Source organism: Salmonella sp. SJTUF14076 (assembly GCF_015534835.1).
Lineage (GTDB): Bacteria > Pseudomonadota > Gammaproteobacteria > Enterobacterales > Enterobacteriaceae > Salmonella > Salmonella enterica.
The window spans coordinates 2,241,505-3,164,250 of sequence record NZ_CP064674.1; the positions used below are offsets into that span (position 1 = coordinate 2,241,505).

The 922,746-nt window shown below is 51.1% G+C and carries 878 protein-coding genes, 12 tRNA genes, 3 other RNA genes, 27 pseudogenes, 1 riboswitch and 1 other annotated feature (1 of these 922 only partly in view); of the genes and pseudogenes, 427 read left to right on the top strand and 493 right to left on the bottom strand.

Annotation, left to right across the window (positions count from 1 at the left end):
• Both cobO and HU143_RS10920 read right to left on the bottom strand, forming a co-directional pair.
• Positions 1–363, bottom strand: the 5' portion of a protein-coding gene (gene cobO, locus HU143_RS10915; protein ID WP_001278856.1) for a cob(I)yrinic acid a,c-diamide adenosyltransferase. 228 nt of this gene lie to the left of the window's left edge; only the first 363 of its 591 coding nucleotides appear in the window; the start codon lies at positions 361–363; its stop codon lies off the left edge, out of view.
• Positions 360–1,121 (bottom strand): YciK family oxidoreductase, encoded by a 762-nt coding sequence (locus HU143_RS10920; RefSeq protein ID WP_023227061.1) that lies wholly within the window; start codon positions 1,119–1,121, stop codon positions 360–362. Before HU143_RS10920 ends, cobO begins: the two co-directional genes overlap by 4 nt.
• A 237-nt stretch (positions 1,122–1,358) precedes the next feature.
• Here HU143_RS10920 and sohB point away from each other — a divergent pair, with 237 nt between their 5' ends.
• Positions 1,359–2,405, top strand: coding sequence for a protease SohB (sohB, locus tag HU143_RS10925; protein WP_000422082.1), 1,047 nt, complete (start codon positions 1,359–1,361; stop codon positions 2,403–2,405).
• 41 nt (positions 2,406–2,446) lie between these two features.
• On the opposite strand, the gene HU143_RS10930 is transcribed toward sohB, so the two are convergent.
• Positions 2,447–2,698 (bottom strand): YciN family protein, encoded by a 252-nt coding sequence (locus tag HU143_RS10930; protein WP_000548616.1) that lies wholly within the window; start codon positions 2,696–2,698, stop codon positions 2,447–2,449.
• A 402-nt stretch (positions 2,699–3,100) separates the two neighbouring features.
• Between HU143_RS10930 and topA the strand changes: the two genes are divergently transcribed.
• From topA to acnA, 6 genes are all read left to right on the top strand, one after another.
• Positions 3,101–5,698, top strand: a complete 2,598-nt coding sequence (gene topA, locus HU143_RS10935; protein ID WP_000513593.1) for a type I DNA topoisomerase — start codon at positions 3,101–3,103, stop codon at positions 5,696–5,698.
• Between the two features lie 404 nt (positions 5,699–6,102).
• Entirely contained in the window at positions 6,103–7,077 is a 975-nt protein-coding gene (gene cysB, locus HU143_RS10940; RefSeq protein ID WP_023227062.1) for an HTH-type transcriptional regulator CysB, read from the top strand.
• A gap of 280 nt (positions 7,078–7,357) precedes the next feature.
• Entirely contained in the window at positions 7,358–7,498 is a 141-nt protein-coding gene (locus HU143_RS10945) for a YmiA family putative membrane protein (protein ID WP_213083417.1), read from the top strand.
• On the top strand, positions 7,499–7,669 hold the full coding sequence (locus HU143_RS10950) for a hypothetical protein (RefSeq protein ID WP_072162125.1): 171 nt from the start codon (positions 7,499–7,501) through the stop codon (positions 7,667–7,669).
• Between the two features lie 109 nt (positions 7,670–7,778).
• Positions 7,779–7,871, top strand: a complete 93-nt coding sequence (ymiC, locus tag HU143_RS24540) for a small membrane protein YmiC (RefSeq protein ID WP_223148964.1) — start codon at positions 7,779–7,781, stop codon at positions 7,869–7,871.
• Between the two features lie 182 nt (positions 7,872–8,053).
• Positions 8,054–10,729, top strand: coding sequence for an aconitate hydratase AcnA (gene acnA, locus HU143_RS10955; RefSeq protein WP_023227063.1), 2,676 nt, complete (start codon positions 8,054–8,056; stop codon positions 10,727–10,729).
• A gap of 55 nt (positions 10,730–10,784) precedes the next feature.
• On the opposite strand, the gene ribA is transcribed toward acnA, so the two are convergent.
• Positions 10,785–11,375, bottom strand: coding sequence for a GTP cyclohydrolase II (ribA, locus tag HU143_RS10960; RefSeq protein ID WP_001176284.1), 591 nt, complete (start codon positions 11,373–11,375; stop codon positions 10,785–10,787).
• Positions 11,376–11,570: 195 nt separating this feature from the next.
• Between ribA and pgpB the strand changes: the two genes are divergently transcribed.
• The 5 genes from pgpB to yciH all read left to right on the top strand — a co-directional run bounded on the left by pgpB (position 11,571) and on the right by yciH (position 15,223).
• Positions 11,571–12,335 (top strand): phosphatidylglycerophosphatase B, encoded by a 765-nt coding sequence (pgpB, locus tag HU143_RS10965; protein ID WP_023227064.1) that lies wholly within the window; start codon positions 11,571–11,573, stop codon positions 12,333–12,335.
• A 149-nt stretch (positions 12,336–12,484) separates the two neighbouring features.
• Positions 12,485–12,793, top strand: a complete 309-nt coding sequence (locus HU143_RS10970) for a LapA family protein (RefSeq protein WP_023227065.1) — start codon at positions 12,485–12,487, stop codon at positions 12,791–12,793.
• Between the two features lie 6 nt (positions 12,794–12,799).
• A complete protein-coding gene (lapB, locus tag HU143_RS10975; protein WP_000891378.1) occupies positions 12,800–13,969 on the top strand; it encodes a lipopolysaccharide assembly protein LapB in 1,170 nt (389 codons plus the stop codon).
• Positions 13,970–14,159: 190 nt separating this feature from the next.
• On the top strand, positions 14,160–14,897 hold the full coding sequence (gene pyrF / locus HU143_RS10980) for an orotidine-5'-phosphate decarboxylase (protein WP_001529407.1): 738 nt from the start codon (positions 14,160–14,162) through the stop codon (positions 14,895–14,897).
• A complete protein-coding gene (yciH, locus tag HU143_RS10985; protein ID WP_001285199.1) occupies positions 14,897–15,223 on the top strand; it encodes a stress response translation initiation inhibitor YciH in 327 nt (108 codons plus the stop codon). The genes pyrF and yciH overlap by 1 nt, the downstream gene beginning before the upstream one ends.
• Positions 15,224–15,342: 119 nt before the next feature.
• Here yciH and osmB read toward each other — a convergent pair whose 3' ends face one another.
• The 9 genes and pseudogenes from osmB to HU143_RS11030 all read right to left on the bottom strand — a co-directional run bounded on the left by osmB (position 15,343) and on the right by HU143_RS11030 (position 23,918).
• Positions 15,343–15,561, bottom strand: coding sequence for an osmotically-inducible lipoprotein OsmB (osmB, locus tag HU143_RS10990; protein ID WP_000481166.1), 219 nt, complete (start codon positions 15,559–15,561; stop codon positions 15,343–15,345).
• A gap of 258 nt (positions 15,562–15,819) precedes the next feature.
• Positions 15,820–16,572, bottom strand: coding sequence for a DNA-binding transcriptional regulator YciT (locus tag HU143_RS10995; RefSeq protein ID WP_001088593.1), 753 nt, complete (start codon positions 16,570–16,572; stop codon positions 15,820–15,822).
• Positions 16,573–16,658: 86 nt separating this feature from the next.
• The gene (locus HU143_RS11000; protein ID WP_001279854.1) at positions 16,659–16,838 is read right to left on the bottom strand and encodes a hypothetical protein; all 180 of its coding nucleotides are present in this window, start codon (positions 16,836–16,838) and stop codon (positions 16,659–16,661) included.
• Between the two features lie 121 nt (positions 16,839–16,959).
• Positions 16,960–18,942: a cyclic di-GMP phosphodiesterase gene (gene pdeR / locus HU143_RS11005; RefSeq protein WP_023193234.1), complete on the bottom strand. Its 1,983-nt coding sequence runs from the start codon at positions 18,940–18,942 to the stop codon at positions 16,960–16,962.
• Positions 18,943–19,203: 261 nt separating this feature from the next.
• Positions 19,204–21,138: an exoribonuclease II gene (locus HU143_RS11010; RefSeq protein WP_000485041.1), complete on the bottom strand. Its 1,935-nt coding sequence runs from the start codon at positions 21,136–21,138 to the stop codon at positions 19,204–19,206.
• 244 nt (positions 21,139–21,382) lie between these two features.
• A pseudogene (locus HU143_RS11015) lies at positions 21,383–22,360 on the bottom strand (CMD domain-containing protein); the annotation flags it as partial.
• A gap of 198 nt (positions 22,361–22,558) precedes the next feature.
• Positions 22,559–23,347: an enoyl-ACP reductase FabI gene (fabI, locus tag HU143_RS11020; RefSeq protein ID WP_000506501.1), complete on the bottom strand. Its 789-nt coding sequence runs from the start codon at positions 23,345–23,347 to the stop codon at positions 22,559–22,561.
• A 117-nt stretch (positions 23,348–23,464) separates the two neighbouring features.
• Positions 23,465–23,764 (bottom strand): hypothetical protein, encoded by a 300-nt coding sequence (locus tag HU143_RS11025; RefSeq protein WP_031618249.1) that lies wholly within the window; start codon positions 23,762–23,764, stop codon positions 23,465–23,467.
• On the bottom strand, positions 23,739–23,918 hold the full coding sequence (locus tag HU143_RS11030; RefSeq protein WP_001532376.1) for a hypothetical protein: 180 nt from the start codon (positions 23,916–23,918) through the stop codon (positions 23,739–23,741). The genes HU143_RS11025 and HU143_RS11030 overlap by 26 nt, the downstream gene beginning before the upstream one ends.
• A gap of 34 nt (positions 23,919–23,952) precedes the next feature.
• Here HU143_RS11030 and steC point away from each other — a divergent pair, with 34 nt between their 5' ends.
• Both steC and HU143_RS11040 read left to right on the top strand, forming a co-directional pair.
• Positions 23,953–25,335, top strand: coding sequence for an SPI-2 type III secretion system effector kinase SteC (steC, locus tag HU143_RS11035; RefSeq protein ID WP_024148190.1), 1,383 nt, complete (start codon positions 23,953–23,955; stop codon positions 25,333–25,335).
• Between the two features lie 466 nt (positions 25,336–25,801).
• Complete coding sequence (locus tag HU143_RS11040; protein WP_023227164.1) at positions 25,802–26,509, top strand: EAL domain-containing protein; 708 nt, start codon at positions 25,802–25,804, stop codon at positions 26,507–26,509.
• A gap of 15 nt (positions 26,510–26,524) precedes the next feature.
• Here the strand turns inward: HU143_RS11040 and sapF are convergent, their stop codons facing one another.
• Genes sapF through sapC form a run of 3 tightly spaced genes read right to left on the bottom strand, consistent with a single transcriptional unit; the run spans position 26,525 to position 29,215 of the window.
• Entirely contained in the window at positions 26,525–27,331 is an 807-nt protein-coding gene (sapF, locus tag HU143_RS11045) for a peptide ABC transporter ATP-binding protein SapF (protein ID WP_000230462.1), read from the bottom strand.
• Between the two features lies 1 nt (position 27,332).
• Positions 27,333–28,325, bottom strand: coding sequence for a peptide ABC transporter ATP-binding protein SapD (gene sapD, locus HU143_RS11050; protein WP_001128869.1), 993 nt, complete (start codon positions 28,323–28,325; stop codon positions 27,333–27,335).
• Complete coding sequence (gene sapC, locus HU143_RS11055) at positions 28,325–29,215, bottom strand: peptide ABC transporter permease SapC (RefSeq protein ID WP_001146150.1); 891 nt, start codon at positions 29,213–29,215, stop codon at positions 28,325–28,327. Before sapC ends, sapD begins: the two co-directional genes overlap by 1 nt.
• A 135-nt stretch (positions 29,216–29,350) precedes the next feature.
• On the opposite strand from sapC, the pseudogene HU143_RS11060 reads away from it, so the two are divergent.
• Positions 29,351–29,706: pseudogene (locus HU143_RS11060) on the top strand (Arm DNA-binding domain-containing protein); the annotation flags it as partial.
• 333 nt (positions 29,707–30,039) lie between these two features.
• Here the strand turns inward: HU143_RS11060 and HU143_RS11065 are convergent.
• Positions 30,040–30,927 (bottom strand): hypothetical protein, encoded by an 888-nt coding sequence (locus tag HU143_RS11065; RefSeq protein ID WP_051129228.1) that lies wholly within the window; start codon positions 30,925–30,927, stop codon positions 30,040–30,042.
• A gap of 306 nt (positions 30,928–31,233) precedes the next feature.
• Between HU143_RS11065 and HU143_RS24545 the strand changes: the two are divergent.
• Positions 31,234–31,389: pseudogene (locus HU143_RS24545) on the top strand (recombination protein NinG); the annotation flags it as partial.
• A 33-nt stretch (positions 31,390–31,422) separates the two neighbouring features.
• On the opposite strand, the pseudogene HU143_RS24550 reads toward HU143_RS24545, so the two are convergent.
• Positions 31,423–31,560, bottom strand: a pseudogene (locus HU143_RS24550) (IS4 family transposase); the annotation flags it as partial.
• Positions 31,561–31,739: 179 nt separating this feature from the next.
• Here HU143_RS24550 and HU143_RS24555 point away from each other — a divergent pair.
• The 4 genes and pseudogenes from HU143_RS24555 to HU143_RS11095 form a co-directional block, all read left to right on the top strand.
• Positions 31,740–32,243 (top strand): annotated as a pseudogene (locus HU143_RS24555) (pertussis toxin-like subunit ArtA); the annotation flags it as partial.
• 19 nt (positions 32,244–32,262) lie between these two features.
• Positions 32,263–32,688, top strand: coding sequence for a subtilase family AB5 toxin binding subunit (locus HU143_RS11085; RefSeq protein WP_000727930.1), 426 nt, complete (start codon positions 32,263–32,265; stop codon positions 32,686–32,688).
• 58 nt (positions 32,689–32,746) lie between these two features.
• Positions 32,747–32,917, top strand: a pseudogene (locus HU143_RS24835) (putative holin); the annotation flags it as partial.
• 179 nt (positions 32,918–33,096) lie between these two features.
• Positions 33,097–33,503: pseudogene (locus tag HU143_RS11095) on the top strand (recombinase family protein); the annotation flags it as partial.
• Positions 33,504–33,658: 155 nt separating this feature from the next.
• On the opposite strand, the gene sapB reads toward HU143_RS11095, so the two are convergent.
• The 3 genes from sapB to pspF all read right to left on the bottom strand — a co-directional run bounded on the left by sapB (position 33,659) and on the right by pspF (position 37,362).
• Positions 33,659–34,624, bottom strand: coding sequence for a peptide ABC transporter permease SapB (gene sapB / locus HU143_RS11100; protein ID WP_000583298.1), 966 nt, complete (start codon positions 34,622–34,624; stop codon positions 33,659–33,661).
• Positions 34,621–36,270: a peptide ABC transporter substrate-binding protein SapA gene (sapA, locus tag HU143_RS11105; RefSeq protein WP_023227159.1), complete on the bottom strand. Its 1,650-nt coding sequence runs from the start codon at positions 36,268–36,270 to the stop codon at positions 34,621–34,623. The genes sapB and sapA overlap by 4 nt, the downstream gene beginning before the upstream one ends.
• A gap of 111 nt (positions 36,271–36,381) precedes the next feature.
• A complete protein-coding gene (pspF, locus tag HU143_RS11110; RefSeq protein ID WP_001747565.1) occupies positions 36,382–37,362 on the bottom strand; it encodes a phage shock protein operon transcriptional activator in 981 nt (326 codons plus the stop codon).
• Between the two features lie 170 nt (positions 37,363–37,532).
• Between pspF and pspA the strand changes: the two genes are divergently transcribed.
• The 8 genes from pspA to tyrR all read left to right on the top strand — a co-directional run bounded on the left by pspA (position 37,533) and on the right by tyrR (position 43,768).
• Positions 37,533–38,201, top strand: a complete 669-nt coding sequence (gene pspA / locus HU143_RS11115) for a phage shock protein PspA (protein WP_000510996.1) — start codon at positions 37,533–37,535, stop codon at positions 38,199–38,201.
• Positions 38,202–38,260: 59 nt separating this feature from the next.
• Positions 38,261–38,485, top strand: a complete 225-nt coding sequence (gene pspB / locus HU143_RS11120) for an envelope stress response membrane protein PspB (protein WP_001274953.1) — start codon at positions 38,261–38,263, stop codon at positions 38,483–38,485.
• Positions 38,485–38,844, top strand: a complete 360-nt coding sequence (gene pspC, locus HU143_RS11125) for an envelope stress response membrane protein PspC (RefSeq protein ID WP_023227158.1) — start codon at positions 38,485–38,487, stop codon at positions 38,842–38,844. The genes pspB and pspC overlap by 1 nt, the downstream gene beginning before the upstream one ends.
• 22 nt (positions 38,845–38,866) lie before the next feature.
• Entirely contained in the window at positions 38,867–39,085 is a 219-nt protein-coding gene (gene pspD / locus HU143_RS11130; protein ID WP_001097607.1) for a phage shock protein PspD, read from the top strand.
• Positions 39,086–39,160: 75 nt separating this feature from the next.
• The gene (gene pspE / locus HU143_RS11135; protein WP_000913430.1) at positions 39,161–39,475 is read left to right on the top strand and encodes a thiosulfate sulfurtransferase PspE; all 315 of its coding nucleotides are present in this window, start codon (positions 39,161–39,163) and stop codon (positions 39,473–39,475) included.
• Between the two features lie 148 nt (positions 39,476–39,623).
• Positions 39,624–41,021, top strand: a complete 1,398-nt coding sequence (locus HU143_RS11140) for a YcjX family protein (RefSeq protein WP_000825858.1) — start codon at positions 39,624–39,626, stop codon at positions 41,019–41,021.
• Positions 41,018–42,079 carry a YcjF family protein gene (locus HU143_RS11145; protein WP_000003989.1) on the top strand — a complete coding sequence of 354 codons (1,062 nt, stop codon included), beginning with the start codon at positions 41,018–41,020 and terminating at the stop codon, positions 42,077–42,079. Before HU143_RS11140 ends, HU143_RS11145 begins: the two co-directional genes overlap by 4 nt.
• A 147-nt stretch (positions 42,080–42,226) precedes the next feature.
• Positions 42,227–43,768: a transcriptional regulator TyrR gene (gene tyrR, locus HU143_RS11150; protein ID WP_001235484.1), complete on the top strand. Its 1,542-nt coding sequence runs from the start codon at positions 42,227–42,229 to the stop codon at positions 43,766–43,768.
• Between the two features lie 89 nt (positions 43,769–43,857).
• On the opposite strand, the gene tpx is transcribed toward tyrR, so the two are convergent.
• Positions 43,858–44,364 carry a thiol peroxidase gene (gene tpx / locus HU143_RS11155; RefSeq protein WP_000084401.1) on the bottom strand — a complete coding sequence of 169 codons (507 nt, stop codon included), beginning with the start codon at positions 44,362–44,364 and terminating at the stop codon, positions 43,858–43,860.
• Between the two features lie 115 nt (positions 44,365–44,479).
• On the opposite strand from tpx, the gene ycjG reads away from it, so the two are divergent.
• Positions 44,480–45,445: an L-Ala-D/L-Glu epimerase gene (gene ycjG, locus HU143_RS11160; RefSeq protein WP_023227157.1), complete on the top strand. Its 966-nt coding sequence runs from the start codon at positions 44,480–44,482 to the stop codon at positions 45,443–45,445.
• Here the strand turns inward: ycjG and mpaA are convergent.
• Complete coding sequence (mpaA, locus tag HU143_RS11165; RefSeq protein WP_000219108.1) at positions 45,420–46,148, bottom strand: murein tripeptide amidase MpaA; 729 nt, start codon at positions 46,146–46,148, stop codon at positions 45,420–45,422. The two genes, ycjG and mpaA, sit on opposite strands and share 26 nt — an antisense overlap.
• A gap of 189 nt (positions 46,149–46,337) precedes the next feature.
• On the opposite strand from mpaA, the gene HU143_RS11170 reads away from it, so the two are divergent.
• Complete coding sequence (locus HU143_RS11170) at positions 46,338–47,951, top strand: peptide ABC transporter substrate-binding protein (protein WP_001216561.1); 1,614 nt, start codon at positions 46,338–46,340, stop codon at positions 47,949–47,951.
• 96 nt (positions 47,952–48,047) lie between these two features.
• On the opposite strand, the gene HU143_RS11175 is transcribed toward HU143_RS11170, so the two are convergent.
• Positions 48,048–48,977, bottom strand: a complete 930-nt coding sequence (locus HU143_RS11175) for an aromatic alcohol reductase (protein WP_023227156.1) — start codon at positions 48,975–48,977, stop codon at positions 48,048–48,050.
• 118 nt (positions 48,978–49,095) lie between these two features.
• Here HU143_RS11175 and HU143_RS11180 point away from each other — a divergent pair, with 118 nt between their 5' ends.
• Positions 49,096–50,001 (top strand): LysR family transcriptional regulator, encoded by a 906-nt coding sequence (locus HU143_RS11180; RefSeq protein ID WP_023227155.1) that lies wholly within the window; start codon positions 49,096–49,098, stop codon positions 49,999–50,001.
• A 275-nt stretch (positions 50,002–50,276) separates the two neighbouring features.
• Entirely contained in the window at positions 50,277–51,146 is an 870-nt protein-coding gene (locus tag HU143_RS11185; protein WP_000456775.1) for an aldo/keto reductase, read from the top strand.
• A gap of 90 nt (positions 51,147–51,236) precedes the next feature.
• Here the strand turns inward: HU143_RS11185 and bdcA are convergent, their stop codons facing one another.
• A complete protein-coding gene (bdcA, locus tag HU143_RS11190; RefSeq protein WP_000979084.1) occupies positions 51,237–51,950 on the bottom strand; it encodes an SDR family oxidoreductase in 714 nt (237 codons plus the stop codon).
• Between the two features lie 77 nt (positions 51,951–52,027).
• On the opposite strand from bdcA, the gene HU143_RS11195 reads away from it, so the two are divergent.
• Positions 52,028–52,618: a TetR/AcrR family transcriptional regulator gene (locus HU143_RS11195; protein WP_000208474.1), complete on the top strand. Its 591-nt coding sequence runs from the start codon at positions 52,028–52,030 to the stop codon at positions 52,616–52,618.
• A 128-nt stretch (positions 52,619–52,746) separates the two neighbouring features.
• Positions 52,747–52,983: a YgdI/YgdR family lipoprotein gene (locus HU143_RS11200; protein ID WP_001168017.1), complete on the top strand. Its 237-nt coding sequence runs from the start codon at positions 52,747–52,749 to the stop codon at positions 52,981–52,983.
• A 213-nt stretch (positions 52,984–53,196) separates the two neighbouring features.
• Here the strand turns inward: HU143_RS11200 and HU143_RS11205 are convergent, their stop codons facing one another.
• Both HU143_RS11205 and HU143_RS11210 read right to left on the bottom strand, forming a co-directional pair.
• Entirely contained in the window at positions 53,197–54,306 is a 1,110-nt protein-coding gene (locus tag HU143_RS11205) for a hypothetical protein (RefSeq protein WP_023227154.1), read from the bottom strand.
• A 390-nt stretch (positions 54,307–54,696) separates the two neighbouring features.
• Positions 54,697–55,554, bottom strand: a complete 858-nt coding sequence (locus HU143_RS11210) for a GyrI-like domain-containing protein (RefSeq protein WP_010989022.1) — start codon at positions 55,552–55,554, stop codon at positions 54,697–54,699.
• Positions 55,555–55,845: 291 nt separating this feature from the next.
• Here HU143_RS11210 and zirU point away from each other — a divergent pair, with 291 nt between their 5' ends.
• The 4 genes from zirU (at position 55,846) to HU143_RS11230 (ending at position 60,252) form a co-directional block, all read left to right on the top strand.
• Positions 55,846–56,691: a two-partner-like secretion system exoprotein ZirU gene (zirU, locus tag HU143_RS11215; RefSeq protein WP_023227593.1), complete on the top strand. Its 846-nt coding sequence runs from the start codon at positions 55,846–55,848 to the stop codon at positions 56,689–56,691.
• A gap of 74 nt (positions 56,692–56,765) precedes the next feature.
• Entirely contained in the window at positions 56,766–58,748 is a 1,983-nt protein-coding gene (gene zirT / locus HU143_RS11220; protein ID WP_023227594.1) for a two-partner secretion translocator ZirT, read from the top strand.
• Positions 58,749–58,774: 26 nt separating this feature from the next.
• On the top strand, positions 58,775–59,599 hold the full coding sequence (locus tag HU143_RS11225; protein ID WP_023218218.1) for a ZirS family two-partner secretion-like system exoprotein: 825 nt from the start codon (positions 58,775–58,777) through the stop codon (positions 59,597–59,599).
• A 95-nt stretch (positions 59,600–59,694) separates the two neighbouring features.
• Complete coding sequence (locus tag HU143_RS11230; RefSeq protein ID WP_023218219.1) at positions 59,695–60,252, top strand: redoxin family protein; 558 nt, start codon at positions 59,695–59,697, stop codon at positions 60,250–60,252.
• 106 nt (positions 60,253–60,358) lie between these two features.
• Here HU143_RS11230 and HU143_RS11235 read toward each other — a convergent pair whose 3' ends face one another.
• Positions 60,359–60,697 carry an antibiotic biosynthesis monooxygenase family protein gene (locus tag HU143_RS11235; RefSeq protein ID WP_000051816.1) on the bottom strand — a complete coding sequence of 113 codons (339 nt, stop codon included), beginning with the start codon at positions 60,695–60,697 and terminating at the stop codon, positions 60,359–60,361.
• A 27-nt stretch (positions 60,698–60,724) separates the two neighbouring features.
• The gene (locus HU143_RS11240; RefSeq protein WP_023227595.1) at positions 60,725–61,411 is read right to left on the bottom strand and encodes a B3/4 domain-containing protein; all 687 of its coding nucleotides are present in this window, start codon (positions 61,409–61,411) and stop codon (positions 60,725–60,727) included.
• A 43-nt stretch (positions 61,412–61,454) separates the two neighbouring features.
• On the opposite strand from HU143_RS11240, the gene HU143_RS11245 reads away from it, so the two are divergent.
• Positions 61,455–62,057, top strand: a complete 603-nt coding sequence (locus HU143_RS11245; RefSeq protein ID WP_000163369.1) for a helix-turn-helix domain-containing protein — start codon at positions 61,455–61,457, stop codon at positions 62,055–62,057.
• Positions 62,058–62,142: 85 nt separating this feature from the next.
• On the opposite strand, the gene HU143_RS11250 is transcribed toward HU143_RS11245, so the two are convergent.
• Positions 62,143–63,174 carry a mechanosensitive ion channel family protein gene (locus tag HU143_RS11250; protein ID WP_000493665.1) on the bottom strand — a complete coding sequence of 344 codons (1,032 nt, stop codon included), beginning with the start codon at positions 63,172–63,174 and terminating at the stop codon, positions 62,143–62,145.
• Positions 63,175–63,412: 238 nt separating this feature from the next.
• Here HU143_RS11250 and HU143_RS11255 point away from each other — a divergent pair, with 238 nt between their 5' ends.
• Positions 63,413–63,667 (top strand): DUF2534 family protein, encoded by a 255-nt coding sequence (locus HU143_RS11255; protein WP_000605645.1) that lies wholly within the window; start codon positions 63,413–63,415, stop codon positions 63,665–63,667.
• Positions 63,668–63,721: 54 nt separating this feature from the next.
• Here HU143_RS11255 and uspE read toward each other — a convergent pair whose 3' ends face one another.
• The 3 genes from uspE to ogt all read right to left on the bottom strand — a co-directional run bounded on the left by uspE (position 63,722) and on the right by ogt (position 66,283).
• Positions 63,722–64,669 (bottom strand): universal stress protein UspE, encoded by a 948-nt coding sequence (gene uspE / locus HU143_RS11260; protein ID WP_001262138.1) that lies wholly within the window; start codon positions 64,667–64,669, stop codon positions 63,722–63,724.
• A 150-nt stretch (positions 64,670–64,819) separates the two neighbouring features.
• Positions 64,820–65,572, bottom strand: a complete 753-nt coding sequence (gene fnr, locus HU143_RS11265) for a fumarate/nitrate reduction transcriptional regulator Fnr (protein ID WP_000611914.1) — start codon at positions 65,570–65,572, stop codon at positions 64,820–64,822.
• Positions 65,573–65,767: 195 nt separating this feature from the next.
• Positions 65,768–66,283, bottom strand: a complete 516-nt coding sequence (gene ogt / locus HU143_RS11270) for a methylated-DNA--[protein]-cysteine S-methyltransferase (protein ID WP_000945036.1) — start codon at positions 66,281–66,283, stop codon at positions 65,768–65,770.
• Positions 66,284–66,540: 257 nt separating this feature from the next.
• Here ogt and smrA point away from each other — a divergent pair, with 257 nt between their 5' ends.
• The 4 genes from smrA (at position 66,541) to dbpA (ending at position 71,657) form a co-directional block, all read left to right on the top strand.
• Entirely contained in the window at positions 66,541–67,104 is a 564-nt protein-coding gene (smrA, locus tag HU143_RS11275; protein ID WP_001046799.1) for a DNA endonuclease SmrA, read from the top strand.
• 409 nt (positions 67,105–67,513) lie between these two features.
• Positions 67,514–68,668: a methyl-accepting chemotaxis protein gene (locus HU143_RS11280; protein ID WP_023227597.1), complete on the top strand. Its 1,155-nt coding sequence runs from the start codon at positions 67,514–67,516 to the stop codon at positions 68,666–68,668.
• Between the two features lie 145 nt (positions 68,669–68,813).
• A complete protein-coding gene (gene zntB, locus HU143_RS11285; protein WP_000387373.1) occupies positions 68,814–69,797 on the top strand; it encodes a zinc transporter ZntB in 984 nt (327 codons plus the stop codon).
• A gap of 486 nt (positions 69,798–70,283) precedes the next feature.
• Complete coding sequence (gene dbpA / locus HU143_RS11290) at positions 70,284–71,657, top strand: ATP-dependent RNA helicase DbpA (RefSeq protein ID WP_000123688.1); 1,374 nt, start codon at positions 70,284–70,286, stop codon at positions 71,655–71,657.
• 43 nt (positions 71,658–71,700) lie between these two features.
• Here dbpA and ttcA read toward each other — a convergent pair whose 3' ends face one another.
• The gene (gene ttcA, locus HU143_RS11295; RefSeq protein ID WP_001156208.1) at positions 71,701–72,636 is read right to left on the bottom strand and encodes a tRNA 2-thiocytidine(32) synthetase TtcA; all 936 of its coding nucleotides are present in this window, start codon (positions 72,634–72,636) and stop codon (positions 71,701–71,703) included.
• Between the two features lie 94 nt (positions 72,637–72,730).
• A pseudogene (locus HU143_RS11300) lies at positions 72,731–72,883 on the bottom strand (tyrosine-type recombinase/integrase); the annotation flags it as partial.
• Between the two features lie 428 nt (positions 72,884–73,311).
• Here HU143_RS11300 and HU143_RS11305 point away from each other — a divergent pair.
• The gene (locus tag HU143_RS11305) at positions 73,312–76,734 is read left to right on the top strand and encodes a DUF4765 family protein (protein WP_023227598.1); all 3,423 of its coding nucleotides are present in this window, start codon (positions 73,312–73,314) and stop codon (positions 76,732–76,734) included.
• 273 nt (positions 76,735–77,007) lie between these two features.
• Positions 77,008–77,346, top strand: coding sequence for an SMR family transporter (locus HU143_RS11310; RefSeq protein WP_000159242.1), 339 nt, complete (start codon positions 77,008–77,010; stop codon positions 77,344–77,346).
• Between the two features lie 52 nt (positions 77,347–77,398).
• On the opposite strand, the gene uspF is transcribed toward HU143_RS11310, so the two are convergent.
• Positions 77,399–77,833, bottom strand: a complete 435-nt coding sequence (gene uspF, locus HU143_RS11315; protein WP_001082296.1) for a universal stress protein UspF — start codon at positions 77,831–77,833, stop codon at positions 77,399–77,401.
• 595 nt (positions 77,834–78,428) lie between these two features.
• Between uspF and tnpA (HU143_RS11320) the strand changes: the two genes are divergently transcribed.
• The gene (tnpA, locus tag HU143_RS11320) at positions 78,429–78,887 is read left to right on the top strand and encodes an IS200/IS605-like element IS200F family transposase (RefSeq protein ID WP_000502119.1); all 459 of its coding nucleotides are present in this window, start codon (positions 78,429–78,431) and stop codon (positions 78,885–78,887) included.
• Between the two features lie 138 nt (positions 78,888–79,025).
• On the opposite strand, the gene nifJ is transcribed toward tnpA (HU143_RS11320), so the two are convergent.
• Both nifJ and HU143_RS11330 read right to left on the bottom strand, forming a co-directional pair.
• Complete coding sequence (nifJ, locus tag HU143_RS11325; protein WP_023227544.1) at positions 79,026–82,550, bottom strand: pyruvate:ferredoxin (flavodoxin) oxidoreductase; 3,525 nt, start codon at positions 82,548–82,550, stop codon at positions 79,026–79,028.
• Positions 82,551–82,610: 60 nt separating this feature from the next.
• The gene (locus tag HU143_RS11330) at positions 82,611–82,922 is read right to left on the bottom strand and encodes a hypothetical protein (RefSeq protein WP_031606699.1); all 312 of its coding nucleotides are present in this window, start codon (positions 82,920–82,922) and stop codon (positions 82,611–82,613) included.
• On the opposite strand from HU143_RS11330, the gene HU143_RS11335 reads away from it, so the two are divergent.
• The gene (locus HU143_RS11335; protein ID WP_001200679.1) at positions 82,826–83,092 is read left to right on the top strand and encodes a DUF333 domain-containing protein; all 267 of its coding nucleotides are present in this window, start codon (positions 82,826–82,828) and stop codon (positions 83,090–83,092) included. The two genes, HU143_RS11330 and HU143_RS11335, sit on opposite strands and share 97 nt — an antisense overlap.
• A gap of 43 nt (positions 83,093–83,135) precedes the next feature.
• Here the strand turns inward: HU143_RS11335 and hslJ are convergent, their stop codons facing one another.
• Together hslJ and ldhA are read right to left on the bottom strand one after the other, a co-directional pair.
• On the bottom strand, positions 83,136–83,546 hold the full coding sequence (gene hslJ, locus HU143_RS11340; RefSeq protein WP_000725242.1) for a heat shock protein HslJ: 411 nt from the start codon (positions 83,544–83,546) through the stop codon (positions 83,136–83,138).
• 110 nt (positions 83,547–83,656) lie between these two features.
• Positions 83,657–84,646: a D-lactate dehydrogenase gene (ldhA, locus tag HU143_RS11345; RefSeq protein ID WP_000762206.1), complete on the bottom strand. Its 990-nt coding sequence runs from the start codon at positions 84,644–84,646 to the stop codon at positions 83,657–83,659.
• 239 nt (positions 84,647–84,885) lie between these two features.
• On the opposite strand from ldhA, the gene HU143_RS11350 reads away from it, so the two are divergent.
• The 4 genes from HU143_RS11350 to HU143_RS11365 all read left to right on the top strand — a co-directional run bounded on the left by HU143_RS11350 (position 84,886) and on the right by HU143_RS11365 (position 88,634).
• Positions 84,886–87,522 (top strand): YdbH family protein, encoded by a 2,637-nt coding sequence (locus tag HU143_RS11350; protein WP_023227543.1) that lies wholly within the window; start codon positions 84,886–84,888, stop codon positions 87,520–87,522.
• Positions 87,522–87,713, top strand: a complete 192-nt coding sequence (locus tag HU143_RS11355) for a YnbE family lipoprotein (protein WP_000784063.1) — start codon at positions 87,522–87,524, stop codon at positions 87,711–87,713. Before HU143_RS11350 ends, HU143_RS11355 begins: the two co-directional genes overlap by 1 nt.
• Before the next feature lie 7 nt (positions 87,714–87,720).
• Positions 87,721–88,044, top strand: coding sequence for a YdbL family protein (locus HU143_RS11360; protein ID WP_000760345.1), 324 nt, complete (start codon positions 87,721–87,723; stop codon positions 88,042–88,044).
• A 140-nt stretch (positions 88,045–88,184) separates the two neighbouring features.
• A complete protein-coding gene (locus HU143_RS11365) occupies positions 88,185–88,634 on the top strand; it encodes a GFA family protein (RefSeq protein ID WP_001518898.1) in 450 nt (149 codons plus the stop codon).
• On the opposite strand, the gene azoR is transcribed toward HU143_RS11365, so the two are convergent.
• Positions 88,631–89,236, bottom strand: a complete 606-nt coding sequence (gene azoR / locus HU143_RS11370) for an FMN-dependent NADH-azoreductase (protein WP_000048924.1) — start codon at positions 89,234–89,236, stop codon at positions 88,631–88,633. The two genes, HU143_RS11365 and azoR, sit on opposite strands and share 4 nt — an antisense overlap.
• A 200-nt stretch (positions 89,237–89,436) precedes the next feature.
• Here azoR and hrpA point away from each other — a divergent pair, with 200 nt between their 5' ends.
• The 3 genes from hrpA to cybB all read left to right on the top strand — a co-directional run bounded on the left by hrpA (position 89,437) and on the right by cybB (position 94,850).
• Positions 89,437–93,339 (top strand): ATP-dependent RNA helicase HrpA, encoded by a 3,903-nt coding sequence (gene hrpA / locus HU143_RS11375; protein ID WP_024148217.1) that lies wholly within the window; start codon positions 89,437–89,439, stop codon positions 93,337–93,339.
• Between the two features lie 63 nt (positions 93,340–93,402).
• Entirely contained in the window at positions 93,403–94,203 is an 801-nt protein-coding gene (locus tag HU143_RS11380; RefSeq protein WP_001098505.1) for a YdcF family protein, read from the top strand.
• A 116-nt stretch (positions 94,204–94,319) separates the two neighbouring features.
• Complete coding sequence (gene cybB, locus HU143_RS11385; protein ID WP_023227541.1) at positions 94,320–94,850, top strand: cytochrome b561; 531 nt, start codon at positions 94,320–94,322, stop codon at positions 94,848–94,850.
• Positions 94,851–95,120: 270 nt separating this feature from the next.
• Here cybB and HU143_RS11390 read toward each other — a convergent pair whose 3' ends face one another.
• From HU143_RS11390 to HU143_RS11415, 6 genes are all read right to left on the bottom strand, one after another.
• The gene (locus HU143_RS11390; protein ID WP_000683309.1) at positions 95,121–95,783 is read right to left on the bottom strand and encodes a class I SAM-dependent methyltransferase; all 663 of its coding nucleotides are present in this window, start codon (positions 95,781–95,783) and stop codon (positions 95,121–95,123) included.
• Between the two features lie 463 nt (positions 95,784–96,246).
• Positions 96,247–97,797, bottom strand: a complete 1,551-nt coding sequence (locus tag HU143_RS11395; protein WP_023227540.1) for a glycosyltransferase family 39 protein — start codon at positions 97,795–97,797, stop codon at positions 96,247–96,249.
• Positions 97,798–97,933: 136 nt separating this feature from the next.
• Positions 97,934–98,614, bottom strand: coding sequence for an amino acid ABC transporter permease (locus HU143_RS11400; RefSeq protein WP_023227539.1), 681 nt, complete (start codon positions 98,612–98,614; stop codon positions 97,934–97,936).
• Positions 98,611–99,342, bottom strand: a complete 732-nt coding sequence (locus tag HU143_RS11405) for an amino acid ABC transporter ATP-binding protein (RefSeq protein WP_001196336.1) — start codon at positions 99,340–99,342, stop codon at positions 98,611–98,613. The genes HU143_RS11400 and HU143_RS11405 overlap by 4 nt, the downstream gene beginning before the upstream one ends.
• Positions 99,343–99,366: 24 nt before the next feature.
• On the bottom strand, positions 99,367–100,014 hold the full coding sequence (locus HU143_RS11410) for an amino acid ABC transporter permease (protein WP_000094446.1): 648 nt from the start codon (positions 100,012–100,014) through the stop codon (positions 99,367–99,369).
• A 6-nt stretch (positions 100,015–100,020) separates the two neighbouring features.
• A complete protein-coding gene (locus tag HU143_RS11415; RefSeq protein WP_000949380.1) occupies positions 100,021–100,782 on the bottom strand; it encodes a transporter substrate-binding domain-containing protein in 762 nt (253 codons plus the stop codon).
• A 909-nt stretch (positions 100,783–101,691) separates the two neighbouring features.
• On the opposite strand from HU143_RS11415, the gene HU143_RS11420 reads away from it, so the two are divergent.
• Complete coding sequence (locus HU143_RS11420) at positions 101,692–102,036, top strand: DUF1294 domain-containing protein (protein ID WP_023227538.1); 345 nt, start codon at positions 101,692–101,694, stop codon at positions 102,034–102,036.
• Between the two features lie 120 nt (positions 102,037–102,156).
• On the opposite strand, the gene sseJ is transcribed toward HU143_RS11420, so the two are convergent.
• Positions 102,157–103,383 carry an SPI-2 type III secretion system effector SseJ gene (gene sseJ / locus HU143_RS11425; protein ID WP_001131430.1) on the bottom strand — a complete coding sequence of 409 codons (1,227 nt, stop codon included), beginning with the start codon at positions 103,381–103,383 and terminating at the stop codon, positions 102,157–102,159.
• Between the two features lie 425 nt (positions 103,384–103,808).
• On the opposite strand from sseJ, the gene HU143_RS11430 reads away from it, so the two are divergent.
• Positions 103,809–104,525 carry a hypothetical protein gene (locus HU143_RS11430; RefSeq protein ID WP_001579849.1) on the top strand — a complete coding sequence of 239 codons (717 nt, stop codon included), beginning with the start codon at positions 103,809–103,811 and terminating at the stop codon, positions 104,523–104,525.
• Positions 104,526–104,653: 128 nt separating this feature from the next.
• Here HU143_RS11430 and steB read toward each other — a convergent pair whose 3' ends face one another.
• A complete protein-coding gene (gene steB, locus HU143_RS11435; RefSeq protein ID WP_077464089.1) occupies positions 104,654–105,055 on the bottom strand; it encodes a type III secretion system effector SteB in 402 nt (133 codons plus the stop codon).
• Positions 105,056–105,570: 515 nt separating this feature from the next.
• Here steB and HU143_RS11440 point away from each other — a divergent pair.
• From HU143_RS11440 to HU143_RS11450, 3 genes are all read left to right on the top strand, one after another.
• Positions 105,571–105,846 (top strand): metal/formaldehyde-sensitive transcriptional repressor, encoded by a 276-nt coding sequence (locus tag HU143_RS11440; protein ID WP_001120770.1) that lies wholly within the window; start codon positions 105,571–105,573, stop codon positions 105,844–105,846.
• A gap of 31 nt (positions 105,847–105,877) precedes the next feature.
• The gene (locus HU143_RS11445) at positions 105,878–106,996 is read left to right on the top strand and encodes an S-(hydroxymethyl)glutathione dehydrogenase/class III alcohol dehydrogenase (RefSeq protein ID WP_023227537.1); all 1,119 of its coding nucleotides are present in this window, start codon (positions 105,878–105,880) and stop codon (positions 106,994–106,996) included.
• Positions 106,997–107,164: 168 nt separating this feature from the next.
• On the top strand, positions 107,165–108,790 hold the full coding sequence (locus tag HU143_RS11450; protein WP_023227536.1) for a methyl-accepting chemotaxis protein: 1,626 nt from the start codon (positions 107,165–107,167) through the stop codon (positions 108,788–108,790).
• A gap of 60 nt (positions 108,791–108,850) precedes the next feature.
• Here HU143_RS11450 and HU143_RS11455 read toward each other — a convergent pair whose 3' ends face one another.
• Complete coding sequence (locus HU143_RS11455; RefSeq protein WP_000414259.1) at positions 108,851–109,774, bottom strand: LysR substrate-binding domain-containing protein; 924 nt, start codon at positions 109,772–109,774, stop codon at positions 108,851–108,853.
• A gap of 292 nt (positions 109,775–110,066) precedes the next feature.
• Here HU143_RS11455 and HU143_RS11460 point away from each other — a divergent pair, with 292 nt between their 5' ends.
• The 5 genes from HU143_RS11460 to HU143_RS11480 all read left to right on the top strand — a co-directional run bounded on the left by HU143_RS11460 (position 110,067) and on the right by HU143_RS11480 (position 116,827).
• Positions 110,067–111,410, top strand: a complete 1,344-nt coding sequence (locus HU143_RS11460; protein ID WP_000024092.1) for a VOC family protein — start codon at positions 110,067–110,069, stop codon at positions 111,408–111,410.
• Positions 111,411–111,458: 48 nt separating this feature from the next.
• On the top strand, positions 111,459–112,967 hold the full coding sequence (locus tag HU143_RS11465) for a carboxylesterase/lipase family protein (RefSeq protein ID WP_023227535.1): 1,509 nt from the start codon (positions 111,459–111,461) through the stop codon (positions 112,965–112,967).
• A gap of 219 nt (positions 112,968–113,186) precedes the next feature.
• Positions 113,187–114,842 (top strand): glucan biosynthesis protein D, encoded by a 1,656-nt coding sequence (locus tag HU143_RS11470; RefSeq protein WP_001081954.1) that lies wholly within the window; start codon positions 113,187–113,189, stop codon positions 114,840–114,842.
• Positions 114,843–115,037: 195 nt separating this feature from the next.
• Positions 115,038–115,613, top strand: a complete 576-nt coding sequence (locus tag HU143_RS11475; protein ID WP_001024319.1) for a YceI family protein — start codon at positions 115,038–115,040, stop codon at positions 115,611–115,613.
• Between the two features lie 11 nt (positions 115,614–115,624).
• On the top strand, positions 115,625–116,827 hold the full coding sequence (locus tag HU143_RS11480; protein WP_000848084.1) for a lactate oxidase: 1,203 nt from the start codon (positions 115,625–115,627) through the stop codon (positions 116,825–116,827).
• A gap of 46 nt (positions 116,828–116,873) precedes the next feature.
• Here the strand turns inward: HU143_RS11480 and aac(6') are convergent, their stop codons facing one another.
• From aac(6') to HU143_RS11520, 8 genes are all read right to left on the bottom strand, one after another.
• The gene (gene aac(6') / locus HU143_RS11485; RefSeq protein ID WP_023227534.1) at positions 116,874–117,311 is read right to left on the bottom strand and encodes a cryptic aminoglycoside N-acetyltransferase AAC(6')-Iy/Iaa; all 438 of its coding nucleotides are present in this window, start codon (positions 117,309–117,311) and stop codon (positions 116,874–116,876) included.
• The gene (locus tag HU143_RS11490) at positions 117,311–118,102 is read right to left on the bottom strand and encodes a DeoR/GlpR family DNA-binding transcription regulator (protein ID WP_001676823.1); all 792 of its coding nucleotides are present in this window, start codon (positions 118,100–118,102) and stop codon (positions 117,311–117,313) included. The genes aac(6') and HU143_RS11490 overlap by 1 nt, the downstream gene beginning before the upstream one ends.
• A gap of 15 nt (positions 118,103–118,117) precedes the next feature.
• Entirely contained in the window at positions 118,118–118,750 is a 633-nt protein-coding gene (locus HU143_RS11495) for a ribulose-phosphate 3 epimerase family protein (RefSeq protein ID WP_000600613.1), read from the bottom strand.
• Between the two features lie 11 nt (positions 118,751–118,761).
• A complete protein-coding gene (gene sgcA / locus HU143_RS11500; protein ID WP_000606458.1) occupies positions 118,762–119,199 on the bottom strand; it encodes an SgcA family PTS sugar transporter subunit IIA in 438 nt (145 codons plus the stop codon).
• A 131-nt stretch (positions 119,200–119,330) separates the two neighbouring features.
• Positions 119,331–120,137, bottom strand: coding sequence for a BtpA family protein SgcQ (gene sgcQ / locus HU143_RS11505; RefSeq protein ID WP_000118615.1), 807 nt, complete (start codon positions 120,135–120,137; stop codon positions 119,331–119,333).
• Between the two features lie 13 nt (positions 120,138–120,150).
• Positions 120,151–121,464: a PTS sugar transporter subunit IIC SgcC gene (sgcC, locus tag HU143_RS11510; protein ID WP_000460835.1), complete on the bottom strand. Its 1,314-nt coding sequence runs from the start codon at positions 121,462–121,464 to the stop codon at positions 120,151–120,153.
• 10 nt (positions 121,465–121,474) lie between these two features.
• Positions 121,475–121,756, bottom strand: coding sequence for a PTS sugar transporter subunit IIB SgcB (sgcB, locus tag HU143_RS11515; protein ID WP_000976132.1), 282 nt, complete (start codon positions 121,754–121,756; stop codon positions 121,475–121,477).
• Positions 121,753–122,871 (bottom strand): M42 family metallopeptidase, encoded by a 1,119-nt coding sequence (locus tag HU143_RS11520; RefSeq protein ID WP_051129346.1) that lies wholly within the window; start codon positions 122,869–122,871, stop codon positions 121,753–121,755. Before HU143_RS11520 ends, sgcB begins: the two co-directional genes overlap by 4 nt.
• 216 nt (positions 122,872–123,087) lie before the next feature.
• On the opposite strand from HU143_RS11520, the gene rimL reads away from it, so the two are divergent.
• Positions 123,088–123,627 (top strand): 50S ribosomal protein L7/L12-serine acetyltransferase, encoded by a 540-nt coding sequence (gene rimL, locus HU143_RS11525; RefSeq protein WP_000229308.1) that lies wholly within the window; start codon positions 123,088–123,090, stop codon positions 123,625–123,627.
• Here rimL and ydcK read toward each other — a convergent pair.
• Complete coding sequence (ydcK, locus tag HU143_RS11530) at positions 123,624–124,604, bottom strand: YdcK family protein (RefSeq protein ID WP_023227533.1); 981 nt, start codon at positions 124,602–124,604, stop codon at positions 123,624–123,626. The two genes, rimL and ydcK, sit on opposite strands and share 4 nt — an antisense overlap.
• Before the next feature lie 106 nt (positions 124,605–124,710).
• Here ydcK and tehA point away from each other — a divergent pair, with 106 nt between their 5' ends.
• The 3 genes from tehA (at position 124,711) to HU143_RS11545 (ending at position 127,131) form a co-directional block, all read left to right on the top strand.
• Positions 124,711–125,724 carry a dicarboxylate transporter/tellurite-resistance protein TehA gene (tehA, locus tag HU143_RS11535; protein ID WP_023227532.1) on the top strand — a complete coding sequence of 338 codons (1,014 nt, stop codon included), beginning with the start codon at positions 124,711–124,713 and terminating at the stop codon, positions 125,722–125,724.
• Positions 125,711–126,307, top strand: coding sequence for a tellurite resistance methyltransferase TehB (tehB, locus tag HU143_RS11540; protein ID WP_000218280.1), 597 nt, complete (start codon positions 125,711–125,713; stop codon positions 126,305–126,307). Before tehA ends, tehB begins: the two co-directional genes overlap by 14 nt.
• Positions 126,308–126,462: 155 nt before the next feature.
• Complete coding sequence (locus tag HU143_RS11545) at positions 126,463–127,131, top strand: DUF3313 domain-containing protein (RefSeq protein ID WP_023227531.1); 669 nt, start codon at positions 126,463–126,465, stop codon at positions 127,129–127,131.
• 53 nt (positions 127,132–127,184) lie between these two features.
• Here the strand turns inward: HU143_RS11545 and HU143_RS11550 are convergent, their stop codons facing one another.
• Complete coding sequence (locus HU143_RS11550) at positions 127,185–128,363, bottom strand: benzoate/H(+) symporter BenE family transporter (protein ID WP_023227530.1); 1,179 nt, start codon at positions 128,361–128,363, stop codon at positions 127,185–127,187.
• Positions 128,364–128,454: 91 nt separating this feature from the next.
• On the opposite strand from HU143_RS11550, the gene HU143_RS11555 reads away from it, so the two are divergent.
• Together HU143_RS11555 and HU143_RS11560 are read left to right on the top strand one after the other, a co-directional pair.
• Entirely contained in the window at positions 128,455–128,991 is a 537-nt protein-coding gene (locus HU143_RS11555; RefSeq protein WP_000369536.1) for a helix-turn-helix domain-containing protein, read from the top strand.
• A 78-nt stretch (positions 128,992–129,069) separates the two neighbouring features.
• Positions 129,070–131,034 (top strand): peptidase U32 family protein, encoded by a 1,965-nt coding sequence (locus HU143_RS11560; protein WP_023227529.1) that lies wholly within the window; start codon positions 129,070–129,072, stop codon positions 131,032–131,034.
• Here the strand turns inward: HU143_RS11560 and HU143_RS11565 are convergent, their stop codons facing one another.
• Both HU143_RS11565 and sifB read right to left on the bottom strand, forming a co-directional pair.
• Positions 131,035–131,265: a YncJ family protein gene (locus HU143_RS11565; RefSeq protein WP_001537894.1), complete on the bottom strand. Its 231-nt coding sequence runs from the start codon at positions 131,263–131,265 to the stop codon at positions 131,035–131,037.
• A gap of 272 nt (positions 131,266–131,537) precedes the next feature.
• Complete coding sequence (sifB, locus tag HU143_RS11570) at positions 131,538–132,488, bottom strand: SPI-2 type III secretion system effector SifB (RefSeq protein WP_023227528.1); 951 nt, start codon at positions 132,486–132,488, stop codon at positions 131,538–131,540.
• Positions 132,489–133,032: 544 nt separating this feature from the next.
• Here sifB and HU143_RS11575 point away from each other — a divergent pair.
• The 5 genes and pseudogenes from HU143_RS11575 to patD all read left to right on the top strand — a co-directional run bounded on the left by HU143_RS11575 (position 133,033) and on the right by patD (position 137,840).
• Positions 133,033–133,431: a hypothetical protein gene (locus tag HU143_RS11575; RefSeq protein WP_023227527.1), complete on the top strand. Its 399-nt coding sequence runs from the start codon at positions 133,033–133,035 to the stop codon at positions 133,429–133,431.
• 32 nt (positions 133,432–133,463) lie between these two features.
• Positions 133,464–133,691: pseudogene (locus HU143_RS11580) on the top strand (hypothetical protein).
• A 258-nt stretch (positions 133,692–133,949) separates the two neighbouring features.
• The gene (locus HU143_RS11585; RefSeq protein ID WP_023227526.1) at positions 133,950–134,720 is read left to right on the top strand and encodes a M15 family metallopeptidase; all 771 of its coding nucleotides are present in this window, start codon (positions 133,950–133,952) and stop codon (positions 134,718–134,720) included.
• 135 nt (positions 134,721–134,855) lie between these two features.
• Positions 134,856–136,280, top strand: coding sequence for a GntR family transcriptional regulator YdcR (gene ycdR, locus HU143_RS11590; protein ID WP_000760698.1), 1,425 nt, complete (start codon positions 134,856–134,858; stop codon positions 136,278–136,280).
• Between the two features lie 114 nt (positions 136,281–136,394).
• Positions 136,395–137,840, top strand: coding sequence for an aminobutyraldehyde dehydrogenase (gene patD, locus HU143_RS11595; RefSeq protein WP_024148215.1), 1,446 nt, complete (start codon positions 136,395–136,397; stop codon positions 137,838–137,840).
• Between the two features lie 104 nt (positions 137,841–137,944).
• Here the strand turns inward: patD and yncL are convergent, their stop codons facing one another.
• Entirely contained in the window at positions 137,945–138,040 is a 96-nt protein-coding gene (yncL, locus tag HU143_RS11600) for a stress response membrane protein YncL (RefSeq protein WP_001103198.1), read from the bottom strand.
• A 198-nt stretch (positions 138,041–138,238) separates the two neighbouring features.
• On the opposite strand from yncL, the gene HU143_RS11605 reads away from it, so the two are divergent.
• Positions 138,239–138,412, top strand: coding sequence for a GhoT/OrtT family toxin (locus HU143_RS11605; RefSeq protein WP_000171943.1), 174 nt, complete (start codon positions 138,239–138,241; stop codon positions 138,410–138,412).
• A gap of 47 nt (positions 138,413–138,459) precedes the next feature.
• On the opposite strand, the gene srfC is transcribed toward HU143_RS11605, so the two are convergent.
• The 3 genes from srfC to srfA are packed head-to-tail and all read right to left on the bottom strand — an operon-like array spanning position 138,460 to position 144,912.
• Positions 138,460–140,604 (bottom strand): virulence-associated effector SrfC, encoded by a 2,145-nt coding sequence (srfC, locus tag HU143_RS11610; RefSeq protein WP_023227522.1) that lies wholly within the window; start codon positions 140,602–140,604, stop codon positions 138,460–138,462.
• Positions 140,601–143,582 carry a virulence factor SrfB gene (locus HU143_RS11615; RefSeq protein WP_023227521.1) on the bottom strand — a complete coding sequence of 994 codons (2,982 nt, stop codon included), beginning with the start codon at positions 143,580–143,582 and terminating at the stop codon, positions 140,601–140,603. The genes srfC and HU143_RS11615 overlap by 4 nt, the downstream gene beginning before the upstream one ends.
• A 4-nt stretch (positions 143,583–143,586) precedes the next feature.
• Positions 143,587–144,912: a virulence-associated effector SrfA gene (gene srfA / locus HU143_RS11620; RefSeq protein WP_023227520.1), complete on the bottom strand. Its 1,326-nt coding sequence runs from the start codon at positions 144,910–144,912 to the stop codon at positions 143,587–143,589.
• A gap of 223 nt (positions 144,913–145,135) precedes the next feature.
• Here srfA and HU143_RS11625 point away from each other — a divergent pair, with 223 nt between their 5' ends.
• Positions 145,136–145,369: a YdcY family protein gene (locus tag HU143_RS11625; RefSeq protein WP_000018720.1), complete on the top strand. Its 234-nt coding sequence runs from the start codon at positions 145,136–145,138 to the stop codon at positions 145,367–145,369.
• 4 nt (positions 145,370–145,373) lie between these two features.
• Here HU143_RS11625 and HU143_RS11630 read toward each other — a convergent pair whose 3' ends face one another.
• Both HU143_RS11630 and mddA read right to left on the bottom strand, forming a co-directional pair.
• Entirely contained in the window at positions 145,374–145,823 is a 450-nt protein-coding gene (locus tag HU143_RS11630) for a DMT family transporter (RefSeq protein ID WP_001076571.1), read from the bottom strand.
• Entirely contained in the window at positions 145,823–146,338 is a 516-nt protein-coding gene (mddA, locus tag HU143_RS11635; RefSeq protein ID WP_000155373.1) for an L-methionine sulfoximine/L-methionine sulfone acetyltransferase, read from the bottom strand. Before mddA ends, HU143_RS11630 begins: the two co-directional genes overlap by 1 nt.
• Before the next feature lie 224 nt (positions 146,339–146,562).
• Between mddA and HU143_RS11640 the strand changes: the two genes are divergently transcribed.
• A complete protein-coding gene (locus HU143_RS11640; protein ID WP_023227519.1) occupies positions 146,563–147,600 on the top strand; it encodes an NADP-dependent oxidoreductase in 1,038 nt (345 codons plus the stop codon).
• Positions 147,601–147,933: 333 nt separating this feature from the next.
• Positions 147,934–148,599: a colanic acid/biofilm transcriptional regulator McbR gene (gene mcbR, locus HU143_RS11645; RefSeq protein ID WP_001119592.1), complete on the top strand. Its 666-nt coding sequence runs from the start codon at positions 147,934–147,936 to the stop codon at positions 148,597–148,599.
• 66 nt (positions 148,600–148,665) lie between these two features.
• Here mcbR and pqqU read toward each other — a convergent pair whose 3' ends face one another.
• On the bottom strand, positions 148,666–150,786 hold the full coding sequence (pqqU, locus tag HU143_RS11650) for a TonB-dependent receptor PqqU (protein WP_023227518.1): 2,121 nt from the start codon (positions 150,784–150,786) through the stop codon (positions 148,666–148,668).
• A 263-nt stretch (positions 150,787–151,049) separates the two neighbouring features.
• Here pqqU and HU143_RS11655 point away from each other — a divergent pair, with 263 nt between their 5' ends.
• Together HU143_RS11655 and HU143_RS11660 are read left to right on the top strand one after the other, a co-directional pair.
• Complete coding sequence (locus tag HU143_RS11655) at positions 151,050–152,111, top strand: YncE family protein (protein ID WP_000550638.1); 1,062 nt, start codon at positions 151,050–151,052, stop codon at positions 152,109–152,111.
• A gap of 144 nt (positions 152,112–152,255) precedes the next feature.
• Positions 152,256–152,477 (top strand): YgdI/YgdR family lipoprotein, encoded by a 222-nt coding sequence (locus HU143_RS11660; protein ID WP_000732362.1) that lies wholly within the window; start codon positions 152,256–152,258, stop codon positions 152,475–152,477.
• A gap of 76 nt (positions 152,478–152,553) precedes the next feature.
• Here the strand turns inward: HU143_RS11660 and ansP are convergent, their stop codons facing one another.
• Positions 152,554–154,047 carry an L-asparagine permease gene (ansP, locus tag HU143_RS11665; RefSeq protein ID WP_000857112.1) on the bottom strand — a complete coding sequence of 498 codons (1,494 nt, stop codon included), beginning with the start codon at positions 154,045–154,047 and terminating at the stop codon, positions 152,554–152,556.
• A 512-nt stretch (positions 154,048–154,559) separates the two neighbouring features.
• Between ansP and steA the strand changes: the two genes are divergently transcribed.
• Positions 154,560–155,192: a type III secretion system effector SteA gene (steA, locus tag HU143_RS11670; protein ID WP_023227517.1), complete on the top strand. Its 633-nt coding sequence runs from the start codon at positions 154,560–154,562 to the stop codon at positions 155,190–155,192.
• 283 nt (positions 155,193–155,475) lie between these two features.
• Complete coding sequence (gene nhoA / locus HU143_RS11675; RefSeq protein WP_023227516.1) at positions 155,476–156,321, top strand: N-hydroxyarylamine O-acetyltransferase; 846 nt, start codon at positions 155,476–155,478, stop codon at positions 156,319–156,321.
• Positions 156,322–156,356: 35 nt separating this feature from the next.
• On the opposite strand, the gene HU143_RS11680 is transcribed toward nhoA, so the two are convergent.
• The 7 genes from HU143_RS11680 to HU143_RS11710 all read right to left on the bottom strand — a co-directional run bounded on the left by HU143_RS11680 (position 156,357) and on the right by HU143_RS11710 (position 166,281).
• Positions 156,357–157,250, bottom strand: coding sequence for a PhzF family isomerase (locus HU143_RS11680; RefSeq protein ID WP_023227515.1), 894 nt, complete (start codon positions 157,248–157,250; stop codon positions 156,357–156,359).
• A 105-nt stretch (positions 157,251–157,355) separates the two neighbouring features.
• Positions 157,356–158,036, bottom strand: a complete 681-nt coding sequence (gene narI / locus HU143_RS11685; protein WP_000617106.1) for a respiratory nitrate reductase subunit gamma — start codon at positions 158,034–158,036, stop codon at positions 157,356–157,358.
• On the bottom strand, positions 158,033–158,728 hold the full coding sequence (gene narW / locus HU143_RS11690) for a nitrate reductase molybdenum cofactor assembly chaperone (protein WP_001166289.1): 696 nt from the start codon (positions 158,726–158,728) through the stop codon (positions 158,033–158,035). Before narW ends, narI begins: the two co-directional genes overlap by 4 nt.
• Positions 158,728–160,272, bottom strand: a complete 1,545-nt coding sequence (narH, locus tag HU143_RS11695; RefSeq protein WP_000702595.1) for a nitrate reductase subunit beta — start codon at positions 160,270–160,272, stop codon at positions 158,728–158,730. The genes narW and narH overlap by 1 nt, the downstream gene beginning before the upstream one ends.
• Positions 160,269–164,009, bottom strand: coding sequence for a nitrate reductase subunit alpha (locus HU143_RS11700; RefSeq protein WP_023227513.1), 3,741 nt, complete (start codon positions 164,007–164,009; stop codon positions 160,269–160,271). The genes narH and HU143_RS11700 overlap by 4 nt, the downstream gene beginning before the upstream one ends.
• 91 nt (positions 164,010–164,100) lie before the next feature.
• Positions 164,101–165,489, bottom strand: coding sequence for a NarK family nitrate/nitrite MFS transporter (locus HU143_RS11705; protein ID WP_000198258.1), 1,389 nt, complete (start codon positions 165,487–165,489; stop codon positions 164,101–164,103).
• A gap of 213 nt (positions 165,490–165,702) precedes the next feature.
• Positions 165,703–166,281, bottom strand: coding sequence for a TetR family transcriptional regulator (locus HU143_RS11710; RefSeq protein ID WP_017466200.1), 579 nt, complete (start codon positions 166,279–166,281; stop codon positions 165,703–165,705).
• A 117-nt stretch (positions 166,282–166,398) separates the two neighbouring features.
• Between HU143_RS11710 and smvA the strand changes: the two genes are divergently transcribed.
• Positions 166,399–167,886 carry a methyl viologen efflux MFS transporter SmvA gene (gene smvA, locus HU143_RS11715; protein ID WP_023227512.1) on the top strand — a complete coding sequence of 496 codons (1,488 nt, stop codon included), beginning with the start codon at positions 166,399–166,401 and terminating at the stop codon, positions 167,884–167,886.
• Positions 167,887–167,910: 24 nt separating this feature from the next.
• On the opposite strand, the gene HU143_RS11720 is transcribed toward smvA, so the two are convergent.
• From HU143_RS11720 to yddG, 3 genes are all read right to left on the bottom strand, one after another.
• Complete coding sequence (locus HU143_RS11720; RefSeq protein ID WP_014343841.1) at positions 167,911–168,291, bottom strand: GFA family protein; 381 nt, start codon at positions 168,289–168,291, stop codon at positions 167,911–167,913.
• A gap of 143 nt (positions 168,292–168,434) precedes the next feature.
• The gene (gene ompD, locus HU143_RS11725; protein ID WP_000769037.1) at positions 168,435–169,523 is read right to left on the bottom strand and encodes a porin OmpD; all 1,089 of its coding nucleotides are present in this window, start codon (positions 169,521–169,523) and stop codon (positions 168,435–168,437) included.
• Positions 169,524–170,045: 522 nt separating this feature from the next.
• Complete coding sequence (gene yddG, locus HU143_RS11730; protein ID WP_000203795.1) at positions 170,046–170,927, bottom strand: aromatic amino acid efflux DMT transporter YddG; 882 nt, start codon at positions 170,925–170,927, stop codon at positions 170,046–170,048.
• A gap of 277 nt (positions 170,928–171,204) precedes the next feature.
• On the opposite strand from yddG, the gene fdnG reads away from it, so the two are divergent.
• Genes fdnG through fdnI form a run of 3 tightly spaced genes read left to right on the top strand, consistent with a single transcriptional unit; the run spans position 171,205 to position 175,799 of the window.
• Positions 171,205–174,252 (top strand): formate dehydrogenase-N subunit alpha, encoded by a 3,048-nt coding sequence (gene fdnG / locus HU143_RS11735; RefSeq protein ID WP_077909999.1) that lies wholly within the window; start codon positions 171,205–171,207, stop codon positions 174,250–174,252.
• A 13-nt stretch (positions 174,253–174,265) separates the two neighbouring features.
• Complete coding sequence (gene fdxH, locus HU143_RS11740) at positions 174,266–175,150, top strand: formate dehydrogenase subunit beta (RefSeq protein WP_000061599.1); 885 nt, start codon at positions 174,266–174,268, stop codon at positions 175,148–175,150.
• A complete protein-coding gene (fdnI, locus tag HU143_RS11745) occupies positions 175,143–175,799 on the top strand; it encodes a formate dehydrogenase-N subunit gamma (protein ID WP_000045658.1) in 657 nt (218 codons plus the stop codon). The genes fdxH and fdnI overlap by 8 nt, the downstream gene beginning before the upstream one ends.
• A gap of 90 nt (positions 175,800–175,889) precedes the next feature.
• On the opposite strand, the gene adhP is transcribed toward fdnI, so the two are convergent.
• The 4 genes from adhP to bdm form a co-directional block, all read right to left on the bottom strand.
• Positions 175,890–176,900 carry an alcohol dehydrogenase AdhP gene (gene adhP / locus HU143_RS11750; protein WP_000642447.1) on the bottom strand — a complete coding sequence of 337 codons (1,011 nt, stop codon included), beginning with the start codon at positions 176,898–176,900 and terminating at the stop codon, positions 175,890–175,892.
• A 285-nt stretch (positions 176,901–177,185) separates the two neighbouring features.
• Entirely contained in the window at positions 177,186–178,883 is a 1,698-nt protein-coding gene (locus HU143_RS11755) for an NAD-dependent malic enzyme (RefSeq protein WP_000450511.1), read from the bottom strand.
• Between the two features lie 176 nt (positions 178,884–179,059).
• Positions 179,060–179,203 carry a stationary-phase-induced ribosome-associated protein gene (sra, locus tag HU143_RS11760; protein WP_000841559.1) on the bottom strand — a complete coding sequence of 48 codons (144 nt, stop codon included), beginning with the start codon at positions 179,201–179,203 and terminating at the stop codon, positions 179,060–179,062.
• A 94-nt stretch (positions 179,204–179,297) separates the two neighbouring features.
• Positions 179,298–179,513: a biofilm-dependent modulation protein gene (gene bdm / locus HU143_RS11765; RefSeq protein WP_000495700.1), complete on the bottom strand. Its 216-nt coding sequence runs from the start codon at positions 179,511–179,513 to the stop codon at positions 179,298–179,300.
• A 510-nt stretch (positions 179,514–180,023) separates the two neighbouring features.
• Here bdm and HU143_RS11770 point away from each other — a divergent pair.
• Entirely contained in the window at positions 180,024–180,455 is a 432-nt protein-coding gene (locus tag HU143_RS11770) for an OsmC family protein (RefSeq protein WP_000152297.1), read from the top strand.
• 120 nt (positions 180,456–180,575) lie between these two features.
• Here the strand turns inward: HU143_RS11770 and hlyE are convergent, their stop codons facing one another.
• On the bottom strand, positions 180,576–181,487 hold the full coding sequence (gene hlyE, locus HU143_RS11775; protein WP_023227511.1) for a hemolysin HlyE: 912 nt from the start codon (positions 181,485–181,487) through the stop codon (positions 180,576–180,578).
• Between the two features lie 130 nt (positions 181,488–181,617).
• Positions 181,618–182,253, bottom strand: coding sequence for a hypothetical protein (locus tag HU143_RS11780; RefSeq protein WP_000778348.1), 636 nt, complete (start codon positions 182,251–182,253; stop codon positions 181,618–181,620).
• Positions 182,254–183,023: 770 nt separating this feature from the next.
• Here HU143_RS11780 and hdeB point away from each other — a divergent pair.
• The 5 genes from hdeB to glgX all read left to right on the top strand — a co-directional run bounded on the left by hdeB (position 183,024) and on the right by glgX (position 190,851).
• The gene (gene hdeB, locus HU143_RS11785) at positions 183,024–183,353 is read left to right on the top strand and encodes an acid-activated periplasmic chaperone HdeB (RefSeq protein WP_001032161.1); all 330 of its coding nucleotides are present in this window, start codon (positions 183,024–183,026) and stop codon (positions 183,351–183,353) included.
• Between the two features lie 142 nt (positions 183,354–183,495).
• Positions 183,496–184,281 (top strand): OBAP family protein, encoded by a 786-nt coding sequence (locus tag HU143_RS11790; protein ID WP_001579987.1) that lies wholly within the window; start codon positions 183,496–183,498, stop codon positions 184,279–184,281.
• 128 nt (positions 184,282–184,409) lie between these two features.
• Positions 184,410–186,194: a malto-oligosyltrehalose trehalohydrolase gene (treZ, locus tag HU143_RS11795; RefSeq protein WP_023227510.1), complete on the top strand. Its 1,785-nt coding sequence runs from the start codon at positions 184,410–184,412 to the stop codon at positions 186,192–186,194.
• Complete coding sequence (gene treY / locus HU143_RS11800; RefSeq protein ID WP_023227509.1) at positions 186,191–188,719, top strand: malto-oligosyltrehalose synthase; 2,529 nt, start codon at positions 186,191–186,193, stop codon at positions 188,717–188,719. The genes treZ and treY overlap by 4 nt, the downstream gene beginning before the upstream one ends.
• Positions 188,720–188,775: 56 nt before the next feature.
• Positions 188,776–190,851, top strand: a complete 2,076-nt coding sequence (gene glgX / locus HU143_RS11805) for a glycogen debranching protein GlgX (RefSeq protein ID WP_051129371.1) — start codon at positions 188,776–188,778, stop codon at positions 190,849–190,851.
• Between the two features lie 112 nt (positions 190,852–190,963).
• On the opposite strand, the gene HU143_RS11810 is transcribed toward glgX, so the two are convergent.
• From HU143_RS11810 to HU143_RS11820, 3 genes are all read right to left on the bottom strand, one after another.
• Entirely contained in the window at positions 190,964–192,166 is a 1,203-nt protein-coding gene (locus HU143_RS11810) for a MalY/PatB family protein (protein ID WP_001579996.1), read from the bottom strand.
• A gap of 12 nt (positions 192,167–192,178) precedes the next feature.
• Positions 192,179–193,630 (bottom strand): Na+/H+ antiporter NhaC, encoded by a 1,452-nt coding sequence (nhaC, locus tag HU143_RS11815; protein ID WP_001276631.1) that lies wholly within the window; start codon positions 193,628–193,630, stop codon positions 192,179–192,181.
• A gap of 143 nt (positions 193,631–193,773) precedes the next feature.
• Positions 193,774–194,781: a LacI family DNA-binding transcriptional regulator gene (locus tag HU143_RS11820; protein ID WP_000201072.1), complete on the bottom strand. Its 1,008-nt coding sequence runs from the start codon at positions 194,779–194,781 to the stop codon at positions 193,774–193,776.
• A gap of 257 nt (positions 194,782–195,038) precedes the next feature.
• Here HU143_RS11820 and HU143_RS11825 point away from each other — a divergent pair, with 257 nt between their 5' ends.
• The gene (locus tag HU143_RS11825) at positions 195,039–196,505 is read left to right on the top strand and encodes a hypothetical protein (protein ID WP_023893409.1); all 1,467 of its coding nucleotides are present in this window, start codon (positions 195,039–195,041) and stop codon (positions 196,503–196,505) included.
• 30 nt (positions 196,506–196,535) lie between these two features.
• Here HU143_RS11825 and HU143_RS24725 read toward each other — a convergent pair whose 3' ends face one another.
• On the bottom strand, positions 196,536–196,658 hold the full coding sequence (locus tag HU143_RS24725) for a hypothetical protein (RefSeq protein ID WP_254891910.1): 123 nt from the start codon (positions 196,656–196,658) through the stop codon (positions 196,536–196,538).
• 484 nt (positions 196,659–197,142) lie between these two features.
• On the opposite strand from HU143_RS24725, the gene HU143_RS11830 reads away from it, so the two are divergent.
• A complete protein-coding gene (locus HU143_RS11830; protein ID WP_229037435.1) occupies positions 197,143–197,409 on the top strand; it encodes a helix-turn-helix domain-containing protein in 267 nt (88 codons plus the stop codon).
• Positions 197,410–197,480: 71 nt separating this feature from the next.
• On the opposite strand, the gene HU143_RS11835 is transcribed toward HU143_RS11830, so the two are convergent.
• The 3 genes and pseudogenes from HU143_RS11835 to HU143_RS24760 form a co-directional block, all read right to left on the bottom strand.
• The gene (locus tag HU143_RS11835; RefSeq protein ID WP_077910000.1) at positions 197,481–198,389 is read right to left on the bottom strand and encodes a hypothetical protein; all 909 of its coding nucleotides are present in this window, start codon (positions 198,387–198,389) and stop codon (positions 197,481–197,483) included.
• Between the two features lie 150 nt (positions 198,390–198,539).
• The gene (locus HU143_RS11840; protein WP_023227504.1) at positions 198,540–198,872 is read right to left on the bottom strand and encodes a DUF1493 family protein; all 333 of its coding nucleotides are present in this window, start codon (positions 198,870–198,872) and stop codon (positions 198,540–198,542) included.
• Positions 198,866–199,074: pseudogene (locus HU143_RS24760) on the bottom strand (STM2901 family protein); the annotation flags it as partial. The gene HU143_RS11840 and the pseudogene HU143_RS24760, both read right to left, overlap by 7 nt.
• A 322-nt stretch (positions 199,075–199,396) precedes the next feature.
• Here HU143_RS24760 and HU143_RS11845 point away from each other — a divergent pair.
• From HU143_RS11845 to HU143_RS11855, 3 genes and pseudogenes are all read left to right on the top strand, one after another.
• Entirely contained in the window at positions 199,397–199,645 is a 249-nt protein-coding gene (locus HU143_RS11845; RefSeq protein WP_000885424.1) for a type II toxin-antitoxin system Phd/YefM family antitoxin, read from the top strand.
• On the top strand, positions 199,635–199,919 hold the full coding sequence (locus HU143_RS11850) for a type II toxin-antitoxin system RelE family toxin (RefSeq protein ID WP_000221343.1): 285 nt from the start codon (positions 199,635–199,637) through the stop codon (positions 199,917–199,919). The genes HU143_RS11845 and HU143_RS11850 overlap by 11 nt, the downstream gene beginning before the upstream one ends.
• A 56-nt stretch (positions 199,920–199,975) precedes the next feature.
• Positions 199,976–200,167 (top strand): annotated as a pseudogene (locus HU143_RS11855) (Rid family hydrolase); the annotation flags it as partial.
• 51 nt (positions 200,168–200,218) lie between these two features.
• On the opposite strand, the gene HU143_RS11860 reads toward HU143_RS11855, so the two are convergent.
• Both HU143_RS11860 and HU143_RS11865 read right to left on the bottom strand, forming a co-directional pair.
• The gene (locus HU143_RS11860; protein WP_023227502.1) at positions 200,219–201,298 is read right to left on the bottom strand and encodes an S-adenosylmethionine:tRNA ribosyltransferase-isomerase; all 1,080 of its coding nucleotides are present in this window, start codon (positions 201,296–201,298) and stop codon (positions 200,219–200,221) included.
• 192 nt (positions 201,299–201,490) lie between these two features.
• Positions 201,491–201,979: a MarR family winged helix-turn-helix transcriptional regulator gene (locus HU143_RS11865; protein WP_023227501.1), complete on the bottom strand. Its 489-nt coding sequence runs from the start codon at positions 201,977–201,979 to the stop codon at positions 201,491–201,493.
• 44 nt (positions 201,980–202,023) lie between these two features.
• Here HU143_RS11865 and HU143_RS11870 point away from each other — a divergent pair, with 44 nt between their 5' ends.
• The 5 genes from HU143_RS11870 to HU143_RS11890 all read left to right on the top strand — a co-directional run bounded on the left by HU143_RS11870 (position 202,024) and on the right by HU143_RS11890 (position 208,852).
• On the top strand, positions 202,024–203,532 hold the full coding sequence (locus tag HU143_RS11870; RefSeq protein WP_023227500.1) for an FAD-dependent oxidoreductase: 1,509 nt from the start codon (positions 202,024–202,026) through the stop codon (positions 203,530–203,532).
• A complete protein-coding gene (locus HU143_RS11875) occupies positions 203,522–204,763 on the top strand; it encodes an MFS transporter (protein ID WP_023227499.1) in 1,242 nt (413 codons plus the stop codon). The genes HU143_RS11870 and HU143_RS11875 overlap by 11 nt, the downstream gene beginning before the upstream one ends.
• A 69-nt stretch (positions 204,764–204,832) precedes the next feature.
• The gene (locus HU143_RS11880; RefSeq protein ID WP_072162120.1) at positions 204,833–206,389 is read left to right on the top strand and encodes a PhoPQ-activated pathogenicity-related family protein; all 1,557 of its coding nucleotides are present in this window, start codon (positions 204,833–204,835) and stop codon (positions 206,387–206,389) included.
• Positions 206,390–206,565: 176 nt separating this feature from the next.
• Positions 206,566–207,852 (top strand): MFS transporter, encoded by a 1,287-nt coding sequence (locus HU143_RS11885; RefSeq protein ID WP_000824240.1) that lies wholly within the window; start codon positions 206,566–206,568, stop codon positions 207,850–207,852.
• Positions 207,827–208,852, top strand: coding sequence for a zinc-binding alcohol dehydrogenase family protein (locus HU143_RS11890; protein ID WP_023227497.1), 1,026 nt, complete (start codon positions 207,827–207,829; stop codon positions 208,850–208,852). The genes HU143_RS11885 and HU143_RS11890 overlap by 26 nt, the downstream gene beginning before the upstream one ends.
• A 58-nt stretch (positions 208,853–208,910) precedes the next feature.
• Here the strand turns inward: HU143_RS11890 and HU143_RS11895 are convergent, their stop codons facing one another.
• A complete protein-coding gene (locus HU143_RS11895; protein ID WP_001518759.1) occupies positions 208,911–209,702 on the bottom strand; it encodes a FadR/GntR family transcriptional regulator in 792 nt (263 codons plus the stop codon).
• Between the two features lie 45 nt (positions 209,703–209,747).
• The gene (locus tag HU143_RS11900; RefSeq protein WP_001618077.1) at positions 209,748–210,839 is read right to left on the bottom strand and encodes a choloylglycine hydrolase family protein; all 1,092 of its coding nucleotides are present in this window, start codon (positions 210,837–210,839) and stop codon (positions 209,748–209,750) included.
• A 428-nt stretch (positions 210,840–211,267) separates the two neighbouring features.
• On the opposite strand from HU143_RS11900, the gene HU143_RS11905 reads away from it, so the two are divergent.
• Genes HU143_RS11905 through hypA form a run of 9 tightly spaced genes read left to right on the top strand, consistent with a single transcriptional unit; the run spans position 211,268 to position 218,498 of the window.
• Positions 211,268–212,371, top strand: a complete 1,104-nt coding sequence (locus tag HU143_RS11905; RefSeq protein ID WP_001194448.1) for a hydrogenase small subunit — start codon at positions 211,268–211,270, stop codon at positions 212,369–212,371.
• Positions 212,372–212,373: 2 nt separating this feature from the next.
• Complete coding sequence (locus HU143_RS11910; protein ID WP_000331200.1) at positions 212,374–214,176, top strand: nickel-dependent hydrogenase large subunit; 1,803 nt, start codon at positions 212,374–212,376, stop codon at positions 214,174–214,176.
• Positions 214,127–214,870 carry a Ni/Fe-hydrogenase, b-type cytochrome subunit gene (gene cybH / locus HU143_RS11915; protein ID WP_023227496.1) on the top strand — a complete coding sequence of 248 codons (744 nt, stop codon included), beginning with the start codon at positions 214,127–214,129 and terminating at the stop codon, positions 214,868–214,870. Before HU143_RS11910 ends, cybH begins: the two co-directional genes overlap by 50 nt.
• Before the next feature lie 5 nt (positions 214,871–214,875).
• Positions 214,876–215,484, top strand: coding sequence for a HyaD/HybD family hydrogenase maturation endopeptidase (gene hybD / locus HU143_RS11920; RefSeq protein ID WP_001580038.1), 609 nt, complete (start codon positions 214,876–214,878; stop codon positions 215,482–215,484).
• Entirely contained in the window at positions 215,484–215,783 is a 300-nt protein-coding gene (gene hypC / locus HU143_RS11925) for a HypC/HybG/HupF family hydrogenase formation chaperone (protein ID WP_000334907.1), read from the top strand. The genes hybD and hypC overlap by 1 nt, the downstream gene beginning before the upstream one ends.
• Positions 215,780–216,190 (top strand): hydrogenase-1 operon protein HyaE2, encoded by a 411-nt coding sequence (locus tag HU143_RS11930; RefSeq protein ID WP_023227495.1) that lies wholly within the window; start codon positions 215,780–215,782, stop codon positions 216,188–216,190. The genes hypC and HU143_RS11930 overlap by 4 nt, the downstream gene beginning before the upstream one ends.
• A gap of 17 nt (positions 216,191–216,207) precedes the next feature.
• Positions 216,208–217,269: a hydrogenase expression/formation C-terminal domain-containing protein gene (locus tag HU143_RS11935; RefSeq protein ID WP_023227494.1), complete on the top strand. Its 1,062-nt coding sequence runs from the start codon at positions 216,208–216,210 to the stop codon at positions 217,267–217,269.
• A complete protein-coding gene (locus HU143_RS11940) occupies positions 217,257–218,144 on the top strand; it encodes a dehydrogenase (RefSeq protein ID WP_023227493.1) in 888 nt (295 codons plus the stop codon). The genes HU143_RS11935 and HU143_RS11940 overlap by 13 nt, the downstream gene beginning before the upstream one ends.
• 12 nt (positions 218,145–218,156) lie before the next feature.
• Entirely contained in the window at positions 218,157–218,498 is a 342-nt protein-coding gene (gene hypA, locus HU143_RS11945) for a hydrogenase maturation nickel metallochaperone HypA (protein WP_000544772.1), read from the top strand.
• Positions 218,499–218,638: 140 nt separating this feature from the next.
• Here the strand turns inward: hypA and ompC are convergent, their stop codons facing one another.
• Entirely contained in the window at positions 218,639–219,757 is a 1,119-nt protein-coding gene (gene ompC, locus HU143_RS11950) for a porin OmpC (protein ID WP_023227492.1), read from the bottom strand.
• Positions 219,758–220,473: 716 nt separating this feature from the next.
• Between ompC and HU143_RS11955 the strand changes: the two genes are divergently transcribed.
• Positions 220,474–221,016, top strand: coding sequence for a YybH family protein (locus HU143_RS11955; protein WP_023227491.1), 543 nt, complete (start codon positions 220,474–220,476; stop codon positions 221,014–221,016).
• Between the two features lie 55 nt (positions 221,017–221,071).
• Here HU143_RS11955 and HU143_RS11960 read toward each other — a convergent pair whose 3' ends face one another.
• From HU143_RS11960 to sad, 4 genes are all read right to left on the bottom strand, one after another.
• Positions 221,072–221,986 carry a bestrophin family protein gene (locus HU143_RS11960; RefSeq protein WP_001670736.1) on the bottom strand — a complete coding sequence of 305 codons (915 nt, stop codon included), beginning with the start codon at positions 221,984–221,986 and terminating at the stop codon, positions 221,072–221,074.
• A gap of 255 nt (positions 221,987–222,241) precedes the next feature.
• A complete protein-coding gene (locus HU143_RS11965; protein ID WP_000992448.1) occupies positions 222,242–222,601 on the bottom strand; it encodes a DUF4186 domain-containing protein in 360 nt (119 codons plus the stop codon).
• Positions 222,601–223,527 (bottom strand): glutaminase B, encoded by a 927-nt coding sequence (glsB, locus tag HU143_RS11970; RefSeq protein ID WP_000090081.1) that lies wholly within the window; start codon positions 223,525–223,527, stop codon positions 222,601–222,603. Before glsB ends, HU143_RS11965 begins: the two co-directional genes overlap by 1 nt.
• 72 nt (positions 223,528–223,599) lie before the next feature.
• On the bottom strand, positions 223,600–224,988 hold the full coding sequence (gene sad, locus HU143_RS11975; RefSeq protein WP_023227490.1) for a succinate-semialdehyde dehydrogenase: 1,389 nt from the start codon (positions 224,986–224,988) through the stop codon (positions 223,600–223,602).
• Positions 224,989–225,090: 102 nt separating this feature from the next.
• Between sad and ptrR the strand changes: the two genes are divergently transcribed.
• Together ptrR and HU143_RS11985 are read left to right on the top strand one after the other, a co-directional pair.
• Positions 225,091–225,963: a putrescine utilization regulator PtrR gene (gene ptrR, locus HU143_RS11980; RefSeq protein ID WP_000366541.1), complete on the top strand. Its 873-nt coding sequence runs from the start codon at positions 225,091–225,093 to the stop codon at positions 225,961–225,963.
• Between the two features lie 115 nt (positions 225,964–226,078).
• Positions 226,079–227,269, top strand: coding sequence for a sugar transporter (locus HU143_RS11985; protein WP_021294140.1), 1,191 nt, complete (start codon positions 226,079–226,081; stop codon positions 227,267–227,269).
• Between the two features lie 46 nt (positions 227,270–227,315).
• Here HU143_RS11985 and HU143_RS11990 read toward each other — a convergent pair whose 3' ends face one another.
• Positions 227,316–227,981, bottom strand: coding sequence for a MarC family NAAT transporter (locus tag HU143_RS11990; protein WP_000968968.1), 666 nt, complete (start codon positions 227,979–227,981; stop codon positions 227,316–227,318).
• A 258-nt stretch (positions 227,982–228,239) separates the two neighbouring features.
• Between HU143_RS11990 and marR the strand changes: the two genes are divergently transcribed.
• The 3 genes from marR to marB are packed head-to-tail and all read left to right on the top strand — an operon-like array spanning position 228,240 to position 229,321.
• Positions 228,240–228,674, top strand: a complete 435-nt coding sequence (gene marR / locus HU143_RS11995) for a multiple antibiotic resistance transcriptional regulator MarR (RefSeq protein WP_000843434.1) — start codon at positions 228,240–228,242, stop codon at positions 228,672–228,674.
• 19 nt (positions 228,675–228,693) lie between these two features.
• Entirely contained in the window at positions 228,694–229,077 is a 384-nt protein-coding gene (gene marA, locus HU143_RS12000) for an MDR efflux pump AcrAB transcriptional activator MarA (RefSeq protein ID WP_000091194.1), read from the top strand.
• 28 nt (positions 229,078–229,105) lie between these two features.
• Positions 229,106–229,321: a multiple antibiotic resistance protein MarB gene (gene marB, locus HU143_RS12005; RefSeq protein ID WP_000783049.1), complete on the top strand. Its 216-nt coding sequence runs from the start codon at positions 229,106–229,108 to the stop codon at positions 229,319–229,321.
• A gap of 118 nt (positions 229,322–229,439) precedes the next feature.
• Here marB and eamA read toward each other — a convergent pair whose 3' ends face one another.
• On the bottom strand, positions 229,440–230,342 hold the full coding sequence (eamA, locus tag HU143_RS12010; protein WP_000987750.1) for an O-acetylserine/cysteine exporter: 903 nt from the start codon (positions 230,340–230,342) through the stop codon (positions 229,440–229,442).
• A 227-nt stretch (positions 230,343–230,569) separates the two neighbouring features.
• On the opposite strand from eamA, the gene ydeE reads away from it, so the two are divergent.
• Together ydeE and mgtS are read left to right on the top strand one after the other, a co-directional pair.
• Positions 230,570–231,757 carry an efflux MFS transporter YdeE gene (gene ydeE, locus HU143_RS12015; RefSeq protein ID WP_001068056.1) on the top strand — a complete coding sequence of 396 codons (1,188 nt, stop codon included), beginning with the start codon at positions 230,570–230,572 and terminating at the stop codon, positions 231,755–231,757.
• Positions 231,758–232,003: 246 nt separating this feature from the next.
• Positions 232,004–232,099: a protein MgtS gene (gene mgtS, locus HU143_RS12020; protein ID WP_000901531.1), complete on the top strand. Its 96-nt coding sequence runs from the start codon at positions 232,004–232,006 to the stop codon at positions 232,097–232,099.
• Between the two features lie 346 nt (positions 232,100–232,445).
• Here the strand turns inward: mgtS and HU143_RS12025 are convergent, their stop codons facing one another.
• Positions 232,446–232,838: a YdeI family stress tolerance OB fold protein gene (locus tag HU143_RS12025; protein WP_000776348.1), complete on the bottom strand. Its 393-nt coding sequence runs from the start codon at positions 232,836–232,838 to the stop codon at positions 232,446–232,448.
• A gap of 426 nt (positions 232,839–233,264) precedes the next feature.
• Between HU143_RS12025 and HU143_RS12030 the strand changes: the two genes are divergently transcribed.
• The gene (locus HU143_RS12030; RefSeq protein ID WP_001235357.1) at positions 233,265–233,792 is read left to right on the top strand and encodes a 2-oxo-tetronate isomerase; all 528 of its coding nucleotides are present in this window, start codon (positions 233,265–233,267) and stop codon (positions 233,790–233,792) included.
• 119 nt (positions 233,793–233,911) lie between these two features.
• On the opposite strand, the gene HU143_RS12035 is transcribed toward HU143_RS12030, so the two are convergent.
• Entirely contained in the window at positions 233,912–234,094 is a 183-nt protein-coding gene (locus HU143_RS12035; protein WP_000807642.1) for a general stress protein, read from the bottom strand.
• Positions 234,095–234,438: 344 nt separating this feature from the next.
• Positions 234,439–236,481 (bottom strand): peptidyl-dipeptidase Dcp, encoded by a 2,043-nt coding sequence (gene dcp / locus HU143_RS12040; protein ID WP_023227489.1) that lies wholly within the window; start codon positions 236,479–236,481, stop codon positions 234,439–234,441.
• A gap of 138 nt (positions 236,482–236,619) precedes the next feature.
• Here dcp and ydfG point away from each other — a divergent pair, with 138 nt between their 5' ends.
• From ydfG to ydfZ, 3 genes are all read left to right on the top strand, one after another.
• The gene (gene ydfG, locus HU143_RS12045; RefSeq protein ID WP_020839359.1) at positions 236,620–237,366 is read left to right on the top strand and encodes a bifunctional NADP-dependent 3-hydroxy acid dehydrogenase/3-hydroxypropionate dehydrogenase YdfG; all 747 of its coding nucleotides are present in this window, start codon (positions 236,620–236,622) and stop codon (positions 237,364–237,366) included.
• Between the two features lie 129 nt (positions 237,367–237,495).
• Complete coding sequence (locus HU143_RS12050; protein WP_000215562.1) at positions 237,496–238,182, top strand: GntR family transcriptional regulator; 687 nt, start codon at positions 237,496–237,498, stop codon at positions 238,180–238,182.
• A 181-nt stretch (positions 238,183–238,363) separates the two neighbouring features.
• Complete coding sequence (gene ydfZ, locus HU143_RS12055) at positions 238,364–238,567, top strand: putative selenium delivery protein YdfZ (protein WP_000989267.1); 204 nt, start codon at positions 238,364–238,366, stop codon at positions 238,565–238,567.
• Between the two features lie 66 nt (positions 238,568–238,633).
• Here the strand turns inward: ydfZ and HU143_RS12060 are convergent, their stop codons facing one another.
• From HU143_RS12060 to HU143_RS12080, 5 genes are all read right to left on the bottom strand, one after another.
• Positions 238,634–240,100, bottom strand: coding sequence for a mannitol dehydrogenase family protein (locus HU143_RS12060; protein ID WP_023227488.1), 1,467 nt, complete (start codon positions 240,098–240,100; stop codon positions 238,634–238,636).
• A gap of 143 nt (positions 240,101–240,243) precedes the next feature.
• Positions 240,244–241,623 carry an MFS transporter gene (locus tag HU143_RS12065; protein WP_000192118.1) on the bottom strand — a complete coding sequence of 460 codons (1,380 nt, stop codon included), beginning with the start codon at positions 241,621–241,623 and terminating at the stop codon, positions 240,244–240,246.
• Positions 241,624–241,676: 53 nt separating this feature from the next.
• Positions 241,677–242,696 carry a Zn-dependent oxidoreductase gene (locus HU143_RS12070; RefSeq protein ID WP_023227487.1) on the bottom strand — a complete coding sequence of 340 codons (1,020 nt, stop codon included), beginning with the start codon at positions 242,694–242,696 and terminating at the stop codon, positions 241,677–241,679.
• A 10-nt stretch (positions 242,697–242,706) separates the two neighbouring features.
• A complete protein-coding gene (gene rspA / locus HU143_RS12075; RefSeq protein WP_023227486.1) occupies positions 242,707–243,921 on the bottom strand; it encodes a starvation-sensing protein RspA in 1,215 nt (404 codons plus the stop codon).
• Between the two features lie 121 nt (positions 243,922–244,042).
• On the bottom strand, positions 244,043–244,369 hold the full coding sequence (locus HU143_RS12080; protein WP_000921382.1) for a YnfA family protein: 327 nt from the start codon (positions 244,367–244,369) through the stop codon (positions 244,043–244,045).
• 152 nt (positions 244,370–244,521) lie between these two features.
• Between HU143_RS12080 and HU143_RS12085 the strand changes: the two genes are divergently transcribed.
• Positions 244,522–244,863 carry a DUF1283 family protein gene (locus HU143_RS12085; RefSeq protein WP_001066440.1) on the top strand — a complete coding sequence of 114 codons (342 nt, stop codon included), beginning with the start codon at positions 244,522–244,524 and terminating at the stop codon, positions 244,861–244,863.
• Between the two features lie 35 nt (positions 244,864–244,898).
• Positions 244,899–245,459 (top strand): spermidine N1-acetyltransferase, encoded by a 561-nt coding sequence (speG, locus tag HU143_RS12090; RefSeq protein ID WP_000199997.1) that lies wholly within the window; start codon positions 244,899–244,901, stop codon positions 245,457–245,459.
• Between the two features lie 40 nt (positions 245,460–245,499).
• Here speG and HU143_RS12095 read toward each other — a convergent pair whose 3' ends face one another.
• On the bottom strand, positions 245,500–246,210 hold the full coding sequence (locus tag HU143_RS12095) for a YnfC family lipoprotein (protein ID WP_064441688.1): 711 nt from the start codon (positions 246,208–246,210) through the stop codon (positions 245,500–245,502).
• A gap of 103 nt (positions 246,211–246,313) precedes the next feature.
• Between HU143_RS12095 and HU143_RS12100 the strand changes: the two genes are divergently transcribed.
• The 11 genes from HU143_RS12100 to clcB all read left to right on the top strand — a co-directional run bounded on the left by HU143_RS12100 (position 246,314) and on the right by clcB (position 259,071).
• Positions 246,314–246,622, top strand: coding sequence for a DUF1161 domain-containing protein (locus tag HU143_RS12100; protein ID WP_077909998.1), 309 nt, complete (start codon positions 246,314–246,316; stop codon positions 246,620–246,622).
• A 156-nt stretch (positions 246,623–246,778) separates the two neighbouring features.
• Positions 246,779–249,217: a selenate/tellurate reductase subunit YnfE gene (gene ynfE, locus HU143_RS12105; RefSeq protein WP_023227484.1), complete on the top strand. Its 2,439-nt coding sequence runs from the start codon at positions 246,779–246,781 to the stop codon at positions 249,215–249,217.
• Positions 249,218–249,315: 98 nt separating this feature from the next.
• Positions 249,316–251,751: a selenate/tellurate reductase subunit YnfF gene (gene ynfF / locus HU143_RS12110; RefSeq protein WP_023227483.1), complete on the top strand. Its 2,436-nt coding sequence runs from the start codon at positions 249,316–249,318 to the stop codon at positions 251,749–251,751.
• 10 nt (positions 251,752–251,761) lie between these two features.
• Entirely contained in the window at positions 251,762–252,379 is a 618-nt protein-coding gene (gene dmsB / locus HU143_RS12115; protein WP_023227482.1) for a dimethylsulfoxide reductase iron-sulfur subunit DmsB, read from the top strand.
• Between the two features lies 1 nt (position 252,380).
• On the top strand, positions 252,381–253,238 hold the full coding sequence (locus tag HU143_RS12120; protein WP_000534695.1) for a dimethyl sulfoxide reductase anchor subunit family protein: 858 nt from the start codon (positions 252,381–252,383) through the stop codon (positions 253,236–253,238).
• A 42-nt stretch (positions 253,239–253,280) separates the two neighbouring features.
• Positions 253,281–253,895 carry a Tat proofreading chaperone DmsD gene (gene dmsD, locus HU143_RS12125; RefSeq protein WP_023227481.1) on the top strand — a complete coding sequence of 205 codons (615 nt, stop codon included), beginning with the start codon at positions 253,281–253,283 and terminating at the stop codon, positions 253,893–253,895.
• 304 nt (positions 253,896–254,199) lie between these two features.
• Positions 254,200–254,910 (top strand): osmoprotectant ABC transporter permease OsmY, encoded by a 711-nt coding sequence (gene osmY, locus HU143_RS12130; RefSeq protein ID WP_000557304.1) that lies wholly within the window; start codon positions 254,200–254,202, stop codon positions 254,908–254,910.
• A 28-nt stretch (positions 254,911–254,938) separates the two neighbouring features.
• Positions 254,939–255,841 carry an osmoprotectant ABC transporter substrate-binding protein OsmX gene (osmX, locus tag HU143_RS12135; protein WP_001211193.1) on the top strand — a complete coding sequence of 301 codons (903 nt, stop codon included), beginning with the start codon at positions 254,939–254,941 and terminating at the stop codon, positions 255,839–255,841.
• Between the two features lie 9 nt (positions 255,842–255,850).
• Positions 255,851–256,498 carry an osmoprotectant ABC transporter permease OsmW gene (osmW, locus tag HU143_RS12140; protein ID WP_000379677.1) on the top strand — a complete coding sequence of 216 codons (648 nt, stop codon included), beginning with the start codon at positions 255,851–255,853 and terminating at the stop codon, positions 256,496–256,498.
• Positions 256,498–257,646 carry an osmoprotectant ABC transporter ATP-binding protein OsmV gene (osmV, locus tag HU143_RS12145; RefSeq protein ID WP_000593088.1) on the top strand — a complete coding sequence of 383 codons (1,149 nt, stop codon included), beginning with the start codon at positions 256,498–256,500 and terminating at the stop codon, positions 257,644–257,646. The genes osmW and osmV overlap by 1 nt, the downstream gene beginning before the upstream one ends.
• Before the next feature lie 135 nt (positions 257,647–257,781).
• Complete coding sequence (clcB, locus tag HU143_RS12150) at positions 257,782–259,071, top strand: voltage-gated ClC-type chloride channel ClcB (RefSeq protein WP_031617085.1); 1,290 nt, start codon at positions 257,782–257,784, stop codon at positions 259,069–259,071.
• Here clcB and bioD (HU143_RS12155) read toward each other — a convergent pair.
• The 3 genes from bioD (HU143_RS12155) to HU143_RS12165 form a co-directional block, all read right to left on the bottom strand.
• On the bottom strand, positions 259,027–259,722 hold the full coding sequence (gene bioD, locus HU143_RS12155; RefSeq protein ID WP_000919233.1) for a dethiobiotin synthase: 696 nt from the start codon (positions 259,720–259,722) through the stop codon (positions 259,027–259,029). The genes clcB and bioD (HU143_RS12155) overlap by 45 nt on opposite strands.
• Before the next feature lie 125 nt (positions 259,723–259,847).
• Positions 259,848–261,068, bottom strand: coding sequence for a sugar metabolism global transcriptional regulator Mlc (mlc, locus tag HU143_RS12160; protein ID WP_000225094.1), 1,221 nt, complete (start codon positions 261,066–261,068; stop codon positions 259,848–259,850).
• 127 nt (positions 261,069–261,195) lie between these two features.
• The gene (locus tag HU143_RS12165; RefSeq protein ID WP_001019577.1) at positions 261,196–262,095 is read right to left on the bottom strand and encodes a LysR family transcriptional regulator; all 900 of its coding nucleotides are present in this window, start codon (positions 262,093–262,095) and stop codon (positions 261,196–261,198) included.
• Positions 262,096–262,214: 119 nt separating this feature from the next.
• On the opposite strand from HU143_RS12165, the gene HU143_RS12170 reads away from it, so the two are divergent.
• Positions 262,215–263,468, top strand: a complete 1,254-nt coding sequence (locus HU143_RS12170) for an MFS transporter (protein ID WP_000091792.1) — start codon at positions 262,215–262,217, stop codon at positions 263,466–263,468.
• Between the two features lie 66 nt (positions 263,469–263,534).
• Here the strand turns inward: HU143_RS12170 and HU143_RS24560 are convergent, their stop codons facing one another.
• Positions 263,535–263,627 (bottom strand): KPN_01571 family protein, encoded by a 93-nt coding sequence (locus tag HU143_RS24560; RefSeq protein WP_023227479.1) that lies wholly within the window; start codon positions 263,625–263,627, stop codon positions 263,535–263,537.
• A 235-nt stretch (positions 263,628–263,862) separates the two neighbouring features.
• Between HU143_RS24560 and asr the strand changes: the two genes are divergently transcribed.
• Both asr and HU143_RS12180 read left to right on the top strand, forming a co-directional pair.
• Positions 263,863–264,114, top strand: a complete 252-nt coding sequence (gene asr / locus HU143_RS12175; protein ID WP_023193189.1) for an acid resistance repetitive basic protein Asr — start codon at positions 263,863–263,865, stop codon at positions 264,112–264,114.
• Positions 264,115–264,382: 268 nt separating this feature from the next.
• Positions 264,383–265,204, top strand: coding sequence for a trypsin-like serine peptidase (locus HU143_RS12180; RefSeq protein WP_000549649.1), 822 nt, complete (start codon positions 264,383–264,385; stop codon positions 265,202–265,204).
• 34 nt (positions 265,205–265,238) lie between these two features.
• Here HU143_RS12180 and mdtI read toward each other — a convergent pair whose 3' ends face one another.
• Positions 265,239–265,568, bottom strand: coding sequence for a multidrug/spermidine efflux SMR transporter subunit MdtI (gene mdtI, locus HU143_RS12185; protein WP_023227478.1), 330 nt, complete (start codon positions 265,566–265,568; stop codon positions 265,239–265,241).
• Positions 265,555–265,917, bottom strand: coding sequence for a multidrug/spermidine efflux SMR transporter subunit MdtJ (gene mdtJ, locus HU143_RS12190; protein WP_000500278.1), 363 nt, complete (start codon positions 265,915–265,917; stop codon positions 265,555–265,557). Before mdtJ ends, mdtI begins: the two co-directional genes overlap by 14 nt.
• 417 nt (positions 265,918–266,334) lie before the next feature.
• Between mdtJ and HU143_RS12195 the strand changes: the two genes are divergently transcribed.
• Positions 266,335–267,369: an AI-2E family transporter gene (locus HU143_RS12195; protein ID WP_001118268.1), complete on the top strand. Its 1,035-nt coding sequence runs from the start codon at positions 266,335–266,337 to the stop codon at positions 267,367–267,369.
• 174 nt (positions 267,370–267,543) lie between these two features.
• Here HU143_RS12195 and pntB read toward each other — a convergent pair whose 3' ends face one another.
• Both pntB and pntA read right to left on the bottom strand, forming a co-directional pair.
• Entirely contained in the window at positions 267,544–268,932 is a 1,389-nt protein-coding gene (gene pntB / locus HU143_RS12200; RefSeq protein WP_000014056.1) for a Re/Si-specific NAD(P)(+) transhydrogenase subunit beta, read from the bottom strand.
• A 10-nt stretch (positions 268,933–268,942) separates the two neighbouring features.
• The gene (pntA, locus tag HU143_RS12205) at positions 268,943–270,472 is read right to left on the bottom strand and encodes a Re/Si-specific NAD(P)(+) transhydrogenase subunit alpha (RefSeq protein WP_001219355.1); all 1,530 of its coding nucleotides are present in this window, start codon (positions 270,470–270,472) and stop codon (positions 268,943–268,945) included.
• A gap of 526 nt (positions 270,473–270,998) precedes the next feature.
• On the opposite strand from pntA, the gene ydgH reads away from it, so the two are divergent.
• Positions 270,999–271,943, top strand: coding sequence for a DUF1471 family protein YdgH (gene ydgH / locus HU143_RS12210; RefSeq protein WP_000769297.1), 945 nt, complete (start codon positions 270,999–271,001; stop codon positions 271,941–271,943).
• 298 nt (positions 271,944–272,241) lie between these two features.
• Entirely contained in the window at positions 272,242–273,624 is a 1,383-nt protein-coding gene (locus tag HU143_RS12215) for an amino acid permease (protein ID WP_000412353.1), read from the top strand.
• A 61-nt stretch (positions 273,625–273,685) separates the two neighbouring features.
• Here the strand turns inward: HU143_RS12215 and HU143_RS12220 are convergent, their stop codons facing one another.
• Positions 273,686–274,021: a GlpM family protein gene (locus HU143_RS12220; RefSeq protein ID WP_000524877.1), complete on the bottom strand. Its 336-nt coding sequence runs from the start codon at positions 274,019–274,021 to the stop codon at positions 273,686–273,688.
• Between the two features lie 126 nt (positions 274,022–274,147).
• Here HU143_RS12220 and rstA point away from each other — a divergent pair, with 126 nt between their 5' ends.
• From rstA to tus, 5 genes are all read left to right on the top strand, one after another.
• Positions 274,148–274,879 (top strand): two-component system response regulator RstA, encoded by a 732-nt coding sequence (rstA, locus tag HU143_RS12225; RefSeq protein ID WP_001080048.1) that lies wholly within the window; start codon positions 274,148–274,150, stop codon positions 274,877–274,879.
• A gap of 479 nt (positions 274,880–275,358) precedes the next feature.
• Positions 275,359–276,510 (top strand): porin OmpS2, encoded by a 1,152-nt coding sequence (gene ompS2 / locus HU143_RS12230; protein WP_023138129.1) that lies wholly within the window; start codon positions 275,359–275,361, stop codon positions 276,508–276,510.
• Between the two features lie 152 nt (positions 276,511–276,662).
• Positions 276,663–278,369: an amidohydrolase gene (locus tag HU143_RS12235; RefSeq protein WP_072162118.1), complete on the top strand. Its 1,707-nt coding sequence runs from the start codon at positions 276,663–276,665 to the stop codon at positions 278,367–278,369.
• 111 nt (positions 278,370–278,480) lie between these two features.
• The gene (rstB, locus tag HU143_RS12240; protein ID WP_023227474.1) at positions 278,481–279,782 is read left to right on the top strand and encodes a two-component system sensor histidine kinase RstB; all 1,302 of its coding nucleotides are present in this window, start codon (positions 278,481–278,483) and stop codon (positions 279,780–279,782) included.
• Between the two features lie 75 nt (positions 279,783–279,857).
• A complete protein-coding gene (tus, locus tag HU143_RS12245) occupies positions 279,858–280,787 on the top strand; it encodes a DNA replication terminus site-binding protein (protein WP_053505551.1) in 930 nt (309 codons plus the stop codon).
• On the opposite strand, the gene fumC is transcribed toward tus, so the two are convergent.
• Both fumC and fumB read right to left on the bottom strand, forming a co-directional pair.
• Positions 280,784–282,187, bottom strand: a complete 1,404-nt coding sequence (gene fumC, locus HU143_RS12250; protein WP_020839369.1) for a class II fumarate hydratase — start codon at positions 282,185–282,187, stop codon at positions 280,784–280,786. The two genes, tus and fumC, sit on opposite strands and share 4 nt — an antisense overlap.
• Before the next feature lie 167 nt (positions 282,188–282,354).
• A complete protein-coding gene (gene fumB, locus HU143_RS12255; RefSeq protein WP_000066601.1) occupies positions 282,355–284,001 on the bottom strand; it encodes a class I fumarate hydratase in 1,647 nt (548 codons plus the stop codon).
• Positions 284,002–284,200: 199 nt separating this feature from the next.
• Here fumB and manA point away from each other — a divergent pair, with 199 nt between their 5' ends.
• From manA to add, 5 genes and pseudogenes are all read left to right on the top strand, one after another.
• On the top strand, positions 284,201–285,376 hold the full coding sequence (gene manA, locus HU143_RS12260; protein WP_023227763.1) for a mannose-6-phosphate isomerase: 1,176 nt from the start codon (positions 284,201–284,203) through the stop codon (positions 285,374–285,376).
• Positions 285,377–285,478: 102 nt separating this feature from the next.
• Positions 285,479–286,987, top strand: coding sequence for a YdgA family protein (locus HU143_RS12265; RefSeq protein WP_000753341.1), 1,509 nt, complete (start codon positions 285,479–285,481; stop codon positions 286,985–286,987).
• Positions 286,988–287,105: 118 nt separating this feature from the next.
• Positions 287,106–287,324, top strand: a pseudogene (locus HU143_RS12270) (PTS sugar transporter subunit IIBC); the annotation flags it as partial.
• A gap of 9 nt (positions 287,325–287,333) precedes the next feature.
• Positions 287,334–287,465 (top strand): annotated as a pseudogene (locus HU143_RS12275) (transcriptional regulator); the annotation flags it as partial.
• 225 nt (positions 287,466–287,690) lie between these two features.
• Positions 287,691–288,692 carry an adenosine deaminase gene (gene add / locus HU143_RS12280; RefSeq protein WP_023227764.1) on the top strand — a complete coding sequence of 334 codons (1,002 nt, stop codon included), beginning with the start codon at positions 287,691–287,693 and terminating at the stop codon, positions 288,690–288,692.
• A gap of 73 nt (positions 288,693–288,765) precedes the next feature.
• Here the strand turns inward: add and HU143_RS12285 are convergent, their stop codons facing one another.
• Positions 288,766–289,806 (bottom strand): oxidoreductase, encoded by a 1,041-nt coding sequence (locus HU143_RS12285; RefSeq protein WP_000998242.1) that lies wholly within the window; start codon positions 289,804–289,806, stop codon positions 288,766–288,768.
• 207 nt (positions 289,807–290,013) lie between these two features.
• On the opposite strand from HU143_RS12285, the gene blr reads away from it, so the two are divergent.
• From blr to gstA, 12 genes are all read left to right on the top strand, one after another.
• Complete coding sequence (gene blr / locus HU143_RS12290; protein WP_001708800.1) at positions 290,014–290,139, top strand: division septum protein Blr; 126 nt, start codon at positions 290,014–290,016, stop codon at positions 290,137–290,139.
• Between the two features lie 296 nt (positions 290,140–290,435).
• Entirely contained in the window at positions 290,436–290,651 is a 216-nt protein-coding gene (ydgT, locus tag HU143_RS12295) for a transcription modulator YdgT (protein ID WP_000217946.1), read from the top strand.
• Between the two features lie 88 nt (positions 290,652–290,739).
• Entirely contained in the window at positions 290,740–291,180 is a 441-nt protein-coding gene (locus HU143_RS12300; RefSeq protein ID WP_000214061.1) for a DUF2569 domain-containing protein, read from the top strand.
• A gap of 76 nt (positions 291,181–291,256) precedes the next feature.
• Positions 291,257–291,838, top strand: a complete 582-nt coding sequence (gene rsxA / locus HU143_RS12305) for an electron transport complex subunit RsxA (RefSeq protein ID WP_000133179.1) — start codon at positions 291,257–291,259, stop codon at positions 291,836–291,838.
• The gene (gene rsxB / locus HU143_RS12310) at positions 291,838–292,416 is read left to right on the top strand and encodes an electron transport complex subunit RsxB (RefSeq protein ID WP_001092600.1); all 579 of its coding nucleotides are present in this window, start codon (positions 291,838–291,840) and stop codon (positions 292,414–292,416) included. The genes rsxA and rsxB overlap by 1 nt, the downstream gene beginning before the upstream one ends.
• Entirely contained in the window at positions 292,409–294,616 is a 2,208-nt protein-coding gene (rsxC, locus tag HU143_RS12315; RefSeq protein WP_051129193.1) for an electron transport complex subunit RsxC, read from the top strand. Before rsxB ends, rsxC begins: the two co-directional genes overlap by 8 nt.
• Positions 294,617–295,675 (top strand): electron transport complex subunit RsxD, encoded by a 1,059-nt coding sequence (gene rsxD, locus HU143_RS12320; protein ID WP_000231891.1) that lies wholly within the window; start codon positions 294,617–294,619, stop codon positions 295,673–295,675. It abuts the gene before it with no gap.
• A 3-nt stretch (positions 295,676–295,678) separates the two neighbouring features.
• On the top strand, positions 295,679–296,299 hold the full coding sequence (gene rsxG, locus HU143_RS12325) for an electron transport complex subunit RsxG (RefSeq protein WP_000920822.1): 621 nt from the start codon (positions 295,679–295,681) through the stop codon (positions 296,297–296,299).
• A 2-nt stretch (positions 296,300–296,301) separates the two neighbouring features.
• Positions 296,302–296,994: an electron transport complex subunit E gene (locus HU143_RS12330; RefSeq protein WP_001289628.1), complete on the top strand. Its 693-nt coding sequence runs from the start codon at positions 296,302–296,304 to the stop codon at positions 296,992–296,994.
• On the top strand, positions 296,994–297,629 hold the full coding sequence (gene nth / locus HU143_RS12335) for an endonuclease III (RefSeq protein WP_023226962.1): 636 nt from the start codon (positions 296,994–296,996) through the stop codon (positions 297,627–297,629). The genes HU143_RS12330 and nth overlap by 1 nt, the downstream gene beginning before the upstream one ends.
• Before the next feature lie 601 nt (positions 297,630–298,230).
• On the top strand, positions 298,231–299,736 hold the full coding sequence (dtpA, locus tag HU143_RS12340) for a dipeptide/tripeptide permease DtpA (protein ID WP_023226961.1): 1,506 nt from the start codon (positions 298,231–298,233) through the stop codon (positions 299,734–299,736).
• Positions 299,737–299,840: 104 nt separating this feature from the next.
• On the top strand, positions 299,841–300,446 hold the full coding sequence (gene gstA / locus HU143_RS12345; RefSeq protein WP_023226960.1) for a glutathione transferase GstA: 606 nt from the start codon (positions 299,841–299,843) through the stop codon (positions 300,444–300,446).
• A 58-nt stretch (positions 300,447–300,504) separates the two neighbouring features.
• On the opposite strand, the gene pdxY is transcribed toward gstA, so the two are convergent.
• The 5 genes from pdxY to anmK all read right to left on the bottom strand — a co-directional run bounded on the left by pdxY (position 300,505) and on the right by anmK (position 305,079).
• Positions 300,505–301,365, bottom strand: coding sequence for a pyridoxal kinase PdxY (gene pdxY / locus HU143_RS12350; RefSeq protein ID WP_000789736.1), 861 nt, complete (start codon positions 301,363–301,365; stop codon positions 300,505–300,507).
• Positions 301,366–301,424: 59 nt separating this feature from the next.
• Entirely contained in the window at positions 301,425–302,699 is a 1,275-nt protein-coding gene (gene tyrS / locus HU143_RS12355) for a tyrosine--tRNA ligase (RefSeq protein WP_000168626.1), read from the bottom strand.
• A 126-nt stretch (positions 302,700–302,825) separates the two neighbouring features.
• Complete coding sequence (gene pdxH, locus HU143_RS12360) at positions 302,826–303,482, bottom strand: pyridoxamine 5'-phosphate oxidase (RefSeq protein ID WP_001282334.1); 657 nt, start codon at positions 303,480–303,482, stop codon at positions 302,826–302,828.
• A 58-nt stretch (positions 303,483–303,540) separates the two neighbouring features.
• Positions 303,541–303,870, bottom strand: a complete 330-nt coding sequence (mliC, locus tag HU143_RS12365; protein ID WP_001132086.1) for a C-type lysozyme inhibitor — start codon at positions 303,868–303,870, stop codon at positions 303,541–303,543.
• 87 nt (positions 303,871–303,957) lie between these two features.
• Positions 303,958–305,079, bottom strand: coding sequence for an anhydro-N-acetylmuramic acid kinase (gene anmK / locus HU143_RS12370; RefSeq protein WP_000835021.1), 1,122 nt, complete (start codon positions 305,077–305,079; stop codon positions 303,958–303,960).
• A gap of 271 nt (positions 305,080–305,350) precedes the next feature.
• Between anmK and slyB the strand changes: the two genes are divergently transcribed.
• Positions 305,351–305,818 carry an outer membrane lipoprotein SlyB gene (slyB, locus tag HU143_RS12375; RefSeq protein WP_000597179.1) on the top strand — a complete coding sequence of 156 codons (468 nt, stop codon included), beginning with the start codon at positions 305,351–305,353 and terminating at the stop codon, positions 305,816–305,818.
• Positions 305,819–305,865: 47 nt separating this feature from the next.
• On the opposite strand, the gene slyA is transcribed toward slyB, so the two are convergent.
• Positions 305,866–306,306, bottom strand: a complete 441-nt coding sequence (gene slyA, locus HU143_RS12380; protein ID WP_000764556.1) for a transcriptional regulator SlyA — start codon at positions 306,304–306,306, stop codon at positions 305,866–305,868.
• A gap of 194 nt (positions 306,307–306,500) precedes the next feature.
• Between slyA and HU143_RS12385 the strand changes: the two genes are divergently transcribed.
• Genes HU143_RS12385 through HU143_RS12395 form a run of 3 tightly spaced genes read left to right on the top strand, consistent with a single transcriptional unit; the run spans position 306,501 to position 309,639 of the window.
• A complete protein-coding gene (locus HU143_RS12385; RefSeq protein ID WP_000649755.1) occupies positions 306,501–306,737 on the top strand; it encodes a DUF1656 domain-containing protein in 237 nt (78 codons plus the stop codon).
• A gap of 2 nt (positions 306,738–306,739) precedes the next feature.
• Complete coding sequence (locus tag HU143_RS12390) at positions 306,740–307,600, top strand: HlyD family secretion protein (RefSeq protein WP_001536120.1); 861 nt, start codon at positions 306,740–306,742, stop codon at positions 307,598–307,600.
• A complete protein-coding gene (locus HU143_RS12395) occupies positions 307,600–309,639 on the top strand; it encodes an FUSC family protein (protein WP_000777626.1) in 2,040 nt (679 codons plus the stop codon). Before HU143_RS12390 ends, HU143_RS12395 begins: the two co-directional genes overlap by 1 nt.
• On the opposite strand, the gene sodC2 is transcribed toward HU143_RS12395, so the two are convergent.
• The 3 genes from sodC2 to HU143_RS12410 form a co-directional block, all read right to left on the bottom strand.
• Positions 309,615–310,136: a superoxide dismutase [Cu-Zn] SodC2 gene (gene sodC2 / locus HU143_RS12400; protein WP_000826822.1), complete on the bottom strand. Its 522-nt coding sequence runs from the start codon at positions 310,134–310,136 to the stop codon at positions 309,615–309,617. The genes HU143_RS12395 and sodC2 overlap by 25 nt on opposite strands.
• Before the next feature lie 79 nt (positions 310,137–310,215).
• Positions 310,216–311,112: an aldo/keto reductase gene (locus HU143_RS12405; protein WP_000250721.1), complete on the bottom strand. Its 897-nt coding sequence runs from the start codon at positions 311,110–311,112 to the stop codon at positions 310,216–310,218.
• A 50-nt stretch (positions 311,113–311,162) separates the two neighbouring features.
• Positions 311,163–311,402 (bottom strand): DUF1289 domain-containing protein, encoded by a 240-nt coding sequence (locus tag HU143_RS12410; RefSeq protein ID WP_001538148.1) that lies wholly within the window; start codon positions 311,400–311,402, stop codon positions 311,163–311,165.
• Between the two features lie 102 nt (positions 311,403–311,504).
• Here HU143_RS12410 and HU143_RS12415 point away from each other — a divergent pair, with 102 nt between their 5' ends.
• From HU143_RS12415 to rnt, 4 genes are all read left to right on the top strand, one after another.
• On the top strand, positions 311,505–312,104 hold the full coding sequence (locus HU143_RS12415; protein ID WP_001041823.1) for a TetR/AcrR family transcriptional regulator: 600 nt from the start codon (positions 311,505–311,507) through the stop codon (positions 312,102–312,104).
• A 58-nt stretch (positions 312,105–312,162) separates the two neighbouring features.
• Positions 312,163–313,260: an alkene reductase gene (locus HU143_RS12420; protein ID WP_000092935.1), complete on the top strand. Its 1,098-nt coding sequence runs from the start codon at positions 312,163–312,165 to the stop codon at positions 313,258–313,260.
• A 68-nt stretch (positions 313,261–313,328) separates the two neighbouring features.
• Positions 313,329–313,736, top strand: coding sequence for a lactoylglutathione lyase (gloA, locus tag HU143_RS12425; RefSeq protein WP_001237787.1), 408 nt, complete (start codon positions 313,329–313,331; stop codon positions 313,734–313,736).
• Between the two features lie 100 nt (positions 313,737–313,836).
• The gene (gene rnt, locus HU143_RS12430) at positions 313,837–314,484 is read left to right on the top strand and encodes a ribonuclease T (RefSeq protein ID WP_001282267.1); all 648 of its coding nucleotides are present in this window, start codon (positions 313,837–313,839) and stop codon (positions 314,482–314,484) included.
• A 77-nt stretch (positions 314,485–314,561) separates the two neighbouring features.
• On the opposite strand, the gene grxD is transcribed toward rnt, so the two are convergent.
• A complete protein-coding gene (gene grxD, locus HU143_RS12435) occupies positions 314,562–314,909 on the bottom strand; it encodes a monothiol glutaredoxin 4 (RefSeq protein ID WP_000108176.1) in 348 nt (115 codons plus the stop codon).
• A 334-nt stretch (positions 314,910–315,243) separates the two neighbouring features.
• On the opposite strand from grxD, the gene HU143_RS12440 reads away from it, so the two are divergent.
• On the top strand, positions 315,244–316,065 hold the full coding sequence (locus HU143_RS12440; protein WP_001779739.1) for a C40 family peptidase: 822 nt from the start codon (positions 315,244–315,246) through the stop codon (positions 316,063–316,065).
• Between the two features lie 126 nt (positions 316,066–316,191).
• Positions 316,192–316,773 (top strand): superoxide dismutase [Fe], encoded by a 582-nt coding sequence (sodB, locus tag HU143_RS12445; RefSeq protein ID WP_000007294.1) that lies wholly within the window; start codon positions 316,192–316,194, stop codon positions 316,771–316,773.
• A gap of 82 nt (positions 316,774–316,855) precedes the next feature.
• On the opposite strand, the gene HU143_RS12450 is transcribed toward sodB, so the two are convergent.
• A complete protein-coding gene (locus HU143_RS12450) occupies positions 316,856–316,945 on the bottom strand; it encodes a YnhF family membrane protein (protein ID WP_000102277.1) in 90 nt (29 codons plus the stop codon).
• A gap of 295 nt (positions 316,946–317,240) precedes the next feature.
• On the opposite strand from HU143_RS12450, the gene purR reads away from it, so the two are divergent.
• Complete coding sequence (purR, locus tag HU143_RS12455; RefSeq protein ID WP_000190992.1) at positions 317,241–318,266, top strand: HTH-type transcriptional repressor PurR; 1,026 nt, start codon at positions 317,241–317,243, stop codon at positions 318,264–318,266.
• On the opposite strand, the gene punR is transcribed toward purR, so the two are convergent.
• The gene (gene punR, locus HU143_RS12460; protein ID WP_064441689.1) at positions 318,263–319,195 is read right to left on the bottom strand and encodes a DNA-binding transcriptional activator PunR; all 933 of its coding nucleotides are present in this window, start codon (positions 319,193–319,195) and stop codon (positions 318,263–318,265) included. The two genes, purR and punR, sit on opposite strands and share 4 nt — an antisense overlap.
• A 112-nt stretch (positions 319,196–319,307) precedes the next feature.
• On the opposite strand from punR, the gene punC reads away from it, so the two are divergent.
• Both punC and cfa read left to right on the top strand, forming a co-directional pair.
• A complete protein-coding gene (punC, locus tag HU143_RS12465; RefSeq protein WP_001182315.1) occupies positions 319,308–320,513 on the top strand; it encodes a purine nucleoside transporter PunC in 1,206 nt (401 codons plus the stop codon).
• 289 nt (positions 320,514–320,802) lie between these two features.
• The gene (gene cfa / locus HU143_RS12470) at positions 320,803–321,951 is read left to right on the top strand and encodes a cyclopropane fatty acyl phospholipid synthase (RefSeq protein WP_000098879.1); all 1,149 of its coding nucleotides are present in this window, start codon (positions 320,803–320,805) and stop codon (positions 321,949–321,951) included.
• A 41-nt stretch (positions 321,952–321,992) separates the two neighbouring features.
• On the opposite strand, the gene HU143_RS12475 is transcribed toward cfa, so the two are convergent.
• Positions 321,993–322,634, bottom strand: coding sequence for a riboflavin synthase (locus HU143_RS12475; protein WP_000493971.1), 642 nt, complete (start codon positions 322,632–322,634; stop codon positions 321,993–321,995).
• A gap of 216 nt (positions 322,635–322,850) precedes the next feature.
• Here HU143_RS12475 and mdtK point away from each other — a divergent pair, with 216 nt between their 5' ends.
• The 3 genes from mdtK to HU143_RS12490 all read left to right on the top strand — a co-directional run bounded on the left by mdtK (position 322,851) and on the right by HU143_RS12490 (position 324,539).
• Complete coding sequence (gene mdtK / locus HU143_RS12480) at positions 322,851–324,224, top strand: multidrug efflux MATE transporter MdtK (protein WP_001175077.1); 1,374 nt, start codon at positions 322,851–322,853, stop codon at positions 324,222–324,224.
• Positions 324,225–324,375: 151 nt separating this feature from the next.
• A tRNA-Val gene (locus tag HU143_RS12485) sits at positions 324,376–324,452 on the top strand.
• Positions 324,453–324,462: 10 nt separating this feature from the next.
• Positions 324,463–324,539, top strand: a tRNA-Val gene (locus tag HU143_RS12490).
• 158 nt (positions 324,540–324,697) lie between these two features.
• Here HU143_RS12490 and ssaU read toward each other — a convergent pair.
• From ssaU to spiC, 30 genes are all read right to left on the bottom strand, one after another.
• On the bottom strand, positions 324,698–325,756 hold the full coding sequence (gene ssaU / locus HU143_RS12495; protein WP_001291715.1) for an SPI-2 type III secretion system apparatus protein SsaU: 1,059 nt from the start codon (positions 325,754–325,756) through the stop codon (positions 324,698–324,700).
• On the bottom strand, positions 325,753–326,532 hold the full coding sequence (ssaT, locus tag HU143_RS12500; RefSeq protein WP_000068762.1) for an SPI-2 type III secretion system apparatus protein SsaT: 780 nt from the start codon (positions 326,530–326,532) through the stop codon (positions 325,753–325,755). Before ssaT ends, ssaU begins: the two co-directional genes overlap by 4 nt.
• Positions 326,533–326,799 carry an SPI-2 type III secretion system apparatus protein SsaS gene (gene ssas, locus HU143_RS12505; RefSeq protein ID WP_000999982.1) on the bottom strand — a complete coding sequence of 89 codons (267 nt, stop codon included), beginning with the start codon at positions 326,797–326,799 and terminating at the stop codon, positions 326,533–326,535.
• Positions 326,796–327,443: an SPI-2 type III secretion system export apparatus protein SsaR gene (ssaR, locus tag HU143_RS12510; protein WP_000056367.1), complete on the bottom strand. Its 648-nt coding sequence runs from the start codon at positions 327,441–327,443 to the stop codon at positions 326,796–326,798. Before ssaR ends, ssas begins: the two co-directional genes overlap by 4 nt.
• Positions 327,444–327,510: 67 nt before the next feature.
• The gene (ssaQ, locus tag HU143_RS12515) at positions 327,511–328,479 is read right to left on the bottom strand and encodes an SPI-2 type III secretion system cytoplasmic ring protein SsaQ (RefSeq protein WP_023226959.1); all 969 of its coding nucleotides are present in this window, start codon (positions 328,477–328,479) and stop codon (positions 327,511–327,513) included.
• The gene (gene ssaP / locus HU143_RS12520; protein WP_001223304.1) at positions 328,460–328,834 is read right to left on the bottom strand and encodes an SPI-2 type III secretion system apparatus protein SsaP; all 375 of its coding nucleotides are present in this window, start codon (positions 328,832–328,834) and stop codon (positions 328,460–328,462) included. Before ssaP ends, ssaQ begins: the two co-directional genes overlap by 20 nt.
• Positions 328,815–329,192, bottom strand: coding sequence for an SPI-2 type III secretion system apparatus protein SsaO (gene ssaO / locus HU143_RS12525; protein ID WP_023226958.1), 378 nt, complete (start codon positions 329,190–329,192; stop codon positions 328,815–328,817). The genes ssaP and ssaO overlap by 20 nt, the downstream gene beginning before the upstream one ends.
• 2 nt (positions 329,193–329,194) lie before the next feature.
• The gene (gene ssaN, locus HU143_RS12530; RefSeq protein ID WP_000787207.1) at positions 329,195–330,496 is read right to left on the bottom strand and encodes a SctN family type III secretion system ATPase SsaN; all 1,302 of its coding nucleotides are present in this window, start codon (positions 330,494–330,496) and stop codon (positions 329,195–329,197) included.
• Positions 330,486–332,531, bottom strand: a complete 2,046-nt coding sequence (gene ssaV / locus HU143_RS12535; protein WP_023219132.1) for an SPI-2 type III secretion system apparatus protein SsaV — start codon at positions 332,529–332,531, stop codon at positions 330,486–330,488. The genes ssaN and ssaV overlap by 11 nt, the downstream gene beginning before the upstream one ends.
• Positions 332,516–332,884 carry an SPI-2 type III secretion system apparatus protein SsaM gene (gene ssaM, locus HU143_RS12540; RefSeq protein ID WP_023219133.1) on the bottom strand — a complete coding sequence of 123 codons (369 nt, stop codon included), beginning with the start codon at positions 332,882–332,884 and terminating at the stop codon, positions 332,516–332,518. The genes ssaV and ssaM overlap by 16 nt, the downstream gene beginning before the upstream one ends.
• Before the next feature lie 57 nt (positions 332,885–332,941).
• Positions 332,942–333,958, bottom strand: a complete 1,017-nt coding sequence (gene ssaL / locus HU143_RS12545; protein WP_000238879.1) for an SPI-2 type III secretion system apparatus protein SsaL — start codon at positions 333,956–333,958, stop codon at positions 332,942–332,944.
• Entirely contained in the window at positions 333,924–334,598 is a 675-nt protein-coding gene (gene ssaK, locus HU143_RS12550; RefSeq protein WP_023226957.1) for an SPI-2 type III secretion system apparatus protein SsaK, read from the bottom strand. The genes ssaL and ssaK overlap by 35 nt, the downstream gene beginning before the upstream one ends.
• On the bottom strand, positions 334,595–335,143 hold the full coding sequence (locus tag HU143_RS12555) for a type III secretion system domain-containing protein (RefSeq protein WP_001526945.1): 549 nt from the start codon (positions 335,141–335,143) through the stop codon (positions 334,595–334,597). The genes ssaK and HU143_RS12555 overlap by 4 nt, the downstream gene beginning before the upstream one ends.
• Before the next feature lie 17 nt (positions 335,144–335,160).
• Positions 335,161–335,910, bottom strand: coding sequence for an SPI-2 type III secretion system apparatus lipoprotein SsaJ (gene ssaJ / locus HU143_RS12560; protein ID WP_000862878.1), 750 nt, complete (start codon positions 335,908–335,910; stop codon positions 335,161–335,163).
• Entirely contained in the window at positions 335,907–336,155 is a 249-nt protein-coding gene (gene ssaI / locus HU143_RS12565; protein WP_023226956.1) for a SctI family type III secretion system inner rod subunit SsaI, read from the bottom strand. Before ssaI ends, ssaJ begins: the two co-directional genes overlap by 4 nt.
• A gap of 11 nt (positions 336,156–336,166) precedes the next feature.
• Positions 336,167–336,457, bottom strand: coding sequence for an EscG/YscG/SsaH family type III secretion system needle protein co-chaperone (locus HU143_RS12570; protein WP_000444714.1), 291 nt, complete (start codon positions 336,455–336,457; stop codon positions 336,167–336,169).
• Entirely contained in the window at positions 336,435–336,650 is a 216-nt protein-coding gene (gene ssaG / locus HU143_RS12575; RefSeq protein ID WP_000350226.1) for a type III secretion system needle filament protein SsaG, read from the bottom strand. The genes HU143_RS12570 and ssaG overlap by 23 nt, the downstream gene beginning before the upstream one ends.
• Before the next feature lie 93 nt (positions 336,651–336,743).
• Positions 336,744–337,433, bottom strand: a complete 690-nt coding sequence (gene sseG / locus HU143_RS12580) for a pathogenicity island 2 effector protein SseG (RefSeq protein WP_023226955.1) — start codon at positions 337,431–337,433, stop codon at positions 336,744–336,746.
• On the bottom strand, positions 337,430–338,212 hold the full coding sequence (gene sseF, locus HU143_RS12585; protein ID WP_023226954.1) for a type III secretion systems effector SseF: 783 nt from the start codon (positions 338,210–338,212) through the stop codon (positions 337,430–337,432). The genes sseG and sseF overlap by 4 nt, the downstream gene beginning before the upstream one ends.
• A 15-nt stretch (positions 338,213–338,227) precedes the next feature.
• On the bottom strand, positions 338,228–338,662 hold the full coding sequence (gene sscB / locus HU143_RS12590) for a SycD/LcrH family type III secretion system chaperone SscB (RefSeq protein ID WP_000979963.1): 435 nt from the start codon (positions 338,660–338,662) through the stop codon (positions 338,228–338,230).
• Positions 338,663–338,713: 51 nt separating this feature from the next.
• Positions 338,714–339,130, bottom strand: a complete 417-nt coding sequence (sseE, locus tag HU143_RS12595) for an LcrR family type III secretion system chaperone SseE (RefSeq protein WP_000249606.1) — start codon at positions 339,128–339,130, stop codon at positions 338,714–338,716.
• 2 nt (positions 339,131–339,132) lie between these two features.
• Entirely contained in the window at positions 339,133–339,720 is a 588-nt protein-coding gene (sseD, locus tag HU143_RS12600) for an SPI-2 type III secretion system translocon protein SseD (RefSeq protein ID WP_023226953.1), read from the bottom strand.
• 15 nt (positions 339,721–339,735) lie between these two features.
• On the bottom strand, positions 339,736–341,190 hold the full coding sequence (locus HU143_RS12605) for a type III secretion system translocon protein (protein WP_023226952.1): 1,455 nt from the start codon (positions 341,188–341,190) through the stop codon (positions 339,736–339,738).
• 2 nt (positions 341,191–341,192) lie between these two features.
• The gene (gene sscA, locus HU143_RS12610; protein ID WP_000711030.1) at positions 341,193–341,666 is read right to left on the bottom strand and encodes a SycD/LcrH family type III secretion system chaperone SscA; all 474 of its coding nucleotides are present in this window, start codon (positions 341,664–341,666) and stop codon (positions 341,193–341,195) included.
• On the bottom strand, positions 341,663–342,253 hold the full coding sequence (sseB, locus tag HU143_RS12615; RefSeq protein WP_023226951.1) for an SPI-2 type III secretion system translocon protein SseB: 591 nt from the start codon (positions 342,251–342,253) through the stop codon (positions 341,663–341,665). Before sseB ends, sscA begins: the two co-directional genes overlap by 4 nt.
• Before the next feature lie 6 nt (positions 342,254–342,259).
• Complete coding sequence (gene sseA, locus HU143_RS12620; protein ID WP_000972855.1) at positions 342,260–342,586, bottom strand: SPI-2 type III secretion system chaperone SseA; 327 nt, start codon at positions 342,584–342,586, stop codon at positions 342,260–342,262.
• 262 nt (positions 342,587–342,848) lie between these two features.
• Positions 342,849–343,091: a YscE family type III secretion system co-chaperone SsaE gene (gene ssaE, locus HU143_RS12625; RefSeq protein ID WP_000210204.1), complete on the bottom strand. Its 243-nt coding sequence runs from the start codon at positions 343,089–343,091 to the stop codon at positions 342,849–342,851.
• A 7-nt stretch (positions 343,092–343,098) separates the two neighbouring features.
• The gene (ssaD, locus tag HU143_RS12630; RefSeq protein WP_000323799.1) at positions 343,099–344,310 is read right to left on the bottom strand and encodes a SctD family type III secretion system inner membrane ring subunit SsaD; all 1,212 of its coding nucleotides are present in this window, start codon (positions 344,308–344,310) and stop codon (positions 343,099–343,101) included.
• The gene (gene spiA, locus HU143_RS12635) at positions 344,291–345,784 is read right to left on the bottom strand and encodes an SPI-2 type III secretion system protein SpiA (protein WP_023226950.1); all 1,494 of its coding nucleotides are present in this window, start codon (positions 345,782–345,784) and stop codon (positions 344,291–344,293) included. Before spiA ends, ssaD begins: the two co-directional genes overlap by 20 nt.
• 1 nt (position 345,785) lies before the next feature.
• Positions 345,786–346,187 (bottom strand): SPI-2 type III secretion system protein SpiC, encoded by a 402-nt coding sequence (gene spiC / locus HU143_RS12640; RefSeq protein ID WP_023226949.1) that lies wholly within the window; start codon positions 346,185–346,187, stop codon positions 345,786–345,788.
• A 400-nt stretch (positions 346,188–346,587) separates the two neighbouring features.
• On the opposite strand from spiC, the gene HU143_RS12645 reads away from it, so the two are divergent.
• The 4 genes from HU143_RS12645 (at position 346,588) to mlrB (ending at position 352,057) form a co-directional block, all read left to right on the top strand.
• Positions 346,588–349,350, top strand: coding sequence for a two component system sensor kinase (locus HU143_RS12645; RefSeq protein WP_023226948.1), 2,763 nt, complete (start codon positions 346,588–346,590; stop codon positions 349,348–349,350).
• A 30-nt stretch (positions 349,351–349,380) separates the two neighbouring features.
• On the top strand, positions 349,381–350,019 hold the full coding sequence (locus HU143_RS12650) for a two component system response regulator (protein ID WP_000666334.1): 639 nt from the start codon (positions 349,381–349,383) through the stop codon (positions 350,017–350,019).
• Positions 350,020–350,197: 178 nt separating this feature from the next.
• Positions 350,198–350,926: a MerR family transcriptional regulator gene (locus HU143_RS12655; RefSeq protein ID WP_000122320.1), complete on the top strand. Its 729-nt coding sequence runs from the start codon at positions 350,198–350,200 to the stop codon at positions 350,924–350,926.
• A 171-nt stretch (positions 350,927–351,097) separates the two neighbouring features.
• Positions 351,098–352,057: a transcriptional regulator MlrB gene (mlrB, locus tag HU143_RS12660; protein ID WP_001060717.1), complete on the top strand. Its 960-nt coding sequence runs from the start codon at positions 351,098–351,100 to the stop codon at positions 352,055–352,057.
• A gap of 95 nt (positions 352,058–352,152) precedes the next feature.
• Here mlrB and fumD read toward each other — a convergent pair whose 3' ends face one another.
• The 3 genes from fumD to ttrS form a co-directional block, all read right to left on the bottom strand.
• A complete protein-coding gene (gene fumD, locus HU143_RS12665) occupies positions 352,153–352,365 on the bottom strand; it encodes a fumarate hydratase FumD (RefSeq protein ID WP_000165779.1) in 213 nt (70 codons plus the stop codon).
• Between the two features lie 97 nt (positions 352,366–352,462).
• Entirely contained in the window at positions 352,463–353,083 is a 621-nt protein-coding gene (gene ttrR, locus HU143_RS12670) for a tetrathionate respiration response regulator TtrR (RefSeq protein ID WP_000190927.1), read from the bottom strand.
• Complete coding sequence (gene ttrS, locus HU143_RS12675; RefSeq protein WP_077909977.1) at positions 353,058–354,836, bottom strand: tetrathionate respiration histidine kinase TtrS; 1,779 nt, start codon at positions 354,834–354,836, stop codon at positions 353,058–353,060. The genes ttrR and ttrS overlap by 26 nt, the downstream gene beginning before the upstream one ends.
• Before the next feature lie 181 nt (positions 354,837–355,017).
• Here ttrS and ttrB point away from each other — a divergent pair, with 181 nt between their 5' ends.
• From ttrB to HU143_RS12730, 11 genes are all read left to right on the top strand, one after another.
• Entirely contained in the window at positions 355,018–355,752 is a 735-nt protein-coding gene (ttrB, locus tag HU143_RS12680; RefSeq protein WP_001523928.1) for a tetrathionate reductase subunit TtrB, read from the top strand.
• The gene (gene ttrC, locus HU143_RS12685; protein WP_000149775.1) at positions 355,753–356,775 is read left to right on the top strand and encodes a tetrathionate reductase subunit TtrC; all 1,023 of its coding nucleotides are present in this window, start codon (positions 355,753–355,755) and stop codon (positions 356,773–356,775) included.
• The gene (ttrA, locus tag HU143_RS12690) at positions 356,768–359,830 is read left to right on the top strand and encodes a tetrathionate reductase subunit TtrA (RefSeq protein ID WP_023226946.1); all 3,063 of its coding nucleotides are present in this window, start codon (positions 356,768–356,770) and stop codon (positions 359,828–359,830) included. The genes ttrC and ttrA overlap by 8 nt, the downstream gene beginning before the upstream one ends.
• Positions 359,831–360,152: 322 nt before the next feature.
• Entirely contained in the window at positions 360,153–361,379 is a 1,227-nt protein-coding gene (locus HU143_RS12695; protein WP_000471822.1) for a PfkB family carbohydrate kinase, read from the top strand.
• An 11-nt stretch (positions 361,380–361,390) separates the two neighbouring features.
• Positions 361,391–362,128 (top strand): glutamine amidotransferase, encoded by a 738-nt coding sequence (locus HU143_RS12700; protein WP_000697187.1) that lies wholly within the window; start codon positions 361,391–361,393, stop codon positions 362,126–362,128.
• 58 nt (positions 362,129–362,186) lie between these two features.
• On the top strand, positions 362,187–363,080 hold the full coding sequence (locus HU143_RS12705; RefSeq protein WP_001000508.1) for a proline iminopeptidase-family hydrolase: 894 nt from the start codon (positions 362,187–362,189) through the stop codon (positions 363,078–363,080).
• Between the two features lie 21 nt (positions 363,081–363,101).
• Positions 363,102–364,445, top strand: coding sequence for an APC family permease (locus HU143_RS12710; RefSeq protein ID WP_051129131.1), 1,344 nt, complete (start codon positions 363,102–363,104; stop codon positions 364,443–364,445).
• Positions 364,446–364,846: 401 nt separating this feature from the next.
• Complete coding sequence (pykF, locus tag HU143_RS12715; RefSeq protein WP_000751447.1) at positions 364,847–366,259, top strand: pyruvate kinase PykF; 1,413 nt, start codon at positions 364,847–364,849, stop codon at positions 366,257–366,259.
• Positions 366,260–366,569: 310 nt separating this feature from the next.
• Positions 366,570–366,806: a murein lipoprotein Lpp gene (lpp, locus tag HU143_RS12720; protein ID WP_001082307.1), complete on the top strand. Its 237-nt coding sequence runs from the start codon at positions 366,570–366,572 to the stop codon at positions 366,804–366,806.
• 82 nt (positions 366,807–366,888) lie between these two features.
• Positions 366,889–367,131, top strand: coding sequence for a major outer membrane lipoprotein (locus HU143_RS12725; RefSeq protein ID WP_023226944.1), 243 nt, complete (start codon positions 366,889–366,891; stop codon positions 367,129–367,131).
• Between the two features lie 80 nt (positions 367,132–367,211).
• Positions 367,212–367,451 carry a major outer membrane lipoprotein gene (locus HU143_RS12730; protein ID WP_017465453.1) on the top strand — a complete coding sequence of 80 codons (240 nt, stop codon included), beginning with the start codon at positions 367,212–367,214 and terminating at the stop codon, positions 367,449–367,451.
• Positions 367,452–367,517: 66 nt separating this feature from the next.
• On the opposite strand, the gene ldtE is transcribed toward HU143_RS12730, so the two are convergent.
• The 7 genes from ldtE to sufA all read right to left on the bottom strand — a co-directional run bounded on the left by ldtE (position 367,518) and on the right by sufA (position 374,193).
• Entirely contained in the window at positions 367,518–368,519 is a 1,002-nt protein-coding gene (gene ldtE, locus HU143_RS12735; protein WP_023226943.1) for a L,D-transpeptidase LdtE, read from the bottom strand.
• A 154-nt stretch (positions 368,520–368,673) separates the two neighbouring features.
• On the bottom strand, positions 368,674–369,090 hold the full coding sequence (gene sufE, locus HU143_RS12740) for a cysteine desulfuration protein SufE (RefSeq protein ID WP_000729468.1): 417 nt from the start codon (positions 369,088–369,090) through the stop codon (positions 368,674–368,676).
• Positions 369,091–369,102: 12 nt separating this feature from the next.
• Positions 369,103–370,323: a cysteine desulfurase SufS gene (sufS, locus tag HU143_RS12745; RefSeq protein WP_000143859.1), complete on the bottom strand. Its 1,221-nt coding sequence runs from the start codon at positions 370,321–370,323 to the stop codon at positions 369,103–369,105.
• Positions 370,320–371,591: a Fe-S cluster assembly protein SufD gene (gene sufD, locus HU143_RS12750; RefSeq protein ID WP_001580258.1), complete on the bottom strand. Its 1,272-nt coding sequence runs from the start codon at positions 371,589–371,591 to the stop codon at positions 370,320–370,322. The genes sufS and sufD overlap by 4 nt, the downstream gene beginning before the upstream one ends.
• Entirely contained in the window at positions 371,566–372,312 is a 747-nt protein-coding gene (gene sufC / locus HU143_RS12755) for a Fe-S cluster assembly ATPase SufC (protein ID WP_001580259.1), read from the bottom strand. Before sufC ends, sufD begins: the two co-directional genes overlap by 26 nt.
• A gap of 16 nt (positions 372,313–372,328) precedes the next feature.
• Positions 372,329–373,816: a Fe-S cluster assembly protein SufB gene (gene sufB, locus HU143_RS12760; protein WP_000089383.1), complete on the bottom strand. Its 1,488-nt coding sequence runs from the start codon at positions 373,814–373,816 to the stop codon at positions 372,329–372,331.
• A gap of 8 nt (positions 373,817–373,824) precedes the next feature.
• The gene (gene sufA / locus HU143_RS12765; protein ID WP_000418968.1) at positions 373,825–374,193 is read right to left on the bottom strand and encodes a Fe-S cluster assembly scaffold SufA; all 369 of its coding nucleotides are present in this window, start codon (positions 374,191–374,193) and stop codon (positions 373,825–373,827) included.
• 426 nt (positions 374,194–374,619) lie between these two features.
• On the opposite strand from sufA, the gene HU143_RS12770 reads away from it, so the two are divergent.
• Positions 374,620–375,966, top strand: a complete 1,347-nt coding sequence (locus HU143_RS12770; protein WP_001618221.1) for an L-cystine transporter — start codon at positions 374,620–374,622, stop codon at positions 375,964–375,966.
• A 287-nt stretch (positions 375,967–376,253) separates the two neighbouring features.
• Here the strand turns inward: HU143_RS12770 and HU143_RS12775 are convergent, their stop codons facing one another.
• The 3 genes from HU143_RS12775 to HU143_RS12785 form a co-directional block, all read right to left on the bottom strand.
• Complete coding sequence (locus HU143_RS12775) at positions 376,254–376,442, bottom strand: YdiH family protein (protein WP_001537749.1); 189 nt, start codon at positions 376,440–376,442, stop codon at positions 376,254–376,256.
• A gap of 98 nt (positions 376,443–376,540) precedes the next feature.
• Complete coding sequence (gene menI / locus HU143_RS12780; protein ID WP_000637930.1) at positions 376,541–376,951, bottom strand: 1,4-dihydroxy-2-naphthoyl-CoA hydrolase; 411 nt, start codon at positions 376,949–376,951, stop codon at positions 376,541–376,543.
• Positions 376,948–380,004, bottom strand: coding sequence for an FAD-binding and (Fe-S)-binding domain-containing protein (locus HU143_RS12785; RefSeq protein ID WP_023226942.1), 3,057 nt, complete (start codon positions 380,002–380,004; stop codon positions 376,948–376,950). The genes menI and HU143_RS12785 overlap by 4 nt, the downstream gene beginning before the upstream one ends.
• A 264-nt stretch (positions 380,005–380,268) precedes the next feature.
• Between HU143_RS12785 and ydiK the strand changes: the two genes are divergently transcribed.
• The 9 genes from ydiK (at position 380,269) to HU143_RS12830 (ending at position 389,804) form a co-directional block, all read left to right on the top strand.
• Complete coding sequence (gene ydiK, locus HU143_RS12790; protein WP_000248615.1) at positions 380,269–381,387, top strand: AI-2E family transporter YdiK; 1,119 nt, start codon at positions 380,269–380,271, stop codon at positions 381,385–381,387.
• A gap of 182 nt (positions 381,388–381,569) precedes the next feature.
• Positions 381,570–381,677: antisense sRNA RprA (gene rprA / locus HU143_RS12795), an RNA gene on the top strand.
• A 166-nt stretch (positions 381,678–381,843) separates the two neighbouring features.
• The gene (locus HU143_RS12800; RefSeq protein ID WP_023893958.1) at positions 381,844–382,203 is read left to right on the top strand and encodes a YdiL family protein; all 360 of its coding nucleotides are present in this window, start codon (positions 381,844–381,846) and stop codon (positions 382,201–382,203) included.
• Between the two features lie 140 nt (positions 382,204–382,343).
• Complete coding sequence (locus HU143_RS12805; protein WP_000797669.1) at positions 382,344–383,555, top strand: MFS transporter; 1,212 nt, start codon at positions 382,344–382,346, stop codon at positions 383,553–383,555.
• Positions 383,556–383,918: 363 nt separating this feature from the next.
• Positions 383,919–385,154 (top strand): MFS transporter, encoded by a 1,236-nt coding sequence (locus HU143_RS12810; protein WP_000081211.1) that lies wholly within the window; start codon positions 383,919–383,921, stop codon positions 385,152–385,154.
• Positions 385,155–385,220: 66 nt separating this feature from the next.
• A complete protein-coding gene (gene ydiB / locus HU143_RS12815; RefSeq protein WP_000383488.1) occupies positions 385,221–386,087 on the top strand; it encodes a quinate/shikimate dehydrogenase in 867 nt (288 codons plus the stop codon).
• Positions 386,088–386,131: 44 nt separating this feature from the next.
• A complete protein-coding gene (gene aroD, locus HU143_RS12820) occupies positions 386,132–386,890 on the top strand; it encodes a type I 3-dehydroquinate dehydratase (protein WP_000860222.1) in 759 nt (252 codons plus the stop codon).
• A 153-nt stretch (positions 386,891–387,043) separates the two neighbouring features.
• Positions 387,044–388,639, top strand: a complete 1,596-nt coding sequence (locus HU143_RS12825; protein WP_000700599.1) for an acyl CoA:acetate/3-ketoacid CoA transferase — start codon at positions 387,044–387,046, stop codon at positions 388,637–388,639.
• 13 nt (positions 388,640–388,652) lie between these two features.
• Positions 388,653–389,804, top strand: a complete 1,152-nt coding sequence (locus tag HU143_RS12830; protein ID WP_023226940.1) for an acyl-CoA dehydrogenase — start codon at positions 388,653–388,655, stop codon at positions 389,802–389,804.
• Between the two features lie 75 nt (positions 389,805–389,879).
• On the opposite strand, the gene HU143_RS12835 is transcribed toward HU143_RS12830, so the two are convergent.
• Entirely contained in the window at positions 389,880–390,770 is an 891-nt protein-coding gene (locus HU143_RS12835) for an AraC family transcriptional regulator (RefSeq protein WP_000284832.1), read from the bottom strand.
• A gap of 462 nt (positions 390,771–391,232) precedes the next feature.
• Between HU143_RS12835 and HU143_RS12840 the strand changes: the two genes are divergently transcribed.
• From HU143_RS12840 to fadK, 5 genes are all read left to right on the top strand, one after another.
• On the top strand, positions 391,233–391,997 hold the full coding sequence (locus HU143_RS12840) for an electron transfer flavoprotein (RefSeq protein WP_000692101.1): 765 nt from the start codon (positions 391,233–391,235) through the stop codon (positions 391,995–391,997).
• A gap of 21 nt (positions 391,998–392,018) precedes the next feature.
• Positions 392,019–392,954, top strand: a complete 936-nt coding sequence (locus HU143_RS12845) for an electron transfer flavoprotein subunit alpha (protein WP_023226939.1) — start codon at positions 392,019–392,021, stop codon at positions 392,952–392,954.
• Positions 392,955–393,010: 56 nt separating this feature from the next.
• Positions 393,011–394,297: an FAD-dependent oxidoreductase gene (locus HU143_RS12850; protein ID WP_001278555.1), complete on the top strand. Its 1,287-nt coding sequence runs from the start codon at positions 393,011–393,013 to the stop codon at positions 394,295–394,297.
• Positions 394,294–394,587, top strand: coding sequence for a ferredoxin family protein (locus HU143_RS12855; RefSeq protein WP_000093362.1), 294 nt, complete (start codon positions 394,294–394,296; stop codon positions 394,585–394,587). The genes HU143_RS12850 and HU143_RS12855 overlap by 4 nt, the downstream gene beginning before the upstream one ends.
• 89 nt (positions 394,588–394,676) lie before the next feature.
• Positions 394,677–396,317, top strand: a complete 1,641-nt coding sequence (fadK, locus tag HU143_RS12860) for a medium-chain fatty-acid--CoA ligase (protein ID WP_001579592.1) — start codon at positions 394,677–394,679, stop codon at positions 396,315–396,317.
• 41 nt (positions 396,318–396,358) lie between these two features.
• Here the strand turns inward: fadK and ppsA are convergent, their stop codons facing one another.
• Positions 396,359–398,737 (bottom strand): phosphoenolpyruvate synthase, encoded by a 2,379-nt coding sequence (gene ppsA / locus HU143_RS12865; protein WP_023226938.1) that lies wholly within the window; start codon positions 398,735–398,737, stop codon positions 396,359–396,361.
• Between the two features lie 336 nt (positions 398,738–399,073).
• On the opposite strand from ppsA, the gene ppsR reads away from it, so the two are divergent.
• The 3 genes from ppsR (at position 399,074) to hemP (ending at position 401,457) form a co-directional block, all read left to right on the top strand.
• On the top strand, positions 399,074–399,907 hold the full coding sequence (ppsR, locus tag HU143_RS12870) for a posphoenolpyruvate synthetase regulatory kinase/phosphorylase PpsR (protein ID WP_000370992.1): 834 nt from the start codon (positions 399,074–399,076) through the stop codon (positions 399,905–399,907).
• A 155-nt stretch (positions 399,908–400,062) separates the two neighbouring features.
• Complete coding sequence (gene aroH / locus HU143_RS12875) at positions 400,063–401,109, top strand: 3-deoxy-7-phosphoheptulonate synthase AroH (protein WP_001082194.1); 1,047 nt, start codon at positions 400,063–400,065, stop codon at positions 401,107–401,109.
• Positions 401,110–401,265: 156 nt separating this feature from the next.
• Complete coding sequence (gene hemP / locus HU143_RS12880) at positions 401,266–401,457, top strand: hemin uptake protein HemP (protein WP_000089115.1); 192 nt, start codon at positions 401,266–401,268, stop codon at positions 401,455–401,457.
• A gap of 34 nt (positions 401,458–401,491) precedes the next feature.
• On the opposite strand, the gene selO is transcribed toward hemP, so the two are convergent.
• From selO to thrS, 15 genes and pseudogenes are all read right to left on the bottom strand, one after another.
• On the bottom strand, positions 401,492–402,934 hold the full coding sequence (selO, locus tag HU143_RS12885; RefSeq protein WP_023226937.1) for a protein adenylyltransferase SelO: 1,443 nt from the start codon (positions 402,932–402,934) through the stop codon (positions 401,492–401,494).
• 61 nt (positions 402,935–402,995) lie between these two features.
• A pseudogene (ydiV, locus tag HU143_RS12890) lies at positions 402,996–403,460 on the bottom strand (anti-FlhDC factor YdiV); the annotation flags it as partial.
• Positions 403,461–403,475: 15 nt separating this feature from the next.
• Positions 403,476–404,173, bottom strand: a protein-coding gene (locus HU143_RS12895; protein WP_095033700.1) for an IS1-like element IS1B family transposase whose coding sequence is annotated in 2 segments (ribosomal slippage) — positions 403,476–403,924 and positions 403,924–404,173 — 699 coding nt in all. Because the reading frame shifts where the segments join, the coding sequence is not laid out codon by codon here.
• Positions 404,174–404,412: 239 nt separating this feature from the next.
• On the bottom strand, positions 404,413–404,877 hold the full coding sequence (locus HU143_RS12900; protein ID WP_001213256.1) for a C40 family peptidase: 465 nt from the start codon (positions 404,875–404,877) through the stop codon (positions 404,413–404,415).
• Between the two features lie 76 nt (positions 404,878–404,953).
• Positions 404,954–405,703, bottom strand: coding sequence for a vitamin B12 ABC transporter ATP-binding protein BtuD (btuD, locus tag HU143_RS12905; RefSeq protein ID WP_000080607.1), 750 nt, complete (start codon positions 405,701–405,703; stop codon positions 404,954–404,956).
• Positions 405,703–406,254 (bottom strand): glutathione peroxidase, encoded by a 552-nt coding sequence (locus HU143_RS12910; protein WP_001181565.1) that lies wholly within the window; start codon positions 406,252–406,254, stop codon positions 405,703–405,705. The genes btuD and HU143_RS12910 overlap by 1 nt, the downstream gene beginning before the upstream one ends.
• A gap of 91 nt (positions 406,255–406,345) precedes the next feature.
• Positions 406,346–407,326, bottom strand: coding sequence for a vitamin B12 ABC transporter permease BtuC (gene btuC, locus HU143_RS12915; protein ID WP_000954984.1), 981 nt, complete (start codon positions 407,324–407,326; stop codon positions 406,346–406,348).
• 202 nt (positions 407,327–407,528) lie between these two features.
• Positions 407,529–407,828: an integration host factor subunit alpha gene (gene ihfA, locus HU143_RS12920; protein WP_001229266.1), complete on the bottom strand. Its 300-nt coding sequence runs from the start codon at positions 407,826–407,828 to the stop codon at positions 407,529–407,531.
• 4 nt (positions 407,829–407,832) lie between these two features.
• On the bottom strand, positions 407,833–410,220 hold the full coding sequence (gene pheT / locus HU143_RS12925; RefSeq protein WP_000672402.1) for a phenylalanine--tRNA ligase subunit beta: 2,388 nt from the start codon (positions 410,218–410,220) through the stop codon (positions 407,833–407,835).
• Between the two features lie 15 nt (positions 410,221–410,235).
• Positions 410,236–411,219 (bottom strand): phenylalanine--tRNA ligase subunit alpha, encoded by a 984-nt coding sequence (gene pheS, locus HU143_RS12930; protein WP_000018570.1) that lies wholly within the window; start codon positions 411,217–411,219, stop codon positions 410,236–410,238.
• 62 nt (positions 411,220–411,281) lie between these two features.
• Positions 411,282–411,405 (bottom strand) — a sequence feature (Phe leader region).
• Entirely contained in the window at positions 411,356–411,400 is a 45-nt protein-coding gene (gene pheM, locus HU143_RS12935) for a pheST operon leader peptide PheM (RefSeq protein WP_001386830.1), read from the bottom strand. It overlaps the preceding feature by 45 nt.
• A 115-nt stretch (positions 411,406–411,520) precedes the next feature.
• Positions 411,521–411,877, bottom strand: a complete 357-nt coding sequence (gene rplT / locus HU143_RS12940; protein WP_000124850.1) for a 50S ribosomal protein L20 — start codon at positions 411,875–411,877, stop codon at positions 411,521–411,523.
• A 50-nt stretch (positions 411,878–411,927) separates the two neighbouring features.
• Entirely contained in the window at positions 411,928–412,125 is a 198-nt protein-coding gene (gene rpmI, locus HU143_RS12945; protein ID WP_001124225.1) for a 50S ribosomal protein L35, read from the bottom strand.
• A 95-nt stretch (positions 412,126–412,220) separates the two neighbouring features.
• Positions 412,221–412,763, bottom strand: coding sequence for a translation initiation factor IF-3 (infC, locus tag HU143_RS12950; RefSeq protein ID WP_001574431.1), 543 nt, complete (start codon positions 412,761–412,763; stop codon positions 412,221–412,223).
• Positions 412,764–412,766: 3 nt separating this feature from the next.
• Positions 412,767–414,695, bottom strand: a complete 1,929-nt coding sequence (thrS, locus tag HU143_RS12955; protein ID WP_023226935.1) for a threonine--tRNA ligase — start codon at positions 414,693–414,695, stop codon at positions 412,767–412,769.
• An 890-nt stretch (positions 414,696–415,585) separates the two neighbouring features.
• Here thrS and rfc point away from each other — a divergent pair.
• Entirely contained in the window at positions 415,586–416,809 is a 1,224-nt protein-coding gene (gene rfc, locus HU143_RS12960) for an O-antigen polymerase Rfc (protein ID WP_023226934.1), read from the top strand.
• 306 nt (positions 416,810–417,115) lie between these two features.
• Here rfc and HU143_RS12965 read toward each other — a convergent pair.
• From HU143_RS12965 to HU143_RS12975, 3 genes and pseudogenes are all read right to left on the bottom strand, one after another.
• Positions 417,116–417,321 (bottom strand): annotated as a pseudogene (locus HU143_RS12965) (hypothetical protein).
• Positions 417,322–417,493: 172 nt separating this feature from the next.
• Complete coding sequence (locus HU143_RS12970) at positions 417,494–418,348, bottom strand: DNA/RNA non-specific endonuclease (RefSeq protein ID WP_001044093.1); 855 nt, start codon at positions 418,346–418,348, stop codon at positions 417,494–417,496.
• Positions 418,345–418,659, bottom strand: coding sequence for a hypothetical protein (locus HU143_RS12975; protein ID WP_023226933.1), 315 nt, complete (start codon positions 418,657–418,659; stop codon positions 418,345–418,347). The genes HU143_RS12970 and HU143_RS12975 overlap by 4 nt, the downstream gene beginning before the upstream one ends.
• 141 nt (positions 418,660–418,800) lie before the next feature.
• On the opposite strand from HU143_RS12975, the gene HU143_RS12980 reads away from it, so the two are divergent.
• Entirely contained in the window at positions 418,801–419,760 is a 960-nt protein-coding gene (locus HU143_RS12980; protein ID WP_001046433.1) for a lipid A deacylase LpxR family protein, read from the top strand.
• A 48-nt stretch (positions 419,761–419,808) separates the two neighbouring features.
• Here the strand turns inward: HU143_RS12980 and HU143_RS12985 are convergent, their stop codons facing one another.
• Positions 419,809–420,567 carry a DUF481 domain-containing protein gene (locus tag HU143_RS12985; protein WP_023226932.1) on the bottom strand — a complete coding sequence of 253 codons (759 nt, stop codon included), beginning with the start codon at positions 420,565–420,567 and terminating at the stop codon, positions 419,809–419,811.
• Between the two features lie 288 nt (positions 420,568–420,855).
• On the opposite strand from HU143_RS12985, the gene pfkB reads away from it, so the two are divergent.
• The 3 genes from pfkB to HU143_RS13000 all read left to right on the top strand — a co-directional run bounded on the left by pfkB (position 420,856) and on the right by HU143_RS13000 (position 423,142).
• Positions 420,856–421,788: a 6-phosphofructokinase II gene (pfkB, locus tag HU143_RS12990; protein ID WP_000251700.1), complete on the top strand. Its 933-nt coding sequence runs from the start codon at positions 420,856–420,858 to the stop codon at positions 421,786–421,788.
• A gap of 96 nt (positions 421,789–421,884) precedes the next feature.
• Positions 421,885–422,175, top strand: a complete 291-nt coding sequence (gene ghoS / locus HU143_RS12995) for a type V toxin-antitoxin system endoribonuclease antitoxin GhoS (protein WP_000146133.1) — start codon at positions 421,885–421,887, stop codon at positions 422,173–422,175.
• Positions 422,176–422,281: 106 nt separating this feature from the next.
• Positions 422,282–423,142 carry a fructosamine kinase family protein gene (locus HU143_RS13000; protein WP_000267686.1) on the top strand — a complete coding sequence of 287 codons (861 nt, stop codon included), beginning with the start codon at positions 422,282–422,284 and terminating at the stop codon, positions 423,140–423,142.
• A 42-nt stretch (positions 423,143–423,184) separates the two neighbouring features.
• On the opposite strand, the gene HU143_RS13005 is transcribed toward HU143_RS13000, so the two are convergent.
• A complete protein-coding gene (locus tag HU143_RS13005; RefSeq protein ID WP_000222158.1) occupies positions 423,185–423,721 on the bottom strand; it encodes a YniB family protein in 537 nt (178 codons plus the stop codon).
• Positions 423,722–423,869: 148 nt separating this feature from the next.
• Between HU143_RS13005 and hxpB the strand changes: the two genes are divergently transcribed.
• The 3 genes from hxpB to tcyP all read left to right on the top strand — a co-directional run bounded on the left by hxpB (position 423,870) and on the right by tcyP (position 426,803).
• Positions 423,870–424,538, top strand: a complete 669-nt coding sequence (hxpB, locus tag HU143_RS13010) for a hexitol phosphatase HxpB (protein ID WP_023226931.1) — start codon at positions 423,870–423,872, stop codon at positions 424,536–424,538.
• A gap of 137 nt (positions 424,539–424,675) precedes the next feature.
• Positions 424,676–425,275 (top strand): metal-dependent hydrolase, encoded by a 600-nt coding sequence (locus tag HU143_RS13015; RefSeq protein WP_000505804.1) that lies wholly within the window; start codon positions 424,676–424,678, stop codon positions 425,273–425,275.
• A gap of 136 nt (positions 425,276–425,411) precedes the next feature.
• Positions 425,412–426,803, top strand: a complete 1,392-nt coding sequence (gene tcyP, locus HU143_RS13020; protein ID WP_001010654.1) for a cystine/sulfocysteine:cation symporter — start codon at positions 425,412–425,414, stop codon at positions 426,801–426,803.
• A gap of 102 nt (positions 426,804–426,905) precedes the next feature.
• Here tcyP and cedA read toward each other — a convergent pair whose 3' ends face one another.
• The gene (cedA, locus tag HU143_RS13025; RefSeq protein ID WP_000977510.1) at positions 426,906–427,148 is read right to left on the bottom strand and encodes a cell division activator CedA; all 243 of its coding nucleotides are present in this window, start codon (positions 427,146–427,148) and stop codon (positions 426,906–426,908) included.
• A gap of 364 nt (positions 427,149–427,512) precedes the next feature.
• Between cedA and katE the strand changes: the two genes are divergently transcribed.
• A complete protein-coding gene (katE, locus tag HU143_RS13030) occupies positions 427,513–429,765 on the top strand; it encodes a catalase HPII (protein WP_023226930.1) in 2,253 nt (750 codons plus the stop codon).
• Positions 429,766–429,808: 43 nt separating this feature from the next.
• Here the strand turns inward: katE and chbG are convergent, their stop codons facing one another.
• From chbG to chbR, 3 genes and pseudogenes are all read right to left on the bottom strand, one after another.
• Complete coding sequence (chbG, locus tag HU143_RS13035) at positions 429,809–430,567, bottom strand: chitin disaccharide deacetylase (protein ID WP_000442735.1); 759 nt, start codon at positions 430,565–430,567, stop codon at positions 429,809–429,811.
• Positions 430,568–430,579: 12 nt separating this feature from the next.
• Positions 430,580–431,935 (bottom strand): 6-phospho-beta-glucosidase, encoded by a 1,356-nt coding sequence (locus HU143_RS13040; protein WP_000078778.1) that lies wholly within the window; start codon positions 431,933–431,935, stop codon positions 430,580–430,582.
• A 124-nt stretch (positions 431,936–432,059) separates the two neighbouring features.
• A pseudogene (gene chbR / locus HU143_RS13045) lies at positions 432,060–432,593 on the bottom strand (transcriptional regulator ChbR); the annotation flags it as partial.
• A gap of 45 nt (positions 432,594–432,638) precedes the next feature.
• Between chbR and HU143_RS13050 the strand changes: the two are divergent.
• Positions 432,639–433,336 (top strand): IS1-like element IS1B family transposase gene (locus tag HU143_RS13050; protein WP_095033700.1). Its coding sequence is split into 2 segments (ribosomal slippage): positions 432,639–432,888 and positions 432,888–433,336, totalling 699 coding nucleotides; the frame shifts between segments, so codons are not numbered across the junction.
• A gap of 16 nt (positions 433,337–433,352) precedes the next feature.
• On the opposite strand, the pseudogene HU143_RS13055 reads toward HU143_RS13050, so the two are convergent.
• From HU143_RS13055 to osmE, 5 genes and pseudogenes are all read right to left on the bottom strand, one after another.
• Positions 433,353–433,679, bottom strand: a pseudogene (locus HU143_RS13055) (cupin domain-containing protein); the annotation flags it as partial.
• A gap of 10 nt (positions 433,680–433,689) precedes the next feature.
• The gene (gene chbA / locus HU143_RS13060; protein WP_000459883.1) at positions 433,690–434,037 is read right to left on the bottom strand and encodes a PTS N,N'-diacetylchitobiose transporter subunit IIA; all 348 of its coding nucleotides are present in this window, start codon (positions 434,035–434,037) and stop codon (positions 433,690–433,692) included.
• A gap of 50 nt (positions 434,038–434,087) precedes the next feature.
• The gene (chbC, locus tag HU143_RS13065) at positions 434,088–435,446 is read right to left on the bottom strand and encodes a PTS N,N'-diacetylchitobiose transporter subunit IIC (protein WP_064441690.1); all 1,359 of its coding nucleotides are present in this window, start codon (positions 435,444–435,446) and stop codon (positions 434,088–434,090) included.
• Positions 435,447–435,528: 82 nt separating this feature from the next.
• The gene (chbB, locus tag HU143_RS13070; RefSeq protein WP_000412161.1) at positions 435,529–435,849 is read right to left on the bottom strand and encodes a PTS N,N'-diacetylchitobiose transporter subunit IIB; all 321 of its coding nucleotides are present in this window, start codon (positions 435,847–435,849) and stop codon (positions 435,529–435,531) included.
• 300 nt (positions 435,850–436,149) lie between these two features.
• Entirely contained in the window at positions 436,150–436,491 is a 342-nt protein-coding gene (osmE, locus tag HU143_RS13075) for an osmotically-inducible lipoprotein OsmE (RefSeq protein ID WP_001039301.1), read from the bottom strand.
• Positions 436,492–436,709: 218 nt separating this feature from the next.
• On the opposite strand from osmE, the gene nadE reads away from it, so the two are divergent.
• Positions 436,710–437,537: an ammonia-dependent NAD(+) synthetase gene (gene nadE / locus HU143_RS13080; RefSeq protein WP_023226929.1), complete on the top strand. Its 828-nt coding sequence runs from the start codon at positions 436,710–436,712 to the stop codon at positions 437,535–437,537.
• Positions 437,538–437,657: 120 nt separating this feature from the next.
• Complete coding sequence (cho, locus tag HU143_RS13085) at positions 437,658–438,539, top strand: excinuclease Cho (protein ID WP_001526281.1); 882 nt, start codon at positions 437,658–437,660, stop codon at positions 438,537–438,539.
• A gap of 74 nt (positions 438,540–438,613) precedes the next feature.
• On the opposite strand, the gene spy is transcribed toward cho, so the two are convergent.
• The 6 genes from spy to HU143_RS13115 form a co-directional block, all read right to left on the bottom strand.
• The gene (spy, locus tag HU143_RS13090) at positions 438,614–439,099 is read right to left on the bottom strand and encodes an ATP-independent periplasmic protein-refolding chaperone Spy (RefSeq protein WP_001229001.1); all 486 of its coding nucleotides are present in this window, start codon (positions 439,097–439,099) and stop codon (positions 438,614–438,616) included.
• A gap of 335 nt (positions 439,100–439,434) precedes the next feature.
• Entirely contained in the window at positions 439,435–440,403 is a 969-nt protein-coding gene (gene astE / locus HU143_RS13095; protein ID WP_023226928.1) for a succinylglutamate desuccinylase, read from the bottom strand.
• Positions 440,396–441,739 (bottom strand): N-succinylarginine dihydrolase, encoded by a 1,344-nt coding sequence (astB, locus tag HU143_RS13100; RefSeq protein WP_023226927.1) that lies wholly within the window; start codon positions 441,737–441,739, stop codon positions 440,396–440,398. The genes astE and astB overlap by 8 nt, the downstream gene beginning before the upstream one ends.
• On the bottom strand, positions 441,736–443,214 hold the full coding sequence (astD, locus tag HU143_RS13105) for a succinylglutamate-semialdehyde dehydrogenase (RefSeq protein ID WP_023226926.1): 1,479 nt from the start codon (positions 443,212–443,214) through the stop codon (positions 441,736–441,738). Before astD ends, astB begins: the two co-directional genes overlap by 4 nt.
• The gene (gene astA, locus HU143_RS13110) at positions 443,211–444,245 is read right to left on the bottom strand and encodes an arginine N-succinyltransferase (RefSeq protein WP_023233852.1); all 1,035 of its coding nucleotides are present in this window, start codon (positions 444,243–444,245) and stop codon (positions 443,211–443,213) included. The genes astD and astA overlap by 4 nt, the downstream gene beginning before the upstream one ends.
• Entirely contained in the window at positions 444,236–445,462 is a 1,227-nt protein-coding gene (locus tag HU143_RS13115) for an aspartate aminotransferase family protein (RefSeq protein ID WP_023226924.1), read from the bottom strand. The genes astA and HU143_RS13115 overlap by 10 nt, the downstream gene beginning before the upstream one ends.
• A 445-nt stretch (positions 445,463–445,907) precedes the next feature.
• On the opposite strand from HU143_RS13115, the gene xthA reads away from it, so the two are divergent.
• A complete protein-coding gene (gene xthA, locus HU143_RS13120) occupies positions 445,908–446,714 on the top strand; it encodes an exodeoxyribonuclease III (RefSeq protein ID WP_000673954.1) in 807 nt (268 codons plus the stop codon).
• A 72-nt stretch (positions 446,715–446,786) separates the two neighbouring features.
• A complete protein-coding gene (locus HU143_RS13125; protein WP_023226923.1) occupies positions 446,787–447,203 on the top strand; it encodes a pyrimidine (deoxy)nucleoside triphosphate diphosphatase in 417 nt (138 codons plus the stop codon).
• Here HU143_RS13125 and HU143_RS13130 read toward each other — a convergent pair.
• Positions 447,163–447,438, bottom strand: coding sequence for a YnjH family protein (locus HU143_RS13130; RefSeq protein ID WP_001254683.1), 276 nt, complete (start codon positions 447,436–447,438; stop codon positions 447,163–447,165). The genes HU143_RS13125 and HU143_RS13130 overlap by 41 nt on opposite strands.
• Positions 447,439–447,676: 238 nt before the next feature.
• Here HU143_RS13130 and gdhA point away from each other — a divergent pair, with 238 nt between their 5' ends.
• The gene (gdhA, locus tag HU143_RS13135) at positions 447,677–449,020 is read left to right on the top strand and encodes an NADP-specific glutamate dehydrogenase (RefSeq protein WP_000372865.1); all 1,344 of its coding nucleotides are present in this window, start codon (positions 447,677–447,679) and stop codon (positions 449,018–449,020) included.
• A 29-nt stretch (positions 449,021–449,049) separates the two neighbouring features.
• Here gdhA and topB read toward each other — a convergent pair whose 3' ends face one another.
• The 3 genes from topB to HU143_RS13150 all read right to left on the bottom strand — a co-directional run bounded on the left by topB (position 449,050) and on the right by HU143_RS13150 (position 452,716).
• Entirely contained in the window at positions 449,050–450,999 is a 1,950-nt protein-coding gene (gene topB / locus HU143_RS13140; RefSeq protein WP_001235863.1) for a DNA topoisomerase III, read from the bottom strand.
• A 4-nt stretch (positions 451,000–451,003) separates the two neighbouring features.
• Positions 451,004–452,047 carry a selenide, water dikinase SelD gene (gene selD, locus HU143_RS13145; RefSeq protein ID WP_001294900.1) on the bottom strand — a complete coding sequence of 348 codons (1,044 nt, stop codon included), beginning with the start codon at positions 452,045–452,047 and terminating at the stop codon, positions 451,004–451,006.
• A gap of 117 nt (positions 452,048–452,164) precedes the next feature.
• Entirely contained in the window at positions 452,165–452,716 is a 552-nt protein-coding gene (locus HU143_RS13150) for an NAD(P)H nitroreductase (protein ID WP_000339313.1), read from the bottom strand.
• Positions 452,717–452,889: 173 nt separating this feature from the next.
• On the opposite strand from HU143_RS13150, the gene sppA reads away from it, so the two are divergent.
• From sppA to pncA, 3 genes are all read left to right on the top strand, one after another.
• On the top strand, positions 452,890–454,746 hold the full coding sequence (gene sppA, locus HU143_RS13155) for a signal peptide peptidase SppA (protein WP_001259874.1): 1,857 nt from the start codon (positions 452,890–452,892) through the stop codon (positions 454,744–454,746).
• A 95-nt stretch (positions 454,747–454,841) separates the two neighbouring features.
• A complete protein-coding gene (ansA, locus tag HU143_RS13160) occupies positions 454,842–455,858 on the top strand; it encodes an asparaginase (RefSeq protein ID WP_001170138.1) in 1,017 nt (338 codons plus the stop codon).
• A gap of 26 nt (positions 455,859–455,884) precedes the next feature.
• Entirely contained in the window at positions 455,885–456,541 is a 657-nt protein-coding gene (gene pncA, locus HU143_RS13165) for a bifunctional nicotinamidase/pyrazinamidase (RefSeq protein WP_000184707.1), read from the top strand.
• A 351-nt stretch (positions 456,542–456,892) separates the two neighbouring features.
• Here the strand turns inward: pncA and HU143_RS13170 are convergent, their stop codons facing one another.
• Together HU143_RS13170 and msrB are read right to left on the bottom strand one after the other, a co-directional pair.
• Positions 456,893–457,171, bottom strand: a complete 279-nt coding sequence (locus HU143_RS13170) for a YeaC family protein (RefSeq protein WP_001046864.1) — start codon at positions 457,169–457,171, stop codon at positions 456,893–456,895.
• Between the two features lie 41 nt (positions 457,172–457,212).
• Positions 457,213–457,626 carry a peptide-methionine (R)-S-oxide reductase MsrB gene (gene msrB / locus HU143_RS13175; RefSeq protein WP_001519539.1) on the bottom strand — a complete coding sequence of 138 codons (414 nt, stop codon included), beginning with the start codon at positions 457,624–457,626 and terminating at the stop codon, positions 457,213–457,215.
• Between the two features lie 341 nt (positions 457,627–457,967).
• Between msrB and gapA the strand changes: the two genes are divergently transcribed.
• On the top strand, positions 457,968–458,963 hold the full coding sequence (gene gapA, locus HU143_RS13180) for a glyceraldehyde-3-phosphate dehydrogenase (protein WP_000153505.1): 996 nt from the start codon (positions 457,968–457,970) through the stop codon (positions 458,961–458,963).
• 334 nt (positions 458,964–459,297) lie between these two features.
• Positions 459,298–460,182 (top strand): D-hexose-6-phosphate mutarotase, encoded by an 885-nt coding sequence (locus tag HU143_RS13185; protein WP_000608662.1) that lies wholly within the window; start codon positions 459,298–459,300, stop codon positions 460,180–460,182.
• A gap of 98 nt (positions 460,183–460,280) precedes the next feature.
• On the opposite strand, the gene HU143_RS13190 is transcribed toward HU143_RS13185, so the two are convergent.
• From HU143_RS13190 to HU143_RS13200, 3 genes are all read right to left on the bottom strand, one after another.
• Positions 460,281–461,138, bottom strand: a complete 858-nt coding sequence (locus HU143_RS13190; protein ID WP_023226922.1) for an aldo/keto reductase — start codon at positions 461,136–461,138, stop codon at positions 460,281–460,283.
• A gap of 96 nt (positions 461,139–461,234) precedes the next feature.
• Positions 461,235–462,431 (bottom strand): anaerobic sulfatase maturase, encoded by a 1,197-nt coding sequence (locus HU143_RS13195; protein ID WP_000029247.1) that lies wholly within the window; start codon positions 462,429–462,431, stop codon positions 461,235–461,237.
• A 289-nt stretch (positions 462,432–462,720) separates the two neighbouring features.
• Positions 462,721–463,467, bottom strand: coding sequence for a MipA/OmpV family protein (locus HU143_RS13200; RefSeq protein WP_000163762.1), 747 nt, complete (start codon positions 463,465–463,467; stop codon positions 462,721–462,723).
• Positions 463,468–463,893: 426 nt separating this feature from the next.
• On the opposite strand from HU143_RS13200, the gene yeaG reads away from it, so the two are divergent.
• Positions 463,894–465,828, top strand: a complete 1,935-nt coding sequence (yeaG, locus tag HU143_RS13205) for a protein kinase YeaG (protein ID WP_001518010.1) — start codon at positions 463,894–463,896, stop codon at positions 465,826–465,828.
• Between the two features lie 122 nt (positions 465,829–465,950).
• Positions 465,951–467,237 carry a YeaH/YhbH family protein gene (locus HU143_RS13210; RefSeq protein ID WP_000219714.1) on the top strand — a complete coding sequence of 429 codons (1,287 nt, stop codon included), beginning with the start codon at positions 465,951–465,953 and terminating at the stop codon, positions 467,235–467,237.
• A gap of 153 nt (positions 467,238–467,390) precedes the next feature.
• Here the strand turns inward: HU143_RS13210 and HU143_RS13215 are convergent, their stop codons facing one another.
• Entirely contained in the window at positions 467,391–467,600 is a 210-nt protein-coding gene (locus tag HU143_RS13215; protein ID WP_024148168.1) for a hypothetical protein, read from the bottom strand.
• Positions 467,601–467,899: 299 nt separating this feature from the next.
• On the opposite strand from HU143_RS13215, the gene dgcJ reads away from it, so the two are divergent.
• Both dgcJ and HU143_RS13225 read left to right on the top strand, forming a co-directional pair.
• Complete coding sequence (gene dgcJ, locus HU143_RS13220; RefSeq protein WP_023226921.1) at positions 467,900–469,393, top strand: diguanylate cyclase DgcJ; 1,494 nt, start codon at positions 467,900–467,902, stop codon at positions 469,391–469,393.
• A 49-nt stretch (positions 469,394–469,442) separates the two neighbouring features.
• Complete coding sequence (locus HU143_RS13225) at positions 469,443–469,961, top strand: YbaK/prolyl-tRNA synthetase associated domain-containing protein (RefSeq protein WP_165488522.1); 519 nt, start codon at positions 469,443–469,445, stop codon at positions 469,959–469,961.
• Here the strand turns inward: HU143_RS13225 and yoaI are convergent.
• Positions 469,958–470,059, bottom strand: coding sequence for a small membrane protein YoaI (yoaI, locus tag HU143_RS13230; protein ID WP_023226919.1), 102 nt, complete (start codon positions 470,057–470,059; stop codon positions 469,958–469,960). The genes HU143_RS13225 and yoaI overlap by 4 nt on opposite strands.
• Positions 470,060–470,264: 205 nt before the next feature.
• Between yoaI and HU143_RS13235 the strand changes: the two genes are divergently transcribed.
• On the top strand, positions 470,265–470,711 hold the full coding sequence (locus HU143_RS13235) for a DUF441 domain-containing protein (protein WP_000460698.1): 447 nt from the start codon (positions 470,265–470,267) through the stop codon (positions 470,709–470,711).
• Here HU143_RS13235 and HU143_RS13240 read toward each other — a convergent pair.
• On the bottom strand, positions 470,691–471,485 hold the full coding sequence (locus HU143_RS13240) for an AraC family transcriptional regulator (RefSeq protein ID WP_000579793.1): 795 nt from the start codon (positions 471,483–471,485) through the stop codon (positions 470,691–470,693). The genes HU143_RS13235 and HU143_RS13240 overlap by 21 nt on opposite strands.
• 100 nt (positions 471,486–471,585) lie before the next feature.
• On the opposite strand from HU143_RS13240, the gene HU143_RS13245 reads away from it, so the two are divergent.
• Together HU143_RS13245 and HU143_RS13250 are read left to right on the top strand one after the other, a co-directional pair.
• Positions 471,586–472,770, top strand: coding sequence for a CynX/NimT family MFS transporter (locus HU143_RS13245; RefSeq protein WP_000205341.1), 1,185 nt, complete (start codon positions 471,586–471,588; stop codon positions 472,768–472,770).
• Between the two features lie 120 nt (positions 472,771–472,890).
• Positions 472,891–473,238: a DUF488 domain-containing protein gene (locus HU143_RS13250; protein WP_001222527.1), complete on the top strand. Its 348-nt coding sequence runs from the start codon at positions 472,891–472,893 to the stop codon at positions 473,236–473,238.
• On the opposite strand, the gene HU143_RS13255 is transcribed toward HU143_RS13250, so the two are convergent.
• Positions 473,224–473,535: a hypothetical protein gene (locus tag HU143_RS13255; RefSeq protein WP_000487126.1), complete on the bottom strand. Its 312-nt coding sequence runs from the start codon at positions 473,533–473,535 to the stop codon at positions 473,224–473,226. The genes HU143_RS13250 and HU143_RS13255 overlap by 15 nt on opposite strands.
• A gap of 68 nt (positions 473,536–473,603) precedes the next feature.
• A complete protein-coding gene (locus HU143_RS13260; RefSeq protein ID WP_023226918.1) occupies positions 473,604–473,855 on the bottom strand; it encodes a DUF333 domain-containing protein in 252 nt (83 codons plus the stop codon).
• A 195-nt stretch (positions 473,856–474,050) separates the two neighbouring features.
• On the opposite strand from HU143_RS13260, the gene HU143_RS13265 reads away from it, so the two are divergent.
• Positions 474,051–474,149: a YoaK family small membrane protein gene (locus tag HU143_RS13265; protein WP_001589065.1), complete on the top strand. Its 99-nt coding sequence runs from the start codon at positions 474,051–474,053 to the stop codon at positions 474,147–474,149.
• Positions 474,150–474,287: 138 nt separating this feature from the next.
• Here the strand turns inward: HU143_RS13265 and HU143_RS13270 are convergent, their stop codons facing one another.
• The 6 genes from HU143_RS13270 to HU143_RS13295 form a co-directional block, all read right to left on the bottom strand.
• Complete coding sequence (locus HU143_RS13270) at positions 474,288–474,536, bottom strand: GlsB/YeaQ/YmgE family stress response membrane protein (protein WP_000512149.1); 249 nt, start codon at positions 474,534–474,536, stop codon at positions 474,288–474,290.
• A gap of 313 nt (positions 474,537–474,849) precedes the next feature.
• A complete protein-coding gene (locus HU143_RS13275; RefSeq protein ID WP_001669273.1) occupies positions 474,850–475,491 on the bottom strand; it encodes a hypothetical protein in 642 nt (213 codons plus the stop codon).
• 229 nt (positions 475,492–475,720) lie between these two features.
• On the bottom strand, positions 475,721–475,903 hold the full coding sequence (locus tag HU143_RS13280) for a DUF1869 domain-containing protein (RefSeq protein ID WP_000513733.1): 183 nt from the start codon (positions 475,901–475,903) through the stop codon (positions 475,721–475,723).
• Between the two features lie 2 nt (positions 475,904–475,905).
• Positions 475,906–476,268 (bottom strand): DUF1971 domain-containing protein YeaR, encoded by a 363-nt coding sequence (gene yeaR, locus HU143_RS13285; RefSeq protein ID WP_023226917.1) that lies wholly within the window; start codon positions 476,266–476,268, stop codon positions 475,906–475,908.
• Positions 476,269–476,440: 172 nt separating this feature from the next.
• Entirely contained in the window at positions 476,441–477,079 is a 639-nt protein-coding gene (leuE, locus tag HU143_RS13290; protein WP_000457190.1) for a leucine efflux protein LeuE, read from the bottom strand.
• Positions 477,080–477,276: 197 nt separating this feature from the next.
• Positions 477,277–477,822 (bottom strand): chorismate mutase, encoded by a 546-nt coding sequence (locus tag HU143_RS13295; protein ID WP_000617985.1) that lies wholly within the window; start codon positions 477,820–477,822, stop codon positions 477,277–477,279.
• 111 nt (positions 477,823–477,933) lie between these two features.
• On the opposite strand from HU143_RS13295, the pseudogene HU143_RS13300 reads away from it, so the two are divergent.
• Positions 477,934–478,058 (top strand): annotated as a pseudogene (locus HU143_RS13300) (hypothetical protein); the annotation flags it as partial.
• 78 nt (positions 478,059–478,136) lie between these two features.
• On the top strand, positions 478,137–478,385 hold the full coding sequence (locus HU143_RS13305; RefSeq protein ID WP_000208086.1) for a biofilm/acid-resistance regulator YmgB/AriR: 249 nt from the start codon (positions 478,137–478,139) through the stop codon (positions 478,383–478,385).
• 253 nt (positions 478,386–478,638) lie between these two features.
• On the opposite strand, the gene HU143_RS13310 is transcribed toward HU143_RS13305, so the two are convergent.
• From HU143_RS13310 to HU143_RS13335, 6 genes are all read right to left on the bottom strand, one after another.
• Positions 478,639–479,487 (bottom strand): MerR family transcriptional regulator, encoded by an 849-nt coding sequence (locus tag HU143_RS13310; protein ID WP_000190263.1) that lies wholly within the window; start codon positions 479,485–479,487, stop codon positions 478,639–478,641.
• Positions 479,488–479,555: 68 nt separating this feature from the next.
• Complete coding sequence (locus tag HU143_RS13315) at positions 479,556–480,149, bottom strand: helix-turn-helix domain-containing protein (protein ID WP_001682351.1); 594 nt, start codon at positions 480,147–480,149, stop codon at positions 479,556–479,558.
• Positions 480,150–480,293: 144 nt separating this feature from the next.
• Positions 480,294–481,082 (bottom strand): cryptic aminoglycoside nucleotidyltransferase ANT(3'')/ANT(9), encoded by a 789-nt coding sequence (gene aadA, locus HU143_RS13320; protein WP_023226916.1) that lies wholly within the window; start codon positions 481,080–481,082, stop codon positions 480,294–480,296.
• Between the two features lie 108 nt (positions 481,083–481,190).
• The gene (zinT, locus tag HU143_RS13325) at positions 481,191–481,838 is read right to left on the bottom strand and encodes a metal-binding protein ZinT (RefSeq protein ID WP_162493628.1); all 648 of its coding nucleotides are present in this window, start codon (positions 481,836–481,838) and stop codon (positions 481,191–481,193) included.
• A 111-nt stretch (positions 481,839–481,949) separates the two neighbouring features.
• Positions 481,950–482,026, bottom strand: a tRNA-Arg gene (locus HU143_RS13330).
• Positions 482,027–482,034: 8 nt separating this feature from the next.
• Positions 482,035–482,361 carry a four-helix bundle copper-binding protein gene (locus tag HU143_RS13335; RefSeq protein WP_001183699.1) on the bottom strand — a complete coding sequence of 109 codons (327 nt, stop codon included), beginning with the start codon at positions 482,359–482,361 and terminating at the stop codon, positions 482,035–482,037.
• A 193-nt stretch (positions 482,362–482,554) separates the two neighbouring features.
• Between HU143_RS13335 and HU143_RS13340 the strand changes: the two genes are divergently transcribed.
• Positions 482,555–483,688, top strand: a complete 1,134-nt coding sequence (locus HU143_RS13340) for a mechanosensitive ion channel family protein (protein ID WP_001618317.1) — start codon at positions 482,555–482,557, stop codon at positions 483,686–483,688.
• Positions 483,689–483,769: 81 nt separating this feature from the next.
• Here HU143_RS13340 and HU143_RS13345 read toward each other — a convergent pair whose 3' ends face one another.
• From HU143_RS13345 to HU143_RS13365, 5 genes are read right to left on the bottom strand one after another with little or no spacing between them, the layout of a single operon-like run.
• The gene (locus tag HU143_RS13345; RefSeq protein ID WP_023226915.1) at positions 483,770–484,360 is read right to left on the bottom strand and encodes an ATP-binding cassette domain-containing protein; all 591 of its coding nucleotides are present in this window, start codon (positions 484,358–484,360) and stop codon (positions 483,770–483,772) included.
• Positions 484,354–485,151, bottom strand: a complete 798-nt coding sequence (locus HU143_RS13350; RefSeq protein WP_000950207.1) for an ATP-binding cassette domain-containing protein — start codon at positions 485,149–485,151, stop codon at positions 484,354–484,356. The genes HU143_RS13345 and HU143_RS13350 overlap by 7 nt, the downstream gene beginning before the upstream one ends.
• Positions 485,145–485,957: an ABC transporter permease gene (locus tag HU143_RS13355; RefSeq protein WP_000966637.1), complete on the bottom strand. Its 813-nt coding sequence runs from the start codon at positions 485,955–485,957 to the stop codon at positions 485,145–485,147. The genes HU143_RS13350 and HU143_RS13355 overlap by 7 nt, the downstream gene beginning before the upstream one ends.
• A complete protein-coding gene (locus HU143_RS13360) occupies positions 485,947–486,921 on the bottom strand; it encodes an ABC transporter permease (protein WP_001726984.1) in 975 nt (324 codons plus the stop codon). Before HU143_RS13360 ends, HU143_RS13355 begins: the two co-directional genes overlap by 11 nt.
• Positions 486,921–488,555 (bottom strand): ABC transporter substrate-binding protein, encoded by a 1,635-nt coding sequence (locus tag HU143_RS13365; protein ID WP_000946099.1) that lies wholly within the window; start codon positions 488,553–488,555, stop codon positions 486,921–486,923. Before HU143_RS13365 ends, HU143_RS13360 begins: the two co-directional genes overlap by 1 nt.
• A 681-nt stretch (positions 488,556–489,236) precedes the next feature.
• On the opposite strand from HU143_RS13365, the gene HU143_RS13370 reads away from it, so the two are divergent.
• Both HU143_RS13370 and HU143_RS13375 read left to right on the top strand, forming a co-directional pair.
• A complete protein-coding gene (locus tag HU143_RS13370) occupies positions 489,237–489,551 on the top strand; it encodes a TRL-like family protein (protein WP_023226914.1) in 315 nt (104 codons plus the stop codon).
• 148 nt (positions 489,552–489,699) lie between these two features.
• Entirely contained in the window at positions 489,700–490,230 is a 531-nt protein-coding gene (locus tag HU143_RS13375) for a cytochrome b (protein WP_023226913.1), read from the top strand.
• 82 nt (positions 490,231–490,312) lie between these two features.
• On the opposite strand, the gene HU143_RS13380 is transcribed toward HU143_RS13375, so the two are convergent.
• From HU143_RS13380 to HU143_RS13395, 4 genes are all read right to left on the bottom strand, one after another.
• Entirely contained in the window at positions 490,313–491,356 is a 1,044-nt protein-coding gene (locus HU143_RS13380; RefSeq protein WP_023226912.1) for a sialidase family protein, read from the bottom strand.
• A 338-nt stretch (positions 491,357–491,694) separates the two neighbouring features.
• Entirely contained in the window at positions 491,695–492,162 is a 468-nt protein-coding gene (locus HU143_RS13385) for an Hsp20 family protein (protein WP_001218118.1), read from the bottom strand.
• Positions 492,163–492,359: 197 nt separating this feature from the next.
• Positions 492,360–492,587, bottom strand: a complete 228-nt coding sequence (locus tag HU143_RS13390; RefSeq protein WP_077909976.1) for a hypothetical protein — start codon at positions 492,585–492,587, stop codon at positions 492,360–492,362.
• Positions 492,588–492,786: 199 nt separating this feature from the next.
• A complete protein-coding gene (locus tag HU143_RS13395; protein ID WP_000758947.1) occupies positions 492,787–492,912 on the bottom strand; it encodes a lipoprotein in 126 nt (41 codons plus the stop codon).
• 377 nt (positions 492,913–493,289) lie between these two features.
• On the opposite strand from HU143_RS13395, the gene HU143_RS13400 reads away from it, so the two are divergent.
• Positions 493,290–493,634, top strand: coding sequence for a c-type lysozyme inhibitor (locus HU143_RS13400; RefSeq protein ID WP_023226911.1), 345 nt, complete (start codon positions 493,290–493,292; stop codon positions 493,632–493,634).
• Positions 493,635–494,388: 754 nt separating this feature from the next.
• On the opposite strand, the gene HU143_RS13405 is transcribed toward HU143_RS13400, so the two are convergent.
• A tRNA-Arg gene (locus HU143_RS13405) sits at positions 494,389–494,465 on the bottom strand.
• A 405-nt stretch (positions 494,466–494,870) separates the two neighbouring features.
• On the bottom strand, positions 494,871–495,428 hold the full coding sequence (gene pagC / locus HU143_RS13410; protein WP_023226910.1) for a virulence membrane protein PagC: 558 nt from the start codon (positions 495,426–495,428) through the stop codon (positions 494,871–494,873).
• Between the two features lie 806 nt (positions 495,429–496,234).
• On the opposite strand from pagC, the gene pagD reads away from it, so the two are divergent.
• From pagD to HU143_RS13440, 6 genes are all read left to right on the top strand, one after another.
• Entirely contained in the window at positions 496,235–496,498 is a 264-nt protein-coding gene (gene pagD, locus HU143_RS13415; RefSeq protein WP_024148167.1) for a virulence protein PagD, read from the top strand.
• Positions 496,499–496,629: 131 nt separating this feature from the next.
• Positions 496,630–496,842, top strand: coding sequence for a cold shock-like protein CspF (gene cspF / locus HU143_RS13420; RefSeq protein WP_001537306.1), 213 nt, complete (start codon positions 496,630–496,632; stop codon positions 496,840–496,842).
• 416 nt (positions 496,843–497,258) lie between these two features.
• Positions 497,259–497,780 (top strand): RICIN domain-containing protein, encoded by a 522-nt coding sequence (locus HU143_RS13425; protein WP_023226908.1) that lies wholly within the window; start codon positions 497,259–497,261, stop codon positions 497,778–497,780.
• A gap of 190 nt (positions 497,781–497,970) precedes the next feature.
• On the top strand, positions 497,971–498,210 hold the full coding sequence (gene msgA / locus HU143_RS13430) for a virulence protein MsgA (protein WP_000497451.1): 240 nt from the start codon (positions 497,971–497,973) through the stop codon (positions 498,208–498,210).
• Positions 498,211–499,083: 873 nt separating this feature from the next.
• Entirely contained in the window at positions 499,084–499,893 is an 810-nt protein-coding gene (gene cdtB, locus HU143_RS13435; RefSeq protein ID WP_023226907.1) for a cytolethal distending toxin S-CDT, read from the top strand.
• 72 nt (positions 499,894–499,965) lie between these two features.
• Entirely contained in the window at positions 499,966–500,343 is a 378-nt protein-coding gene (locus HU143_RS13440) for a DUF1353 domain-containing protein (RefSeq protein WP_001277616.1), read from the top strand.
• A 147-nt stretch (positions 500,344–500,490) separates the two neighbouring features.
• Here HU143_RS13440 and HU143_RS13445 read toward each other — a convergent pair whose 3' ends face one another.
• The 3 genes from HU143_RS13445 to pltB all read right to left on the bottom strand — a co-directional run bounded on the left by HU143_RS13445 (position 500,491) and on the right by pltB (position 502,383).
• Positions 500,491–501,033, bottom strand: coding sequence for a glycoside hydrolase family 108 protein (locus HU143_RS13445; protein ID WP_023226906.1), 543 nt, complete (start codon positions 501,031–501,033; stop codon positions 500,491–500,493).
• A gap of 191 nt (positions 501,034–501,224) precedes the next feature.
• Positions 501,225–501,953, bottom strand: a complete 729-nt coding sequence (pltA, locus tag HU143_RS13450) for a typhoid-like toxin S-CDT ADP-ribosylating subunit PltA (protein WP_023218771.1) — start codon at positions 501,951–501,953, stop codon at positions 501,225–501,227.
• Between the two features lie 16 nt (positions 501,954–501,969).
• Complete coding sequence (gene pltB / locus HU143_RS13455; RefSeq protein ID WP_023226904.1) at positions 501,970–502,383, bottom strand: typhoid-like toxin S-CDT binding subunit PltB; 414 nt, start codon at positions 502,381–502,383, stop codon at positions 501,970–501,972.
• A 612-nt stretch (positions 502,384–502,995) separates the two neighbouring features.
• Here pltB and HU143_RS24570 point away from each other — a divergent pair.
• A pseudogene (locus HU143_RS24570) lies at positions 502,996–503,142 on the top strand (hypothetical protein); the annotation flags it as partial.
• 191 nt (positions 503,143–503,333) lie between these two features.
• Here the strand turns inward: HU143_RS24570 and sopF are convergent.
• From sopF to icd, 3 genes are all read right to left on the bottom strand, one after another.
• On the bottom strand, positions 503,334–504,458 hold the full coding sequence (gene sopF / locus HU143_RS13460) for a type III secretion system effector SopF (RefSeq protein WP_023226903.1): 1,125 nt from the start codon (positions 504,456–504,458) through the stop codon (positions 503,334–503,336).
• 516 nt (positions 504,459–504,974) lie between these two features.
• Complete coding sequence (gene tnpA, locus HU143_RS13465; RefSeq protein WP_000502119.1) at positions 504,975–505,433, bottom strand: IS200/IS605-like element IS200F family transposase; 459 nt, start codon at positions 505,431–505,433, stop codon at positions 504,975–504,977.
• Between the two features lie 195 nt (positions 505,434–505,628).
• A complete protein-coding gene (gene icd, locus HU143_RS13470; RefSeq protein WP_000444508.1) occupies positions 505,629–506,879 on the bottom strand; it encodes an NADP-dependent isocitrate dehydrogenase in 1,251 nt (416 codons plus the stop codon).
• A 171-nt stretch (positions 506,880–507,050) separates the two neighbouring features.
• On the opposite strand from icd, the gene rluE reads away from it, so the two are divergent.
• From rluE to HU143_RS13515, 9 genes are all read left to right on the top strand, one after another.
• A complete protein-coding gene (rluE, locus tag HU143_RS13475) occupies positions 507,051–507,716 on the top strand; it encodes a 23S rRNA pseudouridine(2457) synthase RluE (protein ID WP_023227247.1) in 666 nt (221 codons plus the stop codon).
• Complete coding sequence (locus HU143_RS13480; RefSeq protein WP_000825956.1) at positions 507,713–508,042, top strand: lysozyme inhibitor LprI family protein; 330 nt, start codon at positions 507,713–507,715, stop codon at positions 508,040–508,042. The genes rluE and HU143_RS13480 overlap by 4 nt, the downstream gene beginning before the upstream one ends.
• Before the next feature lie 11 nt (positions 508,043–508,053).
• Entirely contained in the window at positions 508,054–508,515 is a 462-nt protein-coding gene (locus HU143_RS13485; protein ID WP_023227248.1) for an NUDIX hydrolase, read from the top strand.
• A 53-nt stretch (positions 508,516–508,568) separates the two neighbouring features.
• Positions 508,569–509,675, top strand: a complete 1,107-nt coding sequence (gene mnmA, locus HU143_RS13490) for a tRNA 2-thiouridine(34) synthase MnmA (RefSeq protein WP_000004540.1) — start codon at positions 508,569–508,571, stop codon at positions 509,673–509,675.
• Between the two features lie 86 nt (positions 509,676–509,761).
• Positions 509,762–510,403: a high frequency lysogenization protein HflD gene (hflD, locus tag HU143_RS13495; protein WP_001519653.1), complete on the top strand. Its 642-nt coding sequence runs from the start codon at positions 509,762–509,764 to the stop codon at positions 510,401–510,403.
• Positions 510,404–510,406: 3 nt separating this feature from the next.
• Entirely contained in the window at positions 510,407–511,777 is a 1,371-nt protein-coding gene (gene purB / locus HU143_RS13500) for an adenylosuccinate lyase (protein ID WP_023227249.1), read from the top strand.
• A 126-nt stretch (positions 511,778–511,903) separates the two neighbouring features.
• Positions 511,904–512,575, top strand: a complete 672-nt coding sequence (phoP, locus tag HU143_RS13505; RefSeq protein WP_001537766.1) for a two-component system response regulator PhoP — start codon at positions 511,904–511,906, stop codon at positions 512,573–512,575.
• A complete protein-coding gene (gene phoQ, locus HU143_RS13510) occupies positions 512,575–514,038 on the top strand; it encodes a two-component system sensor histidine kinase PhoQ (RefSeq protein WP_023227250.1) in 1,464 nt (487 codons plus the stop codon). Before phoP ends, phoQ begins: the two co-directional genes overlap by 1 nt.
• 80 nt (positions 514,039–514,118) lie before the next feature.
• Positions 514,119–515,240, top strand: a complete 1,122-nt coding sequence (locus tag HU143_RS13515) for a cupin domain-containing protein (protein WP_000456524.1) — start codon at positions 514,119–514,121, stop codon at positions 515,238–515,240.
• A 39-nt stretch (positions 515,241–515,279) separates the two neighbouring features.
• Here HU143_RS13515 and HU143_RS13520 read toward each other — a convergent pair whose 3' ends face one another.
• On the bottom strand, positions 515,280–516,614 hold the full coding sequence (locus HU143_RS13520; RefSeq protein WP_023227251.1) for a hypothetical protein: 1,335 nt from the start codon (positions 516,612–516,614) through the stop codon (positions 515,280–515,282).
• A gap of 3 nt (positions 516,615–516,617) precedes the next feature.
• Entirely contained in the window at positions 516,618–517,847 is a 1,230-nt protein-coding gene (gene pepT / locus HU143_RS13525; protein WP_000359418.1) for a peptidase T, read from the bottom strand.
• Positions 517,848–518,097: 250 nt separating this feature from the next.
• Here pepT and potA point away from each other — a divergent pair, with 250 nt between their 5' ends.
• The 5 genes from potA to potD all read left to right on the top strand — a co-directional run bounded on the left by potA (position 518,098) and on the right by potD (position 523,586).
• Positions 518,098–519,234 (top strand): spermidine/putrescine ABC transporter ATP-binding protein PotA, encoded by a 1,137-nt coding sequence (gene potA / locus HU143_RS13530; RefSeq protein WP_000531608.1) that lies wholly within the window; start codon positions 518,098–518,100, stop codon positions 519,232–519,234.
• Entirely contained in the window at positions 519,218–520,081 is an 864-nt protein-coding gene (gene potB / locus HU143_RS13535) for a spermidine/putrescine ABC transporter permease PotB (RefSeq protein ID WP_000799391.1), read from the top strand. The genes potA and potB overlap by 17 nt, the downstream gene beginning before the upstream one ends.
• Positions 520,082–520,409: 328 nt before the next feature.
• Positions 520,410–521,420, top strand: coding sequence for an SPI-2 type III secretion system effector SifA (gene sifA / locus HU143_RS13540; RefSeq protein WP_023227252.1), 1,011 nt, complete (start codon positions 520,410–520,412; stop codon positions 521,418–521,420).
• Positions 521,421–521,735: 315 nt separating this feature from the next.
• Complete coding sequence (gene potC, locus HU143_RS13545) at positions 521,736–522,515, top strand: spermidine/putrescine ABC transporter permease PotC (protein WP_000580299.1); 780 nt, start codon at positions 521,736–521,738, stop codon at positions 522,513–522,515.
• 24 nt (positions 522,516–522,539) lie between these two features.
• Entirely contained in the window at positions 522,540–523,586 is a 1,047-nt protein-coding gene (potD, locus tag HU143_RS13550) for a spermidine/putrescine ABC transporter substrate-binding protein PotD (RefSeq protein ID WP_000759329.1), read from the top strand.
• Between the two features lie 81 nt (positions 523,587–523,667).
• On the opposite strand, the gene cobB is transcribed toward potD, so the two are convergent.
• Genes cobB through lolC form a run of 5 tightly spaced genes read right to left on the bottom strand, consistent with a single transcriptional unit; the run spans position 523,668 to position 528,583 of the window.
• Positions 523,668–524,489 carry a Sir2 family NAD+-dependent deacetylase gene (cobB, locus tag HU143_RS13555; RefSeq protein WP_001191856.1) on the bottom strand — a complete coding sequence of 274 codons (822 nt, stop codon included), beginning with the start codon at positions 524,487–524,489 and terminating at the stop codon, positions 523,668–523,670.
• A 16-nt stretch (positions 524,490–524,505) separates the two neighbouring features.
• Positions 524,506–525,417 carry an N-acetylglucosamine kinase gene (nagK, locus tag HU143_RS13560; RefSeq protein WP_000291319.1) on the bottom strand — a complete coding sequence of 304 codons (912 nt, stop codon included), beginning with the start codon at positions 525,415–525,417 and terminating at the stop codon, positions 524,506–524,508.
• Positions 525,418–525,445: 28 nt separating this feature from the next.
• Positions 525,446–526,690 carry a lipoprotein-releasing ABC transporter permease subunit LolE gene (lolE, locus tag HU143_RS13565; RefSeq protein ID WP_023227253.1) on the bottom strand — a complete coding sequence of 415 codons (1,245 nt, stop codon included), beginning with the start codon at positions 526,688–526,690 and terminating at the stop codon, positions 525,446–525,448.
• Positions 526,690–527,391: a lipoprotein-releasing ABC transporter ATP-binding protein LolD gene (gene lolD, locus HU143_RS13570; protein ID WP_001033714.1), complete on the bottom strand. Its 702-nt coding sequence runs from the start codon at positions 527,389–527,391 to the stop codon at positions 526,690–526,692. The genes lolE and lolD overlap by 1 nt, the downstream gene beginning before the upstream one ends.
• Positions 527,384–528,583: a lipoprotein-releasing ABC transporter permease subunit LolC gene (gene lolC, locus HU143_RS13575; protein ID WP_001518787.1), complete on the bottom strand. Its 1,200-nt coding sequence runs from the start codon at positions 528,581–528,583 to the stop codon at positions 527,384–527,386. The genes lolD and lolC overlap by 8 nt, the downstream gene beginning before the upstream one ends.
• Positions 528,584–528,920: 337 nt before the next feature.
• On the opposite strand from lolC, the gene mfd reads away from it, so the two are divergent.
• Both mfd and ldtC read left to right on the top strand, forming a co-directional pair.
• A complete protein-coding gene (gene mfd / locus HU143_RS13580) occupies positions 528,921–532,367 on the top strand; it encodes a transcription-repair coupling factor (protein WP_001114323.1) in 3,447 nt (1,148 codons plus the stop codon).
• Between the two features lie 147 nt (positions 532,368–532,514).
• A complete protein-coding gene (gene ldtC, locus HU143_RS13585) occupies positions 532,515–533,480 on the top strand; it encodes a L,D-transpeptidase LdtC (RefSeq protein WP_000482971.1) in 966 nt (321 codons plus the stop codon).
• Between the two features lie 96 nt (positions 533,481–533,576).
• Here the strand turns inward: ldtC and bhsA are convergent, their stop codons facing one another.
• Positions 533,577–533,834: a multiple stress resistance protein BhsA gene (bhsA, locus tag HU143_RS13590; protein WP_000800158.1), complete on the bottom strand. Its 258-nt coding sequence runs from the start codon at positions 533,832–533,834 to the stop codon at positions 533,577–533,579.
• Positions 533,835–534,075: 241 nt separating this feature from the next.
• On the opposite strand from bhsA, the gene comR reads away from it, so the two are divergent.
• On the top strand, positions 534,076–534,711 hold the full coding sequence (gene comR / locus HU143_RS13595) for a TetR family copper-responsive transcriptional repressor ComR (RefSeq protein WP_000205986.1): 636 nt from the start codon (positions 534,076–534,078) through the stop codon (positions 534,709–534,711).
• A gap of 73 nt (positions 534,712–534,784) precedes the next feature.
• Here the strand turns inward: comR and HU143_RS13600 are convergent, their stop codons facing one another.
• The 8 genes from HU143_RS13600 to hinT form a co-directional block, all read right to left on the bottom strand.
• A complete protein-coding gene (locus tag HU143_RS13600; protein WP_001043449.1) occupies positions 534,785–535,324 on the bottom strand; it encodes a glycine zipper 2TM domain-containing protein in 540 nt (179 codons plus the stop codon).
• 176 nt (positions 535,325–535,500) lie between these two features.
• Complete coding sequence (ndh, locus tag HU143_RS13605; protein WP_000211053.1) at positions 535,501–536,805, bottom strand: NADH-quinone dehydrogenase; 1,305 nt, start codon at positions 536,803–536,805, stop codon at positions 535,501–535,503.
• Positions 536,806–537,058: 253 nt separating this feature from the next.
• Positions 537,059–537,601: an alpha/beta hydrolase YcfP gene (gene ycfP, locus HU143_RS13610; RefSeq protein ID WP_000587943.1), complete on the bottom strand. Its 543-nt coding sequence runs from the start codon at positions 537,599–537,601 to the stop codon at positions 537,059–537,061.
• A 24-nt stretch (positions 537,602–537,625) separates the two neighbouring features.
• Positions 537,626–538,651 carry a beta-N-acetylhexosaminidase gene (gene nagZ, locus HU143_RS13615; RefSeq protein WP_000529340.1) on the bottom strand — a complete coding sequence of 342 codons (1,026 nt, stop codon included), beginning with the start codon at positions 538,649–538,651 and terminating at the stop codon, positions 537,626–537,628.
• A 10-nt stretch (positions 538,652–538,661) separates the two neighbouring features.
• Positions 538,662–539,486: a thiamine kinase gene (gene thiK / locus HU143_RS13620; protein ID WP_001257333.1), complete on the bottom strand. Its 825-nt coding sequence runs from the start codon at positions 539,484–539,486 to the stop codon at positions 538,662–538,664.
• A complete protein-coding gene (gene lpoB / locus HU143_RS13625) occupies positions 539,467–540,105 on the bottom strand; it encodes a penicillin-binding protein activator LpoB (protein WP_000164359.1) in 639 nt (212 codons plus the stop codon). Before lpoB ends, thiK begins: the two co-directional genes overlap by 20 nt.
• A gap of 13 nt (positions 540,106–540,118) precedes the next feature.
• Positions 540,119–540,493: a YcfL family protein gene (locus HU143_RS13630; protein ID WP_000589563.1), complete on the bottom strand. Its 375-nt coding sequence runs from the start codon at positions 540,491–540,493 to the stop codon at positions 540,119–540,121.
• Between the two features lie 2 nt (positions 540,494–540,495).
• Complete coding sequence (gene hinT / locus HU143_RS13635) at positions 540,496–540,855, bottom strand: purine nucleoside phosphoramidase (RefSeq protein WP_001532068.1); 360 nt, start codon at positions 540,853–540,855, stop codon at positions 540,496–540,498.
• A 341-nt stretch (positions 540,856–541,196) separates the two neighbouring features.
• Here hinT and fhuE point away from each other — a divergent pair, with 341 nt between their 5' ends.
• Positions 541,197–543,371 carry a ferric-rhodotorulic acid/ferric-coprogen receptor FhuE gene (gene fhuE, locus HU143_RS13640; RefSeq protein WP_023227254.1) on the top strand — a complete coding sequence of 725 codons (2,175 nt, stop codon included), beginning with the start codon at positions 541,197–541,199 and terminating at the stop codon, positions 543,369–543,371.
• A gap of 85 nt (positions 543,372–543,456) precedes the next feature.
• Here fhuE and ptsG read toward each other — a convergent pair whose 3' ends face one another.
• From ptsG to yceD, 14 genes are all read right to left on the bottom strand, one after another.
• Positions 543,457–544,890, bottom strand: coding sequence for a PTS glucose transporter subunit IIBC (gene ptsG / locus HU143_RS13645; RefSeq protein WP_000475708.1), 1,434 nt, complete (start codon positions 544,888–544,890; stop codon positions 543,457–543,459).
• A 294-nt stretch (positions 544,891–545,184) separates the two neighbouring features.
• Positions 545,185–545,982: a metal-dependent hydrolase gene (locus HU143_RS13650; protein WP_023227255.1), complete on the bottom strand. Its 798-nt coding sequence runs from the start codon at positions 545,980–545,982 to the stop codon at positions 545,185–545,187.
• Between the two features lie 10 nt (positions 545,983–545,992).
• Positions 545,993–546,997, bottom strand: a complete 1,005-nt coding sequence (holB, locus tag HU143_RS13655) for a DNA polymerase III subunit delta' (RefSeq protein ID WP_023227256.1) — start codon at positions 546,995–546,997, stop codon at positions 545,993–545,995.
• Complete coding sequence (gene tmk, locus HU143_RS13660; RefSeq protein ID WP_064441692.1) at positions 546,994–547,635, bottom strand: dTMP kinase; 642 nt, start codon at positions 547,633–547,635, stop codon at positions 546,994–546,996. The genes holB and tmk overlap by 4 nt, the downstream gene beginning before the upstream one ends.
• A complete protein-coding gene (yceG, locus tag HU143_RS13665; protein WP_023227257.1) occupies positions 547,625–548,647 on the bottom strand; it encodes a cell division protein YceG in 1,023 nt (340 codons plus the stop codon). Before yceG ends, tmk begins: the two co-directional genes overlap by 11 nt.
• Before the next feature lie 2 nt (positions 548,648–548,649).
• Positions 548,650–549,459: an aminodeoxychorismate lyase gene (gene pabC / locus HU143_RS13670; RefSeq protein WP_000478656.1), complete on the bottom strand. Its 810-nt coding sequence runs from the start codon at positions 549,457–549,459 to the stop codon at positions 548,650–548,652.
• Positions 549,460–549,582: 123 nt separating this feature from the next.
• Positions 549,583–550,824: a beta-ketoacyl-ACP synthase II gene (gene fabF / locus HU143_RS13675; RefSeq protein ID WP_000044664.1), complete on the bottom strand. Its 1,242-nt coding sequence runs from the start codon at positions 550,822–550,824 to the stop codon at positions 549,583–549,585.
• Positions 550,825–550,909: 85 nt separating this feature from the next.
• Positions 550,910–551,146 (bottom strand): acyl carrier protein, encoded by a 237-nt coding sequence (gene acpP, locus HU143_RS13680; protein ID WP_000103754.1) that lies wholly within the window; start codon positions 551,144–551,146, stop codon positions 550,910–550,912.
• A gap of 155 nt (positions 551,147–551,301) precedes the next feature.
• Positions 551,302–552,036, bottom strand: a complete 735-nt coding sequence (gene fabG, locus HU143_RS13685; protein ID WP_000007236.1) for a 3-oxoacyl-ACP reductase FabG — start codon at positions 552,034–552,036, stop codon at positions 551,302–551,304.
• 12 nt (positions 552,037–552,048) lie between these two features.
• Entirely contained in the window at positions 552,049–552,978 is a 930-nt protein-coding gene (gene fabD / locus HU143_RS13690; RefSeq protein WP_000191343.1) for an ACP S-malonyltransferase, read from the bottom strand.
• A 15-nt stretch (positions 552,979–552,993) separates the two neighbouring features.
• Complete coding sequence (gene fabH / locus HU143_RS13695; RefSeq protein ID WP_000288151.1) at positions 552,994–553,947, bottom strand: beta-ketoacyl-ACP synthase III; 954 nt, start codon at positions 553,945–553,947, stop codon at positions 552,994–552,996.
• Between the two features lie 79 nt (positions 553,948–554,026).
• A complete protein-coding gene (plsX, locus tag HU143_RS13700) occupies positions 554,027–555,106 on the bottom strand; it encodes a phosphate acyltransferase PlsX (RefSeq protein WP_080229794.1) in 1,080 nt (359 codons plus the stop codon).
• A 133-nt stretch (positions 555,107–555,239) separates the two neighbouring features.
• Entirely contained in the window at positions 555,240–555,413 is a 174-nt protein-coding gene (gene rpmF, locus HU143_RS13705; RefSeq protein ID WP_000290727.1) for a 50S ribosomal protein L32, read from the bottom strand.
• A 51-nt stretch (positions 555,414–555,464) separates the two neighbouring features.
• A complete protein-coding gene (yceD, locus tag HU143_RS13710) occupies positions 555,465–555,986 on the bottom strand; it encodes a 23S rRNA accumulation protein YceD (RefSeq protein ID WP_001174492.1) in 522 nt (173 codons plus the stop codon).
• Positions 555,987–556,183: 197 nt separating this feature from the next.
• On the opposite strand from yceD, the gene HU143_RS13715 reads away from it, so the two are divergent.
• A complete protein-coding gene (locus HU143_RS13715) occupies positions 556,184–556,768 on the top strand; it encodes a Maf family protein (protein ID WP_001137603.1) in 585 nt (194 codons plus the stop codon).
• Between the two features lie 82 nt (positions 556,769–556,850).
• Here the strand turns inward: HU143_RS13715 and rluC are convergent, their stop codons facing one another.
• The gene (rluC, locus tag HU143_RS13720) at positions 556,851–557,810 is read right to left on the bottom strand and encodes a 23S rRNA pseudouridine(955/2504/2580) synthase RluC (protein WP_000846318.1); all 960 of its coding nucleotides are present in this window, start codon (positions 557,808–557,810) and stop codon (positions 556,851–556,853) included.
• Between the two features lie 573 nt (positions 557,811–558,383).
• On the opposite strand from rluC, the gene rne reads away from it, so the two are divergent.
• The gene (gene rne, locus HU143_RS13725; RefSeq protein WP_023227258.1) at positions 558,384–561,587 is read left to right on the top strand and encodes a ribonuclease E; all 3,204 of its coding nucleotides are present in this window, start codon (positions 558,384–558,386) and stop codon (positions 561,585–561,587) included.
• Between the two features lie 254 nt (positions 561,588–561,841).
• Here rne and flgL read toward each other — a convergent pair whose 3' ends face one another.
• The 11 genes from flgL to flgB form a co-directional block, all read right to left on the bottom strand.
• A complete protein-coding gene (flgL, locus tag HU143_RS13730; RefSeq protein ID WP_001223032.1) occupies positions 561,842–562,795 on the bottom strand; it encodes a flagellar hook-associated protein FlgL in 954 nt (317 codons plus the stop codon).
• Between the two features lie 14 nt (positions 562,796–562,809).
• The gene (gene flgK, locus HU143_RS13735; RefSeq protein ID WP_000096425.1) at positions 562,810–564,471 is read right to left on the bottom strand and encodes a flagellar hook-associated protein FlgK; all 1,662 of its coding nucleotides are present in this window, start codon (positions 564,469–564,471) and stop codon (positions 562,810–562,812) included.
• A gap of 64 nt (positions 564,472–564,535) precedes the next feature.
• Positions 564,536–565,486, bottom strand: coding sequence for a flagellar assembly peptidoglycan hydrolase FlgJ (gene flgJ / locus HU143_RS13740; RefSeq protein WP_023227259.1), 951 nt, complete (start codon positions 565,484–565,486; stop codon positions 564,536–564,538).
• On the bottom strand, positions 565,486–566,583 hold the full coding sequence (locus HU143_RS13745; protein ID WP_001518955.1) for a flagellar basal body P-ring protein FlgI: 1,098 nt from the start codon (positions 566,581–566,583) through the stop codon (positions 565,486–565,488). Before HU143_RS13745 ends, flgJ begins: the two co-directional genes overlap by 1 nt.
• Positions 566,584–566,594: 11 nt before the next feature.
• Positions 566,595–567,293 (bottom strand): flagellar basal body L-ring protein FlgH, encoded by a 699-nt coding sequence (flgH, locus tag HU143_RS13750; protein WP_001174897.1) that lies wholly within the window; start codon positions 567,291–567,293, stop codon positions 566,595–566,597.
• 54 nt (positions 567,294–567,347) lie between these two features.
• Positions 567,348–568,130 carry a flagellar basal-body rod protein FlgG gene (flgG, locus tag HU143_RS13755; RefSeq protein WP_000625851.1) on the bottom strand — a complete coding sequence of 261 codons (783 nt, stop codon included), beginning with the start codon at positions 568,128–568,130 and terminating at the stop codon, positions 567,348–567,350.
• A 13-nt stretch (positions 568,131–568,143) separates the two neighbouring features.
• Positions 568,144–568,899 carry a flagellar basal body rod protein FlgF gene (locus tag HU143_RS13760; RefSeq protein WP_023227260.1) on the bottom strand — a complete coding sequence of 252 codons (756 nt, stop codon included), beginning with the start codon at positions 568,897–568,899 and terminating at the stop codon, positions 568,144–568,146.
• A 20-nt stretch (positions 568,900–568,919) separates the two neighbouring features.
• Positions 568,920–570,131, bottom strand: coding sequence for a flagellar hook protein FlgE (gene flgE, locus HU143_RS13765; RefSeq protein ID WP_000010567.1), 1,212 nt, complete (start codon positions 570,129–570,131; stop codon positions 568,920–568,922).
• Between the two features lie 26 nt (positions 570,132–570,157).
• A complete protein-coding gene (gene flgD, locus HU143_RS13770; RefSeq protein ID WP_000020450.1) occupies positions 570,158–570,856 on the bottom strand; it encodes a flagellar hook assembly protein FlgD in 699 nt (232 codons plus the stop codon).
• An 11-nt stretch (positions 570,857–570,867) separates the two neighbouring features.
• The gene (gene flgC / locus HU143_RS13775; RefSeq protein WP_001196448.1) at positions 570,868–571,272 is read right to left on the bottom strand and encodes a flagellar basal body rod protein FlgC; all 405 of its coding nucleotides are present in this window, start codon (positions 571,270–571,272) and stop codon (positions 570,868–570,870) included.
• Between the two features lie 3 nt (positions 571,273–571,275).
• Entirely contained in the window at positions 571,276–571,692 is a 417-nt protein-coding gene (gene flgB, locus HU143_RS13780; protein WP_000887043.1) for a flagellar basal body rod protein FlgB, read from the bottom strand.
• A gap of 156 nt (positions 571,693–571,848) precedes the next feature.
• On the opposite strand from flgB, the gene flgA reads away from it, so the two are divergent.
• The 3 genes from flgA to flgN all read left to right on the top strand — a co-directional run bounded on the left by flgA (position 571,849) and on the right by flgN (position 573,320).
• Complete coding sequence (flgA, locus tag HU143_RS13785; protein WP_001194087.1) at positions 571,849–572,508, top strand: flagellar basal body P-ring formation chaperone FlgA; 660 nt, start codon at positions 571,849–571,851, stop codon at positions 572,506–572,508.
• Positions 572,509–572,599: 91 nt separating this feature from the next.
• The gene (gene flgM / locus HU143_RS13790; RefSeq protein WP_000020893.1) at positions 572,600–572,893 is read left to right on the top strand and encodes a flagellar biosynthesis anti-sigma factor FlgM; all 294 of its coding nucleotides are present in this window, start codon (positions 572,600–572,602) and stop codon (positions 572,891–572,893) included.
• A 4-nt stretch (positions 572,894–572,897) separates the two neighbouring features.
• On the top strand, positions 572,898–573,320 hold the full coding sequence (flgN, locus tag HU143_RS13795; protein WP_000197547.1) for a flagella biosynthesis chaperone FlgN: 423 nt from the start codon (positions 572,898–572,900) through the stop codon (positions 573,318–573,320).
• Positions 573,321–573,401: 81 nt separating this feature from the next.
• On the opposite strand, the gene murJ is transcribed toward flgN, so the two are convergent.
• The 4 genes from murJ to rimJ form a co-directional block, all read right to left on the bottom strand.
• On the bottom strand, positions 573,402–574,937 hold the full coding sequence (gene murJ / locus HU143_RS13800; RefSeq protein WP_023227261.1) for a murein biosynthesis integral membrane protein MurJ: 1,536 nt from the start codon (positions 574,935–574,937) through the stop codon (positions 573,402–573,404).
• 303 nt (positions 574,938–575,240) lie between these two features.
• Positions 575,241–576,164 (bottom strand): Gfo/Idh/MocA family protein, encoded by a 924-nt coding sequence (locus HU143_RS13805; RefSeq protein WP_023227262.1) that lies wholly within the window; start codon positions 576,162–576,164, stop codon positions 575,241–575,243.
• A 1-nt stretch (position 576,165) separates the two neighbouring features.
• A complete protein-coding gene (locus HU143_RS13810; protein WP_000873047.1) occupies positions 576,166–576,813 on the bottom strand; it encodes a YceH family protein in 648 nt (215 codons plus the stop codon).
• 35 nt (positions 576,814–576,848) lie between these two features.
• On the bottom strand, positions 576,849–577,433 hold the full coding sequence (gene rimJ, locus HU143_RS13815; protein ID WP_000468204.1) for a ribosomal protein S5-alanine N-acetyltransferase: 585 nt from the start codon (positions 577,431–577,433) through the stop codon (positions 576,849–576,851).
• 236 nt (positions 577,434–577,669) lie between these two features.
• Between rimJ and mdtH the strand changes: the two genes are divergently transcribed.
• The 10 genes from mdtH to HU143_RS13865 all read left to right on the top strand — a co-directional run bounded on the left by mdtH (position 577,670) and on the right by HU143_RS13865 (position 585,079).
• Positions 577,670–578,878: a multidrug efflux MFS transporter MdtH gene (gene mdtH / locus HU143_RS13820; RefSeq protein WP_023227263.1), complete on the top strand. Its 1,209-nt coding sequence runs from the start codon at positions 577,670–577,672 to the stop codon at positions 578,876–578,878.
• 63 nt (positions 578,879–578,941) lie between these two features.
• A complete protein-coding gene (gene grxB, locus HU143_RS13825; RefSeq protein WP_000780893.1) occupies positions 578,942–579,589 on the top strand; it encodes a glutaredoxin 2 in 648 nt (215 codons plus the stop codon).
• 124 nt (positions 579,590–579,713) lie between these two features.
• Positions 579,714–580,274 (top strand): lipoprotein, encoded by a 561-nt coding sequence (locus tag HU143_RS13830; RefSeq protein ID WP_000713057.1) that lies wholly within the window; start codon positions 579,714–579,716, stop codon positions 580,272–580,274.
• A 103-nt stretch (positions 580,275–580,377) separates the two neighbouring features.
• The gene (pyrC, locus tag HU143_RS13835) at positions 580,378–581,424 is read left to right on the top strand and encodes a dihydroorotase (RefSeq protein WP_000126587.1); all 1,047 of its coding nucleotides are present in this window, start codon (positions 580,378–580,380) and stop codon (positions 581,422–581,424) included.
• A gap of 73 nt (positions 581,425–581,497) precedes the next feature.
• Positions 581,498–581,743, top strand: a complete 246-nt coding sequence (dinI, locus tag HU143_RS13840) for a DNA damage-inducible protein I (protein WP_001217763.1) — start codon at positions 581,498–581,500, stop codon at positions 581,741–581,743.
• A 289-nt stretch (positions 581,744–582,032) separates the two neighbouring features.
• Positions 582,033–582,287 (top strand): biofilm formation regulator BssS, encoded by a 255-nt coding sequence (bssS, locus tag HU143_RS13845; protein WP_000414441.1) that lies wholly within the window; start codon positions 582,033–582,035, stop codon positions 582,285–582,287.
• Positions 582,288–582,399: 112 nt separating this feature from the next.
• Complete coding sequence (solA, locus tag HU143_RS13850) at positions 582,400–583,518, top strand: N-methyl-L-tryptophan oxidase (RefSeq protein ID WP_023227756.1); 1,119 nt, start codon at positions 582,400–582,402, stop codon at positions 583,516–583,518.
• Between the two features lie 40 nt (positions 583,519–583,558).
• On the top strand, positions 583,559–583,672 hold the full coding sequence (locus tag HU143_RS13855; protein WP_001253282.1) for a YceO family protein: 114 nt from the start codon (positions 583,559–583,561) through the stop codon (positions 583,670–583,672).
• A gap of 262 nt (positions 583,673–583,934) precedes the next feature.
• Positions 583,935–584,507 (top strand): cytochrome b, encoded by a 573-nt coding sequence (locus tag HU143_RS13860; RefSeq protein ID WP_001159780.1) that lies wholly within the window; start codon positions 583,935–583,937, stop codon positions 584,505–584,507.
• A complete protein-coding gene (locus HU143_RS13865; protein WP_000739886.1) occupies positions 584,504–585,079 on the top strand; it encodes a YceI family protein in 576 nt (191 codons plus the stop codon). Before HU143_RS13860 ends, HU143_RS13865 begins: the two co-directional genes overlap by 4 nt.
• Before the next feature lie 51 nt (positions 585,080–585,130).
• Here HU143_RS13865 and HU143_RS13870 read toward each other — a convergent pair whose 3' ends face one another.
• Positions 585,131–586,183 (bottom strand): rhodanese-related sulfurtransferase, encoded by a 1,053-nt coding sequence (locus HU143_RS13870; RefSeq protein ID WP_023227755.1) that lies wholly within the window; start codon positions 586,181–586,183, stop codon positions 585,131–585,133.
• 219 nt (positions 586,184–586,402) lie between these two features.
• Between HU143_RS13870 and HU143_RS13875 the strand changes: the two genes are divergently transcribed.
• The 3 genes from HU143_RS13875 to HU143_RS13885 all read left to right on the top strand — a co-directional run bounded on the left by HU143_RS13875 (position 586,403) and on the right by HU143_RS13885 (position 589,148).
• Entirely contained in the window at positions 586,403–587,323 is a 921-nt protein-coding gene (locus HU143_RS13875; RefSeq protein WP_000163973.1) for a Kdo(2)-lipid IV(A) acyltransferase, read from the top strand.
• Between the two features lie 154 nt (positions 587,324–587,477).
• Entirely contained in the window at positions 587,478–588,692 is a 1,215-nt protein-coding gene (gene mdtG, locus HU143_RS13880) for a multidrug efflux MFS transporter MdtG (RefSeq protein WP_000075053.1), read from the top strand.
• 81 nt (positions 588,693–588,773) lie between these two features.
• On the top strand, positions 588,774–589,148 hold the full coding sequence (locus HU143_RS13885) for a MysB family protein (RefSeq protein ID WP_000180050.1): 375 nt from the start codon (positions 588,774–588,776) through the stop codon (positions 589,146–589,148).
• Here the strand turns inward: HU143_RS13885 and HU143_RS13890 are convergent, their stop codons facing one another.
• From HU143_RS13890 to mdoG, 3 genes are all read right to left on the bottom strand, one after another.
• Positions 589,149–589,376 (bottom strand): YceK/YidQ family lipoprotein, encoded by a 228-nt coding sequence (locus HU143_RS13890; RefSeq protein WP_001217832.1) that lies wholly within the window; start codon positions 589,374–589,376, stop codon positions 589,149–589,151. It abuts the gene before it with no gap.
• 73 nt (positions 589,377–589,449) lie between these two features.
• Positions 589,450–591,993, bottom strand: a complete 2,544-nt coding sequence (gene mdoH, locus HU143_RS13895) for a glucans biosynthesis glucosyltransferase MdoH (protein WP_001044607.1) — start codon at positions 591,991–591,993, stop codon at positions 589,450–589,452.
• Entirely contained in the window at positions 591,986–593,521 is a 1,536-nt protein-coding gene (mdoG, locus tag HU143_RS13900) for a glucans biosynthesis protein MdoG (protein WP_001562609.1), read from the bottom strand. The genes mdoH and mdoG overlap by 8 nt, the downstream gene beginning before the upstream one ends.
• Positions 593,522–593,792: 271 nt before the next feature.
• Between mdoG and mdoC the strand changes: the two genes are divergently transcribed.
• Complete coding sequence (gene mdoC / locus HU143_RS13905; RefSeq protein ID WP_000100055.1) at positions 593,793–594,947, top strand: glucans biosynthesis protein MdoC; 1,155 nt, start codon at positions 593,793–593,795, stop codon at positions 594,945–594,947.
• A 16-nt stretch (positions 594,948–594,963) separates the two neighbouring features.
• On the opposite strand, the gene HU143_RS13910 is transcribed toward mdoC, so the two are convergent.
• From HU143_RS13910 to csgB, 6 genes are all read right to left on the bottom strand, one after another.
• The gene (locus HU143_RS13910) at positions 594,964–596,451 is read right to left on the bottom strand and encodes a phospholipase D family protein (RefSeq protein WP_000976323.1); all 1,488 of its coding nucleotides are present in this window, start codon (positions 596,449–596,451) and stop codon (positions 594,964–594,966) included.
• Positions 596,387–596,926 (bottom strand): O-acetyl-ADP-ribose deacetylase, encoded by a 540-nt coding sequence (ymdB, locus tag HU143_RS13915; RefSeq protein ID WP_000203944.1) that lies wholly within the window; start codon positions 596,924–596,926, stop codon positions 596,387–596,389. The genes HU143_RS13910 and ymdB overlap by 65 nt, the downstream gene beginning before the upstream one ends.
• A gap of 87 nt (positions 596,927–597,013) precedes the next feature.
• Positions 597,014–597,334, bottom strand: coding sequence for a type 1 fimbrial protein (locus HU143_RS13920; protein ID WP_000111254.1), 321 nt, complete (start codon positions 597,332–597,334; stop codon positions 597,014–597,016).
• A gap of 130 nt (positions 597,335–597,464) precedes the next feature.
• Entirely contained in the window at positions 597,465–597,791 is a 327-nt protein-coding gene (gene csgC / locus HU143_RS13925) for a curli assembly chaperone CsgC (protein ID WP_000557256.1), read from the bottom strand.
• Between the two features lie 61 nt (positions 597,792–597,852).
• Positions 597,853–598,308 carry a curli major subunit CsgA gene (csgA, locus tag HU143_RS13930; protein WP_000771416.1) on the bottom strand — a complete coding sequence of 152 codons (456 nt, stop codon included), beginning with the start codon at positions 598,306–598,308 and terminating at the stop codon, positions 597,853–597,855.
• A 41-nt stretch (positions 598,309–598,349) separates the two neighbouring features.
• Positions 598,350–598,805, bottom strand: coding sequence for a curli minor subunit CsgB (csgB, locus tag HU143_RS13935; protein ID WP_000791655.1), 456 nt, complete (start codon positions 598,803–598,805; stop codon positions 598,350–598,352).
• 754 nt (positions 598,806–599,559) lie between these two features.
• Between csgB and csgD the strand changes: the two genes are divergently transcribed.
• The 5 genes from csgD (at position 599,560) to tnpA (HU143_RS13960) (ending at position 602,555) form a co-directional block, all read left to right on the top strand.
• A complete protein-coding gene (gene csgD / locus HU143_RS13940; protein ID WP_000481519.1) occupies positions 599,560–600,210 on the top strand; it encodes a biofilm master transcriptional regulator CsgD in 651 nt (216 codons plus the stop codon).
• 4 nt (positions 600,211–600,214) lie between these two features.
• Positions 600,215–600,610 (top strand): curli production assembly/transport protein CsgE, encoded by a 396-nt coding sequence (gene csgE / locus HU143_RS13945; protein ID WP_023227719.1) that lies wholly within the window; start codon positions 600,215–600,217, stop codon positions 600,608–600,610.
• 26 nt (positions 600,611–600,636) lie between these two features.
• A complete protein-coding gene (csgF, locus tag HU143_RS13950) occupies positions 600,637–601,053 on the top strand; it encodes a curli production assembly/transport protein CsgF (RefSeq protein ID WP_001264073.1) in 417 nt (138 codons plus the stop codon).
• Between the two features lie 26 nt (positions 601,054–601,079).
• Positions 601,080–601,913 carry a curli production assembly/transport protein CsgG gene (gene csgG / locus HU143_RS13955; RefSeq protein WP_001137620.1) on the top strand — a complete coding sequence of 278 codons (834 nt, stop codon included), beginning with the start codon at positions 601,080–601,082 and terminating at the stop codon, positions 601,911–601,913.
• A 183-nt stretch (positions 601,914–602,096) separates the two neighbouring features.
• Positions 602,097–602,555, top strand: coding sequence for an IS200/IS605-like element IS200F family transposase (gene tnpA, locus HU143_RS13960; RefSeq protein ID WP_000502119.1), 459 nt, complete (start codon positions 602,097–602,099; stop codon positions 602,553–602,555).
• Positions 602,556–602,662: 107 nt separating this feature from the next.
• Here the strand turns inward: tnpA (HU143_RS13960) and HU143_RS13965 are convergent, their stop codons facing one another.
• The 4 genes from HU143_RS13965 to ghrA form a co-directional block, all read right to left on the bottom strand.
• Positions 602,663–603,145: a DUF1097 domain-containing protein gene (locus tag HU143_RS13965; RefSeq protein WP_001546652.1), complete on the bottom strand. Its 483-nt coding sequence runs from the start codon at positions 603,143–603,145 to the stop codon at positions 602,663–602,665.
• 100 nt (positions 603,146–603,245) lie between these two features.
• A complete protein-coding gene (locus HU143_RS13970) occupies positions 603,246–603,800 on the bottom strand; it encodes a TorD/DmsD family molecular chaperone (protein ID WP_001001883.1) in 555 nt (184 codons plus the stop codon).
• Between the two features lie 23 nt (positions 603,801–603,823).
• Positions 603,824–604,561 (bottom strand): phosphatase, encoded by a 738-nt coding sequence (locus tag HU143_RS13975; protein ID WP_000283643.1) that lies wholly within the window; start codon positions 604,559–604,561, stop codon positions 603,824–603,826.
• Between the two features lie 84 nt (positions 604,562–604,645).
• Positions 604,646–605,584: a glyoxylate/hydroxypyruvate reductase GhrA gene (ghrA, locus tag HU143_RS13980; protein ID WP_000402552.1), complete on the bottom strand. Its 939-nt coding sequence runs from the start codon at positions 605,582–605,584 to the stop codon at positions 604,646–604,648.
• 235 nt (positions 605,585–605,819) lie between these two features.
• Between ghrA and HU143_RS13985 the strand changes: the two genes are divergently transcribed.
• The 3 genes from HU143_RS13985 (at position 605,820) to HU143_RS13995 (ending at position 607,500) form a co-directional block, all read left to right on the top strand.
• Positions 605,820–605,907: transfer RNA gene (locus HU143_RS13985), tRNA-Ser, on the top strand.
• 48 nt (positions 605,908–605,955) lie between these two features.
• Positions 605,956–606,091: non-coding RNA, RtT sRNA (locus HU143_RS13990), on the top strand.
• 153 nt (positions 606,092–606,244) lie between these two features.
• A protein-coding gene (locus tag HU143_RS13995; protein ID WP_085983316.1) for an IS3-like element ISSen1 family transposase occupies positions 606,245–607,500 on the top strand; the annotation gives its coding sequence in 2 pieces (ribosomal slippage) (positions 606,245–606,596 and positions 606,596–607,500; 1,257 coding nt in all).
• 519 nt (positions 607,501–608,019) lie between these two features.
• On the opposite strand, the pseudogene HU143_RS24840 reads toward HU143_RS13995, so the two are convergent.
• Positions 608,020–608,150, bottom strand: a pseudogene (locus HU143_RS24840) (IS3 family transposase); the annotation flags it as partial.
• Positions 608,151–608,562: 412 nt separating this feature from the next.
• Between HU143_RS24840 and HU143_RS24730 the strand changes: the two are divergent.
• The 6 genes from HU143_RS24730 to HU143_RS14020 all read left to right on the top strand — a co-directional run bounded on the left by HU143_RS24730 (position 608,563) and on the right by HU143_RS14020 (position 613,173).
• Positions 608,563–608,688, top strand: coding sequence for a hypothetical protein (locus HU143_RS24730; protein WP_023226747.1), 126 nt, complete (start codon positions 608,563–608,565; stop codon positions 608,686–608,688).
• Positions 608,689–608,811: 123 nt separating this feature from the next.
• Positions 608,812–609,447: a GAD-like domain-containing protein gene (locus HU143_RS14000; RefSeq protein ID WP_023226748.1), complete on the top strand. Its 636-nt coding sequence runs from the start codon at positions 608,812–608,814 to the stop codon at positions 609,445–609,447.
• A gap of 537 nt (positions 609,448–609,984) precedes the next feature.
• The gene (locus HU143_RS14005; RefSeq protein ID WP_051129339.1) at positions 609,985–610,467 is read left to right on the top strand and encodes a hypothetical protein; all 483 of its coding nucleotides are present in this window, start codon (positions 609,985–609,987) and stop codon (positions 610,465–610,467) included.
• 1,144 nt (positions 610,468–611,611) lie between these two features.
• A complete protein-coding gene (locus HU143_RS14010; protein ID WP_023226751.1) occupies positions 611,612–612,073 on the top strand; it encodes a hypothetical protein in 462 nt (153 codons plus the stop codon).
• The gene (locus tag HU143_RS14015) at positions 612,074–612,463 is read left to right on the top strand and encodes a lysozyme inhibitor LprI family protein (protein ID WP_023226752.1); all 390 of its coding nucleotides are present in this window, start codon (positions 612,074–612,076) and stop codon (positions 612,461–612,463) included.
• Positions 612,464–612,906: 443 nt separating this feature from the next.
• A complete protein-coding gene (locus tag HU143_RS14020) occupies positions 612,907–613,173 on the top strand; it encodes a hypothetical protein (protein ID WP_023226753.1) in 267 nt (88 codons plus the stop codon).
• A gap of 350 nt (positions 613,174–613,523) precedes the next feature.
• Here HU143_RS14020 and HU143_RS14025 read toward each other — a convergent pair whose 3' ends face one another.
• Together HU143_RS14025 and HU143_RS14030 are read right to left on the bottom strand one after the other, a co-directional pair.
• On the bottom strand, positions 613,524–613,907 hold the full coding sequence (locus HU143_RS14025) for a hypothetical protein (protein WP_165488521.1): 384 nt from the start codon (positions 613,905–613,907) through the stop codon (positions 613,524–613,526).
• Between the two features lie 84 nt (positions 613,908–613,991).
• Entirely contained in the window at positions 613,992–614,210 is a 219-nt protein-coding gene (locus tag HU143_RS14030; RefSeq protein WP_023226754.1) for a hypothetical protein, read from the bottom strand.
• 30 nt (positions 614,211–614,240) lie between these two features.
• On the opposite strand from HU143_RS14030, the gene HU143_RS14035 reads away from it, so the two are divergent.
• Positions 614,241–614,534, top strand: a complete 294-nt coding sequence (locus HU143_RS14035) for a YciI family protein (RefSeq protein ID WP_000114401.1) — start codon at positions 614,241–614,243, stop codon at positions 614,532–614,534.
• A 166-nt stretch (positions 614,535–614,700) separates the two neighbouring features.
• On the opposite strand, the gene HU143_RS14040 is transcribed toward HU143_RS14035, so the two are convergent.
• The 4 genes from HU143_RS14040 to HU143_RS14055 all read right to left on the bottom strand — a co-directional run bounded on the left by HU143_RS14040 (position 614,701) and on the right by HU143_RS14055 (position 619,279).
• A complete protein-coding gene (locus HU143_RS14040; RefSeq protein WP_000988585.1) occupies positions 614,701–615,807 on the bottom strand; it encodes a Gfo/Idh/MocA family protein in 1,107 nt (368 codons plus the stop codon).
• Between the two features lie 10 nt (positions 615,808–615,817).
• Entirely contained in the window at positions 615,818–617,098 is a 1,281-nt protein-coding gene (locus HU143_RS14045) for an MFS transporter (RefSeq protein WP_000560758.1), read from the bottom strand.
• A gap of 282 nt (positions 617,099–617,380) precedes the next feature.
• Positions 617,381–618,073 carry an oligogalacturonate-specific porin KdgM family protein gene (locus HU143_RS14050; protein WP_000700610.1) on the bottom strand — a complete coding sequence of 231 codons (693 nt, stop codon included), beginning with the start codon at positions 618,071–618,073 and terminating at the stop codon, positions 617,381–617,383.
• 45 nt (positions 618,074–618,118) lie between these two features.
• Positions 618,119–619,279, bottom strand: a complete 1,161-nt coding sequence (locus HU143_RS14055; protein WP_000525756.1) for an N-acetylneuraminate epimerase — start codon at positions 619,277–619,279, stop codon at positions 618,119–618,121.
• Between the two features lie 505 nt (positions 619,280–619,784).
• Between HU143_RS14055 and HU143_RS14060 the strand changes: the two genes are divergently transcribed.
• The 3 genes from HU143_RS14060 to HU143_RS14070 all read left to right on the top strand — a co-directional run bounded on the left by HU143_RS14060 (position 619,785) and on the right by HU143_RS14070 (position 623,465).
• Entirely contained in the window at positions 619,785–620,465 is a 681-nt protein-coding gene (locus tag HU143_RS14060; RefSeq protein WP_000054241.1) for an N-acetylmannosamine-6-phosphate 2-epimerase, read from the top strand.
• A gap of 336 nt (positions 620,466–620,801) precedes the next feature.
• Complete coding sequence (locus tag HU143_RS14065) at positions 620,802–622,298, top strand: sodium:solute symporter (RefSeq protein WP_000628085.1); 1,497 nt, start codon at positions 620,802–620,804, stop codon at positions 622,296–622,298.
• Between the two features lie 285 nt (positions 622,299–622,583).
• Positions 622,584–623,465: a MurR/RpiR family transcriptional regulator gene (locus tag HU143_RS14070; protein WP_000433673.1), complete on the top strand. Its 882-nt coding sequence runs from the start codon at positions 622,584–622,586 to the stop codon at positions 623,463–623,465.
• Between the two features lie 105 nt (positions 623,466–623,570).
• On the opposite strand, the gene phoH is transcribed toward HU143_RS14070, so the two are convergent.
• Both phoH and putP read right to left on the bottom strand, forming a co-directional pair.
• Complete coding sequence (gene phoH, locus HU143_RS14075; protein WP_000533527.1) at positions 623,571–624,359, bottom strand: phosphate starvation-inducible protein PhoH; 789 nt, start codon at positions 624,357–624,359, stop codon at positions 623,571–623,573.
• An 892-nt stretch (positions 624,360–625,251) separates the two neighbouring features.
• Positions 625,252–626,760 (bottom strand): sodium/proline symporter PutP, encoded by a 1,509-nt coding sequence (gene putP, locus HU143_RS14080; RefSeq protein WP_001018467.1) that lies wholly within the window; start codon positions 626,758–626,760, stop codon positions 625,252–625,254.
• A gap of 421 nt (positions 626,761–627,181) precedes the next feature.
• Between putP and putA the strand changes: the two genes are divergently transcribed.
• Positions 627,182–631,144, top strand: coding sequence for a trifunctional transcriptional regulator/proline dehydrogenase/L-glutamate gamma-semialdehyde dehydrogenase (gene putA, locus HU143_RS14085; protein ID WP_031605218.1), 3,963 nt, complete (start codon positions 627,182–627,184; stop codon positions 631,142–631,144).
• Positions 631,145–631,202: 58 nt separating this feature from the next.
• Positions 631,203–631,598 (top strand): annotated as a pseudogene (locus tag HU143_RS14090) (lysozyme inhibitor LprI family protein).
• On the opposite strand, the gene rutR reads toward HU143_RS14090, so the two are convergent.
• Positions 631,595–632,233 (bottom strand): HTH-type transcriptional regulator RutR, encoded by a 639-nt coding sequence (gene rutR / locus HU143_RS14095; protein WP_000083126.1) that lies wholly within the window; start codon positions 632,231–632,233, stop codon positions 631,595–631,597. The pseudogene HU143_RS14090 and the gene rutR overlap by 4 nt on opposite strands.
• Positions 632,234–632,369: 136 nt before the next feature.
• Positions 632,370–632,537 (bottom strand): general stress protein, encoded by a 168-nt coding sequence (locus HU143_RS14100; protein ID WP_001273663.1) that lies wholly within the window; start codon positions 632,535–632,537, stop codon positions 632,370–632,372.
• A gap of 384 nt (positions 632,538–632,921) precedes the next feature.
• On the opposite strand from HU143_RS14100, the gene wrbA reads away from it, so the two are divergent.
• Together wrbA and HU143_RS14110 are read left to right on the top strand one after the other, a co-directional pair.
• Positions 632,922–633,518, top strand: coding sequence for an NAD(P)H:quinone oxidoreductase (wrbA, locus tag HU143_RS14105; protein WP_001062898.1), 597 nt, complete (start codon positions 632,922–632,924; stop codon positions 633,516–633,518).
• Between the two features lie 20 nt (positions 633,519–633,538).
• A complete protein-coding gene (locus HU143_RS14110) occupies positions 633,539–633,766 on the top strand; it encodes a YccJ family protein (protein WP_001143125.1) in 228 nt (75 codons plus the stop codon).
• 33 nt (positions 633,767–633,799) lie between these two features.
• Here HU143_RS14110 and agp read toward each other — a convergent pair whose 3' ends face one another.
• The 5 genes from agp to HU143_RS14135 all read right to left on the bottom strand — a co-directional run bounded on the left by agp (position 633,800) and on the right by HU143_RS14135 (position 638,587).
• A complete protein-coding gene (gene agp / locus HU143_RS14115; protein ID WP_023227203.1) occupies positions 633,800–635,041 on the bottom strand; it encodes a bifunctional glucose-1-phosphatase/inositol phosphatase in 1,242 nt (413 codons plus the stop codon).
• A gap of 132 nt (positions 635,042–635,173) precedes the next feature.
• Positions 635,174–635,680, bottom strand: a complete 507-nt coding sequence (locus tag HU143_RS14120; RefSeq protein WP_000907530.1) for a protein disulfide oxidoreductase — start codon at positions 635,678–635,680, stop codon at positions 635,174–635,176.
• Positions 635,670–636,293, bottom strand: a complete 624-nt coding sequence (locus tag HU143_RS14125) for a DsbA family protein (RefSeq protein ID WP_051129230.1) — start codon at positions 636,291–636,293, stop codon at positions 635,670–635,672. Before HU143_RS14125 ends, HU143_RS14120 begins: the two co-directional genes overlap by 11 nt.
• Positions 636,290–638,176 carry a protein-disulfide reductase DsbD family protein gene (locus tag HU143_RS14130; protein ID WP_023227205.1) on the bottom strand — a complete coding sequence of 629 codons (1,887 nt, stop codon included), beginning with the start codon at positions 638,174–638,176 and terminating at the stop codon, positions 636,290–636,292. Before HU143_RS14130 ends, HU143_RS14125 begins: the two co-directional genes overlap by 4 nt.
• A gap of 48 nt (positions 638,177–638,224) precedes the next feature.
• Positions 638,225–638,587 carry a copper resistance protein gene (locus HU143_RS14135; protein ID WP_001118902.1) on the bottom strand — a complete coding sequence of 121 codons (363 nt, stop codon included), beginning with the start codon at positions 638,585–638,587 and terminating at the stop codon, positions 638,225–638,227.
• Positions 638,588–638,822: 235 nt separating this feature from the next.
• Here HU143_RS14135 and cbpA point away from each other — a divergent pair, with 235 nt between their 5' ends.
• The 3 genes from cbpA (at position 638,823) to HU143_RS14150 (ending at position 641,064) form a co-directional block, all read left to right on the top strand.
• A complete protein-coding gene (cbpA, locus tag HU143_RS14140) occupies positions 638,823–639,743 on the top strand; it encodes a curved DNA-binding protein (protein ID WP_000420603.1) in 921 nt (306 codons plus the stop codon).
• Positions 639,743–640,048, top strand: coding sequence for a chaperone modulator CbpM (gene cbpM, locus HU143_RS14145; RefSeq protein WP_023227206.1), 306 nt, complete (start codon positions 639,743–639,745; stop codon positions 640,046–640,048). Before cbpA ends, cbpM begins: the two co-directional genes overlap by 1 nt.
• A 653-nt stretch (positions 640,049–640,701) precedes the next feature.
• Positions 640,702–641,064 (top strand): anti-adapter protein IraM, encoded by a 363-nt coding sequence (locus HU143_RS14150; protein ID WP_001537781.1) that lies wholly within the window; start codon positions 640,702–640,704, stop codon positions 641,062–641,064.
• Between the two features lie 407 nt (positions 641,065–641,471).
• Here HU143_RS14150 and HU143_RS14155 read toward each other — a convergent pair whose 3' ends face one another.
• The 9 genes from HU143_RS14155 to hpaG form a co-directional block, all read right to left on the bottom strand.
• Positions 641,472–642,410, bottom strand: a complete 939-nt coding sequence (locus HU143_RS14155; RefSeq protein ID WP_023227207.1) for an MBL fold metallo-hydrolase — start codon at positions 642,408–642,410, stop codon at positions 641,472–641,474.
• 13 nt (positions 642,411–642,423) lie between these two features.
• Positions 642,424–643,320, bottom strand: coding sequence for a 4-hydroxyphenylacetate catabolism regulatory protein HpaA (hpaA, locus tag HU143_RS14160; protein ID WP_000336602.1), 897 nt, complete (start codon positions 643,318–643,320; stop codon positions 642,424–642,426).
• A gap of 9 nt (positions 643,321–643,329) precedes the next feature.
• Positions 643,330–644,706: a 4-hydroxyphenylacetate permease gene (hpaX, locus tag HU143_RS14165; RefSeq protein WP_001285795.1), complete on the bottom strand. Its 1,377-nt coding sequence runs from the start codon at positions 644,704–644,706 to the stop codon at positions 643,330–643,332.
• A 71-nt stretch (positions 644,707–644,777) separates the two neighbouring features.
• Positions 644,778–645,569 carry a 4-hydroxy-2-oxoheptanedioate aldolase gene (hpaI, locus tag HU143_RS14170; protein ID WP_000785061.1) on the bottom strand — a complete coding sequence of 264 codons (792 nt, stop codon included), beginning with the start codon at positions 645,567–645,569 and terminating at the stop codon, positions 644,778–644,780.
• A gap of 10 nt (positions 645,570–645,579) precedes the next feature.
• The gene (hpaH, locus tag HU143_RS14175) at positions 645,580–646,383 is read right to left on the bottom strand and encodes a 2-oxo-hept-4-ene-1,7-dioate hydratase (protein WP_000884795.1); all 804 of its coding nucleotides are present in this window, start codon (positions 646,381–646,383) and stop codon (positions 645,580–645,582) included.
• A 143-nt stretch (positions 646,384–646,526) separates the two neighbouring features.
• Positions 646,527–646,907: a 5-carboxymethyl-2-hydroxymuconate Delta-isomerase gene (locus HU143_RS14180; protein ID WP_001119849.1), complete on the bottom strand. Its 381-nt coding sequence runs from the start codon at positions 646,905–646,907 to the stop codon at positions 646,527–646,529.
• A 9-nt stretch (positions 646,908–646,916) separates the two neighbouring features.
• Positions 646,917–647,768 carry a 3,4-dihydroxyphenylacetate 2,3-dioxygenase gene (hpaD, locus tag HU143_RS14185; RefSeq protein ID WP_000516978.1) on the bottom strand — a complete coding sequence of 284 codons (852 nt, stop codon included), beginning with the start codon at positions 647,766–647,768 and terminating at the stop codon, positions 646,917–646,919.
• A 1-nt stretch (position 647,769) separates the two neighbouring features.
• Positions 647,770–649,236, bottom strand: coding sequence for a 5-carboxymethyl-2-hydroxymuconate semialdehyde dehydrogenase (gene hpaE / locus HU143_RS14190; protein WP_000723524.1), 1,467 nt, complete (start codon positions 649,234–649,236; stop codon positions 647,770–647,772).
• Positions 649,233–650,522, bottom strand: a complete 1,290-nt coding sequence (gene hpaG, locus HU143_RS14195) for a 4-hydroxyphenylacetate degradation bifunctional isomerase/decarboxylase (protein ID WP_023227208.1) — start codon at positions 650,520–650,522, stop codon at positions 649,233–649,235. The genes hpaE and hpaG overlap by 4 nt, the downstream gene beginning before the upstream one ends.
• A 274-nt stretch (positions 650,523–650,796) precedes the next feature.
• Here hpaG and hpaR point away from each other — a divergent pair, with 274 nt between their 5' ends.
• The 3 genes from hpaR (at position 650,797) to HU143_RS14210 (ending at position 653,547) form a co-directional block, all read left to right on the top strand.
• The gene (gene hpaR, locus HU143_RS14200; RefSeq protein ID WP_000543921.1) at positions 650,797–651,237 is read left to right on the top strand and encodes a homoprotocatechuate degradation operon regulator HpaR; all 441 of its coding nucleotides are present in this window, start codon (positions 650,797–650,799) and stop codon (positions 651,235–651,237) included.
• 217 nt (positions 651,238–651,454) lie between these two features.
• Positions 651,455–653,017: a 4-hydroxyphenylacetate 3-monooxygenase, oxygenase component gene (gene hpaB, locus HU143_RS14205; RefSeq protein WP_000801496.1), complete on the top strand. Its 1,563-nt coding sequence runs from the start codon at positions 651,455–651,457 to the stop codon at positions 653,015–653,017.
• Positions 653,018–653,034: 17 nt separating this feature from the next.
• Complete coding sequence (locus HU143_RS14210; protein ID WP_001195556.1) at positions 653,035–653,547, top strand: 4-hydroxyphenylacetate 3-monooxygenase reductase subunit; 513 nt, start codon at positions 653,035–653,037, stop codon at positions 653,545–653,547.
• A gap of 332 nt (positions 653,548–653,879) precedes the next feature.
• Here HU143_RS14210 and hiuH read toward each other — a convergent pair whose 3' ends face one another.
• A complete protein-coding gene (gene hiuH / locus HU143_RS14215) occupies positions 653,880–654,290 on the bottom strand; it encodes a hydroxyisourate hydrolase (protein WP_000833188.1) in 411 nt (136 codons plus the stop codon).
• Between the two features lie 135 nt (positions 654,291–654,425).
• On the opposite strand from hiuH, the gene hprR reads away from it, so the two are divergent.
• The 4 genes from hprR (at position 654,426) to HU143_RS14235 (ending at position 658,324) form a co-directional block, all read left to right on the top strand.
• The gene (gene hprR / locus HU143_RS14220) at positions 654,426–655,106 is read left to right on the top strand and encodes a response regulator transcription factor HprR (RefSeq protein ID WP_001579225.1); all 681 of its coding nucleotides are present in this window, start codon (positions 654,426–654,428) and stop codon (positions 655,104–655,106) included.
• Complete coding sequence (locus HU143_RS14225) at positions 655,099–656,463, top strand: heavy metal sensor histidine kinase (RefSeq protein ID WP_023216403.1); 1,365 nt, start codon at positions 655,099–655,101, stop codon at positions 656,461–656,463. The genes hprR and HU143_RS14225 overlap by 8 nt, the downstream gene beginning before the upstream one ends.
• A 172-nt stretch (positions 656,464–656,635) precedes the next feature.
• Positions 656,636–658,105 (top strand): C69 family dipeptidase, encoded by a 1,470-nt coding sequence (locus tag HU143_RS14230; RefSeq protein WP_000760228.1) that lies wholly within the window; start codon positions 656,636–656,638, stop codon positions 658,103–658,105.
• A gap of 108 nt (positions 658,106–658,213) precedes the next feature.
• Entirely contained in the window at positions 658,214–658,324 is a 111-nt protein-coding gene (locus HU143_RS14235) for a hypothetical protein (protein WP_000174813.1), read from the top strand.
• Here HU143_RS14235 and HU143_RS14240 read toward each other — a convergent pair whose 3' ends face one another.
• Entirely contained in the window at positions 658,325–658,495 is a 171-nt protein-coding gene (locus HU143_RS14240; protein ID WP_001111006.1) for a YlcI/YnfO family protein, read from the bottom strand.
• A 331-nt stretch (positions 658,496–658,826) separates the two neighbouring features.
• Here HU143_RS14240 and sopB point away from each other — a divergent pair, with 331 nt between their 5' ends.
• On the top strand, positions 658,827–660,512 hold the full coding sequence (gene sopB, locus HU143_RS14245) for an SPI-1 type III secretion system effector inositol phosphate phosphatase SopB (RefSeq protein ID WP_023227210.1): 1,686 nt from the start codon (positions 658,827–658,829) through the stop codon (positions 660,510–660,512).
• Between the two features lie 16 nt (positions 660,513–660,528).
• Positions 660,529–660,870, top strand: coding sequence for a type III secretion system chaperone SigE (gene sigE / locus HU143_RS14250; RefSeq protein ID WP_000444726.1), 342 nt, complete (start codon positions 660,529–660,531; stop codon positions 660,868–660,870).
• A gap of 9 nt (positions 660,871–660,879) precedes the next feature.
• Here the strand turns inward: sigE and HU143_RS14255 are convergent, their stop codons facing one another.
• Positions 660,880–661,200, bottom strand: a complete 321-nt coding sequence (locus HU143_RS14255; RefSeq protein ID WP_077909985.1) for a hypothetical protein — start codon at positions 661,198–661,200, stop codon at positions 660,880–660,882.
• Positions 661,201–661,417: 217 nt separating this feature from the next.
• Here HU143_RS14255 and pipB point away from each other — a divergent pair, with 217 nt between their 5' ends.
• Together pipB and pipA are read left to right on the top strand one after the other, a co-directional pair.
• A complete protein-coding gene (gene pipB / locus HU143_RS14260; protein ID WP_023227211.1) occupies positions 661,418–662,293 on the top strand; it encodes an SPI-2 type III secretion system effector PipB in 876 nt (291 codons plus the stop codon).
• A gap of 222 nt (positions 662,294–662,515) precedes the next feature.
• The gene (gene pipA, locus HU143_RS14265) at positions 662,516–663,196 is read left to right on the top strand and encodes a type III secretion system effector protease PipA (protein WP_000938182.1); all 681 of its coding nucleotides are present in this window, start codon (positions 662,516–662,518) and stop codon (positions 663,194–663,196) included.
• 136 nt (positions 663,197–663,332) lie between these two features.
• Here pipA and HU143_RS14270 read toward each other — a convergent pair.
• Positions 663,333–663,420, bottom strand: a tRNA-Ser gene (locus tag HU143_RS14270).
• A gap of 395 nt (positions 663,421–663,815) precedes the next feature.
• Here HU143_RS14270 and yccA point away from each other — a divergent pair.
• The gene (gene yccA, locus HU143_RS14275; protein WP_000374046.1) at positions 663,816–664,475 is read left to right on the top strand and encodes an FtsH protease modulator YccA; all 660 of its coding nucleotides are present in this window, start codon (positions 663,816–663,818) and stop codon (positions 664,473–664,475) included.
• Between the two features lie 86 nt (positions 664,476–664,561).
• Positions 664,562–664,891, top strand: a complete 330-nt coding sequence (tusE, locus tag HU143_RS14280) for a sulfurtransferase TusE (protein ID WP_000904446.1) — start codon at positions 664,562–664,564, stop codon at positions 664,889–664,891.
• Here tusE and yccX read toward each other — a convergent pair.
• From yccX to HU143_RS14295, 3 genes are read right to left on the bottom strand one after another with little or no spacing between them, the layout of a single operon-like run.
• Positions 664,888–665,169, bottom strand: coding sequence for an acylphosphatase (yccX, locus tag HU143_RS14285; RefSeq protein ID WP_000072884.1), 282 nt, complete (start codon positions 665,167–665,169; stop codon positions 664,888–664,890). The genes tusE and yccX overlap by 4 nt on opposite strands.
• Before the next feature lie 48 nt (positions 665,170–665,217).
• A complete protein-coding gene (locus tag HU143_RS14290) occupies positions 665,218–665,997 on the bottom strand; it encodes a helix-turn-helix transcriptional regulator (protein ID WP_000548082.1) in 780 nt (259 codons plus the stop codon).
• A 25-nt stretch (positions 665,998–666,022) separates the two neighbouring features.
• A complete protein-coding gene (locus HU143_RS14295; RefSeq protein ID WP_023227212.1) occupies positions 666,023–666,571 on the bottom strand; it encodes a YbhB/YbcL family Raf kinase inhibitor-like protein in 549 nt (182 codons plus the stop codon).
• Positions 666,572–666,785: 214 nt separating this feature from the next.
• On the opposite strand from HU143_RS14295, the pseudogene rlmI reads away from it, so the two are divergent.
• Positions 666,786–667,997 (top strand): annotated as a pseudogene (rlmI, locus tag HU143_RS14300) (23S rRNA (cytosine(1962)-C(5))-methyltransferase RlmI).
• A gap of 57 nt (positions 667,998–668,054) precedes the next feature.
• Entirely contained in the window at positions 668,055–668,372 is a 318-nt protein-coding gene (hspQ, locus tag HU143_RS14305) for a heat shock protein HspQ (RefSeq protein WP_000561983.1), read from the top strand.
• A gap of 44 nt (positions 668,373–668,416) precedes the next feature.
• Here hspQ and HU143_RS14310 read toward each other — a convergent pair whose 3' ends face one another.
• Positions 668,417–668,830 (bottom strand): CoA-binding protein, encoded by a 414-nt coding sequence (locus tag HU143_RS14310; RefSeq protein ID WP_001537782.1) that lies wholly within the window; start codon positions 668,828–668,830, stop codon positions 668,417–668,419.
• A gap of 173 nt (positions 668,831–669,003) precedes the next feature.
• Between HU143_RS14310 and HU143_RS14315 the strand changes: the two genes are divergently transcribed.
• Together HU143_RS14315 and mgsA are read left to right on the top strand one after the other, a co-directional pair.
• Positions 669,004–669,666, top strand: a complete 663-nt coding sequence (locus HU143_RS14315) for a DUF2057 family protein (RefSeq protein ID WP_000847723.1) — start codon at positions 669,004–669,006, stop codon at positions 669,664–669,666.
• Positions 669,667–669,760: 94 nt separating this feature from the next.
• On the top strand, positions 669,761–670,219 hold the full coding sequence (gene mgsA / locus HU143_RS14320; RefSeq protein ID WP_000424187.1) for a methylglyoxal synthase: 459 nt from the start codon (positions 669,761–669,763) through the stop codon (positions 670,217–670,219).
• A 35-nt stretch (positions 670,220–670,254) separates the two neighbouring features.
• Here the strand turns inward: mgsA and helD are convergent, their stop codons facing one another.
• Positions 670,255–672,309 (bottom strand): DNA helicase IV, encoded by a 2,055-nt coding sequence (helD, locus tag HU143_RS14325; RefSeq protein ID WP_023227213.1) that lies wholly within the window; start codon positions 672,307–672,309, stop codon positions 670,255–670,257.
• Positions 672,310–672,432: 123 nt separating this feature from the next.
• Here helD and HU143_RS14330 point away from each other — a divergent pair, with 123 nt between their 5' ends.
• Both HU143_RS14330 and yccS read left to right on the top strand, forming a co-directional pair.
• On the top strand, positions 672,433–672,879 hold the full coding sequence (locus HU143_RS14330; RefSeq protein WP_001261222.1) for a YccF domain-containing protein: 447 nt from the start codon (positions 672,433–672,435) through the stop codon (positions 672,877–672,879).
• Between the two features lie 18 nt (positions 672,880–672,897).
• Positions 672,898–675,051, top strand: a complete 2,154-nt coding sequence (gene yccS, locus HU143_RS14335; RefSeq protein WP_000950876.1) for a YccS family putative transporter — start codon at positions 672,898–672,900, stop codon at positions 675,049–675,051.
• On the opposite strand, the gene HU143_RS14340 is transcribed toward yccS, so the two are convergent.
• Positions 675,038–675,643, bottom strand: coding sequence for a TfoX/Sxy family DNA transformation protein (locus HU143_RS14340; protein ID WP_001202375.1), 606 nt, complete (start codon positions 675,641–675,643; stop codon positions 675,038–675,040). The genes yccS and HU143_RS14340 overlap by 14 nt on opposite strands.
• Before the next feature lie 216 nt (positions 675,644–675,859).
• Here HU143_RS14340 and sulA point away from each other — a divergent pair, with 216 nt between their 5' ends.
• Entirely contained in the window at positions 675,860–676,369 is a 510-nt protein-coding gene (gene sulA, locus HU143_RS14345) for an SOS-induced cell division inhibitor SulA (RefSeq protein WP_000288732.1), read from the top strand.
• A 356-nt stretch (positions 676,370–676,725) separates the two neighbouring features.
• On the top strand, positions 676,726–677,778 hold the full coding sequence (gene ompA, locus HU143_RS14350) for a porin OmpA (RefSeq protein WP_001670727.1): 1,053 nt from the start codon (positions 676,726–676,728) through the stop codon (positions 677,776–677,778).
• A gap of 71 nt (positions 677,779–677,849) precedes the next feature.
• Here ompA and matP read toward each other — a convergent pair whose 3' ends face one another.
• Positions 677,850–678,302 carry a macrodomain Ter protein MatP gene (gene matP / locus HU143_RS14355; RefSeq protein WP_000877172.1) on the bottom strand — a complete coding sequence of 151 codons (453 nt, stop codon included), beginning with the start codon at positions 678,300–678,302 and terminating at the stop codon, positions 677,850–677,852.
• Positions 678,303–678,487: 185 nt separating this feature from the next.
• Between matP and HU143_RS14360 the strand changes: the two genes are divergently transcribed.
• Entirely contained in the window at positions 678,488–680,248 is a 1,761-nt protein-coding gene (locus HU143_RS14360) for an AAA family ATPase (protein ID WP_023227214.1), read from the top strand.
• A gap of 68 nt (positions 680,249–680,316) precedes the next feature.
• Positions 680,317–680,835, top strand: a complete 519-nt coding sequence (fabA, locus tag HU143_RS14365; protein WP_000227928.1) for a bifunctional 3-hydroxydecanoyl-ACP dehydratase/trans-2-decenoyl-ACP isomerase — start codon at positions 680,317–680,319, stop codon at positions 680,833–680,835.
• Between the two features lie 100 nt (positions 680,836–680,935).
• Here fabA and rmf read toward each other — a convergent pair whose 3' ends face one another.
• From rmf to rlmKL, 6 genes are all read right to left on the bottom strand, one after another.
• A complete protein-coding gene (gene rmf / locus HU143_RS14370; protein WP_001537784.1) occupies positions 680,936–681,103 on the bottom strand; it encodes a ribosome modulation factor in 168 nt (55 codons plus the stop codon).
• Between the two features lie 255 nt (positions 681,104–681,358).
• Positions 681,359–681,922 carry a membrane integrity-associated transporter subunit PqiC gene (gene pqiC / locus HU143_RS14375; RefSeq protein WP_000759136.1) on the bottom strand — a complete coding sequence of 188 codons (564 nt, stop codon included), beginning with the start codon at positions 681,920–681,922 and terminating at the stop codon, positions 681,359–681,361.
• The gene (pqiB, locus tag HU143_RS14380; protein WP_000433416.1) at positions 681,919–683,559 is read right to left on the bottom strand and encodes an intermembrane transport protein PqiB; all 1,641 of its coding nucleotides are present in this window, start codon (positions 683,557–683,559) and stop codon (positions 681,919–681,921) included. The genes pqiC and pqiB overlap by 4 nt, the downstream gene beginning before the upstream one ends.
• Before the next feature lie 4 nt (positions 683,560–683,563).
• Positions 683,564–684,817, bottom strand: coding sequence for a membrane integrity-associated transporter subunit PqiA (gene pqiA / locus HU143_RS14385; protein ID WP_023227215.1), 1,254 nt, complete (start codon positions 684,815–684,817; stop codon positions 683,564–683,566).
• A 14-nt stretch (positions 684,818–684,831) separates the two neighbouring features.
• A complete protein-coding gene (locus tag HU143_RS14390; RefSeq protein WP_023227216.1) occupies positions 684,832–686,739 on the bottom strand; it encodes an ABC transporter ATP-binding protein in 1,908 nt (635 codons plus the stop codon).
• A 12-nt stretch (positions 686,740–686,751) separates the two neighbouring features.
• A complete protein-coding gene (rlmKL, locus tag HU143_RS14395) occupies positions 686,752–688,860 on the bottom strand; it encodes a bifunctional 23S rRNA (guanine(2069)-N(7))-methyltransferase RlmK/23S rRNA (guanine(2445)-N(2))-methyltransferase RlmL (protein WP_001086485.1) in 2,109 nt (702 codons plus the stop codon).
• A gap of 98 nt (positions 688,861–688,958) precedes the next feature.
• Here rlmKL and HU143_RS14400 point away from each other — a divergent pair, with 98 nt between their 5' ends.
• A complete protein-coding gene (locus HU143_RS14400; protein WP_023227217.1) occupies positions 688,959–690,068 on the top strand; it encodes a YcbX family protein in 1,110 nt (369 codons plus the stop codon).
• Here the strand turns inward: HU143_RS14400 and zapC are convergent.
• From zapC to pepN, 3 genes are all read right to left on the bottom strand, one after another.
• Positions 690,065–690,607, bottom strand: a complete 543-nt coding sequence (gene zapC / locus HU143_RS14405; protein WP_001220671.1) for a cell division protein ZapC — start codon at positions 690,605–690,607, stop codon at positions 690,065–690,067. The genes HU143_RS14400 and zapC overlap by 4 nt on opposite strands.
• Before the next feature lie 165 nt (positions 690,608–690,772).
• Positions 690,773–691,783, bottom strand: a complete 1,011-nt coding sequence (gene pyrD, locus HU143_RS14410) for a quinone-dependent dihydroorotate dehydrogenase (RefSeq protein WP_000291723.1) — start codon at positions 691,781–691,783, stop codon at positions 690,773–690,775.
• Positions 691,784–691,990: 207 nt separating this feature from the next.
• Positions 691,991–694,603 (bottom strand): aminopeptidase N, encoded by a 2,613-nt coding sequence (gene pepN / locus HU143_RS14415; RefSeq protein WP_023227218.1) that lies wholly within the window; start codon positions 694,601–694,603, stop codon positions 691,991–691,993.
• A gap of 266 nt (positions 694,604–694,869) precedes the next feature.
• Between pepN and pncB the strand changes: the two genes are divergently transcribed.
• The 4 genes from pncB (at position 694,870) to aspC (ending at position 700,715) form a co-directional block, all read left to right on the top strand.
• Positions 694,870–696,072 carry a nicotinate phosphoribosyltransferase gene (pncB, locus tag HU143_RS14420; RefSeq protein WP_000191405.1) on the top strand — a complete coding sequence of 401 codons (1,203 nt, stop codon included), beginning with the start codon at positions 694,870–694,872 and terminating at the stop codon, positions 696,070–696,072.
• 169 nt (positions 696,073–696,241) lie between these two features.
• Positions 696,242–697,642: an asparagine--tRNA ligase gene (asnS, locus tag HU143_RS14425; protein ID WP_000117868.1), complete on the top strand. Its 1,401-nt coding sequence runs from the start codon at positions 696,242–696,244 to the stop codon at positions 697,640–697,642.
• A 606-nt stretch (positions 697,643–698,248) separates the two neighbouring features.
• Positions 698,249–699,340 carry a porin OmpF gene (gene ompF / locus HU143_RS14430; protein WP_000977709.1) on the top strand — a complete coding sequence of 364 codons (1,092 nt, stop codon included), beginning with the start codon at positions 698,249–698,251 and terminating at the stop codon, positions 699,338–699,340.
• Positions 699,341–699,524: 184 nt separating this feature from the next.
• Positions 699,525–700,715, top strand: a complete 1,191-nt coding sequence (gene aspC / locus HU143_RS14435) for an aspartate transaminase (protein ID WP_000462648.1) — start codon at positions 699,525–699,527, stop codon at positions 700,713–700,715.
• 61 nt (positions 700,716–700,776) lie between these two features.
• On the opposite strand, the gene HU143_RS14440 is transcribed toward aspC, so the two are convergent.
• The 7 genes from HU143_RS14440 to cmoM form a co-directional block, all read right to left on the bottom strand.
• Positions 700,777–701,424 carry an MBL fold metallo-hydrolase gene (locus HU143_RS14440; protein WP_001109471.1) on the bottom strand — a complete coding sequence of 216 codons (648 nt, stop codon included), beginning with the start codon at positions 701,422–701,424 and terminating at the stop codon, positions 700,777–700,779.
• 27 nt (positions 701,425–701,451) lie between these two features.
• The gene (locus HU143_RS14445) at positions 701,452–702,000 is read right to left on the bottom strand and encodes a YcbK family protein (RefSeq protein WP_000357052.1); all 549 of its coding nucleotides are present in this window, start codon (positions 701,998–702,000) and stop codon (positions 701,452–701,454) included.
• Between the two features lie 259 nt (positions 702,001–702,259).
• Entirely contained in the window at positions 702,260–704,107 is a 1,848-nt protein-coding gene (ldtD, locus tag HU143_RS14450) for a L,D-transpeptidase (RefSeq protein ID WP_023227171.1), read from the bottom strand.
• A 344-nt stretch (positions 704,108–704,451) separates the two neighbouring features.
• Positions 704,452–708,918 (bottom strand): chromosome partition protein MukB, encoded by a 4,467-nt coding sequence (gene mukB / locus HU143_RS14455; RefSeq protein ID WP_023227170.1) that lies wholly within the window; start codon positions 708,916–708,918, stop codon positions 704,452–704,454.
• A complete protein-coding gene (gene mukE, locus HU143_RS14460) occupies positions 708,918–709,622 on the bottom strand; it encodes a chromosome partition protein MukE (RefSeq protein WP_000060025.1) in 705 nt (234 codons plus the stop codon). Before mukE ends, mukB begins: the two co-directional genes overlap by 1 nt.
• Positions 709,603–710,925, bottom strand: a complete 1,323-nt coding sequence (gene mukF / locus HU143_RS14465) for a chromosome partition protein MukF (protein ID WP_001288828.1) — start codon at positions 710,923–710,925, stop codon at positions 709,603–709,605. Before mukF ends, mukE begins: the two co-directional genes overlap by 20 nt.
• Positions 710,918–711,721, bottom strand: a complete 804-nt coding sequence (gene cmoM, locus HU143_RS14470) for a tRNA uridine 5-oxyacetic acid(34) methyltransferase CmoM (RefSeq protein ID WP_001154025.1) — start codon at positions 711,719–711,721, stop codon at positions 710,918–710,920. Before cmoM ends, mukF begins: the two co-directional genes overlap by 8 nt.
• A 135-nt stretch (positions 711,722–711,856) precedes the next feature.
• Between cmoM and elyC the strand changes: the two genes are divergently transcribed.
• A complete protein-coding gene (elyC, locus tag HU143_RS14475; RefSeq protein WP_001579089.1) occupies positions 711,857–712,633 on the top strand; it encodes an envelope biogenesis factor ElyC in 777 nt (258 codons plus the stop codon).
• Here the strand turns inward: elyC and HU143_RS14480 are convergent.
• The 14 genes from HU143_RS14480 to HU143_RS14545 form a co-directional block, all read right to left on the bottom strand.
• Positions 712,613–713,506: a YcbJ family phosphotransferase gene (locus HU143_RS14480; protein ID WP_000436889.1), complete on the bottom strand. Its 894-nt coding sequence runs from the start codon at positions 713,504–713,506 to the stop codon at positions 712,613–712,615. The two genes, elyC and HU143_RS14480, sit on opposite strands and share 21 nt — an antisense overlap.
• A gap of 210 nt (positions 713,507–713,716) precedes the next feature.
• The gene (gene kdsB, locus HU143_RS14485; RefSeq protein WP_000011576.1) at positions 713,717–714,463 is read right to left on the bottom strand and encodes a 3-deoxy-manno-octulosonate cytidylyltransferase; all 747 of its coding nucleotides are present in this window, start codon (positions 714,461–714,463) and stop codon (positions 713,717–713,719) included.
• A complete protein-coding gene (gene ycaR / locus HU143_RS14490; RefSeq protein WP_000350061.1) occupies positions 714,460–714,642 on the bottom strand; it encodes a protein YcaR in 183 nt (60 codons plus the stop codon). Before ycaR ends, kdsB begins: the two co-directional genes overlap by 4 nt.
• Positions 714,643–714,693: 51 nt before the next feature.
• A complete protein-coding gene (locus tag HU143_RS14495) occupies positions 714,694–715,926 on the bottom strand; it encodes a winged helix-turn-helix domain-containing protein (protein WP_023227169.1) in 1,233 nt (410 codons plus the stop codon).
• 44 nt (positions 715,927–715,970) lie between these two features.
• Positions 715,971–716,948, bottom strand: a complete 978-nt coding sequence (lpxK, locus tag HU143_RS14500; RefSeq protein WP_000561679.1) for a tetraacyldisaccharide 4'-kinase — start codon at positions 716,946–716,948, stop codon at positions 715,971–715,973.
• Positions 716,945–718,693, bottom strand: a complete 1,749-nt coding sequence (msbA, locus tag HU143_RS14505) for a lipid A ABC transporter ATP-binding protein/permease MsbA (RefSeq protein ID WP_000551246.1) — start codon at positions 718,691–718,693, stop codon at positions 716,945–716,947. Before msbA ends, lpxK begins: the two co-directional genes overlap by 4 nt.
• Before the next feature lie 36 nt (positions 718,694–718,729).
• Positions 718,730–720,994, bottom strand: a complete 2,265-nt coding sequence (locus HU143_RS14510) for a ComEC family protein (RefSeq protein ID WP_023227168.1) — start codon at positions 720,992–720,994, stop codon at positions 718,730–718,732.
• A gap of 229 nt (positions 720,995–721,223) precedes the next feature.
• A complete protein-coding gene (ihfB, locus tag HU143_RS14515) occupies positions 721,224–721,508 on the bottom strand; it encodes an integration host factor subunit beta (protein ID WP_000167332.1) in 285 nt (94 codons plus the stop codon).
• 155 nt (positions 721,509–721,663) lie between these two features.
• On the bottom strand, positions 721,664–723,337 hold the full coding sequence (rpsA, locus tag HU143_RS14520; protein ID WP_000140324.1) for a 30S ribosomal protein S1: 1,674 nt from the start codon (positions 723,335–723,337) through the stop codon (positions 721,664–721,666).
• A 113-nt stretch (positions 723,338–723,450) separates the two neighbouring features.
• Positions 723,451–724,134 (bottom strand): (d)CMP kinase, encoded by a 684-nt coding sequence (gene cmk, locus HU143_RS14525; RefSeq protein WP_000125007.1) that lies wholly within the window; start codon positions 724,132–724,134, stop codon positions 723,451–723,453.
• A gap of 172 nt (positions 724,135–724,306) precedes the next feature.
• Positions 724,307–725,068, bottom strand: coding sequence for a M48 family metallopeptidase (locus HU143_RS14530; RefSeq protein ID WP_000792301.1), 762 nt, complete (start codon positions 725,066–725,068; stop codon positions 724,307–724,309).
• A 142-nt stretch (positions 725,069–725,210) separates the two neighbouring features.
• A complete protein-coding gene (gene aroA, locus HU143_RS14535; protein ID WP_001727827.1) occupies positions 725,211–726,494 on the bottom strand; it encodes a 3-phosphoshikimate 1-carboxyvinyltransferase in 1,284 nt (427 codons plus the stop codon).
• Positions 726,495–726,564: 70 nt separating this feature from the next.
• Positions 726,565–727,653 (bottom strand): 3-phosphoserine/phosphohydroxythreonine transaminase, encoded by a 1,089-nt coding sequence (serC, locus tag HU143_RS14540; protein WP_000079590.1) that lies wholly within the window; start codon positions 727,651–727,653, stop codon positions 726,565–726,567.
• A gap of 185 nt (positions 727,654–727,838) precedes the next feature.
• Positions 727,839–728,531 carry a DUF421 domain-containing protein gene (locus HU143_RS14545; RefSeq protein WP_000642868.1) on the bottom strand — a complete coding sequence of 231 codons (693 nt, stop codon included), beginning with the start codon at positions 728,529–728,531 and terminating at the stop codon, positions 727,839–727,841.
• A 136-nt stretch (positions 728,532–728,667) separates the two neighbouring features.
• Here HU143_RS14545 and ycaO point away from each other — a divergent pair, with 136 nt between their 5' ends.
• The 3 genes from ycaO to pflB all read left to right on the top strand — a co-directional run bounded on the left by ycaO (position 728,668) and on the right by pflB (position 734,032).
• Positions 728,668–730,428, top strand: a complete 1,761-nt coding sequence (ycaO, locus tag HU143_RS14550; protein ID WP_023227167.1) for a 30S ribosomal protein S12 methylthiotransferase accessory factor YcaO — start codon at positions 728,668–728,670, stop codon at positions 730,426–730,428.
• Between the two features lie 404 nt (positions 730,429–730,832).
• Positions 730,833–731,690, top strand: a complete 858-nt coding sequence (gene focA / locus HU143_RS14555; protein ID WP_000642539.1) for a formate transporter FocA — start codon at positions 730,833–730,835, stop codon at positions 731,688–731,690.
• 59 nt (positions 731,691–731,749) lie between these two features.
• A complete protein-coding gene (gene pflB / locus HU143_RS14560) occupies positions 731,750–734,032 on the top strand; it encodes a formate C-acetyltransferase (RefSeq protein WP_001292799.1) in 2,283 nt (760 codons plus the stop codon).
• Positions 734,033–734,176: 144 nt separating this feature from the next.
• Here the strand turns inward: pflB and tnpA (HU143_RS14565) are convergent, their stop codons facing one another.
• Both tnpA (HU143_RS14565) and sopD2 read right to left on the bottom strand, forming a co-directional pair.
• Positions 734,177–734,635 (bottom strand): IS200/IS605-like element IS200F family transposase, encoded by a 459-nt coding sequence (gene tnpA / locus HU143_RS14565; RefSeq protein WP_053505608.1) that lies wholly within the window; start codon positions 734,633–734,635, stop codon positions 734,177–734,179.
• Between the two features lie 185 nt (positions 734,636–734,820).
• Complete coding sequence (gene sopD2, locus HU143_RS14570) at positions 734,821–735,780, bottom strand: type III secretion system effector SopD2 (protein ID WP_023227588.1); 960 nt, start codon at positions 735,778–735,780, stop codon at positions 734,821–734,823.
• Positions 735,781–735,910: 130 nt separating this feature from the next.
• Between sopD2 and HU143_RS24575 the strand changes: the two are divergent.
• Together HU143_RS24575 and pflA are read left to right on the top strand one after the other, a co-directional pair.
• Positions 735,911–736,234 (top strand): annotated as a pseudogene (locus HU143_RS24575) (cytoplasmic protein).
• 118 nt (positions 736,235–736,352) lie between these two features.
• Positions 736,353–737,150, top strand: a complete 798-nt coding sequence (pflA, locus tag HU143_RS14575) for a pyruvate formate lyase 1-activating protein (RefSeq protein ID WP_000067928.1) — start codon at positions 736,353–736,355, stop codon at positions 737,148–737,150.
• A gap of 292 nt (positions 737,151–737,442) precedes the next feature.
• On the opposite strand, the gene HU143_RS14580 is transcribed toward pflA, so the two are convergent.
• The 10 genes from HU143_RS14580 to lrp form a co-directional block, all read right to left on the bottom strand.
• A complete protein-coding gene (locus HU143_RS14580) occupies positions 737,443–738,864 on the bottom strand; it encodes an APC family permease (RefSeq protein ID WP_001134264.1) in 1,422 nt (473 codons plus the stop codon).
• Between the two features lie 217 nt (positions 738,865–739,081).
• Positions 739,082–740,230, bottom strand: coding sequence for an MFS transporter (locus HU143_RS14585; RefSeq protein ID WP_023227590.1), 1,149 nt, complete (start codon positions 740,228–740,230; stop codon positions 739,082–739,084).
• A 349-nt stretch (positions 740,231–740,579) separates the two neighbouring features.
• Positions 740,580–741,443 carry a dimethyl sulfoxide reductase anchor subunit family protein gene (locus tag HU143_RS14590; protein WP_000534681.1) on the bottom strand — a complete coding sequence of 288 codons (864 nt, stop codon included), beginning with the start codon at positions 741,441–741,443 and terminating at the stop codon, positions 740,580–740,582.
• Between the two features lies 1 nt (position 741,444).
• Positions 741,445–742,062: a dimethylsulfoxide reductase iron-sulfur subunit DmsB gene (gene dmsB, locus HU143_RS14595; protein ID WP_000213069.1), complete on the bottom strand. Its 618-nt coding sequence runs from the start codon at positions 742,060–742,062 to the stop codon at positions 741,445–741,447.
• 10 nt (positions 742,063–742,072) lie between these two features.
• A complete protein-coding gene (gene dmsA, locus HU143_RS14600; protein WP_000850262.1) occupies positions 742,073–744,517 on the bottom strand; it encodes a dimethylsulfoxide reductase subunit A in 2,445 nt (814 codons plus the stop codon).
• 237 nt (positions 744,518–744,754) lie between these two features.
• Entirely contained in the window at positions 744,755–746,047 is a 1,293-nt protein-coding gene (serS, locus tag HU143_RS14605; RefSeq protein ID WP_000886697.1) for a serine--tRNA ligase, read from the bottom strand.
• 258 nt (positions 746,048–746,305) lie between these two features.
• Complete coding sequence (rarA, locus tag HU143_RS14610; RefSeq protein ID WP_023227591.1) at positions 746,306–747,649, bottom strand: replication-associated recombination protein RarA; 1,344 nt, start codon at positions 747,647–747,649, stop codon at positions 746,306–746,308.
• Between the two features lie 9 nt (positions 747,650–747,658).
• On the bottom strand, positions 747,659–748,270 hold the full coding sequence (gene lolA / locus HU143_RS14615; protein ID WP_001519746.1) for an outer membrane lipoprotein chaperone LolA: 612 nt from the start codon (positions 748,268–748,270) through the stop codon (positions 747,659–747,661).
• Positions 748,271–748,412: 142 nt separating this feature from the next.
• A complete protein-coding gene (gene ftsK / locus HU143_RS14620; protein WP_053505571.1) occupies positions 748,413–752,483 on the bottom strand; it encodes a DNA translocase FtsK in 4,071 nt (1,356 codons plus the stop codon).
• 134 nt (positions 752,484–752,617) lie between these two features.
• Positions 752,618–753,112, bottom strand: coding sequence for a leucine-responsive transcriptional regulator Lrp (gene lrp / locus HU143_RS14625; protein ID WP_000228469.1), 495 nt, complete (start codon positions 753,110–753,112; stop codon positions 752,618–752,620).
• 546 nt (positions 753,113–753,658) lie between these two features.
• On the opposite strand from lrp, the gene trxB reads away from it, so the two are divergent.
• The 5 genes from trxB to infA all read left to right on the top strand — a co-directional run bounded on the left by trxB (position 753,659) and on the right by infA (position 759,508).
• A complete protein-coding gene (trxB, locus tag HU143_RS14630; RefSeq protein ID WP_000537407.1) occupies positions 753,659–754,627 on the top strand; it encodes a thioredoxin-disulfide reductase in 969 nt (322 codons plus the stop codon).
• 113 nt (positions 754,628–754,740) lie between these two features.
• Positions 754,741–756,507, top strand: a complete 1,767-nt coding sequence (cydD, locus tag HU143_RS14635; RefSeq protein ID WP_023227173.1) for a heme ABC transporter permease/ATP-binding protein CydD — start codon at positions 754,741–754,743, stop codon at positions 756,505–756,507.
• Positions 756,508–758,229 (top strand): heme ABC transporter ATP-binding protein/permease CydC, encoded by a 1,722-nt coding sequence (cydC, locus tag HU143_RS14640; RefSeq protein ID WP_023227174.1) that lies wholly within the window; start codon positions 756,508–756,510, stop codon positions 758,227–758,229.
• Between the two features lie 44 nt (positions 758,230–758,273).
• Positions 758,274–758,978 carry a leucyl/phenylalanyl-tRNA--protein transferase gene (gene aat, locus HU143_RS14645; RefSeq protein ID WP_001241641.1) on the top strand — a complete coding sequence of 235 codons (705 nt, stop codon included), beginning with the start codon at positions 758,274–758,276 and terminating at the stop codon, positions 758,976–758,978.
• 311 nt (positions 758,979–759,289) lie between these two features.
• Positions 759,290–759,508, top strand: coding sequence for a translation initiation factor IF-1 (infA, locus tag HU143_RS14655; RefSeq protein WP_001040187.1), 219 nt, complete (start codon positions 759,290–759,292; stop codon positions 759,506–759,508).
• A gap of 90 nt (positions 759,509–759,598) precedes the next feature.
• On the opposite strand, the gene HU143_RS14660 is transcribed toward infA, so the two are convergent.
• Positions 759,599–760,510: a LysR family transcriptional regulator gene (locus tag HU143_RS14660; RefSeq protein ID WP_000597928.1), complete on the bottom strand. Its 912-nt coding sequence runs from the start codon at positions 760,508–760,510 to the stop codon at positions 759,599–759,601.
• 108 nt (positions 760,511–760,618) lie between these two features.
• Between HU143_RS14660 and HU143_RS14665 the strand changes: the two genes are divergently transcribed.
• The 5 genes and pseudogenes from HU143_RS14665 to HU143_RS14685 all read left to right on the top strand — a co-directional run bounded on the left by HU143_RS14665 (position 760,619) and on the right by HU143_RS14685 (position 763,762).
• A complete protein-coding gene (locus HU143_RS14665) occupies positions 760,619–761,479 on the top strand; it encodes a pirin family protein (RefSeq protein WP_000809967.1) in 861 nt (286 codons plus the stop codon).
• Positions 761,480–761,498: 19 nt separating this feature from the next.
• A complete protein-coding gene (locus HU143_RS14670; protein ID WP_000097893.1) occupies positions 761,499–762,176 on the top strand; it encodes a hydrolase in 678 nt (225 codons plus the stop codon).
• Between the two features lie 148 nt (positions 762,177–762,324).
• A tRNA-Ser gene (locus HU143_RS14675) sits at positions 762,325–762,412 on the top strand.
• A gap of 637 nt (positions 762,413–763,049) precedes the next feature.
• A pseudogene (locus tag HU143_RS14680) lies at positions 763,050–763,403 on the top strand (tyrosine-type recombinase/integrase); the annotation flags it as partial.
• Positions 763,404–763,564: 161 nt separating this feature from the next.
• On the top strand, positions 763,565–763,762 hold the full coding sequence (locus HU143_RS14685) for a hypothetical protein (protein WP_001117984.1): 198 nt from the start codon (positions 763,565–763,567) through the stop codon (positions 763,760–763,762).
• Positions 763,763–763,973: 211 nt separating this feature from the next.
• Here HU143_RS14685 and clpA read toward each other — a convergent pair whose 3' ends face one another.
• The 3 genes from clpA to HU143_RS24580 all read right to left on the bottom strand — a co-directional run bounded on the left by clpA (position 763,974) and on the right by HU143_RS24580 (position 766,774).
• A complete protein-coding gene (clpA, locus tag HU143_RS14690; RefSeq protein WP_000934064.1) occupies positions 763,974–766,250 on the bottom strand; it encodes an ATP-dependent Clp protease ATP-binding subunit ClpA in 2,277 nt (758 codons plus the stop codon).
• Positions 766,251–766,280: 30 nt separating this feature from the next.
• A complete protein-coding gene (gene clpS / locus HU143_RS14695) occupies positions 766,281–766,601 on the bottom strand; it encodes an ATP-dependent Clp protease adapter ClpS (RefSeq protein WP_000520789.1) in 321 nt (106 codons plus the stop codon).
• 95 nt (positions 766,602–766,696) lie between these two features.
• Positions 766,697–766,774, bottom strand: a complete 78-nt coding sequence (locus tag HU143_RS24580; protein WP_212742690.1) for a hypothetical protein — start codon at positions 766,772–766,774, stop codon at positions 766,697–766,699.
• A 150-nt stretch (positions 766,775–766,924) separates the two neighbouring features.
• Between HU143_RS24580 and cspD the strand changes: the two genes are divergently transcribed.
• On the top strand, positions 766,925–767,146 hold the full coding sequence (gene cspD, locus HU143_RS14700; protein WP_000447499.1) for a cold shock-like protein CspD: 222 nt from the start codon (positions 766,925–766,927) through the stop codon (positions 767,144–767,146).
• 129 nt (positions 767,147–767,275) lie between these two features.
• Here cspD and macB read toward each other — a convergent pair whose 3' ends face one another.
• Both macB and macA read right to left on the bottom strand, forming a co-directional pair.
• Positions 767,276–769,222, bottom strand: coding sequence for a macrolide ABC transporter ATP-binding protein/permease MacB (gene macB / locus HU143_RS14705; RefSeq protein WP_000125881.1), 1,947 nt, complete (start codon positions 769,220–769,222; stop codon positions 767,276–767,278).
• Entirely contained in the window at positions 769,219–770,337 is a 1,119-nt protein-coding gene (gene macA, locus HU143_RS14710; RefSeq protein WP_023227176.1) for a macrolide transporter subunit MacA, read from the bottom strand. Before macA ends, macB begins: the two co-directional genes overlap by 4 nt.
• 145 nt (positions 770,338–770,482) lie before the next feature.
• Between macA and HU143_RS14715 the strand changes: the two genes are divergently transcribed.
• On the top strand, positions 770,483–771,433 hold the full coding sequence (locus tag HU143_RS14715) for a VirK/YbjX family protein (RefSeq protein WP_001537300.1): 951 nt from the start codon (positions 770,483–770,485) through the stop codon (positions 771,431–771,433).
• On the opposite strand, the gene HU143_RS14720 is transcribed toward HU143_RS14715, so the two are convergent.
• Positions 771,430–773,088, bottom strand: coding sequence for an ATP-dependent endonuclease (locus tag HU143_RS14720; RefSeq protein ID WP_000599770.1), 1,659 nt, complete (start codon positions 773,086–773,088; stop codon positions 771,430–771,432). The two genes, HU143_RS14715 and HU143_RS14720, sit on opposite strands and share 4 nt — an antisense overlap.
• 200 nt (positions 773,089–773,288) lie before the next feature.
• Here HU143_RS14720 and HU143_RS14725 point away from each other — a divergent pair, with 200 nt between their 5' ends.
• From HU143_RS14725 to HU143_RS14755, 7 genes are all read left to right on the top strand, one after another.
• Positions 773,289–774,188, top strand: a complete 900-nt coding sequence (locus tag HU143_RS14725) for a lysine exporter LysO family protein (protein WP_001648559.1) — start codon at positions 773,289–773,291, stop codon at positions 774,186–774,188.
• Positions 774,189–774,331: 143 nt separating this feature from the next.
• Positions 774,332–775,984, top strand: coding sequence for a hydroxylamine reductase (gene hcp, locus HU143_RS14730; RefSeq protein ID WP_000458785.1), 1,653 nt, complete (start codon positions 774,332–774,334; stop codon positions 775,982–775,984).
• A gap of 11 nt (positions 775,985–775,995) precedes the next feature.
• On the top strand, positions 775,996–776,964 hold the full coding sequence (gene hcr / locus HU143_RS14735; RefSeq protein ID WP_001667939.1) for an NADH oxidoreductase: 969 nt from the start codon (positions 775,996–775,998) through the stop codon (positions 776,962–776,964).
• Between the two features lie 157 nt (positions 776,965–777,121).
• On the top strand, positions 777,122–778,840 hold the full coding sequence (gene poxB / locus HU143_RS14740) for a ubiquinone-dependent pyruvate dehydrogenase (RefSeq protein WP_000815309.1): 1,719 nt from the start codon (positions 777,122–777,124) through the stop codon (positions 778,838–778,840).
• A gap of 38 nt (positions 778,841–778,878) precedes the next feature.
• A complete protein-coding gene (gene ltaE / locus HU143_RS14745) occupies positions 778,879–779,880 on the top strand; it encodes a low-specificity L-threonine aldolase (protein ID WP_000566422.1) in 1,002 nt (333 codons plus the stop codon).
• Between the two features lie 10 nt (positions 779,881–779,890).
• Positions 779,891–781,324: an SDR family oxidoreductase gene (locus HU143_RS14750; RefSeq protein WP_000079017.1), complete on the top strand. Its 1,434-nt coding sequence runs from the start codon at positions 779,891–779,893 to the stop codon at positions 781,322–781,324.
• Positions 781,325–781,419: 95 nt separating this feature from the next.
• Entirely contained in the window at positions 781,420–782,433 is a 1,014-nt protein-coding gene (locus HU143_RS14755) for an NAD-dependent epimerase/dehydratase family protein (protein WP_023227177.1), read from the top strand.
• Here HU143_RS14755 and HU143_RS14760 read toward each other — a convergent pair.
• Both HU143_RS14760 and HU143_RS14765 read right to left on the bottom strand, forming a co-directional pair.
• Positions 782,430–783,260, bottom strand: a complete 831-nt coding sequence (locus tag HU143_RS14760) for an N-acetylmuramoyl-L-alanine amidase (RefSeq protein WP_000645850.1) — start codon at positions 783,258–783,260, stop codon at positions 782,430–782,432. The genes HU143_RS14755 and HU143_RS14760 overlap by 4 nt on opposite strands.
• Positions 783,257–783,580: a heavy metal-binding domain-containing protein gene (locus HU143_RS14765; RefSeq protein WP_001160725.1), complete on the bottom strand. Its 324-nt coding sequence runs from the start codon at positions 783,578–783,580 to the stop codon at positions 783,257–783,259. The genes HU143_RS14760 and HU143_RS14765 overlap by 4 nt, the downstream gene beginning before the upstream one ends.
• 127 nt (positions 783,581–783,707) lie before the next feature.
• Between HU143_RS14765 and HU143_RS14770 the strand changes: the two genes are divergently transcribed.
• The 6 genes from HU143_RS14770 (at position 783,708) to artJ (ending at position 788,289) form a co-directional block, all read left to right on the top strand.
• Positions 783,708–784,223, top strand: coding sequence for a lipoprotein (locus HU143_RS14770; protein ID WP_001270724.1), 516 nt, complete (start codon positions 783,708–783,710; stop codon positions 784,221–784,223).
• A 229-nt stretch (positions 784,224–784,452) separates the two neighbouring features.
• Positions 784,453–785,181: an arginine ABC transporter ATP-binding protein ArtP gene (artP, locus tag HU143_RS14775; protein WP_023227178.1), complete on the top strand. Its 729-nt coding sequence runs from the start codon at positions 784,453–784,455 to the stop codon at positions 785,179–785,181.
• A gap of 17 nt (positions 785,182–785,198) precedes the next feature.
• Positions 785,199–785,930, top strand: coding sequence for an arginine ABC transporter substrate-binding protein ArtI (gene artI / locus HU143_RS14780; protein WP_000756587.1), 732 nt, complete (start codon positions 785,199–785,201; stop codon positions 785,928–785,930).
• 6 nt (positions 785,931–785,936) lie between these two features.
• Entirely contained in the window at positions 785,937–786,653 is a 717-nt protein-coding gene (gene artQ, locus HU143_RS14785) for an arginine ABC transporter permease ArtQ (protein ID WP_001001677.1), read from the top strand.
• Complete coding sequence (gene artM, locus HU143_RS14790) at positions 786,653–787,321, top strand: arginine ABC transporter permease ArtM (RefSeq protein WP_000895396.1); 669 nt, start codon at positions 786,653–786,655, stop codon at positions 787,319–787,321. Before artQ ends, artM begins: the two co-directional genes overlap by 1 nt.
• Positions 787,322–787,557: 236 nt before the next feature.
• On the top strand, positions 787,558–788,289 hold the full coding sequence (artJ, locus tag HU143_RS14795) for an arginine ABC transporter substrate-binding protein ArtJ (protein WP_023227179.1): 732 nt from the start codon (positions 787,558–787,560) through the stop codon (positions 788,287–788,289).
• 218 nt (positions 788,290–788,507) lie between these two features.
• On the opposite strand, the gene HU143_RS14800 is transcribed toward artJ, so the two are convergent.
• The 13 genes from HU143_RS14800 to HU143_RS14860 all read right to left on the bottom strand — a co-directional run bounded on the left by HU143_RS14800 (position 788,508) and on the right by HU143_RS14860 (position 800,732).
• A complete protein-coding gene (locus HU143_RS14800) occupies positions 788,508–789,995 on the bottom strand; it encodes a sulfatase (protein WP_020839452.1) in 1,488 nt (495 codons plus the stop codon).
• Between the two features lie 9 nt (positions 789,996–790,004).
• Complete coding sequence (locus HU143_RS14805; protein WP_000655399.1) at positions 790,005–790,325, bottom strand: PTS sugar transporter subunit IIB; 321 nt, start codon at positions 790,323–790,325, stop codon at positions 790,005–790,007.
• 29 nt (positions 790,326–790,354) lie between these two features.
• Positions 790,355–791,698 carry a PTS sugar transporter subunit IIC gene (locus HU143_RS14810; RefSeq protein ID WP_001813014.1) on the bottom strand — a complete coding sequence of 448 codons (1,344 nt, stop codon included), beginning with the start codon at positions 791,696–791,698 and terminating at the stop codon, positions 790,355–790,357.
• Positions 791,699–791,992: 294 nt separating this feature from the next.
• Entirely contained in the window at positions 791,993–793,120 is a 1,128-nt protein-coding gene (rlmC, locus tag HU143_RS14815; protein ID WP_023227180.1) for a 23S rRNA (uracil(747)-C(5))-methyltransferase RlmC, read from the bottom strand.
• Positions 793,121–793,162: 42 nt separating this feature from the next.
• The gene (locus HU143_RS14820) at positions 793,163–793,636 is read right to left on the bottom strand and encodes a YbjO family protein (protein WP_000505788.1); all 474 of its coding nucleotides are present in this window, start codon (positions 793,634–793,636) and stop codon (positions 793,163–793,165) included.
• A 73-nt stretch (positions 793,637–793,709) separates the two neighbouring features.
• Positions 793,710–794,555, bottom strand: coding sequence for a putrescine ABC transporter permease PotI (potI, locus tag HU143_RS14825; RefSeq protein ID WP_001061629.1), 846 nt, complete (start codon positions 794,553–794,555; stop codon positions 793,710–793,712).
• Complete coding sequence (potH, locus tag HU143_RS14830; protein WP_017465749.1) at positions 794,552–795,505, bottom strand: putrescine ABC transporter permease PotH; 954 nt, start codon at positions 795,503–795,505, stop codon at positions 794,552–794,554. The genes potI and potH overlap by 4 nt, the downstream gene beginning before the upstream one ends.
• A 9-nt stretch (positions 795,506–795,514) precedes the next feature.
• On the bottom strand, positions 795,515–796,648 hold the full coding sequence (gene potG, locus HU143_RS14835; protein WP_023217991.1) for a putrescine ABC transporter ATP-binding subunit PotG: 1,134 nt from the start codon (positions 796,646–796,648) through the stop codon (positions 795,515–795,517).
• Positions 796,649–796,735: 87 nt separating this feature from the next.
• On the bottom strand, positions 796,736–797,848 hold the full coding sequence (gene potF / locus HU143_RS14840; protein WP_000125769.1) for a spermidine/putrescine ABC transporter substrate-binding protein PotF: 1,113 nt from the start codon (positions 797,846–797,848) through the stop codon (positions 796,736–796,738).
• Between the two features lie 348 nt (positions 797,849–798,196).
• Positions 798,197–798,673, bottom strand: a complete 477-nt coding sequence (locus HU143_RS14845; RefSeq protein WP_001578844.1) for a YbjN domain-containing protein — start codon at positions 798,671–798,673, stop codon at positions 798,197–798,199.
• A gap of 96 nt (positions 798,674–798,769) precedes the next feature.
• Positions 798,770–799,672 (bottom strand): 30S ribosomal protein S6--L-glutamate ligase, encoded by a 903-nt coding sequence (gene rimK / locus HU143_RS14850; RefSeq protein ID WP_000684361.1) that lies wholly within the window; start codon positions 799,670–799,672, stop codon positions 798,770–798,772.
• 57 nt (positions 799,673–799,729) lie between these two features.
• Positions 799,730–800,452, bottom strand: a complete 723-nt coding sequence (gene nfsA, locus HU143_RS14855) for a nitroreductase NfsA (RefSeq protein ID WP_000075300.1) — start codon at positions 800,450–800,452, stop codon at positions 799,730–799,732.
• Positions 800,436–800,732 (bottom strand): YbjC family protein, encoded by a 297-nt coding sequence (locus HU143_RS14860; protein ID WP_001259127.1) that lies wholly within the window; start codon positions 800,730–800,732, stop codon positions 800,436–800,438. The genes nfsA and HU143_RS14860 overlap by 17 nt, the downstream gene beginning before the upstream one ends.
• Before the next feature lie 169 nt (positions 800,733–800,901).
• Between HU143_RS14860 and HU143_RS14865 the strand changes: the two genes are divergently transcribed.
• Positions 800,902–801,165, top strand: a complete 264-nt coding sequence (locus tag HU143_RS14865) for a GrxA family glutaredoxin (RefSeq protein ID WP_000495513.1) — start codon at positions 800,902–800,904, stop codon at positions 801,163–801,165.
• A 31-nt stretch (positions 801,166–801,196) separates the two neighbouring features.
• Here the strand turns inward: HU143_RS14865 and HU143_RS14870 are convergent, their stop codons facing one another.
• Positions 801,197–801,574: an inner membrane protein YbjM gene (locus HU143_RS14870; RefSeq protein WP_000680849.1), complete on the bottom strand. Its 378-nt coding sequence runs from the start codon at positions 801,572–801,574 to the stop codon at positions 801,197–801,199.
• A 270-nt stretch (positions 801,575–801,844) separates the two neighbouring features.
• On the opposite strand from HU143_RS14870, the gene HU143_RS14875 reads away from it, so the two are divergent.
• Positions 801,845–803,530 (top strand): aspartate:alanine antiporter, encoded by a 1,686-nt coding sequence (locus tag HU143_RS14875; RefSeq protein WP_001024853.1) that lies wholly within the window; start codon positions 801,845–801,847, stop codon positions 803,528–803,530.
• A gap of 116 nt (positions 803,531–803,646) precedes the next feature.
• Here the strand turns inward: HU143_RS14875 and HU143_RS14880 are convergent, their stop codons facing one another.
• Positions 803,647–804,267 (bottom strand): TetR/AcrR family transcriptional regulator, encoded by a 621-nt coding sequence (locus tag HU143_RS14880; protein ID WP_023227181.1) that lies wholly within the window; start codon positions 804,265–804,267, stop codon positions 803,647–803,649.
• A 167-nt stretch (positions 804,268–804,434) separates the two neighbouring features.
• Between HU143_RS14880 and HU143_RS14885 the strand changes: the two genes are divergently transcribed.
• Positions 804,435–805,646 carry an MFS transporter gene (locus tag HU143_RS14885; protein WP_000217418.1) on the top strand — a complete coding sequence of 404 codons (1,212 nt, stop codon included), beginning with the start codon at positions 804,435–804,437 and terminating at the stop codon, positions 805,644–805,646.
• Positions 805,643–806,458, top strand: a complete 816-nt coding sequence (locus tag HU143_RS14890) for a Cof-type HAD-IIB family hydrolase (protein WP_023227182.1) — start codon at positions 805,643–805,645, stop codon at positions 806,456–806,458. Before HU143_RS14885 ends, HU143_RS14890 begins: the two co-directional genes overlap by 4 nt.
• 53 nt (positions 806,459–806,511) lie before the next feature.
• Here the strand turns inward: HU143_RS14890 and HU143_RS14895 are convergent, their stop codons facing one another.
• Positions 806,512–807,744 carry an MFS transporter gene (locus HU143_RS14895; RefSeq protein WP_001181284.1) on the bottom strand — a complete coding sequence of 411 codons (1,233 nt, stop codon included), beginning with the start codon at positions 807,742–807,744 and terminating at the stop codon, positions 806,512–806,514.
• A gap of 312 nt (positions 807,745–808,056) precedes the next feature.
• On the opposite strand from HU143_RS14895, the gene ybjG reads away from it, so the two are divergent.
• On the top strand, positions 808,057–808,665 hold the full coding sequence (ybjG, locus tag HU143_RS14900) for an undecaprenyl-diphosphate phosphatase (RefSeq protein WP_001531378.1): 609 nt from the start codon (positions 808,057–808,059) through the stop codon (positions 808,663–808,665).
• A 71-nt stretch (positions 808,666–808,736) separates the two neighbouring features.
• A complete protein-coding gene (gene deoR, locus HU143_RS14905) occupies positions 808,737–809,495 on the top strand; it encodes a DNA-binding transcriptional repressor DeoR (protein ID WP_000450106.1) in 759 nt (252 codons plus the stop codon).
• A 45-nt stretch (positions 809,496–809,540) separates the two neighbouring features.
• On the opposite strand, the gene dacC is transcribed toward deoR, so the two are convergent.
• Complete coding sequence (gene dacC, locus HU143_RS14910) at positions 809,541–810,743, bottom strand: serine-type D-Ala-D-Ala carboxypeptidase (protein ID WP_000195712.1); 1,203 nt, start codon at positions 810,741–810,743, stop codon at positions 809,541–809,543.
• A gap of 243 nt (positions 810,744–810,986) precedes the next feature.
• Here dacC and HU143_RS14915 point away from each other — a divergent pair, with 243 nt between their 5' ends.
• Complete coding sequence (locus HU143_RS14915) at positions 810,987–811,613, top strand: glutathione S-transferase family protein (protein WP_000631908.1); 627 nt, start codon at positions 810,987–810,989, stop codon at positions 811,611–811,613.
• Here HU143_RS14915 and HU143_RS14920 read toward each other — a convergent pair.
• Positions 811,610–812,731, bottom strand: a complete 1,122-nt coding sequence (locus tag HU143_RS14920) for a PQQ-dependent sugar dehydrogenase (RefSeq protein ID WP_023227183.1) — start codon at positions 812,729–812,731, stop codon at positions 811,610–811,612. The two genes, HU143_RS14915 and HU143_RS14920, sit on opposite strands and share 4 nt — an antisense overlap.
• Positions 812,732–812,848: 117 nt before the next feature.
• Positions 812,849–813,232 carry a biofilm formation regulator BssR gene (gene bssR / locus HU143_RS14925; RefSeq protein ID WP_000259651.1) on the bottom strand — a complete coding sequence of 128 codons (384 nt, stop codon included), beginning with the start codon at positions 813,230–813,232 and terminating at the stop codon, positions 812,849–812,851.
• A 230-nt stretch (positions 813,233–813,462) separates the two neighbouring features.
• On the opposite strand from bssR, the gene rimO reads away from it, so the two are divergent.
• On the top strand, positions 813,463–814,788 hold the full coding sequence (gene rimO / locus HU143_RS14930) for a 30S ribosomal protein S12 methylthiotransferase RimO (RefSeq protein WP_000073317.1): 1,326 nt from the start codon (positions 813,463–813,465) through the stop codon (positions 814,786–814,788).
• 90 nt (positions 814,789–814,878) lie between these two features.
• On the opposite strand, the gene gsiD is transcribed toward rimO, so the two are convergent.
• Genes gsiD through iaaA form a run of 5 tightly spaced genes read right to left on the bottom strand, consistent with a single transcriptional unit; the run spans position 814,879 to position 821,168 of the window.
• Complete coding sequence (gene gsiD / locus HU143_RS14935; RefSeq protein ID WP_001236024.1) at positions 814,879–815,790, bottom strand: glutathione ABC transporter permease GsiD; 912 nt, start codon at positions 815,788–815,790, stop codon at positions 814,879–814,881.
• A gap of 2 nt (positions 815,791–815,792) precedes the next feature.
• The gene (gene gsiC / locus HU143_RS14940) at positions 815,793–816,713 is read right to left on the bottom strand and encodes a glutathione ABC transporter permease GsiC (protein ID WP_023227184.1); all 921 of its coding nucleotides are present in this window, start codon (positions 816,711–816,713) and stop codon (positions 815,793–815,795) included.
• Positions 816,714–816,773: 60 nt separating this feature from the next.
• Complete coding sequence (gsiB, locus tag HU143_RS14945) at positions 816,774–818,312, bottom strand: glutathione ABC transporter substrate-binding protein GsiB (RefSeq protein ID WP_023227185.1); 1,539 nt, start codon at positions 818,310–818,312, stop codon at positions 816,774–816,776.
• Positions 818,313–818,344: 32 nt separating this feature from the next.
• Positions 818,345–820,216, bottom strand: coding sequence for a glutathione ABC transporter ATP-binding protein GsiA (gene gsiA / locus HU143_RS14950; protein ID WP_051129097.1), 1,872 nt, complete (start codon positions 820,214–820,216; stop codon positions 818,345–818,347).
• 10 nt (positions 820,217–820,226) lie between these two features.
• Entirely contained in the window at positions 820,227–821,168 is a 942-nt protein-coding gene (iaaA, locus tag HU143_RS14955; RefSeq protein ID WP_001030503.1) for a beta-aspartyl-peptidase, read from the bottom strand.
• A gap of 203 nt (positions 821,169–821,371) precedes the next feature.
• On the opposite strand from iaaA, the gene moeA reads away from it, so the two are divergent.
• The 4 genes from moeA (at position 821,372) to HU143_RS14975 (ending at position 826,971) form a co-directional block, all read left to right on the top strand.
• Positions 821,372–822,607 (top strand): molybdopterin molybdotransferase MoeA, encoded by a 1,236-nt coding sequence (gene moeA, locus HU143_RS14960; RefSeq protein ID WP_000395794.1) that lies wholly within the window; start codon positions 821,372–821,374, stop codon positions 822,605–822,607.
• Positions 822,607–823,356, top strand: a complete 750-nt coding sequence (gene moeB, locus HU143_RS14965; RefSeq protein ID WP_000829280.1) for a molybdopterin-synthase adenylyltransferase MoeB — start codon at positions 822,607–822,609, stop codon at positions 823,354–823,356. Before moeA ends, moeB begins: the two co-directional genes overlap by 1 nt.
• A gap of 277 nt (positions 823,357–823,633) precedes the next feature.
• Positions 823,634–824,533: a glycyl-radical enzyme activating protein gene (locus HU143_RS14970; RefSeq protein ID WP_023227187.1), complete on the top strand. Its 900-nt coding sequence runs from the start codon at positions 823,634–823,636 to the stop codon at positions 824,531–824,533.
• 5 nt (positions 824,534–824,538) lie between these two features.
• A complete protein-coding gene (locus HU143_RS14975) occupies positions 824,539–826,971 on the top strand; it encodes a glycyl radical protein (protein WP_000192662.1) in 2,433 nt (810 codons plus the stop codon).
• A 77-nt stretch (positions 826,972–827,048) separates the two neighbouring features.
• On the opposite strand, the gene HU143_RS14980 is transcribed toward HU143_RS14975, so the two are convergent.
• Entirely contained in the window at positions 827,049–827,858 is an 810-nt protein-coding gene (locus HU143_RS14980; protein ID WP_000217909.1) for a Cof-type HAD-IIB family hydrolase, read from the bottom strand.
• A 261-nt stretch (positions 827,859–828,119) separates the two neighbouring features.
• Between HU143_RS14980 and HU143_RS14985 the strand changes: the two genes are divergently transcribed.
• The gene (locus tag HU143_RS14985; protein WP_023227188.1) at positions 828,120–829,385 is read left to right on the top strand and encodes a DUF1479 domain-containing protein; all 1,266 of its coding nucleotides are present in this window, start codon (positions 828,120–828,122) and stop codon (positions 829,383–829,385) included.
• A 121-nt stretch (positions 829,386–829,506) separates the two neighbouring features.
• Here the strand turns inward: HU143_RS14985 and HU143_RS14990 are convergent, their stop codons facing one another.
• A complete protein-coding gene (locus HU143_RS14990; protein ID WP_000961480.1) occupies positions 829,507–831,102 on the bottom strand; it encodes an ABC-F family ATPase in 1,596 nt (531 codons plus the stop codon).
• A 219-nt stretch (positions 831,103–831,321) separates the two neighbouring features.
• On the opposite strand from HU143_RS14990, the gene ldtB reads away from it, so the two are divergent.
• On the top strand, positions 831,322–832,242 hold the full coding sequence (gene ldtB, locus HU143_RS14995; RefSeq protein ID WP_001056404.1) for a L,D-transpeptidase: 921 nt from the start codon (positions 831,322–831,324) through the stop codon (positions 832,240–832,242).
• 43 nt (positions 832,243–832,285) lie between these two features.
• On the opposite strand, the gene HU143_RS15000 is transcribed toward ldtB, so the two are convergent.
• Together HU143_RS15000 and mntR are read right to left on the bottom strand one after the other, a co-directional pair.
• Positions 832,286–833,398 carry an anion transporter gene (locus tag HU143_RS15000; protein ID WP_000050089.1) on the bottom strand — a complete coding sequence of 371 codons (1,113 nt, stop codon included), beginning with the start codon at positions 833,396–833,398 and terminating at the stop codon, positions 832,286–832,288.
• On the bottom strand, positions 833,395–833,868 hold the full coding sequence (mntR, locus tag HU143_RS15005) for a manganese-binding transcriptional regulator MntR (protein WP_000533542.1): 474 nt from the start codon (positions 833,866–833,868) through the stop codon (positions 833,395–833,397). The genes HU143_RS15000 and mntR overlap by 4 nt, the downstream gene beginning before the upstream one ends.
• Positions 833,869–834,053: 185 nt before the next feature.
• On the opposite strand from mntR, the gene mntS reads away from it, so the two are divergent.
• Positions 834,054–834,182 (top strand): manganase accumulation protein MntS, encoded by a 129-nt coding sequence (mntS, locus tag HU143_RS15010; protein WP_001001755.1) that lies wholly within the window; start codon positions 834,054–834,056, stop codon positions 834,180–834,182.
• A gap of 264 nt (positions 834,183–834,446) precedes the next feature.
• Positions 834,447–836,027, top strand: coding sequence for a phosphoethanolamine transferase (locus HU143_RS15015; protein WP_001089315.1), 1,581 nt, complete (start codon positions 834,447–834,449; stop codon positions 836,025–836,027).
• Positions 836,028–836,089: 62 nt separating this feature from the next.
• Here the strand turns inward: HU143_RS15015 and ompX are convergent, their stop codons facing one another.
• Positions 836,090–836,605, bottom strand: coding sequence for an outer membrane protein OmpX (gene ompX, locus HU143_RS15020; RefSeq protein ID WP_000716763.1), 516 nt, complete (start codon positions 836,603–836,605; stop codon positions 836,090–836,092).
• Positions 836,606–836,958: 353 nt separating this feature from the next.
• On the opposite strand from ompX, the gene rhtA reads away from it, so the two are divergent.
• The 6 genes from rhtA to ybiO all read left to right on the top strand — a co-directional run bounded on the left by rhtA (position 836,959) and on the right by ybiO (position 843,740).
• Entirely contained in the window at positions 836,959–837,846 is an 888-nt protein-coding gene (rhtA, locus tag HU143_RS15025; protein ID WP_195184456.1) for a threonine/homoserine exporter RhtA, read from the top strand.
• 302 nt (positions 837,847–838,148) lie between these two features.
• Positions 838,149–838,652, top strand: a complete 504-nt coding sequence (gene dps / locus HU143_RS15030; protein WP_000100805.1) for a DNA starvation/stationary phase protection protein Dps — start codon at positions 838,149–838,151, stop codon at positions 838,650–838,652.
• Positions 838,653–839,128: 476 nt separating this feature from the next.
• Positions 839,129–839,875 carry a glutamine ABC transporter substrate-binding protein GlnH gene (gene glnH / locus HU143_RS15035; protein WP_000838671.1) on the top strand — a complete coding sequence of 249 codons (747 nt, stop codon included), beginning with the start codon at positions 839,129–839,131 and terminating at the stop codon, positions 839,873–839,875.
• A gap of 145 nt (positions 839,876–840,020) precedes the next feature.
• A complete protein-coding gene (gene glnP, locus HU143_RS15040; RefSeq protein WP_001159076.1) occupies positions 840,021–840,680 on the top strand; it encodes a glutamine ABC transporter permease GlnP in 660 nt (219 codons plus the stop codon).
• On the top strand, positions 840,677–841,399 hold the full coding sequence (gene glnQ, locus HU143_RS15045) for a glutamine ABC transporter ATP-binding protein GlnQ (protein ID WP_000569093.1): 723 nt from the start codon (positions 840,677–840,679) through the stop codon (positions 841,397–841,399). The genes glnP and glnQ overlap by 4 nt, the downstream gene beginning before the upstream one ends.
• 118 nt (positions 841,400–841,517) lie before the next feature.
• The gene (ybiO, locus tag HU143_RS15050) at positions 841,518–843,740 is read left to right on the top strand and encodes a mechanosensitive channel protein (protein ID WP_023227189.1); all 2,223 of its coding nucleotides are present in this window, start codon (positions 841,518–841,520) and stop codon (positions 843,738–843,740) included.
• On the opposite strand, the gene rlmF is transcribed toward ybiO, so the two are convergent.
• Entirely contained in the window at positions 843,737–844,663 is a 927-nt protein-coding gene (gene rlmF / locus HU143_RS15055) for a 23S rRNA (adenine(1618)-N(6))-methyltransferase RlmF (RefSeq protein WP_001275964.1), read from the bottom strand. The genes ybiO and rlmF overlap by 4 nt on opposite strands.
• A 204-nt stretch (positions 844,664–844,867) precedes the next feature.
• Here rlmF and HU143_RS15060 point away from each other — a divergent pair, with 204 nt between their 5' ends.
• Positions 844,868–845,134, top strand: coding sequence for a DksA/TraR family C4-type zinc finger protein (locus HU143_RS15060; protein WP_000146332.1), 267 nt, complete (start codon positions 844,868–844,870; stop codon positions 845,132–845,134).
• A gap of 284 nt (positions 845,135–845,418) precedes the next feature.
• Positions 845,419–845,679, top strand: a complete 261-nt coding sequence (gene ybiJ / locus HU143_RS15065) for a DUF1471 family protein YbiJ (protein WP_000849089.1) — start codon at positions 845,419–845,421, stop codon at positions 845,677–845,679.
• Between the two features lie 155 nt (positions 845,680–845,834).
• On the opposite strand, the gene ybiB is transcribed toward ybiJ, so the two are convergent.
• The 3 genes from ybiB to rhlE all read right to left on the bottom strand — a co-directional run bounded on the left by ybiB (position 845,835) and on the right by rhlE (position 850,551).
• Positions 845,835–846,809 carry a DNA-binding protein YbiB gene (gene ybiB, locus HU143_RS15070; RefSeq protein ID WP_023227190.1) on the bottom strand — a complete coding sequence of 325 codons (975 nt, stop codon included), beginning with the start codon at positions 846,807–846,809 and terminating at the stop codon, positions 845,835–845,837.
• 29 nt (positions 846,810–846,838) lie between these two features.
• The gene (dinG, locus tag HU143_RS15075; protein ID WP_001218637.1) at positions 846,839–848,983 is read right to left on the bottom strand and encodes an ATP-dependent DNA helicase DinG; all 2,145 of its coding nucleotides are present in this window, start codon (positions 848,981–848,983) and stop codon (positions 846,839–846,841) included.
• 206 nt (positions 848,984–849,189) lie between these two features.
• Positions 849,190–850,551: an ATP-dependent RNA helicase RhlE gene (gene rhlE, locus HU143_RS15080; protein ID WP_000007065.1), complete on the bottom strand. Its 1,362-nt coding sequence runs from the start codon at positions 850,549–850,551 to the stop codon at positions 849,190–849,192.
• 229 nt (positions 850,552–850,780) lie between these two features.
• Between rhlE and cecR the strand changes: the two genes are divergently transcribed.
• The 5 genes from cecR (at position 850,781) to HU143_RS15105 (ending at position 856,524) form a co-directional block, all read left to right on the top strand.
• Positions 850,781–851,455, top strand: coding sequence for a transcriptional regulator CecR (gene cecR, locus HU143_RS15085; protein WP_023227191.1), 675 nt, complete (start codon positions 850,781–850,783; stop codon positions 851,453–851,455).
• On the top strand, positions 851,455–852,450 hold the full coding sequence (gene hlyD, locus HU143_RS15090; protein WP_023227192.1) for a secretion protein HlyD: 996 nt from the start codon (positions 851,455–851,457) through the stop codon (positions 852,448–852,450). The genes cecR and hlyD overlap by 1 nt, the downstream gene beginning before the upstream one ends.
• The gene (locus HU143_RS15095) at positions 852,443–854,179 is read left to right on the top strand and encodes an ATP-binding cassette domain-containing protein (RefSeq protein WP_001287616.1); all 1,737 of its coding nucleotides are present in this window, start codon (positions 852,443–852,445) and stop codon (positions 854,177–854,179) included. The genes hlyD and HU143_RS15095 overlap by 8 nt, the downstream gene beginning before the upstream one ends.
• On the top strand, positions 854,172–855,302 hold the full coding sequence (locus HU143_RS15100; RefSeq protein ID WP_000045765.1) for an ABC transporter permease: 1,131 nt from the start codon (positions 854,172–854,174) through the stop codon (positions 855,300–855,302). The genes HU143_RS15095 and HU143_RS15100 overlap by 8 nt, the downstream gene beginning before the upstream one ends.
• 115 nt (positions 855,303–855,417) lie before the next feature.
• Positions 855,418–856,524, top strand: coding sequence for an ABC transporter permease (locus tag HU143_RS15105; RefSeq protein WP_000469048.1), 1,107 nt, complete (start codon positions 855,418–855,420; stop codon positions 856,522–856,524).
• On the opposite strand, the gene HU143_RS15110 is transcribed toward HU143_RS15105, so the two are convergent.
• The gene (locus tag HU143_RS15110) at positions 856,486–856,896 is read right to left on the bottom strand and encodes a YbhQ family protein (RefSeq protein WP_000871970.1); all 411 of its coding nucleotides are present in this window, start codon (positions 856,894–856,896) and stop codon (positions 856,486–856,488) included. The genes HU143_RS15105 and HU143_RS15110 overlap by 39 nt on opposite strands.
• 132 nt (positions 856,897–857,028) lie before the next feature.
• On the opposite strand from HU143_RS15110, the gene HU143_RS15115 reads away from it, so the two are divergent.
• The 3 genes from HU143_RS15115 to HU143_RS15125 are packed head-to-tail and all read left to right on the top strand — an operon-like array spanning position 857,029 to position 859,987.
• The gene (locus HU143_RS15115) at positions 857,029–857,787 is read left to right on the top strand and encodes an endonuclease/exonuclease/phosphatase family protein (RefSeq protein ID WP_000192039.1); all 759 of its coding nucleotides are present in this window, start codon (positions 857,029–857,031) and stop codon (positions 857,785–857,787) included.
• Positions 857,784–859,025, top strand: coding sequence for a cardiolipin synthase ClsB (gene clsB, locus HU143_RS15120; RefSeq protein ID WP_000649639.1), 1,242 nt, complete (start codon positions 857,784–857,786; stop codon positions 859,023–859,025). Before HU143_RS15115 ends, clsB begins: the two co-directional genes overlap by 4 nt.
• Positions 859,025–859,987: a lysylphosphatidylglycerol synthase transmembrane domain-containing protein gene (locus HU143_RS15125; RefSeq protein ID WP_001129817.1), complete on the top strand. Its 963-nt coding sequence runs from the start codon at positions 859,025–859,027 to the stop codon at positions 859,985–859,987. The genes clsB and HU143_RS15125 overlap by 1 nt, the downstream gene beginning before the upstream one ends.
• A gap of 2 nt (positions 859,988–859,989) precedes the next feature.
• Here HU143_RS15125 and HU143_RS15130 read toward each other — a convergent pair.
• The 9 genes and pseudogenes from HU143_RS15130 to moaA form a co-directional block, all read right to left on the bottom strand.
• Positions 859,990–860,238: pseudogene (locus tag HU143_RS15130) on the bottom strand (hypothetical protein); the annotation flags it as partial.
• A pseudogene (locus tag HU143_RS24585) lies at positions 860,165–860,398 on the bottom strand (hypothetical protein); the annotation flags it as partial. The pseudogenes HU143_RS15130 and HU143_RS24585, both read right to left, overlap by 74 nt.
• 23 nt (positions 860,399–860,421) lie before the next feature.
• Positions 860,422–861,129: a Bax inhibitor-1 family protein gene (locus HU143_RS15135; RefSeq protein WP_023227193.1), complete on the bottom strand. Its 708-nt coding sequence runs from the start codon at positions 861,127–861,129 to the stop codon at positions 860,422–860,424.
• A gap of 146 nt (positions 861,130–861,275) precedes the next feature.
• Positions 861,276–861,980 (bottom strand): Bax inhibitor-1 family protein, encoded by a 705-nt coding sequence (locus HU143_RS15140; protein WP_000373611.1) that lies wholly within the window; start codon positions 861,978–861,980, stop codon positions 861,276–861,278.
• A gap of 47 nt (positions 861,981–862,027) precedes the next feature.
• The gene (moaE, locus tag HU143_RS15145) at positions 862,028–862,480 is read right to left on the bottom strand and encodes a molybdopterin synthase catalytic subunit MoaE (protein WP_023195573.1); all 453 of its coding nucleotides are present in this window, start codon (positions 862,478–862,480) and stop codon (positions 862,028–862,030) included.
• 1 nt (position 862,481) lies between these two features.
• Positions 862,482–862,727 carry a molybdopterin synthase sulfur carrier subunit gene (gene moaD / locus HU143_RS15150; RefSeq protein WP_000598596.1) on the bottom strand — a complete coding sequence of 82 codons (246 nt, stop codon included), beginning with the start codon at positions 862,725–862,727 and terminating at the stop codon, positions 862,482–862,484.
• Positions 862,720–863,205: a cyclic pyranopterin monophosphate synthase MoaC gene (gene moaC / locus HU143_RS15155; RefSeq protein ID WP_000080894.1), complete on the bottom strand. Its 486-nt coding sequence runs from the start codon at positions 863,203–863,205 to the stop codon at positions 862,720–862,722. The genes moaD and moaC overlap by 8 nt, the downstream gene beginning before the upstream one ends.
• Positions 863,206–863,207: 2 nt before the next feature.
• Positions 863,208–863,720: a molybdenum cofactor biosynthesis protein B gene (moaB, locus tag HU143_RS15160; RefSeq protein ID WP_000084604.1), complete on the bottom strand. Its 513-nt coding sequence runs from the start codon at positions 863,718–863,720 to the stop codon at positions 863,208–863,210.
• 21 nt (positions 863,721–863,741) lie between these two features.
• Positions 863,742–864,731 carry a GTP 3',8-cyclase MoaA gene (gene moaA, locus HU143_RS15165; RefSeq protein WP_000168180.1) on the bottom strand — a complete coding sequence of 330 codons (990 nt, stop codon included), beginning with the start codon at positions 864,729–864,731 and terminating at the stop codon, positions 863,742–863,744.
• A riboswitch (molybdenum cofactor riboswitch) is annotated at positions 864,719–864,863 on the bottom strand. It overlaps the preceding gene by 13 nt.
• A 264-nt stretch (positions 864,864–865,127) precedes the next feature.
• Here moaA and yvcK point away from each other — a divergent pair.
• On the top strand, positions 865,128–866,036 hold the full coding sequence (gene yvcK / locus HU143_RS15170; RefSeq protein ID WP_001246033.1) for a uridine diphosphate-N-acetylglucosamine-binding protein YvcK: 909 nt from the start codon (positions 865,128–865,130) through the stop codon (positions 866,034–866,036).
• 91 nt (positions 866,037–866,127) lie between these two features.
• Here yvcK and slrP read toward each other — a convergent pair whose 3' ends face one another.
• The 7 genes and pseudogenes from slrP to bioB all read right to left on the bottom strand — a co-directional run bounded on the left by slrP (position 866,128) and on the right by bioB (position 875,199).
• Positions 866,128–868,425 carry an SPI-1 type III secretion system effector E3 ubiquitin transferase SlrP gene (gene slrP, locus HU143_RS15175; RefSeq protein WP_023227194.1) on the bottom strand — a complete coding sequence of 766 codons (2,298 nt, stop codon included), beginning with the start codon at positions 868,423–868,425 and terminating at the stop codon, positions 866,128–866,130.
• Between the two features lie 7 nt (positions 868,426–868,432).
• Positions 868,433–868,607 (bottom strand): annotated as a pseudogene (locus HU143_RS24590) (hypothetical protein).
• 307 nt (positions 868,608–868,914) lie between these two features.
• A complete protein-coding gene (uvrB, locus tag HU143_RS15180; RefSeq protein WP_000042502.1) occupies positions 868,915–870,936 on the bottom strand; it encodes an excinuclease ABC subunit UvrB in 2,022 nt (673 codons plus the stop codon).
• A 650-nt stretch (positions 870,937–871,586) separates the two neighbouring features.
• Positions 871,587–872,273: a dethiobiotin synthase gene (gene bioD / locus HU143_RS15185; RefSeq protein WP_000167219.1), complete on the bottom strand. Its 687-nt coding sequence runs from the start codon at positions 872,271–872,273 to the stop codon at positions 871,587–871,589.
• Entirely contained in the window at positions 872,266–873,021 is a 756-nt protein-coding gene (gene bioC / locus HU143_RS15190) for a malonyl-ACP O-methyltransferase BioC (protein ID WP_000079911.1), read from the bottom strand. The genes bioD (HU143_RS15185) and bioC overlap by 8 nt, the downstream gene beginning before the upstream one ends.
• Positions 873,005–874,162, bottom strand: a complete 1,158-nt coding sequence (gene bioF / locus HU143_RS15195) for an 8-amino-7-oxononanoate synthase (protein ID WP_000118941.1) — start codon at positions 874,160–874,162, stop codon at positions 873,005–873,007. Before bioF ends, bioC begins: the two co-directional genes overlap by 17 nt.
• A complete protein-coding gene (bioB, locus tag HU143_RS15200; protein WP_000090724.1) occupies positions 874,159–875,199 on the bottom strand; it encodes a biotin synthase BioB in 1,041 nt (346 codons plus the stop codon). The genes bioF and bioB overlap by 4 nt, the downstream gene beginning before the upstream one ends.
• An 86-nt stretch (positions 875,200–875,285) precedes the next feature.
• Between bioB and bioA the strand changes: the two genes are divergently transcribed.
• Together bioA and HU143_RS15210 are read left to right on the top strand one after the other, a co-directional pair.
• A complete protein-coding gene (bioA, locus tag HU143_RS15205; RefSeq protein ID WP_000205515.1) occupies positions 875,286–876,575 on the top strand; it encodes an adenosylmethionine--8-amino-7-oxononanoate transaminase in 1,290 nt (429 codons plus the stop codon).
• A gap of 57 nt (positions 876,576–876,632) precedes the next feature.
• Positions 876,633–877,109 carry a kinase inhibitor gene (locus HU143_RS15210; RefSeq protein WP_000767403.1) on the top strand — a complete coding sequence of 159 codons (477 nt, stop codon included), beginning with the start codon at positions 876,633–876,635 and terminating at the stop codon, positions 877,107–877,109.
• Between the two features lie 84 nt (positions 877,110–877,193).
• Here the strand turns inward: HU143_RS15210 and hutH are convergent, their stop codons facing one another.
• The 5 genes from hutH to hutI form a co-directional block, all read right to left on the bottom strand.
• Positions 877,194–878,714 (bottom strand): histidine ammonia-lyase, encoded by a 1,521-nt coding sequence (hutH, locus tag HU143_RS15215; RefSeq protein ID WP_001095242.1) that lies wholly within the window; start codon positions 878,712–878,714, stop codon positions 877,194–877,196.
• Position 878,715: 1 nt separating this feature from the next.
• The gene (hutU, locus tag HU143_RS15220; protein WP_001115209.1) at positions 878,716–880,401 is read right to left on the bottom strand and encodes a urocanate hydratase; all 1,686 of its coding nucleotides are present in this window, start codon (positions 880,399–880,401) and stop codon (positions 878,716–878,718) included.
• Positions 880,402–880,597: 196 nt separating this feature from the next.
• A complete protein-coding gene (locus HU143_RS15225; protein WP_000287416.1) occupies positions 880,598–881,323 on the bottom strand; it encodes a histidine utilization repressor in 726 nt (241 codons plus the stop codon).
• Positions 881,324–881,367: 44 nt separating this feature from the next.
• Complete coding sequence (gene hutG, locus HU143_RS15230; RefSeq protein ID WP_023227195.1) at positions 881,368–882,309, bottom strand: formimidoylglutamase; 942 nt, start codon at positions 882,307–882,309, stop codon at positions 881,368–881,370.
• Complete coding sequence (gene hutI, locus HU143_RS15235) at positions 882,306–883,529, bottom strand: imidazolonepropionase (RefSeq protein WP_023227196.1); 1,224 nt, start codon at positions 883,527–883,529, stop codon at positions 882,306–882,308. Before hutI ends, hutG begins: the two co-directional genes overlap by 4 nt.
• A gap of 237 nt (positions 883,530–883,766) precedes the next feature.
• Between hutI and HU143_RS15240 the strand changes: the two genes are divergently transcribed.
• Entirely contained in the window at positions 883,767–885,050 is a 1,284-nt protein-coding gene (locus HU143_RS15240) for a putative acyl-CoA thioester hydrolase (RefSeq protein WP_023227197.1), read from the top strand.
• Positions 885,051–885,193: 143 nt separating this feature from the next.
• Here the strand turns inward: HU143_RS15240 and pgl are convergent, their stop codons facing one another.
• Complete coding sequence (gene pgl, locus HU143_RS15245) at positions 885,194–886,189, bottom strand: 6-phosphogluconolactonase (protein ID WP_000815468.1); 996 nt, start codon at positions 886,187–886,189, stop codon at positions 885,194–885,196.
• Positions 886,190–886,352: 163 nt separating this feature from the next.
• On the opposite strand from pgl, the gene HU143_RS15250 reads away from it, so the two are divergent.
• Positions 886,353–887,171: a pyridoxal phosphatase gene (locus tag HU143_RS15250; protein WP_001748281.1), complete on the top strand. Its 819-nt coding sequence runs from the start codon at positions 886,353–886,355 to the stop codon at positions 887,169–887,171.
• On the opposite strand, the gene modC is transcribed toward HU143_RS15250, so the two are convergent.
• The 4 genes from modC to HU143_RS15270 form a co-directional block, all read right to left on the bottom strand.
• Positions 887,172–888,230, bottom strand: coding sequence for a molybdenum ABC transporter ATP-binding protein ModC (modC, locus tag HU143_RS15255; RefSeq protein WP_000891711.1), 1,059 nt, complete (start codon positions 888,228–888,230; stop codon positions 887,172–887,174).
• A 2-nt stretch (positions 888,231–888,232) separates the two neighbouring features.
• Entirely contained in the window at positions 888,233–888,922 is a 690-nt protein-coding gene (gene modB, locus HU143_RS15260) for a molybdate ABC transporter permease subunit (RefSeq protein ID WP_000604026.1), read from the bottom strand.
• On the bottom strand, positions 888,922–889,695 hold the full coding sequence (gene modA / locus HU143_RS15265; RefSeq protein ID WP_023227198.1) for a molybdate ABC transporter substrate-binding protein: 774 nt from the start codon (positions 889,693–889,695) through the stop codon (positions 888,922–888,924). Before modA ends, modB begins: the two co-directional genes overlap by 1 nt.
• Before the next feature lie 166 nt (positions 889,696–889,861).
• Positions 889,862–890,011: an AcrZ family multidrug efflux pump-associated protein gene (locus HU143_RS15270; RefSeq protein WP_000891513.1), complete on the bottom strand. Its 150-nt coding sequence runs from the start codon at positions 890,009–890,011 to the stop codon at positions 889,862–889,864.
• A gap of 128 nt (positions 890,012–890,139) precedes the next feature.
• Between HU143_RS15270 and modE the strand changes: the two genes are divergently transcribed.
• From modE to gpmA, 8 genes are all read left to right on the top strand, one after another.
• Positions 890,140–890,928, top strand: a complete 789-nt coding sequence (modE, locus tag HU143_RS15275) for a molybdenum-dependent transcriptional regulator (protein ID WP_001147416.1) — start codon at positions 890,140–890,142, stop codon at positions 890,926–890,928.
• Between the two features lie 67 nt (positions 890,929–890,995).
• Positions 890,996–892,471 carry a molybdate ABC transporter ATP-binding protein ModF gene (gene modF / locus HU143_RS15280; RefSeq protein WP_023227199.1) on the top strand — a complete coding sequence of 492 codons (1,476 nt, stop codon included), beginning with the start codon at positions 890,996–890,998 and terminating at the stop codon, positions 892,469–892,471.
• 170 nt (positions 892,472–892,641) lie between these two features.
• Positions 892,642–893,550 carry a DUF2167 domain-containing protein gene (locus HU143_RS15285; protein ID WP_000885515.1) on the top strand — a complete coding sequence of 303 codons (909 nt, stop codon included), beginning with the start codon at positions 892,642–892,644 and terminating at the stop codon, positions 893,548–893,550.
• 222 nt (positions 893,551–893,772) lie between these two features.
• Positions 893,773–894,789 (top strand): UDP-glucose 4-epimerase GalE, encoded by a 1,017-nt coding sequence (gene galE, locus HU143_RS15290; RefSeq protein WP_001265457.1) that lies wholly within the window; start codon positions 893,773–893,775, stop codon positions 894,787–894,789.
• Positions 894,790–894,799: 10 nt separating this feature from the next.
• Complete coding sequence (gene galT, locus HU143_RS15295; protein ID WP_000187473.1) at positions 894,800–895,846, top strand: galactose-1-phosphate uridylyltransferase; 1,047 nt, start codon at positions 894,800–894,802, stop codon at positions 895,844–895,846.
• A gap of 2 nt (positions 895,847–895,848) precedes the next feature.
• Positions 895,849–896,997, top strand: coding sequence for a galactokinase (gene galK, locus HU143_RS15300; protein WP_001049364.1), 1,149 nt, complete (start codon positions 895,849–895,851; stop codon positions 896,995–896,997).
• Positions 896,991–898,031 carry a galactose-1-epimerase gene (gene galM, locus HU143_RS15305; RefSeq protein ID WP_023227200.1) on the top strand — a complete coding sequence of 347 codons (1,041 nt, stop codon included), beginning with the start codon at positions 896,991–896,993 and terminating at the stop codon, positions 898,029–898,031. Before galK ends, galM begins: the two co-directional genes overlap by 7 nt.
• 223 nt (positions 898,032–898,254) lie before the next feature.
• A complete protein-coding gene (gene gpmA, locus HU143_RS15310; RefSeq protein ID WP_000301554.1) occupies positions 898,255–899,007 on the top strand; it encodes a 2,3-diphosphoglycerate-dependent phosphoglycerate mutase in 753 nt (250 codons plus the stop codon).
• A 90-nt stretch (positions 899,008–899,097) separates the two neighbouring features.
• Here the strand turns inward: gpmA and HU143_RS15315 are convergent, their stop codons facing one another.
• The 7 genes from HU143_RS15315 to HU143_RS15345 all read right to left on the bottom strand — a co-directional run bounded on the left by HU143_RS15315 (position 899,098) and on the right by HU143_RS15345 (position 906,821).
• Positions 899,098–899,874 (bottom strand): ABC transporter ATP-binding protein, encoded by a 777-nt coding sequence (locus tag HU143_RS15315; protein WP_001214710.1) that lies wholly within the window; start codon positions 899,872–899,874, stop codon positions 899,098–899,100.
• The gene (locus HU143_RS15320; protein WP_001643138.1) at positions 899,874–900,953 is read right to left on the bottom strand and encodes a FecCD family ABC transporter permease; all 1,080 of its coding nucleotides are present in this window, start codon (positions 900,951–900,953) and stop codon (positions 899,874–899,876) included. Before HU143_RS15320 ends, HU143_RS15315 begins: the two co-directional genes overlap by 1 nt.
• 379 nt (positions 900,954–901,332) lie before the next feature.
• Positions 901,333–902,031: a triphosphoribosyl-dephospho-CoA synthase gene (locus HU143_RS15325; RefSeq protein WP_023227201.1), complete on the bottom strand. Its 699-nt coding sequence runs from the start codon at positions 902,029–902,031 to the stop codon at positions 901,333–901,335.
• Between the two features lie 118 nt (positions 902,032–902,149).
• The gene (locus tag HU143_RS15330; RefSeq protein WP_053505569.1) at positions 902,150–903,451 is read right to left on the bottom strand and encodes an oxalacetate decarboxylase subunit beta; all 1,302 of its coding nucleotides are present in this window, start codon (positions 903,449–903,451) and stop codon (positions 902,150–902,152) included.
• 15 nt (positions 903,452–903,466) lie between these two features.
• The gene (gene oadA / locus HU143_RS15335) at positions 903,467–905,242 is read right to left on the bottom strand and encodes a sodium-extruding oxaloacetate decarboxylase subunit alpha (protein ID WP_051129333.1); all 1,776 of its coding nucleotides are present in this window, start codon (positions 905,240–905,242) and stop codon (positions 903,467–903,469) included.
• A 15-nt stretch (positions 905,243–905,257) separates the two neighbouring features.
• Complete coding sequence (locus tag HU143_RS15340; protein ID WP_001089088.1) at positions 905,258–905,503, bottom strand: oxaloacetate decarboxylase subunit gamma; 246 nt, start codon at positions 905,501–905,503, stop codon at positions 905,258–905,260.
• 49 nt (positions 905,504–905,552) lie between these two features.
• Entirely contained in the window at positions 905,553–906,821 is a 1,269-nt protein-coding gene (locus tag HU143_RS15345; protein WP_023227625.1) for an SLC13 family permease, read from the bottom strand.
• A gap of 222 nt (positions 906,822–907,043) precedes the next feature.
• On the opposite strand from HU143_RS15345, the gene HU143_RS15350 reads away from it, so the two are divergent.
• On the top strand, positions 907,044–908,027 hold the full coding sequence (locus HU143_RS15350; RefSeq protein WP_000282119.1) for a LysR family transcriptional regulator: 984 nt from the start codon (positions 907,044–907,046) through the stop codon (positions 908,025–908,027).
• Here HU143_RS15350 and HU143_RS15355 read toward each other — a convergent pair whose 3' ends face one another.
• Positions 908,028–908,918, bottom strand: coding sequence for a LysR family transcriptional regulator (locus tag HU143_RS15355; protein ID WP_000405927.1), 891 nt, complete (start codon positions 908,916–908,918; stop codon positions 908,028–908,030).
• Positions 908,919–909,047: 129 nt separating this feature from the next.
• On the opposite strand from HU143_RS15355, the gene HU143_RS15360 reads away from it, so the two are divergent.
• Entirely contained in the window at positions 909,048–909,893 is an 846-nt protein-coding gene (locus HU143_RS15360; RefSeq protein WP_000086831.1) for a fumarate hydratase, read from the top strand.
• Between the two features lie 14 nt (positions 909,894–909,907).
• Positions 909,908–910,453, top strand: a complete 546-nt coding sequence (locus HU143_RS15365) for a FumA C-terminus/TtdB family hydratase beta subunit (RefSeq protein WP_000970374.1) — start codon at positions 909,908–909,910, stop codon at positions 910,451–910,453.
• Between the two features lie 93 nt (positions 910,454–910,546).
• Here HU143_RS15365 and aroG read toward each other — a convergent pair whose 3' ends face one another.
• Positions 910,547–911,599: a 3-deoxy-7-phosphoheptulonate synthase AroG gene (gene aroG / locus HU143_RS15370; RefSeq protein WP_001109234.1), complete on the bottom strand. Its 1,053-nt coding sequence runs from the start codon at positions 911,597–911,599 to the stop codon at positions 910,547–910,549.
• Between the two features lie 319 nt (positions 911,600–911,918).
• On the opposite strand from aroG, the gene HU143_RS15375 reads away from it, so the two are divergent.
• Both HU143_RS15375 and zitB read left to right on the top strand, forming a co-directional pair.
• Entirely contained in the window at positions 911,919–912,305 is a 387-nt protein-coding gene (locus tag HU143_RS15375; RefSeq protein WP_000784380.1) for a YbgS-like family protein, read from the top strand.
• A gap of 110 nt (positions 912,306–912,415) precedes the next feature.
• The gene (gene zitB, locus HU143_RS15380) at positions 912,416–913,354 is read left to right on the top strand and encodes a CDF family zinc transporter ZitB (protein WP_023227626.1); all 939 of its coding nucleotides are present in this window, start codon (positions 912,416–912,418) and stop codon (positions 913,352–913,354) included.
• Here the strand turns inward: zitB and pnuC are convergent.
• From pnuC to ybgE, 16 genes are all read right to left on the bottom strand, one after another.
• Positions 913,351–914,070, bottom strand: coding sequence for a nicotinamide riboside transporter PnuC (gene pnuC, locus HU143_RS15385; protein ID WP_000345367.1), 720 nt, complete (start codon positions 914,068–914,070; stop codon positions 913,351–913,353). The two genes, zitB and pnuC, sit on opposite strands and share 4 nt — an antisense overlap.
• Positions 914,071–914,094: 24 nt before the next feature.
• On the bottom strand, positions 914,095–915,138 hold the full coding sequence (gene nadA, locus HU143_RS15390) for a quinolinate synthase NadA (protein ID WP_000115343.1): 1,044 nt from the start codon (positions 915,136–915,138) through the stop codon (positions 914,095–914,097).
• Between the two features lie 294 nt (positions 915,139–915,432).
• Positions 915,433–915,558: non-coding RNA, RtT sRNA (locus tag HU143_RS15395), on the bottom strand.
• 29 nt (positions 915,559–915,587) lie between these two features.
• Positions 915,588–915,663, bottom strand: a tRNA-Lys gene (locus HU143_RS15400).
• A gap of 134 nt (positions 915,664–915,797) precedes the next feature.
• Positions 915,798–915,873, bottom strand: a tRNA-Lys gene (locus tag HU143_RS15405).
• Positions 915,874–916,012: 139 nt separating this feature from the next.
• Positions 916,013–916,088: transfer RNA gene (locus HU143_RS15410), tRNA-Lys, on the bottom strand.
• Positions 916,089–916,091: 3 nt separating this feature from the next.
• A tRNA-Val gene (locus tag HU143_RS15415) sits at positions 916,092–916,167 on the bottom strand.
• 136 nt (positions 916,168–916,303) lie between these two features.
• Positions 916,304–916,379: transfer RNA gene (locus HU143_RS15420), tRNA-Lys, on the bottom strand.
• A gap of 164 nt (positions 916,380–916,543) precedes the next feature.
• Positions 916,544–917,332 carry a cell division protein CpoB gene (gene cpoB / locus HU143_RS15425; RefSeq protein ID WP_000097552.1) on the bottom strand — a complete coding sequence of 263 codons (789 nt, stop codon included), beginning with the start codon at positions 917,330–917,332 and terminating at the stop codon, positions 916,544–916,546.
• Between the two features lie 9 nt (positions 917,333–917,341).
• Positions 917,342–917,866 (bottom strand): peptidoglycan-associated lipoprotein Pal, encoded by a 525-nt coding sequence (pal, locus tag HU143_RS15430; RefSeq protein ID WP_001176621.1) that lies wholly within the window; start codon positions 917,864–917,866, stop codon positions 917,342–917,344.
• A 34-nt stretch (positions 917,867–917,900) separates the two neighbouring features.
• Positions 917,901–919,193: a Tol-Pal system beta propeller repeat protein TolB gene (tolB, locus tag HU143_RS15435; protein ID WP_001562341.1), complete on the bottom strand. Its 1,293-nt coding sequence runs from the start codon at positions 919,191–919,193 to the stop codon at positions 917,901–917,903.
• A gap of 123 nt (positions 919,194–919,316) precedes the next feature.
• The gene (gene tolA / locus HU143_RS15440) at positions 919,317–920,495 is read right to left on the bottom strand and encodes a cell envelope integrity protein TolA (protein ID WP_000030589.1); all 1,179 of its coding nucleotides are present in this window, start codon (positions 920,493–920,495) and stop codon (positions 919,317–919,319) included.
• A 64-nt stretch (positions 920,496–920,559) separates the two neighbouring features.
• Complete coding sequence (tolR, locus tag HU143_RS15445; protein WP_000124676.1) at positions 920,560–920,988, bottom strand: colicin uptake protein TolR; 429 nt, start codon at positions 920,986–920,988, stop codon at positions 920,560–920,562.
• 3 nt (positions 920,989–920,991) lie between these two features.
• A complete protein-coding gene (gene tolQ / locus HU143_RS15450) occupies positions 920,992–921,684 on the bottom strand; it encodes a Tol-Pal system protein TolQ (RefSeq protein WP_000131318.1) in 693 nt (230 codons plus the stop codon).
• Positions 921,681–922,085, bottom strand: coding sequence for a tol-pal system-associated acyl-CoA thioesterase (gene ybgC / locus HU143_RS15455; RefSeq protein WP_001046240.1), 405 nt, complete (start codon positions 922,083–922,085; stop codon positions 921,681–921,683). The genes tolQ and ybgC overlap by 4 nt, the downstream gene beginning before the upstream one ends.
• 228 nt (positions 922,086–922,313) lie before the next feature.
• Positions 922,314–922,595: a cyd operon protein YbgE gene (gene ybgE, locus HU143_RS15460; RefSeq protein ID WP_000875305.1), complete on the bottom strand. Its 282-nt coding sequence runs from the start codon at positions 922,593–922,595 to the stop codon at positions 922,314–922,316.
• Positions 922,596–922,746: the final 151 nt, after the last annotated feature.

Sequence of the window (922,746 nt, forward strand, 5' to 3'; positions counted from 1 at the left end):
AAGCAGCGGATCGGCCAGCATCCGTTTCCCATGCTGCCAAACGGCCATACATGCTGCGGTGTCTGCCTCGCGATTTTGCGTCTCCCAGGTAAATCCCGTTGCCATCACCTGAAATTCGACGCCATGCGGTTCCAGCAGATTACGCTCGCCGTTGGGCCAGGTGCCCTTAATAAATTGCACCACGCCTACGTTTTTACCGTGTCCTACGGCGCGGGCGGCAGTCCCGAAAGCCGCCGTGGTTTTGCCCTTACCATTGCCAGTAAACACGATAATAATACCGCGCTCTTCCTGTGCCTGGGCGACACGGGCGTCAACCCGATCTTTTACCTTCTGCTGGCGCTGCTGATAACGTTCATCACTCATTGGGCGATTCCTGGTTTACGGCCCGGTTGGGCGTCAAAGGTCATACCGGTTTTACGGCGACTGTCGTCGCCCATAAGCCACAGGTAAAGCGGCATAATATCGGCAGGCGTTTTTAATTTCTGTGGATCTTCCGTCGGAAAGGCGCTGGCGCGCATACTGGTGCGCGTGCCGCCCGGGTTAATGCAGTTAACACGCAGAGAACGGTTCTGGTATTCGTCCGCCAGCACCTGCATCATTCCTTCAGTAGCAAACTTCGAGGTGGCATAGGCGCCCCAGTTGGCGCGTCCCTGACGGCCAACGCTTGATGACGTAAAGACCAGCGAGCCAGCATCGGACTTCAGCAATAACGGTAACAGCGCCTGGGTGAGCATAAAGGTGGCATTAACGTTTACCTGCATGACATCCTGCCAGATCTGCGGATCTTGTTCGCTCATTGGACCGATTTCCCCCAGTAACCCGGCATTGTGCAGGACGCCATCCAGGCGGGGATAGTGCGCGGCGATGCGGTCGGCCATTTGCCGGCACTCTTCAGCGGTGCAGGTCAGCAGATCGAGCGTAAACCACTGTGGTTGAACATGTTGCTCGTCAGCAATGTGCTGCGCGACCCGACGCAGTTTCTCTTCGTTACGTCCCAGCAGAATCACCGTTGCGCCGTAACGCGCATACGTGAGCGCGGCTTCCCGCCCAATGCCATCGCTGGCGCCAGTGACCAGAATAATGCGGTTTTGCAATAGATCTTGTTTCGGTTGGTAATGCATGGCTACTCCTCAACGGTGTGGTGCACCGTCCTGCCAGGTTGTCTTATCTTCGCGTTAACTTTTCGGGTTTATGCCTGAAAGCGCCTTTTTTTTCAATCAGACAGGGGCGATAACGCCGTAAAATGAACGTCTTGTCATACTTTTTCTTCCTCAACAGGCATACGGATGAAGAGAGACTGACTTCGATGCCTGTTGTACACTGAGCGCAAGTCGCGTTATTTAATCAAGGTGGGAGTCGTGGAATTGTTGTCTGAATATGGCTTATTTTTGGCAAAAATCGTCACCGTTGTGGTGGCCATTGCCGTCATTGTGCTGCTGATCGTGAATGCTACGCAACGCAAACGTCAGCGCGGCGAGCTGCGCGTGACCAATTTGAGCGAGCAGTATCAGGAGATGAAGGATGACCTTGCTGCGGCGTTGATGGATGGCCATCAGCAAAAACTGTGGCATAAAGCGCAGAAAAAAAAGCATAAGCAGGAGGCGAAAGCCGCCAAAGCAAAAGCGAAGCTGGGGGACATTGCGACATCGGACAAACCGCGCGTATGGGTGATAGATTTCAAAGGCAGTATGGACGCTCACGAAGTTAATGCGTTACGCGAAGAGGTCACGGCGGTGCTGGCAGTGGCGAAACCCGGCGATCGGGCGGTTGTGCGTCTGGAAAGCCCCGGTGGCGTTGTGCACGGCTATGGCCTGGCGGCATCGCAATTGCAGCGCCTGCGCGATAAAAATATTCCGCTGACCGTGACGGTGGATAAAGTCGCGGCAAGCGGAGGCTACATGATGGCCTGCGTGGCGGAAAAAATTATCGCGGCGCCGTTCGCTATTGTGGGGTCAATTGGTGTTGTCGCGCAAATTCCGAACTTTAACCGCTTTCTCAAAAGTAAAGACATTGATATTGAACTGCATACCGCAGGGCAGTACAAACGTACCCTGACCTTGTTAGGCGAGAATACGGAAGAAGGGCGGCAGAAGTTTCGTGAAGATCTCAACGAAACGCACCATCTGTTCAAAGAGTTTGTGCAGCGGATGCGCCCGGCTCTGGACATTGAACAGGTCGCCACGGGCGAGCACTGGTACGGTCAGCAGGCGCTGGAGAAGGGGCTGGTTGATGAGATTAACACCAGCGATGAGGTTATCCTCGGCCTGATGGAAGGGCGTGAGGTGCTGAATGTACGCTATATGCAGCGTAAAAAACTGATCGATCGTGTTACCGGCAGCGCGGCGGAAAGCGCGGATCGGCTGCTGCTGCGCTGGTGGCAGCGTGGACAAAAGCCGTTGATGTAAACCGCTATTGCCGGATGGCATTCAGCGCCATCCGGCATGGATTAATCCACCAGGTGATACTTCTCAGACAGCACATGCGCCAGGTGTTTAAACATGTTAAACACCGCGGTGCTTTTAGGGGTCGGTAACCCTTGCTCGTCTAAAAAGTAATCGCCGCTGAAAACCAGCACGCCATTTCTCTGCGTTACGCCGGTGGCGACAATACCTGCCATCGTGTCTTCATGTTCCCGAATAATTTTGTTGGCTTCAAGCAACAGTGTTTCGCGATCGATAGGTTGCGTCTCTTTATGCATTTTTTACTCCTTAAACAAGGAGATTAGTCTACGCTGAGCACTTCTGATGGGCAAATATTCTCACAGGAAATTGATGGATTTGTCATGTTGCGTTCACTGGCAAGATTTGTTTTTGCATGCTAATAAAGTTGCGTATCGAATTTTATCAGGTACAGTGTGACGCTTTCGTCAATCTGGCAACAGAATTGCTTGACATTCGACCAAAATTCCGTCGTGCTATAGCGCGTGTGTGCAAAAAAGCCTGTTAACTCAGTCACCTGAGGGTTACATTTCGTACACAAAGCCAGTACAAGGGGTTGATATCCGCAGACGCAGAGACCATATATCGTTGTCTCGTCGCCAGTGGAAGGTGAATCAACGTGCGACGCATTCCTGGAAGAATCAACTTAGGTAAAGGTGAATATGGGTAAAGCTCTTGTCATCGTTGAGTCCCCGGCAAAAGCCAAAACGATCAACAAGTATCTGGGTAATGACTACGTGGTGAAATCCAGCGTGGGTCATATCCGTGATTTGCCGACCAGTGGCTCAGCAGCTAAAAAGAGCGCCGACTCTACCTCCACCAAAACGGCTAAAAAGCCCAAAAAGGATGAACGTGGCGCTCTCGTCAACCGTATGGGGGTTGACCCGTGGCACAACTGGGATGCGCACTATGAAGTGCTGCCCGGTAAAGAGAAGGTCGTCTCTGAACTGAAACAGTTGGCGGAAAAAGCCGACCACATCTATCTCGCAACCGACCTTGACCGCGAAGGGGAAGCCATTGCATGGCACCTGCGGGAAGTGATCGGCGGCGATGACGCGCGCTACAGTCGCGTAGTCTTTAACGAAATAACCAAAAATGCCATTCGCCAGGCGTTTGAACAGCCGGGCGAGCTGAACATTAACAGGGTCAACGCCCAGCAAGCGCGCCGCTTTATGGATCGCGTGGTAGGCTATATGGTCTCGCCGCTGCTGTGGAAAAAGATCGCCCGTGGTTTGTCGGCAGGTCGCGTTCAGTCTGTCGCGGTCCGTCTGGTCGTTGAACGCGAGCGCGAGATTAAAGCGTTTGTTCCGGAAGAGTTCTGGGAAATTGACGCTAATACGACGACGCCGTCTGGCGAGGCGCTACCGCTACAGGTCACGCATCAGAACGACAAGCCATTCCGGCCGGTAAATCGCGAGCAGACGCTTGCCGCCGTCAGCTTGCTGGAAAAAGCGCGCTATAGCGTACTGGAGCGTGAAGACAAACCGACCAGCAGCAAACCTGGCGCGCCGTTTATCACCTCCACGCTACAACAGGCGGCCAGCACCCGGCTGGGCTTTGGCGTGAAGAAAACCATGATGATGGCGCAGCGTCTGTATGAGGCGGGCTACATCACCTATATGCGTACAGACTCCACCAACCTGAGTCAGGATGCGGTCAACATGGTGCGTGGTTATATTGGCGATAATTTCGGCAAGAAATACCTGCCGGATAACCCGAACCAGTACGCCAGCAAAGAAAACTCTCAGGAAGCGCACGAAGCGATCCGTCCTTCCGACGTTGCTGTCATGGCGGAGTCGCTGAAAGACATGGAGGCTGACGCGCAGAAGTTGTATCAGCTAATTTGGCGTCAGTTTGTCGCCTGTCAGATGACGCCAGCACAATATGACTCCACTACGCTTACCGTTGGCGCAGGCGAATTCCGTCTGAAAGCGCGTGGGCGTATTTTGCGTTTTGACGGCTGGACAAAAGTGATGCCGGCGCTGCGTAAAGGCGATGAAGATCGCACATTGCCTGCCGTGAATAAGGGCGATGCGCTGACGCTACTTGAATTGACGCCTGCTCAGCACTTTACTAAACCGCCAGCCCGTTTTAGCGAGGCTTCTCTGGTTAAAGAGCTTGAGAAGCGCGGTATTGGTCGTCCGTCTACCTATGCGTCGATTATCTCGACCATTCAGGATCGCGGCTATGTTCGCGTTGAAAACCGTCGTTTCTATGCGGAAAAAATGGGTGAAATCGTCACCGATCGGCTGGAAGAAAACTTCCGCGAATTGATGAACTACGATTTTACCGCGCAGATGGAAGATAGTCTGGATCAGGTTGCAAATCACCAGGCCGAGTGGAAAGCGGTACTGGATAACTTCTTCAGCGATTTTACTCAGCAGCTCGATAAAGCCGAGAAAGATCCGGAAGAAGGGGGGATGCGTCCTAACCAGATGGTGCTGACCAGCATCGACTGTCCAACCTGTGGCCGTAAAATGGGAATTCGTACTGCCAGTACGGGCGTTTTCCTTGGTTGTTCAGGTTATGCGCTTTCGCCGAAAGAGCGTTGTAAAACGACCATTAACCTGGTGCCGGAAAATGAAGTTCTGAACGTGCTGGAAGGCGACGACGCCGAAACCAACGCCCTGCGCGCCAAGCGTCGCTGTCAGAAGTGCGGTACGGCGATGGACAGCTATCTGATCGATCCGAAGCGTAAATTGCATGTGTGTGGTAATAACCCGACCTGTGACGGCTACGAGATTGAAGAAGGCGAGTTCCGCATCAAAGGGTATGACGGCCCGATCGTTGAGTGTGAGAAATGTGGTTCCGAAATGCACCTTAAAATGGGGCGTTTTGGTAAGTACATGGCCTGTACTAACGACGAATGTAAAAATACCCGTAAGATCTTGCGTAACGGCGAAGTTGCGCCGCCGAAGGAAGATCCTGTTCCATTACCGGAACTGCCGTGTGAAAAATCGGACGCGTACTTTGTGCTGCGCGATGGCGCCGCAGGGATATTCCTGGCGGCCAATACGTTCCCGAAATCACGTGAAACGCGCGCGCCATTAGTCGAGGAGCTTTACCGGTTCCGCGATCGCCTGCCGGAAAAACTGCGTTATCTGGCGGATGCGCCGCAGCAGGATCCAGAAGGCAATAAAACCGTTGTTCGCTTTAGCCGCAAAACAAAACAGCAGTACGTTGCGGCGGAAAAAGACGGGAAGGCGACGGGATGGTCAGCGTTCTTCGTCGACGGCAAGTGGGTTGAAGGCAAGAAATAACCCCTGCCTGTCGTCACTATAGTCAAGCGGGCCGCGTAAGCGGCCCTTTTTTATATCCCCTTCATACTTCAAGTGGCTGATGTGTTGGCTACGGATTACTCGGCCCATCCATGGGCCTCGCCCTGACGGGCCGTCGCACGCAAATCTGCTCCCGGCATATTTGTCGCTCACCCCTGTCACATCGTTAGCTATGCTCCTGGGAACTCACTCCCTTGTCGCCTTTAAGCAACTCGAATTATTTTGGGTAGAGCGGTCTTATTATTTTATCGCGCTGGCTATACAGTTCAGATATAAATGATATAGTGGTTATAGTTAACACCTTTTTTATTATTAAATCGTATTAGCAGCCCGATTAAGTCTGCAGATAAACGATGGCCTGATGGCGCTAATCTGGATGATGTATTATGAAATTGCAGCAGCTTCGTTACATTGTTGAAGTGGTTAATCATAACCTTAACGTCTCCTCTACCGCTGAGGGGTTGTATACTTCCCAGCCGGGGATCAGCAAGCAGGTTCGGATGCTGGAAGATGAGCTTGGCATCCAGATTTTCGCCCGCAGCGGTAAGCATCTGACTCAGGTGACGCCCGCAGGTCAGGAGATTATTCGTATTGCGCGTGAGGTGCTTTCCAAAGTCGATGCCATTAAGTCGGTCGCCGGCGAGCACACCTGGCCGGATAAAGGCTCGCTCTATATTGCCACTACCCATACTCAGGCGCGTTACGCATTACCAGGCGTGATTAAAGGCTTCATCGAGCGTTACCCGCGCGTTTCGCTGCATATGCACCAGGGATCGCCAACGCAGATTGCGGAAGCGGTATCGAAAGGGAACGCCGATTTCGCGATTGCCACGGAAGCGCTGCATTTATATGACGATCTGGTGATGTTGCCATGCTATCACTGGAACCGTTCGATAGTGGTGACGCCGGATCATCCATTGGCGGCAATGTCTTCCATAACGATTGAAGCGCTGGCGCAGTATCCGCTGGTGACGTATACCTTCGGCTTTACCGGCCGTTCCGAACTGGATACCGCTTTTAATCGCGCAGGGTTAACGCCGCGGATCGTCTTTACTGCAACCGATGCGGATGTGATTAAAACGTATGTCAGGTTGGGGCTGGGCGTTGGCGTCATTGCCAGCATGGCGGTCGATCCGCTTGCCGATCCTGATTTAGTGCGGATTGACGCGCACGATATTTTTAGCCACAGCACCACAAAAATTGGTTTTCGCCGTAGTACTTTTTTACGCAGCTATATGTATGATTTTATCCAGCGTTTTGCGCCACATCTGACGCGTGATGTGGTGGATACGGCGGTGGCGTTGCGTTCTAATGAAGAAATTGAAGCGATGTTTCAGGATATAAAGCTGCCTGAAAAGTAATATCACCGTCGGTTTGCGCCGTAGTGGCATGGCAGACAAAGCCGCCTTTTGCAATATCCCTCGAAGTATTACGGGTAATGATCAGCAAAATAGTGTTGAATTACCCGTCCCGCCAGTTTCTTTTTCCAAATAGTTATCTTGAGTCAAAAGATTGATTTATTCACTGGCAACGATTCGTAAATTGACTGGATTTTTGACTAAAGTTTATTTAGGATTTGTCTCATCTGATGATTAATTGTACCGATTGTTTGGTGCTGAAATGATAAGTGATACCGATAGCATGAGGTTAGTAATGCCTTCTGAAAACCAGGAACCGCGCCGCGACCCTGAGCTCAAACGTAAAGCATGGCTGGCGGTTTTTGTGGGTTCTGCGTTGTTCTGGGTAGTGGTAGCGCTTGTTATCTGGCATTGGTGGGGCTAAGTGAGCATTACGTCGGAATGCGAGCGCGTGGTCGCGCCCCCGATTCAATCTTGTGACGATGATAACACCCCGGATACGACCGTTTTCCGGTCTGTTCCGCAGCACTGGACGCTCACACCGCAGCAGCGGGCATTTATTGATGCTTTTGCTGATGAGGTCTCACAAAAATAATATCCGTCTTTTTATTGGCGTTATTGTTTTATTAACGCTGTCTTATTACACCGCAGCAACCGTGTGCTGAGCGCCTCTCAGTATTGATTAAACACAGTTGGTGTCGCCTATGTTAACGTCAAATATAAAGTATTGGTCATGGACTGGCGCGTTTATATTATCGCTACTGTTCTGGGCCGAGTTAATCTGGATTGCCGTCTAATCTCGTCAAAGCCCGATAATGCGTTATTTATCGGGCTTTTTCATCTTCGCTCCTCGCCTGTTAGGTTTCTCCTCTTTTAGCAATTTGGGTTGTTATCAAAACGTTACATTTTGTTTGTGTTATCTTTAATACAACCCTGTGGAGAATCAGGGTAACGCAACCCTGTCATTTAAGGAGGAGCTATGTCGTCAACCCTACGAGAAGCCAGTAAGGATACATTGCAGGCCAAAGATAAAACGTATCATTACTACAGTCTGCCGCTGGCTGCCAAATCCCTGGGCGATATCGCCCGTTTGCCCAAATCACTTAAAGTGTTACTGGAAAACCTGTTGCGCTGGCAGGACGGCGAATCTGTGACTGATGAAGATATTCAGGCGCTGGCCGGTTGGCTTAAAAATGCCCATGCCGATCGTGAAATTGCCTGGCGGCCCGCCCGTGTCCTGATGCAGGACTTTACCGGTGTGCCTGCCGTTGTCGACCTGGCGGCGATGCGTGAAGCCGTTAAACGCCTCGGCGGCGATACGACGAAAGTGAACCCGTTATCGCCGGTTGATCTGGTTATTGACCATTCTGTGACGGTCGATCATTTCGGCGATGACGATGCGTTTGAAGAAAACGTGCGGCTGGAAATGGAACGTAACCATGAGCGTTATATGTTCCTGAAATGGGGAAAGCAGGCATTCAGCCGTTTCAGCGTGGTGCCGCCCGGAACCGGCATTTGCCATCAGGTTAACCTGGAATACTTGGGTAAAGCCGTCTGGAGCGAATTACAGGACGGGGAGTGGATTGCTTACCCGGACTCGCTGGTGGGGACTGACTCCCATACGACCATGATTAATGGTCTGGGCGTATTGGGGTGGGGCGTGGGTGGTATTGAAGCGGAAGCGGCGATGCTTGGTCAGCCCGTGTCGATGCTTATCCCGGATGTCGTCGGCTTTAAGTTAACCGGTAAGCTTCGGGAGGGGATCACCGCCACTGACCTGGTGCTCACCGTCACGCAAATGCTGCGTAAGCATGGCGTCGTGGGTAAATTTGTTGAATTTTATGGTGACGGTCTGGATTCGCTGCCGTTGGCGGATCGCGCGACTATTGCTAATATGTCGCCGGAATATGGCGCCACCTGTGGTTTCTTCCCCATTGACGCCATCACTCTGGAATATATGCGATTAAGCGGACGTAGCGACGATCTGGTCGAGCTGGTTGAAACCTATGCGAAGGCGCAGGGAATGTGGCGTAATCCCGGTGACGAACCGGTATTTACCAGTACGCTGGAACTGGATATGGGCGATGTCGAGGCCAGCCTGGCCGGGCCGAAACGCCCGCAGGATCGCGTGGCGTTAGGCGATGTGCCGAAAGCCTTTGCCGCCAGCGCCGAGCTGGAGCTGAATACCGCGCAAAGAGATCGCCAGCCGGTTGACTATACGATGAACGGACAGCCATATCAGCTTCCGGATGGCGCTGTCGTCATTGCCGCCATCACCTCCTGCACGAATACCTCGAATCCCAGCGTGCTGATGGCGGCGGGATTACTGGCGAAAAAAGCAGTAACGCTGGGGTTGAAGCGTCAACCGTGGGTCAAGGCTTCTCTGGCGCCGGGGTCAAAAGTGGTATCTGACTATCTGGCGCAGGCCAAACTTACGCCTTATCTGGATGAGCTCGGTTTTAACCTGGTCGGCTATGGCTGTACGACCTGTATCGGGAACTCCGGTCCGTTGCCGGAGCCTATTGAGACCGCGATTAAAAAAGGCGATCTGACGGTAGGGGCCGTGCTTTCCGGTAACCGAAATTTTGAAGGGCGTATCCATCCGCTGGTGAAAACGAACTGGCTGGCGTCGCCGCCGCTGGTGGTCGCGTATGCGCTGGCCGGAAACATGAATATTAACCTCGCGACAGACCCGCTGGGGTACGATCGTAAAGGCGATCCGGTATACCTGAAGGATATCTGGCCTTCGGCGCAGGAAATTGCCCGCGCCGTTGAACTGGTATCATCGGATATGTTCCGTAAAGAGTATGCGGAAGTGTTTGAGGGCACGGAAGAATGGAAATCGATTCAGGTTGAATCGTCCGATACCTACGGCTGGCAGTCGGATTCAACCTATATCCGCCTGTCGCCTTTCTTTGATGAAATGCAGGCCCAGCCTGCACCCGTCAAAGATATCCACGGCGCGCGTATCCTGGCGATGCTGGGCGATTCGGTGACGACCGACCATATTTCCCCGGCCGGCAGTATCAAGCCGGACAGTCCCGCCGGACGCTATCTGCAAAACCACGGCGTTGAGCGGAAGGATTTTAACTCCTATGGATCACGGCGCGGCAACCATGAAGTGATGATGCGCGGTACGTTCGCCAATATTCGTATTCGCAACGAAATGCTGCCCGGCGTCGAAGGAGGGATGACGCGGCATTTGCCTGGAACGGAAGCGATGTCGATTTATGATGCTGCGATGCTCTACCAGCAGGAAAAAACGCCGCTGGCGGTAATTGCCGGGAAAGAGTATGGGTCGGGATCGAGCCGTGACTGGGCGGCAAAAGGTCCGCGGCTGTTAGGTATTCGCGTGGTGATCGCCGAGTCGTTCGAACGTATCCACCGCTCAAACCTGATTGGGATGGGGATCCTGCCGCTGGAGTTTCCACAGGGCGTAACGCGTAAAACGCTGGGACTGACCGGGGAAGAGGTGATTGATGTCGCGGATCTGCAAAACCTGCGCCCTGGCGCGACCATTCCGGTGACGTTAACGAGATCGGACGGTAGCAAAGAAACGGTGCCTTGTCGCTGTCGCATTGATACCGCCACCGAGCTGACTTACTACCAGAATGACGGCATATTGCACTATGTCATTAGAAATATGCTGAACTAAAGCCGTTTATCGGGCCTGCCGTAAACAGGCAGGCCCGCGCTTTAATACCGGTGGCTTACTTGCTTAGCAGGTGGCCCATTTTGGCCGCTTTAGTATCGAGATAATGCTCATTATTTGGATTACGACCCACAATGAGCGGAACGCGTTCCACGATATTAATTCCCGCCTCGGTCAGTATTTCGACTTTCTTCGGATTATTGGTCAGCAGGCGAACTTCATCCACGCCGAGTAATTTGAACATATCCGCGCACAGGGTGAAATCACGCTCATCGGCGGCAAAGCCGAGTTGATGATTGGCCTCCACCGTGTCATAGCCTTGATCCTGTAACGCATAAGCGCGAATTTTATTAAGCAGGCCGATATTGCGGCCTTCCTGACGGTGGTAAATCAGAATACCGCGTCCTTCTTCCGCAATATGCGTCAGCGCGGCTTCCAGTTGAAAACCACAATCACAGCGCAGACTAAAAAGCGCGTCCCCGGTAAGACATTCGGAATGAACGCGAGCCAAGACCGGCGTTTTACCTGAAATATCGCCAAAAACCAGCGCGGCATGGTCGTGTCCGGTTGCCAGTTCTTCAAATCCCACCATCAGAAAGTCACCCAATGGGGTTGGCAGTTTGGCTTCTGCCACACGTTTAAGCTGCATGTATTTCTCCAGATTATGCTGACGCCTGCGGTGTCGTCGCCTGTTGGATTGTATCCCGCTATTTTGCCATAAGGCGGCGGTCATCACCTAATCACTACCACGTAATTGCTCAGGAATGGCACAAATTTGTCAATTTTCCAGTCCGGCGAGAATTTTCAGTTATGATTGTGATACTTACTTATAAAAGGAGCATCCATGCTTTCAATTGCGAAGCGCACCGCGGCAGGAGCCGCCCTGTTGCTTATCATGCCGCTTGCCGTATGGGTATCAGGCTGGCAGTGGCAGCCAGGACATCAGGTCTGGTGGCTAAAAACGCTATTCTGGATAACGGAAACCGTGACCAAACCCTGGGGCATTATCACGCATGTGATTCTTTGTGGATGGTTCTTATGGTGCCTGCGATTTCGCCTGCGCGCCGCCATTATGCTGTTTGCGATTCTCGGTGGGGCGATTATCGTCGGGCAGGGCGTGAAGTCATGGGTAAAGGAGCGCGTACAGGAGCCGCGGCCATTTGTGGTCTGGCTTGAAAAAACGCACCATATTCCCGTCGATGAGTTCTACACTTTAAAGCGTACAGAACGCGGACATTTAGTGAAAGAGCAGTTGGCCGGGCAACAGAACATCCCCGTTTTCCTGCGTCAGCACTGGCAAAAAGAGACGGGCTTTGCGTTTCCCTCCGGACACACCATGTTTGCAGCGAGCTGGGCGCTTTTGGCCGTGGGTCTGTTATGGCCGCGCAGACGGACTTTCACCATCGCGTTTTTGTTAGTCTGGGCGACCGGCGTAATGGGCAGCCGTTTGCTTCTGGGAATGCACTGGCCGCGAGATTTAGTGGTCGCCACGCTCATCTCCTGGCTATTAGTTACCCTGGCGACCTGGCTGGCGCAGCGAATTTGCGGGCCGCTTATGCCGCCTCGTGAAGAAGCGCAAGAAATTGCTGAACGCGAGCAGGAAAGCTGACAACGGTTGATTTTCTGACTATTGCCCTTAAATCATCTGATGGCGGGCGCATTTCCATTTCGCGCGAGGCGGGAAAATGGTAATTTAGAAGGCTGGATGCGGTAAGTTGGACACGATTTATTCGCGCAAACCACATAACGGGAAGTAATGTGAAATATTTACTCATTTTCTTACTGGTATTGGCGATTTTTGTTATTTCGGTGACGCTGGGCGCGCAGAATGATCAACAGGTGACGTTTAACTACCTGCTGGCGCAAGGGGAGTATCGTATCTCCACGTTGCTTGCTGTGCTGTTCGCCGTCGGTTTTGCGATTGGCTGGCTGATTTGCGGCCTGTTCTGGCTGCGGGTCCGCGTTTCCCTTGCCCGCGCTGAACGTAAAATTAAACGACTGGAAAACAAGCTCTCGCCAGCAACCGACGTTGCGGTCACTGCCGATTCGTCGGTTGTAAAGGAATAATCATTTATGTTGGAGTTGTTATTTCTGCTGTTGCCTGTAGCCGCTGCCTATGGGTGGTATATGGGTCGCAGAAGTGCGCAACAAACAAAACAGGATGAAGCTAACCGCCTGTCGCGCGATTATGTCGCAGGGGTTAACTTCCTGCTGAGTAACCAACAAGATAAAGCGGTGGATCTGTTCCTTGATATGCTTAAAGAGGATACCGGCACCGTTGAGGCTCATCTCACTCTCGGTAATTTGTTTCGCTCTCGCGGCGAAGTCGATCGCGCCATTCGTATTCATCAAACGCTCATGGAAAGCGCTTCATTGACCTATGAACAGCGTTTACTGGCTGTTCAGCAACTGGGGCGCGACTATATGGCCGCCGGTTTATATGACCGCGCGGAAGATATGTTTAACCAACTTACCGACGAAACGGAATTTCGCGTAGGCGCGTTACAGCAGCTCTTGCAAATCTATCAGCTAACCAGCGACTGGCAAAAGGCGATCGAAGTAGCAGAACGGCTGGTGAAACTGGGCAAAGATAAACAACGTATCGAAATCGCCCATTTTTACTGTGAGTTAGCGTTACAGCAGATGGGCAACGACGACATGGATCGCGCGATGGCGTTGCTGAAAAAAGGTGCCGCCGCAGATAAAAATAGCGCCCGGGTGTCTATCATGATGGGGCGCGTTTATATGGCGAGAGGGGATTACGCCAAAGCGGTCGAAAGCCTGCAACGTGTAATCGTTCAGGATAAAGAGCTGGTCAGCGAAACGCTGGAGATGCTGCAAACCTGTTATCAACAGCTCGGTAAAAATGCCGAGTGGGCGGAGTTTTTACGCCGCGCCGTTGAGGAGAATACCGGTGCTGGCGCTGAGTTAATGCTTGCCGATATTCTGGAAGCGCGTGAAGGTAGTGACGCAGCTCAAGTCTATATCACGCGTCAGCTACAGCGACATCCTACCATGCGGGTGTTCCATAAGCTGATGGATTACCATCTCAACGAGGCGGAAGAAGGGCGAGCGAAAGAAAGCCTGATGGTACTGCGTGATATGGTTGGCGAGCAGGTGCGCAGTAAACCGCGGTATCGTTGTCAGAAATGCGGTTTTACCGCCTATACCTTGTACTGGCACTGTCCGTCCTGCCGGGCATGGTCGACCATTAAACCTATTCGCGGACTTGATGGGCAGTAGTATATAAAAAAAGCTTCACTTTAGTTACAACATACTTAATGACATAAAACAAGAAACGACGCTAGCATCGGCGACCAGGGCTTATCAGGTTGTCAATCGAACCTGTTAATTTCCCTGCGCCGCAGGTAGAATGCACGCCGTTTATCCAATTTGCGCCACTTCCGGTGCCCATCATCAAGAAGGTCTGGTCATGACGTTTACTGCTTCATCTTCTTCCTGCGCTATTACTGAATCGCCTGTCGTTGTGGCGTTGGATTACCATGAACGCGATAAAGCCCTGGCGTTTGTCGATAAAATCGATCCTCGCGATTGTCGCTTAAAAGTGGGCAAAGAGATGTTCACGCTGTTTGGTCCACAGCTCGTTCGGGATCTCCAGCAACGTGGGTTTGATGTCTTTCTTGATCTAAAATTTCATGATATTCCCAACACCACGGCCCGGGCAGTCGCCGCAGCGGCAGACCTGGGCGTCTGGATGGTAAACGTTCATGCGTCTGGCGGGGCGAGAATGATGGCCGCAGCGCGCGACGCGCTGGCGCCATTCGGTAAAGATGCGCCGTTGCTCATTGCCGTGACCGTGTTGACCAGTATGGAAACCAGCGATCTGCGCGATCTGGGCGTGACGTTGTCACCGGCGGAACATGCGGAGCGGTTGGCGCGCCTGACGCAGCAATGCGGGCTGGATGGCGTGGTCTGTTCCGCTCAGGAAGCGGTCAGATTTAAACAGGTCTTTGGCGCTGCATTTAAGCTGGTGACGCCGGGCATTCGGCCCGCAGGCAGCGAGGCAGGCGACCAGCGACGCATTATGACGCCCGAACAGGCATTATCCGCTGGCGTCGACTATATGGTGATTGGCCGCCCGGTTACGCAATCGGTAGATCCGGCGCAAACGCTGAAGGATATTAACGCGTCACTGAAACGGGAGGCATAATGAGCGATTCCAATAGTCGTCTGGTTTATTCAACACAGACGGGGCGCATTGAAGAACCTAAAACGGCGCCGGTTCGTCCCAAAGGGGATGGTATCGTTCGCATTCAGCGTCAAACCAGTGGCCGTAAGGGTAAAGGCGTATGTTTGATTACCGGTATCGAGATGAATGATGCGGAATTAACCAAACTGGCGGCTGAACTGAAGAAAAAATGCGGCTGTGGCGGGGCAGTAAAAGAAGGGATTATTGAAATTCAGGGTGATAAACGCGACTTGATAAAATCATTGCTGGAAGCTAAAGGAATGAAAGTAAAATTAGCTGGCGGCTAATGAAAACGCCACGGTTGTAAATTACCGTGGCGTAAAAGTCAACTTTGTCTATTTTTGTAATCCGGACCTGAAAAGAATAAACGTATTATTTTGAGCCGTTCAATATTTAAACGTCTGGATTATTTTCCGACCTGGTGACCAATCACGCCGCCGACCGCCGCGCCGCCCAGGGTGCCTAATGTACTGCCGTCCGTTAACACTGCGCCGCCTAACGCCCCCGCACCTGCGCCAATAGCCGTGTTGCGATCGCGCTTGGACCAGTTTGAGCAGGCGCTCAGAGACATTGCTACGGTGATTGCCAGCACAGCAGCGGCCATTTTTTTGCTCGTCATAAACATAATACTCTCTCCTGAATTAACGATTCACGGAATTAAGCTCACTATAACTATAGTTAAAATAAAACCTGTTAAGAGATTTTCCGTAAAACCTGATTGCGCAGGGGTATATCACGCAGGTGATAGTCACTTCCTGTTATTTCGCTAATATTAATTTTACGACGTTACGCTCGTTACAACAGGTAAATAGTCTTAATTGGGATGTCAGAAAAGTCTTAGAGAGAGGATGATTTGCCATAGGGCAAACCATCGGGAAATATTTTAAACGGATGAGCCAATAACATTGACTAGCAGCCCCGCATGTTCTAACTGCATTTGATCGCTGGCGGAAATTTTGGAATCCGTAATGACACGATGGAAGCGAGAGAGCGGGCCCAGGGGATAGGGATGCACACAGCCAAATTTGGAGCTGTCGGTGAGGACAATCGCTTCTGAGCCTTTTTCCAGAACAGCGTTAACCACATCCGATCGCATCATATCGCGTCCGGTAAAGCCGGTATCAGCCTGCCAGCCATCAATACCGATAAATGCTTTGCTGAAATGCACTTGATGGATAAACTGTCGCGTCAACGGCCCTACCATGCTTTCACTTTTTTTCTGATAGATTCCACCGAGGAGAATGACTTCGCAAGGGGTCTCTTTGAGCAGGTGCGCGATATAACTGCTCACGGTGATGATCGTGACATCTTTTTGTTCCGCCAGCGTCCGGGCCAATAGCGCATTGCTGCTGCCATTTTCAATAAAAACGGATTCCCCTGGACTGACCAGCGAGGCGGCGAACTCCGCCAGTCGGCGTTTTAGCGTGTAGTTCGTCATCATGCGAGTCTCTACGTCATCGCTCTCAAGCGAAACGGCGAAACCGTGCGCACGGCGTAAATAGCTCTGCTTTTCCAGGGTATTCAGATCCTGACGAATCGTGACTTCAGATACGCCGGTAATTTTCGCCAGTTCAGCAACGCTCATCTGGCCTTTATCAACCACCATTTGCAAAATTGATTGTTGTCGGGAGTTCATAGTATTAATTTTATTCGTTAAGAGGAGTCAACAGACAGTCAGAGAGCCGGGAAGGGCTAACGGCCATCCCGGACAAATAATCGCTATCAGATTTCCCAGGGCGACCCGGGAGCCTGGGATGGCGAGATACCGTCTTTAACCTGATCTAACAGCTCTGCTCTCAATATTTCAAGGTTATTGATGGCCGAGTGGTAATCGCCAGCAACAAGGATATCCAGCACGGTATCAATGCGTGCGGCAATTCGTTGTGCTTCGATATCAGACATGTTTGTCATCCTTAATGTCAGAAAAGGTTTCAATTCATGATGCAGAAATTAATCTGAAAAGAGAAGGGAAAAATAGGGCTATGCCTGTCTGCACAGGCTGTTCTCCCTATTATCGCCGCCATTAACGCATTTTTTTCGTCTGATAACGTTTGTACCAGCGTTCAAAAGAAACGGCGGGCATAGGTTTGGCGAATAAAAAGCCCTGTCGTTCATTGACGCCGTTTTTTGTCAGGAAGGCATCTTCTTTAGCATTTTCCACGCCTTCGGCAATCACTTGTAAATTTAGCGCCTGAGCCACCGCGACAATAGCCCGAACCAGAGATTGCGACAGCGGTTGCTTATGGATATCTCTGACGAAAGCCTGATCCAGTTTAACGGCATCAATAGGGAACCGGGCGAGTTGAGAAAGCGAAGAATACCCGGTGCCAAAATCATCCAGATGAATCTGAGCGCCGAGCTGACTAAATTGCTGGATAACCGATAGCGCCAGCGTGTCGTTTTCGATCAGGCAGCTTTCCGTTAGCTCGACATCGATCGGGCAATACTCAAAATTCAGATCGTACAAAGCCTGTTTAAGCGCAGTAAAAAGCGTCTGGTCGGCCAGTTGTCGCGCCGAAAAGTTAACGGCTACGCGCAAGTTAATCCCCTTATCGCGCCATTTCGCAATCTGGCGAACCACATCCAGAATCACCCAGCGGCCCAGCGGGACGATGAGTCCTGACTCTTCGGCGTATGAGATGAACTCCAGCGGCGGAATTAATCCGCGTTCCGGCGATTGCCAGCGTACCAGCGCTTCCAGGCTACGTACTTCACCGCGCCAGGTAATTTTGGGCTGATAGTGAATAAGTAACTGGTCGTTTTCCAGCGCTTTTCGCAGGTTTGTATCCAGCCAGTGATAGTCAAATACGCGCTGATTCATTTCCGGTGAAAAAACGCAGAACTGACCGCGGCCGCCTTCTTTGGCGTTATACATTGCGGTGTCGGCAGTGCGAATGAGACTTTCGCTGTCCTGTCCGTGCCGGGGGGCCAACGAAATGCCAATGGCGCATCCCGTGTAAACTTCAATGAGTCCAATACGAAAAGGTTGTCGCAGACGGGTAAGGATTCGTGAGGCTACTGCTTCCAGCGCGGCCTGAGACGTATGGGCAGCGAGGACAATGAATTCATCTCCCCCCAGTCTGGCCAGCAATTGATCTTCCTCCAGACAACTCAACAGCGCCAGCGAAACGGCCTGTAAGAGCTGATCGCCAAACATATGCCCATAGGCGTCATTAATTTTCTTGAAGTTATCCAGATCGAGATAAACGATACCCACCTGCGACTCGCCAGCCGAGGCAATAGCATGATTAATAAATTCATGAATAGCATTGCGATTGGGCAGGCCGGTGACGGTGTCTGTATTCGCCAGTATGCGTAAACGCTCCTGAGCCCGCCTTTCTTCGGTGATATCCGTGCCTGCGCAGATCAGGAAAATTTCGTTTTTTCCGCTACCGTTATGGACAAATTTATTACGAAATAAGAACAGGCGTTGGCCTTTACGAGTCTTTATCCAGCGTTCGATTTCATAGGCATTGCCATTGCGAAAAAAATTCTCAATGTAGTGCCGGGAGGCAACCGCCTCCCGGCGACTCATAAATAATTTAAAGACGCTTTGACCAATTACATCTCGCTCTTTTAAGCCCGTGTACTCTTCGCATAACCGATTAAATCGACAGATTTTTCCCCGACTATCCAGTATCGCAATGACTGAGTTGGCTTCTGATACGATTTGCTCGGCAAAAGAGAGTTCCTGCGCCTGCGTTGGCGCGACGGCAGGCGTATCAGGCCAGGTTGCCAGGCTGCCAGCCCATTCACGGTTATTAATCTTACGGCCTACCAGGTGCACAGCGGTAACCTGTTTTTCTATCAACAACGTTATCAGCAGACTGGACGTAATCGCCGTTATTTCCCGGATACGCCCGGCTTGCTCCGGCGATAGCTCAACCGTTTTTTCTGCATCCGTTTCACCTGTCGGGGAGAGATACAGCACGTTGCGGTCATCAGCCAGACGCCAGTGAGAGTGAAGGGGATTTAGCGCCGTTTGTTCCTGAATCTGTTTCATCATGCGTACCATCCCATTTAAGCGCCAGGTGCCCGAAAAGAAAGGTTAGCCATGTTATAAATAAGGGTAATTATGGCTGAACGTATTGTTTTATCTATGTATTCATATGTAATCCAGATTCTGGAAAAAGCATAGTCGCCAGCTAAAAATAACAAGAAATGGGGCGCTTGAATAAGATTAAACTTAGAGCATGACGGAAGGGAGAAGAAGAAAAGAAACGGCCTTTGCCTTCTCAGCAAAGGCCGTTGAGCGAGCTAAGCGTGGTTACGCTGCCGGTCGGGCAATAATGCTGCGGGTTTCCATGCGAACTTCCGCAATAGTGACATCAATGACATCCGTCACTTTATAAACCGTCTCACCTTTAATCTGTACCGTACCGTTTTCCTGGCTGCATACCAGTTCATCGCGAACGGCGTGCAGGAACGGGGCAGGGATAAAGGCGATAGCGCCGTTATCGACCAGTCGCACACGCATACCACCGCGGCTGACGTCAATAATTTCTGCCGCGAAACGGGTATTTGTCCCCGCCTTATCGTTAAGGAAGCGTGCATATAACCAGTCGCCGACATCGCGCTCCGCCATGCGGTTCAGGCGACGGCGTTCCGCCATTTGCTGGGTGATATCTTCCTGCGGACGCGCAATAGCCTCCCCCTTGATGACCGCTTTCAGCAGGCGATGGTTAATCATATCGCCATACTTACGGATGGGAGAGGTCCAGGTGGCATAAGCCTCAAGACCAAGACCGAAATGCGGCCCCGGCTCGGTGCTGATTTCCGCAAAAGACTGGAAGCGACGAATGCGGCTGTCAAGGAAACCGGAGGGCTGCGCATCCAGTTCGCGACGCAGTTTACAGAAGCCTTCCAGCGTCAGCACCTCTTCGGCATCGACATGCAGACCATGCGTTTTCAGCAGCGCGGCCAGCGCGTCGGCATTCGCGGGATCGAAGCCCGTATGTACGTTGTAAATACCGAAACCGAGCTTATCGCGCAGTACGCGCGCGGCGCAAAGGTTAGCGGCGATCATCGACTCTTCTACGATACGGTTAGCGATACGGCGCGGTTCCGCCACAATATCCAGTACTTCGCCTTTTTCGCCAAGCACAAAGCGGTAATCCGGGCGGTCTTTAAAAACTAACGCATGATGATGACGCCACTCACTGCGGCTTAGACAAATACGGTGCAACAGACGAATCTGCTGGGCAATGCCTTCGTTATCCGGCTGCCAGGTGCCGTTATTTTCCAGCCAGTCGGAGACATTGTCGTACGCCAGCTTGGCCTTCGATTCGATCGTGGCCGCAAAAAAGGCGATATCATCGTCAATGGTGCCGTCCGCGGCGATTATCATGCGACAGGCGAGCGCCGGACGCACTTCGTTGGCGCGCAGTGAGCACAGATCGTCAGACAGCTCACGTGGCAGCATAGGAATATTGAAGCCCGGCAGGTAGTTGGTGAAGGCGCGAATTTTCGCGGCGTTATCCAGCTTACTGCCTTCGGCAATCCAGGCGGTAGGATCGGCGATAGCCACCGTAAGCTGGAGTCTGCCGTCCGCTAATTCCTCAGCATATAGCGCGTCATCCATATCTTCAGTGCTGGCGCTATCGATAGTGACGAAATTCAGCGCGGTCAGATCCTGACGCTCCAGCCCTTCGTCAAGCATCTCCGTCGCTACGCCGTTCGGCGCTTCTTTTTCCAGGTTGTGGCGGGCAAGCGTAACCCACCAGGGAACAAAGTGATCGTCGGCAAAGGTGATGTACTGCGTTAAATCGGCGTAAAACGAACGGTCGCCTTTAAGCGGATGGCGGCGCATTTCGGCAACCGCCCAGTCACCTTCTTTGAACTCATGCTGAACGCCGCGCGCGGCGCGGCAGGGAATCGCGTCTTTCAGCAACGGATGATCCGGCACGATGGACAGGCGGTCATTTTTACCCTGAACTTTTCCCACAAAACGCGTCAGGAATGGTTCGATCAGTTCTTCCGGCTCGGCAGACTCCCGTTCTTTTTCCGTGTGGATGACCGCGACGATACGATCGCCATGCATCACTTTTTTCATCTGCGGCGGAGGAATGAAGTAGCTTTTTTGCGCGTCAACCTCAAGGAAGCCAAAGCCTTTTTCCGTGGCTTTTACGACCCCTTCAGCGCGCGGCGTCTGGGAATGCAGTTGCTGTTTAAGCTGCGCTAGCAGCGGGTTGTCCTGAAACATATTCGTCTATTTTCGTAGCCAAAAGAGCGGCTGACAGTTTTACGCGATTCTGCCTGGCGCAGCAAGCGCTCTTTCAGTAATGGATGAGTTAATAGGTTTCGCCCAACGCGATTTTTAAACGATTTAACCATCCGCACACGCCGCACCAGCCTAACATATTAATGGCCTGCTCCGATGAAACTCCCCTGGTGAGTAGCGGGAAAAAATGCGCGGCGCTAAAGCGATCGGGCGCTCTGGTGAGCCATTGTATCGCCTGTGTCAGCGCGGGCTCAAGTTCACAACGAGCGATGTCGTCGTCTTCCTGGCGTAACGTGATGACAGCACGGCGCCACGCGCCAGGTTGGGTTGCCTGTTCGTTAAAGCAGGCGGCGCTGCCGTTGATACGTGATGTGAGGAGCGTGATAAGTGGAAGTAAAGAAGGGGGCGACGCAGTGTGTAATGTGCTGGTCAGTATGCGTCCGAGTAACGCGAATGAAGACGGATCGCGCATGAGTACCGGCGCCATTATTTGGCATTGTGAAGACGAATATTGCCGCCGAACTTTGGTATGGGCGGGAGAATATTCTACCAGACTGGCGGCGGGCCGCCATGTCGTCTGGGGGGTTTGAAACCGCGCGGCCCTGGCAAAGCGCTGCATCTCCTGGCCGGGCAGCTCGCGCACGGGCAGACGGCAAAACGCCTGAAATATCGCCGCTACCCGCGCCTGAAAACCGATAAACCCAATGATCTGATTGATGAGTACGGTATCCCGGGCGGTTAATCCCACCTCTGCAAGCTGTTCGCGGGCTCGCGTATTGATAACGGAGGGGGAGCCGGCAAGCTGACGAGCGTATTGCGTAATTTGCGCCAGCCGTTGATTGCTTTCTCTTGAGGCGTCAGGGCCAGGTAGCGGCGCCAGACGCGCGGCATAATGGCGGCACAAACGCTGAACTCCAAATACCTGAGCGGCGGTCAGCGCGGTGCTCATACGTTCATAGGCGCTAAACGTATGAAGTCGGTCGTTGAGAACCGTGCGGGGAAATAAGACATCCGCCAACTGGCGAGCGGGCTTTAACCATGACTCAAAAGGCGTCAACGCGGTTTCTGCTACCGTTAAATCCAGTAAAAAACGATCGTTAACATACGCGGCTTCCGGCATCAGCGAAAGCGGGGTTTGTGACGACATAGTGGATTGTGTTTCATGATACCAGTGGCTTTTACCCGCTTTTCGGCATTGTTCCATAGGGTTTCCCGAGGATGAAATGGCGATCGATAATGATTCGGCGTCGGATCGTTTATGCTGGATTATCCTGGCGTATGCGGGAAAGGGATGAAAGATTGTTAGGTGATAACAAATATCAGAACGCTATATAACGAGATGAGCGGTGAGTTAGGGAATGGGGCAGCACAGCCGTGCCGCCCGTTAATAAACTTAATGCGCTTACTTCAGTTCCAGTTCATTCATTGCCGCAATGCTGAACCCGCCGTCAACATGGACGACTTCGCCAGAAATGCCTGCCGAGAGATCGGAACACAGAAACGCCGCTGAGTTACCCACATCTTCAATGGTCACGGTGCGACGAATTGGCGTAACGGCTTCACAATGCGCCAGCATTTTACGGAAGTCTTTAATACCGGACGCCGCCAGCGTGCGGATTGGGCCCGCAGAGATGGCGTTGACGCGAACCCCTTCCGGTCCCATAGCGTTTGCCATATAACGCACGTTGGCTTCCAGAGAGGCTTTCGCCAGACCCATGACATTGTAGTTCGGGATGGCGCGCTCCGCTCCCAGATAAGACAAGGTCAACAGCGCAGAACCCGGATTCAGCATGGTGCGGCAGGCTTTCGCCATGGCAACAAAGCTGTAAGAGCTAATATCGTGAGCGATTTTAAAGCCTTCGCGGGTAACCGCATTAACATAATCGCCGTCCAGCTGATCGCCAGGCGCGAAACCGATCGAGTGTACGAAACCGTCAAATTTCGGCCAAACGTTACCCAGCTCCGCAAACATAGCGTCAATGCTGGCATCTTCAGCGACATCACACGGTAAAACGATGCTGGAACCCAGCTGGGCAGCAAATTCTTCTACGCGGCCTTTCAGTTTGTCGTTCTGGTAGGTGAACGCCAGTTCAGCTCCTTCGCGGTGCATCGCCTGTGCGATACCGTAGGCGATGGACAGTTTACTGGCCACGCCAGTGACCAGAATGCGCTTACCGGAAAGAAAACCCATAGCTTTAATCCTTATAGTCATTGCTTATTTTTTGCTTTTACGAACAATGGTTAACAGCAACTTTTCAACATTATTCGAAATTAGTCTGAAATTATATCCCACTCCTGGCCCCGTGTGTCACGCTATTTTTCCGCCGCTATCTCCGGCAGGTGACGTTCTAAAACCACACGGTAACGAAGTCCCTGAGGATTTTGAGCACTCCCCAGGGCCAAACTGGCAAATCAAAGAGTCTAATGGGACAGGCCCTACGGTGCAGTATACCAGCTGGTGTAAGGTTCGCCTCATCCAACCAGAGACACCGGGACGGATAGCAAGTACGATAGCGATGCGCTTTCCACCAGACAAATAAAGGTTCTGTAGGAAGCCTGAATATTCATCCGAATGGTTTACCTCACCTATTAGCGATGTTATGGACATGTAATTTTAACCAGCAAATGCTTAACAAAAATAATTTCTTTTTTAAGCGCTGAAGGTTTTCTCTATTTATTGATGCAGAGTAATACTGAATATGAAAAATTTTGGAAATCAGGTGATTACAGTAGTTACAAATCAGGTTTTTATATGTTTGCATGTGTATTATAATAAATTTTCAGAGGATGAGACATATGCCGTTTACATTTCATATCGGAAATCATAGTTGCCAGATATCAGAAAGGTATTTAAGAGATATCATCGATAATAAAAGAGAACATGTTTTTTCAACGTGTGAGAAATTTATAGATTTTTTCAGGAATATATTTACCAGTCGAAGTTTAATTTCTGATTATAGAGAAATCTATAATCTACTGTGCCAAAAAAAAGAGCATCCCGATATTAAAGGGCCTTTCTCTCCAGGACCATTTTCGAAGCGAGATGAAGACTGTACACGATGGCGCCCCCTTCTTGGATATATTAAACTTATTGATGCCTCCAGACCTGAAACAATAGATAAATACACTGTAGAGGTATTAGCACATCAAGAAAATATGTTACTACTACAGATGTTTTACGATGGAGTATTAGTGACCGAGACGGAGTGTTCTGAACGTTGCGTCGATTTTTTAAAAGAAACGATGTTTAATTATAATTCCGGGGAAATTACGCTTGCCGCTTTAGATAATGATCACCTGACGCCGAGCGAAGCAGGTAGTAATGGGATCTATGAGGCTTTTGAGCATCGTTTGATAGACTTCCTGACCACGCCCGCCACGCCCGCCACGGCGTCTGGTGATGAGAGCGGCGCTATTGATCAGACAGATACATCACAACCAGCGGCAATAGAGGCGTTTATTAACTCGCCGGAGTTTCAGAAAAATATTCGCATGCGTGATATTGAAAAAAATAAAATAGGTAGCGGAAGTTATGGGACAGTCTATCGGTTACATGATGACTTTGTTGTTAAGATTCCAATTAATGAGCGGGGAATAAAAGTGGATGTTAACTCTCCGGAGCATCGTAATTGTCATCCTGATCGTGTCAGTAAGTATTTGAATATGGCCAATGACGACAAGAATTTTTCTCGTTCGGCCTCCATGAATATTAATGGTAAAGACGTTACAGTTTTAGTTTCAAAATATATTCAAGGTCAGGAGTTCGATATTGAAGATGAAGATAACTATCGAATGGCGGAGGCGCTTCTTGAATCCCGGGGGGTTTATATGCATGATATAGATAACGTAGGTAATATTCTGATTAAAGAGGGGGTACTTTTCTTTGTCGATGGCGATCAAATCGTGCTGTCACAAGAATCCCGGCAACAGCGAAGCGTTTCTCTTGCAACAAGGCAACTGGAAGAGCAAATTAAGGCCCGTTACCTGGTAAAATTAAAGCAGTCCGAGACCGAAGGAAATACTGAAGATATTGAATATTATAAGTCACTTATTACAGAACTTGATGAGTTAATCGGAGAGGAAGAACAGGCACCTGCGCCAGGAAGACGTTTTAAACTAGCCGCGCCGGAGGAAGGGACTCTTGTGGCTAAGGTATTAAAGGATGAATTAAAAAAATAGCATTTAGTTCCGTTCTTTTCTGCGAATCGCCGGGGGCACATTCGCTACAGATTTACCGATCAATTATTGAGAGTTGCTATTCGCTTAAAGGTCGTTTGGGGGATCTGGACAGCCTGTAGCGGAGATGCAACTCGCCACTAGGGTTGGCGATGCCGCGCTGCCATAGTGGGTGAAATGCCACGCGATGGTGCAACACTATTAACTCGCCTTGATTTTTTCCCTCTTCCTGACAAGAAAAACCTGGCTTTACGGATGGTCTCATGCCGTCGTATTAGCGTTGTTCGGCGTAGTATGTAAATTTACTTATAGCAATAGAAGAACATTCTCAAAACATAAAATTAGCAAGTTATCATGAAGTTAACATATATTGTTTTTTTCGATCATTTTTTAGATATTGATCGTTTTTATTGATTGATTTGCGTTAAAAGCGCATTATCAGGGAGTTAAGATCAAGTGGAGTGGTCACATGCGCTATTTTTTTATGGCAGAGCCGATAAGGGCAATGGAGGGGGATTTACTGGGTGTCGAAATCACTACCCATTTTGCATCGTCGCCCGCTCGTCCGCTACACCCTGAGTTTGTTATCTCGTCATGGGACAATTCGCAGAAGCGCCGTTTTCTGCTTGATCTGTTGCGGACAATCGCGGCCAAACATGGCTGGTTTCTACGCCACGGCCTGTTCTGTATCGTAAATATCGATCGGGGTATGGCGCAGCTTGTCCTTCAGGACAAAGATATTCGCGCGTTACTACACGCCATGCTATTTGTGGAGCTGCAGGTCGCTGAACATTTTTCATGTCAAGATAACGCCTTAATCGATCCTTTAATACACGCGCTTCATAAGCAACCTAATTCATTATGGCTGGGCGACCTGGGCGTAGGGAACGCAACCGCTGCGCCATTAGTTTGCGGGTGTTTTAGTGGCGTAAAACTTGATCGCAGCTTTTTTATCTCACAAATTGAAAAAATGACGTTTCCGCTGCTTGTCAAACATATCCGGCGTTATTGTGACAAGATCGTGGTGGGTGGCCAGGAAAACACACGCTATTTGCCGGTGTTAAAAACGGCTGGCATTTGGGCAACCCAGGGCACGTTATTTCCTTCCGTTGCGTTAGAAGAGGTTGAAACATTGCTGTTGGGCAGCCGCGTGAACACCCTCAGAGAATCGAACTGAGGGTATTTGTGTCGCTTAGCGATCCTTTCGCCATGCGTCAGCGGTCAGCGCCTCGCCAAAATGGCCTGCGATTAAACGGCGGGTAAGCTCATGTAGCGGAGAGGCGAGCACATCGGCGGTGCTGCCGCGTTCAACCACTTCCCCCTGATGCATCACTAATACCTGATCGCTAATATGTTTCATCATGCCGATATGCTGCGTGACGTAGATATAGGAGATGCCTTGTTTTTCCTGCAATTCAAGCATCAGATTGATGAGCTGCGAGCGCATGGACATATCAAGCGAAGCCAGCGCTTCGTCCGCGATAATGACTTTTGGGCGTAAAATCAACGCGCGGGCCAGACCCAGACGTTGTTTCTGTCCCGGCGCCAGCATATGCGGGTAGTAGCTCACGTGATCGGGCAATAGCCCCACCATACGCATCGTCTCGACAATCTGTTTGCGCCGCTGTTCCGGCTCCAGATCGGTATTAAGGCGCAGGGGGAAGTCAAGGATCTGTGAAATACGTTGACGTGGATTCAGTGACGTTGAAGGGTCCTGAAAAATCATTCGAATACGTTGGCTTCGAAACGAATAGTCGCCGTAATGCAGGGGATGATCGTCAATAAGAAGCTCGCCGCTGGTGGGTTCAATCATGCCGGCCAGCATCTTCGCCAGCGTGGATTTGCCGGAACCGTTTTCGCCGATAATGGCCAGGGTCTGACGCTCACGAAGCGTAAAGCTTAATGGTTTCACGGCGTCGACGGTCTGGCGGCGAAACCATCCTGTCCGGTAGCGAAAGGTTTTACTCAGGTTGCGCACTTCAAGCAGAGTTTCCACCATATCACTCTCTCTCCATATTCAGCGGAAAATGACAGGCATAGAGATGATTTTTCGCGCCGGTTAAGCGTGGCGTGATAATGCATTCTCGTTGTGCGTAAGGGCAGCGCGGCCCCAGACGACAACCTATCGGTAACTGCTCCAGTAGCGGGATCGCGCCCGGCAGCGTATTCAGACGGCTTTTATGCGGCATCGCGCTGCCAAAATCCGGAATCGCACGGATAAGCGCCTGCGTATAAGGATGATGTGGCGTCGTCACCAGATCTTTACTTGGCGCGGTTTCTACCGTCTGGCCGCAGTATAAGACGTTGATTTTGTCAGCCCACTGACTCAGCATTTGCAGGTCGTGGCTAATCAACAGAATGGTGGTATTACTGTTTTGATTCAGTCGGGTCAACAGGCGAAAAATTTGCGCCTGCGTCGTCGGTTCCATTGAGTTGGTGGGTTCATCAGCGATCAGGAGTCGCGGTTGATTCGCCAGTGCGATAGCGATCATAACTTTCTGACACTCGCCATCGGTCAGTTCATAGGGAAAACTGCGCATCGCGTCTTTATGATCTTTAATTCCTACCCGGTGCAGTAATTCAATTGCACGCCGTTTACGCCAGCCTAAACGCTGCCACCAGCGGCCTTTATAAGTCCAGGCGGGAATATTTTGCATTAACTGGCGGCCGACGCGTTCGGAAGGATCAAGGCACGACTGCGGCTCCTGGAAGATCATCGACACATTATGTCCGACCAGCTTACGCCGTTCACGAGAGGAGAGGCGCAGCAGATCGATATCATCAAAACGCATACGGTCGGCAGTGACTCGCCAGTTGTCTTTCGCGACTCCGCAAATAGCTTTAGCAATCAAGCTCTTTCCGGAACCCGATTCACCTACCAGGCCGCGAATTTCGCCTTCGCTTAATGTCATACTGACGCGATCGACCGCTTTTACCCAACCTTCGCTGGTTTTAAATTCAATGGTGAGATTGCGGATATCCAGTAACGGCATTATTCCACCCCCGCAATAATCGCACGACGAATCCCATCTCCGAGCAGGTTTACCAGTAAAACACTGAGCGTTATCGCCGCGCCGGGTAGCATAACGGTCCACGGCGCGACATAGATTAGCTCCAGCGCATCCCCCAACATGGCGCCCCATTCGGGAGAGGGAAGCTGCGCGCCGAGATCTAAAAATCCCAGCGCGGCGATGTCCAGAATCGCCATCGACAGCGCCCGGGTAATTTCGGTGACCAGACCGGCGGTAATATTCGGTAAAATGGCGAACCACAGAATATTCAGCGTTGTCGCGCCATCCAGACGGGCGGCAATGACGTACTCTTTTTCCAGTTCATCATGCACCATGCTATAGACGGAACGTACCATTCGCGGCAACAGGGCCAGCCAGACGGCAAACATCGCGTGTGACAGATGTGGGCCGGCAAATGCCACGACGATAATCGCCAGCAAGAGCGAAGGGATGGAAAGCAGCGTGTCCAGAATATGGTTCAGTACGGCAGAGCGTAAACCGTGCGTCGCGCCTGCCACTACGCCGAGGACTAATCCACATAGCGTAGCCGCCAGCGTTACGATAAACGCGCCGCCGACCGTGGGCGCCGCGCCGCTTAACAGGCGGCTCAGCACATCGCGCCCCAGATCGTCAGTCCCCAGAAAAAAGGAGACTTCGCCATAGCGTGACCAGGAGGGCGGCAGTAGCTGATAGCCCAGAAATTGCTGATCGATACCATAGGGCGCGATCCAGCCGCCAAAAATACACAGCAACGCCAGACCGGCGCATCCATACAGGCCCACCATCGCAGGCGCGTCGCTATAAAATTTACGCCAGGCAGTGCGCAGGGTGCCTGGCGGGCGCTTTTCGCTGTAGACGCTATCGTAAGGCATATTTACTCATTTTATTTTTGTTTACCATGCTTTATGTCTTTTGAAATTTTCAAACATTATCAATTCGTTATCGAGCGTTGGTGTTTTAATTTTGTGCACTTTGAGGTTATCAATTTATGCAAAATGTGTACACAGATGTGTATATCCTCTCATGGAGTGTACACATTGCTTGCCGATACAAAATTAAGAAAGGCTCCTGGCAAAAAAAGAGACCAAATCAAGGTCATCTCAGACGCTCATGGTCTCAATGTCAGGCTCTCTACATCCGGCAGTATAACATTCTTTTACCGATACAGATGGAACGGGAACGCTGCTCAACTGACGATTGGCGATTATCCAACCATATCACTATCTCATGCCAGGGAACGCCGTCAGTACTTTAGATCATGGTTAACTGAGGGACTCGATCCTCGTCGCCAGATGGTACTGGAGAAGAAGAAAAAAACAGAAGCGTTAACCGTAAAAGAACATACGACTACTGGGAGAAGTTTTAGCACTGTACGGAATTTGGGCCAGGGTCATTAAGACCGACAGTGGCGGCTGGCGCCAGTTTGGAGTATGGCGCGATCAGGATGTTGCGGCATTAGTCTCTGGGAGGTTCACAATAAGACAGATCGGAATACTCCGGCATGAGGTGTTGCGTCTTAAACCGCTGCAGCGGGTCAGCAGGGGGAATGATATTTATTAGCTCAGATGTGAGCTGACAGTTACCGATTATTTATACAGTAACTGTCAGTTTACAATATCGTAAAAACCTTAACAAAAATATAATTTTGATGATAATCCCTTTATCTACCCAAAAGTAATAGAGCTGAGTTTATGATTTAATCTATAGGACTTTCCAGCGTTACTCTTACGGACTTTCTTTTTACAGTGATAGTTGGCGGGATCGTCGTGCTTCTAAGATGTGTAAATGGGATTTCACCAGCATAAAATACACCAGCACCATGATAACCAGAAACTTTGACATCTGTGTAGCCTCGACTCCAGATCTCATTAGCAACCCTCTCTATAAAAGAATCACGTTCTCCAAACACCATTCGTTCAAAGAAACCAGCATTTCTATTCGCTTTATCTATGTCCTCATTTTTAAAACTATTAGGCTTTCTTTTATCTGCGGAATAACAACTACTAATCCTTATATCCTTTATAACCTCTAAAACTTTATTAGCAACCAGAATATCAACCAGTTGTTTTGCAGTAAAAACAGAGTCGCCACTGGCTAGAACATTAGTGCCTGCTACACCATGACCGGTAATATAGACCTTTTTAAACGCACTTAATGTGATCTCATCTAGTATGAGGTTTTCTTGCTGCCGTGCAACAATACCTACAGCTGCTCCGCAATTTACATCATTAGTGTATTGTTGCAGATCAATGTGACCCGAAAGAGTTTTATAATGAGTGCTGATTGTTTTTTCAAATTCGGACGCTGCGTCTTTACTTATAAAAACACCAGGATATAAGTGCTTCCCAGAAAAAACTCTGGATATTTGTTGTCCCAGCATATGCAGGCAAGCAGATTTGTTGAAGCCTTTCTCTCCCGTTACTAACAAGAAACCACTTTTTTGCTCAACCTGTGAAATATTATAAGCAATATTAGCTACCCTAATAATATCTTTGGCTAGGTTAGTTGCGCCATTTCCGATAGTGGCAGTGCCGGGGGCTGCCCCTCTAATATTGAGGATCGCGGCAGAAATAGGTTTCATCATATTCACCTCTCATGTAGTGATAATGGTTATTATGTGATATTTACTTTTTAATATTTATTTGTTATCACTTACCTGCTGTTCAGTCAATATTAATACATGATTACGCCTGTTTTTACATTAATTTTACTGGTGCGGGATTGTATGATCTTGTTATTACTCAACGTAAGCCTCTGTTTATATATAATAAAATTGGAGAAATCTGTTGACTGTATTTTATTTGCATTAATATAGATATGCTATGAATTATTACGCATGCATAATCTAACGTTATTAGATGCTATATCCGTAACCGGGTCTGAGGTGAGCATGGCTAAATTACCGCGCCGTAAATGCAAAGTTTGTCGGGAATGGTTTCCTCCTGCTTACAGCAACGTTGTCTGGTGCTGTCCTGAACATGGTGCTATCTACGCGCTGGAACTGCGTGCCAAAGAAAAGAGTAAAGCCGCAGCCAGGTGTATCAGAGGTAAACACCTGGCGGATAAAGCCGAACGCCAGGCGAACGGTTGCATGCTTAGAGAGCATCAGGCAGTGTTGTATACACTCAGCAGGAAGATGTTCCGCAAACATCTGCGCTGAAGGCGGTGGCATAAGGGGATGGTCGCTGAAATCGAGCAGGTCATTGAGAAGTGACATAACAAAACGGCTCCCTGTAGGGGAAGCCGTTATAGTGCCGCAGTTTAAGGATCGGCATTGCGCAATTACCGGGATTTTCGTGCCCGTAAACCGGGGAGGTTTGTTTTTCTAATTTTATCCAGCGAGACGTAAAGTATGACTGAGCTATGGTTAGCACTCGGTTTAACACATTAGGTGGTTTGCCTGATAGTTTCTGTAGGAGAGAGTATGATAAAAAAGTAATATTATTTTTAGTGTTTTTTTGGTCATTCAGGTGCCGTTGATTTTGTATATCGTGTTGACTCGAGACCTTCAGAAGTGATTTTTCGGGATGGTTTTGCTTCTCACGGCAATAACAGGAATCTTCAGCAACATATAAGAGATGACTCCTGTGTATCCGGTAGTCGAGACAGTACTATATTGCGACTATCTCAGATATTAATGAGGCTTATAATATAGCACGATTATATTACTCCAGAGCAACATTTAGCGGCAGGTTGTACAGATACAGAATCCGTGCAGACAATAGTTTCTACAGCCTTCCGCCGTCTGTTACTTATATTGAGTTATGTGGTATCCAGTTTGGTCATTTTGAGCGAGTGATGATGCGGTTACAAAGTGAGTATGTATCTGTAAATTCTATCCCAATTGAAAATATCCATGAAGCAGTTGAGCTTGTTTACGATAGAAATACAAGTATGGTAAATATTGTTGGAGTGGATTATGAAAAAGAAATTAAAGGTTCTGACTCTTGCTCTTGCGTCATTATCCAGTGTTTGTTATGCAGCTATGGCTGATTATGATACGTATGTGAGTAATGTTCAGATTAACAACCTGTCTTATGGTGTGTATACGTCAGGGGGTAAGGAAACTCAGTTTTTTTGTATCGGACTGAAGCACGGGAGTGAAGCTATTAGTATCAATGCCATGTGTAAAGTGGATGTGTACGGGAATCATAAACAGGGGTTTGATAACATGCTAAATACAGCAAAGTATTATTATACAACAGGGGGGGATGTAAGGATATATTATAAAGAGAATGTTTGGCGCGACCCCGATTTCAAAAGTGCATTCTCTTCCAGGGAATTAATTGCGATAACTACTTGTAGCTCATCAAGTTATTGTATGGGGCCTACGGTGACAAATTAAATGTTGCTAGGTATTAAACGCTCTAAAGAACAGGCTTAATCTTGTTGGTGAGACGATTATGTCTGAACCTTTATCAGGTTCCTGTATGGCTGTAGCGATCTGTGGGGCAACGATATTCAGACTGTTTACTGGAGCGGATTTTGGGATTGTATTTTGAGCATTTGCGGGAACGTTGTTCGTGGCAACAATGCCGCAGATACTGTCACCCCAAAGCACTCCTTCAAGCTTCTGACAACTGTGGGTGGTTTGTTTGATGGAGTGCCTCTTAAGATTAGAACTCTCACCATAAAGGCTGCGCATTTACGTGGCCTTTTTCGTATTCAGGCTAACGGGAAGCACTCACTACGCGCTTTGTTGGATAAATCCAGCCCGTGAAGCCTGTTCCTTTTAGTCAGGACGTTATCATAAGGGGACACACTGGTTGTATGGAAGCGTGATCGCCTGGGTCGCAGTATGCGTCATCTGGTCGTTCTGGTAGAAGAATTGCGCGAACGCGGCGTTAATGTCCGCAGCCTGACCGACAGCATAGACACGTCGACGCCAATGGGGCGATTCTTCTTTCATGTCATGGGCGCACTCGCTGAAATGGAACGTGAATTGATTGTGGAAAGAACCCGCGCTGGACTGGAAGCGGCAAGGGCGAGGGGGCGTAATGGTGGCCGACGACCGAAACTAACATTGGAACAATAGGCGCAGGCCCGGCGTCTGATTGGGTCAGAAGTACCGCGACAGCAGGTAACGATTATTTATGGGGGCTGTCGACGCTGTACAGAAAACTTCCTGCAGCATCACGCAGTGAAACCCGGAGGCGCTGATAGAGAAGATAAATCTCCGGCAATCATCATCGAAGCATGGACTTGGACTGCCGGAGAAAATAGAAAACAATATGTATATATTTACGTACTAAAAAACGAACTTATCACAAAAATAAAAGCATAACTTTTTGATTTAATGATATTTTTATTGCTTCTTATCGTAAGGCATACCATTCCTTATGTTTCAGAGGGTTAGCCATAGCACCCAAAATATCGGAAATCACATTGACCACAATAACCAGCGACCCAATGACCATCACGCCAGCGGAAATAGCGGCATAGTCCTGCTGACGAATGGCGTGAATTAACCATCGTCCCAGCCCTGGCCAGCTGAAAACCATTTCGGTAATCATCGCCAGCGTTAACATGGTTGAAAACTGCAGACCAAGACGGGGAATGACCGGCGGCAGCGCATTATGCAACACGTGACGACGTAAAATCGTAAAGCGCGACAAGCCGCGCGTGGCCGCCGCTTTAACGTAGTTCTGATCGTAGACCTCAATAGTGCTGATTCGCATCAGGCGGATCACTTCTGTGGTCGGCGCGACGGAAAGCGTGAGCACCGGTAAAACCATATGCCGTATGGCGCTCATCACCATTTCATCACGCCACGGCGAATCTGAAATCCAGGCGTCAATGATGGCGAAACCGGTAACCGGTTTAACTTCATAAAGCAGGTCAAATCGCCCGGATACCGGCAGCCACCCCAGCGTGAGCGAAAAGAACAGTGTGAGCAGAAGGGCCAGCCAGAAAACCGGAATTGAGAAACCTAATAGCGCCAGCGCGCTGATAAAACGATCCGGCCATTTGCTACGCGTCACGCCAGCCAGCATCCCGACCGGGATGCCGACCATCAGCGCAAAACCAAAGGCGAGAATGCACAGCTCCATCGTGGCGGGAAACACCTCTTTAAGCTGTTCGGAGATCAGCTGGCCGTTAATGCTGGACACGCCAAAGTCCCAGTGCAGCAGACCGTTGAACCAGAAAACCCAGGCATTCCATAATGATGCGCCTTGTAGCGGCGCGTGCGGCGTAAAATAGCTCAGGCTAAAGCCGATAAAGGTCAGGAAGAATAGCGTCACCAGCAACAGCAATAACCGACGCAGGGTGAAGATAATCATGGTTTTTTCACCTCTTCGTGTTTTTCGCGGGAGACGCCGGCAAAAGACGCATTGCCGAACGGGCTTAACACCAGTCCTTTAATATCGTAGCGGTAAGCCTGTAAGCGTAGTGATGATGCCAGCGGCAGTATCGGCAGCTCTTTCTCCAGGATATTCTGCGCTTCGTCATACGCTTCTATACGCGAAGCCAACTGCTGCGACGACAGTGCTTTACGCAGCACGCTGTCAAATTCAGGGTTACACCAGTGGGCGAAATTGGTTTGCGAATTGATGGCCGCACAGCTTAACAGCGGTCTGAAAAAGCTATCCGGATCGTTGCTGTCCGTGGCCCAGCCGGATAAGGTCAGATCGTGATTCATATCCATCAGGCGCGCCTCCTGAAAACGACCTTCAACCGGCACAATGACCACTTTTACGCCAACCTGCGCCATATCCGCCTGAATAAGCTCCGCCGTTTTTAGCGGACTTGGGTTCCAGGCCTGAGAACTGGTCGGCACCCAGAGATGCAGCGTAAGATTCTCAATGCCCAGCGCTTTTAGTTGTTCGCGCGATTTTTGCGGATTGTACTCCGTAATTTTGGCATCGTTATCGTAAGCCCATGAGGCTCTCGGTAAAATGGAGGCTGCGGTTTCCGCCGTGCCGTAATAAATCGACTGCATCAGGCGCTGGTTGTTGATCGATAAGGCCAGCGCATGGCGCACTGCGGGATTATTCAACGGCGGCTTGTCGGTGTTAAAGGCCAGATAGGCGATATTCATCCCCGGGCGCAACGTCAGACGTAAACGCGGATCGTCGCGTAAAATAGTTAGCTGGCTGGCGGCGGGCCAGGCCAGAACATCGCATTCACCGGTCAGTAATTTCGATAAACGCCCGGTACCGCCGGAGCCTAAATCCACCACCACTTGCGGCATCAGCGGTTTGCCGCGCCAAAACCCATCGTGGCGCTGGAGACGAATAAACTGCCCGGCACGGTACTCCGAAAGCTGGAAAGGCCCGGTGCCGACCGGTTGGCGGTCTAGCAGTTCCTGACGATCTTTTCGGCTAAGCTGCGCGGCGTACTCAGCGGACATGACGGAAGCGTAGTGTGTAGCCAGATGCCATAAAAAGGAGGCGTCTGGCTGCGTCAGGCGAAACTCAACGGTGTTATTGTCCAGCTTACGCACGCTTTTTACATTGTCGGCGAACTGTAGGCTATCAAAGTAGGGGAAGCTACTGCCGTTGATGTTATGCCACGGATGTCGACGATCGAAAATCCGCTGAAAGGTAAAGACGACATCATCAGCATTGAGTTTTCGGGTCGGCGTAAACCAGGCTGTTTTTTGAAAGGAAACGTCGCGGCGCAGGTGAAAACGGTACGTTGCCCCGTTATCCAGCACTTCCCAGCTTTCTGCCAGCTCTGGGACTAAACGATAAGTATAGGGATCGACATCCAACAGGCGGTCATATAACTGGGCGGCCAGGGTATCGACGATGAGGCCGCTGCTCGCTTTTTGTGGATTAAAGGTGTTGACCTGCCCGCTGACACAATACACAAAGCCGCTATCGCGAATATCTGCACTCGCAGTTTGTTCGGGCGCAGTCGCAGCCGTAGCCTGACTACTCAGTAGACCCGCTATCACGATCAGAGACGATAAAACCAGGCGCATAATAGTTAAGTTTTTGAAGTTCAATTTGCAAAGTGTATCGCACTTCGGCCCGCCACGTAAAAATGTCGGTGGATAACTGGCGTAAATGTCGTCAATTAGCCGGAGAAATCGCTAAAGCTGATGCTTTTTAAGCAAGGCGCGAAACTGGTGGTAGGTGAGTGCCAGTAAATCGGCGGCTCGTTTCTGGTTAAATTTCGCCTGCTGTAAGCTACGTTGCAGCAGCGCTTTTTCCTGTTGCAGTTGAAACTCCCGCAAGTTGAGCGGCAGGTCAGGCGTGGCGGATGCCGATGGCAGGGCGGGCGTGGGCGGTTCGGCGGGATGGCGTTGAAAAGGATCGATAACAATTTCATCCAAAGGATGTTCACTGCTGCCGTGGCGATACACTGAACGTTCGACTACGTTTTTCAGCTCGCGGACATTACCCGGCCAGGCGTAATGCAACAACGTTTCTTTTGCCCGATCGGTAAAACCGGGAAATAAGGGCAGACGTAGCTCACGACACATCTGAATAGCAAAATGCTCGGCCATTAGCATGATATCGCTCTGGCGTTCGCGCAGCGGCGGCAGTTGTACAACATCAAAAGCCAGCCTGTCGAGCAGATCGGCACGAAATGTCCCTTCCTTCACCATGGCGGGTAAATCGGCATTAGTGGCGCATACTAATCGCACATTAACCTGTAACGGTTGGCTGCCGCCGACGCGCTCTAGCTCGCCATATTCAATCACCCGCAGTAGCTTTTCCTGTACCAGCATCGGCGCTGTCGCCAGTTCATCCAAAAACAGCGTGCCGCCATCGGCGCGTTCAAAACGACCGGGATGGCGTTTTTGCGCCCCGGTAAAAGCGCCCGCTTCATGACCAAACAATTCGGAGTCCAGCAGGTTTTCGTTAAGCGCCGCGCAGTTAAGCGAGATAAGCGGCCCCTGCCAGCGTGAAGAGAGATAGTGCAGGCGATTGGCGATAAGTTCTTTACCCGTACCGCGTTCGCCAATAATCAGCACTGGCTTATCCAGCGGCGCGAGCCGGGAGACCTGTTCCAGTACTTCAAGAAAACGGTTTGCCTCGCCGAGCAGGTTATCTTTAAATTCAGCCATGATGAAAATCGCCACTTGTTAGTGTTTTTCACCACTTTAGCCTTTTTTGCTGGCGAGGTAAAACGAAATAATTCCTTTACTATCAGTGGCATGAAAAGTTGGCACGCAAATTGTATTAATCATGTAGCAGGGCATCGCCCGTTATCAGAACATTATGTGAGGATTGAATTATGGGTATTTTTTCTCGTTTTGCCGACATCGTGAACGCCAATATCAATGCGTTGTTGGAAAAAGCGGAAGATCCGCAGAAGCTGGTGCGCCTGATGATTCAGGAGATGGAAGATACGCTGGTGGAGGTTCGCTCGAACTCCGCGCGTGCTTTAGCGGAAAAGAAACAGTTATCCCGTCGTATTGAACAGGCTACGGCTCAGCAGATTGAGTGGCAGGAAAAAGCGGAACTGGCTCTGCGTAAAGATAAAGACGATCTGGCGCGCGCCGCATTGATTGAAAAACAAAAGCTGACCGATTTAATTGCTACGCTTGAACAGGAAGTCACGCTGGTGGATGACACGCTGGCGCGCATGAAGAAAGAGATTGGCGAGCTGGAAAACAAACTCAGCGAAACACGCGCTCGCCAGCAGGCGCTGATGCTGCGTCATCAGGCGGCGAGTTCTTCCCGTGATGTCCGTCGTCAGCTTGACAGCGGCAAACTGGATGAAGCCATGGCACGGTTTGAATCCTTTGAACGTCGTATCGATCAAATGGAAGCGGAAGCGGAAAGCCATCGTTTTGGTAAGCAGCAATCGCTGGACCAACAGTTTGCCAACCTGAAAGCCGATGATGAAATCAGTGAGCAGCTGGCGCAGTTGAAAGCCAAAATGAAGCAAGATAATCAATAATGACAATGGCGGCGCCGGTACGCGCCGTCGCTCATCAGCTTTAGGTGTAAGGAGAACGCATGAGCGCGCTATTTCTGGCCATCCCGTTAACCATTTTTGTGTTGTTTGTGTTACCGATTTGGCTGTGGCTGCATTACAGCAACCGCGCCGGTCGGGGAGAACTGTCGCAAAGCGAGCAGCAACGCTTACTGCAACTCACAGACGATGCGCAACGTATGCGCGAGCGCATTCAGGCGCTGGAAGATATTCTTGATGCAGAGCATCCGAACTGGAGAGAGCGCTAATGGGGGGAATCAATCTGAATAAAAAACTATGGCGTATGCCGCAAAAGGGCATGGTGCGTGGCGTTTGCGCCGGGATCGCCGACTACCTTGATGTACCGGTAAAACTGGTGCGTATTCTGGTCGTGCTGTCGATTTTCTTTGGGCTGGCGTTTTTTACCGTAGTGGCCTATATCGTTCTGTCTTTTGTACTGGACCCTATGCCGGATAATCTGGCCGCAGGGAAACCGCAGCCGACCAGCGGCGAAATGCTGGATACCGTAGACAGAGAGCTTGCCGCAGGCGAAAAGCGTTTGCGAGAAATGGAACGCTACGTCACGTCAGATACGTTCACACTGCGTAGTCGTTTCCGTCAACTGTAACTGATATATCGGGAAGGTGAAGATGAATACTCGCTGGCAACGCGCCGGGCAGAAGGTGAAGCCCGGCTTCAAAATAGCAGGTAAGCTGGTTCTGTTGACCGCGTTACGCTACGGGCCTGCCGGCGTGGCGGGATGGGCGGTAAAATCCGTCGCCCGTCGTCCGCTAAAAATGTTGCTGGCGTTTGCGCTGGAGCCAGTACTTCGTAAGGCGGCGAATAAAATTTCGCAGCGTTACAAATAGCGAGTCTGGTCATAATATTTCGTTAAGCTCTGGCGTATAGTGTGTGCGAAATACATTACGTGTCAGGACGGAAGTATGTTGAAAAAAGGAATATTTGCGTTAGCGTTATTCATAGCCATGCCGCTTTATGCCGCAGAATACTGGATAGATGTCCGCATTCCGGAACAATATCAGCGAGAGCATATTCAGGGCGCGATTAATATCCCATTGCAGGAGATTAAATCTCATATCGAAACGGTAGTTCCAGACAGGAACGATACGGTAAAGTTATATTGCAACTCCGGACGACAGTCGGGCATGGCAAAACAAATGTTGCTTGATATGGGGTATACGCACGCGATGAATATGGGCGGCATCAGTCGTCTTGATATGCCGAAAGTAAAAAAATAGATAATCTATTGCTCAATACTCATACTAACCGCGGCGCTTAATGCGCCGTTGTTGATCTCTCCGGGTAGTTGATAATAACGTTTTTGCACATATCTATAACGCAGGCTCGTTATTATTTTTTCTTCTCTTCAGGCTCAACAGGATGTCAATGAAGCGACTTAAAACTGAACTCAACGCGCTGGTCAATCGTGGGGTAGACAGGCATTTGCGTCTTGCCGTAACCGGGTTGAGCCGCAGCGGTAAAACAGCGTTTATCACGGCGATGGTTAACCAGTTGCTTAATGTCCACGCGGGCGCGCGCTTACCGTTGCTCAGCGCGGTACGCGAAGAACGCCTGCTTGGCGTAAAGCGCGTGCCTCAACGTGATTTTGGTATTCCCCGTTTTACCTACGATGAGGGGATACTTCAGCTTTATGGCAATCCTCCCGCCTGGCCCACACCGACGCGCGGTGTCAGTGAGATTCGGCTGGCGTTGCGCTATCGCTCAAACGACTCGCTGCTGCGCCATTTTAAAGATACCTCGACATTGTATCTGGAGATTGTGGACTATCCAGGGGAATGGTTACTCGATCTGCCCATGCTGGCTCAGGATTATTTAAGCTGGTCCCGTCAGATGAACGGCTTGTTACAAGGACAACGCGCTGAGTGGGCCGCAAAATGGCGGCAACTTTGCGACGGACTCGATCCGCTGGCGCCCGCCGATGAAAATCGGCTGGCGGAGATTGCCGCCGCCTGGACGGATTATTTGCATCAGTGTAAATCGCAGGGATTGCATTTTATTCAACCTGGACGGTTTGTTTTGCCGGGCGATATGGCGGGCGCGCCAGCGTTGCAGTTTTTCCCGTGGCCGGATGTGGACGCCTTCGGCGAGTCAAAACTGGCGCAGGCGGATAAGCAGACCAACGCTGGAATGCTGCGCGAACGCTTTAACTACTATTGCGAAAAAGTGGTCAAAGGGTTCTACAAAAATCATTTTCTACGCTTTGATCGCCAGATTGTGCTGGTCGACTGTCTGCAACCGCTTAATAGCGGGCCGCAGGCGTTTAATGATATGCGTCTCGCCTTAACGCAGTTGATGCAAAGTTTTCACTATGGCCAGCGAACTCTGTTTCGTCGTTTGTTTTCGCCGGTGATTGATAAATTGCTGTTCGCTGCGACGAAAGCCGACCATGTCACCCTCGACCAACATGCCAATATGGTGGCCTTGCTCCAGCAGCTTATTCAGGATGCCTGGCAAAATGCCGCGTTTGAAGGCATTAGTATGGATTGCTTGGGGCTGGCGTCGGTACAAGCGACCACCAGCGGTGTGATTGAGGTCAACGGTGAAAAAATCCCGGCTTTACGTGGAAACCGTTTGAGTGACGGCGCGCCGTTAACCGTGTACCCCGGCGAAGTGCCTTCGCGTTTGCCGGGACAAGCGTTTTGGGATAAGCAGGGCTTTCAGTTCGAAGCCTTTCGTCCGCAGGTAATGGATGTTGATAAACCATTACCGCACATTCGTCTGGACGCTGCGCTGGAGTTTTTAATAGGAGATAAGCTGCGATGAGCGAACGGTTAAAACCGCGTATTGATTTTGCAGAACCGCTAAAGGAGGAGCCTACGTCGGCCTTCAAAGCGCAGCAAACTTTTAGCGAAGCGGAGTCGCGTACATTTGCGCCTGCAGCTATCGACGAGCGCCCGGAAGACGAAGGCGTGGCAGAAGCGGCGGTCGATGCCGCGCTGCGTCCCAAACGCAGCCTGTGGCGTAAAATGGTGATGGGAGGGCTGGCGCTGTTTGGCGCGAGCGTGGTCGGGCAAGGCGTACAGTGGACAATGAATGCCTGGCAAACTCAGGACTGGGTCGCTTTAGGCGGCTGTGCCGCAGGCGCGCTGATCGTTGGCGCTGGCGTGGGATCGGTGGTCACGGAGTGGCGGCGATTATGGCGCTTGCGCCAGCGGGCGCATGAGCGCGATGAGGCGCGTGAACTGTTACATAGCCATAGCGTCGGGAAAGGTCGCGCATTTTGCGAAAAACTGGCGCAGCAGGCGGGGATTGATCAATCACATCCGGCATTACAACGTTGGTATGCCGCTATTCACGAAACGCAAAACGACAGGGAAATCGTCGGTTTGTATGCGCATCTGGTACAGCCGGTACTTGACGCACAGGCGCGACGTGAGATTAGCCGTTTCGCCGCGGAATCGACTCTGATGATCGCCGTCAGCCCGTTAGCGTTGGTGGATATGGCGTTTATTGCCTGGCGTAATTTACGCCTGATTAACCGTATCGCAACGCTGTATGGCATTGAACTTGGTTATTACAGCCGCCTTCGTCTGTTCCGTCTGGTGTTGCTGAATATCGCGTTCGCGGGAGCCAGTGAGCTGGTGCGTGAAGTCGGTATGGACTGGATGTCTCAGGATCTGGCCGCACGCCTGTCCACGCGCGCGGCGCAGGGGATTGGCGCAGGTCTCCTTACCGCTCGACTGGGAATAAAAGCGATGGAGCTATGTCGACCATTGCCGTGGATCGACAACGATAAACCACGTCTCGGTGATTTTCGTCGTCAGCTTATCGGTCAGCTAAAAGAGACGCTGCAAAAGAGTAAGTCGTCGCCTGAGAAATGACCTTCCACAGGGCGCTGACTGCCTGGCTTTACGCCGCAGCGCCCGTTTTTCCGCCATGCTGTCAATATTTGTTGACAGAATCCTTCCTGCCAGCCGAATAGTGGCTTATCATCTATTTAATGGTTCATTATTCAGGTGAAGGTTCCCATGCGTCTGGAAGTCTTTTGTGAAGACCGACTTGGTCTGACCCGCGAATTACTTGATTTACTGGTGTTACGTAGCATTGATTTACGCGGAATCGAGATTGATCCCATTGGGCGAATTTATCTTAATTTTGCTGAGCTGGAATTCACCGACTTCAGCAGCCTGATGGCCGAAATCCGCCGTATTTCTGGCGTAACGGATGTCCGTACCGTTCCCTGGATGCCGTCCGAACGTGAACATCTGGCCCTGAGCGCGCTGCTTGAGGCGTTGCCGGAGCCGGTGCTCTCATTGGATATGAAGAGTAAAGTGGAGATGGCGAACCCGGCGAGTTGTCAGCTTTTTGCCCAGAACCAGGAGCGAATGCGGCATCATACCGCCGCACAATTAATCAATGGCTTCAATTTTCAGCGCTGGCTGGACGGTAACCCGCAAAGCTCCCATAACGAACATGTCGTAATCAACGGGCAAAACTTCCTGATGGAGATTACGCCGGTACATTTACAAAACGAAAATGACGAATACGTGTTGACCGGGGCGGTCGTGATGTTGCGTTCCACGATTCGTATGGGGCAGCAGCTACAGAATTTGTCCACGCAGGATCTGAGCGCGTTTAGTCAGATTATTGCCGTGAGCGCAAAGATGAAGCACGTCGTTGAGCAGGCGCGCAAACTGGCGATGCTCAGCGCGCCGCTGCTGATTACCGGCGATACGGGAACCGGCAAAGATCTTTTCGCCTATGCCTGTCACCAGGCAAGCCCTCGTTCAGCGAAGCCGTATCTGGCGCTCAACTGCGCTTCAATCCCGGAAGATGCGGTAGAAAGCGAACTATTTGGCCATGCGCCGGAAGGTAAAAAAGGCTTTTTTGAACAGGCGAATGGCGGTTCGGTGCTGCTGGATGAAATTGGCGAAATGTCGCCGCGTATGCAGGCGAAGCTGCTACGTTTTCTCAATGATGGTACGTTCCGTCGCGTCGGCGAAGATCACGAAATTCATGTTGATGTCCGCGTTATCTGCGCCACGCAGAAAAATCTGGTGGAGCTGGTGCAAAAAGGACTGTTCCGCGAAGATCTCTATTATCGACTTAACGTTCTGACGCTTAATTTGCCGCCGTTGCGCGATTGTCCGCAGGATATTATGCCGTTGACCGAACTGTTCGTGGCGCGTTTTGCCGACGAACAGGGCGTTCCGCGACCGAAACTGTCTGCCGATCTGAGTACGGTCCTCACTCGTTACGGCTGGCCGGGTAACGTTCGCCAGCTTAAAAATGCGATTTACCGGGCGCTGACGCAACTGGAAGGGTATGAGCTGCGTCCGCAGGATATCCTGCTGCCTGACTACGATGCTGCGACGGTGGCAGTCGGCGAGGATGCGATGGAAGGTTCGCTGGATGACATTACCAGTCGTTTCGAACGTTCTGTCCTTACTCAGCTTTATCGTAGCTATCCGAGTACGCGTAAACTGGCGAAACGGTTGGGGGTATCGCATACCGCGATTGCCAATAAGCTGCGTGAATATGGTCTGAGCCAGAAGAAGGGTGAAGAGTAGAAAAAAAGAAGGCCTCCGGATAGAGGCCTTCTTGTGACAAAAGAGCACCGCCTGTAGCACTGACAAACGTAGCGCCAGCAGGCGCTGGCTTATGCCTTCAGGACATTAAGCGCGGCGTCGTAATCCGGCTCGTGGGTGATTTCATCCACCAACTGGCTGAAAATAACGTTGTCGTTTTCGTCAAGCACGATGACTGCGCGCGCCGCCAAACCTTTCAGCGGGCCGTCAACGATTTCGACGCCGTAGTTTTTCAGAAACTCGTTATTACGCAGAGTGGAAAGCGTAATAACGTTGCTCAGGCCTTCCGCGCCGCAAAAACGCGACTGTGCAAAAGGCAGGTCAGCAGAAACGCACAATACGACGGTATTCTCCACTTCTGTGGCCAGTTGATTAAACTTACGAACTGATGCGGCGCATACGCCAGTATCAATGCTTGGGAAAATATTCAGCACTTTGCGTTTGCCTGCATATTGGCTGAGGGAAACGTCAGACAAATCTTTTGCGACAAGAGTAAAAGCCTGTGCTTTGCTACCAGCCTGCGGAATAACGTTGGCAACGGTGACCGGGTTACCCTGGAAATGTACAGTCTGTGACATAATTATGTTCCTATTTACTTATAGTTAACGTCGAAATCCAGTTTAAGTCATTATTCATTAACACGGCAAATACTATTTGTAGCAAGCCGCGTCCGGCGCTATCAGAGGGGAAGAGATGAGATCTGTTAAGGTATATGAGGAAACCTGGCCGTTGCATACGCCTTTCGTTATTGCGCGTGGTAGCCGAAGCGAAGCGCATGTTGTCGTTGTCGAACTGGAAGAAGAGGGCGTAAAAGGCATCGGGGAATGTACGCCATATCCACGTTATGGTGAAAGTGATGCCTCGGTCATGGCGCAAATCATGAGTATTGTGCCTCAGTTGGAAAACGGGCTGACTCGCGAAGCATTGCAGAAACTGTTGCCAGCAGGCGCGGCGCGCAACGCGGTGGATAGCGCCTTATGGGATTTGCAGGCCCGCCAGCGGCAGCAAAGCCTTGCCGGGCTGCTCGGCGTGACGCTGGCCCCGGTTTTTACTACCGCGCAAACGGTAGTGATAGGCACGCCGGAACAGATGGCTGCCAGTGCGGCGGCACTATGGGAAAAAGGGGCGACGTTGCTGAAAATCAAACTCGATGCTCGTCTGATTAGCGAACGTATGGTGGCGATCCGCTCGGCGGTGCCGGAGGCGACGCTCATTGTGGACGCCAATGAATCGTGGCGTCCGGAGGGGCTGGCGGCGCGTTGCCAGTTACTGGCGGATCTGAATGTCGTGATGCTGGAGCAGCCGCTGCCCGCGCAGGATGACGCCGCCCTGGAGAATTTTATTCATCCGTTGCCCATCTGTGCAGATGAGAGCTGCCATACTCGCAGTAGTCTGAAAGCTCTGACGGGGCGCTACGATATGATCAACATTAAGCTGGATAAAACCGGCGGTCTGACTGAGGCGCTGGCGCTGGCAACGGAGGCGAGGGAGCAAGGATTCGGCCTGATGCTGGGCTGTATGCTCTGTACATCAAGAGCGATTAGCGCCGCGCTGCCGCTTATGCCGCAGGTGAGCTTCGCCGATCTTGATGGCCCAACATGGCTGGCGGTTGATGTTGAGCCTGCGCTACGCTTTACGACGGGTCAACTCCATCTTTAGGATGCCAGCGGAGCAGATTCGACATAGCCAGCAAGTATTTTTCGCTGGCTTCATCGGCGGAAACAGGGGGAAACTCGGCGGTAATGCAGTGCAGGTTGAGATCGGCGCACCAGCTGCCAAACGAACCGGGCGTTTCGTAACCTACGCTGGTCACCAGCGGCAACGCAAACGCATCGGCCAGCCACTCGCCTAGCTCGCTGCGACGTGGATCTTCAATGCAGGCTAGCGGATCGTGAAAAGAGACGACCCAGGCGGGTTGGAGTCGATGAATTAACTGGCAAAGCGCCTGGGTTTCCGGTTCTGAGCCGGGATGGTCGCCGGTTAGCAGCACGACATCACGCTCTTGCGCGCGGCTATTCCAGCGATAAACTGTCTCACCCGCTTTCCAGTTGGCGGCGGGAAAGTTACGGTTTAGATCAATGCCATTCGCATTTGCCCTTAACCCCAGTTGACAGCCATCAGGATTAACGGCAAGTACGACATGATGACGGCGAAGGGTTGGATTTAAGGTGCGTAACGCACAGGAGAGCGTCACCACGGATGAGGTTTCATCCCCGTGGGTGCCAGCCAGTATCAGACCGCTTTCGCGATTGGCGGCAGGCGCCGGAAACCAGATTAGCGGCGCGCCTAGTAGCGAACGTCCATAATGTTCAGTGCCTGGCGGAAATGCGCCGCGCTCGGCACGGGGGCGGGTGACAGTCATACGCGTTTCCCGAAGCTGAGACCAGTAGGGTAATCATCGTAGTGTTGTGTAAAACCCGCCGATTATCAAATGGTTTCTATTTACCCTCTTGTATGGCGCGATATCAACTTTCTGGCGGAAGATAATTGCATTTCTTTCTGCTGAAACAAATAATTACGTTGTCATTTAACTCATCTTTGAGGAACTTCTATGAGGCATTCTGTTTCAGTAACCTGTTGTGCGCTGTTGGTTAGCAGCTTTTCCCTGGCATATGCTGCGGATGTTCCCGGCGGAACGGTACTGGCAGAGAAACAAGAACTGGTGCGTCATATCAAAGATGAGCCCGCTTCGTTAGATCCAGCGAAAGCCGTTGGGCTGCCTGAAATTCAGGTGATCCGCGATCTGTTTGAAGGGCTGGTTAACCAGAACGAAAAGGGTGAAATTATCCCTGGCGTCGCCAGCCAGTGGAAGAGCAATGATAATCGTATCTGGACGTTTACGTTGCGGGATAATGCGCAATGGGCCGATGGAACGCCGGTGACCGCCCAGGATTTTGTCTATAGCTGGCAACGCCTGGTTGATCCCAAAACGCTTTCCCCCTTCGCCTGGTTTGCCGCGCTGGCTGGCATCACTAATGCGCAAGCCATTATCGACGGTAAAGTCACGCCGGATCAGCTTGGTGTCAGTGCCGTGGACGCGCACACTTTGCGTATTCAGCTTGACAAGCCGTTGCCCTGGTTTGCCAGTCTGACCGCCAGTTTTGCCTTTTATCCGGTCCAAAAAGCGAATGTCGAAAGCGGCAAAGACTGGATGAAGCCGGGAAAACTGATCGGCAATGGCGCGTATGTGCTTAAAGAGCGCGTGGTAAATGAAAAACTGGTGGTCGTGCCTAATACGCATTACTGGGATAACGCGAAAACGGTACTGCAAAAAGTGACATTTTTACCCATTAACCAGGAATCGGCTGCGACGAAACGTTACCTTGCCGGTGATATTGATATCACCGAATCTTTCCCTAAAAATATGTACCAGAAATTATTGAAGGATATTCCAGGGCAAGTTTATACGCCGCCGCAATTAGGGACTTATTATTATGCGTTTAATACGCAGAAAGGGCCGACGGCGGATTCCCGCGTTCGTCTGGCGCTAAGTATGACCATTGATCGCCGTTTGATGGCGGAAAAAGTCTTAGGTACCGGTGAAAAACCGGCCTGGCATTTTACACCGGATGTCACGGCAGGATTTAAGCCCGATCCTTCACCGTTTGAACAAATGAGTCAGGAAGAACTTAACGCCCAGGCGAAAACATTGCTGCGTGCAGCAGGCTACGGATCGCAGAAGCCGCTTAAATTAACTCTGCTTTACAATACCTCAGAAAACCATCAGAAAATCGCGATTGCGGTGGCGTCAATGTGGAAGAAAAATCTGGGGGTGGATGTGAAATTGCAAAACCAGGAGTGGAAAACGTATATCGACAGCCGGAATACCGGTAATTTTGATGTTATTCGCGCCTCCTGGGTGGGTGATTACAACGAACCGTCGACTTTCTTATCCTTATTAACGTCCACGCATACGGGGAATATTTCACGCTTTACTAATCCGACTTATGACAAAATCCTGACGCAAGCGACGATGGAAAATACCGCCGAAGCGCGTAACGCGGATTACAATGCAGCGGAGAAAATTTTAACGGAACAAGCGCCTATAGCGCCTATTTATCAGTATACCAATGGCCGGTTAATTAAACCGTGGGTAAAGGGATACCCCATTACTAACCCGGAAGATGTGGCCTATAGCCGTACAATGTATATCGTGAAGCACTGATGCGTACTGGTTTCTTGTTAACTCAAGGTAGCCACGCCCGCCGCCTGGTGCTGGCAGAAGGCATGGGGATTAAGCGAGCGCCTGATGCCGCCGTTCTCATTGCTGTGTTTTCAGCCAGGCGGCAATATCCTGTGTCGGCAGATGATGTTGTGCATTCCAGGTGTCACTCATCGGCCACCACATACCGTCACCACGCGCGAAGGCGACGCGATAGCGCAGCATTGGGTCATGCGGATGTAAACGGAGTTGCTCCTGTAAGTCAGGTAGCGTCAATACACCTCGGGTAAAGGTTTGCTGCGTCACGCGTTCGACCGTTTCCGCCAGTTTTGCATAAGAGGTCGTTTCCCCCGCGACAAAGACGACTTCGTTAGTGATACGCGGCTGATGCAGATAAATTTCAGTGGTCAGGCGACCAATATCCGCAGGCGACGTGACGGTGACCTGCCTTTCCCATCCGCCGAGGGCATTGATGGTTTTTTGGTCTAAGTTGACCACATCAAAGGCCGGTTCGAAGAGAAAAGAGGTAAATAAACCGGTTGAAACAATCACCCACTCTGTGACGTTTTGCTCGCGCAAAAGCGTCCTGACGTCATACTGTTCGTCCCACACCGGCTGGCCGCTGCCTTTGCCGACCACATCGTAATTCACGCCAAACTGCCAGGGGAAATAGCGCTTAACGCCCGCCTCCAGTACCGCGCGGGTGATTTTTATCTGGGTACCCGCACCGGCGACAAACCCCATACAATTGATGATCGTATCAAAACCGTGGAATTGATCTTTTAACGCTGCAACCGAACTGCCTGCGATGTCGACCGGGATAAACCGCGCACCGGCATCCGCCAGTTGTTGATGAATGCTGGAACGTCGTTTGCTATGTTTATCCCTGGATCTCCCTGACACAATAACGCAAACGGAACCATTACGCTGTGTGACCGCCGGAACCAACGACGCCAGCACTGACGCCCCCAGTTGTCCCGCGCCCAGCACCAATACTTTTTCACCTACCTGATTATTGGATTGTTTCATTTGCGCCTCTCTGTGTTGATTCACCTGTAGATAGAGATTACGGCAGGGTTCTGCGTTCGATAAGACGCCGAAGACGGGTTAGACTGTTCTGATAAATGGGATAATTGGCGGGGGGGAAATGGACAAGCTGGAAGCGATGCAGGTCTATGTTTGCGTGGTGGATACCCATAGTTTTATCAGAGCCGCCGAAGTGCTGGGCGTGCCGCGCTCAACGGTATCGCGGGTGGTTAAAGAACTGGAATCCTGGCTTAAGATTCAGCTTTTGCAACGTACAACCCGCAAACTTAGCGTAACCGCAGAGGGGCGGCGTTACTACGAAGAGTGCAAAAGAGTGCTGGCAGATATCACGGCCATGGAGTCGTCATTTCCCGGCCGGGCGGCACAGCCTAAAGGGCGTTTTAAAGTGGGGATGCCGCAATCTCTCGCCCGGCATTGCATTATTCCCACGCTCCCGGCCTTTTTGCGCCAGTATCCGGAGCTGGAGCTGATACTTTGTTCCAGCGATAGCGTGGAGGATATTATCCTGCAAGGGTATGACTGCGTAATTCGGGCCGGCAGGATCGATGATTCCACCACGCTGGTTGCCCGTCCGCTCGCCAGTTTTAACTGGGTGATAGCAGCATCGCCCACTTACATTGAGCGTTACGGTAGCCCTGAAAATTTAGATGATCTGCAAAAACACCATGCGGTCGGCTACCTGAACCACCGCACCGGGCGTACCACCGACTGGTTTTTTACGCGTGAGGGGGAGGATTACGCGATGCGGGTGCAAGAGACGCTGGTTGTCGATGATACGGACGCTTATATTCAGGCTGGAATACAGGGGCTGGGGTTAATTCGCGTCGCCAGCTATCTGGTTGCGCCGTATCTGCACAGCGGGGCGCTGGTGACCTGCATGGACAACCATTCTTATGATTTGCCGCTTGCGCTGGTCTATCCGCAAAACAGGTTTTTGCCGCCTGCGGTACGCGCTTTTTATCACTGGTGCAAAACGGCGCTGAGCCAGTCGGAGCCTCTTCGCTAAAAAATATTATTCCGGATATCGCATTGCCTGTTCAGAAAACTTTTTCACAGACGGTCAAAATGACGGTACTGGTTTTGACGCATAAGAAAAAGTCATTATCAAACAGGTGCTACACGGCGAGGATATAGCAAGCACTGAACGTTTGGATGCAATAAAAAATCTGTACAACTGTTATTAATGAACTTTTTGTATAAATATAATTGGATTTAACAATACTCATTGTACCTGTATTTTGTTCTTATCATGGCGTCTTTACGACGAAAGGGTGCTTTAGCGTGGAATATTCAATATTAAGTAACAACCTTAAAATGCCGATGGTTGGTTTTGGCGTTTTTAAGGTAACCGACAAAGAAGAATGTCAGCAGTCAGTGTTAAGCGCTATTCGCAGCGGTTATCGCCTTATCGATACCGCTGCGGTATACGGCAATGAAGATGCCGTTGGTGACGCTGTTCGTGAAGCCATCGCGACAGGTCTGTGTACCCGTGAGGAGTTATTTATTACTTCTAAACTGTGGGTGCAAGATATGGCTAACTACGATCTGGCCAAAGCAGGTATTGAAGCGTCGCTGAAAAAATCCGGGTTAGATTATTTTGATCTCTATTTATTGCATCAGGCAATGGGCGATTATTTTAGCGCGTGGCGCGCGCTGGAGGACGCTTATGAAGCCGGTAAACTAAAAGCCATTGGCGTGTCCAACTTCTATGCGCATGTGTTAGCCAACTTCTGTGAAACCGTCAGAATTACGCCAATGGTAAACCAGGTCGAATTGCATCCATACTTTGCACAACCCGCCGCGCTGGAAACCATGAAGCATTATAACGTTCAGCCTGAAGCGTGGGCGCCGTTAGGCGGCGGGAGACATAAACCGTATGAAAATGTCATGCTTCAAAGGATTGCCGATGCCCATCAAAAAACCATCGCGCAGGTTGTCCTGCGTTGGAACGTGCAGCGTGGCGTCACGGTTATTCCTAAATCCACTCGACAGGAACGCATTGAAGAGAACTTTGCCATCTGGGATTTCTCACTAACGGATAATGAAATGGCTCAAATCAACGCCCTTGATTTAGGCTACGTTGGCGAAGCGGTGAAGCATTTTAATCCTGAATTTGTTCGCGGTTGTCTTGGCGTTAAAATCCACGATTGATCCCGGCGCTTGCGGATGTTTTCTCACATGAACAGCTTCTAACACGGTTGCCGGAGCGTAGACGGCAACCGTGTGATATTCGCCTGGCCGTCAGGCGCCGAAGGCACCATCGATGGTATGCATCGCGCCGGTGACGAAAGAGGCTTCCGGGCCGGCAAGCCATGCCACCATTCCAGCCACTTCTTCAGGTCTTCCGTGTCGTTTGATTGCCATGAAACTGTGCATCAGCTCTTTCATGGGGCCATCTTCCGGATTGATGTCGGTATCAATGGGGCCTGGCTGCACCACATTTATCGTAATCCCGCGGGGGCCAAAATCACGGGCCAGGCCGCGCGCCAGCCCTTGCAGGGCTGATTTACTGGCGGCGTACGCGGCCATTCCCGGTACGGGCATCCGATCGCCATTCACGGAACCGATAATAATAATGCGTCCACCTTCCGGCATGTTGCGGGCTGCTTCGACTGACGCATGGTAAGGCGCATGGATATTAATACGGAACAAACGATCTATCGCATCGCTATCTTGTTCCAGCGCATCGCCGAAGAGAGCCACGCCCGCATTGACGACCAGAATATCCAGTGGTCCGTACTCACGCACGAGGCTGATGACGGCATCCCGATCGGCGCTATCCGTCTGGATGGCGGTGCTTCCGGTTTCCGCTGCCAGTTTTTCGGCGGCTTCACGCGATCCGGCGTAGCTGAAAACGACCGATGCGCCGTCAGCGCTAAAGCGTCGTACAATAGCCGCGCCGATACCACGACTTCCCCCTAAAACCAGTACAGATTTGTTGCGAAATAGCATCATCAGGATGTCCTTTATGATATTGTAGTAGCCACTACAATATGCGTAATGAAATCATGCCGTCAAGGAGTTATGTAGTAATGACTACAAAACATAGCCGAACGCCGGGTCGCCCTCGCCAGTTCGATCCGGAGCAAGCCATTGAAACCGCTCAACACTTATTTCATTCGCGCGGATACGACGCGGTGAGCGTAGCGGATCTGACAAAAGCGTTCGGGATCAATCCTCCCAGTTTCTATGCGGCGTTTGGCAGCAAGCTGGGGCTGTATACTCGCGTATTAAAGCGTTACAGGATGACCGACGCGATTCCGCTCGGGGCGCTTCTGCGTCACGATCGCCCGACCGCGAAGTGCCTTATCGATGTGCTGATGGAAGCGGCAAGACGTTACGCTGCCGATCCTGATGCCACTGGGTGTCTGGTTCTGGAGGGCGCTCATTGTAACGATAAACCGGCACGAGAGGCCGCCTGCGAGTTTTACATCGCTGCTGAAAACCTGATTCGCACTTATGTCGCCATGCGGTATCCGCAAGAGGCTGACCGGACGACGGACTTTATGGGGACGCTAATGGCGGGGCTTTCCGCCAAGGCGCGAGCGGGGTATAGCCTGGAGCGTCTTCAGGAGAGCGTGCTTCTGGCTGGGGATGTGCTGGAGCGATTACTGCCGGATTAACGCAGCGCATCAAAAAACCTGAGCCAGTCAGATACGGACAAACAGGGAGCAATAGCCCTAATCATCCATCTTGCCGTTGCGGTATTCGGTAAAGTACATCAAAAATAGAGATGTCAGGGAAACAAGAAATGCAAAAGTGTAGTCTTATTACGGTACTTAGCTTATCAGTGTTGATGCTAGCCGGATGTACAACGACCTATACCATGACGACCCGGACGGGAGAGATTATTGAAACGCAGGGTAAGCCGGAGGTTGACACCGCAACCGGAATGACGAAATACGCTGATGTTTATGGTTATCATCGCGTTATTAAAACCAGTGAAATAGTGCAGACAACAGAAGGCGCATCGAAGCTGGACTGGTAATGCGCTAAAGCAGTTGGGAGGCCGTGTCCAGTATGGGTACCGGACGGTTTCTGGGCCTGAATTGAATAGAGCGCCTGTATAGCCGAATTCCGGGTATCGGCTTGATTTGTGTCGTCAGTTATTTGGTTGTTCCCTGTATAGTGAAGATAAACATTACTCATGGCTAACGGTCTGTTTTGGATTGCTAACTATCCCGGATTCTGCGCGTTTTATTTAGTCACAACCATGGTTAAGAATATTTTGGGTCAGACTTACACGCCGGGTATTAAGATAATCCGTCGCATAGAGAGCTTGATCGGCATCATTCGGTTCAAGAAGAAACGGCGTGACTTTAGGTATGAGATCAGCAAACAGGTTATATTGATCCACAGAGGCAAAATGCCGGGTAGCGCTGGCCCAGGGCATTCGCATCAGCTCTGCGTAAGAGGGGGATAGTTGAACAGGCAAATCAAATTCTTTCAGATTAGCAAGCATCTCCTTATTCATATAAAATGTGACCCTGCTTCGCGAAAAGGTGTTAAGCACTGCCTTCAGTCGTTTAACTTTTGCTTCTTTACTCATGCTATTATCAAAAAAACGTGGTGAAAGCATAATAGCAATCGATGCATTTGATGAAATAACATTATGTAGTGGTTTCAGGGCTACAACAATCTGATCGTTTGTGAAAATACGCTGCGTACCAGAAGAGGTAGTATAGTTTCCACCCAGCCAGATCACATAATCTGTTGTTTTGAGGGGAAGCGCTTTTTCCGGTATATTACCCCTGTCAGGTGCCACTGTTTCAATTGCTAGTGAGTCTTGTCCCCAGACATTATTTACTTTAGAACTCAAAAAATTATATTCTGAAATGTTCCTTAGTTTTAGCAGAGTTATCTGCGAGCGGGTAAAAAATAGATTGAATCTCACTTTGTTCTGCAATTGCCAAAGTAATCTGAGCGTGTTCTGATCGATCAGATGACTATACAGACCAACCGTTTTTCCGGAAAGTATTGCTGAGGCATTGTTCGCAAGAAGCATCTCTTTTATAGCTCCTTGCCCAATAATCAGTACGCAACTGTATTTTTCTGGTCTGATTTTATCTATGGGGATATCGGTAAGATTGACCAGGTCAGGAGTGCCATGCCGCCAATTATCATGAATGACTGTGGCTCCGGAGGCGTCTCCTCCGGCTCCCTTGGTGATAATAAGAGGAGGGTAGGTACTGGCATGTGCGATATACGAAAAACAAGCTACCATTGCTAGCGCTGTGTTTCTGATGGTTGTATACATATCGTCTGCCCTGATTTCGAAAATATGAATAATGTCTCCTCTTATAATGTACATCAAAAAGAGAGCATTTTAATTAAACGTTATCTCAACGAGATAAAAGGTTAGCACAGGAAAGTATAGAGAGAATGTAATCATACCAACATTATAGGTGTGGGAGCATAAAGGCCCCGCAAGCCGCCCGGCCAGCATACTCCCATTAATAGTTAAAGTATGGACTTTGCTTTTACCGTAAACTGTAGCCAATATTACCTGATCACTACACCGTACAGTACTGTCAGAAATCTGTCCCCGATGTCGCGTGCACGCAATTTATTTTTTCAATTCTTTCAAAAAGTTAACTACATTTAATAGTCACTTATTATACCAGAATCAATACTGAGAGTTTTATTACCGTTCTGAAAAGAGAAGACTTTTCAGATGAAATGCGTGGATGGTACGAAGTCATTACAGTACAGGGATGTAATAATAAAGATCGACAATGGATTCATTATTCTGTTGCTTTTGGACGGATGCCAAATGGAAGTATTCAATATCTTCTCCTTCTCTCCTGATAAGATTCAGTTTTGGCAATATACACATATATATTGTATTGGAAAATTGTTGATATTGTTCCTTATGACCAACGAAATGGAATTTTGCATATTTACCACATTTTATTACCCTCGACATGGGTATTTTGCCTCCATCGACGGAATTATGTTCCATACCAAAAAAACTGCTTACGGCGATGACCTGGTCTTTGGTATTATCCGGCTTAAAAGACGAGAGACAATACACATTTTCGCCCCACGTTCTGAGCGTCTCATGAATGATTTTCCATTTTATAGGCGACGCTTTTTTAGGAAGGTCATTTGTTGCGATCTGATGAGATGTTTGAAATCCGAAAATTTCTTTTGACGTAAGCTGACAAATTTCGAACTGATAATGCTCATCACAGTCAAGCCAGTAGGGAGGCCGTAGGTTTCTGAGATCCCAGAAATCAGCCTTGCGATAGTTATTGGGATTGACGCCAAATGTTTTTTTGAACTCTCGACTATAGGACTGCACTGAATCAAACCCCATTCTGAACGCGATATCTGTGACCGACTGAGAGGTCAGCTTTAGCAGAGTGGCGCTTCTGCTCAACTTGCGTTGTCTGATATATTTTCCGATAGAGACGCCACACTTTTCTTTAAAAAAATCCTGCAAACTCCTTCGCGAATAACCTGTTATAACAACCAGCTTTTCAATATCAATCCTCTCTTCAAGATTTTTTTCTATTTGCTCTAATACTGAGATTATTATGGCTTTTTTCATCATCATTTCTCTTTATTGAAGTCGAAAATATAAACATTTAAGGTGTTTGACATACTGTGTTATTAAACTAGTGGGGTTGTTAGCTTTTCTGGCAAAACAAGAAAGATTTAAATTTCTTGACGTTTCTGAATAAACTTTACACTTGGAGATCGGCTTTTGCCAGTAAAGCTAAGTAATTGGCATGGCGAAGGTCATAATTTCACAGGCGGTTAAAATGATTGAATAACCCTGAATTTTTAGCCCGTGAGATTATAAATCTCATAATTATTTCTAATGATTTAATAAAAGGGAATTGTTTTGTACTTCAAAAGATCTTTATTAGCGTTAGCAATTTGTGCATCCGTGGTCTCAGTAGAGGCGGTGGCGAATACCAGAGCCAATGATATGGCTTCTTCTGCTACACCTGCTTCTGTTGGTCACCGTCCTGTGGCAACTACTAATGCAAAAAAAATAGAAGTGTCTGGGGAACTGACGACCGGTTCAACCCTCCAGATAGCGGATGTTTTTATTAGGGATGAGGATGGGGATCTCTTATCGCTGGATAAAATGAATAATGCCGACGATATTAAATGGTATCTGGTGGATAATGAGGCCGCCGATCCTTCTGGAACCCCGGCGGCAACCGGGACGGCTTTTACCATTCCTGCTGATGCAGGCGGTAAAAAAATTAAAATCGTTTACCGGATTAAGACGGCAACGGGGACGCCGGATAGTGCATTCTTGCCTGCCACTGTCTTATTAACTTCTGCATCTTCTGGGGTGAGCGGCGACTCCGCCGCAGACGGTACAATTTCTAATAAGCTACGTTCTGTCACTATCAATGTGGTGAATGAAAGTGGTAAACCGACTGATGAACTCAACGGTACCAATGACGCCAACACTCCAGTGGTAGGCGGCACCCTTGAAGCGGTACTGGAATGTGCCGCCACAGCGGCGGCTGAGTGTGAGGTCAGTAATTATAACTTTACCTGGCAGATGGCGGATGCCGGGACACCAGATAAGTTCACCGATCTGAATAATACCAACGCTGAAAAGCATAAATATATTATTAAGGGAACTGAGCAGAATAAACTGTTCCGTGTTCACGTCACGCCTAAAACGACGAAAGCCACGCCGGAGAATAAACGCGCTATCCGTCGCTGATCTTTATCGCTAAATAAACATCTTATTTAAATGCTCCCCCTGCCAGGCAGGGGGATATAGCAGGAGACAATACAGTGGTTTTTTCTAAAAAACCCATTACTAAATATATAACCTGGGCCATTGTTACCAGTCAGATTTCACTGCCGGTCATCGCTGATAGCGATAGTGAAATTCAGTCGTGGATTGCGGGGACGGCATCGTCTATTTCTCCGCATCTGCAGGAGGGGACGCTGGAGGATTATGCCAAAGGAAAAATAAAGGCGTTACCAGGGCAAGCCGCTAATCATCTGGTGAACGAAGGGATGAAGAGCGCTTTTCCGGAGATTATTTTCCGTGGTGGCGTCAATCTTGAAGATGGCGCGAAATATCGCTCATCAGAGTTCGATATGTTTATTCCTGTCGAGGAAACAACATCGTCTTTACTCTTTGGCCAGCTTGGCTTTCGCGACCACGACAGCAGCAGTTTCGATGGCCGCACCTATGTTAACGTTGGTGTGGGTTATCGCCAGGAGGTCAATGGATGGCTGCTTGGCGTCAATACGTTTCTGGATGCCGACATCCGTTATTCCCACTTACGTGGCGGCATTGGCGGGGAAGTCTATAAAGACAGTCTGGCCTTTTCCGGCAACTATTATTTCCCTCTCACCGGCTGGAAAACGTCAGCAGTTCATGAATTACATGATGAGCGTCCGGCATATGGCTTTGATCTGCGAACAAAAGGCACACTTCCCGATTTTCCCTGGTTCAGTGGCGAGCTGACATATGAACAGTATTACGGGGATAAAGTTGATCTATTGGGTAACGGTACATTAAGCCGGAATCCCCGCGCCGCAGGTGCGGCTCTGGTCTGGAATCCTGTCCCCTTGCTTGAGGTCAGAGCAGGATATCGGGACGCCGGTAATGGCGGATCGCAGGCAGAGGGCGGTCTGAGAGTCAACTATTCCTTCGGTACGCCGTTACATGAACAGCTTGATTACCGCAACGTTGGGGCGCCGTCGAATACGACTAATCGACGTGCCTTTGTCGATCGTAATTACGATATCGTCATGGCGTATCGGGAGCAGGCCAGTAAAATCCGCATTACGGCAATGCCGGTGTCAGGCCTGTCCGGGACGCTGGTGACATTAATGGCGACGGTAGATAGCCGTTACCCGATTGAGAAAGTTGAGTGGTCGGGTGATGCGGAGCTTCTCGCCGGACTCCAGCTTCAGGGGAGTCTGGGCAGCGGCCTTATCCTTCCACAACTTCCGCTGACGGTGACCGACGGTCAGGAGTATAGCCTTTATTTAACGGTGACTGACAGCCGGGGTACTCGCGTGACCTCCGAGCGTATCCCGGTAAGGGTGACACAGGATGAGACCAGTTTCCGTTCCTGGATAAATGTTATCAATGACGATGTTCAGGTTGAGGACGGCAACTTTGTTATCAGTACGCCGCTTCCTGCCGGAGAAGAGGGGAAGGTTATTGAGTGGCACTACGTGCGCGAGCGTTCTGAAGAGGAGTGGGCGTCGCTCAAACCACGTCATATTAAGTATCAATCAGATACGCCGGGTCTGGCATTTAAAGCGCTTGGTGGTACAGAGCGTGACGGCCATTGGGTTGAACGGGTTCTGGTGACCCATATCGGCGATGATGCCCGCTCGCTCAAATTACATATTGAAGCAAGCGGACCAGACGATAAACATCCGGTGAAGGGTACCGTACTACTGCAAGCGCAGCCAGACAGTATTGCGCAGAAAGTCACTTCTGTGGAGGTGTTTTTTACGCCGGGTACTGAAGAGGCCAACGGAAGCGTTACCGCGCCAGTCGTCGGAACGGAAATGCGAGCCAGAACGCTTTGTGTAAATAACACGGACTGTACTGATGCGTTTAATTATCAGTGGGAAATCTCGGATGAAATGAAATCCTGGCAATCCGTACCGGGGGCGACAAAGGCCACCTGGCTTATCCCTTATAGCCTTAACGGGGAATCGCTACAGAATAAATATATCCGCGTCAGAATTATTTCTGATAAAGAAAATGCCAAGAGTTCTACCGCAGCATCTGATGCGAATTAATGTTTTAAAAAGGATCAACAGTGCGTATGTCGAAACATAATCTTATTATCTATAGCCTGCTTCTGGCGGCTGTGCCGATAAGCGTCTTGGCGGATTCGTCGACAACGTCCGCGGCAACCGTCGGGATGTTTTCTCCACCTACGGCGCCGAGCGTTGGGCACAGGCCTGGTTCGCCGTTGAGTGATTATGGGTTGGAATTGAATGGGTATTATGGATATTTTGAATCATATATACCTATACCAGGCATGCTTTTAAAAGCAAGAATGGTTGGGAGAGTCAGTGATCTTGATACTGAAAAATATCAAGCTAATGAAACGGCTACCACAGTATGTACGTATTATCGCGTTGAGAAAGATGACTCACAGCATGAGCTTCTACGTGAAAAACCGTGTAAATATGAAATTGTTATCAGCGAGGATAATGTAGGTTCGAAGATAAGAATTGAGCATTATAACGAAACAGATATGGTCTCAGCACCAGGATATACGCCTGTGCCGATGGTTTCTGAACTCCATTCTATTGAAACAAAACGTATAGTTAAATTGAGTAAAGATTTATCTGTCATTAGTGCAGATAAATCTTTACTGATGCCAGGAGAGAGTGCTGTTGTGAAACTTATTGTTAAAGATATAAATAATAACCCCATATCTAATCTCAATCTCCAGTGTGGGCATTTTCCAATAGGAAATTGGAATAGTCGATGCGATATCAAAGCAGGGGGTAATCCCGGAGAGTATCTTCAGACGGTAACTTATAATGGAGGTTCAAATGGAGAGTTGAAATTGACATATAAATATTTTGGGGAATTGATTAAAGATAAATTTACTATCTCCGGGACAATAAAAAAGTAGAGTAAAAACAGCAATGAATAATGGGTTGGCTTTTATTTCACTGCTCTTATTATGGATGTTTACCTGGTTTTTTAGCGGATTGCTAAATAATTATTATGGCTAAAATAATACAAACATTAAAAGGAGAAGTTTTTATGACACCAGCAACAACACAGGATTATATCTCATTGGGTCAGGAACACGCTGTGACCTTTGGCAAAACGCAGCTGACCCTCAAACCCGGTATACTGGCTGAAGGCGAACCATTACCCTGCACAAAGGGGCTGGTGAGCCATAATTTATTACCGGGTTACTGTATCCCGGGGATAAAAAAGCGGATTATTGTCGTCCCGTCACTGGATACGCCGGTTTGTGAATGGCAGGTAAAAGACTATAGTGACCGCCTTAAATCAGCGGGTAGCCACTCAAACCGGGCGGTATATGTGCTGAGTATGGATACGCCATTTGCTCAGGCCCGTTTTATTCGGGAACATGATATTCATCCCGGCATAACCTTTGTTTCTGACTACGCTTGCCGCCAGTTTTTGGATAATTCCGGGCTGAAAATTAATGAGCTCAGTATTTTTGCCAGAGCGTTGATAGAGTGCGATGAAAATAATGTGGTTACGCATGTTATTGTACCACGAGATATCACTCATCTTCCTGTTTACTAATCACTTATATCAGCACCGTCCCTGCACAGAGAACCGAATAACCGGCAATGCAGGGGCGCAGGCATCCTCCTGTAGTGCCCCCACATTTAACACATATACTATTGCATCACGCATAAGGAACTGAAAATGATGCCAGCGGATGGGGCAGGTTAACGTTATGGCACCCCTGAATTTCTGCAATAATCGTCTGGTAACCGGAAAGCCACTTATGACTTTGTGATTTGGCCTGCTGGTGCTGTAAATTATTTATCAATAGCTCCATTGATTCGCGGGTCTGCCAGTAATAATTATTAACCATTCTTCCGCTGGCGGCATCGGTATAGCTTTCCATCCCAATATAGCCATCAATAGTCTGTGTATAGCGCTCAATCCAGCCATCCAGTTGATAAAACTCTTCGTCGTACTCTTTTTTTTCGAAAATAAAACTTGTCAGAAACAGCGACATGGTATTTCTCCTGTTACGCAATATCAATCAAACACCTATCAACGTGGATTCAAAACGTAAACCTGGCATCATTTTTTCAAGGCCGTCAGTCAGCATGTTTCCTGCCGCGTACAATTCATCAACCGGCATTTCCGGCAAGCTTTCAAGGATAAACCACATCGCTTTATCTGAAGCGCTTAGTCGGGTACGTACTCCCTGACGCCAGTTCCAGCGCCGACAGGTGACGCCTCTGTCATCGCGCCAGATAACTTCGCCCGGTTCTGGCGACTCGGTGGCGGGTTGTCCTTCTTTCAGAGTATCAAATGTTTCACTACCGTCTGCGAAAACCAGCCGCGGCGATCCACAATAAGCCGCGCTATTTTCGCCGCCTACCGGTACGGCATAGCGCAGGCTCACCGCGTTATAAAGATCAACGACCGGATCCAGCGCCGCCATTGTTCCATCCTTCAACACGCGTTTTCGTAGCGCTTCAGCCGAGCAGGGGGTGCGCTTTGGTTTTGCGCCGAATGCTTTAAGCACCGCATTCCAGGCGTCTATATGCGCCTGTGCCCACGCCGGTTGGCCGTTAATTACGGCCTGACAGGCCTCTTTTAGCGCGATTTCTCCGACCTGCGCATCGCGAATCGGAGCGGCAATAACATTAATACTTAATGCACGAAAGCCGGGAGCGATACGGGCCAGTTCCGGGCTGATTGACGGTAACATAGAAGACATCGCATAATCCTGTAATGACTATTTTATTCTATGATATCGACCAATGACCAAAAAAGTCAACTTATCGACCACGGCGGGCGCCGACGTCAGCACAATAAATGAAGCTGTTTCCCAACGTATCAAACAATTTCGTAGCCAAAAAAAGATGTCGCTGGATGAGCTTGCGCGGCGTTCCGGCGTCAGTAAAGGAATGCTGGTGGAAATTGAAGGCTGTAAAGCCAATCCAAGCATTGCGCTGTTATGTAAGATCGCGGCGGCAATGGGAGTGTCCGTGGCGGATTTTGTCAACGTCGCCAGCGAGCCGATGGTTCATCTTATCAACCGGGATGCTATTCCGGTGTTGTGGCGCGGCGAGAAAGGCGGCAGTGCAAAACTAATGGCGGGAACCAGCGGGCCGGATATGCTGGAACTCTGGCAATGGATAATGCATCCTGGTGAACAGTTTGAGTCGGCAGGGCATCCGGCAGACACCTGTGAATTACTGTTTGTTAATCAGGGAACACTGACATTAACAGTCGACGGTAGACGCTTTATTATTCGGGAGGGCTGCTCCGCTGTAGCCAGAACCGACATGCCTCATGCCTACGTTAACGACACTAATGAGGTGCTTGAATTTACCATGACGGTGAATGAAAAGAGCCGTTGATCACCGTGAGGAAGGCGCTAACAACCCGCCATCCGGACAGGGAAGCCTCGGTGCCCGATAAGCATTTTCGGGCACCGGCTATCTTTTATTTTGTCGCAGGCGCGGCCTCCGGGTCATCGATATAGAGCGTCTGGCTTGGGAAGGCGAAGTCAGCGCCGTTTTCCTGGACAATCGCAATAATTTTCAGGTAAACATCCTGCTGTACGGCAAGCCATTCCTGCCATACTGTTGTTTTGGTAAAGCAATACACCATAATATTCAGCGAAGAGTCGGCGAATTCATTAAAATAGACCAACAGCGTCTGTTTCTGATCGATATCTCTGTGCGCCTGCAACATGTTTCTGATAGCGTCAACAATGAGGCCAATTTTGTCGGCATCTTCGTAACGTAACCCAATAACCGTTTTTATTCGACGGTTGGTCATCCGTCCCGGATTCTCAACGCTAATGGATGAAAAGACGGAATTAGGCACGTACAACGGGCGGTGGTCGAATGTGTTAATTCGCGTAATTCGCCAGCCGATTTCGGCGACCGTACCTTCGATATTTCTGTCAGGAGAACGAATCCAGTCTCCGATACTGAAGGGGCGATCGAAATAGAGCATAATACCGGAGAAAAAATTGCTCAGGACATCTTTGCCCGCCATACCAACAGCGATACCGCCGATACCGCCAAAGGTCAGCAGACCGGACAGACTCATGCCAAAATGTTCGCCATACAGTAAGACAATCGCGACAATAATGGTTATTTTTATGACCCGTGCCAGAATACGGGTACTGGTGACATCTCTACCTTTATTGACCTGTGCTTTTTCAAATTGGTTAATAATCAGGAAAAGTTTTATCGTCAGAATAAGCGCAATGAGCGAGGTGCAGATAAAATCAATGACCCCGGAAGAGATAAAACGCAAATTATAATCTTCAATAGCATTATTCAGGATGCTCCCGATGGTCCCAATAATAATTGCATAAATAAAAAACTGTGCCGCATGGAACGTGAATCCTTTCTTCCACTGTACGTTACGGCTGAGCCAAAATCTCACGACCAGCAACGCCATACCGCAACTGAAAAGTATCGCCAGATTAAATGCGTTTTTGAGAAAAAATTCAGTGAACATTATTGTTTTCCGCTCCTTCCTACGATAACAGCTCAGAATGACCTGATTAACAGGTATTTTACCCAGGATAAACGCGTAGATCATCGATAAGTAAAAAGAAGAAATAGTGCTATCAGCTTTAATCTCAGCGGTTTACTTTTTATGTAAATGCAATGTCACGTTTTATAGAGCAGACATCGCGTGAATGTCATGGTATTGTTGCCATCAGGTAACAAAGTCATCTGTAAAGGACAATACTATGATCATGATGAAGCTGAAATCGGCGAAGGGGAAAAAATTTCTGTTATGCCTGCTGGCAGTGTTTATCGTTGCGGCATCGGTGGTAACGCGCGCGACTATCGGCGGTGTGATTGAGCAATATCATATTCCACTGTCCGAGTGGACAAGCTCTATGTATGCCATTCAGTCGGCAATGATTTTCGTTTACAGTCTGGTGTTCACTATTCTGCTGGCGATTCCTTTGGGGATCTATTTCCTCGGCGGAGATGAGTAACAGGAATAGGGTATTGGCCGGATGGCAGCGCCATCCGGCAGGACACAAGAGGGATTAATCGTCCTCGTCGTCCAGTTCAACCGGTGTCTGGTACTCATCAGGCTTAATGACTAACAGGTCGCAGCGCAGATGGTCAATGACCTGTTCGGCCGTGTTCCCCAGAAACGCGGCCGAGAGTCCGGTACGTCCAACGGTGCCAAGCACAACGATCCCCGCCTGGAGATGTTCGGCAAGATCCGGGATAACTTCTTCCGGCAAGCCTTTTTCTACATGCGTAACTTTTTCATCGATGCTGAATTTCTGGCGCAGCGCTTTCATCGCCAGTAAATGCTGGCCTCTGATGGCGTCGTTATACACGCTGGGATCAAATTCCGGCAGCTCAATGGCGATATTGATTGGCGTAACGGGGTAGGCGCCGACCAGGTGCACTTCGGTATGATTAACCTGCTCCGCCAATTGTAAGGTCTCTTTTACCAGCTTTTCGTTGAGAGCATTGTGATAGGGCTCTTCGCTTGCCAGGTTCACGGCGACCAGGGCTTTGCCGCCCTCTGGCCACGGCTGATCCTTGACCATCCACACGGGGCTTGGGCATTTACGCAGCAAATGCCAGTCGGTAGGGGTAAAAATGACCGCTTCCAGTCGATCGTGCTGATGCGCCATTTTCAACACCAGATCGTGACTGCCGGCGATAACCTCCTGGATGATGGCCTCAAAGGGACGATTGTGCCAGACCACTTTAATTTCAATGGGGACACCGGCTTCAAGATAATATTTCGCCTGCTCACGTATCCAGGCTGTGCGTTGGCTTATTACGCCCTGACGCATTGCGGTGCGTTCGTCAGGAGAAAGCAGGGTGGTCATCTCATACGAGAAATCGTAAATAGGCAGGAAAGCTTTAATTTTGCCGCCAATCCGTTGATGCAAATAAACTGCTCGCCGTAATGCGGGTTGGTCGTCCTGATTGGGATCGATGACCACCAGCATATTTTGATACATAGCCATACAGGGTCTCCTTACAACTGTCATCGCAGTTTGTAACTAAAGAGTAACTCAAATATGGTGAATGAAACAGAGGAAGCGCTTCTGCCAGATCAATAAATGAGAAAAATTTAACGATATGGCAGAAGATAACATCAATGGTTTAGCTGACGTTTAAGCGACGTTGCGGGTATGACCGGCGAGGGCCGCCAGCGCATCGCTGTTTTCAATAGTAATATACTTACCTTTCACCGCCAGCATACCGCTTTTCTGGAAACGCCCCAGCAGACGGCTAATGGTTTCGACCGTTAAGCCAAGATAGTTGCCGATATCGCCACGGGTCATCGTCAGGCGGAATTCACGCGGTGAAAAACCACGCTGCGCAAAGCGGCGGGACAGGTTGTAAATAAACGCGGCCAGACGTTCTTCGGCGTTTTTCTTCGACAATAACAGGATCATATCCTGATCGCCTTTAATTTCACCGCTCATCAGACGCATCATTTGCTGACGCAGGTTAGGCATTTTGCCGGACAGGTCATCCAGCGTCTCAAAGGGGATTTCACATACCATTGAGGTTTCCAGCGCCTGTGCAAAGCTCGGATGATGACCGCTGCCAATGGCGTCAAAACCCACCAGGTCGCCTGCTAAATGGAATCCAGTAATCTGCTCATCGCCTTGCTCGGTAATGGTGTAGCTCTTAATCGTTCCGGAGCGGATAGCATAGAGCGATTTCAATTCATCACCTGCTTTAAACAGAGTTTGCCCTTTCTGAATGGGCTTTTTGCGCTCGATGATATTATCAAGCTGATCAAGCTCATGCTCGTTAAGTGTGAACGGGATGCAAAGCTGGCTGATACTGCAATCCTGGCAATGGATAGCACAACCGCCAGACTGAATGCGCCGTATAATTCGCTTTTCCGGGATCATAGGTCTGCTCAAGCCGTAATTGATATTTGTCAATTTTAACATCTTTTTGGTGAGCGCGTAAGTCTGAGCTATCCCGGAGAAGGAATAATTCAAGTATAAGTTTGATGAATGCTTTTATCTATTTGAAAACACGTAATTTATTTGTTGTTGCTTTACATAAAAGTGTGACCGATAAGGCACTTTTTGCCTGTATATTCATAATAAAAGATAGCCTTCATGGCGTAATAGCCACTCTTTTCGCTGCACGCCACCGGCGTATCCGGTCAGAGTGCCGTTACGCCCAATGACGCGATGGCAGGGAACAACAATACTGATGGGGTTAGCGCCATTCGCAGCACCGACTGCGCGTGCGGCGCCCGGTCGTCCCAGTTGCGCCGCCAGTTGACCATAGTGCATCACCTGCCCGCAGGGGATAGCGCGCAACGCCTGCCATACTTCCCGTTGAAAAGGTGTGCCCCCCGTGGCGGTTTCCAGGGTATCAATTACGGCGAGATTGCCTGCAAAATAATCTGCAAGCTTATCGCTGAGTCCACCGGGGTTAGTCGCAGAAACGCGTTCATAGCCTTCGTGACGGTAGTGGATATTTAGCAGTTGCTCCATACGATCGCGGTACTGTTCCCACTCAATGGCCCGCAGTCGAAACTGCTCATCGCAAACCACCCATAACGGACCTAATGGCGTGGCTATCTTCTCTTCAAGTAATCTCAGCATCCGTTCTCTCACATCGTCTTAGCCTAACGTAAGAGACAAGATATCATGCTAGGAATACCCGCAACCATACTCCTTAAAAGATAGTCAGGGATAACACATTTAGCGCCAGTAATATCGTTGGCGGAGAAAAAGGGAGCCGGGTGAGGCGGTTAATTGCCTGACATTGTCGCTGTTATTGGAAATAACTGTAAACCGTTGTCGGTATAACAGGGCACGGTTATGATAACGGCAGTCGCAAAAACGCTGGAGGATGAACCATGAACCTTGACGATAAAGCGCTGTTTCTTGACGCCATGGAGGATGTCCAGCCGCTGAAACGCCATACTGATGTACACTGGCAGCCAACGCGTAATCTTAAAACGCCCCAGCGTATCGACACGCTTCAGCTTGATAATTTCCTGACGACGGGCTTTCTGGATATTCTGCCGCTGAATGAACCGCTGGAATTTCGTCGGGAAGGATTGCAGCAGGGTGTCATCGACAAGTTACGCAGCGGGAAATACCCGCAGCAGGCCAGCCTCAATTTGTTACGCCAACCGGTCGAAACGTGCCGAAAAATGCTGTTTCGTTTTATCCTGGAGGCGCAGAAAGAGGGGTTGCGTAATGTCCTGATCATTCATGGTAAAGGGCGAGAGGCGAAGTCACATGCCAATATCGTCCGAAGCTATGTGGCCCGCTGGTTGACAGAGTTTGAAGATGTACAGGCTTATTGTTCGGCGCTGCCGCACCATGGCGGCGGCGGGGCATGTTATGTCGCGTTACGTAAAACGGTGCAGGCTAAACAGGATAACTGGGAGCGCCATGCGAAGCGTAGTCGGTAAATCGTTGTCGCTGGCGGACAGGACCGCCAGCGCAAGCTCGCGCGAACCCGATTTATGCCTGCTATAACGCCTCATCCAAATGCTCAGGATTCTGCAAGAGAACGGGCGATAACGCTGTCCGCGGTAATAACACGGAGAAACAGTCATTCGCTTATTTAAGCGTCTATTAAAATATACTGGCTTTCGACTTAACTATTAAGCAGAAAATGGTGATAAGTACATCAGTTGTCAATATGGATGGATGAATATCCTGGCATAGCGAATATAGGTGATTTTATCTGTTGACCTAAGGGAAATGGCGATGGTCTGGTATTGAATATGGAGAATGTCAAAGAAACGAATGGCAATAGGTATCTGAAATGCTATAAAAATAAAACCTGTCTCCTATCCTGGTTGTAGGCCGTCAAAAATGTTGAGAAATATCAGCGTCAGGACATGCATTATTCTATTCATGGTATGTGCGTTTCTTTTGGTGGATACTTTACAAATAGCTTTTCTGCACGATCTCCCTATTTTAATTACGTGTAATATCATTTATCTGATCTCAGCATTACTGCTTTGGTGGTATATGACCTGCTATCTGGTAGTGCCAATTAATACCGTGAAGAAAAGTATTGAAGAGGTCGCAGCAGGAAACTTGTCTATTCATATCGCCGAATTTGGCAATAATTGCGCCGGGCGACTCATCCCCGGGATTAATAGCCTGTCGGAGAATATTTCCGCGCTGGTACGCGAAATCAGATCCTCTTCGCAAACGGCAATGACCCTTTCCGAACAACTGGCGGCGCGCAGTCTGTCGCTATCCGTAAAGACGGAACAGCAGTCGGCCTCGCTAATTCAAACTGCCGCCAGTATGGATGAAATGGCGGCGAGTACCAAAAACAATGCGGATAATACCCGAATGGCGAGCATACAGGCGGATTGTGCAACCCAATGCGCCCGTAAAGGCGGTGAATTAATGGTGCGGGTTACAGAAAATATGCGTTCTATTACCGACTGTGCCTCGCAGATGACGGAGATTATTTCATTGATTGACGGTATCGCATTCCAGACTAATATTCTGGCGCTTAACGCGGCGGTAGAGGCTGCGCGGGCAGGCGATCATGGAAAAGGTTTCTCCGTGGTGGCCGGGGAAGTGCGTAACCTGGCGCATCGTAGCGCCGAGGCGGCAAAAAGTATCAAGGCGCTGATCGACGTTACGCATGACAATGTGCGGCAGGGGGCCGCCATAGTGCAGGAGGCTGAAAAAAATATGCAGGAGATTGTTGGCGGCTCCGGGCAATTAAACGTGCTGATGAGTGAAATTTCCACCACCACGCGGGAGCAGGAAAAAGGCATTAACCAGATAACCCTGGCGTTGAGCGATCTGGAAAGCGCAACCCATAGCAATGTCTTAATGGTTGAAGCGTTATCTGCTTCTTCGGATGTTTTAAAGGTGCAGGTGATCGAGTTACAGACTAAAACCGACAAATTTCGTTTAAGCCAGCTGGGTTACAGTGAACATGCGCTGTCGCGCTCTCATGTATCACCTCTTTCGACCATCGCCAGGCGCGGCCAGGCCTGATAATACATGTTTGGTAAGCGCCTGTTGCTAAGGCGCTTTTTTCGCACGTTCCCGTCATTCTTTTTGCGCAATGAGAAAATGAGAGATTGCTTAACCTTTCCCGAAAGCTAGACTAACGGCATAAGAGTTGTAACGAGGAGGCGCTGTGGAAGCCATTAAGGGATCGGATGTGAACGTGCCGGATGCCGTTTTCGCATGGCTACTGGATGGTCGTGGTGGAGTAAAACCGCTCGAAGATAATGATGTGATCGATAGTCAGCATCCCTGTTGGCTACATCTTAATTATACCCACCCGGACAGCGCCCGCTGGTTAGCTTCAACGCCTTTACTCCCCAATAACGTGCGTGATGCGCTGGCTGGTGAAAGCTCGCGCCCGCGCGTAAGTCGTATGGGGGAAGGGACGCTCATTACGCTGCGCTGTATTAATGGCAGTACTGACGAACGCCCGGATCAATTAGTGGCAATGCGTTTATATATGGACGAGCGATTCATTGTGTCTACCCGTCAGCGAAAGGTTCTGGCGCTGGACGATGTGGTCAGTGATTTGCAGGAGGGCACCGGGCCCGTAGATTGCGGCGGCTGGTTAGTGGATGTGTGCGATGCGTTAACCGATCACGCCAGTGAATTTATTGAAGAGCTACACGATAAAATTATCGATCTGGAAGATAATCTTCTCGACCAGCAAATCCCACCGCGCGGTTTCCTCGCATTGCTACGTAAACAGCTAATTGTTATGCGCCGCTATATGGCGCCGCAGCGCGACGTCTATGCCCGGCTTGCGAGTGAACGGCTGCCGTGGATGAGCGACGATCACCGGCGCAGAATGCAGGATATCGCCGACAGGCTGGGAAGGGGGCTGGATGAAATTGACGCTTGTATCGCGCGTACTGGCATCATGGCGGATGAAATTGCCCAGGTGATGCAGGAGTCTTTGGCGCGCAGAACTTATACCATGTCGCTTATGGCGATGGTATTTCTGCCCAGCACCTTTTTAACAGGGTTATTTGGCGTTAACCTGGGCGGTATTCCCGGCGGCGGATGGCGGTTCGGCTTTTCTCTGTTTTGTATTCTGTTAGTTGTCCTGATCGGTGGTGTTACTTTATGGTTGCATCGCAGTAAATGGTTGTAACAAAAGCGCTTTTCAGACCATTTCGTATGAAAAAACGCCGAGAAATTTGAGCGAAGTCAATAAACCATCTACCTATTCGGGGCAATATCTCTCTCGCAGGTGAATGCAACGTCAAGCGATGGGCGTTGCGCTCCATATTGTCTTACTTCCTTTTTTGAATTACTGCATAGCACAATTGATTCGTACGACGCCGGCTTAGATTAGTCGGCTTTTTTTTGCCTGTAGAATATCAGCGTCTACCCTTTAAGAGTCTGAATGACATTCTGGAGGGTAATATGAGCTGTCTTTTGACCTTATTATATCTACACTCGTCCTTGTCGGACCCGATTCCCACTGACCCTGTTCCCATTCCTGAGCCGCTTCCCCGTCCCCAGCCGATGCCCGACCCGCCGCCGGACGAAGAACCGATTAAAATGTCGCATCAAACGCCCGGATCTGCGAGGATACGCGCCTGCTGACTATGAGTCGTTACCGCGAGAGTAAATTGTGACCGCTTTTTCAACCCTGAATGTTTTGCCCGCCGCCCAGCTCAATAACCTTACTGAGCTGGGCTATCTTGAGATGACGCCTGTTCAGGCCGCAGCATTACCCGTCATTCTGGCGGGTAATGATGTGCGTGTGCAGGCCAGGACCGGTAGCGGCAAAACGGCGGCGTTTGGTCTTGGGCTCTTGCATCGAATTGACGTCACTCTGTTCCAGACACAGGCGTTAGTGCTGTGTCCGACGCGGGAGCTGGCGGATCAGGTAGCCGGGGAGTTACGTCGCCTGGCCCGTTTTCTGCCAAATACCAAAATTCTGACCTTGTGTGGCGGGCAACCCTTTGGCGCACAGCGCGACTCGCTTCAGCACGCTCCGCATATCATTGTCGCGACGCCGGGGCGCCTGCTGGATCATTTACAAAAAGAAACCGTATCGCTGGATGCGCTGCATATTCTGGTAATGGATGAAGCAGACCGAATGCTGGACATGGGATTCAGTGACGCCATTGATGAGGTGATCCGCTTTGCGCCTGCGACGCGCCAGACGTTATTGTTTTCAGCAACCTGGCCTGAGGCCATCGCGGCGATTAGCGGTCGTGTACAGCAGCAGCCAATACGTATTGAAATCGATACGGTAGATGCGCTACCGGCTATCGAACAACAGTTCTTCGAAACGTCTGCGCATGAAAAAATTTCGCTGCTACAAACGTTGCTTAGCCAGCATCAGCCAGCGTCCTGCGTGGTATTTTGCAATACCAAAAAAGATTGTCAGGCCGTTTGTGATGCGCTTAATGCGGTAGGACAAAGCGCGTTGGCGCTCCACGGCGATCTGGAACAACGCGACCGCGACCAGACGTTGGTGCGTTTTGCAAATGGCAGCGCGCGCATTCTGGTTGCCACCGACGTTGCCGCGCGAGGGTTAGACATTAAATCGCTCGAACTGGTGGTTAACTATGAGCTGGCCTGGGACCCGGAGGTGCATGTCCATCGTATTGGCCGTACGGCGCGCGCGGGAAGCAGCGGCCTGGCGATCAGTTTCTGCGCGCCGGAAGAGGCGCAGCGGGCGAATATTCTTTCAGAAATGCTGCAACTTAAACTGAACTGGCTGAATGCGCCCGCCCGGCAGTCGTTGCTCCCTCTGGCCGCAGAGATGGCTACCCTATGTATTGACGGCGGCAAAAAAGCGAAAATGCGTCCGGGAGATATTTTAGGCGCGCTGACCGGCGATATTGGATTAGACGGGGCGGATATCGGCAAAATTAACGTGCATCCAATGCACGTTTACGTCGCCGTACGTCAAGCAGTAGCGCAAAAAGCCTGGAAGCAGTTGCAAAACGGGAAGATCAAAGGCAAGTCATGCCGGGTACGGCTATTAAAATGATCGATAGCATGGCGTCTCAGCGGAGTGCTGAGACGCCTGCAGATTATTTCACTTCGATAACATCAAGCCGCAACGCTTCTAAGGCAGTGTCATCTTCTTCCGGCTGCCAGCCAGCGGGCTGCAAGGGTATCTCTTCACGATCGAACGCTAAATCGCCGCCGTCGACGACCTCGGAACCATGAGTGATTCCTTTGAAATCGAACAGGTTAGTGTCACAAAGGTGAGACGGCACTACATTCTGCATGGCGCTAAACATCGTCTCGATCCGTCCAGGATAGCGCTTATCCCAGTCGCGTAGCATGTCGGCAATCACCTGGCGTTGCAGGTTAGGTTGCGAACCGCACAGATTACAAGGAATGATAGGGAAGGCTTTGGCCTCAGCAAAACGGATAATATCTTTCTCGCGGCAGTAAGCCAGCGGACGGATCACGATATGTTTGCCGTCATCGCTCATCAGCTTCGGCGGCATCCCTTTCATTTTTCCGCCATAGAACATATTCAGAAACAGGGTTTGCAGAATATCGTCGCGATGGTGGCCCAGGGCGATTTTAGTCGCGCCCAGTTCAGTCGCCGTACGATACAGGATACCCCGACGCAAACGCGAGCACAGCGAGCAGGTGGTTTTTCCTTCCGGAATCTTCTCCTTCACAATGCCGTAGGTGTTTTCTTCGACGATTTTATATTCTACGCCCAGCTGCTCAAGGTAGGCTGGCAGGATATGTTCCGGGAAACCTGGCTGCTTTTGATCGAGGTTGACGGCGACCAGTGAAAAATTGATCGGGGCGCTTTGCTGCAAATTACGTAAAATTTCCAGCATCGTATAGCTATCTTTGCCACCAGAAAGGCAAACCATAATGCGATCGCCTTCTTCAATCATATTAAAATCGGCAATCGCTTCGCCAACGTTACGGCGCAGGCGCTTTTGCAACTTGTTGAGGTTGTATTGCTCTTTCTTTGTATTCTTTTGAATTTCTTGCATTATTTCAGTTCTCTGGTACTAAATGGGGCGAACTTTGCAACTACGATAACCGCGCATTCAACATCGCTACTTGTTCGTCGTTCATGTCATCAATCTACATACCGTAAATTTCATACACCATCTGCGCAGTTTCATGCCCCATTTGGCTGGCGATAAATGCCGGGTTCGCTCCTGCCGTCAACAGCCAGCAGGCAAAAGTATGTCGCGTATGGTACGGATTACGGCGACGAATGCCAGCACGTTTTAATAGAGATAGTACCTTCGGATATTGTCAACTGTATATATCATGCAGCCAGGTCCGTTAAGAAGTGACGGGCTCAACTGAAATTCAGCGCTGCTGCGTCCTGATGATGGTACGTTTCAAGTGGTTTCGTGGAGTGAACCGGGACTGGTGTAAAATGATATTCGGCACACCCTTTTTGCTCTTTCATTGGTGATATAAAATAACGTATCAGTATTTTATTATCTAATAAGATAGTGCAGAGTGTTTAATTATCGTTGGGTAAGATCATTTTACCGTATACTATTTAAAATTTTCTTGCCTATTCTGGTGGTCATATTGAATTAAAAATAGCCTGTATCATATGTACAGTTCAGACAAATTATTTGCGATGAGAATTGCTACCTGATATCTACACCTTATGATGTATACCATAATTCTGGCTGGAGAACGTAATGCGTATAACAGTAAGTGATATATCAACCAGAGAATCACAGCAGACGGTACAGATACAAGCTATCAGAAGTTGGGATACCATACCGTACCTTTCAATGTTGGATGGACTTTATCAGGACGATATCTTTCATGAGCAAATATCTAATTTACCAGAAGAATATATTAAGCTGGATGAGATGGCCAAAGATGAAGAAAAGAACAGCTTAAATATTTATGAATTCTTCTTTGAGCCAACACATGAAATTATATGTGAAGAAATCCAATCAACATTGGATTTTTATTATTCAAATAGCGCAACCTTCCGTAGGCTGGTTAATTATAAAGTAGAGCGCAGTATCAATGACGATGTAGATACCAATAAATGCGAGGTAAAGATATCTCTAAATTACAGTTACGAAAATATTGATGGGGGGCGAGGATATTTATCGCTTCCATTTGATCAAAGCGGCTATCCAATTCCCCCTGACTTTCACAACTGTGCAAATGGAATTACATCAGAAAAATTGTTGTTAGATTTATTTCTAAAATATATTTTGCACGATCATTTAAATGCAAGCGGTGAAGTTGCAAACGTTTACGCCAATGTTATTTATAAAGAGATTGATCCCGCTGCAATTGCACATACATCGTCGTGTTTTTCTCAGGTAACGATGAGTGGTGAACATGAGCTATTTAATGTGGATAGCGTAACTGTTCCACCTAAAAGTACTGAGCAAATTATATTTGAGGGAAAGGAAATTCAAAAGCAAATTTTCTTATCTTCTCATAGCCGCAATCATCTTCAGCCAGTAACCATTCATAAAATGGACAGGAGTATTAAAAACATTGCAGTAACTGGTTTGTTATTATCATCAAGATTAGCAGTAACATCTGGTGATTATAGGATAAAAAATGGTAATTCAGAAGGTGAGAATAATTTTTTACCCGTTAAAGAATTACAGAGATATGAAAGGGCTCTCCCGGAGGATCATCCTGCCCCAACTACGGAGCCTAACCTGGCAGGTAAGGTGTTAGATGGCCTATTTGAACACTTTACATCTATGGCGGGAGGACGCCTTATCTCAATACTCAAACTACTGGTAAAAGAACAAGAGGCAAATAGTTATAAAAGAGGCTATCATGAATTACTTGCGTTTTCTCAAACTGGGCAGTGGACGCATGATGGAAGAGCTATTGCCGCTGAATATATGTTCAAAGGTCTTTTAGTTCATTTAAGTGATCGTCTCATTGTTCTCGGTGAGGGAAGTTTCATTTCTGTTCTATCTTTTGTAAGAGAAAATATTCAACATCAATATAAAATATATGAGCTAATGGCGCGTGATATGCTGGTTCATCCTATGCATTTCAGTACTGAGCCTGAACCACTCATGATAGACAGGCCTTTATGGACAAGGGAAAGCCACTATGCGAAAGTCCTGTATGAAAAGTTTCCTGCTATTTCTGGTTCAAGCTTTGACGTTTTCTATGGTAAGGATGCTATTATTACAGCATTAGAAATAGTATCTTTCAATAGACAAGAAAGAGGAAAGAGCGCTTTTAATAAAAAAAGGATGAATCATCTTTTTAAGCTGGTTCAATTAGTGATACACCATTTATCCAGCAATGGTGGTGATAGAGTATTGCTTAGCCCTGAAGGCATAAAAAATAATTTTATTATTATGCGTAATATTATTTTTTGGTGTGCAAAGATAACGGGGCCAGTTAATGATAAAAAAATAGACACAATAGCAAGAAAAATTGTGGTTAATAATAAGTTTGCCAAAGGAGTTAAATCAACTCTTCCCAAAAGTAACGAGCCTTTAAGATTGTTAATGAAAGCCGCGATCAATAAACAGCTAGGCTGGGCGGAGAAATATTATCGAGCAGAGACTCATATGAAGGAGCATATGCAGGAGTGTGATATCTTAGGACTAATGGACATCAACAAAATGGTGCAAGAGGCCGTTGTTGGGCTTATTCACGAGATCAGTGATATTGCGCAAAGCAGTTGGCTGACATTAGAAGAACAACATGAGAGACAGGCTCAGGCTCTCGAATCGTTCAAGGAGAAGCTTTCCTCCATGAATGGCGGGCAAGAATTCGTTTATGCATTCAATAAGATTATTCAGGAGGGGTTGGGAGGATTAATTGAGCTGAGTTTTGATCTTGATGATACTATACATCATCGCACAACTTCCTCATTAAGTCCGGCTGCAAGAGCAGGACTTCACCTCTTAGGAACGGTCTGGAATATTGTAATGGGGCTTATCCCTGGTTTTAACGCTCTGGCTGGTACCAGCAGTATTCTTAACCGGGCTGTTGTGGAAAACTCTGCGGATGTATGCGGTTACGTACAGGATATTATTCGTATCGGTATGGAGGCTGTTCCTGTTGCTGGAGCGAAGTTCACAGAAAGAGCGGCAAATGCAAAGTATACGGGCCTCCGATTTGTTGAAGATAAAATACAAAGAGGTGTAGTACGAGCGCCGATTCAAAAAGGGAGTAATTATAAAACTATAGAGTCAATAGAAAATACAGATTTTATTTATCAAAAAAGTAGTCAGAAAGTTCTTGAGTTAGGACCAGAGGGAAACGATGGGCTCTATCGCGCTACCGGTTTTGATAAAGAAACGTATGGTTATTACAAATCGTCAGGAGAAGGCTTTTACAGAAAACAAGCCTCATATCCACCGCTGTCATCGGAAGCGCCTAATACGATAAAATATGGCGACAGAGAGCTCGTTTTAACTAAAGAACCCGGTTCAGAAACGTATCGGGCAACCTATTCGGATAGCGGAAAAGATTCAGCTATGACATTTTACCGATCTTCTGATGGAAGATTTTATCAAGCGTCAGGGCTGAAAGGTGGGGGGCTTATTCGCCATATTGATAAGCCTTATTCAGAGTTAAGAGAAGGAGACGCGGGTTATGATGAAGAACTTCTGGATATTACGGATGATTCCCCCTTACTGGAAGATATACTGGCCTCCCTGTCAGAAGATTTATACCCTACATCAGAAGAAAATGTACAAGGTATTTATAAGAAATACCAGAGTGGGGATGCAGCAGCAGGGGAGACCGAAGTTGTATTATGCCGAGGTACAATAGGTCCGCAGGCTGAAAATATTGTTAGTTTTAAAACAGCAGGCGGTATTGAGGGGGGCGATGTAGAGGTATTGCCTGTCTCTGCTGAAATAGCCAAAGAGCAGGTTCGAAGTGGAAGAATCGTACCTGAATATACCACCGATCTTAGTGTTGCCGACAGGTTCAGCAGGGAGCATTTTCTTATTATCGTTAAGGTAAAAGTCAGATATCTTACACGAGGTAGTGTCAGTGAAAGTGGCTGGGTTATGCCAAAAAACACACCAGTGGACCCTGTTGGTATAATTGACAGGACATATGGTAAAGCAGAAAATACGGGGCAGGCAAACGCTTCTAAGTAATCATAAATCCTGAACAAGTTTATTGTTTTGATCTCTCGTGTATGAAAGATTGCTTTTATACTTTAATTAATTCGACTTGCAGGAAGGCGGCAAGCGAGCGGATCCCCAGGAGCTTACTCAAGTAAGTGACTGGGGTAAGGGAACGCAGCCGCAGCACATGCAACTTGAAGTAGGTTATGGCGAGATACGCAACGGGTCAAAAGCGTCTTTATTCTGTCATCCGTATTAATTAAGATGTCATCACGACCAGAAAAATATCGGACGAAGAGATGTATGACTAAAGAAGCTGTAATCTTTCTATTTATCGCCATCGTGGTAGAAGTTATCGCCACGATCTCATTAAAATTATCGGATAGTTTTACGCGTCTGGTACCGAGCCTCGTTACCATCATCGGATATTGTATCGCGTTCTGGTGCCTTACCATCCCAATGCGAACCATCCCTGCGGGTATCATTTATGCCATTTGGTCTGGGGTAGGGATTGTTCTTATTGGATTGATAGGATGGTTGTTTCTTGGCCAAAAACTGGATGTGCCGGCTATTATTGGCATGTTGCTTATTATCTGCGGCGTAATCGTAATCAATCTGTTTTCAAAAAGCGTCAGTCACTAGGCGATGATGATGGTTGATTTGAGCCCGCACTCTCTTATGCGGGCTCGGGTATTTAGCGTACCACCAGTACGGAGCATTCCGCATGACGCACAACGGCTGCGGCGTTGGAACCCAACAGATAGGTAGTAATATCCGGACGATGCGAGGCGATAATCACCATATCGGCCGGTAATTTTTTTGCCATTTCCAGAATCTTATCTTTAGGAGAGCCTTCTGCCACGTGCGCCTGCACGCGGTCCGCGGGAAGGTTGAATTTCTTGATAATCGCTTCCAGTTGTGATTTGGCTTCGGCTTTCAAATCGTCCATTGCGGGGAGCTCTGCTGAATAAGCCAGTCCCAGTGAAGCGTAATAGGGCAAAGACGGGATTACAGTCAAAAAGTGCACTTTAGCGTCGTCAATCTTTGCTTCGGCTTCAACATGTGAAATCACGCGTTGAGTTAATTCTGAATCTGAAATATCGATGGGTACAAGAATCGTTCTGTTCATAAAACCTCCTGTTTAAGTATCCACTGAAATTCTACTCCCTAAAGGCACTTTATGTACAATGACATACGTCACATTTTAGGTGCTGCTCCACGATACTCTGCGGGGACTACCAACAGGGGAGGACGGCGTAATATTAAGCGCATTCCCCGTAAATAATCAGCGAGTTGACGTTAAAACGTTATTTATGCCTTGTCAGGAAAGACCTAAAAAGAGATGTTACCGTTTAATTCAATAATTAATGAAATAATTCGCAGTGAAATAGATATAATTTATACGAATGCTTTTGGGGGTATTATACGAAATAAAAATTATACAATATCATTCGGTTACGATATTCTACGCCTGTTATATGCCTTTATTGTCACATATTCATTTTGTCGCTGGGCCATTGCGTTAACCTTTGCTTTCCAGCGTATAAATTGACAAGCCCGAACGAATGTTCGGGCTTTTTTGTCTATGGAAAACCCCCAGCTAGGCTGGGGGTTCCGGAAAGCTTTCAGCTTTAAGTCAGTTATTAAAACCCCTTTTGATTTGTTAAAACATCTTGCGGTCTGGCAACTGCAAAAGTTCAACAAGAAATCAAAAGGGGGTCCCAATGGGGGACGAAAAGAGCTTAGCGCACACCCGATGGAACTGTAAATATCACATAGTTTTCGCGCCCAAATACCGAAGACAAGCGTTCTATGGAGAGAAGCGTAGGGCAGTAGGCAGCATATTAAGAAAATTGTGTGAATGGAAAAACGTACGAATTCTGGAAGCGGAATGTTGTGCAGATCATATTCACATGCTTCTGGAGATCCCGCCGAAGATGAGTGTGTCGAGCTTCATGGGATATCTGAAGGGTAAAAGTAGTCTGATGCTTTACGAGCAGTTTGGGGATCTAAAATTCAAATACAGGAACAGGGAGTTCTGGTGCAGAGGGTACTATGTCGATACGGTGGGTAAGAACACGGCGAAGATACAGGACTACATAAAGCACCAGCTTGAAGAGGATAAAATGGGTGAGCAATTATCGATCCCTTATCCGGGCAGCCCGTTTACGGGCCGTAAGTAACGAAGTTTGATGCAAATGTCAGATCGTATGCGCCTGTTAGGGCGCGGCTGGTAAGAGAGCCTTACAGGCGCATCAGAAAAACCTCCGGCTATGCCGGAGGATATTTATTTGTTTCCAGGTTAATCCTTAGAATATTTTTTAATCTGCGCCGGGTTTTTCCGCTTTTCCTGCCAGCAAGGCAAGAAAGTCATAGCGTTTTTGCAAATCCAATGCGGCATCTCGCCATAATTGTTCAGCTACTTCAGGCTGTTGCGCATTCAGGCGACGGAAACGCTGTTCATTAAGCAACGTTTCCGCCAGGGCATCAGACGGTGGCCGAGAGTCCAGCGCCAGCGGCGGCTTGCCTTCATCCGCACGGCGGGGATCAAAGCGGTATAACGGCCAGAAACCGGTCGCCGTTAACTGGCGCATCTGGTCATGGCTTAGCGCCAGATCGTAGCCATGTTCCTCACAGGGACTATAGGCAATGATCAGCGACGGTCCTGGCCAGGCTTCGGCCTCCTGGATGGCTTTCACCGTCTGGTTTAACTGCGCGCCCAGCGAAATTTGCGCGACATAAACATGACCATACATCATCATGCTGACGCCAAGATCTTTACGGGCTTTACGCTTGCCATGTTCGCCAAACTTAGTGACGGCGCCAAGCGGCGTCGCCTTCGACGCCTGGCCGCCAGTATTGGAATAACACTGCGTATCCAGAACCAGAATATTGACATTCTCCGTCAGGCTTAACACATGGTCTAAACCGCCAAAGCCGATGTCGTATGCCCAACCATCGCCGCCAATCAGCCAGATTGATTTTTCTACCAGCGCATCAGCATCTTTTAACAGTTCCTCTGCGCCCGCAACCGATTTCAGATGTTGGCGTAATGCGGCGACCTGTTCACGCCGAACGTCAGGCGTTGCTTCGGCATGCAGCGCATCGTTTAATTCCGCCGGAATGCGATCGGCGAATTGCGCCAGTAAACGCATGACGCGCGCCCGGTGCTGATCCACACTCAGACGGAAACCGAGGCCAAATTCCGCGTTATCTTCAAATAGCGAATTCGCCCACGCCGGGCCGCGTCCGTTGGCATCGGTGGTATAAGGCGTAGAGGGTAAGTTACCGCCGTAAATAGAGGAACACCCCGTGGCGTTAGCGATTAACATTCTGTCGCCATATAACTGAGTCAGCAGTTTAATATACGGCGTTTCACCGCAGCCGGAACAGGCGCCGGAATATTCAAACAGCGGCGTAATGAGCTGCGATGTGCGGATATCAATCCGTTCCAGTTTGCTGCGATCGATTTCCGGCAAGTCGAGGAAGAAGTCATAATTCACTTTCTCTTCTTCCACATGCTCAAGGCGCGACATCATGTTAATCGCCTTGATCTGTGGATTTTGCCGATCTTTAGCCGGGCAGACCTCTACGCATAAATTACAGCCAGTACAGTCTTCCGGCGCGACCTGCAGCACATATTTCTGGCCGCGCATATCGCGGGACTTCACGTCCAGCGAATGCAGACTGGCTGGCGCGTTCTCCATCGCCTGCGGGGAAACGACTTTCGCACGAATCGCCGAGTGAGGGCAGGCGGCGACGCAGTGATTACATTGTGTACACAGTTCCTCTTTCCAGACAGGAATCTCTTCGGCGATATTGCGTTTTTCCCAGCGGGTGGTGCCCATTGGCCATGTTCCGTCCGGCGGCAGGGCGGAAACAGGCAGTGCGTCGCCAAGGCCCGCCAACATGGCGGCGGTAACGGTTTTCACGAAATCCGGCGCGGCGTCGGAGACGACCGGCGGGCGATGCGCGCTGTGCGGATTAACCGCCTGCAACGGCACTTCCGCCAGCGATTCCTGCGCCAGAGCCAATGCCTGCCAGTTACGCTCAACCAGATCCTGACCTTTGCTGCTATAGCTTTTGACAATCGCGCCCTGCAGCTCAACCAGGGCGCTATCGCCCGGAAGAATATGCGTCAGGTGGAAGAAAGCCATTTGCATGACGGTATTGATGCGGGCGCCAAGTCCACATTCGCGGGCGATTTTCGCCGCGTTAACCACGTAAAAACGCGCCTTTTTCTGATTCAACACCGCCTGAACTTCTTGCGGCAGACGCGACCAGACCTCGTCGGCGCTGTACGGCGTATTAAGCAGAAAGATACCGCCTGGCTTCAGACGCTCCGCCATCTGATATTTATCGATAAACTGTAATTGATGGCAGCCGACAAAATCCGCCTGAGCAATTAAGTAAGCGGAACGAATGGGTTTTTCGCTGACGCGCAGGTGCGATACCGTGAGTCCGCCAGCTTTTTTAGAGTCATAAACGAAATAACCTTGCGCATACCACGGCGTAGAATTACCGATGATTTTAATATTATTTTTCGTGGCGGATACGCTACCGTCGCTTCCCAGACCGTAAAATAACGCTTCCAGTTTAGCGCTGCCGGGCAGGGTATTTTCCGGTAATGGCAGCGAGAGATTAGTGACGTCATCATAAATGCCCACCGTAAACCGTGGTTTGGGTTTCGCGCGGCTGAGTTCATTAAAGACCGCCAGTACGCACGCCGGGCCGAACTCTTTGGATGATAGCCCATAACGGCCGCCAATGGTGCGCGGCAATGTTTCGCGCTCGCCATTATTAAAGGCCTCCGCCAGTGCGGTCATCACGTCCAGATAAAGCGGCTCGGCCTGCGCGCCAGGCTCTTTGGTGCGATCCAGCACGGCGATAGCGCGAACGGTTTCCGGTAATGCCTGTAACAAATGTTTGGCGGAGAAGGGGCGGAACAGACGGACTTTCAGAACGCCGACCTTTTCTCCGCGTATCAGTAGCTCGTCCACGACCTCTTCGCAGGTGCCGAGGGCGGAGCCCATCATAATGATGACGCGTTCAGCCTGGGGATGGCCATAATATTCAAATGGCTGGTACTGACGGCCCGTAGCGTCGCCAAATGCCTTCATCGCCTCTTCAACATGATCATAAACGGCGTTGTACCACGGGTTGGTCGCTTCGCGAGACTGGAAGTAGGTGTCCGGATTCGCTGAAGTTCCACGAATCACCGGATGTTCCGGATTCAGCGCGCGGGCGCGGTGAGCGTCGATCTCCGCCTGCGGCATCAGGTTCAGAATGGTTTCATCCGTTAGCGGTATAATTTTGTTGATTTCATGCGATGTACGGAAGCCATCAAAAAAATGAATAAACGGAACGCGGCTTTTCAGCGTAGCCCTGTGTGCGATCAGCGCAAAATCCTGCGCTTCCTGAACGCTGGCGGCGCATAACATCGCGCAGCCTGTCTGGCGGACCGCCATCACATCGGAATGGTCGCCAAAAATAGAAAGCGCGTGTGTGGCGACGGTGCGCGCGGCAACGTGCAGTACAAACGGCGTGAGCTGCCCCGCCAGTTTATACAGCGTTGGAATCATCAGCAGCAGCCCCTGCGATGATGTAAATGACGTAGAAAGCGAACCGGTTTGTAACGCACCGTGAACGGCGGCGATCGCGCCGCCTTCCGACTGCATCTCTACCACACGCGGCGTATCGCCCCAGACATTTTTAAGCCCATTGCCGGCCCAGACATCCGCTTGTTCAGCCATTGTTGAACTGGGCGTAATCGGGTAAATGGCGATAACCTCGCTGGTACGGAACGCCACCGACGCTACTGCGCCATTACCGTCAATCGTTTGCATATGACACCCTTACATTGCGCAAAAAAGAGGGACACGCATAATCGTGAGCGTATCCTGTAGTTATCCTTTTATTTTAGCAAAGCCCTTCAAGCCCCATTTTCGCTTTTGTGTCCCTGGCGGGAGGAGAATGGCGATTTCTTGCCGAAAAGACGTAAAAAATTGCCAATAAATGTTAATGAAGCGCATAAATGCGCGCTTTGCCTCTCGACGCGTCAGTTTCTGCTGCCTATTATTTAGGGCGGTGTCGTTTGGATGAATAAACAGAGGGGAGAGAAATGCGCGCAGCGTTTTGGGTGGGATGTGCCGCGTTATTATTATCGGCTTGCAGTAGCGAACCTGTTCAGCAGGCAACCGCGGCGCATGTTTCGCCAGGGATGAAAGCGGCGATGTCCAGCGCCGGCGAAGCGAATTGCGCTATGATTGGCGGTTCGCTTTCAGCGGCCCGGCAGCTTGATGGTTCAGTAATTGGTATGTGCGCGCTACCCAACGGCAAACGTTGTAGCGAACAGTCGCTTGCCGCCGGAAACTGCGGGAGTTATTAAGCGCGGCGTTTCGCCTGACGCGTATAACTTTTCACTTAATGGCTTAGTGCGCTAAATCCGCCAGTTTATACATTAGCGTTGTTTCTGCCGTCGCCAGCGTTAATTGGTTCGCGGTTAAATCGACCTGCGCGCCTTTGCTGAAGAGCTCGCTGAGGGTGCCGTCCAGCGCATTAAGCTGCGGATCGGCGCACATCATTCGGGTCATCGCTAAATTTTTCACTTTTAATTCGCCGTCCGACAGTTTTCCTTCGCCGGTGAATTGATTGCACATTTTGCCGGATACCGTCATGTCCTCGCCAAAGCTGAGCTCCGGGCCGGTGACCGTTTTACCGTTTACGCTTTCCAGAACAAAGCGGTGGTGCTCCAGTTGCTCGCGTTTGACGGACACTTTTCCACTGCTCACACACCCTGTCATTATGATGCTCAGGGCGACCAGCGTGACGATTTTCTTCATTGATATTCTCTGTAATCTGATAGTTAACACTGACTATAGTAATGATATGACCGGATAGATCTTCAGGGGTTATCCGAAAATGCTCCCCTGAGCGCAGGGGAGCGACAGGATTAGAACAGCGCGTTCGGGCAGGCTTCGCCCTTCTCAAGCTGGCTTAAGTTTTGTAACGTGGTTTCAGAGATGCTGATCAGCGCTTCTGCGGTCAGGAATGCCTGGTGCCCCGTAAACAGTACGTTATGGCAGGCCGACAGACGGCGGAAAACATCATCCTGGATAACATCGTTTGACTTATCTTCAAAGAACAGGTCGCGTTCGTTTTCATACACATCCATCCCCAGCGAGCCGATTTTCTGATTCTTCAGAGCTTCGATAGCCGCCTGGGAATCAATCAGCGCGCCACGACTGGTATTAATGACCATAACGCCATTTTTCATTTGGTCGAATGCCGCATGGTTCAGTAAATGGTAGTTTTCCGGCGTGAGCGGGCAGTGCAGGGAAATGACATCCGATTCGGCAAACAACGTTTGCAGATCCACATACTCTACGCCGAGGTCAAGCGCGGCGGTGCTGGGATAGGGATCAAACGCCAGTAAACGCATTCCAAAGCCTTTCAGGATACGCAGCGCGGCGACGCCGATTTTACCGGTACCAATGACGCCAGCGGTTTTTCCGTGCATAGTAAAGCCGGTCAGTCCCTCAAGGGAAAAGTTAGCGTCGCGGGTGCGTTGATAAGCGCGGTGAATACGGCGGTTCAATGTCATCATCATGCCAATCGCATGTTCAGCGACGGCTTCCGGAGAATAAGCCGGCACGCGGACCACCTGCAAACCGAGCTCTTTAGCGGCATCCAGGTCGACATTATTAAATCCGGCGCAACGCAGCGCGATGTATTTCACGCCGTGTTTTTTCAGCTCTTCCAGTACCGGTCGGCTCCCGTCGTCATTCACGAAGATACAAACTGCTTCACATCCATTGGCGGTTTTCGCCGTTTTCTCGGTTAGCAGAAAATCAAAAAACTCCAGTTCAAAACCGAACGCTTCGTTCACTTGCTGTAGATATTTCTTGTCATACTGTTTGGTACTATAGACGGCGAGTTTCATATGACCTTCTCCAGTGATGTTAGAATCACACAAATATGCTTAAAATTATCTTACAAAAAATCAAAAATAATTGATAGTCATACATATAATGAATAATTTTAGGTTATCATTCTCCACAACGCCTCAAATAGCCGGAGGGCGCCCCTGCAACATGAACTATTAGGCTATGTACGGGCAATCATGCCAAAATAAAGAGATAGCCGACTGAATTTTTCGTTAAATCAGGAAATTAATGGCCCATGAAGGGTAAATATAAAGCCGCCCTTGCGCTACTGTTACTGCTGATTCTTGTCCCTCTGACGCTACTGATGACCCTCGGGCTGTGGGTTCCCACTCTGGCGGGAATTTGGCTACCCGTCGGTACCCGTATCGCTCTGGAACAAAGTCCACGCCTGACACGTCATGGGTTAGTGATTCCCGATCTTCGCTATCTGGTCAATGATTGTTCGTTAGCGCATATTACCCAGGCGGAACTGACGCATCCCAGCCGTTGGTTGCTGAATATTAAAAGCCTCAAACTGGATGCCGCGTGCCTGGCGAAACTGCCCGCTACGGAAGCTTCTCCCGCCGCGCCGCGTACGCTGGCGCAGTGGCAGTCAATGCTGCCCAATACCTGGATTAACATCGATAATGTCATTCTCGCGCCCTGGCCGGAATGGCAGGGCAAGCTGGCTATCTCCATGACGCCGGTCATTCAGCAGATACGTTATCAGGGCGAAAAAGTAAAATTTCAAGGGCAGCTACGCGGTCAGGCATTGACGGTGAGCCAACTGGAGATCGCCGCGCTGGCCAACCAGCCTCCCGTTAGCCTGGCGGGGGAGTTTATGTTGCCGCTGGTACCGGATGGCCTGCCGGTCAGCGGTCATGCGGCAGCGACCTTGCGTCTGCCGCAGGAACCGTCGCTGGTGGATGCGGAACTGGAGTGGCGTGATAACGCCGGACAGCTCATCGTGATGGCGCGAGGTAATCCTGACCCGATTCTCGATCTCCCCTGGGCGGTAACGCGTCAGCGGCTTACCATCAGCGATGGCCGCTGGAACTGGCCATATCAGGGATTCCCCTTGAGCGGACGTCTGGCTTTTAATATCGATAACTGGCAAGCCGGGCCGGATAATGCGCGAGTCAGCGGACGCCTGAATATTCTGACCCAGGGCGATGCCGGTAAAGCGAACGCTGTACTGACTATCGGCCCGGGAAAACTCAGCATGGATAGCAGTGAGATGCCTCTACAGCTTACCGGCGAGGCTAAACAGAAGGATTTAATCTTTTATGCCGTATTGCCCGCTATGTTCCGCGGCAGTCTGGCCGATCCGCAGCTCACCTTTGCACCTGGCGCATTGCTACGCTCGCGCGGACGGGTGATTGATGCGTTAGATATTGATGAAATTCGTTGGCCGCTGGCGGGCGTTAAGGTGACGCCGCGCGGCGTTGATGGCCGATTACAGGCTATTTTACGGGCGCACGAAAATGAGATGGGCGATTTCGTTCTTCATCTTGATGGCCTGGCGAATGATTTTCTCCCTGATGCTGGTCGCTGGCGGTGGCGCTATTGGGGGCAAGGAAGCTTTACGCCAATGCGCGCCCACTGGGATATTGCCGGACAGGGCGAATGGCATGATAACACCATCAGGTTGACCAGTTTGTCCACCGGTTTTGATCAGTTGCACTATGGCGCAATGACCGTCACATCGCCAAGACTGGCGCTGAATAAACCTATTGTCTGGGTTCGCGACGCCACAACGCCGTCGCTACAGGGCGCGCTGTCTCTGGAGGCGGGAAAAACCGTATTTACCAGCGGGAGCGTGCTGCCGCCTTCTACCCTTAATTTTAGCGTTGAAGGGCGCGAGCCAACCCTGTTCCAGTTTAAAGGCGACCTTCGGGCGGGGGCGATAGGGCCGGTACGGCTGAATGGGCGCTGGGATGGCGAACGCCTTCGCGGACAGGCCTGGTGGCCGAAGCAGTCGCTTATCGTTTTCCAGCCGTTGCTTCCACCAGACTGGAAAATGACGCTGCGCGAAGGCTCACTGTATGCGCAGGTGGCTTTTTCCGCCGCACAGGGGCAGGGGTTTGAAGCGGGTGGACACGGCGTGTTAAAAGGCGGCAGTGCCTGGATGCCGGATAACAAAATCAACGGCGTCGATTTCATTCTGCCATTTCGCTTCCACAACGGCGCGTGGCAATTGGGGACGCGCGGGCCCGTCTCGCTGCGTATTGCCGGGATAGTTAACCAGGTCACGGCGAAAAATATCACTGCTGATTTACAGGGCGGTTATCCCTGGAGCGAGTCGAATCCATTACTGCTAAGCGATGTCAGCGTAGACGTGCTGGGCGGTCAAATCATTATGAAACAGTTGCGAATGCCGCAGCACGACCCGGCGCTTTTGCGGGTGCAAAATATTTCATCCAGCGAATTGATTAGCGCCATAAATCCAAAGCAATTCGCCATGTCTGGTCCGGTTAGCGGTGCGCTGCCGCTGTGGCTGAACAATGAAAAATGGATAATCAAAGATGGCTGGCTTACGAATCCCGGGCCAATGACGTTGCGTATCGATAAAGATACTGCGGATGCGGTGGTGAAGGATAATGTTACGGCAGGCTCGGCGATTAACTGGCTACGTTATATGGAGATTACGCATTCGTGGACGAAAATTAACGTTGATAACCTGGGCGTACTAACGATGCAGGCGGCCATTACCGGCAAAAGCCGGGTAGATGGTAAAACCGCGATCGTTAACTTGAACTATACCCATGAAGAAAATGTGTTTACGCTGTGGCGCAGTTTGCGTTTTGGCGACAATTTACAGGCATGGCTTGAACAAAATACAGCGTTGCCGCAACCTCCTTGCCGGAAAGACAAGGACTGTGAGGATAAATAATGAAAATGAGTATTGCCATGCTGTCAGCGCTTGCGTCATTTATCGTGGTGGGGTGCACGCCACGTATTGAAGTCGCCGCGCCGGAACAGCCGATTACCATCAACATGAATGTAAAGATCGAGCATGAAATACATATCAAAGTCGATAAAGACGTTGAAGAACTCCTGAAATCACGCAGCGATCTATTCTGAGGCCATAATGAAAAAGTATTTAATACTATGGGTGCTGACGCTGAGCTTGCTCACACCTTCTGTGTGGGCCTTAACCCTGGATGAAGCGCGCACGCAGGGCCGGGTTGGGGAAACGCTGAATGGCTATCTGGTGGCCTTAAAGAATGATGCCGAAACCCAGAAACTGGTGCTTGATATTAATCACGCCCGTCGCGCCAGTTATCAGCAGTTAGCGGATAGCAATCATCTCCCCGTAGACGAGGTGGCGAAGATGGCAGGGCAAAAACTGGTTGAGCGCGCCAGGCCGGGAGAATATGTCCAGGGAATTAATGGCAAATGGATGCGTAAATAACCGCTTCCCGACAATTTTTTTACCGCAAAATGCATTTTTATATGGGTAATTTTTGAATACGAAGGTCGTTTACATTAGGCGAACCGGAAGGCTATTTCTATACTGTTGGCTGGTATCACTATTCGCGAGAGTAACCAGGTATGACGTCTGAAAAGTTATCTGCTGCCTGCCATTGTGGCAGCGTCGTGTTTACCGTTCAACTTAGCGATGGGTTTCATACCGCCAGGCGCTGCAACTGTTCCTTTTGCCGGATGCGCGGAGCGGTGGCAGTGTCTGCGCCGCTATCGGGTATTAAAGTGCTAAAAGGGCAGGATAAGCTTACCGAATATCGCTTCAATACGGGCAAGGCGGTGCATTTTTTCTGTTCGGTATGCGGGATATATACTTTTCATCAGCGCCGATCCAATCCCGATCAATATGGGGTCAATGTGGCGTGCATCGAAAATGTGTCGCCTTTTGATTTCGCCTGCGTTGAAGTCAATGATGGGGTAACGCATCCCAGCGATGGCGGCAGTAGCGGCGTGGTAGGATATTTGCGCTACGAACCTAAGAAGTCACCTCCCGTCGAAACGGGAGGCAAAAATATTTAAGCGGCCACTACGCTGTCAATCGCGGCTTTTGCATCGGCCTGAGCTTTAGCCGCCACTTCCGGCCCGTAGGCGATGCCTTCGGCAAAGACAAAATTCACGTCGGTGATACCGATAAAACCAAGGAACACTTTCAGGTAAGGCGCAATCAAATCCGTCGGGGTGTCTTTATGGATACCGCCGCGGCTGGAGAGAACCACCGCGCGTTTGCCGGTTACCAGACCTTCCGGGCCTTTTTCGGTATAGCGGAAAGTGATACCGGCGCGGGCAATCAGATCAAAGTAGTTTTTCAGCTGCGTCGGGATATTGAAATTGTACATCGGCGCCGCAATAACGATGACGTCGTGGGCTTTCAGTTCAGCAATGAGTTCATCAGACAGCGCCAGAGCGTCCTGTTGACGTGGCGTTAAAGGCGCATCGCCCGGACGCATCGCGCCCACCAGCTCGCCATCCAGCACCGGAACAGGGTTGGCCGCCAGATCGCGGACAGTAATTTCATCTGCGACGTGTTTTTCGCGCCATTGTTCAATAAAATAGTCAGTCAACTGACCAGACTGAGAGTACCCTGCCAGAATACTGGATTTAAGAACTAATACCTTGCTCATGGGTGTTTCCTTTTATGTGTTTGAAGGGGCGTGCCCCGTTGCTTGTTGACACTTTATTCACAAATATGTCGCAGGGATAGCGCAATATATCGAACCCTTTGTTCGAAATTATTGAACAACACAAAAAAAGCCCCAATGTGGTACTCTATACCTATCATTTAAAACGATTTTAAACAGGCAGAATGCTGCCCAAGAGCTTTATGACTGAACAATCTACGTTGACGCTTCAGGTGTTACAGCAGCGGCTGGATGCACTGATGCTGCGCGACAAACAGCGCTTTTCGCGCCGCCTGCATGGCGTAAAGAAAGTAAAAAATCCTGATGCGCAACAGGCCATTTTCCAGACGATGGCGAAAGAAATTGAACAGGCTGCGACGCAGGTCGCTCTCCGCGAAGCGGCGCGCCCCTCAATCACTTATCCGCAAAATCTGCCTGTTAGCCAGAAGAAACAGGACATTCTGGAAGCGGTCCGCGATCATCAGGTGGTGATCGTGGCAGGGGAAACCGGTTCCGGTAAAACTACCCAGTTGCCGAAAATTTGTATGGAGCTGGGACGCGGAATTAAAGGACTTATTGGACATACTCAACCGCGTCGCCTGGCGGCGCGCACCGTCGCTAACCGCATTGCCGAAGAGTTGCAAACGGAGCCAGGCGGCTGCATCGGCTATAAAGTTCGTTTCAGCGATCATGTCAGTAGCAACACCATGGTCAAACTGATGACGGACGGTATCCTGCTGGCGGAAATCCAGCAGGACAGGCTATTGATGCAGTATGACACCATCATTATTGATGAAGCGCATGAACGCAGCCTGAATATTGACTTCTTGCTCGGCTATCTGAAAGAGCTTCTGCCGCGTCGTCCCGATCTGAAAGTGATTATTACCTCTGCGACCATCGACCCGGAACGCTTCTCGCGCCACTTTAATAACGCGCCGATTATCGAAGTCTCTGGCCGAACGTATCCCGTAGAAGTTCGTTATCGCCCCATCGTGGAAGAGGCTGACGACACTGAACGCGATCAGCTACAGGCAATTTTCGACGCTGTCGATGAACTGGGGCGTGAAAGTCCCGGCGATATTCTGATTTTTATGAGCGGAGAGCGGGAAATCCGCGATACCGCCGACGCCCTGAACAAGCTGAACTTACGGCATACCGAAGTGTTGCCGCTGTATGCACGCTTGTCGAACAGCGAACAGAACCGCGTTTTCCAGTCGCACAGCGGACGCCGTATCGTGCTGGCGACTAACGTGGCGGAAACCTCGCTGACGGTGCCGGGTATCAAGTATGTGATCGATCCTGGCACTGCGCGCATCAGCCGCTACAGCTACCGCACTAAAGTGCAGCGCCTGCCGATTGAACCGATCTCACAGGCTTCCGCCAACCAGCGTAAAGGGCGTTGCGGACGCGTATCGGAAGGGATTTGCATTCGTCTGTATTCGGAAGATGACTTTTTGTCACGTCCGGAATTTACCGACCCGGAAATTCTACGTACTAACCTGGCGTCGGTTATTTTGCAGATGACCGCCCTGGGGCTGGGTGACATCGCCGCCTTCCCGTTTGTCGAAGCGCCGGATAAGCGCAATATTCAGGATGGCGTGCGTTTGTTGGAAGAGCTGGGGGCGATTACCGCCGACGAACAGCAAACGGCATATAAGCTGACGCCGCTGGGCCGACAATTATCCCAGTTGCCGGTCGACCCGCGCCTGGCGCGTATGGTTCTGGAAGCGCAAAAGCATGGCTGTGTGCGCGAAGCGATGATCATTACTTCCGCACTCTCTATTCAGGATCCGCGCGAGCGCCCAGTGGATAAGCAGCAGGCTTCCGATGAGAAACACCGGCGTTTCCATGATAAGGAGTCCGATTTTCTGGCGTTTGTTAACCTGTGGAATTACCTCGGCGAGCAACAAAAGGCCCTGTCGTCGAATCAATTCCGCCGTCTGTGTCGCACCGACTATCTGAACTATTTACGCGTGCGTGAGTGGCAGGATATCTATACCCAACTGCGTCAGGTGGTAAAGGAACTGGGGATTCCGGTAAACAGCGAACCCGCAGCGTACCGGGAAATTCACGTTGCGTTGTTAACGGGGCTGTTGTCGCATATCGGGATGAAAGATGCCGATAAACAAGAGTACACCGGCGCGCGTAACGCCCGATTCTCTATTTTCCCCGGATCCGGTTTATTCAAAAAACCGCCGAAATGGACAATGGTCGCCGAGCTGGTGGAAACCAGCCGTTTGTGGGGGCGCATCGCTGCCCGCATTGAGCCAGAATGGGTGGAACCGGTAGCCCAGCACCTGATTAAACGTTCATATAGCGAACCGCACTGGGAGCGGGCGCAAGGCGCGGTGATGGCGACGGAAAAGGTTACTGTCTACGGTCTGCCGATTGTCGCCGCGCGCAAGGTGAATTATAGCCAGATTGACCCGGCGTTGTGTCGCGAGTTGTTTATCCGCCATGCGCTGGTGGAGGGGGACTGGCAAACCCGTCACGCCTTCTTCCGTGAGAATCTAAAATTGCGTGCGGAAGTCGAGGAACTTGAGCACAAATCTCGCCGCCGCGATATCCTGGTGGATGACGATACCCTGTTTGAGTTTTATGACCAGCGTATTAGCCATGACGTTATTTCCGCCCGCCACTTTGATAGTTGGTGGAAAAAAATCAGCCGCGAGACGCCGGATCTGCTCAACTTTGAAAAAAGTATGCTGATTAAAGAAGGCGCGGAAAAAATCAGCAAACTGGATTACCCGAATTTCTGGCACCAGGGCAATCTCAAGCTGCGTTTGAGCTATCAGTTTGAACCGGGCGCGGATGCTGACGGCGTGACCGTCCATATTCCGTTGCCGCTACTTAACCAGGTTGACGAGAGCGGTTTTGAATGGCAGATCCCAGGGCTGCGCCGTGAATTAGTTATTGCGCTGATTAAATCGTTGCCAAAACCGGTACGTCGCAACTTTGTTCCGGCGCCAAACTATGCTGAAGCGTTTTTAGGTCGCGTAACGCCGCTGGAGCTGCCGCTGCTGGACGCTCTGGAGCGTGAACTGCGCCGGATGACCGGCGTCACGGTCGATCGGGAAGACTGGCATTGGGATCAGGTGCCCGAGCATCTGAAAATCACGTTTCGCGTGGTGAATGACAAAAACAAGAAACTGCAGGAAGGGCGTTCGCTCGCCGAGCTTAAAAATGCGCTGAAAGGCAAAGTGCAGGAGACGCTCTCGGCGGTAGCGGATGACGGCATTGAGCAGAGCGGGCTGCATATCTGGAGTTTCGGCGAGCTGCCGGAAAGCTACGAACAGAAACGCGGTAATTATAAAGTGAAGGCGTGGCCGGCGTTAGTGGATGAGCGTGACAGCGTCGCTATCAAATTGTTTGATAATCCGCTGGAACAACAACAGGCGATGTGGTGCGGTTTACGCCGTCTGCTGTTGCTCAATATTCCTTCACCGATTAAGTATCTGCATGAGAAATTGCCGAATAAAGCCAAGCTGGGGCTGTACTTTAACCCGTACGGCAAAGTACTGGAATTGATTGATGACTGTATTGCCTGCGGGGTAGATAAACTGATAGATGCCAACGGCGGGCCGGTGTGGAGCGAAGCAGGTTTCACCGCGCTGCACGAAAAGGTACGCGCCGAGCTGAATGATACTGTGGTGGATATCGCGAAGCAGGTTGAGCGCATCCTGACGACCGTATTCAATATCAATAAGCGTCTGAAAGGGCGGGTGGATATGAGCATGGCGTTGGGGCTTTCCGATATCAAGGCGCAGATGAGCGGTCTGGTATACCGTGGTTTTGTGACTGGCAACGGCTTTAAACGTCTCGGCGATACGCTGCGTTATCTGCAGGCAATTGAAAAGCGGCTGGAGAAACTGGCTGTCGATCCGCACCGCGATCGGGCGCAAATGCTGAAAGTCGAAAGCGTCCAGCAGGCGTGGCAACAATGGATAAATAAATTGCCTCCAGCGCGTCGCGAAGATGATGATGTTAAAGAGATCCGTTGGATGATTGAAGAACTGCGTGTCAGTTATTTCGCCCAACAGCTCGGTACGCCTTATCCTATTTCCGATAAGCGTATTTTACAGGCCATGGATCAGATTACGGCCTAAAAAGCCAGGCGACGATGTCTTTCAAAGAGATCCGGTACAAGTTCGGAACAAAAAGGAGGAATTATGAATACAACGCCATTTCCGGCGCTCTCTGCGGAAACATTGCTGGCGGTGAATACCGTCGGACAGTGGCTGGCGCAAAATGATTTTTCCGGCGAACAACCTTATTCGTCGGATTGCGTCGTCCTGGCGGGCAATGCGGTGATCCCCACTATCGACGCGGCCTGTCGCATCGCCAAAGCGCAAGGCGTTCCTTTACTGATTAGCGGTGGTATAGGTCATTCGACGCCGTTTTTGTACGCCGTGATTGCCCGGCATCCGCGCTACCATACTATTCGCACAACCGGACGCGCTGAAGCCGCTATCCTCGCGGATATCGCGAACCAGTTCTGGCATATTCCGGCTGAGAAAATTTGGCTGGAAGATCGGTCAACTAATTGCGGCGAAAATGCCCGTTTCTCCTGCGCACTGATCCGTCAGGCGAAAGAAAACATTAACACGGCTATCGTTGTGCAAGACCCCACCATGCAGCGGCGCACTATCGCGGCGTTTCGGCGCGTGACAAACGACGACACCGATGCGCCGCGCTGGCTGAGTTTTCCTGGTTTTGTTCCGGTACTGCGCCACCTTAACGGCGGTACACGTTTTGCCAACGTTGAAGAGGGCATCTGGACGGTGGAGCGTTATCTGTCTCTGATTGCCGGCGAGCTGCCACGTTTGCGTGACGATGAAACAGGGTATGGACCGCGTGGTAAAGATTTTATCATTCACGTTGATATCCCACGCGATATTGAAAAGGCATGGCAGGTATTGCAGGCAGATACTACGTTGCGCAGTGCGTTAGAACAGAGAGCTTTACGCTAAAAATCGCCCGTTTGCGAGGGTGAACGGGCAAGTGCGACCACCATTTCATAAATTTGATGAATTATTTATAAAAGCTGGTTATGTTGTCGCTTTACGGTTTTCATTCAGGACGCGCTATGGGCAATAAGTATTCCGGCCTGCAAATTGGTATTCACTGGTTAGTCTTTTTTCTGGTTATTGTGACTTACGCCGCGATGGAGCTACGCGGTTTTGCGCCGCGTAGTTATCGGCCCTGGTTTAATATGACGCATGTTTCATGTGGTATCACTATTTTGCTTTTAATGGTGGCGCGCTTGATTATTCGGCTGAAATATCCCACGCCGCCCATTGTTCCTCGTCCAAAACCGATGATGACCGGAATGGCGCATTTAGGACATCTGGTGATTTACCTGTTATTTATCGTGCTGCCTGTTATTGGTCTGGTCATGATGTATAACCGCGGCAATCCCTGGGTCGCATTTGGCATTACTATGCCGCATGCCGCCGAAGCTAACTTTGAACGCGTAGATATGCTGAAATCCTGGCACGTCACGCTGGCGAATCTGGGCTATTTTGTTATTGGACTTCATGCCATCGCTGCTTTGATGCATCACTATTTCTGGAAAGACAATACGCTGTTACGGATGATGCCGCGTAAGCGTAACTGACCGTCCTGTATGACGTTTGCTACAGGCGGGGTTAACTGCTTTAGGCAAACAAGGCATCTATCAGAGGGGATGGCGTATTCCATACAGAAAACGCCTGCGTCTAACCAGGACCCGTGACGCAGGCGAAGGAGGACGGGTCTACATCGGAAGCGGGTATTATACTTATTTGTATGACAAATAAAATAAACAATTACTATTCCGTAATCCAATGTTTAATCAACGGGTTAAACCCACATGATCGCGCTGCCGACCGCCCGGAAGTGCCTACACTTACAATGAACGTGGCATAGTGGCGGAAAATAGCGCAACGGCGCCATGTTGCTCCAAAGTCACCTTAGCGAAATGTTCGTCCAACACGCTGCGTAACGTATCGGCTGAATCATTGGTATTACTGAATATTCCTTTCTTGTTATAAACAGCCATTAATTTCTTACCAAAAGCATTGTGAGGAACCTCTTTGCCCAGAATCGTGGCGCCAAAAAGTGTGCCGCCGGGTTTAAGCGCCATACCGGCATTTTTAATTGCCTTCGCTTTTGTTGTCATCTCACCGGGTAAGCAGTGCAGAAGATAGTACATCGAAACGGAATCGAAGCGCCCGTGCCAGTCCGCCGGGAACGTGTCGAAAACATCGTGTTGTAGTGTGGCGCGGATTTTCGTATTACCCACTCGGCTGGCGGCTATTTTCAGGCTATCCGGATTTAAATCCATCAGCGAAATGGCATGAGTCGCAGGTGCATGTTTCAGGTAATAACCTGTACCTACGCCAATATCCAGGTGAGTCTCGCCCATGTGATGCAGGAAGAAAGGAAGTAGTCGCGTATCAGTAGGACACTTCCATGCATATTTGTTTGAGATATTGAGTACCCACCAGTCATATAAGCTAAGCGTGAATGGGTTATAGACTTTTGCGCCTGATTGTTGTGTATGCTTCATTGTTCTCTCACTAAATAATTTCGCGCTGGAATTAAAACAACGAAGCAATCGTTAGGCAAGCATTAATCAGGTGAGTGAGTAATTTAATACGATGAATAAAGGCGATATTATGAATTAAGCAGCTATCTTAAAGAATATAGAGGATAATAATAGCTGATAAATGAATTGGACAGTCATATTATTATAAGCTGACGATTAATAATCGTTAATATAAATATATTAAGCCTTATGATAATAGCAATGCAATTAAATGCATGAGGAACAATATTTATTCATACACATAAAGCGATTATTGCACATTAATTGATATTTTAAATGTTACGCTGAGATAGCCATCTTTATTTAATATCACCTACCTGGAGGCGATATGATTGAGGTTTTTGAAGCGTTTGGCTGGACCTTACTTTTAGGCGGTCTGGCAGTGGCAGTACTGTTTATCACTGCACTGGATAGAAAACGGTAATCATTGCATTTGACGCGCCTGTTGAGTTGGTATTACAAATAATTGTACCTGAAATCTACCACTTTTGAAGTTTGCGATATTTTGCCATTCTGACGGCAAGGGGTAATCCTGACTGAAGTTACCGCCGCTTATCAACCAGACACGATGGTAACTTTTTGAAAGCGTTGTCAGAGTATCAATATATGTCTGATCGGCTTGCGCATAAAACAGTGAACCAAAGCCATAGGCATTCGGTCTGCCTGATGTTCCGTGTGCGTTAGGCGGTGTATAAAGAAACGTACGATAATCTCGCTTATTATAATACACATAACTTAAATAATCGAACATTTTACTGACTACCACGGCATCATTAGGCTGGTGGCGGGTATTAATATAGTTTACCAGTGGTTTAAACTCGTCTATGTGCTCAGGGTTATTATGATAGAAACCATAGCCGAATAATAAGGTGAATAAGATAAACCAGAAGCCACAAACCGCTTTTTTTGCGCGGGTAAGTAATACCGCGAGCAGGGGAGGAATGCTCAGCGATGAGAAGAAGAAATAACGATCGATAAATAACGGCATCCACCAGGAAATGATGAAGACCAGCATTACAGGGATGACCAGATTACAAAATAATATCAGCTGATATCTTTCATATTCTCCGTTGCATAAAGATATTCGCCCCACAGTACCGATAAAACCTCCCACAGCCAGCCACAGAATGAACGACGGAAAACCCTGTCCGTTGTTTCCGGTAAAAAAATGCCAGTACATCGCAGGCAGGTCACGCCATGTTACGGGGGGAATCCAACCGATATCATTACCGGCTCTCAACTGCGCCAGATGAGTCAGTAAATTAAACAATACGGGCAACCAGGGGAGATAAGCGACAGCAATCGCCAGGTTAGCAAACCACCAGCCAGGAAGTTTAAGGTAGCAGGCCGTTTTATGGCTTTGGCAGGATAATATTGTTACTGCGATCCAGTGGGCAATAAGTGCAAATAGGGTGAAATAATGGGTGTAAAAGCTGAACGTCATAAGTAAAGCATACGCGACAAGGTAGCGATTATGGGTGGGTGTTTTTATCCACATCATCAATGCTAACGCGGCAGCGAGCGTTAGCATTCCCATTAACGCGTACATGCGCGTTTCTTGACTGTAATGAACTGCCATCGGCATCAAGGCGGCGAACCATCCCGCCAATAAGGCTGTACGTTCATTTGCCAACCATCGCGTAAGCGCGATAACCAGCACAACTGTCAGGATCCCAAAGAGTAGACTGAGAGAGCGTACCGCTGCAATGCTATCACCCCATAATATCATCCAGTCATGCAGTAACAGATAATAAAGCGGGGGATGCACGTCAAAAGCGGCATGGAATAGCAGATTATCTACGCTATGTCGACTAATCAGCACGCTGGATGCTTCGTCACACCAAAGGTAGCGGTCAGTTAAAAACAGCAACCGTATAAGGACGGAGAATATGACAATGAGACAAACATGATATTTATACTTTATTTTTCTTAACCCATCGCCGGGCTGCCATATTGATAGTTGTGGTAGCGCCATAATATCCTCAATGGAGTAAGACTTAGACCAGAATGGACACCTAACGCAATAATGAAGGTTAAAATCTTAACCAACACTAAATAAAAATAACTTTGATAATGTCAGCGATGAATTAATCAGAATAGTGCAGTGCAACTCAGTAATCCTGACCGTAATGGCGAAGCAGTCTATGCTCTAAAAACCGGGTCAAACCGACGATAAAGGTAACGCCAATAAGATACACTATGGCGGCAAAAAGGTAAGCATGGAAGAATTTAAAGCTAGTTGCAGCAACCTCCTGAATTCGCGCGAAAAACTCAGTATATTGGATAAGAAAAACGATGGTGCTGTCTTTAAGGTTATTAATCACCTGATTCGTTAAGGCTGGAATGGAAGACAGCAATACCTGAGGCAGTATAATCCACAAAAAGACCTGCCGTTTGTTCAACCCCTGAACGACTGCTGCCTCCGTTTCATACTTATTCAATGCGTTATAGGCCGTTGTCATGTACGCGGCATTATATGCGCCGACATTCAAGGTAAACCCTGTAACCGCCACGGTAAAAGAGGACAGGTGAATGCCAGATTGAGGTAAACCATAATAGATAACAAACAGAATAAGAATGAGTGGCGTACCGATAAAGAAATCCATGTACAGCCGAGTTATGGCTTTTACCATGGGGCGATGGCTCAGGCTCAGAAAAAAAATGATAATTCCCCACAAAAAACCGGTGATGGAAACAATCAGCGCAAGTTTACAGGTTTCTTTAATACCGTCCACAACAAGTGGTAGTTGTTCAGTCAGATCATTAAAGAAGAGAGACCAGCCAGCGATCATCGTTGTGCCTCGCTAAAAAAACAGTGGATATCTGGATCCGTTTCTCGTAAGGCAAGATCGGTAAAAGCGCCTTCTGCACGAATCTTGCCATGATTAAGAAACGTTACGTTATCGCTTAGTAATCTGGCGAGGCGAATATCATGAGTGACGCATAATATAGTGACGCCATTGTCGTGAAGTTGCTTGATCAACATTCCGACTTCACGAGTCATGAGCGGATCAAGCGCAGACGTCGGCTCATCAAAAATAATGAGTTCTGGGTCGGTGACCATTGTACGGGCCAGGGCGACGCGCTGTTGCTGCCCGCCCGATAATTGCGAAGGGTATTTTGCGCTATGCGAGACCATATCAAGTTTTTGTAGCTCATGTAAGGCTTTTTCCCGAGCTAGTTGTCCCGGCATGCCAAACACTTTACATAGGGCAAGGGTAATGTTATCCATGACGTTAAGATGGCGATACAAAGCGTAATTCTGGAAGACACAACCGACTTTTTTTCTGAACTCAAGAATAGTAAATTCCTTGTCATAAATATTTCTCCCGTGAAAATAAATATCACCATAATCAGGCTCTTCTAATCGAAGCAGACAGCGTAAAAGCGTCGTTTTTCCACAACCTGATGGCCCCATGACTACTTTCATGTCTCCCGATTGAATTTTTAGACTAACCGTATCAAGAACCTTTTTTCCTGAATATTCCTTACTTATCTCTTTTAGTTTCAGTAAAGCCATGAGTATCACCTCTATTTTTATGCTTCAACTGATTCGATATTTTTTCTCAAACACTCCGGCCAGAAGAGTAAAAACTTTATAAATAATGAAATATAATACCCCGGCAAGAGTATAGATCTGTAACCCGTTCAGCGTGATGGCTGTCAGTGACATTGCCTGCTTCGTTATTTCAGCGATACCTACAGTATAAGCAAAGGGCGTCGCTTTTAATACAGAAGAAAACTCATTGATAATACCGGGCACAGAAAATCGCAACATCTGTGGCAGTTCAATATTTATTATAACCTGTAATTGACGCATTCCTGCTACTTTCGCTACCGTAATTTCGTATGGCTCAACTAATTTAAGCGCCCCTCTGAACACCTCGGCAAGATAGCTCCCACTGATTAAGCCGACGCTGAGGTTCATGGCCACCAGAGGTGAAACATATATGCCAATCGATGGCAATCCAAAATAAACAAGAAAAACAGCAATAAGTATTGGAATTCCCCGAAGAATAAAGACCAGTACGTCGAGTATCTTCTGTAGTGGAAGGGGGGATAGTCGCCGTAATACGGCGACTGTAAGCCCGAACAAAAACGCTGAGAGAAAACAGGTAAATGTTACAAGCAGCGTATTACCAATCCCTTCCAATAGGAAATAAAAGATAGCCAGCATATTACCTGATGACATAGCTTACTATTTCATCCAGCTATCGACAATGCCAGATATTTTTTGTGGCCCTTGCTCTTTAAGCCATAAGTTGAAATCATCGCGCACGGGAGAGCCTTTCTTAAAGGCAATGCCAAGCTGATCAACATTCTTGAAAACATAACGGCTTTCTATCGGCATCTTTTTCTTATTTTTGAAGGTAAAATAAACCGGCTCTTCTATAAAAGCCAGATCAAGATTGCCATTTTTTAGATCAGCCATCGTCTCATTATAGGTTGGATACAATTTTACTTTACTTAACGAGTAGTATCCTTTGGGCTCCAGATCGTTTTTGATAAGGTCGGAGTAAGCCATTCCTCGAGGGTATCCAATAGAATATTGATTTAATTCATTGAGGTTATTGAGCGTTATTTTATGATTGGCCATACTGACCAGATAAAAAGAGTTGATGTAATAAGGTTCAGAAAAATCAATAACTTTCTTACGTTTATCTGTGATTGAAATTCCCGAAAATGCTACATCTGCCTGACCACTCGCCACTGCGCCAAGCATTCCATCCCAGGCATATTCGGTGATGTTTAGCTTACAATGCCGTGACTGACAGTAAGACGAAAAAAGCTCCAGATCTATCCCCTGTAATTTGCCATCAGCACTTTTAAATAACATAGGTGGAGAGGCCGGTGATACTGCGACATTGAGTGTTCTCCCTTCAACGATGCTATCAGCAAAAGCTGAAGACGACATTATTCCCAACACTATCATCGATAAGCCAATTTTTTTGGATAACATGCTATCTATTTCCTGTGGTAAGGTAATGCGTATTATAAATTAAGCATTAGGGCGTGAACCTGACATTTGCAGGCGTAAAGTACTTAACGTTATGTATTCCATCGCTGTTAACTAATTTAATCAGGAGGTTTGACAGGAATCATCAAAGGGAATGAATTGAATATACCATGAGATATCAACTGGATATGAGTGCAGCGACCCCATGAAAGGTGAAAATGTAAAGATACCATAGACATTAGTATACTGGACATAGTTTATGCTCCATTTACGCATACATATTTACATGATAAGCAGATAAATGCTTCAGTGACGGTGTATTTAATGTCTCTAAGTATCATCTTACCACTCTATCCAGGGCCAATATAAAGACTTATCTTTGCTTGTCAAATACATTTTCTGAGCTAAGTTGATTTGCGTGCTATCTATATTTTCAAGCATATAAATTATTTATCCTATGAACAAACGACAACAAATCAGGAGTTCTGACGATGTTGTTATGTTTATCAAAACGTTAACTTGTTTTAATAGATAATAATCTTAATTCAGAAATATCTGAATGTATGCGGTTGTCGAGATAAAATTCTCAAATTAATATCGTACATCTTATGTAATAAATATAAATACGATAAATAAATCCAAAACTGGGACTGCCAACCGGATAACAAACAGCAATAAAGAGGATTCTCCATTAAGTTATCCTGGCAATGGTTAAGGTGGTAACATTTTCGGTGGCTTTACACATTTTAATCGTGTTCACAACACGTTAATTACCTTATGATTACCATGGTAATTAAAAATGAATCCTAGATGACTCGTTGGCTGAGTGAAAAGAAAATTCTGCATCACATAGGCGCATGTATCGCGTATAATGGGCTCCGATGACCCTAATCATTGCTATGACATAATAATATGTATCTTAACCGCTTTTGTTATTTACTCCTGATCTCCGCTGCGGTCGGAAGCATTTTTACATCGCATCCCGTCGTGATGTGGTTCCTGCTCGCCAATGTGCTAACGCTGGCGATCTACGGTATAGACAAAACGGCGGCACGTAAAACCTGGCGCAGAGTGCCGGAATCCACTTTGTTGGTGTTTGGGGTTGTCGGTGGGTGGCCTGGGGCGATTGTTGGTCAACAACTCTTCCGTCATAAAACGCAAAAGCAGCCATTCAAAACATACTTTATCGTCAGTGTGATAGTGAGTATTTTAGTTACGGTGGCGATTTATCGACTCTATCCATTTTTGTCTTACTGAACATAGACTATGTATCACTTATTGACCAATCGGCAGCAAAGACAACCTCATATTTTCATGCCACCGGCACTATGATATTGAGCTGTGTTTTGCTCAAGACGTACCGCAGTCGATGGAACTTTATTCAGTGGAATAATGATGAGCTATAAAACTTTCTAACATTATGGCAAAACAATGATGGACTTCCTGGGTTGGATGGACAAGGTCGTTGAAGACGTATTGCGGACATATATCTAGCTGAGGGTCTTTAGCCCCGGGAACATGTACATAGCCGTGGTGAGTATAAGGGTTTTCCGTATCATAACCAATATTACTGGCCGCCTCCATTATCACCTTAAATGCATCGGCAGTCTCGTAATAGCATATTTTATGCTGGGGGTATTTTTCTTTTAATTCTTCAACATTAGTTTTTAACAGGGCGTTGTGAGCGATGCTTTCATCCTTAAGCTTTCTTTTTTCATCAGAATGTTTGCCATAAGGTGTTAAAGACAAATCGGGAATCCCCATGACCAGAACATTATTAACTCCACCGGAAATTATTTTTTCAATATCATCAATTTGTTGCTCAACGACCATTATTACATTATCTTTGTGTAGTGTCATATAGTCATTAGCCCCCAATAAAAATATCGCCAGGTCCTGGTGAGAAGGGGTGTAAGATGCGACTTGTCTGTCCGTATTTGATACAAAGTCGCCGATGCAGTTAAAGCAGGAATAGCTTGCCGATGTACTTCCCCCTTCAGCAAAATTAAGCATCTCTTTACCTAAGAAGTGTGGAGATGATAAAAACTCAGTCCAGGTAAATCCATTAGTAAACCTTCCGCCAAAGTATTGACCATAGGAGGGTAAGATATGATGTGTTTTTTCAAACATACGCCCTAAGGAGTCAGACAAGCTGTCGCCAAAAAATACCAGTCTGGTAATATCACCCAAAGAAATATTTTTGGGCTTGGGATGTGATTTATTGATTTCTTTGGCAAGACCAAAAGCTTCCGGATGACATTCAACCTCAATAGATAAAATATTTTCACCATTATCATCTTTAATAATCAACTTATCGGCGTGTTCCTGTGATTCTATAATAAACTGTTCTTTACATCCCTGAGACGCTAAGGCTCGAAGTTTGATGTAGGCTCCGCGAACCTGTACCGGTGTTAGATTCAGTTCCTGATGGTGGTAAAGATTAAAGATACATTCGAGCGCCTCTGCATGGTGGGTGGTAAAGAAATATGCTTTGATTTTCTCCCATAAACTTAATTCCGGAAGGCGTGCGCTTTCTTTTATCGCATTAAATTTTTCAGAACTGATAGATGATGTGAAATAACCCTGTCCAACACTCAATGGCATAGTGTCCTCCTTACTTTATTAAACACGCTTTAGCAAAGCATTAATTAGCAAATATTAGCAAGAAAAGTAATCAGGTAAATGGTGTATATGGAATTGCGCCTTTTTCACAGTTTGTCGCCGTCAATAAAATGTATGCAGTGTTTATTATTTTTCAGCGAAGTAAATACATCATCAACAACGTGAGGTTAATACCGGGTACATATTATCTGACTGCTATCATTATTGAGTATGCGCCTGGCTAAGGCAAAGATCTAAAAAAGAAGCCACTCCTGATTTTAGTGTGCTGGCGTGAGTATGAGCTGGCTTGATACTCAGGAAAAACAGACAAACTTATCATCCGACTATTATTGCTAAAGTGCTAGTGTTTTATGTGACATTTTGATTTCTATTTTCATATTAAATATTTCTTAAGTGAGTTAACTATAATGAATGATGATTCAATTATTAAAAACTCTTCGATGCTTTTGGCCTATTTAGGTGGTTTGGGATGGGGAAGCGCCTATTTTTATGGCTGGGGCGTCTCCGCGTACTATGGTTTCCCGTGGTGGTATGTAGGCGTCGGCCCTGACAACATTGCCCGAAGTCTATTCCATGCGATTAGCCTGATGGCTATATTCATAATAGCGTGGGGAGTGGGTATTCTATTATTTTTTTTAGTAAAGCAAAAAGCACGTATCCACGACCTTAGCTTTTTACGTCTTTTTTTGGCAGCGGTTTTGTTCTTTATTCCAATTGTTATCGAGTTTTCTCTCTTAACAGAATCGTTTTTGTGGGAGCTTTTTTTTATCATTTTACTGGTGGCTTTATGCTTATCGGTGGGGATGCGTTTTTATAGTAAATTGATGCCAGTGATTTGTTTTACGCAACTCAGTTGGGTGCGAAGACATTGTTTCACTATAGTTATGATTGGTTTTATTATATATTTTTTTATATTTTCTTTTTTTGTTGGGATCTATAAGCCACAATTAAAGAAAGAATACGAAATGATATTGTATGATGGAGGCTGGTACTACGTCCTGGCCAGATATCATGATAGTTTTATTTTGTCGAAATCCTTTACTAAAAATAACAATAGATTTATTATTTTTAGACCAGAAGATGGACACTCTTATGAAATTACCTTGGTAAAAGTCAGACTTTAATAAAATACTGGTTGGCAAGAGCGTGAAATGACGCCAGAGCTTCCCATAGCAGAGATTAGAGAAAGAACTGAGCGCCCATATCTGTAGGCTGTGGAATAGCAATGCCGGGAAGGGCATGGCATGACACTTTATCTGACATTACCATTTGAGTGACAGGTTAGCAGATGTTTCAGGCCAAACCCAAGTTGAACTGGAGCGCTCAGAAGCCGATTACCTACATAACAAATATTGGCCGCAAGCTTATGCTGTGGGCGAAATATACGACCGCTATTATCCAGACTGGCTGTTAACTTATTTATTTTCCCAAAGTAGCCTATAACAGGCCTCCCTGAGGCATTGGCTAGCATCTGTGCATTGGAAAAACAGGCTCCATTTGCACTATAGCAACTTATAAATTTTATTGCCTCATGAGAGTTGCTAATATGGCGGATTGATTTTGAAAGTGATGATGACTGACTTGCCCCGGAACTGTACCGATTTTCATGTTGAACAACAAAAGGGGCACCATGTTTACAAATCGAAATAGGCATGGATTATTACCTGAGATTGATTTCAAATTAACAATAATGATGACGCTTTTGGGTATTAAAAAACTTTCAAATAACGCTCATTTGATTTTTTGTCCACATTGACTAAATCTGGAAAGATACAGGGTTGAGATATTTTCGCTACCCGTCGGCGGTGTATCGCAGTTGTGATGTTACGTTCTTACAAGACTGACATCTGCATATCATAACCTTTATTCATTACCCACCTGATGATTATATAAAAACTATTGAGCAAATATTTACTTCTGGGTAATGGGGCTGGATTCACCGGCATTACCTCTATGCCTCAGTCGGGCAGAACATTGCAGCTTAGAAAGGAAGCTTTGGCGTTTATTGTCTGTGGCCTGAAAAAGTTCCCCGTGAGCTGAATGTGAACTGATTCTTGATGACCTATGCCGACAAGTTATAAGTGATTGATTTTTATAATGTTTTTAATTTTACAATTACATAAACATAAAATTATGATAGTATACCCCCCTATAGTATATGGAGGTCGAATGCCGCATTCACCTGAAGATAAAAAACGTATTCTTACCCGTGTTCGTCGCATACGCGGGCAGGTTGAAGCGCTGGAGCGGGCGCTTGAGTCTGGCGAACCTTGTCTGGCGATTCTGCAACAGATTGCCGCCGTGCGCGGCGCGTCTAATGGCCTGATGAGTGAAATGGTTGAGATCCATCTGAAAGATGAGCTGGTCAGCGGGGAAACTACGCCAGATCAGCGCGCGGTTCGGATGGCGGAAATCGGCCATCTTCTTCGCGCTTATCTAAAATAACAATTTCCCTCACCGTAACAGGAAGAGATATATGAAATCACGTGCAGCAGTTGCTTTTGGTCCCGGTCAGCCGCTAAAAATTGTCGAGATTGACGTTGCGCCGCCGAAAAAAGGCGAAGTTCTGATCAAAATCACCCATACCGGCGTTTGCCATACCGATGCATTTACCCTTTCCGGCGATGATCCGGAAGGCGTATTTCCGGCAGTCCTGGGTCACGAAGGCGGCGGCGTGGTAGTTGAGGTTGGCGAGGGGGTAACCAGCCTGAAACCCGGCGACCATGTTATTCCACTGTATACGGCGGAATGCGGCGAGTGTAAGTTCTGTAAGTCCGGTAAAACTAACCTTTGCCAGGCCGTACGCGCCACTCAGGGAAAAGGGTTGATGCCGGATGGCACTACCCGCTTTTCTTATAACGGCGAACCCGTTTATCACTATATGGGAACCAGCACGTTCAGCGAATATACCGTTTGCGCGGAAATTTCTCTGGCGAAAGTGAACCCGCAGGCGCCGCTGGATAAAGTGTGTCTGTTGGGCTGCGGCGTGACGACGGGTATTGGCGCCGTCCATAACACCGCTAAAGTGAAAGCGGGCGACACCGTTGCCGTTTTTGGTTTAGGCGGTATTGGGCTGGCGGTTATTCAGGGCGCGGTTCAGGCTAAAGCCGGGCGTATTTTAGCTGTCGACACGAATCCGGAAAAATTTACGCTGGCGGGCGAAATGGGGGCCACGGACTTTATTAATCCGAATGATTACGACAAACCGATCCAGGACGTTATTGTTGAGCTTACTGATGGCGGCGTAGATTTCAGTTTTGAATGTATCGGCAACGTTAACGTGATGCGAGCAGCGCTGGAATGTTGTCATAAAGGCTGGGGCGAAAGCATTATTATTGGCGTAGCGGGGGCAGGGCAGGAAATCAAAACCCGTCCCTTCCAGCTAGTGACCGGTCGCGTCTGGCGTGGCTCCGCTTTTGGCGGCGTGAAAGGGCGCACGCAGCTGCCAGGGATGGTCGAAGATGCGATGAACGGTAAAATCCGTTTAGATCCTTTTATTACTCACCGCCTGCCGCTGGAGCAGATTAACGATGCCTTTGAACTGATGCATCAGGGTAAATCCATCCGTACTGTTATCCACTTTGGCGATAACTGATTCATCCGCCAGCGGATTTTCCGCTGGCGCTTTTCTGAATTTTCTGGAATGAATGTTGTGAAAATGTGACGAAGGCGATGCTTTTCGCGATAAGCAAACGTCACGAAGTGCCGATGACTATCTAACGGGCGTGTTTTACGCATAAAACTTACAAGAGAGTCGACGGTCATGGGCAACACATTCTCGATGCAAGCCTCGCATAAACTGGGCTTCCTGCATCATATTCGGCTGGTTCCGCTGTTTTCCTCCATTCTCGGTGGCATCCTTCTTCTTTTTGCTTTGAGCGCCGGGCTGGCAGGCTATTTTCTGTTACAGGCCGATCGCGATCAGCGTGATGTCACGGACGAGATTCAGGTACGGATGGGATTATCCAACAGCGCTAACCACTTACGTACCGCACGTATCAATATGATCCACGCTGGCGCGGCGAGCCGGATTGCTGAAATGGATGAAATGAAAGCCAATATTGCCGCTGCGGAAACGCGGATCAAGCAGTCTCAGGACGGCTTTAACGCTTATATGTCCAGAGCGGTGAAAACACCCGCCGATGACGCATTGGATAACGAGTTAAACGCCCGCTACACCGCCTATATCAACGGCCTGCAACCGATGCTGAAATTTGCCAAAAATGGCATGTTCGAAGCGATCATTAATCATGAAAACGAGCAGGCAAAACAACTGGATGCCGCATATAACCATGTCCTGTTGAAAGCGATTGAACTGCGCACCGAGCGGGCGAGACTACTTAGCGAGCAGGCTTACCAACGTACCCGGCTCGGTATGATGTTTATGATTGGCGCATTTACGTTGGCGCTGGTATTGACGTTAATGACCTTCATGGCGCTACGTCGCACGGTGATACAACCCTTGCAGCAGTCTGCGTCACGTATCGAACGCATTGCGGCGGGCGATCTGACCATGGCTGACGAGCCCACAGGACGCAGTGAAATAGGTCGCCTGAGTCATCATCTTCAGCAGATGCAGCATGCGTTGCAACAAACGGTAGGGGCGGTGCGTCAGGGGGCGGAGGAAATTTATCGAGGCACCAGCGAAATTACCGCCGGTAATACGGATTTATCTTCTCGTACTGAACAGCAGGCTGCCGCCATTGAACAAACCGCGGCCAGTATGGAACAGTTGACGGCAACCGTTAAGCAGAATGCGGATAATGCGCATCACGCCAGCAAACTGGCGGAAGATGCTTCCGGTAAAGCCAGTCGCGGAGGCCAGATGGTTTCCGGGGTCGTACAAACGATGGGGAATATTTCCACCAGCTCGAAAAAAATCTCGGAAATTACCGCCGTCATTAACAGTATCGCTTTCCAGACCAACATCCTGGCGCTGAACGCGGCGGTCGAGGCGGCACGCGCCGGGGAACAAGGACGCGGTTTTGCGGTGGTCGCCAGTGAGGTTCGTACCCTCGCCAGTCGCAGCGCGCAGGCGGCAAAAGAGATTGAAGGCTTGATCGGCGCATCGGTCAGCCTGATTGAACAAGGATCTGAAGAGGTTATCGCTGCGGGGAGCACCATGAATGAGATTGTGGATGCCGTCAAACGCGTCACCGATATTATGCTCGATATCGCGGCAGCCTCTGATGAGCAAAGTCGCGGTATTGTTCAGGTCAGTCAGGCGATTTCTGAGATGGACAGGGTTACGCAACAAAACGCGTCGCTGGTCGAAGAGGCGTCCGCGGCGGCGGCTTCGCTTGAAGAACAGGCCGCCCGCTTGACGCAAGCCGTTGATGCGTTTCATTTACAGGATACTGGCGCGACGATGCGATCATCCTTCCTTTAGTAAGCGTCGCGCCAGCGGGCTATTTTAGCCGCGGGCGCGTTTATTCTCCGACAGTCGCTATCACAGCGGCATCGATTTACGGATCGCCGCAATCAGCATTTGCGCCCCGGTTGAGAGCGGGATATCAACTCGCGTAAGAATACCTATCGGTTCGCCTGCGCTCTGGGTCGGCACGGGTAATGAGACCAGCGTCGCCTGGCGAAGATCTTCTTTAACCGCGCCAGAGGGGACGAACCAGACGTAATCGTAATCTACGGTCAGTTGTCGTGATAACGATGCGGATAGCGTTTCGATACATCCGGCAGGCATTTTACACCCCTGGCTTTGCAACAGGGCTTCCGCATTCTGGCGCGGTACCGTGCCTTTTGGCGAGACGACTACCGGCCACTCCATAACCCGACTGAGCGTGATCGTCTCCTGTAACAGGGGATGACCGGGGCGTACCACTAATTTAAGCGATTCTAAAAACAGCAGTTCGTAATTTAAACCGCCCATTAATTCCGGGTCTGACATGCGGCCAATACCCAGATCGATCTCGCCTGATTTCAGACCTGCAAGCAACATCGTATTGTTCATGGTCGCGACCTGTAACGAGGTCGATTTTTGCTGTTGATGGAACCGCCCAATAGCCGCCGGGAGTATACCCAGCGCAGCGGTGGGGAGCGCGCCAACACGCACCACATCGGCGCTGGCGTCCTCTTTGCGATTCAGCGCCTGCCCGGCGGTATTCAATGCATCTAATACTTTTACCGCATGAGTCAAAAATTGTTCGCCAGGAACCGTTAATTGCGCGCCCAGTCGCCCGCGTTCGAACAGACGGGTTCCGGTGAGTTGTTCCAGTTCGTTCAGCGTTTTAGAAAGCGCTGGCTGGCTCAGGTTAAGGGTTTCAGCCGCGCGCCCCAGAGTTCCCTGTTGCGCAACGGCGACAAATGTATGAAGGTGGCGCAACCGAATGCGCTGACTAAACAGACCATTTTTTTCCATAAGCGATGTTAAAAACAGAGCCGTGCGGGTGACAAGTAAACTTGTTTGTTTTTGATAACCTGATAGCAAAATATTATTAACATTTTACCATTTCAAGTTACAACTGTTTTATTTTACTGATGATTCAACTGCCGTTAAGCGTGTTAAGCCGCGATGTGGTCGGGGATATGCCAGCTCATGTCAATCCGTTCTGCATAATGAATTCAGACCGGATCACACTTTATAAATTCTTCTCCCCGGAATGGATGAGGTTTTCTACACTCCAGGTAACATTCACTGGAGGCATGACATTATGGCGAACACCATCACGGCAGATGAGATTCGGGAACACTTTTCGCAGGCAATGTCGGCAATGTACCAGCAGGAAGTTCCGCAGTACGGTACGTTACTGGAACTTGTGGCTGACGTGAATCTGGCGGTGCTGGAAAATAATCCCAAACTGCATGAGCAGTTGGCTAATGCCGATGAACTGGCGCGATTGAACGTGGAACGACATGGCGCCATTCGTGTTGGCACCGCAGAAGAACTTTCTACCTTGCGTCGGATATTCGCCATCATGGGGATGTACCCAGTAAGTTATTACGATCTCTCTCAGGCGGGCGTGCCTGTGCACTCCACGGCATTTCGTCCCATTGACGAGGCTTCGCTCTCGCGTAATCCCTTTCGCATGTTCACTTCGCTATTACGCCTGGAGCTCATTGAAAACGCGGCATTACGCCAGCGGGCGGCGGAAATCTTATCGCAGCGTGATATTTTTACATCGCGCTGCCGACAATTGCTGGATGAGTACGACGAGCAGGGCGGTTTTAGTGCTGCTCAGGCCGAAGAGTTCGTCCGTGAAACGCTGGAGACTTTTCGCTGGCATCGTCAGGCTACCGTTGATGAAGAAACGTACCGCAGCCTGCATCGTGAGCATCGTTTAATTGCCGACGTGGTCTGTTTTCCGGGATGTCACATTAACCATCTGACGCCGCGTACTCTGGATATCGACCGGGTACAGGCCATGATGCCGGAGTGCGGCATTACGCCTAAAATTCTTATCGAAGGTCCGCCTCGCCGCGAAGTGCCTATTCTGTTGCGGCAAACCAGTTTCAAAGCCCTGGAAGAGCAGGTGCTCTTCGTTGATGAAAAGCAGGGTACGCACACGGCGCGCTTCGGCGAAATTGAGCAACGTGGCGTCGCGCTGACGCCAAAAGGTCGTCGATTATATGACGAACTGTTGCACAAGGCGGGAACGGGTAAGGATAACTTCACGCATCAACTCCATTTGCGGGAGGTCTTTAACGCCTTTCCGGATAGCGAATTTCTGCTTCGCCAGCAGGGGCTTGCCTGGTTCCGTTATCGCTTAACGCCTTCCGGCGAGGCGCATCGTCAGGCGATCCATCCTGGCGACGATCCGCAGCCGCTTATTGAGCGCGGTTGGGTGATCGCGCAGCCGATTACCTATGAAGATTTTCTTCCGGTCAGCGCAGCCGGCATTTTTCAGTCGAATTTGGGAAATGAAACGCTGGCCAGAAGCCACGGCAATGCCAGCCGCGACGCCTTTGAACAGGCGCTGGGATGTGCAGTACGGGATGAGTTTTCGTTATATCAGGAAGCGGAAGAACGCAGTAAACGCCGTTGCGGTCTGCTTTAAAAGCGGTAAGCTTCACAGGCTGTGAGGATACTGTAAAAGGAAGGCGTTATGTTGAATCCCTCCATCCCGTTGGTGGAGACGCGTCACGGTAAAATCGTGGGCGTCGTACAGGAAGAAATCCATATCTGGCGCGGTATACCTTATGCCGCGCCGCCAATAGGGGAGCTACGCTGGCGTGCGCCGCAGCCTGTTACGCCCTGGCACGACGTGCGCCAGGCGGATTGTTTCTCCTGCGCCAGTTGGCAGGATATTACCTGGTGTCGCGAACTCGGCGGCGGCGATCCGGGAAATTTTTCCGAAGACTGTCTCTATCTGAACGTCTGGGCTCCCGCCGTACGTCATGAACCGTTGCCGGTCATGGTCTGGCTACACGGCGGCGGTTACACCATTGGCGCGGGGAGTTTGCCGCCCTATGACGGTCAAGCGCTGGCGAAGCGCGGCGCGATCGTGGTGACGGTCAATTATCGGCTTGGCCATCTGGGATTTTTCGCGCATCCGGCGCTGGAAGGCGAAGGGGGGGAGTGTATCCATAATTTCGCTTTACTCGATCAAATCGCTGCGCTGCGTTGGGTGCAGGACAATATTGCCGCGTTTGGCGGCGATACGCAGAATGTGACGTTATTTGGCGAATCCGCCGGCGCCCGCAGCGTGCTGTCGTTGATGGCTTCGCCGTTGGCGAAGGGGCTTTTTCATAAAGCGATTATTCAGAGTGGTTATACGCTGCCGGATACGCCCCGCGAGGTGGCGCTAAAAAAAGGCGTTGCGCTGGCGGAACATCTTGGTTTAGCCCATGCCACTGCCGAACAGCTACGCGCTTTACCGGCAGAGACGTTTTGGCCGCTGGACGCGCCTTTTAAAATTGCGCCGACGCCGATTTCCGGTGACGTCGTGCTGCCGCATCCGATGCTGGAAACCTTCTTTGCGGCGAAACAGCATCCGATACCGGTGATGATCGGCTCGAATAGCGATGAAGCCAGCGTATTGGCCGTTTTTGGCGTCGATATTGCCGGTCAAATTCAAAAAATGCGCCGTGAGCGGCGTGTTGGTCTGGGGTTAATTCGGCTGCTTTATCCTGGAGTGAAAGGCGACGAAGCGCTAGGGCGGCAGGTCTGTCGGGATATGGTATTTACCACGTTGGGTTATGTCGTCATGCAAGCGCAGCAGCGGATCGGCGAACCGTGCTGGCGTTACTGGTTTGATTATGTCGCCGAAGCGGAGCATAACACCTACGCGAATGGCGCCTGTCATGGCAATGAAATACCGTATGTATTCGATACGTTAACGCGGGCTGAGCCCACATGCCATTATGTGAATGAGAATGACCTGGCCTTTGCCTCGCAGGTGGCGGATTACTGGGTGAATTTCGCTCGTCATGCCAGCCGCACGCGCGACGTGCTGCACGGGCCGGTTCGCTGGCCCGCCAGCATTCGGGGGCGAGATCGTCTGTTGCGGATTGGGCTGAACAAACTTGCCGGTTTTAAAGTGGAAAACCGCTTTATGCGTGCGCGTCTGGCGCTGTTTAAACGAGTCATGAAGCATCACGTTAGTCTGGAATAAACTTTTCATAACCTGAAGAATGCTGCGTGAGGTTTACATCCGATTCGGTCGGTTCTTATCGACATAAAATATTTACGCTTTTGCACAGTTTCCAGGCGACCAACAATTGGATTATTAATGAATTTTGTCTAGAGTGAGCGGTCAGAAACGGGCACATTCTTGCTGCTGAAAAAACCAGCGCGGGACCATTCACAAGACCAGAAGGACTCATTTTCAGGTATGAATCGTAGACGATTTATTAAAGGTTCAATGGCAATGGCCGCCGTGTGCGGTTCCAGCGGTATTGCTTCCCTCTTTTCTCAGGCGGCGTTTGCCGCGGAATCCGATATTGCGGATGGTAAAATTGTCCGTTTTGATTTTGCTGGTCTGCAATCAATGGCCCAGGCGTTAGCGAAAAAGCCCTGGGGCGGCGCGCCGGGACCCTTGCCGGATACGCTCGCCAATCTGACGCCGCAGGCCTATAACAGCATTCAGTATGACGCGGCGCATTCACTCTGGAACGGTGTTGCCAACCGGCAGCTCGATATTCAGTTTTTCCACGTAGGGATGGGCTTTCGTCGTCGCGTACGCATGTTTTCCGTTGATACGACGACGCATCTTGCTCGCGAGATTCATTTTCGCCCGGAACTGTTTAAATACAACGATGCCGGCGTCGATACGACGCAACTGGAAGGGCAGAGCGATCTCGGTTTCGCCGGTTTCCGTGTCTTTAAAGCGCCGGAACTGGCGCGACGCGATGTCGTCTCCTTCCTGGGCGCCAGTTATTTCCGGGCGGTAGATGATACTTATCAGTATGGCCTGTCGGCTCGCGGGCTGGCGATAGATACCTATACTGACGGTCAGGAAGAGTTCCCTGACTTCACCGCATTCTGGTTTGACACCGCGAAGCCGGGCGATACTACGTTTACCGTTTACGCTCTGTTGGACAGCGCTAGCGTGACGGGCGCGTATAAATTTGTGATCCATTGCGAAAAAACGCAGGTGATCATGGATGTAGAAAACCATCTCTACGCCCGTAAAGATATAAAGCAACTTGGCATTGCGCCGATGACCAGTATGTTTAGCTGTGGGAATAATGAACGTCGGGTATGCGACACCATTCACCCGCAAATTCACGACTCCGATCGGCTGGCGATGTGGCGGGGTAACGGCGAGTGGATTTGCCGCCCGCTGAATAATCCGCAGAAATTGCAGTTCAATGCATATATGGACGATAACCCAAAAGGGTTCGGCCTGCTGCAACTCGATCGCGATTTCTCGCATTATCAGGATGTGATGGGCTGGTACAACAAACGTCCGAGCCTGTGGGTGGAGCCGCGTAGTAAGTGGGGGAAAGGCGCAGTTAGCCTGATGGAGATCCCAACCACTGGCGAAACTCTGGATAATGTGGTCTGTTTCTGGCAGCCGGAAAAAGCGATCAAAGCCGGGGATACGCTGGCGTTTAATTATCGTTTGTACTGGAGCGCGCAGCCGCCGGTACAATCTCCGCTTGCGCGGGTCATGGCGACCCGTACAGGGATGGGCGGCTTTCCCGAAGGCTGGGCGCCGGGCGAGCATTACCCGGATAAATGGGCGCGCCGTTTTGCTATTGATTTTGTCGGCGGCGATCTGAAAGCGGCCGCGCCAAAAGGCATTGAGCCGGTAATTACACTCTCCAGTGGCGAGGCGAAGCAGATTGAGATCCTCTACGTAGAGCCTTTCGACGGTTATCGTATCCAGTTTGACTGGTATCCGACCTCGGATTCTACGGCACCGGTGGATATGCGTATGTTCCTGCGCTGCCAGGGGGAGGCTATCAGCGAAACCTGGCTGTATCAGTATTTCCCGCCCGCGCCGGATAAGCGCCGTTATGTTGACGATCGTATCATGCGTTAGTCAGTTTGCCTTCTGTACCGCCACAAAGGCGGTACAGGTTGCGGAAATTGCCCTGGCATAAACTCATTCGTGAGCTGCTGTTTTTGTGACACAACCTTTCCATCGTTCTATTTTTGCAACAGTCCTTCCTGTTTATCCCTCTCGATCCTACGGACAGGGGACATTAAGATAGCTTCACCTTATTTAAGATATAAAGTGAATATAATGAAAAAGAGTTTTCTTGGTGCTGTCCTGTCTCTGGGCTTATTAAGTGCTGCTCATGCAGATGTATATAAATTTGATAATACGCATACCAATGCGGTATTTAATATCGATCATTTCCAGACCTCAACCAATCATGGCGGGTTTTATGCTATTAGCGGCGAACTGAAATATCAGCCGGAAAAGCAAGTCGCAGAGATGCGTGTGACGATTCCCGTGAGCGCCTTAAATACCGGGGTGGATGCGTTTGATAATCATATTCGCAGTAGCGATATTCTGGATGCGGAAAAATATCCAGAAATAGTATTTAAATCGACAAAATGGCATTTTGAAGATAATAAACCGGTTTCTATTGACGGTTTGTTAACAATGAAGGGAGTAACTAAGCCCGTCACCTTAACCACCACTAAGTTTGGCTGTTATATGAGCCCGATATTCAAGGCGCAGGTTTGCGGTGGTGATTTTGTCACGCAAATAGATCGCACCCAGTGGGGTGTAGATTATCTGGTCGATATGGGGATGACGAAAGTTGTCGATATAAAAATCCAGGCAGAAGCGGTTAAGCAATAAAAGGAATAATGATGAAAACTCATCACCTCATTCGGGTAGTGGCCTCGCTGGCGATGTTGGCAACGTCAGGCCTGGCTTATGCTGAAGAGTACAAAGCCAGCACGGACGAAAAAGCAATAAAAATGACGAACGTAGCCTCTCTGGAAGCGCGCGTTCAGGCCAGAATGGAGAAAGGGGCATTTGGTTATATTCGCGGCGGAGCCGAAGATGAGAATAACCTTCGCAGCAATACCGAAAGCTTTGACAAAAAATATATTATGCCGCGCGTATTACAGGGCATTGAGTTAAAAGAGATCGATTTATCAACGCAGCTACTGGGTATTCCGCTTAAAACGCCTATAATCCAGGCACCGATGGCAGCGCAGGGCCTGGCCCACGCCTCCGGAGAGTTGGCGACGGCGAAAGGCATGGCGCAGGTCGGTTCGATTTTCTCGTTGAGCACTTATGGCAACAAGACCATCGAAGAGGTAGCTAACGTTTCCGGGAAAAATCCGTTCTTCTTCCAGCTTTATATGAGTAAGAATAATCAGTTTAACGAATTTATTCTTGCACAAGCGGTAAAACATGGCGCTAAAGCGATTATTCTGACCGTAGATTCGCCTGTCGGCGGTTATCGGGAAGAAGATATTAAAAATAACTTCCAGTTCCCGCTGGGTTTTGCAAACCTGGAAATGTTCGCCAGAAAAAATGACGATGGTTCAAAAACTGGCAAAGGAGCAGGGATAAGTGAAATTTACGCGCAGGCTAAACAAGCCTTTACGCCGGAGGATATTGCCTATGTACATCGTATTTCCGGTCTGCCGGTTATCGTAAAAGGCATTCAGTCGCCGGAGGATGCTGAAATTGCTATCCAGGCCGGGGCCGCAGGAATATGGGTTTCTAACCATGGTGGCCGTCAATTAGACAGCGGGCCGTCCTCATTCGATATGCTTCCTGCGATTGCAAAAGTCGTCAACAAGCGAGTGCCTGTTATTTTTGACAGTGGAGTACGCCGTGGTTCGCACGTATTCAAAGCGTTAGCCAGCGGGGCGGATATTGTGGCGGTTGGCCGGCCTGTATTATACGGTCTTAATCTTGGCGGCGCTCAGGGTGTGGCATCAGTGATTGAACAGCTAAACAAAGAGCTGACAATTAACATGATGTTGGGTGGCGCCAGAAATATTGAACAAGTGAAAACGACACGCTTGTTAACTGAAAAAGATCTGCCCCAGTAATATAAAGGTCGGGTACTATACCCGACCTTTTCCTGTATGATTTCCCTCAACAACGCTTTCGGTAGAAAATGACGCGCTCTGTTTCCTCAAATCCTAACGCCTGGTGAACTTTCTGGGAAATTGTATTTTCCGGCGAGGTATCGGAGGCCATTTCCCGACACCCTTTATTCGTTCCCCATCGTTGCACCGCTGCAATCAATTGTTTCGCTACGCCGCGTTGACGGAATGAGGGGAGAACAAAAATACCTTCAAGGAAAGCCACGGGCGAACTGTCACAGCCATTGACATAATCGTGGCGGATTGAGGCATCCGCAAAGCCAATCGCCACCCCGTCTGCCATCGCAATAAATGATGCCAGATGATCGGTTTGCAGAATTTCTTCGCCGTCCGCCAGATGGGCGTCATCCGGGTGACCGGGCCAGAGCTGTTTTCGCAATCCGCGCCAGTGCTCCAGATGGGTTTTGTTCATTTGCCTGATGTCCATTAACGCACTCCTGATGAGGGGTCTGGCATGATGAGACGGCACCCCGCCTGCTGATAACGTCGGGCGATAGCAGACGGGAGCGCGCTGTCGCTAAGGATGGTAGTAATACAGGACAGCGTCGCCACCGCATGGGGTTCTACAGTATCAAACTTTGAGTGATCGGCCATCAATATGACCTCGCGTGAGCGCTGAATAATGCGCGTTTTAACGCCCACTTCAAACATGGTAGCGTTGGTGATGCCCGTTTCAATCGACAGCGCATCGCAGGAGATAAAGGCGCGTTCAACGGCAAAGGCGTTAATCATCTCCAGCGCCAGACTCTCGCCCACCGAAAAGTAACCGGGGCGAATCAGTCCGCCGATAATGTAACTCTCTACGTGTGGGAAGCCACCCAGTTCATTAGCGATTTTGATGTCATTGCAAATGACTTTTACTTTGGCGTCGACCAGACATTTTGCCAGTTCCAGACAGGTGGAGCCGGAGTCGAGAAAAAAGCAGTCTCCATCTTTGATGAACGTGCGGGCGAGGGCGGCGATTTCGCGTTTCGCCTCGCTTTGTAACGTCCGCTTAACGTCGAAAACATATTCTTTATCTTCCGTACTGTCGTCAAAGTCAATACAACCATGGCCGCGAACCATACCGGGATAACGGCTGGCAATATAGTGAAAATCCCGGCGCACGGTTGCCTCTGCATAGCCAAAAAGCTCAATAGCTTGCTGTGTTGAGAGGTGCCTGTGTTGCCAAAGGTAATGCAACATCTGTTTGATACGGTCGGGGCGCTGTTGGCTCATCAGCATATGACTCCTTTATAGCGCGGTGAATTGTGACAACGTCACATCATAGTTCGCCGTCGTGAACAACGCCCGGCCTATCACCAGATGCTGTGCGCCTGCGGCGGCAAGCAGCCGTGCGGCGCGAAGTGTAATACCGCCGTCCGCCCAGCATTCCGCAGCAGGGAAATGCTCTCTGCTCTGGCTCACTTTTTCACACATCGCGGCAATAAATTGTTGCCCGCGCCCGTCGGGTTCGCTGGTCATGATCATCAGCGCATCCAGTTGCAATGCCAGATAACGATAAGGCAATAGCGGTGTTGCCGGGTTAAGCGCCAGTCCTGCTTTCGCCCCGATAGCGCGAATATCCGCCAGAATCTCCGAGGGGTTTTGCACGCTTTCGGCATGAATGAAAATCCAGCCGGGGCGGATAGCTGCAAGCCAGGGTAACCAGCGTTGCGGTGATGAAACCATCAGGTGAAATGAGAGCGGATGGCGAGAGTATTGCGCGACCGCCTGAATGGTTTTCATACCGAAGGTAATATTGTTGATGAAACTGGTATCTTCGATATCCAGATGCAGCGAGCCGAGAGGCGCATCGTGTAAAGCGGTCAACGCCTCGGCATAGCGCAGCGGATCGGCGGAGGCCAGTGAAGGGTGCAGGATCATCGAAACCTCCATCAGCGCAATGCGGTTAATTGCGCGAAAAGCGCGGCATCATTTGGCGCATCTTGCAACATCGCGACGCTTTCCGGCGAGTCGAGCCACTGGCTGATGCGTTGAATGGTGCGAATATGTGCTTCGGCATCCGTGGCGCTGGCGCAAAGCAACAGCCAGATGGGATCGCAATCCGCATTGCCGAAAGCGACCGGCGTTGATAGCGTAGTGACGCTGATTTGATTATGGTTGGCGCCTTGCTCTGGTCTGGCATGGGGCAGCGCAATCCCCGGCGCGATAAGATAATATGGCCCCCATTTAAGGGTGTTCTCAATAATACCGTCCAGGTAGCAGGGGGCCGCCGCGCCGAAGGTAATCAGCGGACGAACGGCGATATCCAGCGCGTGTCGCCAGTCGCTGGCATGGCGTTGCGCCTGAACCCACTTAACATCATTAATCATCGATCGTTGACTCCTTGCCGGTTCGGGTTACTCTGAAACCGATCCCCGGCGTGTCTTTTGGCGAAGGCGACGGAGATCGGCAGAAGAGTTATCGCTCTCTGCAGGGGATAAGCGTTTTGCTTATCCCCATTTTATTGTCGGATATGGCGTACTTTCTCCATAAACTTCGCCACGCGCGCCTGGTCGACAAAGTTGGCGAAGACGCCGTCTTTTTTAAACGTGGTTGCCGTTACGCATCCGTCGGCAATGCAGAGCTGCTCCTCGACGTTTTCCAGACACACCCCGGTATTCGCCAGCACGACCGTGTCGGGGACGGTCTCTTTTACTCGCTTCAGTATGGCGCTATCCGTGCGAGCGCCCGCCGTCAGCCCCGAGACGCACAGGGCATCGGGGTTATTGTTAAATACGGTCGATTTCGCAATTGAACAGACATCGCGGTTTCCCAGATACACCGCCGCTTCCGGAACGATGTTAAACAACGTTTTCACGTGGCCTGCGCCGATGCGATGCTGATGGCGAATGGTTTCGCCGACATTCGTATCCCAGACGCCAAAATCGCTGGCGTAAGCGCCGGTGAAAATTTCGCGGATAAATTTTGCGTCGGTCGCCATCGCCAAATCAAACGAGGCCACAGGGTCCCACAACACGTTTACCCCAAACGGTACGCGGATTTCACTCATTAACTGACCGATGATTCTTGCCATCGCGGCGGTCGTTTCCGGTCTGACTTTCGTTAAATAAGGCAGACTAAATTCGTTGGAGAACATCACCGCATCCACGCCGCCATTTTGTAGCGCCATTAAATCGTCATGGGCGCGGTCAATTACCCAGTTCATGCCTTTCCTGGTATCGAACCCGGGATCGCCCGGCAACGCCCGTAAATGGCACATGGCGATAACGGCTTTTTCCGTTCCTATTACTTCTTTTAGCCAACTCATTCTGGGTTGCTCCTTATTCCGGTAGTTCACGTTTACGTAAGACAAGTATGATGCTGGCGACAATGCCGACCACAATCACCACGCCAATCATGCCCAGCGACATCAATTCAGATATTGACCAGCCAAACATGTTTCCCACCGACAGCGCGGTAATTTGCGCGTTTTCAGCGGCGAAGCTAAAGCCGCCTTTGAGCGCCATATCGGTAAAGTACGGTGCGAACTGGGTGGCGATCAGCAGAACGGTAATCATGACAATGATGCCGCTTAGCAGAGTACGAATCAGATCGCCGCGATGAATAACCGTGGCCATGCAGATAAAAAATGGCGCGACCGGTAAATCAGCCAGCGGCAGGACTTTATTGCCCGGCAGTATGCTCGCCAGAATTAACATGATGGGAATTAACAGCAGTCCAACCGCGATGGTGGTCGGATGGCCTAACGTCACTGCGGTATCCAGACCGATAAAGACTTCGCGCCCTTTAAAGTGTTTCTGGAAGAACTTACGCGCGCCGTCGGAAATGGGCATTAATCCCTCAACGATAAGGCGAATCATGCGCGGAAACAGCACCATAATCGCCGCCACGGTAATCATTAAGGTTGCGCATCCTTTAAAGCCTTCGCCTGCGGCAAGTCCGAAGATCAGCCCGAGAACAACGCCAATGATCACCGGGTCGCCGACCATCCCATACCGTTTTTGGATCTCCTGAGCGTCAATATTGCGTCCTTTCATAAACGGTATTTTTTCGTATATCGCATCCAGCAATACGAACAACGGCACGGAGCTGGAGCCATACCCTTGCGGAATCGAAATCCCTTCCAGACCCACAATGTTCTGTACCCGTTTCGCCGTCCAGTCGGCCATTTTCAACGACAAGGCGGCGTGGCAAATCGCGCCCAGTACGCCATAAATCAGACTGCCGGTCATCAACTGGACGACCGTTCCGGTAATGGCGTAGTGCCAGTAGTTATAAATATCAACGTTCATGGTTTTGGTCAGACGAGTCACCAGCATACCGACGTTGAGCAGAAAGATAACGGGAATGATCATCGCGCCGATGGCCGTCGCATAGCCGACGCCGGATGCGGGCCCGGCGCCGACGTCAAACACATGCAGCGTCAGGCCAAAACGCTCAATCATCACTTTAATCGGCGGACTGAGACTGTCGATCGCCATGACGATCACCAGCCCCATGCCGACAAAACCGATGCCGACCGTCACCCCCGCTTTCACCGCCTGCAGCCAGGGAATACGGAAGATTAAGCCGATGATAATCATAATGATGGGCACAAAGACGGTGCCGCCGAGAGACAGGATGTAATCAAACATAATGCCCCCTTTATTGTGTTAACAGCGCCTTGATTTCTTGTTTTAATGCGTCGTCGTTGATGCCTGTCAGCAGGGCGGCGCCGTTGAGCGTCGGGATGCCATAGTCACTGTGCGTACGCATGGACGTTACGATGAGATCCATACCGTTACAGTTCAACGGGATCTCATTCAGACAACATTGCGCCGTGGTTGCCGCAATGCCTTGCTCCGCAAGAAAGTCCTGCAGTTTTTGTGCAATCATGGTTGATGTCGACATGCCGGTACCACATGCCACAAGGATCTTTTTCATCATGGTCGTGCCTCTTGTGTAGCGCCTGTTTCAGGCTCAATGGGAAACTGTTCTGGCGACATATTGGCCAGCGCAGTCAGTAAACGGATACAATCAGCCAGGTCGCGCAGGCTGGCGACTTCGGCTGGCGAGTGGGTATAGCGGCAGGGAATAGAAAGACTGGCGCAGGGAATACCGTCCAGTTCAACCTGAATGTAGCCTGTTTCGGTGATGACGCCTGGCGCGACTTCACGTTGTACGGGAATATTATTTTCGTGCGCGGTGGTCTCCAGCATCCGCAGCAAACGCGGCGGCGTAATCAGTCCCGCCAACGTACCGCGTCCATGATAGTTCAGACAGGTGATGCCGACGCCGTGGTTGACCCGCACATCCGAGTAATCCTGCAGGTCAGGCGTGTCGCAGGATGGGGTGATATCAATACCAATCGCCAGGTCGGGGCGCACGCGTCGTAAAACGGGAACAATACCGCGAATATTGAACTCTTCCTGTACCGACGCGACCAGGAACACCGCGATATCGAGCGGTGTGGAGGCGAGAGCCTCGGCGACGCCCAGTAGCGCCGTACACCCCAGCCTGTCGTCCAGCGCCTTACTGCATACCAGATCGTTGCCCAGACAGTGCGGCGGGTTGTAAAGGGTTACTGGCGTCCCCACCTGAATACCCATTCGTTCGGCATCTGCTTTATCTTTCGCGCCGATATCAATCCAGAGTTTATCGAGCGCGGGAGGCTGGGTGCGCTCGTCACCCTTCGCGAAGTGATATGCTTTAATACCGATACAGCCCATGATATCGCCTGAACGTCCGGCAAGCGTCACGACCGAACCGGGCATAGTAATTTGCGCCGGGCCGCCCACGCGTTCAAAACGTAAAAAGCCGGAGGGTTCGATCTTGCGTACCATAAAACCAACTTCATCCATATGCGCAAAAATCATCAGGCGAAGCGCGTCGGATTTGTCGCTGCCATAACGGGCGACGACATTGCCCAGGCGATCCCGCCAGACGTCTTTGGCCTGCTGCTCAAACGCGTGCTGCATAACGTTTGCAATACTGCTTTCATGTCCTGAAATCCCGTTTAGCCGCAGTAAAGAAAAAAGCATTTCCTGCACAGAAAAAGTCATTGGCATCTCCGTGGTGATAAAACAATCAGTCGTTGAGCGTTTTATAGGCGGAGAATGGTTGGATAAGTGTGAAATGTGTCACGCGGAAATACGCTAAATATGGCCAATAAAAAATAATGTGATGGCGATACAATAAAAACGCTCATATCACCTGCGGGTTATCGGTAAACCAGGCTATTTATGTGATTACGACCAACAACGAAGAAGGGCAACGCGATGGTGGAAATTATTCCTGTTAGCACGACGCTGGAACTGCGAGCGGCAGATGAAAGTCATGTTCCGGCGCTGCACCAACTGGTACTCAAAAACAAAGCGTGGCTACAACAGTCGCTCGACTGGCCGCAATATGTCACGTCGCAGGAGGAAACGCGTAAGCATGTGCAGGGTAATATGCTGTTGCACCAGCGTGGTTACGCCAAAATGTACCTGATTTTCTGCCAGGATGAGATGGCGGGCGTACTCTCATTTAATGCCATCGAACCGATAAACAAAGCCGCCTATATCGGTTACTGGCTGGATGAGTCCCTTCAGGGGCAAGGGATAATGTCGCAATCATTACAGGCGCTGATGACACATTATGCCCGGCGCGGCGATATTCGGCGCTTCGTCATTAAATGCCGCGTTGATAATCAGGCCAGTAACGCAGTCGCACGGCGCAACCATTTTACGCTGGAAGGCTGTATGAAGCAGGCGGAGTATCTTAACGGCGACTATCACGACGTTAATATGTATGCCCGCATTATTGATGCGGATTAAAGGGAACCGACTAAGGGGGTACGCGTAATACGATCCTCGCCATTGATCACTTTTGGGCCGCGCAGGTGAATAGTATTGCCGTCAAAGGCTATCACCGCCGCCCGTCCGCTAATCTCGACCTGGCGCTCAATCAGAATTTCGCCCTGTATACAGGCATGGCCTTCAATCAGCACGCGGTCGTCCAGTAAAATCGGGCCTCCGCGTACCTCAGCATGTCCGCCTACCAGCACATGATGTTTTAACACACAGTTGCCTTCGATTAACGCATGTTCCGCTACCTGCGAGCTGTAGCGAAGGGTAGGGATCGCATCTTCCTCTGTACCGGCGATAACCCGCGCATGGCCATAGACTTTGGCGCAGTCACAGATCCAGACATTATTGTCTTTGTTGCCTTCAATGAGCGCGAAATCAAAGACCTCCGCCCGGTGCTCAATAAAAGCGTGAGTGATAGTGGCGTCGCCATAAAGCTGTACCTGATGGACAATCCGCGAATGGTTCACGGTGGCGCGATCGTAAATTTGTAAAATCTGCGCATGTTCATGCGTTAGTCCCTGAACGGCGAGAATTTCTGACTGGTTTAACACGCGGGCATCGCCATAAATCGCACACTCTCCGCGCACGGAAGAGGACTGAATGGTGACGTTGTCACTTATCTGCGCGCCATCGCTGATATCAGCGCGATCAATCCAGACGTTATCGCCTATTCGCACGTTATTGTAGAGCGTGCACGGCTGCGTGATACGCGCGTTCCCCGTAATTTCCGTGCCCGCAAAGGCCATCGCGTTTTCATCATAAATCCAGCAATCCCCCTGTTGTGACAGCACATTATCGGCATCAACCCAGCCGCCGGAGGTTCCGGCTTTAACATCGTTAAAATCCGTTACGGCAATAACTTGTCGTAATAAGACGCTTTTCTTCTCACCGTCTACCTGATAAGTAAAAGCACGAAGTTCTTCACTCAGTCGATATTTGGTCATAGGGAAATTCCGTGTGAACGATTAAGATAACCGTAGCAAAGGTACTGGCGAAACAACCAGAAATTCCATAAAATGCATTTCAAATATACTTTATAAATTAAACAAAATGCGTAATCACAAGCAGAGCGATCGCGTGCTCAATCTGCCTGCGGGCTATTTTGGCATCGTCCTTGGCACTATTGGTATGGGATTCGCCTGGCGTTATGCCAGCCAGATATGGGCAATAAGCCACTGGCCCGGCGACATCATGGTGATCCTGGCGATGATTATTTGGGCACTCTTGACCCTGGCGTTCCTTAGCCGTCTGGTGCGCTTTCCCCATAGCGTGATGGCTGAAGTGCGACATCCGGTAATGAGCAGTTTTGTCAGCCTGTTTCCCGCCACCACGATGCTGGTCGCGATCGGTTTCGTTCCCTGGTATCGCCCGTTGGCCGTTGCGCTATTCAGCGTGGGGGTCGTCATACAACTGGCGTATGCCGCCTGGCAGACGGCGGGTCTTTGGCGCGGAGCGCATCCGGAAGAAGCGACCACCCCGGGACTTTATCTGCCCACGGTAGCGAATAATTTTATCAGCGCTATGGCCTGTGGAGCGCTCGGTTACAATGATGCCGGACTGGTGTTTTTAGGCGCAGGCGTCTTTTCGTGGTTAAGTCTGGAACCGGTTATTTTGCAGCGACTGCGTAGCTGCGGCGAATTACCGGCGGTGCTGCGTACGTCGCTGGGTATCCAACTGGCGCCCGCGCTGGTCGCCTGTAGCGCCTGGCTGAGCGTCAATGGCGGGGAGGGCGACACGCTGGCGAAAATGCTATTCGGCTACGGTCTGTTACAGCTTTTATTTATGCTGCGATTAATGCCCTGGTATTTATCACAACCGTTTAATGCTTCCTTCTGGAGTTTTTCGTTCGGCGTTTCCGCGCTGGCGACCACGGGGTTACATCTTGGTCACGGTAGTGAATCAGGGTTTTTCCATATTCTGGCCGTCCCGCTGTTTATTTTCACTAACGCTATTATCGCCTTATTGCTGGTTCGTACATTTCTATTGCTGGTGCAGGGGACGTTGCTTATTCGCACTGAGCGCGCTGCACTGTTGAAAACGGAGGAAAAAAATGACCGTTCGTGACGAAAATTACTTTACTGAGAAATACGGTTTAACCCGCACGCATTCGGATGTGCTGGCGGCGGCAAAGGTTGTCGCGCCGGGCCGAACGCTGGATTTGGGATGTGGCAATGGCCGTAATAGTCTGTATCTGGCCGCGAACGGTTATGACGTTACCGCGTGGGATAAAAATCCGGCCAGTATGGCTAACCTTGAGCGTATTAAAGCGGCAGAAGGGCTGGATAATCTGCAAACCGACCTTGTCGATCTGAATACATTGACCTTTGACGGCGAGTACGATTTTATTCTCTCGACGGTGGTTATGATGTTTCTTGAGGCGCAAACCATTCCCGGTTTAATTGCCAATATGCAACGCTGCACAAAACCCGGCGGGTATAATTTGATTGTTGCGGCAATGGATACGCCGGACTTTCCCTGTACGGTGGGATTCCCGTTCGCTTTTAAAGAAGGCGAATTACGCCGCTATTACGAAGGATGGGACATGCTGAAATACAACGAAGATGTCGGCGAGCTTCACCGCACGGACGAAAACGGCAACCGTATCAAATTGCGCTTTGCTACGATGCTGGCGAGAAAAACGGCCTGAGCGATGCAAGTTCTGTAAGTCTCGCTGCGTTCGGCATTTTTTTGTCGGGCGCCGCGTTCAAATTGTGCTGTCGTTACCATTTTTAGTGCATCCAGAATGATTTCGTTTTGCTATTATTTCCTTTGCATCATTGCGAAGACTAAAGGGATCGTTTCATGCGTACTCATACTTTATTTAAAGTTGCAGTGCTTACTGGCTTGCTGGCGTTATCCGGCTGTGCGTCCAAAGTCACACAGCCGGATAAGTATTCTGGATTCTTAAAAAATTATTCGGACCTGCAGGAAACTACCTCCGCCACGGGAAAACCGGTGTTGCGCTGGGTAGATCCACATTTCAATGACTCTAACTATGACAGTATTGTTTACAATCCGATAACATACTATCCCGTCCCCAAACCAACGACCCAGGTCGGACAGCAAGTTCTTGATAAACTGCTGGCTTATACGAACACTAAAGTAAAATCAGCAATTGAACAGCGCAAACCGCTGGTCACGACGGCAGGGCCGCGCAGTTTGATTTTCCGCGGGGCGATTACGGGCGTGGATACCAGCAAAGAAGGGCTGCAATTCTATGAGGTGATCCCTGTAGCGCTGATTGTGGCGGGCACGCAAATGGCGACGGGCCACCGGACCATGGATACCCACCTCTATTTTGAGGGTGAGCTGATAGATGCCGCGACCAACAAGCCGGTCGTCAAGGTAGTGCGCCAGGGCGAAGGTAAAGACCTGAGTAATTCCAGTACGCCAATGGCGTTTGAGACGTTGAAACAGGTTGTGGATGATATGGCGACGGATACCTCTATGTTTGACACTAACAAAAAATAATTCTGCGGCGCCATCGCAAGATGGCGCAAACCCCGGCAGATTAGCGGCCGCCATCAGCCAGACAACGATGGGCGGCGCGTTCTCGTTAATACTGCGTAGCCTATCCCACCAGCGATCAACCCCCAGAATGCCGATCCGATGCCCATCAGCGTTAGCCCGCTGGCGGTGACGAGAAATGCGATAACTGCCGCGTCACGCTCACTTTCGTGAGTAAGCGCCTGATACAGACTACCGCTAATCGTACTTAACAGTGCCAGACCAGCCAGCATTTGCACCCAGCTAACCGGCAGGGCGACCATCAGCTCGGTTATCGAACCGCCAAACCACCCGGCAAGTAAATAAAAAACGCCTGCGGCGGCGGCCGCTAACCAGCGACGCGTTGGATCGGGGTGCGCGTCCGGGCTTTGACAAATGGCGGCTGTAATGGCGGCAATGCAGATAGAATAAACGCCAAACGGCGAAAGCAGCAGCGCCAGTAATCCGGTAAAAATCATTAACGGAGAGACAGGAAGCTGATAGCCAGATGCCTTCATTGTGGCGACGCCGGGGGCGTTTTGCGATGCCATCGTCACCAGGAAGAGCGGTACCGCGACGCTCAGGCTTTGAGCGAATGAAAAGTGGGGGGGAACGAAGGTGGGCCACACCGGCGCGAAATGAATACCGCTCATCGCCACCTTACCCTGGATGAGCGCCACCGTTATTCCCATCACCATGGCAGCAATAACGGCATAGCGGGGCGCGAATACTTTAAAGAGTAGCCACGCCAATAGCATACCGCCGCACATGACAAACTCTCCGTTGAGCGTCCCAAACGCCTGCAGGCCGAAGCGTAGCAGTATTCCCGCCAGCATTGCGGCGGCAAGAGAATGGGGGATTATCCGCATCAAACGCGCAAACAATCCCGTGACGCCGCACAGCACAATCAGGGCATTGGCGACAATGAATATGCCCACGGCGTCTGGCAACGATAATCCCTGAAGCCCTGTCACCAACAGGGCGGCGCCAGGCGTTGACCAGGCGGTTAAAACCGGCGCACGATACCACAAGGTTAACGTTAGTGTGCTTATGCCCATGGCTATACCGAGGGCGGTCATCCAGCCGGCGATCTCTGCGGGTGTTGCGCCAGCGGCAAGCGCCGCCTGCCAGATAATGGCGGCGGAACTTGCATAGCCGACCAGAACGGCGACCAGACCAGATAATACAGTAGGTAACGGCAGTGATAACAGACGCATGATCGCCTCTTGTGCGTTATAACGGTCAGTCAATGTAGCATTGTGCGTTATAGCGTACAAGTGATACGCTATGGTCTTACAGGGGGGGAAAATGGATAACCTGACACACTATCTGGCGACCACGTTAAGAATGTTACGCCATCAGCGAGGCTGGAGTTTATCGCGTCTGGCGGAGATCTCCGGCGTCTCAAAAGCCATGTTAGGGCAGATAGAGCGTAATGAATCCAGCCCGACAGTCGCAACACTGTGGAAAATTGCGACGGGCCTGAACGTTCCATTCTCAATGTTTATTTCGCCTCCGCAGGCCGAATTTCCGCCAACCTTCGATCCCCAGCAGCAAGCGATGGTAATTACACCGCTGTTTCCGTGGGACCCTGAACTCTGTTTTGACTATTTTTCCCTGTTGCTGGCGCCTGGCGCGTGCAGCGAATCAGCGCCGCATAAAGCCGGCGTTATCGAACATGTGGTGGTGATTCAGGGTCGGCTGGACATGTGTACTGGTGGGGTATGGCAAACCATAGACGCCGGTAAAGGTTTGCGTTTTGCCGGTGATACGGCGCATACCTATCGCAACAGTAGTGACCAGACGGTTCATTTTCACTCGCTGATCCATTACCCACGTGATTAAGCGGGAAAACTATTTCGTTAGTTTGCGCTTCTGACTACAATAGCCGCCATTTCGCTGCTATTGGATAAGAACGACTGTATGCGCCAGCAACCTCACTATCTCGAATTGTTAAGTCCGGCCCGTGACGCCGCAATTGCTCGCGAAGCGATTTTGCATGGCGCAGATGCCGTCTACATCGGCGGACCCGGTTTTGGCGCACGTCATAACGCCAGTAACAGTCTGCGCGATATCGCCGATCTGGTCCCGTTTGCTCACCGTTACGGCGCCAGGATTTTTGTCACGCTGAATACTATCCTGCATGATGATGAGCTGGAGCCCGCGCAGCGGTTAATCACCGATTTGTACAACACCGGGGTGGATGCGCTGATTGTGCAGGATATGGGCATTCTGGAACTGGATATCCCGCCGATTGAGCTTCACGCCAGTACACAGTGTGATATTCGCAGCGTGGAAAAAGCGAAGTTTCTTGCCGATGTCGGTTTTTCACAGATTGTACTGGCGCGCGAGCTTAATTTGAGTCAGATAGCGGCTATTCATCAGGCTACTGACGCCACGATTGAGTTCTTCATTCATGGCGCGCTGTGTGTCGCTTATTCTGGGCAGTGTTATATCTCTCATGCGCAAACCGGGCGCAGCGCCAATCGGGGTGACTGTTCGCAAGCCTGTCGCTTACCGTATACGTTAAAAGACGATCAGGGGCGGGTGGTCTCTTACGAAAAACATTTGCTATCGATGAAAGATAACGATCAAACGGCTAACCTCGGCGCGTTGATCGATGCAGGCGTACGTTCCTTCAAGATTGAAGGGCGCTATAAAGACATGAGCTATGTCAAAAACATCACCGCGCATTATCGTCAGATGCTGGACGCGATTATCGAGCAACGAGGCGATCTGGCGCGTGCGTCGGTTGGTCGGACCGAGCACTTTTTTGTTCCCTCCACGGAGAAAACCTTCCATCGCGGCAGCACCGACTATTTTGTTAACGCGCGTAAAGGCGATATTGGCGCATTTGATTCACCAAAATTTATTGGCTTGCCGGTAGGCGAGGTGCTGAATGTGGCGAAGGATTATCTCGACGTAGAAGCGACGGAGCCGTTGGCGAATGGCGATGGTCTGAACGTGTTGATTAAGCGTGAAGTGGTAGGTTTTCGCGCCAATACGGTGGAGAAAACCGGTCATAACCGCTACCGCGTTTGGCCAAATGATATGCCTGCCGACCTGCATAAAGTCCGTCTGCATCATCCGTTGAATCGTAATCTGGATCATAACTGGCAGCAAGCGCTGACAAAAACCTCCAGTGAGCGCCGTGTGGCGGTTGATATCATGCTGGGCGGCTGGCAGGAACAGCTTATTCTGACGCTGACCAGTGAAGACGGTGTCTGCATCACGCATACGCTTGATGGGGTATTTGAGGAAGCCAACAACTCTGAAAAAGCGTTGAATAACCTAACAGCCGGACTGGCGAAGCTGGGACAGACGCCTTACTACGCGCGTGATATGCAGGTGACATTACCGGCGGCGTTGTTCGTGCCAAATAGCCTGCTCAATCAGTTCCGTCGGGAGGCGATTGATATGCTTGACGCGGCGCGGCTGGCCCATTATCAACGAGGTCGTCGGAAACCCGTGGCGCAGCCTGCGCCCGTCTATCCGCAAACGCATCTCAGCTTTCTCGCTAATGTCTACAACCACAAAGCGCGGGAATTTTATCACCGTTACGGCGTACAATTGATTGATGCGGCCTATGAGGCGCATCAGGAGAAGGGCGAGGTACCGGTCATGATCACCAAACACTGCCTGCGTTTTGCGTTCAACCTTTGTCCTAAGCAGGCGAAAGGAAATATTAAGAGCTGGAAAGCCACGCCGATGCAGTTGGTGCATGGCGATGAGGTACTGACGCTAAAATTCGACTGCCGCCCTTGCGAAATGCATGTCATTGGCAAAATTAAAAACCACATCTTAAAAATGCCCCAGCCCGGCAGCGTTGTCGCTTCAGTGAGCCCTGAAGCGCTGATGAAAACGCTGCCGAAGCGCAGGGGCGTTTAATTAACGAAAATAGCTCTCTGGTTTGCGCGATTTCTGCCAGTTGTGGTGCTCGCGCAAGCCTTCCGCTGATTCTTCCGCTGCCGCCCGTAATTCATCGCTGTCGGCTTCGTGTCTGAGCTGGTGCCCTCCCGTCGCAAACCATACGAATGCGTGGTCTTGCTGTTTCGCCAGTAACTGGCCTGAAAACAGCGCACAGGTCAGTAAAACTACTGATAACGTTTTTGTAAACATCATGCCACCTTCCAGTTACGTCGTGAGGCTATGATGCCAATAATTTCTTTGAGTTATTATTCAACACTTCAAATTAGCGAAAACGGTTTGTCAATAAGTGCGATAAGTTGTATGAGAAAATATACTTATACTCAGTATCTCAATTATAAAAATAACGAGCCAATTCGTTCCATGCGAAATTCATTATTTCCTGGAAGTAAATTTTAAAGGTATTGTATTAGATGGTTTTGGTATTGCCAGGGGATTGTAAGCCATAATAATTTATGGTGTGGTCAACTCTGGTGATGAGCCTCATTTTTTGTTGTTTCAACGAGTGAAGATAAATCTTCGGAAAAAAGGCTGTTATGAACTTGTAGCGCTACATATTCAGCAAGATCGTTTAAACATAGCAGGTCATGAGAGGAATTTTCCTCAAGCATATTCATTAATATCTCATTCTTAAACAAACATGAATAAACTAGTTGAGTAACTGAACTTTGTGTATGATTTGGCTCAAATATTGCATTCGTTAAGTTAGTATTCTCAATAACCTTTGCGGCTATTTTATTTTTGATAGCGTCGTCAATAGCTGTTACACCTGCCTGGGCGATGCCCAGATTAATCCTGGAGGAGATGGCGGCTTTTCTTTCCTGTTCCTTCCAGTCACATAAATTACCCTTTTCTGCCATGGCGATAAGCGTCTCTTCTATATTTTTTAGGTCAACGGGAAATGTTATACCGCCGGATAGCGAGAGTAGTAACCGTTCAGGGAACAAGCAACATAGCGGTTCACAAACATAAGTGCTAGCTTTTATAGTAATATCAGAATATCTTTTCAGGTGGGCAGGCTGAGTATCAACACAGAGCACTGTTCTATTCATTATATTATAATAGTAGTGATCCTGACGTATCACAATGCATAACGGAATATCTTCGTCATCTTTAATAAAGAGATTTGTATATTGACACTCAGCATCTTTATAGTGCTGAAAATGGAAATTTCCTCTGCATGACGGTGATGATAATTCATATAACGCGCAAAATAAATCAAATAAACGTTGCGCGTCAGGCGGAGAGGCAACATCACATAATTCCTTTATATATTGATCGGCAGCGGATCTTTGCGTGTCACAAAAAAAATCTTTAATCTTTTCCCATAGTAACGTAAAGAAGGAGCGTTGAGAGATGGCGCTTTGAGAAAACATCTCACTCTTTAAAAATCCTCTTCCGATAGTAATTGGCATAATGTAGACCACAAGTGATTATATAATACTTCATTACTGGAATAGGTGGTATTCGAAATATTATCCCATGTTGCCCATCGGTTTGCCTATCGGTGAAACACCTGATTTTTGTTTTGTCCTGAACCGTCAACATTATTGTTCAATTGTCCAATTGTTCAAATCGACCCGTAGCTTTAGTCATGCCCACGCCTCCTGACCATGAAATATGTCAGGTAAAACGAATGAAAGTAAAACGGTTTTCTTAATTCTCACATCATCATGTACTATGAGTAATGATTAATTACGCGCTATATTATTTTTAGAGAAAGTAAATAGTTGCTCAACCGTGTAGAAATTGTCTTATAAGAAGTTAAACTAAAAGTATTATTAGGCTAACAACAATGAGATGTTTAGCGGTAGGGCAGAAGGCCAATACTGATAGTGCTTATGATATAAATACCTTACCCTTTAGTTTTTGCCTTAATTATATTTTTTGTAACGATTAGCTGACGGCTTTATTTCCTGTTGGGCGATAAAATTATAAAAATCTGCGAGGAGGCTCAAAATGAAGAAATCAGATGGTGAAATTCACGGAAAGACAGCATCCTGGGGCATTATGCAGTCAGAATGGCTAAGAAAATGTGGAAGGCTATTATTGCTGTTACTTTACCGTTTCGTTATCGGATGGGCTTTTTTTCAGTTACTTGCCATGATTGTGGCAGGGATATTTTTGTTAGGCGTCTTATTATTTCACCCCATAATATTTGTACAGACTATCGTAATCACCGAGAAGTTAAATCATGCTTCGCTTGATTTATGGCATATCCTTAAGTTATGCCTGTGGCATTACGGTATCATCGCAGGGTTTATTTTTATGGCGGAGTGTACGTTAAGTAAAAGTATACGGCAGGTTCAGCGCTTGTCCAAAAAGTTTGGGGCACAGGATTTTTCTTCACGCCCGTGATCCGCCGTTGCAACCTGCGTTCTTACTGAATAATGGCTATGACCAGCAGACCGAGTTATCTCGGTTCGAGGGGGATTCTATGTGTTTGAACAACTGCGGTGAATCGTAATTTCAGAGGCATTATCGCCGACAATCGAAGCGTTCTAATTTGCCTTCCTGACTATATAGTGGTCTTATCTTTGGCGAAACAATCTTATTTAGTTATGGAAGGCGACAACAACTGTACTATTGATTATCAAATGACCTTTCTGGTCAGGTAGACTCGCCTTTGTGAAAACACATCGTTATCTGTGCTCCTGGGACTCACTCCCTTGCCGCCTTTACGCAACTCGAATTATTTTGGGTATAGAACAGGAGGCGCAGTGGTCGTATAAGCAAAATATAAACTCTCCGTTTGTGATAAGGCACAGATTACAGGGGGAATGATGTTTATTTTAACCATCTGTTTAAGCGGTGTCCGCTAATCTTTACCTGCTCAAATACATAATCACCCCTGTGACTCTCGCGAGGTGTAACATATGGTAAAATGCGTATCTTCTTTCCTCCTGTTCAGCCTGTTGTCCGTTCAGGCAATATCAGCTGAAAACCATATTGATCTCCACCAGCCAAAAGACTTTGTCGATATTACTACGGTCGCCCCCGACGTACAGGTAGACATGCGATACTTCACTTCCCATAACTTTATTGGTCGCCCCATTAAAGGCTATAACGCGCCTGTTTGCCTGTTAACACGACCAGCCGCGAACGCAGTGAAGCAGGTCGCCGATCGTTTACGCCCCTTCGGACTTACCTTAAAAATATATGATTGCTACCGTCCGCAAAGCGCAGTGAACGACTTTATCGCGTGGGCCAAAGATCCTTCTCAAAACCAAATGAAAAACGAATTTTATCCGCAGGTAGAGAAAAATCGTCTGTTTGAGGAAGGTTATCTTGCCGCCAGATCCGGCCACAGTCGGGGAAGTACGCTTGATCTAACGATTGTTCCACTTGACAGTAAAATACCAATATACGATCCCGGACGACCACTGGTGAATTGTACTGCGTCCGCGGCGCAACGCTCGCCAGATAATAGTCTGGATTTTGGTACCGGCTTTGACTGTTTTAGTCCGTTATCCCATCCCGATAATGTCATACTTACCGCTCAGCAACGCGCAAATAGGTTGTTATTACAAACATTGATGCGTGATGCGGGTTTTACGCCACTGGATACTGAATGGTGGCACTTCTCTCTTACTCATGAACCATACCCGAACACCTGGTTTGACTTTCCCGTTAAGCAGAGACCCTGAAACGGCGTTTTGTTGCGAAATCTAATCATTACGCCTGTTGGAAAGCACCATAACAGTTAGCAAATCGTTGTTAATTTTAACAACTGATATACACTGCGGTTGCCACCTGCAAGCAGCGCTCAATGAGAACGAATAATGAAAAAATATCAACGTCTGGCGGAGCAAATTAGAGAACAAATCGCCTCTGGCGTTTGGCAACCCGGCGATCGATTACCCTCGCTGAGGGAGCAGGTCGCCAGTAGCGGCATGAGTTTTATGACTGTCGGTCATGCGTACCAGTTGCTGGAAAGTCAGGGACGGATTATCGCTCGTCCGCAATCCGGTTATTATGTCGCGCCGCATCCGGTTTGTCGGTCAGTCGCGACGGCAGCGCACGTTATTCGGGATGAAGCCGTAGATATCAATACCTATATTTTTGAGATGCTGCAGGCCAGCCGTGATACCTCAGTGGTGCCTTTTGCTTCAGCGTTTCCCGATCCGCGTCTGTTTCCCTTGCCGCAATTGAACCGCTCGCTGGCGCAGGTCAGTAAAACCGCGACGGCAATGAGCGTCATCGAAAACTTGCCGCCAGGTAATGCAGAATTGCGCTATGCGATAGCACGCCGTTACGCGCAGCAGGGGATTACCGTTTCTCCTGACGAGATTGTCATTACCGCCGGCGCGCTGGAAGCGTTGAATCTTAGTTTACAGGCAGTGACGGTGCCGGGAGACTGGGTGGTGGTGGAGAACCCCTGTTTCTACGGTGCGCTACAGGCCCTGGAGCGATTGCGCCTGAAAGCGTTGTCGATACCCACCGATGTTAAAGAAGGTATCGATCTTATGGCGCTGGAACAGGCGTTACAGGAATATCCGGTGAAAGCGTGCTGGTTAATGACCAACAGCCAGAATCCGCTAGGATTCACGCTGAGTGCTGAGAAAAAAGCGCGGCTGGTCGCGTTACTCACGCACCATAACGTGACGCTAATTGAAGACGATGTTTATAGCGAACTCTACTTTGGCCGCGAGAAACCTCTGCCTGCCAAAGCATGGGATCGCGACGATACCGTGTTGCATTGTTCGTCTTTTTCCAAATGTCTGGTTCCCGGTTTTCGCATTGGCTGGGTTGCGGGAGGAAGCCATGCCAGACAAATTCAGCGTTTGCAGTTAATGAGCACATTATCCACCAGTTCCCCCATGCAATTGGCGTTAGTGGATTATCTCTCGACACGTCGATATGACGCGCATCTGCGACGATTGCGAAGGCAGCTTGCCGAACGTAAACAGCAAGCCTGGCAAACCCTTTTGCGCCATCTCCCGGCGGAAGTAAAAATTCACCATAACGATAGCGGTTATTTTCTTTGGCTGGAGCTACCTGAGCAGCTTGATGCCGGTGAACTTAGCGCCAAAGCGCTTGAACACCTTATCAGTATCGCGCCGGGGAAAATGTTTTCAACGTCCGGCGCCTGGACGCGTTTCTTTCGTTTTAACACCGCATGGCATTGGGGAGAACGGGAAGAACAGGCCGTAAAACAGCTTGGCAGCCTGATTCGCGAGATGCTGAGCGCTAAAAGCCTTGTGTGAGGTGGAATGCGTGTCAGCTCACAACCTGACTAAATTTCCCGAGTGTGCCGGGTGAGCATCTGGCGCGCCGTCTATTTTTAGGAAAGCGGCGGCCCGTTCGCCGGAAATCGATTAATGACGATATGGGAAAATGCTATGCAATATCAATTACTGATTAATGGCGTGCTGGTGGACGGTGAGGGAGAAAGGCAGTCTGTTTATAACCCGGCGACAGGCGAGGTCATACTTGAGATTGCGGAAGCGTCGCCCGCGCAGGTTGACGCCGCAGTGCTGGCCGCCGATAGCGCGTTTGCCGAATGGGGGCAGACCACACCCAAAGCACGGGCGGAATGTCTGTTAAAACTGGCGGACAGCATCGAGCAAAACGCCCTTGAGTTCGCCCGGCTTGAATCGCAAAACTGCGGTAAGCCTTTGCACTGCGTAATCAATGATGAAATTCCGGCAATCGTGGATGTCTTTTGCTTTTTTGCCGGCGCGGCCCGTTGTTTGAGTGGGCTGGCGGCGGGCGAATATCTGGAAGGACATACGTCGATGATCCGCCGGGATCCGATTGGCGTGGTTGCCTCTATCGCGCCGTGGAATTATCCGCTCATGATGGCGGCCTGGAAGCTGGCGCCAGCGCTGGCGGCAGGTAACTGCGTGGTGATTAAGCCTTCTGAAATCACGCCGCTGACGGCGCTTAAACTTGCCGCGCTGGCGAAGGATATCTTTCCGCCGGGGGTGCTCAATGTCCTGTTCGGACGAGGGCAGACTGTTGGCGATGTATTGACCGGTCATGAAAAAGTACGCATGGTCTCTTTAACCGGTTCTATCGCGACCGGGGAACATATTCTGCGCCATACTGCGCCAGCGATAAAACGTACGCATATGGAACTCGGTGGTAAAGCCCCGGTGGTTGTTTTTGATGACGCCGATCTGGATGCGGTGGCGCAGGGCGTCCGGACTTTTGGTTTCTATAATGCCGGACAGGATTGTACTGCTGCGTGCCGTATATACGCGCAGCGCGGTATCTATGATGCGCTGGTCGAAAAGCTAGGGAACGCGGTGAGCAGCCTGAAAATGGGCGCGCCGGAGGATGAGTCGACAGAGCTGGGGCCGTTAAGTTCGCTGGCGCACCTGAAGCGCGTCACAGCGGCAGTAGAGGAGGCGAAGGCCCTCAGCCATATCCGTGTGATTACTGGTGGAAGTCAAACGGAAGGTAAAGGTTACTATTTCGCTCCGACGTTGCTGGCAGACGCCAGACAGGAAGATGCCATCGTGCAACGCGAGGTCTTCGGCCCGGTGGTCAGTATAACCGTCTTTGATGATGAAGATCAGGTTCTGAGGTGGGCCAACGATTCTCGCTATGGTCTGGCATCCTCCGTCTGGACTCAGGACGTCGGGCGGGCGCACCGGCTTAGCGCCAGATTGCAGTATGGCTGTACCTGGATTAATACCCATTTCATGTTGGTTAGCGAGATGCCGCATGGAGGGCAAAAACAGTCGGGATACGGCAAAGATATGTCATTGTATGGTCTGGAAGACTACACCCTTGTCCGCCACATCATGGTTAAGCATTAAGGATCATTTACTGTTCAGAAAAATCGTGAAAAAATAGGCGGGTGTCGGCGGAGAGGGGGACCTCCCCGCCAACATGCGCAGCAAGTACTCAAAGGTTGAACACCTCAAGCAAACCAGCCGAATCTCAACGAGATCAGACCCAAAAGTCCTGCAGCAGCAAAGACATTAATCAGCACGACGGTTTTACTGGAAACATTCATTTTCGCCACCTTTCATCATAACCCCTATGGGTATAGTACGGGTTGGCGAGATCCGCAATAATACGTAAACAGGATATTCTGTGAGCGGAGCCGTGCATTGAGAACGTTTTGCTGTCAAGGCTGATAAACCTTGATGTGTGTCAAATAAAAAGAGCATATTGCGCGCGTTTTTTCCTCTGGTTGGCGCGGATGCCTGATATGACCCTCTTTCAAAAGATATTAATTTTTTACGCCGTCATGGCGGTGATATCATCCCTGATCACCTGGTTTTTGACTCATGACAAAAAACGAATTCGTTTCCTGAGCGCCTTTTTGGTTGGCGCGACATGGCCGATAAGTTTCCCCGTCGCATTGCTGTTTTCGCTTTTCTGACCTCAAGAAGCCAGATACATGTTACCGGGCATGGTTTTTCCGCCAGGTCAGGCTATCAGGGCAATTAATTGCGCTCTGTCTACGTCGGTAACGTCCTGCGGATGCCGATATCCTGCGTTCTCATTGGCCAGGGTATACAGCGCAACAAGCCAGTCATAGACATAGCGGCTGGCGGCGTGAACGGGCTGTTCGTCAAGCTTTGTTAGACGTAACATTGTCGAACGCGGTGTTGCGGCGAAAATGGCTGCGCCTTTCTGAACGCGGCTGGCCGGGCGTTGGGCCTCCTCGATATTTGCGTAGCCGAGCCAGGCGATGAAGTTGCCAATGATGGCATGAAGCTGCGCGCCGCTCACCTCCTCGCGCTGCATGGTTTTCTGTAACTGCTGAGGTAAACCGAGGCGATAGCTGGCGGTAATTAAAATCTCCGCCACGGCGTTGAGCATCTGCGGTTCTAGTCCCAGACGCTGCGCATTATCCCGGCAGTGGGCCCACTGGCGCAGATGATTGATCCACATTTTGTGCGCCTGGTAGCCTGTTTCGTGACCTTCTGACGCTGAAGCGCGCGTTGGTTCGTCGGCAAAGAGATCGATCGCGTCATTAAATAAACCGCTGACCTGTTCTTCTCGCGACTGTCGGGTGCGCAGCAACGCTTCGAAATTCTGTACTGGCGGTAACAGCCCGGCCAGCAGGTCGCCATGTCTGGCGGCCTGGGCCTGAAGACACCGGATCACGGTTTCAACCGGTAGCCGCGCGTCATCAAACATCGGTAACAGATCGCGCACGCGGCCTCGTAGTTGTTCGCGTAACGCCTGTAAGCGCGCCTGTCGCTGTGGTGCCGATGTCGCCTGCGATAACCACTCCACCAAACGCTGCATACTGTGTTTATCCAGCGCCTGCAACGTTCCCCAATGCACGCCAGGTTTACCCATCAACTGCTGGACGGCCTCATCCAGATTTTGCTGGGTGGCAAAACGGGCATCCTGTGGAGTAATAGCCCAGACGACGCCGGGTAACGCTGATTCATGCTGCGGCTGCGTGGCGTTAACCCACTCCAGTAAGTGACGGGCGGCGGTGGACGTTTGTGAGCGAGATGCCAGAGCATTGCAAATCACCAGAACATCGGGCTGTATCTGCTGACGGTAATGGGCCAGCATCCAGCCTAATTTCGCCCGCCATAACGGATGAGGATGACTGTCTGGCGCGACCGGAATATCCAGTAAATCAACGTTATCCAGTACGCTATTTTCAACGGTTAGCACCAGTTCGCGGGTAAGCAGCGCCAGAGAATCAAGCGAAAGGCTGACCGCATTGAGCAGTCGGCCTTCCTTAACCGGATGCACCACCACATCGCTTTGCGTATCGCTGGCGGTTAGCGCCATTTGCGTCAGGAAGTTTTCCGCCGGTAAGCCAAAATGATCGACCAGCAGGCTGAGCGGCGCCGCCAGTTCCCCGGCATGGCCGGTTTGTTGCAACATATGCGCCAGCGCCAGCCATTGCTGGGTGATCTCCGGCTGCTCTCCCCACAGTAATGCCCAGGCGTGCGCCCGTGTCGTGAGATCCAGCGCAGGCAAGAGCGAGGCAAAGTGTTGCCATGTCGCATCATCAATATGTTGTCTGGCGGATGGAAGACAAGAGCGCCAGAAACTCGCGATGGTCGCTACCTCTTCAGCGGTAACGCCGGGGACGGGCTGCGGTTGGCGAAGCGATTGCCATTTCTCCAGGCGTGATGTGATAATGGATTTTTCGACCTGGCGACAAACGGGGGACGAGCTGGTCCAGGCAATAAAGATCTGCACCAGTTCGGCTTCACTGATCAAGCGCAGGCGCAACGGCCAGCCGCTCTCGTTTGAAAAAATGTCGCGCGTAAAGCGAATAGCCATATTCGCTGGCGCATGACCCGGGTTGATGTGGCTGAAATAATCATAGTCACGGTCCGGCGTGATAATTTCCAGCTTGCCATTCTCGTTACCGCATAGCGTCGTTAACAGATGCGCTTTTGCGGATTGCGCATACCCGTACAGACCGACGCAGCCATGTGATGCGCAGGCGGCGTTGAGCGCTGACTCATCCGCTGCGGCAAGCGTAAGTTGCGCCAGCAGAGCGTCGGCTTCATCATCCAGCCGCGTTGCGTAACGGCGCGTGTTGTTAACCCACTCGATAATAGCCTGGGTGGCGTTTAACGGTTTTGTCATTTCAGGTATACACTCCCGCTATCTATCCAGTAGTGGCTGCCGCTGTGGCGACGGTCAGCCAGCGTATTCAATTTTAATGTCAGCGCATCGGCGGCGACCGGCGTCCCGTCCTGGAGCCAGGCATCACTTAATATGAACGATTCCGGGGCGCTATCTTTGCTACTGCCGCGTAATTTCAGTCGCACATTCAGTACGCCGTCGCCAGCGATGGTTTTCGCCAGTTCGGCGGAATTAATGCTCAGGCAATAGAGTGGGGTTGCCGGCCAGCGACTGTTCGCCAGTTGACGGAAACCCAACGTCACGTTGCCGCGTAGCGGAAAATGCAGGCGTGCGTCCAGCGTTGCGCCGGGTTTATCCAAATCGATCTCGTGATACCAGATATTCTCATCGCGAAGCGTATTAACGGTATTATCCAGTACGCCGAGATAACGCACAGTCGAATACGCGCCGATATCAGCCGCTTTAAAATTGAAACGCGGCAGACGTAAGTCCAGCGCCAGGCTGCATAACATCGCGCCCACCGCGGCAGTGGATTTTGGATTGCCGATACGCCCTTGTTGACTGAAGGGATACCATTCATGTACCTGATACTTATCCATCCACACAATGCGATTAACCGGCACCGGTTGTAAGTGCCGGATGAGCGCCTGTACGCCGGGTAAACAGGTCGGTCTCCCCGTCACCAGCAAGATATCGCAGTGATAGTGGGATATCGCTTCGCAGACCGCATGAAGCGGCGTTGTCAGCGTAAACTGACCGGCCAGCAGAGCCTCCTGAAGCTGGCTAAACTGGATTTGCAACGGCACATTGAATATATCAAATGTCGGCGAACCAGACGGTAAGGCATGATCGATCGCCTGCTGGATATAGTTCATCACGTTGCTCGTTGGGCGGCGGATCAGCAGATCGCCAAATGTCGCATGTAAACCGGCAAACGGATCGTTAATGTCGCTTTGCTCCCAGGCGGAAAGTACCGCGTGGCCCAGCGGCATAAATAATTGCAGCGCCGTTTGCTGGCGCAAAATGGCCTGAGTATCAATTCGCCCCGAATCGCCAAATAAGGTCGCCAGCAGGGCGGCGGCATCCGTAACGCCTGCCCGTTGCAACGCCGTTTGCAGGGAAGGGAGTACGCAACGCTGAATGATATCCAATAGCAGATCGTCCCCGGCGACTTTAAAACCTTCGCGAAACAGGAGATGAGGCGTAATTTTTACATTGGCCCCCACGCCGTCATCTAACTGATAGTGAACGATCGCCATATCCGTCGTGCCGCCGCCGATATCAATCGATGCCACGCGCAACGCGCGTCCGGGGACGAGGCCGGGTTCAGGCTGGCGATCCGGTCTGGCGAGCGCATTAAAAAAGGATTCGGTACGCCCGGCGTAATGCGAAATGGCTTCGTTATAAAGCCATACCAGTTGGCCGCAACTTGCTTCGTCCCATTCCATCTGTATTTCTGGTACCGGCACCACGCTTTTTTCACGCTGCTTAGGCGTGGTGAAATCCTCATCCTGCGGATGCCAGCCCATGGCTTTCCAGACCAGCGCCAGCGCTTCAAACATTCGCTGGCGGAAAATTTCTCGCTCCTGTTTCGGCATGGCGGAAGGCAGCGTTAAAATCAGGGTGCGTAGCTGGCGCGGCGAGGCGGGAAAGCCGAGCCGCAGCCGGGTGGCGACGCTGTTAATTTGCCCCAGCGCCTGAGCCAGAATTTCGCACAACATATGCGTCATCAAGGTGCTACGACTGTATTGCGGCGAAAAAACCGGTAACCTTTCTTCATGCGGCAGGCGGAATAACGGCTGTCCGTCGTCGTTCATCAGATTCATCAGCGGAAACGCGGTGGCAAGCGGTTCGCGCTGCGTTTTACCGTGGATCTGGCTAAAGCGCCAGTCCTGCAAGGCGGGGGTTTCATCCCACAGGTAGCGGCGCGGGCTGGAGATACCGCTGCTGCCTTCGGTGCCCACACGCTGCATAGCAAGGGCGCGAGCCTCGTCGCCCACACGCACAATGGAAGGCCAGACAAAGGCGTCGTCTCGTCCGCTTTCGACAGAAAAGTGTTGCTTGCCAAAGCGCGCTTCTGAGAATTCTACCCGGCTGGTAAATAAAGGATCGTTCAGATACTGCGGCTCGCTTAAAGAACGCACCTGAAGCTCTGCCGTCTGGCGTAACCCGTCATTCGCATCGCCATGATCCTCGATCAAGACGCCGCAGGTATGCGTATTGCCGACATCCAGAATCAGATCGACCGGGATTGCGGGCGTGCTTAACGTATGTGTCACAAACTTCACTTCCGGCACCGTAAGCTGTTCGCCTAACAGCGTCAGTAAATTCAACCAGTGCGCCTGATACTCAAAACTACGCAGTGCTTGCTGAATGGCCTGTTCCGAACGGTTTTCCACCTGTGAGGCATACTGAAGAAACGACTCGCGCAGCCAGCCGTCAATCCATGTCTGGTCAAGAAAATCGGCAACTTCTTCATCGCGCCAGGCGAGCGCAAAACGTGTGCCATTGAGCAGATCGTTTTCGCAAGGCGCCAACGCCGCAGGCATATTTTTGGCCAGTTGACTGTCGAAGGCGAGGGTGATGCGGTGTGTGTTTCCGGCGCTATCTGGCTCGCTGAGTTTACGTACCTGAATGCGCGCCCAGTTATCCGGCCCGTCAATAAAGGTACGCGGCGGATTAAAACGCAGGAACGGCAGGGGGAGCCAGATCCCGTCGAGTACATCCAGAGAATAGTGCAGCGTCTGAGTGCTTTCCGGTTTCACGACTTCGGGTTGGCCGCCAGCACGTCCTGGCAACGTGTAGCGCCCGCTGGTCAGATCAAAATCGAGGCGCAGTAGCGGGCCGTTTGCCGTTTTGCGCACAAAACGTCCGTAGTGGGCCGACTCTTGCGGCGTTAAGCCAAAATCAAGAAACTGGACGCCGCTGTTTGCAATGAGCGTGACGCTCTGTTTGTAATCACACAGATTGACCAACATAAAATCAGGCACCTATCTTTTTAAACGTCAACGGAATTGCCGCGTGGTCGCCATAACGGGCGGTACAGGTTGCGACGTCATTGACGCCTGCTTTACAGGTAATTTCCGGCATCGGATAACGTGAACCGTCGGTGCAGCGCGCATTGCCGCGACTTTTAATCATCAGCTCGCCCGTTTGATGCAGACCAGAGAAAATTTCCGCCCGACAAACCACGTTATCGCCATGTACTACGCGCGCGATACCTTTGTTATTTTGGATCTGATAACGCAGAGAGGGCGGCTTGCCGGTAATCGGATCTTTGACATCCACGCTGACCCGCCAGCTACCGTTTAAAAAGCGCGTGGTTCCAAGCTTCATCTGCGTACTGTCCATCACCAGCGCGTCTTTGGGGATAGCGGCAATGATAACAGGCGCTTCCGGCAGCGGCGCCGCTTTGGGGGCGGGCGTCACCTCAGCGCGATGCAGCGGCAAATGCGCGGTGAGTTCAGGCATTGGGGTAACATCAGTTTTCGCGGTAGCGACAGGCGCGGCGCGAACAGGAGAGGCCCCGTCAACGGATGAAGATGGCCAGAAAAAAGGCGTGGCGACGGCGGCGATAACCACGGCAGCGACAGGTAAGCTCCACAGCGGTAGACGGCGAGCTCTTTTCGCCTCAGCAACCGGGATAGGTGCGGCAGGCTTCGGCTCGCTAACGATAACGGGCGGCGCAGCAGGTTCCTCCGGCATTTTCGGCGGCTCAATGACAGACGTTAACAAAGGTTCATCCGCCTGACTAAACGCCGCCTCTACCAGCGGCTTTTCTTCGGGCTGCGGCTCCGGCTCGACCAGAGGGATATCGGGGATTGCCTCGGTTACCCGCAGGCAGTCCAGCACATCATCGCGTGTATTTTCGTTGAGATTAACGAATCCCCAGAAGGTGATAACCGGTTTGCCGTTAACCAGGAAAACATGATTTTCGCCGGGAAATTGCGTCGCCTTCTCAAGTAGCGAACCAAATAGCTGGAGCGCTGTTTTACCGGATTGCAGACTTTTGCGACTGAGTGCAGCCGCGCTTTCAAAAGTGCTGGCTAAATAACGTAAAGCCCGAGAACGTGTCTCTTCGTCAGCCGCTTTCCACGCTATCGCCTGACCTTCAATCGGCGAATACCAGTCAACCCGATCGCCATTATCGTTAAGTTGCGGAATCGCCAGACAGTCAACCATCGCCTGCTGTTTACGCAGACGAAGCGTTTCGCGAATTTGCAATGCTGATTCAAATACGGCCTGACCGCCGCCGCCCACGGCCTGATAATCATCCAGATTGCCGCTGCGCAAGAGAGATTTTGCCACGTTGTTATCCCTTAGACTTCTTCACGCGTCTACTTTACGGGGTCTATACGCAAGCAAACGGCGGAAGAAAGGCAAAAAGGCGCGAATTCTCGGTCTATTAAGCCCCGTGTTTCCACTTGACGTAAGTTAAATCAGGGTGGCGGCGGCGAATGACCGCATCGGGCGACAATAACGCGTATAATAGGCGAATCATGCTGTTACAGAATAAAGAGTAGGAGAGCTTATGTCGCACCTGGAGGAAGTGAGCGCCCGCGTGGATGCCGCCATCGCGGAGAGCGTAATTGCCCATATGAATGAATTGCTGATTGCCTTGAGCGATGACGCTGAATTACGTCGCGAAGATCGTTATGTGCAGCAGCAGCGTTTACGCACGGCTATCGCGCATCACGGCAGGCAATATCAAGAAGATCGGGACGCGCGCCGCGAGCAGCTCACCAAAGGCGGCACGATCCTGTAACCCATTAAAACTGGCGCTTCGCAATCAGCCATGCGCCAATGACCAGCAACAGCGCGCCAAACGCCGGCCCGACCATTGCGCGTAACGTGACGCCGTGGCTACGCGCGATATCCAGCGCCAGTCCGCCGATTAACTGGCTGGCGACCAGTACCGCGATAGTCGTCGCGGCGCCAACGTTCTGATACCCGCTAATGCTGGCAAATACAAAAAATGACCCCAGCAGACCGGGGATCAATGTCCACCAGCGAACGCTGGCGACCAGCTCGCCGAAGCCCGTAGCGCCTTGCTTAAACCACAATATCGTCACAAATAAAACGATCCCTACCAGCGAGTTCAACAGCATAGCGATCAGAATCGTCGATGATGTCTGCGTAATACGCACCATAATACTGTTTTGTACCACCAGCCCGACGCCGGCGGCGATCAAAAAAATAAGCGTCAGCGACTGGTTCATCAGCAGGCGTCCGGAGCGGCGTGTTCATCAAGCTGGAGCTGCATAAACGTAAGATCTAACCAACGGCCAAATTTTACGCCGACCTGCGGCATTTGCGCGGTGACGGTAAATCCCAGCGAATGATGCAGGCGTATCGAGGCGGCATTCTGTGACTCAATACCGGCCACCATCACATGCTTGCCGCAGCGTCGGGCTTCATCGATCAGTCTGCTGAGCAGTTTTCGCCCCAGTCCTTTCCCCTGGTGCGCCGGATGAACATAAACCGAGTGCTCGACGGTATAGCGAAAACCGTCAAAACTGCGCCAGTCGCCAAATGATGCATAGCCAGTCACCACGCCATTTTCTTCGCTTACCAGCACCGGATAGCCCAGTAATTGACGGGCCTCATACCAGGCAAGGCGATTATCCGTATCGACCGTCCGATCGTTCCAGATGGCCGCAGTATGTAATACCGCATGGTTATAGATTTCGGTAATCGCGGCGCAGTCTGCTTTATCGGCAAAGCGAATCGTCATAGGGAACCCCAGGGAATGTTTACGATAGTGTTAGAAATACTATTGAAGGCGGCATAAATCAACGAATTAGCGCAAGAATTCATATTTAGCGAGAGGGGGGAGAAAGTCGTTCATAAAAAGCGTCCCGCGGTGAAAGCCGCCTGATATCTGAGAGTGTTTAACTCCCTCAGAAAGCTAATGTTCGACTATTATTGATGGATTATGCCAGGCATGAGGAGAATAGAATGAAGCAACAGACCAACCGAAATCGTCGTTGGGTTTTGGCCTCGCGTCCCCACGGCGCGCCGCAGATGGATAACTTCCGCCTCGAAGAAGATGACGTCGCGACGCCCGGTGAAGGGCAGGTGCTATTGCGTACCGTTTTTTTATCACTCGACCCTTATATGCGTGGCCGCATGAGCGATGAACCCTCTTATGCGCCGCCTGTGGAACCTGGCTGCGTTATGGTTGGCGGTACGGTCAGTCGCGTTGTCGCGTCGAACCATCCTGATTACCGACCAGACGAATGGGTGTTGAGTTACAATGGCTGGCAGGATTATGACATTTCAGATAGCGAAGGGTTGGTAAAGCTGGGTGATAATCCGCAACATCCTTCCTGGTCGTTGGGAGTTTTAGGGATGCCGGGGTTTACCGCCTATATGGGGTTACTGGATATCGGCCAGCCGAAAGAGGGCGAAACGCTGGTTGTCGCCGCCGCCACCGGCCCCGTAGGCGCAACGGTTGGGCAAATTGGCAAGCTGAAGGGCTGCCGGGTCGTGGGTATTGCCGGCGGCGCGGAAAAATGCCGTCATGCGACAGACGTTTTGGGATTTGATCTGTGCCTTGATCATCACGCTGATAATTTCCCACAACAGCTTGCGCAGGCCTGCCCGCAGGGTATCGATATCTATTATGAGAATGTCGGCGGTAAAGTCTTTGACGCCGTCTTACCGCTACTGAATACGTCGGCGCGGATTCCGCTCTGCGGTCTGGTCAGCGGCTACAATGCGACAACGTTGCCGGACGGTCCAGACAGACTGCCTCTGCTGATGGCGACATTACTTAAAAAGCGTATTCGTCTGCAAGGTTTTATCATCAACCAGGACTATGGTCACCGGATACATGAGTTTCAGCAAGAAATGGGGCGTTGGATCAAAGAAGGGAAAATACATTATCGGGAGCAGATTACTGATGGGCTGGAAAATGCGCCAGAAGCGTTTATGGGGCTGCTAGCGGGGAAGAACTTTGGCAAAGTCGTGATACGTTTAGCGGACGATGCGTAAAGAAAAAATGGCGGCATGATGTCGCCATAAAAATGTGCAAATTTTAAAATTGCGGCTTTACTTATCTTCATCATTCAGATCGCGGTGGGGCAGCTTATCTCCCTCAGCGGCCTGAACCGGTCAAAAATCTCGATACATGAAGGAATGACGGAGATAAAACGGTTGCCATAAAGAAACCTGTATTGTTGTAAAAGATGAGAATATCACGCAAGTAAATTATCACTTTTATTTATTTGGTCGTTCAGGCCTGGATTATCTTTTTTACAATTAAGTTCCGAAACTTCTTCGGGACTCGATTGCGATGTTGTTCTGCCAAGAGGTGAAGGAAGGAAAATGCCGGGTACGGAAAAAACACAACATATAAGCCTGACCACACAGGTTGAAAATCGGTTAAAGCATCAATTGTCTATTGGCGCATTAAAACCAGGCGCAAGGCTTATCACTAAAAATATCGCTCAAGAGTTAGGCGTCAGTATTACGCCGGTGCGTGAGGCCCTGTTAAGGCTGGTCTCTTCCAGTGCTTTGGCGGTGGCGCCAGCACAGGCGTTTATGGTGCCGGAGATCTCGCTGGAAAGTTTGCTGGAAATTAATACGATTCGTACTGCCCTGGAGGAGATGGCGGTGGTCGCCGCTGCGGGTAAGATTACCCCGGATCGCGAGCAGACGCTGAATGCGCTATTAGATGAATTTCAACAGGCGCTGGAAAGTGGCGTTATGGAGAAAATTCTTTTGGCCAACCGCGCATTCCGCTTTGAGATCTACCACTACGCGGATATGCCAACCCTGTATGCCATGATCGAGCAATTATGGGTACGCCTGGGGCCAAGCCTGCATTTTTTATATGATAATTTTAAACTTGATGATTATCAAAACGGCGTTAATCTGTACAGAAAATTGCTTAATGCGTTAGTGACTGGTGATAAAGAAGCCAGTCGCCACTGCCTACAGAACGTTTTGCAACAAAACGTAGCGACGATTAAAAATCAGTACTTCATGTAACTTTCATGAAACTATGACTTATCAATAGCGGGGGCTCCCCGCTATTGACGGATATTTGCCGGATATTTATTCAAATTGCCATGCCAGATTAATCCCCACGCCATAGTTACGCCCTGGCGCTGGCTCATAATATCGGCCATTAGATTCATTAACGATCACCGAACCGATATATTCTTTATCAAATAGATTATCTACCCGCCCAAAAATATCGACGGTAAGCTGACTGTAATTAAATTTATACCCTGTATTTAGTCCAACAACGGTATACGAAGGCGCTTTGGCGGTATTTTCATCATCGGCCATGATATCGCCCATATACCGAATGTCTGTTCCGGCGTACCACCCCTCATCCGGGATAAAACCTAATGAGGCGAATCCCATATTACGGGCGATGCCGGGCATTCGGTTTCCATCACAGTTTTGCCCCTGACAAACGTTACTGCGATAGGTCGCATCCAGCCAGGTCCATGATGCTTTCACCCGCCAGTCGCCGGCGAAGCGCTGGTCCAACGCGAGTTCTGCGCCCTGGCGGCGCGTTTTGCCCGCGTTTTTGTAGGTAGTGCGTCCTCCCATACTACTGGCGACGACAATTTCATCATCGGTATCGGTTTGAAATAACGCGGCGGTCAACAAGCCATTGCCAATCCGCGTTTTACTGCCGACTTCCACCGTATCATTGGTCGACGGTTTGAGGTCAAAGTTGAACCCGCTTTGGCCGTCAGCGCGATAAGAAAGCTCATTGATAGTGGGAGTTTCAAATCCGCGACCGGCAGCAAGATAGAGATTCCAGGCGTCAGTTAACGCATATTTTAGCGATCCGGCGGGTAGCCAGTGGTGATAGCTGGCGTCGCCGCTATCATCGCCATTGCCGGGCGCGATATAGTGATCGTTAGAATCGAACCACACGGAACTGTAGCGCACGCCAGCATCCAGCGAGAGTTTTTGCGTAAGCTGCCACTGGGTTTGCAGATAAGGATCGACATTCCACATCAGGTTACGCTCATCCCGCCGTAAATCGCCTTTATGCCCAAACTCAGGGGTGCCGTTGTTGAGACGGAAGTTATTGTAACCCTTGCGGTTTTCGCTCATGTTTTCATAATTTACTCCGCCCGTGAAGGTGACCGGCACGCCTAATTCTCCCCGGTGAGTCCAGCGGGAATCAATGCCCTGATAGTGGCGTTGCAGTGTAATCACGCCGCCAGCCTGGGCCGGTTTTAGCTGTGCTACCAGGGGAATAGACTGGTATTGCGTGGTTTCCCGCTCTCCGGCGTAGGCCATCACGCTGATATCATCCTGCGCGCTGAGCTGACGTTCATAACGCAATCCTGCCTGAGTTTGTTTGATGGTTTTACGCGTATTGTACTGTTCAGCGCGCGGCGCCTGTTGCGGATCGGCTTTCCATTCAGATTCGGTAAGTCCGCCGGGATCGTCCGCCTTAATGTCCACACTATTAAAAATCAGCGAGAGTTTACTGACATCGTCAAGGCGCACGCCCAGTTTGGCATTAGCCAGATTTTTTCGCGCGCCGCTGTGATCGCGGTAGCCGTGGGTGGTGAAACGGGTAGTTGATACCGTGTAATCCACGTCGCCAGGCTGTGTGCCGTCACCCATCGCGCCCGTGGCTTTTAGCCCATAGCGCCAGCTTCCATAACTGCCGTAGTAGCTGCTGGCCTCAAGGGTTGGCGGCTGTCTCCCGGTTTCGGTGGTGACATTTATTACGCCGCCGGAAGCATTGCCGTATAGCGCTGAGAAGGGGCCGCGTAACACTTCAACGTCTTGTATGCTGTTAATATCAATATTCGAAATCTGGCCTTGCCCATCCGGCATGGTGGCGGGAATGCCATCAACATACAGACGAATGCCGCGCACGCCAAAGGCGGAACGCGAGCCAAATCCACGGATAGAGATCTGCAGATCCTGCGCGTAGTTCTGCCGGTTTTGCACCTGCAATCCCGGGACGCTGGTTAAAGACTCAGATAAATTGACGCGCGGCGTCGCCAGACGCATGTCTTCTCCCTCAATGACGCTAACGGCGGCAGGTGTATCCAGTTCGGATACGGTTTGCGGCGTTGCGGTGACTATCATGGTTTGTTCATTGGGCGCGCTGGCGGCCTGAAGGACCGGGGAGAAGGTCAGAGGCAATAAGAGGGCGGGATAAAGTCGCTGTCTAACGGAAATAATTTTCATGAAAATGCCGGATAAATGTAAGCGTATCAACGGAAAACGTGACATTAAGGGTAGTCAATATGTAAAGTTTTGAAATTTTAATCGCACATTAAGTTAAGAAAATGTGCGGTATTTAAGAGCCATGACATTCGCAGGCGAGGAAAAGCTCCACTTTCTGATAAATAATGATTATTATTCTCAACTTATAATAAGTGCGGAACGAAGATCCCGCGCAGCGAAGTAGTGTGAAGCAGCTATACACGTTTTTATCAAAGGGAGTCGTCATGCACTTACGTCATCTTTTTTCGCCGCGCCTGCGTGGTTCTTTATTGTTAGGTTCGCTCCTCGTCGCATCCTCATTTAGCACGCTGGCGGCGGAAGACATGCTGCGTAAAGCGGTAGGCAAAGGCGCTTATGAGATGGCCTGGAGTCAGCAAGAAAACGCGCTCTGGCTGGCTACATCGCAAAGCCGTAAACTGGATAAAGGCGGCGTAGTTTATCGTCTCGACCCGGTGACGCTGGAAATCACGCAAGCGATTCATAACGATCTCAAGCCGTTCGGCGCCACCATCAATGCCGCGACCCAAACGCTGTGGTTTGGCAATACCATTAACAGCGCTGTTACCGCGATTGATGCCAAAACGGGTGATGTAAAAGGTCGTCTGGTACTTGATGCGCGCAAACGTACTGAAGAGGTTCGTCCGTTACAGCCCCGTGAGCTGGTTGCCGATGCGGCGACCAACACGATCTACATTAGCGGTGTTGGTAAAGAGAGTGCTATTTGGGTAGTGGATGGCGAAACCATCAAACTGAAAACGACGATCGAAAATACCGGCAAAATGAGTACGGGTCTGGCGCTCGACAGTAAAGCGCAACGCCTGTACACCACCAATGCGGATGGCGAATTTATCACCATCGATACCGCCAGCAATAAAATTCTCAGTCGTAAGAAGTTGCTGGATGACGGTAAAGAACACTTCTTTATTAACCTGAGTCTCGATACCGCAGGTCATCGCGCGTTTATCACCGACTCGAAGGCGACTGAAGTCCTGGTTGTCGATACCCGTAATGGCAATATTCTTGCCAAAATCGCGGCCCCTGCCTCTTTGGCCGTCCTGTATAATCCGACACGTAACGAGGCTTACGTGACGCATCGTCAGGCAGGGCAGGTCAGCGTGATCGATGCGAAGACCTATAACGTTGTTAAAACGTTCGATACGCCGACATACCCGAATAGCCTGGCGCTATCGGCAGACGGTAAAACGCTCTACGTCAGCGTGAAGCAGAAATCGACACGTGAACAGGAAGCGACGCAGCCGGATGATGTTATTCGCATTGCTCTGTAAATAGGGTATGGAGGGGGAAACCCCTCCAGTCATCTCTTTAAACGCACCGATACGCCTCGTTACACCCCGCCGATAGCCTGATGATTCTGTGAGAATTACACTGCCTTTTTGCTGTAGTTAACTCATTATATTCACGAGGAAAATATGAAAAAGTTATTTATATGCTCAGGTTTGGGCATGATGTTTTTTATGCTTGCGGGTTGCACAACCAACTATGTAATGACGACAAAGAATGGGCAAACGATCGTAACTCAGGGTAAGCCGCAGTTAGATAAAGAGACGGGGATGACCAGTTATACCGATCAGGAAGGCAACCAGCGGGAAATTAACAGCAATGATGTGGCGCAGTTGATTAAGGCTGACTAAGCATTGGGCGCGATGCGGTGTTGGCGGCAACGCGCATTAAACCCGGCAGGCCTGGGGCTGCCGGGGAAGGGTAATGTTATGTCGCTGCTTCTTCTTTCAATACGACACTCTCTGTCGAATCCGCCGTCACTGGCGCAGTGCGATGGATCTCCGCCACGCGACGTCGCACGCCAAACCAGCCGGCGACCAGCAGAATAGCGATCAGCGGCAACGAGGCGATAGTGTAAGTTCCATTCGGGTAGTCAAACGCCATGAGTACCAGCACGCTTAATAAAAACAGCAGCGTTAGCCAGGAGGTGAAAGGCGCGCCGGGCAGTTTAAAACTGACGTCTGCGGCTTTGCCTTCTTTTATCGCCTGGCGTAAACGCATCTGGCACACCATGATAAACGCCCACGACGCGATAATGCCAAGCGAGGCAAAATTAAGAACGATCTCAAACACGCGGGAGGGGACCAGGTAATTCAGGAACACGCCAACCACGTAAACCACCAGAGTCGCCAGAATACCCGCATAGGGCACATGCTGACGGCTCATTTTCGCCATGAATTTCGGCGCGGAACCCCCCATCGACATTGAACGTAAAATTCTCCCCGTACAGTAAAGCCCGGAGTTCAGGCTGGAAAGCGCGGCGGTTAACACCACGATATTCATAATACTGCCGATATAAGGCACGCCAAGTTTAGAAAAGAAGGTGACAAACGGACTTTGCCCCGCCTGGTAGGCGTTCCACGGCAGCAGCAAAACCAGCAATACGACCGATCCTACATAGAAAAGACCAATACGCCAGATAACGCTATTGATGGCTTTTGGCACCATCGTCTGTGGATCTTTGCACTCCCCAGCGGCGGTACCGACCAGTTCAATCGAAGCAAAGGCGAACACTACGCCCTGAATCAGTACCAGCGCGGGCAACAGGCCGTGCGGGAAAAAGCCGCCATTATCTGTAATCAGGTGAAAACCGGTGGCATTACCCTCAAGCGGTTGACCGGTACCGAGAAAAATCGTGCCTACCACCAGGAAGATAACAATGGCGAGTACTTTTATCAGCGCGAACCAGAACTCCATTTCGGCAAACCATTTTACGCCGATCATGTTCATGGTACCGACAATGGTTAACGCGCCGAGCGCGAACACCCATTGCGGAACGTCGCCAAATGCGCCCCAGTAGTGCATATATAACGCCACTGCGGTGATATCGACGATCCCGGTCATCGCCCAGTTAATAAAGTACATCCAGCCTGCGACGTAGGCCGCTTTTTCACCCAAAAATTCACGGGCGTAGGAGACGAAGCTCCCGCTGGAAGGGCGATGCAATACCAGTTCGCCCAGCGCGCGTAAAATGAAAAAAGAAAAAATGCCGCATATCAGATAGACCAGCGCCAGTGCCGGTCCGGCCATTTGCAATCGGGCGCCTGCACCTAAAAATAAACCGGTGCCAATCGCGCCGCCGATAGCAATCATCTGAACCTGACGATTCCCCATCGCTTTGTGATACCCCTCTTCATGGGCGTTCAGCCAGCGTCGTTTCGCCGCATGTTGTTCTGCGGCGTGCGTAGTCTGTGTTTTCATTACGTTACCTGTTATAGCCTGTCCTGACAGAAAAATTCCTTATGCCGCGACGGGCGCTCACCAATCGATTGCCTGCAATGGCGAATGCCGCTTTTCCCTGATTCTGTGACAGGGATAAAACCGCCGGCGGAGCATCCTACCTGCAATTGTTAAATGACGCAAAACATACGGAAAGAAGAAAATGAGGATGTCGTGTTTATTTGTGCGGTCAGATGTGGTGCGGTGTGGTCACGATTCAGCCAGATAAGCTTTCAGCACAAATCCGCAGTGATTGCGTTGCGCAATAATTAATCAGGGTTAATCCCTGCAGGGATTTATGGTCATAGATATGACCTCGAACGATAAACCACCTGACGATATTGAAGCAGCATAAGATCAGGCCGTTGCGCCTGTTATTCTCATTTTCTCCTGAAAATGTATGCCTTTGAGCAATTTTGTTGATTGACATATCGTCATAATGAGAGAGGAGTAGGACATATAAAGCTATTGAGCAAAATTTGAAGGAGTAGGATATGCCATATACATCAGTTTCTACCTATGCCAGAGCTTTATCAGGAAATAAGCTACCTCATGTTGCTGCAGGAGATTATGAAAATAAATTATCAACAAAAATCCTGAAAGGCATCTTGTATGTGCTTACCGCAGGACTGGCCTACGGATTTACAAGAGTAATTGAACATTATTGTAATGTTACGCCTAAAGTTGCGGAGTTCTGTGCCAATGCAGGGAATATCCATAATCACCTTGCTGATGCTGTACGTGATGGACTGTTTACTATAGATGTCGAGCTTTCTGATGGTCGGATGTTAACATTCGAACAACTCTCGCTGATAGCTGAAGGTAAGCCAATCGTCAGGATATCGGATGGCAAGCATACCGTTGAGGTTGAGGGGACCTTTGAAGAGATTTGTATGAGACTGGAAGAGGGCTTTTTTGAAGCGCCAGCGTACTATGATTATGATATTGATGAAAAATATAAAACCGTCAGAGAGCGAATGGCAGCATATAATGCCTTACCTCAGGCATTAGGCGCCATTCCGTGTTTAGAATATTATATCGCTCGGGCCAGCAACATGCAGGAGGCGAAAGCGCAATGGGCGGCCGACATAAAAGCTCGCTACCATAACTATTTGGACAATTATTAAAAAGCGTTTATGTTTAGCCAGTTTTGTTAGAAATCAGACTCGCTGAGCCGGCGTTAAAAATTTTAACACGCCGCTATTTTGGCGGCGTGTCGCAAAGAGATTCTCAGAACCCGATTTCCGTTTGTACGCCAAAATTCCACGTACCTCCGGCGCGACAGCCGGCCTGTCTTATTTTTTTCAAAAGTATCCAACGCTATTCCACGGATAGGGTATCCTGTTGCGCAGCGATATCCGCCTCAGCCTGTGTGCCGAACGCAAGCATTAATGTTAATGGAAGCCTCAGATGACCTCTTTTTTACATGCTTATTTTACGCGATTACATTGTCAGCCGTTGGGGGTTCCTACGGTTGAAGCGCTCAGAACGCTTCACTTAGCGCACAACTGCGCGATTCCTTTTGAAAATCTGGATGTGCTACTGCCTCGTGAAATACAGCTCGATGAGACGGCATTAGAGGAGAAACTGCTTTATGCCCGACGCGGTGGATACTGTTTTGAACTGAATGGCCTGTTTGAACGCGCGTTACGCGACATCGGTTTTAACGTCCGAAGCTTATTAGGGCGGGTCATTCTGTCTCATCCCGCCAGTTTACCGCCGCGCACGCACCGTTTGCTGCTGGTTGATGTTGAGGACGAGCAGTGGATCGCTGACGTGGGGTTTGGCGGCCAAACGCTAACCGCGCCGCTTCGTCTGCAGGCTGAAATTGCTCAGCAAACGCCGCATGGCGAATACCGCCTGATGCAGGAGGGGAGCACATGGATTTTACAATTCCGCCACCATGACTACTGGCAGTCGATGTACTGTTTTGATCTGGAGGTGCAGCAGCAGAGCGATCATGTGATGGGCAATTTCTGGTCGGCTCACTGGCCGCAATCCCATTTTCGTCATCATTTGTTGATGTGCCGCCATTTGCCTGATGGCGGCAAGCTGACATTAACGAATTTCCACTTCACGCGTTACCACCAGGGACATGCCGTTGAACAGGTCAATGTACCGGATGTGCCGTCGTTGTATCAGTTACTTCAGCAGCAGTTTGGTCTCGGCGTAAATGATGTAAAGCACGGTTTTACCGAGGCGGAGCTGGCCGCGGTAATGGCTGCATTTGATACCCATCCGGAGGCGGGAAAATAATTTTTTGCCGCGAGGATTTGCGGGCCTGACAAAGATTAAAAAGTAATGGCCCATTCGGCATGAAACAGAATGATCGCCTGGCCGGAGATGGTGACGTTTTCCGGCTGGTTATCGCGAATGGTGACGGTAACATCAACAGTACCCTCTTTGCCTAAAGCGCGCCCCTGATGGCCTTGAATCTGCAGCGTTTTACCGTCATGCGCCATCAGGCCATGATGGACGAGCCATGCCCCCATCGGGCCATTGGCGTTTCCCGTTACCGGATCTTCCACAATTCCTATCGCCGGGGAAAACATTCGCCCATCGGTTTCGTTTTTTCCCGGACGAATCTGGAAAGGAAAAAAGCCGTTACAGCCAATTTGCTGGCTGATTGCCGTCAGGGCTGCCAGATTCGGCGAAAGGGCATCAATATCAACGTCTGGTTTGAGCAGGATCATCACTTTTGCATGTCCTGTTGAAGCCACCTGAATTGGCGCTCCCGGCACGATATCATCTTCAGTCAGGTTCAGTGCGGTGATGATGGCAGCCCGAATCTCTCCGACTAGCGGTGGTTCAAAATAGGGCTGACCTTGTTCCAGCGTGATGCGATAGTCGTTGTGTTCGGCATGAATTTCAACGCGATGACGGCCCGCTAACGAGGTTTGCCAGACGGTGGTGTTTCCCAACCCCAGTACCGTTGCCCGAACATAATGCGCGGCCACGGTGGCATGACCACAGATGGGGACTTCTACTGTCGGTGTAAAGTAGCGTATGCGCACATCACTCTCTTCGCTTTTTAGCAAAAAGGCGGTTTCCGAGTGACGAAGTTCACGGGCAATCAGCTGCATCTGCGCGTCGCTTAGCGTATCCGCATGTAAGACAACGCCAGCAGAGTTGCCGCGAAAGGGTTCGCCGGTGAAGGCGTCAACATGGTAAATCTGCGGTTTCATTGATGTTCTCCTTTGACTGAAGAATCATCATAGCCTGTGCGTTGCCGAATGACGACGCCCAGGCGTTTTTCTTTGCCCGGTAAGCGTATCCCCGGGCAAAGAGAATTAGCGGCGGGTACGAACAATCTGGTAGCGACGGGTGAAATACTCAAACGGCGCGCTCCAGACATGAACCAGACGGGTGAACGGGAAGAGCAGGAAAATAGTCATTCCCAGCACCAGATGAACGCGGAAAACAAACGCCACACCGCTCAGCATTTCCGAAGACCCGCCGCGGAAGGTGACAATACTTTGCGCCCAGCCCACCAACTTCATCATTTCGCTGCCATCCGGATATTGCGCCGAAAACGGAATGGTGCTCAGGCCAAGCAGGCACTGAATCAGCAAAATGCTCATGATGATAATATCAGGTGTAGTGGATGTCGCCCGCACACGCTGATTGGTCAGACGACGCCACAGTAATCCCGCGCCGCCGATCAACGTTAATACGCCGCACACGCCGCCGAGGATCATCGCCATCTGCTGCTTTACCGCAATCGGCAGGAACCAGGCATACATCCAGTGTGGCGTCAGCATCCCAAACAGATGGCCAAAGAAGATCCCCAGAATGCCAATATGGAACAGATTCGACCATATCACCATCCCACGCTTGTCCAGCATCTGGCTGGACGACGCGCGCCAGGTATATTGTCCGTAGTCATAGCGCAGCCAACTGCCGAGGAAGAATACCGTGGCGCAAATATAGGGGTAGATGTCGTAAAAAAAGACGTTCAGGTACTGTATCATTTCGGGCCTCCCGCGCTGACGTCGACGTACTGCGGCGCCGCGTCCTGGCTAAAGCGTCGTTGATAATGGTGTAACGGTGAACTGTCACAGGTCGTGGCGTTATCTTCGATAAACTTCACCTGTTCTTCTTCCCAGACGGCGTCCAGTGCCTGACGGGTATCATCCCGCGATTCCTGAACAATCTGCTTGGTGACACTGTCACTTGTAAGCGTACTGCCCGCCAGCGTCAGCAGGGCGTCAAACAGTTGATACCACGGCGCTCCTCGCTGTTTCAGACGACCGCCCAGTAGCGCCAGAATAGGGGCAATATTCTGTAATCCCTCGCGCGCTTCCGCTTCCGGCAACACGCTTAAGTACTCCAGATAGAGCGGCAGGTGATCCGGCAGTTCGCGGCAGTTGAGGTGCAGGCCCACGGTTTCATACTGGCTTAACAAATCGACCATCGCCTGGCCGCGATCGCGGGACTCCGCATGAACATGCTCGAATAACAGCAATGAAGTGGCGCGCCCGCGGTCAAACACTTCGCACCATTCTGCTTGTTTATCCAGTAACGGCGCATAAAGCAGCTCGCGAGTGAAGTTGGCCAGCATTGGCGCATCGTGTTGGATTAGGGCAAGCGCTTCATCCCGACATTCCCACAACTCGTCGTCCGGATACTCCATCAACAGGCCAATCGCTTTGAGGATTTGCATTATTCCCCCTCCGCTTTATCACGTACTTCGGTGATATTGATGGCATCAATACGGCTACTGTTGAACAGGTTGAATTTGGTATCCGAGCCGTGACAACCGTCGCCAAAAGTAAAGCCGCAGCCGTTGCGCTCCGGAAAGGCATCGCGCGCCATTTCCCGGTGGCTGGTGGGAATGACAAAACGATCTTCATAATTGGCAATCGCCAGGTAGCGATACATCTCTTCAACCTGTTGTACGCTCAGACCGACTTCGTCAATGGCGCGGGTATCCGTCACGCCTTCAACCGTCTGCGAGCGCATGTAGTGGCGCATCGCCATCATCCGCTTTAGCGCCCGAATGACCGGGCCGGTATCGCCCGCGCTGAGCATATTGGCCAGGTACTGGACCGGAATACGCAGCGTCTCCACCGCCGGCAGAATATTGCCATTGTGCGGCAACCCGCCCGCGTCGGCGTATGACTGGATGGGCGATAGCGGCGGTACGTACCAGACCATCGGCAGGGTACGGTATTCCGGGTGCAGCGGAAGCGCCAGCTTCCAGTCCATCGCCATTTTGTACACAGGCGACCGTTGGGCGGCGTCGATGACGTTTTGCGGGATGCCCTGTTTAAGCGCCTCTTCGATGACCGCCGGATCGTGCGGATTGAGAAACACATCGCACTGACGTTCATACAAATCTGTCTCGTGTTCGGTACTGGCCGCTTCTTCAATCCTGTCGGCGTCGTAGAGCAGAACGCCAAGATAACGGATGCGCCCGACGCAGGTTTCCGAGCAAACGGTCGGCTGGCCGGATTCAATACGCGGATAGCAAAATATGCACTTCTCAGACTTGCCGCTCTTCCAGTTAAAGTAGATTTTTTTGTACGGGCAGCCGCTGATACACAAACGCCAGCCCCGGCATTTATCCTGGTCGATTAGCACGATGCCGTCTTCTTCACGCTTATAAATAGCGCCACTTGGGCAGGTGGCGACACAACTGGGGTTCAGGCAGTGTTCGCACAGGCGCGGCAGGTACATCATGAAGGTGTTTTCGAACTGACCGTACATCTCTTTTTGTATGTTGTCGAAGTTGCGGTCGCGGGCGCGTTTTTCAAACTCGCCGCCGAGCAGCTCTTCCCAGTTTGGCCCCCAGATCACCTTGTCCATCCGTTTTCCGTCAATCAGTGAACGAGGACGGGCAGTGGGCTGATGCTTACTCTCCGGCGCATTATGTAAATGCTGATAATCGAAGGTAAAGGGTTCATAGTAATCATCGATTTGCGGAATCACCGGGTTGGCGAAAATTTTGCTAATTACCCCCATTTTGCCGCCCAGACGGGGCCTTATCTTGCCATTAACATCACGAACCCAACCGCCTTGCCACTCCTGCTGGTCTTCCCAGTTTTTGGGATAGCCGATACCCGGTTTAGTTTCGACGTTATTGAACCATGCGTATTCCATCCCTTCACGTCCGGTCCAGACGTTTTTACAGGTGACGGAGCAGGTGTGACAGCCAATACATTTATCGAGATTCAGTACCATCCCAACCTGTGAGCGTATTTTCATTTTTTCGCCTCCTGTACCTGATCCCGGCCCTCATCATCCAGCCAGTTAATGTTTTTCATCTTCCTGATCATGATGAATTCATCGCGATTCGAACCCACGGTTCCGTAATAGTTGAAGCCGTAAGCCAGTTGCGCATAGCCGCCGATCATATGCGTCGGTTTTGGACAGACCCGGGTCACGGAGTTATGGATCCCGCCGCGCATCCCGGTGACTTCCGAACCCGGAATGTTCATAATCCGCTCCTGGGCGTGGTACATCATGGTCATACCCGGCGGGACGCGCTGGCTGACCACCGCACGAGCGGTAAGGGCGCCATTAGCGTTGAAGGCTTCAATCCAGTCGTTATCTTCAATACCCAATTCACGGGCATCGGCTTCGCTGATCCAGACAATCGGCCCGCCGCGCGACAAGGTCAGCATCAGCAGGTTTTCGCTGTAGGTGGAGTGAATTCCCCATTTCTGGTGCGGCGTCAGGAAGTTAAGCGCTTTTTCCGGGAAACCGTTGGGCGGAATATCTCGCATTTCGCTGACGCTGCGGGTATCAATCGGCGGGCGATATGCCACCAGGCTTTCGCCAAAAGCGCGCATCCACGCATGATCCTGATAGAGTTGTTGCCGCCCCGACAACGTGCGCCACGGGATCAGTTCATGTACGTTGGTATATCCGGCGTTATAAGAGACATGCTCGCTTTCCAGTCCTGACCAGGTCGGGCTGGAGATAATTTTGCGCGGTTGCGCCTGGATATCACGAAAGCGAATTTTCTCATCTTCTTTATTGATGGCCAGATGGGTGTGCTCGCGCCCGGTCATCTCGCCCAACGCCTGCCAGGCTTTCACCGCCACCTGGCCGTTAGTTTCCGGCGCTAAGGCAAGAATCACTTCCGAGGCATCCAGCGCGGTGTCGATGCGCGGACGTCCTTTCGCCGGGCCATCGTGTTTGGTGTAATTGAGCTTACCGAGGAAATCGACTTCATCTTGCGTATTCCAGGCAATACCCTTACCGCCGTTGCCCAATTTATCCAGCAGGGGACCCAGCGAGGTAAAACGTTCATAGGTGGCCGGATAATCGCGTTCAACCACGACGATATTGGGGGCGGTTTTGCCCGGAATAAGTTCGCACTCGCCTTTACGCCAGTCGAGAATATCAAATGGCTGCGCCAGTTCCGCCGGGGAATCATGCTGGAGCGGGTGTAACACCACATCGGTTTCCTGTCCGAGATGTCCGACACACACCTCAGAAAAGACGCTGGCGATACCTTTGTAGATCTCCCAGTCGCTTTTGGATTCCCAGGCAGGATCGACCGCGGCGGAAAGGGGGTGGATAAACGGATGCATATCCGAGGTATTCATATCGTCTTTTTCATACCAGGTGGCGGTCGGCAAAACGATATCGGAAAACAGACAGGTACTGGACATACGGAAATCAAGCGTGACCAACAGATCGAGCTTGCCCTCAATCGCGGCGGACTGCCATTCCACCTCTTCAGGCTTAATTCCTTCGCTGGAACCCAGCGCTTCGCCCTGGATACCGCTGTCTGTGCCCAGCAGATATTTGAGCATATACTCATGACCTTTCCCAGAGGAGCCGAGCAGGTTAGAACGCCAGACAAATAAATTTCGCGGGTGATTATGACCACTGTCAGGCTGTTCGCAGGCAAAACGGATAGCGCCTGATTTCAACGCCTGCACGGTATAATCCGCCGCAGACAGCCCGGCTTTATCGGCGCTCGCTTTCACGCTGAGCGGGTTAAGATTAAGCTGCGGCGCCGAGGGTAGCCAGCCCATACGTTCCGCGCGCACGTTGAAATCGATCAGGTGTCCGGAAAATTTAGCCGGATCGGCCAGCGGCGACAGCAACTCTTGCGCAGTCAGTTTTTCATAGCGCCACTGGCTGGCATGGTTGTAGAAAAACGAGGTACTGTTCATCTGACGCGGCGGGCGATTCCAGTCCAGCGCGAAGGCCAGCGGCAGCCAGCCGGTTTGCGGCCGCAGCTTCTCCTGGCCGACATAATGCGCCCAGCCGCCGCCGGTTTGTCCAACACAACCGCAGAACACCAGCATGTTAATCATCCCACGGTAATTCATATCCATGTGATACCAGTGATTCACTCCCGCGCCGAGGATGATCATCGAACGACCGTGAGTTTTATGGGCGGTCTCGGCAAATTCACGCGCAATAGTTTCGATATGTCGACGCGGCACGCCGGTAATCTGTTCGCCCCAGGCCGGCGTGTAGGCTTTTACGTCGTTATAATTATTGGCGCTATGGCCGTCATCCAGACCACGATCCAGCCCATAATTCGCCAGCACCAGATCGTAAACGCTGACGACCATCCGCTCGCTACCGTCCGCCAGATCCAGGCGTTTCACCGGTAACTGACGTACCAGTACCGGTTCCTGCCGCACGCTGCGAAAATGTGGGTTTTCGTTGCCGCCAAAATAGGGGAAAGCGACACCCGCCACGTCATCATGCTGACCGAGTAAAGAGAGCGACAGTTCAGTTTCGACGCCCGCCGCCACCGGTTCCAGGTTCCATTTTCCCTTTTCGCCCCAGCGAAAACCGATAGAACCGTTGGGCGCGACCAGTTCGCCCGTACTGTTGAGCGCGACGGTTTTCCATTCCGGATTATTGGCTTCTCCCAGTCCATCCACCAGATCCGATGCGCGCATCATACGCCCCGGCACATAACTGCCGTCTGCGCGCTCATCCAACAGGACCAGCATTGGCATGTCGGTATAACGGCGGCAATAGTTAAGAAAATAGTCGCTGGGATTATCGAGATGAAACTCTTTTAAAATAACGTGACCCATGGCCATCGCCAGCGCGCTGTCAGTACCTTGCTTTGGCGCCAGCCACTGATCGCACAGTTTAGCGACTTCGGAATAGTCCGGGGTGATGGCGATCGTCTTAGTGCCTTTGTAGCGCACTTCGGTAAAGAAGTGGGCGTCCGGGGTACGCGTCTGCGGCACGTTAGAGCCCCAGGCAATAATGTAGGCTGAGTTATACCAGTCGGCGGACTCCGGCACGTCAGTTTGCTCGCCCCAGGTCATTGGCGACGCGGGCGGAAGATCGCAATACCAGTCATAGAAGCTCAGACAAGTACCGCCAAGCAATGACAGATAACGTGTTCCGGCGGCGTAAGAAACCATCGACATCGCCGGAATAGGTGAAAATCCCGCCACACGATCCGGACCATAGGTTTTGATTGTCCAGACGTTAGCGGCGGCAATGAGCTGATTCAGCTCTTTCCAGTTCGAACGAATAAAGCCGCCATGTCCGCGCACCTGTTTGTAACTTTGGCATTTTTGCGGGTCGTTCATTATAGATTCCCATGCCAGTACCGGATCGCTGTGCCGGGAAAGGGCCTCGCGCCACAGTTCTATCAGCCGCTTACGCACCAGAGGGTATTTCTGACGATTGGCGCTATAGAGATACCAGGAGTAGCTGGCGCCGCGCGGGCAGCCGCGCGGTTCATGGTTCGGTAAATCGGGACGCGTGCGCGGGTAGTCGGTTTGTTGAGTTTCCCACGTCACCAGACCGTTTTTGACATAAATTTTCCAGCTACAGGAGCCCGTGCAGTTGACGCCGTGGGTTGAGCGCACGATCTTATCAAACTGCCAGCGCTGGCGATAACTGTCTTCCCAGTCGCGGTTGGTATGCATCACCTGACCATGGCCGTCGGCAAAGGTATCGCCTTTTTGTTTAAAGTAACGAAAGCGATCCAACAGTTTACTCATGACATTTCTCCTGCTTCGATAAATTTTCCGCCACCCTGTCGATTTGGCGTTAAACCATTACCGGATGGCCGTCCTACAGGTGCGTATGTTGTTATTGTTGTTTAGGCTTACGACGCCCGTAGACCAGCCAGGTCAGCAGGACGCAAGCGATGTAAAACAGCAAAAAGATTTTCATGGCGCCCACCGGCGAGCCGGTCAAGGCCAAAGAGGTGCCAAACGCTTTTGGAATAAAGAAGCCGCCCACAGCGCCAATAGCGGAGATAAAACCGAGCGCGGCGGCGGTATCCGTCACCGCTTCGCGCTGCGCCTGCTCATCGCTCCCGCCGCGCAGTTTGACGTTGTAGAGCGTGATCTGACGGAAGATCACCGCAATCATCTGGAAGGTAGAACCGCTGCCGAGACCCGCTGTCAAAAACAGGCCCATAAAAACAAGATAGAACGCGCTAAAGCTGCCTGCGCCGGAGCCTGGCAGCGTGAGGAATAGCAAGGCGGTAAACAGCGCCATAAAGATAAAATTAATGAGCGTGACGCGAACGCCGCCGAATTTATCGGAGATCACGCCGCCTGCCGATCGCGCCAGCGCGCCGATAAAGGGGCCAAAGAACGCCAGTTGCAGAATGTTTACGTCGGGAAATTGCGTTTTGGCGAGCATGGCGAAACCTGCGGAAAAGCCGATGAATGACCCGAATGTCGCCAGGTACAACAGGCTAAGCAGCCACAGGTGCAGACGTTTTAGCACCGGCAATTGCGAGACGACAGACGCTTTTGAACTGCCGATATCGTTCATACCAAACCAGGCGGCAAGCGTCGCGACAGCCAGTAACGGCACCCAGATCCAGGCGGCGTTAGTGAGAGCGAGCAGGGAGCCATCAGGTTGCGGCACGCCCCGGACGCCTAAAAAAGTAAATATCGGCAGAAAAATAACCAGCGGCGCAATCAACTGCATCACACTGACGCCAAGATTTCCCAGTCCGCCGTTAATACCCAACGCGCTACCTTGTCTGGCTTTTGGAAAGAAAAAACTGATGTTGCCCATACTGGACGCGAAGTTTGCCCCCGCAAAACCGCACAACAGAGCGATGAGCATAAATACCCCGAAAGGGGTGGCAGGATTTTGCACGGCGAATCCCAGCCAGGCGCAGGGAATAATCAATATTACGGTACTTAATACGGTCCATTTACGGCCACCAAACAGTGGTACCATAAAGGAGTAGGGAACGCGTAATATTGCGCCGGAAAGAGAAGGTAATGCGGTTAATAAAAAGAGTTGGTCGGTGGTAAAATTAAATCCAATTTTATTGAGGTTGACGGCAACAGCGCTAAACAACATCCAGACGCAAAATGCCAGGAGCAAACAACTTACTGAAATCCATAAGTTTCTTCTGGCGATGCCTTTCCCTTTATTCTCCCAGAAGGCTGGATTTTCGGGTCGCCAGTCACTCAAGAGATAACGGTTATAATTCTCGTTTTGTCGTGTCATTTTACCCCTCACATGCGCATATCATTTGAAAAAAACACAAAAAAGAGACAGAGCGTCACGCGCTCTTTTGAGAACTTATTGAAGTTTTTTTAGAATATTGAGTGAAAGAATAGATAAAAAACCAGGCCAGCGCGGCGCGAAGAGGAGATATGATGTTTCTTAATTGTTACTATTTGTAAATTAAAAGTGATTTTTATTAAATTATTTGTAACTTTACGCAAAGAGTTCAAGCGTAATCATACGATCCAGATGGAATTTAAACGCGGGATCGGCCATTTCCGGAATACCCAGCACATACATACCGTCCAGCCCGCACACCAGTGCGATAAGCCGCCAGGCGATATCTGTGGCGTTAGCAGCAAACGTAAATTCTCCTGCCTGTTTGCCCTGCTCGATAATTGTGACCGTTTCCTCATGCCACATCTGCATCGTGAGGAGATAAGCATCTCTGATGTGCGGATCCCGATCGGCCAGAATTTGCGCCTCTCGCCACAATTTTATGTAAGGCTCAAAGCCGCCGTCTTCGCTACCCAACATAGCGTGAAGCCGTGCACGCCAGGTGGCGGGCGGCGGAACTTGCCCGGCATCAAGTAGGGTGCGGATCAAATGGACAAAGGCCTGCGCTTTGAGCTCGCCCGCCGAGCTGAAGTGGTGATGCACCTGGCCGGCGGCGACATCGGCTTCTGATGCGATTCGTCGCACCGTCATGGCGGCAAACCCCTCTGCCAGCGCCACGCGCATCGCCGCTTGCAGGATCACTTCGCGGCGTTCATCCCGGTTAAGGTAACTCATATTTTCCCCACATTAGCCAATACGCGCAGTGTAACAAAAAGCTGGACATTCGTTCAACTTACCGTAGGATCCTGAAATTGGACAGGCGTCCAGGTTTGAGTTTTTGAAGGGAGAGTTATGTTTCGTCAGTGGTTAACGTTAGTCATTATTGTGCTGGTCTATATTCCTGTCGCCATTGATGCCACGGTCTTGCATGTCGCCGCGCCGACACTGAGTATGACACTGGGGGCCAGCGGTAACGAGCTGCTGTGGATCATTGATATTTATTCTTTGGTCATGGCTGGCATGGTGTTGCCGATGGGCGCGCTTGGCGATCGTATCGGTTTTAAACGCCTGCTGATGCTGGGCGGGACGCTCTTTGGCCTGGCGTCACTGGCGGCGGCGTTTTCGCATACCGCCAGTTGGCTTATCGCCACCAGGGTATTACTGGCTATTGGCGCGGCGATGATTGTACCGGCGACGCTGGCCGGGATACGCGCCACCTTTTGCGAAGAGAAGCATCGCAACATGGCGCTGGGCGTCTGGGCAGCGGTAGGTTCGGGCGGAGCGGCGTTTGGGCCGCTCATCGGCGGCATCTTATTAGAGCATTTTTACTGGGGATCGGTTTTCCTGATCAACGTGCCGATTGTGCTGGTCGTCATGGGCTTAACCGCCCGCTATGTTCCTCGCCAAGCGGGCCGTCGCGATCAACCGCTCAATCTTGGCCATGCGGTGATGCTGATTATTGCCATTTTGCTGTTGGTCTATAGCGCTAAAACCGCGCTGAAAGGGAATTTGTCGCTGTGGGCCATCTCGCTTACCCTGCTTACCGGCGCGCTGCTCCTGGGACTCTTTATCCGCACACAGCTTGCGACATCGCGTCCGATGATTGATATGCGACTATTTACCCATCGCATTATCCTGAGCGGCGTCGTGATGGCGATGACCGCGATGATCACGCTGGTGGGTTTTGAGCTGCTGATGGCGCAAGAGCTGCAGTTTGTTCACGGGCTATCGCCTTATGAGGCCGGGGTATTTATGCTGCCGGTGATGGTCGCCAGTGGATTCAGCGGGCCGATTGCGGGCGCGCTGGTCTCGCGTCTGGGACTACGGCTGGTCGCGACGGGCGGCATGGCGTTAAGCGCGCTGAGTTTTTATGGCCTGGCGATGACGGATTTCAGCACCCAGCAATGGCAGGCCTGGGGGCTGATGGCGCTGCTGGGATTTAGCGCCGCCAGCGCATTGCTGGCTTCCACGTCGGCAATTATGGCCGCTGCGCCGGCAGAAAAAGCGGCGGCGGCCGGCGCGATAGAAACGATGGCTTATGAACTGGGCGCGGGACTGGGCATTGCCATTTTCGGTCTGTTGTTAAGCCGTAGCTTCTCCGCGTCTATCCGTCTGCCTGCCGGGCTTGAGGCGCAAGAGATTGCCAGAGCGTCATCTTCAATGGGAGAAGCCGTGCAGTTGGCGAATAGCCTGCCGCCCACGCAGGGGCAGGCAATACTGGACGCCGCCAGACACGCCTTTATCTGGTCGCATAGCGTGGCGTTAAGCAGCGCCGGGAGTATGCTTCTTTTGCTGGCGGTAGGGATGTGGTTCAGCCTGGCAAAAGCCCAACGCCGATAACATAATGCCTGATGAGATAAGCGCTTAATGCGCTAGCTGGCAGGGGGAGTCCATTTCCTCAACCTCTTTACCGCTGAGGCGTGCGTATTGCCCCGTCAGTCGCCAGAAGGCAGGCTGGGTTTCGGTATAGATTTCCGCAGCCAGAATCAGCCGACGGCGATCAACTTCGTTCAGTTCCAGTAAGGTCCAGGGAATAAAATAGCGATCGGTATCGGTAAGCCGAAACCACAGCGGACACCCGCAGCCGGAACAGAAGTAGCGTTCGCCGCGCGAAGAGGATGAAAAGTATGGCGGTTCCGGGGAAAGGGGGGCTAGCTGTGGTTGCCCGCAGGCTTCCAGATACATGGCTATTCCACCCGACCATTTTTGACACAGCGTACAATGGCAGGCATAGACATCCAGCATTTCGACGTCAACGGTAAAATGGCTCTGTCCGCAAAGACAACGACCAGTGAACGTCTGCACGGCATACTCCTTATGACCGAGTCTACATCAAGAGAAAAAGCCAGCCCTGAAAGGACTGGCTTTGTATTCAGACTACAACAAAATTAGAACTGGTAGTTCAGACCAACAGCAACGATGTTGTCGGTAGACACTTTAGCCGCTTTGGTGAAGTCGCTGTCGTCCAGCAGGTTGATTTTGTAATCAACGAAGGTGGACATGTTTTTGTTGAAGTAGTAGGTAGCACCGACATCGATGTACTCAACCAGATCCTGGTCGCCGTAAGTACCCAGGTTTTTACCTTTGGATTTCAGGTAAGCGATGGACGGACGCAGACCGAAGTCGAACTGATACTGAGCAACTGCTTCAAAGTTCTGGGTTTTATTCGCGATAAACGCATCACCCGCTGAATCTTCACCAAAGGTGGTCATGTTCAGCGTTTCGGAGTAGGTGGTCGCCAGGTAGATGTTGTTCGCATCATATTTCAGACCAGCAGCCCAGACTTCAGCGTTTTTACCCGCAGCATTCAGGTTGCTCGCTGCTTTCACCTGGTTGTTAGTACGGTCAGACTTCGCATAGGCCGCACCTACGCCAAAACCTTCGTACTCATACGTTGCGGACAGACCGAAACCGTCGCCGTTAGACTCGTACGCGCCGTCACGGTCGTTTTTGCCCTGGTACTGCGCGGCAAAGTTCAGACCTTCAACCAGGCCAAAGAAGTCAGTGTTACGGTAGGTGGCAACACCAGTAGTACGGCCAGTCATGAAGACGTCAGTCTGAGTCCAGGTATCGCCACCAAACTCTGGCAGAACGTCGGTCCATGCGCCGATGTCGTAAGCAACGCCGTAGTTACGACCGTAGTCGAAAGAACCGTAGTCAGCGAATTTCAGACCAGCAAACGCCAGACGGGTTTTGTCTTTGTCAGCGCCCTGGCTTTCAGTACGGTTGCCTTTGAATTCATATTCCCACTGGCCAAAACCGGTTAACTGATCGTTGATCTGCGTTTCGCCTTTGAAGCCCAGACGCGCGTAAGTTTTGTCACCATCACTTCCGTTATCATCAGAGAAATAATGCTGAGCGTGAACTTTACCGTACAGATCCAGTTTATTGCCGTCTTTGTTATATACCTCGGCTGCATTTACAACGCCTGCTGCCAACAGGGAAGTCACTGCCACTGCCACTAACTTAAGTTTCATTTTAATAATCCTTATAATTTTCTTAGCGTGTTTCCTCAACCATTGTTAAACGAGGCGTTTGTCAATGGCAGACTATTTTTAAATGACGGAGTGGCATAAGTTCAATAATAAGTTTCATAAGATTACAAATTATTTTAATTTGTGTGATCGAGATCTCCTTAATACATTTGAGAGTATTAATTTAAATAGGGACTGTCTAATAAGATATATTTTCGGAGGGGACTATTGGGCTGTTTATGGTTTTATTTTTGGTAGTAACGACTGATTATTATATGCACTAATACAGTTGCGAGCTAACGTTAATTATATATTTGTTAATATGATTATATCATTGCATTAACATATTTAACGATTTTATAAAATCCATTTTTACCAGCGCATCCTGGTATGGCGCAGGAGGAGCACGTGAAAATGAAAAATCGTCAAATACACACAGGCGATAGATAAAAGCGTAGTTGTGTTATGAAGAGTGTCAAGGTACAGCGGGTCGATTTAATATCAACATCGGCCCGCCCGTCGCTATTAGCGCCGCCGCGTTGCCAGCCAACAAAGTAGTGAACCTACGCAAACCATGACTGCGCCTTGCCAGAAGGAGAATGACAGTGGTGAGCTGAGTAACAGCGCTGCCAGAGCAGAGGACATGACGGGGGTAAAATAAGACCCTACGGCCATGATAGTCACATTGCCATGAAGTATGCCCACATTCCATGCTGCGTAGGCAAACCCCAACGTTAATGCCGCGGTAAAAAGTTTAGCAATCACCGGTAGGCTAAATATCATGGCAGGTTGCGGCGTAAGAAAATAGTGGAACCACAGCGCCACGGCGGTGAGTAACACAAAGACGGTGATACCGTTAAAACCACGCGCATATTTATTTGTGACCGTGCAGTACGTCGCCCATATAAACGCCCCAAGAAATGCCAGTAAATAACTTAGCGGACTGGTGGCGACATTGCTGATAATTTCTCCTGGATTAAGACCATTCTCGCCCCCCAGAACCCAGCAAACGCCAGTAAGTGCAATAAGCAATCCAGGAACAATAAGCCAGTTAGTTTTTTGCCCATTAAAAAGAATGGCAAACAGAATGGTCAGGCTGGGCCATAAATAGTTAACCATGCCGACTTCGATAGCCTGATGGCGAGTGGCGGCATAACCGAGAGAAAGCGCCAGGCATATTTCATAACTGACAAACAGTACGCTGCCTGCGATGAGGTATCGCCCCGGGAAACGGCGGATATCAGGTAATCCGACGGTAAAAATCAGCAGCAGGCCGCTTAATGAATAGATCATGGCTGCGCCGCCTACCGGTCCAAGACCTTCGCTGACGCCGCGAATTAACCCAACCATCGTGCTCCACAGAACGATGGCTACAAGCCCTATTAGCGTTGCTTTTTGTGATGTCATGCTTTGTGACTGTCCTGAATACCGCGCAAAATAAACTGCCACTTATAGCACTTTTTCCGAGGGCGATGCCATGCAGTGTCATTTTTTAGTACCTCCCTGGAGTTATTGCAGTTTAAAAATAGGGCTATTTAATAGCGGAACCGTTTCAATATTGATTTGACGCAAAAAAGTTATCGATTTTGCTGTTAGTTTCCTCGCGAAGTTATACACGCATCCTGGGCTGGGGTTTTGCTGCAGTTCGAAGGAGGCGTGCATCCGTGGAAAAAAGAGGAAAGCAATGGACGTCAGCCGCAGACAATTTTTTAAAATCTGCGCGGGCGGTATGGCGGGAACAACGGTGGCCGCACTGGGTTTTACCCCTAAAATGGCCCTGGCTCAGGCGCGAAACTATAAGCTGTTGCGCGCAAAAGAGATCCGTAACTCCTGCACATACTGTTCCGTAGGTTGCGGGCTATTAATGTATAGCCTGGGAGATGGGGCAAAAAACGCGAAAGAAGCGATTTACCATATTGAAGGCGACCCGGATCATCCGGTAAGCCGTGGCGCGCTGTGCCCGAAAGGGGCCGGTTTGCTGGACTATGTTCACAGTGAAGATCGCCTACGCTATCCGGAATACCGCGCGCCGGGTTCCGACAAGTGGCAGCGCATTAGCTGGGATGACGCTTTCACTCGTATTGCTAAATTAATGAAAGCCGACCGCGACGCCAACTTTATTGAAAAGAATGAGCAGGGCGTCACGGTTAACCGCTGGCTCTCTACCGGAATGCTGTGCGCCTCGGCGGCCAGCAATGAAACGGGTATGCTGACGCAGAAGTTTGCGCGTTCTCTCGGTATGCTGGCGGTAGATAACCAGGCGCGCGTTTGACACGGACCAACGGTAGCAAGTCTTGCTCCAACATTTGGTCGCGGTGCGATGACCAACCACTGGGTGGATATTAAAAACGCCAACGTCGTGATGGTGATGGGCGGCAATGCCGCAGAAGCGCATCCGGTGGGTTTCCGCTGGGCGATGGAAGCGAAAAACAATAACGATGCGACGCTGATTGTCGTTGATCCACGCTTTACGCGTACGGCGTCGGTGGCGGATATCTATGCGCCAATACGTTCCGGTACAGACATTACCTTTCTGTCCGGCGTTTTGCTGTACCTGATCGAAAATAACAAAATCAACGCTGAATACGTTAAGCATTACACCAACGCCAGCCTGCTGGTGCGGGATGATTTTGCCTTTGATGACGGTCTTTTCAGCGGCTATGACGCCCAAAAGCGTCAGTACGATAAATCCTCCTGGAACTACCAGTTTGATGAAAACGGCTATGCCAAACGTGATGAAACGTTGACGCACCCACGCTGTGTGTGGAATCTGCTGAAGCAGCACGTTTCGCGCTACACGCCGGATGTCGTGGAAAACATCTGCGGTACGCCGAAAGCGGATTTCCTGAAGGTGTGTGAGGTGTTGGCCTCTACCAGCGTTCCGGATCGCACTACCACCTTCCTGTATGCGCTGGGCTGGACGCAACATACCGTCGGGGCGCAGAACATCCGTACTATGGCGATGATCCAGTTGCTGCTCGGCAATATGGGGATGGCTGGCGGCGGTGTGAACGCCTTGCGCGGCCACTCTAATATTCAGGGCTTAACGGATTTAGGACTGCTCTCCACCAGCCTGCCGGGTTATCTGACGCTGCCATCGGAAAAACAGGCCGATCTGCAAACTTATCTGGCCGCGAATACCCCCAAAGCGACGCTGGCCGATCAGGTCAACTACTGGGGTAATTATCCTAAGTTCTTCGTCAGCCTGATGAAATCTTTCTATGGCGATGCGGCGCAGCAAGAGAATGACTGGGGCTTTGCCTGGCTGCCTAAGTGGGATCAGTCCTATGACGTGATCAAATATTTCAACATGATGGATAGCGGGAAAGTTACCGGCTATTTCTGTCAGGGCTTTAACCCGGTGGCGTCCTTCCCGGACAAAAACAAAGTGGTGCAAAGCTTAAGCAAACTGAAGTATCTGGTCGTTATCGATCCGCTGGTGACTGAAACGTCAACGTTCTGGCAGAACCACGGCGAATCTAATGATGTCGATCCGACAACGATTCAGACCGAAGTCTTCCGTCTGCCATCTACCTGTTTTGCGGAAGAGGATGGCTCTATCGCTAACTCCGGTCGCTGGTTACAGTGGCACTGGAAAGGTCAGGACGCGCCTGGCGAAGCGCGTAACGACGGCGAGATTCTGGCCGGTATTTACCATCGTCTGCGTGAAATGTATCGCGCAGAAGGCGGTAAAGGCGCCGAACCACTATTGAAGATGAGCTGGAATTACAAGCAGCCGGATGAACCGCATTCGGAAGAAGTGGCGAAAGAGAACAACGGCTATGCGCTGGAAGATCTCTATGACGCCAACGGTACACTGCTTGCCAGGAAAGGCCAGTTATTGAGTAGTTTTGCATTACTGCGCGATGACGGTACGACATCCTCCTCCTGCTGGATTTATACCGGTAGCTGGACGGAGCAGGGCAACCAGATGTCCAGACGTGATAACGCCGACCCGTCAGGGCTTGGCAATACACTGGGTTGGGCGTGGGCGTGGCCGCTAAACCGTCGCGTATTGTATAACCGCGCTTCGGCGGACCCGCAGGGTAAACCGTGGGATCCAAAACGGATGCTGATCCAGTGGAACGGCGCGAAGTGGACAGGGAACGATATTCCGGACTTTAACAACGCGGCGCCGGGGAGCGGGACCAATCCGTTTATCATGCAGCCGGAAGGGCTGGGACGTCTGTTTGCTATTGATAAAATGGCGGAAGGGCCGTTCCCTGAACACTACGAGCCGATGGAAACGCCGCTGGGCACTAACCCACTGCATCCGAATGTGATCTCGAACCCGGCGGCGCGTCTGTATGAAGAAGATGCGCTGCGCATGGGTAAGAAGGAGCAGTTTCCGTACGTGGGCACGACTTACCGCCTCACAGAGCATTTCCATACCTGGACCAAACATGCGCTACTTAACGCTATCGCTCAGCCGGAACAGTTTGTGGAGATCAGTGAGACGCTGGCGGCAGCGAAAGGTATTGCTAACGGCGACTATGTGAAGGTGAGCAGTAAACGCGGGTTTATTCGCGCGGTCGCGGTGGTAACTCGTCGTCTTCGCACCCTGCATGTCAACGGTCAGCAGGTTGAAACGGTGGGGATCCCGATTCACTGGGGCTTTGAGGGTGTCGCGCGCAAAGGCTATATCGCCAATACTCTGACGCCAAATGTCGGTGATGCCAACTCGCAAACTCCGGAATACAAAGCGTTTTTAGTTAACATCGAGAAGGCGTAAGGGAGGCGAACATATGTCTATGGAAACGCAGGACATTATTAAACGGTCCGCAACAAACGCCATCACGCCGCCTCCGCAGGCGCGTGATTACAAAGCCGAAGTCGCGAAACTGATCGACGTCTCCTCCTGTGTCGGCTGTAAAGCCTGCCAGGTAGCCTGTTCTGAATGGAACGATATTCGCGATAACGTTGGCCATTGTGTCGGGGTGTACGATAACCCTGCCGATCTCAGCGCCAAGTCCTGGACGGTGATGCGCTTTACCGAAACCGAGCAGAACGGCAAGCTGGAGTGGCTGATTCGTAAAGATGGTTGTATGCACTGTGAAGATCCAGGCTGTCTTAAAGCCTGTCCATCTGCCGGGGCCATCATCCAGTACGCGAACGGGATTGTTGATTTTCAATCTGAACACTGTATCGGCTGTGGTTACTGTATCGCCGGGTGTCCGTTTAATATTCCGCGCCTCAACAAAGAGGACAACCGCGTTTATAAATGTACGCTCTGCGTCGATCGCGTCAGCGTGGGCCAGGAACCGGCCTGCGTCAAAACTTGTCCGACCGGGGCTATTCACTTCGGCACCAAAAAAGAGATGCTGGAACTGGGTGAGCAACGCGTGGAGAAGTTAAAAGCGCGCGGCTTTGAACATGCCGGTATCTACAACCCGCAGGGCGTCGGCGGCACGCACGTCATGTATGTGCTGCACCATGCCAATCAGCCGGAGTTGTACCACGGCTTGCCAAAAGATCCGCAGATCGATACCTCAATCAATCTGTGGAAAGGGGCGCTAAAACCGCTGGCCGCAGCGGGCTTTATCGCCACTTTCGCCGGTCTGATTTACCACTACATCGGTATTGGCCCGAATAAAGAAACGGACGACGATGAGGAGGATCATCATGAGTAAGTCGAAAATGATTGTGCGCACGAAATTTGTCGACCGCGCCTGTCACTGGACGGTGGTGATCTGCTTCTTCCTGGTAGCGCTGTCGGGGATTTCGTTTTTCTTCCCGACGCTACAATGGTTGACGCAAACTTTCGGCACGCCGCAGATGGGACGTATTTTGCACCCGTTCTTCGGTATTGCCATCTTCATCGCGCTGATGTTTATGTTCGTGCGTTTCGTCCACCACAACATCCCGGATAAAAAAGACATTCCGTGGCTGAAAAATATTGTCGAAGTATTGAAAGGCAATGAGCATAAGGTGGCGGATGTCGGTAAATACAATGCCGGACAGAAGATGATGTTCTGGTCCATTATGAGCATGATTTTTGTGCTGCTGGTGACTGGCGTGATTATCTGGCGTCCGTATTTCGCGCAGTATTTCCCCATGCAGGTGGTGCGTTATAGCCTGTTAATTCATGCGGCGGCGGGCATTATTTTAATGCACGCGATCCTCATCCATATGTATATGGCGTTTTGGGTGAAAGGCTCGATTAAAGGCATGATCGAAGGGAAGGTCAGCCGTCGCTGGGCGAAGAAACATCACCCACGCTGGTATCGTGAAATCGAGAAGGCGGAAGCAAAAAAAGAGAGCGAAAAAGGTATTCAGTAATTCTTTCGCGATCTGATAAACAAGGCGCTATCCTCGTAGCGCCTTGTTTTCATCTGCTGTCTGTATACTCAGACGACCACAGCAAATCGTTTAACGACGGAAATCGATGACCATACGGCCACGAATTTGCCCTTGTTCCATCTCTTTAAAAATAACGTTGATATCTTCAAGCGGACGTAAAGCGACTTTTGGCACGACTTTTCCTTCCGCCGCGAACTGGAAGGCTTCGGTCAGATCCTGGCGTGTCCCCACCAACGAACCGACAACCTGAATGCCATCCAGCACCAGGCGAGGGATATCAAGGTTCATGGCTTCTGGCGGCAGCCCGACTGCCACCACACGACCTCCGGCGCGAACGGCATCTACTGCGGAATTAAACGCCGCCTTAGCAACCGCGGTAACCACCGCTGCGTGCGCGCCACCGGTTTTTTCCTGCACAATTTTAGCCGCATCTTCCGTACGTGAATTAATGGTCAGATCTGCGCCCATTTCCTCGGCCAGTTTCAGTTGTCCATCATTGACATCAATGGCGATCACTTTCGCATTGAAAACGTTTTTCGCGTACTGCAAGGCCAGATTACCCAGACCGCCCAGACCGTAGATGGCAATCCACTGGCCAGGTTTAATATGAGAAATCTTCACCGCTTTATACGTGGTAACGCCCGCGCAGGTAATACTACTTGCCGCCGCAGAGTCCAGACCTTCCGGTACTTTCACCGCATAATCCGCGACGACAATACACTCTTCGGCCATGCCGCCATCTACCGTGTAACCGGCATTTTTCACGTTGCGGCATAAGGTTTCATTGCCCGTATTGCAATACTCACAGTGTCCGCATCCTTCATAAAACCACGCGACACTCGCGCGATCGCCGGGTTTCAGCGAGGTGACACCAGGACCGACTTCCGCCACGACGCCAATGCCTTCGTGTCCCAGAATGACGCCGGTTTTGTCACCGAAATCGCCGTTTTTCACGTGTAGATCGGTATGGCATACGCCGCAGCACTCCATTTTTAGCAAAGCTTCACCGTGGCGAAGGGGACGCAGCGTTTTCTCAGTAACATCAACCTGATGATCTTGTGTGACAACAGCAGCTTTCATAACCTTCTCCTTTTATTAATAGTGAACTGCATAGCAGGTAAGTAATAGCAGGTAAGGCGCTATTACCTCTTTAGGATTAATATTTCTGATGAGTTATGCAAGGCGGCAGAAATACAATGTAATAGTTTAGCCAGGATTATCCTGATAAATCCCCGTTCAATACATAAAGGTGGCTAATATTAGTAGCTTGACAAATAAGCAGGGAAAGGAATTCAGGTGTGTCGACAGACTCACCAAAACTAAAGAAGAAAGTGATATCCGGCGGCATTCACCGCCGGGTACGTATTAAATGGAAGTCCGACGGTAGTCGCGGTATTCCGGTTTCCAGAAGTTATCGTCAATCGCCTGTTGCAGCGCTTCCGCAGAGGTTTTCACCGCTACGCCTTGTTGCTGCGCCATTTTGCCTACGGCAAAAGCGATAGCGCGCGACACGACCTGGATGTCTTTAAGCGCTGGCAACACTAATCCTTCGCCGTTATTCACCAGCGGAGAATGTTTCGCCAGCGTCTCACTGGCTGACATCAGCATTTCATCAGTAATGCGCGATGCGCCGGAAGCGATAACCCCCAGACCGATGCCGGGGAAAATATAGGCGTTATTACATTGTGCGATCGGATAAACCTTATCTTTCCAGATGACCGGCGAGAATGGACTGCCAGTTGCCACCAGCGCGTTGCCTTCCGTCCAGGCGATAATGTCCTGTGGCGTGGCCTCCACGCGAGAGGTGGGATTAGAGAGCGGCATGACGATCGGGCGAGGGCAATGCTTATGCATCTCGCGGATGATCTCTTCAGTAAAGAGCCCGGTCTGGCCGGAAACCCCGATCAGAATATCCGGCTTCACGTTACGCACCACATCCAGCAGCGACAGCACGTCATTTTCGGTATCCCAGTGCTGGAGATTGTCGCATTTCTGCACCAGTTTTGCCTGGAACGGCAATAAATTAGGCATCCGGTCCGTCAACAGGCCGAAGCGATCGACCATAAAAACGTTCTGTCGAGCGGCATCTTCGCTTAAACCTTCACGCTGAGTCTGCGCGATGATCTGTTCAGCAATCCCACATCCGGCGGAACCCGCGCCGAGGAAAACGATTTTCTGCTCGCTAAGCTGACTGCCGGCAGCGCGGCTGGCGGCGATCAACGTACCGACGGTCACGGCTGCGGTGCCCTGAATATCATCGTTAAAGGAGCAAATCTCATCACGATAGCGCGTCAACAGCGGCATTGCGTTTTTCTGCGCGAAATCTTCAAACTGTAGCAGGATATCTGGCCAGCGCTGCTTAACGGCCTGAATAAACTCATCGACAAACGCATAATACTCATCGTCGGTAATGCGCGGATGACGCCAGCCCATGTAAAGCGGATCGTTGAGTAACTGTTGATTGTTGGTGCCGACATCCAGCACAACGGGAAGGGTATAGGCCGGACTAATGCCGCCGCAGGCGGTGTATAATGACAGCTTACCGATAGGGATCCCCATCCCGCCGATGCCCTGATCGCCAAGCCCCAGAATCCGCTCGCCATCCGTCACCACAATAACTTTAATGTTGTGGTTAGGCACATTCTGCAAAATGTCGTCCATATTGTGACGGTTCGGATAAGAGATAAATACGCCGCGCGCCCGGCGATAAATCTCAGAGAAGCGCTCACAGGCCGCGCCCACGGTCGGGGTATAGATAACCGGCATCATCTCTTCAAGATGGTTTTGCACCAGTCGATAAAAGAGCGTTTCGTTGGTATCCTGGATGTTACGCAGGTAAATATGCTTATCGATTTCTGTTTTAAACCCCTGATACTGGAGCCAGGCGCGTTCGGCCTGTTCTTCAATCGACTCGACGACCTCTGGCAGAAGCCCTGACAAATTGAAGTTGCGGCGCTCTTCTACGCTAAAAGCGCTGCCTTTGTTTAACAGGGGAAATTCCAGCAATACAGGGCCAGCGTAAGGGATATAAAGGGAACGTGCTTTCTTGGTTGTAGTTTCCATGTTACTCACTCTTTTTCGAATAACTGTCCCTGGCACCGTCGTTTATCATCATATATTGCCTTCCACCAGGGAACCGACCCTGAGTATAAAGCATTGTGAGACGTTAAGGTCATTCCTATAAACAAAAACACCATTGCAGATGCAATGGTGTTTAACGTCATTTCAGGACTGTACGATTACTTTTGGCTATCGGCGCGGCGCTTTCTGCCGGTTGGGTTATTCACCACGCTGCTGGTGTCGCCTTCAGTAACAACCTTACGCTGGTTGGAAATTCTGTAATCCAGTCCAAGTATATGACGAGCCTGACGGTTCGATTTCATGTTAACTCCTCAATCCTGTTGCTAGTTTTAAGGACAAATTCGCTTACGCGAAAGAAACGTAACCCCTAAGGTTGCCGATACAGCATAGCAGGTTTTACAGAGTCGGGTGCTGCCCGCTTACCACATAGTTGATGGTCTGCTGGTAGATGTCACTGAGGATGTCATTGTCGGAAGCCTCAACCCATTTGGTCAGCTCCATTAAAATATCATCTTCAGTGACAACGCCTAACTCCGCACGTAATCCTTGTTCAATCGCGTTGACCAGGGCCGGTTGTGCTGCTGAGGTATTTGCTGAGTGATAAGTAAACATATAATGCCTCCGTGAACATGTATTTATTTAGTACGGCTCGCAGAAAATTAATTCGTATTCAGCATGGCAAACATTTTTGCGGCTGTGGTTAAGATTAGTCCTGGAGTTATTTTAACGCAAGGCGGAGCTCTAATTGTTTACCCCAGAAGAAAATATATTAAGTTTGCCAATTACATATCCTCATACAAATAGTGGTCAATTAATATACATTTAAAATGCTACTTATTGCGATTTTTATCCTTTATTACAACGAGATAAGATAAATCTTAATATGAATGAAAATATACATAATGGAATACGCTTCCGGAAGAAAGGGTAAGGATAAAAGGAGGGATATATTCTTTAAAGAAAGGGAGGCCTGTTGGTTTAATATCCATCAATGAAAAAGCATAAACCATTATCTATATCTGAAGCGCGGGTAATTGACAACATGCTACATCCATCGGCATGGACAACGCAGATTAGCAGCATGGTCTATACTTTATTTTTTGAGCCAACAGGAGAGCAAAAATGACAATCCATAAGAAAGGTCAGGCACACTGGGAAGGCGACATCAAACGGGGTAAAGGTACTGTATCAACAGAAAGCGGCGTGCTTAATCAACAACCGTATGGATTCAATACCCGGTTCGAAGGCGCGCAGGGAACCAACCCGGAAGAGCTAATTGGCGCCGCACATGCGGCCTGTTTCTCCATGGCGCTATCACTCATGCTGGGAGAGGCTGGATTTACGCCGACATCCATTGACACAACCGCTGACGTATCGCTTGATAAGGTGGAGGCGGGCTTCGCCATTACCAAAATTGCGCTACAAAGCAAAGTTGCGGTAGCAGATATTGATGCTTCAACTTTCGATCAAATCATCCAGAAAGCAAAAGCCGGGTGCCCGGTATCGCAGGTTCTGAATGCGGAAATCACCCTCGACTACCAGCTTAACGCCTGATAACCTCGCCAGCCCGGTAACGACTCTTGTTTATCGGGCTGTTGAATATCGCTTTTTCTCCGTCTCTCATTTTCTTCACGCTATCGGGCGTTAAAAGTAAACAGAGCGAATGAAAATGTATCAGACGTCAGGAACCTCGAGAAGCGTCTTCTTACCGTGCCTTTGTTGGTATTCATTACAGGTGTTAATCATTTTCTTTGCAGCTCCTTTTAGTAAAGAAAGCATTAAATCATCATAATCAACGTAGAATCTGGTTGTTTCGGTTTCCGTTTTTATCTCCCCAATTGCTGCTATTTCAGTGGCTAATTTCAATTTTGCCGCATCGATATCTTTATTCGCTTGTTTCACTGTGGCTGATAAGCTAGTAAAGAAATTTTGCACTGCTTTTAGCCTGTTATTCAATTCTGGAATCAATTTCCCTTCAATCACGCCCGCAGCAATAGAATAGGAAATAATTAATCCAAACGGACCGGCGACTATGCCGGCTGCAGCACCGGCATAAGCTTCCTTACGAATTCTATCCACCTGTGACTGGAAATAACTACTTTTTTCCGAAAAATCATTAGTTAACTGGCTATCTAATGCCAGCAGTTTTCCGGAAGCGTTGTTGAAACTTTGTGAACTTGTCAGGAGAGATTTTTGCGCTTCATTCAGTTTCTTGACACCATCATCTAATATCCTGATGAGAATGTCTTTCTGGGCTGATGCTTTTTTCTCATTATATTCATCAAATAGTAAAATATACGCTGAGAGTAATTGCGTCACGACACCACACCATTCATAAACAGTTTGTGTCGCTTCAAAATACTTGTCCTGGCTGTCCATAAGCAAAACTTTAATATCACCAACTAAAACAGAAGCTTCCTGCGAATACTCCTGTTTAAAACGGCTTAACTCTTTTATGGTTTCATCAAAGGTCTTCCAGGGGATGACCTGGTCGAGGTATTTGTTATAAAGATCTAATGCCCCATCTGCGGTTTCGATCGCGCTTTTAACTACCTCTACAGTTTGTTCTGCAAATATACCGGTCATAATCATTTGCCTCTTTAAATATATAAATTGTAATTAAGTGACTGTTTTATAACGCATTCTTACCTATTACCTCCAGACAACTTTTGTAGCTTTAACATTCCAGAAGCTGGAAATACTGCCTGCTTCCTGCTTATCTACGCAGGGTACGATTACTCTGCTGCATTTTCTCCAGAATACGACCAAAAGAAACTGTTTTGCTTCCTACTTTCACCATTCCATCTTCCGGCAAGTAGCTAAATTTGACGTACAGTATATTTTTGCTGATTTTATCTTTTTGCTTCATAGCCAAAATGGCTTGCTGTAATGCTTTTAGGTCGGAGGGGATTCCCACCGCATCGGTGATATCGGTACCGGGCACAAATTTCGATACCTGATCAACAGTTTGAGTCAATATATCCTGTAGCGGAAATAATCCGGTAAAACGTTGTTTGGGTTTATATTTTGTCACTCCCATATAAATGTCAGGTAGACCTTTAATGTGGTTTTCAATGCTGCGAGTTTTATTTTGCAACATAAATTCGCTAATCTCTACCGGAGAGCCGATCAATACCAGCGGCTTCACTCCTGCACCTTTTTCGGAAAAGAGATAGTTGTTGCTGCTGCTTTTTACTGCTTTTTGCAACTCGCCACGATCCATGATTAAGCTGTAATATTTACCCTCTTTCACAACAGGTTTGGGTTCACGCCACATATTGATATCGCTAGCTTGTGCCATACTGGATACCATCATGTAACCGAAAAACGCCAATGTTACGGATAGTTTCATTAACTTACCTTTTTAATTAGCCAAAAAAAATAGCACTCGTAAAAAGTATAAAGCCGTGGTTGCAACAAAACTTAAACGTCGCTCACTTCACCGATAAGCATTTATTTATCTTAATTATATAAATTTCCCTCCTAATAATACCTGAATTATTACCCTTTGGATTCAACTACTTGCAGTTATAGTGCTAAATAACAATGAATCTACTGGAAGTATACAGTTTGTGTACGAAAGGTGTTTTTTATGATTACGGAAATCTGAAATTGTCCGACTATCTGTAAATGCTATGAAATTGTATTGTAGATCCGATTGCGCCCGGTGCTGATGACTACCGGGGCAATAGTGGTTGGTTTAGCCCTGATAGGGTTCGCCAGCGGCGTAAACGCCGCAAGCCGTTTTGGCCAGGGTTGGTGGTTGCCTCCGGAATGCTGACAGGCAATCTGTTTTACGATGTTTGTTCTGCCCACCGTTTGTGTCTGGCTGGCGCGCGATCGCGACGGCATGTCAGAGCGAAGTTCTCTTTCATCAGCTCAACGTAGTGCATACCACATCCGTGGCTATTGTCGTGGCCTACTTTTTCGCCTTAAAATCTGCTCGCCATGTTGCTTTATTCATCAAACATCAAAATCAGTCAACGTAAATATCAATAATAGCCATATCACGGAGGGTGATCTTTATTCCTGAGAGAGGAGGGGTATTATTTTCTGTGTTCTACATTAACGGGTTAACGCGCAGATGTAGAGGTTATTTATATAATTATTGGAGCAACAACAATGAATAAATTCTCCCTTGCTACAGCAGGTATTATCGTGGCAGCGCTGGTAACCAGTGTTAGCGTGAATGCGGCAACAGATACTACTAAAACAAACGTTACGCCTAAAGGTATGAGCTGCCAGGAGTTTGTTGACCTCAATCCGCAGACGATGGCGCCAGTCGCTTTCTGGGTGCTGAATGAAGATGAAGATTTTAAAGGCGGGGACTACGTAGATTTCCAGGAAACTGAGACGACAGCAGTGCCGCTAGCCGTTGAGCTTTGTAAGAAAAACCCGCAGAGTGAATTAAGCAAAATAAAAGACGAAATCAAGAAAGAACTCTCAAAATAAGAGTAAACTGATATCAAAACCCGGCCTGTGTGTCGGGTTTTACTATTTGTGACACCGTCACAAATAACATCTTCCATTTCTTCTACCAATCACGTGGTATTGCACTATTTTCATTAGAGCCCTTTCACTATATGGAGACCTAATGAAAATTTTACCGCTGGCACTCTTTATCATTCCTTTTCTGGCCGGATGCGGCGCCAATAATACGCCGCCGCAAACACCTATTCCCGGGGAAAAAACCTCTGCCAAATTACGTACCCTGGAAACAGGCGCGGCGGCTATTCAATCCAGACCACCTGTCGATGCCATCAGTACCTACCTTGACGGGTTCCATTTTTATAGCGGTGATAAAAACGGACAGATGGAAGCGCACCATTACGTTACCGTCCTGAACGAAGATGTCATGCAGGCGGTGATTTACGACGGCAATACGAAACACGCGCGCCTGATGGGGGTGGAGTACATTATCAGCGAACGTTTATTTAAAACGCTTCCTCCCGAGGAGAAAAAACTGTGGCACAGCCACCAGTACGAGGTGAAATCCGGTAGCCTGGTGGCGCCTGGCTTACCGCAGGTCGCTGATAAAGCGTTGATGAGTAAGATTGTTAATACTTATGGCAAGACCTGGCACACCTGGCATACCGACCGGGATAAAACCCTGCCAATGGGTATCCCTGCGCTGATGATGGGCTTTACTGGCGACGGGCAGCTTGACCCCGCGCTGCTGGCCGATCGGGATCGCCGTCTGGGAATTGATACCCAGGCCATTAAACGCGAGCGGCAGGAGCTGCCTGAGCATCCCGTTGTTAAGGGGGCTAACGCCTGGGAGCAGGGGGAGGTTATCCAGCTACAGCGTGTTCAGGGCTCTGGCGAACACGGGCGAGGCGATACCGCGCACTTCGGTACATCTGAGCAATCCCGACAATAATTCCACGATTTTACACGCAGATAGGAAAAAGAATGCCTGTTAAGTGACAGTGTCACGTAAAAATTAGCCCCATAGTCTATGCTTGTTTTTCGGATGCTGTAGAGGTTATGGGTTAAACGGAGCGACAAATGAGTTCAAAAATTTTTTGCAAAAGCTGGGGAGCTGAATATATCGCCGCTGATGTCGTCCGCTTTCGTCTTTGGGCCACCGGTCAGCAAAAGGTTATGCTCAGGCTTGCGGGTAAAGACCAGGAAATGCAGGCGAGTGGTGACGGCTGGTTTACGCTGGACGTCTCCGGGGTGACGCCAGGTACGGAGTATAACTTTGTACTCAGCGATGGCATGGTGGTCCCCGATCCGGCTTCCCGCGCCCAAAAAACTGACGTCAACGGTCCGTCATATGTGGTTGATCCAGGCAGCTACGCGTGGCGCAACACCGGGTGGAAAGGTAGCCGTTGGGAGCAGGCCGTGGTGTACGAGATGCATACAGGCACGTTCACTCCGGAAGGCACCTTCCGCGCCGCAATAGCGAAGCTGCCTTATCTCGCTGAACTCGGCGTTACCGTTATTGAAGTGATGCCCGTTGCGCAATTTGGCGGCGAGCGCGGCTGGGGCTATGACGGCGTACTGCTTTACGCGCCGCATTCTGCCTATGGGACGCCGGATGATTTCAAGGCGTTTATTGACGCCGCGCATGGGTATGGTCTTTCCGTCGTCCTGGATATTGTGCTGAACCATTTCGGCCCGGAAGGAAATTATTTACCGCTATTGGCGCCGGCGTTTTTCCACAAAGAGCGCATGACGCCGTGGGGAAATGGTATCGCCTATGATGTCGACGCCGTGCGGCGCTATATCATCGAGGCGCCGTTATACTGGCTGACAGAATACCATCTCGACGGCTTACGCTTTGACGCTATCGATCAGATTGAGGACAGTAGCGCAAAGCATGTGCTGGTTGAAATCGCACAACGTATTCGGGAAGACATTACCGACAGACCCATTCATCTGACTACCGAAGATAGCCGCAATATTATTTCTCTGCATCCCCGTGATCAGGATGGCAATGCGCCGCTGTTTACCGCCGAATGGAATGACGATTTTCATAATGCCGTCCACGTTTTTGCGACCGGAGAGACCCAGGCCTACTACAATGATTTTGCTGATGCCCCGGAAAAACACCTCGCAAGAGCGCTGGCCGAAGGATTCGCTTATCAGGGAGAAATTTCCCCCCAAACCGGCGAACCTCGCGGCGTAAAAAGTACCGGACAACCTCCGGTCGCCTTTGTGGATTTTATTCAGAATCACGATCAGGTCGGTAACCGCGCCCAGGGCGACAGACTGATAACCCTGGCGGGCGCTGAACGAACAAAAGTATTGCTCGCCACGTTGCTGCTTTCACCGCATATTCCGCTGCTTTTTATGGGCGAAGAGTATGGCGAAAGCCGTCCTTTTCTTTTTTTTACCGATTTCCATGGGGATTTAGCCCGCGCCGTTCGTGAAGGTCGCGCAAAAGAGTTTGCCGATCATGCAGGGGAGAATGTTCCGGACCCGAATGCACCAGAGACCTTTCAACGCTCAAAACTTAACTGGAAGCAACAGCACAGTGAAGAGGGTAAAGCGTGGCTGGCGTTTACCCGCGAACTACTGCTTTTGCGCCAGAAGCATATCGTGCCGCTGTTGTCCGCTGCCCGTGAGAGCTCAGGAACGGTATTGCAAACCGCGCCCGGATTTATTGCCGTTAGCTGGCGTTTTCCGGGAGGAACACTGTCACTGGCGCTGAATATTAGCGCCACGACGGTATTGCTGCCCGATTTACCGGGTAAGACCCTCTTCGCCTGGCCGAATGAATCCACCGGGTCGCTTTCCCAACATTCTCTTATTGTCCGCTTAGCCCAGGGAGAGTCTGCATCATGATCCCAACTGCAACGTATCGTCTTCAGTTTCGTAATGGCATGACCTTCGATCGCGCTGCGGCGCTGGTGCCTTACCTTAAAAATCTGGGTATCAGCCATCTTTATGCCTCACCCATCTTTACCGCCACCAAAGCGTCAACGCATGGTTATGATGTCACCGATGCGAATGAGATTGAGCCTTCTATTGGCGGGCGCGAAGGATTTGAAAGACTGGTGGCCGAACTTAAAGCGCAAGGGCTGGGATTGATCATCGATATTGTGCCTAATCACATGGCCAGCTCGCTGGAAAACGCCTGGTGGCGCGACGTGCTTGAATATGGCAAGGAGAGCCGTTACGCGCGCCATTTCGATATTGACTGGTCGCGCCGACTGACGCTGCCTTTTTTAGGCGACACGTTTGACGCCGTGCTGGAAAACGGAGAAATTGCGATCAAGCCCGATCCCGCTACGGGTAAACCCGCGTTCGCCTATTATGATAACTATTATCCGCTTGCGCCGGCGACATGGCAGGGGCGCGAGGCCGAAATACTGGCGCTTACCGATAAAGCCGCTATTGCTGATTTGCATGAGCGCCAGCCGTGGAAATTAATGTCCTGGCGCGAGGCCGCTCGCTCGCTTTCATATCGGCGTTTCTTTGAGGTCACAGGGCTGGTAGGAATGCGGGTGGAAGATAAAACCGTCTTCGACGATACACATCGGCTGATTCTGGAGCTGGTCAGAACGGGGGCGGTTGACGGTTTACGTATCGATCATATCGACGGCCTTGCCGATCCGAAAGCCTATCTTGCGCGTTTACGTCAGGAAGTGGGGCCGGCGTGCTATATCACCGTGGAAAAAATTCTCGCTAAAGGCGAGCAACTTCCTGATGACTGGCCGGTTTCCGGCACCACAGGCTATGAATTTATCGCCTCGCTGGCGGAGGTGCTGGTTGACGATGAGCAGATAGACAATTTGCGCCAGGCTTACGAGACCGTTAAAGGCGCGCCAGTGGATATGCGGGCGGAATTACGGGCGGCTAAATTGCTGATGGTCGATCGCAATTTCGAGGGGGAATTTACCCGGCTGCTCGCGCTTGCGCTGTCGATTGCCAGCGAGCTACAGATCGCACAGGAAGAGAGCGTCGTTCGGCAGGCGTTACGCGAGTTATTAATTGCCTTTCCTGTATATCGCACTTACGGCACGGCAGAAGGGCTACCGCCGACCGATATTTGCCTGTTACACCGTATTGTGGAACGGGTAAAGACGCTTGAAAACCCTCCGCAGCCAGAAGCGCTTACATTTCTGAGCCGTCTTCTTACCGGCGATGTTCCCGCCTCCAGCCAGGAGGAGGCGACACAGTTTCGCGTTCGGTTCCAGCAACTCACCGGTCCGCTGATGGCGAAATCGGTAGAGGATACGCTTTTCTTTCGTCAAAACATGGGACTGGCGTTAAATGAAGTCGGCGCCGAGCCCGTCACGCATCACTTCTCCATCGAACGCTTTCACCATGAGATGAAAACCCGACAGGCGCGACAGCCTGATGCGTTATCCGGTACGTCGACCCACGATACCAAGCGAGGCGAGGATGCGCGAGCACGGCTGTATACGCTTACCGAAGCGCCGGAGCAGTGGAGCGAATGCCTTGCCCGCTGGCGGCAGATGAACCAGACCCATGTCAAATTTTTGAATGATGGCACTGCGCCAAAATCGGCGGATACGTGGATGTTATATCAGGCGCTGACCGGCGTCTGGCCCCCGACGCTACAACCACAGGACGAAACAGGTTTAAACGCGCTGAAAACACGCTTTGAAGCCTTTGTGGAGAAAGCGCTACGCGAAGCGAAGCTGCGTACCGATTGGGTGGACAGTAATGAGGCTTACGAAACGGCAATGCTTGATTACGCCCGTTATTTACTGGCGCCGGATAATCAGACATTTTTGCAGGATTTTTATCGTTCCTTGCAACCCTTCATCCGCGCAGGGCTGGTTAACAGCCTGACGCAGACCGTTATCAAATTAACCGCGCCGGGAGTACCTGATATCTATCAGGGAAGCGAGGCGTTGAATTTTAGTCTTGTCGATCCCGACAACCGCCGCGAACCGGATTTCGCCACGCTGGCGCAGCAGTTAGACCAACTGACGCCGGGAGTTTTCTCGCGCGAAGAGAGTTGGCTGAACGGGCAGGTGAATCAGTATGCCACCGCCGCCTTACTGCGTTTGCGTCAGCAGAATCATGAGCTCTTCCGTTTTGGCGACTATATACCGCTGCGGGCTGTTGGTCAGCGTGCCGACAAGGTCATCGCTTACGCCAGAGTCAATCATGATGATGCGCTGATCGTTGTTGCGCCCCGACTGGTGTTCGCCGAATGTGACGGCTTATTGTCACAATCGCATAGCGGTTTCTGGGCAGGAACCGACATTATTATACCCGGACAGCTTAATCAGCATCGTTATCGCAATGTGCTTACCCAAGAGAGGTTAATGCCTGGTGAACGCCTGTCGTTGGCCTCACATCAGGGCGGCGTACTGGTTTTAATGAGCGACTGAGTTTATGTGTTGATGTGCCGTGACAGGACAACGTTTACCGTGGGTGGAGAAAGAGAATGACAACAAACAGGGCTTTTGAAATCAGATCAGGATACAGCCATACGCTTGGCGCGAATTATGATGGCGAAGGCGTGAATTTCGCTATTTTTTCCGCCCATGCGGAACGCGTCGAGCTTTGCCTTTACGATCCGAGCGGGGAGCATGAAGTCGCTCGTCTGGAGTTACCGGAATATACCGACGAAATATGGCACGGCTATGTCCCGAAGTTGCAGCCCGGCGCGCTGTATGGGTACCGCGTTTACGGTCCTTATGACCCGGAAAATGGTCATCGTTTTAACCCCAATAAGCTGCTTATTGACCCTTATGCCCGTGAGCTGGTGGGCGATATTCAGTGGAACGATGCGCATTTCGCGTATCAATTACTTCATGACGATAAAGATTTGACCTTTGATGACCAGGATAGCGCGCCATTTACGCCTAAATGCCGGGTGATTGATCCGGCTGAGGCTAACTGGGAGGATAGACAACGGCCTTCCATACCGTGGTCGAACGCCATTATTTATGAAACGCATGTAAAAGGCTTTACCCAGCTTAATTCCGCGATCCCTGAGCCTCTACGCGGTACGTTTGAGGGCATGGGACATAAAGCCAGCATGGATTACATTAAAAGTCTGGGTATTACCTCCGTCGAGCTTTTACCCGTTCACTGGTTCCCGGACGATCAGCATCTGCTCGATAAAGGACTGAAAAATTTCTGGGGATACAACTCGCTGGGCTTTTTTGCGCCGGCGACGCGCTACTATGGTCCAAAAGGTATTCAGGGATTCCGCGATATGGTGCGCGCTTTCCATGATGCCGGCGTCGAAGTGATACTGGACGTGGTCTATAACCATACGGCAGAAGGGAATGAGCTTGGCCCCACGCTGTCATTTAAAGGTATCGATAACTTCTCTTACTATCGCACCATGCCCGATCAGCATCGCTATTACATTAACGATACAGGGACAGGTAATACCGTCAATACCTCTCATCCACGGGTACTGCAAATGGTGATGGATTCCCTTCGCTATTGGGCGGAGTCAATGCATGTCGACGGCTTTCGTTTTGATTTGGGCACCATTCTTGGTCGTGAGCCGGAAGGCTTTGATCAGAGAGGCGGCTTTTTTGATGCGGTAACGCAAGACCCGGTGCTGGCAAAACTGAAACTGATTGGCGAACCCTGGGATATCGGACCGGGCGGCTATCAGGTTGGCGGCTTTCCACCAGGGTGGGGCGAATGGAATGATAAATACCGCGATACGGTACGCGAATACTGGAAAGGTGACAACGTCACAAATGATTTCGCCGCACGCCTGCTGGGTTCCGGCGATCTCTATGATTTGCGCGGCCGTCGCCCCTGGTCAAGCGTTAACTTTATTACAGCCCATGACGGCTTCACGCTGAACGATCTGGTGTCTTATAACGACAAACATAATGAAGCCAATGGCGAAGATAATAATGACGGGCATAATGATAACCGCTCCTGTAACTATGGCGCAGAAGGGCCAACCGACGACGAAGGCATCAATGCGATACGCGAGCAACAGAAACGTAATTTCCTGACTACCTTGCTTTTCTCGCACGGTACGCCAATGTTATTAGCGGGCGATGAGTTTGGCCGCAGTCAGATGGGCAATAACAATGGCTACTGTCAGGACAGTGAAATATCGTGGGTCCACTGGGATAATTTGCCGGAAACCGCCAATGCGCTACGGGAGTTTACCCGTCATCTGATTCAACTGCGCGCCACGCAACCGCTGCTGCGCCGGGAAAGCTGGCGTGACGGTCTGGAGATCCGCTGGTTTAACGCCGGCGGAGGGGCGCAGCAATCCGAACAATGGGATGAGGGATCGACGATAGGCGTATGCATTAGTCGTCCCGATCTTCAGCCGGAAGCGGGGATCTGGCATGACGCCTTACTGCTTTTCAATCCGTTTGAAAGCAGCGTACCGTTCCGTATTCCGATGTGGGGAGAAGGCGGCTGGGTACTTGAACTGACGACTGCCGATAACGCGCAGCAGGGAATACGGATTACCGAAGAAATGGATTTCGATCTGGCCGGGCGCAGCATCGTGTTATTCAGACGCCCCTGATAGTAAAACCGCGCTCCGGACCCAACCGGCCTTGATGGCCGGTTTTTTACTGGCGCTCAGGCGATATCATGCCGCAGAAATAACACCGGTGTCAGTTTACCGCCCGAAAAATTCATCCGCCTGTTGGTATTCCTTTGATTGTCTTCACCGATATTCGCTTCAGGCCGTCTATTGCCATTTTAAGGTAGGTACGTGGACATCCCAGATTTAAACGGATAAATCCGCTGCCCGCCGGGCCAAAGCCGCTGCCCATTGAAGGAGCAATACCCGCGACATCCGCCATTACCCATTTTAGCTGTTCGTCATCCAGTCCCAGTTTTTTACAATCCATCCATAATAAATAGGTTCCCTGCGCCGGGACAATTCTTGCCCAGGGAAGGCGCTCTGTCGCCTGTTCAACAAACCAGCGGCGGTTTTCCGCCAGGTAATCCAGTAGCGAATCCAGCCACTGTCTGCTTTCATTCCATGCGGTAGTCGCCGCCTGAACGGAGAGGGCGTTAAAGACATCCAGCCCATGAGCGTCCAGACGAGACAGGAAACGCAGGCGAAGCGTAGGATCGGGAATGAGAAAATTAGAAATTCGCAACGACGATAAGCCAAACGTTTTGCTGGCCGCAGTGGCGGAGATGACCCGTTTATGCCAGCGCTCCCCTAAATGCAGTACCGAGGTAAAGGTTTCGCCGGGCAGCAATAGATCGGCCCATATTTCATCCGAGATGAGAGTGACATCATAAGCTTCACATAATAAAAGCAGTTGCTCCAGCTCGTTGGCCGACCAGCAACGCCCGGTTGGATTATGTGGATTACACAAAATCATCAGCGGAGGGCGCTCATGGCGAAACAGCCTTTCCAGTTGGCAAAAATCCATCTGGTAGCCGTCGTCCGGCGACTCGCTAAGGGGATTCTCCAGCAGTTTTCTACCATTAAGCGTGATTATTTTGGCGAAGGAGCCATAGTATGGCCCCTGTACCACTACGCCGTCGCCTGGATGCGTCAACATTTGCACCAAGAGTGCCAACCCTGGTACGACGCCTTCCACGCTGCATACCCATTCCTGTTTTAACGTGAGCTGGTGGCGTGACGAAAACCAGTGAAGCAGGGCGTTAAAATAGGCCTCATCACGTTCACTATAGCCAAATACGCCGTGCTCGATTCGCTGATGCAATGCCGCCTGAACCTCAGGCGGGCAGGCAAAATCGAAATCAGAAACCCACATCGGCAGCAGTTTCCCTGCGCCATCGCCAAAGTGACGCTCAATAAAATCCCACTTTACCGAACCAGTATTGTTGCGATTGATAATCTGGTTAAAATCCATCTTGTTTCCTTATTATTCCGTCACTGACGATTGCGGCGACTTTTCTGAGGCGGAGGCAGTTCTGGCAATACCAATTCCGCTAAAACCATAAATTAATGCGAAGAAGATTGCCGCATAGCATTGGATAGCCCAGGGCAGAAGATCAAGCGTGCTAACGCCCAGCGTGGTCGCCATGTAGACGCCAGCCGAGGTCCACGGCAGGAGAGGTTCGATAACGGTACCGGCATCTTCTATCGTCCGTGAAAGGTTTTTAGTATCCAGCCCCATACGACGATAGGCATCTTTAAACAGTTCGGCGGGAACTAACAATGCCAGTTTACCGTCGCTGGTCGCTCCTGTGACCAAAATTGTGGTGCCGATAGTGGCGGCAATGAGTTGACCAACGCTATGAATAATGGTCAGCAGTCGGTTAATGATGATTGTTAACGCGCCGGTTAACGTTAGCGCTCCGGCAAATGAAAAAGCGCAGAAAACTAACAGTATTGTTCCCATCATCGAGAACATTCCGCCCCGGTTTAGCAGGCGCGGAACATCGGCCACGACACCTTCTGCGCCTTGTGGGAACATGGCGATATCAAATCCATCAATGAAAGCGTCCAGTCCCTGTTTGATGCTCAGTCCCTGCATGATGACGCCGAGGAATAAGGCAAGTACGCAGGCGCTTAACATTAATGGGATGACAGGCTTCTTGCGAATTGCGCCCCACAGTACGATCACCGGCGGCAAAATAAGAACAATATTAAAATGGTATAGCGACTCCAGCGAGTGGATGATGTCCGTAACGCGCTGCGGCGTGGCCACCTCGCCCAGCATATTACTGTGTCCGGCGATAAGATAAACCACGGCGGCAAGCAGGAAACTTGGCAGGGTCGTCCAAAGTAAATGCTGAATATGCTCAAACAGAGTAGTGTCTGCGACAATCGCGGCAAAGTTAGTCGAGTCGGACAACGGTGAGATTTTGTCGCCGAAATAAGCGCCAGAAACGACGGCGCCAGCTGCTGCTGCAAGAGACACGTCCAGCCCGGCGGCAACCCCCATTAACGCAACGCCAACCGTCCCGGCGGATCCCCACGATGTACCGGTACAGACGGAGACCACGCTGGTTAAAAAGAAGGCTGCAATCAAAATATATTCCGGGCTTATGAGTTTTAGCCCCCAGTACACCATGTAGGGAATGGTGCCGCTAAACATCCAGGTGCCAATCAAACCGCCCACGCAGATCAGGATCATGATAACCGGCATTGCCTTAGCCAGCTTATCCACCACTGAGTTGATAATGTCTTCCCAACAGTATCCTTGCCACCATGCAATGCCTGCCGCTACCGCCGCAGAGCACAGAAGGAGCGGTTCGATACGTAGCCCCATGATGCCGTAACCGATAATCAACAATAACAACATGGAGATGACTGGGATTAGCGCTAAACCCAATGACAGCGTTTTCTTCTTGTTTTGTGATGCACTCATAATGGAGCTCCGGTCAGTAAGGTAGCTCAAGGGTAGGGGGATACGCTTCTCACTACTGTGATCCATTACTTTCGTCCATGTAACCGATTACATGAGAAGGGTTAATTTGATAGCCATCACAGTTTTTACTGTTGACGACGCATTCACCGTGAAAAATAGGGCGCGACAGAATCGCGGATCACCAGTTCGGCATTGAAATGATTGCTGCTGGGCGGCGGCGTAATGCCCTGGTATAACTGTATCGCCAGTTGCGCGGCACAACGCGCCATTTGTTCGACCGGATAATGCATTGTTGTTAACGCCGGATAAAGATACCGGGCCAGCACCACATCATCAAAGCCGACAATAGAGAGCTGTTGCGGAAGCTGAACGCCGCGTTGATGAAGAATACGCATAATGCCAGCGGCCATCACATCGTTAAACGTGACCGCTGCCGTAAGGGGAAGCCCGCTATTAATAAGTTGATGCGCGGCCCGCTCGCCGCCTTCTTCGTTAAACGGAACGCTAATCACCCAGCGAGGGTCTGGAGAAATACCATATTCTTCCAGCGCCTGACGGTAACCATCAAGGCGTTCCTGACGATCGATAATTGGCAAGTCAGATGTCACACAGGCGATGCGCCGATGCCCGTTCGCCAGGAGATATCGGGTCGCTTCCCTGGCGGCGCTGCGATTTTCCAGCCAGATACACCGGTTGGCCATACCGGCGATATAACGATTAACAACAACCAGCGCTGGAAAGTGGGCTGCGTAGCGCAGCAGCTCTTTATCCGGTAATCGGCTGGCGTGTACAACAATAGCCTCACAGCCTTGATTAACCAGAAAATCCAGTCCCGCTTTTTCCATTTCTTCATCGTGGCCGCCGCTACATACCATCAAGCGATACTGCTGCTTACGAGAAACATCTTCTACGCCGCGAGCAAGGTGGGCAAAAAAAGGATCAGCCAGATTGCCGGTTAACAATCCGAGCATATCGCCGCTACGTTTCGCCAGCGCGATAGCGGCGGCATTCCGGCGATAATTGAGATCGCGCATGGCTTTCTCTACACGTTCGCGCGTGACGGGTTCAACCCACGCGGTCTGGTTAATGACACGTGATACAGTCGCGGTTGATACACCGGCCAAAGATGCAACATCCTTTATTGTCGCCATGTTAAGCTCATATTTGTTCGTTTAAAGGGTATCAAAGCCATTGATTATCATGTTACGTGGAAATCTGTGCAATCACTGCGGCGCAGCCTGAATTTATAAACATTTTTAAAATCATCCTAAATCCTGGTAACTGCAAATTTTAGTAGCTACCTCAATGAGTTATTGACCACTGAATTTTCTACGATAACATGACTAACAATATACACATGATAAGAACCACTACACTGGGAAATCGTTGCGTGGTGGTTCGGAGATAGATGATGAGTAGTATTACAAAAAGCATACAGAATGAATATGTTTTATTGATGGAAAACGCTTTTTCTGAAAAATATAAATATGCATTTAGAAATTTAGAACTGAAAGAATTACGTAGATTCATCCTGAAAGAGCTAATTAGCTCTCCCGAGTTAGATAATCAACTTACAAACCTAATGGTGTTGCTAAATAAATTTTGGGATACTCACGCCGCGGCGCTTATAACAGAAGTGCGGGCGTCTAAAAGTTATCGATTATTACTTCCGATTCAACGCTTTGGTTATAACATATCTAATCACCTTAGATCCCTGGGGATTTATTTTGATAGCATCATAATGGTTGATCCATTACATTTTCCTTCTCTTAGCTCTCTGCATTCATTTTTGTCATTGCCACCAGATAATAGTTATGTCCGCATGCGCAGGTTGGTATTACTTGAACATGTTTCCAATCTATTTCGCGCCATCCCATTTATGACTATTGATGATGATTATCCAATTTTTCTAATCGTTCCTGAATTACTGGATTTTGATAAAGAACGCAATCATGAACAATCTGCCGCTTTTCTAAGTCAGCTCTTTTTTAAAGATAGAAAAATGGATTACGCTACTTATTTAGCGTTTCTTGAGCACTTTGGGAGAAATGAAGAAACTTTCCAGAAAATCCTAATAAATAAAGAATTATTAAAAACATTGCTTAATAATTTCAATAACATCGAAAAAGAAGTCTGGGTTTACGATACAGATTTAAAGAGTTTTACAACAAGAGAGGTAGATCTTCTGGATTACGATCTGCCGTCAGCTATAGGAACCTTACTGGGTAAGGTTGAAGGTGCAATTTATGCACAGCGATCAACTCAATTATCGGCAACACTATTAGGTATTGATCCGGTTATTTATAGTAACCATATGTTTTTACATGAATGGACTACGGAGCAGTTGGTCAAGGATTATGGTAAATTAAATCCTCTTTCTTCTGAAGAGCAAGCGATTACAATGGGACTATCAGCCGCGGAAGTAAAATTCCTTACTGCGCTTTCCGATCTGGAATTAAAAAAGATTAGAGAAAGAGGTCAACTGGAATCCTTAAGGCATGAACTAAGAATCTCAAGGAATGACTTGCAAGGAAAAACACCAGATCAAATGCAAGATGCGGCAAATAATTTTTCAAAACATTTAATCAATGTGGTCGAAGAGTATGGAAAGTCGCATGAATCAGCCATTAAGAATTCAAAGAAAAAAAAGATCTCATCTGGATTAATTTTTGCAGGAACAGCCACGTTAGGTATAGCTTCACTTGCCATGCCGCAATTGACATTACTTTCAGCAGCAGCAACGGGAATTGGCCTGGCCTTTGGAGGTAAAAGTCTGGCAGATATTTTTAGTGAACATAAAGCACATAAAAATGAAATCCAGATATTAGAAAAAACACCCGTATCGCTTTTGTATGGGGCATATAAAAAGAAATAGTCATACTGTGTATACCGTCTGATACACGAATTAATTCTGGCGGGTGAAATGGAAGTCGCCAAAGGGATGCTGCGCACGCTGATTAAAGTCACGTTCGGTTATCCTGCGATTTTTGACGAGGTTCGGCAGGAATGCCAAATCAACAATGCGCATGTTGTCGCCGGATGTGGATCCGGGTATCAAAGCGTTTATAGCCGTTGTCAGAGCTGCAGAACATCAGTCAGAAAAAGCAGCGGACCAGGGTAAAACCCACTGAGCCAAAAACCTACGCGACGAACCGGTCACAGTGGCCGGTTTTTTATGCCTGCGTGGCGTGTGCTGCGTGAAATCGTGTGCAGGATAAGCGGGTGCAAATCAACAGAATTCGCGCAGCGTCACGGCAGGGAAGGGATCAAACTTATGGGCCAGAAGTTTTTTGACATGCACGAATCCAGCCGCCTTAACATGTCTTTTAATTGTTCTGGTGCATTTAACATAATATACATTATGCGCACCAACATTGTAGAGGCTCAATGCTAATGTCTATTTGTGGCTCATTTATAGGAATGTCCAGGCTATAGTTCTCAGATCTGTATGTCTAGACAACGACTCGCATTTTCCTGATGAGGCGTTTTCTATGGCTATACATGACGCCGGGATGTTCACCGTGAAAGGAATCAACCGCCTCAAAATCCTTCAGGATGCCATCGACCGCAATTTACATCCCGGTCAGGCTGCTGAGATGCTCGGCATTACGCCACGCCATTGCAGACGGCTGCTGAAACGTTATCGCCAACTCGGACCACTTGGCATGAACAACCATAGTCGTGGCCGCGTTGGTAACCGTCTGTTGCCAACTTCACTGATAGATCAGGCACTCCACCTTCGACCGGTTGTCGGAGGTGGACCCCGTCGCAATTGTTGATAATAAAAGACTGGGTCATGTGCTTGGAGTTGCGCGCCAGGCCCAGAGAAAACTGGACAATAATCGCTCACTTAAATAAAGAGATGTCGTAAAAATGCCAGCTCAGGCCTGCGCTGCGCCAAAAAATCAACTAACGGATTGAACCACTCTGGACGCTGCCACTGCGAAAAGTCAGGACAATTCGCTGTCGTCATCGGGCTATTCATCAATGGATGTTCAATCATTGGTGTACTTAACCCTTGACGTGCTCGCCAGTTTTTTACCGCCTGATATTCAAATGGCCAGAGTAATAGATCCTGACGCTGAATTTCATAGCCAGTCAAGCAACAATGCTTATCGCTATTATGAAAATCGGTCCACTCAAGATGCTTATCACATAGCGTAATTAATCCGGTGCGGACTAGTTCATCATCTGATGACAATAAAATGTTTTGGCAAAAGTCCAGATAGACAGGATCAACACGCACTTGCATTGCTTCCCAGTTGATTGTATCCCCCCGTTCACGCGCCATTATCTCCATCGCCAGGATACCCAATTTCTGTTCACGATAAAACGGAACAATTTCTTTCAATACGCCGCTTTGAAACCCGCGCTGAATGGCCGGATAGCAATAAGGAACTAAAGAGAATTGATTGCAGGCGAATAGTGTTAACCAACTCTCTCCCTGCTCGCTAAACTTCGTGGTATGTCCCCGCTCTTCCCGAATATCAAAATGATCACAAGCTAGCTCGATACTCCATAGAGCAAGATTAGTACAAAGCAATGAGTTATCTGCTTTCCCTGTTTTATAGCAACCATCAAAATAGAGCGTGCCATTAGCCTGCAAGAAACAAAATAATTGAGTACTGATAAGCACCATTAGATCATCTTCAGCTTGATAAATTTTATCCAAACGCTTCTGAACCAGTTCATGATTGAGCCGATAATAGCGTTCAAAATACTCTTCTTTCCACAATACATGTTTCTTAACATGGTTCACAACTTGTTTATAAGTGGGCATGGTGTCACCTAATAGTCCATTATTTTAGCGTTCAATATATATCTTTATAGAGCGTAAGGCTCTATAACTTGTTAGGGCATATAGCCTTGACAATAATGACGGAGGGCGGAAAGCAGCCCCCAGCGTGAATCAGTCATACAACCAGCAACCAGCCCTGGCAGACGCAATGAGCATACCTATCGTGAAATCCGGCACCTGAGGAATATCGTTTTTGCGAAACGGATTAAGCAAATGTTTTAGCGGTGGTTCTGGCGGATAGTATGTTGTGATCGAGAAATTCCCTTTATCTACATTGAATGTCGTAAAAAAATCATCCATCAATGCCAGTACTTCATCATCTTCCAGCCGTAGATCTGAATCCAAATCTGTTGACGGTGTCAGTTCTTTTTTCTTAAAGAGGTAAATTCCATCATGGCTTCTTACCAGTTCATAAATCCGCTGTTCAAGAGTATCACTTACCATATTTTATCGCTTCCTCTGGCAATACGGTTGTAATCCCTGACTGTACGATATGCAATCTGCGACACGTCAGAGGCCAGAATAATCCATCCGACAACAGGTATAGCACGACCGGTAAACGCGCTAATTTTCGCAACCATTTTTATTTTTAACGTTGTGGCGGGTATCCACCTATCACAGATGGCAACTGCATTCCCCAAGGAAATTAAGCTCTTCAACTGTATCCATACTCTAATTTACTGATTAAATTAACTTTATGTATTGGCAATGCAACCACTTTATAGGATTGTTATAACACATTTGTTCGTCGTGCGCTTGAATTAGACAATGGCAAGCTGGTGCGCACGCTGTTAACGTTCCTGGTAATCGATACAAGCAGTTAGGTTCTGGACATCTGAACTTAGCCTTGAAAAAACCGTCAGCAGCCCGCATCCCTGACTGGGCTGTAGCTGAATCTCTTTCGGGAAGGATGCTTTTATTAGTACTATTAAAGGTGCTATATTCAGTCATCAACCAGGAGGTAAATTATGGCATTTCAAATTTTAACGACTACTGCAGCAAGCATTACAGAACTGAAACGTGACCCAATGGGAACTTTCAATGCCGGAGATGGCGCTCCAGTTGCCATTCTTAACCGTAATGAACCGGCTTTCTACTGTGTGCCTCCGGCACTTTATGCTCATCTTATGGATATTCTTGAGGATGAAGAACTCGGTCGTATTATCGATGAGCGTGCGAATGAACGCGTCATTGAGGTCAACATTGATGACTTATAAGCTGGCATTTAACGAATCTGCACTAAAAGAGTGGAAAAAACTGGGTCATACCATACAGGAACAGTTTAAAAAAAAGCTACGGGAACGACTCGAAAACCCTCGGGTTCCTGCTTCGCAATTACATGGAAGAAAGGATCAGTACAAAATTAAGCTGCGTGGTGCAGGATACAGACTGGTGTACAGCGTCGAAGATGAAATTATCACGGTAACTGTCATTGGTGTTGGAAAGCGTGAAAATGATGCCGTCTACAAAATGACACGGCACAGAAGCTAATCACTCAGGAAATGCTCTCTTTCCCGTCAAGCGATACGACAAACAGGCTCAGTTCTTTTATGTGCACATTCGATGACATAGTGGATGTCACCACATTCCATACCGATCCAGAGCAACAACTTAACGACGTTATGGCGGTGAAACAGGAGATATTTGCCCTTCCCCCTTATCCTAACTGGACCGCTGTTGGCGTTACCTGGCTGGCCGGCTTTGATTTCGAAATAAATGTTATTGCTCGAATCCCCTGATGCTTATTCTCGTTAAAACCGGTAGCATTATATGTACCGGTTTTATTTTATTCATCCCTGCCCTTCATCCTGTATGATTAACATGCAATCACCAAACATATCGAACTGACATGACTGGATATGTTCTGAGGTATAGGCCTTCATGAGTAGATCAACCCCAGCAAATTGACCGGTTAACACCATATGCGTCGTTTTTGGCTGATGTAAGTTCGTTAGCAGGCAGTCAACCACTTTCAGTTGATAGCCTGGATGTATATAAAGCGCAGTCCAGCCAGAACTTGCTTTAAGGCAATTGTGCTCCGTCGAATACGCGGACTCCAGGCATCGTGTAACGGTAGTTCCTACGGCAAAAATACGTCCGCCATTTTGCTTCGCTGTATTAATGATATCCGCTGTTGCTTGTGGAACCTCGTAGTATTCTTCATTGATAGTCACATCCTCTACATATTTTGTTTGTATTTTTCTGTTGGACAACATTTCTGTTGATGCAACATGTAAAGTAATAAAAGATATTAACCCACCTTTATCTTTGATTTTTTGGATAAGATCCCAGGTAAAATGAATGCCGGCAGAAGGTATTTCCAAAGAACCATATTTTTTAGAAAAAACGGAACGGTAAGCATCAGGATATTTATAAAATAAGCTGGAGTCCACATACTCATCAAGACGCTCACCATGACTGGCTAAATAGCAAATTAAGGACTCATGATTTTCCACGACAGCCTGGTACTGGCTCTCTTCGCTAAACTTTTGCTCAACCTCAATGGAAATTCCAGGGTTATCAACCAAATAGAAAACATCATTCGCGTTAAGCCTTTCTTTTAAAAGTCCGGAAATAATTACTCTATTATTTGGTAAAAATCCCTCTAAAACAATTTTAATTAATCTATTTCGTCTTGTTTTACAGATAAACATATGGTTTATTATAGTACTGTCGTTAAAACAGATTACATCACCTTCTTTGATATAATCTGTTACTTTACTAAAGTCTACTTTATGAATTTCCCCTTTACTCCGGTTGAGGACAAGCATTTTACACTTTTCCCTGTATGAATCATTGGCTATCCAATGAGGTCTGAGTGGGATAGTCATCTGATCGGTAATGCGAAAATCATATTTTTCGGTAAGCATATATTTACCCTTTGAAAAACCATTGATACGGCGATTGTTATATAGCCGTATTCTGCAGTATACGTTGGCCTTTCAAAGGGTGAAAATTAACTCGATAAATGTTGTTATTATATTTACTTTGCTGGCTATTTAATCAATTTCAGATACCGATATTAACCTGGGCGATCGGATTTGACCGCCCTTTTCTTTTGCTTATTCCTGCATTGAAGCATCGTTATCCATTGCATCGGCAAACTTTTGCATTAACCGAACAAAGATATCAAGTTCATCCTGAGGCCAGTCTTTAAAAACAACTTTGCCCATTTGCTCTCGCGCAGCGTCTATACGTTCCGTCATCGCCTTTCCTGTCCGGGAAATAACGGCCTCGCGTATACGACGATCGATGGCATTATGCTGCCGTATTATCAACCCCAGCTTCTCCAGTTTGGCGACCTGTCGGCTTACCGTCGTATAATCACGACCAGCACGTTCAGCTAACTCAACAACGCCAATCGGCCCTAAACGTTCGATACTAATAAGGATCGAAAATAGCGCGCGATCGAGTTGAATCCCCGCCTCTGCAATTAATTTCTCATCATTACGAGGCCGATTAAGCGCGCTCACCACGCGAATCAACGCACCGTGAAGCGCCTTCATTTGCTCGGAAATATGTGTATCTTGCACATTTTTATTTTCTGACATAGCATGTCTCCTCTTATGTGCATAATACACATATCGGAGAGACGATGACAAGATACACCACTACAGATGTACTGATCTGCGGCGCTGGCGTTACCGGGCTTACTTTAGCCATCGAACTGGCGCGTCACGGGGTCTCATTTCGCCTGATTGAGAAAAGAACGACGCCTTTTACCGGCTCCCGCGGTAAAGGTATTCAGCCGCGAACGCAAGAAATCTTCGAGGATCTTGGAATACTCAATAAAGTGGTCGCCGCCGGCGGGCTCTATCCCCGACTACGAACCTACCGTCACGACGGAAGCTATGTAGATTCAGATATTGCGCATCATACAAAACCGACCCACGCCGAACCCTACCATCTGCCATTGATGGTTCCACAGAACGTGACAGAAGCGATTATGCGAGAGCAATTAAAAGCATGGGGACATCGGGTGGAGTTCGGCTGCGAGTTACGACATTTTGCGCAAACCCCACGCACAGTCACCGCGTATGTTGCCGGGCCGGCTGAAGAAGAGGTCATCATCGCGCATTATTTGATAGGTGCGGATGGCGGCGGAAGCTTTGTCAGAAAAAAATTAGGCGTCAGCTTCCCCGGTCGTACGTTGGGAATCCATGCGCTTGTGGCTGACGCTTCACTTTCCGGTCTGAACCGGGATGTATGGCACCATTTTAACGATGGCGATATGGCGCGGATGATAACGATTTGCCCTCTCGCCGGCACGCAGCTCTTTCAAATCCAGGCGTTGTTGGCCCCGGACGACTCGCAGAATTTCTCAGCCGACGTGCTCACGGCTTTTCTTACTGAACGAATCGGGCGGACGGATGTTCGCATCCATTCGATTCCCTGGGTATCGAAGTACCAGATGAATGCGCGCATAGCGGAACATTACCGTGTGGGTAAGGTATTTTTAGCCGGTGATGCTGCTCATGTGCATCCGCCGACGGGTGGGCAAGGGTTAAATACCAGCATCCAGGATGCCTATAACCTGGGATGGAAAATGGCAGCCTCGCTGCGGGGCGCAGGAGAAGAGCTTCTCGATAGCTATGAACAGGAACGCCGCCCGGTAGCCGAATCACTGCTCCACCTTTCTACCCGATTACTTGACTCTCAAAAACAGGGTGGCATCAAACGAGAACGCGACGTTCAACAACTTGACATCCAGTATACCAACTCCCCCTTAGCCCACACGTTGCCCGAACGTCAGCATGGGTTACAAGCGGGAGAAAGAGCTCCGGATGCTCCTCTTTTGGGCGCCGGCGGCCAATCATTACGATTATTTCAGTTACTACAAGGTCCGGACTGGAATCTGTTGGCCTACGAAACCCACGGTAAGGTCATCGATGCGCGGCGAGGACTGCGTATTCATCACATTGGCGAGCAGGACGAGCTCATCGATACCCTGGGGCACTTCCGGGAGTCCTATCATCTGGCGCCGGGTCAATGCGTGCTGATCCGACCCGATGGCTATGTCGGCGCATTCTTTCACGGCAAACAGAGCAACGATATTGAAAATTATCTCTCTCGTTTTGCCATAGGGATTAAAGATGAATACTAATGTCTATGAGAACACCGACAGCGAAACTATCACCCCGCTCAACAAGCGGCGTATTTTGCCTGTTTTCCTGCTTGTCGGCCTTTACGCAGCCAGTACAGCGGCTGTAATGTCGATACTGCCTTTTTATATCCGCGAGATGGGCGGTTCGCCGCTTATCATTGGAATCATCATCGCCACTGAGGCTTTTAGCCAATTTTGTGCGGCGCCCCTGATTGGCCACCTTTCCGATCGCGTTGGCCGCAAGCGAATACTGATTGTCACTCTGGCTATTGCGGCGATAAGTTTACTATTACTCGCCAACGCGCAATGTATCCTTTTTATCCTGCTCGCCCGCACGCTTTTTGGCATTAGCGCCGGGAATTTGTCAGCCGCTGCAGCCTATATTGCCGATTGTACGCACGTCAGAAATCGGCGTCAGGCAATCGGTATCCTCACAGGCTGCATTGGTTTAGGCGGTATTGTCGGGGCAGGCGTTTCCGGGTGGCTATCGCGTATCAGTCTGAGTGCGCCGATCTACGCCGCCTTTATACTTGTCCTTGGGTCTGCCCTGGTCGCGATTTGGAGGTTAAAAGACCCTTCCACAACATCACGTACCACAGATAAAATAGCGGCGTTCTCTGCCCGCGCTATTTTAAAGATGCCAGTCCTTCGCGTCTTAATCATCGTAATGCTTTGTCATTTCTTCGCCTATGGCATGTACTCTTCACAATTACCTGTTTTTCTTTCTGACACCTTCATCTGGAATGGGCTTCCCTTTGGGCCAAAAGCGTTAAGCTACCTGTTAATGGCGGACGGGGTCATTAATATTTTCGTTCAGCTATTTCTGTTAGGTTGGGTGAGCCAATATTTTTCGGAGCGAAAGCTAATTATCCTCATCTTCGCCCTTCTTTGTACTGGATTCCTCACTGCGGGTATCGCCACGACCATACCAGTGCTTATTTTTGCTATCGTTTGTATTAGCATCGCTGATGCGCTAGCCAAACCCACTTATCTTGCCGCCTTGTCCGTCCATGTATCGCCTGCCCGACAAGGTATCGTCATCGGAACGGCGCAGGCATTAATCGCAATCGCTGATTTTATATCCCCCGTATTGGGCGGATTTGTCCTGGGTTATGCCCTGTATGGTGTCTGGATCGGTATAGCTATCTCTGTCGCCATTATTGGTCTGGTGACGGCAATGATTTACCTTTCAAAAAGTTCACTGCTAATAGCGAAACCAGAAACAGAATAATGTGACAACGTCACAAGCATTATTACTCCCTTCTTCCCTTATTTATCAAAAGTATTGTACTTATATTGAATGTTTAAGAGGTATTTATGGAAATTATGCTGGCTGGCATTTGCCCTTGTAACGCGCGGGGAAAGCATGAAAAAAATATATCTCGTTGTTATCGTACTGTTTTTTATTTCTACAAAAGTTTATACACTACTTCATAACAACATCTTCTTTTGTCGAAACAGCCCGGAGTGTGATTTGTCTCATGTTCTCCCTGACTACCGGGAGCAGATTTCAGACACACCGCTAAAATATACCTTGATTAGTACAGCTCCATTAGCACAGGTGGTAGTCAGACACTATGAATTATTATCGCAACACTGGTCGCCAGATGACATGGTAACCCCTGCGCAATGGCGACATAACGTTGATATTTATATCCCTGAAACGGCAAAAGAGCACCATGCTTTGGTGGTTGTAAACAACGGAATTAATTATGAAAAAGGCATACAAATCCCCAGTAAACCCGTTGATTTTACTCAGCAAACACTGGCAAGCATCGCCCGTGATACGAATACCATCGTAATATCAGTGAGTGATATACCTAACCAATATTTAACCTTTCAGGATGATAAAAAACCACTGAAAGAGGACGAAAGCGTTTCCCGAAGCTGGGCATTATTTATGGAAGCGCCGGAGCAACGTAAGTTAATGCCTTTAAATATTCCTATGGTCACTGCCATATCGCAAGCGATGAGATTAGCAAAAAAGGAGTTAACGCAATGGAATATAAATTCCTTTATCATTACAGGTATTTCAAAGCGTGGGTGGACCACCTGGTTGTCAGCTATTGCCGATCCTGATGTTGAAGCAATTGTTCCCTTCGCCATTGATCTACTTGATATTGATGCTTCACTTGAGCATATTTATCAATCATACGGTGGAAATTGGCCCATTACATTCTACCCCTACTACCAGCAAGGCATAGATGAGAAAATAAAATCCCCCACATTTACCCAACTAAGGCAAATAATAGATCCGTTAAGATATCTCAACACTATTTACCAACCCCGCCTTGCAATACCGAAATATATTATTAATGCAAGTGGCGATGATTTCTTCGTACCAGACAATACTCGCTTTTATTATAGCAAACTTCCTGGCGTAAAATCATTACGTATAGTGCCTAATATGAACCACTACTCAATTAACCAGTTCGCTGAAGGAAGCCTCGTTCCATTTATTAACCGGTTTCAAAGTAAAAAAACATTACCGCAGTTGATCGGCCTTATTCACCACCATCTTCTTACGGTCTATTTCTCAGAAGCGCCGGTAAAAGTCGTTCGCTGGACAGCCAACAATCCAAATGCGCGTGATTTTCGTTATGCCTGTGGCATCCGCTATCAGCCGCTTACAATAGATATTCCCGCCAACAATAAGATCAGTATTACGCTAAATGAACCGAAGACAGGTTGGGAAGCTACCTATATCGAAGCAACTTTTAATGATGGCTATGTCGCTACGAGTCAGGTTTATATTACGCCCGATGAAAAATACCCACAGACAGCGCCACCTTCCGTTAACACCGCATGTCAAACGTTACCGGGGCGTGGATTAGGGGAAAACGATAGTCCCGATTAAATTTTCAAGTAATTAGCTGATTTTAAATGATTTAATCCATCACGCTTGCGATGACAAGGAATCCTCTGCGATAAATTTTTGTTATATTGATCACGTTCTAACCATAAGAGAGGTGATTTGAAAATAACCTTAAAATATTGTGGTCAGGCCGCTAGACCACAATAAGAGGATTAATCATGAAAAGAAAAACAATGGGATGGCTTATCGTTTTTCTTCTATTTATAGTTTACATGCTCAACTATATGGATCGTTCAGCATTGTCGATAACTGCCCCCTTGATCGAAAAGGAGTTAGGATTTAACGCCGCGGAGATGGGGATGATCTTCAGCGCGTTTTTTATCGGATACGCCCTGTTTAATTTTATTGGTGGCTGGGCCAGCGATAAAGTTGGGCCAAAAACGGTTTTTCTCATCGCAGCGTTACTATGGTCTGTATTTTGTGGCTTAACTGGTTTGGTCACCGGATTGTGGACAATGCTTATCGTGCGCGTTCTTTTCGGTATGGCTGAAGGACCGGTCAGCGCTGCCGGAAATAAAATCATCAATAACTGGATTTCCCGAAAGGAGTCTGCCACGGCGATCGGAATTTTTAGCGCCGGTTCCCCGCTCGGCGGCGCGGTGTCCGGGCCGATTGTGGGCCTGTTGGCGTTATCCTTAGGCTGGCGCCCCGCATTTGGCATTATTTTCTTATTTGGCCTGGTCTGGGTATTGCTGTGGTACTTTATCGTTAGCGATAAGCCAACAATGAGTAAACGCCTGGCGCCGGAAGAACGCATTGATTTTGAAAATCATGAGGACGTTATTTTATCTGATGATGGCCGGGCTACGCCTTCACTCGGCTATTACATGAAACAACCAATGGTATGGGCGACAACTCTGGCTTTTTTCAGCTACAACTATATTCTTTTTTTCTTCCTGACCTGGTTCCCAAGTTACCTGAACCATTCGTTACATCTCGATATTAAAGAAATTAGTATCGCCACGGTAATTCCCTGGGTCATCGGCGCCATTGGTATGGTGCTCGGCGGCGTCTGTTCTGATGTAATTTATCGGATTACCGGTAATGCTCTGCTCTCACGTCGACTTATTCTGGGCGTATGTCTGGCAGGCGCGGCGGTATGTGTTGCCGTTTCCGGTACCGTTAGCACTATTGGTAGCGCAATTACGCTCATGTCAGTTTCACTCTTCCTGCTCTATTTAACGGGCCCAATTTATTGGGCGGTTATTCAGGATGTTGTTCATAAAGATAAGGTAGGGAGCGTCGGCGGAGCCATGCATGGCCTGGCTAATATATCCGGCATTATCGGTCCGCTTGTCACCGGTTTTATCGTTCAATTTAGCGGTAAATATGACTATGCGTTCTATCTGGCTGGTGCTATCGCTATCGTTTCAAGCCTGTTGGTCTTCGTGTTTGTAAAAAGTAAAGGATTCAAAGCCAATGAAAGTCAAAGCTGTGTTCATTAATAAGCCTGGTGAAGTTGAAACCCGCTGGGTGGATTATCCCCATAAGAAAGAAAATGAAGTATTAATTAAGGTTGATGCCGCAGGCATTTGCGGATCGGATATCGGGGCTTTTCGTGGAACGAACCCACTGGTTACTTATCCAAGAATTATCGGGCATGAAGTGACCGGAATTGTTCTTCATGAAGGCGCAGGAATGCCGGACAATATAAAAAAAGGCGACCGCGTGATTGTTGACCCCTATATTTACTGTGGTCACTGCTACCCTTGCTCTGTCGGCAGAACTAATTGTTGTGAAAATTTAAACGTCATTGGCGTGCATGTCGATGGCGCAATGCAGGAGGTGGTTACTCATCCTGCACATTTAATTCATAAAATACCAGATAATGTGCCTTCTGAAATGGCGCCGCTGGCAGAACCGCTGACTATCGCTCTACACGCGCTGCATCGGGCAAACGTTAAGGCCGGGGAGTATGTTGCCATCATCGGCGCGGGGGCCATTGGTCTTATGGCGGCATTAAGCGCGCGACATTACAAGGCAACGCCTATTCTGATCGATATTGTGGAAGAAAGGTTACGCTATGCGCAAAAGCTTGGCGTTCCTTATGTACTGAACGCCGCTGACGATCAGGTTATCGACGCTATTAAAAATATCACCCACGGCACCATGGCGCAGGTCGTGATAGAAGCCTCCGGCGCAAATAGCGCTATTCGAAATACGCTTGATTTAGCATCGTTTGCTGGTCGTATTTCGTTTACCGGATGGCCAAAACAGGAAACGTCGCTGCCGACGAACCTGATCACCTACAAAGAACTGGATTTACGCGGCTCCCGCACCAGTGCCGGTGAATTTGATGAGGCATTACGCATGCTGTCAACGCTGGAGATTAATCCGCAAGATGTTGTCAGTAAGGTCGTCAATCTTGATGAGATCCCTGATGCAGTTAAAGAACTTGATCGCTATCCGGAGCGCTACTTAAAGATTAATGCTGTTTTCCATTGATTTACGGCAAGCTCCACCGCATGGCATATCCGCCATGCGGTGTTATTTACCGACAAACTTAGCCGCCGACAATCTTTCTCACATAGCGTAAATGTTCCAGCGATCCCTCATAGGCGCTGTCAGCATCAGACTGGCGCATCGCATCCACTATCGCTTTATGTTGTTTGTTGAGATTAAGTAAAACATTTCTGTCTCCAGACTGCTCATCGAGCCCAGCATAAGGGATATTAATCCGTTGTTCCCATAACATACGGGACATATCGAACAACACCCGGTTACGGCTGGCCTCAGAGATCGCAAGGTGAAACTCTTTATCCAGCGAGTAAAAGCCGTGGACGTTATTATCGTTAATGGCTTGATCCATACGATGATAAATCGCCTCTATTTGGTTGATGACGTCAACGTTATCGTTTTGTGCGGCTAAGCGCGCACAATGGCTATCGACCAGCTCGCGAGTAGAGAGAATTTCTTCAATGGTATAGTCGCTGGCAAGGTGTTTTTTATCTGAAACGATAACCCCATTACCGGACTGAATCACGATCCATCCCGAGATCTCCAGTACAATAAGGGCTTCTCGCAAGGAGGCGCGGCTCACGCCAAGCTGTTTTGCCAGTTCGCGTTCTGGCGGTAAAAAAGTTCCCGGTGGAAAAATATTATCATTGATCAGCTTAATGATGAGGTTGGCTATCTTCTGATAGAGCCTCTCCTGCCTGACCTCAGGTATAACCATGCGCCCTCCAATCCATATCCAGGGGATTTTGAATGGATTTAGCATACCATCCTGGCGCTGGTGATCGTGATAATTAATTACCGTGCATGATAAAGAGAAGCAACCGCCGGTAGTCTCCATTACCTTCGCCGAGACTACCGGGGAAACTAAACAGAGACGAGCGGTTTATCCTTTGACGTTGATTTTCTCGAACACGGGCGCAGTCGCGTTCTTAAACTGAGAAAGGGACCAGGTTTTATAGTTGATATCATTGTAGCCGCGCACCATCATCTCACCGTGCGTCAAGTCAGACAGCGTTGTCCAGACCGTATATTCTGAGACCGGTTTGCGGGTGGCGTTGCCTTCCCCTTCACTCCCCATATAATCAACCGTAATATTTTTCGGACGATCGAAACGGCTCATAATATGCGCAAGCGTATTCATTGCATCGTGGGCGGATGTCGCTTGCGGTGCATATGTGGTGTAATAAACGCCGCGTATAAAACGGGAAACCGACGTATCGGACGATGGCAAGTCTGCAATAGCAATCCCGCTATCAGGCTGCATCACTTTTATCCCGCCCAATGTGCCTGAAGAGCGGTCCACATTGGTTAATTGCGTATAATTATTCAGATTTGTCAGATGCCAGGGGAATGCGGGACCATTTGTCATCACGCGAGTGGGATTGTCATAGACATGGAATTTGCCATTTTCCACTTCAACGACAATGCTTCCTCCTTTCTTGTCGTAAAACGCGTAATGAAATGGCGATTTCAGATCGCCAAACCGATGCAGCTCCGGTGACCAGAATTTGCCCTCTTTTATTGCCTGTTTTACCTCGCCGACAGTAGCAAAACGGGCCAGCGCCCATTCTCCCAACGAGGTGACAGGAATTGCCTGTTTATATTCACTCGCGGGCAATGGCGGCAACTGCGCATTCATGATCATGTTTTCACTAAATGACAATCCCGCGCTATTCATGCCTTCAAGTATGTCTCTGCTATCGCCATCAGTGATGTTGGAGGTAATAGCCAGTATCGGATATTTCGCCTGATAGCTTACTCCCTGACGGCCATCCGGCGTTTTTTTATCAAACTGCGTTCCCGCCGGATAATATGTTAACCATGAGGGTAAATCCTGCATATATTCCAGTGTACGCCCATGAAAAATATCGCCTTGTTTATCCTGAATAGCAAGGGTTGTGCAGGCCTGTGCAGCCAGGGCGTATGAAAACAGCGCCGGAGCGATAAATAACATTGCTTTACTTTTTTTCATCATGATCTCCTTGTTTGTAAAATGGATTAGATGAATATATTAAATTAAACCTATCAATGGTTATGCAGCACGTAATTAATTGTGATCTTATTTTACAAGCTAATAAATTTAACTGACGGGTTTAAAGGAGAGTTAAACACAGCGAACTAACATGAAAACGCGTTATCCGTGTGACCATTTAAAAAAATCCCATCATGTTATAAATAAAAAACACGGTTTCTTATCAACATTAAGAGATGCCATCACAACGCTATATTTACTCCACAACACCAATAACATTAAATTAATTTATGTTTTTGAGTAATGTGAGTAGCACACATGTAATCAGTTGTTACGAATTAGAAACATAATTGCTACTAAAACACGTTGAGAAAGACAAGAAATGCAACATATGATGCCCACACTAACTATAGTGGTTTGGGATAAACGTTATGCAAACACAAGATACATTTTATCAAGTTATGCGTAGACACGGCGTGACAAGGCGTAGCTTCCTCAAGTTTTGCAGCCTTACCGCAACGTCTTTAGGCCTGAGCAGTTCGATGATTCCTCAAATAGCTTATGCCCTGGAGAATAAACCGCGTACGCCAGTGATATGGCTGCATGGTCTTGAATGTACCTGCTGTACCGAATCTTTCATTCGCTCTGCGCACCCGTTGGCAAAAGATGCCATTTTGTCGCTCATTTCCCTGGATTATGACGACACCATTATGGCCGCCGCAGGGCAACAAGCCGAGCAGGCGTTGGCGGATGTGATGCGTGAGTACAAAGGAAATTATATCGTTGCCGTGGAAGGTAACGCGCCGCTGAATGAAGATGGGATGTTTTGCATATTGGCTGGCGAGCCGTTCCTGGAGAAGTTAAAACGCGTCAGCGCGGATGCTAAAGCGATTATCGCCTGGGGGTCCTGCGCATCATGGGGCTGCGTGCAGGCAGCCCGTCCCAACCCAACTAAAGCCACGCCGGTTCACAAATTAATTACCGATAAACCCATTATTAAAGTGCCAGGCTGCCCGCCTATACCTGAAGTGATGTCCGCCGTTATCACCTATATGCTGGCATTTGATCGCATCCCTCCCCTTGATCGTCTTGGACGACCAAAAATGTTTTATGGCCAGCGAATTCATGACAAATGCTACCGACGCGCGCATTTCGATGCCGGTCAGTTTGTGGAAGCGTGGGATGACGAAGGCGCCAGAAAAGGGTATTGCCTGTACAAGATGGGCTGTAAAGGCCCGACCACCTATAACGCCTGTTCAACCGTTCGCTGGAATGATGGCGTGTCTTTTCCTATCCAGTCGGGTCATGGATGCCTCGGATGTTCGGAAGATGGATTCTGGGATTACGGTTCTTTTTACAGCCGGGCAACGGGCATTCCGCAAACCGGCATTGAGGCTACCGCCGATAAAATCGGACTGGGCGTTGCTGGCGTCGCGGGCGCTGCCGCCATCGCTCACGCCACGGTGAGCGCCATAAAACATGCCCGCAATAAAAACAACACGTCATCAGAAAACGCTCCGGAAGAGAAAAAATAATTATGGCATATCCTTATCAGACTCAGGGTTTTACGCTGGACAATAGCGGACGGCGAATTGTGGTCGATCCGGTTACTCGCATCGAAGGGCATATGCGCTGCGAAGTGAATATCGACAGTAATAATGTCATTACTAACGCCGTGTCGACCGGCACCATGTGGCGCGGCCTGGAGGTTATCCTGAAAGGTCGCGATCCGCGAGACGCCTGGGCATTTGTTGAACGCATTTGCGGCGTCTGCACCGGTACACACGCTCTGACCTCAATCCGTGCCGTAGAAAATGCGCTGGGAATCGCGATTCCGGACAACGCAAACTGTATCCGTAATATGATGCAGGCTACGCTACACGTTCACGATCACCTGGTGCATTTTTATCATCTGCACGCGCTGGACTGGGTCGATGTAGTTGCCGCCCTGAAAGCCGACCCGCATCAGACCTCCGCCATCGCGCAAAGCCTTTCCGCATGGCCGCTATCCTCGCCGGGATATTTCCGCGATTTGCAAAATCGACTGAAGCGGTTTATCGAGTCCGGTCAACTTGGCCCTTTCCGTAATGGCTACTGGGGACATCCGGCGATGAAACTTCCGCCGGAAGCCAATTTGCTGGCGGTCGCCCACTATCTTGAAGCGCTCGATTTTCAAAAAGAGATCGTAAAAATTCACACCGTTTTCGGTGGTAAAAACCCGCATCCTAACTGGCTGGTGGGCGGCGTCCCTTGCGCCATCAACCTTGACGAAACGGGCGCGGTCGGCGCAGTGAATATGGAGCGCCTGAACCTTGTCAGTTCCATCATCCAAAAAGCTCGCCAGTTCTGCGAACAAGTTTATCTTCCGGACGTCTTGCTGATTGCCAGTTATTACAAAGACTGGGCAAAAATCGGCGGCGGGTTATCGAGCATGAACCTGCTGGCTTATGGCGAGTTTCCGGATAACCCTAACGATTATTCCGCCAGTAATCTTCTGCTTCCGCGTGGGGCTATCATTAACGGTCGTTTCGACGAAATTCATCCTGTCGATTTAACCGCCCCCGATGAGATTCAGGAGTTTGTCACTCACTCCTGGTATACCTATGGTAACGGCAATAACGATAAGGGCCTGCATCCCTGGGATGGTCTGACCGAACCGCAACTGGTCATGGGCGAACACTATAAAGGCACAAAAACTTTTATCGAACAGGTGGATGAGTCCGCTAAATATTCATGGATTAAATCGCCGCGCTGGAAGGGACATGCGATGGAGGTAGGTCCGCTGGCGCGTTATCTGATTGGATATCATCAAAATAAACCGGAATTTAAAGAGCCCGTGGATCAACTGCTGAGTGTATTAAAGCTGCCTAAAGAAGCGCTCTTTTCTACATTAGGACGTACTGCCGCGCGTGCGCTGGAATCCGTATGGGCAGGCAATACGCTGCAATATTTCTTCGATCGTCTGATGCGTAACCTCAAGTCCGGCGATACGGCGACGGCAAACGTCACGCTCTGGGAACCCGATACCTGGCCTACATCGGCAAAAGGCGTTGGTTTCAGCGAGGCGCCGCGCGGCGCGCTGGGCCACTGGATAAAAATTGAAAATCAGAAAATCGACAGCTATCAGTGTGTGGTACCGACAACCTGGAATGCCGGGCCACGTGACGATAAAGGTCAAATTGGCGCGTACGAAGCGGCGTTAATGGGGACTAAACTCGCCGTTCCCGATCAACCATTGGAGATTTTACGTACTCTGCACAGCTTCGATCCCTGCCTGGCCTGCTCCACCCATGTTATTGATAATCATGGAGGGGAGCTGGTCAGGGTTCAGGTACGATGACGACGATTCGGAGGTCTCAATGCATCTCAAAGAAATAACCAGCCAGGGGTCCTATATCTATGAAGCGCCGGTCCGTTTATGGCACTGGATCACGGCGTTATCCATTGTCGTCCTGGCTGTTACAGGATATTTCATTGGCCGCCCCCTGCCATCGATTCAAGGTGAAGCGACCTTTATGTTTTGGATGGGCTGGATACGACTGATCCATTTTACCACGGCGTATATTTTTACTGTCGCGCTGCTGTTTCGTATTTACTGGGCATGTGTCGGCAATGAGTACGCCAGGGAGATGTTTCTGGTTCCGTTCTGGCGCCGCGCCTGGCGCAAAGGCGTTATCAGCGAAATCCGTTGGTATTTTTTCCTCGAAAAAGAGGCCCATCGTTACTATGGACATAATCCGGTAGCGGGACTGGCGGTAATGTTCTATTTCTGGATGTCCGTACTGATGGTGTGTAGCGGCTTTGCGCTCTATGGCGAAGGACTTGGAACAGACAGTTGGGCGTATCAATGGTTTGGCTGGATGATTCGCCTGACTGGCAACGATAGCCTCGCGCTACATTTCTGGCACCGGCTGGGCATGTGGTTCATTATCGCCTTCGTCATTGCGCATGTTTATACCGCTATCCGCGAAGACATTATGAGCCGGCAAAGCGTGATCTCCGTCATGATAAGCGGCTGGCGCTGGTTCAGGTGATAACAATGGCAGAAGTAACAATCTTAGGGCTTGGCAACCTGCTTTGGGCAGATGAAGGGTTCGGCGTCAGAGCGGCGGAAAAGCTGTTTGAACAGTATGCCGATAACGAGAAAGTTGACGTTGTTGATGGCGGTACGCAGGGGCTGGCGCTGCTGCCCTGGCTGCAACAGACCGAAAAACTGTTAATCATGGATGCTATCGATTTTGGTATGGCGCCAGGTTCGCTGGCGATGTTTCGTGATGAACAGGTTCCCGCCTATCTGACGGCGAAAAAACTCAGTTTACATCAGACCAGTTTTTCTGAAGTGCTGGCATTGCTGCAATTAACCGGCGGTCAGTTAGCGGAGATTGTGCTGATTGGCGTGCAGCCGGAATGTCTGGATGACTATGGCGGGAGTCTCACGCCGCAGGTAAAGGCGCAACTGATGCCTGCGGTCTATCTTGCGCAGGAAGTGCTGGCGCAATGGGGTATTACCGCCTCTTCAGCGGCCTTGCCCACTGAAAGACTCAATCATTACAGCCTGTGTATGGAACGCTACGAAGATGAACGGCCAGATGCGCAAAGCGCTTGCCGGGTCGGCGATATTCGGGTGCTACAGAGAGAGAAATCATAATGTGTATTGGCGTTCCTGTGCAGGTTATTTCACCCGGTCAGTGGTTCGCCAAATGCCGCGACCGACACGGCGAGCTTATCGACGTTGATATTCGGCTTGTGGCTCCCCCCTTAGCAGGCGCATGGCTGCTGACATTTGGCGGCGCAGCGCGACGAGAAATGGACGAAGCGGAAGCCGTTGAGGTACTGGCGGCGCTGGACTCGCTGGAACAGGCCATGCTCACGCAAAGCGATCCGCTGACCGGTTTTGCCGATTTATTGTCTCGCACGCCTGAATTACCGGAGCATTTAAAAAAATGACTATCTCACCCCAAAATCCTGTTTGTCCACTGGCGGATAAAGGCTTTCTGGTTACCGATGCGCAAACGCTCCCGTCGTTGATTAATGCGCATCCGACTGTGCTGGTTTTGCTGCAAAGCGACCCCAACAAACATCCGGAAGTCGCCGACAGTTGGGTCATTATCCCGGAGATCCTCAAGCAATTTCCGGCGACGTCTTATACCGCGGCATTTGCGGATAGCGAACAGAGTGAACTGATCGCCCGGAAGTATCGCATTCTGAAATATCCGGCGCTGCTTTTCTTTCGCCAGCACCGTTTTGTCGGCAGTCTGGCGGGATTATATAGCTGGCAAGAATACTCTCAGCGGGTGGCCGCATTGCTGACCACACCGGGCTATCGTCAGGATATTCCCGTTATCACGCAATAGAATGAAAGGTAACACACGTGAATCATTCCAGAACTATTCCAGTCGTTAATATTGCCGGACCAGGCTCGCAGCCAGAAGAGGAAGACTTTAACTTTCTTCCTATCCCCGCCGGCATTAATCTCCCACTGACGCCGGTTTTACCGGAACAGGCGCTGCCCGCTGAGCTTCGTGTTGCCAGACACATCCTGACTACGCTTATTCGCGATATGGATAACCCGGTGGCAACGCTCCCGTTTCCCCTGAGCTATAAGCTGAATGCCACTGAGCAACAGAATAGCGGTTTGTTGGATCAACTGCTCGGCGAAGGTGAAATATCCGCCCGGGTACTATTACCCGATGGAAAAGAACAGCGTATTCAGGAGACGGTTTTTACGGGCGTCTGGCGTGTACGTGAATATAACGCTGACCAGCAACGGGTTGCCGATGAAATTATCATTGGCCCGATCCCAGAGAGCATCTGGCAGACGCATCCGCAGCCGCCGATTACGCCAGAATTGCCGCCGCAACCGGCGGGATTGATGAATGGCGCCTTTATCGCGCATGAAATAGCCGAGCGCGTAAAACAGCCGGTAAAAGAGCCGCACATCATTAACTTAACGCTGTTGCCAGTAAACGATGCCGATCGCGAGTATCTGGATCATTTTTTAGGCGAAGGCTGTAGCGCTATTTTTTCACGCGGATATGGTAAATGCCGGATTGTAAGCACGCATTTTCCCGGCGTATGGCGGGTCAATTATTTCAATGATATGAACACATTACTGCAAGATATGATTGAGATAGCGGACATTCCTGATATCGCCGTTGCAGGCATCGATGATATCGAAGATGCCTACGCGGGGCTAAAAAATACGTTGGAATGGTTGAAAGAATACCCGGTTACAGAAAATGAGCCAGTGGTGCGCATGGAGTGCAAAGTATGTTGGTGGGTTTACGACCCTGCGCTGGGCGATGATGTATGGCAAATTCCACCCGGCGTGCCCTTCAGCCAGTTACCTGATTACTGGTGCTGTCCGGTTTGCGAAACCAGTAAGTCCGGGTTTATGGTGATCGATGAAGGTAATAGTTCGTGCAAAGATTGACCGTCTATTCTCACCCGCTACGGATTATCTGGCAGGAGGCGCCGATCGGTCGTTTGTTACAGGGCGCAACGCCGGTATACGCAAAAACGCTTATTTCACGTTTGTTTACGTTGTGCGCTCAGGCGCACAGCGCGGCGGCGGCTTTACTGTTGTTTCCTGAAGAGAAGCCAGATATGCAGGCCGCACAACAAGAGCTGGCGCGAGAAACGCTCCGTCGCGCGTTGACCGACTGGCTCCCCCTGTTTAGCCACCGACAGGCAACCGCTGAAGAATGGGCGTTGTTACGTCGCGGAGAGTTATCCCCGCTGGCAAGCACAATCTTTTTTGACGATGATCCTCAGACCTGGCTTGCCGCTGGCGTAAAGGGCTGGGAAGCCTGGTTTTTGCAAGAGCGTTCTGAAACCGCCAGCTGGCTGGCGGCAGTACAGAATATCATTACACCTACACTACCGATGGCGTCGTCCCCGGACCATACGTTAATAACCCATGGTCCCCTGGATGTCTCGCCTCTGGCTATCGAATATCCGCTGCTGTCAGCCTGTTGTCTTAGCGGAAAAACGACTGCGCTACGTCTGCTGGCCCGCTGCATTACGCTCGCCCGAAGTTTGAGCGCCCTTCCTACCCTGCGCTGGAATCGTTTTGATGATGGCGAATGGAAAATAGCGGTAGTGGAAACCGCGCGAGGATGGTTAGTTCATCAGGCCAGACTGACGACGTCAGGTAATATTCTTGATTACCGTATTATCTCACCTACCACACGTCACGCCCAATCTGACGGCGTCATTGCTCGCGAACTGGCCACTATTCCACTCTCATTGTGGTCGCAACAGTTACAGGTAATTGATCCTTGTGTCGCCGTAAATATTGTTGAATGAAGGAGCTGGCCCATGCATGAATTAGCCCTGGCGCAAAATATTATCGAATTGCTGGAGGAACAGGCTGTAAATCACCAGTTCAGCAAGGTAAAGCAAGTCTGGCTGGAGATTGGCGTTATGGCCTGTGTTGAGGTGCCGGCGCTGCATTTTGGCCTGGATGTCGCCGCTCGTCATACCCTTGCAGACAATGCGCGTTTCCACATTACTATCGCACCGGCGCAAGGTTGGTGTCTGTCCTGTAATCAACCCTTCACCTCGCAAACATCCACACTCTGTTGTCCCTTTTGTCATTCAGGCAAAGTGCAGATAGATGACAGTAGCAGAATGCGCATTCGCGAGATCGAAGTCGAATAGTCAACGAATAGTCAATAAAAAAGGACGCCAGAAGCGTCCTGAAATAATAAAAGAATAAACTGACAATAATAAAGGTTAAGCAGTGACACAGTTTTGGGAAAAGGAGGGTATCCCTAAACTGTCTTAATCAGCAAGTTTTATCAAAACTCGTAGACTAAGCCGAGCGCCACGGTGTTGTCTGTATTAGGATTCGATGGGTTGCCATCTTTTAGCAGATTGATTTTGTAGTCAACATACGCGGACATATTTTTATTGAAGTAGTAGTAGGAACCCACATCAATATATTTCACAAGGTCGAACGAACCCAGTCCATCAACATCATTGGCTCTGGATTGCAGGAACGCCAGTGATGGGCGTAAGCCATTATCAAATTGATATTGCCCTACCATTTCCCAGTTATCGGTTTTATGTGCAAAGCCGCCCAATGTATCACCCATATAGGTCATATCATAAGTACGGGTATAGTTTGCCGCCAGGTAAATATTATTGGCATCATACTTCACGCCGCCAGTCCAGGCTTCAGCGCGGTCGCCATTGTCGTATTTATCTTGCGTAATCTGATCAAGCGTGCGTTTGGAACTGGTATAGGCTGCCCCCAGGCTCACCCCCATGCCCAAATCATATGTCGCTGATGCCCCGAAACCATCGCCATTCTGGTACGCGATACTTTTTCTGGCATTATTACTTAAAGGATCGCCTTCTTTCGACAGGCCGTCATTTTTACCCTGATACTGCAACGCAATATTCAGGCCATCAACCAGACCAAAGAAATCATTATTGCGATAAGTCAGAACGCCATTCGCGCGTCCGGTCATAAAATTATCGGAAGCTTCATACGAATCATTACCAAATTCAGGCAGTACGTCAGTCCATGAACCAATGTCGTATAACACGCCATAGTTACGACCATAATCAACAGACCCCATATCGGCAAATGCCAAACCAGCAAAACCGAGACGCGTCCAGCTTTGCGGGGAACCGCTGGAGTCACCATCTTCCGGACGATTGGCGTTGACCTGATACTCCCACTGTCCAAAACCGGTTAGTTGATCGGTAATTTGAGTCTCGCCTTTAATACCCATACGGATATAAGATTGATCGCCATCCGTACTATGATTACTGGAAAAATAATGCAGGCCGTCGACCTTGCCATACAAATCCAGTTTATTGCCATCCTTGTTATAGATTTCTGCTGCGTTGGCGGCTCCAGCCATCATCACGGCTGCGGCTACCGCAGATAACACCACTACTTTTTTCATTTTATATGCCTTATTTGTCTTATTTTTGGACTTTCCGCAAAACCTGCTCGCGGAACTGTCCAGGACAATATCACTAACAATTACCGTGCGTTAAGTTTCAAAGTGTAATATTAGCTTGCTATGTATTAGTGATGTTAAAATGCAAGTTAAGCATGACTACATCAATGATATGCCCTGTTTTCTGCTGTAATAACAAGGGGGTTACCAGTAGAGAACTGGCTTACGGTCGGGGATGCCAGGGCGAGAATGGCACTTAACACTCGGCTGGCATTCGTTAAGACGGAATCATAATCAAGTCAGTTGAGGCCACAGCCCTTCTTATTTTTGTGTATAATTTGTTACGTTTACATTTATTTTTAAATTAGCGTTATGAAAATATCAGTACTGCTGAAATAGCACTTCTTCGCTTCGTGTATTTTTACTATGGTTAATTATCACATAGCGCAAACGGTCATTTGTGTATCACTATTCATAAGATTAACTATTTACCAGTGGTAATAAACATAAAAGTAAGTCAATGGACAACAACAATACTGAAACTCTAAATGTTGATATTTTGAGTCATGCCGTTACAAACAAATACGATATTCTTAATTGCACTACTCCCTTTTCGGGGTAATTTTATAGAAGGATGTTTTTTATTGTTCGTGAGTCATGCTCCTTTAGTATAAAGGTAAACGTAACAGGAAAGATAAAGCGTCTCAAAAACAGACCATATGGGTATAACTATTATGCAAAAAACGTCACTATTGTTTTCGGCCGCCGCGATAACGTTAACTCTGATGGCGTCATCGGCATCAGCGGCAACGCCAACCGCCGCACAAAATGAAGCTACGTCGACCGTTAAACAAGAAATTACAGAAGGTATTAACCGCTACCTTTATTCAATAGATAAGGCAGACCCAACGTTAGGCAAGCAGCTCTTTTATGTTTCACCGGAAACCAGTTTTATTCATCCACGCGGTCACGAACGCGGATGGTCGCAGATCGCTGAAAATTTTTATGGCACCACTATGGGTAAAACCTTCAGCAAACGCACATTAAAACTGGACGCTCACCCTGCTATTCATGTGTATGGCAATGCCGCCGTTGCAGAGTTCGACTGGCATTTTACCGCGGTACGCCGTGATAATGGGCAAACTCAACACACGACAGGCCGCGAAAGCCAGGTGTGGGCGAAGATACCAAACACAGGATGGCGAATCGTTCATGTCCACTACTCCGGTCCAGCCAAAACCGGCGTTGGAGAAGGCTATTAAGCTTTGCTCTTCAGGTTATGGCGCAGATGAACATTCTGCGCCAGTTAAGTCGAGCTCAGGTCAGTTGATAGCGTTTATCCGGTATCCGTTTTGCCGGAATATCCCTTTCATCATTCATTTGCAGTAAATCGATTTCTATCGCATTGCATATCGCATCCAGCGGTAAATCATTATTTTCAGTACCGAACGGATCTTCCAACTCTTCCGCTAACGCATCCAGCGCGATAAACGTATAAGAAATAAGCACCGAAATAAACGGCGTCATATAGTGCAGATCAACCACCAGTGCAAATGGCAACATAATGCAGAAAAGATAAACTGTACGATGCAAAATTAACGTATAGGCAAAAGGCACCGGCGTATTGGCGATGCGCTCACAGCCGGCCAATACTGACGACATATCATTTAAGCGGTTGTTGAGGCTATGAAATAAAATATCGGAAAGCTTTCCGCTGCGGCGGCGAATCGCCAGCCACTCTCCCATCAGCAATAAGATACGGTTAGCGGGGGAATGGGAAGCGACAACTTTCTGTAACGCCTCCTGGTCAAGATAGTTGCCCAAAACTTGCGTCTGAGGCTGTCGACGCAATGTCATACGTAAACAGTGGGCAAAAGCGATTTGTAACCGAACAAAATCCTCGATACCGCGTTCATCAGGCAAGGTTGTTTTCACCTCTCGCAGTATTGAGCGTGAAGCGATCATCAACTGCCCCCACAAATGTCGCGCTTCGACGTAACGCGCATAACAGGCATTATTGCGAAACCCAAGAAAAATGGCGATAGCGACGCCCAGTATGCTAAACGGCGCAAGGGTAAACTTAATACCCAGCATTGTGTACCAGGGCAGCATGATAATAACGGCGATAGAAAGAAGAAAGTTAAGGAGCAGTCGTGAAAAGATTTTAGATAACACGGAACCATGCCAGACAAATATCAGGCGAATCCAGTGCTGTTGTGGTCTAACGATCATGATTATCTTCAGCAGGTAAAAAAGCACTGTCATTAAACGTGATCCAGATCAAGGTTGCAAGCTTCTGGTGATACACGGCTCCCCTGCCCTGTAGAGCATTTTTTTGCACAGTGCTGACAGGCGTTGAAAAAAAACAACCAAATGTATGTTGTAACTAAAAAGACACTTCAGCACATGAGATATATGACGGTCAACGGCTGCTATCAGTGGTATAGGGTGATTTATCGGGGAAAGCGTCAGCAACGACGCACTGCCCTACTGCTGATTCATTTGTATGACCAGCCAGTAATGGATAACGCTGACAATATACTGTTGCTGCGCTTCGCTCAGCGGTTCTCCCTGAGGTATCTGGTGCCACTTCGCCAGGCACCCGCGACAGCAGGTTGCCGTCGCATGTTGCGCGATAAATACCGGATGGCCCCGCATCGGCGTTTGCTTACCATCATTCGCCGGGTGAGCTGGCGCCAGTCGCTGGGCGATAAAATCGGCGGCGTGTTTATCAATCACCTCCGCGCCTTTATCCCAGCAATATTGTCTTTCTTTTATCCCGAGACGAAAGCGCGAACGAAATGTCGATCGCGCCAGGCGGGCAAAGAGCGGTTCAAGCGCATTCATCAGTATACCGAACGTCCTAACGTTTGTGTTAATTGTTCAAGCGCGGCGATACCTGCCAGAGAGTTTCCCGCAGGATCCAGCTCCGGACTCCAGACGGCAATCGCCATTTCATGCGGCACAATGGCGACAATACCGCCTCCCACGCCGGATTTAGCGGGCAATCCCACCCGCCAGGCAAACTCGCCGGCATTCTGATACATACCGCTGGTCGCCATTAGCGCATTAATCTGCCGGGCCTGCATGGGGGTAACTACCGGCTCGTCGAGATGAAACGCCTCGCCCTGATTCGCCAGAAAGACAAACGTCCTCGCCAGTTCCATGCAGCTCATTTTCAACGCACAGTAGTGAAAGTAATTTTGCAACACGGTAGGCACATCATGATGAAAATTACCGAATGATTTCATCAGCCAGGCAATAGCGGCGTTACGGGCGGAATGCTCAAATTCAGAACGCGCGACCGTAGCGTCATATGTAATATCCGATACACCGCAAAGCGCGCGCACAACTTCCAGCATTCGCTGACGCGGCGCGCTAAGCCGCCCTTGCAACATGTCGCATACCACCAGCGCGCCCGCATTAATAAATGGATTACGCGGGATTCCTTGTTCCATCTCTAACTGAACCAACGAATTGAACGGCGAGCCGGAAGGATCTTTTCCGACGCGCTGCCAGATCTCCTCTTCCGGATAATGACGCATCGCCACCACCAGACTAAGCACTTTCGAAATAGACTGAATAGAGAAGCGTTCGTGCGCATCGCCCGCCTGATAATGCTGCCCGTCCACGGTACAAATCGCTATCCCCAGCTTTGAACCCTCGACGGACGCTAATGCCGGAATATAGTCAGCGACTTTGCCCTGGCCAATGAGGGGGCGAACGCGCTGTAAAATCGTCTCTAAAATTGCATTATCCATGGCCCTGGCCACAACATGCTCCTTGCTCGCAGGTCTGAAAAGGCCTGCGAGTATAGCAGAGGGCGCCACGCGACGTCAGGGCGATTAGACGCGGTTCTTCCAGACGGTCTGCACATTACAAAATTCGTGTAAACCAAAGTGCGAAAGCTCGCGACCGAAGCCGCTTTTCTTCACCCCGCCGAATGCCACACGCGCATCGCTGGCGCTGTAACCATTAATGAATACCCCACCGCACTCAAGACGCGCCGCCATCTCCACGGCCAGCGTATCGTCGGCGGTAAAGATCGTCGCCGACAGGCCAAACTCACTGTCATTCGCCAGCACGAGGGCGTGCGCCGCATCTTTTGCAACGGTAATGGCGGCAACAGGCCCAAAAAGCTCTTGACGAAATGCCGTCATGTCAGGTGTGACATCCGCCAGAACGGTCGCGGCATAATAGTTGCCCTCCCCGGCGATTTTCTCGCCGCCCAACAGTAGCCGTGCGCCTTCGGCGACGGAAGCCTGCACCTGTTGATGGAGTTCATCACGCAGATCAAAGCGCGCCATCGGCCCCAGGTCATTCTCTTCAACCAGAGGATCACCCATCTTTAATGCTGCGGCAGCCGCCACAAAACGATCGGTAAACGCCTGCGCAATGCCCTCTTCGACAATAAAACGTTTGGCGGCGGCGCAGACTTGTCCGGTGTTTTGATAGCGTCCGGCAACCGCGGCTTTTACCGCCAGCTCGAGATCGGCATCATTGAGTACAATAAACGGATCCGAGCCACCCAGTTCCAGTACGCACTTTTTCAGCGACGCCCCAGCCTGAGCGCCAATCGCCGCGCCGGCGCGCACGCTACCGGTCACCGTCACCGCCGCGATTCGCGGATCGTTAATCATCTGACTCACGCCCTCATTATTGGCGTTCACCCATCCATAGACGCCAGCGGGAGTACCGGCTTCCGTCAAGATTCGGGCTATCATCTGCGCGCACCCCGTGACATTGGGCGCATGTTTTAACAAGTAGCTATTCCCCGCCAGCAGTATCGGCACTGCCCCGCGTAACACCTGCCATAAAGGAAAATTCCACGGCATTATCGCCAGGATGACGCCCAGCGGACGGTATTCAATCACCGCCTGCTGATTTTCTACCAGCGTAGGCTCAGGATTCAGCATTGCCGGGCCATGTTCCGCATACCAGTCGCATAACGCGGCGGATTTCGTCACTTCCGCACGCGCCTGCTTTATGGGTTTCCCCATTTCACGCGTAATACATTGCGCCATCTCTTCTGCATGAGCGCGAAGCGCCTGACCAATATCACGTAATGTTTGCGCCCGTTGCGCTACCGATGTCATTTTCCACTTTTTGAAACCGCTCGCCGCCAGACTCAGCGCATGTTCAATCTCTTGCGCGTTAGCCCAGGGCATTGCCGCCAGCGTCTGGCCGGTCGCAGGATTCACGGATAACGCCTGTGTTGCAGTCATCATGGTCATGTTCTTTCTCTCGTTATCAGGGGAGTTGTACCATCATGACGCCCTTTACCCTTTCTGAAAAATGAATAATATTAACCAGACTATTCACGAATTGAGAAAATCATGGACCTGACGCAACTGGAAATGTTTAACGCTGTCGCTCTGACGGGCAGCATCACGCAGGCGGCGGCAAAAGTACACCGCGTTCCGTCCAACCTGACCACGCGTATCCGTCAGCTTGAAGCCGACTTGGGCGTCTCTCTGTTTATTCGCGAAAACCAGCGACTCAGGCTGTCACCAGCCGGGCATAACTTTTTACGTTACAGCCAGCAGATCCTGGCGCTGGTTGATGAAGCCCGTATGGTGGTTGCCGGAGAGGAACCGCAAGGACTGTTTTCACTCGGCGCGTTAGAAAGTACTGCCGCCGTACGTATCCCCGCGCTGCTGGCGGGTTATAACCAGCGTTACCCTAAAATTCAGTTCGCGTTAACGACCGGTCCTTCCGGCGCCATGCTGGATGGCGTGCTCGAAGGAAAGCTGAACGCCGCCTTTATTGATGGCCCGCTAATGCATCCGGGGCTGGAAGGTATACCGGCTTACCAGGAAGAGATGATGATCGTCGCGCCACACGGCCATTCCGTCGTTTCGCGGGCCAGCGAGGTGAATGGTTATAACATCTATGCTTTTCGCGCCAACTGTTCTTACCGACGGCATTTCGAAAGCTGGTTTCATGCCGATGGCGCAACCCCCGGTACGATTCACGAAATGGAGTCATATCATGGAATGTTGGCGTGCGTAATTGCCGGCGCAGGTATTGCGCTGATGCCAGCAAGTATGCTCAACAGTATGCCAGGACATCATCAGGTGGAGGCCTGGCCGTTGGCGGAGAAGTGGCGCTGGCTTAGCACATGGCTAATGTGGCGGCGCGGGGCGATGACGCGCCAGCTTGAGGCCTTTATCGAGTTACTTAACGCCCAACTGGCGAGCGTCGACTGAAGACGAAACGGCCTGTGAAGTAGATGAGAAGCAGGTCACAAAATGATTGTCTTTTCGCCAGTAAACGTTTTAAGATCGCGGCCTCACCTTCTCGCAACTAACCCGAAATATTTTTATGACAATCAATCCAGTTTCCCGCAAGGTCGCGTGGCTACGGGTAGTTACGCTTGCTATTGCCGCTTTTATTTTCAATACCACGGAATTTGTGCCAGTTGGTTTGCTGTCAGACATTGCTGAAAGCTTTCATATGCAAACCGCGCAGGTCGGCATCATGCTAACCATTTACGCCTGGGTAGTTGCCGTCATGTCGCTGCCTTTTATGCTTCTTACCAGTCAAATGGAGCGCCGTAAGCTACTAATTTGTCTGTTTGTTTTGTTTATTGCCAGCCATGTGCTCTCCTTTCTGGCATGGAACTTTACCGTGCTGGTCATTAGCCGTATTGGTATCGCTTTCGCCCACGCTATTTTCTGGTCGATAACCGCCTCGCTGGCGATCCGCCTGGCCCCTGCCGGGAAACGCGCGCAGGCATTAAGTCTGATAGCGACCGGCACCGCGTTGGCCATGGTGCTTGGGCTGCCCATAGGTCGCGTTGTTGGTCAGTATTTTGGCTGGCGCACCACCTTTTTTGCCATCGGCATGGGCGCATTAATTACGCTGCTATGTCTGATTAAGCTTCTACCGAAATTGCCGAGCGAGCATTCCGGCTCACTAAAAAGTTTACCTTTGCTATTCCGACGCCCGGCGCTGATGAGCCTCTATGTACTGACCGTCGTTGTGGTGACTGCGCATTACACAGCTTATAGCTATATTGAACCGTTCGTTCAGAATGTCGCCGGGCTCAGTGCGAATTTTGCTACCGTCCTGTTACTGATCCTCGGCGGCGCCGGGATCATCGGCAGCCTCGTGTTTGGTAAACTGGGTAATCGCCATGCCTCGTCGCTCGTCAGTATCGCTATTGCCCTGCTGGTTGTCTGTTTGCTTCTGCTGCTGCCTGCGGCGAATAGCGAAGCGCATCTGGCCATACTGAGCATTTTCTGGGGCATCGCGATTATGGTGATAGGGCTCGGTATGCAGGTGAAAGTACTGGCGCTGGCCCCGGACGCGACCGATGTCGCAATGGCGCTATTTTCAGGCATCTTTAATATTGGTATTGGCGCTGGCGCGCTGGTAGGCAATCAGGTGAGTTTGCACTGGTCAATGTCGGCCATCGGCTATATTGGCGCCATACCCGCCTGTGCCGCGCTGGTATGGGCTGTGCTCATATTCCGCAAATGGCCAGTGACGCTGGAAGAACAACCGCATTAAGACATTCGTCTGCCGGGAACAGGTTTCCGGCAGACGACAATGCGCCTTAGTGGTACGTTTTAATAATTTCCAACACGCCGTTGATAATAAATTGCACGCCCATACACACCAGCAGGAATCCCATTAAGCGGGAGATCGCTTCAATCCCCCCTTTACCCACCAGCCGCATAATAGCGCCAGAACTGCGTAAGCATCCCCACAGGATCACCGCCACGGCAAGAAAAATAATCGGCGGCGCGACCATAATGACCCAGTCGGGAAACTCGCCGCCATGACGCACCGTGGAAGCGGAACTGATGATCATTGCGATGGTCCCCGGTCCTGCGGTGCTTGGCATAGCCAGTGGAACAAATGCAATATTAGCCGTCGGTTCGTCTGCCAGCTCCTCCGATTTGCTTTTCGCTTCCGGCGACTCATGCGCCTTCTGCTGCGGGAAAAGCATTCTGAAGCCGATAAACGCCACGATTAACCCCCCGGCGATCCGTAGCCCTGGAATCGAAATACCGAAGGTGTTCATAACTAACTGCCCGGCGTAGTACGCCACCATCATAATAGCGAAGACATAAACCGAAGCCATATAGGACTGCCGGTTGCGTTCCGCACTATTCATATTGCCCGCAAGGCCAAGAAACAGCGCCACGGTGGTTAGCGGATTGGCTAACGGGAGCAGTACGACCAGCCCCAATCCAATCGCTTTAAACAAATCCATCATAATACTATCTCTTACCCATCAGCGTTTCATGAACCGGAAGTATAAAGTGAAATTGCCCAGGCGCGCCATTTCGCCAGTGTGCAAGTCAATATTCTTTACAACCTATAACCTGTAATTATCAATTAGTTACAAGTTATCACAGCACAATACCCCGGACGCCTTTTAGCAAATCGTGGCATCGGCCAATTCATTTAGTTGACTTATACTTGCCTGGGCAATAGTATCTGACGAAATTAATTACTTGCCGGGGCAACCATTTTGAAAAGCACCAGTGATCTGTTCAATGAAATCATTCCGCTGGGTCGCTTGATCTACATGGTAAATCAAAAAAAAGATCGCCTGTTAAATAACTATTTATCCCCGCTGGATATCACCGCAACACAGTTTAAAGTGCTGTGCTCGATACGCTGCGCGGGATGTATTACCCCGGTTGAACTTAAAAAAGTGCTGTCTGTCGATCTCGGCGCATTGACGCGGATGCTCGACCGCCTGCTGTGCAAAGGCTGGATCGAAAGACTGCCGAATCCTAATGACAAACGCGGCGTACTGGTGAAGCTAACGCCGGACGGCGCGGCAATTTGTGAGCAATGTCATCAACGACCAGGGCAAGACCTGCATCAGGAATTAACAAAAAACTTAACGGCGGACGAAGTGGCAACGCTTGAGTATTTGCTCAAGAAAATTCTGCCGTAGACAAAAAAGAGGTATGACGATGTCCAGACGCAACACTGACGCTATTACTATTCATAGCATTTTGGACTGGATCGAGGATAACCTGGAGTCGCCGCTCTCACTGGAAAAAGTGTCTGAGCGTTCAGGATATTCCAAATGGCACCTGCAACGGATGTTTAAAAAAGAGACCGGTCATTCATTAGGCCAATACATCCGCAGCCGTAAAATGACGGAAATCGCGCAAAAATTAAAAGAGAGCAACGAGCCCATTCTCTATCTGGCGGAACGCTATGGCTTTGAGTCACAGCAAACATTGACCCGGACGTTCAAAAACTATTTTGATGTGCCGCCACACAAATACCGGATCACCAATATGCATGGCGAATCACGGTATATGCTGCCGCTGAACCATGGCAACTACTAGTTTGTTTATGCGCCACGCGAAGAGCACTATGAAAATGCTGTTTCCCGCCCTGCCGGGTCTGTTACTTATCGCCTCCGGATATGGCATTGCAGAACAAACTTTGTTACCTGTGGCGCAAAATAGCCGCGATGTGATGCTGCTGCCCTGTGTAGGCGATCCGCCAAATGACCTTCACCCCGTGAGCGTGAACAGCGATAAGTCAGATGAATTAGGCGTGCCCTATTATAACGACCAACACCTTTAACCTCTTTGCCCCGTTTTGCGGGGCATTTTTTTAGTACCGTCTGGCTATGACAAGTCCGCCGCTATTACCCCGCGGCATGGTCTGAAATTAGCGTTTGTCTTCTTAGTAACATAATGCCTCATCCCCTGACGCGCGCAGTACGGCGCACACGAAATCCAAATACATTGATATAGAGTCCAGCCATAATCAGTACTGCGCCCGCAAGCTGCATCCCGGTCAACGTTTCCCCGAGTAACACCGCGGCGCTCGCCAGCCCGACTACCGGCACCAGCAATGATAACGGCGCCACGCGCCAGGTCTCATAACGCCCCAGTAACGCGCCCCAGATGCCGTAGCCAAGTATAGTGGCGACAAAAGCCAGATAAAGCAGCGACAATATCGTCGTCATATCGATGGTAATAAGGCTTTGCGTAATGTGATCCGCCCCCTCCAGTAGCAGCGATGACAGCAGGAACGGCAGGATCGGGATCAGCGCGCTCCAGACCACCAGCGACATCACCGCCGGGCGCGGACTATGTTGCATAATTTTTTTATTAAAGATATTGCCGCAGGCCCAGCTAAATGCCGCCGCCAGTGTCAGCATAAATCCCGACATCGCTATATGCTGTCCGTTGAGACTGGCTTCAATCAATACCAGTACACCTATAATCGCCAGGGCGATCCCCGCTAACTGCTTACGTTGTAACCGCTCGCTAAAAACAAACGCCCCCAATGCCATGGTAAAAAAGGCCTGCGCCTGTAATACCAACGACGCCAGTCCTGCGGGCATACCAAACTTTATCGCGCAAAAGAGAAAGGCGAACTGCCCAAAGCTTATCGTCAGGCCATAGCCCAGCAACAGCGTAAGCGGGACTTTAGGCCGGGCGACAAAGAAAATTGCCGGAAACGCCACCAGTAAAAATCGTAATCCTGCCAGCAATAATGGCGGCATATGGTGCAGGCCTACTTTGATGACAACAAAATTGAGCCCCCATACGACAACCACCAGTAACGCCAAAAAACCGTCTTTACGCGACATCATCGGCCCCTGTCATTATTAAAATTTTGTAAAAAGGTAAGTTATCGGAAATCAGTGCGCCATAACAGGACTTTTCTTTTTACCGTGAGCATGGCATTGAACAACACACGATGGGCAAAATCCTGCGTTATGGTATGTTAAGACTACGCTATAGCGTATAGACATCATGCTTTTGCGGGCACGGTAGATTAAAACGTCCCGATACGTAACCTCCATTTCAGGCAGGAAAAATGAATCCAGGATTGAGACGTTCGACGTTGGCTCTACTCGCCTCATCGCTGTTATTGACAATTGGACGCGGCGCCACGCTCCCCTTTATGACCATCTATCTTAACCGTCAGTACGGTTTAGGCGTAGATCTGATTGGCTACGCGCTGACCAGCGCGTTAACGATTGGCGTCGTCTTTAGTCTTGGCTTTGGGATTCTGGCGGACAAGTTTGATAAAAAGCGCTACATGTTACTCGCGATTATCGCCTTCGCCTGCGGATTTATCGCCATCCCAATGGTGCATAATGTCGTACTGGTTGTCCTGCTTTTTGCGCTTATTAACTGCGCCTATTCGGTTTTTTCTACCGTCCTGAAGGCCTGGTTCGCCGATAATCTCACCGCGACAACAAAAACACGGATTTTTTCGCTCAACTATACCGTACTCAATATCGGCTGGACGGTTGGCCCGCCGCTCGGCACGCTGCTGGTGATGCAAAGCATCAATTTACCCTTCTGGCTTGCCGCCATCTGCTCCGCATTTCCGCTGGTCTTTATTCAGGTATGGGTGACACGTTCGGTTGCCGCCAGCGAGGGGAAAAATGCCGCTATCTGGTCTCCCTCCGTTCTGCTGCGCGACAAAGCATTATTGTGGTTTACGCTTTCGGCATTTCTGGCCTCCTTTGTGGGGGGCGCCTTTGCGTCCTGTATTTCACAGTACGTTATGGTCGTTGCCGATAGCGGCTTCGCGGAAAAAGTGGTAGCCGTCGTCCTGCCGGTTAATGCGGTTATTGTGGTCAGTTTGCAATACGCCGTGGGCCGTCGACTTACCGCCGTCAATATTCGACCAATGATGACGACCGGCACCGTCTTTTTTATCGCCGGGCTCATCGGATTTATTTTTTCAGGCGACAATCTGTTTTTTTGGGGGCTTTCAGCGGCAGTATTCACGATTGGCGAAATTATTTATGCCCCCGGCGAATATATGTTAATTGACAACATTGCGCCTGCCGGGATGAAAGCCAGCTATTTTTCAGCGCAATCGCTGGGCTGGCTGGGTGCGGCGGTAAACCCGCTGGCCAGCGGCGTCATCCTGACGACGCTTCCTGCCTGGTCGCTTTTCGTTGTCCTGATAATCGCCATTGTGTTCGCCTGGGCACTGATGTTAAAAGGAATGCGGATTACCCCTACGCAGCAGGCTATCACCTGTTAATTATCTGCAGCCAGTGATGTGCGCAGTTTCTGGCGCACCGGGTTAACCCTATATATTGCAGGCTAATTATCTGCTATCACTGCGATAATTCAGGAATATTCCTGGGCGCTGACGAAAATATTCTAATGCTTTACCCTTCCAGTAAAATAAATACGCAATTCAGACTTTGCTTAAGTATAAATTAGTACTATAGTCTGTACGAGGTTTTTAAAAAAGAGGATGCACGCTAAAATAAGGAGAAACGAGATGTTAGGCAGTATTAACCTTTTTATCGTTGTATTAGGAATTATTTTATTTTCCGGATTTCTGGCCGCCTGGTTCAGTCACAAATGGGATGATTAATGAACGGAGATAATCCCTCGCAGAGCCGGCCCCTTGCTGCATCGTTGCGCAAGGGGCCGCTTTTGTCTGGATGGCAGGCAAAAAAAACCGCCGGTTCACCAGCGGTAAATGCTTGCATGGATAGATTTGTGTTTTGCTTATACGCTACCGGGCAAATTCTTGCGAGGATAACGGATCGCTAACGACTGTAGCACCGTCAATATCAATGAAGCTTAAACGATACGCAACCAGACCTGAATAAGACATTATGGGACCTTTTGTCCCCCAGGCGCTTTTACAAGACCCATGGTATCAGGCCAGCTGCATGCCCCGTATGGCTGACCTGGAGATTGCCGGTTAGCGCGCGTTATTTTTGCAGTCGGTTCACGCGAACAAGCGGTTCCTTCGCTTTCTTGTCCAGACTACCGTTAATGTTGATCATTTGATCCGGCTGAACTTCCCGCCCATCAAATACGGCGGAAGGAATTATCACGTTAATCTCGCCGGATTTATCACGAAATACATAGCGATCGTCACCTTTATGATCAATAAGGTTGCCGCGCAGCGAAACGGTCGCGCCATCATGCAGGGTTTTTGCCTGTTCGATGGTCATTTTTTCTGCATCATCCGTACCGCGATAACCATCCTCAATAGCATGAGGCGGCGGCGGTGCCACGTCTTTTTTTAATCCCCCTTGATCATCCGCTAGCGCGTAAGGCATTATCAGAAAACTTAGAAATGCAGCCACCTGTAGTTTCATGCTCTCTCCTTAATAACGTCTATTTGACGTATTAAGTCTGGCCGCTATTTTTAGTTTTTACAAACATGAATTTACCCGCAGAATATTAAGCAATAAAATCAACCCATCCGGATTAATATGCAACCGACATCAGCGCCGGTGAGCGCGAAAGCGTAACGGCGTAATAGTTAACTTGCCACATAGCTGAAGTCATATGCATCAACGTCTGGATAGCAATTCAGAATAATCGGCTTTATTTTTTGAGGATAATGGCCTTACGCATAATCAATGGCAGTCATCGCCGCAGGAAAGTAAGCAAGTTATGCAACAGCGGGTTTGTTGGTAACTGGATAAAATAATCATTCACTGACAATGTCATAAAATAAATATGCCATACTTGAGAAGAACGAACAGATTTCATTTGTCTCTGTAACGGAAAAATAAACGATGAGATTAGAACAGCACGATATTGTCACCCTTGATGAAGCCGAATCCGTCGATAGCCTGACAAAAAAACTTGGTGATTTACTGGTTAACCAGAAACTCCGTCTGACCACCGCAGAATCCTGCACTGGCGGGAAACTGGCTTCAGCATTGTGCGCAGCAGAAGATACGCCCTCATTTTACGGTGTGGGTTATGTCACCTTTACTGATGAAGCCAAAGCAAAAATCTTACGCGTACAACGCCACAGTCTTGCCGAACATACCGCCGTCAGCGAAGCGGTTGTTACTGAAATGGCACAGGGCGCTAAGGATCAGGCTGAGGTCAATATCAGCATAGCGATCAGCGGCTATGGCGGTCCGGAAGGCGGCGAAGATGGCACGCCGGCGGGCACCGTTTGGTTTGCCTGGAATATTAACAATACAACTTTTACAAGCCGACAACATTTCAACGGAGATTGTCAGGAAGTATTAGAAAAATGCGTACGCTTCGCCCTCGCTGAATTGCTTTTTCTGTTAACGAAGAAAGCATAAACAATAATTTCATCTGACCGGTCAGAACAACTCCCGGTCAGAATAAAAAAATGCGAGCCTATGGCCCGCATCGTATGTGCAATATTTCAGAATATATTTATGAAATATCAGGAGTAAAATTAATTACCGGATTTCCGTCCGCCACTGTGGCTATTCTGGCCACCTTTTTTACCCGCTTCAGATGCACGCTGTGGGTCGTTTTTAAAGTTCCCACCGCTATGCTGGCCGCCTTTACGACCTGCTTCTGAGGCTTTCTCTTTATCTTCTGCAAAATTACCGGAACCGCCGCGATGTTCTGCCATAATATAATCCTCATGATGATGTTGCGTTTTAAATATGATATGTCTTCTCATATCATGTGATACAGTTCTAAATCTAGTCGCCCTGTGCGCAGTGTCAAATTCATTTCTGCATTATTTACATAATACCACCACATAGCGGAAAATATATTTTTCGAAAACATCAACAGCGAAGCGGTAATAAATCTTTGGCAATCAAGCCACCACGGGAAAATAAGTAGAAAAATCCGAATGCACGCCCTTGTTATATTCAGACAACTTAACCCCATAAATTTAACTGGCTGTCATCAGAAGTTCAGGATTCATTTTCAGGCGGTTGTTCGACAGTGCCGAACAACCGTATCAGCTTAGCGATCGAGCCCACGATATTGCAACATGGGGTCAATATGCGGTTCATGTCCACGCCAGGCTGAATAAAGCGTTTCTAAATCAGTACTATTCCCCCGGGAAAGGATAGCATCGCGAAAACGCTGCCCGTTTTCACGCGTCAGGCCGCCCTGCTCTACAAACCATTGATAACCGTCATCCGCTAACATTTGCGTCCACAGGTAGGCGTAGTATCCCGCTGCGTAGCCGCCGCCGAAGATATGGGCAAAATAACTGCTGCGATAGCGGGGCGGCACTGCCGGTAAATCAAGATGCTCGGCGGCCAGCGCCTGTTGCTCGAACTCAGCGACAGACTGCTCTGCTACGCTCTCCTCCAGCATATGCCAGCGCATATCCAGCAATGCGGCGCCGAGCAATTCAGTCATATCGTAACCTTTATTAAATAAACTCGCCTTGCGCATTCTTTCCTGTAAATCAGCAGGCATTTTTTCACCGCTGTCGACATGACGCGCGTAGCGTTCGAACACACGTGGATGGCTCGCCCAATGCTCATTAATCTGGGAGGGAAACTCGACAAAGTCGCGGGGCGTATTGGTACCTGAAAGCGTGGCATAGCGCTGAACGGCAAACAAACCATGTAACGTATGACCAAACTCATGGAAGAGCGTAATAACGTCGTCCCAAAGCAGTAATGCAGGCTGCCCATCAACCGGTTTCTGATAGTTACATACATTGTATATAACGGGCCGGGTTTCATTGAGTGTGGATTGCTCGACAAAATTCCCCATCCACGCGCCGCCGCTTTTCGAGTCCCGCGCGAAGAAGTCGCCATAAAATAACGCCATGCCGACACCATCGGAGTCGAAAATCTCCCACACCCGAACATCAGGGTGATACACCGGAATGTCAAAACGCTCGACGAAGGTGATGCCGAATAGCTGGTTGGCGGTCCAGAAAACCCCCTCTTGCAACACCGTATTTAAGGCAAAATAGGGCTTCAGTTGCGCTTCATCTAACGCATATTTTTCCCGCCGTACCTGTTCAGCATAGAACATCCAGTCCCAGGCCTGAACGGTGTAGCCGCCCTGCTCACCATCAATGACGTTCTGAATTTCCGCCTGTTCATTGAGTACACGCTGACGCGCTGGCGGCACAATGCCACGCATAAAGCTCAGTGCGGCTTGCGGCGTTTTCGCCATCTGATCGGCCATTTTCCATGCGGCATAATTGGGGAAACCCAGCAGTTTTGCCTGACAGCGACGAATCTCTACCAGACGCTGAACGATAGCGCGGGTATCGTGGGCATCTCCTTTTTCCGCCCGAGTCCATGACGCTGCGAATAAATTTTCGCGGGTCTGGCGATCGCGCAGCGTAGCAAGCGCAGGCTGTTGCGTCGTATTAAGGAGCGGAATGAACCAACGCTCCTCCAGGCCTTTTTCACGCGCCGCTTCAGCAGCGACGGTCATTTCTTCCGGGCTTAATCCTGCCAGGCAATGCGCGTCATCGACCGCCAGCCCGCCCGCTTTACTTGCCGCCAGCAGACGCTGATTAAACTGACTCATTAAGGTCGCGGATTCAGTATTCAATACCTTCAGTCGCGCTTTATCCTCTTCGGCAAGCTGCGCGCCTGCCAACACAAAACGCTGATGGATAACATCGACCAACCGTAGCGACTCATCATCCAGCCCCAGTGAGTGACGCTGTTGCCAGACGGCGTCCACGCGAGCGAATAACGCGCTATTCAGATAAATATCGTTGGAGAGCGCCGCCAGCTCGGCAGAAAAGGCCTCATCCAACCGCTGGAGTTCATCGTTAGTGTGCGCGGCCGTCATCGCGAAAAAAATGCTGGTGACGCGTGACAGAAGCGCCCCGCTTTGCTCCAGCGCCAGAAGCGTATTCGTAAAGTCAGGGGCCGCCGGATGATTGACGATGGCCTCGATTTCCACGCGTTTTTGCCGCACGCCCTCATCAAAAGCAGGACGATAATGGCAATCTTTGATCCGATCAAAACGCGGTGCCTGATAAGGCAACATACTCTGGTCTAACAAAGGATTCGTCGACATTTTTCACTCCTGAAAATAGGTTGATCATAAGAGTAAGCTTCCCCCTATGCTGACCGCAACCGTGTTAACCAGGATTACCCTTTCATAAACGCCGCGTGCTATGGTAATACAACACAAAAAGCGTTGAGGAACTGTGTGATGATCGTTTTAGTAACTGGAGCAACCGCAGGATTTGGCGAGTGCATTGCACGCCGTTTTGTTGAGAATGGACATAAAGTCATTGCCACGGGACGTCGTCATGAACGCCTGCAAGCGTTAAAAGATGAGCTTGGCGAGAACGTATTGACCGCCCAACTGGACGTGCGCAACCGCGCGGCCATCGAAGAGATGATGACCTCTCTGCCTGCGCAGTGGCGCGATATTGATGTGCTGGTCAATAACGCCGGTCTGGCGCTGGGTCTTGAACCGGCGCATAAAGCCAGCGTAGAAGACTGGGAAACTATGATCGATACTAATAATAAAGGCTTAATTTATATGACCCGCGCCGTGCTGCCAGGAATGGTCGAACGTAATCGCGGTCATATCATTAACATCGGTTCAACCGCCGGCAGTTGGCCTTATGCTGGTGGCAACGTCTATGGCGCGACGAAAGCCTTTGTGCGCCAGTTTAGCCTGAATTTGCGCACGGATTTACACGGCACGGCGGTTCGCGTGACCGACATTGAACCGGGTCTGGTTGGCGGTACCGAGTTTTCCAGCGTCCGTTTCAAAGGCGACGATGAGAAAGCGGGTAAAACCTACGAAAATACCACCGCGCTCACGCCAGAAGACATTACCGAAGCGGTATGGTGGGTGGCCACACTCCCCGCGCATGTGAATATTAATACCGTTGAAATGATGCCTGTTACCCAATCTTTCGCAGGGCTCAGCGTCCACCGTAGCTAAGAGGTTATACCCGGTCTGCGGGCCGGGTAACCCCTGGCAAACGTATCTGCAACCAAGAACATGATCGGTATAGACCGCCACGGAAAAGTGGTAGAGTATCCGGGTCAACCGCCTAAAAAGTAAGAATGAATGACCGTCGAAACGCAGCTTAACCCTACACAGCCTGTCAACCAGCAAATTTACCGTATTCTTCGGCGTGATATCGTGCATTGTCTTATCCCGCCTGGCACGCCGCTATCAGAAAAAGAGGTCTCAACCCGTTTTAACGTTTCGCGTCAACCGGTGCGCGAGGCTTTTATAAAGCTGGCGGAAAATGGGTTGATTCAGATCCGCCCTCAGCGCGGTAGTTATGTGAATAAGATTTCGCTTTCTCAGGTACAGAATGGCTGCTTTGTTCGGCAGGCGATCGAATGCGCGGTGGTCCGCCGTGCGGCGGCGATGATCACCGACAACCAGTGCTATCAACTGGCGCAAAACCTGCACCTGCAACATATTGCTATCGAGCGCAAACAGATTGATGATTTTTTCCAGCTTGATGACGATTTCCACCAAAAGCTGGCGCAGATCGCCGATTGCCAGTTAGCGTGGGATACCATTGAAAATATCAAAGCGACAATCGACCGGGTTCGCTATATGAGTCTGGATCATGTTTCTCCGCCGGAGATGTTGTTGCGCCAGCACCATGATATTTTCTCCGCGCTGGAAAATCGTGACGGCAATGCGGTTGAGAGCGCAATGACCCAGCATTTGCAGGAAATTAGCGAATCCGTCCAGCTTATCCGTCAGGAAAACAGCGGCTGGTTTAGCGAAGACTAACCCCCCTTTAACGTCGGGGTGAGACGCCTTCTCCGCTTTCTCACCCTGCACATTCCCGCCTAAAAAGCCGTGAGCTTGATCAAAAACAAAAAAAATCCGCAACGATAAGCGTATTTATATGTCGCCCGTCATGCGGGGAAACCTGCGGGCTTTGGCTGTAAGTTTGAAAGGAGAAAACACCATGATGACATACGATCGTAACCGTAACGCAATCACTACCGGTAGCCGGGTCATGATAAGCGGCACAGGTCATACCGGGATTATCAAAGCCATTGAGAGCGAAGGTCTGGATGCAGGTCAAATTCGCCGCGGCAAAACGGTGATTGTCGAAGGTTGTGAAGGTAAATTCGCGCCGGTCGAACTGATTCGTCTTGGCATGAACTGATACCACTGGCCGCTAAGAACCGCTCCGGCCTTCCCGGTAGCATAATGCTACCGGGTCTCTGTTGCGCTACTTCAACCGCTCGGCATATTTCGCCACGCTCGCTTTCGCGCCATATGTTAGTAAACTGTCATAGGCTTCTTGCACTTTTTGCGTAAACCGCGCCGCCTGCGGCAAATCGTTGCCGAAAATTTCTGCCATTCCCAGCAGCGCCTTAACACGACTGGCGCCTTCTTCACTGTTTGCCACGGCGCGCTGAATAACCGGCAATAGCGGATCGCTAATGTCGATGGCCTTGCCCTGCTCATCCACGCCGCCAACATAACGCATCCACCCCGCCACGCCCAGCGCCAGCAAATCAAAATCGCTATGATTAGCAAGATGCCAGCGAACGGAGTCCAGCATACGCTGCGGAAGTTTCTGGCTGCCATCCATCGCAATCTGCCAGGTACGATGACGCAGCGCCGGATTACGGTAACGCGCAATCAACTGATCGGCATAACGCTGTAAATCTACCCCCTGGACTTTCAGCGTTGGCGCCTGCTCGCGTAACATTAACGCCTGCGCGGTCAGACGATAGTTGTCGTCATCCATACAGTCATTAATATGCTGATAGCCGGCAAGATACCCCAGATAAGCCAGGAATGAATGACTGCCGTTAAGCATCCGCAGTTTCATCTCTTCAAACGGAACCACGTCGGCGACCAACGTCGCGCCCGCGTTTTCCCACTGCGGACGACCCGCCACAAACGTATCTTCTATCACCCACTGACGAAACGGCTCACAGGCGACACCCGCCGGATCGCGCACGCCGGTCAGTTGTTCGATTTTATCCAGCGTCTCCGGCGTGACCGCAGGGACAATCCGATCAACCATGGTTGACGGAAATGTCACGTTTTGCTCGATCCATATCGCCAGTTCCGCATCCACCTCCCGGGCGTAAGCCGTTACAACCTGACGCGTCACATGCCCATTTTCCGGCATGTTGTCGCAGGACATCACGGTAAATGCCGGTAAGCCTGTGGCTTTACGACGTGCTAACGCTTCAACAATAATACCCGGTGCCGTTAGCGGTTGATGCGGATTTTGCAGGTCGGCGGCAATCATGGGATGTTCCAGCAGAAGTTGGCCCGTGGCAGGCGAATGACAATACCCTTTCTCGGTAATGGTCAGAGACACAATCGCTATCTGCGGTTCGCACATCGCCGCCAGCACACGTTCCAGACCATCAACCTGGACATGCAACGCCGCTTTGACGACGCCCACCACACGCGCCGTCCAGGCTTCCGCCGACATCTCCGCCACGGTATAGAGGTTATCCTGCTGCTTTAGATCGGCAATCTGCTGTTCGCCGCCAATAAGATTAACCTCATAATAGCCCCAGTCGCTATGCTGCTCCGCAGCCAGAATATCTGTATAAACCCCCTGATGCGCGCGATGAAACGCGCCAAAACCGAGATGGACCATCCGCGCCGCCAGCGCCGCACGATCGTAATCAGGAAGCGTCGCCTTTGCCGATAAAAGCCTGTTTTGCATTTTATAACCTCTATATTCTGAAAGCGGAACAGTCGCAGAGTAACGCCTGCCCTGGTGCATTTGGATTTACGCTAATTAAACAAAAGTGACCGGACAGCATGGCCGAAACCGCATTAGCGTTCCGGCCATACCATCGACACGATTTAACTCGTCTGGGTTGCGGAGTGGCGTAACTTCTCTGCCGCTGTCGCTTCCGCCGCATCCTCAGGCAGACTCAGGTCGCGATCTCTGACCTCCGGCATCAATAGCGCAGAAATCAGACCAATACACGAGTAGAGCACCAGCATAATTAAGATGGGCAGCCAGGAATCGGTCATGTTACAAAAGATCCCTGCGAGGACGGGGCCAAAGCCGACCGCCACCAGCCCCCCAGCCTCTTTTGAAATCGCCATCCGGGTGAAGCGATTACGCGATCCGAAAATTTCCGCCATGGTGATGTTTTCCAGCGCAAATAATCCCAGCACGGCAAAGTTATGAATAACAATGAGCGCCGCCATAATTACGCCAGGGCTATACGTTTTATCTACCACAATAGACAGCATCGGCCAGGCGAGAATAATCGCGGAGATATTCAATATTATATACGGCAGCCGACGACCGTATTTATCGGACAACCACCCCAAGAGTGGGATAGTGATAAAACCAATTACGGAACTTATCATTAACGCATCGGTTGGGATAGATTTGTTAAATAATAACGTCTGAACTAAATATCCGGCAAGGAAGGTTTGAATAAGCCCCGAATTCCCAGCTTGTCCAAAACGTAAACCGGTGGCCAGCCAGAAAGATTTGCTGGTAAACATCGCGCCCAATGTATTTTCTGACGCAGGCGTTAACGCTGGCGATTTTTCGCCTTCGCTTACTTTTTCGAATACCGGACTTTCTTTCAGATTCATTCGCAGCCAGATCGCGAATATCATAACAACGACGCTCGCCAGGAAAGGAATACGCCATCCCCAGGCGATCAGTTGTTCGCGTTCAAGCGCAAAGAACATCACCGCCCAGATCGCCGTCGCGCTCAACGTACCGCAGTTGGTGCCCATCGCGACCAGCGAGGAAATGATGCCACGCTTTCCTTTCGGCGCATACTCGGCCAGCATAGTACCCGCGCCGGAAATTTCCGCCCCGGCGCCCAGCCCCTGTATAATTCGCAATGTCACCAGTAATACTGGCGCAAAAATGCCGATTTGCGCATACGTCGGCAGTACGCCAATCAGCGTGGTGCAGATCCCCATCATGGTGATGGTAATAAACAATACTTTTTTTCGTCCGATGCGGTCGCCCATTTTACCAAAAACAAAGGCGCCGATAATCCTGGCTATATAACCTGCACCATAGGTGCCCATTGCCAGAATAAGCGCCATCGCGGCAGACTGTTCCGGAAAAAATATTTCATGGAAGACCAGAGCCGCGCCTAGTGAATATAACTGAAAATCCATAAATTCAAGCGCGGTGCCTAACCAGCCAGATACGGCAGCGCGCACTAAATCCTGAGTCGATCGTTCATGCTTTATTTGTGTCATATAGGCAATCTCTAAGAGGTAAGATGCGTACCACTTACTCGCAATTATTTATATTATTTCGCAAACGTGAGTAAGACTTTGCAGCATTGACGCTGGTCTTTCTCGAAAAGCTCAATCGCGTCGGTGACATGTTGATAATCAAATGTATGCGTTATCAGCTTATCCGGATCAATAAGCCCTTTATTCAGCCAGTCAATAACGACCGGGAATTTATTGGCATTAAGACGCGATGAATAAATAGCCAGCTCTTTTCCGGTAATACCCTGCTGTACAATCTCACACGGGTCGCTGGAAAATCCCATCAGGACAATGCGTGCCGCAGGCGATGCAAGGGTAATCGCCTCTTGCAGGATAGCGGGATGACAGGCGGCATCGACAATCAAGGTCGGTTTTAGCGCCTTCTGTTGTAGAAATTCCGCCAGTGAATGTTGACCATTATTGAGGGTCCAGTCAGCGCCGCTCTGCTTCGCCATCGCTAAACGCTCTTCAATGCGATCAACGACTATGACCGTTTTAACCTGATAACCCCCCTTCAGCGCCTGTACGGTCGTCAGTCCCATCGGGCCTGCGCCATAGATAAGCGCCACGTCCTGCTCGGTCGGATTCACCTGCCCCGTCACATTTGCCGCAATGGTAAACGGCTCAACCATGACGGCATGATGATCTGCGATGTTGTCCGGTATGCGATGAGCATTACGGGCCGGCGCCACCGCATACTCGCTGAAACCGCCGTCACGATGCACGCCCAGCACCACCAGCGAGGTACACACATTGGGTTTACCGACTGAACAAGGGTAACAATGCCCGCAACTGATCACCGGATCGACGGATACCCGTTCTCCTATCCGGTCGCGATTGACGTTGTCGCCTACCGCGTCGATGACACCGAAAAATTCATGGCCTATGACACGGGGATATTTTGCAAAGGGATTATGTCCCCGATAAATATGACTGTCGGAACCGCAGATACCCGCCAGTTTCACTTTAATACGAACTTCGCCCGGCGCAGGCTGCGGAAGCGCGCGCGTTTCGATAGTTAATGTATTCGGTTTTTCGATTACGATGCTTTTCATTTTTCGCTCCTTACCAGTTCCACAGTGTGCCGTCTTCCAGGCGGGCCACCGGCAAATAGGCTGGATCGTAAGGATATTTCGCCGCCAGTTTTTCATCGAACTCAATGCCCAGTCCTGGCTTGTCGCCCGGATGCATATAGCCGCCCTCAAACGTCCAGTTATGCGGGAAAACCTCCAGCATCTGTTCGGAGTAGCCCATAAACTCCTGCACGCCAAAGTTAGGCACCCACAGGTCGAAATGTAATGCCGCGGCCATACAAACCGGCGACAGATCGGACGGCCCATGCGAACCGGTACGCACCTGGTAGAGCGAGGCAAAATCGGCAATGCGGCGCATCCCGGTAATACCACCGGCATGGGTAATCGTGGTGCGGATGTAGTCAATCAATTGCTCTTCAATGAGCTGTTTGCAATCCCAGATACTGTTAAAGACTTCGCCTACGGCAATCGGCGTAACCGTATGCTGGCGGATCAGGCGGAAGCACTCCTGATTTTCAGCCGGCGTCGGGTCTTCCATCCAGAACAAACGATAGTCTTCAATACTTTTGCCAAAGCGGGCAGCCTCAATAGGCGTCAGTCGGTGATGCATATCGTGCAGAAGATGTTCATTAAACCCGAACGTATTACGCACGGCGTCAAATAGCTTTGGCGTAAAATCGAGATACTTTTCCGTTGACCACAATTGTTCTTCCGGCCACTGGCCTTTTGTCGCAGGCTCATAGGCCAGTCCCTTGCCTTTCGCCATGCCGTAGGTGGTTTTCATCCCCGGAACGCCGCACTGCACGCGGATTGCTTTGAACCCTTGCTCTTTATGACGCGCATAGTCTTCCAGCACATCGTCGATGGTGTGGCCTGTGGTATGGCAATACACCATGACGCCTTCACGCGAAGCGCCGCCGAGTAACTGATACAACGGCATATTGGCGGCTTTGGCTTTAATATCCCATAGCGCCATATCAACCGCGGAAATGGCGGACATGGTGACAGGACCACGGCGCCAGTACGCGCCTTTGTAGAAGAACTGCCAGATATCTTCGATGCGGTGAGCATCCCGCCCGATGAGTTGTGGACACAGATGATCGGTAAGGTACGAGGCCACCGAGAGCTCGCGTCCGTTCAGGGTGGCATCTCCCAGACCGGTGATCCCGTCTTCCGTGGTTATTTTTAAGGTGACGAAGTTACGCCCTGGACACGTAACAAAAACTTCAGCCCCTACAATCTTCATTTTTATTCCTTACATCGCATTATGGGATGCAGGAAATTTACCCAACTAAGCTACTACCATACAAGTATATTTATCTAAAAAGCGCTGCCCGATCACAAAATGTTCTGGCAGCGCGGCAATGTTACGTACGCCCCCATCCAACGACGATAATCAGCATTCCGCACAGCGCGATCAACGCGCCGCACCAGTCATAAACCGTGAGCCGGACGCCATCGACAACACGTAACCACAGGAGCGCAGTACAGACATATACCCCACCGTAAGCCGCATAAACCCGCCCACTCGCCGCCGGATGCAAGGTCAAAAGCCAGACGAATAACGCGAGTGACGCGGCGGCGGGCAGAAGCCACCACACGCTGGCGCCGCGCTTAATCCATAGCCAGGGAAGAAAACATCCAATGATTTCACAGAGGGCGGTGACAAAGAAAAGCAGAGTCGTCTTTAGCATGAGATTCATTTGGTTACGAAATGATAAGTGATAATACAACAGAATATCGTTACGGTTATCCGGCCATTCTTGTGTATATGCCAGGCATAAGGATTGGTGTAGAATTTACAGGTGGTTTACCGCTTTTTCCCCTCTGATGAAAGGATGTTGTGATGAACAATACGCTGAGCAAACGCCTTTGCCTGACGGCAATGCTTACGCTGGCTGCCGTTGTATATACTACTTCCGCATTCGCTGAAACCAGTAAACTGGTGATTGAATCGGGAGATAGCGCACAAAGTCGTCAGGAAGCGGCGATGGAAAAGGAACAATGGAACGACACTCGCAGTCTGCGCCAGAAAGTGAATACCCGCGCAGAAAAAGAGTGGGACAAAGCCGATGCCGCCTTTGATAACCGCGATAAATGCGAGCAAAGCGCCAACATCAACGCCTATTGGGAACCCAATACGCTGCGGTGTCTGGATCGTCGTACAGGTCGCGTTATTACGCCCTGATGCAGGATAACTAAAAGGAAGTGTAAGGATACAGTATGACAAGTGACTACAAGGTCAGACTGCGCCCGCTTGAGCGTGAAGATTTACGATTTGTCCACCAGCTTGATAATAATGCCAGCGTTATGCGTTACTGGTTTGAAGAGCCGTATGAGGCTTTTGTCGAACTGTCGGATCTCTACGACAAACACATCCACGACCAAAGCGAACGGCGCTTTGTCGTCGAATGCGATGGTGAAAACGCCGGGCTGGTGGAACTGGTGGAAATTAACCATGTGCATCGGCGGGCGGAATTTCAGATTATTATTTCGCCGGAGTACCAGGGAAAAGGCCTGGCATCACGCGCGGCCAAACTGGCGATGGATTACGGATTTACCGTACTCAATCTCTATAAATTGTATTTGATCGTCGATAAAGAGAATGAAAAAGCGATTCACATCTACCGTAAACTCGGGTTTAGAGTAGAAGGCGAGCTGATTCATGAGTTCTTCATTAACGGCGAATACCGTAACACCATCCGCATGTGTATCTTCCAGCAGCAGTATCTGGATGAACATAAAACGTCCGGTTCTACGCTCCTGAAACCCACCGCGCAGTAAGCGCGGCGCGGTAGTCACGGAGAGTCGCACCGCGCCCGGTTTAGTAGTAATCGATACGATTTTTAATGGTGTAATGGTGGGACACTGCCGGCTTAACGCTCTCATCGACGATAACAAGCCGGCAGTCAACAGGGTTCGCGTACGCATCATATTCGCAGCTCTGTATGACGTTGCCGACCTGTCGATCATCCACCCGGCTGACTGCCGTATAGTCCAGCTTTTTACGCGGGTCCGCGGAGGGTTTTGCCGTTACAGAGAGCGTATTCTGCGAGTTTATGGTTGTCTTACCTAACGGATAGCCTTCGCTATCATAGCGGTACTCGACTTTCATCTCTTTGCCCGTCGCCGATACCACAAAACCGTTGTCGTCCGTCTCCCAGGTCACGCCCGCCGAAGGCAACGCCGCCAGCTGGCACTTCCCCTGTAACTGCACCTTTTTTTCCAGCGTCTGAGCATCCCGGTAATAATTGGCATCCAGCACGAGGGCCAGCCCCGTATTATTCTCCAGATCGTGTAACTCAAGCGTATCAAAACAGCCTTCCTGTGAAAGCGTACCGGTGACCTGCTTCGCCACTTCGCCATGCTCACTCATCAATGTCTGGCTGAAATCCTTTACCGGACCACGTAATGGATCAAAATCAAATTCGTTCGAAAAACTGGCCATTTCCGGCGTAAAAGACTCAAGGGATTTCGGGTTATCACAACCTGCCAGTATCATGCACAATAACGTCAGTAAAAGGGGTTTCTTCACACGTATCACCAGGATGAAAAGATATTTATCATCATATTAGCAAATACAGTTATTTACACGAAAAATGCTAAGCTTAGAACATCGTCATTAATCACAGGAGTTCATGATGAAAATCGCAACTGCAATAGCCGCTCTGGCGTTAGTCAGCGCCTCCTCGCTGGTGATGGCGGCACCGGGATCGTGCGAGAGAGTAAAAAGCGATATTGAACAACGTATCATCAATAACGGCGTGCCGGCGGATAATTTTACGCTCACTATCGTTCCTAACGACCAGGCCGATCAGCCGGACTCACAGGTGGTGGGCCATTGCGCGAACGACACGCATAAAATTCTTTATACCCGCACCAACAGCGGCAATGCGCCAGCCAATACCTCTCCCGCTCAGGACGGTTCATCCGCCGAACCGCAATAACCTCCTCCTGCCCTCCGGGTCCGGAGGGTAACGCTCTTTGACATGGATTAATAATCCTTACTCCCAAAGGGGTAAACTCATTACATCATTAGCATGTTAATAATTTCGTTATAGTTATCAATATATAGCGAAATAATAACGACAATGGAGTGAGTGATGCCCGGAGAAAAGCAACAAACAGGCGTTAGCCGCAGGACGTTAGTGAAATCAGCGGCGCTTGGCTCACTGGCGCTGGCTGCCGGAGGCGTATCTTTACCGTTTGGGATGCGTACCGCGGCCGCGGCGGTGCAGCAGGCCATGCGCAACGAAGAAGATAAAATCGTCTGGGGCGCCTGTTCGGTCAACTGCGGCAGTCGCTGCGCCCTGCGTCTGCATGTAAAAGATAATGAAGTCTGGTGGGTTGAAACTGATAACACTGGCGACGATGTCTACGGCAATCATCAGGTTCGCGCCTGTCTGCGGGGCCGTTCAATCCGTCGGCGCATTAACCATCCGGATCGCCTTAACTATCCCATGAAACGCGTTGGCCGCCGCGGCGAAGGCAAATTTGAACGCATTAGCTGGCAGGAAGCACTGGACACCATTAGCGCCAGCCTGAAAAAGACCGTAGAGACCTACGGCAATGAAGCCGTTTATATCCACTATTCATCCGGCATCGTAGGCGGCAACATAACCCGCTCGTCGCCTGCCGCCTCGCCGGTGAAGCGTTTGATGAACTGCTACGGCGGTTCGTTGAATCAATACGGCTCATACAGTACCGCGCAAATTTCTTGCGCCATGCCCTACACCTATGGCTCCAACGACGGCAACAGCACATCTGATATCGAAAACAGTAAACTGGTGGTCATGTTCGGCAATAATCCGGCTGAAACACGCATGAGCGGCGGCGGCATTACCTGGTTTCTGGAGCAAGCGCGTGAACGCTCAAATGCGCGCATGATCGTGATAGATCCGCGCTATACCGATACCGCTGCCGGACGTGAAGACGAGTGGATACCGATTCGCCCCGGCACCGACGCCGCGCTGGTGGCGGGAATTGCCTGGGTATTGATTAACGAAAATCTCGTTGACCAGCCTTTTCTCGATAACTATTGCATCGGCTACGATGAAAAGACCCTTCCGGCTGACGCGCCCCCCAATGGCCATTATAAGGCTTATATTTTGGGTCAGGGCGAGGACGGTATCGCCAAAACGCCGCAGTGGGCATCGCATATTACCGGCATCCCCGCCGATCGGATTATCAAACTGGCGCGCGAGATAGGCAGCGTCAAGCCGGCCTACATCTGTCAGGGTTGGGGCCCGCAGCGTCAGGCGAACGGCGAACAAACCGCTCGCGCCATCGCCATGTTACCGATTCTGACCGGCAACGTCGGCATTCATGGCGGTAATAGCGGCGCACGCGAATCCACTTACACCATTACCATTGAACGTCTGCCGGTCCTGGAGAATCCCGTTAAAACCGCCATCTCCTGCTTTAGCTGGACGGACGCCATTGCGCGCGGCCCGGAAATGACCGCCCTGCGCGACGGCGTACGCGGCAAAGATAAGCTGGATGTCCCGATCAAATTTCTATGGAACTACGCTGGCAACACCCTGATTAATCAGCATTCGGATATTAATAAAACCCATGAAATTCTTCAGGATGAAGCGAAATGCGAAATGATTGTGGTCATCGACAACTTTATGACCTCTTCCGCGAAGTACGCCGATATTTTACTGCCGGATCTCATGACCGTCGAACAGGAAGATATCATCCCCAATGATTACGCCGGCAATATGGGATATCTGATTTTTATCCAACCGGCGACGACGCCTAAGTTCGAGCGCAAGCCCATCTACTGGGTACTCAGCGAAATCGCCAGACGCCTCGGCGACGATGTGTATCAGCGGTTTACCGAAGGCCGTACCCAGGCGCAATGGCTGCAATATCTGTACGCCAAAATGCAGGCAAGAGATCCGGCATTGCCCGCGTATGACGATCTGAAAAAAATGGGCATCTATAAACGTAAAGATCCCAACGGCCATTTTGTCGCCTATAAAAAATTTCGTGAAGATCCGCAGGCCAATCCGTTAAAAACGCCGTCCGGTAAAATCGAAATCTACTCGAGCCAACTCGCTCACATCGCCAGTACCTGGGAGCTGGCGGAAGGCGACGTGATAAGCCCACTGCCGATTTATACCCCTACTTTTGAAGGATGGGACGATCCGAAACGGAGCACCTTCCCGCTACAGCTGTTTGGCTTTCACTATAAATCCCGTACCCATTCAAGCTACGGCAATATTGATGTTCTGCAGGCCGCCTGTCGCCAGGAGGTGTGGATAAATCCGCTTGATGCGCAAAAACGTGGTATCGCGAATGGCGATAAGGTTCGCGTCTTTAACGATCGTGGAGAGGTGCGTCTACCCGCCAAAGTCACGCCGCGTATTCTGCCGGGCGTCAGCGCGATGGGTCAGGGCGCATGGCATAATGCGGATATGGCTGGCGATAAAATTGACCACGGCGCCTGCATCAATACGCTCACGACGCTGCGTCCTTCCCCCCTGGCAAAAGGGAATCCTCAACATACAAATCTGGTGGAAATCGAAAAAATCTAAGCCGCCTGCTCCGGGACGTTTTTACGCGCCCGGAGCTCCCCGTTTTGCGAACACAACGACATTTAAAACTCTTTTTTGGATGAGCATAGTGAGCTGTTATGAAAATCACCAACCCTGAGGCATTAATGGCGGCCAGTATCAGCCGACGAAGCCTGGTGAAAACCTCCGCTATCGGTAGCCTTGCGCTTGCCAGTAGCGCTTTCACCCTTCCGTTCTCCCGCATCGCACACGCCGCAGCAGACCTCGCATCCGGCAATGTGGCAGAAAAAGCGGTCTGGAGTTCATGTACCGTTAACTGCGGCAGCCGCTGCCTGCTGCGCCTGCACGTAAAAGATGACACCGTATATTGGGTTGAATCAGATACCACGGGCAACGATGAATATGGCAACCATCAGGTACGCGCCTGCCTGCGCGGCCGTTCTATTCGTCGCCGGATGAATCATCCCGATCGCCTGAAATATCCGATGAAACGCGTTGGTAAACGAGGAGAAGGCAAATTCGAACGTATCAGTTGGGATGAAGCGTTGGATACCATCGGCGATAACCTGAAACGTATCCTCAAGGACTACGGCAACGAAGCGGTACATGTCCTTTACGGTACCGGCGTGGACGGCGGCAATATTACCAATTCTAACGTACCGTATCGCCTGATGAACGCCTGCGGCGGCTATCTCAGCCGTTACGGTAGCTACAGCACCGCCCAAATCAGCGCGGCCATGAGCTATATGTTCGGCGGCAACGACGGCAATAGTCCGGATGATATCGCCAATACAAAACTGGTGGTGATGTTTGGCAATAACCCCGCGGAAACACGTATGAGCGGCGGCGGCGTGACATACTATGTCGAACAGGCGCGCGAACGCTCCAACGCCCGGATGATCGTCATTGACCCGCGTTATAACGACACTGCCGCCGGCCGCGAAGACGAGTGGCTGCCGATTCGCCCGGGTACCGATGGCGCGCTGGCGGCGGCAATCGGCTGGGTGCTGATTACCGAAGATCTTATTGATAAACCGTTTCTGGATAAATACTGCATCGGCTACGACGAAACCACTCTGCCCGCCTCGGCCCCGCGTAACGCGCACTATAAAGCCTATATTTTGGGTCAGGGCGAAGACGGTATTGCTAAAACGCCGCAATGGGCCGCGCAGATTACCAGTATTCCGGCGGAAAAAATCATTCAACTGGCGCGGGAAATCGGCTCGGCGAAACCGGCTTACATTTGCCAGGGCTGGGGACCGCAACGCCACTCTAACGGGGAGCAGACCGCACGCGCAATCGCCATGTTGTCTGTACTCACCGGTAACGTCGGCATAAATGGCGGTAATTCCGGCGTGCGCGAAGGCACCTGGGATCTGGGCGTCGAATGGTTTTCTATGCTGGAGAACCCGGTAAAAACCCAGATTTCGGTCTTTACCTGGACCGACGCTATCGATCATGGCGCGGAAATGACCGCCACACGCGACGGCGTGCGGGGAAAAGACAAACTCGACGTGCCGATCAAATTTTTGTGGTGCTACGCCAGTAATACGCTGATCAATCAGCATGGCGATATCGCCCACACCCACGAGGTGCTTCAGGACGACAGTAAATGTGAAATGATCGTCGGTATCGAGCACTTTATGACCGCGTCGGCAAAATATTGCGACATTCTGCTGCCTGATTTAATGCCGACCGAGCAGGAAGATCTGATTTCCCACGAATCCGCAGGCAATATGGGCTATGTCATTCTTGGACAGCCCGCCACCTCGCCGAAATTTGAAAGAAAGCCCATTTACTGGACGCTCAGTGAAGTGGCTAAACGGCTTGGTCCGGACGTATACCAGACCTTCACAGAAGGCCGCACGCAGCATGAGTGGGTCAAATACCTGCACGCAAAAACCAAAGCGCGTAACCCGGAAATGCCGGATTACGAAGAGATGAAACAGACAGGCATTTTCAAGAAAAAATGCCCGGAGGAGCACTACGTCGCTTTCCGCTCATTCCGCGAAGACCCTGCCGCCAACCCACTGAAAACGCCGTCCGGTAAAATCGAAATCTATTCCGAGCGTCTGGCAACCCTCGCCGACACATGGGAGCTGAAGAAAGATGAGATTATCCATCCTTTACCCGCCTATACGCCAGGCTTTGACGGTTGGGACGATCCGCTTCGTCAGCGCTACCCGCTACAGCTAACCGGCTTCCACTATAAAGCGCGTACCCACTCCAGCTACGGCAATATCGACGTCCTGCAACAGGCATGTCCGCAGGAGATCTGGATCAACCCGATTGATGCGCAAGCGCGCGGCATTCAGCACGGCGACACCGTGCGGGTCTTTAACCAGAATGGAGAGATGCTCATTCCGGCAAAAGTCACGCCGCGCATATTGCCCGGCGTCACCGCTATCGGCCAGGGCGCCTGGTTAAATGCCGACATGTTTGGCGACAAAATCGATCACGGCGGCTCCATTAACATTCTGACGTCGCACCGGCCTTCCCCACTGGCGAAAGGTAATCCGTCACACAGTAATCTTGTTCAGGTTGAAAAGGCGTAAGGAGTAACCGATGACAACCCAGTATGGATTTTTTATTGATTCCAGCCGTTGCACCGGTTGCAAAACCTGCGAACTGGCCTGCAAGGACTACAAAGATCTCACTCCCGACGTCAGTTTCCGGCGGATATATGAATACGCAGGTGGCGACTGGCAGGAAGATAACGGCGTCTGGCACCAGAACGTCTTTGCCTATTACCTCTCCATTTCGTGCAACCACTGCGAAGACCCGGCCTGTACCAAAGTCTGCCCGAGCGGCGCGATGCACAAGCGCAAAGATGGTTTTGTGGTGGTGAATGAAGAGGTCTGTATCGGCTGCCGCTACTGCCACATGGCCTGCCCGTACGGCGCGCCGCAGTACAACGCGGCCAAAGGTCATATGACCAAGTGCGACGGCTGTTATGACCGGGTGGCGGAAGGCAAGAAACCGATCTGCGTCGAGTCCTGTCCGCTGCGGGCGCTGGATTTTGGCCCGATAGACGAACTGCGCAAAAAACACGGTGAGCTGGCTGCCGTCGCGCCGCTGCCGCGCGCGCATTTCACGAAACCAAATATTGTGATTAAACCCAACGCCAACAGCCGCCCGACCGGGGACACTACCGGTTATCTGGCCAATCCGAAGGAGGTATAAGATGGGAAGTGGATGGCATGAATGGCCGTTGATGATCTTCACGGTCTTTGGTCAGTGCGTGGTCGGCGCGTTAATCGTTAGCGGACTGGGCTGGCTGACGGCAAAAGACGATACCATCGCCCGTCAGCGCATCGTGCGTAGCATGTTTTTTCTGTGGCTGGTGATGGGACTGGGATTCCTCGCGTCGATTATGCATCTCGGCTCGCCGATGCGCGCGTTTAACTCGCTTAACCGCGTAGGCGCTTCCGCACTGAGTAATGAAATCGCCGCAGGATCGGTGTTCTTTGCCGTAGGCGGCATCTGGTGGCTGGTGGCGGTACTCGGTAAAATGCCCCCGGCGCTGGGTAAAGTGTGGCTGCTGGTCAGTATGGCGCTCGGCATTGCATTCATCTGGGCAATGACGCTCGTTTATCAGATAGATACCGTGCCAACCTGGTATAATGGCTACACCACGCTGGCCTTTTTCCTCACGGCATTCCTGTGCGGCCCGGTGTTTGCGGCGCTACTGCTACGCATCGCGCGCGTCCCATTTTGCAGCGTGACGTTTGCCAGTATTAGCGGCCTGGCATTGGTGGTGTGCGTGGCGGTCATCGTACTACAAGGACTGTCTCTCTCAACCATTCACAGTTCCGTGCAACAGGCCAGCCATCTCGCACCGGATTACGGTATGCTACAGGTCTGGCGCATTGTCTTGCTTGCTGCCGGATTAGGCTGCTGGTTATGTCCGCTAATCCGTCGCCGCGAACCGCATACCGTTGGTTTGCTGCTCGGTGTCGTGCTGGTGCTGGCGGGCGAAATTATTGGCCGCGGACTTTTTTATGGCCTGCATATGACCGTAGGTATGGCCGTCGCAGGTTAATTTATGCGTGCGGGGCGACCCGCACCTTTCGGGATTGTTTGAATGACCACTTTTTTACAACGTGATGATTTTGCAGTAACGGCGCGTGTTCTTGGCGCGTTGTTTTATTATTCGCCGGAAAGCCACGAAACCGCTCCTCTGGTCCAGGCGCTATTAAACGACGACTGGCAGGCGCAGTGGCCGCTTGATGCCGAGGCGCTTGCACCTGTGGCGGCTATGTTTAAGACCCACTGCGAAGAGTCGTTGCCACAGGCCTGGCAGCGTCTGTTTATCGGCCCTTACGCTCTGCCGTCTCCGCCGTGGGGTTCCGTCTGGCTGGATCGTGAGAGCGTATTATTTGGCGATTCTACGTTGGCGCTACGTCAGTGGATGCGCGAAAACGGGATTCAGTTTGAAATGCAGCAAAACGAGCCAGAAGATCATTTTGGGTCGCTGTTGCTGCTGGCGGCCTGGCTTGCCGAGAATGGCCGTCATCATGAATGCGAACAACTCCTGGCCTGGCATCTGTTTCCGTGGTCGTCCCGCTTTCTGGACGTATTTATCGATCATGCCGGGCATCCGTTTTATCAGGCGTTGGGGCAACTGGCGCGTCTGACTCTGGCGCAATGGCAAGCTCAACTCATTATTCCCGTCGCTGTAAAACCGTTATTCCGTTAATCCCCACAAAAGGCAGGATTTTACCTGCCTTTTCTCCCATTGTGGCCTATTTTTATCTACAAGAAGTGACAACGTCACACCACATTTCTATTTTTAAGATAATTCTTTATCGTGAATGTTCACGCTAAGCCGCATAAGGGCAAAACATAATTGTTAATAGATGTTTAACAGTGTTAAACATCACGCTCCGCTGGAATCCTTCCCAACCTGTTGCTATAGCTCAAAGCACCCTGCCGGAACATGGCATAACAACACGCGACTCTTAACGTCGCCATAACACATGCAAACAGGGAGACACACCGCAATGCACACCCTCACCCTAAAACGCGTACTTGGGTTCACTATCGTCATTCTGCTGTTACTGGCGCTGTTTATCTGGGGAATCGGTCTGGAGACGCTGAAAGCGCGTCAGGTCGATCTGCTGTATCTCGGACAACGGCATTTGATGCTGGTCTTTACGTCCATGTTTTTTGCTTTACTGGTCGGTATCCCGAGCGGGATTTTACTCAGCCGTCCTGCGGCAAAAGGATTTGCTGAATATGTCATGCAAATCTTTAACGTTGGTAATACTTTGCCGCCGCTGGCCGTCCTGGCCTTAGCGATGGTGATTATCGGGATCGGCGATACGCCCGCCATTGTCGCGCTATTTCTGGCTTCTCTTCTGCCTATCGTCCGCAATACCTATGCGGGCCTCTGTTCCGTTCCCGCCTCACTGATTGAAGCGGCGAACGGGATTGGGATGACAAAATGGCAGCGGCTTCGCCAGGTAGAGCTACCTAATGCGTGGCCAGTGATGCTGTCCGGTATTCGCATCGCGACCGCCATCAATGTCGGCACCGCGCCGCTGGCCTTTCTGATTGGCGCCAGCAGCTACGGCGAGCTGATTTTCCCGGGAATTTATCTCAACGATTTTCCGACGTTGATCCTCGGCGCAACGGCCACGGCGTTATTCGCGCTGATTCTTGACACTCTGCTTGCCTGGTTTGGGCGACGCCTTAGCCCTCATACCGTCTGAACGCATAAATAACAATAAGGAGCGTTAAATGAGATTCAAAAAACACCTGTTGGGATGGCTTGCCGCAACGCTGTTGTTCAGTAGCCAGACGCAGGCCGCGCCGCTGGTTCTCGCCACCAAAAGCTTTACCGAGCAGCATATTCTTTCCGCTATGACCGTTCAGTATTTGCAGAAGAAAGGCTTTCAGGTTCAGCCGCAAACCAATATCGCCGCGGTGATTTCACGTAATGCGATGGTGAATAAACAAATTGATATTACCTGGGAATACACCGGTACATCGCTGATTATTTTCAACCGTATCGATAAGCGCATGAGTCCACAGGAAACCTACGACACGGTAAAACGCCTGGATGCGAAGCTGGGCCTGGTATGGCTCAAACCGGCTGACATGAACAATACTTACGCGTTCGCGATGCAGCGCAAACGCGCCGAGTCGGAAAATATCACTACCATCTCGCAAATGGTGGCAAAAATCGAACAGGTCCGGCAGAACGATCCTGACCACAACTGGATGCTCGGCCTCGATCTGGAATTTGCCGGGCGCAGCGACGGAATGAAGCCCCTTCAGCAAGCCTACCAGATGCAGCTCGATCGCCCGCAAATACGACAGATGGACCCAGGGCTGGTCTATAACGCCGTTCGGGATGGGCTGGTTGACGCCGGGCTGGTCTATACCACCGACGGACGGGTGAAAGGGTTTGATCTGAAAGTGCTGGAAGATGATAAAGGCTTCTTTCCAAGTTACGCTGTCACGCCCGTGGTGCGTAAAGAGGTGCTGGAGGCCAATCCTGGCCTTGATGACGCCTTAAACACCCTTTCCGGCCTGCTCAATAACGATGTGATATCGACCCTAAACGCCCAGGTCGATATCGAGCATCGCACGCCGCAACAGGTAGCCCATCAATTTTTGCAGGACAAAGGTCTGCTGTAAGGAGCGCCTATGGATACGATACATTATATGCTGGATAACGCAGGCTATCTCGCCAGCCTTACCTTTCAGCATCTCTGGCTGGTCGCGCTGGCCGTCGGTCTGGCGATTATCATCGGCGTACCGTTAGGCGTTTTGATTGTACGCCACAAATGGCTGGCAACGCCGGTATTGGGTGCCGCCACGCTACTTCTTACCATTCCGTCTATCGCGCTGTTTGGATTAATGATCCCGCTCTTTTCGCTGATCGGGCATGGTATTGGCGTTCTGCCCGCCGTGACGGCCGTTTTTCTCTACTCTTTACTGCCGATTGTCCGGAATACCCATACTGCGCTTGATAGTTTGCCGCCCGGTCTGCGTGAAGCGGGACGCGGCATCGGTATGACTTTCTGGCAACGGCTGCGCTGGGTCGAAATCCCAATGGCCCTACCGGTTATTTTCGGGGGTATCCGCACCGCGGTAGTGATGAATATCGGCGTGATGGCGATTGCCGCGGTGATCGGCGCCGGCGGTCTGGGACTGCTACTGTTAAACGGCATTAGCGGCAGCGATATTCGTATGTTAATTGCCGGCGCGCTGATGATCTGTCTACTGGCGATTGTACTTGACTGGCTGTTGCATCGTCTGCAAGTCGTACTGACACCTAAGGGGATACGATAATGATAAAACTGGAAAATCTCACCAAACAATTTGTACAGAAAAAGGGTCAGCCGCTAAAAGCCGTCGACAACGTCAACCTGAACGTGCCGGAAGGCGAAATGTGCGTCTTACTCGGTCCCTCCGGCTGCGGCAAAACCACCACGTTAAAGATGATCAACCGGCTGATCGCGCCCAGCAGCGGTAATATTCTTATCAACGGCGAGAATACCAACGATATGGATACGGTAACGCTACGCCGCAATATTGGGTATGTTATCCAGCAGATCGGCCTGTTTCCTAATATGACGATTGAAGAAAATATTACCGTTGTGCCGCGCATGTTGGGTTGGGACAAAGCGCGCTGCAAGCAACGCGCCGAAGAGTTGATGGACATGGTGGCGCTGGATGCCAGAAAATTTCTGCATCGCTATCCAAAGGAGATGTCCGGGGGACAGCAACAGCGTATTGGCGTGATCCGCGCTCTGGCCGCCGATCCGCCGGTACTGCTGATGGATGAGCCCTTCGGCGCGGTGGACCCCATTAACCGCGAAGTGATCCAGAACCAGTTTCTGGATATGCAGCGTAAGCTAAAAAAGACCGTGATGCTGGTCAGCCATGATATCGACGAAGCGCTAAAGCTCGGCGACCGTATCGCCGTGTTCCGTCAGGGGCGAATTGTACAGTGCGCCAGTCCTGATGAACTGCTGGCCAAACCGGCTAACGAGTTTGTCGGGTCGTTTGTCGGTCAGGACAGAACGTTAAAGCGTTTGCTACTGGTCTCCGCGGGCGATGTGACCGACCAACAGCCAACCATTACCGCGCGGCCTTCCATGCCGTTAAGCGAGGCGTTCGGCATTATGGATGATCACGATATTCGCGCCATTACCGTCATTGACAACGACGGTAAGCCACTGGGATTTGTGAAGCGCCGGGAAGCGCGGAACGCCAGCGGAATCTGCGCCGATATCACCCATCCTTTCCGTATTACGGGCAAAGCGGAAGATAATCTGCGTATTGTGCTGTCCAGATTGTACGAAAGTAATACCAGCTGGATGCCGATCGTTGATGAAGACGGACGCTATAACGGTGAAATCTCTCAGGATTACATCGCCGATTATCTCAGCTCAGGCCGCACGCGTCGGGCGCTAAATATTCACGAAAACAGCTAACGCTGCCGCCGGATGGCCTCTCGCTATCCGGCAATATCATTATTGTACGCAATATTATATCGCACATAGTGCTTTTGCGTCTGACGCCATTTCCCCGCAGAATAGGCTATCCTGAAACTCCCTGTTTACCCGCTCATGCATCGTTTACACGCTTACCCGGATCTGCGCGCGATGTTTCGTCGCCTGCTGATCGCTACGTTCATCGGTATTCTCGCGGCGCTGGCTGTCGCCGCCTTCCGTCATGCGATGCAATTGCTGGAGTGGATTTTCCTGAGTAATGACACCGGCAGTCTGGTGAATGCGGCTGAGGGGCTTTCGCCCTGGCGACGGCTGATTACGCCGGCGCTTGGCGGCCTGGCCGCTGGTCTGTTGCTGTGGGGGTGGCAAAAAATGAACCAACAGCGCCCCCATGCGCCCACTGACTATATGGAAGCATTGCAAACCGACGGGCAATTTGACGTTGGCGCCAGTCTGGTGAAATCGCTGGCCTCGCTGCTGGTCGTGGTCAGCGGCAGCGCAATTGGTCGCGAAGGCGCAATGATCCTCCTCGCCGCGCTGGCGGCATCCAGCTTTGCCCGACGCTTCACGCCGCGTGAGGAATGGAAATTATGGATCGCCAGCGGCGCCGCTGCGGGCATGGCGGGCGCTTACCATGCGCCGCTGGCGGGCAGCCTGTTTATCGCGGAGATCCTGTTCGGTACCTTAATGCTGGCTTCCCTCGGCCCGGTTGTCGTTTCCGCCGTCGTCGCCCTGCTAACCACCCATGTATTAAACGGTAGCGATTCACTACTCTATACCGTACATCTGACCGTTGATCTCCACGCGCGGGAGTACGTCATGATAGTCAGTACCGGCCTGGTCGCCGGTCTGTGCGGCCCATTGCTGATGTGGCTGATGACGGCCAGCCATAATAGTTTCTTACGCTTAAAACTGTCCCCGCCCTGGCAACTGGCGTTGGGCGGGCTTATTGTCGGATTACTGTCGTTACTCACGCCCACGGTATGGGGAAACGGCTATAGCGTCGTACAATCATTTTTGCTCTCTCCGCCGCTATTCTCGCTGATTGGCGGAATTTTTGCGTGCAAAATCCTGGCGGTGCTCGCCAGCAGCGGGTCTGGCGCGCCGGGCGGCGTCTTTACGCCAACATTATTTGTCGGATTATCCATTGGAATGTTTCTGGGTCGGATATGGGGATTCTGGCTGCCAGGCTCGGATGAAATAGCGATTTTATTGGGGCTGGCGGGTATGGCGACGCTACTGGCGGCGACAACCCATGCGCCGATAATGTCCACCCTGATGATTTGTGAAATGACCGGCGAGTATCAGTTACTCCCCGGTCTGCTGATTGCCTGTGTAGTCGCGTCAGTGCTCTCGCGAACGTTACGCCATGATTCTATCTACCGCCAGCACGCTGCCGAGCATTGATAAACGAATATACTGCCCCAGCTCACGCTGCTCGGCGCGCGGCAGGTACGGTAACTCGCCAATCAGCGGCGCTGGCAGTTTTTTCCCAAGCACATCAATAATTTCAGCATAATGCGCCAGGCCAGGATTGATACGATTCGCCACCCAGCCAATTAATGGCAGTCCATCGTTAGCGACAGCTTGCGCAGTCAGTAGCGCATGATTAATGCACCCCTCCTGAATCCCTACCACCATCAATACCGGTAACTGTTCCTGTACCACCCATTCGGACAATGGACGTAAATCATTCATCAAACTACGCCAGCCGCCAGTGCCCTCCACAACCACGTGGTCCACTTTATCGCTCAGGCTCGCCAGACCGTTGGACAGCAAGGTGTAATTTATAGGACAGCTATGCGCGACGCTGCTTTCTTCTTCGCTTAACGCGATCGGATTAATCGCCTCATACGGCAACTCCAGCGAAGAGACGCTTTGCAATACCAGCGCGTCTTTGTTGCGCATCCCTTCTGCAGTCTCTTTGCTCCCTTTAGCGACAGGTTTATACCCTGCAACGCTCTTACCACTCGACGCTAACGCTTGTAGTAATGCGCGGGAAACCACCGTCTTCCCAACAGAAGTGTCTGTACCTGTAATAAAGAAACGCTTCAGCATCACTAACTCCACCGTTATGCTTCGAAAATATAAGCCAGGAAAATAATACAGTGGAGAAAGTCTAAGATATGGCAAGGGCAATCAGCTTGAGTTAGCGCAAATTTTTGTACAACAGTTAAAAAATGTTAACCCTGTAATAGACGAATCAACAAAGAGCCGTTATACATCGCGTCTTTTACCAACGCCGCCCCGGCCATCGTGCCCTGGTTGGTAAACTGCGTGCTTTCCACAACCGTGTTCCTACTGTAGGCGGGCAGCGCCTGTTGACGGATACTGTCAGCAATGGCCGGAAAAAGGATATCAGCCGCTTTACTTAGCGGCGAACCAATAAGAATTTTTTGCGGATTAAATAAATTCACCATGATAGCCAGAATGCGTCCGACATGCGCGCCAACGCCGCTAATAATATCTTTTGCTAATAGATCTCCCTGCATCGCCGCCTGACACAGTGAATCTACCGTTAACGGCTGGCCGTGCAACATTGAACTCATCGACTGATTAAGCCGAAGCTGCGTAAGTTCCAGCACGCTATCGACGCTGGCGATGGTCTCCAGACAGCCATGATTACCGCAATAACAGCGCTTACCATAAGGATCGACCTGGGTATGCCCAATCTCTACCAGACTGCTACTGCCCGCATGAAGCAAATGACCGTCGGTGATAACGCCCGCCCCCACATTATGATCAATCACCACCTGGATAACGTCGCGCGCGCCGCGTGAGGCGCCAAAAAGCGCCTCTGCCATCGTCCAGGCACTAATATCATGCTGAATGTAAACCGGTACGCCAGTGTGCCGCTCCAGCGCATCTCCCAAAGGCATCTCTTTGACATCTTCGTAATACGGCATCCGGTGCACAACGCCGTTTTCGGTATCGATAATGCCCGGTAACGTAATGGCAATGGAGGTCAGACGCTCCAGTTTCTGCTGATGGCGGGTAAAAAACCGATCAACGTGCGTAATAATTCGCTCAAGCAACGGCGTGGCTTCGGTTAACGGCAGCGGCAGACACTCTTCTACCACCAGTTTGCTGCTAAGATCGCGTAGCGCAAGGAAAATTTCGCCACGGCTAATACGAATAGATAAATAGTGCCAGGCTTCCGTTTCCACCATCAGCCCGACGGCGGGACGTCCACGACTGCCCGCCTCTTTAATTTCAAGTTCCTGAACCAAATGCGCTTCCAGCATTTCGCGAACAATTTTCGTAATACTGGCAGGCGCCAACTGCGCCAGACGAGACAGGTCAATTCGCGATACCGGTCCGAGCTGATCAATCAGGCGATACACTGCGCCAGCATTGGTCTGCTTAATTTGATCGATATGCCCAGGCTGACTATCAGCAACCACCGCTCACTCCCTTTATTTTCGCGCTCCGAAATAATCTGTGTGCTATGGTGAAACACTTCAATACTCGCCGTCAACTTTTTGCTTAGCCGTGTGATTAACTGCACATTTTCACCCTTTTTAAGCGTAATTAATCCCGTCGGGCAGCCAGTAATAGCAGTTGGCAAAACCGCTGTACGGCATGACTCTGTTCATGATGCTTTGGCCATACCAGCCACATTTCAGATACGGCGTCCTCTTCTGCCAGGGGAACCCAGCGCATCTCGCTCATCTGTACACGCTTAAAGGATGCCGGCAGAATCGAGACACCCAGTCCCGCCGCCACCAGACCGATAATGGTCATTGCCTCGCCAACCTCCTGTGTGATGGTCGGCGACAGGTTATAGCGCCGCATCAGGCCGAGAATATCGTCGTAGAGGCCCGTCCCGACATGCGGATCGAAAAAGACGAAAGGTTCTTCCGCCAGTTCTGTCAGACTGACGACCGGCTTTTGTGCCAGCCGATGTTCGCGCGGGATCATGGCCATAAGCGGCTCATGCAAAATCACCTCGCGATTAAGTGTGTCGGGCAGCGGCGTATTCCGCAGCAAGCCAATATCCAGTACGCCTTCGTTGAGCGGCGCGATTTGCTCACGCGTATTCATTTCACGCGTTTGCATATGCACTCCCGGATAGGACTGGCGGAACAGCGAAAAGGTATGCGATACCGCCCGAATAAAAGGCGCTGAAGACGTAAAGCCAATACGGATTTCACCCGCTTCGCCCTGATGCAACCGCTCGGCGCGAGCGGCGGCGTCGTTTACCAGACTCAGGATGTGTCGGCTATCCACCAGAAACTGTCGCCCGGCGGCGGTTAACGCTACGCTGCGGTTGGTCCGCGCCAGTAATCGCGCGCCGACCTGCTGCTCCAGAATTTGTATCTGCTGACTGAGCGGCGGCTGCGAGATATTGAGGCGCGCGGCGGCACGACCAAAATGCAGCTCTTCTGCTACCGCCACAAAGTAACGTAAATGACGTAATTCGATATTCATATTTTTAACGTCTTATTTGAGACAATTAATATATTAGACAGAATATTTTGATTTTTCTATGCTTTACATGTCGGTTATACCCGTCTCCTGTTGACGGAGATGTAAAGCAAGGATTTAACGTGAGTCGTACAACTATTCTCGATGACGCCACGGCGAGCGATATCGACGAACAACGCCATTCTCAGCCGGTTCAATTTATTAAACGCGGTACAGCACCTTTCATGCGCGTCACGCTGGCTCTTTTTTCCGCGGGCCTGGCGACTTTCGCGCTCCTTTATTGCGTTCAGCCTATACTACCGGTACTTTCCCAGGAGTTTGGCGTCTCCCCCGCCAGCAGCAGCGTTTCACTTTCTATTTCTACCGCCATGCTGGCTATCGGCTTACTTTTTACCGGCCCGCTTTCTGATGCGATAGGCCGTAAACCGGTGATGGTCACCGCCTTGTTATTAGCCTCCTGCTGCACATTGTTATCAACCATGATGACCAGCTGGCATGGTATTCTGATTATGCGCGCGCTGATCGGTCTGTCGTTAAGCGGCGTCGCCGCGGTGGGAATGACCTACCTGAGTGAAGAAATCCATCCCAGCTTTGTCGCTTTCTCTATGGGACTCTATATTAGCGGTAATTCCATCGGCGGGATGAGCGGGCGTTTATTAAGCGGCGTCATGACCGACTTTTTTAACTGGCGCATCGCGCTGGCGGCCATCGGATGCTTTGCGCTGGCGTCCGCGCTGATGTTCTGGAAGATTTTACCCGCCTCGCAACATTTCCGTCCTACATCGCTACGGCCTAAAACGCTATTTATTAATTTCCGTCTCCACTGGCGCGATCGGGGGTTACCTCTGCTGTTTGCGGAAGGCTTTTTACTGATGGGCGCGTTCGTCACCCTGTTTAACTACATTGGCTATCGCCTGATGCTCTCCCCCTGGGAATTAAGCCAGGCCGTGGTCGGACTGTTATCCGTAGCCTATCTCACCGGCACATGGAGCTCGCCGAAAGCTGGCGCAATGACCTCACGCTATGGCCGGGGGCCGGTGATGCTGTTCTCTATCGCAGTAATGCTGGGCGGGCTTTTACTGACGCTTTTTACCTCGCTTTGGCTGATTTTTGCCGGGATGCTGCTTTTTTCCGCCGGTTTTTTCGCCGCGCACTCCGTGGCCAGTAGTTGGATTGGCCCGCGTGCGCGCCGGGCGAAGGGGCAGGCCTCATCACTTTATCTTTTCAGCTATTATCTGGGGTCCAGTATCGCCGGGACGCTAGGCGGCGTATTCTGGCATAGTTACGGCTGGAACGGCGTAGGCGGTTTTATCGCGCTAATGCTGGTGCTGGCCATCCTGGTCGGGACGCGGTTACATCATCGTCTTCACGCCTGAAAAGAAATAATCCGGCGATAGCAACGTGCGCTATCGCCGGGCTGGTTTCACGCCACAACTCACTGTTCACCACAGACCTGTCAGGCTTGATACGCCCATAACTTCTCTGATTGCATCCAGCGCCAGAAGCGTAAATACCATCCAGATTATCGGATTCATATACGGTGTGCCTGTTATTCTGGAGGGCGGATATTACCGACTCTGCGACCAAAAATAACGGCCGGTAACGTAAAGCTACCTATTATGGTGGGGGCTTACATCGCGTTACCGGGGGATTGTACATAGCGTTACATGCCGAAACCAATCACTCACGGAAGCCTTTTGATAACAGCGATATAGTCATTTCACCGGCCCCGCAGTGGGGTTGAATGAAAACCAAATCGAGGGTATCAAAATGAAAAAAGTATTAGCTCTGGTTGTTGCCGCTGCAATGGGTCTCTCTTCCGCAGCATTCGCGGCTGAGACTGCAACGCCTGCGAAAACCGCAACGCCTGCCAAAACAACCCAGAACACCCAGCACCACAAAAAGCAGCATAAAAAAACCGTTGAGCAAAAAGCGCAGGCGGCTAAAAAGCACCAGAAAAAAGATGGCAAAAAAGCCCCGGCCAAATCTGTGTCAAAAACAACTTCGCAGCCGGCTGCGTAAGTCGTAACATGCTGCGGCGCGCCCCCGCGCCCGTTTTTACGGCGCTAAATTGTTCTGGTTTAGCGCCGCCTTCCGGGAGGGCAAAAAAGTGTCTCGCTACCGCTTTGAGCTCATTCTTATCGTGCTTATTTTATGCGCCGTTATTGCCACGCATTTCTATCTTTCCTGAGTGTAGTTATCTGATTTTACTCCCACTTTCTTACCGTCACGTCTATAGTAGTACTGAGGGTTTGTTGTTAATAATCATAATTACCCACCAGAGTGTGATATGCATAAAACCATTGCTGTATTACTGGGCATAGTGTGTTTTTTACCGGTTATGGCGAAAGCCAGGGGGGCTGAAACAGACGCCACGGATGCCAGCGACGTCAAAACGCTTTTTTTTAACCATGACGATCGGGTGCCCGTCGCCGATCCTACCCAATCGCCGTGGGATGCCATCGGGCAACTAGAGACCGCCAGCGGTAATTTGTGTACGGCAACGCTTATCTCCCCGCATATCGCCCTGACAGCAGGTCACTGCCTGCTAACGCCTCCGAAAGGAAAACCAGACAAGGCGGTTGCGCTGCGTTTTGTGGCGCGAAAAGGAGTATGGCGCTATGAAATCCACGGCATTGAAGGCCGCGTTGAACCGTCGCTGGGCCGACGTCTGAAAGCGGATGGCGATGGCTGGATTGTGCCGCCTGCCGCGGCAAGCTGGGATTTTGGTCTGGTAATATTGCGCTACCCACCTTCCGGTATCACGCCAGTGCCTTTATTTACCGGCGATAAAGCGGCGCTCACTGCGGCGTTGAAAGCCGCAGACCGAAAAGTCACGCAGTCCGGTTATCCGGAAGATCATCTGAATGCGCTTTATTCCCATCAGGATTGCGTCGTGACCGGCTGGGCGCAGAATGCCGTACTCTCACACCAGTGCGACACGTTACCTGGCGACAGCGGCTCGCCGCTCTTATTGCACACGGATAGCGGATGGCAGCTTATTGGCGTACAAAGCTCCGCCCCTGCGGCTAAAGATCGCTGGCGCGCCGATAACCGCGCTATATCCGTCACCGGCTTTCGCGATAAGCTGAAAGCTCTGGCGCAGGATTAATGCGGGAATCGCTGCCTGACCGGCAGCGATCGTCTCAGGCAAATTTTATCATGACCATTCCGGCGAGCAGCAATATCACGCCAACCCAGCCTTTGGGGTTTAAGCGCTGGCCGAAGAGCACCCAGCCCGCCGCCAGCGTAGCGGCAATACCAAAACCGCCCCATAGCGCATACGCCACCGACAGGTCTATCCCTTTTACCGCCTGGGAAAGCGCGCTGAAGGCGGCCAGAACAGCGGCAAGCGATAAGATGCCATAGCATTTACGGCGAAAGCCGTCCGAAAATTTCAACAGTACGTTAGCCGCGATTTCCAGTATTATTGCCAGCCCAAGCCAGGCGCCGTGTATCCATTCAAATTGTTGCACGAGTCGCCTCCTTCACCGGTTTGCCGGGTTTACGCGTCCCTGATTTGATCAATACGATGCCGGCGACCAGCGTCAGCAAGCCGGCAATCTTCATAGTTGATAATGCTTCATCAAATAGCAGCACGCTAAAAATGGTAATAAATAAAATGCCGATCCCTTCCCATAAGGCATACGCTACACCCAGGGCAATCTTTTTTACCGCAAAAGAAAGAAATATATATGACAGCGTGATCATCACCAGCATTAAAATAAAACCCGCATTGCCATTACCCACGCTAGCCCATTTCATTGAGAGCGTGCCGGTAATTTCAGTCGCGATAGCCAGAGCTAATAAAATCCAGTAAAACATGACACTTCTCCTGCATGAGAATATACTCTTTCGAGTCTGCTGCACGCAGCAAACTAAAAAATAAAATCAGTTAGCACAGCGCATTGCGCCAGCTCAGGCAGAAGTAAGAGACTAAAGCGCGTTACGCCAGTGCTGCTCGCCGATAAGCAGGAAAAAGGAGGTAGAGTGAAGATGCGTTTGCGTGGAGAAAAAAGCGCTGAACATATTGTCCATAATATTACAATTATCCGCAGTGTTGCTTCTCGTCATCGCGGATGATAATTGTCCTCGGTAGTTGAACACGCCTGATTTGTATCATAAGCCAGGAATTAACTCAAAATATTTTCACTTCTTTACCTGAAGTGTTTGATTTTAACCAGAACAGGTCGACCGACATCACATTATTATTCGTGTCGGCATCAGAAAACAGGGACTGATATGGCAAAACCGATCATCACGCTCAATGGTCTAAAAATCGTCATTATGCTGGGAATGCTGGTGGTTATTCTGAGCGGTATCCGCTTCGCCGCAGATATCATTGTTCCCTTTATTTTGGCGTTATTTATTGCAGTCGTTCTCAATCCCGTTGTGCAACGGATGACCCGATGTCGAATTCCGCGCGTTATCGCCGTGTCATTGCTCATTGTGATTATTGTCATGTTAATGGTACTGCTACTGGCCTATTTGGGGACATCATTAAATGAACTGGCCCGTACCCTACCGCAGTATCGCTCCTCATTGGTGATACCGTTGCAACGTATCGAACCGTGGTTGCAGCGAGCAGGCATTGGCGTGTCGGTTGATGAGCTGGCGAAATATATCGATCCAAACGCCGCCATGACTCTGGTAACGAACCTGCTCACCCAGCTGTCCAATGCCATGTCGTCCATCTTTTTATTGTTATTGACCGTGGTATTTATGCTGCTGGAGGTTCCACAACTGCCTGAAAAACTGCAGCAGATGATGAGCCGTCCGGTGGAAGGCATGGCGGCAATTCAACGCGCGCTTGATAGCGTTTCCCATTATCTGGTGTTAAAAACAGCGATCAGTATCGTGACGGGGCTGGTCGCATGGGGAATGCTGGCCGCGCTGGATGTTCGCTTCGCCTTTGTCTGGGGACTACTGGCCTTCGCGCTGAACTATATTCCTAATATTGGATCGGTGCTCGCTGCCCTGCCGCCCATTATTCAGGTGCTGGTATTTAACGGGTTTTATGATGCGCTGCTGGTGCTGGCAGGCTATCTGCTGATTAATCTGGTCTTCGGCAATATCCTTGAGCCACGAATCATGGGACGTGGTTTAGGCCTTTCAACCTTAGTGGTATTTTTGTCGTTAATTTTCTGGGGCTGGCTATTAGGTCCGGTGGGCATGCTGCTCTCCGTTCCGTTAACCATCATTGTAAAAATCGCCCTCGAACAGACCACCGGCGGGCAGAGTATCGCCGTTCTGCTTAGCGATTTAAACAAAAGATAAAATGCAATACATACACAAAATCATTCAAGATGCCTCGCGGCGGCAAGGGAAGAAATCCCCGGGAGCATAGATAACGATGTGACCGGGTTTTCTGAGCGCAGCCAACAAAAAGGCAGATTAAAGGATGAAGTGTATAAAAACGGCCTCCGAAGAGGCCGCCGCACGTTTAAAAGATTAAAGCGCTTTCAGAATCGCATCCACGCTGGCTTTGGCATCGCCAAACAGCATTTGCGTATTCTCTTTAAAGAACAGCGGGTTCTGCACACCAGCATAACCAGTATTCATTGAACGCTTAAAGACCACGACATTCTGTGCTTTCCACACTTCGAGAACCGGCATACCGGCGATCGGGCTGCGGGGATCGTCTTGCGCCGCCGGGTTCACCGTATCGTTCGCGCCAATCACCAGCACGGTATCGGTATCGGCGAAATCATCATTGATTTCGTCCATCTCCAGCACGATGTCATAAGGCACTTTCGCCTCCGCCAACAGCACGTTCATATGCCCCGGCAGGCGACCCGCCACCGGATGAATGCCGAAACGCACGTTGATCCCGCGCGCACGCAGTTTTTCGGTGATTTCCGCCACCGGATACTGCGCCTGCGCTACCGCCATCCCGTACCCCGGCGTAATAATGACGGAGTGGGAGTTTTTCAGCATCTCAGCGGTCTCTTCCGCCGTGATTTCGCGATGTTCGCCAGCTTCCTGATCGTCGCCCGTTGAGGAGCCGTCAGTACCGAACCCACCGGCAATAACGCTGATGAAAGAGCGGTTCATCGCTTTACACATAATGTAAGACAGGATCGCGCCTGACGAACCGACCAGCGCGCCGGTCACAATCAGCAAATCGTTGCTTAACATAAAGCCAGCCGCCGCGGCAGCCCAACCGGAATAGGAGTTCAGCATTGAAACAACCACCGGCATGTCCGCCCCACCGATAGAAGCGACCAGATGCCAACCAAACGCCAGCGCGATAATGGTCATCAGCAGCAGCGCCAGAACCTGTAGACCCACGCTTTCGGTACGAACAAAAACCAGCAGCAACAGGAAAGAAACAACCAGCGCCGCCAGGTTCATTTTGTGACGGTTAGGCAACATCAACGGCTTAGAAGAGATTTTGCCGCGCAGTTTACCAAACGCTACGATCGATCCAGTGAAAGTGACTGCGCCAATAAAGATACCGAGGAAGACTTCGGTCAGATGGATATTCACCAGCACCGGCGCCAGACTGGCGTCATGGTACAGATAGCTGTTAAAGCCAACCAGTACCGCCGCCAGGCCCACGAAACTGTGCAGAATCGCGACCAGCTCCGGCATCTCGGTCATCTCAACTTTTTTCGCCATGCGGATGCCAATCGCGCCGCCAATAATCATGGCGACCAGAATCCATGCCACGTTGCCGGTATCCGGCCCAAAAATGGTCGCCAGCAACGCGATCGCCATCCCGGCAATACCGAAGTTATTCCCCTGGCGGGACGTTTCATGCTTTGAAAGCCCGGCAAGACTGAAAATAAACAGGATCGCGGCAACAATGTATGCAGCTGTAACTAATCCTCCAGACATGTGTTACCCCTTAGTTTTTCCGGAACATTTTCAGCATACGCTGAGTCACGGTGAAGCCACCGAAAATATTAATGCTGGCGATAAGCACCGCGATAAAGCTCAGGAAGCTGACCCAGCCGCCCTGACCAATTTGCAATAATGCCCCGACAACAATAATCCCTGAAATTGCGTTGGTCACCGACATTAATGGCGTATGAAGCGCATGAGACACGTTCCACACCACGTAATAACCAACCACGCAGGCGAGCGCAAACACGGTAAAATGGCCGAGGAACTCTTTTGGCGCGACATCGGCCAGCCAGCCAAAAAGAATGATCGCCAGCGCCATTAACGCATACTTCCGCCAGGGTGAAGTGGGCTTTTCCGGCTCTTTTGGCGCAGGTGCTGCTTTAGGCGCGGCCTGTGGCTGCGCGGAAACCTGGATTGGCGGCGCAGGCCAGGTAATGTCGCCGTCGCGAATCACCGTCACGCCACGGATCACGACATCGTCAAAATCCACGTCAATATTGCCGTCTTTCTCTTTGCACAGCAGCTTCAGCAGGTTAACCAGGTTGGTGCCATAAAGCTGGGATGACTGCGTCGGCAAACGTCCCGGTAGATCGGTATAGCCAATCACTTTCACGCCATTGTCCGTCGTCACAACCTGATTGGCGACGGTATATTCGCAGTTACCGCCATTCTGCGCGGCCAGGTCGACAATCACGCTGCCGGCCTTCATAGAATCGACCATATCGCGGGTAATCAGCTTCGGCGCAGGTTTGCCCGGAATCAACGCGGTGGTAACAATGATGTCGACCTCTTTGGCCTGGGCGGCAAAGAGCGCCATTTCCGCTTTGATAAACGCCTCGGACATCACTTTGGCGTAACCATCGCCGCTACCGGCTTCCTCTTTAAAATCCAGTTCGAGGAACTCAGCCCCCATACTCTGGACCTGCTCTTTGACTTCAGGACGAGTATCAAACGCGCGGACAATCGCCCCCAGGCTGTTTGCCGCGCCGATAGCCGCAAGACCGGCTACGCCCGCGCCAATCACCATCACCTTCGCCGGCGGCACTTTCCCGGCGGCGGTGATTTGCCCGGTAAAGAAGCGCCCAAATTCATGCGCGGCCTCTACAATGGCGCGATAACCCGCGATATTCGCCATTGAGCTTAACGCGTCGAGCGACTGCGCGCGGGAAATACGCGGCACGGAGTCCATCGCCATCACCGTAACCTTACGTTCGGCAAGTTTCTCCATTAACCCAGGATTTTGCGCAGGCCAGATAAAACTGACCAGCGTAGTCCCGGGGTTCAGTAAAGCGATTTCATCTTCTTCAGGCGCATTAACCTTGAGAATAATTTCCGACTGCCAGATAGCATTGCCGTCTACAATATCCGCGCCAGCCTGCGCAAACGCTTTGTCGTCAAAACTTGCCAGTTGACCCGCCCCGCTTTCGATAGCGACGCTAAACCCCAGCTTCAGTAGCTGCTCTACCGTTTTCGGCGTCGCAGCGACACGGGTTTCATTGGGTAACCGCTCTTTTGGTATGCCAATTCGCATAAATGTTCCCTTCCATCGGTATTTTTGATGATGGTTTGTCAGTAAGCGCGAGAAGCGTACGCCTGCCCGCGTTTGAGGTAAATGTTACCCCAGCAGAATAAAACCGTTACAAACTCTCTATAACCTACTGAAAATAACGCCTGTGATCTAGCGCCAAAAAACAGAATTTTTTATCAAATTTGCAAAACATGAACGATTCAGCCGCTAAGCAGCCATAATGCCTTGAAAATGGCCTGCGAGGGCTGATAATTCGCTCAAATTTGACAGTAAAACATCATTAAACCTCTGTCGATATCAAGAAATTAACATTAAATTAACTTATTAAATTCATGCGCTTCATGAGCTTAGCCGCCCGGACGCCGTTTTTTTCGACATATCGGCAAATGTTATCATCAAAGATAGGATACATGACACGATGCGTGAAAAATCCCGCAGACATCCATATGGTTTAAATGCAATAATCAGCCACGTTTCTAGTCAATAACAATACCAGTACCTGGTTTGCGCAAGGCGAAGGATTATTTTTATGAAGCTTAAGAACACTCTCCTGGCGTCGGCTCTGCTTTCTGCGGCTGCTTTTTCTGTCCATGCAGCAACAGAACTGACGCCGGAGCAAGCGGCTGCACTAAAACCTTATGACCGCATCGTTATTACCGGTCGTTTTAATGCTATTGGCGATGCGGTCTCCGCCGTGTCCCGCCGCGCAGATAAAGAAGGCGCAGCCTCCTTCTATGTTGTCGACACCTCGGAGTTCGGCAACAGTGGTAACTGGCGTGTTGTGGCGGACGTGTATAAAGCCGACGCGCCGAAAGCCGACGCGCCCAAAAATCGTGTCATTAATGGCATCGTGGAATTACCGAAAGACCAGGCCGTACAATTAGAACCGTATGACACCGTCACCGTTCAGGGCTTCTACCGTAGCCAGCCGGAAGTTAACGATGCCATTACGAAAGCGGCGAAACAAAAAGGCGCATACGCTTTCTATATTGTTCGTCAGATAGATGCGAATCAGGGCGGAAACCAACGCATCACTGCATTTATCTATAAACAAGATGCGAAAAAACGCATCGTCCAGAGCCCGGACGCTATTCCGGCAGACTCTGAAGCTGGCCGCGCCGCGCTGGCTCAGGGCGGCGAAGCTGCGAAGAAAGTCGAAATTCCAGGCGTCGCCACGTCAGCCTCGCCGAGCGCCGAAGTAGGCCGTTTCTTCGAAACGCAATCCACCAAAGGCGGGCGTTACACTGTCACACTTCCGGATGGCACTAAAGTTGAGGAGCTGAATAAAGCGACGGCTGCGATGATGGTGCCTTTCGACAGCGTTAAGTTCACCGGCAACTACGGCAATATGACAGAAATCTCCTACCAGGTCGCCAAACGCGCGGCGAAGAAAGGCGCTAAGTATTATCATATTACGCGTCAGTGGCAGGAGCGCGGTAATAACATCACCATCAGCGCCGACCTCTATAAATAAGGCGCGCGTCGCCATCAGGCTTTCTCGCCGGATGGCGGCATACCTGCCTTATCAGGCCTACACTATCGTTCAACGGCAGGCCTGATAAGCCGCCATCCGGCACTTTCCCGCGGGTTGCCAGTTCCGTCAAATATCGCGATGAATCTCACTTTTCGCTTTTTTGGCGATAAATCTTATCCAGGCCGTTGCATGCGGTCCCTTCTCTCCGTAAAATCCCGCGCCTTAGTGGCTTTCACCATTTTTATGCGTTTTGCCATAATAATTATTCTTCCAATTTCATTTTTATAGCTGGATACCAATGGAAAAAAAACTGGGACTGAGCGCGCTGACCGCGCTGGTTTTAAGCTCAATGCTTGGCGCAGGTGTTTTCAGTCTGCCCCAGAATATGGCCGCCGTTGCCAGTCCGGCTGCGTTGTTAATTGGCTGGGCCATTACCGGCGTGGGGATACTCCTACTGGCATTCGCCATGTTAATCCTTACGCGCATTCGCTCCGAGCTTGACGGCGGCATCTTTACTTACGCCCGCGAAGGCTTCGGCGAACTGATTGGCTTTTGTTCTGCCTGGGGCTATTGGCTGTGCGCGGTCATCGCCAACGTATCCTATTTGGTTATCGTCTTTTCAGCGCTGAGTTTCTTTACCGATACGCCTGCCCTGCGTCTGTTTGGCGACGGTAATACCTGGCAGGCTATTGTCGGCGCTTCAGTCCTGCTCTGGATTGTCCATTTCCTCATCCTGCGCGGCGTACAAACGGCAGCCAGCATCAATCTGGTTGCGACTCTGGCGAAACTGTTACCGCTCGGCGCGTTTATTGTGCTGGCTATCATGATGTTCAAACTGGATACCTTCACACTGGACTTCACCGGTGTTGAACTCGGTATTCCCGTATGGGAACAGGTCAAGAACACCATGCTTATTACGCTGTGGGTGTTTATTGGCGTTGAAGGCGCCGTCGTCGTCTCGGCCCGAGCGAAAAATAAACGCGATGTAGGCCGCGCCACGCTACTGGCAGTACTCGCAGCGCTGGGAATATATCTCCTGGTCACGCTGCTTTCTCTTGGCGTTCTTGCGCGTCCGGAACTGGCGGAGATGCGCAACCCGTCGATGGCCGGTCTGATGGTGAAAATGATGGGGCCGTGGGGAGAAATTATTATTGCAGCGGGACTGATTGTGTCTGTCTGCGGGGCTTATCTAAGCTGGACTATCATGGCGGCAGAGGTGCCGTTTCTGGCGGCAGCCTATAAATCCTTCCCGGGCATCTTCGCGCGACAAAATGCGCAAGGCGCGCCTTCTGCATCGTTATGGCTCACCAATATCTGTGTGCAAATCTGTCTGGTGCTGATCTGGCTGACCGGTTCGGACTACAACACGCTATTGACGATTGCGTCAGAAATGATTCTGGTGCCCTACTTTCTGGTCGGCGCATTTCTGCTGAAGATTGCAACGCGTCCCCTCCATCGGGCGGTCGGTATCGGAGCCTGTATTTATGGCTTATGGTTATTATATGCGTCGGGCCCTATGCACCTGCTGCTGTCCGTCGTACTGTACGCGCCTGGATTACTGGTTTTCCTGTATGCGCGTCGGACGCACAAGCATGACAATGTATTAAATCGTCAGGAAGTCGTGCTGATTGGTTTATTGCTGGTCGCGGCGGTTCCGGCTACGTGGATGCTGGTGGGTTAACAACCTCCCTATCGTAATATCCGTCTGTATTACGATGGGGAAACCACGGTCTTTGCCAATATTAATGCCATTTAATCCAGCAAAAAATCAGCAGCCACGCGCTTAGCCCCCAGCAGACCACCGCACCGCCAAGCGCGACGGGCAGGCGCATCACGCCGCTGAAATACCATAGCGTTGCAAGATAAATGAAATAAGGAATGATCGACCACATGCTAAAGACGATGGTGGTACGCATCGCGTCGATGCCCCGCTCGCTAGCCACGATATAGTGCGCGATAAGCGCAAACGTTGGAAACAGAGGAATTAATCCGGCGATATAATAATTTTTCGTTTTTGACAGCAGACCAATCAATACGACGACCAGCGCCCCCAGGGCAGCTTTAATCACGAGTCCCATTACCTTGCCTTAACATGCTAATAACAACAGCGTGTAGCATAACGGAACCGCTCTCGTTTAGAAAAGATTTATGGAAGGGAAAACAGAGGCGGTGTATGTTGGCGTTTTCTATTCCCCATTTATAATATGAACCGCATTGTATTTGTTGAAGACGACGCTGAAGTGGGTTCGCTCATTGCCGCTTATCTGGCGAAACATGATATTGATGTCATTGTTGAGCCGCGTGGTGACCGGGCAGAGGATCTTATCCTCACCACTCAGCCCGACCTGGTTTTACTGGATATTATGCTTCCAGGTAAAGATGGCATGACGATATGCCGCGATTTACGCCACCGCTGGCAAGGCCCGATTGTCCTGCTCACCTCGCTGGACAGTGATATGAATCATATTCTGGCGCTGGAGATGGGCGCCTGCGACTACATCCTCAAAACCACGCCTCCGGCCGTTTTGCTGGCGCGTCTGCGCTTACATCTGCGGCAAAGCGAACAAACGCAACAGGCAAAAAGTCTTCAGGAGAGCGCGCTTACGCCGCATAAAGCGCTGCGTTTTGGCGCGTTAACCATCGATCCCCTTAACCGGGCGGTCCAGCTCAATGGCGATTTCATATCGCTCTCCACCGCCGATTTTGAATTGCTCTGGGAACTGGCGACACACGCCGGACAAATTATGGATCGCGACGCGTTGCTAAAAACGCTGCGCGGCGTCAATTATGATGGTCTGGATCGCAGCGTGGATGTGGCGATTTCCCGCCTGCGTAAGAAACTGCTGGATAGCGCTGCTGAGCCCTATCGTATAAAGACCATTCGCAATAAAGGCTATCTTTTTGCCCCTCATGCCTGGGACGAAACGACGGGATAAGTTAGCCGACAGATTTTACCTGCCTTTATTAAGTCATAGTGGCGATGCTCATCACCGCCACTGTTCAAAAAACAGACATTGCATACATGAATGCTATTTTTATTAGTCGAAACGGCCCCTTTATTACCGTTTTCTCTGCGTTTCGGTTCATCATTACGTCTTTTTCGCTCAAGAAAATTAAATTAAAAAAACTCGAAGCCAGTTCACAAAATTGATAACAGAATGTCTGCCCGCCGCTATATTGCCGTCTTTTTTCGCAAATTGTGAAACAAAACAAATCACAACCATGAATATATAATAACAAATATATTCACCATAAATATATGCGTTTCCGATAGTAACTTTTGTATTAATTAATAACATATAAGAAAAGTTAGCATTTGCTGAAATAATATTATTCAGATTAGGATGCCTTTGATTCAACGAATCTGTAGAAGTTCAATCTTTTGCAAATAAGTTAAGTTTTTAAGGATAAAAAAATGAAAAGAAAAGTATTGGCACTTGTCATCCCGGCTCTGCTGGCTGCTGGCGCAGCACACGCCGCTGAAATTTATAACAAAGACGGCAACAAACTGGACCTTTACGGGAAAGTAGACGGCCTGCACTATTTCTCTGATGACTCTTCTAAAGATGGCGATCAGACCTATATGCGTGTCGGCTTTAAAGGCGAAACACAGATTAACGACCAACTGACCGGTTACGGCCAGTGGGAATATAACGTTCAGGCTAACACTACCGAAGGCGAAGGCGCTAATTCCTGGACTCGTCTGGCATTCGCCGGCCTGAAATTCGGCGACTACGGCTCATTCGACTATGGTCGTAACTACGGCGTCCTGTACGACGTGGAAGGCTGGACCGATATGCTGCCTGAGTTCGGCGGCGACTCCTATACTTACGCTGACAACTACATGACCGGTCGTGCTAACGGCGTGGCCACCTACCGTAACACTGATTTCTTCGGTCTGGTAGACGGTCTGAACTTCGCGTTGCAATATCAGGGTAAAAATGAAAGCCAAAGCGCTGACGATGTAAATATCGGTACCAATAACCGTAATAATGGCGACGATATTCGTTACGATAACGGTGATGGCTTCGGTATTTCTACTACCTATGATATTGGCATGGGCTTCAGCGCAGGCGCTGCGTATACCACTTCCGATCGTACTAATGAGCAAGTCAATGCTGGCGGCACGATTGCTGGCGGCGACAAAGCGGATGCATGGACAGCTGGCTTGAAATATGATGCCAACAACATCTATTTAGCGACTATGTATTCTGAAACCCGTAATATGACGCCTTATGGTAAAACGGATGCGGGTTATGCTGGCGGCGTAGCAAACAAAACGCAAAACTTCGAAGTTACAGCCCAATATCAATTTGATTTCGGTCTGCGCCCGGCGGTTTCTTTCCTGATGTCTAAAGGTAAAGATCTGACCTATAACAACGTTAATGGCGATGATAAAGACCTGGTTAAATATGCTGATGTAGGTGCTACCTACTATTTCAACAAAAACTTCTCCACCTATGTTGATTATAAAATCAACCTGCTGGATGATGACGACCCGTTCTATAAAGATGCCGGTATCAGCACTGATGATATCGTCGCGCTGGGTATGGTTTACCAGTTCTAATTATTCATTAACTCTTCTCAAGCCCGCCGTTTCGGCGGGCTTTTCTTTTTTCATTACCACCGTTCTAAAAACAGAACGCACTGTTCCCTGGGCACAGATTGAACAATTCTTGTTCGCTCTCTATGGTTTGCTTATCGCCCGACAAAAGGAACATGCTAATGATCAGTCTCGTCCCGTCTCTGATTTCCAGAACCGCGCTTCTCTTTCTGCTCACGGCCACAGGCGCAGCCACCGCCGCCCGCCCGGCAGCGGATATTATTTTACATAACGGTAATATCATCACTCTGAATGATGCCCAGCCGCAGGCCAGCGCGCTGGCGATTTCCGGCTCGCGGATTGTGGCGATTGGCGATGATACGGCGACAAATGAATGGCGCGGCGACCATACCCGTACCATCGATTTACAGGGTAAAACCGTGATACCCGGCCTGACCGATACCCACATCCACGCCATTCGCGGCGGACAAACCTGGACATTCGAAACCTACTGGTACGACAGCCCTTCGCTTAAAGACGCGCTGGATAAATTACGCGCCGACGCGAACCGTCGTCCCCACGATCAATGGGTAGCCGTAGTGGGATCATGGATACCGGCGCAATTTGCAGAAAACCGGGCGCCGACGGTAGCCGAACTGAGCCACGCCCTTCCCGATCATCCAGCTTATATTCAGTATCTTTACGACTATGCGTTAGTGAATCAGCGCGGTATAGACGTACTTGGCCTTAACGACACCCCTCCTCCTGATTTAGCGGGAATCCGCGTAGAGCGCGACGCAAAAGGTAGCGCCACGGGGAAATTATTTGGTGACATCGCCGCGTTTAACCAGCTTTTTGCCAGCATAAGTAGTAACGCCGATCGCGAGGGCGGTCTGCGGGAATTTTTCGCTGATATGAACGCTCGCGGCGTGACCGGCATCATTGACCCCTCTGCCGGGCCTGCCGCCGCTTATGAGCCTTTATTTGCAATGCGAAACCAGGGGGATTTACCGCTGCGCGTGGGGTATCGCATTCCGGTACAGCCGGAAGCGAAAGGTCATGAAGCGCAGTGGTTCAGCAACCTGATGGCCTTTCGCCCGGCGCGTGCCGATGACGGGCAACTGGCTTTTCTTGGCCTGGGGGAAAGCCTGGTGGCCGGAATGAATGACGGCGTGCGGATGGCCCCAGGGTTTTCTTCCTCAGAGCAGGACAAAACCGCGCTTCGCCAGGTCGCGACGTTTGCGGCAAAACGGGGAATACCGCTTGAGATCCACGCCTATACCGATGACAGCGCCGACGCGATATTGACGATTTTTGAGCAGGTAGCGCAGCAGTACGATCTGCGCCCTCTCCGCTGGTCTATTGCGCATCTGAATACCGGTTCGCCACAGACGCTTGAGCGAATGCGTAAGCTGGGTCTGGCATACACTGTGCAAATGGGGCCTTACTTTGAGGGGCTTGCCATCCGTGACGCCAACCCACCCGGTGCGACGGACAATTCGCCGCCGGTTCGACTGGCGCTGGATAAAGGGCTTGTCGTAGCTGGCGGTACCGATTCGACACGTATTGGCATTGCCGGTGTCTGGCACGCTATCGAATATCATATCACCGGTATAGCGTCAGGCGGTTCCGTGCGTAAACCCGCCAGCGAGCGGCTCACGCGTCTGGAAGCGCTAGCGTTATATACACGTCATGCCGCCTGGCTCGCCTTTGCCGAACAACACCGGGGCCAGCTTAGCGTCGGAAAACAGGCCGATCTGGCGGTGCTCAATCAGCCATTTATGACGATGCCGGAAGACAGAATTGATACCATTCGCGCTGTTTTGACGCTTGTCGATGGACGCATTGTTCACGAAAGTCCGGACCTTAACGCCGGACAATGAGGTTGTCAGTTGACGCAAAGCCTGCTTTTATAACCCACCAGCGGCGCTGACGGGAAATCTTTTCCCCCAGCGCCGCGATAGAGCTAATGTATTGAGATCCGGTGGGCGTTGATGAAAAAGCTGTTTGTGCAGTTTTACCTTTTGCTGTTCGTCTGTTTTCTGGTCATGACCTTATTGGTCGGACTGGTGTACAAATTCACCGCCGAACGCGCGGGCAGGCAATCGCTCGACGATCTGATGAAAAGTTCGCTCTATCTGATGCGCAGCGAACTGCGGGAAATTCCGCCGCGTGAATGGGGGAAAACGTTAAAAGAGATGGACCTGAACCTCTCTTTCGATTTACGCGTTGAACCGTTAAATCACTATAAGCTTGATGCCGCCACCACGCAGCGACTGCGTGAAGGCGATATTGTCGCGCTTGACGATCAATACACCTTTATTCAGCGTATCCCGCGCAGCCATTACGTCCTGGCGGTTGGCCCGGTTCCCTATCTCTATTTCCTGCATCAAATGCGACTGCTGGATATCGCCTTAATGGCGCTCATTGCTTTTTCTCTCGCCTTTCCTGTGTTTATCTGGATGCGCCCGCACTGGCAAGAAATGCTCAGGCTCGAATCCGCCGCGCAGCGCTTTGGCGAGGGTCATTTGACTGAACGCCTGCACTTCGATAATGGTTCCAGTTTCGAACGTCTGGGCGTCGCGTTCAACCAGATGGCGGATAACATTAATGCTCTGATCGCCAGTAAAAAACAGCTGATTGACGGTATCGCCCATGAGCTTCGCACGCCGCTGGTACGTTTACGCTATCGGCTTGAAATGAGTGAAAATCTGACACCGCCGGAATCACAGGCGCTCAATCGCGATATTGGTCAACTGGAAGCGCTGATTGAAGAACTGCTCACCTATGCGCGCCTTGACCGACCACAAAATGAACTGATGTTGACCGAACCCGACCTCCCCGCCTGGTTGCTCGCGCATTTGCAGGATGTGCAGAGCGTGACCCCGGAACGTGCCGTAAACCTTCTCACATCTGTAATCGGCGATTATGGCGCGCTTGATATGCGGTTAATGTCGCGAGTGCTGGATAACCTGCTGAATAATGCGTTGCGCTACAGTCGTACCACCGTTCAGGTCAGTCTGTTACTCGACGGCAGTCAGGCAACGTTGTTAGTCGAAGATGATGGCCCCGGCATTGAAGCGGATGCGCGTGAGCGCATATTTGAACCTTTTGTCAGACTCGACCCCAGTAGAGACCGGGCGACAGGCGGCTGCGGGCTTGGACTCGCCATCGTACACTCTATCGCCCTGGCGATGGGCGGTAGCGTCGTCTGTGACGAGAGCAAACTGGGCGGCGCAAAATTTAGCTTTCGCTGGCCGGTCTGGCACGCGATGCCCGACATGACCGCTGCCTGACGCATTTTGCACGCTGGTTGAGCGGCGGGAACTGTGCTATACAGATAGTATGTTGTAACTAAAGTAAGTGATACCATGTCCCGCTACGATCTCGTTGAACGCCTGAATGGCACTTTTCGCCAGATAGAACAACACCTGGCGGCGCTGTCGGATAATCTACAGCAGCATTCGCTACTTATCGCCCGTGTCTTTTCACTGCCGCAGGTGACCAAAGAGGCAGAACATGCGCCGCTGGATACTATCGAGGTAACGCAACATCTGGGGAAAGAGGCCGAAGCGCTGGCGCTACGTCACTATCGCCATTTGTTTATTCAACAGCAGTCCGAAAACCGCAGCAGTAAAGCCGCCGTCCGCCTGCCTGGCGTCTTATGCTATCAAGTGGATAATGCGACACAGTTAGATCTGGAAAATCAGATACAGCGCATTAACCAGTTGAAAACCACCTTCGAGCAGATGGTTACGGTAGAGTCCGGTCTTCCCTCAGCGGCACGTTTTGAGTGGGTGCATCGGCATCTCCCCGGCTTAATTACGCTGAACGCTTACCGCACGCTGACGCTTATCAATAACCCCGCCACCATACGTTTCGGCTGGGCAAATAAACATATTATTAAAAATTTAAGCCGGGATGAGGTTCTGAGCCAGTTGAAAAAAAGCCTCGCGTCGCCGCGCAGCGTCCCGCCGTGGACGCGCGAACAATGGCAATTCAAGCTGGAACGGGAATATCAGGATATCGCTGCCTTACCGCAGCAGGCCCGACTCAAGATTAAGCGTCCGGTTAAAGTACAGCCGATCGCCCGCATCTGGTATAAAGGCCAGCAGAAACAGGTGCAACACGCCTGCCCCACGCCGATTATCGCATTAATCAACACGGACAACGGCGCTGGCGTGCCGGATATTGGCGGGCTGGAAAACTATGACGCCGATAATATTCAGCACCGTTTTAAACCACAGGCGCAGCCGCTGCGACTGATTATTCCGCGACTGCACCTGTATGTGGCGGATTAACGTCCCGGCGTCATACTGCCAACCATTAACTCCGGACGTACCCAGGCGTCGAACTCCTCGACGCTAAGGTATCCTAATGCCACGGCTGAGGCTTTGAGCGTCAGCCCTTCTTTATGCGCCTTCTTCGCAATCTCCGCCGCTTTATCGTAACCGATGTGCGTATTGAGCGCAGTGACCAGCATCAGCGACTCATTCAGCAACTGCGTAATACGCTCGCGGTTTGGCTCGATTCCTGACGCACAGTGTTGATTGAAACTCGCCATGCCATCGGCCAGCAGGCGCACCGTTTGCAGAAAATTATGAATAACCATCGGACGATAGACGTTGAGCTCAAAGTTGCCCGATGCGCCCCCCATATTGATGGCCACATCGTTACCCATCACCTGGCAACATAGCATCGTTACCGCTTCACACTGGGTCGGGTTCACTTTACCAGGCATAATGGAACTGCCTGGCTCATTCTCCGGGATAGCAATCTCGCCAATGCCGCAGCGCGGGCCGGACGCCAGCCAGCGAACATCATTGGCGATTTTCATCAGCGAGGCCGCCAGTCCTTTTAATGCGCCATGCGCCTGTACCAACGCGTCACAGGTCGCCAGCGCTTCGAATTTATTCGGGGCGGTAACAAACGGCGCTGCGGTAATCGTCGCCAGTTCCTCGGCCACGCGCCGGGCATATTCCGGGTGGGTATTAAGCCCTGTCCCCACTGCGGTTCCGCCGAGCGCCAGTTCCGCGACGTGCGGTAAACTGTGCTCAATGTGCCTGAGGTTATGTTCCAGCATGGCTACCCAACCGGAAATCTCCTGGCCTAAGGTGAGCGGCGTCGCGTCCTGCAGGTGAGTACGGCCAATTTTGACAATATCGGCGAAAGCGTGGGATTTATCGCGAAGCGTATCCGTTAATGCGGATAATTGCGGGATGAGGTGTTCGCGTAACGCCAGTAACGCCGCCACGTGCATGGCGGTTGGGAACACATCGTTTGAGCTTTGACTCTTATTGACGTCATCATTGGGATGCACCTTGCGTTCCATACCGCGAACGCCGCCCAAAATTTCACTGGCGCGGTTCGCTAACACCTCATTCATATTCATGTTGCTTTGCGTACCGGACCCGGTCTGCCAAATCGCCAGCGGAAACTCATCAGCATGTTTTCCCGCCAGCACTTCATCAGCCGCCTGGATAATCGCGCTGGCTTTTTCCGCCGCCAACAACCCTAAGTCCTGGTTGACCTTCGCAGCAGCGCGCTTGGTCAACGCCAGAGCGTGAATGAGCGAGACGGGCATTTTCTCCGTGGAAATCCGAAAATGCTCCAGCGAACGTTGAGTCTGCGCTCCCCACAGTTTATCTGCCGGGACTTCAATCGCGCCCATTGAATCTTTCTCGCGGCGTACCGTTACCATTACCTGCTCCTTACTCAAGTTGATGAGATCATGTGTCGACATTGCTCACATGTTTGCGGTCTTATGAGTATTAACGATAACAACACAACGGTGTAGACCGGATAAGGCGCTTGCGCCGTTCTCCGGCAAAATAGCGAATCATGTTACCGCCCCGCAGGGCGGCGACATTACTTAACGCAGCGCGCGCACTGCGATGACTGAATCTGCTGGAAGAAATCGTTGCCTTTATCATCCACCAGAATAAAGGCCGGAAAATCCTCCACTTCAATTTTCCAGATAGCCTCCATACCCAGTTCAGGATATTCCACGCACTCCAGGCGCTTGATACTGCCCTGCGCCAGAACGGCTGCCGGGCCGCCGATACTGCCCAGGTAGAAGCCGCCATGTTTCTTACAGGCATCGGTCACCTGCTGGCTGCGGTTGCCTTTCGCCAGCATGATCATACTGCCGCCCTGCGACTGGAGCTGATCAACATAAGAGTCCATCCGTCCTGCGGTAGTCGGCCCAAGCGACCCGGAGGCGTACCCTTCCGGCGTTTTTGCCGGCCCCGCATAATAGATAGGATGATCTTTGATGTACTGCGGCAAACCTTCGCCTCTGTCCATCCGTTCTTTCAGTTTAGCGTGCGCGATGTCGCGGCCCACAATAATCGTGCCGTTCAGCGACAGGCGCGTTGATACCGGATACTGCGACAGTTGTTGCAGTATCTCGCTCATGGGACGGTTAAGATCAACGCGCACCGCCTCGCCCTCTCCCGCCTGGCGCAGCGCCTCTGGAATATATTTACCGGGATTGCGCTCCAGCTTCTCGATCCAGATCCCGTCCCGGTTGATCTTCGCTTTAATGTTTCGATCCGCGGAGCAGGACACGCCCATACCTACCGGACACGATGCCCCGTGGCGCGGCAATCGGATGACACGAATATCGTGAGCGAAATACTTGCCGCCGAACTGCGCGCCTAAGCCAAGATTTTGCGCCTCAAGCAACAATTCTTTTTCCAGCTCAATATCGCGGAAGGCCTGCCCGTGTTCATTGCCTTCGGTCGGTAGCGCATCATAGTATTTTGCCGAGGCCAGCTTAACGGTCTTCAGGTTCGCTTCCGCCGAGGTGCCGCCAATGACAAACGCAATGTGATACGGCGGACAGGCGGCGGTGCCCAGCGTACGCATCTTATCGACGAGATAATTTTTGAGCTTACCCGGCGTCAGAAGCGCTTTTGTCTCCTGATAGAGGTAGGTTTTATTCGCCGATCCGCCGCCTTTAGCGATACAGAGGAATTTATATTCATCGCCATCGACGCTGTAGAGATCGATCTGCGCCGGCAGGTTAGTACCGGTATTGACCTCTTTGTACATATCCAGCGCCGCGTTCTGTGAATAGCGCAGGTTATCTTCGATATAGGTATTATATACGCCGCGAGCCAGCGCCGCTTCATCACCTCCGCCAGTCCAGACCCGTTGGCCTTTTTTGCCGACAATAATGGCCGTACCGGTATCCTGGCAGGTGGGCAACACGCCCTTGGCCGCGATATCGGAGTTTCGCAGGAATTGCAGCGCGACATATTTGTCGTTTTCACTGGCCTGCGGATCGCGCAGAATATCCGCCACCTGCTGCTGATGCGCGGGACGTAACATAAAAGACGCATCGTGGAAGGCCTGACGCGCCAACAACGTTAGCGCTTCCGGCGCGACTTTCAGGATCTCTTGTCCTTCGAATTCGGCGACGGAAACATGTTCGCTGGTCAACAAGTAGTACTCGGTATCGTCCTTTTTGAGGGGAAAAGGGTCTTGATAAAAGAAGGGTTTGTTTGACATTGTGCTCTCACTTACCGCTCGGTATGGTTATTCTCTGGGCAGGTGTTCCATTGCCCGACTCAAAGCGAGTAACACTATCCTACACAATTTTTTAACAAAAACTGAGACAAGTACGACTTTTTACGCCCGGAGGTTACTTCATGCGGGTTTCTTGGTTTAATACCTCCCATTGATCTCCACATTGAAACAGGGCTTGATAATGCAAAAACTCATTAACTCAGTGCAAAACTATGCCTGGGGAAGTAAAACTGCGTTAACGGAACTTTATGGCATCGCCAATCCGCAGCAGCAGCCAATGGCTGAACTCTGGATGGGCGCGCATCCCAAAAGCAGCTCGCGAATCACCACCACCAACGGCGAAACCGTCTCCCTGCGTGACGCCATCGAAAAGAATAAAACCGCCATGCTGGGCGAAGCGGTAGCCAACCGTTTCGGCGAACTGCCGTTTCTGTTTAAAGTACTGTGCGCCGCGCAGCCGCTCTCTATTCAGGTGCACCCGAATAAGCGCAATTCCGAAATCGGTTTCGCGAAAGAAAATGCGGCGGGTATCCCCATGGATGCCGCAGAGCGGAACTATAAAGATCCTAACCATAAACCAGAGCTGGTTTTTGCCCTGACGCCTTTCCTGGCGATGAACGCGTTCCGCGAATTTTCTGACATTGTCTCTTTACTGCAACCTGTCGCCGGCGCGCATTCCGCTATCGCCCACTTTTTGCAGGCGCCGAATGCTGAACGTCTGAGCCAGCTTTTCGCCAGCCTGTTGAATATGCAAGGCGAAGAAAAATCCCGCGCGTTAGCCGTACTCAAAGCGGCGCTTAACAGCCAGCAAGGCGAACCGTGGCAAACGATCCGCGTGATTTCAGAGTATTATCCTGACGACAGCGGGCTTTTCTCTCCTTTGTTGCTGAATGTGGTCAAACTGAATCCCGGCGAGGCGATGTTCCTGTTTGCCGAAACGCCTCATGCTTATCTGCAGGGCGTTGCGCTGGAAGTCATGGCGAACTCCGATAACGTTCTGCGCGCTGGCCTTACGCCAAAATATATCGACATCCCTGAGCTGGTCGCGAACGTGAAGTTCGAACCTAAACCTGCCGGCGAGTTGCTGACTGCCCCGGTGAAAAGCGGCGCGGAGCTGGACTTCCCAATTCCGGTTGACGATTTTGCTTTTTCACTGCACGACCTGGCGCTTCAGGAGACGAGCATCGGCCAACACAGCGCCGCGATTCTGTTCTGCGTTGAGGGTGAGGCGGTGTTACGTAAAGATGAACAGCGTCTGGTACTGAAGCCGGGTGAATCGGCCTTTATCGGCGCGGATGAGTCTCCGGTTAACGCCAGCGGCACAGGCCGTTTAGCGCGTGTTTATAACAAGCTGTAGCAACGTACTGAATTTTTTAACAACTCTTGCTAAGCTTATAACAGACGTAAAACTCCTCCAGGCGGTTTAATCCGCCTGGTTTCATTTTTATGGACAATTGATATGAAAAAAACACTGGTAGCTGCAGGTGTAGTGATTGCACTTGGCATCGTCTGGACAGGCGGCGCCTGGTATACGGGGAAAAAGCTGGAGAACCATCTTTCAGAAATGGTGACTCAGGCCAATGAACAGCTCAAGCGTACTGCGCCGGAGGCCGGTGTCGAATTAAGTTATCAAAACTACCAGCGTGGCGTGTTCAGTAGCCATCTGCAACTGGTTGTCAAACCGGTTGCCGGCGCAGACACTACCTGGTTGAAGCCCGGGCAAAGCATTGTGCTGGACGAGTCCGTTTCACATGGCCCCTTCCCGCTCGCCCAGCTCAAAACGCTCAATCTGATCCCTTCTATGGCGTCGGTAAAAACCACGCTGGTGAATAACGATGCGGCAAAACCCCTCTTTGATATCGCGAAAGGCGACACGCCCTTTGTCATCAATACCCGCATTGGTTATGGCGGCGATACCCGCTCCGATATCTCTCTCAAGCCGTTAAACTACGAGAATGCCGGTGAAAAAGTCGCCTTTAGCGGCGGCGAGTTCCAGCTTAACGCCGATAAAGACGGTAATGTGGTTTCGCTGTCAGGCGAAGCGCAGAGCGGCCTTGTCGATGCCGTTAACGAATATAATCAGAAGGTACAACTCACCTTTAATAATTTGAAAACAGACGGTACCAGTAAGCTGGCAAGCTTTGGCGAGCGTGTAGGCGACCAAAAGTTAACGCTGGATAAACTGTCCATCGCCATTGAGGGTAAAGAGATGGCGGTGCTGGAAGGGATGGAAATTGCCGGCAAGTCCGATCTCGTCAACGACGGAAAAACCATTAACAGCCAGTTGGATTACTCGCTTAACAGCCTGAAAGTGCAGAATCAGGATTTGGGCAGCGGTAAATTAACGCTGAAAGTCGGTCAAATCGACGGCGAAGCCTGGCACCAGTTTAGTCAGCAATATCATGCGCAAACGCAGGCGCTGCTGAATCAGCCGGACGTGGCGCAGAATCCTGAGCTTTATCAGCAAAAAGTCACTGAAGCGTTCTTTAGCGCTCTCCCCGTGTTGTTAAAAGGCGATCCGGTACTGACCCTGGCGCCGCTTAGCTGGAAAAACGCCAAAGGAGAAACCACGCTGAATCTGTCGCTGTTCCTCAAAGATCCGGCAACCACAACGGCACAACCGCAAACGCTGGCGCAGGAAGTCGACCGCTCCGTGAAATCGCTGGATGCGAAACTGGCAATTCCGATGGACATGGCGGTCGAGTTTATGACGCAGATAGCAAAACTGGAAGGCTATCAGCAGGATGATGCGGAAAAACTGGCAAAACAGCAGGTGCAGGGGCTGTCCGCAATGGGTCAGATGTTCCGACTGACAACGCTGAAGGATAATACTATCGCCTCCAGTTTGCAGTACGCCAATGGCCAGATCACGCTCAACGGACAAAAAATGCCGTTGGAAGACTTTGTCGGCCTGTTTGGGATGCCGGCGCTTTCCGTTCCGGACGTTCCGGCGCTGCCTCAACAATAATCGCCTTGCCGGGTGTCGCGACGCTGCACCCGGTCTGCGCCGAACGACGCGCAGCCTCTACTTTTGCGTTACCAGGCGAGCGGCTATCGTTTGACTCCGCACATGGTGCTCGTCGTGAGCATTAGACGGCACGGAAAACATCGTGAGTCTGGACAACTGCATCCCCCTACGCCTGTCAGTGAAAGATATGTCGTTTGTCGATGTCCAGGCATTGAAGGACAATCACGCGACAGGCATCGTACAGCTCAATCAGCATAATTTGCAGGTAATTATCGGCCCGCAGGTTCAGTCGGTAAAAGATGAAATGGTTGGCCTGATGAATACCGTTCAGGCATAAGGAAGGGATATGTTCGATTTTTCACAGGAAGTTGACCGACGCGGGACATGGTGTACGTAGTGGGATTATGTCGCCGATCGTTTTGGCGAAGCCGATCTGCTCCCCTTTACGATCTCGGATATGGATTTTGCCACCGCACCGTTCGCTGATACTGTCTACAAGCGGGGGGTTGACCCTTTATCCTGAGAGGCGATAACAGAGACGGCCCCCGTGAGCTGACCGGGGGCGCGTTAAAGAGAATGATACAAAATTTCTCCCGCGCTCTCGCGAAGTTGCAACGTAATGACTCCGTTTTTGCAAAATTTCCAGAGCATTATCAATCTGTAGTATAATGGTGCGCACTTTTATTAAAAATTGAGTGCGCCCATGATTGATATTACGCTTCCTTTGACTGACATCCACCGCCACCTTGATGGCAACATTCGCGCCCAAACAATTCTGGATCTTGGTCGGCAGTTCAACATCGCCCTTCCCGCCCAAACGCTGGAAATGCTGATTCCGCATGTCCAGGTCACCTCAACCGAACCCGATTTAGTGAGCTTTCTCACGAAGCTCGATTGGGGGGTAAAAGTCCTGGCATCGCTTGACGCCTGCCGCCGTGTGGCCTTTGAAAATATTGAAGATGCCGCACGTAACGGCCTGCATTACGTCGAGCTTCGCTTTTCGCCCGGCTATATGGCGATGGCGCATCAGTTACCGATCGCAGGCGTGGTTGAAGCCGTTATCGACGGTGTACGCGACGGCTGTAACACGTTTGGCGTCGAGGCACGACTCATTGGCATTATGAGCCGTACCTTCGGCGAGGCGGCATGTTTACAGGAGCTTGATGCGCTGCTGGCGCACAGAGAGAAAATCACCGCGCTGGATTTAGCCGGTGATGAGCTGGGCTTTCCCGGCAGTCTGTTTTTGTCGCACTTTAATCGGGCGCGCGATGCGGGCTGGCATATTACCGTTCACGCTGGCGAAGCCGCAGGGCCGGAAAGTATCTGGCAGGCGATTCGCGAACTGGGGGCCGAACGTATCGGACATGGAGTAAAAGCTGTCGAAGATCGCGCGTTAATGGATTTTCTTGCACAGCAGCGTATCGGTATTGAATCCTGTCTGACCTCGAATATTCAGACCAGTACCGTCGCATCGCTGGCGGATCATCCACTCAAAACCTTCCTTGAGCATGGCGTTCTCGCCAGTCTTAATACGGACGATCCGGCTGTTCAGGGCGTAGATATTATCCATGAATATCATGTCGCCGCGCCAGCGGCAGGATTGAGCCGCGAACAGATTCGCCAGGCGCAGATTAACGGTCTGGAAATCGCCTTTCTGAGCGATAGCGAAAAACGTGCGCTGCGCGAAAAAGTGGCCGCGGCGTAAGATTGCTTTATTGACACTAACGCTCTTCTCCGCCTGCGGTTTAATGCTATCCCAGGCGGAGAAATGCGACATCTCAGGCAAGACACAGCGTCGCGCGATGTTTTGCCGATTCCATGCCCAGTTCAATCAACTCCATAATTTGAATCGCCTGGCTTGCCGGCACGGGATTTTCACCGTTACCGTTTAACGCATCGCGGATAGCGGCATAATATGCCGGATAGTTACCCGGCAACGTAAGCCAGTTCTCTTCTTTGCGCGTCTCTCCCTCAACCAGGGTCAATACGCCGTCACGCATGTCGTATCCCCAGTCTTCCTGCGGTAAACGCTCGCCGTTTTTTAACCGTTCTTCCTGGGGATCGAGGCCATATTTAACATAGCTACCGCGCGAACCATGAACGATGTATCGCGCGGATTCCGCCGCGGCCAGCATCGTACCGTGCAAAATCACGCGGCGCTGGGGGTAGGATAAAATCGCGTGGAAATAATCTGTAGATTGCGCGCCCGGACGCAGTTGCGCTAAATCCACCGTCATGCTGACCGGCAGGCCAAAAAGTTGAATGGCCTGATCCAACAAGTGCGGCGCCAGATCGTACCAGATACCACTTCCCGGCCCGCCTTGCTCGCGCCAGCGGTCGCGCACCTGGGGACGAAAGCGATCAAAGTGGGATTCAAACAAGGACACCTCGCCGAGCACGCCATCCGCCAGCAAGGCTTTCAGCGTCAAAAAATCGCTGTCCCAGCGTCGGTTGTGGAAGACGGAAAGTACCCGGCCAGTGCTCCGCGCTAGCGCATCCAACTCTCGCGCCTGTGACAGTGTCACGGTAAAGGGTTTATCAACCACCACATGCTTACCGGCTTCCAGCGCAGCTTTCGCCAGCGGGAAATGGGTATCGTTGGGCGTCGGGATCACGATCAGGTCGATATGCGGATCGTTAAATAAATGTCGGGGCTCAGAGACCACGGAAACCGCCGGCCAATCTGCTTTCACTTTTGTTTCATCGCTGCTGGATACCGCCGCAAGCTCTAGCCCTGGCGTTCCCATAATTAAGGGCGCATGAAAGGTTTTACTGGCGTAGCCATAACCGATTAACCCAACGCGGATTTTGTCATTCATCTCACTGCCTCCGGTTTTAGATATCGCTATTCCACACCATCGTGCGATTAGCCGCAATAGCGTCCTGACCATCAACGTAGCATCAAATGATTAACTTGTTACAGAACAGAGGCTGAAAACGTTTCCCTCCCTCTTGCCGATCGTTCGCCAGGAAAGTAACATTTACCCCCTGTGTTTATGGATAAATCAAAGCAAATGTCGTCAATAATGAATCGTCTTATTGAATTAACTGGGTGGATAGTTCTCGTTATCTCAGTCATTCTTTTAGGTATTGCCAACCATATTGACAATTACCAACCACCAGAGCCCACGGCTTCCGTTCAGAAGAAGTAAGCGTCAGATAATGTAAAGGCGTTTTCGCGTGGTACGGTAAGCGGCGCCCCGGGGGTGCAAAGAAAAGTCAAAAACCGGCAAAAAAAACGAAATATGTTCTATCTGGTCTGACGTTTATTGCCTGTTGTAGGAAAGCGCGTTAACCTTTCGCCCCAGGCGCCATGTGGCGCCTGACTCTTTACCGGTAAGAATATTCCCTTTTTACCTGCACCCCTGACCTCTCACTGGTGCAATTTTGTTTATTTTTTATCAGTGACTACTCCGTTGGCATTATATTTAATATGGATCAACTTTATATGACTGTTCAGGATTATCTATTAAAATTCCGCAAAATTAGTTCGCTCGAAAGTCTGGAAAAACTGTTCGACCACCTTAACTATACCCTTACTGATGACATGGACATCGTTAATATGTATCGCGCTGCAGATCACCGCCGTGCCGAGCTGGTTTCCGGAGGACGCCTGTTTGATGTAGGTCAGGTTCCGCAATCCGTCTGGCGCTATGTGCAATAAAGAAAGTAGCGTTTAACATCAAAAACCTTATAATATTTGCCCCAAAATGAGCGGCATGACCGTTAACGCGCGTAACCCCGGAGAAGATATGACTACAACACCGCCACAACGAATTGGAGGCTGGCTTCTTGGCCCGTTAGCCTGGCTGTTAGTCGCGTTGTTGAGCGCCTCGCTGGCGTTATTACTCTACGTTATGGCGCTTGCCACACCGCAAACGTTCAAGACGCTTAGCGGACAGGAAACCGGTAATTTACTGCTATGGGGCATTTCATTTATTACCGCTATCGCCATGTGGTACTATACCCTGTGGTTGACGATCGCATTCTTCAAGCGCAGACGCTGCGTGCCGAAGCATTACATTATCTGGCTGCTGGTGTCGGTGTTACTGGCGGTTAAAGCATTTGCCTTTTCGCCCGTCTCAGATGCCTTTGCCGTGCGTCAGTTACTCTTCCCACTGTTGGCGACGGCGCTCATTGTGCCTTATCTCAAACGTTCAGCGCGCGTTAAAACAACGTTTGTTAATCCGTAATAACCCTACAGTTAACCTGTTGTCGCCTGTGGTAGTTTGACAGATAATAGGCGGCTTTTTTATTTCAGGCCGAAACATGACTGATTACCTGCTGCTCTTTGTCGGAACTGTACTGGTCAATAACTTTGTACTGGTCAAATTCCTGGGCCTTTGTCCCTTTATGGGCGTATCCAAAAAACTGGAAACCGCCATGGGGATGGGCCTCGCGACGACCTTTGTCATGACGCTGGCGTCGATATGCGCCTGGCTTATCGACACCTGGATACTTATTCCGCTGGATCTGATTTATCTGCGGACGCTAGCCTTTATCCTCGTCATTGCTGTGGTCGTGCAATTTACCGAAATGGTTGTGCGGAAAACCAGCCCGGCGTTATACCGCTTGTTAGGCATCTTCTTACCACTGATTACCACTAACTGTGCGGTTCTGGGCGTAGCGTTACTGAATATTAATCTCGGTCATCACTTTCTTCAGTCGGCGCTGTACGGATTTTCCGCCGCCGTCGGTTTTTCATTAGTGATGGTTCTGTTTGCCGCTATCCGCGAACGCCTTGCCGTGGCGGATGTGCCCGCCCCTTTTCGTGGTAACGCGATAGCATTGATTACCGCAGGATTAATGTCTTTGGCCTTTATGGGCTTTAGTGGTTTGGTGAAGTTGTAATGAATACTATCTGGATTGCCGTTGGCGCCCTGACCCTTCTGGGTCTGGTGTTCGGCGCCATTCTGGGTTATGCCTCCCGCCGATTCGCGGTTGAAGATGATCCGGTTGTTGAAAAAATCGATGCGATTTTGCCGCAGAGTCAGTGTGGTCAGTGCGGCTATCCCGGCTGTCGCCCCTACGCCGAAGCCGTGGGTCTCCAGGGCGAGAAAATCAATCGTTGCGCGCCCGGCGGCGAAGCCGTCATGCTGAAAATGGCAGAGTTGCTAAACGTAGAGCCGCAACCATGCGATGGTGAAGAACAGCAGGCCGCGCCAGTACGTATGCTGGCAGTTATTGATGAAAATAACTGCATTGGCTGCACAAAATGCATTCAGGCCTGCCCGGTTGACGCCATCGTTGGCGCAACGCGCGCCATGCACACGGTCATGAGCGATCTCTGTACTGGCTGTAATCTGTGCGTCGATCCGTGTCCGACGCACTGCATCGAATTACGTCCGGTGAATGAGACGCCCGACAGTTGGAAATGGGATTTGAACACCATTCCCGTTCGCATCATTCCCGTGGAACAACATGCTTAAACTATTTTCCGCTTTCAGAAAAGATAAAATCTGGGATTTCGACGGTGGTATTCATCCGCCCGAAATGAAGACCCAGTCAAACGGCACGCCGCTGCGTCAGGTGCCTTTAGCGCCGCGCTTCGTTATCCCCTTAAAACAGCACATTGGCGCTGAGGGCGAGTTGTGCGTTAGCGTCGGCGATCGCGTGCTACGCGGCCAGGCGCTTACCCGTGGACGTGGGAGAATGCTGCCGGTACACGCGCCCACCTCCGGGACAGTTATCGCTATTGCGCCCCACTCGACGGCGCATCCTTCGGCGCTGGCGGAGTTAAGCGTCATCATTGATGCCGACGGCGAGGACCGCTGGATTGAACGCGAGGGCTGGTCTGATTACCGCGCCCACAGCCGTGAAGCGCTCATTGAACGCATTCATCAGTATGGCGTTGCCGGGCTTGGCGGCGCAGGGTTTCCCACCGGCGTTAAATTGCAGGGCGGCGGCGATAAAATCACCACGCTTATTATCAATGCCGCAGAGTGCGAACCTTACATTACGGCGGACGATCGTCTGATGCAGGACTGCGCCGCGCAGATTGTGGAAGGTATTCGCATCCTGGCGCATATTCTGCAACCGCGTGAGGTATTAATCGGCATTGAAGATAACAAACCGCAGGCTATTTCCATGCTGCGCGCCGTACTGGCTGACGCTCACGACATTTCGTTACGTGTTATCCCAACCAAATACCCTTCCGGCGGCGCAAAACAGCTTACCCAAATATTGACGGGAAAACAGGTTCCCCACGGCGGGCGCTCCTCTGATATTGGCGTGCTGATGCAAAACGTCGGTACGGCTTATGCCGTGAAACGCGCCGTGGTTGACGGCGAACCGATCACAGAACGCGTTGTCACCTTAACGGGTGAAGCGGTAAGCCGACCGGGTAACGTCTGGGCACGGCTCGGCACTCCCGTTCGTCATTTGCTTAACGATGCCGGGTTCTGCCCTTCTGCTGACCAGATGGTCATCATGGGCGGCCCGTTGATGGGATTCACCCTTCCCTGGCTTGACGTACCGGTCGTAAAAATCACCAACTGCCTGCTGGCGCCATCCGTGGCTGAAATGGGGGCGCCTCAGGAAGAGAAAAGCTGTATTCGTTGCAGCGCTTGCGCTGACGCCTGCCCTGCCGACCTTTTACCGCAGCAGCTTTATTGGTTCAGCAAAGGGCAGCAGCATGACAAGGCTACCGCTCACCATATTGCTGATTGTATAGAATGCGGCGCCTGCGCCTGGGTCTGCCCGAGTAATATTCCGCTCGTCCAATATTTCCGTCAGGAAAAAGCGGAGATTAATGCGATCAGGCTTGAAGAAAAACGCGCCGCCGAAGCCAAAGCGCGTTTTGAGGCTCGTCAGGCAAGACTGGAGCGCGAAAAAGCCGCCCGCCTTGCACGTCATAAGAGCGCAGCGGTACAACCAGCGGCAAAAGATCAGGATGCCATTGCCGCTGCGCTGGCGCGGGTAAAAGAGAAACAGGCGCAGGCCACGCAACCGGTGGTTATTCAGGCGGGTAGTCTACCAGACAATAGCGCCGTCATCGCGGCCCGTGAAGCGCGTAAAGCGCAAGCGCGCGCTAAACAAGCCGCTCATCCGGTGGCTGACAGCGCGATATCCGGCGGCGACCCGCGTAAAGCCGCAGTGGAGGCGGCTATCGCTCGCGCCAAAGCCCGCAAACAGGAGCAGCAGGCCGGAAGCGAACCTGCCGAACCGGTCGATCCGCGCAAAGCCGCGGTGGAGGCGGCCATCGCCCGCGCCAAAGCCCGCAAACAGGAGCAGCAGGCCGGAAGCGAACCTGCCGAACCGGTCGACCCGCGCAAAGCCGCGGTGGAAGCGGCTATCGCCCGCGCCAAAGCCCGCAAGCAGGAGCAGCAGGCCGGAGGCGAACCTGCCGAAGCGGTCGATCCGCGCAAAGCCGCGGTGGAAGCGGCTATCGCCCGCGCCAAAGCCCGTAAGCAGGAGCAGCAGGCCGGAAGCGAACCTGCCGAACCGGTCGATCCGCGTAAAGCCGCGGTGGAAGCGGCCATCGCCCGCGCCAAAGCTCGTAAACAGGAGCAGCAGGCCGGAAGCGAACCTGCCGAACCGGCCGACCCGCGTAAAGCCGCGGTTGCTGCGGCTATCGCCCGCGTTCAGGCAAAAAAAGCAGCACAGCAGCAGGTTGTTAACGAGGATTAAATGGTATTCAGAATCGCAAGCTCGCCTTATACCCATAACCAGCGCCAGACATCGCGAATCATGTTGCTGGTATTAATCGCCGCTCTGCCGGGGATTGCCGCGCAGACGTGGTTTTTTGGTTGGGGAACGCTTTTCCAGATCGTTCTGGCTGCTATCACGGCGCTCGTCGCAGAAGCCATTGTCCTCAGGCTGCGCAAACAATCGGTCGCCAGTCACCTGCAGGATTATTCCGCGTTATTGACGGGGCTTTTGCTGGCGGTCAGCATCCCTCCGCTTGCGCCCTGGTGGATGGTCGTGCTGGGAACCGGATTCGCCATTATTATCGCTAAACAGTTATATGGCGGGCTGGGACAAAACCCCTTTAATCCGGCCATGATCGGTTACGTGGTGCTATTAATTTCCTTTCCGGTGCAAATGACAAGCTGGTTGCCGCCTTATGAAATAGCCGCAACAACGCCCGATATGCTGGACACGTTGCGGATGATTTTTACCGGGCATACCGCCAGCGGCGGCGATATGACGCTGCTACGTATCGGTATTGACGGTATCAGCCAGGCGACGCCGCTGGATACGTTTAAAACGTCCTTGCGCGCCGGGCACTCCGTTGAGCAAATCATGCAGTACCCGATATACAGCGGCGCGCTGGCTGGCGTGGGCTGGCAGTGGGTTAACCTCGCCTGGCTTGTCGGCGGCGTATTCCTGCTGTGGCAAAAAGCTATCCGCTGGCATATCCCGGTCAGTTTTCTGCTGACGCTGGCGCTATGCGCCGCGTTAGGCTGGCTTTTCTCGCCCGCTACGCTGGCCTCGCCGCAGCTTCATCTGCTGTCAGGCGCCACCATGCTGGGTGCATTTTTTATCTTAACGGATCCGGTTACCGCCTCCACGACCAACCGTGGACGTTTAATTTTCGGCGCGCTGGCTGGGGTATTAGTGTGGCTGATTCGTAGCTTCGGCGGCTATCCGGACGGCGTTGCTTTTGCTGTCCTGTTGGCGAATATCACGGTTCCTCTGATCGACTACTACACGCGCCCCCGCGTCTATGGACATCGCAAAGGATAAACCATGCTGAAAACGATTCGTAAACACGGTATTACGCTGGCGCTTTTTGCCGCAGGCTCTACGGGATTGACTGCGGTGATTAATCAGATGACAAAATCAACCATCCACGAACAAGCGCTGCAACAACAACATGCCTTGTTTGATCAGGTATTGCCGCCAGATCGTTACAATAATAATCTGCAAGAGAGCTGTTATCTGGTCGATGCGCCCGCCCTCGGCAAAGGCACACACCGTGTTTTTATCGCTCGCAAGGATGATAAACCCGTAGCGGCCATCATTGAGGCCACCGCGCCAGATGGCTATTCCGGCGCTATCCAGCTTATTGTTGGCGCAGATTTCAACGGTACCGTCCTGGGGACGCGCGTGACGGAACATCATGAGACGCCAGGGTTAGGTGATAAAATTGAGCGCCGTTTGTCTGACTGGATTACCCACTTTAGCGGTAAAACCATCAGTGGTGAAAATGATACGCACTGGGCGGTGAAAAAAGATGGCGGTGATTTTGATCAATTTACCGGGGCGACAATAACGCCGCGCGCCGTGGTGAATGCGGTTAAACGCGCCGGGCTGTACGCCGAATCACTGCCCGCTCAGCTCCCCCATTTAACCGCCTGTGGAGAATAACCATGAGCGAAATAAAAGACATTGTTGTTCAGGGGTTATGGAAAAATAACTCTGCTCTGGTGCAGCTACTTGGCCTGTGCCCTTTACTGGCGGTGACGTCTACGGCAACCAACGCTCTGGGGCTGGGTCTGGCCACAACGCTGGTATTAACGCTGACCAACCTTACGGTGTCCGCACTACGTCGCTGGACGCCGGCAGAAATCCGTATCCCGATTTACGTCATGATCATTGCCTCGGTGGTAAGCGCAGTACAGATGCTGATCAATGCGTATGCGTTCGGTTTGTATCAGTCTTTAGGGATTTTTATTCCTCTGATTGTAACGAACTGCATTGTTGTTGGTCGCGCCGAAGCGTTTGCCGCGAAAAAAGGACCGTGGCTTTCCGCGTTGGACGGTTTTTCCATCGGCATGGGCGCGACAGGCGCGATGTTCGTGCTGGGTTCGCTGCGCGAGATCCTCGGGAATGGTACGCTTTTCGATGGCGCGGATAGCCTGCTGGGAGGCTGGGCAAAAGTATTACGGGTCGAGATATTTCACACCGACTCGCCTTTCCTGCTGGCGATGCTGCCGCCAGGCGCGTTTATCGGCCTGGGGCTCATGCTGGCGGTAAAATATCTTATTGATGAAAAAATGAAGAAACGCCGCGCCGAAACCGCGCCTTCCGCTGTTCCGGCCGGTGAAACAGGGAAAGTCTGATGAACAAAGCAAAAAGGCTGGAAATTCTGACGCGCCTGCGCGACAGCAATCCGCACCCCACAACGGAACTCAATTTCACGTCGCCGTTTGAGTTGCTGATTGCCGTGTTGCTTTCCGCGCAGGCAACCGACGTCAGCGTGAACAAGGCGACCGCCAAACTTTACCCGGTCGCCAATACGCCAGCCACGATGCTGGAACTGGGCGTAGAAGGCGTGAAATCCTATATCAAAACCATCGGCTTATTTAACAGTAAAGCGGAAAACGTGATTAAGACCTGCCGTATTTTACTGGACAAGCATAATGGCGAAGTGCCGGAGGATCGGGCGGCGCTGGAAGCGCTTCCCGGCGTGGGGCGTAAAACCGCTAACGTGGTGCTAAATACCGCCTTCGGCTGGCCGACCATCGCCGTTGATACGCATATATTTCGTGTATGCAACCGAACACAGTTCGCGCCGGGTAAAAATGTCGAGCAGGTAGAAGAGAAGTTGCTGAAAGTGGTGCCGAATGAGTTCAAAGTGGACTGCCATCACTGGTTAATTTTGCATGGCCGCTATACCTGTATCGCCCGAAAACCCCGCTGCGGCTCCTGCCTCATTGAAGATCTTTGCGAATACAAAGAAAAAGTCGATATTTGATATGGTCGGAGTGCGTCCGTCACGCCAGCGCGCTCCCACCTTCGGCCTGGATCTATTTTAGCCATCAATCATTCCAGTCTCTGTCCTTTTTCTGATGTAATGTGCTTTCGTTTTCACTCCACGTCAGGTTAATCATTTTTTTAATCGCAAAAAATTCTATCTATCCGTGATCAGGATCACTTTGATAACTTCATGTGAAATTTAATGACATCTAAGGTTACATTTACAACCGGATAGACTGACGCCCCGTTTTCACTACAAAACATTACTCTGCCATTTTTTCAGATAATGGCCTATATCACTGCTTTTCACCTTAAATAGCAGAAGATATCGCCTTTCACCCAAACTAATGGCCTTTTTGCAGTGTAAAAATCTGCCATTCTTCAAATGAAGAAATTTAACGCTGGATAACATTTCTGACATCGGACGATTCAACCAGAAGAGTTATATGTAACAGATTATTACAAAGCTCTTGTCTGGAGAGGAAAGATAGTGAACATTACCTGCCGTTTCCCCTCCAATATAACAATCGGACGGATGAGTCTGACTCATCACGCGCCAGACAATCCCTGTTAATACGGGGCGTAAAAAAGAGGTAAAAGTGTCTACTGCAAACAAAAAACCAACTGAAAGCGTCAGTTTGAACGCTTTCAAACAACCGAAGGCGTTCTATCTCATCTTCTCGATAGAGTTATGGGAGCGTTTTGGTTATTACGGCCTGCAAGGCATTATGGCCGTCTACCTGGTAAAACAACTGGGTATGTCAGAAGCGGATTCCATCACCCTTTTCTCTTCCTTCAGTGCGCTGGTGTATGGCCTGGTCGCCATTGGCGGTTGGTTAGGTGATAAAATTCTGGGCACCAAACGCGTTATTATGCTGGGTGCCGTGGTGCTGGCTATCGGTTATGCGCTGGTCGCATGGTCTGGTCATGACGCGGGCATCGTCTATATGGGCATGGCGGCTATCGCTGTGGGTAACGGTCTGTTTAAAGCTAACCCGTCTTCCCTGCTGTCTACCTGTTACGCGAAGGACGATCCGCGTCTCGACGGCGCATTTACGATGTATTATATGTCCGTCAACATCGGCTCCTTCTTCTCTATGCTGGCGACGCCGTGGCTGGCGGCGCGTTATGGCTGGAGCACCGCGTTTGCGCTTAGCGTCGTCGGTATGCTGATAACGGTCGTTAACTTTGCTTTCTGCCAGCGCTGGGTGAAAAGCTACGGTTCCAAACCCGACTTTGAACCGATCAACTTCCGTAATCTGCTGCTGACAATCGTGGGTATTGTCGTTCTGATTGCGGTCGCCACCTGGCTGCTGCACAACCAGGATATCGCGCGTATGGTGCTGGGCGTAATCGCTCTTGGCATCGTCATTATCTTCGGTAAAGAAGCGTTTTCCATGCACGGCGCGGCTCGCCGTAAAATGATCGTCGCCTTTATTTTGATGCTGCAGGCGATTATCTTCTTCGTACTGTACAGCCAGATGCCGACGTCGCTGAACTTCTTTGCCATTCGTAACGTCGAGCACTCTATTCTCGGTCTCGCGTTCGAACCGGAACAGTATCAGGCGCTGAACCCATTCTGGATCATTATCGGCAGCCCGATTCTGGCCGCTATCTATAACAGGATGGGCGATACGCTGCCGATGCCGATGAAATTCGCCATTGGTATGGTGCTGTGTTCCGGCGCGTTCCTGATTCTGCCGCTGGGCGCCAAATTTGCGAACGATGCCGGCATCGTATCCGTAAACTGGCTGATCGCAAGCTACGGCCTGCAAAGTATCGGTGAGCTGATGATCTCCGGTCTGGGACTGGCAATGGTCGCACAGTTGGTTCCGCAGCGTCTGATGGGCTTCATCATGGGTAGCTGGTTCCTGACAACGGCAGGCGCTAACATCATCGGCGGTTATGTCGCCAACCTGATGGCTGTGCCGAGCGACGTGACTGACCCTCTGATGTCCCTGGAAGTCTATGGTCGCGTATTTATGCAGATTGGCATAGCAACCGCCGTTATCGCCGTCCTGATGCTGCTGACAGCGCCTAAGCTGAACCGTATGACCCAGGACGATGATACCGCTGAAAAAGGCTCTAAAGCCGCTACAGTTTAATTTTCCGGGAAACAACATTCAGGCCGCTAACTGTGCGTTAGCGGCTTTTTTTTTGCTCGTCCCCGCACTACCATACTTTAAACCTCAGCAAAAAGGAGTTACCGATGAAACTGTTCTACAAACCGGGTGCCTGCTCTCTTGCTTCCCATATTACCCTGCGCGAAATTGGCAAAGACTTTACGCTTGATGGCGTCGATCTCGCAAAAAAACGCCTGGAAAACGGTGATGATTACCTGGCAGTCAACCCTAAAGGACAGGTTCCGGCTCTGCTGCTGGATGACGGCACACTGTTGACTGAAGGCGTCGCCATTATGCAGTACCTCGCCGACAGCGTTCCCGACCGCCAGCTTCTGGCGCCGGTAAGTAGTCTTGCTCGCTATCATACGCTGGAATGGCTCAACTATATTGCAACGGAACTGCATAAAGGCTTTACCCCGCTGTTCCGCCCTGACACGCCAGAAACACTCAAACCCGCCATTCGCGCCGATCTGGAAAAGAAATTTCAGTATGTGGATGAGTCGCTTTCAGACGACCAGTGGATTTGCGGCCAGCGTTTTACCATTGCAGACGCTTATCTGTTTACCGTGTTGCGTTGGGCCTATGGCGTAAAACTGAATATGGACGGGTTAACGCATATTGAAAGTTATATGCAGCGTGTCGCAAAAAGACCGACCGTTGCGGCAGCGCTTAAAGCGGAAGGACTGAATTAATGTCATGTTGCCGGATAGCTCGCTGTAGCGCCATCCGGCCTCTTTTTAGCAGCAATAATTACAGCCGCGTTGCGCTGAAGTAATGTTCAGGGTTAGCGATCCTGTCCTGGGCTGCCACGACCTGCAGTTCGTACTCCTGCATCGTTTTGGTGGCGATCATAATCTCATAGACTGCCGCCGTAACGTGCTCCAGCGCCTGCTGCAACGTCGCGCCCTGCAAAAGTTTGACCAGCAATAAACCACTGGTGACATCGCCAACGCCAACCGGCTGACGTGAGCCGAAATCCACCAGCGGACGGCTAATATGCCAAGCTTCCTGCGCTGTCACCAGCAGCATTTCAAAGCGTTCTGAACTGTAACCGGCGCGGGCGAGATGTTTTACCAGTACAATTTCTGGCCCCTGAGCAATCAGTTCTCGCGCCGCCTGCACGGCGTCATTCACATTATTCACGCTATGTTTGCTGAGAATTTCCAGTTCAATCAGGTTAGGCGCGATAATATCGCTGGCGGGTAGCGCATAACGCACATGGAACTCTGCGACGCCAGGCGCCACGATACAGCCCTTTTCCGGATGCCCCATCACGGGGTCGCAGAAATATTTTGCCTGCGGATTTGCCGCTTTAACCTGGCGCACAATACCGAGAATGTGTTCTCCCTGCTCGGCAGATCCCAGGTAACCGCTAAGTACGGCGTCGCAGTGCGCTAACTGGCCAATGTCCGCAATCCCCTGGACAATCTCAGTCAGATGGCTGGGCGGCATGACACAGCCGGTCCATTTACCATATTGCGTGTGGTTAGAAAACTGAACGGTATTCAGCGGCCAAACATTCGCGCCAAGACGGCGCATGGGAAATTCGGCGGCGCTGTTGCCCGCATGTCCGAAAACAACATGGGACTGGATAGCGAGGATATTCTTCATTTTTTTACCTGAACATCAAAAATAAGGGAGTGATTTCTCACTCCCTGTTACTTAATGCCTTATTTCCAGCAAATCAGACAATAGTTCTTTTTGCCGCGACGTAATAAGGTGTAGCGGCCAAACAGACGGTCCTCATCGTTAAAGATGTATTCAGGATCGGATTGTTTTTCACCATTGATAGTGACAGCGTTGGAGGCGATAGTCTTACGCGCCTGACCACGCGACGGCTGGAGTTCGGCGTCTACCAGCGCCTGCATCAGGTCGGCGCCTTTTTCCATTTCAACCATCGGTACGCCGTCCTGCGCCAACTGCTCAAAGTCAGCTTCGCTCAGCGCGCTCAGTGAACCGCTGAACAGGCATTCAGTGATCCGTTTCGCCGCGACCAGCCCCTCCTCGCCATGAACCAGGCGCGTCACCTGCTCGGCCAGCACATACTGCGCGCGCGGCGCTTTACCGCTGTTTTTATCTTCTTCTTCCAGGGCATTGATCTCTTCAATGTCCATAAAAGTGAAGAATTTCAGGAAGCGATAAACATCGGCATCTGCGGTGTTAATCCAGAACTGGTAGAATTTGTACGGACTGGTTTTCTTCGGATCCAGCCAGACAGCGCCGCCTTCGGTTTTACCGAATTTCGTGCCGTCAGCTTTGGTGATCAGCGGAACGGTCAAACCAAATACCTGATTCTGGTGCAGGCGACGGGTCAGGTCGATACCGGAAGTGATGTTCCCCCACTGGTCAGAACCGCCAATCTGTAAGGCAACGCCGTGCAGTTTATTCAGACAAGCGAAGTCGTACCCCTGTAGCAGGTTATAAGAGAACTCCGTGAAAGAGATACCCTGATCGTCACGGTTCAGACGCTGCTTCACCGCTTCTTTGTTGATCATCTGATTAACGGAAAAATGTTTACCGATATCGCGCAGGAAAGTCAGCACATTCATGCTGCCGAACCAGTCATAGTTATTGGCCGCGATGGCGGAGTTTTCGCCGCAATCAAAGTCCAGGAATGGGGCAACCTGTTTACGAATTTTCGCCACCCACTCCTGAACGGTCTCTTCAGTGTTCAGTTTACGCTCGGCGGCTTTGAAGCTCGGGTCGCCAATCAGACCGGTCGCGCCGCCTACCAGCGCAACAGGTTTGTGCCCTGCCTGCTGGAAGCGTTTCAGGCATAACAATGGAACCAGATGCCCCAAATGCAAGCTGTCAGCGGTAGGATCGAAGCCGCAATAGAGCGCGATCGGGCCTTGCGCCAGTCGCTCTGCCAACGCGTCTTCGTCCGTCACCTGGGCTACCAGCCCCCGCTCTTGCAATTGTTTAATCAAGTTACTGCTTGCCATCAAAATCTCCATGTATAAAACGACTGCACCTTTGCCGGTACACGACTTTTCGCCAGACGCGAAAGAGACATAGCATAAAACGGCGGATTCATCCGCACCAGTGCTTAAAACAAGATTTTTGCATCTTTAGGGCGCAAGACGGTCGATTTTCCATGCGCCGTCGTCGCGTTGGTATAAAAAGCGATCGTGCAGACGATGTTCGCCGCCCTGCCAGAACTCCATCTGTTCGATACTCACGCGAAAACCGCCCCAGAAGCTGGGTAGCGGCACTTCGCCCTGTTGAAACTTCTGCTTGAGCTCCAGGAATTTGCTTTCGAGGATACCGCGCGCGGAAATCCGGCTGGATTGTTTAGAGACCCATGCGCCAATCTGGCTGTCGCGCGGACGGCTGTGGAAATACCTCACCACCTCAAGTGTGGAGAGACGCTCGGCTTTGCCTGTCACCATCACCTGGCGTTCAAGCATATGCCAAGGAAATAACAGGCTGATACGCGGATTGTGCTCAATTTGATGCGCCTTGCGGCTTCCCAGGTTGGTATAAAAGACCAGGCCTTTTTCATCATAATGCTTGAGCAATACAATACGCTGGTACGGCTGCCCCTTGTCATCTACGGTCGCCACGACCATTGCCGTCGGATCGGCCAGTCTGGCGTCGCACGCTTGCCCAAGCCAGCGCTCAAATAAGGTTAACGGTTCAGCGGGTAAATCGCGGCGACGCAAGCCGCCTTTCGTGTATTCACGGCGCAGATGCGCGATCTGCTGCAATTGGTCGTTATCAGACATGGCGTTGATCAGAAATAATCAGTGGGTGGCGCTATTGTGCGCCCCCATACTGAAAATCTCAACGCTTCGGATTTTGTAACTGACAGTTATTAAGCACAATTCTGTCTCGTTTATAGACCGTGGCGCTCTCGCCTTGCGACCAGAAAACATAAATCCCGTCGGTATAACGCGCGCCCGAGGCCGAGATTCCTTGCTTCAGGGTCAGCAGCTTATTGTCATAAACAAAACTGACCTCTTCACGCGGGTTATTGACTTTAACGGTAAGCGGCTTCTCATCACACTGGTATTCCAGCGTATCCGTTTGCATACGTTCAACAAATTGTTGATAAACGCTACAGCCGGTCAGCAGCACAGGTAAACACATTATTGCGATCTTTTTCATAGGCATATCCCGAAAGCTCTCCTGCTTCTGGAAGGGCAAACGCCCCTTCCTGACCTTGCCAGTTTACCGATATAGGGTCCGGGAAAAATTCAGTTAACTCTGAGTTATTGGGTTAGCCGGGTAAATAGCGCCTAAAACACTGGCTTCTGTAGCCCCCGTCACGGAAGGTAAGTTTCCCGGCAGGCCCGCGAGCGTTCGCCAGGCAAGCCAGGCAAAGGCCAGCGCTTCCATATCATCGCCGCTGATCCCCGCCTTATCGGTGGTCGAAACCTCGATACCGGGCAACAGCGCCGCCAGACGGGCCATCACTAACGGATTCCGGCTTCCGCCGCCACAGACCATCAGCCGCTCGCAGCCGCCGTTGAGCAGCACCTGTTGGGCGATGGAGACCGCCGTCAGCTCCGCCAGCGTGGCCTGTACATCGCGCGCGTCTGCGCCAGGGAAAGCCGTAAGATGACGCTCTAACCAGCCATAGTTGAAATATTCGCGTCCTGTACTTTTGGGCGCCGACGCAGCAAAGTACGGATCGCGCAACATCTTTTGCAGCAATGGAAGAATAACCTGACCTTCTTTCGCCCATGCCGCGTCTTTGTCGTAGGGCTGCGCGCATTGTCGCCAAATCCACGCATCCATCAACATATTACCCGGCCCCGTGTCGTACCCGCGCACCGCCTGTCCGGGGAAAAGCAGAGATAAATTGGCGATGCCGCCGATATTCAGGACCATACGTTTTTCCGTCGGATGTCCCAACAGCGCGTGATGGAAAGCGGGCACCAGCGGCGCGCCTTGTCCGCCCAGCGCAATATCTCGCCGCCGAAAATCGCCGACCACCGTAATCCCCGTATGGGCGACGATGTGATTATTATCGCCAATTTGCAGCGTATGCGGGGCCTCGCCGGTCGGTTCATGCCAGACCGTTTGCCCATGACAACCAATGGCGACGATATCCCGCGGCTGCAAACGTTGTTGCGCTAACAGCGCATTAACCGCCTGTGCAAAAAGCCGGCCTAACTGGGTATCCAGCTGGCCGAGTTGCGAGAGCGTAAGCGGCTGTCCCTGGCAAATATCGAGAATGCCTTTTTTCAGATGAACGGGAATGGGCCAGGTGAGACTTGCCTGTTGCGCTACCATTGTTTCATCAATTGCCGCCAGTACAACATCAACGCCATCAAGGCTGGTTCCGGACATAACGCCAATAAAACGGCCCGATTTCATACCTCTTCCTTTTAAGCTGGGTTAAGCCTTAACACTCGGCATAACGTATTTTGTAATGCTATGCCCACGTCACGTTTTTTGCCGTGTCGTCCACGGATATCAATGACCTATCTTTTCTTGCTTCCGACTTCGTTTAAGATTGGTTAATTAACTTCTGATTATGATTTTTACATTCTTTCAGCAGAAGATATGACCTTAACTGCATAAATGCCATATAATTTAGCTATAGGGATGCTGACATAGCGTTTCGTGAAGAACAGGAGATGGGTAAATGATTAAACGTGTACTGGCCGTTTCACTGATGGGGTTATCCTTAGCTGGGTGTGTTAACAATGATAGCCTTTCGGGTGATGTTTATACCGCATCCGAGGCTAAACAAGTTCAGAATGTAACGTACGGTACTATCGTTAACGTTCGTCCGGTTCAAATTCAGGGCGGTGATGATTCTAACGTGATTGGCGCTATCGGCGGCGCGGTGTTGGGCGGATTCCTCGGCAACACTATCGGCGGTGGTACGGGTCGTTCACTGGCGACCGCGGCAGGCGCGGTGGCTGGCGGCGTAGCGGGCCAGGGCGTCCAGAGCGCAATGAATAAAACCCAGGGTGTGGAACTGGAAATTCGTAAAGACGATGGCAACACCATTATGGTTGTGCAGAAACAAGGAAATACGCGTTTCTCGGCAGGTCAGCGCGTCGTGCTGGCCAGCAACGGCAGCCAGGTTACCGTCTCTCCACGCTAAACCAGGCTTTACGTGTGGTCACATGGCCACACGTATGCCCCTGCACCTCAATCGTGAGAGTGCAATTCCATAATGTTGTGTTCAAGTTTGGCGATAAGTTTAATCAGAAGCTCAATCTCCTCTGAAGAAATCCCAGCCAAAATTTCACCGCGCGTTTTATGAATGACCGCTTCCATCTCAGTGATTAGCGGCTCCGCTTTCTCGGTCAGTTTAATGCGCTTAGCGCGACGATCGCTGGCGCAGGTTTGCCGCGAAATTAGCCCCTTGTCTTCAAGTTGATCCAACGTGCGTACCAGCGATGGCTGCTCAATGCCTATCGCTTTAGCCAATTGAATCTGCGACTGGTCAGGCGGCAATTGATGAATATTGTGCAACGTGACCCAATGTGTCTGCGTCAATTCCAGAGGCTTGAGGCGATGGTCAATCAGAGCACGCCAAATGCGCACCAACCGTGCCAGATCAGAACCTAGTGGCGATTCCAATTTCATCTCCTTATAATTAGCTTGCTAAGTTATTATGCTGATTTTAGAATAGTGTGCAGTATTTGTATTCTCAAAACAAATGTATTGCTAAATTTGCTTACCAATAGACATTTTTTCAGACATAGTGCGCACCTGGCACCTGTAGCTTCGGTTTTGGCTAAAACTAAAGCATCGATGTCTGACGCAAAGGAACATTGCTTGTGAAGTGTATACTCAACGCCACAGGATTGCCCTTACAAGATCTCATGTTGGGAGCATCTGTTTACTTTCCGCCATTCTTTAAAGCCTTTGCGCTTGGGTTCGTTATCTGGTTGTTTATTCACCGACTCCTGCGTGACCGGATATACTCTGATGAAATCTGGCATCCCCTGTTAATGGATCTCTCCCTCTTTACGCTGTGCGTATGTCTGGGCCTCGTTTTACTGATCGCGTGGTAAATATGTCGTTAAAAACAATAAAATATTTTTCTACTCTCATTGTCGCCGTCGTCGCCGTTCTGGCCGCGTGGTGGTTATGGAATTACTATATGCAATCGCCATGGACGCGCGATGGTAAAATCCGCGCGGAACAGGTCAGCGTAACGCCACAGGTTTCTGGCAGCATTACCCAACTCAATGTCAAAGATAATCAGTTCGTCAACGCTGGGGACGTTCTCTTTGTCATTGATAAAACGCCCTTCCATATTGCAGAACTTAACGCGCAGGCGCAGTTGGCCAAAGCGCAGTCCGATCTGGCAAAAGCGAATAATGAAGCCGATCGACGTCGACATTTATCGCGTAACTACATCTCTGCTGAAGATCTGGATAGCGCCAATCTGAATGTTAAAGCGATGCAGGCCAGCGTAGATGTCGCACTGGCAACGTTAAAACAGGCGCAGTGGCAGCTTAGCCAGACGGAAGTAAAAGCGCCGGTATCCGGCTGGGTGACCAACCTTTCCACGCGTACCGGTGATTATGCCAGCACCGGTAAGCCACTTTTCGCCCTGGTAGATAGCCATTCATTTTATGTAATGGGATATTTCGAAGAAACCAAACTACGCCATATCCGCGAAGGTGAGCCTGCATTAATAACACTGTATAGTGGCAATGTTAAGTTACAGGGTCACGTTGGCAGTATCGGGCGCGCTATTTACGACCAAAGCGTGGAAAGTGACTCCGGTTTAGTGCCCGATATCAAACCCAACGTACCGTGGGTACGTCTGGCGCAACGCGTACCGGTACGTATCGAATTTGACGCTTTGCCGCAGGATATCACGCTCGTCTCCGGCACTACCTGCAGCGTAGCCATTGGACAGCGGTAATGAAACTCTCTCTGCCGGCCCTGCGAAATACGCCCTGGTTTAAAGCGACCTCCGGCCAGTGGCGTTACGCGTTGCGCAATACCATTGCCATGTGTCTCGCGCTGACATTCGCTTATTATCTCAATCTGGATGAGCCCTACTGGGCGATGACTTCGGCCGCAGTGGTGAGCTTTCCGACCGTAGGCGGCGTAATCAGTAAAAGTCTGGGGCGTATTGCCGGGAGTTTACTCGGCGCGACCGCCGCGTTAATTATTGCCGGCCATACGCTGAATGAACCCTGGTTGTTCTTATTTAGCATGGCCGCCTGGATCGGTTTTTGTACCTGGGCCTGCGCGCATTTTACCAATAATGCCGCTTATGCTTTCCAGTTGTCCGGCTACACGGCGGCGATCATCGCGTTCCCGATGGTTAATATTGTAGAAATCACGCAGTTGTGGGATATCGCCCAGGCGCGTGTATGTGAAGTTATCGTCGGCATCCTCTGTGGCGGCATGATGATGATGATCCTACCCAGCACATCGGATGGCACAGCCCTGCTCACCGCGTTGAAAAACATGCATGCGCGCTTGCTGGAACATGCCAGTCTACTTTGGCAGCCGGAGACTACCGACGCCATCCGCTCCGCGCATGAGGGCGTCATTGGGCAAATCCTGACCATGAACCTGCTGCGTATTCAGGCCTTCTGGAGTCATTACCGTTTTCGCCGCCAGAATGCATTACTAAATGCATTGTTACACCAGCAATTACGGCTAACCAGCGTGATCTCCAGTCTGCGTAGAATGCTTTTAAACTGGCCGACGCCGCCGGAAAACAGCCGCGAAGTCATTGAACAACTCTTAGCTGAGTTGGCAAAACCGCGCGCGGACAGCTACACCGTGGCGCGGATTATTGCGCCGCTACGCCCGCAAGATGAACAGGATTATCGTCACCTCGCGTTCTGGCAGCGATTACGCTATTTTTGCCAGCTATATCTGCGCAGCAGCCGCCAGTTATATCTGATCGAAAGCGGCGCGCCGGTGGATCAAATCCATATCCGCCGCACTCCCGGCCTTGCGCGGCATACGGATAACGCAGAGGCCATCTGGAGCGGCGTGCGTACCTTTTGCACGCTCACGGTGATTGGCGCCTGGAGTATTGGCGCGCAATGGGAATCAGGGCCCGGCGCATTAACCCTGGCGGCGATCAGTTGCGTCCTCTACTCCATCGTCGCCACGCCGTTTAAGTCGCTTTCCTTATTGATGCGTACTTTAGTGCTGCTGTCCTTATTCAGCTTCGTGGTGAAATTTGGCCTGATGGTGCAAATCACCGATCTGTGGCAATTCTTGCTTTTCCTTTTTCCGCTGTTCGTCACGATGCAACTGCTTAAACTGCAGATGCCTAAGCTGGCGGGACTGTGGGGGCAGCTTATCGTTTTTATGGGCTCATTCATCGCCGTGACCAATCCACCGGTGTACGACTTCGCCGACTTCCTTAACGATAATACCGCCAAGATCGTCGGCGTCGCGATTTCCTGGCTGGCGTTTGCGATTTTGCGCCCCGGTTCCGATGCCGTAAAAAGCCGCCGCCATATCCGCGCGCTACGCCGGGATTTCGTCGATCAGCTTAGCCGTCACCCTTCCCATAGCGAAAGCGAGTTTGAATCGCTGACCTATCATCACGTCAGTCAGCTCAGCAATAGTCAGGATGCGCTGGCGCGCCGGTGGTTATTACGTTGGGGAGTGGTGCTGCTGAACTGCTCGCATGTGGTGTGGCAGCTGCGCGCCTGGGAGTCGCGTTCCGATCCGCTTTCCCGGGTGCGGGATATTTGTATATCCCTGCTGCGCGATGTGATGAGCGAGCGCGGCGTGCAGCAACGCCCGCTTGCCGTCACGCTACAGGAATTACAGCGTATCTGCGACACGCTCGCACATCATCATCAGCCCGCCGCGCATGAGCTGGCGGCGATTATCTGGCGTTTACACTGTTCGCTGTCGCAGCTGGAACAGGCTCCAGCGCAGGGAACACTGTCTCCGGGTTATTTAATGACGCCGCAGGCGTAACGCGTTCCGCCGCCGCCGAGCGGTTTCGGCTGATCGGACATGTTATCGCCGCCCACATGGATCATGAGCGCTTTATCTTTCACTTCATCAAGAGACTTCAGACGTGGCGCAGTAACCGGTTCGGTGGCGATACCATCATTATTAACGACTAACACCGGGAGGTCGCCCAGATGCCCCTGGCCTTCCGGTCCTTCATGCTTGCCGGTATTTTGTGGGTCCAGATGACCACCAGCGGCTTCTGCGGCAACCGCTTTGCCGTCTTTAATCGCGGGCTGGCAGCTACCGTTGGCATGAATGTGAAAACCATGCTCGCCCGGCGGCAACGCTTTAAGGTGTGGGGTAAATTTTAAGCCGCCTTCGGTTTCATCGATGACGACGGTGCCGATAGACTGTCCTACGCCTTGCGCCGTCACCAGGTTCATCTCTACTTTCTCGCTGGCGGCCTGCGCACCCGCACAGGCCAACAGCGTCACCATCGCTAAACTTAATCGCTTCATAAAACCTCCGTTACATGTGGTCGCCTGTTAAGTGTAAACCACTGGCGAAAACATGAACGGAAAGTCAACGAGTTGGCGATTACGGCACGTCATAACCCAGTGCCGCCTTGCGGATTCGGAACCACTGTTGACGCGACAATGACAGCGTTTCCGCTTCTAGTGCGGCGCGTACGCGTTCGATTTTACCCGAGCCAATAATCGGCAGCGGCTGCGACGGCAAACGTAAAATCCAGGCATAGACCACCTGTTCAATAGAACTAGCGTTGAGTTCTTGCGCGATAACGGAAAGTTCCTGGCGCAACGGCTGATAAGCCTCATCATTAAACAGCCGACCGCCGCCAAGACATGACCAGGCCATCGGACGAATACGCAGTTGCTGTAATTGATCTAATGTGCCGTCCAGCAACAAAGGCTGGTGAACCGGCGAGATCTCCACCTGGTTGGTCGCCAGGGTGAACGGCAGGCGCGATTGCAGCAACGTAAATTGCGCTGGCGTAAAATTAGAAACGCCAAAATGGCGCACTTTGCCGCTTTGATGCAGATGTTGAAACGCCTCGGCGACGTCATCCGCATCCATTAACGGATCGGGACGGTGAATTAACAACATATCCAGATAATCTGTCGCCAGATTTTTTAATGACTGTTCGGCGCTCAGAATAATATGGCGGCGATCGGTAATATAATGACCGAGCCTATTTTCCGCTCTGGCGGTGGTCGCAATACCGCATTTGGTAACGATTTGCAGTTTTTCCCGCAAATGCGGCGCCAGCGTTAGCGCCTCGCCAAACGCCGCTTCGCACTGATAACCGCCATAAATGTCCGCATGGTCAACGGTAGTGACGCCCAAATCCAGATGTTCTTCGATAAAACTCACTAACTGACGCGCGGACATATTCCAGTCCATCAAACGCCAGTAACCCATGACAAAACGCGAAAACTCCGGGCCTTGTGGAGCGATGGTGACACGCTGAACCATAACAGATTCCTCATAGAGAATAATGAGGTTGAGTATACGCAATTCCGCGTTTAAAAGAGTGAAGGTTGTTGAGGATCTTCCGATGGGAGAGGCTTATTTGCGCGTATTTTACGCAAGAAACGCTGGCGACAAAGCCGCAGTACATTTTGTTTCTCGGCATCGCTCATTTTTTGCCAGTTAAACCGTTCGTCGCGGCTGCGCATACATCCCCGACAAAAGCCACGCTCATCAGACTGGCAGATACCGCGACATGGGCTTGCTACAGGAAAAAACTCCAACTGCTCGGCCACATCCCCTCCTCAACGTTTGGCGCTTATGACTATTGAAGACGCTAACTGACATTATGGCAACTCTGCTTGTAGTAGACCGACTGGTCTACTATACTGCCTGCTATGAATAAGCAAACCGAACACGATACCCGCGAACATCTGCTGGCCACCGGCGAGCAGCTTTGTATGCAACGGGGTTTTACCGGCATGGGGCTTAGCGAGTTGCTCAAAACCGCCCAGGTGCCTAAAGGGTCGTTTTATCACTACTTTCGCTCGAAAGAAGCCTTCGGCGTCGCCATGCTTGAGCGACATTACGCCTGCTATCATCAGCGTCTTACGGCGCACTTCACCTCCGGTCCCGGTAATCATCGCGATCGTCTTCTCGCCTGGTATCAGGAAACGTTAAAGCAGTTTTGCCAGCAAGGCGCCATTAGCGGTTGCCTGACGGTGAAACTGTCAGCGGAGGTCTGCGATCTGTCGGAGGATATGCGCTCTACGATGGATAAAGGAGCGCAGGAGATCATGGCACTGCTTGCACGCGCGCTGGAAGATGGCCGTAATAGCCACTGTTTACATTTCACTGGCCAGCCGTTGCCACAGGCGCAGGTACTTTATGCCCTGTGGCTGGGTGCCAATTTGCAGGCCAAAATATCCCGTAGCGCCGCGCCGCTGGAAAATGCGTTGGCGCATGTTAAGACCATCATTGCAACGCCTGAGCAGTAACGGGCGTTTTTATTTCCTTTATTACAAGACGACCGGTCTACTTATATCAGGAGCCACTATGTCATCAGCAAAACTGTTTACCCCCCTCAAGGTGGGTGCCATCACGGCGACAAATCGCGTATTTATGGCGCCTTTGACGCGTTTGCGGAGTATTGAACCGGGCGACATTCCTACGCCGTTAATGGCGGAATATTACCGTCAACGCGCCAGCGCCGGATTGATCATCAGCGAAGCCACACAAATCTCCGCACAGGCGAAAGGCTATGCCGGCGCACCGGGATTACACAGCGATGAGCAGATCGCCGCCTGGAAAAAAATCACTCAGGGAGTCCATGCCCAGGGCGGCCATATGGCGGTGCAACTGTGGCATACGGGCCGTATTTCACACGCCAGCCTGCAACCAGGCGGACAAGCGCCCGTCGCGCCATCCGCTATCAATGCGGGAACCCGCACCTCTTTGCGTGACGAAAACGGTCAGGCCATCCGCGTAGAAACTTCCACGCCGCGCGCGCTGGATACTCACGAGATCCCCGGGATCGTCAACGATTTCCGCCAGGCTATCGCCAATGCCCGAGAGGCAGGCTTCGACCTGGTGGAGCTGCATTCCGCGCACGGTTATCTGCTGCACCAGTTCCTCTCACCGTCTTCTAATCACCGTACCGATCGGTACGGCGGCAGCGTAGAGAATCGCGCCCGTCTGGTGCTGGAAGTGGTTGATGCCGGCATTAAGGAATGGGGCGCGGACCGTATCGGCATCCGCCTTTCTCCTGTCGGCACTTTCCAGAATGTCGATAACGGCCCGAATGAAGAAGCTGACGCCCTTTATCTGATTGAAGCGTTAGGCAAACGCGGCATTGCTTATCTGCATATGTCTGAACCAGACTGGGCGGGCGGCGAACCGTACAGCGACGCGTTCCGTGAAAAAGTGCGCGCGCGTTTCCACGGTCCCATCATCGGCGCTGGCGCCTATACGCCAGAAAAAGCGGAAGATCTGATCGAAAAAGGGCTGATTGACGCCGTGGCGTTTGGTCGCGATTACATCGCTAACCCGGATCTGGTGGCGCGTCTGCAACGTAAAGCGGAACTTAATCCACAGCGTCCCGAAAGTTTTTATGGCGGCGGCGCGGAAGGCTACACTGACTACCCTACTCTGTAATTTCATTGATAGCGGCCTCACATCGCCGCTATACTTTGAATATCTTGACTATTTTAAGGACAACGAAAATGCGTTTATTGCATACTATGCTGCGCGTCGGCGATTTGCAGCGTTCCATCGCTTTTTACACTAACGTTCTGGGCATGAAATTGCTGCGTACCAGTGAGAATCCGGAATACAAATACTCGCTGGCCTTTGTGGGATATGGTCCGGAAACGGAAGAAGCGGTCATCGAACTAACCTATAACTGGGGCGTTGAGAGCTACGACATGGGCAATGCGTATGGGCACATCGCGCTGAGCGTTGACAATGCTGCTGAAGCCTGTGAACGCATTCGTCAGAACGGCGGCAACGTGACCCGTGAAGCGGGGCCGGTAAAAGGCGGTTCGACCATCATCGCCTTCGTTGAAGATCCGGATGGCTATAAAATCGAATTGATTGAAGCTAAAGACGCAGGCCGCGGTCTGGGTAACTGATCCCCCGCCGGGCGCAGGTCACTGCGCCCGTTGTTTTACTGCATCCCGGCGTAAAATTTGCCATAATACGCGCTGCATTTTTTCGTATTAAGAGACTCAGATGTCCGATAACGCTCAACTTTCCGGTCTGTGCGACCGTTTTCGTGGTTTTTATCCTGTCGTCATCGACGTTGAAACTGCAGGATTTAACGCTAAAACCGATGCGCTGCTCGAAATCGCCGCCATCACGCTGAAAATGGATGAACAAGGCTGGCTGATGCCGGACATGACGCTGCATTTCCATGTAGAGCCGTTCGCTGGAGCCAACTTACAGCCGGAAGCGCTTGCGTTTAACGGTATCGATCCCTCTAACCCGCTACGCGGCGCGGTGAGTGAATATGAGGCGCTACACGCTATTTTCAAAATGGTACGTAAAGGTATCAAAGACAGCGGTTGTAGCCGCGCCATTATGGTCGCGCATAACGCCACTTTTGATCACAGTTTTATGATGGCCGCCGCAGAGCGCGCCTCGCTGAAACGTAACCCGTTTCATCCGTTCGTCACCTTTGATACTGCGGCATTGAGCGGACTGGCGCTGGGACAAACGGTGTTATCAAAAGCGTGCCTGGCGGCAGGTATGGAGTTTGACGGTGAAAAAGCCCATTCCGCTTTGTATGATACCGAGCGGACAGCGGTGCTGTTTTGTGAAATCGTCAATCGCTGGAAGCGCCTGGGCGGCTGGCCGTTACCTTTGCCGACGGACAAATAACGAGGCTAACAACGCCGCTCTTGCTTTCTATGGCAGTAAAAAAGCGACCTTTACAGGTCGCTTTCCCCTTGCACAGATTACTCTGCGTCCGGCTCCTGAGTTTTATATTTTGCCGCAGTTTCTTTAATAAGCTGCTGCAGCTCGCCACGCTGATACATTTCAATCACAATATCACACCCGCCGACCAGCTCGCCGTCCACCCACAGTTGTGGGAATGTCGGCCAGTTGGCGTATTTCGGTAATTCAGCGCGAATATCCGGGTTTTGCAGGATATCAACATAGGCAAAACGTTCCCCGCAGGCTGAAAGCGCCTGAACGGCCTGCGCAGAGAAACCACAGCTTGGCAGTTTCGGTGAACCTTTCATATACAGGAGAATCGGGTTTTCAGCGATCTGGCGCTGAATTTTTTCGATAGTGGTGCTCATTGTCTCGCTTCCTTAAACTACTTTTACGACCGAAGCCTGTCATTGTAACGGGTCAGACTGGCAACGGAAAATAACATTTTCATCATGCCTTATTATTTTACCGTCTGCGGGAATAAGTTGTATACAAAATATCTTTTAAGCGGGTTGCCGCGCAGTGATTTGTAGATAACGCGTTCGTGTTTAGCATTAATTGCTATTTTTTTACATCTGTTAACGAAACATAGCTTCAGAAACCAAAAGCAATTACCAATCTGTGCTTTTGTAGATTAGAATTATCAGGTTTTGTAAATCATACGCAGGCATGAATCGCCTGCCTTTAACAGAGGATTGCTCAGTGGCGCGGATAAACAAAATCTCGATCACGCTCTGTGCTTTACTTTTTACTACTCTCCCCTTTACGCCAATGGCCCATGCTTCCAGGCAAGCCAAAGCGACGCCTGCTGTTTCTCATGTCACGAAAACGGCAGATAAAAAGAAAAGCACAACGAAAAAGATCAGTAAGACCAGCAAAAAAAACGTAAAAAAAACCTCAAAAACCAGCCGTTCTTCTTCCGCTTCTACGCCAAAACGTACCACCGCCGCCACGAAATCTCGTCATACGACACATCGTCGTAACAGAACCGCGCCCACGTCAATCGCCGCCCTCGACGTAACGGAAAAATGCACGACGCGTAAAGGCCGTAAGCCGCACTGCGTGAAGGGGAAAGGAACATTGCCGGTCTCTATTGCCGATGCGCATCGTGCAAAAGTACAAAAAGCGACGAAAACCGCGATGTCCAAACTCATGAACCAGATTGGTAAACCGTATCACTGGGGAGGCGCGTCGCCGCGTACCGGTTTTGATTGCAGCGGTCTGGTTTATTATGCCTATAAAGATTTAGTGAAGATCCGTATCCCCCGAACGGCGAATGAGATGTATCACCTGCGTGACGCGGCGCCCATTGAGCGTAGTGAGTTGAAAAACGGCGATCTGGTGTTCTTCCGTACGCAGGGGCGCGGCACCGCCGATCACGTTGGCGTCTATGTCGGCAACGGTAAGTTTATTCAGTCCCCGCGCAGCGGTCAGGAAATTAAGATCACCTCACTGAACGAAGAATACTGGCAACGTCATTATGTCGGCGCCCGTCGGGTGATGACGCCTAAAACAATTCGCTAATATTTTATCCTGTCGTTTAACGACAGGATAACTTCTTCTTTTGCGCCACCTCTCAATTTGCTACCCTATCCTTACGCGCACCAGGGTTATTGTGCGTGCGCAATATTAATAATAAGGAGAGAAGCAATGTCGTTCGAATTACCTGCATTACCGTATGCCAAAGATGCTCTGGCGCCGCATATTTCTGCTGAGACGCTGGAATATCACTATGGCAAACATCATCAGACTTACGTGACCAATCTTAACAATTTGATCAAAGGCACGGCGTTTGAAGGCAAATCGCTGGAAGAGATCGTGCGCGCCTCCGAAGGCGGTATCTTTAATAACGCCGCTCAGGTATGGAACCACACCTTCTACTGGAACTGCCTGGCGCCAAACGCTGGCGGCGAACCGACCGGGAAACTGGCTGATGCTATCGCGGCATCTTTTGGCAGCTTCGCGGAATTTAAAGCGCAGTTCACCGATGCCGCTATCAAAAACTTTGGTTCCGGATGGACATGGCTGGTAAAAAGCGCTGATGGCAAACTGGCTATCGTTTCTACCTCAAATGCCGGTACGCCGCTGACTACGGATGCAACGCCGTTGCTGACGGTTGATGTGTGGGAACACGCGTATTACATCGACTACCGCAACGCCCGTCCAAACTATCTGGAGCATTTCTGGGCGCTGGTTAACTGGGAATTTGTTGCGAAAAATCTCGCCGCATAAGTCTGAGTACGCAGAAGGTACGCCTTCTGCGTTTTAGAGAGGGATAGAATAGAGGAGACGCCCACCCTCAGAAGAGAGGAAATCAGTGCAGAGCGGCCGTTAATCCACCTGCGACAATCACGCCCAGAACAATCAGCGTAGTAATCAACGAAAATTTCAGGTCGGTACTCATCAAGTTTTCTCCTTTTTATTCCCACACAAAAAGTGATATAGCGCATTTTTGCACATTCCCGCACAAAAATCTCTCATGTTTTATATTGATAACTGTTTTTAACGCTTCCCCTTTTCCTCAAGATCAGACAAAATTCCAGGCTTACTGAATTAGCGTAACGGCCATTGACCCCTTCCTGACGTTCCGTGTCGTTTTTCCGGCGTGCCGCAACCCTGATGTTGCGATTAGGGTGTGTGTAGGCAAACGTTTACCTGGCGTTTCTCAGGAGCTTAGCGAGGGTCTGGAGTGAAATGTAATGGCAACAATTAAAGATGTAGCGAAACGGGCAAACGTTTCCACTACAACTGTATCACACGTAATCAACAAAACGCGTTTTGTCGCTGAAGAAACGCGTAACGCGGTCTGGGCGGCAATTAAAGAGCTGCACTACTCTCCCAGCGCCGTCGCGCGTAGCCTGAAGGTTAACCATACCAAGTCGATAGGCTTACTGGCGACCAGCAGCGAAGCGGCCTATTTTGCCGAAATTATCGAGGCGGTTGAAAAAAACTGTTTCCAGAAAGGCTATACGCTGATTTTAGGCAACGCCTGGAATAACCTGGAAAAACAGCGCGCCTACCTGTCCATGATGGCGCAAAAGCGCGTGGATGGCCTGCTGGTGATGTGTTCTGAGTATCCAGAACCTCTGCTTTCCATGCTGGAAGAGTATCGCCATATTCCGATGGTGGTGATGGACTGGGGTGAGGCGAAGGCCGATTTTACCGACACGGTGATTGATAACGCTTTTGCAGGCGGCTATATGGCGGGTCGTTATCTGGTTGAACGCGGCCACCGGGATATCGGCGTTATTCCCGGCCCGCTGGAGCGCAACACCGGCGCGGGCCGGCTGGCAGGCTTTATGAAAGCCATGGAGGAGGCGCTGATCAACGTGCCGGACAACTGGATTGTTCAGGGCGACTTCGAGCCGGAATCCGGTTACCACGCGATGCAGCAAATCTTATCGCAGTCACATCGCCCTACCGCCGTTTTCTGCGGCGGCGATATTATGGCGATGGGCGCGCTTTGCGCGGCTGACGAAATGGGGCTTCGCGTACCGCAGGACGTTTCGGTGATCGGTTATGATAATGTGCGTAACGCCCGTTTCTTTACGCCGGCGCTGACGACGATTCACCAGCCCAAAGACTCTTTAGGCGAAACCGCATTTAATATGCTACTGGATCGCATCGTCAATAAGCGTGAAGAGTCACAGTCTATTGAAGTTCATCCACGCCTGGTTGAGCGTCGCTCGGTCGCTGACGGCCCGTTCCGCGACTATCGGCGTTAATCCCCGCAGTCGGGAGCCTCTTCTGGCTCCCGCAGCCACTCCCGATTCAACGTTTCGCTATCGCCCAAATAGTCCAGCAGCCATGCCAGCGCGGGCGAGGCTTCGTTTTGCTGCCACGTCACGCAACAGGCCGCATCGGGAAACGGATTCTCTAACGTCAGCGCCACCCATTTTCCGCTGTCTATCCACTGTCGGGCAAAATGCGTCGGCACCATTCCCACGCATAGTCCTGCCGACAGGCAGGATGCCGATGACTCCCAGTCCGGTACGACGACCCTTTTTTGGTTATCCAGCAACCAGGTAATCCGTTTCGGTAAGGTTCGCGAAGTGTCTTCCCTGACCAGCGACGGCCAGTTGCGCAGGGTATCATCGCTTAACGGCCCAGGCATCGACGCCAGCGGGTGATCGCTTGCCACTACGCAGCTCCAGCTCAGGGTCCCCATATCCCGAAAAGCGTAACGCCCCCCTACCGGAATCGCCTGCGTCGCCCCAATCGCCAGTTCGACACGCCCGTCGGAGAGCGCGTCCCAGACGCCGTTAAACACCTCCTGAAAGACCAGCAGTTCCACATCGTCAAAATGGCGATAGAAATCGACGATCATCTGCCGGGTACGTTCTGGTCTGACGATATTGTCCACCGCAATAGCTAACTGCCCGCGCCAGCCATTAGCAATTTGCTGACACTGCTGGCGAGTGATCTGCATTTTTTTGATAACAGAACGCCCTTCTTTTAAAAACCAGACGCCAGCAGGCGTCAGTTCAACATCACGGTGACGCCGTACAAAAAGCGGTACGGCCAGCCACTCCTCTAACTGACGAACGGTGTAACTGACTGCCGAAGGCACACGGTGCAGTTCCTGCGCCGCCGCGCTAAAACTGCCATTGCGCGCCACGGCGTCAACCACTTCAAGCGAGTATTCCGACCACATAATTTGCCTACAAAAATTTTGAATTCACTGGACAAATATTAACGTTTCACAACCGTAATTTCACTCCCTACACTCTGCGACAATGTCTGTCTGATAAGAAAGAGAAACAAATATGCAACCTGGAAAAGGTTTTTTAGTCTGGTTAGCCGGCCTTAGCGTGCTGGGATTTCTGGCTACGGACATGTACCTGCCCGCGTTTGCCGCCATACAGGCGGATTTACAAACGCCTGCCGCCGCGGTCAGCGCCAGCCTCAGCCTGTTTTTAGCTGGCTTTGCCGTCGCGCAACTCCTCTGGGGACCGCTATCGGATCGTTATGGCCGTAAACCGATTTTACTGCTGGGGTTATCTATCTTTGCACTCGGAAGTCTGGGGATGCTGTGGGTAGAAAGCGCGGCAGCACTGCTGACGCTGCGCTTCGTGCAGGCCGTCGGCGTTTGCGCGGCAACGGTAATCTGGCAAGCGCTGGTGACCGATTATTATCCTTCGCAAAAAATTAACCGTATCTTCGCCACGATCATGCCACTGGTGGGATTATCCCCGGCGCTTGCGCCCTTACTGGGAAGCTGGATACTGACGCATTTCTCATGGCAGGCGATTTTCGCCACTCTGTTCGTGATTACGTTGTTGCTGATGTTGCCGGCGCTGCGCTTAAAACCATCGGTAAAAGCGCGTACCGAAGGACAGGATAAACTCACTTTCGCGACGTTGTTACGCTCTAAAACCTATCGCGGTAATGTGCTGATTTATGCCGCCTGTTCCGCCAGCTTTTTTGCGTGGCTAACAGGGTCGCCGTTTATTCTCAGCGCGATGGGTTACAGCCCGGCAGTGATTGGCCTGAGCTATGTTCCGCAAACCATCGCTTTTCTGATTGGCGGATATGGTTGCCGCGCGGCGCTACAAAAATGGCAGGGCTACCAATTGCTTCCGTGGCTGTTAGGGCTGTACGCGCTGAGCGTTATCGCCACCTGGGGAGCGGGCCTTCTGAATAATGCCTCACTGGTGGAGATCCTGATTCCTTTCTGCGTAATGGCGATTGCTAATGGCGCAATTTACCCTATCGTCGTCGCGCAAGCGTTACGCCCTTTCCCTCAAGCCACGGGGCGCGCTGCGGCGCTACAAAATACGCTGCAGCTGGGGTTATGTTTCCTGGCAAGTCTGGTGGTTTCATGGCTCATCAGCACGCCGCTGTTGACCACCACCAGCGTAATGCTCTCTACCGTTGTTCTGGCGGCGTTAGGTTACAAAATGCAGTCTCATGCAGATTGCGCTGAGGCCGAATTTCCCCATGCCAATGTCGCCCACGACAAGTCTCACTAAAGACTTGTTAACCGCTAGTAATTAGCACGCTAACAATTTTCGGTTGAATCATCAAAAATTGCGGCCTATACTGATTCCCGGTTGTTTATATTACGATAATTATTAGGCATTAACGGGAACCGGAGCGTTCCCGATTCACCATGGATGGCCTTTTCGGCAAGGGCTCCTCCCTTCCTCTGTTCTACGTCGGATAACTGGCTCACGGAATTGTCCGTGGGATTTCTCACAAAGCCAAAAAAGCGTCTACGCTGTTTTAAGGTTCTGATCACCGTCCAGTGATGGAGAAACTATGAGTTCATCGTGTATAGAAGAAGTCAGCGTACCGGATGATAACTGGTACCGAATCGCCAACGAATTGTTAAGTCGTGCGGATATTACAATTAATGGTTCCGCCCCGTCTGACATTCGTGTTAAGAATCCCGATTTTTTTAAACGCGTCCTCCAGGAAGGATCGTTGGGGTTAGGTGAGAGTTACATGGATGGCTGGTGGGAATGCGAGCGTCTGGATATTTTCTTCAGCAAAGTCTTACGTGCCGGTCTTGAAAATCAACTCCCCCACCATGTCAAAGATACGCTCCGTATCCTCGGCGCGCGTCTGATTAATCTACAAAGTAAAAAACGCGCCTGGATTGTCGGCAAGGAACATTACGATCTTGGTAATGACCTTTTTTCCCGTATGCTCGATCCCTATATGCAATATTCTTGCGCCTACTGGAAAGATGCCGATACGCTGGAGGCGGCACAGCAAGCCAAGCTGAAATTAATTTGCGAAAAGCTACAGCTACAACCGGGGATGCGTGTGCTGGATATCGGCTGCGGCTGGGGCGGTCTGTCGCAATATATGGCGACCCATTATGGCGTTAGCGTGGTGGGCGTAACGATCTCCGCTGAACAACAAAAAATGGCGCAGACGCGTTGCGAAGGTCTGGATGTCTCCATTCTCCTGGAAGATTATCGCGACCTTAACGATCAGTTTGACCGAATCGTCTCCGTCGGCATGTTCGAACATGTCGGGCCAAAAAACTACAACACCTATTTTGAAGTTGTTGACAGGAATTTAAAACCGGATGGTCTTTTCCTGCTCCATACTATTGGTTCTAAAAAAACCGATCATAATGTCGATCCGTGGATCAATAAGTATATTTTCCCCAACGGTTGCTTGCCGTCTGTTCGTCAAATCGCCGAGGCCAGCGAATCACACTTTGTAATGGAAGACTGGCATAACTTTGGCGCCGACTATGACACGACTCTGATGGCGTGGCATGAGCGCTTTATCAATGCCTGGCCAGAGATTGCGGGCAATTATAACGAGCGCTTTAAACGTATGTTCAGCTATTATCTCAACGCCTGCGCGGGTGCGTTTCGCGCGCGTGATATCCAGCTTTGGCAGGTGGTATTTACGCGCGGCGTTGAAAACGGTCTGCGCGTTCCTCGCTAATCATCACCCCCGCATTTCATGCGGGGGAATCTTATTTTCCGTTAGCCAATGTCGGCCTGATTTCTGACCGCATTTTCTCGCGCAGCCAGTACGCGTTCTACGGTATCGACAACCGCCTGCGTTTGCGGATCGATCTCAATATTCACACGCTCACCCAGTTTTTTTCTGCCAAGCGTAGTACGTTCCAGCGTTTCCGGAATGAGATGCACGCAGAAGCGCGTTGGCGTTACCTCGCCGACGGTCAAACTGATGCCGTCAACGCCGATAAAGCCTTTGTACAGGATATACTTCATCAGGGACGCATCCTGCACTTTAAACCACACCTGATGGTTATTTTCGGAGGTCAGGATTTTCGCGATCTCCGCCGTCGTAATAATATGCCCCGACATCAGATGTCCACCGATTTCATCGCTGAATTTGGCGGCGCGCTCGACGTTGACCTCATCACCTACCCTCAACGCGCCCAGATTGGTGATGCGCAACGTTTCTTTCATCAGATCAAAACTTATCTGATTGCCGTTTATTTCAGTCACCGTCAAACAGCATCCGTTATGCGCTACCGACGCCCCCGTCTCCAGCCCCTCCAGCATGTAGTCCGGTAGCGTCACCACATGGGTGCGAAAGTTGGGTTTTTCATCAATCGATACCAGTTTCGCGGTACCCTGTACGATCCCCGTAAACATATCTTCAACTCCTGAAATAAATAAAAGCAGAACTATTCAGCACAATAGCAGGTGGAAAAACAGCTTGCCAGCAATGCGCCGTTAACAACTGTTTTTTCACTGGAGAAATAGTAATACCCCGCTACAATAGACTGAAATTTCCCCTGCTATTTCTTTTGGCTGCCACTACGGCGGCTTTTTAGTCTTTCATATAACAACAAAATAAAAGGTGAATACGTGCAGAAGTATACCAGTGAAGCGCGTCAGTTATTAGCGTTAGCGATACCGGTGATCCTTGCGCAAGTGGCACAGACCGCAATGGGATTTGTCGATACCGTCATGGCAGGAGGCTATAGCGCTACGGACATGGCTGCCGTCGCTATCGGCACCTCTATCTGGCTTCCCGCCATTTTGTTTGGTCACGGCTTACTGCTGGCCTTGACGCCTGTGATTGCGCAACTCAATGGCTCCGGCCGTCGTGAGCGTATCGCGCATCAGGTTCGACAAGGGTTCTGGCTGGCGGGCTTTGTCTCCGTGCTGGTGATGATCGTCCTGTGGAATGCCGGATACATTATCCGCTCTATGCATAATATTGATCCGGCGCTGGCCGATAAAGCCGTGGGTTATCTTCGCGCGCTGCTGTGGGGCGCGCCAGGATACCTTTTCTTTCAGGTAGCGCGAAACCAGTGCGAAGGTCTGGCCAAAACCAAACCGGGTATGGTGATGGGATTTTTGGGCCTGCTGGTGAATATTCCAGTGAACTATATTTTTATCTATGGCCACTTTGGTATGCCTGAACTCGGCGGTATCGGCTGCGGCGTTGCGACCGCGGCGGTCTATTGGGTGATGTTTATCGCCATGCTTTCTTACATTAAACACGCGCGTTCAATGCGTGATATTCGTAATGAAAAAGGCTTTGGCAAACCTGATAGCGTCGTCATGAAGCGCCTGATTCAACTGGGGTTGCCGATTGCGCTGGCGCTGTTCTTTGAAGTGACGTTGTTTGCGGTCGTTGCGCTGCTGGTTTCGCCATTAGGTATTGTGGATGTCGCGGGTCATCAGATTGCGCTTAACTTTAGCTCGCTGATGTTCGTACTGCCGATGTCGCTGGCTGCGGCGGTAACGATTCGAGTGGGTTATCGTCTGGGCCAGGGCTCAACGCTGGATGCGCAAACCGCAGCGCGCACCGGTTTAGGCGTCGGCATTTGTATGGCTGTGGTTACCGCGATCTTTACCGTGACTCTGCGTAAGCATATTGCTTTGCTCTACAATGACAACCCCGAGGTCGTGGCGCTTGCCGCGCAATTAATGCTGCTCGCTGCGGTTTACCAGATTTCCGACTCTATACAGGTTATCGGCAGCGGTATTCTGCGCGGTTATAAAGATACGCGTTCCATCTTTTTTATCACCTTTACCGCCTACTGGGTGTTAGGTTTACCCAGCGGTTATATCCTGGCGTTAACGGATCTGGTGGTGGATCGTATGGGGCCGGCGGGCTTCTGGATGGGGTTCATCATCGGCCTGACCTCGGCGGCGGTGTTAATGATGCTACGGATGCGCTATCTACAACGTCAGCCCTCCGCCATCATTTTGCAGCGCGCTGCGCGATAATACGACGATAGCCGTCGCATGGCGGCTATTTTCTCGACATGTTGCATATTTCCCCCGCAATCAGGTGATTTCAGGAAGAAAATTGCGATTTCCCTCTTGCCTCATTGCGGTTGTGACGCTAATATTCGTCCCCGTTGTCACCTACAACGTTGCGTTCATAGCTCAGTTGGTTAGAGCACCACCTTGACATGGTGGGGGTCGTTGGTTCGAGTCCAATTGAACGCACCATCATTTTAATGCGTCTGTAGCTCAGTTGGTTAGAGCACCACCTTGACATGGTGGGGGTCGATGGTTCGAGTCCATTCAGACGCACCAATCCATTATCTTGTTTAATTTTATAATACGCTATCTGGTGCTTGTGCCAGGCTAAAAGCGATTATTTTCAGTCTTTCACCTTTATCGTCAAGCGCTGCTCTATACTGTATTACTCCTCTTAACCTTCGCAGTGGCCTGAAGAAGCATACCAAAAGCATTTATGGTGTTTCGGTAGAATGCGCATAATCTATCTTCATCACCATACGTAACAAGGCTGCAACGGGTTCAAATAACGTTTCAGGAATTTTATCTCCGCGTTCCACTTCAAAAAATAATGAGCGGGCCAGCTCAACATTTTCAACAACGGGGATGCAGTTGCGTTCAGCGATGTTAACAATATAGTTAGCTTGAGCATCACTGCCTTTTTCCAGGACGCGTGGTATTGGCATATCGGTGGGATGATAGCCAAGACAAACCGCAATATGCGTTGGATTACGCACTACCGCAACAGATTGTTTAACAGATTGAGCTAAACTCCCACTTTGTATTTCACTCTGCATTTCCCGACGCCGCGTCTTCATTTGAGGGTCGCCCTCCAGATCTTTATGCTCCTGTTTTACGTCATCTTTACTCATTTTTAGATCTTTTCTAATCTTATAATATTGAAAAGAATAGTCCAGTATGCCAACGACAATATAAAAAGCCATCACCCCTACCCATAACCATTTTATTAAAGAAGAAACCACAAGCACGCCACAGGCTAACCCACAGTACGGTAGCGCCCGAAAAGTACTGGCATAATAATAAAAGAAAAAGGCAAAGATAAGAGATAGCATGATAACTTTTAGGCTGGATTTACATAATTCTACTACGCTATGTAAAGAGAATATCTGCTTAAAATTACTTACCGGATTTATATGCTCGCTTTTAAAACCAATGGCCTTGCTGGCAATAACCACCCCCACCTGAAGAAACACGCTACCCACAGTAGCAACTATTACCCCAGCGCCCAGAAACAGCAGTGCAGAAGTCAATGACTCTATTAAAGCATGACTCAATTGCGTTAATGCATAAGAAAATGGTTTATTTACTAATTGTAATGTGAAAGTTATTGACTCAATCAGTATCAAAATCATCTTTTCAGTAAAGAAATGAAAATACAAATAAAGCGCAATCAGCTGAAATAATGATGTTATTTCAATACTTTTGACAACCTGCCCTTCCTTACGGCCATCACGTAATTTCTTTTCTGTAGGCTGTTCTGTTTTCTCGCTCATACAGATGGAAACCAGTCTTTTAGATAAATATAAAATTTATCGCTTTCAACCAAATAGTGATGAAGAGCATAAGGGAATGAGATCAGGAGCGTCAGTAGAACCAATATACTTTTGAGCGGCATTGAGAAGAAAAACACATTCAGTTGTTGTGCCGACCGATTTAAAAGACCTAAAGCCAGATCGGCTAATACCATACATATTATGGCAGGAAGAGAGAAGCTGATGCATAATTGATAAAGCGTTCTCCACTCAGCCTGGATATATTTTAAAAATTGCCGATCAAATAATAAAGTACGCCCTGGTGGTAAATATTGGTATGACTCATACAGAATGTTTAATATAAACTCCATGCCGCCGCTTATAAAGAAAATAACACACAAAAATTGGCTGAAAAGCAAGCCAAAAAGTGAGGTTTCAGCTTCCATTGTAGAATTGAATATCGTACCCATTGTCGCGCCACGTAAAGTATCAAGCAGAAACCCCGCCATATCAACGGCCCAAAAGGGAACCGCCGCACAAAACCCAATTAAAAAACCAATAATCACCTCTCCGGTGACTAACCCTAACCAGCTGTAATCTTTACCAATATGCATCATAATCTTCTGCTGGTAAATGATTGGTAATATGGGAAAGGTAAGTGACATAAGCACGCCATTACGTAAAAGCGCGGCCCCTAAACTGCCACTTTTTAATAAGGGAAGTAATAAAGAAAGGCTCAATGGTCGAATAAAAGCCACAGCCAATGCAATAAGCCACTCATTTACCTGTTGTGCCATTCAACCATGCTCTCCAATTCGTAACATTATCTGCCGGGTATAATTCAACAGGATACCGCTAAGCCATGGGTAGCTGACCATTAAGGTTATTGCAATTGCCAATAATTTAATCATGAACTGTAGCGTTTGGTCCTGTATTTGAGTCAAGGCCTGGACAAGGCTTACGATGACACCAACTACCGATGCCACCAACACTACCGGCATAGACGTAAAAAGGACGATCCATAAAAGTTGCGTTACAAATTGCGTCAATTCAGAATCATTCATGAAAAGCTCTGTACCAATTGCGCCAGTGTCAGATCCCAACCGCCTGCCAGTAAAAATATTAGCAGCTTAAACGGTAATGAAATGGTCATCGGCGACACCATCATCATCCCCATAGCCAGCAGTATATTTGAAATAAGCAGGTCAATAGCCAGAAAGGGAAGATAAATAAGTAATCCAATCCGAAATGCCTGCGTTAACTGACTCACCGTAAATGCCGGAATTAATATGAGCAAAGAATCAGGTTTTATCTTTCTTTTTATGTCTTCAGGCCAGGTTCGTTTTATCAAATTCCGAAAATAATTGGCTTCCTTCTCTTCAGAGTTTTTTTGCAAAAACTGTCGATAAGGCGCTAATGCTTTACTGTCCCACTCAGACGTCCAGAAAGGAGCGCCAGCGACCTGAACCGGATGCCAGCGCTCTTTTACAGCTAATAGCGTCGGCCCCATAATGAATAAGGAAAGTACAAGCGCAAGGCCATACAGTGCGATATTTGGGGGAACTTGTTGAATACCCAGAGCATTTCGTAAAATCGAAAATACCACCGCCAGTTTAAGGAAAGAGGTTCCCATGACGATAATGAGAGGCAGTATTGAAAGCAGAAACAATATACCAATCAGTTGCAAAGGCGAATCGGGTAAAGACATACTGTATCTCTCATGACACGACCTGGAACGCTATTATATTGTTCGCATATTATTTTTCTTATCAGGTTTACGCTGTATTTTTGGAAAGATACCAACGTGTAATACGCACCATAAATTCATTGCCACAGGCAATCAACTCACCTTGCCCAATAATACGGTCATTTACTCTTATCGTCACCTCTGGCGCAAAACATCCACCTACAGGCAAAACGTCCCCCGTTTTAAGTTGTCGTAATTGTCCAATTTCCAGACTCGCACGTCCGACCTCAAAGAGCACCTGTTGTGGTATCTGCTCAAGTTCGACTGAAGACGTTCCGTCACTCTTTGACATTGGGCTCCCTGACGCAAGTAGCGTTTCGATATCCTGGACTAATTCGTCAAATTTCATCGTGTTATCCTCTGTCAGCAACACCCTTGCGTAGATTCCCCCAGGTAGTTGAATAGCAAAAAAACCGAGTCTGATGTCGCCGAAGCAATGAATCCGAACGCCCATGCCGATTTCGATAGACTCAAGTTCGATTAATGTAAGCTGGCACCAGCCTGAATATACAGGGACTACCACAGGAGGGGCAGGATAAATCTGTTGACGCTCAGCAGAAAGCTCTCCGACTATATTGCGCAGAAAACCCGTTGGCCATGTAAAAATAATGCTATGGAACTCATGTTCTTCAACTGTCCATTTAATATGCAACGCTAGCTGATGTGGTAGATTACTGCAGGATGTTGGCGGTTCGTTCTGACAGAGGGTTGCATCACTGGCTTGCAATAACGGCGCCAGCCCCCATTCAGCTATTCCATATAGCAATTCAGGATCGATAGCCGATCGATTAGCGGTGCCAATTAACCCTTCACACCAGCGCTGCCAGCATTGTTCTGCAATCCACACCCTACCCAGCTCATTATGATAATGTATGGTAAATAACGTCCCTTGCTGTACTGGATATTGTTGCATACTCAATGTCAGCTCACCAATGGTAGCGCCTTGCGTTGGAAGCATCTCCACCCACGGACGCTCTTCATTCGCTATTCTTAACATAGAATATCTCCAGGGAAATTATATACCCCATATGCAGCAACTGAGACTCCAGCCACTGCTTTAGCGCTTTCATCGAACGGTAAATTTCATGATGAGGGACATTGATTCTTAACTGGATTAGTCCTCCTGACTCACAGACTTCACACTCTACACCGTCAAGATAACCGCCACTAACACGATAACGTTGCGTGAAAACCACGTTCTTATTCAATGCTGCAGGAGGATTATTCTCACCAATGGGTAATGCCTGGTGCATGAGTTGTTCAAAGTCCATACGTTCCGCCTCCGCCTCGTTATCATCCTGATAAGACTGGCATGGCAACCCAAGACTTCCCTCAACTTTGGTAATACGCATCGCTTAATACCATAGTAATTTTTTCTTTCTTTTTCATAAGCGCATTAAAATTCTTCTGTAATTCGCTTCGCCGGGAGACAAGCTGCTGATACTGATTCTCTAACTGCTGCCGTTGCGTCAAAAAGCTCTGCGCCTGAGTGAATAACCCGGCCATTTGTTGTTTCTTATCCAACAATAAATGACAAGATAACATACCTTGCCAGCCCATTAATTCTTTCAGTCTGGTAGACACTGCTAAAGCGCGCGTCTGGCAAATCTGCTGTTCAGTAATAATCGCCTGTTGCTGCTGATCAAGTACGGTAAGTTTGCCGCGTAATTGCTTTTCACGCCGCGCGATTATCTCCAGCAAAGTTTCCATGATCACTCGGTGAGTATTTGGTGTAATTTTTCTATAAGTAGCTCGGGTCCGCATACTTCATCCTTACTTTGTCGCAAAAATGTGCAAATATCCGGATAGGTATCAATGGCTTTGTCAGTATCAGTATCAACTCCTCGCTGGTATTCCCCAATGCGTATTAATAGTTCAACCTCCTGGTAAAGCGCCAGGCACCGTCGCAATATCGCCGCCAGTTGACGATGCTCATGGCTGGTAACGACTGGAAAAACGCGGCTGAGCGTTGCCAACACGTCAATGGCAGGATAATGCCCCCTCTCTGCAAGCCGTCGGGATAGCACAATATGTCCGTCAAGCAGTGAACGGACTTCATCCGCCAACGGCTCATTCATATCATCGCCTTCCACCAGTACCGTATAAAATGCGGTAATACTGCCTTTTTCCCCCATTCCTGTACGTTCTAAAAGTCGTGGCAATGCACTAAATACGCCTGGCGGATATTCTCCAGAAACCGCGGTCTCTCCGGCGGCCAGAGCGATTTCCCGTGCGGCCCTGGCATAACGCGTCAGTGAGTCGGCAAGCAAGACGACTCGCTTTCCATTATCGCGAAAAAATTCTGCTATCGTGGTGGCCACAAACAGCGCCCTCACGCGCTCTAAGGCGGGTCTGTCAGAGGTTGCGACAACAATGACACAACGTTTTCGGGTCTCTTCAGACAGTGTAAAATCGATGAACTCGCGGACTTCTCGTCCACGTTCACCAATTAACACCAGAACATTGCAGTCTGCGTCTGGCGCATTACACAGCATCGCCAGAAGCGTGCTTTTCCCCACGCCAGGAGCAGAAAAAATACCCACTCGTTGCCCTTCACCACAGGTCGCAACGCTATCAATAGCGCGAATCCCCGTCATTAATGGTTGAGTGATAGGCTGTCGAACCATTGCGGGAGGAGGCATTGCATCATAGTCTTTCCAGCAGACGTCGGGCAGTTCGCAGCCATCAAGGGGACGACCAAAACCATCAATGACTCGTCCTAATAACGCTTCGCCCACGGGAACCTGATGGCGTCGCCTTAAGGCCATCACTTGCTGCCCGCAGTGAAGCCCGATAGTACTCGTAAAAGGAGATAGCAAAGCTTTGCTGCCATTAATCCCCACGACTTCAGCAAGTTCTTCTCCAGGCTTTATACAGCACAACTCGCCCATAAATACCCCAGGCAACCACGCATTTAACAACGTTGCGCTGACATCCTGAATTCGGCCCCATCGACAATAACCATCGGGGGGCGGATATTTCAGCCTCAGACGTTGCATCAATTCATTCTTCATTGTCCGCCAACTCCTCTTCGCTAAGGTCAATACTTTCTACCACTTGTATAAGGCTCTCCTCTCCTAATTCCTGCCATGACAAAATCGGTACGTCGAACAAGGTGGCTTCTGTAATTTTTCGCAAGAAACGTCGGGTGTCGACAGAAGTGACAATGAATAATTTGGTTGACTGCTTCAGCGCCTGCTCGATAAGTTGCAGGATCTGCGTCTTATGACGAGACGACAGCGCAGTATAGGTCCCCATTGCCGTCTGGCGAATGGATTCACGCACGAGGTTCTCAATACCTTCGCCTATCCGCAAAATCGGCAGCGGTTTTCCTTCCGGATTAAGACGACGCAGAATATGACGGCGAAGCGCGATACGGACATATTCTGTCAACATCAGGACATCTTTTTCACGTGGCGCCCAGTCAATTAAGGTGCCGAAAATAAGACGTAAATCTCTAATAGAAACCCGTTCTGATACAAGCCGTTGCAAAGTTTCAGCGATTTTATTAATGGGTAACTGGCGCTGAAGTTCTTTCACCAGTTCAGAGTAGTTTTTTTCCATCGCATTCATTAGATAACGCGTTTCCTGAACACCAATAAACTCTCCCATATGGCGAAGCAGGACACATTTTAATAAGGCAGAGATACGTTGGCTGCCCGCGAAAACGTCCAGTCCAAAACCTTGCGCCTTATGGGCCATGTCTTTTGTAAGCCAACAGATCTGCCCCATCCCGTTCGGTAACGTCTGGCTGTCACCCACCACACTAGCGTCCGCGCCTATCAATAAATAATCCGCCTGAGCGGGAATAGATAAACTAAATACGGGTTCCTGATATAGCAGTACCGTCAATTTTTCGGTGGGTTCAGGCAAAACCTCAATATTCACCTCAGGGAGAGGGACGCCGGTATCCTCAAATAAAAACCATCTCATGGCGTCAATATCACGAATCAGGTCGGCAGAATGTAACGTCGGGCTAAGACGTAAGATTAGAGGACATGCGCCGGGAACCATACTATCTTTTTCCGGTGCTTCGACGCCATTTGCGGAAACCACAGACTTTTTGCGGCGAATGAGGATAATTGGCAATGCTAACAACGCTGAAAAAAAAGCGAGAGTGATAAAAGGAAAGCCAGGAATTAAAGCGAGGAGCATTAAAACCACAGCGGTTAATATGAGCGACTGAGGTTGTCTGGCAATTTGAGAACTCAACTCTGTCGCCAGGTTCTGGCGTTTCTCACCCGGGACACGGGTGACAATAATTCCCGCGCTAAGGGAAATCAGCAGCGATGGAATTTGCCCACATAAACCATCTCCGATTGACAGTACGCTATAAGTGTGAACAGCCTCACTCATCGACATATCATATTGTACGATAGCGATAATGATACCGCCGATAATGTTCACCAGAACAACAATAATACCGGCAATCGTATCGCCTTTAACAAATTTCATCGCACCGTCCATCGCACCGAGAAAACGGCTTTCCTGCTGGACATGCTGTCTTAATGTACGGGCATGGTCTGCATCGATAACTCCGGCACGCAAATCGCCATCGATACTCATTTGTTTGCCTGGCATCCCATCAAGCGAGAAACGTGCGCTAACTTCCGCTACCCTCTCGATACCTTTTGTAATGACAATAAACTGCACGATAGTAATGATGGTAAATACGACCAACCCAACGGTGAGATTTCCTCCTACGACAAACTTACCGAAGGCATCCACAATATTACCGGCATTATGTTGTAACAGTACCAGCCGTGATGTGCTGATTGTGAGTGACAAACGATATAATGTAGTAATAAGTAATAAAGACGGAAATACCGATAAATCGAGAGGGTCACTAAGATAAATAGCAATTAAGAGCAGGATCACTGAAAACATAAGGTTGATAGTAATCAGGATATCAACCATCCAGGTCGGCAAAGGTAACAGCATCATCACAATAGCGATTAATAACACCGTCGCCAGAACCATATCCTGCCGACCCGCGCATACACTGAGCCACTGTTGCGCCCTGATTCCCTCACCTAACCATGAACGCATTGCGACTCCAGAAATTTTATTTGTCGATGATGTAATCGTAACCAGAGCTCGGCGGAGCTGGAAAGAGGTGGAGAACAACTCATTGCAAGCCCATCGCGCAACAAAAATAATCGTTGAGGAATACCCTGGAACGCTGCGGGTTTCCAGTTAGCCAACGCTTTAAAAAGCAGTTCTTCGTCTAAGAAGGTTTGCTTGAGTATCTGACATAAGTGAATACGACCATTATGATAGTTTAGATAGGTTTCATATTGTCCTTGCCGCCAGAACATATTGGTTGCTAAAGGCCGTACAGCTAATCCTGCTAATTGAATAAAAAGCTGAATATTACGTTCAGTAATGAGATCCCAATCCATCCTGACGCCTCATGATGAGCCAGAAAGCCAATTTACCTAAATATTGAAAGCCAGGTATCAGAATAAAACCTGATTTATCTTTACTTCACGAAGCGTTTCGAGAATTTGTTCACGTTGATCTTCGTCGTTAAAACAGTTATCGGGTATCAGCATAAACTGCGCATCAAGTTGTTGGAGTAACCGATTGAACATCTTCGATGAAGAAACTATAGCGGTAAGTCTATCAAGCAACCAATCACTGAAAAGCCAGCGCTCACAAATGATATCGAGTAGTAGCGGCAGTAATGTATTAGGCGGCAACTGGCAAATCCACTCCTCACGCTGGCACTCTTTTTCAAGGCCAAGGAATAACAGCAAACGACGCAAACGTACTAATGCTGCGGCCAAACGACTTTGCTCCGAAGGTTCGATGCATATGCTAAGTTCAAAGGCTATGGCTCTTAGCAAAATACGGACCCGTTCACAGCGATCCGGCCAGTCTGCCACGCGTCTGAACCACTGCGATAAGGGCATTTCATCGTTGTCTATCGCCTGTTGCATAAAACGTTTCAGAGAGGACAGCGTAGCGGTATCCACTTCGCCAAGTTCCAGTAAACTAAAAACGGCAAGTTCCCATCCCTCCTCCGCTGTAAGCGTATCCAGTTGCGATTGCAAATCGCGTTTTTTCTTTTTTGACAACCCGCCGGCAGTAAGCGCCATTGCAAGAGCGATAATTTGATACGCATTCTGTAAATCAGGATCACTATTCTCTTCGGTAAGCGGACGCAACGTTGCCCCATTATCCTCCTGTATTTGTTTTATCAAACGCAGCAAAGCCTGCTGTCTGCGCTCCAGTTTCTCAGCATCAATGAATTTATTACTTTCGCGCAGTTTACCACTCAGCGCCATTCCTATTTCTTCCATCGTCTCATAGAGCGCTGCCCCCGTCGTTTCCTGTAACTCCTGGAGAGCTAACATTGAAGGCGAAATAACCTCTTGTTCCTCTATAACCTGGCCAGGGGTAAATGCTGTAGGGGGCGTCATTTTTATCTCATTAATTTTAATATTCATCGCGACCTCTTTTATCTTCACCATTACGTAACCATTTCAGTAACGCGTTGAAATGACGAGAAAGTGAAAACTCAACGGCAAATCGTGTTGAGGAAAGTTCAGCCTGATCGGGAGAGAAACCAGGCTCGATAATCAACGTAAACCGCTTGCCAAAAGTTTCACGCATCAATGCCTCTTTTTCAGGATGAATACGCAAATAAAGCGCTCCCTCTTCCGCCATAGCCGTGGCCTGGCGTGCCAGACGATGGCACATAACACTGTCTACCGACTGTTGGTCGAACCAGGCCAACAGAACCTGTTCTATACTATTTTTAATATGATGCGCTGCTTGATCGACCAATGAACGAAATTGATTTTCATCGTCTTGTAAATGTTTTACATGCTGTTCCAGCCATTCCACTTCCATTTTTTCCAGCGTATTTTTACGCAACCACGCTAGTTCTTGTTGCTGCTCAACTTTCTGTTCACGCTGATAACGATAGGCGTCTCGGATGATTTTTTCAGCCTTACGGTAAGCGGAGCTCACAATAGCATGTGAAACTCTCTTAGCTTGTTGCTCTTGCGCAAATAAAGTTAATTGTAATGTTATCCACTGTGACTCAATAATATTTCGAGCGGGTAGCTTATGGTTAATTTCCGTCAGAGGAAGTGAAGTAAAACTCATAGCAAATGCTCCATGAAGATAATCTCGGTAAGAGAAGTCTTCGGCCAAAGTATACGCTGCGGAGGGGGTAATAATACTAATAGCGCATGTAAAACCGCATCGTCATGCGCTTCCCGATTAAGAATGGCGGTACCGATCTGCAATGCAGTTTGTTGCATCACTTGCGGAGGAAGTAATTTGCCATCTCTTTGCCCCAACCAACCATATAGCTGCCAGATCTCATCCTCGCTAAACCACTGTAGAAGCAATTGCCGATACTCTGGTAGCATAAAATAGTCACTACACCTGAGTTTGAATAATCCCAGCCCAAAGGCAAATGCCGATATACGCGGCGCAAGACGAACCTGCCGTTTTTGCCTGTCATTTAAACAGGCTGGAATAACAGAGCTTCCTCTTAGTCTATTTAACGCTCTGTCAAGAAGACGATCCAATTCGGGCCGATCGCCATAACGCCAGCAGTTTGAAAGATGAAAGCCCAGCTTATCCAGCCATTCCGGTACAGCGTAACGAGCAGGTTGCCAAAAATAACGATAAAGTTGCAACACCTCGGGATCAGGTCGGCTCAAAAACGGCGTCTCAGGCAAAAATAGCCGATCAGGATGCCCACTCCTAATAACAGTCCTGTCAACGATAACATCAACTGATAAGGGTATTTCATCAACCACTTCTCCACCTTCCCTTTATTGGCGTTGATCACGTCCATAATCCAGAATGTTTGTCTCGCGGGTACATCAGGTACCATTCTGAATTCAGCAGGCTGCATCAAGATACTAATCTTACTGTATTGCAACCCAGGGATTGACATCTCTATTAAATCTTTAATTTTTACCCGAAAGGCCTCCATATTGACCTGAGGTGAATATTTTATAAATACGGCAACTGAGCTCGGAGAAGCGTTACTTCCCTCATCATAAGTCGGTAGCGCAATGGTCACTTTTGCATTAATCACGCCCTCCATCTGACTCAGCATTCCTTCAATTCTTTGTTCTTTTAAAAAATTAATCTTCTGCTGTTCTTCCTGTGGTGATACCACTAACTGATTAGCCGGAAACATCTTATCCGCCGTTGTAAACTGACGATGCGGATAACCGTTAAGTCTAAGTAGCTCAACCGCATTAATAAACTGCGACTGCTCGACACGTAAGGTAACACCGTCCTCTTCCTGTTTTTTTTCCGCATCAATATGATGCTGCATAAGTAATGCCAGCATTTGATTCGCCTCATCCTCTGGCAATGAGCGATAAAGATCCACATCACATGCCGTAAGAAAGAACGTAAGGACAGTAAGAAATACTATACGATGAACCTTCATGCCATGTTATCCAGCTTATTAAGCGCTTGCGATGCTGCGCCTGATATTCTGGCAAGATAATCGACGCCTACCGTTAACTGCATATAATCCATTTGTCTGGTCAACATAACCTGCGGTAATAAAGCACTGGCGTTACTGGTGGATGCTTCATCTTTCAGCAATTGTTTAAAAAAATTAATTTGCTCCTGGCTCGGTTCTGCAGAGGACTTTACATAAGATTGAGTGCTTACAGGCACTATGCTCATATCAGAAATATTCAATTTTCAAACCCCTCATTTGGTGCAGGAAATAACATTCGTAGCGCCATAGCCTCTGGCAAATCAATATCCGATAAAATTTTCGCGGCCTTTAACGGCTCATTTAAACCCGCCAACAATAATGCCAAACATACCAACTGTAATTTTTTATCCGGAACAATAACCGTTAGCGCTGGTAACATCGCATGTACCTGGGAAATCAGGCTATGGTTAACGCCCGCAAACATGATTTCCAGCAGCAACCGTCGAACATCGTCGCTAATAACTTCAGATTTTAGCAATGATTCCACTAAGCATATCCTTGATCATTTTGATCAGTGAACTTTCGTAATTAATAAATGTAGAATACTGCTGTAAGGCAAATTGCGCTTTAATCATCGATTCTGGGTTGAGCAAATCATTACCATTCATTTTGTCATTAATGGCCTGGCCTGCCTGGTGCGCCATGTGGGAGAGCATATCCACTAATTGTGCAATATCCATAATGCTTTTCCTTAAAATAAATACATCGTAAGGATACTGGCAACATAGCAAAATTTAGAAAGCAATGAACATCCGGTATATACCTGAAAACGATTACTCCGGCGCACGTTGTTCTGGCGTCACCTGAGCCAGCAAACGATATAATGGGCTGCTGACCTGCATACCGGTCATTGCCATCCCATCCATACCGAAGCGAGTAAAACTCATTAGTCCGTAGGTAATATCATTAAGACGCTCTAATAAGTGAGGCTGTAGTCCCAAACTACCACTCCAGTATGAATGCGTCATTACCGTCGCGGTTAAGGCTAATCTACCGCCCAGGGAGACGGCTTTAGCAATCGCCATGCTTTTGCGTTGATTGACAAAACAATTAGCAATACAAAAAACGGCATTGCCTATACTGTCGTGAGCCATAGGCAAATGATGTTTATGATGGTAGATAAGACAGGCGACATCCGCGATGGCAATAGCAAGGCCAATTCCCGTCAGGGCTAAGAGCGGTGCGCCTCCACCACTTAGCACTGTTAATGCTATTCCAGCGGAACAGCATAAAATCTGTCCGCCCAAAATGACCGTTTGCCAACTAAAAATTTCTTTTGGAAAACACTCTATCACTCGTTTCGCAAGTCCGGCCAATACCCGCTCTTTTCCTTGTTGAGGTCCTATTCTACCACTCTCCATATTGGTTTCCGGATGTGGCAATGAAGGACATGGAGGTGATTCCTCAGGCGCGTTAACAGGACGTTGCCCTCCTACCTGAGCATTTGGGCTAACAGGTTTCATGGTTCTCCCCGAGATGTATGATCAGAACTGTCCATTAATGCAGGTGTAGTAGCAGATTGACAGAGCGCTGCCATTTGTTCCGCCAATAACACACTGGGATCGGCATGAAGTTCATCAACAGAATTTTCCTGATCGTCGCCAGAGGGGCGGGCAAGGCAATAATCCAGTACCGCACCTATCGCCATCAGGCTAACGGAGGTAATTACACTCCCCATGTCCAAAGAGGCCGCTATATTTTCAGCGGCGGGCAGTGAAAACTGTAGGGATAAAACCAACATAGAAATAGCGATTCCTGAACGTATTAATAAAGAAAGACAATTAGCAAGGGTGTTAGCGCAGTTAAGACTTGCCCCACATTTTAAGGCCAGCGCACTGACCACAAGAGCAACGCTATCACTGGCGGTTTGTAACGGCTCCTCTTGCTGACATATCAATTGATAATTATGATACGCACAGCAAGCATCCCCAATAGCAATCACGAGCGCCGCCCCCGCAAGAATAGCAATGGGTAATCCTGCCCCGCCAGAAATTACCGCTGCAGCAACCGATAATCCAAACACGACTGTCGCACCCAGCGCACGAATCGTGTATTGCATAAAATGTATCGCATAATCCCTCTGCTGCCTTATTTGTTCAGGCGTAAGCACCACAGGAACTGTAGGGGTGCCAGGGGCTGGAATTTCAGGGGGAGGAAACGATACCTCCTTCGCTTGTATATCGGAAGGAGGACTATTACCATCGACTATATTACTTGCCGCTGACGGAATATGAATTTTCATATTTCGTTCTGTTATTTAAGCAATAAGAGTATCAACCATTATTTGCGCATTCTGGCGAATCTCACTCCATGAGGCATCCGCATAACTCATCTTTATTGCGGTTTGAAAAGCCTCTCTCGCCAACCCGGGTTCCCCCATCATTTTGAGACAGACGCCCGTTTGGTAAACCGGCTCTGGATGGCTGGCATCCAGCATCAAGGCATGTCCATAGAAATTAATGGCCGTCGTGTATTCTTTAAGCATCATCCAGGTGCCAGCTAATGCAATATGGGCACGCCAACTCCATGGCTGGGCCATCACCAGCCAACTAAAATCGATTACGGCGCGCGAATAATCCCCCTCCTGCCATGAGGCGTAACCACTGGCATAAACGGTTTCCGGATCAACGGATAATAGCTGTTTCAGAATGTCTTCGGGTATTTTATTTTTCTGATCTTCTTTCATCATCATACCTATTGATTGTTATTTTCACGTGATAATGATTTACGTCAGGAAGGTCATTTAAAAACGTCGCTGGATAAGATGCTCGGCGGATAAAACTGTCCAGTTATCGCCATCAAGCTGTGTAAAGGTCGCTCCCATTACTGTCAGGATGCGCAATAATTTCCTGCGTAGCATGGCTTTTTTTTCATCCAGAACGTCGGTGATTATCAACATCTTTAAACATGTTAACTGCGGGTGATGCACAAATATCCCGCGTAAAAGTCCCAGTAAGTGAAACAATTGCTGTGGTCGAGGTTGCCCGGGCGTCAGGCGCCTGAACTCACAAATAATCATTTCTTTTGCCTCAATACGATAGATCACCAGGTAAGGCGATAATATAAACTGTTGCCCAAGTAATATGGCGGTCTCTCCTAAATATGCAGGCTCAGTAAACACCTGATGCCGACGCAACCATTGCTCTATTTCTTGCACCATGTTTACCTCGTTAATGCCCGGAGTATTTCAGCAAGAACCGCGACCAGTGACGACCCCACGCCGATGATTTGCTGCATAATTTCAGTTGCTTTCTCCATAATTTCCGTCAGGGATTTATTATAGGATTGGGACCCATTTTGTTGCAGGTCGGCAATCGCTTTATCTTGATCACTTTGACGTTGCGCTGCACCGGCCCCCAGGCCCATGACTCCCCCAGCTGTGTGGCCTACGGCTTGACCCGCTATAAGACCGGTCTCCCCGCCTACGGCCCCTAATCCTATCGTCAGCACGCCCGACAATATTGCGCCACCCGCAGTAATCATTGATGCTCTAAACGCTTCATCAATTGTTTTCATTTGCGTCTGTAAAACATTGACTTGTAGTTCCCAGCCCAGCCGTTGTTTTACTACGTTATAGTCGCGCATGATATTGCGCAGCTTTTTGGCAAGCTCCATTAGCTTCGTCCAGATATCATCAAATAACAGAAGCATTGATTCAGTACCCATTCCCTCCCCGGAGGGAGATGGAGTGGAAGAAGGCGTTAACAAGGAAGGCGCTGGTAATACCAGTGCTACGTTACTCGCTTCCATATTTTTATCCTCAGATTAAGCGCGACAGCCAGCTATTCTCGCCTGAACGCTACTATAGTGATCAATGGTATCTAATGCACCTCTAAGCGCGGCACCGCTACTCTTATAAAGCTCCTCTAAGCGTTTTTGTTCTATCTTTTTTTGGTCTTCCGTTTGTTGCATTATGAAATCCAGAAACCGTTGCTGAGTTATTAATTGCTCTATTTTCTTTTCGAGCTTCGCTTTATCTGCGTTAACCATGCCAGTATTCATCTGACTGGCGCCCTCGGTTGCACATCTGATAGCCTGTAAGCCTTTAAATGAACAATCACTCAGTAAGGCATACAGGATTTTTTTGAACATATTCCAGAGAACTTTATTACGAAAATTTTTTAACAGAAACTTTCCCCCTTCTTGCGCACATTTTTCCAGGGCTTCTTTTGCCGCTTCTTTTGCCATGGCTTTCACCCCCTCTTTCGTAAAACTTTTTCCCGCATTTTTTGTCATATTATTTTCTACCTTACGAGAAAACTCAGCAGACTCCTCTTCCATCTCGCCCGGCGAAACCATTTCACGTTCAATCGTCTCAAATTGTTTGGAAAAATTTTCGCTCACCTCTTCGCCAAACTTTTCAGCCAACTCCTCTATTTCTCCTTCCCCTGCACCAACCATACGCTCAACCATTTCTTCGCCTAAGCCGGAGTCAAGCACTTTTGCAGCTGCGCCAGATAAGCCTCTCGTCGCCATAAAAGCACGACCAATCTGGAAAACATCCAGTGCCATCGCGACGACTTCACAACCAACTTGAATTTTACTTGCCACGTCAATAATCGCCTGACAGGTATCATGGTCAGCACCGCACATCATTGCCGTTTCGGCTCCGGCTTTAACCATTCCTGCACAACCTGCGGCTATATAAGCTACGCCGCTAGCCATTTCTGCGGGATTACCGGACAGAAAACCTTCCACAACTTTTAAGGCGCCAATCACGGTTTCAAATATGCCGGTAATCCAGTCAAAAATAGCGCCAAAAATGCCCGCTTTACGCGCTTTATCCTCCTGCTCTATCGCTTTCTGGATCTGCTCCTGATACTCCTTTACCTGCTTATTACGCAATGCATTTTGCACCTCAGTTGCCCGCTCAAGCTGTTGACATAACGATTGAGCGTTATTACCAAAGACGTTGAGTATTAATGACGTCATCATCATTGATAAAACAGTGGGATTGATATGCAAAAAGTCAGGCAATGATGGACGCTTATGATCTCCGGGTACGGCATCAAGCAGTTGCTTCAACGCATTGCTTGCCTCCTGAAGACTAATTTTCCCTGACAGCAGACACGTGGCGTTGCCATCGCCAAAAGTAGAATTCACACGATGCTGGCGCTTTCCCAGCGAACCTGAGGAAACGCAACTGACATTGCTTAAGTGATGATGTGTTAAGGCGGTTACTCCTGCGGCGCTATCGCTATTACTGTGAATTCGATTCATTTTTAGCTCCTGTCAGAAAGTTGCTGTAACATCTTTTCTGCACGTAATCGAAGGATTTGATGTTCACTGACCTCGCCGCAAATACGCACCACGGCCTTTAACGCTTTTATTGCATAACAAACGTTATCACACGCGAGGTAGCATTCCGCTGCGGCCCATGGCGCCTGCGGCGCATCAATCTTAATTTGTGCCGCGCGTCCATAAGCGTATATCGCTTCCCCCCAATGTTTTTGAGCCTGGCAGCATTCCCCTAACCGAAACCAGTAGTCAAATGACCAGGCATCATATATCGTCAGCAATTGAAAAAGTCGCGCTGCGCCGGCGAATTCTTTTACCTCCATAAGCTGCATGGCATAGCGATACACAGTATTAAGCGGCTGTGTAACATCGTCATCCAACAACATACGCAGCGAGCCGCCACGCCGGAAAAATCGCATCGTGTCATGTGCCTGTTGTAGGGTCGGGTCTTTTTTCATGAGTACGTTTTCTGCGCTATCATACTGGAAATTTCCCCCCACTTACTGATAAGCCCTGTCAGTTGGGTAAGGACAGCGTTAAGCTCCTGAGACATTTTTTGAATTGTTATCTGCCCCTGACTCATAAGATCGGTATTCCGGTTGGCGTCATTATCCAAAGCCGCTTTGACCGCCTGTAGACCACCTTTATCCAGCTTCCCATGATCGCCATATTTAGCCATATATTCATCAATGGTCATACCATCGATGAGAATACCGTGTTCACGCATGTATATAATTACGTCCTCAGGCACCTCCTCTTTGGTTTTAGCATCTCCCTTGGCTGCTTTAGCAATCACCTCATCCATCTCATTTGACTTTTCCTGGGTATTTCTGGCACGTTCAGCGTTCTTCTGGACTTCAATAAATTTATCGTTTGCAATAGCCTGAATAACCATAAGGAGAATAAGCAAAACACCATACCCTTCGGCAAACGGATTTTGCTGGGATAAGTCATCCTGCCCCCCGGTATCAGTGTTGCTAACGCCGAAACTATTTTTAAACACAATAGGGTTTTGACTTCCCCATAAGATGTTTCCTGAAGACATTATGCTTTACCTTTTTGTTTTTCCTGACGGTATCTCCACCGGGGCTTGAGCATTAAGTTGTTTCAGTCGTACTTCAAGTTGTTTAAACAAACTTACTATTTTCTTTAAATCCTTCTCGGCCTCCTGGTTAACCCCGGCAACGCCTTGTGGAAATAGGTTATGAAGAATACTCTCTGTCTCTCTGCTCTTTTTGGGGCTCTCTGCCCTTTCAGCAAGCTGTTGACTCACCTTAGCCCGGATTTGGTGAAATTTTTTAAGACAGTGATTTAGCTGCATGTAACTTTGCTCTAAATCACGATATTCACTAAACGCAGCCTTTTTCTTTATCATCATTCCCCTCCATATACACGATAGATAATTAACGTGCTAACTAAGAGCCTATGCCATTAGGGCTATTTTACTTGCCATTTTGGTCCTGGGCAGTGCTCGCCAAAACGCGTTAGCGTTTTGAACGCCGCTTGCGGCGGCCCGAAGGGCGAGCGTAGCGAGTCAAACCTCACGTATACATGTACGCTCCGGTTTTTGCGCGCTGTCCGTGTCCAGGCTGGCTGCGCCAATTAACGCCTGGTGGGATAGGCTCTAAGATATTTTTACTTTACTCTTGCTCACTCACTACAAGTGCGCTGTTATGGTAACGATAATAAATAATGTTGATGATATTTTCGGCCTGCTCGATCGCTTCAAGCAATAAGGTGTTTTGCTGATATTGCTGCGGATCCTGTAACCTACCGTTGTTCTCTTCTAACTGTTTCCGGGCAGCCCTTAATTGTAAAATTATGCCTTTGGCCTCTTCACGCGAATGAAGCAGCAAATCTTCTAACCGGGTCAGAGTTGTCATTTTCCACTCACTTAAAATCTAATGGATAGTTAATCAAAGTATCATAATGTTTAATCGTTACCACATCGGCACTCAGATGGACAATTTCTCCCCCATTGGGTAACAATGCCCCTACACGTAAACGCTCTTTATTCGTCAGTAATAAGTAATTACCATGGCGACTCTGTACAAAGCCAGCCACTGGCGCAGGCAGATACTTGCTTTCATCATGAGAAGGCGCAATATCCTGATAAATTAAAGAAAGAGCGGGGTCCTTTTTCTTTAATGCTGCTAACGTTTCTTGCAAAATGCGTTGATGAGATTCATCCAGTACACCACTGATAACAAAAGAGCGCCGCATTGGCGTAACATTGACAAGGCCCACTAAACCGTTCTCTATTATCGCAGAAATAATATCATCCCCCTGAGACTGATGAGAATGACTAATCTGCCAGTGCAATAACCCGGGAATATCTGCAAGTAATGGTTGAACCTTACGCCATTGCTGATCCATTTGTATATCATCATGAATTAACACGCTTCCCGGCCCTTCGCTGGATACTTCAGCATGCGGGTAACCCATTTTTATCAAAACATCCTGCACTTCTCGTATCAATAAGTCATCACAGATTACACCATCCCTATACATGACCCCCCATGATTCGAGAGTCGCTCTCACCTTTTGCATCTGTTCGCTTGACGCGCAATAACCGGACAACTGCAGGCTGCCATCTTCTTTCCATTGTGCCCGCACATAATGAATATTGCTTTTGTCTAATAAAAACTTAACCCGCAAAGGTAAATCATTTACCGTTTCAGGCTGACCGCCAATACTTAACAGGACACCCATTCCACCGATGAAAATCAAGAATACGCCAGCCAACCACCAGTACCCTGATCTGGAAACGGGTATTTGATAATCAGCAAGTTCACAATCCTGTTTACCAAACGCGATAGCCACTCCCGCAACCTGCAAAACCCCACTGGATGGTAGCGGCTTATTTGGATTAAATCTGCGGCCATTAACTCTAACTCTGGCTTTCCCGGCATCAACAAATAAACTATCTGCCTGTTCTCTCAGAATAATTTTTTCATTTATAGTAAGCGGAATACAAATATCGCATCCTTTCTCCCCCAGTGACAGGTTACCTTCATTCAGCCATACTTCCCGGCCTTGTAAAACGTGACCTAAAAAACGTATTTTCCAGGAGCTCTTTGGATTAACCATGAGATATGCCATTATTTACTACTGAGGCTTTAATCAAAAACAGCCTGATTACACTATGTACTTGAGTCGTATCATTGCGAAACAAATGGCCTACGACAGGGATATCGCCCAATAAAGGGATTTTGTTTTGCGAGTGGATTTGTTTACCTTGTTTAAACCCTCCCAGCAATAGACTTTGTCCGGCCAATAATGTGGCTTGCGAAGCAATTTCAGAATTTTGCACTTCGGGTAGCGGATCTGTTTCGCTTTGCGTATCACTTTGTTGTCCATCCTGAATATTAAGATTAAGCATTATTTTTTGCGTGCCATTGTCATTTAACAAGCGAGGTGTAACGCGCAACAAAGAACCCGTAGTGATGGATTCAAGTTTAGCCACTTTTTCTCCCTGCAGTTTGGTATAGAAAGTAATATTTTTATCCAGCACAGCCTGGATATTATTTAAAGTCACCACAGATGGCTGGGAAAGTACATAAGCCTGAGAGCTTTTTTCCAGGGCATTCAAACGCACCATAAAGTTTGAGGTATCGCTGATTACCGTTGAAAAACCGCTAGCACCACCGTCATTCAAACCTGTATTGAACGCAATTTTCTTGCCACCCAGCGACACTGCCGTTCCCCAGTCGATGCCTAACTGGTTAATATCTCCAGCATTAACATCGATAATTTTCACCGAAATCTCTATCATCTGCTGGCGTTGATCTAATTCTGTGATAAGTTTCCGATACCCGGCCATATTGGCCGCATAATCACGAACGATCACTGCATTCTGGCGTGGGTCGGCAGCAAACATGGGCAATGCCTGTGTAGCGGGTGAACCATTGGTCGTCGATGACGCCGGTACGCTGGTTTTACTCATCTCACGCAATACACTCACGACCCCTGGAACCACGACGGACTGATCGCGATATTGGTATTGGGTATCCATCGCAGTGGCATACTTAAGCGTGTATATACTTACACTCACCGCACTGTCTTTTCGTTTGATTAACGCATTATCCAGCACTGAAGCTAATTGACTAATACGAGTCAGGCAGCTGGGAACACCGCTCACCTCCACAGCTTTGGTACCGGTAATTTCTTTAACCTCGCATCCCGGTGATGAAAGGATATTCTGGCTGCGTAAGTAATGAATGAACCGTCCAGTAGATAAAATATTGAAAGTGATAACCTGATGTTTTAATAACGATGCAGGATATACATATAACATGCTGCCATCAAACCAGGTAAGCAAATCATATTGTGCTGCCAGGTTATTCAAAATATCGACCGGTGGTCCAGGCGGAATTTTTCCACTAAATGTAGCTGTTATCAATGGGCTAATAGTAATAGCCGTATCATAGTTCTCTGAGAGCAGATGTAAAACCTCTGCTAATGGCATTTGTCTGGCATAAAGGCTGAAGTCATTACCTTTCCATGATAACTCATCACTCTTTGCCGTATTGAGTATAAATAGTAAAATTAAGATTAAACGTTTATTTACTACCATTTTATACCCCACCCGAATAAAGTTTATGGTGATTGCGTATTACATTTTTTAAAATGCAAGTTAAAGCCAGGTGTTTTTCTATCTCAATAGCAATAAGCTCAGAGCTACTACTTGTGGTATAATAACCGTTTAACCATCCCCCATCCGCTGTGAGCTGTATAGCATAATCATGGACGTCCGGGTGTGCTGCAAGCAGTAGTGTCACATGGACAAGACAAGGCTTAGGTAAGCTTTCCAGGTCATTTAAGAACAAAGAAATAGAAAATGCTTCTGAGAAAATTTCTCCTCTGGCAGGATGCCCATCAATAGTCATTATCCAGGATCGGCTATTACCTTCGGCCTTGATATCCTGAATTAATGGAATGCCTTTTAAAACTGCCAGCATGAATCCCTCCTCAGACATAAATGGGAGTTTCTATCAAATTCGCTCACAACCACATCCGTAAAAAGCCTGATTCACATTTATTTCGACTATACTCTTCTTGTACAATATCAGAATGCTGTCTACATATACCTTGTCACAGGCGATTCTATCATTCGGATTTTCCGATAAATTCACAATTACACTTTCAGCATTGACATAAAAAATTACAATTTGAAAAATTATTTATTAAATAAACTGTTACGATGTTTTTACATCGCCACCTTATTAAAAAGTAATTGTAGTCATCGACTGGGTTATATATGAAGAAATTTATCTTCCTAATGATAACACCATCGATTAATCTTCTGATGAAACTATATGTACTGCGATAGTGATCAAGTGCCAAAGATTTTGCAACAGGCAACTGGAGGAAAGCATTATGAATTTGCTCAATCTCAAGAATACGCTGCAAACATCTTTAGTAATCAGGCTAACTTTTTTATTTTTATTAACAACAATAATTATTTGGCTGCTATCTGTGCTTACCGCAGCTTATATATCAATGGTTCAGAAACGGCAGCATATAATAGAGGATTTATCCGTTCTATCCGAGATGAATATTGTACTAAGCAATCAACGGTTTGAAGAGGCTGAACGTGACGCTAAAAATTTAATGTATCAATGCTCATTAGCGACTGAGATTCATCATAACGATATTTTCCCTGAGGTGAGCCGGCATCTATCTGTCGGTCCTTCAAATTGCACGCCGACGCTAAACGGAGAGAAGCACCGTCTCTTTCTGCAGTCCTCTGATATCGATGAAAAAAGCTTTCGTCGCGATAGTTTTATTCTTAATCATAAAAATGAGATTTCGTTATTATCTACTGATAACCCTTCAAATTATTCAACTCTACAGCCTTTAACGCGAAAAAGCTTTCCTTTATACCCAACCCATGCCGGGTTTTACTGGAGTGAACCAGAATACATAAACGGCAAAGGATGGCACGCTTCCGTTGCGGTTGCCGATCAGCAAGGCGTATTTTTTGGGGTGACGGTTAAACTTCCCGATCTCATTACTAAGAGCCACCTACCATTAGATGATAGTATTCGAGTATGGCTGGATCAAAACAACCACTTATTGCCGTTTTCATACATCCCGCAAAAAATACGTACACAGTTAGAAAATGTAACGCTGCATGATGGATGGCAGCAAATTCCCGGATTTCTGATATTACGCACAACCTTGCATGGCCCCGGATGGAGTCTGGTTACGCTGTACCCATACGGTAATCTACATAATCGCATCTTAAAAATTATTCTTCAACAAATCCCCTTTACATTAACAGCATTGGTGTTGATGACGTCGGCTTTTTGCTGGTTACTACATCGCTCACTGGCCAAACCGTTATGGTGTTTTGTCGATGTCATTAATAAAACCGCAACTGCACCGCTGAGCACACGTTTACCAGCACAACGACTGGATGAATTAGATAGTATTGCCGGTGCTTTTAACCAACTGCTTGATACTCTACAAGTCCAATACGACAATCTGGAAAACAAAGTCGCAGAGCGCACCCAGGCGCTAAATGAAGCAAAAAAACGCGCTGAGCAAGCTAACAAACGTAAAAGCATTCATCTTACGGTAATAAGTCATGAGTTACGTACTCCGATGAATGGCGTACTCGGTGCGATTGAATTATTACAAACCACCCCTTTAAACATAGAGCAGCAAGGATTAGCTGATACCGCCAGGAATTGTACACTGTCTTTGTTAGCTATTATTAATAATCTGCTGGATTTTTCACGCATCGAGTCTGGTCATTTCACATTACATATGGAAGAAACAGCGTTACTGCCGTTACTGGACCAGGCAATGCAAACCATCCAGGGGCCGGCGCAAAGCAAAAAACTGTCATTACGTACTTTTGTCGGTCAACATGTCCCTCTCTATTTTCATACCGACAGTATCCGTTTACGGCAAATTTTGGTTAATTTACTCGGGAACGCGGTAAAATTTACCGAAACCGGAGGGATACGTCTGACGGTCAAGCGTCATGAGGAACAATTAATATTTCTGGTTAGCGATAGCGGTAAAGGGATTGAAATACAGCAGCAGTCTCAAATCTTTACTGCTTTTTATCAAGCAGACACAAATTCGCAAGGTACAGGAATTGGACTGACTATTGCGTCAAGCCTGGCTAAAATGATGGGCGGTAATCTGACACTAAAAAGTGTCCCCGGGGTTGGAACCTGTGTCTCGCTAGTATTACCTTTACAAGAATACCAGCCACCTCAACCAATTAAAGGGACGCTGTCAGCGCCTTTCTGCCTGCATCGCCAACTGGCTTGCTGGGGAATACGCGGTGAACCACCCCACCAGCAAAATGCGCTTCTCAACGCTGAGCTTTTGTATTTCCCCGGAAAACTCTACGACCTGGCGCAACAGTTAATATTGTGTACACCAAATATACCAGTAATAAATAATTTGTTACCTCCCTGGCAGTTGCAGATTCTTTTGGTTGATGATGCCGATATTAATCGGGATATCATCGGCAAAATGCTTGTCAGCCTGGGCCAACACGTCACTATTGCCGCCAGTAGTAACGAGGCTCTGACTTTATCACAACAGCAGCGATTCGATTTAGTACTGATTGACATTAGAATGCCAGAAATAGATGGTGTTGAATGTGTACAATTATGGCACGATGAGCCGAATAATTTAGATCCTGACTGCATGTTTGTGGCGCTATCCGCTAGCGTAGCGACAGAAGATATTCATCGTTGTAAAAAAAATGGGATTCATCATTACATTACCAAACCAGTGACGTTGGCTACCTTAGCTCGCTATATCAGTATTGCCGCAGAATACCAACTTTTACGAAATATAGAGCTACAGGAGCAGGATCCAAGTCGCTGCTCAGCGCTACTGGCGACAGATGATATGGTCATTAATAGCAAGATTTTCCAATCACTGGACCTCTTGCTGGCTGATATTGAAAATGCCGTATCGGCTGGACAAAAAATCGATCAGTTAATTCACACATTAAAAGGCTGTTTAGGTCAAATAGGGCAGACTGAATTGATATGCTATGTCATAGACATTGAGAATCGCGTAAAAATGGGGAAAATCATCGCGCTGGAGGAACTAACCGACTTACGCCAGAAAATACGTATGATCTTCAAAAACTACACCATTACTTAATATTATCTTAATTTTCGCGAGGGCAGCAAAATGAAAGAATATAAGATCTTATTAGTAGACGATCATGAAATCATCATTAACGGCATTATGAATGCCTTATTACCCTGGCCTCATTTTAAAATTGTAGAGCATGTTAAAAATGGTCTTGAGGTTTATAATGCCTGTTGCGCATACGAGCCTGACATACTTATCCTTGATCTTAGCTTACCTGGCATCAATGGCCTGGATATCATTCCTCAATTACATCAGCGTTGGCCAGCAATGAATATTCTGGTTTACACAGCATACCAACAAGAGTATATGACCATTAAAACTTTAGCCGCAGGTGCTAATGGCTATGTTTTAAAAAGCAGTAGTCAGCAAGTTCTGTTAGCGGCATTGCAAACAGTAGCAGTAAACAAGCGTTACATTGACCCGACGTTGAATCGGGAAGCTATCCTGGCTGAATTAAAGGCTGACACGACCAATCATCAACTGCTTACTTTGCGCGAGCGTCAGGTTCTTAAACTTATTGACGAGGGGTATACCAATCATGGGATCAGCGAAAAGCTACATATCAGTATAAAAACCGTCGAAACACATCGGATGAATATGATGAGAAAGCTACAGGTTCATAAAGTGACAGAGTTACTTAACTGCGCCCGAAGAATGAGGTTAATAGAGTATTAACCAGGGGCATCCGATGGTATTAAGCATTGGTCATATTTTGATGAGCCTTACGCCACGCAGTATTGCTCATCATCGACAAAATCCATACGGATGCTCTGGTATGCCGCACCATTTATCACTACCTTAGTCTTCATTTAATCATGATATAGTAGAATCCCCTTATTTAACGGGCTTTACCATGTCGTATTCTATCGGCGAATTTGCCAGACTATGCGGTATCAATGCCGCCACGCTAAGGGCATGGCAGCGACGCTATGGTTTATTGAAACCGCAGCGTACTGATGGCGGGCATCGCTTATACAGCGATGACGATATTCGACAAGCGCTTAGCATCCTCGACTGGGTGAGAAAAGGCGTACCGATAAGTCAGGTCAAACCCTTACTGTCGCGTCCGGTCATTCGCCTGGGCGATAACTGGATAACGATTCAGGAGACGATGCTTCAACATCTCCACGAAGGGCGAATTGACGCGCTGCGGCAGTTGATTTATGACTGTGGCCGGGAATATCCCCGCGCAGAACTGGTGACCCATTTATTGCGTCCGTTGCGCAGCAAAGTGTCCGCGCATCTTCCCGCCGTGATGACGCTGCGCGAAATACTGGATGGCATCATTATTGCCTACACCTCTTTTTGCCTTGAAGGCGACAGAAAAGCGCCTGGCAACAATGCTTTTATTAGCGGATGGCATCTCTCGGATCACTGTGAAATCTGGCTGGAAGCGTTGACTCGTACCGGACAAGAGCTGCGGCTCAATGTGCTTCCCTCTCCACCAGCCGTTCTGGCGCCCGAGCTGTTCGCCCAGAGAAAATGGTTCCTGGTGACCACCGGCAAGCTCACTGCCGGGCAGAAAAAACAGCTTGCCCAGTGGCGCAACGTGGTCGCTTCGCTGGAGGTTATCACACTATAAGCGCTGAAATAGATTTCTTCCTCTCATTCTATCTTATTGATATTTAAGTACATAAAAAAAATCTCCGCGAAAACTTAGACAAAAAAACAAAGTTGTGTAAGTTTTAAATCAGCGTGAGATAACATTTTGCGCCGTTGGCGTCAGTCGTCGTACTTTCAATAAGGGGGAATCATGAATAACAAACCCGTAGTCGGCATTAGCGGATGTCTGACTGGCGCCGCGGTACGCTTTGATGGCGGACATAAGCGTATGGATTTTGTCATGAACTCTCTGGCGCCGTGGGTGGCCTACAAACCGATCTGCCCGGAGGTGGCGATCGGCCTGCCCGTGCCCCGCCCTGCGCTGCGTCTTATCCAGACGACCTGTGGCGACATTCGGATGCGCTATAGCCATGCCCCGCACGATGACGTTACCGAGCGAATGAATGCCTTTGCCGATCGGTTTCTGCCAACAATAGGCGAACTGGCGGGGTTTATTGTGTGTGCAAAATCGCCCAGTTGCGGAATGGAGCGCGTTCGCCTGTATGATGAAAAGGGTAACAGGGGCCGCAAAGCTGGCACGGGGCTGTTTACCGCCGCGATGATGGACAAATATCCCTGGCTGCCGATAGAGGAAGATGGTCGCCTGCACGATCCGGTACTACGCGAGAATTTCATCGCACGTATCTTCGCGCTACATGAATTAAATGCGCTACGCGCGCAGGGCTTGAGTCGTCACAGTTTGCTCGCGTTTCATAGCCGATACAAACTTCAGCTTCTCGCCCACCACCAGGCCGGCTACCGCGAAATTGGCCCTTTCGTCGCGCGTCTGCATGAGTGGGACGATCTGGATGCCTTCTTTGTCCGATACAGAGAAAAACTGATGGCTATCCTGCGCCACCCCGCTTCACGTAAAAACCACACCAATGTGCTGATGCATATCCAGGGCTATTTTCACCGCGCGTTGAACAGCAGGCAACGCGCGGAATTACGCGAGGTGATTCTCGGCTACCGGGCGGGCCGACTACCTATCCTGGCACCGTTAACGCTGCTGAAGCACTATCTGGCGGAACATCCGGATGACTATCTACGCAGCCAGAATTATTTTGAGCCGTACCCTGATACATTAGGGCTGCGCTTAGCCATCACCTGATAACCCTGCGCATCGCTAACGGCGGGCAACCCGCCCGCCATGGTGACAATCGCGACGATTCAAAGGCGATTTCGTTATTGCCACCCTGATAGCGGCTATGACCGCGCCAGAGCGTTAATCACGGTTTCCATAGCCTGTTTTTCTAACGCGCTACGTTGGATGCGTTGATTCGCCAGCGCGGTTCTTAACACGCCCGCAATAACAATATATTTAGGCTCCTGCCCCAGATCGCGCATTTCCAGCACGACCTTGCCCACCACCCGGCACATCTCGCGGTACAGTTCGTCATCTTTTGTCGGTTTTGTCATACGTTTTACTCGTCGCCAGATCAAACCAACAGAATATAACAGTCTTCTCTATTAAACAAAATTTGATGCAAATCAAAGAAATAACGCAGTTTATTATTCATGGCTCATACGTTGTTCGTATTCTGGTCTCTGGCGAGGCCATTTTTTCGAAACGCCTAATCAGTTCCGCCAGGCTACCGGCCTGCATTTTTTCCATGACTCTGGCGCGGTGCACCTCTACGGTACGCACCGCGATATTCATCGCTTCCGCAATTTCACGGTTCATAAATCCTTTTGCCACCAGGCTGGCCAGCTCACGCTCTTTCGGCGTCAACTGCTGGTAACACAGTATAATCTCACGACGCGCCACCGCTGCCGATGAAACCGTCAGCGCACGCTCCAGCGCCGCCTGTAGCGGTTTTACCGATACCGGTTTTTGCAGAAAATCGACGGCGCCGCGTTTCATCTGCTCCACAGCCATCGGTACATCGCCATGCCCGGTAAGAAAAACAACCGCCAGGGTACTTCCGCACTGGCGCAACGCATCATGAACGCCCTGCCCATCCAGTACCGGCATTCGCATATCCAGTAATACGACCCCGGCCTGATACAGACTGGCCTGCGCCAAAAAATCCGCCCCCTGCGTCCAGCATTTTACGTCATATCCCAGACTTTCCAGTAAAAACGCGCACGCGTTAGTGACCGCCGTATCATCATCCAGTAGATGAATTGTCGCCATCCCTGCCCCCATTTTCATGTAAGAAATGTATCGTGACCACCGTTCCCGACAGACCATCCGGCGCGGTCTGGTTCCTGATGCTGATATCGCCCCGCCCATACCGCACCAGCCGCTGGCAAATCGCCAGCCCTAAGCCCATCCCCTCTTTGCGGGTGGTCATAAACGGCTGAAACGCCTGACGTAATAGCGCCTCGTCGATTCCCCCGGCGTTATCCTGTAAAACGATACTGATGCCGTGTTCAGTACGTTCAGCAACGACCCATAAATGGGTGGCGCCCGCCTGAGCCGCATTAAGAATGATATTCGCCAGCACCTGTTCCAGCAGCACTGACGGCAGCGTTACGCGCAGCGCAGCGCTAACCTCGGTATGCAGAGTCACTGTCGGAAACTGTTGCGCCATACGCAACAATTGCCAGACATGATCAATCGCCTCGCGAATGGCTATGGCCTTCCACGCTTCGGTTAGCACCGGGTTGCCCTGCGCCTGGCTGACCCAGTGACGCAGGTTACGCAGAGTATCCGCACCGCGTTGCGCCTGCTGGTCAATCTGCTCCAGCGCCGGCAGCAAGGGATGCTGTTCATCTGCAGCGCGCAGTCGAATCAGGCACCCCTGGGCATAATGTCGAATCGCGGAAAGCGGCTGATTAAGCTCATGGGCAAACCCGGAGGTCATTTCACCCAACACGCTCATTTGCCGGGCGGTTTCCAGCGCCCGCTCATGCTGATGAAGGACTACATTATTACGTTCCAGTTGTTTTCCGCGTCGACGCACCAGCAGCATGACCCAAATATAATTGAGCGTGAGCAACAGGAACGCCAGAATCACGCCACCGACCATTAGCTGGTGCTGGATTAACCAACTTTTGACATCCAGCCACAGTCGACGCTGCTGAGGGTGCTGACGAACATCACGCAGCAACGCTTCCACCTGACTGGTGGACGCAGGCGCGCCCCAGTGAAATGGCGCGGCGGCGGGCGCGTTGAATAGCGCTCGCGTTACGCGATCCGCCAGCGCATCGCTTACCGCAGGTAGCGCCGCGAACGACCAGTCAGGATATAACGGCGTACTGGTTAAGCAAGGCAGGGGCGTCGGTCGGGAAAGCAGCGCGATAAAGTCCTTTTTATTAATCAATCCTTCCTGATCCATATTTTCTAACAGGCACACTGGCACAATTGCCGCCTGCACCGCTTTTTCGCGCAGCATATAGACTAAGGCATCGCCAGGAAATCCGGTAAAACGGAGATGAAAATCGCGCTCCGGGCGTAAGCCCGCGTCGCTGAGCGCTTTATAGCCTAATAAATAGCCGCCAAACGCCTGAGCATCAATCGCGCCGACGGTCTTACCGATGAGATCATGCGCCGTGGTGATGCCGCTATCGCGTCGGGTCAAAATCACGCTGCCAATAACATTACTCACTGCTTTCCCATCGCGCGTGGAGCGCAGGGAAGCTAACCAGCGCAGCGGCGCATGGCTGTTCAGTTGGACAAATTGCGCCGGGTTGGTTATCACAAACTGCACGGTTCCCTGGTTAACGGCCTCCTGCATTTGATGCAGATCCAGCGGCTGGATGTGAAAGGTTTCGCCTGGAAGCTGTTGGCTTAATGTCTTTGCCAACGGTTGCCAGTGGCTACGCGTAGACGCCTCGCCGCGCATGGCCAAAATACCGATATTCCACGTCCCTGCCCACGCGCCATGACAAAGTAGCCCTACTGCCGCCAACACCGCCAGGCGCCTTACGGTTTTACCTCTCACCCCAATATCCCTGTCAATTATGTTGTTTTAGATCAACAACAAGCCGGGTATGTGGTTAACCACAATAGAGCACACCCCGTCTCGATTTTTACACTGTAAATCATCAACATTTTTTATTCATTACACATGAACCAACATCGTGACAAATGTTTCATTGTTGGCAATGTGGACGGGAGTCAATATGGACAGCAGTAAACGGCAATTTCTCCAGCAGCTCGGCGTCCTGACCGCTGGCGCCTCGCTGGTTCCGCTGGCTGAAGCGAAATTTCCTTTTTCGCCGGAGCGGCATGAAGGCTCTCCCCGACACCGTTACGCCATGCTTATCGACCTGCGGCGTTGTATCGGCTGTCAGTCCTGTACCGTAAGTTGCACTATTGAAAACCAAACGCCGCAGGGCGCGTTTCGTACGACCGTGAACCAATACCAGGTCCAGCGTGAAGGTAGTCAGGAAGTCACGAATGTGCTATTGCCGCGTCTGTGCAACCATTGCGATAACCCCCCCTGTGTGCCGGTCTGCCCGGTACAAGCCACCTTTCAGCGGGAAGATGGCATTGTGGTGGTGGATAACAAACGCTGCGTCGGCTGCGCCTATTGTGTCCAGGCGTGTCCTTACGACGCCCGATTTATCAATCATGAAACGCAAACTGCCGATAAATGCACGTTTTGCGTCCATCGTCTGGAAGCCGGACTGTTACCCGCTTGCGTAGAGTCCTGCGTCGGCGGCGCGCGGATTATTGGCGATATCAAAGATCCCCATAGCCGCATCGCCACCATGCTTCATCAGCATCGCGACGCTATCAAGGTATTAAAGCCGGAAAACGGCACGTCGCCCCATGTTTTCTACCTGGGTCTGGACGACGCCTTTGTCACCCCATTAATGGGCCGTGCGCAGCCCGCGCTTTGGCAGGAGGTCTGAATGACGCATTCACTCATCATTGAAGAAGTGCTGGCTCACCCGCAGGACATTAGCTGGCTGCCGTGGGCGGTACAATATTTCTTTTTTATTGGTATTGCCGCCTGCGCCGCACTGTTTGCCTGTTATCTTCACTGGCGGAAAAAAGACGCCGCAACAGAAGAAAATCGGGCATTACTGATTGCCATTACCTGTGCGATTACCGCACCGCTGGCGTTGACGGCGGATCTGCACCAGACCGCCCGCGTCTGGCATTTCTATGCCTGGCCGACGCCCTGGTCGTGGATGCCCTGGGGAGCGTTGTTCCTGCCGCTGTTTACCGGGTTTCTCGCTCTGTGGTTCCTGGCGCAGCAGATAAAACGATTACTCAATAAAAGTTACAACGTCACTAAATGGTTGGCGTTAGCCAGCGCGCTTTGCGCGGTGGGCCTGTTGATTTATACCGGCCGCGAAGTCTCCGTTGTGCTGGCGCGTCCAATCTGGTTTAGCTACGCCTTCCCCGTGGCGATGTTTCTTAGCGCCTTACAGGCGTTCTTCGCGCTGATGATTGTCGCCGCCCGACGCGACTCGGTAAGGCTGCCAAAAATATTGTGGGGACAAATCTGGACGCTGGCGGCGCTGGGGCTGGTTGTGGCCATGTGGGTTAGCGGCGATACGCTTTCCGGCACGGCAATCCGTCAGTGGATTTCCGTCGCCCTGTCAGCCAAATATTACGCTGTCGGCTGGCTAGCGCTGTGGGTATTCACGCTGCTGTTCTGTAGCCTGGCGCTACGTCATCCGTTATCGCAGCTAAGACGCGTTCTGCTGGCTCTGAGCGCGCTGGCGCTATGTTGGCTGATGCGCTGGACATTGTTGATTCAGGTACAAACCGTCCCCAAGTTCAACGCGCAATTTAACCCTTACTCGTTACCAGGCGGAACGGATGGCTGGCTGGCTATTCTCGGCACCTTCGGCCTGTGGATAGCGCTACTGATTATTATTCGTGAAACGCTGAACGGACTCACCAGGAGATTACAACATGGCTAATTTAACCCGTCGTCAGTGGCTAAAAGTCGGTCTCGCCGTCGGTGGGATGGTCACTTTTGGTCTGAGCTACCGTGATGTGGCGAAACGCGCAATTGATGGCCTGTTAAACGGGACATCCGGCAAGGTAACGCGCGACCGCATCTTTGGCAATGCGTTAATTCCGGAGGCGCAGGCGCAAACGCACTGGCAGCAAAATCCACAACAAACCATCGCCATGACGCAATGCTTCGGCTGTTGGACACAGTGCGGTATCCGCGCCCGGGTTAATGCCGATGGCAAAGTGATACGCATCGCCGGCAATCCCTATCACCCCTTGTCGCAGGAACACCCGATTGACTCGTCCGTCCCTTTTAGCGAAGCCATGGAGCAACTGGCGGGAGAAAGCGGTCTTGACGCCCGCTCAACCGCCTGCGCGCGCGGCGCCACGCTGCTGGAAAGCCTGTATAGTCCGCTACGACTGCTTGAACCGATGAAACGCGTGGGTAAACGCGGCGAAGGGAAATGGCAGCGCATCAGCTTTGAGCAGCTTATTGAAGAAGTCGTGGAAGGCGGCGATCTGTTTGGCGAAGGTCATGTGGACGGACTGCGCGCGATTCATGCGCCGGATACGCCAATTGACGCAAAGCACCCCAGTTTCGGGCCCAAAACCAATCAGTTACTGGTCACGAATACCAGCGACGAAGGCCGCGATGCGTTTCTGCGTCGTTTTGCGCTAAATAGCTTCGGCAGCAAGAATTTCGGCGCGCATGGCGCCTACTGTGGACTGGCTTACCGGGCCGGCTCCGGGGCATTGATGGGCGATCTGGATAAAAACCCGCATGTCAAACCCGACTGGGAAAACGTGGAGTTTGCGCTCTTTATGGGCACCTCCCCGGCACAGTCCGGCAATCCGTTTAAACGCCAGGCACGTCAGTTGGCGAGCGCCCGACTGCGTGAGAATTTTCAATACGTCGTGGTTGCCCCCGCCCTCCCCTTATCAACGGTGCTCGCCGATCCTCGCGGTCGCTGGCAACCGGTCATGCCCGGCAGCGATTCGGCGCTGGCAATGGGGATGATCCGCTGGATCATGGATAATGAACGTTATAATGCTGATTATCTGGCGATTCCCGGCGTACAGGCTATGCAGCAGGCCGGCGAGCAAAGTTGGACCAACGCCACGCACCTGGTCATTGCGGATGAACTGCCGACGCTTGCCGGACAACACCTGACGCTGCGCCATCTTACGCCCGATGGCGAAGAGACCCCTGTCGTGCTGAATACCGACGGCGAGTTGGTCGATGCGTCCACTTGCCGACAGGCACGGCTTTTCGTGACGCAGTACGTTACGCTCGCCGACGGCCAACGGGTCACGGTGAAGAGCGGGTTGCAACGCCTGAAAGAGGCGGCAGAAAAGCTCTCGTTGGCGCAATACAGCGAACAGTGCGGCGTACCGGAAGCGCAAATTATCGCGCTGGCGGAAACCTTTACCAGTCACGGACGTAAAGCCGCGGTCATCAGTCACGGCGGCATGATGGCCGGCAATGGGTTTTATAACGCCTGGTCGGTCATGATGCTTAACGCGCTGATCGGCAACCTCAGCTTGTCCGGCGGCGTCTTTGTCGGCGGCGGCAAATTCAACGGCGTTAGCGACGGCCCCCGCTACAACATGAACAGTTTTGCCGGAAAAGTGAAACCGTCCGGGTTAAGTATTGCCCGTAGCAAAACCGCTTATGAAGCATCGGAAGAATACCGCGACAAAATTGCCCGCGGGCAATCCCCTTATCCAGCCAAAGCGCCGTGGTATCCCTTTGTGGCAGGCCAGCTTACCGAACTGTTGACCTCCGCGCTCGAAGGCTATCCTTATCCGCTTAAAGCCTGGATTTCCAATATGAGCAACCCGTTTTACGGTGTTCCCGGTCTACGCGCCGTGGCGGAAGAAAAGCTAAAAGACCCTCGCCGACTGCCGCTCTTTATCGCGATTGACGCCTTTATGAATGAAACGACGGCGCTGGCGGATTACATTGTGCCGGATACGCACAATTTTGAGAGCTGGGGCTTTACGGCGCCCTGGGGCGGCGTAGCCAGTAAAGCCACTACCGCCCGCTGGCCGGTTGTCGCCCCCGCCACTCACCGCACGGCGGACGGGCAACCTGTCTCAATGGAAGCATTTTGTATTGCGGTAGCAAAACGGCTCCATCTGCCCGGCTTCGGCGACCGGGCGATAACCGATCCGCAGGGCAATACTTTTCCACTGAACCGGGCGGAAGACTTCTATCTGCGCGTAGCCGCTAATATCGCCTTTATGGGCAAGACGCCGGTCGCGCTGGCAAATCAGGAAGATATTTCGCTTACCGGCGTCAGCCGCATTCTGCCAGCAATTCAGCACACGCTTAAAGCTGATGAGGTCGGTCGCGTGGCGTTTATCTACTCGCGTGGCGGCCGGTTTGCGCCCGAGGATAGCGGCTATACGGAGCAACGGTTAGGTAACGCGTGGAAAAAACCCTTACAGATCTGGAATGCAGATGTCGCCGCCCACCGTCACGCCATCACCGGGGAGCGTTTCAGCGGTTGCCCGGTCTGGTATCCGGCGCGTTTGTCAGATGGTCGTGCGATTGACGACCAGTTTCCCATTGGACAGTGGCCGCTGAAACTGATTTCATTTAAATCAAATACCATGTCCAGCTCAACAGCCGTCATCCCGCGCTTACACCATGTGAAGCCAGCAAACCTGGTGGCGCTGAATCCGCAAGACGGCGAGCGTTATGGACTGCAACATGGCGATCGGGTACGGATCATTACGCCGGGCGGTCAGGTCGTGGCGCAAATCAGTTTGTTAAATGGCGTGATGCCTGGCGTCATCGCCATCGAACACGGATATGGCCACCGCGAGATGGGCGCAACGCAGCACTCTCTGGATGGCGTGCCTATGCCGTATGATCCACAAATCAGGGCAGGCATAAATCTTAACGATCTGGGCTTTGCCGATCCGACAAGAACCATTACCAACACCTGGCTCGACTGGGTTTCTGGCGCAGCGGTACGTCAGGGGCTGCCGGCAAAAATCGAGCGTATATAACCCCAGGGCCGGAGAGCGATATCGTCTTATTTCGTCGAGGGTAGCGACTGATAAGCGAACGCTGTCCGGCTGCATATACTCACTGAATCGTGCAAGCCCAACTATTTTACGTTCACCCCGTCATATTACATAGAAAATATATGACAACACTCACAAAACTATTTTCCCCTTCTGTAAGCAATTAATATTTAACACATTGGCTGCGCTTCTGATTATTGACATTCATTTGGGGTTACTTCCGGTTGACCGCATAATCTGTGATTGAATTCACCGCATGACAACATTGCCATAAATACAATTCAACTCACTACCCGGAGGCAATATGTTTAAAGAAGAAAGACGTCATGCCATCATTAATTTACTGATAAAGGATAATAGTGTTAGTGTCAGTAAACTTTCAGACCTTTATAAGGTTAGCCAGGAGACTATTCGTTCCGATCTACGCTATTTCCAGAAATCAGGTATGCTTCAGCGTTGCTATGGCGGAGGGATTTTAAATCGTGACGCGCTGAGTAAGCTTATCACTGAAAATAAGATTGATATCTCCAGCACTATCGCCACGCCAATCCATCAGGATGCAAAACTGCGCCGGGAAAACACAAAAAAAGCAGGCAAGGTGTGTGTTTTAGGCTCATTCAATATTGATGTTTCAGCAACCGTGCCGTGGTTTCCACAAAGCGGAGAATCCATTCTGGCCAGTCAATTTGGATTCTATCCTGGCGGTAAAGGAGCCAACCAGGCTTTAGCGGCAAACAATGCTGGTGCTGCGGCGCATTTTATTTTTAAAGTGGGCAAAGATCAGTTCAGCGCATTTGCTATGAATCATATTATTCAATCAGGCATCACCTCATACAGCGCGTATCAAACAGATAAAGCGCCCACCGGTAGCGCATTGATCTATGTCTCCGCCGTGGATGGCGATAATATTATCGCCATCTACCCTGGCGCCAATATGATGCTCACCACGCAAGAGATTAACGAGCAACACCGTTATATCGCCGAGTCTGACGTTATGTTAATGCAGCTCGAAACGAACATTGAAGCGTTGACTGAATTTATTCGCCTGGGAAAACAAGAAAATAAAATGATCATGCTAAATCCTGCCCCCTATACGAAACAGGTGACGCATTTATTATCTGATATTGACATCATCACGCCGAATGAAACTGAAGCCTCTTTTTTATCCGGTGTAACCATTACTGATATTAATGATGCGAAAAAAGCCGGAAATATTATTCTGCAATCCGGGGTGAAAAAAGTCATCATTACCCTTGGCGCCCGTGGATCTCTGCTCTGTGAGCACGCCCGCACGTTGTATATTCCTGCGTGGAGCGCCGTGGTAAAAGATGCCGCCGGGGCCGGTGACGCTTTTAATGGCGCCTTAGCCGCCGCGCTGGCGCGACAAGCAGACATGGTCGCAGCCATTCAATATGCCTCCGCTTTCGCTTCTCTGGCGGTGGAACAAGTCGGTGCGTCGAGTATGCCTCAGCACTTGCAGGTTTTACATCGAATGCGTACCCAATCTAATAAAGTCATTCACATTAATTAACAGGTGACATAATGAAAATTTTATTTATTGGCGAATCCTGGCACATTCATATGATTCACTCTAAAGGTTTTGATAGCTTTACATCGAGCAAATACGAAGAAGGCGCAGACTATTTATTATCCTGCTTACGCCAGGGTAATATCGATGTAGACTACATGCCTGCCCATATTGTGCAAACTCGTTTTCCACAAACCGCCGAAGCATTAGCCTGCTATGATGCGATCGTCATCAGTGATATCGGTAGCAATACGTTCCTGCTACAAAACAGAACGTTTTATAATATGGACATTATTCCTGATGCATTACAACTTATCGCCGATTATGTTGCTGAGGGCGGCGGTCTGTTGATGATCGGCGGGTATTTATCCTTTACGGGAATAGAAGCAAAAGCCAATTATAAAAATACGGTTCTGGCGGAGGTATTGCCGGTTGATATGCTGGATGTAGATGACCGCGTAGAACTACCGCAAGGATGTAAAGCAGTAAATACTGCGGTAGAGCATGTTATTACCCAGCCATTTAGCGAATGGCCGCCGCTGTTGGGCTATAACAAGCTTATCGCCAAAGAAAATAGTCAAGTCCTTGCTGAAATTAATGGCGATCCACTGTTAGTTATGGGTACTTACCATAAAGGGAAAGTATGTTGCTTTGCCAGTGATTGTTCGCCGCACTGGGGAAGCCCGCAGTTTCTGCAATGGGAACATTACGCCACCTTCTGGTGTAATGTTTTACACACAATAAAAAAATAATATTACCCAGGCGAATATAAATTTCGCCTGCCCTGCCACACACTGAGTCATTAAGAATATGAATGATACTTATCTCTATGGCGAAATGTTTTCTGAAAACATATTGACAAGCTATCGGATTTATGGAGACAGAAAATCATTACTCACGCCGCTCATTATCCTTCATGGCGGCCCTTCTGGCGGCTTTGATTATTTATTAAATTATCGCCGTCTGGCTGATGACGGGCGCATGGTAATATTTTACGATCAATATGGCTGCGGTCGTTCAACGCATTTTCCTCATGCTGACGCGTCTTTCTGGACTATTGCGCGTTATCTCCGTCAATTAACCCAATTAATTCATCACCTGGGTATTGGACACGGATATTCGATACTGGGACATTCCTGGGGCGGAATGCTTGCCGCAGAGCACGCCTGCTTACAGCCTGCCGGGCTTCGCGGGACGATACTGGCCAGTTCGCCGGCCAGTATCGCCCTGTGGCAACAGGAAGCCATACGGCTCTTTAACGCTCTGACGCCAATGTCCGATGACGATATCAAAAACGTCATTATGCCCGCCGTCATTTATCAAAACCCACCGGAACAGCTGGTCGCTTATTATGCCAGACACGTTTATACCCTCGCGGAAGAAGCCGTTCATGTTCAGCGCTCTAATGCGCAGTTCGCCGCCGACCCTACGGGTTATCACATTTTATGGGGAACCAATGAACTGGCGGCAAATGGCAAACTTGCCGACTGGGATATTACGCCCCATTTGTGCCAGATACGCTGTCCTGTTCTGGTACTACGCGGCGAAAACGATCAGGCAACCGAGCGCGTCGTCTCTCCGCTTCTCTCTCACATTTCAGACTGCCGCGCGGTCACTATTCCCGGCAGCAGCCATAACCCGCATGAAGAAAATATCGCGCCCTGCCTCGCAGCGGTAAGCGCGTTTTTACGCGATCTGGCATAAAAAGCCATTAAGGTATTTATCATGAAAAAAGTCAAAAAATTGTCTCTTACCGATTTAGTGCTTTATGGTCTGGTGTTTATGGTGCCTATCGCGCCAGTCTCTCTTTATGGCGTCGTTTATAATCTTTCGCACGGTATGGTTGCGCTGGTTTATATTATTGGCGCGATCGCGATGTTTTTTATCGCGTACAGCTACTCTACCTTATCGCAACATATCTCCTCGTCGGGTTCGGCCTATGCGTATGCTGGCGTATGCATTAATCCCGCCGTAGGGTTTCTGACCGGATGGATATTACTGCTGGATTATCTTTTGTTCCCTACGCTCGTGGCAGTGCTGGGCGGCGTCGCGGTCCACGCTATTTTACCGCAAATCCCGGTCTGGGTCTGGCCGTTGATTTATGTGGCTATCGGCACCGGAGTCAACTATCTCGGGATACAGCAAACGGCGAAATTCGATAAGTTACTGGTCTTTATTCAACTCGGTATTCTGGCGATTTTCGTGCTACTCATTGTCCGTCTGATGCTGCTGGACAGTAGTCAGATAACGCTTTCCTTCCGGCCTTTTTTCGATTCACAGTGGTTCACCCCAGGGCTCATCGCGACGGCGATTTCGGTGGCTGCGCTGAACTTTCTCGGCTTTGACGCTATCAGTACATTAAGTGAAGAAAGCGAAGGCGGGGGACGCGCCGTCAGTAAAGCAACGCTGTTGGCGTTAGTTTTGGCGACGGTACTGTTTATTATCGTTGTGGCGTTTGCGGCGTTCGCCACCGGTAATGTCGACCGCTTCGCGGAAGGCAATGCGACGAATGAAGCATTTTTCACCATTGCCGGCAACGTTGGCGGTATCTGGCTCAAAGTGGCATTTTCCATCATTGTGGCGTTTGTGTGCGCCGTCGGCAACATTATTACCGCGCAAACGGCGGTGTCCAGAGTGCTATTTTCAATGGGGCGCGACCGAATGTTGCCCGCCTTCCTCGCTCACGTCCATACCACGCGTAAAACGCCGGATTATGCCATTCTGTTTACCGGCGGCGTCACCCTGCTGCTCAGCTACCTGTTTTCCGGCAAGATTGAGTCTATCTCCACGCTGGTGAACTTTGGCGCGCTTTTCGCTTTTTTTGTCGTGAACCTGTGTGTGTTTATCCTGTTCAATTTCCGGATGAAAGCCCAGCGGCGCATTTTCGCCCATGTCATTTCGCCGATCATGGGGATGATCGTCATCGGCTACGTCTGTTTAAACATGAACATTCACGCTCTGATACTCGGAATTAGCTGGGCGGCGATCGGGATAGCGATTCTGTGCTATCGAAAAGCACATAACCAAAACATCGCCATCGACCTGGAAGGCAAAAAGTTGCTCGATTGACATTATGCGCAACAACACCCACTGTTGCGCAACGCCGCCCCTGTTCGGGCGGCGTTATCGCCAGCGACATCGTAAACAGCGTAATAACAAACCGTTGTGGATCTGCACAGATGTCTTTTGAAACAGGGTTTTCATTTTCCTTTTTTGTAAATTTCAGCGTATAATGCGCGCCAATTGTCTCTTGAATGGTTTCAGCGCATTGGACTGTAAAACTCAACGACTAAAATTATCCCCTTCCCGTTGGGCTGAAACGCGAGCACACATTCCTCTGCACGCTCTTTCGATGTCACCTATCCTTAGAGCGAGGCATCATCACTTTAGCAACACAGGCTTAGCTTCCGGGCCGTGCGCGCCCGAAGCCAGATTTCCATATCCTCCTCAACTTAAAGACTAAGACTGTCATGAAAAAGACGAAAATTGTTTGTACTATCGGTCCGAAAACCGAATCCGAAGAGATGTTAAGCAAAATGCTGGACGCGGGCATGAACGTGATGCGTCTGAACTTCTCTCATGGCGATTATGCAGAACACGGTCAGCGTATCCAGAACTTGCGCAACGTGATGAGCAAAACTGGTAAAAAAGCCGCTATTCTGCTTGATACTAAAGGACCAGAAATCCGCACCATTAAACTGGAAGGCGGTAACGACGTTTCGCTGAAAGCGGGCCAAACCTTTACTTTTACCACCGACAAATCCGTGGTCGGTAATAATGAAATCGTTGCCGTCACCTATGAAGGCTTCACCAGCGACCTGAGCGTTGGCAACACCGTCCTGGTTGACGATGGTCTGATCGGTATGGAAGTGACCGCCATCGAAGGCAATAAAGTCATTTGTAAGGTGCTGAACAACGGCGATCTGGGCGAGAACAAAGGCGTTAACCTGCCGGGCGTTTCTATTGCTCTGCCGGCGCTGGCTGAAAAAGACAAACAGGACCTGATCTTCGGTTGCGAACAGGGCGTTGACTTTGTTGCTGCGTCCTTTATCCGTAAACGTTCTGACGTTGTCGAAATTCGCGAGCATCTGAAAGCCCACGGCGGCGAAAACATCCAGATTATCTCTAAGATCGAAAACCAGGAAGGCCTGAACAACTTCGATGAAATTCTCGAAGCTTCCGACGGCATCATGGTTGCGCGTGGCGACCTGGGCGTAGAAATCCCGGTTGAAGAAGTGATTTTTGCGCAGAAAATGATGATCGAAAAATGTATCCGCGCACGTAAAGTCGTGATCACCGCGACTCAGATGCTGGATTCTATGATCAAAAACCCGCGTCCGACCCGCGCAGAAGCAGGCGACGTTGCGAACGCCATCCTCGACGGTACGGATGCGGTTATGCTGTCCGGCGAATCCGCAAAAGGGAAATACCCGCTGGAAGCCGTTTCTATCATGGCGACCATCTGCGAACGTACCGACCGCGTCATGAACAGCCGTCTGGACTACAACAACGACAGCCGTAAACTGCGCATTACGGAAGCAGTATGCCGCGGCGCGGTAGAAACCGCCGAAAAACTGGAAGCGCCGCTGATCGTGGTAGCGACCCAGGGCGGTAAATCCGCTCGCGCCGTGCGCAAATACTTCCCGGACGCCACCATCCTGGCATTGACCACCAATGAAGTGACCGCCCGTCAGTTAGTACTGAGCAAAGGCGTGGTATCGCAGCTGGTGAAAGAAATCAATTCTACTGATGATTTCTACCGTCTGGGCAAAGATGTCGCCCTGCAAAGCGGCCTCGCCCAGAAAGGCGACGTCGTAGTGATGGTCTCCGGCGCGCTGGTTCCAAGCGGCACCACTAACACCGCCTCTGTTCACGTACTGTAATAATTGTTGTGTGAATTAATTTGTTTAAAAAAGCGCCCTTCCGGCGCTTTTTTTATTTAATCGATAGCCACTATTAATAAAAAAATCAAATCGGATTTTACTATCTAATTGCGGATTATCTAAGAAGAATCCGATGGAAGCCCCCTGTTTTCTTTCGGTTTTTTAGGGACTTTCATGCATTTCGATGCTTCTTTGAGCGAACGATCAAAAATAAGTGCATTCCCATCAAAAAAATATTCTCAACATAAAAAAGTTTGTGTAATACTTGTAACGCTACATGGAGATTAACTCAATCTAGAGGGTATTAATAATGAATCGTACTAAACTGGTACTGGGCGCGGTAATCCTGGGTTCTACTCTGCTGGCTGGTTGCTCCAGCAACGCTAAAATCGATCAGCTGTCTTCTGACGTTCAGACTCTGAACGCTAAAGTTGACCAGCTGAGCAACGACGTGAACGCAATGCGTTCCGACGTTCAGGCTGCTAAAGACGACGCAGCTCGCGCTAACCAGCGTCTGGACAACCAGGCTACTAAATACCGTAAGTAATAGTACCTGCGTAATAAAAATGGCGCACATCGTGCGCCATTTTTTTTACCCACATAACCACACAAAGTATAATGTTATTGTTATGAACCGTACTAACCAGCTGATCTTAGGTGCAGTAGTTCTGGGTTCCACGTTACTGGCAGGTTGTTCAAGCAACGCTAAAATCGATCAGTTGTCTTCCGATGTACAGACGCTGAGCGCTAAAGTTGATCAACTGAGTAATGACGTAAATGCAATGCGTTCCGACGTTCAGGCTGCTAAAGACGACGCAGCCCGCGCGAACCAGCGTCTGGACAACAAAGTAGTATCCCACGTCCGTAAGTAATTTGACGCACGATATAAAATGGCGCACATCGTGCGCCATTTCTTTACCCACATAACCACTCATAATATAAGGATATTATTATGACCCGTACTAACAAGCTGATCTTAGGTGCAGCAGTTCTGGGTTCCACGTTACTGGCAGGTTGTTCAAGCAACGCTAAAATCGATCAGTTGTCTTCCGATGTACAGACGCTGAGCGCTAAAGTTGAGCAACTGAGTAATGACGTAAATGCAATGCGTTCCGACGTTCAGGCTGCTAAAGACGATGCTGCTCGCGCGAACCAACGTCTGGACAACAAAGTATTCCGCATCTGTAAATAATTTGACGCACAATATAAAATGGCGCACATCGTGCGCCATTTTTTTGTCCGTCGTTTGCTGCGAAGGCTACTGCGTCGCGCGCGTTTGCCCCTCTTCCCCGACAAAAACGTTCTGAGCGGATTCGACTGCGGTCGTATTTACCGCCGGCGTCTGCCCGGCGCTCACGCTGACAGGATACCCGGCTCGCCGGTATAGCGCCTTATCGACCAGGCGACTATCCACCCCTTGCGCGTTTCTGAACGCGGTAAATTCCGCAGGCAACACGTAGGGCATCGTCTGCACGTTTTGCTCTTCTTCCGGCGATAGCGGCCTGTGTACCTCTACATAACGAATGCCATTCGGCTCGACAGAGAATTTCACCGGCTGGTTAATCACTTTTACCGGCGTCCCCGTTCTGACCTGCGCAAATAACGCTTTGATGTCCGGCGCGTTCATGCGAATACAACCGGAACTCACACGCAGACCTACGCTATCCGGCGCGCTGGTGCCATGAATGAGATATTCCCCATTACCGTGCGCCAGACGCAGCGCATAGCGTCCCAGCGGGTTATTTGGCCCGGCAGGGATCACCGGCGGCAGCGTGATCCCCCGCTCAAGCGAACGTTGGCGTATGCCTGCCGTCGGCGTCCACGTCGGATTGGGGATCTTTTGCCCTATCCGGGTGTCCATGACGGGAGTTTCCAGTCCCTGCAAACCGATGCCGATGGGATACACCTGTACGCGGTTTTCTCCCGGCGGGTAATAATACAGCCGTAGCTCCGCGAGGTTGACGATAACGCCTTCCCTGGGCGCATCCGGCAATAGCATCTGCGAGGGAATGGTAATTAGCGTACCGGGCTTAGGCACCGGCGCAATCGTATTGTTCGCTTCAAGAATGAGCATCGCCGCCGTATCAAAACGCCGGGCGATAGCCTGCAGGTTTTTATCACCTTCCTGTACGGTATAGGTTTGATTCTGACCAATAAGACGGCTGCCTTCGGGCGGTAATGGATAATCAACCGCCCAGGCTGCCTGTAACGCGCTATACGCGCCGATAATAGTTAGCGTAATGAAAGACGCACGTTTCATACCAAACCTCCTGTATTCCTGGTGATGCCCTCTGCGACGACTGGTAGCGCTTCGCTTATCAGAACAACAAAATATACGCTCTGTCCACTCTGGATAAAGCGACGTCGCCGTCCGACAAAGGATTTGACATCAGGTAGAACGCTGTCTGTACAGTTTAGCTAAGAGTGGCGGCCTTAGCGCGAATTGCGCGAATCATTGCTTCCAGCCCCTGAGAACGAGAAGGTGTGAGGTGCTGCGCAAGCGCCATTTTTTCGAACCATGGCCGGACATCAAAATGCACAATATCCTGCGCCGTCATTTGGTGGTACAAAATAAATACCACCGCCATAAGGCCTTTAACGATCGCCGCGTCGCTGTCGCCCTGCAATTCGATAATGCCGTTGGCGTTTCGCCGCATCACGATCCACACCTGGCTCTGACAGCCATGAATCGTATTTTGCGGATTACGATCCTGCGGATTTAACTCCGCCAGGCGCTGCCCCAACTCAATAATATATAAATATTTCTCTTCCCAATTAGCGCAACGCGTAAAGTTACGCAGCAATTTTTCTTTATCCGGTAGCGCAGCCATAAAACCTCACTGTTATCCCAATAAGCGGTGGATACGCGTTAATCCTGCCACCAGTCGGTCCACTTCTTCATGGGTGTTATACATCGCCAGCGAAGCCCGGCACATTGCCGGCACGCCATACCAGGCCATGAGCGGCATTGCGCAGTGATGTCCCGTTCGTACCGCGATACCGTAATTATCAAGAAAGCTACCGACGTCGTAAGCATGGTGTTTACCCAGATTAAACGCGATGACGCCCAACCGCTGCGCCGGACCATACAGCGTGATATCAGGCACCTGCGCCAGTTGCTCCAGCGCATAGCGCATCAGCATCTGCTCATAATCGCCAATCTTATCCAGTCCCAGCGACGTCACATAGTCAATCGCCGCGCCGAGACCGATGATGCCGCCAGTATTCGGCGTTCCCGCCTCAAAACGCCAGGGCGCTTTCGCCCATGTCGTTCCCTGCGTCAGGCTGACGGTCGAGATCATCGACCCGCCCCCTTCCCACGGCGGCATTTCTTGCAGCAACGCCTCTTTAACATACAGAATGCCGATGCCGGTCGGCCCGTAAAGTTTATGGCCGGAGAAAACGTAAAAATCGCAGTCCAGCGCCTGGACGTCAACAGCATGGTGCATCACGGCCTGGGCGCCATCCACCAGCACTTTCGCCCCATGCTGGCGCGCCAGCGCAATCATGTCCGGCAGTGGGTTTTCCGTCCCCAGCACATTGGAAACATGGGTAATGGCCAGCAGTCGGGTTCGGTCATCGAACAGTGCTGCTAAGGTCTCCAGCCGCAGCGTACCGTCAGGATGCAACGGGATCACGCGCAGTTCGGCGCCTTTGCGCTCGCACAGCATCTGCCAGGGAACGATGTTAGCGTGATGCTCCATCTCGCTGATAATAATGTTATCCCCGGCGCGAATATTTTCCGTTCCCCAACTGTTGGCGACAAGGTTAATGCCCTCCGTCGTACCGCGCACGAAAACCAGTTCTTCTGCGGAGCGGGCGTTAATAAACCGCGACGCCTGCTTACGCACATTCTCCATGCTTTCGGTCGCCTGCGCGCTTAACGTATGGATACCTCGATGTACCGCAGCATAGCCGTGACGGTAGAAGGCAGATTCAGCATCAATCACCTGATTAGGTTTTTGAGCGCTGGCTGCGCTGTCCAGGTAAGCCAGCGGCAGGCCGTTAACTTCACGCTGCAGTATGGGAAAATCCGCCCGTACTTTTTCTACAGGAAATGTCATACCAGGCCTCCGGGCAGTCGCTGGCCGATTCGCGCCAGCACCTGCTGTTTAAGGGCGCTATCATGGATAGCTTCCGTTAACTCTGCGGCAAACGCGTAAAGAATCATGTGCCGCGCCTCCTGCTGCCTGATGCCGCGTGATTGCAGATAAAACATCTGCTCATCGTCAATACGCCCGATTGTCGCGCCGTGGCTGCACTTCACGTCATCGGCATAGATCTCTAATTGCGGTTTGGTATCGACTTCGGCCAGTTTCCCCAACAACAGGTTATTATTGGTCATCTGGCCGTCGGTTTTAATGGCGTGTTGCGCCACGTTAATCAGGCCATTAAAGACCGCGCGTCCTTTGTCGCTGACGATGGTCTTGTGCAACTGGCGGCTGTTACAGTAGCCTTTGTTATGTTCCAGCCATGTCCGCGTATCGCAGACTTCATTTTTCACCGGCATCGCCAGACTATTCAGTCGAAGCGTCGCGTTTTCGCCATTCAGTTGTGAGCTGCTGTGGTGACGTAGTACTGCGGCGCCCAGCAGAAAACTGTGGCTAAACGCCGAGGCGTCTGTCGCCAGCAGAAGATCGTTATGCGCAAAGTGATAGCTGGACGCATTTTCAAACGCCAGTTTGAAATGGCGCAGTTGCGCATTGTCTGCAACGTTCATCGTCAGACGCGCGCCGGTAAAATGTTTTGCCGCTGTAAGGCTGACATAATGCTCAATAACCGTCGCTTCCGCGCCTTCCGCCAGCGCCAGATGGTGGCGATAATGCGCGGTATTCAGCTCGTCGCCATCCACACCCTGCGTGATATGCATTAACAGTAGCGGCCTCGTCGGACGCTGATTTCGCCGGACCTGTATATACGTGACACATTGCGCCAGGCTTTCCGTCAGATGCAGAAAAACCTCAGGCTGCACCGGCGCGGCAAGCGCCTGGCGCTCATCCCTGACGCTAACATCAAATCCGCTGTTTTGCGTGCTATCACTGAGCTCTGGCATAAACCGACCATCGACAAACACCAGCCGCACGGCATCGATTTGCAGCGCCAGCGCATCACGCTGTGCGGCGCTGATAGTCGCAAACTGCTGGATAAACTGGCTATGGGTTAAGCCCTCCAGCGGCGTGTATTTCCAGTCTTCATGTTTACGCGTCGGCAATCCCAGACGTAACATCTGTTGGAAATGTTGTCGTGCCAGCTCAGTTCGACTTTCTCCTTTTTCTTCAAAGAGATGCTGCCATTGCTGTAGCGCTTTACTGCTGTTCGGTAAGCCAGCCATAACCCTGCTCCTCCAGTTGTTTGACCAGAGTAAAATCGCCGGAACGGACAATTCGCCCCTGATAGAGGACGTGGACGTAATCGGGCTTGATGTAGTCCAGTATGCGCTGATAGTGGGTCACGATAATAAAAGCGCGTTTATTGTCGCGTAACGCGTTGACGCCTTCCGCCACAATTTTCAACGCATCGATATCCAGTCCGGAGTCCGACTCATCAAGGATGCACAGTTCCGGCTCCAGCACCGCCATTTGCAAAATATCATTGCGCTTTTTCTCCCCGCCGGAAAAACCGACGTTTACCGAACGGGTCAGCAAATCTTCCGGCATTTTCAGCAATGCGATCTTCTCTTCCATCAGATCCTGAAAATCAAAGCGATCCAACGACGCCTGCCCGCGGTAGGCGCGCACGGCATTCAGCGCGGTTTGCAGGAAAAACTGGTTACTGACGCCGGGGATTTCTACCGGGTACTGGAAGGCCATAAAAATCCCTTCGCCCGCCCGTTCCTCCGGCGACAGTTCAAGCAGATCTTTACCTTTGAACGTAACCGAGCCGCCGGTGACCTCATAATCTTCACGTCCCGCCAGGGTGGCGGAAAGCGTGCTTTTCCCGGAACCGTTCGGCCCCATAATGGCGTGAACTTCGCCGGGGCGAATCTCCAGATTCAGGCCACGCAAAATCGCCTTTTCTTCCACACTGACCTGTAAATCTTTAATGCTTAACATGGGTTTTCCTTCATCATTAACCGACGCTGTGCTCAAGGCTAATCGCCAGCAGTTTTTGCGCTTCAACGGCAAACTCCAGCGGCAGTTCCGAGAAAACGTCTTTGCAGAAACCGTTGACGATCATCGAAATAGCGTCTTCTTCGCTGATGCCGCGTTGCAAACAATAGAAAAGCTGATCTTCACCGATGCGTGATGTCGTCGCCTCGTGCTCCAGCTGCGCGCTGTTATTGCGGCATTCAACATACGGGAACGTATGCGCGCCGCAGTCCGCGCCAATCAACATGGAGTCGCATTGGGTGAAATTTCGGGCGTTGGTTGCCGTCGGCATAATTTTTACCAGCCCACGGTAGCTGTTCTGGCTGTGGCCGGCGGAAATGCCTTTTGAGATAATGGTTGAGCGCGTGTTTTTACCGATATGGATCATTTTGGTGCCGGTGTCAGCCTGCTGATGTCCACTGGTCAGCGCAACGGAATAGAACTCGCCGATAGAATTATCACCGCGCAGAATGCAGCTCGGGTATTTCCAGGTAATCGCCGAACCGGTTTCCGACTGGGTCCACGACATCTTGCTGTTTTCCCCTTCGCACAACGCCCGCTTGGTCACAAAGTTCAAAATGCCGCCCGTGTTGTTGTCGCCCGGGAACCAGTTTTGTACGGTGGAATATTTTACTTCAGCATCTTTATGGATGATGACCTCCACTACCGCGGCGTGTAGCTGATAACTGTCGCGTACGGGCGCGGAGCAGCCTTCGATATAACTCACATAGCTGCCTTCATCCGCCACCAGAATCGTGCGCTCAAACTGACCGGTTTTCTCAGCGTTAATGCGAAAATAGGTGGATAACTCCATTGGGCAACGCACGCCTTTAGGAACATAGATAAATGTCCCATCGGAAGCGACTGCCGCATTCAGCGCGGCAAAAAAGTTATCGTTCCCCGGCACGACGGTGCCAAGATATTTCCTGACCAGGTCAGGGTGATCGTGTATCGCTTCGCCAAAAGAACAGAAAATAATGCCCTGTTCCGCCAGTTTTTCACGGTATGTGGTCGCTACGGAGACCGAGTCAAAAATCGCATCGACGGCGACCTCTTTCCCTTCGCGAACCGGAACGCCAAGTTGCTCGAAGGCGTCTTCAACCTCTTTACTCAAAAAGGTATTCGCGCCCGTTTGCTGTACGGCTCCCGGCTGGGAAACGCAGCTATCGTCGCAGTTTCCGCATGATGGCGCAGAGTAATAGCTGTAGTCCTGATAGTTCAATTTATCGTAGTGCGCTTTCAGCCAGTGCGGTTCATCCATGTCCAGCCAGGCTCTATAGGCATTGAGACGAAATTCCAGCATCCACTCAGGTTCGTTACGCTTTGCGGAAATCGCGCGCACCACCTCTTCGCTGATGCCTTTTGCCAGTTCATCAGTGGGTAGTTGCGTGAAAAATCCTTCTTTGTAATTAAGGCGTCCGCCTGTCCAGATGCCGACCTCTTCCGTTGCTTCAGTGTTACGAGACATAGTACCGCCTATACCCCAAAACTTTCGCCGCAGCCGCATTCATTCTGGGCTTTGGGGTTATGAAATTTAAATAACTGGTTCAGCCCTTCCTGTACGTAATCCACTTCTGTTCCGTCAATAAAAGGCATCGCCTGTAACGGTGCGAAAAGCTTTGCGCCTTCGGCTTCAAAAACCAGATCGTCTTTATCCGGCTCCCGAACGGTATCCAGAACATAGCCAAATCCGGCACATCCCGTCTGTTTTACGCTTAACCGCACGCCCAACATGCCCGGCTGCTTTGCTGCCAGTTCACGTATGTGCGCAGCCGCCGCTGGCGTTAACGTCAGCCCTTTCCAGGGGAAGTCCTCCGGGTTAAACGTGTCTGAATGCAATTCCATAGAGTTACCTCGCGTTCTAAATCACCAGGATATAACAGCATGTTAGTGATAATGATTATCACTTCAACCCCTTAACCGCAGGGGCTTTCCAACAAATGGTCATATTGAGCGCCTTTTATTAAGCATAGACCCTGTCCGCCAGGTCATACGACAGACAAAAAACCACTTAACCTTTTGATAAGTAATGATTTATAAGATATTAACCGTTCTGACAGGTCAAAAACGAAAAGATGTATAGAAAATGACTATTTAATTAATAGGCTGTCGACATTGCCGGGCGGCGAGGTCAGAACCCCATTTTTTGTATGGATACCTGGCGTTGCGCTCTTTATAATCCGCTGCGGTTCTATAACTCAGTTTGAGCTATAGGTTTATGTAAACTCTTTCCGGCATTTCAGGTGCTGAATGAGGCAAGAGGCTTAAAATATGGTTGTTACGCTCGCGTATATCGTACTTTTTTTGGTTTTCTCGTGGGTCATCTTGAGAATTAATCAAAAAAGCGATTCCCTGTCGAAAAGCGTTTTTATCGCTATCTTTTTAGGGGCTGTTATTGGTTTATCCCTACATTTTATTTCAGCAAATCACACTAAAACTATTATCGAATGGTACAGCATCGTCGGCAATGGTTACGTCCACCTGCTAAAACTGGTCGCTATACCGCTAATTTTTATTTCTATTCTTTCCGCCATCAATAAACTGGAAAATAGTGCCGGCATCGGAAAAATGTCGCTGACGATCGTCGGATGCATGTTATGCCTGGTGATGGTTGCCGGTTTTATCGGATTACTGACCGCTCATGTGCTGGGGCTTGACGCCAGCGCTTTTGTGCACATGCCGTCAATGTTAACTACGGAAGAAGTCAATAAGACTGCCGCGGTGTCGATTCCCCAGTTAGTGACATCGCTGATTCCGACTAATATTTTTCTTGATCTTACGGGGGCCAGAAGTGTTTCCGTTATCGGCATCGTTATCTTCACGCTAATAGCGGGGATCGCCCTGTTAAAGGTCAAAAAAGAGGCGCCGGAAGAAGGTCAGAAATTAAGCGCAGGCATTAACGCTGTTCAGATCTGGGTCATGAAGATGGTACGTATCGTTATTGCATTAACGCCCTATGGCGTCATGGCATTAATGACTACCGTATTTTCATCATACCGCCTTGAACAATTCGCCAGCTTACTTGGTTTTATCGGCGCCTGTTATATCGCGATTTTCATGATGTTTATCGTGCACGCCATCTTGCTGATCCTCAGCGGTAATAATCCAGCGCGTTATTTCAGAATGGTCTGGCCCGTCTTAACCTTTGCGTTTGTCTCCCGCAGCAGCGCAGCCTCTATTCCGCTGGCCATTTCCGCCCAGGAAAAATTTGGCGTACAAAGCACCATTGCCAATATTTCCGCCTCGTTTGGCTCCAGTATGGGGCAAAATGGCTGCGCCGGGATTTATCCGGCTATTATGGTAGCGATGATTGCGCCCACCATCGGCATCGATCCGCTCTCGCTGCATTTTCTGGCCGCGATGTTGCCTGCCATTGCGCTAGGGTCTATTGGCGTAGCCGGCGTCGGCGGCGGTGGTACGTTCGCGGCGCTGATTGTCCTGTCGACGTTGAATTTTCCCGTTGCGCTGGTCGGTATTTTTATTGCCATCGAACCTATCGTTGATATGGCCCGCACGGCACTGAACGTTAACGGATCGATGATGTCAGGGGTGCTGGCTAACCGTATTTTGAATAATCATACGGCTGACGACATGCCGGCGGTTATTGACAGACCTTAGTTTTTTACGCGCCCGGAAAAGAAAAACCCTTAAGTCTGTTCAATACAGGCTTAAGGGTTCCGGCCCCATCCGGCGCTTATCTCCGGCACTCTTAATGGCTTAGCTCTTGAAGGGGCATAAGAATAATCTCATAAAGAGAGCGCGCCTTTTTAGCACAAATGGCGATCTGTATTTTTTTTAAACAAAATCAAGGGGGTTATCTATTACCGGGGGACAGTGTCTGGTGAGATTGCCTGGTAACATAGCCGGATGGCGGCTAACGCCTTATCCGGCCTACACAGACTTTATTAATGCACGCCCAACCGCCAGGCGAAATAGATCTCTTCTTTCAGTTCGGTTGCAGAGAGGGTGAGGAGATCGGCAAACTCTAACTCCAGCTGTTTTAAACGCTTCAAATACTGCGCGGGAGAAAGTTCGGTTTTATCACGGCGTAAAAATTCAATCGCCAGTTGGGTTGGGTCCAAATCAGTAGACATATCATCCTCGCTTATGTGTAAACGTGCACAGTATATCACCTTTTTCTGCGCACATTTTGACCAAAAGCAATATGCATCACACTTTTATGGTGACAACGTCACACAATCGCTGTAGTAAGACGCGAAGAACAGCACAGACGTCCCTGTTCATCAAAGATCTCTATCTGCCAGACCTGATGGCGAGCCCCGGTATGCAACGCTTTACAGACGCCTCGTACGCGCCCCTGACGCGCCGACCGTACATGGTTGGCATTCACCTCCAGCCCCACCACCTTTTGCTCCCCCTGCGTACACAGATAGCCTGCGACCGAGCCGATACTTTCCGCCAGCACCACAGACGCTCCGCCATGCAGCAAGCCGAACGGCTGTTTGGTGCGATGATCGACGGGCATTGTCGCTTCCAGCGTATCGTCCCCAATACGCTCAAAGCGGATATCAAGCAGGCCAACCATATTCCCTTCCCCCATCGCATTAAGCGCATCGAGGGTCACTTCACGTTTCCAGATCAACCTATAATCTCCAGTAATGCCTGCAACGGGTGACGCACGCCCGTACCTTCAATGCGTTTAACCTGGCTTCGGCAGGAATAACCGGTTGCCAGGCAACGGTTTCGCGGTAAACGTTGCATCGCCTGATGCCAAGATAGCTCATAAATTCCCAGCGAATTTTTATGATTGGTTAGTTCATGTCCATAAGTGCCCGCCATACCGCAGCAGCCTACGCTGACATTTTCCAGCTTCGCGCCAAAATGGGCAAAGATGGCGGCCCACTGCGCAGGCGCGCCGGGTAAAGCCGTGACTTCCGTACAATGACCAAAAAAGTACCACGGTTCGCCGCTCACCTCGATGGACAGTCTTGCATTTATTTCCTGCGCCAGCCATTCATTCACCAGCAACACATGAAAATCGCCGCGCTGTTCGCCCAGCGCCAGTTTGTATTCGTCGCGATAACACAGAACCAGCGCCGGATCGACGCCCACCATCGGCATCCCCAACGCAGCGATCCGATTAAGGAACTCAGAGGTTTTTTTCGCCGTTTTCGCAAAGCGATTAAGAAAACCTTTAATATGCTGCGCCTTACCATTCGGCGAGAACGGTAACAATACCGGCCTCCTGCCCAGTTTTTCCGCCAGGCGGATAAAGTCCGCCACGACCCGGGCGTCGTAGTAGCTGGTAAACGGATCCTGAACTACCAGTACCGTTTTCGCTTTTTGCTCGGCGCTCATGCGCTCCAGTTGCTCAAGCGTCATATTAGCGGACGGATGGCCCACCAGTTGCTGTTGCAATGAAGGGGCAGAAAGCAGAGGTAAATCCACCATACCGATATGTTTTTTCGCCAGATTACGAACCACCGGTTGGTTAATAAAAAAGTTAAAGGTCTTTGGCGCACGCGCCATCAGCGGCGCGTAGGTCTCGACCGTCGCCACCAGATGATCGCGTACCGGGCGCAGATAACGCGTATGGTAAAGCTGTAAGAAACGTGAACGAAACTCCGGAACATCGATTTTAATCGGACACTGGGTCGTACAGGCTTTACACGCCAGACAGCCGGACATGGCCTCTTTAACTTCATGGGAAAAGTCATACTCGCCTTTGCGTTTGTGCCAACTATTCCGGGTGCGGGCAATCAGCGTGCGTAAGCTGGCGCGTTTTTCCGGCAGCTCCTTTTCCAGCTTCAACGGATCGACGCCGCGATCGGCCAATAGACGGAGCCATTCCCGCACCAGCGTCGCCCTCCCTTTCGGCGAGTGGATCCGGTTAAGGCTAATTTTCATCGACGGGCACATCGGGCTTTTCGCATCGAAATTAAAGCACAGGCCGTTACCATTACACTCCATAGCGCCGCGCCAGGTCTGCCGTACCGCCAGCGGGATTTGCCGATCCCAGGTGCCGCGTTTTACCGCATCCACCTTCATCATCGGCGCCTCTATCCCCTGCGGCGGACAAATTTTGCCCGGGTTAAGTCGATTATTCGGATCAAAAGCCGCTTTTATTTTGCGCAGCTCGCCATACAGGACTTCGCCGAAAAAGGCCGGGCTGTATTCCGCACGAAAACCTTTTCCATGCTCGCCCCACAACAGCCCGCCGTATCTGGCGGTCAGCGCGACGACCTCATCGGAGATCTGTTTCATCAACAGTTCCTGCTGCGGATCGCACATATCCAGCGCCGGACGCACATGCAGCACCCCGGCATCCACGTGGCCGAACATGCCGTAACTTAAGCCATGACCATCCAGCAGGGCGCGAAATTCGGCGATGTAATCGGCCAGATGTTCAGGCGGCACGCAGGTATCTTCCGCAAAAGGAATCGGTTTGGCAGCGCCTTTCGCATTACCCAGCAGCCCTACCGCTTTTTTACGCATCGCGTAAATACGCTCAATACCCGTCAAATCGGTACAAAGTTGCCAGCCGATCACGCCCGCTTCCGCTCGCGCCATCAGGCCATCCAGCCGGTGGCACAGCGCCTCGACCTGTCCGTCAATAAGCGCTTCATCATCACCCGCGAATTCCACGATATTCAGGCCAAGCATCTCTTTATCCGGCACATCGGTAATCAATTCGCTAACGGAGTGCCAGACAATATCTTCCCGCGCAAGGTTAAGGACTTTGGAATCGACCGTCTCGACGGATAAGGCGCGCGCGTCAACCATAAAAGGGGCGTTACGCAGCGCGGAATCAAAGGAGTCGTATTTTACATTCACCAGACGGCGGACTTTGGGTATCGGGGTAATATCCAGCCGGGCTTCAGTAATAAACGCCAGCGTCCCTTCCGACCCCGTTAAGATGCGAGTGAGATCGAAGCGGGTCATGTCATCGTTAAAGACGTGGCGTAAATCGTAGCCTGTCAGGAAGCGATTGAGCTTTGGAAAGCTATCGAGGATAAGTTGACGGTTTTCCAGGCAGGACTGATAGACGGTCTGATAGATGCGGCCTGGCGTCGTCGTGTTTTCACCCAACGTCCGGGCAAGCTCTACAGGCATCGATTGCGTGTCAAGGATATCGCCCCCTAACAATACGGCCCGTATGCCTAAGACGTGATCTGACGTTTTTCCATAGACCAGCGAACCCTGACCGGAGGCATCGGTATTAATCATACCGCCAAGCGTGGCGCGATTACTGGTGGAAAGTTCCGGCGCAAAAAAATAGCCATACGGCTTTAACGCCTGATTAAGCTGATCTTTTATCACTCCCGCCTCTACCCGCACCCATCCCTCTTCAGGATTAATTTCAATAATGCGGTTCATATAGCGGGACATATCAACAATAATGCCCTGGTTTAGCGCCTGGCCATTCGTGCCAGTACCGCCGCCTCGAGGGGTAAATATCAGCGACGTAAAGCGCGGCTCCGCCGCCAGACGGGCAAGAAGCGCGACATCTGCCGTAGAACGGGGAAACACAACAGCATCGGGAAGAAGCTGGTAGATACTGTTATCGGTCGACATTGTCAGACGGTCGGCATAGCTGGTTGCCGTATCGCCCGTAAACCCTTGCTGCTCCAGCGCCTGCAAAAAATTGAGCACCAGCTGAACGACGCCGGGTGCCTGAGAAATTTGTGGAATCATTATATTGACCTTTTCCTGCGGTCTATGTTGTGAACGGTGGCGCCCAACCCGGCGAGCGCGAGCGGTCTACGCACAGGAAGGGATGCTTAATCGTTTGCGTGTTGCGTTATTTGTTGTATCACATTTTTTTCCTGTGCGCCCAACAGAATTACATGCAGAATCGGCCTGTTAAAAACCGCTGAAATTGCTCATCATTATAGGGTGTGGTTTGCATGTTCACGTCGCGCCAACGTTCTGGCGCAAAGACAAAGGTGAAAAGTATTTATGGTAAATGTTCGTCAGCCCAGGGATATTGCGCAAGTGCTGCTATCGGTGCTGTTTTTAGCCATCATGATTGTGGCCTGTTTGTGGATAGTACAGCCTTTTATTTTGGGGTTTGCATGGGCAGGTACGATTGTTATCGCGACCTGGCCCGTTTTGCTGAAATTACAAAAAATATTGTGGGGCCGCCGCTCGCTTGCCGTACTGGTCATGACGCTGCTGTTAGTGCTGCTCTTCGTTATTCCCGTCGCCTTGCTGGTGAACAGCATTGTCGATGGTAGCGGCCCGCTCATCCATGCAGTGACCGGCGGCGATATGACGCTACCCGATCTGGCATGGTTAAATAATATTCCGTTGGTTGGCGCCAAACTGTATGCCGGATGGCATAGCCTGCTGGATATGGGCGGTAGCGCTATTATGGCGAAAGTGCGGCCTTATATCGGCACAACCACGACCTGGTTTGTCGGTCAGGCGGCGCATATCGGACGCTTTATGATGCACTGCGCCCTGATGCTGTTGTTTAGCGCCCTGCTTTACTGGCGCGGCGAACAAGTGGCGATGGGTATACGCCATTTTGCCTGTCGTCTCGCGGCTAAACGCGGCGATGCGGCGGTTCTGCTGGCTGCCCAGGCGATCCGCGCCGTGGCGCTTGGCGTGGTGGTCACCGCGCTGGTACAGGCGGTACTTGGCGGCGTCGGGCTGGCGATTTCCGGCGTGCCTTACGCTACTCTGTTGACGGTAGTGATGATCCTTTCGTGTCTGGTTCAGTTGGGGCCGTTGCCGGTATTGATTCCAGCCATTATCTGGCTTTACTGGACAGGCGACACCACCTGGGGCACCGTGCTGCTGGTTTGGAGCGCCGTCGTCGGCACTCTGGATAACGTGATTCGCCCGGTACTCATCCGCATGGGCGCCGATTTACCGCTGCTTCTGATCCTTTCCGGGGTAATCGGCGGCCTGATTGCATTCGGTATGATTGGTCTGTTTATTGGACCGGTGCTTCTGGCCGTGACCTGGCGTTTGTTCTCCGCATGGGTACATGAAGTTCCGGCGCCGACGAATGAACCAGAGGAGATCCTTGAAGAGCTGGATGACATCGAGGAAGCCAACAAGCAGTCATAATCCCGTCGGGCGGCATTGCCGCCCGATGCTTTAGCGACGTTTATCAATTCAACGCACACTCCATTTTGATTCGCCCGTCTGTTCCCCGCCGCATCTCATTTCTGTCGCAAATCCGTTACAGTTTTTAAACTATTGAGACGAATCTGATCGACGCAAAAAGTGCTCATGCCTACTATTAGCACACGGTTATAAATCAACACATTGATTTATAAGCATGGAAATCCCCTGAGTGAAACAACGAATTGCTGTGTGTAGTCTTTGCCCGTCTCCTACGATGGGCTTTTTTTTAACTTTTTTCGCCGCATTGTTACATAAGCCAGCTCCCGTTTCCCTTCAACACCGCGATATCTGCAACGAACAAATAATATTGCACAAAATAGTGTGATTCTGTTCAAGTCGAAACGGTGTCGGTGGTGCTATTTATAGCATCACTTTTTTCATATAAAAGCCTAAAAAATGATGAACGCGTTAGAACTACAAGCACTACGGCGTATTTTTGATATGACGATTGAAGAATGCACAATCTATATCACCCAGGATAATAATTCGGCAACCTGGCAACGATGGGAAGCTGGCGACATACCCGTCTCTCCAGAAATCATTGCCAGGCTAAAGGAAATGAAAGCCAGGAGACAGCGACGAATTAACGCCATTGTTGACAAAATAAATAACCGCATCGGCAATAATACAATGCGTTACTTCCCTGATTTATCTTCTTTTCAGTCCATTTATACAGAGGGGGATTTTATCGAGTGGAAAATTTATCAATCTGTTGCTGCCGAACTTTTCGCACATGATCTGGAGCGGCTGTGTTAGACGTAAACTTTATCGCCGCATCGTATTGATACCGGATAGAAAACCACACAATCACGACATTGACTTGTCACCCTATCCAATATGCTTCCTGCCTGTGTATACCACTGTAACGTTCAGGCGGCATCTCTGAGTCAGATAATATGAAAAATCGTTATTTCCCTACCGCTGTAGGGTTGTATTTTAATTACTTTGTACATGGCATGGGGGTTATCCTGATGAGCCTGAACATGTCATCGCTTGAACAGCAATGGCATACCAGTGCCGCAGGCGTATCTATTGTGATCTCTTCGCTTGGTATTGGCCGGCTAAGCGTTTTGTTAATCGCCGGTATGCTTTCCGATCGCTTTGGTCGCCGTCCTTTTATCATTCTGGGGACCGCCTGTTACCTGATTTTTTTCATTGGCATTCTTTATGCTCAGACGATTTTTGTCGCTTATGCCTGTGGTTTTTTAGCGGGTATGGCCAACAGTTTTTTAGATGCAGGTACCTATCCCAGTTTGATGGAAGCCTTCCCTCGCTCCCCCAGTACGGCAAATATTCTGATTAAAGCATTTGTCTCTGGCGGGCAATTCTTGTTGCCCATTATTATCAGTTTATTAGTCTGGGCTAATATGTGGTTTGGCTGGTCCTTCCTGCTTGCCGGGGCGATCATGCTTATTAATGCTCTGTTTTTATTACGCTGTCCTTTTCCACCCTATCCTGGTCGGATATTGAAGCCCAAAATCTCGCAAGCGCCTGTCACAGGCGTACATCATTGCTCCCTCATCGATCTTATCAGCTACACCCTTTATGGCTATATCTCGATGGCAACCTTTTATCTTATCAGCCAGTGGCTGGCGCAGTATGGACAGTTCGTCGCAGGAATGTCGTATACCCAATCCATCAAACTGTTAAGTATTTATACCTGCGGCTCGCTACTCTGCGTTTTTATAACCGCCCCGCTGGTCAGAAAAACAATTCGCTCTACCACATTATTGATGTTTTATACCTTTATCTCTTTTATTGCGCTTCTGACGGTCTGCCTGCATCCTCAGGCCTATGTTGTTATGATCTTCGCATTCGTCATTGGATTCTCTTCCGCCGGTGGCGTAGTACAAATCGGCCTGACGCTGATGGCGGCCCGTTTTCCACAGGAGAAAGGTAAAGCGACCGGCATTTATTACAGCGCCGGCAGTATCGCGACGTTCACTATTCCGTTGATCACAGCGCGGATTTCAGAAATGAGCATTGCACATATTATGTGGTTTGATACCGGTATCGCCGCAGCGGGATTTCTCCTCGCACTGTTCATCGGTTACCGAAGTCGGGCTGAATCACAACATCACGCTGAAGCAGCGTCAACTGCGCAATAAATGTTAGCGTGCCAGTTGCAATATTATTGCCTTGCTATGCAAAATAAAACGTTAGCCATTATCACCGGGAAACAAAAAATGTAATTTTCGTGTTAATTATTATTCATTATCTTCACACTTATCAGAAAAATTGCGATGAGCATCACGAGTTATATGTATTAAACAACAAATTCGCAGCAATTTTTATATTTCCTGGCTAACAAATGAAATGCTATCAATGCAATAAACCTGGCATTTTAAACGCCATGTTATGTACATATAACGACAGTACCGACTTATAGTGTTACTGAACAATCGCTGCATGTAGTAAAGCAGTAATAAGCAGGACATTGAATCAAACCATCAGCAAGGAGCTGTGAACAAATGTCTCAGAACAAGGCTCGCAACATGCCATATTTGCTGGCTGTTATCTGCATTTATTTTAGTTACTTTCTCCACGGCATGAGTGTTATTACACTAGCCCAGAACATGACCTCCCTTGCACAGAAATTCTCCACGGATAGTGCCGGTATCGCCTATTTAATCTCTGGCATTGGTCTTGGCCGTCTGGTCAGTATTTTATTCTTTGGCGTACTGTCCGATAAATTTGGCCGTCGGGCAATAATACTGCTTGGCGCCGTACTATATATGCTATTTTTCTTCGGTATTCCCGCCAGTCCTAACCTGATGATCGCTTTCATATTAGCGGTGTGTGTCGGCGTGGCGAACTCCGCGCTGGATACCGGCGGATACCCTGCATTAATGGAGTGTTTTCCCAAAGCATCGGGCTCGGCAGTTATTCTGGTTAAAGCGATGGTCTCTTTTGGGCAAATGATTTATCCCCTTATTGTCAGCGCCTTGTTAGTCAACCATATCTGGTACGGCTACGCGGTGGTAATCCCCGGTATCCTTTTCGTCCTCATCACGTTGATGCTGTTGAAAAGCCGTTTTCCCAGCCAACTTGTCGATGCCAGTATTGCGAAAGAATTACCCCAGATGAACAGTACTCCCCTCGTCTGGCTGGAAGGCGTAGCTTCCGTTTTATTTGGCGTCGCCGCGTTCTCAACCTTCTATGTGATTGTGGTCTGGATGCCTAAATATGCGATGGCCTTCGCCGGAATGGCGGAATCCGACGCGCTGAAAACCATCTCTTATTACAGTATGGGATCGTTGGTTTGCGTGTTTATTTTTGCCGCATTGCTGAAAAAAATGGTTCGCCCCATCTGGGCCAATGTTTTCAATGCCGGGCTGGCGACACTCACCGCTGCGGCAATTTACCTGTATCCCTCTCCACTGATCTGTAATGCTGGCGCCTTCGTGATTGGTTTTTCCGCTGCTGGAGGTATTTTACAATTAGGCGTATCGGTAATGTCGGAATTTTTCCCTAAGAGTAAAGCTAAAGTCACCAGTATATATATGATGATGGGGGGCGTAGCTAACTTTCTTATCCCACTGATTACCGGTTATCTCTCTACTATTGGCCTGCAATATATCATTTTGTTAGATTTTGCCTTTGCACTACTGACATTTATCACCGCCATTATTGTATTTATTCGCTATTATCGCGTATTTAAGATCCCGCAAAACGATGTCCGATTTGGCGAGCGTTATTTCCAGTAAAAATGTTAACGATGCGCAACAGGCATGCGCCCTGCTCTGCACTGTCCACTTATTAAGGAGTATAAAATGGATGTTACCGCAAAATATGAATTAATTGGTCTTATGGCGTATCCTATCCGTCATAGCTTATCGCCCGAAATGCAAAACAAAGCGTTAGAAAAAGCGGGGCTACCGTATACCTATATGGCTTTCGAAGTGGATAACACGACGTTTGCCAGCGCCATTGAAGGACTGAAAGCATTAAAAATGCGCGGTACGGGCGTCTCCATGCCAAACAAACAGCTCGCGTGTGAGTATGTCGATGAATTAACGCCAGCAGCAAAACTGGTTGGCGCTATCAACACCATTGTTAACGATGACGGCTATCTACGCGGCTACAACACGGATGGTACGGGCCATATTCGGGCAATTAAAGAAAGCGGTTTCGATATTCGGGGAAAAACCATGGTGCTGCTCGGCGCGGGAGGCGCGGCTACCGCCATTGGCGCCCAGGCAGCCATTGAAGGCATTAAGGAAATTAAACTGTTTAACCGTAAAGATGACTTTTTCGAAAAAGCGGTTGCCTTTGCGAAGCGGGTGAATGAAAACACCGATTGCGTCGTTACCGTCACCGATCTTGCCGATCAGCACGCTTTTACTGAAGCGCTTGCCAGCGCAGATATTCTGACGAACGGTACCAAAGTTGGCATGAAACCATTGGAGAACGAATCCCTGATCGGCGATGTTTCCCTGCTCCGGCCTGAATTGCTGGTCACCGAATGTGTTTATAATCCGCATATGACAAAGTTATTGCAGCAGGCGCAACAAGCTGGTTGCAAAACAATTGATGGTTACGGCATGTTGTTATGGCAAGGAGCCGAACAGTTTGAACTGTGGACAGGAAAAGCGTTTCCATTGGACTATGTGAAGCAGGTGATGGGTTTCACAGCCTGACCGGTAAAATTATAATTGCGACGAATGACAATGAAGGGTACCAAATGAAAACCGTAACTGTAAGAGATCTCGTGGTTGGCGAAGGCGCGCCAAAGATCATTGTGTCGCTAATGGGAAAAACCATTACCGATGTGAAATCGGAAGCACTCGCCTACCGTGAAGCAGATTTCGATATTCTGGAGTGGCGCGTTGACCATTTTGCCAACGTGACGACGGCAGAAAGCGTACTTGAGGCCGCCGGTGCCATCCGGGAGATTATTACCGATAAACCCTTGCTATTTACCTTCCGCAGCGCGAAAGAAGGCGGCGAACAGGCGCTAACCACCGGACAGTATATCGCTCTGAATCGTGCAGCGGTTGACAGCGGTCTGGTCGATATGATCGATCTTGAGCTTTTTACCGGCGACGATGAGGTGAAAGCCACCGTCGACTATGCTCATCAACACAACGTTGCGGTGATCATGTCTAACCATGATTTTCATAAAACGCCCGCAGCGGAAGAGATTGTTCAGCGTCTGCGTAAAATGCAGGAACTGGGCGCTGATATTCCGAAGATCGCCGTCATGCCGCAGACTAAAGCCGATGTCCTGACCTTACTTACCTCCACTGTAGAAATGCAGGAGCGCTATGCGGATCGTCCGATTATTACCATGTCGATGTCGAAAACCGGGGTAATATCTCGTCTTGCCGGCGAAGTGTTCGGTTCTGCAGCAACGTTTGGCGCGGTGAAAAAAGCATCTGCGCCGGGACAAATATCGGTAGCCGATCTGCGTACCGTATTAACTATATTGCACCAGGCGTAATACTTTATCGTGTGGCGGAATATTCTCTTTCTGCCACAATAAAATAAATAGTTATCTGATATGAATATGTTCCATATTCATTGAAAGCCGCTGTCTTTATTACCTTAACACGGTTATATCGATATTGCTTTCAGGGATAATAGTGGAGTAAATATGAAAATCAATAAGCCATCACGCATTAATGGCCGCGTTCCCGTGCTCTCTGCACAAGAAGCAGTAAATTATATTCCAGATGAGGCCACTTTATGTATTCTGGGCGCAGGCGGCGGTATTCTCGAAGCGACAACATTAATTACCGCACTGGCAGATAAATATCAAACAACCCAGTCACCACGAGATTTATCTATTATTAGCCCTACCGGATTAGGTGACCGCGCCGATCGCGGCATCAGCCCGCTGGCGCAGGAGGGATTGGTAAAATGGGCGCTATGCGGACATTGGGGGCAATCTCCCCGTATTTCTGAACTGGCTGAACAAAATAAAATCGCCGCCTATAACTACCCACAAGGCGTATTAACCCAGACGCTGCGCGCCAGCGCCGCACACCAGCCGGGTATTCTGAGCGATATCGGTATTGGTACCTTTGTCGACCCTCGCCAACAGGGCGGAAAATTAAACGACGTGACTAAAGAAGATCTCATTAAGCTGGTAGAGATCGATAATAAAGAATATCTCTATTATAAAGCGATAGCGCCTAATGTGGCTTTTATCCGCGCCACCACCTGCGACAGCGAAGGCTATGCATCATTTGAAGATGAGGTGATGTATCTTGATGCGCTGGTGATCGCCCAGGCCGTTCACAATAATGGCGGTATTGTAATGATGCAGGTGCAGAAAATGGTAAAAAAAGCCACGCTGCATCCAAAATCCGTGCGTATTCCCGGCTATCTGGTGGATATTGTGGTTGTCGACGCCGACCAGACGCAACTCTATGGCGGCGCGCCGGTGAACCGATTTATCTCCGGGGATTTCACTCTTGATGATAGTACGCAGCTTACCCTACCCCTTAATCAGCGCAAGCTGGTAGCCCGACGCGCGCTGTTTGAAATGCGTAAAGGCGCGGTAGGCAATGTGGGCGTAGGCATTGCCGACGGTATTGGTCTGGTCGCTCGCGAGGAAGGCTGCGCCGATGACTTCGTGCTGACCGTAGAAACCGGCCCGGTGGGCGGTATTACCTCTCAGGGCGTGGCCTTCGGCGCCAATGTCAATACCCGCGCAATCCTTGATATGACCTCACAATTTGATTTTTATCACGGCGGTGGGCTCGATGTCTGCTATTTAAGTTTTGCCGAAGTGGATCAACACGGTAATGTCGGTGTACATAAATTCAACGGCAAAATTATGGGCACCGGCGGGTTTATCGATATTAGCGCAACGTCGCAAAAAATTATTTTCTGCGGAACTCTGACGGCCGGAAGTTTAAAAACTGAAATTACCGATGGCAAATTAAATATTCTGCAGGAAGGTCGCGTGAAAAAATTCGTCAGCGAACTGCCGGAAATTACGTTCAGTGGAAAAATTGCGCTTGAGCGCGGGTTAGACGTGCGTTACATCACTGAACGTGCGGTTTTCACTCTCAAACAAGATGGCCTGCATTTAATTGAAATTGCGCCTGGCGTCGATCTGCAACGGGATATTCTTGACAAGATGGATTTTTCACCGGTTATCTCACCAGATTTAAAACTGATGGACACAAGACTATTTACCGATAGCACTATGGGATTCACGCTTCCTGACGCAACACATTAAAAGGAGTACAAATATGGATTTTTCATTAACTGAAGAACAAGAACTATTACTGTCCAGTATTCGCGAGTTAATCACCAGCAATTTTCCGGAAGAGTATTTCCGTACCTGCGATCAAACGGGCACCTATCCCAGAGAATTTATGCAGGCGCTGTCAGAAAACGGTATTTCGATGCTGGGCGTCCCGGAAGAATTTGGCGGCATTCCGGCTGACTATGTAACGCAAATGCTGGCGCTGATGGAAATCTCAAAATGCGGCGCTCCGGCCTTTTTGATTACCAACGGCCAATGCATTCACAGTATGCGCCGTTTTGGTTCCGCAGAACAACTGCGTAAAACAGCAGAAAGTACTCTGGCCACCGGCGATCCAGCATATGCGCTAGCCTTAACAGAACCTGGCGCGGGATCCGATAATAATAGCGCCACAACAACCTGGACGCGTAAAAACGGCAAGGTTTATCTTAACGGCCAAAAAACGTTTATCACCGGTGCAAAAGAATATCCTTACATGCTGGTTCTGGCGCGCGATACGGAGCCAAAAGATCCTAAAAAAGCGTTCACGCTTTGGTGGGTGGACTCAAATAAACCGGGCATAAAGATTAATCCGCTGCATAAAATTGGCTGGCACATGTTGAGTACATGCGAAGTTTATCTCGATAATGTCGAGGTTGACGAAAGCGACCGGGTCGGTGAAGAAGGCATGGGTTTCCTCAATGTCATGTACAATTTTGAGATGGAGCGTTTGATTAATGCGGCGCGCAGTACAGGTTTCGCCGAATGCGCGTTTGAAGATGCCGCCCGTTACGCCAACCAGCGTATCGCCTTTGGTAAACCCATCGGCCATAACCAGATGATCCAGGAAAAGCTGGCGTTAATGGCCATCAAAATCGAAAACATGCGCAATATGGTGTTGAAAGTCGCCTGGCAGGCCGATCGGGAAGAGTCACTGCGTACCAGCGCCGCGCTGGCTAAGCTGTACTGCGCACGCACAGCGATGGAAGTGATTGACGATGCGATTCAGATTATGGGTGGGCTTGGTTATACTGACGAAGCCCGTGTCTCCCGCTTCTGGCGCGATGTTCGCTGCGAACGTATCGGTGGCGGCACGGATGAAATTATGATCTATGTGGCAGGACGCCAGATTCTGAAAGACTATCAGAACAAGTAAGGATCGTACCGGAACGTCTTATTCGGCCTGACTGCTTTACGGCATCAGGCCGAATAAATCAGATATATTTCGCCGTCAGGTATTTGGCAGCAAATACGCCTGCTCAACCAGACTATTTTTAAATTGCTTACGATAATCGTTGGGAGAACATCCTACATGCCGCATAAACAATTTGGCAAAATGGTCCACATTTTCATATCCTACCCGCCATGAAATTTCTGCCAGTGGCGACTCAGTGTTTGTCAGCGCAAACTTGGCCTCGGTCATACGTCGTTGAATAACATAGTTGATAGGGGATATATGATATTCTTTGGCAAATTCATGGCATATATAACTGACGCTGGCGCGAAATTTTTTCGATAGCTGGTCAAGCGTGATTTTTTCACGATAATTATTATTGAGATAAACAAGCACATCCTTAATTAATACATCTTTTTTAATGTAGCCTTGTTCAGAACGATAGGCATTTTTAAAATTTTCATAATAAAGCGCGGTCAGAGTGTAAGCAAATGCATCGTATACAGAGGAAGCCAATACGTTTTTCCCCTGCGGAAGTAACACGCTTAATTCATTAAAGATACTTTTAATGACCTCTTTCCCCTGAACCACGGAAACCACCGGACAGGAATGACTCTGCAATAGTTGGTTTTCTTCCCAACCTGGAAAACAAAACCCATACAGCGCACAGGTATAGGTAGTAGCCGGCGAATTGCTGTCGGATGCTACAGCGTGTAGCCGCCCCCGCTCAACGACGACAATATCGTCCGCATGCGCGACGTAGAGTGAAGAGTCAATAATTAACCTGGCTATCCCTTTTTTGACGTAAATAAGCTCTGTTTCATTATCATGCATATGATGGCCAGACTCCCAGTTTGGATCATCGCTAATGACAAAACGTGAAAATCGAGGGGTCTTATCCTGTTCAAAAATCGTCTCCGCGGCGGAGTCAAAACAGCGCTGATACATAATAACCTCTGTCAGGTTTAAAAAGATAACCAGGATAAAATAAAGCGAGCGTCAGTGTTGTACAACCGTGGAGATTACCAGCAAAACAAGATTATTCGTTCCGAATGCAAGATATTACGTTCTTTTGCAGACAGCTCAGATTACCTGTCGATAGCGTATTATCAGACAAAAATACATAGCCGACATATCTTTGATGTTTTCTTTTAACCTCACAGAAACAACATCGCACGTTTCATGTTAAAAAATGATGATATGCTTCGCACTTATTATTCTCACTACCGTATTTATATTTTTATGACGCCCTTTTCAGATGGTTGCTAACGATTCTCTGTTCGCAGATTTTTCGTGCAAGATTGTTGGCAAGGAAAACAGATTGACCCATCGAAAACCTCTTCAGACTGCCGCAGACTATTTTCAGTCAGATTTACGTTACTTATCCGCACGCGACTCACTGGAGATGCAATGAAAATAATAACCTGCTTTAAGTTGGTGCCTGAAGAACAGGACATTACCGTGACCCCGGAGCATTCGCTCAATTTTGATCGTGCCGAGGCCAAAATCAGCCAGTTTGATTTAAATGCAATTGAGGCCGCCGCGCAGTTAGCTGGCGGTGGCGACGAGATCGCCGCGCTCACCGTCGGCGGCTCTCTGTTACAAAATTCAAAAGTCCGCAAAGATGTGTTATCCCGCGGGCCAGATGCGCTTTTCATGGTTCAGGATGCGCAACTGGAGCACGCCCTGCCCAAAGAAACCGCGCTGGCGCTAGCATCCGCGGCGGAGAAAATCGGCTTTGACCTGTTGCTCTTTGGAGAGGGCTCCGGCGATATTTATGCCCAACAGGTGGGCCTGCTGACTGGCGAACTCCTGAAACTCCCCGTCATCAACGCAGTAAGCCATATTCAACGCGACGGCGACAAAATCATCGTTGAACGCACACTGGAAGAAGACGTTGAAATTATCGAGCTCACGCTGCCCGCGGTGCTTTGCGTGACCTCAGATATTAACGTTCCACGCATCCCGTCAATGAAAGCCATTCTCGGCGCCGGGAAAAAAGCCGTTACGTCGTGGCTGGCGAGCGATATCCACTGGACCCCAACCACGCCACTGGCGGAACTGGTCGCCATCTCGGTACCGCCGCAGACAGAACGCAAGCATATCATTCTCGATAACGATTCGCCGGAAGCCATTACCGCACTGGCCGACCATTTGAAAAAATCCCTGAACTAAACCCAACGGAGAAAAATTATCATGAATCATTTAGCTAACGTATGGGTATTTAGCGATAACGTAGAGCGTTATGCCGAATTAATGACCGGCGCGCGGCAGTGGGGAGAAAAAGTTTACGCCATCGTGCAAGGAAACACGGATATCGACTACGTGAAAGCGCTTGGCGCTGATGAGATAGTCATTCTTGAATCGCATACGGATTTGCAGCGCGTGGAAAACTATGCCGAAACGCTGGCCTCGTTATTAGGCGACCAAAATGGGCTGCTGCTCATGGCAGCGACCAAGCGCTGTAAAGCGCTGGGCGCCCGGCTGAGCATCCAGCTTGACGCCGTGATGGTGAACGACGCGACGTCTATTGACCTCCTCGACGGGACGCTACACGCAGAGCATCGCATGTACGGCGGACTTGCTTTCGGCAAAGAGAAATTAAACAGCCCGCAGGCGATTATTACGCTGGCACCCGGCGTGCTGGAACCCGCCGCCCCTCTCCCCGATCATACTTGCCCGCAGACCACGCTGGCATATATTGCCCCACGCCACGAGGTATTGTGCCAGCAGCGGCGAGCGAAATCGTTAAGCAGCGTCGATTTGAGCAAAGCCAAACGGGTCATCGGCGTAGGACGAGGTCTGGCGGCGCAAAGCGATCTGGATATGGTGCATAAACTGGCGACCGTCCTCGGCGCAGAAGTGGGCTGTTCCCGCCCCATTGCGGAAGGTGAAAACTGGATGGAACGCGAGCGTTATATTGGCGTATCCGGCGTTCTGTTGAAATCCGATCTCTATCTGACGCTGGGCATTTCCGGCCAAATTCAACATATGGTGGGTGGAAACGGCGCAAAAATTATTGTCGCAATAAACAAAGATAAAAACGCGCCCATTTTCAATTATGCCGATTATGGTCTGGTGGGCGATATCTATAAGGTTGTTCCTGCCCTCATCGACCAGTTAAGCCGCTAATTCCTTTTTCAACGCACATCTCCCGTCGTCGATACGGCGGGAAAGGAGCATAAAGCATGTCGGATGATAAATTTGACGCTATTGTGGTGGGCGCAGGCGTAGCAGGAACGGTCGCCGCGTATGTGATGGCAAAAGCGGGACTGGATGTACTGGTTATTGAACGCGGAAACAGCGCGGGCAGCAAAAATATGACCGGTGGCCGGCTCTACGCTCACAGTATCGAAAGTATTATGCCGGGATTCGCAACGTCCGCCCCCATCGAACGCGTCGTTACCCGTGAAAAAATCTCCTTTTTAACCGAAGAAAGCGCCGTCACACTTGATTTTCACCGCGCGCCCCCTACTCCGCCCCTTACGTCATATACCGTACTGCGCAACAAACTGGACCCGTGGCTAATGGCGCAGGCGGAACAGGCTGGCGCGCAGTTTATCCCAGGTGTGCGGGTCGACGCTCTGGTACGTGAAGGCAATCGCGTCACTGGCGTTCAGGCCGGGGATGATATTCTTGATGCGAATATTGTGATTCTCGCGGACGGCGTGAATTCCATGCTGGGCCGTTCACTGGACATGGTGCCTGCATCTTCTGCGCATCACTATGCCGTCGGCGTAAAAGAGTTGATTGGGCTCTCTCCGGCACTTATTGAAGAGCGTTTTAATCTGGCGTCCCATGAAGGCGCCGCCTGGTTATTCGCTGGCGCGCCCTCCAACGGGCTCATGGGCGGCGGGTTTCTTTATACCAACCGCGATTCGGTTTCTCTGGGGCTGGTATGTGGCCTGGGCGACATTGCTCACGCGACCAAAAGCGTACCGCAAATGCTGGAAGATTTTAAACAGCATCCGGCAATACGCCCTTTGATTCAGGGGGGAACGCTGCTTGAATACTCCGCTCATATGGTGCCCGAAGGCGGCATAGCAATGATGCCGGAGCTGGCAAATGACGGCGTGATGATTGTCGGCGACGCCGCCGGTCTTTGCCTGAATCTCGGCTATACCGTCCGCGGCATGGATTTAGCCATCGCGTCCGCGCAAGCGGCCGCTCAAACCGCCATTGACGCTAAAGCGCGGCAAGATTTTTCCGCCGCGAGTCTTGCCGGTTACAAACGCGCGCTGGAGAAAAACGGCGTGTTACGCGATATGCGGCATTTCCGCAAACTCCCCGGATTAATGGAAAACCCACGGCTTTTTACCGAGTACCCGCGAATGGCGGCAAACATTGTGGGCGATCTGTTCACCGTTGATGGCGGTCCAGTCCCACCGTTGCGTAAAACTATCCTGTCACATGCGAAAAAAATTGGACTGGTGAATCTATTAAAAGACGGCATAAAAGGGGCTACGGCATTATGAGTTCGGACAATAAGGTGAATGTTGACGTCAAATTGGGCGTAAATAAATTTTACGTAGATGAAGGACACCCACATATCATTTTGCGCTCCTCGCCTGACATGCAGGAGTTTAATAAATTAATAAAAGCCTGCCCTGCCGGACTCTATAAGCTGGACGATGCGGGAAATATTCATTTTGACTCCGCGGGCTGCCTGGAATGCGGGACCTGCAGGGTTCTCTGCGGCAATACTCTTCTCGAAAAATGGGAATACCCGGCGGGAACGTTCGGCGTTGAGTTTCGCTACGGCTGACGCTCTGAAACACCGGATAACGACGCTACGGCGTCTTATTCGGTTTGCCCCCGGAGATTACGTCATTTGTATTAATAGAGAACAAGTCAATGAGTGTTACATTAACGTTTGACGCCGCAAGGCGGAAAACCTATCGCGAGTCCGGCTACTGGGGCGATGCTTCACTGGGCGACTACTGGCGGCAAACCGCACGCGCCGTACCCGATAAAATCGCCGTGGTCGATAATCATGGCGCGTCCTGGACCTACGCCGCGCTCGACTACGCGGCAAGCCGCCTGGCAAACTGGTTACTGTCTCAGGGGATTCAACCGGGCGATCGCGTGGCCTTTCAGCTTCCGGGCTGGTGTGAGTTTACCCTCATTTATCTGGCCTGCCTGAAAACGGGCGCGGTATCTGTCCCGCTACTTCCCGCCTGGCGAGAAGCAGAGCTGGTTTGGGTGCTGAACAAATGTCAGGCTAAAATATTCTTCGCCCCCACCGTATTCAAACAGAATCGTCCGGTCGATCTTATCCTTCCGCTACAAAATCAACTGCGCCATCTGACGCATATTGTCGGCGTGGATAAACTGGCGCCTGCCACCACAGCGCTTGCGCTTAGTCAAATCATCGACCGCAGCGAACCGTTGCAGTCAGACATTAACATTCACGGTGATGAACTGGCGGCAGTGCTGTTTACCTCCGGCACAGAAGGAATGCCGAAAGGGGTGATGTTGACCCACAATAATATTCTTGCCAGTGAACGGGCGTATTGCGCGCGGTTGAATTTAACCTGGCAAGATGTGTTCCTGATGCCTGCGCCACTGGGCCACGCCACCGGATTTTTACACGGCGTCACCGCGCCCTTTTTAATCGGGGCGCGTAGCGTATTGCTGGACATCTTTACCCCAGAAGCCTGCCTTACCTTATTAGCGCAGCAACGCTGTACCTGTATGTCAGGCGCGACGCCGTTTATTTACGATCTGCTTTGTGCCGTTGAGCAACAGCCTGCCGACCTCTCCTCACTGCGATTCTTTTTATGCGGCGGCACGACTATTCCCAAAAAGGTTGCCCGCGACTGCCAGCAGCGCGGTATCAAATTATTGAGTATTTACGGTTCTACAGAAAGTTCTCCACACTCGATGGTTAATCTGGGTGATTCGGTTTCACGCATGATGAATACCGATGGTTATGCCGCCACCGGTGTAGAAATTAAAATCGTGGATGAAGATCGCAATACGCTTCCAGCAGGCCACGAAGGCGAAGAAGCCTCGCGCGGGCCAAACGTTTTTATGGGATACCTGGACGAGCCGGAACTTACCGCCCGCGCACTGGATAATGAAGGCTGGTATTACAGCGGCGACCTCTGCCGCATGGATGAAGACGGTTATATCAAAATTACCGGGCGCAAAAAGGATATTATTATACGTGGAGGTGAAAATATCAGCAGTCGCGAAGTCGAAGATATTTTGCTACAGCACCCTCGCATACACGATGCTTGCGTCGTTGCTATGCCTGATGAACGCTTAGGCGAACGTTCATGCGCGTATGTGGTCTTAAAACCGCCGCACCTTTCGCTGACGCTGGAAGAGGTGATCGCTTTTTTCAGTCGAAAACGGGTAGCGAAGTATAAATATCCGGAACGGATCGTCATCGTGGAAAAACTGCCCAGAACCGCCTCTGGCAAAGTACAGAAGTTTCTGTTGCGGCAGGATATTATTGAGCGGCTGCGCAAGGAGCACACCGCGGTATAAATTGCCGGATGGCGACGTTAACGCCGCCATCCGGTATCACACTACTTCTTCAGTTCCGCCAGACTCAGCCAGGTCTGAACCACGGTGTCCGGGTTCAGCGACAGGCTGTCGATCCCCTCTTCCATCAGCCAGGCGGCAAAGTCTTCATGGTCGGACGGGCCCTGGCCGCAAATTCCAACATATTTGCCCTGTTTTTTCGCCGCGCGGATCGCCATCGACAGCAGCGCTTTCACCGCGTCGTTACGCTCGTCAAACAGTTCAGACACTACGCCGGAATCGCGATCCAGCCCCAGCGCCAGCTGCGTCATGTCGTTAGAACCAATCGAGAAGCCATCAAAATACTCGAGGAACTGTTCAGCCAGCAAGGCATTGGACGGGATCTCGCACATCATGATGATCTTCAGCCCGTTCTCGCCGCGTTTAAGCCCCTGGCGCGCCAGCTCTTCGATGACCGCTTTCGCCTGGTCGACCGTCCGCACGAACGGGATCATGATTTCGACGTTGGTAAGGCCCATATCGTTGCGCACGCGTTTCACCGCTTCGCATTCCAGCGCAAAACAATCGCGGAAACTTTCTGCGACGTAACGGCCCGCGCCGCGGAAGCCCAGCATCGGGTTTTCTTCATGCGGCTCATAACGTTCGCCGCCGACCAGGTTGGCGTATTCGTTGGACTTAAAGTCAGACAGGCGAACGATAACGCGTTTCGGGTAGAAGGCGGCGCCTAACGTCGCGATCCCTTCCGTCAGTCGACCAACGTAAAATTCACGCGGCGAGTCAAACCCTTTCATCATCTCACGAATGTCGTTTTGCAGTGCGGCATCCTGGTCGTCAAACTCCAGCAGCGCGCGCGGGTGAACGCCAATCATACGGTTAATGATGAATTCCAGTCGCGCCAGACCTACGCCTTCATTCGGCAGGCAGGCAAAGTCAAATGCCCTGTCCGGGTTGCCGACGTTCATCATGACCTTCAGCGGTAGCTCTGGCATGGTATCTACGCTGGAGCTTTTTACGCTGAAATCCAGCATGTCGGCATACACATAACCGGTATCACCTTCTGCGCAGGAGACGGTTACTTTTTCGCCATCTTCCATGCGTTCGGTGGCGTCGCCGCAGCCGACTACCGCCGGAATGCCCAATTCGCGGGCGATAATCGCCGCGTGACAGGTGCGCCCGCCACGGTTAGTGACAATCGCCGCCGCTTTTTTCATGATCGGTTCCCAGTCCGGGTCGGTCATATCGGTGACAAGCACATCGCCAGGCTCAATACGGTTCATTTCGCCGATATCGTGAATAACTTTTACCGTACCTGCGCCGATACGATGCCCAATGGCACGACCTTCGGCAATGATTTTCCCCTGCGCATGTAGCGTATAACGCTCCATCACCTGGCCACGAGAGCGCACGGTTTCCGGACGTGCCTGCACAATAAAGAGCTTACCGGTATGACCGTCTTTCGCCCATTCGATATCCATCGGACGACCATAGTGCTGCTCAATCTGCACCGCTTGTTTCGCCAGTTCCTGCACTTCTTCGTTGGTGAGCGAGAAAATGTCGCGCTGTTCCTGCGGCACATCCTCAATCTTCACTTGCTTACCGTGCTCCTGGGTGGCGGCGTAAACCATGCGGATTTTTTTCGACCCCATGGTGCGGCGTACGATGGCCGGACGGCCTGCCGCCAGGGTTGGCTTATGGACATAAAATTCATCCGGGTTAACCGCGCCCTGCACCACCATTTCACCCAGTCCCCATGCCGAGGTGATAAAGACCACCTGGTCAAAGCCGGATTCGGTATCGATAGAGAACATCACCCCTGACGAGGCGAGATCGGAGCGAACCATCCGCTGCACGCCAGCGGAAAGCGCTACGCCGCGATGATCATATCCCTGGTGAACGCGATAAGAGATGGCGCGATCGTTAAACAGAGAAGCAAATACGTGTTTCACTGCCACCAGCACCGCGTCGAAGCCCTGAACGTTAAGAAACGTTTCCTGTTGACCCGCAAACGAAGCATCTGGCATATCTTCCGCCGTGGCGGAGGAACGCACGGCAAAAGAGGCATTTTCATCATCCGACGAAAGCTGCGCATAGGCATCGCGGATGGCGTTTTCCAGCGCCGGCTGGAAAGGAGTGTCGATAATCCACTGGCGGATCTGCGCGCCCGCTTTCGCCAGCTGGGAGACATCATCAATATCTGTCTTATCCAGCAGCTCATAAATGCGCTGGTTTACGCCGCTTTGATCCAAAAACTGGTTAAACGCATCGGCAGTGGTTGCAAAACCATTCGGAACGGATACGCCCATGCCGGAAAGGTTAGTAATCATTTCACCCAGGGAGGCATTTTTGCCCCCAACTCTGTCTACATCATTCATGCCGAGTTGGTTATACCAAAGCACCAGCGGTGACGAGCCATTGTTGGACATCGAACAATCCTTTTGTGATAAATGAACGAGTTTAAGAAACACATAGTTGCGTATTTATCCTGGCATACTTAAACCCGCGAAAAAAACGGTGAATCGTTCAAGCAAATTTATTTTTTCATTTTTTCAGATTGTTTACGTAGTTGCGCAAACCCGCGCATAGCACGGCATTCCCTTAATCACCCCCGGTATAAACTGCGTTTCCAGGAAATGAAACACACTTTTCATTAATTATAAAAAGTGCCTGTCATTTTATAAAATAAGCGACAAGTTATACGTTTCCCGTTACTTTTAATTTATGCTTTCAGATAATTATGTTTACTCTTCAGGATGAACAGAATGGATAATGTTGTTGATCGCCATGTTTTCTATATTTCTGATGGTACCGCCATCACCGCCGAGGTCCTGGGTCACGCGGTTATGTCGCAGTTTCCGGTGACGATCAGCAGCATCACGCTGCCATTCGTGGAAAACGAAAGTCGCGCCCGCGCCGTCAAAGACCAAATTGACGCCATTTATCAGCAAACCGGCGTTCGCCCGCTGGTGTTTTACTCGATTGTTTTACCTGAAATTCGCGCCATCATCTTGCAGAGCGAAGGCTTCTGCCAGGATATCGTCCAGGCGCTGGTGGCGCCGCTTCAGCAGGAGATGAAACTGGATCCGACGCCGATCGCTCATCGTACTCATGGGCTTAATCCGGGTAACCTGAACAAGTATGACGCCCGTATTGCCGCTATCGATTATACCCTGGCGCATGATGATGGCATTTCATTGCGCAACCTCGATCAGGCCCAGGTCATTTTACTTGGCGTTTCGCGCTGTGGAAAAACGCCCACCAGCCTCTATCTGGCAATGCAATTCGGTATTCGTGCGGCTAACTACCCTTTCATCGCCGATGATATGGATAATTTGACACTGCCCACATCGTTAAAACCGCTACAACATAAACTGTTCGGCCTGACAATTGACCCTGAACGCCTGGCGGCAATTCGCGAAGAACGCCGTGAAAACAGTCGCTATGCCTCGTTGCGTCAGTGCCGCATGGAAGTGGCGGAGGTTGAAGCGCTGTATCGTAAGAATCAGATCCCCTGCCTGAACAGCACCAATTATTCCGTTGAAGAGATAGCCACCAAGATTCTCGACATTATGGGGCTTAACCGCAGGATGTACTAGCAAACTAGTTTAATGGGTTGGTTTTTGTTATCATGCCGTTCTGCCTGCGAGGTGTGACACGCCTCGCACTTGAAATCAGCAGGGATTGGTTTATCGTGATGCCCATCACTTCCCGGTAGTCCTGCCGTTGAAGCAACAAATTTCTGAGACTTGTAATGAACAGAACCGACGAACTCCGTACTGCGCGTATCGACAGCCTGGTAACACCAACCGAACTCGCGCAGCGGTATCCTGTATCGTCCTCCGTCGCCAGTCACGTTACCGACTCCCGACGCCGGATAGAAAAGATTTTAAATGGTGAAGATCCACGGCTACTGGTCGTCATTGGCCCCTGTTCGATTCACGATCTGAATGCTGCCATGGAATACGCGACGCAGCTCCAGGCACAACGCCAAAAGCATCAGGCGCGTCTGGAAATCGTCATGCGCACCTATTTTGAAAAACCGCGCACCGTCGTGGGATGGAAAGGCCTGATTTCCGATCCTGACTTGAATGGAAGTTACCGCGTCAATTATGGGCTTGAACTGGCGCGTCGCTTGCTATTGCAGGTGAACGAACTGGGAGTACCGACCGCCACAGAATTTCTTGATATGGTCACCGGCCAGTTTATTGCCGATCTGATCAGTTGGGGAGCGATTGGCGCGCGTACCACCGAAAGCCAAATCCATCGGGAAATGGCTTCTGCGCTCTCTTGTCCGGTCGGCTTTAAAAATGGTACGGATGGCAATACCCGCATTGCCGTTGATGCTATTCGCGCCTCCCGCGCCAGTCATATGTTTCTCTCGCCGGATAAAGACGGACAGATGACTATCTACCAAACGAGTGGCAACCCGTATGGGCACATCATCATGCGCGGCGGTAAAAAACCGAACTACCACGCTGAAGATATTGCCGCCGCCTGCGACACGTTGCATGAATTTGATCTGCCGGAACATCTGGTCGTCGACTTCAGCCACGGCAACTGTCAAAAACAGCATCGCCGCCAGTTGGACGTATGTGATGATATTTGCCAGCAGATTCGTAATGGCTCCACGGCAATTGCCGGGATTATGGCAGAGAGTTTTTTACGGGAAGGCACGCAAAAAATTATCAGCGGTCAACCGTTAATCTATGGTCAATCCATTACCGATCCCTGCCTGAACTGGGAAGATACGGAAGTTCTGTTGGAAAAACTTGCCGCGGCGGTAGATAGCCGCTTTTAATAGCTCGCCCATCCTGCCGGGATGGGCGTTTCTTCGATGCGTTACCCGTCCTTTTCTCTACGCACGCGTATATCACTCCACAGAATTAGCACTTGCTGTTATCGCATTAATTATTGATAATAATAATCATTGTGAGTTTTATTATTAATAAATAACATGTCGCGTATGGATAACACCGAGCTGCCTCACCCTAAGGAAATAGACAATGAAACGCTTCTCCCTGCCGCTGAACGGCGCGTCAACAGTCAGGCGCTATTAGGTCCGGACGGCAAAGTCATTATCGATCACAACGGTCAGGAGTATCTGTTGCGTAAAACTCAGGCTGGTAAGCTACTGTTAACCAAATAACGTTCCGCCAGCAGACGATGCTGCTGGCGTCAGGCTAACTTGAACAACTGACCTCCAGCCGCTTTCCCCACTCCGGTGGTCGGCTGGCATAGTCATCATCTCGATCGGTAAAAGGTTGACGTAAAACTTCATGCAACCGATGCAGTTCCGCCATGTCTCCCTGTTCAGCCGCGTCTATCGCGCGTTGCGCCAGCCAGTTGCGCAACACAACCGCAGGATTCACGCGTTGCATCTGCTGCTGGCGCAGCGCGTCATCCACCGCCTCTGTGCGCAATCGCGCCCGGTAGCGGTCGAACCAGGCATCGAACGCCGCGCGATCGATAAACGTATCCCGCAACGGCGAAGAAGCGCTCTGTTGCTCCGTATGGCTTAACATCCGAAATGTACGGGTATAATCACTCCCTTCGCGCGCCATCAGACTAAACAATTCATTCAGTAAAGCGTTATCGTCTTTTTGCTCGGTAAAGAAGCCCAACTTCTGGCGCATTCGCTGCCCATAGTGCGTTAACAACGCGTCCTGGTAGCGATCCAGCGCTCTGTTTAACGCGTCGATCTCAATAAAAGGAGTTAACGTCTGCGCCAGACGTTGTAAATTCCACAGCGCCACCGACGGTTGATTATCGAAGCGGTAACGTCCCTGATGATCGGAATGGTTACCAATGAAGCCGGGATCGTAGTCGTCGAGAAAACCAAAGGGGCCATAGTCGATGGTCAGCCCCAGAATCGACATGTTATCCGTATTCATAACGCCGTGCGAAAAACCGACGGTTTGCCACTCGGCGATGAGTCTTCCGGTACGCGCCGCCACCTCTTCAAACCACAAAGCATATTTTTCCGGGACATCCTGCCATTGCGGCCAGTAATGACGAATAGCGAAATCATCCAGTTGCTGAACTTTTTCCGGCTCACGGCGGTAGTAGAAATGTTCGAAATGACCAAAACGCATATGACTTTGTGCCAGACGCATTAACATCGCGCCCGTTTCCTGCGTCTCTCGCTGAACCGGCGTATCGCTGGTTACGATAGATAACGCGCGCGTAGTGGGAATACCCAGATAATGCATGGCTTCGCTGGCAAGGCTTTCTCGTATGGTTGAACGCAGGACGGCGCGTCCATCCCCCATTCGCGAATAGGGTGTTAATCCGGCGCCTTTCAGATGCCAGTCGAGCGTCGAGCCATCCGCCAGGAGCTGTTCGCCCAGCAAAATACCGCGTCCGTCGCCGAGTTGTCCCGCCCAGACGCCGAACTGATGCCCGCTATATACCTGCGCGACAGGCGACATACCGGGTAATAAGGTTTCGCCGCCCCAAACGCCAGCGCCATTGGTAGCGTCAAATAACGACGCGGGAATGGCTAACTGCTGCGCCAGTTCGTCGTTATACCAAATCAGTCGCGCATTTTTTAACGGTGTGGGTAAAAGCGCGGTATACGTTGCTGGCAGTTCATCGCGCCAACGGGCAGTAAAAGACAGGGTCATAGGGCCTCCTGTCTTCAGTGTAGACGGTTAATCACCGGTTAAACACCGGCAAACAGAAAGGTTATCGCTGAACGAGTTTAATGAGCTGGCTTACCGGCACCGGAGGCCATAGTCCGCCCTGGAATGCGCTAAACCCCAATGGCGCTGCGCGCGCAAACATCGCCTCAGTATCAATACCGGCAATCATCAGCGACTCGCAGCTGGAGGAGATCTGGGCAACAATAGCGTGCATGAATGGTTCGAATGAGATCATTTCAGCTCGCTGCTGAATAAAATTTTTATCCAACATGACTCGTTTGAAAAGCCCATCGAAAATAGCTTTAGTCGACGCCTCGCCTGCCCCAAAATTTGCCAGCATTAATGGGAAATGCATTGCCAGATTAGCTAACGTTTCATTGTTTTTGCCCTGGTTTAACCCAGGATAATTCTCATTTATAGCTAATTCAAGAAACGGAAAGCGCGCTGCCCGGGAAAAAAGTTCGCTATCTAATAATAATAAGTCACTAATTGCAGGCGGTAAATTAAGGGTAATGACTCCAACTTATTGATAGTGTTTTATGTTCAGATAATGCCCGATGACTTTGTCATGCAGCTCCACCGATTTTGAGAACGACAGCGACTTCCGTCCCAGCCGTGCCAGGTGCTGCCTCAGATTCAGGTTATGCCGCTCAATTCGCTGCGTATATCGCTTGCTGATTACGTGCAGCTTTCCCTTCAGGCGGGATTCATACAGCGGCCAGCCATCCGTCATCCATATCACCACGTCAAAGGGTGACAGCAGGCTCATAAGACGCCCCAGCGTCGCCATAGTGCGTTCACCGAATACGTGCGCAACAACCGTCTTCCGGAGCCTGTCATACGCGTAAAACAGCCAGCGCTGGCGCGATTTAGCCCCGACGTATCCCCACTGTTCGTCCATTTCCGCGCAGACGATGACGTCACTGCCCGGCTGTATGCGCGAGGTTACCGACTGCGGCCTGAGTTTTTTAAATGGCGGAAAATCGTGTTGAGGCCAACGCCCATAATGCGGGCGGTTGCCCGGCATCCAACGCCATTCATGGCCATATCAATGATTTTCTGGTGCGTACCGGGTTGAGAAGCGGTGTAAGTGAACTGCAGTTGCCATGTTTTACGGCAGTGAGAGCAGAGATAGCGCTGATGTCCGGCGGTGCTTTTGCCGTTACGCACCACCCCGTCAGTAGCTGAACAGGAGGGACAGCTGATAGAAACAGAAGCCACTGGAGCACCTCAAAAACACCATCATACACTAAATCAGTAAGTTGGCAGCATCACCCTTACTCTGATTATAAACCAATATTCAATCTTGTACTTTTAACAGGGCGTGAACACGCCCGTTTTTAATAAAAGTACGTTTGTAAATGCTACGGTTATATCATTATATATGATGACAACAGATGTCATAAGTTCAACCGGCGATATGTTAAAAATAGACTATAAAATTTATATCGTCTGCTAGGTTAAATTCGCCGTGCCTGCCAGAAGTTTTTTCGCCAGTACACATTATCCAGCGATGAACGCATCACGCCACGACTGGTAGAGGCATGAATAAACTCATTATTTGTATCGTAAATACCAACATGTAAACCACTTTCGCCCGAACCGGTTTTAAAGAAAACCAAATCTCCGGGCAGCAATTCATCTTTATCGATTCTGGTGCCGATTTTTGATTGTTCACGCGTATCACGAGGCAACTGCAAATCAAACTTGTCGCGCATAGTGACTACCACAAAGCCGGAACAGTCCACGCCTCTGCGACTCATGCCGCCGTAACGGTATGGCGTACCGCGCCAGGACTGCAACTGATCGTTCAGACCCGCAATGACGGTAATGGAGTCTGATAATCTGGCATTTGGCGCCGGTGCCCGATGAGTACTGCATCCTGCCAGGAACAATGCTGTGATAACAAGAAGCCAAAAACGCATGCCGCAACAATCCTCTGTTTTTATTTTGGTATTAATTTAGCGTCGAAATTACCTGCTTTTCAAGAAACGATTTTACTTAAGTGGCCGAAATGAGCATTGGATGCCCCTCGACGTCGAGTCGTCGAAAGCGCAGACCGTAGGCTTGCGCCAGATAAGAGGGGGTGAGCACCTCTTCCCGGCGGCCGCAGGCAATGAGTTTACCGCGCTTTAGTAACCAGGCTTTATGCGCATGGCGCAGCGTGTGGTTCAGATCGTGGCTACTCATCACAATCGCGATCCCTGCCTGACACAAATGATGTAATACCCGATCCAGAGCGTTTTGTTGCGCAACATCGAGACTGTTCATCGGCTCATCAAGCAGCAATAATTGACCGACCGGATTAGCGTCGGGATGAATTTGTAGTACAACGGCAGCAAGGCGAACACGCTGCCACTCGCCACCGGAAAGCTGATTCACGCTTCGCCCCAGTTTGTCGCCCAGTCCAAGCATATCGGCCACCTCGTTAAGCTGCCCGGTTCGCGTTTTATCAGGTTGATGCAATGTCAGGTAATGCCAGACCGGCATGGCGAACGGCGGATTTTGCTGTTGCGCAAGATAAGCGCGGTGTTGGGCAAGCGTTGCCGTCGCCCATGCCTCCAGCGGCGCTCCGCCAAACCTGATGCTCCCCTCGCCGGAGGTTAACCCCGCCATACGCGCCAGCAGCGTGCTTTTTCCGGCGCCGTTCGGCCCGACAAGATGAAGGATCTCTCCTGCGCTTACTTCGCCGGAAAGCGGCCCCAGGCGGGTGCTCTCGGCGACGTCCTTTAATTGCATCAATTGAGACATTATTTTGCCAACGCGATTTTTATGCTTTCCATCACAATAGGATCTTCAGGCGTCATATCCGGCGAAAAACGCTGTACCACCTGACCATCCCGGCCTACCAAAAATTTTTCAAAATTCCACAGAATATCATCCGGATAGAGTGGCGTACGCCCTTTGCTTACCATCCGTTCGTAAAAGCCGCTCTTCTCCGGCGCGACTGCCGTTGGCGCAGCGGCTATCAGTTTTTGATACAGCGGATGGCGCGCGTCGCCATTCACATCAATTTTACTGAACATCGGGAACGTGACGCCCCAGGTGCTGGCGCAATAGGTTTTAATCTCCTCTTCGCTGCCTGGCTCCTGCCCCATAAACTGGTTGCAGGGAAAACCCAACACGACAAACCCCTGATCTGCCCACGCCTTCTGGATATTTTCCAACTGTTCATATTGCGGCGTCAGGCCACATCTGGAGGCGACGTTTACAATGAGCAGCACTTTTCCGGCGTATTTTTCAAGTGTAGTGACCTCTCCATCAATCGTCGTAACGTGAGTATTAAGAAGCGAGTTTTGCATGGTGTCTCCCTGATGTCGGTAGAATAGCGGGTTTCATCGTTAGCCTTTAATCATAGACTGCGAATGATGAAAGCAGTTGTTTACCGATGCGCTAACGCGCGGATTTGAGCAGCAGCCAGATAAACACTGGCGCCCCCAATGTGGCGGTGACCACCCCGATAGGCAGTTCAGCCGACGCCAGCGCCAGTCGGGCGACCACATCAGCCAATAGCAGGGCGATAGCCCCGGCCAGCGCGCAGCCGGGAAGTAAAACCCGGTGATCGGTTAAACCACATAAGCGCAGGATGTGCGGAATAACCAGACCGATAAAACCAATCGCCCCCGCCATCGCCACGCTGACGCCCACCATCCAGCCAGTGGCGACGACCAACAAATTGCGCCAGAACCACAGCGGCAGGCCAAGCTGCCGCGCCGAGGTTTCCCCTAGCGCCAGCATATTCAGCGGTTGCGACTGGCAACATATCCAGATCAGTACTGGGATGAGCGCAATCATTAGCCAGCTCTGCTGCCAGTCAACGCCGCCAAATCCTCCCATCATCCAGTACATTAATTGCCGCAGATCGAAAGAGGTGGAAAAATAGATAGCCCACGTCATCAGCGCGCTACAGATAATGCCCAGCGCGACGCCCGCCAACAACAAGCGGCTGGTAGAGAGATGGCGGCGCGCAAAACGCAGCAGGATTAACGTAATAATGAGCGCGCCGGCTATAGCGCACAGTCCCAGCGCCCATCCTGGCAGTTGCCCCTGCCCCAGTAAGACGGCGGCAATAAGCCCAACACCGGCCCCATTCGAAACGCCGAGCAGACCCGGTTCAGCAAGTGGGTTTTCAAACAGCGCCTGCATCACAGCACCCGATAGCGCCAGCGCAGCGCCAACCAGCAATACCGCAAGCGTGCGGGGAAGGCGAATTTGCCAGACAAACAGTTCCCCCCGGGCGCTTAACCAGTCACCGGGGGCAATCCACTGTTCGCCTGCGCATAAGCTCAGAAGTGTAGCCAGTAGCACCAGCAGTGACAGGCTCAGAAGCCAGCGAACGTTTCGTCGCTGTTGTTGGCGGGCAAAAGTCAGCATGTTATCCATTCAGCTGAAAAGAGGTAGCGTGATTTTACGGTGGGTATCCTTTACTTGAAAGAAAAAAGGCCGCAATGCGGCCTTTTTAGTTATACGGGTCATCTTTCAGGCTGACAGATACGCTGTCATCCCGCTGATCTACTTTCGGGATGGCAGCGTATCTGCCGCAATACACCCTGATGGATGTTATGCCTGGATCTGATTACTCTTCTTTGGGCGAAGCGTTTTCGACCCGGCTCTTTAACTTCTGCCCGGGTCTGAAGGTCACCACGCGCCGTGCTGTAATAGGAATATCTTCACCCGTTTTCGGGTTACGCCCCGGACGTTGATTTTTATCACGCAGATCGAAGTTACCAAAACCAGAGAGTTTCACCTGCTCACCGTTTTCCAGAGCACGACGGATCTCTTCGAAAAACAGTTCAACCAGTTCTTTGGCATCCCGCTTGCTAAGCCCAAGCTTATCAAACAGATATTCTGACATTTCAGCTTTTGTAAGCGCCATAGGTTCAATCCCTCAATGATGCCTGGAATCGCTCTTTTAATGCCTCTACACATTTGGCGACGGTAGCGGCAATCTCCTCTTCTTCGAGTGTACGGTTGGTATCCTGAAGGATCAGGCTGATAGCGAGGCTCTTATAACCCTCCGCAACACCCTTACCGCGGTACACGTCAAATAAGTTTACGCCAACTACCTGATTTACGCCAACTTTCTTACATTCGGATAAAATATCCGCTGCGGGAACGTTTTCTGCAACAACAACCGCAATATCGCGACGGTTAGCCGGGAAGCGTGAAATCTCCCGCGCCTGCGGCACGATACGGTCTGCGAGCTTATTCCATTCCAGTTCAAACACCAGCGTACGACCATTCAGATCCAGTTTACGTTCCAGTTCAGGGTGAACAACCCCAATAAAACCAATACGTTCATCTTTCAGATAAATCGCCGCAGACTGTCCCGGATGCAGAGCCGGATTCATCTCCGCCTTAAACTGGATATCACCCAGTTTGCCGGTTAAATCCAGTACTGCTTCCAGATCGCCTTTCAAATCATAGAAATCAACGGTCTCTTTTGCCAGGTTCCAGTGCTCATCATAGCGGTTACCGCAAATCACGCCAGCCAGCATCAGATCCTGTCGAATACCCAGATTGGCTTGTGTATCCGGAACGAAACGTAAACCGGTTTCAAAAATACGCACGCGATTCTGCTGACGGTTTTGGTTATAGACCACCGTCGCCAACAATCCGCTCCACAGAGACAGACGCATCGCCGACATCTCAACGGAGATAGGGTTTGGCAGCAGCAGCGCTTCTGCGCCTGGATGGATGAGCTGTTGTACTTTAGGATCGACAAAGCTATAGGTAATCACTTCCTGATAGCCTTTGTCGTTAAGCATGGTTTTAACCCGCTTCAACGACAGATCGGCTTCACGGTGCGTCCCCATGATTAAACCGGCCTGGATTGGCTCGTCCGGAATATTGTTATAGCCGTAAACGCGGGCCACCTCTTCCACCAGATCTTCTTCAATCTCCATATCGAAACGCCAGGTCGGCGCCACGGCTTTCCACTCGTCCTGCCCTTCGGTCACTTCACAGCCCAGACGACGCAGAATATCACTGACCTGCTCATCCGCAATATGATGCCCGATCAGGCGATCCAGTTTACTGCGACGCAGAGTAATGGTGGCGCGTTTCGGCAACGTTGCTTCGTTGCTCACATCAATTATCGGACCCGCATCACCGCCACAGATATCAAGAAGCAGACGAGTAGCGCGCTCTATCGCTTTATATTGCAGCGCCGGGTCCACCCCGCGCTCGTAGCGGTGAGACGCATCGGTATGCAGACCGTGGCGGCGAGCGCGACCGGTGATAGACAGCGGATTAAAGTACGCACATTCCAGCAGCACATTTTGCGTTTCGCCGTTCACGCCGGAATGTTCGCCGCCAAAAATACCGGCTATCCCCAGCGCCTTATGGTGATCGGCGATCACCAGCGTGTCCGCATTTAACGTTGCTTCGCTACCGTCCAGCAGGACGACGGTTTCACCCTCTTTTGCCATCCGCACGACAATACCGCCATCAATGCGATCTTTATCGAAAGCATGCATTGGCTGACCCAGTTCGAGCAGCACATAGTTCGTGACGTCAACCACCGCATCGATGGAGCGAATACCGCAGCGACGCAGTTTCTCTTTCATCCACAGCGGCGTCGGCGCGTTAACATTGATACCTTTTACCACCCGGCCAAGATAGCGTGGACACGCATCAGCGGCCTCTACTGTAATCGGCAGCGTATCGCTGATGGTTGCCGTAACCGGCGCCATTTCAGGCTCCTGGAGCGGCGCTTTGTTCAGTACCGCCACATCGCGCGCAACGCCGATGATACCTAAGCAATCCGCACGGTTCGGCGTGACGCTAATTTCGATGGTATTGTCGTCAAGCTTCAGGTATTCACGGATATCGGTACCCAGCGGCGCATCCGCAGGCAGTTCGATAATGCCGCTGTGATCGTCGGAAATCCCCAGTTCGGAGAAGGAGCACAGCATCCCTTCAGACGGTTCGCCACGCAGTTTTGCCGCTTTAATTTTGAAATCGCCCGGCAGAATAGCGCCAATGGTGGCCACCGCTACTTTCAGCCCCTGACGACAGTTTGGCGCGCCGCAGACGATATCCAACAGGCGTTCTCCGCCGACGTTGACTTTCGTTACACGCAATTTGTCAGCGTTCGGATGCTGGGCGCACTCAACCACTTCCCCAACCACAACGCCATTGAAGCTTCCCGCGACCGGCTCAACGCCGTCTACTTCCAGGCCAGCCATCGTAATCTGGTTAGCCAACGCATCGCTATCAATTGCCGGGTTAACCCACTCGCGTAACCACAGTTCGCTGAATTTCATTGTTTTATCCTGCCTTTATTTAAACTGTTTAAGGAAACGCAGATCGTTTTCGAAGAATGAACGCAGGTCGGTGACGCCGTAACGCAACATGGTCAGACGTTCCATCCCCATACCAAAAGCGAAGCCAGAATAGATTTCCGGATCGATACCGACATTACGCAGCACATTCGGATGCACCATCCCGCAGCCCAGCACCTCCAGCCATTTACCGTTTTTACCCATCACATCCACTTCCGCAGAAGGTTCGGTAAACGGAAAATAAGAAGGACGGAAGCGAATCTGCAGATCCTCCTCAAAGAAATTACGCAGGAAGTCGTGCAGCGTACCTTTGAGGTTGGTGAAGCTGATGTTGGTATCAACAATCAGACCTTCCATCTGATGGAACATCGGAGTATGCGTCTGGTCGTAGTCATTACGGTATACACGGCCCGGCGCAATAATACGGATCGGCGGTTGCTGCGCTTTCATCGTCCGGATCTGGACACCAGACGTCTGGGTCCGCAGCAGACGGGTCGCGTCAAACCAGAAGGTATCATGATCGGCGCGGGCCGGGTGATGACCCGGAATGTTTAACGCATCGAAGTTATGGTAGTCATCTTCGATTTCCGGGCCAGTCGCCACGGTAAAACCAAGCTCGCCGAAGAAACTTTCAATACGGTCAATGGTACGCGTGACCGGATGCAGACCGCCGTTCTCAATACGGCGCCCCGGCAGGGAGATATCGATGGTTTCAGCGGCCAGACGGGCGTTAAGCGCTGCGCTTTCCAGCTCGGCTTTACGCGCGTTAAGCGCCTGTTGTACCTGCTCTTTCGCGGCGTTAATGACTGCCCCGGCTGCCGGACGCTCTTCCGGCGGCAGATCGCGTAGGGTCGTCATCTGAAGGGTTAAATGCCCTTTCTTGCCCAAATATTCGACGCGTACATTGTCTAACGCGGCAACATCTGACGCCTGGTTAATGGCGGCCGCTGCATTGGCAACCAGCTCTGCGAGATGTGACATGGTTTTCCTCATTGTGTCGGTGAAGACACCGGTTCATTGGACGTAATCTCTCGATTTCAGATACAAAAAAAGCCTCCATCAGGAGGCTTTTTTGCGCTGTTTTTCGTTTCGTTTTTCACGCGCTAGCCTCCTGGGATCAGGTGCTAAAGTAAAAAAAGAAACGGAAAATAGCAGCGTTCATGCTTGCGTTACCTTATGTGGTAAAACCGAATATCCTTTATTGAAAAGGGTTACAGGTCAATTGTCAACTCACTGAACAGTAAATAAAAGAGAGGGAGCCAGGCTCCCTCTTTTCACTGGCTTATGCCAGAGCTGCTTTCGCTTTTTCAACCAGCGCGGTGAACGCGACTTTGTCGAATACGGCGATATCAGCCAGGATCTTACGGTCGATTTCAACAGAGGCTTTTTTCAGGCCGTTGATGAATTTGCTGTAAGAAATACCGTTCTGACGTGCTGCTGCGTTGATACGCGCAATCCACAGTTGACGGAACTGACGCTTACGTTGACGACGGTCACGGTAAGCATACTGACCAGCTTTGATAACTGCCTGGAAGGCAACGCGGTATACGCGAGAACGCGCACCGTAGTAGCCTTTGGCTTGTTTCAAAATTTTCTTGTGACGTGCGCGTGCAATTACACCACGTTTTACGCGAGCCATATGTGCTCTCCTGTATCTATTCTAATTAAAAAGTTAAAAACGTTAACGGCTTATGCGTACGGCAGGCACGCGATAACCAGGCCCAGATCGCCTTTAGAAACCATGGCTTTCGGACGCAGGTGACGTTTACGTTTAGTCGCTTTTTTGGTCAGAATGTGACGCAGGTTAGCGTGCTTGTGCTTAAAACCACCTTTACCGGTTTTTTTGAAGCGCTTAGCAGCACCGCGTACGGTCTTAATTTTTGGCATTTTAATAACTTCCACTTCGCATTGTTAATAAACGAAACATAGGCGAACAAAACCTGTGAAGCCCGAAGGCTTCACAGAATTGTTACTTGAAGGCCTTACTGTTTCTTCTTAGGAGCAAGCACCATGATCATCTGACGGCCTTCGATCTTCGTTGGGAAGGATTCGACCACTGCCAGTTCTTGCAAATCGTCTTTCACGCGATTAAGCACTTCCATACCGATTTGCTGGTGGGCCATTTCACGACCGCGGAAACGCAGCGTGATTTTGGCCTTATCGCCCTCTTCGAGAAAGCGAATCAGGCTGCGGAGTTTTACCTGATAGTCGCCTTCATCTGTCCCAGGACGGAATTTAATTTCCTTCACCTGGATAACTTTTTGCTTTTTCTTCTGTTCCTTAGAAGACTTACTCTTTTCATAGAGGAATTTGCCGTAATCCATTATACGACAAACCGGCGGCTCGGCGTTAGGGCTGATTTCGACTAAGTCTACTCCGGCTTCTTCAGCTTTTTCCAGAGCTTCTCTCAGACTCACAATACCAAGCTGCTCGCCTTCCAGACCTGTTAAGCGAACTTCTTGCGCGCGAATTTCGCTATTAATACGATTCGGACGCGCCGTTTGAACTCGTTTTCCGCCTTTAATACTTTATTCCTCCAGTTGTTGAAGACTGCGGCTGCGAATCTCTTGTTGCAGCTTCTCAATCACGTCATTTACGTCCAGGCTGCCCAGGTCTTTACCGCGGCGGGTGCGAACGGCAACTTTGCCTGCTTCCACCTCTTTATCACCACAGACCAACATATAAGGGACACGACGTAAAGTGTGCTCGCGGATTTTAAAGCCAATCTTCTCATTTCTCAAGTCTGCTTTTACACGAATGCCCGCATTTTGTAGTTTCTGCGTCAATTCGTTAACGTATTCAGACTGCGAATCGGTAATATTCATCACGACTACCTGAACAGGCGCGAGCCATGTCGGGAAGAAACCAGCGAACTCTTCGGTCAGGATACCGATGAAGCGTTCCATCGACCCAAGAATCGCACGGTGAATCATTACCGGCACCTTGCGCTCGTTGTCTTCGCCTACATAGGAGGCGCTCAGACGAGACGGTAAGGAGAAGTCCAGCTGTACTGTACCGCACTGCCATGCACGATCGAGGCAGTCATATAAGGTAAATTCAATTTTCGGACCGTAGAATGCGCCTTCACCCAGTTGATACTCAAACGGGATATTATTTTCTTCCAGCGCAACCGCCAGATCCGCCTCAGCACGATCCCACATCTCATCGCTGCCGATACGCTTGTCAGGACGAGTGGAAAGCTTGACGACGATCTTCTCGAAGCCAAAGGTGCTGTACATATCGTAGACCATACGAATACAAGCGTTAACTTCATCGCGGATCTGCTCTTCGGTGCAGAAGATATGCGCATCATCCTGCGTAAAGCCGCGTACGCGCATCAGACCATGCAGCGCGCCTGATGGCTCGTTACGGTGGCAGCTACCGAATTCCGCCATACGCAGCGGCAAATCACGATAGGATTTCAGACCCTGGTTAAAGATCTGAACGTGGCCCGGGCAGTTCATCGGCTTGATGCAATATTCGCGGTTTTCTGAGGATGTGGTGAACATCGCATCTTTATAGTTGTCCCAGTGCCCGGTTTTTTCCCACAGCACACGGTCCATCATGAACGGGCCTTTAACTTCTTGATACTGGTACTCTTTGAGTTTAGAACGAACAAAGACCTCCAGCTCGCGGAAGATAGTCCAGCCGTCGTTATGCCAGAACACCATGCCCGGCGCTTCTTCCTGCATATGATACAGGTCGAGCTGCTTACCAATTTTACGGTGGTCGCGTTTTGCGGCCTCTTCCAGGCGCTGCAGATAAGCGTTCAGGGCTTTTTTATCTGCCCATGCCGTACCGTAAATACGCTGCAACATCTTATTATTACTGTCACCGCGCCAGTATGCGCCGGCAGTTTTCATCAGTTTAAAGTGATGGCAGAAACGCATATTCGGCACGTGCGGACCACGACACATGTCGACATATTCTTCATGATGGTACAAGCCTGGCTTGTCATCATGAGCAATGTTTTCATCAAGAATGGAAACTTTGTAGCTTTCACCACGCTTCACGAAGGTTTCACGCGCTTCGTGCCAGCTGGCTTTCTTCTTGATAACGTCGTAATTTTTCTCGGCGAGCTCATGCATCCGCTTTTCGAGCGCTTCGACATCTTCCTGAGTTAGCGTGCGGTCAAGATCAACGTCATAGTAAAAACCGTTGTCGACAACCGGGCCGATCGCCATTTTCGTGTGCGGCCAAAGTTGCTTGATTGCGTGACCTAACAGATGCGCGCAAGAGTGACGAATGATCTCCAGACCCTCTTCATCTTTTGCGGTGATGATGGAAAGCGTCGCATCATTTTCAATCAGATCGCAAGCATCAACCAGCTCGCCATTCACACGGCCCGCAATGGTGGCTTTCGCCAGGCCTGGACCAATGTCCAGCGCAACATCCATCGGGCTTACAGGGTGGTCATAATGGCGTTGGCTGCCATCAGGAAGAGTAATAACAGGCATGTTATATCCTTATTTGCAGTGGTGACCCATACGCAAGATCACATACAAAGAGAAAATGAATTTATTGACAGTGAGTTGTGTATCCATCTAGCCAACCATTGCTAAATTGGCGCACAACCTTCGACACAGACGAAAATCGCTATCTTCGTCCGGCATGACGATGGTAACACTAAAAAAAGGGAGATTGCATCTTTCTGTTCTACAGAACCTGAATCCCAACACACTACCCGGCACGCGTATCGTTAATGATGTACATGGTCACTCTGAGTCTCGGCTTACTGCCACCGTATGAGGCATTCACATCAGATAGCTTTTCACGACGACAGCTATCTATATTCTCCAGATGGGGACCTGGCAGCATGCAATAACGCACAATACGAAACCCACTTTCCAAAGCACATACCAGCAAAGAGCCATTACATGCTGCTATGAAGCTTCTATAACTAGCAACGTCTCACTTATGATGCCGTACTTGTAATTCGTCTGTGTTGCTTGAAGTATGTCGCGGCACGATGTGAGATGAATTACTCGTCGAGTGATAGCTCTTTCTCTGTATAGTCTTTTACAGGACTCGGGAAACTCATGATGAACCTTCGAATGCCACTGTATATAAACACAGTAGCAATCATGCGTAATTATCAAAAGCATTTACATTGCTTGATGTTTTTGCTGCAAACGCTTGATAGCTTCATGCTATCGGAGGCGCAGTAGATAGGAGTGTTAATGAGTGTTAATATGTCAATAACACGGTTTGATATCGAGAAGATAGTGATGAGTAATGATTATAGACTACCAGATTCAGAATATCTTGCCAGAAGATTTTCCGTACCACACCTTGTTTGCCTGATGGCAATATTATTAATACTAAGCATTTTTTCTAAAGGCTCTATATGCTTATAATTTCATACATTGTATTATGCTTATTATTTATAGTTTATCTCTATACTCTTTCCGTAAGAATTGAGGGGAAAATAATAAATGTAATGGTCCCATACCTGATAATAACAGTGCCTACACTGTACGTGTTTGAAGGTATATTTGTATACCTCTCAGAGGTGCGGAAGTATACAGTGGAATATTTGTTTTTCTATACTTGCTATATAACATACATAGCATCATTTGTTATTTCTTATCTTTACACACAAAGAAAATCAATATACAATAAATCGAACACAAAAAATAAACCAAGGTATGTGTTTACTTCATTGTTATTCACCTTCCTTGCTTTTATCATTTACCTTCCAGTGTTGATGGAGTTCAGAGAGTACATACTTAACCCAAGAAGAATATACGAATTAACCAGAACAGGGTATGGTATATACTTCTATCCTTCATTAATGTTTTCTCTTGTCGCTTCTATTTGCGCGTTCTTTACATACAAAAAATCAAAGTTATTTTGTATTTCCATAGTTTTATTTAACTGTATACTTATTTTCTTGCATGGTAACAAAGGACCAATATTTAGTATATTTATAGCATTCATCCTTTACCTTTCATATATTGAAAATAAAAAAATTAAATTTATGTTCCTGGTGAAATCGTTTGCTGTTATAGCAGTCATTGTAACGGCATTCTTTGCATATACGTTTACTGATGGGAATCCGATAGAAAATATGGCGAATTACTCGGATTATACCCGTAATGCTGTTCTTGTTGCTTCCTCAAACTTTGACTTTATGTACGGAAAATTACTAATGGAGAGCGAGGTTTACTCGAGGATTCCGAGGGCTATTTGGCCTGATAAGCCTGAAGATTTTGGCGCATTGTATCTGGCAAAAGTATTTTTCCCTGATGCATTCTACAGAAATCAGGGCGCTCCTGCTTTCGGGTATGGTGAACTATACGCAGATTTCGGGCTTTTTACACCAGTTTGGTTAGTTATATCTGGAGTATTTAAAGGCGCCCTGGCTAAGTATTTCTCCAATAAAACTCAGGAAACAAAGTCAGCGCATTATTTCATAATGTTCCTATTTTGCATTGGAATAAGTGTGATTCCTGTTAGCATGGGATGGTTGTTCCCTGAGCATTTGATGATTGCCTTTATGGTATACATTGCATCTTCCTTTGTTTTTTCAGCGCATATAAGATTCGTTTTACTAAGAAGCGATAAATAAGTTATACGGCGGCAATGCCGCCGTTTTATTTAGTTTTGGAGAGTAAATCCTGTTGGGTTTGCTGAACAGCATTACCAACGTAAATTACTTTTGATGCATTCATGATAGTGCTTGAGTTTCCTAATAATGATTTATGAATAGCCCCTCAATTATGTATTTCTCGCCGCCGGTTATTATTAGTCCTGCCGCTACTCCGCCCTAATCCACATCTACTCATATGCGGATCATCCCGAGATTATCACCGTAATATAATCTACCATCGATACCAATAAACTCTGTGTTATGAATGACAGCTCCCTGCTTAAGCTAGATTAGGTACACACATCTTACGGCGCGAAAGGGAACAATATGAAACGGTATGAAACATATATATCCGCTATTACCAGTAATGACGCGGAACTGGTGAAACAGGTTTAAACGAACGTGAATGGATGTGAATGAAGGATAGTACTTATACGCAAGATCACATACAAAGAGAAAATGAATTTATTGACAGTGAGTTGTGTATCCATCTAGCCAACCATTGCTAAATTGGCGCACAACCTTCGACACAGACGAAAATCGCTATTTTCGTCCGGCATGACGATGGTAACACTAAAAAAAGGGAGATTGCATCACTCTGTAGCAAATCAAGACCCTTGACAGGGTTTCTCCATTATCTTTCTACGCGCCGTATAGCGCTTCTCATCGACAACCTAACTTCTGCGCCAGACTCCCCTTTGTCGTTTTCACCTCGCTGGCTACCGCTTCAGGCAAGGCAGACCACAGCGTCAGCACTGGCTTCGTTTTATGTTCGATAGCCTCCACGGTAACCTGATAGTCGCAAAAATTCGCCGAACGGGGCGTATTCTGATCCATAATAAACGCAGCGTAATTTCCTTCACTTTTTGACGGCGCCGTTCCGGTGAATAAAACCTTCCAGTACCCGCTGGGAATTTCTACCGTCGCATCTTCTGGCAATGTGGCGATATGCCGCTCAAAAAGGGGGCCGGTCACTACGTGCACTACAGATACATCAGCCTGTTTGGCAAGTTCGCGCACCCGGTTTTCCAGTGCAGCCCATGCTCCCTGGTTCAGGGCGGATTTCTGCGGCGTAATATTCGATAAATAATTTAACGACGGCCAGTCCGATACGCCGCCCAATCCTGCCAACGGGGCCTGGTGTCCCCTGTCGACTTTTAATAGCGTATGGGCATTTTTATAGGCCGAAGGGGCCAACGTATCCGAGGGCGGTAAATCGGGGTCCTGCGCCCAGTTCCGCGGGCGACCGCTTGCCTGGCTGGTCTTGGTCACGCTATAGGCAACCCAGTTGGCAAATTTCGTGGCGCTATTATTATTGAGCGTATAGACATGGCGATAGATTGTTTGTTGACTTCCTCCTTGAGGACAGCCAACGCTACAGTTATCAGGTTGCTGAACGAGTACGTTACGATGGGGTAACTCGGGTGCCGATGTTGTATCCTGGGGAGGATACGATGTAGTACATGCGCTTAATAATACTACGGGCAGTAATTTTAGCAGATTAATGGTTTTATTCATTTTTTCTTCCTTAATAATAACTGCCCTAATAATTCAGGTAGCAATAATTTGGTTATATTACCCTGCCAGCCGTTAGATGCGCTCATCATTAAAGACAACACTATCACGGTAAAAATTAATAACAGATAAACATCGAAGCCATCATAGAAAATGAGCTCAAAAGAATACAACGTGATATTCATATTGATACCAAAAAACATCGTATTATATGCATAATCGTGAAGCCAATAATTTCTCGCACTCAGATAGCGAATGAAAAATGGATATTCAATAATATCTGACGCATGTTTTTCAACACCATTTTTCAACATTAAGGCAACGTATCCTCTCAATGACTCGCTGCTGGCAGGAGTTTAGTTATATTTAAAGGTTTATAAGCACTGCGCATCATGCTGCTGTGCTTATTACTTTGTAAAAATAAGAGTATTCACTTTCATATTCAGGGGTAAAAAGTGAACAAATACAGCTATTGCGCAACGATGATTGCCGCCATACTCAGTACGACCACAATGGCCAATGCCAGTAGCCTTGCTATTTCAGTGGCGAATGATGATGCAGGTATATTTCAACCATCCTTAAATGCCCTTTATGGGCACAAGGCTGCAGACCGGGGTGATTATACTGCCGGGCTCTTTTTAGGCTACAGCCACGATCTCACTGACGCCAGTCAACTCTCTTTTCATATCGCGCAAGATATTTATTCTCCATCTGGCGCCAATAAGAGAAAGCCTGAAGCCGTCAAAGGCGACCGCGCGTTCAGCGCCTTTCTTCATACCGGACTGGAGTGGAATTCATTAGCCACCAATTGGTTACGTTATCGTTTAGGTACCGATATCGGCGTTATTGGTCCTGACGCAGGCGGTCAGGAGGTTCAGAATCGGGCGCATCGAATAATAGGCGCAGAAAAATACCCTGCCTGGCAGGATCAAATTGAAAACCGTTATGGTTACACGGCAAAAGGAATGGTCTCCCTTACGCCAGCTATTGATATTCTGGGTGTCAATGTGGGCTTCTATCCAGAAGTCTCTGCTGTCGGCGGCAATCTCTTCCAGTATTTGGGGTACGGCGCAACCGTTGCGCTGGGAAATGATAAGACCTTCAACTCTGATAATGGGTTTGGGTTACTGTCCCGCCGAGGGTTAATACACAGTCAAAAAGAGGGATTGATCTATAAGGTATTTGCTGGCGTTGAGCGCAGGGAAGTTGATAAAAACTACACGTTACAGGGGAAAACGCTGCAAACAAAAATGGAAACGGTGGATATTAATAAAACCGTGGATGAATATCGCGTCGGTGCTACCATCGGCTATTCTCCCGTCGCATTTTCTCTTTCTTTAAACAAAGTCACGTCGGAATTTCGCACCGGAGACGACTATTCTTATATCAACGGCGACATCACCTTCTTCTTCTGAGGCGTCACCACGGAATAACCGGGTTACGTAACGTAACCCGGTACAATATTACATCTTATAGCCCAGCGTTACCGTAGTGCGACAATCGGTATGTTCAGGCGCAGATTCAGGCGGCTGCGAGTTCCACGTTAAATTATACCCCACCTTTAGACCAAAATGTTCGTTAATGGCGACATTGAGGGCTGTTTCCGAATTTAGTGTGGTGTCTTCTGCGCCAAATACTGACACCCCCTGTGTAAACTTAGCATTGTCAGTTAACTGCCAGGCATAGCTGCCGGAAGCATAACCCAACGGCTGCGTTTCAGTGGTATCGTCCGTATGTTCGTCATAGCGAACCCCTGGACCGAATTCAAAACGGAAGCTGTGCACTGGGCCATTAAGGAACTGCCGCCCGTAACCGGCGGTCAGTACGTCGCGCTGACGATAACCGTTGAAACGGTCTGTCAGCCAACTGGCCTGGCCAAAGGTATAATCATAATCCGTCATATTAAAACGGTTACGCGCGCCTATCGCATATTTTTCTGAAGAGCGCTCATCATTAGAGGAGGTATTGCTGGCATTGCCCCATAATGACCAGGCGGTACGTTGTCCATACCAGGTCATCGCCGTGTCAGCCGTTAAGGAAGAACTTTTAGTATTGCCTGACTGAGCAAGGTAGCCCGCATTCAGATTACCTTCAAAAGGTTTTTTCGCGGTGGAGGGATCATCCATGACAGTAAAAACGGAATCATCGGCGGCGGCATACAGAGACGCGAACACGCCACCCGCCAGCATAACTACAGCGGGTACTGCCTTCAAAAGCTTCATTTATATAGAGTCCGTACAACTAAAAAAGAGACCACGACGGTCCCGGAAACCTTCATAGGGATCAATGACAAACGCCCCTGGAAAGGTAGCGAATTATAAGAAGCCCCGAATAACATAGCAATCAATTACTATTTCATTTTTTAAATAAGAACCCTCCCGAAGCATTCATTTATTTATATAACTTTACATCGTACTTCTTTAAATAAAGATCCGGAAAATCATATTGTTAATTCCTTCACTTTCCGGGGATTAAGTGCCAGACTGAAATCAGCCTAACAGGAGGTAACGATGGTACGTATCTATACGTTGACGCTTGCGCCCTCTCTCGATAGCGCAACAATCACGCCGCAAATTTATCCCGAAGGTAAACTGCGGTGCTCCGCGCCGGTATTCGAACCCGGCGGCGGGGGTATTAATGTCGCTCGCGCCATTGCGCATCTTGGCGGCGCCGCGACCGCCATTTTCCCGGCTGGCGGCGCTACCGGCGAACATCTGGTCGCACTACTGGCTGATGAAAATGTCCCCGTGTCTACCGTCGATGCGAAGGACTGGACGCGTCAGAACCTGCACGTCCACGTCGAGTCCAGCGGCGAACAGTATCGTTTTGTTATGCCCGGCGCCACGCTGGACGATGACGAATTTCGCCAGCTTGAAGAACAGGTACTGGAAATTGAATCCGGGGCAATTCTGGTTATCAGCGGCAGCCTTCCGCCCGGCGTTAAGGTCGAGAAACTCACGCAACTGATTTCCGCCGCGCAGAAGCAAGGCATTCGCTGCATTATTGATAGCTCTGGCGAGGCGCTCACCGCCGCGCTGGCGCTTGGCGATATCGAACTGGTAAAACCTAACCTGAAAGAATTGAGCGCGCTGGTCAATCGCGATCTGACGCAGCCTGATGATGTGCGTAAAGCGGCCCAGGAATTAGTGCAAAGCGGCAAAGCTCGCCGGGTAGTGGTCTCTCTGGGGCCACAAGGGGCGCTGGGCATAGATAGTGAGAATTGCATCCAGGTTGTTCCTCCCCCGGTGAAAAGTCAAAGTACTGTCGGCGCAGGCGACAGTATGGTAGGCGCGATGACGTTAAAACTGGCGCAAGACGCGTCGCTGGAAGAGATGGTGCGCTTCGGTGTGGCGGCAGGCAGCGCCGCTACGCTCAATCAAGGTACGCGTCTGTGTTCTCATGACGATACCCAAAAAATATACGCCTATCTTTCCGCGCAATAATCGTTTCCCCCTCGCCGAGGGGGATACCGGAAAATCGGTTAACGGGCGGCGCATCCGCCGCTGTTAAAAACACAGTTGCTCCCAACGAGGTGAACGATGGCCAGTGGCGATATTACCCGTTATGTTATTACCGTAACCTTCCATGAAGATTCCCTGACCGAGATTAACGAACTCAATAACCATCTGACGCGCAGCGGTTTTTTGCTGACATTAACGGACGATGAAGGGAATGTGCATGAGCTCGGCACCAATACGTTTGGCTTTGTTAGCGCTCAGAGCGCTGATGAAATCAAAGCGCTTGTCGCCGGACTTGCGAAAAGCGCGTTAGATAAGGATGTCGACATTACCGTGGCGACCTGGGAGGCGTGGAGTAAAAACGCACAATAAGTGCCATTCCCGCCGCGGCGCGTCCGCGATGTGCGTTAGTTCGTATTTTTTAACCGCATTTTTGCGCTAACCTTATGATCTGGCAGACAACGTGGGGAGAGACAATATGTGGCAAGCTATCAGTCGTCTTTTAAGCGAGCAAGTCGGTGAAGGCGAAATCGAACTGCGTAATGAACTGCCAGGCGGAGAAGTTCATGCCGCATGGCATTTACGTTATGCAGGCCATGATTTTTTCGTAAAGTGCGATGAACGAGAAATGCTTCGCGGTTTTACCGCTGAAGCCGATCAGCTGGAGCTGCTCTCCCGCAGTAAAACCGTTGTTGTGCCTAAGGTATGGGCGGTAGGTTCGGATCGGGATTACAGCTTTTTAGTCATGGACTACCTCTCGCCCCGCCCGCTGGATGCCCATAATGCGTTTATTCTTGGGCAACAGCTGGCGCGCCTGCACCAATGGAGCGATCAACCTCAATTCGGCCTCGATTTTGATAACGCGCTCTCTACCACGCCGCAGCCGAATACCTGGCAACGCCGTTGGTCGACTTTTTTCGCCGAACAGCGCATTGGCTGGCAGCTTGAACTCGCCGCGGAAAAAGGCATTACCTTTGGTAATATTGACGCCATTGTTGAACATGTTCAGCAACGTCTGGCGTCGCATCAACCGCAGCCTTCTCTTTTGCATGGCGATCTATGGTCGGCGAACTGCGCGCTTGGCCCTGACGGCCCCTATATCTTCGATCCAGCCTGCTATTGGGGCGACAGAGAATGCGATCTGGCGATGCTGCCGCTGCATACCGATCAGCCACCGCAGATTTATGACGGCTATCAGTCCGTTTCGCCGCTACCGCTGGATTTTCTCGACAGGCAGCCGATTTACCAGCTCTACACCCTGCTTAATCGGGCAAGGCTGTTTGGCGGTCAGCACCTGGCTACTGCGCAAAAAGCGATGGATCGGCTGCTTGCGGTATAGGTACAGCCCATGCCGGATACGGGCTATCCGGCATTTTTCAGTTTACATGAAACCTAACAAGGAAAAGAAAAAGTAGCCGAGCACGATAATAATGACCGGCAAAATATAGAGCGGGAAAAACTGTAAAAAGATGGTATGGTGCGGCACCACGATACGTGACTCTATCTGCTCACGCGTTAGCCCTTCCGCGCCTTTTGCTTTTTCCAGGATCAACTGATCTTCCACGCCTTCACGCAAAAAACGTGACTGGCGGCTCATTCTGGCGCCGGAATCCTGCATCGCCAGCCCGACAAAAATCAGAATAAAAATGAGCCAGAAACCGATATTCAGGCTTCCCTGAAAATTCGGCGTCGGCGAGTTGTACCAAAAAACATTCAGAAACGGCGTATTCACGCGCATCATGTCTATCATTACGTGGGTAAAATCCAGCATTACCGCATTTATCCCCTCCTGCTTTTCACTGTGCGCATACATAAATTTAAGGACTGAGATGAGCGTGGAAAGCAGTGCCGGAATAAAAATAACCCACCCTACAACTCTTTTTAGGATTGCAATGCGTCCAGCTTGTTGATACGTCATGAGTTCCCCTTGATAAAGACGCGTCGTTTTGGCCTAAGTCTACCTGTTGATTCCCGTTTTCGCCTGATCTTTAAGGGCGATATACTAAGAACATGGTCATAATGAACGCTTAATTCGTTATTTTTTAATCTCAACAGGAGAGGTTGTGATGTCAACCCCACGCCAAATTCTTGCTGCAATTTTCGATATGGATGGACTACTGATCGATTCCGAACCGCTCTGGGATCGCGCTGAACTGGACGTGATGGCAAGTTTAGGCGTAGATATTACTCGGCGCCATGAACTGCCAGACACGCTTGGGCTACGCATTGATATGGTTGTCGATCTCTGGTTTACGCAGCAACCGTGGAGCGGCCCCGATCGCCAGGAAGTGACAAACCGTGTTATTGCCCGCGCGATTACGCTTATCGAAGAGACGCGCCCTCTTTTACCGGGTGTGCGCGAGGCCGTGGCGCTGTGTAAAGCGCAGGGGCTATTAGTGGGGCTTGCCTCGGCATCGCCGCTGCATATGCTGGAAAAAGTGCTCACCATGTTTGAACTGCGCGACAGTTTTGACGCGCTGGCTTCTGCAGAAAAATTGCCCTACAGCAAACCGCACCCGCAGGTCTATCTGGATTGTGCGGCCAAACTAGGCGTTGATCCATTAACCTGCGTGGCGCTGGAGGATTCGGTGAATGGTTTAATCGCGGCAAAGGCGGCGCGAATGCGCGCCATTGTGGTGCCAGCAGAAGAAAACCAGCATGATCCGCGCTTTGCGCTGGCGAATGTCAAACTTAACTCACTGACAGAGCTGACGGCGGCGCATCTACTCGGTTAAGATGTTTCCGAAACAAAGTCAACGGGCAATTAGCCGCTGAGCCAGACGGCAAGCGGCTTTGACAGAGACAAAGAGTTACAACGTCACCACTTCCGCCTACTGTATAAAAACCCTATACTGTATGAATTGACAGTTTAATGGGTTTTATCATGACGGCGGAAGGACATCTTCTTTTTTCTATAGCCAGCGCGGTTTTCGCCAAGAATGCCGAGTTAACGCCCGTCCTTGCGCACGGCGACTGGTGGCATATTATTCCTTCGGCTATTTTGACCTGTCTGCTGCCGGATATCGACCACCCCAAATCTTTTCTTGGCCAGCGCCTGAAATGGGTATCGAAACCGATCGCCCGCGCGTTTGGTCACCGGGGGTTTACCCATAGTCTGCTGGCGGTCTTTGCCCTACTGGCGACCTTTTATCTCAAGGTACCGGATACGTGGATTATCCCGGCGGATGCGCTGCAAGGCATGGTACTTGGCTATTTAAGCCATATCGTCGCGGATATGCTCACCCCCGCAGGCGTTCCCTTACTATGGCCGTGCCGCTGGCGTTTCCGCCTGCCTATTCTGGCGCCGCGCAAAGGCAATCAACTGGAGCGATTTTTATGCATGGCGTTGTTTGCCTGGGCGGTGTGGATGCCGCAGTCCATGCCGGAAAACAACGTCATACGCTGGTCTTCGCAGATGATCACTATCCTGCAAATGCAGTTCAATCGTTTTATAAATCACCAGATTGATTAGTAAATCAACGCCAAAGTCATTTTTGGTATAAACCATTCCATTTGAATATAAGAGCCAGCTCACAGTTCTGCTAATCTTGCGCGAACAGAATCGCTAAAACACAGCGCTTCATAATAAAAAAATCAGGAGAACGGGGATGAATTTTCCATTAATCGCGAACATTGCGGTGTTCGTCATTCTGCTGTTTGTACTGGCGCAGGCCCGTCATAAACAGTGGAGTCTGGCTAAAAAAGTGCTTGTCGGCCTTGTGATGGGCGTGATCTTTGGTCTGGCCCTGCACACCATTTATGGCGCTGACAGTCAGGTGTTAAAAGACTCCATTCAGTGGTTCAATATTGTCGGCAACGGTTATGTGCAATTGCTACAAATGATTGTGATGCCGCTGGTATTCGCCTCTATTTTAAGCGCCGTGGCACGACTGCATAACGCCTCTCAATTGGGGAAAATCAGTTTTCTGACTATCGGCACGCTGCTGTTTACTACCCTTATCGCAGCGCTGGTGGGCGTGCTGGTCACCAATCTGTTCGGACTGACGGCGGAAGGTCTGGTTCAGGGCGGCGCGGAAACCGCGCGTCTGAATGCCATTGAGACGAGCTATGTCGGCAAAGTGGCCGATCTCAGCGTGCCGCAACTGGTGCTGTCTTTTGTACCGAAAAATCCGTTTGCTGATCTGACTGGCGCAAATCCTACGTCTATTATCAGCGTGGTGATTTTCGCCGCATTCCTGGGCGTGGCCGCGCTTAAACTGCTGAAAGATGATGCGCCAAAAGGCGAGCGTGTGCTTGTTGCTATCGATACCCTGCAAAGCTGGGTGATGAAGCTGGTGCGTCTGGTGATGCAACTTACGCCTTACGGCGTACTGGCGCTGATGACGAAAGTGGTTGCCGGCTCTAATCTGCAGGACATCATTAAGCTTGGAAGCTTCGTGGTAGCGTCATATCTTGGTCTGGCGATAATGTTTGTGGTTCACGGCATACTATTGGGCGTGAACGGGATTAGCCCGCTGAAATATTTCCGCAAGGTGTGGCCGGTGCTGACATTTGCCTTTACCAGCCGCTCCAGCGCCGCCTCCATTCCACTTAATGTCGAAGCGCAAACCCGCCGCCTGGGCGTGCCGGAGTCCATCGCCAGCTTTGCTGCCTCTTTTGGCGCGACCATCGGCCAAAACGGTTGTGCCGGTCTTTATCCTGCGATGTTGGCGGTAATGGTTGCGCCGACGGTCGGCATCAACCCCTTAGACCCCGTATGGATAGCCACGCTGGTGGGTATCGTTACTGTAAGTTCGGCGGGTGTTGCCGGCGTTGGCGGCGGCGCGACCTTCGCCGCGCTGATTGTGCTGCCTGCCATGGGCTTACCGGTCACGCTGGTCGCGCTGTTAATCTCCGTCGAACCGTTGATTGATATGGGCCGTACCGCGCTGAACGTGAGTGGCTCAATGACCGCTGGTACGCTGACCAGCCAGTGGCTGAAGCAGACCGATAAAACCATTCTCGATAGCGAAGAAGACGCCGAACTGGCGCATCGATAATACATTATCGGGCGTTCACATCGTCTGAGACACGACGATCAGCAACTCAAAATGTCTGTCACTAAAAACGCCGGTCTCCAGTACCGGCGTTTTGTTTTTTTCTTAGTCAGCGATTTCGTTTTCCTGGCGAACCTGATTCGCCCAACGCTGCGCCGATTCTGGCACGCTAAAGGCGGGCGACCGTTGAAATGACTCCCCCGTCAGAACAAAGGCAACATATTTACCGCGCAGTATCCAGACGTCGCGAAACGTATCCATTTTTATCGCATGTTCCGGCGGCGCGGGTTCAACACGCGGAATATAGCTAATAATCTGGCGATTTTGCTGGCGAAGAGGTTTCATCATTAATGCTTCACTAAAAGAGGCTAAGAGCCTATCCCATTAGGGCTATTTTACTTGCCATTTTGGTCCTGGGCAGTGCTCAAAATCCTCACGTACTACGTGTACGCTCCGGTTTTTGCGCGCTGTCCGTGTCCAAACTGGCTGCGCCAATAACGCCTACTGGGATAGGCTCTAAGGCTAAAAATCAGAAAAACACTATTTTAGCCGATCTTCGCCCCCGACGTCCTGTTCCGCGCGTGCGATTTCCCCGTTGTACCCTGTCTGCCGTTCCGCTCTCCCCCGGCATAATTGCTGAAATGTTCTATAGTTAGAGTGATTTTGACTACTACCACGCCCATTTCAGTGATGAAAGCAGGAGACGAGTTCAATGTCGCATAATGAAAAATCCCCCCATCAGTCCCCCGTGCATGATACCCGTGAATCACAGCCCGGCCTGGACTCCCTGGCACCGTCAGACGGTTCACATCGCCCCACGCCAGAACCGACGCCGCCGGGCGCGCAACCAACGGCCCCCGGCAGCTTAAAAGCGCCCGAGACCGCGAATGATAAGCTCACCGCCCTCGACGCCTTTCGTAAAGGCAGCGAAAATTATGCGCTGACCACCAATCAGGGCGTGCGCATCGCCGACGATCAAAATTCTCTTCGCGCCGGCAGCCGTGGCCCTACGCTGTTGGAAGATTTTATCCTGCGCGAGAAAATTACCCACTTTGACCATGAGCGTATCCCGGAGAGGATCGTTCACGCCCGCGGATCTGCAGCGCACGGCTATTTCCAGCCATATAAAGACCTGAGCGACATCACGAAAGCCGCGTTTCTGTGCGATCCACAGAAAATTACCCCGGTCTTTGTTCGCTTTTCGACAGTACAGGGCGGCGCGGGGTCTGCTGATACCGTACGTGATATCCGCGGTTTTGCGACCAAATTTTATACCGAAGAGGGAATTTTCGATCTCGTCGGTAATAACACGCCGATCTTTTTTATCCAGGATGCGCATAAGTTTCCGGATTTTGTGCACGCCGTTAAGCCCGAACCACATTGGGCTATTCCGCAAGGACAGAGCGCGCACGACACCTTCTGGGACTATGTTTCCTTACAGCCTGAGACGCTGCACAACGTCATGTGGGCAATGTCGGATCGCGGTATTCCACGCAGTTATCGGACGATGGAAGGGTTCGGCATTCACACCTTCCGTCTGATCAATGCACAAGGGAAAGCGACCTTTGTCCGGTTCCACTGGAAACCGTTGGCGGGTAAAGCCTCGCTGGTATGGGATGAGTCACAAAAACTGACCGGTCGCGATCCGGATTTTCACCGCCGGGATCTGTGGGAGGCCATCGAAGCGGGCGATTTCCCGGAATACGAGCTGGGCCTACAACTTATTGCCGAAGAGGATGAATTTAAATTCGATTTTGATCTACTCGATCCGACCAAACTGATTCCGGAAGAGTTGGTGCCAGTACAACGCGTCGGCAAAATGGTGTTAAACCGTAATCCGGATAACTTTTTCGCCGAAAACGAACAGGCGGCATTTCATCCAGGACATATCGTTCCCGGCATTGATTTTACCAACGATCCGCTTTTACAGGGGCGTCTGTTCTCTTATACCGACACGCAAATCAGCCGTCTGGGCGGGCCAAACTTCCACGAAATTCCGATTAACCGCCCTACCTGCCCCTACCATAACTTCCAGCGTGACGGTATGCACCGGATGGATATCGACACCAATCCGGCGAACTATGAACCGAACTCCATTAATGACAACTGGCCGCGCGAAACGCCGCCAGCGCCAAAACGCGGCGGCTTCGAATCATACCAGGAACGCGTGGATGGCAATAAAATCCGCGAACGCAGCCCTTCTTTTGGTGAATATTACTCGCATCCTCGCCTGTTCTGGCTCAGTCAGACGCCGATAGAGCAGCAGCATATTATTGACGCGTTCAGCTTTGAGCTGGGTAAAGTCGCCCGCGCGTATATTCGGGAGCGGGTGGTCGATCAGTTAGCGCATATTGATGTCACGCTGGCTCAGGGCGTCGCGCATAATCTCGGTTTTGCACTCACCCATGAGCAAACGCAAATTGCCCCGCCTCCTGATGTCAACGGTCTGAAAAAAGATCCGGCGCTCAGCCTGTATGCGGTGCCGGACGGCGATGTTAAAGGCCGAGTGGTCGCTATTCTGCTGAACGACAAGGTTAACGCCGCCGAACTGTTGACCATTTTGCAGGCTTTAAAAGCCAAAGGCGTCCACGCAAAACTGCTCTATTCACGGATGGGTGAAGTAACGGCTGATGACGGTTCAACATTAACTATTGCGGCAACCTTTGCCGGCGCGCCGTCGCTAACGGTCGATGCGGTAATAGTACCGTGCGGCAATATTGCCGATATCGAGAGTTGCGGCGATGCCCGCTACTACCTTCTGGAAGCCTACAAACATCTGAAGCCCATCGCACTGGCAGGCGACGCCCGACGGTTTAAGGCGCTTTTAAACATTGATAGCCAGGGGGAAGAAGGACTTGTTGAGGCCGATAACGTTGACCACCTCTTTATGGACACTCTGCTGACGCTGATGGCGGCACACCGTGTCTGGTCGCGTGCGGGGAAAATTAACGCGATTCCTGCATAAACAGCAAAAAATGCGGCGCATTCTTGCGCCGCAAACTCAGGAGCTAAATATCAAGAAAACTGCCAGGACGATATCCACGTTCCGCAATCGCTGCCTTGAGTGACGCAGACGTCAATACCTCCAGTTCAGTTAAGCGGGGGTAACAATAGGCGCTCTGGCGAATAATGTTGTCCACAAACGCCGGATGACACATCACCTCCAGAGAGGTTTCTCCTCGATGCGTCGAGGCATCCAGAATGCGTAAAAAGCACGCTTCGGTGATCTCCTCGCCGTAAAATTCACTGCTAAATCCTTGAGTGCTGCGCAAATCCGACGGCAGATCGTCGGCGTTCAACACCGTCTGGCGGTCAATACGTAACGCAATCCCGCGCTGCGCCGCAAAGCGGGCGACGATGGGGAAAATTTGCGGGAACATATGCACATGATGGTGACTGTCGAGATGCGTTGGCTCGCGGCCAAATACGTCGATGAAACGCTGATACTGACACGCCAGTTCATGCGCAATTTCATCCAGCGGAAGCGTATCCTCCTCCGCCATTTGCCAGATCCATTTCCCCAACAGGCCGTCTCGCGTCAGGCCCGGCATCTCTGACACCGGTTTGCCTAACGTCAAAACAAAATGCATTCCCACCCCAAGCGCAGGCAGCTCGCGGCTAAGCTGCGCCGCATGGTCAATAGCCTCGCCATTGACCAGCGCCGTCGTGGAGGTCACAACGCCGTTGCGATATGCTTCAACAATGCCGTAATTTTGCCCTTTACTCAGGCCAAAATCATCGGCATTCACAATCAACACGCGTTCCATAGTCTACCTCTGTCAGTGGTGCTTACCTTTAAGCGCTTCGATGCAAGCGGCAAAATTAGGCAGCCATTTTTCATGCGCCAGAATGAGCTCACGCGCCAGGACTTCTGCGTCGCGGTCGGAATGCACCAGCGGACTCAGGTTAAGCGCCAGCAGCACATCATTAAAGTTTCCGCTCAGCGCCGCATTGCTGGCCGCGACCTCAAATCCTTTAATAGTGTGGATAAGCCCCAGCACTTTTTCGTCAAAACGGGTGATACGCGGGTGCGGCGTCGCGCCATTGCGTCCCAGAATGCAGGTCATTTCCACCGCCCAGTCCGCCGGGATATTCTCGACATGCCCATGATGTGGAATATTAACGTAATGCTCAGTCTGCTTGTCATTATAAATAGCGTTAATGACTTCACAAGCGGCATCGGAATAATAAGCGCCGCCGCGTTGCTCAAGCTCTTTCGGCTTCACGTTTAGCTCAGGATTTTTGTACAAGTCGAAGAGTTGTTTCTCCACTTTTTGTACGACCTGAGCGCGCGCGCCGCCTTTGTAATATTCGCCCATTTCAATCGCCAGCATCTCTTTTTGCTTGAAGTAATACAACAAATAAGAGCACGGCAGCATGTTCAGCGAGCGAATCAATCCTTCACTAAACGGCAGATCAAAGATATTTTTTACGGTTGACGCTTTCAACTGACCGGACGCCACGCCATCCAGTAATTCTGCGAACCGTGAGGTGCCATTCACCAGCACATCTTTAATAAAGACCATATGGTTTAGACCAAACAGGTCAATGGAAAGATCGTCATTCTCATTCAGCGCCAGCACGTCATGAATAAACATTTTCATGCCGACAGGAATATTACATACGCCGATGAATTTTTTAAAGTTGGTATGACGATAAACCGCTTCCGTCACCATCCCCGCCGGGTTAGTAAAGTTAATGACCCACGCATTCGGACATAATTCTTCAACATCCTTAATGATGTCAAAAATAACCGGAATGGTACGCAACCCTTTAAATAAACCGCCAGCGCCGTTGGTTTCTTGCCCCAGATAGCCGTGGCTAAGCGGGATACGCTCGTCCAGTTCACGGGCTTTGAGTTGACCAACGCGTAGCTGGGTAGTAACAAAATTAGCGTCTTTCAGCGCTTCCCGGCGATCCAGCGTTTTATACAATTTTAGCGGAACGCCTGCTTTATCAATCATTCGCTGGCAGAGATCATAAATAATGCCCAGCTTCTCTTTCCCGTCTTCAACGTCAACCAGCCATAATTCGGTGACAGGTAATTCATGGTAGCGCTTAATAAAGCCTTCAAGTAATTCAGGGGTGTAGCTGCTCCCGCCACCAATAGTGACGACTTTTAATTTCTGGCTCATAATATCTCCCTTCAGTGTATGACACTGATATGTATTACGCTATGCCCGCTCGTAAGAAATAGCGTGACGTTCCCCGCGCTATTGGGGCAAGCGTGAAATGTAATTAATCGAGCAATGCAAACCGTTACTCATTAATTTCCGTCAATCGTTTCCGATAACTATTCGGCGTAAATGAGGTCATCTTCTTAAACGTTTTAATAAACAGACTTGGACTGCTATACCCGGCTTCATAAGCAATATCCGTAACCGAATAGTTGGTCATTTCCAACTGTTTCTTGGCAAAATTAATGCGAATCTCATTAATGATTTGCATCGGCGTTTTGCTGTAATAACGTCGGGTGGCGCGCGTCAGATACTCCTGGGATTTTGCCGACAGGCGCACCATATTCTCCAGCGCATGTTCGCCAAACTGCGTTTTATCATGCATTATCTCCACGGTTGCTTTCAGCCATTGTGGAATATCATCATAAACCTGCTCTTCGCGGTAATGACGTAAGCGGTTTATAATATAAAATGTCACCACTTCGATAAATTCGTCGAGCCCATTGCCGCGAAAATTCAACGACGCAATCACCGTTTCAATATAGGTAAGGAAGGTGCTATTCGCCCTATATACCTGCGATGCCACAAAACAAAACGGCAGTAACGGGTGATGCTGCCAACTTACTGATTTAGTGTATGATGGTGTTTTTGAGGTGCTCCAGTGGCTTCTGTTTCTATCAGCTGTCCCTCCTGTTCAGCTACTGACGGGGTGGTGCGTAACGGCAAAAGCACCGCCGGACATCAGCGCTATCTCTGCTCTCACTGCCGTAAAACATGGCAACTGCAGTTCACTTACACCGCTTCTCAACCCGGTACGCACCAGAAAATCATTGATATGGCCATGAATGGCGTTGGATGCCGGGCAACCGCCCGCATTATGGGCGTTGGCCTCAACACGATTTTCCGCCATTTAAAAAACTCAGGCCGCAGTCGGTAACCTCGCGCATACAGCCGGGCAGTGACGTCATCGTCTGCGCGGAAATGGACGAACAGTGGGGATACGTCGGGGCTAAATCGCGCCAGCGCTGGCTGTTTTACGCGTATGACAGGCTCCGGAAGACGGTTGTTGCGCACGTATTCGGTGAACGCACTATGGCGACGCTGGGGCGTCTTATGAGCCTGCTGTCACCCTTTGACGTGGTGATATGGATGACGGATGGCTGGCCGCTGTATGAATCCCGCCTGAAGGGAAAGCTGCACGTAATCAGCAAGCGATATACGCAGCGAATTGAGCGGCATAACCTGAATCTGAGGCAGCACCTGGCACGGCTGGGACGGAAGTCGCTGTCGTTCTCAAAATCGGTGGAGCTGCATGACAAAGTCATCGGGCATTATCTGAACATAAAACACTATCAATAAGTTGGAGTCATTACCGCAGTAACGGAAGATAATGCTGTTCAAAAAAACGTTTACTAATTCCTACGTTCAGAATACGCGTTGCGCCAAACTCATAGAAACTTTGGTGATTCGACCCCACCGGGATAAAAACAAAATCTCCACGTTCCAGCAGCACACGCTTCCCGTTAATCTCCTGGTAATAACGTCCGGTCAATACCAGGGTAAATTCATAATAGTCGTGCTGATGCAGCCCGGTGACGCTTTCCGTCTTGTTATAGATAAACACATGGAAATTTTTGCCATTGAAGAGCTGCTGCTCATAAACCGTTTTGATTTCCGTTGCGTTAACCTGTAGCTGCATCATCCGCCCCCTGTTATTTCAGTTTCTCATGGAGCTCAATCAACTCGGCGATCAGTTCACGAGCCAGCATTGATGTCATCAAATGATCCTGAGCGTGAACCAGGACCAGACTGACTTTCATTTTGCCTTCGCCCTGATCGCCTTCGATGAGTTTTGTCTGCACAAGATGCGCTTCATTGAGCGCTATGCGCGACTGGTCCATCATCGCTTTCGCCGCCTCAAAATCGCCTTCTTTCGCTTTTCTGAGCGCGCCATATGCCAGGCTACGCGCCTGACCAGAATTGATGATAAGCCCCATAACGACTTCTTCGAGTTCCTCAGCCGCTGTCTGGTTATCTACAACATTTTCAAGATCAAACATAGTCTTTCCTCTGATTCAGCCCGGCATGGCATCCCATGCCGGCGCGGAGTTTAGAATTTCAGTGCGTTAGCGATATCTTCTCCGCTTTCTTCCTGCTCGATGGCGTTCTGCGCTTTGTTAGCCACCACCACGAAGGGGAGATAAATCAGGGTAGCGACCGCCAGGTTAAATAGCGCAACCAGCAACGCGGCGACACTGCCGTTGGTGTTAAAGAACGCTCCCAACCCGGTTGGCATGGTCCACGGCGCAATATTGGTAATCGGCGGAATAATACCCAAATAGTAAGCCACCAGCGTAATCGCCGCCAGAATCGGCTGAACCAGAATGAAGGGGATAAACATCACCGGGTTCATAATAATCGGCAGGCCAAACAGGATGGGTTCGTTAATCTGGAAGATACCTGACGGCAGCGCCAGTTTTGCCACCTGGCGATAGTCCGCGCGACGGGATGCCAGGAAGATAGCGATGATCAGACCCAGCGTTGCGCCGCTACCACCGAGGAAGATATAAGAATCCAGCATCGGTTTCGCCCAGATATGGAACGTTTTACCGGCTTCCAGTGCCGCATCGACGGAGCCATACTGCTGGTAAATAGAGATGTTTTCCAGCGCCCAGGGCGTCATGATGCCGCTATCCAGCGCGGTCAGCGCCAGCGAACCATGAATACCAAAGAACCACAGCAGCGGTACAAAAATGACATATGCCCACCCTACCACGCTACCCAGCGATGCCAGCGGCGTAGAGATAGTGTCCATAATAATCTGATGGAAGTTAGAACCGTAATTAGACAGCGCCCAGGCAATAATCCCCATAATAGAGAGAATAATAAAGCCGGGAATTAATGCTGAGAATGAACGAGACACCGAAGCCGGTACGCTGTCCGGTAGCTTAATCACCCAGTTGCGCCGGACAATAAATGTAAACATCTCCGCGACCACCAGGCCAATAATAATACCGGAGATAATATTTGCACCACCCAGCCAGTTAGCGCCTACGGCATAGGCCTCGCCGACACTATACGGCGTTACGGTCATAAATGCCGCCACGGAAAGCAATCCTGCGGCCAGCGCATCAACCTTGCGCTCTTCCGCCAGCGCCATGCCGATAAAAAATGGCGCCATGAGCGACATAATGCCCAATGTGCCGTTATAGACGTTCCCGCCGATGCCTTTCAATCCATTAAGTGTTTCAATGGTTGAGGCATCAAGCCGAATGCCCATGGAATAAAAAAACGACCCCTCCCCAAAGCTCAGGAAAACGTTATTAATTAATACAAACATCGCCCCCGCAAGGGTTAATGGCATTAAACGAATAAAGCCGTTCTTGATTGCATTAACGTGTGGCTGCTTTCCTATTTTTACAGCAAAAGGAAGGAGTACCTTTTCAAGTGAAGCAATAACGTTACTCATAGAAAAATACCCTTAAATACCGCAATAAAATATTGCGGTTAGTGTATGAAATAACTCTTTGACGGGAAAAATTAAAAAATAATTAATTCGCGGCGGCTTTTTTAATTGCCGCTACCGCAGCTTTAAGCACGCCTAAGCCATCTACCTTGCCGTACAACATTGAATCAATGACTTCTACCGGTTTACCGGGTAATAAACGCTGAATTTCGGGGAGCATATAAGCAATTTGCGGGCCTAATAACACGACGTCCGCTGCCGGGCCTTTTTCACCGGCCAGGGTTTCAGGGAATGCTTCAATAATAACCGGCACTTCATATTTTTCAGCCTGAGCGCGCATTTTTGATACCAGTAACGATGTTGACATGCCCGCAGAACAAAACAGATAAATGTGTTTCTTTTCCATAAAAACCTTCCTCATGTGCGATTATCTGTCAACCAGATACGCCGCAAGCCTCAACCTGCATCCATACTCTGGGCGACTTGCGTAACCGGATTTACTTTTTTAGGTGGCTGAAATGAGTATACGGGATCGGACCGCCGGATGGTATTTCCTTGACCCACTAAATTGTCTCTCATTGACCTGGCGTTATGACTCCCCTCACATTTCGGGCAAATAATTCGCGATAATAAATAAGGTTATGGCAGGCACAAAAAAACCGGCTCGCAGGCCGGTTTCCTTGAATGTTCAGGCAATGTACAGTTGTTACTGCTTCGGCGCCTGTGGGTCAGTGTCGTACTCCGCACAGGTCTGATAGCCGGAGTTAATCACGTGCCCGGTATCATCCAGCGCAACAAAGTAGGTTTCCGCTTTACCATCACGTTGACCCAGGATGTAGGTCTGACAAGTACCGCGCGCATGAATCATGCTCACTTCAGATGACGGTTTGCCCGCAATCTGCGCAACCTGCGCCCTGCTCATTCCTTTTTTAACATCTTTAACGACAGGCTCAACAAATTGGTCTTTTGTACGATCATACGCCGTACAGCCTGCCAGCATAGTCATTACCGCCGCTGCGCTTAAAATTCCTGCTACGTTCTTGTTCATTTTCCGTCCTCTTGTTTATCAGCGTGTTATGTAAGCCTGGAATACATCAGAATATTTTTCAAGCCGCGACCCGCCACAAAAAGTCTTTCGGAAAATTCTCTAACGCAGCGACATGTTGTTTTAAACACCGCTTAGCCCGCCAAACCTTGTTGTTTCAGCGGCGAAGGGTTAGCTTTAACAGGGTAAAGATTCATTTTTTTAATGTCGAAGGGGGTTAAATGACTCTGCAGCAAGAGATAATCCAGGCGCTTGGCGCGAAACCGCATATCAACCCTGAAGAAGAAATTCGCCGCAGCGTGGATTTTCTTAAAGCGTACCTGAAAACCTATCCCTTTTTGAAATCGCTGGTGTTAGGCATCAGCGGCGGGCAGGATTCGACGCTGGCCGGGAGACTCAGCCAGATGGCTATCGCCGAATTGCGGGAAGAGACCGGTGATAATGCGCTGCAGTTTATCGCCGTTCGTCTGCCTTATGGCGTGCAGGCCGATGAACAGGATTGCCAGGACGCCATTGCTTTTATTCAGCCGGACAGAGTACTCACCGTCAATATTAAAGGCGCCGTCCTCGCCAGCGAACAGGCGCTGCGCGAAGCGGGAATTGAGCTGAGCGATTTTGTTCGCGGCAATGAAAAAGCGCGTGAGCGAATGAAAGCGCAATATAGCATCGCCGGTATGACTCACGGCGTCGTGGTGGGCACCGACCATGCGGCGGAAGCGATAACCGGGTTCTTCACCAAATATGGCGACGGCGGTACCGATATTAACCCGCTTCATCGCCTTAACAAACGCCAGGGCAAACAGCTTCTCGCAGCGCTGGGCTGTCCTGAGCATCTGTATAAAAAAGTCCCCACTGCCGATTTGGAAGACGACCGCCCTTCACTGCCTGATGAAGCCGCGCTGGGCGTAACGTATGACAATATTGACGATTACCTGGAAGGCAAAACGCTGGACCCCGCCATCGCTAAAACTATCGAAGGCTGGTATGTAAAAACTGAACATAAGCGCCGTTTACCGATTACGGTATTCGACGACTTTTGGAAAAGGTAAGCGTACTTCTACTGTTGTGCCGGATATCGCTCGTCTATCCGGCCTCCTCTCTTTCCAGCCTCTTTTTTAATCACCCATCCGCTGTTATACTGGATGAATAACCAGTTAACGGAGATCACTGTGGTACGGCGTCAATCAGCCCCCCGCCTTGAGTTTGAAGCGGCGGCCATTTACGAATATCCAGAACATTTACGTCCTTTCCTCAGCGAAGCGCCAGCCTTACCAGGCGTCTATATATTTCATAGCGAAAGCGATACGCTGCCGCTTTATATCGGTAAAAGCGTGAATATTCGCAGCCGGGTGCTTTCACATCTGCGAACGCCTGACGAGGCCACTATGCTGCGACAGGCGCGGCGGATAAGCTGGATCTGCACCGCTGGGGAAATGGGCGCGTTGCTGCTGGAGGCACGGCTGATCAAAGAACAACAGCCGCTGTTTAACAAGCGGTTACGTCGTAATCGCCAGCTTTGCTCGCTACAGTTGAGCGAACAAAAGATTGAGGTCGTTTCCGCCCGCAGCGTCGATTTTTCCCATGAGCCGAACCTGTTTGGGCTCTTCGCCAACCGTCGGGCGGCGCTGCAAAGCTTACAGAACCTCGCCGATGAACAAAAATTGTGTTATGGCCTGCTGGGGCTTGAACCGGTAAGCCGTGGGCGCGCCTGTTTTCGTTTCGCTCTGAAGCGCTGTGCTGGCGCGTGCTGTGGGCAAGAAACCCCGCAGGCGCATTTTCTTCGTCTGCAGGCCTCGCTGGAACGGTTACGTGTGGTTTGCTGGCCCTGGAAAGGCGCTATCGCGTTAAAAGAGAGCCGCCCACAAATGACCCAGTTCCACATTATCAACAACTGGTTATGGCTGGGGGCGGTCCCCTCGCTGGATGAGGCCGCCACCCTGGTGCGCACCCCTGCGGGCTTTGATCAGGATGGCTATAAAATTCTCTGTAAGCCACTAATGTCAGGTCAATATGAGATCATTGAACTGCACACCGACTGTCGCCAGTCATAAAGAAAACCGCCGATCCTGTCCACCTCAACGATTGTGTTGTCGACAAGACCGGCGGTCTTAAATTATGCGGAAAGTTATTCTGCCGCAGCAGGCATTTTACCTTCTTGCGCCGGGCGTTCTGTCAGACGCTTCTCAAAATTAGCGTTATATTGCTTTTTCTGCTCCGGCGTCAGAACGTTATAAATTTTATTCTGGGTTTCCATATGCGCCAGCATATTGGCCTTGCGCTGCGCTTCCATTTTCGTAATTTGCGCTTCGGCTTTGGCTTTATCGAAGGTATCGCTGGCGATAATATCATGCATGGCGCGACGCTCTTCCAGCGGCGGACGTTTCATTTGCTCGCGCTGCGCTTTCATAATGTCGCGAATTTGTTGCTTCTGTGCGTCCGTCAGGTTCAGGTTTTTAAACATCATATCGTGATGTGGGCCAAATTTACCTTTATGCTGCATCATTGGCTTCGCATCCGCTGGCGCGGCGGTGGTAGTCTCAGCGGCATGAGCGAGATTCGCAGCACCCATCGCCAGGGTAGAGGCAACAAATAGAGCAGTCAGTTTACGCATATTTCCATCCTTCCTTTCAGTTATTTTTACGGCATATTTAAAACAGCGCCGTGTTGTCGTGATTAACTTTAACCGTCTTAGCGTCAATTAGTCATAACAACGGTAAAACAATGAAAGTATAAAAAACACTTTTTCGCCAATTGTGAAGAAAAAAAGAATAAATTGCGCAGAGTTGAAAGAGAAATATACAACAGCATGATATAGCAGAAATTATGCAGAACTATAACGCAGCAACGCTTATTAATAAAGCAATTCTCCAGGAATAATCCGTAATAGCATGAAAATGTGTCCCAAATCATCCCTGTAATCCTAACGTGAGCTTACAGGGACGTTTATCAGGGCAGTCTTTCCAGCATTAATCCAGCCCGCAATCCGCAGGCGACAGAGGGATTAGGAAAGAGAACATATTCAACGTCATGCGTCACCGTCACACGCTTATCCCCCTCCTCGGCCAGCAACGTTCCCTTCGCAAAGGCAGTAAAATTCAGCGTTTGCGCATCCATATAAAGCGCGAACTTGTCGCTGTGACGCGTGATTTGCGACACCACCCGATAGCGTAGCGGCGGCGAAGACGAGGTTGACGTTTCGATACCGCTCAGCAGCACCGACAACGCCTGCGAGGTTACGCTGAACTGCGTCAGATCGTTTTGCCCAAACGGCAACGCCTTTCCCAACTCCAGAGTACAGGAAAGCGCGCCGAAATGTTCAGAGCTAAAGTGCGTAAACGTACCGCCTGGCGCCTGATGAAATACCAACGCCTCCAGTCCTGCCGCGCCCAGCCACGCCAGAAAATCCGCCTCCCACGGGCGGTCGCGCTGCGGCAATACGCCAAAACGCAAATGATGCGAGCCACGAATGGCGGTATGCAGATCCAGATGCCAGCGTACCCGCGCCTGGCCAGATGAAAAGAAGGTATCCAGACTTAGCTCCAGCTCACGCGCCCGCCGCGTTTCATCGCTTTCGGCAAAGGACTGCCAACGCCCGCCAAACATACGGTTCATATCGCTGTGACAATAGCGTATTCCCGCCGCCAGCGCCTGCGGATTGCCGAGTACCACCAGCACTCGCCACGTTAACGTCAAGCTGCCTGAATACAGCGCCGACAGCAGCTTATCCAGCATCTCGACCGGCGCGGTTTCATTGCCGTGTATCCCCGCAGAAAGAATTAACGCGCGGTCGACCGGCGCATCGGGCGTGAGTTCAAGCAGACCATGGCCTAACCAGCGCCAGCGAAAACCCGCGCCCTTCCCCTGCCTCACCCGTGGTGTCGTGCCGCTTAGCGTCAACGCCAGAAAGTTATCCATCAGCCGCCCCCGTTTGCTGGAAAGGATAAACCGACCCCAAATCCAGCAGACGCGTTAACACATCCAGCGCCTCCCGGCCTTCTCGCAATAATAACGGATCGGCCAGATCGGCGGCGGTCAGGCGATCGCGATAATAACGATCCGCCCACGCGTTAAGGGCCGTAAACAGAGCGTCATTCATCATTACCGCTGGATTCACCGCCCGTCGTTCTTCTTCTGTTAACACCACGCGTAATCGCAGACAGGCCGGCCCGCCGCCGTTAGCCATACTTTCTCGCAAATCAAACACCTGCATCGCGCTGATGGGGTTATCCTCCGCCACCAGCTTATTCAGATAGCGCCAGACGCCGACATGATCCTGACATTCCCGCGGCAACACTAGCAGCATTGAGCCGTCGTCACGGCTTAACAACTGACTATTAAACAGGTAGGTCGCCACAGCATCTGATACAGAAACCTCTCCGGCGGGCACCTCTATCGCCATAAAACCGTCAACGCGCGTACGCAACTGATTAATGAGCACTTTCTGCCGGGCAAACGCCGCTTCGTGACAAAACAATACCTGTCGATTCGAAACGGCGATAACATCATTATGGAATACGCCTTGATCGATGACCTCCGGGTTCTGCTGAGCGAAGATAACCTGTTGCGGATTCACCTGATTAAGACGCGCCACGGCCTCGCTGGCTTCGCGGCTCTGGCGCGCCGGATAACGAGCGGGTCGTATTTCATTCTCCTCTTCGCGCCCATAGACAAAAAGCTGCACGCCTGCCGAACCATACTCGCCGCCAAGACGGTTATGATTCGCCGCGCCTTCATCTCCCAATAATGCGACCTGCGGTAACGCGCTATGCACTGAAAACTGGTTTTCATCGCGAAATATGGCGCGTAGCAGCGCTTCGGTCACAGGCGCCTCAAGAGCGCGATGAAATTTATTGTTTAAATTCGCCACCGTCAGGTGGACTTTCCCGTCCAGCGCGTCTGCCGATGGGCAAACCGTCGCCGCATTCGCAACCCACATTGGCGACGCGGAACTCACGCTGGAAAGCCAGCATGGCGCCTGACGCGCAACCTTATCCAGAATCTGCTCATCGCTACCCGTGAAGCCGAGCTGACGCAACGCCGGAATAAAAGGTCGCTCATGCGGCGGGATCACCGCCTGGGGAAAGCCGGCATCCGCCAGAGCTTTCATCTTTAGCAGCCCCTGTTTTACCGCCAGACGAGGATTCGACACCTGAAAACGGTGGCGGGTCGATGCCTCATTGCCGAAGGATAGCCCGGCATAATGGTGCGTAAGCCCCACCAGCCCGTCAAAATTAACTTCATGCGCCGTCATACCGCCTCCCTGCGAGAAAAGTCGAGGCCGGGGCTTAATGTCGCAGGCAACGTTAGTTCGGGAGATTCCAGACTGGCCATCGGCCAGGCGCAATAATCGGCGGCATACCAGGCGCTGGGCCGATGGTTGCCAGACGCGCCGACACCACCAAACGGCGCAGTACTCGCTGCCCCGGTGAGCGGTTTATTCCAGTTAACGATCCCTGCCCGCGCCTCCAGCAAGAGCTGTTCGAACTGCGCGCGATCCGTCGACACCAGCCCACACGACAGACCAAAACGGGTATTATTCGCCAGACGAATCGCCTCATCGAAATGCGCATAACGCCAGACGTTCAGCAGCGGACCAAACACCTCTTCATCCGGCACATCCGCGACGCCCGTCAGCTCAATGATGCCAGGCGTCAGCAGAGAGGTTCCCTCTTTGACCTTCCGCGGCGCCAGTAGCGTGCGACCGCCTAATGCCTCTCGTTGACGCCAGGCCTCCATCACATGCTGTGCCGCCTGCGCTGAAATCAGTCCGCCGATAAACGGCTGCGGATCGTCGTCCCATCTGCCGGGCTGCAGACGTCCGGCGACGTCAACCAGCCGCGCCAGAAATGCATCTCCCTGCGCACCCTGTTTTACCAGAAGGCGTCGCGCGCAGGTACAGCGCTGTCCGGCGGTAATAAACGCCGATTGCAGCGTCAGATGTACCGCCGCATCTATATTTGCCACATCCTCAATAATGAGCGGGTTGTTTCCGCCCATTTCAAGAGCCAGGATTTTTTCCGGCTGGCCGGATAGCTGGCGATGAAGCTGATATCCGGTACTGGCGCTGCCGGTAAACAGCAGTCCGTCGAGATCGTCGAGCGAACTTAGCGCTTGTCCGGTCTCCCGGCCGCCCTGCACCAGATTAAGAACGCCTGCCGGTAGCCCCGCCCGTTCCCAGAGTTTTATTACCGTTTCCCCGGTCCATGGCGTTAGCTCGCTAGGTTTGAAGATCAGCGTATTGCCTGCCAGCAACGCGGGCACAATATGGCCATTCGGTAAATGGCCGGGAAAGTTATAAGGGCCGAATACCGCCAGCACACCGTGAGGACGATGGCGCAACGTCGCGGCGCCATCGACAAGTTCGCTTTTTTGTGCGCCTGTTCTGGCGTGGTAAGCCTTAATCGAGATGGCAATCTTATTGATCATCGCCGTCACTTCCGTCGCCGCCTCCCAGCGCGGTTTACCGGTTTCACGTGCGATGACCTCCGTGAGCTCGGCTTTATGCGCCTCCAGCAGGGCGGCAAATTTCTCTACGATAGCCTGTCGTGCCGTAAAAGGCTGTCTGGCCCAACGAGGAAACGCCGCACGCGCCGCCTGACAGGCCTCGGCGACCTGTGCCGCATTAGCGTCATTCCCCTGCCAAAGTATCTCCGCGCTCACCGGGTTCGTTTTGCGGCGGCGTTCGCCCTGACCGGTTATCCAGTCGCCGTTTATCCATAGCGTCATACGGTTTTCTCCTCAGCGCAAAGGCGTACCAGCCGAACGTGGTCGCCCGCGCGACATTTCAGCGCATCCAACTGCGCGGCGGTAAGTACAAGTCGTGAAGTCTGTGGATCGGCACGCACCAGCGCGGCCCGAAAGTGGTGATAGTTTTCATTGGCGACCAGACATGCCGGATAGTCGCCAGGCGCGGGTTGCCCTTCCGCGACTTCCACCAGTCGGCTTTTACGAATGGCCCGCACGCGGTCAATATCACACTCCAGCGTCGGCCCACCGTCGAAGATGTCGATATAGTGGCGATAGCGAAAACCTTCCTTTTCCAGCACCGCGCGGGCTGGCGCCGTTTGCGGGTGGACTTCGCCAATCACGGCCTGTGCCTCTTCAGATAAGAAGTGGGTATAAATAGGATGTTTGGGCATCAGCTCGGCGATAAACGCTTTTTGCCCGGTACCGCATAAAAAATCCGCCCGGCTGAAATCCATAGAAAAAAAGCGTTTGCCGAGACTTTGCCAGAAGGGAGAATAACCGTGCTCGTCAATGACGCCGCGCATTTCCGCCACCACTTTCTCATTGAATTTATCGCGAAACGCGGCCATAAACATAAAGCGCGATTTTGACAACAGGTAGCCGTTACCCTCTTTACGCCATTCGGGATCGAGAAACAGCGTGCAAAGCTCACTGCTGCCAGTGTGATCATTACTCAGGAATAATGTTGGCAACGCGTTATATACATTCAGCTCTTTGGAGGCATGAACCAGCGTACCGACACGATAGTTATACCAGGGGTCGTTAAGGCCGACCGAGACCTCAATGGCGCAGATCCCGCCGACCTCACCCGTTTCACTGTCCTCGAGAACGAATACATACCCTTGTTCGCCTTTTGGCAGCTCGCCGGACCAGGTTTTTAGCGCGCGTTCAATGCGGGCCGCCAGCGTCGCTTCATTTGCCGGTAGCGAGGTTAAGCCGCCGCCCGTTTTGCCTGCAAGCTGCATCAGCGCGGCGATATCCGCATGTTCGACAGGACGAATCACCCGCATGATGCGCCTCCCGTCTGAAGGCGTTCGCACGCCATGGCAAAACGATCAAGCCCGGTGGCTATCTCCTCGTCGCTCACATTTAACGCTGGCGCAAAACGCACCACGTCGCCGCCGGCAATGAGCACCATCACGCCTGCTTTTGCCGCTTCCTGGGCGATGAGTTTGGCTTTTCCGGCAAACTCCGTCTGTAGCACACAGCCAAGCAGTAGCCCCAGCCCGCGAATTTCACTGAACATGCCAAAACGCACATTAAGGGTATTTAGACGTTCAATAAACGCATCGTGGCGCTGTCTGACGCCGTTTTGCATCTCCGGCGTATTGATGATATCCAGTACTTTTCCGGCAACTGCCGTCGCCAGCGGATTACCGCCGTAGGTGGTGCCATGCGTGCCTGGCGTCATGACGCTGGCATAGTCTTGCGTGGTCAGCATCGCGCCGATCGGGAAGCCGCCACCCAACGCTTTAGCAGTCGTCAGGATATCGGGCGTAACGCCATAATGCATATATGCATACAGTTCGCCGGTACGTCCGACGCCCGTCTGCACCTCATCAAAAATCAGTAACGCCTGATGCCGGTCGCACAATTCACGCAGCCCCTGCAAAAAAGCTTTCGTGGCGGGGATCACGCCGCCCTCGCCCTGCACCGGTTCTACGATCACGGCGCAGGTATTGTCATCAATGAGCGCGCTGGCGGAGTTTAGATCGTTATAGGCTGCATGACGAATATCCGGCGGCAGCGGCGCAAAGTCCTGTGAATAGGTCGGTTGACCGCCAGCGCTGACGGTAAAGAGCGTGCGACCATGGAACGCGTTTTTAAAGGCCACAATGCCGCTTTTATGGTTGCCGACACGATCGTGGGCATATTTGCGCGCCAGTTTTAATGCAGCTTCATTTGCTTCAGCGCCTGAATTACAAAAGAAAACGCGTTCGGCGAAGGTCGCGTCGATCAGTTTTTTCGCCAGTCGCAGCGCCGGTTCATTGGTGTAACCGTTCCCGGTATGCCAGAAGCGATTCGCCTGTTCATTTAACGCCTCGCGCAGCGCCGGATGCGCATGTCCCAATGCGTTGACCGCAATCCCGCCAGCAAAATCAATGTACTCTTTCCCCTGCTGATCCCACAGGCGTGAGCCTTCTCCGCGTACAGGAATAAAAGGCGCGGGAACATATACCGGCACCATCCATTCATCAAAGTTTTCGCGCGTAACTGACAGAGACATAGCGACCTCTTTTGGTAAAAATAAAGTTATTTATATGTTAATTAATATGAGTGTTTGCGCTGTAAATGTAGATTGCAGCATTCGTGCCAGCCAGCGTTAACATTGCATAAACAGAAGTGATAAACGGTAAATCAATGGGTTACAGCGTAGCGATATTCACTTTTACTGCATAAAAAGTGAATATTACCGCATAATTGGTAGCTAAAAAGAGGAAAAAGCGAAATATTATTCAGTTGCCAAATATAATTCTGGAATTGTGATCTTATACGAAATTTACTGGAAATTACCGCCCCGTTCTGGTGCATCTGCACGCAAACCGTGCCATTTTCGCGCTATAGAAAACACCATACGCTTCCATTGGCCGAATCTGACGATGAGTGGCAGTCACCCGGTAAAATTTCTGTTACCATCCCAACACGATTCACCTTGCAAAGTGGCAGTGACTATGAAATTTGTCTCTTTTAATATCAACGGCCTGCGCGCCCGTCCCCATCAGCTTGAAGCGATTGTCGAAAAACACCAGCCCGATGTGATCGGTCTACAGGAGACAAAAGTCCACGACGAAATGTTCCCGCTCGAAGAGGTCGCGAAGCTGGGCTATAACGTTTTCTATCATGGACAAAAGGGCCATTACGGCGTCGCGCTGCTAACAAAAGCCACGCCCATTTCCGTCAGACGCGGTTTCCCGGATGATGGCGAAGAGGCGCAACGCCGCATTATCATGGCGGAAATCCCCTCACCGCTGGGTAATATCACCGTCATTAACGGCTATTTCCCGCAGGGGGAAAGCCGGGATCATCCGTTGAAGTTCCCCGCGAAAGCGCAATTTTACCAGAACTTGCAAAACTATCTTGAAACGGAACTCAAGTGTGATAATCCGGTATTAATTATGGGCGACATGAATATCAGCCCGACCGATCTGGATATTGGCATCGGCGAAGAGAACCGCAAACGCTGGCTGCGTACCGGTAAATGCTCCTTCCTGCCGGAGGAGCGTGAATGGATGTCGCGGTTACTGAAGTGGGGATTAGTGGACACGTTCCGTCAGGCGAATCCGCAAACGATGGATAAATTTTCGTGGTTTGATTACCGCTCAAAAGGTTTCGTGGATAATCGCGGACTGCGTATCGACCTCTTGCTGGCAAGCGCTCCGCTGGCGGAACGTTGCGCAGAAACCGGTATAGACTACGACATTCGCAGTATGGAAAAACCCTCCGACCATGCGCCGGTCTGGGCGACGTTTCGTGTTTGATTCCGCTTTCTGATTAACCGTAAGGCCGGGATAGCGCGACGCTTCCCGGCAGGAATAACGACCTTAACGACAATGATAAAAAAACTCGATGTTGTTGCCGCCATCATTGAACGCGACGGCAAAATTCTGCTGGCCCAGCGCCCAGCTCATGCGGATCAAGCCGGTTTATGGGAGTTTGCCGGCGGTAAAGTCGAACCCGGCGAAACCCAGCCGCAGGCGCTTATCCGCGAGCTACGCGAAGAGTTAGGGATTGACGCCACGCCCGGCGTCTATATCGCCAGCCATCAACGCGACGTGTCTGGCCGACGGATTCATTTGCACGCCTGGCATGTGCCTGCGTTTAACGGTCTGATACGTGCGCTGGAACATCAGGCCTTAGCCTGGTGTACGCCGGAAGAGGCGCTGGAGTACCCCCTCGCCCCGGCGGATATTCCGCTATTGCATGCGTTTATGGCTTTACGCGACGCCAGACTAACGGATTTGTGCTGATGGTTTTTTCGTCACGCTGGCACTGGAGCACGACGCCTTCCACTTTTATTACCGCGCCTTCGGAGTAATTCTGATCCTGGTAAACGCAGCACTGAATGCAGGGCTGGGATGACTGACCGCGCGTGCTGAAAACTTCCGGCGGGACATTCACCTGAATATCAGGACGACTGTTCTGGTTTGCCAGCCCGACCATTGGCATTATCGCCATCACGGCGACCACGAGGCTTCGGCGCATAGGATTTCCTTATTTTTCTAAGTATATTCTCAGTATAACGGTAAGCCGCCGTGAAAACTTTAATCCTCTTTTGTCATCGCTTTTAGTTATGACCCTCGCCCCGTTATGAATTTACTTAGCAGCGTCATTTTTTTCTTGCTTACCGTCACATTGCTGATGGTATAGTCGAAAACTGCAAATACATATTCTGATAAAACGCAAATATAACCACATTAATATATAAGAGGTTTTTATATCTATGGATCAGACATGTTCTCTGGAATCGTTCCTCAACCATGTACAAAAGCGCGACCCGCATCAAACCGAGTTCGCGCAAGCCGTCCGTGAAGTCATGACCACCCTGTGGCCGTTTCTTGAACAAAACCCCCGTTACCGCCACATGTCTTTACTGGAACGTTTGGTTGAACCAGAGCGCGTAATCCAGTTTCGCGTAGTGTGGCTGGACGACAAAAACCAGGTGCAGGTAAATCGCGCCTGGCGCGTGCAGTTCAACTCTGCTATCGGCCCCTATAAAGGCGGTATGCGCTTCCATCCTTCGGTAAACCTTTCCATCCTTAAGTTCCTCGGCTTTGAGCAAACCTTTAAAAATGCCCTCACCACGTTGCCGATGGGCGGCGGTAAAGGCGGCAGCGATTTCGATCCGAAAGGGAAAAGCGAAGGCGAAGTGATGCGTTTCTGCCAGGCGCTGATGACTGAACTGTATCGCCATTTAGGGCCGGATACCGACGTGCCTGCCGGGGATATCGGCGTGGGCGGGCGCGAAGTGGGCTTTATGGCGGGAATGATGCGCAAGCTTTCCAATAACAGCGCCTGCGTCTTCACCGGCAAAGGGCTTTCCTTCGGCGGCAGCCTGATTCGTCCGGAGGCGACGGGCTATGGCCTGGTCTACTTCACCGAAGCGATGCTTAAACGTCATGGTCTCGGTTTTGAAGGGATGCGCGTCGCCGTGTCCGGCTCCGGCAACGTAGCGCAATACGCCATTGAGAAAGCGATGGCCTTTGGCGCGCGCGTGGTTACCGCGTCGGATTCGAGCGGGACGGTGGTCGATGAAAGTGGCTTCACGCCAGAGAAGCTGGCGCGGCTGTGTGAAATTAAAGCCAGCCGTGACGGTCGCGTCGCTGACTACGCCCGTGAGTTTGGCTTAACCTATCTGGAAGGCCAGCAGCCCTGGAGCGTACCGGTGGATATCGCCCTGCCATGCGCGACGCAGAACGAACTGGACGTTGACGCCGCGCGCGTACTGATTGCCAATGGCGTAAAAGCCGTGGCGGAAGGGGCAAATATGCCAACCACGATTGAAGCGACCGATCTCTTCCTTGAGGCGGGCGTACTGTTTGCGCCGGGTAAAGCCGCCAACGCGGGCGGCGTGGCGACATCAGGGCTGGAAATGGCGCAGAACGCCGCGCGGTTGAGCTGGAAAGCCGAGAAAGTGGACGCCCGTCTGCATCACATTATGCTGGATATCCACCACGCCTGTGTCGAGTACGGCGGCGATAATAAGCATACCAACTACGTTCAGGGCGCCAACATCGCCGGTTTCGTGAAAGTCGCCGACGCCATGCTGGCGCAGGGCGTCATTTAATCCCGTCGTCAGGCCAGATGGCTTTGCGCTTATTCGGTCTGACGGCCTGTCTCCTCAGCAGGCGGGCTTTTTTTGCCCGCTCGCTTACGCGGCGCACTCTTTTTCTTTTCTCCACCGCCTGGCGCGACTATCCCTCTGAAACGCTTCACCGGCGTGCGCTTAGCCTGATCGATCAGCTGATATAACGTGCCGACCAGCGGTTGCATAAAATCCTGGTAACGGCACTGCTTTTCGCTGATTTGCGTCAAAACAGACTCCCAGTGCGCGGTCATATCTGGACGGGCCGCCATTTCCGGCAGCGAATGTATTAACGCTTTGCCAGCATCGGTAGAATGAATGTAGCGACCTTTTTTGGTCAGAAAGCTACGTTTGAACAGCAGCTCGATAATCCCCGCGCGCGTGGCTTCCGTCCCCAGCCCATCGGTCGCGCGCAGGATCTTTTTCAGATCTTTATCCTGCACGAAGCGGGCAATTCCGGTCATCGCGGAAAGCAATGTCGCATCAGTGAAATGACGCGGCGGCTGGGTTTGGCGTTCGACCACTTCCCCCTTTTCACACAGCAACTCATCACCTTTGGCGACAACCGGCAGCGGCGTACCGTCGTTTTCCTCGTCGCGCTCTTTACTGCCCAGTAACGTCCGCCAACCGGCCTCCGCCAGAAAACGCGCTTTGGCGACAAATTTCCCTTTGGCGATTTCCAGTTCAATAACGCATTTACGAAACACCGCGTCCGGGCAGAACTGCATCAGATACTGACGCGCAATCAGGGTGTACACTTTCGCTTCGTTTTCCGTCAGATGGACAGAAGAACTGCGCGCCGTCGGGATAATCGCGTGGTGCGCATCCACTTTTTTGTCATCCCAGCAGCGATTGCGCGTATCAGGGTTAACCACAGGCTGCGGCAGTAAATCCGGGGCGTGGACGCTAATCGCGTTCATGACCGCCTGCCGTCCGGCAAAGTGCTCTTCCGGCAGATAACGGCAGTCGGAACGCGGATAGGTAATCAGTTTGTGGGTTTCATATAGCTTCTGACAAATATCAAGCACGTTTTGCGCGCTCAGGCCAAAGCGTTTAGCGGCTTCAATCTGTAGCGTCGAGAGCGAAAACGGCAGCGGCGCGGATTCTGATTCCCGTTTATCATTATAACTGGTTACCAGCGCGGGCTGACCGTTGATTCGGTTCACTACATGCTCCGCCAGCGGACGATGCAGCAAGCGCCCCTCTTCATCCTGATAAGGTTCGCACGCCTCGCTCGGCTGCCAGATAGCGGTAAAACGCTCGTCGGCAGGCGTAACGATGTGCGCCTTTACTTCAAAGAAGTCTTTGGCGACGAAGTTCTCAATCTCTTCGTCTCTCCGCACCACCAGCCCCAGTACCGGCGTCTGCACGCGTCCCACGGATAACACGCCCTGATAGCCGGCATTACGGCCCAGGATCGTGTAAGCACGGGTCATATTAATGCCATACAGCCAGTCCGCTCGCGCTCGCGCCAGCGCCGAGACGCACAGCGGCACGAAGTCGCTGTTCGCCCGCAGCCTGTCAATAGCACGCTCGACCGCCTGCGGGTTAAGGTCGTTTATCAGACAACGCCGCACCTGCTGGCGCTTTTCGGCAGGAAGTTGGAGATAATCCAGCACTTCATCAACCAGAAGCTGTCCTTCGCGATCCGGGTCGCCGGCGTGAATAATTTCACCGGCTTGATGCAAAAAGCGCTTAATCACATTGAGCTGTTTGGTGACGGAAGGACGAGGCTGAAGCTGCCATTTTTCCGGCACGATAGGCAAGTCAGCCAGATTCCAGCGCGCATAACGGCTGTCATACGCATCCGGCTGCGCCTGTTCCAGCAAATGACCAATACACCAGGTGACGACCTGCCCGTTTCCGCACTCAATAAAACCATCGCCTTTACGGTGCGGTTTTGGCAGCACATCCGCAATGGCGCGCCCCAGACTCGGTTTTTCGGCAATAAACAACCGCATCAGGTTAACGAATCTCAACCATAGCGCGACCGCCGCGGGCCTCGACCAGTTCGCCAATCGCGGTCAGATCGATACCAAATTCCGCCGCGGTGGCTTTAACATCGTCTTCGGCGTCCGGCGTTACCGCCAACAACAGACCGCCTGACGTTTGCGGATCGCACAGCAGGCTACGAACTTCACGCGACATGTCGCCCATCAGATGACCATAGCTGGCGAAGTTGCGCTCTGTGCCGCCCGGTACGGCGCCCAGAGCAATATACTCTTCCACGCCCGGCAGTTTAGGGATGTCCTGATAGCAAAGCAGCGCCTGCACGCCTGCGCCCTGGCACATCTCGCTCAGGTGCCCCAGCAGGCCAAAACCGGTAACGTCAGTCATGGCTTTTACGCCATCGATATTGGCAAACGCCGCGCCAGCAACGTTCATCCGACACATGACTTCCGTCGCCAGCCCCTGATGTTCAGGTTTAAGCAGCGATTTTTTCTCGGCGGTGGTCAACACGCCAATCCCCAACGGTTTGGTCAGAAAGAGTTTGCATCCCGCCTGCGCGGTACTGTTTTTCTTCACCCGTTCGGTCGGCACTACGCCTGTGACCGCGAGACCAAAGATCGGCTCCGGGGCGTCAATAGAGTGTCCACCCGCCAGCGCGATACCGGCCTGACGGCAGGCAAAGCGCCCCCCCTCGGTCACTTCACGCGCAATATCGGGCGACAGGGTATTAATCGGCCAGCCAAGGATCGCGATCGCCATAATCGGTTTGCCGCCCATCGCAAAAATATCGCTGATGGCGTTTGTTGCCGCAATGCGGCCAAAATCAAACGGGTTATCGACTATCGGCATAAAGAAGTCGGTGGTGCTGATGATACTGGTGCCATTACCCAGATCGTAAACCGCTGCATCATCGCGGGTTTCATTACCCACCAACAGATTCGGGTCGACGAACTTCGCCTGCTCGCTATGCAGGATAGTCTCCAGCACTTTAGGGGAAATTTTACAACCGCAACCAGCGCCGTGGCTGTATTGCGTTAAACGAATGGCTTGCTCGCTCATGGACATCTCCTGTCATTGCATTCGCGCTATGGTAGCGCTCATTCCCTGATGTGGTAAGTATCACTGTCTGAATTACCGCGCCTTTGCTCAGAATCCAGACAGTTTTATCCCTCAGCGTCAGAAATAACGCACAAACGGCGTGGGGTCGGGGGTACTGATCGTCGTTGACGCTTTGAGCTGCGGCGTGCCGAGATAGAGAAAACCAACAATTTTATCCTGAGGACGGCACTCAAAGGCTTCCCGCACGATAGCGCTCTCCGTTAATGCGCCGCTACGCCAGATACCATTAAACCCTTGCGCAATCGCCGCCATTTGCATCGCCATCACCGCGCATCCGGCAGACATCTCCTGTTCCCACACCGGAACCTTATGGTTTTCTTCGCATTTCGCCACCACGGTAATGATCAGCGGTGCGCGAAACGGCGCATTACGCGCTTTTTCGATCGCTTTCTCATCGCCCCCGGCAGCGACAGCGCCTTGTTCAAGCACGGCGCTGAAGCGGTCGCGCCCCTCTCCTTCAATCACAAAAAAACGCCACGGCTGTAGAGATTTATGATCGGGAACACGCATTCCCGCCCGCAGAATGTTCTGTAATTGCTCTCCGACAGGCGCCGGTTCTGCGAGACGAGAGGCGCTACGACGGTTGACCAGCAGTTCTAGTGCATCCATTTGATTAACTCCAGCAATGATATTTATTCACAAAATTAACACGGGAGCGGATTTTGTTACAGCGCAGGCAGTGATTCCTGCTGACAACTGCCTGATGGGTCATTACGATAGCCACATCTTAATGCTTTATCCTCACCAAGGTACAAGCGTTGTTACTCAGATAGGGAGAATACATGCGAACCCTGTGGCGATTTATTGCCGGATTTTTTAAATGGACGTGGCGAGTGTTGAACTTCGTCCGTGAAATGGTACTCAACCTGTTCTTTATTTTTCTGGTCCTGGTGGGCGTTGGGATCTGGATGCAGATCGGTAACGGCAGCAACAGTGAGCAAACCGCGCGCGGCGCTCTGCTGCTGGATATTTCCGGCGTCATTGTGGATAAACCCTCCACCAATCACCGTCTGGGCGCGCTGGGTCGCCAGTTATTTGGCGCCAGCTCCGACCGTCTGCAGGAAAACTCCCTGTTTGACATCGTCAACGCTATTCGTCAGGCGAAAGATGACCGTAACATCACGGGTATCGTTCTGGATCTGAAAAACTTCACCGGCGCCGATCAGCCATCAATGCGCTATATCGGTAAAGCGCTGCGCGAATTCCGCGACAGCGGCAAACCGGTTTTCGCCGTGGGTGAAAACTACAGCCAGGGTCAGTATTACCTCGCCAGTTTCGCCAATAAAATTTGGCTTTCCCCACAGGGTCAGGTAGATCTTCACGGCTTCGCTACGAATGGCCTGTACTACAAAACGCTGCTGGATAAACTGAAAGTCTCTACCCACGTTTTCCGGGTCGGCACCTATAAATCCGCCGTCGAGCCGTTTATCCGCGACGATATGTCGCCCGCCGCCCGCGAGGCCGACAGCCGCTGGATAGGCGAACTGTGGCAGAACTACCTGCATACCGTTTCTGCCAATCGCCAGATTTCGCCGCAACAACTGTTCCCCGGCGCGCAGGCTATTATCGACGGGTTAACCAGCGTGGGCGGCGACACCGCCAAATATGCGCTCGACCATAAACTGGTGGACGCCCTCGCCTCCAGCGCAGATGTTGAAAAAGCGCTGACGAAGCAGTTTGGCTGGAGCAAAACCGAAAATAACTATCGCGCGATCAGCTATTACGATTATTCGCTGAAAACGCCTGCGGATACCGGCGGTACTATTGCGGTTATTTTCGCCAATGGCGCGATTATGGATGGCGAAGAAACGCCAGGGAATGTCGGCGGCGACACTACGGCATCGCAGATCCGCGACGCACGCCTTGATCCTAAAGTGAAAGCGATTGTGCTGCGCGTCAATAGTCCAGGCGGTAGCGTCAACGCCTCCGAAGTTATCCGCGCCGAACTGGCGGCGGCAAGAGCGGCTGGCAAACCGGTGGTGGTCTCAATGGGCGGTATGGCGGCCTCCGGCGGTTACTGGATCTCTACGCCGGCAAACTATATCGTGGCCAGCCCCAGCACGCTGACGGGTTCAATTGGCATCTTCGGCGTCATCAATACGGTAGAAAACAGCCTGTCGTCGATTGGCGTACACAGCGACGGCGTTTCCACCTCGCCGCTGGCGGATATTTCGATGACCAAAGCGCTGTCACCGGAAGTGCAGCAGATGATGCAACTCAGTATTGAGTACGGCTACAAACGCTTTATCACACTGGTGGCAGACGCGCGTAAGCGTACGCCGGAGCAGATTGATAAAATCGCACAAGGCCATGTCTGGACCGGAGAAGACGCGAAAGCCAATGGTCTGGTGGACAGTCTCGGCGACTTTGACGACGCCGTCGCCAAAGCGGCGGAGCTGGCGAAACTGAAACAGTGGCATCTTGATTACTATCAGGACGAACCGACGGTCCTTGATATGGTTATGGACAGTATGACCGGATCAGTACGCGCCATGCTGCCGGAGGCCATTCAGGCGATGCTCCCGGCGCCGCTCGTTTCCGCCGCCAACACGGTGAAGGCCGAGGGGGATAAACTGGCGGCATTTAACGATCCGCAAAACCGTTATGCGTTCTGTTTGACTTGCGCGAACGTTCGCTAATGCTTCATCAATAGCCATACCGGATGGCGGCGTCTGCTCATAGCCGCCATCCGATAATCATTAATACGTCCTTCGCGACACGACTGAACATTATCATGCAAAAGAAATCAATTTACGTTGCCTATACCGGCGGTACTATCGGTATGCAGCGCTCAGATAAAGGGTATATCCCGGTGTCCGGGCACCTTCAGCGCCAGCTGGCGCTGATGCCGGAATTCCACCGCCCGGAGATGCCGGATTTTACCATCCATGAATATGCCCCGCTGATGGATTCATCAGATATGACGCCGGAAGACTGGCAGCATATCGCTGCAGATATCAAAGCGCACTACGATGAGTATGACGGTTTTGTTATTCTGCACGGCACCGACACGATGGCGTATACCGCATCGGCGCTCTCTTTCATGCTGGAAAATCTGGGTAAACCGGTTATTGTGACAGGGTCACAAATTCCGCTGGCTGAGCTGCGCTCCGACGGGCAAATTAATTTGCTGAATGCGCTTTATGTCGCCGCCAACTATCCTGTTAATGAAGTAACGCTGTTTTTTAATAATCGTCTGTTCCGCGGCAATCGCACGACCAAAGCCCATGCGGATGGTTTTGACGCTTTTGCCTCTCCTAATCTGCCGCCCTTGCTGGAAGCAGGAATTCACATTCGCCGTTTAAATACGCCACCCGCACCCTACGGTTCTGGTGAATTAATCGTTCACCCTATTACGCCGCAGCCGATAGGCGTAGTGACGATTTATCCGGGGATTTCCGCCGAGGTAGTACGTAACTTTCTGCGTCAGCCGGTAAAAGCGCTGATTCTACGCTCTTATGGCGTAGGCAACGCGCCGCAAAATAAAGCGTTTTTACAGGAGCTGAAAGAGGCCAGTTCGCGCGGCATCGTGGTGGTTAACCTGACGCAATGCATGTCAGGGCGAGTCAATATGGGCGGGTACGCTACCGGTAATGCGCTGGCGCACGCTGGCGTGATTGGCGGTGCCGATATGACCGTCGAAGCTACCTTAACCAAACTGCATTATTTGTTAAGCCAGGGTCTGGACACTCAGGCGATTCGTAGCGCGATGGCGCAAAACTTGCGTGGTGAATTGACGCCGGATGATTAAAAAATCCCGACGACAAGGAGAAGATAATGACAAACCGGGCCTTATTACTGGTCGACTTGCAAAATGATTTTTGCGCCGGCGGCGCGCTGGCTGTAGCGGAAGGCGACAGCACCATCGACATCGCCAACGCTCTTATTGACTGGTGCCAGCCCCGGCAGATTCCGGTGCTGGCCAGCCAGGACTGGCATCCCGCGCAGCATGGCAGCTTCGCCAGCCAGCATCAGGCGGAACCCTATAGTCAGGGAAAGCTGGACGGGCTGCCGCAAACGCTCTGGCCGGATCACTGCGTTCAACATACCGACGGCGCGGCGTTACATCCCCTGCTTAACCAACATGCGATTGACGCCTGCATCTATAAGGGTGAAAACCCGCTGATTGATAGCTACAGTGCGTTTTTTGACAACGAACATCGGCAGAAAACTACCCTTGATACCTGGCTTCGCGAGCATGACGTTACCGAGCTTATCGTGATGGGGTTGGCGACCGATTACTGCGTAAAATTTACGGTGCTGGATGCGCTAGAGTTGGGCTATGCCGTTAACGTTATCACCGATGGCTGTCGCGGCGTGAATATTCACCCGCAGGATAGCGCACACGCGTTTATGGAGATGGCGGCGGCAGGCGCGACGCTGTATACGCTGGCAGACTGGGAAGAGACGCAGGGCCAGGCTGTCGCCAGGTAGCGGAGCAGGTATCGTATCCGGTCACTACATCACGCAACGGTGAGACCATTGCATAGATCTTTGGGCCGGATACGTCACGTCAGCGTCGCTACCAGGCAAAGCTCAACGCAGGCTGGAGAGCGCTTCTAACGAAACAGATTAAAAAGCGCGGGCTGGCTGGCGCAATGTTCTGGGAATAGGCCGCCGATGACAATAATCTGTTAGCGAAACAGCTGGCGGACTCGCTGAACATTAAGCGTTAATGGGTAAAAATATGGCGGGCCTGTGCCTGACAGCAATGAGCAGGCCCGGTAAGCACAACGCATTGGCAATGAAACCGCCGGATGGCGACTACCTCTTATCTGGCTGCCGTTACTGCATTTTCAATGTCGCAATCGGCTTTGACGTAATACCGAAATCCGCTTTAAGCTGCTGCTTGCTTTTCATCACCATCTGACCGTGAGTATCGATCGTCATATGTTGCGCTTCGGTATTGTGCCGCGCCTGCCATAGCATCACCAGCTGCAGGCTGTTTTCTTTCTGTTCCGGCGTCAACGCCACGCCATCCGGCCATTTACCCAGCTCAACGGCGGTGGATAAACGTTGATACACTTCCGGCGTCATGCTGTTAATGATCTCATCAAGATTCATGATGTGTCCGCTCCTGTGGAATAATTTGCTGAATCGTTTTTTCAGCCTTTCAGTTGATCGCCGTTTTTCTCGTCAGAAAAGGCCAGCGAGGCCGAATTAACGCAATAGCGCTCACCGGTTGGCTGCGGCCCGTCCGGGAAAACGTGTCCGAGATGCGCATCGCAGTTTCCGCAACGAATTTCGACACGCTGCATGCCATGAGAAAAATCGTCTATGTAACGAATCGCCTCTTCGCTGACAGGCTGGTAAAAGCTAGGCCAGCCGCAGCCTGAATCGTATTTGGTGTGGGAGTGAAAAAGCGGCGTATCACAGACCAGGCAGTGATAAACCCCATCGCGTTTATTATGTAGCAGGCGTCCGGTAAATGGCGGTTCTGTGCCACGATCCTGCGTCACATAGAATTGCATTTCGGACAATTTTTTCTTGAGTTCTTCTGCTGAAGGTTGGTTAGCCATTTGCTCACATCTCACTTTAAACGTGCTCACATTGCCTGACCGATTCTAACAAAACATTAACACCTCAGTACCAACTTTTGTTCTAAACTTGATCATTGCGAAATGGCGGCTCACGAATCGTGACTGATGTCACATTATTATCTCGGTTGCCCTTTAAAATTCGGGGCGGCGCCCCCATGTGGTTTCAAGCCGAAAGGAAGAGTGAGGCGAATCAGCCGCGCAAAGGTTGTGCAGAGGATTGATTTGTCGCAATGATTGACACGATTCCGCTTGACGCTGCGTAAGGTTTTTGTAATTTTACAGGCAACCTTTTATTCACTAACAAATAGCTGGTGGAATATATGACTATCAAAGTAGGTATCAACGGTTTTGGCCGTATCGGTCGCATTGTTTTCCGTGCTGCTCAGAAACGTTCTGACATCGAGATCGTTGCAATCAACGACCTGTTAGACGCAGAGTACATGGCATACATGCTGAAATATGACTCCACTCACGGCCGTTTCGACGGTACTGTTGAAGTGAAAGACGGTCATCTGATCGTTAACGGTAAAAAAATCCGTGTTACCGCTGAACGCGATCCGGCTAACCTGAAATGGGACGAAGTTGGTGTTGACGTAGTGGCTGAAGCTACCGGTATCTTCCTGACTGACGAAACCGCGCGTAAACACATCACCGCTGGCGCGAAAAAAGTGGTTCTGACGGGTCCGTCTAAAGACAACACCCCAATGTTTGTTAAAGGCGCTAACTTTGACAAATACGAAGGCCAGGACATCGTTTCCAACGCTTCCTGCACCACCAACTGCCTGGCGCCGCTGGCTAAAGTTATCAACGACAACTTCGGCATCATCGAAGGTCTGATGACTACTGTTCACGCGACTACCGCAACCCAGAAAACCGTTGACGGCCCGTCTCACAAAGACTGGCGCGGCGGCCGCGGCGCATCTCAGAACATCATCCCGTCCTCTACTGGCGCTGCTAAAGCGGTAGGTAAAGTACTGCCAGAACTGAATGGCAAACTGACCGGTATGGCGTTCCGCGTTCCTACTCCGAACGTATCCGTTGTTGACCTGACCGTTCGTCTGGAAAAAGCGGCTACCTACGAGCAGATCAAAGCTGCTGTTAAAGCTGCTGCCGAAGGCGAAATGAAAGGCGTTCTGGGTTACACCGAAGACGACGTTGTATCTACCGATTTCAACGGCGAAGTATGCACTTCCGTGTTCGATGCTAAAGCAGGCATCGCGCTGAACGACAACTTCGTGAAACTGGTCTCCTGGTACGATAACGAAACCGGTTACTCCAACAAAGTACTGGACCTGATTGCTCACATCTCCAAATAAGTTGAGATGACACAGTCATTGGTAAGAGCGACTCAGGTCGCTCTTTTTTTTGCTTAAAGATATACCCGTCATACTTCAAGTTGCAGGTGTGTTGGCTATGCTTTCTCACCCGAATCACTGACGGAAGTCGAACTTATCGGGATGAATCAGGGATGTCCATGTCCCTGGCCGGAGATTACCTACGGTTGTTCAAATTCGTTCCCGATGAATTTGTCGTTCACTTGCCGCGTTACTCGGCCTGCGGCCTCGCCTCTACGGGCCAGCGCAAGCACTGGTCAAGGCACAAGCGCCTTGTCATGCAACTCGAATTATTTAGGGTTAAGAGGATTGCGTAATGATTAATAAAATTTTTGCCCTCCCGGTTATCGAACAGCTTACCCCTGTCCTTTCCCGTCGTCAGCTTGATGACCTGGATCTGATCGTCGTTGACCATCCGCAGGTTAAAGCCTCTTTTGCATTACAGGGCGCGCACCTTCTCTCCTGGAAACCCGTTGGCGAGGAAGAGGTATTGTGGCTCAGTAATAATACGCCTTTCAAAACCGGCGTGGCGCTACGCGGCGGCGTACCGATCTGCTGGCCCTGGTTTGGACCTGCGGCTCAACAGGGTCTGCCGTCACACGGCTTTGCGCGTAATTTACCGTGGGCGCTAAAAGCGCATAATGAAGATGATAATGGCGTAATGCTGACATTTGAGCTGCAAAGCAGTGAGGCCACCCGGAAATACTGGCCGCACGATTTCACGCTGCTGGCACGTTTTAAAGTGGGCAAAACCTGTGAAATTGAACTGGAAGCGCATGGCGAGTTTGCAACCACATCCGCGCTCCACAGCTATTTTAACGTTGGCGACATCGCCAACGTTAAGGTCAGCGGACTCGGCGATCGGTTTATTGATAAAGTTAACGACGCTAAAGAAGGTGTCCTGACCGACGGTATACAAACCTTTCCGGACCGTACCGATCGCGTTTACCTCAATCCTGAAGCATGTAGCGTGATCCACGATGCGACATTAAACCGCACGATTGATGTGGTCCACCACCATCATCTTAACGTCGTAGGCTGGAACCCTGGCCCGGCGTTGTCCGTCAGCATGGGCGACATGCCGGATGACGGCTATAAAACGTTTGTCTGCGTTGAAACGGTTTACGCTACTGCGCCGCAACAAGCCACAGAAGAAAAGCCCTCTCGTCTGGCGCAGACTATCTGCGTCGCTAAACGCTAAAAGTGAATGGATAACGGCGTTGCTATAGGATCTGAAAGGCGTCAGCCGCCATCAGGCATGACCTGCCGGATGGCGGCGCTTACACATTTTATCCGGCGTCACACCATATCCAACGCGGTTTTCCCTTTTGGCGCAGGCCAGGCGTTGTCCAGTAAGGCAAGTTCGTTTGCTGACAAGGTAATCTCAAGCGCCGCCGCATTTTGCTTCACGTGTTCTGTACTTCCGGCTTTCGGGATCGCCATCACGCCCGGATGCGCAATCACCCACGTCAGTAAGATTTGCGCCGCCGTTGCGTTATGCGCTTGCGCAATTTCATTCACCACCGGATGATTCAGTAAACCGCTACGTAATCGGCCAGCCTGCGCCAGCGGGCTATAGGCCATCACTGGCATTCGCTGTTGTTGACACCACGGCAATAAATCATACTCAATACCGCGTGACGCCAGATGATAGAGCACCTGATTTGTCGCGCATTGCTGTCCCCCAGGGATGCGCCACAGCGCCTGCATATCGTCATAATCAAGATTAGAGACTCCCCAACGGCGAATTTTCCCCTGCGCGATTAGCCGCTCCATACCTTCTACGGTCTCTTCGAATGAAAAGTTTCCGGCCCAGTGCAATAGATAGAGATCGAGATAATCTGTTTTCAGACGACGCAGGCTTTCCTCACAGGCGGCAACTATCTTCTGGCCGCCAGCGTTCCACGGGTACACTTTTGACACCAGAAATGCCTCATCGCGTCGCCCTGCTAATGCCTCGCCCACGACCTTTTCCGCCCCGCCGTCGGCATACATTTCCGCCGTATCAATAAGGCGTAACCCCAAATCCAGCCCCGCGCGCAACGCCGAAACCTCGCGCTGACGTTGATCCGCGCGCTCGCCCATATACCATGTTCCCTGTCCGATGGCAGGAAGCGTCACCTGCCCGCAAAACGTTACGTTTTTCACTGATTTCATTTCCTTTTCAAGGTCACTCGACGGTAAAACAATACAGGACTCTTAGACCCTACGGTAATGTCCGGCATCATACCGCGCAAGGGGGCGATTTTCTTGTCACTGACGAACGTCATCTGCAATCATGTCGACGATGCGGGTAATATGCGCGGCGGGTCGCTGATTCAGTAATAATTGACGCATCACATTCATATAGGGCGTCACATGTTGAAAGAACTCCAGATATCCTTTACAGAGATAATTTTGCCGTTCGCCGCCGTCCATACAAATTCGATGTTTCGGACAACCGCCGTGACAGGCAAAGCGCCACGTACAGTTCTGGCAGCGTGAGGAAAGGTTTGCTTTAGCCGCGCCAAACTGCTGCTGAAAAGGAGAGGCCGCCATTTCTTCTAAAGAGTGTTGCTGCAGATTGCCCAGTTTATAGGCGGGAAAAACAAAATGGTCACAGCTAAACACGTCGCCATTCTGCTCCACCAGCAAACTTTGCCCGCAGGTCGACTGCATCGTACAAAGCGTGGCGGGCTCCCCCATCCAGACGCCAAGTAAGTTATCAAAAAGCTGTACGAATATGCGTCCGACATCGTGACGTATCCATTGATCAAAAACATCGCACATAAAGGCGCCCCACCCTTCAGGCGTGACGGAAAAGGGCATCAGCGAAGGCGAATCCTCATTGTCAGATAACGTCAAAGAACGCTGCGCTTTTTGCGCGAGCGGCTCAACAATGGGAATAAATTGCAGGTGTTTACTTTCCAGTTCCTGCGTCAAAAAATGATAAATAGCGTTGCCATGACGGCATGATGCATCATTCACGACAGTGAGCGTGTTGAACTCGACATCATTTGCCTGCAGAAGGCGGATAGCATTAACGACCCGGGAAAAAGACGCCCGCCCTGACGGTGTTTTCCGGTAATTATCATGAACGACTTGCGGCCCATCAATCGATATACCAATCAGGAACTGATGCTGCGCAAAGAATGCCGCCCACTCTTCATTGATTAATACGCCATTGGTTTGCAGACTGTTGTAGATAGTTTTGCCGTTGGCATAGCGTTGCTGCAAGCGCACCACTTTTTGGTAAAAAGAAAGACCGCATAGCGTCGGCTCTCCTCCCTGCCAACAAAACGAGACCTCTGAGGATGGCGTATCATCAATTACCCGGCGGATATACGTCTCCAGCACATCGTCAGACATGACGCGCTGTCCCCGGGGTTTATCAAGATAGAAACAGTACTTGCAGGATAAGTTACACAGACTGCCGCTGGGCTTGGCTACGGTATTGAATACTATGCTCATTCGTCTTACTCGCTGTGAAGAATGGGTATAGCATAAGCGGGACGTGACAGGGCGATATCAGCCAGCATTGCAACAATTATTACGCTAATTGTTAGCGCAATTGTAATCACCTGGATTTTTCATATAAAAGGCTAGTTTTTTAAATTGATGTAACAAAGTATAAATCACGTACGGCTGCGCCATCCCCGGTCAACAGCGCATTTATGCAAGCCGCCATGTTCGCGTTTCAGTTAGCACAAAGCCTGCATAACGCAGGCTTTGTCATGGTTTTTCCGGCAAATTCAATCAATCAGAATCTATAGGTCACGCCAGTAGAAAGGATACCGGTCCAGGATTTATCCACCATCGGGCTGTCGGTAATTTCATCCGACAGGCGGGTGTAGCGCGCAGTACCATATACGCTCCAGTTACCGGCGAAATTATAGTTAGCGCTAAGTTCAAGATACGGGTTCCAGCTATCGTTCGGGTTATAGCCGCGCAGGCCGCTACGCGAAGATTCTTTACGTGATACGCCGTAATAGTAATCGTTCTGGTTCTCGCTATTCCATTCAACCCCGATACCTGGCGTTAAGGTCAGCCCGCCATTGGTATACCGATACAGCCAGGCCAGATCCCAGACAATACCGTTACTGTTATCCAACGTATCCCCTGCCAGTGAGGTACGCAGGAATCCATACTGGGTGTGATGCGCGTAAGAAACGCCCGCCATCATAGTACTTTTACGCCTGTCCAGACGACGCAACTGATGGTCATCGCTGTCGCCCGGTTTGAAGTACATCGGGGACCAGTATGCCATGATTGACAACTTATCGGCATTGTCATTCCACAAGTAGTACCCGCCGCCCAGACCACGGAACCAGAAGTTTTCGCTTTCATAAGCGATGACCGGTATCGGATAAACATCGCTATCGTAATCTTTATAAGGGTGTTCAACCACACCAACGCCTGCGCCCAACGTCAGGTTGCTTTCAGCGTGCGCGACGCTGGCGGATGTTGCAATAAACACGCCAAGAGCCAGAAGTTTAAGTTTGGTCACAATCCATAATTCCTTATTCAAATGTTCTGCGGCAAAAGTGTAACCGCCAATACCTGTAAGCCCAACTATTTTACACAATGTAACCGTTTAATATCACCACCACCGATTATTTTCAGATGATCGGCTGATGATCGTTATGTGACCGGGAACGCTTTTTCTGATATCCACCAGCCTTTTCTACCTGATGAGTTATTGATATGTCATCGAAATCCACTGACGCGTACAGGCAAGTTTTGCAAATGCCATCTACGCTTAATGTTAAGAAGGTGTATCACCGGACACGTTGATCTTCTGACCAATAAAATGGCATGAGAGTTGCTTTTTTTTCCTTAGCAGAGACGGCGTTCAGTCTACCTCTTCCGGGAGCCTCTACTATTCATATGAACGGCTCTTAACATGTGCGAAAAAACGAAAGGATGGCATATCATGAATATATTCGATCACTATCGCCAGCGTTACGAAGCTGCCAAGGACGAAGAGTTCACACTGCAGGATTTTCTTACCATTTGTCGGCAAGATCGCAGTGCTTATGCCAACGCGGCAGAGCGGCTATTAATGGCTATCGGCGAGCCTAATATGGTCGACACTGCCCAGGAACCCCGACTTTCCCGACTCTTCTCCAACCGGGTTATTGCTCGCTATCCTGCGTTTGAAGAGTTTTACGGCATGGAAGACGCGATTGAACAGATTGTCTCTTATCTGAAACATGCGGCGCAAGGGCTGGAAGAGAAGAAGCAAATTCTCTATTTGCTGGGACCTGTGGGGGGTGGCAAATCATCGCTCGCTGAACGGCTGAAATCGCTAATGCAGCGCGTGCCAATTTATGTTTTAAGCGCCAACGGCGAGCGTAGTCCGGTCAACGATCATCCATTATGCCTGTTTAATCCGCAGGAAGACGCGCAGATTCTGGAAAAAGAGTACGGTATTCCGCGCCGCTATCTAGGTACGATTATGTCCCCGTGGGCGGCCAAACGCCTGCATGAGTTTGGCGGCGATATTACTAAATTCCGCGTGGTGAAAGTCTGGCCCTCCATTCTGGAGCAGATTGCCATCGCCAAAACGGAACCCGGCGATGAAAACAACCAGGATATTTCGGCGCTGGTCGGCAAGGTGGATATTCGTAAACTCGAACATCACGCCCAGAACGATCCGGATGCGTATGGTTACTCTGGCGCGCTGTGCCGCGCTAACCAGGGGATCATGGAGTTCGTCGAGATGTTTAAAGCGCCTATTAAGGTGCTGCACCCCTTGCTGACCGCAACTCAGGAAGGTAACTACAATGGTACGGAAGGTATTTCCGCCCTGCCCTTTAATGGCATCATACTTGCCCACTCAAACGAATCTGAATGGGTGACTTTCCGTAACAATAAAAATAACGAAGCGTTCCTCGACCGTGTCTATATTGTGAAGGTGCCTTATTGCCTGCGAATCTCCGAAGAGATCAAAATCTACGAGAAACTACTTAATCATAGCGAGCTGGCTCATGCGCCCTGCGCGCCGGGCACGTTGGAAACGCTTTCGCGCTTCTCGATTCTTTCCCGCCTGAAAGAGCCGGAAAATTCCAGTATTTACTCGAAAATGCGCGTTTATGACGGCGAAAGCCTGAAAGATACCGACCCTAAAGCCAAATCGTACCAGGAGTATCGCGACTATGCGGGCGTGGACGAAGGGATGAACGGTCTCTCCACCCGATTCGCCTTTAAGATCCTCTCCCGCGTATTCAACTTCGACCATGCGGAAGTGGCGGCAAACCCGGTACATCTGTTCTACGTTCTGGAACAACAAATCGAGCGTGAACAGTTCCCGCAGGAGCAAGCTGAGCGTTATCTGGAGTTCCTGAAAGGCTACCTGATCCCGAAATACGCCGAATTTATCGGCAAGGAGATCCAGACGGCCTATCTCGAATCTTATTCTGAGTACGGGCAGAACATTTTTGATCGTTACGTGACTTATGCGGATTTCTGGATTCAGGATCAGGAGTATCGCGACCCGGATACCGGTCAACTGTTCGATCGCGAGTCGCTGAACGCCGAACTGGAAAAAATTGAAAAACCAGCGGGTATCAGTAACCCGAAAGATTTCCGTAATGAGATAGTAAACTTTGTCCTGCGCGCCAGAGCCAACAATAGCGGCCGTAATCCAAACTGGACCAGTTACGAGAAGCTGCGCACGGTGATTGAGAAAAAAATGTTCTCTAATACTGAAGAGCTGTTGCCGGTCATTTCTTTTAACGCCAAAACGTCGACTGACGAGCAGAAAAAGCATGACGACTTTGTCGATCGGATGATGGAGAAAGGGTATACCCGTAAGCAGGTTCGTTTGCTGTGCGAGTGGTACCTGCGCGTGCGTAAATCGTCGTGATGTTAATGCCCGGTGGCGCTTGCGCTTACCGGGCCTACAAAGTAATGTTCTGTAGACTGGCTAAGCGTTAGCGCTATCCGGCACTGACAGAACAGGCGCTCAGTTGGCAGTACGGGGGGCATATGACCTGGTTCATAGACCGACGTCTTAACGGCAAAAATAAAAGCACGGTGAATCGCCAGCGCTTTTTGCGCCGTTATAAAGCACAAATTAAGCAGTCAATTTCCGAAGCGATTAATAAACGCTCTGTGACCGATGTCGACAGCGGAGAGTCCGTCTCTATTCCAACCGATGATATTAGCGAACCGATGTTTCATCAGGGGCGCGGCGGTCTGCGCCATCGCGTCCATCCGGGTAACGATCACTTTATCCAGAATGATCGCATTGAGCGTCCGCAAGGCGGTGGCGGCGGCGGTTCCGGCAGCGGTCAAGGTCAGGCCAGCCAGGACGGCGAAGGCCAGGATGAGTTTGTTTTTCAGATTTCAAAAGATGAGTATCTGGATCTGCTCTTTGAAGATTTAGCGCTGCCTAATCTGAAGAAAAACCAGCATCGCCAGCTTAACGAGTATAAAACTCACCGCGCCGGTTTCACCTCAAACGGCGTACCGGCCAATATCAGCGTGGTACGTTCGCTACAAAACTCTCTGGCGCGCCGTACAGCAATGACGGCAGGAAAACGCCGCGAACTGCACGCGCTGGAAACGGAACTGGAGACCATCAGCCACAGCGAGCCAGCTCAACTGCTTGAAGAGGAGCGGTTACGTCGGGAGATTGCCGAACTACGGGCTAAAATCGAGCGAGTGCCGTTTATCGACACCTTTGATTTACGCTATAAAAATTATGAAAAACGGCCTGAGCCCTCCAGCCAGGCGGTGATGTTCTGTCTGATGGACGTCTCGGGTTCGATGGACCAGGCAACCAAAGATATGGCCAAGCGTTTTTACATTCTGCTCTATCTGTTTTTGAGCCGAACATATAAGAACGTAGAAGTGGTTTATATCCGCCACCATACCCAGGCGAAGGAAGTGGACGAACATGAGTTCTTTTATTCGCAAGAGACCGGGGGGACGATTGTCTCCAGCGCGCTTAAACTCATGGATGAAGTAGTTAAAGAGCGCTACGACCCCGGTCAGTGGAACATCTATGCGGCGCAAGCGTCAGACGGTGATAACTGGGCCGACGATTCACCGCTGTGTCATGAGATTCTGGCGAAAAAGCTGCTGCCGGTAGTGCGCTATTACAGCTATATTGAGATTACCCGCCGCGCCCACCAGACCTTATGGCGCGAGTATGAACATCTGCAGGCGACGTTCGATAACTTCGCCATGCAGCATATTCGCGATCAGGAGGATATTTATCCGGTATTCCGCGAATTGTTTCAGAAACAGAGCGCCAATCAAAGTGCATAACCCTAAACCTGCCCGTTGTTATTACGGGCAGGTTTATTAGCAACTTAACGTTCACCCTTCGCGGCTGACGTCATTATCCGCGTATAGCGTGAATGAAGCTGTTCTGGCCTATGTTACAAATTGATTCGTTAGCGCTATGCCTTTGCGTTAATATTAAGAACACCACGGCCATCCCCTGTCTGGCAACGGCGGCAACTCCATATCACCTGGATCAAAGAGAGTACACCAGTGTACATAGTGACCAACTTCAGCTGCTGGAACTCTTTCAGGCGCCTGGTCGTCTGCCATAACCGATGCGGAAAAACCCGCCGCCAATAATGTAAAAAGCGAGATAGCAGCCATTTCTTTCAACTTTTTCATCATTCCCCCTACAGGAATAAGAGAATAAATAGATTATCCTTACCGCTCGACGCTCCTTTCACTGTAATAATAATGGTTTTCCTATTTTTAAAAGAAATAACGTAACATCGTTACCTGAAAATTTACTTTCGCTACCATTAATAACCATTGAAAATATCAACACATCGAATTATTGCCGTAATTAAACCGAGAATGATTTTTATTCCATAACATCAACACGTTTTATTTTTAAACAGTCTATTAGAGGAATTCTCATCGCTATGGTAAACTAACGCATCCGACTTTCAGGGCTGTAGTTCATCATGAATTTGCATCATAAAGCGCTCAGGCACTTTATCTCGGCAAGCGTCATCGTTTTGACATCGTCCTTCCTGATTTACGAACTTATTGCCAGCGACAGGGCAATGAATGCCTATATGCGTTATATCATGGAGAGAGCCGATTCGTCGTTTTTGTACGATAAGTACCAGAATCAGAGCATCGCCGCACATTTGATGCGAACTTTTGAAGCGCCGGGAGACCCCGTCACCGCAGAAAAACGCCGCGCGTTTTGCGACGCCTTTGAGGCTATTAACGGTACGCACGGCGTCAACCTGACCCGGCATAATTATCCGGCGCTACATGGTACCCTGCAAACCGCCGCTACACAGTGTACCGATAATCTTGATGACGCCCTTTTACTGCCTGCATTTGATCAGGCGGTAAGCATCAACCGTTCGCAGGACGACCACAGTCACGGGCTGGGCACACTGGAGCTTAAATTCCGTTATTACGTTGATTTAAATAAACATTATGTCTATTTCTATGATTTAATCAACTCACGGCGCTTCGCCATGCATCGTTGGACTTTTTTACAAAAAGGCACAATGGGTATTAACAGAAAAGATATAGATAAACTTTTTACCGGCCGTACGGTTATTTCAAGTATTTACATGGATGATATTACCCAGGAAAACGTCATGAGCTTTTTAACGCCAGTCTATCTGGCGGGAGCGTTAAAAGGTATCGTGATGGTGGATGTTAACCAGGATAATTTAAAAAATATTTTTTATACCCAGGACCGTCCGCTGGTTTGGCGTTATCTTAACGTAACACTAAAGGATCTGGACTCCGGAAAAGAAATTATTATTAATCAAAGCAAAAATAATCTGTTTCAATATGTGAATTATAGCCATGATATCCCTGGTGGACTGCGCGTTTCGTTGTCCCTTGATTTAACCTATTTCCTTGTCTCGTCCTGGAAAGCGCTGGCCTTTTACTTACTGGCAACGGCGCTCCTGCTTAATATGGTACGGATGCACTTTCGGCTTTATCGCAACGTCACACGCGAAAATATTAGCGATGCCATGACCGGGCTTTACAACCGTAAAATATTAACACCGGTGCTGGAACAGCGACTGCAACGCCTGGTCAATACCGGGACGCCGGTGACATTTGTCGCTATTGATTGCGATAGGTTAAAACTGATCAACGATACCCAGGGGCACCAGGAAGGCGACCGAATTATAACCCTGTTGGCGAAAGCGATTAAAACATCGATTCGTAAAAGCGATTACGCCATTCGCCTCGGCGGCGATGAGTTCTGTATTATTCTTGTTGATTACGCGGCGGATTTGGCTATCCATCTGCCGGAGCGTATTATTCGTAACCTGCAAATTATCGCACCGGATAAGACAGTCCATTTTTCTGCCGGGATTTATAATATGCAGCCCAATGATACGATTAATGATGCCTACCAGGCTTCCGATGCGCAGCTCTATCTGAACAAACAACAAAAACAACATCGTTCATCATAGTGCTTCGCAGTAAATGTTCATATTGCACCAGGAGTGAGAAATGGCCGAAATGACTGAAGTCGCGAAGGGTATCGCTACACACCAACGTTTAGTGGCTTTATTAACCCAGGAGAAAGCGCGCTATCGTGTGGTGAGCCATGAAGCGGTAGGAAAATGCGAAGCGGTATCTGAAATACGCGGTACTGCGCTGGGCCAGGGCGCAAAAGCGCTGGTCTGTAAAGTCAAAGGCAACGGCGTCAACCAGCACGTTCTTGCTATTCTGGCGGCCGATCAGCAAGCCGACCTCTCTCAGCTTGCTTCACATCTGGGCGGCTTACGCGCTTCCCTTGCCAGCCCGGCGGAAGTCGATATGCTGACCGGCTGCGTTTTTGGCGCGATCCCGCCTTTCAGTTTTCACCCCGATCTGAAACTGGTCGCCGATCCGCTCCTGTTTGAGCGTTTCGATGAAATTGCCTTTAATGCCGGTCTGCTGGAAAAGTCAGTCATTATGAATACACAGGACTATCTGCGCATCGCCCGACCAGAACTGGCAGTCTTCCGCCGCTTTCAGTCATCGCCAACGGCTTAGTCCTCTTCAAGGAGCAATACAGACACAACAATAATGATAAAAATGGCGAAAAACGACGCCGTAATCATCAGCGCTTCAAGAAACGGTGGATCGTACATAATTGTATCCTCAGGAAGACAACAATGACGGTTCACCGGTTAGCAATACGCGGCGTTGATGGCAATTTAATGATAACGCCGTTTTTCACGTAGAGATTGTCTTTCAGGCAGTTGCCTGAAATCCGCATCAATCGTTAAAAAGGCCTGTGCGCTTTGCCGTTTGGGCGTAAAGTAGTCAGGCTTACTTTTTGGCAAGGAAACCATAATGTTTGATGTCACTCTGCTGATCCTGCTCGGACTGGCAGCTCTGGGATTTATCAGCCACAACACCACTGTCGCCGTCTCAATTCTGGTGCTGATTATTGTCCGCGTAACCCCGTTGAATACCTTTTTTCCCTGGATTGAAAAACAGGGGCTCACCGTCGGGATTATCATTCTGACCATCGGCGTAATGGCCCCCATCGCCAGCGGAACCCTACCGCCCTCCACATTGATCCACTCTTTTGTGAACTGGAAATCGCTGGTCGCGATTGCCGTTGGCGTTTTCGTCTCCTGGCTGGGCGGTCGCGGCATTACGCTGATGGGAAACCAACCGCAGCTCGTCGCCGGGCTGCTGGTCGGTACGGTACTTGGCGTCGCGCTGTTTCGCGGCGTGCCGGTCGGCCCACTGATTGCGGCGGGGCTGGTCTCTTTAATTGTGGGGAAGCAGTAACTCGCCCGTCAGATACTGGCCTGGGGTCTGCCCCAGGCCTTTTTTAAACATCGTAATGAATGCCGTGGTGGAATCATAACCCAGCATTTGCGCCGTCTGTTGTACATTACGTCCCGCGATCAGCGCCTGTAGCGCCAGAATTAATTGTAATTGATGACGCCAGCGACGAAAGCTTAGTCCCGTCTCTTTGACGACCAGCCGGGCAAGGTTACGCTCGCTCATCGCGAATACGCTGGCCCACTGCCCTAACGTATTCCATCGCGCGGGCTCCTGCGCCATTGTCTCAACCATTTGGCGAATTTTAGGATGCCCCGATACCGGTAATTGCAATTGTTCCTGCGGCTGCTGCGGCAGTTCATCAAACAACACCTGAATAAGGCGCTGCGTTGGCATTTGCGCTCTTTCGGGATCGGTTCTGCGCGCCAGCGACAAAATCAACTCCCGGCATAACGGCGAAATTTTCAGCGTGCAGCAACGCTCCGGCATGACGACCGCTGCAGGTTCAATAAATAAAAAGCACAGCTCCGCCCCTGCGGTCACATGATTACTGTGCGGCAGCGAGCCAGGGAGCCAGACGGCATACTGGGGCGGAACCATCCACATCGCATTTTCCACCTCACAGGTGATCGCGCCGTGCAGAGCGAGGATCAACTGTCCCTTGCGATGCTGATGGCGAGGGCTAAACAGTTCATCATCCCTGGCGCGAATACAAAAGGCCACAGCGGCATCGTGGTGAAGGTCGGGATCGTAACCGTCCAGTCTCAGGCCAATCATTATATTGTCCGATTTTAGCGATAAATTGTCATTTTAGCTTGATTCATCCAAACAGTAAAAACTGTTAAGGTATCGCCTCGCCTGACGAGATGAGAAAACGATGACGACAGCCCTTTCACCACGCGGCAAACAGGGCGCTTTACTGATTGCCGGTATTTTGATGATAGCCACTACGCTGCGCGTAACATTTACCGGCGCTGCGCCGTTGCTGGAGACAATCCGTTCGGATTACGGTCTTTCCACCGCCCAGACGGGCCTGCTAACAACCTTGCCGCTTCTGGCGTTTGCACTGGTTTCGCCGCTGGCGGCCGGTATTGCCCGCCGGTTTGGGATGGAACGCAGTCTGTTTGCCGCAATGCTGCTGATTTGCGCGGGTATTGCTCTCCGCTCCCTGCCCTCCGCTGCATTGTTGTTTGCCGGAACTGCCATTATTGGGTGCGGGATAGCGCTGGGTAATGTGCTGCTACCAGGATTGATTAAGCGCGATTTTTCACAACATGTCGCCAGGCTGACGGGCGCGTATTCATTGACGATGGGCGCCGCCGCCGCGTTGGGGTCCGCGCTGGTGGTTCCGCTGGCGTTGCACGGTTTTGGCTGGCGCGGCGCGCTGTTAATGCTAATGCTGTTTCCGCTGTTGGCGTTTCTTATCTGGTTGCCGCAGTGGCGCACTACCCGCTCAGCTAACCTGAGTAGCTCCCGGGCATTACATGAACGCGGTATCTGGCGTTCGCCTTTAGCCTGGCAAGTTACGTTGTTTCTGGGACTTAACTCACTGATTTATTATGTGATTATCGGCTGGTTACCAACAATACTCATCAGCCACGGTTACAGCGAAGCACAGGCAGGATCGCTACATGGCCTGCTGCAACTGGCGACCGCGGCGCCTGGGTTAGCTATTCCGCTTATTTTGCATCGCTTTAACGATCAACGCTGGATTGCCGCGCTGGTCTCACTATTGTGCGCAGTGGGCGCGGCGGGGCTTTGGTTTGTGCCGGGCCAGGCGATCATCTGGACGCTACTGTTCGGCTTCGGTTCAGGCGCGACGATGATCCTCGGCCTGACGTTTATCGGCCTGCGCGCCAGTTCGGCGCATCAGGCGGCGGCGCTTTCCGGCATGGCGCAGTCGGTCGGGTATTTACTGGCGGCATGTGGGCCGCCCGTCATGGGAAAACTTCATGATGCCAGCGGTAGCTGGTATCTACCGCTATCAGGCGTGACGGTTCTGGCTATCATCATGGCGATTTTCGGCCTCTACGCCGGACGCGATCGAGAGATAGCGTCATAAATAAACCGAATACCCACATCTGAATGCCTGATGACGCTTCGTTTATCAGGCCTGATCCATTAAAATCATTACCGCTATCCGACAAAAGTACCGTAAGCGACACCATCACAGGAGGGAAAAATGCGAATCCAGTGTAAGCGCGTCTATTTCCCGGCGGAAAAAGACGATGGTTATCGGGTATTGGTTGACAGGCTATGGCCGCGAGGCATTAAAAAAGCAGCGCTGGTCTATGATGAATGGAATAAGGCCATTACGCCCTCCACCGAATTGCGCAAAGCCTTTCATAGCGAACTGATTGATTTTAACCACTTCGCGCAGCAATACCGGGCAGAACTTGCGCAACAGCATCAAGAAGGCAAACGTCTGGCGGATATTGCCCGACACCAGCCGCTAACGTTGCTATACGCCGCTAAAGATACTCGCCAGAACCATGCCATTGTGCTGGCAGAGTGGCTACGAGAGCTGTGATTGTCGTGCCGCCGCCTGGCCTGGTTGTCTGTCCGGGGACAACGGCATCAAATGTTCTGCCCGCACCCAGGCAAAACCGTGCTGGCCATCGGCGGAGGCTACATCGCCCGTGACCAGCCACAGCGCCCGAGGCGCTTCTTTCGGCAGTAAGGTGACGTGTCCATTTACCGGGTTAATGAATTCATCTCCGGGTTGACACAGGCAAAATAGCTCAACCGATTTACCAATATTCTGCCGTCCGGCGGGTGTTTTAGCGCCAATAACTATTGCCAACGCGCCCGGCTTTAACTGAAACATATTTTCTTGCGCCGCATGAAACTCATTATCAGATTGTTCTTAATCATATCCCGCCGGACCGCAGGTTGTCACTTTTTCGTATCAGGGTGCTCTCTGCGCCATAATGTCCACTCATCAATGATTTTGCCATTGGGCAATTTGCAATCGGAACGCACGCCTTGTGGGGTCTGCACCGGCATCAGCGTACCGCCCTGTTGCTCACAGTAGACGGCTGCCGGATTAGGCATCCCAATACGCGGCGGCCTGGGGGCGTTGGGTTGCGACGATGAACAAGCGCTCAGCAGCAATACGCCTGGCAACGCAATCCACGTAAATTTCATAACGACTCCTTAAAGCGATATTTTGTCCAGGATAACCTGGCGGGTACGCTATTTCCATACTTTCTGTCAGCGCTTTAGTGGGTGTTTATCCCGGGTTAAGTCAGTAATAACCACGCCCTGTCACAAAGCAACCGACCTTTTGTCGCTGAGAAAACCCTGCTATTCTGGCGCCCCCTGAACAGTGAAGGTAATAGCATGAGAGTGGGTATCCTCTTCCCTGTCGTCATTTTCATTACGGCAATATTATTTTTGGCATGGTTTTTTATTGGCGGTTACGCCGCGCCGGGAGCATAGCCATGAGGAAAACAACGATGGTGTTGATGGGCATCGCGCTAATTGCGGCGGCGGGTACCGAACTGGGCTGGTGGTAAATTCATTTTGAATAATAAAGGCTACCTGTCGTAGCCTTTATTATCTCTGAAAGTTCTGCGTTTAGCTTTTGATTTTTCTGTAGATTAACAGCACGACAATCGCGCCGATCACCGCGACTGCAAAGCTGCCGAAGTTGAAACCATCCACTTTGCCAAAGCCAAAGAACGTACTGATCCATCCTCCGACTACCGCACCAACGATCCCCAGAATGATCGTCATAAAGAATCCGCCGCCATCTTTACCTGGCATGATCCACTTAGCCAAAATACCCGCAATAAGTCCAAAAATAATCCATGAAAGAATGCCCATTTTTTCCTCACTTATGTCTTAACGTTAGCGGTTTATTTGCCGTTAAAAAGAATAGCACATCGTCAGGAAAGTGAAGTTTGTGATATCCATCACCTTTTAGCGCCGTGGATAAAAGCGCATAAATATCAGGGTTGCAATCATTAATGATAACGATTATCTTTATCAACACCGAGTAGTTGAGTTTATAACCCACCTGTTCGGTACGACATTGCTCACATTGCTTCCAGTATTATTTGCCCGCCTCACCGAGTGCGGGCTTTTTTTGCTAACCGCTATCTATCCCATGTCGAATTCATGGTCTTTTTCAGCCGCGCTATTTTGCGTGATACGGGGTCATCTCCAGCGCAGTACATTCATCCTGCTTGTCCTGCTGCATAAACACCACGGTCACCATAAACAAACCGATCATAAATGGCACTTCATAAAGCTCTTCAATCAAATCTGTGTAACGAGCGTTATGCAGGAATATCGGCGACAACCACCGATGATGCTCGACAGTGTCGGAAATCAGATATGAACATGCCGTCACGGTAAACAGCCACAATGGCAGAGGAACGTCCCGCAGACGACGAACAATCTCCTTACGTAGCCCGGCAGAAAACAGGACTGGCAAGACTAACGCAGCAATTAATAGCACTGAAATCGTTCTAAACAGCATACGCGGCTCGTCAGGGAAATAGTCACGCCCCCAACTGGTGCTTCTACCCAATAGCACCACCCACCAGACAACAGCCCATAGCCAAAACTGCTTTGCCCCTTCGGGACGGGAAAGTGGCCGTATATACCAGGCGGTAAATAGCGCCCCAAACAGTAACCATAACGCTTGTCCGTTTTCAATCCATCGGACCACCACGCCGTTAAGCAAAGGCAATTGCCAGTCCGCCGTAAACGGGATGACCACAGCGGCAAGCGCAAGAGTAAGTGCTGACGAAGTTAATCGGGTATCGAGTTTCATGATTATAAGACTCTTCTGGTTTTTAATACCCAATCATAAGTTTTATGAATACGCTCTCATTAGCAAACAATGCGATATTCTTAATGTTTTCTTAATGTTTCTTTTCAACCCATGTCTGATGTAAATAAACAGCGCTTTTCAATACGCAAAAGCCGCATCACGCTGGCGACGCGCGATGCGGCTTTTCATTTAAAGAATCATTTTATATCAAATAGATACTACAACATCTTTACCAACCGCAAACGTCGTGTTCGTTTTCGGTATCGTAGGAACGCACGGTATTGACCAAATCCTTCACAACTTCTGCTGCAACTTCAGGTACCAGCAACGTCATCGGTGCTTCCGTTTCATAGTCCACAGAGACGCCGTTGCTATTATTCGTGACCGTGACGGTATAAGTAGCTTTTCCCATTATTATTCTCTCCCGGCATGAATGACTTTTCGTGAGGTCGCCCCTTCCATCAGTACTTCCGGCGCGACAAAAAAGTCGATGTTAAAATAGGTATCATCCGTCATGACCTCAATATTGTGCCACTTTTCCGGAGGAAACACGCCAAACTCGCCGGCATTGATCACCATGATCTTTTCCGGCTCAGAGCAATGTTCATCAGCGTATCCGAGATATTTGACCGCCCCCTGCATCACCGAGAGGCGAGGATAAACGCCGGGTCGCGTTCCCTTATCAAGGTGGCGTTCGAAAATTCCGGCAGGCGCCGTCTCTTTGTTCCAGAAGGGCGTGGAACGTGTATGGATATGATTTTGTGGAATTTGCCGCATTTGCTTCCCTCTTCCCGCAGGTTACTCAGCGATAATCTCATCGCTGTCGTAAAAAGGTTACGCTCCAAAAACAGCATTTTAAATACCATTTATTGGTTACTATTTTGCTGTTTTCCACGCAATAAAACCGAAAGGAGAGCAATGACCCGCCGTTGACGACGGGTCCAGGGGGTTAAGACTGGAGCGTTGCCAGCCGGGCGGCAAATCCGACGAAAAGAAGGCCAATCAAAGAATTGCCCACTTTTGCCAGTTTCTTTTTGGTGCCAATATAGTGGGTTACAAAAGCGCCAGAAAGAATTAAAAAGCTCAGATAGCAAAAACTGACGATTTCAAGGGTGGTGGCCAAAATAAAAAATGACACCCCAGTATGCGGCGCAGTAACGTCAATAAATTGCACAAAAAAGGAAACATAAAAAAGTATGGCTTTAGGATTCGTCAGGCTAAGAATTAAAGCACGCTTAAAAATAGCGCCAAAAGGAACTACCGTTTCCGTCGCCGCACGCCCTTTTGAGGTCAGAGTGGCGTAAAGGATTTTTGCGCCAAGGTAGAGCAGATAAAACGCGCCGAGATAGCGAACAATGTTAAACAGAACCGGCGTTGTTTTGATCAGCGTCGCCACGCCCGCATACGCCAGAAACATTAATATCGCATCGCCGATAAACACGCCGCATGCGGCAAGATATCCTCCTTTAACCCCGCGTCCCACGCTGTTTTTAAGCACAAAAAGCGTATTCGGCCCCGGTACCAGAACGATAAAAATCGCCCCAACCAGGTACGTCCAATAATTCAGAACACCATACTCCGCGAACACATTAACCTCTTCCTGAAAACATTTACGCTTAGCTGCGAAACAGTATGCTAACGAATGCACCGGAAGATGGGAAGCGAAACCACGTCTCTCCAGGCCGCTATTCCGCCACGCTTATATCCAAATCACCTAAAAGCGTTCTTTTATCGCTACCTCCGCAGGCAATCACCAGGTATTGGCCCACCTCTCCTCATGTGGAGTTAACGCGCGCGTCGCACCAAAGATAAGGCTGCCAACACATTACTGATATCGCTCTCATTCAGATTCGGCGCATTAAACTGCGCTCTCAGCCACACCATATCGTCGTGGCTGAAAGCGCCGACCATCAAGCGCTGGCTGATAATGATCAACATTTGATTATCAAGTTGTCGAATACGTTGCCGGGTGACCGACAAGGTTTGTATCGGAAAGGAGGGTTCTGAGCCGGTTCGCCACTGCGCTAAATAGCGGTACTGTATCGCTTTACTGGCATCCATTAGCGAACGAATAAAAGGGGTTATCGAATGCGGGTCCAGACCGTTATTTTTCGCTTCTTCTTCAGCCTCGGCAAAAACATTTTGTTCACGCGTGAAATCCTCTATCGGCAGATGGTGCTTCATTTTATAAGCAGCCACATCTTTCATTAATAACATGCGTTCATTGAGCGCGGTTAAGAGCGCGCCAAGCGATACCGACGTTACCGAATCGGCAAAAGTGGTGCTGCACATCAATAAAGAACAAAGAAAAATGGCGATATGACGAATCATTAATCAACCTCCTTTTACGGAGGCCTGACAGTAATTTACCTTTATTAAGATAACATTAAGTAATTATTACAGATGGGTATTAATGCTTATTCGTTGAAACTGGAGTGATAAAAAGAACAGGCCGTTGATTCTACGGAATCTTCCCTTCACTTAAAGTGTATAAAATATACAACAAATCACACAAATGTGATGCATATCACGTTTTTATGATTTTTTATTACAGTTTTATGATATAGGTCTAACTTTAATAGGTCACTAATTTCTCTCCCCCGCTCAGGGAGATCGGCTTCAATTTACATCGAATATGGTGAAATATGACTACCATTACACTAGTCAACGAACAAAATAGTACTGGCAATCCTTTTTCTGCACATATGTTATGTGAACAGCGAGCTATTCAGGAAATTACTTACGAACTATTGCAATCGCAGCAGCATGTCTCAAATAAGGATATCATCGCCAAACTTATTGAAAAACTGGAAACAGAAAAAGACGTAGTGCAGCTTGATATTTACCGTAATGCCTTAGAAGCCGTTTTGTTTCAGACACCTGACGACATCTAATATATACCCAAAATAATTCGAGTTGCTTAAAGGCGGCAAGGGAGTGAGTCCCCAGGAGCATAGATAACTATGTGACTGGGGTGAACGACAAATCTGCCGGGAGCAGATTTGAACGTCGCTTGCGACGGCCCGTCAGGGCGAGGCCTATGGATGGGCCGAGTAATCCGTAGCCAACACATAAGCAACTTGAAGTATGAAGGGTATAAACAAGGGAGGGGTTACTCCTCCCCTGTTCGTTAATAATGCAGATGCCTCAACGTGCGGTGCCTGATTTTTCGTAGCCGTTTGCATGGATTTGCGGTGCAACATGCTGCATGCTTTCGGGCATCTCATGCTGCCGGTATACGGCTGGCAGTAATGTTAAGCCTGAGCCATTTTTCACATGAAGACTAAATTTACCCGATTCTTTTAAAGCCTGAATAAGATTTTCCTGCGCGGGAGTTAATGTCTCATCATGCCACAAAACAATATGCTCGAAAGACGTTGATAAAAGATCGGGCATCGGCGCCTGCCAGGGGATGACTTCAACTCGCATACCTTCACTACAATATTTAATCGTTTCCAGCCATAGCTCAATGGGGTCGTTCAGCGAAAACGCAGCAATAAGCATTGTGCCTGCTGGCGCCTTTCGTACGCTACTTAGCTGGAACGTGGCGTATTCAATAATCGCAGTATCCAGTAATGCCTTTTCAAATCGGCGTGCATCATCATCGCCTGCGGACAACCACAGCCGTAAAGGACGCAGTATTGACTCAATGACGATACACGGCGGAATTTCCCGACCATAACGCCAGAGTAATTTTCGCAATTTGGCGGGTTCGAATTTTCTACACTGCGCTAAAATCTCTTCCTGGTAGAATAACCATCCCGAGCGGCAATGCGTTTCTTCACCATAGAGGGCAGGTTTAATCTCTTTTAATGAAAAGCCTTTGCTTAACGCGTCGATAATATGCTGTATTCTGATAGCATCTTCTATGCAATAAAAGCGATTGCCAGCTTCATCTTTGGTAGGTTGAAGCAGGCCATAGCGTTCCCAGGACCTGATATTTGCTGTTGTGACACCACACTGCGCCGCCATTGCGCTAATACTAAAAGTAGCCATGCCTGTCTGGCCTCATGATGATGTAAGAAAGCATAGTGAACCTAAACGCCATCAGAAGCAAATTATTATTAAGCAATGACCTTACTATTTACACGGGAAATTACATTATCAACATTATTTATTGTAAGCCAGTGCGTAAAGGCTTTAGAAACGGACAGTATTTGATAGTCCAGAACTGTTCTACAACCTAATTTAGTCAGAACATGGTAGCGTACTGAGTAAATAGTTTTTAAATGTACATTCAGCTCACAGCTTATTTGTCGGATATCCATTCCTTTAACAAGCATCGCCAAAACATTTCTTTCATTCGCCGTTAATCTGACTTTCTCTGACCTGGGAAAAAATTGACCAGCAGCGGCCAAAATCAGTAATTCGCGCCACTCAGCAATAGAGGCATCGACCTTTATTCGATATATAGCATGATGTTCATCAATAAAGTTATATTCATTATGGGTAACAATCCCAATGAGTACCGTTTTAAATGCGGAAGTAATATACTGCTGTACGGTGTAGTAATCGTCGATATCAAAAATAATATAATTTACGTTGCCAGCTATTATTGCGACGTCCTTAAATAAGGACTCCAGACCATAATTAAGAAACAGGTTTTCGCTCAATAGTCTTGTATCTGTCTTTAAAACAGATGATGCGGAACCAGTCATATCCACCTCAACAAAACGAGAGCCATGTGGGAATATCCATTCGATGGCCCGCATAAGATCATCTGCTTACTTCAGCGATGAGAACCTATTAAGTAGTAGTTGAGGAACGCCGTTTGCGCAACCTGACAGACGTCCTGGGGCATCTTATGTGAACTGCGTGGGGATGTGCGTTTTCGCAAAATCCACAAAGCGTACGACCGCAGGCAGCAAAATATGCCAGTCCTGTTGCTCCAGACCTAAATATTCACGCTGCGCCGCACGCAACGTAGCAGCATACTCTTCCGGCAACTGAGGTAACAGCCAGTCAGCCGCCGCATCCTTAGAGGTAAATTTCCCGGTAGAAAGGGTGTACCAAATACGCGCCAGGGTTAAAACGATATGATACTCATCTCCCTGCACATCTGCCGTGGATTGCCAAAGGTCAAGGGGATAACGCAAGGCCTTCAGCAACTGCGCCGCAGGGGCTGGCGTGAACAGCCGTTCCGCGCGTTCTCCCTTTAGCGGTATACTGGTTTCCAGAATTTGGGTTATCAGTAACACCATGTCCCAGTCCTGCTGCGCTGGTTCATAAATCCCCTGACAAATGTCCTCTCTTAGCCACTCACCAAATTGCATTTCCCGGGCAGGTGGAAAACACCAGGGAACCAGCTGCGAATAAAGCACGACAGTGACCTCCAGAGCGCGTTTTTCTGCCGACGCCCCCGGCGGCGATGAAAGCGCCAGCAATTCCTGCATCAGCGTTGCGCGTTGGGTCTCCGTCAGCGGCTGGCATATTGTCACCAGCAGATCAATGTCGCTGTTTGGCTTCAGACCGCCTGCGACAGCGGAACCATATAAATGAATAGCACGCAACGTACCGCCTGTGACACGAGTAATCAGGCGACACGCCGCTTCCGTTTGGCATTGAATCGAGGGCGGTATGGACAGCGTCATCGTTGCTCCGGGGGCGCAGGTATTTTTTATATTGATTGCCAGAAATATGGCATAACGGCAGAAAAAAAGCTCGCTATTCATAGCGAGCTTTTAACATTGCAATCAGACTTAATGATGTAGCATTTCGTCAACGACCTCATTCGCCTTTAACTGATAAGGATAATAGGTAGGCCAGTTTTCCATCTCTTGCAACAATGCCTGCTGCGAGATATTTCCCATAAAGATATGGAAGTGCGCCGATTTGCGCGGGGCAATGATATGATCGCTAAACTGAACATATTTAGGCGCTTTGCTATTCGCATCTTTACATTCGAACAGATAGCGCACCCCTTTTTTACCCGATGCGTAAGTCAGAATTTTATAGCCGGCATAATTGTATTTACAGGATGCAACGTTATTGTCGCGATGGAATTCTATAACGCCATTTTCAATGCCGATCGTCTCAACATTCGTCGCGTATCCTTTGCGATAATACGCTTTAATATCCTCAAACGTTTTCTCCGGGTCTTTCTTCGCCTTTTGTCTGAAGACAGGGTCCAGCTCGCCGCTGACCAGATAAGGATAGACGGATTGCCACATACCATCCCAGTCGGTGAGCGCGCGATCGCGTACATTAGCGTCATCAAACACGCCCGCTGCCGCTTTTTGCTCAACCTCCGTCATCGGCGCGCCATGAGCATGATGACCATGCGCGAAGGCAGGACTATTGACCAACAGCATTCCCAGAAGCATTGTCAGTTTTTTTAAATGAATCACCAAAACGTTCCCCTCATCTTTCTTAGAAAGATGATTGTTATATTATAACATTGCATTTATTTCAACAGAAACTCAGCGGCCACCGCGCAGGTGGCCTTTTTTGATATCAACTGGTCCGCCATCGAGGAATTGAACCCCGAACCTTAGAGGTAGAAGCTCTATGCTCTATCCGGTTGAGCTAATGGCGGAAGAAAAATTACGCGGCCATTTTAAGGCAGGCGTCTGCGCATTGGCTGCATGCCCGCGCGCAATTCTGGCAATGGTCGTGATCGTGCCTTGCACACTCTTCGGCGCAGGCTTTGCAGATATCCGCGCACAGGCGGCATAATTTTTGTGAGTACTCGCTTTCCAATGCCATAAATTGCGCCGCCAGGCGACAAATGGCCGCACATTGCATATCTAACTGGATGCAGTGCTTCATCATTTCGACGTTATCTTCACGCAGACAAGAAGAGGCGCAGATATCACACGCCGCCGCGCATTCATAACACTGCTCAATACACTCACGATGTTCTTGTTGCATAAATGACTCCTTATTTTATTAAGAGGAGTAGATAAGTCTGCACAGAAACGCCGGGATAGCCAAACGGCTACCCCTCTTTTTCATACTTTTTGAACAAAAGTGCTGAATAAAACAGCAATAGTAAAGCCGGAAATCGGCCTCCGTGATGTGACGTCTATACTGTAATGTTCATCTGCTTTTCATCGGAGGTAAAATGGAGTATTTAGCACGACTAAATATCGTTGCGATGCTGATGTCAACGACGTTCTGGATCAATCTGGCGGTCGTTTTTTTCGTCACCCTCATTACTTACTGGCTCATCAACTGGCTACTCAATGTGGTCTATAAAGCGCTACAACGCCCGGATAAAAAGGATGATGCTCATGGGCGGCTGCGGCCTATTGTTTTCGAGATGCTGAAAAAGACCAGTAAGATGCTCATCTTTTTTGCCGCATTTCTCTTTAGCCTGCGCTTTGTCGCCCTGCCCGACCGGTTATTCTCTACCCTCTCTCACGCCTGGTTTTTAGTGGTTGCGATTCAAATGGCGATTTGGCTTGATCAGGGCGTACAGTCATGGATGCGTCATTTACTGTATGCCCCAGGCTCCAATAAAAACCCGGTGACGTTAGTCATTCTTGGTATGATTTTGCGCGTGCTCGTCTGGTCTATGATGTTGCTCTCCATCCTGGCGAACGTCGGCGTGGATATTACCGCACTGGTAGCCAGCCTCGGCGTGGGCGGTATTGCTATTGCCCTGGCGGTACAAACCGTTCTGAGCGATGTCTTCGCTTCGCTGTCGATTGGTTTCGATAAGCCCTTCGAAATCGGCGATTTCGTCGTCTTTAATGATGTAGCCGGTACGATTGAACATATCGGTTTGAAAACCACTCGCATCCGTAGCCTCAGCGGCGAACAGATCGTTTGTGCGAACGCGCAGTTGTTGCAGCAAACCATACACAACTATAAGCGGATGCAAACGCGTCGTATCGTGTTTACTTTTGGCGTCGCCACTGCGACACCGCCGGAAAAGTTACGCCTCATCGGCGATATGGTGAAAAAGATTATTACCGATGTCGGCGAAACACAATTCGACCGCGCCCATCTACTGGCCTTTGGTCAGGATCGGCTGACCTATGAGGTGGTGCATATCGTCAATACCGCGGATTACAATAAATACATGGATATTCAGCAAGAGATAAATATCCGTATTATTGAAAAACTCATTGAGAATGATATCGAACTGGCGCTGCCAAGTCTGGTCGTCAGAGCCCCTGTACAGGTTGAAGAGACCAGGGACTACAGTGATACCGCTGATGCAAAAAACGCAGATAAACGCGTCATACAGTAAAATCTCTGCCGACAATACCGGGAACTCATGGGTTCCCGGTGCGTTAACGGCGACACGGCAATGCGGAGAAACGACTTGCGGCTATTCCACCTGTAAATGGCGGGTACAGACTTGATCAAGTAGCGCAGACTGATGACTAATCACCAACATCCCTAATGAACGGCTGCGGCACACCTCAAGCACGTATCCCCATATCGCTTTTTGAATAGACGGATCGAGTTGCGCCGTCATTTCGTCGGCAATCAGAAAACGCGTTCGCGGGCCAAGCGCGCGCAGTATCGCAATACGCGCCAACTCCCCGCCTGAGAGCTGCATTGGCCGACGCGTCAGCCACTCGGGCTGCACATGCAAACGCCTCATCGTTTCCGGGTCAGGCTGCCAGGCATCACGTACAGCGTCTCCGGCGCTTCGCCAGGGATTAAACGTCAGTTCAGGATGCTGGGGAACAAGCTGTACCGGACAATACTGATGCAGGGGTAACGGGCTGCCGTCCAGCAGAACGTCGCCCGCCGTCGGCTTTTGCCATCCGGCCAGGACGCGCCCCAAGGTTGTTTTCCCCGTTCCGCTTGGCGCATGAATTCCTACCCGTTCACCGGCAGAAATCGTAAACGTCAGGTTCTGCCATAAGACTTTCCCGCCCTGACGAATAACGAGGTCGCGGCAGCTTAGCATTCTATTCCCTCTCCGGTCGGCATAAATAACGGGTTTAGTTCAGGCAATGCTTGCCATTGCCGTTTTAACGGTTCACTCATCTCTTCCGGCTGTAACTGCTCGCAGCGGATATTGTCCGTGATATAACCCTGATGCAGCGCCACAATGCGATCGGCATACCGCGCCGCCAGCAGCAGGTCATGAGTCACCCACAGCACGCCGCATCCCCGCTCGCAGAGGCCTCGCAAGTGCTCAAGCAACTGGTTTGCCAGTGCCGTATCAAGCCAGGCGGTGATCTCATCCGCGAGGATATAACGTGCCTGGCTGAGCGAGGCGTGGCACGCCAGAATTCGTTTAGCCATCCCGCCGGAGAGCTGGCGGGGAAAGCGCTCCAGGACTGTCGGTTCGAGATCGCTTTGCTGCAATAGCTGTACCATCTGCGTCTCATCCCAGGCGCGTCCGGTCAGATGACATGCTCTGTTCAAATGTTTTCTGATATTCAGCATGGGATTAAGCGCCTGTACCCCCTGCGGCACGTAGCTAAACGTATTGCCCCTAAGCTGCCTGATGGTATGTCTGTCCAGACGGTTGCCATCAAGCGTAATCTCACCCCGAAAGCGTAAGTTTTCCGGCAGCAGATCGAGCAAGCATTGCAGCAGCAGACTTTTTCCCTCCCCGCTGCCGCCAACCAATGCCACCATTTCGCCGGGTGCGATATCAAAAGAGACATTCTGTAATAACGGCGACCAGCGTCTCGCGCCATACCAGCGATAACGCGCGCTTTCCAGCGTAACCTGTTGTAAACTCAGCATACGTCACTCCTTAGCCACAGCCGCTGAATGGCGCGCGCAAACTGATCGAAGAGCATCACCAGCGTGAATAACATTAGGCCGGGAAACAGCACCAGCCACCAGTTACCATGGCTAATAAACCGTAACGCATCCGCCAGCAACAGCCCCAGCGAAGGCTCATGCGGCGCCAGCCCAAACCCCAGAAAACTTAACGCCGCGCTGTGCAATACCGCATGAGGAAACATCAATAACGTTCCCGTCAACCATTGCGGCAATAGCGCCGGAAAATAGTGATATCGCCAGCAATAAAGGTGTCCATGCCCCAGACGATAGGTCAATGTCAGGTAGTCACTCTGCGCTACCCGCTCCGCGTCGGCGCGCAGAATCAGCGCCAGACGGGGCCAGTGCGTTAACGCCACGGCCGCAATGACGCCGCTTTTACCGCCGCCGAGCGTAAAACAGATAAGGATCAGCAAAAGTAAATGCGGCATGGCGAGCATAGCATCGGTTATCAACCGCATCAGGAGGTCCAGCCGGGGATGAATGCGCGCCACTGCCGCCATCACTAGCGCGATAACGCCGCTGCACAGCGCGGCGCCAACGCCAATTTGTAAACTGGTGAAGGCCCCCTGAAAGCAACGAAGCCATACATCGCGCCCCAGATTATCGGTGCCAAACCAGTGCTGGATATCAGGCGACAGATGCCGGGCAAGCAGATTAACCTCTGGCGGCTGGCTCAACGTGGCATAACCGTATCCGGCAATAAACAGCAGACAGGTAACGGAGAGGATCAGACGAAACAACGTCGGGGCAGGATTATAGAGCATCGGGACGCTCCAGCGATCGATTAAGCCCCACCACAAGCCAGGCTGAAATCGTATTTCCGGCAAACACTAATAGCGTACAGAATAAAACGATCCCCATGAGTAGCGGGACATCGCCACGCAGGCCGGCATCGATAGTGGCCTGCCCCAGCCCCGGATACGCAAAGACTTTTTCTGCCAGTAACGCCCCCCCCATCAGTTCGCCCAGAGAAGCAAACTGTAAGCAGAGCGCTGGGGTAATCGCATGACGTAACACCTGGTGACGTAACAGCGACCATCCTTTATCCCCCTGAGCGCGCGCAAAACGAATAAATTCGCTCTTCATTACGCTGGCTATTTTTTCTCGCGTATGCAGCGCAATTTGCCCCATGCCCAACAGACTTAATGCACATACCGGCAACACAAGATGGCGTAAACGTTCCGATAAAAGAGCTGTTCCTGCATTATTTCCGGGGTCCCAGGCGCAACAAACAGGTAATACCGGCCAGCGGACGGCAAACAGCGCCAGCAGCAGCATTGCTATCCAGAAAGTGGGCAACGATGACAATAAGTAGCTGATACGGCAAATCATCTTATCCGGCCAGCGGTGGAGAAAACGTCCGGCCAGAAAACCCAATGTCACGCCCAGCACACCAGACAATAGCCAAGCGCCTGCCAACAGCGCGAATGACGTCGCAAAACGTTCCCGGATCACGCTGGCGACAGGCATGTTGAACAGCATGGAATACCCCATGTCACCCTGGAGCAGACGCCAAAACCAGTGACCGAAACGCTCCCACAGCGGCTGGTCAAGCCCCCAGCGCGCCGCAATCCGCGCATATTGTTCTGGCGGAACATGGAGCAGATCGTTGCCAATATAAGCGCGGATAGGATCAACGGGCGAAAAGCTAAGCAAAATGAAGGTGCCGGCAGCCACCAGCACCAACAGAATAATCAGCCGCAAAAAATGACTGAAGAACAATTTCATCACCGACAGGTCCAGGTCCAGTCATCAAGATTGTTTAACACCGACCAGCTACCGTGGATTTCTGGCGCGCCTTTTCCCAGATCAATACAGGGGTTGGCCAGATAGGTATGCTGAATATTAAGCAGCCATGCCCATGCCGCATCGCCCTGAACGCCCGCGCCCTGCTTCCCATCCCACTCAACCTGCTGCCAGAAAGGAATCGCCTTTTGCCAGTCAGGCGCATCTATAGCCTGTTTCAGATGTGCTTCTACCGCAGGGTTGCTGTAATAGCCCGGGTTATAATATTCCACACCAGCGGCTTTCCCGCTGTAGTGATGGAAGAGTTCCATCGGGTCCAGACTTCCCCAGCCAAACAGCGTAGGGTTAGCGTGCATATGGCGCTCTACGGTTTCCCAGCTTCCCGACTGCAACGAGACGACAATGCCTAAAGGCTGCAACATGGCGCGCACCGCTTCGGCCAGATCCCGCCGGGTGCTGTCGCCACTGGCATACCATAAGGTCAGACGCGCTTCTTTACCTGCTTTTTCACGCACGCCCGCACTGTTTATCTTCCAGCCAGCCTCTTCCAGGATGGCGCGCGCTTTTGCAATATCGCCATCGCTGAATATCACTGAAGGATTTTGCCACGGTAATCCCTGCACCGCGCTATAGGCGGGTATCGCATGGCCTTCCATCACCTGTTCCGCCAGTTGCTTACGATTAATGGCATAGTTAATTGCGCGTCTGATAGCGACATCAGCGGTTACATCGTTGCCGACAGGATAACCGTTAGCATCCTTTTTACCGGCAGGCACCATCGGGAAGACAATGCCCCGGTTTTCAACGCTATCGCGTACCCAGAGTTTAAGATTATCCTGCTGCGGGGCCACCGCCATAGAAGGGGCAATGCGCACCAGTCCCAACTGTCCGCTGCGCGCGGCAGCATAAGCATTATCTTCATCCAGAAAGACAAAAACCAGTCGGTTAAAGTCATTCTTTTTACCCGCATACCAGGGATTAGCTTCAACGATCAGTTGCTGACCCGGCTGAAAGCTGACCAGTCGGTATGGACCGGCGCCTATCGGTTCACGGGCGAACGTTTTTTCATCATAACGGCTGGCCGGAACAATCCCTAACGATCCTAATACATTCACAAAGGTGCTCTGCGGATGGCTCAGCGTCATCTCAATTCGGCGCGCATCCAGCGCTCGCGCATGACTAAAGTTGCCCATGTCAATTTTACCGCCGCTCTTCGCCGCTTTGTTATATGTAAAAACGACATCTTCGGCAGTTAATGGCGAGCCATCGGAGAATTTCAGATCGGGTTTTAAGGTCAGTATCCAGGTTTTACCATCGGGGCTGGTGTCCACTTTTTCCGTCAGTAAATTACCCCAACTCATATCGGCGTTTTGCTTGAGCAACGGCGCATGAAGCAATAAGTAACTGCCGTGGCTCCAGCCCAGCATAGGATCAAATCCTTCCGTTGGCTCAGGGCCAATGGCCAGCTTTAAGGTATGGCCATCTGCCGTGTCCGACGCGGCGAAAAGCGGCGAGGTGAATGCCAGAGCCATCGCGCACGTTATGAGCGCCAGTTTGCCTTTAATCATCAGTTTACCCCAGATTATACGTTGTTTTTGTTTCTCCCGGCGCAGCATAAACGTCGGGAGACCTCCTGAGGACGGCATTATGGCGAGCATTTGTAAGGAAAAAATTGATGCAGAACAGAAAGTATGACGATCTTTTAAAAACATCATACGCACAAACGTCGGGAGCGCCAACGTGGGCTAAAGGCCGCTTTTGACGGGGATAAAACGCAAGGGAAATGACGCCAGGAATACCGGGTTAATTAACGCCATCTTATTCTCTTATTTCCTTTCTATTCTGTATTACGTCTTCCCATCCGACGCTGTTCATTTTCTCAACGTTATTAGTCAGTACTGAAACGTAAGAAGGTATCGTAATTAGCGCTTCCTGGCTTTAAACCTAAACCAATATTAAACGAACCGGGCGTTAATGAAACTTACCAGCAGAACGCCAGTCATATGGCAACCCGATGAAATGACATGCTATGGAGTCCAACCGAAAAATGTTAACGCCGCCAGGGCTCGTGATGATTTTTTTAGCCGTACTGTTCTCATTGCTGACAGGATGCGCAAGTTATAAAAACACGGCATGGGGAATATATCCGGCTTCAACGGATATTTGTCCATCAGGTACGACATCAACAGGAGGGTGCAAAGAGTAATATCGCATATTTAATATACACCACTTTTTAAATGACTGTCCGGACATTTTCGGACGGTAAGTTTTCTATTAATTTATAATGGACTAATCCCATGACAAATAAAAAACACATTTTTTCAATTATCTTTATTGGTTCTCTTTTAACGGGGTGTGCTACAGGACCATCACCGACAGGGATTGGCTTATATACGGATGTTAAAGGGCCAATTACTGCCACGAGTCTCACGGCAACCAAAACCGGTAAAGCGTGTGCGCAAACGGTATTGGGTATTGTAAATACCGGCGACGCATCTATCGATTCAGCGAAAAAAGCGGGCGATATTTCTTTAGTGTCGAGTGTTGATTATGAAACTACGGGCTCATATCCGTTTTATGGTAAAACCTGTGTTGTCGTAAGAGGACAATAACAACAGTAAGCCGGCGATGCCGCCGGCTTTTTATCCCATTTTACGTGCCGCTATCTCTGTCTGTTCCTTGCGACTCAGCCCCCGCTTTAAGGTTCTGTTAAGATTTTACGCATACCCTACAAGCAGTTGTGAATAAAGGATAATAATAATGGCACATTTCTCAAGACTGCAAATAACGCTTCACTGGTTAACACTGCTCCTGACAGGCATCGCATATGCTGCTATTGAGTTACGGGGGTGGGTGCCAAAAGGCTCCAGCGTTTACCTGTTTATGAAAGACACGCACTATGATATGGGCGTTCTGGTCTGGGCGCTGATGTTTTTACGGTTATATCTTAAACACAAATACCCGGATCCGGTCATTACGCCTCCCCCTCCTCACTGGCAGCACGTAGCCGCTAAATTAATGCATATCGCGCTTTATCTCACTTTTCTCGCCTTACCGCTGCTGGGCGTCGCGATGATGGCATCAGGCGGGAAAAGCTGGAGCTTTTTTGGTTTTACTGTACCGGTATTTTTGACGCCAGATAGCACCCTAAAATCGGATATAAAGCGTATTCATGAAATGCTGGCCAATATCGGCTATTTCCTGATTGCCATGCATGCAGCAGCGGCGTTGTTTCACCATTACATACAAAAAGACGATACATTTTCAAGGATGTTACCCGGTAAATCATGACTATTTCGGCCATCCCGACGTGAGAGAGCACGCCGGGCAAGGCATTATTATTCCAGCGCTATCGGTTTCGACTGATAGCGCCTTATACCGTTTGTAATCGACAATATACGATATTTTTCCGGTTCCACGTGTAGGTGATATGTACGACGCCGCCCTCGCTAATAATAGCGGGATAAGAATACTCACCGTGGTCACTTTCCAGGTCCAGTAGCGGTAGCCATGATTCGCCATTATCCTGGGAAGCAATCAGTGAAAGCGGATAGCGCTTTCCCCAGTTGCCGTTGACCGGATTTAACGCAAGAATCAGCGTACCGTCCTGCATACTAACCAGATCGATACCACTATTATTATTCGGTAAAAATGTCGCGCGGGCAACAGACCAGGTAGCGCCATAGTCGATTGAATCACTGCGAAAAATTGCCCCGCGTGTGCTTCGTAACAACATATGGATATGCCCCGGAGAAGACTCCCACAGAGTAGGCTGAATAACGCCATCCCAGCGCAGGAGGTTTTCCAGACAACATTCCCACAACATCCCCTTTTTTACACCATCCCACAACGCTACGTTTGTCCCGGAAATAGCGTTATCAGGCTCCAGCGGAACAAAAGAGATATTCCAGTGTTTTCCTTCGTCAGAGGATCGATCCACAAATGCCCTCCACCGTTCAGGACTTTCAATCGACCCTGGCGCAATCCAGGCGCCATTTGATGCCAGCAGGAGTTTATTTTTTACGGGACCGCGCGGCAAAATATCATCGTTAACCAACGGAGCTGGCGTACTCCAGGTAAATCCTCGATCGCTGGAGGTGATAAACCAGGTTTTCCACACGTGTACGTCGCTGCCTACTTTATAAAATAACCACAATTTATCCGACGGGTAAAATAACACCGGATTCCAGTGCGCTTCCCCCTCGCGTGCCGCCACTCGCTGCGGTGTTGTCCAGATATTATGTTCATAGCGAGATAGCCAGATGGCTGTATCTTCGCTTCCTTCGCGCAGCCCCGCGAACCATGCGGCCACGAGCGTACCGCACGGTAAGCGAACAAGCGTAGAGGCATGGCACTGGAAGGACTCGGTTCCGCTTTCCGGTAAAATGACCTGCCGATTGACGAGCGCTAATTTCATACCTGCCTCTATTAAATAAGGTAAAAAGCATCAGCTTTTTTATGTATGAAAGTAGTGTTAGCAGAAATAGCATCAACGCGGTGAAAACGATGAACTGCTATACGAATTTATGTTCAGATATCGCGCCCATAACAGGCAGAATGTCGAGAGTGGACAAAAATTGGACTGACCTCGCGGATAATTCCAACTTACCGCCGTCCAATGGCGACGAGGTCAGTGGCACGGGATAATATAGAGGTCAGGGCTATAATATTTAGCGATCTGTGCCTACAAGCATGACGGGATACTTTTCGCTACAGGCAATGAAGGCCCGTCTAAACGGGCCTCTATTAACGCGATTATGATTTGTGTTCAATCGCCTTTGGTTTGCTTTCTATGGCAATTTTTTTCGGTTTCTCGCTTTCAGGGATCTCCTGGTAAATCTCGACCAACAAGAGGCCCTGTTCCAGTTTCGCATTATTCACCTTAGCATGTTCAGGCAAAGAAAAACTCAACTGGAAATCCGCCTTACGAATACCACGATAAATCCAGTGCGTCTGATCCTCTACCGTCTCTTCAGTGTGTTTACCCGTAATATTCAGGTTGCCGCCAACCGTTTCAATTTCAAGCTCTTCCTCTTTCCAGCCAGGAACGCTCACGGTAAGCAGATAGTTATTCGCATCGCGCTTTTGCAGATCGTAAGCTGGCGTCGCAGCGACTGGCGTATCTCCTGTTAATTGACTGAAAAGTCTATCAATACGGTTGAAACGGTCAGAGAAAAGAGAATCAGCAAACACGGGAAGTGCTGACAAGGTTCTGAGTGCCATCATTAACCTCCTGAATCACTATTCAAAAGTTCAACATCAAGGCAAGCATTGCTTGTCCACTGACTACATAGGGACGGAAAAAACATTTTCAAGTCTATAAAAGCCTTTTTTTAGTCACGAATTTAAGTAGTTAACGAAAAGTCTCATCCCGTTCATTGCCATTTCCGCTGTCCCTTCATCTTTACAATTTTTCTTCATCAGCAGAATTGATAATGATTATCAATTGCATTAGTGTATACAGGTTGGTTATGGCAGTGACCAACGCCCTTCTCCATTATCAAACCCAGCGCCGCCTTCGGGCGGCCTTTTGGGAGGAAATATGGTCGCCAAAAATAAAATTCACGGTCGTCGTATTCGTCAGTCTCTGCAACAGTTACATCATCGTTGTCTTTTTCAGCAACTGGCGGTAAGCCCACCAGGAACAAAATATGTTTCAGTCACCGCTGAAACAAAAAACTGGCTTATTCATCTTGTGACTTCAGAGGGCCGCTAGCACGCGGTAGTGACTGTCCATGTTGTCGCTAAAATTTTAATGAAATGACTTTTATACACCTACAATTTGCGCCCGGCTACTCCGGGCGCCATACCTGAAGATATGACACCCGTTGCCAACTGACAGGAGTTTTAGTTATCGTCTCCGGCGTAGAAAACTTCGATATCTTTATTAAACCATTTATCAATGTTGTGCCACATCAGACAACCGGTCAGAAAACTTGCGATCAATATCCCTCCTATAAGCCACTTTTTCACATATACTCCTGAATAACCCCTGTTGATGCCATTATCTGATCGATAATAAAAAGACCATCATTTGAAGAAATAGTTTCACTGACAGATACCGTATGAAACGAGACAGTGAACAGTACCGTTTTCTTCGGTTTTTATGCCATAGTATTGAGCAGTGGTGACAATCATTTTCCATCGCGCCATAATGATTTGCAGCCTATAGTTTATGATTTTAAGATTTGTCTACTCATCACATATGTCAGTGATGGATAAATTATAATACGCTTTTCTGGCGCACTTTTCGTCAGTAAACAGGAATACTACAGCATTCATCGTATTGATGCCGCTTTATCTCCCGCTCTTCAGGGAATTAACGACAATTTTATGCACAAAGGATACTAATGATGAAACGTAAATTGATCCCATTTACCCTCTTTCTCGTTGCGCTTAGCGCCAGTACCACCTCTATAGCAGCTTCGCAGGAGATTTCTAAATCTATATACACCTGTAATGATAACCAGGTTATGGAGGTGATTTACGTCAACACCGAGGCTGGAAACGCCTATGCGATTATCAGTCAGGTAAACGAGATGATCCCGATGCGGTTAATGAAAATGGCCTCCGGAGCAAATTACGAAGCCATAGACAAAAATTATACTTATAAACTTTATACCAAAGGCAAAACGGCTGAACTGGTGGAAGGTGATGATAAACCTGTTCTCAGTAACTGTTCCTTAGCTAACTAACCTTAAGAAATGCCTGAAGGCTCATCAGGCATTTCTACTTCAACCTTCCTGTAACGTAACGTTAAAGAATATGTGAATCACTACCATAGTATAATGGCTAATTAGCAACCACTTTTGAACATGGTTAATCCTATTTTTAAAGAAAAGTTCGAACTGTCTGAATTGTCGTTGTTGAGCGTTTAAATGTTTTGCTTTATTAAGTGACCCAGGTAGAATTCGCAGCGGCTGGTAACCATTCATATTCGCACTATTGAACGATCACCGGCCAACCGCGCCAGGGTCTTGCATACGCTCTGGCGCGGTTAAATCCCCAGGTCATAAACGAAATCACTGGTTTCAGCTATTGATCGTATCTTTCAAGTTAACCTGCATTATGCTTGCCCATCTGATGTAAAAAGACACCGCTCTGAACCATAGGGTGTGAATTTCATTTTATAAAAAATTGCGGTGCCGGGTGCCTCCCGGTGAACCATACCACAGTCAATATGGTTCGCGAGGAACATTAACTATTTGACTGGACGCCCCGCCGCAAAGGGGGATTCACCGCATAAGAAAAATCTACAACTCACAAGTAATAAAAGACAATAACATTTTTGTGCATTTTTTATAAATGACTATCTTGTCACGTAATAAATGAAATTATTCTGTAACAGGATTGCAAGACAATACTTATTCAAAACTGAAGTGGTCAGTGGGAGTCGAACCCACATCATCAGCCTGACACTGAGGTAATAACATTATACGATAACCACATTGGACCGCCACCGAGGCCTCGAACCTCGCACCATCAACTTAGGAGGTTGATGCTCTATCCAGCTGAGCTAGTGGCGGCTGGGGACTTCTGCCAGGCGCAAAAAAGGTGCTCTCCTGGATAAAATACATACCTTGCTACTTTTCAGTAGTCGTTCAACGGCAGGTACAATATGCGAAGGCGGTCACAAAATCTTGATGACATTGTGATTAATTCCAGGAAAATTTTTCAGAGTGAATCTTGTGAGATCTGGCGTTATTTACACCAGATTTTCCTTCCTGCTTATCACCTACCTGAGCAACCTTGATTGCTTACCACAACCCCTTATCTGTGCTTATGCTGGTGAGATGTTATGTACAGCGTCACTATGACGAAGAGAGTATGACGAAGAGAGAAAAGACAGGCAGGTACGTGTTACCAGTAAAGAAGCCCTGTTTTATTGACTGGCGGTGCGGAAGGCGAACCTTCCGCATAGCTTATGCTTTTCAGAAACGGTATCCAACCCCGACGTTGAAGCCGTTTATTTTTGTAGAGGAGATGTTGCTTCCTTCATACCCAACATCGACGACGATATTCTCCAGCGGATTCATCTGTACACCCGCGCCCCAGGCAAATCCCGTTTTCCTTGAGGAAATTTTGTTAGAAAAAGAATCGCCATCCTGAGTGGAATGTTCTTTAAATGTCGCCTTTACCGTGCCGACACCCGCCAGCGCGTATAACGAAAAATTGTCAGACAATCGATAGGCTGGCCCAACCATTAAAGAACCGTACTTCACCTCAAACTTGTCATGGTAATGAATACCTTCAGGCTCAACAGACCCGGAAGCCTGGCTGTCTCCATATAAGTAACTTAGCGAGGAAATAAAACTTACCGGAGAGTCATCCTCATAACGGTATTTCACATTTACCCCTCGGATATTTTTGAAATCCTGAACTTTACTTTGTGCATACCCCACGGAAAAGGCGTTAGTATCGGCCTGTGCAACATTTACAACCAAAACGCTTGTAGTAATAACTAAAGTGGATAAAATAATATTTTTCATAATAACTCCTTAATACTACTTATTATTTACGGTGTGTTTAAACACCTGCAGTACCGATCCGGCATTCAGTTATCGCCACTATGCCAAATCGACAAAACCACGAATAATTCACCGCTATCGCTCCTGATGCGTTTACTTCCTGAAAGATATTTTTACTACCGAAGCGCTCTATCGCTCATTTAGGTAACCGGTTCTACAATGTCATCTAACTTTTATAGATTTGAATGCTAATTTTTCTCACGCATATATATTTAACAGAAACCATAAAGTGTTTAGCCACTATAGAACAACAAACAATCCATACAACACTTTGATATTTAAAGAGAAAATCTCACAACCACATTAAGAAACCTGACACCGATCGGCTAAAAACATGTCATTAAGCAAACTCACCATATAACCAGAACATATCGCATTGTGCTTCACAGTCCTCACGTGACGCTTCAGCCACAATACAGTTATATGCCATCGCAGGCGCTGTAATCATATTCACCATGATGCTTAGCACGATTTATTCCCGCTCCGATTTAATGTTTTAATATGTCTATCAGTTACAACATTTCTTGTTATAAGAATAGAATCAACACCACAATACCAACATAAATATCACCTGTGTTGAGAGAGAATTTACATTCCAGAAAAATAATAACGGACGCAAATATTAAATGCTCGATAAAAAAGTCTATTTCGCTATAAAACCCATTATTATTAAGAGTGGTTAACTCTTCGTTGAATAAAAAATGCCAATGACGTTCCATAATTCATTAGATGAACTTCACAAGTCATTACATATAACAGGAGGTGCTATGAAACATCATGCTTTTATGCTTTGGTCATTACTTATTTTTTCATTCCATGTTTTGGCCAGTTCAGACCATTGCTCTGGTTTACAACAGACATCATGGGAAATTTTTATCTACGATTTTGGTAGTAAAACCCCGCAACCACCTACAAATACCGATAAAAAGCAAGCCAGGCAGATTAGTTCACCATCCTGCCCGACGGCAAAACCCATGATGTCCGCACCAGTCAATGACGCCAGGAAAGGGAATACTTTCTCCAGAACATAATGTTATTTATCTACAATGGTGCCGAACGACTACTTTTAGCCATCCGGAAATCTTGATTGCCATCAAATATAGCTGGCATTATTTTTCCTGACGTGTATAGTGCGCCTCGTTATCCCCATTAAGGAATTTGTTTGTCTCGTAAAATGACAGGAATTGTCAAAACCTTTGATTGTAAGAGCGGTAAAGGTCTCATCACCCCCTCCGATGGACGCAAAGATGTTCAGGTCCACATTTCAGCATGTCGCCAACACGAAACAGAAGCGCTTATCCCCGGTATACGCGTTGAGTTTTGTCGTATTAATGGCCTCCGCGGACCTACCGCCGCCAACGTTTATCTTTCATAATTCGTCACTCGGCATTTTTTCAGAAAAATTTAGCGAGCCCGTATACCTCCGCAGTCTGCTATGAGGCTTTGCCTGAAAGGCTGCAGAATGTTTTCAGTGGCGAAAATCTAAAGTATTTATTTTGCTAATGACTCCTGTGACCTCTTTTATCATATATCGGGTATCCCTCCCCTTTTCACTTTGTTTAACGTGAAGAAATGTACAGCCGTTTTTCACTGTGATAGCATCTAATATTGCAAAAGTATTTAACGCTATATACCCATCGTCACAGGAGTGGCTGGCTGCGCGCATTTAACCGAAGTATTTATGTGATTCTATCGGAATTATCTCTATTGCCGCTCAATGCTACGTCATACTCAGTGGGTATAAATCGCCAATATAGTTGTAACGCTATTTATTTTTAGGGTAATAATTGAATGACTTTGCTTTCAGGAAAAACCACACTGGTTCTCTGCCTCTCCTCTATTTTATGTGGATGTACGACGAACGGCTTACCCGCCCCTTATAGTATTAATTTGTCGTTCCCGGTCATTACACAAAACCAGATTAATTCCGGTGGTTATTACATAAATGACGCGGAACAAATTCGGACAACTGATGGTCTGTGCCTTGATACAGGCTCAGATCAACAGAATCGTTTGACGCTGCGGGAGTGTAAGCATGTACAATCTCAGCTTTTCTCATTTCACCGAGATAGAATCACGCAGGGTGAGAAATGTCTGGATGCCGCAGGACAAGGTACAAAAGAAGGCACACCAATCATTCTTTATTCATGCACGGGTAATGATAACCAGCGCTGGCTCACTGATGATAACAAAATTAAGGGGAAACAGAGCCGAAAATGCCTGGGCACAAATAGCATTATAGTCAGAAAAGGCGACCCTGTTGTGTTGGCCGATTGCGATTTTAGTCGCGCCCTGGAATTTACCTTCAGGTAGCAGGACACCGCTGTGAAGAGAGAGCCGCTAACCTCATGACACGACAACAGGTTAGCGACCTTTACTTCCACGTGCGGTCAATTTACTTTACGTCCGCAACGTCAGGATGACAAAACGGCGGCTAAACCTTGACACCAGTTATATACCCAGCTTAAATACTGGTCATCCAACCAGTAAAAAGGAAATGGCGATGTTCGTCGAACTCGTTTATGACAAGCGAAATGTTGAAGGTTTGCCAGGCGCACGCGAAATCATCCTCAATGAACTCACAAAACGTGTACATCAACTTTTTCCCGATGCGCAAGTGAAAGTTAAGCCAATGCAGGCGAACGCATTAAACAGTGACTGTACAAAAACCGAGAAAGAACGGCTGCACCGTATGCTGGAAGAGATGTTTGAAGAGGCTGATATGTGGCTGGTCGCCGAATAACGTCCCCTCCTGCGAAAGCGACATGTCCGATCGAAAACAGCGCCCTGAGGCGCTGTCTGTGACGATATAACGCAAACGCCACCACTCAGAACATGTAGCGGAAGTTGGCGTTTATCGCATGGTCAACATGCTATTTGCCAAATGCCGCCAGCTCCAGTCATTGTCACTGAACGTTTTGCCCAGTGCCACACCTGTACGCCCTATCAACGGATTATACGTTTTGTTGCGCATCGACGCTATTGGTCACGGTTTTACAGTAAAAACGGTACCTGTTCTCAGACTCTTCCGGCGTCAGTGCACCGTTATAATGATGAGGTCTGACGCTATTGTAGCCGTTCAAGATGTAACCATTGATTTGTTTGGTTTTCTTGTTCACTAAGTTACCTGTTTTGTGTTGAGGTGAGAACATCGCCTTTAATCAGGTGGCCAAATTTACTATGCCACTACAAGAGTGAGAATAGATGAAATGTCACCTCCCTCACAGGGATATAATAATCCTGGTAATGAAAAATTTATGTTTACTTATAAAGTACTAATGATATCGAATCTCTATTTCCACATATAAATCAACCCAATACAGTTACAATGAGATAAGTGAATGTAGTTTTAAATTCAGTTAGTTGTTTATCTATAGTTGTCTCTTTGGTATTAACAATAATTAATTGATTGTACTGAATAAACTATCATTTTACCTCTGTAATAGACATCTATTTTAGTTTTATTGACGTTAGACTATGTATCTTACTATCTGCACAAGACATAGAACCAGAAACAAGTCAGGCATTGCCAGAATAAAATCAACGTCATGAAACAATGGGTTATGAACACATATATCATTCAGATAAAGAAGTAATAATCGGGAGAGTAGATATCATGAAAAAACCTGTTTTTTTCCTTCTGACCATGATCATCTGCAGCTATATTTCTTTTGCCTGCGCTAATATCAGTGACTACAAAGTTATGACCTGGAATCTTCAGGGCTCTTCAGCATCTACAGAAAGTAAATGGAATGTCAATGTCAGACAGCTTTTAAGTGGTACTGCCGGTGTGGATATTCTTATGGTACAGGAGGCCGGTGCTGTTCCCACCTCAGCGGTTCCTACCGGACGACATATTCAGCCTTTTGGAGTGGGTATTCCCATTGATGAATACACCTGGAATCTCGGAACCACCAGCCGTCAGGATATAAGATATATCTACTACTCGGCTATTGATGTTGGAGCACGCCGTGTTAATCTGGCAATAGTTTCCAGACAAAGAGCGGATAATGTTTATGTCTTGCGTCCGACAACTGTCGCATCTCGCCCCGTCATTGGCATCGGACTGGGTAATGATGTTTTTCTGACAGCGCACGCACTGGCTAGTGGAGGTCCGGATGCTGCAGCTATTGTCAGGGTTACCATTAATTTTTTTAGACAACCTCAGATGCGGCATTTATCCTGGTTTCTTGCCGGGGATTTTAATCGCAGCCCAGACAGACTTGAAAATGACCTGATGACTGAGCATCTGGAACGAGTTGTAGCCGTACTCGCACCTACAGAACCCACGCAAATTGGCGGTGGTATTTTAGATTATGGGGTCATTGTCGATCGAGCACCTTATTCACAAAGGGTCGAAGCATTACGTAATCCACAACTCGCTTCTGATCATTATCCCGTAGCCTTTTTGGCACGAAGCTGTTAATGAGTAAATAGCGTTGACGACATGTACTTTGAGCGTAAGGTGCAGAATATATATTTATTATAAGGTAAAATTATGAGTTGTTTTACCAGTCCAGCAATTATGGAAATGTTAGGTCATTATAAATGGCGTGTTTATGAGCCATTCAGGTTTTATCTCAGTGAAGATAAAAATGATGTCATTGAAGTACCGGTAGGATTCGTTACCGACCTTGCCACTGTTCCGCGTATTTTCTGGTCATTATTACCACCGGATGGTGAATATGCCAAAGCGGCAATCATTCATGACTACCTGTATCATTATCCATTACGTAACAGAAAAGAGTCCGATCTCATATTCCTGGATGGGATGAAAGTTCTGGGCGTGCCAAAATGGAAAAGGATAATAATGTATTTAGCCGTAAGAATATTTGGCTGGAAATACTATCATTCTCATACCATACAACATAATTAATTTCTCGTTTTTAACACACAAAGAACTATAGAAAAACCTGACGCCTTAATATAGTAATAATGAGACTTAGTGGCTTTCACCAGTTCTCTGTGTGAATATATCATTATATGCTATCATCACAAACCGCTATAGTGGTAAGTAAGGGAATTACAATCTTACCCGTTCCTTTATCCATCCATAAACAAATGATTCATTCGCCTGGCGCTTTTCAGCTAACTCCAGATAGCGTTGTCCCTGACTACAATTCAATGCCCGGATAAGTATCATTTCGCCCTCATCTCTCCGGTGAGAGAGAAAAAATGTTAGTGCCGAAAGCGTCCGTGGCCCAATCTGACCATCTGCTATCAAATCCGGATAAATTTTTTGCTGATCATTAAAAACATTAAGCCAACGCTGGAAGTACTTAATCGGAATTGAGGGTCCCATGTTCACACCAGTATCACAAAGCTCAGCTGCGATAGAGTGAGAGATAATGGCAACCTGATCAAGTCGTGGACCATACCAATAATCTGCCTCAAGGATTTTTAATGCTTGATTACGGGTAAGATTCCGCATATCCCCCATATAGCCATTAGCCCGGGCCGTCGTCAGGGTTATACCCCAATGCGTTGGTCCCCCCCTGTCGTCAGGGTGATCAACGTAACCGCCTTCTCTACTAAGGAGAGCTGCAAAGATTTCATCTTTAGTCATAATAACTCCTTCTAATATTAATAAAATACGTACCTGAATGCTATGATTGATAATGCAATGAATCTGATAAAAAACTTATTGAAGTATATAAACATTTATATTTAAGTGGATAGCCAACTTAATAAACAATATTAACCAGACCACTAATAAACGGTCTGTTTAATTTAATAGGCAACATAGGTAAGTTTCATTTATTTAGAAAGTATAAGTTCTATTACAGGTCTTGCATCATAAAAAGACATGTTGTATACGTCAGCTCTTTGCCCTCGATGTGACTGACATACGCTACCTATTGAAAAGCATGAACTTATTAATGGGCCGAATGCATCAATTCGTTGTTGGGTATACGTCTGCGGTTCCGGAAGAAAAGGTATCACGCCAGGATTAGACGTAGTGCTTAAACCTAAATAACTGGCATTCATTGTGCTTACACCATCCTTTACCAGACCTGTTGTGCTATCATAAACAAGCGCCACGGCCTTTTGAATATTCTCGGGTAAAATAGATAATGTGGAAACATACTCTCTTTGCAATCGCATCATCGTTTTTTCATAAGCATTAAAGTGACCACCTTGCGTTTCCAGATAGGTGATGGATGGGAGCAAGCTGTAGAAATTATTATCTGCACGAATCTGATATCTGTATAAATTACCTTTGAATGTTGAGCGAGAATAGTACGCTCTGGCTATAGCATATGTTTGATTAACACTTGAGGTTGTTGCAATATAGCGACTGTCACTACTTCCACCACTACATGACCTTCCACTGATAAATTGCTGAAAGTTACGGTTATACCCAAGTAGTGAAAACCCATCGCGAAAAATAACGTCCGGCGGGGTTGAGTCCACACGATACACAAAATCTACTGCATAGTTATTAAAGCTAACTATAGATAAGGTTAAGAATATTAACTTTTTCATTATTTCTTCTCCCCTCTTACTTGGGTCCAAAGCATTGTGTCGTACTGCACGATGATAGTCCCACAAGAGCATTTGCTGAAAAGGTATTAACAAAAAGCGGATAGGTCCAGATATTTTTTTGAACATGAATCCTTACGGATTGCCCTGTACTGTAAAAATATCTTGCCTGGTCAAGAAGTTCTTTAAAGGAGGGCGCCCATATGCTCTGCTTTGATACCGCACATGCAACAACTGGTGTACCACTACCGTTAGCTTTAACCGTTTTTATGCAAAAATAAGGACTAGTATCTATCTGACCAACATGTAATTCACTAATAACTTCGTCTGAGTAATAGGCGTTCGTATTATCTCCTGTCCACTCAGCGCTGGCATTAAAAGAATAGATGAGAATTAATAATGTATAAACAGGCACAAACTTATTCATATACATACTACTCTCCTGTACATTTAAAATAATTAACAAAGCACAAATTTATTATATCTCATCAAATCAAAATTCAGTCTATCATGATTTACTTCAACATAATGTTACCAACCACAACAAACACTCAAATTACTTGTAAATAGTAATAATACACATATAAAAAATTTCATCACTGATAATAAGCCACACCTATTTTATCAGTTACAGAATTTCTGCCACGGTAATAACACAGGTACTTCCGGCTCATATTGATCGCCGTCGTCTGTCTACTGGTTTTTATTTTCAGCAAAGCAGGACATAACTCATTAATAACTTGATGATTATTTAACAAGCCCACCCTCTGTAAGAACGTTCTGGATAACTATCAGATCACTATTATAGGATCAAAGAGTGGGGAATAAATCATTATCATCCAACTGAATCATGGACGACATCTTATTAACTGGCAATCTTTTTCCGGTGTAGTGATCCTACCCGCGTAATCTATCTGTACCCTCCTGGTAAAGTGTCTGGCAATTTAGTCAGCCTATTGTTGATAACCGCCAGAAAAGTAATATGTTCAGAAAGATGATCTAATAAAGTTGTGAGCTGTAGGTCGCTGAGATCTAGTATAAGGCAATAATATTTCAAACATTCCCGCATCCAAGTTTGTTGAACGAAAATTTACTTAAAGAAAAAATAATAAGCCTTAATATTTTTTGCAGTATTTCAACTTATAGCAGAATAAATGTGCGTAGATGGCGTAAAAACCTGATGAGCAGGAATATCGATAGCCAGCAGGCGCTTCTGCTGGTCCATATTCCTCCATTTTGCCAGGCCATACTGGAGCGCCACCAGGTATCTGCCAGATTGATCCTAAGCTAATAAATATAAACAGATAGCAGTTACTGCCTACCTTAAGAAGTATGTGCTCATGATCATTTAAAGCTCTTTTAAAGAGCCTGATAATAAGCTTGTCAATATAATATTATGCAGTCTCTATTAAGCGCCTGGTTTATTTGTTTTGCATAATCATATAGTTGACTTTCCGAGTAAGAGTTTTCTTGCAAAGACAAATAAACGTGCTTTATATCTCTGAATAAACATACATCACCATGAATATGAGCCTCTATATAATTCCCTTCATAGCCTGTACCATAATTAGAATGAGCTAAAAATTTTTCGCCCTTAGCCATTTTAACCAAACTCTTAAAGCAATTATAACCAAAAAAATCATTTTGACAGGATGCAATCAGGTTCTCCATATGCCAAAATGTAGATAATTTACTAGTATCCAGGCCAAATCTGTGGCCGTAGATATCAAAAGGTGAGAATGTACAATTTGTTTTTACATTATCATTTAATTCAAAAAATGATTTCCCATAGGCGCTGGCCCCTCCATTTTCACCGTTCAGAAAGTCCAGTGCAGCATAAATTGGTCTGCTTGTAGGGCTAAAAGTTTTACTGTTGGGAGTATATGCTACGGAAAAACCGCCTGTCTGACCATATGGGGCATAAGGTGAATCTGCAAGCTTCTCCAGTTCAAATGCTTTAGTTTCAACTGAATCACGCCCGACATTATAAGCAGGTAAATCTCCCGGTCTGCAACCTAATGCATAAGAGTTCAGATATTCTTTATTTTTTAAGAGAGAGACAAAGTCAATTTTTGCTGCATTAAAATTTATTGTCAGCCGGGCATTTTGTAAAATATCCACCATCTTATTTAGTAAGAGAGCGCAATCTATTTCGGCACCACACTCACGGCTTATCCGCCTGAGCGCTTTTTCTCTTATTATGTCAGCGTCGCGCTGACACCTGGAATGAATATGCGCAAGTACTTGTTTTCCAAAAAGGCGACCATACACCTTTTTACGCTCTTCATTGCTGAGACCGCAAAACACTTCGTCAAAAGAAAGCCTGTACGCTGCGCTTACAGAACCTCTCGCCGCTCTGCTTTCTGGAAATGGCGGAACATCTTCAACAAAATTTTTAATTTGCTGAATGTCTGAAGACAGAGGAGTACGTCCGACATTTTTTTCCTTATCTGTTTCCAGATATTCCGGAACCTTCACACTTCCACTGTAGAAGATAAGTTTGAGCATATGTCTCCTGAATTTTTATGACTAATATAGCATTCACTTTCGCTGACGTATTCTTTACCAGGCTGATATTTCAACACCTCTTAACAGCCTTGTAGAAGTGCAAATAAAGACACTAATAATTTCATAAAATGCTTAATCTACCCACTATTGCAGGCAATAAATCATCACCTTTTATTGAAATAATCCCCTGATAATAACAATAAATCTGGTAAGGCACTTTCAAAAAATAGCCAAACCACACATCATAAAGAAAACCACCACAATCAAAATCGGTAACTATCAGCTTTCAGGGGGTCTCAGGTTATCATGACGATCGGTGTAAAGGATGGATTACTATTGCGGTCAGAATTGAGGGAGTTTTGATAAATTTTTTTGATAAAATTTTGATAACCGTTCGAATGCTAATAAATAAATATCCTCCGGCATAGCCGGAGGTTTTTCTGATGCGCCTGTAAGGCTCTCTTACCAGCCGCGCCCTAACAGGCGCATACGATCTGACATTTGCATCAAACTTCGTTACTTACGGCCCGTAAACGGGCTGCCCGGATAAGGGATCGATAATTGCTCACCCATTTTATCCTCTTCAAGCTGGTGCTTTATGTAGTCCTGTATCTTCGCCGTGTTCTTACCCACCGTATCGACATAGTACCCTCTGCACCAGAACTCCCTGTTCCTGTATTTGAATTTTAGATCCCCAAACTGCTCGTAAAGCATCAGACTACTTTTACCCTTCAGATATCCCATGAAGCTCGACACACTCATCTTCGGCGGGATCTCCAGAAGCATGTGAATATGATCTGCACAACATTCCGCTTCCAGAATTCGTACGTTTTTCCATTCACACAATTTTCTTAATATGCTGCCTACTGCCCTACGCTTCTCTCCATAGAACGCTTGTCTTCGGTATTTGGGCGCGAAAACTATGTGATATTTACAGTTCCATCGGGTGTGCGCTAAGCTCTTTTCGTCCCCCATTGGGACCCCCTTTTGATTTCTTGTTGAACTTTTGCAGTTGCCAGACCGCAAGATGTTTTAACAAATCAAAAGGGGTTTTAATAACTGACTTAAAGCTGAAAGCTTTCCGGAACCCCCAGCCTAGCTGGGGGTTTTCCATAGACAATAAAAACGGGGACGTTAAGTCCCCGTTTTTGTTTTTAACAATTATCGTTATTACATATTTGCGATAATCGCGTCGCCAAACTCACTACATTTCAGCAGCTTAGCGCCTTCCATCAGGCGTTCAAAGTCATAGGTCACGGTCTTCGCGGCAATCGCGCCTTCCATACCTTTAACAATCAGATCCGCCGCTTCGAACCACTGCATGTGGCGCAGCATCATCTCCGCAGACAGAATAATGGAGCCTGGGTTGACTTTATCCTGGCCCGCATATTTCGGCGCAGTCCCGTGAGTCGCTTCAAACAACGCGCATTCGTCGCCGATATTCGCACCCGGTGCAATACCGATACCGCCAACCTGAGCCGCCAGGGCATCGGAAATATAGTCACCGTTCAGGTTCATACAGGCGATAACGTCGTATTCCGCCGGACGCAACAGGATCTGTTGCAGGAACGCATCGGCGATAACGTCTTTAACCACGATCTCTTTACCCGTGTTCGGGTTCTTAATTTTCAGCCACGGACCGCCGTCAATAAGCTCACCGCCGAACTCGTCGCGCGCCAACTGGTAGCCCCAGTCTTTAAACGCGCCTTCGGTGAACTTCATGATATTGCCTTTATGTACCAGCGTGACGGAATCGCGATCGTTGGTAATAGCGTATTCAATCGCCGCGCGAACCAGACGTTTAGTGCCTTCTTCAGAACACGGTTTGATACCGATACCGCAGTGCTCCGGGAAGCGAATTTTCTTCACGCCCATCTCTTCGCGCAGGAACTTGATCACTTTCTCAGCGTCTGCAGAGTCAGCTTTCCATTCAATTCCGGCGTAGATGTCTTCAGAGTTTTCACGGAAGATGACCATATCGGTCAGCTCCGGATGTTTCACCGGACTTGGCGTGCCCTGATAGTAACGAACGGGACGCAGACAAACGTACAGGTCAAGCTCCTGACGCAGGGCAACGTTCAGAGAGCGGATACCGCCGCCAACCGGCGTGGTCAACGGACCTTTAATCGCTACGCGGTAATCACGAATTAAATCAAGGGTTTCAGCGGGAAGCCAGACATCCTGGCCGTAAACCTGTGTGGATTTTTCTCCGGTGTAAATTTCCATCCAGGAAATTTTACGCTCGCCTTTATAGGCTTTCTCGACGGCGGCATCGACCACTTTAAGCATGGCAGGAGTGACATCAACACCGATACCATCGCCTTCAATAAACGGGATAATCGGATTCTCAGGAACGTTGAGTTTGCCGTTTTGCAGGGTGATCTTCTTACCTTCCACCGGAACAACTACTTTGCTTTCCATTCACCTCTCCTTCGAGCGCTTCTGGTTTGCTCGTCTGTCATCGCGCTGCATGTGCAATGGCGTCCTGCTGCACGACTGCGTTAGAGCAATTTTTTGTTAATGTTTTGTAATGAGCATGTCAATACTACCCTATTGTTTGCCGCCATGAAAGACACTCATTATTGCGCTATAATGCGGCAATTAATAAGTTCTGAAAACACCATGCAAAAAACTTCTTTTAGAAATCACTACGTTAAGCGATTCAGCTCACGACAAGCATCTAAATCACGGAAAGAAAACCACCCAAAACGCGTGGTTTTGTTCAATAAACCTTACGATGTGTTGCCGCAGTTCACGGATGAAGCAGGTCGCCGCACGTTAAAAGATTTTATTCCTGTGCAAGGCGTTTATGCCGCAGGCCGCCTGGATCGCGACAGCGAAGGGCTTTTGGTGCTGACTAATGACGGCGCGCTGCAGGCGCGCCTCACGCAACCGGGCAAACGCACCGGCAAGATTTACTATGTTCAGGTAGAAGGCATCCCGGATAATGCAGCGCTGCAGGCGCTTCGTACTGGCGTCACGCTCAACGATGGCCCTACCCTGCCCGCCGGTATTGAGATTGTCGCGGAGCCTGACTGGCTGTGGCCGCGCACCCCGCCGATTCGCGAACGGAAGAATATTCCCACCAGTTGGCTAAAAGTCACCTTATATGAAGGCCGCAACCGCCAGGTAAGACGCATGACAGCGCATGTCGGTCATCCCACTCTACGATTAATTCGTTACAGCATGGGCGACTACACGCTCAACGGCCTCGATAATGGACAGTGGCGCGAGATCGCACAGGAGAAAGACAGATGAAACGGCTTCTCATTGCTTTTGCTTTATTAACACCGTTATCCGTTAATGCGGCCAGCTTCGACTGCCAGAAAGCGCAGGCTGCGGATGAAAAGGCTATCTGCGCGCACCTGACGCTGAATGATAAAGACGTGGAAATGCACACCAAATATCAGTTTCTGAAAGGGTTGTTCGCGATGGGCAGTCGCGGCGCCCTGCAGGACGCCCAGCAGAGCTGGCTTAAACAGCGTCAGCAGTGCAAGGCCGACGTCACCTGCCTGACAAAAGCTTATAACGAGCGTCTGAAACAGCTTGACGCGATCTATGACCACATTGATAAACCGCTTTAATAAGGATGCCTATGTTCAAGCCGCACGTGACCGTTGCCTGCATCGTACATGCCGAAGATAAATTTCTGGTGGTGGAAGAGACCATCAACGGTAAATCGTTATGGAATCAACCTGCCGGACACCTGGAGGCAGATGAAACGCTGGCGCAGGCCGCCGCGCGAGAACTGTGGGAAGAGACTGGCATCACGGCACAACCACAGTATTTTATCCGTATGCATCAGTGGATTGCGCCGGATAAGACCCCGTTCCTGCGCTTTTTATTCGCCATCAAGCTTGATCATATTTGCGCGACCGACCCCCATGACAATGACATCGATTGCTGCCGTTGGGTGAGCGCCGACGAGATTCTGAACGCGCCGAATTTACGTTCTCCGCTGGTGGCTGAAAGCATTCGCAGTTATCAAACGGGACAATGTTACCCCTTATCTATAGTGGGCGAATTTAACTGGCCGTTTACAGAGGGTGTCAAGTAAAGGGCTGCGTGGTAGAATACGCCGCCTTGAAGTTCAATGTCGCGAGTATTCCAATGTCAGAAAGCCCAAAAAAAGTGATCGTCGGCATGTCCGGCGGTGTCGATTCCTCCGTTTCCGCCTGGCTGTTGCAACAACAGGGTTATCAGGTAGAAGGCCTGTTCATGAAGAACTGGGAAGAGGACGATGGTGAGGAATACTGTACCGCGGCAGCCGATCTGGCTGACGCGCAGGCCGTGTGCGACAAGCTTGGCATTGAACTGCATACCGTTAATTTTGCCGCAGAATATTGGGATAACGTCTTTGAACTGTTCCTTGAAGAGTACAAAGCGGGCCGTACGCCGAACCCGGATATTCTGTGCAATAAAGAGATCAAATTTAAAGCCTTCCTTGAATTTGCCGCAGAAGATTTAGGCGCCGACTATATCGCCACCGGTCACTACGTTCGCCGCGCGGATGTAAACGGCAAAAGCCGGTTGTTGCGCGGGCTCGACGGCAACAAAGATCAGAGCTACTTCCTCTATACGCTTGGCCATGAGCAGATTGCGCAAAGTCTGTTCCCGGTTGGCGAGCTGGAAAAACCGCAGGTGCGTAAAATCGCCGAAGATCTGGGGCTGGTAACCGCCAAGAAAAAAGATTCTACCGGTATCTGCTTTATCGGCGAGCGCAAATTCCGCGACTTTTTAGGGCGCTATCTGCCTGCGCAGCCGGGGAAAATCATTACCGTTGACGGCGATGAAATCGGCGAGCATCAGGGTCTGATGTATCATACGCTCGGTCAGCGTAAAGGGCTGGGAATCGGCGGCACCAAAGACGGTAGCGAAGACCCCTGGTATGTGGTGGATAAAGACGTTGAAAACAATGTGTTAATTGTCGCCCAGGGGCATGAGCACCCACGCCTGATGTCGGTAGGCCTCATCGCCCAGCAGCTACATTGGGTCGATCGCGAACCGTTCACCGGCACCCTGCGCTGTACGGTAAAAACCCGCTACCGCCAGACCGATATTCCGTGCACGATTAACGCGCTGGATGACGATCGTATCGAGGTCATTTTTGACGAGCCGGTTGCCGCCGTTACGCCGGGCCAGTCCGCTGTCTTTTACAGCGGCGAAGTCTGCCTGGGTGGCGGCATTATCGAGCAGCGACTGCCGCTGACGGTCTGATTATTCAATACACAACACCATTCAAGTCGCCTCAAAGCGGCTTAAAAGATGAAGTGTATTTTATTTGATACAAGGAAGCAGTGATTGTGGCAAAGAATTATTATGACATCACCCTCGCGCTGTCTGGCATTTGCCAGTCGGCACGCCTGGTGCAACAACTGGCGCACCAGGGGCACTGTGATGCCGACGCGTTGCACGTTTCACTCAACAGTGTCATTGATATGAATCCCAGTTCTACTCTGGGCGTGTTCGGCGGCAGCGAAGCTAACCTGCGTCTTGGTCTGGAAACACTGCTCGGCGTGCTGAATGCCAGCAGCCGACAAGGACTTAACGCCGAACTGACGCGTTATACGCTTAGCCTGATGGTGCTGGAGCGCAAGCTGTCATCCGCCAAAGGCGCATTGAATACGTTAGGCGATCGCATTAACGGCCTGCAGCGCCAGCTTGATCATTTTGATTTACAGTCAGACACGTTAATGAGCGCCATGGCGGGCATCTACGTGGATGTGATTAGCCCATTGGGCCCGCGCATTCAGGTGACGGGCTCCCCGGCCGTTCTGCAAAGTCCGCAGGTGCAGGCCAAAGTCCGCGCCTCGCTACTGGCAGGCATCCGTGCAGCCGTGCTCTGGCATCAGGTAGGCGGTGGTCGCCTACAGCTTATGTTTTCTCGTCATCGCCTGACGACTCAGGCAAAACAAATTCTTGCTCATTTAACCCCGGAGTTATGATCTATGGAATTATCCTCACTGACCGCCGTTTCCCCTGTCGATGGACGCTACGGCGATAAAGTCAGCGCGCTGCGCGGAATTTTTAGCGAATACGGTTTGCTGAAATTTCGTGTACAAGTCGAAGTACGTTGGCTGCAGAAATTAGCCGCGCACGCAGCGATCAAGGAAGTTCCTGCTTTTGCTGCCGACGCAAACGGTTACCTGGATACGCTTGTGGCAAACTTCAATGAAGAAGATGCCGCGCGCATTAAAACCATTGAGCGCACCACGAATCACGATGTGAAAGCGGTTGAGTATTTTCTGAAAGAAAAAGTCGCCGCGATCCCGGCGCTACATGACGTTTCCGAATTTATCCACTTTGCCTGCACCTCTGAGGATATTAACAACCTGTCGCACGCGTTAATGCTCAAAACCGCGCGCGATGAAGTGATCCTGCCTTACTGGCGTCAGGTGATTAACGCGGTTAAAGATCTCGCCACGCAGTATCGCGATATTCCTCTGCTCTCCCGCACCCACGGCCAGCCGGCAACACCTTCCACTCTGGGTAAAGAGATGGCGAACGTGGCGTATCGGATGGAGCGTCAGTTCCGCCAGCTCAACCAGGTGGAGATCCTCGGTAAAATTAACGGCGCCGTAGGCAACTATAACGCGCATATCGCCGCCTATCCGGAAGTTGACTGGCATCAGTTCAGCGAAGAGTTCGTCACCTCGCTGGGCATCCAGTGGAACCCTTACACCACCCAGATTGAACCGCATGATTATATTGCGGAACTGTTTGACTGTATCGCGCGCTTTAACACCATCCTGATCGATTTCGATCGCGATGTCTGGGGCTATATTGCGTTGAACCATTTCAAACAGAAAACCATCGCCGGGGAGATCGGTTCTTCTACCATGCCGCATAAAGTTAACCCCATTGACTTTGAAAACTCAGAAGGCAACCTCGGTCTGTCTAATGCAATGTTGCACCATCTGGCAAACAAACTGCCGGTTTCCCGCTGGCAGCGCGATCTGACCGACTCAACCGTCCTGCGTAACCTGGGTGTCGGCATCGGCTATGCGCTGATCGCTTATCAGTCCACCCTGAAGGGCGTCAGCAAGCTGGAAGTAAACCGCGATCATCTGCTTGACGAACTGGATCACAACTGGGAAGTATTAGCCGAACCGATCCAGACCGTCATGCGCCGCTATGGTATTGAAAAACCATATGAAAAACTGAAAGAGTTGACCCGTGGCAAGCGTGTTGATGCCGAAGGAATGAAACAGTTTATTGATAGTCTGGCCCTGCCGGAAGCAGAAAAAACGCGCCTTAAAGCTATGACGCCGGCAAATTATATCGGTCGCGCTGTGACTCTGGTCGACGAACTTAAATAATGCCTGCCTCACCCTCTTTTCTTCAGAAAGAGGGTGACTATTTGTCTGGTTTATTAACTGTTTATCCCCAAAGCACCATAATCAACGCTAGACTGTTCTTATTGTTAACACAAGGGAGAAGAGATGATGCGCGTACTGGTTGTAGAGGATAATGCATTATTACGCCACCACCTGAAGGTTCAGCTCCAGGATTCAGGTCACCAGGTCGATGCCGCAGAAGATGCCAGGGAAGCTGATTACTACCTTAATGAACACCTTCCGGATATCGCTATTGTCGATTTAGGTCTGCCGGATGAAGACGGCCTTTCCTTAATACGCCGCTGGCGCAGCAGTGATGTTTCACTGCCGGTTCTGGTGTTAACCGCGCGCGAAGGCTGGCAGGATAAAGTCGAGGTTCTCAGCTCCGGGGCCGATGACTACGTGACGAAGCCATTCCACATCGAAGAGGTAATGGCGCGTATGCAGGCGTTAATGCGCCGTAATAGCGGTCTGGCCTCCCAGGTGATCAACATCCCGCCGTTCCAGGTGGATCTCTCACGCCGGGAATTATCCGTCAATGAAGAGGTCATCAAACTCACGGCGTTCGAATACACCATTATGGAAACGCTTATCCGTAACAACGGTAAAGTGGTCAGCAAAGATTCGCTGATGCTTCAGCTGTATCCGGATGCGGAACTGCGGGAAAGTCATACCATTGATGTTCTCATGGGGCGTCTGCGGAAAAAAATACAGGCCCAGTATCCGCACGATGTCATTACCACCGTACGCGGACAAGGATATCTTTTTGAATTGCGCTAATGAATAAATTTGCTCGCCATTTTCTGCCGCTGTCGCTGCGGGTTCGTTTTTTGCTGGCGACAGCCGGCGTCGTGCTGGTGCTTTCTCTGGCATATGGCATAGTGGCGCTGGTCGGCTATAGCGTAAGTTTTGATAAAACCACGTTTCGTCTGCTGCGCGGCGAAAGCAACCTGTTTTATACCCTCGCCAAATGGGAAAATAATAAAATCAGCGTTGAGCTGCCTGAAAATCTGGACATGCAAAGCCCGACCATGACGCTGATTTACGATGAAACGGGCAAATTATTATGGACGCAGCGCAACATCCCCTGGCTGATTAAAAGCATTCAACCGGAATGGTTAAAAACGAACGGCTTCCATGAAATTGAAACCAACGTAGACGCCACCAGCACGCTGTTGAGCGAGGACCATTCCGCGCAGGAAAAACTCAAAGAAGTACGTGAAGATGACGATGATGCGGAGATGACCCACTCGGTAGCGGTAAATATTTATCCTGCCACGGCGCGGATGCCGCAGTTAACCATCGTGGTGGTCGATACCATTCCGATAGAGCTAAAACGCTCCTATATGGTGTGGAGCTGGTTCGTTTACGTACTGGCCGCCAATTTATTGTTAGTCATTCCTTTACTGTGGATCGCCGCCTGGTGGAGCTTACGCCCTATCGAGGCGCTGGCGCGGGAGGTCCGCGAGCTTGAAGATCATCACCGCGAAATGCTCAATCCGGAGACGACGCGTGAGCTGACCAGCCTTGTGCGCAACCTTAATCAACTGCTCAAAAGCGAGCGCGAACGTTATAACAAATACCGCACGACCCTGACCGACCTGACGCACAGTTTAAAAACGCCGCTCGCGGTTTTGCAGAGTACGTTACGCTCTTTACGCAACGAAAAGATGAGCGTCAGCAAAGCTGAACCGGTGATGCTGGAACAGATCAGCCGGATTTCCCAGCAGATCGGCTATTATCTGCATCGCGCCAGTATGCGCGGTAGCGGCGTATTGTTAAGCCGCGAACTGCATCCCGTCGCGCCGTTGTTAGATAACCTGATCTCCGCGCTCAATAAAGTTTATCAGCGTAAAGGGGTGAATATCAGTATGGATATTTCACCAGAGATCAGTTTTGTCGGCGAGCAAAACGACTTTGTCGAAGTAATGGGCAACGTACTGGACAACGCTTGTAAATATTGTCTGGAGTTTGTCGAGATTTCGGCTCGCCAGACCGACGATCATTTGCATATTTTCGTCGAAGATGACGGCCCAGGCATACCCCACAGCAAACGTTCCCTGGTGTTTGATCGCGGTCAGCGCGCCGATACCCTACGACCAGGACAAGGCGTGGGGCTGGCTGTCGCGCGCGAGATTACGGAACAATACGCCGGGCAGATCATTGCCAGCGACAGTCTGCTCGGTGGCGCCCGTATGGAGGTCGTTTTTGGCCAACAGCATCCCACACAGAAAGAGGAATAAACATTTCTGTGCGTTCTTCCACGCATCTCGTTAAGCATCCGTTATAATCGGTGTCAGATACCAGCCTGCGGATACTTAACATGGAATACCAATTAACTCTTAACTGGCCCGACTTTCTTGAACGCCACTGGCAAAAACGCCCGGTGGTCTTAAAACGTGGGTTTACCAACTTTATTGATCCGCTCTCGCCGGATGAGCTGGCGGGGCTGGCGATGGAAAGCGAAATCGACAGCCGTCTCGTTAGCCATCAGGATGGCAAATGGCAGGTCAGCCATGGCCCTTTCGAAAGCTACGATCATCTGGGTGAGAGCAACTGGTCGCTGCTGGTACAGGCGGTAAACCACTGGCATGAACCCACCGCCGCGCTGATGCGCCCGTTCCGCGCTCTGCCGGACTGGCGTATCGACGATCTGATGATCTCCTTTTCCGTTCCCGGTGGCGGCGTTGGCCCGCATCTGGATCAGTATGATGTGTTTATTATCCAGGGAACCGGTCGCCGTCGCTGGCGCGTGGGCGAAAAGCTGCAAATGCGTCAGCACTGCCCGCATCCCGACCTGTTACAAGTCGATCCGTTCGAGGCCATTATTGACGAAGAGCTGGAGCCGGGCGACATTCTGTATATTCCGCCTGGATTCCCGCATGAAGGCTATGCGCTGGAAAACGCCATGAACTATTCGGTCGGTTTTCGCGCGCCCAATAGCCGTGAGCTGATCAGCGGTTTTGCCGATTACGTCCTGCAACGGGATCTGGGCAACACATACTACAGCGATCCGGATATGCCGTCCCGCAAACATCCGGCGGATATCCTGCCGCAGGAGATGGATAAACTGCGTAATATGATGCTCGATTTGATCAATCAGCCCGCGCATTTCCAACAGTGGCTTGGCGAGTTTATCTCTCAGTCACGCCACGAACTGGATATTGCGCCGCCGGAGCCGCCGTATCAGCCAGACGAAATTTACGATGCCTTAAAGCAAGGCGAGGCATTAGTACGTCTCGGCGGGCTTCGCGTATTGCGTATCGGCGATGAAGTCTATGCGAATGGCGAAAAAATAGACTCTCCGCATCGCCCCGCTCTGGAAGCGCTCACCAGTCATATTGTACTGACCGCTGAAAACTTCGGCGATGCGCTGGAAGACCCTTCCTTCCTCGCGATGCTGGCGGCGCTGGTGAATAGCGGATACTGGTTTTTCGAAGGATAAGAACATCGCAATGCCCGGCGACCGCCGGGCTGACGCAAACTATCCACAACGATCGCCGCCAGGTTTGGCGAAATCGTTATATTGCGGATCGCCCGGATAAATCGAGTGGGCCATTCGATGGCGAAATGACATTTGCCGATAGCGCCGCGCCTGCGCGTTATCTCCAAGACCTTCGGCAATATTAGCCAGTTGCTGTAATCGTTCATACTGCATCTTTGCTGGATAAGCTACGGCATCAAGCGTAAAGGCGCGTTCCGCAAAGTCTTTTGCTTGTTCAAGCTGTTGATTATTCTTATAAAGCAGCGAAATACCATACAACACCATGGATACGTCGGACTGCCGACGTTTATATTCTTCCAGCAATGGGAGATAGGGGGAGGTACTGTCCAGGTCGATGTTTTCGGGCAAATAAAAGCGTAATCGTGATATTACCGTCGCCATTGGCGTTAAACGGCTCTGGTAATACGCGATAAGTTTAAGGTAGAGATCTTTCGCTTCCTTATAATGATGGCCCTGTGCATAAAAGCCAGCAAGATTATTGCTGTCAACCGTCATTTCGCCGAATTCGGTGCCATAAAGCGTTTGCTCAATTTTTAGCGCCTGACTTAGCGCATTAATCGCCTCGCTAATATGCCCTGCATTATAAGCAATATCCGCTTTCTGCTGCAAAAAAGAGGCGACGCGCTCACGATTATCCCAGGTTTTATCCCGTAAAATAACGCCCAGCCACTGCTGCTCCGTTGCGTCTATCTTCGCCAAATAATAGGCTTTACGCGCACTATCACATTCGACATCCCGCTCTTCCAGCGCCTCAGAATAAGCGTCGCGCATCCTGTTTAAGGTATAAACCAATGCTTCCGTCGATGCCTTTTTGTCTTTAAGACGCCACGTTAATGCCTGCTCTTGCCAGGCTATCCGCTGACGGTAATCAACCTTGATCTCGTATCGCCACTGCTCTGTAGGTGAATACTCTATATGGCGATCGTCACTGTAAACATAAAAGGCCGCCAGGTGTTCAAACATATCGGCCCGATCGCCCGGATAAGTGCCCGCCGGGAATGTTTTCATGATTGCCCGCGCTCGCAGCAGCATTTGCGGCGTTAATTCAGGTTTACCCAGCCATTGATAAATATCGCTTTGTAATAGCAGGCTACGAACAAGCTGTATTGAGCGTTTGCCATATTGCCGCGAGGCCAGCCTCACCGCATCATCAATAAACGTCATGCAGGTTTCATCGCCGGTCATAAAACATGCTGCAGATTGTTGCTGGCGCTGGGACCAGGAAGGCGGATATTCGGCGCTCCAGGCAGAAAAATTGATGGCGGAAAATATCCCGCCATAAATAATAAAACGCTTCACCACAATGCGTAACATTCGCTACTGGCCGCGCTTCGCCGTCAGCTCCGCGATACGTACAATCACCTGTACCGCTTTTTCCATCCCCTCCAGCGTCACAAACTCATGTTTACCATGATAGTTATATCCGCCGGTAAAGAGATTAGGACACGGCAGGCCCATAAACGACAGTTGCGCCCCGTCTGTACCGCCGCGAATTGGTTTCATCTCCGGCGTAATATGACAGTCACGCATGGCCTGCTGGGCGATATCGAGAATATGCGGATGCTCAACCACTTTTTCGCGCATATTGTAATAACTGTCTTCAATCACCAGTTCGATATAGCAGTCCGGATGCAGCCCCTTACCGACTTTTTTGGCAATCTCCATCATTTTGCGTTTACGCGCTTCAAACTGCTTACGGTCGAAATCGCGAATGATGTAGTGCATTTCGGCCCGGTCAACGGTGCCTTTCATGCTGGCCAGATGATAAAACCCTTCGTAACCTTCAGTGGTTTCAGGCGCTTCATCCGCCGGCACTTCCGCGTGAATCCTCGCCGCCAACGACAGCGCATTGACCATCACACCTTTCGCCGTACCAGGATGCACGTTATTGCCGACGATTTTGATATTCACCGAGGCGGCATTGAAGTTTTCAAACTCCAGTTCGCCCACGCCGCCGCCGTCGACCGTATAGGCCCACTGCGCGCCAAATTCCTCGACATCGAAGTGCTTCGCGCCTTTCCCTACCTCTTCGTCAGGCGTAAACGCCACTTTAATTTCGCCGTGGGGAATAGGATTACCTTTCAGCACCGCCAGCGCGGTCATGATCTCCGCAACACCGGCTTTATCGTCCGCGCCCAGCAATGTCTTACCATCGGTAGTAATCAGCGTCTGTCCCAGTAATTGATGCAGTACCGGGAACATCACGGGTGACAACACCTCATCGCCAATCCCTAATGCTATATCGCCGCCGCGATAATTCTCGACAATCTGCGGGTTAACGTTTTTACCGCTGAAATCCGGAGAGGTATCCACATGGGAGATAAAACCAATGGCGGGAATATCCCCCTCAACATTGGCCGGGAGCGTCGCCATCAACGTCCCTTTTTCACTTAATGTAATGTTAACCAGCCCCATCTCTTCGAGCTGCTGTTTGAGCAAACGTAGTAACTTCCACTGCCCCTCAGTGCTGGGAACCTGCCGAACACCCGACTTTGATTGGGTATCCAGCGATACGTAGTGTAAAAAACGCTCAAGTAGTTTATCCATGCAGTCACCCTCACTTTTCGTGACAACATTATTAATAAGCAAGAAAAGACAAATATTGCGTCAGGTCACTTTTATCCCTGCAAACAAGAATATTTCACTTTGACACGCTTTCTGACTATAAAGCTAAGTCAGTAATTCGCAACAAGGATTGGCGATCACAGTGGTTTGCCGTAGAATGACCGCCCTCATTAAGAGTGATTAAGGTGGTTAACCACAAACCCCGCAGCGGTCAGCCATCCGTTGCGTTTACATGGGACAGAGTAAGAAATTGAATAATCAACCGCGTTCGCTTTCACCGCTGGTGCTTTTGTCTGGAATTAGCAAAAGTTTCGATGGCAAAGAGGTCATTTCGCAACTGGATTTGACCATTAACAATGGCGAATTCCTCACGCTGCTTGGCCCTTCCGGCTGTGGTAAAACAACCGTTCTTCGCCTGATTGCCGGCCTGGAAACCGTTGATGCCGGGCATATCATGTTGGATAACCAGGATATCACCCACGTTCCCGCCGAAAATCGTTATGTAAATACCGTATTTCAAAGCTACGCTTTATTTCCGCATATGACGGTGTTTGAAAATGTCGCGTTTGGCTTACGAATGCAAAAAACACCAGCCGCCGAGATAGCGCCTCGCGTGACCGATGCGCTGCGTATGGTGCAGCTTGAAGAGTTTGCACAACGTAAACCGCACCAGCTTTCCGGCGGACAGCAGCAGCGTGTGGCTATCGCTCGCGCGGTGGTGAATAAACCTCGCCTGTTATTACTGGACGAATCGCTCTCCGCGCTGGACTATAAATTGCGCAAACAAATGCAGAACGAGCTTAAAGCATTACAGCGTAAACTCGGTATCACGTTTGTTTTTGTCACTCACGATCAGGAAGAAGCGCTCACCATGTCCGATCGTATCGTGGTAATGCGTAATGGCGTGATTGAGCAAGACGGCACGCCGCGTGAAATCTATGAAGAGCCAAAAAACCTGTTTGTCGCCGGTTTTATCGGCGAAATTAACCGCTTTGACGCAACCGTCATTGAACGGCTTGATGAACAGCGCGTCCGCGCCAGCGTAGAAGGTCGGGAGTGCAATATATACGTCAATTTCGCTGTCGAACCGGGCCAAAAACTGAACGTCCTGCTGCGACCGGAAGATCTACGCGTCGAAGAGATCAACAATGATAACCACATCGAAGGGCTTATCGGCTACGTGCGCGAGCGCAATTACAAAGGTATGACGCTGGAGTCGGTGGTTGAACTGGAAAATGGCAAAATGGTGATGGTCAGCGAATTCTTCAACGAAGACGATCCTGACTTCGACCATTCACTTGACCAAAAAATGGCCATTAGTTGGGTAGAAAGCTGGGAGGTCGTACTGGCTGATGAAGAACACAAGTAAATTCCAGAATGTAGTGATTGTCACTATCGTCGGTTGGCTTGTGTTGTTTGTTTTTCTGCCCAACCTGATGATCATTGGCACCAGCTTTCTGACCCGTGACGACGCCAGTTTCGTCAAGATGGTCTTTACGCTGGATAACTACGCACGCCTGCTCGATCCGCTCTATTTTGAAGTGCTCCTGCACTCTCTGAATATGGCGCTGATCGCCACCCTCTCCTGCCTGGTGCTGGGCTATCCTTTCGCCTGGTTTCTGGCGAAGTTACCGGAAAAGATACGTCCGTTATTGCTGTTTTTGCTGATTGTTCCTTTCTGGACCAACTCACTGATCCGCATCTATGGGCTAAAAATATTCCTGAGCACTAAAGGTTATCTCAATGAATTCCTGCTGTGGCTGGGCGTGATTGATACGCCGATTCGCATCATGTTCACCCCGAGCGCCGTTATTATCGGCCTGGTTTACATTTTGCTGCCGTTTATGGTCATGCCGCTCTACTCCAGCATTGAGAAGCTCGACAAACCGCTACTGGAGGCCGCTCGCGATCTCGGCGCCAGTAAAATGCAAACGTTCATCCGCATCATTATTCCATTAACCATGCCGGGCATTGTCGCCGGTTGCCTGCTCGTGATGCTACCGGCAATGGGCCTGTTCTACGTCTCCGATTTAATGGGTGGCGCGAAAAACCTGCTGATTGGTAACGTCATTAAGGTACAGTTCCTGAATATTCGCGACTGGCCGTTTGGCGCGGCTACCAGCATTACGCTGACCATTGTGATGGGACTCATGCTGTTGATTTACTGGCGGGCTTCCCGCTTATTGAATAAGAAGGTGAGTGATATAAGCGATTAATTGCGCAACGCTAACAAATCCACACGCATCCAGGCATGAAGTTTATTCAAGGGTAAACTTCATGCCTTCGGCATAAAAAACGCATGAAAGCAGTTGCCGCCAGTATTGCAAACCTACAACATCATCCGCGCCAGGCCTTCTTTTATTTTTACCTGTAGCGACGCTATCACAGACAGTAATGCGTTTATACGCGAAGCTCTCAGGTTTTATACTGATTGCCAGTCTCTTTTAAAAATTATATTACATCCGATGCGCCCGCAGTTGAGATAAAAAGGGTCGATTTAATCAATTATGTAGTCATTTTTACTCCAGTATAAGTGAGATTAATATGCCGATTACTATAGGGAATGGTTTTTTAAAAAGTGAAATCCTTACCAACTCCCCAAGGAATACGAAAGAAGCATGGTGGAAAGTTTTATGGGAAAAAATTAAAGACTTCTTTTTTTCTACTGGCAAAGCAAAAGCGGACCGTTGTCTACATGAGATGTTGTTTGCCGAACGCGCCCCCACACGAGAGCGGCTTACAGAGATTTTTTTTGAGTTGAAAGAGTTAGCCTGCGCATCGCAAAGAGATAGATTTCAGGTTCATAATCCTCATGAAAATGATGCCATCATGATTCTTCGTATCATGGATCAAAACGAAGAGAACGAATTGTTACGTATCACTCAAAATACCGATACCTTTAGCTGTGAAGTCATGGGGAAGGTCTATTTTTTAATGAAAGATCGCCCGGATATTTTAAAATCGCATCCACAAATGACGGCCATGATTAATACAAGATATAGCGACATCGCAGATTACCCCTTCCCTTCGACATTATGTCTCAATCTTGCTGGCGCGCCGACATTATCGGTTTCATTAGACAACATAGAGGGGTATTTATATTCTGAATTGAGAAAAGGACATTTAGATGAGTGGAAAACGCAAGAAAAGGTAACCTACCTGGCAGCGAAAATTCAGTCCGGGATTGAAAAGACAACGCGCATTTTACAGCATGCGAATATATCCGAAAGGACTCAGCAAAACGCATTTTTAGAAACAATGGCGATGTGTGGATTAAAACAGCTTGAAATACCACCACCGCATACCCACATACCTATTGAAAAAATGGTAAAAGAGGTTTTACTGGCGGATAAGACGTTTCAGGCGTTCCTCGTAACGGATCCCAGCACCAGCCAAAGTATGTTAGCTGAGATAGTCGAAGCCATCTCTGATAAGGTTTTTCACGCCATTTTTAGAATAGACCCCCAGGCTATACAAAAAATGGCGGAAGAACAGTTAACCACGCTACATGTTCGCTCAGAACAACAAAGCGGCTGTTTATGTTGTTTTTTGTAAAATCAGACGACGTTTTCTCAGACGTCACGTTCAGGGTTTACTCACGTACTTCCTGTTTGCCTACAGAGTAACCTCTTGCCTGGCGCAATAATGCCGCATATGACCGGATCGGATGAGAATAGTCATTTAAATGGCCTTTTTTTCCCGCTCGTCTGGCAATTTGTTGTAAAATTCGCGGCTTCAAGCGGCAGCTTGCTTCTTCCTGGCTGCTGATAACCGCGAGACGTTTTGGAGAGATTTTGGAGAAGAGAAAAAATTGATCATTTTCAATACTCTAAAAGCACCCCATCCTCTGAATAAGAAGGTGGAACTTGAATGATCGGTCGGCTGCTCCGTGGCGGTTTCATGACTGCCATCTATGCGTATCTGTATATTCCCATCATTATTCTGATCGTGAACTCCTTCAACAGTTCGCGGTTCGGCATTAACTGGCAGGGCTTTACCACTAAATGGTACGAACTACTGGTCAATAACGACAGTCTGTTGCAGGCCGCTCAACATTCACTGACGATGGCGATTTTTTCAGCGACCTTCGCCACGTTGATTGGCTCGTTAACCGCGGTGGCGCTTTATCGCTACCGCTTTCGCGGGAAACCATTCGTCAGCGGGATGCTGTTTGTAGTAATGATGTCGCCGGATATCGTGATGGCGATCTCCCTGCTGGTGCTGTTTATGTTACTCGGCATTCAACTGGGGTTTTGGTCGTTGCTGTTCTCGCATATCACCTTTAGCCTGCCGTTTGTGGTCGTCACGGTCTATTCGCGCCTGAAAGGCTTTGATGTCAGAATGCTGGAAGCCGCAAAAGACCTGGGGGCCAGTGAGGTAACGATTTTACGCAAAATCATTCTGCCGCTGGCGATGCCGGCGGTGGCGGCGGGCTGGTTGCTGAGCTTTACGTTGTCGATGGACGATGTAGTGGTCTCGTCGTTTGTCACCGGGCCGGGCTATGAAATTTTACCCTTAAAGATTTATTCCATGGTAAAAGTCGGCGTTTCACCAGAAGTGAACGCGCTGGCGACCGTTTTATTGGTGCTGTCTCTGGTAATGGTCATTGCCAGCCAGCTTATTGCTCGTGATAAAACCAAGGGCCGATAAGGCCCGTAATTCAGGGGACGTTAAATGAAAAAATGGTCACGCCACCTGCTCGCGGCGGGCGCCCTGGCGCTGGGTATGAGTGCCGCTCATGCCTCCGACAACGACACGCTCTATTTCTATAACTGGACTGAGTATGTACCGCCGGGCCTGCTGGAACAGTTCACTAAAGAGACAGGCATTAAGGTGATTTATTCGACCTACGAGTCGAACGAAACCATGTATGCCAAACTCAAAACCTATAAAGATGGCGCGTATGACCTGGTTGTTCCTTCTACATACTATGTCGACAAAATGCGCAAAGAAGGCATGATCCAGAAGATCGATAAGTCGAAATTAACCAATTTCCACAACCTCGATCCGGAAATGCTCAACAAACCGTTTGACCCCAACAACGATTATTCTGTTCCGTATATCTGGGGCGCAACGGCGATTGGCGTGAACAGCGATGCTATCGATCCAAAAACCATTACCAGCTGGGCTGATTTGTGGAAACCGGAATATAAAAACAGCCTGCTTTTAACCGACGATGCGCGAGAAGTCTTCCAGATGGCGCTGCGCAAGCTAGGTTATTCCGGTAACACTACCGATCCGAAAGAGATCGAAGCGGCATATGAAGAGTTGAAAAAACTGATGCCGAACGTAGCGGCCTTCAACTCCGATAATCCGGCGAATCCGTATATGGAAGGGGAAGTCAACCTGGGTATGGTGTGGAACGGTTCGGCCTTCGTTGCTCGTCAGGCTGGCACGCCGCTGGAGGTCGTCTGGCCGAAGGAAGGCGGTATTTTCTGGATGGACAGCCTGGCTATTCCGGCGAACGCGAAAAATAAAGAGGGCGCGCTGAAGCTAATCAACTTCCTGCTGCGTCCTGACGTCGCGAAAGAGGTGGCAGAAACCATCGGCTACCCTACCCCCAACCTGGCGGCGCGTAAGCTGTTAAGCCCGGAGGTCGCCAATGATAAGTCGCTCTATCCGGATGCGCAAACCATCAGCAAAGGCGAGTGGCAAAACGATGTCGGCGACGCCAGCGCCATTTATGAAGAGTATTATCAGAAGCTAAAAGCAGGACGCTAATTCAGCCAAAGCGCCTGTCGGGCCTACAGATGAACGTAACGTGAAATGTAGGCCGGATAAGGCGTTACCGGGCAAACAGCACTACAGCCCTTTCAGGAATTTATCAACAAATTCCGGCACAACCTGGCTTGCCGGGCCGTAGTGCTTCTCTTCAAACTCGCTGCCGACCTGGCTTGGCTCAAGATTCAGTTCCACCGTATGTGCGCCGTGCAGTTTTGCTTCATGCACAAAACCCGCAGCCGGATAGACATGACCAGATGTGCCAATGGCGATAAAAATATCCGCCATCGACAGCGCCATATAAATTTCATCCATGCCAAGCGGCATCTCGCCAAACCACACCACGTGCGGACGTAGCGGCGCCGGGAACTGACAGCAGTGACATTTATCTTCCGGCATCACATCGCCGTTCCATTCCAGAATCTGGCCGCTTTGCGAACAGCGCACCTTCAACAGCTCGCCATGCATATGAATGATGTTGCGATTGCCCGCGCGTTCATGCAAATTGTCGATGTTTTGCGTCACCAGCAAAAAGCGATCGCCAAGCGCTTCTTCAAGCTTCGCTAACGCCAGATGCGCCGCATTGGGTTGTATTTCCGGCTGTTGAAGCTGCTGACGGCGGGCATTATAAAATGTCTGCACCAGCCCCGGATTACGGGCGAATCCTTCCGGCGTGGCCACATCTTCAACCCGATGCTCTTCCCAAAGGCCATCCGCCGCGCGAAACGTACGAATACCAGACTCTGCAGAAATTCCTGCACCTGTAAGGACTAATACTCTTGGGTTTTCCATCATTTCCGGCACCACTCTGTCTCTGAAAAAGATCCGCTGGCGCAGACGTTCACGCAACAGACGTTTATTTTTACGAAAGCGGCTTAATCGATGAAACCGACGCGACTGCATAACAACCTCTTTTTGATTAGTCGGTAAGATGTAAAAAAGCAGCACCGCGCATCCCACCTGCATCCCCATGCCGCGCACGCTCAATGCGCGGCGCGCGGGCAACAGGGAGGAGATGGCGCGGCAGTCTTTCCGCCAGTTGCGTTGTTATTGCCGTAAAGTTCGATAGTCCGCCGCCGATCACCAATAAATCGGGATCGACAATCGTCAGTATATTCCCCAGACAAACCGCCAGTAAATCCAGATAGCGCTCAACATGCGCGTGCGCCTGCTCATCGCCCTGCTCCCACAACGCGATAATCTCCGGCGCCTGCAGCGATTGATGATAATAATGCTGATATAGCCACGCAAACCCACGCCCGGACAGATAATTCTCAATGCAGCCCATCTGACCGCATCCACAACGGCGGAGAGGAAAATCAAACCCCATCAACGTTAGCGCGTCAACCGGCAAACGCATATGGCCAAACTCGCCGGTGATATAGCTCTGACCGGTAATCGGCTTCCCGTTTAGCACCAGGCCACCGCCGACGCCGGTGCCGAGGATAAGCCCCATAACCAAAGGATATTGCGTGAATTCATCATCCCAGGCTTCGGACAAGGCAAAACAGTTAGCGTCATTGTCCAGACGCACATCGCGATCCAGTCGGGCGCTGAGATCGGCGCGCAACGGCTTACCGCTGGCTGCCGGGACATTCGCGGCGTACAGCGTGCCGTCTTCGGTTTCCGGCATACCGGGTATGCCAATCCCTACCGACCCTTTTACGCCAAATCGCTGGTCGGCTTCCGCGACCAGTTCGCACACAGCGTCTAAAAAGGCACCATAGCTGGCATGAGGCGTGGGAACCCGTTTTTCCCACTGTAGCCGCCGCGTTGAGTCAAATACGCCTAACGCAATCTTTGTTCCGCCAATGTCAAACCCGTAATACATCACCGCTCCTTGTTTTTATATTCCGCGATTACTGGCCGCTCAATACTCGCGCAGGGTCAATGTTGCTCGCCCGCCGCGCCGGATACCAGCTCGCCAGTAAGCTTAACAACAACGCCGTGACCAGTACGTAAACAACGTCCAGCCAATGTAATTCGGATGGCAGGAAGTCGATAAAATAGATATCGCCGGACAAAAACTGATGCCCGATCGCCTTTTCAATCCCATTAATAATGGCGGTAAGCTGAAGCGAAACGACAACGCCGATCGCCACGCCAATCAAGCTGCCCAGCAAACCCGCCAGTAGCCCGTACCAGACGAAAATGGCACGAATCAAACCATCTTTCGCCCCCAGCGTTCTTAATACCGCAATGTCGCCGCTTTTGTCTTTTACCGCCATCACTAAGGTGGAAACGATATTAAAACAGGCCACGCCGATCACCAGAATCATCGCCAGATACATAATGGCGCGAATCATCTGGATATCGCGATACATATAGCCGTAGGTGCCGATCCAGCTCTTAATGTAGACATAGCTGTTAGTCACTTCACCCGCATCACGCACCAGTTTGTTCGCATTAAACACGTCGTGGACTTTAAGCGCGATACCGGAAATGCTGGACCCCATATCCAGATACTGCTGCGCATCCTCAAGCGGGATCATGGCGAAGCTGTGATCGAGCTGGCCGCTCAGTTGCAGAATCCCGATGACATGCAAACGCACGCGTTTGGGCTGGAGCAGCTTATGGTCGGCATTCGCATTGGGGATCATGATGGACACCCAGTCGCCCTGTTTCACGTTCAGCGCATCGGCGACGCCTTTACCGATAATGATCTGCTGCTCGCCCGCTTTGAAATGATCCCAGGCGTGATTTTGCACAAATGACGGTAACGCGCTAAGCTGCTGCTCTTGCTTAGGGTCGACGCCTTTAACCTGAATGGCGCGCAAATTGGCCCCGCTCTCTACCAGGCCGGTAAAATTGATATACGGCGCGGCGGCGGCAATGCCCGGCACCTTCTGCACTTTTGCCAGCGCTTCACGCCAGTTGGTCCACGGCTGATTGACCGCTTCAATCTCCCCGTGCGGAACCACCGCCAGAATACGGTTATTCAACTCGCGTTCGAAACCGTTCATCGCGCTTAAACCGACAATCAATACCGCCACGCCCAGCGCGATACCGATGGTAGAAATGACGGAAATGAGCGAAACCATACCGCCGCGCCGCCGTCCACGGCTGAAACGCAAGCCAATTAACAATGATAAAGGCGACGCCATTACTCCGCCCCCATCAGGCTCAGTTCCGCCGTCAGGCGGCCATCGCGCATCTCAAGCTGGCGGCTCATACGTTTCGCCAGTTGCAAATCGTGAGTCACCACCAGAAACGCGGTTCCCTGCAGACGATTTAACTCGCCCAGAAGCTCAAAAATACTGTCGGCATTACGCGCATCCAGATTACCGGTCGGCTCATCCGCCAGTACCAGACGCGGGTTATTCACCAACGCGCGCGCTATCGCGACACGCTGGCGCTCACCGCCGGAAAGTTCCGAAGGTCGATGGGTTGCGCGATGCTCCAGCCCTACAGCATGCAGCATTTCTCGCGCCCGAGCGTCAATCTCCGCCGGTTTCTTTTTGCCAATCAATAATGGCATCGCCACGTTTTCCAGCGCCGTAAAATCCGGCAGGAGATGATGAAACTGATAGATAAACCCCAGTTTCTGGTTACGTAATTCCGCTTTTGCCGCAGAAGAGAGTTTGCTCATCGGCTGGCCGCTAAAAATCACATCGCCAGAGGTAGGCGTATCCAGCCCGCCTAACAGATGCAGCAACGTACTTTTACCCGAACCGGAACTGCCGACGATCGCCATCATTTCGCCTTCGCCGATACTGAAGCTGACATCGTGCAACACGTCGGTTTGTACGGTGCCTTCCTGATAGCGTTTGCACAGGTTGTCGCATTGCAACAGGATCTTATTCATAACGTAAAGCCTCAGCGGGTTGAGTGGCGGCAGCGCGCCAGGAAGGATAAAGCGTAGAAAGCAGCGCGATGGCCATTGCCACCAGAGCGATAACGATCACCTGTAACGGCTCTATCGCCACGGGCAACGCAGCGCCATCCAGAAACGCGCCGATGATCGGCATCAGGTTATTCAGTTGGCTGGCAAGCAATGCGCCCAGCGCGGCGCCCAACAGCGCGCCGATAATCCCGGCGCTGGCGCCCTGCACCATAAAGACCATCATAATTTGTCGCGGCGTCAGCCCTTGAGTTTGTAAAATCGCCACTTCGCCCTGCTTCTCCATGACCATCAGACCCAACGAAGTAATAATGTTAAAAGCCGCGACCGCCACGATGAGGCTCAGCAACAATCCCATCATGTTCTTTTCCATGCGCACAGCCTGGAACAACTCGCCTTTACGTTCGCGCCAGTCCTGCCACTTCGTGCCTTGCGGCAGCGTCTGTTGGCTGAGGGTATCGACTTGCAGCGGTTCATCCAGCCACAGACGCCAGCCGGTAATATTGCCTGCCGGATAGCGCATTAAACGCGACGCGTCCTGAATATTGACCAGCATTTCATAGCCATCGACCTCGCTATTGGCGGCAAATGTGCCAATCACCGTAAACAGACGCTGGCTGGGCAGACGTCCCATTGGCGTAAACTGGCTGGCAGATGGCACCATTAGCCGAATCTGATCGCCGCGGTTGACCCCTAACTGTCCGGCGAGCTGCTCGCCGAGGATGACATTATACTTACCCGGCTGTAATTCGCTTTGCTTCACATTGACCAGATACGGCGTTAACGGATCTTTTTGCGCCGGATCGATACCCAACATCACGCCAACCGCAACGCTACGCGCGCTTTGCAGTACGACATCGCCCGTCGTCAGCGGCGCAATACGGTTAACGCCTTGCAGATTCACCGCTTTTTCCGGCATCTGATTCGGGTTAAGAGAGCCATGTTCAGCAGAGAGGATGGCCTGAGGCATCAAACCAAGAATGTTATTTTGCAGTTCGCGCTCAAAACCGTTCATCACCGACAATACCGTGACCAGCGCCATCACCCCCAGGGTAATGCCGATAGTGGAAAGCCAGGAAACGAAGCGACCGAAGCGATCTGCTGCACGCCCGCGCATGTAACGCAGGCCAATGAATAGAGCGACAGGTTGATACATGTAATCCGTCTGGTTGCTGTTAGCAAAGTCCCGAGTATATAAGCGAAAGCGGAATGCGTAAATGTCTGAACCGTAAGAGTTCGTCAGCGCTATTCTGAAAAAGGCCGACAAATCAAGTCACTTACATGTTCATACTTTACCTGTTCGACGTGTTATCCGGCGGATTCAATTTGCTAATAAACAACGATCGCGGATAATAAAGAACATTGCTTATCAGTCATATGCCCCTGAATACCTGAGTCCTTCATGCTGTCCTGGCGCACAGCCAACCATGAAGCAGCCTGAAGGGTGACGCGTAGAGTGCGGCGTAAAACAAAAAGAGATACTGACAACCGTTATGCCTGAAAAACAACGTTACACGCTGCCGACAAAAGCGGGCGATCAGCGCCAGTTGGGCGAACTTACCGGTGCCGCCTGCGCTACGCTGGTGGCGGAGATAGCCGAACGCCATGCCGGTCCGGTGGTACTCATAGCGCCTGACATGCAAAATGCTCTGCGATTGCATGATGAAATCCGCCAGTTTACCGATCAGATGGTGATGAACCTGGCGGACTGGGAAACGCTACCGTATGACAGCTTCTCCCCGCATCAGGAAATTATCTCTTCGCGCCTGTCCACGCTCTACCAGTTGCCGTCAATGCAGCGCGGCGTCTTGATTGTACCGGTAAACACCCTGATGCAGCGCGTTTGTCCGCATAGCTATCTGCATGGTCATGCGCTGGTGATGAAAAAAGGCCAGCGGCTGTCCCGCGACGCTCTGCGCGCGCAGCTTGACAGCGCCGGTTATCGGCATGTCGATCAGGTGATGGAGCATGGCGAATACGCGACGCGCGGCGCGCTGTTGGATCTCTTTCCGATGGGCAGCGAACAGCCTTATCGCCTCGACTTTTTTGATGATGAAATCGACAGCCTGCGTCTGTTTGACGCGGATACCCAACGTACGCTGGAGGAGGTCGAGGCCATCAATTTGTTGCCCGCGCACGAATTTCCTACCGACAAAGCCGCTATTGAGCTTTTCCGTAGCCAGTGGCGCGATACCTTTGAGGTAAAACGCGACGCCGAGCACATCTATCAGCAGGTCAGCAAAGGCACCCTCCCCGCCGGGATCGAATACTGGCAGCCGCTCTTTTTCAGCGAACCGTTACCGCCATTATTTAGCTACTTCCCCGCCAATACTCTGGTGGTGAATACCGGCTCGCTGGAAACCAGCGCCGAACGTTTTCAGGCCGACACGCTGGCGCGTTTTGAAAATCGCGGCGTCGATCCTATGCGTCCGCTTTTGCCGCCGGAAGCCCTCTGGCTACGGGTAGATGAGCTCTTTTCCGAGCTTAAACGCTGGCCGCGCCTCCAGCTTAAAACCGACCATCTGCCGGAAAAAGCCGCCAATACCAATCTCGGTTTCCAGAAATTACCGGATTTGGCTATCCAGGCACAGCAGAAAGCGCCGTTGGACGCGCTACGTAAGTTCCTCGAATCTTTCAGCGGCCCGGTGATTTTCTCGGTGGAAAGCGAAGGTCGCCGCGAAGCGCTGGGAGAGCTCCTGGCCCGCATAAAAATCGCGCCGAAGCGGATATTACGCCTGGACGAGGCGCAGGATGCAGGACGCTATCTGATGATTGGCGCCGCAGAACATGGCTTTATCGACACCCAACGCAATCTGGCGCTGATTTGTGAAAGCGATCTCCTGGGTGAACGGGTCGCGCGTCGCCGCCTGGATTCCCGCCGTACGATCAACCCGGATACGTTGATTCGTAACCTGGCGGAACTCCACGTCGGTCAACCGGTAGTGCATCTGGAGCACGGCGTCGGACGCTATGCCGGCATGACCACTCTGGAGGCTGGCGGCATCAAGGGTGAGTATCTGATGCTCACCTACGCCAATGACGCCAAACTGTATGTGCCGGTTTCCTCATTGCATCTGATTAGCCGCTATGCCGGCGGCGCGGAAGAAAGTGCGCCGCTGCATAAACTGGGCGGCGACGCCTGGTCGCGCGCCCGGCAGAAAGCGGCGGAAAAAGTGCGCGATGTCGCAGCGGAACTGTTGGATATTTATGCGCAACGGGCGGCAAAAGAGGGTTTTGCCTTTAAGCATGATCGTGAGCAGTATCAGTTATTCTGCGACAGCTTCCCGTTTGAAACGACGCCCGATCAGGCACAGGCGATTAACGCCGTATTGAGCGATATGTGCCAACCGCTGGCGATGGACAGGCTGGTGTGCGGCGACGTCGGCTTCGGCAAAACCGAAGTGGCGATGCGCGCCGCGTTCCTGGCAGTGGAAAACCATAAACAGGTAGCGGTACTGGTGCCGACCACGCTGCTGGCGCAGCAACACTATGACAACTTCCGCGACCGTTTCGCCAACTGGCCGGTACGCATTGAGATGCTGTCCCGCTTTCGCAGCGCCAAAGAGCAGACGCAAATCCTGGCGGAAGCCGCCGAGGGTAAGATCGATATTCTGATCGGTACGCATAAACTGCTACAAAGCGATGTGAAGCTGCGCGACCTGGGCCTGCTGATTGTCGATGAAGAGCACCGTTTCGGCGTGCGCCACAAAGAGCGAATTAAGGCGATGCGCGCCGATGTCGATATTCTGACGCTCACGGCGACGCCGATCCCGCGGACGCTGAATATGGCGATGAGCGGTATGCGCGATCTCTCCATTATCGCCACTCCCCCTGCCCGTCGTCTGGCGGTAAAAACCTTTGTCCGCGAGTATGATAGCCTGGTAGTAAGGGAAGCGATTCTGCGTGAAATCCTGCGCGGCGGCCAGGTTTACTATTTGTACAATGACGTCGAAAATATTCAGAAAGCCGCAGAGCGGCTGGCGGAACTGGTGCCGGAAGCGCGAATCGCTATAGGCCACGGGCAGATGCGCGAACGTGAGCTGGAACGGGTCATGAACGATTTCCACCATCAACGTTTTAACGTGCTGGTGTGTACTACCATTATCGAAACGGGGATCGACATCCCCACCGCGAACACGATCATCATTGAACGCGCGGATCATTTCGGCCTCGCACAGTTGCACCAGCTGCGTGGCCGCGTTGGGCGCTCGCACCACCAGGCCTACGCCTGGCTGTTGACGCCACATCCTAAGGCCATGACCACCGATGCGCAAAAACGGCTGGAGGCGATTGCGTCGCTGGAGGATTTAGGCGCCGGGTTTGCGCTGGCGACCCACGATCTGGAGATCCGCGGCGCGGGCGAGCTGCTTGGCGAAGAGCAAAGCGGCTCAATGGAAACCATTGGCTTCTCACTCTACATGGAATTGCTGGAAAACGCCGTTGATGCGCTGAAAGCAGGCCGCGAACCCTCGCTGGAAGATCTCACCAGTCAGCAAACGGAAGTCGAGCTGCGAATGCCGTCGTTACTGCCGGATGATTTTATTCCGGATGTTAATACCCGGCTGTCATTCTATAAACGCATTGCCAGCGCGAAGAACGAAAACGAGCTGGAAGAGATCAAAGTGGAATTGATCGATCGCTTCGGCCTGCTGCCCGATCCGGCGCGTAATCTGCTGGATATCGCCCGCCTGCGCCAACAGGCGCAAAAGCTCGGCATCCGAAAACTGGAGGGTAACGAGAAAGGCGGAACAATTGAGTTCGCCGAGAAAAACCACGTTGACCCCGCCTGGCTTATCGGGTTGCTGCAAAAACAGCCGCAGCATTTCCGTCTGGATGGCCCGACGCGCCTCAAGTTTATTCAGGATTTAAGCGAACGTAAAACGCGTATAGACTGGGTACGCCAGTTCATGCAGCAACTGGAAGAAAACGCTATTGCATAAGCGTCAGGCCGGGCGTCATTACTCTGCGTCCGGCCTAATCTTTACAAATTCTTTGCACTTCCCTGCAGTTCCAGACACAGCCAACCGCCATAATTCTTATTTCCTCTTTTATAAAAATAACCACATAATAATCATGGGTTTATTATAATGTTCAACAATACGCGACTCTCTCGCTGGTGGGCGTTGCTTGCGCTTACCGCGACCATCATGCTTGCCCTTCCCGCGCAGGCGAATACGTGGCCTCTTCCGCCCCCCGGCAGTCGACTGGTGGGAGAAAATAAATTCCATGTCGTTGAAGACGACGGCGGCTCGCTGGAGGCGATCGCCAAAAAATATAACGTGGGCTTTTTAGCCCTGTTACAGGCCAACCCCGGCATTGATCCTTACGTGCCACGCGCAGGCAGCGTGCTGACGATTCCGCTGCAAACGCTGCTACCGGACGCGCCACGTGAAGGTATCGTCATTAACCTCGCGGAATTACGGCTTTACTATTATCAACCGGGGAAAAATACGGTCACGGTCTACCCTATCGGGATTGGCCAACTGGGCGGCGATACCCTGACGCCAACGATGGTGACGACCATTTCGGATAAACGCGCCAACCCAACCTGGACGCCGACCGCCAATATTCGCGCCCGTTATAAAGCGCAAGGCATCGATCTCCCCGCCGTGGTGCCTGCCGGTCCCGATAACCCAATGGGGCATCACGCGATTCGTTTAGCGGCCTACGGCGGCGTCTATCTGTTACATGGCACGAATGCCGATTTTGGCATTGGTATGCGCGTCAGTTCCGGCTGTATCCGTCTGCGCGACGGTGATATAGAGACATTGTTCCGTCAGGTCACGCCGGGAACCAAAGTGAATATTATCAATACGCCGATTAAAGCCTCGGTGGAGCCAGGCGGCGTGCGACTGGTGGAAGTTCATCAGCCGCTGTCTAAAAATATAGGCGACGATCCGCAGGTGTTGCCGATTGTGCTGAATGGCCCGATGCAGACCTTTAAGGATGCGCCGCAGACCGACGCTGCGGTGATGGAACATGTTATGGAAGTGCGCTCCGGAATGCCGGTGGATGTAACCCGTCAATCAGAGGCGAAACCGCAGTCGCTGTAAGCGTGAATAGCTGACTGACAAAAAAGCCTCGCGATGCATCGCGAGGCTTTCTCTTTTTATTGTGGCAATCGCAGCGGCATTAATGAGGGTTAATGCTTACTTATAGATTACCGCCGTACCGTGGAGGGTATTCGGGCCGGTAACAGAGGTAATACGGAAAGACTTCGCCCCCATTTCCTCCGCTTTTTGCGCCAGCTGATCTTCCAGCGAGCCCAGATTCGTGCCGCCATTCGCGGAAATGGTGCCGAACTTCTGTTGACCTTCTGGCGTTGCCTGAACTTCAACGGCGGCGAAGCTGGCGAATGAGAGCGAACTCAGTACCGCAGCAGCGATGAGGGTTTTTACGTTTTTCATAGTGATGACCTTTAGCAGATGAATGGGTGTCGTAAGCATTAACTTAACGATCGATAAGTTAATCATAGATGTGATCTACATCACACGTCAACTTCTTTTTATAATGATCGTTATATAATTTATAAAGATGTTATTTTTCATGTGAATAGAATTGATTTATTTTTCTAATGAATACTCTGGAGCCAGAAGTGGTTTGTTTTTATAATAGAGAGACCGCTCTTTAAACAGGTACAACGGCATCATGACAACGGATACCACGAGTTGCGCGAAGAAAAGCCGTGGCCGACCAAAAGTGTTCGACAGGGAAGCCGCGCTTGATAAGGCCATGACTCTCTTCTGGCAGCACGGCTATGAAGCAACTTCGCTTGCCGATCTCGTAGAGGCTACCGGGGCGAAAGCGCCTACTCTCTATGCGGAATTCACTAACAAAGAAGGATTATTTCGCGCTGTCCTGGATCGCTACATCACTCGCTTTGCCTCAAAGCACGAAGCCCAGCTCTTTTGTGAAGAGAAAAGCGTGGAATCGGCGCTGGAAGATTACTTCACAGAAATTGCCGCCTGCTTTACCAGTACAGACACGCCGGCTGGCTGCTTTATGATTAATACGTCCGCCACCCTGGCCGCCTCCTCGCGCGATATCGCCCGCACGGTAAAATCACGCCACGCCATGCAGGAACAGACGCTCATCCAGTTTCTGCGCCAACGTCAGGAGCGCGGTGAAATTCCGGCGCACTGTAACCCGCAGGCGCTCGCGGAATATATAAACTGTATTTTACAGGGAATGTCGATCAGCGCCCGTGAAGGAGCCACCTTCGAACAACTGATGCAAATTACGCGTACGACTCTGCGCATCTGGCCTGAACTACTCAAGTCCTGAACGACGCAGCTTCGGATAAAAAAAGCCCCTCAGCCTGAGCGAATGAGGGGCTAACTTGCAGAGTACAGCTTTTTTATGCTTTGTTATTCAGAACCAGTTGGCCATTGCCGTCGAGGGGAATTTGCGTTCCGGGGTCTTTATCCATGCGGATTTTGCCCTGCTGATCGCCAATTTTGTAGGTCACGTCGTAGCCAAGCATCTTTTCAGATTTGTCATACACCGTCTTACAGCGTTGCTGAGTGGTAGTGTAAGTATCACTTTCCTGCATTGATCCCTGGATTTGATTGCCAGCATAACCGCCGCCCAGCGCCCCGACGACCGTCGCCACATCTTTACCACGACCGCCGCCAAATTGATGTCCAATCACGCCGCCTGCTACTGCGCCAAGCACCGAGCCGGCAATACGGTTTTCGTCCTGAACCGGTCTGCGATGCGTGACCGTGACATTACGGCACTCCTGACGCGGCGTTTTTACCGTCTCTTTAATCGGTTTAGCCGATATCACCTGCGCATATTGCGGACCACGATCAAATACGTTGAGACTGGCCACTGCCGCCACACCCAGCGCAGCCGCTACGCCAATCCCTATACCCGCCAACATTGATTTATTCACGGGAGTTCCTCCTTCGTTGCTATTGGTAACAATTTTGCAACCAGTATGCGAACAAAGCCAATCGGAATGAGGATGAAAAATGCGGGATGAGGCGGTAAAGCTGAAGGATTCGGACAACTCCGAAGCAAGAGATGGAGAAGCGCTCACCGGCGAGCAGCCGGTGAGGCGCAGAGAAATTAATGCAGTTTCAGGCGCGGACGAATGACGCGGTTAATACTGCCCACCAGCATCATCAGGCCGGTTTTAAAGTATCCATGCAGCGCTATCTGGTGCATACGGTATAGCGAGATATACACGAAGCGGGCGATACGTCCTTCAATCATCATTGAACCGCGGGTCAGGTTCCCCATCAGACTACCCACGGTAGAGAAGTTGGACAGAGAGACCAGCGATCCATGATCTTTATACTGGTAAGCTTTCAGCGGTTTGCCATTCATCTGCGCCAGAATGTTATTCATCGCGCAGGTAGCCATCTGATGCGCCGCCTGAGCGCGAGGCGGCACAAAACCTCCCTCCGGACGTGCGCAGGAAGCGCAGTCGCCAATCGCATAAATATCAGGATCGCGCGTGGTTTGCAGCGTCGGTTCCACCACCAGTTGGTTAATGCGGTTCGTTTCCAGACCACCAATCTCTTTCATAAAATCTGGCGCTTTGATACCCGCCGCCCACACCATCAGATCGGCCTGAATATATTCACCTTCTTTCGTATGCAGACCGCCTTCGTCGGCGCTGGTGACCATAGTTTGCGTCAGCACGCGAACGCCCAGTTTGGTCAGTTCATTATGCGCGGCGCTGGAGATACGCGGCGGCAACGCAGGCAGAATGCGCTCGCCAGCCTCAACCAACGTCACGTTCAGCGCGTCGTTGGTCAGCCCCTTATAACCATAGCTATGCAGCTGTTTTACCGCATTATGCAGTTCAGCCGACAGCTCAACCCCCGTCGCACCGCCGCCAACGATGGCGATATTGACCTTACCGTTCGCGCCCAGATTAGCCGAATACTTGAGGAACAGGTTCAGCATCTCCTGGTGAAAACGGCGCGCCTGATGCGGGTTATCGAGGAAGATACAGTGCTCTTTCACGCCCGGCGTGTTGAAATCATTAGAGGTGCTGCCCAGCGCCATCACCAGCGTGTCATACGCGATTTTGCGCTCCGGCACCAGCAGTTCGCCCTTTTCATCACGTAACTCGGCAATAGTGATGGTTTTCGCTTCGCGATCGATATCCATCACCGACCCCAGTTGGAACTGGAAACCATGATTGCGCGCATGGGCCAGATAGCTCAGCGCATCCACGCCTTCGTCCAGAGAGCCAGTCGCCACTTCGTGCAGCAATGGTTTCCACAGATGGCTGTGATTTCTGTCTACCAGCGTGATTTTCGCTTTTTTCTTGCGCCCCAGTTTATGGCCTAACTGCGTCGCCATTTCCAGCCCGCCAGCGCCGCCGCCGACAATCACGATCTTTTTTAATGGTGTAGTCAACGTGACCCCCTTAAATTTATTAACCAATTGTTAATTAAAAGTTATTAGCATAGCCTTTAATTAACAACAAGTTACGTTAATGAGAATAAGCTTCTGATATGAGAATAGCATGAACGGTGCATTGGTCATACCAAAATTGATGTGCATCAAGTTTTCATGCTGAAAAGATAGACAGTTTGCGAGAATTGAGCATAAAAAAACCAGCCGCAAGGCTGGTTATCCGGTCACTGATAACGCCATATTGCCGGGGGCGTTACCCCAGCGTTTTAAACGCTTTGATACGTTGCAAATGCGGCGAAATATTTTTGAATTTGTGAGTCTGTTCCTCATCCCACACAATTTCATAAAACGGGTGAAGCGCTTGCGCTGAGCGTTGGCTGTCCAGCGCTTCGTCATGACGCGAGAGGATCACCAGACAACGATCGCGATTTTTTTCGCGAAAGTTGGTCACGCACTTTGTAGCGATGTCCGCATATTCTTCCGGGCGATCGATTTTCCCCTCCATGTTTTCATAGGGGAACAGGTTCGGGTTAAAAACCACCTGACGGATATCGCACAAAAAGCCAATCCGCTCCGCCCAGTAACCGCCCAGCCCCACGCCACAGATTAAAGGGCGCTCGTCCACATTCAACTGCAACATTTTGTCCACTTCTTTCAGCAGATGCTGCATATCGTGCTTAGGATGCCGCGTACTGTAGCTTACCAGCCGAACATCCGGGTCGATAAACTGTAATTGCAACACTTTTTCATGGTTGCCCGGACTATTTGAATCAAAACCGTGTAAATAAATAATCATCTGGCACCCTCACGAAAACTCGAGTTAATGACCTGCTTTTTCTTCCTGCCAGCGTTCATGTAACTGGTTGAGCTGGGCGCTGGCTGTTTTCCAGCGTGCTGAGTCCATGAGCTCCCGGCGTGAAAATGAACCTTTATGATACAAACGTGTAACACGTTCTGCTTTGATCGGCGACAGATTATCCAGCACGCTGACTGCGCCTTTACGATTATTGCAGACCAGAATCATATCGCAACCCGCATCCAGCGACGCCTGAGCGCGCTCAGCATAGCTGCCCATAATCGCCGCGCCCTCCATCGACAGATCGTCGGAGAAAATGACGCCATCAAAGCCTAACTCCTGACGCAGCACCGTTTTCAGCCAGTACGGCGAACCGCTTGCCGGACGCGGATCGATAGCGCGGTAGATCACGTGGGCAGGCATAATCGCATCCAGTTTATTCTCGCTAATCAGCGTGCGGAACACCGACATATCTTTGCCACGGATGTCCGTTTCAGGACGTGGATCGCACGGCGTCTCTTTGTGGGAGTCCGCCGTGACCGCGCCGTGGCCGGGGAAATGCTTACCGGTCGTTTTCATCCCGGCGTCATGCATGCCGTCAATAAAGCGTGTTGCCATTGCCAACGCTTTTGCGGGATCGGCATGATAAGAACGCTCGCCAATTGCCGCGCTGATATGCCCGACATCCAGCACTGGCGCAAAACTGATATCAATATCCATCGCGATCATTTCGCTGGCCATCAGCCACCCTGCCTCCTGCGCCAGTCGCCCCCCCTCTTCCAGCCCATGCAGCGCAAAAAAAGATTGCGCCGCGGGCAGGCGGGTAAACCCTTCACGGAAACGCTGTACGCGCCCGCCTTCCTGATCGACGGCCACCACCAGATGGTTACGCGATGCCGCCCGAATCTGGCGCACTAATTCGCGCAGCTGTTCCGGGTCATGGTAATTACGCGTGAACAGAATAAGCCCGCCAACCAGCGGATGCGCCAGTATCTCGCGCTCCTCCGCATCCAGCTCACATCCTTCGACATTCAACATTACTGGGCCCACACTGCTCTCCTTATCCTTTCATACGTAGCTGGCGCCAGGTTTCATCGGCCAGCCTGATAAATTGTTGCTCGCCGGTTTGTCGCCAGCGGTATTCGAACCACCCTGCTTTTAGCATAATGACCCAGGGGTGCCATAATCGTATCTGTCGCCATAGCTGCCGGGCGTCGATTCGCGCGCGCGCGGCATAAGCGTCTGCCAGTTGTCGGTGCTGGCGTTCATCCTCAACCCATACTGCCGCCAGCTCCAACGCAATATCGCCGTCGCCGGCATACTCCCAGTCAATCAGTCTCAACCCGGCGGACGTTAATACTATATTGTCGCCATGGACATCCATATGCAAAGGCGCGAGCCGCAGCGGGCGAGGTTCACCGTTTTTTTGCAACTGTTTGAGCCGCCGCAACCAAAACGGCGTACGCCTTGCCGGATCGCAACACGACCAGTACTGCGCCAATAGTGGCGATAGCGCGATACGCCAGCCAAAACGCGGCTGTTGATGCAAATGATACAGTAAGGCCGCCAGTTCGTCGGCATCTGGCAGAGCGGAATTTACCACACCATGCAGATATTCTACCGCCATCCAGCCTGGCGTATAAAAAAGCGCTCGCGGCGCAAGACTGGCCGGCAATTGGGATAAGGCGCGGTAATGACGTAAAAAATGGGCTGGTGGAGCGTCGGGGTCGTGATGACGGCGCAGCACGACACGGTGAGTATCGTGGGCAATAATACAGCTCCCGCCGCTTAGCCCCTGTGATGCGGCGACGGCGGGACGATACTGGGGAAAATAGCGCGACAGGATCTCGTCGCGCGTTAAGGGATTATTGTTGTTGGACCGCACCTTTACCTGACCAGATTATCTCGCCAGTTTGCACCAGCATTAACTGCATCTGTAATGCAGGCGCGTTAACGTTACCGGATGCGCTGGAGTAAAGTACATATTGCGCCCCGACATTGCGCGCAATGCCAATAGCTTTACTGCGCGTTCCCAGACTATCCTGCGGAGACAATCCTAACTGCTGTTTTGCCATCGAGAGTTGCTGTACGGACACCAGCGTAAATTTACCGTTGTTCGCCAGCGCATTACGTAACGTTTCCGTTGCCTCGTTCGCATTTAACGACCCATTCGTCCGGTTATTCACGCTGTCGACAAGCAATACGCTTCCGGCCGTCACGCCATCAGCCTGCAACATTTTGCTGACCAGCGGTTGCATCGCGCCGTTCCAGTCATAGTGGCGCACCTTAGGCGCTGGCTGGCCCGTTTGATCTTCATGTTCGATCGGCCCCGGTTGCTGTGGAATCGTTGGCACAGACGGCACAACAGGAGGCTGCGGCGGCTGCGCGGGTTGTTCTGGCGCTGGTTTTACCTCTTCAACTGGCGCAGGTTGACGTTGCGCCATACACCCGGAGAGAAATATCGCCAGCGCAGCGATGGCGGCGTAGCGATGCATTTTTGTCATCAAAATTCACTCCTCACAAATAAAGATAAAGCCTGACCTTATGCGCCCCCAGATAATTGGCGCTGCCAAATAGCGTTACCGACGAACGCGCGGGTATGGTTACGCTACGCGGCGCCTCCAGCGGATGCATCTCCAGCCCCCGCGCGTCATACCAGTAAAACCGATAATGAACGGTTATGGGCTCTTGCCTTTCGTTATAGACGCGGGAAGAGGCTGATGGCTGGATATCAGACGCCGTCAGTTCAGGCGGCTCTGCGGTGACGCCCGCCGCCAGAACCGTGGACTCCATCACCAGCGACTGCGCGTCGCTTACCGGAATTTCAGGGTGTGACCGGCAGCCGGTAAGCAGCAGCAAGCCCAGAGAAACCGCGATGCATCCTTTGATCATACTTACAAGCCTTTATGCGCCAGCATCGGGCCTAGCGGCCGCCCGCCCAGTAGGTGCATATGGATATGATAAACCTCCTGGCCCCCATGACGGTTGGTATTCATGATTAAACGATACCCATCTTCGGCAATGCCTTCCTGTTCGGCGATTTTCGCCGCCACGGTGATCATCCGACCTAACGCCTGTTCATGTTCCGCCGTCACGTCATTGACGGTGGGGATCAGAATATTGGGAATAATCAAGATATGCGTCGGCGCCTGCGGTGAAATATCACGAAAGGCGGTGACCAGTTCATCCTGATAAACGATATCCGAAGGGATTTCACGACGAATAATTTTGCTGAATATAGTTTCTTCTGCCACGACGTTTTCCTTTTTCATAATAGCCCTTGCAGCGCACATGCTACGCCGAGCCATACTGCGAGTATAGAGTATGAGCGAGTTACCGACGCTCTTTCAACTTTAACCCACGATTTATTAAGCGAAAAATGACTACATGCTGGACTTACCGCCATATCCCCCTGCCATGACGCCTTTGTACGCTTAAAAAATATTTCTAGTTTCCCTGGTTATACCGTTTTACACATTTAATACAAATGCGTATATTTCTCATTTGCATTTTTATGCACATTAACTAGCAAAGAATGAAAAGGTTCAACGTCATACGTCCTGAACTTACCCCAATAACAAGCAAGGATTTTCAGATGTCTTTCATTCAATACCGCCGGGACAAACACCTTCAGTCCACCGCCGCACCATCGCTGTTAGCTATGGGTATGGCGATGGCATTTATGCCTGCCGCCTTCGCGGCTGAGGATACCGTTATTGTCGAAGGCGCGACGACCGCTGACGCCGTAAACCGCGAAGAACAGGATTACAGCGTGAAAACGACCGCAGCGGGCACCAAAATGCCGATGACTCAGCGCGATATCCCGCAGTCGGTCAGTATTGTCAGCCAGCAGCGTATGGAAGACCAGCAGTTGCAAACCCTGGGCGAAGTGATGACCAATACGCTAGGGATCAGCGGAAGCCAGGCTGACTCCGATCGCATCAGCTATTACTCGCGCGGGTTTGAAATTGACAACTATATGGTTGACGGTATTCCAACGTATTTTGAGTCCCGCTGGAATCTGGGCGATGCGCTAACGGATACCGCGCTGTATGAGCGCGTGGAGGTGGTTCGCGGCGCGAATGGGCTGATGACCGGAACCGGCAATCCTTCGGCCTCAATTAATATGATCCGTAAACACGCCACCAGTCGGGAGTTCAAAGGTAACGTCTCCACAGAATACGGTAGCTGGAATAAGCAGCGTTACGTCATGGATCTGCAAAGTCCGCTCACCGCAGACGGCAATGTCCGTGGGCGCATCGTGGCGGGTTATCAGAATAATGATTCCTGGCTGGACCGTTATAACAGTGAGAAAGCGTTCTTTTCCGGAATTGTCGATGCCGATCTGGGGGCAACCACCAGCCTTTCAGCCGGTTATGAATATCAAAAAATTGATGTCAACAGCCCAACCTGGGGCGGTCTGCCGCGCTGGAACACCGATGGCAGCAAAAATAGCTATGACCGCGCGCGTAGTACCGCCCCGGACTGGGCTTATAACAACAAAGAGATAAATAAATTCTTCGTCACGCTTAAACAGCGTTTTGCCGAAAGCTGGCAGGCGACCCTGAATGCGACCCATACTGAGGTCAAATTCGACAGTAAAATGATGTATATCGATGCGTTAGTCGATAAAGAGACAGGTACGCTGGTGAGTCCTTATGGCGCAAGCTACCCCGTGGTCGGCGGTACGGGCTGGAACAGCGGCAAGCGCAAAGTAGATGCCATAGATCTCTTTGCCGATGGCGCTTATGAGCTGTTTGACCGTCAGCACAATATGATGTTTGGCGGCAGTTATAGTAAACAGAATAACCGCTATTTTAGCGCCTGGGCGAACGTCTTTCCGGACGACATTGGCAACTTCAGCGCCTTTAACGGTAATTTCCCCCAAACCCACTGGGCGCCACAAAATCTGGCGCAGGACGATACCACGCATATGAAATCGCTGTATGCCGCTACGCGCATTTCGCTGGCCGACCCGCTGCATCTGATTCTCGGCGCTCGTTATACCAACTGGCGTGTTGATACACTGACCTACAGCATGGAGAAAAACCATACCACGCCGTATGCCGGGCTGATTTATGATATCAACGACAACTGGTCCGCTTATGCCAGTTATACCTCTATCTTTCAGCCGCAGAATAAACGCGACAAAGCGGGTCAATATCTGGCTCCGATTACCGGTAATAACTATGAAGCGGGTCTGAAGTCCGACTGGATGAACAGCCGCCTCACCACTACGTTGTCCGTGTTCCGCATTGAGCAGGATAATGTCGCTCAGGCAACCACTATTCCCATCCCTGGCAGTAATGGGGAGTTTGCCTGGAAGTCTACTGACGGAACGGTGAGCAAAGGCGTCGAATTTGAAGTGAACGGCGCAATTACCGATAACTGGCAGATGACTTTCGGGGCTACCCGGTATGTTGCCGAGGACAATGAAGGTAACGCCGTGAACCCTAATCTCCCGCGCACCAGCGTGAAGTTATTCACCCGCTATCGTCTGCCGGCGATACCGGAGCTGACGGTCGGCGGCGGCGTGAACTGGCAGAATCGGGTTTACAAAGATACCACGACGCCGTACGGCACTTTCCGCGCCGAACAGGGCAGCTATGCGCTGGTCGATCTGTTTACCCGTTATCAGGTGACGAAAAATTTCTCCGTACAGGGAAACATCAACAACCTGTTCGATAAAACCTACGACACCAATATTGATGGTTCCATTGTTTACGGCGCGCCGCGTAACGTCAGCCTCACCGCCAATTATCAGTTCTGACAGACTGTCGGAGAGCGGCATGTAAAGCGCCATTAAAAAAAGGCAGCCGAATGGCTGCCTTAATTCTCCCCAACATCATTACTGCTTAGCTGTTACGGATGTACTCATCCATTTCCGTTTTCAGGTTATCGGATTTCGTACCGAAAATAGCCTGAACGCCGGAGCCCGCGACGACAACGCCTGCCGCGCCCAGTTTCTTCAGGCCAGCCTGATCCACTTTCGCTACATCGGCTACGCTCACGCGCAGACGCGTGATACAGGCATCCAGGTTAGTGATGTTCTCTTTACCGCCAAACGCCGCAACCAAAGCCGGCGCCATTTCGCTGGTCGCGCCCGCTTTTGCGTCATCAGTAGTGTCTTCACGACCCGGCGTTTTCAGATCCAGCGCTTTGATCAACACGCGGAACACGGTGTAGTACACAATCGCATAACCGGCACCAACAATCGGGAACAGCCACAATTTGCTGCTGTTACCGGACAGCACGATAAAGTCAATCAGACCGTGGGAGAATGACGTACCGTCACGCATCCCCAGCAGGATACAGATCGGGAATGCCAGACCTGCCAGAATCGCGTGAATAATGTACAGGATCGGCGCCACGAACATGAAGGAGAACTCGATAGGCTCGGTAATACCCGTCAAAAACGAGGTCAGCGCGGCGGAAATCATGATACCGCCCACTTTTGCGCGGTTTTCCGGTTTAGCAGAGTGCCAGATAGCAATGGCCGCAGCCGGCAGACCGTACATTTTGAACAGGAAGCCGCCAGACAACATACCCGCCGTCGGGTCGCCCGCCATATAGCGCGGAATGTCGCCGTGGAATACCTGACCCGCGGCGTTGGTGTATTCGCCGATCTGCATCTGGAAAGGAACGTTCCAGATATGATGCAGACCAAACGGCACCAGGCAACGCTCGATAAAACCGTAAATACCAAACGCGACAACCGGGTTCTGATAAGCCGCCCACTGCGAGAACGCCTGGATAGCCGTACCGACTGGCGGCCATACGAAAGACAGCACCACACCAGTAAAAATAGCGGCCAGACCCGAAATGATCGGCACGAAGCGTTTGCCCGCAAAGAAGCCCAGATACTCAGGCAATTTGATACGGTAGAAGCGGTTAAACATATACGCTGCGATCGCACCGGAGATAATCCCCCCGAGAACACCCGTATCAGCAAGGTGTTTAGCGGCGATCTCTTCAGCAGGTAAATGCAGAACCAGCGGCGCAACCACAGCCATGGTTTTCACCATGATGCCATACGCGACTACCGCCGCCAGAGCCGAAACGCCGTCGTTGTTGGTGAAGCCCAACGCCACGCCGATAGCGAAAATCAGCGGCATATTGGCAAAAACAGATCCGCCCGCTTCTGCCATAACGTGCGATACAACGGCTGGCAGCCAGCTGAAGTTAGCGGAACCGACACCCAGCAGGATACCTGCGATAGGGAGTACGGATACCGGCAGCATCAGCGATTTACCGACCTTTTGCAGGTTAGCAAATGCATTCTTAAACATAATTGAGAGTGCTCCTGAGTATTTGTGCTTTTCTACGTTCTCACGCATTGGCGAGGGGGGAGAACCTCGCCGTGGACAGGACATCTAAGTGCCCTTTTATTTATTACACAGAGTAAAATAAATACGTCTGATTTTGTTTGACGGCTATCACGTTTCAGCGCCAGATAGCCTAAAAAGTATCACATTCTGCCAAAATGAGTTTCCGAATGTTTCCATAAGCTCGCTCACCGCCCCTTTTGTGGCGGTGAACTTTACGCGCTTTGCTTATTAATTACGAGCTCTAAAAAAACTCGTTTAACGGATTGGTGACAGGCGAGACGCGTCAATATGGAACAGGCGAGCAAAGTTATCGGTGGTGATCTGCGCCAGTTCTTCAACGGCAACCCCTTTCAATACCGCCATATATTCTGCGACGTCGCGTACCATCGCAGGCTGGTTCTCTTTACCGCGATGCGGCACCGGCGCCAGATAAGGAGAATCGGTCTCGACTAACAACCGATCCAGTGGCACATAGCGCGCCGCATCACGCAACTGTTCAGCGTTACGGAACGTTACGATGCCGGAAAAAGAGATATAAAACCCCAGATCCAGCAATTTGCCGGCCGTTTCTCTGTCTTCTGTAAAACAGTGTAGTACGCCGCCGCAATCCGTCACTTTTTCTTCGCGCAGGATAGCCAGCGTATCGGCACGCGCGTCGCGAGTATGGACAATCACCGGTTTACGCAATTCGCGGCCAATCTGGATATGATGAATAAAAGACGCCTGCTGGCGGATTTTGGTCTCAGGCGTGTAAAAGTAATCAAGCCCGGTCTCGCCCATCGCCACCACATCGTCTTCTGCAGCAAGGAGGCGCAGTTCTTCAACGTCATATACCTCATCCTGATTTAACGGATGCACGCCGCAGGAAAAGACCACATTATCGCGCTTGCCCACCAGCTCGCGCATATGGCGATACCCCGGCAGCGTCGTCGCCACCGCTAAACAGAACTTCACATCGCGCGCGGCGGCTTTCGCCAGCACATCGTCCACGTCCTTATGCAAAGATTGATAATCCAGACCATCAAGATGGCAGTGTGAGTCGACTAAAAACATAATGTCTCTCTCAAAGATGAGGAACAGGCAACAAGGTGCCTGGTTGCAGGTAATGCTCGATGCGGAGAATGAGATCGGTTAATACCAGTTCGCGGTTTAATCCGGTCACATGAAGTAATTGATCACGACAATGGCAAACATCGTTCAGGATTGCCTGAATACGCGCCGGGGATAGCGGCCCCGCCAGCGCGGCAACAACCGCGTCCGCATCAACGTTTGTCAGGTACGACGCGCCGTGCTGACGTTTCAGCGCGTCTACCAGCAGCGTCGCCAGCCAGTGCAGGCGCGCCGGGGCTTGCTCATGATTGAGCGCCGTTAATACCGCATACCAGTCGCCCGTATGCAAACTGTCCATTAACGCCGGACACAGCGCCTCACGCTGCGCCCAGCGTTCAGACTGCAACAGCGCCAGCGCGGCGCCGGGCGACCCCGCATTCAGGCGTAGCGCCGTGAGCAATGCTTCTTGTGACGCCGTCACTTCTCGCGACAGCCATGACATCGCATACGATTCGGACGGCGGCGCCAGATGATGCAGCCGGCAGCGGCTGCGTAATGTCGCCAACAGACGAGCAGGCTCCGGGCTGGCAAGGAAAAACCAGGTTTGCTCCGGCGGCTCTTCCAGCGTTTTGAGCAACGCATTGGCAGCGGCGTCGGTTAATAGCGCCGCATCCGCAATCCACACCACCTTCGCACCGCCCAGACGGGAGTGCTCGTACAATTTCTCGCTGACCTCGCGTACCGCATCTACGCCGAGGCTGCTTTTGCCTTTATCCGGCGTCAGCGTGTAATAGTCCGGATGCGTGCCAGCCTGCATAAGCTGACAGCCACGGCAATGCCCACAGCTTTTGTGGCCCTCAGGCTGCTGGCATAACAGATAACGGCTCAGCGCATAGCACAGCGCCTCGTCGCCCATGCCAGGTAAGGCCTGAATCAGTAGCGCATGGTGCCCACGTCCCGCCTGGTAACTTTCTACCAGTTTTTCATAGGCGGGCCGTAACCATGGATACCATTTCATGCCGCTTGCTCCTGCACCCACTTCGTCACCGTGGCGCGAATGTCGCGCATGACGGCATCCAGCGGCTGGGTCGCGTCAATGGTGCGGATACGCGAGTCTTGCGCCGCCAGTTCCAGATAGCGCGCGCGAGTCCGGTTAAAGAAATCAAAAGATTCTTGCTCAATGCGATCCAAATCGCCGCGCGCTCTGGCGCGTTTTAGCCCGACTTCCGGCGTGACATCCAGATACAGCGTCAGGTCAGGGCGAAAATCGCCCAGCACGGCATCGCGTAGTGTCGCCAGCATGGTTTGATCAATGCCGCGCCCTCCCCCCTGATACGCCTGGGTCGAGAGATCGTGGCGATCGCCGATCACCCATATGCCTTGCGCCAGCGCGGGTTTGATTACCGTTTCGACGAGCTGTACGCGAGCGGCATAAAACATCAGCACTTCCGCTTTATCGGTAATCACTTCGTCGCCTACCGATCGGATATCCAGCACCAGACTTCGTAGTTTTTCGGCAAGTTGCGTACCGCCCGGCTCACGGGTAAAAATCATGTTACGAATACCCAATTGCTCAAAGGTCTCCACCACCACGTCGCGCGCAGTGGTTTTTCCGGCGCCTTCCAGGCCCTCGATGACGATATAATTACTGCCCATTTTTTTCCTTAAGCACTTTCAGGTACTCCTGCACTGACCGATTATGGCTGGCAAGATTGGTGTTAAATGTGTGACCACCTTTACCGTCGGCCACAAAATAGAGATACGGCGTTTTCGCCGGATGCGCCGCCGCCTGCAATGACGCTTCGCTGGGCGATGCAATCGGTCCTGGCGGCAGCCCGGTTATGGTATACGTGTTATAAGCCGTCGGCTTTTCCAGATCCGCACGCGACAAGTTACCATTATAACTCGCCCCCATCCCGTAAATCACGGTGGGATCGGTCTGAAGGCGCATACCGATTCTCAGGCGATTAATAAAGACTGAGGCCACCTGATCGCGTTCGCTGGCGACAGCCGTCTCTTTTTCAATAATCGAGGCCATTGTCACCAGTTGGTTCTGATCTTTATAAGGCAGCCCCTCGGCCCGACCTTTCCAGACAGTATCGACAGCTTTCACCATCTTTTGATGCGCTCGCTTGAGAATAGCGACATCGCTGGTGTTGGCGGTATACATCCAGGTATCAGGCCAGAACCACCCTTCTACCCATTCCGGGTGCGCAAGCTTTAATGCCTGAGCGACAGTGGCGTAGTCATCATCCGGCAATGTATGGCGAATATACGGCGCCTCTCGTAGCTGTTTCAGGTAATCGCTAAGGCGCATCCCTTCCACCAACCGCAACGGGAATTGCGCTTCTTTGCCGCTCTCCAGCAACTCAAGCATCTCCCGTACGGTCATCCCCGGCGTAAAACGGTAAGTTCCCGCTTTAAAGTGCGATAACTCAGGCTCCACGCGCAGCAGCCACTGAAATACCCGGGGGCGATTAATGATTTTTTCATCATAAAGCTGGTCACCAAGCGCCAGCCGCCCCGTTCCCGCCTTGAGCGTAAAGATAGTCTCGTTTTTAATAAGTAATGTGCTGTTCGCCAGATGGCGAACTTTCCACATCCCCACGCCCGCGGCAATACCCAGCACAACCAACAGCAGAAGGAAAACGCCTGACAATTTTTTCATAACTAATTCGGATGCTCACAAAATGGGGCTAAAAATTGAAACAGTGTTCGCGAAGAATACGACGTCCCGTGATAGGCGCGTATGGGAATAATCGGCATTAGCGCGTTGCAGATGATAATCTCATCCGCCTGCCTGACTGCCTCCTCTCTCGCCTGTACTTCAAGAACCTGGAAAGGAGATTGCGCCAGTTGGCGTAAACAAAATTGTCGCATAATGCCGTTCACCCCGGCCTGATCCAGACGCGGCGTAAAAACAATGTCGCCTGTACGCCAGAACAAATTAGCCGCACAGCATTCCGTAACCCATCCCTCGCTGTCAAGAACCAGCGCCTCATCGGCGTCCGTCTGCTCAAGATGAGAGCGAATCAACACCTGTTCGAGGCGGTTCAGATGTTTTAATCCGGCAAGATAAGGATTGCGCCCAAGCGGTATGGGACTAAGGGTAAGAGTGATGCCTTGCTTACGCCACTGAGAATAATAAGCGGGATAAGCAGAAACGGAGAGGATTCGGGTAGCTGCCTGACAATTCGTGGCGCTGTATCCCCGGCCGCCGCTGCCACGGCTAATGATCACTTTCAACACGCCTGAATCATGCCCTGTGGCCAACATTGTCATCTCTTGCCGAAGGGTCGCCCAATGGCTAAAAGCGATCCGTAATTTTTCACAGGCAACCTGCAAGCGCTGAAGATGCGCTTCCAGATGGCAAATGTTGCCATCAACAATACGTGCGGTCGTAAAACTGCCATCGCCGAACTGCGTCGCCCGGTCGCTTACAGCAAGTTGATCCTGCGCATGGCCATTAATTAAAAACATAGTGGCTCCTTATCCGTCGCCTGCTAGTGTGGCAGGATGAATAACGCAGAACAAGAGGTGATATGCCTGATAAAAAAGGCCCGACAAGCGGACCTTTTTATTAATGTCTGTCTCTGGCTTAACTTAGATCTTTTTAAAGATCAAGGAACCGTTAGTTCCGCCAAAACCAAAGGAGTTACACAGAGCGTACTCCAGATCGCTGACCTGGCGCGCTTCATGCGGCACGAAGTCCAGATCGCAACCTTCATCCGGGTTATCCAGATTAATGGTTGGCGGAATGGCCTGATCGCGTAGCGCCAGAATAGAGAAAATAGACTCTACTGCGCCTGCGGCGCCCAACAGATGGCCGGTCATCGATTTGGTCGAGCTCACCATCACTCGGCTTGCGGCATCGCCAAAGACTGACTTAACCGCCTGCGTCTCAGCTTTGTCGCCGGCAGGCGTCGACGTGCCGTGCGCGTTGACGTAGCCAATCTGAGCAGGCTCAATCGCGGCATCACGCAACGCGTTAACCATCGCCAGCGCAGCGCCTGCGCCATTTTCCGGCGGCGACGTCATATGGTAAGCATCGCTGCTCATACCAAAGCCGACGATTTCAGCATAGATTTTCGCACCACGCGCTTTTGCATGTTCGTACTCTTCAAGCACCAACATACCGGCACCGTCGCCCAGTACAAAACCATCGCGTTCTTTATCCCACGGACGGCTCGCCGCCTGTGGGTTATCGTTGCGGGTCGACAGCGCGCGCGCTGCGCCAAAACCACCTACGCCCAGCGGCGTACTGGCTTTTTCTGCGCCACCTGCCACCATCGCGTCCGCATCGCCATAGGCGATGATACGCGCGGCATGGCCGATGTTATGCACGCCTGAAGTACAGGCAGTCGCAATAGAGATGCTTGGCCCACGCAGGCCATACATGATAGTCAGATGGCCTGCTACCATGTTAACAATCGTCGACGGGACAAAGAACGGGCTAATCTTACGCGGTCCGCCTTTTACCAGCGAACTGTGGTTTTCTTCGATCAGACCGAGACCACCGATACCGGAGCCGATAGCGGCGCCAATACGGCTTGCGTTCTCTTCCGTCACTTCAAGGCCAGAATCCTGCATGGCCTGTACGCCAGCGACAATTCCATATTGAATGAAGGCATCCATCTTGCGCTGTTCTTTGCGCGAGATAATGTCATCACAGTTAAAATCCTTTACTAAGCCAGCAAATTTCGTTGCATAGGCGCTAGTATCGAAATGGTCGATCAGGCTGATGCCACTCTGACCGGCAAGGAGAGCTTTCCAGGTAGACTCTACGGTATTGCCGACAGGAGACAACATGCCCAGTCCGGTCACAACTACACGACGCTTAGACACGGTTGTCCTCCAGGGAGGGAAAATGATTCTAGTGGGACAAAAAGATAAAACTCAGGCGGTCGAACGACCGCCTGGAGATGTTCACTTACGCCTGGTGGCCGTTGATGTAATCAATGGCAGCCTGAACGGTGGTGATTTTCTCAGCTTCTTCGTCCGGAATCTCAGTATCAAACTCTTCTTCCAGAGCCATTACCAGCTCAACGGTGTCAAGAGAATCTGCGCCCAGGTCTTCAACGAAAGAAGCATTGTTGGTTACTTCTTCCTGCTTAACGCCCAGCTGTTCGCCGATAATTTTCTTAACGCGTTCTTCGATAGTGCTCATACTCTTAAATTTCCTATCAAAACTCGCTTTCGCGATGGTTTTCGTAGTGTATAAAATGTTGAAAAATTTGCAACTAAATCCCAGCAGGTCTTACCACGATTTTACGTTATTTTGCGGCCTTTCGCCCTAATAACGCAAATATTTTTCAATCGTGATTAAACCATGTACATTCCGCCGTTGACGTGCAGAGTCTCACCAGTGATGTAACTCGCTTCGTCAGAGGCTAAAAATGCAACCGCGCTGGCGATTTCCTGAGCGCCGCCGAGGCGACCCGCAGGCACCTGCGCCAGGATACCCGCACGCTGATCGTCAGACAGCGCACGCGTCATGTCCGTTTCAATAAAACCCGGAGCCACAACATTGACAGTAATACCACGGGACGCAACTTCACGCGCCAGTGATTTACTGAAACCGATCAGGCCCGCTTTCGCCGCAGCGTAGTTTGCCTGACCTGCATTTCCCATGGTACCAACCACAGAACCAATAGTGATAATGCGACCACAACGCTTTTTCATCATAGCGCGCATTACCGCTTTTGACAGGCGGAAAACGGATGATAAGTTGGTTTCGATAATATCGTTCCACTCATCATCTTTCATTCGCATCAACAGATTATCACGAGTGATACCGGCATTATTAACCAGGATATCCACTTCACCAAATTCTGCGCGAATATTTTCCAGAACAGATTCAATAGATGCAGGATCGGTCACATTCAACATCAAACCTTTCCCGTTAGCACCTAAATAGTCACTAATGTTCTTCGCACCATTTTCACTGGTCGCAGTCCCGATAACTTTCGCGCCGCGGGCAACGAGAGTCTCTGCAATTGCGCGGCCTATGCCACGGCTTGCACCAGTCACCAGCGCAATCTTTCCTTCAAAGCTCATGGTTTTCCTCTTTTATTGCGTAAGTGCCGCAGACAGCGCCGCCGGCTCGTTCAGCGCCGACGCTGTCAGGGTGTCGACAATACGTTTCGTCAGACCAGTGAGGACTTTACCTGGACCCACTTCATAAAGATGTTCAACGCCCTGCGCCGCGATAAATTCCACGCTCTTCGTCCACTGTACCGGATTGTACAACTGGCGAACCAGCGCATCGCGGATAGCGGCGGCATCGGTTTCACATTTCACGTCAACGTTGTTTACTACCGGCACCGTTGGCGCGCTAAAGGTAATTTTGGCTAATTCAACCGCCAGCTTATCTGCCGCTGGTTTCATCAGCGCGCAGTGCGACGGTACGCTCACCGGCAGCGGCAGCGCGCGTTTCGCGCCAGCGGCTTTACAGGCTGCGCCCGCGCGTTCTACCGCCTCTTTATGCCCGGCGATAACCACCTGTCCCGGCGAGTTAAAGTTAACCGGCGAAACAACCTGCCCTTCGGCAGATTCTTCACAGGCTTTAGCAATAGAGGCATCATCCAGCCCGATGATCGCAGACATGCCGCCAGTACCTTCCGGAACCGCTTCCTGCATGAATTTACCACGCATTTCCACCAGACGAACGGCATCAGCAAAGTTGATGACGCCAGCGCAAACCAGCGCGGAATATTCGCCCAGGCTGTGACCTGCCATTAACGCAGGCATTTTACCGCCCTGCTGCTGCCAAACGCGCCAAAGCGCGACGGAAGCGGTTAATAACGCCGGCTGCGTCTGCCAGGTTTTATTCAGTTCTTCCGCTGGACCTTGCTGGGTGAGCGCCCACAGATCATATCCCAGAGCCGCAGAAGCTTCAGCAAACGTTTCTTCTACGATAGGGTAATTTGCCGCCATTTCGGCCAACATCCCAACGCTCTGAGAACCCTGACCGGGGAACACAAATGCAAATTGCGTCATGTTTAAATCCTTATACTAGAAACGAATCAGCGCGGAGCCCCAGGTGAATCCACCCCCGAAGGCTTCAAGCAATACCAGCTGACCGGCTTTAATTCGCCCGTCACGCACGGCTTCATCCAGCGCGCACGGCACAGAAGCCGCGGAGGTATTGCCGTGCCTGTCCAGCGTGACGACGACATTGTCCATCGACATGCCGAGTTTTTTCGCTGTCGCGCTAATGATACGCAGGTTAGCCTGATGCGGCACCAGCCAATCGAGTTCTGAGCGATCCAGGTTATTAGCCGCCAGCGTCTCATCGACAATATGCGCCAGTTCAGTGACCGCCACTTTAAAGACTTCATTGCCCGCCATCGTCAGGTAAATCGGGTTATCCGGATTTACGCGATCGGCATTCGGCAGGGTCAGTAATTCACCGTAACGGCCATCGGCATGAAGATGAGTGGAGATAATACCCGGTTCTTCAGAAGCGCTCAGTACGGCCGCGCCTGCGCCATCGCCGAAAATAATGATCGTACCGCGATCGCCAGGATCGCAAGTGCGGGCTAATACATCGGAACCGACCACCAGCGCGTGTTTAACCACGCCGGATTTAACGTACTGGTCGGCGATACTTAACGCATAGGTGAAACCTGCGCACGCTGCCGCGACATCAAACGCCGGGCAACCTTTAATACCGAGCATACTTTGAATCTGACATGCCGCGCTTGGAAATGCATGCGTTGCTGATGTGGTAGCCACCACAATCAAGCCAATTTGGTCTTTATCGATCCCCGCCATCTCAATCGCGCGATTCGCAGCGGTAAAGCCCATCGTCGCGACAGTTTCATTCGGCGCGGCGATATGGCGTTCACGAATACCTGTACGAGTGACAATCCACTCGTCAGAGGTCTCAACCATTTTTTCCAGATCGGCGTTAGTCCGCACTTGTTCGGGCAGATAGCTGCCAGTACCAATAATCTTCGTATACATGTACGCTCAGTCACTTTTCGGTTATATACCGTTACCTGTAAACGTCTGGCACGCTGGCGGCGCCGGGGAGACAGCGATATTATCTGTGCGCCCGCAGGTTTACGCCTTTGCCATCGTCCAGCGGTTCAAATCCGGCTGGGTATACAGATTCCAGGCGAGCGGCAATTCGCTGAGGAACTTGTCGCTGCACCGCCTGCACTGCCTGTTCAATCGCGACTGCAAATGCTCGCTGATTGGCCGCACCATGACTTTTTATCACCGTGCCGCGCAATCCTAACAGACAGGCGCCATTATACCGGTCGGGGTTGAGGTGACTGAATCGCCTCGTCAGGCTTTTTTGTAACCAACGTTTTAATAACAGCAGCCACCACGACCGTTTTTTCCCCTCGCCCTGTGATTTCAGCAGTGAAAGGAACATTCTGACAACCCCTTCCATCGTTTTAAGTGTGACATTGCCTGTAAAGCCGTCACACACCAGTACATCGGTTTTTCCCGTCAGTAACTCATTCGCCTCAAGGTAGCCGATGTAATTGATGGTTGGGACTGTTTTTAACATTAAAGAGGCTTCGCGAATACTGTCGAGGCCTTTGGTTTCTTCTTCCCCGATATTGAGTAGCGCCACGCGGGGATTTTTGATCCCGACGACCTCTTCCGCCAAAACGGCGCCCATCACGGCAAACTGCACCAGCATGGTGCTGTCACAGTCGACGTTGGCACCCAAATCAAGCACTACCGTTTTGCCCTTTTGCTGGTGCGGTAATACCGTCACCAACGCCGGACGCTCAATCCCCTCAAGAGGCTTGAGCAATAATTTCGCCAGCCCCATCAGCGCCCCGGTATTACCGGCGCTAACGCAAGCTTCGGCTCGGCCTTCTTTCACAAGCTCCAGGGCCACACGCATGGATGTCCCGCGACTGGCGCGGATCGCCTGCGAAGGCCGGGCATCACTGGCAATAACTGACTGTGCAGGGATAATCTGCAGACGCGAACGTTGTTCAAAGTCAGCTTTGGCAAGTAATGGCGTGATAATATCGGGATTCCCGACTAAAAGAAGAGTGAGCTGCGAATTAGCGTTCAGTGCCTGCAATGCTGCAGGCACCGTCACGGAAGGACCAAAATCGCCCCCCATGACATCTAACGCCAGGGTTAGACGTGTCAAGGTATCGTCGCTGCCTGGTTCGGTGTTCTCCGCTTACGCGGAGAAATCCTCACTAAGCTTTATCACGCTTGTACTCTTCGGCTTTTACACCACAGGCACGCCTGTGATGCAAAAGGCATCGAGTATCGCGCGATTACTTAGCGATGACCTTACGGCCGCGGTAGTAACCGTCGGCAGTGATGTGGTGACGCAGGTGTTTTTCACCAGAAGTTTTGTCTACAGACAGGCTGGTGACTGCGGTCAGAGCGTCATGGGAACGACGCATGCCACGTTTGGAACGGGTTGGTTTATTCTGTTGTACGGCCATGGACCTTACTCCTCAATTACGGTTTATCCCTGCGTCCGCGGGGAAGACCTATTACTTACGCTTTAAGCTGGCTAATACGGCAAATGGGTTTGGCTTTTGCGCTTCATCAGGCAGTTCGCCAAAGACCATGTCCGCCTCGGACACTTCACAGTGTTCAGAATCATGCACCGGAACTACCGGCAAGGCGAGGATGATTTCATCTTCAACCGTCGCCAGCAGATCGATTTCGCCGAATTCGTTTACCTCAATCGGCTCATACGCTTCCGGCAGTGCTTCAGCCTGCTCGTCGGAACGGACAGGGCTAAAACAATACGTTGTGTGAACCTGATGGGTAAACGGTTTCCCGCAACGCTGGCATTCGAGCGACACCGTAACGACCGCATCGCCGGTTAAAACGGCGAGACGTTGGTTATCGATAGCGAACGACATGGAGCATTCCACATCACTGTCCACACTGACTACAGATTCGGCAACGCGCTCAACCTGATCGGGGGTATAGATACCCTGGTAATCAAGGCGTTTTTGAGCGGTACGAACCGGATCAAGAGTCAGGGGTAATTTTACCTTTTGCATAGGGCGCGCATATTAACTTCGTAACGTCATATAGTCAAAGAAAAAGGCAGCCTGCGGTTGCCTTTTGCCAATAATTCGCACACATTGCGGGTTACAGACTTATTTTCGCTCAAGACGAGTCAGTATGACAGGCTTGAAGACCGAAGAGCATAGTTTAAGATGGCTCTCATCATTACGCTATATCTGAGGGAAAAAATATGCCCCGTCTCATCCTTGCGTCTACCTCTCCCTGGCGTCGCGCGCTGCTGGAAAAGCTGACGATTCCTTTCGAATGCGCCGCGCCGGATGTTGATGAAACCCCCATGCCGGGCGAAGCGCCGCGTCAGTTGGTGCTGCGGCTGGCGCAGGCTAAGGCGCAATCGCTCGCCGCGCGTTTCCCGAATCATTTGATTATTGGCTCCGACCAAATTTGTGTTCTGGACGGCGAAATCACCGGCAAACCGCTGACGGAAGAAAAAGCGCGTCAGCAATTAGCCAAAGCCAGCGGAAATATTGTGACGTTTTATACCGGACTGGCACTGTATAACTCCGCCTCCGGGCACTTACAAACCGAAGTGGAGCCTTTTGACGTTCACTTTCGCCATTTAAGCGAAGCGGAAATAGACGACTATGTCCGTAAAGAGCATCCGCTGCACTGCGCGGGAAGTTTTAAAAGCGAAGGTTTAGGCATTGCATTATTTGAGCGCTTAGAGGGCCGCGATCCGAACACGCTGATTGGCTTGCCGCTTATTGCCCTGTGCCAGATGCTGCGACGGGAAGAGATGAACCCGCTGAATGCCTGATTAATCTGCCTGATGGCGACGCGATGCGTCTTATCAGGCCTACGGTGCATCACACGATTGTAGGCCTGATAAGCAACGCGCATCAGGCTTTACTACGTAATACCTCAAGGCAGCGCTTCAATTGCTTATCCATCGGCGCTTCAATGCGCATGACTTCGCCCGTTCCCGGATGCGTGAACTTCAGCGCCGCGGCGTGTAGAAAGAGACGTTTAAGACCGGTTCCCGCTTCGGTAAGCTGTTGATCAAATTCACGGTCGCCGTAGCGATCGTCGAACGCAATAGGGTGACCGGCATATTGGGTATGTACGCGAATCTGATGCGTACGGCCCGTTACCGGGCTACAGCGCACCAGCGTGGCGAAGGCATAGCGCTCTTCCACCTTGAAGCGCGTTTCTGACGGTTTGCCTTCCTGGCTCACACGAACAATACGTTCGCCGCTTTGCAGAATGTTCTTTAATAATGGCGCCTGTACGGTTTTAACGTGCGATTGCCACTGGCCGCGCACCAGCGCCAGATAATCTTTCTGCATTCCCTTTTCGCGCAGTTGCTCATGCAGCGAACGCAGCGCGGAGCGTTTTTTCGCCACCAACAGCACGCCGGAGGTATCGCGGTCAAGACGATGCACGAGCTCCAGGAATCGCGCTTCCGGACGCAACGCCCGCAGCCCTTCGATGACGCCAAAACTTAACCCGCTCCCGCCGTGTACGGCGGTGCCGGAAGGCTTATTCAGCACCAGAATATGGTCGTCTTCATACAAAATGACGTCCGCCAACGCCGCCACTTTTTGCAAATGCGGCGACACGGCCTCTTCTTCGCGTTCAGCAACGCGAACCGGCGGAATGCGGACTTCATCGCCCGCTTCCAGTTTGTATTCCGGTTTAATGCGTTTTTTGTTCACCCGCACCTCGCCTTTACGCAAGATGCGATAAATCATACTTTTTGGTACCCCTTTCAGTTGGGTGCGCAAAAAGTTATCAATGCGTTGCCCCGCTTCGTCAGCGGCGATAGCAACAATTTTTACGGATGGCGTTTCTGTTTTCATGGGGGGCGATTCTAAATAGCCTGTGAGATTCGCGCCACACATTTTTCTATGCTTATAGAGACGTCTACGCCAGTGGATGAACATTTTTCACTGCGGTTTTGCTGGTTATTAAAGCGATTGGCTCACGCTGGTGAAAAAACTGTGAGTAAGCGGGTGATAAATGGTAAAAGTCATCTTGCTATAACAAGGTTAGCAGTGGAATAATGATGCGGTTTCCGCACCGAAACTTGTTAAAACAAAAAGTTTAGCGGAATAACCCATTTTGTCTGACCGATCATCAACGCAGCAATGGCGTAAGACGTATTGATTTTTCAGACAGTTAGCGGGCTGCGGGTTGCAGTCCTTACCGGTAGATAGGATCTTCTCTGGAGAGTAATGCCCAGGCTGCTTCCCTGATAATTGCGCTGTGTTTCCGTATGAAATACAGGCAACCGACACTCTGCGCCTCTTTGAGCTGACGATAACCGTGAGGTTGGCGACGCGAAATAGTCACGAGGCCATCGGTTCATGCCCGGTAAGGCGTCACCATGCCCGCAGCTTAGTCGTCAACGTAAGAATAATGAGTAAGTTACGATGAAAAGAATGTTAATCAACGCGACTCAGCAGGAAGAGTTGCGCGTCGCCCTTGTAGATGGGCAGCGTCTGTACGATCTGGATATAGAAAGCCCCGGACACGAGCAGAAAAAAGCGAACATCTATAAAGGCAAAATTACCCGTATTGAACCGAGCCTGGAAGCGGCTTTTGTTGATTACGGCGCAGAACGCCACGGTTTCCTCCCGTTAAAAGAAATTGCCCGCGAATATTTCCCCGCTAACTACAGCGCTCATGGTCGCCCGAACATTAAAGACGTGTTACGCGAAGGCCAGGAAGTCATTGTTCAAATCGATAAAGAAGAGCGCGGCAACAAAGGCGCGGCGTTAACCACCTTTATCAGTCTGGCGGGCAGCTACCTGGTACTGATGCCGAATAACCCGCGCGCGGGTGGTATTTCCCGTCGCATTGAAGGCGACGATCGTACCGAGTTAAAAGAAGCGTTGGCCAGCCTGGAACTTCCTGAAGGGATGGGGCTTATCGTGCGTACCGCGGGCGTGGGTAAATCCGCCGAAGCGTTGCAGTGGGATTTAAGCTTCCGCCTGAAACACTGGGAGGCCATTCAGAAAGCCGCTGAAAGCCGTCCCGCGCCGTTCCTGATCCATCAGGAAAGCAACGTCATCGTACGCGCGTTTCGCGACTATCTGCGTCAGGATATTGGTGAAATCCTGATCGACAATCCAAAAGTGATGGAAATGGCGCGTCAGCATATCGCCGCGTTGGGCCGCCCGGATTTTAGCAGCAAAATTAAGCTGTACACCGGTGAAATCCCGTTGTTCAGCCATTACCAGATCGAATCGCAGATCGAGTCAGCGTTCCAGCGTGAAGTGCGCCTGCCCTCCGGCGGCTCCATCGTCATTGACAGTACCGAAGCGTTAACCGCCATCGATATCAACTCCGCCCGCGCGACTCGCGGCGGCGATATCGAAGAAACCGCGTTCAACACCAATCTCGAAGCGGCCGACGAGATTGCCCGCCAGTTGCGTCTGCGCGACCTGGGCGGCCTGATCGTTATCGACTTTATCGATATGACGCCGGTACGTCACCAGCGCGCGGTAGAAAACCGTCTGCGTGAAGCGGTGCGTCAGGACCGGGCGCGTATTCAGATTAGCCATATTTCCCGCTTCGGCCTGCTCGAAATGTCGCGTCAGCGCCTGAGCCCGTCTCTGGGCGAATCCAGCCATCACGTGTGTCCGCGCTGTAGCGGTACCGGCACCGTGCGCGATAACGAATCTCTGTCGCTGTCCATTCTGCGCCTGATTGAAGAAGAAGCGCTGAAAGAGAATACGCAGGAAGTCCATGCCATTGTTCCGGTGCCGATCGCCTCTTATCTGCTTAACGAAAAACGGACGGCAGTGAACGCTATTGAGACGCGTCAGGATGGCGTCCGCTGTGTCATCGTCCCGAACGATCAGATGGAAACGCCGCACTATTCCGTGCTGCGCGTACGCAAAGGGGAAGAAACGCCGACCCTGAGCTACATGCTGCCGAAGCTGCACGAAGAAGCGATGGCGCTGCCTTCTGAAGAAGAGTACGCCGAGCGTAAACGCCCGGAACAGCCTGCGCTGGCGACATTCGCTATGCCAGATGTGCCTCCGGCGCCGACGCCTGTCGAACCGGCGGTTAGCGTCGCCACGGCGAAAAAGGATAATGTTGCCGCCGCGCAGCCTGCCCAGCCGGGTCTGTTTAGCCGCTTCCTTAACGCGCTGAAACAACTGTTCAGCGGTGAAGAAACGAAAGCCGTCGAAACAGCCGCGCCGAAAGCGGAAGAAAAAGCGGAGCGTCAGCAGGATCGTCGCAAGCCACGGCAGAACAACCGTCGCGATCGTAACGAACGCCGCGACACCCGTGATAACCGTGCCGGACGTGACGGCGGCGAGAGCCGCGACGATAATCGTCGTAACCGTCGCCAGACGCAGCAGCAAAATGCGGAAGCGCGCGATACCCGCCAGCAGGAAACGGCGGAAAAAGTGAAAACCGGCGATGAACAGCAACAGACGCCGCGTCGCGAACGCAGCCGCCGCCGCAATGATGACAAGCGCCAGGCGCAGCAGGAAGTAAAAGCGCTTAACCGCGAAGAACAGCCTGTCCAGGAGACCGAGCAGGAAGAACGCGTTCAGCAGGTTCAGCCGCGCCGCAAGCAGCGTCAGCTTAATCAGAAAGTCCGCTTTACCAACAGCGCAGTGGTTGAAACGGTTGACACGCCGGTCGTCGTCGACGAACCACGCCCGGTTGAAAACGTTGAACAGCCCGTTCCAGCGCCGCGTACCGAGCTGGCGAAAGTTGATTTACCTGTCGTCGCCGATATCGCGCCGGAGCAGGATGATAGCGTAGAACCTCGCGATAATACCGGTATGCCGCGTCGCTCCCGTCGTTCTCCGCGCCACCTGCGCGTAAGCGGTCAGCGTCGCCGTCGCTATCGTGACGAGCGCTACCCGACACAATCGCCGATGCCGTTAACCGTCGCCTGCGCGTCGCCGGAAATGGCGTCCGGTAAAGTCTGGATCCGCTACCCGATTGTCCGTCCTCAGGAAACGCAGGTTGTTGAAGAGCAGCGTGAAGCAGATCTGGCGCTGCCACAACCGGTTGTCGCTGAACCGCAGGTTATCGCTGCGACCGTAGCGTTAGAACCACAAGCGTCGGTACAGGCGGTAGAAAACGTTGCCGTTGAGCCGCAGACCGTCGCCGAACCACAGGCGCCGGAAGTCGTCAAGGTCGAGACAACGCATCCGGAAGTGATTGCCGCGCCGGTTGATGAACAGCCGCAACTGATTGCCGAAAGCGATACGCCGGAAGCGCAAGAGGTTATTGCTGACGCCGAACCGGTAGCAGAAACCGCCGACGCGTCCATTACGGTGGCTGAAAACGTGGCTGATGTTGTCGTTGTCGAGCCAGAAGAAGAGACAAAAGCGGAAGCGGCTGTTGTGGAGCACACGGCAGAAGAAACCGTTATCGCACCGGCCCAGGTGGTGGAAAAGCCGCAGGACGTTGTCTGCGTTGACGATCATAACCACGCCAGCGCGCCGATGACGCGTGCGCCAGCGCCGGAATATGTGCCGGAAACCCCGCACCATAGCGACTGGCAGCGCCCTTCCTTCCACTTTGAAGGTAAAGGCGCAGCAGGCGGACACAGCGCCACACGTCACGCCAGCGCCCCGGCAACACGCCCACAGCCGGTAGAATGATGTAAATGCTGATACAAAGCCGACCGCCAGGTCGGCTTTTTTATGCCCCTTACAGGGCGATGCCTCACCCCATGGCGTCTTTTAGTCACTCCTAGCGTATGAGATCAGGCGGGATAATACGTACGGATGGCGTCGCTACGGGCGCGACAATATGACCACTAACTCAATGACGACTAAAAAAATGCCCGCGCCGGGGTGGATGGCGCGGGCAGACAAAACATATCCAGTTTCGTGATATGTTTCAAAAAGAGGTGTTACCGGTTCAACTGGAAAAGCGACATTCCCTGCATGTCGGTAAACGTTTTATAGGACGCCTGTAATGCCGCCTGTTGCATGACGTAGGAGGAAATGACCGAGTTCCAGTCCACATCTACCAGATTGCTCATCTGCAGCTTCTGTCCCAGCGCACGGTCGCTTCCCAGTGAATCCAGCGTACTGAGTTCGCTCAGTTGCGTTCCCAGTTCCGCACGAACGGTCAGGACGTTATTGAGCGAATTTTTTAAGCCGCGATTGGTTTTATCAATGGCGGCAGCGGCCTTTTCTTTTTCCACGTCATTGCCTTCCACCGGGGTCTTGAGTGCGGCAATTGCCGTATCGAGCATGACAAACAGATTCTTTTCGGAGTCCGAGCCATCCGGTTCCGGCACCGCATTGCTGGTGATGCTATTAAAAATTTGCGCGCCCGTATGGCCAATTACCATCGTGCGTGCGGAATCCACCTGCTGGGTAACACTTTTCTCGCCGCCATGATAACCACCTGTCGCCTGGTCGAATGGCGCCGCTTCCGTTTTATACCCGGCAAAGATATAGCGACCATTGCCGTCAGTGCTGTTTGCCAGGTTCATCAGCTGATCGCGGATCCCCTGTAAATCCGTCGCCAGCGACGCGCGGTCATCGTCGCTTAACGTGCCGTTTCCGGCATAGACGATTTTTTCCTGCGCGGTTTGAATCGCCGTCGTCACCTGACTGAGTACGCTTTCTTCCAGCGACACTTTTTGGGTGGCAAACGTACGCGCCAGGGCATACTGGCTATTCTGCGCCTGCGCCTGAGAGAGTACTACCGCCTGCGACGCGGCGATCGGATCGTCAGATGGGTTGGTAACGCGCTTACCGGTAGACATCTGCTCGCCCAGCTTCATCCATTCGGCCTGAGAATTAGTGATGCCGCTCATATTTTGTTCGTACATCATCTGGGTACTGATACGCATGTCATCCTTCTCCTTTAGCGAATATTCAATAACGCATCAAACAGCGCATTCGCGGTCTGCAATACTTGCGCATTCGCCAGATAATACTGCTGATAACGCTGCAAATTGCCGTACTCTTCGTCGAGGTTAACGCCGGAAACCGACTGTTGCTGTTTATAAAGCTGTTTAACCACATTCGCTTGCGTGGTGCTGCTGGTTTTCAGCGTTGACGTTTTGTTACCCACATCGCTGACCAACGTGGCGTAAGCATCGTTAAAAGTTTTGTTGCCGCCCACTACATTGCTGTTTTGTAAGTCCAGCAATGCCTGACCATTGCGGTTATCGCTGTCGCCGGTATCCACGTCAGGATCGAGTTTTGACTCAGACGCCATCGCAATCTCGGCTTCATTTGTCACTTTAACGTTCATGTCGACGATAGCATTGCTGACCGGCTTGAGAAGAAAACTGTCGTTTTTCTGTGCGCCGGTCCCTACCGTCACTTTCAGACCGTCAATCTCCAGTTTTCCGTCAGCATCTTTTGTTGCCGTGAAGGTGGTGTTATCCGCAGTGCGAGTAACCTGCCAGTCTGTACCGTCAAAAACAATCTTATAATCCGTCGCCTGAACCTTCGTGCTGTCGACCACCTTAGCGGTTAGCGATACCGTTTTATCGGCATTATTACTGTTGCTATATACCACCGGCGAGCCAATGCTAAAGAAGTCTTTCCCTTTATTGCCGTCGGCGTCATAACCTTTGGTATGCTGCGCGTTAAACGCATCGGCAAACGCCAACGCCAACTGGCCCAGCGTATTACGAGTCTGATCCAGATCCTGAGAACGGAACGTCAGTAGCCCGCCGAGCGAACCGGTGTTCAGCAACTTTTCCGGAATTTCGATGTTACCGGCGGCCTCATCGACATAAGCGACAGTCGTTCGCGTCGGGTCGGCGCTGGAGGGAACCGCCGCCAACTGACGCGCCGTCGACCCCTGCACCAGCGTATAGCCATTGGCCATCGTCAGGTTATAGGTGCCGCCGTCCTGTACACTCACCTCGACGCCAACGATCTTGTTAAGCTCGCTAACCAACTGATCACGTTGATCGAGCAGGTCGTTCGGCGATGCGCCCGCGCCTACGCCCGTCATACGGGAGATTTGATCGTTCAGGTTAGCTATCTGCTTCGCGTAATTGTTGATTTGCGCCACGCTGGAGCCAATCGCGATATTGACCTGTTTATCCTGATCGCGCAGATACTGATCGGTGGTTTTGAACTGGTTTACCAGCCCTTCCGCTTTACCAATCAGCGCCTGACGCGCCGCAGGATCTTCCGCATTACTGACTAACGTTTGCAGGCTGGTAAAAAAACTCTGCAGCGAGCCAGACAGTGAGCTGGATTTATCGGCCAGCAGGTTGTCGATTTTCGACATTTGTTCATAGCGCGTGGTTAAGCCGCTGCTCTGGTTTTGCGCGCCGCGTAGCTGATTAGTGATAAACGCATCATATTCGCGCTGTACGCCTGAAACGTAAACGCCATTACCTATCCAGCCGCCAGCCCCTAACGTACTGTTTGCCTGCGCCAGAATAGTTGTCTGCCGGGTATAACCCGCAACGTTATAATTGTTGATGTTATTACTGACCGTATTTAACGCGGCCTGCGCGGCGTTAAGTCCGCTCATGGCGTGATTAATCAAGCTGGACATGATGGTTCCTTTTAATCCTTCAATACTCGTTGTTATCGGCAGCGACTACGTGGACTTGAGCAATTTAAAAGAGATTGTCGAGATTCGCGCTGTAGGTTTTGCTGACCTTTTCACTCATCGCTTTCAACTGCTGAATCATGCTGGTCAATTTACGCGCGTAATTCGGGTCAGTGGCGTATCCGGCGTTTTGCAGAGCCACTGCGCCCTGCTCTGCCGTGGCGGCAGTGGTCACGGCAGCGTAGCGTGGGTTACGCGTTAACAGCGCGACATAATCCGATAACGCCTCCAGATACGAGCTATAGACGCGGAATTTCGCTTTCACTTTTTTCGCTTCGCCATTTTCGTATTCAGTGGTGGTGATTTCCGTCACCGGCCCTTTCCAACTGGCGGTCGCTTTCACGCCAAATACGTTATAGCTGGGTTCGCCATTCTCCCGCAGGATTTGCCGCTGCCCCCAGCCGGACTCCAGCGCCGCCTGCGCCAGAATCAGATGATGCGGCACCCCGCTTTGTTCGCTGGCCAGCCTCGCCGGGAGCGAAAGCCGGGCCAGAAAGTCTTTACTGTCGCCGGAGAGCGGCGCATCGCTGCTGTCCGGCGTTTTCGGTATGGCTTTGCGCACCAGTTGGATCAGCGCCTGATTTTGATAGCTGTTTACCGTCTCCAGGGAGAATTTAAGCGGTACTTGCGGCGCATCATCTGCAGGCATCGTCTGCCCGCCCGTCATCTGTTTAACCATCATATCCGCCAGCCCCAATCCCTTACCGGCGGTCATCTGCTGGGCGATCTGCTGGTCATACATGCTGGTATACAGACGCGTCTGATCGCTGCTGAATAAACCATCTTTGGGTAAAGCCTCGCGCATACTTTTCAGCATCATCTGCACAAACATCCCTTCCACCTGACGGGCCACAGGACGGATATTCGCCGCCGGGTCCTGGCCCGCTTTCGCTTTCAGTTCGTTCAGAGATTGCGCATCCCAGGCCGCGCTGGCCAGCAATTTACCGTCTCCGATCATCAGATGATTTCCAGTTTGGCGCGTAGACAGCCCGCGCTCTGCATGGACTGCAAAATCGACATCAGATCCATCGGCGTCGCGCCAAGCGCATTCAGCGCGCGCACTACGCTGTTCAGATTGGCGCTGGAACGCACGCTCTGTAGCGATCCGCCGCTCTGACGCAAATCTATCTGAGTCTGTGGCGTCACCACGGTCTGCCCGCCGCCAAATGGCGTATTCGGCTGGTTGACGTTGAGTTGGCGATTGACTGTCACTGACAAATTGCCCTGCGCCACAGCGCAGCTATCCAGCGTGACTTCCCGATTCATGACCACCGAACCGGTACGCGAGTTGATCACGACTTTTGCATCCTGCGGCGTCACGTTGACTTCCATATTTTGAATGTCCGCCAGAAAACGCACCTGCGAGCTGTTGCCGCTGGGCACGCGTACCTGTACCGTTCGCGCATCAAGCGCAGTGGCGCTGCCGTAACCGCGGGCGCGGTTGATGGCGTCGGTAATTTGCTGCGCCATCGTAAAATCTTCGTCGTTCAATTGCAGATTAATGGTGTTGCCAGCGCCGAACTGAGTCGGCAACTCGCGTTCGATAATCGCGCCGTTAGTGATGCGCCCGCCATTAAGCTGGTTAACCTGCACGCTACTGCCGCCTGCGGAAGCGCCCGCGCCGCCGACCAGAATATTGCCCTGCGCCAGAGCATACACCTGGCTGTCCACCCCTTTTAACGGCGTCATTAATAACGTCCCGCCACGCAGACTTTTAGCGTTCCCCATTGAGGAAACGACGACATCGATCGTTTGTCCCTGTCGCGCAAAAGGCGGATACGACGCCGTCACCATCACCGCCGCCACGTTTTTCAACTGCATGTTGGTGCCGGTGGGGACCGTAATCCCCAGTTGTGACAGCATGTTATTCAGCGTCTGAGTGGTAAATGGCGTCTGGGTCGTCTGGTCGCCCGTACCGTCCAGCCCGACCACCAGCCCGTAGCCGATCAGCGAGTTTTCCCGTACTCCCTGGACACTGGTCAGATCCCGGATACGCTCGGCGTGCGCCAGAGTGGCAACCAGTGCCAGAACGATTCCTGCAAGAGCTTTAAACACATACACCTCGCTTACATCGGCGACAAATTAAGGAAGAAACGTTGCAGCCAGCCCATATTTTGCGCTTCGTTAATATAGCCGTTCCCGACATATTCAATCCGCGCATCCGCCACCTGTGTCGAGGGAACGGAGTTGCTGCCGCTGATGGTGCGTGGATTTACCACGCCGGAGAAGCGGATGAATTCCGTTCCCTGATTAATCGCGATCTGTTTTTCCCCCACGACGTGTAAATTGCCATTGGCCAGAACCTGATCGACGGTCACGGTCAGCGTGCCGCTAAAGGTATTGCTGGCATTCGCGCCGCCTTTGCCGTTAAAAGAGTTGCCGCCGGAGGCCTCCATATCCGCGCGGGAATTACCGAATAATCCCTGCAGATAACGCGGTACCGTATCAAAACCAAAACTGGTTTTGCCGTCGCGACTGGCATTTGCCGACGAGCTTTTACTGGCGCTGACGTTTTCCTGTAACACAATCGTGAGCGTATCGCCGATATTACGCGGTCGACGATCTTCAAAAAGCGGCTGATAGCCATAATTAATCGGCTGCGCAGACTGAAATATGGAGCCATTCGCCACCGGTACCGGGCCAGGTATCGGCTGCGCCGTGGTCGCCCCCTGCACAAGCGGTTTAGCGGGTATCCAGGCGCATCCTGTCAGCGTCGCGACCATCAGGGCCATAACTGGGTAAGCGTGAAGCGCGTATTTTTGCATTACCTTCATCTTCAAAATCAGGGAGCCGGTGGCGTATCCCCCACCGGCGGCCCCTTAGAGTTGCGTCAGTTTCTGCAGCATCTGATCGGTCGTCGATACTGCTTTACTGTTAATTTCATAGGCGCGTTGAACCTGAATCATGTTCACCAGCTCTTCCGCCACGTTAACGTTCGACGTTTCGACATACCCTTGATACAACAACCCCGCGCCGTTGAGCCCCGGCGTGCTTTCGTTCGGCGCGCCGGACGATTGCGTTTCGATATAGAGGTTCTCGCCAATGCTTTCCAGCCCGGTGTCGTTCATAAAGGTGGTCAGGTTAAGCTGCCCGACCTGAACCGGCGCGGCCTGCCCCTGCTGGGTAACGCTGACCACGCCGTCGCGGCCAATCGTGATGCTTAACGCGTTGGCCGGAATGGTGATTGCCGGCTGCACCTGAAAACCGCCCGCCGTCACCAGTTGACCATTCTGATCCACCTGGAAAGAGCCGTCGCGGGTATAGGCAGACGTACCGTCCGGCAGCATGACCTGGAAAAAGCCCTGCCCTTTAATCGCCACATCTTTACTGTTGTTGGTCTGCGACAGGTTCCCCTGACTGTGCAGGCGCTCCGTGGCGACCGGACGCACGCCGGTACCGATTTGCAGCCCGGAAGGCAGCGTCGTCTGCTCGGACGACTGCGCACCCGGCTGGCGGATGGTCTGATACAACAGATCTTCAAATACCGCGCGCTGACGCTTAAAACCATTGGTGCTGACGTTTGCCAGGTTATTGGCAATCACATCCATATTGGTTTGCTGCGCGTCCAGACCGGTTTTGGCGATCCATAATGAACTGATCATAAAATGTCCTGTATTAACTCATCGACAGCAGTTGGTTAGCTCGCCCTTCGTTCTCATCTACGCTGGTGATAACCTTCATCTGCATTTCAAAACGACGTGCGTTGGCGATCATGTCGGTCATGGCTTCAACCGGCTTGACGTTACTGCCCTCCAGCACGCCCGACATAATGCGAATTGACGGGTCGGCGGCCAGTACCGCCCCGCGTTCAGCCTGTGTCTCGGCGGTAAGGCGGAATAAACCGTCATCGCTCCGCTGCACCTCATTGCCTTCCGCTTTGACCAGCTTCAGTCGCCCAACGGGCGCCACCGTGTTTGGCGGGTCGCCGGGATTGAGCGCGGAGATCGTGCCGTCTGCCGCAATGGTGATTTCCGACCCTTCAGGAACGGTAATCGGTCCGCCTTCGCCGATAACCGGATGTCCCTGAATGGTTAACTGCCCGGTCGGGCCCACCTGGATATTCCCGTTACGGGTATATCCTTCAGCGCCATCCGCCGCTTGCACCACCAGCCAGCCGTCCTGCTGTAACGCGACATCCAGCGGACGGGAGGTGTAGTCCAACTGACCCGGGGTCATATCCGCCCCGGGCGTCGACGCCGTAACCAGCGTGCGCGTTGCTAAAGAGAGGCCATCAACAGGCACCGCGCGTAACGCGTTAAGCTGCGCGCGAAAGCCCGGCGTCGAGGCATTAGCCAGGTTGCTGGCCGTTACCGCCTGCTGGTTAAGCGTCTGGCTGGCCGCCCCCATGGCGGTATAAATTGCGTGATCCATTAAGCTATCCCGTCAGGCGCTTAGCGCAGGTTAACCAGCGTATTGAGGATCTGGTCCTGGGTTTTGATGGTCTGCGCATTCGACTGGTAGTTACGCTGCGCGACGATCATATTCACCAGCTCTTTACTCAAATCCACGTTAGAGGCTTCCAGCGCGCCGTTCGTCAGCTTACCGAAGTTGCCGGAACCGGCAGTCCCCAGCAGCGCTACCCCGGAAGCCTGCGTCGCCGCCCAGACGTTATCGCCCTGGGATGCCAGACCTTCGTTATTGGCGAAGTTAGCCAGCACAATCTGCCCCAGCACCTGCTCCTGCTCGTTGGAGTAGTTGCCAACTACGGTGCCGTCGTTGTTAATCTGGTAGCTCACCAGGTCGCCCGGCTTATAGCCGTTTTGATTGGTGGCGACGATGTTGTTAGCCCCGGTGTTCTGCTGCATGGAGTTAAGGAAGCTGAGGGAGAAGGTGGCCGCTGTCGCGCCATTAATCGTACCGGTGGTGATGTTCACCGTACCGCCAGACTCCAGAATCCCGTTTTCATTGAATTTCAGCGTAGTGGACGCCGTTGTTGGCGCAGTGGCTGCAGGATCGCTGCTGTCATGGGTGTACACAGCCCATTCATTATCTTTGGTTTTCACAAAATAGACGTTCATGTCATGGGCATTACCCTGGCTGTCATAAACGGTGACGGTGCCTTTTTTGTTATACGAATCCGCATCACTCACGCTAAAGGGCGTTTTAGACGGTACAGGGTCCGTTGAGTTCAGGTTGATCTGCATTGACGCGGTGGTGGTCGATTTCGCCGCCATCAGCGTGTTCGGAATGGTGATCGGCGCAGGATTCGCCCCCTGCTGAATGGTCGGCGGCGTACCGGTGGCCGGATAGCCGGTCAACTGCATCCCCTGCATATTGACCAGGTTACGGTTCTCGTCCAGTTTGAACTGGCCGTTGCGGCTATAGAACACGGAACCGTTGCTGTCTACCAGGCGGAAAAAACCGTTCTGGCTAATCGCGACATCCAGCCCGCGCCCGGTGTTCGTTGTCGTACCGTCGGTAAAATCCTGGGTAATCCCCGCCACTTTTACGCCCAGCCCCACTTTGGAACCGGCGAACATATCGGCAAATGATGCCGTACCGGACTTAAAGCCATAGGTGGCGGAGTTGGCGATGTTATTACCGATAACATCAAGGTTGGTGGCCGCAGCGTTCAGGCCGCTAACCGCTTGAGAAAAAGACATGACTGACTCCTGATAAGTGTAAGGGCTTAGATTATTTGCCGAACTTCGTCGAGTGTGGTGGTGCCGTAGGTACCCAGATCCAACAGGTTGCCGTTACTGCCCTTCGTCACGCCCTGTACCAGAGCGAATTGCAGCGGCTGCGCCACCAGTTGCGTCCCGCCATTGCTGGCGGTAATCGCAATGTTGTAAGAACCATTCGGTACCGTTGTTCCGTCCGTTTGCTTACCATCCCAGGTAAAGGTGTGTACCCCGGCTCGCAACTCACCGATCTCCAGCGTCCGTACCACCCGGCCATCTTTATCGGTAATGGTTGCCGTCACTTTGTCCGCAGGCTGTTGCAATTCCACGCCAAACGGCGTCGTGGACGTCACGGCCCCTTCTTCCGCGCCTTTACCCGCCAGAATTGTGGTGCCAGGCACCATAACGCCATGTCCAATCAGCGTGGTCGCCTGTAGGGACTGACTATTATCGATTTGCCCGGAAATAGCCCCCAGCGTCGTATTCAGTTTTTCAATGCCGCTCACGGTACTGATTTGCGCCAACTGTGTCGTTAACTCATTATTTTGTAATGGGTTAGTCGGGTCCTGGTTCTTCAATTGCGCGACCAGTAAGGTCAGGAAACTGCTTTGCAGATCGGCAGCGTTGCTTCCGGTCATCGATCCGCTGCCGGTCGTCGTTTTGACGCCCGTGTTGGTCGGGTCATTCATATTTACGGCAATAGACATACGCGCCTCCTTTACTGGCCTAATGTCAGCGTTTTAAGCATCATGCTTTTTACGGTATTCAGGACTTCGATATTTGCCTGATAGCTGCGCGAGGCTGACATCGTGTTGACCATTTCGCCGACCACATCGACGTTGGGCATTTTGACGTAACCATTAGCGTCCGCCAGCGGATTGCCTGGCTCATAAACCAGCTTTTCCGGTGCCTGACTTTCAATCACGCTGGCGACCTTTACCCCGCCAGTGGCTTGACCCGGCGCGGCGTCCACCTGAAAAACCACCTGTTTGGCGCGATAAGGCTGTCCGTCCGGGCCGGTGACGCTATCCGCATTCGCCAGGTTACTGGCCGCAACGTTCAACCGTTTGGACTGTGCGGCAAGCGCCGATCCGGCAATATCAAAAATGTTTAACAGCGCCACGAATTAGTTTCCTCCCTGTAGCACATTCATCATGCCTTTGAGTTGGCTACCCAGAACGGTAAGCCCCATCTGATATTTGAGACTGTTATCCGCAAACTGCGTACGTTCCCTGTCCATATCTACGGTATTACCATCCAAAGAAGGCTGATCGGGTACGCGATAAAGCAGATCCACTGCGGGAGAAGAGACCGCCTGAGCGGGAATATGGTGAGAGGAAGTCAACGTTAACGCGACGCCGCCGGTTTCTTCCCGTCCACGCACCATCACCTTTTTTAACTCACTGGCAAAATCAATATCGCGCGCCTGATACCCCGGCGTATCGGCATTAGCGATATTCGCCGCTAATATTTCCTGACGTTGCGCGCGCAGATTTAGCGCTTCCTGCTGAAATCGTAAGGCGGCATCGAGCCTGTCGAGCATATCTCCTCCGCAAATGGCAAAATTCAGCCGACAGCTTAAATGCCTTCACGCGCGCGTTATCGCCGGAATAAACGCAAAATGCGTCGCTATTTATTGCGTTGATGCTTGCTTCACACGGGTAGAATCCTGTCATGACATCAACCAGGGGGAAGTACCATGCAAACGTTAAAACGAGGATTCGCCGTGGCGGCTTTGCTGTTCAGCCCCCTGACAATGGCGCAGGACATCAACGCCCAGCTGACCACGTGGTTTTCCCAGCGTCTGGCTGGCTTCAGCGACGAGGTGGTTGTCACGCTCCGTTCATCGCCCAATCTGCTGCCGAGCTGCGAGCAGCCAGCCTTCAGCATGACGGGCAGCGCGAAGCTGTGGGGCAACGTCAATGTGGTGGCGCGCTGCGCCAATGAAAAACGTTATTTGCAGGTGAATGTGCAAGCGACCGGCAATTATGTCGCCGTTGCCGCGCCCGTCGCGCGCGGCGGAAAATTGACGCCGGCCAACGTCACGCTAAAACGTGGCAGGCTGGATCAGTTACCGCCGCGGACGGTACTGGATATCCGTCAGATTCAGGATGCCGTCAGTTTGCGCGATCTCGCTCCCGGGCAGCCGGTACAGCTTACGATGATACGTCAGGCCTGGCGCGTCAAAGCGGGTCAACGAGTACAGGTCATCGCCAATGGCGAGGGGTTTAGCGTCAATGCGGAAGGTCAGGCGATGAATAATGCCACCGTCGCGCAAAATGCGCGCGTGCGCATGACATCGGGTCAAATCGTGAGTGGAACCGTCGATTCTGATGGGAATATTCTTATTAACCTATAATTGTGTAAAGATTTTGTCGCGGCTGCCGATGAGATATTCAACCATGATGGTAGCTGGCCGCTACAACGTAACCCTCGATGAGGATAAATAAATGAGCATTGACCGTACCTCACCTTTGAAACCCGTTAGCACTGTCCAGACGCGCGAAACCAGCGACACGCCGGTACAAAAAACGCGTCAGGAAAAAACGTCCGCCGCGACGAGCGCCAGCGTAACGTTAAGCGACGCGCAAGCGAAGCTCATGCAGCCAGGCGTCAGCGACATTAATATGGAACGCGTCGAAGCATTAAAAACGGCTATCCGTAACGGTGAGTTAAAAATGGATACGGGAAAAATAGCAGACTCGCTCATTCGCGAGGCGCAGAGCTACTTACAGAGTAAATAAGCGTATGACTCGTTTGTCAGAAATACTTGACCAGATGACCACCGTCCTGAATGACCTGAAGACGGTGATGGACGCCGAGCAACAACAGCTTTCCGTAGGCCAGATTAACGGCAGCCAGCTACAGCGTATTACAGAAGAAAAAAGCTCGTTGCTGGCGACGCTGGATTATCTGGAACAACAGCGCCGTCTGGAGCAGAACGCGCAGCGTAGCGCAAACGATGACATTGCAGAGCGCTGGCAGGCGATTACCGAAAAAACGCAGCATCTGCGCGACCTCAACCAGCACAACGGCTGGCTGCTGGAAGGGCAAATCGAGCGTAATCAACAGGCGCTGGAGGTGCTGAAACCTCACCAGGAGCCGACCTTGTACGGGGCTGACGGCCAGACTTCCGTCTCTCACCGCGGCGGTAAAAAAATTTCTATCTAATCATTGCCGGATGGCGACGTTGCGCCTTTCCGGCCTGAATGCCTTGTAGGCCTGATAGCACAGCGCTATCAGGCACTGAATTTACACCGTCCGGCGAACAAACTCTTTCACTTTAAAGCCCAGCACGGCAAGCGCGGCGAAATAGGCCGCGATACCCGCGATCACTACCGCCATCAAACGCAGCAAACGCCATAGCATCGACCCTTGCGACCACTCCGGCATAATATGCAACACGCCGAACAATACGGCGGCCATCACCAGTACGGAAATGATCAGACGCATCAGGAACCACATCCAACCCGGTTGTGGCGTAAAGATATTCTGTTTGCGCAGTTGCCAGTACAGCAGCGACGCATTGAGACATGCCGCCAGACCAATAGAGAGCGACAGCCCGGCGTGTTTCAGCGGTCCAATAAACGCCAGGTTCATTAACTGCGTCATGATTAACGTCACGATGGCGATTTTCACCGGCGTTTTAATATCCTGGCGAGAATAGAAGCCCGGAGCCAGCACTTTTACGACGATCAAACCAATCAGCCCCACCGAATAGGCGATTAACGCCCGCTGCGTCATCGCCGCATCAAAAGCGGTGAATTTACCGTACTGAAACAGCGAGACCGTCAGCGGCTTCGCCAGGATGCCTAACGCTACCGCGCTCGGCAACGCCAGTAAAAAGCACAAACGCAGCCCCCAGTCCATCAGGCGGCAGTACTCATCATGATTGCCGCTGGCAAAGCTTTTCGACAATGACGGCAACAGGATGGTCCCCAACGCCACGCCCAGCACGCCGGACGGGAACTCCATCAACCGATCGGCATAGTACATCCATGAGACCGAGCCGGAGGCCAGAAACGAGGCAAAAATGGTATTGATGATAAGGGAAATCTGACTGACGGATACGCCCAAAATCGCCGGCCCCATCTGTTTGACCACCCGCATCGCCCCAGTGTCGCGAAAGTTAATGCGCGGCAGCACCAGCATACCGATCTTTTTCAAATACGGAAGTTGATACACCAGTTGCAGCACGCCGCCGACGGTGACTGCCCAGGCTAACGCCAGCACCGGCGGATTAAAGTATGGCGCGGCGAATAATGCAAAACCAATCATGCTGATATTAAGAAATGTCGGCGCAAAAGCGGGAATAGAGAAGCGATTCCAGGTGTTGAGAATGGCGCCAACCAGTGAAGCCAGCGAGATCAGCAGAATATAGGGAAACGTAATCCGCAGCAGTTGCGTCGTCAGCGCGAATTTATCCGCAGTATCGGCAAAACCCGGCGCGGTTACCATAATCACCCACGGGGCGGCCAGCATACCGGCCACCGTCACGACGGCCAATGCCAGCGTCAACAGGCCGGAAACGTAAGCGACAAAGATCCGCGTCGCTTCTTCACCCTGCTTGCTCTTATATTCCGCCAGGATAGGCACAAAGGCCTGAGAAAAAGCGCCTTCGGCAAAGATCCGGCGTAGTAGATTGGGGAGTTTAAACGCCACAAAAAAGGCGTCGGTCGCCATCCCTGCGCCAAAAATTCTGGCGACAATCGCATCACGGGCAAAGCCCAACACGCGTGAAAACATAGTCATCGAGCTGACGGCAGCCAGCGATTTCAATAAATTCATTTCTTTTGTATTCCAGACCCTGGCGTAAAACTCCTGCATGGCTGATCCATCGACCGGATAACGCAACTTCTGCCGTATCCGGCTGTATCACCGCGCCTGACGGCGACGTCAAAACGTCTTATCAGGCCTTACAGACTCCCCACGGTTTGCCATTATTCACTGTGAAAAGAGGTATTATGTAGAGTGGGCATATATACCCGCCATACTTCGAGCTGCATGTGCGTTAGCTTTTCTGCAACTCGAATTATTGAGGGTATAGTACCTGGATTACGATGAATTACTACCGCCAGATGTTACAGAGGATTATTCGCTGATGGCGTCCCGCCACAGCGCCTCCACGACGCGCTGGGCCAAAATCGCCTGCTCCCCCGCCGTTTCCGGAACCGTCTGATTTTGTACGCAGTCAATGAAATGCCGCACGCATCCGACAAAACCACGCTGCTCAAGCGTTGTTTGCCAACCCGGAATGGGTTTGATGAGAATACCCTGCCCGCGCTCTTCGCGCCATTCACGCATATCCGTCACGTCATACAGCCCGCCTTCGGTGACGGCCTGGACCGATTCACGCTGACTTCCGGCGCGCCGGTGCATACTGGTGGTAATTTGTAATTTGTCGGCGGAAAAATGATGTTCCGCATAGCACATTTCGCCGGACTCGCTGGTGAGCAACGTGCCGCTGGCAAGGCGCGCCTCGCCGCCCGCCAGCCACAGAGCGGTATCCACGACATGCAGATAGTCATCGAGCAAAGTAAAACGTAAGTCGTGCGGCCCGATGCTATCGGTACGATGTTTATCCATACGCAGTGACGCCGCAGTACCGAGGCGCGTCTTCAGTTCGCGGTACAGCGGCGCGAAACGGCGATTAAAGCCAACCATCAGCGTCAATTTTTTTTGCGCCGCCAGCGCCACCAGTCGTTCGGCATCACGTAGATTTTCCGCCAGCGGTTTATCTACGCAGACATGGACGCCGGCATTGAGAAGTTCGCTGACCACGGCATAATGGCTTGCGGTACTGGAGTGGACGAAGACCACATCGCAGCCGGACGCTAAATTCGCCAGCGAATCCACATACGGTATGCGCCAGCTTTCGCAAATACGTAAGGCTTTATCCCGCGAAGGAGACCAGGCGCCCTGTAACGTCCATCCGGCGGTGTTGGTTAATACCGGCAGCCAGGCCTTCTGCGCAATACCGCCTAACCCGACAATGCCAATCCGTAATGTTCTCACATTACTCTCCCAGGTGAGCTAACAAAGAATCCAGCCGCTGCTTTAACTCCGCCACTTCGCTTTCCAGCGCTTCGACGCGCGACTGAAGATCGCCCGACGCACTTTCCGGCGCAGACGTCTGGAGAGACAGTTCATCGACGTCGCCGCAAAAAAGGTGCATATAGCGGCTTTCGCGCTTACCCGGTTCACGCGCCAGACGGACGACATACGGGCCGTCCTCACGACTGGCAAGCCGTTCCAGCGTGGATTCAACTTCCGCCATATCGCTGAATTCATGCATCCGCGACGCCCGGCTACGCAACTCGCCGGGCGTTTGCGCGCCGCGCAGCAGCAGCGTAGTGACGAGCGCCACTTCCGCCGCGCTAAGTTTCAGATCGCCAAATTCGGAATTACAGAAGCGCTGTTCATATTTGGTGACGCGGTTGCCAAACCCGCTGACCGTACGCAAAAAGTGGCGTTTCACCAGGTTATCGAGCTGTTCCTGCACCTCTTGTTCCGTCAGGTTCATCACCGGTTCACGGTTGGTTTTCTGATTACAGGCTGTCACCACCCCGTTGACGGAAAGCGGATACTGTTCCGGCGTTGTCACCTGCTTTTCCAGCAGACAGCCAATCACTCGCGCTTCAGTGGCGGTTAATTCATATTTCATCGTTTTCTCCCTTTGCCTCTCATTCCGTAAGCCGCTCAACGCCCCGGCGTCCATAACGGCGTGGTTAACGCCGTCAGGACATGGTCGCGCCATTGTCCATCAATCAACAGGTAATCTTTCGCATAGCCTTCTTTTTCAAAGCCAAGCCGCGCCAGCAACGCGCCGCTACGTTTGTTGTGCGGCATATAGTTCGCCATGATACGGTGGATATGCTGAGTGCGCTGCATATAGCGAATCGCAGCGGTTAAGGCTTCAAACATCAGCCCTTGCCCCTGCCACTTCTGCGCAATGGAATAGCCCAGATAACAGGCATGAAAAGAACCGCGCACCACATTGGAAAAATTCGCCACGCCGATAATTTCTTTTTCTTCCGGATCAAGTAGCGCGAAATAGAAGGCGGAGCCCTGTTTGTGAAATTCACCGATCATTCCCAGACGCGCCTGCCATCCTGAAGGATAACAATGACTTTCATCACGGACCGGTTCCCAGGGTTTTAAAAAATGACGATTTTCCGCGTAATAATCGGCCAGACGCCAGGCATCACGCTCATGCACTAAACGTACCACCAGACGATCGGTGGTTAAGCGCACTTTTGGCACGTTACTACGATAGCCAAACATTCTATACCTACTCCTTCCTGTAACGTCTTCAGCACGCCAGTAACATTACTATACCTGCGCAACCAGGCTCTGTGAAAAGCGCAAATCGTCATTTTTTGAATTGCTGCCACATTTTGATGAAAACTCTCGATTAAAAAGGACTTTTGATAAAAAAATATTGTCCCGCTAACGGTAGGAAAAAACGAAACGCCGCCGCAGAATAGAAGACGCTCATCTTTTATTTCCCGGGAGGGGAAATGTCGCGCGTCTCGCAGGCGAGGAACCTGGGTAAATATTTTCTTCTCATCGATAACATGTTAGTGGTGCTGGGTTTTTTCGTCGTCTTCCCGCTCATCTCTATTCGTTTTGTCGATCAAATGGGGTGGGCTGCCGTAATGGTAGGGATCGCGCTCGGCCTGCGTCAGTTTATTCAACAAGGTCTGGGCATTTTTGGCGGCGCCATCGCCGATCGCTTTGGCGCGAAACCGATGATTGTCACCGGTATGCTGATGCGCGCCGCAGGCTTTGCCACCATGGGTATCGCGCATGAGCCCTGGCTCTTGTGGTTTTCCTGCTTTCTTTCCGGTCTCGGCGGTACGCTTTTCGACCCGCCGCGTTCAGCGCTGGTGGTCAAATTAATTCGTCCGGAGCAACGGGGCCGCTTCTTCTCTCTGTTGATGATGCAGGACAGCGCGGGTGCGGTGATTGGCGCGCTGCTGGGAAGCTGGTTGCTACAATACGATTTTCGCCTGGTCTGCGCGACGGGCGCTATTTTGTTCATATTATGCGCCCTTTTCAACGCATGGCTGCTTCCGGCCTGGAAGCTATCAACGGTCAGAACGCCGGTGCGTGAAGGAATGCGCCGCGTCATGAGCGATAAAAGGTTTGTCACCTACGTGCTGACGCTGGCGGGCTACTATATGCTGGCGGTACAGGTCATGTTAATGCTGCCGATTATGGTAAACGATATCGCCGGTTCGCCTGCTGCCGTGAAATGGATGTACGCTATTGAGGCGTGTCTCTCGCTGACGTTGCTCTACCCGATTGCCCGCTGGAGCGAAAAGCGTTTTCGGCTGGAGCATCGGCTGATGGCCGGTTTGCTCGTCATGTCGCTGAGCATGCTCCCCATCGGGATAGTGGGCAATTTACAGCAGCTTTTTACGCTTATTTGCGCTTTCTACATCGGCTCGGTTATCGCCGAACCGGCGCGCGAAACGCTCAGCGCGTCGCTCGCGGACGCGAGGGCGCGGGGAAGCTATATGGGCTTTAGCCGTCTGGGATTAGCCATTGGCGGCGCGATTGGTTATATCGGCGGCGGCTGGTTGTTTGATATGGGGAAAGCGCTTGCGCAGCCTGAACTACCGTGGATGATGCTCGGTATTATCGGCTTTATCACCTTTTTGGCTTTAGGCTGGCAATTTAGTCATAAGCGCACGCCACGCCGGATGCTGGAACCCGGCGCCTGATTTGATACCTGTCGCTATCTCCTCCATACTGGTCAGGAACCGACAGTCAAATGGAGGAGAAACGTGAAGCTTTATATTTACGATCATTGCCCTTTCTGCGTTAAAGCCCGCATGATTTTCGGCCTGAAGAACATCCCCGTTGAACTTAACGTGTTACAAAATGACGACGAGGCGACGCCCACCCGGATGATTGGTCAAAAGATGGTGCCCATCCTGCAAAAAGATGATAGTCGCTACCTTCCTGAAAGTATGGATATTGTACATTATGTCGACAACCTCGACGGCAAACCGCTGTTAACCGGGAAACGTAATCCAGCCATTGAAGAGTGGTTGCGCAAAGTTAACGGTTACGTTAATCAGCTACTGCTGCCGCGATTTGCAAAATCCGCTTTCGATGAATTTTCTACCCCTGCGGCGCGCCAGTATTTTATCCGCAAAAAAGAAGCCTCATCTGGCAGTTTTGACAACCATCTTGCGCACTCTGCCGGACTGATTAAAAAGATCGGCGATGATTTACGTTTGCTGGATAAACTCATCGTACAGCCTAACGCCGTTAACGGCGAATTATCGGAAGATGATATTCATCTGTTTCCGCTTCTGCGTAATCTGACGCTGGTCGCCGGTATCCACTGGCCGACAAAAGTCGCGGACTATCGCGATAATATGGCGAAGCAGACGCAAATTAATTTACTCTCCTCAATGGCTATCTAACTCCCGCCAGGCGGCAACCCTTTCTTGCCGCCTTTTTCAGCTTTTTCTAGTGGCACCATGTCCGCTGGCGCGACATGCTGCTTTGTGTCAAGATTAGGGCACAGGCAACATGCTAAGGAACGCCATGAAAAAGTTTTTTTTTGCCGCTGCGCTGGTAGTTAGCGGCCTGTTAGTGGGTTGTAATCAACTTACGCAATACACCATTAGCGAACAAGAAATCAATCAAGCGCTTGAAAAACGGAATAATTTCTCAAAAGATATTGGTCTGCCCGGCATTGCCGACGCGCATATCGTATTGACTAACCTTGTCAGCCAGATTGGTCGGGAAGAACCTAATAAAGTCACCCTTACTGGCGATGCCAGGCTGGATATGAATTCCCTGTTTGGCAGTCAAAAAGCGACGATGAAACTCAAGCTAAAAGCCCTGCCGGTCTTTGATAAAGAAAAAGGCGCCATCTATCTTCAGGAGATGGAAGTAGTAGACGCCACCGTGACGCCGGAGAAAATGCAATCGGTGCTACAAACGCTCCTGCCCTATTTAAATCAGTCTTTACGTAGCTACTTTAACCAGCGGCCCGCTTACGTGTTGCGTGAGGACAGCAGTAAAGGCGAAGCGTTAGCGAAGAAACTCGCGAAAGGCATTGAAGTTAAACCTGGTGAAATCGTTATTCCTTTCACCAATTGATTTCGGAGGGCGCGCTCGCGCCCTTTTTTTACGTGCAAACGAAAACGTTTCCGCTTATCCTTTGTTTCCGGCAAAAAGACTATTCCTCAGCCGGAGCTTATTAATGACTGCACCATCCCAGGTTTTAAAGATCCGCCGCCCGGACGACTGGCACGTTCACCTTCGCGATGGCGACATGTTAAAAACGGTCGTACCCTATACCAGCGAAATTTATGGTCGCGCTATCGTGATGCCGAACCTGGCGTCCCCCATCACGACCGTTGATGCAGCGATCGCCTACCGCCAGCGTATTCTCGATGCGGTGCCCGCCGGGCATGATTTCACGCCGTTAATGACCTGCTATTTAACGGATTCGCTCGATGCCGATGAACTGGAGCGTGGTTTCCATGAAGGCGTGTTTACTGCGGCTAAGCTTTACCCGGCCAATGCCACCACTAACTCCAGTCATGGCGTAACGTCAGTCGACGCTATCATGCCGGTACTGGAGCGGATGGAAAAACTCGGAATGCCATTGCTGGTCCACGGTGAGGTGACCCATGCGGATGTTGATATCTTCGATCGCGAAGCGCGTTTTATCGACACCGTAATGGAACCGCTACGCCAGCGTCTGACCGCGCTTAAAGTGGTCTTTGAGCACATCACGACCAAAGATGCCGCGCAGTATGTACGTGACGGCAACGACTACCTGGCGGCTACCATTACGCCTCAACATTTAATGTTTAACCGTAATGATATGCTGGTCGGCGGCATTCGTCCTCACCTGTACTGTCTGCCGATTCTGAAACGCAATATTCACCAACAGGCGTTACGCGAACTGGTTGCCAGTGGTTTTACGCGCGCCTTCCTGGGGACGGATTCAGCGCCGCATTCACGTCATCGTAAAGAGACCAGTTGCGGCTGCGCCGGTTGTTTCAACGCCCCCTCCGCCCTTGGCAGTTATGCCGCCGTGTTTGAGGAAATGAACGCGCTGGCGCACTTTGAAGCGTTCTGTTCACTGAATGGCCCGCAATTCTATGGCCTGCCGGTGAATACGGGGTGGGTGGAACTGGTTCGCGATGAACAACAGGTACCGGAAAATATCGCGCTGGCTGATGATTCGCTGGTGCCTTTTTTAGCGGGTGAAACAGTACGCTGGTCAGTAAAAAAATAAAAAATGCGCTTACCTGTTGCTATATATTGGATTTAACTGTATATATATCCAGTATATTCAACAGGGGGCCATTATGCGTATTGAAGTCACTATAGCCAAAACGTCACCTCTGCCTGCCGGTGCGATTGATGCGCTGGCGGGCGAACTCTCCCGCCGTATTAGCCATCATTTTCCGGAGAATTTGGGTAACGTCACCGTGCGTTACGCTACCGCCAACAACTTGTCCGTCATTGGCGCATCAAAAGAGGACAAAGAACGCATTAGCGAGATTCTCCAGGAGACCTGGGAGAGCGCTGATGACTGGTTCATCAATGAATAAAAAATGATATGCAGTGATGTATGTTTGCCGGGTCGCCCCGGCTTTTTTATTTGCGCAACTGATGAATATTTCGCCTGACCGTCAAAATAATTGCACAACATCCTAAAAAAATATGAATGAACTGCCGCTTTATTGTTCATATAATTCTTAAAAAGAGAAATTTATCCTCCGGTCTCTTTAAAAACGCAGTGAATAGCCTTATTAATTGGTATACTGAAGTTGCTTCAGAAGAAAAACACGCATTGAACCTCGAGAACCGTTGTCTTATAACACGTACCAGGGGGGCATGATGGAAAAGAATAATGAAGTCATTCAGACCCATCCGCTTGTAGGATGGGACATCAGCACCGTCGATAGCTATGATGCGCTGATGCTGCGTTTACACTACCAGACCCCAAATCGTCCGGAACCGGAAGGGACTGAAGTTGGTCAAACGCTCTGGTTAACAACAGATGTAGCCAGGCAATTTATTTCAATATTAGAAGCCGGCATCGCCAAAATAGAATCAGGCGATTACCAGGAAAACGAGTATCGTCGCCATTAGCGTGACGCGCTCCCCCTCTCTCAGGCACCGTAAGGTGCCTCACTTATTTCTGGCTTGTATATCTCAGCGCAGTTATTTACCCTGAAATCATCGCGATAGCAGAGAGAAGCTGATGAAATACGACCTTATTATTATCGGCAGCGGTTCGGTTGGCGCCGCCGCTGGTTATTACGCCACCCGCGCCGGGCTAAAGGTCCTGATGACCGATGCGCATATGCCGCCTCATCAACAGGGCAGCCACCACGGCGATACCCGTCTTATCCGCCACGCTTATGGTGAAGGCGAAAAATATGTCCCGCTGGTGCTTCGCGCCCAGACGCTTTGGGATGAACTCTCCACACACAATGAAGAGCCTATTTTTGTCCGCTCCGGCGTCGTCAACCTCGGCCCGGCCGATTCCGCTTTCTTAGCCAACGTCGCACGAAGCGCGCAACAGTGGCAATTGAACGTCGAGCGCCTGGACGCGACGGCCCTCATGACGCGCTGGCCGGAAATTCGCGTGCCCGATAATTATATCGGGCTGTTTGAAGCTGACTCCGGTTTCCTGCGCAGCGAATTAGCCATTACCACATGGCTTCGTCTGGCCCGAGAAGCAGGCTGCGCACAGCTATTCAACAGCCCGGTAAGCCATATTCACCATGATGATAACGGTGTGACGATAGAGACGAGTGAAGGCTGCTACCACGCCAGCAAGGCGCTGATTAGCGCGGGCACCTGGGTCAAAGCGCTGGTACCGGAGCTGCCCGTTCAGCCCGTACGTAAAGTTTTTGCCTGGTTTAAGGCGGATGGACGTTACAGCACTAAAAACCGCTTTCCGGCCTTTACCGGCGAAATGCCCAACGGCGATCAATATTACGGTTTCCCGGCGGAGAACGACGAGTTAAAAATCGGCAAACACAATGGCGGACAGCGAATACAGGCTCAGGAAGAGCGCAAGCCCTTTGCCGCCGTTGCCAGCGATGGCGCGGAAGCATTTCCTTTCCTGCGTAACGTACTGCCGGGTATCGGCGGTTGTTTACATGGGGCGGCATGTACCTATGATAATTCGCCGGACGAGGATTTTATTATCGATACGCTGCCTGGTCATGAGAATACGCTTGTCATCACTGGACTCAGCGGACATGGTTTTAAATTCGCCCCCGTGTTAGGAGAAATCGCTGCAGATTTTGCGTTGGGAAAAACGCCCTCCTTTGATCTGACGCCGTTCCGGCTGTCCCGTTTTAGCCAATAATTTGTCGGCCCCGTAAAGGGGCTGTTTATTAAGGTAAGCTATGCGTCGTCTCTTTCATTTTCTGATGAATAATATTCGCGAACATTTCATGCTTTACGTTATTCTTTGGTCGCTGCTGGCGGTAATGGATATTGTTTATCTCCTTTTCTTCTGATTGCTTTTCATTGACGTTAACTGACACTTCCTGAAAGTTCCTCACTTTTTATTTCATAATGTTGAAGCACGGCAATAATGCCAACTCCTGCCGTTGTGCGGTTATCAGGGGGAAATATCTCGAAACTTCTGAAGCTGAACCGCAAACAACATCAAAATTATTGAAATAAAAATAAATATCATTCAAATTCTTATTTATAAGTTGCATTCGGCGCTTTTCCACGCCATTTTCATTCTCTCGTGAAATATTCATTGGTGTGTTTATGCAATTTAAAAATACTCCACAACGTTATGGCGTAGTTTCCGCCGCGCTCCACTGGCTGACCGCCCTGGTGGTCTATGGCATGTTTGCGTTGGGTTTATGGATGGTCACGCTCAGTTATTACGACGGCTGGTATCACCAGGCACCGGAAATACATAAAAGTATTGGCATATTACTGATGATGGCGCTGATCGTGCGTATTATCTGGCGGCATTATTCTCCGCCGCCCGTTGCGTTGACCAGCTATTCCCGTTTAACGCGCGCTGGCGCCGCCGCGGGTCATCTCCTCCTGTATCTCCTGCTCTTTGCGATAATCATTAGCGGCTACCTGATTTCCACCGCCGATGGTAAACCGATTAGCGTCTTTGGCTGGTTTGAGATTCCGGCCACGCTTACGGACGCGGGCGCGCAGGCTGACATCGCCGGAACGCTGCATCTGTGGTTTGCCTGGTCGCTGGTCATTATCTCGCTCTCGCATGGGGTTATGGCGCTAAAACACCATTTCATCGATAAAGACGACACACTGAAACGTATGACAGGAATGTCGTCATCTGACTATGGAGCTCAAAAATGAAAAAAAACCTGCTGGGATTCACCCTCGCATCCTTGTTATTCACGACCGGTTCCGCCGTGGCGGCGGAGTATAAAATTGATAAAGAAGGCCAACATGCGTTCGTCAATTTCCGCATCCAGCATCTGGGCTACAGCTGGCTGTACGGCACCTTTAAAGATTTCGACGGCACGTTCACTTTTGACGAAAAAAATCCGTCGGCAGACAAAGTGAACGTGACCATTAACACCAATAGCGTCGACACTAACCATGCCGAACGTGACAAACACCTGCGTAGCGCGGAATTTCTTAATGTTGCGAAATTCCCGCAGGCAACCTTCACCTCTACCAGCGTGAAAAAAGAGGGCGATGAACTAGATATTACCGGCAATCTGACGCTCAATGGCGTGACTAAACCGGTGACGCTGGAAGCGAAGCTGATGGGCCAGGGCGACGATCCGTGGGGCGGTAAGCGCGCGGGCTTTGAGGCCGAAGGAAAAATTAAGCTGAAGGATTTCAATATAACTACCGATCTCGGCCCGGCCTCACAAGAGGTTGAGCTTATCATCTCAGTAGAAGGCGTTCAGCAGAAGTAACGCCTGGCGAAATGCCGGATAGCGGCCTTTACGCGGCTATCCGGCAAAATATTACTCAGCCGGATCGGGAATGCTCAGTTTGCTATTAAGCCGACCACGCGATTTATTAAAAATTTTGTTGCCGTTCTCGCGACCCGCACGACGTCGGCGCTGTTCTTCCTCCGGCAAGGCCAACTCTTCACAGCATTGTTCACTACAGCAGCCGTTAAATTTACTGGCGCACTGCGGACACTGGATAAACAGCAGATGGCAACCGTCATTTTTGCAGTTGGTATGGCTGTCGCAGGACGCGCCGCACTGATGGCAATGCGCGATAACCTCATCCGAGATTCGTTCGCCCATTCGCTCATCAAATACAAAATTTTTGCCGATAAAGCGAACGGGAAGCCCCTGCTCGCGCGCGCGACGGGCGTATTCAATGATGCCACCCTCAATATGCCAGACTTTATTGAAACCGTTGTGTTTCATCCAGGCGCTGGCTTTCTCACAACGAATACCGCCGGTACAGTACATCACTATCTTTTTATCTGCATGTTCCCGCAGCATTTCAACCGCTTTTGGCAACTGTTCACGAAACGTATCCGCCGGGATTTCCAGAGCATTTTCGAAATGGCCAACTTCATACTCATAGTGGTTGCGCATATCAATAAAGACCGCATCAGGATCGTCCAGCATCTCATTCACATCTGCCGCCTTCAGATAATCGCCGACATTACTGGCGTCAAAACTCGGATCGTCAATACCGTCAGCAACGATACGGTCGCGAACTTTCATACGCAGCACCCAAAATGACTTTCCGTCATCCTCCAGCGCAATATTTAAACGCAGCCCGTCCAGCACGGGGTCGAACGTATAAAGCTGTTGACGAAACGTCTCGAGCTTGCTTTGCGGCACGCTGATTTGCGCATTGATGCCTTCATGCGCCAGGTAAACGCGACCAAAAACGTCCAACGCCGTAAACACCTGATACAACGCGTCCCGCGTCTGTTGCGGAGAGGCGATAGTGAAATATTTATAAAAAGAAATTGTCGTACGCGGCTCGCTTTCCGCCAGCATTTTGGCTTTCAGCTCGTCATTAGAGATGCGGTTGTGTAACACTGGCATGGTGTACGTATCCTGCAATCAGCAAAAAATAAAGTGGGCAGGCATGATAAGGCAAGTCTCGCCAATTTACATCCACACATTTTGCGCTACATTTCCTGCTTTACACTAAATAATTAACAACAATTGCCGATTTAATCGCCACTCTCCTGCTACATATTTTTGCTCAACGCAAAAAGATGCGAGAATACGGGGAATTGTTCGTTGAAAGACAGGATAGAAATGACGAAGTTGCCTAAGTTCTCCGTGGCCTTACTGCACCCGCGCTATTGGTTAACCTGGTTGGGTATAGGCGCGCTTTGGTTGGTCGTGCAACTCCCCTACCCGGTCATCTATAAATTGGGTTGCGCATTGGGCCACCTGGCGCGACGCGTAATGAAACGCCGCGCGAAAATCGCCTATCGCAACCTTGAATTATGCTTTCCGGAAATGAGCGCGCAGGAACGCCACACCATGGTGGTCAAAAACTTTGAATCCGTCGGTATGGGCGTGATGGAAACCGGCATGGCCTGGTTCTGGCCCGATCGGCGAGTGAACCGCTGGATGGAAGCGAGCGGTCTGGAGCATATCCGTGAAGTTAAGGCGCAGGGGCTGGGGTTCATTCTGGTAGGAATACATTTTCTTACCCTTGAGTTTGGCGCCCGCATGTTTGGTATGCATAACCCGGGGATCGGAGTTTATCGCCCGAATGATAATCCGTTGCTCGACTGGTTACAGACCTGGGGACGCTTACGCTCCAATAAATCGATGTTGGATCGCAAAGATCTGAAAGGCATGGTTAAAGCATTGAAAAGCGGCGAATTGATCTGGTATGCGCCGGATCACGATTATGGTCCGCGCGCCAGCGTTTTTGTACCATTATTCGCTGTCGACCAGGCTGCCACGACCTCCGGTACCTGGATGCTCGCGCGCATGTCTAAAGCCTGTATTATCCCCTTCGTGCCTCGCCGTAAACCCGATGGGAAAGGCTACGAACTGATCATTCTTCCTGCGGAATATTCGCCTCCGCTGGAGAGCGCAGAAGCGACTGCCGCGTGGATGAATAAAATTGTTGAGCAGTGCATTATGATGGCGCCAGAGCAGTATATGTGGCTGCATCGCCGCTTTAAAACTCGCCCTGAAGGCGTACCGTCGCGCTATTGACAGGATTGCAGCCGTCAGGCTGCAATTTTTCCCCTCTTTTAGCTTTAAAAGCTCCCCACATTGCGAGGCTGGTAAGGTCGGCGCATAATTATAATTAGTACGCTCATAATTAAATTGATGATAGCGCAAACCGCGCATCATACTGTGGAACGCTATGTCACCCTCTGATGTCCCCATAAACTGGAAACGCAATCTAACCGTTACCTGGCTGGGCTGTTTTTTAACCGGCGCGGCATTCAGCCTGGTCATGCCTTTTCTTCCTCTTTACGTTGAGCAACTCGGCGTAACAGGCCATAGCGCGCTCAACATGTGGTCCGGGCTGGTCTTTAGTATTACGTTCCTCTTTTCAGCTATCGCTTCCCCTTTTTGGGGCGGCCTGGCGGATCGTAAAGGGCGTAAGATCATGCTGTTGCGTTCCGCTCTCGGCATGGCCATTGTGATGCTGTTAATGGGCATGGCGCAAAATATCTGGCAATTTCTGATCCTCCGCGCGTTATTAGGCCTGTTGGGCGGATTTATTCCCAACGCCAATGCGCTCATCGCCACTCAGGTGCCGCGCCATAAAAGCGGCTGGGCGTTAGGGACGCTCTCTACTGGCGGCGTCAGCGGCGCTCTTCTTGGCCCACTTGCGGGCGGTCTGCTCGCCGACCATTACGGCCTTCGCCCGGTCTTTTTTATTACCGCCAGCGTTTTGTTTATCTGTTTTCTGCTTACCTTCTTTTTTATTCGCGAGAATTTCCTGCCGGTGAGCAAAAAAGAGATGCTTCACGTTCGGGAAGTGGTCGCCTCGTTAAAAAATCCCCGCCTGGTGTTAAGCCTGTTTGTCACCACGCTGATTATTCAGGTGGCGACGGGGTCTATTGCGCCCATCCTGACGCTCTATGTGCGCGAACTCGCGGGAAATGTCAGTAATATTGCGTTCATTAGCGGGATGATAGCGTCCGTTCCCGGCGTGGCGGCATTACTTAGCGCCCCCCGGCTCGGCAAGCTCGGCGACAGAATTGGCCCGGAAAAGATCCTTATCGTCGCGCTGATTATTTCCGTACTGCTGCTGATTCCAATGTCTTTTGTGCAAACGCCGTGGCAGCTCGCGCTATTGCGGTTTCTGCTTGGCGCGGCGGATGGCGCGCTGCTGCCAGCCGTTCAAACTCTGCTGGTTTACAACTCTACCAACCAGATAGCCGGGCGCATATTCAGTTACAACCAATCTTTCCGCGATATCGGCAACGTCACCGGCCCTCTCATGGGTGCCGCAATTTCCGCGAGCTATGGCTTCCGCGCCGTATTCTGCGTCACGGCAGGCGTGGTGTTGTTCAATGCTATCTATTCATGGAACAGCTTACGACGGCGCAGACTGGCAATAGAATAATTTTTGCGCTTTCATACTTGCAATATTACAGAATCAGCTATTCTTTCCCTAAATACCTCATCAAATCAAAGGGAGACACTGATGACCATGTATGCCACGCTGGAAGAAGCTATCGATGCAGCCCGGGAAGAATTTCTGGCTGACCATCCAGGCCTCGAACAAGACGAAGCGAATGTGCAGCAGTTCAACGTTCAGAAATATGTACTGCAGGATGGGGACATCATGTGGCAGGTCGAATTTTTCGCCGATGAAGGTGAAGATGGCGAATGTCTGCCGATGCTGAGTGGTGAAGCCGCACAGAGCGTGTTTGACGGCGATTATGATGAGATAGAGATCCGCCAGGAATGGCAGGAAGAGAATACTTTGCATGAATGGGATGAAGGGGAATTCCAGCTTGAACCCCCGCTTGATACCGAGGAAGGCCGTACTGCGGCAGACGAATGGGATGAGCGTTAATTACTCATAAGGCCCGTGGTGAATATCGAGAGGCAGTAGCAGTGTATCGAAGATCAGTGAGAAGGGCAGATCGAGGATAGTGATATAGCGCCATGCGGAATCACGCATATCCCACTGCACGCCAGGGTAATACTGGTTGCCGTGTCCTTGTCCGGGGATCGTTCTGCTGATAATACTGCCGCAGCCGCTCAGGGTAATCACCATTATGCTCACCGCGAATATACGCACCTGATACCTCATTTCACTATAAAAATACCGGCATCACGCCGGTATTTTTCACCTCACTCCAGACCTGAAGACCTTATCCCGCAGACGATGCTCGTCCCTGCAACGCCTGCGGATTCAGGACGAGAGACTGATAATGGTTTACCCAGGAAGAGTATCTCTCTGGCGCATTCCAGACCCGATAGTGTAAACGCGCCATCGTCACCGGATCGCTGAGCAAAACCAGACGCCGATCGCGGTTCAGTTTCTCCGGCGTTTCGTTTAGCGCCTGCTCCACATGACGATCGCGGGCTATTTCCAACACCTTACTGGCGCGGTGACGCGCGGTGGCCATCGCGGTCGCCAGCGCATTCAGCGACGGGTTAAATACCGCATGCATAAAGCCATCGTCCAGAATACGGCGGCGATTCATCTCCAGATATTTATCGGTATCGACCAACACCTGAGGCGGCGAATACTCTTCCGGGATCAGGAACAGCTTCCAGCGTTTGGTGCGTAATCCTACCGTTGAACGACTGGAGATCACCGAAACAAATGGCGACAGAATCAGCGAAAAGACAATCGGCGCCAGCCAGAACAGAAAGCGTAAATCCAGCCACGCCATACCCACCGCCCAGACCAGCCCCAGCAGCAGTTGAGAACCGTGACGCATAAAGGCTTCTCCCCACGGCGTAGAATCATCGTCGCGTTGCGGTGAGTTCCAGACCACTTCCCAGCCGAGGAACGCGCTGACCACAAACACGGTATGAAACAGCATACGCACCGGCGCCAGCAATACGGAGAACAGCACTTCCAGCAACAGCGACAGCGTAACGCGCCAGAAACCGCCATACTCTTTGGTGCCTTTACACCAGATCAGCATAATACTGAGCAGCTTCGGCAGGAACAGCAGCACCATCGTTGACGCAAACAGCGCGATTGCCAGTTCCGGACGCCACTGCGGCCAGACCGGAAAAAGCTGGCGCGGCTGAAGGAAATATTGCGGCTCTGTTAACGCATGAACGACCTGCAGCGCGGTAGAAAGCGCGAGGAACATAAACCATAACGGCGCGGACAGATATGACATTACCCCCGTCAGGAACACGGCGCGATGCACCGGGTGCATTCCTTTCACCAGGAACAGACGAAAGTTCATCAGGTTGCCGTGACACCAGCGGCGGTCGCGTTTAAGCTCATCCAGCAGGTTTGGCGGCAGCTCTTCATAGGAACCGGGGAGATCGTAGGCAATCCAGACGCCCCACCCTGCCCGACGCATTAGCGCCGCCTCCACAAAGTCGTGGGAAAGAATCGATCCGGCGAACGAACCTTCTCCCGGCAGCGGCGCCAGAGCGCAGTGCTCGATAAACGGCTTCACGCGGATAATGGCATTGTGCCCCCAGTAGTGCGACTCCCCCAACTGCCAGAAGTGCAGCCCGGCGGTAAACAGCGGCCCATAAACACGGGTCGCGAACTGTTGGCAGCGGGCATACAGAGTATCCATCCCCGACGCTTTCGGCGAAGACTGGATAATCCCGGCGTTTGGATTCGCTTCCATCAGGCGCACCAGACCGCTCAGACACTCGCCGCTCATCACTGAGTCCGCGTCCAGCACCACCATATAGCTGTACTGATTGCCCCAGCGGCGGCAAAAATCGTCAATATTGCCGCTTTTGCGTTTCATACGGCGGCGGCGGCGACGGTAAAAAATTTGGCCTTCGCCCTGCACTTCCGCGATAAGCTCCATCCACGCCTTTTGCTCCGCCACGCAGATATCCGGGTTATAACTGTCGCTAAGGATATAGACGTCGAAATGCGCGGCGTTGCCTGTGGCTTTAACGGACTCCCAGGTCGCGCGCAGACCGGCGAAAACGCGGCTAACGTCTTCATTACAGATAGGCATGATCAGCGCCGTCCGGTGTTCCGGATTGAGGGGCTCATCGCCAACCGTAGACGCGGAGATGCTGTACTTATCGCGCCCGATAAGCAGTTGCAGGAAGCCCATCAGCGCCGTCCAGAATCCGGCTGACACCCAGCAGAACAGCACGGCAAACAAAATCAGGATACCGGTTTGCAGCATGTAGGGCAGGAGCTGCATAAAGGAGACCCAAATATCCTGCCCCACCATATCCATAGGATTGATGAGCGCCCATCCCTGATAAGGCAGAATGGTCTTCATATACCAGGTCGCGACGACGGTTTGCGCCAGAGTCAAAATTAACAAAATATAGCGGCGTATAGTGCCGACGGTACGCCATTTTTGCTCGCTCGCCTGCTCTTCTTTTGTCAGACGAGAAACATAGCGCGGCGTTACATCCCGCCCACGCAGACGATCCCAGAAACGTCCAACCGGGTTGGTTCGCCAGGGATCGGGAAACATCGAAGAGCGCGTCGCTTTTGGCATAGCCTGCAACTGATCGCGCCCTTCATCATCTTTAATTAACTGCCCCTTCGCCAATGAATCCGGCCAGGCGTGTTCAAGGCGGGCTTTTACGGAACCCTGCGGTGAATCGTCTTCTCGCGAGTAAGTCCGATGCTCGGCATCCAGCGCCTGATGCACGGCGCGGATGTCAGTTTTCGGCAATGCCGCTTTCTCACGTTCAGAAAGCAGCAGTGCGTCAATATACTCAGTTGTTTTATTCATTGGCAGGTAACTGGTAGCTCCAGGTTTCACTTAGCGTCTGATCGGCATTCACCAATGCGGCACGCATTTCCGTGGTTTTCTTCGCGTCTTTGACTTTCACGCGCAGCATTAAACGCCAGCCTTTAGTGACTGGGTTATAGCGTACATTACTGTCAACGATTTCACCGTTATCGCCAATGCTGGTTTGCGCAGCGACAGGCGTATCCGGCGGCAGTTTTTTCATGTCGGCGCCAACGAAATCCACCACAAAGGCAATGGTGCCGTCGGGCTGGCGAATCAGATTCGACTGTTTAACGTCGCCCGTTGAGCGGCGTGTTTGCAGCACCCAGGCATTATCCGGCGCATGAAGTTTATCTTCATCGCGGCTGAAGGTCAGAGTGTACTTGAAGTTCATCTCTTTACCCGGTTCCGGCAGTTGATCCGGAGTCCAGTAAGCGACGATGTTATCGTTGGTTTCATCATTGGTCGGAATTTCAACCAGTTCAACCTTACCTTTGCCCCAGTCGCCTTTCGGGGTAATCCAGGCGCTTGGACGCAGGTCGTAGCGATCGTCTAAATCTTCAAAGCGCGAGAACTCGCGACCACGCTGCAACAGGCCGAATCCCTGAGGGTTTTCCATTGCATAGCTGCTCACAGCGAGGTGTTTTGGATTGTTCAGCGGACGCCAAATCCACTCGCCATTACCCGCATGAATGGATAAGCCGTTCGAGTCATGCAGTTCCGGACGATAGTTGGTCGTCGGCGACGGCTGGTTTGGCCCAAACAGGAACATACTGGTTAATGGCGCAACGCCCAGCTTGCCCACTTTATCGCGCAGATAGACTTTTGACTGCACGTCCACCACGGTATCGCGGCCAGGAATGATCACAAAACGGTAAGCGCCGGTCGCGCGCGGAGAATCGAGTAATGCATAGACGGTCAAACGCTTATCGGTGGGTTTTGGACGCTCAATCCAGAACTCGCGAAAGCGGGGAAACTCTTCACCAGATGGTAAGGCGGTATCAATCGCCAGGCCGCGCGCAGATAAGCCATATACCTGGCCTGCGCCGATAACGCGGAAATAGCTGGCGCCAAGCATACTGACGATTTCGTCGTTCTTATCTTTACTGTTGATGGGGTACAGAACTTTGAACCCGGCGAAGCCTAAATCTTTTACCGTGTCTTTATCGTGCTGAACATTGCCAAAATTGAAGTAATCCGGGCTGTATTTGATTCTTTTGACCGTCGTCGCCGTCACTTCGTTAATCTTGACCGGCGTATCGAAGTACATCCCCTGATGGTAAAATTCGAGCTTAAAAGGGGTCTTTAAGTTGTTCCAGTAGGCTTTATCGCTGTTAAACTGGATCTGCTGATAATCCGCATATTTCATGTCGCGGAAAACGGAGGGCAAGTTGCTTTTAGGCGCCTCATAGCCTTTCCCGGCTAAAGATTGAGCTTGTTTTGCCACGTCATCAATACTGAACGCCCAGCTCGATGATGCGTAGAGCGTTAACATAATAGCTGCGCCCAACCAACGCATTTTCATCATTTGTCGTTTATGTTTCATAATAAGTAAGCACTTCCCCCTTTGTGTGCTTATATCGATCCGATCCATTTTAATGGATAATCAGGCATTACGACAACTGAATCCAGGCTTTGTTCAGCGCGCTGGCTCATGGATTAAGCACCTCCCGCGCCTGTTTTCACTTTGCGTGCTTATCCTGGAGACAGGTTGTCGGAGTTGGTGTAGGGTTGCTACCGAATGTAACTATAATTCGCCTTATGGATAAGGTGAAAAATCTGAGAATACGTGACCTTATATGAGCTCTGTACCCGCGCCGCGTGAATATTTTCTTGACTCTATCCGCGCATGGCTGATGTTGTTAGGGATTCCCTTTCATATCTCGTTGATCTATTCCACTCACAGTTGGCATGTCAATAGCGCCGCGCCATCGTGGTGGCTAACCCTGTTTAACGATTTTATCCACGCTTTTCGTATGCAGGTGTTTTTTGTTATTTCTGGTTATTTTTCGTACATGTTGTTTTTACGTTATCCATTAAAACACTGGTGGAAAGTACGGGTAGAACGTGTGGGTATTCCCATGCTTACCGCAATCCCTTTGCTTACCTTGCCGCAATTTATCCTGTTGCAATATGTCAAAGAGAAAACAGAGAACTGGCCTACACTTTCTGCCTATGAAAAATATAATACGTTAGCGTGGGAACTCATTTCACATCTGTGGTTTTTACTGGTGCTGGTGATATTAACCACCGTCAGCATCGGGATTTTTACCTGGTTCCAAAAAAGGCAGGAAACAAGCAAGCCTCGTCCCGCCGCTATTTCGCTGGCCAAACTTTCGCTTATTTTTTTCCTGCTGGGGGTGGCGTACGCTGCTATCAGGCGCATTATATTCATCGTATATCCGGCAATCCTCAGTGACGGCATGTTCAATTTTATTGTGATGCAAACGCTATTTTATGTGCCGTTTTTTATTCTCGGCGCGTTGGCCTTCATTCACCCCGATCTGAAAGCGCGCTTCACCACGCCCTCACGCGGATGCACTTTAGGCGCTGCCGTTGCTTTTATCGCGTATCTGCTGAATCAACGTTATGGGAGCGGCGACGCCTGGATGTACGAAACCGAATCCGTGATTACGATGGTAATGGGGCTATGGATGGTGAACGTGGTCTTTTCACTGGGGCATCGCTTGTTAAACTTTCAGTCCGCACGTGTCACCTATTTCGTGAATGCTTCGCTGTTTATCTATCTGGTGCATCATCCCTTAACGCTTTTCTTTGGCGCGTATATTACGCCGCATATCTCCTCCAACCTGATCGGGTTCTTGTGCGGGCTGATATTTGTTATGGGTATTGCGTTAATTCTGTATGAAATTCATTTACGCATCCCGCTCCTGAAATTTCTCTTTTCAGGTAAACCGCCGGTAAAACGAGAAAGTCGCGCCACGATCGGGTAGTTTTCCGCGCGTGGGTTCAAAGCAGCCATTCAACAGGTAAAATTGCCGCCAACCGTACCAGAACTCGCTGCCAGAAACGTGTAGCGGGTTCTTTCTTTAACACTTTTTCCTCTTCTTGCTGACGATCGATCCAGTTAATTCGTCCCCAGCGATCCAGCCGCAGTTGCCAGGCCGCATCGCGTTGGCTCTGTGTAAAACGCTTATGGATAAGCGTCGCCAGCGTTTCACTTTCAATGACAAAGCCCATTTCGGTATTTAAAAGCGTTGAACGGGGATCAAAATTAAGCGACCCGATAAACACCTTACTACCATCAATACTGAACGTTTTAGCATGTAAGCTGGAACCTGAGTTCCCGGTGAGTCCGCGATCATGTACGGCGGTTTCATGTTCGCGGGTCGGTTTCAGTTCGTAGAGCTCCACGCCATAGCGCAGTAATTTCTTGCGCCAGCGCGCGTACCCTGCGTGAACGACCGCCACATCGTTGGCCGCCAGAGAGTTAGTTAAGATGGCGATCTTCACGCCTTTCCTGACCAGATTAAGCAACTGCGCCACGCCTGCGCGCGTAGGAACAAAGTAAGCGGAAATAATGTCGATACGCTCCGTCGGCGACCCCATCACGTCAAATAATCGCTGCGGAAGAAGCGAATGGCGCTGCGCCTTCCCCTCGCCTTTAGAAGGGTCATCGCTAAGCAAGCGTGTTTTTGCCCAAATCAGCGGCAACGTTCCGCGATCGAGATCCGCCATAAACTGACTGGTTTCCAGCTTATGCAGATAACGGCGGGTGATCTCATCGTTATACCAGGATTCGGGAAGTTCGATACGCTGCGTCAGTTCCTGCTCAGAAAGGGATAATACTTGCTGCAATGTCGACACTGAACTACAGCGCCAGTAACGTTCAAAATCATTGGCGACATCATTGACCACCGGGCCAATGGCCATCACGTCCAGATCGGAAAATAGCGGCTCCTCGCCAGCGCCGAAATAGGCATCGCCGATGTTGCGCCCACCGACCAGCGTCACTACGCCGTCAGCAGTGTAACTTTTATTGTGCATCCGCCGATTCAGCCGCGCAAAATCCGTCAAATATCCCAGCGCGCGTAGCGTACGAAAAGAGAAAGGATTAAACAGACGAACTTCGATATTAGGATGGCTATCCAGCAAGCGCAACGTATCATCCAGACCAGGCGTATTGTTATCATCCAGCAACAGACGAACATGAACGCCGCGCTTCGCCGCCGACAGCAGTACCGAAAAGAGCAGTCGCCCGGACATATCGTCTTCCCAAATATAATACTGCACATCCAGCGTCCGCGCCGCCATTTCGGTCAGGCGGTAGCGGGCGGCAAAAGCGTCCAGACTGTTATCCAGCGCAAGAATGCCGCACTCTCCGGGATGGCGCGCGCATAGCGGTTCAACGGCACGCTCCAGGCGTGTTTTATCAGGCAGGGTCGTCGCCTTGCTGAGTAAGTAATCTTGCGTAAAGCCGGGCAGTTTCTTCATCATAACAGACAAAGTATACCTGTTCAGGCAGAGCGTAACGGGTAATAAAATCTGAAACCGTCCTGACGGCGACTTCAGCGGCCTGGGCGCGTGGATAGCCATAAACGCCGGTACTGATTGCCGGAAAAGCGATGGAACGAAAGTGATTCGCCTCGGCAAGCAGCAAACAATTCCGGTATGCCTCTTCGAGTAGCTCAGCTTCCTGGTGTTCGCCGCCTCGCCAGACGGGCCCCACTGTGTGAATAACCGCCTTTGCCGAAAGCTTGCCAGCAGGCGTGATAACCGCATGTCCCGTCTGACATTCGCCCTGTTGCTGACGGATGAGTTTACAGGCGTCCAGCAATGCCGGCCCCGCCGCGCGATGAATCGCGCCGTCTACGCCACCGCCGCCCATTAATGATGCGTTAGCGGCATTCACAATCGCATCGACGCTAAGTTGAGTGATATCACCCTGTATGACCTGAAGACGTGATGTCATAACCCCCCCCTTTTGTCTCACCTTATCTGCAAAGTGTACAGCAGGGCTTTCAACAGAGTCGCTCTTTTTATATCTATGACACCGCCGTTAACGGTACTCAATATTCATCACCGCCAGGCTTTTTTGCGCATCGAGATAATGCAGCCGTACCGTCGCAATGGACTGAATATCCTGCGGTAATCCAGATGCCTGCCGAAGGTCTATCCGGTGCATTTGCTTTTTACCTTCGCGTAGGCAGGTTAAATCAATATTTTCGGCGTGAGTAGAAATATCGCACAGTGGCTCAACAATCGCGCCGCGAAAATGGATAACGCCGCCCTGTACCGTTTGTTGCCCTACCGCAGAATGGATAAAAAAAGCGCAGATACACAGGCCTATGGCAGGGATATTTTTCTTGATTACGGACATGTTAACTCCTCAATGATTAGTCATCCTCGAGGGTTCGGCGTTACCTTTTAGCGACATGCCGAGACGATGAGACGCTTTTATCGCCTCTTTATACCCAGGTCAGCCAATCCATTTCCGCCACCATCAAAAACTACTGTGCAGAAGGCGGCCATTGTTGTGATAAATGCAGTGATTGTCCGTCCGAAACAGTAACAATAATTTTAACCGAGTCCTCTGAAGATATATTTACACTAAGACGAGACAACTCAATCGGTTGATTAGCAGGTAAAGATAGCGTTTGTTTTTGCTGTGTATGGCTTTGTCCCCCGACGCCGTCGCGCACAGAGAGAATTTGCACCTGACAGACGCAGGGTTCGTTTAATGTGACCTGAGGGATCACCGTGTAAATATCGCCTTGCTGAGTCGTGGTAAACGTAATCTGATTTGAAAGTGCGGCAAGGAGCAATAAAGTATGCATAATTTCCTCCCGAAAAAAAACAGGGCTTATGCCCTGTTTTTTTATTAGCGCAGACGCTAAATTAATACTGGTTAGCCGTGGCGTTGTTGCCAAAACCAACCTGACGCACCATTACGCTGGAATCAGATGCGGTCTGATTAACCAGCGCAGCGTTATTACCGCCGTATTGACCGACAGTAATATCGGAGTTTTTAGCGTTCCACTGGTCGATGGTGGCATTGTTTCTGAAACCATTCTGAGTCAGTTCAATAGTACTGTTATCCGCACCCTGGCCTACATCGGCGCCGTTACCATAACCGCTCTGGGTAATGGTCGTTTCAGATTTACGGGCATCGCTTTGCAGAGCAAGCGCAGCGTTAGCGGAACCGTACTGATAAATGCTCAACGTTGAGTCCGGACCGGAACTATTGCCGCCGCCGTTATGATTACCGCCGCCGCCCCATTGTGGAACGACGCCAGCCAGAGCACTGCCAGAAACTACGATTGCTGCGAATGCTGCCACTTTTAAAAGTTTCATGGTAAAACCCCCATCGGATTGATTTAAAAGTCGTAACGGTATTAGCGTTGGGTGACGCGAATAGCCATATGCGACTGTTTCTGCACTACAACTGCTGTTTTCTGCGTACCGTACTGGGTAATATTGGCCTTATTTCCAGAACCTTTCTGTATAATAGCCGCACTATTACCGTAAGCGCTTTGCGATATACTGGCATCGTTGGCATTGCCCGTTTGCTCAATATACGCAAAGTTATAATTCCCTGCCTGGTCGACTTTCGCCCGATTATTTCCTCCTTCTTGTGAAATAACGGACAATAGTTTTGATCCTTCCTGGCGTACTCTGGCACTATTATCCGTGCCGACTTGACCAATAATGGCCGCCTGATTAAATGAAGACTTGCTTAATTCATTTACCGCAAAATTATACTCTGAACGAGCCAGATCATAATTTGTCGCGGTTGCAATCCCAGGCGCACCCAGTATTGTCAACATCATAAATAACAATTTGTTTTTCATGCTGTCACCCTGGACCTGGTCGTACATAGCGAAAATTATCTATTACCTTGTTAGCGACATGCGTTTTTTGTTAACGCGTCGTTACGATGAAGAGTATGTCCGTGGAAACATTTTTAATAACTCACCCACGCGTGGTATTTTGTTATTTAAGCTCATACCAAAGTGCTAATAAAACGATAGCCATGTGATTTTTTATAATTGATTTTTGGCCACAGAAGATAGTGTATCGCGCACCTAAAAAATGAAGTGTTGGTGTGTGTTATGCCGCCATGGGGATGTTCTTATGCTTCCCATGTGGGGCAATACGCACAAGACGTGACACACTTCGTTTTTTTTGTCTTTGTGCTGTCCAGGTTAATGCCACGTCTCAAATTTTAAGAAAAAATAAAATCAAAACATAACATATAATAATTAAAATGATTAAAAATCAATGAATTATTATAATTTGTATGATTTTTTAAATCTATGCAATAACAGCGAAATGTACAACTTTACTATCAAATCTAAACTTCAAAAAAACCCAAAAACAACATTTTAATATATATTTTTACATCTTGTTACAAGTTTAACACTTGCTTTAAGATTTGTAATGGCTAGATTGAAAACAGTTAAAAGTATTTTCGTAAATATTTTTCTCTTTCTGGATAATGGGCTATTTCAACCCACAGCAGTGCAACATCTGTCAGTACTTCTGGTGCCTTTATTTTATGGGGGCAGCTGTCAGATGTGCGATTAAAAAAAGTGGAGTTTCATCATGTTTAATGAAGTCCATAGTAGTCATGGTCACACACTATTGTTGATCACAAAGCCATCTCTGCAAGCTACGGCATTATTGCAACATTTAAAGCAATCGCTGGCCATAACCGGAAAACTGCATAATATTCAACGTTCTCTGGAAGATATCTCAGCCAGTTGCATTGTTTTAATGGATATGATGGAAGCGGATAAGAAGCTTATCCACTATTGGCAGGATAATTTAAGCCGCAAAAACAATAATATAAAAACATTATTGTTAAATACCCCTGACGATTATCCCTACCGTGAAATTGAAAACTGGCCTCATATTAACGGCGTGTTTTACGCCACTGAAGACCAGGAACACGTGGTCAGCGGATTACAGGGTATTCTGCGTGGCGAATGCTATTTTTCACAAAAATTAGCCAGTTACCTGATTACGCACTCAGGAAATTACCGCTACAACAGCACCGAGTCCGCATTACTCACTCATCGCGAAAAAGAGATCCTCAATAAGTTACGTATTGGTGCCTCTAATAATGAAATCGCGAGGTCGCTATTTATCAGCGAGAATACGGTTAAGACACATCTTTATAATCTTTTCAAAAAGATAGCTGTCAAAAATCGCACCCAGGCAGTTTCATGGGCAAACGATAATCTCAGGCGGTAAGGCCATGAGACGCTATCTGACCTGGATTGTAGCAGCAGAGTTACTGTTCGCTACCGGAAACCTGCATGCCAATGAAGTTGAAGTCGAGGTTCCCGGATTGTTAACCGACCATACCGTCTCTTCGATAGGACATGAATTCTATCGTGCATTCAGCGACAAATGGGAAAGCGAATACACCGGCAATCTGACCATTAATGAAAGACCCAGTGCGCGTTGGGGAAGCTGGATCACCATAACGGTAAATCAGGACGTTATTTTCCAGACCTTTTTATTTCCAATGAAAAGAGACTTCGAGAAAACCGTCGTCTTCGCATTAGCGCAAACAGAGGAAGCATTAAATCGCCGACAAATAGATCAAACGCTATTAAGTACGAGTGATTTAGCGCGTGATGAATTCTAAAACATGATTTTTATCCGGAGGCTGTCATGCGTGTTAAACATGCAGTAGTGCTGCTCATGCTTTTTTCGCCATTAACCTGGGCTGGAAATATGACGTTCCAGTTCCGTAATCCTAACTTTGGTGGAAACCCCAATAACGGTTCCTTTTTATTGAATAGCGCCCAGGCGCAAAATTCATATAAAGACCCCGCTTATGATAACGATTTTGGTATCGAAACCCCCTCAGCGTTGGATAACTTTACGCAGGCTATTCAATCGCAAATTCTGGGCGGCTTGTTGACCAATATTAATACCGGGAAACCAGGACGTATGGTGACCAACGATTTTATTATCGATATCGCTAATCGCGACGGACAGCTCCAGCTCAACGTCACGGACAGAAAAACGGGAAGAACCTCGACCATCGAAGTGTCAGGTTTACAAACTCAGTCAACCGATTTTTAAGCTACAGTCACTAAAGGATATAAATCATGCCGCGCTTACTTATTTTGGTTGCCGTTTTATTGTTGAGCGGATGCTTAACTGCCCCGCCGAAACAAGCTGCGAAACCGACATTAATGCCCCGCGCACAAAGTTACAAAGATTTGACGCACTTACCTGCTCCCACCGGTAAGATCTTTGTTTCGGTATATAACATTCAGGATGAAACGGGCCAATTTAAACCTTACCCGGCAAGTAACTTTTCTACGGCTGTGCCGCAGAGCGCCACCGCTATGTTGGTCACTGCGCTGAAAGATTCGCGCTGGTTTATCCCGCTGGAACGACAAGGCTTACAGAATCTTTTGAATGAACGGAAAATTATTCGCGCAGCCCAGGAAAACGGCACCGTGGCGATGAATAACCGTATCCCGCTTCAGTCGCTGACGGCGGCAAATATCATGGTGGAAGGTTCTATTATTGGTTATGAAAGTAACGTCAAATCCGGCGGGGTCGGCGCAAGATATTTCGGTATTGGCGCCGATACGCAGTATCAGCTGGATCAGATTGCTGTCAACCTGCGCGTGGTTAACGTCAGTACGGGCGAGATCCTTTCCTCGGTGAACACCAGTAAAACGATCCTTTCCTATGAAGTACAGGCAGGCGTGTTCCGTTTTATTGATTACCAGCGCTTACTGGAAGGCGAAATCGGCTATACCTCGAACGAACCGGTGATGCTGTGTCTGATGTCAGCCATTGAAACCGGCGTTATCTTCCTCATTAATGATGGTATCGATCGCGGACTGTGGGATTTGCAGAATAAAGCGGACAGGCAAAATGATATTCTGGTGAAATACCGTGAGCTGTCAGTACCGCCAGAATCCTGATGAATACGACAAAGCGTGGGGAAGAACCCCACGCTTTTTTGTCTATGGAAAACCCCCAGCTAGGCTGGGGGTTCCGGAAAGCTTTCAGCTTTAAGTCAGTTATTAAAACCCCTTTTGATTTGTTAAAACATCTTGCGGTCTGGCAACTGCAAAAGTTCAACAAGAAATCAAAAGGGGGTCCCAATGGGGGACGAAAAGAGCTTAGCGCACACCCGATGGAACTGTAAATATCACATAGTTTTCGCGCCCAAATACCGAAGACAAGCGTTCTATGGAGAGAAGCGTAGGGCAGTAGGCAGCATATTAAGAAAATTGTGTGAATGGAAAAACGTACGAATTCTGGAAGCGGAATGTTGTGCAGATCATATTCACATGCTTCTGGAGATCCCGCCGAAGATGAGTGTGTCGAGCTTCATGGGATATCTGAAGGGTAAAAGTAGTCTGATGCTTTACGAGCAGTTTGGGGATCTAAAATTCAAATACAGGAACAGGGAGTTCTGGTGCAGAGGGTACTATGTCGATACGGTGGGTAAGAACACGGCGAAGATACAGGACTACATAAAGCACCAGCTTGAAGAGGATAAAATGGGTGAGCAATTATCGATCCCTTATCCGGGCAGCCCGTTTACGGGCCGTAAGTAACGAAGTTTGATGCAAATGTCAGATCGTATGCGCCTGTTAGGGCGCGGCTGGTAAGAGAGCCTTACAGGCGCATCAGAAAAACCTCCGGCTATGCCGGAGGATATTTATTATTTTGTGACCGCCGTATTCGCTGAATGTTGCTCGCGGCGTGATGCCAGCCATAGTCCACTATTTTTCATGGCATAGCCAAAGATTAGCCCCAGCGCCAGCGACGGTAATACCAACCGCCAGTCACCCTGCCCTGCAAATGTCGCGCAGGCGCCGATAAATGTTCCCGGAACAAAAGAAAGCAATAGCTGCTTTGCCTGGATACACATCAGGAATGCCACGATCCCCGTCAACACGTAACTGACAATTTCCAGATGCGGCGCCAACGCGCTACCGTGAATAATGACCAGCGCCCACACCATACCGCTTAACAGCGTACAGGCGGAAATCAACAATCCCTTAAAGCCGCCCTGCGGACAGGCGAAATAAGCCGTACAGCCTAAAAAACCGGCCCAGCTTAGTAACCCCAGGGAGACGGCCACCCATCCCCATATTCCAGAAAGGATGCCCGTCGTGATAGCAATAGAAAGAAGTATGTTCATGGCGCGCATCATAACAGAAAAGCGGCACATTAATGAGATCACGCACACATTTTATGCAATGATGTAAAACCCGTTGCAGTTAATGGTGATTTACATCACATTATTCTTCATCTTCTTCCTGAAGTTCATCCCACATGGCCCCTATCGCATCACGCGTTAGCGGCGCCAGAGTGCGCCAGAATGGCGTAACGGCATGGGCTTCAACTTTACCGAGGAAGGTATTGCACCAGGGAAGCAGATAATCGGCAAATAAGGTTTCCAGCGCTTCACTTTCATCTTCGGCAGACTGATCTTCCAGCCAGGAGGCCGCGAGCAATAAAGTGCCAATGTGATCGGCAGGCGTATCGGCCAGCGGCATCCCTCGCGACGTTAAAAAAGCGCGCACCTCAGACTCTTCCGCGCCTTCGACCCACGCACTGCGGTATGGCGCTACCGCGCACTCTTCCCCAACAAATAACGCATTGTAATCAGTGGAAATCTGCGTGATATCGCAGCTTTTCTGTAAACGCGCCAGCATGTCATCCTGCTCCAGCGGCCAGTTTGCCGCCAGTTTACCTTCACGGATTAACGTAAACAGCGGAACCAGTAAAGGATCTTGCGGTTGGCGGTAAAACAACGATCCCAGCACACGGCACAGGATTGAAAACTCATTCATTGATATCTTCCCATAAATAACGATTAAAGTTCGGCAAATTCCGGTACAGGCGCCATACCGCGTGATTCGAGAAAGGCCAGTAAGCGCTGCGGCGAGACGTTCAGGATTCGATCTTCCGGAAAATTCACCGCATCCAGAATTTTCCGGCATTCGGTGAAATCGCCAAGCGTAAAGGCCGTATGGGAATCAGAGCCTAACGCTACCCAGCCTCCCGCATCGCGTACGGCGGCAGCGACCGCGCGGCAATTATCTTCGCTTCCTTTACGCGAATGCAGAAAAGAAGAGTTGTTGATTTCCAGCGCTACATGGTGTTTCGCCGCCGCCTGCGCGATGGCTTTAACCTCCACTGGATACTTTGGATTTCCGGGGTGACTAATTATATGCACCTTGCCGCTGGCGATGGTCGCGATCATCGCCTGAGTATTGGTTTCTTTATCATGCGGCGCAAAAACGGGCTCATGAAAGCCTGCGATAATCAGATCCAGCGAGTCGAACATCTTTCCGGAACAATCAATTTCACCGTTAATATTCTTGATATTCGCCTCAATGCCACGCAGTATCCCCACGCCGTCAACCAGACGCGGCCAGATGCGCATGTTAATAAAATGCCAGTGATGCGGCGCATCTTCCATGTCCGGACCATGATCGGTAATCGCAAAAAGTTTAATGCCTTTGCGTTTGGCTTCCGCGATATAATCGCTCAGAGTACTGTAGGCATGAGTGCTGGCGACGGTATGCATATGCAGGTCAACGGGATACATTGCTCTCTCCTGTAGTCATTTCCGACAAGGATAGCAGGTATCGCCAGCGTTTTTTAGCGAAACCCGGCCCGCGCCGGGTTGATATCAATATCCTCTCGCCCGATCCACCTGCCCCGTCACCGGCTCTCCCTTCTCCAGCTGGGTAATGGTGCGGCTAATATAATCGATGGCTTCCGCCGGACGGGTGACTGCCGCAATGTGCGGCGTCATGGCGACTCGCGGATGGCGCCATAATGGACTTTCCTGCGGTAACGGTTCCTGGCTAAAGACATCCAACATCGCGCCTTTTAGCTTACCGCTATCAAGCGCAGCCAGCAGATCCGCCTCCTGAACATGAACGCCGCGCGCGAGATTCAGCACGTAAGCGCCATCCGGCAATTGATCCAACAATTCGCTATTAATAATTCCTACCGTTTGGGCCGTATTCGGCAGCAGATTAATCAGCACCCGCGTCTGGTTCAGGAAAGCGCGCAGCTCTTCACGCCCTACATAACTTTCCACGCCAGGCCAGGATTTGCGGCTACGACTCCAGCAACGTAACGGGAACCCCCACGCCTGTAGACTTTCTGCCACTTTTGCGCCCAGTACCCCTGCGCCCATGATACCGACGCTAAATTCTTCGCGGGTATATTCCGGCAACGGTTTCCATAGCGCCTGATTTTTCAGCGCCTGATAATCATCGAAACGACGGAACCAGTGTAATACCTGGCTGACGGCATACTCCTGCATTTGCAGGCCCATTCCGGTATCTTCCAGACGGAATAGAGGAATGGAGGCGTCCAGCATTTCCGGATGCGCATTTAATTTACTCAGAATTGCATCCACCCCCGCGCCCAGCGCAAAGACGGCTTTTAAGCGTCTTCCGGCCAGCATTTCAACCGGGGGCTGCCATACAAGCGCATAGTCTGCGGGGTTGTTATCACCGACCTTCCATTCACGAACGCGCGCATGTGGGAGAGCCTTCTCCAGCGCATTTACCCACCAGGCGGCGTTAAATGTCGGGTGATAAAAAATTATCTCCATGTTATCTCCTGAGCAGTATTGTGCGGAATGTGATTGCGCCTGTTATCAGCGTTTTCAACGGGATGTGCAGCATAGCAAATTTCCCGGCGCGGGCAAAAAAAGCAGTTTTCGCTTATTAAAACCACAGATTGGTGGAAGTTTGTATAAACGCGCTTTTTTTTAAAAAAGTTGATTGACGTAGAAAAGATATTTCCCTACATTAGCGCCCGTTCCAGTAATGCTGGAGCGACAATTTGGTGAGGTGTCCGAGTGGCTGAAGGAGCACGCCTGGAAAGTGTGTATACGGCAACGTATCGGGGGTTCGAATCCCCCCCTCACCGCCATATTTAAGTTGAGAGCCTGTACAGAAGTACGGGCTTTTTGCTTATATGTATCCCCCAAATCAAGGGGGGATGAGAACCACCGACCGGGGTTCGACAACTGGCGCAGCCAGTTGGACAGACGACGAGCTTGCGAGGAGACTGCCCGAAGGGCGAGCGCAGCGAGTCAATCCTTCCCTCACCGCCATATTCGATACAAAATCAATCACTTACAATGTAATATTAGTTTTGTCCTGCATAAAATGCTGCATAAAGAAGCTCGTATAAACGGGCTTTTTTTGCATCTGTGACCCGTCCTGAATAGCGTTGACACGTTCCAGACTTAAATCCGGAGAACGTGATGATGACTGAGTTCAAACGCACCCAACGCGATTATCCTCTATCCTTTAAAATAGCCGTCGTTGAGCAGGTCGAAAAAGGCGAGATGACCTATAAACAGGCCCAGCAGCGATATGGCATTCAGGGGCGCTCCACCGTACTTGTCTGGCTGCGTAAATATGGCCGGCTTGACTGGAGACCCGGACTTCCTGACCTGGTGAAGAGGAAACTGCCTGTGGCTCAGACAACTATCCCGCTGACACCCGAGCAAAGAATCAGGGAACTTGAAGAACAGCTTGAGCTGGCAAACCAGAAAGCTGAGTTTTTTGAGTCCGTTATCAACGTCCTGAAAAATGATTACGGGGTAAGTGTTGTAAAAAAGCGGCCCGGCAAGTCCTCACGCAAAGTCAGGCCCCCAAAATAACAGTTACGCGTGCATGTCAGTTCCTGGGGCACAGCAGACAGGCGTGGTACCAGTACAATACAAGATGTAATAAACGGCAGGAGCATCATGCTCAGGTTCTTGATTTTGTTGCCCGTACCCGGTGCCGCCAGCCGCGAATCGGTACGCGTAAACTGCACTATCTGCTGAACATGCAGGCCGATAAAACGCTGAATATCGGACGGGACCGTCTGTTTAATCTGCTGGGTGAATACCGGCTCCTGGTACCCGTGAAACGGGCATATCACAAAACCACCAACAGCCATCATCGCTTTTACCGGCATCCTAATCTGCTGAAACCCGGCCCTGAACAGGTTACCGCCCTTGAGCCAGAGCAGGTCTGGGTCGCCGATATTACTTACCTTCCACTACGCAGCGGCACGGCCTGTCTGAGTCTGGTCACCGATGCCTGCTCCAGAAAAATCGTGGGTTACCATGTCGGGGAAAACCTGCAGACAGAAAATGTGGTAAAGGCGTTCAGGCAGGCTCTGAGGCGGAGAAAAACGACAGGTCCGCTGGTACATCACTCTGACAGAGGACTGCAATACTGTTCGGTACTTTATCAGTCAGTTCATGAGCGAAACGGAATAACCTGTTCAATGACCGATGGTTACGACTGCTACCAGAATGCGCTGGCTGAGAGAATAAACGGGATACTGAAAAATGAGTTTTTACTCTCGCGTCCTGCAGACCTGGAGCAAGCGCGGGAAATAGTAAAAGAGTCCGTGGCAATTTATAACCATGAACGGCCACACCTGGCCCTGAAATACAAAACGCCCGATGATGTTCATCAGGCGTTTTACAGACAAAAAACTGTCAACCTATATCAGGACTAGTCAATAAAGCCACCCTACAGGGGGGATGAGAACACCCGACCGGGGTTCGACACAAAAACGCCGGGAGCGTTTTTGAACAGCGCTTGCTCTGGCCCCGAAGGGGCGAGGCCTAGGGATGGGCTGAGTAGCGGCGCAGCCAGTTGGACAAACGACGAACCTGCGAGGAGGCTGCCCGAAGGGAGAGCGCAGCGAATCCCCCCCACCACACCGCCACATTTGATACAAAATCAATAACTTACAACGTAATTTTGGTTTTACCCTGCATAAAATGCTGCATAAAGAAGCTCGTGTAATGGAGCGGCACCAAAAAAGTGTGCCATCTGAGCCATCGATAACCTGCTTTCACATCCCCTACCCTGCCCATGATCACCTCGGAAGCAATGCCCCTTTTTCGCTGGACACGACTGATTTTAGCTCTCCTTCTCACTCATTCCATGTACTCACCGTCTTTTATTACCAACCGCTGATAATGATTTTCCCGTTTCTTCAGGTACTACCATCATTCAACATCTATGGGTATCTATGAGTTACATTTTTTAGCGCCCAACATTCCAGATTGAAGTCAGCAAAAATCTGTTTGAGTAGTCGGTTCTCGTCTTCCAGGCCTGTGGTTTTTTAGTATCAGCCGCTTCCATCCCGCGAAATGTAGCGTTCCTGGTCTTCGGAAATATTGTTTTCACCAATAAGACTGAGAATGGCAGTGTCCAGCGTCGACACCTGCCTCCATAGCGTCATAGCGGTATGGCTTTCTACATCCGTCTCAGAGGCTATATCCGGGAAGACCCAAGCTTGAGCGTTATTGACTACATATTAGGTAAGCGTGTGTAAATCACCTCCAATCCGTTAAATCCACAGCATTCCGCCTTAATGGCAGGATGCTGTTTTTGTCCGGAAACGGAGACAAAAAACCCGTTTCAGCAATGAGTTACGTCTGTTACGTTTCATATATGGGAGATGGCGGATGCCGGAAACTTCGGCGGTAGTGTGTCTGAAACGCCTGCCCTCCCCACTGCCACGAACGGGCCGTGATTCCTTTTTCGCCAATGAATCCAGGATAAGGTTATGTCACAAAATGGCCTGCGTTTTACGCTGGATGTGGACGGATTAACGCCGACGGCAACCGCTGTCGTCAATTTCCCCCTCCAGTGGTATCAACAGTTCAACAGGTGCAAGCTGGAATCAGAATGAAAGACTAAAAACACCAGATGAAGCACCTAATGACAGCATTAAATCAGGCCATGTTTGAGAAAAGATGAATGTTAAACTGGTATTATGCCGGGGCAAAGGGCTTAGAATCCAGGGGGAAATTTTATGCGAGATCAAGACTTTAGTTACTTCATTGAGAAATTTGGAGAAGCTACATCTTATAGCGCTGTTCCAGAGAAAAGTATGACAAAATGGAAAGGAATTCTTCCGGATAAACTTCTTTCTTACTGGAAAACAGAGGGATGGGGAACGTATAAAAATGGATTGTTTAGTCTTGTCAATCCTGATGAGTATGAAGATGTACTGGATATATGGCTAGAAGATACTCCATTTAAAGAAATGGACGCATACCATGTCATAGCCAGGAGTGCCTTTGGCGAATTATATGTTTTTGGTGAGTCTACCGGAAGAAATATTACGATTCAGCCCTTATTTAATCAAATAATTTTTTTCGAAAATGGTTTTATGGTAAAAACAATAGATGAATTAGTAAGTGAAATTGAATCTTTTCTTGCATTTTCAAATGTCGAAGAGTTTGATTTATTTGATTGTAATGATAATTACATTTTTGACCGGGCAGTTAAACAACTAGGCGTATTAGCTAATAATGAAATGTTTGGTTTGGAACCTGCATACATTTTTGGCGGAGAAATAAAAATTGAAAATTTGAGTAAAGTGGACTGTCAAATACATTTGATGATTCTGAGAGAGTTATCTCCCCCTAATATTATAGTCTTCTAAAGGAGGGAATTATCAATTCTGGAAATGGCTTGAAATAGATGAATATTGACCTGAGGCTGGCTATGTAAAAATAACGGACTTAGACAGGAATGATATAATACATGATAAATAACCCAACTATTTTCTTGAGAATCTTTTAGATTTGTCGGATATAGCCCCCTGCATCGGAAAAAGCGCAGAAGAAACAACCTCACCAGTAAAGTAAGAAACATCGGCAGAAAAGAATGAAGGTGATGGCTGGTTAGATGGATTACAGACGAAACTTGATGTGGCTGGTCTTGTTTCAGGGACTGGCATTTTTCCTGACCTGCTGAATGCAGGAATAAGCTTGTGCCGTGGGACTTATTTGAGGCTAGTTTTTCTCTTTTTGCTGCAATACCAATAGCTGGAGATGCTGCCGGGGCTGGTAAACTGGCCTATAATGTAGTGAGACGTATAAAAAATCCGTAGCGTAATTATCTAAGGTTAATTGGTATAAATATATTAATGAGCAACTTAGCCAAAATAAGCATATCATAAAATATTTAAGGAAATAACGTGAATATTACTGAATGCATTAGCTTTCTAAGGTTTACAACTATTCATCCACAGTTTGATTTATATTTGATAACTAATGGAATAAGAAATCGCCCTCAAGGTAAAGGTGGAATAGAATATTTTGACATTCCAGATGGTAGTGTTTCTCTTGGGTTTAGAATCAGATCCACTTATGAGTCTGAGAGTTTGCTTCCCATCAAGTCTGATGGGAAATTTGTTTTTTCTGAACTTGTGGTCTACCAAAAAAACAAGGATGACTTACCATATAAATTAAATTTCAATGACCATCTACAATTCTTAAGAGAAAAGCTGGGTAAAGAGTTAAAAGATAATCAAAACGGATTGCCAGAAAGAAGAGTTTTAACGTTTTTTCATGATTTTTTAGTGATAGTGATTTTCATGGATTCAAGTGAAAATATCAATCTTATTAAATTTATTTCCCCTAATGTTTTTCATCGAAAAAATTTAGGAATTAACATATAACATTTCTTTAAAACGAATCATTTCTTATAATATTAAATTTATCTAATTGACCAGGAGGAAGATATACAAACAGGCCCCTTTACTGAAACCCCTTAGCCAGTACTACCAGAGTTGGCGGGTTCAACATCGGGTACTATATTGACCGGAAAAAAATTTTAATGTTGGTGGATAATGGTATCTTATGAAACTTTCAGGCAAGATTATCAAGGTGTATCATAATAATTTTTTTAGATTTTTTTTGGGCATCGTAATGTCCTCGCTAATTTGTTTTTTATTGATCAGAAATATAAATAATATACATAGCATTATATTTATTAAATTTCTTGTAGTACTATCAGGATATATATTCTTTTATTATAGTGCATTTTCATTAGTAGATATTGGGATTGGGGGAATACACCACTTCCACATTAAATACAATAATAAAAACATTAATAAACAGCCAATACTCTCATTTATGAAACATAAACATACGATAAGTTTCTCTCTAAAGATTTTTATTACTATATTTTATTTCTACATGGCCATTAAATTTATAATATTCGAATATTAGAAAAACTTTTAATATAAAATGTTTAAGTTTTCTAGTTGTGATGTGTTTTATGTTAAAAAATGAAATGTAGATAATCCAGAGAGAGTTATTATAATGAAAGAAAGCAATAATAAACCATCCTTCCTGTGGGCAGTGACATGTAGTTTTAAATACCAGAAAGAACATTTTTAGCGATGCCGTTATACATTCTCAGAAGTAACAAATTTATATTACAAGATATTACCCCCACCAGATGTAAAACCGGGCAGTATTAAACCTGAGCTAATCGCAGGGACCAATAATCTCTATGCTACTGGTTGCTATAAGACCATTTCAGAAGCAAAATCCTCCTTTACAGAACTTGATGTAGCCTATGAGCATATAAATAATGACATCGATACCAGTGACTGGGGGAAACACATATTAGGCCTTTTAGGTGAAAAAAATTTTTACTGTAAATATTATTCTACATTTAAGTAAAATACGAAAAGAATAGAATGATTTTTATCGCCCCTCCAATGCAACAAAGCAAAAAATATTAGACAGGGCAGCGAAAATTGATAAAAAATATGGTAGTCAGTTTAACTCGCCGACAGAATAGAGGAGAAAAACATGTTTAAGTATATCGAAACAGAAGTTGCAGGCGGTTTTGGCGAAGCCACTACTCTTGATATCAGTATGCCTCCTCCCATTGTGTTCACCTTAGAACACAGTTTTGACGGTTGGTTGGGTGATTGCATAATGGAAACATTCCCTTGTTTTGTAATTACGGAAAAGGCAAAAGTACTTATTGAAAATTTAAACCTTTCGGGGATATTTTTTGATAGTGTAATAACATCAAAATCAGATATATTTGAAGAACTTTATCCAAATATTAAATTACCAGAGATATATTGGGCAAAAATTACAGGTATAGTTGGGAAAGATGATTTTGGTATAGCTGATGACCTACGGTTGGTCATATCAGATGATGCACTAAAAGTACTGGAAAGTTGTGGTTTAAAACATGCAGGCATCACTGATTACTATCACGATATGAATCTACATCGCACTGATTATCTGGAGAGACATTAAATGAGAGTGTCGTTATTATTGATTTATTTTATTCCATTTGCATTACTGGCGGATGACCCTTGTCTCAGTATTCAATATTCTGAAGCAGTATTTCTTTGCTCAAAAAAGACATTCGAAGATAGCGATGCAAAACTTAATGAAACCTACAGAACACTTTTGTCCACCATTCGCAAGAAATATAATTCCCAGCCAAATTCAGGCGCGGAGTTTGTTGAAAAAATAAAATTATCACAGAGAGCATGGATTAACTTCAGAGATGCAAATTGTACCGTTTTTTCATTCATAATCGATGAGGAATCGCAAGCATATGATACATCAATGTATTCTTGTAAAAATGATATGACACTAAAAAGAACTAAAGAGCTTGAAACCATACTGGCTAATAATTAGGGTGACAGGCAAGTCAATATTTTATCGAGTTAAGGTTACTACCTAAATTGCATCAGCGCAGAATAGTACCTTGTTTGAAATTTGTTAAACCTGCGTTATGCGATCTGACCAGTCGCCAAAGATGTAGAAACAGGGCATTCTTATACTAATGAATCCATATTTTTGTTAGAAAATAAAACCAGTCCTTATCCAGTGCAACCATCCTTCTGATTTATACCCAATCAAATACCCAAGATTGATTAGGATGAACTAATTAACAAGCATTCAAATAGATAGCGCTTAAGAAAATAAGATGTGTTATTCAATATATTAGATTTCTAAGATTTACGATTATTTATATTTTAAAAATATAATGGGATAAAAAACCAACTACAAGATAAAGTTAGGTCTCATTACAGTTTCTAGTATATTATATTGTACAATGTGTATTATGGAGTCACTAAATGATTACACCACAAGTTGCTATTGATATCGCAAAAGACTATAGCACTCGAAAAAAACTTGGCTGGGATGAGAGTAGCGTTGTTGTTAAAAAACAAATGATAAAGGGTGATCCTTGCTTTGTGATTTATACAGGTGATATTGATTTAACCAAACTGGACTGGTTAGATACGGTCACTACTACTGCTTTTCATGTATACGTCAGCATGGTTACCGGAGAATGCCTCGGTTATGAAATTTGCAACCGAGGTATATGCTTTGAACGTTAAATTTAATTACAAATAAATAATTCATACTATCCATATATCTCCTTGCTTATAACATCGTCAAAAGGCATCTAAAACAATTACTTTAAACTCAAATTAAAAAATAATTCACCTTTACAATAAAGTAAATCTAATAATTATAGGATTGAATAAAAACACTTAGTATGGAAAATAATTTTATTATGTATAAAAACTTGATTATAAATTCCCAATCGGCAGTCCAGAAAAATAGTATAAAAACACACCGGTTGTTCTTCTTTACAAATCCTTAACCAGTATTATTACGCCGTACATGGCCAAATATGAAAAGGTGCAGGGCAAATGCTCATGCTGTGAACGGCATGCGGAAGAATTTAATTACCTAAATAACTTCGCAAAATGTAGTGGTCAAGTAACACTGGCCACGGTTTTACAGTAAAAATGGCCCCAGAAGGAACTGCTACGACTGGAAGCAAACCAGAACCTGCCTCTGGCTTTCTTTGGCATAATCCCCACTCTTTTGTCATGCATCCTGTACTGCATAAAATGACGATTTTACGAAAGATAGCAATACGCCAGCGAAAAAAGAATAATGACAACACATTGTATATAAAGAAATAATTATGATTAACGCGAATGATAATGAACGTAAATATGGCAGCCCCCTCACCGGCATCTTCAAAAAAGAGCCTGTACGAAAGTATCAGACGACTGACAAACCTTGATGCCGAAATGCGCTTCGCTTTTCCAACTGCCAAAACCATCGTTCCCGGAGGTTGGGTGGAACGGCGCGTAACCCAACATTCATACCCAATACCGCAATGTTGGGTTTCGGTTTCGCCTCACCCAACGTTGCCACGTCGGATAATGTATAACCGCACAACAGGTTTGTCATCAAGCTCGGCTTTTTTCGCATATTGCAATTCAGCCAACCTCACATAAAGTTCATCAAGATTACTGGCGGCGTCTCCTGGCGCATAGAAGAACGGCCCACTAATGAAGGTCGTTTCCATAATTCCAGACATTAAAATTTTTCGCGTCTCTGCATAGAGTGCTAGCATAATATCCCCTTTATATTTATGGACAACAAAATGAGTGTGCTTTGTGTGGTTGTCTTAACCTACGTAAAACCATTGCATGAAATTGATGCGCAAATCCCTGCACATGTGGAATGGCTAAAAAAAGGTTATGCCGATGGACTTTTTCTGGCTTCCGGGCGAAAAATTCCGCGCACAGGAGGCGTAATACTTGCAAACTATGATGACGCGGATGTACTGCAAAACTATCTGGCACAAGATCCTTTTCGCTTGTCTGGCGTAGCTAAAGTCGATTTGATTCCTTTTGAACCCACAATGATGGTCACGGAATTAAAAGCGGTCTTATAACCAAAAACAACAAAGCCCGACAGTCGGAGTTCACACCAGAACAACGGGCTTTTTTCATATATGTGACCCGTCCATTGCCGGATGGCGGCACAGTTCACGGGCGCCTTATCCGGTCTACATAAGCGCAGCGCCACCGGGTAATAACACCACCATCCGGCTTCCCATTTTAGCCAAGAATTTCAGTGAGTTTTACTTTGCGCCCCTCGTTTGAGGAAAGCGTCGCAGCATCAGCGGTAGCAATGGCATTTGTCGCCGCTTCTCCCGTTAGCAATTTAGCAAACTCCTCGCCTGGCTCCAGACCGTTTATCACATCATGCAAGTACTGCATCTCCAGTTTCATAATTGATGAGAGCCACATCGGCGTACGTTTACCGGGTTTACCATAAGCGATTGCGCCATCCATCTCGCTGGATATGTTACCGTTGCGACGATCATCATCCTCCGCCTGGCTTTCATGCACAAGAAAGTGTGTTTTTTTGCCCGCTTTTATTAGATAACCAGCCGTGTTTTGCATATCAATGAGAATTGCACCTGTCGTGCCCTCAATTAATACATAGTGCTCAGGGTAGTGGAACGATGATCCCCACTGAAGTGTCGCGAAACGACCGCTTTCAAACTCAAGGGTGATTAGGACAACATCATCTTCATCACCAAATTTTTCACCTTTGTGCGCAACATTCCCCGCCGCCATTGAAACCAGGGATGGGGTTTCATCCATGATGAACAGTGTACAATCTAGCTCGTGAATGTGATGATACAGATGCCCACCTGACTTTGCGCGAATCTTCTTCCATGAGATCTCATCCTGCACGTCTTCAAAACCATTACGTTTAGTGTGAACTTGTGTAACTTCACCAATTTCACCAGCTTTGATGAGCGCTTTAGCGTGGCGAACCCCGTGAAAAAAGTTCATAACGTGACCCGCCATAAAGGTAACACCAGCTTCTTTGCAGGCATCAACCATATCCTTACAATCCTGGTAATTTAAGGCGATAGGTTTTTCACAAAACACGTGTTTACCCGCTTTAGCCGCCGCAATGACTGGCGCTTTATGTAAGTAATTTGGTGAAGCAATAATTACGCAATCCACATCAGGATGGGAACAAAGCGCCTCCATCGTTGCAGTGGCGACACAGTTCAACTCTTTCGCTATCGGAGCCGCATTTACCGGATCGTAAATCGCAGTGATTTTCGCCCCTTCAACCTTAGACATAAATCGCGCCAGTTCAGCGCCAAAATAACCTGTACCTACAACACCGTATTTCGTCATCATTTATCCTCTATTAAAATTCTTTTGTTGATTGAAAACTTTCACGACGTGCTTTTAGTCTATCCGGAATGGATAGGCCAATAATGAGTAGAATTGTTGCGGTCCAGAAAGCAACAATGAACGTTAGCGCAGCGCCTAGCCCCATTGTTATTCCAAGCCAGGTCGCCGCCATTGAATTGAATGTGCCTGATGTCGCAGCAAGATTATAAATCAGCCCGGTACCCAAACCACGAACCTCAAGAGGAAAGTAGTCGTAGAGAAATTTGGGAACCAACCCGCCAACACCTACGTTAGTCGCCATTAAACCGAATAAACATGCGCCCAGCAGTAAATAATTATCTTGCGGAATTCTGAATAACGGGAAAATGAATAAAAAGGACATGAGAAGACCAATGCTGAACGTTTTCTTCAAACCAATTCTATCTGCGCACAGACCCCAAACGATATTTCCCAATACAGTGCCGAATGCCGCCGCCGTCATTAAATTAGAGACCACACCCGTATCAAAGCCCTCTCCCGCCAAATATGTAGGCAGTAGACCAAAGATCGGCCAGTTTGCGCCGAAAATAGAGAACAGAACAATAAATACACATAATGTCAGTGGAAATTGAGCTCGATTAAATAGCCCTTTCATTGACAAAGAGAAAACTGACCAGGCACTTTGTGAATGCTTTCCGGGACCACTAAGTTTAGCTTCTTCCCACTCTTTAGATTCAGGAGCCCTGGCCCGGATGTAGATTACTAAAAGAACGGGTAGCAAACCGACAAAAAAAGCAGCACGCCAACCATACGCTTCGGCAAATGACGGCATAAAATAGGCTGCTATGATGTTACCAATACCGAAACCTGAAACCAGAAATGCGCTCGCTTTAGATTTTAAATGCTTTGGCCAACTTTCCACGGCATAAGTAGAAGCGCAAGCATACTCCCCCGCCATCCCCATACCGACAATGAAGCGACTAAGCGTCAGCATAATTACACCGGAAGCCAGGCCACTTAACCCTGTACCTACAGAATAGGCAACTATCGACCACATCATTAACGGCTTACGGCCAAATTTGTCTGCCAGCAGACCAAATAGCGCCCCGCCAAATGGTCGCCCAATAAAGGCCGCTGTGGCAAGGAATGCGCCCTCCATATCTGTCAATCCTAAGTCAGCCTTGATCAGATACATAATGTAGAAAATCAGCATAAAGTCGAAGCCATCAAAAACGTAACCCAGCCATGCTGAAAATAAAGCATTTTTTTGTGGACGTGTTATCTCGCTATACCACGGGAAGAATTTTGCTATCACAATAAAACCCTTATTTGCTGTTACCGTCTGAAATGCTTACGGAATTAATTTTTAAGTCATATCAATTGCCGAATAAGACACAATCAACCGGCACTTTCCGACAACCGCCTGAGATCGTAGCTATGTAAGACGTATATTCATTGTTTATCATCCTTATTCGTAGCTACGTTAAGGACGTGAATACTCAAGACAAAGTCTAACGTTCTGTAACGTAGCTACGGGCTATAAGATTATCGATATGAATACTAAGCAAAGATTAGTACAGTAACTCTTTAACCTTTCTCAAAAGTGGTATTGTAATCCAACGCGATAACGGGTCTGTCTCTCATCGGTATTATTTCTCACCGCTACATTTCCGACCTCAACGTATGGTGTAAATGACTTATTCAGTTTCCAGGCTAAAGCCACATTATGTTCATAGTTTGTTTTTTTGTTATCAAATTTAATTTGATCGCTATCCATCCAGGTAAAGTTATATTCTAATTTCAACTCATCAAAAACATAACCTATATAAGTATCAAATCTATTCGTTTTCTCATCATCACTATAGTTAGCTGTCTTCCTTGCATAGTCATAACGGTAACGACCAGCCATATAAACACCAGAATCAAAATTATATTGCCCCCTTAAATAAGGCTTATAAATTGAAGTGTCTGGACCGCTTTCAAATATAAATCCAGGCTGCAAAACAAAATTGTCCGTAACTTTATAATTATAACTTACGCCCAGTTCTATAGCGTTTGCGACGAGATCGCTTAAATGCTTATCCTGCTCACCATCTACTCCTCCCGATTTAACGCTGGCATCGACATAAAAACCAATGCCGTTAGGAAGCTTTTCAATTATAGCAATACGGTCTTTATTAATTCTGGTTCTATCAGCATATTCATGCCGATAATCAAGGGTTGCCGCTTGTAGATATGATGAAAATGCTATAAACGAAACCATACCCAGAAGATATTTGTTGATTTTCATAAAATACTCCGCTCATCAATTAACTTTATTTTTGTATTTAAAAAATTATTTTATTAATAAATTACCATCACGCATGGTAAAGGAGGTTACAGACGAAACAGGTTTCCCTTTAGCATTTTCACCACCAATAAGGAAAACTTCATCACCATAACTTACTGATACACCATAGCCGAGAGGTTGTTTCATTTTACCCATATATTGCCAATGGCCATTAACCAAACCATAGACTTCATCTCGCCATTTTTTATTTATTCCTTCGTGGGAATAAAACTTTCCATTGGTATAATTTTGTTTTGCTCCCGGAAAATTCGCGCCACCACCGACAAGCAGGACACCGTGACTATAGCCCGAAAATGCTCCGGCCAACCCTTCTTGCTGTTGTTCTCCAGGCGATGGCGGTAACTGGCTGTTCTTCAACCATGTTAGCTTGTCGTTATCCCACATGGCGCGGTAAATCACATCGGTACGTAAACCCGGTTTGAGCTCACCATTAATCAGCATCAGGAAATTATTTTCCATTACCGATGACGATCCTGCCGTCCCCGCGTCTGGCAGCTCACCGGCATTCTTCCATGTGTTCTCTTTAGCATTGTAGATAAATACGATTTTATTAAAAAAATAATCTTTGGCAGGTTTATTAAAATAATTATAGATGACTTTATTTTTTTCACTTTCATCCGCAGCCGCAGCCGCTATATCAATAAAATACTTATCAAAGATATGCTCATTAACCCCTCCGGTAATAAGTACCATCGTTTCGTTTAATTTTACTCCCGTATGCCCTGTTAATCCAACTGGAGATATAGTGTCAACTTTTTGCCATGTATTTTTCACCGGTGAGTATTTGTACACATCGCTATAAACCTGCAACGGTGATTCACTGTTTTTTTTCCCTACGCCACCAAAAACATAAAGCTCATCATTTAAAAATACCGACACGGATTGCTCACGAGCTCCACCAGGAAACGACTTTATACGCTCCCAGTCTTTATGTTGCTTTTTAAGATCAATTTTATACCAGGATGTCCCTGCGGTACCTAAGCCGACATAAATCACGCCATTATTATCAATAGCGCCAGTACCATTTTTCAGTGGTTCTGGTATATCAGGAAGCGTCGTTGCATATCCTGATGTGGTGATAGCGACTGATAAACATAGCGCCATTAGCGTCATCATTTTCTTAAAATTTTTCATCTGCATCCCCATGCGAAGAAATACAATTGGAGTAAAGCTTCATCATTAGTGATCTTATGGCGCACAATTTCAACAATGATAATGACAAAATGTGACCAAGCGCTAAAAATAATTACATGGGGTTATCATGTGCGAGGTAAAAGCACACCATGGTGATGTTAGAAGTGATTATGGGTGACCTGTTATGGTCAAACTCATTAGTGATAGCATTCGAATAAATACAACAAGAATTATGTGATGCATTTCATACTGGCTATCCCGTGGCGTATAAGCTCCTTCTGAGCATTTTATCTTTATGCCGGAAGCAGTTAATAAAATACAGCATGCTGCCGTCAGAGTGAATTGTATTTGTCTTGTAGCTTCAGGTTATAGCCTCAAATCCGCTGGCGCAGTAATTGAATAACAAACATACCTTATGACTGTGTTCACATTTTTCTATCTTTTTGCTTGATGCAGCAACACTCCACAACATAACATAAAACGGAGCAAAACTTCAAAATATATAAGGCGGAACTGGATGTCACTATTAGCCAGGCTGGAACAAAGTGTACACGAAAACGGTGGGCTGATTGTCTCATGCCAACCGGTACCAGGCAGCCCTATGGATAAACCTGAAATTGTGGCTGCAATGGCACAGGCAGCGGCTTCGGCGGGTGCGGTCGCTGTGCGCATTGAAGGCATTGAGAATCTGCGGGCTGTTCGTCCCCATCTTTCTGTTCCTATTATTGGGATAATTAAACGTGACCTTACAGGGTCGCCAGTCCGTATCACTCCCTATTTACAGGATGTTGACGCCCTGGCGCAGGCAGGTGCCGATATTATCGCTTTTGATGCCTCATTCCGCTCTCGCCCGGTTGATATTGATAGTTTACTGACACGTATTCGCCTGCATGGATTACTGGCGATGGCAGACTGTTCAACCGTGAATGAAGGCATAAGTTGCCATCAGAAAGGAATCGAATTCATTGGTACAACACTGTCTGGCTATACCGGCCCCATCACGCCGGTTGAGCCAGATTTGGCAATGGTGACACAACTGAGCCATGCAGGTTGTCGTGTTATTGCCGAGGGGCGCTATAACACGCCTGCACTGGCGGCCAATGCTATTGAGCATGGTGCCTGGGCAGTTACCGTTGGTTCCGCTATCACCCGTATCGAGCATATCTGTCAGTGGTTCAGTCACGCAGTAAAACGCTGAACAGGAAAAGAAAATGAACACGCTTACTATTGATATTTATGTCTCAGATAATAATCCGACGTTAATAATGCTATCGGCAAATACGATCCCCAGGCCTGAAGCCTGTTTGAACGCAATATCGGATATCTGCTATTTCAGGTATCCGGCAGGACATACGTCTGGGCATCACCATTGGTGGAGCATAAATGCTCTGCCTTTTACATCTCATGATTACCGTCATTGAGAGTAACAAAAACTATTACTTGATCTGAATATCGTATCGTCTGAATGATGGGAAGATAAAAATACACAGACGATGACCGCAACTCTACTCAAAACCATAAGCAGGAAAGAACTATGATTACACATTCTTTCGGCATCGTTAACTATCTTGTATTATTTGGCTACCTCCTGGCCATGATGTTAGTCGGTGTCTATTTTTCCAGACGGCAAAAAACAGCAGACGATTATTTTCGCGGTGGTGGCCGGGTTCCTGGTTGGGCGGCTGGGGTCAGTGTATTTGCTACTACGTTAAGCTCAATTACATTTATGTCAATTCCTGCCAAAGCGTTTACTTCCGACTGGACGTTTATCATTGGTCAGTATCTGGCTATCGCAATTTTACCGCTGGTTTTTTATTTCTATATTCCGTTTTTTCGGAAATTGAAAGTCACATCAGCCTATGAATATCTCGAAGCACGGTTCGATGTGCGCTGCCGTCTATTCGCCAGCATGTCATTTATGTTGTTTCATATCGGACGTATCGCCATTATCACTTTCCTCACCGTGCTGGCCTTGCGCCCCTTCATCGCTATAGACCCGGTGATTTTGGTACTGTTGATTAGCGTGATGTGTATCATTTATACCTGGATGGGTGGAATTGAAGGAGTAATATGGACTGATGTTATTCAAGGCCTCTTACTTTCTGGCAGCGCGATACTGATTTTTATAGTGATATGTCTCAAAGTCCAGGGCGGCATTGGTGAAATTTTTACGGTGACGCAGCAGGCGGATAAATTCTTTCCGGCTACGCAGTTCCACTGGAGCTGGACGGAAAGCACAGTACCTGTATTGATGATTGGTTTTCTGTTTGCCAATATTCAGCAATTTACTGCCAGTCAGGATGTGGTCCAACGCTATATCGTGACTGACTCCATAGAGGAAACGAAGAAAACATTACTTACAAATGCCAAACTGGTTGCTGTGATCCCTGTTTTCTTTTTTGCTATCGGCTCGGCATTGTTTGTCTACTATCAGCAACATCCACAATTATTACCGGCGGGATTCAACACTGGCGGCATTTTACCCTTATTCGTGGTCACCGAAATGCCAGTCGGCATTGCAGGGTTGATAATCGCCGCTATTTTCGCTGCCGCGCAGTCCAGCATCTCCAGCAGCTTAAACAGCATTTCCAGTTGTTTTAATTCCGATATCTATCAGCGTTTGAGTCATAAAAAAAGAACGCCAGAAAACCGTATGAAAATAGCTAAGTTAGTTATTCTGGTCGCGGGCCTGATAAGTAGCGCGGCCTCGGTATGGCTGGTCATGGCCGATGAATCAGAAATCTGGGATGCATTTAATAGTCTGATAGGTCTGATGGGAGGGCCAATGACCGGTCTGTTCATGCTGGGCATTTTCTTTAAACGAGCAAATGCCGGGAGTGCGGTTTTAGGAATTATTATCAGCGTCATTACCGTGCTGGGCGCACGCTATGCCACTGACCTTAACTTCTTCTTTTATGGGGTCATTGGCTCGCTAAGCGTGGTGATCAGCGGCGTTATTTTCGCCCCGTTATTTGCCCCGGCACCGCCATTGACGCTGGATGAAAAACCTGAGCCAAAGGTGACATTATGATTTCATGATACCACGCTATACCGACACAGCACACGGTGACGCCAACGCCCGGGGCGACAATACCGGGCCAGATATAAACCATCCGACAGATGGCGCGCTATAAACACCGTAAGAGCAAACAGATTACTCTCCAGTGATGTTCTGTCATAAGTTGGCAACGCGATGTAAATATTCCCCCTCCTTTACTTACATCGCGCTTTTTTTCATGCCGCAGACTTGATAGGCTCTGCTCTGTTCGATATTGCAGGCTTTGTGCCGCAATCAGCCCTCAAGAGCAGGAACTATATGGAGCCTCAACCCCCACGTCTTAAACCCGGAAAAATCCTTGACACTCTGGGTGCTATGCAAAAAAGCCTGACACGTGCCTCCCAGCGTATTGCGCAATATATTTTAGCCTTCCCCAGACAGGTGACACAGTCATCTATTGCCGATTTGTCGCGCGACACACAGGCCGGAGAAGCCACGGTTATTCGCTTTTGTCGCACCCTGGGCTATAAAGGTTTTCAGGATTTTAAAATGGACCTGGCCATTGAACTTGCCACTACCGAGTCTGATGACAGTAGTCCTCTACTGGATGCCGAAGTTAGCGAATCCGACGATGCCCACGCCATTGGTTTAAAATTGCAGAACACCATTAGTAATGTATTATCTGAAACGCTAAATCTGCTTGATATGCAACAGGTTCTCGGTGTCGTGGACGCCCTACGTCACTGTCACTCAGTTTATATCTTTGGTGTGGGCTCATCGGGGATCACGGCGCTGGATATGAAACACAAGCTAATGCGTATTGGTTTACGGGGCGATGCGGTAAGCAATAACCATTTTATGTACATGCAGGCTACGCTATTAAAAGCAGGCGATGTCGCGATGGGTGTCAGTCACTCGGGCACATCGCCAGAAACAGTGCATTCACTCCGATTAGCCCGACAGGCTGGCGCCACCACAGTCGCCATTACCCATAATCTGGGTTCTCCATTATGTGAAGAGGCCGATTTTTGCCTGATCAATGGTAATCGGCAAGGAATGTTGCAGGGTGACTCGATCGGTACGAAAGCCGCCCAGCTTTTCGTCTTTGACCTGCTCTATACCCTTCTTGTACAGTCCTCGCCGGAACAGGCCCGAGAAAGCAAATTACGGACAATGAATGCCCTAGACATGACAAAATAGTTCCCTTCACGTACAGGCGTCATTTTCCTTTTTTGTCCATGAGTCTGCTGGACGCTTTATAGACAACAAAGCCCGGTCTCCCGGGCTCTGAAAGTCAATGCCATATTAGCTGTATGCGTGAAGCGTTCGCTGACAAAGCGCCGAGCGCACGCAGTCGTCTTTGTTGAAATGCACAATCCCTACCATTTCATCTTCTTCAAAGCGTTCCAACGCATCGCTCAACCCGGAACGCACGCCGCGCGGCAGGTCGCATTGCGTAATATCGCCATTGACAATGACCGTGACATTTTCGCCTAATCGCGTCAAAAACATTTTCATTTGCGCCGCAGTCACATTTTGCGCCTCGTCGAGGATCACGACCGCATTTTCAAAAGTACGCCCACGCATATAGGCGAACGGGGCAATTTCTACCTTACCGATTTCCGGGCGCAAACAATATTGCATAAAGGACGCGCCCAACCGTTTAAGCAGGACATCGTAGACGGGCCGAAAATAAGGCGCGAATTTTTCAGCGATATCACCGGGCAAAAAACCAAGATCTTCATCAGCCTGCAATACCGGACGCGTCACAATGATCCTCTCGACGTCCTTATGAATCAATGCTTCTGCCGCCTTTGCCGCACTGATCCATGTTTTTCCGCAGCCGGCTTCGCCGGTCGCAAAAATAAGCTGTTTACTGTCGATAGCGTTCAGATAATGCGCCTGTGCTTCATTTCGCGCCTTAACAGGAGAGGTATCGCGACTATCGCGCGCCATGCCAATGGCTTCTACTCCGCCCATCTGTACCAGTGACGTGACCGATTCTTCTTCACGTTGCTTATGACTACGCGAATCTCGTCTCAACACACGCTTTGCTTCACGACGAGCTTTGATCACTGCTTTTTGTCTTCCCATGGATAGCACCTTGAGTTGTAGGTATACATCACCCGCGTTCTCTTGAACGCGATTATGCGCACACACATCTGAGGGTTGGCTTCCTTGTAAGCCTTAGCTTGCTTTTTGAAACGACGCCACACACGGCTACGCGCACCACATATGACGTCATGGGTATGGACAGTAAGAGAAATGATGAGAGCTTTTAAGGTGACAAGACCACCACCGGAGAGAGAATGTCCGTACAGGGTGTTGTAACTACTGTAAACAATGTGTCCTGGTGCGGACATTACCATTCGCGATCTCCATAGTGAGTGACCATCACTGCCGGGGAACTACCGCTATTACTACTAAGTACAACACAAAACATCAATAATGCAACAATATATTCACCAAGTATTAACCAAACATTATTGCGTCATTGTCAGTCTCTTACAGAAAGATTACACGATTATTTCATCGGCAGGAGACTAAAAAAGATAATCATTAGCTACTGCGGGTATTAATGGTGAAACCACCCATAACCCATTGAATATTCAACATATAAAAGGTTAAAATGGAGTAATTAACGTGTTCTCTCTCCCATCGCTAAAACGGCATTATTTATGCAAAATTTTGTGCGGCATACTTACGCCAGTAACGCTGACTCGTTTTAATTTTTGTCATTACTCTATTGCGTCAAGGCTATTGGTACCATTAACAGGCGATTTCATATATGGCCAGTTAGTGATTACTCGAGACGTATTACGCCCGCGTTAACGGCGCTCAAGGGCTAAAAATGGTTTGAGAGTGCGTCCTCATTTACCTGAACATCTTCAGTCAATCGGTACGGGACTTATCAGAGGACCAGGCAGGCGTATAACGCCGCCTGGTAAAATATGTCCGATGGCGATAATGCTATCGGACATGTCGGTTATTCCGCCTGTAGCTTCGACGGCGGCGCGGAATGATAATGCGCGTCCGCTTTTGCAAAGCGTTCCTGCATCGCTGCTGTCGGCGCTTTGCCAAGCAGGCTAAAGATTACGATCCCCAGGCTGCCGAAAATGAAGCCAGGGATGATCTCATACAGATCCAGCCAGCCATATTGTTTCCAGACGATAACCGTCACCGCGCCAATAATCATTCCCGCCAGCGCGCCGTTACGTGTCATACGCGACCACATCACAGAAAACAGGACAACAGGTCCAAATGCCGCGCCGAATCCAGCCCAGGCGTAGCTCACCAGCCCCAGCACACGGTTATCGGGGTTCGCCGCCAGCGCAATGGCGATCAGCGCTACCACCAGCACCATCACTCGCCCTACCCATACCAGCTCTTGCTGGCTGGCGCTTTTACGCAGAAAAGCCTTATATAAATCTTCCGTAATCGCGCTGGAGCATACCAGCAACTGACAGCTCAACGTCGACATCACCGCCGCCAGGATAGCAGACAGCAGAACACCGGCAATCCACGGGTTAAACAGGATCTGCGCCAGTTCAATAAATACGCGTTCTGAGTTTTGGTTCACCGCCCCGGCCAGCGCGGGGTTATTGTTAAAGTACGCAATGCCAAAGAAGCCCACCGCCACCGCGCCCGCCAGACACAGAATCATCCAGGTCATACTGATACGACGCGCATGAACAATACTGTGATGGGAATCCGCCGCCATAAAGCGCGCCAGGATATGCGGCTGACCGAAGTAACCCAGTCCCCAGCCCATCAGAGAAATAATAGCGACAAAATTCAGCCCCTTGAGCATGTCGACATTCTCGATGCTCTTTTGCTTGATCACCTCCAGCGACTCGCTAAAACCGCCTACGCCGACAATAACCATCACCGGCGTCAGGATTAACGCAAAAATCATCAGGCTGGCCTGAACGGTATCCGTCCAGCTAACGGCAAGAAACCCGCCGATAAAGGTATAAATAATGGTTGCCGCGGCCCCCGCCCACAGTGCGGTTTCATAGCTCATACCGAAGGTGCTTTCGAACAGTCGTGCCCCAGCGACAATACCTGATGCGCAATAGATAGTGAAAAACAGCAGAATGACCAGCGCGGAAATAATACGCAGGACTCGGCTCTTATCTTCAAACCGACCGGTAAAATAGTCCGGTAGCGTGAGCGCGTTATTGTTAAATTCGGTATGCACGCGCAGGCGCCCGGCCACCAGCTTCCAGTTAATCCATGCGCCTAACGTCAGGCCAATGGCGATCCAGCTTTCAGAGATCCCCGACAGAAAGATAGCGCCAGGCAGCCCCATTAACAGCCAGCCGCTCATATCCGACGCGCCGGCTGATAAAGCCGTAACAAACGGCCCCAGGCTGCGACCGCCAAGAATATAGTCATCAAAGTTTTTGGTTGAGCGCCAGGCGATAAACCCAATCAATATCATGCCAAAAATATAGACACAGAATGTCACCAACATCGGTGTGCTAATAGCCATCAAGGTTCTCCAAATTTATTTATTGGCACTACCGTAGCGTGCCGTTTTGTACCCTGCCGGAACGTGGCAAGGGTGTTATGTTTACCAGGGCGACCGTATCCTGCCGGAAGCGGTGGTTATTCACAATCGATTTAACACACCATTTACATCAAATTTGATTGCAGAGGGATACTATTTTTCTCCAGGTTGCACTCTCTCACATTTTTTGCGGTTGCACCTTTTAAAAGTGTTAACTACCGCAGAGAAAATAAATCCAGATGGTTTTCTCGTCAGACACTCCCTTATCTTTTTTTAACAATTTATTCATTTTTAAGCTTGCAACGCAGGTCACATTTAACGCGGTTGCACAAAGTTGCAACATGGTGGATATTTTCCGCTAACTATTGGTTAGCAGATAGAGCGAATAACAGGAGTAGAGGGTATGGGAACCACCACGATGGGGGTTAAGCTGGACGACGCCACGCGCGAACGGATCAAAATGGCCGCGTCGCGTATCGATCGCACGCCGCACTGGTTAATAAAACAGGCAATCTTTAGCTATCTGGACAAGCTGGAAAATAGCGATACGCTACCGGAGCTACCTGCGCTGTTTGCTGGCGCGGCAAATGAAAGCGAGGAGCCGGTCGCGCCGCAGGATGAGCCGCATCAGCCCTTTCTGGAGTTTGCCGAACAGATTCTTCCCCAATCCGTCTCTCGCGCCGCCATCACCGCCGCCTGGCGCCGCCCGGAAACCGATGCGGTGTCAATGCTAGTGGAACAGGCGCGCCTGTCGCCGCCTGTCGCTGAGCAGACGCATAAACTGGCGTATCAACTGGCGGAGAAATTGCGCAATCAAAAATCCGCCAGCGGTCGCGCGGGTATGGTGCAAGGCCTGTTGCAGGAGTTTTCCCTCTCTTCGCAAGAAGGCGTTGCGCTGATGTGTCTGGCGGAAGCGCTGCTGCGTATTCCCGACAAAGCTACGCGCGATGCGTTAATTCGCGACAAAATCAGTAATGGCAACTGGCAGTCGCATATTGGCCGTAGCCCGTCGCTGTTTGTAAACGCCGCCACCTGGGGGCTGCTCTTTACCGGCCGACTGGTCTCAACGCATAACGAAGCCAATCTTTCGCGCTCACTGAACCGCATTATCGGCAAGAGCGGCGAACCGTTAATCCGCAAAGGCGTCGACATGGCGATGCGTTTAATGGGCGAGCAGTTCGTGACTGGCGAAACCATTGCTCAGGCGCTGGCGAATGCCCGAAAACTGGAAGAGAAAGGGTTCCGCTATTCTTACGATATGCTGGGCGAAGCCGCGTTAACCGCCGCCGATGCGCAGGCCTATATGGTCTCTTACCAGCAGGCGATTCATGCCATCGGCAAAGCGTCTAACGGTCGCGGTATTTACGAAGGGCCAGGCATCTCGATTAAGCTGTCCGCCCTGCATCCACGCTATAGTCGCGCGCAATACGATCGGGTAATGGAGGAGCTTTATCCGCGCCTGAAATCCCTGACGCTGCTGGCGCGCCAGTATGATATCGGTCTCAATATCGATGCCGAAGAGGCGGATCGTCTGGAGATCTCGCTCGATCTGCTGGAAAAACTCTGCTTCGAACCCGAACTGGCGGGCTGGAACGGCATTGGCTTTGTGATCCAGGCTTACCAGAAACGCTGCCCGCTGGTCATTGATTATTTAGTCGATCTGGCCTCCCGTAGCCGCCGTCGGCTGATGATTCGTCTGGTGAAAGGCGCCTACTGGGATAGCGAGATCAAACGCGCGCAAATGGAAGGGCTGGAGGGCTATCCGGTTTATACCCGCAAAGTGTATACCGATGTCTCTTATCTGGCCTGCGCGAAAAAACTGCTCGCCGTACCTAATCTGATCTACCCGCAGTTCGCGACCCATAACGCCCACACACTGGCGGCGATTTATCATCTGGCCGGGCAAAATTACTATCCGGGTCAGTACGAATTCCAGTGCCTGCACGGCATGGGAGAACCGCTGTATGAACAGGTCACCGGTAAAGTGGCGGACGGAAAACTTAACCGTCCCTGCCGTATTTACGCGCCGGTGGGAACACACGAAACCCTGCTGGCCTATCTGGTACGACGCCTGCTGGAAAACGGCGCCAACACCTCTTTTGTCAACCGTATCGCCGATGCCACCCTACCGCTCGATGAACTGGTGGCGGACCCGGTCGAGGCCGTGGAAAAACTGGCGCAGCAGGAAGGTCAGGCTGGCATACCGCATCCGAAAATTCCGCTGCCGCGCGATCTGTACGGCGAAGGTCGGATAAACTCCGCCGGACTTGATTTAGCGAATGAACATCGCCTCGCCTCGCTTTCTTCTGCCCTGTTAAGCAACGCCATGCAGAAATGGCAGGCCAAACCTGTGCTGGAACAACCGGTGGCCGACGGTGAGATGACGCCGGTTATCAACCCGGCGGAACCGAAAGATATTGTTGGCTGGGGACGCGAAGCGACAGAAAGCGAGGTTGAACAGGCGTTGCAAAACGCGGTCAATCAGGCGCCGGTTTGGTTTGCGACGCCGCCGCAAGAACGCGCCGCCATTTTGCAGCGGGCGGCGGTATTGATGGAAGACCAAATGCAGCAGTTGATTGGCCTGTTGGTGCGTGAAGCCGGGAAAACGTTCAGCAACGCCATTGCCGAAGTGCGTGAAGCGGTTGACTTCCTCCATTATTATGCCGGTCAAGTGCGTGACGATTTCGATAACGAAACGCATCGCCCGTTAGGGCCGGTGGTCTGCATCAGTCCATGGAACTTCCCGCTGGCTATTTTTACCGGCCAAATCGCCGCCGCGCTGGCGGCAGGTAACAGCGTTCTGGCGAAACCGGCAGAGCAAACATCGCTGATTGCCGCCCAGGGCATTGCCATTTTGCTGGAAGCCGGCGTACCGCCGGGCGTCGTGCAACTGTTGCCGGGACGGGGAGAAACCGTCGGCGCCCAGCTTACCGCCGATGCGCGTGTACGCGGCGTGATGTTTACCGGTTCCACGGAGGTGGCGACGTTGTTGCAACGCAACATTGCCACGCGTCTTGACGCCCAGGGCCGCCCTATTCCGTTGATTGCGGAAACCGGCGGTATGAACGCTATGATTGTCGACTCTTCCGCGCTCACCGAGCAGGTGGTCGTGGATGTGCTGGCTTCCGCTTTCGACAGTGCCGGACAACGCTGTTCCGCGCTCCGCGTGCTGTGTTTGCAAGACGATATCGCCGAACATACGCTGAAAATGTTACGCGGCGCGATGGCGGAGTGTCGGATGGGGAATCCAGGCCGTCTGACGACCGATATCGGGCCGGTGATCGATAGCGAGGCCAAAGCCAACATTGAACGTCATATCCAGACGATGCGCGCCAAAGGCCGCCCGGTTTTCCAGGCCGCGCGTGAAAACAGCGATGACGCGCAGGAATGGCAGACCGGTACGTTTGTTATGCCCACGCTTATTGAGCTGGAAAACTTCGCAGAACTGGAAAAAGAGGTCTTCGGGCCCGTGCTGCACGTCGTGCGTTATAACCGTAACCAACTGGCGGAGCTTATCGAACAGATTAACGCTTCCGGCTACGGGCTAACGCTGGGCGTACATACCCGTATTGATGAAACCATTGCGCAAGTCACCGGTTCCGCCCATGTCGGCAACCTGTACGTTAACCGTAATATGGTGGGCGCGGTCGTCGGCGTCCAGCCGTTTGGCGGCGAAGGACTGTCCGGTACCGGGCCAAAAGCGGGAGGGCCGCTCTATCTCTACCGCCTGCTGGCACACCGCCCGCCCAATGCGCTCAATACGACGCTGACTCGTCAGGATGCGCGTTACCCGGTAGATGCGCAGCTTAAAACCACGCTACTCGCGCCGTTGACCGCCCTGACGCAATGGGCGGCGGATCGTCCAGCGCTACAGACGCTCTGCCGACAATTCGCCGATCTGGCGCAGGCCGGCACGCAGCGCCTGCTACCGGGACCGACCGGCGAGCGTAATACCTGGACGCTGTTGCCGCGTGAACGGGTATTATGCCTGGCTGATGACGAACAGGACGCGTTGACGCAGCTTGCCGCCGTTCTCGCCGTCGGCAGTCAGGCGCTATGGTCAGACGACGCCTTCCACCGCGATCTGGCGAAACGTCTCCCCGCCGCCGTTGCGGCGCGTGTCCAGTTTGCGAAAGCGGAAACGCTGATGGCGCAGCCGTTTGACGCGGTGATTTTCCACGGCGACTCCGACAAGCTGCGAACCGTGTGCGAAGCCGTCGCCGCCCGCGAAGGCGCGATAGTGTCGGTACAGGGGTTCGCCCGCGGCGAAAGCAATATACTGCTGGAACGGCTCTATATTGAACGTTCGCTGAGCGTAAACACTGCCGCCGCTGGCGGTAATGCCAGCCTGATGACAATTGGCTAATACTGTGGTTAATTAAGGCTCCGTCAATGGAGCCTTTTTACTCGCGTCAGAGGACCGTATGAAACGAATTTTCCTTACCTGCGCGGCGTTGTGGTTCAGCAGTCAGGCGTTGGCCGATGAGTGTGCCAGCGCCAGTACGCAGCTGGAAATGAATCGCTGAGCCGCCGCGCAATACCAGGCGGCAGATAAAAAGCTGAACGAAACCTATCAAAGCGCGATTAAGCGTGCGCAACCGCCGCAGCGCGAGCTGTTGCAAAAAGCGCAGGTGGCATGGATTGCACTGCGGGACGCCGATTGCGCTCTGATTCGCTCAGATACGGAGGGCGGCAGCGTGCAACCCATGATCGCCAGCCAGTGCCTGACCGATAAAACGAACGAACGCGAAGCGTTTTTAGCCTCGCTGCTGCAATGTGAAGAGGGTGATTTGAGCTGCCCACTGCCGCCAGCCGGTTAACGCACGCGAATCCCTTCAATAATAATGCGCTGAACGCTTTCGACCGTTTGGTTGAAAAAGGCTTCATCGCGAAGCGTCGCGCCGGTTACCGCCTCAACCTGAGGGGCAAAATCGGCGTAATGTTGCGTGGCGGCCCAAATCATGAAGATCAAATGGTGCGGGGAAATGGGCGCCAGTTTCCCGCTGTGCACCCATCCGGCAATCAGCGCGGATTTTTCATCTATCAACGCTTTTAGATCGCCGGTCAGTTCCTCCATTAAGAGCGGCGCACCCGCCAGCATCTCCATGCAGAAGAGCCGCGACGCCTGCGGATAATCACGCGAAACCTCCAGCTTGAGACGGATATACTCTTTGATGGCCTCCAGAGGGGAAAATTCTGCGCGAAACGCCTTGAGCGGCGCCAACCAGACATCCAGAATCTGTCGCATTACCGCGACATACAGCGCCTCTTTCGAGGGATAATAATAAAGCAGATTGGTTTTGGAGACGCCTGCCCGCTCGGCGACCTGCTCAAGACGCGCGCCATGAATGCCATACTGGGAAAAAACAGCAAGCGCGGCAGTTAAGATAAGCTGCCGTTTTGCACCGGTGGCCTGCGAGCGTTTCCCGATTTTTTTCTCTGTGCGTTGCGACATGCGCCCTCTCCTTTTTGTCAGGACGCAAGCATACCAAATCCGGCTTATAAACAAAAAAACCGCCGGAAATCCGGCGGCGGTGGCGCATGACGCTTTTTAGCGCGAAACGCTCAGCGTCTTGCTGTTGTGACGCAGGCTAGCTATTACGGTTACTGCTTTTGCCCCCTTTTTTGCCTGCTTCGGATGCACGCTGCGGGTCATTCTTAAAATTGCCCCCGCTGTGCTGACCACCTTTACGACCTGCTTCTGATGCTCTTTCGCGGTCTTCCGCAAAATTACCGGAACCGCCACGATGGTTTGCCATTACTGACCTCCGTCATAGATTAGACATCATATTGCATAGGTAATGAGGAGTATCTCCTCGCGCCGCGTATGAACGATATCATCAGTAACGCCGCGTAAAATTAAGCATAGTGAAAAACGCCGTGGTAGGCCGCTTACCGAAATATTCTGCAACATCGGAAGCCGAATATGCAGAATAATAACCATGAGAAATAAATAAGTTATTCTTATATTTGGAAAAATCAAAGCGCTTAAAAATGTATCATTTTGCAACAAAGGCCGCCAAATTAATTATTGTTATAAATCAAAGAAATGGCGCTGAAATTTGCACTCTTCACAGGAGGGCATATCTTTAAATAGACGTAGCGAATCGCTACACACCTGATTAATCTGAGGAGTAGTACAAATGGCAAAGATTCTGGTGCTCTATTATTCCATGTACGGACACATTGAAACCATGGCGCACGCGGTGGCAGAAGGGGCAAAGAAAGTCGACGGCGCAGAGGTCATTATAAAGCGTGTGCCAGAAACAATGCCGCCTGAAATCTTCGCAAAAGCTGGCGGTAAAACGCAAAACGCACCGGTTGCCACCCCACAGGAGCTGGCGGATTACGATGCCATTATTTTTGGTACGCCAACCCGGTTTGGCAATATGTCAGGCCAGATGCGTACCTTCCTGGATCAAACCGGTGGACTGTGGGCATCCGGCGCGCTATACGGCAAGCTCGGCAGCGTGTTCAGTTCTACCGGAACGGGCGGCGGCCAGGAGCAGACCATCACCTCGACCTGGACTACGCTTGCCCATCATGGGATGGTGATTGTCCCGATAGGCTATGCCGCACAGGAACTGTTTGACGTCTCCCAGGTTCGCGGCGGCACGCCTTACGGCGCAACGACTATCGCCGGAGGCGACGGTTCACGTCAACCAAGCCAGGAGGAACTCTCTATCGCTCGCTATCAGGGGGAATACGTCGCCGGTCTGGCAGTCAAACTCAACGGCTAATCTTCAACAGGAGGATTCGAATGCCAACTCAAGAAGCAAAAGCGCACCGCGTCGGCGAATGGGCAAGCCTGCGTAATACGTCGCCGGAAATTGCCGAAGCCATTTTTGAAGTCGCTCACTATGACGAGAAACTGGCAGAAAAAATATGGGAAGAAGGTAGCGATGAGGTGCTGATCAAAGCCTTTGAGAAAACGGACAAAGACTCGCTCTTCTGGGGCGAACAAATCATCGAACGTAAAAACGTATAACACAAACGCCCCCGCCTGCGCGGGGGCATACGGCTATTTTGCGGCAGTGTTCATGACGTTATCAAACTTATCCAGCGGACAGAAGCCGTTCGCATCCACCGGACATCCTTTCAGTTCCAGCGTTACCCTTTGCGCAGGCGATTTGAGCGTTAACGCTTCCGCATTACGTAACTGCCGGGCGCTCTGGTAGACATACTCGATTTTCATCAAATCCCGGTTAGCGTTACCGTCATGCCAGCGTTGGAAGACAAGCTGACCACCAATCGGCGTTCTCTCATACTGGTCATGGAGCTGATAGGGTTTAAAATCCAGCGCCGTCAGCAGCGACGCGATATTGGAATCATGCCCCACCAGCACGGTAACCTTCGGCGCGCTAACGCGCTCGGCAACCAGCACCTTATCGATATACTTCACCAGCGGCGCAGCGACATTGCGCGCCACCGTGGGTGAGGTAAACAGGCTGTCCTGATAGCCGTTTTTCAGTTTTGACAGCACCTTCCACTGCCGATCGGTGTGGATCCCGCCCCAGGCGACCTGATCCATCGGAAACCCCTCGTAATATTGCAGGGTAAACGCATCCACCAGCGAGTTCCCTACTTTAAGCGGCCCCTGCACGCCAGGCTCTTGCTGATAGTTCGCGCTGAAGGTATCTTTCGCGTCGATTAGCGAACACTGATGCTTCTCTTTGCAGGACGGCGAGTCCTGATAATGCGTTATCTGCTCAAGCAGTTTATAACTCTCATCAAGATGTAGCTGACTACGCGCCTTTTCCATCGCCTGTACGGCCTGTTGCCGGAATGCGGCGGAATCATCGGTAATCACCGGATTGAAGGTAGGGTCCATAGTGCCCATTTTTTCCTGATGATGAACAGGAATATCACAGCCGGGGAAAGCGCCGGTAATGAAAAATTGCGCGGTGGCGACGGTGCGCTGCAAACTATTCGCATAGGCATATACCGTGTCGGGCGCCGGACATTCTCCCGACGGTATCAGCCCCTGCGCGACCAGCCATTCACGTGTGTAATGTCCCATATAGACTTCCAGCACGCCGCCTTTCGTCGTCAGTTGCCCGCCGGGAACGTCCCACTCCGGCCAGGCGTTCGGCGTCGACTGCGCCAGTACGCTGCCATTATTCGCCAGCGGCGCCCGCAGATTATGGCGGCTCATCATCAGCACCTGTTGTAATTGATAACCCTCCGGCGTTGTCTGCGCCTGTACGGCGGATGACAACAAAACAGCCCCTGCCACAGCAACAGCGAGTAATGATTTTTTCATCCCTATGACCTCTTGTTGTTATCAAATCGTTCTGAGTGTGACAGAAATGGATCATTTTTCCGGGAACGATTTCGCAAAACGGGGGTTTTTCTTACAGTAAACGCGTTAGCGCCGGGAAACCCCGGCGCATATTCAAAACGTTTTTGCCCACCATAGCCGAAGCTTCATGCCCCAGTAGCTGGTCCAGCCGCTGGTGGTGAACACAACCCGACCTTGTGAAACCACCACCAGCGTTGGCGTCACGCTGATTTCCCAGCCAGCGGATAAGGCGCCGTTAGCATCATTGACGACCGGGAAGTCAACGCCCTTGCGCGCCAGCCAGCGGGCAACCTCAGCGTCATCGCCGGAGCGGAGCGCAACGGTCATGACGTTTTCCCCTTCCGCCGCCAGGCGAGCGACCGCAGGCGTAGTAAAGCGGCATACCCCGCACCAGCTGGCCCAAAAATAGAGCAGTACGGGGCGTTCTTCGCTCAATGTCGCCAGAGTTGTCGACTCTCCCGTCAGCGTACGTAATGGTGTCGTGGCAAACGCCGGAGGCGCCTGCGGCGCGCGCCAGACGTCCATGACCACCATTATCGCGATGAGGAGCGCCAGAAAAACCGCGGCTTCACGCAGCCAACGCCGCAGTTTACCCGCCATTGGCAGCCGCCAGTTTTTCTTTCACCACCGCTTCCAGCGTATCCCAGGGCACTGCGCCCGGAATCAGCTCGTCGCCAATGATCGTCGCTGGCGTTCCTTGCACGCCGACCAGCCTTGCCAACTGCAAATTAGTGCGTATCGTTTCCATGCTTTTTTCATCCAGCGTCACTGGCGTAGCCCCTGCTTTCTGCTGGGCCTGTTTAATACTGTCATCCGTATGGTAACCGCGCTTTTGCATGAGTTTTTCATGTAGCGCGAGGAACTGTTGCGGATGATCGCGCCAGGTGGTCAGCGCAATACGCGCCGCCAGTACGGAGCTCTCTCCTTTGAATGGCAGCGGTTTAATAATGACCGCAACGTCAGGATATTTCTGCACAATCTTTTCCAGCATCGGATCGAGCTGTTTGCAGTACGGGCAGTTGTAATCCGTAAAGTTCACCAGCGTCAGCTTAGGGTGTTTAGCGCCTATCCGCGGGCTGGCAGGATCGTTAAACAACGCCGCATGGATCAGATTTTCAACCTGCTTTTCCTGATCCGGCGTAAAAGGAGTGGTTTCTTGCGCGATGCTTAGCGTCGAAAACAGCGCCAGCAGCAAAACAATCATGTATTTCATTGGGTTATTCCTTTCGCTTTTTTCAACGTTTGTAATACCGCATCGCGGGTCAGCAAAGTGGGCAATGCCTCCCCTTCCGGCAAGCCGGGGCCATATACCTGATTAAACGGCACGGCGACCTGGCCACGCGTTTTCAGAAAATCTGTAATGGCATCGGACGGCAGCGTCCAGTCTCCCCGCAGCGCCACAACATCCGGCTGTTGCAAGGCAGCCTGTACATCCTCTTTTTGCAGGACGTTGTATTTATTCACTTTACAGGTAATACACCAGTCCGCAGTGACATCGACAAATACCCGCTTATGCTGCGCCAGCGCCGACTGGATTGCCTGTTCACTCAACGGTTGCCACTGAACCGTGTCTTGCGCGCTCTTTGACGCAGTGAAGCCGAAATGCGGCAGGAGTAACGTCGCCAGCCAGATAGCCGACCCCAGCATCATCAGACCGAGGATCCTGCGCAGGACATTCATCCAGCGCCCGGGGCGCGGTAAACGTAGCGCAAGCCCTGGTCGTATCGCGACCAGTAGCCACGGCGCGCTCATTCCCAGGCCAAGCGCAAGGAACAGCCCCCACAGCGTCGGCAGCGACGCCGTGAGCGCCACCGCGACCGCCGTGCCCAGAAACGGCGCGCTACAAGGCGTCGCCAGCAGCGTGGCGAATGCCCCCTGCCAGAAATGTCCCGACATACCGTTACCGCCGTAAGTGGCCAGTTTCGTGGTCATAGATGAGGGAAGCCTGAACTCAAAAAGCCCGAACAGGCTGGCGCTAAACAACAACATCACCAACGCCATAAAACCAATAAACCATGCATTCTGGAACTGGACTCCCCAGGCCAGCGCATGGTTTGACAGGCGAAGGAGGGTCATAAACGCCGCCAGCGCCATAAATGACGCAATGATACCGGCGACCGAAGCCAAAAATTGTCGCCTGATGTGAGAGCGGCTTTTTTCCTCTACCAATAAAATAGAGCCAAGTTTCATGCCCAGAACCGGCAGTACGCAGGGCATTAAATTAAGAATCAGTCCGCCGATCAGCGCCATCATTACAACTTGCCAGAAAGGTAGCGCCGCATTGTCCGGCGTTTGTGCTGGCGCAGCGCCAATGGTTTGCGTGCTCTCCTGGGCGATAGCGCCATCGGCTAACACGAGGGTCAGCGATTTGTTGCGCAAATCGGGCGCCTTTTCGCCCCAACTGTCCGTCACCGGCACCGTCGCCTGTAACCTGTCGCCCTCTACGCGCAGGCGAGGCTTCGCAAAATCGACGTCATCTATGGTGTCAAGATAGAGCCCGGGCGATGACCAGCCCGCCGCTCGCGTAGCAGTGACCACCAGTTCTCCCGGGCGATAGCCGACGTCAAGCGAGTCCGTTAGTCCACTGCGGAGCGGAACTTTACCCATCGCCCGCGCATAGTCATGGGCAAAATCGGCATTCTGCACAGTGGGCGTCACGGAAAAGGGGTAATCGGTCAACAGACAAACCTTGCTGCAGGTTGATAACGTCAACACGCCGCGCAAGGTCGCCGGCGGCGTACCGCGCACGATCATCGGAAAGGTCACCTCGTCGTGATATCCCTGGGTGGTGATATTCGCCACATCAAAGCGCGAGGGGGTTGGCCAGAACCAGCTTACCTCAGGCATGTCGCCTTTCCAGGCGATAGAGGGCGCCACGCCCCCTTCCCCCGGCGCGCGCCAGTAGGTTTTCCAGCCGTTTTCCAGTTTGACGTCAAGCAACAGCCGGGTCTCACCGTTAGCGGACGTATCGGCACGTAGCCGTATGCTGGCATGGTCGTTATCGGGCGAACGCAGCCAGCCGCTTTCCGCCGCCCAGGAGACGGGCAGCCAAAGCCATAACAGGCAGAACAGTATCCGCCTGAACAAAATCATCATATTTTTTCTCCGTGAATGAGTAATTAACCGTTAGCAATAACCGGTCTGTCATTCACGGAAGACACAAAATCGTAGATGTACCCGTAATGTGGGCGGCGAAATAGCCCGTGGAGGCGAAAACGGCAGGCGCATGACCCGGACAGGCGCCAGTAAGGAAAGCAGTAGACAAAGCGCAAGGATAGCGCCTTCAAAGAGTACTGGAGGCGCCGCCAGCAGCGACTTGGCGCTTAATTCGCAGGGAGTGACCGGCGAGCCGTCATCTGTCGAGGAGGGAGCGCTGACCACCGCAGCAGAGGCCGTCGCCTGCATCTGCAAGGCGTGCAGGCCCGCCATGCGTTGCGCGGTACAAACCATTACCACGACACATGCAAGGCAAAGAAACCACCAGCCCATCCGTTGTTGTTTCGCCATTGCGCCCTCACTGTTTAACGCGAGTTATCTTAGCCACTGGCGCGGTTTTGGCAACCTTTCCCCTGTAAAGTTATGTCGGCGCGCTGCGCAACCTTCTGATAGTCGAACAACGTAATTTATTCTTACTAATGATATAACTGGTGTTTTCATACGCACTTTTCAGGTTTACCCTACACTTAGTGGAGAAACCTTTTTGGGGTCCCTTCTGTATGTATTGATTTAGCGAGATGATGCTATGGAACTTAAGGATTATTACGCCATTATGGGCGTGAAACCGACGGACGATCTCAAGACGATTAAGACCGCCTATCGCCGACTGGCCCGCAAGTACCATCCAGATGTCAGCAAAGAACCCGATGCCGAAGCCCGTTTCAAAGAGGTTGCTGAAGCATGGGAAGTGCTGAGTGATGAGCAACGGCGGGCCGAGTATGACCAGTTATGGCAACACCGTAACGATCCACAATTTAATCGCCAGTTCCAGCAACACGAAGGCCAACCGTATAACGCTGAAGATTTTGATGATATTTTCTCGTCTATTTTTGGTCAGCACGGTCGCCATTCGCATCACCGCCACGCCGCACGCGGTCATGATATCGAAATTGAAGTGGCGGTATTCCTGGAAGAAACGCTGGAAGAGCACCAGCGTACGATTAGCTATTCCGTCCCCGTTTATAACGCGTTCGGCCTGGTGGAGCGGGAAATTCCCAAGACATTGAATGTGAAAATCCCGGCTGGCGTCAGCAACGGGCAACGAATCAGACTGAAAGGCCAGGGCACGCCGGGGGAAAACGGCGGACCTAATGGCGATTTATGGCTCGTTATCCATATTGCCCCGCATCCGCTCTTTGATATCGTCAATCAGGATCTGGAAGTCGTCCTTCCGCTTGCCCCATGGGAGGCGGCGCTCGGCGCTAAGGTGTCTGTGCCAACGCTTAAAGAGCGTATTTTGCTGACCATTCCCCCCGGCAGCCAGGCTGGTCAGCGGCTGCGTATCAAAGGAAAAGGATTAGCCAGTAAAAAGCACACTGGCGATCTCTATGCCATCATCAAAATCGTTATGCCGCCGAAACCTGACGAGAAAACAGCTGCCCTGTGGCAACAACTGGCGGACGCGCAGTCGTCCTTTGACCCACGCCAGCAATGGGGGAAAGCATAATGGCTAACATCACTGTCACCTTTACCATCACCGAATTTTGTTTGCACACCGGCGTGACGGAAGAGGAGCTAAACGAAATCGTCGGACTTGGCGTAATTGAGCCTTACGAAAACGATAACGCCGACTGGCAATTCGACGATCGCGCAGCGAGCGTGGTACAACGCGCGCTACGCTTACGCGAGGAGCTGGCGCTCGACTGGCCTGGGATCGCGGTCGCGTTAACGCTGCTGGAAGAGAATTCGCGGCTGCGCGAAGAAAATCGGTTACTGCTGCAACGCCTTTCTCGCTTTATCTCGCATCCCTAATCCACGATAAAGGCAATAAACCGAGGGTGGGCTTTCTGCCCACCCCGGATTTACATGCACCCGGTATAATACCAGAATGCCTCTGACATACTTCCCGCAACGGAAGAAATATAGCCTTTCACCGCGCACAACCCGATCAACGAACCGCCAATGTCAGCCATTAATGCGCCATTGCGAAGATCATCGTTTAAATAAAGACCAGCCACACGTTCACATTTTTTAGATACGTCGGTTATTTTTACACGTTAGCGATCATTTATTGCCTGAAGAATATATTCTTTCACTGTTTTGTACTCTCTGGTTGATACGTACCTTCTCCCTGTCAATGCCGGGTAAAATGTACCGCTGCGCTTACAGGTTGCGGTATTTATAAATAAGAAATACAACAGTCACTTACAGTTTAATAATTGAGCGTTATAACATCCACTACCGCACAATATTTACACCACGTATAAAATACAAAAATGTAATAGAATGTAAACAAAATAAGAGCATAAAATAAATAACTTATTAAAAAATCAATATAAATAGAGTGGTCAATAAAAAACGATCGTTTTCAACGAGTTATGTTTCTCCGATTTTCATCTATCCTGAATAGGCTTGCGGAAAATGTAATTTACACCATTGACTATTTCACTTAAAAGGTTTCTGTAATGGAATGGAAGGTCGTTGATACAGTTATAAGTCCCTCTACCGGAGTGTCGTTCTCATGCATACATAGCCTAAAAAATCTTAGATTGACCTTATGGTATCAGGCAGATGTTTACATGCCTCCAGGTAGCATTATCATCCCCTTTAATAAGGGGGTCTTAATAAACGATAAACTTTATCCCGTTACTGTTTACAACGTTACCAGGTTTAATCCTGTTCTATGGAAATCGCTTAAAGAAAATAGCCACTGTCCTGGTAACTGCAATCCTAAACCAGAAGCCTGCAGTTATCCTTTCGAGTGTCTGGTATCCGTTTGTCCATTTGGTTTAACCAGAAATATTCAAATAGATAATAAGAAAGTTTAGGAAATAAAGTATGCATTAGCCATACTACTGATTAAGTGTATTCGCGCACGTTTGCAGTATTTTGCAGTTAAATATGTTTGATATAAAAATTGTACAGTTCGGATATTTTTTGATTCGTTTAATCTAACCTTCACTTTGGCAACGAGGAGCCGGTACAGAGGATATTACTGATGGCCGGCAGACAAAGAAACGCATTGCTTTTAACACTGTATAAATTCCATCCGTGACATTCTTATTTAGTGATATTTCACCAGAGCAATCATCTTACCTTTATTGTGCATAAAAATCAGCAAGTAGTGTTTAGAAAAAATAATGTTTTAGACAAAAGCTCTGCGCGTTATGCTGATCGCCAAAAGCATAACGGGCTGACATCATGTCAGCCCGTGGGTTTACCCCTGCCCTGATACTTACGGTACGCTTATCGTCATATTGTCATGACCGACAATGACAGGGCCCGGGTAATTTTTCATGGCTTCCTGTTGCCAGACGTCATCCGCAACCGTCGCAGGCACCAGATGACTTAACACCAGTTTTTTCACGTGGGCCTCGCGAGCAATCTTACCGACATCTTCAATCGTGGTGTGATGCGACGCAATCGCTTCAGCCAGCGTTTTTCCGTTGCCAATACTATTAGCCAGTTTTGCTACCGAAGGGACATGTACCGCCTCATGTACCAGGATATCCGCCCCTTGGGCAAACGTTGCAAGCGGCGGAAACCAGGACGTATCGCCAGAGAAGACGATTCGCTTACCCTGGGTATCAAAACGGTAAGCAAACGCTTCACCGTCCGGAAAAGGGGAATGAGGCACTTTCAGCGCGCTTATTGTAACCAGTTCATCTTTATAGATGACGCCCTGGCCAATATCGGTCGCCTTAACCAGGTTGCGCGGATCGGGTTTCCCCTCTTCTTCCATGCGTAGCGTGATATCCCTGTCAAAGACCTTCCAGCTAGCCTTCGTCATCGCCTGGGTTCCCGGCGGGCCATACACCTGTATGGTATGGTCTTGCAGACCACTTGCCCAGGCATTCATCAGCAAGGAAGGATAATCCAGTATGTGGTCGCTGTGCAGATGGGTAAGCAAAATAGTATTGATGTTGCGCAGTGGAATGCCGTTTTTCACCAGTTGCAGACTGGCGCCGTAGCCGGCATCTATCAGCCATATTTTATCGCCGATAGTGAGCGCCGTCGCTTGCGGTAGTCTGGCTGTATTGAGCAAAGAAGGCCCGCCTTTGGTGCCCAGTAAAACAATGTTGATCTCTTGAGGCGCAGGAGTACCGGCAGCAATGGCAAGGTGGCTTTGCGCCAGCATACAAACCGCCAGCATAGCGACGCTTTTTTTCATCATGTTTTTACTCTTCTTAGTTGAGAAAAGAGGGAACTTCACGTTGGCGAAACTGCGAAGGAGAACAGCCAGCAAGGCGATTAAAGAAACGGGCGAAATAAGCCGGATCTTTAAAACCTAATTGCCAGGCGATCTCGTTGACAGCATTGTCGGAAAAAAGCAGCAGTCGTTTCGCCTCGCGTAATTGCCGATCAAAAATCAGGCGTTTAGGCGGGCGATTAGCAAAACGTCGGCAAATATCGGTCAAACGAGATTCGGTAATATGCAACTCGCAGGCATAATCGGGCACCGTCCAGTGCTGATGGAAGTGGTTGTCAATTAACAGGGTAAAGCGCTGAAAAAGTTTCAGTTCACCGCGCATCCCGGTTGCGGCGTGATCGTCCAGCTTCGCATTACGCAACAGCAAGGTAAATACCGCCTGCGCCAGTAGCACCAGGGTATGTTCGCAGCCAGCCAGTTGTTCCGTGGACTCCCGCTCAATTAGCTGCCAGTAATGTTTGAGCGCCGCCAGCTCGTTGGGTTTATCCGCCAGCGACAGGCAGATTCCCGGCAGGCCGAAGGCCTCTCTGGTGCCGGGATAAAGCACTTCCAGCAGCGGCCAAACCAGCTCTTCGCGTACCGTCAGAACATGACCATCGCTATCCGATTCGGTAATAAAAGCATGCGGCACCGAGGGCGGCGTAAGCACAAATAGCGGCGCCTGCACCGAATAGCGATGATCGTCGAGCTGTAGCTCAATCTGCCCGGTATCAAGAAAGTGCATTTGAAAAAACTGGTCGTGGCGATGCGCCTGCATATCACGACCAAAGAAATCCGCCATACGAGCAAACGACTGATAATGCACATCGTTACTGCCCATGCTTTCGTCATACTCTTTGCTGATATCAATATTGGCGATCGCACGTTGGCACATAGTTTCTCCTCAAGGGGTGGCGCGCGGACGCGATGCTTTCATGGGAATGAGCCAGATAATGGCGGCGCCGACGACTAACAGAGAAGCGACAAACCAGAGTCCGCTATTGAAGCTACCGGTGATATCTTTTAGCCAGCCAATCATAAACGGGCTAAGCGCGGAGCCAATATTGCCGGTGGCATTGATGACCGCAATGCCTATTGCCCTGGCGCGTAAACTGATCGACTGATCCGGCGTGGTCCAGAAGATCGCCATCGCGCTAAAGGAACCCGTGGATGCCATCACGATCCCCAGGAGCTGGATCAAGTTATGGTCGGTCGCCGACGCCAGCAGCCAGCCCGCGGCGGCAAACAGGAATGGCAACGCCGTGTGATGTTTACGTTCCTGATGTTTGTCCGAATGGCGGCTCCAGTAAATCATGCCCAGAATAGTACAAATCTGCGGGATCGCCGCCAGCAGGCCGATGGTGATATTGCTACTGCCTTCATTAAAACTTTTCAGGATTTGCGGCGTCCAGATACTAATGGCGCTAAGCGTATTGGTAAGGCAAAAATAGGCCAACGTATACATCAGTACAATTGGCGTGAATACTTCGCGCCACAGACTACGCTGCTGCATGGCGTTATGGCTGATGGCCCCCTCCGGCTGAACCAGCGTCAGGCGGTCATTATCCATCATCTCCTGCAAACATTTTTTATCCTCTGCCGTCAGCCATTTGGCTTTTGCCGGAGTATCATCCAGGTAAAACCAGACCATAATGCCTAACAAAACTGACGGAAATCCCTCCAGCAGGAATAACCACTGCCATCCATGCAGATTGAATATGCCGTCCAGCGATAAAATATAGCCGGAGACAATCGACCCCAACGCGGTAGTGGCCGGCATGGCAATCATAAATAATGCGTTGGCGCGGGCGCGGAAAAATGCCGGGAACCAGTAGGTTAAATAGAGCAATATTCCTGGCAAAAAGCCCGCTTCGGTAATGCCCACCAGCATTCGCAGCACATACAGGCTTTTCGGTCCCACCGCGAACATCGTGGCGGTAGATGCAATGCCCCATAGCACCATAATGGTCGCAATCCAGCGGCGGGCGCCGACGATGCTCAACATCACGTTGCTGGGAATGCCGAAAATGACGTAGGTGGCGTAAAACAGCGTCGTGGCAAGGCCAAACATGGTGGCGCTTAACCCCAGATCCTGCCCCATCGTCAACCCGGCAAAACCGATGTTGATACGGTCTAAAAACGAGAAGATAAACAACACGAATAAAAATACGATCAGTCGGCGGAACAGTTTATTTATGACGGTTTGTTGACCCGTGCTGAGCGCGTTGTGCGAACGGACAGACTCGGGGCTTTCCGGAAGTGCAGATGATGTGTCGCTCATTTTTTTTCCTCTGATGGGAATTTTGTAGGGTACTACGGTTGCCCGGTAGCGCTGCGCTTACCGGGCCAGGCTTAATAGACGCCGGACGCGCCGGACAGTTTTTTTTCTGCGCCAAAGCGCGCCGCCAGCGCCTCCGCGCCGCGCGCCAGCAGCGTGGTGTCAACGCCGACGGCGACAAATAGCGCCCCCAGTTCCAGATAACGTTTCGCCAGTGCTTCATTGGCCATCAGAATCCCCGGCGCTTTCCCCGCCGCGCGTATCTGCACGATGGCGTTCTCAATCGCCGCCTGCACTTCCGGGTGCTGCGGATTGCCGGCAAAGCCCATATCGGCGCTGAGATCCGCCGGGCCAATAAACACGCCGTCAATGCCATCCACGTCGAGAATTGACGCCAGATTGCTCATCGCCTCACGCGTTTCAATCTGCACCAGTACGCACATAGCGTCGTTGGCCTGGTGGAGATAGTCCGGAATGCGATTCCAGCGCGATGCCCGCGCCAGCGCGCTGCCCACGCCGCGAATACCGGCAGGCGGATAACGCGTAGCCGCCACGGCGTTTCGCGCTTCATCGGCATTCTGCACCATCGGTATCAGCAGCGTTTGCGCGCCGACGTCGAGCAGTTGCTTAATCTGTACCGGATCGTTCCATGACGGACGCACCACCGGCTGGCTGGGATAAGGCGCAATCGCCTGCAACTGGGTCAACACCGTCTGCACGTTGTTTGGCGCGTGTTCACCGTCAATCAGTAGCCAGTCAAAGCCGGCGCCCGCTAACAGTTCAGCGCTGTAACTGTTGGCAAGCCCCAGCCACAAACCGATTTGCGGACGCCCCGCTTTTAACGCGTCTTTGAAAGCATTTTTCATCGTTTTTTCCTTACACAAACCGGCAACTGATCGCGCCCATGTTGCCGTAATCGACATGGAAGGTGTCGCCCTTGCGCGCCGGCACCGGGCGGGTGAACGAGCCGCCGAGGATGATCTGCCCGGCTTCAAGCTGGACATCGTAGGGGGCAAGCTTGTTCGCCAGCCACGCCACGCCGTTGGCCGGATGATTCAGCACGCCTGCGGCGACGCCGGTTTCTTCGATCACGCCGTTGCGATAGAGCAGCGCGGAGATCCAGCGCAGATCCAGCTCGTCTGGTTTGATGGGGCGACCACCGAGGATCACCCCGGCGTTGGCGGCGTTGTCGGAAATGGTGTCGAACACTTTGCGCGGACGCTGGGTTTCCGGGTCGATGTTGTGGCTGCGGGCGTCAATCAGTTCCAGCGCCGGAATCACATAATCCGTGGCGTTGTAGACGTCGAACAGCGTGCAGTGAGGGCCGCGCAGCGGTTTCGCCAGCACAAACGCCAGCTCCACTTCAATACGCGGGACGATAAAACGGTCGGTGGGGATATCGCCGCCGTCATGGAAGAACATATCGTCAAGCAGCGCGCCGTAATCCGGTTCGCTGATTTGCGAGCTGGCCTGCATCGCTTTTGAGGTCAGGCCGATTTTGTGGCCTTTGAGCGTGCGCCCTTCGGCAATCTTGATATTGACCCATTCACGCTGTACGGCATAGGCATCTTCAATAGTGATGTTGGGATAATCCAGCGACACTGCGCGAATCTGTTCACGCTGTTTTTCAGCCTGATTAAGTCGCTGGGCGATCAGGGTATGGGTCTGTTTATCGAGCATAGTTGCTTCCTGTTACGTCATTCGGTGCTGCTGCGCCGGGTAGCGACGCGGGTGCGTCTTACCCGGCCTACGGTTCGGTATTGCTTCGTGCATCGTTTTTTTGTAGACCCGGTCAGCGCAGCGCCACCGGGCGAAAGAGTGTGCTATTTAAATAACGCGTGTACGTTGTTTTGTTTGTAATTGAGCGTCGGATGTAGCTCGGCAATCTCAAACGACAGCGCCAGATAGCGGTTCTCCATCAGGTCGGCGAAGTGGGCTTTAATCAGCCCAAACAGCATTTCGCCGACTTCCTGACGGCTCTCCAGGCTGCGCCCGGCGCCGATTTTCAGCGTCATATGCACAAACGCGTAATCATGCTTACCGTCAGCCATCTGCCAGGTATCCAGCCAGTGGGCGCGACTGCGGATACCGCCGATGGGGAAAATCCCGCTGGCGGCCAGCGCCTCGTTTACCTTGCTGAACAGGCCGGGTAAATCAGCCTGCTCGCGAATATTTTCAGTACATTCAGCAATAAAGTGCGGCATAAACACCCCTTACGCAGGCAGCGGGAAAACAGCGTTCACCTGGCCAGTACCGGAGCTGGCGAACAGGTCGGTGATGAACTCCACCTTGCCGTCGTATTTGTCCCAACCCAGCATTCCCAGCAGCATGACCGTGTCGTGCATGTTGCCTTCGCCGTAGCAGTAGTCGGCGTACTCCGGCAACATGGTGCAAAACTCCTTGAATTTGCCTTCGCGCCACAACTTGACCACGCGCTCATCCATTTGATGATCGAACTCGCGGGTGTAGCTGTTCATCCCCTCTTCCGCCCGTTGGTCGTCAATAAAACGGTGCGACAGAGAACCACTGGCGAATACCGCTACGGTACCGTCATATTTCTCAATCGCCTTGAGAATGGCTTCGCCCAGTCTGCGACTGTCGGCAAAGTCATGAACAGTACAGAACGCCGAGATGGAGACCACTTTGAAGTGCTTGTCGCTGTTCATGTAGCGCATCGGCACCAGCGTGCCATACTCCAGCTTCAGGCTCGGGATGTTGTGCGCTTTAGCGCGCACGCCCAGTTTGACCGCCTCGTCGGCGATCAGATGGCCGAGCTCCGGATTACCGTCATAGTCATAGGTCATGTCGCGAATAAAGTGCGGCAATTCGTTGCTGGTATAGACGCCCTGGAAATGGTCGGCACAATTAATGTGATAAGCGCTATTCACCAGCCAGTGGGTGTCGAATACGATAATGGTGTCAACGCCCATTTCGCGGCAACGCTTGCCAATTTCAATATGCCCATCAATGGCTGCCTGACGGCAACCGTGGTTTTTTCCCGGCAGTTCAGAAAGATACATCGACGGCACGTGGGTAATTTTTGCTGCTAACGCTAACTTGCCCATATCAAACTCCCCATTTTGGGATAGGATGGTCGCCCATTGAGATGCAGACGTTTTTCATTTCCGCAAACACTTCGAAGCTATATTCGCCGCCTTCGCGCCCGGTACCGGAGGCTTTCACGCCGCCGAACGGCTGGCGCAGGTCGCGGACGTTCTGGGTGTTGACGAAGACCATGCCGGCTTCAATCCCACGCGCCAGGCGCAACACTTTGCTCACGTCCTGGGTCCAGATATAAGAGGCCAGACCGTATTCCACGTCGTTCGCCAGGCGTAACCCTTCCGCTTCGTCTTTGAATGGCAGCAGGCAGGCAACTGGCCCAAAGATCTCTTCCTGCGCGACGCGCATACGGTTATCGACATCGGCCAGCACGGTTGGGCGCAGGAAGTTACCGCCTTTCAGATGCGCAGGCAGGTCAGTGGGTTTTTCCGCACCGCCCGCCAGCAGCGTTGCGCCCTCTTCAATGCCGAGGCGGATATAACCGGAGACTTTTTCCCAGTGCTGTTGGCTAATCAGCGCGCCGACCTGGGTGTTCGGGTCGGTCGGATCGCCGACACGCAGGCGATTCGCGCGTTCGGCAAAGCGCTTCACGAACTCAGGGTAAATGCTCTGCTGGATAAAGATGCGCGACCCGGCGGTGCAGCGTTCGCCGTTGATCGAGAAGATGGTGAACAGCGCGGCGTCCAGCGCGCGCTCAATGTCGGCATCTTCAAAAATCAGCACCGGCGATTTGCCGCCCAGCTCCATCGAGTATTTTTTCAGGCCGGCATTTTTCATGATATTGCGACCAGTGGCGGTACCGCCGGTAAACGACACCGCACGCACGTCATGGTGGCGTACCAGCGCATCGCCCGCCGTCGCGCCATAGCCCTGCACCACGTTCAGCACGCCTGCCGGAATTCCTGCCTCCAGCGCCAGCTCGCCCAGCCTGTCGGCAGTCAGCGGCGACAGCTCGGACATTTTGAGCACCGCGGTGTTACCCAGCGCCAGGCACGGCGCGACTTTCCAGGTCGCGGTCATAAACGGCACGTTCCACGGCGACACCAGCGCGCAGACGCCGACGGGCTGCACCAGCGTATAATTGAGCATTTTATCGTCAACCGGATAGGTCTTGCCGTTCATCTGCTGGCACACTTCGGCGAAGAATTCGAAGTTATGCGAGGCGCGCGGGATCAGCACGTTTTTAGTCTGGTGAATAGGCAGACCGGTGTCGGCGGTTTCCATCGCCGCGATTTCCGGCACATGCTGGTCAATCAGATCGCCAAGGCGACGCATCAGGCGCGCGCGCTCTTTCATCGGCAGGTTGGCCCATTTCGGGAACGCCTCTTTGGCCGCCGCGACAGCCTGGTTCACTTCTGCTTCACCGCCGGAGGCCACTTCCGCCAGCACGTCACCGGTCGCCGGGTTAGTGGTCTGGAAGTAGTCGTTACCTGCAACGTTTTTGCCGTTAATCCAATGATTTATTTTCTTCATTTTGCGCTCTCCTCACTGACGATTCGGTTAACCAGGCGACCCACGCCTTCTACTTCAACGACAACTTCATCCCCCGGCACCACATCGGACAGCCCTTTCGGCGTACCGGTGGCAATCATGTCGCCCGGTTGCAACGTCATAAATTCGCTCAGATAAGAAATCAGGAACGGGATGCTGAAGATCAGATCGGCGGTCGTCCCTTCCTGCCGCAGCTCACCGTTGACAAAGGTGCGTAACGTCAGGTTGTGCGGATCAGAAACCGCCTCTTTATCCACAATCCACGGGCCTATCGGCGTCAGGCCGTCGCGGCTTTTTACCCGCAGATTCGGACGGTAGTAGTTTTCCAGATAGTCGCGGATCGCGTAGTCGTTACAGACGGTGTAACCGGCCACATACTCCATGGCTTCGGCTTCGCTCACCTTACGCGCCGTTTTGCCAATCACCACGACCAGCTCGGCTTCGTAGTGCATATATTCGACGTTGTTCGGGCGCACCGACGTTTGGTGATGTTCGGTAAAGGTGTTTGGCGCTTTGATAAATACCAGCGGCTCTTTCGGCGGCGTAAATGCCAGCTCGCTGGCGTGATCGGCGTAGTTCAACCCCAACGCAAATAACGTACCCGTCGCTGACAGCGGCCACGTAAACGTCTGGTGGCGGGCGAATTCATCTTCTGCGACAACCGGATTTTCCAGAGCGGGTAAACCTTTCGCCAGAATACGCACCCGATCGCCGGGACGCAGCGCAACGCGATTCTGCGGCGTACCGAGTAAGATCGCATCGCCAGGGTTAAGCGTAGCGAACTCACTTAACGCGCTAAGCAGTTGTGCGGCGCTACGCTGTAAATCGGCAGTATTCCAGTGGTCCGCTTCTCGTCCGTTGATTTCAGTGATAATGGTGAGGTTATCCACATCACTCAGCGGCGCCATTTCACCCAACGGGCAAAAGCCATCGCGACATTTCGCTTTAATCGCCGGGCGATAAAAGCTCTCTTCCGGCAGGCTGACCTCGTTAGCCAGCGCATACCCGGCGATATAGTCCGCCGCCGCTTCAGGGCGTATCCGGCTGGCGGTTTTCCCCACGATGAGCGCCACTGTCGCGCCGCTCAGTACCTTTTCTCCCTGCGGATAAGGAATGGGTTCGCCGTAACGAATCACCGTATTACGCGGCTTGATGAACCACACTGCGGTTTTAGGCGGCGCATTATAGGGAGGCTGAGAGAAAGCCTCTTGCCAGGCATCAAGCTGGCTGCGATGGTTTAACGCAACGGCGAAAACAGTACCCTTCATACATAAACTCCTCAGGCCGATTTAACGGGCTGTGATTTCATTAATATATTAATGATTAGATTTATGCTTTTGCTGTACATTTAGCAAGCTGAAGTAAAGTATTTGTGATGTGATTAACAATATTTTCACAAATTTATTATTAAATACATATATATCAAAGAGTTAAATAAAACCCTTTGTTTCTGTTAAACTTTGGACATAAAACAGATGTCATAGCTCACATCGGTAAACACGATTATTCAGGTATTAATAATTCTGCAAAAGAGAAACGCTTATGCATGATTCATTAACCATCGCCTTGCTTCAGGCGCGCGAAGCGGCAATGACCTATTTCCGCCCCATCGTTAAAAGCCACAATCTGACCGACCAGCAATGGCGCATTGTGCGAATCCTGGCCGATAGCCCCTCTATGGATTTTCACGAGCTGGCCTTTCGTACCTGTATTTTGCGTCCAAGTCTGACCGGAATATTGACGCGCATGGAGCGAGACGGACTGGTGTTGCGACTCAAGCCGGTTAACGATCAGCGTAAGTTATATGTCATGTTGACGGAGCAGGGACAAACGTTGTACGCCCGTGCCCGGAGCGAGGTAGAAGAGGCTTATCGAAAAATTGAGGCCGATTTCACGCCCGAAAAAACACAGCAATTGATGCTGCTGCTGGACGATCTTATTGCTCTGGGACGCCAGCATCCTGATAGCGAAGCGGAAGCATAGTATTCTTACCTTCCCACGCCGCCGACACGGGAATCCCCTCCCGCTTACAACGTTGACGGCGATCGCATTTTACTTTTCTTCTTCGACGTTCATCTGAAAAGTACCCGCCGTTGTCCTGAAAGTCTCTTCACAGTTTACGCTTCTGCCTATTCAATTGAACAACAAATAAGAAACATATTATTAACAAAACATTCCGATTAACGAGGAAGAGGCCGCAATGAAACCTGAAGATTTTCGTACTGATAACAAGCGTCCGTTAACGGGCGAAGAGTATTTAAAAAGCCTGCAGGACGGGCGGGAAATTTATATTTACGGCGAACGCGTTAAAGATGTTACGACACACCCGGCATTCCGCAATGCCGCAGCCTCTGTCGCACAACTGTATGACGCATTACATAAACCGTCGATGCAAGATACCCTGTGCTGGAATACCGATACCGGCAGCGGCGGTTATACGCATAAATTTTTCCGCGTGGCGAAAAGCGCAGACGATCTGCGCCAACAGCGTGATGCTATCGCCGAGTGGTCACGCCTGAGTTACGGCTGGATGGGACGCACACCGGATTACAAAGCCGCCTTTGGCTGCGCTCTGGGCGCTAACCCAGCCTTCTACGGCCAGTTTGAGCAGAACGCCCGCAACTGGTACACCCGTATTCAGGAGACCGGCCTGTACTTTAACCATGCTATCGTCAACCCGCCCATTGACCGCCACAAACCTGCCGACGAAGTGAAAGACGTCTATATCAAGCTGGAGAAAGAGACGGACGCCGGGATTATTGTCAGCGGGGCGAAAGTCGTCGCCACTAACTCCGCCCTGACTCACTACAACATGATTGGTTTCGGCTCAGCCCAGGTGATGGGCGAAAACCCGGATTTTGCTCTGATGTTTGTCGCGCCAATGGATGCCGAAGGCGTAAAACTTATTTCGCGCGCCTCGTATGAAATGGTCGCGGGCGCGACGGGCTCGCCGTTTGATTATCCACTCTCCAGCCGCTTTGATGAAAACGATGCCATTCTGGTGATGGACAAGGTGTTGATCCCGTGGGAAAACGTGTTGATTTACCGTGATTTCGATCGTTGTCGTCGCTGGACGATGGAAGGCGGCTTTGCCCGTATGTATCCACTGCAAGCCTGTGTTCGTCTGGCGGTTAAACTTGATTTCATTACCGCGCTGCTGAAAAAATCGCTCGAATGTACAGGTACCGTAGAGTTCCGGGGCGTGCAGGCCGATCTCGGCGAAGTCGTGGCCTGGCGCAATATGTTCTGGGCATTGAGCGATTCTATGTGTTCTGAAGCAACCCCGTGGGTAAACGGCGCCTGGCTACCGGACCACGCCGCGCTGCAAACCTATCGTGTGATGGCCCCAATGGCCTACGCGAAAATTAAAAATATTATTGAACGTAACGTTACCAGCGGCCTGATTTACCTGCCTTCCAGCGCCCGCGATCTGAATAATCCGCAAATCGACCAGTACCTGGCGAAATACGTACGCGGCTCTAACGGAATGGATCATGTTGAACGTATCAAAATTCTTAAATTGATGTGGGATGCCATCGGCAGCGAGTTTGGCGGTCGCCATGAGCTGTACGAGATTAACTACTCGGGCAGCCAGGATGAAATTCGTTTGCAGTGCCTGCGTCAGGCCCAGAGCTCCGGCAATATGGATAAGATGATGGCAATGGTCGATCGCTGCCTCTCCGAATACGATCAGAATGGCTGGACGGTTTCGCATTTGCACAATAACGACGACATCAATCAACTGGATAAGCTGCTGAAATAACGCGGCAGGAGGTTCTCATGCAAGTAGATGAACAACGTCTGCGTTTTCGCGATGCGATGGCAAGTCTGGCGGCAGCGGTCAACATCGTAACCACGGCGGGTCACGCCGGACGCTGCGGTATCACCGCAACAGCGGTCTGTTCCGTCACCGATACGCCGCCCTCCGTAATGGTATGTATTAATGCCAATAGCGCCATGAACCCCGTTTTTCAGGGTAACGGCAGGCTGTGCATTAATGTACTTAACCATGAGCAGGAGCTGATGGCGCGCCACTTTGCCGGTATGACGGGGATGGCGATGGAGGAGCGTTTTCACCAGCCATGTTGGCAAAACGGGCCGCTGGGCCAGCCGGTACTTAACGGCGCGCTGGCCGGTCTTGAAGGCGAGATCAGCGAGGTACAAACCATTGGCACGCATCTGGTGTATCTGGTGGCGATCAAAAATATTATCCTTAGCCAGGATGGGCATGGCCTGATTTATTTCAAACGCCGTTTTCATCCGGTCAGACTTGAGATGGAAGCGCCTGTTTAACCGTCACTCATGCCCACAAGCGGGATAACCACCGCTTGTGGGAGAAGAGTCGATACGCTGAAGATTTTTATTCCCGCCGCGATGTTTGCTCGCCATAAATCGCGGCGATTAATACAATCTAAGAGCCTATCCCACCAGGCGTTATTGGCGCAGCCAGTTTGGACACGGACAGCGCGCAAAAACCGGAGCGTACACGTAGTACGTGAGGTTTGACTCGCTACGCTCGCCCTTCGGGCCGCCGCTAGCGGCGTTCAAAACGCTAACGCGTTTTGGCGAGCACTGCCCAGGTCCAAAATGGCAAGTAAAATAGCCCTAATGGGATAGGCTCTAAATTAGCTCCCGCGATAGGTTGAATAACCATACTGACTTAATAACAGCGGCACATGATAGTGCTCATTCGTTTTGCTGATATGAAACTCGACGGGAATCTCCGGGAAAAACGTGTCCAGTTTTTTACTTTCAAAATACTGGCCGGTTTTAAAAATAACGCGATAATCCCCCGGCGCGGCAGCTTTTTCGGGCCACAGTGCTTTAATACGTCCATCCTGGTCGGTATGCCCGGTGTTTAATTGCGTCCATCCGTTATCCTTTTTCTGCTCCAGTACCACCTCCACGCCGGGCGCCGGTTTGCCTGTTTGCTGATCGAGAATATGTACGCTGAGAATATTGTTGCCAGCGGCCAGCGCCATTGCCGGGGCTGCAACAAGAGATGCTATCACGGTAGCCAGTATATATCGTTTCATGCTTCACTCCTTTACGGTATTGATGCAGGAAAATATATCTGGCGCGTCCAGGATTAACCTTACACGGACATGACAATTATGTCATCTTGTTGGAGATTTACGGATTCGCTAACAAGCCTATGGCATACTGCGTCGATGAAGATTTTATTGATTGAAGATAACCAGAAAACCATTGAGTGGGTACGTCAGGGACTCACGGAAGCAGGCTATGTGGTTGATTATGCCTGTGATGGACGAGACGGATTGCACCTGGCCCTTCAGGAACATTATTCATTGATTATTCTTGATATTATGCTGCCGGGGCTTGATGGATGGCAGGTTTTACGCGCGTTGCGCACTGCATATCAGCCCCCTGTTATTTGCCTGACGGCGCGCGACTCGGTTGAGGATCGCGTCAAAGGTCTTGAGGCGGGCGCTAATGATTACCTTGTTAAGCCTTTTTCCTTCGCCGAACTGCTGGCCCGGGTGAGAGCTCAACTCAGACAGCATGTCCCGGTCTTTACCCGACTGACGATCAATGGTCTGGACATGGATGCCACAAAGCAATCGGTGTCACGAAATGGCAAACCGATTTCCCTGACCCGCAAAGAATTCCTGCTCCTCTGGTTACTGGCGTCCCGGGCAGGAGAAATCGTGCCCCGAACCGCGATCGCCAGCGAAGTTTGGGGAATTAACTTTGATAGTGAAACCAACACCGTTGATGTCGCGATTCGTCGACTGCGCGCCAAAGTAGACGATCCATTTGAAAAGAAGCTCATTATGACCGTCCGGGGGATGGGTTATCGATTACAGGCGGAAACGTCGCAGAATGGTTAAGTTATCAATGACGCTGCGCCTGACAATTTCTTTTATCGCCATCCTTATCCTCGCCTGTACCGGCATTAGCTGGACGCTCTATAACGCGCTGAGCAAAGAATTAACGTATCGGGATGATATGACGCTAATAAATCGGGCGGCGCAAATGCAGCAACTGTTACTGGATGGCGCCAGGCCGGAAAATCTGCCGCTCTATTTCAATCGGATGGTGGATACGAAGCAGGACATCTTATTGATCCATTCAGCAACAGGCCACAATGTTGCGATTAATCATAGCGGCATCCCCGACCAACGCTTTAACGAGATTCCGCTGGCTAAAAACATCACCCGCGAAACCTTATTTCGCCAGGCGGTACAAGGCACGGAACTTACCGCGGTACGAGTAAACGCCAGAAGCGGCGATGACCCGCTGACCCTTACTATTGCCAGGCTGGCGACGGAAAGGCGGCAAATGCTGGCGCAATACCGCCGCAACAGTTTGCTGATGAGCCTTATCGCGATCCTCGTCTGTTCGGCGCTCAGTCCATTAGTCATCAGAAACGGGCTGCGGGCCATTACGTCGCTCAGCCGACTCACCGCGGCGACAGATAGCGGCACACTTCGCCAGCCGTTGGCGGAACAGGCGTTACCCGTTGAGCTCAGGCCGCTTGGACAAGCGCTAAATACCATGCGCCAGAAGCTTTCCGACGATTTTGAACGCCTGAACCAATTTGCCGACGATCTGGCGCATGAGCTGCGCACGCCGGTTAATATTTTACTGGGGAAGAATCAGGTGATGCTGAGTCAGGAACGCAGCGCCGAGGAGTATCAACAAGCCCTTGTCGATAATATTGAAGAGCTGGAGGGACTGTCGCGACTGACAGAAAATATTCTCTTTCTGGCACGCGCGGAGCACCAGAATATAGCGGTAAAAAAACAGCCTGTTTCGCTCAATGCGCTGGTCGAAAATATGCTGGATTATCTTAGCCCCCTTGCCGAGGAGAAACGCATCTGTTTTATAAATCAATGTCAGGGAACGGTATGGGCTGACGAAATATTATTACAAAGAGTGCTCTCAAACCTGCTGACGAATGCCATCCGTTATTCTGATGAAAACGCCGTGATACGTATTGAAAGCGCTTATGATGATAACGTTGCAGAAATTCGGGTCGCTAATCCGGGCAGCCACCCCGCCGATGCGGATAAGCTTTTCCGGCGTTTTTGGCGAGGAGATAATGCCCGCCACACTGCCGGTTTCGGCCTGGGGTTATCGTTAGTTAACGCGATTGCTCTATTACACGGTGGTTCGGCATCTTACCGCTATGCCGATGAACATAATATCTTTTCGGTTCGTCTGCCTGATAGCGGTGATAGCTAAGGTCAGTACAGGTTCTGTTCCCCTTCCCTGCCACAGGGCTGTGGTTATCAATACAACCTCAATAAAGAGAAAATAAAGGATGCCGGCAAAGAATATTGCTGGCTCGATCACTTTCTCGGTTTCCAATCCAGGGTCAATTCATCCCATAACGCGTTATTCAGTGGGAACCTTTATGAAAAAGTATCTTGCATTCGCCGTTACGCTGCTGGGTATGGGTAAAGTCATCGCCTGTACTACCCTTTTGGTAGGCAATCAGGCTTCGGCTGACGGCTCCTTCATTATTGCGCGCAACGAAGATGGCTCGGCAAATAACGCCAAGCATAAGGTTATTCATCCCATCGCGTTTCATCAACAAGGCGAGTATAAAGCGCATCGGAACAATTTTAGCTGGCCGCTTCCGGAGACAGCGATGCGCTATACGGCAATTCATGACTTTGATACTAACGATAACGCCATGGGTGAAGCCGGTTTCAATTCGGCGGGCGTCGGAATGAGCGCAACGGAAACCATTTATAATGGCAGAGCGGCGCTGGCTGCCGATCCTTACGTGACAAAAACGGGAATCACGGAAGACGCCATTGAGTCCGTGATCCTGCCAGTGGCGCAATCGGCGCGTCAGGGCGCCAAATTACTGGGAGATATTATTGAACAAAAAGGCGCGGGCGAAGGTTTCGGCGTCGCGTTTATTGATAGCAAAGAGATATGGTATCTGGAGACGGGAAGCGGTCATCAATGGCTGGCAGTACGACTTCCGGCAGATAGCTATTTCGTTTCCGCCAATCAGGGACGTTTACGCCATTACGATCCGAATGATAACGCGAATTATATGGCGTCACCAACGTTAGTAAGCTTTGCGAAAAAGCAGGGATTATATGATCCGGCCCGCGGCGAATTCGACTTTCATCAAGCCTATTCGCAGGATAACAAAAACGATACCACCTATAATTATCCGCGCGTCTGGACGCTACAACACCAGTTTAATCCGCATCTGGATACGGTCGTTAGCGAAGGGGAAACATTTCCTGTTTTTTTAACGCCAATAACGAAGATCAGCGTGGCGGCAGTAAAAAACGCGTTACGCAATCACTATCAGGGTACGTCGCACGACCCTTATGCCAGTCATAATCCACAAGAACCATGGCGACCTATATCCGTTTTTCGTACCCAGGAGTCACATATTTTACAGGTCAGACCGAAATTACCGCAGGCTATCGGCAACGTAGAATACATCGCCTATGGAATGCCATCTCTTAGCGTCTATCTCCCCTATTATCAGGGGATGCGTCATTATCAACCCGGAGATGATAAAGGAACCGATCGGGCGAGCAACGACTCTACCTACTGGACATTCCGCACGCTGCAAACGCTGGTTATGCAGGACTACAATGCGTTTGCGCCAGATGTGCAACATGCCTGGAAAACATTTGAACAGCAAACAGCTAAGCAACAGTATAAGATGGAGCAGAGCTATCTGAGATTATATGCGTCGCATCCGAAAGAAGCACAACGCTTACTGCAAAATTTTGAAGATAAAACGATGCAAAATGCGCAGACGCTCGCCCGTCGCCTGACCAATAATATTATTACGACAATGACTTACCGCACAGATATGAAATATCACTTTTCAAGTACGCAGCCATAAATTTAATGACAATCTATTAGCCACTCATACACAATAAGATAAAGCGGTACCAGAATTAGCCAGATATAAAAGACAATAATTATTATAGATTCATAGAGAGGATAGTTTATGACACTCCAGGCAAATATCAGCAGAGAGACAAAAGCGGCAAAGACCCAGGAGGTATATAAGCACGTTGTTCTTTTCAAAATGGCCGCCCCCTCTTACATAAGACGATAACTACAGCTTATGTCCCGTGTTACATAACTTTTCCCGACAGGCCTCTTTTACCCATGCTGAAAAATTCCGCGTCTTTTCAGATTTCAGCGCGAATTCTATCTGTTCAAGCATGGAATAGGAAAAACGAATATTCTTCGTCACGGTCTTACTTGTCCGGGGCTTTGCTGGCATACACACACCTGTATAACATTTGATGTAACGCCGTTACTTTACGCAGGAGTAAATCGGTGAATTTGATCTGAGTCAAGAAGGTGGGTTTTCAATAAAAGTTGTGCCATAAATTGTGAAGTTTGTAGATTTTATGAACATTTGATGTACCGATCTCCCCCATGATCGCCACTACGTATGGACGTCAGGACACCTCCCCGCCTGATCAGAAGCGTTTTCTCACTAAAAAGGACATTTTTTTAAAGTTCCTGGCGCATAAAAGTCACATCCTTTTAAAGGGTTGTTAACCCTGTTGAATGTTCCCACTCCCCTATTCAGGAATATTAAAAACGCTATGCAAATACAGAGCTTCTATCACTCAGCTTCACTAAAAACCCAGGAGGCTTTTAAAAGCCTACAAAAAACCTTATACAACGGAATGCAGATTCTCTCAGGCCAGGGCAAAGCGCCGGCTAAAGCGCCCGACGCTCGCCCGGAAATTATTGTCCTGCGAGAACCTGGCGCGACATGGGGGAATTATCTACAGCATCAGAAGACGTCTAACCACTCGCTGCATAACCTCTATAACTTACAGCGCGATCTTCTTACCGTCGCGGCAACCGTTCTGGGTAAACAAGACCCGGTTCTAACGTCAATGGCAAACCAAATGGAGTTAGCCAAAGTTAAAGCGGACCGGCCAGCAACAAAACAAGAAGAAGCCGCGGCAAAAGCATTGAAGAAAAATCTTATCGAACTTATTGCAGCACGCACTCAGCAGCAGGATGGCTTACCTGCAAAAGAAGCTCATCGCTTTGCGGCAGTAGCGTTTAGAGATGCTCAGGTCAAGCAGCTTAATAACCAGCCCTGGCAAACCATAAAAAATACACTCACGCATAACGGGCATCACTATACCAACACGCAGCTCCCTGCCGCAGAGATGAAAATCGGCGCAAAAGATATCTTTCCCAGTGCTTATCAGGGAAAGGGCGTATGCAGTTGGGATACCAAAAATATTCATCACGCCAATAATTTGTGGATGTCCACGGTGAGTGTGCATGAGGACGGTAAAGATAAAACGCTTTTTTGCGGGATACGTCATGGCGTGCTTTCCCCCTATCATGAAAAAGATCCGCTTCTGCGTCAGGTCGGCGCTGAAAACAAAGCCAAAGAAGTATTAACTGCGGCACTTTATAGTAAACCTGAGTTGCTTAACAGAGCCTTAGAGGGCGAAGCGGTAAGCCTTAAACTGGTATCCGTCGGGTTACTCACCGCGTCGAATATTTTCGGCAAAGAGGGAACGATGGTCGAGGATCAAATGCGCGCATGGCAATCGTTGACCCAGCCGGGAAAAATGATTCATTTAAAAATCCGCAATAAAGATGGCGATCTACAGACGGTAAAAATAAAACCGGACGTCGCCGCATTTAATGTGGGTGTTAATGAGCTGGCGCTCAAGCTCGGCTTTGGCCTTAAGGCATCGGATAGATATAATGCCGAAGCGCTACATCAGTTATTAGGCAATGATTTACGCCCTGAAGCCAGACCAGGTGGCTGGGTTGGCGAATGGCTGGCGCAATACCCGGATAATTATGAGGTCGTCAATACATTAGCGCGCCAGATTAAGGATATCTGGAAAAATAACCAACATCATAAAGATGGCGGCGAACCCTATAAACTCGCACAACGCCTTGCCATGTTAGCCCATGAAATTGACGCGGTGCCCGCCTGGAATTGTAAAAGCGGCAAAGATCGTACAGGGATGATGGATTCAGAAATCAAGCGAGAGCTCATTTCTTTCCATCAGACCCATATGTTAAGTACGCCTGGTAGTCTTCCGGATAGCGGTGGACAGAAAATTTTCCAAAAAGTATTACTGAATAGCGGTAACCTGGAGATTCAGAAACAAAATACGGGCGGGGCGGGAAACAAAGTAATGAAAAATTTATCGCCAGAGGTGCTCAATCTTTCCTATCAAAAACGAGTTGGGGATGAAAATATTTGGCAGTCAGTGAAAGGCATTTCTTCATTAATCACATCTTGAGTCTTGAGGTAACTATATGGAAAGTCTATTAAATCGTTTATATGACGCGTTAGGCCTGGATGCGCCAGAAGATGAGCCACTGCTTATCATTGATGATGGGATACAGGTTTATTTTAATGAATCCGATCATACACTGGAAATGTGCTGTCCCTTTATGCCATTGCCTGACGACACTCTGACTTTGCAGCATTTTTTACGTCTTAACTATGCCAGCGCCGTCACTATCGGCGCTGACGCAGACAATACTGCTTTAGTGGCGCTTTATCGCTTGCCGCAAACCAGTACCGAAGAAGAGGCGCTCACTGGTTTTGAATTATTCATTTCAAACGTGAAGCAATTGAAAGAGCATTATGCATAATTTAATACGTCAACATACTTTCTTAATGAGATAAAACGTAATACGTATGCCCTTTACAAGAGACAAGACCAGAATCTTTGGTGGAAATGTAAGGGGCAAACGTTCCTCTTTCTCATTTTGCTCTGTTTGCGGGAGCATTTTTAGTGTGTAAGTATTCCTGCTCATCAGGTTTTTACGCCATCTACGCACATTTATTCTGCTATAAGTTGAAATACTGCAAAAAATATTAGTGCTTATTATTTTTTCTTTAAGTAAATTTTCGCTCAACAAACTTAATTGTTTATTCAATGATGATGAAGCGTAAGCTATGCTGGAAATGAAGGAAGTCAATAGCAAGGATAATCTTATTATTCACGAGTGATATTACTTCTGCTTCACCGTTATGGCAGATATCATCGCCTCTTGTCAGATGCCAGACACCTACTCATACTCAACCAAAGCTCTAAATACAAAAATCACCTTATATCTTTTCTTATTATTCCTTGTATAAATGTGACTTGACTCACACCTATAAGGAGTCGACTCACTTCCATAAGAAGGAATCAAAATGCCAATAACTAACGCGTCCCCAGAAAATATATTAAGATATTTGCATGCGGCCGGTACCGGTACGAAAGAAGCAATGAAAAGTGCAACTTCACCACGCGGTATACTGGAATGGTTTGTCAATTTTTTTACCTGTGGTGGAGTAAGAAGAAGCAATGAAAGATGCTTTCAGGAGGTAATTGGAAAACTGACCACATCATTATTATATGTAAATAAAGATGCTTTCTTCGATGGTAATAAAATATTTCTTGAGGATGTCAACGGGTGTACTATATGTCTGTCATGTGGAGCAGCATTCGAAAATACGGATCCCATGGTCATTATTGAAGTGAACAAAAATGGAAAAACTGTAACGGATAACGTTGATAGTGAGAGATTTTGGAATGTATGTCGAATGTTAAAGCTGATGAGTAAACATAATATACAACAGCCTGATTCACTTATAACCGAGGATGGTTTTCTGAACCTGCGCGGAGTAAACCTGGCTCATAAAGATTTCCAGGGGGAAGATTTGTCAAAAATAGATGCTTCTAATGCAGATTTCCGTGAAACAACTCTTTCTAATGTAAATTTAGTCGGTGCAAATTTGTGTTGTGCAAATCTACACGCTGTAAATCTAATGGGTTCAAACATGACTAAAGCAAACCTGACTCACGCAGACCTGACTTGCGCTAACATGTCCGGTGTAAACTTAACCGCTGCAATTCTATTCGGCTCAGACTTAACTGACACCAAACTAAATGGTGCAAAATTAGATAAGATAGCTCTAACTTTAGCGAAAGCATTAACAGGAGCCGATCTGACAGGTAGTCAACATACCCCTACTCCACTCCCGGATTACAATGATAAAACGCTTTTCCCCCATCCAATATTTTAGTCGAGATAAAGGGATTTTATAAACAAGAAGTATTCAAACAGAAGCCCCCCTTGTTTTATTAAACAACCCCCGCCCCTAAGCTTCATTATAAATAACATTTTCAGCGTATTACTTGTTGGTTTTGTCTGAATCATAGCGTTATCTGTATGTGGCACATTAACTAAAAACACTATTATTGTTTAATTTAAATAATTCATAATTGCAGTCAGGGAATAAGAAATTATGCTTCCGGTCACCTACAGATTAATACCTCAAAGCGGAGTATCCACATATGGATTAAATACCGCAGATACACCTGTTTTCCCCGATATTCCCGAACATGCACCAAACCCCTCACGGCTACGCCTTGCTCATGACAGCCTTGCCATAAACAGTGAATTCCGTCTGGAGCCAGAGTGTGTGGTGGAGTACCTTATCTCAGGCGCGGGTGGAATAGACCCTGATACAGAAATTGATGACGACACTTATGACGAATGCTACGATGAACTATCCTCCGTACTTCAAAATGCGTATACCCAAAGCGAAACATTCCGCAGACTGATGAATTACGCATATGAAAAAGAACTACATGATGTGGAGCAGCGCTGGCTACTGGGGGCAGGCGAAGCCTTTGAAACTACCGTGGCTCAGGAACACTTCAAACTTTCAGAAGGCAGGAAAGTTATTTGTCTCAATCTGGACGATTCTGATGATTCATATACCGAACATTATGAAAGTAACGAAGGAAGACAACTTTTTGACACAAAACGTTCATTTATTCATGAAGTTGTACATGCACTGACCCATCTTCAGGATAAAGAAGAAAATCATCCAAGAGGCCCTGTTGTCGAATATACCAACATTATTCTGAAAGAGATGGGGCATCCTTCACCTCCCAGAATGGTCTACATCTTCAATAAATAGACACATCAGGAAACGAAAAGAAACTAAAAACCCACGTAGTCCGTTTTTTCGGGAAATGTTCTGGCAGTATTTTCTAACTATATTCTAAGCGCCCAAAAAACAAAGGGGTTACCTTTCGGTAACCCCTTGTTTAATCTGGCGGAAGCGCAGAGATTCGAACTCTGGAACCCTTTCGGGTCGCCGGTTTTCAAGACCGGTGCCTTCAACCGCTCGGCCACACTTCCGGAATGAGGCGCACTATAAACATCCCGGTGCGTCATGTAAAGACCGAATGTGTTCGTTTGCGTGAAAAACAGGCAAAATTTCGTTAATTGCCTGAAATAGCGGCACATTGACCATTTCTTCAACACAAAAACGGGCTTAATACGTGTTGATCGTCCCCACTGTTTTACCTCTGTGATTAGCGATTTTTTTATCGGTAACGCGTGGTTGGCGCTGCCGCCTGTTTTATGGCGTAGCGCCAGGCATGAGAAGACCGTTTTAACGACGGTAATCACCTGAAATCTCTTAAGGAAACTAAACGTAAACGAATGCGTAAAGATGGGTAAAACCACTGGGTGACAGTGACTGTTTTTATTATTCTCCTTTATTAATTACATCTGTCATAAGAGAGTGACTAATGGATCGTATCATTACATCATCGCGTGATCGTAGCTCGCTACTGAGTACGCACAAAGTACTGCGCAACACCTATTTTCTGTTGAGCCTGACGCTGGCTTTCTCCGCAATTACCGCGACAGCCAGTACGGTACTGATGCTGCCCTCCCCCGGCCTGATTCTGACGCTGGTCGGTATGTATGGGCTGATGTTCCTGACCTATAAAACCGCCAATAAGCCGGTCGGTATCCTGTCTGCTTTTGCGTTTACCGGCTTCCTCGGCTATATCCTGGGCCCGATTCTTAACGCCTATCTGTCAGCAGGCATGGGCGATGTCATTGGCCTGGCGCTGGGTGGTACCGCGTTAGTATTTTTCTGCTGCTCCGCTTACGTTCTGACCACCCGTAAGGATATGTCTTTCCTGGGCGGTATGTTAATGGCCGGGATCGTCGTCGTGCTGATTGGTATGGTGGCGAATATTTTCCTGCAACTGCCTGCATTGCACCTGGCGATTAGCGCGGTGTTTATCCTGATTTCCTCGGGCGCTATCCTGTATGAAACCAGTAACATCATTCACGGCGGTGAAACCAACTATATTCGTGCGACCGTCAGTCTGTACGTTTCGCTGTACAACATCTTTGTCAGCCTGCTCAGCATTCTGGGCTTCGCCAGCCGCGACTAATCGACATTCCCCTCTTCCAGCCCTGCTTATGCAGGGCTTTATTTTTTGCTACACTGCCGTCCGTGTTGATTACGCAGTGAAACGTTATGTTGATCTTTGAAGGTAAAGAAATCAGTACTGATAGCGAAGGCTATCTGAAAGAGACGACGCAGTGGAGTGAAGCGCTGGCAGTCGCTATCGCCGCCAATGAAGGCATTGAGCTCTCTGCGGAACACTGGGAAGTCGTGCGCTTCGTGCGCGAATTTTACCTGGAGTTTAATACCTCTCCCGCCATCCGAATGCTGGTAAAGGCGATGGCGAATAAGTTCGGCGAAGAAAAAGGCAACAGCCGCTATCTGTATCGTCTGTTCCCGAAAGGCCCGGCAAAGCAAGCGACCAAAATCGCCGGTCTGCCCAAGCCGGTAAAATGTATTTAATACCGAATACTAAAGCCTGTTAGCGTCTCGCGAGGGCTGTGCGGTTCAGTAAGGATTTTGTCCACACGAGCAGAGCGCGGCCCGCCCTCTTTCAGCCACTTGATGAGTTTTTCCACCTGCGCCGCGTCGCCACAGGCCACCACTTCTACGCTTCCGTCATCCATATTCTTCGCATAGCCGGTTAACCCCAGCCGCTGCGCCTCATGCTGCGTGGTATAGCGAAACCCGACTCCCTGAACGCGACCATAAACCCAGGCGATAATGCAGACGTTCGACATGATGGTTCTCCTTTCATAATCAGTGGTGGAGGCTCATACAGGACATACTTAACGTACCTGACTGGGCAGACACCCATAATGTTGGCGGAATCTGGCCGTAAACCGCGACCCCGACAGGTAGCCGCACCGTAGCGCTATTTCGCCGATCGGCAGCGTCGTCGATTGCAGTTGAGAAAGCGCGCAGGACATGCGCACCTCTTCAACAATTTGTCGATAACTCTGCGATTCGCGCTGCAAACGCCGACGCAGCGTCGATGTTCCCATAGCAAGACGGCGGGCTATCTCCTGGGCTGTCCATAGCTTAGCAGGCGAGAGCATAATCAGTTGCCGCACCTGCTCCGTGAGGGTGTAACGCCGTTCAATAAGCAGCGGTCCTGCCGCGCCATCATGCAAAAGCGCTAACAGTAACCCCATCGCCTGATGTTCCTGTAGCCCAACGGGCAACCCCTGGCGCACAGCATCCAACACGTTCTCCCACATAAATGTCAGGCTACGGCTCATCGGCGTACACAGCGATGTCAGGTTTGCCGGTGGATAATCCTGAACATACATCGTTTTAAAGCGAGCAATAATCTCCGGTGAAAGTAACAACAGGTCGGAGCGAAAACCGTTCTGCGCAGGCTGATTAATAATCTCCAGCGGCGTGTTCGCCGGAATAATAATTAACTCGCCAGGCCCGGCGACAAGGCGGCTATCATCCTGAATGATGACTTTACTGCCCTGCGTAATATGGCAGATCGCGGCGGAAAAAAGCGTAACACGATGCAAACGGTGCAGATGACTGGAACGCACCTCTGCCGTCGTAAGATCCTGATGTCGAATATGCATCTCCTGCACCGTGCCGTCCTCTGTTTTACCTTCCGTATGTGGCCGTGAATTGTGCTTTCGCAATCACATGCGCGTTAAGCATAAACCCTACCAACGCGCCACTCGACTCACTGTCGAGCGGCAGTGTTGCCGTATTCAGCGCCCACACAGTAAACTGATAGCGATGAGGCTTATCGCCCGGCGGCGGACAGGCGCCGCCAAAGCCAGCATAACCGAAATCATTACGCCCCTGCACCACTCCAGCGGGTAACGTTTTTTTATCAGCCCCCGTCGGCAGGTCGTGAATCTGCGCAGGAATATTCACCATCGTCCAGTGCCACCAGCCGCTTCCGGTGGGCGCATCAGGATCGAAGACGGTAATAGCGTAGCTTTTGGTTCCGGCAGGCGGATTGCGCCAGCTCAGCTGCGGCGAAATATTTTCTCCGCTACAACCAAATCCTTTAAAGACGTGCTGTTGCGACAAACGAAAATCCGCCGGAATATCCGCGCTACTGAGGCTAAACGCCGACGCGGCAGATACGCTGCCACTTAATGCCATCATTGCGGCTGCGGTCAAAGAGAAGACTGTTTTCATTGTATTTCCTTCTTTATGTAAAGAAATAACACTATAAAAAGCGCCCGCCGAAGAAACTGTGCCTTTACGATTCTATTTTGTGCAGAAACGCTCACCGCCATACGCTGATGATTGCCCCTCTTATCTGTGCTACCCTACGCGCCATTTCGTTTTCACGGTCCCTGGCTGGAGCTATCATCCGGCTCGCGTCACTGTTTGTGAGAGGTTACTCCGCATGACTGAATCTACATTTCCGCAATATCCCCGTTTAGTCCTCAGCAAAGGGCGAGAAAAATCTTTACTCCGCCGCCACCCATGGGTCTTTTCCGGCGCCGTATCCCGTCTGGAAGGCAAAGCCAACCTCGGTGAAACTATCGATATCGTCGACCATCAGGGAAAGTGGTTAGCACGCGGCGCCTGGTCGCCAGCCTCCCAGATCCGCGCGCGCGTCTGGACATTTGATAAAGCAGAATCCATTGATATTGCGTTTTTCACCCGCCGCCTGCGTCAGGCGCAGCAGTGGCGCGACTGGCTGGCGAAAAAAGACGGTCTGGATAGCTATCGTCTGATCGCCGGTGAATCCGATGGCCTGCCTGGCGTCACTATCGATCGTTTTGGTTATTTTTTGGTGCTGCAACTGCTCAGCGCCGGGGCCGAATATTAACGCGCCGCATTAATTAGCGCTCTGCAAACATGCTATCCGGATTGCGCTATTTACGATCGCAGCGACGTCGCCGTGCGGAAAAAAGAAGGGATGGCGCTGACGCAAGGCCCGGTCACTGGCGAACTGCCGCCTGCGCTTTTGCCAATTGAAGAACACGGTATGAAATTGCTGGTCGATATCCAGGGCGGCCACAAAACCGGTTATTATCTTGATCAGCGCGACAGTCGTCTGGCGACGCGCCGCTACGTGGAAAATCAGCGGGTACTGAACTGCTTCTCTTATACCGGCGGTTTTGCCGTGTCGGCGTTAATGGGCGGTTGTCGCCAGGTTGTCAGCGTGGATACCTCACAGGATGCGCTGGATATCGCCAGGCAAAACGTTGAACTGAACCAACTGGACTTGAGCAAAGCCGAATTCGTGCGCGACGACGTGTTTAAGTTGCTGCGCGCTTACCGTGAACACGGCGAAAAATTCGACGTCATCATCATGGACCCGCCCAAATTCGTCGAAAATAAAAGCCAGTTAATGGGCGCCTGCCGGGGCTATAAAGACATTAACATGTTAGCGATTCAACTGCTCAATCCGGGCGGCATACTGCTGACATTCTCTTGCTCCGGACTGATGACCAGCGATTTATTTCAGAAAATCATTGCCGATGCCGCAATAGATGCCGGTCGTGATGTACAATTTATAGAGCAGTTCCGTCAGGCCGCCGATCACCCGGTGATCGCCACCTACCCGGAAGGGCTGTATCTGAAAGGGTTTGCCTGTCGCGTCATGTAACTTGAAAAGTGGAATAGTATCCTCATATAAAGGGTATCTATTTCCCGGGAGGTGACTATGATAGCCAGCAAATTCGGTATCGGCCAACAGGTCCGCCATTCCCTGTTAGGTTACCTCGGAGTGGTCGTCGATATCGACCCGGAATATTCGCTTGATGAGCCGTCGCCTGATGAACTGGCGGTTAACGACGAACTTCGCGCCGCTCCGTGGTACCACGTGGTAATGGAAGATGATGATGGTCAGCCAGTGCATACTTATCTGGCCGAGGCCCAGTTGCGAAGCGAAATGCGGGACGAGCATCCAGAACAGCCATCGATGGATGAACTGGCGCGTACCATTCGCAAGCAGCTTCAGGCGCCGCGACTACGTAACTGATTGTATTTAAAAGGCCGGAAAGCGATATCCGGCCATTTAAACTTTTATTTCGCCAGCCCCAGGCGAGGGATCTCAATCGCCGGGCAGCGATCCATCACCACGGTCATGCCTGCATCCCGCGCCAGTACCGCCGCCTGTTCGTTGATCACGCCAAGCTGTAGCCATAGCGTTTTTGCGCCGATGGCGATAGCTTCCTGCGCGACGCCCCATGCAGCTTCAGAGTTGCGAAAAACATCCACCATATCGACTTTTTCGGGAATATCCGCCAGCGTGGCATACCCCTGTTGCCCCAGCAATGTTTTACCCGCGACTTTTGGCGCAACCGGAATCACATGGTAGCCCTGTTCAAGCAGGTATTTCATTACCCGATAGCTTGGACGATCGGGTTTATCGCTCGCACCTACCAGCGCGATAGTGCGAGTGGACGTCAAAACATCAGCAATATCGGTCTCTTTCATCATCTTTCTCCAGGCTGTTTTGCAAAGTGTACGACAAACCTGACATAGCAACCATTCATCCCATACCGATGTATGAGAGCAAAACGCCAAAATATGTCTATATGTTAGTAAACATGATCTAAGAAAAATTTCGATACATTATTAGCCAGACGGCCTTTGGACAGGAGAACCTTATGAAAACCGGCGCGCTAGCCACCTTCCTTGCTCTCTGTTTGCCGGTGACTGTTTTTGCCACAACGCTCCGTTTGTCTAATGAGGTTGATCTGCTGGTGCTGGACGGCAAAAAGGTATCCAGCTCTTTATTACGCGGTGCAGAGAGCATTGAACTGGAAAACGGGCCGCATCAACTCGTTTTCCGGGTGGAAAAAACCATCCGCCTGTCCGGTAATGAAGAGCGGCTTTATATTTCTCCGCCGCTGGTGATAAGTTTCGATACCCAGCTGATAAGTCAGGTCAATTTTCAGCTCCCGCGGCTGGAAAACGAGCGCGAAGCCTCGCATTTTAACGCGGCGCCGCGTCTGGCGCTTTTGGACGGCGACGCCATGCCCATTCCGGTAAAACTCGATATTCTGGCCATTACTTCTACGGCTAAAGTGGTCGATTATGAAATAGAGACTGAGCGTTATAATAAATCGGCGAAACGCGCCTCGCTTCCTCAGTTCGCCACGATGATGGCAGACGACAGCACATTACTTTCCGACGTCTCAGAGCTTGATACCGTACCGCCGCAATCACAAACTCTGACAGAACAACGGCTGAAATATTGGTTCCGACTGGCCGACCCGCAGACACGCCATCATTTTCTGCAATGGGCGGAAAAACAGCCGTCCTCTTGATATGAGTTGCCCCAGCGCGCAATTTTTTTGTCTTTCTCTTGCAGCATCAAGCGCTTCCAGTAATCTGTAGACAGGTTAACTACGGAATCGAATTATGGAACTGACGACTCGCACCTTGCCGACGCGCAAACATATCGCGTTGGTTGCTCACGACCACTGCAAACAGATGTTAATGAACTGGGTGGAACGCCATCAGCCGTTGCTGGAAAAACACGTTCTTTATGCAACCGGCACCACGGGGAATCTGATCCAGCGCGCAACCGGTATGGACGTTAATGCGATGCTGAGCGGCCCGATGGGCGGCGACCAGCAGGTTGGCGCGCTCATTTCAGAAGGAAAAATCGACGTGTTGATTTTCTTCTGGGACCCGCTTAACGCGGTACCGCACGACCCCGATGTCAAAGCGCTACTGCGTCTGGCCACCGTATGGAATATCCCTGTCGCCACTAACGTCTCAACGGCGGACTTTATCATCCAGTCCCCGCATTTTAATGACGCTGTAGATATTCTTATTCCGGATTATGCGCGTTATCTGGCCGAGCGCCTGAAATAACCGCTACGCGGGCGGGATGCTGTACCGCCCGCGCTTTAGGGCTTCCTCGTCACTGGCACATCCAGCTGTTTAAGCGCCTCCACAAAGCGCGAGGGATTATCTTTATTGAAAAGCAGCCAGACCCGCGCACGCGCGCGCGTCAACGCCACATATAACAAACGCCGCTCTTCAGCGTCCGGAAAATCCTCAACCTGAGGAAGAAGCGCACTTTCCATAATGGATTCGCGCGCCGGGGCGGGGAAACCGTCGTTACCCTCCTGCAATCCGACAAGAATCACGTAATCGGCCTGTTGGCCTTTGCTGGCATGGATAGTCATGAAGTCTATCTGTAACTTCGGCCAGCGAGTCGCCGCTTTTTGTAGACTCGCGGGTTTCAGATGGTGATAGCGCGCCAGCACCAGGATACGTTCATCTTCCTTCGCATAGCCGGATAATTTATCCAGTAACACGTCCAACTGGCTTTCATCCAATAACGTCACCGCTTTTTTATCGCCTGGGGTCAGACTATTTAACGGTTTTTTAAGTTGGTGCGGATTCTGCTGTACAAAGCGATTGGCAATATCGCCAATCCGACTGTTAAAGCGGTACGTGGTGTCCAGGTGGCAATGCTCGCCCTCACCGAACGTCTGATGAAACACCGTCGTTAAGGAGAGCTGCGCCCCGCTAAAACGGTAAATCGCCTGCCAGTCATCGCCAACGGCAAACAGCGTAGTCTGGCTATTCTGCTTGCGCAGCGCCTCTAACAGCGCCGCCCGTTGCGGGGAAATATCCTGAAATTCATCGACCAGAATATGCTTCCACGGGCTGATAAAACGCCCTTTTTCGAGGATCACCATTGCCTGATGGATCAGCCCGGAGAAATCAACGGCATTTTCCGCTTTCAACGCGCTTTTCCAGGCCTTTAGCAGCGGCGCCATCAGCTTAATGCGTTTGCCAAACAGCTCGCGGCACTCCTCTGGCGCGCCAGCGATCATTTCTGCCTGCGCGCCGCCGTGCATACGCATCAAACTGACCCAACGATCCAGGCGAGGGGCCAGACGCCGCTGCAATGTCTCATCGTCCCAGAAATTACCTTCCGGCACTACCCACTGCATCTCCTCTTCCAGCCACTGACGCCAGCCTTTGGCCTGCGCTTTTTTCTCGCTACACTGCTGACGCCAGGTGCGCAGAAATAGCTGATGCCGCGCGGTGGCGTCACTTTCCAGCTTACTGACAACCGGCGCTTTTTTACTGCCTTGCTGAATAATATACAGCGCCAGCGAATGGAACGTACGGGCAGTAATCTCTTCCGTATGTAAGCGCTCGCGGATACGCTCATCCATCTCCTCTGCCGCCTTGCGACCAAACGCCAGTAAAAGAATTTGCCCCGCATCTGCTTGTCCGCGCGCCAACAGCCAACCCGCGCGCGCCACCAGCACCGAGGTCTTACCGCTTCCCGCGCCCGCCAGTACCAGTAACGATGATTCGCCGTTAACCACCGCCCTGGCCTGGGAAGGATTAAGCGGAGAAGATTCTATCTGCGTAAAAAAGTCGGCATGCGCTTCCAGCATGGCATCAGCATACGCCTGATTATGCTGCTGCCGACTTCCCTCGCTATCCTGTAACCAGGCCAGACACTTACGCCATATCTCGCGACAGTGAGCAAACTCCTCCAGACGTGAGACCGGCAGCGGCAAGGCGGCAAACGTCTGGCGAATTTCGTGTTCCAGCCCCCGAACGCGTTCACGGGTAAGCCATTGGTTTTCGCCCGTTCGCTCACTAATACGCGCCCATTGCTCTTGTAATGCCTGCGCGGCGACATCACTCATCTCCTGGCTCCAGCGACGCCAGTGCGCGTCCAGATAGCGATGGAATTGCTGGGTTTCCGACCACTCGGTACCGTGCAAACGCACGACTTTATCCTCCGGCAGGACAAACTCCAGCTCGCCCCATACCAGCCCACGCTTACAGTGAATCGCCAATAACTGATTGAATGGAATAAGATATTCATGCCTGTCGCCAGACACTTTCACCCCAGCGTTGAGGATCTCGGCACGATCATACGGGTGTTGCGCCAGACGTTTTCCAAGAGAAGTTGCTTTCAGTTCCATGACTCAGCGAATCCAGACGTAAAGATGTGCTTATCAGTGTAACCGCCAGAGAAAACGTGCTCCAGTCTAAAAAAACGTTACAATTGCCCGCAGTGATAGAAAACCGGAATGAACTGAGGGTTTATGCGTACCGTTCTGAATATTTTAAACTTTGTACTGGGCGGCTTTGCCACTACGCTGGCCTGGCTGCTGGCGACGCTTGTCAGTATTGTGCTTATTTTTACCCTGCCGTTGACCCGCTCCTGCTGGGAGATAACCAAACTGTCCCTGTTCCCTTACGGTAATGAAGCCATTCACGTTGACGAACTTAATCCGGCGGCGAAAAGCGTATTAATGAATACTGGCGGTACCTTGCTGAATATTTTCTGGTTACTTTTTTTCGGCTGGTGGCTATGCCTGATGCACATTGCCTCCGGTATCGCGCAGTGTGTCACTATCATCGGGATACCTGTCGGTATTGCGAACTTTAAAATTGCCGCGATTGCGCTTTGGCCTGTCGGTCGCCGCGTCGTCTCTGTAGAAACCGCTCGCGCCGCGCGAGAAGCTAACGCGCGCCGCCGTTTTGAATGATCGGGACAAATAGCCTTTATGTTAAGTCCGTTGATTCGCCGTTATACCTGGAACAGTACCTGGCTGTATTACATCCGCATTTTTATCGCTCTGTGCGGCACCACCGCCCTGCCCTGGTGGCTGGGCGACGTCAAACTGACCATCCCGCTCACGCTCGGTATGGTTGCCGCGGCGCTAACCGATCTCGACGATCGCCTTGCCGGACGCTTGCGTAATTTAATCATTACCTTAATTTGCTTTTTTATCGCGTCGGCTTCTGTGGAGCTGCTCTTTCCCTGGCCGTGGCTATTTGCGTTGGGCTTAACGTTATCCACCAGCGGGTTTATTCTGTTGGGAGGACTGGGGCAACGCTATGCCACCATCGCGTTCGGCGCGTTACTCATTGCCATCTATACGATGCTGGGTACCTCTTTATACGATCACTGGTATCAGCAACCACTGCTCCTGCTGGCAGGCGCAGTATGGTATAACCTACTGACGCTAACCGGGCATCTGCTATTTCCGATCCGTCCGTTGCAGGATAATCTGGCACGCAGTTACGAACAGTTAGCGCACTATCTGGAACTGAAATCACGTCTGTTTGATCCTGATATTGAAGATGAAAGCCAGGCGCCGCTCTATGATTTAGCGTTAGCGAACGGGCAGTTAATGGCGACGCTGAACCAAACGAAAGTGTCGTTATTGAGTCGCCTGCGCGGCGATCGCGGTCAACGCGGTACGCGCCGCACCCTCCATTACTATTTTGTGGCGCAGGATATTCATGAACGCGCCAGTTCTTCGCATATTCAATACCAGACGCTGCGCGATTATTTTCGCCATAGCGACGTCATGTTCCGCTTCCAACGTCTGATGTCGATGCAGGCGCAGGCCTGTACGCAGCTGGCGCGCTGTATCTTACTGCGTACGCCGTACCAGCATGATCCGCGTTTTGAACGCGTCTTTACCCACATTGACGCCGCGCTTGAACGTATGCGCGCCAGCGGCGCTTCTTTAGAGCTGTTAAATACGCTTGGGTTCTTATTAACCAACCTACGCGCTATTGATGCGCAACTGGCGACGATCGAGTCGGAGCAGGCCCAGGCAATGCCGCGCAATGAGTCAGAAAACCAGTTGGCTGATGATAGCCTGCACGGGTTTAGCGACATCTGGCTGCGTCTGAGCCGTAATTTTACCCCGGAGTCCGCTCTCTTTCGCCATGCGGTACGCATGTCGCTGGTATTGTGCATCGGTTATGCTCTCATCCAAATTACCGGGATGCGCCACGGGTACTGGATATTGCTCACCAGCCTGTTCGTTTGTCAGCCTAACTATAACGCGACCCGCCATCGCCTTGCGCTCAGGATTATCGGTACGTTGGTAGGCGTTGCTATCGGCCTGCCGATTTTATGGTTTGTCCCTTCGCTTGAAGGACAGTTAGTTCTGCTGGTGATTACCGGCGTGCTTTTCTTCGCATTCCGTAATGTACAGTATGCCCATGCGACGATGTTCATCACCCTGCTGGTATTACTCTGCTTTAACCTCCTGGGCGAAGGCTTCGAGGTAGCGTTACCGCGTGTCGTCGACACGTTAATTGGCTGCGCTATCGCCTGGGCCGCGGTCAGCTTTATTTGGCCGGACTGGCGCTTTCGCAACCTTCCCCGGGTACTCCAGCGCGCCACCGATGCTAATTGCCGCTACCTTGATGCGATCCTTGAGCAATATCATCAGGGACGGGATAACCGCCTGGCCTATCGCATTGCCAGACGCGACGCGCACAACCGCGATGCAGAACTGGCATCCGTGGTTTCTAATATGTCGAGCGAACCCGACGTCACGGCTGAAACCCGGGAGGCGGCGTTCAGGCTGCTTTGCCTCAATCACACTTTTACCAGCTATATCTCCGCCCTCGGCGCGCACCGCGAAAAGCTCAGCAATCCGGACGTGTTGGGGCTTCTGGATGACGCGGTCTGCTACGTTGATGATGCGCTTCATCATCAGCCTGAAGACGAACAGCGCGTACACCAGGCGCTGGAGGGTTTAAAGCAGCGAGTTCAGTCGCTGGAAACACGTCCGGACAGCAAAGAACCTCTGGTTGTTCAACAAATTGGTTTGCTCATTGCCTTACTGCCCGAGATTGGACGCTTGCAACGGCAAATTTCACCGCCGACTTCTACATTAATTACCCAGCCGTAAGCGAATGAGCCCAGTCGGCAAGCTCCTGGCGACGACTCGCCGGGAGCGCCGCTTCATGTACGCCGACAATTGCGCCTTCCAGGGCATACAAAACTTTCACCGTCAGCAAGGGATTGCTTTGTCGCAACCTTAGCCAGCACATTTTCGCGCCCAGTATGCGTAACATATTTTCGTCCTTTATCCCTGACTCATTGAGCAATGTTTCCAGATGGAAGGTCATATTGGGGAGATCTTTGAGCCTGTGTTGTAAAATACGGCTGTGTTTTTCCTTCATTGCCGCGTCAAGCGAATACTTCGATAAACGTACCAGCTGCTGCTGATCGCGCCACAGGCTTTCATCCACCCGGTAATAGTTGAGCATAACGGGACGTCCACATTTCATAAACATGAGCCAGGCGGGAGGATGCTTCACACAGTAGGGTACGCTTTCTTCACAGGCGCGGAGATAAAGCTCGCCATTAGCCACCATCGCAAAGACGGTATCCTCCACAGTCAGACTATAGCTACCGAATAAAGATCGATACTGGATCGTCCCCAAAGAGGCCAAATATTCTTGCGATTTATAGATCCTGTCATAAGAGAGTGCTCTCATAAAATTCCTTTTAAATCATAAAGTAAAAGAATGATTTGCAGTAACGGATCCGTTAATGACGAAAATAGGCAACTTATACTCCGCGAGCAAGATGATTTTTATTTTTGACGCCACTAAGAATAAAAATTGCGAGACAGTTTCCGAAAATAGAGTTGATCTTTCATCGCCACAGGGGTACTGTATGAATATACAGTAACTCACAGGGCTGGATTGATTATGTACACTTCAGGTTATGCAAATCGTTCTTCGTCATTTCCTACCACTACCCACAACGCTGCGCGCACCGCTACGGAAAATGCCGCGGCAGGACTGGTCAGTGAAGTTGTCTACCACGAAGACCAGCCCATGATGGCGCAACTCCTGCTTTTGCCTTTACTCCGTCAGTTAGGCCAACAATCACGCTGGCAGCTCTGGCTCACGCCGCAGCAAAAGCTCAGCCGTGAATGGGTACAGTCTTCAGGTTTGCCATTAACGAAAGTGATGCAAATTAGCCAGCTTGCGCCTCGTCATACGCTGGAGTCGATGATCCGCGCTTTGCGTACAGGAAATTACAGCGTGGTAATTGGTTGGATGACTGAAGAACTGACAGAAGAAGAACATGCCAGCCTGGTTGAAGCAGCGAAGGTAGGTAATGCGGTAGGGTTTATCATGCGCCCTGTACGTGCGCACGCTTTACCCAGGAGACAGCATTCCGGGCTAAAAATTCACTCTAATTTGTATCATTAAGTAAAATTAGGATTTATCCTGGACTTTTTTTTACGCGAACGTATCTCCTTTAAGTGCTAACGTTTTTTTTGCGAGAACGCTTGTCAGAAGCGGTTTCCGCAATTTTTGCTGTACGATTTATCATCTGAAACTGTTAAATGATGTGTATATCCGTCATGTTTTTTTCACATGTCTGACGGAGTTCACACTTGTAAGTTTCCAACTACGTTGTAGACTTTACATCGCCAGGGGTGCTCAGCATAAGCCGTAGATATCGGTAGAGTAACTATTGAGCAGATCCCCCGGTGAAGGATTTAACCGTGTTATCTCGTTGGAGATATTCATGGCGTATTTTGGATGATAACGAGGCGCAAAAAATGAAAAAGACAGCTATCGCGATTGCAGTGGCACTGGCTGGTTTCGCTACCGTAGCGCAGGCCGCTCCGAAAGATAACACCTGGTACGCTGGTGCTAAACTGGGCTGGTCTCAGTACCATGACACCGGCTTCATTAACAATGATGGCCCGACTCATGAAAACCAACTGGGCGCAGGTGCTTTTGGTGGTTACCAGGTTAACCCGTACGTTGGCTTTGAAATGGGCTACGACTGGTTAGGCCGTATGCCGTACAAAGGCGACAACATCAATGGCGCTTATAAAGCTCAGGGCGTTCAGTTGACCGCTAAACTGGGTTATCCAATCACTGACGATCTGGACGTTTATACCCGTCTGGGTGGTATGGTATGGCGTGCAGACACCAAGTCTAACGTCCCTGGCGGCCCGTCTACTAAAGACCACGACACCGGCGTTTCCCCGGTATTCGCGGGCGGTATCGAGTATGCCATCACCCCTGAAATCGCAACCCGTCTGGAATACCAGTGGACTAACAACATCGGTGATGCCAACACCATCGGCACCCGTCCGGACAACGGCCTGCTGAGCGTAGGTGTTTCCTACCGTTTCGGCCAGCAAGAAGCTGCTCCGGTAGTCGCACCGGCACCGGCACCGGCTCCGGAAGTACAGACCAAGCACTTCACTCTGAAGTCTGACGTACTGTTCAACTTCAACAAATCTACCCTGAAGCCGGAAGGCCAGCAGGCTCTGGATCAGCTGTACAGCCAGCTGAGCAACTTGGATCCGAAAGACGGTTCCGTTGTCGTTCTGGGCTTCACTGACCGTATCGGTTCTGACGCTTACAACCAGGGTCTGTCCGAGAAACGTGCTCAGTCTGTTGTTGATTACCTGATCTCCAAAGGTATTCCGTCTGACAAAATCTCCGCACGTGGTATGGGCGAATCTAACCCGGTTACCGGCAACACCTGTGACAACGTGAAACCTCGCGCTGCCCTGATCGATTGCCTGGCTCCGGATCGTCGCGTAGAGATCGAAGTTAAAGGCGTTAAAGACGTGGTAACTCAGCCGCAGGCTTAAGTTTCCGTCTGATAAAAAACCCCGCTTCGCGGGGTTTTTTGCTCTGGTCTGGGTGGCAACGCCTTTCAGCGTTACTTCTTGCCTAATAACGCCTGTAAATCCTGCTTTAACGTGGTCATTTGCGTGGCATATTTCTCTTTATGCTCCGCGTCTTCTATCAGTTGCACAATCGTTTCGGATAATGTTTTACCGCGTCGCTGCGCAAGGCCCGCCAGACGCTGCCAGACCATAAACTCTAAATCGATAGATTTTTTGCGCGTATGCTGATGCTCCGCATTGAAGTGTCGTTTGCGTCTTGCCCGAATGGTTTGTTTCATCCGATTAAGCAAGGCAGGATTCATATGCCTGTCTATCCAGACATTTACCCGCACCGGTTCATTTTCGAGGGCCAACAACAAATTGACGGCTTCCTGGGCAGCACTGGCTTCCACGTAGCGGGTGATCAACTCCCCTTCGCGGTGCTTTTTCACCAGATATTTCCATTTCCAACCGCTTTCAAGATTTTCAAGTTGTTGATATTTCATTGTGATCCCAATGTTACCGTGTAACTGTTATCAGAATATCAGTTTTTTAGCCATCTGAAGAAAAGAATCTCGAACCTGTGAATGGTTACACGTCTTCATATTACTTTGCATTCGCTTTCCGCGTGTGCAGCGTGACGGGTTAGGCTATAATCCCCCCTTTTACAACAGACTAAAAAACCTCAACTTTGACCATTACGAAACTTGCATGGCGTGATCTGGTTCCGGATAGCGAAAGCTATCAGGAGATATTTGCACAGCCACACGCGACTGACGAAAACGACACCTTACTCAGTGATACTCAGCCACGACTGCAATTTGCGCTTGAGCAGCTTATTCAGCCGTGGAGCTCATCCTCTTTTATGCTGACTAAAGCGCCTGAAGAGCAAGAGTATCTCACTTTACTTTCAGATGCCGTCCGCGCTCTGCAAACCGATGCCGGACAATTAACCGGCGGACATTATGACGTTTCCGGGCATACTGTTCATTACCGCGCCGCGCAGAATGCGCAAGACAACTTTGCCACCATCACACAAGTCGTCAGCGCGGACTGGGTCGAAGCCGAACAGCTCTTTGGTTGCCTGCGGCAGTATAACGGCGACATTACCCTGCAGCCGGGACTGGTTCATCAGGCGAACGGCGGCGTGCTGATTATTTCCTTACGAACCCTTCTGGCGCAGCCGTTACTGTGGATGCGTCTGAAAGCCATCGTTAGCCGCGAGCGTTTTGACTGGGTGGCCTTTGACGAGTCGCGTCCATTACCGGTCTCCGTGCCATCCATGCCGCTCAAACTGAAGGTGATTCTGGTTGGCGAACGTGAATCACTGGCTGATTTTCAGGAGATGGAACCGGAGCTCGCGGAACAGGCTATCTACAGTGAATTTGAAGACAATTTACAGATAGCGGACGCAGAAGCTATGACCCTGTGGTGTCAATGGGTGACGCGTATCGCTTTACGCGATAATTTGCCCCCTCCGGCACCGGACGCCTGGCCCGTCCTGATACGCGAGGCTGTGCGCTATACCGGCGAACAGGATACGCTGCCTCTTTGCCCACTGTGGATAGCCCGCCAGTTTAAGGAGGCGTCGCCTTTATGCGAAGGCGATACCTGCGGCGCAGAAGCGCTCAGCCTGATGCTTGCCCGACGCGAATGGCGAGAAGGCTTTCTGGCGGAACGGATGCAGGATGAGATTCTGCAAGAGCAGATCCTGATTGAAACCGAAGGCGAACGCGTTGGACAAATCAATGCGCTTTCCGTCATTGAATTTCCCGGGCATCCGCGCGCCTTTGGCGAACCGTCGCGAATTAGCTGTGTTGTGCATATCGGCGATGGCGAATTTAACGATATTGAGCGCAAGGCCGAACTTGGCGGAAATATCCACGCTAAGGGAATGATGATTATGCAGGCCTTCCTGATGTCGGAGTTGCAGCTGGAGCAACAAATTCCCTTCTCTGCCTCGTTAACCTTTGAGCAGTCCTACAGCGAAGTGGATGGCGATAGCGCCTCAATGGCGGAATTATGTGCGCTCATCAGCGCGCTGGCCAATGTGCCGGTGAATCAAAACATTGCGATTACCGGCTCGGTCGATCAGTTTGGTCGCGCGCAACCGGTGGGCGGGCTAAACGAAAAAATTGAAGGTTTCTTCGCCATCTGCGAGCAGCGGGAATTAAACGGTAAACAGGGCGTAATTATCCCTGCCGCCAACGTCCGCCATCTCAGTCTTAAATCTGAACTGCTGCAAGCGGTTAAAGAAGAGAAGTTCACTATCTGGGCGGTAGACGACGTGACCGACGCCTTACCGCTACTGTTAAATCTGGTGTGGGATGGCGAAGGTCAAACGACGTTGATGCAGACTATCCAGGAGCGTATCGCGCAGGCGACGCAACAGGAAGGCCGTCATCGTTTCCCGTGGCCATTACGTTGGCTGAACGCTTTTATTCCGAACTGATCGGACTTGTTCAGCGTACACGTGTTAGCTATCCTGCGTGCTTCAATAAAATAAGGTTTACATAAAACATGGTAGATAAACGCGAATCCTATACAAAAGAAGACCTTCTTGCCTCTGGTCGTGGTGAACTGTTTGGCGCTAAAGGGCCGCAACTCCCTGCGCCGAACATGCTGATGATGGACCGCGTCGTTAAGATGACCGAAACGGGCGGCAATTTCGACAAAGGCTATGTCGAAGCCGAGCTGGATATCAATCCGGATCTATGGTTCTTCGGATGCCACTTTATCGGCGATCCGGTGATGCCCGGTTGTCTGGGTCTGGATGCTATGTGGCAATTGGTGGGATTCTACCTGGGCTGGTTGGGCGGCGAAGGCAAAGGCCGCGCTCTGGGCGTGGGCGAAGTGAAATTTACCGGCCAGGTTCTGCCGACAGCCAGGAAAGTCACCTATCGCATTCATTTCAAACGTATCGTAAACCGTCGCCTGATCATGGGCCTGGCGGACGGTGAGGTTCTGGTGGATGGTCGTCTAATCTATACTGCACACGATTTGAAAGTCGGTTTGTTCCAGGATACTTCCGCGTTCTAAGTGTTGAATTGATATTCCGCGCTATCGGTATTATGCTTGCAAAGCCAATAAAGGCGAAACCTCCGCACTGCGGAGGTTTCTTTTTTCTAAAGAGACAGAATCAGGCCATTACCGCCCTGTCCTCCATGGCTTGTCGCCAACCTCCCAACCAGTATGACCGTTGATTCAGCGTCTGATAGGGACACATTTCTTTTGATCGTCCGGCGATGCCGGCCTGATATCCACGTTGATGTGCCCGTTCCAGGCGATCTCGTTTTTGTCTCTTCATGCCTCGTTTCCCTCATATTTGTATCTGGTGGAAAAGAAAACAGTGATTACAAAATGTGCAATCACACTACACGAATACCTCTAAATGGATCGCCCGTCAATGCGCAAAATTCACACCAATGTCATATTTGTGAGCTATACGGTAAATCATTTGTACAAAAAATGTGAGCCATAACAACTATTTTTCCGGCGTCAAAAATAAAAAAACCGCCTCAGGCGCACGACCTGAAGCGGTTAAATTTACATTACTTTTATCTCAGGGAAGGCGCTTTATCTCATCTGCGATAGCGGCTGCTTCCTGACTCCATGCGCTTGCCAGTACTTTGACCATCTCATCATAGCCATCTTTCTGCTGGCTGGCTTCGATATGAAAAGGCCGCTTAATCAGTTGTCCGTTGTGGTTTAATAACCACTCCCCGCTGACGATAACCTTACCATCGTAACGTCCATGGAATCCGGTTACGGTAACGTTTAACGTATCCTGGGTGGTTCCCAACGGCTGGGAAGCGACGACCCAGCCAGGAAGCCGGGCGCTAAGATTCGCCACCAGCGTGTTACGCAATTGCTGATCCAGCGGGCTGGCCCACAGATTGTTATTGGCAATCACATACTGGACATCACTGGTTTGATACACCACACCGTTACCTGCCAGATAGTCAGGTACGGAAACCTGCTCTACCCATAAGAGACGGTTGCCCTGGCTTGCGGTGCTTTGCACACCGCTTTGCGCTATCGGGAGCTGATAATAGCTTTTATTCTCTCCGCCGGAGCTACATGACGCCAGCCAGAACGCCATTATCACGACTAGCCATTTTTTCATTGTTTCGCCCTCTTAGGCTCAGGATCTTTTTTATCCTTCGCTTCAAATACCAGCGCGTTGCTCTTCTCGTTCAGAGTTTTCAACACCGGTTGTAACTCACGAAGCACCTGATCGAGACGCTGCATATCCGCCACCATTTTGTTATACGCCGCTGATCCAGGCTGGAAGCCCTGCATACTGCGGTTAAGTTCGCGTAACGTCGTTTGCATATCCGCCGGAAGCTGCTGCATCGACTGACTGGAGGTAATCTTGTTCATATTATCCAGCGTGGTTTGCAGCCGACGCATAGTACGCTGGCTTTCAGACAGCGTATTGGTCGCTTGTTCGATCATCGGATTCAGCGGCAGGTTGTTGATCTTATCCAACGTTTCCACCAGTCGCTGTTGAATTTGCGCCAGGCCGCTGCTGACGGTGGGAATAATTTCATAACCATCAAATTCGCGTAGCCCGGTAATCGGCGGCTCCTTAGGATAAAAGTCCAGATCGACATACAGCGCCCCGGTCACCAGGTTACCGGTTTTAAGCGAAGCGCGTAAACCGCGCTTAAGCAGTTCCGTCAAATGCGCGCCAACATCCGCATTTTCTCCCAGTTGCGCTTTCAGACGCTCCGGTTCAATGCGCACCAGCACAGGAATACGGTAATCGTCGTTAAACACCTGACGCATATTAGACGCAAAGAAAGGCACTTTGCTTACCGTCCCCAGACGAATACCGCGGAACTCCAGCGGCGCGCCGGGTTGTAATCCGCGCACCGAATCTTTAAAGAACATCAGGTAATCGATATGATCGGTGTACAGCGAATCCTGAATACTTTTTTGATCGTCGTAGAGATTAAACGCCGTTTTTTCGGCGACGGGTTGCCCCTGCTCAAGTCCTTCCGGCACATCAAAACTCACGCCGCCGCCAAATAACGTCGTCAACGATCCCATTTCCACGCGCATTCCCGCCGATGTCAGATCCACAGCGATACCGCTATCTTTCCAGAATCGGACATTACTGGTGACCAACCGATCGTTTGGCGCCTTAATGAACAACTGATAACTCATTGTCCGTTTTTGCGGATCGAAAGAGCTGGTTTCAACGGACCCTACCCGATAGCCCCGGAACAGAACGGGATCGCCAGGACTGAGCTGACCGGCCTTTTTGCTGTCCAGAATCACACGAATACCTTTGGCATCGGGCGGCGCCAACGGCGGTGAGTCAAGAAGCTGATAGCTTTCCGGCTGACTGCCCTTACTTCCTGGTTGTAGTTCAATATACGCACCTGATAGCAGCGTCCCAAGCCCGCTGATGCCTTCACGCCCCACCTGCGGTTTTACCACCCAAAATACCGAGTCTTTATGCAGCAACTTTTCCATACCGGAATGGAGCCGCGCTTTGATTTGTACGTGGGTCAGATCGTCAGTCAGCGTCGCGCTTTCAACCACGCCGACATCCACGCTGCGACTTTTGATCGTCGTTTTTCCGCCTTCAATGCCTTCCGCATTGGTGGTGATTAAGGTAACTTCCGGTCCCTGGTGGCTGTAGTGATAAAACAGAATCCAGGCTCCAATAAGCGCAGTAACAATCGGGAATATCCAGACAGGCGACCAATTTTTCACCTTTTGTACTTTGGCTTCCCCTTTTTTAGGTTCCATGCTATCAGGACTCCTCATTGCCTGGTTCGTATTCACGATCCCACGACAGACGCGGATCAAAGGTCATCGCAGAAAACATTGTCATTATGACGACTAAAGCAAACATCAACGCACCCATCGCAGGATAAATATTCATTAACCCTCCCATACGCACCAGCGCAGAGAGTACGGCAATGACAAAGACATCAATCATTGACCAGCGCCCCACAAACTCCACTACTTCATAAATAAAATGCATCCGTTCACTGTCGCGCTTACCGTGGCCTTTCGCATCCCAACAAAGCCAGGCAATAGCGATCATTTTTAGCGTCGGCACCATAATACTGGCGAGAAAGATAACCGCCGCCACCGGATAAGACCCCTCGCTCCACAGCAAAATCACGCCAGCCAGAATGGTCGACGGCATTTTCGAGCCCAGTAAGTCGGTAATCATAATCGGCAAAATATTGGCGGGCAGATAAAGCATGATCGAGGTAAATAATAACGCCAGCGTCCACTGCAAACTGTTTTTACGCCGGACATAGCCTTTCGTATGGCAACGCGGACAGACGAGACTCTCCGCAGGCAGGATCGCCGTACAGCAGGCGCAAGAACGCAAAGACTGCCGGATACCGGTAATCCCCGGCGTTAACGGCTGCGCCAGTGCAGGCTGCGGGGCGATATCATCCCACAGCCAGCGGCGATCGACACACTGGAACGCCCGCAGTTGAACGAGACAAAATAAGCACCAGGGAATAAAGCTGCTGCCGATGCCGATATCGCCGTAGGCCATCAGCTTAACAAAACTGACCAACACCCCGGCGAGAAATATTTCCGCCATTCCCCACGATTTGAGGAGGAAAAAGATCCTTGCCAGCGTTTTTTTTACCGACAACGGCAGACTGGCGCGGTTGACAAGTAATAGAATAGTCACCAGGCAAAATGCCGGCACCAGTTGGACAAATAATAAAAAGAACGTGCCGAGGCTGGCGTAATCTTCAGAAAACATGACGCCGGGGATTTCCAGAAGCGTGACTTCGCTGGTGACGCCCGCGACATTCATATTCACGAAGGGAAAAAGGTTAGAAAGCAGCAACATAAATAGTGCCGCTAACGCATAGGCGGTAGGACGCTGCCGGGGCGCGTCCCACTCGGTCGTTAACGTTGCGCCGCATCGTGGACATGCTGCTTTTTGCCCATGCGAGAGGCGGGGTAAAGCCACCAGCATGTCGCATTGCGGGCACAATATGTGCTTCGCAGCATGGTGATGTTCACACATAGGCGCTCCTTTCGTTATGCCCCGTTTTTCAGGCCTTCAAGATACTCCCAACGTTCGAAGGCTTGCTCAAGTTCTTGCTCCGCCTGACTTAAATCGGCCAGAACTTTCTGCGTTTGCTCATGGGGTTGGCTAAAAAAGGCCGCATCCGCAACCTGCGCCTGGAGCGCTTCCAGCTTCGCTTCCAGGTCTTCAAGCTGACCGGGTAACAGCTCCAGCTCGCGCTGCAGTTTATAGCTTAGTTTGCTACTGCCACGTTTTACAATTTCTGCTTTAGGGGCAATAACTTCCTCATTTTTTTTCGCCACTGGCTGTTTCGTCGCCAGATGCTGCTCTTGCTGCGCACGCGCATCATGGTAGCCGCCAATATAACGTCCGATTTTGCCGCCGCCCTCGAAAATCCAGCATTCCGTCACGGTATTATCGACAAATTGCCGATCGTGGCTGACCAGTAGTACCGTGCCCTGATAGCCATCAATTAATTCTTCTAATAGTTCCAGCGTTTCGACGTCAAGATCGTTCGTTGGTTCATCGAGAATTAAAAGATTGCTCGGCTTGAGGAACAGTCGCGCCAGCAGCAGACGGTTACGTTCGCCGCCGGAAAGCGCGCGAACGGGCGTCATCGCCCGTTTGGGATGAAACAGGAAGTCCTGCAAATAGCCCAGTACATGGCGCGGCTTACCGTTTACCATCACCTCTTGCTTGCCTTCCGCAAGGTTATCCATCACGGTTTTTTCCGGGTCCAGTTCGGCGCGATGCTGATCGAAGTAGGCGACCTCCAGCTTCGTTCCTACGTGGATGCGCCCGCTGTCAGCCTGAAGCTGTCCCAGCATCAGTTTCAGTAGCGTGGTTTTACCGCAGCCGTTCGGGCCAATTAACGCAATCTTGTCGCCGCGCTGTACCTGAGCGGAGAAATCTTTTACCAGTTGTTTTCCTTCTACCTGGTAATCGACGTTTTCCATCTCAAAAACGATTTTACCGGAGCGCGTCGCCTCTTCGACCTGCATCTTCGCCGTGCCCATCACTTCCCGGCGCTCGCTGCGTTCACGACGCATCGCTTTTAACGCCCGCACGCGCCCTTCATTACGGGTGCGGCGCGCCTTGATCCCCTGGCGAATCCAGACTTCTTCCTGCGCCAGTTTGCGATCAAATTCCGCGTTTTGTAATTCTTCTACGCGCAGCGCTTCTTCTTTCTCCAGCAGGTATTGATCGTAATTTCCCGGATAGGTGACCAGTTTGCCACGATCGAGATCGACAATGCGGGTTGCCATATTGCGAATAAACGAACGATCGTGAGAGATAAAAATAATCGTTCCGTTAAAGGTTTTCAAAAACCCTTCCAGCCAGTCGATAGTTTCGATATCCAGATGGTTAGTCGGTTCATCCAGTAACAATACGCGCGGATTGCTGACCAGCGCCCGACCCAGCGCGGCTTTACGCAGCCAGCCGCCGGAGAGCGACGACAGCGCGGCGTTAGGATCGAGTCCAAGCTGCGCCAGCACTTCATTAATACGGTTTTCCAGCTGCCACAGATTATGATGATCGAGCTGTTCCTGTACGCGCGCCATTTCATTGAGGTTTTTCTCGCTGGGATCGGTCATCACCAGACGGGAAATCTCATGATAGCGCTTGAGATATTCCGCTTGTTCTTCGATACCTTCGGCGACAAAGTCATAGACGCTACCCGCAATATTACGGGGCGGGTCCTGTTGCAGACGCGCGACGATCAGATCCTGTTCATAAATAATACGCCCATCGTCCAGACCCTGTTCGCGGTTGAGGATCTTCATCAAGGTGGATTTCCCGGCGCCGTTACGCCCCACCAGACAGACGCGTTCGTTATCTTCGATATGCAACTCTGCGTTATCGAGAAGCGGCGCGTCGCTGAACGACAGCCATGCGCCATGCATACTGATTAATGACATTTACTTTTCCTTTCAGGCGGCGCGGATCAGCCAGCAGTTATGGATCTGACGGTTACGGGCAAAATCCGGGGAAAGCGTTTTTTGCGTAATTTCTTGTGCGGTAAGCCCCAGCTCAGCCAGCCCTTCCAGATCCATACGGAATCCGCGCTTATTATTTGAGAACATGATGGTGCCGCCTTTACGCAGCAGACGTTTTAAATCTTTCATTAACGCGACATGATCGCGCTGAACATCAAACGACTCTTCCATACGTTTTGAGTTAGAGAACGTCGGCGGATCGATAAAGATCAAATCGAACTGTTCATTCGCCTCGCGCAGCCAGCCCAGGCAGTCGGCCTGAATCAGGCGATGCGCGCGGCCGCTCAGTCCGTTCAGACGCAAATTACGTTCGGCCCACTCCAGATAGGTGCGGGACATATCCACCGTTGTGGTGCTGCGCGCGCCGCCCAGACCCGCATGTACGCTGGCGCTGCCGGTATAAGAAAAGAGATTCAGGAAATCTTTGCCTTTGCTCATTTCTCCCAGCATCCTGCGGGCAATACGGTGATCGAGGAACAGACCGGTGTCGAGATAATCCGTCAGATTTACCCATAAGCGCGCATTATATTCGCTGACTTCAAGGAACTCGCCCTTCTCGCTCATTTTCTGATACTGGTTTTTTCCTTTTTGCCGTTCACGGGTTTTTAACACCAGTTTATTCGGCGGAATACCGAGCACTGACAAGGTTGCCGCAATAATATCGAACAGGCGCTGCCGCGCTTTTTGCGCATCCACCGTTTTCGGCGGCGCATATTCCTGAATCACCGCCCAGTCGCCGTAACGGTCTACCGCCACGTTATATTCCGGCAGGTCGGCATCATACAAGCGATAGCATTCAATCCCTTCCTGGCGCGCCCATTTCTCCAGCTTTTTAAGATTTTTACGCAGGCGATTAGCGTAATCTTCCGCCACCGTCGCCGGTTTACTGTCCGCCGTGGTTTCCGCAATATGATAGTTTTTCTGCACACAGTCCAGCGGGCCATTCTTGGCTTTAAACTGTTTGTCGGCACGTAATTGCAGGCTGCCCAGCAGATCGGGCGAAGCGCTGAACAGCGACAGGTTCCAGCCGCCAAACTGATTTTTCATGGTACGGCCCAGCAGGCTGTGCAACGCAATCAGCGCCGGTTCGCTGTCCAGACGTTCGCCGTAAGGCGGGTTACTGATCACCGTACCATACGGGCCTTTCGGCAATGGATTACTCAGTTGCGCCACATCTTTCACTTCAAAGGTGATAAGCTCCCCGATACCGGCGCGACGGGCGTTGCTGCGCGCCCGCTCAATGACGCGCGCATCGCTGTCGGAACCGTAGAAATGAGAGGAATACTCCGCCAGCCCCTTACGCGCCCGGGTCTGCGCTTCGGCTTTCACTTCCTGCCAGATAGTTTCGTCATGCTGTGCCCAGCCGCTAAATCCCCAGTGACCACGGTGCAGGCCCGGCGCGCGATCGGTCGCCCACATCGCGGCCTCAATCAACAGTGTCCCCGAACCACACATAGGGTCGAGCAGCGGCGTACCTGGTTGCCAGCCGGAACGCATAACAATCGCTGCCGCCAGCGTCTCTTTAATTGGCGCCAGCCCGGTGCGATCGCGATAACCGCGCAGGTGCAGGCCATCACCACTGAGATCCAGCGCAATGCTGGCAGTTTCTTTATTCAGCCAGACGTTAATACGGAGGTCCGGCGATTCGCGGTCCACATTTGGACGCGGAAGATTTTTCCGCGTAAACGCATCGACAATCGCGTCTTTAACTTTCATCGCGCCATACTGACTATTACGGATGGTGTCGTTCAGGCCGCTGAAATGCACCGCAAACGTCGCGCCAGGATTAAAAATCTCTGTCCAGTTTATCGCCTGAACGCCGAGGTAAAGATCGAGATCGCTGTAGACCTTGCACTCACCCATCGGCAGGATAATACGCGAGGCCAGGCGGCTCCACATCAGGCTCTGGTAAATAAGCCGCGTGTCGCCCTGAAAATGGACCCCACCCTGAACAACCTGACACCCTACGGCGCCCAGTTTTTCCAGTTCAGTTTTTAACAGCTCTTCCAGCCCGCGGGCCGTACTGGCAAACAGAGAATTCATATTGTCACTTTTACGCTAAGAAAATTGTTGCGCATTATAGCTAATCTCACGCCCATGTCATAAAGTTGAAGGCTTATTTTCATTTGAGGGACTGTACGGTGGCGACGTTATCACGGCTCTTTATTCATCCGATCAAATCCATGCGCGGCATTGGCCTGACTCATGCGTTGGCAGATATCAGCGGCCTGGCTTTTGATCGCATCTTCATGGTGACCGAGCCTGACGGCACATTTATTACCGCCCGCCAGTTTCCACAAATGGTACGTTTTACCCCCTCTCCCTTACACGACGGCCTTCATTTGACCGCGCCAGACGGTAGTAGCGCGCTGGTTCGCTTTACGGATTTCACCCCGCAGGATGCGCCGACCGAGGTCTGGGGAAACCATTTTACCGCTCGCGTCGCCCCGACGGCGATTAATCAATGGTTGAGCGGCTTTTTCTCCCGCGATGTCCAGTTGCGCTGGGTTGGGCCGCAGTTGACGCGCCGGGTTAAACGGCATAACGCGGTGCCGCTGGGATTTGCCGATGGCTACCCGTATTTATTGACCAACGAAGCCTCGCTGCGCGATCTGCAACAGCGTTGTCCGGCAGGCGTACAAATGGAGCAATTTCGCCCAAACTTAGTGGTTTCCGGCGTAGCGGCCTGGGAGGAAGATAGCTGGAAAGTGCTTCGCATTGGCGATGTGATTTTTGACGTCGTGAAGCCCTGTAGCCGCTGTATTTTTACGACCGTCAGCCCTGAAAAGGGGCAAAAACATCCTTCCGGAGAACCGCTGGCGACACTGCAAGCTTTTCGTACCGCCCAGGACAATGGCGATGTGGATTTCGGTCAGAATCTGATTGCCCGCAATAGCGGCGTCATTCGCGTCGGCGATGAGGTGGAGATACTGGCGACAGCGCCGGCAAAAGCTTATGGCGCCACAACGCTCGACGACAGCGTTACGCCAGAGAAACACCCGGACGGGAGTGTAACCATCGACTGGCAGGGGAAAACCTTCTGCGGGAATAATCAACAGGTGCTACTGGAACAGTTGGAGAATCAGGGAATTCGTATTCCGTATTCTTGCCGGGCTGGTATCTGTGGTTGCTGCCGGATACGTTTGCTGGAAGGCGAAGTAAGTCCGCTGAAAAAATCGGCTATGGGTGACGATGGTACGATTCTGAGCTGTAGCTGCGTGCCTAAGACCGCGTTACGACTGGAAAATTAAACCGCTTGTTCAAGGCTGAAACTGTGACAGTGAACCTGCGGTTTCAGCCTGTCGTTCATAATTTTAATCGCATCGCCAAGCTGCATGGTTCGGCCTGCTATCACCACGCCTGGCTGTGCCAGCAGACACAACGCGGCATTTTCTCCCGGCTCAACGACCAGCAAATTAACCTGTTCCGCCGTATCGCTTAACCAGACGCTTGCGGCATCGCCCGTTCCCGGGGTCCACATTTCGCCATGCGCCACAAAATGCCAGCTTTTTGGCATCTGCGGTTTGAGATAGCGAATCGCCACCAGCGCATTCAACACCAGCTCCGCGCGTTGCTCTTTGGTTAATTCGAAATCCCGGCATTTTTCTTCAAAGGAAAAATAGAGCGCGGCATCATCCACACAAAAACCGGTCGGGCAAAACGCGTCCGGCGTAAGCATTTTACGAGAGAAGCGCGAGCGAAAAAGCATACCATTGGCGAGATCGAGCATCATACGATCGTGCTCTTCATCATAATACCAGCGCCAGTTATCGTCAGGTTTAATTCGCATTACCTCTCTCCCGCTTTTAAGCAACTCGTAACAGCATTGTCCTTTTGCCGCTTCGTTTATTACCCCAATAATAAAAGCCTAAAATGTCTAAATAAGCAACAGTGGAGAAATATAAAACAACCAGCGCCGGAAATAAAGCCCTGGTTGTCTGATAAAGGCTAAAGTTTAGATGTGCGTTACGATTTCTTTAATCAATGGCGGGCCTTTAAAAATAAAGCCGGAATAAATTTGTACCAGCGTAGCTCCTGCCGCTATCTTCTCGCGCGCGGCGATAACTGAGTCAATGCCGCCGACGCCGATAATAGGCAATTGTCCCTTTAACTCCTGGGATAAACGGCGAATAATTTCTGTGCTTTTTAATTGTAATGGCCGGCCACTTAATCCCCCCGTTTGCTGGCAATTTTTCATTCCTTGTACCAGAGAACGATCGAGGGTGGTATTTGTCGCAATCACCCCATCAATATTATGACGAAGCAGGCTATCGGCAACCTGGATCAATTCTTCTTCACAAAGATCCGGCGCGATCTTTACTGCCACCGGCACATATTTATGGTGGATCGCCTGAAGATCGTTTTGCTTATTTTTAATGGCAGTTAACAGATCGTCCAGCGCATCGCCATACTGGAGCGTACGTAGCCCTGGCGTATTCGGCGAAGAAATATTAATGGCGATATAACCCGCATAAGCATAGACTTTTTCCATACAAATCAGGTAGTCATCTTTGCCATTTTCGACAGGCGTATCTTTATTTTTACCGATGTTAATTCCCAGAATACCATCAAAATGGGCTTTTTTAACATTCTCGACCAGGTTATCGACGCCCAGATTATTAAAGCCCATCCGATTGATCAGACCTTCAGCATCCACCAGACGAAAAAGACGCGGCTTATCGTTACCCGGCTGTGGGCGCGGCGTTACGGTACCGATTTCCAGGGAGCCAAACCCCATCGCGCCTAACGCGTCGATGCACTCCCCGTCTTTATCCAGACCGGCAGCCAGCCCCAGTGGATTTTTAAAGGTAAGTCCCATGCAGGTAACCGGCTTTGTCGGTACTTTCTGGCGCACCAGCGCTTCCAGCGGCGTACCTGTAATGCGGCGTAATTGTTGAAATGTAAATTCATGAGCGCGCTCTGGATCGAGCTGGAAAAGGGCTTTACGAACGAAGGGATAGTACATGAACTCTCCTGGATTCCCGGTGTGCAAACCGGGGGCGTATTATGGGCGATAACAAGGCAAAAGGGAATTGACCTACGGCAATAAATAGCAATCGTTTTCCTTCATTCTCACTTCACGTTTCGCCAGCGAGCGTCATCGTCCGGCAAAAAAATACCCGGCAGCGCTAACGCTTACCGGGCATGTCTTACCTCTTTATAACGGATACTGTCAGGCTAACGCTTTAGTTATCTTCTCGTACAGATCGCCGGAAAGATTCTCCAGTCCTTTTAACTGCTCCAGCGCCGCGCGCATTTTCTCCTGACGCTTATCATCATAACGTTTCAGACGAATCAGCGGTTCAATGAGGCGAGATGCTACCTGCGGGTTACGGCTATTCAGATCGGTCAGCATCTCGACCAGGAACTGGTATCCGCTACCGTCTTGCGCATGGAACGCCGCCGGGTTGCTGCCAGCAAACGCGCCAATTAATGAACGGATGCGGTTCGGGTTGCTCATACTGAAAGAACGGTGTTTGAGCAGGCCGCGTACGGTTTCCAGTACATTTTCCGCCGGGCTTGTGGATTGCAGGATAAACCATTTATCCATCACCAGGCCGTCCTGATGCCACTTATCGTCATACTCCTGCATCAGCGTATCGCGGCACGGCAACTGCGCCGCCACCGCAGCAGACAGGGCCGCCAGCGCATCGGTCATATTATTGGCGTCGCGATACTGTTTGCTGACCAGCGTATTAGCCAGCTCCGTCTCGCCAAACGCCAGGAAGCGCAGGCAAGCATTGCGCAGCGTGCGCTTACCGATATCGCCGTGATCAACACGATACTCATCCAGATGATTGGCGTTATAGATAGCCAGGAACTCATCCGCCAGTTCTGCCGCCAGCGTACGCGTTAGCGCTTCACGAACTTGCGCAATGGCGATCGGGTCAATGACCTCAAACAGCTCCGCAATTTCATTGGCCGAAGGCAGCGTTAAAATTTCTGCGGCCAACGCCGGATCGATTTTCTCATCCAACAGTACTGCGCGGAACGCATCAGCGACATGCACCGGAAGCGATAGCGGTTGCCCCTGCTGATGACGCGCCACATTCAGTTTAATGTATGTGGCCAGCAGGCTTTGCGCCGCATCCCAACGGGAGAAATCATTGCGCGCATGGCGCATCAGGAACGTCAACTGCTGATCGCTCCATTTATATTCCAGTTTCACCGGCGCTGAAAACTCGCACAGCAAGGCCGGAACAGGCTGGAAGTAGACATTATCGAAGGTAAATGTCTGCTCCGCCTGCGTGACGTTCAGCACGGCATTGACCGGGTGACCGCCTTTTTGCAACGGAATGACGTTGCCTTCGTTATCGTACAGTTCGATGGCGAATGGAATATGCAGCGGCTGCTTCTCCGCCTGATCCGCCGTCGCCGGAGTGCGCTGGCTGATGGTCAACGTGTACTGCTCGGTTTCCGGATTATAATCATCTTTTACCGTTACAATCGGCGTGCCGGACTGACTGTACCAGCGGCGGAAATGGGACAAATCGACATTAGAAGCATCTTCCATCGCCTGTACGAAGTCATCACACGTCGCGGCGCTGCCGTCATGGCGCTCAAAATAAAGCTGCATCCCCTTCTGGAAATTTTCCTCACCCAGCAACGTGTGGATCATGCGAATGACTTCCGCACCCTTTTCATAAACGGTGAGGGTGTAGAAGTTATTCATTTCGATTACTTTATCCGGGCGGATAGGATGCGCCATCGGGCTGGCGTCTTCCGCGAATTGTAAACCGCGCATGGTACGCACGTTACTGATGCGGTTCACCGCGCGTGACCCCAAATCAGAGCTAAACTCCTGATCGCGGAACACGGTGAGCCCCTCTTTCAGGCTCAACTGGAACCAGTCGCGGCAGGTGACGCGGTTGCCGGTCCAGTTGTGGAAATACTCATGGCCTATCACGCGCTCAATATCGAGATAATCTTTATCCGTCGCGGTATCGGTTCGCGCCAGCACGTATTTGGAGTTAAAGATATTGAGACCTTTATTCTCCATCGCGCCCATATTAAAGAAATCCACCGCGACAATCATATAGATGTCGAGGTCATATTCGAGCCCAAAACGCGCTTCATCCCATTTCATGGAATTTTTCAGCGAGGTCATTGCCCACGGCGCGCGATCCAGATTGCCACGGTCAACGTACAGTTCTAATGCGACTTCACGCCCGGAGCGGGTGGTAAAGGTATCGCGCAGCACGTCAAAATCACCGGCCACCAGCGCAAACAGATAACACGGTTTCGGGAACGGATCTTGCCACTGAACCCAGTGACGGCCATTCTCCAGTTCACCCTGCGCAACACGGTTGCCATTGGAAAGCAGGAACGGATATTTGCTTTTATCGGCAATAATTTTGGTGGTAAATCGCGCCAGTACGTCCGGGCGGTCAAGATACCAGGTAATATGGCGGAAGCCCTCCGCTTCACACTGGGTACAGAGCGCATCGCCGGACTGGTACAATCCTTCCAGCGCCGTATTCGCCGCCGGACTTATCTCGTTGACAATGCGTAACGTAAAACGCTCTGGCAGGTCGCTGATGATAAGAGCGCCCTCTTCTTCCTTATATACTGTCCACGGCGCATCGTTGACGTGGATAGATACCAGCGTTAAATCTTCCCCATCAAGGCGAAGAGGCGCATCAGGCGCGCCATGACGAACAGCCTGGCTTATTGCGGTGACCACGGTTTTTTCGGCATCGAGGTCAAAGGTCAAGTCAATATCAGTAATCTGGTAATCCGGCGCGCGATAGTCATGGCGGTATTTGGCTTGTGGCTGTTGTGTCATAAAAAACCTTTCGCATCTTTGTGTAGAGTGTCGACTCCAGTCTATTCCTGTTGCGCAAATCGCGCTACGCAGAATGTTCATCTTTTCAGGCACAAACGGCCTATTTGCTACATTTTTATAACATGGGGCACGAAATGCGCTCGACCCTAAAGACAGCTTATGGTGTGATCGGGGTTCAATAAATCGCTAAACAAGGTATACTCCAGCGGTTTTCTTAGTTGTTTATTGTACTAAACGCTCCCGTGAGAGGACGCAACAGCGCACCTATGACACAATTCGCTTCTCCTGTTCTGCACTCGTTGCTGGATACAGATGCTTATAAGTTGCATATGCAGCAAGCCGTTTTTCACCACTACTATGATGTGCAGGTAGCGGCTGAGTTTCGTTGCCGTGGCGACGACCTGCTGGGTATTTATGCCGATGCTATTCGCGAGCAGGTGGACGCGATGCAGCACCTGCGCCTCCAGGAGGACGAGTTCCAGTGGCTCTCCGGCCTGCCCTTTTTTAAACCGGATTATCTGAACTGGTTACGCGAGTTTCGCTATAACCCAGCTCAAGTCTGTGTCACCAACGATAACGGCAAGCTGAATATTCGCTTAACCGGCCCGTGGCGTGAAGTCATTATGTGGGAAGTGCCGCTGCTGGCCGTGATCAGTGAGCTGGTTCATCACTACCGCTCGCCAAACGCAGGCGTTGATCAGGCGCTCGACGCGCTGGAAAGTAAGCTGGTTGATTTCACTGCGTTAACCGCCAATCTCGATATGTCCCGCTTCCATCTGATGGACTTCGGCACCCGCCGCCGTTTCTCTCGTGAAGTGCAGCAGGCGATAGTTAAACGTCTCCAGCAGGAGTCATGGTTCGTCGGCACCAGCAACTATGATCTCGCGCGTCGCCTGGCGCTGACGCCGATGGGCACTCAGGCGCACGAATGGTTCCAGGCGCATCAACAAATCAGTCCGGACCTGGCGACCAGTCAGCGTGCCGCGTTGGCCGCCTGGCTTAACGAATATCCGGACCAGCTTGGTATCGCATTGACAGATTGCATTACAATGGATGCGTTTTTACGCGATTTCGGCATTGAATTCGCCAGCCGTTATCAGGGGTTACGCCACGACTCAGGAGACCCTGTCGCATGGGGCGAAAAGGCGATTGCCCATTATGAAAAGCTGGGGATTGATCCGCTGACAAAAACGCTGGTCTTTTCAGATAACCTTGATCTGCAAAAGGCGGTCGAGCTCTATCGCCATTTCGCCTCTCGCGTGCAGTTAAGCTTCGGCATCGGTACCCGACTGACCTGCGATATCCCTCAGGTAAAACCGCTCAATATCGTGATTAAGCTCGTGGAATGTAACGGAAAGCCGGTGGCTAAACTTTCCGACAGCCCCGGTAAAACGATCTGTCATGATAAAGCGTTTGTGCGCGCGCTGCGTAAAGCGTTCGATCTCCCGCAGATCCGCAAAGCCAGTTAATTCTTCCCAGGGAGCCTGCCAGGGCTCCTTTTTCAGGTTTATTTCCGAAATCTTTCACTTCAGCTGCGATTTCTGCTTGTCTGATTGCAGATGCCAGGTAACATAGGAATACCCCCATTTCGGGTGGACAAGTGTTTATTTTTTCCGACTATTAACTAGAGAGAATATTATGAGCGTTGTGCCTGTAGCCGACGTACTCCAGGGCCGCGTAGCCGTTGACCAAGAAGTCACCGTGCGCGGATGGGTGCGTACCCGCCGAGATTCAAAAGCTGGCATCTCCTTCCTCGCCGTTTATGACGGCTCCTGCTTTGATCCTGTACAGGCTGTCATCAATAATTCTCTGCCCAATTATAATGAAGAAGTATTACACCTGACGACAGGCTGCTCCGTGGTAGTAACAGGTAAGGTTGTCGCGTCGCCGGGACAGGGGCAAAGTTTCGAAATCCAGGCCACGAAAGTAGAGGTCGCAGGCTGGGTGGAAGATCCGGATACCTACCCGATGGCGGCAAAACGCCATAGCATTGAGTATCTGCGTGAAGTCGCGCATCTGCGCCCGCGCACCAACCTGATTGGCGCGGTAGCGCGCGTCCGCCATACTCTGGCGCAGGCGCTGCATCGCTTCTTCGATGAGCAGGGTTTCTTTTGGGTCTCTACCCCGCTGATTACCGCTTCCGATACCGAAGGCGCTGGCGAAATGTTCCGCGTCTCAACGTTGGATCTGGAAAACCTGCCGCGTAACGACCAGGGCAGAGTAGATTTTGACAAAGACTTTTTTGGCAAAGAATCATTCCTGACCGTCTCCGGCCAGCTCAACGGTGAAACGTATGCCTGCGCGCTGTCCAAAATCTATACTTTTGGGCCGACCTTCCGCGCGGAAAATTCCAACACCAGCCGTCACCTGGCGGAGTTCTGGATGCTGGAGCCGGAAGTGGCGTTCGCCGATCTGGAAGACAACGCCCGTCTGGCGGAAGCCATGCTGAAATATGTCTTCAAGGCGGTTCTGGAAGAGCGTGCGGATGATATGAAGTTCTTTGCCGAACGCGTGGATAAAGACGCTATCGCTCGTCTGGAGCGTTTTGTCTCTACCGACTTCGCTCAGGTGGATTACACCGAGGCGGTCGCCATTCTGGAACGCTGTGGTAAGACATTTGAAAACCCGGTGTTCTGGGGCGTCGACCTCTCTTCCGAACACGAACGTTATCTGGCGGAAGAGCATTTCAAAGCGCCGGTAGTGGTGAAAAACTATCCGAAAGAAATTAAAGCGTTTTACATGCGCCTTAACGAAGATGGCAAAACCGTAGCGGCCATGGATGTGCTGGCGCCGGGAATCGGCGAAATCATCGGTGGTTCCCAGCGTGAAGAGCGTCTGGATGTGCTGGATGCCCGTATGGCCGAAATGGGGCTGAATAAAGAGGATTACTGGTGGTATCGCGACTTGCGTCGCTACGGTACTGTACCGCATTCCGGCTTTGGCCTGGGCTTTGAACGCCTTATCGCTTACGTCACTGGTGTGCAAAACGTGCGCGATGTTATTCCGTTCCCACGGACCCCACGCAACGCCAGCTTCTGATTTTTACGTCACACTCAAGGCCAGCTATGCTGGCCTTTTTTTTCGCCTGAATGTCAGTTTTATTATCAATAAGTAAATAAATTTAATTACAACCCTCTGAATTACCACATCTTGTTACTGTATATTTCACGAAAATATTTACACATAAAAATTAATCCTTAATTTTATTGCGGATTAGATTTTTCTGTTCTAATAGCACAATTTTTCACCACAATTTCAGACATCCAGACTTCTAAATGGCTATTTTTATGAAATAGCTCGTCTGCTGCTTTTTCAGGCACAACGGTTCTACAAGCCAATAATTACAATAAAATCATAGTGATAAAAGAAAAACGATCAAATCAAAGCGAGAACTCAGGGGAAGTTTGACGTTGTTCACAAAGTTCCGCGAAAATAACATTTGTTTACATATTTTTTCCTTTTGAAACTAAATCTTTATATTTGTAGCACTTTCACGGTAGCGAAACGTTAGTTTGAATGGAAAGATGCCTGTCAGACACATAAAGACACCAAACTCTCATCAATATTTCTGTAAAGTTTTATTGACGGAATTTATTGACGGCAGTGGCAGGTGTCATATAAAAAAACCAATGAGGGTAATAAATAATGATGAAGCGCAAAATCCTGGCAGCGGTGATCCCTGCCCTGCTGGCTGCTGCAACCGCAAACGCAGCAGAAATTTATAATAAAGATGGTAATAAGCTGGATCTGTACGGTAAAGCCGTCGGTCGTCACGTATGGACAACGACCGGCGATAGCAAAAATGCCGACCAGACTTATGCCCAGATTGGTTTTAAAGGGGAAACGCAGATTAACACCGATCTGACCGGTTTCGGTCAGTGGGAATACCGTACTAAAGCAGACCGCGCTGAAGGCGAACAGCAGAACTCGAATCTGGTCCGTCTGGCTTTCGCGGGTTTGAAATACGCGGAAGTGGGTTCAATCGATTATGGTCGTAACTACGGTATCGTTTACGATGTTGAATCCTATACCGATATGGCCCCCTACTTCTCCGGCGAAACCTGGGGCGGCGCCTATACTGATAACTACATGACCAGCCGTGCTGGCGGTTTGTTGACCTACCGTAACTCTGACTTCTTTGGTCTGGTGGACGGTCTCTCTTTCGGTATCCAGTATCAGGGTAAAAATCAGGACAACCACAGCATTAACTCTCAGAATGGCGATGGCGTAGGTTACACCATGGCATATGAGTTCGACGGCTTTGGCGTCACCGCAGCGTACAGCAACAGCAAGCGTACTAACGATCAGCAGGATCGCGATGGTAATGGCGATCGCGCAGAATCGTGGGCCGTTGGCGCGAAATATGATGCAAACAACGTCTACCTGGCTGCCGTATATGCTGAAACCCGCAATATGAGCATTGTTGAAAATACGGTTACCGATACCGTGGAAATGGCAAACAAAACGCAGAACCTGGAAGTGGTCGCTCAGTACCAGTTTGACTTCGGCCTGCGTCCAGCAATCTCGTATGTGCAGAGTAAAGGTAAGCAGTTGAACGGCGCCGACGGCTCGGCCGATCTGGCGAAATATATTCAGGCGGGCGCGACTTACTACTTCAACAAAAACATGAACGTATGGGTTGACTACCGTTTCAACCTGCTGGACGAAAACGACTACAGCTCCAGCTACGTTGGCACCGACGATCAGGCGGCTGTCGGGATTACTTACCAGTTCTGATCAGCAGACCCCTTTGTTTTATGCCTCAAAAACAGGACTTCGGTCCTGTTTTTTTATCTCTCTTAGAGAAAATGTGCGTCTTTCAAAAACAGGCGGGCTTTTTAGCGCTAACGGTTGGCATTTTGTAAATCTGCCGTTAACCTGATAGCGGATTTCCCTTCTGTAACTATAATGGAACCTCGTCATGTTTGAGAACATAACCGCCGCTCCTGCCGACCCGATTTTGGGCCTGGCCGATCTGTTTCGCGCCGATGACCGTCCAGGGAAAATTAACCTTGGCATTGGCGTATATAAAGATGAAACCGGCAAAACACCGGTGCTCACCAGCGTTAAAAAAGCCGAGCAGTATTTACTGGAAAATGAAACGACGAAAAACTATCTCGGCATTGACGGGATTCCGGAATTTGCTCGCTGCACTCAGGAACTGCTGTTCGGCAAAGGCAGCGCGCTGATTAACGATAAGCGCGCACGCACGGCGCAAACGCCGGGCGGTACCGGCGCGTTACGCATTGCCGCCGACTTTTTGGCAAAAAATACTCCGGTAAAACGGGTGTGGGTGAGCAACCCCAGCTGGCCGAACCACAAAAGCGTGTTTAACGCTGCCGGCCTGGAAGTTCGGGAGTACGCTTACTACGATGCGGAAAATCACTCGCTGGATTTTGAAGCGCTACAAGCCAGCCTGAGCGAAGCACAGGCCGGCGATGTGGTTCTGTTCCACGGTTGCTGTCATAACCCAACCGGCATTGACCCTACTCTGGAACAGTGGCAGGTTCTGGCTGAGCTTTCCGTTGAAAAAGGGTGGCTGCCGCTATTCGATTTCGCCTACCAGGGCTTTGCCCGCGGCCTGGAAGAAGATGCGGAAGGTCTGCGCGCCTTTGCCGCGCTGCATAAAGAGCTCATTGTCGCCAGCTCCTACTCCAAAAACTTCGGCTTATATAATGAGCGCGTCGGCGCCTGCACCCTCGTGGCTGCCGATGCGGAAACCGTGGATCGCGCTTTTAGCCAGATGAAATCCGCCATTCGCGCTAACTACTCCAACCCGCCAGCGCACGGCGCGTCCATCGTCGCGACTATCCTGAGTAATGACGCCCTGCGCGCTATCTGGGAACAGGAACTGACGGACATGCGCCAGCGTATTCAGCGTATGCGTCAACTGTTCGTGAATACCTTGCAGGAAAAAGGCGCGAACCGTGACTTCAGCTTTATTATCAAGCAGAACGGGATGTTCTCATTCAGCGGTCTGACCAAAGATCAGGTGCTGCGTCTGCGTGAAGAGTTTGGCGTTTATGCCGTGGCTTCTGGTCGCGTGAACGTGGCGGGCATGACCCCGGATAATATGGCGCCGCTGTGCGAAGCCATTGTCGCGGTACTGTAAAAAGCTGCCGACTGGCGTGACCGATAAAAAAGCCTGCACATTGCAGGCTTTTTCATTCTGCTTACCAGACCGGCATCTCATCTTGCAGGAAGGGATTATGCAGACGCTCGTATCCGAGCGTAGAGAGCGGGCCGTGGCCAGGAATAAAGGTCACATCATCGCCAAGCGGCAATAATTTACGCTTAATGGCGTCAATCAACTGGGTGTGATCGCCGCGAGGAAAATCGCTGCGCCCGACGCCACCTTTGAAAATCACATCGCCGGAGATCAGCAGTTGCGACTGTTCATCAAAGAAAACCACGTGTCCCGGCGTGTGTCCCGGACAATGTAACACCTGTAACGTCACATTCCCCACGCTGACGCGATCGCCGTCGTTCAACCAGCGATCAGGCGTCAGCGGCTGACACTCATCCAGACCAAACATGCGGCTTTGCGCCGGCAGTCCTTGCAGCCAGAACTCATCTTCTTTTTCCGGACCGATAACAGGAACGCCGTAATGCTGCGCCAGTTCACTCGCCGCGCCGACATGATCGAGATGCCCATGCGTGAGTAAAATTTGCATCAACGTCACGCCGCTGGCGTCCACTTCCTGTTTAATTTTTTCCGCGTCGCCGCCCGGATCGACCAGCGCCGCCAGCCGGGTTTGTTCGCACCAGATTAATGAACAGTTCTGGGAGAACGCGGTGACCGGAATAATACGATAGTTCATACTGCTCCTTTGATTAAGCCTCGCTGATTACCAGTGCCGCGCCGGCCCGGTATCAATATGCACAAAGTTACTACGTGGGTAATATCCTACACCACCTGCGCGCATAGATAACGCCGCTTTGCGAATATTGCTCAGCGCCACGCCTTCAATATGAAAATCCATCGCCTGCCCTTTTGTATGGTAGCTTTTTTTCGCTACGCCGCTGCTACGGGCGCGTAATTCATTATTGGTATCAAGAGAACGGTAGCCTGAGATGAGCTGCACAGGTTTACGCGTCCCTAACAGCCCCTGAAGTCGGTAAAGTTGGTCAAACAGGCGGGGATCGATTGATCGGACTTTATTCGCGCGATAGTCACGGAAAAAATGGTTTAACTTTGCTAATTCATCCTGAATGTAGGCTCTTCCATCGAAAAACTCCGCCTTGATTGACTCTCCGGTATGGAGATTGTTTAACGTCAAAATGCGCGGGCGTGGGGTCGAGAGTGTGGCAAACGCTGGCGCGGGCAGGATGGCGGCGCCGAGAGCGACACCACCAAGCGCCAGCAGCTTGCGGCGATTAGCGTCAAATTTGTCCATGATAATCAGGTCTACAGGTCAATGTTATCGTTAATACACTTCTACCTTTAAGCAGACATGATACCGGCTGGCACAGACTTCTGAACGGCCCGGTCGACTTAAAGGTTGTTGTATATGCACTTCTGGCGCACGAAAGGCACCTTAACTGCCGATAAAGCCCGCGTCAAGATGGCCCTCCCCCAGCCACAACGGGGGTCTACAGCGAAACGCCCCGTTGAAGCCAAACATTAGGACAACATATTTACCAGAACTTCTTCATTTACCTGATTAATTGTTCAACCTTTGGCACAATTTGTGCGCTGGATCGCGCTGTGAGATCGTAATTGTAAATATCTGTACGATATTGCATACGTCCATCTGCGCCGACAAACGCGGTCAGATAGTAAAGATTTACTGGAATGTTCTGCCGGATATTGACATACCGCGTGTCGCCTTGCTTCAGGGCGCCTGAGATCCGCGCATCGTTCCAGCCAGCATCCTGCAAGAGCATATTCGCCAGTTCAGAGGCCTTATTGACCCGCACGCAGCCGGAACTTAACGCCCTGGCGTCACGCTGAAAGAGAGTATGGTTAGGCGTATCGTGCAGATAGATCGCATCTGAGCTCGGCATATTAAATTTATAACGCCCCAGCGAATTGTGCGCGCCTGGCGCCTGCTGGAAACGGAACGGAAGATTCGATGGCGTAATGGTGGCCCAGTCAACCTGCCACGGATCGATCGCTTCTTTGCTGTTCCAGCCGCGCATCACGGTGTAGCCATGGCGCTCCAGATAGCCTGGGTCATTCCACACCTTCGGTAAAATGTCTTTACGCGCAAGCGTGGGCGGAACGTTCCACGGCGGGTTCACCACCACATTATTCAGCGCGCTGCTCATCATCGGCGTTTTACGATCGGGACGCCCGACGATCACCCTTGAAGCCAGCACCTGGTTGCCATTCTGATAGTAGACCAGCGAATAAGCGGGAATGTTTACCATAATACCGGTAGAGAGTTCCGCCGGCAGCAGGCGTAAACGTTGGATATTCAGTGCCAGTACGCCTGCGCGTTGCGCGGGGGTCATATTAAGCCAGTTACGCGTCGCCGGGCCAATAACGCCATCCGCCCCCAGCCCTTGCCATGCCTGAAAACGCTTTACCGCCTCGACCAGTTCACGATCGTAGGCGCGTGCCGCCGGAGCCGACTTACTACGGCGGGCCGTTGGTTCGTCGACCGGCTGCGCCACCGATGTTTCGACTACCGCGGCGGAGGGGCTGACGACGGCACTATCAGCAGTGTTATCGCCGGGTAAGGCTATCTTTGGACCGCCATCCAGCATCCCCGTACGCTGTAATATTTCGCGCAGCGCAGGCACATCGTTACTCCATTGCCCCGGGCGCAGCGTCGCGGTATTGGCCAACTGCGGCCACGGCCGAGAGTCCGCCACCAGCTTCAGCAACGCGTCATGCATGGGCGCATACTGTGGATGCTGCGGCGCCAGGCTGGCGACAAACATCGGCAACTGGCCCTCTTCCAGCGCGATTTGCCACTGGTTAATCACCGAGACTGGCGGCGTCGCCAATGCGTAAGGTTTGTTGCTATATAACCAGCGCTGGCCTTTGACGGGGATATTCGCAATGAAATGGAGATAGCCCATCATGGCGTCTGACAACACAACATCGCGCGCCATACCGTTTACGGCGGGATTGGTCAACAATGCCACCCAGGCGGTAAACTGCGGCTGGAATCCGGCAATCGCCACCTCCGCCAACTGTTGCTGGAAGGCTTTCACCGCATCGCGATTATCCCACATGGGCTTCATGTCGCGCGCGGCATACAGCAATGTCAGTTGGCTCATATAGACCGGCGTATAGCCGGAAGGAAGCTGCGACTGTAAATCAGCCCGGACTTTCTCGGCTGAAACGCCCTCCGGCAGCGGCTGAATCCCGGCCATAATCGCCGTCGCGGCGGATTGCTTCTGCGGCCCAGCCTGATCCGTCGCGGCAACGGCGCTATCGCCAGGTATCATTTCAGGCTCATCGGCCTGCGCATTGAACAGTGGAGCGAATGTTACGGCCAGGCATAAACTGATTGCCGACAGACAACGACCACACATCTTATTAAGCAACATCCCTTGCCCCCTGTTTTCGTTATCATACTCCGCATGACTACGCTGCCCGCAGCGCGGGTCAACCGCAACCAATGCTTTTGTTTAGTATGACGAGTCAGCCTGCTCACTCGTCAGGCTTAACTCCAGTATATAAAGTTCGTTACGTTTTTGCCTAACCTAATGTAAAGAAGTTTAAAGAAAATGCACTACCCGGAGAGATTTTTCAGATAAAGAAAAAGGCGGCTTTCGCCGCCCCAGGCTAATGATAAAACAGAACTTGTTGTGCCGGATGGCGGCGTAACCGACTTATCCGGCCTTGCCTGATAAGCGAGGCGCCATCGGGCACTTCATCGTTTCTGCCGTGTTTAACTCGCTTCTGAAGGCGTATCTTCCGTCTGCGTACCGGGAAGCGTTTCCGGAAGCTGTGGCGCAAAGCCACGCAGCCCGACAACATGAACATGCTCAGTATTCTGAAACACTTTACGCACCAGTTTATACGTCGTGCCCTTCTCCGGACTGATGTTTTCCGGCGCGGCGATGATGAGCTGCATCTGCAAACGTTCGCATAGTTCAAACAGCGTGGCAATAGAGCGCGCATCCAGACGCGCCGCTTCATCGAGGAACAGCAGGCGACATGGCGAAATATCTTTCCCGCGCAGTCTGCGCGCTTCGTCTTCCCAGCTTTGCACCACCATCACCAGAATTGACATCCCGGTCCCGATAGCTTCCCCCGTTGATAGCGCGCCGGATTCCGCACGCAGCCAGCCGTCGGACCCACGGTTAACTTCAACTTCCATTTCCAGATAGTTACGGTAGTCCAGCAGCTCCTCGCCGATGGTCTGCGGCGTGCGTTGCCCCATATCGATCTGCGGATTCAGGCGCTGGTACAGTTTCGCCAGCGCTTCGGAGAAGGTCAGACGATTGCTGTTAAACAGATCCTGATGCTGCTCCTGCTGTTCTGAAAGCACATCCAGCAAGGTGGCATGCGTTTCACGCACGTTGACGTTTAACCGCACGCTATTCACCTGGCCAAACGAGACGCTTTGCAAACCCTGGTTCAGCATACGGATACGGTTCTGCTCACGCTGGATAGTTTTGCGGATAATGTTTGCCACGCTGCGGGAACTGATCGCCAGCTTTTGCTCACGCGATGTCAGCTCTTCCGTCAGACGGCTCAGTTCAATCTCCATTTGTTCAATGGCTTCAACCGGATCGTCGGTACGAATAATATCCTGACGAATACGTTCGCGCAGATGCTGGTAAACGGCCACAAAGAACTGGATTTTACGTTCCGGGCGTTTCGGATCTTCCGACAGACGCAATACGTCGCGCAGATGTTCGTTATCCGCGACGGCCAGGCGCAGCGCGCCCAACGCCTTATCCGACATGGAGCGCAGTTCATCCGCCGACAGATAAGCCAGCTCACGACGGTGCAGACGGCGTTCCACGCCATTGTCTTTCACCATCCGCATGACTGCGCACCAGCCGGCTTTCGCGGTCACAACCTGCTCGCGCATTTCATGATAATCGCGCTCCAGCTTGCGCAGCTTACGGGTCAGGTTCTCCATCTCCGCTTCGCAGAAGGTGAGCGCTTTCTCAAGCTGATTGCGACGCGAACGGTTATTGCTCAACTGGGCGTGCAGTTCATCGCGACGCTGGCGGGCACGCTCTTCCGCCCCGCTGTCGGCGCGAACGCCAATATCCTGTAATTCGCGCTGCAAATCGTTAAGCAGCTCTTTTTTCGTGTCGTAAGAGCTTTTTAGCGAGGCCAGGACCTGGCTGTACTGACTTAACTGCGCGGCATGGCTGCGCAGCGCTTCGCGGGCGCGGGTACGCTCGGCTTCCGCCTGCTCCAGCCGCTGGCGCAGCCTTTCGTTGAGATCGCTGTTGCCGCTCAGCATTTCCGCCGAGTCGGAATAGCTGAAATGCGCCCGACGTTCGACAACTTCAGCCAGAGCAAAAGCCTGCTGGCGCGCGTCGCGCTGCATTTGCTGCGACCATGCATAGTCTTCTTTTAATTGCTCAAACTGTTCCGGATCGCTTTGCAGAACGGAAACTACTGGCTCCAGTTTGGCTAACTGGTTTCCATATTGCTGCACAAATCGCGCCGCTTCCTGCGCCTCATCCAACCGCTCCTGAATTTCATCGACCCGATCGGCCAGCGTTTCATCGGCCAATAAATTCAGCCGCGGCAGCAAACGGTTAAGCGCGGAAACGCCCTCTTTGGCCTGCTCAAACTGAAGGCGCTGCTGCTGGTTGTCGCTTTCATGCGTCGCCAGCGCGCGCTCCAGCTCGACGCGACGCCCGTTCAGTCGGCGAATTTCCGCTTCCGGATCGTCCTCAAAGGCAACGGAAAGGTGGCTGCCGATAAAACGGCTGAACGCCTGGTGCAAACGCTGGGTTTTCTGCACGTCAAACGAGAGCGTGGCAAAGCGCTCGGAAAGCACTTCCCGTTCCGCATGGAGACTCTCAATACGGTTCTCACGCGCCGCGCGGCCAAAAATAGGCAGCGACGGGAAACGCGAATAACGCCACTGACGGTCGGCAATTTTCACGACCACCGCCTTTTCCAGCTCGTCAACGCTGAATACGCTGTCATCAAAAGACTGCGGATCGCCTTCGATCAGGTACAGATCTTCCGGGCAGTCGGTCAGACCTTCAAGCTGTTCGGCTATTTGCGATAAATCCGGTACGACGATCGCATGGCGCGACGGGCCATACAGTGCGGAAAAGTACGGCGCATCTTCAAGACTGACATCATCGTAGATTTCCGACAGCAGTACCCCGCCAAAACGCTCCGCCAGCGCATTCAAACGCTGATCTTCCGCGCCGCCCGGCTGGCTTAAACGTTCGATCTCTTCATCAACCGCATTTTTACGCGCGCCCACTTCGTCGCGTTCGACAATGGCTTCGCGCTCACGCTCCAGTAGCTGTTGCAGGTATTCGGTCACTTCCTGGCTGGACGTAAACTCCTCGCCGCACTGTTCGCTAAGCTGGTTCAGGCTATTCTGCGCCGCCAGCCAGACAGGAGCGCGTTGCATCAGATGCTGGATACGGGATTGCAGCTGTTCCTGTTCCTGACGCAAGGCCATACGCTGTTCGCTGGCTGACGACACGCTATCAGACAAGGACGCGATGCGGGCTTCCAGCTCCTGATGCAGCGCTTCCAGTTCGTCAATATCAAAATTTTTGCCCTGTCGCTTACAGAACTCAGCCAGCAGACGTTCCGCCTCTTGCTGCTCGCGCAGCCGCTGTTCCAGTTCGCTCAGGCGCATCCGCAGCGGCTGTACCTGTTCCGCCAGATGACGCTGGTTCACGCCGTCCCGTAACAGCTCGCGCGCCACGTCCCAGGCTTCGCTACGCGCCAGCGGGCCGTTGATCGCCGCTACCAGCTGGTAAGCCTGCTCAAACTGGCTGTGCGCGGTTTGCGCCACGCTCATTTTTTGTTCCAACGACAGCAGTTTTTCCGTAGCTTCCTGCTCTTTTGCCTGGAAAGTATCCAGCCATTCGGCGGCGCTTTCCGGCGTTAGATCCGGCAGATGGCAAAGTTCTTTAGCGCGGGCGAGCGCTGATATCGCCTGGTTATACTGAATCGCGCGCGTTTGCTGTACATCCAGCGCCTGCTGGTAATCCGCAAGCTGGCTTTTGAGTTCATCGACTTCCAGCTCGGCGGCTTCGGCACGCGCTTCATTTTCGTCCTGCATTTCGGCGGCTTCCGCCACCACTTCGTTTTGCTCTTCGAGTCGAATCTGCAGCTCTTCAAGATCCGCTTCGTAGCGTTCAATTTTTTCCTGCTGACGCAGCGCGGTTTGCACCAGATTCAGGTGATCGCTCGCCGCCTGGTAATCCGCCTCAAGAGAACCTTCGGCGCCGTTATGTTCGCCCAACTCACGGGCCATATCGACGTGCTTGTACTGCTCCGCCGCCAGTTGTTTGCGCGATGTGTACAGTTCGCGTCGAAACGCCAACGCCTGATCAAGGTGAACCCGACGCTCATTGGCGTGGCGCATATAATCCGCCGCCACATAATCGGTGGCTTCGCTGATCAAATGCTTAAACAGATCGCGATCGGATTGGGTAACACGAATCGCTTCCAGCGTGAGTCGGTTCTCGCGCAGCGCCGCTTCCATATCCTGGAACGCCTTGCGCACGCCGCTGTTTTCCGGCAATAAATAATCGCGTAGCGATCGGGTAATGGCGCTGGAGATCCCGCCGTACAGCGAGGCCTCTATCAAACGATAGAATTTACTACGATCGGAAGCGGAGCGCAGACGACGGGCGATGATCCCTAAGTCAAACATCAGCGAATGATAATCGGTGATGGAGTTAAACTGCTTAAACTGCACGCCTTCCATCTCGTCAAGCTTGTCTTTCAGCTCAGCAAGCGACAGTACGCGCGCCTGACGTTCGTTTAATGTCTCCGTCACCAGTTGTGTCGGCTGTACCGACATCGGCAGCCCCTGGATAGCGAACGGTTTGATGTCCACTTTGCGATCGCGCCCAGCGACCTGCTGCAGACGCACGCCGACCACCACCCGCTGATGGCGGGAATTAATGGTGTCGAGCATGGAGTAACAGACGCCCGCCTTCAGCTTACCGTGCAGACCTTTATCGCGCGAACCGCTGGTGGCGCCGGCTTCCGTGGTGTTACGAAAGTGCAGTAATGTAAGATCCGGGATCAGCGCCGTGACGAACGCCGCCATCGTCGTGGATTTCCCGGCGCCGTTGCCCCCGGATAACGTCGTGACCAGTTCATCCAGGTCAAAAGTGCGGGCAAAAAAACCGTTCCAGTTAATCAGCGTTAGCGAGCGAAATTTACCGCGTTCAATCATTATTCTTCCTCTCCACTGTCCGGCTGACTCTCTTCGGTCTCATCATTAAGTTGCAGATGGTTTTCAATGGGCATCGCTTCCCCGTCGCGGATGAGACGACGCTGCGCCTCGCGAGGATCGTCGCCGGCGCGGACATCCGCGCCAAAGCGGAAGACCGATTCGGTAATGCGGAATTTGCTGCTGTCGTGGCCCATAAACCATACCATGCCCAAACGACGCAGGCGGTTCAAAGAAGAACGCACCTTTTCCTGCAGTTTCTGACGATCAACATCAGATCCCGTCGAGCGGTTATTCACCAGCTTTAGCAGTTTGGCTTCATCCGCAAGGGTAAGCAGCTCGTCATACAACTCCTGCTGAGTAAAGATCCCTTCGTTGGCCAGACGCTCCGGGCTAAGATAGAGGTAGCAGAGAATTTTACCGACCATCATATCCAGTTCGGATAACACCGAGCGCGGGATAAGCGTGGTAGAACGCGGACGCAGGTAGAAGAACCCCTCCGGCGCGCGAATCAGTTCCACGTTATAACGCGCGTAAAACTCTTCCAGGTATTCCTGAAAATCCATCAGAAAGGCATGATTATCCAGTTCGTCCAGCCCGATGTGGCGGCCCGAACGTAATGCGCTATCCAGCGCCGGAAATAACGGATTCGCCAGCGCCTGCGCCAGCTTAACCGGCATCACTTGTTCAATATTTGTCAATGACATGCGCCTGTACCTTGGCTCCGTAATCATTAATCGGCTGCCATTTGGCTGGCAGTCCGGTGAAATCTGCTTGCGCTACGCCAAGACGTACCGCTTGATCGATAACAATACGCGCCACGTCGAAATGACGCGCGCGCGGGTATTGCGCCAGATACTCGCGCACCACCAGCCCAAGATCCAGTGGCGTTTGTCTGGTTTTGTAGATAGCCAGCTGTTCTTCAATGATGGCCGCTAACTGCTCGCGGATCTCGTTAAACTCTTCATATTCCAGATCCGGCGGCAACTCCCCGGTGACTTCATCGTCACGCAACGCCATCTCTTCATCGCGCATATCCAGCAGACGATCGGCATTCGCGTAGGTTAGCGCCCACGGATCGTCAAAATAAGTCTGCACAGACTGGCGCAACCGCTGGGCGAAGACACGGTTTTTATCCATATCGATCGCGGTACGGATAAATTTATGCACGTGACGATCGTAGCCGATCCATAAATCAATAGACTGCTGACCCCAACTGATAATGCGGTCGAGTTTACTTTGTAAGTCAAACACCAGCCTGTCGACAAAATGCAGATCGTCGTGCGTCATCGTGGCATCCTGAATGCGCAGCAGGTTAGCCTGCAGCTTATCGCCCGCCGCCTCCAGCGTATCCTGCAACTCGCGCAGCGTACCGGACGTTTCGGAAAGCAGCAGCTCACAGCTGGAAATCGCCGCCCGCCAGTCTTTATTCAGCAGTTGTGCGATATCGTCTTTCACCTGCTGCTGCTGTTCATCCATAATGCGCTGGGTGAGATCGATACTGTCGAAAATCTCCGCCACCGAATATTTCAATGGCGCGTAAACATTGCGATGCCAGTGGAACTCATCGCCACCCTCCGCTGCCGCATCCGCCGCGCGCTTCAATTCGCCGGCCACAATCGACAACTGCATAGAAAGACGCAGCGTAGAGAATTCGCGTTGACGAATGTAGTAATCGGTGATGCCAATCCCGAGCGGCGTTAATCGGTAAATCGCATTGCCTTCCGCCTGCTCGCTGGTAAAGCGGTTCAGCAGACGTTGACGCACCATATCGTTAATCGCGTTATTAGCGCGCACGCCGATGGTTTCGCTGGTTTGCTCAAACGCATCACTCACATGGCGGAATGCATCCACCAGCTCGCCTTCACTCATCTCGCCGTCAAGGCGTTCGCCGTTCAACGTGGCGACCGCCAGCAGAAAGGAAAGTCTGTCTACCGGCAGCGAGATGGAAAAGTCGTTTTTTCTGGCCCAGGCAACCAGTTCGGGGACTGTCTGGGAAAATTCACTCATAGGTTATCCTTGCATCTGCGGCTAGCGCCGGGCTTTTAATCGCGGTGACATGAATGTAGCGCCCAAGGCTAATATACGGCTCCTGGCGGCAATAACGCGTTTCCAGTTCGACCAGGGTCTCATAACAGTCACGCTGCTGGTGTTTTTCACGCAGATAATCATGAAACACACGCACGCCGGTTTTACCGGTAATCTGCCAGCCAATCGCCTCCAGCCACTGGTACACCTGCGCGGGGTCGCGCGGGTAGTCAGGCGACAGCGTGCGCTTCTTGCGTTTAGGCATCCCCGCCTGCACGTAGTCAAAATTACCCGCCACCATATTGTGCATCAGCAAACCGTTAGCGTTATAGAACATCAACGACAGCGCGCCGCCAGGGCGCAATACTGACCAGAGCGTTTCTAATACGCCGACAGGATCGGCTACCCACTCCAGCACAGCATGAAACAATATCAGATCAACCGGGCTTTCCAAATGCGAAGCGACGTCCTGAGCCGGGCATTGTATAAAATGCATGTCTTTGCTCACACCTTTTGCCTCGGCCGCCTGCCGCGCGCGGGCGATCATTTCGCCAGACAGATCGCATAACGTCACCTGATGGCCGCGTTCCGCCATCTTAATCGCCGTTTGCCCTTCGCCGCCGCCGGCATCCAGTACCCGCAGTTTTCGCCCGCCAATCTCCTCCAGCACGCGATCCAGGTCTTGCCACAGAATGGCTTGCCGCAGTTGTCCTTTGGTCGTGCCGTAAATGTTACGGGAAAACTTTTCAGCAATGTCATCAAAATTGCGATCCTGCATCGGACTCTCCACAGGCTGGCTCAGGCGTTATCTGATAAAACCGCTATTTTGTCACAGCCGCGGCCAGAATGAACCTGTCTGGTGTAATATCACCGTTAATCCTCCGCTATATGGTTAAAAAAGGAACCAAAAAGGATGCTTTTTACGCTAAAGAAAGTGATTGGCGGTATGTTATTGCCGCTTCCGCTGATGTTGCTGATCATTGGCGTCGGCCTGGCGCTGCTCTGGTTTAGCCGCTTTCAGAAGACCGGAAAAGTATTTATCAGCGTAGGTTGGCTGGCGCTATTGCTATTAAGCCTGCAACCCGTTTCCGACCATCTGCTGCGTCCGATAGAAAACCGCTACCCTACCTGGCAGGGTCCGCAAAAGGTGGAATATATTGTGGTTCTCGGCGGCGGCTATACCTGGAACCCGCAGTGGGCGCCGAGCTCTAATTTAATTAACAACAGCTTACCGCGGCTGGCGGAAGGCATTCGGCTGTGGCGCGCGAATCCGGGAGCAAAGCTAATTTTTACCGGCGGCGTAGCAAAAACCAATACGGTAAGCACGGCGGAAGTCGGTGCGCGGGTGGCGCAGTCACTGGGCGTACCGCGTAGCGATATTATTACGCTGGATAAGCCAAAAGATACGGAAGAAGAAGCCGCCGCCGTTAAGCAGGCCATCGGCGACGCCCCTTTCCTGCTGGTAACCTCCGCCTCGCATTTGCCGCGCGCGATGATTTTCTTTCAGCATGCCGGGCTGAATCCGCTTCCCGCACCGGCGAATCAGTTGGCGATCGATTCGCCGCTCAATCCCTGGGAGCGGGCAATTCCGTCCCCGGTCTGGCTGATGCACAGCGATCGCGCTGGGTATGAAACATTAGGGCGACTTTGGCAATGGCTGAAAGGCATATCAGGCAAGCCAGGGGAGTAATGATTTCGCCGCCAGATCAAAATTGGTACGGTTAAAACGTCCGGTATTGACCAATTGCGCAACCTCGTCCCACAGCACATAGAGCCAACGCCGCCAGATGAATGACTCCGCCACTGGCGCGCGTTGCAGATAATGCCAAAGCAATCCCTCCGCCAATGGATTATCCATCAGGCGAAACAGTTCGAACTCTCTCGGCGCCCACAGCATCAGCCCGGGGCCGACCATCGCCAGAAGCTGATCGCTACGGGCGTCTTTAAGCATACTGCGCAGGCAGAAGTTGCCATGCACCAGTACGCAGTTGTCGTTAAACCCTTCAAATAACGAAGGAAGACATTCTCTGGTACGAAACAGAATGCGTCTGTCCTGCATCGTCAGACCGGTATTGCTGAACTGATTTAGCGTCGTCCACAGCACCTCCACCCGCTGACGATACCAGGAAGGCCAGATATTCTCCTGAGTATGGTCTACGGCGCCCACGCAACCGCGGCTATCCTGCCGATGCCAGGCTAACAGCCCTTCGACAATCTGATCTTTTAGCTGTTCCCAGCGTTCCGGAGTGCGCGCCGGCGCCTCGACCGGCACACCGCGCAGTCGTTCCAGTAGCAGCACATCCGGACCAGGATGCTCTTCATGCGTCAATACGCCATAGATTACCGGCATCCTCACCGTACCGCTACGCGCCAGCATTGAGGTTTTCCAAGCCAGTTGCTGCGCAACGCCGGGAGTGGTAAAACTTCGCGCCATCAGCGGCATCGGAATGCCCTGGCTGTCATATAATGACCACAATGCGGAATCCGCTTTCTCATTCACGCACTCTATACGGCTAAGTTTTTCACCCAACAAATGACTGAGTTCGGCCCGCAACTGTTCCATTCCAGATTACCCCCATTAGTGCTACTGCTTTAATAATGAGCGTCGTATGGACAGATGTCACCCGTATCAGATCAAGGGAAGAAAAGAAAAATGAGGAAAATCGTAACGGTACGAGAAAGCCGCCACTAGTGAGCAGACGTGAGTATTCATCTTTGCGCTACCATACCGCGCTGTTCATGACCGTCTAAGACGATCATGAACAGGATCATGTTAACGCATTTCAGCGCGTACGCGCTCCAGGTCGTCGGCGGTGTCTACGCCCGTGCCGGGCACCGCTTTGGCGACGGCGACATGAATTTTTTCGCCGTACCACAGCACACGGAGTTGCTCCAGCATTTCAATATGTTCCAGCGGGCTGGGTTGCCAGCTCACGTAACGGCGGATAAATCCCGCGCGATAGCCATAAATGCCCAGGTGACGAAGGCAAGTATCCCCTACCGTTTCCAGACTTTTTGCAAAGCGATCGCGATCCCAGGGAATCGTCGCCCGGGAAAAGTAAAGCGCATAGCCTTCAGCATCCAGCACGACTTTTACCGCATTCGGGTTAAACGCTTCTTCGGCGCTGTGAATCGGCACCGCCAGCGTCGCCATGCCAACCTGGCGCTGCGCCAGATTTTCCGCGACCTGGCGAATAATAACCGCCGGGATCATCGGCTCATCGCCCTGAACGTTCACAATAACGGTATCGTCGCTGAATCCGCACTTCTCTACCACTTCCGCCAACCGTTCGGTGCCGGACTGGTGATCGGCGCGCGTCATGCACACTTCGCCGCCAGCCGCTTCTACCGCACGAGCCACGTCTTCATGATCGGTCGCGACAATAATGCGTTCCGCGCCAGATTCGCGCGCCCGCTCCAGGACATGAACAATCATGGGTTTACCATTAATATCCACTAATGGTTTGCCTGGCAGTCGGGTAGATGAAAAACGGGCCGGAATGATGACAACGAAACTCATGATTTACTCTCATCAGATGTCAGGGCGCGAGCTTCATTTTCCAGCAATACAGGAATGCCGTCGCGTAACGGGAAAGCGAGATTATCCAGTTTGCAAATTAATTCTTGCTGTTCCTGGTTATACCAGAGTTTGCCGTTACATACCGGGCAGGCGATGATTTCAAGCAGACGATGATCCATAGTTCCTCCAGATGGACCGGATTGTGAATCCTTCAATATTAACATAATCGGTTATGGTGCAGGGTCTATTTCCCAGCCATGACGCATGGCGCTAAACAGGCCTGGCGGACATTGTCCCAGCGTCACGCGCGATGCTCGTTGCCAGGCAGCAAACGCGCTAATGGCCTGCCAGATTCCTTTTTGCAGACTAACGCCAGGGCGAATATCGTCCTCCAGATACAGCGAGATAACCTCAAGCACCCCCGTTTTACGGTGCATTTTGGCATCCATTCGCCCGACTAAACGGCCCTGGTATAATAGCGGCAGCACAAAATAACCGTACTGGCGCTTCGCCGCAGGCGTATAACATTCCAGCCGATAGTTAAATCCGAAAAGCTGCGCTGCCCGCTTGCGATCCCATACCACAGGATCGAAAGGCGACAGTACTGCGCTATGGGTCGCCTTTAAGGCGTTATTTAGCGCCGGTTCAAGCTGCGAAAGAAGATCGGCATGAAGCCACATCCGCCCCAACGTTTCCACCTCGACCGGAATAATCTGCTGCTGTTCCGCCCGGCTCTCCCGCCATCCCTTCAGGTCAGGACGTTTCAGGCGGTAGTAATCCGCCAGCCACTGTTCACGGAAAATCCCCAGACTGCGCGCGCTATTATCCAGCATCAGGCTTTCCGCCTGCGGCTGTGACAGTCCATCACGTTCATCATCCCAGTGCGGCATCACACGGGGCGTTAAATCGTATACACGTTGAAAATTACGCCGCTCAACAACCATGACTTTTCCGGCGGTAAATAAACCCTCAAGGTGGCGTTTATGTGGTTTCCATTCCCACCAGCCGCTGACGCCTTTCTGCGCATGTTCAAAATCGGCAGAACGCACCGGACCGTGCTCCTGAATATGCCGCACTAACTGTTCTATTTCTTCCGCGTGCTCATGCATCCATGCCGCGCGATATTTCCAGCCCATCTTTTCCGGCGACAGCATACGATGGCGGATAAGTTTAAAGTCGCGGCGTGGTAAGAAACAGGCCTCATGCGCCCAGTATTCTATTAACTCACCGCGTCGCAGCGCCTCATCCATCCAGGCCTGCGGGTACGGACCGAGACGGCTAAACAGCACCAGATAAGGGCTACGTGCGACAACATTGATGGTATCAATTTGCAGCAACGCCATGCGTGAGATGGCGGCAAGAACATCGCCAGGCATCGCGTTACGGCGCGGCTTTTTCAATAGCCCCTGCGCAGCAAGGTGAAGACACCGGGCCTGGGAAAGAGAAAGGTACGGCAATGACATTCATGACTCCATAAATTCATCACTGCCGCTGCATTGGGGGGACGCTAGCGAACCAGCGAGGTGATATGTTCAAGCAACTTATCAGGCTGCTCACCGGACAAACGCGCATCAACCGGTAAGAACCACCAGTTATCTTCGGCAAAAGCACGGCATTTCACCGCGTCTTTTTCCGTCATTACCAGGGTCTGTCCTTCACCGACCAACGCCTGAACGTCAGCAGGGGCGAGCGTTTGATGATCCGCCAGCGGGACACACTTTTGCGGATGCGCGCCACAGGCTTCCAGCGTGGCGAAAAAGCGCGGCGGATGACCGATGCCCGCCATCGCCACAATATTGCTCAGCTGCGCCACATCGCAACGCGCTCCCGTACGTAAGTTCACCGCCAGTCCAGGCGCTAGCTGCATGGGTATTTCACCCGCCCGGGCGACGCCGCCATTCACGATAGCGGCGTCCACGGTTTTCAGGCGACTGGCGCGTTCGCGCATAGGGCCGGCAGGAAGCCACCAGCCGTTGCCAAAACGGCGCACCCCGTCAATCACCACAATTTCAATATCTCGCGCTAGTCGGTAATGCTGCAACCCATCGTCGGTGATAATAATCTGCACATTATGCGCCGCCAGAATCGCTTTCACCGCCGCGGCGCGTTCAGGCGCCACCGCGACAGGCGCGCCGGTCCGTTGGTAAATCAATACCGGTTCATCTCCCGCTTCTGCGGTTGTCGTCTCCGGCGTCAGAAGTAGCGGATAAGCGGCAGCTTTCCCGCCGTAGCCGCGGGAAACGACCCCCACGCGCACGCCACGCTGTTGCAGCTTTTCCACCAGCCAAATGACTACGGGGGTTTTACCGTTACCGCCAGCCGTAAGATTCCCTACCACAACCACCGGTACCGGCGCTCGCCAGGCGCGTTTAAAACCAAGCTTATAGCTCAGACGAATCGCCCCGCTCACCAGGCCATACAGCCAGGAGAGCGGCAGCAGTAACCGCCATAGCGGGGATTCACCCGACCAGATACGCGCAATCATTGGCCAAATTGCATCTTATGTAGCTGGGCGTAAACGCCGTGTTGCGCCAGCAGCTCGCTATGAGTGCCGCGCTCAACGATAATACCGTCTTCGACCACAACGATCTCATCCGCCTGTTCGATGGTGGAGAGACGGTGCGCAATCACCAGAGAGGTACGGTTTTTCTGCAGCTCATCCAACGCTGCCTGAATCGCACGTTCAGATTCGGTATCCAGCGCGGACGTAGCTTCATCAAGGATCAGAATCGGGCTGTCGCGCAGTAAGGCGCGGGCGATCGCGATACGCTGGCGCTGACCGCCGGAAAGCAGTACGCCGTTTTCGCCGATGATGGTATCCAGGCCATTATCCATCTTATTGATAAAGTCCATGGCATAGGCCATGCGCGCCGCCTCTTCAATCTGCTCGCGGCTGTATTCTTCCGTCCGGGCATAAGCAATGTTATTGGCGACCGTGTCGTTAAACAGATGCACGTTTTGCGAAACCAGCGCCACCTGATTACGTAGAGAGGCCAGAGTGTATTCGCGTAGATCGTGACCATCCATCAGGATGTGCCCTTCATCAATATCGTAGAAACGGGTGATCAGACTGGCGATAGTTGATTTACCCGATCCGGAACGCCCCACCAGCGCCACGGTTTTCCCGGCAGGAATTTTCAAATTGATGTTACGCAATGCCGGCACTTCACGGCCCGGGTAAGTAAACGTCACATTGCGGAATTCGAGATCGCCGGTCGCGCGGTCAATGACACGTTTACCTTCATCTTTCTCCTGTTCGCTATCCAGAATCGCAAACAACGTTTGACAAGCCGCCATCCCACGCTGGAACTGCGCGTTAACGTTTGTCAGCGATTTTAATGGACGCATCAGCGCGATCATGGAGGAGAACACCACCGTGATGGTCCCTGCCGTCAGGCTATCCATTACGCTTGGGAAGCTCGCAGCATAGAGAACAAACGCCAGCGCCAGCGAGGCAATGAGCTGAATGATAGGATCGGAAATTGACGAGGCAGAGACCATTTTCATGCCTTGCAGTCGCATCTTATTGCTGACTTTATCAAAGCGTTTAGTTTCGACTTCCTGACCGCCGAAAATCAGTACCTCTTTGTGTCCTTTCAGCATTTGTTCAGCGCTGGTAGTCACTTGTCCCATCGTGTTCTGCATATTTTTACTGATGCTGCGGAACCGCTTTGAGACAACGCGAATCGCAATCGACACAATCGGCGCTAAAACAACCAGGATGATCGACAGCTGCCAGCTGTAATAGAACATCATAATAAACAATCCGATGATCGATGCCCCTTCACGCACAACGGTAATCAGCGCGCCAGATGAAGAAGAGGCAACCTGTTCTGAATCGTATGTAATACGCGACAGCAGCGTACCGGTAGACTGTTTATCAAAGAAGGCGACGGGCATTCCCATCATATGGCCAAACAGGCGACGGCGCATGGTCATTACCACCTTGCCTGACACCCATGAAATACAGTAGCTGGAGATATAGCTAGTGATGCCTCGTAATATCATCAGCCCAATAACCACCAGCGGCATCCACAGCAACACTGAGCGATCCGTTTTACCGAAACCATCATCCAGTAATGGCTTGAGGAGCGATAGCATGAAGGTATCGCTGGCTGCGTTGAGAATTAACGCTATGCCCGCCACGATCAGACCTGCTTTAAAAGGCGCTATGGTTGGCCACAGTCGGCGGAAGGTCTGCCACGTAGAGAGATCTTTATCGTTATGCATTCAAAAAACCAGCATTTGTTGAAATAGCCGCATATTCTACCCGTTATCCTCGGACACGCCAAACCACTGATGATACCAGCGAGGTAAAATTTGATCCCGTAAGCCTTGTATGCGCCAGCCCTGCGGAGAAAACCGCAGCGAAATTTGCCCCTGGTGGGGTGTATCAAACCACTGATACGCCTGTTGCCGGTAGCGCTGTTTTACCTTGCGGGACGGCAGCCGCCATGCGTTATAGCGCGATGCGGACGCCAGCGCCGCTTCACCATGTACGCGCTGAATAAATGGTAGCGACGACGACGTATTACTACCATGATGCGGCACCTGGATAAACGTCGCCGCAAGATGTCGCCAGTAACGACTTAGCATTTTTTGTTCAGCGCCCGCTTCAATATCGCCCGTGAGCAGGATGCTATGTACGCCGTCATCCACTTTGACCACACAGGAACGGTTATTTCCTCGATCGGCACTTTCGCGTAACGGCCAGTGCGCCTGAAACGTTAACCCCTGCCATTGCCACTGCTCGCCGCGAAAACAGGGCAAATGTCCCTGCCAGCCTAACGGGCTGCGAATCCACATTGACGGCCAGACCTGCTGTAGCGAACGCAGCCCGCCCCGATGATCCAGATGCTCATGACTCAAAATAACGCCCTCCGGCGTCAGATTATGCCAGCGCAACCAGGGAATAATAACCTGTTGCCCGCTGTCGCCCTCCGGCCATGCCCGACCGGTATCGTAGAGTATTACTTTATCGCCCCTGACGATCGCTATCGCCAGCCCCTGACCAACATCCAGCATATGCACCTGCCATCCACTGGCGTTTATCGGCCGCCAGAGTGGCCAGCTCATCAACAATAACCCGCATAAACAGACCGCCGGACAGGTACGCCAGACGTTTAATCGCCACGCGATAAGCGTTAGCCAGGGTAAAAGCGTCAGCCACTGCCAACGGTTATCAATATTGACCCAGCCCTGCGGTAAAGCATTCAACAGGTAAAATAGCGCGGCTAACGCGCGATCGGTCAGGTACCATACCCACTCTTCAAGAAAAAACGGCCCGGTTAAATGCAGAATCATTCCCGCCAGGATGAGCGGAACCGTCACAAATGTGACCCAGGGTACGGCAAAAAGATTCGCCAGCATTGCGGTAACGCTTATGCCATGAAAAAGCGCCACCTGGAGAGGCAAAAGCAGAAGTGTAATGCCTGCCTGTAAGTGAAGCAGGTTAAGCAACCAACGTAAGCCCCGTGGAAAATTTCCGTTTGGCGCAGGAAACCACTGATACCAGAATAACAGGCCGGCAACCGCAAATGCTGACAGCCAAAGACTTTGTGATATAACCGCCACAGGATCGGCGAAAATAATCGCGGCCAGACAGCAGCACCAGACTTGCCAGCCGCTCCACTGTCGTCCGCTTAATTTTAATCCTCCCCAGACGCTCAGCGCCACCACCGTGCGCAGCGCAGGCGGTTGTAAGCCGGTAAGCCAGGCATAACATATCGCGCAAAGAATGCCGCCCAGCAATGGTGTCTGCCAACGAATCCATCTGACCGGCAAAAAGAATTGTCCGCCACGGATTAATCCGGCAGCCAATAACGCGGCAAAAGCGATATGCAGGCCGGAAATCGCCATCAAATGGGCAGTCCCCGTATCGCGCATAACGGCCTTCACCTCCTGCGACACCGCTCCCCTCTCTCCCATTCCCAACGCCAGAATAACCTGCTGCCACGGATAAGGCGCAAGCGTAGCGCGAAGCGAAGCAAGATAGCGCCCACGCAAGCTACACTCAGGGTTAATCGCTTTAGCCTGTAGAAAACGCCCGGTCAACGGTTGGTGCTGCGCCAGCGCGTAACGTTGGCTATCAAAACCGCCTTCGTTAAGCTGTCCGTGTACCGCTCTGACCTTCAGCGTCATCGCCCACTGTTGCCCGGCACACACTTCCATGGGTAAGTACTGGCCATGCAGGACAATCCCTACAGCAGGAAAGAGCGGCTTTCCGCGCAAATGGGTGATTCGCCCATAATGAGTGGTCATATGATCGGTGGCAGTAATGACCACTGTCGCCTCCTGCGTCGCGGCGGGCAGGACGTTTCCCGCCCAGATGGCCTGCCTGGCGGCAAATATCCCCCACATGAAAAAGAGCAAGGTTAATGCCGCGTAGCGCGCATAGTGATGGGGTATGAGGCAAAGCAAACATGCCAGACAAAACAGCACCGCGAGAATCCACGTGTCAGGTAATACTGGCAATATCATGAGCGGAAGTATGCCGCATACTACGCATACGCTGACCGTCGTTATCTTCATAGACACCTCCCTGTGCGGGAAAGTGTGCAGGTTCAGGACGCCATTGTCTGGAGGGGATTTTGTGCTATACGGCGCGGATTCCAGGTTTTTTACCTGATAAATGTAAGACGCAGCAAAAAATGCGAAACGTTTTCCAGTTTTCGGTCGAATAGCGTTTGCGTCTGACAGCGTATAAATGAAAAAAGCACCCTGACGGTGCTTTTTTCGGGTTCAAGTTTTGCGTTAAAACTTAACCGTAAATATTGGCGCGATCGCGCAGTTCTTTACCCGGTTTAAAGTGAGGAACGTATTTTCCTTCCAGTTCCACTTTATCGCCGGTCTTGGGGTTACGTCCGGTACGAGGCGCGCGGTAATGCAAAGAAAAACTGCCGAAACCGCGGATTTCAATACGCTCGCCCTGCGCAAGAGTCGAGGCCATATGCTCCAGCATCTCTTTTACCGCGTCTTCAACCGCCTTAGCGGGAATGTGAGATTGCTGGGTTGCAAGTCTTTCAATCAATTCTGACTTGGTCATGATTCCTCCGGTTCCTTAAAGGCAAATTGGCTGCAGCCGTGAGATTGATTAAGGGCGGCCGTAGCCGCCCTTAGTGCTTGATTACAGGCCGAAACCTGCAATCTGTCAAGTAATCTCGTTATACTTCGGACTAAAAGGCCCGAAGTTTCAGAGGATTACTCGCCTTTAGCTGCTTTGAATGCTTCAGCCATTGCGTTGTTAGAGAAGTTTGCATCTTCCTGTTTGTTAACAGTTGCGATGGCATCTTTCTCGTCAGCTTCGTCTTTCGCACGAACAGACAGGCTGATTGCACGGTTTTTACGATCAACGCCGGTGAATTTAGCTTCAACGTCGTCGCCAACGCTCAGAACCAGAGTCGCATCTTCAACGCGGTCACGGGATGCTTCAGAAGCACGCAGGTAACCTTCAACGCCATCAGCCAGTTCTACGGTTGCGCCTTTCGCGTCAACTGCAGTGACTTTACCGGTTACGATAGCGCCTTTCTTGTTCAGAGCAACCCAGTTGTTGAACGGATCTTCGGCGAGCTGTTTAACGCCCAGGGAGATACGTTCACGTTCTGCGTCAACCTGCAGAACAACTGCAGCGATTTCGTCGCCTTTTTTGTATTCACGAACTGCTTCTTCGCCTGCAACGTTCCAGGAGATGTCAGACAGGTGAACCAGGCCGTCGATGCCGCCGTCCAGGCCGATGAAGATACCGAAGTCAGTGATAGACTTGATTTTACCTTCAACGCGGTCGCCCTTGTTGTGGGTTTCTGCGAACTGCTGCCACGGGTTAGATTTGCACTGCTTCAGACCCAGGGAGATACGACGACGTTCTTCGTCGATATCCAGAACCATCACTTCCACTACGTCGCCAACGTTAACCACTTTGGACGGGTGGATGTTTTTGTTGGTCCAGTCCATTTCGGAAACGTGAACCAGGCCTTCAACGCCTTCTTCGATTTCAACGAAGCAGCCGTAGTCGGTCAGGTTGGTCACGCGACCGGTCAGTTTGGTACCTTCCGGATAACGTTTAGCGATAGCAACCCACGGATCTTCGCCCAGCTGTTTCAGGCCCAGGGATACACGGGTACGCTCGCGGTCGAATTTCAGCACTTTCACGTTGATTTCGTCGCCAACGTTCACGATTTCGCTCGGATGCTTAACGCGTTTCCATGCCATATCAGTGATGTGCAGCAGGCCGTCAACGCCGCCCAGATCAACGAATGCACCGTAGTCAGTGAGGTTCTTAACGATACCTTTAACTTCCATGCCTTCCTGCAGGTTTTCCAGCAGCTGATCGCGTTCTGCGCTGTTTTCGGATTCGATAACGGCACGACGAGAAACCACAACGTTGTTACGTTTCTGGTCCAGCTTGATTACTTTGAATTCAAGCTCTTTGCCTTCCAGGTGCAGAGTGTCACGCACCGGACGAACGTCTACCAGAGAACCTGGCAGGAACGCGCGAATACCGTTCAGCTCAACAGTGAAGCCACCCTTAACTTTGCCGTTGATAACACCGGTAACAGTTTCAGCATCTTCGTAAGCTTTTTCCAGCGTGATCCATGCTTCGTGACGTTTAGCTTTCTCACGAGAGAGCAGAGTTTCACCGAAGCCGTCTTCTACTGCATCCAGAGCAACGTCAACTTCGTCACCAACCTGGATTTCCAGTTCGCCCTGGGCGTTTTTGAACTGCTCAGCCGGAATGGCAGACTCAGATTTCAGACCGGCGTCAACCAGTACTACGTCTTTGTCGATAGCAACAACAACACCACGAACGATGGAACCCGGGCGGGTTTCGATTTCTTTTAAGGATTCTTCAAAGAGTTGAGCAAAAGATTCAGTCATGTTTAATCTTCAGGTTTCATATTTAACGTCCACCTGGCTCCGTGCCGGATGGGGTTGTTTAACATACCCGCTGTCAATCCTTTGCAACGGGGGTACTACAAATTCGGTCGCATTTAAGCGAGAGCCAATTTTTGGCGCGCATATTGTAACGCTTTTTCAATCACTTGCTCAATGCTTAATCGGGTAGAATCCAAAACTAATGCATCAGCAGCAGGAACTAACGGCGCTACAGCGCGATTACGATCGCGATCGTCGCGTTCCTTGATCTCGGCCAAAAGGCGTTCAAAGTTAACACTAAAGCCATTCTCCTGCAACTGTAGCATACGTCGATGCGCACGTTCCTCCGAGGAGGCGTCAAGGAAAATTTTTACCGGCGCATCCGGGAAGACCACGGTCCCCATATCGCGTCCATCGGCGATTAAACCAGGCGCTTCGCGGAATGCACGTTGGCGGCGAAGAAGCGCTTCACGCACGCGTGGGAATGCCGCCACCTGGGATGCCGCGTTCGCGACTTCCTGCGTACGGATTTCGCCGCTAACGTCCTCCCCTTCCAGGATAACTTCCAGGTTGCCGTCCGTTGAGACGAAACGCACGTCCAGATGGGACGCCAGCGGCACCAGCGCATCTTCAGAGGCGAGATCGACATGGTGATGCAATGCCGCCAGCGCCAGTACGCGGTATATCGCGCCGGAATCCAGCAGATGCCATTGCAATGCTTCCGCCATTGCTTTGCACAAGGTGCCTTTACCTGCACCGCTTGGGCCATCAATGGTTATAACCGGGGCAATTGCCGTCATCTTTATCTCCTTAAACAGGCGTACCGTTAACGTAAACGCCGCGCATTATACGCGCCAACGCTCGCGACCGTTAACGTTGCGTGCAAAAACCAGTTTTGTCTGTAATCAGATGCGGAATAATTGCGCAATTATAGCGGGCCGGCGAGAAACCAGCCCGAAAGATGACAATGATTTACTTTTTATCTTCGGCAATTCTGTCGCGCATATGCTGCGCGCGATCGGCTGAGGCCGGGTGGGAGTCCATCAATGATTTTGCATGGCCTGCGTCCATTGTGGCGAATTTATCGAATGCCGTGACTAAGCCCTGGGTGTTAATCCCGCGTTTTTTCAGCAGATCGTAAGAAAAGTCATCCGCATCCGACTCCTGACTGCGAGAAAACGCCGAATTGATGACGCCTTCCGCCAGATCGCCCAATTGAGACTGGGAAAGCTGCGCTGCGACGCCGCTGGTGGCGGAAATCGCATCGCGAGCCGCCAGCGTGGCATAGGCGGTCTGCATTGCCTTGCGAGAGTGCCCTAAAGAGACATGGCCCAGTTCATGGCCCAGTACGCCTTCAATTTCATTATCGGTCATCAGATCCATCAGGCCGGAGTATACGCGAACGCAACCGTTCGCCATCGCCCATGCGTTGATATCGCTGGTCATATAGACTTTATAGCTAACCGGCGTACCGTCAATGTTGTTACCCAGCGCTTTAGCGATTTTGCTCAGACGTTTGGTGTATTTGCTTTTCGAACCTGCCAGTTGATTCTCGCTGTCCATTTGTTTACAGGCATTATTAGATAATGCTTTAACATCCGCATCGGACAGTGTGGCGGCTTTGTAGGCTGACATGCCGGAACTGGCGATTAAATTGCCATTCACGCCATTTTTACATCCTGCCAGTAGCGTAGCGGAAATCGCCACCGCCAGTAGTAATGATTTATTTTTCATACTAATCTTCCGTTGATAACTATTATAAAAAACACATAAATCAATGTGTTAAATCATCAACAAATTAGCATTAGTCATAATTGTAAAAATAGTGCGAATGCGGACTCGGCGCGCCAGCCCGTCGACTGGCGCAACAGAAAAATTAGGCAGGCGTGCTCATCCGCGCCAATTGTTCGAAATAATCAGGGAACGTTTTTGCAGTACATTTAGGGTCCAGGATCGTGACTGGCGTATCGGACAGTGCGACCAGTGAGAAGCACATCGCCATACGGTGGTCGTTGTACGTGCCAATATCCGCGTGTTGGAGCTTCGCCGGCGGCGTGATACGAATATAGTCGTGCCCTTCTTCGACTTCAGCGCCCACTTTACGTAGCTCGGTCGCCATCGCGAACAGGCGATCGGTTTCTTTCACTCGCCAGTTATAAATATTGCGCAACGTCGTGGTTCCTTTCGCAAACAGCGCCGTGGTGGCAATCGTCATCGCCGCATCCGGAATATGGTTCATATCCATATCTATGGCGTGCAATTCGCCGCGCGTGCAGGCAATAAAATCATCGCCCCAGGTAATAGTCGCGCCCATTTTCTCCAGCACATCGGCAAAACGAATATCGCCCTGCATACTTTTGCGGCCAATCCCGGTCACTTTTACCGTGCCGCCTTTTATCGCCCCGGCGGCGAGAAAATAGGACGCTGACGAGGCATCGCCCTCGACCAGATAGCGACCCGGAGAGTGATACTGTTGACCGCCCTTCACGACAAATTGTTGGTAGTGATGGTTCGTTATCTCCACGCCAAAGGTTTTCATTAAATTTAGCGTGATATCGATGTAAGGTTTTGATACCAGTTCGCCTTTAACGCGAATAATTGTGTCTTCAGGCGCCAGCGGCGCCGTCATCAGCAGAGCGGTCAGGAACTGGCTGGAAACGCTACCATCAACCTCAATGTCGCCGCCGGTAAAACCGCCGCGCAGACGCAGGGGCGGATAATTTTCCTGCTCCAGGTAATCAATATTCGCCCCGCCCTGACGCAGCGAATCAACCAGATGGCCTATCGGACGCTCTTTCATACGCGGTTCGCCGGTTAACACTATCTCATTTTGCCCCAGACATAGCGCTGCCGCTAACGGACGCATCGCGGTTCCGGCATTACCGAGAAACAGTTCCAGAGCGCCTGACGCGCGTAATGGGCCGCCATTACCCGTAATGTCACAGCGGGTGCGATCGGCAGAAAGGGTGTAATTGATCCCCAACGCGCTCAGGGCATTGAGCATATGGCGGACGTCATCGCTATCCAGCAGATTCGTCAGAACGGTTTTACCACAAGCTAAAGCCGCCAGGAGCAAAGCACGGTTTGAAACACTTTTGGAGCCAGGTAAATTAATGGCGCCGTCGACCCGCGCGATGGGTTGTAACGTCAGGGATTCCATGAAACTCAACTCTCAAAAAACAGAAATAAAAACCCCACAGACTGGCCGTGGGGATGAAAAAAGAAACGTATTAGCCGTGGCGACGCTCAAAATCGATCATGAAATCGGTCAGCGCTTTCACCCCTTCAATTGGCATGGCGTTATAGATAGAGGCGCGCATACCGCCAACAACACGGTGCCCTTTTAAGGCGTGCAGACCGGCGGCGAAAGACTCTTCCAGAAAGACCTTGTCCAGCGCATTGTCCGCTAACTGGAACGGAACGTTCATCCGTGAACGGTTGGCCTGTGCGACATCGTTACGGTAGAAATCGCTGTTATCAATCACACCGTACAGCAACTCCGCTTTTTGCTGATTGATTTTGTGCATCGCCGCCACGCCGCCCTGCGCTTTCAACCATTTGAACACCAGACCGGAAAGATACCAGGCGAAAGTCGGCGGTGTATTAAACATCGAGTCGTTATCATTCAGGACGGTGTAGTCGAGGATGGACGGGCAGCTCTCATGCGCCTTGCCTAACAGATCCTCCCGGACGATAACCAGCGTCAGTCCTGCCGGACCGATGTTCTTCTGCGCGCCAGCATAAATTACGCCATAGCGAGAGACATCCAGCGGCGCAGACAGAATGGTAGAAGAAAAATCCGCCGTGACGACCACTTCCGGGCCAAAATCAGGCGTTTCATCGATGGCGATGCCGTCAATGGTCTCATTCGGGCAATAGTGTAAATAAGCGGCGTTATCGGAAAGCTGCCACTCGCGCATCGGTTTTACGGCACGTTTGCCGTCAACGGTGATTTTGGCGTCGATAATCTGCGGCGCACAGTATTTTTTGGCTTCTTTGATGGCGCTCGCCGCCCAGTAACCGGCATCGACATAATCCGCCGTGGTTTTATCGCCCAGCAGATTGAGCGGCACGCCAGCAAACTGCCCGCGACCGCCGCCGTGACAAAATAAGACTTTATAGTTGGAGGGGATATTAAGGAGATCGCGAAAATCCTGCTCCGCCTCTTCAGCGACCTGGATAAACTCTTTGCCTCGATGGCTAATTTCCATTACCGACGTACCAAGGCCGTGCCAGTCACGCAGTTCCTGTTGCGCCAGTTTAAGTACTTCCGCCGGTAGCATCGCCGGACCTGAACTAAAATTAAAGACCTGAGCCATTTCCCCTCACCACGCTGCATTGTTTCCTGCCTGACAGACATCAGGCAAACGTTATTCATGTGAATATCGGTTTTATCATTCAGTGACACGCGCCGCAATGGGTAAAACAATGCGAGGAGAAAATGCGGCATGCGTCACACAACAGAATCTTCCGGATTAACCGTATAAATCCGATATTTTCGCTGTTAAACAACGCGTTTAGCCCGGCTTGCCTTCGTCCATTCTGGATTTGCGCAGCGCGGACATAATTGCTTTTCCCCGACATTCATGCGTATCACTTCACTGCAACGTACGCAGGCATAGTCGCCAGCCTCCGGCGCCACGATAAAGCGTGGCGTACAGTGCTCAGGAAGAATGCTTAACCCCGGCTTAACGTCTTTATTTTCAAAGAAATAGACGCTGATTTGTCCGTTTGTCTCCAGGATGGCCAGTCTGACCTGCCCCAGTTGCTCAACGCCATTCAAGCGAAGCTCCATAAAAAACTCAAACTCCGTCATGTTCGAGCGCTGCAGTTTTTCCCACGCCAGTTCGCCGTCTTCAACAATGACCACCGACTTGCCTTCCAGCAGATCTTCCAACTTTTCACTATGCGCCATCAGCCACATGACCAGGCGATAGAGCAGCGCCAGGGTGATGAATACCACCAGAACAGGGAGCATCGGAACGTCATCATAAAACGCGACGTCGCCTGCCGCCGATCCCAATGTCAAAATGATCAGCACTTCAAAAAGCGACATTTGCCGTACGCCGCGTCGTCCTGTCACCTTTAAGAAAAGAAACACCAGAACAAAGGTGTAAAAGCTACGCAGCGCCACTTCCCCCAAAAACGCTACCGGCACGTTATCCAGCGCCATTCGTTGCAAATCAAATGCTTTCATTTTTTATGCTCTTCCTGTGAATTCCAGTGTAAAAGCATAGCCAATACTTTTATTTCCGCCGCTGTCCCGGCGAGATAGCGCCCGTCACATAAAACCCGTATCATTGCGCGCTTTCCGTACGACAAAAGTGATTTTCATGACGCAAACATTTATTCCCGGCAAAGACGCCGCGCTGGAAGACTCCATCGCCCGCTTCCAGCAAAAGTTACTCGACCTCGGCTTTCACATCGAAGAGGCCTCCTGGCTGAACCCGGTGCCAAACGTCTGGTCAGTGCATATTCGCGATAAAGAGTGCGCGTTATGCTTTACCAACGGAAAAGGCGCGACCAAAAAAGCGGCGCTGGCCTCGGCGTTGGGCGAATACTTCGAGCGTCTGTCAACCAACTACTTCTTTGCTGATTTTTGGCTTGGCGAAACGGTCGCCAATGGGCCATTCGTGCATTACCCGAACGAAAAGTGGTTCCCGCTGACTGAAAATGACGACGTACCGGAAGGCTTGCTTGATGCCCGTCTGCGCGCGTTTTACGATCCGGAAAATGAACTCACCGGAAGCCAGTTAATTGATCTTCAGTCCGGCAATGAAGCTCGCGGCATCTGTGGCCTGCCATTTACCCGTCAGTCCGATAACCAGACCGTGTATATTCCAATGAATATCATCGGCAACCTGTACGTCTCTAACGGAATGTCCGCCGGCAATACGCGTAATGAAGCCCGCGTTCAGGGACTGTCGGAAGTCTTCGAGCGTTATGTGAAAAATCGCATCATTGCGGAAAGTATCAGTCTGCCGGAGATTCCCGCTGAGGTGATGGCGCGTTATCCGGCGGTAATGGAGTCAATCGCCACGCTGGAAGCCGAGGGTTTCCCGATTTTCGCCTATGACGGCTCGCTGGGCGGTAAGTATCCGGTTATCTGCGTCGTGCTGTTCAACCCGGCTAACGGTACCTGCTTTGCTTCTTTTGGCGCCCATCCTGACTTTGGCGTTGCGCTGGAGCGTACAGTGACCGAGCTACTCCAGGGACGCGGTCTGAAAGATCTTGATGTCTTCACGCCACCAACGTTCGATGATGAAGAAGTCGCGGAGCACACTAATCTGGAGACCCACTTCATCGACTCCAGCGGCCTGATTTCCTGGGATCTGTTCAAACAGGACGCCGATTATCCGTTCACGGACTGGAGTTTTTCCGGCACTACCGAAGAAGAATTCGCCACGCTGATGGCCATCTTTGCTGCTGAAGATAAAGAAGTTTACATTGCCGATTACGAGCATCTCGGCGTATACGCCTGTCGTATTATCGTACCGGGAATGTCTGATATTTATCCTGCCGAAGATCTGTGGCTGGCCAACAACAATATGGGTAGCCATCTTCGTGAGACTCTGCTTTCGCTGCCCGGTAGCGCCTGGAATAAAGAAGATTATCTCAATCTGATTGAACAATTGGATGAAGAAGGTTTTGACGATTTCACCCGCGTGCGTGAACTGTTGGGTCTGGCGACCGGAGCGGACAATGGTTGGTATACACTGCGCGTCGGCGAATTAAAAGCAATGTTAGCGTTAGCGGGCGGCGATTTGGAGCAGGCGCTAATCTGGACAGAATGGACGATGGAGTTCAATTCGTCGGTCTTTAGTCCGGCACGCGCAAACTATTACCGTTGCCTGCAAACTCTGCTGCTCCTGTCGCAAGAAGATGCGCGTCAGCCACTGCAATATCTCAATGCTTTTATAAAAATGTATGGCGCAGAGGCTGTAGAAGCCGCCAGCGCCGCGCTTAGCGGTGAAGCGGCTTTTTATGGAATACCGGCTGTCGACCACGATCTACAAGCGTTCCCGGCGCATCAGTCCTTGTTAAAAGCGTATGATAAATTACAGCGCGCGAAAGCGGCATACTGGTCAAAATAAGGCCATATGAGTGACTTAGGGTAGGTTTACCCTCTCGGCTGCGTTATATTACGGGGCGCCTTTGCGGCCCCGTTTTATTTATTTTCGCTAAACGGCGAAAAATGTAATAACAAGGTTAAATATTGGTTGTTGATATTAAATTAATTGACATATTGATGTTACTTTATTTGTTGATTACTCCATATTAATTAACCGTGCAGCAGGAGGAGTCAGGAAAAAATTCAACTCTATTTATAATTTTTAAAATTTATTTTTATTAGGATAATCAAAAAGTTACACCGTAATTGCATAAAAGCCATGCGACTTACGGGCCTATAAGCCAGGCGAGATATGATCTATATCAAATTCTCATCTATAATGCTTTGTTAGTATCTCGTCGCCGACTTAATAAAGAGAGAGTTAGTGTGAAAGCTGACAACCCTTTTGACCTTTTACTCCCTGCAGCAATGGCCAAAGTGGCTGAAGAAGCAGGCGTCTATAAAGCAACGAAACATCCGCTTAAGACTTTCTATCTGGCGATTACCGCCGGCGTATTCATTTCAATTGCCTTTGTTTTTTATATTACTGCGACAACCGGTACTGGCGCGATGCCTTATGGCATGGCGAAACTTATCGGGGGTATCTGTTTCTCTTTGGGACTGATTCTCTGTGTTATTTGCGGCGCTGATCTCTTCACCTCTACTGTTCTGATCGTTGTAGCTAAAGCTAGCGGTCGCATCACCTGGGGGCAACTGGCTAAAAACTGGTTAAACGTCTATTTTGGTAACCTGATTGGCGCTCTGCTTTTCGTGTTACTGATGTGGCTTTCCGGCGAGTATATGACTGCCAACGGTCAATGGGGACTTAACGTCCTGCAAACCGCCGACCACAAAATGCACCACACTTTTATTGAAGCTGTCTGCCTCGGTATTCTGGCGAACCTGATGGTTTGTCTGGCCGTGTGGATGAGCTACTCAGGTCGTAGCCTGATGGACAAAGCGTTCATCATGGTACTGCCCGTCGCCATGTTTGTCGCCAGCGGTTTTGAGCACAGTATCGCAAACATGTTTATGATTCCTATGGGTATTGTAATACGCGATTTCGCTACACCGGAGTTTTGGACCGCAGTCGGTTCGTCTCCGGAAAGTTTTTCTCACCTGACCGTGATGAGCTTCATCACTGATAACCTGATTCCGGTCACGATCGGTAATATTATCGGCGGCGGTTTGTTGGTCGGGTTGACATACTGGGTCATTTACCTGCGTGGTAACGAGCATCATTAATCTGTTGATGCCCATTACACGCAGTAAATAAAAAATCCACTTAAGAAGGTAGGTGTTACATGTCCGAGCTTAATGAAAAGTTAGCCACAGCCTGGGAAGGTTTTACCAAAGGTGACTGGCAGAATGAAGTAAACGTCCGTGACTTCATTCAGAAAAACTACACTCCGTATGAGGGTGACGAGTCCTTCCTGGCTGGCGCTACTGACGCGACCACCAAGCTGTGGGACAGCGTAATGGAAGGCGTTAAACAGGAAAACCGCACTCACGCGCCTGTTGACTTTGACACCTCCGTTGCTTCCACCATCACTTCTCACGACGCTGGCTACATCAACAAAGCGCTTGAGAAAATTGTTGGTCTGCAGACTGAAGCTCCGCTGAAGCGTGCGATTATCCCGTTCGGCGGCATCAAAATGGTTGAAGGTTCCTGCAAAGCGTACAATCGCGAGCTGGACCCAATGATCAAAAAAATCTTCACCGAATACCGTAAGACTCACAACCAGGGCGTGTTCGACGTTTATACTCCGGACATCCTGCGTTGCCGTAAATCCGGCGTTCTGACCGGTCTGCCGGATGCGTATGGCCGTGGCCGTATCATCGGTGACTACCGTCGCGTAGCGCTGTACGGTATCGACTACCTGATGAAAGACAAATTCGCACAGTTTACGTCTCTGCAATCCGATCTGGAAAACGGCGTAAATCTGGAAGCGACTATCCGTCTGCGTGAAGAAATCGCTGAACAGCACCGCGCTCTGGGTCAGATCAAAGAAATGGCAGCTAAATACGGCTGCGATATCTCTGGTCCGGCGACTAACGCTCAGGAAGCAATCCAGTGGACTTACTTCGGTTACCTGGCTGCGGTTAAATCTCAGAACGGCGCAGCAATGTCCTTCGGTCGTGTATCCACCTTCCTGGATGCGTACATCGAACGTGACCTGAAAGCAGGCAAAATCACCGAGCAAGACGCACAGGAAATGATTGACCACCTGGTCATGAAACTGCGTATGGTTCGCTTCCTGCGTACTCCTGAATATGATGAACTGTTCTCCGGCGACCCGATTTGGGCAACCGAATCTATCGGTGGTATGGGCGTTGATGGCCGTACTTTGGTCACCAAAAACAGCTTCCGCTTCCTGAACACCCTGTACACCATGGGGCCGTCTCCGGAGCCGAACATCACCGTTCTGTGGTCTGAAAAACTGCCGCTGAACTTCAAGAAATTCGCCGCTAAAGTCTCCATCGACACCTCTTCTCTGCAGTACGAGAACGATGACCTGATGCGTCCGGACTTCAACAACGATGACTACGCTATCGCATGCTGCGTAAGCCCGATGATCGTTGGTAAACAAATGCAGTTCTTCGGTGCGCGTGCAAACCTGGCGAAAACCATGCTGTACGCAATCAACGGCGGCGTTGATGAAAAACTGAAAATGCAGGTTGGTCCGAAATCCGAACCGATCAAAGGCGATGTTCTGAACTTCGACGAAGTGATGGATCGCATGGATCACTTTATGGACTGGCTGGCTAAACAGTATGTCACCGCGCTGAACGTTATCCACTACATGCACGACAAGTACAGCTACGAAGCCTCTCTGATGGCGTTGCACGACCGTGACGTTATCCGCACCATGGCGTGTGGTATCGCAGGTCTGTCCGTTGCGGCTGACTCCCTGTCTGCCATCAAATATGCGAAAGTTAAACCGATTCGTGACGAAGATGGTCTGGCTATCGACTTCGAAATCGAAGGCGAATACCCGCAGTTTGGTAACAACGACGCTCGTGTAGATGACATGGCAGTTGACCTGGTAGAACGTTTCATGAAGAAAATTCAGAAACTGACCACCTACCGTGGCGCTATCCCGACGCAGTCTGTTCTGACCATCACTTCTAACGTTGTGTATGGTAAGAAAACCGGTAACACCCCGGATGGTCGTCGCGCTGGCGCGCCGTTCGGACCAGGTGCTAACCCGATGCACGGTCGTGACCAGAAAGGCGCTGTCGCTTCTCTGACCTCCGTTGCTAAGCTGCCGTTTGCTTACGCGAAAGATGGTATTTCTTATACCTTCTCTATCGTTCCGAACGCACTGGGTAAAGACGACGAAGTTCGTAAGACTAACCTGGCAGGTCTGATGGATGGTTACTTCCACCACGAAGCGTCCATCGAAGGCGGTCAGCACCTGAACGTCAACGTCATGAACCGTGAAATGCTGCTGGACGCGATGGAACATCCGGAAAAATATCCGCAGTTGACCATCCGTGTATCTGGTTACGCAGTACGTTTTAACTCCCTGACGAAAGAACAGCAGCAGGACGTTATTACTCGTACCTTCACGCAGACCATGTAATGGGTTTGACTGAAATTACGCCATAAAAAGCGTACAATAAATATCCTCCGGCATAGCCGGAGGTTTTTCAGATGCGCCTGTAAGGCTCTCTTACCAGCCGCGCCCTAACAGGCGCATACGATCTGACATTTGCATCAAACTTCGTTACTTACGGCCCGTAAACGGGCTGCCCGGATAAGGGATCGATAATTGCTCACCCATTTTATCCTCTTCAAGCTGGTGCTTTATGTAGTCCTGTATCTTCGCCGTATTCTTACCCACCGTATCGACATAGTACCCTCTGCACCAGAACTCCCTGTTCCTGTATTTGAATTTTAGATCCCCAAACTGCTCGTAAAGCATCAGACTACTTTTACGCTTCAGATATCCCATGAAACTCGACACACTCATCTTCGGCAGGATCTCCAGAAGCATGTGAATATGATCTGCACAACATTCTGCTTCCAGAATTCGTACGTTTTTCCATTCACACAATTTTCTTAATATGCTGCCTACTGCCCTACGCTTCTCTCCATAGAACGCTTGTCTTCGGTATTTGGGCGCGAAAACTATGTGATATTTACAGTTCCATCGGGTGTGCGCTAAGCTCTTTTCGTCCCCCATTGGGACCCCCTTTTGATTTCTTATTGAACTTTTGCAGTTGCCAGACCGCAAGATGTTTTAACAAATCAAAAGGGGTTTTAATAACTGGCTTAAAGCTGAAAGCTTTCCGGAACCCCCAGCCTAGCTGGGGGTTTTCCATAGACAAAAAAAAGGCTCCATGTCAGTGGAGCCTTTTTAATGACTTTTTATATAAGCATATTTCGACAACTAGGACCTTCACTTATAAATAAAGTGTTATCATGTGTTCTATATATTCTTCTCAGAATAGCATCAATTTCTCTTTTATTATTTTGATAATCATCATAATCCTTATTTAATACATCAGAAAACACCATGGTATTAGTTTCTATTAAATCAGGTGACAATGACGGTTTATATGCTTGTAGCAGATAGCTAAGTATTGGATGAACCATATCAAACAGGACTTCCCCCTCTAATTCCCAGTAACCTATTTTAAAAAATTGGGTAGTAATATTAAAAGACCCCATTTGAAGACAGCGTAGTTTATTCATCTCCTCTTCAGTAAGCGTACCATTCCATTGAACACATGCCATTTTTCGATCTTCTCCAGATCGCATAAGCTTATAAACTTCATCCTTAATGTCATCATCCTCATTAACTGCATCTTTAAGTTCATTAGCAAAGCCTTCTAATAATTCTGGATAGCGAGCAATTTTTTCTCCATATTTAATACATATTTTAAAAAACAACTCTACTTCATCGTCTTCCATCACTTTAAAAGTACAGTTTTCTGAAACGTTGAGGAGACGATGCAAATTACATTTATCAATAACCTTGCCATCAATCTCAAATAAAACTTGTGTCTGATTCATATCAAAACGCATAACAAAGCGGTCTTGTTGAGATGGATTAGCATATTGTTTTAATTGTGTAAAGGCATGTATCTTCTCCATGCCGGTTATATCAACATTAAGTTCAGCTTGATTTTCACGTTCACATCCATGGATGAGTGTATATAATACCTCCAGCACCTCTTTTTTTTTGTGTGTTCTGAAGCAGTCCTTAAATCTATCCCATACCCCCATGTATAGCGCTTCTTCTTTATCAGGACTCATCAAACGGGTTAGCCGTGAAGCATTAACTTCATAGTTATGACGATTACCAAAACTTAACGTAACTGGCATAATAACTCCCTTGATTATTTACCGCGAAAGCAAAATCCAATCCGTTGCTCTCATTTTTTGATTAAAACCACACTCTATTTAAGAGATTGAATCAGTCCGGGTTTAGAAATGACATCAGATTTACACCTGATTGCGCGTTGAATGCAACGCCAGGCACTGGACAGGCGTAACGTTCTTTGGACACATCTGAATTATGTTGAGAATTATTTTTGTTCTGACCACAAAAACGGCATCAACCATTTGAAAAAAGAGACGGTTCATAAACAGCAAAACCAGGACGCTATGGATGATACACTTACAGTATGTATTGCGGTTCGGGCGTTACGAGCTGATGAATGAGCCAGAATTTCTGGCTGTGCGAGTTATGCAGCATAGATTTGCCGTATATTTTATACTGAATAGAGGTAAAATAGCTCCATTGCAGCACATTCTGGAACAGCCACACATTCTGTAGTCCAAAATTTACGCTCGCAGTACCGCTTTTTTACAGGATGCAACCCCCTTACCAGGGTGCTCAACATGCCCGGAATGTGTCCATAAACCCCATGTTATTTAGAGCTAGCCGAAGCGATATGAGTAACTTAACCGATTGTATTACAAATGAAAGTGTTGCAGTAACTGCTGATAAAAAGCCGGTTATTGGTCGCATTCACTCCTTTGAGTCCTGTGGCACCGTTGATGGCCCAGGCATCCGCTTTATTACCTTTTTCCAGGGCTGCCTGATGCGCTGCCTGTATTGCCATAACCGCGACACATGGGATACGCATGGCGGTAAAGAAATCACCGTTGAAGACTTAATGAAAGAGGTGGTGACCTATCGGCATTTTATGAATGCTTCTGGCGGCGGCGTGACGGCATCCGGCGGCGAGGCCATTTTGCAGGCAGAATTTGTACGCGACTGGTTTCGCGCCTGTAAAAAAGAAGGTATCCACACCTGTCTCGACACCAACGGCTTTGTGCGCCGTTATGACCCGGTGATTGATGAACTGCTGGACGTTACCGATCTGGTGATGCTCGATCTCAAGCAGATGAATGATGAGATCCACCAGAATCTGGTCGGTGTCTCCAATCACCGGACGCTGGAATTCGCGCAGTATTTATCAAAGAAAAATGTGAAGGTCTGGATCCGTTACGTTGTCGTTCCCGGCTGGTCTGACGACGATGATTCCGCGCATCGCCTGGGTGAGTTTACCCGCGATATGGGTAATGTCGAAAAAATCGAACTGCTGCCCTATCATGAGCTGGGCAAACATAAATGGGTGGCAATGGGCGAAGAATATAAACTGGATGGCGTGAAGCCGCCTAAAAAAGAGACCATGGAGCGTGTAAAGGGTATTCTTGAGCAGTATGGTCATAAAGTGATGTATTAATCGCCTGCTATCTTATCCGCTTTTAAACGGCTACCCATGACGGTAGCCGTTTTGCTGTCTGGGTAACGCTCTTACCGCTAAAATACCCGACCCCGCCGTCAGACAGGCCTGGTTAACAATATTGCGCTTACCAGGTATTAAATACAGAGTCGCTTATCTGCTGCTGGGTTGAAGGTCTGACAACTATTGCTGCCCCCGGCGCCTGTTAATACCGTGGTCTCCGCCTGGAACCCAGGCACCTGTAACCTTAAAAGGCGCTCGCCTGACAGGAGCGCCGTGGAAAAGAGCGTCGTTATGTGTTTCTACGCGCCAGCAGTGGGAAAATTAATCCCAACCCGACCAGGACAAAAGGTGTCACGATGTTCAACGTCAGCTGGAATGTCCACTCCGGTGTGAACGCCTCCATTTTGGGGAAAATACCGGTAAGGCAGGCAAACGCGGTGAAGGCAAAACACCATATCCCCACAGTTAACGCCAACGCCCGGTTGCGAATAAACACATATTCGGGTTTGTACTTTTGCGCCAGTCGAATGACGGCAATAAAGGCGACGAATACCCACAGATAGCGCAGCGGCATAACGACTGAGTTGAGATTAAGCAGCCATTTGTACAGGTTGTTCATATCGCCGATGCCAAGCGTTGGCAACATAATCAAGATAGCGACCAACACTAATGTCAGTAAATAACCATTAACTGGCGTACCTGAAGCGTTAGTACGACATAAGCGCTGCGGGATATATTTACTGTCTGCATCACCCAGTAAGACTTTCAGTGGCGCATCAATAGAAAACACCAGCGCGGCGATTTGCCCCAGAGTATTGGCAATGGCATAAATCACCATTAATGAATTACCCATATGGTAATACTCACCCAATTTCTGGAATGCATAATATTGCCCATTGGTCATTAAATCGTCAGGTATATGCCGGGAATCAAACATCATTCCCATCGCCAACGAACCGAGGATAGCGCAGACCGCAACCATGACGGCTAAAAAGAGCATCCCCTTCGGAAATTCTTTTCCTGGATTCCGCGTCTGGTTAACATAAGGCGAGATCTTCTCTGCCCCACCAACCGCAAAGACCAACATAGAGATGGTGGTGATATAGGTAAAATCGATATGAGGAATAAATGACTGCCAGGTGATGTTAGTGGTCGCAATTTCAACGTTTGTAATTGCTGGCGCGGTCACTGCCATCACAACATATAAAATTGACATGATAAACATGGCAATTCCGGCCACAGACCCAACAACCTTTAGCGATTTCATCCCCCGGGAAGCAACCCACATAAAGAAAACAAACAATGCCAGCGTCAGCCCCTGCAAGGCAACGACGGTATATTCTTTTATCAACGAGCCGTCGCCTTTTAAAGCCCATCCCAATGCAATGAGTATCGCCTGCGGCTTTTGCGCCAGGTAGGGAATATGCACGACCCAATAAGTCCATGCCGCAAGGTAAGCCAACCCCGGCCCCATCGTATGCTTAATCCAGGTACTGACGCCCCCTTTTCCCTCTTTGAAGGTTGAGCCCAGTTGCCCCACGATTAAGGCATAAGGAATAAAATAGAGCGCAAAAATAAACACCCAGGAGAAGACAACCACTAACCCCTGGTTAGCATAGTTATTGACAACATTGCCGAATCCCCAAACGGTAATAAACGACATCAAGGCGATGTTGTACCATCGCAACTGTTTTTCCTGCACATTCGGCATAACGCGATCCTTCGTGAACACAATGCTATTACTATAAATGAAGCGGGGGATTATGCGCGGTAAAGACGAAGAGAGAAAATAGAGGAGCGCAAAATTATAACCTTCGGCACATTTTATTTTTCAGTAAAGCAAGAAAATTATGCAGGTCAATTATTTTACGTAAAACATAAACAAAGAGTATGCAAGACTCACGTCCTGCATACGATTCAGAGAACAGTTAGATGTGGGCGACAGGATTGGGCGTTTGGCCGGCGTTACGTAACAGCATCAGCAGATAAATAAACGATACGCTGGCGATCATAATAAACAGCAGATTATCTGAATAATTCTGCATTAACATCGCAGCAAAAGACGGCCCCAACAGGCTCCCTACCGTATAACTTAACAACAGCGCCTGGTTCATTGCCACAAGCTGGTGGTGTTCGACTTTTTCACAGGCCCAGGCCATTGCAACGGGATAAAGCGTAAAACCCGCCGCCCCCAGAATAAACAGAGCTGGCGCCATCGCCGCCTGGGTTAACATGGCAATACTACCGAGTATGACAACGAATACCTGTACGCGTAACACCAGCAAGCGACCAAATTTGTCCGCCAGACGTCCCATTGGCCATTGCCCCAAAATGCCGGCACTCACCAGCACCGCCATCCAGAAACCGATGCTGGCGTTAGCCATCCCCTGATGCTTCAGATATAACGGCATCAGACCATATAATGAACCAAGAACAATGCCGGAAATAATACAACCATTCACGCCAAGACGCGCCTGGCGTAGCTTCAGCATGGCGCTAATAGAAGAGGAATGACGTGCCTGCGTTTGCTGATTTACAATTCGGGTAAAGAGTAGCGGCAGAATTCCCGCCAGAATCATTCCGGTCACCCAGGGAAGGACGTGCAGCAATTCACCAGATACTTTACTGACCAATAATTGTCCAAGGAAGGTCCCCATGTAATAGACCATCATATAGGCAGCAAGCAGGCGCCCGCGATTATGCGAGGTTCCGCTGCACATCAACGCGCTTTCGACAACCACCCAAATCATAGCGCAGCCGATACCGGCAATAAAACGCCAGCTCATCCAGCTCCAGAACCCCACCATCACCCCCAACCCGACACAACCCGCGGCGAAGATCAGCGAGGCAAGATAATAGCTACGGTTAAACCCAATGCGTCTAATTAAATACCCGGTAAATAACGTCCCGACCAGATTGCCGGTAAAATAAGACGAGCTGACCATCCCCACCTGCCAGGTAGGAAGGTTTGCCTGAGCAAGCCACAGCGGCACAAGCGTATTCAGTACCGCAATGGCCAGGGTCAACAAAAGTAGCCCGCACAGCAAAAGCATGACGGGACGGGTATAGGTGGACATGAATAAAAACCGTGAGGAAGTTCAAATTTCATGCGCATCATGCCATCGCCAAAAACATTGTCAATCGGCTCCGCATGGGCGATTCGCAAGTTTTGAGACTATCGATTTGATTTACTTATTCTGCACGTGAATATATTGAAAGGCTAAAAATTCATCCCCTTGTTTTTATTGATCTAACCCGCAAAATCGGCGTTTTGTTCAGTCGAAAAATTTCATGGTTCCTTTAGCTTCGTTTTCTTCTCTATGGATTTATATGCGCCTTCTCCACCCCGGTTATATTCCTTAGATTGATGGTGGCTAAAGGCGCATTCGGCCTGCACGTTCTGCAGGCCGAATGCGCGTCAACGCGTTAGCTGGCTACCGCCATGCCCACGGTCATATGCAGCCCATAGAATACGCCGCGGCCAATCAATTCCCCCGCCAGCATCAGAATGAAGGCGACAGAGAGCAACGGTACCGCAGGTTGATACCCTTTTAACTGTGGCACAATCCAGCAGCACAACGCCGCCGCAAGCAGCACCATACGCCAGGCCATCAGCGAACCATAATCCGGTACCAGAGCAGACGCCTGCTGAATGGAACTGTGAATCGTCGCCAGTTCCGCGCCCTGCATGGCCACCATAATGGCAATAACCACCAGCGCCAGCACCGACACCGCCGGCAACAGACGCATCGCCCAACCGTTCACGCCCGCGATGCGCAGCAGCAGATAACCCAGTAGCGGGCCACCCATAAAGAGCGTCAGGAAGAAGCCCAGCGGCGTCCAGACGCTATACCAGGTCGGTACTGTATCGATGCTGTTATAGACGCGTACCATCATCCAGACGAAGACGACGCCCAGTACCATCGTGATAATCAGCCAGAGTGTGCGCAGTGCCGGCGGCAGCTTTTTCAGTACCGCCAGCAGCCAGCCAATCCCGCCGACCGCAAAAAACACCGAGCCGCTGGCAATTTCATTGCTCAGTGCGGAAGCACCCACGCGGTTAAGCGAGTTAAACGCGCGCATCGGCGAGCCCAGATGCAGCATCGAGGCGATAAAGCCAATCCCCATCAGCACCCACAGACCAAACATACAGGCGATCACCCGCTGCTGCGTTTCCGCGCGCAGGTCGCCCTTCATCAGCGCCAGAGCCAGAACAATAAAACCACCGGCCACGCACTGACCAAAGACCGTGAAGATCATCAACGGCCATTCATGCCATCCACTTCCCATCTTATACCTCCTTCGGATTGGCCAGATAACCGGTGGTGTCCCCGGTCGGGCGGCTGTTGGCGTTGGGTTTAATCACAATATTCGGCTTCGTGAAATGCGCGCGCGGCAACGGCGCGACGGCAGCCAGCTCACCGTGTTTTTTGCGCAGTTCGTCTATCGGGCCGAAATCCAGCGCCCGCAGCGGGCAGGATTCGACGCAGATCGGCTTTTTGCCTTCCGCCACCCGGTCATAACAGCCGTCGCACTTGGTCATATGACCTTTGGCCGCGTTGTACTGCGGCGCGCCGTACGGGCAGGCCATGTGGCAGTAGCGGCAGCCGATACAGACCTCTTCGTTCACCACCACAAAACCGTCATCGCGCTTGTGCATCGCGCCGCTCGGACAGACTTTGGTACAGGCCGGGTCTTCGCAGTGGTTACAGGAGATGGAGAGATAGTAGGCAAAGACGTTCTGGTGCCAGACGCCGTTATCTTCCTGCCAGTCACCGCCCGCATACTCATAAATGCGGCGGAAGCTGACATCCGGGGTCAAATCTTTGTAGTCCTTGCAGGCCAGTTCGCAGGTTTTGCAACCGGTGCAACGGCTGGAATCAATAAAAAATCCATACTGGGTTGTCATCGGTTACTCCTTACGCCTTTTCAACCTGAACGAGGTTCGTATGTGACGGGTTCCCCTTCGCCAGCGGAGAAGGACGTTGGGTCGTCAGTACGTTAATACATCCGCCCTGATCCACGCGTTTTGCATCCGGGTCATACCATGCGCCTTCTCCCAGAGCGACCACGCCCGGCATCATGCGCGGCGTCACTTTAGCCTCGATATGAACTTCGCCGCGATCGTTGAAGATGCGGACTTTATCGCCATTGTTGATACCGCGTTTCTGCGCATCCATTGGGTTAATCCACATTTCCTGGCGACAGGCGGCTTTCAGTACGTCTACGTTGCCATAAGTGGAATGCACACGCGCTTTATAGTGGAAACCCGTCAACTGCAGCGGGAATTTATCCGTTAGCGGATCGTTATAGTTTTCAAAACCTGGCGTGTAGATCGGTAATGGATCGATCACGTCGCCTTCCGGCAGCTCCCAGGTAGCGGCGATATCCGCCAACGCCTGTGAATAGATTTCAATCTTGCCCGATGGCGTTGTAAGTGGATTCGCTTGCGGATCTTCGCGGAAGTCTTTATAGGCGACATGGTGGCCTTCGGGGTCGCGCTGTTTGAAGATGCCTTGCTTACGGAACTCCTCAAAGGTGGGCAGATTCGGAATGGATTTACGCGACTGTTCGTACAGATGACGCATCCACTCTTCTTGCGTCCGTCCTTCGGTAAACTGTTGTTCCACGCCAAGACGTTTCGCCAGTTCGCTGGTCATCTCATAAATCGTCTTACACTCGAAGCGCGGTTTAATTGCCTGGTCAGTGAAGATAACGTAAGACATGTTCCCGCAGGAGGCATCCAGCGCAAAGTCCATCTGCTCAGAAGCAGTGCAATCCGGTAACAGAATATCGGCGTATTTTGCCGACGAGGTCATATGACAGTCGATAACGACGATCATTTCGCATTTCTTGTCATCCTGCAGGATTTCGTGGGTGCGGTTAATCTCAGAGTGCTGGTTAATCAAACAGTTGCCAGCATAGTTCCAGATCATTTTAATCGGCACGTCCAGCTTATCTTTCCCCCGCACGCCATCACGCAGCGCCGTCATTTCCGGGCCGCGTTCAATGGCATCGGTCCACATAAACATGGAGATGCTGGTTTCAACCGGGTTTTCTAACGTGGGCATACGTTCAAATGGCAGGGCATAAGACCCTTCGCGCGCGCCGCTGTTACCTCCGTTAATCCCAACATTACCCGTCAGGATCGCCAGCATCGAGATGGCGCGCGTGGCGATTTCTCCATTAGCATGACGTTGTGGTCCCCATCCCTGGCAAATATAGGCGGGTTTAGCGCTGCCGATTTCTCGCGCCAGCTTAATAATGCGATCCGCCGGGATACCGGTAATTTGCGCCGCCCACTCCGGCGTCTTCGCGATACCGTCTTTACCCTGGCCCAGAATATAGGCTTTGTAGTGACCGTTTTTCGGCGCGCTGGCAGGCAAGGTTTTTTCGTCATAACCGACGCAATATTTATCCAGGAACGGCTGATCGACCATGTTCTCGGTGATTAAGACATATGCCAGACCATTGACCAGCGCCGCATCGGTACCTGGACGAATCGGAATCCACTCATCTTCGCGACCAGCGCCAGTGTCGGTGTAACGAGGGTCGATAATGATCATCCGCGCGTTTGATTTCTGCCGCGCCTGTTCAAGATAATAGGTTACACCGCCCCCGCTCATGCGGGTTTCGCCAGGGTTATTACCAAACAACACCACCAGCTTACTGTTTTCAATGTCGGATGGACTATTGCCATCCGCCCAGCCGCCATAGGTGTAATTCAGACCCGCTGCGATTTGCGCGGAAGAGTAATCACCGTAGTGGTTCAGATAACCGCCACAGCAGTTCATCAGACGAGCGACCAGCGTTTTTCCTGGCGGCCATGAACGTGTCAAAGTGCCGCCCAGCGTACCCGTGCCATAGTTCAGATAAATGGACTCGTTGCCATACTCTTTGATAAGACGCTGCATATTGGTGGCAATGATATCGTAGGCTTCGTCCCAGCTAATACGCTCAAATTTACCTTCGCCGCGCGCGCCGACGCGCTTCATCGGATACTTGAGCCGATCCGGGTTATAGACGCGACGACGCATAGAACGACCGCGCAGGCAGGCGCGAACCTGATGCAAGCCATCGTAATCATCGTTTCCGGTATTATCCGTTTCTACATATTTGATTTCGCCATCCACAACATGCATACGTAGCGGACAACGGCTGCCACAGTTTACCGTACAGGCGCTCCAGACGACTTTCTCGTCGGTTTTCGTCGGGCTTATCGCCTCTGCGGCGTTAGCGATGCGGGTAAATGGCAGGGTAAATGCGCTACTGGCCATCGCCAGGCCGCCTATCGCGGTGGTTTTGACTAAACCACGACGGCTCACCTCGGCTGCCAGCACGGCATCAGGGATCTTAGTTTTCATAAGGGCTCACTCTGCTGCTCACAATAAAAAAAACAATAAAACGATGTATAGAATTTTATATAGCGATAGCATCGCTATAAAGTCTGATATATATCGAAAAAGTAGAAAAATAGTGTTAAAAACTGACCTTCATTCGAAATCAGTATTACCCCTAATAGGGTAGGGATTATTGTCCGGTATCAAACTGGCATAAAAAAAGCGCCCGAAGGCGCTTTTTAGAAGAGGAGAAAGCGAGGATTAGCCGATATATTCCAGTCCGTTCATGTACGGACGTAATACTTCCGGCACTTCAATGCGGCCATCAGCCTGCTGATAGTTTTCCATCACGGCCACCAGGGTACGACCTACCGCCAGACCAGAACCATTCAGGGTATGGACCAGACGGGTCTTTTTGTCGGACTTGCTGCGACAGCGTGCCTGCATACGACGCGCCTGGAAGTCCCAGACGTTAGAGCAGGAAGAGATCTCGCGGTAGGTATTCTGCGCCGGAACCCAGACTTCGAGGTCATAGGTTTTGCAGGCGCCGAAGCCCATATCGCCAGTGCACAGAATGATTTTACGGTACGGCAGTCCCAGTAGCTGGAGCACTTTTTCCGCGTGGCCGGTCATCTCTTCCAACGCAGCCATAGAATCTTCCGGGCGAACGATCTGCACCATCTCAACTTTGTCAAACTGATGCATACGAATCAGGCCACGGGTATCACGACCATAAGAACCTGCTTCAGAACGGAAACAAGGCGTATGCGCCGTCATTTTAATCGGCAGCTGATCTTCGTCGATGATTTCATCGCGTACCAGATTGGTCAGCGGAACCTCCGCCGTCGGGATCAAAGCATAATTGCTGCTGTCTGCTTCTTCTTCCAGCGGACGGGTATGGAACAAGTCGCCTGCGAATTTCGGCAGTTGACCGGTGCCATACAGCGTGTCGTGGTTAACCAGATACGGCACGTAGTTTTCGCTATAGCCGTGCTGTTCCGTATGCAGATCCAACATGAACTGCGATAATGCGCGATGCATACGCGCAATCTGTCCTTTCATCACCACAAAACGGGAGCCGGTCAGCTTAACCGCAGCGGCAAAGTCGAGGCCGGAGTGCATTTCCCCTAAGGTGACGTGATCGCGGATTTCAAAATCAAATTCACGCGGGGTACCCCAGCGGCTGACTTCAACGTTGTCGTTTTCATCTTTACCTACAGGCACTTCATCCGCAGGCAGGTTTGGGATGGTCAGCGCGATATCGCGGATCTCCGCCAGCAAGGTATCCAGCTCGGCTTTCGCCGCATCCAGCTCTTCGCCCAGTTTATTCACTTCCAGGCGTAAAGGCTCGATATCTTCCCCGCGCGCTTTCGCCTGGCCGATGGATTTCGATCGAGAATTACGCTCCGCCTGCAGGTTTTCCGTGTTGACCTGCAAAACTTTACGACGCTCTTCAAGAGCGCGCAGCTTATCTACATCCAGCTTAAAGCCCCGGCGTGCCAGTTTTTCAGCGACTGCGTCTGGCTCATTACGCAGCAGATTGGGATCGAGCATGCTTATCCTGTGCTTATCGAATAATAAAAGGAAACGCGATCAATTGATGATCGCCTCTGATTGTATTGATGAACGTAAACCCCGTTTACGTAATAGCGACGTTTTCGCCTTACCTGACCGACGACAGCAACAACGCATCCATTGCGCTATACCCGCGGACCTCATAAGCAACGTGCTATCAGGCATAACGAGGTTCATCATCAACGCCATGATACCTGGAGCATCATATTTAGAGATAACCTTACCGCAACGTTTACACTAGCGGTAGCGTTTTGTGGGGCTATTTTGATCCTGTTCAGCCAGCCAGGCGAGCTTTTCGCCAATCTTGCCTTCCAGACCACGATTTGTCGGATGATAATAGCGCGTTTGCGCGATTTCCGGCGGGAAGTACACTTCACCCGCAGCATAGGCATTGGGCTCATCGTGGGCATAGCGGTACTCCTGGCCATAGCCCATCTCTTTCATCAGTTTGGTTGGCGCATTACGCAGATGGACAGGAACGTCATAATCAGGACGTTCGCGCGCGTCGGCCAGCGCAGCCTTAAAGGCGGTATAGACGGCGTTGCTCTTCGGCGCGCAGGCGAGATAAACGATAGCCTGCGCGATCGCCCTTTCGCCTTCAGCCGGGCCGACGCGGGTGAAACAATCCCACGCGGCAATGGCGACCTGCATCGCGCGCGGATCGGCATTACCCACATCTTCCGAGGCAATCGCCAGGCAGCGACGCGCCACGTACAGCGGATCGCCTCCCGCGGTAATGATACGGGCATACCAATAGAGGGCGGCATCCGGCGCGCTGCCGCGCACTGATTTATGTAAGGCGGAAATAAGATCGTAGAAGCGATCGCCTTTGTTATCAAAACGCGCGCTGCGCTCGCCGGCGATCTCGGTCAACAAGGCGGGCAATAAAACGCGTTTGCCGCTGTCATCCACCTCCGCCATATCGGCCATCATTTCCAGCGTATTTAAGGCGCGCCGCGCGTCGCCATTGACTAGCTCAGCAATCGCTCGCCGTGTCTCATCCGGTAACACGATATCCTGATCGCCGTAACCACGCGTTTTGTCCTGCATCGCCTGGTCCAGTACTTGCTCAATATCGTCAGTAGTCAACGATTTCAGCAGATAGACCCGCGCTCGCGACAATAGCGCCGAGTTCAGCTCAAAAGAGGGATTTTCCGTGGTCGCGCCGATAAAGGTGATAGTGCCATCTTCGATATGCGGTAAAAAGGCGTCCTGCTGGCTTTTGTTAAAGCGATGCACTTCATCGACAAACAGGATGGTACGGCGACCGGCATTACGATTCTGGCGGGCGCGCTCGATAGCTTCACGAATCTCTTTTACCCCAGAAGTGACGGCGGAAATACGCTCGACATCGGCGCTGGCGTAGCGGGCGATCACTTCAGCGAGCGTGGTTTTCCCCGTCCCTGGCGGCCCCCATAAAATCATGGAGTGCAGATGCCCGGCCTCAATAGCGCGAGGCAACGGCTTACCTGCGGCCAGCAAATGCTGCTGGCCGATATACTGCGCTAAATTTTCCGGCCGCATTCGCGCGGCCAGCGGTTGAAACGTATTACCAGAAAAATCGAGCGACAGATTGCTCACTCATCGCCTCTACTTACGTTGGTCGTCTATCGTTACCCCTTGCGGCGGAGTAAACGTAAATTTTGACGGATCAACAGCGCCGTTTTGCTGGGATTTTAGCTGATAGGCGCTACGCTGATCGTCTTGTTCTACGGCGCTAAACTGGTGGATAGTCCCGTCGCGCCCCACATTGATGGTGAACTGTTTCAGATTGCCGTTGCTGGCTTTCGGCGTCAGCACAAAATTATCGCCATCCTGCTTAATATTATACTGCTGCCAGTCGCTGGCCTGGTTGCGGGCAATCAGCATAAACGGTGTATTTCCGGTGGCATCTTTCAACCACGTGGCGGTAGCCTGTTCTACAAACGGGTTATAGAACCATAACGTTTTGCCGTCAGAAACCAGAATACTCTCGTCAGGTTGCGTCATATGCCAGTTGAATAGATTTGGCCGCTTAACCCATAAATCACCCTGTCCCTCCTGCACCGCGGCACCGCTGCCATCGGTGACTTTTTGAGTAAAGGTGGCATGAAAGCTGCTCACTTTATCCAGACGGCTTTTCAGAGAGCTGGCGGCGTCAGCCCATACGCTGCTGGCTACAACGCTTGAAAGTAATGCACAGGCGATTGCCATTTTTTTCATCATTATTCCTCAGGTTTCGACACTCCCGACCAGGAGCTCCTTTTGCTTTCTATTCCAGGCCAAAAATCAGCATGAGGAAAGAAGAAAATACTGAATTTTGTTGCCGGATGGCAGCCTGCACAGCGCCATCCGTCTTACAGGTTTACTCAAAAGGCGGCGGAGCCAGCACTTCACGATTACCGTTATGCCCCTGAGCGCTGACAATACCCTGCGCTTCCATCTGTTCGATAATACGCGCCGCACGGTTATAGCCGATGCGGAACTGACGCTGAACGCCGGAAATGGACGCTTTACGCTTCTGGGTGACGAAATTAACGGCCTGATCGAATAGCGCATCTAATTCTTCGCCGCCGTCAAAACCGCCACCGCCACCTTCGCTTTCGCTGTCGGAGGTAATGCCATCCACATATTGCGGACGACCGCGCGCTTTCCAGTCCTGCACCACCGCATGGACTTCCTGGTCACGCACAAACGCCCCATGGACACGTACGGGCATGGTGGAGTTTGGTCCGGAATAGAGCATGTCCCCCATTCCCAATAGCGACTCAGCGCCACCCTGATCAAGAATGGTGCGGGAGTCGATCTTGCTGGATACGGTAAAAGCGATACGGGTTGGAATGTTGGCTTTAATTAAACCAGTAATCACATCGACCGACGGACGCTGCGTCGCCAGTACCAGGTGAATCCCCGCAGCGCGCGCTTTCTGCGCCAGACGCGCGATCAGCTCTTCAACTTTTTTACCGACGGTCATCATCAGGTCGGCAAATTCATCGACCAGTACCACGATATACGGCAGTTTTTCCAGAACCGGATGCTGAACATCCATACTGTCGCCCGGCTTCCAGTATGGGTCCGGAATCGGACGTCCCATGCGGGCCGCTTCGGCGATTTTCTCGTTATACCCAGCCAGATTACGCACGCCGAGCGCGGACATCAGCTTATAGCGACGCTCCATCTCATTGACGCTCCAGCGTAACGCGTTAGCCGCGTCTTTCATGTCGGTAACAACTTCCGTCAGCAGATGCGGTATACCTTCATAGACCGAAAGTTCTAACATTTTCGGGTCGATCATGATAAAGCGAACGTCTTCCGGCTGCGCTTTATACAGCATACTGAGGATCATGGCGTTAACCCCGACCGACTTACCGGAACCGGTCGTACCGGCCACCAGCAGGTGAGGCATTTTCGCCAGATCCGCCACTACCGGATCGCCCGCGATATCCTTACCTAACACCACGGTAAGCGGCGACGGATTCTCGCGGAATTTGGCGTTATCCAACACTTCGCGCAGATAAACGGTTTGCCGTTTCTTGTTCGGCAATTCCAACCCTACGTAAGGTTTGCCTGGAATGACTTCCACAACGCGTACGGCTACCGTTGACAATGAGCGCGCCAGATCCCGGGAAAGGTTGGAGATACGCGCCGCTTTAACGCCCGGGGCCAGATTGAGTTCAAAGCGAGTAATGACCGGGCCTGGCGAATAGTTCACCACATCAGCTTTAATGCGGAAATCCGCCAGACGCGCTTCAACCAGACGCGCCATTTGTTCCAGCGCAAAGGTATCTACCGGTTCAACTTCGCTCGGCGGCGGCGTCAGAAGATCTAATGAAGGCAGCGGCGTCGTCGGACGCTGCAATGGACGACTGTCGCCGTTACGCATCAACAGCGGGTGGATCAGGCTGTCTTGCGGCGCTGTCGGCTGTTGCGGCTGCTGATACTGCGGCTGCGGCGCTACCGGCTGTTGCGGCTGCTGATACTGTGGCTGCGGCGCTACCGGCTGCTGCGGCTGCTGATACTGTGGCTGCGGCGCTACCGGCTGTTGCGGCTGCTGATACTGCGGCTGCGGCGCTACCGGCTGTTGCGGCTGCTGATACTGCGGCTGCGGCGCTACCGGCTGTTGCGGCTGCTGATACTGCGGCTGCGGCGCTACCGGCTGTTGCGGCTGCTGATACTGCGGCTGCTGATACTGCGGCTGCGGCGCTACCGGCTGCTGCGGCTGCTGGTACTGTGGCTGAGGCTGCGGCGCTACCGGTTGCTGAACAGGCGTTGACTCGGGCATGACACCCGGCGTGAACAGCGGTTCGTGCGGACCTTCATCAACCAATACTTTCATTGGCGAGAAATCCAGATCGTCCAGTGAGAACGGCTGCGCGCCAGCGGGTTGCTCGCCGGAATAGCGCTGCTGTTGCGAAGCGGCAAACTGGCGGGCTAATTCAGCTTCCGCAGCGGTATCGTCATCTTCTGCCTGTTGCGTATCATGCTGATACGTCTCACCATAACGATGCTGCTGCGACTGCGCAAACTGACGGGCTAACTCGTCCTGATGCATTGCATCTATTTCTTCATCGGTTAGCTGCGCGCCCGTCTCGTACTGATTGCGCTCCGCCTCGCGGGCTTTTTCTTCTGCAATCCTCTGTGACGGCAGCTTAATACCGTACGATGCCAGTTCCCGTCGGGTCGGCACGCGAACGCGGTTCGGACGCGGCAGTTGCGGACCAATCCCCTCTTTCACCTGCGGACGCGGCGCGCCGCCGGTAGCCAGACTAAAGGCAGGCGCAGCGGCCGCGGCGCCTGCTGCCAGGGCGCCACTCTTAATACCTACGTCAAGCGACGCGGCGGCGGCTACCGCTTCCACTGGCGGTATGGACGGCGCGACAGATACCGTAGGTTTGACCGGCACGTTCTCTTTTACCGGCTCCGGAATCGGTTGATACCATGCCGCCAGTTGTTCGCGCTCACGGGCGCGTTTCTCTTCCACCTCTTCAAAATAGTAAAGCGGAGGACGGGCAGGTCTGGTCTCTTCTGTGTCAGGTTCAGGCTCGGTGGCAACCGGCTGTTCGATAACCGGCGGCGGCATGTGAGAAGGTTCAGCCGCTATCGGCTCCGGCTGATAAACCGGCGTCGGCTGATGGGTCGGCTCCGGCTGCCATTGCGGCTGTGTTTCCTGCGGCGCAAGAGAGTCATATTCTGCTGCGGTCGCTGGCGTCGCGGCGTATTGCGGCGCGGAAGCGACAGGCACAGGTTGCTGCCACGGCGCACTTTGCGCCTCTTGCGGTTGAGCATATTGCGGATGCGGCTGATACCCCTCCGGCGCAGGCGCGATAACCGGTTCGCCGGTTTGCGGCCCCGGTACGGGCTGCCACTCCACGGTCGGTTGCGCGACAACCGGCTCAGCCCCCGGCATGGGCGGCGTTTGCATTATGGGATCGGCGGACGCTGCCCACGTCTGGGTGACGGCGGTTGCAGCCGCAGCGGCGGCGACCGGTTCGGTGACAGAATGGCCGTTTAACAGCGGATCATATTCATCATATTCCGGCTGCGTCGCACGGTTGCCCGAAAACAGAACGTCGTCGGGATCGGCAGCGACGCCGCGCGCGCTATACTGAATGTCCTCGTCATCATCCATCCGTTTGCCGGAAAAGAGCGCGGCATCGGTCTGACGGCCCCGTGGATTGCTGAATTTTTCAGCCAGTCGCTTACGACGCGCCAACGCGCCGCGCAAAATACGCGCCCGGCGAGATTCACGCTGCACGCCGTCGGTTTCTTCATCGTATTCGTCATCATACTCTTCGTCGTCAACCCACGTATCATCACGCCGGGTACGGTTGCTGGCGAAGGTCAGTATATTAAGCAGCCAGCCGCCTAATTTTTCGGCGATACTGACCCAGGACCAGCCGGTAAAGAGCGTCAGCCCGGCAGCCCAAATACAGAGAAGCATTATCGTTCCGCCGCTACTATGCAACAACGGCTGCAGCGTGGTGCTTAACAGGCTGCCAATTACGCCGCCGGAGGCGAAATACCAGATATCGTCGGCATTAATGGCCGCCAGACCGCAGGAAGTGAGAATCAGCGCCAGCACGCCGATAAGGCGTAGCGACACAGCAAAATAGTCGATGTAATCATCCGTAGACTGATGACGCCACGCAAACCAACACCCGCCGACAATAATGACAGGGATGGTGTAGGCCATTACGCCAAAAATAAAGAACAGTGTATCGGCCAGCCACGCGCCCGGCGCGCCGCCTAAATTATGGATGGGTTCATGCCAGGCGGTTTGCGACCAACTGGGGTCCGAAGGGTTAAAGCTCAACAAGGCCGCCATCAACCAGACGGCAAAAAGGGCAATAAGTATCAACAACGCTTCCAGAAGTCGGCGCCCGCTGCTTAACTTCGTCAATGTGACGTCTTTGTCTTCAGTATATTCCTGGCTCAAAAAAGGCTCTCCAGGTTCCAGGCTTTTCCCGCCCGATGCTAAAACGGACAACAGCACCGGGTTGCCCCGGCACTGTTGCTGTATGGATTAACAGGAGTGTAATCAAACTACAGCGATTTTGCACCTGTTCCGTGTTAGCGTGTCTTAATAACCAGACGATTACTCTGTTTTACCTCTTCCATCACTACGTAAGTTCGGGTGTCGTTCACACCTGGCAAGCGCAGCAACGTCTCTCCCAATAGTTTTCGATACGCTGACATATCCGGTACACGGGTTTTCAACAGGTAGTCGAAATCGCCGGAAACCAAATGACACTCCTGAATCTCTTCAAGCTTTTGCACGGCGGCATTAAACTGTTCAAACACATCCGGCGCGCCGCGATTTAAGGTAATCTCAACGAATACCAGAAGTGACGCATCCAGATAATGCGGGTTCAACAGCGCCGTATAGCCCTGGATAAACCCCTGTCGCTCCAGCCGACGCACACGCTCAAGGCAAGGTGTCGGCGAAAGTCCTACTCGTTTAGAAAGCTCGACGTTGGAAATACGCCCATCCTTTTGCAGTTCATTAAGAATGTTACGATCGATACGGTCGAGATCTTTGCCAGGGCGCTTCTTGCTATCTACCATTATTATTGTCTCTCTGTATTCCTTCCCTACTCCTGCCTGACTCTACTCACATCACTGTTCAGAGTCGCTGCCCATCACGATAGACCGAAACCCAGAGGGATTAACGGCGCGCAATGCCTGGTCTATGGTGAGAAGACCGTTGCCTCGCGGCAGCTATCGACATCACGAATGGCGTCTGTCCACGCCATGCGTAGATTTCACTAGCCCGGTAAACATGGTATTTACATGCATGATTATGCAGCACATACATAACACAGTTTTTTTCTTCCTCGAATGTTTTCGCAAAACAGCAGGTGATTGTCAAAGCAAAACATCGATTTTTAGTACAACATGCCAGTTATTCATTAGAGAGGGCGGTAAACTGCCATTTCGTCACCTTATAAGTTACCGATTTTAATTAAAGTTTGTGATGATAACGCCGCTGTCGCGGTCGTTCATCGGTTCATGCTATTACACATATTGTTAACAAAATCGTTATGCTCTTTTTTTACGTCTGTAAATTCCCTACAATTCTGCTCATTGTCTGCCAACAACTATGGGGATCTCATGGGCACGACCAAACACAGTAAGCTGCTTATTCTGGGCTCAGGACCGGCGGGATATACCGCGGCGGTGTATGCCGCGCGCGCAAATTTACAGCCCGTACTTATTACCGGTATGGAAAAAGGCGGTCAACTGACTACCACGACGGAAGTGGAAAACTGGCCCGGCGATCCAAACGATTTGACCGGCCCGCTGCTGATGGAACGCATGCATGAGCATGCGGCAAAATTTGAAACTGAGATAATCTTTGATCACATCAACAACGTGGATCTGCAAAATCGTCCGTTCCGTCTGACAGGTGACAGCGCAGAGTACACTTGTGATGCGTTGATCATTGCGACCGGCGCTTCCGCGCGCTATCTGGGGCTGCCATCGGAAGAAGCCTTTAAAGGGCGCGGCGTTTCCGCCTGCGCAACCTGCGACGGTTTCTTCTACCGCAATCAGAAAGTGGCGGTGATCGGCGGCGGCAACACCGCGGTTGAAGAAGCGCTTTATCTGTCCAACATCGCTTCGGAAGTGCACCTTATCCATCGCCGTGACGGTTTCCGCGCTGAAAAAATTCTCATTAAGCGTCTGATGGATAAAGTCGAAAATGGCAATATCATCCTGCACACCAACCGGACGCTGGAAGAAGTGACCGGCGATCAGATGGGCGTCACCGGCCTGCGTCTTCGCGACACGCAGCAGAGCGATAATATCGAGACGCTGGACATCGCCGGACTTTTCGTGGCCATCGGTCATAGCCCAAACACGGCGCTCTTCGAAGGCCAGCTTGAGCTGGAAAATGGTTATATCAAAGTTCAGTCCGGCACCCATGGCAACGCCACACAAACCAGCATCCCTGGCGTATTCGCGGCGGGTGACGTCATGGATCATATTTACCGTCAGGCGATCACCTCTGCAGGTACGGGTTGCATGGCAGCGCTGGATGCCGAACGCTATCTCGATGGTCTGGCCGACGCGAGTAAATAGTTTTTACAAATCAGTAACAAAAGTAAAAAAGGCGACTATAAGTCGCCTTTATTTTTGCGTCGTTGTAACATTGCCCTGCCTGAAATTCCAATAACTCACCTGCTAAGCGTGCAATGAATAAAACCCGTCAAAAAGAGCTGACCCGCTGGTTAAAACAGCAAAGCGTAATCTCCCAACGGTGGTTGAATATTTCCCGCCTGTTGGGGTTCATGAGTGGCGTATTAATTGTCGCTCAGGCCTGGATCATGGCGCGTATCCTGCAACATATGATCATGGAGAACATTCCACGGGAAGCGCTGTTGCTCCCTTTTATCCTGCTGATACTGGTCTTTGTCCTCCGCGCCTGGGTGGTGTGGTTGCGCGAGCGCGTCGGTTTTCATGCCGGACAACATATTCGCTTTGAGATCCGCCGTCAGGTGTTGGATCGTCTGCAGCAAGCCGGCCCAGCCTGGATTCAGGGCAAGCCCGCCGGTAGCTGGGCGACGCTGGTATTGGAACAGATTGACGATATGCATGACTATTATGCGCGCTATCTGCCGCAAATGGCGCTTGCCGTTTGCGTACCGCTCTTAATCGTGGCGGCGATTTTCCCGTCAAATTGGGCGGCGGCGCTGATTCTGCTGGGCACCGCCCCGCTCATTCCCCTATTTATGGCGATGGTAGGAATGGGCGCGGCTGACGCCAACCGCCGCAATTTCCTGGCGCTTGCCCGGCTAAGCGGCCATTTTCTTGACCGTCTGCGCGGGATGGAAACGCTGCGAATTTTCGGTCGTGGAGAAGCGGAAACCGAGAGCATTCGCGCAGCATCGCAGGATTTTCGTCAGCGCACGATGGAAGTACTGCGCCTCGCCTTTTTATCTTCCGGCGTGCTGGAATTTTTCACCTCGCTTTCTATTGCGCTGGTCGCCGTTTATTTTGGCTTCTCTTACCTGGGCGAGCTGAACTTTGGTCATTACGGTACCGGTGTGACGCTCGCCGCCGGGTTCCTCGCCTTGATCCTCGCGCCGGAGTTTTTCCAGCCATTACGCGACCTCGGCACGTTTTATCATGCTAAGGCGCAGGCGGTTGGCGCGGCGGATAGTCTGAAGACATTTCTGGAAACACCCCTTGCCCACCCGGCGCGCGGCGAAGTTGAGCTGGCGGAAAACGAACCTGTAACCATTGACGCAGTCAATCTTATTATCACCTCGCCAGAAGGCAAAACGCTTGCCGGGCCGCTGAATTTCTCATTAGCGGCAGGAGAACGCGCCGTCCTGGTAGGACGCAGCGGTTCCGGTAAAAGCTCTCTGTTGAATGTATTATCCGGTTTTCTCTCCTATCAGGGCTCTTTGCGTATTAACGGTGTCGAACTTCGCGATCTCTCGCCGGAATCCTGGCGCCAGCATCTCTCCTGGGTCGGACAAAACCCGCAATTACCTGCGGCGACGCTACGCGAAAATGTATTACTGGCGCGCCCGGACGCCAGCGAGCAGGAACTTTATGCCGCGCTTGACGCCGCATGGGTAAGCGAATTTTTACCGCTGCTGCCGCAGGGAGTAGACACCCCGCTCGGCAATCATGCCAGCAGACTTTCCGTCGGCCAGGCACAGCGTGTAGCGGTCGCCCGCGCGCTACTTAATCCCTGTCAACTGCTACTGCTGGATGAACCGACGGCAAGCCTGGACGCTCACAGCGAGCAACGCGTCATGCAGGCGTTAAAAGCGGCGTCAAAACGCCAGACCACATTAATGGTGACGCATCAGTTGGAAGATCTCGCCGACTGGGACGCTATCTGGGTTATGCAAGATGGCGCGATTGTCGAACAAGGCAGTTATGCTGAACTCAGCGCCGCCAACGGCGCTTTTGCGACGTTATTGGCTCACCGTCAGGAGGATATTTAAATGCGCGCGCTACTCCCTTATCTGACGCTTTATAAACGCCACAAATGGATGCTAACGCTGGGAATTGCGCTGGCAATCCTGACCCTGCTTGCCAGTATCGGGCTGCTGACGCTTTCCGGCTGGTTCCTGTCCGCGTCCGCTATCGCAGGCTTCGCGGGAATTTACAGTTTTAACTATATGCTCCCGGCAGCCGGCGTGCGCGGCGCGGCCATTACCCGTACCGCCGGTCGTTATTTTGAACGTCTGGTAAGTCATGACGCCACGTTCCGCGTACTGCAACATCTGCGTATTTATACCTTTAGCAAACTTCTACCACTCTCCCCCGCGGGTCTGGCACGTTATCAGCAAGGTGAACTGCTGAACCGCATCGTTGCCGACGTCGACACGCTGGACCATCTCTATTTGCGCGTCATCTCCCCGCTGGTCGGCGCTTTTGTAGTGATTATGATTGTCACCCTGGGGCTTAGCGTTCTCGACGTGACGCTGGCGATCACGCTGGGCGGCATTATGCTGTTGACGCTGTTTATTATGCCGCCGATGTTTTATCGCGCCGGCAAAAATACCGGCCAAAATCTGACGCATCTACGCGGTCAGTATCGCCAGCAGCTCACGTCATGGTTACAGGGCCAGGCGGAACTCACCATTTTTGGCGCCAGCAAACGCTATCGGGCGCAAATGGAAGCCACCGAATTACAATGGCATGAGGCCCAACGCCGACAGTCTGAACTCACCGCCTTATCGCAGGCGTTAATGCTGCTGATTGGCGCGCTGGCGGTGATGTTAATGTTGTGGATAGCCTCCGGCGGCGTTGGCGGCAATACGCAGCCCGGCGCGCTCATCGCGCTGTTTGTCTTCTGCGCGCTGGCGGCTTTCGAGGCGCTTGCGCCCGTTACCGGCGCATTCCAGCATCTGGGGCAGGTTATCGCCTCTGCGCTTCGTATCACTGAATTAACGGAGCAAAAACCGGAGGTGACCTTTCCGCAGGCAGAAACTCCCGCGCCGGAAAAGGTCACACTCACCCTGCGGGACGTTTCGTTTCGTTATCCCGACCAGCCGATTAATGCGCTCAATGCCCTCTCATTACAGGCTAATCCTGGCGAGCATGTCGCTATTCTGGGGCGTACCGGCTGCGGAAAATCAACGCTGTTGCAGCTACTCACCCGCGCCTGGGACCCGCAACAAGGCGAAATTCTGCTCAACGATCTTCCGCTATCCTCGCTGAGCGAGTCCGCCTTACGCCGGACTATCAGCGTGGTGCCCCAGCGTGTCCACCTGTTCAGCGCCACGCTGCGTGATAATTTATTACTGGCGGCGCCCAATGCCAGCGACGAAGCCCTTTCCGACATGCTGCGTCGCGTCGGCCTCGAAAATCTGCTCGAAGATAGTGGGCTTAATAGCTGGCTCGGCGAAGGCGGTCGCCTGCTATCCGGCGGCGAACTTCGTCGTCTGGCCATCGCCCGCGCGCTGTTGCATGATGCTCCGTTAATGCTGTTGGATGAGCCCACTGAGGGGCTGGATGCGACCACCGAGAGCGAAATGCTGGAATTACTTGCCGATGTGATGCGCGAGAAAACCATCCTGATGGTGACGCACCGTTTGCGCGGCCTGGCCCGTTTTGATCAAATCATCGTAATGGACGACGGGCGCATCATTGAGCAAGGCACTCATGCAGAATTGTTAGCCGGACAAGGGCGCTATTATCAGTTTAAACAACGTCTGTAAGCTATTATTGAACGATCCGACTTGCGTACTGGAGTTTCGCCGTCATGCGTCTGGTTCAGCTTTCCCGACATTCTATCGCTTTCCCTTCGCCGGAAGGCGCTTTACGCGAGCCTAACGGTTTACTGGCGCTGGGCGGCGATCTCAGCCCTGCCCGGTTGTTAATGGCCTACCAGCACGGGATTTTCCCGTGGTTTTCGCCGGGCGACCCGATTCTGTGGTGGTCGCCCGATCCGCGCGCCGTGCTGTGGCCTGAAAAGTTTCACCTCAGTCGCAGCATGAAGCGCTTTCACAACGCATCCCCTTACCGCGTGACGCTCAATTACGCTTTCGATCGGGTCATTGATGGATGCGCCAATCACCGTGACGAAGGCACCTGGATAACGCGTGGTATTGAGGAAGCCTATCGCCGATTACATGAATTGGGCCACGCGCACTCCATTGAAGTGTGGCGCGATCAGGAACTGGTCGGCGGGATGTATGGCGTCTCGCAGGGGGCGCTGTTTTGCGGCGAATCGATGTTTAGCCGCCAGGAGAATGCCTCTAAAACCGCACTGCTGGTTTTTTGCGCTGAATTTATCCGTCACGGCGGTAAACTTATTGATTGTCAGGTACTTAATAGTCATACCGCCTCGCTCGGCGCCATTGAAATTCCACGTCGTGACTACCTCGATCACCTCGCGGGTTTACGCCAACAGCCGCTGGCCTCCCGTTTTTGGGTGCCGCGGACATTATTTTTGCCCCGGAAGTGAATGTTTTCGGCACATTTTTTATTGGGGTGTTATAATTGCTGCCGCAGAATTGGTTTAGCTCATTATCCCGCAGCCCGTTGTCAGGTAACGCCCATCGTTTATTTCACCGTTCCCTTATATGTTGCGCTTATGTCGATACATCAGGCGGTAGTATCAGGGAAAAGGTGTATAACGCGGCGTTGTCGTGTGTCGCGGAATCATGTGCTAAGCCTGGTTTGCTGTGTTTTAAACGCACAAATCTTTACTTATCAAAAGAACTTCGGCATTATCTTGCCGGTTCAAATTATGGTAGTGATACCCCAGAGGATTAGATGGCCAAAGAAGACAATATTGAAATGCAAGGTACCGTTCTCGAAACGTTACCTAATACCATGTTCCGCGTAGAGTTAGAAAACGGTCACGTGGTTACTGCACACATCTCCGGTAAAATGCGTAAGAACTACATCCGCATCCTGACGGGCGACAAAGTGACCGTTGAGCTGACCCCGTACGACCTGAGCAAAGGCCGCATTGTCTTCCGTAGTCGCTAATTGTCTCCTCACGCCCTGAAGGGCGGCTGGATAAAAGGTCGGTTTAACCGGCCTTTTTTGCGTCCATTAAGTCGATGAATGACGAGCAGGTTACTCTTCCACCATGCGCGCATACTCTTCCGTCAAAAAATCGACCAACGCGCGTACGGAAGGTAATAATCCTCGCCGGGATGGGAACACAGCATGAATAACCTCCCGCCGGGGCTCCCACTCTTCCAGCACCGCGACCAGTTCACCGGCGGCAAGTTGTTCTTTCACCATTAAAACAGGTAACTGCACAAGCCCCACGCCCGCCATCGCCGCCTCGCGTAGCGCCAACATGTCTGTAGTAATCATACGCGGGGTAAAATGGACTTCCGCACGCGCGCCCTGCGGGCCATAAAGTTCCCAGCGGTGAATATGCTTGCCGGATGCAAGACTTAGCCCTGGCCAATGGCTCAACTCCGCCGGCGCGGAAGGGATTCCCATCCGTGCGATAAGATCCGGGCTGGCAAACAGGCGATGCCCTCTGTCAGCCAGGACGCGCATCACCAGGTCGCTATCTTCAAACGGGCGCGGCCTGACGCGAATCGCCACATCCACCCCCTCCCCTACGACGTCCACCCGACGATTGGTCGCTTCAAGCTGTAGCGAAACATCAGGATAACGCGCCATAAATTTCGCCAGCATTGGGCCGATGTGTACATGCAGCAGCGTCACCGGGCAGGTCAGCTTCACGATACCGCGAGGCTCTACCTGCAATGCGGCAATGGCATCCTGCGCCGCCTGAGCTTCCACCAGCATCGCTTTACAGTGCTCATAGAATGTTTGTCCCACTTCGGTAACGTTAAACTGCCGGGTAGTTCGCTGAATCAATCGCACGCCCAGCCGTTCCTCCAGTTGCGCAATACGCCGGCTCAGTTTTGATTTTGGTTCATCAAGCGCACGCCCCGCCGCGGCAAACCCACCCTCTTCGACCACATGCACAAACCACGCAAAATCATTGAGATCCGTTTTTATCATTACATTGTCCTATTAATGGAACGGTATGAGCCATTTTAGCCACTACCGAAGCTTTTGTCATGAATATAAGCTTATTCACATCAAGACAACGCCACTGAGGAGAACACCATGAAACAGATTACAGGCGTCTATACCGCACCTCGCCCGCACTGGGTTGGCGATGGATTTCCGGTTCGTTCACTCTTTTCTTATCAGTCACATGCGCAGCAGTTGAGTCCATTCCTGCTGCTGGATTATGCCGGGCCACACACATTTACGCCGGGTAATGAAAAACGCGGCGTTGGAGAGCATCCACACCGCGGTTTCGAGACCGTGACGATTGTTTATAGCGGCGAAGTCGAGCATCGGGATTCTACCGGTCGCGGCGGCGTTATCGGCCCGGGCGACGTTCAGTGGATGACCGCAGGCGCAGGCATTTTGCATGAAGAGTTCCATTCCGACGCGTTTACCCGTCGGGGCGGCGAACTGGAAATGGTGCAGTTGTGGGTTAACCTTCCCATGAAGGACAAAATGACCACCCCGGGTTATCAAAGCATTACCCACGATGTTATCCCGACCGTTACGTTGCCGGATGACGCCGGAGTCGTGCGGGTCATCGCAGGGCGTTATGAAGAGACAAAAGGCCCGGCGCACACTTTCTCGCCGCTCAATGTCTGGGATATGCGCCTGCAACGCAATCGCCAGCTTACATTGGCACAGCCGGAAGGATGGAGCGCCGCGCTGGTGGTACTGAAAGGCAATATCACGGTGAACGGCACGACGCCGGTCAACGAAGCGCAACTGGTGGTATTGAGCCAGCAAGGGAAAACGCTGCACCTTGAGGCCAGCAGCGACGCCAGCGTATTGCTGTTATCAGGCGAGCCGCTGAATGAACCGATTGTGGGTTACGGCCCATTTGTTATGAACACGAAACAAGAGATCGCAGAAGCAGTCCGCGATTTCAACTCCGGCCGTTTTGGCCAAATCTGAAAACATGAAGGAGAACACGATGTCAAGTCCTGCTAATTTTAATGGTTTGCGCCCGGTAATTGATGTTAACGATTCCGTGATGCTTTTAATCGATCATCAAAGCGGTCTTTTCCAGACCGTAGGCGATATGCCAATGCCGGAATTACGCGCTCGCGCCGCGGCGTTGGCGAAGATGGCGACGTTAGCGAAAATGCCGGTCATTACCACGGCATCCGTACCGCAAGGTCCGAACGGCCCGCTGATCCCGGAGATCCACGCTAATGCGCCACATGCGCAGTACATTGCGCGCAAAGGTGAAATTAACGCCTGGGATAACGAAGATTTCGTTAAGGCGGTAAAAGCGACGGGTCGTAAGACGCTGATCATTGCCGGGACAATTACCAGCGTGTGCATGGCATTCCCGGCCATTAGCGCGGTAGCGGAAGGCTATAAGGTATTTGCCGTGATCGACGCATCCGGCACCTACAGTAAGATGGCGCAGGAGATCACTCTGGCGCGTATCGTACAGGCTGGCGTCGTACCGATGGATACTGCCGCAGTCGCCTCTGAGCTGCAAGGCACCTGGAACCGTGAAGACGCCGCCGCGTGGGCCGACGTTTATACTCAGGTATTCCCGGCCTATCAACTGCTGATCGAAAGCTACAGCAAAGCGCAGGATGTGGTGAAAAACAACGAAATGTTGGATTCACAGCGTTAATTTGCCTCCCCGCGCCAGTTTGGGCGGGGATTATGTCTATTGCATGAGCAAACGACAGTGAATATGTAAATTCTGCTTGACCGTTTTAGCGCAACTCCCTATAGTAGCGCCCCGTTGCCCCCCAAGTGGTCAGGCAGCAATACAATATGGTGAGGTGTCCGAGTGGCTGAAGGAGCACGCCTGGAAAGTGTGTATACGGCAACGTATCGGGGGTTCGAATCCCCCCCTCACCGCCATATTCAAGTTGAGAGCCTGTACAGAAGTACAGGCTTTTTGCTTATATGCATCCCCCAAACCAAGGGGGGATGAGAACCACCGACCGGGGTTCGACAACTGGCGCAGCCAGTTGGACAGACCGGGCGCGCAGCGAACGGGCTGCCCGAAGGGCGAGCGCAGCGAGTCAATCCCCCCCTCACCGCCATATTCAAGAAAGAGCTCGTACGAAAGTACGGGCTTTTTTTTCACATAAAGCCACCCTACAGGGGGGATGAGAACACCCGACCGGGGTTCGACACAAAAACGCCGGGAGCGTTTTTGAACAGAGCTTGCTCTGGCCCCGAAGGGGCGAGGCCCAGGGATGGGCTGAGTAGCGGCGCAGCCAGTTGGACAGACCGGGCGCGCAGCGAACGGGCTGCCCCGAAGGGGCGAGCAAAGCGAGTCAATCCCCCCCTCACCGCCATATTCAAGAAAGAGCTCGTACGAAAGTACGGGCTTTTGTATCTAAACTTCTTGTTTTTACTGTGATTTTCCTGATGAAGGTTCGTTTTTTGACCTTTGGTTGCTACACCAAACTTACTATAGATTGTGTAAAACAGCCCCACTCCCCTACCTGAAACGCTTTAGAAAAGTTTGCATAAGTATCTCTCGGTAGTAAAAAAGCACCGAGTTCCTCTGTCTGATGCTGCCGTTGCTTTATTAGAAGGCTTACCGCGTTTGAAAAATAACAATCATGTATTCCCTGCCCCTCGCGCTGAAACACTTTCTGATATGTCGTTATTGGCTGTATTGAAACGAATGGGATATACCAACTTAACGCAACATGGCTTCCGTTCTACTTTCCGTGAGTGGGCTGGTGAAACAACGGGCTACCCACGTGAGGTTATTGAACATGCGTTGGCGCACCAGTTGGCAGATAAGGCTGAAGCAGCGTATCAGCGTGGGACGTTATGGCCTAAACGGGTGGCGTTGATGGATGATTGGACGGGGTATAGCACTGCCAACAGCTAAGCTACCTGTACGAAAGCATTATCGTTGATAACAACGTAGAAAGTGTGATGCTAATAGCATTCGCTTTCGAAAATGTGATAAGCAATAATTTCATATTGAACTATTTCTTATACAATTATTATCATGGTTTGCAAATTACATAAACCACTCAAGGAGAGGTTATGCCCGGACTGATAGGCTACTGGAAGCAACTTCCCACCAAAGATGAATATATTAAAAAACACAATATGAGTAAAATATCTTGCTACAGTTGTGGTCACGAGAAATTCAGCGATGTTGGTTTGATACAGGTATGGGATAATCACAGAAGAATTCTTTGTGCTAAGTGTAAGACTACTCTTTTCAGAGAAGAGGATTAGTTTTTTTGGCATTGGTAACAGCGGCTTCAGCATCCCTTTTCACGCAGCGGGTCGGGCTTTTTTTCGCATTTGACCCGTCGATTACCGGATGATGACGCAATTTACAAGCGCCTTGTCCGCCTACCGCGAGCACAACGCCATCAGGCTAACTATTAGCCGGCGTAAAAAAACCGGGCGCTAAGGCCCGGTTTGTACGGCAGTGAAACGAAGATTAATGCGCGGCTTCCGGCTTGTGCTTTTGCGCACTCTGGAAGCCATACGTCAACGCATTTTTCTCTTTATCCAGCGCGACGGTGACCTGTCCGCCGTCAACCAGCGATCCAAACAGCAACTCATTGGCCAGCGGTTTTTTCAGGTTATCCTGAATCACACGTGCCATTGGTCGTGCGCCCATCGCCCGGTCATAGCCCTTTTCCGCCAGCCAGTCGCGCGCTTCCTGACTGACTTCCAGGGAGACGCCTTTCTGATCCAACTGAGCCTGCAACTCGACGATAAACTTATCGACAACCTGATGAATCACCTCGCCAGACAGATGATCGAACCAAATAATGTTGTCGAGACGGTTACGGAACTCCGGCGTAAACACTTTCTTGATCTCGCCCATCGCATCGGTACTGTTGTCCTGATGAATAAGACCAATAGATTTACGTTCGGTTTCTCGCACGCCGGCGTTGGTGGTCATCACCAGCACCACGTTGCGGAAATCCGCCTTGCGGCCGTTGTTATCGGTCAGCGTACCGTTATCCATCACCTGCAGCAGCAGGTTAAAGACATCCGGGTGCGCTTTTTCGATCTCATCCAGCAGCAGCACCGCATGAGGATGCTTAATCACCGCATCCGTCAGAAGCCCGCCCTGGTCGAAACCGACGTATCCCGGAGGCGCGCCGATCAAACGGCTCACCGTATGACGCTCCATATATTCGGACATATCAAAACGCAACAGCTCAATACCCAGCGCTTTTGAAAGCTGTACCGTAACTTCAGTTTTCCCTACGCCAGTTGGGCCGGCGAACAAGAATGAGCCGACAGGTTTATGCTCATGGCCCAGGCCCGCACGACTCATCTTAATAGCTTCGGTCAGCGCCTCAATCGCGTTATCCTGGCCGAAGACCAGCATTTTCAGACGATCGCCCAGGTTCTTCAGCGTATCGCGATCGCTCTGCGAGACGCTCTTTTCAGGAATTCGCGCAATTCGCGCCACTACGGACTCAATATCCGCCACGTTGACCGTTTTCTTACGTTTACTCACCGGCATCAGACGCGCCCGAGCGCCCGCTTCGTCAATCACGTCAATGGCTTTATCTGGCAGATGGCGGTCATTGATATATTTTACCGCCAGCTCGACCGCCGCACGCACCGCTTTCGCGGTATAACGCACGTCGTGGTGCGCTTCGTACTTAGGTTTCAAGCCGTTGATAATTTGCACCGTCTCTTCCACCGAAGGCTCGGTAATATCAATTTTCTGGAAACGGCGTGCTAATGCGCGGTCTTTCTCAAAAATATTGCTGAATTCCTGATAGGTCGTTGAGCCGATCACCCGGATCTTACCGCTGGAAAGCAGCGGTTTAATCAGATTTGCCGCATCCACCTGTCCGCCCGACGCCGCGCCAGCGCCGATAATGGTATGGATTTCATCGATAAACAGGATGCTGTTGGTATCCTGCTCAAGCTGTTTCAGCAACGCCTTAAACCGTTTTTCAAAATCGCCGCGGTATTTGGTGCCCGCCAGCAGCGAACCGATATCCAGCGAGTAAATGGTGCAATCGGCCATCACTTCCGGCACATCGCCCTGCACGATACGCCAGGCCAGCCCTTCGGCAATCGCCGTTTTGCCGACGCCGGATTCCCCCACCAGCAGCGGGTTATTTTTACGGCGACGACACAAGACCTGGATCGCGCGTTCCAGTTCTTTTTCACGACCAATCAGCGGATCGATGCCGCCCACGCGAGCAAGTTGGTTAAGATTCGTCGTGAAGTTTTCCATACGTTCCTCCCCGCCAGCTTGTTCGTCGCCAGTTGGCTGATTGCCGAGATCGGAAGATTGGCTCGGTTCGTCTTTTCGCGTCCCGTGAGAAATAAAGTTCACGATATCCAGACGGCTCACTTCATGCTTACGCAGCAGATAAGCCGCCTGTGATTCCTGTTCGCTAAAGATAGCCACCAGCACATTCGCGCCAGTCACTTCACTACGCCCGGAAGACTGAACGTGGAAGACGGCACGTTGCAGGACACGCTGGAAACTTAACGTCGGCTGCGTATCACGCTCTTCTTCACTGGCAGGCAGTACGGGTGTGGTTTGTTCAATGAAGGCTTCGAGTTCCTGACGGAGCGCCACCAGATCCACGGAGCATGCTTCCAGCGCTTCGCGAGCCGATGGGTTGCTGAGCAGCGCCAGCAACAGATGCTCGACGGTCATAAACTCATGACGGTGCTCGCGCGCTCTGGCGAAAGCCATGTTTAAACTGAGTTCCAGTTCTTGATTGAGCATAGGCACCTCCCCCAATTTTTATACCTGCATTCAGGCTTTTTCCAGCGTACACAGCAACGGATGCTCGTTCTCCCTTGCATACTTGTTCACCATCGCCACTTTGGTTTCCGCCACCTCGGCGGTGAACACGCCGCAGATGGCTTTGCCTTGATAGTGAACTGCAAGCATCAATTGCGTTGCACGTTCTACATCATAAGAAAAGAATTTTTGTAACACGTCAATAACAAACTCCATCGGAGTGTAGTCATCATTGACTAATATCACTTTATACATAGATGGCGGTTTTAGCGCGTCGCGCACGCTATCTTCCACCAACTGGTCAAAATCCAGCCAATCGTTCGTCTTACCCATTGTCAGTCGTCATTATCGGTTACGGTTGTCGGCAGGAAAATCTGCCGCTGACCAGAGTCTATGCACACAATCAATCTACCTCAATTGATAGATAACTAACATCTATCAGTACCATCCGCGACATCTGTCACATTCCCGGCAATAGCGTTAACTGCTTCAAATTTTTGATTCATTTTTACCCGTTCCCCCCTGCCTGATGCTTGACGCCTCGCCTGATTTCTCTAAATTGTAATGTCGAGAGTTGGTGAGGTTTTGAACAGCCCCCACTCCGTCACCGGTTCATTCCATCTTACTTATATAAGATTTACGAAGGATGTCGAAGCATGGAAACGGGTACTGTAAAGTGGTTCAACAATGCCAAAGGGTTTGGTTTCATCTGCCCTGAAGGCGGCGGCGAGGATATTTTCGCCCATTACTCCACCATTCAAATGGATGGTTACAGAACGCTTAAAGCCGGACAGTCTGTCCGGTTTGATGTCCACCAGGGGCCAAAAGGCAATCACGCCAGCGTCATCGTGCCCATCGAAGCAGAGGCCGTTGCATAGCTCCTCTGTCTCATTGTGTACATCCAGGAGGCAAAATGCCAGCCCGATCGGCTGGCATTTTTATTTAACGCCAGTGCCTGATAGCGACACTGTTGCATCTTATCAGGCCGACAAATGACGTCAGCGAGATTACTCCCTTGCCAGCGCATCCACCGGATCCAGTCGCGCCGCGTTTCTCGCCGGTAGCCAGCCAAACAATATCCCGGTAAACGTCGAACATAAAAACGCGCTCGCCAGCGCTGTCAGTGAAAAACCGATCTCCCAGCCGGGCAGGAAAAGCTGTAGCATAAATGCGATGAACATCGACAAGCTAATCCCCAGCGCTCCACCAACCAGGCAAACCAGCACCGCTTCAATAAGAAACTGCTGTAGCACATCGCTGGCGCGCGCGCCTACCGCCATACGGATGCCGATTTCACGCGTTCGCTCGGTGACGGAAACCAGCATAATATTCATAACGCCGATGCCGCCGACAACCAGCGAAATGACGGCCACCAGCGTCAGAAATAACTGAAGAGTATAGGTGGTTTTTTCAGCCGTTTTCAGGACGCTGTCCATATTCCAGGTGAAGAAGTCTTTTTTACCGTGGCGTAAGGTGAGCAGGCGGGTAAGCTGCTGTTCAGCCTGATCGCTATCAACGCCATCTTTCACACGAACGGTGATCGAGTTAAGCCATGACTGACCCATTATGCGATCTGACATCGTGCTATAGGGCAACCAAACTTGCAACAGATTGCTATTGCCGTACATGGACGGTTTCTCTTCCGCCACGCCAATAACAATAACCGGCATATTACCCACCAGCACCACTTCCCCTACGACATTCGCTTTATTTGGAAATAGCTGGCGTCGCGTGTTGGCATCCAGCACCACCACCTGCGCGCGATCCTGTTGCTGTACAGCATTGAAGGTGTTCCCCTCCCTAAAGGACATGCCGTAAACGTTAAAATAATCGCCACTGACGCCATTAGCATTTACGGCAATATCAATATTGCCATAGCGAAGACGTAGGCTCTTTGAAACGCTGGGCGTCGCAGAGTTAACCCACGGCTGTTTCTGAATAGCGACCAGATCGTCATATTTCAGCGCCTGTCGATACTGCGGGTTGTCGTCGCCAAAATCTTTGCCTGGATGAATATCAATCGTGTTAGTGCCCATAGCGCGGATATCCGCCAGTACCATCTGTTTTGCGGCGTCGCCGACCACCACAATCGACACCACCGACGCAATACCGATAATAATTCCCAGCATGGTCAGTAAAGTACGCATTTTGTTAGCGGCCATCGCTAACCACGCCATCGACAGCGCTTCGCGAAAGCTGCTGGCAAATTGCCGCCAGCCGGGAGCCGTATTAGCTACGGCAGCGTCAACGCCCTGTTCGCGTTTATTTTCCTGCGCGGGCGGATTATGGACAATCTTGCCATCGTGAATTTCAATAATCCGCTCCGCCTGGGCGGCAATCAGCGGATCGTGCGTCACAATGATCACCGTATGTCCGCGATCGCGCAGTTGGCGCAAAATCGCCATCACCTCTTCGCCGGAATGGCTATCCAGCGCGCCGGTCGGCTCATCCGCCAGAATCACCTGTCCGCCGTTCATCAGCGCGCGGGCAATACTGACACGCTGCTGCTGTCCGCCAGAAAGCTGTGAAGGCGGGTAATCGACGCGATCGCTTAATCCCAGCCGCAAAAGCAACTCTCTGGCGCGCGCCTGGCGTTTTTTGCGTTCAATGCCGGCGTAGACGGCGGGGATTTCAACATTTTGCGCTGCCGTTAAATGCGACAACAGATGGTAGCGCTGAAAGATAAAGCCAAAATGCTCACGCCGCAGCTGCGCCAGCGCGTCCGGGTCCAGCGTCGAGACGTCCCGCCCCGCCACCCGATAAGTGCCGCTGGTCGGTTTATCCAGGCACCCGAGGATATTCATCAGCGTTGATTTTCCAGAACCGGAAACGCCGACGATCGCCACCATCTCCCCGGCGTGGATTTGCAGGGAGATATCTTTCAACACCGCCACCTGCTCTTCTCCGGAGGGGTAGCTGCGGCTCACATTGCACAGTTCAAGCAATGCCGTCATGGCGTCGCTCCTGGCCTGCTCTCGCCGATGATCACCTCATCGCCCGCTTCCAGACCTTTAACCACTTCCACGTCTGTATCGTTACGCTCGCCAATGATCACTTCGCGCTCACGTTTTTCGCCGTTACGCAACAGCGCCACTTTATAACGATTGCCGCCCACCGGTTCGCCAAGTGCGGCGAGAGGAATAATCAGTACATTTTTGACATCCATGAGTTGAATATAAACCTGTGCGGTCATATCAAGACGCAAGATTCTTTTGGGATTCGGCACTTCAAACCGGGCGTAATAAAAAATAGCGTCGTTGATCTTTTCCGGCGTCGGCAGAATATCTTTTAAAACGCCTTCATAGCGCGTTTGCGGATCGCCTGCAATGGTGAACCATGCTTTCTGCCCCGCCCGAAGATGGATCACGTCCGCTTCCGAGACCTGCGCTTTTACCAGCATGGTGCTCATATCCGCCAGCGTCAGAATATTGGGCGCCTGCTGAGCTGCAATCACCGTTTGTCCTTGCAGGGTAGTGATTTGCGTCACTTCCCCCGCCATGGGGGCAACAATACGGGTATATTCCAGGTTGGTTTTCGCGGTGTCCAACGAGGCCCGATTACGTTTGATCTGGGCATCTATGGTGCCAATACGCGCCTGTTTAACCGCCAACTCCGTCGCCGCAGTATCCAGATCCTGTTGCGATACCGCCTGAGTCTTAGCTAACTGCTGCTGGCGCGCCAGCGTAACCCGCGCCAGCTTTAACTCAGCAGCTGCCTGCTGACGCTCCGCGTTCAGCTCCATCAGGGTGGCCTCGACCTCTTTTATCTGGTTCTCCGCCTGATCTGGGTCAATCACGCCGAGTAGCTGATCTTTTTTAACGTTATCGCCAATGGAGACCAGCAGCGTTTTCAACTGGCCGCTCACCTGCGCGCCGACATCCACTTTACGCAACGCGTCCAGTTTTCCAGTCGCCAGTACACTCTGTTCAAGATCGCCTGGCCGCACGATTAATGTCTGATAAGTTGGCAGCGGCGCATTTATCATTCGCCAGCTAACCATCCCCCCCACTAAAAGAATTAAAATAATGACCAGATAACGCTTTTTAAATTTCTTTCCCTTAGCACGCATAGAAACCCTGACGGCAAAATTTTAACCAGAAAGTAAACCGTATCTAAACAAACCTGACGCAATAAAGATAGCGCCGGCTGTATTGACGATTGGTTAATGTTTCCTGTGGTTCAATCTCGACAATCTTATGTCGCGGATTACGATCATGACACAGCTTACAGATAATACCTGGTACACTTCAGATTACATCTCTCCTTTACAATTATTTATTCGTCTGACGCGCGGGCAATTACAGCCAGGAAAATTCTGGCGTAAAGCCAGCTTTCGTCGCAAGTTTTTAATCCGCTCATTAGTCATGCCGCGTGCGACCAGCCAATTACTGACCAATCTCACCCAATGGCCGGAGTTAAATACGTTACTTGCTCGTCAGCCGCGTTTGCCTATTCGGCTACATCGTCCTTATATGGCTGTAAATATTAAACGCGATTTCGCCTTAGACGCTCTGTGTTTTCATTATCAACAGATGCGCCAACTTTTATCGCGGGAACAACAAGTTAGCTATTTAAGCCAGTATGGCCTGAATCTTGCTAAATTTGAAACTAAAACCGGCGAGTTGTTTCAACTTGATTTAGTCAGTCTGGTCTCACTGGATAAAGAAGGTGAAAGCACTATTGTTGTTCGCGACGCACAGTTACGTATTCTGGCAGAGATCACATTTACCCTGTGTCGCTTTAACCAACAACGCACACTATTTATCGGCGGATTACAGGGCGCGGCAAACGACGTCCCTCACGAAATTATCCAGCAGGCGACCAAAGCCTGCCATGGTCTTTTTCCCAAACGCATCGTGATGGAGGCTCTCTGTCAGTTTGCGCAAGTCTTTCAGGCAGAAAAGATTATAGCTGTGAGTAACGATGCGCACGTTTACCGTAGCTGGCGATACATGGATAAAAAGACGCAAATGCATGCCGACTATGACGCGTTTTGGGAATCGTTAGGCGGTGAAAGAATTAAAGGAAATTACTATGCGCTACCGCTGGCGATCGCCCGAAAAAGCGAAGCGGAGATCGCCAGTAAGAAACGGGCCGAGTATCGCCGCCGCTATGCGTTACTCGATAGCGTCGTCGAACAGGTTCCGGCCACATTCAAACGTTAATCCGCCCGGCCCCGCGCCAGCCAAACCACGCGCGAGAACATCTTTCTGAACAGCGGCGGCACGGCGTCAATTCCCCGCCGCCCGGCTTCCATCGCGACTTCAATCGCCAAATCCGGCTTTGACGAGCGGTGGATAGCTTTAGTGATAATTTTCCGGGTATTCATCGGCACATTAGGCGGAAGCTGCGCAACCCGGTGAAAAACATCGGCAAAGCCCTGACGATACATAAAATGTTCCATATCCAGCGCAGGCAACGCCGTGAGATGTTCGCGTTCTTCTTCCCGATCGTTATTAAGCAGGCTGCGGACCGTCGCGGCATATTTTTTCCCCGCTTCGTCGCCATCCACCAGGACATGCCACTCGATTCCCATACGGCGGGCGAACTTCACCAGCGGTTTCAGGCCAGACTGAGCAAACTCAATGACTTTAATGCCCTCCGCATCAAAATGATGTCCACACTGACGCGCCAGCTCATTAATAACCCAGGTTTCCGTCTCGCCTTCCACCAGTAGCCAGCAACGCGCAAACAGCGACGACGCGCGATTAAAGCGGATATGAAAGGCGATGCGCCGTCCATCTTCCGCGCTTAACCCGCCCGGGCCCAGACGCCAGGCGGCGACGCGGGAAGATTCGCGCACCAGCCGTACGACATGCTCCACCGGCGTTAGCGAGAGCAGTTCGCCTGAGTTGGTTGTCGCTATCCGCTGTAGCGGTAACAGATTGAGCAATTGCCAGGCGACTGAAAGCATAATGGGATGTAAACGGGTTTCCGGATCTTCCACCAGCAGTAATGGTCGCGCGTCTTTATGTAACCGCAGCGTCCCTTTCGCCTGTAACAGCGTGGAGAAAAGCCCCAGCAGGATCACCCGATGCGACCGGCTGCCCGGTTTGTCGATCATCCGATTAATAATATCCAGATAGCGCCAGCTACGCTGCTCATTTTGCGAACGTCGGCGCATGAGTCGGTGACGCGCCTGTCCTGCGCCCTGCTCTGAGAAATAGTGTTCAAGCAGTTGCACCATCGCGGACAGTCCCTGGCGAATCTGCCCGTCGGTTAAATTTTGCGGCCGGGTCGCCAGCTCACGCGCCAGAAAATCCAGTTGCCGGGCCGTGACTTCAACATCCGGCACATTAGGCACCGTACCGTTGCGAATACGTCGCATAAAGCGCGCATCGCGCAAACGTAGCACTGGCATCAGACGAACCAGGTGGCGCACCTGATCGTTAATATTTTCCACCGGCAATGGCTGCCCATCGCTATTGAGAAAACTGCGCAACGTCATCACGCTGCCATCGGCGCCGCATTCGCCCTCTAGCCGATAAAAAATGCGGTGAAAATCATCCTCGCAAGGCGACCAGCATGCTTCCAGCGCTCTATAACGACGTACCCGATGCCGCCCTGGCTGCGTTTCGCGAAAAGTCAGAATAATATGCAGGTGATGCTCGCGTCCTTTTATGTCGCCAGGCGGAAACCAGAAATCCTCACGGACAAAATGGTAGAGATCGAGTTCCGGCGACAATAACAGAGTCAGCGCATCCAGCAGGCTGGATTTGCCCCAGGCGTTTTCCCCAATCAGCACGTTGTTTTGCTCCAGCATCAACGACAGTCGGTTGATACCGCGAAATCCTACTATTTCAACGCGTTCGAGAATCATGCTTCCTCCAGAAAAACGTCACCACTCCATTAAACTCACCGCAGTATAACGGCAAATGCTTCCGCCTGGCGTGATATTCCCCCCTTTGCCTGGGGCAACTGTCTGATAAATGTACGGCTGACGGTGTCGCTTTACTGATAGTCTGGAATTCGGTAGTGTCATGTACGCTATTCAAACAATAAAAAAGGGCCCGGCTGTTCATGTTTTCAGGACTTTTAATCATTCTGGTTCCACTGATTGTGGGCTATCTCATTCCACTGCGACATAAAGCCGCATTACAACTTATTAACCGGCTACTGAGCTGGATCGTGTACCTTATTCTCTTTTTTATGGGAATAAGCCTGGCGTTTTTGGATAACCTCGCCAGTAATCTGGTGGCGATTTTTCATTATTCCGCCGTCAGTATTACGATTATTTTATTGTGTAATATCGCCGCCTTATTGTGGCTGGAACGTATCCTCCCGTGGCGTCACCATCATCAGCAGGAAAAACTGCCTTCGCGTATTGCCATGGCGCTGGAGTCGCTGCAACTGTGCGGCGTAGTGGTATTGGGGTTTGTCATCGGCCTGAGCGGACTCTCTGTTTTACAGCACGCCACCGAAGCCAGTGAATATACGCTGATCTTTTTATTGTTCCTGGTGGGGATTCAGCTACGAAATAGCGGCATGACCTTAAAGCAAATTGTGCTTAACCGCCGGGGAATGATGGTCGCGGTCGTTGTCGTGGCAAGCTCATTACTGGGCGGCGTGATTAATGCGTTTATCCTGGACTTACCGCTAAAAACCGCCCTGGCGATGGCGTCAGGTTTCGGCTGGTACTCTCTTTCCGGTATTTTGCTGACGGAGTCGTTTGGACCGGTTATCGGCAGCGCGGCATTTTTTAACGATCTGGCCCGCGAACTTTTGGCCATTATGCTTATTCCCGGTCTGATTCGCCGCAGCCGTTCAACGGCGTTGGGCCTGTGCGGAGCGACCTCAATGGACTTTACGTTGCCGGTATTACAGCGCTCCGGCGGCGTAGAGATTGTTCCGGCGGCTATCGTACATGGCTTTATCCTCAGCCTGCTGGTCCCCCTCTTAATGGCGTTCTTCTCGGCCTGATACCTCTTTGGCGGTAGGCATCTGCCGCCAAAATTGCGCTAAATCAATCTCCTTGCACATTATGGCAGAAATCCCTTTTATCCCTTTGTTCACAGGCATAACCTTAAACATGTATATTAAATATAACTTTAAAAGGTGTGACCATGTTTTGTGTGCAATGTGAACAAACCATCCGTACACCAGCCGGAAACGGCTGCTCCTACGCGCAGGGAATGTGCGGTAAAACAGCTGAAACGTCCGATCTGCAGGATCTGCTGATTGCGGCTTTGCAAGGTTTGTCTGCCTGGGCGGTGAAGGCCCGTGAATATGGCATCATTAATCACGACGTTGATAACTTTGCGCCGCGCGCGTTTTTCTCCACGCTGACCAACGTTAACTTCGACTCTCCGCGTATCGTCGGCTACGCCCGTGAAGCGATTGCCTTGCGTGAAGCGTTGAAAGCGCAGTGCCTGAGCGTGGATGCCAATGCGCATTGCGACAATCCGATGGCCGATCTGCAACTGGTTAGCGACGATCTGGGCGAACTGCAACGTCAGGCGGCGGAATTTACCCCGAATAAAGACAAAGCCGCCATTGGCGAGAACATCCTCGGCCTGCGTCTGCTGTGCCTGTACGGTCTGAAAGGCGCGGCGGCGTATATGGAGCACGCGCACGTTCTCGGTCAATACGACAACGACATTTACGCGCAGTACCACAAAATCATGGCCTGGCTGGGCACCTGGCCTGCTGACATGAACGCGCTGCTGGAGTGCGCAATGGAAATCGGCCAGATGAACTTCAAAGTGATGAGCATTCTGGATGCCGGTGAAACCACCAAATACGGTCACCCAACGCCGACTCAGGTCAACGTCAAAGCGACTGAAGGCAAGTGCATTCTGATCTCCGGTCACGATCTGAAAGATCTCTACAACCTGCTGGAGCAGACCGAAGGCACCGGCGTTAACGTCTACACTCACGGTGAAATGCTGCCCGCACACGGCTATCCGGAACTGCGTAAATTCAAGCATCTGGTCGGTAACTACGGCAGCGGCTGGCAGAATCAGCAGGTCGAATTCGCCCGCTTCCCTGGCCCAATCGTGATGACCTCTAACTGCATTATCGACCCGACCGTAGGCAGCTATGACGACCGTATCTGGACCCGTAGCATCGTCGGCTGGCCGGGCGTTAGCCATCTTGAAGGCGATGACTTCGGGCCGGTCATTGCCCAGGCGCAGCAAATGGCGGGCTTCCCGTATAGCGAAATTCCGCATCTCATCACCGTCGGTTTTGGCCGTCAGACCCTGCTCGGCGCTGCCGATACGCTCATCGATCTGGTCAGTCGTGAAAAACTGCGTCACATCTTCCTGGTCGGCGGCTGTGACGGCGCGCGCGGCGAGCGTAACTACTTTACCGATTTCGCCACCAGCGTGCCGGATGACTGCCTGATCCTGACCCTGGCCTGCGGTAAATACCGTTTCAACAAACTGGAGTTCGGCGACATCGAAGGGCTGCCGCGTCTGGTCGATGCCGGTCAATGTAACGATGCTTACTCCGCGATTATCCTGGCGGTGACGCTGGCGGAAAAACTGGGCTGCGGCGTCAACGATCTGCCGCTATCGCTGGTGCTCTCCTGGTTTGAGCAGAAAGCGATCGTGATTCTGCTGACGCTGCTGTCATTAGGCGTGAAAAATATTGTCACCGGGCCGACCGCACCAGGCTTCTTCACGCCGGATTTGCTGGCTATCCTCAACGAGAAGTTCGGTCTGCGCTCCGTGACCACCGTTGAAGAAGACATGAAGCAATTACTGAGCGCGTAAGGAGGTCAATGATGACGATGCCAACCTCACAGTGTCCCTGGCGAATGCAGGTGCATCACATCCGTCAGGAGACGCCGGATGTATGGACAATTGCGCTATTATGCCATGATTACTACCCTTACCGCGCCGGGCAGTATGCGCTGGTGAGCGTGCGTAATTCAGCGGAAACGCTGCGCGCCTACACCCTTTCGTCTACGCCGGGCGTCAGTGAATATATCACGCTGACCGTTCGTCGGATTGAAGATGGCACGGGTTCACAGTGGTTAACCCATGACATCAAGCGCGGCGATTACATCTGGCTGTCTGATGCAATGGGCGATTTTACCTGTGACGATAAAACAGAAGATAAGTTTCTGCTGCTCGCCGCCGGTTGTGGCGTAACGCCAATCATGTCGATGCGTCGCTGGCTGGCGAAATACCGCCCGCAGGCCGATGTGCAGGTCATCTTTAACGTCCGTTCGCCGGATGATGTGATTTTTGCCGACGAGTGGCGACAGTATCCGGTCACGCTAGTGGCGGAAAATCATGCCACGGAAGGTTTTGTCGCGGGCCGTCTGACCACGGAATTGTTACAGAGCGTACCGGATTTGGCATCGCGCACCATCATGACCTGCGGCCCGGCGCCCTATATGGATTTCGTCGAACAGGGAGTGAAAGCGCTTGGCGTAACGCGCTTCTTTAAAGAGAAGTTCTTCACGCCGGTGGCGGAAACGGCAACCAGCGGCCTGAAATTCACCAAGCTACAGCCAGCGCAGGAATTTTATGCCCCGATCGGTACGACGCTGCTGGAGGCGCTGGAGAGTAATAAAGTACCGGTTGCCGCTGCCTGTCGGGCAGGTGTTTGCGGCTGCTGTAAAACCAAAGTCGTTTCCGGCGACTATACGGTGAGCAGCACCATGACGCTGAGCGAGGCGGAGATTGCCGAAGGTTACGTACTGGCCTGCTCCTGCCATCCGCAGGGCGATCTTGTTCTCGCATAATCGGTAAACGTTCCATCATAGGCCCGGTAAGCGTCAGCGCTACCGGGCGATTTGCCGCTCGCTTCATCCTTTCGCCCCTCTCTTCGCCAAAGAAAAACGTCATCGTCATCTTCAACTAAACTTGTAACCGTTATCACATTTAAGGAGATGGAGAACCATGAAACAAACCGTTGCCGCTTTTATTGCCAAAACGCTGGAACAGGCTGGCGTAAAACAAATCTGGGGCGTCACTGGCGACTCCCTGAACGGCCTGAGCGATAGTCTTAATCGTATGGGAACCATTGAATGGATGCCAACCCGCCACGAAGAGGTCGCCGCTTTCGCCGCCGGCGCACAAGCGCAGCTTACCGGCGAGCTGGCAGTGTGCGCCGGTTCATGTGGACCGGGCAACCTGCACCTGATCAATGGCCTGTTTGATTGCCACCGTAACCACGTCCCTGTTCTGGCGATCGCCGCCCATATTCCGTCCAGTGAAATCGGCAGCGGTTATTTCCAGGAGACCCACCCGCAGGAGTTGTTCCGTGAATGCAGCCACTATTGCGAGTTGGTTTCCAGCCCGGAGCAGATCCCGCAGGTACTCGCCATCGCCATGCGCAAAGCGGTGCTAAACCGCGGCGTCTCCGTGGTCGTACTTCCGGGTGACGTGGCGCTGAAACCTGCGCCTGAAAACGCCGTCACTCATTGGTACCATGCCCCGCACCCCGTCGTCACGCCGGCGGAGGAAGAGCTGAAAAAACTGGCGCAACTGCTGCGCTACTCCAGCAATATCGCATTGATGTGCGGTAGCGGCTGCGCGGGCGCGCATGAGGAGTTGGTCGCGTTGGCGGCAAAACTAAAAGCGCCAATCGTTCATGCCCTGCGCGGCAAAGAGCACGTTGAGTACGATAACCCTTATGATGTGGGAATGACCGGCCTGATTGGCTTTTCTTCTGGCTTCCACACCATGATGAACGCCGATACGCTGATCCTGCTCGGCACCCAGTTCCCCTACCGCGCCTTTTATCCGAGCGATGCCAAAATCATTCAGATTGACATCAACCCGGGCAGTATTGGCGCGCACAGCAAAGTCGACATGGCGCTGGTGGGCGATATTAAAGCCACGCTTCGCGCCCTGCTGCCGCTGGTGGAAGAAAAAAGCAATCGTAAATTCCTCGATAAAGCTCTGGAGCACTATCGGGACGCCCGTAAAGGGCTTGATGACTTAGCCAAACTCAGCGATAAAGCCATCCATCCACAATATCTGGCGCAACAAATTAGCCATTTCGCCGCTGACGACGCTATTTTTACCTGCGATGTCGGCACGCCGACCGTCTGGGCGGCCCGCTATCTAAAAATGAACGGCAAGCGCCGCCTGCTGGGCTCGTTTAACCACGGGTCAATGGCCAACGCCATGCCACAGGCGCTCGGCGCTCAGGCCACCGCGCCGGGTCGGCAGGTTATCGCAATGTGCGGTGATGGCGGCTTCAGTATGCTGATGGGCGATTTTCTCTCGGTGGTACAGATGAAGCTGCCGATAAAAATCGTCGTCTTTAATAACAGCGTGCTGGGCTTTGTGGCGATGGAAATGAAAGCCGGCGGCTACCTTACCGACGGTACCGAACTGCACGACACCAATTTCGCGCGTATCGCCGAAGCCTGCGGCATTACCGGTATTCGCGTGGAAAAAGCCGCAGACGTGGACGGTGCGCTACAGCGCGCGTTTTCCATCGACGGCCCGGTACTGGTTGACGTGGTCGTGGCAAAAGAAGAGCTGGCGATCCCGCCGCAGATCAAACTGGAACAAGCGAAAGGCTTTAGCCTGTACATGCTACGCGCCATTATTAGCGGCCGCGGCGATGAAGTGATCGAACTGGCGAAAACGAACTGGCTAAGGTAAAACAGTGCACATCACCTTTTAAAATCCAGGGATGTGCCATGATTGATTTACGCAGTGATACCGTTACCCGACCGAGCCGCGCCATGCTCGAGGCGATGATGACCGCTCCGGTCGGGGACGACGTATACGGCGATGACCCTACCGTTAACGCCCTTCAGCGCTACGCCGCCGACCTCTCCGGTAAAGAAGCGGCGCTTTTTTTACCCACCGGCACCCAGGCCAATCTGGTCGCGCTGCTTAGCCATTGTGAACGCGGCGAAGAGTATATCGTCGGTCAGGGCGCGCATAATTATCTTTATGAAGCTGGCGGCGCGGCGGTGCTCGGCAGCATTCAGCCGCAGCCCATCGACGCCGCCGCGGACGGTACGCTGCCGCTGGAGAACGTGGCGGCGAAGATTAAAGCGGATGACATCCACTTCGCGCGTACGCGCTTGCTCAGTCTGGAAAATACGCATAACGGGAAAGTGCTGCCGCGCGCGTATCTGAAAGACGCCTGGACGTTTACCCGCGAACGTGGGCTGGCGCTGCACGTTGACGGCGCCCGAATTTTTAACGCGGTGGTTGCCTACGGCTGTGAGTTAAAAGAGATTACGCAGTATTGCGACTCTTTTACCATCTGCCTGTCAAAAGGTCTCGGAACGCCGGTCGGTTCGCTGCTGGTCGGTAACCGCGACTACATTAAACGCGCGACGCGCTGGCGTAAAATGGTCGGCGGCGGAATGCGTCAGGCCGGGATTCTGGCAGCGGCCGGACTGTATGCGCTGAAGCATAACGTGGCGCGTCTGCAAGAGGATCATGATAACGCCGCCTGGCTGGCGCAGCAGCTTCGGGAAGCGGGCGCGGAGGTCATGCGCCACGAAACGAATATGCTGTTTGTTCGCGTTGGCGAAGCACAGGCCGCCGCGCTTGGCGACTATTTGCGGGAACGGAATATCCTGATTAACGCCGCGCCGATTGTGCGTCTGGTGACGCATCTGGATGTCTCTCGCGAACAGCTTACCGACGTCGTCGCCCACTGGCGCGCCTTTTTAGCCCGCTAAGGAGAGCAACGTGGCGCAACGCATTCTGGTTCTCGGCGCCAGCGGCTATATCGGCCAGCACCTGGTCTTTGCGCTAAGTCAGCAAGGGCATCAGGTGCGGGCGGCGGCGCGGCGCGTGGAACGTCTGGAAAAACAGCGCCTCGCCAACGTCAGTTGTCATAAGGTCGATCTGCACTGGCCGGAAAATTTACCCGCGCTGCTTCGCGACATTGATACCGTTTACTATCTGGTACACGGCATGGGCGAAGGCGGCGATTTTATCGCCCATGAGCGTCAGGCGGCGCTCAACGTGCGCGACGCGCTGCGCCAGACGCCGGTTAAACAACTTATTTTCCTCAGTTCATTGCAGGCGCCAACGCATGAGCAATCCGATCACCTGCGCGCCCGCCAGCTTACGGCTGACACGCTGCGCGACGCAGGCGTGCCGGTGACGGAATTACGCGCCGGGATCATCGTCGGCGCAGGCTCCGCCGCCTTCGAAGTCATGCGTGACATGGTTTACAACCTGCCAATACTCACGCCGCCGCGCTGGGTGCGTTCGCGCACCACGCCCATCGCTCTGGAAAATTTACTCTACTACCTGGTCGGCTTACTGGACCACCCTGCTCGCGAGCATCGTATTCTGGAAGCCGCCGGGCCGCAGGTATTAAGTTATCAGCAGCAGTTTGAACGTTTTATGGCCGTCAGCGGTAAACGGCGTCCGCTGATCCCGGTGCCTTTTCCGACCCGCTGGATTTCGGTCTGGTTTTTAAACGTCATTACCTCCGTGCCGCCAACTACCGCAAAAGCGTTAATCCAGGGATTAAGGCACGATTTGCTGGCCGATGACGCCGCGTTAAAAAAGTTGATCCCCCAAACGCTTATCACCTTTGATGACGCCGTTCGCCGCACGCTGAAAGAAGAAGAAAAACTGGTGAACTCCAGCGACTGGGGCTACGACGCGCTGGCCTTCGCCCGCTGGCGTCCCGAATACGGCTATTTTCCAAAGCAGGCGGGCTTTACCGCGCAGACCCCGGCCAGCCTATCGGCGCTATGGCAGGTCGTAAATCGGCTGGGTGGCAAAGAGGGCTATTTTTTCGGCAATATTTTGTGGCAGACGCGCGCCGCGATGGACCGTCTGGTGGGGCATAAACTGGCGAAAGGCCGCCCGTCGCATACCTTGCTCAAGCCTGGCGATACGGTAGATAGCTGGAAAGTGATCATTGTCGAACCAGAAAAACAGCTCACGCTCTTGTTTGGCATGAAAGCGCCGGGTCTGGGGCGGCTTAGCTTCACGCTGCACGATAAAGGCCGCTACCGCGAAATTGACGTGCGCGCCTGGTGGCATCCACACGGAATGCCGGGCCTGATTTACTGGCTACTGATGATCCCGGCGCACCTGTTTATTTTCCGGGGAATGGCAAGGCGTATTGCCCGACTTGCAGAACAAATCACAGAAAAATGAGAAAAAGTTGCTGTATTCTTTCGTGTTTCCCATTGCATACCGACGTAATTCACGGAAGAATGCGCACGACGGTTTATTAAACACAGTGGATTGATATGAAGGTACTGGTTACCGGCGCCACCAGCGGCTTAGGTCGAAACGCGGTTGAATTTTTGCGCAATAAAGGCATCAGCGTCAGAGCGACGGGTCGCAATGAAGCGATGGGCAAGCTGCTTGAAAAAATGGGCGCGGAATTCGTCCATGCGGATTTAACCGAACTGGTCTCCTCGCAGGCTAAAGTGATGCTCGCCGGGATCGACACGTTGTGGCACTGCTCCAGCTTTACCTCGCCCTGGGGAACCCAACAGGCTTTCGATCTGGCGAATGTTCGCGCCACCCGCCGTCTGGGAGAATGGGCGGTCGCCTGGGGCGTGCGCAATTTTATTCATATCTCCTCTCCCTCGCTCTATTTTGATTACCACCATCACCGTGATATCAAAGAAGATTTCCGCCCGCATCGGTTTGCCAATGAGTTCGCCCGCAGTAAAGCCGCCGGCGAAGAGGTGATTAATCTGTTGGCGCAGGCCAATCCGCAAACACGTTTTACGGTGTTGCGTCCGCAAAGCCTGTTTGGCCCGCACGATAAAGTATTTATCCCACGTCTGGCGCATATGATGCACCATTACGGTAGCGTCTTATTACCGCACGGGGGCAGCGCGCTGGTCGATATGACCTACTATGAAAATGCGATCCACGCCATGTGGCTGGCCAGCCAGCCGGGCTGCGATCATCTGCCTTCTGGCCGCACTTATAACATCACTAACGGCGAAAACCGTACCTTACGCAGCATCGTACAAAAGTTAATTGATGAACTGACTATCGATTGCCGCATTCGCTCTGTGCCTTACCCGATGCTGGATATGATCGCCCGCAGTATGGAGCGCTTCGGCAAAAAATCCGCCAAAGAGCCCCCGCTAACGCATTACGGCGTGTCAAAACTGAATTTTGATTTTACGCTCGATACGACTCGCGCGCAGGAAGAGCTGGGCTACCAGCCCATCATCACGCTGGACGAAGGCATTGAGCGCACCGCCGCCTGGCTGCGCGATCACGGAAATTTACCGCGTTAATCCTGGCCGTACTTCTCCAGTAATGCTTCGGCAATCGCCTGCGTTTCGGCATCTGCGATACCGTTCCATTGCGCCGGACGGAAGTGCATCTGGAACGCCATAATCACCCGCTGCTGCTCGCGCGCCGTCATATCGGCTTTGACTTCATAGCCATAGCGCGAGAGTAACGCAAGCACCGTTGCGGTATCGACTGGCGTATACGGCGCGCGTCCAGCCAGATAAAACGCCACACGCTGGGCGTCAGGCCAGGCGCCAATCCCCTGCGCCGCCAGCTCGCGCCACGGGAAGCGCGGGCCGGGATCGTCTTTACGCTGCGGCGCGATATCCGCATGGGCCACCACATTCTGCGGTTTGATGTCATAGCGCGCGATAATGTCCTTCGCTAACGGGATCAATGCCTGAATTTGCGCGGATTCAAACGGCGCGAAAGATTTCACCCCGCCGGACATTCGCCAGCCGCGATTTTCCAGCTCAATGCCAATAGACGTATCATTGAGACGCGTGGCGCCTCGCCAGAAACTGACGCCCGCATGCCAGGCCTGATCCTGTTCCGGCACCAGTTGCCAGATGCGCGGTTTACCGCCATATAATGGCGGGGTTGCGGGAATCAGGTAATGCGAACTGACGTTGCGACCCGTTAACGTCGCCAGCGAAACGTCAAAGTTTTCCGCCGTATAGTGAATCACCAGGACTTTAATGCGCGGATAGGCCGCCTGCGCCCGATGTCGGGTATCAAGCTGATATCCCTCTTTATCGATAATTCCTTTTTCGCTCGCGCAGCCTGTTAACAGCAACGCGAGACCAACCAGCCACAGTAGCGCTTTCATCGGCGCGTTTTCACCGCCGTTCCGCTGACGCTGACCATCAGCATACTGCCATCCTTGCCGACAGTTTCGTAATCAATATCGATGCCTACCACCGCATCGGCACCCAACGCTTTAGCCTGCTCGCCAAGTTCCTGAAAAGCGATTTCACGCGCTTTACGCAGCTCTTTCTCATACGCGCCGGAACGTCCGCCGACGATATCCCGAATGCCGGCGAAAAAATCGCGGAAAATATTGGCGCCTAAAATGGCTTCGCCCGTTACCACACCGCAATACTCCACGATGCTTTGTCCTTCCAGCGTTGGGGTTGTTGAAAACTGCATAGTGAATCTCCCGGGTTAGCTAAGCACACGATCTCAAACGCATTATCAAGCTGATACGCTATCATTGAAAGGATATAATTGATTATCGTAGATCGGTTTTTGCTCGATCGCCTATAAGGAAATCATCATGCGCTATTCTAAACTCTCTTTGCTCATCCCGTGCGCGCTTCTGCTTAGCGCCTGTACGACCGTCACTCCCGCCTACAAAGATAATGGCCCGCGTATCGGCGCGTGTGTGGAAGGCGGCCCGGACAGCGTGGCTCAACAATTTTACGACTACCGTATTCAACACCACAGCAATGATATCGCCGCGCTTCGCCCCTACTTGAGTGATAACCTGGCGAAATTGTTGACCGACGCCAGCCGCGATACGGAGCACCGCCAGTTGATGAGCGGCGATCTGTTCTCCAGCCGCGCTACGCTGCCGGATAGCGCCAACGTCGCCAGCGCATCAACCATTCCGAACCGAGATGCGCGCAACATTCCTCTGCGGGTAGCGTTAAAACAGGGCGATCAAAGCTGGCAGGATGAAGTGCTTATGATTCACGAAGGCTCATGCTGGGTGATTGACGACGTTCGCTATCTGGGCGGAGATGTCCATGCCCCTGCCGGTACGCTGCGCCAGTCGATAGAAAACCGTTAACAGACAGTATTCCCCCGCTTTTGCACCCATAACCCCGTAAATTGTCTGGCATTCTGCCCGGGATGCCGACAATTCTTCTTACCTACTATTCCTCCTGCTATTTTGTGCTATGTTTAGGGAAGAATGTGGGATATATTTAACTTTTAACGCATAAATATTGCATAACTATTCTGCGAAAGGTACTATCTGCGGCTTCAATAGCTATCAGACTGCCTGTATACGAGTGTCAATGAGTATTCAATTAAACGGCATTAATTGCTTTTACGGCGCGCATCAGGCGCTGTTCGATATCACGCTGGATTGCCCCGAAGGCGAAACGCTGGTGTTGCTTGGCCCAAGCGGGGCGGGTAAAAGTTCGCTGCTGCGTGTACTCAATCTGCTTGAGATGCCGCGCTCCGGCACTCTGACTATCGCTGGGAACCATTTTGACTTTACGAAAACGCCGTCCGATAAGGCGATTCGTGAGCTACGTCAAAATGTCGGAATGGTCTTTCAGCAATATAATCTTTGGCCGCATCTCACCGTTGTGCAGAATCTGATTGAAGCGCCCTGCCGCGTACTGGGTCTGACAAAAGATCAGGCGCTGGCGCGCGCAGAAAAGCTGCTGGAGCGTCTACGTCTGAAGCCCTATAGCGATCGTTATCCGTTGCACCTTTCCGGCGGTCAGCAGCAGCGCGTCGCGATTGCCCGCGCGCTGATGATGGAGCCGCAGGTGCTGCTGTTTGATGAACCGACCGCCGCGCTGGACCCGGAAATTACCGCTCAAATCGTCAGCATTATTCATGAGCTGGCGGAAACGAACATTACTCAGGTGATCGTTACGCATGAAGTCGAAGTGGCGCGTAAGACCGCCAGTCGTGTGATTTATATGGAAAATGGTCACATCGTCGAGCACGGTGATGTGGGTTGCTTTGCCCACCCTCAGACCGAAGCGTTCAAAAACTATCTCTCTCACTAAGATTCGGGACAATGACAATGAAAAAAGTTCTGATTGCCGCGCTAATTGCAGGCTTTAGCCTTTCCGCTACAGCAGCCCAGACCATTCGTTTTGCGACCGAAGCGTCCTATCCGCCGTTCGAATCGATGGATGCTAATAACAAGATTGTCGGCTTTGACGTCGACCTGGCCAACGCGCTATGTAAAGAGATCGACGCCTCCTGTACCTTTACCAATCAGGCGTTCGACAGCCTGATCCCCAGCCTGAAATTCCGCCGTTTCGACGCTGTAATGGCGGGAATGGATATCACGCCGGAACGTGAAAAGCAGGTGCTGTTTACCACGCCATATTACGACAACTCCGCGCTGTTCGTGGGTCAGCAGGGCAAATACACCAGCGTCGATCAACTGAAAGGTAAGAAAGTCGGCGTACAGAACGGTACGACGCACCAGAAATTCATCATGGATAAGCATCCGGAAATCACCACCGTACCGTATGACAGCTATCAGAACGCGAAGCTGGATCTACAAAATGGCCGTATCGACGCTGTTTTCGGCGACACGGCGGTCGTGACCGAATGGCTGAAAGCCAATCCTAAGCTGGTGCCGGTCGGCGATAAAGTCACCGATAAAGATTATTTCGGCACCGGCCTGGGTATCGCGGTACGCCAGGGCAACACTGAGCTGCAGCAGAAATTCAATACTGCGCTGGAAAAAGTGAAGAAAGATGGGACTTACGAGACCATCTATAACAAATGGTTCCAGAAGTAATCTTTGATGAACGAATTTTTTCCTTTAGCAAGCGCCGCCGGGATGACCGTCGGCCTTGCCGTCTGCGCGCTGATCATTGGCCTCGCGTTAGCCATGTTCTTTGCCGTCTGGGAGTCCGTAAAATGGCGCCCGATTGCCTGGATAGGCTCCGCGCTGGTCACTATTTTGCGCGGCCTGCCGGAAATTCTGGTGGTGCTGTTTATCTATTTCGGCTCCTCGCAACTCCTGCTTACGCTGTCTGACGGGTTTACCCTCCATCTCGGCTTTACGCAGATCCCGGTGCAAATGGAGATTGAGAACTTTGACGTCAGTCCGTTCCTGTGCGGCGTGATTGCGTTGTCCCTGCTGTATGCGGCCTATGCGTCGCAGACGCTACGCGGCGCGCTGAAAGCCGTTCCGTCTGGTCAGTGGGAGTCGGGTCAGGCACTGGGATTATCAAAGACGGCGATTTTTTTCCGTCTGGTGATGCCGCAGATGTGGCGTCACGCCCTGCCAGGGCTGGGTAATCAGTGGCTGGTGTTGCTAAAAGATACGGCTCTGGTCAGCCTTATCAGCGTTAACGATCTGATGTTGCAGACCAAAAGTATTGCCACACGCACCCAGGAACCGTTTAACTGGTACATTATTGCGGCGGCTATTTACCTGGTCATTACGCTGATCAGTCAGTACATTCTCAAACGCATAGACCTGCGCGCAACACGTTTTGAGCGGAGGCCGGACTAATGCTTGAGTACTTACCTGAACTGCTAAAAGGGCTACACACCAGCCTGACGCTGACCGTGGCTTCTATTGCCGTCGCTTTGGTGCTGGCGTTAGTTTTTACCATCATCCTGACGCTAAAAACGCCGTTCGTGGTGTGGCTGGTACGCGGCTATATCACGTTGTTTACCGGTACGCCGTTGTTGGTGCAAATTTTCCTGATCTACTACGGACCCGGTCAATTCCCGACACTGCAAGAGTATCCGCTACTCTGGCATCTACTGTCTGAACCGTGGCTGTGTGCTCTGATCGCGTTGTCGCTAAACAGCGCCGCTTATACCACGCAGCTATTTTATGGCGCGATTCGCGCGATTCCGGAAGGTCAGTGGCAGTCCTGCGGCGCGCTGGGGATGAGTAAGAAAGATACGCTAGCGATTTTGTTGCCCTATGCGTTTAAACGCGCCCTCTCCTCCTATTCTAATGAGGTGGTACTGGTCTTCAAAAGTACCTCGCTGGCCTATACCATCACCTTGATGGAAGTCATGGGGTACAGTCAGTTGCTCTATGGTCGTACCTACGATGTGGTGGTATTTGGCGCGGCAGGCGTAATTTACCTGGTCGTCAACGGTCTATTGACGCTGATGATGCGTTTGATTGAGCGTAAAGCCCTGGCGTTTGAGCGGCGCAATTAACCAGGCAGGATAAGGCATTCTCGCCGCCGTTCGACAATGGTCAGATGGCGCTGCGCTTATCAAACCTACGATGCATAATATTGAATAAACCCGACGGGCAAGTGGTTAACTTGTCCGTCTTTTTTTATCCATTTAAAAATATTTAATCATTTTTATTGCATACAAATTCAATTGATGGCATTGTAAATCTATGCCGCAGACACGGCGCATAATCATAAGATTACGGGAGTGACATCATGAAAAAGTTAGTTCTGGCTGCATTACTCGCCTCTTTCGCCACTGGCAGCATCGCCGCTGAAAAAATCAATTTCGGGGTTTCCGCCACCTATCCCCCGTTTGAATCCCTGGATGCGAGTAATAAAATTGTGGGCTTCGATATCGATCTGGCAACCGCATTATGCAAGCAAATGCAGGCAGAATGTACTTTTACCAATCATGCTTTCGATAGTCTTATCCCGGCGCTGAAATTCAGAAAATATGATGCCGTCATTTCCGGAATGGACATTACCCCGGAGCGCAGTAAGCAGGTCGCCTTTAGCAATCCCTATTATGCGAACTCCGCGCTGGTGATTGCCAAAAAAGACACCTATAAAACCTTTACCGATCTAAAAGGTAAGCGTATCGGTATGGAAAATGGCACCACGCATCAAAAATATCTCCAGGATAAACATCCGGAGGTCAAAACCGTGGCCTACGACAGCTACCAGAATGCGATTATCGACCTGAAAAATGGCCGTATTGACGGCGTCTTTGGCGATACCGCAGTGGTCAATGAGTGGCTGAAAACGAATCCGCAACTGGGTCCGGCAACAGAGAAAGTGACCGATCCGCAATACTTCGGTACCGGACTTGGCATCGCGGTGCGCCCGGACAATAAGGCGTTGCTGGAAAAACTGAATAATGCGCTGACCGCCATTAAAGCGGACGGCACTTATCAGAAAATCAGCGATCAGTGGTTCCCGCAGTAAAACGTATGTGATTAGCCCACCGTGTTGCGAAATGGCAGTATAAATACCTTATTCAGCCCACGGGCCGCCATCGGAAACTATCCTGGCCTGATAAGCGCAGCGCCATTGAGCATTCTACAGTTTGTCATCAGTCTCAAAGGCCTGCATCAACAGGCGATTCGGACTAATACTTGCCGGGTGACGCTGACGCGTACCCGGCTTACAACATTGTTACGTTTTTAGATAACATCCAGACCCAGACGGCGATACTGCTCCGCCGGAGCATCATTTTCTTTCATCAAACGGATAAGTAAGTTGATCATCCTTGCTTCGATGGCCTCATCATGAATAGGATGTTGCTGCTGCGGATCGTCTCTGAGATCAAACAAGAGATGACCAAAGCTATTCACACCTTTATATTTTTCCCTGGCCGGAATACGTAATACCTGAAGCCCTTTAGTAAAGTTAAACGGAGGTGCCAGAGATAATTTTCCCAGTTCATCCACATCATAACGCGCATTCATCTTGATCGGCATTAACGTGTAGTTCGCAATGTCATGCTCACGCCCCGGCTGCGCGGCCCGCATATAAACATAGCGTCCGTCGGTAACATTAACATGTCCGCTAAACACGCCAAACAGCGCGCCTTCCCTGACGGGTTCATCACTGGCAATGACTTTCGCCAGAGGTTGGCCCTGCATATCTGCGGGAATAGGTTGCTGAAAATAATCCAGTAGCGTTGGCGCCCAGTCAATCATCTGCACCAGCGACTGCCGTCGCGCTCCGCATACCGCGCTGCGCGGGTCCCAGATAAACAGCGGGTTATTCGCCACCTCGTTATAATAGGGCATTTGATTTTTAGCCCACCAACCGTGCTCCCCCAGCAAGAAGCCGTGATCGGTACCGACAATCAGCATCGTATCGCGCCAGAGATCGTGTTCATCCATCAGATCAAGGATACGTCCCAGATTGCGGTCGCACATGGAAACCAGGGCCCGATAACGACAGCGAATATGCGCTATCGCCTCCTCGCTTTCACTGACTTTGCCGCGCGGCCAGTCATAATGCGGACCTTGCCACTCATCTTCATAGAGCGATAAATATTCCTCGGTGGTATAAAACGGCTCATGCGGATCGAACGTCTCAACCTGCAATAACCAGTTATCTTCGGCATGATTTTTATGGATAAAATCGCACCCGGCGTCAAAAACTTTCGTCTGGGGAAAATCGGCTTCCTGCTGGATGTATTCGCGGTTCGCCCAGTCATGACGCCATAGCCCGGAAACGCCGCCTCCGGTTTGTTTTTGTGGAACGCGCAGTACTTCCGGAATGGGCGGCTCGCCAACGCTTGCCTTCCAGTGATCGCCCTCCTGACCGCGTACTACGTCCCAGGAGCTATAGCGGTTATGGTAGTTACCGCCGCCGTCTTCCCAGTAATGCAGATGATCGCTGATAAGATGGGTGTAGATCCCCGCTTTTTTCAATAATTCCGGCATGGAATCATCAAAGGGTTCCAGCGGGCCCCACTCACGATGCAGGAAATTATAGCGCCCGGTGTGCAGTTCCCGACGGGCTGGCATACAGGGCATACTGCCGACATAACTATTGTCAAAGGTGGCGGCATGTGCCGCCAGGCGTTGAAAGTTAGGCGCTTTCGTTAGCAAATCGCCATAGGGCGGCAAATAGTTTTTATTCAGACTGTCAAACAGCAGAATAATCGCTTTCATGACTCACCCTCATTTGTTGAGCAGGTGCGGAAAATTTTTCTCTACCACATCGTAAATCTGTTTGCCTATTGACTCGCCATCCATGATATTTTCAATGGGAATGAGATATTGTCCGTGTTTAGGATCGAGGCTAACAACATCAAGCAATTTTTTCGAAATCGCATAAATATCTGCCCAGTCGGTAAATCCACCGACCTCTCCCGCTGCCGTATGCTCCATATCAAAAGAGAAGTCATATTTTGCTAACGCTTTTTTAACAACAGTCTGTAACATTACGCTACTGCCTACACCATAACCGCATACGAATAAAATATTTACAGAATCTTTCATAATAAAATCCTTTATATAAACCAAATCAATTAAATGGAATAAGGACCAAGATGGAACGTTGAAGCAATAAATTTCAGTAATTCACAAATTGCAGGCCACAGAGTCGCCCAGTCAAATATTCCCGTCCAGCCCACACCTTCTTTTGCCAGCCCGGTTAAAGGAATGGCCCATACCGTACCGAAAGTCTGAATAATCCCTAACAGGAAAGTACAAATAATAACGGAACGATATCCCCCCATTCGGTTGGCTAATACGCCGATGGGACCGCCGGAAAAGAAGAGCGGAACAAAACCAGGCAATACCATAATAGGGCTATGGATGAGCAGCAGGATGCCCATGGAAAAAATCGTGCCGAAGGTACAAAAGACGAATCCCAGCGTGGCCGCGTTCGGCGAAAAAGGTAATAAAGCAGCAACATCCACAGCCGGTATAGCGTTAGGAATAAAGCGATCCTGCCATCCTTTAAACGAACCGTTAATTTCGCCTACCATCATCCGCACGCCCTGCAGCAAGATGACCATATACATAGAGAATTGCAGGCCCAGATTGATGATATAGATATACCAGGGTTTGCCTTTCGCCATTAACTGTACGTTATCGATCCCTGTCGCCAATAGAAAACCGCCAACGAAGAGCGTCATCACAATGGCGATTGCCGTCACGTTGTGGTTAAAAATGGCTAACCAACCGGGAAGTTTCAGGTTTTCGGCGTCATGCTTTTGCGGATCGCCGAATTTATGCGCGAATTTCGAGAAAAACCACAGTCCCAGCATCTGGTTATGCGCAATGGTAAAACCGGCGTTATTGGTCACTTTGGCGATGGGTTTAACAATAAGCGTGGTTGAAAACGCCCAAAAGACCCCGGTCAATACCCCGGCAATCACAATGGATTGTACCCAACCGAACCCTAGCCAGAAGACGATTAACCACAGTACCGCCTGTGAATGAGAGACCCCGGTATTACCGGTAAGAAATATACCTTTTGCGCCGGTATAACGGCCAAATAAAACTAATAACAGGTTAGTAAAAAACGCCAGTACAAAAACGTATCCTACATAGCCGAAATTATCGCCCAGCGCTATTTGCGTCGCGGCTTTCATGGCGTATGAATCCATTAAGTATCCATGCACGCCATAAGCTTTGCTGACTGCCTCTGCAACCGGTTTAAAAGTGGCTGAAAATTGAAAGCCGCCAAATAACACCATCATCAAACCGACCATCGCGCTGATCATACCGGTGATAATTTTTATAGGCGTCTTTTTATCCAGCGCATAGCCAACACCGACTAATATCCCAATTAATATTGCCGGTTCAGTTAAAAACGTTTGAATAACATCTATAAATTTGGCAAACATCGTCTGAACGCCCTCCATAAGCGTGTCTATTCGTTGTCATAATTGACCCCTTTACTGACGTTACGTATTGCTTCGCTGATGCTATTGAAAGTTACCCGATAAACCACCTTGTCTAATTTTGCCTTACACGCACTGTAATAATCAAAATTAGTCATTAAAAGATTTAAAGTGATTATTTGTGATTTGATTTGCAAAAATAGGGTAATATATAACCATGATCGATCGGAGTTTTTCATCGATCGATCATGGTTATTATTATTTATGGATAATTAAACAGTTAGTATAGATATATTGTATGCCTGGCTTTTGCCGCTACTGCCTGCACAGCAATGTTAACACTTCATAATGCGCGGTATGGGGGAACATATCGAAAAGCTGAACACGTTGAATACGGTAGTTCGGCAGATGGCGAATATCCTGCGCCATCGTCTGCGCGTTACAGCTCGAATAAATGATAAAACGCGGCGCCATTTGTGCAAGGTAATCGCACAACGGCTTGCCAATGCCGCGGCGGGGAGGATTCACCAATACCAGGTCGGGCGTTTCGCCTTGTGCGATGGCGAATTGGGTGGAATCCAGCGCCTGGAAATGAAGGCGGGTCAATCCCAGCTCGGCAGCGGATTGCTTCGCGCAGGCAATCGCCTCCGGCGCGATCTCAATACCGGTTAATTGCATCTGCGGCGTCGCGCAGTGCAGGCCGAATCCGCCCACTCCGCAAAAAAGATCCCACATATGGCGTACCGGCAGTTGTCCTACCCAATCGCGCGCCGTTGCATATAATCGGCTGGCGACCGTAGGGTTGGTCTGAAAGAAACTTTGCGGGCGAATCCACAGCGGCACATCGTTAAAACGTTCCGCCAGCGCCTGCTGATCCGTCAGGTAGATTTCCGTCTCCCCTTCCATAATCGCCATATGTACCGGCTGGATATTTGCGGTGATCACCCTGAGCTGCGGCAGTTGCGCGCGCAGCCACGGTAACGCCGCGCGCAGTTGCGTAAGTTTGGTTTCTGAACGCAACACGAAGCGTAGCATCATGCCGCCATCGAACTGACTTTCCGTCAGCAACAGGTATTTCAGTTCGCCGCGTTTTCGCGCCACGTTATAAGGCGTGAGTCCGGCACGGGCAATAAAAGGTTTTAGCGCGCTGAATACGGGGGCAAAGGAGGCGGGATACAGCGGGCAACCGCAAAGATCGACCGGCGTACCGTCGCGATGCAGCATCCCGAAGAGCGGTTTTTCTACACTACCGCTCACGACCATTTTCGCTTTGTTGCGGAAATGCTGTTCCGGGCCGCCAATCGGCGCGCACCACTGTTCAACAGGCAGCCCGGCGAGCAAACGATGTAAATCGGCTGTTTTTGCGGAAAGTTGTTCGTTAACCGACTGCGTAATCCATTGACAGGAACGGCAGCGACCCGCGTCATAGAGTGCGCACTGCATACCAAAAAACCTTCATATTATCCGGGGCGACGATTATACACATTATTGCAGCCGGAAGAACCGACGGCTGGGAGCGGGAATAAACAGCAGAAACAGAATTAAAAGATCGGGGAGTTTTTGCATGACCAGGGAATGCAGGATATCACGCTTCGATTCTCCCGCGATGCTAAACAACTCCGGATACCCGTAGCCTAACGACGCCGCCCACAGATACCCACTTACAATAATTTGTGTCGCCAGGTACACCCAGCGCGCCCAGCTACGGCCTTTCACCAGCGAAAACGCACAATAAATTTCAACAAAGACCAGCACTAAGCTGGCCAGAAAGACCAGGGTTAAGCTCCACGTCTGCACGCTGCGATGAATAAACTCGCCCATCCCGCGTATGCCGAGGGTATTCATAATCATCAGCACATCGAGACCGCGAATCAAAATAATCGCCATAGCCGCAACCTGCACCAGCGTAGGCACATTTAAACGGGCATGTGATGAGGTTGATTGCTTTATAAATCCCAATGAATGTCTTCCCTGAAAATGATGCCGCGACCCGCGCGGCAACGCATTGCCATAGTGGAAGATTTTAGTGGCTTCAGCCGCGTCTTGCACGCTGGATATCGCGAATCCGCTGTTTTTCCGCTCGCGCCATCAGGTACCAGGCAATAAATCCGACGATTCCTACCACGCCGAGGATTAACGTCGCCAGCGCGTTGATTTCCGGGTTCACGCCCATGCGCACGCTGGAGAAAACCAGCATCGGTAGCGTGGTGGCGCCGGGACCGGAAACGAAGCTGGCAATCACCAGATCGTCAAGGGAAAGCGTAAAGGCCAACAGCCAGCCCGAGATCACCGCTGGCATGATCATCGGTAACGTAATGACGAAAAAGACCTTTAACGGCGCCGCGCCAAGATCCATCGCCGCCTCTTCAATCGAACGATCCAGTTCGCGTAATCGCGAAGCGATCACCACTGCCACGTAGGCGGTACAGAACGTGACGTGCGCCAACCAGATGGTCAGCATCCCGCGATCGGAGGGCCAGCCGATAGCATGACCGAGCGCGACAAACAGCAGCAGCAGCGACAGCCCGGTAATCACATCCGGCATCACCAGCGGCGCGGTGATCATAAACGCAAAGCCGTTTGCGCCGCGAAACCGTCCAAATCGCACCATCACCACCGCAGCAATGGTACCGAGCACCACCGCCATCGTCGCCGCGCAGGCGGCAATTGTCAGGCTTAGTCCCACTGCGCTCATCATGGCGGTATCCCGAAAGAGCTCGCCATACCAGCGCGTCGACCATCCCGCCCACACCGTCACCAGCTTCGAACTGTTAAACGAGTAAATCACCAACATTAACATCGGCGCATAGAGAAAAGTAAACCCCAGCACCAGAATCAGAATGCGCCAGGGCGAGCGAACGACCGGTAAGTTATTCATCCGTGCTCCCCCACACTTTTTTGCTGATGTTTATGGAACCACATGATCGGGGCTATCAGCAGCAGCAACATAATAATGGCGACCGCAGAAGCCACCGGCCAGTCGCGGTTATTGAAAAACTCCTGCCACAGGACGCGACCAATCATGATACTGTCCGGCCCGCCAAGCAGTTCCGGGATCACGAACTCGCCCACCGCCGGGATAAAAACCAGCATCGAGCCGGCGATGATTCCGCCTTTGGTGAGCGGGACAATGATGCTAAAAAATGTTTTCAGCGGTCGGGCGCCGAGATCCAGCGACGCTTCCACCAGCGAATAATCAATACGCGTTAATGCGGTATAAATGGGCAGAACCATAAACGGCAGATACGCATAAACAATGCCGATATAGACGGCCAGGTTAGTGTGCAGGATCGTCAGCGGCTGATCGATAACTCCGAGCCACAGCAACACATTGTTCAGCACACCGTTGTTTTTCAAAATGCCCATCCAGGCATAGACGCGTATTAAAAAAGACGTCCACGAGGGCAGGATCACCAACAGCAGCAGGATATTACGCGTGGAGGGCTTGCTGTGCGCCACCGCCCACGCCAGCGGGTAGCCCAGCAGCAGGCAGCAGATTGTGGAAATACCGGCAATTTGTAACGATTGCAGATAGGCTTCGAAATAAAGCGGATCGTCGGTCAGTTGCAAAAAATTACCGAGATTGAGCGTAATCGACAACTGACCGTCAGCCCATTCCAGCAGATCGGTATACGGCGGGATCGCCCGCGCCATTTCCGCCAGGCTTATCTTAAAGACGATAAGAAACGGCAGTAAAAACAGCAGAATGAGCCAGATATAAGGCAAAGCAATAACCAGCTTACGCCCATGTTTCATTTGCATTCGCGCCAACCATAGCGCCGCGCCGCCAGGTTTACTGATGCGTGCCGGAGGTTCAAGTGTGCTCATGTTTCCCCCTTATACCGTCAGGACCACGCAGCTATCCGCTTCCCAGCACAAACGCACTTCATCGCCCCAGGTCGGTAACCCTTTCCGGTAACGGTGCGCATTCTGCAGTTGAGCGCTGATCATCTGCCCGCTTTTTAGCCGCACATGATAAATAGACAGATCGCCGAGATACGCAATATGCGCCACTTCGCCGACGGCGAAATTATAGCCATCGGCAGGCGGCGACTCACACAGCATGATTTTTTCCGGACGTAGCGCCACATATACCGGCACATTATCAACGACAGAGGCATCCGCATCGACTTTTAACGGATGAACCAAACCGGGCGCGTCAATGACCAGACCGTCCTCTTCACGCGCTTTCAGTAAGCCCTCAAAAACATTTACCGATCCGATAAATTCGGCGCTATAGCGGGTCGTCGGATGCTCGTAAATCTCCTCCGGTTCGCCAATTTGCACAAATTTTCCACGGTTCATGATGGCAATGCGCCCCGCCATCGTCATCGCTTCTTCCTGATCGTGCGTCACCATGACGCAGGTCACGCCGACGCGCTCAAGGATATCCACCACTTCAAGCTGCATCCGGTCGCGTAATTTTTTATCCAGCGCGCCCATCGGTTCATCCAACAAGAGCAGCTTAGGACGTTTCGCCAGGCTGCGCGCCAGGGCCACGCGCTGGCGCTGACCGCCGGAAAGCTGATGCGGCTTACGTTTCGCAAACTCCTGCATGTGCACCAGACCCAGCATCTCATTGACGCGGCTGGTAATCTCCGCCTTTGACAGTTTGTCCTGCTTCAGACCAAAAGCGATGTTCTGCTCTACCGTCATATGCGGAAACAACGCATAGGACTGAAACATCATATTAATCGGACGCTGATACGGCGGAACATGCGCCAGATCGACGCCGTCGAGCATAATTTGCCCGCTGCTCGGCGGTTCAAAACCTGCCAGCATCCGTAGCAGAGTCGATTTTCCACAACCTGACGCGCCCAGCAGGGCAAAAATCTCACCTTTATAGATAGTCAGACTGACATCATCGACAGCATGTTGCCCGTCGAATGACTTCGTCAGGTTGCGAATTTCCAGAAGCGGCGTCAGCGCTTTACGGGTTTTCACCTGCGGGCGGTGGGGGACATCATTCACAAGGCGCTCTCCGGCATAACACAATCAAACGATACAAACGGTGGAATGCCCGATAGCGCACGCTTATCAGGCCATACCGTTAATAAATTACTTACCGCTTTTCACCTTCGTCCATGCGCGGGTGCGGACGCGATCAATCTTCGGCTCCTGCACTTTCAGGGTAAACAACTTGGCCCGCACATCCGCCGGCGGATAAATTCCCGGGTTATCGCGCACCTGCTGGCTGACCAGCGCCGTCGCCTCTTTATTCGCATTGGCGTAGAAAACGTGATCGGAAATATGAGCAATCACATCAGGGCGCAGCAGATAATTAAGGAACTGGTAGGCCTCGTCTTTATTTTTGGCGTCAGCCGGCATGGCAAACACATCAAAAAACGCCATTGCCCCCTCTTTGGGGATCGAGAAAGAGATATTGACGCCATTTTTCGCCTCTTTCGCCCGGTTAGCGGCCTGCCAGACATCGCCCGCCCAGCCGATGGCCACACAGGTATCGCCATTAGCCAGATCGTTAATGTATTGCGAGGAGTGGAAATAGCGAATGTTTGGCCGTAGCTTCAACAACAGATCGGTTGCCGGGCCGGTGTAGTCATCCGCTTTGCTGCTATTTGGATCTTTACCCAGATAGTTCAGCACGGTGGCAAAAATTTCTTCAGGCGCATCAAGGAAAGAGACGCCGCAGCTTTTTAGCTTCTCCAGATTTTCCGGCTTGAGGACTAAATCCCAGCTATTCACTGGCGCATCATCCCCCAGCACCGCTTTCACTTTATCAACGTTATAGCCAATGCCCGTCGTGGCCCACATATAGGGCATGGCGTATTTGTTGTCAGGATCGTGCTTCGCTACCAGTTTCAGCAGTTCAGGATCGAGGTTTTTCCAGCCGGGAAGTTTGCTTTTATCCAGCGGCTGAAAAACGCCCGCGGTGAGCTGGCGCTCAAGAAAACTGGCCGATGGCACCACCAGATCGAACCCGGTGCTGCCTGCCATTAACTTGCCTTCCAGCACTTCGTTAGAGTCAAAGACATCATAGATAACGTTAATCCCGGTCTCTTTTTCAAAGTTCGCCACCGTGTCCGGCGCGATATAATCTGACCAGTTATAAATGTGCAGCGTTTTTTGTTCGGCAGCGAGCGTGCCGACAGAGACGACCATCAGAGCACCCGCAACCAGACCCGATAGCCATTTTTTCTTTAAGGCGGTCATCATCGCTTTCCTTCTGAAATCCGTTAACAAATGAACCCATTAGGCGTGGTTTAAAACATGCCTGAAATGTGCATACCTTTTCATTTGATACAAATGAAGAAGAGAGGTCGCCCTCCCTGCCATCAAGCTCGCTATAGAAGCTTCGCAAGAATAACTTTAGCTAAGGTTTGAGGCTATAGCCCAGATTAAAAAACGCCTTTTATCAATTTTTTATGCAGGTTTTGTCTATGTGATAAAGCGAAATGGTCAGAAAGGAGGTGAATAATTCTTTAAATAAAGGTTAACAGCAGCATAAAAAAACGTAAACAGCAGCCGCGCTGGCAGCGACTGCCTGATTATCGGGAGGGATTAGTGAAGAAAATGGTCAACCACGCTGGTTTTTTGCGCGTCTTCTTCCGCGTTAAACAGAAGCTGATGCGCCCCGGCCTCAAGGATCACCATAGAAATCTGCTCTTCACTTTGGCGAACAAACCATTCGAACTGTTCGTAGGTGACGCCTTGCATAACGGATAAAGACTGGCACACAACCAGTTTTGGCAGATTATCATCCTGCATATCGAGAAAGGCTTTTACCGTCAACGAACTGGCGTTGATAGCAGAGAGATCGGCCGCCAGCGGCAGCAACGCGGAAGGCCTGACCTCCGCCATCGCGGAAAAAAGAACGGTGTTGTCCACCAAATCGATTTTAGCATCGTAGACGCCGTCAAAATTCTGCATATGCGGCAAATGCAGCGCCTGGCAGGTATCACATTCGAAGAAATTCATGCCCAGGTCGTCGAGCCATTGACGCAACGTATCCAGAGTGGGAACGACCAGTGATATCATAATAATGTGCTACCTCTTACGATGACGATGAAAAAATTACCGGCACAGCTTACGCAAAAAGCGTGCTTCGTACTACGGCGGAATCCATGATTGCGATTAGCCGCCGATTTTAAGGCAAAATTCAGGCGTAGCGTGACGTTCTATCCACTGAATCATTCGCCCCGCGATATCCACGCCCGTAGTCTTTTCGATACCTTCCAGTCCCGGCGAGGCATTCACCTCCATCACCAGCGGCCCGCGCGCGGCGCGTAAAATATCGACGCCCGCCACATCCAGCCCCAGCGTTTGTGCGGCTTTGATGGCGATATCCCGTTCACGAGGCGTGATCGTCGCGATGCTGGCCACCCCGCCACGATGAAGATTGGAGCGAAAATCACCGGCTTTCGCGCACCGCTCAATCGCCGCCACAACCTCATTGCCGACGACCAGACAACGAATATCGCATCCTTTAGCTTCGGCAATGTATTCCTGAACCAGGATATGGGCATTGAGCCCCCGAAACGCATCAATAACGCTTTCAGCAGCCTGACGCGTCTCCGCCAATACCACGCCGATCCCTTGCGTGCCTTCTACCAGCTTCACGACCAGCGGCGCCCCGCCAACCATCTTAATAAGATCGCTGGTATCATCCGGCGAATGGGCGATCCCGGTAATGGGAAGATCGATCCCCTGGCGCGCCAGAAGTTGTAGCGATCGCAGCTTATCGCGCGCGCGGGTAATGGCGACGGATTCATTCAGCGGATAGCTACCCAATAGCTCAAACTGACGTAGCGCAGCGGTACCATAAAAGGTAATGGCCGAACCAATACGGGGAATAACGGCGTCAAAATGGGGCAGACGACGCCCCTTGTAATGGATCGACGACGCTGCCGGATTAATATTCATATAGCAGGAAAGAGGATCGAGTATCTCGACCAGATGGCCGCGCCGCATCGCCGCTTCGCGCAGACGTTTGCAAGAATAGAGCGTTCCATCCCTGGACAATATGGCAATTTTCACCCTGCACCTCGCTGAAAACCCTGAAAAGCCCGCGTATCATACACTGGCCCGCAGGTTTTAGCGCGTCGCCCAGCCCTGTTTATGCAAATATTCAAGGATAAATGGGCGATTTTCTTTAATCAGGGTGCGACGGATATGATCGCTCCAGGTATCGCGTCGCGTATTACTGCCGCGGGTCAGATAATACTCAGCCAACTGCTCGTCATAGCGCGCCAGCAGCTTTTCATCAAGCGGTTGATACTGGTTCTCATGAACCACAAGCTCGGCAGGCAGGCGCGGTTTCAGATCCGGATTATCCGCAGGCCATCCCAAACACAGGCCAAAGAGCGGCAATACATGCTTCGGCAATTTTAATAGTTCGGTAACAGACTCAATATTGTTACGGATGCCGCCGATATACACGCCGCCTAACCCCAGTGATTCCGCCGCCGTCAGCGCATTTTGCCCCATCATCGCCGTATCGACGACACCGAGCAGCAGTTGTTCGGCAAGCCCCAACTGCGCGTCAGGACAGATCTGCAAATGACGATTAAAATCGGCGCAAAATACCCAGAACTCAGCGGCCTGCGCCACATGCTTTTGCCCGCCCGTCAGGGGCACTAACGCCTCGCGCAGCGCCCGATCGGTAATACGGATAATAGAGCTGCACTGTAAAAAACTGGAACTGGACGTGCTGCGCGCGGCGGCAATAATGGCCTCTCGCTGCGCGTCAGTCACGGGTTCATCGGTGAAATGGCGAATAGAACGATGGCCACAAAGAAGTTCAATGGTCGGACTCATTATGCTTTTCTCTATCTGAACGGGAAGAAATGTCGGGTGGACGTTTCATCAACTGCGGCGCCAGTAACTGCGCAATACGCCACATCATCGCCACCGCGGCGGGGAGGATCAACACGACGCCCAGGAAAACCATCAATACGCCAGCCAGCGACGTATTGAACGGCGCGGGCAGCGTAAGGTAATGATTAAGCGATAGCAGAGCAAGCGCCAGCAAAATCATACCGAGGCATTCCAGTATCAGTATGCTTTTGGGTATGGGTAACACGCCAATCGTGCGCATATCAAGCCTCCCGGTTAACTGACGCACAGTGTAGAACGTTCTGGTCCGGCGTGCTTAACAGATATAGCCCTGGGTTATCAAAGGAACAGGCGTAACCTGCTTTTCATCTGCCGTAAATCGCGGCATGATAACACCTGTTCGCCGTCTGGCTTTATGTTCGAGGAGAGATATGTTTACTGTTATTTTTGGCCGCCCAGGGTGCCCTTATTGCGTGCGTGCAAAAGAGTTGGCGGAAAAACTGAGCAAAGAACGCGACGATTTTAACTACCGCTATATTGATATCCATGCTGAAGGCATTACTAAAGCGGATTTGGAAAAAACCGTAGGTAAACCTGTAGAAACCGTACCGCAGATTTTTGTCGATCAAAAACATATCGGCGGCTGTACGGATTTTGAAGCATGGGCAAAAGAAAATCTGAATCTTTTCGCCTGATTGCTCTGGCAACGCCCTCTACCGGAGGGCGCTATTGGCGTTTTTTTCGCCGGTGGCTAAACAGGCTGCTAATAAACAAATAACAGAGCGCGCCTAACGCACACCAGAATACGGCGCTAAATAACCACGCCAGTTCTTGCCAAAACGATCGGGTAGGCATAAATACCACGCGCATTAACACCAGGCAAAACGGCGCCGCCAGCATCGCCCCGATCAGCGGTCGGATCACCTCGCGCCGGTGAGAACAAAAGCTGGCCACCGCACCAGGCAACGTAAAAAATAACAGTCCAATCTCAGGATGCCCTGCCGCGCGAAAAGCGCCTTGTACATGCATAGTTAATGAAAGACACACCACAATAAAGAGTACAAAGCAGCAGACAACGCTTGCCCACCCGTGTTTATGTTTCAATCGTTCCTCCTGACACTCTCTATCGAACACGCTTTCCGCCGTGAGGCATCCAGTCAGATAAAGTCATGTGGCATTCCATGCCAAAAACACACCTGCACGATTCTTATAGCCGTTAGTACGCAATAAGATTAAACTAGCAGGATATATTGTTGTGTTGTTTTTATTTGGATGCTGTATGCAATACGATTGCACCCTTAATTCATGATAAAAACAGTAGCGTAAATTACCATTTCTTTCAACAGCTTACTCGTAAACAAGAAGTTAGTCTCCGTGAATATAAACGTCGCAGATTTGTTAAATGGGAATTACATCCTGTTATTATTTGTGGTCCTGGCTCTTGGCCTGTGTCTTGGCAAGTTACGTCTGGGTTCAGTCCAACTTGGTAATTCCATTGGCGTTTTAGTGGTCTCTCTATTATTAGGGCAGCAACACTTCAGTATTAACACCGACGCGCTAAATCTGGGATTTATGCTGTTTATTTTTTGTGTCGGCGTCGAGGCTGGCCCCAACTTTTTTTCGATTTTTTTTCGCGACGGTAAAAATTATCTGATGCTTGCCCTGGTCATGGTCGGTAGCGCTCTGCTAATCGCCTTAGGCCTTGGTAAGCTATTCGGCTGGGATATCGGCCTGACGGCCGGTATGCTGGCCGGCTCAATGACCTCCACGCCCGTGCTGGTTGGCGCAGGCGATACCCTGCGACATTCCGGCATCGCCAGCACCCAACTCTCCTCCGCTCTTGATAATCTGAGCCTGGGCTATGCCCTGACCTATCTGATTGGCTTGGTCAGTCTGATCGTGGGCGCGCGCTACTTGCCTAAACTACAGCATCAGGATTTGCAAACCAGCGCCCAGCAAATTGCTCGCGAGCGCGGTCTGGATACCGATGCTAATCGCAAGGTTTATTTGCCGGTTATCCGCGCCTATCGGGTTGGCCCGGAACTGGTGGCCTGGACTGACGGTAAAAACCTGCGCGAGCTGGGTATTTACCGCCAGACAGGCTGCTATATCGAACGTATTCGCCGTAACGGTATTCTGGCGAACCCGGATGGCGATGCGGTGCTGCAAATGGGCGATGAGATTGCGCTGGTCGGCTATCCGGACGCGCACGCCAGGCTCGATCCCAGCTTCCGTAATGGTAAGGAAGTGTTTGATCGCGATCTGCTTGATATGCGCATCGTGACGGAAGAAATTGTGGTGAAAAACCACAATGCGGTCGGTCGCCGCCTCGCTCAGCTCAAGCTGACCGATCATGGCTGCTTCCTTAACCGCGTCATCCGCAGCCAGATCGAAATGCCTATCGACGATAACGTCGTGCTGAATAAAGGCGACGTGTTACAGGTGAGCGGCGACGCCAGACGCGTAAAAACCATCGCCGATCGCATTGGTTTTATTTCGATTCATAGTCAGGTGACGGACCTGCTTGCCTTCTGCGCTTTTTTTATCATCGGGTTAATGATCGGGATGATTACCTTCCAGTTCAGCAATTTTAGTTTCGGCATCGGCAACGCGGCCGGATTGCTGTTCGCCGGGATCATGCTCGGTTTCCTGCGCGCTAACCATCCTACCTTTGGTTATATTCCGCAGGGCGCGCTTAACATGGTGAAAGAATTCGGCTTGATGGTATTTATGGCAGGCGTTGGTTTAAGCGCTGGCAGCGGTATCAGCAACGGTCTGGGCGCGGTCGGCGGACAAATGCTGATCGCCGGGCTTGTCGTCAGCCTGGTACCGGTGGTGATCTGCTTTTTGTTTGGCGCTTATGTGCTGCGTATGAACCGGGCGCTGCTGTTCGGCGCCATGATGGGCGCGCGTACCTGCGCCCCGGCGATGGAAATCATTAGCGATACAGCGCGCAGCAATATTCCAGCGCTGGGTTATGCGGGGACTTACGCCATCGCCAACGTTCTGCTAACGCTGGCGGGGACGCTTATTGTCATCATCTGGCCGGGATTAGGATAAAACTGAAGTTTGCCTTTAAGTGAAAAAATTTTGCCAATAGGTCGAACTTTTCGTTAAAGCATCAGTCATACCTATTGCCACTGCTTTTCTTTGATGTCCCCATTTTGTGGAGCCCATCAACCCCGCCATTTCGGTTCAAGGTTGATGGGTTTTTTGTTGCCCGACGCAGAGTGACACGACATTGACTCTCCGGCGATTCGCTTTACCATCTGTAAAATCGCTTCACGCGCCAGCGGCGTTCGATCCGTTACAAAATGCAGCGTCATCCCCTCGATAAACGCATCCAGCGCGCGGGCGGTCTGTGCGTCAAACCACTGCGCCAGCGTATTCTGGCTACGCTGCATCCAGTTTTGCATGACTATTTTTAACGCTGGCTTATCGCTGGCATAGGCATATAACTGATACATTAACGCCATATTATCCGGCGTCGTAACCTGCGAGCCGTAAATCATTTCCGTTATCGCCTGGCACGCCCCCTCCGCATCCGTCACCTGCGCAAAAAAATCCTGGTATTGACGCGACATGTTCTCGGTGAAAAGTGTAAAAGCTTCACTCAATAACGCATCCATACCGGCAAAATAGTAGGTCATCGAGCCAAGCGGCACCTGAGCGATAGCGGCGATTTTCCGGTGCGTCACGGCATGAACGCCATAGGTCTTTACCGCTTCCAGTGTGGCCTGAATTATTTTTTCCCGTCGCTTAGGATCATTGGCGCGTCTTACGGCATTTTCTTTCATGATGAGTTCCACATCTCATTCAGGATGCAGGCGATAGTAGCCTGCCGCTTACGCTGAAAAAACAGACAGTAAAAACTGTCTGCACAATGAAGTATGACGACGATATGTACAAATGTACACAAGCTTGCTAATGTTTACCTCTCGCTTCTATTTTCTGGCCTGACGCTATGACCGTCCTCTCCTCACGTAACGCCTTAAAACGCCGTACCTGGGCGCTGTTTATGTTCTTCTTTTTACCCGGACTGCTGATGGCCTCCTGGGCAACCCGAACGCCTGCTATTCGGGATATTCTTTCCGTCTCTACCGCGGAAATGGGGGCGGTCTTATTCGGGCTTTCTATCGGTTCAATGAGCGGTATTCTTTGTTCCGCCTGGCTGGTGAAACGATTTGGCACCCGGAAGGTTATTCGCACGACGATGACCTGCGCAGTAGGCGGGATGGTTATTCTTAGCGTCGCGCTGTGGTGCGCCTCGCCGCTGATTTTTGCCCTTGGATTAGCCGTTTTCGGCGCCAGTTTTGGCGCCGCCGAAGTGGCGATTAATGTCGAAGGCGCGGCGGTCGAACGCGAGCTGAATAAAACCGTTCTGCCGATGATGCATGGTTTCTACAGTTTCGGCACGCTGGCGGGCGCTGGTGTCGGCATGGCGTTAACCGCATTAAGCGTCCCGGCTAACATCCATATCATCCTCGCGGCTGCCGTGGCGATCGCGCCCATTTTTATCGCCATTCGGGCGATCCCTGACGGTACGGGTAAAAACGCATCGGAAGATGCTCACCTTCAGGAAAAAGGATTACCTTTTTATCGGGACATCCAGCTTTTGCTTATTGGCGTGGTGGTGCTGGCAATGGCATTCGCCGAAGGATCTGCGAATGACTGGCTACCGCTACTGATGGTAGACGGACACGGTTTTAGCCCAACCTCCGGCTCTCTGATCTACGCCGGTTTCACGCTTGGTATGACCGTTGGCCGCTTTACCGGCGGCTGGTTTATTGACCGCTATAGCCGGGTGACGGTTGTTCGCGCCAGCGCGTTGATGGGAGCGTTGGGCATTGGCCTGATTATTTTTGTCGATAGCGACTGGGTTGCCGGCGTCTCGGTCATTCTTTGGGGCTTAGGCGCTTCGCTCGGCTTCCCGCTGACCATTTCCGCCGCCAGCGATACCGGTCCCGACGCGCCGACGCGCGTGAGCGTTGTCGCCACGACCGGCTATCTGGCGTTTTTGGTCGGGCCGCCGCTGTTGGGCTATCTGGGAGAGCATTATGGATTACGCAGCGCCATGATGGTTGTGCTGGCGCTGGTTATTCTGGCGGCGCTGGTGGCGAAGGCCGTCGCCAAACCTGTATCGACTCCGCAACCGGTGATGGAGCATAACGCATGAGTATTAAATTAATCGCCGTCGACATGGACGGCACGTTTCTGAGCGATCAAAAAACCTATAACCGTGACCGGTTTATGGCGCAGTACCAACAAATGAAGCGGCAAGGCATTCGCTTTGTCGTGGCCAGCGGCAACCAGTATTACCAGTTAATCTCGTTCTTTCCGGAAATTGCGCACGAAATCGCTTTTGTCGCGGAAAACGGCGGTTGGGTGGTCAGCGAAGGAGAGGATATTTTTAACGGCGAGCTGACAAAAGCCGACTTCCAGACGGTTGTCGAACACCTGCTCACACGCGCCGATGTGGAGATTATCGCCTGTGGAAAAAACAGCGCCTATACGCTGAAACGGTACAACGATGCGTTAAAAGCCGTTGCGGCAATGTATTATCATCGTCTGGAGTTTGTGGATAATTTTAATAATATCAACGATGTCTTTTTCAAATTCGGCCTTAATATTACCGATGATCGGATACCGGAAGTACAGGCGGCACTGCACGACGCTATTGGCGATATCATGGTCCCCGTTCATACCGGCTATGGCAGTATTGATTTAATAATTCCCGGCGTGCATAAAGCCAACGGCCTGCGTCTGTTACAGCAGCGCTGGGGCATTCATGATAGTGAAGTGGTGGTATTCGGCGACGGCGGCAACGATATTGAGATGCTGCGTCAGGCCGGGTTTAGTTTTGCCATGTCGCACGCCAGCGAAGCGGTCGCGGCGGCGGCGAAATACCGCGCCGGATCGAACAATCAGGAAGGCGTGCTGGATATCATCGACAGCGTATTAAACAACGAGCCGCCGTTTAACATCTAGCGGATGCCTCTCTACGCCTGATAACAGAAAGCTTATCAGGCGTAGCCGCTCTCTCAGACTGTTTGCAAATTCCCCGTCCGCTTATCTTTTAAGAAGACCAGCATCAGCAGTAGCCAAAGAATACCGTTTGCCAGATTAAACAGGCTAAATAGCCCATTGCCGCCGCTTAACCAGGCGTGTTTACTGACTTCAATGCCAACGGTAAAAATCAGCATTTGTAGCATTCCCATCGCCGCCGAGACCGTTCCTTTACTCATATCGCTGGAAAAGAGCGTCAGACGCACCAGTCCGGCATTCGCCAGCCCAATGCCAAAAGCGTATACGCTTAATCCCGCCGTCATCCATAAATAAGCATGGGATGAAACCACCGTCGCCGCCGCGGCGATGATCAGCCCCGCGACGATAGGCCAGCCGCCCATCACGATCAGCGAGCGAACCGTACGTCGGGAGGTTAAACGCGCCAACACCAGATTACCGGCAATGAGCGCGCCAAAAACGGGCACCTGCAGCAAACCATATTCATAGCTGCTGAGCTGTTCGCCGCTAATGATGATAATCGGCGACTGCGCAATCCAGGCCAACAGCGGCAGGCTGACAAATCCCAGCGCTAACGCCCCTGCGACGAACCGCCGATTTTTTATCACCAGCCGATAATCCCGGCCAAGCGCCTTAAATGACAGCGTTTCGCCCCGCCGCGTGGCGGTCTCCGGCATTGCGCGCTGTAGCCCGAAAAAGGCGATAGCGGCCAGTGCGGCAAATAAAATAAACATCCCCTCCCACGGCAGAACATGCACCCATGCCGCCCCAACCAGTGGTCCCAGTAGCGGCGCGATTAACGCCACGTTCGCCATCAGCGCGGTAATTTTTATACACACCGCCTCCTCAAAGGATTCCTGAATCGCGGCATACCCTACAGCGCCGATAAAACACAGGCTAATCCCTTGCAAAAAACGCAGGAAGGTAAATTGTTCGATGTTTTTCGCCAGTAACGTCGCCAGGCAGGTGACAATAAACCACACGACGCCCGCCAGCATCACGGGACGACGGCCAATCCGGTCAGACAACGGGCCAAGCAGCCATTGTAAGAACATACCGCCCGCCAGATAAGCGGTCATGGACGTCGGAACCCAGTCCAGGCCCGCCTGATACTGCTCAACCACCGCCAGCATACCCGGTTGGATCATGTCGTTGCCAATATAAGTAGAAAACTCGTACAGCACCAGACAGAGAGGAAAAAGCAGCGCCTGACGTCCCAGCCTGCCGCCTGATTGTAAACGATTCTGCATACCATCTCTTCGCCAATAAAAACCGCGCAGAGTGTAATGAAAGTCGGGGAACTGAGATAGCGAATTATGAGGCTGCAAGGGAAATAGCGCACATTTTTACAGAAAGCCGCTTAGCGCTTGCATACTTTAAGGTTAATTTAAGTTTGCGCCGTTATCATCAACGTTATTTTATGCCATTGTCTTAAATCTCTTCATGTTGCCGCCAAATAAGACAATACTGCTTTTCCTCTCTGTTACGCTGCATTTATGCTCAGTTTGCACGGGGATGAGCTGGCTATCCCTTTTGATTTCATTGCTCCGAGCCTGGATGTTATGCTGGAAAACCTTAACAACTCGCTGTTTTATTTTATTAACGCCACGCCTGATTCCGCGCAGTGGACAATTTCGCTCGCTATCTTTATCGCCAAAGATGTCATCAACATTGTCCCGCTCTTAGCCGTGGTACTCTGGCTGTGGGGGCCCCGCGATCGGGTCTGCGCCCAGCGCCAGCTGATCGTTAAAATCGGCATCGCGCTGATTATCAGTCTGGCGGTCTCCTGGACAATGGGACACCTTTTCCCGCACGACCGTCCCTTTGTCGATCATATCGGCTATAACTTCCTGCATCATGCCGCCGATGACTCGTTCCCCAGCGATCACGGTACGGTGATTTTTACCTTTGCGCTGGCGTTTTTGTTCTGGCACCGCCTCTGGTCAGGCATCGTGATGATGGCGATAGCCATTACCATCGCCTGGTCTCGCGTCTATCTCGGCGTACACTGGCCGTTAGATATGATTGGCGCGCTGCTGGTAGCGATGCTTGGCTGCCTGAGCGCACAGCTGATCTGGCAATGGTACGGCGCGCCGCTCTACCAGGCGCTGCAACGTTGTTACCGTTTCTGTTTCGCATTGCCCATTCGAAAAGGCTGGGTACGTGACTAAACAGCGAAAAAAAGAGTAATATTAAGCGCTCTGTATGGTGCGGAGCGCTTATTTAACTCTCCAGGGGAACTATGGAAACGCGACGCGACGAGCGTATTGGTCAATTGCTGCAGGCCTTAAAACGCAGCGATAAACTTCATCTTAAAGAAGCCGCGACCCTGTTGGGCGTCTCTGAAATGACCATTCGTCGCGACCTGAACCATAAAAGCGCGCCTGTCGTATTGCTGGGCGGCTATATCGTACTGGAGCCCCGCAGCGCCAGCCATTATCTGTTAAGCGATCAAAAATCTCGTCTGGTGGAAGAAAAACGCCGAGCCGCTCAGTTGGCTGCGGGCCTGGTACAAGCGCATCAGACGGTATTTATTGACTGTGGCACCACCACGCCGTGGATCATTGAAGCCATTGATAATGACCTTCCCTTTACGGCGGTGTGCTATTCACTTAATACCTTCCTGGCGCTGCAGGACAAACCCCATTGCCGCGCCATCCTCAGCGGCGGGGAGTTTCACGCCAGCAACGCCATTTTCAAACCGCTTGATTTCCATGAAACGTTAAACAATATTTGTCCGGATATCGCGTTTTATTCCGCCGCCGGCGTTCATACCAGTAAAGGCGCTACCTGCTTTAATCTGGAAGAGCTGCCGGTAAAACATTGGGCAATGACAATGGCACAGAGCCATGTACTGGTGGTGGATCACAGTAAATTCGGCAAGGTACGTCCGGCGCGGATGGGGGAATTATCACGCTTTGATACGATTATCAGCGACCGCCGTCCCGATGAGGCCTTTGTGGCCTACGCTAAAGCGCAACAAATTACTCTGATGTATTAACCGCAGGTTTGCCGGATGCGACGCGCACCCGGCAACGGAGTTATTTTACGAGAACCAACTGCCAAACCACTGATGGAGTTTCATCAGCACAAAATCCCACATCCGGCTGAAAAATCCCCCCTCCTCGACGTTTTCCATCACCATTAACGGGCGTTGCTCAATGGATTTTCCGTTAAGCTGGAAATCGATGGTGCCGACAACCTGCCCTTTCTTCAACGGCGCCGTGAGCTGTGGTTCGTTCAACGTAAAGCTGGCCTTCAGGTTTTTAAGCTGCCCACGCGGAATCGTCACAGACCCCGCATCGCCCGCCCCCAAATTGACCTCACGCTTATCGCCAAACCAGACCCGTTGCGTCACGAATGTCGCGTCAGGTTTAATCGGCGTGACCGTTTCAAAGAAGCGGAAACCCCAGGTCAGCAGTTTTTCTGACTCATTAAAACGAATACGGTCCGTTTTCGCCCCCAGCACGACAGAGATCAGGCGCATATCGCCCTGAGTGGCGGAGGCGACAAGGTTATACCCAGCGCCAGCCGTTGTCCCCGTTTTCATGCCGTCGACATGCAGATTGGTGCTCCACAACAGGCGGTTGCGGTTCGGTTGACGAATATTATTAAAAGTAAATTCTTTTTCTTTATGAATGGCGTATTCGTCAGGCACATCGTGAATCAAGGCCTTGCCGAGCAACGCCATATCGCGAGCGGTACTGAACTGCCCTGGCGCATCAAGACCGTGTACCGTCTGGAAGGTTGTATTGGTTAACCCCAGTCGTTTCGCATAGGCGTTCATCAGGCCGATAAAGGACTCCTGGCTTCCGGCGACGTAGTCGGCAAGCGCGATACAGGCATCATTACCTGACTGAATGATGATGCCTTTATTAAGATCCGCAACAGACACCTGATCGCCTGGCTTCAGAAACATCACCGACGACCCACGTAGCGCCGGGTTCCCCGTCGCCCAGGCATCTTTGCCCACCGTCACCATATCGGTCAGCTTGATTTTCCCTGCCTTCAGCGCCTGGCCCACCACGTAGCTGGTCATAATTTTTGTCAAACTGGCAGGGTCGAGTTTCTCATCGGCGTTGCCTTCCGCCAGTACTTTACCGCTGGCGTAATCCATTAAGATCCAGGCTCGCGCATCAACGCCCGGCGGCGCGATCGTTTGTTCCTCTGCCTTTACAGGCGAAGCGAAAAGGAATAAGAGAACCGAACCTGCCGCGAGGCTACGAAGGGAAGAAGCGTATTGCGTCATAGTACCACCCGAGTATCCATTCCAAAAACACACGTCACACCACCGTGTAATAAGTGCGGTGAGTAATAACGCACTCACGACGTTAAAGAAACCGTAACTTGGTAAAGTTTTTAAAGTTTATGCAATAACATCCCGTTACGCTTCCTTCATAACGATTTTTTTACAGACCATTGTGTAAATGTTAGGTTTATCTCACGGTAGGCCGATTACTGTCATCATCCTGATAAAACAGAAGGGGTTAATATGATTACGCTGTGGGGCCGGAACAACTCGACTAATGTTAAAAAAGTGTTGTGGACGCTTGAAGAGCTGGAACTGCCATACGATCAAATTCTGGCAGGCGGAAAATTCGGCGTTAACCAGGATGCCGACTATCTGGCGATGAATCCCAATGGGCTGGTGCCGCTGCTTAAAGATGATGAAACCGACCTGTTATTGTGGGAATCCAATGCCATTGTCCGCTATCTGGCGGCGCAATACGGCCAGAACCGGCTATGGGTTGATAATCCGGCGCGGCGTGCGGAGGGCGAAAAATGGATGGACTGGGCGAATCAAACGTTAAGTCCGGCGCACCGCGTGATCCTGATGGGACTGGTCAGAACCCCGCCGGAAAAACGCGACCAGGCGGCAATTGAAGCCGGTATCGAAAAGTGTGACAGCCTGTTTGCGCTTCTTGATGATGCTCTGGCCCACCAGCCGTGGTTCTCCGGGGATAACTTTGGCACCGGCGATATCGCTATTGCGCCTTTCGTCTATAACCTGCTGAACGTAGGTCTGAAATGGACGCCGCGCCCGAATCTGCAACGCTGGTATCAGCAGCTTACCGAGCGCCCTGCTTTTCGCAAAGTGGTGATGATCCCGGTGACCTAACGCGTGACTGCAGGACTTACCTTGAGTAACTGCCCGTCGGACTCATCGGTTAACACATATAAGTAGCCGTCAGGTCCGACACGCACATCCCGAATACGCTGCTTTCTGTCACCCAGAATACGGCCTTCTTCCGTCACCGTATTGCCATCGACGCGCATCACAATGACCTCTTTATCTTTTAGCGCGCCGATAAACAGTTTGTGCCGCCACGGCGCAAAAACGTCGCTGGCATAAAAAGCCATCCCGCTGATCGCCGGAGAATCCTTCCAGTAGTAAACCGGTTGCTCCGTTCCCTCGACAATTTCACCTTTGGCTTCCGGCACTTTTAGACCACTATAGTTGACGCCCCATGTGGCCAGCGGCCAGCCATAATTTTTGCCTTTTTCCGGGATGTTAATTTCATCGCCGCCGCGCGGACCGTGTTCATGCAGCCATAGCGCGCCGCTCCAGGGATTGATGGCCAGCCCCTGCGGATTACGAATACCGTAAGACCAGATTTCCGGACGCGCGCCCGCCTGATGCACAAACGGATTATCCGGCGGAATTTCGCCCTGCCCGGTCAGGCGCACCAGCTTACCCTGTAATTTATCCAAATCCTGCGCGGTAGCGCGCTGGTTATTTTCACCCAGGGCAATAAAAAGAAACCCTTGCGCATCGAATACCATACGTCCGCCGAAATGGTTGCCGGTAGACAGCTTAGGCATCTGGCGAAACACGGTACGAAAATGCTCCAGACGCTGAAGATCGTCGCTCAGCCGTCCAAAACCGACTGCCGTACCGGCGTTTCCTTCGCGGTCAGCTTCAGCATAGCTCAGCCAGACGCAGCGCGACTGGGCAAAGTCAGGCGCCAGCACGACGTCCAGCAAACCTCCCTGCCCGTTTGCCCACACTTTCGGTACGCCAGCCAGCGGATCGGAAAGTCCCTTCCCCGTCTGCCAGTGGCGCAGTTGTCCCCCTTTCAGGGTAATGAGCATCCCACGGTTATCCGGCAAAAAAGCCAGCGACCACGGGTGATCGAGTCGGGTTTGCAGCACCTCAACGTTCACCGGCGCAAGATTGGCGTTCGCCCATGAAGAGAAAAGAGAGAATGAAACTATCGCGAGAAGTATTCGACGCATACCGCCTCCTTCAGGGCTCTGCGTTAAAGCGTAGTCAGCATCGCAAGAGGTCGGTTTATTTTTACAAAACATTAAGCGGCGCGGTCCGGTAAAAAGGGGGAGTCGCCTCCCCCTTATTCAGACCTGTGTAAGCGGTGAATGTGCTTTCAGACTCTGAATACTCAGCGTCAAAGTTGTCAGACAGTTTTCAAGTTTATCTGCGTTGACGGCAATAAAGGTCGGACAATCATGGTGTCCGCTCATTAAACAAACGGCGGCGGCTGCAAGCGCGCCTTCGGCACGGCGCAGCGCGTTCCACTCTTCCTGATCGAGATGCAGTCCCTGCCGTAAAGCGTGATCGTGGAGCTCGCGATTCAGTTCAAAAAAATTGTCACGCAGAGTGTCACTTTCGCTGACTGACATATACCCCTTCGCTTTTCGCAATTGCAGATAAGCGGCAAGATCGATACGCGCGTTTATCAGCTTGTTGAGAAGATCGGTTCTCAGTCTGTCAACGACCATACCTTTTTTCCTCCTCTTTTCTACCAGGGTTCAACTTAATAGTATGGTCGTTTTTTAGACAAAGGGGTGTCAGAGATCAAGAATTTTCTTAGAATTGCCCTTTTTCACCTTTTGCTGAGAACCACAACGGTTGATGCCGCCGCTCCTGATGAGATTGCGATACAATTTTTGTTCGGATATCTGTAGAATCCCTGCCCTGACCATTCCAATAAATGAACACTTTTTAAGCTATGAGTAATGTAACCCACCAGCCAAAGATCGGCTTCGTTTCCCTGGGCTGTCCGAAAAACCTCGTTGATTCGGAACGCATCCTGACTGAGCTGCGTACCGAAGGCTATGACGTTGTGCCACGCTATGACGATGCGGATATGGTTATCGTTAATACCTGTGGCTTTATTGACAGCGCGGTACAAGAGTCACTGGAAGCCATTGGCGAAGCGCTGAACGAAAACGGTAAGGTAATCGTCACCGGCTGCCTGGGCGCAAAAGAAGATCAGATCCGCGAAGTGCATCCGAAAGTACTGGAAATCACCGGGCCGCATAGCTATGAGCAAGTTCTGCAGCACGTACATCATTACGTACCGAAGCCGAAGCACAATCCATTTTTAAGCCTCGTACCGGAACAGGGTGTAAAACTGACGCCGCGCCATTATGCGTATCTGAAAATTTCTGAAGGCTGTAATCACCGCTGCACGTTCTGCATCATCCCGTCGATGCGCGGGGATCTGGTCAGCCGTCCGATTGGCGACGTATTAAGCGAAGCGAAACGTCTGGTTGATGCCGGGGTCAAAGAGATTCTGGTGATTTCGCAAGATACCTCCGCCTACGGCGTAGATGTGAAGCACCGCACCGGATTCCATAATGGCGAACCGGTGAAAACCAGTATGGTGAGCCTGTGCGAGCAGTTATCAAAACTGGGCGTCTGGACACGTCTGCACTACGTCTACCCCTACCCACACGTTGATGATGTGATTCCGCTAATGGCGGAAGGCAAAATCCTGCCTTATCTGGACATTCCGCTGCAACATGCCAGCCCGCGGATTCTTAAACTGATGAAACGTCCCGGTTCCGTTGACCGCCAGCTGGCGCGCATTAAGCAGTGGCGCGAAATCTGCCCGGAACTGACCCTACGCTCCACCTTTATTGTCGGCTTCCCCGGCGAAACGGAAGAAGACTTCCAGATGCTGCTCGACTTCCTGAAAGAGGCGCGCCTCGATCGTGTAGGCTGCTTCAAGTACAGCCCGGTGGAAGGCGCAGGCGCGAATGAGCTGCCGGATCAGGTGCCGGAAGAGGTGAAAGAAGAGCGCTGGAACCGCTTTATGCAACTGCAACAGCAAATCTCCGCTGAGCGCTTGCAGGAAAAAGTGGGCCGCGAAATTCTGGTGATCGTCGATGAGGTTGACGAAGAAGGCGCTATCGGACGTAGCATGGCGGATGCGCCGGAAATTGACGGCGCGGTCTATTTGAACGGCGAAACCAACGTCAAGCCGGGCGATATCGTGCGCGTGAAAGTGGAAAACGCCGACGAATATGATTTGTGGGGCAGTCGGGTTTAACGCCACCTCCCCCGGCGCGGGTGCCGGATGTGTTATCCCGCCTGACGAGGCCGTTCCAGGCCCGCCAGGCGTCAACGCCACCGGGCTGGCTTACCCCTTAATCTTCGGGTCCAGCGCATCGCGCAACCCGTCGCCTAACAGGTTAAACGCCAGCACAGTCAGGAAAATCGCCACCGCCGGGAAGAGCGCTACGTGCGGCGCGATGACCATATCCGCCCGCGCTTCATTGAGCATCGCTCCCCACTCCGGCGTTGGCGGCTGCGCGCCTAATCCGAGAAATGACAGGCTTGCCGCGGAAATAATTGACGTACCGATACGCATCGTAAAGAAAACCACAATTGACGAGACCGTTCCCGGCAATATATGGCTAAACAAAATCGTCGTGTCGCTGGCGCCGATACTGCGGGCAGACTCAATAAACGTCTGCTGTTTTAAGACCAGGGTATTTCCGCGCACCAGACGTGCAAACGCCGGAATAGAGAAAATCGCCACCGCAACGATCACATTAGCAATACCGCTGCCTAACACCGCCACAACGGCAATCGCCAGCAAAATGCCGGGGAAGGCGAACAACACATCGCAAATGCGCATAATGAAACGATCCCACCAGCCTTCATAATATCCCGCCAGCAATCCCAACACCGTGCCGATTATCGCGCCGATAAATACCGCGAACACGCCCGCCGCCAGTGAGATCTGCGCGCCAACGAGAACCCGGCTAAAGATGTCTCTTCCCAGCGAGTCAACACCAAACCAGTGCTGCAAAGAGGGGCCATTGTTCAGGCTATCGTAGTCAAAATAGTTTTCCGCATCGTAGGGCGTCAGCCAGCGGGCAAAAATCGCCACCAGAATTAACGCCAGTACGAATCCCCCGGCGACCAACGCGACATGCTGGCGGCGAAAACGACGCCAGAACTCCCGCCACGGCGTGCGTATCTGGTCGGGTTTTACCACCGGCATAGCATGTAAAATCGCCTGACGGCGCCAGTTAAATAATCGCATCCTTACTTATACCTGATAGCCGGATTAATGGCGGCATAGAGGACATCCACCACTAAGTTGATAAGAATAAATTCCAGAGAAAACAGCAGCACTTCCGCCTGAATCACGGGGTAGTCGCGCATGTCGACGGAGTCGACCAGTAACCGCCCAAGCCCCGGCCAGTTAAACACTTTTTCGACGACGATCGATCCGCCAAGCAGAAAGCCAAATTGCAATCCCATCATGGTGACGACAGGGATCATCGCATTGCGCAGGCCATGTTTTAACACCACCCACGTTTCACTGACGCCTTTCGCCCGCGCGGTCCTCATGTAATCCTCGCTCAGGACATCGACAAACGAGGAGCGCGTAAAACGCGCCATGACGGATGCCACCGCCGCGCCAAGCGTCAGGGAGGGTAAAATATAATGTTGCCAGCTATCCGCCCCCACGGTCGGTAGCCAGCCCAGATCCACGGAAAAAATCTGCATTAACAACATTCCCAGCGCAAAAGCCGGGAAAGAAATGCCGGTCACGGCAAGCGTCATTCCTAACCGGTCAGGCCAGCGATTACGCCACACGGCGGCGGCGATGCCGATCGCCATGCCAAACAGAACCGCCCATATCATACTGGTTATCGTCAGCCACAGCGTCGGCAAAAAGCGGCTGGCGATCTCCTCAGAAACCGGGCGGCGGGAAACCATTGACGTCCCGAAATCGCCTTGTAAAACATGGGTGATGTAATGCCAAAACTGGACATGAAGCGGCTGATCAAGCCCCAGCTGCTGACGAACCAGCGCGATCACCTGCGCGTCGGCCTCCGGTCCGGCTATCAGCCGCGCCGGGTCGCCGGGCAACAAATGAACAAATGAAAACACCAGCACTGCCACAATCAACAGCGTAGGAATTAATCCCAGCAGGCGCTTGAGAACATAGTTAAGCATCACACGAACCTTTTACCGGATGGCGGACAACGCGCGCGCCATCCAGCCCCATCGCATTACTTACTTCAAATCCGCATCGTCAAAGCTGAAACCGGTATCCGGCATAATCCAGAAACCGGTCAAATTTTTACTGTGCGCAGAAACCAATTTCTCCACCACCAACGGTATCCAGGGCGACTCTTTCCAGATAATATCCTGCGCCTCTTTGTACAATCGTGTTTTCTCCTGCGGATCGTTGGTTTTTAAGGCCTCCGCTAAATCGCTGTCGACCTGCTTGTTGCTGTAAAAAGCGGTATTAAACTGCGTCGGCGGCCAGTTTTGTGATGCGAAGAGCGGCGATAACGCCCAGTCAGCTTCGCCCGTCGACGCCGACCAGCCGGTATAGAACATTCGCACGCCGCTCTCTTTTTGCCCTTTGCCCTCGACTTCCGCGGCGCGCTGGCCGGCGTCCATCGCGGTTATCCGGGCTTTAATGCCAATCTGCGCCAGTTGCTGTTGGGTAAACTGCAACACTTTTTGCGCGGTGCTATGGTTGTGCGATGACCACAGCGTGGTACTGAAACCGTCTGGATACCCCGCCTCTTTCAACAGTTCGCGCGCTTTAGCCGGATCATAGGGCCACGGCTGATAGCTTTGCGCATAGGCTATCGACGGCGGCACCACGCCCGTCGCCGGCGTGGCGTATCCGGCAAACGCCACTTTAACCAGCGCCTGGCGATTGATAGCGTAATTCAACGCCTCACGCACCTTAGGATTATCAAACGGCTTCTGCGTCACATTCATACTGATATAACGCTGCATAATGGACGGGCTGGCGACCAGTTCGAGGTTTTTATTTTTCGCCAGTAACGCGGCCTGCTCATAAGGGATAGGAAAAGCAAATTGCGCTTCGCCGGTTTGCAGCATCGCCGCGCGGGTATTGTTGTCAGTAACCGGACGCCAGGTAATAGAATCCAGCTTGGGTAAGCCCTGCTGCCAGTAACCGGCGAACTTCTTCACTTTGACAAAGTCGGTCTGATTCCAGGTTTCAAGCTGGTATGGACCGGTACCGACCGGATGAAAACCAATATCCTTGCCATATTTTTCCAGCGCTTGCGGCGAGATCATCGCCGTCGCCGGGTGCGCCAGAATATTAATGAAAGCGGAGAACGGCTGTTTCAGGGTGATTTTTACCGTTGCCGGATCGACAACCTCCGTTTTTGCGATATTTTTATACAGGTTATAACGCTTGAGGTGGTTATCCGGATTGCTGGCGCGATCGAGATTCGCTTTCACCGCCGCCGCATCAAAATCCGCGCCGTCCTGAAATTTCACCCCCTGTCGTAAGGTAATGGTGTAGGTCAGACCGTCATCAGAAACGGTATAGCCTTCCGCCAGGACGTTTTTTACCTTCATGTCTTTATCCAGGCCAAACAGCCCCTGATAAAATGACTTCGCCACCGCCTGCGAGAGTGTATCGTTGGCGTCATACGGATCGAGCGTGGTGAAATTAGACCCTACCGCCACCACCACATCTTTGGCCGCCAGGGCCGGAAAAGCCGCAATGGATGAGGCCAGTCCCAGCGCCGCCAGCCATTTATGCGTAATAAATTGCGTCATGTTGTTCTCCTGAAACCCTGCCTGTCTGAATGTTATAAGCGCGAGAGCGCATTATCCTGCAGCGGCCGCGCGACATAATGTCCCGGCCCGACCAACTGTAATGAAACGGCGGGCGTCTCTTCGCCACGTTTATGAATATTGCTGGGTATATCATCTGATAGCAGAACGCGCCGCGGCCGGTGTCTGGAAGGATCGGCAACCGGCACCGCCGCCATCAATTTACGCGTATAAGGATGCTGCGGATTTTCAAAAACGGCGCGCCGCGGCCCCATCTCAACAATTTGACCAAGATACATCACCGCTACGCGATGGCTAATTCGCTCCACGACCGCCATATCATGCGAAATAAACAGGTAGGCGATCCCCATTTCCCGTTGTAAATCAAGCAGTAAATTAATGATCTGTCCGCGAACGGAAACATCCAGCGCGGAGACCGCCTCATCAGCAATAATCACTTTAGGATTCAATGCCAGCGCGCGAGCTATGCAGATGCGCTGACGTTGACCGCCGGAAAACTCATGCGGATAACGCCAGGCATGTTCAGGACGTAATCCGACACGCTCAAGCAACCAGGCCACGCGCTTTGCCGCAGCGTCCCCCTGCCCCAGACCATGAATCCGTAAAGGTTCCATAATGGAATACCCCACGGTCTGGCGCGGGTCGAGCGAGGCGTAAGGGTCCTGGAAAATACACTGAATATCGCGGCGCAACGGCTGGAGTTTACCCGCAGACAACGTGTCAATGCGCTGGCCGTTAAAGATAATCTCCCCCTGCCGGGATTCAACCAACCGCAGCAGCGCGCGTCCGGTCGTCGATTTTCCGCTACCGGACTCGCCCACCAGCGATAGCGTTTCGCCGGGCCAGAGATCGAAACTGATATTCTCAACGGCATGAACTTCACGCGTAATACGGTTAAAGAGACCGCTACGCAGCGGGAATCGCGTCACCAGGCCCCGAACCTGGAGAATAGGCTCGCCTTCCACCACCGTGTCTTGCTCAATCTGCGATTCATAAAGGGCCGGTTCGTCAGCGGAAATCAACGGGAAACGGCGTGGCAGCGAGTGGCCGCGCATCGCGCCAAGCTGAGGGACGGCGGCCAGTAACGTTTGGGTATAAGGATGCGTCGGCGCATGGTAAATCTGCTCTACGCTGCCGGTTTCCACGGCCTCGCCCTGATACATCACCAGCACGCGATCGGCGATATCCGCCACGACGCCCATGTCGTGGGTGATAAAAATCACGCCCATCGACATCTCTTGCTGCAACACTTTGATAAGTTGCAGAATTTGCGCCTGGATAGTGACATCCAGCGCCGTGGTGGGTTCATCGGCAATCAATACCGCCGGACGGCAGGATAGCGCCATCGCGATCATGACTCGCTGGCGCATCCCGCCGGAAAGCTGATGCGGATAACGCGATAAAATCGCCTGCGACTCCGGGATCCGTACCTGATCGAGCATACGTTTCGCTTCCGCCAGCGCCTCTTCGTGGCTGGCGCCCTGATGCAAACGAATAGATTCGGCAATTTGCTCGCCAACGGTAAATACCGGGTTGAGCGAGGTCATTGGCTCCTGGAAAATCATGGCGATATCCGCGCCGCGCACACGCCGCATCTGCGCGTCACTCTGCTCAGACAGCTCAATCACCTGGCGATTACGCCGACGCAACAGCATTTCGCCGCAGCGCACGTTCGCGCCCGACTGCTCAATCAGCCGCATTAACGCCAGCGCCGTCACCGATTTTCCCGATCCCGACTCGCCGACAATCGCCAGAGTCTCTCCACGCTTCAGGCGTAATGACACATTACGCACGGCGTCTACCTGTTGCCCTTCGTGGTGAAACGCGATATTCAGGCCACTGACGGACAGAACATCGCGGCTATCCAGTTCATCGCTGTGCGGCACCTGCGGCTCCTTATTCCCGGTAAATTCCTGTGGTAGGCGTATCCCCGGCATATCCCCAGGCGCGATACATCCCTTCGCTGTTAAACGGCAACGCGACATTACCTTCGTGATCAACGGCGATTAATCCACCGCTGCCGCCCAGCGCCGGTAATTTTTCCATCACCACGCGCTCACAGGCGTCGGCAAGGCTGAGTCCGCCATATTCCATCAATGCGGCGATATCGTAAGCCGCGAGCGTGCGAATAAAGACCTCTCCCGTTCCGGTACAGGAAACGGCGACGCTGGCGTTGTTGGCATAACACCCGGCGCCGACCAGCGGGCTGTCGCCGACGCGCCCGGGCAATTTATTGGTCATCCCGCCGGTAGACGTTGCCGCCGCCAGATTGCCGAATTTATCCCGCGCCACCGCGCCGACTGTACCCATTTTTTTCGTTTCGTCCAGCGGCGCGCCGCTGTGATCGAGCGCCATTTCGCCCGCCGCACGCGCCGCCAGCAATTGCTCGTAACGCGCCGGGGTGGAAAAGATATCCGGCGAAACGCGCGCCATCCCCTGTGAAAAGGCAAAGTTTTCCGCCCCTTCCCCCACCATGAGTACATGCGGGCTGCGCTCCATCACCAGTCTGGCGGCGAGCACAGGATGGCGAACATGACTCACGCCCGCGACGGCTCCGGCCTTCAGGGTATTGCCGTCCATCACGCAGGCATCCAGTTCATGAGTTCCGTCTCGGGTATAGACCGCGCCGATACCCGCATTGAAGAGCGGACACGCTTCCAGCAGGCGCACCGCTTCCGTCACTACATCAAGCGCGCTGTCACCCGCTTCCAGCATCTTTTGCCCGCTTTCGACAATCTCTGACAGCGCCTGGATATAGCGTAGCTCCTGCTCATGGCTCATTTGCGCGCGAGCAATCGCGCCTGCGCCGCCGTGAATCGCAATCACTGCTTTATTCATTTTTAGGGTCCATTAACGGTGGCACACAACTTTTACTATAACTATCAGAATTGTTGTGAGTTATTCATTCGATTTTTGAATATAGAAAGATGCGTAAGGTATGTAAAGGCGCAAGGCCGTCTCTAAGACCGAGGTAGCATACTGCCCGCCACTGTTTTCTGACATAATAGCCGGATTCGATTTTGCCTCGCAGGAGTATGTTCATGGAATTTTCCGCCGGATTGATGCCGCTTGAAACGGCGCTGACCCAGATGCTTTCACGTATTACCCCGCTCACCGCCGTAGAAACGTTGCCGCTGGTGAACTGCTTTGGCCGCATCCTGGCGACCGATATCGTATCTCCCCTTGATGTCCCCGGCTTTGATAATTCAGCTATGGATGGTTATGCGGTACGTGTGGCGGATTTGTCCGCCGATAAGCCGCTGCCCGTCGCCGGCAAAGCATTTGCCGGTCAGCCCTACCAGGGAGAGTGGCCTGCGGGAACCTGCATTCGCATTATGACTGGCGCCCCGGTACCGGCAGGTTGCGAGGCGGTAGTCATGCAAGAGCAGACGGAACAAACAGATGACGGCGTGCGTTTTACCGCCGATGTTCGTTGCGGACAAAACATCCGCCGCCGCGGCGAGGATATTCGCCAGGATGCGGTGGTCTTTCCGGCCGGTACGCGCCTGACTACTGCCGAACTGCCAGTGCTGGCGTCGCTGGGAATTGCCGATGCACAGGTTGTACGTAAAGTGCGCGTAGCGCTGTTCTCGACCGGCGACGAGCTCCAGCTTCCGGGCCAGCCGCTGGAGGCGGGACAAATTTATGACACTAACCGTCTAACTATACATTTGATGCTGCAACAGCTTGGCTGCGAAGTGATCAATTTAGGCATTATTCCTGACGATCCCGGTAAGCTTCGCGCCGCGTTTGTCGACGCCGACAGCCAGGCCGATGTAGTGATAAGCTCCGGCGGCGTCTCGGTTGGTGAAGCGGACTATACCAAAACCATCCTTGAGGAGCTGGGCGAAATCGCCTTCTGGAAGCTGGCTATCAAGCCAGGCAAACCGTTTGCCTTCGGCAAACTCAGTAATAGCTGGTTCTGTGGCCTGCCGGGGAATCCAGTCTCTGCGGCGCTCACGTTTTATCAACTGGTTCAGCCCTTACTGGCGAAGCTTGGCGGCAACACGGCAAGCGCTGTACCGCCGCGCCAGCGTGTACGCACAGCATCTCGCCTGAAGAAAACGCCGGGGCGTCTCGATTTCCAGCGCGGCATTCTGCAACGTAGCGCCAACGGCGAACTGGAGGTCACGACCACCGGACACCAGGGTTCACATATTTTCAGCTCGTTTAGTCTGGGCAACTGCTTTATTGTGCTGGAGCGTGAACGCGGCAATGTTGAGCCGGGAGAATGGGTGGAAGTCGAGCCGTTTAATGCTCTGTTCGGAGGCCTGTAATGGCGGAACTTAGCGACCAGGAGATGCTGCGCTATAACCGACAAATTATTCTGCGCGGCTTCGATTTTGAAGGGCAGGAAGCGTTAAAAGATGCGCGGGTATTAGTGGTCGGGCTGGGCGGACTCGGCTGCGCGGCAACGCAGTATCTGGCCGGCGCTGGCGTCGGGCAACTGACGCTACTCGATTTTGATACCGTTTCCGTTTCCAATCTCCAGCGTCAAACCTTGCACAGCGACGCCACGGTCGGGCAGCCGAAGGTAGAGTCCGCCCGCGACGCGCTGGCGCGTATCAACCCGCATATTACCATTACGCCCGTTAACGCGCGGCTGGACGACGACGCTATGACCAGCCTGATTGCCGGGCATTCGCTGGTACTGGACTGTACTGATAACGTTAGCGTACGTAATCAACTTAACGCCGGGTGCTATACCGCGAAAGTGCCGCTAATCTCCGGCGCGGCCATTCGTATGGAAGGACAAGTTACCGTCTTTACGTATCGGGAAAACGAACCCTGTTACCGCTGCCTGAGCCGTCTGTTTGGCGAAAACGCTCTGACCTGCGTAGAGGCAGGGGTGATGGCGCCGCTGATTGGCGTGATCGGTTCGCTACAGGCAATGGAGGCCATTAAGCTGCTGGCGCATTACGGTCAACCTGCCAGCGGAAAAATCGTCATGTACGATGCGATGACCTGTCAGTTCCGCGAAATGAAGTTAATGCGCAACCCCGGCTGTGAAGTCTGCGGACAGTAGCCACTTTACGGATAAACATACCAAAGCACGGTTTATGGCCGTGCTGTATCAACAGATAATTACTGTCATCAGACGCAAAGCCAGCTTACCCAAGCTCCGACTGACGATCGGCTCAAGCAGCGCGGCATCATCTTAAACGCCATACCACAACCTCAAACCGTGATGTTGTACCTCATTTAACGCCTCTTTGTCAGAACCTCTCCATTCGTTGACGCACATCAAGATAACTTTCATTCGAAAGTAATTTAATCTTTATATGAAATAAGAGAGGCCGTTTATGATCTTCAATATTCAGCGCTATTCTACCCACGATGGCCCCGGTATCCGTACCGTAGTATTTCTCAAAGGCTGTTCGTTGGGCTGTCGCTGGTGCCAGAACCCGGAAAGCCGCGCCCGCGCTCAGGATCTGTTATACGATGCGCGGCTGTGTCTCGAAGGATGCGACCTGTGCGCGCAAGCCGCGCCGGACGTCATTGAGCGCGCGCTAAACGGCCTGCTCATCCATCGCGAGAAACTGACCGACGCCCATTTTTCCGTCCTGGCGCATTGTTGCCCCACACAGGCGTTAACCGTGTGCGGCGAAATAAAAAGCGTGGATGAGATCATGGCGACGGTACTGCGCGATAAACCTTTTTACGATCGCAGCGGCGGCGGTCTGACGCTTTCCGGCGGCGAACCGTTTATGCAGCCGGAGCTGGCGGCAGAGCTGTTTAAAGCCAGCCATGATGCCGGTATTCATACAGCGGTTGAGACCTGTCTGCATGTCCCATGGAAATACATTGCGCCCTCACTGCCTTATATCGATCTGTTTCTGGCTGATTTGAAACATGTCGCCGACGAGCCGTTTAAGCAGTGGACCGATGGCAGCGCCTCGCGGGTGTTGGAAAATCTCAGGAAACTCGCCGCCGCGGGCAAAAAAATGGTGATTCGCGTCCCGCTGATTCAGGGATTTAATGCCGATGAGGAGGCCATTAAAGCCATTACCGACTTTGCCGCCGACGAACTGCACGTCGGGGAAATTCATTTTCTGCCCTACCACACGCTGGGCATTAATAAATACCACTTACTCAGTCAGCCCTATCATGCCCCGGATAAACCACTGGATGCGCCGGCGTTACTTGATTTTGCCCAGAAGTACGCCTGCCAAAAAGGTTTAACCGCGACCCTACGAGGATAATTATCATGACCCAACTGAAACTGGACACGCTCAGTGACCGCATTAAGGCGCACAAAACCGCGCTGGTACATATCGTGAAACCGCCGGTCTGTACCGAGCGCGCGCAACATTATACCGAAATGTATCAGCAACATCTGGATAAACCGATTCCGGTACGCCGCGCGCTGGCGCTGGCCCATCACCTGGCGGAACGCACTATCTGGATAAAACACGATGAACTGATCGTCGGCAACCAGGCAAGTGAAGTCCGGGCCGCGCCGATTTTCCCAGAATATACCGTCTCGTGGATTGAAAAAGAGATCGACGACCTGGCAGACCGGCCCGGCGCAGGTTTTTCCGTAAGTGAAGAAAACAAACGTATTCTGCACGACGTCTGTCCGTGGTGGCGCGGTCAAACCGTCCAGGATCGCTGCTACGGCATGTTTACCGATGAACAAAAAGGGCTTCTGGCGACTGGCATTATCAAAGCCGAAGGCAATATGACTTCCGGCGATGCGCACCTGGCGGTGAACTTCCCGCTGCTGCTGGAAAAAGGGCTTGATGGCCTGCGCGATAAAGTCGCCGAGCGCCGCTCACGCATCAACCTGACCGTGCTGGAAGATCTGCATGGCGAGCAGTTCCTGAAGGCGATTGATATAGTGCTGGACGCGGTAAGCCAGCACATCACGCGCTTTGCCGCGCTGGCGCGCCAGATGGCGGGCGAAGAGTCCCGTGAAAGCCGTCGTAAAGAGCTACTCACCATCGCGGAAAACTGCGAGGTGATCGCCCACCAACCGCCGCAGACCTTCTGGCAAGCACTGCAATTGTGCTACTTCATCCAACTGATTCTACAAATTGAGTCTAACGGTCACTCGGTGTCATTTGGTCGTATGGACCAGTATCTTTACCCCTATTATCGTCGCGATGTCGAACTAAACCAGACGCTGGATCGTGAGCACGCCATTGAACTGCTGCACAGCTGCTGGCTGAAACTGCTGGAAGTAAACAAGATCCGTTCCGGTTCGCACTCTAAAGCTTCCGCGGGCAGCCCGCTGTATCAAAATGTCACCATTGGCGGTCAGAATCTCATCAACGGTCAGCCAATGGACGCAGTGAATCCACTGTCTTACGCCATTCTGGAGTCCTGCGGACGTCTGCGTTCTACCCAGCCCAACCTCAGTGTGCGTTATCACGCCGGAATGAGTAACGATTTCCTTGACGCCTGCGTCCAGGTCATCCGCTGCGGCTTTGGGATGCCGGCGTTTAACAATGATGAAATCGTCATCCCGGAATTTATCAAGTTGGGGATCGAACCGCAGGACGCTTACGATTATGCGGCGATCGGCTGTATCGAAACCGCCGTCGGCGGGAAATGGGGTTATCGCTGCACCGGCATGAGCTTTATTAACTTCGCCCGCGTCATGCTGGCGGCGCTGGAAGGCGGTCGCGACGCCACCAGCGGCAAGGTATTTCTGCCGCAGGAAAAGGCGCTCTCCGCAGGCAACTTTAACAATTTTGACGAAGTGATGGCCGCCTGGGATACCCAAATTCGCTACTACACGCGCAAATCGATCGAAATTGAGTATGTGGTCGACACCATGCTGGAAGAGAACGTCCACGATATTCTCTGCTCAGCGCTGGTAGATGACTGTATTGAGCGAGCGAAGAGTATCAAGCAAGGCGGCGCGAAATATGACTGGGTATCCGGTCTCCAGGTCGGTATCGCCAACCTGGGCAACAGCCTCGCCGCCGTGAAAAAACTGGTCTTCGAACAGGGCGTTATCGGTCAACAGCAGCTTGCCGCCGCGCTGGCCGATGACTTTGACGGGCTGACCCATGAGCAGCTGCGCCAGCGTCTGATTAACGGCGCGCCGAAGTACGGTAACGACGATGATACCGTCGATACGCTGCTGGCGCGCGCTTATCAGACCTATATTGATGAGCTGAAGCAATATCATAACCCGCGCTACGGTCGTGGCCCTGTCGGCGGCAACTATTACGCCGGTACGTCCTCTATCTCAGCAAACGTGCCATTTGGCGCCGCGACTATGGCTACCCCGGATGGTCGCAAAGCGCATACACCGCTGGCGGAAGGCGCAAGCCCTGCATCAGGTACGGATCATCTCGGCCCGACGGCGGTGATCGGTTCCGTAGGCAAATTACCTACCGGTTCCATTCTCGGCGGCGTGCTGCTCAATCAGAAACTGAACCCAACGACGCTGGAAAACGAATCCGACAAACAGAAACTGATGGTTCTGCTACGGACGTTCTTTGAGGTGCATAAAGGCTGGCATATTCAGTACAACATCGTGTCACGCGAAACGCTGTTGGATGCGAAAAAACATCCGGACCAGTACCGCGATCTGGTCGTGCGTGTGGCAGGCTACTCCGCCTTCTTCACCGCGCTGTCGCCGGACGCGCAGGACGATATCATCGCCCGTACCGAACATATGCTGTAATTTACCCTGGCGCCATCGGCAATATGTCCGAACTGCCTGATGGCGCTACGTTTAACAGGCCGACGCAGGCCTGTTAATCAGAAGGGAGCGGTGCCGTCAAGCACGGCCTGAATGACGTTGAGCGCGCCTTGATGGTTATTATCATCAGTGTGATAACGTGAAAGCGCTTTGATATTGTCTGCGGCATTGCCCATGGCAAAAGAGTAATGCGCCATTTTCAACATTTCCGCATCATTACCGCTGTCGCCAATGGCGACGACATTCTGTGGCGACCTGTTCCAGCGCTTTAACAGACGACTGATGCCATTCGCTTTATGCAGTCCCGGGATAATCAGGTCGATAAAACCGAAGCCGCTGGTGACGGGCTTCATGATGCCATCCAGAGATACGTGCAGTTTGTCGATAACCAGCGGAATTTGTTCATCGGGCAAATTCAGGGAGAACTTAAACAGGATATCGTCAATGTCGTGATAATCGTTTACCGGCTGCAGGCGGTGATAATGTTTGGCCATCAGCGCCACGAAAGTCTCGGGAGCGTTTTTGCTGACATAAGCGCTTTTCAGACCACAGGCGACGAAGTTAAGCTGCTTATCCTTCAGCAGTTCGCCAATCACAATACGCGATTCATGCCGGGTTAGCTCCCCGTGAAACAACTGCTTGCCATGTTCATACACCAGCGCGCCATTTTCTGCGACAAAGGAAATTTCGTCTTTCAGCTCGGGGAAGAAGGAGATCAACTGGTAGTACTGATTACCGCTGGCGACCACAAATTCGATATTACGTTTTTTCAGTTCCTGGTATTGCGCCATGAAGCGTACACGATCGTACTGCTTGGCATCGTCGAGAAAAGTGCCGTCCATATCTGTAACGACAACGTTAACGGTCATACTTAAGCTCCTGGCTGTAACTGCGACCAGAAACATTTTAATAACAATGTGAGCAGAACCTCAAATTTATTTCGAATGAAAAGTAGCTGAACGAAAGGAATAGCCGCATAAGACATTAAGGCGTCCTGGCCACCTTACGTTTTCCTCTCGCTTCCCTCTTTGTGCACCCCTGCAATATTTTAAACTTGAATTAACCTTATTTTAACTTAAAGTATCACATGTAACTAATTTTACTTTCGAACGAAAGACGATGAGGTTGATATGACGACTCCTTTTACCCACGAAACGCTGCCCGCCGACCCAAAAGCGGCCATTCGTCAGATGAAGCAGGCGCTACGCGCGCAAATCGGCGACGTACAGGCGGTGTTCGACCGTTTGAGCGCCACCATAGCAGCCCGGGTGGCGGAAATTAACGATCTGAAGGCGCAGGGACAGCCGGTATGGCCAATTATCCCTTTTAGCGAACTGGCGATGGGCAACATTAGCGATGCCACCCGCGCCGAGGTTAAGCGCCGCGGGTGCGCGGTGATTAAAGGTCATTTTCCACGCGAACAGGCGCTGGCATGGGACCAGTCGATGCTCGACTATCTGGACAAGAACCATTTTGACGAGGTGTATAAAGGACCGGGGGATAATTTTTTCGGTACGCTGAGCGCCTCCCGACCTGAAATCTATCCTGTCTACTGGTCGCAGGCGCAAATGCAGGCCCGCCAAAGTGAAGAGATGGCGCTGGCGCAGTCGTTCCTCAACCGTCTATGGCAGGTAGAGCGCGACGGCAAGCGATGGTTTAATCCGGATATCAGCATCATTTACCCGGATCGCATCCGTCGCCGCCCGCCGGGCACCACATCCAAAGGACTGGGAGCGCATACCGACTCCGGCGCGCTGGAACGCTGGCTGCTGCCAGCCTATCAGCAGGTATTCGCCAGCGTGTTTAACGGCAACGTCGAGCAGTACGATCCGTGGAATGCGGCGCACCGTACCAACGTTGAAGAGTACACGGTGGATAACACCACAAAATGCTCGGTATTTCGCACCTTCCAGGGCTGGACCGCGCTCTCCGATATGCTGCCCGGTCAGGGGTTGCTTCATGTCGTCCCTATCCCGGAGGCGATGGCGTATATTCTGCTGCGCCCGCTGCTGGATGATGTCCCGGAAGATGAATTATGCGGCGTCGCGCCGGGCCGGGTGCTGCCGATTTCTGAACAGTGGCATCCTTTACTGATGGCGGCGTTAACCAGCATTCCGCCGCTGGAAGCCGGGGATTCCGTGTGGTGGCATTGCGATGTCATCCACTCCGTCGCCCCCGTCGAAAATCAGCAGGGCTGGGGCAATGTGATGTACATTCCTGCCGCGCCAATGTGTGAGAAGAATCTGGCCTATGCGCGTAAGGTGAAAGCGGCGCTGGAGACAGGCGCATCACCGGGCGATTTCCCGCGCGAGGACTATGAAACCACCTGGGAAGGGCGTTTCACGCTGCGCGATCTGAATATTCACGGCAAGCGGGCATTAGGTATGGACGTTTGACGGTCGTACCGCCCTTCCCGCTCACCTGCGGTGCGCCCTTTGTCTGGGCGCACCCGTCTTACCGGACCTACGCGCCAGGATACGTTGGCCCGGTAAGCGCAGCACCACCGGGCGTCAGTGTTTAGCTTTCAATCCCTTTACTACGCAAATAATCGTCGTAGTTGCCGCTGAAGTCCACCACGCGCTCCGGCGTAATTTCAATGACGCGGGTTGCCAGCGAGCTGACGAACTCACGGTCGTGCGAAACAAAGATCAGCGTGCCCTGATACAGCTCCAGCGCCATATTCAGCGATTCGATCGACTCCATATCCAGGTGGTTAGTCGGTTCGTCCATGATCAGGATATTCGGCTTTTGCATCATCAGTTTGCCGAACAGCATACGGCCCTTCTCGCCACCGGAGAGGACTTTCGCAGGCTTTTTGATATCATCCTGGCTAAATAACAGGCGGCCCAGAATACTGCGCACTGCCTGCTCGTCGTCGCCTTCCTGTTTCCACTGACTCATCCATTCAAACACCGTCAGGTCATTTTCGAATTCATATTCGTGGTCCTGCGCGTAGTAACCAATACGCGCGTTTTCCGACCATTTAACGGTGCCGTGATCGGCGTCCAGATCGCCAACCAGCGTCTTCAGCAGCGTAGATTTACCCACGCCATTGGTGCCGAGTACCGCCAGCTTCTCGCCGACTTCGAGCAGCAAATTGACATTTTTAAACAGCGGACCGTTATCAAAACCTTTCGTCAGCGCCTCCACTTCCAGAGCGTTACGGAACAGTTTTTTATCCTGCTCAAAACGGATGAACGGGTTCTGACGGCTGGAGGCTTTCACCTCTTCCAGCTTGATTTTATCAATCTGCCGCGCGCGCGACGTTGCCTGACGCGATTTAGAGGCATTGGCGCTAAAACGGCTAACAAAAGATTGCAGCTCGGCAATTTGCGCTTTTTTCTTCGCATTATCGGCCAACAGACGTTCACGCGCCTGGGTCGCCGCCGTCATATACTCATCATAGTTACCCGGATAGACGCGCAAGTCGCCGTAATCCAGATCCGCCATATGCGTACAAACCATGTTCAGGAAGTGACGGTCGTGCGAAATGATGATCATCGTGCTATCGCGCTCGTTCAGCACCTGCTCCAGCCAACGGATAGTATCAATATCCAGGTTGTTGGTCGGTTCGTCGAGCAACAGGATGTCCGGATTAGAGAATAACGCCTGCGCCAGCAGCACACGCAATTTCCAGCCTGGCGCGACTTCACTCATCAGACCGTAATGCTGCTCCAGCGGGATGCCCACCCCCAACAGCAGTTCGCCCGCGCGCGCCTCAGCGGAATAACCGTCCATCTCGCCGTATTTTACTTCCAGATCGGCGACTTTATAGCCATCTTCTTCGCTCATTTCCGGCAAGGCGTAGATACGGTCGCGCTCCTGCTTGACTTCCCACAGTTCGCCATGCCCCATAATGACAGTATCAAGTACGGTGAATGTTTCAAAAGCGAACTGGTCCTGACGCAGCTTACCGATGCGCTCATTCGGATCGAGGGAAACATTGCCCAGCGTCGGCTCCAGGTCGCCGCCGAGGATTTTCATAAAAGTGGACTTTCCGCTACCGTTGGCGCCGATCAGGCCGTAACGGTTGCCGCCGCCAAATTTGACGGAAATGTTTTCGAACAGCGGCTTACTGCCGAACTGCATGGTAACGTTGCTGGAAACTAACACAGGCTTATCCTGAAAAAAGATGTGACAAACCGCTTATTATGCCACAAGTCTGAAATAAGATCGCGCCCTGTACAAAGGGCTACACTGAACCGTAAGGGGAAAAAAACGTGATTTCGTACACATCTGAATTCCCTGTTTACTGGAATGCACCTATAATGCGCTCCCAACATGACAGAATTCTCAACCTACTAGCCTGCTTGGCACAGAATCTCGCATAACATGAATATGAAATTAACAACGCTTTTCGCGGCGGCTTTCGCTGTAGTTGGTTTTTGTAAAACAGCCTCAGCAGTCACTTACCCGCTGCCTACCGATGGTAGCCGTTTAATTGGGCAAAATCAGGTCATCACCGTTCCGGAGGGCAATACCCAGCCGTTGGAGTATTTTGCCGCGGAGTATCAGATGGGGCTCTCCAACATGCTGGAAGCCAACCCTGGCGTGGATACCTTCCTGCCGAAGGGCGGTACCGTGCTGAATATTCCGCAGCAGCTGATCCTGCCGGATACCGTACACGAAGGCATTATCATCAATAGCGCGGAAATGCGCCTCTATTACTACCCGAAAGGCACAAACACCGTTATCGTCCTGCCGATTGGGATCGGTCAGTTAGGTAAAGACACGCCTATCAACTGGACGACCAAAGTTGAACGTAAAAAAGCCGGTCCGACCTGGACGCCTACGGCAAAAATGCACGCTGAATATCGCGCCGCCGGCGAGCCGCTGCCTGCCGTCGTGCCTGCGGGCCCGGATAACCCGATGGGCCTGTACGCGCTGTACATCGGTCGCCTGTATGCTATTCACGGCACCAACGCCAACTTCGGCATCGGGCTTCGCGTGAGCCACGGCTGCGTGCGTCTGCGCAACGACGATATCAAATTCCTGTTTGAAAATGTGCCGGTCGGTACCCGCGTGCAGTTTATCGATGAACCGGTAAAAGCCACCACCGAGCCGGACGGTAGCCGTTACATTGAGGTGCATAACCCGCTGTCAACGACGGAAGCGCAGTTTGAAGGTAAGGAAGCGGTGCCGATCACGCTTAATAAGAGCATCCTGGCCGTCACCAACGAGCCTGACGTTGATCAGACCGTCGTACAACAGGCGGTTCAGGATCGTTCCGGGATGCCGGTTCGTCTGAACTGACAGACTCTGCCTGCGAAGCCCGATAGATACTATCGGGCTTCTCTTACGGCATCAGTTGCAATAATCCATATCCCACCAGCGCCGCCCATGCCAGCATCGGCAGCGAATAGAAATGAAACCGCCACCAGATTCGGCGATCGTTCGCCATCCGTAAAGCAATAAGATTTGCCAGCGACCCCGGCAGCAGACCAAACCCGCCGATATTCACCGCCCACGCCAGCAGCGTCGAGGCCGGTACATAGTTCAGCAGGAGAATGGTACTGGGCACATTACTGATAACCTGAGACAAGCCGATAGCGGTTAGCCAAAGTCCCAGGTGAGACAGTGCGCCAACCTGGTTGAAAACGCCCTGCAACGCCGGCAATTGCGTTAGCAGATGGACATCAATAAACATCGCCATAAATACCAGCAGCAGCGTCCAGTCCACGCTGACTATAACCCTGCGCGCCAGCACAATAAACCCAGCCGCCACCAACACCAGTCCCCATAACTCTTGCCTGAGCTCCAGCGCGGTAAGAAAAACGACATATAATGCCAGGCAACTCCACACCAGACGGGGCTGCCACTGCGGCGAACGCGTACCGGTATGATACTGTAACGCCCTACCCGGAAAACAAAACCAGCACAGGAGCAGTAACGTCAGCATCATCATGACGGCAAGCGGCGCCATTTGCCCGCTAAATTCAGCAAAGGTTAAGCCGGAGCGTCCCCACAACAGAATATTTTGCGGATTACCGACAGGCGTCAGCAGCGAACCGGCGTTCACCGCCAACGCTTCAAAAATAATCAATCGGTTGACCGGAATCGCGCACAGTTTTTTTAACGTTATCGTCAGCGGCACAACGATAAACAGCGCGACATCGTTTGTCAGAAAGGTCGACAGCGCCGCCGCAGCCAGCACCAGGAACATCGCCAGTTGCCGCTCGGTATGAAATCGGCGCGTCATCTTGCGTCCCAGCACATCAAAATAGCCGCTCAGCTCAACGCCTTTAGTGAGCAACATTAACCCACTGAGGGTAATAATGGTGTGCCAGTCAATCGCGCCAGGCCAGGCGCGGGGCGCAAAAGGAACAAACAGGCTTAACGCCATCCCCACAATGATCAACAACTGAAAAAAACGGTCACGCCGCAGCGCCCGTAAAAAGGCCAGACTCATTCTGCAGATGTTCCATGCTGTTGCGTGAAGGCCAAAAAGGCATCCAATGTCTCCTGGCTGACATGGTGTTCCATCCCTTCCGCATCACGACGCGCGATCTCCGGACTTACGCCTAATACCAGTAAAAAATTTTCGACAATTTGGTGCCGCTCGCGGCTTTCCTGCGCCAGCTTCTCCCCTTCCGGCGTCAGAAAAACGCCGCGCCAGGGGATCATTTGAATAAATCCTAACGATGCCAGGCGCTTAAGCATTTTGGCCACAGTCGGCTGGGAGACGCCGAGCCGCGCCGCCATATCCACCTGACGCGCTTCCCCTACCTCAATAATTAAATCGGAAATCAGCTCAACGTAGTCGTCTATCAACTCACGGCGATGCGCCTCTCTGACCTGACGAAATCCTTCAACGTGTTCTTCTACGTTCACCAATTGCGTCACTTTTTTTGTTGTTGGCGTACCTGCGCGACGACCCATTTTGCTTCCTCGTTTCTGTGACGCGTTAACGCGTCAGCTGACAGAGCGCTCATTGTAAACCAGAGTTGTCTGGGCACAAAAAATTAACGTTTTAGCAATAGCTATAAAACATAGCCTGTGCTATATCTGTATGTAATGCAGACATCCCTCACGGATCGATGGGATAGAAACATCAGGAGGTTTATATGAACGAATTTAAGAGGTGTATACGCGTGTTCAGTCACTCTCCCTTTAAAGTCCGGTTAATGCTGCTCTCTATGTTGTGCGATATGATCAACGGCAAACCGGAGCAGGATAACCCTTCCACGAAATAACGCGGCGGTGCGGTACGCCGCTTTATTTTGCATCCTCAACGGAAATGGCGCCCATTTCCCCTGTTTTTTTGTGGTTTTGCTATTCTCTTCGCAAAACATTTTCTTTCCGGCGGTTGACCTTCTTACCCGCACGCTCTATCTTCTGGCAGCCCTGAATATTTTGCGACTCGCCGTTGCGAACCCAATACCTTTTTTACGCATAATCAGGCAGGTAATGACCCTTCGCGCCAGGGTTAGCACATGGCGTTTTTGCAATAGTGGCATATGAATTCAACCCTTATCGATTCACTTCTCGCCCGTCGTCGGGCTGTAAGCCCGTGGGCGGGCCTCTACTTTTTACAGTCGCTGCTGATTAACCTCGCGCTCGGCTATCCCTTTAGCCTGCTTTATACCGCGGCGTTTACCTGCCTGTTGCTGTTGCTCTGGCGCTACCTGCCCCGCGGACAAAAAGCGCTGCTCGGCATCTGTTCGCTGGTAGCTGCTTGCTATTTTCCCTTTGGCCAGGCTTACGGCGCGCCGAACTTTAATACGCTGCTGGCGCTGCACTCCACCAATATGGAAGAGTCGAGCGAAATCCTGACCATCTTCCCGTGGTATAGCTACCTGACCGGACTTTTTATTTTTGCGCTGGGTATTATTGCGCTTCGCCGCCGAAAAGAAGAGGTCAAGCCGCGCTGGAATAGCCTCGACAGCCTGTGCCTGCTGATTAGCGTCGCGGCATTTTTCGTCGCGCCGGTACAAAATCTGGCGTGGGGCGGCGTTTTTAAGGTTATTGATACCGGCTATCCGGTTTTTCGCTTCGCCAAAGACGTTATCGTCAATAACAACGAAGTCATTGAAGAGCAGCACCGTATGGCGCAGCTATCCGGCATAAAAGATAGCTGGACGGTTACTGCGGTGAAACCCAGATATCACATCTATGTCGTGGTGATTGGTGAAAGCGCGCGACGGGATGCCATGGGCGCTTTCGGCGGCCACTGGGATAATACCCCCTTCGCCAGCCATGTGAATGGCGACTTCTTTATGGATTACATCGCCGCCAGCGGCTCAACGCAAAAATCGCTCGGTTTAACGCTCAATCGCGTGGTGGATAACAAACCGCAGTATCAGGATAACTTCGTCACGCTGGCTAACCGCGCCGGTTTTCAGACATGGTGGTTTTCCAATCAGGGGCAAATCGGCGAATACGACACAGCCATCGCCAGTATCGCCAAACGCGCCGATGAAGCGCATTTCCTGAAAAACGGCGATTTTGAAGCGGATAAAAATACTCGCGACGACGCGCTGTTAACCATGACGGCGCAGGTATTGGCGACAGAACGCACGCAACCGCAGTTGATTGTGTTGCATTTAATGGGATCGCATCCCCAGGCCTGCGACCGCACTCAGGGAAAATACGCGACGTTTGTCCAGTCGAAAGAGACGTCTTGTTATTTATACACCATGACGCAAACCGACGATTTGCTCCGTCAGCTCTATACTCAGCTTCGTCATAGCGGCGACAGTTTTTCGCTCGTCTATTTCTCCGATCACGGGCTGGCGTTTAAAGAGCGCGGCAAAGCGGTACAGTACCTGGCGCATGACGACAAATTCCAGCAAAACTTCCAGGTGCCGTTTATGGTGCTATCCAGCGACAGTAAAGCGCATCGGATCATTAAAGCTCGCCGTTCCGCGAACGATTTCCTGAGTTTTTTCTCGCAATGGACAGGAATTAGCGCTAAAGAGATCAAAAATCGCTATCGATTTATTTCGGAACAGAAAGCCGGGCCCGTTTATATCACCAATTTCAAATTACAGAAAGTGGACTATAACCATCTGGGCAGCGATATTTTTTCACTAAAATAATGCACGTTTCAGGCAAAAAAAATCCGCCCCGAAAGGCGGATTTTTCATTTTCACCGACGTGATTAGAAGCGGTAACCCACGCCAGCAATCCAGGTGCCAACGTCAACGCTACGAATACGGCTCTGCTCGTAAGAGAAGTCCAGAGCAACATTTTCCATCGGGTTGAATTGCAGACCAGCGCCATAGGAGAAGCCATAATCGCTGGTGTCATGTTTGTAGGTTGGGTAATCGGTCGTCTGGAATTTACCGTAACCCACACCGACTACACCGTAGATGCTCGCCCAATCGTTCAGACGGTAAGCCGGGCCGGCAGTGATGCCGTAGTACTGACCTTTGTTGTAATCGCCCGCACCGTTAGTACGATCTTTTTCGGTGTAGGTGAAGGAACCGATTACGCCCAGCGGGTTGTCGTCCTGCTCGTAACGATACTTCAGGTTGAAACCGCTCATTTTATTCGCTACGCCCTGCGCGTCGCTCTGAGCGTAACCACCGGTAACGGTAGAAGTAGCAGCTACTGCAGTACCTGCGGAAAAAGCCAGAACAGCGGCCAGTGCTGAAAGACATGCAATTTTTTTCATAACCACCTCAAATGTGCTTCAAGTAAGTCCTAAGTTTTAAATATATCAAAAATTAATGGGAAACTCTTTGCGATTCACGGTGTCTAAGGGCGCCTTTCATGTAACAGAACGTTTCCATATCGCGCTATCTTATTCAATTAACATCATTTTTCCGGCTGATTGCACCAATAATGCGCGTGCGGCGCGATACATTCATCCAGATTATTCCTAAACTAACAGTCTATTTATCCATCAATTTAAGTTCATTTTATGGAATCCTGGAAATTTTTTTTCAACGAATCCTCAACCGCTCCGGGGAATTTCCATTACACTGCCACCTTTACTCGTACTGACATTTTTTGACAGGAGAAAGGATGCCGGGGTCAACACGTAAACTACCAGTCTGGTTGCCCATTTTGGTTTTGCTCATTGCCATGTCCTCTATTCAGAGTGGCGCTTCACTGGCAAAATCGTTATTTCCTCTTGTCGGCGCGCCGGGTGTAACGGCGCTTCGTCTGGCGTTGGGAACGCTTATCCTTATCGCCTTTTTCAAACCCTGGCGTTTGCGTTTTGCCAAAGAGCAGCGGCTGCCTTTACTGTTTTATGGTCTGTCGCTGGGCGGGATGAACTATCTATTCTATCTGTCGATTCAGACGGTGCCGTTGGGTATTGCGGTCGCGCTGGAATTTACCGGCCCTCTGGCGGTCGCGCTGTTTTCATCCCGGCGGCCGGTAGATTTTATTTGGGTCGTACTGGCTGTGCTTGGGCTCTGGTTCCTGCTGCCATTAGGGCAAGATATGTCTCACGTCGATCTTACCGGGGCCGCGTTAGCGCTCGGCGCTGGCGCCTGTTGGGCTGTCTATATTCTTACCGGCCAGCGAGCAGGCGCGGAACATGGTCCGGCCACGGTGGCGGTAGGCTCGCTGATTGCCGCCATCATTTTCGTGCCGATTGGCGCAGTTCAGGCTGGCGATGCGCTATGGCACTGGTCGATTCTTCCCTTAGCGTTAGCGGTCGCTGTGCTTTCTACGGCGCTGCCTTATTCACTGGAAATGATTGCGCTGACGCGCCTGCCAACCCGCACCTTCGGTACGCTGATGAGCATGGAACCCGCGCTGGCCGCCGTTTCCGGGATGATTTTTCTGGGCGAAACGCTTACGGGCATACAAATCATGGCCCTGTGCGCCATCATTGCCGCCTCAATGGGTTCTACCCTAACGATTCGCCGCGAACCGCAAATTAAACAAGTTGACGTAAAATAGTTTCTTATTCTGCATGATGTGCATAATCATGCAGAATATCACCTCGTTATTCACCTTTTATTATCGCGCTATTACTTCGTCATTTTTTGTCATATTTTTTCTCATTTTTTACATTAAAATGAGAATTATTACCCACCAAACAACAAACCCGTCTAACTAATTGATTTACAATAAAAATAAATATTAAATCTTGTCTGTACTATTAAAGTGATAGGTAAATTCAAAAAAGCAAAGTTAAAAACCGGTGCTATACTTATTTTCGTTAATTACCTGGGACACAAACATCAAGAGGATATGAGATTATGAGTACCGCTAAACTGGTAAAAACAAAAGCGTCTAATCTGCTTTATACCCGTAACGATGTATCAGAGAGCGATAAAAAAGCGACGGTTGAGTTGCTTAATCGTCAGGTGATCCAGTTCATTGACCTGTCGCTTATCACGAAACAGGCCCACTGGAACATGCGCGGTGCTAACTTTATTGCCGTTCATGAGATGCTGGATGGCTTCCGTACCGCACTGACCGATCATCTGGATACTATGGCCGAGCGCGCCGTACAGCTTGGCGGTGTAGCGTTAGGCACCACGCAAGTTATCAACAGCAAAACTCCACTGAAAAGCTATCCGCTCGACATCCATAACGTGCAGGATCACTTAAAAGAACTGGCCGATCGCTACGCTGTTGTCGCTAATGATGTTCGCAAAGCTATCGGTGAAGCCAAAGATGAAGACACTGCCGATATCTTTACCGCCGCATCACGCGACCTCGATAAATTCCTGTGGTTTATCGAATCCAACATCGAATAAATCTATCTCTACCCTGAATACTTCGAGTTGCAGGAAGGTACAAACGCAGCGAATCCGCAGGAGCCTGACTTCCGTCGGTCACTGAAGCGAACGCACCTGCAACTTGATGTACACAGGTATATAAGTCATCCCTATACCCCTGCCTGGCACAGGGGTTTTGCACTTAAATAGTGCACGCGTCTTGTACTCCCCCTCGATAAAAGTGAATTATTTGTAATAATTACATCACACAATCGTTAATTAAAGATTGTTTTAACAACAATTTTTACGCTAAATAGACCCTGTATCTCTACTTTGTTATTCATGCACTAAATCAGTGCCCCAAAACGGTGCGGCATACTGGTTTTGCCCGACTTATTGTGCACAGAAATGATTCACGCTTCTGTTAAAACAATGAGTTACATAATTGGCATGATTTTTTCATTACGCTACATGTTCTCGCAGGGGATCGCCCCGTGGATAGAAAAGGAAATGCTATGAAGTCTCTATTAAAAGTTTCACTAGCTGCACTTACCCTGGCTTTTGCGGTGTCTTCGCACGCCGCGGATAAGAAACTCGTTGTGGCAACCGATACGGCGTTCGTTCCGTTTGAATTTAAACAGGGCGACAAATACGTCGGTTTTGATGTTGATCTGTGGGACGCTATCGCGAAAGAACTGAAGCTGGACTACACCCTGAAACCGATGGATTTCAGCGGCATTATTCCGGCATTACAAACCAAAAATATCGATCTGGCGCTGGCGGGTATTACGATTACGGACGAGCGTAAAAAAGCGATCGACTTTTCCGATGGCTATTACAAAAGCGGTCTGCTCGTGATGGTGAAAGCCAACAATAACGACATTAAAAGCGTTAAAGACCTCGATGGCAAAGTCGTTGCCGTGAAGAGCGGAACTGGGTCGGTGGATTACGCGAAAGCGAATATCAAAACCAAAGACCTGCGTCAGTTCCCGAACATTGATAACGCGTACATGGAATTAGGCACCAACCGCGCAGACGCCGTTCTGCACGATACGCCGAACATCCTGTACTTTATCAAAACCGCAGGCAACGGCCAGTTCAAGGCGGTAGGCGAATCACTGGAAGCACAGCAATACGGAGTTGCCTTCCCGAAAGGCAGCGATGAACTGCGCGAGAAAGTCAACGGCGCGCTGAAAACGCTGCGTGAGAATGGCACCTATAACGAAATCTACAAAAAATGGTTCGGTACAGAACCTAAATAAAACGACCTGATGTTGGCTTGTGGCCCGGTAGTGAGGACGCTCACCGGGCCTACAGCTCTTTTCCGTGACGGATAAGACACTTTCACGCCATTTCCGCGCCGGATAGAGCATTTGACTATTTACACCACGGTAACAGGAACGACATATGCAGTTTGACTGGAGCGCCATCTGGCCCGCCATTCCGCTTTTGCTTGAGGGCGCTAAAATGACCCTGTGGATCTCGGTCCTCGGTCTGGCTGGCGGCCTGGTTATTGGACTGGCGGCAGGTTTTGCCCGTACGTTTGGCGGCTGGTTCGCTAACCACATCGCCCTGGTTTTCATTGAAATTATTCGCGGCACGCCTATCGTTGTCCAGGTCATGTTTATCTACTTTGCCCTGCCGATGGCATTTAATGATTTGCGTATTGATCCGTTCAGCGCAGCGGTCGTGACAATTATGATTAACTCCGGCGCTTATATCGCGGAAATTACTCGCGGCGCAGTACTATCCATTCACAAAGGTTTTCGCGAAGCGGGTCTGGCGCTGGGCCTTTCTCGCCGGGAAACCATCCGCCATGTTATTTTACCGCTTGCTCTGCGCCGTATGCTGCCGCCGCTGGGCAATCAGTGGATCATTAGCATCAAAGACACCTCGTTGTTTATTGTTATCGGCGTAGCCGAGCTGACCCGTCAGGGCCAGGAAATTATTGCCGGTAACTTTCGCGCCCTGGAAATCTGGAGCGCCGTGGCCGTCTTCTATTTGATCATTACGCTGGTGCTGAGCTTTATTTTGCGTCGTCTTGAAAGAAGGATGAAAATCCTGTGATTGAATTTAAAAACGTCTCCAAGCACTTTGGCCCCACCCAGGTGCTGCATAACATTGATTTAAACATCCGTCAGGGCGAAGTGGTTGTGATTATCGGCCCTTCCGGTTCGGGTAAATCCACGTTATTACGCTGTATCAATAAACTGGAAGAGATCACCTCCGGTGATCTGATTGTCGATGGTCTGAAAGTCAACGATCCTAAAGTAGACGAACGGCTGATTCGCCAGGAAGCCGGCATGGTGTTTCAACAGTTTTATCTGTTCCCGCATCTGACCGCGCTCGAAAACGTAATGTTCGGTCCTCTACGCGTGCGCGGCGTAAAGAAAGAAGAAGCGGAAAAACAGGCGAAAGCTCTGTTAGCGAAAGTTGGACTGGCGGAACGGGCGCACCACTACCCCTCCGAGCTTTCCGGCGGTCAACAACAGCGCGTCGCCATTGCCCGAGCGCTGGCAGTGAAGCCGAAAATGATGCTCTTTGACGAGCCAACCTCCGCTCTGGACCCTGAACTGCGCCATGAAGTGCTGAAAGTCATGCAGGATCTGGCGGAAGAAGGCATGACCATGGTCATTGTCACTCACGAAATCGGCTTTGCCGAAAAAGTCGCCTCACGGCTGATTTTTATCGATAAAGGCCGTATTGCCGAAGATGGCAGTCCGCAGGCGTTGATCGAAAACCCGCCAAGCCCACGTTTACAGGAATTTTTACAGCACGTCTCCTGAGATATCGCCCTTCCTGCCCTGCGGCAGGGAGGGCATCATGGAATAGTCCCATTTCATTTTCCCTCCCCTGCGCCATCTATACTTAGTGTTTTGCGTCTCTTTTCTCACTGGAGGAGTCATGCGGTGGACCCTGTTCATCCTTTTTTGTCTACTGGGCGCGCCTGCCCATGCGGTCGCCATACCCGGCGTGACCACGGGGACATCAACCAGCCAGCAAGCAGCGCCAGAGCCCAGTCCTGAACAAAAAAAAGCGGCCTATGCGGCCCTGGCTGACGTACTGGAGAACGAGGCTTCACGTAACGAATTGATAGTGCAACTCCGCGAAGCCTCAACCACGCCGCCGACCGAGCCGGCGCCAGCGCTTGCGCCGCCTGCGGCCAAAGATGAGAAAACGGTACTGGAGAACGTCACCACCGTTACCCGTCAGTACGGCGATGCTTTCGCTACCCGTTTCGCCCAGCTTTATCGCAACATCACCGATGCGCCGCACAAGCCGTTTAACTCTCAAACCTTCACCAACGCGTTAACCCACTTTTTATTTCTGGCCGTCGCGGTATTTGGTTTTTATAGCGTGATACGGCTTTGCGCCCTGCCGTTATATCGAAAAATGGGCCTGTGGGCGCGCAAGAAAAACCGTGAACGCAGCAACTGGTTACAGCTCCCGGCGATGATCGCCGGCGCGTTTATTATCGACCTGTTGCTACTGGCGCTCACCTTATTTATCGGTCAGATGCTCAGTGATAATTTCCATGCCGGAAGTCGAACTATCGCTTTTCAGCAAAGCCTGTTCCTGAATGCCTTCGCGCTGATAGAGTTCTTTAAAGCGATTCTGCGGCTTATTTTTTGCCCTAATGTACCGGAATTACGCCCATTCGCGATTCAGGATGCGACAGCGCGTTACTGGAATCGCCGTATGAGTTCCCTTAGCAGTTTGATTGGCTATGGGCTAATTGTTGCCGTTCCGATTATTTCCAACCAGGTGAATGTTCAGGTCGGGGCGATGGCGAACGTGGCGATCATGCTCTGCATCACCATCTGGGCGCTGTACCTGATCTTTAAAAACAAAGCGGAGATTACGCAACATTTATTAAGTCTGGCGGAACGATCATTAGCCTTTTTTAGCCTGTTTATCCGCGCCTTTGCGCTGGTGTGGCACTGGCTGGCCAGCGCTTACTTTATCGTGCTGTTTTTCTTCTCGTTATTCGACCCAGGCAATAGCCTGAAGTTTATGATGGGCGCGACCGTGCGCAGTCTGGCGATTATTGGCATCACGGCGTTTATCTCCGGTATGTTTACCCGCTGGATAGCGAAAACCATCACCCTGTCGCCCCATACGCAGCGCAATTACCCGGAACTGCAAAAGCGGCTTAACGGCTGGCTCTCCTCGGCGCTAAAAGTCGCACGCTTTTTGACCGTCTGCGTCGCCGTTATGCTGTTGCTCAACGCCTGGGGGCTATTCGATTTCTGGCACTGGCTACATTATGGCGCGGGGGAAAAGATGGTCGATATCCTCATCCGTATCGCGTTAATCTTATTCTTCTCCGCCGTGGGATGGACGATTCTCGCCAGTCTGATTGAGAATCGCCTGGCCTCCGATATTCATGGTCGCCCGCTACCCAGCGCCCGCACGCGCACGCTGCTGACGCTGTTCCGCAATGCGCTGGCAGTGATTATCAGTACCATAACCATCATGATCGTGTTATCGGAAATCGGCGTCAATATCGCGCCGTTGCTGGCTGGCGCGGGGGCGTTAGGTCTGGCTATCTCTTTCGGTTCGCAAACTCTGGTGAAAGATATTATTACCGGCGTTTTTATTCAGTTTGAAAACGGGATGAATACCGGCGACTTAGTCACCATAGGCCCGCTGACGGGGACGGTCGAAAGAATGTCGATTCGCTCCGTCGGCGTGCGGCAGGATACCGGGGCATACCATATTATCCCGTGGTCCTCGATCACCACTTTCGCCAACTTTGTGCGCGGTATCGGCTCTGTTGTCGCCAACTATGACGTGGATCGCCATGAGGATGCGGATAAAGCGAATCAGGCGCTGAAAGACGCGGTAACGGCGCTGATGGAGACGGAGGATATTCGCGGGCTGATTATCGGCGAACCCACGTTCGCCGGTATTGTCGGTTTAACGAACACGGCGTTTACTTTACGCGTGTCGTTCACCACGCTACCGCTCAAGCAGTGGACGGTGCGTTTTGCCCTTGATAGCCAGGTGAAAAAGCATTTTGATCTGGCTAATGTGCGCGCGCCGGTGCAAACGTATCAGGTTCTGCCCGCCCCCGCCGGCGGCCCGTCGCCTGATTCACTGCCGCCGTGCGAACCGACGATTTAGCGTTTACGGGTGATAAAACGGCGACGCTGGTCGTCATCCATAAAGGTCCAGGCAATAAAGCGGCTTTGCTTTTGCCCCTGGGCCATCTCTTTTTTCACCACTTTCACCGCGCCAGCCTCCGTCAACGCCCGGTAAAGCGGCGGTAAATTCTCGCCGCGCGACACCAACGTCGTAAACCACAACACCTGACGGCGGAAGGTTTGGCTTTCAGCAATCATTTTTTTAATAAAGGCGACTTCGCCGCCTTCGCACCATAGCTCCTGCTGTTGACCGCCAAAGTTCAGCGCATCATCTTTATTCTGCCCCAAATTGCGGCGCTTACGCTCGCTGCCCGCGCGGGCTGCGGCGGCGGAGTCGTGAAAAGGCGGGTTACAAAGCGTTGCGTCATAAAATTCATTTTTATGAATGATACCGGTAAAAATGGCCGCCGGATCTTTTTGCCGACGCAGACGAATGGCGCGGCTTAACCCCGTATTAGCCTGAATGATAGCCTGCGCGCTGGACATCGCTGCGTCGCTGACTTCACTACCGGTAAATCGCCAGCCATATTCATGGACGCCGATAAGCGGATAAATACAATTGGCGCCCACGCCCACGTCCAGAATAGTTGCCTGTGCCGGAATACTCCCTGTCGTTTCGCCAAGCAGATCCGCCAGATGGTGGATATAATCCGCACGACCAGGCACCGGCGGACATAAAAATCCTGGCGGAATGTCCCAGTGAGTGACGGCATAAAAATGCGCCAGCAATGCCTTATTGAGCGCTTTTACCGCTTGCGGATTAGCAAAATCAACGCTCTGTTCACCGGCGGGCGTGCGGATAAGAAAGGACGTCAATTCCGGCGTGGTCTGACACAGTGCGGCGAGATCATAACGGTGTTGATGGCGGTTGCGCGGGTGTAACCCCGGTTTCTGGGCGGACATGGCATTCTCCTTTTAGCAGCGGCGTAAGATACCCGTATAACGCCACGGGGTAAATATACCACCGCGAATTCCCTGCCTCGCTCGTTTTATCGGATATCTGAATGACATTGGCTCTGCTCATGGTCTGAAAAGATCGCGCGATGCGATTTTTTCACCTGACGGCGCTACACTTAACCTCAGGTACCCTAAAATCAGGAGAGCGTGATGGCATCCGGCTGGGCAAATGACGACGCAGTGAATGAACAAATCAACAATACCATTGAAGATGCCGTTGCCCGCGCTCGCGGCGAACTTCCCCACGGCGAAAGTCGCGATGAATGCGAATCTTGCGGCGACCCTATCCCTGAAGCGCGGCGTAAAGCCGTACCGGGCGTTCGGTTATGCATATCCTGCCAACAGGAGAAAGATTTACATAACGCAACATTTTCAGGATATAATCGTAGAGGTTCAAAAGACAGCCAGTTACGCTGACTTTTCTTTACCGAAACCGCCAGTATTAACCATTCCTTTACGCTCATGCTTTTTAGCGTTCTGCGTCGCAGAATGTGCCGTTAACCTCGACTCTGTAAAGCCAGATGACAAGAACGGTAAATTCCACTGTTGAATTAATTAATAATCAATAGGTTATTTGTCATTCAAAAATTTTGAGCAAGGCCGTCAATTCTATTCGATTTTATCTTTCGCAAAAAACCGTGATACTCATCACATCGACGGAACATCGTCTCATAAACAGAATAACCTGCGAGAGATTAATCATGAAAACCATTAAATATGCTGTTGCAGCCATCGCGCTTTCCACCCTTTCTTTTGGCGCTTTTGCCGCAGAACCGGTTAGCGCGTCTCAGACGCAAAACCTGCATAAAATCGGCGTAGTGTCTGCCGATGGCGCCACCACGCTGGATGGCCTGGAAGCTAAACTGGCTGAAAAAGCCGCCGCTGCTGGCGCAAGCGCTTATAACATCACCTCCGCCGTAGGTAATGACAAAATGAGCGGCACTGCGGTGATTTATAAATAATTTACCTGCCCGCCAGATTTCAGGCTGTAACATCGCTGTTGTTTGAATTCTGACGGGTATTACCCTCGTCTGTTTGCTAACAGACCCACTGCTCCAACCCTCATTAACCCTGTTTGTTACCCTTATTTGCCCGTCCGCCACTGGACGGGCTTTTTTTATTCGCTAAAAGCCTGTTCGACGCGCGCAAGCCCGTCTTCTAACGTCGCCGCCTCTCCCGTCGCAACCAGACAACAGGCCATTTGCGTTTTTAATGATTGCGGCACCGGCTCGTGGCCGGCAAGGCAGCGCTCAATCCAGCGCGCGGTGATTTCAGGATCTTTAGTCGCAGGCAGTGAAAGCGGCTCGTCGTACGTGTCGCTCTGGCGCTTATGCAGTACCTGCACGCCGCGGCTATCAATCAGGCTAATTTGCGGACAGCGTTGCGGGTTGGCATAGACTTCGCCTTCGGTACCATGCATCAGCAAAGCCCGCCCGCCAATGCGGCTAAAAAAGGTCGCCACACGCGGAACATATTCAGGATGAGAAACGCTTGATAAACGCAGCGCGGCATCCTCAGCAAATGGCGTCGCCAGCTTGGCCAGTGAATGCGCGCTGTTACGCACGCCCATCCGCCAGCGCATCGCCAGTTGTTTTTCCAGCGGCGGGCAGAGCGCGCTCACCGGGATAAACACCGGCTGGCGCCCGTCCAGTTTGGCCTGCGCTTGTCCGCCGTGTAGGGTGGGCACAATCCCCATCAGCTCAAATATTGTTTCCGTCAGTACGCGGGTCGGATCTTCACTGACGCCGTGTACTACAACTGGAAAGCCCAATTTATGCAGCAGGATAGCCAGCAACGGCGTTAAATTCGCCTGTTTACGCGCGCCGTTATAGCTGGGAATAACGACCGGCAACGGCCTATCTGCGGGCGGTGTCAGTTTGATGGCATGATTCTGCATGGCCTCATAAAAGCCCAGCATTTCGGCTTCGCCTTCGCCTTTAATACGCAGCGCCATCAATATACTGCCCATTTCCAGGTCGGGGACGTCGCCATTCAGCATTCGGGTATACAAACCGCGCGCGGTATCCAGATCCAGATCGCGGGCGTGATTTTTACCTCGCCCGATCTCTTTGATGATCTTGCGATAATCCATTGAAAGCTCCTTGAAGTGTGCTCACAGCATTAACGCCGTCGGCGGCGTGCAGGTTTTGCTTTTGGTTTTACTATAACGTCTGGCACGGCAGGCTGCTCTATCGGAAAAACAGGTAAGGCATTCAGTAAACGCTGTCCGTAGTTTTTGGTCAACAACCGCTTATCATAAATGACCACTTCTCCCCGACAGGCGTGGCTACGGATCAATCGCCCTACCTGCTGAATTAAATTAAAAGACGCGCTTGGTAAACTTTGTACCTCAAACGGATAACGATTCAGGCTTTTTAGCCATTCGCCTTCGGTGATCACGACCGGGCTGTCGATCGGCGGGAAGGCAATTTTATGGATATGGACCTGCGTCAGTAGCTCGCCTTTAAGATCCAGCCCTTCGGCAAAAGACTGAAGCCCAACCAGCACGCTGCGTTCGCCGCTCTCCACCCGTTTACGGTGCAGCTCCACCAGCCGGTAACGCGGCTGGTCGCCCTGGACCAGGAGGAGTAAGCGCACATCAGCGACATGCTCCAGAAAACGCTGCATCGCCCGCCCGCTGGCGAACAGTACCAGCATACCATGATGTTTTTTGCTCTCCAGTTGCTCGCGAAAATAGGCTGCCATTTCGGCAATATGCTGCTCTTCGTTATCAATAGTGGGTTCGTAGCGCATTTGAGGAATCACCAGTTTCCCCTGTTCCACATGATTAAACGGCGAATCCAGCGCCACAAAGCGGTCGCCGGCTTTTTCTTTTAAGCCGCTCATTTCCTGCAGGCGCGAAAAGCTATTGAGCGAGCGCAGTGTCGCCGAGGTGACAATAATGTGCGGTACGCTGCGCCATAACAATCTTTCCAGCTGCTCGCTGACGCGGATACCGACACAATGGAACCAGACGTGGAGTTGCCCTTCGCGTATTTCACGCGTCGCCCATTTGGACACCGGCGCGCCTGAAGACTGTGCCATCGAAGCCAGTCGCCATAATTTACTTTGCGCCTCGAACATTCCCAGCGCCCGGTTCATCTGTAAAATCACCCGATGCAAACGCACAATATCGTGCGACCCGGTTTTTTCGCTGAGATCGTTGAGAAAGGATTCCGCCAGCCCACGCAACGTCTCGGTCAGCTTCGCCAGTCGCTGGCAGATTTCCATGACCTCATCAGGCAACTCGCCCATTGCAAAACGGTGCTCCGCCTCCTGCGCTGCGGGCATATACAGATTAAGAATGGCATTGAGCGAGGCGATCAGTTCGTACACCTCCTCGCAATGGGCGTTAAGTCGCTCAGGATTCGCTAACGGCGGCGTGGTCTTAGGGCGAAATTGCTCCATGCAGGTCGCCACCAGTTTGCTGAACAGGTCCAGTTGCAAGCGATACCAGGAGGCGGTAATTTCCGCGCTCATCTCCAGCGCATCGCGAGCGACATCGGGCAGATGATGACCTTCATCCAGTACCAACAGCAGATGCTTTGGTTCCGGCAGTACGGCTTCACTTTCCATCGCCGCCATTACTAGCGCGTGATTCGCCACCACGACTTCCGCTTCCTGTATTTCACGTCGGGCGACAAAGAATGGACATTCGCGGTAATAGTGACAGTTGCGGTTCAGACAACTGGCTTTATCGGTACTTAATCGCCGCCACAGATCGTCGTCAATAGCAATGTCGGTATGATCCCGCAGACCATCCCATTTGTAACCGTCAAGATCCCCTTTCAGCCTGGCGCAGCGCTTTTGCTCTTCCTGGTTGTTAGGCGTCAGTTCGTCATCAAGAAAGGCGAGCAGATCCTGCTGCGTAGGCTCGCTACTGGCGAGCGCCGCCAGATTTCGCGGACACACGTAACGCCCGCGGCCAAAGGCGGCGGTAAAGCGCAGATCGGGGATGATTTTTCGTAGCAGCGGCAAATCTTTGCTAAAGATCTGATCCTGTAACGCCACGTTAGCGGTACTGACCACCAGTGTTTTTTGCTCTTCCCGGGCAATGGCGATACCGGGAATAAGATAGGAGAGGGTTTTCCCGACGCCGGTCGGCGCTTCAATAGCCAGATGTCTCCCTTCTTCCCCGGCCAGCGTTCTGGCGACGTCAGCAATCATCTGCCGCTGCGGCGCACGGGGAATAAAGTCGGGAATCTGGTCCTGAAGCGCCTTATACCAGGCGGCGATTTGCGCTTTCAGCGCAGCGGTCAATGCCATGAGAAAACCTGAAGTACTGTATAAACAGCCACTATTGTGTCACATTTCAGGGGCGGGAAGTACCTTTTTTGCCGGTTCTGGAAGGCGGCTCGCAACGCGATGTGTATTTTGCCGGATGGCGGTGCAAGCACCTTACCCGGCCTACGTATTTGCATAGTCCGTAGGCCCGGTAAGCGTCGCGCCACCGGCATGTTGCCGGATAAAATTTACTGGGCAGGCGTGATTCTGCGCGGGCGACGCGGTGGACGTGCTTTGTCGCCAGCGGGTTTCCCCTCGCCTGTGCGCGGTTTTGGTTTCGCCTTCGCCGCCCCGCTATCCTGACGTCGCGGCTGCTGACTGCGCCCCGCTCCCCCCTGATTTTGTCCGCGTCCACGACCGCCGCCGCCGCGCTGCTGACGGCCATTCTGAATCGGCTCCGCTTTAATCGACGGGTCGGGCTCATAGCCCGGCGTCGTAATGCGTGGGATCTCTTTTTTCAGCAATTTTTCGATATCACGCAACAGTTTATGCTCGTCAACACAGACCAGCGACAGCGCCTCGCCAGTTGCCGCCGCGCGACCGGTACGGCCAATACGGTGTACATAATCTTCCGGCACGTTCGGCAGTTCATAGTTGACCACGTGCGGCAGCTCTTCAATATCCAGACCACGCGCCGCAATATCCGTCGCTACCAGCACGCGAATATCGCCGGATTTAAAATCGGCCAGCGCGCGGGTACGTGCGCCCTGCGATTTATTACCGTGGATCGCCGCGCTGCGAATACCGTCTTTATTAAGCTGTTCCGCCAGATGGTTCGCGCCATGCTTGGTGCGGGTGAAGACCAACACCTGCTGCCAGTTGCCCTGGCCAATCATTTGTGACAGCAGTTCGCGCTTACGTTTTTTATCGACAAAGTGCACGTGCTGCGTCACCTGCTCTGAGGCCGTGTTGCGGCGCGCCACTTCGATTTCCAGCGGATTGCGCAACAGCTTTTCGGCGAGCGCTTTGATGTCGTCGGAGAACGTGGCGGAGAACAGCAGATTCTGACGCTTCGCCGGCAGTTTCGCCAGCACGCGACGAATGTCGTGAATGAAGCCCATATCCAGCATACGGTCGGCTTCATCCAGTACCAGAATCTCAATCTGATCCAGCTTCACGGCATTTTGATGTTCCAGGTCAAGCAGACGTCCCGGCGTCGCCACCAGCACATCCACGCCACCGCGCAGTTTCATCATCTGCGGATTGATGCTTACGCCGCCAAATACCACCAGCGAGCGAATATTGAGATATTTACTGTAATCTCTGACGTTTTCGCCAATTTGCGCCGCCAGCTCGCGGGTTGGAGTGAGGATCAACGCGCGCACCGGGCGACGACCTTTAGCATGCGGCTGATGGGTAATCAGATGCTGCAACAATGGCAGGGTAAAACCCGCCGTTTTACCGGTTCCGGTCTGGGCGCTGGCCATCAGATCGCGGCCTTCCAGCACGGCGGGAATCGCCTGTTGCTGAATAGGGGTAGGTTCACGGTAACCCTGCTCGGCAATGGCGCGCAGGATATCAGGGTTTAATCCTAGGGAATCAAAAGACATAACTACTCCGGACCGCCCCGACCGTTACCGGTGTAGTTTTCAGGGAGATGCTCAAATTTGGAATGACAAAAACCACAATGTCATGAAGGGGCGGAGTGTAGCAGTTTTTGTGATGCGGCGCATAAATTATCCCGAAAGGTGGCAAAGACAAATTAATCGACCACACTGGACAAGTGCCATTATGAGTCATAATCTTAATCAATCGATTGATTAATAATTAGGGCGTGTGATGAATATCCCCACCACGACCACCAAGGGCGAGCAGGCGAAAAGTCAGCTCATTGCCGCCGCGCTGGCGCAGTTTGGCGAGTATGGCCTCCATGCCACCACGCGCGATATCGCCGCGCTGGCGGGGCAAAATATTGCCGCTATTACTTACTATTTCGGCTCAAAAGAGGATTTATACCTCGCCTGCGCCCAGTGGATTGCTGATTTTCTTGGCGAAAAATTTCGCCCCCATGCTGAAAAAGCGGAACGTCTGTTTAGCCAGCCTGCCCCTGACCGGGACGCCATACGCGAGCTCATTCTGCTCGCCTGCAAGAACATGATTATGCTGCTGACGCAGGAAGACACCGTTAACCTGAGCAAATTTATTTCACGCGAGCAGCTCTCTCCCACATCGGCCTATCAATTGGTCCATGAACAGGTTATCGATCCGTTGCACACCTATCTGACAAGATTGGTTGCCGCTTATACCGGCTGCGACGCCAATGATACGCGCATGATTTTGCATACCCATGCCTTACTGGGCGAAGTGCTGGCGTTTCGTCTCGGCAAAGAAACTATTCTGTTACGTACCGGCTGGCCGCAGTTTGATGAAGAAAAAGCGGCGCTGATTTACCAGACGGTAACCTGCCACATCGATCTTATTCTGCACGGTTTAACGCAAAGGAGTCTGGACTGATGAAAAAACCTGTCGTTATCGGACTGGTAATCGCAGCGATCGTCGCTGTGATTGCCGGTGGAACCTGGTGGTATCAAAGTCGGCAGGACGATGGGCTGACGCTATACGGTAATGTCGATATCCGTACCGTCAATATTAGCTTTCGCGTCGGCGGCAGGCTGGCGTCGCTGAATGTTGATGAAGGCGATACTATCAAAGCCGGACAGGTGCTCGGCGAACTGGATCACGCGCCATACGAAAACGCGCTAATGCAGGCGAAAGCTGGCGTGTCGGTCGCGCAGGCGCAATATGATTTGATGCTGGCAGGCTATCGCGATGAAGAGATAGCCCAGGCCGCCGCCGCCGTCAGACAGGCGCAAGCCGCCTATGACTACGCACAAAACTTTTATAACCGTCAGCAAGGATTGTGGAAAAGCCGCACCATTTCCGCTAACGATCTGGAAAACGCCCGCTCATCGCGCGATCAGGCGCAGGCGACGCTGAAGTCCGCGCAGGATAAACTGAGCCAGTACCGTACCGGTAATCGTGAACAGGATATCGCCCAGGCGAAAGCCAGTCTGGAACAGGCAAAGGCCCAACTGGCGCAGGCGCAGCTTGATTTGCAGGACACCACGCTTATCGCGCCTGCCAACGGAACCTTGCTCACCCGCGCGGTCGAGCCTGGTAGTATGCTGAACGCCGGCAGCACGGTATTAACACTCTCGCTGACCCGCCCCGTCTGGGTGCGCGCCTATGTTGATGAACGCAACCTCAGTCAGACGCAACCGGGGCGCGACATTCTGTTGTATACCGACGGTCGTCCTGACAAACCTTACCACGGCAAGATTGGTTTCGTTTCGCCCACCGCGGAATTTACGCCGAAAACCGTCGAAACGCCGGATCTGCGTACCGATCTTGTCTATCGCCTGCGCATTATCGTCACCGATGCGGACGATGCGTTACGCCAGGGGATGCCAGTCACGGTGAAATTTAATGACGAGGTACGGCATGAGTGAGGCCGTTATTACGCTGCACGGTCTGACGAAGCGCTTTGCGGGAATGGATAAACCCGCCGTCGCGCCGCTCGACTGTACCATTCATTCCGGTTATGTCACCGGGCTGGTAGGGCCGGACGGCGCAGGAAAAACCACGCTGATGCGTATGCTGGCGGGCCTGCTCAAAGCCGATGGCGGCAGCGCGTCCGTATTGGGCTTCGACCCGATACAAAACGACAGCGAGCTGCACGCGGTTCTGGGCTATATGCCGCAGAAATTCGGTCTGTATGAAGATCTTACCGTCATGGAGAACCTTAATCTCTATGCCGATTTACGCAGCGTTACCGGCGAGATACGGGAAAAGACCTTTGCCCGTTTGTTGGAATTTACCGCCCTCGGCCCTTTCACTGGCCGTCTGGCGGGGAAATTGTCCGGCGGGATGAAGCAAAAACTGGGGCTGGCCTGTACGCTGGTCGGCGAACCGAAAGTGCTGCTGTTGGATGAACCGGGCGTTGGCGTTGACCCGATTTCACGGCGCGAGTTGTGGCAGATGGTCCACGAGCTGGCGGGCGACGGGATGCTAATCCTCTGGAGCACCTCCTACCTCGACGAAGCCGAACAGTGCCGCGATGTGCTGCTGATGAATGAAGGCGAGCTGCTCTATCAGGGCGAACCTAAAGCGCTGACGCAAACGATGGCCGGTCGTAGCTTTCTGATGAGCAGTCCACAGGAAAACAACCGTAAGTTACTACAGAGAGCGCTCAGACTGCCGCAGGTGAGCGACGGCATGATTCAGGGACGTTCGGTACGCCTGATCCTGAAAAAAGAGGCGACCGCAGCAGATATTCGTCAGGCCGAAGGAATGCCGGAAATCACCCTCAATGAGACCGCGCCGCGTTTCGAAGATGCGTTTATCGATCTGCTTGGCGGAGCGGGAACCTCGGAGTCTCCGCTGGGTTCAATCCTGCATACGGTTGAAGGCACTGCCGGCGAAACGGTGATTGAAGCGCAGGAACTGACGAAAAAATTTGGCGATTTCGCGGCCACGGACCATGTTAATTTCGTCGTACAGCGCGGCGAGATTTTTGGCCTGCTCGGCCCGAACGGCGCGGGTAAATCAACCACCTTTAAAATGATGTGCGGCCTGCTGGTGCCGACGTCCGGCAAGGCGCTGGTGCTGGATATGGACCTGAAAGTCAGCTCCGGCAAAGCCCGTCAGCATCTGGGCTATATGGCGCAAAAATTTTCGCTTTACGGCAACCTGACGGTTGAGCAGAACCTGCGTTTTTTCTCCGGCGTCTACGGTCTGCGGGGCCGCGCGCAAAATGAAAAAATTCAGCGCATGAGTGAAGCGTTTGGTCTGAAAAGCATCGCGTCGCATCCCACCGATGCGCTGCCGCTGGGCTTTAAACAGCGACTGGCGCTGGCCTGCTCGCTGATGCACGAACCGGATATTTTATTCCTTGATGAACCAACGTCCGGGGTTGATCCCCTCACCCGCCGTGAATTTTGGCTGCATATTAATAGCATGGTGGAAAAAGGGGTCACGGTAATGGTGACGACCCACTTTATGGATGAGGCGGAATATTGCGATCGCATCGGACTGGTTTATCGCGGGAAGCTTATCGCCAGCGGTACGCCGGACGATCTCAAAGCGCAGGCCGCCGATGAGCAACAGGCCGATCCGACGATGGAGCAGGCCTTTATCACTCTCATCAATGACTGGGATAAGGAGCATACGCATGAGTAAGTCTCTCTCCTGGCGCCGCGTGCGTGCGTTGTGCGTCAAAGAGACGCGCCAGATCGTGCGCGATCCCAGTAGCTGGCTGATTGCGGTGGTGATCCCGCTGCTGTTGCTGTTTATTTTTGGTTACGGTATTAACCTCGACTCCAGCAAGCTGCGGGTGGGGATTCTGCTTGAACAACAAAGCCAGGAGGCGCTGGATTTCACTCATGCGATGACCGGCTCACCCTATATCGACGCGACCATTAGCGATAACCGCCATGAATTAATTGAAAAAATGCAGGCCGGACGCATTCGCGGACTGGTGGTGATTCCGGTGGATTTCGCGCAGCAAATGGCGCGCGACGGTGACAGCGCGCCAATTCAGGTGATTACCGACGGCAGCGAGCCAAACACCGCCAACTTCGTTCAGGGTTATGTTGAAGGCATCTGGCAAATCTGGCAACAGCAGCGGGCGGAAGATCGCGGCGACACCTTTGAACCGCTTATCGACGTCCAGACGCGCTACTGGTTTAACCCGGCGGCGATCAGTCAGCATTTTATCATTCCCGGGGCGGTGACCATTATCATGACGGTAATTGGCGCAATCCTCACCTCGCTGGTCGTTGCCCGCGAATGGGAGCGCGGCACGATGGAGGCGCTGCTCTCAACCGAAGTGACGCGTGTTGAACTGCTGCTGTGTAAGCTTATTCCCTATTACTTTCTCGGTATGCTGGCGATGCTGCTCTGTATGCTGGTATCGGTGTTTATTCTCGGCGTGCCGTATCGCGGTTCGCTGGTGATTCTGTTTATCATCACCAGTCTGTTTTTACTGAGTACGCTGGGGATGGGGCTGTTGATTTCCACCATCACTCGCAACCAGTTTAACGCCGCGCAGGTGGCGCTGAACGCCGCCTTTTTACCCTCGATTATGCTGTCCGGGTTTATCTTCCAGATAGACAGTATGCCTGCGGTGATCCGCGCGGTGACCTATATTATTCCGGCGCGCTATTTTGTTAGCACCCTGCAAAGTCTGTTTCTGGCCGGCAATATTCCGGTCGTGTTAGGCGTTAACGTACTGTTTTTAATCGCCTCGGCGGTGATGTTTATTGGCCTGACGTGGCTAAAAACCAAACGACGACTGGATTAAATATGTGTATGGATAATTGTCGTCGTAGGCCGGATAAGGCGTTCACGCCGCCATCCGGCATTATGCCTGATGCGCTTTGCTTATCAGGCCTACAAACTGGACTGAGAGGACGGACATGTTTCATCGCTTATGGACGTTAATTCGCAAAGAACTGCAATCGCTTTTACGCGAACCGCAAACGCGCGCGATCCTGATTCTGCCGGTGCTGATTCAGGTCATCCTGTTTCCGTTCGCCGCGACGCTTGAAGTCACTAACGCGACTATCGCCATCTATAACGAAGATAATGGCAAACATTCGGTAGAACTTACCCAGCGCTTTGCCCGCGCGAAAGCGTTTACCCATGTGCTATTGCTGAACAGTCCGCAGGAGATCCAGCCGACTATCGATACGCAAAAAGCGCTGCTGCTGGTGCGCTTCCCGGCGGATTTCTCGCGGAATCTGGATACCTTCCAGCCAGCGCCGATGCAACTCATTCTTGATGGACGTAACTCCAACAGCGCGCAAATCGCCGCCAATTATCTGCAACAGATCGTCAAGGAGTATCAGCAGACATTGATGGACGGCAAGCCAAAGCCCAACAATAGCGAACTGGTGGTACGCAACTGGTATAACCCGAATCTGGACTACAAGTGGTTTGTGGTGCCCTCGCTGATCGCCATGATCACCACTATTGGCGTGATGATCGTCACTTCGCTGTCCGTCGCCCGCGAGCGTGAACAAGGCACTCTGGATCAGCTGCTGGTCTCTCCGCTCACCACCTGGCAGATTTTCGTCGGCAAAGCGGTGCCGGCGCTGATTGTCGCGACCTTCCAGGCCACGATCGTGCTGGCTATCGGCATTTGGGCATACCAAATTCCCTTCGCCGGTTCGTTAGCGCTGTTTTATTTCACGATGGTGATTTACGGGCTGTCGCTGGTAGGCTTTGGCTTGCTGATATCAGCACTTTGCGCCACGCAACAGCAGGCGTTTATCGGCGTCTTTGTCTTTATGATGCCGGCGATTTTGCTCTCGGGTTATGTCTCGCCGGTGGAAAATATGCCGGTCTGGCTGCAAAACCTGACGTGGATAAACCCTATCCGCCACTTTACTGATATTACTAAGCAAATTTATCTTAAGGACGCGAGTCTGGGGATTGTCTGGGGAAGTTTGTGGCCGCTACTGGTGATAGCGGCCACCACGGGTTCAGCGGCGTATGCGATGTTTAGACGCAAAGTGATGTAGCTTTTTATCTTTCGCCAGTAGCGAGACCACGGCGGGCCCGGCCAGGATAGCCAGCCCCGCCAGCGCCAGTAAAACATTGTTTTGCAAGACGCGGGATAGCAGCCAGAGGACAATCAGCGCGGTGCCGAAGTACCAGGTGGTAGTCAGCTCTTCCAGCACATCCGCCACATCGCGCCAGCGCTGCTCATGATGGCGCTGCAACGCCAGCATCAATAGTACCGTCACGCCATAAAGCACGCATAATCCCAGGCCGACGCGCACTAATGTGCCGCTCATCCAGCCTATTACCAGCATCGCCACTACCAGTAAATGCAACATAATCTGCCAACAACCGAGGCCGGTTGCGACACGAACGCGTTGTTGCCACTTCATGGCTTTTCTCCTGAAGCATTTTTCTCTCATTATTCAGAGTACCGAACTTTACGGAAAATTCCGTAAGACCGCATCTTTTTGTGACGACGACTACACTATTTCAATCAGGATAGTGACGCGGACAGGAAGAAAATGACTCAACACACGCGAAATTTTTCATTCAAAGTGCTCACAATTAATACGCACAAAGGTTTTACCGCCTTTAATAAACGCTTCATCCTGCCGGAGCTGCGCGACGCCGTCAGAACGGTCGGCGCCGATATCGTCTGTCTGCAAGAAGTGATGGGCGCGCACGAAGTACATCCGCTGCATATCGAAAACTGGCCGGACACTACCCACTATGAATTTTTGGCCGACACCATGTGGAGCGATTTCGCCTATGGCCGCAATGCGGTCTATCCGGAAGGCCACCACGGTAACGCGGTTCTTTCTCGCTATCCCATTGAACATTATGAAAATCGCGACGTCTCGGTCGGCGGTAGCGAAAAACGCGGCGTGCTCTATTGCCGCATTACGCCGCCCATGCTCAACCGCCCTATCCACGTCATGTGCGTACATCTCGGCCTGCGGGAGAGCCACCGCCAGGCACAGTTAACCATGCTGGCGGGATGGGTGAATGCCTTGCCGGAATCAGAACCGGTGCTGGTGGCCGGAGACTTTAATGACTGGCGGCAAAAGGCCGGCCCGCCGTTAAACGCGGCCGGGCTGGAGGAGATATTCACCCGTGCCCATGGCCGACCGGCGCGCACATTCCCGGTGAGTATGCCGCTGCTGCGACTCGATCGTATTTACGTCAAGAATGCGAACGCCAGTTCTCCTACGGCGCTACCGCTGCGGAACTGGCGACATTTATCAGACCATGCCCCCCTTAGCGCGGAGATCCATCTATGAAATGCGGCTGGCGTGAAGGTAATCAAATTCAGCTACTGGAAAACGGCGACCAGTTCTATCCTGCCGTGTTTGAGGCTATCGCTCAGGCACAGCAAAAAATCATTCTGGAAACCTTTATCTTGTTTGAAGATGAGGTGGGTAAAAAACTCCATGCAGCTCTGCTAAAAGCTGCACAGCGCGGCGTAAAAGCCGAAGTATTACTCGACGGCTACGGCTCTCCCGATCTCAGCGACGCGTTTGTCGGCGAATTAACCTCGGCGGGCGTGATTTTTCGCTATTACGATCCCCGCCCGCGTCTACTGGGGTTGCGAACCAATATCTTCCGCCGAATGCACCGCAAAATTGTGGTGATTGATGATCGTATTGCTTTTGTCGGCGGCATTAACTACTCCGCCGAACATATGTCGGATTACGGCCCGCAGGCGAAACAAGACTACGCGGTACGGGTCGAAGGGCCTGTAGTGGCCGATATCCTGCAATTCGAAGTCGAGAATCTGCCGGGGCAAAGCCCCGCGCGCCGCTGGTGGAAGCGCCATCATCAGGCCGAAGAAAACCGTCACCCCGGCGAAGCGCAGGCGCTGTTTGTCTGGCGGGATAATGAAGAGCACCGCGACGATATCGAACGTCATTATCTGAAAATGCTGACCCAGGCAAAGCGTGAAGTGATTATCGCTAACGCCTATTTTTTCCCCGGCTATCGCTTGCTCCACGCAATGCGTAAAGCCGCCCGCCGTGGCGTGAGCGTAAAACTGATTGTCCAGGGGGAACCAGACATGCCGATAGTCAAAGTCGGCGCGCGGTTGCTCTATAACTATCTGGTGAAGGGCGGCGTGCAGGTTTATGAATACCGACGCCGTCCGCTGCATGGCAAAGTGGCGCTGATGGACGATCACTGGGCCACGGTAGGGTCGAGTAATCTCGATCCGCTCAGCCTGTCGCTTAACCTTGAAGCTAACCTGATCATTCACGATCGTACTTTTAACCAGACCCTGCGCGATAACTTACAAGGCATCATCGTGAATGATTGTAAGCAGGTCGATGAGTCTATGCTGCCGAAACGTACCTGGTGGAACCTGACCAAAAGCGTGCTGGCGTTCCACTTTTTACGTCATTTCCCGGCGCTGGTCGGCTGGCTACCTGCGCATACCCCGCATCTGGCGCAGGTTCCCCCGCCTGCCCAGCCGGAAATGGAAACCCAGGATCGCGTTGATCCAGAAAATACAGGAGTGAAGCCCTAATGGCTAAATCGCATCCGCGCTGGCGGCTGGCTAAAAAAGTGCTGACCTGGCTGTTTTTTATTGCGGTCGTCGTTCTGCTGGTGGTTTATGCTAAAAAGGTCGACTGGGGCGATGTCTGGACCGTCATCCGCGACTATAACCGCACGGCGCTTTTAAGCGCTGTGGGACTGGTGATCGTTAGCTATCTTCTGTACGGCTGCTACGACCTGCTTGGACGGCTTTATTGCGGCCATAAACTGGCGAAGCGACAGGTGATGTTGGTATCGTTCGTCTGCTATGCCTTTAACCTGACGCTCAGCACCTGGGTCGGCGGGATCGGGATGCGTTACCGACTGTACTCTCGCCTCGGGTTGCCCGGCAGTACTATCACGCGTATTTTCTCACTCAGCATTACCACTAACTGGCTGGGCTATATTCTGCTTGGCGGCATCATTTTTACCTTCGGCATTGTCCAGCTTCCCGACCACTGGTATATCGATGAAGGCACGCTACGTATTCTCGGTATCGTTTTATTGTTGATTATCGCGGTCTATCTGTGGTTTTGCGCCTTTGCGAAGCGGCGGCATATGACGATTAAAGGGCAGAAACTGGTGCTGCCGTCATGGAAATTCGCACTGGCGCAGATGGCGATCTCCAGCGCGAACTGGATGGCGATGGGCGCCATCATCTGGCTGCTGATGGGTCAGGATGTGAACTATTTCTTTGTGCTGGGCGTACTGCTGGTGAGCAGTATCGCGGGCGTCATCGTGCATATTCCGGCAGGCATCGGCGTGCTGGAGGCCGTATTCCTTGCGTTGCTGGCGGGCGAACATACGTCGCAAGGCACGATTATCGCCGCCCTGCTCGCATACCGCGTGCTTTACTATTTTATTCCCCTGTTGCTGGCGCTGGTGTGCTATCTGATCCTGGAGAGCCGGGCGAAGAAGCTGCGGGCGAAAAACGAGCGGGCGATGGCGAAATAAATTTAAGCAGACGCGTTTTCGCTTTCCAGCACAACGCGTTTTATCCGGTAAAAATAAACATATGCTGAGAAAAAAGACGTATTCATCTGTAAGCGGGAAAAAAGCAGCAATGACCAGCTAAACAGCAGCAGGAGCACTTCGTGAAACTCGCCCATGAATACTGATGACAGGGTACAGAACGTTGCCAACGTAACGGAAATAATGGCCAGTAATAGCGCATAGCGGTAAATAATGACCCCGCTCATGTTCCCATGACAATCCGTTAATAAAATGAGAAATCAGCGCTGGTGGGCATTTCTTATTAAAATCCTCGCCGCCATTTTTAATGGCGCGAGTGACGTCTTTAGCTTCACAAAACGCTAACCAAAATTGTTTGCCACATAATTTACTTATTATACCCATCATCACCAACCTGAATAAAAAACCTGCAACGCCTACGGCCTGAAAGATAATAGTATTTCCAGAATCATCAAAATGATATAACGACACAGCGTAACCACAGCATTAATAATACCAAGGTAAAGCGTCAGCGCGCCAAATAAAGCGCAACGAGACAGGGATGAAAACTCGCTGTGGTATAACATGCGGGCATAACCATGAAGTGTCGATTTTTCTAGTGCTGTAATCAATGTCCATACTAATACCGTCAGCACACTGACTATCCAGACCAGAGTGCTACTGGCCACCAGGCTATTGACAACTATCGCAGCGATGATCCCGCTTACCGCCATAAAAATTAACGGCCTGAATAGACCAGAACTGATATTCAGGTAGAAAATAAATAAGGCATTAAGACTAAACATGATTCCAACAATCACGAAAATGGTCGCGCCACCTGAGAAAAGGTAAGCTAATGACACGCCGGTAAGCGTAATGATGGCAATATATATCAACGTTGCGACAACAGTGCCAAAGCGGGAAAGGCAGGTAATGGCCCCATACCCCAGACCAAGCAAAAGTGCTGATATCCACAAAACAACAACAGGTTGAACGTGGGTTATCAAAAAATGAGTATACAACGTTAACCATATAATGCCGGCGGTACACCATAGTCCCAACGCAGTATACCAATAGGTAAGGGATAACATTGTCGCGGGAATAAATGCTATTTGCCGTATACGTATTGCAGCCAGAGGTCCCACCTGTCATTTATCACTCTTCACATGATCACGGTGATAAGAATGGCAAGCGCAGGAAAATATTTCTAAGATGTTTATGCTGTTTCGCCCTAAATATAGTCCTAAAAAAAATCCTGGCGCAGGGCCAGGATTTTAAGAGATCGCTATAATTAGCGGCGATTGCCAAAAATACGCAGTAACATCAGAAACAGGTTGATAAAGTCCAGGTACAGCGTTAACGCGCCGAGAATCGAATATTTACGTAGATTAGCGCTATCGCGGGTATCTATTTGCTCGCCGATATTTTTCAGTTTCTGCGTGTCATAGGCCGTCAGACCGACAAACACCACCACCCCGATATAGGTTACCGCCCACATCAGCGCTTCACTCTTCAGCCAGAAATTGACCAGCGACGCCAGAACGATACCAATAAGCGCCATAAACAGCATATTGCCGAAACCGCTAAGATCGCGTTTAGTGGTGTACCCGTACAGGCTCATGGCGCCAAACATTCCCCCCGTCACCACAAACGTGCTGGCGATAGAGGAGTAGGTGTAAACGATAAAAATACTGGATAACGTCAATCCAGTTAGCGCCGAATAGAGCATAAACAGCGTCGTCGCCATTCCGGCGCTAAGTTTATGCACCAGTCCCGACAGAACAAACACCAGCGCAAGCTGGGCAATAATTAAGCCAAAGAAGGTGATCTTACTGGAAAAGACAAACATCATGACGGCTGGCGTATTAGCCGCATACCACGCGATAAACGCGGTCAGTAACAGTCCGACCGTCATCCAGCCATACACTTGCGCCATATAGGTCTGCAGGCCGGACCGCGCCTGCACTATTGAATCAGATCGTGGAAATCTGTCCATGATGAACTCCTGTGTGGAAATGATACCCTAAAGCGTATCACATTCTGCTACCAACGTTTCGCCGACTGCTGGTCGCTGTCGCGCGCTTCGACCCAGCGATCGCCTTCCGGCGTGGCTTCACGCTTCCAGAACGGCGCACGGGTTTTCAGATAATCCATAATGAACTGGCCGGCGTCGAACGCGCTACTGCGGTGCGCGCTGGTGACGCCGACAAACACAATCTCATCGCCCGGCCATAATTCGCCAACGCGATGAATCACCGTGACCCGACCCAGCGGCCAGCGGGAACGTGCCTCAACGACGATCTCCGCCAGAGCTTTCTCAGTCATGCCGGGATAATGCTCCAGCGTCAGCGCCTTAACGCTATCGCCCAGGTTATGATTGCGCACTTTTCCGGTAAAGGTGACGACCGCGCCGTCTTCGTCGCGCGCCGCCAGCCAGGAATATTCCTCCCCGACGCTAAACGGCGCGGGGCCGACTACAATTCGCGTTTCGTGCATGTTAGCCCCCCGTGACTGGCGGGAAAAACGCCACTTCATCGCCCGCCGTCAGCGGATGGTCAAAACTTACCAGCGTCTGGTTGACCGCCGCCAACAGCTTGCCGTCTTCCAGCGCCAGCGCCCAACGATCGCTCTTTGTCGCCAGATGCTGTCGCAGCGACTCAACGGTGGAAAAATCGGCTGGAAGATCCAGCGCGTCAGTTCCTGTAAGCTCGCGAACCTGGGCGAAGAAAAGCACCTTAATCATGCGCATCCACCTTAAAATCCCCCGATTTGCCGCCGCTTTTCGCCAGCAGGCGCACCGGACCAATTACCATATCTTTTTGTACCGCTTTACACATGTCGTAGATGGTTAACGCCGCGACGGACGCCGCGGTTAACGCTTCCATTTCGACGCCGGTTTTACCGGTCAGACGGCACAGCGACTCAATACGCACACGGTTATGCTCCGGCTCGGCCTGAAGCTGAATCTCCACTTTACTTAGCAGTAGCGGGTGGCACAGCGGGATCAGCTCCCAGGTGCGTTTAGCGGCCTGAATACCGGCAATTCGGGCGGTCGCGAAAACATCGCCCTTGTGGTGTTTGCCATCAACAATCATCGCCAGCGTTTCACTACGCATGGTAACGAATGCTTCCGCCCGCGCTTCACGAACGGTTTCCGCTTTAGCGGAAACGTCCACCATGTGCGCTTCGCCTGCGGCGTTTATATGGGTTAATTGCGACATCGTTATTTCTTTAAATGAGGGTGAAAATTACATGGGCGTGTACGGGCATCCAGCTGCGGCGCAATGATATTCTCCCATGCGGTTCTGCACGCTTTTGTGGAGCCCGGCATGGCGAAAATCAAGGTGTTATTCGCCACGCCAGCTACCGCGCGCGACTGCAGAGTTGCGGTGCCGATCTCTTCAAACGAGAGCATGCGAAACACTTCGCCAAATCCTTCCACTTCACGATCGAACAGCGGCAACAGCGCTTCCGGCGCCTGATCGCCTTCGGTCAAACCGGTCCCGCCAGTTATCAATACGACCTGCACCTCATCACTGGCGATCCAGGCGGAAACCTGGGCGCGAATCGCGTAACGGTTCTCTTTAACGATGGCTTTCGCCACCACTTCATGCCCGGCCTCCTGCGCCGAATCACGCAGATAATGACCGGAGGTGTCGTCTTCTTCGCCGCGTCGGCTGGAAACAGTAAGAATAGCGATGCGGGTCGGGATAAATTCAGCGCTGACCTGACTCATCTGAAATCTCCTTATTAAGGATTAACCGCCAATGTAAGATAAATTTTGCGTAATACCAGTATTGCTCTGGTGAAGGAAATGGGTCTGCTTTTTCTCCCGCAACGCGTCGGAAATACGTTCCTCAAGCGCGTATTGCTGCGCATCATCCTGTAACAGGTCGCGTAAACTTACGCCGCCGTCGCCAAACAGACATAAATGCAGCTTACCGACGGACGAAACACGCAGGCGGTTACAGGTGGCGCAGAAATCTTTTTCATACGGCATAATGAGACCGATCTCACCGGCGTAATCGGGATGACAAAAAACCTGCGCCGGGCCATCGCTACGCTGGCGGAGCTGGTGGATCCAACCGCGCTTAATTAGCTCGTCGCGTAATACCTGACCCGAAATATGATGTTTGCGGAAGAGATCGCTCCCCTCGCCCGTCTCCATAAGTTCAATGAAGCGTAACTGAATGGGGCGAGGCTGAATCCAGGCAAGGAAGGTATCCAACTGATGGTGATTCACGTCGCGCATCAGCACGGTGTTGACTTTCACCTTTTCGAAACCGGCGTCAAAGGCGGCATCGATGCCCGCCATCACCTGGCGGAATTTGTCCTGACCGGTAATCGCATGGAACTGACGCGCATCCAGACTATCCACGCTAACATTGACGCCCGTCAGCCCCGCTTCGCGCCAGTTCGCGGCATCGCGCGCCAGTCGATAACCGTTAGTGGTCACCGCGATCTGGCGAATAGCATCATTTTCACCCACGGCGGCAATGATGTCGGTAAAATCGCGGCGTAATGAAGGCTCGCCGCCGGTAAGACGCACCTTTTCCGTGCCAAGACTGGCAAAAGCGCGCGTAACGCGACGAATTTCATCGACGGTAAGGAAACCGTTGTTAGTAACGCCGCCAGGTTTGTAGCCATCCGGCAGACAGTAGGTGCAACGAAAGTTGCACACATCGGTAATCGACAAACGCAAGTAGTAAAACTTACGCGCGAAAGCATCGGTAAGTTGTGAAGCCATGTACACCTTTCCAAATACGGGAGGCGGAGTCATTTCTTCCTGCGCCCTGGTGGCAAACGTTAAACGTTGTCACGGCCAAAGCACCGTATCAAAAATGACCCAGGTGCAGAGGCTAGAGTGTTTACTGTGGTTACGCCGATACTAGCGTGTAAATGACAATTTCGCCATCACGCTTTCGCTATATAAACATATACATAGCGATATGATCGTGCTATTTAGCGACAGAATACGTGAAAATCACACTTTTACATTGATATATATCATTTAGCCGTGGTAACGCCCTCGCTATAAAGGGGTAGTCGGGAATAATTAATTGTCTTTTAGCCGGTCGGCTAATTGCTGAAAACCCGCGACTTGCGCTACTGTAGCGCTGCTTATTTGACTTCAGGAATTTTTATGCGCAATCGTACGCTGGCTGACCTTGATCGTGTCGTTGCCCTCGGCGGAGGGCATGGATTAGGACGCGTCCTCTCCTCGCTTTCTTCATTAGGTTCGCGCCTGACCGGCATTGTGACTACCACAGATAACGGAGGGTCAACTGGCCGTATTCGCCGCTCGGAAGGCGGGATCGCCTGGGGCGATATGCGCAACTGTCTGAATCAGTTAATTACCGAACCCAGCGTCGCATCCGCTATGTTTGAGTACCGTTTTGGCGGTAATGGCGAACTTTCTGGTCATAACCTCGGAAATTTGATGTTAAAGGCGTTAGATCACCTGAGCGTGCGGCCTCTGGAAGCGATTAATTTAATTCGTAATCTGCTTAAAGTGGACGCGCAGCTAATCCCGATGTCGGAGCTACCGGTAGATCTGATGGCGATTGACGATCAGGGGCATGAGATTTATGGCGAGGTGAATATCGATCAGTTAGCGACTCCGCCGCAGGAGATCATGTTAACGCCAAACGTTCCGGCGACGCGGGAAGCGGTACAGGCCATTAATGACGCGGATCTGATTCTGATTGGCCCTGGCAGTTTTTATACCAGCCTGATGCCTTGCCTGCTGCTGGATGAACTGGCGCAGGCGCTGCGGCGCACCCCAGCGCCAATGGTGTATATCGGCAATCTGGGTCGCGAACTGAGTCTGCCCGCCGCCAGTTTAACGCTGGTCGATAAGCTGGCAATGATGGAGCAATATATTGGCAAAAAAGTCATTGACGCAGTAGTGGTTGGGCCGCGAGTTGACGTCAGTGCGGTGAACGATCGGCTGGTGATTCAGGAAGTGCTGGAGGCCAGCGATATCCCCTATCGCCACGATCGTCAGTTATTACATAATGCGCTGGAAAAAGCGCTACAGGCGTTGGGTTAAGCCCGTTTACCGACGACGCTGCGCTTATCAGAAGCCTGTTTACACCGAAGGGTAAACAGGCTCTCTCCCCCTTCTGATAAACTGCGTTCAGCTATCGCCAGTAGGCGCTCATGAGCGAGCTCAACTCTTTTTTCAGCAATATATTCTCCATGATCTCAGTAAAGAGGGTCTGATTGATCTCTTCCATTATTTTTATCCCAATAGCACGCTCTGCATCCATCTGTACCTCAGTAGTACGCTCTGCGTCAGAGTCGTCTGCTATTCTTAAGGCTTCCAGTTCAGCATTGACCCGGCTCTGATACTCATCCGTTTCAATACACTCAGCCCTTTTAGCCATCCTTTCACGCCACTCTTCTGGCGCTATGCGCTCCAGCACTTTATGCCACGGCCCCCACAGCGCAAACCATTTGTGAAAATCCTTATTTTCAGCAATTTTTATCCTTATTTCCGCCTCGTCCAGGTCAGACTCAGTGATACCCGAAACGTTATAAAATCGCATATCCCGGGTCATTGTTGTCAGCGACAGCGACTCTCGTAACTGATTCTGAAACCCCAGAAATACTTCGACTTCGTCAATAAAAAACAGCCGTTTTACCTTTTCTCTGGCGAGCGATTCTATTTGCTCCAGCCGAAAAATTTCACGCCCCGCCATAATCAGTTCCGCTAAGTGGCTATCAAAGGCGCCTCTTTCAGCATCATGAACCAACGTCGCTTCCTGCATTTGGTGGTATGCCAGTGTGACCCGATCTTCACAGCTTATCGTTGCATCCATCGCTATAATAAATGCGGTTTCTCTTAGTGCGCTATCTTCAGCCAGGCGCATTAGCCAGGCGGAGACTTGTTCCTTAAAATCCGGGTGTCGGGTGTTCTGCGTATCGCTAAGACGATCCAGAAACATGCTGAAGGCTGCCGCGTTTACTTCCGTCTCAAACGCCCGCCATTGGTTGACGTCTTCCTCCTCGAGATTGGTTAGCCACCCCTGGACAGCTTGATGCAGTGGTCGAGTTACCCGAACAATTGAAAAGTCGCCCATGGCAAACAATACCCGGGGTCCCTGATAATCTACAGAGGACATTAGCCGCTGCATATTCTGTATTGTTCGTTCTGAAAAAGGATTATATTCTACGATTATTCTTGTAGGTTGAGGTCCTTCACCACGAAAATGGGGTAACGACTCCGGGAGACGGACCAGGTGATTGCGAGAGGCCTGCATTATTTGTAATGCCGCCGGGAGGTTTTCCGGTAGATTACTCAATGCGTTACGGGAAACGTCCAGCGTTGTTATCGTGGGAGGTAGTGTTTCAGGCAGAACAGTAATCTGATTTTTACTTACATCCAGGAACTGTAATTCTGGTGGTAACGATGCGGGCAGACTGGTTAAGGCATTTTCGCCGGCCTCCAGATTCTTCAGGCCCGGTGGCAATGTTTCAGGCAGAGCGGTTAACGAATTACTCTGCACATTCAAATGGGTAATCCCTGACGGAAGATGTTCTGGCAGTGTCCTTATGCTGTTATCATAAACGCTCAGGTACCGAAGTTCCTCAGGTAGATTTTCAGGTAAGCAACTAATTTTATTATGGAAAAGATCCAGCGATTGAAGCGCTGAAGGCAAACGTTCCGGCAATTCAGTAATACGGTTAATGCTCAGCTCCATTTCCTGTATGGTATCCGGTAACGTGGCAGGGATACTGGTTAGCTGATTACTGCTGGCATACAGGGTCTTTATATTTCCCTGTAAATTTTCCGGCAAACTTTTCAGTTCATTGTTATCGAGTATCAGAGTAGTTATCTGCTCAGGAATATAGGCAGGTATAGTGGTAAGTCCTAATATTTTCAGACGAAGTTCCGTCTTATTATTTTTCAGGCAGTCACGCATCCGTTGTACGGCTTCTTCACGATTTGCTGCCTCTTTCGCTGGCGCCTCTTTTACCCACTCAGACCAGATTAACTCATAATTCACAGCATCTTTGGAGCCGGAAGTGCTACTCGCCTGCTCGCTTTCTGTCACACGGGTATAGGTGACTGACTTTCCCCCTCCCTCAACGGTATAGCCCTCTGTATTAAAAACTATAGACAGAATTTCCTGACTATTTTCACTCAAAATACAGTATTGGTCTGTCCCCCCTCTATTACTCTGAATATTATCCGCATACGCCGGGAAAGCTAACATCCTTAAACATTCAAACTTGCTTTTGATCTCTTCTGGCGAGGCGGTTTCAGGTGGATGACAAAGATAAGCGATGCAGTTTTGTGCTTCAACCTGATGTTCTGAAGAGAAAAAGGCACTTATTTTATTCCATATCTCTTCTTTTAAAGGCACCTCTGTTGATGCCTCATTGCTAATACTTTGATGCCTTGCCGTAGAGTGTATATTAGTAATATTAAACATATTTTCCCTACCTGATCTGAACGTAACCTAAAGTAACAGATAAGGATATTCTCAACTTTAAATAAGAGGTCACAGTCGTCATTATTTCGGACAAATCATTCAGTATTTGCAGCGCTTGACTTATAAATGCTCACGCTTCTATCACCTCTTTTTTTACGTAGGATGATGTTATCTGTTGCCATGACACGCTTTCAACGAACTCACATAAGATTAAAATGACGATCATAAGGATAGCTATACCGATAATACGGGGCGTTTTTTTTCATAGCCGAGGAGAGAGGGAAAATTAGCGTTGGGTTCAGCCTCAACGCTAATTTTCTTCAGTTGTGATTAAACTAGCTACCCCATTGATGTTTGAGTTTTTCGACAATCTCGTTAGTCAAAGCCTGTCACTGTTTTTCATTCCTGACTGACTTAGCCCTTACTATTGAACTGAAATTCTCAAAAGCGAGCCATGGTAACGATGACTCGCTGGCGATCGACACATTGTCAGGACGCCGCGATAAACAACTCGCGTAACTGGTGCAACTGGTCGCGAATTTGCGCGGCTTCTTCAAACTCCAGATTTTGCGCGTGCTGCATCATTTGCCCTTCCAGTTCATGAATTTTCTGCTGCAACGCTTTCGGCGTCATATCCAGTTCGACAATTCCGGCTTTTGCCGTAGAACGGCCCTTGCCTTTCCCCTTCGCTTTGGTTTTCGCAATATTCTGCCCCAGCGCCAGGATGTCGACCACTTTTTTGTTCAGCCCCTGCGGAGTGATACCGTGCTCTTCGTTGTACTTCTGCTGCTTCTCGCGACGTCGCTCGGTTTCGCCAATCGCCTTCGCCATCGACGGCGTGATTTTATCGCCATACAGAATCGCTTTACCGTTAACGTTGCGCGCCGCGCGCCCTATGGTCTGAATCAGGGAGCGCTCGGAGCGCAGGAAGCCCTCTTTATCGGCGTCCAGAATCGCCACCAGCGAGACTTCCGGCATATCCAGCCCTTCGCGCAGCAGGTTAATCCCCACCAGAACGTCAAACTCGCCCAGACGCAAATCGCGGATGATTTCCATGCGCTCCACGGTATCAATATCTGAGTGCAGGTAACGCACGCGCTCGCCGTGCTCTTCCAGATATTCGGTCAAATCTTCCGCCATCCGTTTGGTGAGCGTAGTGACAAGGACACGCTCATTAATGGCCGCACGCTGACGAATTTCGGACAGCAGATCGTCCACCTGGGTCGCCACCGGACGCACTTCAATAATCGGGTCCAGCAGCCCGGTCGGTCGCACGACCTGATCCACCACCTCATCACCAGATTTTTCCAGCTCATAGTTGCCGGGCGTGGCGGAAACATAGATAGTTTGCGGCGCTAAGGCTTCAAACTCCTCAAACTTCAGCGGACGGTTATCCAGCGCCGAAGGCAGACGGAAGCCATACTCGACCAGCGTCTCTTTGCGCGCCCGGTCGCCGCGGTACATGCCGCCTATCTGCGGGATGGTGACATGAGACTCATCCACCACCAGCAGTCCGTCGGCGGGCAGATAATCGAACAAGGTTGGCGGCGGTTCGCCCGGCCCGCGGCCCGACAGAAAGCGGGAATAGTTTTCAATGCCTGAGCAGTAGCCCAGCTCGTTCATCATCTCTAAATCGAACTGCGTGCGCTGGCTTAATCGCTGCTCTTCAAGCAGCTTATTATTCGCCAGCAAGACCTTACGCCTGTCCGCCAGCTCATCTTTTATCTCTTCCATCGCCTGCAGAATACGCTCGCGCGGCGTTACGTAGTGCGTTTTGGGATAGATAGTATAACGTGGCACCGTTGACTCTACCTGCCCGGTTAACGGGTCGAACAGCGACAGGCGTTCCACTTCTTCATCAAACAGCTCAACGCGTAGCGCGATGTCGTCAGATTCAGCCGGGAAGATGTCGATCACTTCGCCGCGCACGCGAAAGGTACCACGCTGAAAAGCTTGATCGTTACGGGTGTATTGCAATTCTGCCAGCCGACGCAAAATCGCGCGCTGGTCAATCAGCATTCCCACCGTCAGATGCAGCATCATTTTCAGGTAGAGATCCGGATCGCCCAGACCGTAAATCGCGGACACGGAAGCCACCACCACGACATCGCGTCGCTCTAGCAACGCTTTCGTTGCCGACAACCGCATCTGCTCAATATGCTCGTTTACCGAAGCGTCTTTTTCGATAAACGTATCCGAACTTGGCACATACGCTTCCGGCTGATAGTAGTCATAGTAGGAGACGAAATACTCCACCGCGTTTTCCGGGAAAAACTCTTTCATTTCGCCGTAGAGCTGCGCCGCCAGGGTTTTATTGGGCGCAAGCACCATCGTTGGCCGCTGCAAGTCCGCAATGACGTTGGCGATGGTGAATGTCTTCCCGGAGCCGGTCACGCCCAATAACGTCTGATGCGCCAGCCCGTCCTCCAGCCCCTCTTCCAGACGACGTATAGCGTCCGGCTGATCGCCAGAAGGTTTAAAAGCGGAATTCAGTTTGAACGGTTTACTCATGAGCGGCTACCTGAAGGAGTGAGCGGGCAGGGATGTAATTTTACTCTCGACGGTGAATATTGCCAATAAAAAATACTGGATGAAAAAACAGTAACACTCCAGTGTATAATGGCTATCGGCAGATGCCCCACGCTATTTAGAGGTAAAACATAGACAGTCGCGGGGTAAAATTCCAGCAGTGTGCTGGTTATCCCCAGACCAGAGTCTTTTTTAACATTTGTCAAGTCGGATGATGAAAGTTTTATGTCAACGTATCCCCCTTCCTTTACAACCATTGATTTTATATAACTTGCTGTCTGAAAAGGGATATTTTCTCAAGCCGTCTTTCGCGCCAATTTAGTCGCAGGCCGCGTCGCCTCTCGCTTACGTTGTGTTTTCTAACTCTAATACACAAGGTTATCCACAGGAATAGTGGATAACTGCTTCCAGCCCGTATCCCCTGCCGCCTGGCAAAATCAGCCCCTGACGTTTTCGCCGGGCGATAAAAAAAAATTATCGCTATTTTTGGCAGATTATTGGCTAACGAGAAGGGAAAAATTGAGGCGTAGACGCTCACATTTTGCACATTTTTAGCCTGGCGACCTCAGGAGGGTCTGGCGAAAGAACAGCAGGATCGTCTGATCCTGCAAGAAGGCGGTTTTTAAGCGCGGTCAAGCGCGTTCCAGGGGGCTAAGGTCCAGATACTGTCCTGTCGCCGCCTGCGATGGAGAAACGCCCAGCCACGGGATTTCCCCTAACAGCGGGGCCGGTATGACGCGACGAAGCGTCGCGAGATATTCACCATGACGCGCGCCTGGCGGCTGCATGTCGTTGGCTATCCATCCGACAAGCGGTAATCCGGCCTGTTCTACCGCCAGCGCCGTCAGCATGGCGTGATTAATACAGCCCAGCTTGACGCCAACAACCAGGATCACCGGCAGCTGCTCCGTCTGTACCCAGTCGGCAAACGTCAGCGTGGCAGAGAGCGGTGTAAACCAGCCGCCCGCCCCTTCTGTCAACACCCAGTCTGCCTGCGCCTCCAGCGTTCGTAATCCGCGTGATAACACCGCCGCGTCTATCGCCCGGCCTTCGTCGGCGCTAGCGATGTGGGGAGAAGTAGGCTCGGCAAAAGTATAAGGATTGATAGCGGAATAAGGTTGCGGCAGGCTGCTGTTACGCTGCAAGGCCAGGGCATCGCTATTGCGTAGCCCGTCGGTTGTCATTTCGCTGCCGGAAGCGACGGGCTTATAGCCTACGGTTTGATAACCTAACTGCGTTGCGGCCTGCAATAAGGCGCAACTGGCAACCGTTTTACCGACTTCAGTATCAGTACCGGTCACAAAATAGCGTTTAGTCACGTTCAATCACTCCCATAAAAAGATGGTACGTCAGCGGATATTTCCCCTGCCGCTGCGGCCATGCCAGTTGAATCTGTCTGAGCCGGGCGCGGGTTAATACATCCGACTCCCGCCCTTCATGAAGATGGGTGGCGCCAATGCCTTTGAGCGAGCGCATCGCGCTCAGGGCATCCTCAAACCACAATGTCATCGCCTGAGTATGACGAGACGCCCGCCAGCCGCGCAGCGCGTGGTCAATGGCCTCTTCCGGCAAAAAGCTATTCGCGTGAGCGCGATTATCGACGGCCTGCCATGCCTGACGCAGCTCCGGCAACGACCCCTGGCACAAGGTGGTAAACGCCACCACGCCGCCGGGCCGTACAACCCGATACAACTCGCTCAACGCATCACGTAAATCGCCACACCACTGGACCGCCAGGTTGCTCCAGGCCAGGTCAAAAACTTCGGCGTCATGGGGAATCGCTTCGATATCCGCCAGCAAATAGTGATGCGCCGCCTGACGATCGCGAGCCTGTTGCAGCATCGGCAGCGAAAGATCCAGGGCGGTCACTTCGCTCCCCCGCTCTCGCCAGTAACGACTCATACGCCCTGGGCCGCAGCCTGCGTCCAACACACTGGCAAACTGGCGGCCTGTCAACAGCGTCAGCAGCGCATCCGCGCTGTGTTGCTGTAAAGAGGCGTGCTGTTCATATTGCGATGCGGCCCGGCCAAACGCCGCCGCAATAGCCTGCTTATTCACCTGCGCCATGCAGCACCTCCAGCAGACGGTCTATATCGCACGCTTCATGCGCCTGCGTTAACGTTAAGCGCAGGCGCGCCGTACCGACAGGCACCGTCGGCGGACGAATCGCCGTCGCCCAGCATCCTTGTTGACGCAGCGCCTCCGCCAGGCGCAATGCACGGCTGTTATCGCCCACGATTAACGGCTGGATGGCGCTATGGGCATTCAGTAGCGTAAATCGGGACGCGTTAACGCCGGCCCGAAAGCGCTGAACCAGAGCGGCGAGTTTTTCGCGCCGTTCACCACCTTCATCGCTACGGATCACCGCCAGCGAGGCGCTTAACGCCTGCGCCTGGGCGGGCGGCATACTGGTGCTGTAAACCAGATGACGGGCGAATTGCAGCAGATAATCCGCGACGCTTTCCGAGCAGAGCACCGCTGCGCCGCTGACGCCAAACCCCTTACCGAAAGTCACCACCAGCAACTCAGGCTTCACCCCCCGTTGCCAGCAGGTGCCCCGCCCCTCATCGCCAGTCACGCCGATGCCGTGCGCATCATCAACCAACAGCCAGGCATGATGCCTGCGGGCAATGTGCTGGATTTCCGCCAGCGGCGCGCTGTCGCCGTCCATGCTGTATACACCTTCTGTCACCACCAGTTGCTGACCCACGCAGGGCGATTGCAGTAAACGCGACAGATGCTGCGTATCGTTATGGATAAAGCGGCGAAGCTGCGCCGGACTCAGATTAGCGGCTTCCAGCAGGGAAGCATGACTCAACCTGTCGGCCACAATCCGGTCATTTTTTTTCATTAAGGCGGTAATGACCGCCTGATTCGCCGCAAAGCCAGAGATAAACAGCAGCGCGCGTGGATATCCTAACCATTGCGCCAGTTCCTCCTCTAACGCCTGGTGCGCCACGGAATAACCGCTGATATGACCCGACCCGCCGCTGCCGACGCCAAAACGCGTCGCTGCCTGTTGCCAGGCGCGAATAATCTGCGGATGTTGACTTAAGCCGAGGTAATCATTGCTGGAGAAGTTAAGATACTGTCGCCCGTTCGCTACCAGCCAGCGTCCGGCACCCTGCGATACCACATAGCGGCGGCGCAACGTATCCGTCGCCCGACGCGCCGTCAGCGCATCGTCGACGCGTTGTTGCCAACTCATAAGGCTGCCGCGTTGTAATAATCATCGGTGTCAGGCGTCATCAGCGTCTGTTCCAGACGTTGCTGCTGCTCGTTATCGCCCGCCAGCACCCTGGTCTGCTGCGGATTCAGCCCCAGCTTACGGAATAACTGCAGATCCTTGTCCTCTGCCGGATTTGGCGTAGTTAACAATTTGCAGCCATAGAAAATCGAGTTCGCCCCGGCCATAAAGCACATCGCCTGAGTCTGCTCGTTCATCTGTTCACGTCCTGCGGAAAGACGCACGTATGAGGTCGGCATCATGATGCGCGCCACGGCGATAGTACGAATAAAATCAAACGCATCCACGTCATCGTTATCCGCAAGCGGTGTGCCTTTCACCTTCACCAGCATGTTGATTGGTACGCTTTCCGGCGGCGTCGGTAAGTTCGCTAACTGCAACAACAGTCCGGCGCGATCGGTAACCGTTTCGCCCAGACCCACAATGCCGCCGGAGCACACTTTAATCCCTGCTTCACGGACTTTTTCCAGCGTGTCGAGGCGCTCCTGATAGGTACGGGTAGTGATGATATTGCCGTAAAACTCCGGCGAGGTATCGAGGTTGTGGTTGTAGTAATCCAGCCCGGCGTTAGCCAGACGCTGCGCCTGGCTCTCGTTCAACATGCCGAGCGTCATACAGGTTTCCAGCCCCATCGCTTTGACGCCCTGTACGATCTTCTCCAGATAAGGCATATCGCGTTCATGTGGATTCTTCCAGGCCGCCCCCATACAGAAGCGGGTCGAACCGGCGTTTTTCGCTTTACGGGCGGAGTCCAGTACCTGCTCTACCTCCATTAAACGCTCGGCTTCCAGCCCGGTTTTATAGCGCGAGCTCTGCGGGCAGTATTTACAATCCTCCGGGCAGGCGCCGGTTTTGATCGACAGCAGCGTACTAACCTGTACCTGCTGCGGATCGAAATGCTGGCGATGAATTTGCTGCGCTTCAAACAGCAATTCCAGCAGTGGTTTTTCAAATAATTCGGTTACTTGCGACAGTGTCCAGCGTGGGTGGCGAGCCATCGGGCTTCTCCAAAATATGTTGTTTGTTTTTGATATGGTGTAGACTCGTAAACCTAAATCTTTTTAATTTGGTTTACAAGTCGATTATGACAACGGACGATCTGGCCTTCGATAAACGCCATATTTGGCATCCTTACACTTCCATGACCTCGCCGCTGCCGGTATATCCCGTTGAGCGGGCCGAAGGCTGCGAGCTGGTTCTCGCCTCGGGCGAACGCCTGATTGAGGGGATGTCCTCCTGGTGGGCGGCCATTCATGGTTATAACCACCCGCAATTGAACGCGGCGATGAAAGCGCAAATTGACGCCATGTCGCATGTCATGTTCGGCGGCATAACCCATACACCTGCGGTGAATCTGTGCCGTAAGCTGGTCGCGATAACGCCTGAGCCGCTGGAGTGTGTCTTTCTGGCCGACTCTGGTTCGGTGTCGGTAGAAGTGGCCATGAAGATGGCGCTGCAATACTGGCAGGCGCGCGGCGAATCGCGTCAGCGTTTTCTGACGTTTCGCCACGGTTATCATGGCGACACGTTCGGCGCGATGTCGGTGTGCGATCCGGATAACTCCATGCACAGCTTGTGGAAAGGCTATCTGCCGGAAAATCTGTTCGCGCCGGCGCCGCAAAGCCGGATGGATGGCGAATGGGATGAAAGCGACATCGCGCCATTTGCCCGCCTGATGGCCGCGCATCGTCATGAAATAGCCGCCGTGATTCTGGAACCTATCGTTCAGGGCGCGGGCGGGATGCGCATATATCATCCACAATGGCTCAGGCGTATTCGTAACATGTGCGATCGCGAAGGCATTCTGCTGATTGCCGATGAAATAGCCACCGGGTTTGGCCGTACCGGCAAACTGTTCGCCTGCGAGCATGCCGGGATCGCACCGGATATTCTGTGTCTCGGCAAAGCGTTAACCGGCGGCACCATGACCCTCTCGGCAACGCTCACGACACGCCAGGTTGCAGAGACTATTAGCAACGGCGAGGCGGGGTGTTTTATGCATGGCCCGACGTTTATGGGGAATCCGCTGGCCTGCGCCGTCGCTTGCGCCAGCCTGACGCTGCTGGAAAGCGGCGAATGGCGTCAGCAGGTGGCGTCTATCGAGTCTCAGTTACGCGCTGAGTTAGCCCCCGCGCAAAGTTCGCCCTGGGTGGCGGATGTGCGGGTGTTGGGCGCGATTGGGGTGGTTGAAACCACGCACACGGTCAATATGGCGGCGCTTCAACGCTTCTTCGTCGGGCAAGGCGTCTGGATCAGGCCGTTCGGCAAGCTAATCTACCTGATGCCGCCCTATATTATTCGTCCGGATCAACTGCGCCGTTTGACCCAGGCGGTCAATGACGCGGTACACAATGAAACATTTTTTAGCCATTAATCAGCGGTAAGCGATGCTGCTTCTGGCTACACTTCTGGTGAGTCAAAAGGAGAGCGCATGAAACTTATCAGCAACGATTTGCGCGATGGAGATAAACTTCCTCATCGCCACGTTTTTAACGGTATGGGCTATGATGGCGATAATATTTCGCCGCATCTGGCCTGGGACGACGTGCCGATGGGCACCAAAAGTTTTGTCGTGACCTGTTACGATCCCGACGCGCCGACCGGCTCCGGCTGGTGGCACTGGGTGGTGGTGAACCTCCCGGCGGATACGCGCGTACTGACCCAGGGGTTCGGCTCAGGCCTGGTGGCCGTACCAGACGGCGTCATTCAGACGCGTACCGATTTCGGTAAAGCGGGCTACGGCGGCGCGGCGCCGCCTAAAGGGGAAACGCACCGCTATATCTTTACGGTTCACGCGCTGGACGTCGAGCGTCTTGACGTTGATGAAGACGCCAGCGGCGCGATGGTCGGCTTTAACGTGCATTTCCATTCGCTCGCCAGCGCCTCGATCACGGCGATGTTCAGTTAAACGCTGTGCCGGATGGCGGCGTAAACGTCTTATCCTGCCAACGGGTTGGGTAAGCCGAATACGCGCCGCGCCATCCGGCAGCATTCACATAAAGTCCGGCACCAGACGCTGTAACGCGCCTTGCGCCAGCAGCGCCGTCGCACACTCAATATCGGGTGCGAAAAAACGATCCTGCGTATAGTGCGCCACCCGCTCGCGCAGTGTCTGCCGCGCCTGTTCCAGTAACGGGCTGGAGGTTAACCCTTCCCGTAAATCTATCCCCTGACAGGCCGCCAGCCACTCCACGGCAATGATGCCGCGGGTATTCGCCGCCATTTCCCAGAGTCGCCGCCCTGCCGCCGGGGCCATTGAGACATGATCTTCCTGATTCGCCGAGGTCGGCAGGCTATCCACGCTGTGCGGGTGCGCCAGCGCTTTATTCTCGCTGGCGAGCGCCGCGGCGGTGACCTGGGCAATCATAAAACCGGAATTAACGCCGCCATTTTTCACCAGGAACGGCGGTAACTGCGACATATGTTTATCCATCATCAGCGCGATGCGCCGCTCCGATAGCGCGCCGATTTCCGCTATCGCCAGCGCCAGATTATCCGCCGCCATGGCAACCGGTTCAGCATGGAAGTTACCGCCGGAGATCACCTCCCCCGCATCGGCAAAGACCAGCGGATTATCGGATACCGCGTTGGCCTCAGCCAGCAGTACCTCTTTCGTCTGACGTAACTGGGTCAGACAAGCGCCCATTACCTGCGGCTGGCAGCGAAGGGAATACGGGTCCTGAACTTTATGACAGTGGTGATGTGATTCAGCAATGGCGCTGGTATCGGTCAGCAGGTGCCGGAACAACCGCGCGACGTCAATTTGCCCCTGTTGTCCGCGCGCGGCATGAATGCGCGCATCAAAAGGACGGCGCGATCCCAGTACGGCTTCGGTAGTCAGCGCGCCGCAGACAACGGCGGAGGCAAATAACTCCTGTGCCTCAAACAAACCGCGCAGCGCGAAGGCCGTTGATGCCTGGGTGCCATTAAGCAGCGCCAGCCCCTCTTTGGCCGCCAGCGCGACAGGCTCCAGTCCGGCCTTTTTTAGCGCCGTCTGCGCCGGAAGCCATTCGCCCTGCCAGCGCGCTTTTCCTTCGCCAAGCAGCGTCAGCGACAGATGCGCCAGCGGCGCTAAGTCGCCCGACGCGCCAACCGAGCCTTTTGCCGGAATCAGCGGATACACGCCGGCATTCACCAGAGCGATGAGCGCCTCTATCACGCTCAACCGAATCCCGGAAAACCCGCGCGCCAGGCTATTGATTTTCAATACCATAATCAGACGCACCATCGCGTCATCCAGTGGGTCGCCTACGCCCGCGGCGTGAGACAACACCAACGATCGCTGTAGATTTTGCAAGTCTTCATCAGCGATGCGCGTCTGCGCCAGCAGGCCGAAACCGGTGTTGATGCCGTAGGCGGTACGCCCTTCGGCAACGATATCATTGACGCACGCGACGCTGGCGTTAATGCCGTCAATGGCGCTGGCGTCCAGCCGAAGCTGTACCGGATGACGCCAGACATCGTACAGTTGAGAGAGGCTTAACTGCCCCGGAGTGAGTGTCATGGTGTTCATATCAGCCTTTCCCCTGCGTCGCCGCAACCATCGGTAAATTCAGACCTTGCTCAACAGCGCATTCCACCGCGAGATCATATCCGGCATCGGCATGGCGCATGACGCCCGTCGCCGGATCGTTGTGTAACACGCGGCGAATACGCGCGGCGGCCTCGTCAGTGCCATCACAGACAATCACCATACCGGCGTGTTGCGAAAACCCCATTCCCACCCCGCCGCCATGATGGAGCGATACCCATGTCGCCCCGCTGGCGGTATTCAGCAACGCATTTAACAGCGGCCAGTCGGAAACCGCGTCGGAACCGTCGCGCATCGCTTCGGTTTCACGGTTAGGGCTGGCGACAGAGCCGGAATCCAGGTGATCGCGGCCAATCACAATGGGCGCGGATACCTCGCCGCAACGCACCATTTCGTTGAACGCCAGCCCCAGTTTTTGCCGCCACTCCAGGCCTACCCAGCAGATACGCGCCGGTAACCCCTGAAAATGAATGCGCTCGCGCGCCATATCCAGCCAGTGATGCAGATGTTTATCCTCAGCCACTATCTCTTTGACTTTGGCATCGGTTTTATAGATATCCTGCGGATCGCCGGACAGCGCCACCCAGCGAAACGGCCCGATCCCTCGACAGAACAGCGGACGAATATAGGCTGGCACAAATCCCGGAAAATCAAAGGCGTTTTCCACCCCCATCTCTTTCGCCATCTGACGAATATTGTTGCCATAGTCAAAGGTCGGCACGCCCATTTTACTGAACGCCAGCATCGCCCGAACATGCGCCGCCATGGAACGTTTCGCTGCCTGCATCGTCCCGTGGGGATCGGATTGCGCGTTTTTCTGATACTCCTCCCAGCGCCAGCCGGAGGGTAAATAGCCATGTAGCGGATCGTGGGCGCTGGTCTGATCGGTCACCAGGTCCGGGCGCACGCCGCGATTAACCAGTTCCGGCAGGATATCCGCCGCGTTCGCGCACAGGGCGACGGACACGGCTTTCCCCTCGCGGGTGTAGCGCGTAATGCGGGCCAGCGCGTCATCCAGCGTGGCGGCCTGCTCATCCACGTAACGAGTACGCAGACGAAAATCGATACGGCTTTGCTGGCATTCAATCGTCAGCGAACACGCTCCGGCCAGCGTCGCGGCTAGCGGTTGCGCGCCGCCCATGCCGCCCAGCCCGGCAGTCAGCACCCAGCGTCCCGCCAGCGTGCCGTTATAGTGCTGACGCCCCGCCTCGACAAAGGTTTCGTATGTTCCCTGCACGATTCCCTGGCTGCCGATATAGATCCAGCTTCCGGCCGTCATTTGACCGTACATCGCCAGCCCTTTCGCATCCAGTTCGTTAAAGTGTTCCCATGTCGCCCAGTGGGGAACCAGGTTGGAGTTGGCGATTAATACCCGCGGCGCGTTGTCGTGCGTTTTAAATACGCCGACCGGTTTGCCAGACTGAATAAGCAACGTTTCGTCCGCCTCCAGCCGGGTGAGCGCATCAACAATAGCGTCATAGCATTCCCAGTTGCGCGCGGCGCGACCAATCCCGCCATAGACCACCAGCTCATGCGGATTTTCCGCCACGTCAGGATCGAGATTATTCATTAACATCCGCAGCGGGGCTTCTGTCAGCCAGCTTTTCGCCGTTAATACCGTGCCTCGGGGCGCGCGGATAGTCTGCTGACGATACTTGCTTTCAGGCATAGCAATGACTCCTCATTATTATCGGTCTGCCATCGCCAAATAACGCAAAAACGCTACTATCAGGCACCGCCGCAGACCCACAGATAAGAATCAGACATATACTTGTCTATACAAGTAAGCACAAGAATAGAATTAACAAAAATGATACAATTTTGTTATATTGTGTCAGCAATCACGTTTTCCGGCAGCGGCCCGCTCAGGAGATAAATCGTCCCTGTAGCCGGTAGCGCGACCCGGGGAAAAGTAAACGGGCGTGAGAAACAATCCGCGACGCGGACCAGGTCGTACGACGAATGAGCAGACAAGGCTCATGCTCTTTGATAGTTAACCACGCGCACTCTTGCGCCGTGGCGCGCACCGCCTCCACAATATGTTCCCCTTCCGTTAGCGGCGCGATCCGCGACAAATAAGCGTGCGGCGTGGTCTGACTGTAATCCTGCGTCAAGTAATCCACGGCAATATCCGCATTCACGCAGCGATCTTCAATTTGTACCGGCAGATCGTTTTCATAATGCACCATGATGGAATGGAAAATGACATCGCTCTCATTGACGTTGAGAGCGCTGGCCTGGATGGCGTTTGCCCGCACGCGCTCCAGCGTGAGCACCTCACAACGATGCTGATGACGGCGGGCGGCAATCTCCTCGGCGATACTGCGGACTTCAAACAGCGCGGACTGGCCTTTCGGTTCGGCGACAAACGTCCCCACGCCCTGTAAACGCACCAGCCACCCTTCATCCGTCAGCTCACGCAGCGCCCGGTTGATGGTCATTCGGCTAAAGCCATACTGAGCGACCAGTTCAGCTTCCGACGGAATGCGATCGTGCGGCTGCCAGACGCCGCCGGCTATTTTTTTACAGATGTCCTGTTTCACCGTTTCGTAAAAAGGCGCAGGCGCAGAACGGGAGCGGGATGAATACATGCGTGAAGCCTTCCTTATGCGGAGAGTGTTTTCCGGATGACAGATTAACGCCACCAGTGCGCGATTTGCCAGCCAAGCCGCGCCGCCACGCGCGCCGCTGCGCCATCGTCATCAAAGCGTGGATTAAACTCAACCAGATCCGCCGCCTGTAATTTTCCGCTGCGGCAAACCGGCTCAATTAAACGCAGAACCTGTATCAGCGGCACGCCCAGCGCTGCGGGAGCGGAGACGGCCGGCATTTCCCAGACAGGCAATACGTCGAGATCGATAGTCAGATAAATTTTATCCACCTTGTCGATAAACTGCGACATCTGCGCCAGCGCGTCATGGCAGTCCAGATCCTCCACCACGGTAACATTCCGCCACTGCGCTTCCCGCCACAACGCCTGCGTATTCGCCGCACGGCTCACGCCGAAACAGGCATAATGAAACGCGCGGCTCTGCGCGTCGCATAGCTGCGCCAGTTGACGAAACGGCGTCCCGGATGTTGCCCGGTCGGTCTGACGGAGATCCAGATGCGCATCAAGATTAATGATCCCTACGCTTTCCTGCGCAAACGCGTCCAGCACCCCCGCGCCGTGTCCAAACGCGGTTTCATGCCCGCCGCCCAGTACCAGCGTGCGCATCCCGGCCCGCAGACAGCGGCTTACCGCATCGCGCAAGGCCTGCTGCGCGCCTTCCAGATCGGGCGTAGGCGCAACCCAATTGCCTAAATCCACTAGCCGTTCATGTCCCTGATGGCTGGCCATATTCGCCAGCGCTTTACGCAACGCATCCGGGGCGCCTGCCGCGCCGGGACGCCCTGCATTGCGTTTTACCCCCTCGTCGCAGGCAAATCCCATTAACGCGATCTTTTGCTGCCAGTTTTCGGGGGAAAAGGTCTCGCTGCGCGTGACGGTCTGAAACAGACGCCGCGCATCCGGCGCTTCTATACTGTCATCGCGCCCCTGCCAGAGCGCCGGAGAAGCCGGATACCATTGCGTCATGAGATTTGTCCTCTGTATACCCGCTGATATAAAGGATTACGCCCCGGCTCATACACAACCTCTACCGGCTGTTCAGCATCCCACACCACAAAATCCGCCCGGTAGCCGGCCCTGAGCTGCCCATGCGTCGCCTGTCTTCCCAGCGCACGAGCGGCATGGCGCGTAACGCCCGCCCATGCCTCTTCCGGCGTCAGACCAAACTGTACGCAGGCCATATTCATCGCCAGATGCAAACTGCAAAACGGGCTGGTGCCGGGATTGAAATCGCTGGCGACGGCGACAGGCACCTGATAGCGGCGCAGCAGTTCTACCGGCGGGCGCTGCGTCTCGCGCAGAAAATAAAACGCGCCGGGCAATAATACGCCGACAGTACCGCCGTCACGCATCGCCGCGACGCCCGCTTCATCAAGATATTCGATATGATCCGCCGATAAGCCCTGATAACGGCTCACCAACTGCGCGCCGCCCAACAGCGAAAGCTGCTCAACATGGCCTTTAACGGGAATACCTAACGCCTTCGCCGTCTGCAACACGCGCTCACTCTGCGCCACATTAAAACCGACGCTCTCGCAAAAGAGGTCTACCGCATCAAATAACCCTTTTTGCCAGAGCTGCGGAATCATCGTCTCGCAGACCAGAGTGATGTAGCCGTCCGGGTCGTCACGATACTCCGCTGGCGTAGCATGAGCGGCAAGTAGCGTGGGGCTAATGTCGATAGCGTTTTCGGCAGCAAGTTTTGCAGCGACGCGCAACAGCTTTTCTTCTGTCGCCAGCTCCAGACCATAGCCGGATTTAATCTCCAGCAGCGTAACGCCTTCGCTGGCAAGGCGCATCATGCGTTCGCGCGCCAGCAGGTAGAGCATCTCTTCCGCACAGGCGCGGGTTGCTGATACCGTCGCGTTAATGCCGCCGCCCTGAGCGCTAATATGCTGGTATGACGCGCCGTTAAGCCGCTGCTCCCACTCTGCGGCGCGGTTACCGGCAAACACCAGATGCGTGTGGCAATCGATAAGTCCCGGCGTTACCAGTCGTCCCTGCATATCATGGATATTGTCCCCGCTGACAGGAAGCTGCGTCTCTGGCACGATATCGCAAATATGCCCTTCGCGTACAATCAGCGCCTGGTTATCCACCAGCCCATACGGGGCTTGCCGCTGCGGGTCCATTGTCGCCAGCCTGATGTTTCGCCAGACAGTATCGCCCGGTAAAAGTTGCCGCATTCCTGTCGCTCTCTTGCCTGTCATGAGTTGTATAGACATTTATTTTCTTTCTGCTCCGGATTGTCAACTCAAAGCGCGAAAGTTGTTGCTTAATTGTGATAAAACTATCTGATGCTACAGGTGTTTCCGGCCTGAAAAGGAACTTTTTACCTTTTCGCCTTCCCGTTTCGTTCAACTTAGTATAAAAAAGCAGGCTTCAATGGATGTCATTTAACTTTTTCAAGCCCGGAGCAACCTGTGAATACATTATCGGTTTCCCGTCTGGCGCTGGCACTGGCTTTTGGCGTGACGCTGAGCGCCTGTAGCTCTACGCCACCCGATCAGATCCCTTCCGATCAAACCGCGCCTGGCACCGCCTCGCGCCCCATTCTGTCGGCAAATGAAGCGAAAAACTTCGTTGCGGCGCGCTATTTTGCCTCCCTGACACCGAATACCGCCCCGTGGTCGCCGTCGCCGATTACCCTGCCCGCACAGCCTGACTTTGTGGTGGGGCCGGCGGGTACGCCAGGCGTTACGCACACCTCAATTCAGGCCGCGGTCGATGCGGCAATGGTTAAACGCACGAACAAACGCCAGTACATTGCTATTATGCCGGGCGACTATCAGGGGACCGTGTATGTTCCCGCCGCGCCGGGAAGTCTGACCCTGTACGGGACCGGTGAAAAACCGATCGATGTGAAAATTGGGATGGCGATTGATGGTGAAATGAGTGTCGCTGACTGGCGCCGCGCGGTGAATCCCGGCGGGAAATATATGCCTGGTAAACCCGCCTGGTATATGTTCGATAACTGCCAAAGCAAACACGCCGCGACGATCGGTGTGATGTGTTCTGCCGCGTTCTGGTCGCAGAATAACGGTCTGCAGCTACAAAATCTGACCATCGAGAACACGCTGGGCGACAGCGTCGATGCCGGAAACCATCCGGCGATAGCGCTGCGTACCGATGGCGACAAAGTCCAGATTAACAAGGTCAATATCCTTGGCCGCCAGAACACCTTCTTTGTGACCAACAGCGGCGTGCAGAACCGTCTGCAAACCGATCGTCAGCCGCGTACGCTGGTGACAAACAGCTATATTGAAGGCGATGTGGATATGGTGTCCGGACGCGGCGCCGTGGTGTTCGATAACACCAACTTCCAGGTCGTCAACTCCCGCACACAGCAGGAAGCCTACGTCTTCGCCCCGGCGACGCTGTCCAATATTTACTATGGCTTTTTGGCGATCAACAGCCGCTTTAACGCCTCCGGCGATGGCGTTGCGCAGCTTGGCCGCTCGCTGGATGTCGACGCCAACACCAACGGTCAGGTAGTGATCCGCGACAGCGTGATTAACGAGGGCTTCAACGTTGCCAAACCGTGGGCCGACGCGGTCATCTCGAAACGTCCGTTTGCCGGAAATACGGGAACCGTGGATGACAAAGACGAGGTGCAGCGTAATCTGAACGACACGAACTACAACCGCATGTGGGAATACAACAACCGCGGTGTAGGCAGTAAAGTAGTGACGGAACCTAAGCAGTAATCGCCGTTCCGGTTCAGGCTTATAAACGGGCCGCCGCAGCAGATGTGGCGGCCCGTGGTTTTACTGCAAGCGATGTTTATTGAAATTAATCAGGCATCCTGCCCTGGTGAGCTCCAGCCCGCCGCCCTCCGGCACACAGCGCTTTAGTACGCGTTCACCACAACCCACATTGGCCCCTGGCCGACGGCATAACGGCCTTTTTCCGTCAGCAACCCCTGAGTGCCCGTAATTTCATAGACCGCGATATGATGTGATTTTTGACCCGCAGCAATCAGGTATTTCCCGCTGTTGTCGATATTAAAGCCGCGCGGTTGGGCTTCCGTCGGCTGGAAGCCTTCAACGCTCAGTACGCTGCCATCTTCGGAGACACTAAAGACGGTAATCAGACTGGCGGTGCGGTCACAGGCATACAGATGCCGTCCATCCGGCGTAATATGAATATCCGCCGCCCAGCGGGTATCGGAAAAATCGGCGGGCATCATATCCAGGGTTTGTACGCACTCTATCTCGCCATGCGGATTTTTAAGCTGCCAGACATCCACCGAACTGTTCAGTTCATTGACGCAATACGCATATTGTCGATTCGGGTGGAAGACCATATGACGCGGGCCTGCCCCTTCAACTGTATTTACTTCCGCCGGCTCCTGGGCCACCAGATGGCCGTCATCGCTTAGCGTAAACAGACAAATGCGATCCTGTTTTAGCGCAGGCACCCACAGGGTACGGTTATCCGGCGTAATATTTGCCGAGTGGCAGCCGTCCAGCCCTTCCACCACATCCACCAGCTCAACCGGCAGGCCATCCTGTAAGCGCGTCACGCTGACATTACCGGCGTTATACGATCCGACAAAGACAAAACGACCATGATGATCGGTAGAAATATGGGTCGGGCTACCCGGCAGGGCGGATTCGGCGGCAAACGTCAGCGCGCCATCATCCGGCGCAATACGATACGCCAGGACACGAAACTCCGGGCGCACGCCGACATAGAGGTAGCGTTTATCCGGACTGACCACCATCGGCTGAACCTGACCGGGCACATCCACGACCTGCACCAGCGTCAGCGTCCCTTCGTGGTTCAGGCTCCAGACGTGAATTTGCTGACTCTCAGGGCTGGCGGTATAGACTGTTTGTTTCATGAATACTCCTTTGCATATGGCATGTAGCTGCAATAACAGGACACAGCTTAACGTAGTCGCTTTTGACGGCGAATGCTGAATTCAGACGCAGAATTTTGTCTGCTTACCGTCCCGGTGTACCATGCCGACAGACGGAATTATTACTCTTAATCTGGAAAAAATTATGACTGCACGCGTGATTGCCCTCGATTTAGACGGAACATTATTAACCCCGCATAAAACCTTACTCCCCTCCTCGCTTGACGCGCTATCACGCGCCAAAGAGGCGGGCTTTCAACTTATCATTGTCACTGGCCGCCATCACGTTGCTATTCATCCTTTTTATCAGGCGCTGGCGCTGGAAACACCTGCTATTTGCTGCAACGGCACCTATTTGTATGATTATCAAGCTAAAACTGTCCTGGATGCCGATCCGATGCCCGTGGATAAGGCGTTGCAGTTGATTGATTTACTGGATGAGCATCAGATTCACGGCCTGATGTATGTTGATGACGCTATGCTTTACGAACACCCAACCGGTCACGTCGTGCGTACCTCCCGGTGGGCGCAGACCTTGCCGCCGGAGCAACGTCCGACCTTTACACAGGTTTCTTCGTTAGCGCAGGCGGCGCGCGACGTGAATGCCGTGTGGAAGTTTGCGCTTACCGATGAAGATATTCCCAGGCTACAGCGATTCGGTCAGCATGTTGAACAGGCGCTTGGCCTGGAGTGCGAATGGTCATGGCACGATCAGGTGGATATCGCGCGCAAAGGCAACAGTAAAGGCAAGCGCCTTACCCAGTGGATAGAAGCGCAGGGAGGGTCAATGAAAAATGTGATCGCTTTCGGCGATAACTACAACGACATCAGTATGCTGGAGGCGGCAGGCACCGGCGTTGCGATGGGCAACGCCGATGAGGCGGTGAAAGCGCGCGCTGACGTTGTGATCGGCGATAACACTACCGATAGCATCGCCAAATTTATTTACACCCACCTGCTATAGTCAGGCGGTGATAGAAACGCTTTTCACCTGCGCGTAAAGCCACAGGCCAGGCTTGATACTCAGCTCATCCCTGGCCCACGGGCTTATTCGCGCCCACAGCGTTCTGCCGCCTATTTCAAGCTGGACTTCCACCTGCCCGTTATCGTCATAACAATTCGCCACTTTTGCCCGTAATACGTTGCGGATACTGGTCTGCTGCGGCGGCTGTAGTACCAGCGAGACATCCGACGCCTGTATACGAATACGCAGTGTGGATTGCAGCGGCTGATTGAGTTTATTTACCCACAGGTGCTGGTCGCCAAGCGCCAGAGCGGTCATGGCATAATGCGGGTGATGCTCCAGCACGCTGACTTTCAGAATACTGCTCTGTTGCTCTTTCGGCAGCCACGGGTGCATAACGCTGCTTCCCCAGACTTCTTCCAGCGGGCCAAACGCTTTAACCTGTCCATCCTCCAGCACCATGACTTTATCCGCCAGGTGGAGAATTTCATCGAGAGAATGGCTGACATACAGCATGGGAATATTGATTTCTCGCGCCAGCCGTTGCAGGTACGGCAGTAATTCGCGTTTACGCGGGATATCCAGCGAGGCCAACGGTTCGTCCAACAACAGCAACTCCGGGGCGGTGAGCAATGCCCGGCCTATCGCTACGCGCTGTTTTTCTCCGCCGGACAAGCTCCCCGGCAGGCGATCAAGCAACGCTTCAATTCCCAGCAGCGACACCAGCTTATCAAACTGACCGGTCATGCTTTTCGCCATGCCGTAGCGCAAATTGCCGCGTACTTTGTAATGGGGGAACAGGCGCGCATCCTGGAAAACATAACCGATGCGGCGCTTTTCCGGCGTTAAACAGATACCGTTTTCCGCGTCATGCAACACCCGGCCATTCAGCGCGATGCGTCCTTTTTGCGGGCGAGTCAAACCGCTGATGGCATTAATCAGCGAGGTTTTTCCCGCGCCGGAGACGCCAAAGATAGCCGTGATCCCACTGGCTGGCAGCGTTTCGTTGAGGGTTAAACAGTGCGTTCCCAGCGTCTGGGAAAAATTAAGCTCCAGCATGGTTAGCGCCCCGTCCGTTCACGGCTAATCCGCGCCAGCCATTCAGAAATCAACAGCGAAATCAGCGCTAATACAATCGAAATCACGCACAGCCTCGCCGCCGCGCTCTCCCCGCCAGGCGTCTGGATCAAGGTATACATGGCGGAAGGTATGGTGCGGGTTTCGCCCGGAATATTGGAAACAAAGGTAATGGTCGCGCCAAATTCGCCAAGCGAACGGGCAAACGCCAGCACCGTACCGACAATAATGCCCGGCAGGGTAAGCGGTAAGGTGATAGTCAGAAAAACGCGCCAGCGCCCGGCGCCCAGCGTTCTGGCGGCCTGTTCAAGCTTGATATCCACCCCCTCCAGCGCCAGCCGAATGGCCCGCACCATCAGCGGGAAGGACATCACCGCCGCCGCCAGCACGGCGCCGCGCCAGCTAAAGGCAAACGTGAGACCGAACCAGTCATACAGCCACTGGCCAATAAACCCGCGTCGCCCCATCGACACCAGCAGCAGATAGCCGACCACCACCGGCGGCAGCACCAGCGGCAGATGCAGGACGCTATCAAGTAAGGCTTTGCCCGGAAACCGGCATCGCACCAGTAACCAGGCAAAAAAGATCCCAAACGGCAGGCTAAACAGCACGGCCAGGGAAGACACTTTCAGGCTAAGAAGGACAGCCTGCCATTCTGGATCGGTCAGTATCATTACTTCGTCGTAAATCCATAACGTTTAAAGATTGCCGAGGCCTGCGGTCCTTTCAGGTAATCATAGAACGCGCTGACGGCCGCATTTTTATGCCCCTCCACGATAGCGATGGGGTATTCCACTTTTTTATGTGAATCTTCCGGGAACGTCGCCACCACGTTGACCCCCTTGCTGGCGACCGCATCAGAACCGTATACAATGCCCAAAGGCGCTTCGTTACGTTCGACCAGCGCCAACGCGCCGCGCACATCCTCGCCCGGCGCCAGTTTCGGTTCAAGCGTTTGCCATGCGCCCAACTTTTGCAGCGCTTCTTTGGCATAAATTCCCGCCGGTACGTGTTGCGGATCGCCCACCGCCAGACGCCCGCCGTTCAGCAGACGAATCCAGTCCGTTTTGTTGTCGATGGTAAACGGTTTCTGCTCGCTGGCTTTCGGCGCTACCACCACCAGGCTATTGCCAAGCAATGTTTCGCGCGTCGTGGTATCCACCGCTTTTTTATCGGCTGCGTAATCCATCCATTTCTGATCAGCAGAGATGAACAGGTCCGCCGGCGCGCCCGCTTCTATCTGGCGCGCCAGCGTTGAAGAGGAGGCGAATGAGGAGACCACATCCACATTTTTCTCTTTTTTATATTCTGCCGCAATGTCTTGCATCGCGTTCGTTAGCGACGCGGCGGCGAATACGGTGATCTTGCCTTCATCCGCCAGCGCATGACCAGCGATGATGAAAGATAATGTCGCCCCTGCGACCAGGCGTAACCAGGAATGCGCCATCTGTAACTCCTTGTGCGTTTCGTTATGTAAACGACAATATAACGATAATCTCAGGGGTTTCCCAGCGGTTATTCATACCCATTAACGATTAAACACAGAAAATATCGGCAGGAAAAGCAGGATCTTGAGTAACAAAAACGCCCGACTGAGCGGGCGTTTGGGGAAATCAGCGGTTCTGTCTGGACTGGTCTTTCTGACCGATACCGGAAAAAATGTTGAACACCTCACCCAGACCGTAAATCAGACCGAGGATGATGGCCATCACTACCGGTACCATGATGACGGCGAATACCAGACTTTTTAATAACTCTAACATGGGCAACTCCAGATATAGTCCTTTTTGTATTTTAACCGCATCACACAGAAAAGCACTCCCCTTTTGTGCGGTCGGCTTTGCGCTGACGCGCTTTTCAGTCACAATAGTCTTTTTACCAGGAGCTGGTTATGCAGGCCGAAATCCTTCTTACCCTGAAACTTCAGCAAAAGCTTTTTGCCGATCCCCGACGTATCTCTCTGCTGAAACACATTGCGCTTTCCGGCTCGATTAGTCAGGGCGCGAAAGACGCGGGAATCAGCTATAAGAGCGCCTGGGATGCGATAAACGACATGAACCAGCTTAGCGAACATATGCTGGTTGAACGCGCAACGGGCGGCAAAGGCGGCGGCGGCGCGGTATTAACCCGCTATGGCCAGCGTCTGATCCAGCTTTACGATTTGCTGGGCCAAATTCAGCAAAAAGCATTCGATGTGTTAAGCGACGATGACGCCCTGCCGCTTGACAGTCTGCTGGCCGCTATCTCCCGCTTTTCACTGCAAACCAGCGCCCGAAATCAGTGGTTCGGCACCATTACCGCCCGCGATCGCGATCAGGTACAGCAGCATGTCGACGTGCTGCTGGCCGACGGCAAAACGCGGCTCAAAGTCGCGCTGACGGCGCAAAGCGGCGAGCGTCTCGGCCTGGAGGAAGGTAAAGAAGTGCTGATCCTGCTAAAAGCGCCGTGGGTTGGCATTACCCGGGATGCAGCCGTTGCGCGCGCCGCTGACAATCAGTTGTCGGGAACGATCAGCCATATCGAGCGCGGCGCGGAACAGTGTGAAGTGTTGATGGCGCTGCCGGACGGCCAGACGCTGTGCGCCACGATACCGACTGCGGATGCCGCCACGTTAAAGGAAGGCGATGACGTGATTGCCTGGTTTAATGCGGACAGAGTGATTATTGCAACGTTGTGCTAAGCACATTGACATCCGTTGCCGAAAGACGTATCCCTGTCATTCATCGCTGCAAAAAATGGGATGCAAAATGTCATCGTTGCAAATTTCGCAAGGCACGTTTCGTCTGAGCGATACAAAAACACTTCATCTGGATTCGCTGACGCTCAATACGGGCGATAGCTGGGCATTCGTTGGGGCTAACGGGAGCGGGAAGTCGGCGCTCGCCCGCGCGCTGGCGGGTGAACTGCCGTTATTAACTGGCGAGCGCCAGTGTCGGTTTACCCGCATTACTCGTCTGTCCTTTGAACAATTGCAAAAGCTGGTCAGCGATGAGTGGCAACGTAATAACACCGATATGCTCAGTCCTGGCGAAGACGATACCGGGCGCACTACCGCGGAAATTATTCAGGATGAAGTTCACCATCCTGCCCGCTGTGCGATGCTGGCGCAGCAGTTCGGCATTTCCGCTTTACTCAACAGGCGTTTTAAATATCTTTCTACCGGCGAGACGCGAAAAGCGCTGCTGTGTCAGGCGCTGATGTCTGAGCCGGAGTTATTAATCCTTGATGAACCGTTCGACGGGCTTGACGTGGCCGCCCGTCAACAACTGGCGCAACGCCTGACGGCGTTGAACCAGGCGGGTATGACCCTGGCGCTGGTACTCAACCGTTTTGATGAGATCCCGGACTTCGTGCAGTTTGCCGGCGTGCTTGCCGACTGTACGCTGGCGGAGACCGGAACGACGACAGAGTTGCTGCAACGGGCGTTGGTCGCTCAACTCGCGCACAGCGAGCGTCTGACCGACGTACAATTACCCGAACCGGACGAACCTTCCGCCCGCCATGCGTTACCCGATGGCGAACCACGGATCGTACTTAACGATGGCGTAGTCTCGTATAACGATCGCCCTATCCTCCACCACCTAAGCTGGCGAGTAAATCCAGGCGAACACTGGCAGATCGTCGGTCCTAACGGGGCGGGTAAGTCTACGCTGCTTAGCCTTATTACTGGCGATCATCCGCAAGGCTACAGCAACGATCTCACGCTGTTCGGGCGGCGGCGAGGAAGCGGCGAAACAATCTGGGATATCAAAAAACATATCGGCTACGTCAGCAGCAGTTTACATCTGGATTACCGCGTCAGTACCACGGTGCGCAATGTCATTCTCTCCGGCTATTTCGATTCTATCGGCATTTACCAGGCCGTTTCAGACAGGCAACGAAAACTGGCGCAACAGTGGCTGGATATTCTGGGAATCGATAAGCGTACGGCGGATGCCCCCTTCCACAGTCTTTCCTGGGGACAGCAGCGGCTGGCGCTCATCGTGCGCGCGCTGGTTAAACATCCGACAGTGTTGATTCTGGATGAGCCGCTGCAAGGGTTGGACCCGCTGAACCGCCAACTGGTACGCCGTTTTGTGGATGTATTAATTCGCCAGGGACAAACTCAACTGCTGTTCGTTTCCCATCATGCAGAGGATGCGCCTGCCTGTATTACCCACCGGCTGGAATTTGTACCAGATGGCGAACGTTATAAGTACGTTTCCGGACGATGCAATCATTAAATGTATTATCAGAATGGCGCCGCGCGCCATTCTGGAACCACTCTCCTTTTATTAAGAATAATAATAACGGTCGATAAGCTTACTATCTCTTGAATCGCTGACCGCCTCATTGTCATAATAATCCTGAAATTTTCGACAATGATGTCGTATGTGAATATAAGGGATTCATTATGGCTTTTCGTTTTCCACAAATAATACTATTTTTACTGGCAGCCATGTTATTTTGCCCCGGCAGTTATGCTGAGCAAAAGCCGACCGCTGCGCAGGAAGCGCGTAAAACCGCCGTTGAGGTCGCTGTTGAAGGCATGAGTCGCGCCGCCGTTGCGGGTCCGACAAAGATTAGTTTAGGTGATAAAGCCACGCTTAATCTACCGGAAGGATTTACCTGGATACCCGCAAAAGAAGCGGCGGTATTTATGCGTGAAATTGGTAACTATGTTGACGATGAATATTTTTACGGTCTCGTATTTAAAAAGGAAATGAATGGATTTATTTCTATCGAATATGATGATTCTGGTTATGTAAAAGATGATGATGCAAAAAATTGGGATGCCGATGAATTAATGGATAACCTGCGCAAAGGCACAAAAGAAGCGAATAAAGATCGTATTGCAAAAGGCATTGAGCCGATAGAAATTATTGGCTGGATCGAGAAGCCTACCTACGATGCAACCAATCATCGTCTGATCTGGTCCGCCGCCATCCATGATATCGGCACCAACGAACCACTGAATGAACAAGGCGTGAACTACAACACCTATCTGCTGGGACGTGAAGGCTATTTTTCTTTAAATCTGGTGACCGACAGAGGTTCTGTTGACCACGAAATCCCTCTGGCGAAAAGAATTCTCAGTTCCGTCAAGTTCAACGCTGGACAACGCTACGCTGACTTCAACGAATCAACGGACAAAATAGCGGAGTATGGGCTCGCCGCGCTGATTGGCGGTATCGCGGCCAAGAAAGTAGGACTGCTTGCTATGCTCGGTATCGCGTTACTTAAATTCTGGAAAGTGACCGCCATCGGCGTCGTCGCTGTCGGGGCGCTCGCCAGGAAGCTACTCTCGCGTAAAAAAGACTGACAGCTCCTGCCCCGTCCGTTTCATTCCCAGGCGCGTAACGCGCCTTTTTTTCGGATAAAAAGCAGAAGCATTCTCAAGCCAGATGATTTGTAATCATTTAATTGATATAAATGCGTAAAATCACCAGTGTGTAAACGATTCCACTAATTTATTGCATGTCACACTTTTCGCATCTTTGTTATGCTATGGTTATTCCATACCATAGGCTTAACGGAGCGAATTATGAGAGTATTGGTTACAGGTGGTAGCGGTTACATTGGAAGTCATACCTGCGTACAGTTGCTGCAAAATGGTCATGACGTCGTCATCCTCGATAACCTCTGCAACAGCAAGCGCAGCGTGCTGCCCGTGATTGAACGTCTGGGCGGTAAGCACCCGACCTTTGTCGAAGGCGATATTCGCAACGAAGCGCTTATAACCGAAATTCTGCACGATCACGCGATTGATACCGTGATTCACTTTGCCGGCCTGAAAGCCGTCGGCGAATCGGTCGCCAGGCCGCTGGAGTACTATGACAACAACGTCAACGGTACGCTACGGTTAATCAGCGCCATGCGTGCGGCCAACGTTAAAAACCTTATTTTTAGCTCCTCCGCCACCGTTTATGGCGATCAGCCCAAGATCCCTTATGTCGAAAGTTTTCCTACCGGCACGCCGCAAAGCCCCTACGGCAAAAGTAAATTGATGGTAGAACAGATCCTCACCGATCTGCAAAAAGCCCAGCCGGAGTGGAGTATTGCACTGCTGCGTTATTTCAACCCGGTCGGCGCGCACCCGTCGGGCGACATGGGAGAAGATCCGCAAGGTATTCCGAATAACCTGATGCCCTATATCGCCCAGGTCGCCGTGGGTCGTCGCGAATCGCTCGCCGTTTTCGGCAACGATTACCCGACCGAGGATGGCACCGGCGTGCGCGATTACATTCACGTTATGGACTTAGCCGACGGGCACGTCGTGGCGATGGAAAAACTGGCGGACAAATCCGGCGTACATATTTATAACCTCGGCGCGGGTGTCGGCAGTAGCGTCCTGGATGTGGTCAACGCTTTTAGTAAAGCCTGCGGTAAACCCATTAATTACCACTTCGCGCCGCGTCGCGACGGCGATCTCCCGGCGTATTGGGCGGATGCCAGCAAAGCCGATCGCGAGCTGAACTGGCGCGTCACCCGCACGCTTGACGAAATGGCGCAGGACACCTGGCACTGGCAGTCACGCCATCCGCAGGGATACCCAGATTAAGGACGTTGTTATGACCCCATTTAATCCCATCGATCATCCGCATCGCCGTTATAACCCGCTTACCGGCCAGTGGGTTCTGGTTTCACCGCATCGCGCAAAACGACCCTGGCAGGGGGCGCAGGAAACGCCGTCTCAGCAAATGCTGCCGGCCCACGATCCGGACTGCTTCCTGTGTGCGGGCAATACGCGTGTCACCGGCGATAAAAATCCCGATTACAAAGGGACTTACGTCTTTACTAACGATTTCGCGGCGCTGATGGCCGACACGCCGGATGCGCCGGACAGCCACGATCCGCTGATGCGCTGTCAGAGCGCGCGCGGCACCAGCCGCGTGATCTGCTTTTCTCCCGATCACAGTAAAACGCTGCCGGAGTTGAGTCTGCCCGCGCTGACGGAAATCGTCAGAACCTGGCAGACGCAGACCGCCGAGTTAGGTAAAACCTATCCGTGGGTGCAGGTCTTTGAAAATAAAGGCGCGGCGATGGGCTGTTCGAACCCGCATCCGCATGGGCAGGTCTGGGCCAACAGCTTCCTGCCGAATGAGGCCGAACGCGAAGATCGTTTACAAAAAGCCTATTTCGCCGAACAGCGTTCGCCAATGCTGGTGGATTATGTCCAGCGAGAACTGGCGGACGGCAGCCGCACCGTGGTCGAAACCGAACACTGGCTGGCGGTGGTGCCTTACTGGGCGGCGTGGCCGTTCGAAACGCTACTGTTACCCAAAACGCATGTCCTGCGCATTACCGATTTAAGCGACGAGCAGCGCGACTCTCTGGCGCTGGCGTTGAAAAAGCTGACCAGTCGTTATGACAACCTGTTTCAGTGTTCCTTCCCCTACTCAATGGGCTGGCACGGCGCGCCGTTTAACGGTGAAGAAAACGCGCACTGGCAGTTGCACGCGCACTTTTATCCGCCGCTGCTGCGCTCTGCGACCGTCCGTAAATTTATGGTCGGCTATGAAATGCTGGCGGAAACCCAGCGTGATTTAACCGCAGAACAAGCGGCTGAACGCCTGCGCGCGGTCAGCGACATCCATTTTCGCGAATCCGGAGTATAAAAATGAATCTGAAAGAGAAAACGCGCGCGCTGTTTGCTGAAATTTTCGGCTACCCTGCCACCCACACGATTCAGGCGCCAGGTCGCGTCAATCTGATCGGCGAGCACACTGATTACAATGATGGTTTTGTTCTGCCCTGCGCTATTGATTACCAGACCGTAATTAGCTGTGCGCCGCGCGACGATCGTACCGTACGGGTGATTGCCGCCGATTACGACAATCAGGTGGACGAATTTTCACTGGATGCGCCGATCGTGACCCACGATAGCCAGCAGTGGTCTAACTATGTGCGCGGCGTAGTGAAACACCTGCAGCAGCGTAACAACGCGTTTGGCGGCGTGGATATGGTCATCAGCGGCAATGTGCCGCAGGGCGCCGGGTTAAGCTCCTCCGCCTCGCTGGAAGTGGCGGTGGGCACCGTCTTCCAGCAGCTTTATCACCTGCCGCTGGACGGCGCGCAAATTGCGCTCAACGGACAAGAGGCCGAGAACCAGTTTGTCGGCTGTAACTGCGGCATTATGGATCAGCTCATCTCTGCGCTCGGCAAAAAAGATCATGCGTTGCTGATTGATTGCCGTACGCTCGGCGCCAAAGCGGTTTCCATGCCGAAAGGCGTCGCCGTGGTGATCATCAACAGTAACTTTAAGCGCACTCTGGTGGGCAGCGAGTATAATACCCGCCGTGAACAGTGCGAAACCGGCGCCCGTTTCTTCCAGCAGCCGGCCCTGCGCGATGTCAGCCTTGAGGCGTTCAATGCCGTCGCCAGCGAACTGGACCCGGTAGTCGCAAAACGCGTTCGCCATGTATTGAGCGAAAATGCGCGCACCGTTGAAGCGGCAAGCGCGCTGGAGAAAGGTGATTTGCAACGTATGGGCCAACTGATGGCGGAGTCCCATGCCTCAATGCGCGATGATTTCGAAATTACCGTCCCGCAGATAGACACGCTGGTAGACATTGTCAAAGCGACCATCGGCGATCAAGGCGGCGTGCGCATGACCGGCGGCGGCTTTGGCGGCTGTGTTGTCGCACTGATCCCGGAAGATCTGGTTCCCGCTGTGCAGCAGGCCGTTGCGCAACAGTACGAAGCGAAAACCGGAATCAAAGAAACCTTTTATGTATGCAAACCGTCACAAGGAGCAGGACAGTGCTAAATGAAACGCCCGCACTGGCCCCCGATGGTCAACCGTACCGCCTGCTAACCCTGCGCAACAGCGCAGGGATGGTGGTAACGCTGATGGACTGGGGAGCCACTCTTCTTTCCGCCCGTATTCCGCTGTCTGACGGCAGCGTTCGGGAAGCATTGCTGGGCTGCGCCAGCCCGGAACACTACCCTGAACAGACGTCATTCCTCGGCGCCTCTATTGGCCGTTACGCGAACCGTATCGCCAATAGCCGCTATACGTTTGCCGGCGAAACCGTACAGTTAAGCCCAAGCCAGGGCGAGAACCAGCTACACGGCGGACCGGAAGGCTTTGACAAGCGCCGCTGGCAAATTGTGAACCAGAACGATCGCCAGGTATTATTCGCACTCACCTCTGATGACGGCGACCAGGGCTTTCCCGGCCATCTTTGCGCCACGGCGCAATATCGTCTGACCGATGACAATAGAATCTCCATCACCTACCGGGCGACGGTCGATAAACCCTGTCCGGTGAATTTGACCAACCACGTCTATTTTAATCTGGACGGCGATCGGACCGACGTGCGCCAGCATAAGCTGCAAATTCTGGCGGATGAGTATCTGCCGGTAGATGAATCCGGTATTCCACGCCTGGGGCTAAAATCGGTAGCCAATACCTCGTTTGACTTCCGGATGCCAAAAGTCATTGCCAGTGAATTTCTCGCCGATGACGATCAGCGCAAGGTTAAAGGCTACGATCATGCTTTCCTGCTACAGACGCAGGGTGATGGCAAAAAGCCGGCGGCCCGTCTGTGGTCACAGGATGGAAAGCTACAAATGATGGTTTACACCACCGCCCCGGCGCTACAGTTTTATTCCGGCAATTATCTGGCGGGTACACCTTCCCGCGGACCGGAACCTTATGCCGACTGGCAAGGGCTGGCGCTGGAAAGCGAACTGCTGCCGGACAGCCCGAATCATCCTGAATGGCCGCAGCCTGACTGTATCCTTCGCCCTGGCGAGGAGTACGCCAGCCTGACCGAGTATCAGTTTATTCCGTTCTAACGATATGCCGCTACATGCCCGATGACGCAAGCTTATCGGGCCTACGCGCCATTGCCCTGCTCAAACCTCCACCACTTAAAGACAAAATCGCAACTCTGAGTTCACAAGAACCTTACACTGCGCCACTATTTTCGCTATGGTTATGCGTAAGCATTGCCGCCAACACCTCGCGGCAATATAATGAGAATTATTATCATTACATATGATTTATAGGAGTGAGAGTATGGCTGTAACTAAGCTGGTTCTGGTACGTCACGGTGAAAGTCAATGGAACAAAGAGAACCGTTTCACCGGCTGGTATGATGTTGACCTGTCTGAAAAAGGCGTAAGCGAAGCAAAAGCAGCGGGTAAACTGCTAAAAGAAGAAGGTTTCAGCTTTGATTTTGCCTACACTTCCGTACTGAAACGCGCTATCCATACGCTGTGGAACGTACTGGATGAACTGGATCAGGCGTGGCTGCCGGTGGAAAAATCCTGGAAACTCAATGAACGTCACTATGGCGCGTTGCAGGGGCTGAATAAAGCGGAAACGGCAGAAAAATATGGTGACGAGCAGGTTAAACAGTGGCGCCGCGGTTTTGCCGTGACGCCGCCGGAACTGACCAAAGATGATGAGCGTTATCCGGGTCACGATCCACGTTATGCCAAACTGAGCGAGAAAGAGCTGCCGTTGACCGAAAGTCTGGCGCTGACCATCGACCGCGTTATTCCTTACTGGAACGACACCATCCTGCCGCGTATGAAGAGCGGTGAGCGCGTGATCATCGCCGCTCACGGTAACTCATTGCGTGCGCTGGTGAAATACCTGGATAACATGAGTGAAGATGAGATCCTTGAGTTAAACATCCCGACCGGCGTGCCGCTGGTGTATGAGTTCGACGAAAACTTCAAGCCGATCAAACATTACTATCTGGGCAACGCTGACGAAATCGCCGCGAAAGCGGCTGCCGTGGCGAATCAGGGTAAAGCGAAGTAATCACCTTTGCCGGATGGCGGTATAACTGCCTTATCCGGCCTACGAGCAATGGGTAGGCCGGATAAGCGCAGCGCCATCAGGCAATACGTCTTAAACAGCGATCACGCCGTCCAGCACCACCTGCAATTTCCCCTGCGAACAGCGCTCCACGCGTCCTCGTACCCGGTACACTTCAGCCAGACGCTCCGCAGTAATCACCGTCTCCGGCGCGCCGCTGGCGACCAGCCTGCCGTCTTTTAGCATCAGGACATGGTCACCATGACGCAGTGCAATATTAATGTCATGCGCCACGACTATCGTCACCCTATTTTGCGCCTGGGTATCCCGACGCACGAGATCCATTACGTGAAACTGATAGTTTAAATCCAGCGCGCTGAGCGGCTCATCCAGCAACAGAAGTTCAGGGCGACGAATCAGCGATTGCGCCAGACCCACTAACTGCCGTTGACCGCCGGAAAGCTGGTCGAGATACTGCAACGCCAGATGCGTTATGCCCAATTGCTCAAGGATAGCCAGTATCTGCGCTCTGCCCTGCGCATTGTCTCTGCCGCCTGATGCCCGCAGTACCACGATAATCGACTCCAGTACATGCAGATGTACGCCCTGCGGTAATGACTGCGGCAAAAACACAACTTTCTGCGCCCGCTCGGCAAACGATAACGACATGAGATCCTCGCCATCAAGCAGCGCCTCGCCGTCGGCGTTATTCAGCCCGGCCAGCGAACGTAGTAACGTCGATTTACCACAGCCGTTCGGCCCGAGCAAAATGGTAATTTTCCCGCGCGGCAGTAAGGGAACGTTGAGATCTGCAATAACCGGCTGAGTGGAATAGCCGGCGCTAAATGACCGGAGCATTAACCCGCGCATCAGAGACTCCCCCGATGTCGCAATACAATGCTTAAAAAGAACGGAACCCCGACCAGCGAGGTGACAATCCCCACCGGCACCATGACACCCGGAACACTATTTTTCGCCGCAATAGAGGCCAGCGATAACACCAGCCCGCCTATCAGCACGCTGCCCGGAAGGTAGAAACGGTGATCTTCCCCCAAAAGTATTCGCGCAATGTGCGGCGCAACGAGACCAATAAAACCAATCGGCCCGACGAAAGCTACCGTCAGCGCTGATAACAAGCTGATACGCAACAGTGACAGCAGGCGTAAACGGCGGACATGAATCCCAAAGCTCATCGCCCTCTCTTCGCCCAGACGTAATGCCGTGAGTTGCCAGGCGCTTCGTAACGCGCAAAAAAGCACAGCAATAAACACCACGGCCAGTACGCCCAATTTTTCCCACGACGCACGGACCAGGCTCCCCATCGTCCAGAATACCAGCCCCTGCAGCGTATCTTCATCAGCCACAAACTGCATAATGGCGACCAACGCGTTAAAGGTGAATACCAGCGCAATACCGAACAACACCACTCCGGATGCGGCGACGCCTGTCCAACGGGTAATACCGTCCAGGAGTAACGCGGATAAAAGCGCAAAGATGAACGCATTGGCCGGGATAAACCAGGCGGCAGGAATACCGGGAATACCGATCCCCAACACAATCGCCAGCGCAGCGCCAAAAGCCGCCGCGGACGATACGCCGAGGGTAAACGGCGTCGCCAGCGGATTATTTAAAATGGTTTGCATTTCGGCGCCCGCTAACCCTAACGCCATGCCTACCAGCAGCGCCATCAGGGCATAGGGCAAGCGGATATCCCAGACAATAACGTGTATGCCCGCATTCACCTTTTCCGGCTGGAAAAGCGCCTGCCACAGCGCACTGAGCGGTAAACCAGAAGACCCACAGGTTACATCCACCATCAGTGAAGCCATCATCGCCAGCGCAATAGCTAACATGAGCACGGCCCGTTTGCGTATGAGCTGGCGATAGCGCGGAATGACGGGCGTGGAAGCGAGAGCGGGGGCTAAAAGTGATTTGTCCTGACAGGTCATAGTTCGGGCTACGTTATTAATCAGAGGAGAATTATAGCGCCGAATTATTTCGTTATATATTTATTTATATTTCGATTGGTGACACGGTGGACTATCTCATCGGTTTCCAATAAATATCCTCCGGCATAGCCCTGTCTCTTGATCAGACCTCCTGATCAAGAGACAGGGCCTGGCTGGGGGTTTTCCATAGACAAAAAAAGCGTGGAACCATCCACGCTTGAGGCTGCTGACAACGTGTAACCAGGTGGCAATGTTCCAACCACGGACCTACAAAAAGTACGTAATCTGTTGATATTCTCATTTCGTAAATCAGTCAAAGCGCTAGCTGCCTCTCGCAGAAATGCCAACACAACAGATAATTGTCAGCAGTCCTCATTTTTCAGTCAGCAAATATCGGCCCGGCAGGGAATTTCGCCAGAAACCCGGTGACGGCCAGCAGCGACCACAGCCCGGGCCACTCAATCTGGCGCTCCCGCAGTTCATCATCCAGCGTCATAAGCGCAAACTCACCTTTATCGCCCAGCACGCCGCCCTGCCAGAGCAGCCGCTGCGCCTGCTGCCGCGCCCAGGGAGAATCGCTCTTCCAGGCCAGCAGGTGCAGCAGAGCCTGCTGCAGGCAGACACCGTGAGAATGTTGATCCCGCAACAGCCGCCGGTAAACCGGCAGCGATATGCTGCGCACGGTATAAAAACCGCTGCGGGTTTCGCTGTCAACATCTGCCATGCCAGCACAGAACTGACTGGCCAGGTCACATAAACGATTGTGCGTCAGCGGCTGGCGCAGGGCATCCAGACGACCTGCTGCGGCACACAGCAACCCGCTCCTTTGCCGTTCTTGTGGCAGCGAATCAGGCAAAACCGCTACCGTTTCAGCCGCCCCGGCCTGCGCATGCTGTATGCCCGCGTCATAACAACGGACAAAGAAATCATGGCTGCCACGGACGATTGGCGGGTGCGCCAGCAGATTCAGCGCCGGGTGCAGTTGTTCAAGCTCGTCCAGTGACGCCAGCGTGTAATTGACAACCACATCTTTTGTCGATGCCCGGCCTTCCGGACGAAATGCTATGGTTTCATTCATCAAAGTCTCCTTATGGGACATTCCCGGAGGCGATGCTGCGCATCTGCCCGGGCTACAGATCCATGCAATCCGGTAGCCCGGACAGGCGCAACGCGCCGCCTCCGGGAAAGGAACAGATTTACATCGCCAGCACGTACTTGAGCATCACCCCGGCGGCTATCGCCGAGCCAATCACCCCCGCCACGTTCGGGCCCATCGCGTGCATCAGCAGGAAGTTCTGTGCGTCCGACTCCAGCCCCACTTTGTTCGATACGCGGGCCGCCATCGGCACCGCCGACACCCCCGCCGAACCGATAAGCGGGTTGATTTTGTTCTTACTGCACAGGTTCAGCAGCTTCGCCATCAGCACCCCGGCGGCAGTCCCGATACCAAAGGCAATCACACCCAGCAGCAGAATGCCCAGCGTCTGCGGCTGCAGGAACTTATCCGCCACCAGCTTCGCGCCCACCGACAGCCCGAGGAAAATGGTCACGATATTAATCAGCCCGTTCTGTACCGTGTCGCTCAGACGCTCCACCACGCCGCTTTCGCGCATCAGATTGCCAAAGCAGAACATCCCCAGCAGCGGCGCGGCGTCCGGCAGCAGCAGCGCCACCAGTAGTAACAGCACCACCGGGAAGAGGATTTTTTCCCGCTTACTCACCGTGCGCAGCTGCACCATGCGGATTTTCCGCTCTTTCTCGCTGGTCAGCGCGCGCATAATCGGTGGCTGGATTAACGGCACCAGCGCCATATACGAGTACGCCGCCACCGCGATGGCTCCCAGCAGCTCCGGGGCCAGCTTGCCCGACAGATAAATCGCCGTCGGGCCGTCCGCGCCGCCGATAATGCCGATGGCCGCCGCCTGCGGCAGGGTGAAGGAAATCAGGCCGAAGTAGTTCAGCGTCAGCGCCCCCAGCACGGTGGCGAAGATGCCGAACTGCGCCGCCGCGCCGAGCAGCAGGGTGCGCGGATTCGCCAGCAGCGGGCCGAAGTCGGTCATCGCCCCCACGCCCATAAAGATGACCAGCGGCGCGACACCGGAGCCAATCGCCACTTTATAGAACAGCGCCAGCACCCCCGGCGTGTAGCCCATGTCCACCGCCAGGTTCTCCATCTGGCTCTGCACCGACGGCAGCGCCAGCGCTAATGCCTCTTTAATGGCGTGCACGTCCGGCGCGCAGTTGAGCTTCGCGGCAATCACCGCCAGCTGCCCGGCGTCGTGATGCGCCAGCAGGCTTTCCAGCGCGGTCAGCGCCATACCCGCTTCCGGGATGTTGGAGAGCAGGCCGCCGAAGCCAATCGGCAGCAGCAGTAACGGCTCGAACTTCTTCGCAATTGCCAGCCACAGCAGCAGCAGGCTGACCAGCAGCATGATGGCCTGGCCTGTGCCAAGGTGCATCAGCCCCATGCCCTGAAGCAGGGCGTTCAGACTTTCCATTTCCGCTCCTCGTCCTTACGCCAGCGTCATCAAGGTGTCGCCGACGGAAACCGCATCCCCGGACTTCACCGCGATACCGCGGACGGTGCCGGCCTGCGCGGCGCGGATTTCGGTTTCCATTTTCATGGCTTCCAGAATCAGCAGCACATCGCCTTCGGCCACCGTCTGGCCTTCAGCGGCAATCACCTTCCAGATGTTGCCCGCCAGCGGCGCGGTGACCGGTGTACCAGCGCCTGCCGGGGCGGCAGCCTGAACCGGTGCGGAAGAGGCCGCCGGAACAGCCGCAGTAAGCTGGCTGATATCGCCGCCGTCGCTGACTTTCACCACAAAGGCTTTGCCTTCCACTTCCACGGTGTAGATACCGGAAGCGGCAGGCTTCTCTGCTTTTGCCACCGGCTGCGCGGCTTCCGCCTGCGGTACCGGCTCAAACGCCGCCGGGTTGTGGCGGTTCTCAAGGAATTTGAGGCCGATTTGCGGGAACAGCGCCACGGTGAGCACGTCGTCAATGGCGTTTCCCGCCAGAGTGATGCCCTTCTCCTGCGCCTGGCGCCTGACGTCCGCTTCCAGTTCAGCCAGCTCCGGCTTCAGCAGGTCTGCCGGGCGGCAGGTCACCGGGGCAGCCCCTTCCAGCACGCGGGCCTGCAGTGCCGCGTTCACCGGCACCGGGGTGTGGCCGTATTCGCCTTTCAGAATGCCGGCGGTTTCTTTGGCGATGGTTTTGTAGCGCTCGCCGGTCAGCACGTTGAGCACCGCCTGGGTGCCGACAATCTGCGAGGTGGGGGTCACCAGCGGGATAAAGCCGAGGTCCTCGCGCACGCGGGGGATTTCCGCCAGCACCTCATCCAGACGGTGAGCGGCGTTCTGCTGCTTCAGCTGGCCTTCCAGGTTGGTGAGCATTCCGCCCGGCACCTGGGCCACCAGAATGCGGCTGTCGTAGCCTCTCAGCTGGCCTTCAAAGGCGTGGTATTTTTTGCGCACCTCGCGGAAGTACGCGGCGATGTTTTCCAGCTTCAGGATATCCAGCCCGGTGTCATACCCGGTTCCGGCGAGCGTCGCCACCAGTGCTTCGGTGGCCGGGTGGCCGTAGGTGGCGCTCATGGAGGAAATCGCCGTGTCGACGCCGTCGACGCCCGCTTCAATGGCCTTCAGCAGGGCCATCTCCGCCATCCCGGTGGTGGCGTGACAGTGCAGGTGCAGGCGCACCTCAAAACGTTTTTTGATTTCGCTGACCAGTTCATACGCCGCCATCGGCGTGAGAATGCCGGACATATCTTTAATCGCAATCGAGTCAACGCCGGTTTCCAGCAGCTGTTCGGTTAAATCCAGCCAGGTCTGCAGCGTGTGTGCCGGGCTGGTGGTGTAGGAGAGCGTGCCCTGGGCGTGCGCGCCGTGGCTGCGCACCGCCTGCAGGGCGGCCTTCATATTGCGCGGGTCGTTCATGGCGTCGAAGACGCGGAAGACGTCCATGCCGTTTTTCACCGCGCGTTCGACGAAGCGTTCCACCACGTCATCGGCGTAGTGGCGATAGCCGAGCAGGTTCTGGCCGCGCAGCAGCATCTGCAGGGGAGTCTTCGGCATGGCTTTTTTGAGCTCGCGCAGGCGAACCCACGGGTCTTCGCCGAGAAAACGGATACAGGCGTCAAAGGTCGCGCCGCCCCAGCACTCCAGCGAGCCGTAGCCGACATCGTCAAGCTGGGCGGCAATCGGCAGCATATCATCAAGGCGCAGGCGGGTGGCGAACAGGGACTGGTGGGCGTCGCGCAGGACGACATCGGTAATGGCAACGGTCATGGATTCCTCCGTGAATTAAGGGTTAAGGCGGCGATGGTGGTGGATAGCGGCGGCAATCACCGGCTTTAAGCGGGCGAAGTCGTCCGCGGGCGCGGCGGCGGGTGCCGCCTTCGGTACCGGGACCGGTTCAGGGAAGAAGCGGTTGACGGCGGCGGACATGCCGCGGATGGCGAAAATCAGCAGGAACAGAAACGCCAGCACGAACCCCATGCCGAGGAACATCAGGGTGAAGCCTTCACCTAATAGCACCGAACTATTCATAATAAAGTCTCAAATTTAATAATCTAAAATAGAAAAGTAATATCAGGCATTAATAGAAGGGATAAAATATCGGTAGTAAAATCATACTAACGATAAAACAAACCAAACTAATCGCCAATCCGGGTTTTAAAAAATCTTTAAATTTAACATTCCCCGGGCCAATAATCATTGAGTTTGCTGGAATAGCCATTGGGGTACAAACAGCAACACTACTCGCAATAAAAACAGCAATAACAACTGCACGAGGGTCTGCGCCAATAGACTGTGCGATAGTCCATCCTACCGGGCATAACAACGTACATGCTGCAGTGTTACTCATAACTTGAGTCAAAGCCCATGTAAGTATCCACAATGACGCCATAATAATCATAACGCCAGAATCTCCGGTTACTGAAATAACGGCATTGGCAATCATTTCTCCAGCACCAGTAGAATTAAGCGCGGCACCTAAAGGCATCATAAACGCAAGCATGAAAACAGTTAGCGTTTCAAAAGAATTAAAAGTTTCCTTTTGTGTTAAAACGCCAGCGAATACAAGAATAATAGCCGCACAACATGCAATAATATGCATTGGAGGCAGAAACTTAATATAATCAGTTGCCACCATTCCAGCGATAGACAGAATAAAAACGGCTAAAGTTAAACTTCTATGCCAGGCCGGAATTTGGCTATAATCCATTTGAGAATCAGATTGTGTATTTCCATCACGATCTGCGATGAGTTTTGAACCGAAGAAATAGAGAAATATAGAGCATGCAATCAGCAAAGGAATACCAATTTTAGCGTATTCGAAAAATGGCACCGACAGACTTCCCTTACTAAAAGTTTCAATAGTATTTTTAGCAATCAGATTTCCTGGCGAACCGATAATAGAAATGTCAGCACCGATTGTTGCCCCAAAAACCAGAGGCATAAGAAGTTTAATAGGCTTAATCTGACTACTGGCGGCAATACCTAAAACAATAGGAATTAGCACAGCAACTGTTCCGCTATTAGAAACAAAGGCAGACATAACTCCACCAATAAGAAAAATCAATACACTAAGGCTTCTTTCTGTTTTAGCATATTTTAGTAAAATTTTACTTGATTGCCATGCCAAACCTGTTTTAAAAAATGCCGCACCGAGTACACACATGGCGACGATAAGAATAACATTCGCATTTACGATTGAAGCAAAAATATCCTTAGCATCGATAACACCGGTAAAATAAAGTGCCATTGGGACCATAAATGCAACTAATCCCATAGGAAGACGATCGCTAACAAAGATAATTATTGCAACCACTAAAACCAACAAAGTAATAATCGCTGGTGACATGTATACGTCCTTATATTATTAGGGTACAAAAACAACTCATTACAGTCATGAATACAACTGCAACAAGCATAAATCACATGTTATACTAAAATTACATCTAATTAATTTCTATTGAGAAAGAATACACTCACATAAATAACAACACTTACCCGACAAAGGCATAACATATTCTTACTGCTTTTGTTTCTGTTTAATCAAATAATTTCCTCTTAAAATCTGTCTGTGTATAATGCTACTTATATAAATGAAACTCATCCAATGCTAATAAGGTTGCAGCTTATGCAATATCGGCATCACCTCGAACTAACATGGCTCGAAGACTGTCTGGCTCTAAAAGAAACGTTGAATTTCTCAAAAGCGTCTGCCTCAAGATATGTGACTCAACCCGCATTTAGTCGTCGGATACAATCTCTCGAAGAATGGGTGGGGACGCCCCTTTTTGAAAGAAGTAAACGGGGAGTCACCCTTACCAAGGCCGGAGAAGTATTTACAGACCAGCTTCCCGAACTGATCCACTCCTTGTACACATTGAAAAGTGATACCCTTGAGGCTGCAGGTAATAAACAACCTAGCCTTGTTTTTTCAGCAACGCATGCTTTGTCTTTCTCTTTTGTACCGCATTTGTTAAAACAGAGTGATAAAATTGCAAAATTTGGTTCATTTCGTCTTTTATCTGACTCATTGAATGCGTGCGAAAAAATGATGCGGCAGGGAGATTCACAATTTTTGCTGTGTCACCATCACCCACATATGCATCTAAATTTAAATAAAAATAACTTTATGAGCATTCGTCTTGGGTTTGATACATTAATTCCATTCAGTAAACCAGACTCAGAAACGTTAAAACCGTTGTGGAATATAAATAATAAGATTCAATTCCCTTACCTTTCTTTTTCATCACAATCAGGTCTGGGAAGAATAATAGCAAATACAGCGTCTATTAACAGAATTACCCATAATATAAATGTTGCCTTTGTGGCCGATCTGGCAGCAACACTATTGGCAATGGTCAGATCTGGCGATGGTGTTGCCTGGATACCTCAAAGCCTTGCCAGGCAAGATATAGAGGCTAAAACTATTGTTACTGCAGCGGAAAAAGAAAGCAATTTATGGGTACCCATAGAAATAAGACTTTATAGACCAGCCAAGAGAATGCCTCCAGATGCCGAAGAGCTATGGGAAATTTTTGTTGAAGAACAAATATAATTATTTAATTGTAAAATGTTCTTTAATATAATCCTCAATGAATTTAATTAACGCTCTGGTTGCATATGATAAATATTTATCTTTCTTCCAGGCCAAACCAATCGTAACATAAGTCGGCTCAGTCATGGCCTTGGTTATTACTTTTTCGGCTTTAAGATCGACAGCGTCCAAAATGAAAGAAATTCCTTCATTTTTAGCAACCAGATCTATGTTGGTTTGAACCCTGTTTGATGATAGAAAAATATGTGTATGAATTCCTCGCTTTGTACATTCTTCAATAATCGTTTTTCTATGCCAGGAATCTTTTTTCATTAGTATCAATGGCTCATATTGTAGATCTTCCCAATCGATACTATCCTTTTTTGCCAGGGGATGTTTATCTGACATACATACCACGTGCTGCTGAGTCATTAATGGTACCGTAACTAATTCTTTTGGACAGTCATTAATAATAACAATAGCAAGATCCAGCTCTCCAGCAGAAAGTTTATCATGTAAACCAAAAGTCCCCTCTTCAACAAGAGAGAGTTCCATCTCTGGATAAATCTCTCGGAAATGCTTGAAGAGCGGTGAAAAAAGAAACAAACTTATCATCGGTGGGATCCCCAAAGTTACTATGCCACCATTTTCATTACGATAATCTTTCATTTCCGCTACGCTATTTTTTAACGCAATAAGGATAGGTTCAATTTTTTGTAAGAAAAACATGCCCTCCTCAGTAAGGACAAGTTTATTTTTCTTTCTGTCAAATAATGTCACCCCTAATTCAGTCTCTAACTTCTTAATAGCAATGGTGATATTAGGTTGAGAAACAAAATGCCGCTCAGCAACTCTGGTTAAGTTACCTAACAAAGAAGCGCTTACAAAATATTCTAATTGTCTAATTTCCATCTATTTTCCACTACTATAAATAAAATTTATCATTTAATAAAAATAACATATTTCCTTCCTACAATGAATACGAATATCATGAAAATGTGATCAATGGATAAAACAATGCAACATAGCACTGGAGGGAGTATGAGTCGTATATTAAATACAGAAATTATCATTCCGGTTATCGAAAAACTTGTAAAAAAAGCTTGTTATGAACTGGATGATAATCTCATGTGTTCTTTTCGTAAAGCATATGATAAAGAAGAGTCAAAGATCGGCAAGGAAACCATTAAGATATTAATTGATAATGGAGAGTATGCAAAAAAAGAACAACTTGCATGCTGCCATGATACCGGTACTTGTATCGTTATAATGGAAATTGGACAACATGTATGCTGGGAAGGTAAGCCGCTTAAAGATCAGGTGAACCAGGGTGTTCGCCAGGGCTATGAAAATGGATACTTAAGAAAATCCATGGTTGCAGATCCATTAGAACGTATTAATACTAATGATAATACTCCTGCAATTTTACATACTGAAATTGTTGATGGTGACCGAGTGACAATTACCGTTATGCCAAAGGGCGGCGGTAGCGAAAATATGGGAACTTTTAAAACATTGCTTCCCGGCGATGGTATTGATGGTATAAAAGATTTTGTTCTGGAAACTGTCCGTCGTGTAGGAGGCAATCCATGCCCTCCTTATATTATTGGTATCGGCGTTGGCGGTACAATGGATCACTGTTCGTGGATGGCGAAGAAAGCATTATTACGCCCTCTTGGTGAGTTCAATGCTAAACCACTTTATGCCCAGCTCGAAGCTGAATTATTAGAGGCCGTGAATAATACAGGGATCGGCCCTTTAGGTATGGGCGGGCGTATTACGGCGTTAGGCGTGCATGTCGATTACTATCCTTGCCATATCACTGCACTGCCAGTCGCAATCAATTTCCAATGTAATGCAAGCCGCCACGCTAGTGAAATCATTTAATACCTGGAGAAGCTATGATGGAATTAACATTACCATTGACTAAAGAGAAAGCGAAAACTCTTAAGGTCGGCGATATATTATTTCTCACTGGATTTGCTTACACCTGCCGTGACGCCGCGCATAAAAAAATCGAAGTAGCGCTTAGTAACGGAGAAAAATCACCAGTCGATTTTCAAAACCAAACGATTTACTATGCTGGCCCCTGCCCTGCCAGACCTGGTTTACCTATTGGCTCCAACGGTCCTACAACGGCCGCGCGTATGGACCCATTTGTAGAAATGATGTTTCAACAAGGGGCAACTGCGTTTCTTGGCAAAGGCGATCGTGCTGATTATGTCGCTGAGCTTTGTAAAAAATACGGTGGGGTTTCGCTACTCGGGATTGGAGGAGCGTCTGCAATTAATACAAAACATGTTAAATCAGTAGAAATTGTTGCCTACGAAGAATTAGGAACAGAATCCATTAAGAAGTTATATTTTGACCGCTATAGAGTCATTGTAGGAATTGATTCGGAAGGAAATACCCTCCAGAAGCAGGAAGTACCTAAGTACGCCAAATAATAATACATTAATATTGGCAATATCGGTCCGGTAGACTGTTACCGGACCGATATGTTTTCTATCCTGCACTTCACCACAGGATAGAAAATAAACTTAGCCGCGACGGGCTTTTACCGCTGCCGACAACTGACGAAGCAGCGCATCGGTATCTTCCCAGCCAATACAGGCGTCAGTAATGCTTTTACCGTAGGTCAGCGGCTGACCGCTTTCCAGACTCTGGTTTCCTTCTACCAGATGACTCTCTACCATCACGCCAATAATCGCTTTTTCACCGCCCGCTATCTGCTGGCAGACATCGGCGCAAACCTCCATCTGCTTTTGAAATTGCTTACAGGAGTTGGCATGGCTGAAATCGATCATGACCTGCGGCGTCAGTCCCGCTTTGGTGAGGCCTTCTTTCACCTCAGCAACATGCTGCGCGCTATAGTTTGGCGCTTTACCGCCGCGCAGAATGATATGGCAGTCGCCGTTGCCGCTGGTATTCACAATCGCCGAATGACCCCATTTAGTGACGGAGAGGAAGCAATGCGGCGCGCCGGCGGCGTTGATGGCGTCAATGGCGACTTTAATCGTGCCATCAGTACCATTTTTAAAACCGACCGGACAAGAGAGGCCAGACGCCAGTTCGCGATGAACCTGGGATTCAGTAGTCCGCGCGCCAATGGCGCCCCAGCTCATCAGATCGGCCAGATATTGCGGCGTGATCATATCGAGGAATTCGCCGGCGGCAGGCAGGCCGCTATCGTTAATATCCAGCAGCAGTTTGCGCGCAATACGCAGACCGTCGTTAATCTGGAAGCTGTTATCCATATGCGGATCGTTAATCAGCCCTTTCCAGCCGACGGTGGTACGCGGTTTCTCAAAATAGACACGCATGACAATTTCAAGCTCACCTTGAAGCTCATCACGTAGCGCCAGCAAACGGGCGGCATACTCTTTCGCCGCTGCCGGATCATGAATTGAACAAGGACCGATCACCACCAGCAGACGATCGTCATTGCCTTTGAGAATTTTATGGATGGCTTTGCGCGCGTGAGCAACGGTATTCGCTGCATTTTCCGTAGCGGGAAACTTTTCCAGCAGCGCGACCGGAGGTAATAACTCGTTGATTTCTTTAATGCGTAAATCGTCGTTCTGATAATTCATGTTTATTCCAGTGTTGCCGTACTTATCCCAATGAATGCAATCCCTCCAATCTATCTCTTCAATTAAATAGTGTAAACGGGCTTTTACACTTTGAACGGAATAATCCTGGAATTCAGGAAAAAAACGCACAAATGTAGCGAAAAATGGGATCTAACCTACACTTTTTAACTGTAACCACTCTGTTTATGAATTATTGCAAGATTCTCTGCTGCGTTAACCCGCGGCGGCGAACGCTTTTTATCCCTTATTTGAGGATTTGACTGACACGTGCACTGTTGGAAGAGGTTATCCGACATATCCACCATAACAGGAGCATCTTATGAAAATGACAAAACTGACTACGCTTTTACTCACCGCTACCCTCGGCCTTGCCAGCGGCGCAGCGTTAGCTGCTGAATCTAACGCGCAGTCCAGTAATGGCCAGGCGAACTCGGCGGCAAATGCCGGTCAGGTTGCCCCGGACGCCCGCCAGAATGTGGCGCCGAATGATGTGAATAACAACGACATCAATACCAACGGCAATACTAACAGCACGATGCAGCATCCAGACGGTTCAACCATGAATCATGACGGAATGACCAAGGATGAAGAGCATAAAAATACCATGTGTAAAGACGGTCGCTGCCCGGATATTAATAAAAAAGTGGAAACCGGTAATGGCGTCAATAATGACGTGAATACCAAAACCGACGGTACCACACAGTAATGCAGAAAAAAGTCTGATAACGGGAGAGCTTTCGCTCTCCTTTTTATTTTGTCAGCGAAAAATCAGTATGATGTCTACAGTATTGATGAGAATAACAAAGGAATGACGTTATGGCGCACTCACACTCTCATGCCGATTCACACCTGCTGAAAGATAATAATGCTCGTCGCCTGCTTTTCGCCTTTATCGTCACTGCCGGATTTATGCTCCTTGAGGTGGTGGGCGGGATACTCTCCGGCTCTCTGGCGTTGTTGGCGGATGCGGGACATATGCTCACCGACGCGGCGGCTCTTCTCTTTGCGCTGCTGGCGGTTCAATTTTCCCGTCGCCCCCCGACTGTTCGCCACACTTTTGGCTGGCTAAGACTCACCACACTGGCGGCCTTTGTGAATGCCATTGCGTTGGTGGTCATTACCCTTCTCATTGTCTGGGAAGCGATAGAGCGCTTTTACACGCCACGTCCGGTGGCGGGCAATCTGATGATGGTGATTGCGATCGCGGGTCTGCTGGCGAACCTGTTTGCGTTCTGGATACTCCATCGGGGAAGCGATGAAAAAAACCTGAACGTGCGCGCTGCCGCGCTACATGTGATGGGCGATTTGCTGGGTTCCGTCGGCGCAATAGTCGCCGCGTTGATCATTATCTGGACGGGCTGGACGCCAGCGGACCCGATTCTCTCTATTCTGGTTTCGGTACTGGTGTTACGCAGCGCCTGGCGTTTGTTAAAAGATAGCGTCAACGAATTGCTGGAAGGCGCGCCGGTTTCGCTGGATATTAATGCCTTACAGCGCCATTTAAGTCGGGAAATCCCCGAAGTCCGCAACGTACACCATGTGCATGTCTGGATGGTCGGCGAAAAACCGGTCATGACTTTGCACGCTCAGGTCATTCCGCCACACGACCATGATGCGCTGCTGGAACGTATCCAGGATTTCCTGATGCACGAATACCATATTGCGCACGCTACGATTCAGATGGAGTATCAAGTGTGTCACGGCCCGGACTGTCATCTGAATCAGACGCCATCCGGGCATGTTCATCACCATTAACGGGAAAGCGCGCGCGATCCTCGCTCCCGCGCGCTGTTTATCCACAGGCGGCTACCGTTCACGGCGATAAATGTCAGGATCAGATATTCCAGCGACATCGCATAGACGCCCTGCAAAGCAAAAATCACCACACTGATCACGTTGATTACCACCCACAGGAGCCAGTTTTCGACATATTTGCGTGTCATCAGAATCATCGCCGCGATAGACAGCACCATCATGCAAGAGTCCCAGAACGGGAAAGCGTCCGGTTGCAGTACAGGCATTGTCACCTGTAACCCCAGCATCTGCATAATGGCGACGGCCACGCGCGTCAGGACGGCGAATACGGGATCGATATATCGCGTCATCAAACCGATAGCTATCACACATATCGCCAGCCATGCCATTGCTTTTGGCAACGGCAGCCAGCGGATTTTAAGCTCGGCTTGATTATCCTTTGTTTGCCGCGACCACGCATACCAGCCATAAATATTGGCGGCAAAGAAAAAGAGTTGCAGCAACAGGCTGGCATAAAGCTGGATCTGAAAGAAAATAATCGCAAACAGGGTGACGTTAACCAGTCCAAAAAAGTAGTTGCTGATCTTCTCCAGACTGGCAAGCCAAATACAGAGCAGGCCGGCGATGGTTCCTACCGCTTCGATCCACGAGAGATCGTACCCGCCAGCGCCAATCGGAATATGAATCAGTATGTTGTGCGTACTAAAAAAATCCATTCTCTCCCCCAAAGATTTCCGTCTTTACGCCCGAAGTGTAGCCGCAAAATCCAGCATCCGGTTGAGCGGCAGTAATGCGCCCTCGCGTAGCGCCGCATCAACCTGTATTTCATGCGCCGCGCCTCCCTGCTCCAGCCCTTCAGCAATGGCTTTCAGGCCATTCATCGCCATCCACGGACAGTGCGCGCAGCTACGGCAGGTCGCCCCCTCGCCAGCCGTGGGCGCTTCAAGCAGTTCTTTTTCAGGCACCGCCTGCTGCATTTTGTAGAAGATGCCGCGATCGGTCGCCACGATAAGCTGTCTGTGCGGCAGCGTTTTTGCCGCCTTAATAAGCTGACTGGTGGAGCCCACCGCATCGGCCATCTCGACAATGGACTGCGGCGATTCAGGGTGAACCAGAAGAGCGGCATCGGGATAGATTTTTTTTAAACGGGTCAACGCCTGAGTTTTAAACTCGTCATGCACGATACACGCTCCTTGCCAGCACAGTACATCGGCCCCGGTCTGTTTTTGCACGTAATTCCCCAGGTGTCTGTCCGGCGCCCAGATAATTTTTTCCCCCAAACTATCCAGATGCTCAATCAGTTCTACGGCGATACTGGAGGTCACAACCCAGTCCGCACGCGCTTTAACAGCAGCCGAGGTGTTAGCATAGACCACTACGGTTCTGTCAGGGTGCGCATCACAAAAAGCGCTAAATTCGTCTATTGGGCAGCCTAAATCCAGCGAACATTCCGCCGCCAGGGTAGGCATAAGAATGGTCTTTTCCGGGCTGAGGATTTTGGCGGTTTCCCCCATAAACCGTACGCCCGCTACCAGCAGCGTGGATGCGGCGTGCTTCGCGCCGAAACGGGCCATTTCCAGTGAGTCGGAAATACAGCCGCCGGTTTCTTCTGCTAACTGTTGAATTTCCGGATCGGTGTAGTAGTGCGCCACCATGACGGCATTGCGCTCTTTGAGCAACCGCTTGATTTTCTCACGATAAAATTGCTTTTCGTCGTCGTTCAACGGCGTTGGTTTCGGCGGGAACGGGTAGATTGCGGCTTGTGGGTCAAACATTACGCTCATCGTGGCTTCTCGTTTTACTTACTTAACGAAACAACCGAATGAAAGCGTAATAAACGCCACAATCGGTTAATTTGTTTTATATGCTAAACAAGATAGCTGATTCAATAAGGAAAGTCACAATAATTACGTAGCCCCGTATCTGATGGCGGCGTAATGTCTTATCTGGCCTACGTGAGCGGTGCCGTCTGTAGGCCTGATAAGCGCAGCGCATCAGGCAAGACCCGAACCTGCGACAGGTTCGAATCTTCCATATTGCAGATAGCAAAAAGGCGCCGCCAGCGCCCTCTTTTACACTGGTGGGTCGTGCAGGATGACTCGCTTCGCTCGCCCTTCGGGCCGTCGCCGTAAACGGCTCCGTTGTCTCACTGCGTGAGACCCGGACCTGCGGCAGGTTCGAATCTTATAAATCGCAGATAGCAAAAAAGCGCCTTTAGGGCGCTTTTTTACATTGGTGGGTCGTGCAGGATTCGAACCTGCGACCAATTGATTAAAAGTCAACTGCTCTACCAACTGAGCTAACGACCCCTTGGATAAGGATTACTGCTTCAATCATTCAGGATGGTGGGTCGTGCAGGATGACTCGGCTTCGCCTCGCCCTTCGGGCCGTTGCTAAAGCAACGTTATCCTTCACGTTCTCTACCAGTTACCACCTTGTATATTGGTGGGTCGTGCAGGATTCGAACCTGCGACCAATTGATTAAAAGTCAACTGCTCTACCAACTGAGCTAACGACCCATACGGGTGCTGCCTGAAAGATTTTACTCGGACCATCTAAAGATGGTGGGTCGTGCAGGATGACTCGGCTTCGCCTCGCCCTACAGGTTGCTGACGCAACGTTATCCTTCACGTTCAACATCTGAGTTTGATGTTAAATTGGTGGGTCGTGCAGGATTCGAACCTGCGACCAATTGATTAAAAGTCAACTGCTCTACCAACTGAGCTAACGACCCGAGTGGTGGGTGATGACGGGATCGAACCGCCGACCCCCTCCTTGTAAGGGAGGTGCTCTCCCAGCTGAGCTAATCACCCGATACTACGCTGGATATTACTGACTAACCGAAGTTAGTGGTGGGTTGTTCAGGATGACTCGGCTTCGCCTCGCCCTACGGGTCGTTGCTGACGCAACGTTATCCTTCACGTTTTATTCTCGTTTCCACCGAACGATTGGTGGGTCGTGCAGGATTCGAACCTGCGACCAATTGATTAAAAGTCAACTGCTCTACCAACTGAGCTAACGACCCACTTTTGCGTTGCTTTCGAGTTGTTTAATATCCCGTGGCAACGGCGGCATATATTACTGATTTCAGATTTGAGCGCAACAAAAATTTCGACGCAGGGGGCTCAACTGCTTAGGAATCGCACGACGCGACCAGAAAAAAGGCGTTTTCTGGTCGCATGGTACGCATTACATCGCGTTAAGACGCTTCTGCGCCTGTTTCGCGCCATCAGTGCCAGGATATTTGTTAATCACCTGCTGATAAACCGCTTTCGCTTTTGCCGTATCACCTTTGTCCTGCATGATAACGCCAACTTTGTACATCGCGTCCGCAGCCTTCGGCGACTTAGGATAGTTTTTTACTACCGAGGCGAAATAATAGGCGGCATCATCTTTTTTACCCTTGTTGTAATTCAACTGGCCCAGCCAATAATTGGCGTTCGGCTGATAAGTAGAATCAGGGTATTTCTTGATGAAGTTCTGAAACGCCACAATCGCATCATCCTGGCGAGACTTATCCTGCACCAGCGCAATTGCCGCATTGTAATCGGTATTCGCATCGCCACTTTGTACCGGCGCCCCTGAGGTTGCCGTACCGGCATCCGGGGCGGGGGTCGCAGTGGTTGCCGCCCCGCTCTGGTCACCAGCTGCTGGCTGCGCTGCGCCGCCATTATTTAAGCTCCCCAGCTGCAGCATAATTTGCTTCTGGCGCTCCATCACCTGATTCAGTTGATACTGATTTTCCTGGATTTGGCCGCGCAAAGAATCGATATCGGACTGATTATCGGAGAGCTGCTGCTGAAGTTGGGTTAAAAGCTGGCTGTGAGCGTTAGAGATACGCTCAAGTTGAGTGACGCGGTCTTCGACCGAGCCTGAGCCGACACTACTGATTGGCGCCTGAGCAAAAGCGGCCCAGGGGGCCGCTATGCCAACCAGTAACGACAGACTCAACAGGTGATGTCTGAAGTTACTGCTCATGCAATTCTCTTAGTAAACCAGTACAGCGCGACGGTTCTTAGCGTAAGCCGCTTCGTCGTGGCCCAGTACGGCAGGTTTTTCTTTACCGTAAGAAACGATGGAGATCTGGTCAGCGGAAACGCCTTTACCCTGCAGGTACATTTTAACGGCGTTAGCACGACGCTCACCCAGGGAGATGTTGTACTCCGGAGTACCGCGTTCGTCCGCGTGACCTTCTACGGTGACTTTGTAAGACGGGTTGCTACGCAGGAAGTTAGCGTGCGCATCCAGCATTGCCGCGAAGTCAGAACGGATATCGTACTTGTCGAGATCGAAGTAAACGATGTTGTTCTGCTGCAGCTGCTGCATCTGCAGACGCGCTTGCTCTTCAGATGACATGTTGCCGTTGCCGTTAGCGTCCATACCAGTGCCGGCGCCGTTCAGCATACCGCCTTCGCTACCGTCATTGCTGGCGTTCTTGTTGGAAGAACATGCCGCGATTGCCATAACAGGCAGGGCAATCATCAGGCCCTTCAGCACTTTGTTCAGTTGCATTTCTTTAATTCCTTTAGTAATCAATTAATTATTATCACAGATACGGCGACCAGGCAGGCGATTTCACCTGACCATCAGTTGCCGGAAGACGCGCTTTGAAACGCCCATCTGTAGAAACCAAATTCAGCACAGATCCCATCCCCTGAGAAGAGCTGTAGATTACCATCGTGCCGTTAGGTGCCAGACTTGGCGTTTCATCCAGGAACGTTGACGACAGAACCTGTACGCCACCCGTCACCAGATCTTGTTTGGCAATGTGCTGCTGCCCGTTATTTGAGCTTACCATTACCATAAATTTACCGTCGCTGCTGACATCCGCATCCTGGTTTTGCGAACCTTCCCAGGTAATACGCTGCGCCGCACCGCCGTTAATGTTCATTTTATACACTTGCGGACGTCCAGCCTGGTCAGAGGTAAAGGCCAGAGTCTGGCTGTCCGGGAACCAGGTCGGCTCCGTATTGTTGCTACGCCCGTCCGTTATCTGACGAATCTGGCCGGAAGCAAGATCCATAACGTACAGGTTCAGACTTCCGGTTTTCGATAACGCGAACGCCAGTTTCGTCCCATCCGGCGAGAAGGCCGGCGCGCCGTTGTGACGCGGGAAGGACGCAACCTGACGCACTGCGCCGTTTGCCAGCGTCTGGATAACCAGCGCGGAGCGACCGCTTTCAAATGTCACGTAAGCCAGTTTTGAGCCGTCCGGAGACCACGCCGGAGACATCAACGGCTGCGGAGAACGGTGCACCACAAACTGATTGTAACCATCGTAATCCGACACACGCAGTTCATACGGGAACTGACCGCCATTAGTCTGTACCACATAGGCGATACGAGTACGGAACGCGCCCTTAATGCCCGTCAGTTTTTCAAAGACTTCGTCACTGGCGGTATGACCTGCATAACGCAGCCACTGCTTGTTCACTTTATAAGAATTTTGCGCCAGTACAGTCCCCGGCGCGCCGCCAGTGTCAACCAGCTGATAAGCAACATTGTAGGAACCGTCCGGATTCGGCGTTACCTGCCCAACGACGACGGCATCAATACCCAGCGCAGACCATGCGGTAGGCTGAACTTCCTGAGCGGTGGCTGGCTGCTGCGGCAGTCGGGACCGGTCTAGCGGATTAAATTTACCGCTATTGCGTAAATCTGCCGCCACGATGCCACCGATATCTTCAGGCGCAGCGCCCGGTCCGGCCCATTTAAAAGGCACAACGCCAATCGGTCGCGCCGAGTCCACCCCCTGGGTGATCTCGATACGGACTTCTGCGTGCAGCACCGCCGCCCACAGCATCAGAAAACCAAATGCTACTCGTAATGCCTGCTTCATCATATCTCCCATACCTGGGCCTGCGACCCACGATAATTTAGCAGAATGTTAACAAACTCAAATACACAAAACCACCAGGACCAGTAACAACTCAACTGCTCTAACTTCCATAAAGAAAAGTATCTACAGTTTAAAGTCTAGTTTGGCATCCTTTATTTTCTCATAAACAGCCTGGCTTGGCGGTTTAGGAATTTTCGCGGTTTTTGCCGCCATTAACGCCGCCTGACAAAGCGCCGGATCGCCGCCCTCAGACGTAATGCTTTTTAATGAGCCATCCGGCGCCAGGCTAATATGCAAGACACATTGTTTGCCCTGATACAGGCTCGCATCATACAGACGGCTCTGAATGGCGACCTGAATCTGTTTCGCGTAGGCGCTGATATCAGCGCCTGTCGCCCCACCGTTAGCGCCCGATGTACCGCTATCTTTCGATGGCTGACCATTCCCTTTCGCGCCGCCGCCGGTTTTCGGCGCATTCTTACCCGAGCTGAGATCGCCAAGCAGATCGTCGACGCCTTCTGCGGCGGCCGCTTTTTCGGCAGCCGCTTTCTTCTTAGCGTCCGCCGCTGCTTTCGCCGCCGCGGCATCCGCTTTCTTCTTCGCCTCCGCCGCCGCTTTCGCCGCCTCAGCATCCGCTTTCTTCTTCGCCTCCGCCGCCGCTTTCGCCGCTTCGGCTTCCGCTTTCTTCTTCGCCTCCGCTGCCGCTTTCGCCGCTTCGGCCTCTGCTTTCTTCTTCGCGTCCGCCGCCGCTTTCGCCGCTTCGGCTTCCGCTTTCTTCTTCGCGTCCGCTGCCGCTTTTACCGCCTCGGCTTCCGCTTTCTTCTTCGCGTCCGCCGCCGCTTTCGCCGCCTCGGCCTCCGCTTTCTTCTTCGCGTCCGCCGCCGCTTTCGCCGCTTCTTCGGCCTGTTGCTGCTGCTGTTGCGCCAGTTTTGCAGCTTCTTCAGCCTGCTTTTGCTGCTCCTGAGCCGCTAAACGTTCTTTCTCAAGTTGTTTCAACCGCTCCTGTTCGGCAGCCTGCTTCTGCTGCAGCTCCTCTGCTTGCTGCTGTTGCAGCTTTTTACGCTCTTCTTCCGCGCGTCTGGCGCTGGCCTGTTGATCCTGCTGACGGTTGTACTGCTGCACAACGGCGCCAGGATCGACCATCACCGCATCGATAGCGGAACCGCCGCCGCCGCCGGCAGAAGCCTCTATATGCTCATCAAACGAACTCCAGATCAGCACTGCAAATAAGATGATATGCAGCACGGCTGAAATAATTATCGCCCGTTTGAGCTTGTCGTTTTGTTCGGTTGCCTTTGACACTCTCGGTTCCCAAAAAACTGTTCGCCTGTTACTCGCCGTCTTTCAAGCCAACGGGACGCAGACTTCAGATTGGCTGCGTCATTAAGCCAACCGATTTTACGCCCGCGCTGTGTAACAAGTTCAGCGCTTTAATTATTTCATCGTACGGCACCTCTTTCGCGCCGCCGATTAAAAAGACTGTTTTCGGATTAGCCTGCAGATGACGCTTTACTTCTGCGATCACCTGTTCAGACGGCAGTTGATCCATTCGATCTTTATCAACCACTACGCTGTATTGCCCTACTCCGGAAACCTCAATAATGACCGGTGGATCGTCGTTACTACTGACCGCCTGCGACTGATTCGCCTCGGGCAAGTCGACTTCCACGCTCTGGGTAATGATCGGCGCGGTTGCCATAAAGATCAGCAGCAGCACCAACAGTACGTCGAGTAGCGGTACGATATTGATTTCGGACTTAAGTTCGCGACGACCTCGTCCACGCGTTCTGGCCATGGCTTACCCCTTGTTGCTTTCGCTTACGGTAAACGCCTGGCGGTGCAGAATCGCGGTGAACTCTTCCATAAAGTTGTCGTAATTCAGTTCCAGCTTGTTCACGCGCTGATTCAGTCGGTTGTAAGCCATAACCGCAGGGATGGCGGCAAACAGACCAATCGCCGTGGCAATCAATGCTTCGGCAATACCCGGCGCAACCATTTGCAGAGTCGCCTGTTTCACCGCGCCCAGGGCGATAAACGCATGCATAATCCCCCATACGGTGCCAAACAGACCGATATAAGGACTGATTGAGCCTACCGTGCCAAGAAACGGGATATGCGTTTCCAGCGTTTCCAGCTCTCGGTTCATGGAGATGCGCATCGCACGCGACGCCCCCTCTACCACTGCCTCCGGCGCATGGCTGTTGGCGCGATGGAGCCGGACAAACTCTTTGAACCCGCTATAAAAGATTTGCTCCGAGCCCGACAGACTATCGCGTCTCCCCTGGCTTTCCTGGTACAGACGCGATAGTTCGATTCCGGACCAGAATTTATCTTCAAACGCTTCCGCCTCACGCGCAGCGGCGTTCAGAATACGCGTTCGCTGGATAATGATGGCCCAGGATGCTATTGAAAAACCAATCAAAATCAACATGATAAGTTTAACCAGAAGGCTTGCCTTCAGGAACAAATCAAGGATATTCATGTCAGTCACTGCTTAAACTCCGCGACAATAGACTTAGGAAGCGCACGAGGCTTCATTTTGAGTGGATCAACGCAAACAATCAGAACCTCTGCTTCATTTAGCAGCGTGTTCTCTGCGTTGACAATGCGTTGCGTGAAAACCAAAGCGGTGCCACGCATTGACGTAATTTCTGTTTGAACTTCAAGCATATCGTCGAGCCGCGCAGGCGCATAGTATTCCAGCGTCATCTTGCGCACCACAAAGGCGACCCGCTCCGCCAGCAGCACCTGTTGGCTGAAGTGATGGTGACGCAGCATCTCCGTGCGCGCTCTTTCATAAAAAGCGACATAGCTGGCGTGATAAACCACACCGCCGGCGTCCGTGTCTTCGTAATAAACTCGAATTGGCCATCGAAACATATACTTATTCATCCCTGCAGCCTCTTTGTTGGCGTCATCCGCTTGCCGCCGTAATGCCTCAAGAATGCCGTTGTATATCGCCTTGTATTCACTTTACATCCCGGTAATGCAACAAAAGTAGAGCTTTTAAACGTTGCTACTATACGCGTGGGAATGAGGCTTGGGAATGGGGGGAAGTTAAGGGAGAGTAAAAATATATGGGCTTATGCAAGCCCCTATATTTTTAAGGAGGTTTCTTATTCACAAGAAGAAGAAAATCAGGCCGACGATAAGGACGATATCCGCAAGGAGCGGACAGAAAATCCCTTGCCAGTGTACGGATTCAGGGCGAAAACCCACACCGTGGATTATGCCTGCGCAAACCGCCCACATCAGCAATAATCCGTGCCAGATTTCAAGCGTGCTGGTCCTGGCGGCAAACCGTGACGGGTCCCAGAACATACATCCTGCCAGCACTATCGCCATCACGAAGGAAAGCGCCCTTAAGGGGCGCTTGTCCATTACCGCATAAATATACTTCATCCTCTAAGCTGCCTCTTTGTTGGCTGCGGCTGTTAGTCGGCCCATCCCTGGGCCTCCCCCTTACAGGGCCGCTGCAAGCAGCGTTCAAATCTGTTCCTGACAGATTTGTTACCCCAGTCACTTACTGATGTAAGCTCCTGGGGATTCGCAG

Bases quoted from the DNA above. Each gene is read 5' to 3' on its own strand.
- HU143_RS10920 (WP_023227061.1), bottom strand. From the start codon at position 1,121: ATGCATTACCAACCGAAACAAGATCTATTGCAAAACCGCATTATTCTG.
- HU143_RS10930 (WP_000548616.1), bottom strand. From the start codon at position 2,698: ATGCATAAAGAGACGCAACCTATCGATCGCGAAACACTGTTGCTTGAA.
- topA (WP_000513593.1), top strand. From the start codon at position 3,101: ATGGGTAAAGCTCTTGTCATCGTTGAGTCCCCGGCAAAAGCCAAAACG.
- cysB (WP_023227062.1), top strand. From the start codon at position 6,103: ATGAAATTGCAGCAGCTTCGTTACATTGTTGAAGTGGTTAATCATAAC.
- HU143_RS10945 (WP_213083417.1), top strand. From the start codon at position 7,358: ATGAGGTTAGTAATGCCTTCTGAAAACCAGGAACCGCGCCGCGACCCT.
- ymiC (WP_223148964.1), top strand. From the start codon at position 7,779: ATGTTAACGTCAAATATAAAGTATTGGTCATGGACTGGCGCGTTTATA.
- acnA (WP_023227063.1), top strand. From the start codon at position 8,054: ATGTCGTCAACCCTACGAGAAGCCAGTAAGGATACATTGCAGGCCAAA.
- ribA (WP_001176284.1), bottom strand. From the start codon at position 11,375: ATGCAGCTTAAACGTGTGGCAGAAGCCAAACTGCCAACCCCATTGGGT.
- pgpB (WP_023227064.1), top strand. From the start codon at position 11,571: ATGCTTTCAATTGCGAAGCGCACCGCGGCAGGAGCCGCCCTGTTGCTT.
- lapB (WP_000891378.1), top strand. From the start codon at position 12,800: ATGTTGGAGTTGTTATTTCTGCTGTTGCCTGTAGCCGCTGCCTATGGG.
- pyrF (WP_001529407.1), top strand. From the start codon at position 14,160: ATGACGTTTACTGCTTCATCTTCTTCCTGCGCTATTACTGAATCGCCT.
- yciH (WP_001285199.1), top strand. From the start codon at position 14,897: ATGAGCGATTCCAATAGTCGTCTGGTTTATTCAACACAGACGGGGCGC.
- osmB (WP_000481166.1), bottom strand. From the start codon at position 15,561: ATGTTTATGACGAGCAAAAAAATGGCCGCTGCTGTGCTGGCAATCACC.
- HU143_RS10995 (WP_001088593.1), bottom strand. From the start codon at position 16,572: ATGAACTCCCGACAACAATCAATTTTGCAAATGGTGGTTGATAAAGGC.
- HU143_RS11000 (WP_001279854.1), bottom strand. From the start codon at position 16,838: ATGTCTGATATCGAAGCACAACGAATTGCCGCACGCATTGATACCGTG.
- pdeR (WP_023193234.1), bottom strand. From the start codon at position 18,942: ATGATGAAACAGATTCAGGAACAAACGGCGCTAAATCCCCTTCACTCT.
- HU143_RS11010 (WP_000485041.1), bottom strand. From the start codon at position 21,138: ATGTTTCAGGACAACCCGCTGCTAGCGCAGCTTAAACAGCAACTGCAT.
- fabI (WP_000506501.1), bottom strand. From the start codon at position 23,347: ATGGGTTTTCTTTCCGGTAAGCGCATTCTGGTCACTGGCGTGGCCAGT.
- HU143_RS11025 (WP_031618249.1), bottom strand. From the start codon at position 23,764: ATGTCCATAACATCGCTAATAGGTGAGGTAAACCATTCGGATGAATAT.
- HU143_RS11030 (WP_001532376.1), bottom strand. From the start codon at position 23,918: ATGCAAACATATAAAAACCTGATTTGTAACTACTGTAATCACCTGATT.
- steC (WP_024148190.1), top strand. From the start codon at position 23,953: ATGCCGTTTACATTTCATATCGGAAATCATAGTTGCCAGATATCAGAA.
- HU143_RS11040 (WP_023227164.1), top strand. From the start codon at position 25,802: ATGCGCTATTTTTTTATGGCAGAGCCGATAAGGGCAATGGAGGGGGAT.
- sapF (WP_000230462.1), bottom strand. From the start codon at position 27,331: ATGGTGGAAACTCTGCTTGAAGTGCGCAACCTGAGTAAAACCTTTCGC.
- sapD (WP_001128869.1), bottom strand. From the start codon at position 28,325: ATGCCGTTACTGGATATCCGCAATCTCACCATTGAATTTAAAACCAGC.
- sapC (WP_001146150.1), bottom strand. From the start codon at position 29,215: ATGCCTTACGATAGCGTCTACAGCGAAAAGCGCCCGCCAGGCACCCTG.
- HU143_RS11065 (WP_051129228.1), bottom strand. From the start codon at position 30,927: ATGATGAAACCTATTTCTGCCGCGATCCTCAATATTAGAGGGGCAGCC.
- HU143_RS11085 (WP_000727930.1), top strand. From the start codon at position 32,263: ATGAAAAAGAAATTAAAGGTTCTGACTCTTGCTCTTGCGTCATTATCC.
- sapB (WP_000583298.1), bottom strand. From the start codon at position 34,624: ATGATTATCTTCACCCTGCGTCGGTTATTGCTGTTGCTGGTGACGCTA.
- sapA (WP_023227159.1), bottom strand. From the start codon at position 36,270: ATGCGCCTGGTTTTATCGTCTCTGATCGTGATAGCGGGTCTACTGAGT.
- pspF (WP_001747565.1), bottom strand. From the start codon at position 37,362: ATGGCTGAATTTAAAGATAACCTGCTCGGCGAGGCAAACCGTTTTCTT.
- pspA (WP_000510996.1), top strand. From the start codon at position 37,533: ATGGGTATTTTTTCTCGTTTTGCCGACATCGTGAACGCCAATATCAAT.
- pspB (WP_001274953.1), top strand. From the start codon at position 38,261: ATGAGCGCGCTATTTCTGGCCATCCCGTTAACCATTTTTGTGTTGTTT.
- pspC (WP_023227158.1), top strand. From the start codon at position 38,485: ATGGGGGGAATCAATCTGAATAAAAAACTATGGCGTATGCCGCAAAAG.
- pspD (WP_001097607.1), top strand. From the start codon at position 38,867: ATGAATACTCGCTGGCAACGCGCCGGGCAGAAGGTGAAGCCCGGCTTC.
- pspE (WP_000913430.1), top strand. From the start codon at position 39,161: ATGTTGAAAAAAGGAATATTTGCGTTAGCGTTATTCATAGCCATGCCG.
- HU143_RS11140 (WP_000825858.1), top strand. From the start codon at position 39,624: ATGAAGCGACTTAAAACTGAACTCAACGCGCTGGTCAATCGTGGGGTA.
- HU143_RS11145 (WP_000003989.1), top strand. From the start codon at position 41,018: ATGAGCGAACGGTTAAAACCGCGTATTGATTTTGCAGAACCGCTAAAG.
- tyrR (WP_001235484.1), top strand. From the start codon at position 42,227: ATGCGTCTGGAAGTCTTTTGTGAAGACCGACTTGGTCTGACCCGCGAA.
- tpx (WP_000084401.1), bottom strand. From the start codon at position 44,364: ATGTCACAGACTGTACATTTCCAGGGTAACCCGGTCACCGTTGCCAAC.
- ycjG (WP_023227157.1), top strand. From the start codon at position 44,480: ATGAGATCTGTTAAGGTATATGAGGAAACCTGGCCGTTGCATACGCCT.
- mpaA (WP_000219108.1), bottom strand. From the start codon at position 46,148: ATGACTGTCACCCGCCCCCGTGCCGAGCGCGGCGCATTTCCGCCAGGC.
- HU143_RS11170 (WP_001216561.1), top strand. From the start codon at position 46,338: ATGAGGCATTCTGTTTCAGTAACCTGTTGTGCGCTGTTGGTTAGCAGC.
- HU143_RS11175 (WP_023227156.1), bottom strand. From the start codon at position 48,977: ATGAAACAATCCAATAATCAGGTAGGTGAAAAAGTATTGGTGCTGGGC.
- HU143_RS11180 (WP_023227155.1), top strand. From the start codon at position 49,096: ATGGACAAGCTGGAAGCGATGCAGGTCTATGTTTGCGTGGTGGATACC.
- bdcA (WP_000979084.1), bottom strand. From the start codon at position 51,950: ATGATGCTATTTCGCAACAAATCTGTACTGGTTTTAGGGGGAAGTCGT.
- HU143_RS11195 (WP_000208474.1), top strand. From the start codon at position 52,028: ATGACTACAAAACATAGCCGAACGCCGGGTCGCCCTCGCCAGTTCGAT.
- HU143_RS11200 (WP_001168017.1), top strand. From the start codon at position 52,747: ATGCAAAAGTGTAGTCTTATTACGGTACTTAGCTTATCAGTGTTGATG.
- HU143_RS11205 (WP_023227154.1), bottom strand. From the start codon at position 54,306: ATGTACATTATAAGAGGAGACATTATTCATATTTTCGAAATCAGGGCA.
- HU143_RS11210 (WP_010989022.1), bottom strand. From the start codon at position 55,554: ATGATGATGAAAAAAGCCATAATAATCTCAGTATTAGAGCAAATAGAA.
- HU143_RS11225 (WP_023218218.1), top strand. From the start codon at position 58,775: ATGTCGAAACATAATCTTATTATCTATAGCCTGCTTCTGGCGGCTGTG.
- HU143_RS11230 (WP_023218219.1), top strand. From the start codon at position 59,695: ATGGCTAAAATAATACAAACATTAAAAGGAGAAGTTTTTATGACACCA.
- HU143_RS11235 (WP_000051816.1), bottom strand. From the start codon at position 60,697: ATGTCGCTGTTTCTGACAAGTTTTATTTTCGAAAAAAAAGAGTACGAC.
- HU143_RS11240 (WP_023227595.1), bottom strand. From the start codon at position 61,411: ATGTCTTCTATGTTACCGTCAATCAGCCCGGAACTGGCCCGTATCGCT.
- HU143_RS11245 (WP_000163369.1), top strand. From the start codon at position 61,455: ATGACCAAAAAAGTCAACTTATCGACCACGGCGGGCGCCGACGTCAGC.
- HU143_RS11250 (WP_000493665.1), bottom strand. From the start codon at position 63,174: ATGTTCACTGAATTTTTTCTCAAAAACGCATTTAATCTGGCGATACTT.
- HU143_RS11255 (WP_000605645.1), top strand. From the start codon at position 63,413: ATGATCATGATGAAGCTGAAATCGGCGAAGGGGAAAAAATTTCTGTTA.
- uspE (WP_001262138.1), bottom strand. From the start codon at position 64,669: ATGGCTATGTATCAAAATATGCTGGTGGTCATCGATCCCAATCAGGAC.
- fnr (WP_000611914.1), bottom strand. From the start codon at position 65,572: ATGATCCCGGAAAAGCGAATTATACGGCGCATTCAGTCTGGCGGTTGT.
- ogt (WP_000945036.1), bottom strand. From the start codon at position 66,283: ATGCTGAGATTACTTGAAGAGAAGATAGCCACGCCATTAGGTCCGTTA.
- smrA (WP_001046799.1), top strand. From the start codon at position 66,541: ATGAACCTTGACGATAAAGCGCTGTTTCTTGACGCCATGGAGGATGTC.
- HU143_RS11280 (WP_023227597.1), top strand. From the start codon at position 67,514: ATGTTGAGAAATATCAGCGTCAGGACATGCATTATTCTATTCATGGTA.
- ttcA (WP_001156208.1), bottom strand. From the start codon at position 72,636: ATGCAAGAAATTCAAAAGAATACAAAGAAAGAGCAATACAACCTCAAC.
- HU143_RS11305 (WP_023227598.1), top strand. From the start codon at position 73,312: ATGCGTATAACAGTAAGTGATATATCAACCAGAGAATCACAGCAGACG.
- HU143_RS11310 (WP_000159242.1), top strand. From the start codon at position 77,008: ATGACTAAAGAAGCTGTAATCTTTCTATTTATCGCCATCGTGGTAGAA.
- uspF (WP_001082296.1), bottom strand. From the start codon at position 77,833: ATGAACAGAACGATTCTTGTACCCATCGATATTTCAGATTCAGAATTA.
- tnpA (WP_000502119.1), top strand. From the start codon at position 78,429: ATGGGGGACGAAAAGAGCTTAGCGCACACCCGATGGAACTGTAAATAT.
- nifJ (WP_023227544.1), bottom strand. From the start codon at position 82,550: ATGCAAACGATTGACGGTAATGGCGCAGTAGCGTCGGTGGCGTTCCGT.
- HU143_RS11335 (WP_001200679.1), top strand. From the start codon at position 82,826: ATGCGCGCAGCGTTTTGGGTGGGATGTGCCGCGTTATTATTATCGGCT.
- hslJ (WP_000725242.1), bottom strand. From the start codon at position 83,546: ATGAAGAAAATCGTCACGCTGGTCGCCCTGAGCATCATAATGACAGGG.
- ldhA (WP_000762206.1), bottom strand. From the start codon at position 84,646: ATGAAACTCGCCGTCTATAGTACCAAACAGTATGACAAGAAATATCTA.
- HU143_RS11350 (WP_023227543.1), top strand. From the start codon at position 84,886: ATGAAGGGTAAATATAAAGCCGCCCTTGCGCTACTGTTACTGCTGATT.
- HU143_RS11355 (WP_000784063.1), top strand. From the start codon at position 87,522: ATGAAAATGAGTATTGCCATGCTGTCAGCGCTTGCGTCATTTATCGTG.
- HU143_RS11360 (WP_000760345.1), top strand. From the start codon at position 87,721: ATGAAAAAGTATTTAATACTATGGGTGCTGACGCTGAGCTTGCTCACA.
- HU143_RS11365 (WP_001518898.1), top strand. From the start codon at position 88,185: ATGACGTCTGAAAAGTTATCTGCTGCCTGCCATTGTGGCAGCGTCGTG.
- azoR (WP_000048924.1), bottom strand. From the start codon at position 89,236: ATGAGCAAGGTATTAGTTCTTAAATCCAGTATTCTGGCAGGGTACTCT.
- hrpA (WP_024148217.1), top strand. From the start codon at position 89,437: ATGACTGAACAATCTACGTTGACGCTTCAGGTGTTACAGCAGCGGCTG.
- HU143_RS11380 (WP_001098505.1), top strand. From the start codon at position 93,403: ATGAATACAACGCCATTTCCGGCGCTCTCTGCGGAAACATTGCTGGCG.
- cybB (WP_023227541.1), top strand. From the start codon at position 94,320: ATGGGCAATAAGTATTCCGGCCTGCAAATTGGTATTCACTGGTTAGTC.
- HU143_RS11390 (WP_000683309.1), bottom strand. From the start codon at position 95,783: ATGAAGCATACACAACAATCAGGCGCAAAAGTCTATAACCCATTCACG.
- HU143_RS11395 (WP_023227540.1), bottom strand. From the start codon at position 97,797: ATGGCGCTACCACAACTATCAATATGGCAGCCCGGCGATGGGTTAAGA.
- HU143_RS11400 (WP_023227539.1), bottom strand. From the start codon at position 98,614: ATGATCGCTGGCTGGTCTCTCTTCTTTAATGATCTGACTGAACAACTA.
- HU143_RS11405 (WP_001196336.1), bottom strand. From the start codon at position 99,342: ATGGCTTTACTGAAACTAAAAGAGATAAGTAAGGAATATTCAGGAAAA.
- HU143_RS11410 (WP_000094446.1), bottom strand. From the start codon at position 100,014: ATGTCATCAGGTAATATGCTGGCTATCTTTTATTTCCTATTGGAAGGG.
- HU143_RS11415 (WP_000949380.1), bottom strand. From the start codon at position 100,782: ATGTTATCCAAAAAAATTGGCTTATCGATGATAGTGTTGGGAATAATG.
- HU143_RS11420 (WP_023227538.1), top strand. From the start codon at position 101,692: ATGTATCTTAACCGCTTTTGTTATTTACTCCTGATCTCCGCTGCGGTC.
- sseJ (WP_001131430.1), bottom strand. From the start codon at position 103,383: ATGCCATTGAGTGTTGGACAGGGTTATTTCACATCATCTATCAGTTCT.
- HU143_RS11430 (WP_001579849.1), top strand. From the start codon at position 103,809: ATGAATGATGATTCAATTATTAAAAACTCTTCGATGCTTTTGGCCTAT.
- steB (WP_077464089.1), bottom strand. From the start codon at position 105,055: ATGCCTATTTCGATTTGTAAACATGGTGCCCCTTTTGTTGTTCAACAT.
- HU143_RS11440 (WP_001120770.1), top strand. From the start codon at position 105,571: ATGCCGCATTCACCTGAAGATAAAAAACGTATTCTTACCCGTGTTCGT.
- HU143_RS11445 (WP_023227537.1), top strand. From the start codon at position 105,878: ATGAAATCACGTGCAGCAGTTGCTTTTGGTCCCGGTCAGCCGCTAAAA.
- HU143_RS11450 (WP_023227536.1), top strand. From the start codon at position 107,165: ATGGGCAACACATTCTCGATGCAAGCCTCGCATAAACTGGGCTTCCTG.
- HU143_RS11455 (WP_000414259.1), bottom strand. From the start codon at position 109,774: ATGGAAAAAAATGGTCTGTTTAGTCAGCGCATTCGGTTGCGCCACCTT.
- HU143_RS11460 (WP_000024092.1), top strand. From the start codon at position 110,067: ATGGCGAACACCATCACGGCAGATGAGATTCGGGAACACTTTTCGCAG.
- HU143_RS11465 (WP_023227535.1), top strand. From the start codon at position 111,459: ATGTTGAATCCCTCCATCCCGTTGGTGGAGACGCGTCACGGTAAAATC.
- HU143_RS11470 (WP_001081954.1), top strand. From the start codon at position 113,187: ATGAATCGTAGACGATTTATTAAAGGTTCAATGGCAATGGCCGCCGTG.
- HU143_RS11480 (WP_000848084.1), top strand. From the start codon at position 115,625: ATGAAAACTCATCACCTCATTCGGGTAGTGGCCTCGCTGGCGATGTTG.
- HU143_RS11490 (WP_001676823.1), bottom strand. From the start codon at position 118,102: ATGAGCCAACAGCGCCCCGACCGTATCAAACAGATGTTGCATTACCTT.
- HU143_RS11495 (WP_000600613.1), bottom strand. From the start codon at position 118,750: ATGATCCTGCACCCTTCACTGGCCTCCGCCGATCCGCTGCGCTATGCC.
- sgcA (WP_000606458.1), bottom strand. From the start codon at position 119,199: ATGATTAATGATGTTAAGTGGGTTCAGGCGCAACGCCATGCCAGCGAC.
- sgcQ (WP_000118615.1), bottom strand. From the start codon at position 120,137: ATGAGTTGGCTAAAAGAAGTAATAGGAACGGAAAAAGCCGTTATCGCC.
- sgcC (WP_000460835.1), bottom strand. From the start codon at position 121,464: ATGTTTGATTACATCCTGTCTCTCGGCGGCACCGTCTTTGTGCCCATC.
- sgcB (WP_000976132.1), bottom strand. From the start codon at position 121,756: ATGATGAAAAAGATCCTTGTGGCATGTGGTACCGGCATGTCGACATCA.
- HU143_RS11520 (WP_051129346.1), bottom strand. From the start codon at position 122,871: ATGACTTTTTCTGTGCAGGAAATGCTTTTTTCTTTACTGCGGCTAAAC.
- rimL (WP_000229308.1), top strand. From the start codon at position 123,088: ATGGTGGAAATTATTCCTGTTAGCACGACGCTGGAACTGCGAGCGGCA.
- ydcK (WP_023227533.1), bottom strand. From the start codon at position 124,604: ATGACCAAATATCGACTGAGTGAAGAACTTCGTGCTTTTACTTATCAG.
- tehA (WP_023227532.1), top strand. From the start codon at position 124,711: ATGCGTAATCACAAGCAGAGCGATCGCGTGCTCAATCTGCCTGCGGGC.
- tehB (WP_000218280.1), top strand. From the start codon at position 125,711: ATGACCGTTCGTGACGAAAATTACTTTACTGAGAAATACGGTTTAACC.
- HU143_RS11545 (WP_023227531.1), top strand. From the start codon at position 126,463: ATGCGTACTCATACTTTATTTAAAGTTGCAGTGCTTACTGGCTTGCTG.
- HU143_RS11550 (WP_023227530.1), bottom strand. From the start codon at position 128,363: ATGCGTCTGTTATCACTGCCGTTACCTACTGTATTATCTGGTCTGGTC.
- HU143_RS11555 (WP_000369536.1), top strand. From the start codon at position 128,455: ATGGATAACCTGACACACTATCTGGCGACCACGTTAAGAATGTTACGC.
- HU143_RS11560 (WP_023227529.1), top strand. From the start codon at position 129,070: ATGCGCCAGCAACCTCACTATCTCGAATTGTTAAGTCCGGCCCGTGAC.
- HU143_RS11565 (WP_001537894.1), bottom strand. From the start codon at position 131,265: ATGTTTACAAAAACGTTATCAGTAGTTTTACTGACCTGTGCGCTGTTT.
- sifB (WP_023227528.1), bottom strand. From the start codon at position 132,488: ATGCCAATTACTATCGGAAGAGGATTTTTAAAGAGTGAGATGTTTTCT.
- HU143_RS11575 (WP_023227527.1), top strand. From the start codon at position 133,033: ATGAAGAAATCAGATGGTGAAATTCACGGAAAGACAGCATCCTGGGGC.
- HU143_RS11585 (WP_023227526.1), top strand. From the start codon at position 133,950: ATGGTAAAATGCGTATCTTCTTTCCTCCTGTTCAGCCTGTTGTCCGTT.
- ycdR (WP_000760698.1), top strand. From the start codon at position 134,856: ATGAAAAAATATCAACGTCTGGCGGAGCAAATTAGAGAACAAATCGCC.
- patD (WP_024148215.1), top strand. From the start codon at position 136,395: ATGACGATATGGGAAAATGCTATGCAATATCAATTACTGATTAATGGC.
- yncL (WP_001103198.1), bottom strand. From the start codon at position 138,040: ATGAATGTTTCCAGTAAAACCGTCGTGCTGATTAATGTCTTTGCTGCT.
- HU143_RS11605 (WP_000171943.1), top strand. From the start codon at position 138,239: ATGACCCTCTTTCAAAAGATATTAATTTTTTACGCCGTCATGGCGGTG.
- srfC (WP_023227522.1), bottom strand. From the start codon at position 140,604: ATGACAAAACCGTTAAACGCCACCCAGGCTATTATCGAGTGGGTTAAC.
- HU143_RS11615 (WP_023227521.1), bottom strand. From the start codon at position 143,582: ATGTTGGTCAATCTGTGTGATTACAAACAGAGCGTCACGCTCATTGCA.
- HU143_RS11625 (WP_000018720.1), top strand. From the start codon at position 145,136: ATGTCGCACCTGGAGGAAGTGAGCGCCCGCGTGGATGCCGCCATCGCG.
- HU143_RS11630 (WP_001076571.1), bottom strand. From the start codon at position 145,823: ATGAACCAGTCGCTGACGCTTATTTTTTTGATCGCCGCCGGCGTCGGG.
- mddA (WP_000155373.1), bottom strand. From the start codon at position 146,338: ATGACGATTCGCTTTGCCGATAAAGCAGACTGCGCCGCGATTACCGAA.
- HU143_RS11640 (WP_023227519.1), top strand. From the start codon at position 146,563: ATGAAGCAACAGACCAACCGAAATCGTCGTTGGGTTTTGGCCTCGCGT.
- mcbR (WP_001119592.1), top strand. From the start codon at position 147,934: ATGCCGGGTACGGAAAAAACACAACATATAAGCCTGACCACACAGGTT.
- pqqU (WP_023227518.1), bottom strand. From the start codon at position 150,786: ATGAAAATTATTTCCGTTAGACAGCGACTTTATCCCGCCCTCTTATTG.
- HU143_RS11655 (WP_000550638.1), top strand. From the start codon at position 151,050: ATGCACTTACGTCATCTTTTTTCGCCGCGCCTGCGTGGTTCTTTATTG.
- HU143_RS11660 (WP_000732362.1), top strand. From the start codon at position 152,256: ATGAAAAAGTTATTTATATGCTCAGGTTTGGGCATGATGTTTTTTATG.
- ansP (WP_000857112.1), bottom strand. From the start codon at position 154,047: ATGAAAACACAGACTACGCACGCCGCAGAACAACATGCGGCGAAACGA.
- steA (WP_023227517.1), top strand. From the start codon at position 154,560: ATGCCATATACATCAGTTTCTACCTATGCCAGAGCTTTATCAGGAAAT.
- nhoA (WP_023227516.1), top strand. From the start codon at position 155,476: ATGACCTCTTTTTTACATGCTTATTTTACGCGATTACATTGTCAGCCG.
- HU143_RS11680 (WP_023227515.1), bottom strand. From the start codon at position 157,250: ATGAAACCGCAGATTTACCATGTTGACGCCTTCACCGGCGAACCCTTT.
- narI (WP_000617106.1), bottom strand. From the start codon at position 158,036: ATGATACAGTACCTGAACGTCTTTTTTTACGACATCTACCCCTATATT.
- narW (WP_001166289.1), bottom strand. From the start codon at position 158,728: ATGCAAATCCTCAAAGCGATTGGCCTGTTGATGGAGTATCCGGACGAC.
- narH (WP_000702595.1), bottom strand. From the start codon at position 160,272: ATGAAAATACGCTCACAGGTTGGGATGGTACTGAATCTCGATAAATGT.
- HU143_RS11700 (WP_023227513.1), bottom strand. From the start codon at position 164,009: ATGAGTAAACTGTTGGATCGCTTTCGTTACTTTAAACAAAAAGGCGAT.
- HU143_RS11705 (WP_000198258.1), bottom strand. From the start codon at position 165,489: ATGACACGACAAAACGAGAATTATAACCGTTATCTCTTGAGTGACTGG.
- HU143_RS11710 (WP_017466200.1), bottom strand. From the start codon at position 166,281: ATGAGTTACCTTAACCGGGATGAACGCCGCGAAGTGATCCTGCAAGCG.
- smvA (WP_023227512.1), top strand. From the start codon at position 166,399: ATGTTTCGTCAGTGGTTAACGTTAGTCATTATTGTGCTGGTCTATATT.
- HU143_RS11720 (WP_014343841.1), bottom strand. From the start codon at position 168,291: ATGCTGGATGTCTATGCCTGCCATTGTACGCTGTGTCAAAAATGGTCG.
- ompD (WP_000769037.1), bottom strand. From the start codon at position 169,523: ATGAAACTTAAGTTAGTGGCAGTGGCAGTGACTTCCCTGTTGGCAGCA.
- yddG (WP_000203795.1), bottom strand. From the start codon at position 170,927: ATGACATCACAAAAAGCAACGCTAATAGGGCTTGTAGCCATCGTTCTG.
- fdxH (WP_000061599.1), top strand. From the start codon at position 174,266: ATGTCTATGGAAACGCAGGACATTATTAAACGGTCCGCAACAAACGCC.
- fdnI (WP_000045658.1), top strand. From the start codon at position 175,143: ATGAGTAAGTCGAAAATGATTGTGCGCACGAAATTTGTCGACCGCGCC.
- adhP (WP_000642447.1), bottom strand. From the start codon at position 176,900: ATGAAAGCTGCTGTTGTCACACAAGATCATCAGGTTGATGTTACTGAG.
- HU143_RS11755 (WP_000450511.1), bottom strand. From the start codon at position 178,883: ATGGAAACTACAACCAAGAAAGCACGTTCCCTTTATATCCCTTACGCT.
- sra (WP_000841559.1), bottom strand. From the start codon at position 179,203: ATGAAATCGAACCGTCAGGCTCGTCATATACTTGGACTGGATTACAGA.
- bdm (WP_000495700.1), bottom strand. From the start codon at position 179,513: ATGTTTACTTATCACTCAGCAAATACCTCAGCAGCACAACCGGCCCTG.
- HU143_RS11770 (WP_000152297.1), top strand. From the start codon at position 180,024: ATGACAATCCATAAGAAAGGTCAGGCACACTGGGAAGGCGACATCAAA.
- hlyE (WP_023227511.1), bottom strand. From the start codon at position 181,487: ATGACCGGTATATTTGCAGAACAAACTGTAGAGGTAGTTAAAAGCGCG.
- HU143_RS11780 (WP_000778348.1), bottom strand. From the start codon at position 182,253: ATGAAACTATCCGTAACATTGGCGTTTTTCGGTTACATGATGGTATCC.
- hdeB (WP_001032161.1), top strand. From the start codon at position 183,024: ATGAATAAATTCTCCCTTGCTACAGCAGGTATTATCGTGGCAGCGCTG.
- HU143_RS11790 (WP_001579987.1), top strand. From the start codon at position 183,496: ATGAAAATTTTACCGCTGGCACTCTTTATCATTCCTTTTCTGGCCGGA.
- treZ (WP_023227510.1), top strand. From the start codon at position 184,410: ATGAGTTCAAAAATTTTTTGCAAAAGCTGGGGAGCTGAATATATCGCC.
- treY (WP_023227509.1), top strand. From the start codon at position 186,191: ATGATCCCAACTGCAACGTATCGTCTTCAGTTTCGTAATGGCATGACC.
- glgX (WP_051129371.1), top strand. From the start codon at position 188,776: ATGACAACAAACAGGGCTTTTGAAATCAGATCAGGATACAGCCATACG.
- HU143_RS11810 (WP_001579996.1), bottom strand. From the start codon at position 192,166: ATGGATTTTAACCAGATTATCAATCGCAACAATACTGGTTCGGTAAAG.
- nhaC (WP_001276631.1), bottom strand. From the start codon at position 193,630: ATGAGTGCATCACAAAACAAGAAGAAAACGCTGTCATTGGGTTTAGCG.
- HU143_RS11820 (WP_000201072.1), bottom strand. From the start codon at position 194,781: ATGGCGACAATAAAGGATGTTGCATCTTTGGCCGGTGTATCAACCGCG.
- HU143_RS11825 (WP_023893409.1), top strand. From the start codon at position 195,039: ATGATGAGTAGTATTACAAAAAGCATACAGAATGAATATGTTTTATTG.
- HU143_RS24725 (WP_254891910.1), bottom strand. From the start codon at position 196,658: ATGCGCATTGTTGATTTGGCATTCCTGCCGAACCTCGTCAAAAATCGC.
- HU143_RS11830 (WP_229037435.1), top strand. From the start codon at position 197,143: ATGTTCACCGTGAAAGGAATCAACCGCCTCAAAATCCTTCAGGATGCC.
- HU143_RS11840 (WP_023227504.1), bottom strand. From the start codon at position 198,872: ATGGTAAGTGATACTCTTGAACAGCGGATTTATGAACTGGTAAGAAGC.
- HU143_RS11845 (WP_000885424.1), top strand. From the start codon at position 199,397: ATGGCATTTCAAATTTTAACGACTACTGCAGCAAGCATTACAGAACTG.
- HU143_RS11850 (WP_000221343.1), top strand. From the start codon at position 199,635: ATGACTTATAAGCTGGCATTTAACGAATCTGCACTAAAAGAGTGGAAA.
- HU143_RS11860 (WP_023227502.1), bottom strand. From the start codon at position 201,298: ATGCTTACCGAAAAATATGATTTTCGCATTACCGATCAGATGACTATC.
- HU143_RS11865 (WP_023227501.1), bottom strand. From the start codon at position 201,979: ATGTCAGAAAATAAAAATGTGCAAGATACACATATTTCCGAGCAAATG.
- HU143_RS11870 (WP_023227500.1), top strand. From the start codon at position 202,024: ATGACAAGATACACCACTACAGATGTACTGATCTGCGGCGCTGGCGTT.
- HU143_RS11875 (WP_023227499.1), top strand. From the start codon at position 203,522: ATGAATACTAATGTCTATGAGAACACCGACAGCGAAACTATCACCCCG.
- HU143_RS11880 (WP_072162120.1), top strand. From the start codon at position 204,833: ATGTTTAAGAGGTATTTATGGAAATTATGCTGGCTGGCATTTGCCCTT.
- HU143_RS11885 (WP_000824240.1), top strand. From the start codon at position 206,566: ATGAAAAGAAAAACAATGGGATGGCTTATCGTTTTTCTTCTATTTATA.
- HU143_RS11890 (WP_023227497.1), top strand. From the start codon at position 207,827: ATGAAAGTCAAAGCTGTGTTCATTAATAAGCCTGGTGAAGTTGAAACC.
- HU143_RS11895 (WP_001518759.1), bottom strand. From the start codon at position 209,702: ATGGAGACTACCGGCGGTTGCTTCTCTTTATCATGCACGGTAATTAAT.
- HU143_RS11900 (WP_001618077.1), bottom strand. From the start codon at position 210,839: ATGATGAAAAAAAGTAAAGCAATGTTATTTATCGCTCCGGCGCTGTTT.
- HU143_RS11905 (WP_001194448.1), top strand. From the start codon at position 211,268: ATGCAAACACAAGATACATTTTATCAAGTTATGCGTAGACACGGCGTG.
- HU143_RS11910 (WP_000331200.1), top strand. From the start codon at position 212,374: ATGGCATATCCTTATCAGACTCAGGGTTTTACGCTGGACAATAGCGGA.
- cybH (WP_023227496.1), top strand. From the start codon at position 214,127: ATGTTATTGATAATCATGGAGGGGAGCTGGTCAGGGTTCAGGTACGAT.
- hybD (WP_001580038.1), top strand. From the start codon at position 214,876: ATGGCAGAAGTAACAATCTTAGGGCTTGGCAACCTGCTTTGGGCAGAT.
- hypC (WP_000334907.1), top strand. From the start codon at position 215,484: ATGTGTATTGGCGTTCCTGTGCAGGTTATTTCACCCGGTCAGTGGTTC.
- HU143_RS11930 (WP_023227495.1), top strand. From the start codon at position 215,780: ATGACTATCTCACCCCAAAATCCTGTTTGTCCACTGGCGGATAAAGGC.
- hypA (WP_000544772.1), top strand. From the start codon at position 218,157: ATGCATGAATTAGCCCTGGCGCAAAATATTATCGAATTGCTGGAGGAA.
- ompC (WP_023227492.1), bottom strand. From the start codon at position 219,757: ATGAAAAAAGTAGTGGTGTTATCTGCGGTAGCCGCAGCCGTGATGATG.
- HU143_RS11955 (WP_023227491.1), top strand. From the start codon at position 220,474: ATGGGTATAACTATTATGCAAAAAACGTCACTATTGTTTTCGGCCGCC.
- HU143_RS11960 (WP_001670736.1), bottom strand. From the start codon at position 221,986: ATGATCGTTAGACCACAACAGCACTGGATTCGCCTGATATTTGTCTGG.
- HU143_RS11965 (WP_000992448.1), bottom strand. From the start codon at position 222,601: ATGAATGCGCTTGAACCGCTCTTTGCCCGCCTGGCGCGATCGACATTT.
- sad (WP_023227490.1), bottom strand. From the start codon at position 224,988: ATGACCATGATGACTGCAACACAGGCGTTATCCGTGAATCCTGCGACC.
- ptrR (WP_000366541.1), top strand. From the start codon at position 225,091: ATGGACCTGACGCAACTGGAAATGTTTAACGCTGTCGCTCTGACGGGC.
- HU143_RS11985 (WP_021294140.1), top strand. From the start codon at position 226,079: ATGACAATCAATCCAGTTTCCCGCAAGGTCGCGTGGCTACGGGTAGTT.
- HU143_RS11990 (WP_000968968.1), bottom strand. From the start codon at position 227,981: ATGATGGATTTGTTTAAAGCGATTGGATTGGGGCTGGTCGTACTGCTC.
- marA (WP_000091194.1), top strand. From the start codon at position 228,694: ATGTCCAGACGCAACACTGACGCTATTACTATTCATAGCATTTTGGAC.
- marB (WP_000783049.1), top strand. From the start codon at position 229,106: ATGAAAATGCTGTTTCCCGCCCTGCCGGGTCTGTTACTTATCGCCTCC.
- eamA (WP_000987750.1), bottom strand. From the start codon at position 230,342: ATGATGTCGCGTAAAGACGGTTTTTTGGCGTTACTGGTGGTTGTCGTA.
- ydeE (WP_001068056.1), top strand. From the start codon at position 230,570: ATGAATCCAGGATTGAGACGTTCGACGTTGGCTCTACTCGCCTCATCG.
- mgtS (WP_000901531.1), top strand. From the start codon at position 232,004: ATGTTAGGCAGTATTAACCTTTTTATCGTTGTATTAGGAATTATTTTA.
- HU143_RS12025 (WP_000776348.1), bottom strand. From the start codon at position 232,838: ATGAAACTACAGGTGGCTGCATTTCTAAGTTTTCTGATAATGCCTTAC.
- HU143_RS12030 (WP_001235357.1), top strand. From the start codon at position 233,265: ATGAGATTAGAACAGCACGATATTGTCACCCTTGATGAAGCCGAATCC.
- HU143_RS12035 (WP_000807642.1), bottom strand. From the start codon at position 234,094: ATGGCAGAACATCGCGGCGGTTCCGGTAATTTTGCAGAAGATAAAGAG.
- dcp (WP_023227489.1), bottom strand. From the start codon at position 236,481: ATGTCGACGAATCCTTTGTTAGACCAGAGTATGTTGCCTTATCAGGCA.
- ydfG (WP_020839359.1), top strand. From the start codon at position 236,620: ATGATCGTTTTAGTAACTGGAGCAACCGCAGGATTTGGCGAGTGCATT.
- HU143_RS12050 (WP_000215562.1), top strand. From the start codon at position 237,496: ATGACCGTCGAAACGCAGCTTAACCCTACACAGCCTGTCAACCAGCAA.
- ydfZ (WP_000989267.1), top strand. From the start codon at position 238,364: ATGATGACATACGATCGTAACCGTAACGCAATCACTACCGGTAGCCGG.
- HU143_RS12060 (WP_023227488.1), bottom strand. From the start codon at position 240,100: ATGCAAAACAGGCTTTTATCGGCAAAGGCGACGCTTCCTGATTACGAT.
- HU143_RS12065 (WP_000192118.1), bottom strand. From the start codon at position 241,623: ATGACACAAATAAAGCATGAACGATCGACTCAGGATTTAGTGCGCGCT.
- HU143_RS12070 (WP_023227487.1), bottom strand. From the start codon at position 242,696: ATGAAAAGCATCGTAATCGAAAAACCGAATACATTAACTATCGAAACG.
- rspA (WP_023227486.1), bottom strand. From the start codon at position 243,921: ATGAAGATTGTAGGGGCTGAAGTTTTTGTTACGTGTCCAGGGCGTAAC.
- HU143_RS12080 (WP_000921382.1), bottom strand. From the start codon at position 244,369: ATGCTAAAGACGACTCTGCTTTTCTTTGTCACCGCCCTCTGTGAAATC.
- HU143_RS12085 (WP_001066440.1), top strand. From the start codon at position 244,522: ATGAACAATACGCTGAGCAAACGCCTTTGCCTGACGGCAATGCTTACG.
- speG (WP_000199997.1), top strand. From the start codon at position 244,899: ATGACAAGTGACTACAAGGTCAGACTGCGCCCGCTTGAGCGTGAAGAT.
- HU143_RS12100 (WP_077909998.1), top strand. From the start codon at position 246,314: ATGATGAAAATCGCAACTGCAATAGCCGCTCTGGCGTTAGTCAGCGCC.
- ynfE (WP_023227484.1), top strand. From the start codon at position 246,779: ATGCCCGGAGAAAAGCAACAAACAGGCGTTAGCCGCAGGACGTTAGTG.
- ynfF (WP_023227483.1), top strand. From the start codon at position 249,316: ATGAAAATCACCAACCCTGAGGCATTAATGGCGGCCAGTATCAGCCGA.
- dmsB (WP_023227482.1), top strand. From the start codon at position 251,762: ATGACAACCCAGTATGGATTTTTTATTGATTCCAGCCGTTGCACCGGT.
- HU143_RS12120 (WP_000534695.1), top strand. From the start codon at position 252,381: ATGGGAAGTGGATGGCATGAATGGCCGTTGATGATCTTCACGGTCTTT.
- dmsD (WP_023227481.1), top strand. From the start codon at position 253,281: ATGACCACTTTTTTACAACGTGATGATTTTGCAGTAACGGCGCGTGTT.
- osmY (WP_000557304.1), top strand. From the start codon at position 254,200: ATGCACACCCTCACCCTAAAACGCGTACTTGGGTTCACTATCGTCATT.
- osmX (WP_001211193.1), top strand. From the start codon at position 254,939: ATGAGATTCAAAAAACACCTGTTGGGATGGCTTGCCGCAACGCTGTTG.
- osmW (WP_000379677.1), top strand. From the start codon at position 255,851: ATGGATACGATACATTATATGCTGGATAACGCAGGCTATCTCGCCAGC.
- osmV (WP_000593088.1), top strand. From the start codon at position 256,498: ATGATAAAACTGGAAAATCTCACCAAACAATTTGTACAGAAAAAGGGT.
- clcB (WP_031617085.1), top strand. From the start codon at position 257,782: ATGCATCGTTTACACGCTTACCCGGATCTGCGCGCGATGTTTCGTCGC.
- bioD (WP_000919233.1), bottom strand. From the start codon at position 259,722: ATGCTGAAGCGTTTCTTTATTACAGGTACAGACACTTCTGTTGGGAAG.
- HU143_RS12165 (WP_001019577.1), bottom strand. From the start codon at position 262,095: ATGAATATCGAATTACGTCATTTACGTTACTTTGTGGCGGTAGCAGAA.
- HU143_RS24560 (WP_023227479.1), bottom strand. From the start codon at position 263,627: ATGAATCCGATAATCTGGATGGTATTTACGCTTCTGGCGCTGGATGCA.
- asr (WP_023193189.1), top strand. From the start codon at position 263,863: ATGAAAAAAGTATTAGCTCTGGTTGTTGCCGCTGCAATGGGTCTCTCT.
- HU143_RS12180 (WP_000549649.1), top strand. From the start codon at position 264,383: ATGCATAAAACCATTGCTGTATTACTGGGCATAGTGTGTTTTTTACCG.
- mdtJ (WP_000500278.1), bottom strand. From the start codon at position 265,917: ATGTTTTACTGGATTTTATTAGCTCTGGCTATCGCGACTGAAATTACC.
- HU143_RS12195 (WP_001118268.1), top strand. From the start codon at position 266,335: ATGGCAAAACCGATCATCACGCTCAATGGTCTAAAAATCGTCATTATG.
- pntB (WP_000014056.1), bottom strand. From the start codon at position 268,932: ATGTCTGGAGGATTAGTTACAGCTGCATACATTGTTGCCGCGATCCTG.
- pntA (WP_001219355.1), bottom strand. From the start codon at position 270,472: ATGCGAATTGGCATACCAAAAGAGCGGTTACCCAATGAAACCCGTGTC.
- ydgH (WP_000769297.1), top strand. From the start codon at position 270,999: ATGAAGCTTAAGAACACTCTCCTGGCGTCGGCTCTGCTTTCTGCGGCT.
- HU143_RS12215 (WP_000412353.1), top strand. From the start codon at position 272,242: ATGGAAAAAAAACTGGGACTGAGCGCGCTGACCGCGCTGGTTTTAAGC.
- HU143_RS12220 (WP_000524877.1), bottom strand. From the start codon at position 274,021: ATGGGACTCGTGATTAAAGCTGCCCTGGGGGCGCTGGTCGTCGTATTG.
- rstA (WP_001080048.1), top strand. From the start codon at position 274,148: ATGAACCGCATTGTATTTGTTGAAGACGACGCTGAAGTGGGTTCGCTC.
- ompS2 (WP_023138129.1), top strand. From the start codon at position 275,359: ATGAAAAGAAAAGTATTGGCACTTGTCATCCCGGCTCTGCTGGCTGCT.
- HU143_RS12235 (WP_072162118.1), top strand. From the start codon at position 276,663: ATGCTAATGATCAGTCTCGTCCCGTCTCTGATTTCCAGAACCGCGCTT.
- rstB (WP_023227474.1), top strand. From the start codon at position 278,481: ATGAAAAAGCTGTTTGTGCAGTTTTACCTTTTGCTGTTCGTCTGTTTT.
- tus (WP_053505551.1), top strand. From the start codon at position 279,858: ATGTCCCGCTACGATCTCGTTGAACGCCTGAATGGCACTTTTCGCCAG.
- fumC (WP_020839369.1), bottom strand. From the start codon at position 282,187: ATGGTAACGGTACGCCGCGAGAAAGATTCAATGGGCGCGATTGAAGTC.
- fumB (WP_000066601.1), bottom strand. From the start codon at position 284,001: ATGTCAAACAAACCCTTCTTTTATCAAGACCCTTTTCCCCTCAAAAAG.
- manA (WP_023227763.1), top strand. From the start codon at position 284,201: ATGCAAAAACTCATTAACTCAGTGCAAAACTATGCCTGGGGAAGTAAA.
- HU143_RS12265 (WP_000753341.1), top strand. From the start codon at position 285,479: ATGAAAAAAACACTGGTAGCTGCAGGTGTAGTGATTGCACTTGGCATC.
- add (WP_023227764.1), top strand. From the start codon at position 287,691: ATGATTGATATTACGCTTCCTTTGACTGACATCCACCGCCACCTTGAT.
- HU143_RS12285 (WP_000998242.1), bottom strand. From the start codon at position 289,806: ATGAATGACAAAATCCGCGTTGGGTTAATCGGTTATGGCTACGCCAGT.
- blr (WP_001708800.1), top strand. From the start codon at position 290,014: ATGAATCGTCTTATTGAATTAACTGGGTGGATAGTTCTCGTTATCTCA.
- ydgT (WP_000217946.1), top strand. From the start codon at position 290,436: ATGACTGTTCAGGATTATCTATTAAAATTCCGCAAAATTAGTTCGCTC.
- HU143_RS12300 (WP_000214061.1), top strand. From the start codon at position 290,740: ATGACTACAACACCGCCACAACGAATTGGAGGCTGGCTTCTTGGCCCG.
- rsxA (WP_000133179.1), top strand. From the start codon at position 291,257: ATGACTGATTACCTGCTGCTCTTTGTCGGAACTGTACTGGTCAATAAC.
- rsxB (WP_001092600.1), top strand. From the start codon at position 291,838: ATGAATACTATCTGGATTGCCGTTGGCGCCCTGACCCTTCTGGGTCTG.
- rsxC (WP_051129193.1), top strand. From the start codon at position 292,409: ATGCTTAAACTATTTTCCGCTTTCAGAAAAGATAAAATCTGGGATTTC.
- rsxD (WP_000231891.1), top strand. From the start codon at position 294,617: ATGGTATTCAGAATCGCAAGCTCGCCTTATACCCATAACCAGCGCCAG.
- rsxG (WP_000920822.1), top strand. From the start codon at position 295,679: ATGCTGAAAACGATTCGTAAACACGGTATTACGCTGGCGCTTTTTGCC.
- HU143_RS12330 (WP_001289628.1), top strand. From the start codon at position 296,302: ATGAGCGAAATAAAAGACATTGTTGTTCAGGGGTTATGGAAAAATAAC.
- nth (WP_023226962.1), top strand. From the start codon at position 296,994: ATGAACAAAGCAAAAAGGCTGGAAATTCTGACGCGCCTGCGCGACAGC.
- gstA (WP_023226960.1), top strand. From the start codon at position 299,841: ATGAAACTGTTCTACAAACCGGGTGCCTGCTCTCTTGCTTCCCATATT.
- pdxY (WP_000789736.1), bottom strand. From the start codon at position 301,365: ATGAAGAATATCCTCGCTATCCAGTCCCATGTTGTTTTCGGACATGCG.
- tyrS (WP_000168626.1), bottom strand. From the start codon at position 302,699: ATGGCAAGCAGTAACTTGATTAAACAATTGCAAGAGCGGGGGCTGGTA.
- pdxH (WP_001282334.1), bottom strand. From the start codon at position 303,482: ATGTCTGATAACGACCAATTGCAGCAGATCGCGCATCTGCGCCGTGAA.
- mliC (WP_001132086.1), bottom strand. From the start codon at position 303,870: ATGCCTATGAAAAAGATCGCAATAATGTGTTTACCTGTGCTGCTGACC.
- anmK (WP_000835021.1), bottom strand. From the start codon at position 305,079: ATGAAATCGGGCCGTTTTATTGGCGTTATGTCCGGAACCAGCCTTGAT.
- slyB (WP_000597179.1), top strand. From the start codon at position 305,351: ATGATTAAACGTGTACTGGCCGTTTCACTGATGGGGTTATCCTTAGCT.
- slyA (WP_000764556.1), bottom strand. From the start codon at position 306,306: ATGAAATTGGAATCGCCACTAGGTTCTGATCTGGCACGGTTGGTGCGC.
- HU143_RS12390 (WP_001536120.1), top strand. From the start codon at position 306,740: ATGTCGTTAAAAACAATAAAATATTTTTCTACTCTCATTGTCGCCGTC.
- HU143_RS12395 (WP_000777626.1), top strand. From the start codon at position 307,600: ATGAAACTCTCTCTGCCGGCCCTGCGAAATACGCCCTGGTTTAAAGCG.
- sodC2 (WP_000826822.1), bottom strand. From the start codon at position 310,136: ATGAAGCGATTAAGTTTAGCGATGGTGACGCTGTTGGCCTGTGCGGGT.
- HU143_RS12405 (WP_000250721.1), bottom strand. From the start codon at position 311,112: ATGGTTCAGCGTGTCACCATCGCTCCACAAGGCCCGGAGTTTTCGCGT.
- HU143_RS12415 (WP_001041823.1), top strand. From the start codon at position 311,505: ATGAATAAGCAAACCGAACACGATACCCGCGAACATCTGCTGGCCACC.
- HU143_RS12420 (WP_000092935.1), top strand. From the start codon at position 312,163: ATGTCATCAGCAAAACTGTTTACCCCCCTCAAGGTGGGTGCCATCACG.
- gloA (WP_001237787.1), top strand. From the start codon at position 313,329: ATGCGTTTATTGCATACTATGCTGCGCGTCGGCGATTTGCAGCGTTCC.
- rnt (WP_001282267.1), top strand. From the start codon at position 313,837: ATGTCCGATAACGCTCAACTTTCCGGTCTGTGCGACCGTTTTCGTGGT.
- grxD (WP_000108176.1), bottom strand. From the start codon at position 314,909: ATGAGCACCACTATCGAAAAAATTCAGCGCCAGATCGCTGAAAACCCG.
- sodB (WP_000007294.1), top strand. From the start codon at position 316,192: ATGTCGTTCGAATTACCTGCATTACCGTATGCCAAAGATGCTCTGGCG.
- HU143_RS12450 (WP_000102277.1), bottom strand. From the start codon at position 316,945: ATGAGTACCGACCTGAAATTTTCGTTGATTACTACGCTGATTGTTCTG.
- purR (WP_000190992.1), top strand. From the start codon at position 317,241: ATGGCAACAATTAAAGATGTAGCGAAACGGGCAAACGTTTCCACTACA.
- punR (WP_064441689.1), bottom strand. From the start codon at position 319,195: ATGTGGTCGGAATACTCGCTTGAAGTGGTTGACGCCGTGGCGCGCAAT.
- punC (WP_001182315.1), top strand. From the start codon at position 319,308: ATGCAACCTGGAAAAGGTTTTTTAGTCTGGTTAGCCGGCCTTAGCGTG.
- cfa (WP_000098879.1), top strand. From the start codon at position 320,803: ATGAGTTCATCGTGTATAGAAGAAGTCAGCGTACCGGATGATAACTGG.
- HU143_RS12475 (WP_000493971.1), bottom strand. From the start codon at position 322,634: ATGTTTACGGGGATCGTACAGGGTACCGCGAAACTGGTATCGATTGAT.
- ssaU (WP_001291715.1), bottom strand. From the start codon at position 325,756: ATGAGCGAGAAAACAGAACAGCCTACAGAAAAGAAATTACGTGATGGC.
- ssaT (WP_000068762.1), bottom strand. From the start codon at position 326,532: ATGGCACAACAGGTAAATGAGTGGCTTATTGCATTGGCTGTGGCTTTT.
- ssas (WP_000999982.1), bottom strand. From the start codon at position 326,799: ATGAATGATTCTGAATTGACGCAATTTGTAACGCAACTTTTATGGATC.
- ssaR (WP_000056367.1), bottom strand. From the start codon at position 327,443: ATGTCTTTACCCGATTCGCCTTTGCAACTGATTGGTATATTGTTTCTG.
- ssaQ (WP_023226959.1), bottom strand. From the start codon at position 328,479: ATGTTAAGAATAGCGAATGAAGAGCGTCCGTGGGTGGAGATGCTTCCA.
- ssaP (WP_001223304.1), bottom strand. From the start codon at position 328,834: ATGCGTATTACCAAAGTTGAGGGAAGTCTTGGGTTGCCATGCCAGTCT.
- ssaO (WP_023226958.1), bottom strand. From the start codon at position 329,192: ATGGAAACTTTGCTGGAGATAATCGCGCGGCGTGAAAAGCAATTACGC.
- ssaN (WP_000787207.1), bottom strand. From the start codon at position 330,496: ATGAAGAATGAATTGATGCAACGTCTGAGGCTGAAATATCCGCCCCCC.
- ssaV (WP_023219132.1), bottom strand. From the start codon at position 332,531: ATGCGTTCATGGTTAGGTGAGGGAATCAGGGCGCAACAGTGGCTCAGT.
- ssaM (WP_023219133.1), bottom strand. From the start codon at position 332,884: ATGGATTGGGATCTCATTACTGAACGTAATATTCAGCTTTTTATTCAA.
- ssaL (WP_000238879.1), bottom strand. From the start codon at position 333,958: ATGGTGAAGATAAAAGAGGTCGCGATGAATATTAAAATTAATGAGATA.
- ssaK (WP_023226957.1), bottom strand. From the start codon at position 334,598: ATGAGTTTTACTTCACTTCCTCTGACGGAAATTAACCATAAGCTACCC.
- ssaJ (WP_000862878.1), bottom strand. From the start codon at position 335,910: ATGAAGGTTCATCGTATAGTATTTCTTACTGTCCTTACGTTCTTTCTT.
- ssaI (WP_023226956.1), bottom strand. From the start codon at position 336,155: ATGAGCATAGTGCCTGTAAGCACTCAATCTTATGTAAAGTCCTCTGCA.
- ssaG (WP_000350226.1), bottom strand. From the start codon at position 336,650: ATGGATATTGCACAATTAGTGGATATGCTCTCCCACATGGCGCACCAG.
- sseG (WP_023226955.1), bottom strand. From the start codon at position 337,433: ATGAAACCTGTTAGCCCAAATGCTCAGGTAGGAGGGCAACGTCCTGTT.
- sseF (WP_023226954.1), bottom strand. From the start codon at position 338,212: ATGAAAATTCATATTCCGTCAGCGGCAAGTAATATAGTCGATGGTAAT.
- sscB (WP_000979963.1), bottom strand. From the start codon at position 338,662: ATGATGATGAAAGAAGATCAGAAAAATAAAATACCCGAAGACATTCTG.
- sseE (WP_000249606.1), bottom strand. From the start codon at position 339,130: ATGGTGCAAGAAATAGAGCAATGGTTGCGTCGGCATCAGGTGTTTACT.
- sseD (WP_023226953.1), bottom strand. From the start codon at position 339,720: ATGGAAGCGAGTAACGTAGCACTGGTATTACCAGCGCCTTCCTTGTTA.
- HU143_RS12605 (WP_023226952.1), bottom strand. From the start codon at position 341,190: ATGAATCGAATTCACAGTAATAGCGATAGCGCCGCAGGAGTAACCGCC.
- sscA (WP_000711030.1), bottom strand. From the start codon at position 341,666: ATGAAAAAAGACCCGACCCTACAACAGGCACATGACACGATGCGATTT.
- sseB (WP_023226951.1), bottom strand. From the start codon at position 342,253: ATGTCTTCAGGAAACATCTTATGGGGAAGTCAAAACCCTATTGTGTTT.
- sseA (WP_000972855.1), bottom strand. From the start codon at position 342,586: ATGATGATAAAGAAAAAGGCTGCGTTTAGTGAATATCGTGATTTAGAG.
- ssaE (WP_000210204.1), bottom strand. From the start codon at position 343,091: ATGACAACTCTGACCCGGTTAGAAGATTTGCTGCTTCATTCGCGTGAA.
- ssaD (WP_000323799.1), bottom strand. From the start codon at position 344,310: ATGGCATATCTCATGGTTAATCCAAAGAGCTCCTGGAAAATACGTTTT.
- spiA (WP_023226950.1), bottom strand. From the start codon at position 345,784: ATGGTAGTAAATAAACGTTTAATCTTAATTTTACTATTTATACTCAAT.
- spiC (WP_023226949.1), bottom strand. From the start codon at position 346,187: ATGTCTGAGGAGGGATTCATGCTGGCAGTTTTAAAAGGCATTCCATTA.
- HU143_RS12645 (WP_023226948.1), top strand. From the start codon at position 346,588: ATGAATTTGCTCAATCTCAAGAATACGCTGCAAACATCTTTAGTAATC.
- HU143_RS12650 (WP_000666334.1), top strand. From the start codon at position 349,381: ATGAAAGAATATAAGATCTTATTAGTAGACGATCATGAAATCATCATT.
- HU143_RS12655 (WP_000122320.1), top strand. From the start codon at position 350,198: ATGTCGTATTCTATCGGCGAATTTGCCAGACTATGCGGTATCAATGCC.
- mlrB (WP_001060717.1), top strand. From the start codon at position 351,098: ATGAATAACAAACCCGTAGTCGGCATTAGCGGATGTCTGACTGGCGCC.
- fumD (WP_000165779.1), bottom strand. From the start codon at position 352,365: ATGACAAAACCGACAAAAGATGACGAACTGTACCGCGAGATGTGCCGG.
- ttrR (WP_000190927.1), bottom strand. From the start codon at position 353,083: ATGGCGACAATTCATCTACTGGATGATGATACGGCGGTCACTAACGCG.
- ttrB (WP_001523928.1), top strand. From the start codon at position 355,018: ATGGACAGCAGTAAACGGCAATTTCTCCAGCAGCTCGGCGTCCTGACC.
- ttrC (WP_000149775.1), top strand. From the start codon at position 355,753: ATGACGCATTCACTCATCATTGAAGAAGTGCTGGCTCACCCGCAGGAC.
- ttrA (WP_023226946.1), top strand. From the start codon at position 356,768: ATGGCTAATTTAACCCGTCGTCAGTGGCTAAAAGTCGGTCTCGCCGTC.
- HU143_RS12695 (WP_000471822.1), top strand. From the start codon at position 360,153: ATGTTTAAAGAAGAAAGACGTCATGCCATCATTAATTTACTGATAAAG.
- HU143_RS12700 (WP_000697187.1), top strand. From the start codon at position 361,391: ATGAAAATTTTATTTATTGGCGAATCCTGGCACATTCATATGATTCAC.
- HU143_RS12705 (WP_001000508.1), top strand. From the start codon at position 362,187: ATGAATGATACTTATCTCTATGGCGAAATGTTTTCTGAAAACATATTG.
- HU143_RS12710 (WP_051129131.1), top strand. From the start codon at position 363,102: ATGAAAAAAGTCAAAAAATTGTCTCTTACCGATTTAGTGCTTTATGGT.
- pykF (WP_000751447.1), top strand. From the start codon at position 364,847: ATGAAAAAGACGAAAATTGTTTGTACTATCGGTCCGAAAACCGAATCC.
- lpp (WP_001082307.1), top strand. From the start codon at position 366,570: ATGAATCGTACTAAACTGGTACTGGGCGCGGTAATCCTGGGTTCTACT.
- HU143_RS12725 (WP_023226944.1), top strand. From the start codon at position 366,889: ATGAACCGTACTAACCAGCTGATCTTAGGTGCAGTAGTTCTGGGTTCC.
- HU143_RS12730 (WP_017465453.1), top strand. From the start codon at position 367,212: ATGACCCGTACTAACAAGCTGATCTTAGGTGCAGCAGTTCTGGGTTCC.
- ldtE (WP_023226943.1), bottom strand. From the start codon at position 368,519: ATGAAACGTGCGTCTTTCATTACGCTAACTATTATCGGCGCGTATAGC.
- sufE (WP_000729468.1), bottom strand. From the start codon at position 369,090: ATGGCTGCGCTACCGGATAAAGAAAAATTGCTGCGTAACTTTACGCGT.
- sufS (WP_000143859.1), bottom strand. From the start codon at position 370,323: ATGACATTTCCTGTAGAAAAAGTACGGGCGGATTTTCCCATACTGCAG.
- sufD (WP_001580258.1), bottom strand. From the start codon at position 371,591: ATGGCTGGCTTACCGAACAGCAGTAAAGCGCTACAGCAATGGCAGCAT.
- sufC (WP_001580259.1), bottom strand. From the start codon at position 372,312: ATGTTAAGCATTAAAGATTTACAGGTCAGTGTGGAAGAAAAGGCGATT.
- sufB (WP_000089383.1), bottom strand. From the start codon at position 373,816: ATGTCTCGTAACACTGAAGCAACGGAAGAGGTCGGCATCTGGACAGGC.
- sufA (WP_000418968.1), bottom strand. From the start codon at position 374,193: ATGGAATTGCATTCAGACACGTTTAACCCGGAGGACTTCCCCTGGAAA.
- HU143_RS12770 (WP_001618221.1), top strand. From the start codon at position 374,620: ATGGTTGTTACGCTCGCGTATATCGTACTTTTTTTGGTTTTCTCGTGG.
- HU143_RS12775 (WP_001537749.1), bottom strand. From the start codon at position 376,442: ATGTCTACTGATTTGGACCCAACCCAACTGGCGATTGAATTTTTACGC.
- HU143_RS12785 (WP_023226942.1), bottom strand. From the start codon at position 380,004: ATGATTCCACAAATTTCTCAGGCACCCGGCGTCGTTCAGCTGGTGCTC.
- ydiK (WP_000248615.1), top strand. From the start codon at position 380,269: ATGGTAAATGTTCGTCAGCCCAGGGATATTGCGCAAGTGCTGCTATCG.
- HU143_RS12800 (WP_023893958.1), top strand. From the start codon at position 381,844: ATGATGAACGCGTTAGAACTACAAGCACTACGGCGTATTTTTGATATG.
- HU143_RS12805 (WP_000797669.1), top strand. From the start codon at position 382,344: ATGAAAAATCGTTATTTCCCTACCGCTGTAGGGTTGTATTTTAATTAC.
- HU143_RS12810 (WP_000081211.1), top strand. From the start codon at position 383,919: ATGTCTCAGAACAAGGCTCGCAACATGCCATATTTGCTGGCTGTTATC.
- ydiB (WP_000383488.1), top strand. From the start codon at position 385,221: ATGGATGTTACCGCAAAATATGAATTAATTGGTCTTATGGCGTATCCT.
- aroD (WP_000860222.1), top strand. From the start codon at position 386,132: ATGAAAACCGTAACTGTAAGAGATCTCGTGGTTGGCGAAGGCGCGCCA.
- HU143_RS12825 (WP_000700599.1), top strand. From the start codon at position 387,044: ATGAAAATCAATAAGCCATCACGCATTAATGGCCGCGTTCCCGTGCTC.
- HU143_RS12830 (WP_023226940.1), top strand. From the start codon at position 388,653: ATGGATTTTTCATTAACTGAAGAACAAGAACTATTACTGTCCAGTATT.
- HU143_RS12835 (WP_000284832.1), bottom strand. From the start codon at position 390,770: ATGTATCAGCGCTGTTTTGACTCCGCCGCGGAGACGATTTTTGAACAG.
- HU143_RS12840 (WP_000692101.1), top strand. From the start codon at position 391,233: ATGAAAATAATAACCTGCTTTAAGTTGGTGCCTGAAGAACAGGACATT.
- HU143_RS12845 (WP_023226939.1), top strand. From the start codon at position 392,019: ATGAATCATTTAGCTAACGTATGGGTATTTAGCGATAACGTAGAGCGT.
- HU143_RS12850 (WP_001278555.1), top strand. From the start codon at position 393,011: ATGTCGGATGATAAATTTGACGCTATTGTGGTGGGCGCAGGCGTAGCA.
- HU143_RS12855 (WP_000093362.1), top strand. From the start codon at position 394,294: ATGAGTTCGGACAATAAGGTGAATGTTGACGTCAAATTGGGCGTAAAT.
- fadK (WP_001579592.1), top strand. From the start codon at position 394,677: ATGAGTGTTACATTAACGTTTGACGCCGCAAGGCGGAAAACCTATCGC.
- ppsA (WP_023226938.1), bottom strand. From the start codon at position 398,737: ATGTCCAACAATGGCTCGTCACCGCTGGTGCTTTGGTATAACCAACTC.
- ppsR (WP_000370992.1), top strand. From the start codon at position 399,074: ATGGATAATGTTGTTGATCGCCATGTTTTCTATATTTCTGATGGTACC.
- aroH (WP_001082194.1), top strand. From the start codon at position 400,063: ATGAACAGAACCGACGAACTCCGTACTGCGCGTATCGACAGCCTGGTA.
- hemP (WP_000089115.1), top strand. From the start codon at position 401,266: ATGTCGCGTATGGATAACACCGAGCTGCCTCACCCTAAGGAAATAGAC.
- selO (WP_023226937.1), bottom strand. From the start codon at position 402,934: ATGACCCTGTCTTTTACTGCCCGTTGGCGCGATGAACTGCCAGCAACG.
- HU143_RS12900 (WP_001213256.1), bottom strand. From the start codon at position 404,877: ATGCGTTTTTGGCTTCTTGTTATCACAGCATTGTTCCTGGCAGGATGC.
- btuD (WP_000080607.1), bottom strand. From the start codon at position 405,703: ATGTCTCAATTGATGCAATTAAAGGACGTCGCCGAGAGCACCCGCCTG.
- HU143_RS12910 (WP_001181565.1), bottom strand. From the start codon at position 406,254: ATGCAAAACTCGCTTCTTAATACTCACGTTACGACGATTGATGGAGAG.
- btuC (WP_000954984.1), bottom strand. From the start codon at position 407,326: ATGCTGACTTTTGCCCGCCAACAACAGCGACGAAACGTTCGCTGGCTT.
- ihfA (WP_001229266.1), bottom strand. From the start codon at position 407,828: ATGGCGCTTACAAAAGCTGAAATGTCAGAATATCTGTTTGATAAGCTT.
- pheT (WP_000672402.1), bottom strand. From the start codon at position 410,220: ATGAAATTCAGCGAACTGTGGTTACGCGAGTGGGTTAACCCGGCAATT.
- pheS (WP_000018570.1), bottom strand. From the start codon at position 411,219: ATGTCACATCTCGCAGAGCTGGTTGCCAATGCAGCGGCCGCCATTAAC.
- rplT (WP_000124850.1), bottom strand. From the start codon at position 411,877: ATGGCTCGCGTAAAACGTGGTGTAATTGCACGCGCACGTCACAAGAAA.
- rpmI (WP_001124225.1), bottom strand. From the start codon at position 412,125: ATGCCAAAAATTAAGACCGTACGCGGTGCTGCTAAGCGCTTCAAAAAA.
- thrS (WP_023226935.1), bottom strand. From the start codon at position 414,695: ATGCCTGTTATTACTCTTCCTGATGGCAGCCAACGCCATTATGACCAC.
- rfc (WP_023226934.1), top strand. From the start codon at position 415,586: ATGCTTATAATTTCATACATTGTATTATGCTTATTATTTATAGTTTAT.
- HU143_RS12970 (WP_001044093.1), bottom strand. From the start codon at position 418,348: ATGAATAAAACCATTAATCTGCTAAAATTACTGCCCGTAGTATTATTA.
- HU143_RS12975 (WP_023226933.1), bottom strand. From the start codon at position 418,659: ATGTTGAAAAATGGTGTTGAAAAACATGCGTCAGATATTATTGAATAT.
- HU143_RS12985 (WP_023226932.1), bottom strand. From the start codon at position 420,567: ATGAAGCTTTTGAAGGCAGTACCCGCTGTAGTTATGCTGGCGGGTGGC.
- pfkB (WP_000251700.1), top strand. From the start codon at position 420,856: ATGGTACGTATCTATACGTTGACGCTTGCGCCCTCTCTCGATAGCGCA.
- ghoS (WP_000146133.1), top strand. From the start codon at position 421,885: ATGGCCAGTGGCGATATTACCCGTTATGTTATTACCGTAACCTTCCAT.
- HU143_RS13000 (WP_000267686.1), top strand. From the start codon at position 422,282: ATGTGGCAAGCTATCAGTCGTCTTTTAAGCGAGCAAGTCGGTGAAGGC.
- HU143_RS13005 (WP_000222158.1), bottom strand. From the start codon at position 423,721: ATGACGTATCAACAAGCTGGACGCATTGCAATCCTAAAAAGAGTTGTA.
- hxpB (WP_023226931.1), top strand. From the start codon at position 423,870: ATGTCAACCCCACGCCAAATTCTTGCTGCAATTTTCGATATGGATGGA.
- HU143_RS13015 (WP_000505804.1), top strand. From the start codon at position 424,676: ATGGGTTTTATCATGACGGCGGAAGGACATCTTCTTTTTTCTATAGCC.
- tcyP (WP_001010654.1), top strand. From the start codon at position 425,412: ATGAATTTTCCATTAATCGCGAACATTGCGGTGTTCGTCATTCTGCTG.
- cedA (WP_000977510.1), bottom strand. From the start codon at position 427,148: ATGATGAAACCTCTTCGCCAGCAAAATCGCCAGATTATTAGCTATATT.
- katE (WP_023226930.1), top strand. From the start codon at position 427,513: ATGTCGCATAATGAAAAATCCCCCCATCAGTCCCCCGTGCATGATACC.
- chbG (WP_000442735.1), bottom strand. From the start codon at position 430,567: ATGGAACGCGTGTTGATTGTGAATGCCGATGATTTTGGCCTGAGTAAA.
- HU143_RS13040 (WP_000078778.1), bottom strand. From the start codon at position 431,935: ATGAGCCAGAAATTAAAAGTCGTCACTATTGGTGGCGGGAGCAGCTAC.
- chbA (WP_000459883.1), bottom strand. From the start codon at position 434,037: ATGTTTGATCTTGAAAATGTTGTAGATAACCAGACAGCGGCTGAGGAA.
- chbC (WP_064441690.1), bottom strand. From the start codon at position 435,446: ATGAGTAACGTTATTGCTTCACTTGAAAAGGTACTCCTTCCTTTTGCT.
- chbB (WP_000412161.1), bottom strand. From the start codon at position 435,849: ATGGAAAAGAAACACATTTATCTGTTTTGTTCTGCGGGCATGTCAACA.
- osmE (WP_001039301.1), bottom strand. From the start codon at position 436,491: ATGAACAAGAACGTAGCAGGAATTTTAAGCGCAGCGGCGGTAATGACT.
- nadE (WP_023226929.1), top strand. From the start codon at position 436,710: ATGACTCTGCAGCAAGAGATAATCCAGGCGCTTGGCGCGAAACCGCAT.
- spy (WP_001229001.1), bottom strand. From the start codon at position 439,099: ATGCGTAAACTGACTGCTCTATTTGTTGCCTCTACCCTGGCGATGGGT.
- astE (WP_023226928.1), bottom strand. From the start codon at position 440,403: ATGGATAACTTTCTGGCGTTGACGCTAAGCGGCACGACACCACGGGTG.
- astB (WP_023226927.1), bottom strand. From the start codon at position 441,739: ATGACGGCGCATGAAGTTAATTTTGACGGGCTGGTGGGGCTTACGCAC.
- astD (WP_023226926.1), bottom strand. From the start codon at position 443,214: ATGACGCTATGGATAAACGGCGACTGGATAACCGGTCAGGGCGAACGC.
- astA (WP_023233852.1), bottom strand. From the start codon at position 444,245: ATGCGGGTGATTCGTCCTGTCGAACATGCGGATATCGCCGCGCTGATG.
- HU143_RS13115 (WP_023226924.1), bottom strand. From the start codon at position 445,462: ATGTCTCTGTCAGTTACGCGCGAAAACTTTGATGAATGGATGGTGCCG.
- xthA (WP_000673954.1), top strand. From the start codon at position 445,908: ATGAAATTTGTCTCTTTTAATATCAACGGCCTGCGCGCCCGTCCCCAT.
- HU143_RS13125 (WP_023226923.1), top strand. From the start codon at position 446,787: ATGATAAAAAAACTCGATGTTGTTGCCGCCATCATTGAACGCGACGGC.
- HU143_RS13130 (WP_001254683.1), bottom strand. From the start codon at position 447,438: ATGCGCCGAAGCCTCGTGGTCGCCGTGATGGCGATAATGCCAATGGTC.
- gdhA (WP_000372865.1), top strand. From the start codon at position 447,677: ATGGATCAGACATGTTCTCTGGAATCGTTCCTCAACCATGTACAAAAG.
- topB (WP_001235863.1), bottom strand. From the start codon at position 450,999: ATGCGGTTGTTTATTGCCGAAAAACCGAGTCTGGGGCGCGCCATTGCG.
- selD (WP_001294900.1), bottom strand. From the start codon at position 452,047: ATGAGCGAGCAAGCCATTCGTTTAACGCAATACAGCCACGGCGCTGGT.
- HU143_RS13150 (WP_000339313.1), bottom strand. From the start codon at position 452,716: ATGGATGCACTAGAACTGCTGGTCAACCGTCGTAGCGCCTCTCGTCTC.
- sppA (WP_001259874.1), top strand. From the start codon at position 452,890: ATGCGAACCCTGTGGCGATTTATTGCCGGATTTTTTAAATGGACGTGG.
- ansA (WP_001170138.1), top strand. From the start codon at position 454,842: ATGCAAAAGAAATCAATTTACGTTGCCTATACCGGCGGTACTATCGGT.
- pncA (WP_000184707.1), top strand. From the start codon at position 455,885: ATGACAAACCGGGCCTTATTACTGGTCGACTTGCAAAATGATTTTTGC.
- HU143_RS13170 (WP_001046864.1), bottom strand. From the start codon at position 457,171: ATGAATCTTGATGAGATCATTAACAGCATGACGCCGGAAGTGTATCAA.
- msrB (WP_001519539.1), bottom strand. From the start codon at position 457,626: ATGGCTAACCAACCTTCAGCAGAAGAACTCAAGAAAAAATTGTCCGAA.
- gapA (WP_000153505.1), top strand. From the start codon at position 457,968: ATGACTATCAAAGTAGGTATCAACGGTTTTGGCCGTATCGGTCGCATT.
- HU143_RS13185 (WP_000608662.1), top strand. From the start codon at position 459,298: ATGATTAATAAAATTTTTGCCCTCCCGGTTATCGAACAGCTTACCCCT.
- HU143_RS13190 (WP_023226922.1), bottom strand. From the start codon at position 461,138: ATGAAATCAGTGAAAAACGTAACGTTTTGCGGGCAGGTGACGCTTCCT.
- HU143_RS13195 (WP_000029247.1), bottom strand. From the start codon at position 462,431: ATGAGCATAGTATTCAATACCGTAGCCAAGCCCAGCGGCAGTCTGTGT.
- yeaG (WP_001518010.1), top strand. From the start codon at position 463,894: ATGAATATATTCGATCACTATCGCCAGCGTTACGAAGCTGCCAAGGAC.
- HU143_RS13210 (WP_000219714.1), top strand. From the start codon at position 465,951: ATGACCTGGTTCATAGACCGACGTCTTAACGGCAAAAATAAAAGCACG.
- HU143_RS13215 (WP_024148168.1), bottom strand. From the start codon at position 467,600: ATGATGAAAAAGTTGAAAGAAATGGCTGCTATCTCGCTTTTTACATTA.
- dgcJ (WP_023226921.1), top strand. From the start codon at position 467,900: ATGAATTTGCATCATAAAGCGCTCAGGCACTTTATCTCGGCAAGCGTC.
- HU143_RS13225 (WP_165488522.1), top strand. From the start codon at position 469,443: ATGACTGAAGTCGCGAAGGGTATCGCTACACACCAACGTTTAGTGGCT.
- yoaI (WP_023226919.1), bottom strand. From the start codon at position 470,059: ATGTACGATCCACCGTTTCTTGAAGCGCTGATGATTACGGCGTCGTTT.
- HU143_RS13235 (WP_000460698.1), top strand. From the start codon at position 470,265: ATGTTTGATGTCACTCTGCTGATCCTGCTCGGACTGGCAGCTCTGGGA.
- HU143_RS13240 (WP_000579793.1), bottom strand. From the start codon at position 471,485: ATGATTGGCCTGAGACTGGACGGTTACGATCCCGACCTTCACCACGAT.
- HU143_RS13245 (WP_000205341.1), top strand. From the start codon at position 471,586: ATGACGACAGCCCTTTCACCACGCGGCAAACAGGGCGCTTTACTGATT.
- HU143_RS13250 (WP_001222527.1), top strand. From the start codon at position 472,891: ATGCGAATCCAGTGTAAGCGCGTCTATTTCCCGGCGGAAAAAGACGAT.
- HU143_RS13255 (WP_000487126.1), bottom strand. From the start codon at position 473,535: ATGTTTCAGTTAAAGCCGGGCGCGTTGGCAATAGTTATTGGCGCTAAA.
- HU143_RS13260 (WP_023226918.1), bottom strand. From the start codon at position 473,855: ATGAAATTTACGTGGATTGCGTTGCCAGGCGTATTGCTGCTGAGCGCT.
- HU143_RS13265 (WP_001589065.1), top strand. From the start codon at position 474,051: ATGAGAGTGGGTATCCTCTTCCCTGTCGTCATTTTCATTACGGCAATA.
- HU143_RS13270 (WP_000512149.1), bottom strand. From the start codon at position 474,536: ATGGGCATTCTTTCATGGATTATTTTTGGACTTATTGCGGGTATTTTG.
- HU143_RS13275 (WP_001669273.1), bottom strand. From the start codon at position 475,491: ATGAAACTCGATACCCGATTAACTTCGTCAGCACTTACTCTTGCGCTT.
- HU143_RS13280 (WP_000513733.1), bottom strand. From the start codon at position 475,903: ATGGGAAAAGCTACTTATACCGTCACGGTCACGAATAATAGCAACGGC.
- yeaR (WP_023226917.1), bottom strand. From the start codon at position 476,268: ATGCGGCAAATTCCACAAAATCATATCCATACACGTTCCACGCCCTTC.
- HU143_RS13295 (WP_000617985.1), bottom strand. From the start codon at position 477,822: ATGATTCGTCATATCGCCATTTTTCTTTGTTCTTTATTGATGTGCAGC.
- HU143_RS13305 (WP_000208086.1), top strand. From the start codon at position 478,137: ATGACTACCATTACACTAGTCAACGAACAAAATAGTACTGGCAATCCT.
- HU143_RS13310 (WP_000190263.1), bottom strand. From the start codon at position 479,487: ATGGCTACTTTTAGTATTAGCGCAATGGCGGCGCAGTGTGGTGTCACA.
- HU143_RS13315 (WP_001682351.1), bottom strand. From the start codon at position 480,149: ATGACTGGTTCCGCATCATCTGTTTTAAAGACAGATACAAGACTATTG.
- aadA (WP_023226916.1), bottom strand. From the start codon at position 481,082: ATGACGCTGTCCATACCGCCCTCGATTCAATGCCAAACGGAAGCGGCG.
- HU143_RS13335 (WP_001183699.1), bottom strand. From the start codon at position 482,361: ATGCAACAAGAACATCGTGAGTGTATTGAGCAGTGTTATGAATGCGCG.
- HU143_RS13340 (WP_001618317.1), top strand. From the start codon at position 482,555: ATGGAGTATTTAGCACGACTAAATATCGTTGCGATGCTGATGTCAACG.
- HU143_RS13345 (WP_023226915.1), bottom strand. From the start codon at position 484,360: ATGCTAAGCTGCCGCGACCTCGTTATTCGTCAGGGCGGGAAAGTCTTA.
- HU143_RS13350 (WP_000950207.1), bottom strand. From the start codon at position 485,151: ATGCTGAGTTTACAACAGGTTACGCTGGAAAGCGCGCGTTATCGCTGG.
- HU143_RS13355 (WP_000966637.1), bottom strand. From the start codon at position 485,957: ATGCTCTATAATCCTGCCCCGACGTTGTTTCGTCTGATCCTCTCCGTT.
- HU143_RS13360 (WP_001726984.1), bottom strand. From the start codon at position 486,921: ATGAAATTGTTCTTCAGTCATTTTTTGCGGCTGATTATTCTGTTGGTG.
- HU143_RS13365 (WP_000946099.1), bottom strand. From the start codon at position 488,555: ATGCTGCGCCGGGAGAAACAAAAACAACGTATAATCTGGGGTAAACTG.
- HU143_RS13370 (WP_023226914.1), top strand. From the start codon at position 489,237: ATGACAAATAAAAAACACATTTTTTCAATTATCTTTATTGGTTCTCTT.
- HU143_RS13375 (WP_023226913.1), top strand. From the start codon at position 489,700: ATGGCACATTTCTCAAGACTGCAAATAACGCTTCACTGGTTAACACTG.
- HU143_RS13380 (WP_023226912.1), bottom strand. From the start codon at position 491,356: ATGAAATTAGCGCTCGTCAATCGGCAGGTCATTTTACCGGAAAGCGGA.
- HU143_RS13385 (WP_001218118.1), bottom strand. From the start codon at position 492,162: ATGGCACTCAGAACCTTGTCAGCACTTCCCGTGTTTGCTGATTCTCTT.
- HU143_RS13400 (WP_023226911.1), top strand. From the start codon at position 493,290: ATGATGAAACGTAAATTGATCCCATTTACCCTCTTTCTCGTTGCGCTT.
- pagC (WP_023226910.1), bottom strand. From the start codon at position 495,428: ATGAAAAATATTATTTTATCCACTTTAGTTATTACTACAAGCGTTTTG.
- pagD (WP_024148167.1), top strand. From the start codon at position 496,235: ATGAAACATCATGCTTTTATGCTTTGGTCATTACTTATTTTTTCATTC.
- HU143_RS13425 (WP_023226908.1), top strand. From the start codon at position 497,259: ATGACTTTGCTTTCAGGAAAAACCACACTGGTTCTCTGCCTCTCCTCT.
- msgA (WP_000497451.1), top strand. From the start codon at position 497,971: ATGTTCGTCGAACTCGTTTATGACAAGCGAAATGTTGAAGGTTTGCCA.
- cdtB (WP_023226907.1), top strand. From the start codon at position 499,084: ATGAAAAAACCTGTTTTTTTCCTTCTGACCATGATCATCTGCAGCTAT.
- HU143_RS13440 (WP_001277616.1), top strand. From the start codon at position 499,966: ATGAGTTGTTTTACCAGTCCAGCAATTATGGAAATGTTAGGTCATTAT.
- HU143_RS13445 (WP_023226906.1), bottom strand. From the start codon at position 501,033: ATGACTAAAGATGAAATCTTTGCAGCTCTCCTTAGTAGAGAAGGCGGT.
- pltA (WP_023218771.1), bottom strand. From the start codon at position 501,953: ATGAAAAAGTTAATATTCTTAACCTTATCTATAGTTAGCTTTAATAAC.
- pltB (WP_023226904.1), bottom strand. From the start codon at position 502,383: ATGTATATGAATAAGTTTGTGCCTGTTTATACATTATTAATTCTCATC.
- sopF (WP_023226903.1), bottom strand. From the start codon at position 504,458: ATGCTCAAACTTATCTTCTACAGTGGAAGTGTGAAGGTTCCGGAATAT.
- tnpA (WP_000502119.1), bottom strand. From the start codon at position 505,433: ATGGGGGACGAAAAGAGCTTAGCGCACACCCGATGGAACTGTAAATAT.
- icd (WP_000444508.1), bottom strand. From the start codon at position 506,879: ATGGAAAGCAAAGTAGTTGTTCCGGTGGAAGGTAAGAAGATCACCCTG.
- rluE (WP_023227247.1), top strand. From the start codon at position 507,051: ATGCGGCAATTAATAAGTTCTGAAAACACCATGCAAAAAACTTCTTTT.
- HU143_RS13480 (WP_000825956.1), top strand. From the start codon at position 507,713: ATGAAACGGCTTCTCATTGCTTTTGCTTTATTAACACCGTTATCCGTT.
- HU143_RS13485 (WP_023227248.1), top strand. From the start codon at position 508,054: ATGTTCAAGCCGCACGTGACCGTTGCCTGCATCGTACATGCCGAAGAT.
- mnmA (WP_000004540.1), top strand. From the start codon at position 508,569: ATGTCAGAAAGCCCAAAAAAAGTGATCGTCGGCATGTCCGGCGGTGTC.
- purB (WP_023227249.1), top strand. From the start codon at position 510,407: ATGGAATTATCCTCACTGACCGCCGTTTCCCCTGTCGATGGACGCTAC.
- phoP (WP_001537766.1), top strand. From the start codon at position 511,904: ATGCGCGTACTGGTTGTAGAGGATAATGCATTATTACGCCACCACCTG.
- phoQ (WP_023227250.1), top strand. From the start codon at position 512,575: ATGAATAAATTTGCTCGCCATTTTCTGCCGCTGTCGCTGCGGGTTCGT.
- HU143_RS13515 (WP_000456524.1), top strand. From the start codon at position 514,119: ATGGAATACCAATTAACTCTTAACTGGCCCGACTTTCTTGAACGCCAC.
- HU143_RS13520 (WP_023227251.1), bottom strand. From the start codon at position 516,614: ATGTTACGCATTGTGGTGAAGCGTTTTATTATTTATGGCGGGATATTT.
- pepT (WP_000359418.1), bottom strand. From the start codon at position 517,847: ATGGATAAACTACTTGAGCGTTTTTTACACTACGTATCGCTGGATACC.
- potA (WP_000531608.1), top strand. From the start codon at position 518,098: ATGGGACAGAGTAAGAAATTGAATAATCAACCGCGTTCGCTTTCACCG.
- potB (WP_000799391.1), top strand. From the start codon at position 519,218: ATGAAGAACACAAGTAAATTCCAGAATGTAGTGATTGTCACTATCGTC.
- sifA (WP_023227252.1), top strand. From the start codon at position 520,410: ATGCCGATTACTATAGGGAATGGTTTTTTAAAAAGTGAAATCCTTACC.
- potC (WP_000580299.1), top strand. From the start codon at position 521,736: ATGATCGGTCGGCTGCTCCGTGGCGGTTTCATGACTGCCATCTATGCG.
- potD (WP_000759329.1), top strand. From the start codon at position 522,540: ATGAAAAAATGGTCACGCCACCTGCTCGCGGCGGGCGCCCTGGCGCTG.
- cobB (WP_001191856.1), bottom strand. From the start codon at position 524,489: ATGCAGTCGCGTCGGTTTCATCGATTAAGCCGCTTTCGTAAAAATAAA.
- nagK (WP_000291319.1), bottom strand. From the start codon at position 525,417: ATGTATTACGGGTTTGACATTGGCGGAACAAAGATTGCGTTAGGCGTA.
- lolE (WP_023227253.1), bottom strand. From the start codon at position 526,690: ATGGCGTCGCCTTTATCATTGTTAATTGGCTTGCGTTTCAGCCGTGGA.
- lolD (WP_001033714.1), bottom strand. From the start codon at position 527,391: ATGAATAAGATCCTGTTGCAATGCGACAACCTGTGCAAACGCTATCAG.
- lolC (WP_001518787.1), bottom strand. From the start codon at position 528,583: ATGTATCAACCTGTCGCTCTATTCATTGGCCTGCGTTACATGCGCGGG.
- mfd (WP_001114323.1), top strand. From the start codon at position 528,921: ATGCCTGAAAAACAACGTTACACGCTGCCGACAAAAGCGGGCGATCAG.
- ldtC (WP_000482971.1), top strand. From the start codon at position 532,515: ATGTTCAACAATACGCGACTCTCTCGCTGGTGGGCGTTGCTTGCGCTT.
- bhsA (WP_000800158.1), bottom strand. From the start codon at position 533,834: ATGAAAAACGTAAAAACCCTCATCGCTGCTGCGGTACTGAGTTCGCTC.
- comR (WP_000205986.1), top strand. From the start codon at position 534,076: ATGACAACGGATACCACGAGTTGCGCGAAGAAAAGCCGTGGCCGACCA.
- ycfP (WP_000587943.1), bottom strand. From the start codon at position 537,601: ATGATTATTTATTTACACGGTTTTGATTCAAATAGTCCGGGCAACCAT.
- lpoB (WP_000164359.1), bottom strand. From the start codon at position 540,105: ATGACAAAAATGCATCGCTACGCCGCCATCGCTGCGCTGGCGATATTT.
- HU143_RS13630 (WP_000589563.1), bottom strand. From the start codon at position 540,493: ATGATCAAAGGATGCATCGCGGTTTCTCTGGGCTTGCTGCTGCTTACC.
- fhuE (WP_023227254.1), top strand. From the start codon at position 541,197: ATGTCTTTCATTCAATACCGCCGGGACAAACACCTTCAGTCCACCGCC.
- ptsG (WP_000475708.1), bottom strand. From the start codon at position 544,890: ATGTTTAAGAATGCATTTGCTAACCTGCAAAAGGTCGGTAAATCGCTG.
- HU143_RS13650 (WP_023227255.1), bottom strand. From the start codon at position 545,982: ATGTTTTTAGTCGACTCACACTGCCATCTTGATGGTCTGGATTATCAA.
- holB (WP_023227256.1), bottom strand. From the start codon at position 546,997: ATGAAATGGTATCCATGGTTACGGCCCGCCTATGAAAAACTGGTAGAA.
- tmk (WP_064441692.1), bottom strand. From the start codon at position 547,635: ATGGGCAGTAATTATATCGTCATCGAGGGCCTGGAAGGCGCCGGAAAA.
- yceG (WP_023227257.1), bottom strand. From the start codon at position 548,647: ATGAAAAAATTGTCAGGCGTTTTCCTTCTGCTGTTGGTTGTGCTGGGT.
- pabC (WP_000478656.1), bottom strand. From the start codon at position 549,459: ATGTTTTTAATTAATGGCCATGCGCAGGATCAACTTGCTGTAAGCGAC.
- acpP (WP_000103754.1), bottom strand. From the start codon at position 551,146: ATGAGCACTATCGAAGAACGCGTTAAGAAAATTATCGGCGAACAGCTG.
- fabG (WP_000007236.1), bottom strand. From the start codon at position 552,036: ATGAGCTTTGAAGGAAAGATTGCGCTGGTGACTGGTGCAAGCCGTGGC.
- fabD (WP_000191343.1), bottom strand. From the start codon at position 552,978: ATGACGCAATTTGCATTTGTGTTCCCCGGTCAGGGTTCTCAGAGCGTT.
- fabH (WP_000288151.1), bottom strand. From the start codon at position 553,947: ATGTATACGAAGATTATTGGTACTGGCAGCTATCTGCCCGAACAAGTG.
- rpmF (WP_000290727.1), bottom strand. From the start codon at position 555,413: ATGGCCGTACAACAGAATAAACCAACCCGTTCCAAACGTGGCATGCGT.
- yceD (WP_001174492.1), bottom strand. From the start codon at position 555,986: ATGCAAAAGGTAAAATTACCCCTGACTCTTGATCCGGTTCGTACCGCT.
- HU143_RS13715 (WP_001137603.1), top strand. From the start codon at position 556,184: ATGCCCCGTCTCATCCTTGCGTCTACCTCTCCCTGGCGTCGCGCGCTG.
- rluC (WP_000846318.1), bottom strand. From the start codon at position 557,810: ATGAAAACAGAAACGCCATCCGTAAAAATTGTTGCTATCGCCGCTGAC.
- rne (WP_023227258.1), top strand. From the start codon at position 558,384: ATGAAAAGAATGTTAATCAACGCGACTCAGCAGGAAGAGTTGCGCGTC.
- flgL (WP_001223032.1), bottom strand. From the start codon at position 562,795: ATGCGTATCAGTACCCAGATGATGTACGAACAAAATATGAGCGGCATC.
- flgK (WP_000096425.1), bottom strand. From the start codon at position 564,471: ATGTCCAGCTTGATTAATCACGCCATGAGCGGACTTAACGCCGCGCAG.
- flgJ (WP_023227259.1), bottom strand. From the start codon at position 565,486: ATGATCGGAGACGGTAAATTGCTGGCCAGCGCGGCCTGGGATGCGCAA.
- flgH (WP_001174897.1), bottom strand. From the start codon at position 567,293: ATGCAAAAATACGCGCTTCACGCTTACCCAGTTATGGCCCTGATGGTC.
- flgG (WP_000625851.1), bottom strand. From the start codon at position 568,130: ATGATCAGTTCATTATGGATCGCCAAAACCGGTCTGGACGCGCAGCAA.
- HU143_RS13760 (WP_023227260.1), bottom strand. From the start codon at position 568,899: ATGGATCACGCAATTTATACCGCCATGGGGGCGGCCAGCCAGACGCTT.
- flgE (WP_000010567.1), bottom strand. From the start codon at position 570,131: ATGTCTTTTTCTCAAGCGGTTAGCGGCCTGAACGCTGCGGCCACCAAC.
- flgD (WP_000020450.1), bottom strand. From the start codon at position 570,856: ATGTCTATTGCCGTAAATATGAATGACCCGACCAACACGGGCGTCAAA.
- flgB (WP_000887043.1), bottom strand. From the start codon at position 571,692: ATGCTCGACAGGCTCGATGCCGCCTTACGATTTCAGCAGGAAGCGCTA.
- flgA (WP_001194087.1), top strand. From the start codon at position 571,849: ATGCAAACGTTAAAACGAGGATTCGCCGTGGCGGCTTTGCTGTTCAGC.
- flgM (WP_000020893.1), top strand. From the start codon at position 572,600: ATGAGCATTGACCGTACCTCACCTTTGAAACCCGTTAGCACTGTCCAG.
- flgN (WP_000197547.1), top strand. From the start codon at position 572,898: ATGACTCGTTTGTCAGAAATACTTGACCAGATGACCACCGTCCTGAAT.
- murJ (WP_023227261.1), bottom strand. From the start codon at position 574,937: ATGAATTTATTGAAATCGCTGGCTGCCGTCAGCTCGATGACTATGTTT.
- HU143_RS13810 (WP_000873047.1), bottom strand. From the start codon at position 576,813: ATGAAATATGAATTAACCGCCACTGAAGCGCGAGTGATTGGCTGTCTG.
- rimJ (WP_000468204.1), bottom strand. From the start codon at position 577,433: ATGTTTGGCTATCGTAGTAACGTGCCAAAAGTGCGCTTAACCACCGAT.
- mdtH (WP_023227263.1), top strand. From the start codon at position 577,670: ATGTCGCGCGTCTCGCAGGCGAGGAACCTGGGTAAATATTTTCTTCTC.
- HU143_RS13830 (WP_000713057.1), top strand. From the start codon at position 579,714: ATGAAAAAGTTTTTTTTTGCCGCTGCGCTGGTAGTTAGCGGCCTGTTA.
- pyrC (WP_000126587.1), top strand. From the start codon at position 580,378: ATGACTGCACCATCCCAGGTTTTAAAGATCCGCCGCCCGGACGACTGG.
- dinI (WP_001217763.1), top strand. From the start codon at position 581,498: ATGCGTATTGAAGTCACTATAGCCAAAACGTCACCTCTGCCTGCCGGT.
- bssS (WP_000414441.1), top strand. From the start codon at position 582,033: ATGGAAAAGAATAATGAAGTCATTCAGACCCATCCGCTTGTAGGATGG.
- solA (WP_023227756.1), top strand. From the start codon at position 582,400: ATGAAATACGACCTTATTATTATCGGCAGCGGTTCGGTTGGCGCCGCC.
- HU143_RS13855 (WP_001253282.1), top strand. From the start codon at position 583,559: ATGCGTCGTCTCTTTCATTTTCTGATGAATAATATTCGCGAACATTTC.
- HU143_RS13860 (WP_001159780.1), top strand. From the start codon at position 583,935: ATGCAATTTAAAAATACTCCACAACGTTATGGCGTAGTTTCCGCCGCG.
- HU143_RS13865 (WP_000739886.1), top strand. From the start codon at position 584,504: ATGAAAAAAAACCTGCTGGGATTCACCCTCGCATCCTTGTTATTCACG.
- HU143_RS13870 (WP_023227755.1), bottom strand. From the start codon at position 586,183: ATGCCAGTGTTACACAACCGCATCTCTAATGACGAGCTGAAAGCCAAA.
- HU143_RS13875 (WP_000163973.1), top strand. From the start codon at position 586,403: ATGACGAAGTTGCCTAAGTTCTCCGTGGCCTTACTGCACCCGCGCTAT.
- mdtG (WP_000075053.1), top strand. From the start codon at position 587,478: ATGTCACCCTCTGATGTCCCCATAAACTGGAAACGCAATCTAACCGTT.
- HU143_RS13885 (WP_000180050.1), top strand. From the start codon at position 588,774: ATGACCATGTATGCCACGCTGGAAGAAGCTATCGATGCAGCCCGGGAA.
- mdoH (WP_001044607.1), bottom strand. From the start codon at position 591,993: ATGAATAAAACAACTGAGTATATTGACGCACTGCTGCTTTCTGAACGT.
- mdoG (WP_001562609.1), bottom strand. From the start codon at position 593,521: ATGATGAAAATGCGTTGGTTGGGCGCAGCTATTATGTTAACGCTCTAC.
- mdoC (WP_000100055.1), top strand. From the start codon at position 593,793: ATGAGCTCTGTACCCGCGCCGCGTGAATATTTTCTTGACTCTATCCGC.
- HU143_RS13910 (WP_000976323.1), bottom strand. From the start codon at position 596,451: ATGATGAAGAAACTGCCCGGCTTTACGCAAGATTACTTACTCAGCAAG.
- ymdB (WP_000203944.1), bottom strand. From the start codon at position 596,926: ATGACATCACGTCTTCAGGTCATACAGGGTGATATCACTCAACTTAGC.
- HU143_RS13920 (WP_000111254.1), bottom strand. From the start codon at position 597,334: ATGTCCGTAATCAAGAAAAATATCCCTGCCATAGGCCTGTGTATCTGC.
- csgC (WP_000557256.1), bottom strand. From the start codon at position 597,791: ATGCATACTTTATTGCTCCTTGCCGCACTTTCAAATCAGATTACGTTT.
- csgA (WP_000771416.1), bottom strand. From the start codon at position 598,308: ATGAAACTTTTAAAAGTGGCAGCATTCGCAGCAATCGTAGTTTCTGGC.
- csgB (WP_000791655.1), bottom strand. From the start codon at position 598,805: ATGAAAAACAAATTGTTATTTATGATGTTGACAATACTGGGTGCGCCT.
- csgD (WP_000481519.1), top strand. From the start codon at position 599,560: ATGTTTAATGAAGTCCATAGTAGTCATGGTCACACACTATTGTTGATC.
- csgE (WP_023227719.1), top strand. From the start codon at position 600,215: ATGAGACGCTATCTGACCTGGATTGTAGCAGCAGAGTTACTGTTCGCT.
- csgF (WP_001264073.1), top strand. From the start codon at position 600,637: ATGCGTGTTAAACATGCAGTAGTGCTGCTCATGCTTTTTTCGCCATTA.
- csgG (WP_001137620.1), top strand. From the start codon at position 601,080: ATGCCGCGCTTACTTATTTTGGTTGCCGTTTTATTGTTGAGCGGATGC.
- tnpA (WP_000502119.1), top strand. From the start codon at position 602,097: ATGGGGGACGAAAAGAGCTTAGCGCACACCCGATGGAACTGTAAATAT.
- HU143_RS13965 (WP_001546652.1), bottom strand. From the start codon at position 603,145: ATGAACATACTTCTTTCTATTGCTATCACGACGGGCATCCTTTCTGGA.
- HU143_RS13970 (WP_001001883.1), bottom strand. From the start codon at position 603,800: ATGAATGAGTTTTCAATCCTGTGCCGTGTGCTGGGATCGTTGTTTTAC.
- HU143_RS13975 (WP_000283643.1), bottom strand. From the start codon at position 604,561: ATGTATCCCGTTGACCTGCATATGCATACCGTCGCCAGCACTCATGCC.
- ghrA (WP_000402552.1), bottom strand. From the start codon at position 605,584: ATGGAGATAATTTTTTATCACCCGACATTTAACGCCGCCTGGTGGGTA.
- HU143_RS24730 (WP_023226747.1), top strand. From the start codon at position 608,563: ATGTCACAAAATGGCCTGCGTTTTACGCTGGATGTGGACGGATTAACG.
- HU143_RS14000 (WP_023226748.1), top strand. From the start codon at position 608,812: ATGCGAGATCAAGACTTTAGTTACTTCATTGAGAAATTTGGAGAAGCT.
- HU143_RS14010 (WP_023226751.1), top strand. From the start codon at position 611,612: ATGTTTAAGTATATCGAAACAGAAGTTGCAGGCGGTTTTGGCGAAGCC.
- HU143_RS14015 (WP_023226752.1), top strand. From the start codon at position 612,074: ATGAGAGTGTCGTTATTATTGATTTATTTTATTCCATTTGCATTACTG.
- HU143_RS14020 (WP_023226753.1), top strand. From the start codon at position 612,907: ATGATTACACCACAAGTTGCTATTGATATCGCAAAAGACTATAGCACT.
- HU143_RS14030 (WP_023226754.1), bottom strand. From the start codon at position 614,210: ATGCTAGCACTCTATGCAGAGACGCGAAAAATTTTAATGTCTGGAATT.
- HU143_RS14035 (WP_000114401.1), top strand. From the start codon at position 614,241: ATGAGTGTGCTTTGTGTGGTTGTCTTAACCTACGTAAAACCATTGCAT.
- HU143_RS14040 (WP_000988585.1), bottom strand. From the start codon at position 615,807: ATGATGACGAAATACGGTGTTGTAGGTACAGGTTATTTTGGCGCTGAA.
- HU143_RS14050 (WP_000700610.1), bottom strand. From the start codon at position 618,073: ATGAAAATCAACAAATATCTTCTGGGTATGGTTTCGTTTATAGCATTT.
- HU143_RS14055 (WP_000525756.1), bottom strand. From the start codon at position 619,279: ATGGGGATGCAGATGAAAAATTTTAAGAAAATGATGACGCTAATGGCG.
- HU143_RS14060 (WP_000054241.1), top strand. From the start codon at position 619,785: ATGTCACTATTAGCCAGGCTGGAACAAAGTGTACACGAAAACGGTGGG.
- HU143_RS14065 (WP_000628085.1), top strand. From the start codon at position 620,802: ATGATTACACATTCTTTCGGCATCGTTAACTATCTTGTATTATTTGGC.
- HU143_RS14070 (WP_000433673.1), top strand. From the start codon at position 622,584: ATGGAGCCTCAACCCCCACGTCTTAAACCCGGAAAAATCCTTGACACT.
- phoH (WP_000533527.1), bottom strand. From the start codon at position 624,359: ATGGGAAGACAAAAAGCAGTGATCAAAGCTCGTCGTGAAGCAAAGCGT.
- putP (WP_001018467.1), bottom strand. From the start codon at position 626,760: ATGGCTATTAGCACACCGATGTTGGTGACATTCTGTGTCTATATTTTT.
- putA (WP_031605218.1), top strand. From the start codon at position 627,182: ATGGGAACCACCACGATGGGGGTTAAGCTGGACGACGCCACGCGCGAA.
- rutR (WP_000083126.1), bottom strand. From the start codon at position 632,233: ATGTCGCAACGCACAGAGAAAAAAATCGGGAAACGCTCGCAGGCCACC.
- HU143_RS14100 (WP_001273663.1), bottom strand. From the start codon at position 632,537: ATGGCAAACCATCGTGGCGGTTCCGGTAATTTTGCGGAAGACCGCGAA.
- wrbA (WP_001062898.1), top strand. From the start codon at position 632,922: ATGGCAAAGATTCTGGTGCTCTATTATTCCATGTACGGACACATTGAA.
- HU143_RS14110 (WP_001143125.1), top strand. From the start codon at position 633,539: ATGCCAACTCAAGAAGCAAAAGCGCACCGCGTCGGCGAATGGGCAAGC.
- agp (WP_023227203.1), bottom strand. From the start codon at position 635,041: ATGAAAAAATCATTACTCGCTGTTGCTGTGGCAGGGGCTGTTTTGTTG.
- HU143_RS14120 (WP_000907530.1), bottom strand. From the start codon at position 635,680: ATGGCGGGTAAACTGCGGCGTTGGCTGCGTGAAGCCGCGGTTTTTCTG.
- HU143_RS14125 (WP_051129230.1), bottom strand. From the start codon at position 636,293: ATGAAATACATGATTGTTTTGCTGCTGGCGCTGTTTTCGACGCTAAGC.
- HU143_RS14130 (WP_023227205.1), bottom strand. From the start codon at position 638,176: ATGATGATTTTGTTCAGGCGGATACTGTTCTGCCTGTTATGGCTTTGG.
- HU143_RS14135 (WP_001118902.1), bottom strand. From the start codon at position 638,587: ATGGCGAAACAACAACGGATGGGCTGGTGGTTTCTTTGCCTTGCATGT.
- cbpA (WP_000420603.1), top strand. From the start codon at position 638,823: ATGGAACTTAAGGATTATTACGCCATTATGGGCGTGAAACCGACGGAC.
- cbpM (WP_023227206.1), top strand. From the start codon at position 639,743: ATGGCTAACATCACTGTCACCTTTACCATCACCGAATTTTGTTTGCAC.
- HU143_RS14150 (WP_001537781.1), top strand. From the start codon at position 640,702: ATGGAATGGAAGGTCGTTGATACAGTTATAAGTCCCTCTACCGGAGTG.
- HU143_RS14155 (WP_023227207.1), bottom strand. From the start codon at position 642,410: ATGATGAAAAAAAGCGTCGCTATGCTGGCGGTTTGTATGCTGGCGCAA.
- hpaA (WP_000336602.1), bottom strand. From the start codon at position 643,320: ATGTGCCAACGTGCGATCGCCAATATTGATATCAGCAAAGAGTATGAC.
- hpaX (WP_001285795.1), bottom strand. From the start codon at position 644,706: ATGAGCGACACATCATCTGCACTTCCGGAAAGCCCCGAGTCTGTCCGT.
- hpaI (WP_000785061.1), bottom strand. From the start codon at position 645,569: ATGAAAAATGCTTTCAAAGACGCGTTAAAAGCGGGGCGTCCGCAAATC.
- hpaH (WP_000884795.1), bottom strand. From the start codon at position 646,383: ATGCTCGATAAACAGACCCATACCCTGATCGCCCAGCGACTTAATCAG.
- HU143_RS14180 (WP_001119849.1), bottom strand. From the start codon at position 646,907: ATGCCGCACTTTATTGCTGAATGTACTGAAAATATTCGCGAGCAGGCT.
- hpaD (WP_000516978.1), bottom strand. From the start codon at position 647,768: ATGGGCAAGTTAGCGTTAGCAGCAAAAATTACCCACGTGCCGTCGATG.
- hpaE (WP_000723524.1), bottom strand. From the start codon at position 649,236: ATGAAGAAAATAAATCATTGGATTAACGGCAAAAACGTTGCAGGTAAC.
- hpaG (WP_023227208.1), bottom strand. From the start codon at position 650,522: ATGAAGGGTACTGTTTTCGCCGTTGCGTTAAACCATCGCAGCCAGCTT.
- hpaR (WP_000543921.1), top strand. From the start codon at position 650,797: ATGCATGATTCATTAACCATCGCCTTGCTTCAGGCGCGCGAAGCGGCA.
- hpaB (WP_000801496.1), top strand. From the start codon at position 651,455: ATGAAACCTGAAGATTTTCGTACTGATAACAAGCGTCCGTTAACGGGC.
- HU143_RS14210 (WP_001195556.1), top strand. From the start codon at position 653,035: ATGCAAGTAGATGAACAACGTCTGCGTTTTCGCGATGCGATGGCAAGT.
- hiuH (WP_000833188.1), bottom strand. From the start codon at position 654,290: ATGAAACGATATATACTGGCTACCGTGATAGCATCTCTTGTTGCAGCC.
- hprR (WP_001579225.1), top strand. From the start codon at position 654,426: ATGAAGATTTTATTGATTGAAGATAACCAGAAAACCATTGAGTGGGTA.
- HU143_RS14225 (WP_023216403.1), top strand. From the start codon at position 655,099: ATGGTTAAGTTATCAATGACGCTGCGCCTGACAATTTCTTTTATCGCC.
- HU143_RS14230 (WP_000760228.1), top strand. From the start codon at position 656,636: ATGAAAAAGTATCTTGCATTCGCCGTTACGCTGCTGGGTATGGGTAAA.
- HU143_RS14235 (WP_000174813.1), top strand. From the start codon at position 658,214: ATGACACTCCAGGCAAATATCAGCAGAGAGACAAAAGCGGCAAAGACC.
- HU143_RS14240 (WP_001111006.1), bottom strand. From the start codon at position 658,495: ATGCCAGCAAAGCCCCGGACAAGTAAGACCGTGACGAAGAATATTCGT.
- sopB (WP_023227210.1), top strand. From the start codon at position 658,827: ATGCAAATACAGAGCTTCTATCACTCAGCTTCACTAAAAACCCAGGAG.
- sigE (WP_000444726.1), top strand. From the start codon at position 660,529: ATGGAAAGTCTATTAAATCGTTTATATGACGCGTTAGGCCTGGATGCG.
- pipB (WP_023227211.1), top strand. From the start codon at position 661,418: ATGCCAATAACTAACGCGTCCCCAGAAAATATATTAAGATATTTGCAT.
- pipA (WP_000938182.1), top strand. From the start codon at position 662,516: ATGCTTCCGGTCACCTACAGATTAATACCTCAAAGCGGAGTATCCACA.
- yccA (WP_000374046.1), top strand. From the start codon at position 663,816: ATGGATCGTATCATTACATCATCGCGTGATCGTAGCTCGCTACTGAGT.
- tusE (WP_000904446.1), top strand. From the start codon at position 664,562: ATGTTGATCTTTGAAGGTAAAGAAATCAGTACTGATAGCGAAGGCTAT.
- yccX (WP_000072884.1), bottom strand. From the start codon at position 665,169: ATGTCGAACGTCTGCATTATCGCCTGGGTTTATGGTCGCGTTCAGGGA.
- HU143_RS14290 (WP_000548082.1), bottom strand. From the start codon at position 665,997: ATGCATATTCGACATCAGGATCTTACGACGGCAGAGGTGCGTTCCAGT.
- HU143_RS14295 (WP_023227212.1), bottom strand. From the start codon at position 666,571: ATGAAAACAGTCTTCTCTTTGACCGCAGCCGCAATGATGGCATTAAGT.
- hspQ (WP_000561983.1), top strand. From the start codon at position 668,055: ATGATAGCCAGCAAATTCGGTATCGGCCAACAGGTCCGCCATTCCCTG.
- HU143_RS14310 (WP_001537782.1), bottom strand. From the start codon at position 668,830: ATGAAAGAGACCGATATTGCTGATGTTTTGACGTCCACTCGCACTATC.
- HU143_RS14315 (WP_000847723.1), top strand. From the start codon at position 669,004: ATGAAAACCGGCGCGCTAGCCACCTTCCTTGCTCTCTGTTTGCCGGTG.
- mgsA (WP_000424187.1), top strand. From the start codon at position 669,761: ATGGAACTGACGACTCGCACCTTGCCGACGCGCAAACATATCGCGTTG.
- helD (WP_023227213.1), bottom strand. From the start codon at position 672,309: ATGGAACTGAAAGCAACTTCTCTTGGAAAACGTCTGGCGCAACACCCG.
- HU143_RS14330 (WP_001261222.1), top strand. From the start codon at position 672,433: ATGCGTACCGTTCTGAATATTTTAAACTTTGTACTGGGCGGCTTTGCC.
- yccS (WP_000950876.1), top strand. From the start codon at position 672,898: ATGTTAAGTCCGTTGATTCGCCGTTATACCTGGAACAGTACCTGGCTG.
- HU143_RS14340 (WP_001202375.1), bottom strand. From the start codon at position 675,643: ATGAGAGCACTCTCTTATGACAGGATCTATAAATCGCAAGAATATTTG.
- sulA (WP_000288732.1), top strand. From the start codon at position 675,860: ATGTACACTTCAGGTTATGCAAATCGTTCTTCGTCATTTCCTACCACT.
- ompA (WP_001670727.1), top strand. From the start codon at position 676,726: ATGAAAAAGACAGCTATCGCGATTGCAGTGGCACTGGCTGGTTTCGCT.
- matP (WP_000877172.1), bottom strand. From the start codon at position 678,302: ATGAAATATCAACAACTTGAAAATCTTGAAAGCGGTTGGAAATGGAAA.
- fabA (WP_000227928.1), top strand. From the start codon at position 680,317: ATGGTAGATAAACGCGAATCCTATACAAAAGAAGACCTTCTTGCCTCT.
- rmf (WP_001537784.1), bottom strand. From the start codon at position 681,103: ATGAAGAGACAAAAACGAGATCGCCTGGAACGGGCACATCAACGTGGA.
- pqiC (WP_000759136.1), bottom strand. From the start codon at position 681,922: ATGAAAAAATGGCTAGTCGTGATAATGGCGTTCTGGCTGGCGTCATGT.
- pqiB (WP_000433416.1), bottom strand. From the start codon at position 683,559: ATGGAACCTAAAAAAGGGGAAGCCAAAGTACAAAAGGTGAAAAATTGG.
- pqiA (WP_023227215.1), bottom strand. From the start codon at position 684,817: ATGTGTGAACATCACCATGCTGCGAAGCACATATTGTGCCCGCAATGC.
- HU143_RS14390 (WP_023227216.1), bottom strand. From the start codon at position 686,739: ATGTCATTAATCAGTATGCATGGCGCATGGCTGTCGTTCAGCGACGCG.
- rlmKL (WP_001086485.1), bottom strand. From the start codon at position 688,860: ATGAATTCTCTGTTTGCCAGTACGGCCCGCGGGCTGGAAGAGCTGTTA.
- zapC (WP_001220671.1), bottom strand. From the start codon at position 690,607: ATGCGAATTAAACCTGACGATAACTGGCGCTGGTATTATGATGAAGAG.
- pyrD (WP_000291723.1), bottom strand. From the start codon at position 691,783: ATGTACTATCCCTTCGTTCGTAAAGCCCTTTTCCAGCTCGATCCAGAG.
- pepN (WP_023227218.1), bottom strand. From the start codon at position 694,603: ATGACACAACAGCCACAAGCCAAATACCGCCATGACTATCGCGCGCCG.
- pncB (WP_000191405.1), top strand. From the start codon at position 694,870: ATGACACAATTCGCTTCTCCTGTTCTGCACTCGTTGCTGGATACAGAT.
- asnS (WP_000117868.1), top strand. From the start codon at position 696,242: ATGAGCGTTGTGCCTGTAGCCGACGTACTCCAGGGCCGCGTAGCCGTT.
- ompF (WP_000977709.1), top strand. From the start codon at position 698,249: ATGATGAAGCGCAAAATCCTGGCAGCGGTGATCCCTGCCCTGCTGGCT.
- aspC (WP_000462648.1), top strand. From the start codon at position 699,525: ATGTTTGAGAACATAACCGCCGCTCCTGCCGACCCGATTTTGGGCCTG.
- HU143_RS14440 (WP_001109471.1), bottom strand. From the start codon at position 701,424: ATGAACTATCGTATTATTCCGGTCACCGCGTTCTCCCAGAACTGTTCA.
- HU143_RS14445 (WP_000357052.1), bottom strand. From the start codon at position 702,000: ATGGACAAATTTGACGCTAATCGCCGCAAGCTGCTGGCGCTTGGTGGT.
- ldtD (WP_023227171.1), bottom strand. From the start codon at position 704,107: ATGTTGCTTAATAAGATGTGTGGTCGTTGTCTGTCGGCAATCAGTTTA.
- mukB (WP_023227170.1), bottom strand. From the start codon at position 708,918: ATGATTGAACGCGGTAAATTTCGCTCGCTAACGCTGATTAACTGGAAC.
- mukE (WP_000060025.1), bottom strand. From the start codon at position 709,622: ATGTCATTGACAAATATTGAACAAGTGATGCCGGTTAAGCTGGCGCAG.
- mukF (WP_001288828.1), bottom strand. From the start codon at position 710,925: ATGAGTGAATTTTCCCAGACAGTCCCCGAACTGGTTGCCTGGGCCAGA.
- cmoM (WP_001154025.1), bottom strand. From the start codon at position 711,721: ATGCAGGATCGCAATTTTGATGACATTGCTGAAAAGTTTTCCCGTAAC.
- elyC (WP_001579089.1), top strand. From the start codon at position 711,857: ATGCTTTTTACGCTAAAGAAAGTGATTGGCGGTATGTTATTGCCGCTT.
- HU143_RS14480 (WP_000436889.1), bottom strand. From the start codon at position 713,506: ATGGAACAGTTGCGGGCCGAACTCAGTCATTTGTTGGGTGAAAAACTT.
- kdsB (WP_000011576.1), bottom strand. From the start codon at position 714,463: ATGAGTTTCGTTGTCATCATTCCGGCCCGTTTTTCATCTACCCGACTG.
- ycaR (WP_000350061.1), bottom strand. From the start codon at position 714,642: ATGGATCATCGTCTGCTTGAAATCATCGCCTGCCCGGTATGTAACGGC.
- HU143_RS14495 (WP_023227169.1), bottom strand. From the start codon at position 715,926: ATGTCATTGCCGTACCTTTCTCTTTCCCAGGCCCGGTGTCTTCACCTT.
- lpxK (WP_000561679.1), bottom strand. From the start codon at position 716,948: ATGATTGCGCGTATCTGGTCGGGTGAATCCCCGCTATGGCGGTTACTG.
- msbA (WP_000551246.1), bottom strand. From the start codon at position 718,693: ATGCATAACGATAAAGATCTCTCTACGTGGCAGACCTTCCGCCGACTG.
- HU143_RS14510 (WP_023227168.1), bottom strand. From the start codon at position 720,994: ATGAAGATAACGACGGTCAGCGTATGCGTAGTATGCGGCATACTTCCG.
- ihfB (WP_000167332.1), bottom strand. From the start codon at position 721,508: ATGACCAAGTCAGAATTGATTGAAAGACTTGCAACCCAGCAATCTCAC.
- rpsA (WP_000140324.1), bottom strand. From the start codon at position 723,337: ATGACTGAATCTTTTGCTCAACTCTTTGAAGAATCCTTAAAAGAAATC.
- cmk (WP_000125007.1), bottom strand. From the start codon at position 724,134: ATGACGGCAATTGCCCCGGTTATAACCATTGATGGCCCAAGCGGTGCA.
- HU143_RS14530 (WP_000792301.1), bottom strand. From the start codon at position 725,068: ATGAAAAATAAATCATTACTACTGGCGGTGGCGATTTCCGCTACGCTA.
- aroA (WP_001727827.1), bottom strand. From the start codon at position 726,494: ATGGAATCCCTGACGTTACAACCCATCGCGCGGGTCGACGGCGCCATT.
- serC (WP_000079590.1), bottom strand. From the start codon at position 727,653: ATGGCTCAGGTCTTTAATTTTAGTTCAGGTCCGGCGATGCTACCGGCG.
- HU143_RS14545 (WP_000642868.1), bottom strand. From the start codon at position 728,531: ATGAAAGCATTTGATTTGCAACGAATGGCGCTGGATAACGTGCCGGTA.
- ycaO (WP_023227167.1), top strand. From the start codon at position 728,668: ATGACGCAAACATTTATTCCCGGCAAAGACGCCGCGCTGGAAGACTCC.
- pflB (WP_001292799.1), top strand. From the start codon at position 731,750: ATGTCCGAGCTTAATGAAAAGTTAGCCACAGCCTGGGAAGGTTTTACC.
- tnpA (WP_053505608.1), bottom strand. From the start codon at position 734,635: ATGGGGGACGAAAAGAGCTTAGCGCACACCCGATGGAACTGTAAATAT.
- sopD2 (WP_023227588.1), bottom strand. From the start codon at position 735,780: ATGCCAGTTACGTTAAGTTTTGGTAATCGTCATAACTATGAAGTTAAT.
- pflA (WP_000067928.1), top strand. From the start codon at position 736,353: ATGAGTAACTTAACCGATTGTATTACAAATGAAAGTGTTGCAGTAACT.
- HU143_RS14580 (WP_001134264.1), bottom strand. From the start codon at position 738,864: ATGCCGAATGTGCAGGAAAAACAGTTGCGATGGTACAACATCGCCTTG.
- HU143_RS14585 (WP_023227590.1), bottom strand. From the start codon at position 740,230: ATGTCCACCTATACCCGTCCCGTCATGCTTTTGCTGTGCGGGCTACTT.
- HU143_RS14590 (WP_000534681.1), bottom strand. From the start codon at position 741,443: ATGGGAAGTGGATGGCATGAATGGCCGTTGATGATCTTCACGGTCTTT.
- dmsB (WP_000213069.1), bottom strand. From the start codon at position 742,062: ATGACAACCCAGTATGGATTTTTTATTGATTCCAGCCGTTGCACCGGT.
- dmsA (WP_000850262.1), bottom strand. From the start codon at position 744,517: ATGAAAACTAAGATCCCTGATGCCGTGCTGGCAGCCGAGGTGAGCCGT.
- serS (WP_000886697.1), bottom strand. From the start codon at position 746,047: ATGCTCGATCCCAATCTGCTGCGTAATGAGCCAGACGCAGTCGCTGAA.
- lolA (WP_001519746.1), bottom strand. From the start codon at position 748,270: ATGAAAAAAATGGCAATCGCCTGTGCATTACTTTCAAGCGTTGTAGCC.
- lrp (WP_000228469.1), bottom strand. From the start codon at position 753,112: ATGGTAGATAGCAAGAAGCGCCCTGGCAAAGATCTCGACCGTATCGAT.
- trxB (WP_000537407.1), top strand. From the start codon at position 753,659: ATGGGCACGACCAAACACAGTAAGCTGCTTATTCTGGGCTCAGGACCG.
- cydD (WP_023227173.1), top strand. From the start codon at position 754,741: ATGAATAAAACCCGTCAAAAAGAGCTGACCCGCTGGTTAAAACAGCAA.
- cydC (WP_023227174.1), top strand. From the start codon at position 756,508: ATGCGCGCGCTACTCCCTTATCTGACGCTTTATAAACGCCACAAATGG.
- aat (WP_001241641.1), top strand. From the start codon at position 758,274: ATGCGTCTGGTTCAGCTTTCCCGACATTCTATCGCTTTCCCTTCGCCG.
- infA (WP_001040187.1), top strand. From the start codon at position 759,290: ATGGCCAAAGAAGACAATATTGAAATGCAAGGTACCGTTCTCGAAACG.
- HU143_RS14660 (WP_000597928.1), bottom strand. From the start codon at position 760,510: ATGATAAAAACGGATCTCAATGATTTTGCGTGGTTTGTGCATGTGGTC.
- HU143_RS14665 (WP_000809967.1), top strand. From the start codon at position 760,619: ATGAAACAGATTACAGGCGTCTATACCGCACCTCGCCCGCACTGGGTT.
- HU143_RS14670 (WP_000097893.1), top strand. From the start codon at position 761,499: ATGTCAAGTCCTGCTAATTTTAATGGTTTGCGCCCGGTAATTGATGTT.
- HU143_RS14685 (WP_001117984.1), top strand. From the start codon at position 763,565: ATGCCCGGACTGATAGGCTACTGGAAGCAACTTCCCACCAAAGATGAA.
- clpA (WP_000934064.1), bottom strand. From the start codon at position 766,250: ATGCTCAATCAAGAACTGGAACTCAGTTTAAACATGGCTTTCGCCAGA.
- clpS (WP_000520789.1), bottom strand. From the start codon at position 766,601: ATGGGTAAGACGAACGATTGGCTGGATTTTGACCAGTTGGTGGAAGAT.
- HU143_RS24580 (WP_212742690.1), bottom strand. From the start codon at position 766,774: ATGAATCAAAAATTTGAAGCAGTTAACGCTATTGCCGGGAATGTGACA.
- cspD (WP_000447499.1), top strand. From the start codon at position 766,925: ATGGAAACGGGTACTGTAAAGTGGTTCAACAATGCCAAAGGGTTTGGT.
- macB (WP_000125881.1), bottom strand. From the start codon at position 769,222: ATGACGGCATTGCTTGAACTGTGCAATGTGAGCCGCAGCTACCCCTCC.
- macA (WP_023227176.1), bottom strand. From the start codon at position 770,337: ATGCGTGCTAAGGGAAAGAAATTTAAAAAGCGTTATCTGGTCATTATT.
- HU143_RS14715 (WP_001537300.1), top strand. From the start codon at position 770,483: ATGACACAGCTTACAGATAATACCTGGTACACTTCAGATTACATCTCT.
- HU143_RS14720 (WP_000599770.1), bottom strand. From the start codon at position 773,088: ATGATTCTCGAACGCGTTGAAATAGTAGGATTTCGCGGTATCAACCGA.
- HU143_RS14725 (WP_001648559.1), top strand. From the start codon at position 773,289: ATGTTTTCAGGACTTTTAATCATTCTGGTTCCACTGATTGTGGGCTAT.
- hcp (WP_000458785.1), top strand. From the start codon at position 774,332: ATGTTTTGTGTGCAATGTGAACAAACCATCCGTACACCAGCCGGAAAC.
- hcr (WP_001667939.1), top strand. From the start codon at position 775,996: ATGACGATGCCAACCTCACAGTGTCCCTGGCGAATGCAGGTGCATCAC.
- poxB (WP_000815309.1), top strand. From the start codon at position 777,122: ATGAAACAAACCGTTGCCGCTTTTATTGCCAAAACGCTGGAACAGGCT.
- ltaE (WP_000566422.1), top strand. From the start codon at position 778,879: ATGATTGATTTACGCAGTGATACCGTTACCCGACCGAGCCGCGCCATG.
- HU143_RS14755 (WP_023227177.1), top strand. From the start codon at position 781,420: ATGAAGGTACTGGTTACCGGCGCCACCAGCGGCTTAGGTCGAAACGCG.
- HU143_RS14760 (WP_000645850.1), bottom strand. From the start codon at position 783,260: ATGAAAGCGCTACTGTGGCTGGTTGGTCTCGCGTTGCTGTTAACAGGC.
- HU143_RS14765 (WP_001160725.1), bottom strand. From the start codon at position 783,580: ATGCAGTTTTCAACAACCCCAACGCTGGAAGGACAAAGCATCGTGGAG.
- HU143_RS14770 (WP_001270724.1), top strand. From the start codon at position 783,708: ATGCGCTATTCTAAACTCTCTTTGCTCATCCCGTGCGCGCTTCTGCTT.
- artP (WP_023227178.1), top strand. From the start codon at position 784,453: ATGAGTATTCAATTAAACGGCATTAATTGCTTTTACGGCGCGCATCAG.
- artI (WP_000756587.1), top strand. From the start codon at position 785,199: ATGAAAAAAGTTCTGATTGCCGCGCTAATTGCAGGCTTTAGCCTTTCC.
- artQ (WP_001001677.1), top strand. From the start codon at position 785,937: ATGAACGAATTTTTTCCTTTAGCAAGCGCCGCCGGGATGACCGTCGGC.
- artM (WP_000895396.1), top strand. From the start codon at position 786,653: ATGCTTGAGTACTTACCTGAACTGCTAAAAGGGCTACACACCAGCCTG.
- artJ (WP_023227179.1), top strand. From the start codon at position 787,558: ATGAAAAAGTTAGTTCTGGCTGCATTACTCGCCTCTTTCGCCACTGGC.
- HU143_RS14800 (WP_020839452.1), bottom strand. From the start codon at position 789,995: ATGAAAGCGATTATTCTGCTGTTTGACAGTCTGAATAAAAACTATTTG.
- HU143_RS14805 (WP_000655399.1), bottom strand. From the start codon at position 790,325: ATGAAAGATTCTGTAAATATTTTATTCGTATGCGGTTATGGTGTAGGC.
- HU143_RS14810 (WP_001813014.1), bottom strand. From the start codon at position 791,698: ATGGAGGGCGTTCAGACGATGTTTGCCAAATTTATAGATGTTATTCAA.
- rlmC (WP_023227180.1), bottom strand. From the start codon at position 793,120: ATGCAGTGCGCACTCTATGACGCGGGTCGCTGCCGTTCCTGTCAATGG.
- potI (WP_001061629.1), bottom strand. From the start codon at position 794,555: ATGAATAACTTACCGGTCGTTCGCTCGCCCTGGCGCATTCTGATTCTG.
- potH (WP_017465749.1), bottom strand. From the start codon at position 795,505: ATGAGCACACTTGAACCTCCGGCACGCATCAGTAAACCTGGCGGCGCG.
- potF (WP_000125769.1), bottom strand. From the start codon at position 797,848: ATGACCGCCTTAAAGAAAAAATGGCTATCGGGTCTGGTTGCGGGTGCT.
- HU143_RS14845 (WP_001578844.1), bottom strand. From the start codon at position 798,673: ATGATATCACTGGTCGTTCCCACTCTGGATACGTTGCGTCAATGGCTC.
- nfsA (WP_000075300.1), bottom strand. From the start codon at position 800,452: ATGAGTCCGACCATTGAACTTCTTTGTGGCCATCGTTCTATTCGCCAT.
- HU143_RS14860 (WP_001259127.1), bottom strand. From the start codon at position 800,732: ATGCGCACGATTGGCGTGTTACCCATACCCAAAAGCATACTGATACTG.
- HU143_RS14865 (WP_000495513.1), top strand. From the start codon at position 800,902: ATGTTTACTGTTATTTTTGGCCGCCCAGGGTGCCCTTATTGCGTGCGT.
- HU143_RS14880 (WP_023227181.1), bottom strand. From the start codon at position 804,267: ATGAAAGAAAATGCCGTAAGACGCGCCAATGATCCTAAGCGACGGGAA.
- HU143_RS14885 (WP_000217418.1), top strand. From the start codon at position 804,435: ATGACCGTCCTCTCCTCACGTAACGCCTTAAAACGCCGTACCTGGGCG.
- HU143_RS14890 (WP_023227182.1), top strand. From the start codon at position 805,643: ATGAGTATTAAATTAATCGCCGTCGACATGGACGGCACGTTTCTGAGC.
- HU143_RS14895 (WP_001181284.1), bottom strand. From the start codon at position 807,744: ATGCAGAATCGTTTACAATCAGGCGGCAGGCTGGGACGTCAGGCGCTG.
- ybjG (WP_001531378.1), top strand. From the start codon at position 808,057: ATGCTGGAAAACCTTAACAACTCGCTGTTTTATTTTATTAACGCCACG.
- deoR (WP_000450106.1), top strand. From the start codon at position 808,737: ATGGAAACGCGACGCGACGAGCGTATTGGTCAATTGCTGCAGGCCTTA.
- dacC (WP_000195712.1), bottom strand. From the start codon at position 810,743: ATGACGCAATACGCTTCTTCCCTTCGTAGCCTCGCGGCAGGTTCGGTT.
- HU143_RS14915 (WP_000631908.1), top strand. From the start codon at position 810,987: ATGATTACGCTGTGGGGCCGGAACAACTCGACTAATGTTAAAAAAGTG.
- HU143_RS14920 (WP_023227183.1), bottom strand. From the start codon at position 812,731: ATGCGTCGAATACTTCTCGCGATAGTTTCATTCTCTCTTTTCTCTTCA.
- bssR (WP_000259651.1), bottom strand. From the start codon at position 813,232: ATGGTCGTTGACAGACTGAGAACCGATCTTCTCAACAAGCTGATAAAC.
- rimO (WP_000073317.1), top strand. From the start codon at position 813,463: ATGAGTAATGTAACCCACCAGCCAAAGATCGGCTTCGTTTCCCTGGGC.
- gsiD (WP_001236024.1), bottom strand. From the start codon at position 815,790: ATGCGATTATTTAACTGGCGCCGTCAGGCGATTTTACATGCTATGCCG.
- gsiC (WP_023227184.1), bottom strand. From the start codon at position 816,713: ATGCTTAACTATGTTCTCAAGCGCCTGCTGGGATTAATTCCTACGCTG.
- gsiB (WP_023227185.1), bottom strand. From the start codon at position 818,312: ATGACGCAATTTATTACGCATAAATGGCTGGCGGCGCTGGGACTGGCC.
- iaaA (WP_001030503.1), bottom strand. From the start codon at position 821,168: ATGAATAAAGCAGTGATTGCGATTCACGGCGGCGCAGGCGCGATTGCT.
- moeA (WP_000395794.1), top strand. From the start codon at position 821,372: ATGGAATTTTCCGCCGGATTGATGCCGCTTGAAACGGCGCTGACCCAG.
- moeB (WP_000829280.1), top strand. From the start codon at position 822,607: ATGGCGGAACTTAGCGACCAGGAGATGCTGCGCTATAACCGACAAATT.
- HU143_RS14970 (WP_023227187.1), top strand. From the start codon at position 823,634: ATGATCTTCAATATTCAGCGCTATTCTACCCACGATGGCCCCGGTATC.
- HU143_RS14975 (WP_000192662.1), top strand. From the start codon at position 824,539: ATGACCCAACTGAAACTGGACACGCTCAGTGACCGCATTAAGGCGCAC.
- HU143_RS14980 (WP_000217909.1), bottom strand. From the start codon at position 827,858: ATGACCGTTAACGTTGTCGTTACAGATATGGACGGCACTTTTCTCGAC.
- HU143_RS14985 (WP_023227188.1), top strand. From the start codon at position 828,120: ATGACGACTCCTTTTACCCACGAAACGCTGCCCGCCGACCCAAAAGCG.
- ldtB (WP_001056404.1), top strand. From the start codon at position 831,322: ATGAATATGAAATTAACAACGCTTTTCGCGGCGGCTTTCGCTGTAGTT.
- HU143_RS15000 (WP_000050089.1), bottom strand. From the start codon at position 833,398: ATGAGTCTGGCCTTTTTACGGGCGCTGCGGCGTGACCGTTTTTTTCAG.
- mntR (WP_000533542.1), bottom strand. From the start codon at position 833,868: ATGGGTCGTCGCGCAGGTACGCCAACAACAAAAAAAGTGACGCAATTG.
- mntS (WP_001001755.1), top strand. From the start codon at position 834,054: ATGAACGAATTTAAGAGGTGTATACGCGTGTTCAGTCACTCTCCCTTT.
- HU143_RS15015 (WP_001089315.1), top strand. From the start codon at position 834,447: ATGAATTCAACCCTTATCGATTCACTTCTCGCCCGTCGTCGGGCTGTA.
- ompX (WP_000716763.1), bottom strand. From the start codon at position 836,605: ATGAAAAAAATTGCATGTCTTTCAGCACTGGCCGCTGTTCTGGCTTTT.
- rhtA (WP_195184456.1), top strand. From the start codon at position 836,959: ATGCCGGGGTCAACACGTAAACTACCAGTCTGGTTGCCCATTTTGGTT.
- dps (WP_000100805.1), top strand. From the start codon at position 838,149: ATGAGTACCGCTAAACTGGTAAAAACAAAAGCGTCTAATCTGCTTTAT.
- glnH (WP_000838671.1), top strand. From the start codon at position 839,129: ATGAAGTCTCTATTAAAAGTTTCACTAGCTGCACTTACCCTGGCTTTT.
- glnP (WP_001159076.1), top strand. From the start codon at position 840,021: ATGCAGTTTGACTGGAGCGCCATCTGGCCCGCCATTCCGCTTTTGCTT.
- ybiO (WP_023227189.1), top strand. From the start codon at position 841,518: ATGCGGTGGACCCTGTTCATCCTTTTTTGTCTACTGGGCGCGCCTGCC.
- rlmF (WP_001275964.1), bottom strand. From the start codon at position 844,663: ATGTCCGCCCAGAAACCGGGGTTACACCCGCGCAACCGCCATCAACAC.
- HU143_RS15060 (WP_000146332.1), top strand. From the start codon at position 844,868: ATGGCATCCGGCTGGGCAAATGACGACGCAGTGAATGAACAAATCAAC.
- ybiJ (WP_000849089.1), top strand. From the start codon at position 845,419: ATGAAAACCATTAAATATGCTGTTGCAGCCATCGCGCTTTCCACCCTT.
- ybiB (WP_023227190.1), bottom strand. From the start codon at position 846,809: ATGGATTATCGCAAGATCATCAAAGAGATCGGGCGAGGTAAAAATCAC.
- dinG (WP_001218637.1), bottom strand. From the start codon at position 848,983: ATGGCATTGACCGCTGCGCTGAAAGCGCAAATCGCCGCCTGGTATAAG.
- rhlE (WP_000007065.1), bottom strand. From the start codon at position 850,551: ATGTCTTTTGATTCCCTAGGATTAAACCCTGATATCCTGCGCGCCATT.
- cecR (WP_023227191.1), top strand. From the start codon at position 850,781: ATGAATATCCCCACCACGACCACCAAGGGCGAGCAGGCGAAAAGTCAG.
- hlyD (WP_023227192.1), top strand. From the start codon at position 851,455: ATGAAAAAACCTGTCGTTATCGGACTGGTAATCGCAGCGATCGTCGCT.
- HU143_RS15095 (WP_001287616.1), top strand. From the start codon at position 852,443: ATGAGTGAGGCCGTTATTACGCTGCACGGTCTGACGAAGCGCTTTGCG.
- HU143_RS15100 (WP_000045765.1), top strand. From the start codon at position 854,172: ATGAGTAAGTCTCTCTCCTGGCGCCGCGTGCGTGCGTTGTGCGTCAAA.
- HU143_RS15105 (WP_000469048.1), top strand. From the start codon at position 855,418: ATGTTTCATCGCTTATGGACGTTAATTCGCAAAGAACTGCAATCGCTT.
- HU143_RS15110 (WP_000871970.1), bottom strand. From the start codon at position 856,896: ATGAAGTGGCAACAACGCGTTCGTGTCGCAACCGGCCTCGGTTGTTGG.
- HU143_RS15115 (WP_000192039.1), top strand. From the start codon at position 857,029: ATGACTCAACACACGCGAAATTTTTCATTCAAAGTGCTCACAATTAAT.
- clsB (WP_000649639.1), top strand. From the start codon at position 857,784: ATGAAATGCGGCTGGCGTGAAGGTAATCAAATTCAGCTACTGGAAAAC.
- HU143_RS15125 (WP_001129817.1), top strand. From the start codon at position 859,025: ATGGCTAAATCGCATCCGCGCTGGCGGCTGGCTAAAAAAGTGCTGACC.
- HU143_RS15140 (WP_000373611.1), bottom strand. From the start codon at position 861,980: ATGGACAGATTTCCACGATCTGATTCAATAGTGCAGGCGCGGTCCGGC.
- moaE (WP_023195573.1), bottom strand. From the start codon at position 862,480: ATGCACGAAACGCGAATTGTAGTCGGCCCCGCGCCGTTTAGCGTCGGG.
- moaD (WP_000598596.1), bottom strand. From the start codon at position 862,727: ATGATTAAGGTGCTTTTCTTCGCCCAGGTTCGCGAGCTTACAGGAACT.
- moaC (WP_000080894.1), bottom strand. From the start codon at position 863,205: ATGTCGCAATTAACCCATATAAACGCCGCAGGCGAAGCGCACATGGTG.
- moaB (WP_000084604.1), bottom strand. From the start codon at position 863,720: ATGAGTCAGGTCAGCGCTGAATTTATCCCGACCCGCATCGCTATTCTT.
- moaA (WP_000168180.1), bottom strand. From the start codon at position 864,731: ATGGCTTCACAACTTACCGATGCTTTCGCGCGTAAGTTTTACTACTTG.
- yvcK (WP_001246033.1), top strand. From the start codon at position 865,128: ATGCGCAATCGTACGCTGGCTGACCTTGATCGTGTCGTTGCCCTCGGC.
- slrP (WP_023227194.1), bottom strand. From the start codon at position 868,425: ATGTTTAATATTACTAATATACACTCTACGGCAAGGCATCAAAGTATT.
- uvrB (WP_000042502.1), bottom strand. From the start codon at position 870,936: ATGAGTAAACCGTTCAAACTGAATTCCGCTTTTAAACCTTCTGGCGAT.
- bioC (WP_000079911.1), bottom strand. From the start codon at position 873,021: ATGGCGCAGGTGAATAAGCAGGCTATTGCGGCGGCGTTTGGCCGGGCC.
- bioF (WP_000118941.1), bottom strand. From the start codon at position 874,162: ATGAGTTGGCAACAACGCGTCGACGATGCGCTGACGGCGCGTCGGGCG.
- bioB (WP_000090724.1), bottom strand. From the start codon at position 875,199: ATGGCTCGCCACCCACGCTGGACACTGTCGCAAGTAACCGAATTATTT.
- bioA (WP_000205515.1), top strand. From the start codon at position 875,286: ATGACAACGGACGATCTGGCCTTCGATAAACGCCATATTTGGCATCCT.
- HU143_RS15210 (WP_000767403.1), top strand. From the start codon at position 876,633: ATGAAACTTATCAGCAACGATTTGCGCGATGGAGATAAACTTCCTCAT.
- hutH (WP_001095242.1), bottom strand. From the start codon at position 878,714: ATGAACACCATGACACTCACTCCGGGGCAGTTAAGCCTCTCTCAACTG.
- hutU (WP_001115209.1), bottom strand. From the start codon at position 880,401: ATGCCTGAAAGCAAGTATCGTCAGCAGACTATCCGCGCGCCCCGAGGC.
- HU143_RS15225 (WP_000287416.1), bottom strand. From the start codon at position 881,323: ATGTATTCATCCCGCTCCCGTTCTGCGCCTGCGCCTTTTTACGAAACG.
- hutG (WP_023227195.1), bottom strand. From the start codon at position 882,309: ATGACGCAATGGTATCCGGCTTCTCCGGCGCTCTGGCAGGGGCGCGAT.
- hutI (WP_023227196.1), bottom strand. From the start codon at position 883,529: ATGCGGCAACTTTTACCGGGCGATACTGTCTGGCGAAACATCAGGCTG.
- pgl (WP_000815468.1), bottom strand. From the start codon at position 886,189: ATGAAACAAACAGTCTATACCGCCAGCCCTGAGAGTCAGCAAATTCAC.
- HU143_RS15250 (WP_001748281.1), top strand. From the start codon at position 886,353: ATGACTGCACGCGTGATTGCCCTCGATTTAGACGGAACATTATTAACC.
- modC (WP_000891711.1), bottom strand. From the start codon at position 888,230: ATGCTGGAGCTTAATTTTTCCCAGACGCTGGGAACGCACTGTTTAACC.
- modB (WP_000604026.1), bottom strand. From the start codon at position 888,922: ATGATACTGACCGATCCAGAATGGCAGGCTGTCCTTCTTAGCCTGAAA.
- modA (WP_023227198.1), bottom strand. From the start codon at position 889,695: ATGGCGCATTCCTGGTTACGCCTGGTCGCAGGGGCGACATTATCTTTC.
- HU143_RS15270 (WP_000891513.1), bottom strand. From the start codon at position 890,011: ATGTTAGAGTTATTAAAAAGTCTGGTATTCGCCGTCATCATGGTACCG.
- modE (WP_001147416.1), top strand. From the start codon at position 890,140: ATGCAGGCCGAAATCCTTCTTACCCTGAAACTTCAGCAAAAGCTTTTT.
- modF (WP_023227199.1), top strand. From the start codon at position 890,996: ATGTCATCGTTGCAAATTTCGCAAGGCACGTTTCGTCTGAGCGATACA.
- HU143_RS15285 (WP_000885515.1), top strand. From the start codon at position 892,642: ATGGCTTTTCGTTTTCCACAAATAATACTATTTTTACTGGCAGCCATG.
- galE (WP_001265457.1), top strand. From the start codon at position 893,773: ATGAGAGTATTGGTTACAGGTGGTAGCGGTTACATTGGAAGTCATACC.
- galT (WP_000187473.1), top strand. From the start codon at position 894,800: ATGACCCCATTTAATCCCATCGATCATCCGCATCGCCGTTATAACCCG.
- galK (WP_001049364.1), top strand. From the start codon at position 895,849: ATGAATCTGAAAGAGAAAACGCGCGCGCTGTTTGCTGAAATTTTCGGC.
- gpmA (WP_000301554.1), top strand. From the start codon at position 898,255: ATGGCTGTAACTAAGCTGGTTCTGGTACGTCACGGTGAAAGTCAATGG.
- HU143_RS15315 (WP_001214710.1), bottom strand. From the start codon at position 899,874: ATGCGCGGGTTAATGCTCCGGTCATTTAGCGCCGGCTATTCCACTCAG.
- HU143_RS15320 (WP_001643138.1), bottom strand. From the start codon at position 900,953: ATGACCTGTCAGGACAAATCACTTTTAGCCCCCGCTCTCGCTTCCACG.
- HU143_RS15325 (WP_023227201.1), bottom strand. From the start codon at position 902,031: ATGAATGAAACCATAGCATTTCGTCCGGAAGGCCGGGCATCGACAAAA.
- HU143_RS15330 (WP_053505569.1), bottom strand. From the start codon at position 903,451: ATGGAAAGTCTGAACGCCCTGCTTCAGGGCATGGGGCTGATGCACCTT.
- oadA (WP_051129333.1), bottom strand. From the start codon at position 905,242: ATGACCGTTGCCATTACCGATGTCGTCCTGCGCGACGCCCACCAGTCC.
- HU143_RS15340 (WP_001089088.1), bottom strand. From the start codon at position 905,503: ATGAATAGTTCGGTGCTATTAGGTGAAGGCTTCACCCTGATGTTCCTC.
- HU143_RS15345 (WP_023227625.1), bottom strand. From the start codon at position 906,821: ATGTCACCAGCGATTATTACTTTGTTGGTTTTAGTGGTTGCAATAATT.
- HU143_RS15355 (WP_000405927.1), bottom strand. From the start codon at position 908,918: ATGGAAATTAGACAATTAGAATATTTTGTAAGCGCTTCTTTGTTAGGT.
- HU143_RS15360 (WP_000086831.1), top strand. From the start codon at position 909,048: ATGAGTCGTATATTAAATACAGAAATTATCATTCCGGTTATCGAAAAA.
- HU143_RS15365 (WP_000970374.1), top strand. From the start codon at position 909,908: ATGATGGAATTAACATTACCATTGACTAAAGAGAAAGCGAAAACTCTT.
- aroG (WP_001109234.1), bottom strand. From the start codon at position 911,599: ATGAATTATCAGAACGACGATTTACGCATTAAAGAAATCAACGAGTTA.
- HU143_RS15375 (WP_000784380.1), top strand. From the start codon at position 911,919: ATGAAAATGACAAAACTGACTACGCTTTTACTCACCGCTACCCTCGGC.
- zitB (WP_023227626.1), top strand. From the start codon at position 912,416: ATGGCGCACTCACACTCTCATGCCGATTCACACCTGCTGAAAGATAAT.
- pnuC (WP_000345367.1), bottom strand. From the start codon at position 914,070: ATGGATTTTTTTAGTACGCACAACATACTGATTCATATTCCGATTGGC.
- nadA (WP_000115343.1), bottom strand. From the start codon at position 915,138: ATGAGCGTAATGTTTGACCCACAAGCCGCAATCTACCCGTTCCCGCCG.
- cpoB (WP_000097552.1), bottom strand. From the start codon at position 917,332: ATGAGCAGTAACTTCAGACATCACCTGTTGAGTCTGTCGTTACTGGTT.
- pal (WP_001176621.1), bottom strand. From the start codon at position 917,866: ATGCAACTGAACAAAGTGCTGAAGGGCCTGATGATTGCCCTGCCTGTT.
- tolB (WP_001562341.1), bottom strand. From the start codon at position 919,193: ATGAAGCAGGCATTACGAGTAGCATTTGGTTTTCTGATGCTGTGGGCG.
- tolR (WP_000124676.1), bottom strand. From the start codon at position 920,988: ATGGCCAGAACGCGTGGACGAGGTCGTCGCGAACTTAAGTCCGAAATC.
- ybgC (WP_001046240.1), bottom strand. From the start codon at position 922,085: ATGAATAAGTATATGTTTCGATGGCCAATTCGAGTTTATTACGAAGAC.
- ybgE (WP_000875305.1), bottom strand. From the start codon at position 922,595: ATGAAGTATATTTATGCGGTAATGGACAAGCGCCCCTTAAGGGCGCTT.